Here is a 738,228-nt window from a genome sequence, read left to right on the forward strand (position 1 = left end):
CATCAGATCGTCTCCACCCGAGAGAGAAAATTGCTCCCCTGATGGTTCTGAACGTGTGACGGGAAAAATCGGTCCCTGCGACCTCTGGTCTCAAAGTTTTTGTGATGCCGTGGCGGACGACCCCGCGTGTCGTCCAGACTGCTTGAATGCTGCCATGCTTTCGCGCGAGGAGGGCGGATACGGCCACGCCTGCCCCGCAGGGGCCGCCCGTTCAGGAACCGCCCGCCCGTGATGCGCTGCCGCCTCGCCGTTCCCGCTCTCACCGCTGCCCTCCTCTCCGGCCTCGTTGTCGGGCCGCTCGCACCCGCGCCCGCCCAGGCGCAGGCGGCATCCGTCCAAACGCAGGCGGCGCCCGTCGCCAAGGGGCCGTGCCACGCGGTCGAGTTCGAGGGGCAGCCCTACACAATCTGCACCGTCGATCTGCGGCGCGAGCGCGTGCGGCTGTTCTGGCTCGGAACGGACGGCTTGCCCTACGGCTCGCTGTCGAGCCTCGCCGACAGGCAGGGCCCGCGGCTCAGCTTCGCGATGAATGCCGGCATGTACGACAAGGGGCAGGCCCCGGTCGGGCTCTATGTCGAGGATGGACGCGAGCTGAAGGGCCCCTCCACCGCCAACGGGCCGGGCAACTTCCACCTCAAGCCGAACGGCGTCTTCTACGTGAAGGGCGACCGTGCCGGCGTGCTCGATACCGGACGCTACCTGCGGGCCAAGCCGGCGCCCGATTTCGCCACGCAATCGGGGCCGATGCTGGTGATCGAGGGCAAGATCCACCCGAAGATCTCGGCGGACGGCCCGAGCCAGAAGATCCGCAACGGCGTCGGCGTGCGCGACGGCGGACGCGTCGCGGTGTTCGCGATCTCGGAGCGCCCGGTGACCTTCGGCGCCTTCGCGCGCCTTTTCAAGGACACGCTCGGCTGCCGCAACGCCCTGTTCCTCGACGGCAGCGTCTCGAGCCTCTACGCGCCCGGCCTCGGCCGCTCCGATCTCAGCCGGCCGCTCGGGCCGCTCGTGGGGGCGGTGGCGCGGTAGGGACCAACGCCGTCCAACTCACACCCTCATCCTGAGGTGCCGCGAAGCGGCCACGAAGGATCCGTCGAGGCTCCGCTTTCGCTTCGCACCTCAGGATGAGGTTCGAGAATGGGGGAAGTAAGCCCTATCGCTGCCCGAAGGCCGAGCTCTTGAACAGGTCCTTGTACTGGTGCGGCTGGCTGCGCCAGTACTGCTTCGGGGCCCGCACCTGCGCCCCGAGTTCGGCCGCGGCGTGCCAGGGCCAGCGGGGATCGTAGAGTATCGCGCGGGCGAGCGAGACCGCGTCGGCCTTGCCCTCCGCCAGGATGGTCTCCGCCTGGCGCGGCTCGGTGATGAGTCCGACCGCGATGGTGGTGAGCCCGGTCTCCGCTTTGATCCGTTCGGCGAAGGGCACCTGATAGCCCGGCCCCACCGGGATCTTCTGCGCCGTCGAGAGGCCGCCGGTGGAGACGTGGATGGCGGCCGCGCCGCGACTCTTGAGGGCGCGGGCGAGTTCCACGGTCTCGTCGAGGGTCCAGCCCTCCTCGACCCAGTCGGTCGCCGAAACCCGCATCCAGACCGGCTTGCCCGCGGGCACGACTTCGCGCACCGCCTCGAAGCATTCCAGCGGGAACCGCATCCGGTTCTCCAGGCTGCCGCCGTATTGATCGTCCCGGCGGTTGGAGAGCGGCGAGAGGAACTGGTGCAGCAGGTAGCCATGGGCGCCGTGCAGCTCGACGGCGTCGATGCCGAGGCGCAGGGCGCGCTTGGCTGTGGCGACGAAGCCGTCGCGCACCCGCTTCAACCCGTCCGTGTCGAGGGCGTGCGGCGGCACCTCGCCCTCCGCGTGAGGGATCGCCGAGGGCGCCTCGGTCTGCCAGCCATCGACGGCGTCCGGGGCGATCTGCGCACCGCCCTCCCAGGGCGCGCGGCTCGACGCCTTGCGGCCGGCATGGTTGATCTGGATCGCCACCGGGATCGGGGCGTAGCCGCGCACCGCGTCGAGCACGCGGGCCAGGGCCCGCTCGGTGGCGTCGTCGTAGAGGCCGAGATCGCCGGGCGAGATCCGCGCCTCGGGCGAGACCGCCGTCGCCTCCAGGGTGAGGAGCCCGGCGCCCGATTGCGCGAGCTGCCCGAGATGCATCAGGTGCCAGTCGGTCGCCGCGCCGGCCAGCGCCGAGTACTGGCACATCGGCGCGATGATGATGCGGTTCTCAAGCTCCAGATCGTCCAGGCGCAGGGGCTCGAACAGGCGGGCGGACATCGGCAGGCTCCGGGCGCGGTGGCGGCGATTGGCGGCCTATCTGGGATACGCTGGCCCCGGCCACCAGCCCGGAACCGCGCATGGGGCACCCAAGATCCGTGTTGCAGGCTTCCCCCGGCGGCGGATTCTCCCATCTCACCCCTTGCGTGAAGCGGAAGGACCGTTCGGGATGGGATTGCTGGTCGAGGGGGCGTGGCACGACAAGGGCTACGACACCGCAAAGTCCGGCGGGCGCTTCGAGCGCTCGGCCGCGGCCTTCCGCAACTGGGTGACGCCCGACGGCACCCCCGGCCCAACGGGGGAGGGCGGGTTCATCGGCGAGGCGGAACGCTACCATCTCATCGTCGCGCTCGCCTGCCCCTGGGCCCACCGCACGCTGATCGTGCGCCGGCTGAAAGGGCTGGAGGCCATCACCGTCTCGGTGGTCTCGCCGTATATGGGAGAGGAAGGCTGGGTCTTCCGGTCCGAGGCGGAGGGCGGCGTACCGGGCTCGACCGCCGAAGCGCTGTTCGGCGCCAAGCGGCTCTACGAACTCTATGTCCGGGCCAAGCCCGACTATTCCGGCCGCGTCACCGTGCCGGTGCTGTGGGACAAGCAGCGCGAGACCATCGTCTCCAACGAGTCGGCCGAGATCATCCGCATGCTGAACGGCGCCTTCGGCGCGGGCGGGCCGGACCTCTACCCGGAGGCCCTTCGCGGCGAGATCGATGCGATCAACGAGCGCGTCTACGACCGGGTCAATAACGGCGTCTACAGGGCGGGCTTCGCCACCAAGCAAGCGGCCTACGAGGACGCCTTCACCGCTCTGTTCGCCGAACTCGACGCGATCGAGGACCGGCTCGGCCGGCAGCGCTACCTCTGCGGATCGGTGCTGACCGAGGCCGATATCCGCCTGTTCACCACGTTGGTGCGGTTCGATGCGGTCTATGTCGGGCACTTCAAGTGCAACCGGCGCCGGATCGCGGACTACCCCAATCTCTCGAACTATCTGCGCGACCTCTACGCCCTGCCGGGCGTGGCGGAGACGGTGAACCTCGATCAGATCAAGCGCCACTATTACGGCAGCCATCCCGGGATCAACCCGACCGGGATCGTGCCGCTCGGCCCCGAACTCGATTTCGCTGCGCCCAACGATCGCGCCCTGCGCTTCGGCGGTTGAACCCGGACCCCCGCAGGAAATATTCCCAGCAACAACCGGCAGCGAATGCCGATCAGGAGGAACATCACGCCATGACGATCCGCTCGTGCGCCCTACTCGCCCTACTCGGCCTGATCGCCGCCGGCCCGGCCTCGGCCCAGCAGGGGGCGGAGGTGACGATCACCGGCAAATGCGAGCGGCTGGTGATCGGCGGCGTCGACATCACCCAGAACTGCAAAGAACAGCTCGTCAACACGGTCTCGCGCGGGCGCACGACCTTCGACTTCGCCGCCTGGGACGGACAATCCTTGAGCTTCAGCGGCGCGGGCACGCAGCACGAGCAGACCGAGGAGACCGAGCAACTCCAGCCGATCAGCCTCGTCGTGCCGGGCATGAAGAACAAGGAGGGGATCGTGCGCAGCCCCGCGCCCGCGGTCGGTTCCTGCAAGTTCTCGAAGCCCGAGCCCGGCAAGACGATGATCGCCTGCGAGGCGACCTCGCAGGGCAAGACCTATGCGGGCGTGTTCCTCACCGAGAGCAAAGCCGGAGCCGAGCTGGGCAAGGAGGGGGCGAAGGACGGCGCCAAGGACCTCCCGAAGGACGGTTCGGCCAATTCGCCGAAGCCCTGAGCCCGGTCTGGCCTGATGCTCGTGCCGGCCGTGCGGTGACCGGGCACGAGACGTCGGCTTCGGGATGTCACGCGCTCTTTCGCCGAACCGGCCCCGGTCCGGCGCAAGAGCGGTTCGGTGATCGCGAAAACGTCTGGTCAGCCGCGCTGCCAAGCCCCATGTAACGCGGAGATGCGCCGCACGAACCCGCGCTGCCCGCATCGACGTGCGTTTTGTGAATTTCCGAGGGCTCCATGCTTGAAGCCAACGCCGCCGCCGGCGCCCCCGTCGACGGCCTCATCAAGGACACCACCACGGCGGGGTTCCGGCAGGACGTCATCGCGGAGTCGATGAACCAGCCGGTCATCGTCGATTTCTGGGCGCCCTGGTGCGGCCCGTGCAAGCAGCTCACGCCGGTCCTCGAGAAGGTGGTGCGGGCGTCGGGCGGGCGGGTGAAGCTCGCCAAGCTCAACATCGACGAGCATCCCGGCGTCTGGCAGCAGATCGGCCAGCAGCTCGGTCTGCAATCGATCCCCGCCGTGATCGCGATCGACCGCGGCCGTCCGGTCGATGCCTTCATGGGCGCCGTGCCGGAATCCGAGGTGCGCGCCTTCGTCGATCGCCTCGCCGGCCCCTCCGAGATCGATCAGGTGCTGGAGGAGGCCGCCGCGGTCGCCTCCGCGGGCGACCTCGCCGCCGCCTCCGAACTCTATGCCGCGGTCCTGCGCGAGGAGCCGGAGAACCTGAAGGCCATCGCCGGCCTGGCCAAGACCCAGCTCGAACTCGGCGAGGCCGAGAACGCCAAGCAGGTTCTCGCCATGGTGCCGGCGGACAAGGCCGACGATCCTGTGCTTGCGGGCGTGCGCGCGGCCCTCGAGCTCGCCGAACAGGCTGGGAGCCTCGGCGACCTCGCCGCGCTGCAAAAGCGCATTGAGGCCGACCCGAACGATTTCCAGGCCCGGTTCGATCTCGCGCTTGGCCTCAACGGGGCGGGCAAGCGCGAGGAGGCGGTCGATCAGCTCGTGGCCATCGCCCGCGCCGACCGGAGCTGGAACGAGGACGCGGCGCGCAAGCAACTGCTCCAGTTCTTCGAGGCATGGGGCCTGATGGACCCGGCCGCGATCCGCGGGCGCCGCCAGCTCTCGACGCTGCTGTTCTCGTGAGCCACAGTCTCCGCGAGAGCGCCGGGACGACCGAAGCGGCCGGACGCGGTGCTCCCCGTCCGGTCCCACAGCTGGAAAGCCGCGCATGAGCCCGCAGCCGAGCTGCAAATCGCCGGCGGATTGCCCCGCCGTCATCCCGGTCTTCCCGCTGCCGGGGGCGCTGCTCCTGCCGCGGGGGCAGATGCCGCTCAACATCTTCGAGCCGCGCTATCTCGCCATGGTGGACGACGCCCTGCGCTCCGACCGGATCATCGGCATGATCCAGCCGGACGCGGATGGGGCCGGCTCGCCGCTCGCCCCGCGGCTCTACCGGGTCGGCTGCGCCGGGCGGATCAGCCAGTTCGCCGAGACCGGCGACGGCCGCTATCTGGTCTCGCTCACCGGCGTCAGCCGCTTCCGGGTCGAGAGCGAATTGTCCGTCACCACCGCCTATCGCCGCTGCCTGGTCTCCTACGACGCCTTCGCCCAGGATTTCGAGGCGCGGGCGGGCGAGGAGGCGGTCGATCGCGAGAGCGTGCTGCAGACCCTGCGCAACTTCGTCGATGCCAACGAGCTTCAGGTCGATTGGGCCGGAATCGACGAGGCGTCGAACGAGGCGCTGGTCAATGCGCTCTGCATGATGAGCCCGTTCGGCGTGCGCGAGAAGCAGGCGATGCTCGAAGCGCCCGACCTGAAGACGCGGGCCGAGGTGCTCGTCGCCGTCACCGAAATGGAGCTGGTGCGCGCCAGCGGCTCCGAGCCGACGTTGCAGTAAATCAGGGCTCCCGACCCGTTGGCGGTCGGGGAAGTCCGTCCACCGGAAGCGAAGATCATGGCCGATACGCCTACCCCCCCCGTCGAAGCGACCCGGGTCGATCCCCGCCTGCTCGAACTCCTCGTCTGCCCGCTGACCAAGGAGTCGTTGGAATATGACGCCACCCGCGAGGAGCTGATCAGCCGCTCCGCCAAGCTGGCCTACCCGATCCGCGACGGCATCCCGATCATGCTGCCGGAAGAGGCCCGTTCCCTGACGGAGTGATCGGTCGGCGACGCGCCGTCGTTGTAAGAGAGCGGACAATAAAAAGGGCGCCCGGCTTTCGCCGGACGCCCTTTTTCGTTGGATGATGAGGGACGGTTACCGGCCCTGCTGGATCGCCGAGAGCAGCCACGGGCCGCCGGGCTCGCGCACGAAGGTCCAGAACTCCTTGGCCTCCTGCGGGCCGTTCTCGACATGGCGGTTGGAGGCGCGTTCGAACACCTCGTCGCGCAGGGAGAAGCGCATGGCGACGGTGGCGAACTCCGCCGGGCCCTCACGCCACGCTTCCGACAGGTCGCCCTGAAGAAGCTTCACGTCCGAGATCCGGTTGACCACGCCGCGGGCGGCGTTGGCGCGCAGATCTTCCTCGAAGTAGTTCACCATCTCCGGGGTCGCGAGACGACGCAGGGCGGCCACGTCCTCACGGCCATAGGCGCCCTGGATCTCCTGAAGCGAGCGCTCGAAGGCCTGGAAGTCGTCCGGCTGAATCTGAATCGGCTGAGCGGGCTGCGGACGGGCAGGACCGCCCAAACCCCCGCCCATCGGAGTCACACCCGGATTCATGCCGCCCTGCGGCGGCAGCCCGGAGCGGGCATGGGGCGCGTTGCCGGCCATGGCGGGCTGGCCCTCCTGACGGCGGCGGAAGAAGCGCACCGCCATCATCACGAGGAAGGCGATCAGACCGATCTGGAAGATCAAGCCGATGAACGAGCCGATGCCACCGAGGCCGCCGGAGAAGCCGGCGCCCAGCAGGGCACCGAGAAGGCCGGCGCCGAGCATGCCGCCGAGAAAGCCGCCGCCGAAGCGCCGGCCCTGGCTCGGGGCCGTCATGCCGGGATTGTTGAAGCCGGGGCTCGGGCTCGTCTGCGAACGCTGGATCGGCCCCATGGCGCCCGGCGAGGTCGCGGTGGAGGGCGGCGCGCTGAAGGTCTTCGAGCCACGCGAGCCCATGCCGCCACCGCCGCCCGGCCGCGCATCGACGGCGGGCGCCGCGAGGGCGAGCGAAGCCGCAAGCGCAAGGAGGGTCACGACGCGCCGACGGCGCGCGGGGGAGGATGCCATGGGTCAAAACCTCGTGGTGAGCGTGGAAGGGAACAATTGCCCCTCTAAGATGGTGGCGTCCGAGCGGGATTTTTAGTCCCGATCCCGGGGCGAGTTTCGAACGGTTAAGAGTGTCTCACGAACCGCCACGCTCCGGCTCGCACCCATGTTGGGTTGTGGTGTGGCGGAGGGCGCCGAGGCGCGCCCTTGCGGGATCGTGGGTCACCGTGCGGCCGGGAAAACCAGCCGGACGGTCGCGCCTTCGCCGGGCCGACTCTCGATCGAGATCGTCCCGTTCTGGCGCTTCATCAGCCCGTGCACGATGGCGAGCCCCGCGCCGCGACCGGATTCGCGGGTGGTGGCAAAGGGTGCGAGCGCCCGCGACAGCATCTCCGGGGACAGGCCGTGCCCGGTATCCGAGACCGTGAGGCCGACAGCCCCGGCCTCCGGGCGCTGGAGCGAGCGGTCGCCCGGCTCGATGGCGAACAGCGCGACGCGAATGCGGCCCTGACCGGACATCGCCTCGCAGGCATTGGCGAGGATGTGGCCCAGCGCCAGTTCGAGCTGGATCGGGTTGCACAGGGCCGGTGGCAGATCCTCGGGGATCGACAGGTCGAGCTGGATCCCGGCCGGCAGAGTGGGACGCAACCGGTCGAGGCCGAACCGCACCGCCGCGGCGAGATCGACCGGGCGCAGGTCGGGCGCGATCCGCCGGGAATGGGCGAGGAGTTGGCGGGTGAGCACGGCGGCTCGCTCCGACGCCTCTGTGGAGCGGATGATGGCCCGCTGGATGAACGGCTCGGGCCGGTCGCCGAGGCGCCGCTTGAGCCCGTCGATATAGCCGATCAGGATCTGCAGGAAGTTGTTGAACTCGTGCGCGACGCTGTTGGTGAGGAGGCCGAGCGCCTCCCGCTGCCGCGACAGGGCGAGGGCGTCCTCGGCATCCCGCCGCCGCGTCACGTCCACGATCTGGCCGAGGAAGCGGGGGGGGCCGGCGCCGGGCAGGGCGGTGAGATGGATCTCGCCCCAGAACGAGGCGCCGCCGTTGCGGCCGAACAGCAGCTCGGCGCTGCCGGCCTCGCCGCGGGCCAGGGCCTCGCGCAAGGGCGCCCAGCCGGTGTGATTGCCGTGATGGCAGGCGAGCACTTCGATCCCGCTGCCGACCAAGGCGGCCGCTTCGAAGCCGGTCAGCGCCAGCAGGACGGGGTTGACCCCCGTGATCGTCGGCCCGGCCTCCGACCCTTCCAGTATGAGCGCGGGCAACGGGAGCAGGGCGAGGAAGCCCGTCTCGGCTCCCCGTTCCGGGGGCGGTGAGGAAGCGGCGCCGGACACCGTCATGCGGCGCCGCCGACAGGGGATTGGGCGGGAGGCGAGGAGGCCCGGCGGGCGAGGGGACGTCTCATGGATGGTCGGGAGCGCGGCAGGAGCATGGCCGTCAACGCTCGAAAGCCGATCCGGATCAGCGGTTGGCGGTGGTGACGGGCGAGGTGCCGTTGTCGAGGCCGACCCAGGCCCGGCCGTCCTGCCCCTCGCGCTTGATGAAGCTGTAGCCCGTGCGCTGCCACGGCAGCACCGCGTTGGTCTTGTTGTCGAGGATCAGGTCGCCCCGGTCGGTGCGCACCATCAGCACCGCGTGGCCCTCGCCGATCTCGTCGATCACCACCGTCATGCGCAGGGCCCGGCGCGGCAGGCGACGCTCCACCAGCATCCGGCGCTTGAGGAGCTGGATATCCTCGCAATCGCCGAAGCCGTCATCGGGAAAGTCCCAGCGATCGACCACACCCCAATGGGCCATGTCGGTGATCGGCTTGATGCGGGCGTTGACCCGGCGGTTCACCGTCGTGAGCGTGTGCCACAGAGCGGGCGTCAGGGTGACGAGCGCCGGCTCGGCGGCATCGACCGTGCATTCGGACGGGTATCGGGCACAGAAATCGTTCCAGGCGGCCACGGGCCGGGCCGGTGCGCCGGCATCGGCGGCGGTGCCCGCTTCGGGCAGGCTGGCGACGGTGCGGGCTTGGCTCGGCTGGACCGGTGCCGCGGCGCCGCCGAGCAGCAGCGTGGCGCCGACGAGGGACAGATGAGCCGCCCGGCGGAGGCGCCGCCTCACGTTCCCGCGGGGGAACGCCGATCCGTCACCGACGCTCCGAAGCACCGCGTACCGCATGGCCGACCGTCCTGCCGCCCCTGTTTCCCGGCAAAGCTTGCACGGGCTGCCGCCCGGCTCAATACGAAAGTGACGGAAGGATGAAGGCGGATTGCCGCTTATCCGTGCCACGGTGAAACAACCCCGATCAGGCTGGCAATCCGGTCACACCCGACCAGCCGATCGGCTTCAGACGTGCGGGCGCGTGCCGCGAAGCGGAAAGCCGATCAGCGGTTCGCCGTGGTGACGGGCGAGCTGGCCCCGCCGAGCGAAACCCATGCCAGAGTGTCCTGCCCCTCGCGCTTGATGAAGACATAGCCGGTCTCGTGCCAGGGCATCACGGCGTTGGTCTTGTTGTCGAGGATGTAGTCGCCGCGGTCGGTAACGAGGGTGAGCACGGCATGGCCCTCGCCCTTCTCGTCGATGACCACCGTCATCCGCATCGCCCGGCGCGGCAGGCCGGCGGCGGCCAGCATCCGGCGCTTGAGAAGCTGGAAGTCCTCGCAATCGCCCGCGCCGTCCTCGGCGAGGTCCCAGCGGTCGGGGCGGCCCCAGTGATCCTGATCGGTCACGGGGTCGATCGTCCGGTTCACGCGGCGGTTGATCGAGACGATGCTCGACCAGATGGCGGGGGTGAGGGCGATCCGGGCGGGCTCGGCCGCGTCGAAGGCGCATTCCGCCGGATAGGACTGGCAGAACTCGGTCCAGGCCAGGATCGGCTTGGCCGCAGCACCCGTGGTGAGGCCGACGGTGGTCGCGGGCAGGGCGGCCATCTGCGCGGTCGTCTGGGCCTTGGCAGCGCCGAGGAAGCCGACGCAGAGGGCCAGCAGCGCCAGCATCCCCATCTGGAGACCCGACTTGAGATGACCCGTCCCGGTGGTGCGCATCGTGGCGTTTCCTTCGAACGAGGCCAGGATGTCGCCGCACCTCCTCCGCCGCGCTGAAGCCGATCCGCGCAATTTTATCGATTCGCCCCGGCAACGATCCGCTCCTGCGTGAGGGCGAATTGCGGCTCACGGATCTGCGGCAAATGCGGGGGATCGCGTTAGGGATCAGGAAACCCTGAGGTGCCGCTGAACGAACCACGGGGCTGCGGGCGCACCGGTCGCCGCATCCCGCGGTTGCGCACGCTTCGCCTCGGACGGGGCGATGATCCGGAAAATGGGGGCGGCTTGGGAAGGCAGGATCGGCCGGGCGATCGGCCACGGCCCCTCTGGGCCGGCGATCCTCAGGCCTCGGACCATGCGCGGCGGAACGCTCCGTTCAGGCGCCAGCCCGTGCGATGAGGTGTCTATCCGGCACGGGCTCCGATGGGGCGCCCGGTCACGTCAGAGCGTGATGCCCTCGTGGAAGCGGTCCGGCGAGATCGGCAGCATGAACTGGGCGCCGATGCCGCCTTCGAAATAGCGCACCACCCGTCCGGGCGTGGAGCCGACCAGGATATGCGTGCCGATCGGCGGCGACGAGGCGGTCGCGAGCGCCACGCCCGACATCGAAATGTCGATGATCCGGGCGGCGATGAACCGGCCGCTCTCCAGGCGCAGGGTGACGCCGGGCTGGTTCGGCACGAGGCGCTCGTTGGTCCGGCCCTCCGGCAGGCCGAGGCTCTCGCGGTTGGCGAGCCACATGAGCTGGGACGCGATCTTGTCGCGCTTGCGCGGCGTCGCGTTGATCCGCATGGCGAAGCCCCGCGGCGGATGGCGGACGATCACCCCTTCGAGCCGGCCGATCTGTTCGAGATACAGCACCACGCGTTCGTTGAGCGCGCCGATCACGGCGCAGGTCAGGCGGACGCCGCCGGGGGACATGTCCACCGTCTGGCACGGATATTCCCGCCGGTCCGCCAGCATGTAGCGACCGAGCAGAGTGGCGCGCACCCGCTGGTGCCGGCGCTGCTCGGCGGCGTAGTCGGACAGGGTGGGGGCCATCCCGGATCGGGAAAGCTCGGTCATGTCAGCTCGGCGGTCTCGATGTCCCAGCCGAATCACTAACCGCGTTGCGGTTACAAAAGACTTGCAGACAGGTCGAACACCGGTCGTCAGCCGTCGCAAAGGCGGGATGTGTGACGAAGACGGCGGTCATTGAGCCTGACGGCGCCGGCTGCCGCCGTTCAGGCCGGCCGACCACCCCGCGGAACGGCGTCCCGGCCGGCGCGGGGTCAGGCGTTGCCGCGCCCGCCCTCGTGAACCAGCAGATGACCGAATCGGACGGGACGGGCATCGTTGGCGGGTTCGGGCAGGGCGTTCACGAAGGTTCGCATCGCGGCCGGCTCCGGCGCGACCGTCTCCAGCACCCGCAGGGACACGGCCTCGAGCCGCAGGATCGGGCGGCTGCCGAGCCAGGTCGGGATGCAATGGGGGCTGAGGGAGCCGAGAATACGGGCCTGGGTCTTGCCCCGGTGGCGCAGGGGCAGCAGCAGGAGTTCGAGATCGAGGCTCTCGTCCCGCGCGGTGAAGCCGGTGAGCCCCGCCACCACGCCCACCGTATCGCCGGTGACGGTCTCGACGAGGTGCCACGGATCGGAGAAGGCCGGCGGTTGCTCACCCCATAGATCGACGAAGGAGCTGCCCCGCAATTCCCGCCCGAACAGGGCGCAAAGGCGGGTGCCGGCCAAGCGCACGGCACTCGACCGCCGCGCCGGATCGGTTTCCAGAATGAAACTGTCGGCGAGCAGGTTACGGATTTCGCCGGGCTCGATCTCACCGCGCTCGGGCGCGGACCGCTCTCCGCGCAGCCGGTCCCAGTAGGTGTGAAGCTGACGGCTGGTCGGATGCTTCATGATGTTCCGCATCGGTACGGCCCGGTTCGAAACGGGCTCGGTTTTCGGTCGGCACGGGACGAAACGCGTCACCGTGCGCCGTTCGTGGTCCTCGTCCGCACACCCTATGCCGTCGCATCCCGGCACGCTCGCGCAACCCATCCTTAACCTTAACGGGCGATTTACGAATTCGGCGGCAATTGACCGACCCTGTGCCCGATTGGACCTTGCGGCGCCGCGCCTCCCCCCGACATGGTGCGGCATGGATGCTTCTCCCGACCTGCCGCACCAGGGCCGCGTACCCGTCTTCAACCTGCCGAGGGTCGTCACGGTCTCGATCGCGGTTCTGGCCGTGATCCACATCGTCCGCACCGTCCTGCCGGACGAACTCGACCTGTCGGTGCTCCTCAACCTCGCCTTCATCCCCGCCCGCTGGACCGCCGCGTTCGATCCCGCATCCGCGGCCGAGATCATCCGGGCGGCAGGGGAGGGGGCGGGCAGGCCCGACATCGCCACGGCGCGGCAGGAATTCGCCCGCTACCTCGTCGCCGAGCCGTCGGCGATGCCCTGGACCGGTGCGACCTACGCCCTGCTACACGGCTCGTGGGTGCATCTGATCTTCAACGCGGTCTGGCTCGCCGTCTTCGGCACCCCGGTCGCCCGTCGCTACGGGGTTCTGCGCTACGGCCTGCTGGCGCTCGCCGGAATCGTGGTCGGTGCGCTCGCCCACCTCCTCGTCGATCCCTACAGCCTGATGCCGCTGGTCGGCGCCTCGGCCGGCATCTCGGCCCTCATGGCGGCGGCGGCCCGCTTCGTGTTCCAGCCTCCGCCGCCCTTCGTGGCCGGGGCGCCCTGGCAGTTGCCGCCGCGGCCGGCGCTCCAGACGATTCCCGAATTGCTGCGCAACCGCCCGGCGGTGCTGTTCCTCGGGGTCTGGTTCGTCACCAATCTGCTGTTCGGCGTCCTCGCCCTGCCGCTCGGGGGCAGCGAAGGGCCGATCGCCTGGGACGCGCATCTCGGCGGCTTCGCCGCAGGGTTCTTCCTCCTGCCGCTGATGGAGCGCGGGGCGCGCCGCGCGCGGTCATAGAGGCTTTTCGCGAATGCCTGCCACGTCCTCGCCTTCGGAGGCGGCGACGACGATAAAGCGAAGACGTACCAACGACTTGTAAGGTCAGCCAAGAAGGATTGTGTCTTCGGTGCCACGTAGGGGGTTTTTGGAATTGGGACGGCAATAAAAGTGGCCACTCGACCGTCGATTAAATGAACGGAAGCGGATTAAAACAAAACTATCAAATGATCGCTTCGTTCTGATGGAGAGTGGACCCCGGTGAAACATCGAGCAGCCGTCATTGCCCGTCTCGGGCTCGCCCTATCTGCGACCGCTTGGGGCTTCGGTGGCACAGCCGCCCATGCCGGCTCCGCCGCGCAGCCCGGCCAGACCCTCGGCGTGCCGTTCGGTGCGCCGTTCCCCAAGGGCTTCTACGCCGTGAACCTGTCGAGCTTCGGCGTGCGCGAGACTGCGCCGCTCGATTCCGAAAGCAACGTCAACCTGCCGACCCTGCTCTGGGCGACGCCCTTCTCCGTCCTTGGCGGGCAGGTGCAGTTCGTCTTCGTCGCGCCCATCGCCGCCTCCAGCGTGCGCGGCAACCCCTACAACAGCGGCTGGGGGCAGCCGCTTCTCGCGGGTCAGCTCGCCTGGGATCTCGGCGGCGGCGTCGGCATCAGCTACCTTCTCGGCGGCTATCTCCCCTGGGACACCCGCTTCCTGACCCAGTCGCCCTCACTGAGCCACCGCTTCGCGCTCACCTACGCCGCCAACGATTGGGCCATCACGGGCAATCTGCTCTACGGTCACATCCTCGAGCCGCGTTCGCCCAACGGCGTGCTCTATCCCGACTACCTCAACCTCGACCTCACCGTGACCAAGAAGTTCGGCAAGTGGCAGGTCGGCCCCGTGGCCTTCGGCTCGGTCGATCTCACGACCAACGTCGTCGGCTACCGGCAGCAGGGTCAGCTCGCGGTCGGCGGCCTCGTCGGCTACAATTTCGGCTTCATGAACGTGCAGGGCTACGTCACCCGCGACGTGGCCGAGCGCAATTACGGCGGCAAGGAAACCCGCGGCTGGCTGCGCATCATCGTCCCGTTCCTGCAGGATAAGGGCGACACTGCCCCCAACCGCACGCTCGTCACCCGTGAGCAAGCCGCCGGCCGCTGAGCCGCGCACGTCCGACGCTGCGACACCACCCGAAGCCGGCTCCGATGGCGCTCCGCCATGGGGGCCGGCTTTTTCGTTGCGCGCTGGCCACGGCCGACATGTCGGTGCGGTACAGCGCGCGGCATGTCCGGAATGCGCATCGGGGCCGGAGGGGAGGCGCTCTGCCGCCGAACCCCGCACGGCGAGACTGAACTTTTCTTCCGATTTTATTCTTTCATGAACAATAGCGCCCCGCCCGGCGCTTGCCAGCGCGGCAAAGGCGCCACACACTCGCCACGGAAGAACCGGGACCAACCCGGTCGTAGCCGCTCCCGCACCGCGGGCTGACGGTGCGGTTACCCTTGGGAGGAGACTTCATGACCGTTGCGCGTATCCTGGCAGAGAAAGGCGGCTCGGTGGTCACGCTGCCGCCGCATCGCACCATCGACGAGGCGATCCACCTGCTGGCCGAAAAGCAGATCGGTGCCCTCGTGGTCGGCGATGCCGAGGGCCGCGTGATCGGCATCCTGTCCGAGCGCGACGTGATGCGGGCTTTGGCCAGCGAAGGGGCCTCGGCCCTCGACCGTCCGATCTCGCATTACATGACCACGAAGGTGGTGACCTGCACCCGGCGCGCCAGCATCGAGGACGTGATGGAGACGATGACGGAAGGCCGCTTCCGCCACCTGCCGGTGGTGGAAGAGGGACGTCTCGTCGGCGTCGTCTCGATCGGTGACGTGGTGAAGCGGCGCATCGCCACCGTCGAAGCCGAGCATCAAGCGATGCGCGACTACATCACGATGGCCTGACCTTCGGGTCTGACCTCGCGCCTCCATCGCCCGCGGCGGCCTCAACTGCGCGCCGCCGCGCCCTCGATCATGCGCCGGATCTCGGGCAGGGCCGCCCGCACCGCCTGCCGGCCGAGGGCGATTCCGTCGGCCGCCCGGTGGAACTCGAACTGTCCGAACTCGGCGAGAAGCGGCCGGATCGCCACGTCCGGCGGGTCACTCGCGAGCCGTGCCCGCGAGATCCGATCCTGGGTGATGTTGAACGCGTCGAGCATGACGCGCGCGACGCCGGGGCTCGGCCGACCGGCGGCGGGCGGTGGCGCCGATCTGCGGCGGCCCAAGAGGCTGCGGCCCATGAGGCGGCGGCTCGCTCCGCTCAGCAGCCCCCAGCGGCCCCGGCGGCGCACGGTGGCCTCCAACGTCTCCTCGATCGCCCGCTCGACCGGCTCGTCGGGCGCCTCGAACACGGGATCATCCCGCTCGGGGCGGATCACCGTCGCGGGCGCGCGTGTTTCGCAGGCGAGATTCACGCAGATGACGAGATCGGCGCCGAGTTCGCGGGCCAAGCGCACGGGCACCGGATTCACCAGCGTCCCGTCCATCAGCAGGCGCCCGTCGAGCGCCACGGGCGGGAAGATGCCGGGGATGGCGTAGGAGGCCCGCACCGCTTCGGCCAGGAGGCCGCGGGAGAGCCACACCTCGTGACCGGTGCCGAGTTCGGTCGCCACGCTGGCGAAGGCGAGGCGTAGATCCTCGATGCGGAAACCGTCGAGTTCGCGCGCGAGACGGCGGCGCAGGCGCTCGCCGGCGATCAGACCGGATCCGGTGATGCGCGGGTCGAGCAGGCCGACCACCCGGCGGCGGGTGAGCGAGAGCGCGAACGTCTTGAGGGCGCCGATGCGGCCCGCGGCGTAGGCCCCGCCGACGACGGCACCGATGGAGCAGCCGGCGACCACTTCCGGGAAGATCCCGGCTTCCTCCAACCCCTCGATCACGCCGATATGCGACCAGCCGCGGGCCGAGCCGCCGCCCAGCGCAAGACCGATGCGGGGGGAGCGGAAACGCGGCACCACCGGTTCCACGGCCCCGTCCGGAAAATGGGGCACGGTGGAACGAGGCGCCTCGAACATCATCGATCCGGGTCGGCAGGGATGAGGGTGATGGCGCCGGTCGCGGGGTCGCGCTGGACCGCGCGGTAGAAGCAGGAGCGGCGGCCGGTATGGCAGCAACCGCCATCGCCGCCGACTTCGACCCGGATCAGGATCGCGTCCTGATCGCAATCGACCCGCATTTCCACGACCCGCTGGATCTGCCCCGACGTCGCGCCCTTGTGCCAGAGTTCACCGCGCGAGCGCGACCAGTACCACGCCTCGCCGGTCTCCAAGGTCCGGGCGAGGGCCTCGGCGTTCATGTGCGCGAGCATCAGCACGCGCCCATCCCCCGCATCGACGGCGATGCAGGCCACGAGGCCGTCGGAGCCGAAGCGCGGCGTCAGCCCCGCACCCTCCTCGACCGCGGCACGGGTGCCGGGGGAAGCGAATCGCTCGGTCATGGTCGGAGGCTCGGGGGCCTCAGCCCTTCTGGTTCCGAACGAAGGTCAGGAAGCGGACCTGCTCGGACGCATCGTTCTTGTAAACGCCGCGGAACTGCGTGGTGATGGTGGAGACGCCGGCCTTCTGCACGCCGCGCATCGCCATGCAGAGATGCTCGGCCTCGATCATTACGGCGCAGCCGCGGGGCTGAAGGATGCTCTCGATCGTGTCGGCGATCTGTGCCGTCATCGTCTCCTGCGTCTGCAGGCGGCGGGCGAAGGCATCGACCACGCGGGCGAGCTTGGACAGGCCGACCACACCCTTGGTGGGGTAGTAGGCGATGTGAGCGAGCCCCATGAACGGCACCATGTGGTGTTCGCAGTGGGAGTAGAACGGGATGTCGCGCACCAGCACGGCGTCCGAATAGCCCTCGACCTCCTCGAACACCCGCTCCAGCAGCGCGTCCGCGTCGGCGCGATAGCCGCCGAAGATCTGCTCGTAGGCCTTCACCACGCGGGCGGGGGTCTCGATCAACCCTTCGCGGGTCGGATCGTCGCCGGCCCAGCGCAGGAGCGTGCGGACGGCGGCCTCCGCCTCCTGCCGGCTCGGACGGCCGAGCGCGACCTCGTTCGGCACCCGCTGGGCCGATTCGGGCAGGGGCGCGATATCGGGGGTGAGGTCGGGACGGCCCGGATCGTTGGCGCCGCGCATTCCTTGAAGGCCGACGGCACTCATGCGTCGTTCGTCGTCGCTCATGCCGTAGGACAGGGATTTGAGAGCGGCATCCATGGCATCTCCGGCCTTCGCCACACGCGCCTTCAGGGTGGTGCTGTCGGGCTTGGCGTACATCGTCGATCCGTCCCGGCGTCTTAAACGTTCAAGTGCCGACGCCCTCGAACGATCCGAATCCTGGGCCAGGGCGTGACCGGGGTCGACGGTACCATTCTCGCGGAATGGCGGTGTCGGGCTTATATCGTCGCAATCGCGCCGTCGCGCAATGCATGGCATGCGTATCTGGCGCAACGAATCCTGCGACCTCCCTCAAAACAGGCGCCGCGAAAGGCGTGTCAGCGATGATCGATGACATCTACAACCGCCGCATCCTGGAACTGGCGGCCGATATTCCCCGCCTCGGGCGGCTGGAGGCACCCGATGCCACGGCCACGGCCCATTCCAAACTGTGCGGGTCGACCGTCACCGTGGATCTGAGCCTGGATGCGGACGGCGTCACGGTTGCCGACTTCGCCCACGACGTGAAGGCCTGCGCGCTCGGGCAGGCCTCCTCCTCGCTGATGGCCCGGCATGTCGTCGGTGCGACGGCCGAGGAATTGCGCGCCGTTCGCGCCCGGATGCGGGCGATGCTGAAGGAGAACGGCCCCGCGCCGGAGGGTGAATGGGCCGATCTCGCCGTGCTGGAGCCGGTGCGCGACTTCCGCGCCCGTCACGCCTCGACGCTTCTGACCTTCGACGCTGTGGTGGACGCCCTCGACCAGATCGCCGCCCGCAAGGGGAGCAGCAAGGGTGCCGGCGCGCCCGAGGCGGCCTGAGCCTCGTTCCGGATGGCCGCCGGCATTTCGGACAAACGACGATGCGAAAGCAGAAGCCCGAAAGCCGCGTGGTCCGCCAAGCGGCGCATGGGGCGATCCGCGCCTACCAGCTCACGCTGTCCGGTCTGATCGGGCGCCAGTGCCGCCATTGGCCGTCCTGCTCGGCCTATACCGATGAGGCGATCCAGCGGCATGGCCTCTGGGCCGGTGGCTGGATCGGCTTTGCCCGCATCTGCCGCTGCGGCCCGTTCGGCACGCATGGCATCGACCTCGTCCCCGAGCGCCTGCCGGAGCGGGCCGCATGGCACCGGCCCTGGTCCTATGGACGCTGGCGCGGTGTCGAGGCGCCGCCGCCCTTGGTGTGTGAGGCGGTGGAAGAGCGCCGCTGAGGCTTCTTCGCACCGAGCCCCGTTCGTCGCGCGCCGGCCTCTCGCGCGCTGTATGGCCGGCGGGAAAGCGGAACTGGTATCCCGGCGATTGCGCGCACGAAAAAGCCCCGGCCTTTCGGCCGGGGCTTTTTCTCGGTTCGGAACCGACGTCGTCGCTTAGCGGCGGTCGCCGAGCAACTGCATCAGGAACTGGAACATGTTGATGAAGTCCAGGTACAGCGTCAGGGCGCCGTTGACGGACATCTTGGCTGCACCCTCGGCATCGAGGCCGCTGTAGAGGTACATCTCCTTGAGCTTCTGCGTGTCGTAGGCGGTCAGGCCGGCGAAGATGAGGACGCCGAGCACCGAGATCGCGAACTGAAGCGCGGAAGAAGCCAGGAAGAGGTTCACCAGCGAGGCGATGATGATGCCGATCAGGCCCATGATCAGGAACGAGCCCATGCCCGACAGGCTACGCTTCGTGGTGTAGCCGTAGAGGCTCAGGCCACCGAAGGTCGCCGCCGTGATGAAGAACACCCGCACCACGCTGGCGCCCGTGAACACGAGCAACAGGGTGGACATCGAGGCGCCCATCACCGCCGCAAACGCCCAGAACATCATCCGTGCGGACGAGGCCGACATGCGGTCCATCCGGAACGAGAACACGAAGATGAAGGCGAGCGGCGCCAGCATCAGCACCCATTTGAAGGGGCTGGTGTAGAGGAACTGCCCGAACGGGGTCAGGGCGAGACGGCCGGCGCCGGTCTGCGCGACGGCGGCCATGTTGAGGGCGAGCGCCACGAGACCCGAGATCCCGAGGCCGACCACCATGTTGTTGTAGACGCCCAGCATAAAGGTGCGCAGGCCCTGGTCGACTTCGACCTGAGAGCCGGCGTAACCCTGCGGCTGAGCGCCGGCACGGAACGGGCTGTTGTCGAATGCCATGAAAGTTTCCCTTGAAACCTCTCGGCGCGGAGTTGTGATGAGGTCCACGCGCGACCCCTGGCGCATCGAGCGCGCCTCACGCTCGAATATGTTCGCTTGAAGAACCATAAACAAGTGGGCCCTCAGCGGACGGCCGCGTTTTCAACCTCGCTGGATAACGAAGATTTTTGCAGTTCGATCGGGATGAAAGCCTTCGTTAAAACGTAATGAAGCGTTTTCAGAACTGGCGCAGATAGGAAGCCGGCTTCTGTCCCAGGATGCGCCATGTGCCCGTCAGGCCCACGGCCACGGCGAAGACGACCGCGAAGGCGGCGACCGCGAGGGCGCCCATGGGGTCGGGGGCGAAGTCGAGGCGCATCACCCGGGACACGATCACCCAACCCGCGGCCGAGCCGGCCAGGATGCCGAACAGCGCGGTGATGAGCCCGAGGGCGCCGTATTCCAGGGCATAGGCCGAGAGCAGGCGCATCCGTGTGGCGCCGAGCACCTTCAGCACCACCGCGTCGTAGAGACGGGCCCGGTGGCCGGCGGCGAGCGCCCCGGCTAGAACCAGCAGGCTCGCGAGCACCGCGACGACGCTGGCGCCGCGGATCGCCAGGACCAGCTTGTGCACGAGGTCGTTGACCGCATCGAGGGCGTCCTTCACCCGCACGCTCGTCACCGAGGGGAAGGCTTTCGCGGCATCGCGCACCACCTCCGCCTCCAGCTTCGGGTCGGGCCCGTTGGGCAGCGTCAGGGTCGCGAGGTCGGCATGCGGCGCCCCGCGGAAGGTGCCGGGGGAGAACACCATCACGAAGTTGATGCCGAGCGAGCGCCACTCGATCTTGCGCAGGTTGGCGACCCGCGCGGTGATCGGGCGGCCGAGCACGTTGACGGTCACGGTGCTGCCGACCTTGAGCCCGAGCGAGCGGGCCAGTTCGAGATCGAAGGAGACCAGCGGCGCGCGGCCCTCCTCCGCATTCCACCACGTGCCCTCGACGATCGACGAGCCGTCCGGCGGGGTCTCGGCGTAGGTGATGCCCCGGTCGCCGTCGAGCACCCAGGCGGCGTCCTCCGGCGGCTTGATCTGCCCGGCCGGCACGCCGTTCAGTGCCGTGATCCGTCCGCGCATCATCGGCACCCGCTCGATCTTGGCGTCGGGGGCGTGGGCGCCGAGGAAGGCGGAGAACGCGTCCGCCTCGCGCGAGGGCACGTCGAGGAAGAACAGGCTCGGGGCGCGGCCCGGCAGCGAGCTTTCGAGCGCGCGGGTGATGTTGCTGTCGATGGCGCTGAGCGTCACCAGCAGCGTCGTGCCGAGACCGAGCGAGAGCACCACCGCCGGGGTCAGCGCGCCGGGCCGGTGGAGGTTGGCCAAGGCCATGCGCGGCACCATGCCCTTCGGCCGCGGCAGGCGCGCGGCCAAGGCCATCAGCCCCGCGGCGACGAGGCGCAGGCCGCCGAAGGCGAGGGCGGCCGCCGCCATGAAGATCAGCGCGACCTTGCGGTCGAAGGCGGTGACGAGGGCAAGGCCCGCCAGCGCGAGCAGGGCGGCGGCGAGCACCGCGAGGTAGCGCCAGCGCGGACGCCGTGCAGCCGGATCGACGGCATCGCGGAACAGCCCGGCGACGGACACGTCATGGGCGCGCCCGAGCGGCAGGATCGCGAAGGCGAGCGCCGTCAGCAGCCCGTAGGCGGCGGCGAGCGCGAGGCGGGCCGGGGCGATCTCGGGGTTGAGCGGCAGCGGAAGCTGGTCGCGCAGCGCGATGTCGAGGATGAACGGCAGGGCCGCGCCGACGGCGAGGCCGAGCACGGTGCTGATGGCGGCGATCAGCATCACTTGGATTAGGTAGAGCGCGACGACCTGCGAGCCCGGCGCGCCGACGCTCTTGAGGGTGGCGATCGAGGCCTGCTTGCCATCGACGAAGGCGCGCGCAGCATTCGCCACACCGACCCCGCCCACGATGAGGGCGGTGAGCCCGACGAGCGTGAGGAACTGTGTGAAGCGCTCGATACCCTTGGCGAAGCGCGGATCGGCGTTGTCGCGCGCGCGCATCTCGAACCCGGCTTCGGGCAAAGCCTTCTGCACCGCGGTGTTGGCCGCCGTCAGGCGCGCGTCGTCGGCGCCAGGCATCTGAAGGCGGTAGGTGAAGCGGTTGAGGCTGCCGGGCTGGATCAGGCCGGTGGCACGCAGCGCGCTGAGCGAAACGAGCAGGCGCGGCCCGAAGCCGATGCCGGAGCCGATCCGGTCGGGTTCCGAGACGAGGGCGGCGCGGATCTCGATGGGAAAGCCGCCGAGCGTCACCCGGTCGCCGGGTTTCAGCCCGAGCCGGGTCAGCAAGGCCGGATCGGCGGCCGCGCCGAAAATGCCGTCCCGCTCCGCGAGGAGATTCTGCACCGGCGCCTGCGGGTCCGTCTCGACCGTGCCGACGGCCGGGTAGCTCGGATCGACCGCCTTCAGCTCGACCAGGGCCGCGCCGCCATCGCCCGCCACCGCCATGGCGCGCAGGCTCGCGACCTCGGAGACCGGCGCCTGCCCCTCCAGCACGACGCGCTCGGCCGGCGTCGCCTCGCGGTTGATCAGGCTATAGGTGATGTCGCCGCCGAGAATCCGCCGCCCCTCGCGCCCGAGCCCGCCCGAGAGCGAGGCGGCGATCGAGGTGACGCCGCTGATCGCTGCGACGCCGAGCGCGATGCAGGCGATGAACACCCGGAAGCCGGAGAGCCCGCCGCGCAGCTCGCGCAGGGCCAGCCGCAGGGTGAGCGGCAGACGGGAGGCGGGGACCGGCTTCGAAGAATCCGGCTGGGACAAAGTGCCGTGCATGCGGGCTCGAGCGTTTCGTCGCCGGTCGAGCCGGCGGGGCCAATCTGGGCATTGACGCGGCGCACGCAACTGCTCGCACCGCCGCACGGATCCATGCGGGTCAGGACCGTATCACGCCACCGTCACAGGAAGGTCGATCGTCACCCCTGTCCCGACGCCCTCCTCGCTCTCGATGGCGATCTGCCCGCGCAGGGTCGAGACGACGAGATTGTAGACGATGTGCAGGCCGAGCCCGGTGCTGCCCTTGTCGCGTCCGGTGGTGAAGAACGGATCGAAGATCCGCTGCCGGTTCTCCCGCGGGATGCCGCGTCCGTCGTCCCGCATGGTCATCCGGATCTGCGTGTCGCCGAGCCGGGTCACGTCGATGTGGAGCGTGCCGGGGCGGCCCTCGGGAAAGGCATGGATCACGGCGTTGAGCGCGAGGTTGCTGACGACCTGCGCCAATGCGCCTGGATAGGAATCGAGGTGGAGGCCGTCGGGGCAGGCGAGCCGGACCTCGTGGCCCTTGCGCCGCAGGATCGGATCGAGCGTGCTCATCAGCTCGGCGAGCCAGGAGCGGAGCTCGAAGCGGCGCCGGTCCTCCGTCGCCTGATCGACCGCGACCTGCTTGAAATTGTGAACCAGATCGGCCGCCCGCGTCAGGTTGGCGAAGACCAGACCCGCGCCCTCGCTCAGCCGATCGACGCTCTGCGTGAGGTCTGACCGGCGAATCTGCCCCGAGGCGACGCTCCGGCGCAATTGCGCGAGGTCGTGGTCGAAGGCGGTCGAGGTCGTCAGCGCGAGGCCGATCGGCGTGTTGATCTCGTGCGCCACCCCCGCCACGAGCTGGCCGAGTGCCGCGAGCTTCTCGGCCTGAACCAACTGCGCCTGGGCGGCGCGCAACTCGGCCAGCGTCGCCTCCGAGCGCTCCTTCTCGACCTGCAACTCCCCCGTGGTCCGGAACTGGCGCCGCGCGCGAAACTCCCGTGCCCCGACCCCGTAGAGCGAGAGCGCGTAGGCCGCGCCGATCTCCGCATTGTTCACGAGAACCAAGCCGGGATTCTCGTGCGTCGCGATGGTCTCGAACAGGGCAAAGCAGGTCCAGGTCAGGACGGCGAACAGCGCGAACAACGGGACCCGCAACGGCAGCAGCGTCGAGACGAACAGGATCACCACGATCAGGCCCGCCGCGCCGTGGTCGAAGCTCGGCCGCAGGAAGACGTAGATCACGCTGAGCACGCAGCCCGGCACGACGCAGTAGACGAGGTAGATCCGTTCTGCGAAGGGCCGGGCCTCCGGCCGGGTGAGCAGGAGGGTCGCCGGCAGCAGGGCCAGGATCGCGACGGCGAGCCGCAGCGCGGTGGCGACCGCCCAGGCGTCGGGACTGAGAATCCAGTCCATGGCCGAGAACGAGCAGTAGACGAACGCGCCCAGCACCATCGCGGCCTGCGTGTGGCCGAGATCGTCGAGCGTGAAGCTCCTTACGAACGACCGCTCCTCGTGGGGATCGTCGAAGCGAAGGCCGAGCTGAATCAGCAGCTTGTGCATTGCCTCAGAGCTACACGCCGGCACAGGGCCGGGCGACGTGAAACGCGATCCGTCCCGCGGCTTTCCCCAAACCTTCGACGCGCCCCCGCCGCCTGAGACCCTTTCAAGCGCCGGCGGCAGCCGCTACACCGGCAGCCCTTCGATCCGCCGAGCATCGGAAAGCCAGCCGTGTCGTCCCTGCGCCTGGGCGTGAACATCGATCACGTCGCCACCGTCCGCAACGCCCGCGGCGGGTTCGCGCCCGATCCGGTGCGCGCCGCCCGCGAGGCCGTGGCGGCGGGCGCCGACGGCATCACCGCGCATCTGCGCGAGGATCGCCGCCATATCCGCGACGCCGACATCGCGGCGCTGCGCAAGCTGCCGGTGCCGCTCAACCTCGAAATGGCGGCGACCGACGAGATGGTCGGCATCGCGCTGGCCACCCGGCCGCACGCCGCCTGCCTCGTGCCGGAGAAGCGCGAGGAGCGCACCACCGAGGGCGGCCTCGACATCATCGCCGGCCGCGCGCATCTGGCCCCGCGCATCGCGACCCTGTCTGAGGCCGGCATCCGCGTCTCGCTGTTCGTCGAGCCCGACGAGGCGGTGATGGAGGCCGCCCACGCCCTCCGCGCGCCGGTGGTCGAGCTGCATACCGGCTCCTATTGCGAGGCGGTGATCGAGGGCGATCAAGCAAGGATCGCGCATGAACTCGGCCGCATCGTGCGGGCCAGCGCGCATGGCGCCGGGCTCGGCCTCGAGATCCATGCCGGCCACGGCCTCACCGTGGAGAGCGTCGGCCCGGTCGCGGCGCTGCCGCAGATCCGCGAGCTGAATATCGGCCACGCCCTGATCGCCGAGGCGATCTTCGTCGGGCTGCGGCAGGCGGTTCACGATATGCGCGCGGCGATGGACCGGGCGCGGCGGCAGGCCGAACCGTGATCCTCGGCATCGGCACCGATCTCTGCGACATCCGCCGCATCGAGTCCTCGCTCGAACGCTTCGGCGACCGCTTCACCCACCGCGTCTTCACCGACGGCGAGCGGGCGAAATGCGACCGGCGTGCCGCCCGTGCTCCGTCCTATGCCCGGCGCTTCGCCGCCAAGGAGGCCTGCGCCAAGGCGCTCGGCACCGGCATGAGCCAGGGCGTGTTCTGGCGCGACATGGAGGTGGTCAACCTGCCCAGCGGCCAGCCGACCCTGAACCTGACCGGTGGTGCGCGGGAACACCTCGCTCGCATGGTGCCGGCGGGTCACGAGGCGCGGCTCCACCTAACGCTGACCGACGAGCCGCCGCTCGCACAAGCCTTCGTGATCATCGAGGCCGTGCCGGTCCCGGCGACATCATAGGTTTGCATCCGCACATCCTTCGCGTTGCGGGGCGGCGCAGCATAGTCTAGACCCGCCGCCCAGCAGGACAGCCACCGACGTGGGACGCGGCTGCCGATCTTACGGCGGGGCCGGAGGCTGTTTCACTCATGAGCATGGGACGCGCGCGCTTGGATCGCGAGGGCAAGACGGAGATCCGGACGGCCGAGCCCGGAACCTGGGCAAGCATCCGGGAAACCGTGAAGGTCGGCGTCCAGGCGCTTCTGATCGCGCTGGTGGTGCGCACGCTGCTGTTCCAGCCGTTCAACATTCCATCGGGGTCGCTGATTCCGACGCTGCTGATCGGCGACTACCTGTTCGTCTCGAAATACACCTACGGCTACTCGAAATACTCCCTGCCGCTCTCCGAGTATCTGCCGTTCCAGGCGCATGGCCGGGTCTGGGCCGCCGAGCCGAAGCGCGGCGACATCGCCGTGTTCAAGCTGCCGAAGGACAACGCGACCGACTACATCAAGCGCGTGATCGGCCTGCCCGGCGACAAGATCCAAGTGATCGAGGGCGTGCTCAACATCAACGGCAAGCCGGTCAAGCGTGAGCGCATCGCCGATTACGAGACCCTGGATGCCTTCGACCAGACGGTGAAGGTCGCGCAGTACACCGAGACGCTGCCGGGCGGCGTGACGCACCGGGTGATCGAGCGCGACGGCGACCGCGGCTTCTGGGACAACACCGAGGTCTACACGGTGCCGGCCGGTCACTTCTTCATGATGGGCGACAACCGCGACAACTCCACCGATTCGCGCGACCTCGCCAGCGTCGGCTACGTGCCGTTCGAGAACTTCGTCGGTCGCGCCGAGATGATCTTCTTCTCCATCGACGAGCGCACCCCCGCCTGGCAGATCTGGCGCTGGCCGTCGGATGTGCGCTGGAGCCGCATCTTCTCGACGATTCACTGACCTTCTGACGAACGTGACAGCGACGGAACGATCCGCCGCTCTGCCTCGGGGCGGACGGCGATGAGCGAGGACGGCGAAGGCGCCGCTCGCTCCAGCCGCGCCCGGCGCGCGCATCGCCCGCGGCCGAGCCTCGCGACGTTGGAGGCGCGCATCGGCCATGTCTTCGCCGACCCGACGCTGCTGCCGCTGGCGCTCACCCATGTGAGCAAAGCCGGCCAGTCCGGCCGGGTCGGCAGCTACCAGCGCCTCGAATTTCTCGGAGACCGCGTGCTCGGGCTCGCGGTGGCCGAGACGCTCTACAAGGCGCTGCCCGGCGCCGAGGAGGGCGAGCTGTCGCGCCGGCTCGCCGGCCTCGTGCGGCGCGAGACCTGTGCCGTGGTGGCCGAGGCCTGGGAGGTCGGGCCGCATCTCAATCTCGGCCCCGGCGAGATCCAGACCGGCGGGCGCCGCAACCAGACCATTCTGGCCGATGTCTGCGAGGCGATCCTCGGCGCGGTGTTTCTGGATGCTGGCTACGAGGCGACGCGGGCGATCGTGCAGCGCGCCTTCCGCCCCGGCGAGGAAACCGCGGCCCCGCGTGGGCGCGACGCGAAATCGGCCTTGCAGGAATGGGCGATGGCGCGCAGCCTCGCGATTCCGGTCTACGAGGTGGTGGAGCGTTCAGGGCCCGACCACGCCCCGGTCTTCCGGATCGCGGCGCGGGTCGAAGGCATCGAACCCGGATACGGTGAAGGCGCCTCGAAGCGCGTCGCGGAGCAGGAGGCGGCCCGCGCCGTGCTTGCCCGCGAGGGCATCGGCGGGACGCAGGGACAGGATGGATCGAGTGGTTGAGTCGCGGATGGTCGAATCGGATGTCTGAGCACGAGCCGGAACACGAGGCTGACGAAGGCGGCGCCCCGCAGGACGCGCGGCAAGAGACGCGGGACCAGCCGCGCGAAGGGACGCGTGCGGGCTTCGTCGCGCTGATCGGCGTGCCGAATGCCGGCAAGTCGACCCTGCTGAACGCGCTCGTCGGCGCCAAGGTCTCGATCGTCTCGCGCAAGGTCCAGACGACGCGGGCGCTGGTGCGCGGCATCGTCATGGAGGGCAATGCGCAGATCATCCTCGTGGATACGCCCGGCATCTTCGCCCCGAAGCGCCGCCTCGATCGGGCGATGGTGCATTCCGCCTGGAGCGGTGCGGCGGATGCCGACGCGATCTGTCTGCTGATCGATGCCCGGAAAGGCGCGGACGAGGAGGTCGAGACCATCCTGCGCCGCCTGCCCGAGGTGAAGCGGCCCAAGATCCTGATCCTCAACAAGATCGACCTGATCGCCCGCGAGCGCCTGCTCGAACTGGTTGCCAAGCTCAACGCGATGGTGCCGTTCGAGGACACCTTCCTGATCTCGGCGCTCAAGGGCGACGGCGTCGCCGACCTGCGCAAGGCGCTGGCCGCACGCATGCCGCCGAGCCCCTGGCTCTATCCCGAGGACCAGATCTCCGACGCGCCGTTGCGCATGCTGGCCTCCGAGATCACCCGGGAAAAGATCTACGACCGCCTGCACGAGGAACTGCCCTACCGCTCCACCGTCGAGACCGACCAGTGGCAGGTGCGGCCCGACGGCTCGGTGCGGATCGAGCAGACGATCTTCGTCGAGCGCGAGAGCCAGCGCTCGATCGTGCTGGGCAAGAACGGCCAGACCATCAAAGCGATCGGGCAGGCGGCGCGCCTGGAGATCACCGAGGTGGCCGAGGCCAAGGTGCACCTGTTCCTGCACGTGAAGGTCCGCGAGAACTGGGCCGACGATCCCGCGCGCTATCGCGAGATGGGCCTCGAATTCCCGACGGGCTGACCGATCTTACGGCCGACGGCCTCCCACCCGCGACCTCATCCTGAGGTGCCCGCGTCAGCGGGCTTTGACGGATCCTCCAGCCAGCCGCGCGATCCCTGGAGCATCCTTCGAGGCTTCGCTCCGCTTCGCACCTCAGGATGAGGCGGAGTGTGGACGAGGCATCCGGCGATCGAGCCTTTCTCAGGCCCAACACCATGTCCCACACCGACTCCGACATCCGGGCCATTCTCTACGGCCTCCCCCCGGCCGATCTGGCGGAGGTGCCTGAGGGTACCGCCCAGGTCTCGCCGCTGATCCCCGGCTCGGCGCGACTGGAGGATGTCGCCGAGGCGAGCCTCGAAGCGGCCCTGCTGCTGGCCCCGCCCGGCACGGCGGAGCGGCGCTACGCCCTGGCGCTGGCGATCCGCGCTGTGAAGCCCGGCGGGCGGCTGGTGGCGATGGCGCCCAAGGACAAGGGCGGCACCCGGCTCGCCAAGGAGCTGCGCGGCTTCGGCTGCGCCGTCACCGACGAGCCGCGCCGCCACCACCGCATCTGCACGGCGACGCGTCCCGAGGCGCCCGCCGGCATCGAGACTGCCGTGGCGGGCGGCGCGCCGCGCCACATCGACAACCTCGCGCTCTGCACGCAGCCCGGCATCTTCTCCTGGGACCGGCTCGATCCCGGCAGCGCCCTGCTGCTGCGCCACCTGCCGCTCCTCTCGGGGCGCGGGGCCGATTTCGGCTGCGGCCTTGGCATCCTAGCCCGCGCGGTGCTCAAATCGCCCAAAGTCGCCTCGCTCGCGCTGATCGACATCGACCGCCGCGCCATCGAGATGGCCCGCCGCAACGTCGGCGAGCCGGGCGCCACCCTGCACTGGGCGGATCTGCGCAGCGCCGAGCCGGCCCTGTCGGGCCTCGACTTCGTCGTGACCAACCCGCCCTTCCACGATGGCGGCGCCGAGGATCAGGCCCTCGGCCAGGTCTTCATCAACCGCGCGGCGGCGGTGTTGCGGCCGAGTGGAACGCTCTATCTCGTCGCCAACACCCATCTGCCCTACGAGGCGCCCCTGCGCGCCGCCTTCCGCACCGTCACGACGCTGGCGACGGAGGGGGGCTACAAGCTGTTCGAGGCGCGCAAGTGAACGGGGCTGACAAGTGAACGAGGCTCGCAAATGAAGGCGGTCCGCCTCGACCGGCTGCTGGCCAATCTCGGCTACGGCTCGCGCCGGGAGGTCGAGGGGTTGGCCCGCGCCGGTCTCGTCCGCCGCGACGGGCAGGCCCTGCGGGACGCCTCGCAGCGCATCCCGCTCGAGCCCGACCTCTCCGCCCGGATGACGGTGCAGGGTGAGGCGCTCGATCCGCTGCCGGGCCTCTGCCTGATGCTGCACAAGCCGCTCGGCGTCACCTGCTCGCACAAGGAGGTCGGGCCGCTGGTCTACAGTCTGCTGCCCGAGCGCTGGCGGCGGCGCGATCCGGCGCTCTCCACCGTCGGGCGCCTCGATAAGGAGACTTCGGGCCTCCTGCTGATGACCGATGACGGCGCGCTCCTGCATCGGATCATCGCGCCGAAGGCCAAGGTCTCCAAGCGCTACCGGGTGACGCTGGCCCGCCCGCTCCAGGGTGACGAGGCCGCGATTCTCGCCTCGGGCGAGATGATGCTGGAGGGCGAGGACAAGCCGCTCCTGCCGGTGGAGATGGAGACCGACGACCCGACCCATTGCACGGTGACCCTGCATGAGGGCCGCTACCATCAGGTCCGGCGCATGTTCGCCGCCCTCGGCAACCATGTCGATGCGCTCCACCGCGATCGCGTCGGCGGGCTGGCGCTCCCGGCCGACCTGCCGGCGGGGGAGTTCCGGATCTTGGGGCCGGGCGAAATCGCCACCTTGTTCGAGGGGTAAGTTTTATCCGGCCAAGGCCCTGCGCCGCGCGAGGCGCCGGTCGAGGAACACCAGCGCCCAGCCGACCCCGAGGAAGGCCGCCGCGATCGCCCCGGCATAGGCGGCGACCGGGCCCCAGCCGATTTTCCCCACATCGAGGAAGGGGTAGGGATAGCGTGCGTCGGAGGCGCCGCGCACGAGGGTGTAGCCGAGATAGATCAGCGGGTAGCTCGCAAACAGCACGAGGTCGCGCAGCGCGAGACGCCCCTTCGGCACGAAGGCGAGCCAGAACAGCGGCACCAGCACCGGCAGCGCTTGGTGGAGCAGGATGTCGCCGACGAGGTCGCCGCCGCGCAGGGTCCTGACCCCGTAGAGCAGCAGCCGCTGCACGAGGCCGACGAGCAGGGTCGCGAGCACCGTGGTGGCGACAAGCCGGGGTTGAGCCAGGGCCGGCACCCGCAGGGCGATCCCGCCGAACACCGCGAGGATGAGGAGCCCCGTGAGGTTCGTGAAATAGGCCGCCATGATCCAGGCCGAGAGCGGCACCGAGCCGGTCCGGCCGAACACGGCGGCGAAGCCGAACCCGACGCCGAGGGCGGCGCAGAGCGCGATCAGGGCCGCGGCGAGGCGGGCGGAGCGGGAAGTCATCGTTCGGGGCGTCGGCATCCGGGGCGGGGCGTCGTTCTGGCCGCGCTTCGCGACCCGGCGATGACGCGCACCGATCCCGGTCGCGGCGCCGGGGTGATGAAGCGTCGTGACGGGAGATTGGGATTCTCGGTCAAGTCGCGAACTTTGAAATCCGGTTCCGGCAAATGTGAAGGCCCGGGCGACACGGCGCATCCTGCATTCTTCCCGCCGGTGCCGATTTTTCGGCTGAGGACACCCCATCATGCTCGGGCGGATCGTCGTTGTCGCGGGGCTGCTGTTCGCCCCACTCCCCGCCCTGGCCGTCGAGACCGCGCCGACCGAAGGCCAGGACTACGCCGCCGCCAAGGGCTGGTACGAGAAGGCCGCCGCCCGCGGCGACACGGGAGCGATGCAGAAGATCGCCGCCCTCTACGAGAAGGGCACGGGCAAAGCCGGCGCCAAACGCTAGCGCGTCGCCTCGAAACTCGATCCCATGAGGCCCCTCCGAGCATCGCTCCGGATCTGACGTCCGGGGCGATGCCTTGACAGGGGAGGGCGGCTGCCGGAGGCGGTTTGGCCGTGCTGCTCGATCTCCTGCATCTCCTTACCACCCCTGCGCCGCGGGCTCAGCGTCGGCTCGGCTACCTGCGCGACAGCATCTGGCTGATGTCGCGGGCGCGCCGCTGCCGCCGGGCCTGGGCGCCGCATCTGGAGGCGAGCCGGGCGGTGATGCGCGCGGCCATCGCCGCCACCGAGCGGCGCGACACCGCCGTGGTGCTGGGCTCCGGCCTCCTGCTCGACGTGCCGCTGGCGGATCTTGCCGGGGCCTTCCGGCGGGTGGTGCTGGTCGATGCCGTGCATCTCGCGCCCGCTCGGCGCGCGATCCGCGCGTTTCCCAATGTCGAGACGCTGACGGCCGATCTCAGCGGCGCGATGGCGCTGATGACCGGCGCGGCGCGCGATCTCGATCCCCGCCTGCCGCCGGTCTGCGCCGAGCCCGGCACCGGCCTCGTCATCTCCGCCAACCTCCTGTCGCAATTGCCGATCCGCCCGGTCGAGCGGCTGGAGTCCTCACGCCGTCCCCTCGGGGCCTGGACGCCGGAGGACGGCGACGCCTTCGGTCGCCGGATCGTCGAGGGGCATCTCGATGCCCTGGCTGGGCTCACGGCGCGGGTCTGCCTCGTGACCGACATCGACGAGACCGAGGAGGACCGGCAGGGACAGGTCCATGCGCAGAACGACCTTCTCTACGGCGTATCGCTGGCAAGCCCTGAACGGGCCTGGACCTGGGAACTCGCGCCGTTCGGCGAGACCGCGCGCCATCGGCGCTTGATCCATCGCGTCGCCGGCTTCTCGGATTGGAGGCCGTGAGGTCGGTAATCGTGCGCATCGCGGCGGGAGCCGGTCGAACTCTCAGAGCAAAATAAGAACAGCGACCCGTGCGTTCGGCTGTCTGACAGTCCCGAAGGGTTTATCTGGCGAGATAATCCGGCATTTCTTTCTTGATGATCGGATCAAGGCGGAGTGTCCGGAGGATTTGATCGGGAAAACCAGAAAAGACATTCGGGAGGTTTTGGTACGATGCGCTGCTTCTCCGCCCTGTTCCTCGCCGCGATCCTCGTGCCCGGTTCCGCCAGCGCCCTGTCGATGACTGACACGCTGGAGGCCTGGAAGCAAAGCTCGACCATGGACCGCCTCCAACTCGCGACCCGCTTCGGCAAGTCGTTCGTGTCGGTCAACGAGAGCTTCACCGCGGGCTATTTCGTCAAATGCATCGACGAGGTGGCGGGCTATTCCAATGCGCAGAAGGCCAAGATCGAGGACGCCGTGCGCGAATGCGTCGCCTCGCAACTCCGGATGACGGGCAAGGGACAGGCGGACGATTAGCACCGTCCCGAACGGGGATTGCCGGGTCTCAAATCTCGATCTCGGTGCCGATCTCGATCACTTGCTGCGCCGGCACGCAGAAATGGGCGCCGGTGCGCTCGGCGTTGTTCTGCATCACCGCGAAGACCGCCTCGCGCCAATCCGACATGCCGCGCTGGTCGGAGACGGGGATGATCGTCTCGTGGCCGACGAAGACGGTGAGATCCTCGGTGAATGCCTTCGGCAGGAGGCCGGCGCCGACGGCACAATCCAGCCCCTCGGGGATCGAGGCCGATTGCATGAAGCCGTAATGCAGCACGACGCGGCGGATGTCGGGGGTGATCTCGGTGACGCGGGCGCGCTCCTCGCGCGGCACCGTCGGCGTCTCCTCGAACAACGCGGTCACGATCAGCACGCGGGCGTGGAGCGCACCCAGGCGCTCGACGAAGCGCAACATCGGCAGCGGGATGCCCTCGGTCGCCGAGGACAGGAAGGCGGCCGAGCCCGGCAGGGTCGTCGGCGGGTCATGACGCAGGCTCTCCAGGAAGCGCGCCTCCGGCGGGCGCAGATCCACGCGCGCCTGTTCCAGGCAGAGCTGGCCCTTGCGCCAGGTCAGCATCAGGAAGGCGATGATGCCCGCCAGCAGCAGCGGAAACCAGCCGCCCTCGAACAGCTTCACGCTGTTGGCCGAGAGGAAGATCAGGTCGATCACAAGGAAGAAGCCGTTGACCGCGAGCACGAGGGGCAGGCCGAAGCCCCATTTGCGGGCGACGAGGCCGGCGAGCAGGGTCGTGATCGCCATCAGCAGCGACACGGCGATCCCGTAGGCCCCAGCCAGCGCATCGGAGGAGCGGAAGATCAGGACGGCCGAGAGCGTTGCAGCGGCAAGCAGCCAGTTCACCAGCGGCACGTAGATCTGGCCGCTCTCGTCGGAGGCGGTGTGGACGATGTGCAGCGGCGGCAGGAAGCCGAGCTGGATCGATTGCCGGGTCAGCGAGAACACGCCCGAGATCACCGCCTGCGAGGCGATGACGGCGGCCAGCGTCGCCAGCCCGATCAGCGGGTAATGCAGGACGCCCGGCGCGAGGCGGTAGAACGGGTTCTCGGCGGCGGACGGATCGACCAGCAGGATCGCGCCCTGGCCGAAATAGTGGATCACCAGCGCCGGCAGAACGAGGATGAACCACGCGACGCGGATCGCCCGCGCGCCGAAATGCCCGAGATCGGCATACATCGCCTCGCCGCCGGTGACGGCGAGGAAGGCCGCGCCCAGCATCGTGAACCCGACATGCAGGCCGGCATGCGCGGTGAATTCGACCGCGCGCAGCGGATTGACCGCCGCCAGGATCTGCGGCGCCTGCACGATGCCGCCGATGCCGAGGGCGGCCAGCACGAGGAACCAGACCAGCATCACCGGCCCGAAGATCTTGCCGATAAAGGCCGCGCCCCGACGCTGCACGAGGAACAGGCCGACGAGGATCACCAGGGTGATCGGTACGATGAAGCGGTCGAGGGCGGGCGCATCGACCCGCAGGCCCTCCACCGCCGAGAGCACCGAGATCGCCGGGGTGATCGCCCCGTCGCCGTAGAGCAGGGCGGCACCGACGAGGCCGACCACGAGCAGCAGCGCCTGCCGCGAGCCGGGTTGCGCGTGGCGGGCACCGAGCAGCGCCAGCATCGCCACGATGCCGCCCTCGCCGCGGTTGTCGGCGCGCAGGATCAGCACCGCGTATTTCAGCGAGACAACGAGGATCAGCGCCCACAGGATCAGCGAGACGGCGCCGGTCACCGCGACCGGGCTCGGATCGCCGCCCGGACTCGCCGCCCGCACCGCCTCCTTGAGGGCGTAGAGCGGGCTCGTGCCGATATCGCCGTAGACGACGCCGAGGGTGGCGATCAGCAGGCCCGCCCCGAGGCGGCGGCCCGGCCCGGACTCCGATCGGCTCGCGTCCGAGGGCGGGGCGGCGGGCTGGCTCAAAGTCGTGCTCCGGAAAGCGGGACCGTTGGTAGCGGTTCACCTATGGAGCGGCGGATTAAAAGCCAGGGTCTCTCGTAAACGTGCGCCGGAATTGGTCACGGCTCGCGCGACGGGTGGGCATCCGGCGCGGATTTGTCGGAGCTGGGGCGGCCGTCGCGCAGCCGAGCGGCGGTCGCGGCGGCTTTCTCGCCGATCCGGCGGCGCAGGTCGTCGGACAGCTCGATATCGACGAGGCGCCAGCCCCAGTCGCGCAGGCGCAGGCGAATGCGGAACTGCTCGTGGCGGGGCCGGTCCGGCGGCACGGCGACCAGCACGGAGCGGAAGCCGCGCATGTCGGCAGCGAGATAGTAGCGCAGCAGCCGCTTGAGATCGGGGATGCGCAGGCCGTCGCGCCGCTCGTGCCGGCCGGCCGGCGCGGCGAGGTCGGCGCCCTGCGGCCAGCCGTCGTCGAGGAGGTCGATCACCGCCTTCGGCGTCAGCGCCGATTCCATGATCGGCAGCGCGACCGCCGCCGCCGCATCGGCGATCCGCTGCCGCTCGCGCGGATCCAGCGCGTTGCTGTCGGCCTTCACGGCGGCGCTGATCTGCCGGGCGAGCGACAGGCGCAGCGTGCGGAAGTTGACCCGCTGCTCCACCGCCGCCGTGTCGCCTGCCTGGACCGCGGCAGCAAAGCCGTAGAGCGACCAGAACGGCGTGAGCGTGTAGGCGAACCAAGCCGCCACCGCGAGAAGGGGAATGAGCCACCACCGCATCGGATCAGCCGCGGATACGCGGTTGAATCATGCCCGGCTGTCCCCGGCCCCATGCCAGCCGGTCAGCCCGGAAAAGGCCGCGACGACGCCCTCGTAGACCGGACGCTTGAAGGTGACGATGAGGTCCGGCAGCGCCTCGAGCCGCTCCCAGCGCCACGCCTCGAATTCGGGCTTGTGATGGCCGCCGCCGGGGGCCTCCACGTCGATCACCGATTCCTCGCCGGTGAGCCCGAAGGCGAACCATTTCTGGCGCTGGCCGCGGTAGCGGCCCTTCCAGGCCTGTTTCATCACCGCGGGCGGCAGATCGTAGGCGAGCCAGTCACGGGTCTCGCCGAGCAGCGTGACGGCGTCGGCCGGCACGTTGGTCTCTTCGTGGAGTTCGCGCAGGGCCGCGGCGAGGGGCTCTTCCCCCTCGTCGATCCCGCCCTGCGGCATCTGCCAGGCGAGATCGCCATCGACATGTTGGGGGCCCGCCTCGCGCTTGCGCCGCCCGATGAAGACGCGGCCGTCACGGTGGAACAGGGCCACGCCCACGCAGGGGCGGTAGGGCAGCGCGCTGCCCTCGGGCAGGCGCAGAAGGTCGTCGTCGGGGCGGGTCATGGCGGGCTCGTGCTGGCGGCGCGACCATAGGAGGCCGAACCGGTGCGGGCAACGCCGACCTAACCCCCATCTGAGGCCGTAAAACGAGCGTGGGCGCAGCCTCGGCCGCGCCCACCTCTTTCCCTGCCGTTCCCGAGGTGGAACTCAGGCGGCGCGCACGTTGGCGAGGAAGCGGCCGACTTCCACCGAGAGATGCTCGGACTGGCGCGACAGCTCGGAGGAGGCGGCGAGCACTTCGGCGGCGGTCGCCCCCGCTTCCTCGGCGGCCTGCGCCACGCCCGCGATGTTGCTCGTCACCTCGCCCGCACCCATCGCCGCCCGGGCGACGTTGCGCACGATCTCCTGCGTCGCCGCGCCCTGCTGCTCCACCGCCGCGGCGATCGAGGCCGCCACGGAGCTGATCTCCTCGATGCGCCCGGTGATGCTGCCGATGGCCGAGACCGCGTGGCCCGTGGTCTCCTGAATGCGGCCGATCTGGCCGGAGATCTCCTCGGTCGCCCGCGCGGTCTGGTTGGCGAGTTCCTTCACTTCCGCCGCGACCACCGCGAAGCCGCGGCCGGCATCACCCGCGCGGGCCGCCTCGATGGTGGCGTTGAGGGCGAGCAGGTTGGTCTGGCCGGCGATCGTAGTGATCATGGTGACGACGTCGCCGATCTTGGAGACGGCCGCGCTGAGCGCCCGGACATGGGCCGCCGTTTGTGCTGCCTCACCCACCGCCGCCTGGGCAAGCGTCGAGGAACCGCTGACCTGCCGGCCGATCTCCTGCACGGAGGCGCCCAGCTGCTCGGCGGCCGCCGCCACGGTGTTGACGTTGGTCGCGGCCTCTTCAGCCGCCGCCGCCACGCTGATCGACTGGCCGGCGGTGCGGGTCGCGGCGCCGGTCATGCCGTGCGCCGAGGCCTGCAACTGGGACGCGGCGGAGGAGACGAGGCTGACGACGCCGCCGACGGCGCCCTCGAACCGCTCGGCCATCTCGCGCATCGCCGCCTTGCGCTGTGCCTCCGCTCCGGCGCGGGCCGCGGCGCTCTCCTCTTCGAGATTGCGCATGCGGATCAGCCCCGCCTTGAAGATCTGCACCGCGTCGGCGATCGTCCCGATCTCGGTCCGTTGGCCCTGATGCGGGATCGTGACCGACAGGTCGCCCGCGGCCAGCGCCTGCATCGGCCCGACCACGGAGGCGATGCCGCGGGTCACACCGCGGGTGATGAGGATCGCGAGCAAGACCGCGAGGCCGAGCCCGAGGGCGAGGACGGCGAGGCCGATCGTCCGCACCTGCTGGAACACGGCCTCGCCCGCCGCCATCGCGCGGGCGGCGCCCTCGTTGTTGAAGGCGATGAGCTTCTCCAAGGCGTTCGACATCGCCCGGCGCGGTGCGAGGCCGTTCGCCTCGTAATAGGTGAAGGCGTCCGCTTTCCGGCCCTGGCGCGAGAGATCCATGACGATCCGGCGTTCGGTCTCGAAGGCGGCGGCTTCCCGAGCATAGGTCTCGTAGAGCGCCCGCTCTTCGGCATTGGCGATCAGAGCTTCGTAGGCGGCCCGCTTTTCGGAGATCACCTTGCCGAACCGCTCGAAATCCTTGTCCATGGGCGGGATCATCTTCGGATCGACCGCCTGCGTATGCCGCAGCATCACGCCGTTCATCCGCGCCGCCGCCGTGTCGAGCTCGCCGAGCAGGCGCACGCTGGGAAGCCAATTGCGCTCGATATCGAGCGTTTGGTCACGCATCGTTTGCGTGCCGACGAGGCCCAGAATCCCCAAGCTGACGAGAAGGATCGTCAACACGGTGAACGAGGCGACAAGCTTGCTGCGAATGGGTAGCGTTTGGAGCGACACGGAAGACTCCGACGGGGACAGCTCGCGCGCCGTTATTGAGCGGGCGGCAGGAGTCTGGCCCGGAAACACTTACCGGATCGCCAATTGTTCCTCGGATTTCGCACAAAGCCTCGGGATTGAAATCGCTATACTCTTCGGGAAAACTTGGAAAAATTACATAAGATGGTTTTGCTGCAATCGGCGCGTGTCTCACGTCCCGTTGAGCAGTTCAGGCGTGCCGCGGCTGTCCGTCAGGCGGTTTGCCGGGTTTCCATGGCTCGTACGCCGACGATTTCGGCAGACGGCCTCGGCTCCAGACCGCTCCGGCCGGATGCTCGAAGGCGGATCGCCGCCATCCCGATCGCGGCAATGGCCGCTCGGGGGATGTCCTAAGAGTGCCTCACAAAACTCCCGGTCACCGACCGTTTCGCCTTCGTCCGCGACAGCGCAGCGGGAGTTTTGTGAGAGCCACTAAGGTGCCGCGCTCGACAGCTTGGAGACGCTGCCCGGGCGGCGCAGGATCGCGCTCACCGGCACGAGCCGGATGCCGCGCGCCTCGAGATCGCGCGACCAGCGCGACAGGCGCTCGATCGTCAACGGCGAGGCGCTGGAGGAAGCGAGCACGAGGCCCTTCTGCCGGGCCAGCGTTTCCAGGCGGGCGAGTTCCCCGTCGATGGTATCAGGCCGCGCGACGGCGTCGATCACGATCTCGGCCCGCGCGGTCGGCAGCTTGGTCTTCGCCGCGACGGTCGCGACCTGCGAGCCGGATGCCGCCCCGTCATCGACGAAGCCGAGCCCGCGGGCGGACAGATCCTTGAGCACCGGTTCCAGGGCCCCGGCCTCGCTCATCAGCTTGGCGCCCATGAAGTTCACGGCCCCGACGAAGCCCGGAAACCGGCTCATCGCCCAGGCGGCCCGGTCGAGATTCTCACCGGGGCGGGCCGAGGCCAGGAGCGTCTGCGGACCGGGATCGCTGTCGGGATAGTCGAACGGCTCCATCGGGAGTTGGAGCAGGATCTCGTGGCCGGCCTCGCGGGCGCGGGTCGCGGTCTTTTCGAGATCGCTGCCATAGGGCGAGAGCGCGAGGCTCACCGCCGCCGGAAGCCGGGCGATGGCGCCGAGGGTGGCGTTCTCGCCGATGCCGAGACCGGAGACGAGGACGGCGATGCGCGGCCCGGTGCCGGGCTCGTCCGGGCGGGCATAGATGTCGAGCGGCCGCAGCCGGCCTTCGCCGACCCGGGGCAGGGGGCCGTGGCGCCCGCGCTCGGTCAGGCGCGCATCGGGGGCCGGCGCGAGCTTCACCTGGGCGGCGTTCGGGACGCGGATGATCACCGGCGCATCGGGAGCCGTCGAACCGTCGGGGCGGAACACGCTGACGCCGGAGGCCTGTTCGACCTCGCTGGCGGATTGGGACGGTCCTCTGGAGGCGTGCGGTGCGGCTTCGGCGGTGCGGGGGGGGGCCGGGGCCTCGCGAATCTCGATGAGCGCCTGCGCCCGAGGCTCGCCGCCACGGGGATCACCGGTGAGGGCGATGCCGCCGGCGATCAGGGCGAGGGCCAGCATGCTGGCGCCCGCTGCCATGCCTGCGGAGGGGCGCAGGGCAAAGCGCGGACGGGCCGCCTTGTCCGCGACTCCGAGAGGCTTCGTCAGGATGTCGTCGGCCGCGTCGCTCACCCGCCGTCCTGCCTGTTGGCCCATGCTCCGACGACCGGGCGCGGCCCTCAACGAGAAACGGCCCGCAACCCCGATCTGAACCGGTATTGCGGGCCGTCATGGTTAATCTTTCGCTAACACCGCGGCGGATGCCCGCCGCGGCCCGGCCCAATCAGTTCTGCGTGGCCGGCTTCGTCACGTTGGCCGCACCCTTCTGGATGCCGTGCAGGAAATCGACCGCGGCGATGAGCTGCTTGTCCTTGGCCGGATCCGGCGGGATGTAGGCCGAGGAACCGCCGCGCTCCTCGGTGTCCTTCTGCTTGAGGTGGCCCTTCAGGCCGGCCTCGCCCTTGGTCTCGTCCTTACCCTTCAGATCGTCGGGCACCTCCTGCAGCACCTCCTGATCCGGCTCGATCCCCTTCGCCTGGATCGAGCGGCCGGACGGCGTGTAGTAGCGCGCGGTGGTGAGGCGCAGGGCGCCCTGGCCGCCGAGCGGGATGATCGACTGCACCGAGCCCTTACCGAAGGAACGCGTGCCCATGATGGTCGCGCGCTTGTGATCCTGCAGGGCGCCGGCCACGATCTCGGAGGCCGAGGCCGCGCCGCCGTTCACCAGCACCACGATCGGCTTGCCCTTGGCGAGGTCGCCGGCCTTGGCGGAGAAGCGCTGGGTCTCGTCCGGGTTGCGGCCGCGGGTCGAGACGATCTCGCCGCGGTCGAGGAAGGCGTCGGAGACCATCACCGCCTGATCGAGCAGACCGCCGGGATTGTTGCGCAGATCGAGCACATAACCCTTGAGCTTGTCGCCGCCGATCTCGCCCTGGAGCTTGTCGATCGCCGTCTTGAGGCCCTCATAGGTCTGCTCGTTGAACTGGGTCAGGCGGACATAGCCGACATCGCCGCTCTCGACCTTCGAGCGCACGGGGCGGATCTTGATGACGTCGCGCGTCAGCGAGACGTCGAGCGGCTCCTTGGCCTCCTTGCGGGAGATCTTCAGCTTCACCGTGGAGTTCACGGGGCCGCGCATCTTATCGACGGCCTGGTTCAGGGTGAGGCCCTGGACCTGATCCTCGTCGATCTGGGTGATGATGTCGTTAGCGAGCAGGCCGGCCTTGGATGCGGGCGTGTCGTCGATCGGCGAGACGACCTTGATCAGGCCGTCCTCCATCGTGACCTCAATGCCGAGGCCGCCGAACTCGCCCTTCGTCGTCGTCTGCATGTCGCGGAACGCTTTCGCGTCCATGTAGCTCGAATGCGGATCGAGCGAGGTCAGCATGCCGTTGACGGCCGACTCGATCAGCTTCGATTCCTCGGGCTTCTCGACGTAGTCGGTCCGCACCTTCTCGAACACGTCGCCGAACAGGCTCAGTTGCCGGTAGGTTTCCGCCGAGGCCGCGATGGCGCTCGTACCGGACAGCAGCTGGGTCTGGGTCGACAGGGCCGAGGCGCCGATGCCGAGGGCCGCGCCGAGTAACACGAGGGACACTTTGCGCATTATCCGCGAACCTTCTCGCTGGAACTTCTCGCCCACCACGGCTCCGGATCGATAGAGCCGCCGTCTTTCCTGAACTCGACGTACAGGACGGGATCAATCCGATCATCGTCCTTCTGTGACGCAGCCTGCGTCACGTTCGACGGCGTGCTTGCCGGGGTGCCGCTGCCCTCGCCCATCACGGCCACCGGTTCGCCCGCCAGTACGAACTGGCCGACCTCGACGTTGATCTGATCCATCCCCGCGAGCAACAGATAGTAGCCGTCGCCCGCATTGATGATCAAGAGACGCCCGTAGGAGCGAAAGGGTCCGGCGAAGGAAACCCATCCGTCCGCGGGCGAGGAGACCACCGCCTTCGGCCGTGCCCGCAGCGAGATGCCGCGGGTGGTCCCGCCCTGGCCGTCGGGTTGGTTGAAGCCGCGCAGCAGGGGGCCGCTCACCGGCCTGGGCAGATCGCCGCGGGCCTCGGCGAACTTCACCTTGGGCGCGAGCCGCGCCGGATCGCGGGCGCCGGCCGCCGCGAACTTGTCCTGGATCGCCCGCTGCTCGCGTTCGGCGGCGGCGCGGACCTCGTCGGCGGCCCGGCGGGCGCTCGACAGCTCGCCCTCCATCCGGTCCACGAGTTCCTTGAGGGATTTGGCCTGAGTGCCGAGTTCGGCGCTCTTGCGGCGCTCGGCGGTGAGGCTGGACTCGACCTCCGCCTGCCGGCTGCGGCGGGCGGCGATCAGCGCGTCGAGGCGCTGGCGCTCGGCGGCCCAGCCCGCGAGATCTTTTTTCAGCGCCTCGCGGTCGGCGGCGATGAGGCCGCGCACCCGCACCAGTTCGGTGAGGTCGCCGGCCAGGGTGTCCGCCTCGCCGCGTAGCTCCGGCACCACGGCGCCGAGCATCATCGAGGTGCGGATCGCCGCGAGCACATCTTCCGGGCGCACCAGCACGGCGGGCGGCGGGCGCCGGCCCATGCGCTGGAGCGCGGCCAGGATCTCGGCGATGACCGCACGGCGCGCCTCCAGCGACTTGCGGATCGCCGCGTCGCTGTCGGTGAGCGCGCGCAGGCGCTCCTCCAGCCGGTTCATCCGATCTTCGGTCGCCTGGGCTTGGCGTCCGGCATCGAGCAGGGCGGTGCTGAGCTTGGTCCGGTCGGAGCCGATCGCGGCGATCTCGGCTTCCAGCGCCGCGCGGTTGCCGCTGCTGGCCGCCAGCGCATCCTCGATCTGCTTGAGGTTCTGGGCGCGACGGTCGCGCTCCTCCTGCGTGCGCCGCATCGCCTCCGGATCGGGCGTCGTCTGCGCGAGCACGGGCAGGACGAACCCGCCCGCGAGGCAGGCGAGGGCGGTCAGGATCGTCGCGGGCCGGGCGTGCGCCGTCACCTTGGATCTCATGCCTCGGGATCGCCCCGGTGATAGGGGTGTCCGGCCAGGATGGTCAGCGCCCGGTAGACCTGTTCGAGGGCGAGCACGCGCACCAGACCGTGCGGCAGTGTCGCCGCTCCGAAGGCGAGAATATGGTCGGCGCGTCCGCGCACGGTCTCGTGAAGGCCGTCCGCCCCGCCGATGACGAGGACGAGGCTGCCCCGCCCCGCATCGCGCCACGCCCCGATCTTGTCCGCGATGCGCTCGCTCGGCCAGTCGGAGCGGCCGCGCTCGTCGCAGGCGATCACCGCCGCATCCGCCGGCACGAGGGCGAGGATCGCCGCCGCCTCCTCGGCGATGCGGTCGGCCGAACGGCGCGCCCGCGATTCAGGGATTTCGGTGAGGTCGCAGGCGGTGACGCCGAGGCCCTTGCCGAGCGCGACCGCGCGCTCGCGGTAACGGGCGGCGAGATCCCGCTCCGGCCCGTTCTTCAGGCGTCCGATGGCGACGACGAGCAGGCGCAAGGGGCGTGAACGATCCCGGAAGCGAAGTAAGGAGGCGCGATAGCACGATCACGCCCGCGACGGGGAGCCGATCGTACCGGAAAACGTCGTCGGCAATGCAGGCACGCTCGGCCCGAGCGCCGAGCGGCCGGCGCCATGAGTACCAAGGCGCGCCGCCGCCCGGTTGGCGGCACGGCGGCGGCGACCTACCTGCCGCCCTCAACCACGCCTTTGGCCCGGAGCCGGCCTTCCGCCGCGCCCACCCGTCCGGGATCTCACGACAGGATCACGATGCACTCGCCCGCAAGCGCCGCGCCGACGCGCCTCGACCGCAAGGCCGTGGGAGCGGTCGTGCTCGGCAACGCCCTCGAATTCTACGACTTCACGATCTACGCCTTCTTCGCCAAGTCGATCGGCGCGACCTTCTTTCCCTCGGACAGCCCGACCGACAGCCTGCTCGCCTCGCTCGCCCTGTTCGGGATCGGCTACGTCATGCGCCCCGTGGGCGGCGTGCTGATCGGCGCCTTTGCCGACCGGGCCGGGCGCAAGCCGGCCATGCTCATCACCATCGCGCTGATGGCGGTCGGCATGCTGATGCTGGCGGCCTGCCCCGGCACGGCGGTCCTCGGCGTCTGGGCACAAGTGATCGTGATCGCCGGGCGGCTGATCCAGGGGCTGGCGCTCGGTGGCGAAGTCGGCCCCTCCACCGCCTACCTGATCGAGGCGGCTCCGGCGCGGCATCGCGGCTTCGTCGCGAGTTGGCAGATCGCGAGCCAGGGCTGTGCGGCCCTGTTCGCCGGCCTGTTCGCCACCGTGTTGACCCTCGTGCTCGGCGATGCGGCCATGGCGGATTGGGGCTGGCGGCTGATGTTCGGCCTCGGCCTCCTCGTCGTGCCGGTCGGCCTCGTGATCCGCAGCCACCTGCCGGAGACGGCGGGCGAGGTGCATGATCCCGCCGCCGCCGCTTCGACCGGTGCGGTGCTCGGCCGGCTGCTACGCCAGCACGGGCGGATGCTCGGGCTGACCTTCCTCGTCATCGCCGCCTCGACCGTCTCGAATGCGGTGGGCACCAACATGCCGGTCTTTGCCGGGGCGACGCTCGGCCTCTCGGAGATGGCGGCCAACGCCGTGCCGATCGCGCTGGGGCTGGCCTCCGTGATCTTCCCGCTCCTCGGCGGCTGGCTCGCCGACCGGTTCGGGCGCAAGCCGGTGATGATCTGGCCGCGGGCGCTGATCCTCGTGCTCGCCGTGCCGGCCTTCCTGTGGATGCTGCAGGCACCGAGCGCGCTCAGCGTCTACGCCGTGACCTTCCTGCTCTCGGCCCTGTCCTCGATCAACGCGGCGGCGATCATCGTCGCCATCCCCGAAGCCCTGCCGCGGGCCGTGCGCAGCGCCGGGCTGTCGATCGTCTATGCGCTCTCCGTCTCGATCTTCGGCGGCAGCACGAACTACGTCGTGAACTGGCTGATCGCCACGACCGGCGACCGGATGGCGCCGGCCTATTACCTCGCCGCCTTCAGCCTCGTTGGCACGGTCGCCGCCCTGCTGCTGCCGGAGACGCGCGGCCGCGACATCCATGTCGACACCGCGACGCGAAGGTGAACTCCGGCGGCGTGTCCGCGCCGAGGGGCCAGCTTTCGCGAGATGGAAGGGACCGAATTGGATTCACCCATCCAAGACGATCCGCGGAAACGGGAGCGCCGTCCTGCGTCTCGGGCCGAAAGCGGTCGCATTCGCGGCCAGCGCCTTCCTTCGTCAATGCCGGCGGAGCCGAACACTGAGTATTCCGACGCAATGAATCCTTAGGAAAAATAAGACCTAGTGCATCCTGGGGAGAAGACGCACGCACGGCGTGTTCGCGGCCCGGTGTTCGGTAAGATGAAAATGAATTTTTTTCACGGACGCCGAGAACTTCTGAGCGGCATCGTACCGAGCTATACGGACCCCGAAGCCTGCAACCGCCAGCTCGTCGAGCTGCAACGCCAGATCCCGTCGCTCTATGCGCTGCTTTCCGCCAATGCCTGCGCCCTCGCGTTCACGCATTACGCTTTTGCGCCGGCTTGGCTGACCGTCGCGCTCCCCGGCACAATGATCGGCCTGTGCGCGGTGCGGGCCGTGCATTGGTGGCGTCTTCGGCCGCAGGCGATCTCCGGAGACGAGGCCTTCAAGCGGCTGCGCGCCACCAGCCTCCTCACCGTTCTGTTCTCGGCGCTCTTCGTAGGCTGGGCGATGAAGCTCAACGCCTATGGCGGCCCGTTCGAGCAGGGCCACGTCGCAATCTTCATCGCGATCACCGTCATCGGCTGCATCTTCTGCCTGACGCATCTGCCGGCCGCGGCGCTCCTCGTGACCGTCATCGTCATGGGCAGCTTCCTGACGCACTGCCTGACGAGCAGCAACAGCGTCTTCATCGCGATCGCGCTGAACACCGCCTTCGTCACGGTGGTGATGGTGCGCATCCTCACCAACAACTTCCTGGCCTTCCTGCAACTGGTCGCGTCCAAGGCCGAGGCGCAGCGGCTCGGCGCGGAGAACCAGCGCCTCGCACATACCGACAGCCTCACCGGGCTGCCCAACCGGCGCTATTTCTTCCAGCGCCTCGATGCGCTGATCGCCGCCTCGGCCGGCAGAAATGCTGCTTTCGCCCTCGCGATCTTCGATCTCGACCGCTTCAAGCCGATCAACGACACGTTCGGCCATACCGCCGGAGACCGGGTACTGGAGGAGACCGGGCGCCGTCTCGAAACCTTCGCCGCGGACGGCGTGACGATCGCCCGTCTGGGCGGCGACGAGTTCGGCGTGCTGATCCACTCGGCCGAGTGCGCGGCCGCCGCCGTCGAGCTCTGCAACCGCATCTGTACGGCGCTGCACACCCCGATTTCGCTGGGCGAGACGCAGGTCGTGCCGGGATGCTCGGGCGGCTTAGCGCTCTATCCCAGCGCAGGCCGGGCCGCGGATGCGCTGTTCGACCGGGCCGATTATGCGCTCTACCATTCCAAGGAGCGCAGGCGCGGGACCACGACCCTGTTCTCGCAGGAGCATGAGGACGCGATCCGGGCTGAGCGCGCGGTGGAGACCGCCCTCCAGAGCGCCGATCTCGCCGCCGAGATGGAGATGCATTACCAGCCGATCCTCGACACGGTGACGGATCGCATCACCACGGTCGAGGCGCTGGCCCGCTGGACCAGCCCCAAGCTCGGGCGTGTGCCGCCCGACCGTTTCATCGCCGTGGCGGAGCGCTGCGGGATGATCCACTCGGTCACCCTGCTTCTCCTGCGCAAGGCGCTGGCCGACGCGGCCCGGCTCCCGGACGACATCGGCCTGTCGTTCAACCTCTCGTCGCACGACCTCGCCTCGCCCGAGACGGTCATCGCGATCCTCGCCGCGGTCCGGCAGAGCGGGCTCGATCCCCGGCGGATCACGCTGGAACTGACGGAGACCGCGCTGATGCGCGACTTCGAGGGGGCACAGAAGGCGATCACGCTCCTGCGTGCCCTCGGCATCAAGATCGCGCTGGACGATTTCGGGACGGGGTATTCGAGCCTGAACTACGTCCACCGCCTGCCGCTGGACCGGATCAAGATCGACCGCGGCTTCATGGCCGATGTCGAATCCGACCTCGGACGCAGCGTCGTGATCACCATCCTCGATCTCTGCCAGAATCTCGGGCTGGACGGCATCGCCGAGGGGATCGAGACCACCGAGCAACTGAGCGCCGTGCGCCGCCACGGCTGTCGCTACGTTCAGGGCTACCTGATCGGCATGCCGAAGCCGATGACGGAGCTGCTCAGCGTTTTTCGCGGCGTGGCAGAGGCCGAGCCGGTCTCCGCCTGAACGCGTCGGAGCGCCGCGCGCTGCCCCTGTCCGCCTATCGCAGCCCGTCGGGCCGGTCGCCCGCGGCCCAGGCGATCGCCTGCTCCAGGCGGTCGTTGCCCCAGAACAGCTCGCCGTCCTCGGTGAGGAAGCTCGGTGCGCCGTAGATGCCGCGGGAGCGAGCCTCCTCGCCGGCCACCTTCAGCCGGCCCTTGTTGGCTTCCGAGGCCGCCGCCTTGAGGATCTGGGTGCCGTCGAGCCCGAGCGCATCGAGGATGCGCCCCACCGCCGCCGGTTCGGCGATGGAGCCGCCCTTGGAAAAGCTCGTCTCGAACACCGCTTTCGAGAACGGCACCAGCCAATCCTGGTCGGCGGCGTAGGTCGCCACGCGCACCGCGCTGAGCGAATTTTGCGGGAAGGGGGTGGGGCGCGTGACCGGCGGCAGCCCGAGCCGCGCGGCCTCGCGATCGAGGTCGCGCCACATGTTGCGGCCCTTGGCCGGGTAGAGGTTGAAGGGCGAGTTGGTCCACCCCTGCGTCGCGAAGATCGGCCCGAGCAGAAACGGTCGCCAGCGCAGCTCGACGTCGGCCGTCCTGGCCAGCGCTTCGATGCGCATGGCCGACAGGTAAGAGTAGGTCGAGGCGAACTCGTACCAGAATTCCAGGGTCGCTCGCCGCCGCATTCGTCGATTCTCCGGATCGTCTGGTCCGTCCTGCCGGTGACCCTACCACGTCTGCGGAGACGCGCCGGGGCAGGCTGGATCGCAAACGAGGCAACCGGCATCCCGCCCCGCCGGTTGCGCGCCGCGCGCCTCCGCTGTTAATCCGCCTTCACCCTGTTGCCCGAGCCCAACACCATGTCCGACGCCCTCCCGAACAAATCCGTCAAGAAGGTCGTTCTCGCCTATTCCGGCGGGCTCGACACCTCAATCATCCTCAAGTGGCTTCAGACCACCTACGGCTGCGAGGTCGTGACGTTCACCGCCGATCTCGGCCAGGGCGAGGAGCTGGAGCCGGCGCGCCGCAAGGCGGAGCTGCTCGGCATCAAGCCGGAAAACATCTTCATCGAAGACCTGCGCGAGGAATTCGTCCGCGACTACGTCTTCCCGATGTTCCGCGCCAACGCGGTCTATGAGGGGATCTATCTCCTCGGTACCTCGATCGCCCGGCCGCTGATCGCCAAGAAGCAGATCGAGATCGCCGAGCGGGTCGGCGCCGATGCGGTGTGCCACGGCGCCACCGGCAAGGGGAACGATCAGGTCCGGTTCGAACTCGGCTACTACGCGCTCAAGCCCGACGTGACGGTGATCGCGCCCTGGCGTGAGTGGGATCTGCGCTCGCGCGAGCAGCTCATCGCGTTCGCCGAACAGCACCAGATCCCGATCGCCAAGGACAAGCGCGGCGAGAGCCCGTTCTCGGTCGATGCCAACCTCCTGCACGCCTCCTCCGAGGGCAAGGTGCTGGAGGATCCGGCGGTCGAGGTGCCGGATTACGTCTATTCGCGCACCCTCTCCCCCGAGGAGGCGCCGGACACGCCCACGATCGTCACCATCGGCTTCGAGCGCGGCGACGCCGTCTCCATCGACGGCGAGGCGCTCTCGCCCGCCACGCTGCTGGCCAAGCTCAATGAGCTCGGCCACGCCAACGGCATCGGCCGGCTCGATCTGGTCGAGAACCGCTTCGTCGGCATGAAGAGCCGCGGCATGTACGAGACGCCCGGCGGCACCATCCTGTTGCCGGCCCACCGCGCCATCGAGTCGATCACGCTCGACCGCGGCGCGGCCCATCTCAAGGACCAGCTCATGCCGCAATATGCGGAGCTGATCTATAACGGCTTCTGGTTCTCGCCGGAGCGCGAGATGCTCCAGGCGCTCATCGACAAGAGCCAGGAGAAGGTGACCGGCGAGGTGCGGCTCAAGCTCTACAAGGGCGGCGTCCACGTCATCGGCCGGACCAGCCCGCACTCGCTCTACGATCAGGACCTCGTCACCTTCGAGGAGGGCGCCGTCGCCTACGACCACCGCGACGCGGCGGGCTTCATCAAGCTCAACGCCCTGCGCCTGCGGACGCTCGCGCAGCGCAAGAAGCGCGAGGGCTGAGCCTCGGCTTCAGCGCCTGTTCGCTTCGCTTCTCCGAGACGTTTCCTCATCCTGAGGTGCCGCGGAGCGGCCTCGAAGGAGGGCTCCAGGAATCGCGGCGGCCTCTGGAGGTCTCCTTCGAGGCGCCTTGCTAAGGCAAGGCGCACCTCAGGATGAGGGGGAGGGGTCGGATAACGCGCTGACGTTAGGGTCGAAGTGGATCTCAGCGATCCCCCAGGAAGGCGGGATCGTTCGAGACGAGCAGCACGCGCAGGTTGGAATCCGGGACGTAGTCGCGGGCTTCCCAGACGAAGGTGGTCGGACCCGTCTTGCGCACGCCCTGGCGGCAGAAGCTGACCAGGGCGTCCGCACGGCCCTTGTCCACCGTCAGGGTGAAGCGGCCGATGCGCCCGGCCCAGTTGCGGGCCGTGGTCACGATGTAGGGCACCTCGAAGGCGCGGGTGTAGCCCTCGGGCGTCGCCGCCGCGAGGCGCCGGATGCCCGCCAATCCGGCTTCGTCGAGGCAGTAGCGCGCCCGGAAGTCGCGCGCCGCGGCGTCCTTGGGCGAGAGGAAGTGGTTGCCGGTCACGGGCACGTAGCTGTGGGAGATGCGCAGCTCCGCATCCGCCGGAAACACCTGCTCCCAGTGGAATTTGGCCTCGCTGCGCCACTGCGCGCCGGCGTCAGACGTCGCATCGGACAACAGGTCGGCCTTGTGCAGGGCCTCGAGGTCGGCCGGCGAGAGCCGCTTGAGCGCCGTCTCCAGTTCGTCGCGCCGCAGCGGATTGATCGGAAGCCCCTGCCGCTTGAGGCGCTCCGTGATCTCCTGCGTGCCGTGGAAGGCGCGCTCTTCCAGGGCCGGCTCGATCGTTCGGCCGTCGGCCTTGACCGTGAAGCCGACGAAGTTGGCGCTGCCCCGAACCGGGAGCGAGAGGGCGCTGAGCGAGAGTTCGGCCCCGTCGATGGGCGGCAGCGGGAAGGTGAGGCGCAGGGTGCGCGGCGCCTTCGAGCGGTTGCGGAAGACGTAATCGACGCCGATGCGGTCGATGGCGATGCGAAGGTCCTCGCTCGCCAGTTCGATCTCGGCATCGCGCACCAGAACGAGGCCGCCCGCGTCGAGGGTGGCCGCGCTGTCGTTCGCCCATGCCGGCGCGGCCCAGGAGGCCAGTGCCAGGATGAGAGCGCCCGGCACCGTTCCCGTGATCCAACCCCATTTCATCCGGTCTCTCCCCTTTGGGCCCGCTGCACGGCCCAACCGCTGATAGGCGGCCGGCGCAGCGATTCGCAAAGGGGGCGAGGATGCGCTCAGGCCGGCTCCCAGCCGATCGTGCCCTCGGGTTGCCGGAACGGTCCCGGCCCGAGATCGCCGTAGCGCAGGAAGATCTGCATCGCCGGCTGCATCTCGCGGTGCAGGCGCTCCAGGCGGGCCTCCTGTTCGTCGGTCAGGATGGCGCGGCCTTCCGCGTCCTTTTCCGGCGGCTCGCCGAGATGGACCGCCATCTCCACCGTGTACCACGTCATGTTGCCGTAGGGGCGCTTGGGATCGACGCTCGGCACGTCGTATTCCTCGTCCCATTCGAGGCTGAAGGTCCGCAGCAACCGAAGGTGCTGGTCGGTGATCTCGAAGGTGATGTGCTCGGGCGTTTCGCCGGTGGCGTCGTCGCGGAACACGTCGAAGACGTCCCCCGGCGCGAGCTTGGCGAGCGGGTTGTGGTACTGGTAGCGGCCGGGCTTCAGCGTCGCGTTCTGCAGGAACACGGCGAGCGCATCGCCCATCGCCCGGTGCTCCTCGTCCGCGCCCTCGTCGTCGCCGGTGACGTTGAAGATGTCGCCGTCGCGGTCGGTGCTGCCATAGGGCGCGTCCGGATGGATCATCGGCGCGCCGGTCTCCGCTCCGTTCCAGGCCACGACCATCCGCCGGATCAGCGCGATGCGCTCCAGCGTCAGGTCGAAGGTGTCCGTCTCGCTCATGTCGCCGGTCTGCCTCTCGCGCCCCTCGGGGCGGTTGAGGGCCCCGTCGCAACGCTCAGTGGCCCAGCGCCAGCGCGGGTGCAAGCCGTGTTGCAACTCTCTGAAGGGCCATTGTTCGAAGCCGCCCGCGCGGCTTCGCGGCGCCAAGGGTCGCGACGAAGAGCGCCGCGCGGAGCAAAAGCCTAAGCCCGCGAAGGCTGGCGCAGGCGATTGAGGCCGGCAGTCACCAGGGTGCTCGCTGACAAGCGACAGCCCTGGACTTGTTACGCGGCCGGCTTCACGGTCTGGCGGGCCAGGAGGGCGCCGACCGCGTCGGGCAGGGCGTCGAAATGCTCGATGACCCAGTCGGGCGCCAGCTCGCGCATCGGCACGGGGGTATAGCCGAAGGTCACGCCGACGACCGGGATGCCGGCCGCCTTGGCTGCGGCGACATCGGCCTTGGAATCACCCACCATCACGGCGCGGTGGAGATCGCCTCCGGCGCGCTCGATGGTCGCGGTGATGTGGCGCGGGTCCGGCTTCGAGAAGGCGAAGGTCTCCTTGCCGACGATCGTGCGGAAGCGATGGCCGATGCCCAGCGCGTCGAGCAACGCCACGGCATGCGACTCCACCTTGTTGGTGCAGATCGCGAGGCGAAAGCCCGCAGCCTCCAGCTGGTCCAGCGCCGCAACCACACCGGGGAACAGATGGGAATTGTCGGTGAGATGCTCGCCGTAATAGGTGAGGAAATCCTGGAACAGCGTCTCCAGCCGCTCCGGCGTCAGGCTCGCGCCGGCCACCGTGAAGCCGCGCTGGATCAGGGCGCGGGCGCCCGCACCGAGCAGATCGCGGGCCTGTTCGAGCGGCAGCGGCGCGTGGCCCTCCCGGGCGAGGATGACGTTGAGGGTGCCGATGAGGTCGCCCGCGGTCTCGGCGAGGGTCCCGTCGAGATCGAACACGACGATCGGGGAGCTGTGCACGTTCATCGGCGTCCCGGTACGTTCCATTGTCAAGCTGGCTAGCGGTCGTCTCTCCTACGATCAACCCTAGCAGTTGATACCGGGTTAGCGCGGAGACTCAGTGTTGCCTCTCTGCCCAAGCTCCGCCACGGAACGGGTGCTTGATCGCGCCGCCGATGATTCGCCGTTTCGCTCTTCCGCAACAAGACGATGTCCCGCCCCATGCGTGTCCCTTCGCGTCTTTCTCTCCCCCGGCTGTCCGCCGGCCTGCTCGTCGCGGCCCTCGCCGGCCTGCCGCTGGCCGCCGAGGCGGCCGGGCCCTACGAATTCGTGGCTGCGCCCGCGGTCGATCTGAACCGGATCTACCGGATCGACCGCGCCAACGGCGAGGTCACCTCCTGCCAGTACGGCCTGCGCGACGACAGCGTCGGCGTCACCCTGTGCTTTGCCGCCGGAGAGGGCGCCGGCCCGCAGACACCGGGCGAGTACGGCCTGATCGCCTCGCGCCACGCCCGCGAGTCGGGGATCTACCGGGTCAATTACCGCACCGGTGAAACCAGCGCCTGCTACGTGCAGATCCGTCAGGAGCTCGTGGTCTGCACCGAGCAGGCCGGTCCGCCGCCCGCCGGCACCGCGAGCGGGGCGGGCGCTGCCGCGACCGGACCAGCCCCCGGCCGTGCCGGCCCGAGCGCCACGCCGCCGCAGGGAACGCGGCCCTGACGGCGGACGAAGCGCCGGACGCTCTTGGGAAGCGTCCATGCTTCTTTGCGTCCGTCTTTTGCGGTCGCGGGGAGGCGTGCTAGGGCCTGCCTCCCATCCAGCCCCAGATTCGACGGTCCGAGTGCCCCCGATGAATTCGCTTCCCGAGGTCGTTTCGTGAGCGCGCCGGATCTGAAGCGGGCGGCGGCTGAGCGCGCAATCCCCCTGGTCGAGGACGGGATGCGCCTCGGCATCGGCACGGGCAGCACGGCCGCGGCCTTCATCACGCTGCTGGGTGAGCGCGTGCGCGCGGGCCTCAAAGTCACCGGTGTGCCGACCTCGGAGGCGACCCGCATCGCCTGCGAGCGCGAGGGTATCCCGCTCGCCACGCTCGAAGACCTGCCCGAACTTGATCTCACCATCGACGGGGCCGACGAGGTTGACGGCAATCTTCGCCTCATCAAGGGCGGCGGCGCCGCGCTGCTGCGCGAAAAGATCGTCGCGGTGGCCAGCCGCCGCATGGTGGTGATCGCCGACGCCTCCAAGCACGTCGAGACGCTGGGCGCCTTTCCGCTGCCGGTGGAGGTGAACCTGTTCGGCATCGGCGCCACCACCCGCGCCGTCGAGGCGGCGGTGGCGGGTGCCGGCTGCACGGGCGCGATCCTGCGCCGCCACGACGCCTCCGGTGCGCCCCTTCTCACGGACGGCGGCCACGCCATCCTCGACCTGCGGCTCGGCCGCATTCCCGATCCGGAGGCTCTGTCCGCGCGGCTCTGGGCGGTGCCCGGCGTGGTCGAGCACGGCCTGTTCCTCGGCATCGCCGACGCGGCCATCCTCGCCGCGGCCGAAGGTGACGCGGCCGTCGTCAGCGTTCTCGGCCGCCTCTGACGCCCGGCCGCCGCCTTTCTCTTCTTCGGAGCTTCTCCCGCATGGTTCTCCGTCTCGCTGCCCTGGGTGGCCCCTTCCTCGCGGCCCTGCTGTCGCAGGCCGTCCTCGCACCGGCGGCGCTCGCGCAGCAGCCCGCCGCCAAGCCCCCGGCCGCTTCCGCGAAGCCGACGGCGAAGCCCGGCGCGGCCCCGCCGCCGGCCCCCGCGCCGGAGCCCGATCTCAGCGCTGCCCATCTCGCGCTCGCCCGCGAGGTGATGCTGAGTTCCGGCATCGCCCGCTCCTTCGACTCGATCATCCCGACCATGGCCGAACAGATCCGCAAGAACGCGGTGACGCGGCCCGACCTCGCCAAGGATCTGGACGAGGTGCTGAAGGGTCTCGATTCGGAGATGGAGCTGCAGAAGCAGCGGCTCATCACCATCGCCGCGCGGATCTATGCCAAGCGCCTGAACGAGACCGAGCTGAAGGACATCGTCACCTTCTTCCGCTCGCCCGCGGGCAAGCGCTACGTCGAGACCCAGCCGCAGATCCTCGATGACATGGTCGGCGCCATGCAGGATTGGACCCAGGAAGTCTCGGAATACATCATGGTCCGCACCCGCGCCGAGATGGGCAAGCGCGGCCACCAGCTCCAGTGAGCGCCGGCCCTCGAGCATCCTCCCGAAAGGTGGTTGCCGGCTTTCGGAAGAACGATGACGCAGAAGCAAATGCCTAGAGCATCGTCCTGGATCGGGTATCCAGAACGATGCTCTAGCGCGGCGCCGCGCCTGTTTGCGGCCGGCGCCGTCGCCTTGGCGCTGGTGGCGCCGCTGATGGCGCTCGCCAACCGATCGAGCCCACTCGTCGTCGGCATCGCCGCGCTGCTGTTCCTCGTGGGCGCCGTCGCCGAGCGCGGCGGGCGCGCTGCCGCCGAATTGATCGCCCCCTTACGCTCCCCGCTCGGCCTCGCTGCGCTCGCCTTCCTCGGTTGGTGCCTCGTCTCGCTGGCCTGGACCCCGTTTCCCACGCTTTTGGGCCGGGTGCTGTCCGAATTCCTGCCGACACTCGCCGCCGCGGCGATTCTCGCCCGGCTCGCGCCGGCCCGGCTGCCGCCCTGGGCGCTGCCGCTGGGCGCTGGCCTGCTCGCCGCCGCCTGCCTTTTCATCGCGGGAAGCCTCGCCCTCGGGCTGGCGCCGCAGGCCTGGCTCGGGCAGCGCGTGGCCCTGTTCATGTTCAACCGCCCGCTGCTGACTTTGCTGCTGCTGGCCGGGCCCATCGCCGCCTTCCTTGCGCTCCGCAGCCATCGCCTCGCCGCTGGGATTCTGCTCGGGGTGGTGGCGCTGGCGATCCTGCGCTCGATCAGCGGCGCGGCGATGCTCGGATTGCTCGCGGGCGCCGTGATGTTCGGGGTCGGCCGCCTGTTCCCCAAACCCGTGGCCCTGGCGCTCGCGGCGCTGACCCTCGGGTTCGCCTTCGCCCTCGCTCCGGTCGAGGGCGACATCCTCCACCGGCTGATGCCGGAGGCGGCGCATGAACGGCTGACGCAGTCGTCCTCGCGGGCGCGGGTCGCCATTGCCCAGAGCTTCGGTGCTGCGGTCGCCCAGGCCCCGTGGATCGGCTCGGGCTACGGCATGGGCCTGCGCTTTGCCGAGGTGCCGGCGGCGCAAGCACTCGAACCGGAAATGCGGGCGATGCTGGCCGTCGGCCACCCACATAACAGCTTCCTCCAGATCTGGGCCGAACTCGGCTTCGTCGGCGCCGCACTCGCGGCTTTGGTCGCCTTCCTGGCCCTGCGGGCGGCGGCGGGTCTGCCGCGGCTTCTGTTTGCCACGGCGCTCGGATTGCTGGGCGCGGCGGTGGCGGTGATGTTCGTCGAGCACGGCGCGTGGCAGGGATGGTGGACGGCGGGCCTCGGGGCCGCCATCACATGGCTGCGGGCGGCGGCTTGCGCACGGCCGGCACACGAGAGCGAAAACGCGCGCGCATGAGCGAGACCGAGATGAGCGAGTCCAAGATGGGTGAGCCTTGCGACGTCGACCTGTTCGTGATCGGCGGCGGTTCGGGCGGGGTGCGGGCGGCCCGCATCGCTGCCGGCCACGGCGCTCGGGTGATGCTGGCCGAGGAATACCGCGTCGGCGGCACCTGCGTGATCCGCGGCTGCGTGCCGAAGAAGCTGATGGTCTATGCCGGCCGCTTCACCGACGAGTTCGAGGACGCCGCCGGTTTCGGCTGGCACCTTGAGACGCCGCGCTTCGACTGGGCCGCGCTCAAGCGCTCCCGCGACGCCGAGGTCGCGCGGCTCGAAGGCATCTACGGACGCAACCTCGCGGGCGCGGGCGTCGAGGTCGTGGCCGACCGCGCGGTGATCGAGGATCCGCACACGGTGCGCCTCGTTCACGCCGACCGCACGATCCGGGCCCGTTACATCCTGATCGCGACCGGCGCGACGCCGGTGCGCGAGCCGCTGATCCCCGGCGCCGAACTCGCGATCGATTCGAACGGCGTGTTTGAGCTAGAGACCCAGCCCGAGCGCATCCTCGTGGTCGGCGGCGGCTACATCGCCGTGGAGTTCGCAGGCGTCTTTGCCAGCCTCGGCTCCAAGACGACGCTGCTCCACCGCGGAAAGAGCCTGCTGCGCGGCTTCGATCCCGAGATCGCCGACGCGCTCGGCGAGGCTTATGCCAAGCGGATGGATCTGCGCCTGGAGCAGACCGTCGAGCGCCTCGATCGCGACGGATCGGCCATCCGCGCCACCCTCAACGGGGGCGAGAGCCTCACCGTCGATTGCGTGCTGGTGGCCACCGGCCGGCGCCCGAACGTGGCCGGGCTCGGGCTGGAGCGGGTCGGGATCGAGCTCGATGAACGGGGCGCGATCCCCGTCGAGGCGGATTCGCGCACCCGGGTGCCGTCGATCTACGCCGTCGGCGACGTGAACGGCCGCGCGGCGCTGACCCCCGTGGCGATCCGCGAGGGCCACGCCTTCGCCGACACCGTGTTTGGCAACAAGCCCTGGTGCGTCGATCACCGCCTGATCGCCACCGCCGTGTTCTCGACGCCGGAGATCGGCGTGATCGGCCACAACGAGGACGTGGCCCGGCGCTGCTACGGGGACATCGACGTCTACAAGGCGAGCTTCCGCCCGATGAAGGCGACGCTCTCGGGCCGCGACGAGCGGGTGATCATGAAGGTGCTGGTGGACCGCGCCAGCGACCGGGTGGTCGGCGTCCACGTGCTGGGGACGGATGCCGGGGAGATCATCCAGGCCATCGGTATCGCCGTCACCATGGGCGCGACCAAGGCCGATTTCGACCGCACCATCGCCGTGCATCCGACGCTCGGCGAGGAGCTGGTGACGATGCGGACGCCCCATGTGGTGAAGCACCCGGTGGGCGTGGGGTAGCCTACTCCGCCGCCGGCAGGCTCAGCGAGAGCAGCCGCGCCGTGCGCGCCCGGCTGCCGGTGTTCGGGTCGGCGCTCGGCTCGAAGGCACGGCGGCCGTCGTCGAGGGCGCCGTTCACCGCGTCGATGGCAAGGATCAGCGCGGAGATCATCCGCGAATCGATGCTGCGCTCGCGGGCTTGGCGCACCACGTCGGCGATCAGCGCGTCGGTTTCACGGGTGAGCGCGTCGAGTGCGGCCGCCGATTGCGCCTCGCGGGCCTCGGCCAGGATGTCGAGCAGACGGTCGAGGACGATGTCGATGCGCTCGCGCCGCTTGCGGGCGAGGCGCTGGCCGATCCAGGCCACGCCCGAGCCCAGCGTGCCGCCGAAGAAGGCGAAGAGGTAGATCCAGTCCTCGTAGCGATCGAGGAAAGTCTGCTGCTCGCGCTCGAAATAATCCACCGCGCCGGGATGGTTGGGAAGCTGCGCGCTCGTGGCCGTGACGGTGGTGTCGTAATCCGGCGGCTTCATCTGGTGGGCGATCGGGGCGGCGGCTGCGAGGCGCGAGCGCCACTCGAACAGGTGCTGCACCACGGAGGCCACGGCGACGCGGCTCACCGCACCGCGGGCCATCAGCCGGTAGGAGACGCCGACCGTCTCGACATCCTCCTCCGGGCGCTTGGGCCGTCCGCCGAAGGTGCCCGCCGAAAGGGTGACGGCCTGGAGCGTCGGCATGCGCTGCACGATCGCCTTCCCGTCCGGCACGCTGACGAGGGTCACCTTGCGCTCCGGCGCGGCCGCCTCGACCGCCCGCAGCATCGCCTGGGCCGGCTTGGCGGTGGGGGAGGCGATGATCGCCACCGCATCGACCCGCTTGCCTTCCAGCGCCGCGGTGATCTCGGTGGCCTTGAGCGGCACGAGGCCGATGCGGCCCGCCGCCAGCGCGTCGCTGCCGAGCGCCTCGGCTTCCGCGGCCGCCTTGAAGTCGTAGAAGTCGAGCAGGCTTGTCAGAACCGGCAGGTCGGCCTCGTGGCGCGTGACGACCCCGAGGCGCCGGGTCGAGAGATCCGAAAAACTCTCGATCCCGTTGGCTTCGGGGGCCGCAATGATCAGCGCCTCGTCGTGGAGGATGGCCAGCGTCAGGCCGTTATCCGGCAGCTTCACATCGGGCCGCACCACGGCGAGGTCGGCACGGCCCTGCTCCAGGGCGGCGGCGCTGTCGCGCACGTCGTCGAAGGGCGCGACCTTCAGGCGCACGTCCTCGTGATTGCGGGTCAGCGCCCGCGCATAGGTTTCGATCAGCCCCGCTTCGACACCGTCGCGCGGGCCGACCGCCACCGTGAGCAGCGTGGGGCGTGATAGGGTGACGACGAGGCCGGCCACGGCTGCGAACCCGAGGGCCAGCAGCACGTAGAGCCATTCGCGCCTCATGAGCGTGGCCACCATGCGGCGGCGGAGCCCTCGAAATCGCGTGCGATCCATCCAAGATTCATGAATCGAAAACCTGTCCGGATCGTGAAGAACGAATGAATCCGCGAACCGTTTCAAGCCGACGTGATGGCCCGACCGATGGGCGACGCGAAGCAAGGCCCGAGCCGCCGGTCACCGCCGCCTGGCTGGAACGGGTGACGACGCATTATCTCGACCGCTACGGCGCCTCGTCCGAGATGCTGCGTCGGGTGCTCGCCCGCCGCATCGAGCGCCGCTGCCGCTCCCGCGACGAGGATGCGAGCGCGCATGCCGGGCTGATCGAGGAGACGGTCGCCCGCGCGCAGCGGGCCGGGCTCGTGGACGACGCGCGCTTCGCCGCCGCCCGCCTGCGCGGCCTGAGGCGGCGCGGTACGTCGACCCGGCAGGCGCAGGCGCGGCTCGCCGCCAAGGGGATCGACCGGGAGACGATCGCGGCGACCCTCGCCGAGGAGGACGAGGCGGCCGGGACACAAGAGGGCGAGGCCGATACGGAAGAAAAGGCGGCCGTTGCTTATGCCCGCCGCCGCCGCCTCGGCCCCTATCGCCGGCCGGAAACCCGCGAGGCCAACCGCGAGCGCGACCTCGCCGCCATGGCGCGGGCGGGGTTTTCCTACGCGCTCGCCAAGGCCGTGCTCGCCGGCCAGGCAGACGAAGACGCGACATCCGACAACCAAGAGTGAGGGCTTCCCCCTCGACATGCCCGTTTCCCGCTCCACGTCGGAGGCCACGCGGATCGCTTCCGCTTGAAGACGACGAGGACGATACATGACCGACCGCCACGCGAGCGCCCATTGGGAAGGCGACGGCAAGACCGGCAAGGGCACGATCACGACGCAGTCCGGCGTGCTCTCGGAGAATCCCTACGGTTTCAACACCCGCTTCGAGAACGAGCCCGGCACCAATCCGGAGGAGCTGATCGCGGCGGCGCATGCGAGCTGCTTCACCATGGCGCTCGCCTTCCAGCTCCAATCGGCCGGCCTCAAGGCGACGTCGCTGGACACCAAGGCGGTCGTCACGCTCGTGAAGGACGGCGACGGCTTCAAGGTCACGAAGTCGGCCCTCACCCTCAAGGCGGTGATCCCCGGCATTGATCAGGCGAAGTTCGACGAACTCGCCGGCAATGCCGAGAAGGGCTGCCCGATCTCAAAGGTGCTCAACGCCGAGATCACCCTCGACAAGACGCTGAGCCCAAGCTGAGTCATCTTGGCCCTCTCGCCGCGTCGCGCGGTGGGAGGGCGCTTTTCCGGTGCGCGGGCTAACGCGCCGCATTGATCCCGGCGCGTGGGCGTTCATCTTCCGTTCGATGGACGAGAAGCTCGCGCGCAAGCTGCGCATCCTCGCGGATGCCGCCAAATACGACGCCTCCTGCGCGTCCTCCGGGGCGCCCAAGCGCAAGGCCGGCGCGGACGGGCTCGGCTCGACCACGGGCGCCGGCATCTGCCACGCCTACACGCCGGACGGGCGCTGCGTGTCGCTGCTCAAGATCCTGCTGACCAATTACTGCCTGTTCGACTGCGCCTATTGCGTGAACCGGCGCTCCTCGAACGTCGCCCGCGCGCGCTTCTCGGTCGAGGAGGTCGTGACGCTGACGATCGAGTTCTACAAGCGCAACTACATCGAGGGGCTGTTCCTCTCGTCGGGCATCATCCGCTCGCCCGACTACACGATGGAGATGCTGACCCGCGTCGCCAAGAAGCTCCGGCGCGAGCACGGCTTTCGCGGCTACATCCACCTCAAGTCGATCCCCGAGGCGAGCCCTTGGCTGATCGAGGAGGCGGGCCTCTACGCCGACCGGCTCTCAATCAACCTCGAACTGCCGACCGAGGCGAGCCTGAACCGCCTCGCGCCGGAGAAGGATGGGGCGGCGATCGAGAGCGCGATGGGCCAGATCGGCGAGCGCATTATTCAGGCCAAGGAAGAGCGGCGCCGCTTCTCGCCGGCCGGGCAATCGACGCAGGTGATCGTCGGGGCCGATGCCACCACCGACGAGGCGATGATCCGCAAATCCGCTTTGCTCTACGGCACCTATGGGCTCAAACGCGTCTACTACTCGGCCTTCAGCCCGATCCCCGACGCCTCCGCCGCCCTGCCACCGCAGGCGCCGCCGCTGCGGCGCGAGCACCGGCTGTATCAGGCCGATTGGCTGATCCGGTATTACGAGTTCTCCCCCGACGACGTGGCCGGGGCCTCCGAGGACGGCATGCTCGCCCTCGACATCGACCCCAAGCTCGCCTGGGCGCTCAAGAACCGCCACCGCTTTCCCGTCGATGTGAACCGCGCCGACCGCGAGATGCTGCTGCGGGTGCCGGGGCTCGGGGCACGGGCGGTCGATGCCATCATCAAGGCCCGCCGCCACGGCCGCCTGCGCCTCGACGACGTCGCCCGGCTGAGTTCGGGGCTGAAGCGGGCGCGGCCCTTCCTCATCGCCGAGGATTTCCGGCCGACGACGCTGACCGACCGGCTCGATCTGCGGGCGAAGCTTGCGGAGCCGGCTGAGCAGTTGAGCCTGTTCTGATGGGCAAGCCCGCACAAAACCCTCCCCCCTCTGCGGGGGAGGGTGCCCGCGGAGCGGGCGGGAGAGGGGCTGGCTCAGGTCCTTCCGGAAGCGGCGCTCCCCTCTCCCGACCCCTGCTGACGCAGGGGCCACCCTCCCCCGCAGAGGGGGGAGGGCATTTTTGCGGCGGCATCCACGTCGTCAGTCTCGCCCCCGGTGCGGATCTCTCAGGCTTTCGCGCGGCGGCCCGCCGCTTGATCGCGGCCGAGATCCCGCCCGAAAACGTCGTCTGGCAGACCGAAGCCCCGAGCCTGTTCGGCGCCGAGACCGCCCCCGTGGACGGCCCGCCGCTCCGGCTCCCCCGCGCGGTGACCGAGCTGATCCCGATGGTGGTGCCCCACCGCGATCCCGAGCGCTACGGCCTGCTCTACGCCCTGCTCTGGCGCGTCCTGCATGGTGAGCGGGCGATGATGGAGGTGTTGAGCGATCCGCTCGTCCACCGGCTGCACCGGATGCGCAAGGCGATCGGCCGCGACCTGCACAAGATGCACGCCTTCCTGCGCTTCCGCCGGATGCCGGGGGAGGGGCCCGAGCGCTTCGTGGCGTGGTTCGAGCCCGACCATCACATCCTGGAAGCCGCCGCGCCCTTCTTCGTCGATCGCTTCCGCGCGCTGACATGGTCGATCCTGACCCCGGAGGGTTCGGCGCATTGGGACGGCGCGCTCCGCTTCGGCCCGTCCGGCCGCCGGGAGGACGTGCCCGAGGGCGACGGCTTCGAGGCCGGCTGGCGCGACTATTACGAGAGCACCTTCAATCCCGCTCGGCTCAACCTCGACGCCATGCGCGCCGAGATGCCCCGCAAGTACTGGCGGAACATGCCGGAAACGGCGGCGATTCCCGCCCTCGTGCGGGCCGCGAGCGCCCGCGCGCAGGCGATGATCGAGAAGGAGCCGACGATGCCGGCCAAGCGCGACCCCGTCCGCGCCGTGGCGAAGATGGCCAAGGACGAGCCGGACTCGCTGGACGCCCTCAACGCGATCATCGCCCGCTCCGAACCGCTGGTGCCCGGTGCCACCCAGGCCGTTCTCGGCGAGGGGCCGGTCGGCGCGCGGATCGTCTTCGTCGGCGAGCAGCCGGGCGATCAGGAAGACCGCCAGGGCCGGCCCTTCGTCGGGCCGGCGGGGCAGCTTCTCTCCCGCGCGCTGGAAGAGGCGGGGATCGACCGGCGCGAGGCCTACCTCACGAATGCCGTCAAGCATTTCAAGTTTACGCTGCGCGGCAAGCGCCGCATCCACGAGAAGCCGACCGCGGGCGAGGTGAGCCATTATCGCTGGTGGCTCGAGAAGGAGCTGGACTTCGTCGCCCCCAAACTCGTCGTGGCTTTGGGGGCCACCGCGGTGCTATCGCTGACGGGCAAGTCAATCCCGATCACCCGCGCCCGCGGTCCCGCCGATTTCGCGCGGCCCTTCGCGGGCTTCATCACGGTCCACCCCTCTTACCTGCTGCGCCTGCCCGACGAGGCGAAAGAGGCCGCCTATCAAGTCTTCGTCGAAGACCTGAGGCGGGCAAACGCCCTGGCGGCGTGAGGCGAGCGTTTCGGCCGGGAGAAGCCGTGACGCTGAAGAACGATCAATTGTAAGCAAGCCCAAACATCATCGATCAAGGTCGAAACAAAACCCGCCATCCCGCGGATATCCCGGCAGCGCGCGCAAGCATTCGCGCAGGCCCGAAAAGAATCCTTGGGAGAGATCCGATGAGAGCCCTCGTCTGGCACGGCACCCAGGACATCCGCTGCGACACCGTTCCCGATCCCGAGATCGAAGACGATCGCGACGCGATCATCAAGGTCACGGCCTGCGCGATCTGCGGCTCGGACCTTCATCTCTACGATCACGTCATCCCGGCGATGAAGAAGGGTGACATCCTTGGCCACGAATTCATGGGCGAGGTGGTCGAGACCGGCCGCGGCCTGAACGGCACGCTGAAGAAGGGCGAGCGGGTGGTGATCCCGTTCATCATCACCTGCGGCGAGTGCGACCAGTGCAAGCGCGGCTTCTTCTCGGTCTGCGAGCGCACGAACCGCAACCGGAATCTAGCCGACAAGGCGTTCGGCCATGGCACCGCCGGCCTGTTCGGCTACTCGCATCTGACCGGCGGCTATGCCGGCGGGCAGGCCGAGTATGTCCGCGTGCCGTTTGCCGACCGCACGCATATCAAGGTGCCGGATTCGCTCACCGACGAGCAGGTGCTGTTCCTCGGCGACATCTTCCCCACCGGCTGGCAGGCGGCGGTGCAGGCCGACATTCAGCCGACCGATACGGTGGCGATCTGGGGCGCCGGCCCGGTCGGGCAGATGGCGATCCGCTCGGCGATCCTGCTCGGCGCCAAACAAGTGATCTGTATCGACAGCGTGCCCGAACGCCTCGAGATGGCGCGCGCCGGCGGCGCCATCGTCATCGACAACACCCATGAGAGCCCGGTCGAGCGCCTGAACGAGCTGACCCAGGGCAAGGGGCCGGAGAAGTGCATTGATGCGGTCGGCATGGAGGCGCATTCGCCCCGCGCCGTCGAGCAGGTCTACGATCGGGTGAAGCAGGCGATGATGCTGGAGAGCGATCGCGGCTCGGTGCTGCGGGAGATGATCTATGTCTGCCGTCCCGCCGGCATCCTCTCGGTCCCCGGCGTCTATGGCGGCCTCGTCGACAAGATGCCGATGGGCGCATTGATGAACAAAGGCCTGACCCTCCGCGCCGGCCAGACCCATGTGAACCGCTGGAGCGACGACCTCGTCCGGAGGATCGAGGAGGGCCAGATCGATCCCTCGTTCGTCATCACCCACCGAGCCGGGTTGGAACAAGGCCCCGAGCTGTACCGGACGTTCCGGGACAAGAAGGACAATTGCATCAAGGTCGTGCTGCGGCCCTGACGACGGACCCGATTCAAACTCGAAAGCGGAGGTGTCATGGCCCGCGACAGCGACGGATCGAAGAGCGGCGCGCTCGCCCGGATCGCGCCGGATTCTCGAAGGCGACCCGACCCCGCGACGGAAGGGCTCGCCCAGGGGCTCGGCTGGTTCTCTCTCGGTCTCGGCGCCGCCGAGATCTTTGGCGGCGCGGCGATCGCCCGCTGGCTCGGCAAGCCGGAGCTGACCCCCGTCATCCAAGCCTATGGCGTGCGCGAGATCGTCACCGGCGTCGGCATCCTCGGCACGACGGATCCGACGCCCTGGATCTGGGGGCGGGTCGGGGGTGATGCCGTCGACATCGCCACAGTGTTGCCGGCCCTGGAGGAGACCAACCCGCGACGAGGCAACGCGATGATTGCGCTCATGGCGCTGGCCGGGGTCACCGCCCTCGATCTGGTCTGCGCCCGCAACCTGTCGGAGGCGCCGCTCCGTCCCTCGCGCCGGGTCCGCAGCGATTACGGCCGCCGCAGCGGCTTCCCGGAATCGCCCGAGGCGATGCGCGGCCGAGCCCGCGATTTCGAGCCGCCGCTCGACATCGTCGGGCCGCAGGCGATGCGGGCTTGGACGTCGGCCGAGGCGTAAGACGCAGAGGCGGCGTAAGAGCCGTCGCCGCGCCGGTGTCGCGTCACGCCGCGAGGCGCTCCCGGTCCGCGCGGTAGCTGAGGATCAGGTGTTCCGGGATCATGCCGGCAGCCACCGCCACGGCGATCGCGCGCGGACGGGCGATGCGCTTGGGCTCGACCACGATTTCGTGCGCGATCTCGGACACGCGTTCCGGGACAATCTCCGGCTCCGGCGAGGGCGCCACGAGCTGGGCCGGGATCGACACCGAGGCGGCGGTCCGGTCGGCCATGAACTGCGCCATGATCGCGTCAGCGAGGCCGGCGAGCACGATCTCGGCCGAATCCGGCACGATCGCCGCGTCCGGCCCGGCCGAGACCACCGTCGCGCCGATCCGGTCTTCCGGCCGGGGCGCCAGCGGCCACGCGGTGGAGGCGTCGGGTAGACTCGGCTCGGGCGCCGCGAAGGCCGAAGACAGGACGAGGATTTCGGACGGCGCGGTCGCGACGGCTTCCACCGGCGTCGGTGCGGTGAGCAGGATGGGCTCCTCGCCCGTTTCCCGCGCCTGCGCCTGAGCCTGTTCATGCGCCAGGATGCGGGCCTCGTCGCGGGCCGCTTCGGCCTCGAAGCGGGCGAGCAGCGCCATCAGGCCGCGCGCCTCGGTGAAGGGTAGGGTCTCGCAGGCGGTCAGCGCCGCCTCGATCATCGAGCGGGCGAGACGCGGCCCGTCGATGCCGTTGCGGCCGTCATCGGAATCGCGCCACACGGTCAGCGCCGCGCGCACCGCCGGCAGCAGCAGGTCGGGCAAGCCGGCGCGGCGGTGCAGGGCTGAAAAGCCCGCCCCGTGCGGCTCGCGCATCAGCCCAGCGACGCGGGCGCGGCTGAGGCCGCTCAATTCGGCGAACGCCATCTCCGCGAAGGGCAGGCGCAGGGAGAGAACCGCCCGCAGCATCAGCCCGGCAGTGAGCTGCTCCTGCACCCGCAGATGCGCGACGAGCCGGGCGAGCCCCGTTTCCCCGGCCTCGTCGCTGAGCGCAAGGGCGGCGGCGTCGCGGGCTTCGCGGGCGGTCCGAGTGCCGCGCTCGGAACTGATCCAGCCGGCATCCTGGCCCAGGCGCGAGAGCTGCTCGGCGATCAGGGTGACGATGGCGTGGCGCACCTCGATGGCGAGATCGGTGCGCGCGAGCAGGGCTTGGCGCAAGGCCGCGTCGTCGCCGTGCCGCTCGACCATCCGCAGCAAAGCGGCGGTGCCGATCGCGGCGAGGGGATTGTTGGCCAGGGCGATGAGCGAGGGCGCGCCCCCCACCTCCGCCAGCGCGGCGGCAACCGGCTTCGACAGGTCGAGCCGCCCGGCCACGGCGGTGCGGGTTTCCTCGCAGCCCATCGCCACGCAATCCACGAGGTCGGCATCCATCAGCACGGGCGAGCGCGCCAGCACGAGGCAGGCGATGTCCGGCTGGTCGGAGGCGAGCGCCACGATCAGCGGGCGCGGCGCCTGATCCGAATCGGCGCAGGCCTGCGCCAGCGCCCGGCGCACCGCCGCGGCGGGGTCGTCGAGCAGGGCGAGCAGGGTCGTCTTGGCTTCCCAGGCCGCCTCCGGCCCCAGCGTGCCCTGGAGGTAGCTGCTCGCCAGCGCGCCCGCGGCTTCGGCGCGCCGCTCGGCGGATGCGTTCTGGGTGAGGGTGAGGAACTGGCGGAGAATCATGAGCCGCTCCTGAGCCGGAAGGCGGAGGGATCGAACAGCGAGTTTTTCGCAGTGGTGGCGGGCGGCCGGTCCGGAGTCGGGCCGGCCATGAAGGTGGTGGTCGCGGCCGCCGTCGCCGTCAGTCCGGCGGGCCGGCGCGGCGGAAGCGGCACGACGATGGGCTCCGCGGTGGCTGCGGTTTCCGCCACGGCCGTGCCCGTCGTCGTGACGGCGCTCGGCGCGGCCGTGCTCTCGCTCTCGTTCCAGGCGTCGGAGCGCGGAAAGTAAGTCGGGCCGGTGCGCTCCGCGGTGCTCGCGGCGGCGCGGTTCTGCCAGAGCTTGGCCACGCCCTCCGAGACCGCGCCCTGGCGCCGGTCGGTCTGGAACAGCGAGCGCAGGCCGCCCTCCAGCGAGGCGTAGGCGGTCGGCGGGTTCGCCTCGGCCGCGGCGGTCGCGACCGGGGTCGCCACGCCGGAGGTGGTCTGGCTCAACACTCCGTAGAGTTCGGAGGCGCTGCGCGGGCGCCCGGCGCGGTCGTAGAACAGGCTGCGGTTGGCCGCGGCTGCCTCCGGCAGGTCGAGGGCGGCGGGCCGCGATGGGTTCGCCTGCGCCGAGGCGATCAAGGCGCTCGCGCCCTTCGCCCCGAGGACGTGGGCGGCGTAGAGATCGCCCGCATTCGGCTCGCGCCCGAGCGCCGCGCTCAGCGCCTCGCCGTTGCGCTGGGTCAGCGCGCCCGCCATCGCCGCCGAGATCTTGGGATCGCGGCGCAGGTCGAGGATCGCCTGCCGCGCCGCCGGGTCCGCCACGGAGTAGCGGCCATCCGCGCCCGACGAGATCGCGTCGGCGTAGGAGGCGAGGCCGAGCTTGGGCCCGGCATTCTTCATGACGCCGAGCCAGGTCTGCTCGATGAACTGGAACAGGCCGGTCGCCGTCGAGGTGCTGGCCTTGGCCGAGGGGTTGAGGCTCGATTCGCGCTGAGCCGTGGCGAGCAGGTAGTCGAAGCCGACGCCGCTCGTCTGCGCCCCTTCGCGGATCGCATCGACGACCTCGCCGCTCGCCGCGGCGGCCCGCGCCGGGGCGGCGGTCTCGCGGGTGGCGACGGGAGAATTGGTGAACAGGAACATGACGTGTCCCGCCGGGACCGTCACTCGGTCCCGCGAGACCCGACTTTCCTGCGCATATGGTAAAGGAAGCTTGAATGTGGCCGCTTCCGGCGCGTCGCTTTGCGAGAAAAGCGTAGGTTTTCCGCCCGCTTGGGCAGAAAGGCCGCCATCGAATTCGCTCCGACCCATCGAAGACCGCATGCGCCCCGCCTCGACCCATCCTGAGCCTGACGCGCCGCGCCGCGCGATCACCATCACCGACGCGGCATCGGCCTATGTGGCTCTGGCGGCGGGCGCGGATGCGCTGGTGTTCGAGGCCGCGCTTCCGCCGGGGCTCATGGCGGATCTGCGGGCGCGCCGGCCGGATCTGACGCTCTACGCCGCGCACGACGGGGCCGACGATTCCGGCCTCGACGCGCTGATCGTGCAGAGGCCGGACGGTGTGCTGCTGCGCAATGCGCGCACCGGCCGGGACGTGGCCGCCCTCGGGGGCCGGCTCGCCGTCTGCGAGGCGCAGGCCGGGCTGCCCGACGGCGTGACCGTGATCCTGGCCGCGATCGGCCATCCCCTTGGCGTGCTCGACGCGCGCAGCTTTGCCGGAGCGAGCCCGCGGCTGGCCGGCCTCGGCCTCGACGGGACGGCGATTCCGGCGGGCCTTCGTGCGCCAGCCGCGCTCGCCCAGGCCCGCAGCCTTGTTCGCCTCGCCGCGTCGGCGGCGGGTGTCGCCGCCTTCGACATGCTGACAGCGGGCGAGGATTGCTCACCCGAGCGGCTTGCGGCGGCGCGGCAGGACGGCTTCGAGTGGGTCGTGGTCGCTGCCTCGGGAAGCGTCGCAGGCTGATCGCGCGACGGGGCCGGGTGAGGCATCCCTCGGCCGCAAGCGGGACAGAAGAGGTGGCTATGTTCACTGTCTACGGTGATCGCAAGTCGGGCAATTGCCTGAAGGTGGCCTGGGTTGCGGCGCATCTCGGGATCGCTCTCGATTGGCGCGAGCTCGACATCCTGAAGGGCGAGACGCGCACGCCGGACTTCCTCGCCCTCAACCCGGACGGGCGCGTGCCGACCCTCGTGCTGGAGGACGGGCGCAGCCTCGCCGAGTCGAACGCGATCATCGGCTATCTCGCCCGCGATTCCGCGCTGATCCCGGCGGACGCCTTCGCGCAGGCGAAGATACGGCAATGGCTGTTCTGGGAGCAGTACAGCCACGAGCCCTACATCGCCGTGCGCCGCTTCCAGCTTCTCTATCTCGGCCGGTCCGAGGCCGAGCTGGAACCGAAGCTGTTCGAGCGGGGCCACGCCGCGCTCGCGCTGATGGAGGGCGCCCTAGCCGAGCGGCCGTTCCTCGTCGGCTCTCACCTGAGCCTCGCCGACGTGGCCCTCGTGGCTTACACCCGCCTCGCCCACGAGGGCGGCTTCGATCTCGTGCCCTATCCGGCCTTGCGGGCCTGGATCGCCCGCGTCGAGGCCGGGCTCGGCATTGCCGGTTGAAGCCTCGTTCCGAGAGCCGGCCACCTGTTTTTGAAAACAACGATGCTCCCGGCATCGAAACCCCGTCGGCTTGCCGACCCACCACGTCCTCGAACGGGATCAAGCCATGGCATCAGGGAACCGCGCCGCCCCGGCATTGGCAGCACTCCTGGTCGGCGTGACCCTCGCCACTCCCGCCCGAAGCGCCCTGCCGCCCTCTTGGCAGCGCTTCCATGAGCTTCAGAAGGTTCTGGAAGTCGCCGCCAAGGCTTTGGAAGGTCACCCGATCGACGTGGTCGAGCGTCTGGACACCGACCGTTTCCTCGTGCGCGCCGGCCCGTGCCGCCTGGAGGTGCGGATCGTCGATCACCCGCGGGCGTATCCAGGCCCAAGGATGTTCGACGCGATCCCCGGTGAGCCGGATTGTTCGTGAGCCTCCGGCGGGGGCGGCGATCGCCGGTGCGCTCTGCTAACCGAAGCCTGGCCGCTTGCTTCGGATTAAAACCGTTCCATTTCGCGGGGGTGGCCCCTGTCCCATGTCGCGACATGCCCCGAGAGGAATGAATGGTGGTCTCACGATACGGACGTGCCCTGGCTGCGGGCGTCGCGCTGGCTCTCGTCTGCGGCCTTCCGGCCCGAGCGCAGGACAGCTCGACGGCCGAGCAGACGATCGACGTCATGAACAAGCTATTCGGCAAGCATCCCGGCAAGCGGGCCAACCACGCCAAGGGGGTCGTCGCCGAGGGCAGCTTCACCCCCTCCGCCGACGCCGCGAAGATCAGCAAGGCGTCCCTGTTCGCCGGGCCGGAAGTGCCGGTGACGATCCGCTTTTCGGATGCGACCGGTGTGCCGACGATCGCCGATGGCGCCGCCAACGCCAATCCGCACGGCATGTCGCTCAAGTTCAAGCTCAGCGACGGCGCCGACATGGACGTCGTCGTGAACTCGCTGGCCTACTTCCCCGTCGCCACGGGCGAGGAGTTCCGCGACTTGCTGACGGCGGTGTCCCAGAGCGGGCCGGACGCGCAGAAGCCGACGGCGCTGGAGCGCTTCGTCGCCACGCACCCCGCCGCCGCCACGGCGGGGTCCACGGCCAAGACCCCGTCGAGCTTCGCCCGGCAGATCTATAACGGCGTCAACGCCTTCATCTTCGTCGATAAGGACGGCAAGCGGCAGCCGTTCCGCTTCCGCTTCGTGCCGGTCCAGGGCGAGGAGATTTTACCCGCCCCGGAAGCGGCCAAGCGGGAGCCGAACTACCTCATGGACGAGATCGGCCCGCGCGTCGCCAAGGAGCCGGCGAAGTTCCGGGTGCTGGCGCAGCTCGCAGAGGCGGGCGACCCCACCAACGATGCCACGAAGCCGTGGCCGGAGAGCCGCAAGACCGTCGATCTCGGCACGCTGACGGTCACCAAGGTCGTGCCGGACAGCGCCGAGGCCGAGAAGGCGCTGCTGTTCATGCCGAACGCGCTCACCGACGGCATCGAGGTCTCGGATGATCCGCTGATCGATGCGCGCGTCCAGGCCTACGCCGTGTCGTTCGGCCGGCGCGCGCAATAGGTGATGCGTGGCCGGGGTCGCTCCGCCTAGCGGGCGGTCCCGGCGGCCGGAGCCGAGGATCCGGCGGGCCGCGGCGCATCCGACGCACCGGTGCGGGCCCCGTCCTTCGTAGCGCCCGAGCCGGTCAGTCCACCCGCACCCACGCTGCCCGTGGAGGGGCCGGCCTGATTCCGGTCCTGTGCCGGGGGCGGGGACGCGGCCCGTTTGTCCTCAGTTGCCGCAGCGCTGCCGGCGAGACAGGCGAGCAGCGCCGTACCGAGGCACATTCCGCGTCCAGACAGTCCCATCATGCGTTCGCTCCCGAATGCGGCAGGTCGTCGGTGCCGTTCTGCGGGACCAACCGCAGGCGCTCGGCCCTGTTCCGGAAAGCGCGGTGCTGAGGTCGGGGCGCGGGTGCTGCACTTGACGGATCAGACAGCAATCACGCGGATTACGAGCTTACCCCGCGTTCAAGCGCCTTTCGGCCGCCGCAGCTCGAACCGGTTCTCGGGCTCGGTGGTGAAATAATCGAAATAGCCGCCGCGCAGGATCGGGCGCATGGCGCCGGTATCGACCCGGCCATCCTTCACGAAGCGGTCGTCCACGTAGATCGAGACCACCTGCCCGATCACCATGAAGTTCGCGGGCTCACCACCGCCGAGCGGCACAAGCGGCACGGTCTGAAGCCATTTGCACTCGATCGCCGCGGGCGATTCCGCGACGCGGGGCGGGCGCACCCGGCGCGACGGCGCGGGGGTCAGCCCGGCAAAGCCGAACTCGCTCTCGCCCCGGGCCAGCGGCGCCGAGGTGGCGTTGACCGCCTCGCGCAGATCGAAGGTGGCGAGGCTGCACACGAACTCGCCGCCCTCTTCCGCGAAGGTCATCGCGTCCTTGCGGCCCGAGGAGGAGAACATCACCATGTCGGGCTCGCCGCCGACCGCGTTGAAGAACGAGTAGGGCGCGAGGTTCACCCGGCCCGCCCGGTCCATGGCGCTGATCCAGCCGATCGGGCGCGGGGCGACGATGGCTTTCAGCGGGTTGTGCGGCAGGCTGGGCGTCTCGGCTTCGTAATGCATGGGGCAACCCTCAAAGCCGCGTGACGATCTGGGCGAGGTCCGGCCGCGGCCGGTCGGAAGGCACTTCGCGGGCGCGGCCGATATGGATGAAGCCGGCGATGCGCTCGGCCGGGTCGAGACCCAGGGCATCGAGCACCCGGCGGTCATAGGCGAACCACTCGGTGAGCCAGGCGGAGGCGTAGCCCGCGGCGTTGGCTGCCACCACGAGGTTCATGCAGACGGCGCCGACTGAGAGCACCTGCTCCCATTCGGGGATTTTGACATGCGGCCCGGCGCGGGAGACGACAGCCACCACCGTCGGCGCATGGGCGAGGCGCTGCCGCTCCTGGGCGCGCCGCTTCTCGTCGGCCTGCGGAAAATCGGCCAGGAAGGTCCGCTCGAGGATCGCGCCGACGCGCTCGCGCGCCTCGCCCTCGATCACGAGGAAGCGCCAGGGGGCCAGCTTGCCATGGTCGGGCACCCGCGCCGCAATGGTCAGCCAGCCGTCGAGTTCTTCCGGCGACGGGCCGGGCCCGTCGAGCAGCATCGGCGGCACCGAGCGGCGGGTGCGCAGCAGGTCGAGGGTGCCGGCCTGCGCGGGGTCTCGAAGCTCGGTCATGGACAATCCGCGTGCGGGGGCTGAAGGATGGGCGACGCTCACTGACCGACCGCCATGCCGCCGCCACGGTCGGGTTTCAAGAGCGCGCGGGTGCATCACGAGCGCAACGAGGGCCAAGATGGCCCCGGACGGCGCGGACAGAAGGATCGAGGGACGATGGGACGCGGGTCCGCAGGCTGCCGAATCGTCGCCTCGGTCAGTGCCTTGGTCGGTGTCTTGGCCGCGCTCCTCGCGATCCCGCCCGCCGCCGCGCAGGCCCCGACGCCGTTCGGGCCGGGCCTGCCCTCGCCGGGCGTCACCGGCCCGGTTTTGCCCCCGCCCGCGGCAGAGGGCGAGGCGGATCTCACGCTCTCGGCGGTCTTCGTCGGCGCGAACGGGCCGATCCGCTCCGGCCTGACCTGGCGCGTCTACGGGGAGAACGGGGACGGCGCCCGCCCGGCCATCGTCGCCCGCTCGAACGATTCCGCTCCGACCTTCAAGCTCGCGGCCGGCGCCTACGTCGCCACCGTCACCTACGGCTATGCCAGTGCCTCGAAGCGGATCACCATGGCGGGCACCGCCAACACGGATCAACTCCGCGTCGCCGCGGGCGCGCTCAAGCTGTCGGGGGCGGTCGGCGACCAGAAGATTCCGGGCAACCAGCTCGGCTTCTCGGTCTATGTGCCGATCGGGACGAATTCGGAAGGCCGCCTCGTGCGCAGCGGCATCAAGGCCGGCGAGATCGTGCGGTTGCCCGAGGGCACCTACCATGTCGTGTCGAGCTACGGCGATTCGAACGCGATTCAGCGCGCCGACCTCCGGGTCGAGAACGGCAAGGTCACCGACGCGACCATGAACCACCGCGCCGCGACCGTGACCTTGAAGCTCGTGGCCGCCCCCGGCTCCGAGGCCTTCGCCGGCACCGCCTTCAGCGTGTTGACGCCGGGCGGCGACACGATCCGCGAGGCGATCGGCGCCTTCCCCTCGGTGACGCTGGCGGAGGGCGACTACGTTCTCATCGCCCGCCATGACGGGCAGGTCTTCACCCGCGAGTTCAAGGTGGAGAGCGGCATGGACCGCGACATCGAAGTCGTGGCCAAAGGAAGCTGAGCCCGATGCGCCTGCGCAAGACTGGGCTTAGCAAGACCGCGCTTGCGGCCCTCCTGATCCTGTCCGGTGCGGCTGCGGCGGGCGCTCAGACGGTCGTGGACGGCTCGGAGACCGATATCGGAGCGGAGGCGGCGCGGACCGCGCTGAGCCTGATTGCGCGGCAGATGCACGACCCCGAGGCGAAGGTCGCCGACCTGCGGATCGGCCGGGCCGGGGCCTTGTGCGGCACGGTCGATGTGCGCAACCGCATGGGCGCCTATACCGGCCCCCGGCCGTTCGTGGCGGACCTCTCCGAACCCTTCCTCGGGCGTCTGCCCGAAGGGCCGGAGCTGCGCAGCCCGGGCTCCATGGCGGCGTTCAAGGCCATGGAGCGGGCGAAGGCGCTGTTCGAGGCGAACTGTACCACCGGCTGATCGCCTGTTTTGCGAGTTAGGTCAGCCGGTTATCGGATCAAATCCGCGCGTCCGGCCGATGTCCTCGTCCTGAGGTGCCGAAGCGAAGCGGAGGCCTCGAAGGAGGGCTCCGGAAAGGCGCTGCGATCCCTGGAGCCCGCCTTCGAGGCCGCTCCGCGACACCTCAGGATGAGGTGAGGTTCTGGAGAAACCAGTCGAACGGGCGCTCAGGCGAACGGCACGATCAGCGGCAGGGCGAGCGCGGCCCCGGCGGCCAGGACGATGGCATCGCGCAGGCGCCGTCCGATCCAGGCGCGGGCGCCGGGATGCTGGGCGTGGGTGTCTTCCGAAAACGTCATGGTCTGTCTCCCGTTTGCTTCGATGGCCCCGATATGACGGCGCCGCCGCTTTCCCGACAGGGACGGATGCGGTACGATTTCGAGGAACTGTCCGGGACAAGTTCTGGTACAGTTCGGAGGGACAGTCATGACGGCGGCGGTGACGGTCGCGGAACCCGTCCTCACGCGGGTCGAGACGGTGATGCGCGCCATCGAGGCGCAGATCGAGGGCCGGGCGCTCGGCCCCGGCGCCCGGCTGCCCTCGGTGCGGGGCCTTGCCGAGAGCATGCAGGTCTCGAAATCGACCGTGGTCGAGGCCTATGACCGGTTGGCGGCGCGCGGCGCCATCGCCTCGCGGCCGGGCTCGGGCTTCTTCGTCTCCGCGCGCGCCGAGCCGCTCTGCCTCACCGCGATCGGACCGCGGCTCGACCGGGCGGTCGATCCGGTCTGGATCACCCGGCAATCGCTCGAAGCGCGGCCGGACTCCTTAAGGCCCGGCTGCGGCTGGCTCCCGCCGGACTGGCTGCCGGAGGCGGAGCTGCGCCGGGCCCTGCGCCAGGTTGCCCGCCAGAGCGCGGCGGTGATGTTCTACGATACGCCGCAGGGCCACGCGCCCCTGCGCCAGCAACTCGCGCTACGGCTGACCGAGCGCGGCATCCGCGCCCATCCCGACCAGCTCGTGCTGACCGATTCCGTCACCCACGCCCTCGACCTGATCATTCGCTTCCTCGCCGAGCCCGGTGACACGGTGCTGCTCGACGATCCCTGCTACTTCTCGTTCCAGGCTCTCGCCCGCGCCCACCGCCTCACCATGGTCGGCGTGCCGTTCGGGCCGGACGGGCCGGATCTGGCTGCCTTCGAGCAGGCGCTGATCGAGCATAAGCCCCGATTCTACATCACCAATTCGGGTCTCCAGAACCCGACCGGCGCCACCTTGAGCCCGGTCGTTGTCCACCGCATCCTGCGGCTGGCCGAGATGCACGGCACGCTCATCGTCGAGGACGACGCCTATGCCGATTTCGAGGCGGAGCCGGGCCCGCGCCTGGCCGGCTTCGACGGGCTCGACCGGGTGATCCATGTCGGCGGCTTCTCGAAGACGATCTCGACCGGCGCCCGCGTCGGCGCCATCGCGATCCGCGACGACTGGGTCGAGCGCCTCGTCGATCTCAAGCTCGCGGTCTCGCTCAGCGACAACCACCTCACCGCGGCGACCCTCCACCGCTTCCTCGCCGAGGGCAGCTACCGCCACCATGTCGATGCCATGCGCACCCGGCTCGCGGAGGCCCGCGGCACGGTGGTGCGGCGGCTCGCGGAGGTCGGCGTCACCGTGCCCTTCGTGCCGACGGGGGGCATGTTCCTCTGGGCGCGCCTGCCCGACGGCCTCGACGCGACCGAGATCTCCCGCCGGGCGCTCGCCCGCGGCGTGGTGCTGGCGCCGGGCAACGTCTTCACGCTGAGCCAGGACGCCGCCGGCGCCATGCGCTTCAACGTGGCGCAATGCGCCGACCCGCGGGTTTTTTCCGAACTGGCGCGGGCGATGGAGGGGTGAGACGCCCCACCCCGCCTCGCCTTACGGCGCCGGAAGCTCGACGTGCTGGCCGTCGAGCACCGCGTCGGTGCTCGGATGGCTCTCCGCGGCGGCGTCCGCCCGGCGGCGATCCGGGGAGGTCGCCTCCTCGATGAAGGCGGCGAGTGCCGCATCGAGCGCCATCGTGGTGGTCTTCTGGCTGCCCATGCGGCGCACCGAGACCGTGCGCTCCTCCGCCTCGCGGCGGCCGAGGGCCAGCAGCACCGGCACCTTGGCCAGCGAGTGCTCGCGGACCTTGTAGTTGATCTTCTCGTTGCGCAGGTCGGCTTCCACCCGCAGCCCGGCGCGCTCCAGAACCCGCACCACCTCGCGGGCGTAAGGGTCGGCGTCGCTGGTGATCGTGGCCACCACCACCTGCACCGGCGCGAGCCAGAGCGGGAAATGCCCGGCGAAATGCTCGATCAGGATGCCGGTGAAGCGCTCCATCGAGCCGCAGATGGCGCGGTGGATCATCACCGGCGGCTTCTTCTGGCTGTCGGCGTCGATGTAGCTCGCGTCGAACCGCTCCGGCAGGTTGAAGTCGACCTGCGTGGTGCCGCATTGCCAGTCGCGGCCGATGGCGTCGCGCAGGACGTACTCGAATTTCGGCCCGTAGAACGCGCCCTCGCCGGGATTGACCGCGGTCTTGATCCGCCCGCCCGACTGCTCTTCGATCTGCGCCAGCACCTGCGTCATCACCGCTTCGGCGTGGTCCCACAGGGCGTCGGAGCCGACGCGCTTCTCCGGCCGCGTCGAGAGCTTCACCAGAATCTGGTCGAAACCGAAATCGGCGTAGGTCGAGAGGATCAGGTCGTTGATCTTCAGGCACTCGGCGGCGAGCTGGTCCTCGGTGCAGAAGATATGCGCGTCGTCCTGGGTGAAGCCGCGCACCCGCATCAGGCCGTGCATCGCGCCCGACGGCTCGTAGCGGTGGACGACGCCGAACTCGGCCATCCGCAGCGGCAGGTCGCGATACGATTTCAGCCCGTGCTTGAAGATCTGCACGTGGCCGGGGCAGTTCATGGGCTTGAGGGCAAACCAGCGCTTGTCCTCGGCCTCCTCGCCGGCGGATTGGGCCGCGAACATGTTCTCGCGGTACCAGCCCCAGTGGCCGGAGGTCTCCCACAGCGACTTGTCGAGGATCTGCGGCGCGTTCACCTCGGCGTAGTCGCCCTTCAGGCGGCGGCGCATATAGGCGATCAGCTCCTGGAAGATCGTCCAGCCCTTGGCGTGCCAGAACACGACGCCCGGCCCTTCTTCCTGGAAGTGGAAGAGGTCCATCTCCTTGCCGAGCCGGCGGTGATCGCGGCGCTCGGCCTCTTCCAGCCGGTGCAGGTAGGCGTCGAGATCGGCTTGGGTTGCCCAGGCGGTGCCGTAGATGCGCGTCAGCATCGGGTTGTTGGAATCGCCCCGCCAATAGGCGCCCGCGACCTTCATCAGCTTGAAGGCCGCGCCGACCTTGCCCGTCGAGGTCATGTGCGGTCCGCGGCAGAGGTCGAACCACTCGCCCTGGCGGTAGATCTTCAGATCCTCGCCCGGCGGGATCGCATCGACCAGCTCGACCTTGTAGGTCTCGCCCTTCTCGGCGAAGAGCGCCTTCACGTCGTCGCGCTTCCAGACTTCCTTGGTGAAGGGCGCGTCGCGCGCGATGATCTCGCGCATCTTCGCTTCGATCTTCGGGAAGTCCTCGGGCGTGAACGGCTCGTCCTTGGCGAAGTCGTAGTAGAAGCCGTTCTCGATGACCGGGCCGATCGTCACCTGCGTGCCGGGCCAGAGCGCCTGCACGGCTTCCGCCAGTACGTGCGCGCAATCGTGGCGGATCAGTTCGAGCGCCCGCGCATCATCGCGAAAAATGAACTCGATCGCGGTGTCGCGCTCGATCGTGTCGTCGAGGTCGCAGACCGTGCCGTCGAGCGCCATGGCGACCGTGCGCTTGGCGAGCGACTTGGCGATGCCCTCCACCACGGTCCGACCGGTCACCGCGGCGTCGTACGCGCGGGTGTTGCCGTCGGGGAAGGTCAGGATGGGCATGATGGGACCGTGTTTTTTGCCAAGCGCGCCCCGCGGAGGGGACGGCGGGTTTTCGGAAGGCGGACGGGTGAAGTCAATGCTGACGTGACGTTCGGGCCGTGTGCCGGCCCTACAGATTGGCCGACGGACCTTCTGCGGTGTCCGCGCGGCTCCTCATGCTGAGGTGCTGCGCAGCGGCCTCGAAGCACGCCGCAACGGCTGTCTCGGCAGACTTGTCCCCGAGGATCGACCGTTCCGGGGTGCTTCGAGGCCGAGCTGTCGCTCGGCACCTCAGCATGAGGAGCGAGGAGCTTTCCACACACCCGACTTGCGTGCAGCCTTCACAGATCGTCCGGCCCCCAACCAAGGCGCAAAGCAATCGCCTGGGCCTCGGCGTCGTCGAGGAACAGCACCAGCCCCGCCCCGCCATCGGCGGCGACCCGGAAGCGCCGCGTCTCACCCGCCGGCCGGCTCGCGTCGAGCTGTTCGAGCAGGCTCCAATCGAAGTTCTTGTCGGCCGGGAAGGTCAGCGGCGGGATCGGCGGTTCGGTCTCGAAGGCGACGCGGAAGCCGTGGCCGTAGGGGCCGAGCCCCGGCACGCGCGCGACAGCGATGCCGCGGCCGGTCCAGACCCCGGCGACCGCGATCAGCCGGGCGAACAGGGCGCGATAGGTGTCCGCGTCGGCCCCGTCGTAGCAGTGATCTTCGAAGATCGTGGCGTTGGCGAATTCGTCCTCGATCCCGTCCGCGAGGGCGCGGTAGCTCCACAGGATGTCGATCGACAGCGCCTCCGGGCTGTGCTGCGTCAGCGGCAGGGTTGCGTGGTCGCCGCCGGCCGCGAATTCAGGATGCGCCGCCATCGTCCGTGCGACGGAGCGTCGGGGCTGGCCGTCGTAATGCGGGCCGAGCCGGAGGCCGGCGGCGATCAGGCCCTCCAGAGCCGCCTCGACGGCGTCGATCTCCGCCTCGCTGCGTGGCTGCGGGGGTTGTGGTGCAGGCTCCCAGACCGCGACGGATGGGGCCGGGGCCTCGATCTCCGACTCGCCGCGCCCTTGCGGCAGCGGCGGCTTCCAGGCCGTCGAGGACGGAGCCGACGGGCGATCCCGGCCGAACAGGCGGCGGAGCCAATCGATCATGACGTCCCCCACAGCCACGCCGCGCCGCGCACGCCCGAGGCGTCTCCGTACCGGCTCGCCCGCACCGGCGTGTCGAAGCGGTCGGAGAAGACGTGCGGCGCGATTGCACCCGGCAAGGCGGCGACGAGGCCCTCGACCCGCGAGAGGCCGCCGCCGAGCACGATCACGTCGGGATCGAGGATGTTGACCACATGGGCGATGCTGCGGCCGAGACGGTCGCGGTAGCGCGCCATCGCCGCGCCGGCCGCCGCATCCCCGGCCTGCGCTCGAGCGACGATCGCCTCGCCGCCCTGGTTCTCGCCCGTGCATCGGAAAAAGTCCGCGGCGAGGCCGGGACCGGAGAGCCAGGTCTCGATGCAGCCGTAGCGGCCGCAATAGCAGGCGGGGCCGGGGCGCTCGTCGTCGCGGGGTTGGGGAAGCGGGTTGTGGCCCCATTCCCCGCTGATCGCGTTGCGGCCCGTCAGCGCCTGCCCCCGCACCGCGATGCCGGAGCCGACGCCGGTGCCGAGGATGATCGCCCAGACGAGGGGCTCGCCCGCGCCGGCGCCGTCCACCGCCTCCGAGACGGCGAGGCAGTTGGCGTCGTTCTCGACCCGCACCGGGCGTCCGAGACGGGCGGCGATATCCCCCGCGAACGGTCGGCCGTTCAGCCAGACCGAGCTGGCGTTCTTGATGAGGCCGGTGGTGCGGGAGATCGCGCCGGGCATGCCGATGCCGACGCTCGCTTCCGCCGCGCCGGCCTGGTGCTCCAAAGCGGCAACGACGCCGGCGATGGCGTCGAGGGTTCCGGCATAGTCCCCCCGCGGGGTCGGGATGCGGGTCTCGGCCCGCGTCGCCCCGTCGGCGTCGAGCGCGATCCCGGCGATCTTGGTGCCGCCGAGATCGATCCCGATTCGCAACGGATCGGAGGTCAAAGCGGGCTTACTGCGCCGCCACGGCCTTCGGGGCGGTGGCGGGCACATCCTCGCCGGGGCCTTCCGGCGACTCGTCGGAGATCTCGGTGCCGATCGAGACCGGATGCGCCATCACCTCGGCGAGCTTCTTCTTGTCGAGCTCGCCCTCCCAGCGGGAGACGACGATGGTGGCGACACCGTTGCCGATGAGGTTGGTCAGCGCGCGGCATTCCGACATGAACTTGTCGACGCCGAGCACCAGCGTCATCGCTGCCACCGGCACCGGCGCGCCGGGGATGGCGGCCAGCGTCGCGGCCAGCGTGATGAAGCCCGCGCCGGTGACGCCCGAGGCGCCCTTCGAGGTCAGCATCGCGACGATGAAGATCGTCGCGTACTGCCCGACCGTGAGGTCGGCGCCCACCGCCTGCGCCAGGAACAGGGTGGTGAGCGTCATGTAGATGTTGGTGCCGTCGAGGTTGAACGAGTAGCCCGTCGGGATCACGAGGCCGACAACCGAGTCCGAGGCGCCCAGGCGCTTCATCTTGGTCATCATGTGCGGCAGCACGGTCTCGGAGGAGGAGGTGCCGAGCACGATCAGCAGCTCGTCCTTGATGTAGGCGAGGAACTTGACGATCGAGAAGCCGGCAAACGCCGCGATGCCGCCGAGCACGACGAAGATGAACAGCAGCGAGGTGGTGTAGAAGGTGCCCACCAGCCAAGCGAGGTCGATGACCTTGCCGATGCCGTACTGGCCGACCGTGAAGGCCATGGCGCCGAAGGCGCCGAGGGGCGCGAGCTTCACGATGAGGCCGATGATGCGGAAGAAGACCTGACCCGCCGCGTCGATGCCGCGGGTGATGCTCTCGCCCTTCTTGCCCATGCCGGTGAGCACGACGCCGGTGAGGATCGAGATCAGCAGCACCTGCAGCAGGTCGCCCGTGGCGAAGGCGTCGAAGAAGCTTTTCGGAATGATGCCGAGAAGGTGGGCGACGGTCGAATCCGCCGCCGCCTTGGTGGCATAGCCCTCGACCGCCTTGGCATCGAGCTTCGACACGTCGGCGCCGAAGCCGGCGCCCGGCTGGATCACTTCGCCGACGATGATGCCGATGAGGAGCGCGAGGGAGGAGACGACCTCGAAGTAGATCAGGGCCTTGAGGCCGACGCGGCCGACCTTCTTCAGGTCGCCGATCGAGGCGATGCCGTGGACGATGGTGCAGAAGATGATCGGCGCGATCAGCATCTTGATCAGCGCGATGAAGGCGTCGCCCATCCATTTGAGCGACACGCCCGTTTTCGGGCTGTACCAGCCGAGCAGCACGCCGAGCACGATGGCGATCAGCACCTGGATATAGAGCACCCGGTACCAGGGTGTGTGCGTGCCGGGCGTACCGGGCGCGCCCGCATCATGCGTTGCGGAATGGGCCATGTTTCCTCACCGATACCGTGTTGCGCGGCCTCGCCCGGGCGGCTTTGGGCGGACGCTATTCCGTTTGTTCGCGGTGCTCAATCGCACCTCGGTAGTCGGCGCGGCGTTTGTAACTAAAGAGTCTTTCGACTTAGCCGCGTATCTTATCCAGCCACCTCGGCCGCGCATCTTGACTCGGCATCGCGTCACGGTTGCCGGGGCGCCCTTCGGGCCGGGCTGATGGCAAGGAAGCGGGGCCGGTGCAAGCCGTCCTTCACCCGCTGTCCAATGCATCGGGGCCGGTTCTCCTTTGTCCTCCGGCCCCGCGACGAAGCGGCTTCCCCTTGGCGGGCGGGCGCTCTAGAAGCGCTCCATGTTCGGCCTCTTCCTCGTTCCGCTGCGAATTACGGGCCCGGCCTCCGCGTAGGCGCCGCGTTCAGCGGCCGCGCCGGATGCCGGGTGAAGCGCTTCCGCCCGTTTTCTTATGACCGTCCCCGCGACGAGAGCCTGCCGAACCCCGCCATGAGCGACCAGACCGACGCCGCCCCCGTGGCCGCCCGCGACTATTCGCGGACCCTGTTTCTGCCCAAGACCGATTTTCCGATGCGCGCGGGGCTACCCACCCGCGAGCCGCTCCTGCTGGAGCGCTGGAAGGCGATTGACCTCTACGAAAAGATCCGCGCCGCCGCGAAGGGCCGCCCGCGCTTCGTGCTGCATGATGGCCCGCCCTACGCCAACGGCAACATCCATATTGGCCACGCGCTCAACAAGATCCTGAAGGACGTCGTCGTCCGCTCCCAGGGTGCGCTCGGCCGCGACGCGAACTACGTGCCGGGCTGGGACTGCCACGGCCTGCCGATCGAGTGGAAGATCGAGGAGCAGTACCGCGCCAAGGGCAAGAACAAGGACGAGGTGCCGGTGCTGGAATTCCGCCAGCAATGCCGGGCCTTCGCCGCAGAGTGGCTGAACATCCAGCGCGACGAGTTCAAGCGCCTCGGCGTTACCGGCGATTGGGATCATCCCTACTCGACCATGGCCTATCCGGCCGAGGCGCGCATCGCCGCCGAACTGATGAAGTTCGCCGCCTCCGGCCAGCTCTATCGCGGCTCGAAGCCGGTGATGTGGTCGGTCGTGGAGAAGACCGCACTCGCCGAGGCCGAGGTCGAGTACGAGGAGCATGTCAGCGACACGGTGTTCGTGGCGTTCCCAATCCGCGAAGGGGCCCCGGCCGAACTGGCGAACGCCCGCGTCGTGATCTGGACGACCACGCCCTGGACGCTGCCGGCCAACCGCGCCGTCGCCTATTCGAAGCGCGTCGCCTACGGGCTCTACCGCGTTACGGAAGCGGCTGAGGACAATTGGGCGAAGGTCGGCGACAGCTATGTCCTTGCCGACGCGCTCGCCGAGGGCGTGTTCAAGGCCGCCCGCGTTGAGGCATTCGAGCGTGTGGCCGACGTGCCGGCGGCGAGCCTGGCAGGGCTCACCCTGTCGCATCCGCTTCACGCCTTCGATTCCGGCTACGGCTTCGCGGTGCCACTGCTGGAGGGCGAGCACGTCACTGACGAGGCCGGCACCGGCTTCGTTCACACGGCGCCAAGCCATGGTCGCGAGGATTTCGAGGTCTGGATGGCCAATGGCCGCCGCCTCACGGAAGCCGGCATCGACACCCGCATCCCCTACACTGTCGATGCCGATGGCATGCTGACGGAGGAGGCGCCCGGCTTCACCGGCCGCTTCGTCTTCACCGCCAAGGGCGACAAGGGCGACGCCAACAAGGCGCTGATCGCCGCGCTGACCGAGGTCGGCGCGCTGGTCGCCCGCGGGGTGCTGCGCCACCAATACCCGCATTCCTGGCGCTCGAAGAAGCCGGTCCTGTTCCGCAACACGCCGCAATGGTTCATCGCCATGGACCGGGCGGTGGATTCGCTCGGCAACCGCACTCTGCGCGAGACGGCGCTCCACGCCATCGAGCAGACCCAGTGGGTGCCGCCGCAGGGCAAGAACCGCATCAACGGCATGGTCGCGGGCCGGCCCGATTGGGTGGTCTCGCGCCAGCGTGCCTGGGGCGTGCCGATCACCGTTTTCGTCGAGCGCGAGACCTCGAAGGTGCTGCGCGATGCGGCGGTCAACGCCCGCATCGCCGAAGCCTTTGCGGCGGAAGGCGCGGATGCGTGGTTCGCGGAGGGCGCCACCGAGCGCTTCCTCGCGCCCGATTACGATCCGGCGAAGTACGAGAAGGTGACCGACGTCCTCGACGTGTGGTTCGATTCCGGCTCGACCCACGCTTTCGTGCTCGATGATCCGGAGGCCTTCCCCGGTCTTGCCGGCATCCGCCGCGCGGTCGATGGCGGGCCGGACACGGTGATGTATCTCGAAGGCTCCGACCAGCATCGCGGCTGGTTCCAGTCCTCGCTGCTCGAATCCTGCGGCACGCGGGGCCACGCGCCCTACGACGTGGTGCTGACCCACGGCTTCGTTCTCGATGCCAAGGGCGAGAAGATGTCGAAGTCGCGCGGCAACGTCGTCGCGCCGCAGAACGTCATCAAGGAATCGGGCGCCGACATCCTGCGCCTCTGGGTCGCGGCGGCCGATTATTCCGACGATCTGCGCATCGGCCCGGAGATCGTCAAAACCTTCGCCGAGACCTACCGCAAGCTGCGCAACTCCTTGCGCTGGATGCTCGGCTCCCTCGCCCACCGGGTGCCGGGCGACGACGTGCCCTTCACCGAGATGCCGGAGTTGGAGCGCTTCATCCTGCATCGTCTCGCGCAGCTCGATGGCGAGATCCGCGACGCCTACGCGGCCTTCGACACCAAGCGGATCGTCGCGCTGCTCAACGGCTTCATGACCGGCGACCTCTCGGCCTTCTACTTCGACGTGCGCAAGGACGCGCTCTACTGCGATCCGATCTCCTCGGTGACCCGCCGCGCCGCGCTCCAGGTGATCGACGAGGCGTTCCGCCGGGTCGTGATCTGGCTCGCGCCCGTTCTCGCCTTCACGGCGGAAGAGGCGTGGCTCGACCGCTACCCGTCGGAAGACGGCTCGGTGCATCTCCAGACCCTGCCGGAAACGCCTGCCGCGTGGCGCGACGAGGGGCTCGCCACCCGCTGGCAGAAGATCCGCAAGGTGCGCCGCGTCGTCACCGGCGCGCTCGAGATCGAGCGCGCGGCCAAGCGCATCGGCGCCAGCCTCGAGGCGGCGCCGACCGTCTACGTGTCGGATTCCGATCTGCTCGGCGCGCTCGACGGCGTGGATTTCGCCGATATCTGCATCACCTCGGCGATCACGGTGCGCGCCGGTGAGGGCCCAACGGATGCCTTCCGCCTCGACGAGGTGAAGGGCGTGGCCGTGGTGCCCGAGCGGGCCGCGGGCATCAAATGCGCCCGCTCCTGGCGGGTCACGCCCGAGGTCGGCAGCGATCCGGACTACCCGGATGTGACGCCCCGCGATGCGCGGGCCCTGCGGGAGTGGGATGCTGCGCATCCCGGGGACGTGTGACGGAATCGTTTCGCTTGGCGCATCCGTCGCTCCTCATGCTGAGGTGCCGAGCGAAAGCTCGGCCTCGAAGCACCCCGGAACGGTCGATCCCATGGCGCCGGTTGCCGGGAGAAGCCGCGTGGCGTGCTTCGAGGCTGCTGGCGCAGCACCTCAGCATGAGGATCGTGACGTTCGCCGGAACGGGTCGGTCAAACGGTTCTCTGGACCCAATACAGCCATGACCCCCTTCCGCGCCGGCCTGATCGCGCTGCTGGCCACGCTGGTGCTCGATCAGGCCACCAAGCTCTGGCTCTATTTCGGCACCGACCTCGTGATGACGCAGCCCTGGCGGCTGGCGCCCTTCGCGGATTTCGTCGTGGTCTGGAATCGGGGCGTTTCCTACGGCCTGTTCCAGCAGGAGGGCGGGTTCGGGCGCTGGCTGCTCGTCGCGGTCTCGCTCGCCGCCGCCATCGGCCTGTCGGTGTGGATGCGCCGGGCCGGCTCGCGGCTGCTCGCGGTGGCGCTCGGCCTCATCGTCGGCGGTGCGCTCGGCAATGCCATCGACCGGGCGGCCTACGGCGCGGTGTTCGACTTCGTTCACCTGCACGCCGGAACGTGGTCCTGGTACGTGTTCAACGTGGCGGATGCGGCCATCGTCGCGGGTGTCGTCGGGTTGATCCTCGACAGCCTGCGGCCGGCCCCCCGCGCCCCGAGCCCAGACGTTGCCGGGACCGGTGACCGTCCCCAGGCGTGACGTCAGGTTCATCCCGCCCGCGTCAAGGTGCCATACCTTCGCCCGAAACCCGGCTCACCTCGGTTTGCGTGGGCTCGACGCGTACTTCACGATGAAGTGACGTCCGGCTGACCGCCCCGGATCAAAAGCGGGCGGGGCCGGTCCGTAGCCTTGGGGAAAACGGCATGAACGGTCGGCGCAGCGTCTCGCGGGCTTTCGGATCGATTCGTCCTCTGGCTTTGAGAGCGGCGTTGGGCGCAGCCCTGCTGCCCGGCCTCGCCGTCGGTGCGGCCCGCGCCGAGGGCGAATTCATGCGCGACACGCTGAGCAATCTCGGCCTGATCGAACCGGACCGTCCCGCCATCACCTATCGCGAGCGCGCGCCGCTGGCGATGCCGCCCAAGCTCGGCGGCAAGGAGGATCTGACCGCCGGCCTGCCGCCGCCCCGCGCCCGTCAGGCCGATCCCGCTTGGCCGAAGGATCCGGAGGTGGTCCAGCGCGAGCGCGCCGCCATCGAGGCGAAGAAGCCGATCGTGCGCGGCGCGCAAGGCCGCATGAACGACAACAACGAGACGCTCTCGATCTACGAGATGGAGGCTGGCCGCCGCGCGGGCGCCGGCGCGCTCACCGGGCCGGCGAACGCACCCGGCCAGGGCGACACCCGCGATTCGACCTGGCTCAACCCGTTCGAATTGCTCAAGGGCACGCCCGACAAGACCGAACCGTCGCTGGTCGAGCCCGACCGCGATACGCTGACCGATCCCCCCACCGGCTACCGCAAGGCGCCGATCAAGGTCGCCAAACCGCAGGGCGGTCCTGTGGGTGGACCGATCAGCGACCGTGAAGAGGCCGACCCGCGTGCCTATATGAGGAACTCGTCCGGGCGCTGAGAGCGGACCTTTCGCCCGGTTCCGTCGATTGCGGCGGGTCGGCGAAGGCCCCAGCATCCGGATGGACCGTCACCGCGCGGACACGCCGCGCGGTATGGGATTTGCCACCGGCGACCGATCACGGGACAATGCCGGGATTCTTGGGACGGAAAGCGCGGCGGGCGGAAGAGCCCCCGCATAAGGACATTGGGATGCACCTCTACCGGAAGGCCATCGCGCCCGTAGGACCGCAGCGAGGCCTGAATCACGCCGGCCGCGTGGACGCCGCCCCGTTCGGGCGCTCCGAGGCCGGCGGCCCGGAGGTCTCCGCCTTCGTGCTCGATAACGGGCTCGATGTGGTGGTGGTGCCCGATCACCGGGCGCCGGTCGCCACGCACATGGTCTGGTACCGCAACGGCTCGGCCGATGATCCGATCGGCCAGTCCGGCATCGCCCACTTCCTCGAACACCTGATGTTCAAGGGCACCGAGCGGCACCCGGCGGGCGCCTTCTCGAAGGCGGTTTCGTCCCTCGGCGGCCAGGAGAACGCCTTCACCAGCTACGATTACACCGCCTATTTCCAGCGCGTCGCCCGCGACCATCTCTCGACGATGATGGCCTTCGAGGCCGACCGGATGGGCGGTCTTGTCCTCGACGACGCCGTGGTGGCGCCCGAGCGCGACGTGGTGCTCGAAGAGCGCCGGATGCGGGTCGAGACCGATCCGTCGGCGCAGCTCTCCGAGGCGATGGCCGCCTCGCTGTTCGTGCACCATCCCTACGGCATCCCGATCATCGGTTGGATGCACGAGATCGAGGAGCTGAACCGCGGCCACGCGATCGATTACTACAAGCGCTTCTACACCCCCGAGAACGCGATTCTCGTGGTGGCCGGCGACGTGACGCCGGACGAGGTGCGGCGTCTGGCCGAGGACACCTACGGCCGGGTGACGCCGCAGGGGACGCGGCCGCTGCGCACCCGCCCGCGCGAGCCGGAGCCGCGGGCGATGCGCCGGATCGCCGTGGCCGACCCGAAGGTCGAGCAGCCGACCCTGCAGCGCCTCTACCTCACCCCCTCCTGCATGACCGCCCGCGACGGCGAGGGCTACGCGCTCGAACTGCTGGCCGAGGTGATCGGCGGCGGCGCGACCTCGTTCCTCTACCGCAAGCTGGTGCTGGAGATGGGCGTCGCGGTGAATGCCGGCGCTTGGTATATGGGCTCGGCGATGGATGACACGCGCTTTGCCGTCTACGCCGTGCCGGCCGAGGGCGTGACCCTCGAGGCCCTGGAAGAGCATATCGATCGCGTGCTGCGCCGCGTCCCCGAGGCGCTCGGCGCCGAGGCGATCGACCGGGCCAAGATCCGGCTCGTGGCCGAGACGGTCTATTCCTCCGATTCGCAGAGCTCGCTCGCCCGCATCTACGGCTCGGCGCTCGCCATCGGCGAGACCGTCGAGGAGGTGCGCCGCTGGCCGGTCGAGATCGAAGCGGTCACCCATGACCGGCTCGTGGCGGTCGCCGCCCGCTACCTCGTGCCCGCCCGCTCGGTGACCGGCTACCTCACCAAGGCGCGCGACCCGGACGTGGCGATCGCCTGAGACGACCCGATTCTTCGCGCCGCCCCCGGTGGCGGCGCCCTTTGCGAAAAGACGCTTTAAGGAACTTCCGATGAATCTCGCCGAGACCGGCACCCGCGCCGCGACGTCGCCGACCCAGGCGTTGCCGCTGGCGGCCGCCCCCGGCATCGAGGCTTGGCACGTCGCCTCGCCGGTGGTGCCGATGATCGCGCTCTCCTTCACCTTCGAGGGCGGCGCGGCGCAGGATGCGGAGGGCAAGGCGGGCACCGCGCAGATGATGGCGCGGCTGCTCGACGAGGGCGCGGGCGACCTCGACTCGGATGCTTTCCAAGAGGCGCTCGCGGCCCGCGCGATCGAGCTGAGCTTCCACACCGGCCCCGATTCCATCGGCGGCTCGCTCAAGACGCTGCTCACCCATGCCGACGAGGCGATCCGTCTGCTGGCCCTGTCGCTGTCCGAGCCGCGCTTCGATCAGCCCTCGATCGAGCGCGTGCGGGCGCAGATGATCGCGAGCCTGCGCTACCAGCAGAACGATCCCGGCGTGCTCGCCTCCCGCCGCTACTTCCGCGAGGCCTTCCCGGGGCACGCCTATGGCCGCTCCTCGGCGGGCACCATCGAGACCCTGTCGGCGATCACCCGCGACGACCTCGTGGCCCTGCACCGGGCCGTGATCGGCCGCGGCAGCCTGAAGGTCGCCGCTGTGGGCGCCTTCGACGAGGCGACGATCACCGGCATGATCGCCCGCGCCTTCGGCGCCCTGCCCGAGGCCGGCCCGCTGAAGACGGTCCCGCCGACCGCGATCAACGAACTCGGCCGCCGCATCGTCGTCGATCTCGACGTGCCGCAATCGGTGATCCGCTTCGGCATGCCGGGCGTGGCATGGCGCGACCCCGACTTCATCCCGGCCTACGTCCTGAACCACATCCTCGGCGGCGGCGCCTTCACCTCGCGCCTGTTCCAGGAAGTGCGCGAGAAGCGCGGCCTGGCCTATTCGGTCGGCACCTCGCTGACCTCGCACCGCGCGGTCGCCATGACCTGGGGCTACACCGCCACCAAGAACGAGCGCGTCGTCGAGGCCCTCGACGTGATCGGTGACGAGATCCACCGCCTCATCACCGACGGCCCCTCCGACGAGGAGCTGCAGAAGGCTAAGGACTACCTCACCGGCTCCTACGCCCTCGGCTTCGACACCTCGACCAAGATCGCCAACCAACTGGTGCAGATCGCCTTCGAGGGCCTCGGCATGGACTACATCGCCCGCCGCAACGACCTCGTGGCGAGCGTGACCCAGGCCGATATCCGCCGGGCCGGTGCCCGCACGCTCGGCGACGGCAAGATGCTGGTCGTCGCCGCGGGGCGGCCCACGGGGCTGTAGGCGCCTCTCACCAATTCGATCTCGACAGGGGCCGGCACGCGGAGACGCGTCGCCGGCCTTTTCCTTTTGGGTCCAGCGGTTTGGTACGGCCTGCGATGCCGGAATGAGCCGTGCGCCTTGGGCTCGCGCTGGGAGTCCCTATCTGGGGAGGCCGAACCCGCTCCCCGCGCGAGGCCTCAAGCGATGCAGCTCACCGGACTCCACCACGTCACCGCCATCACGGCGCAGGCGGCCGACAACCTCGCCTTCTACACCCGCGTGCTGGGGCTCCGGCTCGTGAAGAAGACCGTCAATCAGGACGACGTCTCGGCCTACCACTTGTTCTACGCCGATGGCCGGGCCTCGCCCGGCACCGACATCACCTTCTTCGATTGGCCCGCACCTGCCGAGCGGCGCGGCACCGACAGCATCTCACGCACCCTGCTGCGCGTCGGGGGAGCGGAGAGCTTCGCGTGGTGGCGCGAGCATCTCGCCCGTCAGGGCGTAAATCACCATCCGGCGATCGAGCGGGACGGGCGCCTCACCCTCGATTTTGAGGACGGCGAGGGCCAGCGCCTCAGCCTCGTGGATGATGGCGGCGTGGGACCGGCGCATCCCTGGGCGGGCAGCCCGGTGCCGCCCGAGCATCAGATCCGGGGGCTTGGCCCGATTCGCCTCACGGTCTCGCAGCCCGAGCGCACCGCAGCCGTGCTGACGCAGGTCCTCGGTTTCCGGCGCGCCCGGACCTTCGAACTGCCCGAGGGCGAGGTGACGGTGTTCGAGACCGGGGAGGGCGGTCCCGCCGCGGAGGTCCAGCTTCTGAAAGGGACGGGCCCACAGGCCCGCCAGGGCGCGGGCGCCGTCCACCACGTCGCCTTCCGCATCCCGGACACCGATTATGATGCCTGGGCCGATCGCCTGAAGCAGCGCCGCGTCCCCTCCAGCGGCCCCGTCGATCGCTACTACTTCCGCAGCCTCTATTTCCGCGAGCCGAACGGCATCCTGTTCGAGATCGCCACCGACGGGCCGGGCTTCGCCACCGACGAGACGATGGAATCGCTCGGTGAGCGTCTCGCGCTGCCGCCCTTCCTCGAACCGCGCCGGGCGGAGATCGAAGCGGGCTTGAAGCCGCTGTAAGTCCAGCCGGCGATGCGCTCCCGCCGGGGCAGGCATGCGCCGGATTCAAGAACAGTTCCAGGCAAAGTCACATTCCAACCGCTGTGGCAGCGCTGCGTCTTGACGCGGATGCTGCGACTGCGAGAAGAGCCCCGTTTCGTCGCTTCCAGAATCGGGAAACCCGCGGCCGATGAGCAAGTACAACGAGGAGCGCGTCCTCTCCGTCCATCACTGGACCGACACGCTCTTCTCCTTCCGCACGACGCGCGATCCCTCGTTCCGCTTCCGCAACGGCGAGTTCACGATGATCGGCATCGAGGTCGAGGGCCGGCCGCTGCTGCGCGCGTACTCGGTGGTCTCGGCCAATTACGAGGAGGAACTCGAGTTCTTCTCGATCAAGGTGCCGAACGGCCCGCTGACCTCGAAGCTCCAGCACCTCAAGGTCGGCGATCCGATCATGATCGGCAAGAAGCCGACCGGCACGCTCGTGCTCGACAACCTCCTGCCCGGCAAGAACCTCTATCTGCTCGGCACCGGCACGGGGCTCGCCCCCTTCCTGTCGATCATCAAGGATCCTGAGACCTACGACCGCTTCGAGAAGGTCGTGCTGATCCATGGCTGCCGTCAGGTGCAGGAACTGGCCTATGGCGAGACCATCACCGAGACGCTGCCGAAGCACGAATTCCTCGGCGAGATGATCGCCAACCAGCTGATCTACTACCCCACGGTCACGCGTGAGCCGTTCCGCAACCGCGGCCGGATCACCGACCTGATGACCTCGGGCAAGCTGTTCGAGGATATCGGCCTGCCGAACATGTCGATCGAGAACGACCGCTTCATGCTGTGCGGAAGCCCTGAGATGATCAAGGACACCCGCGAGCTGCTGACCGGCCTCGGCTACGAGGAGGGCAACCACGGCGAGGCGGCCCACTACGTGATCGAGAAGGCCTTCGTCGAGAAGTAGGCCTTGCGACAGTGAGCGGCCGGGCTCGGCCGCTCCTGCTCACGCCCTCATCCGGAGGGGCTGCGAAGCCGCCTCGAAGGGGGGCCAGACACCGCGTGGAAACTGGGTGATCCTTCAAGGCCCGCTGTCGCCGCCACCTCAGGACGAGGGCGCGGGTGGGACAACACCGCGTTTGTGCCCGAGCGATCCGCACGCCATGCCTCTGCCCGCCCTGTTCGTCGTCGGCGCCGGCACCGAGATCGGCAAGACCTACACCACCGCCGCCCTCGTTCGCCGGCTGCGCGGCCAGGGCCGGCGGGTGCGGGCGCTGAAGCCGCTCGCGAGCGGCGTTCCCCCGCTTGACCATCCCGATTTCGCCGAGAGCGACACCGGCCGCCTGCTCGCGGCGCAGGGGCTCGCGGTCACGGCCGAAACGGTCGCAGCCTGCTCGCCCTGGCGCTTTGCTGCGCCGCTGGCGCCCGACCTCGCCGCCGCCCGCGAGGGGCGCAGCCTCGCGCTGCCTGAGCTGGTCGCGTGGTGTGCCGCGCGTCTGGCCGAGGCCGGTGACGCTGAGACCGTGGTGATCGAGGGGGTCGGCGGTCTGATGAGCCCGATCACCGAGGACGCCACCGGCCTCGACTGGCTGACATCACAGGACATTCCGGCGCTGCTCGTATCCGGCAGCTATCTCGGCGCGATCAGCCACGCGCTGACGGCGGTCGAGACGCTGCGCGCGCATGGCATCCCGCTCGTCGGGATCGTCGTCAGCGAGAGCGAGGGCGCGCCGGTCCCGGTCGAGACGGTGGCCGGGCAGATCGCGCGGCGCGCGCGCGCGCCCGTCGGCTGCCTGTGCCGGGGAGGGGACTTTCCCGAAAATCTCCCCGGGATTGCCTGAGGCGGTTTACCGGCCGGAGCCGCCGCGCTCCTTCGGCGCCTTCGGCTCGCGGGATTCCTGGATCTCCTCGGCCTTCTCCTCGTCGGTGTCGCTGCTGCGCTTGATCGTGTCGTCGGGCTTGGCGGCCAGACCCTTCACGATGGCGACGAGGCGGTTGCATTCTTCCGGGAAGCCGTAGGATTCGAGCACGATCGCCGCGTCGCGCAGCGTCCGCAGGTCGCGCACGATCTGGGCGTTCTTGGTTTGTTGAAGCTCTTTCTTGGCCGCGATCGTCGGTTCGAGCCCGGTATCCTCGACATTGCATTCGGCTCGGGCCCCCGGCATCGCGGCGAGCATCAGGAAGGCGCAGGCGATCAGGCGACGCATGGTCACGTCTCGTATGGGTTGAGGGCGGGGAAATTCAGCCGCGGTGGCGCAGCAGGTCGTTGGTCACGGCCACGAGCTGCGCGGCGCGGTAGGGCTTGGGCATGAACACGGATTCGTTCACCGCCTCGGCGGAGGAGAGGCCGTCGCGGCCGCCGGAGGTGTAGACCACCGGCAGGCGCGGCAGGCTGCGCCGGGCGCTGCGGGCGAGCGCGATGCCGTTCGTGTTGCGGGCCAGATCGATATCGGTGAAGAGCAGGTCCACGTGCTCGCTCGACAGGATCGCCTCTGCCTCCTCTGCATCGGCGGCGGTCAGCACCCGGTAGCCTTCGTCGAGCAGCGCCTCGACGGCCAGCTCGCAGACGAAGGACTCGTCCTCGACCACGAGGATCGTGTCGGCGTGGCGCGCCAGGGAGAATGGCGGCAGGGCAGCGGGGACGCAGGCGAAGGGGATCATGGCAGAACTCCAACTCACCCGTGCTCGGACAACAGCCGAGCTTGCGGATCGCCGGACCAACGGGACCGTGAAGGGCCTCGTTCACCGTGATTGCTTCGATTTGCGCGCATTTGGTAACCGATCGGTTAACCTTGACGGTAGGGTGCAGGAACTGCTTTCGGTCGCGCCCGATGCGATGACGCGCCTAACCCCTTGTCGGATGAGGCCGTCTTTCGCCCCCGCACCCGCCCGCCTTTCGAAGAGCGCCTTAACGATCGTGCCGACCCCGTGACCCGACCCTGGCAGATTGGCTTCGGCGTCGTGCTCACGGCGCTCGCCGGATTCGTGGACGCGCTCGGCTTCATCCGGCTCGGCGGCCTCTACACCTCGCTCATGAGCGGGAACACGACGCAGCTTGCCGTCTCGCTGGGCCATGGCGAGCCGCTCGGGGCGGTTTTGCCGGCGCTGCTGATCGGCGCCTTCCTCGTCGGCGCGGTCTCGGGGGGCGCCATCGCCGCCCTGTGCCCGCCGCGCTGGGTCACGCCCGCGGTGCTCGGCCTGGAAGCCGTTGCCCTGACGGCGGCGGTCGCCATGGCGGCCGAGCACGCCCATGTCGGCGTGGCCTCGCTGTTCCTGGCGCTCGCCATGGGCGGGCAGAACGCGGTGCTCGCCCATGTTCAGGGCTTTCGCGCCGGCACCACCTTCGTCACGGGCGCGCTGTTCGCGTTCGGGCAGAAGGCGGCGCTGGCGCTGGCCGGGCGGGGGCCACGATGGGGCTGGGTCGGCGATGGCTCGGTCTGGCTTGCGCTTCTCGTCGGGGCGGTTGCGGGCACGCTCGCGCATGCGCATCTCGGAATCGCAGCCCTGGCGATTCCCGCTTGTGTGACGGCCGGGCTATGCCTTGCCGCGACCCTGTTCACTCTGGCGTACCGGCGCTCGCCCGTGACGCTGACCAAGATCTGAAGGAAGAATCCTCCGGCATGAGCGCCTCCGCTCCCTCCCTCACCGACCACGTCGCGGATATCGCCGCCGGCGCGCATGTCACCGCCGCCCACTGGCTCAAGGGGACCTTGGCGCTGGCGCTCGCCGATGGCGGCGTGCTGCTGGCCCGTGACGGCGCGACCGAGACCGTTCCCGCCCACCCGGATAGCGGCATCCTCGTGGCGGCCAGCGACGGCGCCCGGCTCGTGAGCGGGGGCGACGACGGCCGCGTGGTCGCGACAGATGCGGACGGCCGATCGAGCGAGCTGGCGCGAGCCAAGAACGGCGCCTGGATCGACGCGCTGGCGCTCCACGGCGACGGCTCGTTCGCCTTCGCCTCGGGACGGACCATCATCGCCCGCGACGCCAAGGGCCGCGAGAAGACCTTCACCGCGCCCACCACCGGTCGGGGCCTCGCCTTCGCGCCGAAGGGCTACCGGCTGGCGGTGGCGCACTACAACGGCGTGAGCCTCTGGTACCCGAACCTCGAGACGCCGCCCGAATTCATCGAGTGGAAGGGCTCGCATCTCGATGTGACGTGGTCGCTCGATGGCCGCTTCGTCGTCTCGACCATGCAGGAGAACGCGCTGCATGGCTGGCGCCTCCAGCCCGACCGCGGCCATATGCGGATGTCGGGCTATCCCGCCAAGGTGCGCTCGCTCTCGTGGTCGGCGGACGGCAAGTGGCTCGCCACCAGCGGTGCCGAGGCCGCCATCGTCTGGCCGTTCGACTCGAAGGAGGGCCCCACCGGCAAGGCCCCGCGGGAATGCGGCGTGCGGCCGGCACGGGTCTCGCAGGTCGCCTTCCATCCGAAGGCACCCGTCCTGGCGATCGGCTACGAGGATGGCTGCGTGCTGCTGGTGCGCTTCTCCGACGCCTCGGAGCTGCTGGTGCGCCCGGCGGTGAAGTGCAGCGCGATTTCGGCGCTCGCCTGGGATCCGGCCGGCGCCCGCCTTGCCTTCGGCTGCGCCGACGGGCAGGCCGGCCTGCTCACCCTGCCGGCCTGACGCCCGCGCGGTGGGTCTGTTCGGACGCGCTCCGAAGCCCGACGCCGCCGCCCGGCGGCGGGTGGAGGCGTGGCTGCGGGCGGCGGGCGGCTACGGCCCGGAGACGGCGATGAGCGTGAGCGAGATCGTCTGTACCGATCCGGCCTGTCCCGGCACCGAGACCGTGGTTCTGCTGTTCTCTCCCGGCCAGAAGACGCGGGCGGTGAAGATCGCCGGGGCGCTCGACGCCCTGAGCGAGGCGGATGTGGCGGCCGCCCTCGGCCAAGATTGAGCTGCGGCCCTCCCCGGGGCCGCGGATTGCCCTACAAACCGGGTGGCCCCCGCAAAGGAAGTTTTGATGTTCCGTGTCGTCCGAACGCTCGGCCTCGCCTTCGGATTGCTCGCGGCGGTCATCGCCGCGCAGGCACCGGAATTCGCCCAGCAATACACCCAGCGCCTCGGCGGGGCCCTGGACGAGCTACGCCGCGCCATCGCCTCCCTCGATGCCGACGCCCAGGCCACGGGCCGCAGCCGTGACGAGGCTCTGGCGCTGCTGCGGACCAACCCGGATGCCTTCATCGCCCGGCGCGGTGAATCGGCCCGGGCCGATGTCGAGCGGCTGAAGCGGCTGGAGGCGCAGAAGCTCGCCCTCGACACGGCGGCGAGCCCGCTCGGGCGCCTCAGCGTGATGGCCCGCGACCCCGACATGAACATCGCACGCGCCACCTATCGCGACTACCAGCCGGCGGTGCCGACCACGGCGGACGGCCTCGTCGCCGGCCTGCTCGGCTTCTTCGCCGCCTGGGGTGGTTGGCGCGTCACGAGCGATGTCGGCCGTCATCTCGCCCGCCGTCGGCGTCGCATGCGGGCCGAGGCGACGCCCGTTTGATGCAAGCCCGGCATTGATCCGAGCTCTCTGGACTTGCATCGTCGTTTTCCCGAAAGCCGCGAACCCCTTTCGGGACGATGCGCTCGTGTGTTGCAGCGCCTCTACAGCCCGGCCCTCCGGCCTGCACTAGGTGTAGGCTAAGCGCCCGCACTCCGCAGGGGCGCCGGATCCGGTCCTTCCTCGATCATGCCGCGTCCCCCGACCACGACCGTCGATCCCGCCCTCGACGCGGCGGCCCTGCTGCGCCGCATCGGCTTCTTCGGCCTGTTCGTGGTGCTGCCGGTCGCCGCGCAGGTCTCCCGCCGCGCCACCGTGGTGCTGGCACCCATCGCCGTCGTCCTGCTGATCACCGCGAGCGCCATCGACCAGCATCAGCGGGCCATCGGCCCAGCCCTGAAGCGGCTGCTGACCGCGCCGTCCTTCCTGGCCGGCATGCTGGTGGTGTTCTGGTCGGCCCTGTCGCTGGTCTGGACGCCGTTTCCCGGACCGGCGAGCGAGCGGCTGGCCAACCTCATCGCTACCGTGGTGATGACGCTGCTGGCCTATCTCGCGCTGCCAGACCGGATGCGCTCGGCCAACCTCTACCTGCTGCCGCTCGGCGTCGGCGCGGCGGCCATCGTCGCGATCCTGATCAATCTCGTCGGCGACGCGATGCTCAAGGACAACCCGGACGGCGACAGCGCCCTGGAGCGCGGCGCGGTGCTGCTGGCGCTGCTGGCTTGGCCCGCCGTGGCGTGGCTGCGCTCGCGCCGCCGCGACCTGGGCTCGCTCGTCGTGGTCGTGCTGGTCGCGGGCGCGCTGCTGCTGGCACCGGGCGTGACCGCCCTGTTCGCGCTGGCCGTCGGCGCACTCGCCTTCGCCCTGACCCATTGGCGCCTGTCGCTCGGCGTGCGCGTCACCGCCCTCACCGCGGCCGGCCTGCTCGTGGCCGCGCCGTTGCTGCCGTTCCTCGCGCGTCCCATCGGCATCGCCCTGTTCGGCCCCGTGGCGCCCGGCGTGCTGGCGCTCAAGGCGTGGCAGAAGGTCGTCACTTTGGAGCCGGTGCGCTTGGTCACGGGCCACGGCCTTGAAACCGCCCTGCGCGGAAAAATCTTCGGCATCCTGCCGATCAATGCGCCGACCACGATGCTGTTCGAGTTCTGGTACGAACTCGGCATCGTCGGCGCCTTCGCGGCGGCCTTCGCCCTCTACGGTGCGATCCACCGCGCGGGCCGCGATGCCACGGTGCTGGCGCCTTGCGCCATGGCGGCCTTCGCGACGGCGTTTGCCATCGGCTGCGTCGGCGTCGGCCTCACCACGATCTGGTGGTTGACCACGCTCGCGCTCACGATCCTCACCTTTGTGGCGATCGAGCGCGGACAGTTCCGCTCCCGCCGGCCCAAGGTCGGGCTGATCCCGCGCCTGCCCGCGCGGGGCTGACGCCTCAGGCTTTGGTCGCTTCGATCGCGTCGGCGGCCGCCTCGATACCGGCCATGTCGTCGTCGGAGAGGCCGAAATGGTGGCCGATCTCGTGGACGAGGACATGGGTGACGAGGTGGCCCAGCGTCTCGTCGTGCTCGGCCCAGTAATCGAGCAGCGGCCGGCGATAGAGCCAGACGGCGTTGGGCATCTGCCCCGTGGCGACCTCGCCCGCCTGCGCCAGCCCGATGCCGCGGAACAGGCCGAGCAGGTCGAATTCCGACTCGCAGCCCATCTCGGTCAGGGTCTCGTCGTCGGGGAAATCATCGACATGGATGCGCACGGCCGCGCAGAGTGCGCGGAATTCCTCCGGCAGGGCGGCGAAGGCGGCGTCGGCCAGGGCCTCGATCTCGGCCAGAGTCGGGGCCTTCGCCTCGGCCCAGTGGACCGCAGCCGCGTCGCTCACGGCGCGGCGGGCTCGGGCGGGACCACCGGCAGCACGCAGCGCACCAGGAAGGACGCCAAGTCGCTGGTGATGTGATCGATATGCGGCTCCTGCACCGCCTCCTGCTCGAACAGCTCGCGGAACGGGTCGGGCGTCGGCGGCACGACCAGCACGGTCGCCATGCCGAGGTCGTGCGGCACCACGAGGTTGCGGGCGATGTCCTCGAATAGGGCCGAGCGCCGGGGATCGACGCCGTGGCGCAGGAGGAAGCGCTCGTAGGTGCCGCGGTCGGGCTTGGGGATGAAGTCGGCGTCGGCGATGTCGAACACGTCCTCGAAATGGTCGAGGATGCCGAGCTTGTCCGCGACGCGTTCCGCATGGCGGCGCGATCCGTTGGTGAGGATCAGCTTGCGCCCCGGCAAATGCTCGATGGCCCTGCCGAGGGCTTCGTCGAGCTTGATCGTCGAGTGGTCGATATCGTGGGCAAAATCGAGGAAGTCGTGCGGATCGACCCCTTCCTCCACCATCAGCGCTTTCAGGGTGGTGCCGTAGCGATGGTAGAAATGCTTCTGCAGGGCGCGCGCCGAGATCGCGTCGAGGCCGTAGAGCCGCATGACGTAGAGCGTGATCCGCTCGTCCACCTGCGGCCAGACCCGTGCGTCGCTCGGGTAGAGCGTGTTGTCGAGATCGAACACCCAGGTATCGACGTGGGAGAACCCGCGGGCGTCGGAGGTGGTGAAGTGGCTCTCGCCGGGAAGGAGCAAGGGAAGCGGACGCTTGAAAAGAGAAACGGGACGGGAATGCCCCGTCCCGTATGTAGGGAGTTGCAAGCCTCTGGGAAGCGCTGCCGTCAGCTGCGCCGGATCAGAGTGCCCGCACCGAAATCGGTGAACAGCTCGAGCAGCGCCGCGTGCGCGACCTTGCCGTTGAGGATGACCACCGCCTCGACGCCCTGTTCGAGGGCGTAGATGCAGGTTTCGACCTTCGGGATCATGCCGCCGGTGATGGTGCCGTCGGCGATCAGGCGCCGGCAATCATCGACCGAGAGCTCCTGAATCAGGTTCTTGTCCTTGTCGAGCACGCCGGGCACGTCGGTGAGCAGCAAGAGGCGCTTGGCCCGCAGCGCCCCGGCGATGGCGCCAGCGAAGGTGTCGGCGTTGACGTTGTAGGTCTTGCCGTCCTCACCGTAGGCCACGGGGGCGAGCACCGGGATCAGCTCGGCCTTCAGCACCGCATCGAGCACGCCGCGCTCGACATGCTCCGGTTCGCCGACGAGGCCGAGGTCGATCGCCTGCTCGATGTTGCTGTCCGGGTCCTTGACCGTCCGCAGCGCCCGCTTGGCGCGGACCATGTTGCCGTCCTTGCCGCACAGACCGATCGCCCGGCCGCCCTCGGCGGCGATCCAGCCGACGATCTGCTTGTTGATCGAGCCAGCCAGAACCATCTCGACCACCTCGACGGTGGCCTCGTCGGTGACGCGCAGCCCGCCGCGGAACTCCGATTCGATGCCGAGCCGGGCCAGCATCTTGCCGATCTGCGGCCCGCCGCCATGCACGACGATCGGCTTCAGACCGGATTGTTCGAGCAGCACGATATCCTCGGCGAAGTCCTCCGCCGCCGCCGGATCGCCCATGGCGTGGCCGCCGTACTTGATGACGACGATTTCCTGATCGTAGCGCTGCATATGCGGCAGCGCCTGGGTCAGGATCTCGGCGCGCACATGCACGTTCGGCAACGGATCGGTCATCGCGGTCGTCCTGGCTCTCTCTGAGTCGGGGGCGGATTCGGCAGGGCTTCTAGCGCAGGCTTTGTGCAGAACGAAGAGTCCGCGTGCTCGCGATCCCGCGATGGGTGCCATGCGAAGGGTGTTGTCAGGGCATCCGGTCGGCGCGGACGCATCGGACGCCGCCGGTCACCCCCTGAGACGGTGCTCTAGCCACGCTTCATGTCACTCTTGAAACGCCGCCAGGCCGATCGCTGGCCGGACACGGTGAAAATCGGGTTCGGCGGGCAGAGCCCGGAGGCCTGTGGTCGTCGAGCGGTCGTCGGGCCTTCGTCTGCGTCGATTTCAGCTTGGGCTTAAAGGGGGGTTAACCATCGCGATCAATCATCCCCTGGTTGAACGAAGGGGGGCGACCATGCTGAATGCCGATCTGGCGATGCCGCGTCCGAGTCTGACGCATCCCGGCCTACTGGCCCGCATCGTCGAGCGTCTCGGCCAGGGCGCCGACTCGTCCGCCGACATCTGGCGCCAGCTCACCGAGAATTACGCGGTCGATCTCGACGCCGTGGCCGCGCTCCTGCCCTGCGCCGAGCCCGAGCCGCTCTGGCTCACGGCTCGCGCCCAGGCTCGTAAGCGCTAATCGCGCAAGCGCTGATTCCGCCTCAGCCGATCACCCGCAGGCTGTCGCCCGTCCGCAGCACGCCACCGGCCAGAACCTCGGCGTAGACGCCGCAATCGGTGTGGCCGACACCCTGCATGAGGGTCCGCGGGATCGACAGATCGCGCTGGCCCGTCTGCGGATCGACATTGGTGGCCGCGCACCGCTCGGTCCGGCTCGTGATCTTCAGCCGGACATCGCCCGCTTCCAGCACCCGGCCGACCAGGTCGAGTTCGGCCCAAGGGGCCAGCCCGTCGAGATAAAGGTTGCCGCGAAAGCGCAGGGGATCGACCGGGGCGCCGACGAGATCCTCGGTCGCGGCCACGCTCGCAAGGTTGATGAGCGAGACGTAGCCGGTGCGCGAATCGGTGAAGCGGTAGCCGGGCGGCGCCGTCAGCACCCGCGGCGCGCCGCGCAATTCGTTCGGCAGGAACCCCTTCATGAACTCGGCGAGCGCCGCGCGCCCCTCCGCCGTGCTCAGATCCGCGTCCACCGCCAGCACCCCGTTCTCCTCGACCGTGAGGCGATGCGTGGCGTCGTCGAAGCGGGTGCGCAGCCGCGCCAGCGCCTCGTTCCGCATCAGCATCAGGTAGGCCACCTTCGGCAGGTGGCGCGGCACGGTCTCGTTGAAGCCGGAGGGGCCGTTCTCGATGGCGTAGAGCCGGTCGCCGGGAAAGTAGCCGCTCGTTTCCAGCTCGGCCGTCTCCAGCGCCTCGGGCGAGAGGCCTTTGACGGGATAGCGGTAGAGGGCGGCGATGCGGGGGGCGGGGCTCTGGCTCATCCCTTCTCGCTAAAGCCGGCCGCGCCCGATTTGCAACCGGGCCGGCGGGGTCCTGCGCCGTCTACGGAGAATTCCGCATGGTCCGGCGCTCCGGTCTCGGTCAGCCTGCCGCCTCGCGTCAGGAGGATGAGGATCGATGGCCGAGGTCACCGCACTCTACAGATATCCGGTCAAGGGCCTCTCGGCCGAGCCACTTCCGGCGCTGACGCTGGCCCGCGCCTCCGGCCTCGCCTTCGACCGCGAATACGCCCTCGCGCTCGGCACCACGGCCTTCGATCCGCAGAAGCCGGAGCCGCTCGACAAGGGCTACTTCCTGATGCTGCGCAGCAACGAGGTGCTGGCGGCGCTGGCGACGCGGTTCGATCCCGAGACCGGGCAGCTCACCATCACCCGCGACGGCGCGACGATGCTCACCGAGGATCTGACCCGGCCTGAGGGCCGCGCGGCGGTCGAGCGTTTCTTCGAGGCCTATATCGGCCCGGCGGCCAAGGGTCGGCCGCGCCTCGTGCGGGCGGCCGACCACAAGTTCACCGATGGCAGCGTGATCTCGCCCGCCTTCATGCGGGCGGTCTCGCTCATCAATCTCGCCTCGGTCCGCGCCCTGGAGGAGCGGACGGGGCGCGCGATCCACCCGTTGCGCTTTCGCGCCAGCATCTATGTCGATGGGCTGGAGCCGTGGGCGGAGATGGATTGGGTCGGCCGGGAGGTCACCGTCGGGGGCTTGCGCCTGCGGGGGCTCGCCCGCACGCCGCGCTGCGCCGCCGTTGATGTGAATCCGGCGACGGCCCGGCGCGACACCCATCTACCGAAGGCGCTGAAACGCCATTTCGACCATGTCGATCTCGGCATCTATCTCGAAGTGCTCACCGACGGCACCGTATCGCTCGGCGACCGGCTCATGGTGATGCCGCAAACCGAAGACGCCGCCTGAACGGATACGCATCGGCCGCCTGAAGCATCGTCCCGGATATCGAATCCCGCGCGATGCTTTAGCCTCTCGTTCTTGCTCCATCTCTTCCAGAGAGCCGGCAACCACCGTTCGGGGCGGGGCTCCACGCTGGGTCCGAATGCCCGCCTGGGATGCGTTTTGGGCGCCGGCTCCCTCTTGTGTCACGTATACGCAACACCAGATCATCCCTGCCGGTGGCTCTCGATAAAGCGCCGGTGTCCCGGTGGGGCTCACCCCGCGGGACAACGCATCGGAGGCTCCGTGCCGCGCAAAGGGGGCGGAAGGCCGATCCGATCCGGGGAAGGGCAACACGCATGAATTTCGAAAAATACACCGAGCGCGCCCGTGGCTTCGTCCAGGCCGCGCAGAATCTCGCCGTCCGCGAGGGCAACCCGCAGCTCGCGCCCGGCCATCTCCTCAAGGTCCTGCTCGACGATCCCGAAGGGCTCTGCGCCGGTCTCATCGACCGGGCCGGCGGCCAATCGCGGGTCGCGCATGCGCAGGTCGAGCAATGGTTGGCCAAGCAGCCGAAGGTCTCGGGCAATTCCGCGCAGCCGCAGGCGACGCGCGAACTCGTGCGCCTGTTCGACACCGCCGAGCAGGCCGCCGAGAAGGCGGGTGATTCCTATGTCACCGTCGAGCGCCTGCTGCTGGCCTTCGCCGTCGAGAAGGACGGGGAAGCCGGCCGCATCCTGACCGCGGCGGGCGTCACCGCGGCCTCGCTCAACGCGGCGATCAACGCCCTGCGCAAGGGCCGCACTGCCGACAACGCGTCGGCCGAGAACGCCTACGACGCGCTGAAGAAATACGCCCGCGACCTCACCGAGGCGGCCCGTGAGGGCAAGCTCGATCCGGTGATCGGCCGCGACGAGGAGATTCGCCGCACGATTCAGGTTCTGTCGCGGCGCACGAAGAACAACCCCGTGCTGATCGGCGAGCCCGGCGTCGGCAAGACCGCCATCGTCGAGGGTCTGGCCCTGCGCATCGTCAACGGCGACGTGCCGGAATCCCTCAAGGAGAAGAGCCTGCTCGCCCTCGACATGGGCGCGCTGATCGCGGGTGCGAAGTATCGCGGCGAGTTCGAGGAGCGGCTGAAGGGCGTGCTCTCCGAAGTGACCGCGGCGGAAGGCCAGATCATCCTGTTCATCGACGAGATGCACACGCTCGTCGGCGCCGGAAAGGCGGACGGGGCGATGGACGCCTCGAACCTCTTGAAGCCGGCGCTTGCCCGCGGCGAGCTGCACTGCGTCGGCGCGACCACGCTCGACGAGTACCGCAAGCATGTCGAGAAGGACGCCGCGCTCGCCCGCCGCTTCCAGCCCGTCTTCGTGTCCGAGCCCACCGTCGAGGACACGGTGTCGATCCTGCGCGGCATCAAGGAGAAGTACGAGCAGCACCACGGCGTGCGCATCCAGGATAGCGCGCTCGTCGCGGCGGCCACGCTGTCGAACCGCTACATCACCGACCGCTTCCTGCCCGACAAGGCGATCGACCTCGTGGACGAGGCGGGCTCGCGCCTGCGCATGCAGGTCGATTCGAAGCCGGAGGAACTCGACAACGTCGATCGTGAGATCGTGCGGCTGAAGATCGAGGGCGAGGCGCTGAAGAAGGAGACGGATTCCGCCTCCCGCGACCGGCTCCAGCGTCTGGAGAAGGAACTCGCCGACCTCGAAGAGCAGTCCGCGACCATCACGGCCCGCTGGAAGGCCGAGAAGGACAAGCTGGGCGCCGCCGCCGAACTGAAGAAGAAGCTCGACGAGGCGCGCAACGAACTCGCCTCGGCGCAGCGCCAGGGCCAGTACCAGCGCGCGGGCGAACTCGCCTACGGCGTGATCCCCGGCCTGGAAAAGCAGCTCTCCGAGATCGAGGCCGCGGCCGAGAACGCGGTCGCCCGCGACGGCATGGTCGAGGAGGCGGTGACGCCGGCCCATATCGCGGGCGTCGTCTCCCGCTGGACCGGCGTGCCGGTGGACAAGATGCTGGAGGGCGAGCGCGAGAAGCTGCTCGCGATGGAGGCGGCGCTGGGCAAGCGCGTCGTCGGCCAGCGCGAGGCGGTGGAGGCGGTCTCGACCGCGGTGCGCCGGGCGCGGGCCGGCCTGCAGGATCCGAACCGGCCGATCGGCTCGTTCATGTTCCTCGGGCCGACGGGCGTCGGCAAGACCGAGCTGACCAAGGCGCTGGCCGGCTTCCTGTTCGACGACGACACCGCGCTCGTGCGGATCGACATGTCCGAGTACATGGAGAAGCACGCGGTCGCCCGCCTCATCGGCGCGCCTCCGGGCTATGTCGGCTACGAGGAGGGCGGCGCGCTCACCGAGGCCGTGCGGCGCCGGCCCTATCAGGTCGTGCTGTTCGACGAGGTCGAGAAGGCGCATCCGGACGTGTTCAACGTCCTCCTTCAGGTGCTCGATGACGGGCGCCTGACGGACGGGCAGGGCCGCACGGTCGATTTCCGCAACACGCTGCTCATCATGACCTCGAACCTCGGCTCCGAGTATCTGGTGAACCAGCCGGCCGGCCAGGATACCGACGTGGTGCGCGACGAGGTGATGGGTGTGGTGCGCGGCCACTTCCGGCCCGAATTCCTGAACCGGGTGGACGAGATCATCCTGTTCCACCGCCTCGCGCGCTCGGAGATGGGCGCGATCGTCGACATCCAGCTCGGGCGTCTCGCCAAGCTCTTGGAGGATCGCAAGATCACCCTCGATGTGGACGACGAGGCCCGCATCTGGCTCGCCGACAAGGGCTACGATCCGGCCTACGGCGCGCGGCCGCTGAAGCGGGTGATCCAGAAGCATGTGCAGGATCCGCTCGCCGAAGCGATCCTCTCCGGCGTGATCCACGACGGCGAGACGGTGCCGGTGCGCGTCGGCCCGGCGGGGCTGATGATCGGCGACGTCGCCGCCGAGCGCCGACCGGCGGGCGTGCTGCTGAACTGATCCGGTGAACGAAGTGCCCTGGCGCGGGAGATCGCGCCGGGGCAGCCTCGGCCGGGGCCGTTCCGGAACGCCCCATCAACGCGCCGGGAAGGCGTCTCGATGAGGCGGATCGCGCTCACGCTCTGGACCGCATCCGTAACGCTGCTTCTGATCATGGGCCCGACAGACCCTTGTCTTGCGTTGCAGCGCATTCCCATCGACAACGAGCGGATGACTGCCGAGACGATCACCTACGCCATCGGAGACATCCACGGCTGTGCCGACCTGCTCGACCGCCTGCTGGAACGCATCGAGGCCCATGCGTCGGGGCGGGCCAGGAAACTCGTCTTCCTCGGCGACTACATCGATCGCGGCCCCGACAGCGCGCGGGTGATCGAGACCCTGCGCCGCCTGCAATGGCGCGAGCCGGAGGACGTGGTCTGCCTGATGGGCAACCACGAGGAGATGCTGCTGAAGAGCCTGCGCGAGCCCGGCGCCCTCGATCACTGGGTCTTCAACGGCGGGGCCGAGACCCTCACCTCGTTCGGCGTCTCGGGGCCGGAAGAGTTGCCCGGCGAGATGCTCGACTGGATCGAGGCCCTGCCGACCCTCCACGAGGATGCGCAGCGGTGGTACGTCCATGCTGGCTTTCGCCCCGAGGGGGAGGTGCCGGACCCGGATCACCATAACCGGCTCTGGATCCGCGAGCCGTTCCTCTCCGAGGAGTATGATTTCGGCCGCCACGTCGTCCACGGCCACACGCCGCAGACCCGCGGCGGGCCGGAATGCCGCCGCTTCCGCACCAATCTCGACACGGGCGCGGTCTACGGCAACGCGCTGACCGCGGGCGTGTTTTCGCAGGCGCAGGGCCCGGCCCTGGAATTCCTGCGCGTGTCGGCGGGTTAAGCCGGCCCATCTCGATTTCTGTGAGCGTTGAGGTTTCGTCACCCGACCGGCTTGAACCCGGCGTCGGCTCCCTCTCTAACAAGGCTTAACCGCGACCGCTCGTGCCGCGGATGAGGAGCCGACGCCGATGGATGCGCCCGCAGAGCCCCGCAAGCGGACCGAGGAGCGGGCCATGGCCCGCCTCGCACTCCGCTTCACCGATTGGGCGGAGAAGTGGTTTCCCGACGCCTTCGTGTTCGTGGCCATCGCCGTCGTCATCGTGGCGTCGGCGGCGCTCATCAACGGCGCGCCGGTCCAGGCGGTGTCGAAGAGCTTCGGCGACGGGTTCTGGACCCTGATCCCCTTCACCATGCAGATGGTCTTCGTCACCATCGGCGGCTACGTGGTGGCGACCTCCGCCCCGATGCAGGCCCTGATCGACCGGATGGCGCTGGTGCCGAAGACCGGCCGCGGCGCGATCGGATATGTCGCGCTTGCCACCATGCTCTCCTCGCTCCTGAGTTGGGGCCTGAGCCTGATCTTCGGCGGCCTGCTCGCCCGCGCGCTCGCCCGGCGCACCGAATTGCGGATGGATTACCGCGCGGCCGGCGCTGCCGCCTATTTGGGCCTCGGCGCCACATGGGCGATGGGCCTGTCCTCGTCGGCGGCGCAGCTTCAGGCCAACCCGAAAAGCCTGCCGCCGGGCCTGTTGCCGATCACCGGCGTGATCCCGTTCAGCGAGACGATCTTCCTGTGGCAGTCGATCCTGATCGCCGCCATCCTCGTGGTGATGTCGGCGCTGATCGCGCTCGCCTCCGCGCCGGGCCGCGAGACGGCGGTGACGGCGCAGGATCTCGGCGTCGATGTCTCCAAGCAGGAGGACAGCCTCGCCCCGCCCAAGCAGCCCGGCGAGTGGCTGGAGCACGCGCCCGTCCTGACGATCCTCATTGGCCTGCTGGCCGCGGGCTGGCTGATCCAGGAATTCGCGCGCCAGGATTGGATGATCGCGATCTCCAACCTCAACACCTACAACTTCCTGTTCCTGATGGCCGGCTTCGTGCTGCACTGGCGGCCCAAGCGCTTCCTGGCCGCGCTCTCCAAGGCGGTCCCGGCCACTGCCGGCATCCTGATCCAGTTCCCGTTCTACGCCGCCATCGCCGCGATCCTGACCGGCGCCAAGAACGCCGCCGGCCACAGCCTCTCGGACGTCATCGCCCACGCCTTCGTGGCGATGAACACGCAAGGCAGCTTCCCGCTTGCGATGGGCGTCTACTCGGCGCTGCTCGGCTTCTTCATCCCCTCAGGCGGCGGCAAGTGGCTGTTGGAGGCGCCCTACGTGATGCAGGCGGCCAACGAGCTGAAGGTCCATCTCGGCTGGGCGGTGCAGGTCTACAATGCGGCCGAGGCGCTGCCGAACCTCATCAACCCGTTCTTCATGCTGCCGCTGCTCGGTATTTTGGGATTGAAGGCCCGCGATATCGTCGGCTTCAGCTTCCTTCAGCTCCTCGTCCACCTGCCGGTGGTGCTGTTCCTGCTCTGGGCGCTCGCCTTCACGCTGGAGTACCACCCGCCGGTGATGCCGGGGTAGTGAGACCTACCGGCGGCCCTGTGGCGGGCCGCCCATCACGATGAGGCCGCTTGCCTCGTCGCCGCCGGTGGGAAGAATCGAGAAACTGACCGGGCGCAGAGGGCCGCTCTCATGGCCCGTGCTCGTCTCCGACCAGAAGCTGGTGGCGAGCGGCGAGAACGCCTCCGCGATCCCGGCTTCCGTGAACCCTTCTTGGCGCGCCCGCGCGTCGATGCGCTGGAGAATGCCCTTCGTCCGCACGCCGAGCCGCGCCGGCAGGCCGTCGCGCAGGGCCGACCAGACGGTGAAGATGAGGCAGTGCCGGCCGTCGGCATCCTGCCCCCAGGAGGCGACGTAGCGTGGGGATAACAGCTCGACCGCCTTCTCGCGGTCGGGTGCGCGAGGGGGAAGCTGATCGATCGCCTCCCGTGAGGCGGGCCGCGTCGCGAGCCCTTCGAACGGGGTGCGGCCGTGGCGGATGTAGCCGAGGCAATCCTCGAAGATCAGCCGCATCACCAGCGGCTCGTTCTCCTCGATCTCCACGGCGCGGGCGGGGAGCGCCGCGAGGCACAGGATGAGCAGAAGCCAGGATCGGAGCATGCCGGCTCTCCCTCGGGTTCCCCGCCGGGTGCGGCCTCAGCGCCGGGCCGGCACCAGCATCGCAATGGCCGCGAGGAGCCAGCCGGCCATCAGAACGACGCCACCGCTCGGGGCTGCCATGGGAAACAGCGGCGTGCCTGTCAGCGCGCGGAGAGCGAGATCGCCCGAGAACAGCGCGAGGCCGATGAGCAGGGCCGCCGCGGCGAGACGGGCGAGACCGGCACGGATGAAGCCGGTCGCAGCCAGGCCCGTGAGTGCCAGCACGGCAGGGGCGTGGAACAGCAGGAACTGTGCGGCGGTCTTCAGCGTCTCGCCGCCGCTGGTATGCGCGGCGGCGGCACTCGCCGCGACACCGAGCCCGCCGGCGAGGGCCGCGAGCGCGGCGAGACCACGGTCGAGGCCGGTCATTCGCCGCGTTCCTGCAACAGCCGGGCGATGCTGGCGCGCAGCTCCGCCACGCCGCGGTCGTCGCGGCTCGAGGTCAGCAGCACTTCGGGATAGGCCGCCGGGCGCTTGGCCAGCGCCTCATGGATGCCGGCGATGCGCCGGTCGATCTCGGCCTTCTTCAGCGCGTCGCCCTTGGTCAGCACGATCTGATAGGAGACCGCCGCCTTATCGAGCCCGTCGAGCAGATCGGTGTCGATCTCCTTGAGGCCGTGCCGGGAATCGATCAGCAGGTAGACGCGGGCGAGGTTCGACCGACCCTTGAGATAGGCGTGGATCAGCTTGGTCCAGGCCTCGACCTTGGCCTTCTCCACCGCCGCGTAGCCGTAGCCCGGCATGTCGACGAGGGTCAGGCGCTCGCCGATCCGGAAGAAGTTGAGCTGCTGGGTGCGCCCCGGCGTGTGCGAGGTCCGCGCGAGCGTGTTGCGCCCGGTCAGGGCGTTGACGAGGCTCGACTTGCCGACATTGGAGCGGCCGGCAAAGGCAATCTCGACACCCTCCATCGGCGGCAACGCCCCGAGGGCCGGGGCCGCGGTGGCGAAGTCCGCGCTACCGGCAAACAGCAGGCGCCCGGCTTCGAGCAGTTCGGGGGAGGGGGCGTCTGTGGGGTCGTCGGTCATGAGGCTGCGCGCTTCTTCCCCCCTTGCGGGCAAGGGGAGGGCTGGGGGGATGCCGGCCGATGCTCGGCGATGCATTTCGCACCGCCATCGGCCTCGTCCCCGCTAGAGCATCGTCCCGAAAGGCGGTGGCCGGCTTCCGGACAACAAGGATGCAAAAACAAGTGCCGAGAGCGCCGTCCCGGATCTGATATCCAGGACGACGCTCTCGGAGATGAGGTCGGCGCTCGAAGGGCGAGCGTCAGACTCAGCCCTTGGCGGCGGCGCTCTTGTTGCCGCGTTTGAACATGCCCTTGAGGTTGTCCCACAACTCCACCTTCACGCCGTTGCGGCGCATGATGACGTATTGCTGGATCACCGAGAGGGTGTTGTTCCAGGCCCAGTAGATCACGAGGCCGGCGGGGAACGAGCCGAGCATGAAGGTGAACACGATCGGCATGAAGGCGAAGACCTGCGCCTGGACCGGGTCCGGCGGCGCGGGGTTCATCTTCATCTGGATGAACATCGTGATGCCCATGATGATCGGCCACACGCCCAGATGGATCGGGATGTACTCGGGCGGCGTGAACGGAAGCAGGCCGAACAGGTTGACGATGCTCGTCGGATCGGGCGCGGCGAGGTCCTGAATCCATCCGAAGAACGGCGCGTGCCGCATCTCGATGGTGATGAACAGCACCTTGTAGAGCGCGAAGAAGACCGGGATCTGGATCAGCACCGGCCAGCAGCCGGCAACCGGATTGATCTTCTCCTTCTTGTACAGCTCCATCATCGCCTGTTGCTGCTTCACCCGGTCGTCCTTGTAGCGCTCCCGGATGGAGGTCATCTCCGGCTGCACGGCCTTCATCTTGGCCATGGAGACGTAGGAGCGGTTGGCGATCGGCAGGAAGAACAGCTTCAGGATCAGCGTCACGAGCAGGATCGAGACGCCGAAATTGCCCAGCAGGTGGAAGAAGAAGTCGAGCGCCCGGAACATCGGCTTGGTCAGGAACCAGAACCAGCCCCAGTCGATCATCAGGTCGAACTGCTTGATGCCGAGCTCGCGCTCGTAGGCGTTGATCTGGTTGACCTCCTTGGCGCCCGCGAACAGGCGCTGCGTCGTCGTCGACGACGCGTTCGGCGCCACGGTGACGGCGTCACCGCGCACGGAGGTCTGGTAGATCTTGGTCGCGCCGTCGGTGCGCTCGGTGAACGCGCCGGTGAAGGGCTTGTTCTGCTCCGGGATCGCGGCGGCGGCCCAGTACTTGTCGGTGATGCCGACCCAGCCGCCGGTCACGTTCGTCCAGGCCTTGCCCTGCGTGGCGGCGCCGCCATAGGCCGGCTCCTTGCCGACCTTGTCGTAGGTGTATTCCTGCAGGCCGTCAGCGCCGAAGACGCCGATCAGGCCTTCGTGCAGGACGTAGTAGCCCTGGGTCTGCGGCTTACCCCAGCGCGAGACGAGGCTGTAGGGATAGAGCGTCACCGGGTTGGCCGAGGTGTTCTCCACCTCGTCGCGCACCGTGAACATGAACTTGTCGTCGACGGCGACGATGCGCTTGAAGACGAGGCCCTGGCCATTCTCCCAGGTCAGCGTCAGCGGCCGTCCGGGCGCCAGCAGGTCGCCATCCGCCTTCCAGAGGGTGTCGGCGTTGGGCAGTGGGCCCGCATTGGCGCCGACCCAGCCGAACTCGGCATAGTACGGGTTGGCGGTACCGGTGGGCGAGAGCAGCACGATGCGCGGGCTCTCGTCGCTGACGGTCTCGTGGTAGTTCTTCAGGCTCACATCGTCGATGCGCGCGCCCTTGAGGCCGATCGAGCCGTAGAGGGCCGGCGTGTCGATGCGGACGCGCGCGGAACGGGCCAGCGCGTCCTCGCGGGAGACGGGCCCCTGCGCCGCGGCGCCCGGCAGCGTGCCGGGAGCGGGCGCGTTGGGGCTGCCCTCGCGCGGGCTCGGCGACGGGATGCCGTCGGCCGTCTGCGGCGTGCCCGTCTGTGCGGTCTGGCTCTGCGCCGCCTGTCGCTGCCGCTCGCTGGCCGGCCCGGTGACGAAGTAATGCCAGCCAAGCAGGACCACCAGCGACAAGGCGATGGCGACGAACATGTTCGTCTTGTCGTTACCCATCGGTCGATCCGTCAGGCGCTTTCGATGTGGGGGGAAGGGGCGGAGTGCCGCCCACCGGCGCACCACGCCCGGAGCGGGAGCCTCCGCGTCGCGGCGAGTTCGGCCGGGCGGTGTCGCCGGAGCGCGGCGTGGCCGGGCGCGTCACCGAATGGAGCGCGCGGCGCAGATCCGCGACGAGGCTGTCGAACGGGGCGTCGAGGGCAGGGCGTCGGGCGATTACCACGACATCCGCTCCGATCGCAGGCGCATCCGCCGCCACGGCGGCGACGGCGCTGCGCAGGCGTCGCCGTATCCGGTTGCGTTCGGTCGCATGCCCTACGCGCTTGGTGATGGTGAAGCCGAGGAAGAGGCCCTCGGCGGTCGCGCCGTCGCGCGTCTCGCCCGGATCGCGCAGGCGCCCTTGGGCGCTCATGCGTTCCGTATGAAAGCGCCGGCCCTGGGCGGCTGCCAGGAAATCCGGGCGCCGCCGGAGACGTCCGATCGTCGGCACGGGCGCTCCGATCCCGATTCGCGGGCTCGTGTTGCGAGAGGCGGCGTCGCGCGAAGGGCGGCGCCGCGGGACGTATCAGGCCGAGAGGCGCTTGCGGCCGTGCGCGCGGCGGGCCGCGATGACCTTGCGGCCGCCGGCGGTGGCCATGCGGGCGCGGAAGCCGTGGCGGCGCTTCCGAACGAGCTTGCTGGGCTGATAGGTTCTCTTCATGGTCGGTCTCCGGCGGCCGAGGTATCGACCCGGCGGCGCTGCCGATGAGCGCGCGGACCGTGCGTGAACCTCGAAATGGGATCTGCAAACGCGAAGGGCGCCCGGAACGGGGCGCCGCTTCGCAATGGCGCGGCTTATGGCGGAGGGGGCGCCGCAAGTCAATGACGGCGCCCGGCCCGTGACGCCACCGTCAGCCGGTGCGCTGCCCTGAGCGATTTCGATGCCGATTCGACCGGTCGTGTTGGCTATCGAACCGCAACTCTGCGTTCGCGCCTGTCCCGATTTGGGTCTTCGCGAGCGTAGGCCGTTGATTCTCGCAGGCCGTGGCTGGGCTCTTAACGCGGCGTTAACCTTTCCGTTCTACAAAGAAGCACATCCAGATTGTCTGGATCCTGATTGGGATCTCTTTCCAGTCTGATTGATGCCTCCCTGTAAGACTCACGAAAGCCGCTCCTCTCGGGGCGGCTTCTTTTTTTGCCTCTGGGCGCATGCGCAGCGCCGCGCTCGCGGGCGTCGTGCCGGCCGGCGCCATTAACCTTAAAAAGACGTGAACCTCCTTTCGGCTCGCGTTCGGCGCTACACTTGCCCCACTGGCCGCATTCGCACCGACATCGTCCCGATCCGGGGCAGATGGTTCGCTGGCGGTACAGGAGGCAGGATGACCGAGTTCGACGTGACGTTCCGGGACGATCGCGAGTGGGTGAGCTTCGGCGAGTCCTACGTGACCTCGGAAGGCTTCAAGACCCTGTTCCGCGAGGGCATGCTGCTGGTCGAGGAGACCGCGGCCTATCTCGACGGGGAAGGGCGCTCTGAATCGCGGCTGATCTCCCGCGATGCCACGCTCGCTTATGCCAGCGAGAGCATGCGCCTTACGACCCGGCTGATGCAGATCGCCTCATGGCTGCTGGTGCAGCGCGCGGTCTCCGAGGGTGAGATCTCGCTGGTGCAGGCCCAGGAAGAGAAGACCCGCGTCAAGCTCGCCGAGCCGGAGCGCGCTTTGCCCGATGCCGGCGAGGCCTTCACCGACCTGCCGCTGCGGCTTCAGGATCTTGTGCGCCGCTCGCGCCGCCTGCACACGCGCATCCTCCACCTCGATGCGCTGATCAGCGAGGATCGCCCTGCTCCGATGCCGCGGGAAAGCCCGGTGACCGCCCAGTTCGGCCGTCTGCGCGCCGCGTTCGGCGGAGAGTAGTTTTTTGATGTCTCCGCCCCGATCCGGCCCGCATTCCGGGCTGGATCCGGAGCGCGACACGCTTGCCGCGCGGCATAGGGCGCGCGGGCTGATGCCCCGACCCGGATTTTTCGAGCCAAATTATTTTGGCCGAATCGCTTTGCCGTTCGGCCGGCAGCAGGGGCGCAGGCCGTTGGCCGCGCGTCGTCGCCCGATGGTGCGGATGTGGTTCAGCCTGCCGCCCGATCCGCCGACACCGCCCGCGCGGGCTTTTCCGTCAGATCGTCCGCACAAACGAAAACGGCGCCGCAAGCGGCGCCGTCTGGTCGATTCGGGCTCGCGCCCAAATCCGAACAATCACTTCTTGCCGAAGCCGAGGCCGCCGAAGCGCGAGTTGAAGCGCGAGACGCGCCCGCCGCGATCCAGCATCTTCTGCTCGCCGCCGGTCCAGGCCGGGTGCGTAGAGGGGTCGATGTCCAGGTTCAGGACGTCGCCTTCCTTGCCGTAGGTCGAGCGGGTCTTGTAGTCGGAGCCATCGGTCATCACGACCTTGATGAAGTGGTAGTCGGGGTGCTCGGTCCCCTTGGCCTTGGCGGCCTCGTTCTTTGCCATGACGAATTCCTGAGGTAGCACGCCGACCAGCCCCGCCACTCAGGGGAGGAGCCAGGGGCAAAACATCGCGCGCATTCCGATGAAGGCGCGCCTATACCTCAGCCTCGGACGAGGGACAAGAGAGCGCGGGCGCATCGGCGGTTTTCCGCGAAACGATGACCGGGAGATCGGCCGCGTCCCGCCCGCGGGTCCGGCCCGAACTGGAAATCCGGGCGGTCGCTGCGTATGCGAGGGTTCCCGGCAAAGACGACACGACAGAAACGGAACGGGACGAAACGATGTCGAGGAATGATGGCCCGAAAGCGTGATGCGTCGTCCGGCATAGGGGACGATCCGCAGGCGGCTCTCCGGGGGCGGGCGCCGCTCGGAGCCCTCAAGCCGCTGATTCCCTTCGCGAGCCGCTACCGGGGCCGCATCCTCGCTGCGCTGATCTCGCTGATCGCGGCGTCGGGTGCGACGCTCGTCGTGCCGATCGCGATTCGCCGGGTGATCGACCACGGCTTCTCGCCGGAGGGGCAGGCCCTCATCAATTCCTACTTCCTGGCTTTGCTCGTGGTGGTGGCGGTGCTCGCGGTGTCGAGCGCGGGCCGCTATTATTCGGTGGTGACGCTGGGCGAGCGGGTCGTTGCGGATCTGCGCTCGGCCGTGTTCGCGCGGCTGACGAGCCTCGACCCGACCTTCTTCGACAAGTCGCAATCCGGCGAGATCGTCTCGCGGCTCACGGCGGACGCCACGCAGGTCAAGGCGGTGTTCGGGGTCTCGATCTCGATCCTGCTGCGCAACCTGTTCCTGTTCGTCGGCGCCGTGGTGATGATGGTCTGGACGAGCCCCGGCCTGTCGATCCTGGTGCTCGCCGCGATTCCGCTCATCGTGTTTCCGCTGATCCTGTCGGGCCGCGGCGTGCGGCGGCGCTCGCGCGCGGCGCAGGACCGGCTTGCCGATGCCTCGGCCTATGCGGCGGAAGCCGTCGGGGCGGTGCGCACCATGCAGGCCTTCGGCATGGGCCGCGCCACCGCCGAGCGCTTCGCCGAAGCCTCGGAGAACGCCTACCGGGCGGCGCGGGTCTCGATCACGGCCCGCGCCCTGCTCACCGGTGTCGCGATCTTCCTGATCTCGGCCTCGGTCGTCGGCGTGATGTGGTACGGCGCCAAGGGCGTGCTCGCGGGCACCACCAGCGCCGGCCAGCTCTCGCAATTCGTGCTCTACGCCGTGTTCGGCGCCAGCGCGCTCGGCCAGCTCTCCGAAGTCTACGGCGAACTCGCCCAGGCCGCGGGCGCGGCCGAGCGGCTCGGCGAAATCCTGGCCGCCGAGCCGGCGATCCAGTCGCCCGCGCACCCCGTCGCGCTGCCGAGCCCGGCCCGCGGCGCGGTCGCGTTCGAGGCGGTGCGCTTCCGCTACCCGACCCGGCCCGAACACGCGGCCCTCGACGGCATCTCCTTCACCGCCGCGCCCGGCGAGCGCATCGCCCTCGTCGGCCCCTCGGGGGCCGGCAAGACCACGGTGCTGCAATTGCTTCTGCGCTTCTACGATCCGGACGAGGGGCGCGTGACGATCGACGGCGTGCCCCTGCCGCAGGCCGATCTCGATGCCCTGCGCGCCCGCCTCTCCCTGGTGCCGCAGGATCCGGTGGTGTTCTCCGGCACGGTTCTGGACAACATCCGCTATGGGCGCCCTGGCGCCAGCGAGGCGGAGGTCGAGGAGGCCGCCCGGCTCGCCAATGCCGACGGCTTCGTCCGCGCCCTGCCGCAGGGCTACGCGACGTTGCTCGGCGAGCGCGGCACCACGCTCTCGGGCGGGCAGCGCCAGCGCATCGCCATCGCCCGCGCCATCCTCAAGGACGCGCCGGTCCTGCTGCTCGACGAGGCGACCTCGGCGCTCGATGCCGAGAGCGAGCGCGCGGTGCAGAACGCCCTCGACCGGCTGATGCAGGGCCGCACCACGCTGGTGATCGCCCACCGGCTCGCGACCATCCGCGCGGCCGACCGCATCCTCGTCTTCGACGGCGGCAAGATCGTCGAGGAGGGCACCCACGAGACCCTGCTCGCCCGCGGCGCCCTCTACGCGCAGCTCGCGAGCCTGCAATTCGCCGACAGCTTCGATGACAGCGCCCGGGCGCGCGACCCGCGCCCGAAACACGCTGCGGAGTAAAGCCTCCTCCCGAAAGGTGGTTTCCGGCTTTCGGGAGGAGGCTCTGACGCACACGGAGGCGATCGATGGATCTCACCCGCTTCCCCCGCGTCGCGCTCACCGATGGGCCGACGCCGATTCACTCGCTCGACCGTCTCTCGACCCATCTCGGGCCCGAGCTGAACGGCGTGCGCCTGTTCGTGAAGCGCGACGACATCGGCCCGGTGGGTTTGGGCGGCAACAAGCTGCGCAAGCTCGAATTCCTGCTCGGTCAGGCACTGGCGGAGCGGGCCGACACGGTGATCACCGTCGGTGCGCTGCAATCGAACCACGCCCGCCTCACTGCCGCCTCCGCCGCGCGGATGGGGCTCGCCTGCGAACTGTTCCTCACCCGCAGCGTCCCGCGGGAGGACCTCGACTACACCACCAACGGCAACCGGCTGCTGCAGGATCTGTTCGGCGCCCATGTCCACATTCTGCCCGGCGAGGCGGACTCACTGGCGCAGGCCGAGGCGCGGGCGGAGGAGTTGAGGGCGGAGGGGCGGCGCGTCTACGTCTTCCCGTCCGGCGGGTCGAGCCCACTCGGCTGTCTCGGCTATGCGGCTTGCGCCGCCGAGATCCTGGAGCAAGCGGCCAATCTCGGCCTCGCCTTCGCCCGCATCGTCGTGCCGAACGGCAGCTCCGGCACCCATGCGGGGCTCGCCGCCGGCCTCGCCGCCGCCGGCCGCGACCCGCATCTGGCCCAGTCCTACACGGTGCTCGCCCCCGAGCCGGAAGCGACGGCCGCAACGCTGACCAGGGCCCGCGACACCCTCGCGCTGATCGATGGCAGCCAGACGCTCGCCGACGACGCCATCCGCGTGGACGGCGCCCATCGCGGGCCGGGCTACGGCATTCCGACCGAGGGCATGCGCGAGGGAGTGCGGCTGATGGCGCGCACGGAAGGGCTGCTGCTCGACCCCGTCTACAGCGGCAAGGCGTTCGCCGGGCTTCTCCACGACGTGCGCGCTGGCCTCTACGAGCGCGGCGCGGCAGTGCTCTTCGTGATGACCGGCGGTGTGCCGGGGCTGTTCGCGTATCGGAGCGAGTTTTAGCGGTCTCGACCCTCCCCCTCTGCGGGGGGAGGGTGCCCGCCGAGCGGGCGGGAGAGGGGTGGCTCAGGTCTTTCTGGAAGCGGCGCTCCCCTCACCCGACCCCCTTTGGGGGCCACCCTCTCCCGCAGAGGGGAGAGGGATTCGCTCTCACCGCTCCGTCAGCTTCATCTCGATCCGGCGATTTCGGGAATAGGCTTCCTCGCTCGTTCCCGAATCGAGCGGCTGGAACTCGCCGAAGGCGCCGGCCAGGAGGCGCTGCGGCGGAAGGCCCTTGCTCCGCAGGTACTGCACCACGGCGATGGCGCGCGATGCCGACAGCGCCCAGTTCGAAGGAAACTGCGCCGACTGGATCGGCCGCGCATCGGTGTGGCCATCGACCCGCAGAACCCAGGGGATGTCGGCGGGGATCTCCCGCGCGATGTCGAGGATCGCTCCGGCGATCCGGTCGAGTTCCGGCCCGGCCTCGGGCTTCAGCGCGGCGGAGCCGGCGGCGAACAGCACCTCGGATTGCAGCACGAAGCGGTCGCCGACGATGCGGACATCCGTGCGGCTGCCGATGACTTGGCGCAGCCGCCCGAAGAAGTCGGAGCGGTAGCGGGCGAGTTCCTGAACCCGCTGGGCGAGCGCCACATTGAGGCGGCTGCCGAGTTCGGCGATGCGGGCTTGGCTCTCCCGGTCGCGGGATTCCGAGGCCGCCAGCGCGTCCTCCAACGCCGCGAGTTGCCGGCGCAGGGCCCGGATCTGCTCGTTGAGCAACTCGACCTGATTCTGGGCCCGCTGCGTCGCGCCGCGCTCGGCCGCGAGCTGGGCATCGACGTCGGCGCTCTTGCCCTGGGCCGCCTCGCTGGCATCGGTCAGCGCCCGGAGCCGGTCGCGCTCGGCTTCCGTGGCGGTCAGGGTGTTGCGCAGGCCGGAGGCCGCCTCTTCCTGGGCGCGGCGGCTGGAACGCTCCAACGCTAATAGGTCGGTGAGGTCGGCGATCTGGCGGTTGAGGCGGGTGAGCACCGCGTCGCGCCCGGTCAGCTCCTGCGAGAGGAAGAACTGCCCCACCACGAAGACGGTGAGCAGGAAGACGACGGCGAGCAGGAGCGTCGCCAGCGCGTCGACATAGCCCGGCCAGACGTTCAGGCTGCGCTGCGAGCGCGCGCGAGCGGACGCCATCTAGGAGCCGACCTTTTCGCGGGCCAGCCGTTCGAGCACCTGCTTCAGCTCGCGCTCCCGGGCGGCCTGGGCCTCGACCCAGTCGCGGATCATCTGCTGCTCGGCCCGCATATGCTGCACGAGACCCTGGATGCCCTCGGCGAGGTTGGTCATGGCCTGGGTCGCGCCCCGGCCCCCGGCGCCCTCGGCGATGACGCCGCTCAGGCGGTCCACCGCCGCCTGCAACTCGCGGGCGATGGTCGGGTCGTATTCCGGCGCCGGGCGCGCCGCGACGGCGGTCGTGGCGACCGCCTGTTCCTCGCCGGAGACGAGCCAGTCTTCCAGCTCGTTATGGAAGCGCGAATGCGCCTGACCCGCCTGCAGGTCGAGGAAACCGACGATCAAGGAGGAGGCGAGGCCGAACAGTGAGGCGGAGAAGGCGAGGCCGATGCCCGACAGCGGCACCGCGAGCCCGCTCTTGAGTTCGTCGAACATCACCGCCGCGTCGCCGCCACCGCGCATGCCGCCGATCACCGAGCCGACCGCCGAGAGGGTCTCGATCAGGCCCCAGAACGTGCCGAGCAGGCCGAGCAGGATCAGGATGCCGGCGATGTAGCGCAGGATCTCGCGGCCCTCGTCGAGCCGCACCGCGGTGGTGTCGAGATGCGCGCGGGTGGATGAGAGCGTCATCCCATCGCGCCGCGCTACAATGGCGGGCAGCAGGGGGGCGAGCAGGGCCGGCCGGTCCTTCGGGTTCTGCCCGGCGGCGACCGCGTTGACGTAGCGCACCTCGCGAAACAGCCGCGTCACCTGACCGAAGGCGAGCAGAACCGCGATCAGCAGCACACCGAGGATCAGCCCGTTCAGGCCCGGATTGGCGAGGAAGGCCGGGGTGATCTGCTTGTAGAGGACGAAGGCGAGGAAGCCCGCGAGCGCGAGGAACACCAGCATCCGCACCAGCGTCATGCCGGGCTTGGCCAGGGGAGGCGTGTCGGAGGACGCGGAACGGGCCGCCATCGGGTCCATACTCGTGTTGGGCCTGACGCCGGAACCGGCGGCACCGCTGTGTCGAAACCGGCTGCACTGTGGCCGCTCGGTCTATCGCGATCAAGTCGCGGTGCCGTATCGTTCAACGAGCATTCGAGCGAGGACGACCCAAGGCTGCGAAGGGATCGGCCTCAATCCCACTCGAGCGGCCAGGTCTCCTCGAGATGGGGGCCGAGGCGCACGGCCCAGACGCGCTTGGCCAGCCCCGTGGCGTCGTCGGTCTCGACCGCGATGCCGCAGAGCGTCCCCTCGCCGGTCGCCGCTTCCAGCCGCGAGCCCGGCGTCTTCTGAAGGAAGCGGCGCACCGGCTCGTCCTTCTGCATGCCGAGCACGGAATCGTAGTCGCCGCACATCCCGGCATCCGACAGGTAGGCGGTGCCGTGGGGCAGGACGCGGTGATCGGCGGTCGGCGCGTGGGTGTGGGTGCCGACCACAAGGGTGGCGCGGCCGTCGAGGAAATGCCCCATGGCCTGCTTCTCGCTGGTGGCCTCGGCGTGCATGTCGACGATCACCGCATCCGCCGCCGCGCCGAGCGGGCAGGCGTCGAGTTCGCGGTCGGCTGCGGCGAAGGGGTCGTCGAGCGGGTCGAGATAGATCCGGCCCATCACGTTGACGACGAGGACGCGCGCGCCGCGGGACGTCTCGATCACCGTGGCACCGCGGCCCGGCGTGCCCGGCGGGTAGTTCGCCGGGCGGATCAGCCGCGGCTGGCGGGCGATGAAGACGAGCGCCTCGCGCTGGTCGAAGGAGTGGTTGCCGAGCGTCACCGCGTCGGCGCCGGCCTGGAGAATCTCGTCGCAGATCGATTCGGTGATGCCGAAGCCGCCCGCCGCGTTCTCGCCGTTGATGACGACGCAGTCGAGCCGCCAGCGCTCGCGTAAGGACGGCAGACGTTCGGTAACGGCGTGGCGGCCGGGACGTCCGACGATGTCGCCGAGGAAGAGGATGCGCATGCAGCATCGGCCCGAAAGGTGGTCGCCGGCCTCTCGGAAGAGCCGATGCGAGCCAAATGAAAGGTCTAGCTCTGCCGGAGCGGCACGGGACCGGCCTCGGTCACGAGATGGTCGAGCGGGCGGTCATGGGGTTCAGCCGGGACATGTGCAATCTCCTGGACGGAGAAGGCGATGCCCACGGTCAGCACCGGGCCGTTCTTCGAGAGCCGCTCGATCGCCTGATCGTAATAGCCCGCGCCGTAGCCGATGCGCTGGCCCGCGCGGTCGAAGGCGGCGAGCGGCACGATCAGGGCGGTGGGGTCGAGCGGGGGGAGGTCGTCGCGGGGCTCGCTGAGGCCAAAGCCGCCCTTCACCAATTCCTCGCCCGCGCGCCATTCGCGGAAGACGAGGCCTTGCTTGGTGACCTTCGGCAGAGCGACCCGCTGGCCGCGGGCGAACAGGCGCTCGATCAGCGGGCGCGGGTCGATCTCGGAGCGGATCGGCCAGAAGGCGCCGACCAGCGGCGCCTGCGCGAGTTCGGGCAGGGCCGCGATGATCTCGGCGGCGCGCAACGAGCCGGCCCTGCGGGCCTCGGGCGAAAGCGCGTCACGGCGCTTCAGTGCCTCGGCGCGGAGGCTCGCCTTCAGGGAGCGTTCGGGAGAAGAGTGCGGAGCCACGTGAGCCGTTGGAGTGTCGATCCCGGGAAACCTACAGTGTAGGTGGGCGCCGTGTTGGCCAAGTCCACGGACAAGGCCAGTGACAGCTCCCTGGGGAGTCGATAAGGCCCCGGGGAAAGTTCTCCTGACGAACTCTGCAGCCCCGCCCGCCAGAGATAGACGCGCTCGCGTCCCGGCGCCAGGGGGCGATCGCGTGATGCCTCAGAAATTCGAAGCCGGCGCGACGATCCGGCCGACCTTGGACGGCCCGTACGTCGTTCAACCGCCGCGGTCGGCCTCGCCCTTGCCGCTCGATGAGCCGCCGGGCTGGCCCGACAGCGCGCGGGCGAGGCGGTCGATCCGCTCGGCGGCGATGCCCACACCGCTCGCGAGCCGGGCCTGATCGGCCGCGCCCTGGGCCGCGTGCTGTTCCAAGTCGGCGATACGGCGGCGGGCTTCGAGCAGTTCGTCGGCCAGCGTCAGCGAGGCCATAACGTGAAGCCGCATGTCGCCGATCTCGCCGAAGGTGCCGCGCATCTCGGTGACACGGTCGTCGAAGCTCTTGGCCAAGGCCGCGAGATGGTCTTCCTCGCCGGGGCCGCAGGCCATCCGGTAGCTCTTGCCCGCGATGGTGACGTTGACGTGCGGCATCCGCGTTTGAACCTGACTCGAACTCAGCGCCCGGACGGGCCGGACAGGACGTCTTCCACCGTCTCGATGGCGCGATCGAGGCGACGGTTGACCTCGCCGGTCGTGGAATTCATCCGGGCGAGCCGTGCGCCCGCCGCATCGAGTTCGGCGGCGAGCCGCACCCGGTCCTCCTCCAGCAGGGCGAATTCCGTCTCCCGGTCGCCGCGGCTGGGCTCGGCTTCGAGCTTGCGGGCCACCGCCGTCTCGAGCAGCGCCAGCGCCGTATCGAGCCGGTGCAGGGCCTCTTCCAGCCCGACGCCGTCCTGCCTCCTGCCCTGCGCCGCCTTCGTATCCGCTCGCGCCATATTAACCCGTCGATTGCCGTCTGATCGGAGCCCGCCAGGAAACGCCTGCCACGAAACGCGCCTCGCGCCGCGGCGGCCAGATCGCAAACGGCCGGCGGCGGAAGGACTTTCGCGGTACTCCGAACCCTCGATGCGAACAGGTTTCAGCCAAGCGCATTCGAAATTCCAGACAATTCACAGGCTTGCCCCCGATCTTTGACAGCCTCGGGCGCCATGTTAGAGAGCCGGCGCCCGGCCCCGATCCCCCGGCGCGGGGCCGCCCTACGGATTCTCCAGACCGTGACTTTTCCCGGCTCCCCGCTCAGACCGTCCGCCGACCGGACGTCTGCGGGCCGCCTCACGGTTCATCCCCCGTTCAGTGCCGCCCCGCTTGGAGCGGTCTCATCGTCATCGGGCGCCGCGCGCGACAGCCGCCGGCTGGCCCGACCGTTGTTCCATCGGCGCGCGGGTGCGCCCCATTTCGAAGGAGTCACGCCGTGACCGTCAAGGTTGCCATCAACGGGTTCGGGCGCATCGGCCGTAACGTGCTGCGCGCCATCGTCGAAGCCGGCCGCACCGATATCGAGGTCGTCGCGATCAACGATCTCGGCCCGGTCGAGACCAACGCCCACCTGCTGCGCTACGATTCCGTGCATGGCCGCTTCCCGGCCGAGGTCGCGGTCGAGGGTGACGACATCGTCATCAACGGCAAGCGCATCCGCGTCACCGCCGTGCGCAACCCGGCCGAGCTGCCCCACCGCGAGCTCGGTGTCGACATCGCGCTGGAATGCACCGGCATCTTCACCTCGAAGGACAAGGCGAAGGCCCATCTCGATGCGGGCGCCAAGCGCGTCCTCGTCTCGGCGCCTGCCGACGGGGCCGACCTCACGGTCGTCTACGGCGTGAACCACGACAAGCTCACCGCCGAGCACCTCGTTGTGTCCAACGCCTCCTGCACCACGAACTGCCTTGCGCCCGTGGCACAGGTGCTGAACGACACGGTGGGGATCGAGCGTGGCTTCATGACCACGATCCACTCCTACACCAACGACCAGCCCTCGCTGGACCAGATGCACAAGGATCTCTACCGGGCCCGCGCCGCGGCCCTGTCGATGATCCCGACCTCCACGGGCGCGGCCAAGGCCGTCGGCCTCGTCCTGCCGGAGCTGAAGGGCAAGCTCGACGGCACCGCGATCCGCGTGCCGACCCCGAACGTCTCGGCGGTCGATCTCGTGTTCACGGCGAAGCGCGAGACCTCGGTCCAGGAGATCAACGACGCGATTAAGGCGGCGGCTGCCGGCCCGCTCAAGGGTGTGCTCGGCGTGACCGACCGTCCGAACGTGTCGATCGACTTCAACCACGATCCGCACTCGTCCACCTTCCACCTCGACCAGACCAAGGTCATGGACGGCACCTTCGTGCGCATCCTGTCCTGGTACGACAACGAGTGGGGCTTCTCGAACCGCATGGCCGACACCGCCGTGGCCATGGCCAAGCTGATCTGACGCTCTAGCTACGCCTGTCGAGGGGCGGCCGGCCGTTGGGGCCGGCCGCCCCCGATCGTCTTCGAGTTCCCACAGAGTACCTCACGAAACGCCCGCTGACTGACCGCCGCTCGTCTGCCGTGACGGTGAAGCGGGCGTTTCGTGCGAGACACTCAGGCGAGCCCGGCTCGCCAAAGCTTCAAGGTGCGTACGCGATGACCGAGACCTCGCCGGCCAAGCCTTCCGGGACCGACTTCATCCCCGCTGCCTCTTCCTCTTCCGCGCCGCCCGCCACCGTGACGCCTGCCGCCGCGTCGCCGAGCGTCGGCAAGGCCGAGCTGCCCGCTTCCGGCGCCGTCAACCACGCCGACCAGCTCGCCCGCATCGAGGACAAGACGGCGCGCATCGAGGACAAGTACGCCCGCTCCGAGGCGCTGCTCTCGCGCGTCGAGGAGAAGGTCGAGTCGGCCTCGGCCCGGATGAACGACGCCGCCCGGCAAGTCGATCTCTCGTCCCTGCGCAGCGAAGTCCGCACCCTGTCCGACCGGGTCGGCCGTCTGCCCGGCACCGGCGCCCTCGTTCTCACCGCCATCATCACCGCCGTGCTCACCGTCGCGCTGATGGTCGCCGTGCAGCGGCTGAATCTCGACCGGATGCTGCCGCACAGCGTCGGCGGCCAGAGCCAGACGACGCCCGCCACTCCGTCGTCCAATCCCCCTGCCTCCAACCCGTAGAAGTCAGACGCAGCCATGACGGATTTCCGCACCCTCGACGATGCCGGCCCGCTCCAGGGCAAGCGCGTGCTGCTGCGCGTCGATCTCAACGTGCCGATGGAGGGCGGACGCGTCACCGACGCGACCCGGATCGAGCGCATCGTGCCGACGATCCAAGAGATCGCCGATGCGGGCGGGCGGGTGATCCTGCTGGCGCATTTCGGCCGCCCCAAGGGCAAGCCGGACCCGAAGGAGTCGCTCAAGCCGATCCTCTCGACGCTCTCGGAGAAGCTCGGGCGGCCGGTGGCGTTCGGTGAGGATTGCGTCGGCGAGGCCGCCGCTTCAGCCGTCGCTGCCCTGAAGGATGGCGACGTGCTCCTCCTCGAAAACACCCGCTACCATGCGGGCGAGGAGAAGAACGATCCCGACTTCGCCAAGGCGCTGGCGGCCAACGGCGACATCTACGTCAACGAGGCGTTCTCCGCCGCCCACCGCGCGCATGCCTCGACGGAAGGGCTTGCCCGCCTGCTGCCGGCCTATGCCGGGCGCCTGATGCAGGCCGAGCTCGATGCGCTCACCAAGGGCCTCGAAGCGCCGGCCCGCCCGGTGATCGCCATCGTCGGCGGCGCCAAGGTCTCGACCAAGATCGACCTGCTCGAAAACCTCGTCGCCAAGGTCGACATGCTGGTGATCGGCGGCGGCATGGCCAACACCTTCCTGCACGCGCAGGGCAAGGATGTCGGCAAGTCGCTCTGCGAGAAGGATCTCGCCGAGACCGCCAAGCGCATCCTGGCCGCGGCCAAGGAGAAGAACTGCACCATCATCCTGCCGGTCGATGCGCTGATCGCCCGCGAGTTCAAGGCCAATGCCGAGAACGAGACCGTGCCGGTCGATGCCGTGCCCTCCGACGCGATGATCCTCGATGTCGGCGCCTCCTCGATCGCGACGATCGACGGCGCCATCGAGGAAGCCCGCACGCTGGTCTGGAACGGCCCGCTCGGCGCCTTCGAGCTGACGCCCTTCGACACCGGCACGGTCGCGGTCGCCCAGCACGCCGCCCGGCGCACCAAGGCCGGCCAGCTCGTCAGCGTGGCGGGCGGCGGCGACACCGTGGCGGCCCTCAACCATGCAGGCGTGGGCGAGGACTTCTCCTACGTCTCCACGGCCGGTGGCGCCTTCCTCGAATGGCTGGAGGGCAAGGAGCTGCCCGGCGTCGAGGCGTTGCGCGCCCAGGGCTGAAGACCGGATCAGCCGCCCGGTCAAGCGGGCGGCGACGCCGACAAACGCGCGGATTTTTCAGCGCCTGGCCGCAGGCTTGCTGCACCGGGCACCTATATAGGCCGCAGCAAGGGACAGGCCCGGCTGAGGCCGCATCGCACGAGGATCGAACCATGGCACGCATCACTCTCCGGCAGCTCCTCGATCACGCCGCCGAGTACGGCTACGGCGTGCCTGCGTTCAACCTGAACAACATGGAGCAGGGGCTCGCCATCATGGCGGCGGCGGATGCCACCGACTCGCCGGTGATCCTCCAGGCGAGCCGCGGCGCGCGCGCCTATGCCAACGACGTGGTGCTCGCCAAGCTCATCGACGGCCTCGTCGAGATCTACCCGCATATCCCCGTCTGCATGCATCTCGACCACGGCAACAACGAAGCCACCTGCGCCACCGCGATCCAGTACGGCTTCACCTCGGTGATGATGGATGGCTCGCTCAAGGCCGACGGCAAGACTCCGGCCGACTACAATTACAACGTCGAGATCACCCGCAACGTCACCAAGATGGCCCATTGGGCCGGCGTCTCGGTCGAGGGCGAACTCGGCGTGCTCGGCTCGCTGGAGAGCGGCCAGGGCGAGGCCGAGGACGGCCACGGCGCTGAGGGCGTGCTCTCCCACGATCAGCTCCTGACCGACCCGGACGAGGCGGTGAAGTTCGTGGCCGCCACCAAGGTCGATGCGTTGGCCGTGGCCATGGGCACCAGCCACGGCGCCTACAAGTTCACGCGCAAGCCCGACGGCGACGTGCTCGCCATGGGCGTGATCGAGGAGATCCACCGCCGCCTGCCGACGACCCACCTCGTCATGCACGGCTCCTCCTCGGTGCCGCAGGACCTTCAGGACATCATCAACCAGTATGGCGGCGAGATGAAGCCGACCTGGGGTGTGCCGGTGGAGGAGATCCAGCGCGGCATCAAGCACGGCGTGCGCAAGATCAACATCGACACCGACAACCGCATGGCGATGACCGGCCAGATCCGGAAGGTGCTGACCGAGAACCCCTCCGAGTTCGATCCGCGCAAGTACCTGAAGCCCGCCATGGAGGCGATGACCAAGCTGTGCCGCCAGCGCTTCGAGGAGTTCAACACCGCCGGTCAGGGCTCGAAGATCCGTCCGATCTCGGTCGCCGACATGGCCAAGCGCTACGCCAGTGGCTCGCTCGACCCGAAGATCGACGCCTGATCCGTCATGGCTGAATCAGAGTCGACTGCGGCCCGGCCCCGCCTCGCCCTCCTCACCCCCTACGGTCTCGGCGCCTCCGAGGCCGAGGCGACCGCGCAGGCGCTCGACGCCGCCTGCGCTGCGGGGGACGTCGCGGCGGTGATCCTGCGGCTGGCGGCGTCCGACGAGCGCAGCCTCATCGCCCTCGTCAAGCGACTGGCCCCCCCGGCGCAGGAGCGCGGCGCGGCGGTGCTCGTCTCCGTGCCGGGCTTTGCCGGCGACATCGTCTCTGTCGCGGCCCGCGGCGGGGCCGACGGGGTGCATCTCGACCGCGCCGACGAAGAGGCCCTGCGCGATCTGCGCGGGCGCCTGCGCGATGGCCGCATCCTCGGGACCGGCGGCGTGCTCGGCTCGCGCAACGCGGCGATGGTCGCGGGCGAGACCGGCGTCGATTACCTGATGGTCGGCGGCCTCTTCCCCGACGGCGTCGCGCCCGATGCCGAGGAGGTGCGCGAGCGCGCCGCGTGGTGGGCCGAGATCTTCGAGACACCCTGCATCGCGGTGTCGACCGCCGCCGAGGATGTCCCGGCGCTCGTGCTGACGGGTTCCGAGTTCATCGGGCTCGAAAGCCCCCTTTGGCTCGATGACCCCGAGGGGGTTCGGGCCGCACAGGCGCAGCTCGACAAGGCACGATGATTTTTTTTGATGGAAGGACCGTGGCGGTGCCCTCCAAAGCCCACCCCCCTCTGAGAGGGCAGGGAAGGGCGCGTGGGCGCACGGGAAAGGCCGCACTCCAAACTGGAATCCTGTCCCTGACGGCCCTGAGCGCCTGGGCAATCCTCGCGCTCGATAGCGGTTCTCTGCACGCCGCCCCGAAGCCGCCGGCCACGAAGGAGCCCGTCGCGCAGACGCCGGCCAAGCCGAACCTGCTCGACCTCAAGCGTGAGCTGCCCTCGCCCTACTCGGCCAACGCTCAGGGGGCGCAGCCCACGACGGCGAACCCGAATGCGGACGCGGCCTACGGGGCCTATCAGCGCGGTCGCTACGTCACCGCCTTCCGCGAGGCGACCAAGCGGATCGAGGCGAACCCGAAGGACGCCGCGGCGATGACGCTGCTCGGCGAACTCTACAACCAGGGTCTCGGGGTCAAGCCGGACCCCAAACGCGCCCACGAATGGTATCGGCTCGCGGCCGTGCAGAACGACTCCAACGCCATGGCCTCCCTCGGGCTGATGGCGATGGACGGGCGCGGACAGCCCAAGGACGAGAAGGCCGGCCGGTCCTGGCTCGAACAGGCGGCCCGCAAGGGACAGCCCAGCGCCTCCTACAATCTCGCGCTGATCCAGCTCGCGAGCGACAAGCCGGCGGATCTCGCCGCGGCCCTGGCCAATTTCCGGGCCGCGGCCGAGGCCGAGATTCCGGCCGCGCAATACGCGCTTGGCGTGCTCTACCTTCAGGGCAAGGGGGTCCCCAAGGACACGAGCCAGGCCGCGCAATGGTTCCGCCGCGCCGCCGACAACGGCGATCTCGGCGCCGAGGTCGAGTTCGCGATCCGGCTGTTCAACGGCGACGGCGTTCCCAAGGATGAGGCCCGTGCAGCCCGCTACTTCCTGCACGCGGCCCAGCGCGGCAACGCCATCGCCCAGAACCGGATCGCCAAGCTCTACGTCGCCGGCCGCGGCGTGCCGAAGAATCTGGTCGAGGCGGCGGCCTGGAACCTCACCGCGGCGTCACAGGGCCGCGCCGATGCCGGCCTCGATCAGGCGACCGCCGGCCTCAACCCGGACGAGCGCAAGCGCGCCGAGGCGCTGGCCGCGGACCGGGTGAATCTGTCGCCTTAGCGCGCTTTCCGACGAAGCGGGGCAGGGGCTGGTCCATCCGGCGGCGCTCGCGCGAGGATGTGATTGTCACGCAACCCTAGGCTCTCGTACAACCGCGTGACAGGAGCCCGAATGACGTCCAGCCTTCTTCGCCGCAAGCCCTTGCAACTGGAGCCCGGTGAAGAGCGACGGCTGGCCCGAACGCTCGGCTGGCCGCACCTCATGGCCCTCGGTGTCGGCGCGATCGTCGGGACCGGTATCCTCACGCTCATCGGCGTCGGGGCGGCCAAGGCCGGGCCTGCGGTGATCCTCTCCTTCGCCGTCGCCGGTGCGATCTGTGCCTGTGCGGCGCTCGCCTATGCCGAGATGGCGACGATGATCCCGGTCTCGGGCAGCGCCTATACCTACAGCTACGTCGTGCTCGGCGAGGTCCTCGCCTGGGTCATCGGCTGGAGCCTGATCCTCGAATATTCGCTCGTCGTCAGCGCGGTGGCGGTCGGCTGGGCCGGCTACGCCGCGCCGCTGCTGGAGAACCTGTTCGGGTTTCCCAGGGCGCTGATGCAGGGGCCGGATGCGGGCGGAATCGTCAACCTCCCCGCGGTCGCGATCATCGTCGTCGTTGCCGTGCTGCTCCTGCGCGGCACGCGCGAGAGCGCCACGGTCAACGCCGCGCTGGTGCTGGTGAAGATCGCCGCCTTGATCGTCTTCGTGATTTTCGCGCTGCCGGCCTTCGACGCGGCCCATCTCGAACCGTTCAACCCGTTCGGCTTCGTGAAGAGTGTGGGGGCCGACGGGGTCGAGCGCGGCATCATGGCGGCGGCGGCGATCATCTTCTTCGCCTTCTACGGCTTCGATGCCATCGCCACCGCGGCGGAGGAGACGCGCAATCCAGGGCGCGACCTGATCATCGGTATCGTCGGATCGATGGCGGCCTGCGTGTTGATCTACGTCGCGGTCGCGGTCGCCGCGGTGGGGGCCGTGTCCTACACCCGCTTTGCCGACAGTCCGGAGCCGCTGGCGCTGATCCTGCGCGAACTCGGCCGGCCGCTGGTGGCGCAATATCTCGCGGCCTCCGCGGTGATCGCGCTGCCCACCGTCATCCTCGCCTTCTTCTACGGCCAGAGCCGGATCTTCTTCACCATGGCCCGCGACGGGATGCTGCCGCAGAGCCTGGCGAAACTCTCCTCCACCGGCACGCCGGTTCGGATCACCCTCTTTACCGCGGCCGTCGTGACCGTGCTCGCCGGGCTCGTTCCGCTGGGCGAACTGGCCGCGCTGGCCAATGCCGGCACGCTCGCGGCCTTCATGGCGGTCGCGGCCTGCATGCTGGTGATGCGCGTCCGCGCACCCGATGCGCCCCGCACCTTCCGCGCCCCGGCCCCGTGGCTCATCGGGGCGATCACGATCCTCGGATGCGGGTATCTGTTCTTCAGCCTGCCCGCGACGACCCAGATCTGGTTCGCCGTCTGGAACGTCCTCGGATTGGTGTTTTACGCGCTTTATGGCCGGAAGAACGCCTCGGTCGCCGCCGGATAGCGGGAGCGGGTCAGGCGCGACCGGTGAGGTCGCGCAGAACCGCCGGCATCATCTCGGGAAGATCCTCGGAGATCAGCCCCGGCCCGAAGCGCAGACCTGCATCGCCGTGCAGCCACACGGCGGCGCAGGCCGCCTCGAACGGCTCCATCCCCTGCGCCAGCAACCCGGCGACAAGCCCGCCGAGCACATCGCCGGAGCCGGCGGTGCCGAGATGCGGCGTGCCGTGGTCATTGATCGCCGCGCGCCCGTCCGGGGCCGCGATCACCGTGTCGGCGCCCTTCAGCACTACGACCGCCCCGGCGATCTCCGCTGCCCGCGCGGCCCGCTCGACCTTCGTCAGCCCCTCCGCCACGGCCTCCGTGCCGGAGAACAGCCGCACGAACTCGCCCTCGTGCGGCGTGAGCACGGCCCGCGCCTCGCCGTCGCGGATGTGGCGGGCCAGGGTGCGTACCTCGCTGCGGAAGCTCGTGAGCGCGTCGGCATCGAGCACTAGGGCGCGCCCGGCATTGGCCGCCACCGCGACGAGGTCGCAGGTCGCCGGGCCGGTGCCGAGGCCGGGGCCGAGCAGCAGCGCGTTCAGACGCTCGTCGGCGAGCATGTCGTCGAGGTCGTCGGCATTCTCGCACGGGCGCAGCATGATCGCGGTGATTTGGGCCGCGTTCTCCGCCAGCGCCGAGGCGGGCGAGGCCATGGTGACGAGGCCTGCACCGACCCGCAGCGCCCCGCGGGCGGCGAGCCGGGCCGCGCCGGTGCGCGTGGCCGGGCCCGACAGCACCAGGGCATGGCCGCGGGTGTATTTGTGGCTGCCGACGGTGAGCCGCGGCAGCGCCCACAGGCCGGGCGCGTTGCGAAACAGCGCACGGGTCTCCCCGGCGAGGCCGGCGGCGAAGGCGGCCTCGCCCGTGCCGATTTCGGCGACATGGAGCGCGCCGCAATGGCTCCGGCCGGGCTGGAGCAGGTGGCCGGGCTTGAGCGCGACGAAGGTCACCGTCTCGGTCGCCTCCACTGCGCAGCCGCGCACCGCGCCGCTGTCGCCGTCGATGCCGCTCGGCACATCCACGGCGAGTACGGGGACGCCCGAGCGGTTCACCGCTTCCACGAGGGCACGGGCCGCCCCTTCCAGATCGCGGCAGAGGCCGGCGCCGAACACGGCGTCGATGATGAGGTCGGCCGCTGGAAGCACGGCCTCCACGGCACCCACCGGGCCGGTCCAGGCCTCGGCGGCGAGTGCCGCATCACCCTTGAGCGCGGCGCGCTCGCCGAGCAGACGCAGATCGACCCGGTAGCCGGCCGCATCCAGCAGGCGGGCGGCCACGAACCCGTCGCCGCCATTGTTGCCGGGGCCGCACAGCACGAGCACCCGCCCGCCCTCCGGCACGAGGGCGCGGGCGCGCGCGGCGACGGCAGCGCCCGCCGCCTCCATCAGCGTCAGGCCCGGCGTGCCGACGGCGATGGCCGCAGCATCGACCCGGCGCATCGCCTCAACGGTGAGCAGCCGATGCGTGGCTTGGGGGGATTTCACCGGCTCATGCATGCAACTGGCTCAGCCTATGCCTTTAAATTCATCGTTTTCAGCGGAATTGCCTACATATTCCGCTTTGTTTGCACATTTAGTGCGCAACTTCCCGGTCCCGTCACCCAAATCGCCGTGGCGGTCGCGCGATGGCGATGGTACATAAAAGGCTGACTGAGGGACCAGGCGGATCGGGCTTTTCCGGATGAAGAAGATCGAGGCGATCATCAAGCCGTTCAAGCTCGACGAGGTGAAGGAAGCCCTCCAAGAGGTCGGTCTCCAGGGCATCACCGTGATCGAGGCGAAGGGCTTCGGCCGGCAGAAGGGCCATACCGAACTCTACCGCGGCGCCGAGTACGTCGTGGACTTCCTCCCCAAGGTGAAGCTGGAGATCGTGCTCTCGGACGCCCTGGTCGAGGGGGCCGTGGAAGCGATCCGCAAGTCGGCCCAGACCGGCCGCATCGGCGACGGCAAAATCTTCGTCTCGACGATCGAGGAAGCCATCCGCATCCGCACCGGCGAGACCGGCACCGACGCGATCTAATCCGGGCGGCCCCGCTTTCCTGGCCCGCTTCGTGAAGGGCCGGCCGCGCCCGCGCTTGCCGTAAAGCGCCGTAGCCGAGCGACGCCGTGCCCGATCTCGACCGCATCGTCCAAGACATCGCCGCCGAGATGCGGGCCCGGCCCGATCGCGGCGCGGTGGCGAGCTACATCCCCGAACTGGCCCGCGTCGATGCCCAGGGCTTCGGCCTCGCCGTGATCGACGGCGACGGCCGGATCGCCGCCGGGGGGGATGCCGACACCCCCTTCTCGATCCAGAGCATCTCCAAGGTCTTCACCCTGACGCTGGCGCTCGGCATGGTCGGCGACCGGCTCTGGCGCCGGGTCGGCCGCGAGCCCTCGGGCAGCCCGTTCAACTCCATCGTGCAGTTGGAGCGCGAGAACGGCATCCCGCGCAATCCCTTCATCAATGCCGGCGCCATCGCCGTCACCGACGTGATCCTCTCGGGCCATCAGCCGCGGGAGGCGTTGGGCGAGATCCTGCGCTTCATGCAGTTCGTGGCGCAGGACGACAGCATCACCATCGACGAGCGCGTGGCGGCCTCCGAGAAGCGCACGGGCTTCCGCAACGCGGCGCTGGCCAACTACATGCGCTCCTTCGATGTCATCGAAAATCCGGTCGACTACACGCTGGGCGTCTACTTCCACCACTGCGCCATCGCGATGACCTGCCGCCAGCTCGCCACCGCCGGGCTGTTCCTGGCCTATTCCGGGCACCATCCGCTTGCCGGGCATTCGGTGATCTCGGGCGAGCGGGCGCGCCGCATCAATGCGATCATGCTCACCTGCGGCCACTATGACGGCTCGGGCGATTTCGCCTACCGCGTCGGCCTGCCGGGCAAGAGCGGTGTCGGCGGCGGCATCCTGGCGGTGGCGCCGGGCAAGGCCTCGATCTGCGTCTGGTCGCCGGGGCTGGACGCCGCCGGCAACTCCCATCTCGGGCGCATCGCCCTGGAGATGCTGGTGAAACGCACGGGCTGGTCGATCTTCGGGGTGTGACGATCGCTCGTTGCCCTGTCGTCCCATGCTCATCCTCATCCTGAGGTGGCCGCGTCAGCGGCCCTCGAAGGATCCTCCAGGAATCGCGCGGGTACTGGAGGATCCTTCGAGGCCTCCGCTTCGCTGCGGCACCTCTGGATGAGGGCGAGGGTTGGACGAAAACAAAAACCGCCCCCGTCTTTCGACGGAGGCGGCCTGTCTCAAAGCCTGGATTCGGCCTCGAAGATCCTTACGCGACGGCCTTCTGCGCGGCTTCGCCCGGGAGCGGAACCTCGGAGATCGTCTTCAGAACCTGCGAGGCGATCTGGTAGGGGTCGCCCATGGAGTTCGGGCGGCGGTCCTCAAGGTAGCCCTTGTAGCCGTTGTTCACGAAGGAATGGGGCACGCGCACCGAGGCGCCGCGGTCGGCCACGCCGTAGGAGAACTTGTTCCACGGCGCCGTCTCGTGCTTGCCGGTCAGGCGCATGTGGTTGTCGGGGCCGTAGACGGCGATGTGGTCGTCGAGGTTCTTCTCGAAGCCGGCCATCATGGCCTCGAAATACTCCTTGCCGCCGGTCTCACGCATGAACGTCGTCGAGAAGTTGCAGTGCATGCCCGAGCCGTTCCAGTCGGTGTCGCCGAGCGGCTTGCAATGGTACTCGATGTCGATCTCGTAGCTCTCGCACAGGCGCTGGAGCAGGTAGCGGGCCATCCACATCTCGTCGGCGGCCTTCTTGGAGCCCTTGCCGAAGATCTGGAATTCCCACTGGCCCTTGGCCACTTCGGCGTTGATGCCTTCGTGGTTGATGCCGGCGGCGAGGCAGAGGTCGAGATGCTCCTCGACGATCTTGCGGGCCACGGGGCCGACATTCGAGGCGCCGACGCCGCAATAATACGGGCCCTGCGGAGCGGGGTAGCCGCTCTCGGGGAAGCCGAGCGGACGGCCGTTCTTGTAGAGGAAGTACTCCTGCTCGAAGCCGAACCACGCGCCGGCATCGTCGAGCACGGTCGCGCGCTTGTTCGACGGGTGCGGGGTCTTGCCGTCGGGCATCATCACTTCGCACAGCACGAGCACGCCGTTGGTGCGGGCCGGGTCGGGGAAGTGGCGCACGGGCTTCAGCACGCAGTCGGACGAGGAGCCCTCGGCCTGCTGCGTCGAGCTGCCGTCGAAGCCCCAGAGCGGAAGCTGCTCGAAGGTCGGGAAGCTGTCGTACTCCTTGATCTGCGTCTTGCCGCGCAGGTTCGGTGTGGGCGTGTAGCCGTCGAGCCAGATGTACTCGAGCTTAAACTTGGTCATTCCCAGTCTCTCGTACCTTGAGGATCCGTGTCCTGACGAAACCTTTGCGGAACCGGCGTCGTTGAGAGCCTGCCCCGCCGTTGGATCGCGGCGTCCGGCGGGTCATGTCCCCGCCGCATCCGAGACGCCGATCCACCGGCGAGCAGGGCGCCGGCCCGACCCCCGAGCGGCCGCTGTGCGGGCGGACGCTACGGTTTCCGCCTAAGCACGTCGCGTGCCAGTCGGCCTGGCTGCGGCGCGGTGGCATGTGCGGCAAAGTGGGCCGGTCAAGGGCCGCAATTGGAGACGAAACACCCCGAACGTCCCGCGATCGCGTGGATTTTTTGCCTGCCGACGGGTGGCAACGGGCAAGCGCGAACGATATCGTCCGCGCGGCCGGCGAGACCGGCCGGGGACGCGAGAGGGGGCCGGACCCGGATCAGGAAACGAAGCCGCGGGCGTGAAGCCGCCCCCTTCGCGACGTGCCGCTTTCCCGATCATTCCATCGCGCCCCAGGAACGGACCGGCTCGGACCGCGCCCGGCCGATGGTTCGCCGCCCCGCTTCCAGAATTTGCCGAGGAGACGCACAGCATGAATACGGCCGCCGATGTGCTGAAGGCCATCAAGGACAATGACGTCAAGTACGTCGACTTCCGCTTCACCGACCCGCGCGGAAAGTGGCAGCACGTGACCTTCGACGTCTCCCTGGTCGATGAGGAGATGTTCACGGACGGCACCATGTTCGACGGTTCGTCGATCGCCGGCTGGAAGGCGATCAACGAGTCCGACATGCTGCTGATGCCCGATCCGGTCACGGCCTGCATGGACCCGTTCTTCTCGGCCTCCACCATGTCGATCGTCTGCGACGTGCTCGAGCCCTCGACCGGCGAGCCCTATGCCCGCGATCCGCGCTCGACCGCCAAGCTCGCCGAGGCGTATCTGCGCTCCACCGGCATCGGCGACACGATCTTCGTCGGCCCCGAGGCCGAGTTCTTCGTGTTCGACGACGTGAAGTTCGGCGCCGACCCCTACCATACCGGCTTCCAGCTCGACTCGACCGAGCTGCCGACCAACGGCTTCACCGATTACGAGGGCGGCAACCTCGGCCACCGGGTGCAGACCAAGGGCGGCTACTTCCCCGTCCCGCCGCAGGATTCGGCCCAGGACATGCGCGGCGAGATGCTGGCCGCGATGCAGTCCATGGGTGTGAAGGTCGAGAAGCACCATCACGAGGTGGCGTCCGCTCAGCACGAACTCGGCATGAAGTTCGACACGCTGACCCTGCTCGCCGACCACATGCAGATCTACAAGTACTGCATCCACAACGTGGCGCAGAGCTACGGCAAGTCCGCCACCTTCATGCCCAAGCCCGTCTACGGCGACAACGGCTCGGGCATGCATGTGCACCAGTCGATCTGGAAGGACGGCAAGCCGCTGTTTGCCGGCGACAAGTATGCCGACCTCAGCCAGGAATGCCTGTGGTACATCGGCGGCATCATCAAGCACGCCAAGGCGCTCAACGCCTTCACCAACCCGTCCACCAACTCCTACAAGCGTCTGGTGCCGGGCTACGAGGCCCCCGTGCTGCTGGCCTACTCGGCCCGCAACCGTTCGGCCTCCTGCCGTATTCCGTGGACGACGAACCCGAAGGCCAAGCGCGTCGAGGTCCGCTTCCCCGATCCGATGGCCAACCCCTACCTCGCCTTCTCGGCGCTGCTGATGGCCGGCCTCGACGGCATCATCAACAAGATCGATCCGGGCCCGGCCATGGACAAGGATCTCTACGACCTGCCCCCGCGCGAGTTGAAGAAGATCCCGACCGTCTGCGGCTCGCTTCGTGAGGCGCTGCAGAACCTCGACAAGGACCGCGCCTTCCTCAAGGCCGGCGGCGTGTTCTCAGACGACCAGATCGACTCGTTCATCGAGCTGAAGATGGCCGAGGTGCTGCGCTACGAGATGACCCCGCACCCGATCGAGTTCGTGCAGTACTACTCGCTCTAAAGAGGAGTCGGGCGCGTCGGCGCGAATACAGCGCCGGCGCGCCCGAGAACAGTGTCGAGCGCGGAATAGACTGTCGTTCCCGTTCGAATCGCGGCTGGACACGAGGTCTGAACGAGCGCCGGAGCCTTTCGCAGGGCTTCGGCGCTTCGCGTTTCAGACGTTCGCCGCGCGGATCGCGCAAGAGTCTGATGGGCCCCAAGCGCGCCCGCCCTTGAGCCTCTTGCGGAATTGTTAGGGACTCGCCCTCATCAAATGATGCAATCGGTCGCGCTAGAGAGAGGGCAGCGATGGTTCTTCCGCGGCTGCGTGGCCTCCTCGATTTCTATGCCATACGCGAGGACGATCCGGCGCTCGCCACGGCGCAGTTCCAGGCGCTCGCCCGCCGGATCCTCGTCCTCTACGCGACGCTCATGCTCAATGCGGGCGCCCTGGCCTATGCCCGTTACGGCACCGCCCCCGATTGGCTGATCCTGTGGCCGCCGCTCGTTCTGACCGTCCTGTGCATCGCCCGCACGGGCACCTGGATCCGGTCGGCGAATCGCGTGCCCGACGAACGCGAAGCCTTCGCGCGGCTCCGGGCGATCAACGTGTTCACGGCCGTCCTCGGAATCGCCTTCTCCGGTTGGGCGACGGTGCTGATCGTCGGCGGCGATCTCACCAGCGACATGCACGTGCTGTTCTTCCTCACCGTGACCATGATGGTCTGCGTGCAGTGCCTTGCGCATCTGCGCACGGCCGCGCGGCTTCTCGTCACCATCGCGGCGCCGCTGGCGCTCTACTTCCTGATCTTCGGCGAGTTCATGCTGCAGATCATGATCTTCAACTATCTGATCGTGCTCGCCGGGCAGTTGGTGGTGCAGAATTTCGCCTACCGCGATTTCTGCCATCTCGTCGGGTTGACGAAGGAGAACGGCCGTCTCGCCCATACCGATGCCCTGACCGGATTGCCCAACCGCCGCTCCTTCGTGGCGCAGCTCGAAGAGGCGGTCGGCCGGGCGGCGGCGGGCGGCGAGCGTTTCTGCGTCGGCGTGATTGATCTCGACGGCTTCAAGCCGGTCAACGACAGTCTCGGGCACCGGGCCGGCGACGACGTGCTGCGTGAGGTCGCCCGGCGGCTCCAGGGCGAAGGTCTCGGCCGGGCGGCCCGGTTCGGCGGTGACGAGTTCGGCTTGATCGTCGAGGGCGATGCCGATCTCGACGCGCTCGGCCGCCGGATCTGCGCGCTCCCTACATCCTGCGCGAGGGCGTGGCGCAGATCGGCGCCTCGATCGGCTTTGCCCGCTTTCCCGATGCGGCGCGCAGCGCCGAGACGCTGATCGAGCGCGCCGATTTCGCGCTCTACCACGCCAAGGCCTTCCACCGCGGCACCGCGGCCTGTTTCGCGCCCGAGCACGAGGCGACGTTACGCCAGCGCGCCGCCACCGAGCAGGCCCTGCGCCGCGCCGATATCGAGCGGGAATTCGTTCTCGCCTTCCAACCGATCGTCGATGTCGTCGACGGGCGCGTCGAGGCCTACGAGGCGCTGGCGCGCTGGACGAGCCCGACGCTCGGGCCCGTCTCGCCCGCCGCCTTCATCCCGGAGGCCGAGCGCAGCGGCCTCATCCAGGATCTCACCCGTGTCCTGTTCCGCAAGGCGCTCGAGGCGATGCGGGACTGGCCGGAATCCGTGTGCCTCTCGTTCAACCTCTCGACCCGGGACATCGCCGCGCCGGAGGGCCTGGAGCGGCTCATCGCCCTGATCGGCGCGAGCGGCATTGCCCCGAGCCGGATCATCTTCGAAGTGACCGAGACCGCGCTGATGCGCGACCTCGGCGATGCCCGGCGGGCGCTGGCCTCGCTCAAGGCCCTCGGCGTGCGCATCGCGCTCGACGATTTCGGCACGGGGTATTCGAGCCTCAGCTACCTGCAGAAGCTGCCGATCGACCGGCTGAAGATCGACCGCAGCTTCGTCATGCAACTCACCGAGGACGAGACCTCGCTCAACATCGTGCGCTCGATCCTCGATCTCTGCCGCCACCTCACCCTGCATTGCGTCGTCGAAGGCGTGGAGACGAGCGAGCAGATGCTGCTGCTGCGCTCGGTCGGGTGCCGCTCGATGCAGGGTTACCTGTTCCACAGGCCGATGCCGGCCGGGGACATCGCAGCCTTCGAAGAAGCCTTCGGCCGTTTCCCGGCCCAATTGCCGGAACCGGACTTGGCCGAGGTGGCCTGAGGGCGACGGACGGGCCGGGCCGGGATAGACTGCGCGGAACCCCTGCCACCTCCGCGAGGCGCATCATGTCCCTGACCGTCCCCGTGATTCTCGGTTCCGTGCGCGCGGACCGCGCCGGTATCCGCGCCGCCCGCTTTCTCGTGTCGCAGCTCGAAGCCCGCGGCCACGAGGCGCCGCTGGTCGATCCGGCGGAGCTGAAGCTTCCGCTGCTCGACCGGATGTACAAGGAATATCCCAAGGGCGAGGCGCCCGAGCCGATGGAGCGGCTCGCCGCGCTCTACCGCCGCTCCGACGCCTTCGTCGTGGTCTCGGCCGAGTACAACAACTCGATTCCGCCCGCGCTCTCGAACACCCTCGACCATTTCCTCGAAGAGTATTTCTGGCGGCCTTCCGCCATCTGCTGCTACTCCGCGGGGCAATATGGCGGCGTGCGCGCGGCGATGCAGTTGCGGGCGATGCTGGCCGAACTCGGCACGCCGAGCATTCCCTCGCTCCTGCCGATCCCGCGCATCCAGAAGGCGCTGAGCGAAGCGGGCGAACCCGCCGAGGACTGGCTCGGCCGGGCCGCGAAGAAGTTTCTCGACGAACTGACTTGGTACGCCGAGGCGCTGAAGGCGAAGCGGGAAGGGGGCACGCCGTACTGAACCTTGCGCGCGGCACTCCGTTTGCACCCCTCGAAGCAGAGTTCGATGAGGAAAGCGGACGGATGAACGCGAGTGTGGACAGAGTGCGGGACGCGCTGGCCGAGCTGATCAAGGCGGCGCTGGTCTCCGATGACGGCCTGAGTCTGACCTTCCGGCAGGCGGCGGCGGACAGGATCGCCGCGCTTGCGGCCGACCCGCCGTCGGCGGAGGCAGTGCGGATCGACGGCGCTTGGACCCTGGCGATCCGCGCCGCCGAGGCGCCCGCGCTTCAGCCGGAGGAAGGACAGGTGAACCTGACCCTGCCCCGAGCCGCGCCGTTTACTCTCGAAGAGCTGACGCGGGCCGATTTCGACGTGGATCGGGCGGTCGAAACGATCCGCAAATCGGCTTCCACGGGCTGACGAGGGGGCCGAACCTGTTCACGACGGGTCTTGCGGCGTTGTTCTGACGCGTCCGAGCGCCCATCTTGAAGATGTGCCGGGATCGTCAACGGTCTCCCCAATCACCAAAAAACCGAACGCGCCACGCCTTCCCGGACCGGCGCGGAGAGCCTTGCTCCTTGGCCAGACGCATCAATCCGAAGGCGGTCTCCCCCGTTCTTCCCTCCCGCGAGCAGATCCTCGCCTTCGTCGCCGAGACGCCCGGAAAGGTCGGCAAGCGCGAAATCGCCAAGGCTTTCGGCATCTCGGGTGCCGACAAGATCGGCCTCAAGGCGATCCTGAAGGAGATCGAGGCCGACGGCGCGCTCGAACGCGACCGCGGCGGCTTGCGGAAAGGCGGCAGCCTGCCGCCCGTCGTGCTCGCCGACATCGTTTCGCGCGACCGCGACGGCGACCTGATCGCCCGCCCGGCCCAATGGGACGGGGAGGGCGAGGCGCCCAAGATCGCCGTCGATGTGCCGCGCGGCGGCAAGGGCAACCGTCCGGCCCCCGGCATCGGTGATCGGGCGTTGGTCCGCGTCGCGCCGGACCCGGATGCGCCCGGCCGCTACACCGGCCGCGTCATCAAGGTGATCGGCAAGAACCGCTCCGAGGTGATCGGCGTCTATCGCGCCGGCCGCGAGGGCGGGCGCCTGCTTCCTGTCGAGAAGAAGTCGCAGGGCAAGGAGATCGCGATCCCGCCGGGCGAGGAGGGTGAGGCGCGGGACGGCGACCTCGTCAGCGTCGCGGTGGAGCGCGAGACCCGCTTCGGCCTGCCCCGCGGTCGCGTGACCGAGCGACTCGGCGCCCTCGGCTCCGAGAAGGCGGTAAGCCTGATCGCCCTGCACCTTCACAACATCCCCCACGTCTTCCCCGCCGCCGTGCTGGCGGAGGCGGATGCGGCCAAGCGGGCGACCAAGCGCGGCCGCGAGGATTGGCGCGAGGCGCCGCTGGTCACCATCGACCCGCCCGACGCCAAGGACCACGACGACGCGGTGATGGCGGAACTCGATCCCGATCCGGCGAATGCGGGCGGCTTCATCGTCACCGTCGCGATCGCGGATGTCGCCGCCTATATCCGGCCGGATTCGGCCCTCGACCGCGAGGCGCTGCTGCGGGGCAATTCGGTCTACTTCCCCGACCGGGTGGTGCCGATGCTGCCCGAGCGCATCTCGAACGATCTCTGCTCCCTGCGCGAGGGCGAGGATCGTCCGGCGCTCGCCGTGCGGATGATCATTGGTGCCGACGGGGTGAAGCGCAGCCACAGCTTCCACCGCATCCTGATGCGCTCGCATGCCAAGCTCGCCTATGCGCAGGCACAGGCCGCGATCGATGGCCAACCGGACGAGAAATCGGGGCCGGTGCTGGAGACGGCCCTGCGTCCGCTCTACGCGGCCTACGAGGCGATGAAGCGGGCGCGTGATGCCCGTGGCCCGCTCGCCCTCGACCTGCCCGAGCGCAAGGTGCTGCTCAACGCGGAAGGCGGCGTCGATCGGGTGATCGTGCCGGAGCGGCTGGAGGCGCACCGGCTGATCGAAGAGTTCATGATCCAGGCCAATGTGGCGGCGGCCGAGACCCTGGAGAAGGCGGGCTCGCCGCTGATCTACCGCGTCCACGACGAGCCGGCCCTGGAGAAGATGCGTGCGCTTGGCGAGGTGCTCGCCTCGGTCGGCGTCAAGATGACCAAAGCCGGGGCGCTTCGGCCCGACCTGTTCAACCGCATCCTCGCCCAGGTGGCCGAGAGCGAGCACGCGCCCTTCATCAACGAGGTGGTGCTGCGTTCGCAGGCACAAGCGGTCTACGCTGCACAGAATCTAGGCCATTTCGGCCTCAATCTGCGCCGCTACGCCCACTTCACCTCGCCCATCCGGCGCTACGCGGATCTCATCGTTCACCGCGCTCTCGTGCGTGCCTGCGGATTGGGCAAGGACGGTCTGCTGGCGGACACCACGCCGGGCCTGCTCGATGCGGTCTCCGAACAGATCTCGGCGGCCGAGCGCCGGGCGATGGCGGCCGAGCGCGAGACCATCGACCGCCTCATCGCCGGCTACCTCGCCGACCGGGTCGGCGCGACCTTCTCCGGCCGGATCTCCGGGGTGACGCGCTCGGGGTTGTTCGTGAAGCTCGCCGAGACCGGGGCCGATGGGTTCGTGCCCGTCTCCACCATCGGCCACGAATATTACCGCCACGACGAGGCCCTGCACGCCCTCGTCGGCGACCGCAGCGGCGAGACCTACCGCCTCGGCGACACGGTCGAGGTCCGCCTCGTCGAGGCGGCGGCGGTGGCCGGCGCTTTGCGCTTCGAGATCCTGTCGGAAGGGCGCAGCCGCTCCGGGGCCAAGGGCGGCGGGATCAAGCGCAGCGGGTCCAAGGTGAATCCTGGCAAGGCGAAGCCGGGCAAGGCCAAGTTCGGTGCCAAGCCTTCGAAGGGCAAGGCACGCCCCGGCAAGGCGGCTGCGTCCGAGAGCGATGCGGCGCGGCGCCATCGCGGCTCGCGTCGCTGAGCGGAAGGGGCTAGACTCGGCGAATGGAAACCTACGTCTCCCCTCCGGCCCCGGCTCCCCAGGAGCGGACGCCGCTTCTCTCGGCCATGGGTAGGGGCTTCCTCAACCGCTGCCCGCATTGCGGGGAGGGCCATGTCTTCGGCCGCTTCCTCAAGGTCCGGCCCGCCTGCGAAGCCTGCGGCCTCGAGATGGAGGGCCACCGGGCCGACGACCTGCCGCCCTATATCGTGATCTTCCTCGTGGGCCACATTATCGGCTACCTCGTGCTTGAGATCGAGATGGGCTACGACGTGCCGCTCTGGATCTCGATGACGGTGTGGCCGTTGCTCACCCTCGTCCTGGCGCTCGTGCTGTTGCAGCCGGTCAAGGGCGCGGTGATCGGCCTGCAATACACGTTCGGCATGCACGGTTTCGGCAAGGTGCCCCCGGCGCGTGGTGGGACCGGCACGGGGGAGAAACGCGGCGGTGAGGCAGGAAGCAGAGCAGGCGACGCCCCCGAGCTTGGATCAGCCTGATCCGCCTGCCACCACGCCCCGCCCGGTGCTCCTGCGGCCGCGCGATGCCGCGACGCTGATCATTCTCGACCGGTCGCGAAAGAAGCTGAAGCTGCTGATGGGCCGGCGCCATGCCGGCCTCGCCTTCATGGGCGGCAAGTTCGTGTTTCCCGGCGGGCGCATCGAACCCTCCGACCGGCTGATGCCGGTGGCCGGCGCCCTGTCGCAGCGGGCCGACGACGCGCTGCGGGCCAAGCTGCCGCGCGCACCCCACCATCTCGGACGCTCCCTCGCGCTGGCCGCGATCCGCGAGACCTATGAGGAGACCGGCCTACTCATCGGCACCCGCGATTACGGCCCGCCGGAGACGGCGCCGGAGGGGGCGTGGCAGGCCTTTGCCGAGGAAGGGGTGATGCCCGACCTCGAAACCTTGCATCTCGTCGCGCGGGCAATCACGCCGCCGAAGCGCCCCCGCCGCTTCGATACCCGCTTCTTCGCCGTCGATCGCAAGGCGGTGGTCGCCGAGCGGCCCGGCATCGTCGGGCCGGATGCGGAACTGACCGAACTCGCCTGGGTCGATCTCGACGCCGCGCGCAAGCTCGACCTGCCGCGCATCACCCGCGTGATCCTCGACGATCTCGAGGCGGCGGCGGAAGCGGGCTTCCCACCCTACCGGCCGATCCCGTTCTACTTCGAGCGCCGCGGCAAAGGTGTGCGGGAGGAGATTTGATCGGGACGGAACGCATCCTCTGCTCCGTCCCCACGGACTGAAAACGCATCCTTTGATCGATCAGAGGAGATTCTTAAGCGAGATCGCGCATTGTGAGACGGCTAGTGGAGCCGAGGTCACTGATGCTTTCCGTCCTTCGTCGCTCCGATGCCACCTGCATCTTCGACGCGCTCAATCGCTCCCAGGCGGTCATCACCTTCGCCGTCGATGGGACGGTGCTCGACGCCAACGACAACTTTCTCTCGCTGATTGGCTACACGCTCGCTGAGGTGCGCGGGCGTCATCATCGCCTATTCGTGGACCCGCAAGAGGCGAAGAGCGCGGAATACGAGGTGTTCTGGCAGGGCCTGCGCCGCGGCGAATTTCAGACGGCGGCCTATGGCCGGCTCGCCAAGGACGGACGCAAGGTCTGGATCCGGGCGAGCTACAATCCGATCCTCGACGCTGCCGGCCGGGTTCGCAAGATCGTCAAATTCGCCCTCGACGTGACGGCCGAGCGCCTCGCCGCCGTCGAGACGGCGGGCCAGATCGCCGCGATCAGCCGGTCGCAGGCGGTGATCCAGTTCGACCTCGACGGGACGGTGCGCAGCGCCAACGCCAACTTCCTCGACGCCCTCGGCTACGCGCCGCACGAGGTGGAGGGCCGCCACCACCGCCTGTTCGTGAGGCCGGAAGAAGCGGCATCCCCGGAGTACCGCGCCTTCTGGGAATCGCTCGCCCGCGGCGAGTATCGGGCCGGCGAGTTCCTGCGCGTCGGCAAGGACGGGCGCGAGGTCTGGATCCAGGCGACCTACAACCCGATCCTCGATCCGTCCGGGCGCCCGTTCAAGGTCGTCAAATACGCCTCCGACATCACGGCGGCCAAGCGCGCCGCCGCCGACATGACGGGAAAAGTCGAGGCGGCCCGCCGCTCGCAGGCGGTGATCGAGTTCGATCTGGACGGCGCCGTCCTCGACGCCAACGACAACTTCCTCAACGCCATGGGCTACACCCTGGCCGAGGTGCAGGGCCGGCATCACCGGATGTTCGTGGCGCCCGAATACGCTGCGAGTCCGGCTTACGCGAATTTCTGGGCGACGCTGCGGGCCGGGCAATTCACCTCCGCCGTCTACCAGCGGGTGGCCAAGGATGGCCGCGAGGTCTGGATTCAGGCCTCCTACAACCCGGTTCTCGACGCGGCCGGGCGCCCCTTCAAGATCGTGAAATACGCCTTCGACATCAGCCAGAGCATGGCGGTGCGCAGCAGCGCCCTCGCCATGGCCGAGCAGACGCTGGGCCGGGTGCGGGCGGTGGCCGGCGCATCCGAGGAGATGCACCGGATCTCGGCCTCCATCGCCGAGCAGATGAACCGCTCGCACGAAGCGGTCGGCGACATCCAGGCCCGCATGAGCGCCGCCGGCGTGCTCTCGGCCAAGCTCGACGACGCGGCGGCCGCGATGACCGGCGTGGTGGAGATCATCACGGGCATCGCCGAGCAGATCAACCTGCTCGCCCTCAACGCCACGATCGAGGCCGCCCGCGCCGGGGCGGCCGGCCGCGGCTTTGCCGTCGTCGCCACCGAAGTGAAGAGCCTCGCCGAGCAGGCGCGTTCGGCCACCGCCCGCATCACCGGCGAGATCGGCGCCATGCAGGCGGTCTCGCGGGATGTGGGCGCGGCGCTGGTCTCAACCGCGGCCGTGGTCGACACCGTGCAGGGCTTCATCGCGCAGACGACGGAGGACAGCACGCGGCAGCGCGCGACCACCGGTCAGGTCAACACCGACATGCAGGCCACCGCCGAGAGCGTGGCGGCGTTTGCAAGCCGCCTCGACGCCTGGAACGTCGGGCTGGAAGAGCGGCGGGGCGAGGAGCGCCTTCGCTCCGCGCGCTCCGGCCATGTCGCGTTCGTGCCGGAGCGGGGGCGCAAGGCGGGGCAGCCGCAGAGCCTGCCCTGCACAGCTCTCAACATCTCGGAGGGCGGCGCCAAGCTGGCACTCGAAGCCGCGGACCTGCCGGAGGTCGTTACGCTCCAGATCGACGGCGAGCCGTCCCGGCGCTGCCGCGTCACGCGGCGTGCCGCCGACGGAATCGGCGTTCAGTTCGTCTGATCCTGAGCAGCGTCCGGAACGGTTCTGGCCGGCTTCCGAGACGCTGCGCGACGGGCCCGCTACCGGCGCGCGTCGGAGACCAGGGCGGCCAGCCCCTCGCGATAGGTCGGATAGGCAAGCTGTACGCCGAGTTCCTCGCGGATCAGGCGGTTACGCACCCGCTTGTTCTCGCCGTAGAAGCTGCGCGCCATCGGGCTGAGGTCGGCGGTCTCGAAATCGATCTCCGGCGGCAGGGGCAGTCCGGTGAGTGCGGCGGCGTGCTCGGTCACCGTCTGCGGCGGGGCCGGCTCGTCGTCGGTGACGTTGTAGACTGCGCCGCCTCGCGGCCGCTCGATCGAGGCGGCCAGCGTCGCGGCGATGTCGGCGACGTGGATGCGGTTGAACACCTGCCCCGGCTTGACGATGCGCTGGGTGCGGCCATCGCGCAGCTTCACGATCGGATTGCGGCCGGGGCCGTAGATGCCCGAGAGGCGAAACACCTGCACCGCCTTAGCCGTCTCAGCGCCCAAAGCGAGCCACGCCGTCTCGACGGCGAGGCGGTCGCGCGAGCGGGCGCTCTTCGGGGTGGCGGGCGTGGTCTCGTCGATCCAGGCGCCGCCTTGGTCGCCGTAGACGCCGATGGTCGAGAGATAGCCGATCCAACCGATGCGGCTTTTCGCGATGGTGTCGCGGTAGCGGGCGAGCACCGTGTCGCCGTCCCGGCCGGGCGGAGCGGAGATCAGCAGCACGTCGGTGTCGGCCAGATCCTCGGCGATGCGGGGATCGTCCGCCTCCGGCCCGAAGGCGCGCAGGGTGAACCCGGTCTCGGCGGCGAGGTTCTGGGCCCGCTCGGGCTCGGTCACCGTCGCCCGCACCGCGTTGAATCGCGCCCGTTCACGCTCGGCAAAATGCCGGGCGGAGAAGCCGAGGCCGAAGACGAACAGGTTCATGCGGTGTCAGGACTCCCGTGGGCCGTCCGCTTCCATAGGGAGAGCGGCGGCGTCACGCCATTCCTCCCTCACATGCGCCTCGGTTTCCCCGCGTCCATGGGCGGCGAACAGTTCGTGCAGCCGTTCGCGGGGCAGCAACCGTCCGCAGGCCCAGATGGCGGCGCCGCGCACCACGGGATCCGGCTCGTCGAGACAGGCCACCGCCTCGGCGGCGAGGGCGTCATCTCCGGAATTGCCGATGGCGATCAGCACGTTGCGCAGGAAGCGGTCGCGGCCGGTGCGCTTGATCGGCGTGCCGGCAAAGCGGGTGCGGAACCCCGCATCGTCTAGGCGGGCGAGTTCGGCGAGCGACGGCGCGGCGAGATCGTCGCGGGCGGCCATGCGGATTTCCCGCGCCGCGCCCGCGAACTTGTTCCAGGGACAGACCGCGAGGCAGTCGTCGCAGCCGAACACCCGGTTGCCGATCTTATCGCGATACTCGGCGGGGATCGGGCCCTGATGCTCGATGGTGAGGTAGGCGATGCAGCGGCGCGCATCGAGCCGGTAGGGCGACGGGAAGGCATCCGTCGGGCAGATGTCGAGGCAGCGGCGGCAGGAGCCGCAATGGTCGGTCTCGGGTGTGTCGGGTTCGAGCTCGGCGCGGGAAAAGATCGCGCCGAGCATTAGCCAGTTGCCGTGCTCGCGCGAGATCAGCACCGTATGCTTGCCCTGCCAGCCGAGCCCGGCCGCCTGGGCCAGCGGCTTCTCCATGACCGGCGCGGTATCGACGAAGACCTTCACCGGCTGGCCCGAGCGGGCGGAGAGGAAGCCGCCGAGTTCCTTCAGCTTGCCCTTGATGACATCGTGATAGTCGCGCCGTTGTGCGTAGGCGGCGATGGCGGCGCGATCCTTCAGCCGCACGAGTTCGAGGGGATCGCGCTGGGGGCCGGCATTCATACCGAGCATGACGATGCTGCGGGTCTCGGCCCACAGGGCAGAGGGCGCGGCGCGCTGGTCGGCCCGCTCCTCCATCCAGTCCATCGTGCCGTGATGGCCCGCTGCGAGCCATGCGGGCAAGCGTTCGCGCAGTTCCGGCACGGCATCGGGACGGGTCACGCGGAACGCCTCGAAGCCGAGATGGCGCGCGCGCGCCTCGATGGTCTCGCGCAGGGCGTGGCCCGTGAGGACGACCTTTTCGGGCTTCAGAAATCCAGATCCGCGTAGTGCGCGGCTGCCGGCATCCCCGGTGCCCGGTCGGCCAGCAGCGCGCGGAAGGACGGGCGGGATTTCACCCGCGCGTACCAATCCTTCGCCATCTCGTCCTCGTCCCATGGCACGTCGCCGAGATAGTCCACGCAGGAAAGATGGGCCGCCGCCGCAAGGTCGGCATAGGTCAGGTCGTTGCCCGCGAGCCAGCGGCGCTGTCCGATCAGGTAGCCGACATATTGGAGGTGATAGCGCACGTTGGTCCGCGCCGCACGAATGGCGTTCATGTCCGGCGGGCCGCCTCCGGCCGCGGAGGGCATGAAGCGCTTGTCGATCTTTTCGGTGACGAGATACTCGGTCACCTCGTTGTTGAACTTGACGAGAAACCAATCGAGCAGGCGCCGCACCTCCACCCGCGCCTGGGTGGTGTCGGGCAGGAGCCGCCGCCCGGCGAGGCCGAGCCCCCGCGTCTCGTCGAGATATTCCGCGATCACGCCGGCGCCAGGAATGGCGAGCCCGGTCTGCTCCACCAGCACCGGCGTGGTGCCGGCCGGGTTGACGATGAGGAAGTCGCGGCGCCGCTCCCAGGCCCGCTCTTCGACGAGCGTCGGCTCCATGCCCATCTCGGCCAGAACGAGGCGGATGAAGCGCGAGTTGGGGCAGAACGGAGAGTGATAGAGCGTCGCCATCGAGGCCGTGGTTCAGCGGTAAAGAAGGCAGAGCCCTGGGCAGACCGTGTCGCACCGGCGAAATTGGGGCGGCACGCCAGGATTATTTCTTCAATGTTGCCACCTCATTAACAAACGCGCCGCAACCCGGTAACCACCCGTCAACCCTAGCGCCGCAAAGCTGCCGCATCGTCATCGTTTGCCGTGCCCTCAATCGCCGGCACATCGGCACGGGGAACAGCAGGCTTATGGATCTCGTCCTGATCGCGAAGGCGCTCGTCCTCGCCGTGGTGGAAGGCGCTACCGAGTTCATCCCGGTCTCCTCGACCGGGCATCAGCTCCTCATCGGCCATTTCATCGGCTTCCACTCGCCCAACAACACGTTCGAGGTGCTGATCCAGCTCGGCGCGATCCTGGCGATCCTGTTCGTCTATTTCGGCCGGCTCTGGAGCATCGCCACCGCGCTGCCGCACGATCCGCGGGCGCGCCGCTTCGTGCTCGCCATCCTCATTGCCTTCCTGCCCGCGGCGATCGTCGGCGGCCTGTTCTCGAAATACATCAAGTTCTACCTGTTCAACCCGTGGATCGTCTGCGCCACGCTGGTGGCCGGCGGCATCGTCCTCCTCATCATAGACGACACGGTCGGCGAGCCGAAGGCGGCACCCGGCGAGGGTCCGACCGAGCATCCGCGCAAGACCAACGTGTTCGAGTTCAGCCTGCCGATGGCGCTCAAGATCGGCCTGTTCCAATGCGTGGCGATGATCCCCGGCGTGTCGCGCTCCGGCGCCACCATCGTCGGCGCGATGCTGATGGGCGCAAGCAAGCGCTCGGCCACCGAGTTCTCGTTCTACCTCGCCATGCCGACCATGGCCGGCGCCTTCGCCAAGGACCTGCTCGACAACTACAAGAACCTCTCCTCCAACGACGCGCTGCTGATCGTCATCGGCTTCGTCGCCGCCTTCATCTCGGCCTTGATCGTGGTGCGGACGGTCCTCGACTACGTCTCCCGCCACGGCTTCTGGCTGTTCGCGTGGTGGCGCATCATCGTCGGCTCGCTCGGCTTCGCCGGACTGATTCTTTTTGGCTGACCCTTCAGGATTTTGAACGAGGCGGCGGCGGCAACCTGGACTAAAGTCGGTTGTCGCCTGCCCGCGCCCCGTGCGAGGGCTTGCGGCCAAGTCGCCGCTCTTTGAAGAAGCGGTCGGGAAACGCCGAATCGTCAAGGTCTCGCCCACGATGGAAGATCGTCCGCTCGCCGAATTGTTCGAGCCCGCTACCCGCGAGCGCTGGCGCCAAGCCGTCGAAACCGCGCTGAAAGGGGCCGATTTCGAGAAGCGCCTCGTGTCGAAGACCGCCGACGGCCTGCGCATCGAGCCCTTCTACGAGCCGGCTGCTGCGGTGGCTCAGCCGGTGCGGGCGCCCGGCCCGTGGCGTCTGGCGCAGCGCATCGACCATCCCGATGCCGAGAAGGCCGGGGCCCAGGCGCTGGCCGATCTCGAAGGCGGTGCCGATGCGCTGGTCCTCGTCCATCGCAACGCCCGTTCCGCCCGCGGCTTCGGCCTCGAACTTCCGTCCGTCGATGCACTGGATACCGCACTGACGGGCGTGATGCTGCCGCTCATCGCCCTGCGTCTCGACGCCGGCCCGGCCGGCTTCGAGACGGCGGCGCTGCTCAAGCAACTGGTCGAACGCCGCGGCGACGACCCGTCCGCGCTCGACCTTGATCTCGGCCTCGACCCGATCGGCACCCGCGCCGCCACCGGCCGTCTCGACCAGGGGTGGGAGGCGCGCCTCTCCGAGACCGTCACCGCCTTTGCCGGATATCACGGCCGCGCGGCCTTGGCCGATGCGCGGCCCTATCACGAGGCGGGGGCGAGCGAGGTGCAGGAACTCGCCGCCGTGCTCGCGACGGCGGTCGCCTATCTGCGGGCCCTGGAGGCCGGCGGCCATGATCTGGCGCGCGCACGCGACCAGATCGCGGTTCTGCTGGTGGCGGACGCCGATGAATTTCTGACCATCGCCAAGTTCCGGGCGATCCGGCGGCTCTGGGCCCGGGTCGAGCAGGCCTGCGGCCTCGAGCCGAAGCCGCTGCGGCTCCTGGCCGAGACCGCGTGGCGGATGATGAGCCGCCGCGACCCCTTCGTGAACATTCTGCGCACCACCATGGCCTCGGCCTCCGCCGGGCTCGGCGGGGCGGATTCCGTGACCGCTTTGCCCTACACCCTGGCGCTCGGCCTGCCCGACGCCTTCGCCCGGCGGGTGGTGCGCAACAGCCAGATCGTGCTGATCGAGGAATCGAACCTTGCCAAGGTCTCCGATCCGGCGGCCGGCGCGGGCGGCTTCGAAGCGCTCACCGCCGAACTGACCGAGAAGGCCTGGGCGGCCTTCCAGGAGATCGAGCGGGAGGGCGGGATCGTCGCCAGCCTGGAGGCCGGCGCCCTCGCAGGCCGGATCGCGGCGGTGGCGCAGGCGCGGGCGCGGGCGGTCGCGACCCGCAAGGAGGCGCTGACTGGCGCCAGCGAGTTCCCCTTCCTCGCCGAGAAGCCGGTGACGGTGCTCGATGTTGCGCCGAACCCGGTCGCATCCCCGGAAGGGGCTTTGCCCTCGCACCGCCTGACCGAACCCTACGAGGCCCTGCGCGACGCCTCCGACGCCGTCCTCGAGCGGACGGGCAAGCGCCCGGCGGTCTTCCTGGCCAATCTCGGCCCCGTGGCGGTCCACAATGCCCGCTCGACCTTCGCCGCCAACGCCTTCGCCGCGGGCGGCATCGAGGCCATCGGCAATGACGGCTTCTCCGATACGCAGGCCCTGGCCGATGCCTTCAAGGCGTCGGGTGCGCGGATCGCCTGCCTGTGCTCGTCCGACACCCTCTACCAGACCGAGGCCGTGCCCGCCGCTGAGGCGCTGAAGGCGGCCGGCGCCGGCACGATCTACCTCGCCGGCAAACCCGCCGAGGCGGAGGCTCTGCGTCAAGCGGGCGTCGGCGGCTTCCTGTTCGCCGGTTGCGACCTGTTGGCGCTCCTGCGGGAGGCGGCCGAGCGCGCGAAGGGCTGACGCTCAAGGCCTCGTGAGCAACCTTGACACTGCGGGACGCAAGACGATCTTCCGGCTGAAACGGGCCGACACGGCCCGGTCTTCACAGCCGGATTTCATCCCCATGCGCCTTCCGATCCTTGCCGTCGCCGCCTTCGCCATCGCCGTGGGGAGCGCCGGGACATCGGAGGCGGCCAAGCGCAAGGTGCAGGTGCCGCACCGCTACGATGGCCGCTGGAGCATCGAGGTCGTAACCCTCGACGGCCCCTGCGACCGGGCCTATCGCTACGGGATCCAGATCCAGCGCGGCGAGGCCGTCTATGGCGGCGGCGAGGTCGGGATCAGCGGGCGCGTCACGTCGAACGGGACGGTGCGCGGCACCATCTCTAGCGGCAGCAACGCCGCTCAGGTGGTCGGACGGCTGTCGGCCAACGGGACCGGTGCCGGCCGCTGGTCGACCCTCGGCGACGGACCGATCAGCTGTAGCGGCAGTTGGAACGCGATGCGGCGCGGCTGATCTCGCCGCTCAGGCTATATCAGCGCGGAGCGGGCTCGGCCGATCGTCCTGTGGCGGCCCGGCGACAGATCAAGATTTGTTCTGCGCTGCGGCATGGGTGATCGGTTTTCGCCCTAGATCCGGCGTGATCTTCGGCGAACACTGGCGGCGTTCCCTACTCGTTCGAGGCGCCCCATGAGAGCCGTGATGAGAGCCTTGCCGTTCGTCGGTCTCGCCTTCGTCCTGCTCGGCCCCGCGGCCGAGGCGCGCCCGGCCCGGCAGCATGTGGCCGGCTCCGAGCATGCGGTTCTGGCGCCGCTCGAGGAAGCGGCCACGGCGTGCTTTGCCGAAACGGTGATCTCCAATCCGAAGGCGATGCGGCTCGCGCGGGACGGGCGCTGGTACGAGGCGGCCGGCGTGACAGGCTTCCTGTGTCGCCCGGAGGTCGATCGCATGGCGGTCGCCCATGACCGGATCTACGGACGCGGCACCGGCGCCCGCTACTTCAAGGGGGCCTACGCCCGCCATCTCGACAAGCAGCTCGCCGCCCGCCTGCAGCCTCTTCTGGAGACGAAGGCCATGGCGAGCGCCGAGCCGCCGGCCGAGAAGGCCGCGCTCATCGAGAGCGTGGTGGAATCCGCGCCCGGAAGCGCGGATCACTGAGCCGGGTCGGCGGGGTTTGGCTTACCGCACCCGCCGCCAGGTCTGGCGCTTGCACAGGACGCTGAGCACGCAACCCGCGACCTCGATGGTGTCCGGCCCCTTCGGCGTGACGCTGCCCGAATAGGTCTTGCCGTCCTTCGGATTGTAGAGACTGCCCTCGAAGCCGTCGCCGCTCGGGGTGCCGGCCTGCATGATCTGCACGCCGACGAGCTTACGCGAGCGGAGCGCCGGATCGGGGTTCTGCGTGTCGAGGCCACCGCCGGCGGTCGAGGCGATCACACCGCAATAGCCGCCGCCGCACCGGGCGATCCGTACGGTCGAGCCCGCCGTCTCCGTCTGCCACATCCCGGAGAGGTCCGAGGCCTTCTGCGCCAGGGCACTCGTGCCGGACACGGCGAGCAGCAGCGCCGCAGCGAAGGCGCGCATCGGGCGATGGCGTGAACGGTTGGCGCGCGGCGTCGTCATTCGAGCTTCCCTCCTCGCCGGCTGGGACCGCCGGCCGGGGCGAGCGGTAGTCAGCCCGCTACGGTTACGCAAGAAGCGGGGTATGATGCAGCATGACGATGCGGCCTTGACTTCGCCCCCTTCGCGCGGCCTACGCCCTCGGTAAACCGGTACGGACGGGTCAGGAGCGGTGGATGCAGGTGATCGATACGGAGATTCCGGCGGTCAAGCGGGTGATCCCGAAGCGCCACGGCGACGATCGCGGCTGGTTCTCCGAGGTCTACCGCGCCGACATCCTGTCCGAACATGGGATCGCCAACGCGTTCGTGCAGGACAACCAGTCCTTCTCCGCGCCCGCGGGCACGATCCGGGGCCTGCACTTCCAGGTCGCGCCCAACGCCCAGGCCAAGCTGATCCGCGTGCTGGCCGGGGCGATACTCGATGTCGCCGTCGATCTGCGCTCCGACTCCCCGACCTACGGCCGCCATGTCGCCGTGCGGCTCGATGCGACGGGCGGTGAGCAGCTCTTCGTGCCCGCCGGATTTGCCCACGGCTTCTGCACCCTGGAGCCGGACACCATGGTCGCCTACAAGGTCGACGCGTATTACAGCCCGGCCGACGACCGGAACCTGCGCTGGAACGATCCGGCGATCGGCATCGAATGGCCGGTGGCGGACACGGATGCGATCCTCTCGGGCAAGGACAAGGCCGCACCGCTTTTGGCCGATCTCGGGCGTGTGTTCTGATTTAAGGTACTGAAGTTGCCCGGTGGGGTGGGTTGAACCCGACCTCAGGTTGGCGTAGGCGCGGCCGAGCGTGGCCCGTGCCCATCCCGCGGAGGCCGACCCCGCGGACAGGAATTGGACGGAGTTGGGATCGATGCGCATTCTGGTAACGGGCGGCTGCGGCTTCATCGGCTCCGCGCTCGTGCTGCATCTGGTGCAGGATCTCGGTCACGAGGTGCTGACCCTCGATGCCATGACATACGCCGCCAACCCGATATCGCTGCAGCCGCTGGCCGACGACCCGCGCCACCGCCTGGAGCAGGCCGATATCTGCGATCCGGCACGGGTCCACGCGCTCTATGCCGAGTTCAAGCCCGAGGCGGTGATGCATCTGGCCGCCGAGAGCCATGTCGATCGCTCGATCACCGATCCGGGCGCCTTCGTGCGCACCAACGTCATCGGCACCCAGGTGATGCTCGACGGCGCCCGCACCCATTGGGAGAGCCTCTCCGGCGAGGCCAAGGCGACGTTCCGCTTCCTCCACGTCTCGACCGACGAGGTCTACGGCTCGCTGCCGCCTGACGCGTTCTTCACCGAGGAGAGCCGCTACGATCCGCGCTCGCCCTACTCGGCCTCGAAGGCGGCCTCCGACCACCTCGCCCGCGCCTGGCACGAGACCTACGGCCTGCCGGTTCTGGTGACGAACTGCTCGAACAATTACGGGCCGCGCCACTTCCCGGAAAAACTGATCCCGCTGATGATCCTGGCGGCGCTTGAGGGCAAGCCGCTGCCGGTCTACGGCGACGGCCTGAACGAGCGCGACTGGATCCATGTCGAGGATCATGCCCGTGGCCTCGTCGCGGTGCTGGAGCGCGGCCGGCTCGGCGAGACCTACCTGCTGGGCGGGCGCTCGGTGCGCAACAACCTCGAGGTGGTGAAGGGGCTCTGTGCCGCCTTCGACCAGCTCAAGCCCGAGAACGGCCCGCACGAGCGCCTGATCACCTTCGTCGCCGACCGGCCCGGCCATGACCGCCGCTACGCCATCGACCCAAGCAAGGCCGAGGCCGAGGTCGGCTGGCGGCCGACCAAGGTGTTCGAGGAGGCGCTGACGGAGACCGTGCGCTGGTACCTCGACAACGAGGCGTGGTGGCGCCCGATCCGCGAGGGCCGCTATTCCGGCGAGCGCCTCGGCCTTTCGGGCAAGAGCGTTTGATCATGGACATCCTGATCCTCGGCGGCGCCGGTCAGGTCGGCACGGAGCTTCAAGCCTTGTCCTGGCCCGAGGGCGTCCGCGTTCACGCGCCCGACCGCCGGAGCCTCGACATCACCGACGAGGCCGCCGTTGCGGCTGCCCTCGACGCGCGCGCCTACGCGGCGGTGATCAACACAGCCGCCTACACCGCCGTGGACAAAGCCGAGACCGAGGTCGCAGCCGCATGGCGCCTCAATGCGCTGGCCCCGGCCATTCTCGCAGCCGAGACCAAGCGGCGGGGCATCCCGCTCGTCCACGTCTCGACCGACTACGTGTTCGACGGCGCGGGGGAAGGCTTCTACGCCCCCGATGCGCCGGTGAACCCGCAAAGCGTCTACGGTGCCAGCAAGGCCGCCGGCGAGATGGCGGTGCGTTCCGGCAATCCGCGCCACGCCATCGTCCGCACCGCCTGGGTGGTGAGCCCGCACCGGGGCAACTTCGTAAAGACGATGCTGCGGTTGGCCGGTGAGCGGGAGAAGCTCACCGTAGTCGATGACCAGCACGGCTGCCCGACCTCCGCGGCCGATCTCGCCGGCGCGCTCGCCACGATCGCCCTGCGGCTGGCAGACGACGCGTCTGCACCCACCGGCACCGTCCACTGCGTCAATGACGGCGCGACGACGTGGTGCGACTTCGCCCGGGCGATCGTCGCGGGGTCGGCCCGGCGCGGCGGACGCTTGGTGCCGGTCGAGGGTATCCCGAGTTCGGCCTACCCGACGCCGGCCCGGCGCCCGGTGAACTCGCGCCTGTCCACCCAGAGTCTGACCGACGCCTACGGCATCGCGCCCCGCTCCTGGGAGCAGGCGCTCGACGACATCCTCGACCGGCTGGTCGGGCCGGTTCGCTCCCACTGATCAGGACGTGTTTCGTATGAAGGGCATCGTGCTCGCCGGCGGCTCCGGCACCAGGCTCCATCCGGCCACGCTGGCGATCAACAAGCAGCTCCTGCCGGTCTACGACAAGCCGATGATCTACTACCCGATCTCGGTGCTGATGCTCGCCGGCATCCGTGAGATCCTCGTCATCTCCTCGCCGGAGCATCTCGGCAACTACCAGCGATTGCTCGGCACCGGCGAGCAGTTCGGCGTCACCTTCACCTACGCGGTGCAGCCGCGGCCGGAGGGGCTGGCCCAGGCCTTCATCATCGGCCGCGACTTCGTCGGCACGGACGACGTGGCGCTGGTGCTCGGCGACAACCTGTTCTTCGGCAACGGCATGAGCGAGCTGCTCGCCAAAGCCCGCACCCGCACGAGCGGGGCGACAGTGTTCGCCTACCATGTCGATCATCCGGAGGCCTACGGCGTCGTCACCCTCGACGAAACCGGCCGCCCGATCCGGCTGGTGGAAAAGCCCAAGACCCCCGAAAGCCCCTGGGCGGTTACGGGTCTGTATTTCTACGACAATCAGGTGCTCGACATCGCCGCAGAGGTGAAGCCCTCCGACCGGGGCGAACTCGAGATCACCTCCGTCAACCAGGCCTATCTCGAACGCGGCCAGCTCCATGTCGAGCGAATGAGCCGCGGCTATGCCTGGCTCGACACCGGCACGCATGACAGCTTGCTGGAGGCGGGCGAGTTCGTGCGCGTGCTGCAGCGTCGGCAGGGGCTTCAGGTCGCCTGCCTCGAAGAGATCGCCTACCTGCAGGGCTTCATCGACCGCGAGCAGTTGCAGGCGCGCGGCGAGCTGTTCGCCAAGACCAGCTACGGCCAGAACCTGCTACGCCTCGCCCGAGAGGGCCGCCGGGCCGATCAGAGCTTCTGATCAACGCGCCTCGATCGCGTCAGAGCGAGAGGAAGCCATCCAGCGCACCGATCTTTCCGGAACGGTCGCGGTCTTGGATCGCTTTGCTTCCGAGCGATGACGGACGGAATGGCGTGTTGTCTGGCTTAGGCGCGCGTCAGCGATCGCTCTGAATGAGCACGGCGCCGGTATAGGTCTCGGCGACTTCGCAGAACGGCACGCCGCCGGCCGTCAGCACCGCCTCGACGGCGAAGAGCGGCTCGGCGGGCCCCGGCAGTCTGCCGGATTCGGGCCGCCACAGCATCGTCAGCGACCGGTTGCGCCGGCTCGGACCCAGCGGGCGCACGACGTGTCCGAAGGGCGCCTGCGTGCCGTCCAGCGCCGCGTTCATCGCGGGCGTCAGGCGGCTCGGGACGTACCAGTTGTCGGCCTCGGACAGGACGTGGGTGCCGCAGGTGAGTCGCACTCGGCGGTAGCGCACGGGCTCGTCCGGCCCCACGGCCAACCGCTCGCGCCGGGCGGCGCCGGGGGGCTTGTCCAGGCCGGGGACGCGCACGGCGACGATCCGCGGATCGGGACTGAGCCCACGCTCCGCGCACCACGCTTCGAGAACGGCGGTGGCGCTCGGCGCGGCGAGAAGGCGGGCGCTCAGCGTTTCGATCAAGGCGCGCGCCTCGGACCCATCCTGCGCCTCTCGGCTCGTGTCGGGGGCGACCTCGGAGGCTTGCGCCCGCGCGCTGCCCGCGTCGGCGGGCGGCACGGCGGCGCCAAGCGCCGCGAGCCCCACCGTCAGCATTCGTGTCGCCGTCCGCTCCATCGTGCAGCGCAATACGTCGGTGGCGGGCAAAGGTCCATCGCGCCGGGTGCCCGGTCCCCGATTCGCAGGCTACTTGGCGTCGGGGGGCAGGGCGGTCGCGAGCGGGCCGGCGGGGGGAAGCGGGAAGCCGACCTTGCAGCGCTGGCCGCCGGGCAGCTTGAAATCCGGGTTCGGCAGTTCGAGGCGCACGCCGAAGGTGCCGCTCGCTGCGTCGAACACCTGATCGACCACGCTGACCTTGGCCTCGTAAGCGCCGCCGATCGGCTGGTCGAGCATGACGGTCGCCGGCATGCCGAGCGCGATCTCCTTCCAGCGGGAGACCGGCAGGTAGGCCTCGACATAGAGCGGATCGAGCTGGACGAGGGTGAAGATCGCGCTGTCCTGGCGCACGAATTCGCCGGCCGACATCAGCCGCTCGGTCACGGTGCCGCGGATCGGGCTGCGAATCATCCGCAATTCGAGCTGCGCCTCGGCGCGCTGGAGTTCGATGCCGTTGAGCTTGTGCTTGAGGATCTCGGTCTGGAGGTCGCGTCGGCCGATCTCGTAATCGGCCTCGACCTGATCGAGCTTCTCCTGGGTGACGATGCCCTTCGAGAGCTGGTTCTGGCGTTCGAGGCGGCGCTTGTAGAGTTCGACGCGGGTCTGCTGCGCCTCGATGCCGGCGGTCGATTCCGCCTGCGCCCGCGACAGGGCGACGTTGGCCTCCTCCACACTCGAATCGAGCCGGGCGATGATGTCGCCGGCCTTGACCGTGTCGCCGCGATTGACCGGCACGCTCTTGAGGATGCCGAGCGTGGCCGAACCGATCTTCAGTTTCTGCGCCGGCTCCACCACGCAATCGACGCGGGTGTCCTGGGCGCGCGCTGCGCAGGCGGAGAGGACGAGGGCGGCGAGCGCCGCGCAGATCCGGGCGGGCCGCGTTCCAGCCAGAAGGGTCATCGCGAAACAGTCCTCACTCGGCATGGCCGGCAAAAGCCAGAATACGGTCCTGCATCTGGTCGGAATGCAGCAGGTCGGCGCGCATGCGCCCGTGCAGCCGCTCGGTGCGCAACTGCGCATGGCGCAGCAGGCGCGCGCCGAAGGCCCGGCCCCGATCGGGGCCGAGCAGCGCCATGATGCGGCGGGCGAGCCCGCGGCTGATGACGCTGCCATCCAGCAGCGGGTCGTCGAGGGAGAGGATCGCCTGGAAGCAGCCCGGCTCGCCCTGGCGCCCGCTGCGGCCGGCGAGTTGGTCGTCGATGCGCTGCGCGTCCTGGCGCTCGACCATGATGACGTGCAGGCCGCCGAGTTCGGCCACGCCGGGGCCGAGTTTGATGTCGGTGCCGCGCCCGGCCATGTTCGTCGCCACCGTGATGCGGCCGCGTTGCCCCGCCTGCGCCACGATGGCCGCCTCCTGGCCGTCCTGGGCGGCGCTGAGCACCGTGTGCGGCAGTCCGGCGCCGGTCAGATAGGTGCTCGCCCGCGCGGAGGCCGCCACCGAGCGGGTGCCGACGAGGACGGGGCAGCCGCGCGCATGGAGTTCGGCGATGCGCGCCGTCACCCGCCGCCACTTCGCCGCCTCGTCGGGCAGCACCTCGTCGGGGAGGTGGCGCCGCTGCACCGGCCGGTGCGTCGGGATGCGCACCACCGGCAGGCGGTAGACGGTCCAGAATTCGGCAGCGACGCCGCGGGTCGTGCCGGTCATGCCGGCGAGCCGGGGATAACGGCGGAAGAAGCGCTGGTAGGTCATGCGGGCCAGCGTCGAGCGGGCGCCGGAGAGGTCGCAGCCCTCCTTGTGCTCGACCATCTGGTGCAACCCGTCGCTCCAGCTCCGATCCGGCATCACCCGGCCGGTATTGGCATCGACGATCACCACCTTCCCGTCGCGCAGGATGTAGTGCTCGTCCCGGTGGAACAGGTGCAGCGCCGAGAGCGCCTGGCGCACCAGCCCCTCGCGGGTGACGCGCCCGCGCCAGGCCGAGGCCTCGCCGCGCCCGTCGCTCGCGGCGAGACCCGTGATCCGCTCGCGGCCGGCATCGGTGAGGATGATCCGGTGCTCGGCCGCCTCGATCAAATAATCCTCGGGGCTCTTCAGCGCCGCGGCGATCTCCATGGCGCGGGCGAGCACCTCCGTGCCGAACTGTGAGCCGGCCGGGGCGGAGATGATGAGCGGCGTGCGCGCCTCGTCGATCAGCACGCTGTCGGCCTCGTCGACGATGGCGAAGTGCAGGCCGCGCAGGCGGAGCTGGGCGAGCCGGCTCGCGCTCGTATGCAGGCTCTCGAGCTTGAGGCGCACGTCGCTGGCGCGCTGGCCCAGCGCGATGCGGTCGCGCAGGTAGTCGAAGGCCAGATCCTTGTTGGTGCAATAGGTGATGTGGCAACCATAGGCCTGCGCCCGCTCCGGCTGCTCCTGCTTCTCCTTGATGACGCCGACGGTGAGCCCCAGCGCGGCGTAGAGCGGGCGCATCTCCTCGGCGTCGCGCTCGGCGAGGTAGTCGTTGACCGTGACGACGTGGACGGGAAGTCCGGCCAGCGCCGCCGCGCCTGCGGCCAGCGTCGCCGTGAGGGTCTTGCCCTCGCCGGTGGCCATCTGGGCGACGCGCCCGTCGAGGATGGCGGCGGCACCCATCATCTGCACGCCGTAATGGCGCTGCCCCTTCACCCGTCCCGACATCTCGCGGATCAGCGCGAAGGCTTCCGCGATATCGGCATCGCGAAAAGTTTTCCGGGCACGCAGAGCCCCCCGGATCGCCTGGATGCGGAATTGCAGAGCCTCTTCGGACAGCTCGGCGATGTCGTCGGCCTGCGCCAGGGCGGCGCGGGCGATCCGCGCGTAGCGGCGGGCGGCCCAGCCCGCGAGCCCGACCCGCACGCGGCCGATCACCCGCGCGGCGGCCTGATCGAGCCGGCTCGCCTTGAGCGGCTTGCGCTCGGAATAGGCGCGGGCCGGCGGCACGCGGAAGGCGGCTCCGGGCGCCGAGCCGGCGGAAAGGGCGAGCGGGTCAGACACGGAACTGGCTCAGGAAGACCTGTCGCAGGCTGCGCAAGGCGCGCCACGCGATCGGCTCGGCGCCGTGATCGAACCGGATATAGACCCGCTCGCCGAGCACGTTGAAGGGGAGGCCGCCGGCAAGCTGGACGTCGAAGACGAAGATGCTCTGGAGCGCCACCGGCTTCTGCGGGTTGCTGGCATCCACCGCGATGATGCCGCCGCCCTGCGTCGCGAGGGCCATGCTCGGGATTTCCTGCTGCGCCCCCGGCACCTCCCGCAGGATCGAGCCGGCGCGCACCTCCTCCGGCTTCTCGGCCAGCCGCGCGGCGACACCCTGCGTCCGGTTGCGGATCAGGTCCACATCCGTCTGCGGCACCACAACCCGCACCACGGGGTCGTCGGCGGTGAGCACGTAGCCGATGCGCTCGCCCCGGCGGAGATACCGCCCCGGCAGATCGACGGCGCCCGGCACGATCAGCCGGCCGGCCTGGGACGCCCGCACGGTGAGGCCGGCCTGCCGCTCGCGGTAGACCCGCAGGATCTCCTGCGTGCTGGCGATCTGCTCGTTGAGAATCTGTGCCTGCACCCGGTCGCCGAGCCGGGCGGCGTCGTAGCGCAGGCGCAGTTCGACGAGCTGCGCCTCCAGCACCGCGACGCGGCTGTCGAGGCTCGGGTCTTCGAGCGTCGCAAGGGCCTCGCCGGCCTGCGCATCGCGGCCGGGCTCCACCAGCAGCGTGGTCAGGATGCCATCGGTCTTGGTGCGGATCTGCGTGTCGTCGGGCGCCCAGACGACGCCCTGTGCCATCGTCGTATAGGGCAGGGGCACCACGAACAGCAGGGCCAGCACCGCACCCGTCGCGGCGCTCGTGAGGGTCACGGCCCGGCTCCGGCGCCGGTTCAGCTTCGGATCGGTGAGGATGAATTTGAGGCCCTTCACGAGGGGCGAGACCACGGTGCCGAACAGCGCGAGCCCGGCCAGCAGCACGCCGAACACGAAGTACTGCGTGGCGATGAAGCTCGCGATCGCGATCGAGACGGTGGTGCGGTAGATGAAGGCGGCCACCGCGTAGACGAACAGCCAGGGCCGCTCGCCATCCGCGGTGACCGGACTCTTCGCGCCCTCGATCTTCAGGGCGTAGCGCTCGATCAGGTAGAAGACGTAGCGGTTGGCCCGCGAGCCGAGATTCGGGATCTCGATCAGGTCGGCGAAGATGTAGTAGCCGTCGAAGCGCAGCAGCGGGTTGCCGTTGAACAGCAGCGTCGAGACGCTGCCGATCACCATCACGTTGAAGGCCGCCGCCCGCACGAGGCCCGGCTCCGCCGTGGCCCAGACGAGGGCGGCGAGGCCCGCCAGGAACAGCTCGACGAAGATGCCGGCCGCCGCCACCATCATCCGCTGCCACTTGCTGGGGAAGGCGGCGGAGGTCGAGGCATCGACATAGGGCGCCGGGAACAGCACGAGCAGCATGACGCCGACCTCGTGCACTTCGCCGCCCCAGGCCTTGGCAGCGCAGGCATGCCCCGCCTCGTGCAGTGCCTTGATGACGGGGTAGAGGCACATCATCAGCGCGACGTTCTGCGCCGAGAGCATCTGGCCCGCCACGTCGCCCGTCAGCTCGCCCGCATGCAGCCCGGCCACGACGAGGCCGGAGATCACCACCGCGAGCCAGACCAAGAGCCCCCAGACCGAGAAGATCGGCCGGAAATACGGCGCGAGCCGGTCGAGCAGCGGGTCGGGGTCGAAGAGCGGGAAGCGCAGGGCCAGCGGGTTCTTCACCCGGGCGATCAGGGTGCGGCGCGCGGTCGATTCCGAGCGCTCGGCGAGTTCGGCGAGATCCGGCGGCAGGGCGCCCTGGAGCAGGTCCGAGCCGTGGAGCTGCGAGATCAGGCGGATCGTGTCGTCCTGGGTCGGCGGGTCATCCTCGTTGCGGCGCGCGGCCGCCTCCCACACCTCCTGCAGGGTGCGGCGCCCGTCCATCATGCACAGGATCAGGTTGGCGGCGGGCGAGAGGCGGTGGAAGCGCCCGGTCTGGTGATCCTGAAGGACGTACCAGACCTCGCCGCGAAAGCTCTGCCGGTGGATCTCGGCGTGGCGGCGCAGGCGCGGGCGCAAGGCCGCGACGCGGTACCACGATTGGCTGAACAGGGACTGGGACATGCCTCAACCCCTCACGGCCACCAGTGCCAGAGGGCGAGGCGCACCCAATCGACGATCGGCCGGGCCCAGACCCAGGCGAGCAGCCGCCGATCGACATCGACCTTGGCGATGCCCTCCATGCCCGGCCGCAGCCGGGTGGCCCCGTCCTCGATCCGGCCCTCGACCCGGAACAGGTTGCGGCCGTTCTTGGCCTCGGCCACGGGGGTGATGGTCTGGATCGTCAGGACTTGCGGCTGGTCGGGCAGGGAGGTCGCGAGCACGTGCCCGGTCTGGCCCTCGCGCAGGTCGGCGATCAGGCGCTCGTCCACGCTGAGCACGACGCGGTAGCTGTCCAGCGGGGCGATCTCGAACAGCACCTGTCCGCGGCTGATGGCGCCGCCGATGGATTGCGAGAGGTCGCCGGAGACGATCAAGCCGTCGAAGGGCGCGGTGAATTTCGAGCGGGCGATCTGCTCGTCGAGCAGGCGGATCTGCGCGTCGGCCTGATCGATCTGGCTCTTGACCACGTTGATCGTGGCGGGCTGCCGGGTGGCGAGCGCCTTGTCGTACTCGTAGGTCCGCTGCTGGCGCTCGGTGACCCAGCGCAGGCGCTCCAGGGCGAGATCGCGGTCTTCCAGGGCGGCGAGGAGGTCGCCCTTGCGCACCGTGTCGCCGGCGCGGTGCCCGGCGGTCTTCAGGTAGCCGTCATAGGAGGCCACGACGGAGCGGCGTACGAGGCCCTCGACGCGGGCATCGGCGGTCACGCGGTAATCGATCTGGATCACCGAGAGCGCCAGGACCACGGCCAGCACCGCGGCAAGGCCGAGCTTGAGCCCGGTATGGTTCGGGCCGAAAATCAGCCGCGCGCCGTTCATCACCGCGTCGGTGGCCTTCAGCACCAGCCAGCGGTCGTTCTGCCGCTTGTCTTCCAGCACCGGGCCGATGGCGGCGGCGCAGGCGCTCACCTGCTCCACCGTCTCCAGGCTGAACGGCTGGTCGGCGGGCCGCTCCAGGGTGATGGCGCCGACGAAGCGGTCATCGACGAGCATCGGCACGGTCAGCACCCGGCCGCCATATTGCAGGCGGGCGAGGTCGGCATGCGCCGTGGTGACGGTGGCCTCGTTCTCGGGCGGCGGGAACAGGATCAGGCTGCGCTGGTCGATCGCCTCGTTCATGCAGGCGCCGAGGCGCCGCACGAGGTTCATCTCGCGGCCGAACTGCGCCGAGTGCGAGATCGCGGTGATCCGGGCGCTTCCGCGCCGCGTGAAGCCGATCGCCGCGCGCTGGCAGGAAAAGGCGATGGCGAGGTCCGTCACCGCGGCGGTGCAGGCGGCGGAGAAGCGCGACTGCTCCAGCACCCCGGCGAGCAGGTCGAGGACGGAGCGCGAGCGGGCCAGCGTCCGGCGCTCGCCCCGCCCGACCAATTCGGCCTGCTTGGCGACGAGCCACGCGCTGCCCCACTGCACCTGACGGATCGCGCCGCGCAGCTCGTCCTTGTCGAGGCTGTCGAGGGCGAAGGCGGTGACGGCGAAACACGCATCGTCCAGAACCAGCGGCAGCGCGACCCACGCGCCCGACCCCTGCGGCGCGGCGCCCGGATGCGGCCCGGCCTCCGCCATCGCCTGAACGACCGGGCGGTTCTCGCGAAAGGCGGCCTCGGCGGTCTCGCGCAGGCCGACCTCGCACTCGGACTGGGCCGGGAAGACGGCGAGCGGGGCGAGCCCCACCGACGTGCCCGGAAGCAGGACGCAGGCCCGCGGGGCGCCGAGCATCGGCGCCTGGAGCGTGAGCCACGCTTCCGCCGCCGCCTGAAGCGTCTGGGAGGTCCGGAGCACCTGCCACAGGGCCGGCTCCAGCAGGGAGAGGCGCGCGGCCGGGCTCGCTGCGGACAAGCCCTCCACCGCCAAACGCTCGCTCATGGCCCCGGGATTCCTTGAATGACGGCGCTCAGGGTCTTGCTGGAGAAGGGCCGCACCGCCCCGCCGTTCGGCGCGGCGGTGGAGCCGGATGGTTAGGCGTCGAGGTCGAGGCGCCCGTGCCGGTTCTCGTACTCGGTCAGCACGCCGCCGAGGACGGAGTGGAGGCGCTTGGCCGCGAGCGGCGTGAGGATCACCCGGTTCGAGAGATCGACCACCACGCTCTCGGTCTCGGCGAGGTTCCAGGTCCGGTTGGTGCCGAAGAACAGATCCACCTGCTCGCGGGTGCCCTGCACGTTCACGACGTTGGCGAACTGTGTCGACATGCTGTCTTCACGCCATTCGATCGCACGCACCTGATCGGCGGTACCGGGCTTGCTGCTCTCGCTCACGACTGCTCCCTCATCTGCGCGCATCACCGCGCGACGTAACCTTGGGCTCCTTGCCATCACCGCCGGGCCGATGCCAGGCTGGAGCGCGAAGCCCAAGTCCTCGTCAAGACATTGCACGAATAAAGCCGTCGTTGAACGACGGCTTGCCTTGCGAACCCAGCGAAACCAAGTCGCCTTGCATTTATGGCACACAGGGCGATAGGAGCTATTGCACGGGTTATGCGATTCGATCACGAATGGAATGTGGCGTTGGCGATGGCCGCGAAGAAGATTGAGTTGACCCAGCGTCTCAATTCAAGGCTTCCTTCACCCCCGAGCTGTAATTGGATGTCTCTCCGCGGCATGTGCTCGGCTTCATGCTGATGCCGGCCGAGGGACGGCCTACGCCGGAGGTGCCGGGGCCGGATTTCCCGTTCGTGGACCATTTCCTCGAGAGCGAGGCGGCCGCGCAGGCGCTCACCTTCGCCCTCGCCTCCGGTCTGATCGACCGTCTCGCCCGCCGTTCGGACGTGGCGGCGGCGGCACTCGCCGACGCGTTCCGCCTCGATCCGCCGCGCTCTGCCTGCCTGATCGGCCTCCTCGTCGGCGCCGGCATCGCGGCCGAGCCCGCACCGGGCCGGATCGCCCTGAGCGCGGCGTTTCGCGCCGTGTTGCCCTGCCGCGACCTCATCGAGGCGAAGCTCGCCTTCGCCGCCGCCGCGTCCGAGGATCTGCGCCGGCATTTCCCCGCCTTCGTCGCCGACCTTCCCGCCTTCATGGCGGCCTCGCGCACCTTCGAGCTGTTCCGCTACGACCGCTGCTTCGAGATCACCCCGGAGAATCTCGACGCCACCCGGCGCTGGGTCGCCTACACCACCTGCCTGACCCGTTACGAGGCCGGGCCGTGCCTCGACCGGATCGAGCCCGGCCGGCACCGTCGCCTGCTCGATCTCGGTGGCAATAGCGGCGAGTTCGCCGCCCAGGCCTGCCGCCGCGCCCGGGCCCTGTCCGCGACGGTGTTCGACCTGCCCGTGGTCTGCGCGCTCGGCCGCGAGAACCTCGCGGACCGGGCCGAGGGCGCCCGCGTCACGTTCCAGGCCGGCGACATGCGGCGCGATCCCCTGCCCGAGGGGCACGACCTCATCACCTTCAAGTCGGTCTTGCATGATTGGCCGGCGGAGGAAGCCCGTGCCCTGCTTGAGCGCGCCGGTCATGCCCTGACGCCGGGCGGTCGCCTCGTGATCTACGAGCGGGCTCCGATGCGCCTGCACGAGCGCGCGCCCGGATACGTCCAATCCGCCGACCTCGTGTTCCAGCCCTTCTTCCACGAGGCCGACTTCTATGCCGAGGCGCTGGCGGCTCTCGGCTTCGTCGATGGCCGCGTCCGCAGCCTCGCGCTGGAGACGCCGTTCCACCTGATCGAGGCGCGCAAGCCCGGCGGTGCGCGGTGAGCACGCCCTTTGTGCTCGCCGTCAGCGGACCACCGGGCAGCGGCAAGACCACCCTGTCCCACGCCCTGTCGGAGCGTTTCGGCGGCGCGCCCGTGCTCGCCTACGACGCCTACGAGGAAATCACCGGCTGGCCGCCGGAGCGGGTGTCGGCCTGGCTCGCGGATGGCGCGCCCCTCGACGCGGTGCCGGTGCCGGGGCTCACCGAGGATCTGGCCCGGCTGCGGCGCGGCGAGCCGGTGCCGGATCGGGAGCGCGGCGGCACGCTGCGCCTGTCGCGGCGCGCGGCGCGGCCCGTGATCGTTCTCGACACCCTGCTCGGCCGGGCCCATCCCGGCACGGGGGCGCAGATCGACCATCTGGTCTGGCTCGATCTGCCCCTGGACGTCGCGCTGGCGCGCAAGCTGCGCAGCTTCACTGGGGAAGCGCGGCGCGATCCCCCCGCCGCCGCCGGATTCCTCGCCGCGCTCGATGCCTATCTCGGCCGCTACGAAACCCTGCTTCATCCGACTTATGCGCTCCAGCGCAAACGGGTGAGGCCTGCGGCCGACCAGATCCTCGGCGCCGGCACGCTCGCCGAGCACCTCGCGGCCATCGTATCCACCCTCGATTCCACCTTCCACGCCACCCTCGCAGCCGCGCCGACGGCGTGAGGGGCGACGCCTGCGGAGCCGACAACCCGATGTTCAGGTCCGAACGCTCCGCGCCTCCGCGCTTGGTTATTGCCGGCGGCGGTCCCGCCGGCTGGCTGGCGGCCTTCTATCTCAAGCGCGTCCTGCGCCGGGCCGGCTGGACCGTGACCCTCGTCGGGACGGCCCCGGCAACGGGCATATCCGTCGCCCTGGCGACGCGCCCGTCCTTCACCCGTTTCCTCAACGGGTTCGACATCGACGAGGCGATTGTCATGCGCCGCTGTGCGGCGACCTATCGGCTCSCCAGCCGCTACGACGACTGGTTCGTCCAAGGGGAGGGGCACTGGCACCCCTTCGGCGCCTGCGGCCCGCGGATCGCCGGCCGCGACCTGTTTCATTACTGGATGAAGCTTCGCGGCGCGGGCGCCGAGGAGGAGGCCGGGAGCTATTCGGACTACGCGCCTCAGGCGCTGATGGCGGCCGCCGGACGCGGCCCCCGCCCTGACGCGGCGCCTTCCTCGCTCACCGAGTCCGGCGAGTACGGCTATCACCTCGACAGGGCCGCCCTCGTCCGTTTCCTGCGCGAGTTGGCGCTCTCCGAGGGCGTGCGCGCGGTGACCGGCCGCGTCGGCGGGATCGAGCGCGATCTCTACGGCGATGTCGCCGCCCTCGTCCTCGACGGAGGGCAGAAGGTCGAGGGCGACATCTTCCTCGATTGTACCGGCGCGGCATCGCAGCTCATCGGCACCGCCCTCGGCGAGGCCTGGATCGCCGGCAGCGGCCCCGGCGACCGCCTGGCCCGCCTGTCCCTGCCGCGCTCGCCGGAGCCGCCGCCCTTCACCGCCTATCGCGGCCGGGCGGAGGGATGGACGGCGTCGCTGCCGCTGGCCGACCGCACCGAGCACCACTTCGTCTACGACAGCCGGGCCACGTCGCCGGACGCCGCGGCGGAGATCCTGCACCGCGCCTTCGACGGCGAGGGCGGTCTCGCGCATGCGGAGCTGCGATACGGTCGCCGCGCCGCGCCGTGGCAGCGCAACGTCGTCGCCCTCGGCGCCGCGGCCGGAGCCGTCGAACCCCTCGTCGGCTTCGATCTCGATCTCGTCCTGGCCGGACTGGAGGCGTTCCTCGCCTACCTGCCGCGGCAGGGGGAGGGGGGCGACGTGCTCCGCCGCGCCTACAACGCGCGGCTGAACCGCTTCCACGACGATGCCGCCGAGGCGGTGGCCGCGCATTACGTCCTCGGCCGGCGCCCGGACCGGTTCTGGGCGAATGCCCGCGCCGTGACGATCCCGGACCGGCTCGCCGACCGCCTCGACCTCTACGAGCTGGCCGGTCATGTCGCGCCGAGCGAGGAGGTTTTGTTCGGGGAGGGGGACCACTACCTGCTGTTCTCCGGAGCCGACTTCCTGCCCCGCCGGCCCTTCGCCCCGGTCGATGTCGCCGATGGCCGCGAGGTCGCGCGGCTTCTCGCCAGCATCCGCGCGCAATCGGGCGGGGTCGCGCAGGCCATGGCGCCGCATGCCCGCCTGATCGAGGCGCTGCACGGCCCGGCACCCGCCGACGCGCCCGTGATCCGCGTCGCGGCGGCGGAGGTGCCGTCCGGCCCGGCGAGCCTGCGCCGGACGCCGGAGGGCGCGCGCCTCGCCGATCTGGTCGCCGGCCTCGGCCAGCCCTTCGGCTACGAGCGCTCGGTGAAGGCGTCCCCGGCGGGATTGCAGACCGAGCGCTTCCTGGTCAGCCTGCACCGCAGCAGCCTCGGCCTGGCGCCGGGGAAGACGCTCGACGAACTCGCCGCGAGGCTCGGATTGCCGGAGCGGGAGCGCGCCGAGGCCGCCGGCCTGATCGCGGATGCGGACATCCTCCATCTCGGCTACGAGGACGGCCCGTCGGGCGCGCTCTACAAGCTCTACGTCGAATGGTCGTCGCGCACCGATGCGGCCTGGAGCGCCGCGGACGCGGCCGGGGCTGAGCCGATGCTGGTCCACCGCGCCTACAAGTGGAGGCCGGAGGGAGGCCATCCCCCCGTCGTCACCCTCTACCACTGGCCGCGGGTGCGCAGCCCCGACGAGATCGGGGCGCGGCTGACCCGGATCGCCGGCGCTTGGGGCGCGGCCGGCACCTCCGTGCGCGACACCGCACAGGCGCTCCTGCGGCTGGCGCAGGAGCGGGGGCGCGGGGCCGTCCACTATCTCGAAGCCCGCGAGGAGCCGGGACTGCGCCTGTCCTACGACCTCAACCTCTATGCCTGCGGCCTCACCGTGGCCGATGCGGAGCCGCTGCTCGGCCAAGCCTTCGTGGATCTCGGCACGTCGCCCCAGGCCGCGGCGGCGGTGCTGGGTGAACGGCTTCGGGAAAGTCTGGGGCATGTCGCCGGCGGCGTCGGGCGCGACGGACAGCCCTTCGTGACGGTCTATTCCGGTAAGGCGGGCGCGTGACTGGCCTCGACCCTGCACGGCTCGAACTGTCCGCGCCGGGCGACCGCTACGCCGATTACTGCCTGTGGGATTACGAGCCGGTCGGGCCGACGGCGGGACGCCTGCGGCAGGCGAGCCTGCTCTGGCACTCCCTGGCCTGCGCCGGCGCGGACTCGCGGCTGTTCGCAATCTGCGACGCCCTGCGCGACGGCCTCGGCCCCGGCCGCAGCGTCTGGGGCGCCAAGCTCCGGGACGGCGTCACCACCTGGGAGTTCTACTTCTACGACTACGCCCGGCTCGACCGCACGGTCTCGATCGAGCGCGTGTTGGCGATCCTGGCGCCGTTCGCGCCCTGCGGCCTGCGCTATGCGGGCGCGCGGCCCTACTTCATGTTTTCGCTCGACCTCGACGACGCCCTGGCCCGGGGCGAGCACGGCCTCGAGCGCCTCAACATCTATGTCGGCAATCCCGGCAGCAGCGTTTCGTCCGGCCTCAGCTACGGCCTCACCGCCGACGGCCTCGTCTTCGACAACCTCTACAGCTTCTTCGACGCCGCCCGCGAGCGCGACGCGATTGCCGCCAAGGCCGCCTGCTCGGCCCATTTCGACCTGCCCGGCCTCGATCTCGACGCGATCCTGTGGCCCGAACTGATGCGCTGCGGCGTCGTGGTCGTGGCCAACAAGCGCCTGTGCGACGGCATCTATTTCTCACGCGTCGGCATCGACGGGCTCATCGCCTTCCTCGACCGGCTGGCCTATCCACCCGCCATCCGCGACTTCGTGCGGTCGGAGCGGCGGCGCCTGTCGCATCTGCTGTTCGATGTCGGGATCGACTATGCGGTGATCGACGGCAGGCTGACGGTGACGAAGAGCGCGTATTACGGTCTGCTCTGAAGGGCTGAGACGACGCCATGGGACGCTACGACCACGCCGCCTACGTCTCCCTGACGATGGAGTTTCGCTGCAACCTCAAATGCGTCCACTGCATGATCGAGGGCACGATGGACCGGCTCGCGCCGGAATCGGACGCGCATTTCGACGAGATCCTCGCGCTCAACGCCCGCGAGCGGCGCTGGACCGGCCTGATCCTGACGGGCTCCGAGATCACCCTGCGGCGCGACCTGCCCGAACTCGCCCGGCGGGCGCGGGCCAGCGGCTTCGCCCATGTCCGCATTCAGACCCACGGCATGCATCTCGGCCAGCCGAGCTACTGCCGCCGGCTGGTCGAGGCCGGCATTGATGAGTTCTTCGTCTCCATAGCCGGCAGCGATGCGGCCAGCCACGACGCGCTCACCCTGGTGCCGGGCTCGTTCGAGCGCGCCCTTCGCGGCCTGGAAACCCTCGACGCGATGGAGGGGGTCGAGACCCTCACCAACACCGTGGTGACCGAGCGCAGCTACCGCCTGTTGCCCGATCTCGTCACGCGGCTCGGGCATCTCGAGCGCCTGACCCAGATGGAGTTCTGGGTCTATTTCCCGATGTCCGAACGCGACGAGAAGGGCCTCGTCGCGCGCCATGCCGACGTCCTGCCTTACTTGCGCGAGGCGGTGCTGCGGGCCCGCGCCCTCGGACGCGCCGTCGAGGTGAAGAACTTTCCCGAATGTCTGTTGGGTGATCTCGGCGACGCGCTCGTCAACGGCCAGCCCGAGCTGCACATCGATCCGGATTTCTGGCGGGAGTTCGGGCGCAACGGCTTCTATCAATGCGTCCATCGGGAGGTCTGCACCTCCCGCGAATGCCTGGGCCTCAACACGGCCTACATCGAAAGATTCGGCCTCGAAGCCGACCTCGTGCACCCGTTGCCCGCCCCCCGGCGGCAGGCCTGGAGCCGGTCTCCGGCTTGAACCGGTGGTGCCGCGTCTCTGAGGACAGAATGCCGGTTTGCCGGCAAATGACACCTTGAAACGGGCGACCCTCGTACCCCGATAAGGTCGTGCCGCTAGCCCTATCGGTTCCCGAGCCGGGGCCACCAGTCGTGCAGGACGTCGAGGTCGCTTCGCGCGTCCTTCTGGGCGAGGGCCACCTGCTCGGCGCGGAACTCGCTCGCCGTGATGCCGAACTGGGCGCGGAAGCTGCGGCTGAAATGAACCTTGCTGCGAAACCCGAAATCGGTCGCGAGCCGCGACAGGCGGCGGGTTTCCAGCGGGTCGCTGAGGGCGGCCCGGACCGCCAGAAGGCGCCGCTCCTGCACGGATCGCATGATGCCGCCATAGGGGGCGAACATCCGGTAGAGGGTCGCGCGCGACACGCCGATCTCGTGGGCGATCATCTCCGGCGACAGCTCCGGCGAGGCGAGATGGGTGCGGATCGTCTGCTCGGCGAGCGCGAGATGACTGGCGGCGAGCGTCGGCGTTTCCGTGATCTCTTCGGCGCGGGAGGGATCGAGCAGCGCGCGCAGAAAATCGAGCGTCTGCGTCACGACCTCCTCGGCATCCGGTTCGTCGATGAGGGTGCTGCGTTCCCGCAGCGCGGTCAGATGGGCGGCCAGAAGCCGGTTGCGCCCCGCATCGAGCCGCGGCGGCAGCGGGTTGTCGGCAAGGCTTGGCAGCAAGGCCCGCGGGACGACGAGCGCGATCGTGTCCGATGAGGCCGCGAGTGTCTCGACTTCCTGGGCGAGATCGATGATCGCGACCTGCGACGACCAGATCGTGGTTTGCTGGCCGCTGATGCGGCCGCTGAAACCGCCGACATTGTAGAGATGGAAGAGGATGTGATCCGGCGTGCGGGCGATGAGATCCCGGTCGCGGCGATAGCTCTGCGCCCCGAATACGACTCGTGCCACCATGATGTCGCCGATGACGGCCCCGCTCGCGGAACCCGTCGGACGGCGCTGATCGGGATGGAAGGCACGCGGTTCGAACAGGGGTCCGACGACGCCTCGCCAGACCTCGACCGCGATATCGTGCGGCAGTCCGGTCGTGAGATAATCCAAACGCTGGAGGAAGGTCACAGGAAAGTGGGGTTCCAAACAAGTATGAAGATATTTTCTTGATTTCAGAAAATCCTGGTGTTGCCTGCGAAGACAGCACAAACCTCCGTCCGACATCGCGAAGTTTCAATAGAAAGTCGTTGCAACAAGGATTAATCAATCATTAGCGGATTCGAAAGATTGGGTTTTTCATCGGAGGGATGCCATATCTTCTGGATGGGTTGCAAACTTTCGTGACGTGGTTGAGGCGCGAGCGAAGTTAACGTCGTCGGTTCCGGTTTCAAGGGCGACTTCCGTCGGTATTGAATGCTCTGACCATGGTGTCACCTTCCGGCACGGCTCTGACGATGATCCGCAATGCGTCCGCGGGGAGAAAATGTTCCGTCAGGTAGGCTGCGACGGAGGTCTCACCGCCTGTGAAAGATTGAAGTCGAGGTGAATCAGAGAAAAATTTCAGTAAATTCTAAAAATAATAACAAATTTAATACAAATTGAGGCGTGCGGGCGACGAAAATTCGTCATCGATCGCGAATTGATTGAGCCATTGCAGCCGCGATGCTGGTCTTGTTCGTGCCGATCGCGAGATTTCCGATCCCAGCTTTGGTGGCGCAACGAACTTTACGCCGGCAAACGACAAATTCGCGACGAAGTCGATCACGATTGCTTGCGGCGCTCCCGCGGCTAAGATCGCATCTTTCACTTATGTCAACCTGGTCGAGACTCCGGCCCTGCCGACCTGAGGGGATTGGGGTCTGAGACGCTGGATCAATAGAAATATGGAGCCGTCCCTCTGCAACGGTGGGCGGTACTGATATGCAGCAGGGCGCGAAGATGCGGAAATCGCACAAGCGCCGCAATGTGGGGTCGGAATGAGTAAGCAGCTTCTCATCTACGAGCGTGCCGTGCCGGTGACGCGTCAGCGTCATGGAGCGTGGTCAGTCAAGGCAGGTGCATCGTTCGAGTTCGCGCGCAGCGTCAACTCCGTGCCGCTGATGGTTGCCGAGTTTCCGAACGCTGCGGCCGAGTACACCATCGTCTTCGGCGGTGCGGAAGACGAGATCATCCCGGTTGCACTGCTCGGGATTCGCGACAACGAGAATCTCTACGTCTCCGACTCCGGCACCTGGGCCGGCACCTACGTCCCGGCCTTCCTGCGCCGCTACCCGTTCGTGTTCTCCAGCGACAACGCCAACGAGGCCGACGCGACCTTCACGCTCTGTGTCGATGAGGAGTTTTCCGGCTGCAACGACGAGGGCCGGGGCGAGCGCCTGTTCGATGCCGACGGCGAGCGCACGCAGTACCTGCAGAGCGTCCTGGGCTTCCTCCAGGCCTACCAGGTGCAGTTCCAGCGCACCAAGCTGTTCGTGAAGCGCCTGCAGGAGTTCGGCCTGCTGGAGCCGATGCAGGCGCAATTCACGCTGCGCAGCGGGCAGCGCTCGACCCTGTCGGGCTTCAGTGTGGTCAACCGCGAGCGCCTCAAGGCCCTGTCGCCCGAGCAGCTCGCCGAGCTGATGCAGGCGGACGAGATGGAGCTCGTCTATCTGCACCTCGCCTCGCTGCGGAACCTGACGCCGATCGCCGAGCGGATCGGCGGCCCGGTCGATGCAGCTCAGGCTGCGGAGACCGCTCCGTCCTCGCCGACGGACTTCGAGACGTCGGGCAACGCCTGATCCGGGAGGGACCCGCGCCGGCCTCTCAGACGGGCCGGCGCGGCGTCGCATGACCGGGCGGCGCCCCTTCGGGTGCCGCTTCAGATTTGAATGACGGTTTTTGCATTCCCGGCCACTTCGCCGTGTGCCGGGCAAAGCTGTCTGCTGCGCGTCCGCCAAGGGCGCCTGCGCCCAGGTTTTGGAGAGAGCGGCAATGGCTTTTCCGTTCAAGTCGGAAGGCTTCTGGGGCCCCCTGTTCCGCCGTCGCGATCGTGCCCGACTGGCCGTCGCGGAGACGCCGCGCGCGCCGCGCCCGTCGAAGCGGCAGCTCGTGCTGCACCTCAAGGCGAAGGCCGACCGCCTGTTCAACCGCGACCGGCTGATCTTCGACCCGCTCGAGCCGCGCGTCCTGCTCGACGGCACTGCGATCTACGAGATCACCAAATCGTTCGATCCGCAGGCGGCGGAGCACCAAGTGCTCGTCGAGCTGATCGAGACGAATCTCGCCGCGACGACGGAAGCGGACAAGGTTCAGCAGGTTCAGGTCTTCGCCTACACCAACGGTGCGAAGGGCGCCCAGCTTCACACCTTCGGCGATGTCAGCTCGACGAACAGCGCGTTCACGATCACGGGGACGAGCAAGAAGGATCACATCGTCGTCGACGTCGCGTCGTTCGAGCGGCTGACCGGCAGCACGAAGCCGACGCTGCTCTTCGACGACCCCGCGAACGATGGCGGCGCGACCGACAACGGAGACACGATCGAACTTCTCAACCGCGCCAAGAGCGGTGACAGCGCCGGCGCGACCTTCACTCTCGGAAGCGAGAACACCGGCACGATCAAGGCTGGCAAGTTCGAGGGCAATTTCGCCGGCATCGGTAACCTCATCGGTGCCGCCGGAGCCGACGACACCCTGATCGCCGGATCCTCGACGGGCATCCTCGACGGCGCCTTCGAGGGTGGCAAGGGCAGCCTCAAGATCGATTTCTCGGCGCTGACGACAAGCATCGACGCGACGTTGAAGCGGTCGGCCTCGAACCCGGACAGATACGTCCTAGAGCGGTCGAGCGCGGCGGATGGCGCGGCGGCGACCTTCGCAGCGGTCGCCTTCACGGCGCCAGCGACGAATCTGGGCGTCCTGCTCGGCAGCGGCAACGACACGCTGCGTCTCGCGACATTGCCGCCGGGGCCGTCCTTCACCGTCTCGGGCGGGGCGGGCGCCGACAGCATCGTCTTCGACACCGCGCTGCAGGTGGCCACCGGCAACATCGACCTGACCTTCGACGGCGGGGATGGCGACGACACGATCAGCCTGAACAAGAACCTCGAAGCCCTCGCCGGGTCTCTCGCGGTCACGTTCCGCGGTGCGGAGGGCGACAACAGCCTGACCGTCGCGGAAGCAGCTCAGATCAAGGCCAGGGACAGCGTCGACTTCAAGCTCGGGGCCGTGGTGACGCCCGTTCTGCCCACCGCCGGCAGCAACGCGGAGGTCACCAGCGCCGCCAAGATGGGCGTCGTCGTCAGCAGGGACGCGGTGATCAGCGGCGCCTCGGTGGCGATCGCGGTCACGAGCTCGACCACAGTCGCCAACGGTGACACGAACGCCAACACGGCGAAGCTGTCGGTCGATGCAGCCACCGCCGCAACGATCAGCCTGTCCGGCCGGATCGAGACCGCGGGCTTGGCCGCGCTCACCACCAACGTCGTCAATTCCGCGACCTTGACCTCGACGCTCGCCTCGCAGTTGCGGGGCGTCTCGGTGACACAGAAGAACATCTCGACGGTCACCGTCGGCGCCCAGGGCGCCGTGAACGGCGGAACCGTGAAGCTCGCCGCCGACACGCAGGCGAACGTCGTCATCAAGGCGATCGGCCTCGTCCTGCCGGGCGCCGAGACCATCACCAACGCGGCCAAGCTGACCGAAGAGACGCTGTCCGCGATCCTGAAGGGCGAGGCGGATCTCGGTGCCGTCCTTAGCTCGACAAGCGACGGTCAGGACGACTCGATCGCCGAACTAGCCGTCAAGGGCTTCATCAAGAAGGCGAAAACCTCGATCGACAACGAGACGCGCGTCTCCGTCGCCGCCACCGGGCAGGTGCGGCAGACCGGCGCCGGAACCGTCGCGGGAAGCGATGCCGCCCTCCTGATGGCGGCGACCGACGAGACCAACGTGCGGACGCGGCTGGTCGCCACGGACGGCGTGAAGGTGCCGGCCCTCGGCCGCACGCTCGATCTGCCGGGTATGCTCAACCCCTTTGCCCTGAGCGCCGAGCAGGACGTCAAGCGCGTCACCGCGGTCGATCTCGGCCTGGACCAGGGCGCGGCCCTGCCCGACACGGCGCCGGATGCCGCCGCCGCGAAGATCATCGACGCGGCTGGGGCGGTGGCGCTCCAGGCCGGCAATTCCGGCACGATCACCACTCGCATCCGCGCGGCGACCCAGGCGCCCGACCCGCAGGATTCGACCAAGCAGATCGCCGGCGATGGCGGCGACGGACTCGACGGCGAGCCGGATGACGGCTCGCTGCCCGCGCCGATCAAGACGGGCTACGCGGAGACCTCCGTCGACGACACCGTGCGTGTGGCCGTGCGCGGCGTCTCCATCGCCGCCGCGTCGCTGCGGGCCGCCGCCGGCAACGACACGTCGATCGAGACGCGGGCGATCCAGGCGCAGAACAGTCTGAAGGGCAGCACGACCGCGACGGTCGCGGCCTCGCGCCTGCTGGCCCGCACGGGCGCGCTGTCGGTCACGGCGATCGACACCGCCACGGCCTCCGCCATCGCCGAGCCGGTGGAGACGGACACGCTGCAGGACACCACCACACCGGATATGACGCCCGAGCAACTGGCGGAGCTGGCGGCGAAGGAGAAGACGGACCGCGAGTTCCTCGGCCTGGGCCGCGGTTCGGCGATCAACCTCGCCGAGCGCGACGTCACGGCCGCGCTGACGGACAGCGAGACGAGCGCGGCCACCGACGTCACGCTCATCGCCCAGAACGCCCTCGAACTGACGGCCGAGGCCCAGGCGACGGGCGTTGCCAGCATCCTCGGCGCGGCGGGCACCATCGCCGTTAACATCGTCCTCGGCAGCACCGAGGCCACCGTCAGCGGCGGCAGCGTGAAGGCCACGACCGGCGACGTCGTCGTCAGCGCCGCCGACATCTCGAACGTCGATGCCCGCGCCCGGACCACCGTCGATTCCGCCTCGCGCGACGGGCAGCTCGTCGTCACGGTTCCGGCCATCGGCGCCGCTGCGGCCTTCAACATCGTCGGCTACCGGCTCAACGGGATGGGCTCGTCGAGCATCATCCCGAAGATCCTCAGCGCCTCGGTCGACGCCATCCTCGGCACGGGCCTGCTGACCGCCACGGCGACGCAGACGATCCGTGCGCGGATCGAGGGGGCGAAAGTCGAGTCGGGCGGACGCCTGCAGGTCACCGCGGCGAGTGCGGGGACCGTCAACGCCACCGTCAGCAACACCATCGCCAACAAGACGCCGGAGCAGACGCTCCTCGAAGACATCAAGGCCGACATCAAGCGGCAGGCGCTCAACAACATCAAGAAGCCGGCAGTCGCCACGCAGAACAACGTCGCCTCCGCTGGGACCGCCAGCATCGGCGGCATCATTTCCACGAACCGGATCGCCCGGGCGGCCTCGGCCGAGATCGTGGCGCTGACGAAGCCGAGCGGCACCACCGCCGCCGACGTGACCGGCACCGGCGCGCTCGACGTCTTCGCCTCGGACCGGGCGACGATCAACGCCAACGTGAAGCTCGTCGCCTCCAGCCAGGCCGCGAGTGACGGCGGCCTCGACCCGAACCTCAAGCGCACCGCGTTCGACTTCAAGGCGAGCAAGAGCGGGGATGTCGAGCTCAAGCTCGGCAAGCGCGTCGTCCTCGATTTCCCCGGCGCGCTGAACTCCGCCTCGCGCCTGGAGCGGGTGAAGGGGGCGCTGCCCGTCCCCGCCAAGGACGCGATCGCCGGCCGGCTGCCGGCTCCGTCGCCGACGATGCAGAGCATCGCGCCGGGCGTCTTGGTGCTCGTCAGCCCCGGCCATCCCTCGGGCAAGGGCGAGCCCAACACCTACTACTTCTACAAGCCGAAGACCGCCTCGGCACCGATTGATCTCGCCGGCGCCGATTTCACCGATACGACGACGTGGCAGAAGATCGGGGAGAAGGGCGCCGTTTACGCCTGGATGGGGACCGACGGCTTCAAGACGTCGCTCAAGGAACAACCCTACGGCGACCGCGACTACTGGCGCCGCGTCGGCGACGGCGAGACCCAGCCGAGCAAGACCACGGGCTCCGGCGCGACCTCGGCGGGCGGCATCGTCTCGCGCAACGACATCCGCGGCGGCGCGACGGCGATCATCTCCGGTAACGCGAAGGTCAAGGCCGGCAGCGTCTCCGTCACCGCCGAGCGCAGCGCGGTGATCACGGCGAAGGCCGATGCCACCGTCGAGGCGGTCGCCACCATCCGCGACCAGCAAGGCCAGACGACGGGCGGCACGCCGGGTACCGGTACGCCGAGCCCGGTCCCCGGCCGGACCTCGATCTTCGATCGCAGTGGAACCGGCACCAACGGCACGCAGACCTCCGCCTCGAATGCCCTGGCGGTCAACGCGGTGATCGCCACCAACGCCATCCTCTCCACGGCTTCGGCCCGCATCGTCGATTCGACCGTCGAGTCGACGGGCGACGACGGTGCCGTCTCGGTCAAGGCCACGACCGGAGGCTCCATCACCTCCAAGGTCGATGCGCAGGTGACCGCCCTCTCGAGCGGCCCGGCCAACACCGACGGCACCTCCGCCGCGACCGGCACCACGACGCCGGGGTCCACGACCGGCACTTCTACGCCGGGCACGACGACCGGAACCGCGGAGCCGCCCACCACCACGGCCCGGGCCGCCGGCATCCAGCTCGCCTTCAACGCGATCGGGTTCGAACTGGGCAATCTCGGCTTCGCAACGCTCGATGCCCTGGTCGGAACCAATCTCGGCAGCGCGGCGCCGCAGCAGGCCGTGGCCGAGATCAAGAACTCGGCGGTCACGGCCAAGGGCGCTGTCAGCGCGACCGCCGTGTCCGGTGGCGAGATCGACGCGACGCTCGGCAACAAGGTGACGGCCTCGGCCCGCGGCGCCAGCGTCGATGCGCTGGCCGTGTCCGGCATCGTCGCGATGAACCGGGTGAGTGGCGCCGCGCGCGCCGCGATCGATGCGCCGCTGATGACGATCTCCGGCACCGACGTGACCGTGACGGCGACCGATACCGTAAGGATCGCCAGCACGACGACGGTGGGCGCCTCGGCCAAGGCCGTGAGCACCGGCTCCGTCAGCGGCGTCGACAAGTCGGCCGACGCGCTGCTCAACGACTACAAGTACACGACCAAGTCCGGCGCACGAAAGGTCGTGTTCGGCGACAAGATCCGCCTCGGCGACTCGTGGAGCGGGCAGGGCGAAAAGGGCGCCGTGTACCAGTACATGGGCGAGGACTTCACGACCGCGATCGACCTCGGCAAGTTGACCGGGGCGCCGGGCTCGGACGGGAAGTTCCCGGCCAGCGATCCCAAGCTCAATTTCAGCGATTTCGCCCTGTGGAAGAAGCTCGACGCCAGCAATGTGGTGCCGGGTGGCACCAGCGGATCGCAGCCCCGGGTCGGCAAGGTCTCCTCCAAGGGTCTCGGGGGAATCTTCTCGCGAAACGACGTGTCGGGCCGGGCCGAGGCCTCGATCGTCGCCGCCGGCCTCGTCGCCCGCGGCGACGTCACCGTCGCCGCCAAGTCCACGGGTGCCATCAAGGCGACCGACACGAGCGTCATCCGCGGCGGCACGGCGGTCAACGGCGTGCTCGTCTCCAACAACGTGCTCAACGGCGCCACCGCCTTCATCAAGGACACGCAGCTCGACGGCGGCAGCGTCAACGGTGAGCGCACCAGCAGCGGCGGCGCCGTCACGGTCACGGCCACCAACACGTCCGACATCGACGCCAGCGCGAAGGGTAAGACCGCCGGCGAGGGCAGCACGGCGCTCGGCTTCACCCTCGCCTTCAACACGGTGGGCTTCGCCCAGCAGAACCCCCTGTTCAACGCCGTCGACACCATTGTCGGCGATCCGCTGATCGCCACCGCCACCGGGTCCGAGCAAGCCGCTGGGGCGACGGCCTTCATCACCGGCGCTGGCGCCATCAACGCCGGACGCGACGTCACGGTCGCCGCCGATAGCCGCGCCGAGATCAAGGCGGTGGCCGGCAGCGAGGTGTCGCAGACCGACAGCGCCTCCACCGTCTACAAGGCCGAGACCGGAGCGCAGGGCCTCTCGGCCGGCGCCGTCCTCGCCTCCAACAAGGTCAGCGCCCGGGCCGAAGCCTATATCGGCGCCGAGGACGAGACCGCGCCGCCCTCAAGCACCTCGACGAGCGTGACCTCGACCGGCGGCAGCGTCGTCGTCACGGCGACGAACAAGGCCGGGATCGATGCGTCGAGCACGATCATCTCCTCGTCCGCGGTGTCGGGCAGCGTCGCCGACCTGGCCAAGAAGGCCGTCGCGACCGCGCAGAACATGTACGACTACACGACGAAGTCGGGCCAGCGGTCCCTGAAGACCGGCGACCGGGTTCGCCTCGCCAACGACTACACCGGCTCTGCCGGGCCGCTGGGCGAAGCCCCGGCGATCAAGGGGCAGGTCTACATCTATATCGGCACGGCGGCGAAGCTGGATCTCGGCGCTACCACCACGAATTTCGCCGATGCGACGAAATGGTTCGCCGTCTCCGAAGGCGCGACGGTCACGACCAAGCCCGCCACGGCTGCATCGACCTCGACGTCCAACACCCCCGCGCCGACGGACACCACCACGGAGTCGAAATCCGTCACCTCCGCGGACGGGAAGACCGTCACGACGGTCACGCGCCTGAAGGCGCGATACAGCTCGAACGACGGCGCTCCGTTCCTGCGGACCGGCGAGACGGTGCTGCTCCGCAACACCCCCACCGCCAAGGGTGACGCTGGCACGATCTATATTTATCGCGGCCCGGACAACACGTCCGTGAACCTCAAGACGGCGGACTATACCAGCGACAATTGGATCCCGGCGGCGGCCAGGTCCGTGATGCCGGCGATCGACAAGGTGTCCGACGTTACGGCGCCGGCCACGGCGACGAACGGCACCGTCACCCCGCCCTCGACGACCCGGACCCCGGCCTCGTCGTCCAAGTCCATCGGTGGCCTGATCGTCTTCAACGAGGTCAACGGCGGCGCCACCGCCCGCATCACCGATGCGACCGTGAAGGCGAGTGCCGATCTCACGGTCTCGGCCAAGGATGCGGCCGACATCGCCGCCGAACTGATCAGCACGGTGACCGCTTCCGGCGGCGCCTCGTTCAATTCGAAGCCGCCGGCGGGCACGACCGCCGGCACCGCGCCAGGCGACGGCAGCGTGATTGCCGCCAACGGCTTGGCCGCGACCAACGTCGTGCGTGGCGGTGCTACGGCGTCCGTGCTGCGCGCGACCGTCGAGGCGGTGCGCGGCGATCTCACGGTGACGGCTGAGAACACGGCGGGGATCGACGCGCGTCTGCGCGCCTCGTCGACGACTTCGGGCGGTGGCCAGGGCGGCGTCTCCGCGGCGGTCACGCTCGCCTTCAACTCGGTCGGCTACGAGACCCAGAACCTCCTGTTCAACACCATCGACGCGCTGATCGGTTCGCCGGAACTCTCCGACGCCTTCGGTAAGGAGACCACGTCGGGCGCAACCGCGACCATCGTCCAGTCCCAGGCCAAGGCCGGCGGCGACATCACCGTGGCGGCGACGTCGAACACCAAGATCAACGCCACCGTCAGCAATGCCGCCAAATCTTCCACCGACTCGATGAAGGGCTCGGGCGGCACCGGCTTCGGCGTGGTGCTCGCCTCGAACAAGGTGAGCGGGAGCGCGACCGCACGGATCGACAACACCGCCGACACGAGCAAGACCGTGACCGCGGGCGATGCCGTGACCGTCTCGGCGATAGACGCCGCGACCATCGCGTCCAATGCGCAGATCGTGACGAACTCCACCGTCGTGAAGACGGATGGCGGCACGGTGACGAATCAGGCCAAGCTCAACAAGTTCCTGCCGTCCGATTTCTCGACCAACCCGAACGAGGTCCAGTCCGCGACGATCCAGTCGAACCTGATCAAGAATCGTGCGGATCTGCTGCCGGCCGAGTTCAACAAGCTCGAAGCCGAGATGTGGGCCAAGGTCGCCCAGATCAAACAGGCGATCCTCGACGTGCAGGCGGAGCCGCAGCGGTTCGCCCAACTCTTCCAGAACGCCCAGCTCCAGCTCAAGAGCCGCCCGGCGGCGAGCGATTACCTCAAGAGCGTCTACAACACGCTGGCCGACGCGATGAAGGCCGCGATCGATAAGGTGCCGGCCGACAACCGCACCGATCTCAAGATCAATCTCACGAATGCCGAGCGGATCCTGCGCCAGCAGGCGATGGGCAACGTCCTCGACAACCAAGTTGCCGACGGCGCCCGCGACGACGCCTACAAGTATGCGGCGGAGGCCGCCCTTCTCGGGCTGATCGACGATGCCGCCTTGCGGGCGAGCCCGATCGAGGCCCGCCAGACCGTCGGCGAGATGATCGGCCGTCAGGTCACCATCCTGCGCGCCAACCGCGAGGCCGTGGCCGTGGTCGAGGGGCTGCGGGATAAGCTCAACACTTATCTCGCGCCGTTCGGTCTAAGCACCGACATGATCGCCATCCTCGACCTGACCGCGTTCGGTCAGGTGAAGAAGACCGAGAACCTCCAGGACGTGACCTTCGGGGCGCGCGTGCGCATCGCCGAGGATTTCGCGAAGAGCGCCAACGCCGCGCCCTACAAGACCAGCAACGGCACGGAGATCTCGGTCAAGACCGGAGATACGGTCTGGGACGACGGCCTCAACGTGGTCGGAGTGGACTCGGTCTACAAGTACGTCGGTAAGACGACGCTGCTGAAGCAGCAGCCGAGCAAGATCGACTTCAACAGCAAGACGGACGGTAAGGCCGACTGGGTCAAAATCGCGTTCATGCCGGATTCCTACTCCGCGAACGAGATCTACATCTACATGGGCGAGGCGGCGAAGATCGACCTCGCCGCACAGGATTACAGTGACAAGACGCTCTGGAAGCGCGCTCTCGATTCGAACTTCATCCCCGACAAGTTCGTCATCCCAGGCACGACCGGCACGCTGACCCAGCCGGCGCCGGCGGCAAGCGATCCGACCACGCCGTTGCCGGCGGGCGATTCGTCTGCGAACAACCCCCAGCCGACCGTCATGCCGCAGAACGCGGTCGCGCTCGCCATCGGCGGCCTCGTGGTGGTCAACAGCGTCCACGGCGGCGCCGCCGCAACGATCACCAAAGCCGATATCGCTACCGGGACGGGGGCCGTCACGGTGAAGGCGGAGGAGACGGCGACCATCACCGCGACCGCCGACAGCGCGGCGACGGTGAAGTCTGCCGATTCCTACCAGAAGACGGCACCCGTGGGCACGGGGACCGGCACGGGAACGGGGACTGGCGCAGGGACCGGAACGGGCACGACCCCAGCCGTGCCGGGTACGCAGAGCCAGACGAAGAGCCTCGCGCTCGGCGGCATCATCGCCACCAACAGCGTCCTGGGCTCGGCGGCCGCAGCGATCATCGACAGCACGGTGGTCACCGGCCAGAACCTCCCCGCCGGGACGAGCGTCGGCGGTGTGTCGGTGACCGCCTCGAACACCGCCACGATCGACGCCAGCAACAAGACCAGTGCCTCCAGCGACGGCACCGCCCTGGCGCTCACGCTCGCCTTCAACACCGTCGGCTGGAAGGATCAGAACGTCCTGTTCCGTGCCGCGGACACGATCACCGGACAGCCGCTGATCGCCGAAGCCTTCCAGAACGACACCCATCCGGCCGGCGCCAGCGCGCAGATCCTGCGCAGCGCGGTGACGACAGGGACGGGCGGCGCCGTCACCGTGGCCGCGAAGGCGGATGCGGGCATCAAGTCGGCCATCCTCAACAAATCGAGCTCGTCCGAGAACGTCCTCAAAAACGCCGACGCCTTCGCGCTCGGCTTCGTGCTCACCGGCAACATGGTGAACACCCACGCCCTCGCGACGATCGACAACACCGGCACGGGAAAGACGGTCGATGCCGGCGGCGCGCTGAGCATCCGCGCCGAGAGCGCCGGCACGATCTCCGCGAAGAACGCGCTCTCGGCGCTGGCAAGCCTGACGAAGGCGTCGCTGGTGGAGGATTTCGCCGATAAGATTCTGTCGAACTACGAATATACGAAATATTCCGGCGAGAAGGATCTCAAGTTCGGCGATCTTGTCTACGACTGGGACACCTCAGTCGATAGAGTTCACGGCGTTGACAAGGTCTACGTCTATATCGGTGAGGATGCTCCTGTCGTCCTCAAGGACGTCGATTTCACCGACACGACGAAGTGGCGCCTCAACACCGCCCGAGAGTTCATCAAGTTCCTGCCGCCGGGTGTGCTGAACCTCGGCGAAAGCATGGATCCGGCGTCGTCCGGAACCGCGCCGGCCCCGTCGGCCCCCGCTGCGTCCACGGCGGCGGCCTCGAAGCCCTACGCGGTTGCGGTCAGCGGCATCCTTGTCTCGAACGACGTGCGCTCCGCGGCGGAGGCAAGCCTCAAGAACGCCGATGTCACGTCGGCAGGCGACATCTCGGTCACCGCGGAGCAGACGGGCAAGATCGACGCGTCGGTCACGAGCAAGGTTCAGTCGAAGCTAAAGCCAGGCACCAAGCCGGGAGACAAGGGCGCCATCGCGGTCGGCGCCGTCATTGCGGCCAACGTCGTCACCGGTTCCAGCACCGCCACCATCGTCGGCTCGAAGCTCGGCGATGCCGGGAGCGGCCGAACCGTGGGCAACGTCACGGTCGAGGCCGTGAACAGCGGCGCGATCACCGCGACGGTCAGCAGCATCGTGGAATCCGCCGACACCGCCGTCGGCGTCGTTGCGGCCTTCAACAAGATCGGCACGTCGAGCCAGAACATCCTGTTCGACCTCTCCGATGCGATCGTCGGCACCGATCTCGGCACCACCCTCCAGGGCGCCAACACCTTCGCGGCGACGGCCTCGATCTCGGGGCAGCCGATCAACGCCACCGGTCTCGTCAAAGTCGCTGCGCAGTCGAACGCGAAGATCACGGCCGAGATCAAGAACGCCGTCACCACGGTCGGTTCGACCGTCACCAGCGTCGGGGCCGTGGTCGGCCTGAATTTCGCGCGCCTGTCCACCTCGGCGACCCTGTCGGGCATGGACCGCGTCAAGGCGTCCGGCGTGACGGTGAGCGCCCTCAGCACGTCGAAGATCGACGCCGTCGTCACGGCGCCCGTGACCTCGGTGGCCTACCGGATGCAGTCGACGCAGCCGACCGCGCCCGACTCCACCGGAGGCGGCTCGACCGGCGGCCAAACGCCGGCCCAGACCGGCCACACCGTCTCGGTCGCCCTCAGCATCGCCCGCAACACCATCGTCGACGAGACCTTGCTCGCCGGCATCGACGAGGTCGGCGAGGTGACCGCGAGCGCGGGCGACGTGCGCGTGATCGCCAAGAGCGGCGCGGAGATCAACGCCAAGGCGACGGCCACGGCGATCGCGGTGCTGCTCAGCACTGAGGATGCGAAGAACATCGGCTTTGCCGGCGGCGGCGCGCTCGGCTTCAACACCATCCTCGGGGGCGCCCAGGCCCGCATCGCCAACACCAAGACCGCCACGGTCACCGCGAACGGCAACACCGCGCCGGATGCGAACGGCGAGGGCGGACAGGGCAACATCACCGTCTCGGCCGTCAGCGCCTCCAAGATCGAGGCTGAGATCCGGGCCGCCGCGGCGGCGGTGGTCATCGGCAAGGGTGAGTCGGACGCGATCGCCATCGGCGTGACGCTCGCCTTCAACATGATCGGCTTCTACGGCAGCGGCCTGCCGACCGGCACGAACTTCAAGGACGGCATCACCCGTTCCTTCGACATCCGGGCCGGCGTGACGGGGACGCGCCTGACAGCGGGCCGCAAGGTTCTGGTCGAGGCGACCTCCCAGGCTTCCATCACGGCGAACACGCTGGCGGCGGCGGTGGCGGTCGGCGCCTCGACGGGCGGCGGCCAGCCGAGCGCTGGCAGCAACGAGGTCGGCGCCGGCGGCGGGCTCTATGTCGGCAACAAGATCGTCGTCACCACGACCGCCCTGATCGACGGCAGCACCGGCACGAACGATGCGGTGACGTCGGGCGCGGAGGGCATCACGGTCTCGGCGACCGACAGCGCGAACATCAAGGCGACGTCCGTCGCGCTCGCGGTGTCGGCGAACCTGACCGGCAAGTCGAGCAGCTCGGGCACGCAACCGAGCGTCGCCATCGGCGCGGCGCTGGCCAACAACGAGATCGGCAGCGACGTCACCGCGCGCATCGTCCAAGTCGCCGATCTGGCGACCTCCGGAGCGGTGACGCTGTCGGCGACCCGCAATGCGCAGATCTTCGCGCAGACCTTCGCCGCCTCGGTCGAGGCCGCGGTGTCCGGTCAGGGCAAGGGCTTCGGCGTCTCCGGCGGCGGCGCGGCTTCCCTCAACACGGTCGGCGGTTCGGCCGTCGCCGAGCTGACCGGGTCGAAGGTCGGCGACGGGACGGGTGCCGACCCCAAGGCCGGCAGCCTCGCAGTCCTGGCGAGCGACGCGGCCAAGATCGCGGCCCTGACCGGCGCCCTGTCGATCGCGGCCAGCGGATCGGCCCAGGGAACGGCGACCGGTATCGCGGTGGGCGCATCGGTTTCCAACAACGTGATCGCGGCCGGCGCCGCCGTGCGCGCCACGATTTCCGGCACGCCCGTCCGGGCGACGGGGGCCGTCCGCGTCGCCGCAACGTCCAACCAGGTGATCGATGCCACCACGGTCGCCGTTTCCGTCGGCGTCTCGGCAAGTGGATCCGACAAGACGGTCTCCGTGAGCCTGGACGCCTCGGTCGCCCGCAACGTCATCGCGATCGCCACCGCGGCGCAGATTCTCGGCGCCGTCGCTGTCGAGGCCGGCAGCGTCACGGTCCGGGCCGACAACACCTCGGCCATCACTGCGGCCGTGGGCGCGGCCTCGATCGCCGCCGCCTTCGGCTCGACGACGTCGTTCTCCGTCGCGTTCGCGGCGAGCGTTGCCCTCAACAAGATCTCGGGCGACGTCAGCGCCAGCATCACGGACGCCACGGTGACGACGCTCGCGGGTGGCGTCACCGTGGCGGCCACACGCGCGGGGACGATCAGCACCAAGGCTGCGGCGGCGAGCATCGCCGTGGGCGTCGGCGGCGAGAAGGGCATCGGCGTCGCCGGAGCCGGCGTCGCGGCGGTGAACCAGATCAACAGCAGCACCACGGCCTCGGCCACGAACGCCACGATCGATGCGCAGGGCGCCGTCTCCGTCGAGGCCGCGAGCACGGCGACGATCACGTCGGACATCCTCAGCGCGGCGCTCGCCGTCGGCGGTGGGGCCAAAAGCGGCGGCGCCGGCGCGCTCGGCCTCGCCATCGCCTACAACGCGATCGGAAGCTGGACGGCCTACGACGAAGCGAACCACAGCGTCGGCGAGACGCCTGTCCTCGGCGGCCGAGCCGGGGTCTCGGCGGCGCTTGCCAGCACCGCGGTCAAGGCGACCGGCGCGCTGTCGGTGGGGGCGACCAGCGGCAACACCGTCACGGCCAACATCGCCGCGATCGCGGCCGGCGTGACCGCGTCCGGGGACAAGGCCGGTGCGGTGAGCATCGGCGGCACGTTCGCGATGAACAGCATCGGTCTGGCGACCCTGGCCTCGATCGACGGTGATCGTACGGGTCTCACGCCCGGAATCCAGGCTGCGAGCGCCACGATCTCGGCGCAGGACGTCTCGGAGGTCACGGTTCAAGCCCTGTCGGCCAGCCTCGCGCTCGCCGCCGCGACGGGCAACGCGGTCTCGATCTCCGTCGGCGGCAGCCTTGCGCTCAACACCATCGCCAACGACGTTTCGGCCAGCGTGAAGAGCGTCGATCGCGGCCTTCAGACCGCCGATGCGATCCTCGTCTCGGCGAAAGCCGCGGGAGCAATCACGGCGAATGCGGCCTCGGCGGCGATCGCCGTGGCCGGGTCCGGCTCGAATGCCGTGCCGATCAGCGCGGCGGTGACCTACGCCCGCAACATCATCACCACGAGCACGCGGGCGCAGGCCGCCGAGAGCCGTCTCGTCACCACCGGCACCGGCGGCACCGTGAGCGTCCGGGCCGAAGCCTCCGCTCGGATCAACGCAGCGATCGTGGCCGCCTCCCTGGCGGCGGGCGTGGGCGGCAGCAACGCCGTCGCCGTCGGCATCGGCGCGGCCATCGCCGAGAACCGCATCGGTCTCTGGTCCAAGTCCGGCAGCGATGCCACGACCAGCTACGCCCTGAACGACAAGGGCGGCACCGTGGTCGAGGCGTCGCTGACCCGTGTCGGCGTCACTGCGAAGGGCGCGCTGAGCGTCGAGGCGACGTCGAAGAACGAGATCAATGCCGCCATTGCCGCTCTGTCGGCCGGCCTCGCCGGGGCCGGTTCGAACGCCGTCGGCGTTAGCGGCGGCGCCACCACCGTCGTCAACGCCATCGGTGTGACCACGCAGGCCTTCATCGAGGGCAACGGTGCCGCGAACAGCACCGTCGGGAGCAATGCGATCCAGGCTGGCGCCGTCTCGGTGAAGGCCGCCGATACCTCCAAGATCAAGGCCGCCGCCCTCTCCGCCGCCGTCAGCGCGGCCTTCGGCGGCACGAACGGGGTCGCGGTCTCGATCGGCTTCGCCCTGGCGCTCAACACCATCGACGCGGCCGTCAAGGCTGGCATCGGCAACGTCACGGACGGCATCAATGCCGGCACCGGAGCGGTTCTGGTCGATGCCCTCAGCCGGGCCGAAATCGAGACCATCACGGCGGCGGCGGCCGTCAGCATCGGTGGCGGCGGTACCGCCGGCATCGCCGTCGCGGGCGGCGGCGCGCTCGCCTTCAATTCCATCCGGCCGGTCACCCGCGCCGCCGTGACCTCGAGCCCGATCAGCCAGAGCGGCAGCGTCACCGTCACCGCCGCCGCCAACTCGACCATCTCCGCCCTCGTGGCGGCGGCGTCGGTGGCGGCCGCCGGAGGTGGCACGGCCGGTGTCGGCGTCGCCATCGGTGCATCGGTGGCGGCGAACCGGATCGGCGACTGGACCTCGTCCGGCAAGGGGCGCGACCGCGTCGAGACGGCGGCGGCCAACCAGACCTCCGTCGTCGAGGCCGTCCTGAGCGGCAGCAGCGTCAGGACCAGCGGTGCGCTCACCGTCGGGGCCACCGCCGCGCAAACCATCAAGGCCCAGGTCGCCGCTGCGGCGGCCTCGATCGGCGGTGGCGGTTCGGTCGGCGTCGGCGTCTCGGCGGCCGGCGTCACGGTCACCAACGCGATCGCGATCGCGACCCGTGCCGTCATCGACGGTGACGGGGCGACGGGCATCGAGGCCGGCAGCGTCACGGTGCGCGCGGCGGATAATTCCACGATCGACGCCTTTGCCGGCTCCGCTTCACTCGCGGGATCCGGCGGCGGGGCCGCCGGTGTCTCGGTCGCGGTCGGCTTCACGCTCGCGCTCAACAGCATCGCCGGCACCGTCGAGGCGAAGATCGTCAACGCCGACACGCTGCTGCGCACGACCGGCGCGGCCGGCGTCGCGGTCAGCGCCACGCGGGCGGGCCGCATCTCCGCGGCGGCGGCGGCGGCGGCGATCAGCCTCGCGGGCGGCGGCTCGGCCGGCATCGGCGTCTCCGGCGGCGGCGCCTTCGCCTCGAACCGCATCCTCGGCTCGGTGAACGCCACGGTGGATGCCAGCCGGATCACCGCCGCGGGCAGCGGTGGCCTGACGGTGACCGCGACCGGATCCTCCGAGATCACGGCGATCATCTCGTCGCTCGCCGCCTCCGGCGGCGGTGGCGGTGCGGCCGGCATCGGCGTCGCCCTCGGCGTCAGCGGCGCCGAGAACCGGATCGGCGAGTGGCTGAGCACGGGTGCGGATGCGGACCGGAAGGACACGCTCAACGACCAGGGTGCCGTGGCCGTCGAGGCCGCGGTGAAGAACTCGATCCTCGACATCGCCGCGGCCCTCACGGTTCAGGCGACGGCGAGCCAGAAGATTTCTGCGACGGTGATCGCAGCCGCTGCCGCGATCCAGGGCGGTGGTGCCGCCGGCGTCTCGGGGAGCGCGGCCGGTTCGGTCACGGCCAACGCGATCGGCGTGGTGACCTCGGCCACGATCGATGGTGACGGGACCGGCGCGGGCGCCGGAATCAAGGCCGGCAGCGTCACGGTCTCCGCCGCGAACACGGCCGAGATCTCGGCGGTCACGGGAGCGGCCTCGCTCTCCGGCGCGGGCGGCGGCGCGGCGGGTGTCGGCGTGGCCGTCGGCTTCGCCCTGGCCATCAACAACATCGCGGGTGGAATCCAGGCCTCGATCGCGAATGTCGATGCCGGACTAGCCACACGCAACGGCGGTGTCTCGGTCGGCGCGCGCAACGGCGCACGCATCCGCGCGGCCTCGGCGGCCGCGGCCGTCTCGATCGGCGGCGGCGGCGCGGCGGGCGTTTCGGTGAGCGGCGGCGGCGCGGGCGCGCTGAACGTCATCACGATGGCAACCAGCGCCTTCGTCGCCGACAGCAAGCTGATCGTGCGGGGCGGCAAGTCGGCGGTGACGGCGGATTCCACCTCCGACATCCAGGCCCTGATCACCGCGGCGGCGGCGGCGGCCGGTGGCGGCGGTGCGGCCGGTGTCGGTGTCTCGGTCGGCGTCGGCGGGGCCGAGAACCGGATCGGCAACTGGGACATCGCACGCACCGGCGACAAGCGCGACGTCGCGCTCAAGAGCACCGCGCCGATCCAGGCCTATCTCAGCAATTCGAGCGTCGATTCAGACAGTGCGCTCGACGTCACCGCAACCTCGAACCAGACGATCCGGTCGGCCGTCGCAGCGGTCTCGGCGTCGATCCAGGGCGGCGGCGCGGCGGGCATCAGCGTCGCGGGGGCGGGTGTCGGCTCGACCAACCTCATCGGGGTCGCAACCCGCGCCGTCATCGACGGCGACGGCACCTCCGGTATCCGCGCGTCGCAGATCGCGCTCGCGGCGAAGGATACCTCCAAGATCACGGCCATCGTCGGCTCGTCGGGCATCGCCGGCAGCGGCGCGGGCGTGGCCAGCGTCGGCGTTACCGTCTCGGTCTCGCAGGCCAACAACACCATCGGCAACGTCGTCGAGGCGGTGATCCGCAACGCAGATACCGGTGTCACCACGACCTCCGGCGACCTCTCGGTCCTGGCCGAGAGCGCCGGCACGATCGAGGCGATCGCGACCGCAGCCTCCGTCAGCGTCGGCGGGGCCGGCATCGCCAACGTGCAGGTCGCCGGCGGCGGTGCCGGCGCGCTCAACATCATCACCACGAGCACCCGCGCGGCGATCGAGAAGGCCGCCGGGCAGACGGTGCTCAACAAGGTGACGAGCGGCGCGGGCCTGCGCGTGGCCGCGATGAGCAGCCAGGATATCAAGGCCACGGTGGTTGCCCTGTCCGCCGGTGGCGGCGGCGCGGGGATCGCCAGCGTTCCGGTGGCGATCGGCCTTTCCGGCGCGCAGAACATCATCGGCCAATGGAAGACCGTCGATTCCGCAGGCCAGCGGCTCGACCAGCCGTCCCTCGATTCCGACGGCGGCGCCAAGGTCGAGGCGCTCATCGCCGATACGGATGCGAGTGCGCAGGGCACCGTCTCGGTGACGGCGACCTCGGCGGGCACCATCGACGCGACCGTCGCAGCCGCCTCGGTCGTCGTCACGGGCGCCGCGGTGGCCGTCGGTGTCGCCGGCTCCGGCAGCTATTCGGGCAACGCGATCAGCTTCGCCACGAACGCGGCGATCACCGGCGCCGCGACGAGCGTGAGCGCCGCCGACGTGACGGTGCTCGCCACCAACCGGTCCGCCATCAGCGTCGATGTCGGCGCCGCCGCCGTCGCGGCCGCTGGCGGCGTTGTCGGCGTCGCACCCGCGATCAGTGTCGCCACAGCCCTGAACGTGATCAACAACGCCGTTACCGCTGGGATCGACGGCGCCTCCGTGACGACGCGCACGGGCGCGATCCGGGTCTCCGCGCAAGTTCCGGCCGACGACCCCGCCACGAGCGCCGTCGAAGGCGCGAGCATCCGCGCCCGCGTCGCCGCGGCCGCCGTGGCGCTGTCCGGCGGCGGCGTGGCCGTCTCCGTGGCGGGCGGCGGTGCCGTCGCGACCAACATGATCGGCGGCGTGACCCGCGCGCAGGTCACCAATGCCCGGCTTAAGACAGCCGATAACCCGGCCGGCGCGGTTGCGGTCACGGCCGCCAACAACAGCCGGATCGAGGCCGAGGTCGCCGCGCTCGCGGCGGGCGTCAGCATTGGCGGCGTCGCGGTCGGGGCCAGCATCGGCACCGGTGTGGCCGTCAACCTCATCGGCAGCGCGATCACGCAGAAGGTCAACCGCGAGGACAAGACAACCACCTCGGCCGACATGGCCATCGAGGCCCTGTCGAAGGACACCACGATCGAGGCAGGCGGCACGCTCTCCGTCACGGCCGATTCCGGCCAGACGATCCGGGCCCATGTCGCGGCCGGAGCCGTTGCCATCTCCGGGGGTGCCGTCGCCCTCAGCGCCGCCGGCGCGGGCGCCGGTGCCCATAACCGGATCGGCGCGCTGATCAGCGCCACGATCAACGGCGATGGCGCGGGCGACAAGATCACGGCGGGCGCCGTGACGGTCGCGGCGCGCGACAGCTCCACCCTCTCCGTCGAGACCGGCGCGGCCTCGGTCGCGGCCGCCTTCGGCGTCTTCGGTGGCGCGTCCTTCTCCCTCGCCGTTGCGGCGGCGGACAACGCGATCGCCAACAGCGTCACGGCCGCCATCAAGAATCTCGGCGGCGCGAACGGACTCGCGGTCAGCGGTGCGGTCAACGTCACCGCCAGTGAGAATGCGAGCCTGACGAGCCGCTCCCGCGCCGGGTCCATGGCCGCGAACGCCTCGCCCTTCGGCGTGGCCGTCGCCGGTGGCGGCGCCGGCACCGGCGACACCGTCACCAGCAAGACGCTTGCCGGCATCTTCAACAGCAAGGTCACCGCCGCTGGCGACGTTTCCGTTCAGGCCAGCGATACGACCTCGGTCGATTCGCAGGTGCTTGGCATCTCCGTGGCCGGCGGCCTGCTGGCGCTGGCGGCCGGTGGATCGGTCGCCAAGGTCGAGGTGAAGCCGTCGGTCGAGGCCAAGCTCGAGAACAGCACGATCGCGGCCGACGACGTCTTCGTCACCGCGATCGCGACGCCGTCCGCCTATGCTAAGGCGACCGGCATCAATGCCGGCACCGCCGCGGTCGGCGCCTCGACCGCGCTCACCAACGTGGCCGCGACCGTCTGGGCCTCCACCGAGACGACCAGCCTCACCGCCAACACGGTGACGGTGTTGGCAACCCTTGCCCGCGGCGCGAACCCGACGGCCCAAGCCGAGGCGACCGGTGCGGTCGGCGGGTTGATCGGCATCAACTCGACGGTGACCGAGGCGACCAATTCCAGCAGCATCACCGCCACCTTCGGTACCGGGACGGTTCTGAACGTGGCGCGGGCGGTGTCGCTCGCCGCGACGAGCGCGACGCAGCAGCGCTCGAACGCCAACAGCGCCAGCGCCGGCCTCGTGGCGACGGGTGCGACGGTCTCGCTGGCGGAATCCGCCACGCAGACCGCGGCCAATGTCACGACCGTGGACAGGATCCGCGCCGGTTCGTTCTCGCTCACGGCGACCGGGGCCGACGACAACCTGGCTGTTGCCACCGCCGGCTCCTACGGCCTCGCCTCGGGCGCCGCTGCCGTCACCGCCACGAAGACGGGCGGCAGCACCACCGCGACGCTGGGCGCCGGTGCCAAGGTCGATCTGATCACCGGCCGCTCGGGCAGCGGCCTGTTCTTCCTGAACGCCGACCACACCACGACGACCAACGGGCAGATCATCACCAACAGCTACGGTGCCCTCGCCGGCAGCGGCGCCCTGTCCACCAACACCGTCACCCACGGCGCGACGGCCGCGATCGGCGACAAGGCCGAGATCCTCGCCTACGACATCACGGCCAATGCGCGGAACGCCGCGCTGAAGCCGCTCCTGTCGGGCGCGAATATCGACGGCAGCACGGGCGGCTTTATCACCGGCGCCGGGGCGCTCAGCCGGACCGAACTCGGCCTGTCCACAGCCGTGACGATCGGCAACGAAGCCAAGCTCGAAACCACGCGCTTCGTCGGTGCCTACGGCAACGTCACGCTCTCGGCGCTCAACGACGTCAACGTCACCGACAAGGTCGTGCTGAAGACCGCCGGCGCGCTCGCCGGCGCGGGTGCCAGCGCCTCGCTCTCGGGCCGGAACGGCGCCGGGCTCGATGCCACGATCACCGTCGGCGACCGGGTCGAGATCCTGACGCTCGGCAACATCACCGCCAACGCCAACACGCGGGTAGCCGCCGCGATCATCGCGAACAGCGAGACCAACGGCGCGGCCACCGTCGCCACCGGCGGCACCGACATCACGCTGCGGCCGAACAATGCCGTCACGATCGGCACGGGCGTCAAAGCCAAGGCCTACGGCAACCTGACCCTGGCCGCCGGCAAGCAAGCCGACACGCGCGACGATCCCTACGATCTCTCCGCGCGGACGGACACTTTCGCCGGCAGCGCGATCCCGATCCAATCGATCAGCGCCAACATCGACCTGAAGCAGGCCAACACCGTCACGGTTCAGTCCGGTGCCCTGCTGGAGACCGGCGGAGACGCCGTGTTCGACACCAACTGGTTCGGCATGGCCGGCGCCGATGCCAAGGCGAAGGGGACGAACTGGACCACCGAACTGGCCGGAGCGATCGACAGCCTGCTGGGCGGCAACCCGCAAGCGGTGCAGTCGGGTGATGCGAAAACCTCGTCGATCGGGCGCGTCATCATGGACGGCACGGTTCGCACCGGCATCATCAGCGACATCAAGATCGTTCTGGATCAACTGAGCAGCCAGGCCGGGACGCCGACGACCTTTACCGCGAACGGCCATACCTACGTCACGGGCAGCGCGGCCGGCAAAACCATCCTGACGGGCACGATCTACCTCGGCGGCCAGGCCATCGGGGCGGACGGCAACTTCGTGACGGACGGCACGACGCCGAAGACCTTCACTCTGAGCCAGGATACCGGGGGCGCGACGGCCCTCCTGACGGCGCCCAGGCTGCCGATCACCATCGCCATGGGCTCCGAACTGCTCCGCTCGGGCCTGATCGAGGCCCTGAACGAGGCGATGGCTAACAAGCGGAATTATCAGCGCGATGCCGGGCTGCAGGCCTTCTACAACAGCGAGATCCTGCGCATCGCCGGTATCCTCAAGTCCCAGGGGCTCGCCGAGATCTTCTATGAGGCCGACGGCAAGACCGTTGCCGGCGTCGGCGCCGTCCGCCAGCAGGTCCAGGTCATCACCGTCGGTGCCTTCACCGCCGGTGCCGGCCGCATCGCCGTCTTCGCGGACGACCTCAGCGGCACCGGCGCCTTCCAGGCGAAGGAGAAGGGCAGCGTCGAGATCCAGAACAACTCGACCGCCTCGCTGCGCATCGGCGGCATCACCATGCCGGAATCTTCCGGCGGCCTGACCTATAACGGGATCAAGGTTTCGCTGGCGGGCGAGGCCGATGCGAAGAAGAAGATCAACGAGATCAATGCGCAGAATGCGGCGGAGGACGGCTACACGCCGGGCCAAGTCGCGTTCTCCGCGATCGCCTCGGGTGGCAGCTTCAGCAACGCACCCGCCAGCATCATCACCATCAGCAACAACCAGGGAGTCGCCACCGGCCTCAACGGCCACACGATCCCGGCCGGTGCGCTGATCATCGCCGGTGCGATCACCGCGCCGAACGCCATCCTCACCGCGTCCAGCCAGGGCGACCTCTTCGTCGATCCGGGCGCGCGCATCCTCGTCAAGGAGAACAAGTCCAAGGCCGTCGGCTCCGCGACGGTCGGTGGACCCGGTTCGGTCAACGACAAGTCCGTCTGGGAGGCCGCGGGCTCACCCTATGCGCAGGTGAAGGGCGCCTTCGTCAACGACGGCTTCTCGGCGTCCAGCGTCGATGCGATCGTCGCACGCTTGTCGGTGAAGTCGGGCGAGCCCAATCTTCAAGCCAACCAGATTTCGATCAACGCGCAATACGTCAACATCAACGGCCTGATCCGCAGCGGTGTCTCGGAATACAAGATCGTCGTCGACGCGGCTGCGATCCGTGAGATCGAAGCGGCCTTCGCGAACAAGACCGCGCCGTACATGACCATTGCAAGCCTCTCGAAGGCGGGACTGTTCACGGTCGAACTTGATACGACCTACGGGAGCAAGGGGCGGCTCATCGTCCACGAGCTCGTAACCTTCGGCGGTTCCGTCTCGATCACCGGCAACATTCTGAATACCGGTAACGGCACCGGCCGGATCGAGGCACTCGCCGGCTATTCCAACATCACCATCGAAAATAACTCGAACTACGACATCGTCATCCAGAAGCTCGACAACAGCAGCCGCGGCGCCGGCAGTGTGGTTCTGAACGACCTGTCCTATGCCAGCGACAGCGTTCGCTATCGGACGACGATCTATCAATCGACGAAGAACGCATCCGGGCAGGACGCCGTCTCGACGACCGTCCGCACGATCTACAAGGATACGAACACGACCTCCACCACGGTCGCGGATCGACCGGACCGAACCGATACCGGTCGCAGCGCGACCTACACGCCGAAGGACGGCTGGCGCTACGCCTACGCGGTCGGCCAGACCTCGACCAAGTATGAGGAGACCGTGACGGGAACGTCGTCCTGGGCGGGCATCGACGCGCTGGCGAAGGATCCGGCTACGATCCAGGGCTTCAAGGAGGTCGCCACCGGTGGCGTGAGGATGCTCGAGTCGGGAACGTTCTACTATCTCGATGTCAGCAACAATGCTGCTTACACATTCCCGACGATCAACAATCCCTCGACCATCAATCTTTCAGGATACAGTGCGCCGAAGATTACAGATTCCTGGCAGGAAAGCACTTGGTACGGCAAGAAGACCTACTACACCGAGTGGACGCGCGAGCAGCTCCGAGAGACGACGGCAACGGCCAATATCGAAGCCGACCGTCCGATCCTGATCTCGTTCTACGGCTCCGATCGCGGTGACATCAGCATCACCTCGACCGGTAGCGGAAAGATCCTGATCAGGGACGGGATCGTCAACGCCTCGGGCAAGGTGACGATCAACGCCGGCGGCTCGATCGAGCAATTGAACGAGACGGCAACGATTTCCGCCGCCACGGTCAGCCTCACCTCGCGGTCGGGCAGCATCGGCACGGGCACGGCCGTCCTCGGCACGGACGCCAAGGGTACGGGCGCCGTCCCGACGGCCGGCGCGCAGGCGCTGCGGGTCGATGGTGTGTTCAGCACCGACAAGGACGGCAAGCGGACCTATACCGCCCCGATCGTCCTGACCGCTTCGGCGGCGGGATCGGTCTATATCGAGAACGCCGGCCTGCCGGCCCTGCAGATCGACTCCGTCACCGCGAGCGGCGGCGACGTCACGCTCGTTTCCGCCTCCGGCATCGCCGTGGCGGGCGGCAAGGCCGGCTCGATCAGCGGCGGCGTGATCACCCTGGTCGCCACGTCCGGCGATATCGGTTCCGGCGACGTGACCGGCAGCGCGATCCTGAACCTCAACGGCGGCCAGACGCAGCGCGACCGGGTCGATATCCTGGCCGGCGGCAACGTGTCGGTCCGCCAGACCTCGGGCAATCTGCTCCTCAACAGCCTCACCGCCGGCGGCGACGTCGTCGTGCAGGTCCGCAGCGGCAGCCTGCTCAACGTGAACGACGTGGTTGTGCGCGACGAGCGCAAGGCGGCCGACCTGATCGGCGGCGTCTGGAAGGATCTCGCTCTCACGACCGACGATGCGAACCGCAAGTTCAAGGAGACGCTCAGCGCCTTCGAGAGCGCACGTGAACGCGACTACAACGCCTATTGGTCCTACCGGAACCAGCAGACGAATCCTGCCGTCTATGATGCGAGCTTCGAGGTGAAGCTCAGCGCCAAGACCGGCGAGTTGCAGTACTACGAAGACCTCTACCGGAAAGAAGCGACGAGCAAGGGACTCACCGGCAGCGCCCTGACCAACTACGTCAGCAAGGCCGTCGCGGCGATCGAGCAGAGCCGTACCGCGCAGTACCGAGCGCTCCACCTGCAATACGGTCAGTACGGCGACGTCTATCACGCCGATCTCGCCAGCGATTACGGGACCTACTGGGCCATCCGCGGGACGCAGCCGAGCGGCAGCGCCTTCGACGCGAGCACCATCGTCACGGCGACGGCGGCTTCTCTGGCCAAGATCCAGGCGGCGACGCATGCGGCGCCGATCTCCGGCGACGCGCTGATCGCCCGCGTCACCGCACAGATCGCGCAGATCGAGAGCGAGCGCGGCAACACGCGTCTCAGCGAGGCCGAGATCCGGGGGCTCTACGAGACCGCGATCGAGGCGGAGGCGCGCGACGCGCGGTTGGCGGACGAGGCGTTCAAGGCGCTCTCCAACTACGAGACTGCCTACACGCGGTACGAGGTGCTGAAGGCGAGCCGTGTCAACGGCGCAATGACGCTGACGAGTGCCGAGCGCGACGCGTTGCGCGCGCAGTTCGGCGGCGATACGACCGGAAGCGGCCTCTCCGGAGCCGCCAAGGACAGCTACATCGACGCTCAGATCAAGGCGGTCCAAGAAGCGCGTGCGGACGAGTTCGCGCGGCTCTCGGCGCTGTTCTCAGGCGTTGCCAAGGGTGACCAGGGCACCTTCACAGCCCAGTACAACCTCTACCTGACGCTGCACGGCTCGCTGGTGAACGGCGTGCCCGCCCTGACGAGCGCCGAGATCACCGACCTGACCCTCACGTTCGGCACCGATGCCACCGGCGTTGTGCTGAGCGGCACGGCCAAGGACAGCTACGTTGCGGCCAAGATCCAGGCGACGCTCGATGCGCGCGCGGCCGAGTATACCAAGCTGAACGCGATCTTCGCCAGCACGGCGGCGACCGACTCCACCCGGCTGAACGCCATCTTCGGAAGCACTGCGCTCACCGCCTATGTCATCGATCAGATCCAGCAGGTCGAGGCGTCCCGAACGATCGACTACCGCAACCTCGCGCTGACCTTCGCCAGCTTCACGGCGGGGACGATCGACTACGACACGGCCTATGCGCGTTACGAGGCGCTGAAGGCGAGCCGCGTCAACGGGGCGATGACGCTGACGACGGCCGAACGCGACGGGCTGCGCGCGCAGTTCGGCAGCGATGCAACCGGAAGCGGCCTCTCTGGAGCCGCCAAGGACAGCTACATCGACGCTCAGATCAAGGCGGTCCAGGAAGCCCGCGCGGACGACTTCGCCAAGCTGACGGCACTGTTCTCAGGGATCGCCAAGGGCGATCAGAACGGCTTCACGACGCAGTACAACCTGTACTGGACGCTGCGCGGCTCGCTGGTGAACGGCGCGCTCACGCTGACGAGTGCCGAGATCGCCGACCTGACCAGCCTCTACAGCACCGATGCCACCGGCACGGCGCTGAGCGGCGCGGCGAAGGACAGCTACGTCGCCGCCAAGATCAAGCTCACGCTCGACGCGCGCACGGCAGAGTACGCGAAGCTCAACGCGCTCTATTCCGGCTTCGGTGACCATTACCTGCCGAAGCTCGGCGCCGCCTACCAGATCTACAGTGTCCACAAGTCGAATGCCGATGCCGGCGGCATCGTGCGGATCGCCGGTGCCGAGCGGATCGCGCTCGCGGTGCAGTTTGCCGACCAAGCCAAGTTCCAGACCCTCGGCGAGATGTTCCTGCAGGCGGAAACCGCCAAGAAAGTCGTGGGGGCCGAGACCGCGCTCAAGGCGGATTACGCGGGGCTCCACGCCGATTTCGGCAGCCTCGGCGGTGCCTACGACGCGTCGCTGACGGAGGCCATGTCCGATCAGGACAAGGCCCGCTACGAGACCTATTGGAGCTACCGCAACCAGCAACTCGATCCGAGCATCTACAACGCGTCCTTCGCGCCGCGTCTCACGGGGCAGGCGCTGATCGATGCGGTGAGCACGGCCCGCGCCCAGGCTATTATCGAAACCCAGGCCACCGCGTCGCCGGCCATCGCCTCCGCCCGCCAGGCGGCCCAGGATGGGCGCGGAGCGGCGCTCACGGCCCAATACCGGGCACTCCACGCCTTCTTCAACAGCCTGCCGGCCTCCGACGGCACCAATGCCCTGACGGGCCAGAAGCAGGACAATCCAGCCTTCTTCGTCGACAAGGCGACCGCCAAGCACATCGACGACAGCATCAAGCGCTGGACGGAAGAGGAACTGCTGAGCGCGGTCGGCCAGGGCCTGCTCAAGGAGGTGCCCACCACCGTCGTCGACATCCAGAGCGCGATCATCAAGGGTCGCTCGATCAAGCTCGTCACGGCCGACAATGTCGGCTCGACCAGCGGCACCACCCTGATCGCGGTCGGCCCGAACGCGCGGCCCCTGACGACCGACCAGCAGGTCGATCTGGCCGCCGCCGAGCGCAGCGACCTCGTGTTCCTCACCAAGGCGCCGATCACCGCCAACGTCATCTTCGCCAATAACGGCCCGACCGGGACCGTTACCCGGGTGGATGGCGACCGCTGGGACCTCACCGCCTTCATCAAGGACGGCAACGTCATCGATGCCACGCTGTTCATCGGCGGCCTGACGCAGAACGCCACCGCCGAGACGAGGGCCTACTTCAAGATCGTGTCCGTCACGGATACGGTGATCACCGTCGAATTCACCGGCGCCAAGACCTTCCAGGAAGGGATCGCCCGCAACGTCACCTTCGGCGCCAGCGTCGCGGTGGGCAACGAGGCCCCGCGCGCTTCGGCGACGATGTCCGTCGACCGCCTCAAGGCCGCCCCGACCAGCGTCGAGCTGAGCTTCAGCAACGACACCGCGACGAACCAGGGCATGGTGACGCTCGCGAGCGGCACCTGGGACACCTCTCTCTACACCGTCGGCGACACGCTCTTCATCGCCGGAGACACCACGAACACCACGGCGATCGCCACCAACGTGTTCAGGATCGCGGCGATCGCGGGCGGGGTGATCCGCCTCGAGGCCGGCCAGCTCTTCGACACCACGGGCGGCCTGAACGGCCGGCTCGCGGCCAGCGTCGAGGTCGGCGTGCGCGCGACGGCGGCCACCGGCGGCGTCTCCGTCGTCAACCGCGCCCTGTCCGACCGGGACGCCAGCTTCCTGACGGACGGGTTCAAGCCGGGCCTGCGGATCGGGCTTGCCGGCGCCTTCGGCGTCACGACCGCCAATGCGACCGGAGCCGCGACCTATTACGAGATCGCGAAGGCGGGCAAAGCGACCCTCGTCCTCGACACGAGCAATCTCGACGCGAACAAGCTCGCGCCGACGGCCGAGACCGGCCGCAACCTCGTCGTGTTCCAATCGGCCAAGGATACCGGGAATCCGTTCAACCTCGTCACCCAGCTCCTGATCCAGAAGCGCCAGGCGCTGGTGCTCGAAACCGCGGGGACGCTCGACGTGAGCGCGGGCGGCCAGATCTTCATCACCACGTCGTCATCGGCGACATTGGGCCTCATCACCTCCACGACGGGCAAGGAAATCCGCCTCAAGGGCGACAACGGCCTCATCAACGGCCGCGGCGACACCGACACGAATGTCCGCGGCGGCGACACCATCCTCGAAGGCGGCCGGGGTGCCGTCGGCAGCGCTCAGAAGGCAATCGGCGTCGAGCTGACGGGCACCCTGGCGGTCCGCAGCGCGGAGAACATCTACCTCACCGCCCGCGCGGGCGACCTGAAGCTGGAATCCGCCTTCAGCGACAAGGATATCTTCCTCACCGCAGACCTGGGCAGCATCCTCGACGGCATCGGGAACGACAACACCAAGATCTCGGCACGCAACCTCACCCTGAGGGCGGCGGGTGCGATCGGCCAAGCCGGACCGAACGCCAACACCCCCCATGTGGGCGCCGACGCGATCGAGGTGAAGCTCACCGGCACCGTCCGGGCGAGCGCCACGGGTACCATCGCGTTGACCGAGACGGCGACCGACCTGCGGGTGGTGGCGATCACCACGACGGGTGACGTGATCCTGAGTGCGCAAGCCTCGATCCTCGACGGCGGCGACCTGACGAACCCACGCGACATCGACTCGGCGCCCGATACCGTTGGCAGCGGACGGGCCAATGTCAGCGGCCGCTCCATCGTCCTCACGGCGCGCGACGGCATCGGCTCCGGCACCGACGCGTTCGAGTTCGACAGCAATGTCGGCGGCACGACGACCGGTCGGGTCACGCTCTCGGCCGGGCGCGGCAACATCGGCGTCGTCGAGACCAGCGGCGACGTCTACCTCGCCAGCATCGGGGCCGCCGACAACCGCGTTGCCATCCTCACGGCCACCTCCGGCAGCATCCTGAACGGATCGACCGATTACAACGACAGCAACGGCGGCAGCTCGAACCTCATCTCCGGCCAAGCCAAGCTGATCGCCTCGGGCAGCATCGGCACGGCGACGAAGCGCATCATCGCCAAGCTGAAGACCGCGACCGGCGACACCTATGGCGGCATCGAAGCCACGGCCGGCGACGACGTCTGGCTGTGGAATGTCGGCGGACTGCGCGTGGGCGGCGTCACCGTGGGAGCCAAGACCGGCATCCAGGCGGGCGGCACGATCAATGTGCGCACGTCGAGCCCCGTCACGATCAGCACCGACCTGATCTCGAAGAAGTCCATCAACGTGTTCTCGGGCGAAGATACGACCCGGGGCGACGACCTCCTGCTCGTGCAATCCGGCGTCACGATCTTCTCGACCGAGGGCTCGGTGACCCTCGCTGCCGGCGACAACCTCACCGTCGAGGCGGGCGCGGTGGTGAAGGCCAAGGGCGACATCGTCCTGAAGGCCGACTTCAAGGTGGTGAAGGACGTCAACGGCAACGACATCGTCGTGCCCTCCGACGAGGCCGCTGCCGCCATCGATCTGAAGGGCACCTTCGTCGGCCGCACGATCACGATCCAGGGCAGCAGCCTGGGCGGCACCTACCGCCTCGACGGCGCGTTCCTGACCGGCGAGCGCACCATTACCGTCAGCGCGAGCAACCCGAACGATCCCAACGAGGTGATCACGCTCATCCGGATCTCGGAAGGGGCGCTCACGCGCGGCGGCTTCATCAGCCTGCTCGCCGGTAACGGCGACAACACGATCACGTTCGCGGACACGAACACCATGTCCACCGGCGCGATGAGCATCACCGGCGGCGCGGGCCAGGATGTCGTGACGCTCGACGGCGGCTACACGCTCGACTCGCTGGCGATCGACCTCGCCGGCGGCGGCAACAGCCTGACCGCGGCGGGCGTCTACACGATGGCCGGCGCGCTCACGATCCGCACCGGCACGGGCCGCGACATCATCGATCTTCAGGGCCGCTACACCGCCGGCTCGATGGAGATCGATGCGGGTGACGGCCAGAACGACATCATCCTGACCGGCACCTACCGGATCGGAAACACCTTCGCGATCCGCGCCGGCTCGGGCAGCGACACGCTGCTGGATTCCCGCTTGGTCGGTGGCGCGATGAGCCGGGCCGATGTCGCGGCCGGCTCGCTCTCGATCAATCTGGGGGGCGGCAGCAACACCCTGCGGCTCTCGGGCGGGTACGTGACCCCGTCCGGCGCGATCACGATCACGACCGGCGCGGGCGACGACGTCATCGACCTGCAGGGCAGCTACACGGCGAAGTCGATGAGCGTCGGCGCCGGCGCCGGCACCAACGCGTTGACCTTGACCGGCAGTTACCGGGTCACCGACGACGTCACGATCACCGCCGCGGGCGGCACCGACACGCTGACCGACCTGCGCGTCGTGAATGGCGTGGTGGACAAGGCCAGCGTCGAGGCGACGTCGCTCGCGATCGATCTCGGCGACGGTGACAATACGGTCACCCTTGCCGGCACTTACCGCATCGCCGCCGCCTTCCGTCTCGCCACCGGTTCGGGCCTCGACATCGTCAGCGATCACCGCAAGGTCGCTCAGACGGTCACGGATGCGCTCGACCTGACGGCGGGCACCATCGCGATCACGCTCGGCGACGGGGCCAACGAAGTCGCGCTCGCCGGCACGCTCGCGGCCGTGGACAGCGTCAGCCTGGTTTCGGGCTCGGGCAACGACACGGTGATCGATGCGGCGCTCGACGGCACGACGCCGCTTCGGACCGCGACGATCACGGCCAAGACCATCGATGTGAATCTCGGCGCGGGCGACAACGCCCTGACGCTGCTCGGCACCACGATCGCCACCTCGAGCTTGGCGCTGACCAGCCTCGGCGGTCGGGACCAGTTCGCCCTGCGCGGGCGGGTCCGCGCCGGGACCACGGCCATCCGGCTCGGTTCGGGCGACGACCGGCTCGACCTCGCGGTCAGCGAGATCGCGGGCTACACACAGGTCTTGGGTGAAGACGGCGCGGACGTGATCAACGTCGATAGCCTGCCCTCGCTCACCAGCAAGACCAACGGCACCACCGACACGCTCGACATCGACGGCGGCCAGGACACGGACACGATCCGCATCCAACTCGCCGGCGCCTCGTCCTACCGCATCAACGTCACGGATTCCGGCGATGCCGACCGGGGCATCGACACCCTGACGATCCTCGGCACCGATGCCGCCGACCAGTTCCTGATGCGCCGGAACTTCGTCGCGCTCGTCCATCCGAACGCCGACGGCACCTACCCGGTGAACGCCGTGGTGGAGCGGATCAACTATGACATGAGCATCAACGGGCGCGTCATCGTCGAAGGCGGCAAGGGCGCCGACCGCTTCGCGATGGACGACAACGCCGCGCTGATGACCGTCGACGGCGGCGAGGGCAACGACGTCTTCCAGGTCGGCCAGGTCTTCGCGACGCCGCGCGACGTCCCCAACGGGCTGCTCGTGGAGGACGCGTTCGAGACGACGAAGCTGTCCTTCGGCGGCTACCTGTCCCGCGGCATCTCGATCCCGACGGTGATCTACGGCGGCGTCGGCGACGACATGTTCCAGGTCTACTCGAACAAGGCGGACCTGCGCCTCGAGGGCGAGGATGGCGACGACGTCTTCATCGTCCGCGCCTTCGGCACGCTGTCCGAGAACAAGATCAAGCTCAATGCCGGCGCCGGTAACGACCGGATCGAGTACAACATCAACGCGCCGCTCGACATCGATGGCGGCTCCGGCTTCAATAAGATCGTCGCGCTCGGTACCGAGTTCGCCGACACCTTCGTCGTGACGCGCGACGGCATCTTCGGTGCCGGGCTTTCGATCCGCTTCACCAACATTCAGGCGGTCGAGGTCGACGGCCTGGAGGGCGACGACACCTTCTACGTGCTCTCCACGCCGGCGGGCGTCGTCACCACGCTGATCGGCGGCCTGGGCAGCGACACCTTCCACGTCGCCGGCGACGTCAGCGGCGAGGTCGTCGCGCGCGACGCCAAGGGCAACTCCGCGGTCATCAACCACACGATCTCCAGCACCGACCCGGCCTTCAACGGCCTGTTCGTGCCGGGCATCAACGCCTCGGTCTCGGCGGCCGATGCCGGCGCCGTCAGCGACGGCGTCGGGCTGACCCTGCGCGAGGATTCCAACGTTCCGGCGCTGAGCGTCGGCACCTACAAGATCGCACCGCCCGCCCCGAAGACGGCGCCGCTGGGCGTCAGCGACTGGGCCGTGGTTACCGTCTCGGCCGCGCAATCCTCGGCGCAGATGCGCGCCCTGGGCGGCAATGCGGGCACCGTCGAGATCTCGACGGACGGCGTTACGTGGGCGGATGCGCTGACGCTGCGCTTCACGACCTTCTTCGACAATGCCAGCAACAGCTTCGTCTGGAGCGCCGAGCGGACCATCTTCGTCCGTGCCAAGTCGGATACGGCGCTGGAGGGCGACCAGAACGTGGCGATCGGCCACGCGGTGATCAGTTCCCATGCGGAGGTGAACGGCACCTCCGTCCGCACCACGCTGGTCAAGGTCATCGACGACGACAAGCCGGGTCTGATCATCGTCGAGAGCGGCGGCGCGACCTCGGTCATTGAGGGCAACGGCAACAAGCCCCAGAACAAGGACGACTACACCGTCGTCCTCAACAACGCCCCGCTCGCAGGCGAGGAAGTGCGCGTCACGCTCGGCGTGTCGAGCACGGAAATCGCCTTCACCGACGGCAACGGCACCCCGTTGCCGCGGGACGGCAACGGCCAGGCCTATCTCATCTTCACCGCGGCCAACTGGGACCAGCCGCAAAAGGTGCTGGTCTCCTCCCCGGCCGACCTGAAGCCCGAGAACCGCTTCGTCGCGGAGATCACCCACACCGTCACCAGCACCATGAACGGCACGGCGACGGAGGGCTTCTTCAAATCGGCGCTCGTCGGCAAGCCGATGGTGCGCGTGCAGGTGACCGACGGCAACACCGCCGGCGTGGTGGTAACCCCGAAGGAGGGCGGCGTCGTGGTGACGCCCAGCCAGACCTCCTTCTACGACGTCGTCCTGACCATGCAGCCGAAGGCGCCGGTGACGATCACGCTGGCCGGTGACGGCCAGACGATCACGTCGAGCGGGGATAGCCGGTTCAAGGCGGCCAACGGCACCAACCCGGCCACCATCACCTTCACCGCGGCGGATTGGGACCAGGCCGTTCGGGTCACCGTGGCGCGCGATCCCAACGGTGCGCGGACGACCTCGGACCTCAAGACCTTCTCGCGTCAGCCGCACGAGCTCAGCGGCATCGAGGGACCGCTGGTCCTCGAGGGCGGCGTCGGCCCCGACAGCCGTTCGCTGACCCTGGCCGTCGTCCTGCCGGGCGAGAACAACCCCCTCGTCGGACGCGCGATCGTCGATGACGGGCTGCCCGACTTCGACAAGGTCACGCTCTACAACGACTCCACCACGGCGGGCGTCTCCGGCACGGTGAGCGCCACGCATATCGGCGGCTTCGGCATGTCGACGAATGTCGTCAGGCCGAACACGAGCGGCAACGCCCGCACCATCGAGGGCGGCGTGACCTATAGCGGCATGCGCTCGGTCGAGCTGCTGCTCGGCTCCGGCGCCGACACCGTCACGGTGACCGGCACCGCCATCGGCACCCTCACCGCGATCCATGGCGGCGGCGGCGCCGACACGATCACGGTGACCGGCTCGCAGGGGACGCTCGCCCTGTTCGGCGACACCACCGCCGATGGCAGCCGCTACGACTCCACCTTCGAGAAGCAGACCGGCCGCGGCTACGGCTTCCGCGACGAGGGAACTCTCGATCGCGACAACACCATCGTCAGCCTCAACGACATCATCGATGCCTCGGGCGCGACCGGCCTCGTCATCATCGACGGTGGCGCCGGAACCGACACGATCACCGGCGGCCAGGGACGCAACATCATCGCCGGCGGCACCGGCAACGACACGATCACCGGTGGTGCGGCCGCGGACATCATCCTCGGCGATTCCAGCCTCGACCTCGACGACGTCCGGCGCATCGTGACGATCGCCGATCCCTTCATCAATCAGCCGCGGGCGGCGGGCACCGACACGATCGACGCCAAAAGCGGCGACAACGTCGTCGTCGGCGATCACGGCCAGATCTACCAGGACGGCTCGGCCATTGCGGGCATCGCGCTCGAGGGCACCCACGTCGTCAGCCGGATCGTCTCGACCTTCACCGGCATCGGCGGCGGCGACCGGATCACCGCGACCGACGGCAACAACATCGTCATCGGCGGTTTCGGGGCCGACACCATCAATGCGGGCGCGGGCAACCACGTCATCCTCGGCGACAACGGCGAGGCGGTGTTCGACAGCGGCGTGTTGACCAGCCTGTGCAGCCTTGCCGGGGCGACCGGCGACGCCGACACGATCAAGGCGAGCGACGGCGACACCACCATCATCGGCGGCGCCGGCAAGGACGGCATCGCCGTCGGCAAGGGCACGCATGTGATCCTCGGCGATACCGGCGAGGCGCGCTTCGTCCCGGGCACGCGGATCATCAACGGCGTGACCGTCCCGGTCCCGGTCCTGACCAGCATCAAGACCACGGACGACGAGGCGGCCGTCGGCGACGACGACATCATCGAGACCGGCGACGGCAACGTCACCGTCATCGGCGGCGCCGGCGCGGACAAGATTACCCTGGGCAAGGGCACGCAGGTCGTGCTCGGCGACAGCGGCTCGGCCACCTTCGCGAACGGCACGATCGCGACCATCACGTCGCTGGCGACCGCGATCGGCGGCGGCGACACGATCACCGCGTCCGACGGCGACACCACGATCATCGGTGGCGCGGGCGCCGACGCGATCGAGGTCGGTGCGGGCAACCACGTCATCCTCGGCGACAACGGCAAGGCCGTGTTCACCGCAGGTGCGCTGGTCTCGATCGAGAGCGTCGATCCCGAGATCGGCGACAACGACATCGTCTCGGCCAAGGACGGCAGCGCCACGGTGATCGGCGGCGCGGGCGCCGACCGGATCACCCTCGGCAAGGGCACGCAGGTCGTGCTCGGCGATAGCGGCTCGGCCACCTTCGCGAACGGCAAGATCGCGACCATCACCTCGGTGGCGACCGCGATCGGTGGCGGCGACACGATCACCGCGTCTGACGGCGACACCACGATCATCGGCGGCGCGGGTGCCGACACGATCGATGTCGGCGCGGGCAACCACGTCATCCTCGGCGACAACGGCAAGGCCGTGTTCGCCGCGGGCGCGCTTGCCTCGATCGAGAGCATCGATCCGGCCATCGGCGGCAACGACGTCATCACCGCCAGGGACGGCAACGTCACCGCACTCGGTGGGGCGGGTGCGGACCGGATCACGCTCGGCAAGGGCACGCAGGTCGTGCTCGGCGACAGTGGCTCGGCCACCTTCGCGAACGGCAAGATCCAGGACATTACCGCGATCGCGACCGAGATCGGCGGCAACGACACGATCACGGCGGCCGACGGCGACACCACCATCATCGGCGGTGCGGGTGCCGATGCGATCGATGTCGGCGCGGGCAACCACGTCATCCTCGGCGACAGCGGCAAGGCCCGCTTCAGCGCCGGCGCGCTGGTCTCGATCGAGACCATCGATCCGGCCATCGGCGGCGACGACACCGTCACCGCCAAGGACGGCAACGTCACCGTGATCGGTGGTGCCGGCGCGGACCGAATCACGCTCGGCAAGGGCACGCAGGTCGTGCTCGGCGACAGCGGYTCGGCCACCTTCGTCGATGGCATCATCGCGACGGTGACCTCGACCGCGACCGAGATCGGCGGCAACGACACGATCGAGGCGACCGAGGGCGACACCACGATCCTCGGCGGTGCGGGCGCGGACACGATCAAGGTCGGCGCGGGCAACCACGTGATCCTGGGCGACAGCGGCAAGGCGGTGTTCCGCAACGGCCGCGCCCAGCGCATCGAGTCGATCACGCCCGAGGTCGGCGGCGCCGACATCATCATGGCCGAGGATGGCGCCTCTCGCATCATCGGCGGTGCGGGCGGCGACACCATCACCACCGGCGCGGGCAACCACGTCATCCTCGGTGACAGCGGCGAGGCCGACTTCACCGTGACGGTGACGAACGGGGTCACCACCAGCGTGCTGGCGCGCATCGCCACCACGGCGCCCTCCATCGGCGGCAGCGACACGATCACCTTCGGCGCGGGCAACAACGTCGTGCTCGGCGGCATGGGCGGCGACACGATCAAGGGCGGCGACAAGGGCGCGGTCATCCTGGGCGACAACGGCATCGTCACCTTCGATGCCCTCGGCCTGATCCAGCGCGCGCTCTCCTTCGACACCGCGATCGGCGGTGACGACACGATCACCATCGGGGACGGCAACAACGTCGTGCTCGGCGGCACGGGCCGCGACACGATCACCATCGGCGACGGCAACAACGTCGTGCTCGGCGACAGCGGTCAGGCTGATTTCGAGGCCGGCATCATCGTCGAGATCGCGAGCATCAGCCCCGAGGTCGGTGACAAGGACACGATCGTCCTCGGCAGCGGCCGCAACACCGTCGTCGGCGGCGCCGGCGGCGACAGCATCACCGCGGGACTCCGCAACGGCGTGAAGCTCGGCACTGGCACCAACGTCATCCTCGGCGATGCCGGGCGCGCCCGGCTCACGACCGCCGGCCTGCCGATTGGGGTCGAAACGACCTACGACAACGTCGGCGGTGACGACACGATTACCGTCGGCGACGGCGTGGCCGTGATCCTCGGCGGCTCGGGCAGCGACGTCATCTCGGCCGGCAACGGCCGCAGCACAGTGCTCGGCGACAACGGTGGGGCGACCTTCGACGCGCAGGGCCGCGTGCTCCAGGCGGCGACCACCGCCGCCACGGCGGGCGCGCGCGACGAGATCACCCTCGGCGATGGCGGCAGCGTCGTCATCGGCGGCGTCGGGGCCGACACGATCCAGACCGGATCGGGCGCGGACGTGATCCTCGGCGACAACGGCAGCGCCGTGTTCCTGAACGGGATCCTGGTCTCGATCGAGACGATGGAATCCACCTTCGGCGGCGGCGACGCCATCGTGGCGGGCGAGGGCGACAACGTGGTGTTCGGCGGTGTCGGCGCTGACGACATCACCACGGGGGCCGGGCTCGACATCATCCTCGGCGACGACGGCGCGGCGACCTTCGCGCAGGGCACGCTCGTGCGCGTCTCGACCAAGAACGAGAGCGTGGCGGGCGACGACATCATCCGCGCGGGCGACGGCGACAACGTCGTGCTCGGCGGCTCGGGCAGCGACACCATCACCACCGGCATCGGCGCCGACCTCGTCTTCGGCGACAACGGCGCCGTCGACTTCGTGGACGGCGTCCTTCGCGAGGCGCTCAGCGAGCGCGTCGGCGGTGGCGGCCGTGACACCATCGTCACCGGCGCGGGGGCGGACCTCGTCATCGGCGGCCTCGGCAGCGACACGATCGATGCCGGCAAGGACGATACGGACGCCGACATCGTCTTCGGCGATAACGGCCACATCACCTTCGATGCCCTCGGCCGCGTCGCGCTCGCCGAGACCCTCGACCCGACCCTCGGCGGCGACGACGAGATCCAGGCGGGCGCAGGCGCCAACCTGATCCTCGGCGGCGCGGGCGCGGACACGATCACCACGGGCGCCGGCACGGATATCGTGCTGGGCGACAATGGCAGCGTGAGCTTCGCAGGCGGAATCCGCTTCGAGGCCAAGAGCGACCTGTCGGGCGGCGCGCGCGATCGCATCGTCACCGGTGCCGGCGCTGACCTCGTCATCGGCGGCCTCGGCGGCGACACGATCGATGCCGGCCAAGCCGACGCGGACGACGACATCGTCATCGGCGACAGCGGTCACATTACCTTTGACGCGCAGGGTCGTGTGATCCGCGCGGAGGCCACCGATCCGACCGGTGGCGGCGACGACAGCATCGATGTCGGTGGCGGCAACAACATCGTCATCGGCGGCGCGGGCTCCGACACCATCATCGCCGGCGCGGGCGCGGATGTGGTCCTGGGCGACAACGGCTTCGTGACCTTCACAGGCGGAATCCGCCTGGAGGCCAAGAGCGATCCGGCCGGTGGCGCACGCGACACGATCCGGACCGGTGCCGGCTCCGACCTCGTGGTCGGCGGCCAGGGTGGCGATGCGATCGATGCCGGCAAGGACGATGCCGACGACGACATCGTCTTCGGTGACAACGGCCACATCACCTTCGACGAACTGGGTCGCGTCAAGCTCGCCCAAAGCACCGATCCGACCAGCGGTGGCGACGACAGCATCGAGGCCGGCTCCGGCAACAACATCGTCCTCGGCGGCGCGGGCTCCGACACCATCACCACGGGCTCGGGTGCCGACGTCGTGCTGGGCGACAACGGCAGCGTGACCTTCTCAGGCGGAATCCGCCTCGAACTCACCAGCGGCCGTGACGGCGGCGCAGGCGACACCATCACCACCGGCGCCGGTGCAGACCTCGTCCTCGGCGGCCTGGGCGCCGACACGATCGATGCGGGCCAGAACGACGCCGAGGCCGACATCGTCTTCGGCGATAACGGCCATGTCACCTTCGACGGCCACGGCCGGGTGAAGCGCGCCGAGAGCCTGGATTTCGGCCTCGGTGACGACGACAGCATCGACGTCGGCGGCGGCGACAACATCGTCGTCGGCGGCACCGGTGCCGACCGGATCACGGCGCTCGGCGGCAACGACGTGGTGCTTGGCGATGACGGCCGTGCCACCTTCGAGACCAGCGGCCGCGTCAAGCGCGCCGAGAGCTTCGACCTCGGCTTTGGCGGCAACGACACGATCGATGTCGGGGCCGGCGACAACGTGGTCATCGCCGGAGCCGGCAACGACGTCGTCACCGCGCTCGGCGGCAACGACGCGGTGATCGGCGATGGCGGCTACGCCGAGTTCGAGGCCGGCATACGCGTGACCTTCGTCTCCGCCGATGCCACCGGCGCCGGCAATGACCGGATCGAGACTGGCGACGGCGACAACGTCGTGCTCGGCGGTTCGGGCACCGACATCATCACGACCGGCACGGGCGCCGATGTCGTGCTGGGCGACAACGGCACGATCCGCTTTGCAGGCGGAATCCGTCTGGAGATCACCAGCGACCGGATCGGCGGCGCTTCCGACACGATCACCACCGGAGCCGGTGCTGATCTCGTGCTCGGCGGCCTCGGCGGCGATACGATCGATGCCGGCCAGGCCGACACCGACGCCGACATCGTGTTCGGCGATAACGGCCACGTCACCTTCGACGCGACCGGTGGCATGATCCGCGCCGAGAGCTTCGATGCCGGCTTCGGCGGCAACGATGAGATCATGGTCGGCGGCGGCGACAACCTCGTCATCGGCGGCACCGGCGCCGACATCATCACCGCGCTGGGCGGCGGCGACATCGTCATCGGCGACCAGGGCTACGCTCTGTTCGCAGCCGGTATCCGCGTCGAGGTGGCCTCGACGGAGACCAATGACGGCGGCAACGACCGGATCGAGGCCGGCGATGGTGACAACGTCGTGCTCGGCGGCTCGGGCAGCGACACCGTCACCACGGGTACGGGCGCGGACATCGTGCTCGGCGACGACGGCCGCGCCACCTTCGATGCGCAGGGCCGCGTCAAGCGCGCCGAGAGCTTCGACCTTGGCCTTAGCGGCAACGACGCGATCGATGTCGGAGCCGGCGACAACGTGGTCATTGCCGGGGCCGGCAGCGACGTCGTGACGGCGCTCGGCGGCAATGACGCGGTGATCGGCGACGGCGGCTACGCCGAGTTCGAGGCCGGCATACGCGTGGTCTTCGTCTCCGCCGATGCCACGGGCGCCGGCAACGACCGGATCGAGGTCGGCGACGGCGACAACGTCGTGCTCGGCGGTTCGGGCACCGACACCATCACCACGGGTGCCGGCGCCGATGTCGTGCTCGGCGACAACGGCACGATGCGCTTTGCAGGCGGAATCCGCCTCGAGATCACCAGCGACCGGATCGGTGGCGCCTCCGACACGATCACCACCGGAGCCGGTGCGGATCTCGTGCTCGGTGGCCTCGGCGGCGATACGATCGACGCCGGCCAGGCCGACACGGACGCCGACATCGTGTTCGGCGATAACGGCCACGTCACCTTCGACGCGACCGGCGGCGTGATCCGCGCCGAGAGCTTCGATGCCGGCTTCGGCGGCAACGATGAGATCAAGGTCGGCGGCGGCGACAACCTCGTCATCGGCGGCACCGGCGCGGACATCGTCACGGCGCTGGGCGGCGGCGACATCGTCATCGGCGACAACGGTTACGCTCTGTTCGAGGTCGGCGTGCGGATCGCGTTCGCCTCGACCGACACCGCCGACGGCGGCAACGACCGGATCGAGGCCGGTGACGGCGACAACCTCGTGCTCGGCGGCTCGGGCAGCGACACCGTCACCACGGGTGCCGGCGGCGACATCGTGCTCGGCGACAACGGTCTCGTCGCCTACGAACTCGGCATCCGGGCGCGGGTGGTCAGTAATCGCAACGGCGGGGCGCGCGACGTCATCACCACGGGTGCGGGCGCCGATGTGGTGCTCGGCGGTCTGGGTGCCGACACGATTGATGCCGGCCAAGCCGACGCGGATGCCGACGTGGTGTTCGGCGACGACGGCCAGATCACCTTCGATGCGCAGGGCCGCGTGAAGCGGGCCGAGAGCCTCGATCCGGGCTTTGGCGACGACGACACCATCGACGTCGGCGGCGGCGACAACCTCGTCATCGGTGGTACGGGTGCCGACATCATCACCGCGCTGGGCGGCAACGACATCGTGCTCGGCGACCAGGGCTACGCTCTGTTCGCAGCCGGTATCCGCGTCGAGGTGGCCTCGACCGAGACCAATGAAGGCGGCAACGACCGGATCGAGGCCGGCGATGGCGACAACGTCGTGCTCGGCGGCTCCGGCAGCGACACCGTCACCACGGGTACGGGCGCGGATATCGTGCTCGGCGATAACGGCTTGGCCGCCTTCGAACTCGGCACCCGTGCTCGCATCACCAGCGACCACAACGGCGGCGCACGCGACACCATCACCACCGGTGCGGGCGCCGACGTGGTGCTCGGCGGCCTCGGTGCCGACACGATCGATGCCGGCCAAGCCGACGCGGATGCCGACGTGGTCTTCGGCGACGACGGCCAGATCACCTTCGATGCACAGGGCCGGGTGAAGCGGGCCGAAACCCTCGATGTCGGTTTCGGCGACGACGATGAGATCAAGGTGGGCGGCGGCGACAACCTCGTCCTCGGCGGCGCGGGCAGCGATGTCGTGACGGCGCTCGGCGGCAACGACGTCGTCATCGGCGACCATGGCTACGCCGTGTTCGAGGCCGGTGTGCGCGTCGAATTCGCCTCGACCGACACGTCGGATGCGGGCAACGACCGGATCGAGGCCGGCGACGGCGAGAACATCCTGCTTGCCGGTTCGGGCAGTGACACCGTCGTCACGGGCACCGGCGGCGACATCGTGCTCGGCGATAACGGCCTCGTCCGGTTCGAACGCGGCATCCGTGCCGTCGTCCAGAGCAGCCGCGACGGCGGGACGCGCGACGTCCTCCGGTCGGGTGCCGGGGCGGATATCGTCCTCGGCGGTCTGGGCGCCGACACGATCGATGCCGGCCGGGACGATGCCGAGGCCGACATCGTGCTGGGCGATGACGGTCGCCTCACCTTCGACGCTCAGGGCCGCCTGAAGCGGGCCGAGAGTCTCGACCCGACCTTCGGTGACGACGACGTGATCGAGGCTGGCGGTGGCGACAACGTCGTCATCGGTGGCGCGGGCACGGACACGATCACCACGCTCGGCGGCAACGACGTGATCCTCGGCGACAACGGCACTGCGCTGTTCGAGGGGGGCGTGCGCGTCCAGTTCGACTCGACCGATCCGGATGACGGCGCCCGCGACGTGATCAAGGCCGGCGACGGCGACAACATCGTCATCGGCGGCGCCAGCTCCGACGACATCACCACGGGCTCGGGCGCCGACATTGTGCTCGGCGACATGGGCGTCGTGGCCTTCGAGAACGGCCTCGTCCGCGAGGTCTACACCACCGATGAACGCCGCGGCGCAGGCGACGTCATCCGCGGCGGCGACGGCGACAACATTGTCTTCGGCGGCGCGGGTCGTGACGAGATCACCACCGGCCAAGGTGCGGATCTCATCCTCGGCGATTTCGGCGAGGCGAGCTTCACCGGCGGGCGTCTTGTGCGCGTGGCCAGCCTCAACCCGAACCGCGGCGACGACGACACGATCGCAGCGGGCGACGGCGACAACATCATCCTCGGCGGCTTCGGCAGTGACACCATCACCGCCGGCTCCGGTGCGGACGTCGTGCTCGGCGACAACGGCGTCGCCACCTTCCGCATCGACGGCAAGCGGATCCTCGTCCGCACGACGGATGTGGAGATTGGCGCGACCGACACGATCGCAGCAGGCGACGGCGACAACCTCGTCATCGGCGGCACGGATGCCGACACGATCACCACGGGCAAGGGCGCCGATGTGATCCTCGGTGACTTCGGCTCGGTCGGCTACGACGCGGCCGGCCTGCTCAAGCAGATCCTCTCCACCGACACGGCTCTGGGCGGCAACGACACGATCACGGCGGGTGACGGCAGCGATACGATCCTCGGCGGCTTCGGCTCCGACACGATCACCGCCGGCGACGGCGCCAAGACCGTGCTCGGCGACAACGGTCAACTCGACTACGCGGCGGGGGTTCTCACCCTGGCGCAGAGCCTGACCCCGGCCCTCGGCGCGGCCGACACGATCAAGCTCGGCAACGGTCGCAAGCTCGTCATTGGCGGTGCCGGCGGCGACCTCATCGACGGTGGGTCCGGCGATGCCCTCGTCATCGGAGATGCCGGCCTCGTGCAGCTCGTCAACGGCAGCCCGGTTCGAGTCGAGAGCACGGATGTCGCGGTTTCGGGCGACGACACAGTCACGCTCGGCGCCGGCAACGGCGTGGTGCTCGGCGGCTCGGGTGCCGACAAGCTGACGCTCGGTGCGGGCCAATCGGTGGTGCTGGGCGACAACGGTAGCGTCGATCTCGACGCATCTGCGCGGCCGGTCGAGATTACCTCGACGGCGCCTGAGGTCGGCGGTGGCGATGGGATCGTGGTCGGCGACGGCGGCTCGGGACACGATCAGCACGGGCTCGGGCGCGGATGTGATCCTCGGCGATAACGGTGCCGTGACGCTCTCGGCCTCTGTGCCGGTCTTCGTTCGTACGACGAACGCAGCTATCGGTGATGCGGACGAGATCCGGGCGGGCGAGGGCGACAACGTCGTGCTCGGCGGCGCCGGGGGCGACACGATCGTCACCGGCACGGGCCGCGACACGGTGTTCGGCGATGCCGGTCAGGTCCGCTTCGATACGAAGGGCTTGGTCGAGCGCGCCGAGAGCCTGGACACCGCCATCGGCGGCGACGACACCATCGAGGCGGGTGCGGGCGACAACCTCGTTATCGCCGGCGTCGGTGCCGACACGGTCACGACGCTCGGCGGCAACGACGCCGTGCTTGGCGACAGCGGTGCGATGGTGTTCGCCGGCGGCGTGCGGGTGAGCATCACCACCACGGCCTCGGCTGACGGCGGCAAGGACATCCTGTCGCTCGGCGACGGCGACAACCTCGCCCTCGGCGGCACGGATGCCGACACGATCACCACCGGCAATGGCTCCGATGTGATCCTCGGTGACTTCGGTTCGATCGGCTACGACGCGGCTGGCTTGCTCGCGCAGATCCTGTCCACCGACACGGCTCTGGGCGGCAACGACACGATCACGGCGGGCGACGGCAGCGACACCATCCTCGGCGGCTTCGGCTCCGACACGATCACCGCGGGCGATGGTGCCAAGATCGTACTCGGCGACAGCGGCCAGTTCGACTACGTGGCGGGTGTGCTTGTGCAGGCGCAGAGCCTGACCCCGGTCCTCGGCGCGGCGGACACGATCAAGCTCGGCAACGGTCGCAAGCTCGTCATCGGCGGTGCCGGCGGCGACCTGATCAACGGCGGGGCCGGTGATGCCATCGTCGTCGGCGATGCCGGCCTCGTGCGGCTCGTCAACGGCAGCCCGGTTCGGGTCGAGAGCACGGATGTCGCGGTTTCGGGCGACGACACGGTCACGCTTGGCGCCGGCAATGGCGTCGTGCTCGGCGGCTCCGGTGCCGACAAGCTGACGCTCGGCGCCGGCCAGTCGGTGGCGCTGGGCGACAACGGCAGCGTCGATCTCGATGCTCAAGCGCGGCCGGTCGAAATCACCTCGACGGCGCCGGAGGTCGGCGGCAGCGATGGGATCGTGGTCGGCGATGGCGGCTCGGTGGTGATCGGCGGCTTCGGCGCCGACACGATCAGCACGGGCTCGGGCGCGGATGTGATCCTCGGCGACAACGGTGCCGTGACGCTCTCGGCCTCTGTGCCGGTCTTCGTGCGCACGACGAGCGCGGCTGTGGGCGATGCGGACGAGATCCGGGCGGGCGAGGGCGACAACGTCGTGCTCGGCGGCTTTGGCGGCGATACGATTGTGACCGGCGCGGGTCGCGATACGGTGTTCGGCGATGCCGGTCAGCTTCGCTTCGATGCGAAGGGCCTGGTCGAGCGGGCCGAGAGCCTGGACACGGCCCTCGGCGGCGATGACACGATCGAGGCGGGTGCGGGCGACAACCTCGTCCTTGCCGGTGTCGGCGCCGACACGATCACGACGCTCGGCGGCAACGACGCCGTGCTCGGCGACAACGGCGTGGCGGTGTTCGCCGGCGGCGTGCGGGTGAGCCTTACCTCCTCGGCCTCGGCTGACGGCGGCAAGGACGTCCTGTCGCTCGGCGACGGCGACAACCTCGCCCTCGGCGGCACGGATGCCGATACGATCACCACCGGCAAGGGCGCCGATGTGATCCTCGGCGACTTCGGTTTGATTGGCTACGACGCGGCCGGCCTACTCGCGCAGATCCTCTCCACCGACACGGGCCTTGGCGGCAACGACACGATCACGGCCGGTGACGGCAGCGATACGATCCTCGGCGGCTTCGGCTCCGACACGATCACCGCCGTCGACGGCGCCAAGACCGTGCTCGGCGACAGCGGTGGGCTCGACTATGCGGCGGGGATTCTCACCCTGGCGCAGAGCCTGACCCCGGCCCTCGGCGCGGCGGACACGATCAAGCCCGGCAACGGTCGCAAGCTGGTCATCGGCGGCGCTGGCGGCGACCTGATCGACGGTGGGGCCGGCGATGCCATCGTCATCGGCGATGCCGGCGTCGTCCGGCTGGTCAACGGCAGCCCGGTTCGGGTCGAGAGCACGGATGTCGCCGTGTCGGGCGACGACACGGTCACGCTCGGCGCCGGCAACGGCGTCGTTCTCGGCGGCTCCGGTTCCGACAAGCTGACACTCGGCTCTGGCCAGTCAGTGGTGCTCGGCGACAACGGCAGCGTCGATCTCGACGCGTCCGCGCGTCCGGTCGAGATCATTTCGATGGCGCCGGAGGTCGGCGSCGACACGATCAGCACGGGCTCGGGCGCGGATGTGATCCTCGGCGATAACGGTGCCGTGACGCTCTCGGCCTCTGTGCCGGTCTTCGTTCGTACGACGAATGCGGCTGTGGGCGACGCCGACGAGATCCGGGCAGGCGAGGGCGACAACGTCGTGCTCGGCGGCGTCGGGGGCGACACGATCGTCACCGGCACGGGCCGCGACACGGTGTTCGGCGATGCCGGTCAGCTTCGCTTCGATGCGAAGGGCCTGGTCGAGCGGGCCGAGAGCCTGGACACGGCCATCGGCGGTGACGACACGATCGAGGCGGGCGCGGGCGACAACCTGGTCCTTGCCGGCGTCGGTGCCGACACGATCACGACGCTCGGCGGCAACGACGCCGTGCTTGGCGACAACGGCGTGGCGGTCTTCGCCGGTGGTGTGCGGGTAAGCCTCGCCTCCACCGCGCCGACGGACGGTGGCAAGGACATTCTGTCGCTCGGCGACGGCGACAACCTCGCCCTCGGCGGCGCGGATGCCGACACGATCACCACGGGCAAGGGTGCCGACGTGGTCCTCGGCGACCATGGCGGCGTCAGCTACGACGCGGCCGGCCGGCTCGCGCAGGTTCTGTCCACCGACACCGGTCTCGGCGGCGACGACACCATTGAGGCAGGCGCGGGCGACAATCTCGTCCTCGGCGGCTTCGGCGGCGATACGATCACGACCGAGATCGGCGCAGACGTCATCCTCGGCGACAGCGGCGAGGTGCTCTATGCCGGCGGCCGTCTGGTCCAGGTGCGCAGCCTGGAGGCCGGGATCGGCGGCCGCGACGCGATCAAGGCGGGCGAGGGTGCTAACATCGTCATCGGCGGCATGGATGCCGACGTGATCGAGACGGGCTCCGGCCGCGACGTAATCCTGGGCGATAGCGGCCTCGTGCGCCGCGACGCCGACGGCCTCGCGCAGGCGGTCTCGACCGACACGGCTCTGGGCGGCGACGACACGATCCGGGCGGGCGAGGGCGACAACCTCGTTCTCGGCGGCTTCGGCAGCGACACAATCGACACTGGGGCCGGCGCGGACGTCGTGCTGGGCGACAGCGGCGACGCCCGGTTCGAACGCGGTGTCATCGCTTCGGTGACGACGCTCGATGCCCTCAACGGTGCGGGCGACACGATCCGGACGGGCGAGGGCGACAACCTCGTCTTCGGCGGTCTCGGCGGTGATGCGATCACCTCCGGCACGGGCAACGACGCCATCGTCGGCGACCAGGGCCGGGCCGGCTTCTCCGGCGGCGTCATGGTCGTGCTCGAGACGATCGACCCGAATGCGGGCGGCGACGACCAGATCGTGGCGGGCAATGGCGACAATCTCGTCCTCGGCGGCATCGGTGCGGACCGCATCGTCACCGGCATGGGCGCCGACATGATCCTCGGCGACAACGGCCGGGCGGATCTCACCTTGGTTGCCGGTCGCGCGGTGATCCGGCGGCTGGCCTCCACCGATCCGCTCGCGGGCGGCGATGACCGCATCAAGGCGGGCGAGGGCAACGATTACGCGGCTGGCGGCACCGGTGCCGACGTGATCCTCGGCGGCGGCGGCCACGACGTGCTGTTCGGCGACCACATGCTCTACGACCGGGCCCTTCCGGCGAACCAGCGCGCGGTCTCGATCTTCACCGCAGCCACCGATGGCGGCGGCAACGACACGATCGAGGGCGGCGCGGGCGACGACTTCCTTTACGGCCAGCAGGGCGACGATTGGCTCTCCGGCGGCGCGGGGGACGACGACCTCACCGGCGGTCACAACGTGCTAGGCGGGGCCGACGGCGATGACGGCCTCTACGGCGGCATCGGAGCGGACGTGATCCTCGGCGACAACGGCATCATCACCCGCCACGTGCTCGTGGACGACGTGAAGTCGGTCACGTGGCAGCGCAATCCCGGCACCTTCGCCGACACGGTGATGCGCGACGTGCTGCGCTTCGACCTCATCGACTTCGTCGGCGGCAACGATGCGATTGCCGGCGGCGCGGGCGATGACCGGATTTTCGGTCAGATGGGCGACGACCTCATCTACGGTGAGGAAGGGTCCGACGAGATCGTGGGCGGCCTCGGTCGCGACAGGATCGATGGCGGCACCGATGTCGACTATCTCCTCGGTGACGAGGGCCGGATCGTCCGCGCCTACACGGCGGACGGCGCGGCGGTTCTCAACAGCGACGGCACCTGGCACCGCGACGTGGTGCTGGAGGAGATCGGCACCGTCACGGCTGCCATCGCCACCGACGCGCAATCGGCCGCCGCACGCACCGCCGACCTCGCGGAGACGCTGGCGCAGGCGGATCTCGTCCTCGCGGTGGGCGCGCGAGACGGGTCGGGCACGCGCCTGACCACGGCCACGGGGGGCGCCTTGGCGACCTCCGCGCTGACCGTCTCGCTGGCCAGGGCCGACGACGACATCATCGCGGGCGGCGACGGCAACGACGTGCTGTTCGGCCAGCGCGGCAACGACAGCCTGTTCGGCGGGGCCGGCGACGACCTGGTCTACGGCGACCGCGCCTCGAACCTGTCGGAGACCGCCTCCGACAAGCCGACCATCGTCAACGCCATCCGGCTGATCGGTGCCGCGGCGGAGACCGGCCTCGTTCTGCCGCTCGGTGGCGAGGTCGTGGTGCCGGCCCTCAACCTCCTGCCTGGCGCGTTCGGCGCCGGTGCCCCGCGCATCGAGGTCTATCCCTCGATGGCGGGCGTGGTCTCCGACATCGCCGGGTCCGATCCGATCCGGCGCGGGGACGGCGCGATGCTCACCGTCTACGCCTCGCTGGTTCCGAGCCTATACGGCACCAACAACGTGCTGGCGGGCAACGACATCATCGAAGGCGGCGCGGGCAACGACACGATCTACGGGGACAGCAGCGAGACCTACACGCTCGACGTGACGGCCTACGCCGCGCTCAACGGCCAGATCGACAAGGTGTCGGCCTCGGTCTCCGATCTGCTCGGTGTCTTCGCCACGCTCGGCCGCGGTGTCGATCTCCTGCAGGGTGGCCCGAGCCGGACGATCGCCTACGGCAACGACACCATCACCGGTGGCGAGGGGGACGACGTCATCGTCGGCGATGCCGCCCGCACCATCGTGCAGGGCTCGGGGCCGCTGCGAAGCCTGTCGCTCGATGCGGCCCTCGCGCTCAGCGACGCCCTCTCCGACATGCGCTCGGTCATTACCGACCTCGCTATGACGGGCCGGGTCGCGCAGGCCGCGGTGACGGTGAAGCTGGAGACGATGGCGCAGCGGCCGCTGAACGAGATCCTCGCCGACGGCCTGTCGGAGGGCATGGGGGCGAACCACGTGATGTCGATCGGCAACGACAGCATCGATGGCGGCGCGGGCGACGACCTCGTCGTCGGCGACACCCTCGTCCTGTTCCAGCCCGGCGTGGCGCGCGGCCTCGCGGTCCACGATCCCGCGACCGCCTCCGCGGCGGCTCAGGTCGAGGCGGCGGTGACGGCCCGTGCCGCCGAGCGGTTCTCCGCGATGCAGCAGCATCTGACGGTGGACTACCCGGTCGATCTGAAGTCGGTGGCCCTCCACTGGATGGTCTCCATCGCCTCCCGTGGCGACAGCTTCCTGAGCGGGAACGACGGGATCGAGGGCGGCGACGGCAACGATCTGCTGATCGGTGATACCGGCTTCATCCAGTTGCCGGCCGCCAACGCGGCGCAGAGCCAGCGCGCGACGGCGGCGACCCTCGCCGAGGATCGTGCCCAGGTCGAAGCCCGCGTGCTCGGCGCCGGTGCGCCCGGTCTCGAGGGGGATCTCGATGCCTGGAACCGTTCGGCGTGGGACGCCTTGGCCGGGAGCGTCATCAATTGGCGCAACCCGCTCTATGGCGGCCTTGCTTGGCGGAGCCCATTCGGCTTCGGCGGCCAGCAGAACCTGACCGCGGCCTACCGCGGCTGGATCGGGGCTCCGCGGGATGCCCGGTTCGACCTGCAGAGCGTGCTGTTCGATATCCACTTCATCCTGGGCGTTCCGGATGCGGCGCCGCCGGCCTCCGGCGTCTATGCCGGCGCCATCAAGGCGGGCGAGGACATCATCTCGGGCGGTGCGGGCAACAACCGGATCTTCGGGGCGAAGGCGACGCTCGTGCCGACGGTCGATGCCAACGGTCGGATGGTCGGGCCGAACGCCTTCACGGTGCTGCTGCCGACCAATCTCGGGATGCTGCAGGGAAGCTTCACGCCGATGATGTTCCCCAACAGCATCGGTGTGATCAACACGGCCGGCGTCGGCACGCAGTTCGTCAACTTCCACTACGGCGTCGCCGTCGCCGGGAGGTGGGGTGCCGCGTCGCTGGCGACCTACCTGCAGACCTACGGCGCGTCCGCCGCGAACCCGTTCGGACCCAACGCTTCGGCGCCGCAATACGGGGTTCCGCAGGGGGCGCAGACCGGCGCGGATCAGGTCACTGAGGGCGACAGCGGCATCAAGGTCATCGGCTTCCATAAGAAGCGGGCGATCTGGTCGTTCGATGCCGGAGTGACCCTGCCGTCCTTCTCGGCGACGGCGGCCAACACCCTGACGCCGACCTCGGTCGCCGGTCGTCCGGCCACGATCGAGGCGATCGCCCACAAGCCGCTGCTGGCCAACGAGGTGATCCGGTCCATCGAGGGCGGGAACATCGTCCTGCGCGGCGCGAGCCGGCCGGCCTCCAACCCGTCGAAGTACGACACGTGGTTCTTCGACGAGGCCAAGGGCAGCTTGGTTGAGCAGGCGAAGAGCGAGGACGACATCCTCTTCCTCGCCAAGCGCTTCGGTGATCCGACGCAATCGGCGAAGTGACCGCGGCCGGCCGGAGGGCCGGCAGCAAGACCTTGAAGCCGCCGTCCGACTTTGATCGGGCGGCGGCTTCGCTCATGGTCGCGGATGCAACGCGGAGCGTTCGGCCACGGCAATCGCCGCCGAAGCCGGCCCGCGGGTCGGGGCGAGGATCGCCGGAATCGGGGCGAGGGGATGGGGGCGATGCCGTTTCTGCAAACGATCGCGATCGACGCTGCCGGGGCCGCGGCCCATGCCGACGCGCTGACGCGGCTGCGGGAGGATGGACTTCAGGCCGTCGTCATCCGCAACGTCCTGACGCCCGCCGAATGCGCGTCGATCGTCGCGGACCTCGCGGTCAACCGGCAGGGCTTCCCCACGACCTCGTTCCCGGCGCCGTTCCGGTCGCATTTCTACGGCATGAACCTGAATCTCGCGGAGCCGGATCTGCGCGCCTATTTCGACATGGCGCCCGGCTTCACGCGCAGCCTCGGGGAGCTGATGGCGCCGTGGGGCGGCTTCGAGACCCGCATCCTCGCCCTGCTCTCGCGCCTCGACGGCGGACGGCCCTATGGCCCGCCCGCCCTGCACGATGGGCGGAGCTACATGGCCACGACCCTGCGCTCGCATCACGAGGGTGGCTACATCCCCCCGCATTTCGACAACGAACAGAAGAATCGCCCGAGCTACCGCCACCTCGAGAGCGTGGTCGAGGGTGACATCTTCTCCTTCGTGCTGACTCTGTCGAAGGCCGAGCGGGGCGGGATGCTCGAAGTCTTCGACGCCAAGGCCGATGCATGGTCGGGCCGGTTCCAGAATCGCGATCGCGCGAGGGAAAAGCCCGACCTCACGCGCTTTGCCCGCCATGCCTTCCATGTCGAGGCCGGGACCATCGTGCTCCTGCGCTCGGGCCGCTTCCTGCATCAGGTCACGCCGGTGGAAGGCGCCCTGCTCCGCTGGACCGCCTGCTCCTTCATGGCCCGGTCCCGCAGCGGCGATGCCGTCCATTGCTGGGGCTAGGTGGGTGGCGCGGATTCCGGCCTATTTCGACGCATTCCTCGCGGCGGTGGCAGGGGGTGCCGCGATCGATCATGTCCATCTCGGCCATTGGGACGAGCCGGGGGCGATCGGTCCGGCCCGGGCGCGGGCGGGGTTCGCGCAGGCGCAGGAGCAGTTGAGCGCGGCGCTCGTCGCGTGGCTCGACCTCGCGCCGGGCCACCGCGTGCTCGATGTCGGCTGCGGCTTCGGCGGCACCCTGCGGGCGATCCGGCGGAGCAATCCCGAGGCGGAGGTGATCGGGCTCAACCTCGATCCGCGCCAACTCGCGGTCGGACTTCGCCAGGACGACCGGCCGCGCAACGCCGCCTGGGTCGCGGGCGATGCCTGCCGACTGCCCTTCGCGGGCGCCGCGTTCGATCGGCTCCTCTGCGTCGAGGCGGCGTTCCACTTCGCCTCCCGGCGCGCCTTCTTCGGTGAAGCGCACCGCGTCCTGACCCGCGACGGGGTGCTCGTGATGAGCGACATCGTCCTCACCCGGCCGCCGCTTCCGCCGGAGCGGGTCGCGCTATTCGCAGACGGGCTCGAGGCTGCCTTCGGTCCCTGGCCCGACAAATGGGCGGGGCTCGACGCGATCCGCCGCGATGCGGAAGCCGCCGGCTTCACCCTCCGGGTCACCGACGCCACCGCGAACACGGAGCCGAGCTATCACACCATCGCCTCGGATCGGCGCGGCACGCCAACCGGCGGCGACGTCTTGCGGGAACTGCACCGCCTCGGCTGCCTACATTATCTTTATTGTCGCCTCGACAAACGATGAGACGAATCCAGCGGCCGCGGTCTCAAGACGATATGAGGGCGGGACGCGTCGATTGGATCTCTCAAGTTCTGCCGAGGCTTTAAATTCGCTTCCCTCACGCCTGATCGCATCGGGCGCCCCTCCGGTCATCGCGAAACCATGCTCGAGCCGTCCTCCCCCACGCATCGGCGCATCGCCCTCGTCTGCATGACGCCGCGCCCCGATGCGCAGGAACTGGGCGAGTTGCATCTGCCGAGCTACGGCATCCGGCGCATTCATGCGGCTTTGCTCGGCGATCCCGATCTCGCCGACGCGTCCGTGCGGCTGTTCGACCGCCGCACCGCCGATATCGAGGCTTACGTCGCGGAGATTCTGGATTTCGAGCCCGACCTCGTCGGCTTCTCGATCTATGTCTGGTCGGCGCCGGCCATGATCGCGGTAGCGCGGGCCCTGCGCGCCCGCCGTCCCGCGCTCGCCATCGTCTTCGGCGGTCCCTCGGCGCGATCCGCCTTCTTCGATCTCGAACCCTACCGCCCGGCTCATGCCTATCTCGACGCCGTGGTCGAGGGCGACGGCGAAGAGATCATCTGCGAGATCGCGCGGCTGCCGCAGCTCGACCAGGCCGCCTGGGAGCGGGTGCGCGGGCTGACGCTGCCGACCGCAACCGGCTGGCTGCGGACCGAGCGGCGCCCGCCCATCACCGCCCTCGACCGGATCGCCTCACCCTATGCCCACGGGCTGATGCCGCAGGGGGGCGTGGCCTATCTCGAGAGCTTCCGCGGCTGCCCGCTTTCCTGCCGCTTCTGCGAGTGGGGCACGAAGGAGAACAGCAAGGCCTCCTTCTCGGCCGACTACATCGCCCGCGAGCTCGACGCCTTCCGCACCCTGGAAGCCCCGGCGGTGTTCCTGCTCGATGCCGGCCTCAACCTGAATATCGGCGCTTTCCGCAACCTTCGGCTCGCCAACCAGCGCTCGGGCTTCCTCAAGGAAACCCTGCTCTGGGCGGAGATCTACCCGTCGATCGTGCGCGACGAGCATCTCGCCTTCATCGAGGAGATCGGCACCGCCTATCTCGGCGTCGGGATGCAGTCGATGGACCCGGCGGTCCTGCGCCTGCACGACCGCCCGTCGGATTCGCCCCGTTTCGAAGCGGCGGTGCGGGCGCTGGCCCGCGTCACCAATATCGAGCTGCAGATCATCGCGGTTCTGCCCGGCGACACGCCGGAAGGGTTCTTCCGCACCCTCGATTACGCCCTGTCGCTGCCCGCGAGCGTCCGGGTCTATCACTGCCTCGTCCTGCCCGACGCGCTGCTGACCCGCAGCCGGCCGGAATGGAACGTCCGCTTCGACCCGCACTCGCTGACGATGCGCTCCTGCGAAGGATGGAGCGAGGACGCGGTGGCGCGCACCCGCGCGGAGCTGCGCCGCCGGGCGCTCGCCGCCGGCGGCAAGGCCGGCGAGTTCTGGTGGGCATTCCCGCGTCAGCCCCAGCGCGTCACCCAAGCCCGCGCCTCGTGGCGGCAGGCCGCCGCGCGATGACAGCGGTTCGCTCCGGCCGGCGTGTCGCGCTGGTGGCGCAGTACCCGGAGCGCGATCCGGCGATGCCGAGCTTCGTGCCCAATCTCGGCCTGCGCATGGTCGAGGCCACCCTGCGCGCCGCCGCCCTTCCCGGCCTCGACTGCCGGGTCTGGGACATGACCGGCGGCGACCCCGAGCGGGTCGCCCGCGAGATCGCGGCTTTCGACCCCGACATCGTCGGCTTCTCGGCCTATCTCTGGTCGCTGCCCTTCCTCTGCCGTGTCACCGCGCTCCTCAAGCAGGACGACCCCGCCCGGCTCATCGTGTTCGGCGGCCCTTCCGCCCGGCCGGTCATGTTCGCGCGCCCGCCCTTCTCGAAAGCGGCGGACGACATCGACGTCCTCGTCATCAATGAGGGCGAGGAGACCTTCCTCGAAATCGTCTCGCTCGAACAGCGCACCTCGGCCGCGCTCGGTACCCTGCGCGGCGTCGCCGTCCGGGATGGCGCAGGCTGGCGCGAGACCCCGGCGCGGCCGCTCGCCAACCTCGACAGCCTCGCCTCGCCCTACGCGCTGAACCTCGTGCAACATGGCGGCCTCGGCGTGCTCCAGACCTACCGGGGCTGCCCGTTCACCTGCTCGTTCTGCGAGTGGGGCACGATGGAATCACCCAAGCGCGTGCGCGCGGTAGATCATCTGAGCCGGGAGTTCGAGGCCATCGCCGGCCACGATGTCTACGCGGCACTCCTCGTCGATGCCGGGCTGAACCTCAACCGCAACGCCTTCCTCAACCTCCGGCGCGCCGCCGAGGAGAGCGGCTTCTTCGAGCGCCACGGATTGATCTGCGAGGTCTATCCGGCGGCGGTGCGGCAGGAGCATCTCGATTTTCTGGCCACCGTCAGCAACGCCTATGTCGGCATCGGCCTGCAGAGCTTCGACAACGCCGTGCTGGCCCATGTGGATCGCACCTACGACGAGCGGCGCTTCGACGAGACCTTCGCCAAGCTCGATGCGGTGGCGAGCCTCGCCGTCGAGATCATCCTGGGATTGCCCGGCGACAATCCCGAAACCTTCCGGCGCAATTTCGAGCGCGCCCGCCGGCTGCCCTGCGCGCTCCGCGTCTATCACTGCGTGGTGCTGCCCTCGGGCCTGATGGTGCGCTCGCCCCCCGAGCATCGCCTCGACTACGACCCGGTCTCCCTGAAGATGACCTCCTGCACCGGCTGGAGCGAGGCCGCCCTCGCGGCGGAATGCCGCTTCCTCACCCGACAGGCCGCGCTCCAGGGCGGGCGCTCGGGTGAGTTCTTCTGGACGTTCCCGCCGCCGCGGTGAGGGCGTTCAGCTCACCGCGAAGCTCGTCCACAGGCCCGTATCGAACCGCTCCAGCACGGTCGCGCTAAGCAGCCAGCGGCCGGGATTGTCGGCGACGAACGCGATCTGCGCGCTTTTGCCTTCCGGGATCTGCACGGTGTCGAGCCAGTAGGGCTCCCAGCCGTCATCGAGCTGGTGCAGCAGGCGGAAGACGTGGCCGTGCAGGTGCAGGCTCTGCATGAAGCCGGTGTCGTTGCGGATCGACAGCACCACGACCCCGCCGCGCTTGACCGAGAACAGGGGGGCCGCCCCCGACGCTCCGCTCGCGCCGTTGATCTGCCAGATCTTGGCGGGATCGCCGGAATAGGGCGTCTCGGCGCCGGGCTTCGTCTTGTCGGGCCGCACGCCGCCCGTCAGCACGAGTTCGCGGCGAAGCGCGCTTTGCAACCGGATCTCGGCCGGCAGGCGCTTGTTCTCGGGGATCGAGCCGATCGCGGCGCGGCCGGATTGCGCCACCGGCTCGCCGATGGCGGTCAGGGTCGCCAGCGGCAGACCCTGACCGATCAGAGCGGTGATCGTGCCGGCCGGTCCCGCCTGCACCGGGAGATCGAGGAGCAGGTCGTAGCGCGTGCCCGGCGCGAAGGGGAGCGTCGCCTTCAGAGGCTCGAAGGTGTCCGTCGGCTGGCCGTCCACGGCCGCGACATAAGCCTTCAGCCCGTCGAAGCGGATGCGCAGGCTGCGCGCGTTGCAGGCATTGGCGAGCCGCAGGCGCAGACGGCTGCCCGGCCGCGCGTCGAGTACGAGCGGGATCGGCCGTCCGTTGAGCGTCACCACGCTGCCGAGCCGCCCGGCCGCGGCGGCGAAGGCGACCTGCCCGAAGGGTTGGAGCGCACCGGCCTCGTCGAGCCTCCAATCCTGCACGAGTAAAGCGAGATCCTGATCGACCGGAGGCGGGGCGGGCTCCTCCACGATCAGCATGCCGGCGATGCCCCGGCCGGACGGCTCGCTCGATCCGCCGACGACGAGCGGGCGAATCAGGAAGCTGCCGGCATCCGGCGGCGTGAAGTCGTAGGTGAAGCTCGCGCCCGGCTTGATCGGCTCCTGGGTGACGCCGCCGACGCCGTCCATGGCGTTGGCGATTCGCACCCCGTGCCAGTGCAGCGAAAGCGGCTGGTCGGTCCCGTTCTCGACGCGCAGGCGAACCGCCTCGCCGAGCTTGATCCGCAGGATCGGCGCCTCGGCGTCGCCGAGACGCCATACCGCCGTCTCGGGCGCGGGTTCGGGCTTCAGACGCAGCTTGGCCGGTGCCGCCTTGATCGCTTTCGGCTCCGGAAGCGGAGCCTTCCCGGCAGGCGTCTGTGCCGAGGCCGTCCCCGGCATCAGGGCGAGGGCGGCGCTGCCCGCGAGCAGATCGCGCCGTGAGAACGATCCCGGCGCGGGCTCGGCCGTCGGGTCGGGATTTCGCATGGCGTCTCGCGTCATCGTTCGGTTGGGCTCGCGTTGTAGACAGGCTTCGTCCGACCCGCCACCGCACGCGGAGCCCCGCAAGTTTTTTGCTGCGGGCTCGGGTGCGCGTGCTATAGACGCGCGCTTCGACGGCCCGGTATCCGGGCTCGTGTCGATGGCGCTCGCGGGCGTGGCGGAACTGGTAGACGCGCTGGATTTAGGTTCCAGTGTCGCAAGACGTGGGGGTTCGAGCCCCTCCGCCCGCACCATGTCCGTATCGGCGTCAGGAACCCACGCGGTTCCCGCCGGAGCTTCCGCATGGGGCTTCCCTGGCGCAGCGACACGCGAAGACGAGATTGCGGTTTTAGAAAACAGCGGACGAACGACGATGCAGGTGACCGAGACGACCTCCGAGGGGCTGAAGCGCGAGTTTCAGGTGCTCCTCCCCGCGAACGAGCTTGAGGATCGCCTCAACACCGAGCTCTCGAACATCAAGGGCAAGGTCCAGATCAAGGGCTTCCGCCCCGGCAAGGTGCCGGTCGCGCATCTGCGCAAGGTCTACGGCAAGTCGGTGATGGCCGACGTGCTGCAGAACGCCGTCAACGAGGCCAACCAGCAGATCGTCGCCGACAAGGGCCTGCGCCTCGCGCTGGAGCCGCAGATCGAGTTCCCGAAGGACGAGGAGCAGACCATCATCGAGCGCGCGCTCGATGCCAAGGGCGACCTCGCCTTCAAGGTGAAGCTCGAGGTGCTGCCGAGCTTCGAGCTCGCCGACCTCTCCGACGTGTCGATCAAGAAGCTCGTGCTCAAGCCCTCCGACGAAGAGGTCAACGAGACGCTCGAGCGCATGGCCAAGGACAGCCGTTCCTTCGAGCCCCGCGAGGAGGGCGCCGAGGCGCAGTCCGGCGACCGCGTCACCATCGACTTCGTCGGCCGCATCGACGGCACCGAGTTCGAGGGCGGCAAGGGCGAGGACGTCGATCTGGAACTCGGCTCCAACACCTTCATCCCCGGCTTCGAGGACCAGCTCGTCGGCGCCAAGGTCGGCGACAGCCGCCTCGTGAAGGTCGCCTTCCCGGCCGATTACCAGGCCGAGCAGCTCGCCGGTAAGGATGCCGAGTTCGACGTCACCGTGAAGGTCGTCGCCGCCCCCGGCGAGACCAAGATCGACGACGAGCTGGCCAAGCGCTTCGGCATGGACGACCTCGAGAAGCTGAAGGAAGCCGTCTCCAAGGCCGTCGGCTCCGATTACGAGGCCCAGTCCCGGCGCAAGCTCAAGAAGGAGCTGCTCGACGCGCTCGACGGCAAATACGCCTTCGACCTGCCCCCGAGCCTTGTCCACCAGGAGTTCGCCGCCGTGTGGGCCCAGGTCGAGCAGGACCTGAAGACCCGCGGCAAGACCTTTGAGGACGAGGGCACGACCGAGGAGGCTTCGCAGGCGGAGTACCGCAAGATCGCCGAGCGCCGCGTCCGCCTCGGTCTGGTGCTTGCGCAAGTCGGCGAGACCGCCGATATCAAGGTCTCGGATGACGAGGTCAATCAGGCCCTGTTCGCCCGGATCCGGCAGTTCCCGGGCCAGGAGAAGCAGGTCTACGACTTCTACCGCAACAATCCGCAGGCGCTCGCCGAGCTTCGCGCGCCGCTGTTCGAGGAGAAGGTCGTCGACCATGTCCTCGGTCAGGTCCAAGTCGTCGAGGAACCCGTCTCCAAGGAGGCGCTCTTCGCCGAAGACGACGAGGCCGACGCCGTGACCGGCGGGGCCGCGACGGACGAGAAGCCGAGCGAGTCCAACAACGAGGCGGCGGCCGACAAGGCTGCCGGCTGATCGCCGACCCACCGGCTCCGCGGCGGGCGGCGATCTTTGAGATCAGGCGGCGTTAACGCTTGCCGTGTTCGCTGTAACCATCCGGCCTCGGGCGATTCGCCCCGGGGCCGGACCCGGAGCCGAGGGCTGCAATGAGAGATCCGGTCGATTACTTCCACAACTCGCTCGTGCCCATGGTGGTCGAGCAGTCGAGCCGCGGCGAACGCGCGTTCGACATCTACTCGCGGCTTCTGCGCGAGCGGATCATCTTCCTCACCGGCCCCGTCGAGGACCAGGGCGCGTCGCTGATCGTCGCCCAGCTTCTGTTCCTGGAAGCCGAGAACCCGAAGAAGGAAATTTCCTTCTACATCAACTCGCCCGGCGGCGTGGTGACCTCGGGCCTGTCGATCTACGACACGATGCAGTTCATCCGCTGCCCCGTCACGACGCTCTGCGTCGGTCAGGCGGCTTCGATGGGCTCGCTCCTGCTGGCCGCGGGTGAGGCCGGCCACCGCTTCGCCCTGCCGAACGCCCGGATCATGGTGCACCAGCCCTCCGGCGGCTTCCAGGGTCAGGCCACCGACATCCTGATCCATGCCCGCGAGATCGAGGCGCTCAAGAAGCGCCTGAACGAGATCTACGTGAAGCATACCGGCCGTGAGTACGAGACCATTCATCAGGCGCTCGAGCGCGACAACTTCATGACCGCCGACGCGGCCAAGGAGTTCGGCCTGATCGACGACATCCTGCACAAGCGTCCCGAGCCGGCCGCTGCCTGAGTAGGACCAGAAACCCGGGGCGTCCGGGGCCGCTGACCCGACCCGGTCGGGTCATGCGTCCTTTGGGCGCCCGCCCCAGCCGATAGGCCGGTTGATCCCGAGCCGGCTGCGTGATTGCATCGGGATGATAGTGCCTCAATCCCGACGCATCCGCCCTGTGTGACTGTTTCTTTAGGCGGATGCGCTTACATCATATGAACGACGCGCGTGTCCTCCTGGCTGGGGCCGCGCCCGCGAACCGGAGACCGACATGAGCAAGACAGGCGGCAACGACTCGAAGAGCACGCTGTACTGCTCGTTCTGCGGCAAGAGCCAGCACGAGGTTCGCAAGCTGATTGCGGGCCCGACGGTGTTCATCTGCGACGAGTGCGTCGAGCTGTGCATGGACATCATCCGCGAGGAATCGAAGTCCTCGCTGGTGAAGTCCCGCGACGGGGTGCCGACTCCGAAGGAGATCCGGCGCGTTCTCGACGACTATGTCATCGGGCAGGACTTCGCCAAGAAGGTTCTCTCGGTGGCCGTGCACAACCACTACAAGCGGCTCGCGCACGCGACGAAGCACAACGACGTCGAACTCGCCAAGTCCAACATCATGCTGATCGGGCCGACGGGCTCGGGCAAGACGCTGCTCGCGCAGACGCTCGCCCGCATCCTCGACGTGCCCTTCACCATGGCCGACGCCACCACGCTGACGGAAGCGGGCTATGTCGGTGAGGACGTCGAGAACATCATCCTCAAGCTGCTCCAGGCCTCCGACTACAACGTCGAGCGGGCGCAGCGCGGCATCGTCTACATCGACGAGATCGACAAGATCTCCCGCAAGTCGGACAACCCCTCGATCACCCGCGACGTCTCGGGCGAGGGCGTGCAGCAGGCGCTCCTGAAGATCATGGAAGGCACCGTCGCCTCCGTGCCTCCGCAGGGCGGCCGCAAGCACCCGCAGCAGGAGTTCCTGCAGGTCGACACCACGAACATCCTGTTCATCTGCGGCGGCGCCTTCGCCGGACTGGAGCGCATCATCTCCCAGCGCGGCAAGGGGACCTCGATCGGCTTCGGCGCCAGCGTCCAGGCCCCCGATGATCGCCGCACCGGCGAGGTGTTCCGCTCGGTGGAACCCGAGGATCTGCTGAAGTTCGGACTCATCCCCGAATTCGTCGGTCGTCTGCCGGTTCTGGCGACGCTGGAGGATCTCGATGAGGAAGCCCTCAAGAAGATCCTGCAGGAGCCCAAGAACGCGCTGGTCAAGCAGTACCAGCGCCTGTTCGAGATGGAGAATGTCGAGCTGACCTTCCAGGACGAGGCGCTCAGCCTCGTTGCCCGCAAGGCCATCGAGCGCAAGACCGGCGCCCGCGGCCTGCGCTCGATCCTGGAGACCATCCTCCTCGACACGATGTACGACCTGCCCGGCCTCGAATCCGTTGAGCAGGTGGTCATCGGCCCGGAGGTGGTCGAGGGCAAATCCCGGCCGCTCTTCATCCACGGCGACCGCAACAAGGAAGCCCCGGCCAGCGTCAGCGCCTGACCGGCAAACATCCGGGGCCGCACGGTTTTTGAGCCGGCGGCCCTTTTTCGTTCCGGGGGGTGCCTGCGCTTGAAAGCGCCCCCCGCAACGACCATTTCAGGCTCAACGCAGGGCTCCACGCTTCATCCCCCGAAAGGTCGGGCCCGCGCCGCCAGCCGCAAACTGATTATCCGCTTCCGACCCTTCGCGGCCCGGTCGGCACCTGGCAAGATGCTTGCTCGCCGTTGAGGAGCGACTGCCCGGCGTCAACACATAAGGGAAGAACTTATGACCCAGTCGAAATCGCGCCAGCCGGTCGTTCCCGGTTCGACGGGCTCTTATGCCGTCCTGCCGCTGCGCGACATCGTCGTGTTTCCGCACATGATCGTGCCCCTGTTCGTGGGCCGCGAGAAGTCGATCCGTGCGCTTGAGGAGGCGGTCCGCTCGGACCGGCACATCCTGCTCGCGACGCAGATCAATGCCAGCGACGACGATCCGGCCACCGACGCGATCTACACGATCGGTACACTCGCCTCCGTGTTGCAGCTCCTCAAGCTGCCCGACGGCACCGTGAAGGTGCTGGTCGAGGGCGCTGGCCGTGCGCAGATCGAGTCCTTCGTGCGCTCGGACGAGTATTACGAGGCGCAGGCTCTCACGCTCACCGATGACCTCGGCGACCGCGTCGAGGCCGAGGCGCTCGCACGCTCGGTGATCTCCGAGTTCGAGAACTACGTGAAGCTCAACAAGAAGATCTCCCCCGAGGTCGTCTCCGCGGTCACGCAGATCGACGAGCCGTCCAAGCTCGCCGACACCGTCGGCTCGCACCTCGCGGTCAAGATCGCCGACAAGCAGGCGATCCTCGAAATCCCCACGGTGGCGCAGCGCCTCGAGCGTGTGCTGTCGCTGATGGAGAGCGAGATCTCCGTGTTGCAGGTGGAGAAGCGCATCCGCACCCGCGTCAAGCGGCAGATGGAGAAGACCCAGCGCGAGTACTACCTCAACGAGCAGATGAAGGCGATCCAGAAGGAGCTCGGCGACGAGGACGGTCGCGACGAGCTGGCCGAGCTGGAAGACAAGATCGAGAAGACCAAGCTGACGAAGGAGGCCCGCGAGAAGGCCGCCGCCGAGCTGAAGAAGCTGCGGCAGATGTCGCCGATGTCGGCCGAGGCCACGGTCGTGCGCAACTATCTCGACTGGATGCTCGGCATCCCGTGGGGCAAGCGCTCGAAGATCAAGAAGGATCTGCTCGGGGCTCAACAGATCCTCGACTCGGATCACTTCGGCCTCGACAAGGTCAAGGACCGGATCGTCGAGTACCTCGCCGTGCAGCAGCGGGCGAACAAGCTCACCGGCCCGATCCTCTGCCTCGTCGGACCGCCCGGCGTCGGCAAGACCTCGCTCGGCAAGTCGATCGCCAAGGCCACGGGCCGCGAATTCGTCCGGATGTCGCTCGGCGGCGTGCGTGACGAGGCCGAGATCCGCGGTCACCGCCGGACCTATATCGGCTCGATGCCCGGCAAGATCGTCCAGTCGATGCGCAAGGCCAAGACCTCGAACCCGCTCATCCTGCTCGACGAGATCGACAAGATGGGCATGGACTTCCGCGGCGATCCCTCCGCGGCGCTCCTTGAGGTTCTCGATCCGGAGCAGAACGCGACCTTCAACGACCATTACCTCGAGGTCGATTACGACCTGTCGAACGTGATGTTCGTGACGACGGCGAACACGCTCAACATCCCCGGCCCGCTCATGGACCGGATGGAGGTGATCCGTATCGCCGGCTACACGGAGGAGGAGAAGCTCCAGATCGCCCGCCGCCACTTGATCCCCGAGGCGGTCAAGAAGCACGGGCTCACCCCCGACGAGTGGTCGATCACCGACGACGGTCTGATGATGCTCATCCGCCGCTACACGCGGGAGGCGGGCGTCCGTAACCTGGAGCGCGAGATCTCCAACCTGATCCGTAAGGCGGTGAAGGAGATCCTGATCACCAAGGTGAAGCAGGTCGAGGCCAACCCCGAGACGCTGCCGGAATTCCTCGGCCCGCCGAAGTTCCGCTACGGCGAGATCGACGCGGACGATCAGGTCGGCGTGGTGACGGGTCTGGCCTGGACCGAGGTGGGCGGCGAGTTGCTGACCATCGAGGGCGTCATGATGCCGGGTAAGGGCAAGATGACGGTCACGGGCAACCTGCGCGACGTGATGAAGGAGTCGATCTCGGCGGCGGCGTCCTACGTCCGCTCGCGGGCCATCGATTTCGGCATCGAGCCGCCGCTGTTCGAGCGCCGGGACATCCACGTCCACGTTCCGGAAGGGGCAACCCCGAAGGACGGTCCGTCGGCCGGCATCGCCATGGCCACCGCGATCATCTCGACGCTCACCGGCATCCCGGTGCGCCGCGATGTGGCCATGACCGGCGAGGTGACCCTGCGCGGTCGCGTCCTGCCGATCGGCGGTCTGAAGGAGAAGCTGCTCGCCGCACTCCGCGGCGGCATCAAGACGGTGATGATCCCGGAAGAGAACGCCAAGGACATCGCCGAGGTGCCCGACAGCGTGAAGAACGGTCTGGAGATCATCCCCGTCTCGCGGATGGATCAGGTGCTGCTGCACGCCCTCGTGCGCCAGCCCGAGCCCATCGAGTGGGACGAGCCGCTCCCGGCCAAGACGCCGAAGCGGGATGAGGACGGCGCGGCGGTCATCGCCCACTGATCCTTAGCTCGCATCAAACGAACGAAGCCCCCGGAGCGCCGCTCCGGGGGCTTTTTCGTGCGCCGAGTCAGGGGAAGAGCGCGAGCCCGGTCTTGCGCAGCCGCGATCCCTTCCGTAACGCTTCGCGGCGCCGGTTCGGGCGGTTAGCTCAGTTGGTAGAGCGTCTCCTTTACACGGAGAGGGTCGGGGGTTCGAGTCCCTCACCGCCCACCAATCCGGGCGCAGGATGGCTCAAAGGCGAGCGCGACGGTGCTTGCCGGCCCCATGGGCATTCCGACGGATCACCCTGGTCGAGACTTCTCCCTGCGAGCGCGCTCCATGCCCGAGCGGCCCGCTCCGGGATGGGATCACGCGGACGTACCGCATCATCCGATCCAGCCGAAAACTGAAACCAGGGCCCCCTTCCGCGTTCCCCGTTCAGGCATGAGCGGGGAGTGACATGGAAGGTGGGCTGATCTGGCTCGGCATCATCGCCGGCATCTTGGGGTTGAGCGGCCTCGGCTACCTGTTTGCGGCTTGGGCGAAAGCGCGGAGGGAGCCGCGCTGACGCCAGCCGCGCCGGAGGGGAGGGGGCCGGAGCGGGCAGCGTGCTTTACTGCGAAACGAGGGAGCCCTGCCGATCACGCGGCTCGTACCGGTTCGCTATGCCCGCGCCGCAGCATTGTCGTTGTCGCTGGGCTGGAGGCTCGTGGTACCGGTCCGATCAGTCTTCTCTTTCCCCCGAAGCAGCAGCGGCACGATCCGCGTCGAGCGTCGGTAGATCCAGGCCTCGTGCCGGCGGCGCAAGGGACGTCCGTATTGGACGGTTTCTCTTCCACACATGGTCATTCTTCACGGTGACGTCTGGCTGACTTGTCCCTGAAGCTAACCGCGAACTATCGGGATGCATTGACTGGACGTCCCAAAATTTACGCCGACGCGCTTTGCCGCACGGAGGCAACGCCGTCGCAACGCGCTCAGGGCCTCGCTTGATCGGCGGTGGTACCCGCATCAGCCGTGCAGTGCCTCCGTTTGACGCAGTTTTTTTGCACTGCCGAAGCGCCGAGGGGGATGAATCGCCCCGGCTGAGCCGCTCAACCCTTTGGTGCAGAAGAAGGCGCATGTCAGCGCCCGCTGCGTTGCGCCGGTTGGACAAGAGGGTACCGGCGCGCCGGAATGACGGATTTTCTGTTCGTTCACGACCACTTCCCGGGGCCATTCGGCTTTCTCGCCGAGGCCCTGATGGATCGAGGCCATCGCTGCGCGGCCATCGCCGGAGAGGCGGCACCGGGCTTGGCCGGCTTGCCGATCCTGCGGTGGCGTCCGGGGCGGAAGGTGACGCCGGGCCTGTTTCCGCTGGCCCATCCTACGGAATCGGCCTTCATCAACGCCACCGCCGCCCTGCGATGCGCGCTCGAACTGCGCAAGCACGGCTTCGATCCGGCCGTCATCGTCGGGCATCCGGGGCGCGGGGAATCGCTGCTGCTCAACCAAGTCTTTCCGCGGGCGCGTCGGCTCGCCTACGCGCCGTATTACCGGGCGGACGGGGATGCGCTCGGCTTTGATTCCGAGTGGACGCGCCCGCCCAACCTCGAAGACCGCGTGCGGGACCGCGCCGGGAACGCGACGCTGGCCATGGCTTATGCCGAGGCCGAACGGCTGGTCTGCCCGACGGAGTTTCAGCGAAGTCTCTTACCGGCGGGCTTGCGGGCGCAGGCCAGCGTGATCCACGAGGGGATCGACACCGACGAGGTGCGCTACGATCCCCATGCCGTCGTGCATCTGCCCAACGGGCGCAAACTGACCAAGGCGCGGCCGGTCATCACCTTCATCGCTCGGCAATTGGAGCCGCTGCGCGGTTTCCCGACCTTCATGCGCGCCCTGCCGACGCTACTCGAAGCCGTGCCCCAGGCCGAGATTCTCATTGTCGGGAGCGACGGGCGCGGGGATGCCGCGGCAAAGGCGGCGCAGCCCCCGACGTGGAAGGAACGTCTGCTGGCCGAGCTCGACGGCCGGCTCGATCGTGAGCGCCTCCATTTCCTCCCCCGTCTCACGCACGAGGAAATGGTGGCCGCCCTCTCGGTCGCCACGGCGCATGTCGCCTACACCTATCCCTTCTCGCTCTCGCGGGTCTTCCTGAAGGCGATGGCGTGCGAATGCCTCGTGATCGCCTCGGACACCGCGCCGGTGCGGGAGGTGGTGCGGGACGGCGTGAACGGCATCATCCGCGATTTCTTCGACGCCGATGCGCTGTCGGAGGCGCTCATCGACGCCTGCCGCGCGCCCGAACGGTGGCGGCCTCTGCGCGAGGCGGCCCGGCGGACGGTCATCGATCGCTACGACCGGCGGCGTCACTGCCTGCCGACCTGGCTCGCGCTGCTGACCTATCTCGCCGACGCGCCGGCCCGTGCCTGAGCGGCGCGGGCCTATTGCGCCCGGAACAGGTGGAGGCTGAAGCCGCTGTCCTCATCGACCCAGAGGCGCACCGGCTCCCAGCCCTGCGCCGAGGCCAGGGCTCGAAATGCGTCGGGCGCGTATTTGTGGGAGGTGTCGGTGCGGATGCTCTCGCCGGCGGCGAAGCGGATCGTCCGATCGCCGAGCCGGTAGGCACCGGGCCGGGTTGCCACGAGATGAGCTTCCACCCGGAACGGGTCGTCGGCGAGCCGTACTTCGTGGCGGAGGTGGCTGCGGTCGAAATCGCTTCCGAGTTCCCGGTTCATCCGCTCGATGAGGTTGAGGTGCAAAGCCGCCATCAGGCCGTCCGCCTCTCCGTAGGCGCGGCGTAGGCGGGCCGGGTCGTGCGTGGGATCGGCCCCGACCAGGAAGTGGCTCGGCCCCAGCGTCTCCCGCGCCCGCGCCAGGAAGCTGCTCGCCTGCTTCGGCGTGAAGTTGCCGATGCTGGTGCCGGGAAAGAAGCCCAGGATCGGCGGCGCGGCGGCCCCCGGCGGCAGGCGGATCGGCTTCGAATAGTCGGCGCAAACGGGCGTCATCGGCACGTCCGGGTAATCCGGAGCGAGGCGCGCGATCGCCGCATCGAGATAGGCCCCGGAGATGTCGAGGGCGAGAAAGGCGGCCGGCGCCTCCAAGGCGTCGAGCAGGGTCCGGATCTTCCGGCTCGCGCCGCTGCCGAACTCGACCACGCTGACGCCTGGGCCGACCAGCGCCGCGACTTCGGCCGCGACCCGTGGCAGAAGCGCCATCTCCCGTTTCATCGGGTAGTAGTCCGGATGCGCGCAGATCCGGTCGAACAGATCCGAGCCGGTCTCGTCCCAGAGGTATTTGCCGGGCAGGGTCTTCACCTCGCCCGAGAGGCCGGCGAGGGCGTCCCGCAGGAACTCGGCACGCTCGCGGGAGGCTGCCTCCGCTGCGCTCATCGCGGTCCGGTCGGGCGGGTCGCGGTGAGAATGACGAGCGCGATGCGCTCCGCCGCCGCGTAGCCCGGATCGTCGAGTTCCTCGCCATACTCGTCCGGATCGAACTCGCGGTACGAGACGTCGAGACCGGCCCGTGCGCAGATCGCGCTCGCCTCCTCCCGGAAGCCGTCATGGCCTTCGACGATGGCCGAACCGGTGAACAGCACAAGGCTGCCACCCGGCGCCAGTCGCTCGGTCGCCGCCTCGACCACGCGCAGGGACAGCCCGGCCCCGAGCGGTCCGCCGCCATGCCGGTAGGCCCGCCCGCCGGAATCCACCATGAAGGGTGGGTTCGAAACGATGAGATCGAACGATCCCTCGACGCTGTTCAGCATGTCGCTGTGGACGGGGCGCACATTGTCGATGCCCGCGAGCCGGGCGTTGATGCGCGCGGCGCGAAGGGCCGCCGGGTTGATGTCGACGAGAACGACTTCGGCCTCCGGCAACCGCTTGGCGACGACGATGCCCGCCGCGCCCGAGCCGCAGCCGATATCGGCCGCCCGCCGCGGCGTCGGATGTCGGGCCCTGGCCCGCTCTTCGAGGTGGGCAATGACGGCCTCGGCAAAGCGCATGGTGTCGGGGCCGAAGAACACCGCATCCGCCGCAAGCGGCGGGTAAGCCGCATGCAGAAACAACGTGTCGTCGAGGCTCGACAGACGAATCCCCGCCTTCATAAGAGAACCGTCCGGCCCCGCCGAGCGGTCGAGCACGCCCGCTTGCGCCATCAGGTCGGTCAGTTCTGCCGGAAGCAGGCCATCGCGAAACGGACGGCTCCAGCCCAGCACGTCCCGTAGCGATCGCGCGTGGGCGTTCTCGGGCCGGGCATTCACCCGGGCATGGGTGGCGGGTGTGACGGTGGTGAACCGGTAGCCGCTGTCCCGCACCGCGCGGGCGAGGGCGAGGAGGGCGTCCTCGTTATGGGCGTTCGGCTCCTGGGAGGCCGTGGGATGCGAGGGAGCATCGGCCATCCTCAACCCTCCATCTGCCCGGCGAGGAAGGCACCCGAGCGCAGATCCGCCGCCACTTGTTGCGCATCCCACTCCACCGCTCCCTCCTGGCGGTGATAGGGGCAGACCCAATCGTCCGGCACCGCCCGCCCGCTGAATTGCCGGGCGGCGGAGCGCTCGCCATGCTGCGCCAGCATCGGGTTGGCCGAGCCGGCCCAGGCCACGTCGCGCTCAACGATGGAGTCGCGCAGACGGTCGTAGCGACCTTCGGCCCGCAGGCGCTCGAACTGGTCGTGCAGGTTGAACACCAGAACCGGGTGCTCAAAGCGGCGCGCCTTCCGGCTCGCGCCGGGATGCAGCCCGACGATGAAGAAGCCTTCGCCGCCAAGGCTCATCGAGAAATGCGTGTCTTCCGGGTTGGCCGAGACGCGCGGATCCTGGGCATGACCCAACTCGCTGTCGCGGTCGGACAGCGACTGCATCCGCCGCCAAAGGGCCGCCTCGAACGCCTCCTCCGAGAGGTGGTGAGGGCCTTCGAACACGACGGCGAAGCTCTGGAACTGGTCGCGCCGGGCGCGATAGCGGCAAATGAAGGCGAGAAGCGCCGGGTAGATCCGCGCGTCGTCGCCATTGGAGGCGACGTCTCGGGCGACCAGAACCTTGAGCTGGCCGCGGGATAGAGCGGATTTGGCGCCGACGCAGGGGAAGGGCTGTTGGCGGATGAAGTGCCGGAAACGCTCAGCGAGCGGATGGCCGGTGTCGTCGGTAGGCAGCAGCATGACACCTCGTGGAACGCAGGCAAACGAAGCCGCGACCGAGTCTATCGACCCGGTACGGTGAAGATCGTGGGAGAGAAGGCAATCGCGATGCAGTCCGCCACCCCTCGGAGAAGGTGAACTGCGCGGGGGAACCACGGTCTGTGACCATTGTTCCGCCGGGTCTGGGGATAACCGAAGAGCTACGAAGCCGGCTTCATCTACGTCTTGTCTTGATCCGCCGCGGCATCGTAGCGCAGTATTCTATCCGCTCGTGACCGTGTCTTCGCGGCGAAGCCTCAAGATTCGATCTCGTAATGGATCGGCTTGAAGGAGAAGTTGTTCGACTGCAGGGCCGAGCAGGCCGTCAGGCCGACGACGAGGTCGGTCTCCGCCACGAAACTCACCCGGTCGCCGGCCCGGCTGAGCGGTGGGCGCACCGCGATCTCGCCGCTCAGCCCATCGACGGTGACGTGCATGAACACGTTGAAGGCGACCGGGATGCGGTCCGGCTCGATCCCGTAGGGCGCCAGCGCTTCGGCGAGGTTGCCGAAGCAGCCCCGGTGGGGGTGTTCGTCGCCGTAGATGATGCGGAAGGTGTCGGCCGAGCAGGGCGTGAGCAGGAAGTCGTGCCGGCCCACCGTGTCCTCGACGATGCGCAGGAGCACGTTGGAGCGGTTGGAGTAGATTGGGTCGCCCGTCGTCAGGAAGATGCGCGAGGCGTAGTCGATGGTGCGACCCGAGGAGATCACCTCATCGAGGTCGTCTCGGCGGAAGGCCACGAGGTCGGCCACCTGCTCCCCCTGGGGGTCGATCACGGTAAGGCGCTGGCCGCGATCCAGGGTGAAGGCCGCTCCCGAGCGCGGCGGGATCTCATGGCGCACCGGTCGGCTCATCAGTCGTTCTCTCCTTGCAGCGGGTGAAGCCCGCAGGTTCGTGCATCGATCCGCGACGGCCCCAAGCTTGGCCGCCGCGTCACGATGGGGGATCGGACGAGGGGCCCGTTGGGTTCCCAACAAAGATCGACGTCCCGAGCCGCGGGGCGGTACCGGAAACGCCTGCCCGTGGACGCACGATCCGACGAACGCTCCCCCTCGCATGGCGAAGCCGGGGGGAATCACCCGCGCCACGCCGCCGAACTCACCCTGCGAGGGCTTCTGCTCGGGGCGGTGATCACCGTCGTGTTCATGACCGCCAACCTCTATATGGGGCTGAAGACGGGCGTGACCTTCTCGACCTCGATTCCCGCGGCGATGCTGTCGATGGGATTGCTGCGCCTGTTCGGCGGGTCCGGCATCCTCGAGAACAACATTGTCCAGACCCAAGGGTCGGCCGCGGGCACGCTGTGCAACGTCATCCTGGTCCTGCCGGGCCTCGTGCTGATCGGCCACTGGCACGGTTTCCCGTTCTGGCAGACGACGGCCGTCTGCCTCGTCGGCGGTCTGATCGGCCTCGTCTACTCAATCCCTCTTCGCCGCGCCCTGGTGATGGGGGCCGGGCTTCCCTATCCCGAGGGCACCGCCGCCGCCGAAGTGCTCCATGCGGGTGAGGCCGGCGACCGGGGCGGTCTGCGCATTCTGCTGGGCGCGGCGGGAGCGGGCGGGCTGATCGGCTTCGCCACCACCGGCCTGCGCTTGCTTGCTGACGGCCTCCACACCACCCTCGCCGCGGGGCCGGCCCTGTTCCGGCTCGCCACGGGCTTCTCCCCCGCTTTGGTCGGGGTGGGTTATCTCGTCGGTCTCGGCGCCTGCCTCGCCCTGCTGGCGGGCGTGGCCCTGGCCTGGGGCGCCGCGGTGCCGCTGCTCACCGCCTTCGGCGACGGCGCCCAGGCCGGCTCTGCGGAGGCGACGGCGCGGGCGGTTTGGTCGGAAAAGGTCCGTCTCATCGGCGCCGGCATCATCGCCGTCGGCGCCATCTGGACGGTCGCCTCCCTCGGTCGCTCGATCCTGGGCAGCATCCGCTCCGCATTCGGTGCGGCGCAGGGCGGCGGGAAGGCTCTGCGCCAGTTGCCGCGCCAGGAGCGCGACCTGCCGATCACCTGGGTTGCGGGCAGCTCGCTTCTGCTTGCGCTGCCCCTGGCCTGGCTGTTCTTCCACTTCAGCGCGGAGGCCGAACTGGGTGGTCTGCGCTTCGCGCTGGTCGCGGTTGCCACCGTCTTCACGGTCGGCTTCGGCTTCCTGATGGCGGCCGCCTGCGGCTATCTCGCGGGCCTTCTCGGCTCGTCCTCCAGCCCGATTTCCGGCATCGGTATCCTGACGACGCTTCTGGCGGCCCTGCTGCTCCCGCTGTTGCTCGGCCGCTCCGCCGGGCCGGAAGGCGAGCGTTTCGTCGTCGCCGCCGTTCTTCTCCTCTCGGCCATCGTCGTCACCACCGCTTCGATCGCCAACGACAACCTTCAGGATCTCAAGACCGGCCAACTCGTCGATGCCACGCCCTGGCGCCAGCAGGTGGCGTTGGCGGCAGGCGTCGCGGTCGGTGCCCTGGTGATCGCCCCACTGCTCGACCTTCTCTACAACGCCTACGGTTTCGTCGGTGCCCTGCCGCGCGAGGGCATGGACGAAGCCGCCGCCCTTCCGGCACCCCAGGCCGCGCTGATGACGCAGATCGCCGGCGGCATCGTCCGCAACGAGTTGCCCTGGTCGATGGTGGCGACGGGAGCGGGCCTTGGTGCGATTCTCGTTGCACTGGAGGCGCGTCTGCGCCGCAGCGGGCGCGCCTTCCCGGCGCTGACTGTCGGGATCGGAATGTACCTGCCGCTGGAAGTGGTGGTGACGATCGCCTTCGGCGGCCTCGTCGGACGCCTCGCCGAGCGCCGGCTGCGCGCGGCGGGCGACGCGGTGCGGGCCGGAGGACGCCGCCGCGGCGTGCTGCTGGCCTCGGGCTTCCTCGTGGGCGAGAGCGTCGTCGGCGTCCTGCTCGCCGCCGCCGACACGCTGAGCGGGCGCGGCGGCTCCCTCGCCTTCGCGGCCGATGCGCTGGGCGGGGCAGGGCCGTGGCTCGGCCTGATCGTCTTCCTGCTGGTGCTGGCAGCCTTCTACCGCATCGCTTCGCGCACCGACGAGGCGGGCCGCTGCGGGGAAACCTAAACCGTCCTCGATTTCGTCGCGATTGCAGGCGACCCTACCGGCGCGACCGCCCCGTTGCGACGGATACCATGAACGCCCACGCCTCGTCCTTGCCGCGCCGTCAGAGCCATCTCGACGTCTACCTGCGCGTCCTCAGCGCCCTGATGCTGCGCGACATGCGCAGCCGCTTCGGCGGAACCTACTGGGGCTACCTCGTGCAGGTGCTCTGGCCCTGCGTGCATCTCGGGATCCTCGTCGGCATCATGACATTCCGCGGCGTCAAGTCGCCCATGGGTGACGATGCGATGGTCTTCATTGCGTCGGGCGCATTGCCGGCGCTTGCCTTCCAGTACATCTCCCGCGAGGTGATGAAGGGCTACATGATTCACAAGCCGCTGACTTACTTCCCGCAAGTGAAGCGCTTCGATACGATCGTCGCCCGTATCCTTGTCGAAATCGTCAGCAGTTTCCTGGGCGTCTGCCTCGTTTTCCTCGTCCTTATCTGCTTCGGTGCCGATCCCGTCCCCAACGACATGATGATGGCCATCACCGGTTATCTGACAGCGATTGCGCTCGGGATCGGTGTCGGGACGATCAACGTCGGAATCTGTTCAGTTTTCCCTGGCTGGGCGCTCGGCTACATTTTGGTGACTATCACTCTGTATATGACGAGCGGTGTGTATTTCATGGCATGTTACATGCCGGATGAAATTTACTACTATATGAAATGGAATCCTATTACGCAGCTCATCGAGTGGGTTCGTCTTGGATACGATCCGACGATCCCCGCCCAGGTCGATTATCTTTATCTTTTCGGTTGGGTTTTCGGCAGCCTTACCATCGGGCTTCTCATGGAGCGTTACGTCGTTCGGGCACAGCAGTAGCCGGGCCTCGGCTCCGCTGGGCAGAGCGGGAATCGACTTTCCAACCTAGATTCGGCGGTGCCGGGGAAGATTCATCGTCGAGCGGGAGCCAATCGAATGGCGTTCTCCGTCGAACTGCGCGGAGAAACGGAGGCGGCTCAAAAATCTGCCCTCACCTCGAAAAAAGGGGGTTGAGTCCCGCCAATCCGCACCGTATAGAACCGCCCATCGCCGACGCACTCAGCGCCGCCGGCGAGGCCAGAGACCGGAAGCGGTCACGGCAGAAATGATGGGGCCTTAGCTCAGCTGGGAGAGCGCTTCCATGGCATGGAAGAGGTCATCGGTTCGATCCCGTTAGGCTCCACCATCATACTTTCCCGAGAATGACAGAGCGGCTGAGTGGCCCACGCGACAGCGCCGGGCCCTGCAGCGCAACCTGAATTCCCGCTTGGATGAATCACCGTGGGCCCTGGGATCAGCGCTCAACGCATCGTCCTTGGCATCGTCTCGAATCCCGCATGACGAGCTTCGAGGGATCTGCTCAGAAGACCCCTCTCAGGTTCGATTTATTATCCTGTGACAGCGGCTTGATGCCCGATCGAGCATCACGGCTCCCCTAGACCCTAGCGAGCGATCTGCCAGGGGCTGATGATGCGGGTGGCTTTCGGGCCGGTCTCGGCGCGAGCTTGCCGGGTCAGCGGCTCAATCGTTTCCTGCGGGGCCAGACGGCGGGCTTTGGCGAGCGCTTTACGAACCTCCTCGGCGGGCATGGCGCCGTGCGGCAGCATCATCGCCATCAATTGGCGGCGGGTTTTCGCATTGAGCGTGCGCGCGTGTTTCACATCCTCGAAGTCGCTCATCCGGTGGCGAGCTGCCTTGGCGCCGCGACCACGACCACGGTCGTCATGGCCCATGAAGACTTTCGGGCCGTTCGGCATGACCACGATATCACCGGGGCGCAGCGTCTCGTCGCGCAGAAGCGCCGCGGTCGGATTGGCCGCGATCGCCTTCGAATCGACCGGTTGCTTGCCGCTGATCCCGAGGCCGTCATCCTTCGGCAGAGCCGCGTAACGCACCTTCGGCCGGCTGCGATCCGCGGTGCCGCGATGCCGGCGCCAGCGATACCGCTCGTTGACCTCGCCGCCGCCGTAAACCTGGATGGGGGCCACCACGGGGGCGGGCGCTGCCCGCTGCGGGGAAAAGAGCTGCTGGAACAGGCCGCCGAGGCCGCCCTCCTGAGCGTGAACGCCGGCGGCGGTGGACAGGATGAAAGCGGAAGAGGCCAGGACGAGCGCGAGGCGTTGTCCGGAGCGGCGCAGGGTCGAAGGCATCGACGGCTCCTGAAGCGAGGCGGTCGCGTTCGACCGATGCGCTGTCAACCGGGGCCGATCTTAACGGTTCCGGCGAGAACTTGGCGCGAATGTGAATTTTTCATGAGTGCGCTGTTCGAATACGCAACGGCGAAGCGCTTTTGCCCGCGGGCTCACGTCCCTGTGAACCGAAAGTCGGCCTGAATGGTTGCTGTCCAGCGCCGCCTCTTCGCGCGCTGGACGGAGCCAACCCCGCGATGCCTACACCCGATCGCGTCGTCCCCGACGCCGCTGCCACGGCGGACAACCCCCGCTATCCGGCCTTGTGGACCATGGCACTGGCGACGGCGCTCCTCGGGGTTGTCGCGCTTCCACGCCGCTCGGCACAGCCTACGGATCGTGCCGCGGACCACGCGCGAGGCCCATCGGACAGCGATGCGGCCCGCAAGGAATCCCCCTCCCACGAGGGCGCCGATGCCCACGGGGTCGCGCGGACCGAGCAGGACCGTGGCCGCTCCGCCGACAAGCCGACCGAGGTGCCCGTCGAAGGTTGGAAGGACGTCCTGAAGCGGACCTACCGGGATATCGGCGAGAACCGTCTCACCCTGGTCTCGGCGGGCGTGACCTTCTTCGTCCTCCTCGCCATCTTCCCCGCCATCGCCGCGCTGGTCTCCGTCTACGGGCTGATCGCCGACGTCTCGACCATCAACCATCAGATCGATGCGTTGCGCGGTGTCCTCCCCTCCGGGGGCGTCGACATCGTCGCCGAACAGGTGAAGCGCGTGACGGAAAAGGGCGATACGACCTTGGGGCTGACTGCCCTCGTCGGCATCGCCCTTTCGATCTGGAGTGCCAATGGCGGTGTGAAGCACGTCTTCGACGCGCTCAATCTCGTCTACAACGAGCGCGAGCGACGCGGCTTCTTCAAGCTCAACCTCGTCTCGCTGGCTTTCACTGCGGGCGCGCTGCTCTTCATCGTGCTCGCGCTCGCCGGCATTGTCGCCGTGCCGGTGGCGATTCAGTTTCTGGGTCTGTCGGGGGATGCGTGGTGGTTGACGCTTCTGCGTTGGCCGGTCCTGTTCGTGATCGTCATCCTAATGCTTGCCGTGCTGTACCGCTACGGTCCCAGCCGGGATGCGCCGCGCTGGCGTTGGGTCACGCCGGGCGGCATGGCCGCCGGCTTCCTGTGGCTGGCCGGCTCGTTGCTGTTCTCGTGGTACGTCTCGAATTTCGGCAGCTACGACAAGACCTACGGCTCCCTCGGCGCCGCCATTGGCTTCATGACCTGGATCTGGCTCTCGACCACGATCGTGCTGCTCGGTGCGCAGCTCAATGCCGAACTCGAACATCAGACCGCCAAGGACACCACCGTCGGTGCACCGAAGCCGCTCGGCACGCGTGACGCCCGCATGGCGGACACGGTGGGAGCCGCGGCCTGACGGGGGCTCCCGCCCTCAATTCTTCGCTTTGCTCGGGTCGTCGGCCGGATTCAGGTCGTTCACGCCGACCGGCCCGCTTCCGTGCACTTGAAGGACGACCGGTTCGTTGGTCGTCCAGAGGGCGTGCGGTGTGTTCTCGGGCAGGAACGCCGATTTCTGTGCCCTTCGGCAGATCGTGCGGCCCCTTCTCCCGTTTGACGGCAGCGCCATCGAGCAAGGTCACCGCGCCGGTCCTTCGCCATGCGGCGCGCCGGCCGTGTGCGCTTCACCGAGGCAGAACGAAAGGGGGAGGGCGAACACTGCGCCTCTCATGATCGCAGCCGAGCCTGAGGGAAGCGTCATGGGCCTCCCTCTCGGACTTTTGGCCCGGGCGGTCCGGCCGCTCGAAGCCGGACGCTTTTCCCTGCGCTTTTCCGGTGCCGTACGCACAAGAAAACGGCGGGGCTCGCGCCCCGCCGTTCGATCGTACTGAAAGTGTGGAGTGGTCTCAGTAGGCGGCTCGGCCGTAGGCGCCGGCCCGATCGACCGGCTGAGCGCCGTAGGTAGAACCGGCCGGGCGGCGGACCGAGCCAGTGACGATGCCGTCGGCCGCGCTGGCCGTGCCTCTGGCGACACCGCCGACCACGTTGCCGGCCGCATCGGCGGTTCCGCCGACGATGTTACCCGCTGCGCCCAGCGTGCCACCGACAATGTTGCCCGCCGCGCCAGTTACGCCGCCGACGACATTGCCGACACCGCCGAGGAGGCCGTCGCGCTCACGCACCGGGTCGATATGCGCGCCCCACACGTTGAGGGTGCCGTCACGGTTGTAGCCGGCGCTGTCGGACGCGACGCCCTGGGCGAGGCTCGGGGTCGCGGCAAGGCCGAGGGCCAGAGCGAGGGCAGCGGTGATCTTGGTGCGATTGGTCATGATCAATCCTTTATCCCTTGGTGCGGGCGCCGATGCACTTGGCTTGATCTTTGGAGCAATCAGGTCAGGCCGTCGCCCGTCTTCGATGAACGGGATTTGGGGCTGATCTCTTGGGAGACAATAGCCGGTTTGTCGCGCTGCAGCATCGATATATTTCGAATTCACCTTTCGCGCCCGAAATTTCGTGCAGCGACATTGCGCGCAGCCGAAAAAGCTTAGGATCTCGAAAGTGTTGCCGCTGATGTCGTGGCTCAACTTTGCAGGGTGCACGAGCGCACATGGACCCCGTGCCCGCTAATTTTTTAAGCGGTTCGCCTCTCGCGTCGCGCAAATGCTCTCGCGATGGACAAGGCCGGCGCGATGCCATGGCGGCCGTCAGGGATCAGAGAACCGGGGACCTGCGGCATTTCCCGGCGCCGGGGCGATGTTCTGAAGCGGCGAAAATGCTCTATGGATCGGCGGCCCCGCCCTTGGGCCTCCATTCGCCGATGGCTGTTCGACCGATGACCGAAGAGACGCAACCGCAACCGGCCAAGCCCGTCTGCGCCGACGACCGGGTGATCCTCGTCGATGGCTCGTCCTTCATCTTCCGGGCGTACTTCCAGTCGATCAATCAGGACCAGAAGTACAACACCCGCCCCTCCGACGGGCTGCCCACGGGGGCGGTGCGCCTGTTCTGCACCAAGATCGCGCAGTTCCTTCAGGAGGGCGCGGCGGGGGTGAAGCCGACCCATCTCGGCATCGTCTTCGACAAGTCCGAGGGCTCGTTCCGCAAGGAGCTGTTCCCCGATTACAAGGGCCACCGGCCGGACGCGCCCGACGACCTGAAGCGCCAGATGCCGCTGATGCGCGATGCGGTGCGGGCCTTCGGGCTGCATGCGGTGGAATTGGTGCGCTACGAGGCCGACGACCTGATCGCGACCTACGCGCGCCAGGCCGAGGCGCGCGGCGCCGAGGTCATCATCGTGTCCTCCGACAAGGACCTGATGCAGCTCGTCTCGGACAAGATCCGGTTCTACGATTTCGAGTCGGGCGCCAAGGGCAAGCCCGGCTACCGCCCTGAGCGCAACCTCGACCGCGAGGCGATCATCGCCAAGTGGGAGGGCCTCGCGCCCGAGCAGATCGGCGACGCGCTGGCGCTGATCGGCGACACCTCCGACAACGTGCCGGGCGTGCCCGGCATCGGCCTGAAGACGGCCGCGGCCCTCATCAAGGAATATGGCAGCCTGGAGCAGCTCTTGGAGCGGGCGGCCGAGATCAAGCAGCCCAAGCGCCGGGAAATGCTGCTCGCCAACATCGATCAGGCCAAGCTCTCGCGCCGCCTCGTGGCGCTCGAAGAGAGCGTGCCGGTGCCGGTGCCGCTCGATGAACTCGGCGTGCCGCAGCCCGATCCGGAAAAGCTCGTCGGCTTCCTGAAGGCCATGGAGTTCAACACGCTGACGCGGCGCATCGCGCAGATGCTCCACGTCGATCCCGAAGCGGTGAAGCCCGACCCGGCGCTGCTGCCGGGCGCACAGCCCCACGCCTACACCAACGCGGCCGGCGGCAGCGATGCCGTGCCGTTCTTCGGCGACACCGTGCCGGTCGATCCCGAGACCGCCGCCGCACCTGAGCGGACGGATGGTGCGGCCCCGCCCGAGGCGGGTGAGGCCGACCCCTTCGCCGATCTCGACCTGCCGGATCAGGCTCCGAAGAAGAAGCGCGGCTCCAACGAGCCGACGCCCGCGACCCTCGTCGGCGCCCGCGCGGCGGAATCGGTCAAGCCGTTCGATACGGCCGCCTACGAAACCATCGCCACCGTGGAGCAGCTCGAAGCCTGGATCGCCGAGAGCTACGAGGCCGGCGTGATCGCGGTCGATACCGAGACCGACGCGCTCGACGCGGCCAAGGCGGGCCTCGTCGGCGTCTCGCTCGCCACCGCGCCGGGGCGGGCCGCCTATATCCCGCTCGCCCATGTGAAGCCTGAGGTGAAGGGCGGCGACCTGTTCGGCGAGAGCGGGGCAGGGGCCGATGCCTCGGACAAGCAGCCCGGCCAGATCGATTTCGGCACCGCCCTCAAGCTGCTGAAGCCGCTCCTGGAGGATGCCGGCACGCTCAAGGTCGGCCAGAACCTGAAATACGACCTCTCGGTGCTGCACCGCTACGGCATCGACGTGACGCCCTTCGACGACACGATGCTGATCTCCTACGTGCTCGATGCCGGCAAGGGCGGGCACGGCATGGACGAACTCGCCCGCCGCCATCTCGGCCACCAGCCGATCACCTTCGCCGATGTGGCCGGCACCGGCCGCAACAAGGTCACCTTCGACCGCGTGGCGATCGATCGGGCGACCGCCTACGCGGCGGAGGATGCCGACGTCACCTTACGCCTGTGGCGGATGATGAAGCCGCGCCTCGTCGCCGAGCACCGGGTGACGGTCTACGAGACGCTGGAACGTCCGCTGGTGCCGGTTCTGGCGCGAATGGAGCGGGCCGGCATCGCCATCGACCGCAACATGCTGAGCCGCCTCTCCGGCGACTTCTCGCAGATCCTGGCGCGGCTGGAGGAGGAGATTCAGGAGGACGCGGGCGAGCGGTTTCAGGTCTCCTCACCGAAGCAGATCGGCGACGTGCTGTTCGGCAAGATGGGCCTGCCCGGCGCGAAGAAGACGCCGTCCGGCCAGTGGGCCACGCCCGCGACGCTCCTCGAAGAGCTGGCCCAGGCCGGCCACGACCTGCCGAAGAAGATTCTCAACTGGCGCCAGCTCTCGAAGCTGAAATCGACCTATACCGATTCGCTGCAACAGCATGCCGACCGGGGGACCAACCGGGTCCATACCTCGTTCGCGCTCGCGGCGACGACGACCGGCCGGCTCTCCTCCTCGGACCCGAACCTGCAGAACATCCCGATCCGCACGGAGGAGGGGCGGCGTATCCGCCGCGCCTTCGTCGCGCCCGAGGGCAAGAAGCTGATCTCGGCCGATTACAGCCAGATCGAGCTGCGCCTGCTCGCCCACATCGCCGACATCCCGCAATTGCGCGAGGCGTTCGAGCAGGGGATCGACATCCACGCGGCCACGGCGTCGGCCATGTTCGGCGTCGCCCTCGACCAGATGACCGGGGACCTGCGGCGGCGGGCCAAGACCATCAATTTCGGCATCATCTACGGCATCTCGGCCTTCGGGCTGGCCGACCGCCTCGGCATCGGCCGCGAGGAGGCCTCGGCCTTCATCAAGCAGTATTTCGAGCGGTTTCCCGGCATCCGCGACTACATCGACACCACCAAGCGCTCGTGCCGCGAGAAGGGCTACGTGACGACCCTGTTCGGCCGCGTCTGCCACTACCCGCAGATCCGCTCGAACAACCCGTCCGAGCGGGCGAGCGTGGAGCGCCAAGCCATCAATGCCCCGATCCAGGGCACCGCCGCCGACATCATCCGCCGCGCCATGACGCGGATGGAGGATGCGCTGGAGGTCAAGAAGCTCACCGCGCGGATGCTGCTGCAGGTGCACGACGAACTCGTGTTCGAGGTGCCCGACGACGAGGTGGAGGCGACGATTCCCGTGATCGCCGGGGTGATGGAAGAGGCGCCCGCGCCGGCCCTGACACTGAGAGTGCCGTTGGTGGTCGAGGCGCGGGCTGCGGGGAATTGGGAAGAGGCGCACTGAGGGCCCGATCCCGGAAGTCACAACGCTCCTCATTGAGGCACTGCGTCAGCAGCCTCGAAGCACGCCGCGAGGTTGCCCCCGGTGAATCGGTGCCATGGGATCGACCGTTCCGGCGTGCTTCGAGGCCGAGCGGGTGCTCGGCACCTCAGCATGAGGCCCGTTGTGATTGCCAGAACAGGTCGCTCCCGATGACGACGAGGAGCAACGCGCCGATCAGAAGTCGCCGGCCGCCTTGTGCGCGAGGCGGATCGGCTCCGGCAGGCGGTATTTCGGCGAGCAGGCCAGGACGAGTTCGACGGCGCTCGGGATGTCGGCGCGATGGCCCGGCGAGATGAAGAGCGGAAGTGTGGCGGTGCGCGTGCGGACAACGGCGCCGATGGTCTCGCCCCGATCGATCAGGGGGACGTGCGCGCCCTTCTCTTCGGAGAGGGGCGCATTGGTGCCGACGAGCCGTGTCTTGCCGACGCCGATGGTCGGGCGCTCCAACCACAGGCCGAGATGGCTGGCGATGCCGATGCGGCGCGGATGGGCGATGCCCATGCCGTCGAACAGGAACACGTCCGGCTCCGCGCGCAGGCGCCCGAAGGCTTCCTCCAGCACCGGTCCTTCGCGAAAGCTCAGCAGGCCGGGGATGTAGGGGAACGGCGTCGGCCGCTCGGCGAAGGCGCTCTCGACGAGGAGAAAGCCCGGAAAGGTCACGACGACGATGGCGGCGCGGGAGCGCTCGTTCTTCACGCTGACATCGACGCCGGCCACCAGCCGCACCGCGCCGAGATCGATGGCTTGGTCGGCCACGATCTCGCTGCGGAGCCGGCGCTGGAGCGCGACGGCCTCGGCCGGCGTCAGGTCCCAGGCATGGCGCGGGTGAAGCTCCATGCCGGGCCTCCCGTCAGTTGGCGAAGCGGAAATGCAGCACGTCGCCGTCCTGCACCACGTATTCCTTGCCCTCCAGCCGCAGCTTGCCGGCATCGCGCGCACCGGACTCGCCGTTCAGCGCGGTGTAATCCTTGAAGGCGATGGTCTCGGCGCGGATGAAGCCCTTCTCGAAGTCGGTGTGGATCACGCCCGCCGCCGCCGGGGCGCGGGTGCCCTTCGTGATCGTCCAGGCACGGGCCTCCTTCGGGCCGACCGTAAAGTAGGTGACGAGGCCGAGCAGATCGTAACCGGCGCGGATCACCCGGTTCAGGCCGGGCTCAGCCAGCCCGACGGCTTCCAGGAACTCGGCCTGATCCGCTTCGGGCATCACTGCGATCTCGCTCTCGATCTTGGCCGAGACGACGACGGCGACCGCGCCCTCCGCCTTGGCCCGGTCGAACACGGCTTGAGACTTGTCGTTGCCCTTGTCGGCGTCGCCCTCGTCCACATTGCAGACGTAGAGCACGGGCTTGGCCGTCATCAGGCCGAGCTGCTGGAACAGCCGCTCTTCCTCGGCTTTTCGTTCCACGAGCCGGGCCGGTTTGCCCTCGCGCAGGAGCGGCAGGGCGCGGTTGACGAGGTCGAGGAACTCCTTCGCCTCCTTGTCGGCGCCCTTGGCGCGCTTCTCCAGGGCGACGACGCGCTTTTCGAGGCTGTCGAGATCGGCCAGCATCAGCTCGGTCTCGATGGTCTCGATATCGGCGATCGGATCGACCTTGCCCTCGACATGGGTGACGTCACCGTCCTCGAAGCAGCGCACCACATGGGCGATGGCATCGACCTCGCGGATGTTGGCGAGGAACTGGTTGCCCAGACCCTCGCCCTTTGACGCACCGCGCACGAGGCCGGCGATGTCAACGAAGGTCAGCCGCGTCGGGATGATCTCCTTCGAGGAGGCGATCCGGGCCAGATCATCAAGGCGCGGATCGGGCACCGCGACCTCGCCGACATTCGGCTCGATGGTGCAGAACGGATAGTTCGCGGCCTGGGCCGCAGCGGTCTGCGTCAGCGCGTTGAAGAGGGTCGACTTGCCGACGTTCGGCAGGCCGACGATGCCGCATTTGAAGCCCATGGCTGGTCCTAGAAATCCGTTGTGATCGGTCGGGAGCCGCGCCCGGAAGCCCGCTGCATCGGGGTCCGGCGGGCTCGTGTCAATTCGCGTCGCGCGCTTTCGCCTTGCCGGCTTCGGCGGGCGTCTTCACCGTTTCCCAGCCGCGGCCGGCCATGGCGAGATGCACCTTGTTCTGGAAGCTCGCATCCTCGCCCGCCGCGAGCAGCGGCGCGTGGTCGGCGATGGCGCGGCAGAGATCTTCGACCCAGGCCTCCTCCGACTTGGCGAAGTCGTTGAGGACGTAGGCGTGTACCAGCGCCTTGTCGCCGGGATGCCCGATGCCGAGCCGGACGCGGCGGTAATCGTTGCCGCAGAGCGCCGTGATCGAGCGCAGGCCGTTATGCCCGGCATTGCCGCCGCCGAGCTTCACCCGCAGCTTGGCCGGCGCAAGGTCGAGTTCGTCATGCAGCACGATCACGTCGGCGAGCGGGATCTTGAAGAAGCGCTGCGCCTCGCCGACCGAGCGGCCGGATTCATTCATGAAGGTCTGGGGCTTGAGCAGGATGGCGCGCTCGGAGCCGAGCATCACCTCCGCCGCCTCGCCCTGAAAGCGACGACGGAAGGGGGCCGCCCGGTGGACGCGGGCGATCTCGTCCACGGCCATGAAGCCGATGTTGTGGCGGTTGCGCGCATAGCGCGCGCCGGGATTTCCCAATCCGACGATGAGCCGCATGTGCGCTCCCGATCCATGCCCCGACAAATGCAAATGCCCCGGCCGAGCGGCCGGGGCATCGCGTGTTTCGCAGGGCGGGCGCGCGCGGCGCCCGCTGCGGCTTACGCGTTGCTGTCGTTCTTCTGGTTGGTGGCCTCGGCCTCGGCGTCCGCCTTCTCATCGGCGGATTCAGCGGACTGGGCCTCGGCGATCGCGGCTTCCTCGGCCTCGACCTCGGCGCCGAGCACCGTCGGCGGCAGGAGGTTGGCGACCGTGTCGGTCGGCTCACCGGTATAGCTGCCGGCCGGCAGGCGCAGGTCGGAGGCGTGGATCACGTCGCCGATCTCGCGGCCGGTGAGGTCGACCTCGATCGCGTCGGGGATCTGGTCGGGCGCGACCTCAAGGGATACCGTGTGCAGCGCGATGTTGAGCGTGCCGCCCTTCTGCTTGATGCCCGGTGCCTGATCCTCGTTCACGAAGTGGACGGGGACATCGACCGTGACGGTCTGGCCGGCGACGACGCGCAGGAAGTCGACATGCAGCGGAACGCCGCTGACCGGGTCGAGCTGGTAGTCGCGCGGGATCGCGCGGGTCTTCTTGCCGCCGGCATCGATCTCGAACACGGTGGTCTTGAAGCCGCCGGCGTAGATCAGGGTGCGGGCGCGGATGAGGTCGATGGCGATGGCCTGCGGGGCCTGGTTGCCGCCGTAGATGACGGCGGGAATCTGGCCCTGGCGACGAACGGCCCGGGCGGCCCCCTTGCCGACCCGGTCGCGTGCCACGGCCTCAAGCGTCTTGGTGGCGCTCATGGCGTGATCCTTTTGAAAAATATGGAGCCGGACCAACGACAAAGGCCGCCCGAAGCGGACGGCCCGACCGTTCCCCAGCGCGCCCGTGCCTCCAAGGGTGTCTCAAGGGCGCGGGCGGGACCTACACGCAAAGCGCCTCCGTGGCAACGGCGGGAGGCTGGCTTGAAGGAGCGGCGGCTACCGGTTCTGGGTTGCCATGGTGCGGCGCTGCTCGGCCTGTTTGCTGGTGTCGTCGAAGTACTTGGCGGCGTCGCCGAGTTGCACCGAGGGCTGGCAGTTCGGGGTGCAGGAATAGGATTCCCGATCCAGGCCCCGCTGCACGGTGATGATCGACGCCTGCGGCGCCTGCACGCTGATGGTCGATTCGGCGAGCATCGCCCCCTTACCGTCGAGGGCGATCAGGTTGGTGCTGCCGAAGCTCTTGCCCGTCAGCACCACGACGCCGTTCTTCTGGAGAGTGATGTCGGCGATCATCGGATTGCCCACCACGACGGTCTGCGTCTTCTCCGGCAGGCGGATCACCTTCGCGTTGTCGACCTGCACCGAGACGGTGTCCTGCGGCACCGGCTCGTTTGCGCGGGCGGGCGCTGCGAGCGCGAGCAGCACCAGGGCGGCTGGGCCGGCGCGGAGCGGGAGGCGGTGAGGGCGCAGGCGGGGCATTAAGGGTCGGTCCGATCGCGCGTAGGGCAGCGCTCTCCGCCGAGGGCTGTGCCGAGGCCGTGGCACGAATCCGGAGCGGAGGCGTCTCTCGTCGCGTGAACGGAACAGGAAACTGATGAAGGAAGCGCTAACCTTGTTCGGAAACCCAGCGCTCACGAGGCTCGACCGGCGTCGCCGAACCATTCGATCGATCGTCGAAACGCATCATTAACTGCCGCCGGCAAACACCCGGCTACTGGCTTGGTTAGGAGGTCGATTTAACCCAAATGCAACGCGTCGGGATTACCACTCGACCTGTCGCCGATCGGGGCCTCTGCAGACTTCCGACGGACGCCCATCCGATCTAATCAAATGGAGATCATCGTGAAGAACATCGCCAAGCGCTTCATCTCTGACGAGTCCGGCGCGACTGCTATCGAATACGGCATGGTCGCTGCCATGATCGGCATCGCGATCGTCGGCATTTTCGCGAGCTTCAAGACGAACCTGACGACCGCCTTCACGACGCTCGGCACTGGCCTCAATACGCAGACCACGAAGCTCGGCACCGCCAACTGATCGTTCGGTCAGGCGACAACGGCTTTCAGGGCGTGACGGATCTCCTTCGTCACGCCCCGCAAGCGCCTGGAGCCGTATCCGACCTGATTGCCTCAGGCCGGAGTCGCTCGGTCGTCGTTTCATCGCACGTTCTCTCGCCGAACCGGCGCCCACTCGTCGGAAAGCGGTCCCGGTTGGCTGGACGCGCTGATGTGGATCTAGACCGGCGGACAGGTGGAGGAGGAACAGTTCCGTGTTGAGCATGGCCGCCTATCTCCTTCTGTGCATCGTCTTTCCATTTCTCATGGCCTACGCCGCCGCCAGCGATCTGCTGACGATGCGGATTTCCAATCGCGTGACCGGTCTCGTCTTCGCAGCGTTCGTGCTCTACGCAGCGGTGTCCGGCATGGCGTGGACCGATCTGTCCCGGCACCTCGCGGCCGGTGCCCTAACGCTCGTCATCACCTTCGCCCTGTTCGCCCGGGGTTGGATCGGCGGCGGCGATGCCAAGCTCGCTGCGAGCACCGCGCTCTGGATCGGCCTTGCGAATCTTCCGGAATATCTGATCCTGGCCTCGATCCTGGGTGCGCCCCTGACATTGTCGATCGTGTCGGCCCGCAAGTATCCGCTGCCGAAGCTCGCGCTCAAATTTCCCTTTGCCGTTCATCTGCACGACACGAAGACCGGGGTTCCCTACGGCATCGCATTGGCCGCTGCCGCGCTCTTGGTGCTGCCGAATTCCGTCGGATTGGATCAGCTCGCCCTGCCGTGATCGAGGACGCCAGATTCGACCGAGCCAGCCGCCAGCAAGGCGGCGATCGCCTTTGACCAGTCCCGGAGCAATCGCCGGTTGGGACACTCCGGCGAGCGCCGTCGTGACGATCGGTTAACCCTAACTTGACGAATCCGAGGCAAGTCTCGGCACCAGACGGCGACGGAGCCGTCGTCACGGTTCCGCGCCTGCCATGAAACCAGCCCGTCTTGCCGTCTTGGGGATCGCACTCGCTGCCGGCTGCGGCGCCGCCCTGTTGATGCAGGGGGAGGAAAAGGCGCCCGAGCCCGCGCCCGTCGCCAAGGTCGAGCCCGTCACGCCGGTTCCGATGAGTGAAATCCTCGTCGCCGCCGCAGAGCTTCCCATGGGGCAGACCCTCAAGCCCGAGGATCTGCGCTGGATGCCCTGGCCGGAACAGGCGGTCTCCCCCGGCTTGATCGAGCGCCGTGCGACGCCGACGGGGTTGGAGGATTCGGTCGGCGCGATCATTCGCACCGGCTTCTCAGCCAACGAGCCGATCCGGCCCGCGCGCTTGGTCAAGGCCAATAGCGGCTTCATGTCGGCGATTCTGCCGCCCGGCATGCGGGCCGTGGCGATCACCACCGATACGCGCGGATCGAGTTCGGCGGGCGGCTTCGTCCTGCCGAACGATCATGTCGACGTCATCAAGACCAGCAACGAGGGCACCGAGCAGTTCGCCGAGACGCTGCTGACCGACGTGCGCGTGCTGGCCGTCGGCCAGATCGTGCAGGAGAAGAACGGCGCCAACGTCGTGACGGCGGAGACGGCCACCCTGGCCCTCACGCCGAGCCAGGCCGAGACCGTCACGCTGGCGCAGAAGGTCGGGCAGCTCTCCCTCGTGCTGCGCAGCATCCAGGATTCCGCCCGGACCGCCGCCCTCTCCGAGGAGGCCGAGATGCCGCCCGAAGGCCCCATGACCGTGGTGCGATTCGGCGTCGCCAAGCAGCAGCGCCGGTGAGGACAGGACCGATGACGACCGCCCCTCGCTTCTGCGGACTTGCCCTTCTCCTGCTCTCCGGCGCCTGCCTTGCATCGGCGATGCTGTCCGGCCCGGCTTCGGCGCAGCCCGGTCTCTCCGGTGCCTCTCCCGTCCTGACGATCGGGCCCAACGAGGCCGCGGTGTCCCGGCGGGTGGAGCTGAGCAAGGGCCGCTCGCTGATCATCGATTTGCCGCGCGACGCCAAGGAGGTGTTCGTGGCCAATCCGGCGGTCGCGAACGCGGTCGTCCGCTCCAGCCGCAAGCTCTTCCTGATCGGCATCGACAACGGTGCGACCTCGATCTTCGTGATGGACGGGGAGGGACGCCAGATCGCGGCGCTCGACGTCACCATCGCCCGCGACATCAACGTCCTGCGGCAGTCGCTGCAACAGAGCCTTCCCGGCGGCCGGTTCGATGTGAAGGCGGTCGGGGATTCGCTCGTCCTCTCCGGCAGCGTGAACTCGGCCTCGGAGGCGCAGCAGGCGGTCGACATCGCCAACGCCTTCGTCGGCATCGCGGCCGGCGGCGGTGTCGCGACCCGCGGCGCCGTCATCAACAACCTGACGATCCGCAACAAGGATCAGGTGATGATCCGCGTCACCGTGGTCGAGGTGGCGCGCACCGTTCTGAAGCAGTTCGGTATCAGCACGAGCGGCAACTGGTCGGCACTGAACCCGCTGGGGGGCAACCTCTTCACGAACAGCACCGGCTTTCCGTTGACCGGCTCACGGAGCCCGGATGCCAATGCTCTGACGGCATCCGTCCAGACCGGAGGATTTTCCTTCAAGGCCACCTTGCGCGCCTTCGAGCAGGCCGGCGTGTCCCGCATCCTGGCCGAGCCGACGCTGACCGCGATTTCCGGCGAGTCGGCGAAATTCACGGCCGGCGGCGAAATCCCGGTGCCGCTGAGCTGTTCGGCGGCCTCGACCGTCTCGATCGGCACGTCGGTCAACCAGGGCTGCGTCGTCGCGCTGACCTACAAGCCCTACGGCGTGAGCCTGTCGTTCACCCCAATCGTCATGGCCGAGAATCGCATTTCGGTCCGGATCGCCACCGACGTGGTCGATCTCGATCCCCAGAACAGCTTCACCTACTACCTCAACGACCGACCCACGCCCGTTCCGGGCACGACGAAGCGCAGCTCCGAGACCACGGTCGAGCTCGCCTCCGGCGCGACCATGATGACCGCCGGCCTGATCCAGCAGAAGAACCGCGCGGCGATCTCCGGTCTGCCGGGGCTGATGAACCTGCCGATCCTTGGCGCCCTGTTCCGCTCCCGCGACTACCAGCGGGACGAGACCGAGCTGATGATCATGGTCACCCCCTACATCGCGCAGCCGATGGAGGCGAAGCAGGTCCAGCGGCCGGATGATGGTTTCGTCGATGCGCCGGACGGGCAGGCGGTGCTGCTCGGACGCCTGAACAAGATCTACGGCACGGTCGGCGGCGGCACCCTCGGGCCGGCCTATCGCGGCCGGGTCGGCTTCATCGCCGACTGACCCCGACCATCAGGATCGAATCACGATGTCCTCCCCCGTCCGCCCCCCCGTCCCCCGCGCCTGGCCAGTCGCCGCCGCCGTGCTTCTTGCCGCCGGGCTCGGCGCCTGCCGCGCGGATCGGGTCGCGACCACCGGCTCGACCTATCCGATCGACGTGCGCACCCGCCACCCGATCGTGCTCGCCGATGCCGACCGCACCCTCGATGTGTTTCCCACCGGAATCGGCCATATCGACCCGCGCCAACGCGCCGATATCGAGGCCTTCCTCGTCGAATACCGGCGCTACGGCCGCGGCATCCTCCTGATCGAGCTGCCGCGCGGTGTATCGCCGGCTTTGGCCGGGCCCGTCGAGCGCACCGGCGCGTCGATCCGGCGCCTCGCGGCGGAGATGGGCGTGCCGGCCGGCGGCGTCCGGGTGGCCGCCTATCCGATCGCCAACCCCACCTTGGCCTCGCCCCTGCGCCTGACCTTCCAGCGCATGCAGGCCAAGGTCGCCGACAAGTGCGGACTCTGGCCGCGCGACCTCGGCGCCAGCGACCTGCGGTCCAACTGGTCGAACGAGCCGACATGGAATCTCGGCTGCGCGATGCAGTCCAACGTCGCCGCTCAGGTCGCCGATCCGATCGATCTCGTGCGCGGCCGGCCCGAGGGCCGTCTCGACACGGTCCAGCGGACCAGGGATCTCGGCCAGCTCCGCGAGGGCAAGGATCCGTCAACGCAATGGCGTCAGGATGGGCAGACCAAGGTCAGCAGCGAAGTGAAGAGCCAGTAGTCTCGCCGGCCCCTCGCGCGTCTCCTCGAACCCCTGTCGATCACCGGCCGCGCCCACTCGGAATAAGAACCGGAAACCACGCACCATGCCGGACCCATACGAGGCCTCAGAGCGCACGATCGCCCCGGTGCCGCGGATCACGATCCAGGCTTTCTGCGAGACGCCGGAGACGGCTGCGATGATCGAGGGCATCGCCGCCGAACGCCGGATGCAGAAGGCTCACGTCAAGGTGCAGATGGGCGGCGGGGCCGCGGCCCTGGAGGCTTACCGGCACGCGCCCACGCCCAACGTGATCGTGCTCGAATTCCTGAACCTCAAGTCCCGCCCCCTCGAATGCCTCGACCAGCTCGCCGAGGTCTGCGACGAGGGCACGAAGGTGCTGGTGATCGGCCACGTCAACGACGTGTTGCTCTATCGGCAGTTCATCCAGCGGGGGGTGAGCGAGTACCTGATGGCGCCGGTCGAGCCGGTCGCGATGATCGCCGCGGTCTCCGATCTGTTCGCGGCGCCGGGCGCGAAGCCGGTGGGGCGCACCATCGCTGTCTATGGCGCAAGGGGCGGTGTCGGCAGTTCGACGGTGGCCCAGAACCTCGCCTGGACGGTGGCCCGCGAGCACGGCACCGCGACGGTGATCGCCGATCTCGACGTCGCCTTCGGCACGGCGAGCCTCAACTTCAACCAGGATCCGCCCCAGGGCATCGCCGAGGCGGTGTTCGCGCCCGAGCGTCTTGACGCCAACCTGCTCGATCGCCTGCTCTCGAAATGCGCGGACAACCTGAGCCTGCTCTCGGCGCCCGCCACCCTCGACCGCACCGTCGATCTGACCGAGCCCGCCTTCGATGCGCTCACCGACCTGCTGCGGGCGGCGGTGCCCTGCATCGTCCTCGACGTGCCGCATCAATGGTCGGCCTGGACCCGCCGCGTGCTGATCAGCGCCGACGAGATCCTGATCGTCGCACCGCCGGACCTGGCGGGACTGCGCAACGTCAAGAACCTGCTGGCCCTGCTGCATCAGCAGCGGCCCAACGATGCGCGGGCGCGGGTCGTCCTCAACGGCGTCGGCGTGCCCAAACGGCCCGAGATCGCGGCGGCCGAGTTCTCCAAGGCGCTCGACATCCCGCTCCAGGCGGTCATTCCCTTCGATCCGGCCCTGTTCGGCACCGCCGCCAATAACGGCCAGATGATCGCCGAGGTCCAGGCCGGCTCCAAGCCGGCCGAAATCTTCTCCGACCTCGCCGCGGCCGTGACCGGCCGGGCCGAGATCCGCCGGGCCCGGGCCAACCTCCTGGAACCGCTGCTCGCCCGTCTGACCCGCAAGAAGGCGTCCTGACGGTGTCCTGCGCTCTTTTCTCTCAAGACTGCTGAAGGCGCGGCGCCATGTTCGGTCGACGCTCCAATACCGCCGCGGCGCCTGCCCCGGCCGCGCCTGCACCCGGACCGGCGAACGTCACCCCGCCGGTCCTGCAGCAGGAGGCCGTGCGCGCGCGTCCCGCGTCGCCGAGCACGCCGGTGCCGCAGGCGCAGCAGCCGAAATCCGAGGATTACTTCCGCACGAAGAGCATGATCTTCGGCGCGCTGATCGAGGCCATTGACCTCGCCCAGCTCGCACGGCTCGAAGGCGAGGCGGCGCGCGAGGAAATCCGCGACATCGTCTCCGAGATCATCGGTCTCAAGAACATCGTGCTGTCGATCGCCGAGCAGGAGGAGCTGCTCGACGACATCTGCAACGACGTGCTCGGCTATGGGCCGCTGGAACCCCTGCTCGCCCGCGACGACATCGCCGACGTGATGGTCAACGGCGCCGACCGGACCTTCATCGAGGTCGCCGGCAAGATTCAGCTCACCTCCGTGCGCTTCCGCGACAACCAGCAATTGATGAACATCTGCCAGCGGATCGTCAGCCAGGTCGGCCGCCGCGTGGACGAGTCTTCGCCGATCTGCGACGCGCGCCTGCCCGACGGCTCGCGCGTCAACGTCATCGCTCCGCCGCTCGCCATCGACGGGCCGGCGCTGACCATCCGTAAGTTCAAGAAGGACAAGCTCACCCTCGACCAGCTCGTGCGCTTCGGGGCGATCTCGCCGGAGGGCGCGAAGATCCTGCAGATCATCGGCAAGGTCCGCTGCAACGTGGTGATCTCGGGCGGTACCGGCTCGGGCAAGACGACCCTGCTCAACTGCCTCACCGCCTTCATCGAGGAGGACGAGCGCGTCATCACCTGCGAGGACGCGGCCGAGCTTCAGCTCCAGCAGCCCCACGTGGTGCGGTTGGAGACCCGGCCTCCGAATCTCGAGGGCCAGGGGCAGGTCACCATGCGCGACCTCGTCAAGAACTGCCTGCGTATGCGGCCCGAACGCATCATCGTCGGCGAGGTGCGCGGACCGGAAGCCTTCGATCTGCTGCAGGCGATGAACACCGGCCATGACGGCTCGATGGGCACGCTGCACGCCAACTCCCCGCGCGAATGCCTCGCGCGTATCGAATCGATGATCACGATGGGCGGCTTCTCGCTGCCCTCGCGCACGCTGCGCGAGATGATCACCGGCTCGATCGACGTGATCATCCAGGCCATGCGCATGCGCGACGGCTCCCGGCGCATCACCCACATCACCGAAGTGATGGGGATGGAGGGTGAGGTCATCATCACCCAGGATCTGTTCGTCTACGATGTGCTCGGCGAGGACGCGAATGGGCGCCTGATCGGCCGCCACCGCTCCACTGGGATCGGCCGCCCGCGCTTCTGGGAACGGGCGCGTTACTACGGCGAGGAGCGGGCGCTGGCTGCCGCGCTCGACGCCGCCGTGGCCGATGCGGAGGCGGCCTCGTGAGCGCGCTCAACGCCCCTCTGGCCGCCGGGCTCGTGGCGGTGGCCGCCGGATCGCTCGCCTACGTGTTCCTGCTGCCCACCCTGTCAGGCGAGCGGCGGGCCGAGCAGCGTCGCAAGGCGCTGGGTCAGCCGCAGGCCGTGCTCGCGGAGCGCGGTGCGGCCGCCAGCCGCCGCGAGCAGGTCGCCAAGAGCCTCAAGGAGCTGGAAGCCAAGAAGGACAAGACCAAGGTCACCCTCGAACTGCGCATCGCCCGCGCCGGCCTCGATTGGAGCCGACAGAAGTATCAGGTCGTCTCGGCGATCACCGCCGTCGTCCTCGCGCTGGCCGCTTTCTTCGTCTCGCACAATGTCATCGTCACCGTGCTCGCGCTGTTCGTGGGCGGGTTCGGCCTACCCGCCTGGATGCTCAAGCGGCGGCAGAAGCGGCGGGTCGCGGCCTTCATCGAGGAATTGCCCAACGCCATGGATGTGGTGGTGCGCGGTCTGCGCTCCGGCATTCCCCTGGGGGATTGTCTGCGCCTGATCGCACGCGAGGCGAAGGAGCCTCTGCGCAGCGAGTTCCGGTTGACGATGGAGGCCCAGGCCCTCGGCCTGTCGATGTCCGACGCGCTCCTGCGCATGTATGAGCGCGTGCCCGTCACCGAAGTGAACTTCTTCTCCATCGTGATCGGCATTCAGCAGAAGGCCGGCGGCAACCTCTCGGAGGCGCTCGGAAACCTGTCACGGGTGCTGCGCGAGCGCAGGAAGATGGCCGGCAAGATCCAGGCGATGAGCATGGAGGCCAAGGCGTCGGCCGCCATCATCGGTGCCCTGCCATTCGTCGTCGGCGGGGGGACGTACCTGTCGAGTCCCGATTACACCGCGCTCCTGTGGACCACCTCGTTCGGCAAGATCGCCCTCGTGATCTCGGGTCTGTGGATGCTGACCGGCATCTTCGTGATGAAGAAGATGATCAATTTCGACATCTGAGCCGCGCGCCGGAAGGCGCCGTGAAGAGGCGGTTCGCGCCGCTCTGTAAGGGACGAACTGGGCCGGACATCGATGCTGGATGACTTCGTCAACACCGCGTTCGCCCCCCGCACCATCGCCGCGGTGCTGGCCGGCATCGCCGCGGCGGCCACGGTCTTCACCCTGGTGCAGCCGCTGCTTGAGGGCGACCAGCTCGCCAAGCGGATGAAGCTTGTCAGCGACGAGCGCGAGCAGATCCGTCAGCGCGAACGCGAGCGGCTCAACAGCCGCAGTACGCTGCGCGTGGAGCCGAAGGCCTACATGAAGCGGGTCGTCGAGCAGTTCAACCTCGGCCGCTGGCTCGGGACGGAGACCGCCAAAGCCAAGCTGGTTCGGGCCGGCTATCGCGGCGCCGGGGCGGAGACCGCCTTTCTCTTCTTCCGCCTCGTGATGCCGATCGCCCTCACGACCGTCGCGCTGTTCTACCTGTTCGTTCTCGAAGTGCTCGACCAGCCGGTCGTCATCCGGCTCGGCCTTGTCTTTGCTGCCGGCTTTCTCGGACTCAAACTGCCGGAAGTGTACCTGTCGAACGTCACCTCCAAGCGGCAGGCGGAGATCCGCCGCGCTTGGCCTGACGCCCTCGACCTGTGCCTGATCTGCGTCGAGTCGGGCATGTCGGTCGAGAATGCCTTCCGGCGGGTCAGCCTGGAAGTCTCAAGCCAGTCGGTCGTCCTCGCCGAGGAGCTGGCACTTCTGACCGCCGAGCTGTCCTTCCTGCCCGAGCGGCGGGTGGCCTATGAGAATCTGGCCCTGCGCACGGGGCTGGAGATCGTCAAATCGCTGACCACGGCGTTGATGCAGGCCGAGCGCTACGGCACGCCGGTGGGGCAGGCCCTGCGTGTGCTGGCGCAGGAGAGCCGGGACTACCGCATGACCGAGGCGGAGAAGAAGGCCGCCGGTCTTCCGCCCAAGCTGACCGTGCCGATGATCCTGTTCTTTCTGCCGGTGCTGTTCGTGGTTCTCCTGACGCCTGCGGGCATCCAGGTCTACGAGGCGATGAAGTAAGCAGCGCCGGGGCCATCGGTCGGCTCAGGCCGATCCCCGGATGCACTCGGCCGTTCGATGCTGTAGCCACGCGCGGATCTCCACCGCGACGCGGCACCCCATGGCTCTGCTTTCCCTCGACGATCTCGCACCCGGCCAGGAATATGCGGCCGGGCCGATCACCGTCAGCCGTGACGAACTCGTCGCCTTCGCTAGGGAATACGACCCGCAGCCCTTCCATCTCGATGAGGCGGCCGCGAAGGAAACCTTCGTCGGCGCCCTGATCGGCTCGGGCTGGCAGACGACGGCGCTCGGCATGCGCCTGTTCGCGCAGGCCCTGATTTCGCATTCCACCTCGATGGGGTCGCCCGGCATCACCGCCCTGCGCTGGCTGAGACCCGTCCTGCCGGGCGATGCCCTGAGCGCGCGGATCCGCGTCGAGGAAGTCCGCCCCTCGTCCTCGAAGCCCGACCGCGGCATGGCGCGGCTCGCGATGACGCTCACGAACGGGCGCGGCGAGGCGGTGATGACCCAGGCCTTCGCGGTGCTGTTCGCGCGTGCCGGCGCCGTGCCCGCCCCGCGCCCAGTCGAACTCTCGACGGAAACGGGCCCCGTGGCGGAGCCGGACGACGCGGTGCCGCTGCCCTATCTCGCTGAGGCCCAACTCGGCGTCACCCGCGATCTCGGCGCCCACCGCTTCGAGGCGGACGACATCATCGCCTTCGCGCGGGCCTATGATCCGCAGGTCTTCCACCTCGATGCGGAGGCCGCGCGAGCCACGCATTTCGGCGCGCTCTGCGCCTCGGGCTGGCAGACGGCGGCGGTCTGGATGAAGCGGCTCAACGCCACCTTCGCCCGCGACATCGCGCTCACCGCCCGCTCCGGCCCGGTGCCGCAGCTCGGCCCCTCGCCGGGCTTCAAGGATCTGAAATGGCTGCGGCCGGTCTATGCCGGCGACACGATCCGCTATGCCAGCACGCTCATCGACCGCCGCGCCTCCCGCACGCGGCCGGGCTGGGGCCTCGCCACCCACCACAACACCGCTGAGAACCAGCGCGGCGAGCCGGTCTTCGAATTCACCGGCACGGTGTTCTGGCAGTGGGAGCCTCCGGCCGCATGAGCGCTCCGTCCGCCCGCCGGATCCTCGTCGCCAGCTTCGTCGGCACCGCGATCGAGTTCTACGACTTCTACATCTACGCCACCGCCGCCGCTTTGGTGATCGGGCCGATCTTCCTTCCCCATGGCGAGCCCGGCGTTCAGACGCTCCAGGCTTTTGCGACCTTCGCCATCGCCTTCCTCGCCCGTCCGATCGGGGCGGCGGCCTTCGGGCATTTCGGTGACCGGATCGGGCGCAAGGCGACTTTGGTCGCCTCGCTGATGATCATGGGGGCGTCCACGGTCCTGATCGGCTGCCTGCCGGGCTATGCCAGCATCGGCTGGTGGGCGCCGGCCTTGCTCTGCCTTTTGCGCTTCGGCCAGGGCGTCGGCTTTGGCGGGGAATGGGGCGGGGCGGCCCTGCTCGCGGTCGAGAACGCGCCGCCGGGGCGCCGCGCGCTCTACGGCATCTTCCCGCAGCTTGGTGCGCCGATCGGGTTCATCGCAGCCAACCTCCTGTTCCTCGGGCTCAGCGTGACGTTGAGCCCGGCGGATTTCGAGGCCTGGGGCTGGCGTCTGCCCTTCCTCGCCTCGGCCGTCCTCGTCGGCGTCGGGCTCTATGTCCGTCTGAAGCTCACCGAAACCCCGGCCTTCCGCGCCGCCCTCGAACAGGCGCCGCCGGAGCGGGTGCCCCTCGCCACGATCTTTTCCGCGCATCGGCGCGCAACGCTGCTCGGCACGCTGGCGATGGTGGCGGCTTACGCCGTCTTCTATCTCTCGACGGTGTTCGCTCTCAGCTACGGCACCGGTACCCTCGGTTACGCGCGCAAAACCTTCCTGCTGTTCGAGTGCGTGGCGATCCTGTTCATGGCGCTGGCGATCCCCCTATCGGGATGGGCGGCCGACCGGTTCGGACGCAAGCCCGTGATGCTCTCAGGCCTCGCCGTCACGGGGGCGCTCGGCGCCGTACTCGGGCCGATGCTCGGCAGCGGCGAGCCGGCCCTGGTGCTCGCCTTCCTCTGCCTCGCGCTGTTCGCCATGGGCTGGATCTTCGGGCCGATGGGTGCGCTGCTGCCCGAGCTGTTCCCGACCCGGGTGCGCTATACCGGCGCCTCCGTGACCTACAATCTCGCCGGCATCGTCGGCGCTTCCGGGGCCCCTTTCGCCGCGCAATGGCTCGCCGAGTCGGGCGGCATCGGCTTCGTCGGGCTCTATCTCGCCGCCGCCGCGGGGATCAGCTTCGCGGCCGTCATCGCCATGCGGGAGACGGGGCGGGACGCCTGACACCGCCGGAAAATGAATTGCGCACAGTTTATATTGCGCGCAATTTAAATCTCGTCTATCCCGCTTCCAAGCCGAACGGAGCCCCCTCCGTTCGCCCTGATCGCGAGGACAGACCATGACCGTCGATGTAAAGTACCGCACCACCGCCTCCGCCACGGGGGGGCGCGATGGCTCCGCCCGCACCGAGGACGGCAGCTTCCAGGTCCAGCTCTCGACCCCGAAGGAACTCGGCGGCGCGGGCGGCCCCGGTGCCAATCCCGAGCAGCTCTTCGCGGCGGGCTATTCCGCCTGCTTCATCGGCGCCCTGAAGGTCGCGGGCGGCCAGCTCAAGCTGAAGGTGCCCGCCGACACCACCGTCACCGCCCAAGTCGGCATCGGTCCGCGCTCCGAGGGCGGCTTCGGCATCACCGCCGACCTCAAGGTCAGCCTGCCGGGCCTCGACCGCGCCGATGCCGAGCGCCTCGTCGAGGCGGCCCACCAGATCTGCCCGTATTCCAACGCGACGCGGGGGAATGTCGATGTTGGTCTGACGGTGGCCTGAGCCTCAGGCCCGTCCGTAAAAGCGCTCTCGGCCCATGGCCGGGGGCGCTCTTGTCTCACGTCCCCTCGATCGTCCGGTTCTGCACGCCGCCCTTGGCCATCACCGGTTTCTTCGCGCTGATGATGCGGGAGTTCACGCCGGTCCAGCCGATCTCGCCGGAGAGCCGGCCATACTCGATCTTCGGGCAGCGGTTCATGATGACCGTGATGCTTGCCGCCTCGGCCCGCGCGGCGGCCGCGTCGTCGCGCACGCCGAGCTGCATCCAGATCACCTTCGGCGGCACCGGCAGCGCCAGCGCTTCATCGACGAGGGGGCCCGCCGCGGCGGAATTGCGGAAGATCTCGACCATGTCGACCGGCCCGGTCAGCTCCGAGAGCCGGGCGATCACCGGCCGGCCGAGCAGGGTCTGGCCCGCCAGCCCCGGATTGACCGGCGTCACCATGTAGCCGCGCTCGGCCAGATACTTGAAGACGATGTAGCTCGGCCGCGCCGGGTTGGCCGAGGCGCCGACCAAGGCGATCGAGCGCGCGTCCTTGAGGACGGCGCGGATCTGCGCATCGGGATAGCGGTCGTGCCGGGTCGCGATACCGTCAGGCGCGTCGTCGATCGTCGGGATCATGCTGCCCTTGTCCGCCATGCGTCGGCGTGCTGCAAGGCGGAGCATGAGCGAGACCGTGATGAACCTGGAGGAGACTGCCGCCTTCCTCGAACGCGACTTCCCGCAGATGAATGCCGGCGGGCGTCACTACCACCTGGAGGCGGTCGGCCCGCTCTCCGCACGGATGCGGCTCGATTATCATGAGCGCCATCTGCGCCCCGGCGGAACGGTGTCCGGCCCCTCGATGATGGCGCTGGCCGATTACGCGCTCTACGCGGCGATCCTCTCGAACATCGGCCCGGTGGCGCTCGCCGTGACGACGAGCCTGAACGTCAACTTCCTGCGACGGCCCGGCCCCGCCGCCCTCGTCGCCGAATGCCGCCTGATGAAGCTCGGGCGACGCCTCGCGGTGGGCGAGGTCGCGATCCAGAGTGTAGGCGAGGAGGCGATCGTTTGCCACGCGACCGGCACATACTCGATCCCGCCGGAACGGTAGACGCGCGCCGTGGACCGCCGTAGCGCGCCCGTTCTCGGAATCGCGGAGAACGCTCACTCGGCCGGCACGGCCCGCGGCGTCGAAGGCGCCTGGGGCGGTGCGTCCGTCGGGCGCGGCTCGTAGCCGAAGGTCTCCGGCATGAACAGCAGGTAGAGCGCGAAGCCGGCCGCCGCGATCGCCGCGAGCACGAGGAAGGCTGCCGAATAGCCCGCGCCGACGATGACGACGCCGGCCAGCGTCGCGCTGAGCGCCGCGCCGAGCCCCTGTGCCGTCGCCACCGCGCCCTGGGCGACGTTGAACCGGCCGGTGCCGCGGGTGAGGTCGGCGACCACGATCGGGAACAGCGCGCCGTAGATGCCGGCCCCGACGCCGTCGAGGCATTGCACGGCCACGAGATAGAACGGGTTGTCCGAGAGGGTGTAGAGCACGCCGCGCAGAGCCAGCACGCCGAAGGCGACGAGGAAGATCGGCTTGCGCCCGAAGCTGTCGGCCTTGGCCCCCACCATGATCGCCATCGGCACCATCACGCATTGCGCAGCGACGATGCAGACCGCGATCAGCGAGGTGGCGTTGTCCTTGCCGACGACCTTGGTGAGCAACTGACCGACCGAGGGCAGCATCGCCGCGTTGGCGAGGTGGAAGGCGGCGCAGAGAAGCGCGAACAGCATGAGGTGGCGGTTGCGCAGCAGCAGGCTCAGGCCCGAGGGCTGCTCGCAGTTCTCCTCTTCGCCGCAATCGAGGCCGCGGGCGAGGTCGTCATCGATCTCCTCGGCCGGCACCATCAGCATCGCGACGATCGAGCCGGCGGCGAGAAGGCCCATGAGCCAGAACACGACGATCGGGCCGAAGACATAGGCCAGGCCGCCCGCCAGCATCGCCGAGACCGCATTGCCGGCATGGTTGAAGCCCTCGTTGCGGCCGATGCGCTTCGCGAACAGCTTCGGGCCGACGATGCCCAGCGTGATGCCGGTGAGCGCGGGCGCGAAGATCGAACCCGCCATGCTGGCGAGCGCCTGCGTGGCGGCCACCAGGGTGAAGTTCGAGATCCAGGGCAGAACGAGACAACTCAAGGTCACGACGACCGCGGCGGCGATAACGACGCTCCGCTTGGCCTTGGTGCGGTCGATCAGGGCGCCCGCGGGCGTCTGCGCGAGCAATCCGGCGATGCCCGCGATCGTCATTACGAGGCCGATCGTTGCCTCGTTCCAGCCCTGGTCGGGCCCGCGCACGGCCAGAAGGTAGATGGCGAGGTAAGGGCCAAGGCCGTCGCGCACGTCGGCGAGGGTGAGGTTGAGAAGGTCGAGCCCGCGCAATGCGCGCCGGGAGGGCTGACGCGAGGCGGGATCGTTCGAGGGAGCGGCGTCGCCACGCATCGGCTAGGTCCCGGGTCGGCGCAAAGCCCCGGACGGCGAAGGTCCGCCGTCGGAAGGGACGTTGCGAAATCAGTGTTCGAGGGGTCGGGCGGCACCAAGGGTATCTTGAGACGACCGCAAGTCCGTTCGACCCCGGCGCTAAAGCCCGCTCGGCCGGATCGTTCCGATTGTTAAGCGTCTTAATCCCGGCATCGCCATCACGAATCCGTGGAATTGGGATGATGGCTGCCGGTCGAGCCAATCCCGGTAACCCCGCTTTAGCCATGGTCGGATCGGGCCTCGGCGTCGGGCCCCGGCGAAAGGTTTGCTTAGAGTGCCGCCCGCAAAAAGGCCGGACGAGTCGTCAGAACGAAGCCGATGCGTATCCCCGAAGGCGAACAGAACCGGACGGAGGGAGGATCGCTGTCGGCGCGGCGGCTTCCCCTAGCTCGGCACGTCCGCTCCGCCCGGAGCTGGATCCTCCTCGGCGTGCTCGCCCCGATCGGCATGCTGGTGCTCTCGGCCATCATGCTGCTCGAGCTGCGCCGGGACGCCTGGGACAAGGCCGAGCAGACCTCGCAGAACCTGCTTCAGGTGATCGAGCGCGACATCGCCCGCAATGTCGAGATCCTCGATCTGTCCCTTCAGGGCGTCGTCGACAACCTCAAGGCGGAGGGCCTTGCGGGGATCAGTCCGTCCTTGCGCCGCATCGCTCTGTTCGATCGCGCCGCCACCGCCCGCGACATGGGGGTCATGCTGGTCGTCGACGAGAACGGCGACAGCACCATCGATGCGAGCTCCAATACGGCCCGCCGGATCAACAATGCCGACCGCACGTACTTCCAGGCCCACAAGATGCAAGCCAATCTCGGCTTGCATATCAGCCGGCCCTTGATCTCGCGTCTGATCAACGAACCGGTGATCGTGCTGAGCCGGCGCATCGACAAGCCGGACGGCCGCTTCGGCGGCGTGGTGCTGGCCAGCCTGAAACTGTCCTATTTCAGCGGGTTGTTCGCCCGGATCGGGCTTGGCCGCGAAGGGGGGATCAACCTCTACCTCCGGGACGGCACCCGCGTGATGCGCTACCCCTTCGCGGAGGGCGACATCGGTGCGAACATCGCCGGTGCCCCGACCTTCCAGAACTTCGTCGCCAAGCGCGACGGCAGCTTCACCGGGACGTCCGTCCGCGACGGCATCGAGCGGTACTATACCTTCACCCAGGTCGGCGACCTGCCGCTCGTCCTCAACGTCGCCCTCGGAACGCGGGAGATCGAGGCGGAGTGGCGGGAGAAGGCCACGATCATCGGCTTGGCGGTTCTCGTGCTGTGCGGATTGACGGTTCTGCTCTCTCTGCTGTTCGGGCGGGAGCTGCGCCGCAGCGCGGCCATGCAGGCCGAACTGGCTCGCCTTGCCCAAACCGATGTTCTGACCGGCCTGCCGAACCGGCGCCGTTTCGAAACCGTCTTCGCGCAAAGCTGGGAGACATCCCGGCGCACGGGCGCACCGCTGGCGCTCATCCTGATCGATGCCGACCATTTCAAGCGCTACAATGATCGCTACGGCCACGCGGTCGGCGATGCCGTGCTCAAGGGGCTTGCAGAGTGCTTGCGGGCCAGCGTGTGCCGGCCAGGCGATCTCGTCGCGCGCATCGGCGGCGAGGAGTTCGCCGTCCTGCTGCCCGGTACGGACCATGACGGCGCGACACGCATCGCCGAGACGATTCACCGGACGGTTGCCGGATTTGCCGTGCCCTCCGCCGGCATCGCTCCGCGAACGGTCACCGTGAGCCTCGGCCTCGCCGTGCATTCCGGCACCGGCACCGCCGAGGATCTCTACCGGCGGGCCGATGCGGCGCTCTACGAGGCCAAGGCGGGCGGGCGGAATCAGACGCGGTTCGCGGCCTGACGCAGCGCTCCAGCCCGCCCGTTTAGGACCGCCTCGACCCGGCCACCCGCGCAGCGACACCGTGCGTGCGCGGGTGAACCGCTGTGCTTACGGGCAGGGGTGGCGGGCGCCGTCGTTACCGAGATAGGTGCCGCTGCGCGCGTCGTAGGAGCGGAAGCGGCGGGCGCAGGCTGCCACGGTCTCCGGATCGGCGCCGCCCTGGACCACGACCGGCGCGGCCTGGGCCTGCGAGTTGGCGATGGCCCCACCGAGGATGGCGCCGGCCGCGAGACCCGCGACGCCCGCGCCGACCGCCGCACCGACGCCCGGACCGCGGCGATAGCCCCGACCGTAGCCGTAGCGGCGATAGCCGCGACCATAGCCGTAGCGGCGGTACTGGACATAGTCGGTCGCGAGATCACCACGGACCAGGGCTTCCACCGGGCTCTGCGGCGCGGGCGCGGCCAGAGCCGGCGAGCCGGCGAGGAGGGCGGTCATGGCGGCGAGGGCGAGGGTCGATTTCATCAGTCTGGAAACTCCTTTGATCGTCGAGCCTTGAGCTCGAAACGGGAGCGCCGGCCGGTTCGAACGGCCGGCGCCCCATCCTGTACAACGTACGAACCCGGTTTCCGCGTCCGGCGGCCTGAAGCCACCGGAGCGACGGCTCAGTCGCGAACGGGCAGGATGGCCGGCTTCGGCGCGGCGAGAAGCCCGCCGAGGAAGGCGGCGATGGCGCCGAGGATCAGCGCGATCGCGGCGTAGAGGGCGCCCTGGGTCGCGACCGATTTGGCGGTCTTGGCCGCCTCTTCCGCCTGCTTCTTGGCGGTGGCGACCGCCTGCTCGTACTGCTTCTGGTAGTCCTGGACCTGCTGGCGCGCCTGATCGACCGGGATGTTCTGCGCCTTGGCGAGCGCCTCGGCGGCGCGGGTCTCGGCCTGCTGCTTGTCGGCGGCGTCACCCGAGAGTAGGGCGCGCACGGCCGAGACGGCGGCATCGCGAGCCGCCTGCGGATCCTGGCCAGCCGCCTGATCCTTCACCCGCTGCTCGATCCGGTCGAGCGGGTTGGAGACCTTGCTCAGCGAGGGAGCGGCGGCCTGCGCCGCGGTCTGGACCGTTCCGCCGACGAGGTTGCCCGCGCCGCCGAGCGCCGAGCCCACGGTGTTGACGGCGCTGCCGACGACGCCGCTGGCGGCGGAGGTCAGCAGGTAGAGGACGACGAGGGTGGTCACGACCCACGAGACGAAGCCGTGCAGCCCGGCAATGCCGCGCAGGGGCTTGCCGGCGAGGCGCCCGGCGATCAAGCCGCCGACGAGCGAGGCGATGACCCCGGAGGCGACGAACCACGCGCCGGCCCCGAGGGAGAAGTTCGATGCGGTCGGGTTCTCGGCCGTGTCGAGGCCGACCGAGGCGAGGCCGGCGGCGACGCCTGCGAGGTTGATGACGACCTGCGTCACCAGCGCGGTCGCGGCGCCCGCGAAGACGGCGCCCCAGGAGACCTGATTGAGGGCGACGGTCTCGTGGGCGAGGCTCCGCGTGCCGTCGATGGGCGAGGGTTGGAAGCCGGATGGGTAAGACACTCTGGTACTCCGAGTCTGGGGCCGTTCGAGGAAGAGGCGGTCAGGCGTCAGTTGCGCCCGCGCACGAGAAGGCCGAGGCCGAAGCCGACGAGGCCGGCGATGACCAGGGAAGTGTGCGGCCACTCGACCGAGCGCTCATGTCCCTCTTGCAGGGAGCGGCGGCCGCGATCGTAGATGTCCTCGGCGGTGTCGTAGGCCTCGTCCGCGGCGTGCCGCGCGGCGTCCTTGGCCTGACCGTAGACGTTCTCCACCCGGCCCGCGGCCTCGCGCAGACGGCCCTCGGCCGAATCGCTATGGGAACCGGCCAGGTCGCCGATCGCGCCCTGCACCTTGCCGCCCAACTCCCGGGCGGCGCCCGTGATCCTGTTCCCATCGACCATGGTCGTCATCCTCGTTCGAAACGTGCCTGGCGCGCCGCCTTTCGGGGACGGACCGTTATTCGGTGCCGGTCGTCAGCTTGACCGGGCAGCGGTGCACGAACGGGTTGCGAACGTGCAGGTTCCGCCGCCACCATGCGGATCCACAGTCACAATCGCGCCATGTCCCCCGCGCCCGGTCTCCTCCTGTTTCCAACGGATACGACCGCGCGAAGTGCCCGAATCGGTGCGCAATCGCGTTCAAGCACGGTTCAACCGGCCCGCCCTACATCTCGAAGAACCGGCGCGGCGCCCCGCCGCCCCGAGATGTCGGGAGATCGACATGCGTTCGTCTCTGCTGCGTACCTTCACCGTTCTGATCGGGCTTGCCGCCGCCCCGGCTTTGGCACAGACGCCGAGCCCAGCGACGCCCCCCACCGCTACGAAGCCCCCGGCCAGCGCCCCCGCCACACCCTCCGCCGCCCCCAAGGCGGATGCGAAGACGGATGCGAAGGCGGAACTCATCGACATCAACTCGGCCAGCGCCGAGGAGCTGAGCCGGCTCAAGGGCATCGGCGAGGCGCGCTCGGCGGCCATCGTCAAGGGCCGCCCCTACCGCGGCAAGGACGAACTGGTCCGTAAGAAGATCGTGCCGGAAGCGGTCTATGCCGGCATCAAGGACCAGATCATCGCCAAACAGAAATAGACTTTCATCTGCCCGTGGATCGGCGGAGCTATCGGGACGGCGCGCGCGGTGCTACGCGCGGGCCGTCCCGCCCTTCGAACACGTTTGAACCCACGATGGCCGCCGTCCCCTCCCGGATCCGCCTCCACCATGGCGACCTGCCGCCCGATTTCGCGCCGGGCGCGGCGATCGCGATCGACACCGAGACGCTGGGGCTCAACCCGCATCGCGACCGGCTCTGCGTCGTGCAGGTGTCTCGCGGCGACGGCAGCGCCGACGTGGTGCAGATCCGGCCCGGCGACCCGAAGCCGGAGCGGCTCATGGCGGTCCTGGCCGATGCGAGCGTCGTCAAGATCTTCCACTTCGCCCGGTTCGATCTCGCGGTGCTGTTCAACGCCTTCGGCGTCATGCCGACGCCGGTCTACTGCACGAAGATCGCCTCGAAGCTCGCCCGCACCTACACCGACCGCCACGGCCTCAAGGACGTGGTGCGCGAACTCGTGGGCGTCGATCTCTCCAAGCAGCAGCAATCGTCCGATTGGGGTGCCGGGAGCTTGAGCCAGGCGCAGATCGATTATGCCGCGTCCGACGTGCTCCACCTGCATGCCGCCCGCGAGCGCCTCGACGCCATGCTGGCCCGCGAGGGCCGCACCGAGATGGCGCAGGCCTGTTTCGATTTCCTGCCGACCCGCTCCAAGCTCGATCTCGCCGGCTGGCCTGAGGTCGACATCTTCGCCCACGCCTGAGACTCGAGGCCGCCCCGAAGGTCAGCGCCGGCCCTGCCAAGTACATCGGAATCCAGCGCGCGGCCTCAGTTCGCTGCTGCGCGCGGTGCCGGCCCGCAACGCTGCGCCCGAACCGTGCCGTAAGGCCCCGATTCTCGCCGCTTTCGGTGCGAGGGCGCACGCGGCTGCCGTTGATCATTTCGCCAAGACGAGGCCATAACTTCGCCACCGCACCGGGGCATCCGGCCGGCGGGGCGCGACCGCAAGCGCGCCGACCCTTCAGGAACGCGATGCAGGCGGCCGATACCATCCAGGGGGAGACGGATCTCCTCGCGCTTGCCGCGAACGAAAACGCGCGTCGCAAGCGGGCGCATGGGCGCGCGCGGCGGCACAGCGCGCAGGTGCGGACGCTGCGCCGGGTGATTCCGGTCACCGCCGGCCTCGCCGTGCTGGGGCTTGCCGCGATCGTGCTCTGGAGTCCCCTCACGGGCAGCATTCCCAACGTCTCCTTCGGCCCGATCAGCGTCTCGGGCACGAAGGTCACGATGGAAAATCCGCGCCTGTCCGGCTTCCGCAAGGGCGAGCGCGGCTACGAGGTGGTCGCCGACGCGGCGCAGCAGGACGTGCGTAAGCCCAGCATCATCGAGCTTCAGGCCATGAAAGGCCACGTCGCCACCGACGACAAGGGCGGCCGCGCCTACCTTCAGGCGAAGGGCGGCGTGTTCGATTCCACCCGCGAATCACTCAACCTCGAGAACGACATCCGGCTCTGGACCGACAAGGGCGAGGAGGTTCGCCTCTCGGTCGCCACCGTTGATTTCAAGACCGGCAGCCTGCGCTCGTCCAAGGCCGTCACCGTCACGGTGCCGTCGGGCTCCATCGTCGCCGACACCCTCGACGTGGTCGAGAACGGCCGGGTCGTCTCCTTCGTCGGCCGCGTCCATGCCGTGTTCCACGGCGACGAGGCCGAGAAGGAGAGCGGGGCCAAGGTCGCCTCGCGAGCCGATTCGGAGCGCATCCACACCTCCGCTGCGGAACCCACGCGATGACGCCGCGTCTCGGCCCGGCGCTTGCCGCCGGCCTCGCTCTCCTCCTGGCGCATCCCGCCGCCGCGGCTCCGACCAAGGAGACGGTGAAGGAGAAGCCCGCCGCGCTCGGCACCGTCGGCGGCGGCAAGGGGCCGATCAAGATCGACGCCGACCGGCTCGACGTGTTCGACAAGGAGAACAAGGCGATCTTCGCCGGCAACGTCGTGGCGGTGCAGGGCGAGAGCACGATTCGCTGCTCGGCCATGACGGTCCATTACAAGCGCGACAAGGACAAGGATCCGTCCAAGGACGCCAACAAGGACGCGGCGAAGTCTGAGGCCGAGGCGGCCGAGGATGCGAAGGCCAAGGCGGCGCTCGGCGGCAACGGCATCCGCAAGGTCGAGTGCGCCGGCCCGGTCACCGTCGCGCAGAAGGATCAGATCGCCACCGGCGACAATGCGGTGTTCGATCAGGAGGCCAAGCGCATCGTGCTGACCGGCAACGTCGTGCTCAGCCAGTGCCAGAACGTCACCCGCGGCTCGCGCCTCGTCTATGACATGGCGAGCGGCCGGGCCAACATGGACCCCGTGGCCGGCGGACGCGTCTCGGCGATGTTCGTGCCGGGCGAGAGCGGCCAGGCCAAGGGAAGTCAGCCGAAGGGCTGCACCCAGCCGGCCATCGCGGCCAAGCCCGGTGCCAAGGGGGCCGACAAGGGCGCCGAGAAGCCGACCGTGAAGACGCGGGCGCAGGCGAACTGACCGTGACGGGAGCCGGGATGCCTGCAGGCGTGCCGCTTCGCGCGGTCGCCGAGCCGAAGCCCGCGAGCCGGGGCCGCAAAGCCTCGTGGTTCGGCCGCCTTCTCGGGCGCGGCGGATCGGCACCGCAGGCGGCGCGCAGCGGCGCGCTCGCCGAGGGCGGCGGTCCGGGCCTGCTGCATGTGCGCGGCCTTCGCAAGAGCTACGGCGCGCGCACCGTGGTCCATGAGGCGGGGCTCACCGTCCATAACGGCGAAGCGGTGGGGCTATTGGGCCCCAACGGCGCCGGCAAGACCACGATCTTCTACATGATCACCGGCCTCGTCCCGGCCGACCGTGGCTTCATCAGCCTGGACGGCATGGAGATCACCCACCTGCCGATGTACCAGCGGGCCCGGCTCGGCATCGGCTACCTGCCGCAGGAAGCCTCGATCTTCCGCGGGCTCACGGTCGAGGACAACATCCGCGCCGTGCTCGAAGTGGCCGAGCCGGACCGCAAGGCCCGCGAGCGCAAGCTCGATTCGCTGCTCGAAGAATTCGACATCGCGCGCCTGCGCAAGTCGCCGTCGATCGCGCTGTCGGGCGGCGAGCGCCGCCGCTGCGAGATCGCCCGCGCGCTGGCCTCCTCGCCGACCTTCATGCTGCTCGACGAGCCCTTCGCCGGCATCGATCCGATCGCTGTCGGCGACATCCAGGATCTCGTGAAGCACCTGAAGCAGCGCGGCATCGGCGTGCTCATCACCGACCACAATGTCCGCGAGACGCTCGGTCTGATCGACCGCGCCTACATCGCCCATTCCGGCCGCATCCTTACCGAGGGCACGCCCGAGCAGATCGTCGCCAACGAGGACGCCCGCCGGCTCTATCTCGGTGAGGATTTCCGGCTTTAGGGTCGGCACCGGAGGTCGGATTAATCCGCGCCGGGCCAGCGTGCACGCTCCCCTGTGACGGACCGCAGCGGTACCGCAGCGCAAACCACGGTCTCGCTGCGCTGCACCTCAACGGGTGCTTCCCGGCGTGACGACGTGGTCTCATGAGCCGGATGGCCCGTTTGCAGGCCTGCCGGGCTATGAAGGCATCACCCTTGGTCGCCGCCACTGAACTTCAAGAGCGAGTTTTCGCCGATCCGGTAATGACTGCTGAACCACACTGGGCGCGGTCGCCTCGCCGGAAACACTTTCTTCGTACGCCGCCGACTAACGCAGGCATGGCGATAAATCAGTGATCGCCAGTAGAGTGGGTCGGCGCGGTTCGGCGCTGTTGCTCGGCTACCGCGGTGCGAGAATTTAGGTGACGGGCGGACAAACCGCTTTGACGTGTCGGGCCGATGGCGCTAGACCTATCAAAAGGAGAAGCAAGGAACGTGCCGGGTTCGGTGCGGCTCGTGCGCGGGCTGCGATTTTGCAATGATTTCAGAAGGTTGGGCGTCGAGATGAGTCTGCTCCAGCGGCTCGAGATGCGCCAGGGCCAGGCCCTGGTGATGACACCGCAACTGCTGCAGGCGATCAAGCTCTTGCAGCTCTCGCAGCTCGATCTCTCGGCTTATGTCGATGCCGAACTGGAGCGCAATCCGCTTCTGGAACGCGCCGAGTCCGAGGGAGAGCCCGAGCGCGAGGCGCTGGAGGCTTCGGGCGACGGCGAGTATGACGGGGGCGACGGGCCGGAGCCCGAGGGATGGCTCGGCTCTGAGATGACTCAGAGCCGCAGCGAGATCGAGGGCGACCTCGATACGCGCCTCGACAACGTGTTCGCCGACGAGAATCCCACCCCGCGCGAGACCGGGACCGGGGATATGCTCTCGCTGACCCCGGCGCCTTACGGCAATGCCGGCGGCAGCTTCGACGGTGAGCTTCCCGATTTCGAGGCGACGCTGACCGCCGAGACCAGCCTGCGCGAGCACCTGGCCGCACAGCTCGATCTCGCGACGCAAAATCCGTTCGACCGGTTGATCGGCAGCTTCCTGATCGATGCGGTGGACGATGCGGGTTACCTGCGCGAGGATATCGATGGCGTGGCCGAGCGGCTCGGCGCCGCGCTCGATGACGTCGCCCGCCTTCTGAAACTCGTCCAGACCTTCGATCCGCCGGGCGTGGCCGCCCGCGACCTCGCCGAATGCCTTGCGATCCAGCTTCGCGAGCAGGACCGGTTCGATCCGGCGATGCAGGCGCTGGTCTCGCGCCTCGATCTCGTGGCCAAGCGCGACTTCCCGGCTCTGCGGCGCCTTTGCGGCGTGGACGACGAGGATCTCGTCGAGATGCTGGCCGAGATCCGCCGCCTCGACCCCAAGCCCGGCCGCGCCTTCGGCGCCCACGCGGTCGAGGTGTTGATCCCTGACGTGTTCGTCCGCCCCGCGCCCGACGGCTCCTGGCTGGTGGAGCTGAACTCCGAGGCGCTGCCGCGGGTGCTGGTCAACCAGAGCTACTATGCCCGCGTCTCGAAGGGCGCGGTGGCGGATGGCGACAAGGCGTTCCTGTCCGAATGCCTGCAGACCGCGAACTGGCTCACCCGCAGCCTGGAGCAGCGGGCGCGCACCATCCTCAAGGTCGCCACCGAGATCGTCCGCCAGCAGGATGCGTTCTTCCTGCACGGTGTCGCCCACCTGCGCCCGCTCAACCTCAAGACGGTCGCCGAGGCGATCGGCATGCACGAATCGACCGTCTCCCGCGTCACTTCCAACAAGTCGATCGGCACCAGCCGCGGCACCCTGGAGATGAAGTACTTCTTCACCGCCGCGATCCCCGGCGCGGCCGGTGCTGCGTCCCATTCCTCGGAATCCGTGCGCCACCGCATCAAGCAACTTGTCGATGCAGAAGCCGCCGACGTCCTGTCCGACGATGCGCTGGTGCAGCGGTTGCGCGACGAGGGCATCGACATCGCCCGCCGCACCGTCGCCAAGTATCGGGAGTCGCTGCGGATCCCCTCGTCGATTGAGCGCCGCCGGGAGAAGATGGCCACGGCTGCCCGCTGACACCCATGCCTCGTCGGTGCCTGAAAGCCCTGCGCCGGCTCGCCTTCGGGTTTGACTTGCCCCGTCCCCCTTTCTAACTCTCGAAGTCCCGGGAGGAAGAGCGGAGACGTCGATGGCAGGTTTGCGGGTGACGGGGCATGGCCTCGATCTCGGTACGGCCCTGCGAGGCCGGGTCGAGGACCGCATGGCGGCGACCCTCGCGAAGTATCTCGATCCACATATGAGCGGCAGTTGCACGGGGCACGTGACGCTGCGGCGCGATGGGGCGGGATACCGAACCGATTGCGTGCTGCACCTCGTCACCGGGCTGACGCTGGAAGCCTCGGGCGCGGCGCACGACGTGCATGCGAGCTTCGAGCAGACCGCCGACAAGCTCGAGAAGCGCCTGCGCCGCTACAAGCACAAGCTGAAGGATCACGGTGCCGCGAGCCACAACGGGGCGGGTATCGAGGCGGCCTACGCCGTCTTCGCCGCGCCCGACGAGGAAGTGGACGATGAGCCGCTCGAGGCGGAGGAGGGCGCGCACCCGCCCGTGGTGGCCGAGAGCACGCGCACGCTCAAGCGCCAATCCGTCAGCGAGGCGGTGACTACCCTCGACATGACCGGCGCCCCGGTCGTCGTTTTCGTTCACGCTGGCACCGGGCGCATCAACGTCGTATATCGGCGCAGTGACGGTGCGATCGGATGGGTCGATCCGCCCGGTGATCGCGATTGAGGCAGGGGCTCGTTCCGAGCCTTTCTCGGACGGGGACTCAGGTGCCCGTCACGAAGCCTCGAAGACCGGTACCGGAGACGGATTTCAAGATCCGGACAGGCGTGTGAGGCGCTCCGTGCCGGGATCGTTGGGTCCCGGCAGTCGTGCATGGGAACGCGGGATCGCTGTATCGATCCCGCCCACGAGGCGTTTAGTTTTCATGCCGATGCTCGAATTTCTGAACCTGGACTCGGTGGTCTCTTCCCTGCGCGTGCGCGACAAGAAGCACGTCCTCCAGGAACTGGCTGCCCATGCGGTCCGCCGCCTCCCGAACCTGTCCGAGCGGGACGTCTTCGAGACCCTGCTCCACCGTGAGCGCCTCGGCTCCACGGGGATCGGCGACGGCGTGGCGATCCCCCACGGCAAGCTCGCCCAGCTCGACCGGCTGTTCGGCCTCGTCGCCCGGCTGGAAAAGCCCGTGGATTTCGACGCCCTCGATGGCCAGCCCATCGATGTCGCCTTTCTCCTGCTCGCGCCCGAAGGGGCCGGGGCCGACCACCTGAAGGCCCTGGCCCAGGTTGCCCGGCTCCTGCGCGAGCCCGGCATGCTGGAGCGCATCCGCAGCGCCCGCGACGCGACCGCCCTCTACGCCCTGCTGGCCAACGGCCCGACGACGCAGGCCGCCTGACATGGCCGTGTTCTCTCCGCGCGCTGCCCTCGTTCTGGCGGCGCTCCTCGCGCCCGCCGGCCTGCGCGCGGAAGGCGAGGCGGCCTGCGCCCGCGACGTGCTCGTGGCAGGATCGATGCAGCGGCAGGCGATCGAGCAGCTCGAAGGCGGCGGCGAGGACGAGGCGAGCCTCTGTCGCGTCTGGCGCCGCCATGTCGAGACCATGCGCCGGATCGCCGGCGTCTACGGCCGCTGCCTGTCCGGCCCCGAGCGGACCGACCGGCTGACCCAGGTTCAGAGCTCGGAGAAGGAGTTCTCGGGCCTGCTGCGCAGCCGCTGCCGCGGGATGTGACGCGCCGGGTCGCCGCGCTGGCTCTGATGGGCGCGCGAGCGCGGCTGTTCGTGCCGCGCAATTCGTGCATGATCGGTGCAACTGCCCGTGAGCCTTGTCCGGGCCCCTCCGGCTCAGGAAGCTGATCGCGCGTGCCTGCCTTTCCCTTCACCGCCATCGTCGCCCAGGAGGAGATGAAGCGGGCGCTGCTGATCGCGGCGGTCGATCCGTCCGTCGGCGGCGTCCTCGTCTTCGGTGACCGGGGCACCGGCAAGTCCACGGCGGTGCGGGCACTCGCGGCGCTGCTGCCGAAGATCCGGGCCGTTGCCGGCTGCCCCTATTCCTGCTCCCCCGACAGCCCGGTCGAGGCCTGCCCGCATTGCGCGCGGGGACGGGGCAAGAGCCACCAGATCCCGGTGCCCGTGGTCGATCTGCCGCTCGGCGCCACCGAGGACCGGGTGGTCGGCGCGCTCGATCTGGAGCGGGCGCTGACGAAGGGAGAAACGGCGTTCGAGCCGGGCCTGCTGGCGCGGGCCAACCGCGGCTTCCTCTACATCGACGAGGCGAACCTGCTGGAGGACCATCTCGTGGACCTCCTGCTCGATGTGGCGGCCTCAGGCGTCAACACCGTCGAGCGCGAGGGCCTGTCGCTGCGCCATCCGGCCCGCTTCGTCCTCGTCGGCAGCGGCAACCCGGAGGAGGGGGAGCTGCGTCCACAGCTTCTCGACCGCTTCGGCCTTGCCTGCGAGGTGACGACGCCGACCGACATCGCCACGCGCATCGAAGTGGTGCGGCGGCGCGACGCCTACGAGCGCGACGGCGAGGCGTTCTGCGCCGCGCAAGGAAAGGCGGAAAAAGCGCTCCAGAAGACCATTCTCTCGGCTCGCGAGCGCCTCGGCCACGTGAGCGTGCCCGATGCGGTTCTGGAGAACGCCGCACGGCTCTGCCTCGCGCTCGGCACCGACGGTCTGCGCGGCGAACTCACGCTGATGCGCACCGCCCGGGCACTCGCTGCCCTCGACGGGGCGGACACCGTCTCGGTCGCGCATCTCAGGCAGGTGGCGCCGAGCGCGCTCCGTCACCGCCTGCGCCGCAACCCGCTCGATGAGTCGGGCTCCACGGCGCGGGTGGCGCGGGCCGTGGAGGAGGTTTTGGGGGCCGGCTGAGGTGTGACGCCTCAATCGTCCTGGTCGATGTCCTTATCGAGGACCGTCTTCGAGTCGACCGTGGTGTCGGCCTTGAGCCGGTAGACCAGGGGGATGCCGGTGGCGATCTCGAGGCTGGCGATGGTCTTGGTGGTCATGCCGTCGAGCACCATCACCAGCGCCCGCAGCGAGTTGCCGTGGGCCGCGACCAGCACCCGCTCGCCCGACATGACGCGCGGCAGGATGGTCTGGATGTAGTAGGGCAGCACCCGTGCGGCGGTGTCCTTGAGGCTTTCGCCGCCGGGCGGGGGCACGTCGTAGGAGCGGCGCCACTCGTGGACCTGCGCGTCGCCCCAGCGCTCGCGGGCATCGTCCTTGTTGAGGCCGGAGAGGTCGCCGTAGTCGCGCTCGTTCAGCGCCTCGTTACGGATCGTCTCCAGGCCGCCCTGGCCCATCTCTTCGAGGATCAGCGAGCATGTGTTCTGAGCGCGCCGCAGGTTCGAGGTGAAGGCCACGTCGAACTGCGTGCCCTGGCCCTTGAGCCAGCGCCCGGCCCGGCGCGCCTCGGCGATTCCGAGCTCCGTCAGCTCCGGGTCGCGCCAGCCGGTGAACAGCTTCTTCAGGTTCCATTCGCTCTGGCCATGCCGAGCGAGGACGAGCAGGCGCTCCATGGGACGGGTCTCTCCGAACAAGGGCAGGGCGAGGCGGCCGCACGGCGCCTCGCGATCTTGGGCGGGCCTCTACCAGAGGCGGCGGCGCCTCCCAAGCCTAAGCCTGACGTTCCGTTGGATTCGTTATTCGGAGTTGTGTCTCGTCGCGAAGCCCGAGCACGTCGTCCATGCCGTAAAGGCCCGGCGGCTTGTCGAAGGCCCATTGCGCCGCCCGCACCGCGCCGCGGGCGAAGATGGCCCGGTCTTCGGCGTGGTGCGAGAGGGTGATCCGCTCCGACGGGCCGGCGAAGATCACGCTGTGGTCGCCGACCACCGAGCCGCCGCGCAGGGTCGCAAAGCCGATATCGCCCGGCCGCCGCGCCCCGGTATGGCCGTCGCGGGTCGAGACGCGGGTCTCGGCCAGGGCCACGTTCCGGCCTTCCGCCGCCGCCTCGCCGAGCAGCAAGGCCGTGCCGGAGGGCGCATCGACCTTCATGCGGTGGTGCATCTCCAGCACCTCGATGTCGAATTCCTGGCCCAACGTGGCGGCGACCTTGCGCACAAGGCCTGCAAGCAGGTTGACGCCGAGCGACATGTTGCCCGAGCGCACGACGCGGGCATGGTAGCTCGCCGCCTTGAGCCGCGTCAGGTCGTCCTCGGAAAGTCCCGTGGTGCCGACGACGTGGACGATGCGGGCCTGCGCGGCGAGCTCGGCAAAGGCGACCGTCGCGGCGGGGGCGGTGAAGTCCAGCACTCCGTCGGCGGCCACGAACAGCGACAGCGGATCGTCGCTCACCGGCACGCCGAGTTCACCGATACCGGCCAGGAGCCCGGCATCCCGGCCGAGGACGGCCGAGCCCGCGCGCTCGATGGCGCCGTGCAGGGTGCAGCCCTCGGCCTCCGCGACCGCCCGGATCAGCATCCGCCCCATGCGCCCTTCGGCGCCCACAACGACGAGCTTCATGATGATCGACTCTTCGCTCCGATGAATGAACGGCTCACCCGGCGCTGATCGCGCGGGTGGCGGCCGTTGACCTGTCTATACCCGCTGCGAGGCAATCAGCGGCCCGAGCACGTCCGACACGCCGCTGACGGTGATCTGCGTGCCGACGCAGAGCAGCAGGAAGGCCGAGAGACGCCCGAGCACCCGTGCCCGCACCGATCCGATCAGGGTCACGACCCGTTCTGCTGAACCGTAGGCGAGACGGATCACGCCGGCGACGGCCAGGGCGGCCAGGGAGGCGCCGAGGAAGAAGCCGGCGAGGTCGCCGGGCTCGGAGGGGCGGTTGGCGCCGAGCGCGATGGCGACGGCGATGGTGCCGGGCCCGGTGGTGAAGGGCAGGGTGAGCGGGAAGAACGCGACCTCGGCGAGGTTCTCGCCCGCCTCCGGTTCGGCCTCGGCATGTTTGCGGGCCTCCCGCGCCTCGGGGGCGGTGAGCATGGTCCAGGCGAAGGCCGCCACGAACAGGCCGCCGGCGATCCGCAGGGCCGCCAGCGACACGCCGAAGAAATTGAGGATCGGGGCGCCGGCCCAGAGGGCGGCGAGCATGACGAGGGCGGAGTAGAGTCCGATCCGCCGCGACAGCTCCGCCCGTTCGGTATGCGAGCGGTCGGACGTGATCTGCGCGAACATCAGCGCGGAGCCGACGGGGTTCACGATCGAGAACAGGCTGGACAGCGCGAGCAGGAAGCTCGCCAGCACGGTTTCGAAGCCAATGGATGGCATCAGGCTCGCTCGGCTCGGCTTTGGGGAGGAAACGCGCCGGCTTTAGCCCGGCTGTCCGGCCGGCACCAGCACCCGCGCCGGCACGCGGCTCTCCAGGCGGCGCACCTGCCGCACCGCGATCGGCCGGTAGAGCTGTTTGGTCGCATCCACCACGTGCAGGCCAGCGAACGGCATGGCCAGACCCGTGCCGAACCGCTCCCAGGCGGCGGCGGTGCGGAGCCAGAACCGGCTGCGGATCGGCGGCATGTAGAGCGTCTCGGCCCAGCCCTCCGGCGAGAACAGCGTGTCGCGCATCAGTCGCGAGAGCTGCGAGCGGCTATAGGGCTGGCCGTGGCCGAAGGGCGTCGCGTCGCGCCGTGCCCAGACGCCGGTGCGGTTGGGCACGACGAGGATCAGCCGTCCGCCGGGCGTCAGCACCCGCCATACTTCGGCAAGGAGTTCGCTCGGGCTTTCCACCGCTTCGAGGCCGTGGACCAGGATGACGCGGTCGACCGCGGCCTCGGGCAGGGGCAGCATGGTGAGATCGGCCAAAGCCGTCACCGAGCGCCCGCTGGAGGGCCAGTTCACGACGCCCTGCGTCGCCGGCATGAAGGCCAGCGTCCGCTCGGCGATGACGTGGACGGGGCCGAGATAGGGCGTGACGTAGCCGAGCCCGAGCACGCGCAGCCCCGAGACGGAGCCGAGAAAGCCGTGAATCGTCCGGCCGACGACACGGTGCGTGACGACGCCGAGCGGGCTGGCGTAGAACGCGCGCAGGTCCGTGACGTCGAGGCGCATCGGATGGGGTGCCGGCACGGCCGGTTGTCCTCCGCAGAGCTGATTGCGCATCAATGGGGATCGCGGAGGCGTCGGGCAAGCGTGGCGCCGCCTCCGATCCCGGAACCGTCACCGCCATGCAACGGTTCCTCGCGCGGAGCTTGGACCGCGCATCCCGTCGCCGGTCTGGCTTGGCGGTCCTTGCCCCGTAACTGTCCGTGCGGAAAAATTCAGTTTTCGCGAAAGGTCTTCGATGACGAGAGCGGCCCCCGAAATCCGCACCTTCCTGTGCCGGAGCGACAATATCGGCGTGCTGATCCGCGATCCCGCCAGCGGGGCCTGCGCCGCCATCGATGTGCCGGAGGCCGGGCCCGTGCTCGCCGCCCTCGACGCGGAGGGCTGGCAGCTCACCGACATCCTCGTCACCCACCGCCACGGCGACCATATCGAGGGGATCCCCGAGGTGGTGGAGCGCACCGGCGCGCGGGTGACCGTGCCGGAGAAGGCGCGCGGGGCGGTGCCGGGGGCTGCCCGCACCGTCAAGGAGGGTGACACGGTGACGGTCGGCGGTCTCACCGCCGCGGTCTGGGAGACGCCGGGGCATTGCGCCGACCACGTGACCTACCATTTCGCCGATGCCGGCGTGGTGTTCTCGGGCGACACCCTGTTCACCCTCGGCTGCGGCCGGGTGATGGAGGCCGAGCCCGAGACGCTCTGGCGCTCGCTCAGCCGCTTCCTCGACCTGCCCGACGCGACCGCCGTCTATAGCGGTCACGATTACGTTCTCTCGAACGGCCGCTTCGCCCTCGCCGCCGATCCGGACAACGCCGACCTGAAGGAGCGCGTGGCCGAGGCCCAGCGGCTGGCCGAGCAAGGCGGCTTCCTGATCCCCTCGACCATCGGCCAGGAGAAGGCGACGAACCCGTTCCTGCGCGTGGGCCAACCGGTGCTCGCCCGCTCGGCGGGTCTCGAACCGGGCTCCGACCCGGCGGCGGTGTTCACCGCGTTGCGAGCCTGGAAGAACCGCTTCTGACGATCGGGCCAGGGGCCGCGTCGGGTCATCGCTCGAAGCTTGAGCCCGCGGGCGTCGGCGATTGAGGCCGGCAAAGAACCAGGGTCATCGCCTTTGCGCGTTTGCCCTGGGGGACGCTCCCTTGACCGCGCCGCCTGTGCTCCGCCAGACCTTGCCTTCGAGCCTCCGGCATGTGATCGAAACCAACGGTTTGCGCATCGCAACACGACCCGCTCGTCCGCGTATCCTCGGCGAAAGGCCGGTTCCCTTGCCCACTCTGTTCCGTTTCCTCGCCACGATCGCGATCCTTGCCGGTCTCGTCTTCGCCGGCATGTTCGCCCTCGCGACCTTTGTCGAGCCGACGCCGCGCGAGATCAGCGTCACCATTCCCCCATCGAAGCTTCAGCCGGGCGGGCGATGAGCGCGGACGGTTCCGCGCTCCCAGGGGGAGCGGAGGATCCGGGCCAGCTCTTTCTCGACATGCTCGCCGCCGAACGCGGCGCGGCGACCAACACCCTGGCCGCCTATCGGCGCGACCTCGACGACTATCTCGGCTACCTCGCGCAAGGCGGGATCGACCCGGAGGAGGCCCAGGCCGATCAGGTCCGCGCCTATATCGCCTCCCTGGAGCCACGCGGCTTGAAGGCGTCCTCGGCCGCCCGGCGCCTGTCCTGCATCCGCGGCTTCCACCGCTTCCTCTACGCAGAGGGCTACTCCGAAACCGATCCGACCGCCCCGGTCGCCGCACCCCGGCGTGCCAAGGGCCTGCCGAAGGTGCTGTCGGTGGCGGAGGTCGATCGCCTGCTCGCGACGGCGCGAGAGCGGGTCGAGGCGGCGGGCGAGGACCGGGCCGAGGCCCGTTCGGCCGCGCGGATGCTCTGCCTGCTCGAACTCCTCTACGCCACTGGCCTGCGCGTGTCGGAACTCGTGGCCCTGCCGCGCTCGGCCGCGGCGACCCGTGAGCGCTACCTCGTGGTCAAGGGCAAGGGCGGGCGCGAACGCCTCGTGCCGCTCACCGACCTCGCCCGCGAAGCCATGCGCACCCACGTCACACACCTGACCGTCGAGGGGGCCTGGCTGTTTCCCGCCGACAGCGAGAGCGGCCATCTCACCCGGCAAGCCTTCGCCCGCGACCTCAAGACGGCGGCGGCTGCCGCCGGCCTGCGAACCGACCGGGTGAGCCCGCACGTTCTGCGTCACGCCTTCGCCAGCCATCTGCTCCAGAACGGCGCGGATTTGCGCATCGTCCAGGAATTGCTGGGGCATGCCGATATTTCGACGACGCAAATCTATACGCACGTCCTTGATGAACGTTTGAAAGGCATGGTGCGAGATCTTCACCCACTCAACGATCGGGGTGATCAGATCGACGTGACCAACGTTTCTCCTGAGGAACTGTATTAAAGCATACGGTGATACCTTGTTAGTCAAGGCGGCAACGGAATTTTATAAATCGTCGCGCTAAGTGTTCGGCGATGCTGTTGACTTCAAAATCGTTCCCGGACCATTTCTAAAATCACCACGATGCAGAGGAGGCGGTGCAGCGGTCTGTTTGGGCCGGTGCCAGAGACACGATGCGCCTCGATCTCCCCTCGCTCTTTCTGATGACGGTCGCCGTCACCTTCACGGTAGGCGTGCTGTTCCTGTTGTCGTGGAGCCAGACCCGCCGCGAGCGGGCTCTGGCGGTCTGGGGCATCGCGCATATCGGCGGCAGCGCCGCGTCGCTGCTGCTGGCTCTGCGCGGCCAGGTTCCGGACAGCCTCTCCATCGGCCTCGCCAACGCGATGATGATCGCAAGCTACGGGTTGATCTGGAGCGGCGTGCGCGCCTTCGAGGGCCGCCCGTTGCGGCTGGGCTGGGCCGTGGGCGGCGGGGCGCTCTGGATCGCGGCCTGCCTGATTCCCTCCTTCCTCGAGTCGCTCCCCGCCCGCGTCAGCCTCGCCTCGACGCTCGCCGGGCTCTACTGCGCCTCCGGCGCGCTGATGATCTGGCAGGGTCGCGGCGAGCCGCTGGTCTCCCGCTATCCGGCGCTGGTGCTGATGGCGACCTATGCCGGCCTCTACTGGATTCGCGTGCCGCTGGCGTTCACCATACCGGCACCGACCTCCCTCTCGATGGCCTCGCCGTGGTTTGCCATCCTCTGCTTTGTCGGAACGCTGTTCTCGGTCGCGATTGCCTTCGTGTTCATGGCGCTGACGAAGGAGCGGGCCGAGCGTGAGCAACGGCTGGCGGCCGAGACCGATTCGCTCACGGGCATCGCCAACCGCCGCGCGCTGGTCGCGGGCGCCGAGCGGCAGCTCGCCGTCGCACCGGCGGCGCTGCTCCTGTTTGACCTCGACCACTTCAAGACGATCAACGACCGCTACGGCCATAGTGTCGGCGATGCGGCGCTGGCCGCGTTCTGCCACGTCGCGGCCCCCCTGCTGCCGCCGAAGGCGCTGTTCGGGCGAATGGGCGGCGAGGAATTCGCGTGCCTGCTGCCGCGGCTCGATGAACGGGCGGCCATGCGCATTGCCGAGGCCATCCGGGCCGCAGTCGCCCAGTTCACTCACCCGGATTACCCGGAATTGGCGATGCGCGTCAGCGCGGGCGTGGCGGCCGAAAGCCAGATCGGCGGCAGCCTGGATTACCTGCTGCGCCGAGCCGACGACGCCCTCTACCGGGCCAAGCATGCCGGACGCGACCGGGTGGTCGCCGCCGGCGAGGATCGTCGCCCCCTTGGGGAGACGGTGGATCCGGGCATCGGCCTTCGGGGCAATGCGGGCCGGCGGAGCCGGACGCGGTTGCCCTGAGCGCCGTCCACATCGATCTGCCTGCCGCCGATCAAAAGCCGGACCGTGCTCCATCGACGGCACGCCCCTTCGTGAGGCATCGTCTCGCCCCGTAAGAGAGAGCGGTGGAAACCGCTCCGGGGAGACGGTGACGATGCGACGGCTGGCTCGGTGGATCATCCGCGGTGCCGCAGCCTGGGCCGTCGTCCTCGGCGCTCCGGCCAGGGCTGTCGAGCCGGTCGAGAGCCGGATCGAGGCGCTGCTCGCCCGGATGACGCTGGAGGAGAAAGCGGGCCAGCTCAACCTGATCTCGCATGAGCCGATCCTCGATCTCGACAGCTTCCGCCGCGGCGAGGTCGGGGCGGTCATCAACTTCAACAATGCCGGCCTCGTGGAGCAGGCCGACCGGCTCGCCCGCTCGTCGCGGCTCGGCATCCCGCTGCTCGTCGGCCTCGACATCGTTCACGGCTACCGCACCATCTTCCCCCTGCCGCTCGCCATGGCCGCGAGCTTCGATGCCGGGCTTGTGCGCCGCGCCGCCGCCACCCAGGCGCGCGAATCGGCGGCGGTCGGCCTCAACTGGACCTTCTCGCCGATGGCGGATGTCGCCCGCGACCTGCGTTGGGGCCGGGTGGTCGAGGGCTCCGGCGAAGACCCGTGGCTGACCGGGCGGCTCACCGCCGCGCAGGTCGAGGGCTTTCGCGATGGCGGGCTCGCGAGCACGCTCAAGCACTTCGCGGGCTACAGCGCTGTGCTCGGCGGGCGCGATTACGACGCGACCTTCGTGGCCCCCACCGAATTGCACGACCTCCACCTGCCGCCGTTCCGTGACGGCATCCGCGCCGGGGCCGACGCGGTGATGACGGCGCTGACCGCGCTGAACGGCCTGCCCACCACCGCCGATCCGGCGCTGATGACTGGGCTGCTGCGGCGGCAGATGGGATTTTCCGGCCTCGTCGTGGCCGATTGGCAGGCGATCGCCAGCCTGATGAAACACGGCGTCGCCCGCGACGGGGCGGAGGCCGCGCTCAAGGCGCTTTTGGCCGGCGTCGATATGGACATGACGAGCGGGCTGTATCTCCGCCATCTGCCCGAGGAGGTGCGCGCCGGGCGCGTCCCCGAAGGCGCGGTCGATGCGGCGGTGCGCCGGGTGCTGCGGCTCAAGTTCGGTCTCGGCCTGTTCGACCGCCCCGTGATCGATCCGGACGGCGCGGAGGAGAAGCTCCTGCGCCCCGAGACCCGGCGGCTCGTCCGCGAGGCGGCGCGGGCGAGCCTCGTCCTGCTGCAGAATCGCGAGGATCTGCTGCCGATCGATCCGGCCAAGGTGCGCCGCATCGCCGTCGTCGGTCCCTACGCTGATTCCGCCTGGGATCAGGTCGGGCCGCACGAGGGCACGGGGCAGGAATGGGACGCGGTGACGATCCTGGCGGGCCTGCGCGAGCGCGCCGCCGCCGCCGGTGTTGCGATCGATTTCGCGCCGGGCTGTTCGCGTGTCTGCGACAGCCGCGCGGGGTTTGCCGCCGCGGTCGAGGCAGCGGCAGGAGCCGACCTCGTCTTGGCGGTGATGGGCGAGCCGCGGGACCGTTCCGGCGAGGGCTCGTCGAGCGCCACCCTCTCCTGGCCGGGCCTGCAGCACGATCTGCTCGCGGCGGTCGCTGAGGCCGGCAAGCCGGTCGCGCTCGTCGTGGTCGGCGGGCGCCCGACCGAACTCGGGGATGCTCTGGGGCAGGCGCAGGCGGTGCTGATGGCGTGGCTTTCGGGCACTGAGGGCGGGACGGCCGTAGCCGAGACGCTGTTCGGGGATGCCAACCCGTCGGGCCGGCTGCCGGTCTCCTGGCCGCGCAAGGTCGGGCAATTGCCGCTGACCTACGACACCCTGCCGGGCGGGCGCCCGCATATCCCCGGTTCGCGCTGGACCATGGGCTATGCCGACGAATCGCCTTTGCCGCTGTTCCCGTTCGGCTACGGCCTCTCCTACACCCGCTTCGCCTATGGCGAGCCGGAGATCGTGACGCCGCATGTCGGCGTCGGAGACCGCTACGATGCGGTTCTGGAGGTGCGCGCCTCCGTCACCAACTATGGGACGCGTCCGGGTCGGGCGGTGGCGCAGCTCTATATCGGCCAGCCGGTCGCGAGCCGCAGCCGGCCGAGGCGCCTGCTGAAGGGCGTCGCGCTCCTCGACCTCGCCTCGGGTGAGACCGGACTCGCGAGCTTCCGCGTGCCGGCGCGCGACCTCGGCTACCACGAGCCGGACGGCACGCTGGTGGTGGAGGCCGGCACCTACCTCGCCCATGTCGGCGGAGACGCGATCGCCACCCGCAGCGCCGGCTTCACCGTCGAGACCGGCTGGCGCGGGCCGCCGGGCAGCGACGAGGCGCGGCGCTGACGTGGTTCAGCCGAAGGTCTTGCGCGGATCGAATGCGTCGCGCACCGCTTCGCCCGCGAAGACGAGCAGGCTCAGCATCGTCGCCACCACGAAGAAGCCGGTGAGCCCGAGCCAGGGCGCGTTGATGTTGTCCTTGCCCTGCGCCAGCAGCTCGCCGAGCGAGGGGGAGCCCGGCGGCAGACCGAAGCCGAGATAATCGAGCGAGGTCAGGGTCGTGACCGACCCGTTCAGGATGAACGGCAGGAAGGTCAGCGTCGCCACCATGGCGTTGGGCAGGAGGTGGCGCGTCATGATGCGCACGTTCGACAGGCCGAGCGCCTTCGCCGCGCGGACATATTCGAAGTTGCGGGCGCGCAGGAATTCGGCGCGCACCACGCCGACCAGAGCCGTCCACGAGAACAAGGTGAGGATGCCGAGCAGGGTGAAGAAGCTCGGCACGAGGAAGGCGGACATGATGATGATGAGATAGAGCGTCGGGATCGCGCCCCAGATCTCGATGACCCGCTGGAAGATCAGGTCGGTCCAGCCGCCGAAATAGCCCTGCACCGCCCCCGCGATCACGCCGATGACCGACGAGACACCGGCGAGCACGAGGCCGAACAGGATCGAGATGCGGAAGCCGTAGATGACCCGCGCCAGCACGTCCCGCGTCGCGTTGTCGGTGCCGAGCCAGTGCCACTCGATGTCACGGCAGCCGAGTTCGCGCCCCTCCGCCTTCACCCCCGCCCGCTCGGCGACCGGGCGGCACTCGGCGTCGCTCAGCATCCAGGTCGGCGGCGAGGGGGCCGGGGTCGGCAGATCCCGCATGAAGGTGTTGTCGGCGTAGGGGATCGGCGGCCAGAGCACCCAGCCGTTCTCCTCGATCTCCTTGCGCGTCTCGGGCGCCCGGTAATCGGTCTGGGCCAGGAAGCCGCCGAACTTCTCGTCGGGGTAATCGACCAGGACGGGGAACAGCCACTCGCCCTTGTACTGCATCACGATCGGGCGATCGTTGGCGATGAGTTCGGCGAATAGGCTCAGCACGAACAGCACGGCGAAGATCACCGCCGACCAATAGCCGCGCCGGTTGGCCCGGAAGTTCGCGAGCCGCCGCCGGTTGAGCGGCGAGAGGCTGCGGCGGGTGGCGGTCGGCAGGGCTCGCATCTGCGGCGCGTTGCCCGGCGCGGTGACGGGCACCGCATCGGGTTCGGGTCGCAGGTGCTCGTTCATCGGCTCCAACCCTCACGCTCGGGCGGCCGATGCCGGCTCAGTCGAGCCGAACTGCGGTGCCCTCGATCTCGCTCGGCCGCAGCGCACCCTTGCGCTCCAGATGGCGACGCAGCAGGCGCACGTTGCGACGGTTCGCCTTGAAGGCCGCATCGAGCAGGTCGCCGGCCAGCGGCACCGAGCCCACCGCGCCGTCGATGGCGACGTTGCCCATCATGCGCCAAACCAGCCAACGCGGTGCGCCGAGCCGTTTCGCCTCGTAGACGATGTACGAGGCGATCGCCATGCCCGCGATGTCGCCGAGGATGGGAACGAGGCCGATCACCGCGTCGAGACCGACGCGGCGGTTGATGCCCGGCACGAGGAAGGCCGAGTCCATCAGGTGGGCGAGCTGCTCGAGCCGCACGAGGCTGGCCTCGGCGCTGGTATCGGTGAGGCGGCGCAACTGCGCTGCACCGGCGGACTCGCGATAGGCCGTGCTGGTGGTGTGAACGGAGGTGCTCATAACGAGGATGTGGCCCCGCCCCGAACGTTCCACAAGGAAGCCTATTGCGCGGTCGTTCACGTCGCCCGGAATAATCCCGCCAAGCGTTCGACCGCCGCATCGAGGGTCGCGTCCGTCTTGGCAAAGCAGAAGCGCACGAGGTTTGTCACGCTGCCGCCCTCGTAGAAGGCGCTGACGGGGATGGCCGCGACGCCGTGCTCGGCCACGATCCGCTCGCAGAAGACAACGTCGTCGGGGGCGAGCCCCGCGATGTCGACGGTGAGGAAGTAGGTGCCCGCGCTCGGCAGCACGGTGAAGCCGATCCCTGACAGCCCCGCCGACAGCCGGTCGCGGGAGCGGGCGAGTTCGGCCCGCATATCTTTGAAATACGCGTCGTCCTTGGCCAGGCCGTAGGCGACCGCCTCCTGTAGGTTCGGCGGCGTGGTGAAGGTGAGGAACTGGTGCGCCCGTGACAGCACCCGCATCAGCGGCTCGGGCGCCATCACGAAGCCGACCTTCCAGCCGGTGAGGCTGAAGATCTTTCCGGCCGAGCCGATCTTCACCGTCCGCTCGCGCATGCCCGGTAGGGCCATCAGCGGCCGGTGGCGCCGGCCATCGAAGATCACGTGCTCCCACACCTCGTCGCAGACCGCCACCGCGTCGAAGCGCCGGCAGAATTGCGCGAGCAGGGCGAGGTCGTCGGGTCCGAAGACGGTGGCGCTCGGGTTGAGCGGGTTGTTCAGCAGCACGATCCGGGTGCGCTCGGAGAACGCATCCGCTAGCGCCGCCTCCTCGATCCGGAAATGCGGCGGCTTGAGCGAGACGAAGCGCGGAACGCCGCCGGCGCGCCGCACCAGCGGCAGGTAGGCGTCGTACATCGGCTCGAACAGCACGACCTCGTCACCCGGCCGAACCAGCGCCATCAGCGCGCCGGCCAGCGCCTCGGTCGCGCCCGAGGTCACCATCACCTCGCGCTCGGGATCGAGGTCGAGACCCTGGTGGTGCCGGTAATGCGCGGCGATGGCCGAGCGGAGCGAGGGCAGCCCCATCATCGGCGGGTACTGGTTGCTGACGCTCTCCAGCGCCCGCGCGGCGGCGGCGCGCACGTCGTCGGGGCCCTGACCGTCGGGAAAGCCCTGGCCGAGATTGATCGCGCCGTGCTGCCGCGCGAGCCGCGACATCGATTCGAACACGGTTTCCGGCAACTCGGCGAAGACGGGATGGCCGGTGAATGGGGGGATGCGATTCGCGGCAGGACTCATGAGCGATGTCTACGCAGAGAGGTCGCGCCGCTCCAAGTGCTTCACATAAGATGGAATGGAGAAAAGAGCCCGACCGCGCGTGGTATCGTCACATGCGAAGACAAGGGGCGTCTTGCCGAACCTTGGCGAGAACGGTGCGGCCCGGCCGACGCGACGTGCGCTCACGCACACGAGTCTGCGGATGAAACGCGAAACCCCGATTTTGCCCGGCCGCGGTGGGGTGACGAATGTTGACGATCATCAGTCGTAAGTGCATGTTTACCCCACGGTCGGACCGGCCGCCGCGCTGAAGGGACTTCGCCCCCTCGTTTCTTGGGTGTGGCAGGTCGGTCCGGTCGTGCTTCATGAAAAAGGCCGCCGCTCGACACGGCGGCCTTTTTCGTGTCCGATCGGGGGCTGCGCGTCCGTGCGGCGACCCTTTCACCATCGGCGGATCATGCGTCTGGGAACCTGCCTGCTGCTCGCCGTCGTGTCGGGTGTTCTGGGCCTTACCTTGCGTCTGACGCTGCCGGTCACGCCGGTCGATGCGTCGTTTCGCGATGTGATGCGCCTCTATCAGTCGCAGGCTGTGCCGACGGGCAGCAACACGCCGGAAACGTCGCCGCCGTAGGAACACCGCAATGACCGGCGAGGCTCGCCGGCCGTACCAAGTCCAGCCAGCTTTGTTCGAAACGGTTCGAGCCGGGTGGATCCTCCGCCGGCCGGATCGTGATCGCGGATCGGCCCGCATTTGTTGGCTGTGATTGTTGGCCGTGACGTCGTCGATGAGTGTGTGAGGGATGAACGAGAGTTCGCCGATACGCAGGGAGACCGCCCGGGAGTACCGGAATGCGGACCCGGTGCCGACGACGCCGGTCCGCCGGCGCCGGAAGTTCGGCCGCTGGATGCTCGCGCTGCTGATCCTCGGCGGGGCCGGCGCGGTCGCCCACCGCACCTACGACGCCCGGCAGAAGCCGGCCGAGGAGGCCGCACAGGCGCCGGGCGGCGGGCGTCCCGGCCGCGGCGGCCGGCCGGCCGACATGAAGCAGGCGGTCGGCGTCGCGCCGATCGTGACCGGCGACATGCCGGTCGTGCTCCAGGGCCTCGGCACGGTGACGCCCCTCGCCACCGTCTCGATCCGCTCGCAGATCAGCGGCTACCTCACCAAGATCGGCTTTCGCGAAGGCCAGATGGTAAAGGAGGGCGACTTCCTCGCCCAGGTCGACCCGCGGCCCTACGAGGCCTTGCTCGCCCAGTATCAGGGCCAGCTCGCCCGCGATCAGGCGCTGCTGCAGAACTCGAAGCTCGATCTCCAGCGCTACCAGACCCTGAACCGCCAGGATTCGATCTCGAAGCAGAATGTCGACACCCAGGCCGCCCTGGTGAAGCAGAACGAGGGCACGGTCGCCGCCGACCAGGCGCTCGTCGATCAGCAAAAGCTGAATCTCACCTATGCCCGGATCGTCTCGCCGGTGGAGGGCCGGGTCGGCCTGAGGCAGGTCGATCTCGGCAACTACATCACCGCCGGCTCGACCAACATCGTCGTCGTCACGCAACTGCGCCCGATCTCGGTGGTGTTCGTGCTGCCGGAGGACGAGGTGGCGCGGGTGATGCGCCGGGTGCGTGCGGGCGCGAAGCTGACGGTGCGGGCCTATGACCGCAGCGACCAGCACGAGATCGCCGTCGGCCGCCTCGATACGGTGGACAACCAGATCGACACCACGACCGGCACGGTGAAGCTGCGGGCGATGTTCGAGAACGAGGACGAGAGCCTGTTCCCGAACCAGTTCGTCAACGCGCGCCTCACCGTCGAGACGATCCAGAACGCAGCCCTGGTGCCGAACGCCGCGATCCTGCGCGGCACGCCGGGCACCTACGTCTATCTGATGGACGGCGACGAGAAGGTCACCGTGCGCCCGATCAAGACCGGCGAGACCGACGGCGTGAACACGGTGGTGCTGTCGGGGCTTGCAGCCGGCGACCGCGTCGTCACCGACGGCACCGATCGGCTGCGCGAGGGCGCGCCCGTGCGCGTCGTAGGCCACACCCCCGGCCCCCAGGCTGGCGGCCCGGCGGCGGGCGCGCCCGGCGCGACGCTCCCCTCGACACCAGCGGCCGGTGCGGCGGGCCCGACGGAGAGTGGGCAGGAGCGTCGGGGCCGCAGGCGTCAGGCGCCGTGATGAGCAGAGCGGTGCATGCAGCGGAAAACCCTCCCCCCTCTGCGGGGGAGGGTGCCTGCGGAGCAGGCGGGAGAGGGGTCGGTTCAGGTCCTTCCGGACACGGCGCTCCCCTCACCCGACCTCCTTCGGGCGCCACCCTCTCCCGCAGAGGGGAGAGGAATCGATTGCGGCGGCGGATGCGGCCATGAACCCGTCCCGCCTCTTCATCCTGCGGCCCGTCGCGACGACGTTGTCGATGCTGGCGATCCTGATCGTCGGCGCGGTGTCGTATCTGAACCTGCCGGTCTCGGCGCTGCCGGCCGTCGATTACCCGACGATCCAGGTGCAGACCTTCTATCCCGGTGCCAGCCCGGAGGTGATGACCTCGGCCGTCACCGCGCCGCTGGAGCGGCAGTTCGGCCAGATGGCCAACCTCAACCAGATGTCCTCGCAGAGTTCGGCGGGGGCGTCGGTCATCACGCTCCAGTTCAACCTCGACATCCCGCTCGACATCGCCGAGCAGTCGGTCCAGGCGGCGATCAACGCCGCCGGCAACCTGCTGCCGACCGACCTTCCGGCGCCGCCGATCTACGCCAAGGTCAACCCGGCCGACGCGCCGGTGCTGACGCTGGCGCTCACCTCGGCGACGATCCCGCTGACGCAAGTGCGCGACCTCGCCGAGACGCGGCTCGCCCAGAAGATCAGCCAGATCGCGGGTGTGGGCCTCGTCAGCATGGGTGGCGGGCAGCGGCCGGCGGTGCGGGTGCGGTTCAACTCCCTGGCCATGGCCGCCTACGGCCTCAACATCGACGATCTGCGCACCACGATCGCCAACCTCAACGTCAACACGCCCAAGGGCAATATCGACGGGCCGACCCAGTCCTACGCCATCAACGCCAACGATCAGGTGCGTGACCCGGCGGTCTATGCCAGCGCGATCATCGCCTATCGCAACGGTGCGCCGGTCCACCTCACCGATGTGGCCGAGGTCGTGGACGGGGCCGAGAACACCCGGCTGGGCGCCTGGGCCGACCGCACACCCGCGGTGATCCTCAACATCCAGCGCCAGCCCGGCGCCAACGTCATCGACACGGTGGACCGCATCAAGCGGCTGCTGCCGCAGCTTCAGGCGACGATGCCGGCCTCGGTCTCGGTCGCGACGCTCACCGACCGCACCACGACGATCCGCGCCTCCATCCACGACGTGCAGTTCGAGCTGATGCTCGCCATCGGCCTCGTGGTGATGGTGATCTTCCTGTTCCTGCGCAGCTTCTCCGCGACGCTGATCCCGAGCCTGTCGGTGCCGCTCTCGCTGATCGGCGCGCTGGCGGCGATGGATGCCTGGGGCTTCTCCCTCGACAACCTCTCGCTGATGGCGCTCACCATCGCCACCGGCTTCGTCGTGGACGACGCCATCGTCGTCATCGAGAACATCGCCCGCCACGTTGAGGAGGGTGACAGCCCGTTCGAGGCGGCGCTGAAGGGGAGCCGCGAGATCGGCTTCACCATCATCTCGCTCACGGTCTCGCTGATCGCGGTGCTGATCCCGCTCCTGTTCATGGGCGATGTGGTCGGTCGCCTGTTCCGCGAATTCGCGATCACGCTGGCGGCGACCATCGTCATCTCCGCGGTGGTCTCATTGACGCTCGTGCCGATGCTGTGCGCGCGCCTCTTGAAGCCCGTCGCCCACGGCGCCGACACGCCGGCCGCGCGCCGGGAGGGCCCGATCGCCCGTGCGGGCCGGCGGCTCAACGACGGCGTCATCGCCCTCTACGGCCGGGCGCTTCGCGTCGTGCTGGCCAACCAGGGCCTGACGCTGCTCGTCACGCTGGGCACCGTGGCGCTCACCGCCTACCTGTTCGTGGTGATCCCCAAGGGCTTCTTCCCCGTGCAGGACACGGGCGTGATCCAGGGCATCTCACAGGCCGACCAGAGCGTCTCCTACGAGGCCATGGCCGAGCGGCAGCAGGCCTTGGCCGACATCGTCCTGCAGGATCCGGACGTGGCGAGCCTGTCCTCGTTCATCGGGGTGGACGGGCAGAACGTCACGCTCAATTCCGGCCGCTTCCTCATCAACCTGAAGCCGCGCGAGGCGCGCGGCGCCGATGCCAGCGCGATCATCCGCCGCCTCAACGCCGCAACGAGCGCTGTGCCCGGCGTGCGGCTCTACATGCAACCGGTGCAGGATCTGACGATCGATACCGCGGTCTCGGCGACGCAGTATCAGGTCATCCTCGAGAACCCGAACCTCGGCGACTTCGAGACCTGGGTGCCGCGCTACGTCGAGGCGCTGCGGCGCTCGCCCCTGCTCGCCGACGTGACCAGCGATTACCAGGGCAACGGCCTGGCCGCCTATGTCACCATCGATCGGCCCACCGCCGGGCGCTACGGCATCACGCCCGCGACCATCGACAACGTGCTCTACGACGCCTTCGGCCAGCGCATCGTCTCGACCATCTTCACCCAATCGAGCCAGTACCGGGTGATCCTCGAGGCGAACCCGAAGCTGCACACCTCGCTTGCCTCCCTCGACAACCTCTATCTCCCGTCCTCGACCGCACCGTCGGGACAGGTGCCGCTCTCGGCCGTGGCGAAGGTCGAGGAGCGCCGCGCGCCGCTGCTGATCGGCCATCTCGGCCAGTTCCCGGCCACGACGGTCTCGTTCAACCTCGCGCCCGGCGTGGCGCTCGGGCAGGCGGTGGAGGCGCTCGAAGTCGCGCGTAAGGACATCAACCTGCCCGCAAGCTTCAACGTGGTGCCGCAGGGCTCGGTCTTCGCCTTCGAATCGGCGCTCTCCAACGAGCTGTTCCTCGTCTGCGCGGCGATCGTCACCGTCTATATCGTGCTCGGCGTGCTCTACGAGAGCTTCATCCACCCCATCACCATCCTCTCGACGCTCCCGTCCGCCGGCATCGGCGCGCTGCTCGGGCTGATGTGGTTCGGGCTCTCGCTCGACATCATCGCGATCATCGGCATCGTCCTGCTGATCGGCATCGTGAAGAAGAACGCGATCATGATGATCGACTTCGCGCTCCAGGCCGAGCGCGAGGAGGGCAAGACGCCCCGCGACGCGATCTACGAGGCCTGCCTGCTGCGCTTCCGCCCGATCCTGATGACGACGCTGGCCGCCCTGTTCGCGGCGGTGCCGATGATCGTCGGTTCGGGCGTCGGCTCGGAGCTGCGCCAGCCGCTCGGCATCGTCATCGCCGGCGGCCTCATCGTCAGTCAGGTGCTGACGCTGTTCACGACGCCGGTGATCTATCTCGCCTTCGACCGGCTGGAGCGCCGGATCATGCGGCGGGAGCGGGATGGGCTGGCGCCGGGCGGGGCGGTGCCTTGAACCTCTCCGAACCCTTCATCCGCCGCCCGGTCGCGACGACGCTGTTGACGATCGGCCTGCTGCTCGCCGGCATGTTCGCCTATGTGCGGCTGCCGGTGGCGCCGCTGCCGCAGGTCGATTTCCCCGTCATCCTCGTCCAGGCGCAGATGGCCGGCGCCTCGCCGGAGACCATGGCGACGACGGTTGCCGCGCCGCTGGAGCGGCGGCTCGGGGCCATCGCCGACGTCAACGAGATGACCTCGACGAGTTCGACCGGCACGGTGCGGATCGTCCTGCTGTTCGGGCTCAACCGCGACATCGACGGCGCCGCCCGCGACGTGCAGGCCGCGATCAACGCCGCGCGGGCCGACCTGCCGACCTCGCTGCGCACCAATCCGACCTATCGCAAGTTCAACCCGGCCGATTCGCCGATCCTGATCCTCGGCCTCACCTCCGGCACGCTGACGCCGGGCCAGCTCTACGATTCCGCGGCGACCATCGTGCAGCAGCGGATGAGCCAGATCGAGGGCGTCGGCAACGTCGATATCGGCGGCTCTTCGCTGCCGGCGGTCCGGGTCGAACTCGATCCGACGGCGCTGTTCCACTACGGCATCGGCCTGGAGGGCATCCGCGCGGGTCTGGCCTCGGCCAACGCCAACTCGCCCAAGGGCGACATCGTGGCGGGTGATCGCCGCTATCAGCTCTACGCCAACGACCAGGGCCGGCAGGCCTCCGACTATCGCGACATCGTCGTGGCCTACCGCAACGGCGCCGCCGTGCGGCTCGCCGATGTCGGCGAGGTGGTCGATTCGGTCGAGGACAAGCGCAATCTCGGCCTCGTCGACGGCAAGCCCGGCGTGATCCTGTTCATTTACAAGCAGCCCGGCTCCAACGTCGTCGAGACCGTGGAGCGCGTGCGCGCGGCGATCCCGCAGGCCAAGGCGGCGCTGCCCGGCGACATCGACCTCAACATCTCCGGCGACCGCTCGGCCACGATCCGCGCCTCGCTGGCGAGCACCGAGGAGACGCTGATCATCGCGGTCATCCTCGTCATCTTCGTCACCTTCATCTTTCTGCGCTCGTGGCGGGCGACGCTGATCCCGGCCGTGGCGGTGCCGATCTCGATCATCGGCACCTTCGCGGCGATGTGGATGCTCGGCTACTCCCTCGACATCCTGTCGCTGATGGCGCTCATCATCGCGACCGGCTTCGTCGTGGACGACGCCATCGTCGTGCTGGAAAACATCCAGCGGCACATCGAGGCGGGTAAGCCGCGGGTCGAGGCGGCCCTGCTCGGCGCCCGCGAGGTCGGCTTCACCGTCATCTCCATGAGCCTGTCGCTCATCGCCGTGTTTCTGCCGATCCTGCTGATGGGTGGCATCGTCGGCCGGCTGTTCCAGGAATTCGCGGTCACGCTGTCGATGGCGATCCTCGTCTCGCTGGTGCTGTCGCTGACGACGACGCCGATGATGTGCGCTCTGCTCCTCAAGCCCGAGGCGCAGATGCATGCGGGCAAACGCCCCAACATCCTGCTGCGCGGGCTGGAGGGCGGCTTCGACGCGGTGCTGCGGGGCTACGAACGGACGCTCCGTTTCGCGCTCCGTCACCGGCGGCTGACGGCGCTCAGCGTGTTTATCGCGATCGGGCTTACGGTCTACGGCTACATCATCGTGCCGAAGGGCTTCTTTCCCGATCAGGATACCGGCCAGCTCATGGGCGGCATCCAGGCCGACCAGCGCATTTCGTTCCAGTCGATGAAGGACAAGCTGGAGCGGGCGAGCGCCATCGTGCAGGCGGACCCGGCGGTGGAGAGCATCGTCGGCTTCACCGGCGGGCGCGGCACCAACTCCGCCAACGTCTTCGTCGGGCTGAAACCGCGCGGTGAACGCGAGCCCATCGAAACCGTGATGGCCCGGCTTCGGCCCAAGCTCGCCCAGGTCGCGGGCGCGCGCCTGTTCCTGTTCCCCCGCCAGGATCTCAGGATGGGCGGGCGCCAGAGCTTCGCCCAGTACCAATACACGCTTCAGGGCGACACGTCGGAGGAGCTCTACGCCGCCTCGCCGAAGCTGCTGCAGGCGCTGCAGAAACGCACCGACATCTTCGCAGATGTCACCTCCGACCAGCAGGAGGGCGGGCTGGAGAGCCGCCTCGTCATCGATCGGGCGACCGCCTTCCGCTACGGCATCACGCCGGACCAGATCGACAACACCCTCTACGATGCCTTCGGCCAGCGGCAGGTCTCGACGATCTACAACCCGCTCAACCAGTACCACGTGGTGATGGAGATCGCGCCGCGATACCTCCAGAACCCGGAGGTGCTGAAGACGATCTACGTCTCGACCACGGGCGGGCGAGCGCGGGGCTCGGCCACCACCAACGCGGTGGCCGGCACGGTGGCGGGGGGCGGGACGACGACCGCTTCGCAAGCTTCCACTTCCGGCACATCCACCACCGACACGGCGGCCACCATCGCCGCCGACTCGGCGCGCAACGCCGCGGGCAACGCCATCGCCGCGAGCCGGGGCAGCGCCTCGTCGAGCGCGCCGGTGTCGAGCGCCAAGGAAACGATGGTGCCGCTCTCGGCCTTCGCCCGTTTCGAGACCGGAAACGCCCCGGTCCAGGTGGCCCATCAGGGCTTATTCGTGGCCACCACGATTTCGTTCAACCTCGTGCCCGGCAAGAGCCTGGGCGAGGCCACTGCGGTCATCGACCAGACCATGCTCGATCTGCAATTGCCCCAGACCATTCACGGCGAGTTCGCGGGCGCGGCCAAGAGCTATCAGGAATCGTCGTCGCGCCAACCGCTGCTGATCCTCGCCGCCCTGCTCGCGGTCTACGCCGTGCTCGGCATCCTCTACGAGAGCTACATCCACCCGATCACGATTCTCTCGACCCTGCCCTCGGCCGGGATCGGCGCCATCGTCGCGCTGCTCACCACCGGCACCGAGTTCACCATCGTCGCCCTGATCGCGGTGTTCTTGCTGATCGGCATCGTGAAGAAGAACGCCATCCTGATGATCGATTTCGCCATCGATGCCGAGCGCAGCCGGGGTCTGACGCCGGGGGAGGCGATCTACGAGGCCTGCCTCCTGCGCTTCCGCCCGATCATGATGACGACGCTCGCCGCCATCCTCGGCGCGGCTCCGCTCATCGTCGCGGGCGGCGAGGGGGCCGAGCTGCGCCGGCCCCTCGGCATCGCGATCGTCGGTGGACTCATCGTCAGCCAGATCCTGACCCTCTACACGACACCGGTCGTCTACCTGTATCTCGACCGTCTCCGGCTCTGGGCGAAGCGTCGTCGGGGCGGACCGGCGGCGGTGCCGGCCGAGTGAGGATGGTTGTTTCGTGACAGGTGACGTGCGCCATAACCCTCCCCCCTCCGCGGGGGAGGGTGCCCTGCGGATGCAGGGCGGGAGAGGGGAGCCACGTTTCCGGACGTCGTGCTGCCCCTCACCCGACCCGCTTCGCGGGCCACCCTCTCCCGCAGAGGGGCGAGGGTTGAGGTCGAGGCTCCTGTTCCGCTTCGCCACCGTCTGCGCGGTCGCGGCACTGACCTCCGGCTGCCTCGTCGGCCCCGATTATTCGCGCCCCTCCGTCGAGACGCCGCTTGGCTTCAAGCAGGGCGGAATGCGCGAGGACAGCCTCGCCTACGTCCAGGCGCAGAAGGGCTGGCGCAGGGCGCTGCCGAACGATGCGGCCGAGCGCGGCGATTGGTGGCGGGCTTTCAACGACCCGACGCTCGACCGGCTGATCCGCTCCATCGACGTCGACAACCAGAACCTTCGCGCCCAGGTCGCGGTCTACGATCAGGCCCGCGCCCTCGTCGCGCAGGCGCGCGCCGCCCTGTTCCCCACGGTGATCGGCGCTCCGGGCATCACCCGGTCGCGGGCGCTGGGCGCCGAGCGCACCACCGTCTCGCTCCAGGGGCAGGCGAACTGGGAACTCGACCTGTTCGGCGGCATCCGCCGCCAGATCGAGAGCGATGTCGCCTCTGCCCAGGCTTCGGCCTCCGACCTCGCCCTGGTGCGTCTCAGCCTTCAGGCGGAACTGGCGACCAATTACCTCCAACTGCGCTATCAGGATTCGCTGAAGCGCGTGCTCGAAGAGAATGTCGAGGGCTTCAAGCGCAGCCTCAGCATCGCCGAGAACCAGTACAATGCGGGCGTCGCCGCCCGCTCCGATGTCATCACCGCGCAGACGCAGCTCCAGACGACGCAGGCCTCGCTGATCGCCGTCGATCTTCAGCGGGCGACCTTCGAGCACGCGGTGGCGATTCTCACCGGCCGCCCGCCCTCGGAGGTCAAGCTGCCGTTCGCGCCCCTTCCGGTGCGTCCACCCTCGGTGCCGGTCGGCATCCCGTCCGATCTCCTGGAGCGCCGGCCCGACATCGCCGGGGCCGAGCGGCTGGTGCAGGCGCAGAGCGAGCAGATCGGCGTGGCGGTCTCCGCCTTCTATCCGACGGTAACGCTCTCGGCCTCGGGCGGCTTCTCCGGTGCGACCAGCAACGGCGTGTTCTCGGCCGCCAACCGTGTCTGGTCGATCGCCGCGAACGGCTCTCAGGTGTTCTTCGACGGCGGCGCCCGCGCTGCGGTGCTGCAAACGGCGCGGGCTGCCTACGAGGCGGCGGTGGCCAATTACCGCCAGACGGTGCTGACCGCCTTCGGCGAGGTCGAGAACGGGCTGGCCGGCGTGCGCATCCTCGCCCGGCAGCAGGCCAAGCAGGACGAGGCGGTCGCCTCGGCGCGGCGCGCGGTCGAGATTACCCTCAATGAGTACCGGGCCGGGACGCAGAACTACACCACTGTCGTGACCGCCCAGGCGCTGCTCATCAACAACGAGGTCACCGCGCTCCAGATTCGCCTCAACCGCTTCACCACCGCCGTGGCACTGATCCGGTCGCTGGGCGGCGGCTGGGACGCCCGCTCGCTGCCGACCGGCGAGGAGCTGAAGGGCGCGCGCCTGCCGATCGATGGCGGCTCGGCCGTCCGCACCGACGAGTAGGGTTTTGCAGGGCAGCTCGGCCGGAACAGGAACCGCTGGCCTCTGTTGAAACCGGGATTCCAGCGGTCGGCCCCTCGCCGGCCGAGAGCCCCGGATGGCCCATGCCCGACGCCTGCGTTCACGACACGCCCGACACGCCGAAGACCCCGGCCTGCACCCTCGTGATCTTCGGTGCCGGCGGCGACCTCACCAAGCGCCTCCTGATGCCGGCCCTCTACAACCTCGCGGGCGGCGGGCTGCTCGATGACGGCTTTTCCGTTCTCGGCGTCGATCACAACCCCCTCACCGATGAGGGTTGGCGCGACGACCTCACCCAAACCATGGAGTCCTTCACCAAGGACCCGTCCGCCGAGTTCCACGCCGAGCGGATCGACCCGCGACCCTGGGACTTCATCCGCGAGCGCCTGCACGTGATGCAGGGTGATTTCTCCGAGGACGCGACCTTCAATCATCTTGCCGGACGCCTCACCGGCAACGTCGTGTTCTACCTCGCGGTCTCCGCTCGCTTCTTCGGCCCCGTGGTCGAGGGCCTCGGCAAGGCCGGCCTGCTCGAGCAGACGGACGACGCCTTCCGCCGCGTCGTCATCGAGAAGCCGTTCGGCTCCGACCTCGCTTCTGCCAAGGCCCTCAACGAAACCATCCTGGCGCAGGGCGACGAGAGCCAGTTCTACCGGATCGACCATTTCCTCGGGAAGGAGACAGTTCAGAGCATCCTGGCGATCCGCTTCGCCAACGCGATGCTGGAGCCGATCTGGCGGCGGCAATACGTCGATCACGTCGAGATCACCGCTGCCGAGACCATCGGCGTCGAGGAGCGCGGCCGCTTTTACGAGCCGACGGGCGCGCTGCGCGACATGGTGCCCAACCACCTGTTCCAGCTTCTCACCATGGTGGCGATGGAGCCGCCCGCCGCCTTCGACGCCGAAATCGTGCGCGACGCGAAGACGAAGCTGGTGGCGGCGATCCGCCCGGTCACGCCGGAGAATGCCGTGCGCGGCCAGTACGCGGCGGGACGCGAAGAGGGCAAGGACGTCCCGGCCTATCGCGACGAGCCGGATGTGGCGAAGGATTCACGCACCGAAACCTACGTCGCCCTCAAGCTTGAGATCGAGAACGAGCGCTGGTCCGGCGTGCCGTTCGTCCTGCGCACCGGTAAGTGCTTGGCCGAGCGGCGCACCGAGATCGCGGTGCATTTCAAGCCGACGCCGCTCACGCTGTTCCGCGGGGCGGAGGGCAGCGAGCTTGCCCCGAACGTCATGCGCCTGCGCCTCGACCCGGAGCCCGGCTCGGCCACGCGCCTGAACGTGAAGCGGCCGGGGCCGCAGATGCATCTCGCCGCGATCGAGACGGGCTTCCGCTACAGCGACTTCTTCGACCCGGCGCCCACCGTCGGCTACGAGAGCCTGATCTACGATTGCATGATGGGCGACCCGACCCTGTTCCAACGCGCCGACACCATCGAGGCGAGCTGGGCCGCCGTCGATCCGCTGCTCAAGGCGTGGAAGGACGCGCCGGTCTGCTTCTACCCGGCGGGCAGTCCCGGCCCGAAGGAGGCGGATGATCTGCTCGCGCGGGATGGGCGGTCGTGGCTGCCGCTGGGGGAGGAGTGATCCTGCCTCCGGATCATCGCGAGCTTGGCTGAAAAACCCCTCTCCCTGCAGGCGGGGAGAGGGGAAGGGCACTTCGTATCGATCGGAGCGATTCGGCTCTCTCAGCCCGCCTGCGTCTCCAGCTCGCGCAGGATCGCGTCGCCCATCTCGGCGGTGCTGATCGGGGTCTGGCCCTCGCCGACGATGTCGCGGGTGCGAGCGCCGGCGGCCAGCGCCCGGGTGATCGCGCCTTCCACGAGGTCGGCGGCTTCACCGAGGCCGAAGGAGTAGCGCAGGCACATGGCGAGCGAGCCGATCATCGCGATCGGGTTGGCGTAGCCCTTGCCGGCAATGTCGGGGGCCGAGCCGTGGACCGGCTCGTAGAGCGCCTTGCGGGTGCCGCGCGCGTCGGTCGCGCCGAGCGAGGCGGAGGGCAGCATGCCGAGCGAGCCGGTGAGCATCGCCGCGACATCCGAGAGCACGTCGCCGAACAGGTTGTCGGTCACGAGCACGTCGAACTGCTTGGGGCGCCGCACGAGCTGCATGGCGCAATTGTCGGCGAGCACGTGCTCGAGCTCGACCTCGCTGTAATGCTCGGCATGAACCCGCGTGACGACCTCCTTCCACAGGACGCCGGTCTTCATCACGTTGTTCTTCTCGGCCGAGGCGACCCGGCCGGAGCGCTTGCGTGCGAGGTCGAAGGCGACGTGGGCGATCCGCTCGATCTCGGCGGTGGTGTAGACCTGCGTATCGACCGCCCGCTTCGAGCCGTCCTCGAGCGTGGTGATCTCCTTCGGCTCGCCGAAATAGACGCCGCCGGTGAGCTCGCGCACGATCATGATGTCGAGGCCCTCGACCAGCTCGCGCTTGAGGGCCGAGGCGTCGGCGAGCGCCGGGTAGCAGATCGCCGGGCGCAGGTTGGCGAACAGGCCGAGATCCTTGCGCAGGCGCAGCAGGCCCGCCTCGGGGCGGATGTCGTAGGTCACGCCGTTCCACTTCGGCCCGCCGACCGCGCCCAGAAGGATCGCGTCGGCCGCGTCGGCGCGGGCGAGCGTCTCGTCGGCGAGCGGCTTGCCGTGGACGTCGATAGCCGCGCCGCCGACGAGGTCGCGCTCGGTCGCGAAATCGGCGAGGCCCGCGCGCTTGAGCCAGCCCACCACCTTCTCGACCTCGGCCATCACCTCGGGGCCGATGCCGTCGCCGGGCAGGAGCAGAAGCTTGTAGGTTGTCATGGGGCTGAAATCCGGGCTGATGGCACGCGCCACGTTGCCCGCGCTCTATCGGCGCGGCCCGGCCCCTGCAAGTCCGTCGCGCGCTGCGTGGGCTACCTGACCCACGCCTAACCTGCGCGCTTGCCCGAGCGGAACGGGCGCAGCATCCAGGCCATCCGCCCGACCTCGTCCTCCTCCGGGCGCTTGGCGGGGCGCACGGCGCGTTCCGGCGCGGAGGAGCCGATCTCGTGCACGATCTGCTCGAGCAGGGGCGGAATTTCCTGGCCGTACTCGTCGAGGAGCACGGCGGCGTCCAGCAGAGCCTGGACCTGATCGTCGGGAATGGGACGGCTCATGATCTGCGCGTCGAGCGCCTGATCGGCCAGCAACGTCGCGAGGCGGGAGACCTCCGACAGACCGGCCGGTGCCGAAAGACCGCTGCTCATCGATGGAATGCCCTCACTATCGAACGGAGACCCACGATAATCCGTGTTGGTGAGCCAATCCTTTCACCATGTTCGGTTCTCGCGTGCCGAAAACGACCTGATCGTGATGGGACGGGTTGTCGCGAGTGCTTTCCGAGCGTGGGCCGGAAGGGCTAAGGTTGCGCCGTGCACAATCCGCGCCTTTCCGACCCCACCGCCGCCGGACGCGGCTCCCTCTCGCCCGAGGCCGGGCCCGCCCGACGCGGAATGAGGATCATCGCCGTGCCGCTCGTCCTGTTCGCGGCATGGGCGGGGCCGTCCCAGGCCGGCGCGGCGCGCAGCGGCGGCAGCGCCTGCTATCTCACCGGCGGCGGCGCCCTGGAGATCTGCCGCTCGGCCGACGAGGCCGAGGGCGTCTACGCCGCTCCGCCGCCCTGCCACTTCGTCCACGACGTGCAGATCCTGCGGCTCAAGGATACCGGGCCGCCGGGCCCGCTTCAGGTGATCTACCGGGCCGAGCCGCCGCGCCAGGGCGGGCGCCGCGGCGAGGAGGCCTGCCGGACCGACCTGCGGGCCACTGACCCCGCGGCGGGCGGCGCCGTGCGCATCGGCCGGCAGATCGAAACGCTGGCGACGATGCTGCCGCCGACCGATCCGCGTTTCTGGAGCGAGGGCCTCAGGGGCACCGGCTCGCCGCGGGCCGAACAGCCGCGCCGCCGCAGCCGGGCGACCCGTCAGGCGCGGCGGGAGGCCCGCCGGGCGGCGCGCGAGGCACGGCAAGGGGATAAGCCCGCGGATAAGATGACCTTCCGCGCCCAGGCCGCCGCGCCGGAGGACGACCCGTCCGGCAATGCGATGATGGTCGCGGGGCGCGATTGGGCGGGTGATCCGTACTACGCCATCCTTGCCACCGCGACGGAGCCCTCCGGGGAGGGCCGTCGCCGGGTGCTGGTTCAGGCCCGCACCTACGATTTCCAGAGCCTCGACCTGCGCGTCGAAGCCGATCCCGGCACCGAGTGGCGGCCGTTCGGGGCGCCTGCGACGGAGGAGAAGGGGCGTCGGCGCGGGCGCGCCCGGCCGGCAGCGATGAAGCCCGCCCCGGTGCTCGACGATACCGGCAAGCCAATCGTCGGCAACTGCGCCGCGCCGGATTTCGAGGCCCGCGGCCTGACCGGTTCGATCAGCGTGGTCGATCGCGTCTACCACTACTTCTACACGGACGTGGTGCCCGCCGATTGCGACGCGCCGCGGAACCGGCGGCGGATGGCGCTGTACCTGCGCACCAGCCGCGATCCGCTGGCGGAGCGCACATGGTCGGCCCCCGTCACGCTGATCGAGAGCCTGCCGGCCGACACCGAGATCCGCGTCGCCAAGGCGCGCGGCATGGACCGCTGGGCCGTGGCCTATTCCTGCTCGCGGCCGGTCACGGTCTCGGGTGGGCCCGTCGCCGATATCTGCCTGCACTACACCGCCGACCTCTCGCCCGGCAGCCTCACCGCCCTGTCGCTCTTTGCCGAGCCCGTCGCGGCCGGCCATTCCACCGCCTATCTCGGCCTGCGCTCCGGGGGCGACGCGCTGGGGCGCTTCACCCGGGACGGCTTCGGCTGGATGACCGACCGCTACGGCAACCTCGACGCGCCGACGATCTACCCCGACAAAGGCGGCTTCCTGACCTGGCTCGACCGCCGGGCCCCGCGGATCGACGGCAGCGACGCCTCCTCGCTCTACGGCCGGCCGGTCTACTGGGCGACCTGGACGGTTCGCCCGCGCGCCGCCACGCCATGATCGCGTGACGATTTCGGGCCGGCGTTCGACAGAGGGGTGGATGTCCCCCGCGGTGCCGTCGATGTTCGAGAGACCTTGAACGCCCTTCACCGGGCCGGACATCGTCCCGGCGCGGGTGATGCGTATTGAAGATTACCTCTCGAAGGTGCGGCAGGAGCAGGCCATGACGGTCACGACACTCGACTCTCTGTCCGAGCGGCGCGGGGCCGACGTTCTGCTTGAGGTGCTGCGCTCGGAGGGCGTCCGCTACATCTTCGGCAATCCGGGCACGACCGAGCTGCCGCTGATCGATGCGCTGACGGACGCGCCCGACATCGCCTATGTGCTCGCCCTTCAGGAGGCGAGCGCCGTCGCCATGGCCGATGGCTATGCGCAGGGGGCGCGCCGGCCGGGCTTCCTCAACCTGCACACGGCCGGCGGCCTCGGCCACGGCATGGGCAACCTGCTCAACGCCCAGATCTCCGGCACGCCGCTCGTTGTCACGGCCGGCCAGCAGGATTCGCGGCACGTCATCACCGATCCGCTGCTGTTCGGCGACCTGACCACCATCGCGGCGCCCACGGTGAAATGGGCGCGTGAGGTGACGCATGCCGACCAGCTTCCGGTTCTGCTGCGCCGCGCCTTCCACGATTCCGCGGCAGCGCCCTCGGGGCCGGTCTTCCTGTCGCTGCCGATGGACGTGATGGAGGCGATGACCGCCGCGCCGCTCGGCGAAATCTCGACCATCGACCACCGTGCGGTCGCCGGCTCCCTCGACCGGCTCGCAGATCATCTCGCGGGCATCGCGCCGGGGCGGCTCGCACTGATCGCCGGCGACGAGGTCGATGCCAGCGACGCCTCGACCCAGGCGGTGCGGCTCGCCGACCTTCTCGCCGCGCCGGTCTACGGCTCGTCCTGGCCGGCGCATATCCCGTTTCCGACCGCCCACCCGCTCTGGATGGGCAACCTGCCGACCAAGGCGAGCGGCATCGCCGAGATTCTCGGCCGCTACGACGCGGTGTTCGCGCTCGGCGGCAAGTCGCTCATCACCGTGCTCTACACGGAAGGCTCGGCCGTGCCCGCCGGCACGCAGGTGTTCCAGCTCTCGGCGGATGCCCGCGACCTCGGCCGCACCTACGCGACGCAGCTCTCGACGGTGGGCAATGTCCGCGCCTCTCTCGACGTGCTGCTGCCGCTGCTCGAAGCGCGTCTCGCGCCCCGCGCCGAGACCTATGCCCGCCTGAGGCGCGAAGCCGTTGCGGCCTACGACGCCCGCCGGGCCGCGCTCGAGGCTAAGGCGGATGCCGCCTTCGCCGATCCGGTGATCCACCCCCTCGTCGCCGCCCGCGAGATCGGCCGGGCCGTTGGGTCGGACATCGCCATCATCGACGAAGCACCCGCAACGCTCGGGCATCTGCGCACGATCCTCCACAGCACCTGGACGCGGCAATACTCGTCGATCCGCGGCGGCGTGCTCGGCTGGGGCATGCCGGCCTCGGTCGGCTTCTCGCTCGGGCTCGACCGGGCGCCGGTGGTCTGCATCGTCGGCGACGGGGCGGCGATGTACTCGCCCCAGGCGCTCTGGACCGCCGCGCATGAGGGGCTGCCGGTGACTTTCGTCGTCATCAACAACGCCGAGTACAACATCCTGAAGCAGTTCATGAAATCGCAGACGCACTACGCCTCGGTGCGCGCGAACCGCTTCATCGCCATGGACCTCACCGATCCGCGCATCGACTTTCTGGCGCTCGCCACCTCGATGGGCGTGCCCTCCCGGCGGGTCGAGCGGGCGGCGGACATTGCGGGCACGGTCGAGGCGGGGATCCGTTCGGGTGCGCCGAACCTCGTCGAAGTGGTCGTCAGCGCCGCGTGACGGGCTCAGCGCCCCGGCCGATGCCGCCGACCCTCGTCTTCGACACGGATTGCGTGCTCTGCGCCGGGATGCTGCGCTTCGTGCTGACGCATGAGCGCGACCACAGCCTGCACTTCATGGGCGCGTGGTCCGGCGAGGGGCTCGACCTCGCCGCCCGCCACGGCTTCACCAAAGCGGATCTCAACGGCACCTTCCTGCTGGTTCAGGATGGGCGGGCGCTGACGCGCTCGGATGCCGCGCTCGCCGTGGCGCGGCATCTCAAGGCGCCGTGGCGCTGGGGCCGTGTGTTCGGGATCATCCCGAAGCCGCTGCGCGACCGGCTCTACAGCCTCGTCGCGCGCACCCGCTACCGCGTGTTCGGCCGCCGAGAGGATTGCGCCCGGGTGCCACCGGACCAGCAGCACCGCTTCCACGGCGTACGGCCGGCGGACCCGCCGCAGCCGTAGGATGGAATCAGGCCTTGCGCGCCACGGTGAAGCGGGCGGCGTCCTTGAGCACCTGCGCCCGCTCGCCCCAGGGGGCGACGGCGTCCTCGCAGACCGCCACCAGCCGGTCGCACTCGGCCCGCGCGCCGTCGAGGCCGAGGCGGTCGACCAGCGTCGCCTTGCCGGCATCCTTGTCCTTGCCGGTGGCCTTGCCCATCGCTTCCGGGGAGGCTTCGCGGTCCAGGATGTCGTCGGCAACCTGGAAGGCTTGGCCCAGCGCCTTGCCGTAGCGCAGGAGGGCTGCCCGCTCATCCGCATTCGCGCCACCGACCAAGGCGCCGGCCTCGACGGAGAAGGCGAGGATCGCCCCGGTCTTCATCGCCTGCATCCGCAGGGTGTCGTCGATATCCATGGTGGTCGGGCCGAAGCGCCCCTCGGCCGAGAGATCGAGGAGCTGGCCGCCGACCATGCCGCCGAGCCCGGAGGCGCGGGCGAGGCCGAGCACCAGTTCCGCCCGGATCGCCGGATCGGGCTGCCAGCGCGGATCGGCGGTGACCTCGAAGGCCAGCGTCTGGAGCGCGTCGCCGACGAGGATCGCGGTGGCCTCGTCATAGGCCTTGTGGACGGTCGGCTTGCCGCGGCGCAGGTCGTCGTCATCCATCGCCGGCAGGTCGTCGTGGACGAGGCTGTAGCAGTGGACGAGTTCGACGCCGGCACCGGCCGCGAGCGCCGCATCCTCGGCCCCGCCGAGCATCCGCGCGGTCTCGATGGCGAGGAAGGGCCGCAGCCGCTTGCCGCCGCCGAGCACGGCGTGGCCCATCGCCTCCATCAGCCGGGGCGGGCGGGCGATCTCGCCGGGCTGCAGGGTCGGCCCGAGTAGATCGACGAGGAAGGTCTCGACCATGTCGGCGACCTGAGCGAGCCTGTGGGTAAAGTCACCCGTATAGGCGTCCGCCTTGACCGAGGGGTGGGAAGCCTGCGTTGAGGTCATCGGAACTGGCCTGGATCGGGGAGGGGCGGACGCGACGTGGCGGTGCCGGAGGAGAGCGAGGCGGAACGGCACGGGCGCGACCTGCGGAGGATTCCTTCGCCGAAGCCCCTCGCGAGGACCCCCGCGTCGCGGAATTCCACCCCGAGGCGTCGAACCGGGTTGCGGCGCGCCGCCACCCTGATCACGCTCGCTCCCATTGCCGTTCTTGCCTTCACGCTCACGCTCGCGCTCGTCTATAGCGTGGCGACCCCGCCCTCAACCCTGATGCTGGGCCGTTGGTTGACGCTCCAGGGCGCTGAGCGGGACAGCGTAAAGCTTGAGGCGATCGCCCCGGCCTTGGTCCAGGCGGTGATGGCCTCCGAGGACCAACGCTTCTGCCTGCATCACGGTGTCGATTGGAGCGCCCTGCGCGACGTGGTGGATGACGAGGAGGGCCCGAGCCGCGGCGCCTCCACCATCACCATGCAGACGGTCAAGAACGTCTTCCTCTGGCCGGGCCGCTCCTACCTCCGCAAAGGGCTCGAAATCCCGCTTGCGGTGATCGCTGACGCGGTCTGGGGCAAGCGCCGGACGATGGAGATCTATCTCAACGTCGCCGAGTGGGGGGAGGGCATCTTCGGGGCCGAGGCTGCCGCCCGCCACTGGTTCCGCAAGAGTGCGCGCGACCTGACCCGCAACGAGGCCGCCTTGCTCGCTGCCGTCCTGCCGAATCCGATCCTGCGCAGCGCCGGCAAGCCGACCCGCGGGGTGCGGGCGATTGCCGGGCGCATCCAGAACCGGATGGGGCAGGTGGATGGGCTGATGGGATGTTTGAAGCGGTAGCGATCGGCTTGCGAGCCTCGCCGCCGGGGGCCTCGACGCTCACAGGAGCGAATGGATCCGATCGACGTAAACAAGCGGGTTTTCGCCGAGATCGAAGCAGACCGAGACGTGGCCGTTCGGTCGGTCGATGACGAGTTGATGAAAATGCCCGTAGCCGACGATGACGTAGCGGGCGCCGCCACAATCGACATTTCCCCGCTGCTTTGCCAATTTCAATAGAACGGGATTGATGAACAGCTCCTCGTACTTGTCGGATTCCGGCGAGGACGCGTCGGGCAAATCCCCTCGCTGCCTCATCTGCACCGCCGCGTCGGCATAGATCGCGACGTAACGGATTGAGGGGCTGAGGCGAAATATTTCGTCAAAAATGGCCATCGATTGCTCATGAGCAAACTTGATTTGAAGGTGCGCTACAAGGATCTGTATCGCGCATCGACGCGTGACTTCTCGGAAGTATTGGTGCCGCCCTTGAACTTCGTCAAGGTCGATGGCGCGGGAGATCCCAACACCGTCAGCGCCTACCGCACGGCCGTCACGGCGCTCTACGGCGTGAGCTACGCCATGAAGTTCGCCGCCAAGGCGCTCGGATGCGACTACGTGGTGCCGCCGCTGGAAGCCCTCTGGTGGTCGGACGATCCGTCCAGCTTCGTCCGGCGTGAGAAGGACCGGTGGTGTTGGACCGTCATGATCGCGGCTCCGGACTTCGTCAGGAAGGCGATGTTCGAGAGCGCGGTGATGCCGACAGAGCGTAAGCTCGGCGCGTTGCCGGGCTCTTTGCGCTTAGAGCCTTACTTGGAAGGCCGCGCGCTACAGATCCTGCATATCGGGCGCTACGACGACGAAGGGCCGACGCTCAGCCGCTTGCATGACGAGGTCATGCCGGGCCGGGGCGAGACCTTCAACGGCCCGCATCACGAGATCTACCTCAGCGATCCCCGCAAGACGGAGCCCGCCAAACTGAAGACGATCCTGCGCCAGCCGATCCGATAGGGTGCTTGGAGGCGCTCGCAGGTCGTCGGATTTCGTCTCAATCCTGCTCCGCCTCGCATAACCGCTTCACCGCCCGCTCATAGCCCTTCGCGTCGAACTTCCTGAGGGAGTTCTCGCTCTGATAGCGCACGCTCCCAAAGACCTTGCGGGTCTGCCAGGGGCGGTCGTGCAGGCCGAAGATCCAGGCGACGTTGGTGAAGGAGTTCGCGTCGCGCCCGTCGAGGAAGTAGCGGTTGTTGAGTCGCAGCGTCCGGGCGAATGCCTCCTCCGGCGAGGGCGACCATTCGAGGATCTTCTTGCCCCAGTACATGCGCAGCTGGTTGTGCATGTAGCCGGTCTCGCGCATCTCGCGCATGGCCACGTTCCAGTAATGGTCGTGGGTCTTCCCCGCCGCCAGCTCCTCCTCGGAATAGAGTTTCGGGCGCTCGTCGTCGGCATGCTCGGCGAGGGTCTTGCGGGCCCAGTCCGGCACGGCGCGGGCGTAGTCGTTATAGCCCTGCGTCTGGAAGACGTGGTTCATCGCCAGTTCGCGCCGGACGATCAGCTCTTCGAGATAGGCCGAGCGGTCGTCCTCGTCGGCGTCCTTCGCGGCGCGGATCGCCAGCGCGATCTCGACCGGCGAGATATGCCCGAAATGCAGGTAGGGGCTCATATGCGAGGCGGCCCCGGCCTCCGGCTTGTTGCGCCCGGCGCCGTAGCCGGCGAAGGCATCCTCTAGGAAGCGCTCGAGATGCCCCGCGGCCTCGGTATAGCCGCCGCGAAAGCGCTTCACCGGGCCGACCGTGGTGTCGAGCGTCAGCTTCGCGAGAAGCTTTTCCGGGTCCGAAACGTCGAGCCCGTCCTTCAGCTTCAGCCGGTCGATCAGCCCCTCGGCCGGGTGATCGACCCTGCGCGGCTTCACCGGTTCGAGATAGTCGTCCCAGAGCTTCCGGAGCTTCGGGCGCAGGGTGCGCGCGGCGTATTCGTGCTTTGTCGAAGCGGTCTCGAGCGGCACCACCACATCGCCTTCGACCTGAACGATCCGGCATTGCACCGCCCGCTCGATCTCGCCGTACCAGTGCTTCTGAATCGCGAGGTAGCCGCGGTCGAGCACCAGCAGCGCGGCGCCCGCGGAGAGGTCGATGGCGATTTCGGCCGGCGTCGCCCGGCGCAGGAGGAAGGCGATGCCGCGTTTCTCCAGGGCGGCGGCCGCATCGGCGAGCCCCTGCAACAGGAAGGCGTAATGCCGGGCATTGGCCTCGGGGAAGCCGTTGGCGCCGTCGAGCAGGCCGAAGCAGACAAGGAGCGGGAGCTTGAGGCGGTTGGCCTCCTCGATCGCCGCTTCCAGCGCCGGATTGAACGGGACGCGCATGGCCTGCTGCATCAGGTAGAGCACGTAATCGCCGCCCGCGCGCGGCGGCACGTCGTTCAGCACCCGGATGCGGGCCGGTTGGATCGCCATTACTCGAAAATGCCCCCGCCTCGGCTGTCTTCCGTCCCGCCCGTCTCCGCCGCGGTGGCCGGTCGCGCCGATTCGGGCCCCGCTTTCCGCTTCGCGGGTTCGGACGTCCCGTCGGGGCAGGGAATGCATCAGGGCAGAAAATGTTGCATCGGGCCCGACGCGCCCTCCGCCTCGGTGCGTCGCCCGTGCGGGTCAGAAATCGCTAACGGTTTCAAGGATCTGTCGCGCGCGAAAACAATGTGCGCGTCTCAATTTACTGCATAGAGAGCCGCGATCATTGCAGCCAGGCTTCGAAATCATCTGCGGCATTTGAGTGACAGACCCCGACCGACGTGTGCCTCCACACGTGCAAACGCGATCATTGCCGACGAAGCGACTTGCAAAATCCTGGGCGACGATCATTTTGTGCATTGCGGGAACGCAGACGGCGTCTGCCTCCCGCTGCCCTCCTTGGGCGTTTCCTCCCTAGACTTCGGGCCGCCCTCACGGGCGGCTTTTTTTTGTCTTAAGTCCGGGGCGGATTATCCGCGGGCGCGGGCGCGGATCATGAAGTTGTCGTAGGTGTATTCGGCCACTTGGAACCAGAGGTATTCCTCGTTCCGGAAGGTCTTCATCGCGTCGTAGATCCGCTTGAAGTCCGGATTCTTGGCCGAGAGGTCGGCATAGACCTCGTTCGACGCCTTCAAGGCCGCTTCCATCACGTCCTGCGGGAAGGGGCGGAGCTGCGCGCCGCCCGAGACGAGCCGGCGCAGGGCCTGCGGGTTGCGCGCGTCGTAGCGGGCCTGGACGTCGGCATTCACCTGAGCCGTCGCCGCCTGAAGGATGGCGCGATAGGATTTCGGCAGGCCCTTCCAGGCGTCGGCATTGATCCAGAAGTGCAGCAGGGCGCCGCCCTCCCAGAAGCCGGGATAATGGTAGATCGGCGCGATTTTCTGTAGGCCGAGCTTCTCGTCGTCGTGCGGGCCGATCCATTCGGCCGCATCGAGCGCCTTGCTCTCCAGCGCGGCATAGATCTCCGGCCCCGGCGTCGCCTGCACCGCCGCGCCGAGTTTGGCCAGCACCGTCGCGCCGAGCCCGCCGACACGCAGCTTGAGTCCTTGGAGGTCGCCGACGGTCTTGATCTCCTTGCGGAACCAGCCGCCCATCTGCGCCCCGGTATTGCCGCCGGGCAAAGCCACCAATCCGTTCTTGGCGAAGATCTCGGCGAACAGCTCCGCCGCGCCGCCCTGAAGCCACCACGCGTTCTGGCCGCGGGCGTTGAGCCCGAACGGCATCGCGGTGGCGAGGGCGAAGGCGGCGTTCTTCGCCATGCCGAAGCTGGCCGGTGCGTGGCCCATCTCGGTCTTGCCGCTTCCGACCGCATCGAGCAGCCCCTCGGCGGGGACCGACTCGCCCGCGGCCGAGACCTGGATCTGGAAGCGCCCGTCGGTCGCCTCGGCCACCGCCTTCGCGAGGCTCTCGGAGGCACCGAACAGGATGTCGAGATTGCGCGCATAGCCCGAGGTCAGGCGCCAGCGCAGCTCCGGCGTCGGTTGCTGGGCCTGGGCCGGGCTCGCCAGGGATCCGGCGGCGCTCAATCCGGCACCGAGGCCGGCGGTCAACAGGGCGCGGCGTTGCACGGACTTTTCCATGGATCTCCCGGCTCGTCCCGATCGCTCGGCCGCCCTTCCGCGGGCAGACCGTTGCCATACACGTGAAGCCCGCCATCCGGAAACCGGGGCAGGCCCCGTCGCCTCGCGCGGCGCGGCGTGATAGCAGGCTCGGCGTGAACACCGAAAAGCTCCACCTCCACACCGTCTGCGGCCTCGACGAACTCGTCGAGCATCAGACCCGCGGCGTCAGCCACGTCCTGTCGATCCTCGATCCCGATCGGGCGGACCCGGAGGCGTTCGGTGCCTACGGCACCCACCGACGCACCATCCTGCGGTTCCACGATGCCATCGAGCCGGCGCCGGGCGTCGTCCTGCCGGAGCGCGAGGACGTCGAGAAGATCCTGGCCTTCGGCCGCGCCGCCATCGCCGATGGCGGCGAGATCCACATCCTCGTCCATTGCCATGTCGGCATCTCGCGCTCGACCGCGGCCCTCGCGACCCTGTTCGCCGAGGCCGAGCCCGACACGCCGGCGCAGGACCTCGTCGCCCGCCTCCACGCCCAGCGGGAGAAGGCCTGGCCGAACGCGCGCATGATCGCGTTTGCCGACGAGATGCTCGGGCGGCAGGGCAGCCTCAGCGAGGCGGTGCGCCGCCTGCACGCGCTGCAACTGCGCAAGCGCCCGCAACTCGATCAGGTGATGCGCGACCTCGGCCGCGGCGCGGAAGTGGATGCGGCCCTGCGCGACTGACGGTCTGGCGGTTCGCCGGCGTCAGTTCGATTTGGCCGGTGTGAAGTTGCCGTCGCGCCAGACGTAGAGCACGTAGCCCTGGGCGGTGATGTCGCCCTTGTTGTCGAAGCCGACAGGGCCGAGCACCAGATCGAAGCGCTCGCCATGCAGGGCCTTGGCGATGGGCGCGGGCTCGGTGCTGTGGGCGAAGTTGCCGGCCTCCACCAGGGCCTGGAGCGCGGCGTAGCCGTAGATCATCGAGCCATCCGCCTCGACGCCTTGCGCCTTGAACGCGGCCACCACGCCTTGCGCCTCGGGCTTGCGGCTCGGATCGAGATAGAAGGTCATCAGCACGCCGTTGCTGGCGGGGCCGGCGATCTTGGCGAAATCCGGTGTGGCGATGGCCGAGGTGCCGAACCATTGCGGGCGAAAGCCCCGCTCGGCCGCGATGCGAACCAGCCGGCCCATCTCCTGCGCGTCGCCGCCGTAATAGACCACATCGACATTCGCCGCCTTCAGCCGGTCGGCGAGAGCCACGTCGTCGGCATCGCTCGGCTGGAAGGCCGTCGCCATCGCCTCGTTGACGCCGATGCGGTTGAGGTTGTCCTTGGTCGCCGCCGCGAGGGTGCGCGAGGCCGGGGAGAGGTCGTTGAGGATGGCGATCTTCCGGTCGCGGAACCGCTCGGCGAGGATCGCGGCCGAGAGCTTGGCCTGATCGTCGTCACGGCCGCAGACCCGGAAGATCGTCGGCAGGCCGCGATCGGTCAGCTTGGCGGCGACCGAGGCCGCGGTGATCATCACGATTCCGTTGGCGGCGTAGACATCGGAGGCCGCGAGCGACGCATTCGAGCAGACATGGCCGACGACGAGCCGCACGCCCGTATTCACGTAGTGGTTGGCCACCGCCACGGCCTGATTCGAATCGCAGGAATCGTCCTGCACATCGAGCACGATGGTCTCGCCGTTGATGCCGCCCTTCGCGTTGGCGTCCCGCGCTGCCGCCTCGACGCCGCGCAGCACCTGCGCGCCGACGGTGACGTAGGGGCCGGTGCGCGGCACCGCGACGCCGACCTTGACCTCCGCCGCGGCCGGCACGGCCGAGAGGAGGAACCCGGCCAGCAACGCGAGCGAGGCCGAACCGAGGGCGAGGGGGCGTCGGACCGTCATGGCGCCTCTTTCCCAGCCCGCTGCCCCTTTGCCAAGGTCTGCCGGTCCGGACTGTTGTCGTCTGTCAGGACGGCCGTCCTGTGCCGGCACCCGTTTCGGGACCGGCACGGCCGCGCATCCGGCATCAGCTTCGCTGCATGGAATGACGCGGGCTGGGCCTTTGGCAAGTCGCGATCTCGTTGAAACGGGGCGGCCTTTCGCGGAAGCGAGGGGGCATGCAGGGTCCATTCGGACCCCCATGCCACCCGGACGATGGTCCTAGAGCAACGGCCTGGATGCTGGATCCAGGCCAAAGCTTCAGGCTCACCTTCTCGCATCGACTTTTCCCGAAGGCCGGCGGCCACGGTTCGGGACGACGCTTTACCGCGTGACGGTGTAGATCGAGGCRCCCGCRGCGATGGGCGAGGCCACGGTCGAGAACACGCTCAGCACCTTGCCGAGCTCGGCGAACGGCGAACTCGACACGTAGACGAGGTCGCGGTTCCGCATGCGGAAGCTCTGGGTCAGGAACATTCGTGCGATGGGCGAGGCCACGGTCGAGAACACGCTCAGCACCTTGCCGAGCTCGGCGAACGGCGAACTCGACACGTAGACGAGGTCGCGGTTCCGCATGCGGAAGCTCTGGGTCAGGAACATGCCCTGCGCATCGCGCAGGTTGACCCGGTACACCACCGGCACCTGCGGCGAGGACAGCAGCGGCGAGTTCGGCCGCAGCCGCCGCACCACCGCCGCGGGCTCGTAGCGGAAGATGAACACGCCCGCCGGATCGGCCTGGAACTCGCGCAGGCCGGATGCGCGTGCCAGAGCCTGCGACAGCGTCAGCCCGTCGGCCGTGAACGGCACCTCGGTGGTGTTGCCGAGCGCACCCACGGCCAGGAAGGTCTGCGGGTCACGTACCAGGGTCAGCGTATCGTCGGGACGCACGAAGATGTTCTCGCGCGGGTTCGAAACCACCGTGGTCATCGGCACGGTGACGGTGCGGTTGCCGCGCGAGAGCCGCACGAAGGTCTCGGCCACCGGGGTGCGCACGCCGCCGGCCTGGGCGATGACGTCGAGCAGACGGTCGCCACGGCCCGAGAGCGGCACGCGCTTGCCCATGGCCGCCTCACCGGAGACGGTGACCGATTGCGAGACCGGCTTGGTGACGGAGACGAGCACCTGCGGCTGGATCGCCTTGCCGGCGAGTTCGGTCTCGATCAGCGCCTGGACGTCCTGGGTACGGCGCCCAACGACCTTGATCCGGCCGGCATAGGGAACGGTGATGCCGCCATCGGGCCCGACCACCTGTTCGGGGATCGTGGCCGACTTCGAGCCGGCCGAGAAGCGGTCGGACACGAGCGGGCCGGAGAACAGGCCGCCGGCCCCGGCCTCCCAGACCTGAACCGCCACCGAGTCGCCGACACCGATCACCGGCTCGACGGAGGGGCGATGGTCGCCGAAGGTGACGAGGAGGCTGTCGAGGGGGCGGGTGCGCAGGGCCTCGACGAGGGCCGGGGTGATGTCGATGATTTCGTAGCGGGCGAACAGGCCTTCGGCGGTGGCGACGTCGGCGCCGCTCTCGATCGCCGAGGTGGTCGGCCCTGCGGCCGGCAGGATCGAGCATCCCGGCAGGGCGAGGGCGGCGGCAAGGATCGCCAGGGCCGCAGCGCACTTCATCGGAGACTCCATCCGGGCCGAGGCGGGGCGCAAAGCCACGTCCGTTCCCTTTCCGATAGCCACGCAGTCACTGCGATCCATTGAATACGGGCCCCGGCCTGATGCTTGATTGACGCGTACGATGCGCCGACGGCCGCCGAGGGCTCACGCAGCAATGCGTCACCACCGTGGCATGGCTACGCTTATCCCCCAAATCCTGAACGTTTCGGGGTGACGGCGTCCCGCAGGACACAGCCGAGCTGTGCCGCGGTGAGATCGATCCGGGCGGGAGCCGGGCCACCGTCCCGGCCGAAACGGAACAGGGCATAGTCCGTCGCGACCGGGCCGGCTTCCGGTGGGCGGAGGTCCGGCAGCGAGGGCGCATGGTCGCCGAACACGCAGAGCGTCGCCCGCCGCCCGGCGAGCCCGTCGATCAGCCGCTCGATCGATTGGCCGGTATGGGCGACGTGGTGGAGGTACTGCGCCAGCGGCTCATCGATGCCGGTGAGCCGGCCCGGCTTCCAGGGTCCGTGATTCTCCATCGTGACGGAGAACACGAAGGTGCGCCCCCGGTCCTTCGCCACCTCCGCCAGGATGCGGTCGGCGACGGCGACGTCGCCGACATAAGGCCCGATCCGAGGCGCCTCCGAGAAATCCTCCTCCATGACGAGGCGCTCGAAGCCGAGGCGCTCAAACACCCGAGCCCGATCGAAGAAGTCGCGGTGGAAGGGGTGCACGAACACCGTCTCGAACCCGGCGGCACGGGCGAGCCGAGCGAGGCTGGTCGGCTCCTCGCCCTTGCGCGCGAGGTAGGGGTCGTAGCGGCCGAAGCCGAGGCTTTCGGGGCCGAGGCCGGTGAGCACGGCGTGCTCCGAGCGCATGGTGTAGGCGCCATGCGCGGGAACCGCGAGGCGGCCGTACTGCGCCGCCTGCGCCCGGATCCGCGCCATCGCCGGAAGATCCGGACCGCCGAGGCGGGCGGGATCGAGGAAGGATTCGAGCTGGACCACGACGACGATTTCATCGTCGGGGCTGCCTTCCGCCCGCGCCGGCACCGGCCGCGCATCATCCTCGCCGAGGCGGCGCAGCCCGTAGCCCATCATCGTCGCGACGAGCCCGTAGCGGGCGACGTCGCGGGCGAGGTCCGGATGCGGGAAGATATGGCGCAGAGCCCGCTGCCCCGGCGACGTCAGGCCCGCGAGCGCGAGGGCCGCCAATGCGGCTGGCAGGCCGAGGATCGCGAGGATGGACGCAGCCGTCCCGCCCGGCAGCGCGGCGGGTTCCAGGACGTACCAAGCGAAGACGGCGGAGAGGGCGAGCAGCAGAGGCCCGGCGATCCGCAGATCGGTGAGCGGCAGGGTGTAATACAGCTGCGGGTGGCGCGGCACCTGGGCGAGCAGCGCAAGATCGCTGAACACCACCGGCTCGCCGATTACCCGGCGTTTCAGCCGGTCCACCACCGAGAGGATCGCCAGCGTCAGCAGGCAGGAGGAGGCGGCGAGCCAGGGCCGCCACGAGAACTGGAACCAGAACAGCGTGATCAGCGCGTAGCCGGCGGCCCGGATCGCCAGATCGCCCGGCCGGAGGCTCGGACGCTGCGGTGAGGCCGCCGCCTCGATGGCGAAGGCGCCTATGAGCGCGACCGCGAGGGGCACGAGGTAGGTCGCGAGGCTCATGCTGTCTTTAGCGGCCGGATTCACTGCGCACGCCGCGTCGGGCGCGCAGGCGGCGTATGACCGGATTAATCAGGGCGTAGCGCAGCCGCATCGTCGCGTGACGGACCGCGCCGAGGGCGAGGCGCGAGGGCGGTGCCGCGGCCCGGGCCTCGCTGAGCCGGTCGAGCAGTTGCTCGGGCGTGCACGGCTTCATCGCCACCGGATCGAGATAGAGCGGGTAGAGGATCAGCGCGCCCGCCACCAGGGCGTCGAGGGACAGGGTGCGGCCGCGGTCGGCCCCCGGTGCCAGATCCTCGGTCAGCCCCCAGCCGGCGTAGAAGGGGCGGCCGTGGACGGCGACGCTCAGTCCCCGGATCAAGGCCTCGAAGCCCGATAGCGAGGTCATGGTCTCGACATGGTGGCAGCGGTCGAGCAGGTCGACGATTGAGAGACCGCCGACGACGCGGTCGGCGAGCTGCCGCACCTCCTCCTCCGGGATCGTGCCGGGCCGGAACCCGGCCTCGACATCGGGATGCGGCTTGTAGAGCAGGAAGGCGTCCGGGTTGCGGGCGCGGGCGGCCCGCAGCAGGGCGAGGTTGCCGCGCACCTCTGGCGAACCGGTCAGCACCGAGGCGTCGTCCTCGACCTGGCCCGGCACGAGCACGATCCGCCGGTCCGTGGGCCAATCCTCGCCGACGCCTTCGAGACCGACATTGTACTTGCTCAGGCGCCGCGCCACGATCGACTCGCGCAAGGCGGCGGCACGGGCGGTCAGGCCGGGTGAGAATTCGGCCTCCTTCAGCGTGCGGGCCAGCCGGCTCTCCACCCGCGGGTCGTAGTAGATGCCGAGATCGTCCACGACGATGGAGGCGCCCGGCTCCAGGCTGGCGCCGAGACCGACCGAGCGCAGGAAGCCGTCCTCGATCCGCGCGAAAGGCAAACCGGCCTCCGCGCAGAGGCGCGGAAGCTGCTCCGGGCAGCGTGTCGCCCAGGCCTGAACCCGGCCGCCCTGCGAGCGGGCGAGCGCCACCGCCTCGTCCGCGGTCATGGTGTGCAGCGGTGGTCCCGCCGGCCCGGTGGCAAAGACATCGAGCGCGGCCCGCTTCCACCCGGACACGCCGACGAGGACGACGCGGCGGTCATTGCCGAGGAAGCGGTCGCGCAGCCAGGCCACGCGTTCCACCGCATCCGCGAGCGGGATCGGCCGGCGCGTCCACGGATCGAAGCCGTGCACGCCGACGCCGTAACGCAGCGCTAGGAACGCCGCCGCATCCGCCGGGCGCGGACCCGCAGCCGGGTCGGAACAATGGGCCTCGAAGCCGGCCAGCGCCGCCTCGCAGGCCGCGTCCCACCGCGCGACGTGTATGCGTGCGGCGTGAGGAAACAGCAGCCAGGGATCGGCCGGGGCCGCGATCACGGTCAGCCGCGGATCGGCGGGCGCCCCATCCGGCGGGCAGCCGTCGGGGCCGGCGGCGACGAAGCGCGTCCCCGGATTCTCGGTAAGAAGCCGCGTCAGGAAGGCTCGCAGGGCCACGCTCGATGCGGCCGTCTGCGGATCGATCAGGGCGAGGGCGGGCGGCGCATCCCCCGAGAAGAGGTCCGCCGCGACATCCGGAAGCGAGCGGGCGAAACGGTTGAAGCCGGCGAGGCCGCGCGCGCGCAGGAGGTCGCCGAAATCCGGGGAGGGGGGCTCGCCTCCGAGGGGCCGGCCGGCATAGCTCAGCCGAAGGCTCGAAAGGCCGGCCTCCGGCGAATCGTAGGGGCTGAGCAGCGGGCCCGGTGTCACCCGCAGAACCGCCTTGCCGTCCGGTGTCGTCGCGGACCACAAAGCCGGCGGGCCGGGGGAGCGGAAGGTCAGCGACGCGCCCGTCGCCGCCTCGATCTGCGCGCGCAGAAGCCGAACCGACCGGCCGAGCGGCAGGTAGGAGCGGGGCAGCCCGGTATCCCCTTGCGGCTCGATGGGGCGCAGGTCTGTCATGGCCGTTCGATCATGGCGGGGCCCGCTCCATAGCCCATGCCTCGTCCTTGGCCCAGGCCGGTCCGAGCATGGGCCGCAACTTCCTATGCGCCGACACCGCCGGTACCGCGCGCTGCGGCCTCGCCTGTGAAGAATGCACTTTTCCGGGGATGGATTCGCACCGGACACAACGGAGCCGCAATCTGGCGCGAGAGGTGCCTCGACCGATCGTCACAGCCGTGGCGTGATCGATCGGCAACGGAGGCTGCAAATTCTCTCGGTTTCCTCGCGCAGCGGTTGTCGTACGCGGGGCTGTGGTGAGAGACGTTCGGCCGGATGGTGCAACGCACACCGCTTCACGACTAGGGATTGAGCGCCTGGGAATGTCGCTGCCTCGTGCCAATGCCATAGGCCCCCGCGCCGCCACGTTCCTGTTCCTGCAGGGGATCGCCTCCCCGTTCTTCTCGGTCCTCGGAAACGCCCTGCGCGAGCGCGGCCACGGGGTTCGCCGCATCAATTTCTCGGCCGGCGATTGGTTGTTCTGGCCCTTTCCCGCCGACCATTACCGCGGCAAGCGCGACGGCTGGGACGCCTATCTCGAAGCCTATATCCGCACGCACAACGTCACCGACATCGTGCTGTTCGGCGATTGCCGGCCCTACCATCAGGCGGCGGTGCTCGTCGCCAAGCCGATGGGCGTGCGCATCCACGTGTTCGAGGAGGGCTATATCCGCCCCTACTGGATCACTTGCGAGGCGGGCGGGGTGAACGGCAACTCGACCCTGCCGAAGCGCGCGGAGGAGATCCGGGAGCTGGCCCGCAAGCTGCCGCAGCCCGGACGGGCCATGCCGCTCACTGGAGATATGGGCCGGCGCAGCCTGTGGGATATCGGCTTCAACATCGCCAATATCGGCTTTCCGTACCTCTATCCCGGCTTTCGCACCCACCGGCCGAACCACATCGCCGCCGAATATGCCGGCTGGATCCGGAAGTTCGTGCGCCGCCGCCGCACCCGCCGCGAGGCGGCGCGGGTGAACGAGATCTACCAAGCGATCAACGCCGACTATTTCCTGCTGCCGCTCCAGCTCGACAGCGATTACCAGATCCGCGTCCACTCGCCTTTCCTCGGCGTCGAGGGCTTCATGGACCGGGTGATCGCCTCCTTCGCCAAGCATTCGCAGGCGCCGACGCGTCTCTTGGTGAAACTGCACCCCCTCGACAGCGGCATCATGAACTGGCGCAAGCGCGCCCGCCAATCGGCCAAGCGCCACGGCTGCAACGACCGGCTCGACTTCATCGACGGCGGTGACCTGCCCAAACTCATCGACGGCAGCCGCGGCGTCGTGCTGGTGAACTCCACCGTCGGGATGCTGGCCCTGGAGCGCGGACGGCCGACGCTGGCCTTCGGCTCGGCGGTCTACAACCTGCCGGGTCTGACCCATCAGGGCGACATCGACACGTTCTGGCGCGATCCGCAGGCGCCTGACGCGGCGTTGATGCAGGATTTCTTCCGGGTCGTCATGAACCGCACCCAGATCAATGGCGGCTACTTCTCCCGCTCGGCGATCGAGCGGGCGGTGGCCGGTGCCGTGCCCCGTCTCGAAGCGGCGCTTCCGCCGGCCGCGCTGGCCGCCGCCCGCGACACGCTGGAGCAGGCCGGGCGCGACGAAAGCCTCTCCCCCGCCTATTGATCGCCGGCCTACGACCCGGCTCCTCAGCGGAAAGACCCCTCTCCTTGCCCGTCATCCTCATCACCGGCGCCTCCAGCGGCATCGGCGCGGCCCTCGCACGTTTCTACGCCGAGACGGGGGCGAACCTTGTGCTCACGGGCCGCGATCGGGAGCGGCTGGAGGCGGTGGCGCAAGATTGCCGGACGCGTGGGTCCGCGGTGGTGACGCGGCGGATCGACGTGCGCGAGCGGGAGGCGGTCGGCGCCTGGATCCGCGAGACCGATGCGGCGACGCCCCTCGATCTCGTCATCGTCAACGCGGCGGTGAACGGGGGGCACCCGTCCGGTGGCCTGGAGACCGAGGCGACGGCCTTCGAGACGGCCGATATCAACCTCACCGGGGCGCTCAACGTGATGCTGCCCTGCGTGACCCTGATGAGCGGGCGCGGCCGGGGGCAGATCGCGCTGATCTCCTCGCTGGCGGCCTACGCGCCGCTGCCCGATGCCCCGGCCTATAGCGGAGCCAAGGCGGCGTTGCTCGCCCACGGCCTCGCGCTCCGCCAGAAGCTGAAACCCCTCGGCGTGCGCGTCAGCGTGGTGACGCCGGGCTACGTCAAGACGCCGATGGGTGGCGTCATCAAGGGCTGGCGCCCCCTCGAAATGACGGCGGACGAGGCCGCTTCCCGCATCGCCCGTGGGCTGGAGCGCGATCAGGACGTCATCGCTTTCCCGGCGATCCTCGCCGCGCTCGCCCGTGGCGCGCTGTTGGTGCCCGAATGGTTGCGCAGCGCGGGGCTGAGCGGCGTCCGATTCCGCAACCGGCCGCGGCGCTGATGCCGCCCCTTCGGATCGCCCTGTTCGCGCTGGAGGCGCTGCCGAACGCCCGCGCTGTGCGGCGCTTCGTGGCGGATCACGCGGCGGCGATCGCCTTTGTCGGCCTCTCCAATGCCGAGCGGCCGTCGAACGGCGGGCTCGTCGGTCAGGTCCGGCGGCATCTCGCCCGGTCTGGCCCCGGCTTCCTTCCCTATCTCGGCGTCAATTTCGGGCTGCCGGACCTGCTGCGCCCGCTCTCACCCTTCTCTCAGCGCCTCGCCGGCAGCCGCGAGACGCCCGAGGCGACGCCGCTCGCCGCCCTCTGCCGCCAGTTCGATATCCCGGCCTTGCGCGTCGATGACGTGAACGGCGAGGCGGTGGCTCAGGCCTTCGCGGCGCACGCGCCCGACCTGATCGTCACCTTCCATTTCGACCAGATTCTCTCCGCAGCGACGCTCGCGCGGGCGCGGCTCGGCGGAATCAATCTCCATCCGAGTCTGCTGCCGCTCCATCGCGGACCGGTGCCGGCGATCCACGTGCTGGCGGACGGGAAGGGGGAATTCGGCGTCACCGTCCACCGCCTCGCGCCCGCGATCGATGCCGGGGCGATCCTGGCCCAGGAGGCAGTCGCGCTGCCCGACGGCACGACGGCGACGCGCGCGGCCGTGCGGCTGCACGAGCATGGTCGCACTCTGGTCGATCGCGTGCTCGGCGAGATTGCTGCCGAAGGAGCGATTCCGGCGGGTCGAACCGTCCCGGTGCTGCCCTATCGCGGCTTTCCCGACCGGGCGCTGTTGGCGCGGATGCGCCGCGACGGCCAACTTCTCACCGACGGGCAGGACTTGCGGGACGCACTGACGCTGTCCCGCAAGGGGTAAGGCTCACACCCGCAGGGCGGCGTCGAGATCGTCGATGAGATCCTGCGCATCCTCGATACCGATCGAGAGACGCACGACCTCGGGGCCGGCGCCGGCCGCCCGCTTCTGCTCGTCCGTGAGCTGGCGGTGCGTGGTCGAGGCCGGGTGGATCACCAGCGAGCGGGTGTCGCCGATATTGGCGAGATGGCTGAAGAGCTGGAGGTTCGAGACCAGTTTCACACCGGCCTCGTAGCCGCCCTTGAGACCGAAGGTGAACACAGCGCCTGCGCCTTTCGGCGTGTAGCGTTGCGCGAGCGCGTGGTAGCGGTCGCTCTCCAGGCCGGGATAGCTCACCCAATCGACGTTGGCGTGGTCCTTGAGGAAGGTCGCCACCTTCAGCGCGTTGTCGGAATGGCGCTGCATCCGGAGCGGCAGGGTCTCGATGCCGTTGAGGATCAGGAAGGCGTTGAACGGCGACAGCGACGGCCCGAGATCGCGCAGGCTCAGCACGCGCACGGCAATGGCGAAGCCGAAATTGCCGAAGGTCTCGGCCAGCACCATCCCGGCATATTCCGGCCGCGGCTCCGACAGCATCGGGTAGCGCGCATCGCCCTGCCACTGGAACGTGCCGCCATCGACGATGAGGCCGCCGATGGAATTGCCGTGGCCGCCGAGAAACTTGGTGGCCGAATGCACGACGATGTCGGCGCCGTGCTCGAATGGCTTGATCAGGTACGGCGTCGCCATCGTGTTGTCGACGATGAGCGGGATGTTGTGCCGCTTGGCGATCACCGAGAGGGCGGCGATGTCGGTGATGACCCCGCCCGGATTGGCGATGCTCTCACAGAAGATCGCCTTGGTGCGCGGGGTGATGGCGCGCTCGAACGAGTCCGGGTCGTCGGTATCGGCCCAGACCACCTGCCAGCCGAAGTTCTTGTAGGAATGATTGAACTGGTTGATCGAGCCGCCGTAGAGCTTGTTGGCCGCGATGAACTCGTCGCCCGGCTGCATCAGCGCGTGCAGGGTCAGGAACTCGGCGGCATGGCCCGAGGCGACGGCGAGCGCGGCGGTGCCGCCTTCGAGCGCGGCGATGCGCTCCTCCAGCACGGCGTTCGTCGGGTTGGTGATGCGGGTGTAGATGTTGCCGAAGGCCTGGAGCCCGAACAGCGAGGCGGCGTGGTCCACGTCGTCGAAGACGAAGCTCGTCGTCTGATAGATCGGCGTCGCCCGCGCGCCCGTGGCCGGGTCGGGGGTCGCGCCGGCGTGGATCGCGAGGGTGTTGAAGCCGGGCTGGCGGTCGGTCATCGAAAAACTCCTCAAGACGCGTCGTTTACGCCCGTGCTCTTCGGCGGTGCAAGCGTTGCGATGTCATGCGACGTCGCGCATCGGACAAAGAGCCGCCGTGCGGAGGCGGGCCCCAGCAGAAGCCGAAAAGCCCGGATGGTGCGCCGGGGTAACGATCGGCAGGGAACGTTGCGGCACTGCACAGCGCTCAAGCGCAGCAGTCTAGACATGTTCGCATCTGACATGTCACAGAGCCGCCCGAACCCAACGGTAATCCGGTGACCCACGGTCGCATTGATTGCCCCGGCGCGATGGTGTCTGCCGTTGCGTCAGTTCTTGAATTTGAAAGCCTTCAAGGTGCGCACGGGCGAAATCGCCGGAGCGCTGCCCAGAAAGGCTCGGTGCGGCGGCTGATCGGGAGGACCACCTTGGCGGACGAAGGGCCTCAGGGCACCAAGCGAGATTTCCTGTTCCTCGCGACAGGAGCGGGATTGGCCGTCGGAGCCGGCGCGGTGGCGTGGCCCTTCGTGGCCTCCATGGCGCCTGACGCGGCCACCGTCGCGGCCGGCGCGCCGCTCGACGTGGATCTCAGCCCGATCCAGGACGGCCAGATCGTCAACGTGTTCTGGCGCGGTAAGCTGATCTTCGTGCGCAAGCTCACGGAGAAGGAAGTCACGGACATGAAGGCCGTGCCGCTCTCCGAGATGATCGACCCGGCCGCCTTCGACACGCGGGTGAAGAAGGGCCACGATCAGTGGCTCGTGAGCTACGGCAACTGCACCCATCTCGGCTGCGTGCCGATCGGTCATTCCGGCAATTACGAGGGCTGGTCCTGCCCCTGCCACGGCTCGCAGTTCGACGCTGTCGGCCGCGTGCGCCGCGGCCCGGCGCCGACCAACCTGCCGATTCCGCCCTACGCCTTCGAGTCCGATACCAAGATCAAGATCGGCGAAGAAGGCGGCAAGGCGGTCGCCTGACAACAGGACACGAGAAGCCGGAGCGGGCAAACCGATGAGCAGCGCACACGCGACCTCGACCTACGTACCCAAGAGCCGCCTCGCGAAGTGGTTCGAGTCACGGCTGCCGCTGGTCGGGCTGGTGCACTCGTCCTTCGTCGCCTTCCCGGTTCCGCGTAACCTCAACTACTTCTGGACCTTCGGCGCGATCCTGATCGCCTTCCTCGGCATCCAGATCATCACCGGCGTCTGGCTGGCGATGCATTACGATCCGAGCGCGGGCAACGCGTTCGAGAGCGTCGAGCACATCATGCGCGACGTGAATTACGGCTGGCTCTTGCGCTACGCGCACGCCAACGGCGCGTCGATGTTCTTCGTGGCGGTCTACGTCCACATCTTCCGCAACCTCTATTACGGGTCCTACAAGGCCCCGCGTGAGGTGCTCTACCTGCTCGGCGTCATCATCTACCTCTTGATGATGGCCACCGCCTTCCTCGGCTACACCCTGCCGTGGGGCCAGATGAGCTTCTGGGGCGCCACCGTCATCACCAACATCCTGGCGGCAATTCCGGTCGTCGGCGACACGATCCAGAGCCTGCTCTGGGGCGGCTACTCGGTCGGCAACCCGACCATCAACCGGTTCTTCTCGCTGCACTTCCTGCTGCCGTGGATGATCGCCGGCGTCGTCGTCCTCCACGTCTGGGCGCTGCACGTGACGGGCCAGAACAACCCGGCCGGCATCCCGATCAAGTCGAGCAAGGACGCCGTGCCCTTCACCCCCTACGCGACCATCAAGGACGTGTTCGCGGTGGTGGTGTTCATGATCCTGTTCGCGTGGTTCATCTTCTACCAGCCGAACTATCTCGGCCACGCCGACAACTACGTCCCGGCCAACCCGTCGGTGACGCCCGCGCACATCGTGCCGGAATGGTACTTCCTGCCCTTCTACGCGATCCTGCGTGCGGTGCCGGACAAGCTCGGCGGCGTGATCCTGATGTTCGGCGCGGTGCTGATCCTGGCCTTCGCGCCCTGGCTCGACACCTCGCGGGTCCGCTCCTGCAACTACCGTCCGGTCTACCGGGTGTTCTTCTGGGTGTTCCTGGTCAACGCCATCATCCTGGGCTGGCTCGGCGCCAAGCCCCCGGAAGGCGGCTACGTCCTCGCCTCGCGGATCTGCACCGTCTACTACTTCGCCCACTTCCTCATCGTCATGCCGCTGGTGGGCCTGTTCGAGACGCCTGACCGCCTGCCGGGCTCGATCCTCGAGACTGTGACCGGTCCGGGCAAGCAGGTGAGCGGGTCCGGCATGCCCGCGGGTGCTGCGGCCGAACCGGCCAAGCGCGCCTAAGGCTCGAGGGAGAGAACAACGATGCGCATCGCACGCCTCTTCGCCGCGACCCTGCTCGCGGCCTCCCTCGGTGCCGGCTCGGCTCTCGCCGAGGACGGACACGGCACCAACCCGCCGCGGGAAAAGTGGAGCTTCGCCGGCATGTTCGGCCGGTTCGACCAGGCGCAGCTCCAGCGCGGCTTCCAAGTCTACAAGGAAGTCTGCGCGAGCTGCCACTCCATGCGGCTGGTCGCCTTCCGCAACCTCGCGGAGCCGGGCGGACCCGGCTTCACGGAAGGGCAGGTCAAGGCGCTCGCCGAGACCTACAGCGTCAAGGAACTCGACGATTCCGGCGCCGAGAAGGAGCGTCCCGCGCGTCCGGCCGACCGCTTCCCGTCGCCCTTCCCGAACGACAAGGCGGCGGCCGCGGCCAATGGCGGCAAGGCGCCGCCGGACTTCTCGGTTCTGGCCAAGGCGCGCACCTACGAGCGCGGCTTCCCGCTCTTCGTGTTCGATGCGCTGCCCTTCACCGGCTATTCCGAGCAGGGCGTCGATTACATCCACGCGCTCCTGACCGGCTACGAGGAGGCCCCGAAGGGCTTCACGATGCCGGACAGCGGCTACTACAACAAATACTACCCCGGCCACGTGATCGCGATGCCGCCGCCGCTCAGCGACGGCCAGCTCACCTATCCGAAGAACGACAAGGGCGAGCCGGTCGTGCCGGAGACGGCGGACCAATACTCGCGCGACGTGTCGGCCTTCATGGCCTGGGCGGCCGAGCCGCACATGATGGCCCGCAAGGCCCTGGGCCTTCGGGTGATCCTGTTCCTCTTCGTCCTGGCGGGTCTGCTGTTCTACGTGAAGAAGCAGGTCTGGAAGAAGGTCGGCGGCGAGGTGCACGGCCTCCAGCCCGAGCTGCACAAGACCTACTGAGCGAACGCTCCCCCCATCGAACCGACGAACGGGCCCCTCGCGGGCCCGTTTGCGTGTCGGGGAACGCCTACGGTAAAGGTTCGGCATCGCCGGACGAGCCGATTCGGGCGCATTCAAAACGTCATCACCGGGATTTACGACGCGTTGCGCAACGGAGGCGCGGCGTGCGGTCCGGCCTTGGCGACAGGCGACACACAAGGGTTTCTTGCATGACGGCAGCGGTTCTCGGCGTGATCGGCGGCTCGGGCGTCTACGACCTGCCCGGCCTCGAGGATGTCCGCGAGGAGGCGATCACGTCGCCCTGGGGCGAGCCCTCCGACGCGCTGCGCATCGGCCGTATCGGTGGGACCAAGGTGGTGTTCCTGGCCCGCCACGGGCGCGGCCATCGCTTCTCGCCCACTGGCATCAACTACCGCGCCAATATCGACGTGATGAAGCGCGCGGGCGTGACCGACATCGTGTCGCTCTCGGCCTGCGGCTCATTCCGCAACGAGCTGCATCCCGGCCTGTTCGTGCTGGTCGATCAGTTCGTGGACCGCACCTTCGGCCGCGCGACCTCGTTCTTCGGCAATGGCTGCGTCGCCCACGTGCCCTTCGCCCACCCGGTCGGGCCGCTGCTGCAGAGGCGCATCGCCGCCGCGGCGGAAGCCGAGGGCATCACGGTCCATAAGGGCGGCACCTATGTCTGCATGGAGGGGCCGCAATTCTCCTCCATGGCCGAGTCGAAGCACTACAAGGCCGCGAATTTCGACGTCATCGGCATGACCAACATGCCGGAAGCCAAGCTCGCCCGCGAGGCCGAGATCACCTACGCGACCATCGCCATGGTGACGGATTACGATTGCTGGCATCCGAGCCATGACAGCGTGGACGTGGCCTCGGTGATCGCCGTCGCCCGCGCCAATGCCGACAAGGCGGCCCAGCTCGTCTCCCGCGTCGCCCGCGACTTCCCCGAAGAGCGCGAGGATTGCCCGGCGGGCTCGCATCGGGCGCTGGACGGCGCGATCATGACAGCGCCTGCGCACCGCGACCCCGCCCTGTTGGCCAAGCTCGACGCAGTGGCCGGGCGTGTGCTGAACGGCTGACCGCAGCCTGCCGCATCCATCGACGACGCGCCTTCCTCTCTCCGTATGCGGGAAGAGGGAGGCGCTCGCCGTAATGGCCTGCGACTTCAAAAGAGTTCAGCGCGCGCAGCCGTTCTCGCGTTCCTGGCGCTGGATATCGGCGATGTCGGCGCGCTGGCGGGCGGAGAGCGGCACGTCGGCCAGCGCATCGTATTTGCAGCCGGAATTGCCGAAGGCGCGGATTGCCCGCTCGGTGCGGAAGCAATAGCCCGCATCCTTGTAGATCCCGTTGCGCTCGCCCCACAGCTCGTCGCAGGGGAAGGCCGCCAGGGCAGGCGATGCGGTGAGCGACACGAGAACGGCGGCGGCGAGGAAACGCATGGATGGTGCTCCGAGCCGTCGGAGCACGGGCGTCCTCAGGCGGTCTTGAGGGTCAGTGAGCGGCTCGGCTCACGGCCGAACCCGCGGATTTCCAGTCGGTTGCCCGCAATCTCCACCACGGCAAAGGCCGAGCTGTCCGGCGTGTCTACCATGCCGTGAAAGTTGACGTAGTGGATTCCGTCACGCTCGGCGTAGTTGCCCGCGTGATTGTGGCCGTTGAAATAGGCGATGACGTGCGGCTGCCCCGCGAGCAGTCCGGTGATCCGGCCGGCATCCCAGAGATTGTGGGGGTTGTCGGGCGCGATCGGGTAATGGTTGAGCACGACGACCCGCTCGCCGGCCGTCCGCGCCGCCGTCAGCCTGCGCTCCAGCCACGCGAATTGTGACTCGCTGAGAGACCCGTTCCAGGGCTTGGCGTTGACGAGCCCCGCCGCCTCGGCCTGCGCCAGGCGCTCCGCCGCCAGCGTCCGGCGCGGATCGTCCGATGGCGGCGCGAACAGCGAGACGTCGTTGCCGTCGAGCACGATGAAGCGGATGCCGGCGACCGCGAAGTCATAGTAAGGGCCCTCCATGCCGAGCAGGCCGGCCACCCGCCCGCGATGTTCGGGCGCCACCTGGAAATCATGGTTGCCGAGCAGGAACCGGGTCTCGTGGCGCAGCGTCCGGTAGATCGGCAGGATCCGGTCGTAGCTCGCCACGTCGCGGTCGATGATGTCGCCGAGCGTCACGACAAAGCGCAGATCCTCCCCGTTCAGGGTGGCGACCGCCGCGCGCATCTTGTCGAGGCTGTTGGCATAATAGCGGCCGAGCGTGAGGTTGGGCGGCGCCTCGGCATATTGCGGGTCGGCGATCACGCCGAAGCGCAGCGGCCCCTCGGCGGCTCCGGCGCGGGAAGCAAGGAGCGCGGCGCTGGCGGCGAGGACGGAACGGCGGGACAGCATGGCAGCTACTCGGCATCGGTGAGCCCGGCAGGCTGGCGCGCCGGCATGACCGGCGGATGACGCCGAGCGCCTTCGCGGGGGCGGTTCACTCGGGATCGCCGCCAAGCGGCTCAAGCAAGACCGTTCAAGACCCTTCCCCCGCCGGGCAAAACCACACTACAAGGCAGGCCCGGCCGGCCGCTGAAGGCCCGCTGCCCGTTCCAGGATCAGACGCCCGTATCCGATGCGTACAGCCAGCATCAGCCGCCGCACGGCAGAGACCGACGTATCCGTCTCGATCGATCTCGACGGCACCGGTAAGGCCACGATCGCGACCGGGGTCGGCTTCCTCGACCATATGCTGGAGCTGTTCGCCCGGCACGGCCTGTTCGACGTGACGGTCAAGGTCGCGGGCGACCTGCATGTCGATCAGCACCACACCACCGAGGATACCGGCATCGCGCTGGGCCAGGCGGTGGCCCAGGCGCTCGGCGACAAGCGCGGCATCGCCCGCTACGCCGACATCCACCTGCCGATGGACGAGACGCTGAGCCGGATCGCGATCGACATTTCCGGCCGTCCGTTCCTCGTGTTCCGCACGAGCTTCCGCGTCGAGAAGATCGGCCAGTTCGACACCGAGCTGGTGCGGGAGTTCTTCCAGGCCTTCGCGATGAATGCCGGCATCACGCTGCACGTCGAGACTCTCTACGGCGAGAACGCGCACCATATTGCCGAGAGCGTCTTCAAGGGGCTGGCCCGGAGCTTGCGGAAGGCCGTCGCCATCGACCCGCGTGAAGAAGGCCGCGTTCCCTCCACCAAGGGATCGCTCTGAGACCATTTGAGGAGGAGCGAGAATGCGGACCTACACGCTGCACGTTCCCGAGGGCTCGGTTCGGGGTGACCCGCGGGCGCTGGAACAGGCGCACCTCGTGCGCGACGGCTTTTCATGGAGCGCCTTCGCCTTCACGGTGCTGTGGTTCCTGCGCCACCGCCTCTGGCTCGCGGCGCTCCTCGTGCTGGTGGGGCTCGTCGGGCTGGCGCTGGCGGGGCGGGCGCTCGGCCTCTCGCCCTTCGCCGCGCTCATCGTGACGGGGCTGGTGAGCCTGCTGATCGGCATGGAGGCGTCGAGCCTGCGCCGCTGGACCTATGGCCGCCGGGGCAAGCCCGCCCAGGATGCGGTGATGGCGGGCTCGCAGGAGGAGGCCGAACTGAAGGCCGCCGCCCGCTGGCTCGATGCCGAGTCGGGTCCGGGCGTCGCCACGATGGGTTTCTCCACGACGGCCGTGAACCGCCCGGCGCATCGCCGCGGCGATGACGGGGTGATCGGCCTTTTCCCCGCGAGCGAGGGTGGACGGTGAGCGAGCAGACCGTCGCGATCATCGATTACGGATCGGGCAATCTCCACTCGGCGGCCAAGGCCTTCGAGCGCGCGGCGCGCGAGGCCGGGCTCGACGGCACCCGCATCGTCGTCACCGACGTGCCGGAAGCCGTGGCCGGGGCCGACCGCGTGGTGCTGCCCGGTGTCGGCGCCTATGCCGATTGCCGCCGCGGCCTCGATGCGGTGCCTGGCATGGTCGAGGCCATGACCGAGGCGGTCCGGGTGCAGGGCAAGCCGTTCCTCGGCATCTGCGTCGGCATGCAGCTCATGGCGAGCCGCGGCCTCGAATACGAGGAGACCGCGGGCCTGAACTGGATTCCCGGCGATGTCGCCCCGATCGAGCCGGCCGACCCGGCGCTCAAGATCCCGCATATGGGCTGGAACACCCTGCATCTCGACCGCGAGCACACGTTGCTGCGCGAGATCGAAATCGGGGAGGGCGGGCTCCACGCCTACTTCGTCCACAGCTTCGCGCTGAAGGCCGCCGAGTCGGCGGACGTGGTCGCCCATGCCGAGTATGGCGGGCCCGTCACGGCCATGGTCGCGCATGACAACATGGCCGGCACCCAATTCCACCCCGAGAAGAGCCAGCGCCTCGGTCTCGCGCTCCTCGGCAACTTCCTGCGCTGGCGCCCCTGAGGGCCGCCTTTGTCCGACCCATCGTATTCGCGAGTTGACGCGTGATTCTGTATCCGGCCATCGACCTCAAGGAAGGGCGCTGCGTCCGCCTCGTGCAAGGCGACATGGCCCAGGCCAAGGTCTTCAACGACGATCCCGCCGCGCAGGGAGCGGCCTTCGAGGCGCAGGGCTTCTCCTGGCTCCACGTGGTCGATCTCGACGGTGCCTTCGCCGGGGAGCCGCGCAACGCCGCGGCGGTCGATGCGATCCTGGCGCGCGTGACCCTGCCGGTGCAACTCGGCGGCGGCGTGCGCGAGATGCGCACCCTCGAAGGCTGGCTGGAAAAGGGTGTGAGCCGCGTCATCATCGGCACGGCCGCCGTGCGTGACCCCGCCTTCGTCCGCGAGGCGGCCCGCCGCCATCCCGGCCGCATCGCCGTCGGCATCGACGCCAAGGACGGCCGTGTGGCGGTGGAGGGCTGGGCCCAGACTTCCAGCATGACGGCGGAAGAACTCGGACGCCGCTTCGAGGATGCCGGTGTGGCCGCCATCATCTATACCGACATCGCCCGCGACGGCATCCTCAAGGGCCTCAACATCGAGATGACGCTGGCGCTCGCCTCGGCGGTCAGCATCCCGGTCATCGCCTCGGGCGGCCTCGCCTCGATCGCCGATGTCGAGCGGTTGCTGGAGCCAGACTGCGCCGTGCTGGCCGGCGCCATCACCGGCCGCGCCCTCTACGACGGGCGGATCGACCCGAAGGAGGCGCTCGCCGCCATCGCCCGTGCCAAGGGCCGTGACACGGGGAGCGCCGCGTGATCGCGACCCTCCGACCGCCGGCCCCGACAGCCTGAAGGCATTCCCGCGTGCTCAAGACCCGCATCATCCCCTGCCTCGACGTGAAGGACGGGCGCGTCGTGAAGGGCGTGCAGTTCCTCGAACTGCGCGATGCCGGCGATCCGGTGGAATCGGCCAAGGCCTACGATGCGGCCGGCGCCGACGAACTCTGCTTCCTCGACATCACCGCGAGCCACGAGGCGCGCGGCACCCTGCTCGACGTGGTGAGCCGCACAGCGGAGGCCTGCTTCATGCCGCTCACCGTCGGTGGCGGGGTGCGCACCGTGGCCGATGTGCGCACGCTCCTGCTCGCGGGGGCCGACAAGGTCGGCATCAACACCGCCGCCGTGAAGAACCCCGACTTCGTCGCCGAGGCGGCGGAGAAGTTCGGCGATCAGTGCATCGTCGTGGCGATCGACGCCAAGCGCGTCTCTGGCCCGGACGAGGCCGCGCGCTGGGAAATCTTCACCCATGGCGGCCGCAACCCGACCGGGATCGATGCGGTCGAATTCGCCCGCACGGTCTCCGAGCGGGGCGCGGGCGAACTCCTCGTCACCTCCATGGACAAGGACGGCACCCGCTCCGGCTACGACCTCGCGCTCACCCGCGCCATCGCCGACGCGGTGCGGGTGCCGGTGATCGCCTCCGGCGGTGTCGGCGGGCTCGACGACCTCGTGGCGGGCGTCCGCGACGGTGGAGCGAGCGCAGTGCTGGCCGCCTCGATCTTCCATTTCGGCCACCACACGGTCGGCGAGGCGAAGGCCCACATGGCCGCCGCCGGACTTGCGATGCGGCTCGATCCGTAACGGGTAACCGGTGGGTGTGTGCCGGCGCCCCTTGACCGGGCGCGTGAGCCTGCGCAGGGTTTAAAATGCCGGTATCCGATCAGGCGGTGCCGCATGATACGGTTTCCGCTTGCGCGCCTTATGACGAAGTTCAGCCTCGACGACCTCGCCGCCCTCGTGGACAGCCGAGCCGGCACGCCCCCCGAGACCTCCTACACCGCAAAGCTTCTCTCCGAGGGGCCGGCCAAGGCCGCCAAGAAGCTCGGCGAGGAGGCGGTCGAGGCCGTCATCGCCGCGGTGCAGGGCGACCCCAAGGCGCTCGTCTCGGAGGCGGCGGACGTGCTCTACCACCTCGTCGTGACGTTGAAGGCGGCGGGTGTGCCCCTCGACGACGTGATGACGGAGCTGGGCCGGCGCACCGCTCAGAGCGGGCTCGCCGAGAAGGCGGCGCGGAGGCACACATGATCGGCGCCCCGATCCCGTCGGCAGGGATCGAACCGGAAGAGCGCCAGAATCCGGTGACCGGCCAGGGGCCGGGCCGCCTCTCGCCCTATCGGATCTTTTCGCGGGACGAATGGGCGCAACTGCGCGCCGATGCCCCGCTGACCCTGAGCGCCGAGGATATCGGCCGCCTGCAATCGCTCAACGACCCGATCTCGATCGAAGAGGTCGTGGCGATCTACCTGCCGCTCTCCCGCCTGCTCTCGCTCTACGTTGCGGCAACCCAGGGGCTGTTCAAGGCGACGCAGCGCTTCCTGCTCGCCGACCACGACACCAAGGTGCCCTACATCATCGGCCTGGCCGGCTCGGTGGCGGTCGGTAAATCGACCACGGCGCGGGTGCTGAAGGCGCTGCTCGCCCGCTGGCCCAACACGCCGAAGGTCGATCTCATCACGACCGACGGCTTCCTTCACCCCAACGCCGAATTGCAGCGGATGGGCGCGATGGAGCGGAAGGGTTTTCCCGAGAGCTACGACAGCGCGGCGCTTCTGCGGTTCCTTGCCGACATCAAGGCCGGGCACAGGCGCGTCGCCGCCCCGGTCTATTCCCACCTCGTCTACGATGTGGTGCCCGGCGAGGAGCAGGTGATCGAATCGCCCGATATCCTCATCGTCGAGGGCCTGAACGTCCTCCAGCCGGCGCGCCTCCCGCGGGACGGCACCGCGATCCCCTTCGTCTCCGACTTCTTCGACTTCTCGATCTATCTCGATGGGCATGAGGACGACCTGCACCGCTGGTACGTCAACCGCTTCCTGCGCCTGCGCCAGACCGCCTTCCGCGATCCGCTCTCCTATTTCCGCAAATACGCCGAGGTCACCGAGACCGAGGCGCTGGAGATCGCCGACCGGCTCTGGACGACGATCAACCTGCCGAACCTGCGCGACAACATCCTGCCCACGCGGCAGCGGGCGGGCCTGATCCTGGCCAAGGGGCCGAGCCATCGCATCGAGAGCGTGGCGCTCCGGCGGTTGTAATTCCGAATGGATCGGAGCCGGGGCTCGATCCGTTCGGCCGTTGGCTGCCCGCGGAGCATGACAAGCCCCCGCTCGCGAGCGAGGGCCATCGCGTGGCGTCCGCGTCCGGCGCGGTCAGGCGGCGCGCACCGTGGCGAGGAAGTGCCCGACCTCGGCGTTGAGGTGCTCGGACTGGCGCGACAGCTCGGAGGCCGAGGCCAGCACCTGCGCGGCGGCTGCCCCCGTCTCCTCGGCCGCACCCGCCACGCCCGCGATGTTCGTCGTCACTTCGCCCGTACCGGTGGATGCCTGGGCAACGTTGCGCACGATCTCCTGGGTTGCCGCACCCTGCTCCTCCACCGCCGTCGCGATCGAGGCCGCGACGCCCGCGATCTCGCGGATGCGGGTGCCGATCCCGCCGATCGCTCCCACCGCCTGATCCGTCGAGCCCTGGATCCGGCCGATCTGGGTCGAGATCTCTTCGGTCGCCCGCGCTGTCTGATCGGCCAGCGCCTTCACCTCGGCGGCGACGACCGCGAAGCCGCGTCCCGCCTCGCCGGCGCGCGCCGCCTCGATGGTGGCGTTGAGCGCCAAGAGGTTCGTTTGCCCCGCGATCTGCGAGATCAGCGCCACCACGTCGCCGATGCGGCTGGCGGATTGGGCCAGATCCTGCACGAGCCCGGCCGTGGCGTTGGCTTCGGCGACCGCGGCTTGCGCCAGATCGGCCGAACCCGAGACCTGCCGGCTGATCTCGGCCACCGACGAGCCGAGTTCCTCGGCGGCCGCCGCCACGGTGTTGACGTTGGCCGCAGCCTGCTCGGCCGCTGCTGCCACGCTTGTGGACTGGGCGGCCGTCTGTCCGGCGGTGGCGCTCATGCTCTGAGCCGTGGCCTGCAACTCGCTGGCTGCCGCGGAGACCATGCCGACGATACCGCCGACCGCGGCCTCGAACCCGTCGGCCATCTGCCGCATGCCGGCCTTGCGCTGCTCCTCGGCCGAGGCGCGCGCAAGCGCGGTCTCCTCTTCGAGCTGGCGGGTTCGAATGAGGTTGTCGCGGAACACCTGTACGGCACCCGCCATCGCACCGATCTCGTCCCGGCGGCTGCCATAGGGGATCTCGGAGGCTGCATCGCCGCCGGCCAAGCGCCGCATCGCCCCGGTCATCCGCTCGATCGGGCGCGACACGCCCAGGAAGCAGAAGGTCATCGCGCACAGGGCGATGAAGACGGTAAGGCAGAGCATGAGCAGCGTGTTCTGCATCGCCGAAGCCTGCTCCGACCGGACGGCGGCATCGGCCTTCTTGCTGCCCACAATATTGATGTCGACGAGCTTGCGGGCTGCAGCGGAGACGGCAAGGTAGTTCGCGTACATCGACCCGCGGAAGAACGCCATGGCCTCTTCGTAGCGCTCTTTCGGAAACGCGCGAAGGCGTTCGCCATCGGCTCTCAGAAGATCAAGTTTCGATTTCAGCTCGTCATACGTCTGCTGCTCGTCCGGAGTGGCGACAAGGGATTGGTATGCGGCAACCCGTGTGTCGCGTTCGGCTGCGAACTCGACAATTTTGCTTCTGCTCTGTTCCTTCGACGCCTCATCCTCGGGCGTCATGTAGCGCGCCTGCCAGAGACGGGTCCGCAGAATGAGCGCGTTGATAGCATGGGCTTCATTGATGGACGGAATGGTATTTCCTAAAAGATCGTTCGTGACCTTAGAGATGCTGTTGATTTTGCAATAGGCAGCGGCACCCTGAAGTATGGAGACGATAAGCATCGCTGCGAAGAGGCACCCAAGGGATGCTCGAACGCTGAGTGAAATTTTTGGCATGCGTAACCCCGGTCTGGCGGCAATTTTATTGCGTGGGTAAATCAGTACGCAGAGTTAAAGGGCGGTCGTTTTGCCTGTGGTGTCGAAGACGCTCGATTCATAAGAAATGCGAAGTGGTGAATAGTTTTTAAATCCGAAGAGGATCCGAACATTCGGACTTATAATTCTCGATAAAGCGATAAATTTCTAAAATGAGGAGGCGTTGCGCCCCGGTCGTCGCGATCATCCGATGGCATCGATCCGCGATGATCGCTGCAAATGACCGGGCTCTCCCGCGCGCGTTCGGTGGGGACAAGTCCGGGGATAACGCCCCAAACGGCTCAGCTTGCCCGCAAATTGCCCCGCACTGCCTTGGGGATGCCACAACCTCGGCCGTGTTTGCGCCACATCCGGCGACGTAACTGTTGCCCATACGCCGCTGGCGCCATCACGAAGAGTGAGCGACGACAACGATGCAGGGCCGTTCGATCGGATTGACGCGGACCACCAAGATTTCCTCTCACGCGCCGCGCAAGAGCGGGCGTCCCACCCCGTCTTCCGACGCCATCACCCTCAATTCCCGGACGGGACGTGACCATGGCAGCCGCACGGCTCTGGTCCGCTCCATCCTCTCGATGACCCTGCTCGCCGGGGGGCTGAGCGCGGTTCTGCTCAATGCCGGCACGGATTTCGGGCGGGCCGAGGCCTCGACCAAGGTCTCCGACCTCGCCATGCCGAAGCCGCGCCTTCAGGCGCTCGCGCCGGAGATGCCGGTGCCGAGCGTGCTGGCCGCCTCCGACAGCTTCCACCCCGTCGGCGATCTCGACACGGAACTCGGCGCCAACACGGTTGATCGCGTCTCCTATGACTTCCTGCTCTCGCAGACCTCGACCGGCGACCCGAACGACATCCTCGAATTCGGGCCGATGAAGATCCGCCGCCACCTCGTCCAGACGATCGTCAAGGCGGCTCAGGCGGTCCAGACCGATCCGGTCCTGCTCATGGCGGTGGCCGACAAGGAATCGAGCTTCATCACCGCCGTCCAGGCCAAGACCTCCTCGGCCACCGGCCTGTTCCAGTTCATCGAGCGCACCTGGCTCGGCGTGATCCGCGATTTCGGGCCCCGATACGGGTACGAGAAGGAAGCCAGCCTGATCGTCCCGGACGGCAACGACCGGCCTTCGATTCAGGATCAGGCCGAGCGCTCCCGCATCCTCGACCTGCGCCGCGACCCCTACCTCTCGGCCGTCATGGCCGGCGAGATGCTGAAGCGCGACGCCGGGCGCATCGCCCTGAAGATCGGCCGCGAGCTGACCCTCGGCGAGGTCTACCTCGCGCACTTCCTCGGCCCGGACGACGCCGAGAGCTTCCTGTCCCAGGTCGTCGACAAGCCGACCGCCGCCGCCGCGACCCTGCTGCCCGGCCCGGCCCGGTCCAACCGGTCGATCTTCTTTGCCGGCACCACCGGAAGGGGCCGTCACCGCAAGCCCGCGAGCCTCTCGGTCGCGCAGGTGCACCAGAAGTTCGAGGCCATGATGAACGCCCGCGGCGACCGCTATCGCGACGTCCGCACCGTGGCCGGCCTCGTTGCGGTCGCCGATGCCGAGGCCGTTCAGTAGCAGTGCGGCCGCCCGCCGCGCGGCGAGCCCGCGACGGTGAAAATCTTCCTCCGACGCAACTGAGCGGCACCCGCCCGCTTTGTTGTGTTGTGGTGCGGCCCGGACGCGCAGGGGAGGATCGTTTCGCCTTGAACGACACGTTTCGAAACCGATCGCATCGAGGGCCTGCCGATAATCCGCTTCTGCCGAGCATGAAACTCGATCAGATCGGGCAGGCGCTCGCCTCCTGCTACGACAACCTCGTCGCGGAAGGCATTCCCGACCATCTCGCCGCCCTGGTTCGGCGGGTCGATCACGCCGAGCGCGCCGCGCCTGCCAAGATCGAGCGTCCGGATGCCCGCATCGCCCTCGTGGTCGAGGACGAGCGCGACACCCGCGAACTGGCCGAAAGCGTGCTGGAAGAGACCGAGATGCGCGTGATCGGCTGCGACAGCGCCGAGCGTGCCTTGAGCGTCCTGCAGGAAAGAGGCGGCGACGTCGCCCTGGTTTTCGCCGATATCCGCCTCGCGGGGGCGATGGATGGGCTTCAGCTCGCCCGGGCCATCGCCACCCTCTGGCCACGCACCCGGCTGGTCGTGACCTCCGGCGTCGAACCGGAGCACGGCGCGGCCTTGCCGGAAGGGGCGGTCTTCATCCCGAAGCCGTGGCGCGCCTTCGACGTGCTGGTCGAGGCCGAGCGGGCCACCCGCGATCCGTCGCCCCCGGTGAGCTGACCACGCGGCGTCGGGCCAGGTGATCGCTCAGGCCGCAACCGCGTCGCGCCGACGGCGCCGAGGCAGGAAGAACAGCGCCGCGCCGATCAGGCCGACGACGCCCGCGCCCAGGCCGGCATAGACGAGTTCCCGGTCGGTCCGCTCCTGATGCGCGGTGTCATCCAAGATGATGACGTTGTCACCTGCGTTCAGTGATCCCGCTTCCCCGGCGATGTATTTGATCGGCAGGCTGTCGATGGCCAATTGGTTGTCGACGATGATCTGGCCGGCAAGCGCATGCGAGATCGAAACCCCTTCGACCTTCCGCCGCAGGCCGCCGCGATCCATCCAGCTTAGGTCGAGCTTGTAATTCGTTCCGCCCCGGCGGCGCTTGACCCGTGTCGCGCTGTCGATCGTCGCCTCGCTCTCGATGCCCATGGCCATCACATCCCGCCGACGATGGCCGTCCTGCCAGCAGGCGAAAGCCAAGATCGGTCCGCCGATCGCGCAGAGAACCGTAAGCCATTTCAGCTTGCCGAGAAGCCAACCGACCATACCTTCGACCTCTTCCAATTTTCGAGGTGATCAAGCTAGGCGGGGCACTTCAGGAAATCAAACGATCCACGGGTTGTTGTGGTTCTGAGGCGACTTTGCGGCTCAAGATCAAGACGTTGAGCCGGCTCTATTGATAGAGGCCTTCGCGGAATCCCGCGGTTTTGTCGATATGCGCCGAGCCGGAGGCTGCGCCGAATCGGCGATCCCCGCGGTCGCCTCACGACGGGCCTGACACGTGGCGACGGCCCAAGCTGAAGACGATCGGTCGCCCAGCGCCCTCGTCACGGCCCGCGACCCTTCCGGATGACAGATCGAGGCAGATCACGCGCCACGCCGGGCCGGGCTCGATTCGGGAGTAACCCCATCGCGACGGCTAAGCTGATGTGAGCCGGCGCACGGCCGAGTCGTGGAAAATCCGTAAACAGCATGGAACCGACCAAGCACAGTCACGCTTGTAATGGCAAAGATTACTGCACAGGTAGGCACCTGCGATGAAGACCTTGGCATCTGTTCTCGTCGGCGCGGTCGGCGTCTGTGTTCTCGCGATGGGCGCTGCCAACGCTGCGCCCTACGATCCGTTCGGCTCCGATAACGATGATTATCAGGAGCAGTCGCAGGGCGGCTGGCCTGTCTATGACCCCTACGCCACGCAGCGTGGCTCCAGCGCCCGCGGTTATAGTCAGGGCTACGGTGAGGCCGAAGCCGCTCAGGCTCAGGTCGCACGCATTCCCCGTGAAGTCGTGGTCTACGACACCCGCTACGCGCCGGGCACGATCGTCGTCTCCACGGCCGAGCGCCGCCTCTATTACGTGATGCCGGGTGGCCAGGCCGTTCGCTACGGTGTCGGCGTCGGGCGTCCGGGCTTCACTTGGAGCGGCGTGAACAAGATCACCGCCAAGCGCGAATGGCCGGGCTGGACGCCTCCGGCAGCCATGATCGCCCGTCGTCCCGACCTGCCGCGCTATATGGCCGGCGGTATCGAGAACCCGCTCGGCGCCCGTGCGATGTATATCGGCAAGTCGGAATACCGGATCCACGGCTCCAACGAGCCGGACACGATCGGGCAGGCGGTCTCCTCAGGCTGCATCCGCATGACCAACGAGGACGTGACCGACCTCTATTCCCGCGTGAAGGTGGGGGCCACCGTCGTCGTCAACTGACGCGCCGACCCATCGAAACCTTCGAAAAGAGCCGCGCCGGTCATCCCGGCGCGGCTCTTTTCATATCCGCTCGGCGCTCGCGCATCGCGAGGGGCCGACTGCCATTGCTCTTACGGCGCGACGCGTCCGACGGCGGTCTGCGGACCGTTCAGGAACGACACCGGCATGTCGCAGAAGCAGCGAGCGCCCAGCGGGCGCGGGCCGGGGAGAGGGCAGGAGAACGGCTGCAGGCCGCTGATGCCCGATTGCACCGCATCACAATTGAGGCCCATGGCGCGGCGCGGCGGGCCGCCGAAGTCGCGGTCGCGATAGGCCCGTGCGCGGGGCGGCGGCGCATCGTAGCCGTCGTCGTAATATTGTGCCTGGGCGGGCGCGAGGCTTCCGGCCGCGACGGCGATCAGGGCTGCGAGGCCGAGAGTACGAACGGGACGCATCGTGTCCAAAACCTCCGCTGGGCCGCCTCAAACGGAGCCGGCGAGGTGGGGAGCCTTGCGGGGTCCGGGCGGCGGAAAAGAGGCGGAGCCGGAGACCACTTGACTCGATAAGCCCTGGGGCCAAGCCCCGAAACGAGGACGGCCCACCCCGTAAGGAGCGGGCCGTCGGCCTTACGTGCACTCCGAACCGAGGTTCGGAGGGTGCGTTAGGAGTTGGCTTTCTGCGCGTCGTTGGCATTCTCGCGGGCCGTCTCGACGCCCTGCTCGTAGGCCTGGCGGGCGTCGGCAGCACCCTGCTGCATGACACTCTTGGCGTTCTCGGCGCTCTGCTGAAATGCGCTCTGGGCGAGGCCACCGAACTCCTTGGCCTGCGCCTGGATCGCCGCGAACTGCGCGCGCACGAACTCGGCCTGATGCTGCATGGCCTCCTGCACGTCGCGCGAACGCACGAGCTTCTGCGCCAGATCGAACGCGGCGTTGACGTTCTGCTCAGCGTACTCGAAGCCGCGCGAGGAGATGCTCGTGGCGTTGCTGCGGGCGAGATCGGTCGAGCCCTGGACGGTGTCCGCGGTGCGGCGGGCCGCGCCGATGAACGAATCGAACGCCTTGCGGGCCTGCTCGACGCTCTTCTCGGCGAAGTCGCGCATTTCGGTCGGGACTTCGTAATTGGGGGTGTTTGTCACGTCTCTCTCCTGTGTTCGCATCGAGCGCTCGTTGTGCGGCGCACAATGTGCACTGCACAATAGCGCGGGGGTAACCTTTTTGCCAGCCCCGGGGGACCAATTAAGGTTACCAGTTGATAAACGTGTGTCGGCAGGCTTCAGTGTCCACGTCCGGCCGCAGTTAAGTTACACAGGGCTCAGGTGTTCATGCCCCGAACGACCGGCGACAGGGCGATGAAGGGGTTCATGACCAGGGTTCGGATGTCGGACCGCGCAGTGCAGGCTTCCTATCCGGGTGACGATGCGGCCGTTCGCGCCGCGTTGGCGCGCTGGAGAGACGACGCATCGATCGCGCATCTCGTTCGCGAGGGCAGCGCTCTGCTCGTTCTCGACGAGGCGGCCGAGCGCATCCTTTACGCTGCCGGTGCGGCGCTCCCGCTGCGCGCGGGCGTTGCCGCTTCGGACGGCGCTATCCTGCCTGCGCTTCGCCTGTCCGAGCAGATCCGCCGCGCCGGTGCCCTGGGCGCGCGGCCTCGCATGATCCGCTTGCGCTTCGATCCCCGCGGGGTCGCGCCGCCTGTGGTCGCCCTCGCCGCGCGGGTCGAGCTGGGAGAGGGGCATCCGGTCCTGCTCCTCGCTCCGATCGGCGCCTTGCCGGCCTTGCGGCCGTTCGACAATGGGCCCGCCAAGGCCGATCCGCCCCCCGAGGCTGCGATCCCGGCCGTCGCCCAGCCCGAGGCTCCGCCACCATCCCCGGCGCCGGAGGTAGAGACCGAGCCGGCGGAACTGCCGATTCGTGTGATCTGGCGCAGCGATGCCGCGGGCGTGCTGACCCTTGTCTCGCGGACCCATCCCGACCTTGCCGAAGCTCTGTCCGGCCGCTTCTGGGACATGCTCGCGACCGACGGTGTGATCGAGGGCGCGGCGCTGACGGAGGCGCTGGCGGGCCGGCGCACCTTCCGGGCCCTGCCGCTCCTGGTGCGCGGTCGTGCCTACGAGCATACGCTCGAAATCTCAGGCGCTCCTGCCGGCCGTGCGACGGCGGATTTCTCCGGCTTCGGCGGCTTCGCGATCCTCGGCGAGCGGCACGCCCGCGTGATGGAGAGCGCGGTCGAGGATGAGGACGACGAACCGGAGGCCCCGCAGGAAGAGCCGCCGGTCGATGAGGCGGAGGCGGAAGCCGGCCTGTCGGTGAACGAGCATGCCGCCTTCCGCGAAGTCGCGCGCGTTCTCGGATTGCGGTTCGCCCCCGACGAAGACGCGGACGACGCGGCGCCGATGCCCGCGCGCCCCGAATCCGCGCCGAGCGGCTCGGTGATGCCGTTCCCGGTCCCGCAGGGCCGACTTTCGGAGGGCGAGACGCGCTCGCGTTTCGCCCTCACCGAGCTGCTCGAAAGCTTGCCGCTCGGCGTGCTCGTCTACCGCGGCAGCGAGATGCTGTTTGCCAGCCGCACCTTCCTCGATCTCACCGGCTACGCGGATCTGCCGGCCCTGCGTCAGGCGGGTCTGGCGCATCTCTTTCGCGGCCTGCCACCCAGGGACCGGGAGATCATCGGGCCGGTGCCCTTCGCGCGGCCCGAGGGCGGCACGGTGGCACTCCTCGTCGATCGGGCCGGCCTCGTCTGGGAGGGGGTGCCGGCGGAAATCTGCCTTGCGCGGGCGATGCCTACGGCCGGCGATGTCCAGCTCCCCGCCGTTCCGGCCAATGCGGCGCGGCTGCGGGCGGAGAAGGTGCTGGATAGCCTGGAGGAGGGCGTCGTCACCCTCGATGCCGAGGGCCGGGTCGTCGGTCTGAACCCCAGCGCGGCCGAACTCGTCCACGCCCATCCCAAGGAAATCGTGGGCGGGCGCTTCGCCGATCTGTTCGCGCCCGAGAGCCTGTCGGCGCTGGAAACCGCCGTCACCGATTCCCGCCGCTCGGGCACGAGCGAGATCCACGGCGTGACCGTGCGCACCGGGGCGGCAGCCTTGCGCCTGCGCATCGCCCGGCTGCTCGGGGAGGACGCGCCGGGCTATTGCGCCAGCCTGCGCGAGATCCGCGACGAGGACGCGACGCCTCCGGCTCCGGTTGCGGAAGCCGTGCGGCGGAGCGAGCCCGAGGTGGAGGGCGCCTGGAAGGCCAACGCGCTCGCGCGGGTGAGCCGCGAGATCCGCCCGTCGCTCAATGCGATCCTCGGCCTCACCGACATGATGCTCTCCGACCGGTTCGACCGGGCGGATGCCGAACGTCTGGAGGCCTATTTGCGCGAGGTGCGCCTTTCCGGCGGCCGGATCGCCAGCCTTATCGACGATTTGCGCGATCTTGCCGAGATTCAGGCCGGCCGCGGCAAGCTCACCTTCGCCGACCTCGCGCTGAACGATCTCGTCGCCTCCTGCATCGCCGTGCAGCAGCCGCAGGCGGCGCGCGACCGCATCGTCCTGCGCACCAGCCTCGCCCCCAACCTGCCGGCGATGAAGGCCGACGAGCGTTCGATCCGGCAGGCGGCGCTGACCGTGCTCGGAAACGCGATCCGCGTGACGGAGGCCGGCGGTCAGGTGATCGTCTCGACCACGCTGGCCGAGCGGGGCGAGGTCGCCCTGCGTGTGCGCGACACCGGCACCGGCATGACCGAGGACGAACTGATGAGCGCGCTGGAGCCGTTCGGGGCCGATCTCGGCCCGGCTCCGGAGGGCGACGAGAAGGGGTTCGGTCTGACCCTGACCAAGGCGCTCGTGGAGGCCAATCGCGGACGTTTCCGCATCAGCAGCCGCAAGGACGAGGGCACCCTCGTCGAAATGCTGTTTCCGGCCGCCTGACCTGCCGGAACGCCGACGGGAACCGCGGCGGCGCCCGCCTAATTCCCATGACACGACAAGCGTTTCCCGGACTTGCTGCGGAAGGCGCTTGGTCTGTGTGACGCCTCCAATGAATTACTGTGCAACTCGATTGCGCAAAACTGCCGAACTGGACTTTTTGGTGCTTGCCGGGTGTATTCAACTGCGCTTAAGAGTTCTGAGGAAGCCCCGGCTGCGCGGACCTTCGCGATACGATCGGGCACCGGCAGGGAAGAATCCAAATGAGCGAGAAGGTCATCGACGTTCAGGATGCCTGGCGGGACCGGGCTCTGATCGATGAAGCCAAGTACAAGGAAATGTACGCGGCCTCCGTTTCTGATCCTGAGGCGTTCTGGGGCGAGCACGGCAAGCGGATCGACTGGTCGACGCCCTTCAGCAAAGTCAAGAATACGAGCTTCGCGGCCGGCGATGTATCGATCAAATGGTTCGAAGACGGCAAGACCAACGTCGCACTAAATTGCATCGACCGGCACCTCGAGACCCGCGGCGACCAGACCGCGATCATCTGGGAGGGCGACGATCCCAACGAGTCGAAGCACATCACCTACCGGCAGTTGCACGCCGAAGTGTGCCGGATGGCCAACGTCCTGCGTAATCGCGGCGTCGGCAAGGGTGACCGCGTCACGCTTTACCTTCCGATGATCCCCGAGGCCGCCTACGCGATGCTGGCCTGCGCGCGTCTGGGCGCCATCCACGCCATCGTCTTCGGCGGTTTCTCACCCGACTCGCTGGCGAGCCGGATCAAGGGCTGCGGCTCGAAGCTCGTCATCACCGCCGACGAGGGCCTGCGCGGCGGGCGCAAGGTGCCGCTCAAGGCCAATGTGGACGAGGCGATCAAGCGCCTCGACAAGGATCTCGTGGACCACGTGATCGTGGTGAAGCGCACGGGCGGCAATGTGGCGATGGAGCCGGGCCGCGACGTCTACTACCACGAGGCCGCCGAGCAGGTGACCGACGAGTGCCCTGCCGAGGCCGTCGAGGCCGAGCACCCGCTCTTCATCCTCTACACCTCGGGCTCGACGGGCCAGCCGAAGGGCGTGGTGCACACCACCGGCGGCTACCTCGTCTACGCGTCGATGACCCACCAATACGTCTTCGATTACCACGACGGCGACGTCTACTGGTGCACGGCCGATGTGGGTTGGGTCACGGGCCACAGCTACATCGTCTATGGTCCGCTCGCGAACGGCGCGACCACGCTGATGTTCGAGGGCATCCCCACTTATCCGTCGAACTCCCGCTTCTGGGAGGTGATCGACAAGCACAAGGTCAACATCTTCTACACCGCGCCGACCGCGATCCGCTCGCTCATGGGCGGCGGCGAGGGCCCGGTGAAGAAGACCTCGCGCCAATCCCTGCGGGTGCTGGGTTCGGTCGGCGAGCCGATCAACCCGGAGGCCTGGGACTGGTACTACCGCGTCGTCGGCGATTCCCGCTGCTCGATCGTCGATACGTGGTGGCAGACCGAGACCGGCGGCATCCTCATCACCCCGCTGCCGGGGGCGACGCGGCTGAAGCCCGGCTCCGCCACGCTCCCCTTCTTCGGCGTGCAGCCGGTGATGGTCGATGCCGAGGGCAAGGTGCTGGACGGCGCCTGCGAGGGCAACCTCTGCATCAAGGACAGTTGGCCCGGCCAGATGCGCACGGTCTACGGCGACCACGAGCGCTTCGAGCAGACCTACTTCTCGACCTACAAGGATCTCTACTTCACCGGTGACGGGGCCCGTCGCGACGCGGACGGCTATTACTGGATCACCGGCCGCGTCGACGATGTCATCAACGTCTCCGGTCACCGCATGGGTACGGCGGAGGTCGAATCCTCCCTCGTGGCCCATCCGAAGGTCTCGGAAGCTGCGGTCGTCGGCTATCCGCACAACGTGAAGGGCCAGGGCATCTACGCCTACGTCACCCTCAATGAGGGTGAGGAGGGCACGGACGAGCTGCGCAAGGAGCTGGTCACCTGGGTCCGCAAGGATATCGGCCCGATCGCCTCGCCCGATCTGCTTCAGTTCGCGCCGGGTTTGCCCAAGACCCGCTCCGGCAAGATCATGCGCCGCATCCTGCGCAAGATCGCCGAGGACGATTTCGGCTCGCTCGGCGACACCTCGACCCTGGCCGAACCGGCCGTGGTCGATGACCTGATCGAGAACCGCCAGAACCGCTCGGCCTGAGCGCAACATGACAGCGCCCGCCGCCTCGTAGGGCGGGCGCCGTTCCGGGCACGGCCCCGATGCCTGGAATTCACGGTCCCGGTCGCCCGCTTCGGGCGGTCCGGTGCCGATTTCGACCGGAGCGGACGCCAACGCTTCCGGTGTCCCCATCACAGAACAAGCAGCCGATCACCCGGCCCCAAGGCCGCGGTGAAACAGGATCGCGCGGGAGGAGATTGATGAGTAGCATCCAGACGGTGAGGCCGTCCGCCACGTCGGACGCCCGCACCCTGCACGGGGCAGGCGCCCTCGACATGCCCGAGCCCGATCAGCGGCTCGACCGGATCGCCGAACACCCGATCTTCAAGACGCTGGTTCACGAGCGCACGCGCTTCGGCTGGATCCTCACCGGCCTGATGCTGGTGGTCTATTTCGGCTTCATCGGCCTCATCGCCTTCGACAAGGCGCTGCTCGCGACGAAGGTCGGCGGCACGGCTTCGCTCGGTTTCTACATGGGCATGTTCGTCATCGTCTTCGCCTTCATCCTCACGGGCATCTACGTCGCCCGCGCCAACACCCGCTACGACCGGCTCTCGGCCGAACTCATCCGGAGCCTCGCGAAATGATCCGTCCCATTTCCCGATCCGTAGCGCTCCTCGGCGCGAGCCTCGCGCTCGGCGCCGGTTCGGCGCTGGCCGCCGGCCCCGATATGGGCGCCGTGCAGCAGCAGGCCACGAACTGGCCCGCGATCTTCATGTTCCTGTTCTTCGTGCTGTTCACCCTCGGGATCACCTACCGGGCGGCGAAGGGATCGAAGTCGGCGGCCGACTTCTACGCGGCCGGCGGCGGCATCTCCGCCCGCACGAACTCGCTCGCGATCGCCGGCGACTACATGTCGGCGGCGTCCTTCCTCGGCATCTCCGGCCTAGTCTATTCCTCGGGCTTCGACGGCCTGATCTACTCGACGGGCTTTCTCGTCGGCTGGCCGATCGTGCTGTTCCTGATCGCCGAGCGCCTGCGCAACCTCGGCAAGTTCACCTTCGCCGACGTGGCGAGCTTCCGCCTCGATCAGACCTCGATCCGCATCATCTCGGCGACCGGCACCCTTGTCGTGGTGGCGTTCTACCTGATCGCGCAGATGGTCGGCGCCGGTAAGCTGATCCAGCTCCTGTTCGGCCTGCCCTACCTCTACGCGGTGGTGATCGTCGGCGCACTGATGATCATCTACGTCGCCTTCGGCGGCATGAAGGCGACGACCTGGGTGCAGGTCATCAAGGCCTGCCTGCTTCTGGGCGGCGCGACCTTCATGGCCGGCGCCGTGCTCTACAAATACGGCTTCAGCCCGGAGAAGCTGTTCGCCGCCGCCGTGCAGACGCATCCGAAGGGCGATTCCATCATGGCGCCCGGCGGCCTCGTCACGAACCCGATCGACTCGATCTCGCTAGGCGTCGGCCTGATGTTCGGCACGGCGGGCCTGCCGCACATCCTGATGCGCTTCTTCACGGTGTCGGACGCGCAAGCCGCGCGGAAGTCGGTGTTCTACGCCACCGGTCTGATCGGCTACTTCTACATCCTCACCTTCATCATCGGCTTCGGCGGCATCGCCCTGCTGATGTCCGACCCGAGCTACTTCAAGCTCGGCGCTGACGGCGCGGCCTACGACAAGATCAAGGACATGGTCGGTGGCACCAACATGGTGGCCGTGAACCTCGCCAACGCGGTGGGTGGGCCGTACTTCCTCGGCTTCATCTCGGCGGTGGCCTTCGCGACCATCCTCGCGGTGGTGGCGGGCCTGACGCTCGCCGGCGCCTCGGCGATCAGCCACGATCTCTACGCCCAGGTCTTCGCCCGCGGCCGCACCACGGAGAAGGCGGAAGTGAACCTCTCCAAGTTCTCCGCCGTCGGCATCGGTATCGTCGCGATCTATCTCGGCTACGTGTTCGAGAACCAGAACGTCGCCTTCATGGTCGGCCTCGCCTTCTCGGTGGCGGCGAGCTGCAACTTCCCGGTCCTGGCCATGTCGATCCTCTGGCGCGGCACCACGACCGGGGGTGCGCTCATCGGCGGCCTCGTTGGGCTCGTGGCGGCGGTGGTCATGGTGGTGCTGTCCGATGCGGTCTGGGTGAAGACCTTCGGCTATCCGGCCGCTCTGTTCCCCTATGCCAACCCGGCCCTGTTCTCGATGCCGCTCGCCTTCCTGACGATCTGGGGCATCTCGACCATCGACCGGACCCGCCGGGGCAACCGTGAGCGTGCCGCCTTCGACGCACAGTTCGTGCGTTCGGAGACCGGCATCGGAGCCTCGGGGGCGCACGCCCACTGACGGTCCAACCCTCGCGCGCCGGTCCGGATCGGCGCGCGAGATCGCTCCCGCGGGCAGCGCACTCCAAAACACCGATGAGGCGCGTCTCCTCCCGGTGAGACAAAAAAGGCCCCGCCTTCCAGCGGGGCCTTCTTTTTGGTCGATGCGGTCGGGTCAGTGCCGGAAGTGGCGCACGCCGGTGAACACCATGGCGAGCCCGGCCTCGTCGGCGGCCTGGATCACCTCGTCGTCGCGCATCGAGCCGCCGGGCTGGATCACGGCGGTGGCACCGGCCTCGGCGGCGGCGAGCAGGCCGTCGGCGAAGGGGAAGAAGGCGTCGGAGGCCACCGCCGAACCCTTGGCGAGGCTCTCGGACAGCCCCAGGCGCTGCGCCGCTTCCGCCGCCTTGCGTGCGGCGGTGATCGAGGAATCCACCCGCGACATCTGGCCGGCGCCGATGCCGACCGTGGCGCCGCCCTTGGCGTAGACGATGGCATTCGACTTCACGTGCTTGGCCACCCGATAGGCGAAGCGCATGTCGGCGAGTTCCGCCTCGCTCGGGGCACGCTTCGTCACGACCTTCAGGTCCATGTCGTCGACGCTCAAAGCATCCCGGCCCTGGACCAAGAAGCCGCCCGCCACGGTGCGGATGACCTCGCCCTTCGCCCGCGGATCGGCGAGGCCGCCTGCCAGCAGCAGCCGCAGGTTCTTCTTGGCGCCGACGATGGCAAGCGCCTCCTCGGAGGCATCGGGGGCGATGATGACCTCGGTGAAGATTTCGACGATCTTTCTCGCCGCCTCGGCGTCGAGCGTCCGGTTGAGGGCGACGATGCCGCCGAAGGCCGAGGTCGGGTCGCAGGCCAGCGCCTGCTCATAGGCCGCCAGCAGATCCGGGCCTTCCGCAACGCCGCAGGGGTTGGCGTGCTTGATGATCGCCACCGCCGCCGTGCGGGCCGGGTCGAATTCGGCGACGCATTCATAGGCCGCGTCGGTGTCGTTGAGATTGTTGTAGGAAAGCTCCTTGCCCTGGACCTGACGGGCGGTGGCGATGCCGGGGCGCAGGGTGCCGGGCAGGCGGTAGAAGGCGGCCGACTGGTGCGGGTTCTCGCCGTAGCGCAGGCTCTGGGCGAGCGTCCCGCCAAGCGCCTTGAAGGTCGGGGCCTTATCGCGTCCCTCGACCTCGGCGAGCCAGTTGGCGATCGCCGCGTCGTAGGAGGCGGTGCGTGAGAACGCCTTCTGCGCGAGCCGGCGGCGGGTCACGGCGGTGAGGTTGCCGTCATGCTCCGCGAGTTCGGCGAGGATGGCCGCGTAGTCCAAGACATCGACCACCACGGCCACGTCGGCATGGTTCTTGGCCGCCGCGCGGATCATCGCCGGGCCGCCAACATCGATGTTTTCGACGCAATCGTCGTAGGCCTTGCCGGCCTTCAGCGTTTCCTCGAACGGGTAGAGGTTGACCACGAGCAGGTCGATCGCGCCGATGCCGTGGGCGGCCAAAGCCGCCTGATGCTCGGGGTTGTCGCGCACCGCGAGCAAGCCGCCATGAACCGCCGGATGCAGGGTCTTCACCCGGCCGTCCATCATCTCGGGGAAACGAGTCAGCTCGGACACTTCCCGGACGGCGAGCCCGGCTTCGGTCAGCGCGCGGTGGGTGCCGCCCGTCGAGACCAGCTCGACGCCGCGCTGGCTCAGCGCCGCAGCGAAGTCCGTGAGCCCGGTCTTGTCCGAAACGGAAAGGAGGGCGCGGGTGACCCGGATCTGGTCGCGCGGCATCGGTATCGCCTGTGTCATTAGTGAAGGAATTGGCGCGCGCGGTAGCACAGAACCGGCCGGGGCGGCCAGTTGAAGCGGACGTTGTCCGGCTACAGAGGCGCTTGTTTCAACCGCTACACTTAAGAGCCGCGTTGGACCGAGCGGCATGGACGCCGTCGTTGGGGGTCTTCCGTGCATCCGGCGGCCGCGCGCCGCTCCGCAATTGCGGGGCAGTCGGCGATGAGCCGGGGTCATCGCCGCCTGGAATCAGATCTGCTCGATCTGCCAGCGCACCGACGCCTCGTCGTCCACCGTCAAGTGCAGGACGATCTGCGCGGTCCGCCGCGCGCCGACGACGCCCGCGAAGTAGACGCTCTCCTCGATCGCCGCGGTCGCGCCCTCCACCGTGAAGCGCCATCGCTCCCCGGTCGGCAAGCCCAGCAACACGCTGCCGTCGTCCTGAGGCTGCGTCGCCACCGCGGTGTGGAGGTGGAAGCGTACCGCCACCGGCTGGGGCTGCGAGCGCGGGCGCTTGCTCTCACGCCGGAACGCGTCCTCGCCCGCCAGCCGCACCGGGCCGTCGGAGAGGCGCCAGCGGCGCTCGTGCAGGATGCCGAATTCGGTGACGTAGCCGTCATGGCGCGCGGCGAGGACCGCGGCGCCGTTCTCCGTGCGCCGCTCGACCGCGACCGGACCGGGGCCGCGCAGGACTACGGGGCCGCGGCGATACAGCAGCCAGCGGGCGGCGATCCGGCTGATCCACCAATCCTCCGGCTCGTCGAGGAAGCGGCAGGAGGAGGTGTCGGCGACCGTCGCCGTCGAGTGGGCGGCGGTGCTTCGCGCCGCGCGGCGCAACTCGCCGCCGCTCGCGGGACTGCCGCAATTGACGACGATGCGCTGCGCCCCGCTCGTCAGCTCGAAGGAGAGGCAGCCGGCCCCGGCCTCGCGCGACTGGTCCATCGGCGGCGGCGCGCCGACATCGCAGACGAGCACGACCCGGCCCAATTCGAGCCGGGCGTAGCCGGAATGAGAGGCGTACATCAGCGGTTCGGTGCCGGCCCCGTCATAGACCAGCAGGGTGGCGAGATGGTCGGCCGCCGTCACGCCCATGCCGTTGAAATGGCTGAGCGAGGCATCGCCGTGCCGCAGCAGGCGTAGCGCCGGCAGCATCCGATCGACGGCGCGCAGCAGCGCCTCCGGCGGATCGACGCTGCGGCTGAGGAAGCTCTGGCGCAGGGGCAGCAGATCGAGCAGCAGCTCCATGGCGAAGCGCGGATCGCGGGACCGGTGGCCGCCATCCGGCAGGATCTGCGCTTCGAGTTCACGCACGAGGATGCGGGTGGCCCGGCGCAGGATCGGCTCGATCCCCTCGCAGCACAAACCGGCATAGGTCAGCGCCACCGCCGCCAGCAGGCGCGATTGCGGCGGTGACGAGCGCCGCAGCGAGCGCTCCAGTTCCCGCGCGCCCTTGCCCACGGCCTTGAGGAAGGCCTGGTAGAAGGCGTGGTCGGCCCCCTCCAGCACCAGCGGCGACTGGCACAGGAACGAGATCAGCCGGCGTGAGGCGACCGGCACCGGGCTGGCACGCGCCGCCTCGCCGCGTCCGCTCATGAAATCCGAGACGAAGGCGCGGGCATTGGCCCGGGCCAGCGCCGTGTCGGCGGCGCGCAGGTGGCGCAGCCAACCGAAGCCGTAGAGCGCGTCCGCCCATTCGGGGGAGGGGGGATCGTAGTCGAAGGGCGAGCGTCCGCTCACCACCAGCGAGCGGCCGGCGAAGACGAACAGGCCGGAATAGATGTCGTCGGCGAGCGAGGCGTCGCTGGTCCGCAGGTCGTGCGGCGCGATCACAAGGCCGGTCACCCGCGCGCGGGTGAGGATCTCGGGCCGCGCCGTGAGCTGTGCCGTCCGCTCGCGAACCGCGCGGACGATCTCGTGACCGAGCAGGCGGTAGAGCTGCCAGCGTTCGGGGCCCCTGCCCAAGCCGTATCCTCCGAGCCTTCGAGACGGGCCGTACGGGTCGCCGCCCGGACCCGCACGATGGGGCATCCGGCAGGCGGCTTCGGCCAAGCTTATGCCTGTCCTCTTAACCGCCCTTTAACGCTGTGTCGTCCTCGCGGGGCCCGGCATCCCCGCAATGCACCGGCGCGACGCGGCGGCGCTTCGCCGCTCAGGCGGGGCCGGTCTCGACCGGGCGGGCGGGATCGGCGCCCCATTCCGACCACGAGCCGTCGTAGAGCGCCCGCGGCGGCTTGCCCAATGTCTCGAGGGCCAGCGCGACGATGGCCGCGGTCACGCCCGAGCCGCAGGTGGTGACGACGGGCCGGTCGAGATCGACGCCGGCCTCCGCGATCGCGGCTCGCAGCGAGGCCTCGTCCCGCAGTCGGCCATTCGCCTGGAGGGCGGCGTAGTGGAGATTCCTGGCGCCCGGCATATGGCCGGGGCGCACGCCGGGGCGGGGCTCCGCCTCCTCGCCGCGGAAGCGCGGGCCGGAGCGGGCATCGACCACCTGCGTCGTGCCGCCGGCCAGGGCGCGGGCGATGTCCCCCGCATCCGCCACGGCGCCGTTGTCGAGCCGGGCGGTGAAATGGCGCCGGTCGCGCGGGCGGCCCTCGCCGTCCTCGGTCGGGTAGCCCGCCGCGACCCATGCCGGCATGCCGCCTTCGAGAATCTTGACCTCGCGCATGCCGAAGGTCTGGAGCATCCAGCGAACCCGCGGCGCGGAGAACAGCCCCATCCCGTCATAGACGACGACCTGCGCCCCGTCGCCGACCCCGAGCGCGCGCATCTTCGAGGAGAACACCTCGGGCCGCGGCAGCATGTGGGGCAGGGCGGAGTCGGTGTCGCTCATCGCGTCCAGATCGAAGCGGATCGCGCCGGGGATGTGGGCCGCCTGATACTCGGCCGCGGCGTCGCGTCCCTGCGCCGGCAGGTACCACGAGGCATCGAGCACGACGACGTCCGGCGCGTTCAGGCGCTGATGCAGCCAGTCCACCGTGACGAAGGGCGATGTGGTCATGAATATCCTCGCTGCGCGGGTCTTCGCGGGGAAGACACCACATCCGGCATTGGCGGGAATTCGGCAAGGCCGCGCGCCCAAAAGTCATGGCAATCGCGCGAGGCCGCTCACGGGCCTCGCGGCGCTTGAGGCTGGAAGAGAAACCAGTGCGATCGCGCTGCGCAAAAGCGGGCGCGACGGTGTGGCGTCCGTGACGCCCGCTGCCACCGACGCGATCTTGGGGTAAGCGCGGGACGACAGCGAGAGAGTGGATGTCCGTGCGAGAAACCTATCACATCGAAGTGCTCGGGCCGGAGGAGCCGGACGCGCCGGGCGGCGTGCAGCAGCGGGTCTCCGTGCGGACGGCGAGCCCGGAGGCGGCGGCGGAGCGGGCTAAGCGGCTGTTCGCTCGGGCGCGGGTGCCGCAACGCGCGCGCACGGCCGCCGAAGCGGTTCGCGTCATCGACGGCGCCGGCATCGAGATTTTCAGCATGAGCCAATTCGACGAGGCGTGAACGCGGCACGCCAACATTCATTGACTTCGCGGGTGCAACATCGCATATGGCACGTGCAGCGTCAGCGACCGAACGGGGTCGCTTGAGGGGGCTGCGTGACGGTTCGCGCCTTTCCGAGGTTGTGCCCCGGCCCCTCTCTTCAACGTGTATGCACCCCAGGCCGCCCCATCACGCGGGCAGCCTCCCGGACCGATGGACCCGCCTTTGATCGTCCCGCGCGAATTGATGCGCCGGATTGCGGGTTCCGCTGCCTTGAAAGTACCGACTTGACCCAATTTACCGATTTCGGCCTCGCTCAGCCCGTGCTCCGCGCGCTGGAAGAGGCCGGCTACGTCACGCCGACGCCGATCCAGTCGCAGGCCGTCCCGCCCGCGATGGAAGGCCGTGATCTCTGCGGCATCGCCCAGACCGGCACCGGCAAGACCGCCGCCTTCGCCCTCCCGATCCTGCATCGCCTGTCGCTGGACAGCCGCCGTGCGCCGCGCCGCGGTTGCCGCGTGCTCGTCCTGTCGCCGACCCGCGAGCTGGCGAGCCAGATCGCCGACAGCTTCTCGGATTATGGCCGGCACCTGCCCTACACCAACACCGTCGTGTTCGGTGGTGTGAACATCACCCGCCAGGAGCGGGCGATCGCGCCGGGCGTCGACATCCTCGTCGCCACGCCGGGCCGGCTCATCGACCTCGTCGATCGCCGCGCGCTGACGCTGGAAGGCGTCGAGATCCTCGTCCTCGACGAGGCCGACCAGATGCTCGACCTCGGCTTCATCCATGCGCTCAAGCGCATCGTGAAGATGCTGCCGACCAAGCGCCAGAGCCTATTCTTCTCGGCCACCATGCCGAAGAACATCGCTGGGCTCGCCGACCAATATCTCAACAACCCGGTTCAGGTGGCCGTCACGCCCGTGGCGACCACCGCCGAGCGCGTCGATCAGCAGGTCATCTTCTGCCACACCGGCGCCAAGCAGGCCCTGCTCAACCACGTCCTGCGTGATCCGAAGATCGAGCGCGTGCTCGTCTTCACCCGCACCAAGCACGGTGCGGATCGCGTCGTGCGCGGCCTCGACAAGGCCAATGTCGTCAGCGCGGCGATCCATGGCAACAAGAGCCAGCCGCAGCGCGAGCGGGCGCTCGCCGCCTTCCGCGACGGTTCCTGCCGCGTGCTGGTGGCCACCGACATTGCCGCCCGCGGTATCGATGTCGACGGCGTGACCCATGTCGTGAACTATGATCTGCCGAACGTGCCGGAATCCTACGTCCACCGCATCGGCCGCACGGCCCGCGCGGGTGCCGAAGGTCAGGCGATCTCGTTCTGCAACGACGAGGAGCGCGCTTACCTGCGCGACATCGAGCGCACCACGCGCCAGAAGATCCCTGTCGGCGGGTTCCCCGAGGGCTTCGTGCCGCCGACGCGCCAGGAAGCGCAGGACAACGCCGCCGAGGAGGCGCGCCGTCCGCCGCGTCAGCCGCAGGGTCGTCCCGGCCAGCGCCAGGGTCGTCCGGGTGGCGGTCGCGGCCAGGGTGGCGAGGGTCGCGGCGAGCCGCGCGCCCACGACGCGCGCGGTGGGCGTCCCGGCGGACAGCCGGGCCACCGTCAGGACCAGCGCGCCGCCGGCGCACCGCGTCCCGACGGTCAGCGGCAGGACCAGCGCCGTCCCGAGCGGGCCGGCGAGGCCCGTCCGCAGGGCGCGCGTCCGCAAGGCGCCCGTCCGAGCGACGGCCGTCGCGACGGCCGGCCCGCGCGCTCCGGTGGTGAGGGCGGCCGGGCGATCGGCTGGCTCGATCGCGCGCCGCGCACCTGATCGCCGGACGGCCTGACGATCACGCGTCTGACTCTCGCCCCATCGCGGGGCGGGAGGCGGCGCCACCGATCGTCAGGTCTCAACAGTTTTTGAAATCGATCTTTTCGGCGCGGGATGCGTTCATCCCGCGCCGTTCTCGTTCGGAGCACGGCCTGTCAGGAGATCAGGCGGAATGCGCTACGAACTCTATCGTGACGCGGGCGGGCAGTGGCGCTGGCGCCTGCGCGTCCAGAACGGCAACGTCATCGCCGATTCCGGTGAAAGCTATGTTCGCCGCGAGGATTGCGAGCGCGGCATCGAATTGGTGAAGGGCAGCGCCGAGGCGTCCGTCGTCGACATGACGACGAAGATCGCCTGACCCGGTTTCACGGCCTCCGCGGGCGCTCATTTTTTGCGAAACCGTTTTGCGCGTTCGTGCGTTCTCGCTCGCGCGGTGCGCCGGGTTCGGCGTGTCCGTTCGCGATTGCCGAAGAGGGAATGCCCACTTGCTCAGAAAACTCCTCCTTGCCGCGCTGATGGTCCTGGGCCTCGCCGCGGTGGCACCGCAGGGTGCGTCGGCCGCCCCGGTCGGCCCGTCGGCCGCGCTCGTGACCGAAACCGCACCCGCAACCGTCGAGAAGGCGCAGTACTACTACCGCCGTGGCTGGGGCCGGCGCCCCTATTACGGCCGCCGTTTCTACGGCCCGCGCCCGTTCTACCGTCGCCCGTATTACCGCCGTCCGTTCTACGGCCCGCGCCGTTTCTACGGCCCGCGTCGCTTCTACTGATAAGCCGAACGGATCTCTCGGGAGACCCAACGGACGTCTGAAGACGATCGTTTCCGCATCGAGCCCGGAGTGTCATCGCTCCGGGCTTTTTCACGTTTACATCCTGGGGTGACCGATCACCTTCCGCGGTTTTCCAAAGGCCGCGAGCCAATATAGGATGGCGGTCAAGCGAGTATGGCCTGCGTGAGACGGGCCGCTCCGGAGGACGTCCCATGATCGATCTCGTGACGCGGCAGCGGCGCGCGATTGCGCCCCCTCGTACCCTGTCCTGGCAGGACATCCCCCTCGAGCTGTTCGTCTGCGCCGCGGCGATCTTTCTCGCGGCCGGGCTGGAGCTTCTCGGCCTGATGCCCTGACGCGGTTCCGCCTCTGGCGCGGGACCGGCGCCCGTGCTTGGCTGCTGGACAACGCGTGGTCGAATCAGCGCGAACGGGGGAAGCGATGACGCAGGCGATCGATGTGGGCGACGAGCATCCCGTCGGCGATCTGACGGTGCGCACGATCGCCATGCCGGCCGACACCAATGCCAACGGCGACATCTTCGGCGGTTGGGTGCTCTCGCAGATGGATCAGGCCGGCGGCATCGCTGGGGTCGAGCGGGCGCAGGGGCGGGTCGTGACCGTGGCCGTCGATGCGATGACCTTCATCCGGCCCGTGCGAGTCGGGGACGTGCTGTGCGTCTACACCCGGATCGGCCGGGTCGGACGCACCTCGATGAAGATCCACTTGGAGGCCTGGGCGCGGCGCTTCCAGACCCAGTTCCGCGAGAAGGTGACCGAGGCGACCTTCACCTTCGTCGCCATCGACGAGGTGGGCCGTCCGCGCCCGATCCCAGTCGAGGGCGAGGCGGCGTCCGCCTGATCCGCTATCGGGACGGGATCGGCAGGACCGGCGATGAGGCGCCCCGCATTGGCGCTTCCCGGCGCGACGGTCTAGAACCGGACGCATCATCCTCAAGCTGCCGAGTCCGTATGCCCGCCACGCCCCGCGCCGCGATCATCCCGGTCACCCCGTTCCAGCAGAACTGCACCTTGATCTGGGATGACGCCACCAAGGCCGGCGCCGTGGTCGATCCCGGTGGAGACCTGGACCGGATCGAGGCGGCGATTCGCGCGCAGGGCGTCACGGTCGAGAAGATCCTGCTCACCCACGGCCATATCGACCATGCCGGCGGCGCCGCCGAGCTGAAGGAGCGCCTCGGCGTTCCCGTCGAGGGCCCGCACGAGGCCGACAAGTACCTGCTCGATTCCCTGCCCGAGACGGGTGCGAGTTACGGGATCGACGGCGCCCGCGTGATCACGCCAGATCGCTGGCTCAACGAGGGGGACACCGTCACCGTCGGCGGCCTGACCTTCGACATCTGGCACGCCCCCGGCCACTCCCCCGGCAGCGTCGTGTTCATGAGCCGCGATGCCCGCTTCGCCCTGGTCGGCGATGTGGTGTTCCAGGGCTCGGTCGGCCGGACCGACCTGCCCGGCGGCAGCCACGAGCAACTGATCCGGATGATCAAGGAGAAGGTGCTGCCGCTCGGCGACGACGTCGCCTTCATCCCCGGCCACGGGCCGACCGGAACGCTCGGGCAGGAGCGGATGACGAACCCCTTCCTGCAAGGATAAATTACGGTCTGGATCGCCGCCCGAACGGCTGGGCCGGCGACGCGTGTTGCGTGGGCGACGATACGGGACGTTTCGACATGACGGCCTTCGATGCCGGTTCGATCCGCGTCTTGATCGGTCTCGGTGCCGTGCGCGTCCGGCCGCGCATGTATATCGGTGATACGGAGGACGGGACTGGGCTGCACAATATGGTCCTCGCCACAGTCAACTATGCGCTGCGCGAACGCTCCGGTCGCCGCGCCGCCTGTGTCCGCGTAACCCTCGACGCCGACGGTTCCTGCACGGTCTCCGACGATGGTCCTGGCCTGTCCGGTGAGCCGCGCAATGGCGGCGACATCTGCGAGCTGGAAGCCGTGATGACGCGGTTCGACTCGCAGGATCTCGCGGGTGACGTCGGACAGCCGGAGCTATGCGTGGTCAACGCGCTTTCGCACTGCTCACGGATCGAAAGCCGGAGCGGGGACAAGTCGTTCGATCTGGCGTTCCGGCACGGTGTGAAGCTCTCGCCCCTCGGCGTCCGGACGATCGCGCACGAGTCGTGCGGAACGACGATTTCGTTTCGGCCCTCCGCCGACACCTTCGCAGAACGGCGTTTCGACGGCGCAAGATTGAAGGCCGCTCTGGAGGCGCTGTCGCATCGATCGGGGACGCGAATCGAACTCAAGGATGCACGAGGGAACGCCGCGACCTGATGTTGTCCATTCGCGCGACGGCGTCGTGGACAGCCCTTACGCGTCGTTAACGCGATCGGTCCACAAAGAGCACGCAACAACGCTTTCAAGACGCGAAAAGCGATGCAAAATCAGGGATGAACGCCTATATGGAATGGGTACCGAGATAGCAGGCATGCCCGGCCCGTCCGGGCTCGAAAACAGGCTCCCGAGCCGCCTGCCCGAGGAATTTCATGGCTGACTCCCCGAACACCGAACACGCCGACAGCTATGGCGCGGAATCGATCCGCGTGCTCAAGGGCCTGGATGCCGTGCGCAAGCGGCCCGGCATGTATATCGGCGATACCGACGACGGCTCCGGCCTGCACCACATGATCTACGAGGTGGTGGACAACGCCATCGACGAGGCGCTCGCGGGCCACGCGGACCTCGTGACGGTGACGCTCAACGCCGATGGCTCGGTGACGGTCTCCGACAACGGCCGCGGCATTCCCACCGACATCCACCGGGAAGAGGGGGTTTCGGCGGCCGAGGTCATCATGACCCAGCTCCATGCCGGCGGTAAGTTCGACCAGAACTCCTACAAGGTCTCGGGCGGCCTGCACGGCGTCGGCGTCTCCGTCGTCAACGCGCTCTCCACCAGCCTGAAGTTGCGGATCTGGCGCGCGGGCAAGGAACACCGCATGGAGTTCCGCCACGGCGATGCGGTGGCGCCGCTGGAGGTCGTCGGTCCCGCGGGTGATCGGCGCGGCACGGAAGTGACCTTCCTGCCCTCGACCGAAACCTTCACGATGACGGAGTTCGACTATCCGACGCTGGAGAAGCGTCTGCGCGAACTCGCCTTCCTCAATTCGGGCGTGCGCATCGTCGTCACCGATGCGCGCCATGCCGAGCACAAGCGCGAAGAGCTTTGCTACGAAGGCGGTGTCGAGGCCTTCGTGCGCTATCTCGATCGCTCCCGCAAACCGGTCGAGGGCATGACGAAGCCCGTGACCGTGCTGGGCGAGCGCGACGGCATCCGCGTCGAGGTGGCGTTGTGGTGGAACGACTCGTTCAACGAGACCGTCCTGCCCTTCACCAACAACATTCCGCAGCGCGACGGTGGCACCCACATGGCGGGCTTCCGCGCCGCCCTGACGCGCCAACTCACCGGCTATGCCGAGTCCTCGGGTATCGCCAAGCGTGAGAAGGTCTCGCTCACCGGCGACGATTGCCGCGAGGGGCTGACCGCGGTCATTTCCGTGCAGGTGCCGGACCCGAAATTCTCGTCCCAGACCAAGGACAAGCTCGTCTCCTCCGAGGTCCGCCCGGCGGTCGAGAACATCCTCAACGAGGGCCTCTCGACCTGGCTCGAGGAGAACCCGGCCCAGGCGAAATCGGTGATGGGCAAGGTCGTGCTCGCGGCCGCCGCCCGCGAAGCGGCGCGCAAGGCGCGCGAGACCATCACCCGCAAGGGCGCCCTCGACATCGCTTCCCTGCCCGGCAAGCTCGCCGATTGCCAGGAGCGCGATCCGAGCAAGTGCGAGCTGCTGCTGGTGGAGGGCGATTCCGCCGGCGGTTCGGCCAAGCAGGGCCGCGACCGGACCTTCCAGGCGGTTCTTCCGCTGCGCGGAAAGATCCTCAACGTCGAGCGCGTGCGCGCCGACCGGATGCTGTCCTCGGCCGAGATCGGCACGCTGATCACGGCGCTCGGCGCCGGCATCGGGCGGTCGAGCACCGACCGCGAAGGCTTCAACCCGGACAAGCTGCGCTATCACCGCATCATCATCATGACCGATGCGGACGTGGACGGCTCGCATATCCGGACATTGCTGCTGACGTTCTTCTTCCGGCAGATGCCGGAGCTCATCGACCGCGGTCACCTCTACATCGCCCAGCCACCGCTCTACAAAGCCGAGCGTGGCCGGCGGACCCTCTACCTCAAGGATGAGCGGGCGCTGGAGGATTATCTCATCGATCAGGGCGTCGAGGGCGCCGTGCTTCGCCTAGCCTCCGGCACCGAGTTCGGCGGCGCCCAGCTCAAGACCCTGGTCGAGGAAGCGCGCGCCTTCCGCGGCACCCTGCACAGTCTCCACACCCGCTACGACCGCTCGGTGGTCGAGCAATCGGTTCTGGCCGGTGCCTTCGCCAAGGATGTGGCCGAGAATCCCGGCGAGGCCGAAGTGCTGGCCGACCGCACCGCCAAGCGTCTCGACCGGATCGCCGACGAGATCGAGAAGGGCTGGACCGGAGCGGCCTCGGAGGGCGGCTACGTCTTCAGCCGGACGCTTCGCAGCGTGACCCAGGTCGCCAATCTCGATGCGACGCTGCTCGCCTCGCAAGAGGCCCGCCGGCTTGCCGACCGGGCGGAGACCTTGCGCGAGATTTACGAGGAGCCGGTGACGCTCGCTCGCAAGGGGGACGAGACCGAACTCTACGGTCCGGTCGGCCTGTTCGAAGCGGTGATGGCGTTCGGCCGGAAGGGGCTTCAGCTCCAGCGCTACAAGGGCCTCGGCGAGATGACCGCCCAGCAGCTCTGGGAGACGACGCTCGATCGCGACGTGCGCTCCCTGCTGCAGGTGAAGGTCAAGGACACGACCGATGCCGACGACCTGTTCGTCAAGCTGATGGGTGACGTGGTGGAGCCGCGCCGCGAGTTCATCCAAGAGAACGCGCTGAGCGTCGCGAATCTCGACGTGTGATGCATGGGCCCTGAGGGCTGGTGACGGCTCTCGGGACGATGCAAGCGGACGGTGGCGCGGGTTAGGCCCGTGCCGCCGACAATCCGTCCGGCAGGCCTTCGTAGGAATCGACGAGGAAGGCGCGAGCGCGGCTGACACGGCTCTTGACCGTGCCGACCTGACAGCCGAGCTGCTCGGCCGCTTCCTCGTACGTGAAGCCCTCGGCCCCGACCAGCAGAAGCGCCTGCCGCTGCGGCAGCGGTAGGGTGCCGATCAAGTTCATCACCATCCGTAGTCCCGCCGCGTGCTCCTGATCGGGGTGAGCGGTGAGCGTACCGGCATGGACGCCGTCGGCGTCCTCGACTTCGCGGCGCCCCTTGCGGATCTCGGTGTAGAACTGATTGCGCAGGATGGTGAACAACCACGCCGTGAAGTTCGTGCCCGGCGTGAACCGCTCCCGGTTGGCCCAGGCCTTCACCATCGTCTCCTGAACGAGATCGTCGGCGCGGGTCGGGTTGGCCGTGAGCGAGATCGCGAAGGTGCGCAGCATCGGCAGCGCCTTCACCAGATCATCGCGGAAGATGGCTTCGACCTGTCCGCCATGGGCCGCGAGCGCCCTCTCGAACTGTCGCAACAGCGCCGCGAGCGGGCTCGGCAGGGGCGCTTGCTCCGCCAGATCGAAGTAGTCCCGCAAGGCGAGAGCCAATTGGCGTGGAACGGCTTTTGCCGCTTCACCCCGTACAGGGCCGGGATCTTCCGGCAATTGGCTGCGAATCAGTTCGTCGGGCATCCGGAAGGGCACCTCGGGATAGAGCAGGGCGTTTGAAGTAGTCACCTTTCGGTAGCAATTGAAAAATGAACTGACGCTAAACGGCGGCGAAAAAAGCACCCATCTCCTGGAGCAGACGGAGCAAATTCTTCTCACAACCCTTGGATATGTTTCGGAGTTTTTCTGAAAGATTGTTCGATCACGGCGGGATGGCGCCCGAAGATTGCGGTGCCCAGCGATCTGTTTTCAGCTTAGCCGTTTGACTTGCCTTGAACTGATTCGCTTGGCGTGACGGCGTAGGCAGGCGGCAAACCGGCCATCGGCAGGGCGCCCCTTGGCGGCCAGCACCTGCGGCATAGCTTTGCACGCAGCGGCCTGCAGCGGCGCCGGCGGTTCAAGGAATCCGAGTATGTTGGAAGAGTTCAAGAAATTCGCGTTGCGCGGCAACGTGGTCGATCTCGCCGTCGGCGTGATCATCGGCGCGGCGTTCGGCGCCATCGTCAATTCGCTGGTTCAGGACGTCATCATGCCGATCATCGGCGCGGTGACCGGCGGCCTCGACTTCTCGAACTACTACATCCCGCTGTCGTCCAAGGTGCAGACGGGCATGCCCTATGCCGAGGCGAAGAAGGTCGGCGCGGTGATCGGCTACGGCCAGTTCCTGACGCTCGCCGTCAACTTCACCATCATCGCCTTCGTGCTGTTCATGGTCATCCGCGCCATGAACGTCCTGAAATCCAGGGAAGAGGCCAAGCCGAAGCCGGTGGCCGAGGTGCCGGCCGATGTGAAGCTGCTGGGTGAGATCCGCGATCTCCTGGCGGAACGACGGGTGTGAGCCGCCCTACTTCTTCGGCTCATCCGCATCGGGCGTAACGCCGAAGGCATCGAGAATCCGGTCGAGCGCCTGTTCGACGGCCTCGGTGCCTTCCTCATGCGTCTTCAGCCGCGTCTCGAGCCGGCGAAGCTGCGGCTCGAATTCCTGCGGCACGGTCGGTTCGTCGCCGAGGAAGCGCGGCTCGGGGAGCGGCTCGGTGTAGACGCTGCGCAGCTCATGACCGAGATGGTCGCGGACCGATTCCGGCAACGGCGGGTTCTCGGGAGGGTTTTCGGCGGTTGTGTCGGAGCCGGTCATCGTCAGTCCTGTCCAGGCGCAAACATCGTCTCGCACGGATCAACGATCGGAACACCGGGAGCGTTGCGTCCCACGTTCTCGCATACTTTCGACCGTATCACGGCGACCGATCGAACACTGATCTCTCGGGACATCGGCTGTCGCACTCAGGCCATGCATCGTCGGGGCGACGGTGCCGGACCGATCGGAACCTCGGTCTGCGAACTGCGGGGAGCAGGCCACACCACGAAAAAAGGCCCCGGCAACGGGTGCCGGGGCCGGATGGTGCCGCCCTTTGCGGGCGGCCCATGAGGTCGTGCTTAGTCGAGCACTTCAATGATCCGGTGGCGACCATCCACCAGCACCGGACGGTCGTTGACCACGGTGTAGCGGGTGCCACGGGTCACGTTGTAGTCGTTCGGGACGTCGTAATACGTCACGCCCGAGGACGGCAGCGTGGAGCCGACGACGACACGACCGTCGTAGTCGTAGGAACGGACGTTGCGCTCGCGGACATAGGAGCGGAAGCGCGGACGATCCTCGACGCCGAGAATGCCACCGATCGTACCGGTGGCCGCACCGACCGCACCGCCGACGATGCCGCCGATCGGACCTGCCGCATCGGCGCCTTCCTGAGCGCCACGCTCCGCGCCGCGCAGGGTGCCTTGAGCCTGAGCGGCCATGGGCAGAGCAAGCGCGATGGCCGAAGCAGCGAGAAGGGTCTTGATCTTCATTACAGCATCTCCGTCGTTGTGAGGTTCGCCACGATCAGGCGCAGCGAAGCATGGCCGGGTAACGCCCCAGCCTCGAATTCGGATGCATGGAAAATCGAGAAAGGCCGAGATTATCGCGCGGTGCCCGACACGGAGGTAGATCTCGCGAAAGCTGTCGCGTCGGCGCATGACATCTTTCGATCTCGGTCCTCAGCCCGGCGCGTGGTCCGAGAGGAACCGATTCATGCGCTCCAGCGCACGGGCGATGTTCTCGGCGGAATTGGCGTAGGACAGCCGCAGATAGCCCTCGCCATGCACCCCGAAATCGGGGCCGCCGATCACCGCGACACCGGCCTCGTCGAGGAGTGCGGTCGCCAGGGCCTTCGCCTTCCAGCCCGTGCGCGCGATGTTCGGGAAGGCGTAGAACGCGCCCTTGGGGGTGATGCAGGAGATATTCGGAAGGCCGTTCAACCCGTCCACGACCAGGGTTCGACGCTGATCGAACGCGGCGACCATGGTGGCAACGCAGTCCTGCGGCCCGTCGAGGGCGGCGACCCCGGCCCATTGCGTCGAGGCGTTGACGCAGGAGAAGGAGTTCACGGCGAGCTTGCGGGCGGCGTCGTAGAGCGGCTTCGGCCAGACCGACCAGCCGAGCCGCCACCCCGTCATCGCATAGGTCTTCGAGGCGCCGTCGAGCGCGATCAGCCGGTCGCGGATCTCGGGATAGGTGAGGAGCGAGACATGCGCCTCTCCGTCATAGGTCATCGAGCCGTAGATCTCGTCGGACAGCACGGCGATGCCGGGATGGGCGGCAAGACCCTGCACCAGGGCGTCGATCTCGGCCTTCGGCGTGACGCCACCGGTCGGGTTGGCCGGCGAGTTGACGATCAAGAGGCGTGTGCGCTCCGTGATCAGCGAGAGCGTCTCCTCCGCCGAGAAGGCGAAGCCGTTGGCCTCGCGGATCGGCACCGGGACCGGCGTTGCTCCGGTGAACGCGATCATCGAGCGGTAGATCGGGAAGCCGGGATCGGGATACAGGATCTCGGCACCGGGCTCGCCGAACATCAGGATCGCCATGAACATGGTGACCTTGCCGCCCGGCACGATCATCACCGCATCGGGCGAGACCTCGACGCCGTGGCGGCGATGGAGATCCCGCGCCACCGCCTCACGGAGCGGCGGGATGCCGATGGCCGGCGTGTAACCATGGTGGCCGTCGCGCAGGGCCTTGATGCCCGCCTCGACGATATGAGCCGGCGTGGCGAAGTCCGGCTGTCCGATGCCGAGATTGACGATGTCGCGCCCTTGCGCCGCGAGCGCGCCGGCGCGGGCGAGAACGGCGAAGGCGTTCTCCTCGCCGATCCGGTCGAAGGAGGGCACGACACGCAGCATGGCCTCGACCTTCCGTCAGACGCCGGCCGGTACCGGGATTCGGCAGGGTCTCACGACACGCCCGCTTGCCGACGGTCCCTCATGGGGCACGGCAGGAGCGGGCGTTTCGTGAGGTGATGCTCGGCCTTAGGTGCGTGCAGCGAGGCGGCTTGCGGCGAAGGAGATCGCGCCGCCGACGACGAACAGGATCGCGAAGGTCTTGACCGCTGCGTAGAACAGGGCCGGCTCGATCCCGGTATCCGTGAAGAGCACGGCGCAGACGGCCGCGATCGGGAGGAGCAGCACGACGGAAAGCGGCACCAGCGGGTTCATTCGACGTCACTCGCGTTCGTTGAGGGACCGCAGCGCGGCCCGAAGAATAATGCGAAGCGGTCTTAGCATCGCCGTTCCGCCGGAGGAAACTCCCGCCGCTTCAGAATCTCCGATCGATCCGCCAAGGTTTCGATCAGGCGGCTGTTTGGGTCAGGCGGGGATGCGCACCGTCGCGCGCAAGCCGCCGAGCGGACTATCGTGCAGGCCGACATCGCCGCCATGCGCTCGGGCGATGTCGCGGGCGATGGCGAGACCGAGCCCGGAGCCGCCCGCATCCTGGCGCGCGTCGTCGAGACGCACGAACGGCTTGAACACGTCCTCGCGGCTCTCGGGTGGGATGCCGGGCCCGTCGTCGTCGATCGCCACGAGGAAGGCGCGGTGTTCGCGCTTGCCCGAGATCGCCACGGTGTCGGCGTAGCGCGCGGCGTTGGCGGCGAGGTTGAAGAGGCAGCGGCGCATCGCATCCGGCCGCACCGTGACGAGCGGGCTCCCCTCGATCTCGACCGCCTCGACATGGGCGCCGAGCCGCTCCACGTCGCTGCGCAGATCCTCCAGCAGGGTCCGCATGTCGGTCTCGGCGGCGGTCTCGGCGGAATCACCCCGGGCGAAGGCGAGGTAGCCTTCGAGCATCCGGCTCATCTCGTCCACATCGCGCTGAAGATCCTCCACCTCCGGCGTCTGCTCGACCAAGGCGAGCGAGAGCTTGAACCGGGTGATGATGGTGCGCAGGTCGTGGCTCACCCCGTTGAGCATCGCCGTGCGCTGCTCCATGGCGCGTTCGATGCGCCGCTTCATCTCGATGAAGGCGTGGCCGGCCTGCCGGACCTCGCGGGCGCCGCGGGGTTTGAACTCGATCTCGCGGCCTTTGCCGAACCCCTCCGCCACCGCCGAGAGCCGCAGGATCGGCTTGATCTGGTTGCGCAGGAACAGGATGGCGACGCCGAGCAGCACCAGCGACGAGCCAGTCATCCACAAGAGGAAGATGTGCGAGTTCGAGGCGTAGGCCTGGTTGCGCCGAGCCGTGACCCGCATGACCCCCTCGGGGATCGCCACGCGGATCTCGATGAGGTTCGAGCGGCCCACCGTATCGATCCAGAACGGACGCCGGATCTGGCGGCGGATTTCTTCCGAGAGCACCTCGTCGAGAATCGAAAAGAACGGGCGCGGCCCCGGATTCGGCAGCTTGGCGCCCTTCAGGATGTCGATGTCGAGGTTCAGCCGCTCCCCGGCGATGCGCGACAGCGTCTCCGCGTTCCTGTCCTGCGGATAGGACTCGTAGATGTCCATCAAGGCGGCGACGTCGGCGGTTACGGCCGCCGAGAGCCGGCGGGTCACGAGTTGCCAGTGCCGCTCCATGAAGGTGTAGGCGATCACCGACTGGAGCAGCACCATCGGCGCGATGATGATGATCAGCGAGCGGGCATAGAGGCCCTTCGGCAAGGCGTCGCCGATGGCGCGGCTGATGCGGCGCCAGATCTTTCGGACGCGACCGAGTGCCCCGGCAAGGGTGCCGGTTCGAGACGGTGCGGTCGCGGAGGGGCGGGCGGGAGCCGCCATGAAGGCCTCAATCGATGGCGAGGCGATAGCCGACGCCGCGAACGGTGTGCAGGAAGCTCGGATTGGCCGGGTCCGGCTCGATCTTACGGCGCAAACGGTTGATCTGCACGTCGATGGTGCGCTCGGCCGCCAAGCCGCCATTGCCCGCGAGCGTTTCGCGCTCGACATTGCCGCCGCGCGCCTGAGACAGGATCGTCAGGATCTCGCGCTCGCGCTCGGTGATCTTCACCGGCTCGTTCTCGCGGCGCAGTTCGCCCCGGTCGGCGCGGAAGCTGAAGGGGCCGAAGCTCACCGCGCCTTCGCCCGAGAATCGCGCCTCCGGCACCGCGGCATGGCGGCGGATGATGTTGTTGAGCCGCAGGATCAGTTCGCGCGGCTCGAAGGGCTTGGGCAGATAATCGTCGGCGCCGATCTCCAGGCCCGTCACCCGGTCGTTGGGATTCGAGCGGGCCGTCAGCATCAGGATCGGCACCTGCGAGGTCTCGCGCACCGAACGGGCATAGTCGAAGCCGCTCTCGCCGGGCATCATGACGTCGAGCACGAGGGCGTCGAACACGAAGCACTGGCCGCGCAGGCGCGCCTCGGCCGCATTCGCGGCGGCCGTGACCCGAAACCCCTGCTCGGAGAGGAAGCGGGACAGGAGTTCGCGCACCCGCCGGTCGTCATCGACGAGCAGGATATGCGGCGCGTGGTCCGGAAGCTCGGCGCGCGCCTTCACGGCGGTCTCGACCGACATCAGGCGCGCCCCGTCGCGCGGCGCGCCATCAACCGGCGGATCGCGGCGCGCTCGGCCGGCTCGATCATCGCGAGCAGGAAATCCTGGGCGGAGGCCGCGCGGGCCTCGCGCCCGCTCTCGTCGTCCTCGGACGGGGCATCGAGCGCCCGCACGATCCGGCGGACCTGAACCCGCGTCAGGTCGGCCGTTAGCGCCCGGCCGGACGGGGTGCAGAAGAGGAGCCGCTGGCGCCGGTCGCTCGTGCCGGTCTGCTGCTCGACATAGCCCTGATCGATCAAATCCTTGAGTACCCGGTTCAGGCTCTGTTTGGTGATGCGCAGAATATCGAGGAGTTCGGCGATGGTGAGGCCGGGATAGCGATCGACGAAGTGCAGCACCCGGTGATGCGCCCGGCCGAAGCCGTACTGCGCCAAAATCCGGTCGGGATCGCCGACGAAATCACGATAGGCGAAGAACAAGAGCTCGATCAGGTCGTCGCTGTCGCCGCCCGCCGTGGGGCAGCTCGGGAGCGAAGCCTCGCCGGGAGCCTGCACCGCCCTGTCGGCATCTGGCGTCATCACACGGTTCACGTCGTGAAAACCTCGCTCGGCGGCAGATCGTGGGGCTCCGGATGGCCCGGCAAGATAAGTCAGTGTTGTTGACATATCTCAGCCCCGTTGCTACCCGTCAACCCTGCCGGTCCAGCCGCTCGCTGCATCGTTCTGCGTCCGCACGCCGGCACTTGCCCCACCCGACGACCCCGCGCTTCGCCGAGGCCGCGCAGAGGAACTTCGAGAGATGTCCGTGATTCCCTTCGATGAGCGCGAAGGCACGATCTGGTTCGACGGCGCCATGGTGCCGTGGCGCGAGGCGAAGATCCATGTGCTCAGCCACGGCCTCCACTACGGTTCGTCGGTGTTCGAGGGCGAACGGGCCTATGGCGGCCGGATCTTCAAGAGCCGCGAGCATTCCGCGCGCTTGCGCCAGTCCGCCCAACTCCTCGATTTCGAGATTCCGTACTCGGTCGATCAAATCGAGGCGGCGAAAGCGCAGGTGCTCGCGACCAGCGGCCTGCAGGACGCCTATCTGCGCCCCGTGGCGTGGCGCGGCTCCGAGATGATGGGCGTCGCGGCGCAGAACAACACCATCCACCTCGCCATCGCCGCCTGGGAATGGCCGAGCTACTTCGACCCGGCGACCAAGATGAAGGGCATCCGCCTCGACATCGCCGATTATCGTCGCCCCGATCCGCGCACCGCGCCCTCGACCTCGAAGGCGGCGGGCCTCTACATGATCTGCACGATCTCCAAGCACCGGGCCGAGAACAAGGGCTATGCCGACGCGCTGATGCTCGATTGGGAGGACAACGTCGCCGAATGCACCGGCGCCAACGTCTTCTTCATCGCCGACGGCGTGATCCACACGCCCCAGGCCGACCGCTTCCTCAACGGCATCACCCGCCAGACCGTGATCGAGCTGGCCAAACGCCGCGGGATCGAAGTGATCGAGCGGCGCATCCGCCCCGAGGAAATGACCGGCTTCTCCGAGTGCTTCATCACCGGCTCGGCCGCCGAGGTGACGCCGGTCTCCGAGATCGGTCCCTACCGCTTCACGCCGGCGACCCTGACCAAGACGCTGATGGACGATTACCTCGCCGAGGTGCAGCCGCGGGCGGCCGCCGCCTGAGGATCGTGCGATCGACGGTTCCGGGCACATGACAGGGTGCCCGGAACTTAGCGGAGCGCCCCGCGTTTTTTGGAACAATCCATGAACGAAGGGGCGCCCCGATGACCGGCAAGACCAGCAACCAGACGACCAAGGACCAGTCTGCGGCCGAGAATCCGAAGGTCGACCCGAGCGACGAGTCGAACCGGATCAAGGATCCCGACGAGTGGACGACCGGCGCCGAGCCGATGACGGGCGCGCAGGCCTCCTACCTCAAGACCCTGTCCGAGCAGGCCAAGGCTCCGGAAGCCTTCGAGGCCGACCTCGACAAGGCGGAGGCCTCCAAGCGCATCGACGCCTTGCGTAAGGACACCGGCAAGGCCTGATTCCGGCGGACGCGTTGTTCCGGAAGTCGATAGCCGACTTTCGGGACGATGCTGGGTCGTTTCGCGGGGCGATCCGTCGCTCCGCCAGCGAACGCATTAGCCTTCGATTGAGACGTGTCGGCGGGGGTTGTCCCCGCTTTCTTCAATCACCTTAAGTTCGCCGCAAGTTCAGACTGGCAGGATCACGCCACTGCCACACGTCCGGGACGATGCGCCGTGTCTCTGCTTTCTCCATTCGCGCCCGTCTCGAAAGCCGCCGCACCGTTGTGCCGGTCTCTCGTCCGCTTCGCGCGTCATGAATCGGGGGCGACCGCCATCGAGTATGGATTGGTCAGCACCTTCATCGGGATGGCGGTCATCGGCGCCTTCCGTGCGTACGGACTGGCCTTGGCCGACTTTTTTCCCAAGGTCTTCGAACTGTTCAAGTTCGAGTAGTCACACCCAGTCCGGTTGATCCTTTTGGGGTGGCGGCTTGGAGCTTCGGTGGGACCCACATCGTGCTTGCACACGGGACATCTTGTCGGGCACCGCCCAGGCTGAGCGATACAGGCCCCGTTTCGATCGGGCGGAAGCCATATCTGTTGCCACGGGCCACGTGAATCCGGGCGGATCATGCGAGGGCGAGCGAATTTCCGCTGCCGTGCCCGTTCAGTTCACGAGCGTCTGCTGAGCCTCGCGAAACCGGCCTTCCCAGAATTCCCTATTTCGGCCCGACCGGCTTTCGCTTCGCGGACGCCGCTTCCCGCGCGCTCGCCGGGGAGGGGGCTGGACGCGCTCCGGATTTCGGGTCCTCCGGCTTCGGCTGGCTCCAGAACGCGTCGAACGCGTCCTTCATCGCCTTGACGTTCTGCTCCTGAACCTCGGCGCCGGTCTGGAGCATCTGCTGGATCACCTCCATCGACGCCTTGGTCGCATCCGGAGCAGGTGCCGCCTCTGCCTTACGAACGGCCGGGCGCGGCTCGGGCTTGCGCGCCGCAGGCGGGGGAGGGGAACTCATCTGTCCGGCCGCGGCGGTGAGGCCATTGAGCCAATCCGTCCACAGCGTGCCGACCGGGTAGGTGGGAGGCGGGGGCTCCGCGGCCGGAGTTCCGGCGGGCGGGTTGAGGAGCAGGTGCACGATGCCGGCCACGATCATGCCGGCCATGATCGGCAGCATCTGCCGGAGGGCCTGGCTCCCGACGCCGCTCGCCGCCGACGCTTGCTGGATCACTGCCTGGGCGATCATCGGCGAGCCGAACAGCCCCGAAAACATATCCGCACCGGGCTGCGGTGACGCCTTTCCCGGCTGGCCGAGGCCGAACATGCGCCCGAACCCCATCGGATCGGCCGCAGCGTTGCGCTGCATGCCCATCGACAGGGCCGGCATCAGCGCCTCCATGGCCCGGCGGGTCTGATCCGGCGAGAGGCCGAACTGCTGCCCGAGGGCCCGCACGCTCGCGTCGCCCTGGCTCTGCAGGATGTCGAACATCGTATACATGGCCGGGCGCCTCAGCGAGCAGCAACGGTCCGGGTGTCGAACGCCTCCGGGCCTCGCCATGACAACGCGTCCATGATGCGAGCCCATCCTCATTCCGGATGCGCGCCGGTGATGACCGCCGACACGCACGTCCGAAGGCTCGCCGGAACGGCCTCGGCCCGGAGTGTGTCGCAACCGGGCGGGGCTGGCCAGCGATAACCCCGATTCCGCAGCGATTTCCCGAGGAAAGGCGGACATTTCGCCTGTGCCGGCGTCTGTCGGCCCCCTCCGGGCTACAGCGACATCCCGCTGGAGGGCGCCGCCTGCACCGCTTCGTCGGCGGAGGGTTGCGCGGGCACCGGGCGTGCCGCGAGGCTCATGCCGCGTTCCAGCCGGCCCACGGTGCGGAAGGCGAGGGCGAGGCCGGCCACGCCGAAGGCGATCGAGCCGAGGCCGGTGCCGGCGATCACGCCCTCCGGTCCGTACCACGCCGCCCCGACGAGGGCGGGCGGAACGGTGCCAACCGTCGCCCGGCCCCAGTTCAGCAGGGTCGAGATGAAGGGGAAGCCGAGATTGTTGAACGAGGCGTTGGCGAGGAACAGGAGCCCATTGAAGAACCAGACCGGCCCGCTCACCAGACAGAAGAAGGCGAACAGGTCGGCCGCCACACCTTTGAGCTCGAAGGCACTGGCCAGCGGTGCCCGCGCCAGGGCGAGGAGCAGCCAGACGACGATGACGTAGAGGGCGGTCACGCCCGCGCCGACCCGCAGGACGCCCCGCATCCGGTCGAAGCGCCCGGCGCCCCAGTTCTGGCCGAGGATCGGGCCGATCGAGCCCGACATCGCGAACAGCCCGCAGAACGCGACCGGGGCAAGGCGCTCGATCACCACGTTTCCGGCGATCGCCGGAGGCCCGAAGCCGGACAGGGCATGCGCCACGAAGGCGCTGGCGATCGAGGGGGCGAGGTTGGTGAGCACCGCCGGCCCGGCGATGCGGGTCACCAGCGGCAGATCGCCGATGACAGCCGTGAGGCGGGGCGGTTCGAGCAGCCGGTAGCGGCGGACGCCGACCCAGCCGACGGCCACGAAGGTGACGCGGGCGACGCAGACCGCGAGCGCCGCTCCGTCCACGCCGAGCCCGAGGCCGAAGATCAGCAGCGGATCGACGAAGACGGTGATGACGGCACCGCCGAGGGTCACATACATCGCCTCCCGCGCCGCGCCGACCGCGCGCAGGAGGCCGGTGAACAGCATGCCCGGCCCGAGCAGCAGGTTCGACGGCAGGCTGATACAGAGATAGCGCCGGGCTACGTCGAGGGTGTGCCCCTCCGCGCCGATGGCCGAGAGCAGCGGATCCAGCACGGCGAGCAGGAGAGCGGCCAGCAGAGCCGAGGCGATCACGCAATGGACGGTGACGGAAGTCGCGATCCGCCGGGCATCGGCCGGATCGTTCGCTCCGATCGCCCGCGACACCAGGGCGCCGGCCGCGATCATCAGGCCGATATTGAAGGCGATGGCGAAGAACTGGACGATCGAGGCGAAGCCGACCGCGGCGGTGAGCGCCGGGTCGCCGAGCTTCGAGACGTAGAACAGCGACAAAAGATCGACGGCGAAGATCGCCATCAGGCCGACGGAGCCGGTCGCGCTCATCACCACGACGTGACGCAGGATCGAGCCCGAGACGAAGCGCGGCGCGCCCCCCTCCCGTTCCGGCCTGGCGCCTGTGCCCGCCTCAGGCATTCGGCTCGGCATCCTCGGGTTCGAGCGCGCGGGCGGCGGATTCGTGCGGCTGCTGCTCGATCAGGCCACGGGTTTCGGCGCTGAGCGCCCGCGAGGGGCTTTTGGGCGCCGTCAGCGGCTCGGGCCGCAATTCCGGCGTGCCGCGCAACCAGCCGGAGCCGTCCGGCATTGCGCCGGCCTGCTGGAGCACAAGGCGGGCGACGTCGCGCTTGCGCACATCCTCGACGCGGCGCGCGGCGGCCTCGGCGGGCAAGCCCAGGCTCTCCAGAGTGGCACGGCCGAAGCCGAGGGCCGATTCGACGGTCTCGCGAAGCTGGAAATCGACGTCCCGGTTCATCAGCTCGATGGCGTGCGTGCGGTCATAGGCCCGCACATAGGTGCGCACGTTCGGGAATTCCTCGTGGACGATGTCGACGATCTTCAAAGCGGCTGGCGCGTCGTCGATGCAGACGCAGATCAAATCCGCCTTGGCGAGGCCGGAGGCACGCAGCACGTCGAGCCTGGTACCGTCCCCGTAATAGATCCGGAAGCCGAAGCTCGTCGCGTTGCGGATCTGCGCGACGTCCTTGTCGATGACGGTGATGTTGATGCCTTCCGCCAGCAGCACCTGCGCCAGGATCTGCCCGAAGCGGCCGAAGCCCACCACCAGCACGCGGGTATCGCCGGATTCCTGCGCCTCGCCGACATCGGAGGGCGGCTCGGCCTCCTTCGGGCGGCGGGCGATCAACGCGTCGAGCCCCTTGGCGGCGACGGGCCCGACCAGCATGGTGAGGGCGGCGAGCGCGACGCAGAAGCGGGTCACGTCCGAGGCGAAGATGCGCAGGTCGCCCGCCGCCGGCAGGATCACGAAGGCGAACTCGCCGGCCGGCGCCAGCACCGCGGCACCGCGCAGGGCGTCGAGCCAGGGCGAGCCGAACAGGCGGAACAGCCCAGCGACCAGGGCGATCTTCACCGCGATCGCGGCCATGGTCGCGGCAAGCAGCGCCAGCCAGTGGTTCGTGAGCAGGCCGCCGTCGATCGACATGCCGACGCTCATGAAGAACAAACCGAGCAGCATGCCGCGGAACGGTTCGATGTCGGCTTCGAGCTGATGGCGGAAGTTCGACTCGGCGAGCATCACGCCCGCGAGGAACGCGCCCATGGCCATGGAGAGGCCGGCCTTCTCCATCACCAAGGCGGTGCCAAGCACCACGAGGAGTGCAGCGGCCGTCATCACCTCGCGTCCGCCCGCCGCCGCGAGCAGGCGGAAGAACGGGTTCAGGCCGTAGCGCCCGACGAGCACCACCCCCGCGACGGCGACCGCCGCGCGGCCGGTGGAGCGCAGGCCCTCGTCGAGCCAACCGTCCTTCGGCGTGGCGCCGGCCGAGGCGAGCAGCGGCAGCAGCGCCAGGATCGCCACCACCGAGATGTCCTGGAACAGGAGCACCGCGAAGGAGCGCCCGCCATAGGGCGAGCCGAGATCGCCGCGTTCCTCCAGCAATTGGAGCGCGACCGCCGTGGCCGAGAGCGCGATGGCGATGCCGACGACGCACGCCGCGGCCGGCGTCAGCCCGTAGACGAGCGCCGCGCCCGCGATGACGAGCGAACACAGCGCCAATTGCGCGGCGCCGAGCCCGAAAATGTCGCGCCGCATCGAGACGAGCCGCGAGATTTCGAGTTCGAGCCCGACGATGAAGAGCAGCAGCACCACGCCGATCTCGGCGACGCTCGCCGCCGTCTCGGGCTCGGCGATCAGGGAGAAGCCGGCCGGGCCGATCACCACGCCGGCGACGAGGTAGCCCAGCACCGCGCTCTGGCCGAGGAGGCGCACGAGCGGCACGCCGATCACCGCCGCCGACAGGAAGGTCAGCACCGGCGGCAGGAAGCTGGCGTGGTCCGTGGCGCTCGCCATGACAGACGTTGCCTCGCTGGTTTCAGAGGGGAGAAGGGCTTCCCTTAGGACATCGTCCCGAAAGCTGGCCACCGGCTTTCGGAAAAAGACGATCCCAAAACAAGAGGTGAGCGCAGCGCGAGGGTGATTCGCGTGTCGTTCGTCACATGCCCGGCCCGTTCGGTTTCATCGGCGTCGAACCGACACCGTTGCCACAGGCACGGGGATGCAGGCCCCCTGGGCGGAGGGTGGGGGTCACGGATCGTGTCATGTATGCTAAGCCAATAATGACGGACAGGCGCAGGCCTGTCGCGGCTTTCGGGCTGGCCGCTGTTGACAGACCCAGCCACCCCTCTCCACATCCGTCGGATCATGAGCGCTGACACCATCAACCTCACCGCCGACCCGAACCGGGTCCCGCATCCGGCCGTGACAGGCGACAAGCCGCCACTGGAGATCCTCCTGTGCGCGCCCCGCGGCTTCTGCGCCGGCGTGGTGCGCGCCATCGACGTGGTCGAGCGGGCGCTGGCGATCTACGGAGCGCCGGTCTATGTCCGCCACGAGATCGTCCACAACAAATACGTGGTCGAGACGCTGAAGCGGAAGGGCGCCGTGTTCGTGCGCGAGCTGGACGAGGTGCCCGATAGCGGCGCCCCGGTCATCTTCTCCGCCCACGGCGTCGCCAAGACCGTGCCGCAGAACGCCGATGCCCGCGGCCTCACCACCATCGACGCGACCTGCCCGCTGGTGACCAAGGTCCACCGCGAGGCCGAGATCCACCACAAGCGCGGGCGCCACGTCCTGCTCGTGGGCCATTCCGGCCACCCGGAAGTCGTCGGCACCATGGGCCAGCTGCCCAAGGGTTCGATCACGCTCGTCGAGGATATCGACCAGATCGACGCCCTGAACCCGCCGGCCGATCAGGCGCTGGCCTGGGTGACGCAGACGACCCTCTCGATCGACGACACCAAGCACATCGTCGAGGCGCTGAAGGCCAAGTTCACCGGCATCCACGGCCCCCACAAGGACGACATCTGCTACGCCACCACCAACCGCCAGGAAGCGGTCAAGGAGGTTGCGCCGCGGGTCGATGCCCTGATCGTGGTGGGTTCCTCGAACTCCTCGAACTCGCAGCGTCTGCGTGAGGTCGCCGAGCGGGCCGGCTGTCCCATCACCCGCCTCGTCCTGCGGGCCGAGGAGATTGATTGGGATGCCTTCAAGGACATCCGCCGCCTCGGTCTCACTGCCGGCGCGTCCGCACCGGAGGTTCTGGTCGAGGAAATCATCGACGCCTTTGCCGCGCGCTTCGACGTGACGGTGGATCAGGTTTCGGTCACGGTCGAGGACATGTCCTTCCCGCTGCCGCGCGAACTGCGCAGCGAAGCCGCCGAGTAGGGCGGACGACACGCCGGCCCCCGAGCGAGGCCGGCCGAACGACCTCCCAGGGGCGCCCACGGCGCCCCTTTCTCTTGCGCGAAACCGGCAGCGGCACCGTGGCGGTCTACACCGACGTATCCGACGAGGCGCTGCGCGCCTTCCTCAACGAGTACGAACTCGGCGATTTGCTCTCCTACAAGGGCATCGCGGAAGGCGTCGAGAACTCGAACTTCTTCCTGCATACGAGCACGGGCAACTACATCCTCACCCTCTACGAGAAGCGGGTGAACGCGGCGGATCTGCCCTTCTTCATCAACCTGATGGGCCATCTGGCGCGGGCCGGCCTCGCCTGTCCGCAACCGGTGCGCAACCGGGCCGGTACCGCCCTCGGGCATCTCTGCGGCCGGCCGGCGGCGATCGTCACCTTCCTCGACGGCGTGTCGTTGAGCCGCCCGAACGCCGAACATTGCCGGGCCCTCGGCGCCGCTTTGGCCGGGCTTCACGCCGCCGGCCGCGACTTTCCGATGGTGCGGGAGAACAATCTGTCGGTGGGGGCGTGGCGCCCCCTCTTCGTGCAGGCGGAAGCGCAGGCCGACACCGTGGCGCCTGGCCTCGCGGCCCGCACCCGTGCCGACCTCGATTGGCTCGAAGCCTCCTGGCCTCAGGGCCTGCCGAGCGGCGTCATCCACGCCGACCTCTTCACCGACAACGTGTTCTTCATCGGTGACACCCTTTCGGGCCTGATCGACTTCTATTTCGCCTGCACCGACGCCTTCGCCTACGATCTGGCGATCAGCCTCAACGCGTGGTGCTTCGACGCCGACGGCACCTTCCACCGCGACAAGGCGGGCGCGATGATCGCGGGCTACGATGCGGTGCGGGCGCTCGAACCGGCCGAGATCGCGGCGTTGCCGATCCTGGCGCGGGGCGCGGCGATGCGGTTCATGCTGACCCGCCTCGTGGACTGGCTCAACGTGCCGCCCGGCGCGCTGGTGCAGCCCAAGGATCCGCTGGAATACGACCGCCGGCTCGCCTTCCACCGCACCGCGACCGATGCGCGGGACTACGGCTGGCACGGTTAGGAATGGTCGAACCCTCCCCGGTAACCGGGGAGGGCTCTCGTTGGCTTGCTCAGAGCACCTTCAGCATCGCTTCGGCGCCCGAGACCTCGGCCTTGGACGGGGTGTCCTCGACGTTCAGGATCCGCACCACGCCGTCATCGATCAGCATCGCGTAACGCTGGGAGCGCGGGCCGAGGCCGAAGCCGGAGCCGTCCATCTCCAGGCCGATCGCCTTGGCGAATTCGGCATTGCCGTCGGCCAGGAACTCGATGCCCTCGGCGCCGCTCTGCTGCTGCCACGCGTTGAGCACGAAGATGTCGTTGACCGACGTCACGGCGATCGCGTCGATGCCGCGAGCCAGGATCTCCTCGCGCTTGGCGACGAAGCCCGGCAGATGGTTGCGGTGGCAGGCCGGGGTAAAGGCGCCCGGCACGCCGACCAGCACGACGCGGCGCCCCTTGAACACGTCGTCGGTGGTCTTGGCCTGCGGACCATCCGGCCCGTTCACCCGGAAGGTGGCCTGGGGCAGGTGATCGCCAACCTGAATTGTCATCCGTGCTCTCCTCGCAAAAGCCAAGCCCTGCAAAAGCTAGGAACCGTTAGACGCGCTTCGCGCGACTGTCGAGGCACGGTCGGGCCGCGTGCGCGTTTGCCTTATGGATCAATGACGGCCACCGCATTAGCATAGCCCCATGCAGACGCCCGATCCCTCGCTCAAAGACTCGGCCTATCTCGATGGCCAGTTCCTCGTCGCCATGCCGGGGATCGGCGACGAGCGCTTCGCGCGCTCGGTGATCTATCTCTGCGCACACTCGGCGGACGGGGCGATGGGCATCATCGTCAACAAGCCGGTGGCGGATCTGAGCATGCCGGATCTCCTGATCCAGCTCGACATCGCCAGCGAGTCCGACGCGATCCGCCTGCGCGAGCAGGTCGGCCATATGCCGGTGCTGATGGGCGGCCCGGTCGATGCCAAGCGCGGCTTCGTGCTCCACACCGCCGACTTCCACATCGATCAATCGACGCTGCAGATCGACGAGGGCGTCTGCCTCACGGCGACGGTGGAGATCCTGCGCGCCATCGCCGACGGGCGCGGACCTTCGAACGCGGTGCTGGCGCTCGGCTATGCCGGCTGGCAGGCGGGCCAGTTGGAGAACGAGATTCTCGCCAATGGCTGGCTGAACTGCCCGGCCGATCCCGAGCTGATCTTCGATCCGGGGCTCGGCACCAAGTACGATCAGGTTCTCAAGGCGATCGGCATCGATCCCGCCATGCTCTCGGCGGAAGCAGGACGGGCCTGACGCGAGGCCCGTCCGTCGGCGATCATGGCACGACGTTTCTAGACGCGGCCGTGCACGAGGTTGTGGATGAAGCCGAGCTTCGTCACCACGGCCGGGCCGAGCACGAAGGGATAGAGGTCGCCTTCGCCCATGGTGCGGCTGACGCTGTTCATCGCGAAGACGAAGGGTAGCCACGCATCGATGATCTGCTCGACCGTCTCGGCCGCGTAGGGGTCGAAATCGACGCGCGCGGCGAGTTCGCCCTCGACATCGGCCTTGGGCTTCACCTGCATCCCGAAAGCGCTCGCCATCTCGAGCGTGTCGACGATGTGGAGGTAGTGCGCCCAGGTCTCGGCGAAGTCCTCCCAGGGATGGGTGGTGGCGTAGGCCGAGACGAAGGTTTCCTGCCAGTTCGACGGCGGACCCTGATTGTAGTGGCGTTGGAGGGACGCGCCGTAATCCTGTGAATCGTCGCCGAACACCGCCCGGCACGGCTCCAGCTTGCCGGCGTCGCGCACGAGGATGTCCCAGTAATGGTGGCCGACCTCGTGGCGGAAATGGCCGAGGAGCGTCCGGTAGGGCTCGCCCATCGAGGTGCGGCGCTTCTCGCGCTCGGCCGGATCGGCCTCCACCAGGGCGATGGTGATGATGCCGTTCTCGTGGCCGGTCATCACCTTGGGGCCGCTCGAATTGGGGGAATCGGCCAGGAAGTTGAAGATCAGGCCGTGCTCGGGATCCTCGGCGCGGGTCTTCAGCGGCAGGTTCCAGCGCAGCAGGGTGTAGAACAGCCGGTGCTTGGCATGCTCCATCTCGCGCCAGCGCTCGAGATTCACCGGGTCGTTCACATCCGGCACGGTGCCGTTATGGCGGCAGGCGAGGCAGAAGGCGTCCGTTGTCCCTGGCGGCACCATCCAGTTGCAGGTGTCGTGCGCGGCGTTGGTGCAAAAGAAGCTCGGGCGATCCGGCGCCGCGAGCGGCGTCCAGGCATTGTTGTCCCCCGCAGGCTCCAGGGCCGAAATCCGGCCGAGCTGCGGCAGGTAGGCGAGCCGATGGCCGCAGCGCTCGCAGGAGCGGTTCTCGAAATAGAGGACGTTGTCGCAGGATTGGCAGCGAAAGAGTTTCATCGGCTCACAGGACATTGACGCCCTGTCCCGAATCCGGCGCGGGCCGGGTTCGGGAAACGGGACGCGCCGGGCACGAGGCTCGGAGACGGCGGGGAGTGGCGGCCAACCAAGCCGCGAACCCCCTCACCGTTCCGTGAGCGGGCGATGTTTTTCTTAAAGCCCGGCCGCTGCCTGGGCGACGGCCGTTCAGCCCGCGGCCACGGCCTCCGCGATGGCGGCGAGCGCGGCCTCCGCACCAGCGCCCTCCGGGCCGCCGGCCTGGGCCATGTCGCGCCGTCCGCCGCCGCCCTTGCCGCCGAGATGACCGGCACCGGCGCGCACCAGCCCAACCGCGTCGTAGCGCCCGGTCAGATCCTCGGTGACGCCGACGACGAGACCGGCCTTGCCGTCCGCGGAGACGCCGACGAGGGCGACGATGCCGGAGCCGAGGCGGCTCTTGCCTTCGTCGGCGAGACCTTTCAGGTCGCGCATCTCGACGCCCTCGACCACCCGGGCCATCAACTTCACGCCGTGGATCTCGCGGGCTTCGTCGCCGCCGCCGGAAGCGCCGCCCATGGCGATCTTCTTGCGCGCATCCGCCAGCTCCTTTTCGAGCCGGCGCCGCTCCTCGATCAGCGTGGAGAGACGCTCCGGCACGTCCGAGACCGGCGCCTTGAGCAGGCCGGCGAGCTGGCTCAGCGTGCGGCTCTCGGCGGCGCGGTGGCGACGGGCGGCGGTGCCGGTCATCGCCTCGATGCGGCGCACGCCGGCGCCGACCGCACTCTCGCCGAGCACGGTGATCTGGCCGATCTCGCCGAGCTGCGAAACGTGGGTGCCGCCGCACAGCTCGATCGAGAAGTTCGGCAGGCGGCCTTCGACCTCGCGGCCCTCGTCATCCACGGGCCGGCCCATGGAGACGACGCGCACCTCGTCGCCGTACTTCTCGCCGAACAGCGCGCGGGCGCCCGATTCGATCGCCTCGTCCACCGCCATCAGCTTCGTGACCACCGGCGCGTTCTGGAGCAGCACCGCGTTGGCGATCTCCTCGACGCGGCTCAGCTCCGCCTCGTCGATGGGCTTGGGATGGCTGATGTCGAAGCGCAGGCGCTCGGGCGCGACGAGCGAGCCCTTCTGCGCGACGTGGTCGCCGAGCACCTGACGCAGGGCTTCGTGCAGGAGGTGGGTGGCCGAGTGGTTGGCGCGGATCGCGGCGCGGCGGGCGTGATCGACTTTCAGTTCCACGGCAGCACCGAGAGCGAGCGTGCCCTCCTCGACCGTGACGTGGTGCACGGATAGGTCGCCGAGCTTCTTTTCCGTACCAGTGACGCGCGCCTTGAGGCCGGGCCCGGAGATCGTGCCGGTATCGCCGACCTGACCGCCGGATTCGCCGTAGAACGGCGTCTGGTTGGCGACGACGATGCCGTTTTCGCCGGCCTTCAGCGCCTCGACCTCGGCGCCCTCGCGCAGCAGGGCGCCGACGACGGCCTCGGCCGCTTCGGTCTCATATCCGAGAAATTCAGTGGCGCCGGTGCGCTCCTTGATGCCGAACCAGACCGTCTCGGTCGCGGCCTCGCCGGAGCCCTGCCACGCGGCCCGCGCCGCCTGCTTCTGGCGCTGCATCGCCGCGTCGAAGGCCTGCGTGTCGACGCCGATGCCGCGCGCCTTCAGGGCGTCCTGCGTCAGGTCGAGCGGGAAGCCGTAGGTGTCGTAGAGCGTGAACGCCGTCTCGCCGGACAGGTTCTGGCCGGCGCCGAGATCGCGGGTCTCGGTGTCGAGGATGGCGAGCCCGCGCTCCAGCGTCTTGCGGAAGCGGCCTTCCTCGAGGCGGAGGGTCTCGGAGATCAGCGCCTCGTTGCGGGCGAGTTCGGGGAAGGCTTGCCCCATCTCGCGCACCAGGGTCGGCACGAGGCGGTACATGACCGGATCGCGGGCGCCGAGCAGTTCGAGGTGGCGCATGGCGCGGCGCATGATCCGGCGCAGCACGTAGCCGCGGCCCTCGTTCGACGGCAGCACGCCGTCGGCGATCAGGAACGAGGTCGAGCGCAGATGGTCGGCGATGACGCGGTAGGAGGCGCGCGTCGTCGGCTCCGGCGCCCGCGACACGGCGTGGGCCACCGCATCGATCAGGGCGCGGAACAGATCGGTGTCGTAGTTCGAGTGAACGCCCTGGAGGATGGCGGCCATCCGCTCCAGGCCCATGCCGGTATCGATCGAGGGCCGGGGCAGGGGGTTGCGCACACCCGGCTCGACCTGCTCGTACTGCATGAACACGAGGTTCCAGAATTCGAGGAAGCGGTCGCCATCCTCATCCGGAGAGCCGGGCGGTCCGCCCGCGAGTGTCGGACCCTGGTCGATGAAGATTTCCGAGCACGGGCCGCAGGGTCCGGTATCGCCCATCTGCCAGAAATTGTCGGAGGTGCCGATCCGGATGATCTTCTCGTCCGAGAAGCCGGCAATCTTCCGCCACAGGCCCGCGGCCTCCTCGTCATCCGCATAGACGGTGACGAGGAGCTTTTCGGCTGAGAGGCCGAACTCCTTGGTGATCAGCGTCCAGGCCAGCTCGATCGCGTCGGCCTTGAAGTAGTCGCCGAAGGAGAAGTTGCCGAGCATCTCGAAGAAGGTGTGATGCCGCGCGGTGTAGCCGACATTGTCGAGATCGTTGTGCTTGCCGCCGGCGCGAACGCATTTCTGCGAGGAGGCCGCCTTGACGTAGGGACGCTTCTCGACGCCCGTGAAGACGTTCTTGAACTGCACCATGCCAGCGTTCGTGAACATCAGCGTCGGGTCGTTCTTCGGCACGAGCGAAGACGAGGGCACCACCGCGTGCCCGGCATCCCGGAAGTAGTCCAGGAAGGTCGATCGGATCTCGTTGACGCCGCTCATCGGATAGGCTCGAAAATCATGTCGCGTCGGGGAGCCGGCTGAGGACAGCGCGGCGGCATTCTCGCGCCCTCATACGGGCCCAAGCTTTGCGAGTCACGTCGGCTCGTTGCGTGGCTCACTGCGTGCTTCGTGGCCGCGCCTGAGTTCGGCGAGGTAGCTGCGTAAAAGCGTGACCCGACGCGGGCGGAAGCTGGTGCCCGCCATCCGCACGTCCTTGATGCGATCCAGCCGGAACATGCGGAACGCCTCGCGCAGGCAACACCACGCCAGCAGGGTCATCTTGCTGTCGAGGTAGACGATGGAGAGCGGCAGGATCTGCCGCTCGGTGACCGCGCCGTCCTTGTCCGCGTAGCGGAGCGCCAGAGCCTCCTCCCGCCAGCACCCGGCCCGGATCGTTTCCATGTCGGGGATCTTGGGGAAACGGGCCTCGAAGCGGCGAACCTGCGAGACCGCGTGGAGCAGATGCTGCTCGGCCCGGTCGGGCAGGGTGGCGGCGACCTTCGCCAGCGCCGAGGCGGCGGCCTGGGCCAAAGCCGGGTCTCCCATATGACGGACCTCGGCCAGGCCGAGAACCAGCGCCTCGATCTCCGTCCGATCGAAGGTTTGCGGGGGAAGGGCCACGTCCTCGATCAGACGGTAGCCGTAGCCGCGCTCGCCATCGATCCGGGCGCCGGCGGCCCGCAGGCTGTCGATATCGCGATAGAGGGAGCGCAGCGATACGCCGGTTTCCTCGGCCAGCCGCGCGGCGGTGACCGGCGCGGGCAGAACCCGCATCGCGTGCAGCAGCCGAAACAGTCGATCGGTTCGCGCCATCGCCCAACTGACGGAAACTGGCAGGTGGCCTGGACTACACCCACGCTTGCCAACCCGCCAGCCAGAGGCCCCCGATGATCACCCTGTTTCACGCCCCGAAGAGCCGCTCGACCCGCATCGTCGCGCTTCTCAAGGACCTCGATGCGCTCGACGCCGTGCGGATCGAGGTCGTCACGATCCCGCGCATGGACGGCTCGGGCGCGCGCGACGCACGCAACCCGCATCCGGAAGGCAAGGTGCCGCTCCTCGACCACGACGGCGTCCTGGTGCGGGAATCGAGCGCCATCATCCAGTATCTGGCCGAGCTGTTTCCGAAGGCCGGCCTCAGCATCCCCGCCGGCCACCCGCAGCGCGGTGCCTATCTCGGCTGGCTCGCTTGGTCCGCCGGCGTCGTCGAGCCGGTCATGACGCTGGACGTCATCGGCCTCGATCATCCCGCCCTTGCGCGCACCTTCCGCACGAGCGCCGACATCAAGGCACGGCTCGCCGAGGCGCTGCAGGACAGGCCCTTCCTGCTGGGTGACCACTTCACGGCCGCCGACCTCCTTCTGCACTCGCCCTATGCCTGGTTCGGGAAGCCCGGCGAGCCGCTCATCGATGCCTGGGTCGATCGCTGCATGGACCGGCCCGGCGCCCGTTTCGCGGCCGAGTTCGATGCGAGGCATGCGGCGGCCTGACCGCTCGTCTCCGGCGCAAAAGAAAGCCCGCCGCGATTGCGCGCGGCGGGCTTTCTCATCTCAAACCGTGGCGCGGGGCGTTTTAGGCCTCGCCCTCATCGAGATCGTCGGCGGTCGGCTTCGCGGTCTCGAGAATCCGGTCGGCGACGAGGCCCGAATTCTGACGGATCGAGGCCTCGATCTTGTTGGCGATATCAGGGTTGTCGCGCAGGAACCCCTTGGAGTTCTCGCGGCCTTGGCCGAGACGCTGGCTGTCGTAAGAGAACCACGCGCCGGACTTCTCGACGATGCCGGCCTTCACGCCGAGGTCGATCAACTCGCCGACCTTCGACACGCCCTCGCCGAACATGATGTCGAACTCGACCTGCTTGAAGGGCGGCGCGACCTTGTTCTTCACGACCTTGACGCGCACCGAGTTGCCGATGGCCTCGTCGCGGTCCTTCAGCGTCGAGACGCGGCGGATGTCGAGGCGCACCGAGGCGTAGAACTTCAGCGCGTTGCCGCCGGTGGTCGTCTCGGGGCTCCCGTACATCACGCCGATCTTCATGCGGATCTGGTTGATGAAGATCACCATGCAGTTCGAGCGCGAGATCGAACCGGTGAGCTTGCGCAGGGCCTGGCTCATCAGACGGGCCTGGAGGCCCGGCTGGCTCTCGCCCATCTCGCCCTCGATCTCGGCGCGCGGCGTCAACGCGGCGACCGAATCGACCACCAGCACGTCGATGGCACCGGAGCGCACAAGCGTGTCGGTGATTTCGAGCGCCTGTTCGCCGGTATCAGGCTGCGAGATCAGCAGGTCGTCGAGGTTGACGCCGAGCTTGCGCGCATAGACCGGGTCGAGGGCGTGCTCCGCATCCACGAAGGCGCAGACGCCGCCCTTCTTCTGGGCCTCGGCGATGGTGTGGAGCGCGAGCGTCGTCTTGCCCGAGGATTCAGGGCCGTAGATCTCGACCACCCGGCCGCGCGGCAGACCACCGACGCCGAGCGCGATGTCGAGACCGAGCGAGCCCGTGGAGATGGTCTCAACCTCCTGCACCTTGTCGGACTTGCCGAGGCGCATGATCGAGCCTTTGCCGAAGGCCCGCTCGATCTGCGTCAGCGCAGCCTCGATCGCCTTGGACTTGTCCTTGTCGGCTGCTGCCATTGTCGAGGAATCCACCATCTTCAGCGCAGGCTGGGCCATCGCAAGGCTTCCTTATGCATGGGAGGGGCACGGCGCTCAATCCGCCGGAGCTGATGGATTTCGTACTTGTTTTGTTCTAAATGCGCAAGCCCGACATCATAGTTTGTGCCGGAAAGAACAGAACGTGGAAGCGAAGCCGTGGGTTCGAGATCGGCTGCGACGGAGCAGGCCGCTGACCACCCCGCGCCGATGTCACCCTGACCAAACTCGGGGGCCGATTCAGTCTCCCGCGAAAGCACGCGCCATGCGGGCTCGAGAGCGAAGCCGACATCCAACCTCCCGAAGGATTTGATCGGATATCGTACGCTTCCCTCGGCCGCGTTCAGCTCGCCATCGTCTGCTTTACCGTTTCGACGAGCTGCTTGAGGCTGAAGGGCTTGGGCAGGAAGTTGAAGGCCTCGCCCTCGGGCAGGTTCTTGCGGAAGGCGTCCTCCGCGTAGCCGGAAACGAAGATCACCTTGAGGTCGGGCATGTGCTTGCGCAGCTCGCGCAGCAGGGTCGGCCCGTCCATCTCCGGCATCACGACGTCGGAGACCACCACGTCGATGCCGTCGGCATGCTCCTCGATCAGGCGCAGCGCCTCGATGCCGGAGGCCGCCTCCAGCACGGTGTAGCCGCGCGCCGACAACGCTCGTGAATTGACAGCGCGAACCGGATCCTCGTCCTCGACGAGCAGGACGGTGCCCTGGCCGGTATGGTCTGCCGCGGGCTTCGGCGGCGGCTCCGGGGGACGCACGGCGGGAGAACCGGACTCCTTGCTCGATTCGGCCGATCCCGCCTCCGCATCGTCACCGGACTTCGGCTCGGAAGCGCTGATTTTCGTCGATCCGGAGGCCGTTCGCGGCGGGGGCAGAGGCTCGGGCAGGGCTTCGATGCCGGGCTCGTGGCGCGGCAGGTAGATGCGGAAGGTGGTGCCTTCGCCCACCGTCGACTGCACGTCGATCGCCCCGCCGGACTGGTTGACGATGCCGAACACCGTCGAGAGCCCGAGCCCGGTGCCCTTGCCGATCTCCTTGGTCGTGAAGAACGGCTCGAAGATCTTCTGGCGCACCTCCGGCGGGATGCCTTCGCCGGTATCGGTCACCTCGATCATCACGTGATCGCCCGCTGGGATGCCGACCGGCCGCTCGCCATCGACCGGGCAGTTGGCGGTGCGGATCGTCAGGCTGCCGCCGCCGGGCATCGCGTCGCGGGCGTTGACCGCGAGGTTCACGATCACCTGCTCGAACTGGTTCACGTCGGCCTTGATCGGCCAGATCTCGCGGCCGTGGCGGAAATCGAGCTGCACGCGCTCGCCGAGCAGGCGCTTCAACAGGAGTGTCAGGTCGGAGAGCGCCTCGCCGACATCCATCACCTCCGGCCGCAGGGTCTGGCGGCGGGAGAAGGCCAGCAATTGGCGCACCAGGGACGCTGCCCGGTTCGCGTTCTGCTTGATCTGCATGATGTCTTGGAAGGCATGGTCGGTCGGCCGGTGGCTCGCGAGCAGGAGGTCCGAGTAGCCGATGATCGCCTGGAGGACGTTGTTGAAGTCGTGGGCGATGCCGCCGGCGAGCTGGCCCACCGTGTCCATCTTCTGGGTCTGGGCGACCTGCTGTTCGAGCTGGCGCTGGGCCGTCGTGTCGAGGGCGTAGAGAATCACCCGTTCACGGTCGCCGTCGTTGCCGGCCTGGGCCTCGGCATCGGGGTTGGGCGTCCCGTCGGAATCCGCGGGGCTCATCCAGACGCGGGCCGAGCGATCCCCCGGCCCGGACAGGCCAACCTCGATCGGATCGAGGCCGCCGAAGCCGTTGGCGGCGCGGGCGAGCGCGCCCTCGATGACGCCACGGTCGCGCTCCAGCACGGCGTCGCGCATCATCGGATCGGGCGCGTCTCGGCCGGCCTCCGCCGCGGGCTGGCGCGGCATGCCGGCGAACAGGCGCACGAACGAGGTGTTGGCGCGGATCACCCGGCCGTCCCGGTCGAGGGTGGCGATGGCGATCGGGCTGTTGTTGAGGAAGCGGGCGAGCCGCACCTCGGCCGCGCGCTGCGGCTCGTCGGCATCCGATCCGGCGGAGCGGTTGAGCACGAAGGTGCGCGAGGGGCCGGGCGCCCCGTCCTGCCCGTAGGCGACGCGGTGGTAGAGCCGCGTCGGCAGCGGCTGGCCGTTGCGGCGGCGCAGGTCGATATCGTAGCGGTCGGTGCGCACCTCGCCGGGCAGGCCCGGTGAAGCGGTGAGCATGTCGGCGCCGGGTGCGATCTCCAAAAGCTTCAGCCCGCCGGAGCCGACGGTGGCGAGGTCGTAGCCGAGCCAGGAGGCGAGTGTCGCGTTCATGTAGACGATCGAGCCGGCCGCATCGATCGACAGGAAGCCGGCCGGCGCGTGGTCGAGATAGTCGATCGCGTGCTGGAGTTCCTGAAAGACGTTCTCCTGGCGCTCTCGCTCGTGGGTGATGTCGCTCACCGTCCAGAGCGCGGCGGAGCCGCGGTGGCGCTGGATCGGCCGAACCGCGATGCGGTACCAGGCGAAGTCGCGATCCGGGGCACCACCGGGCGGCGGCGACATCCGGATCTCCTCGGCATAGGCGCGGTCGTCGCGGGAAGCCTGGGCGAGCCGATAGACCGCCTCCGAGACTTCCGGCGCGCCGACGAAGATGCGCTCGATGGAGCGGAGATTCGAAAAGCTGTCGCCGCCGGCAAGGCGCATATAGGCCTCGTTGGCGTAGATCATCCGCCCGTTATCCTCGACGACGAGCTTGCCCTCGGGGGCGGCGTCGACGATGGCGCGGGTGATGTCGTCGCGCGAGGCCGGGCCGGCGAGCTGAAGCGCGCCGATCGCCAGGGCGAACAGGAAGAACACGCCCGCCATCGCGAGCAGTGCCAGCAAGGCGAGGATGAGCGGCTGCGCCTGCTCGTTGGCGACGAAAGACAGTCCCACCGCCGCGCCGACGAGCAGGCCCGCCAGCATCAGCAGCAGGCCGACCCGGCCGGGCCGTTCCGAACGATCGATCGAACCGGACGCCGGCACCGCTGGTCCGCTGACCTCAGCCATCAGGCCCTACCCATCCCTCGCACATGGACGGCACACGGCTGCTGCGAGCCTTGTGGGACGTCAAATGCCGCGCCTTGTGCCGGAGCATTGCCGGACAATGGTGCATAAACCGTGGCGCCTGAACGACTTCGCCGTCCCATGCGGAAGCGGCGTGAGCCTCAGGCAGCCCTGCGGCGAAGGCGAAGCACGAAACCGATGACCTCCGCAACTGCGCGATAGTGCTCGGCGGGAATCTCGGCATCGACCTCGACGGTGGCGTGGAGGGCGCGGGCGAGCGGCGGGTTCTCCATGACCGGCACTTCGTGGTCGGCGGCGACGGCGCGGATACGCAAAGCCAGCGAGTCGACGCCCTTGGCCACGCAGATCGGCGCGGCCATCCCGGCCTCGTAGCGCAAGGCCACGGCGAAGTGGGTCGGGTTCGTCACCACCACGGTCGCGGTGGGCACGGCGGCCATCATCCGCTTCTTCACGCGGGCTTGGCGCAATTGCCGGATCCGGGCCTTCACCTCGGGGCTGCCCTCGCTCTCCTTGTGCTCCTGCTTCATCTCCTCCTTGGTCATGCGCAGGCGCTTGTGCCAGCGGTTGCGCTGGTAGAGCGCGTCGCCGAGCGCGATCACTGCGTAGACCGCGAGCATGCCGCCCATCATCTTGAGGGCGAGCGTCAGGGTGCCCTGGAGCGCGACGCCCGGATCGAGCTGGGCGAAGGATTCCGCCCGGTCGTGCTCGCTCCACAGGATCGCACCCGCGATGGTGCCCACCACGATGATCTTGGCGAGGCCTTTGCCGAAATTCACCCAGGCATCCATGCCGAGCAGGCGCTTGGCGCCCGCCATCGGCGAGATGCGCGAGAATTTCGGCATCAGGCTCTCGGCGGTGAAGATCGGCCGGTGCTGGATCAGGCCGGCGGCGATGGCCGCAATCATCGCGATGCCCAGGGGCACGGCGAGCGCCTTTGCGCAGACCCACGACGCGCGCAAAGCCACGCCGAGATAGGTGCCCGAATCCGAGGGCAGGCCGCCGGCATGTTCGAGGAAGCCGCGCATGTCGCGGGTCAGCCCCTCGGCCACCGGGCGGGCCGAGAGCATCAGGGCGAGGGTGAAGGCCGCCAGGATGAAGAAGGTGTTGATCTCGGACGAGTTGGGGACGTCGCCGCGCTCGATCGCCTGCTCGATGCGTCGTGGCGTCGGGTCTTCGGTCTTGTCCTCGTCGTCGGTCTCGTCGGACACCGGCTCAGGCTCCCCGGTTCCCGATTAGCGCATCGTCCCGAAAGGCGGTCCCCGGCTTTCGGAGAAAGACGATGCAAAGACAAGAGGCGAGAGCCTCGCCCCGGATCCGATATCCCGGGCGAGGCTCTAGCGCCCGAGGAATGCGCCGAGATAGCGGCCGAGATCGTCGAGGAACAGCCCCATGATGAGGCCGAGCGCGCCGACGAACAGCATCATGCCGATGATCACGGAGGCGGGAACCGCCAGGAAGAACACCTGCAATTGCGGCATCAGCCGGGAGAGGATGCCGAGGCCGAGATTGAACAGGATGCCGAACACGATGAACGGCCCGGAGATCCGCACCGCCAGGGCAAAGCTGCGGCTGAAGGCATCGAGGGCGAGCTTGGCCGCATCCGCCATCGCCGGCACGCCGCTCGGCGGCAGCAGAACGTAGCTGCGCCCGATCGCTTCGAGGGCGAGGTGGTGCAGATCGGTTGCCAGAATGAGGGTGACGCCGAGCATCGCCAGGAAGTTGCCGATCGCGGCCTGCTGCCCGCCCATCGTCGGATCGACGGTCATGGCGTAGGCGAGGCCCAGCTGCTGCGAGATCACCACGCCCGCGGTCTGGAGCGCGGCGACGATCATGCGCACGCACAGGCCCAGCATCAGCCCGATCAGGATCTCGCCGATCAGCAGCCCGATCAGGGTTGGCGCCGCCAAGGCCGCATTGCCGGTCGGCAGCATCGGCCGCACGGTGGGGAACAGCACCAGCGTCACGAGCAAGGCGAGGGCGAGCCGCAGCCGGCTCGCGATGAGCTGCTCGCCCAATCCCGGCATCAGCATCATCAGCGTGCCGACCCGAGCAAAAGTGATGAGGAAGGCCGCCGCGAGGCCGGGCAGCAGCAGGTCGAGCGGCGTGGTCATGCCGTCTCATCCTACACGCTTGGCCGAGCCGGCGCTGCTGCCCCATCATCCCCCCGCGGCGATCCGGGCGGCGATCCGGGCCATGTAGGCGGCCATGGCGTCGCCGATGAAGGGCAGCATCAGGAGCATCACCCCGAACACCGCGACGATCTTCGGCACGTAGATCAGCGTTTGCTCCTGGATCTGCGTCAGCGCCTGGAACAGCGACACGATCAAGCCGACGACGAGGGCGACGATCATCATGGGCCCCGCCACCTTCAGGAAGACGAAGATGCCGTCGCGGGCGATGTCGAGGATGGCGAGGCCGGTCATGGGGCTTTGGACTTTTCGTCTGCTCTGCGGGGCATCGACGGCCTCCCCTCGTCCCGATTACGGGCAGAGGGGCTCAAACTAGATCGGCATCCGCATGATTTCTTCGTAGGCGGAGATCACGCGGTCGCGCACGGCGACGAGGGTCTGGAGGGCGGTTTCGCTCTCGGCCACCGCCGTCACCACGTCCACCACATTGGCCTTGCCGGTGGCCGCCGAGAGGGCGGCTCGGTCGGCCTGCGCGCCGGATTGGGCGACGTTGTCGAGGCTCTGTTGCAGGAAGCCGGTGAAGCCGCCCGGCGCGGACAGTCCCTGGGCCATTCCCTGAGCGGGTTTGGCGGCACCGGGGCGGGCGAGGCTCTGGGCCGCGCCGTAGGCGCCGGCAGCGAAGGCGGAGGTCGTCATCGGGGCTACGCCTTCAGGATCTCGAGGGTGCGGGAGATCATCCGCCGGGTGGCGGTCACCATGTTGAGGTTGGCCTCGTAGGAGCGCTGGGCCTCGCGCATGTCCATGTTCTCGATCAGCCCGTTGACGTTGGGCAGGCGCACCTCGCCGCGGGCATCCGCCGCCGGGTTGCCGGGATCGTGTTTCGTGCGGAACGGCGTGGGATCGCGCCGCACCCGGCCGGCCTCGACGACGCTGGCGTTCAGTTCGTTGTCGAAGCGGCTGGTGAAGGTCGGGATCTTGCGCCGATAGGGATCGCCGCCCGCGGTCTGGGCGGTGGAATCGGCGTTGGCGATGTTCTCGGCGATGATGCGCATCCGGCCGGATTGCGCCTTCAGGCCGGAGGCGGCGATGCCGAGGCTCTTCAAGAAATCCATGACGGTCCCCGTTCAGCGATGTCAGCGAGCGATGTCAGCGCTTGCCGACGGCGATTTTCAGGGCGTCGAGGCTCTTCTGGTAGAGCGAGGCGACGAGCTGGTAATCGGATTGGTTGTCGCCGGCCTTCATCATTTCTTCTTCCAGATTCACCCCGTTGCCGGAGGGGCGGACCTCGAAGCCCTTGAAGCGGCGCGGGTCGGCGTTCGGTCCGGCGCTCGCCGTCATCCCGATATGCGTGGAATCGGTGCGGGCGATCCCGTCGCCGCCGACCGAGGCGCCGAGCGGCGTCGCGAGTTTCACCGAGGCCGCGGACGGCTCGGCGAGGTCGCGCGGGCGAAACCCCGGCATATCGGCGTTGGCGACGTTCTCGGCGAGCAAGGCTTGGCGGGCCTGATGCCAGTGCATCCGGGTGCGCAGCATGCCGAGCAGGGGCAGGTCGGTCAGCGACATGGTGCCTCGGGGTCGGCGCGGCGGGCGATGGATTTCGGAAAGCCTCGGGTCCGAACCCGGCAGAAACTGCCGCTCACATGGTTAAGGAGCGGTTAACTGGGCAAAACCTGCCGGGTGTCGGTAACGCCGCATGGCGCGGCCGATGATGGAATCGCGGCTGCGGGCTGCACCGAGTTGTTAACGGAGTGTCAACATACGTTGCCGGGGGGCGCAGCGGCGGCGATAATCGCGCTGTGTAATGCGTGGGGCCGAGATTGCGTCTCCGCCGGCTTCGGTCACCGCCGGACGTCGCGCGGCGGCATCGGAGCCCCGACTTAGAAAGACGCGGGTCTTGCAAGCGTTCTTCAGTTCCGAGGGCTCCTACGCCTTGCAGTTCCTGGTGATCTTCCTCGTCATCCTGGTGCTGTTCCTGATCGCGACACTGCTGTTCATGCGGCTGTCCGGGCGCGGCCTCACCTTGTCCGCGAGTGCGGGCCAGCGCGGGCGCCAGCCGCGGCTCGGCATCGTCGACATCTACGAGCTCGACCGGCAGCGCCAACTCATCCTGCTGCGGCGGGACAATGTGGAGCACCTGCTGCTGGTGGGCGGCCCCAACGATGTGGTGATCGAGCGTCACATCCAGCGCGGTGCGGGCGCCCGCTACGCGCCGGACGGGAGCGCCCGGCCCGGCGGCGAGGCCGGCATCGGCGATCCGGCGCTGGAGCCGCGCACCGATCCGTTCCTCGACTCTCCGATGCCGCCGACCTTCGCCATGCCGGAGGTGGTGCCCTCGGCGGTGTCGGGCGCCCAGCCCGCCCCCGATCGGACGCCGCCCCTCGATCCCGGCCTGTTCGAGCCGGAGGCCTTGCCAGCCGACGCCCCGGCGCGGCCGGTCTCGCCGGTCAGCCGCCTGATGCGGCGCACGGCGCCGCCGGTGGTCCCCCCCCGCCCGGAGGTCGCGTCCGAGCGCCCCGCACGGCCCGAACCCGCCTCGGTCGATCCGGTGCCGGAACCCGTGCCGGAGCCGCCGGTCATGGCCAGCCGTGGGCCGCGCTCGGTCGATCCGGCCGTTCTCTCCGATATGGCCCGGCAGCTTCAGGTGGCGCTGAAGCGGCCCTCCTCCGCCGTCACACCCCCGCCTGCGGGCCCGGCCGAAATGCCCCCTCCGGCCTCGAAACCGGCCGAGCCGGCGCCCGCGCGGCCCGATCCGATCGCCGCGGCGATGGCGGCTGCACCGGTTCCGCCCGTTCCCGCCGCGCCGTCGCCACAGGCGCCGCCGGTTCAGCCGGAGCCGGCTCCGGTGGTGGCACCGCCACGGCCGGAACCGAAGCCTGCGGCCCCCGCCAAGCCCGCCACGCCGCCTCCGTTCGTGGCCTCGCCCAAGCCCGATCCGGTGAAGCCGGAACCGCTCAAAACTGAGCCGCCAAGGCCGGAGCCCTCAAGACCCGAGCCCGCGAGACCCGAGCCATCCAAGCCGGAGCCGTCGAAGGCCGAGCCGCCGGAGCCCGCCGCTCAAGCGCAGAACCCGTTCTCGGTGGAGGAGATCGAGGCCGAGTTCGCCCGCCTCCTCGGACGCCCGCTCGACAGCAAGAACTGAGGCACGCAAGCTTGTCCGCCTTTTGGCGGTAGAGCCTGCTTTTCCCGAGGACGCCGCATCCGCGTCACGGGGTGGCGGCCCGAACGTTCGTGAGGCAAGCCAGAGGCATGGAGGCACTCGTTGTCGGGGCGGGGATAGTGGGGCTGGCGATCGCGCGGGCCCTCGCGCTGCGGGGTGCCTCGGTGATCGTGGCGGAGGCGACCGAGGCGATCGGCACCGGCGTCTCCGCCCGCAGTTCGGAGGTGATCCACGGCGGGATGTATTATCCCCCCGGTTCGCTGCGCGCCCGTCACTGCGTCGAGGGGCGCCGCCGCCTCATCGATTTCTGCGCGAGCCACGGCGTGCCCTATCGGCTGTGCGGCAAGCTGATCGTGGCGACGCACGAAGCGGAGCGCTCACCGCTTGAGACGATCCTGTCCCGCGGCGTCGAGAACGGCGTCGAGGGCCTGACCTGGCTCGAACGCACCGAGGCTGTGGCTCTGGAACCGGCCTTGTCCTGCGTCGCCGCGCTCCATTCCCCCGCGACCGGCATTGTCGACAGCCACGCCCTGATGCTGGCGCTCCTCGGCGACATCGAAGATGCGGGCGGCGTGCTGGCTCTGCAGACGCCGATCGAGGCGGCGGCGCGCCGAGATGGGCGCTGGGCGGTCCGCTTCGGCGGGCAGGCGCCGGACGTGCTGGAGGTCGATTGTCTCGTCAACGCCGCGGGCCTCGGCGCGCAGGCGCTCGCCCGCCGGATCGAGGGGGTGGCGGCCGACGGCGTCCCCCGGCAGGTTCTGGCCAAGGGCAGCTATTTCGGATGCAGCGGCCGGCCGGCCTTCACGCGGCTGATCTATCCGGCCCCGGTCGAGGGAGGCCTCGGCATCCACCTGACATTGGACCTCGCCGGACGCATGCGGTTCGGCCCCGATGTCGAATGGGTGGACGCCCCCGATTACGCGGTCGATCCTGGACGCGCCGAACGCTTCGCGACGGCGATCCGGCGCTACTGGCCTGGCCTGCCGGACGGTCGCCTGACGCCGGATTATGCGGGCATTCGGCCGAAGCTCACCGGCCCCGGCGAGCCGGCGGCGGATTTCCGTATCGATGGGCCGGGCGAGCACGGATGGCCCGGTTTGGTGCAGCTCTTCGGGATCGAGAGTCCGGGCCTCACCGCCTCGCTCTCCCTGGCTGAGGCGGTGACCGATCAGGTGATGGCGTAAGGTTACGCGGCCCGCATCAGATCGGTCTTCGTCCCGTACGCCACCACGTCAGTGTGAACCGCGAAGGTGATCAGCTTCGCTGCGCCGAAGCTCGTGGAAATCGCGCAATCCGTCGCGTCGCGGCCTCTGGCCATGACGATGCGGCCGATCCGCGGCGTGTTGTGGCGGGCGTCGAAGGTGTACCAGCGCCCGCCGAGATAGACCTCGAACCACGCCGAGAAATCCATCGGATCGGCCACGGGCGGCACGCCGATATCGCCGAGATAGCCCGTGCAATAGCGCGCCGGAATGTTCATGCAGCGGCATAACGCGATGGCGAGATGCGCGAAATCGCGGCAGACGCCGACCTGCTGCTGGTAGCCGTCGAAGGCCGAGCGGGTAGCATCCGCCTTCATGTAATCGAAGCGGATGCGCTCGTGCACGTAATCGACGATGGCCTGAACCCGCGCCCAACCCGTCTGCGTCTGGCCGAAGAGCGGCCATGCGATCTCGGCCAGCTTATCGGTGTCGCAGTAGCGGCTCGCCAGCAGGTAGAGCATCACGTCGTCGGGGAGAGCCTCCACCGGAATCTGGGCGGCCTCCGGCGCGACCGCATCGGGCAGGCCCGAATCGGCGACCAGGAAATCCGACGAGATCGAGAAGCGCCCCGGCGGCGCGACGATGCGAGTGCAGACATTGCCGAAGGAATCGAGCGTTTGCCGCGGCGGAATCGGCGGATCGAAGACGATATTCTCCGGGCTGCGCAGATCCCCCTGGCGGGCGGGGTGGAGGCTGAGGAGCAGCGACATCGGCGTTGCAGCATCAGTCTCGAAGGTGATGTCGTACCCGGCTTTGATCAGCATGCGACAGCCCGTGACTTCGATCTGCAATCCCGGAAGATAGAGAATGTACGGGATCAATCGTCAATTCTTGGGATTACCACGCGTTCCGGTATCGCGCTGCACAAATGTTTCGCAGTCCGCCAGCCCAAGAAGCAGTCACGGGACGGGACGTTGGCGCGCATTGCTGGTGCAGCGCACTCGGCGGTATGGAGGCTTCCATGTGGACCGCTCTCTGGAACCGCCTCGCCCATCCGGGCCAATTCCTGCGCTGGTCGGGTGCGGCCTTGCCCTGGCTCGCCGCGGCCTCGGCCCTGCTCGTCGCCGCCGGGCTGTACCTGACCTTCTTCGTCGTGCCGCCCGACTACCAGCAGGGCGACACCGTGCGGATTATGTACGTCCACGTCCCGGCCGCGATTCTCGGCATGGGCTTTTATGGGGCGATGACGCTCTCGGCGATCGGCACGATGGTCTGGCGCCACCCGCTCGCCGACGTGTCGCAGCGCGCCGCGGCGCCGATCGGGGCGGCCTTCACCCTGATCTGCCTCGTCACCGGCTCGCTCTGGGGCAAGCCGATGTGGGGGACCTACTGGGTCTGGGATGCGCGCCTCACCTCGATGCTGGTGCTGTTCCTGATCTATTGCGGCATCATCGCCCTGTGGCGGACCATCGAGGATCCGAGCCGGGCGGCGCGCGCGGTCTCGATCCTGACGCTGGTGGGTGCGGTGAACCTGCCGATCATCAAGTTCTCGGTGAACTGGTGGTCGACGCTGCACCAGCCGGCCTCGATCCTGCGCATGGGCGGCTCGTCGATCGATTCCTCGATGCTCTACCCGCTGCTCGAGATGGTGCTGGCGATGACCCTGCTCGGCGTCACGCTGCATCTTCAGGCGATGCGCACCGAGATCTACCGCCGCCGGGTGCGCACGCTGCTGATCCGTCAGGCGGAGCGGCTCGATGCCGGCGTGCAGGACGCCGCACCGATGACGCGCGCGGCGACGCCCCTTCCCGTGGGCCAAGCGATCTAACACGATCGATGGGACGATCACTCTGAGACCCGCCATGGAATTCGGACCTTACGCCCCCTTCATCGTCGGTTCCTACGGCTTTGCGGCCCTGGTGCTCGGCGCCCTGGCCCTCAACGGCTGGTGGGACGGGCGGGCGCAGCGCCGCGCGCTCGCCGAGTTGCAGGACGAGCGGGGAGGTCGCTCGTGAGCGCGCAGGCCCCGCAAGCGACTCCGCCCGGCACCGGGGAGCGCCCCCGCCGATCGCTTCTCGCGCTGCTGCCGGTGCTCGTCTTCGCCATCCTGGCCGTCACCTTCCTGGTCCGGCTGCGCTCGGGCGCCGATCCCGCGGCTTTGCCCTCGGCGCTGATCGGCAAGCCGGTCCCCGCTTTCGCGCTGGAGCCGGTGCCGGGCCTTCAGGCCGCCGGCCGGCCGGTGCCCGGTTTGTCGAGTGCGGATCTCAAGGGGCAGGTGACCGTCCTCAACATCTTCGCCTCGTGGTGCGCCCCCTGCCAGATCGAGCATCCGATGCTGATGCGGCTCGCGCAGGAGCCCGGCATCCGCCTCGTCGGCATCGATTACAAGGATCCGGGGGAGGCCGGCCGGCGCTGGCTGGAGCGCAACGGCCTGCCCTTCGCGGCGGTCGGCAACGACGCGAGCGGCCGGGCGGGCATCGACCTCGGCGTCTACGGCGTGCCGGAAACCTTCATCATCGGTCCCGACGGCCGAATCCGCGACAAGCTCGTCGGAATCCTGACGCCGGAAAACTACGAGAGCGTGCTGGAGCGGATCCGCGCCGCCGGCCGGACCGCCCCCGTGACGAACTGACCGGGACAACGGCGTGCGCTTGGAAACCGGGGAGCGGAGGCGTATGCAGCCCCGGTCCGCTTGAAACCGTTCCAAGGTGGAGAGGCAGGGCGACCGGCTGAAATCACGATCAGAAGAGCGCCATGCGGATCGGACTGTTCGTCCCCTGCTACGTCGATGCCTTCGAGCCCGAGGTCGGCATCGCCACGCTGGAACTGTTGGAACGCTTCGGCCTGACGGTCGAATACCCCTACGATCAGACCTGTTGCGGCCAGCCGATGACGAATACCGGCTGCCATGCGGAGGCCGCCGCCACCGAGGCCTTGTTCGTCAAGAATTTTTCCGAGTTCGACTACGTCGTCGCCCCGTCCGGTTCCTGCGTGCATCAGGTGCGCGAACACCTCACCGCCATCCCGCAGACCGATGCGGTCAAGCATGTGCGGGCCCGGACCTTCGAGCTGGTCGAATTCCTGCACGACGTGCTCAAGATCGAGGATCTCCCCTGGGCGGAGTTCCCGCACAAGGTCGCCTACCACTCGAACTGCAACGCCCTGCGCGGCATCGGCCATGCCCAGCCGACCGAGCTGAACCGGCCGTTCTTCTCCAAGCCGCTCAACCTTCTGAAGAAAGTGAAGGGGGTGGAGATCGTCGATCTGACCCGGCCCGACGAGTGCTGCGGTTTTGGCGGCACCTTCTCGGTGTTCGAGCCCGCGGTCTCGGCCAAGATGGGCTACGACAAGGTGACCGATCAGGCCCGCGCGGGCGCCGAATACGTGGTCTCGGCCGATTCCTCCTGCCTGATGCATCAGAAGGGCTGCGCCGAACGTCTCGGCGTCGGCCTCAAGTACATCCACATCGCCCAGGTGCTGAACGGAGCCGCCGCATGAGCGCCGACGACCTGACCCCGCGCCAGACCGAGGATGGGCTCCACCCCGAGGTGCATGCGCCCTCCGACGAGAGCGCGCGCGGCCCCGGCGGCGAACGGCTCCAGCACGCGGAAGCCGCCTCGAAGCCGATCCGGGCCGACGCCCCGCGCGAGCCGCAGCCCCGCGGCGCCAAGGTGCGCGGCAACCGGCCGATCGATCAGGCGGAGGCCGCCGAGCGGTTCCTGGCCGCGCCGATGCACCAGAAGGCCCATGACGAGCGCCTCTGGGACGTTCGCCGCAAGCGCGATGTCGCCGCCCACGGCATCCCGGAATGGGAAGAGCTTCGCGAGATCGCTTCGCAGATCAAGACGCACACGCTGACCCATCTCGACCACTACCTCGAACAGTTCGAGGCGGCGGCAAAGGCCAACGGCGTCCATGTCCACTGGGCCGAGGATGGGGCGGAGCATAACCGCATCGTCCTCGACATCCTGCGGAAGCACGGCGCCACGTCGCTGGTGAAGTCGAAATCGATGCTGACCGAGGAGTGCGGCTTTCGCCACTTCATGGCCGCCCACGACATCGACGTGATCGAGACCGATCTCGGCGAGCGCATCCAGCAGCTCGACGACGAGGAGCCGAGCCATGTCGTGATGCCGGCGGTCCACAAGACCCGTCTCGATGTCGCCGAGGTCTTCGCCCGGACGCTCGGTACCGACCCCGACAACGACGACGCCCACTACCTCGCCGAGAGCCAGCGCGAGACGACGCGGCCCCTGATCCTGAAGGCCGATGCCGGCCTCACCGGCTGCAACTTCGCCATCGCCGAGACCGGCACGGTGGTGACCTGCACAAACGAGGGCAATGCCGACCTCTCCGGCAACGTGCCGCCCTTGCAGATCCACTCCATCGGCATCGAGAAGATCATTCCGCGGGTCGAGCATCTCGGCGTGTTCATCCGCCTGCTGTCGCGCTCGGCCCTCGGCTCGCCGATCACCCAGTACACCTCGCATTTCCGCGGGCTGCGGCCCGGCACCGAGATGCACATGGTGCTGGTCGATAACGGCCGCTCCGAGCGGCTGGCGATGGAGGAGTTCTGGACCTCGCTCAAATGCATCCGCTGCGGCGCCTGCATGAACACCTGCCCGGTCTACCGGCGCTCGGGCGGTCTCTCCTACGGCGCGACCTATTCCGGGCCGATCGGGCTCATCATCGACCCGACCTTCAACAAGCGGAAATACTCGACCCTGCCGTTCTCCTCGACCATGAACGGCTCCTGCACCAATGTCTGCCCGGTGAAGATCAACATCCACGAGCAGATCTTCGCGTGGCGCAAGGTGCTGGCCGAGGAGCACCAGATCCCGCTCCTGAAGCAGGGCATGATGAAGGCGGCAGGCGCCGTGCTGAGCCGTCCGTCCGCGTACCGTGCCGCGATCCAGACCGCCGACTCGGCCCTGCGCATCCTGCCGCGCTTTGCCGTCTACAACCCGGCCAACACCTGGGGGAAGAAACGCGAGATGCCGCACGCCCCGCGCCAGAGCTTCCACGCGTGGTACCGCCGGAACCGTATGAAGAAGGGGAGCGACGCGTGAGCGCCCGCGAGACCATCCTCGCTCGCCTACGCGCCAACCGCCCGGCCGGCGACTTCCCGCTGCCGGAGGTGCCGACCTTCGAACCCCTGGTCGGTGACGATCTCGTCGCCGAATTCACCGAGCGTCTGGGCAAGATGGGTGGGCGCGTCGAACGCGCGGGCAGCCCGTCCGATCCCTTCGCTCCGGTGCGGTCGCGCCTGGACGGGGCGGCGGTGATCGCCTCCGCCGTGCCGGAGTTTTCCGGAAACCGCGATCTCGCCGCTCTCGCCGGGCCGACCGAGGTCAACGATGTCGATGTGGCGGTGGTGCGGGCGCGCTTCGGCGTCGCCGAGACCGGTTCGGTCCTGTTCACGCAAGACGACCTGATCGTGAACGCGGTCGCCTATCTCGCCCAGCACCTGATCGTGCTGCTCGACCCCGCCGACATCCTCGTGAACATCCAGGGCGCCTACAAGCGTCCGGAGTTCGGACAGGCCGCTTACGCCGTCCTCCATACCGGCCCGTCCGCCACCGCCGACATCGAGGGCGTGCTGATCCACGGGGCGCAGGGCGTGCGCTCGCTGACCGTGCTTCTGCTGCAGCGCAAAAAACAAGCAGCCTGAAAGCGGAGCCGAACGGATCCCCGCGCGTTTGCGACAAAACGCCTCTCTGGATCGGGGCGTCTCCCCGCAAAATCCGGAGCCGTCCCCGTGCGTTTCAAGCTCGGTTGCAGTCTTGCCTACGAGGTCAAGGCGCCCACCACCTTCATCTTCAATGTCGAGGTCGCGAAGCTGCAAAGCCTCGACATCGCCTCCGAAAGCCTGACCCTGGCGCCGGACCCGGCACGGCGCGTCTACGTCACGCCCGACCTCAAGAACCGCTATCTCGGCGTCAACGTGCAGCCGGGCCCGTTCTCGCTCGAATACAATGCCGAGGTGGAGCTGACCGTCGTGCGGGCCGACCCGGCGACGATTCCCGAGACGCCCGTCTCCGAACTCCCCCTCGACATCCTGCCCTTCCTGCTGCCGAGCCGCTTCGTCTCGTCGGACCGGCTCGCCGCCTTCGCCCAGGCCGAGTTCGGCGGCCTTCCAAAGGGCCATCAGCGGGTCAGCGCGATCTGCAACTGGATCCACGACAACATGGCCTATCGGCGCGGCTCCAGCGACGGCGAGACGACCGCCGACGAGAGCCTGCTGATGCGCGCCGGCGTGTGCCGCGACTTCGCCCATCTCGGCGCCGCCTTCTGCCGTGGCCTCGGCATCCCTGCCCGGTTCGTGAGCTGCTACGCCTACGGCCTCGTGCCGGGCGATTTCCACGCCGTGTTCGAGGCCTATCTCGACGGGCGCTGGTGGCTGTTCGACGCGACGCGCCAAGCCCATCTCGACGGTCTCGTGCGCATCGGCATCGGGCGGGATGCCGCCGAAATCGCCTTCTCCACGCCCTACGGCGACATGCAGCCGACCGGCATGGAGATCCGCATCGCCCGCGCCGACGGAGGCCCGGAGCCGATGGAGCGCACGGTCGATGCGATCTCGACGGAGGAGCCGGCTCCGCATGCCGGTGCGGCCTGACCGAGGCGGCCCACCCGGCAAATCCGGTTGCCTGAGCGCGATATGAAGTTTTTTTTCGCATCCGGCGGATTAAACGGAATTATCGCTCGTCTATCTTATGTTCCAGGTAAGCCTGGACGAATCTCCAAACTCCGCCCGCCCGGCTCCGTCCGCGGCGGGCTTTTTCGTTCTCGGCTCGCCGCCATGGGGCGAACCACGAAAGCCGTCACGGCAAACGATGTGCGGTATCTGAATACCTCAACCGCAAAAGCCTTCCAGGGATTGCGTTTTTCTCGCCGAGCCGTTCACTGTCTGCCTTGACGAGGACGCAGAATCCCCCTAGTGACCCGGCCGTACGCCGCTGCGTCCTTACCCGACGCGGCGGCGCCTTATTTCCAACGTCACCGGCACGGGAATCGGCCATGAAGACCACTTCGCTGAAGCCCGCCGACGTCGACAAGAAGTGGGTCGTGATCGACGCCGAGGGCCTCGTCGTGGGCCGTCTCGCTTCGATCGTGGCGATGCGTCTGCGCGGCAAGCACAAGCCCGCCTACACGCCCCACGTCGATTGCGGCGACCACGTCATCGTCATCAATGCGGACAAGGTGAAGTTCACCGGCCGCAAGTACGACCAGAAGGTCTACTACCACCACACGGGCTACCCGGGCGGCATCAAGGAGCGCTCGGCCAAGTTCATCCTCGAGGGCCGGTTCCCCGAGCGCGTGGTCGAGAAGGCCGTCGAGCGCATGCTGCCGCGTGGCCCGCTCTTCCGCCAGATCCTCGGCCACCTGCGCGTCTACAAGGGTGCCGCGCATCCCCACGAGGCCCAGCAGCCGCAGGCGCTCGACGTCGGCTCCCTCAACCGTAAGAACGTGAGCGCTTGATCATGGCGACCCTTCAGTCCCTCGCCGACCTCAATCGGGCGAACACCCAGACGAGCAACCCCGAGAACGAGGCGCCCGTCCACGTCCAGAAGCTGGACGCCCAGGGCCGCGCTTACGCGACCGGCAAGCGTAAGGACGCAGTCGCCCGCGTCTGGATCAAGCCCGGCAACGGCACCGTGGTCGTCAACGGCCGCCCGGTCGAGACCTACTTCGCCCGCCCGGTGCTGCGCATGATCCTGCGCCAGCCGCTGGAGATCGTCTCCCGCGTCGATCAGTACGACATCACCGTCACGGTGAAGGGTGGCGGTCTCTCCGGTCAGGCCGGCGCCGTGCGTCACGGCCTGTCCAAGGCGCTGACCTACTACGAGCCGGAGCTGCGCTCCTCGCTCAAGCGCGAAGGCTTCCTGACCCGCGACCCGCGCGTCGTCGAGCGCAAGAAGTACGGCCGCAAGAAGGCTCGCCGCAGCTTCCAGTTCTCGAAGCGCTAAGGCGTTTCACGTATCGATGGTGCAAAGGGCGGGGCCGCAAGGCTCCGCCCTTTTCGTCTCTAGGATCGACGCGAGGCCGTCGCATGAAGAGGGCAGGGAGCCCGGACCGTCCGAGCGAGACCGCGCCGCCGATGGACCGCCGCGCCGTCCTGGCCGAGGCGTTGGCCCGTCTCGCCCCGCGCCTGCCGGATTTCGAGACCGAGGCGGTGCTGGACCGGGCGTTGCGCAGCCCCGGCCTGCGCGGTGCGGTGCCGGAAACCGCAGTTTGGCTCGCCCTGACGGCGTTCACCCGGCACGCCTTCACCGAGTACGACGACCTCCTCGACGAGGGCTACGACCGCGACAGCGCCCGGCACTTCGTTCTCGACGAGATGAACGCGCGGCTCGCCGAATGGGGCTGCCGCCGCCGCGTTTCCGAGGAGGCCGAATCCGATCCCGGTGAGGACGACGTCCCCGAAGCGTGAGGGAAACCGAGAGGCCTTCTTGCCGGTCGGCTGCCGCTGGGGCAGGGAGTCCTCTCTCAACTGCGGAGATACTCGTCGATGAAGCTCAGCGCGCGCAACGTCCTCAAGGGCAAGGTCGTTTCGGTCGAGAAGGGTTCGACCACGGCCCATGTGAAGATCGAAATCGCCAGCGGTCAGATCGTCACCTCGGCCATCACCAACGAGTCGGTCGACTCGCTCGGGCTCAAGGTCGGCGGCGAAGCCTATGCCGTGATCAAGAGCTCCGACGTCATCATCGCCGTCGACTGAGCCTCATCAGGCTCAACCTTCGATCGCCAGCGCGATCCCGTGCCGGGTGGTCGCGCCCGGCGCCAGCAGGCGCTGCGAATCGCGGTCCTCCAAAGCGCCGTCGAAGCCGGCCCAGTCGGCATGTCCGGTCCAGGCTTCCAGCGACAGGAACGGCGCCGTCGGCTTGGTCCAGATCGCGAGATGGGGGAAGTCCTCCATCCGCATGGCGATGGCGCGGCCGCTCGGTGACACGAAGCGCATCGCCCGGCTCCGCGCGTTCAGGAAGACCAGAGCCTCGCTGAAGAGGTCGGGATTGAGGTCGAGGCGTGTACCGTCGAGCGTTAGCTCCCGCTCGCTGCGCACCAGCAGCCCGCCCGCGCCGACCTCCGGCACGAAGGGCCGCTCCGCCTCCTCGAACAGAACCGCGTAGCCGCCACCGGCGCGACGCTCGCCCTCGGCGAAGGGCCAGGGAAAGGCGGGGTGGAAACCGAGGGCATAGGGCAGGGCGGCCTTGCCCGGATTCTCGACCCGGATATCGAAGGTCAGCGTCTTTCCCGCGATGCGAGCGTCGATCGTCAGGCTGAACGGGAAGGGATAGTGTGGCCGTGTCGCCTCGCTGTCTGTCAGCCGCAGGGAGACCGCGTTCGCGCTCTGGCTGACGATCGCGAAAGGCAGATCGCGGGCAAAGCCGTGCTGGGCCATCGGGTAGCGCTGGCCGTCCACTTTCACGCTGCCGCCGGACGAAGCGCCGACGACTGGGAAGAGCCAGGGCGCATGCCGGTTCCAGTGTTCCGGATCGCCGCTCCAGAGATATTCGCGGCCTTCGACCTGCCAGGAGACCGGCTCGGCGCCGTGGAGCGCGATCCGCGCCGTGCTGCCGTCATCCGCACGGATCTCGACCGTCCCGTCCATCACCCTTGCCCCCGCACGCGTCTGCCTTGTTTCGAAGCGATAGCCGGGTCGGGGCGAGACCGCTACCGGGCCGGCGCTGCGACGGGAGGCGAAACGGCCGGATCCGCGATCACCTGCGAGGGCGGCCCCGAGGCGACGATCCGTCCGTCCTCGACGACGTGGACCGTGTCGGCCCGGCGCAGAGAGGTGAGGCGGTGGGCGATCATGATGATCGTGCGCGTGCCGCCCAGGGCGCCGAGGGCCTCCATCACCGCGGCTTCGGTCTCGCCATCGAGCGCGCTGGTCGCCTCGTCGAACACGATGACATCGGGGTCGTGGTACAGCGCGCGGGCGATGCCGATGCGCTGGCGCTGGCCGCCGCTGAGCCGGGCGCCGCGCTCGCCCACGCCGGTGTCGTAGCTCGCAGACAGGGCCGTGACGAAGTCGTGGGCACCTGCAAGCCGCGCGGCGCGCTCCACGGCCGCCCGGTCGAGGCTGTCCGGCGGGATGCCGAGAGCGATGTTCTGCGCGATGCTGCCGTCGATCAGGAACACGTCCTGTGGCACGTAACCGATCCGGTTCTGCCATACCGGCAGGCTCTCGGCATCGAGCGGGTGGCCGTCGATCAGGATGCGGCCCCGCGTCGGGGTGAGAATGCCGAGGATCAGGCCCACCAGGGTCGACTTGCCCGAGCCGGTGCGGCCGACGAGGCCGACGGTGGTGTGCGCGGCGATCGTCAGGTCGATGCCGCGCAGGGTCGGGCGACCGGGCTCGTAGTCGAACGCGACGTTCTCCAGACGGATCGCCTGCGTGAAGGGCAAACGCTCGGCCGTGCGAAGCCTGCGCTCCCGCTCGCCCGCCAGGGCATCGACGATCAGGCGCACGCCGGGCAGGTGGAAGCGCAACTGCGAGACGGCGGTGAAGATGTTCTGGAAGGCCGGCAGCATGCGGTAGCCGGCAAAGGCGAACAGGCCGAGCAGCGGCAGCATGCCGGCGGTGTCGATCCCTTGCGTCAGCGCGAACAGCACCACGGCGATCACGCCGCCGAAGGCGAGCGATTCGATGACGAAGCGCGGCAACTGCCCAGTGACGAGGCTGGAGGCGAGGGCATGGGCATAGGAGCGCGCCGGCGCATCGAAGCTGCTCGTGAAGGTCTCGGCCCGGCCGTAGAGCTTGAGTTCGGTCAGCGCGCCGAAGGTCTCCTGCACCACCCGGTAGCGTCCCTCGTTGCCCGCCACCGCCCGCGTCCCGAGCCGGGAGAGGCGCGCCCGCATCACCACGTAGATCGCGACGTAGAGCCCGCCGAAGCCGCCGCCGAGGATCAGCGCGAGCCGAGGCTGATAGGCGATCAGGAAGATCATCACCGCGAGGGCCGAGGCGCCGCGCGAGGCGATCACCATCGCCGGTGTGAGCACGCCGAGGACGAGACGGTCGGTTTCGCTCAGCACATTCTTGGCGAGTTCGGCGCTGTTGGCATGGGCGAAGAACAGGCGTTCGCGATCGACGTAGCGGGCGAGCAGGCGCCGGGCGAAACCGTAGCCGACAAGATGCGCGAACAGGAGCTGCGCGTAAGCGAAAGCGGCGTTGACCGCGCTGGTGAGCAGGATCGCCGCGAGCGCGGCAAAGCCAGTCGCGAGCAGAAAGGTGCGGTCGTCGGTCAGACCAAAGGCATCGCGGAGGTTGCCGAGATACGGGATACGCGTGGCCGCGCCGGGATCGCCGACCAGCGTGAGGAACGGCAGCACCGAGGCGACGCCGACCACTTCGAGCAGGGCCGCGAGCCCGAGCCCGAGCCCGAGCAGCAGGAGCCGCCGTCGGTCGTGCCGCCGCATCACCCGCAGGAGATCGAGGAGGGGCCTCAAACAGTCACCGGGGCGAGAGGGGCTGCGATCCGAAGGACCGACGCAGAATCGCGACGACACCCGGACCCGTGCGCTCCGGGCCGAATGCTGTCGGAGCGCGGCTTAAGTGGTTGATGACAAACGGACCCTGGGCCCATCTGACTCGAGCGCGGTCTCTAGCATGGCGGGCGGAGGGGGCGTCAAGCGAATGCGGGTCGAGGTGCATGGGGCGATCATTAGGTCGAGCCTCTGACCGCACGGTCGGATTGGCGAGAGCGATTTGGATCGGTCGGCCGGGGGCCAGGTCACGCGGCAAGCGGACGATTCGCGCTCCGCGATGACAGATTCGTGCCGCCGGAACCAGAACCTTGGCGGTACGTTTCGCAAGCATGGAACACTATAGATCCGTCTTCGCAACCACCGCCGTCATGGTGTTCGGTCTTCTCGCGACCTCTCCTCTCGTGAGAACGCAGAATTCAGCGCCGACTCCGACGCGCGCCCAGAGCGTGATCGTTAGCAGCGCCGAGGCGGCCGAAGGTTCTACCTGGGCCGATCCGCCGCGATACAGCGCCGTCATGGCTGCAAAGCCCAGCATCGACGACCGCAGCAGCATGCTGGCGCCGAAGCCCGCCACCTTCACTCTGCTACCCCCTGAGACGGTGGCACTCCTGGCCGCCGACGACCTCGCGCGGGCCGACACCGCTCAGCGCGTGCAAGCCGTGCGGCGTCACCGTGCTGCGAAGGTCGCGACGCGCACGCGACCGGCTCCGGTTGTCGAGACGTCCACCACGGGCCCGGCTTCAAGCGGGGAGGCGACCGCCTCGCAGCCGCAGAAAGCCGCCCGGATCGACCCAATCGGTGATCTTCTGCGGGGGCTGGGGATCGGGCGGGATAGCTGAGGCCTGCGTTTCAGCCTGGTTCAGGCTCAAGCCCTTTTCGGGCAAGCCAATCTGCCGCACGGCACGGGCCATCGTTTCCACTCGTTGATTCATAGGACGTTCCTGAATCCGCGTCGTGGAGTAACCGTTATGATTCTTGCTGCTGCTATTATGTTGATCGGCGCCCTTGGCGCGATCGCCCTCACCGTCGCCGCACGGCCGAGCGCCGACCGCTTCCTGAAGTGGTGACGCCCCCCTGACGTCCCCGCGCGCCATTCCAAGACGGTGAAACTTCCCAAGCCTGTTCCGCGTTATGGCTGCGAACAGATGACGCGGGGATCCGACTGTGGCGGCGATAGTGATGATGGCGGGCGTGATCGGCGCAGCAGGAACACTGATCTGCCTCATGCCCCGGCTCGACTCGTTTTTCGAGTGGTAGAGCGCCCACCCGGCTTGAGCTGATTTCCGGTGCAGTCGAATTTGTAAATCCAAAATCAATCATGGCTGGGTGCGCTCGAAATCAACTCGGTCGCTGTAGCACTGATTTTCGACGCAAAAAAGTATTGATTAATAATCTGGGATTGTAACCAAGTCTTCTCGGCACGCTACCGCTATTATTCTCCGCGGCTATATCTGTGCGCAGCGGTTCTCGTTGGTGCCGTCAATAGCCAGCAAGCGAATTTCGTCGCGGCTCGCAAACGAGACGTCGCGCCGGCTTACGCATCATTTTCGTGATGCCTTTGTCACGACTGAAATTGCGAAATCACTATCCTGTATTCTGCCCGTGCAATGAAGCGCGAGAGTGAGCTTGAATCTCGGCGTCTATCATCCGACCATGATGCAGCTTGCGGCGGAGCGAGGTGCGTCATGTCCGGTAGCCCGACTTGGTACTCGTGGCTCACCTTTCCCTTTTTCGCACCGCTGAGCGGCGGAGTTAGTCAGGACATCTCGGCAGGGCCCTACCAGGGCGTCCCGGAGATTGAAATCGCGGTCATCAAGGAGGTCGGAAGTTTTGGCCAGCAGCTCGGGATCATTTCCGAGGCTGTCCGGGAGCTTGCCGAGAAGGTCGGGGCGATGCCGCCCGCAAACTCGGCTCAGGAACTGGCAGAGGTGGGGGAGGCTGCTCGCGAGCTGACGCCACTCGAAAAGCTCAATGTTCTCATCGAACGCGTGGATCAGGTGAAGGCGGCCTACCACCAATCGGTGGAGCGGGAGGCGATCCGCGCTCTGGAGCGGCTGCATCGCGTCGATCCCGGAGCATCGAGCAAGCTCGCAGCACGCTTCCGGTAACGTAGGACTGCTGCTGCCCTCGTGGAGGAAGCAGGCCGGAGAAGCGCCGATCCTCGCAGGTGTCGGTGATCGTCAGGAGGTTGCCTCTCGAAGAACCCCTCCCTCACCATGGGCTCTTGTCGGTCGATTGGCGAACGAGTCAGACGGTCCGTTTGGTCAGGTCAGCGGCGTGCGGCACTCAGGGAAATGACGCAGCCGGCAACCGGCTGCACCCGTAAGCCGAGAAAGAAATCGGTCGGCGCCAGTCCAGCCGGAATGTTCTGAGAGGATGGGCAGAGGCATGACCCTTTCCGAAGGGTCAGCGATACGTCGCTAAACGCCGGCAAAGAGGACGGCGAAGCGGTAATCTCAATAAGAGGGATCAGAAAACCTGATTTTCTGAGGCGAAATGCTCTTCAGAAAGATGGTGCCCAGGGACGGACCTCACTAAGTGAGAAGGCACAGCAGTTTAAGCCCCGGTGGGACCATCATTGCGCCTGCTGAGTGATAAGGGTTTTTGCCAGGTTTTGTCCCACCGCGAAGGACCCGTTCCGCCGCGCCGAAACGCAAAAAGCGCCCCCCGGCCGAAGCCAGGGGGCGCCGCGATACGGTCAACGGGTCGAGGGGAGGTGATGGTCGCTAACCGCCCCGGAAGTGTAGCGTGATCGCGCTGGCCAGGGCAGTGCCAACCGCCGACAGTATGCCGGCGACCACCTTCCAGGTCCGCGCCTCGATCTTTCCCACGCGATCCTCGACGGCGCAGATGCGGATGCCGATGTTGGTGTGCTTCAACTCGATCTCCGCGCGCGGCACGAACTCGGCCAGCATGGCGACGAGCTGTCCGTGGCGGGCGTCGGCCGTGTCCTGCATCGCCTTCTGCCGCTCGTCGAGGCGCGCCAGCGAGACGGCGATGCGCTCGGCCGGCGAGGCGTCGAGGGCGAGATCGTTGCTCTGAGCCATGGCACGGTGTCTCGGTTCGGAGAGCGGGAGGCGCGTCGCCAGCTCGGCACCGATGGCATCGAGCCCGGCGCGGATCAGGACGGCAGGTGGTACGGGCGGCGGATAGGCGGGCATCGTCGTCTCCGCGCGGGAACCGCCCGCCGGGAGCGGCGGGCGGCGGTCGGGTCACGCGGCGGGCTTGCGCAGCCCGGGCAGGATGCCGGCGACGACGGCGCCGAGACCGGTCAGCACCGCGGTCGCCTGAGTGGCGGTGCCGGGGTCGGACAGCATGGCGCCGGCGAGCGGGTAGCCGGCCGCGGCGGCGAGCGCGCTCGTAAGGGCGAACAGCCCTGCTGCGATGGCCGGGGCAGGCAGGGCCGGGACACCGGTCCCGCGAACGCCGCCGAGGATGCCGGCGACGAGGCCGACGACACCGGTGACCACCATGGTGGCGTTCACGGCCGTGCCGGGATCGGCCAGGATGGCGCCGGCGAGCGGGTAGCCGAAGGCCGCGGAGAGGGCACCGGCGAGCGCGAGCAACCCGGCGACGACGCCGGGGGCGAGGATCAGCTTCGACATGGGGAGATCTCCGAGAGGGGAGGGGCGCCGGGAACCGCCGGCGCTCGGAACGGGTCAGGCGACGAAGACGCGCTCGGCCGCCGCCAGGCGCTTGCGGCGGTCGGTGAGGCCGTTCTTGCCGCCGTTGATCTTCACCGTGATGCCGACGACGTCGTCCCGATCGGCCAGCGCGTTGCAGCCGCGGGTGCGCCAGTAGAGAAGCGCGGGCGCCAGGAAGTTCTCAGGACGGCGCAGCGCGTCCGGATCGGCCTCGAAGCCGGCCTCCGCGTAGTTCGCCCGGCCCGTGGTCCCGAGGCCGCCGCCGCCGCGGTAGCGCCAGCCGTCGCCGGCCAGGCGGTTGCCGAGCCGGCCGCCGTAGACCTTATTCGCCAGGGCCTGCGGGTTGCGGGCGTAGGGCGCCGCGGCGGCGACCGTCGGGAATCGGTTCGGCCACACCTCCACCATGCGCGCGGCCGAGTAGGACAGCGCCTCTTCGGTGCGGGCGAGACCGGCGGACTCATGAGCGACTTGCGCCAGGAAGTGCGTCAGGCGCTTCGGTGTGGTGATGCCGGCCGCCTCGATCGCCGGCGCACTGGCGGCGATCGCCGCCAGGATGTCGGCGCGGGCGAACGGCTCGAAGCGCCGCAGCCGCGCGACCGTCACGAGGTCGGCGATGCCGCCGATCGGCGCCACCGTGCCGCTCGGCTTGGCCGGGATCGGCTTGGCGAAGGCGGCCCGGGTGAGCGGGCCGACGTCGCCGTCGGGTTCGAGCCCGGCATCGCGCTGGAAGGCGCGGATCGCCCCGTCCAGGCCGCCGGCCGTATCGATGGCATACCCGCGCGCCAAGAGCGCGCGCCGGATCTCGGCGACGGTCATGGTGGTGTTCTCCGAAATCGAGGGGACGTGTCGGGCTCGGGCCGGGAGGCGCGGCGAGCGGGTCGGTCTCAGGCGGCTTCGAGGTTCGCCGTCGGCACCGGGAACTGGATCGTCATCCCGGTGGTGTTCACGCCCAACAGGGTGGTGAGCTGCGAGAACTCCGGATCGCACAGCATCACCGTGCCGACGTCGCCGATCATGAACTCGGGCGGGATCCCGTCGCGGCTGGTGATCCGGACCCGGTCGCCGAACTTGAAAGGCGCCGCCTCGACGCGCCGCAGGAACTCGGCGTGCACGTGGTCGGCGATGGCCTCGGGCGTATCGAGCGTTTCCGTCGTCGTGACGGTCTTGGTCAGGGTCAGCATGGATCGCTCCTCACAAGGCGGCGGCGCGCGACCACAGCGCATCGAGCGCCGCAGCGTCATAGGGTTGGCCGGTGGCCGGGTTGGTGAGCAGGCCGCCGAGCTGATCGGTGAGCGGGTGGTCGCGCTCGAAGCTGGTCGCGCCGGCCAGCATCATCCGCGCGCCGAAGCGGTGGCCGCCCGCCTCGGGGATCTTCACCAGCGCGGCTTCCATGGCTGCAGGCAGATCGCCCCGCGCGGTCCAGGCCAGCGCCTCGGCTTCGGAGATGGTGCCGGCAAGCGCGAGCGCCTGCGCGAACTGGCGGTCCGAGATCGCGTTGGCCGGCGCTGTCCAGAGCGGAGCGTCATCGACCGGCTCGAAGGACCATCCAACCGGCAAATCGGGACGCGGCTCGCCATCCTCGATCATGTGCAGGGTGAGCTTGCGCCCCTGATCGTCGCGAATTTGCAAAAGCGTTGCCATCAGTCCGTGACCTCGAAGTCCATGGCGAAGAGGTAATTGCTGAGCTGATTGGCCCCGGCGCTCGTCTCGGCCTTGATCGACCAGCGTTCGCCCGGCTCGAACGCGACGCTGTTGACGAGATCGCTCGCTGCATTGCCGGCCGTCATGGTGCAGGTCAGCGCGGTGTCACTGAAGAGCTTCTGCAGGGTGAACTTGACGCTTTGACCGGAGCCCGGCGTATCGACGCCGACAACGCGCAGGTTTCGGAAGATGCCCCGGCGACCGGCTAGGACGTAGACGTTGAAGGCCGACGCGCCGACGAGGTTGTGCGTGAAGTATCGCGTGACACCACCGGGGATCGATGTCGGGCCGCTGTTGCCGGCGACGACCGTGGGCGTAAACAGCGGTCGACCGGTGGCCCGCTGGTAGTCGCGCACGCGCCAGTTTCCCGACGCGTCGGACGTGGCATGGAAACAGTCCCCCGGCCGGGTCACGATGTTGACGCCGCCGGGGAGAATGAGGCTCACGCCGTTGTGCGTGATCGTGCTGCCGCCCTCCAGGATGTGCACGAGGCGGTCGAGATGACGACCGGGGCCAAATGAGTTGATCGGGGCAGAGCCGGAAATCGAAACCTTGCCGGCAGGCGCCGAGCCGAGATCGACCATGCTCGCCGCCACCATGAAGGTGTTGCCCTTGCGCAGATCGCCCGTGCCCGTGGTGAGGTCGAGCAACAGGGCATCGATCGGAGTGGCACCGTCGGGGAAGGCGCGCAGGGCCAGCGTCTCGATGGCGGCTCCCTGCCCCCCGGTCGGGGTGTAGGTGAGGCTGCGCTGGGCGATGTCGCCCCAGGTCCGGCCGGCGATGGCAAAGGCGACGCGCCCGATTGCGGTGCTCGCCACCTTGTCGAGCACGAGCTGACGCGATCCCGCGAACAGGTTGGTGGCGGTGCCGAGCAGGTTGGTGAGCGTCGCCAGCAGCTTCAGGCTCACCGCCGCCGCGAAGCTGGAGTCGGTGCCGTTGAAACCCCGCGTGTCGATCAGGAAGGGCACGCTGTTGTAGGCGGTCGAGATGCTGCCCGCGGTGGTGAGCGTGCCGCCGTTCGTGCCGTTTGGGACCACCGTGTTGATGATCCAGGCGTCGCCGACAGCCCGGTCGCGAGCGCCGAAACTGATCGTCATGCCCTGCTGGACGACGGCGTTCAGATCCATGCCGGCGATCGCCACCGAGTTGGTGTTCGCGGTGACCGTCGCGGTGGCGGTCGAGGGGCCGTAGAGAGGCATAGGCGAGCGTCCTCAGAGGCGAGGGGATGGCAGAGCGGAGTTGTTCGCGGGGTCGTGCAGAAGGCGCTCAGAGACGCGACGGCCTAGGAGCCGGTGATCTCGAAGAAGGTGTAGGCGACGCCGCTCTGACCGTTGGTCGCGGCAATCGTGTAGGTGCGCTCGCCGGGGGGCGGCACGTCGCGGTAGAACGCCTCTGTGCCAAGGGTCTGAACTGTATTCCCGTTGGCCGCGCGCGTTACGTAGTAGTTCATTCCCTTATCGCGCAGGGCAACGCCATCACGCGCGATGCGCAAGATACCTTGCTGGCCCGGCGCCAAGGGTTGGTCCGGCTGTCCGTAGAACTCGGCAAAGATCAGCACCGCGGACCCAGGCCGAACATTCACCTTAAAGCTAATGGAGTTGGAATTGGGGTCGAAGCCGGCATTCGACTGAGAGATACTGTTCGGCAGCAGATTGCCCGGCCCGACACGAAGAGTGTCGATGTACGTCTCGGCACCGGTAAAGCGAAACGGATAGGTCGTCCCTCCGTTGGCGGTGAAGGCGATCAGGTTTGCGTCGAACAGGATCCGGGACGAACCATCGCCCAGGATGTCCATGAACAGGCCGGAGTTGCGGTAGAAGCCATTCCGCTCGGTCGAAAGCTGGATCGAGAACCGGACCGCCACACCGGCCGGCGCCGACACTCCCTCGAACCTGATCCGGCCGAACGCGGTGCCGGCATCCGAGCGAGCATACAGATCGATGTTGGTGCCAGCCTGCGCCTGTACCGTGTTCGAGAGCGCGGTGGAGACCTGGTTGATCGTGCCCTCGTTGTTCCCGACTCGCGCGCCGAGCCCGGCGATCTGCTGACTGAGGGCCCCCTCCGTGTCGATCCGAGCACGCTCCGAGGCGAGAAAGTAGCCCCGATCGCTGTCCGTCTGTCGGGCGACCCCTTGCAGGTAAATCCGGTCTGCGTCGGTCTGTGCAGTCAAACGCGTTGTGCGCTCCGCCTGTGCGCTGACAGAGTCGGCCCGCGCCTTCTGCTCCGTGACCAACCCCGCCTCGACGCCGCCGACACGCGCATTCGTCGTGTCGATGCGCTGGCTCAGCGCGCTGTCGCCGTCGGCATAGGCCCTGAACAGCGTCTGGATGTTGCCTTCCGCCGCGGCGACCTTGCCCTCCACGGTCCCGAAGCGCGCGTTGACGCCCTGGAACTGCGAGGCGGTGGCGCTCTGATTATCCGTGACGGCTCTGTTGAGGCTCATGATGCCGGCCTCGTTGGTGCCGGTTCGGGCCTCGAGGCTGGCGGCACGCTGCGACAAGGCACCGGTCTCGCTAGCGCGCGTCTGCTCCTCCGTCACGATCCGCGCCTCGGCGGTCCCGATCCGCGACACCGCCCCGTCGATGCGGGTCGTCTGCGCCGCGTCGGCCGCGGCCCGCACCTGGATCTCCGAGGTGACGTCCGCCGCGACCTTGCCGACCTGCGCCGAAAGCAAGGTCTGGCTCTGCACCAGGGCCTCACCGTTGCCGGCAATCGCCCGCGTGACGGTCAGGAACTGCGCCGCCGTGTCGTCCTGGAAGGCGAGCAACCGCGTGGACACCTCGGCGACGGACCGGCCCGCCTCGTCGAAATTGGCGGAGGTGGCGGTCTCGGCGCGGGCGACGTGCTCGTACAGGCCCCCGGTTTGCTCGCCGAGGTAGTCGAGCATCTGCGCCAGCGTGCCGACCATCAGCGGCAGATCGACGGCGCTCGTGCCGGCGGCTGTGACGACGTTGCGGATGCTGCCTTCTGTCGCCGAAATGCGGGTCTCCGCGCTGCTCAGGCGGACGCCCTGCGCGTTCACCGTGGTGAGCGTGGCCCGCTGCTCGATCGCCGCGCCTTGTGCGGTGATGGTCTGCTCGGCCGTGCCGAGACGTGCACTCACCCCGTCGAACTGCGCCGAGGTCGCCAGCGTCGAGACCGTCGCAGCCACGGCATCGAGGCGAACACGGACGGCGTTGATGTCGGTGACGAGGCCCGACACGTCCTTGCCCTGGACCGATCCGTAGAGGTCGATCTGCCCCTTGAGCGCATCGACCAGCACGGAGAGCGAGGTCAGGCGCTGGCCGGTCTCGGCCTCCAGCTTCGCCACGGCGGCGATGCGGACGCGGCCTTCGTCCGGCAGGATCTCGATGCCAGCCGCCGCCTGATTGTCGCGCAGGGTCGCCACGTCGGCGAGGAGCCGGAAGGTCGCCTCGGTCAGGAGCGAGATGTCCTTGCGGACGTCGCCCATGACGGCGTTGATGTGGCCGACCCGTACCGCCGGGTCTACAGCAAGCCCCCGGATCAATTCATCGACCCGGCCATAAGCGCTGGCGAGGGCACTGGCCGCCTCTTGGCTCGCGGCGTCGGCCGCCGCCTTTGCCACATCAGCCTTTGCATTCGCCTCGGCGATCTTGCCCTGCGCGTCCGGCCCCAGCTTTTCATAGGGAATCGGCGTCAGGGTCGAGATATCGACGACTTCGCCGCGCACGATCGGCGCCACCGTCGAGAAGGTGGTCTCGGCCTCACGGCCAGCCAGGCCGGTGCTACCATAGGCGACGGCGATCAGCGTGACGACGGCCTCGGACTGCCGGATCGGCGCGCGGCCCTCGATCGCGGTGCCGCTCGACAGCCGCTCGCGGGTGACGTCACCGTCGTAGGAGAGCCAGACATCGTAGGAGCGGGCGCCGCGGGGCGGCGCGATGCTCCACACAACCTCAATGCCGGTCTCGATGCGCTCGCACCGGCCCCGCAGCGTCTTGATGTTCGGCAGCAGCGGCTCGGCCAGGGCGTCCGGATTGACCGGCACCGGGCCGCGTACCTCTTCGCCCAGCAGCTCCCAGATGCGCCGATCGTCCTGCAGCATCTCGATACGGACGTGGTCGGCATCGGTCGGAAGGGCCGCGCGGACGACGTAGGTTTCCTGCAGCTCCTCGAGCTCGCCGACGACAAGGGTGGTCGGATCTTGCGTGTCGCGAGCGAGCACGTCGGCCAGGGCAAGCCGGATCGGCCCATCAACCGTCTGGACGAGGCGGGCTTCCGCGATCGCAACGTCGTCGGGGTGCAGCTCGACGCGGCGAGCACCCAGCCCGCGCATCCGCAGGATGCCCCACTCCCGGCCGAACCGGGTCCGGATCGAGCCGAAGCCCCATTCGGAGGAGAGGTTCGCGTCGCAATCCAGGGTGAGGACGCGGCCGACGGCGCCGGCGACGCCGTAGACCACCGGCCCCTTCAGGAACCACAGATCCGAGAGGACGTGGTCGCCCGGGTAGACGAGGCGCCCGTCCCATTCGGTGACGACGGTGCGCGAGGCGCCGCGAAACACCGACACCAGCGCCAGCCATTTGGCGTGGCGATAGGCATGATCGCCGTCGGTAATCCCCGGCACCTTGTAGCGCCGCGGCGTGCGCGAGGGCGTGCCGTAGCTGTAGCGCGCCTCGTCGGGCCGCTTCGGATCGCCGTCGCGGTCGAACTCGACGATGACGTCCCCGCCCTCGCCGAGGAGCTGGAAGCTGGCGCCGCCGGAGTCGCGCACGATCTGCCGGCGGGTGAGGACGTGGCGAGGCTCGGCGCGGCTCTCGTCGCGCACGAACGAATGCACCACGCCGACCTTCACCGGATCGGCCCGCATCGGCAGCAGGACGATGCCGGCGGCCTCCCAATAGGACGAGACCTCGGGCAGGGCGCCGTCGAACGTGTCGTCGGCCTTCAGCTCGCCGATGTAGTGGAGCGCCTTTGCCAGGTCGAAGCCTTCCGGCTGATCGAGGCCGTACTCGTTGCGCACGAGGTCGGCCGCGGCCCACACCGCCTTGCGGGTCGGCTCTTCCGTCCAGGTCGAGCCGTTCCACACCGGCAGGATGCGGGTCGCGAGGACGCTCACATCGCTGAAGGCGGCAAAGTTCAAGCCCGGGCCGGCGCGGACCTGGATCACGATCTCCGACGTCGCCGGCCGGATCCGGACGTCATCGATGAGACCGACCAGTTCGTCCCAGCTCGCCTTGTTCTCGGCGAAGGCGGCGTCGGGGTAGAGGTTCTGCCCATAGACCTCGTACGCGCCGCGGGCGGGCAGGCGCACCGTCCTGGAATAGCGCAGGGCGGTCGCCGGGCTCAGCACCGGGCCGATGGCGTCGCGCAGCAGCTCGAACGGCGCACCCATGCCTGCGCCGGTGACCGGATCGATGCGGCGCGCCATGAAGACGACGCCGGCGTAGCCCGCGGCCTGGCGCCCGGCCGACGACGTGCGCGACACCGACTGGTACGACCAGGACAGCAGGGCCTGATCGACGGAGACGCCCTGTGGCTGCAGCCGGTACCACGGCGTGACGGCCGGGTTGCTGCCCGGGCGCGGCAGCTCCAGCCCGGCGACGTCGCCGCTGGACACCGCGTCGCCGACGGCGAGCTGCGAAGCCGTCTCATAGGGGAACTCGACGGCGTTGCCGGCGACGTTGAAGGCCCCCTCAAGACCGCCGGCCTCGGTCCAGAACGTCGCCCCGCCGGCCTTGATGGCGTGGATCTTGAAGCGGCCGAGGCCAAGCGTCATCCGCTTGGTCAGGACCATGGTGTCGCCCTCGTAACGGAAGAAATCGCGCTGGGAGAGCGGCGGCGTCGACCAGCACCGCCCGTAGAGCAGGGGCTTGCGCGCGCCTTCACGCGGCACGTTCCCGCCGCCGCTGACGCTGTAGAGCGTCCGGTTCTTGGTCTTCGCGCCGGCGCCGTTGGCGAGCTGCGCCGCGGCCCCGAGCGCCACGCCGCCCACCACCATGCCGACCTGAATGGCGGTCGCGAGCGTGCCCGTGGTGGCACCGACGCCAGCGCCGAACACCGCGGCACCCGCCAGCGCCGGCGCCGCGTAGGGCGCGATCGCGATCAGTGCGATCGAGGCGATCGCCAGCCCGATGCCGAGTGGGCTCTTGCTGCCGCCGCCGCCGCTGCTGCTGCCCCCGCCGCCGAGCGGCAGGATGGTGATGACGACGACGTCCCGCGGGCCGACCAGGGTGCGGCTCCAGGTCTCCCGCAGCCGCACGGTCGCATCGCTCGGCACGAGGGAGGCTTCGTCGATCGCGTTGCGATGCACCGACACGAGAATGCGCCGGCCGACCGGGCGGTGACGCGCAACGATGGTCGAGAGCCGCCGACGGCGACCGGCCAGCCGGATGGGTTCGCCGCGGGCCTGGCCCGCCACGTTGGTCAGCGCGACGACAGTCATGGATCAGACCGGGGCGTGGTAGGAGAGAAGCCAGCGGCGCGACTGCGCCAGCTCGAGCGGGGTGTCGTCGATGACGCCGTGCGGAGCGTCGCCGTGCCAGATCCGGCCGCCGCCCTCGGCGAGCCAGACGCCGCAATGGTGCTCGCGGCCACGGGCGCGGCCCATCAGCACGAAAGCGCCGTCGATCGGCGCCGCGATCTCGCGCCAAGCCCGGCGCTCCGGATGAGAGGCGAAGGCCTCCACGCGCTCGCGGAAGCCCATCCCCTCGATCTCGACCAGCGGCAGCGCGCGGCCGAACAGCTCGCGCTCGATCAGGCTCGCCGCGTGCCAGCAGTTGAAGCCGACGGGATCGTAGGGCCGCCGGCGCAGGCCGGTGAGGAAGGCGGCCCGTTCGATCACGAGAACAGGCTGGGGTAGTTTGCGCGGTCGAAGAAGGCGTTCGGGCCCGTCGGCACGTTCTGATCGCGCCCGTCTGGCCACGACAGGGTGCCCTCGGCCGTGTCGGCGGTGAGATCGACCGTGGTGAGGAGCAGGCCCTCGATCACCTCGTCAGGCCCGGTCACGGCCGAAAGCGCGCCGGGCAGGACGCGGTACTGCCGGAAGGTGATGCTGATCGCCGCGTTGTAGCCGATCGCGCCCTTGAGCGGCCCGTGCAGCAGGTCGCTCACGTTGTCGATCTGGACCTTGCCGTCGGTCGGGCCGTCATGGTCGGCGCCGGTACGGACGAAGGTGAAGGCGCAGGGCGTGTGCGGAACCGCGGCGCCGCCTTCATCGATCGGCAGGCCGACCTTCTCGGCCGGTTCGCCGGTGGCCGTATCGAGGCCGGTCACGACGAAGATCGGCGTGTCGAAGCTCTCGTGGTCGATCTGCGCCGCCGTCACCACGACGCCCTCTTCGTCGCCGGACGCGTAGGACTCGGCGAGCGCGGCTTTCAGGGTCATGGCGGGATCACCAGTCGTAAACACGGAGGGTGAAGGTCACGCGGCTGTGCGGGCCGGCATCCTGTTCGGATACGGCCCCGTCGATGCGGCAGGTGCGGGTGCCGACCCGGCCGGACGGCAGGCGCACGCGAGCGGTGAAGCGTTTGGCGCCGTTGTTGAGCGTGACGCGGACGAACTGCAGGAACAGCTCGAACTCGGCCCGCTTCAGCACCAGGGTGATGCTGCGCGGCGTCTCGACGGTGAGCGTGCGCCGGCGGGTCCGGCCGGGGCCGTCATCCATCCGCGTGGTCTGCGCCGGCTCGTAGAGCTGGGACGAGCCGAGAGAGCCCGCCAGACCGACTAGGTCCGGCAGGCCCGGGGGCCAGGCTTCGATGGTCATGGATCAGCCCTTGCGGCGGTCGGGTCCACTGACGGCGCCGGCGAAGGCGCCCTGGCCGCGCGCTGCGCGCTGGCCGATCCCGCCTTCCAGGTCGCGCAGGAGGATCTGCATCGACCCGCCCGGGCCGCGGCGGACCTCGGGCGCCGGCGCGGCCATGGTGCGTTGATCGATGATCTGGAACGCCGGGCCGCCCATGCCGCCGAACCCGCCCCGGGAGATCGGCATCACCCGGCCGTTGGAGTCGGGCACGAAGATCTCCTGCCCCATCTCGCCGACGGTGTAGGGGCGGCCCGCCGATACCGGGCCGCCGTTGGCGCGGAAGACGGAGGCGAACATGCCGGCGAGGCCGCCGACGGCGTTGCCGCCCTGGCTGGCCGCCGGCGCCGTGCCGAGCAGGCCGGCAAGCGGCCCTTGCCCCGTCATCATCGCCTGCAGGCCGCTGCGGACCATCATCTTCGACACGTCGAGGAGGATGTTCTGCAGGCCCTTTCCTTCGAGGATCGCATCCCCGAGGGCGTCGGAGAGCGTGTTGCCGAAGTGCCGGGCCGCATCCGCGGTCTGGCGCTCCTGCTGCTCCAGGTCCTGGAGCTTGTCCTTGTAGGTCGCGACGGCCTCCGAGGCCGCCTTGGTCTTCGCGATCTGCGCCTCGGTGAGGGTGATGCCCTGTTGCTCGGCCGTCTCGCGCAGCTTCGCCAGGTTGATGGCTGCAGCCTTCTCAGCGTTCGATTTGCTGAAGGCCTCGGTCTCCGCCTTCAGCCCCGCCACCGACTTCTCCAGGCTGTTAATGAAGGTCTCGACGGCGTCGGTGCCGCCCTCGCTGCCCTTCGAGCCGGTGGGCTTCACCCCGATCCCGTACTTTTCCGGGTTGAGCACCATGTCGAGCGGCCGGCGCGGCGGCATCGGCGCGTTGGTGATCGTGCCCGCCGGCGCCGGCGGCATCTCCGGGCCGATCGGCTTGTCGTACAGGGTGCGGGTGCCGTAGGCTTGGTCCCGCAGGCCTTCCTGCGTGATGCCGGCCATCGCGACCGTCGCATCTTTGATCGTCCCGAAATAATCCGCGGCCAGTACGCCCGCGACCGCGCCTGCCTTGTCGCCGAACAGCTTCCCGAAGAACCCCTTGGCGCCCTCGGCTTGGACATCCTGGACCTTGTTGTAGAAGGTGCCGAGGTTCTTGGTCGCCTGAGCGATGCCCTCGACGATGCCGAGCCAGGTGTCCAGGATCGCCCGGCCGCTGCCCTCCAACGCCACCGAGACGAGGAAGAAATCGTTGATCGTCTTGTAGGCCGTGTCCAGGCGGTCGCGGAACTCCTGCGCCCGATCGACCTCTTCCTGCTTCACCAGGTCGTCGCGCTGCCGGTCCAGGGCTGCGGCCATCGCCTCGATGTCGAGGCGACCGGAGCGCAGCAGCTCGGCCGTCTCGCTGCCGAAGAGCTTCTCGCCCAGGTCGATCGCGGCGAGGCGATCACCGAGGTTCATCAGCTCGCGCATCGCCTGCAGGGCGGCGCGGATCCGCTCCTCGTTGTTCCCGGCGGCGCGGTACTGCGAGATGCCCTCGCCCTCGTAGTTCCCGAGGTAGCCGGAGTCGAACAGCTCCGAGAGGCGCTTCTTGATCGGGTCCTCTTCCTCGAAGCGCGGGGTGACGGCCTTGCCGGCACTCTTCAGCATCGCCTCGACCTCGGCGACTTCGAGCTTTGCCGACTTGGCGCCTTCCAGGAAGCGCTGCCAGAACTCGACGCCGACGCCGGCACGGCTGGCGTTGTTGCCGAGCGCGATGAATTTCTCGATCTGAGCGTTCGCCTGCTCGATCGCGGACGTGACGAACTGGTATCCCGCCACGGCCGCTGCGAGGCCGACGACGCTGCCGACGACCAGCGGCGACGAGGCGAGCATCCGCATGGTCTGCGTCGCCTCGTTGCGCACCACGGCGAACGCGAAGGAGGCCTGCGCACGCGCAGCGCCCGCCGCGACGTTCATGGCAACGCCGGCCGTCTTCGTCTCGGCCGCCGCCTTGCCGATCGCGCCGGCGGTGGCGACGATGGAGAGGTTGGTGTTGGCCGCCGTCGAGAGACCGGCATTCGCCACGTTGAGCGCGTCCTTGCCGACGCTGGTGGCCAGCGTCTTGAAGGTCGCCGCGTAGCCGCCGTTGGCCTTGATGCCGTCGTCCAGGGCATCCGAGACCTTGATCATGTTCGCCACTACGGACGCGGCGAGGTCCTGCATCCCCGACTTCGCGGCGGAATGGTCCGTCGCGAAGCGGATGCGGAGCGGTTCGGCCATGGGGAAGGTCCGCTGTCAGAGGTTGCCGGCGGCCATGGCCTCGGCCCGGGCGGCGAAGAAGGCGTCGAGGCTGGGCTCCTCGGGCTCTTCGTCGGGCTTGGCTCCGGAGTGGAATTGCCGGAAGCCTTCGAACATCGCCGCCATCTCAGGCAGCGTCAGCGCATCGACCTGACGGGGCGTCAGCCCCATCATGCCGCCGGATCGGTAGAAGACGGAGAGGTCTCCGGGGCTGCGTCGCTCGCCCCCTCCGTCGCCGGATTTCCCGGCGCCGGCACCCCGGAGACGGCCGCCTCGAGGATGCTGCCGGCGAGCTGCAGGTTCTCGGCCAGCGGACGGCCGAACACGTTCCAGCGCATCAGCGTCTCGGCATCGGCCTGCGAGAGGCCGCCGCCGATCAACGCGAGCCGGATCGGCTCGACGATGTCGTGGGCGAAGAACCGGTGCGCTGCCAGCCGCACCATGATTTCACCGATGCCGGCGTTGCAGCGCCGTTCCAGCTCGCCGATCTCGCCGATGCGCAGCTCGAACTTGAGCGTGCGGCCGGCGAAATCCGCGTGGAGCGCGGTCGCGGAGGTGTCGGTCTTCATGCGCCGCCCGCCGCCGCGTCGGTCCAATCCAGATCACCGTCGCCGCGAAGCTGACCGGTGAACTTGACGACGCCGCCCGCGTCGGACTGGATCTGCAGGTTCTCGTAGAGGACCGCACCGTCCCAGCGGCCACCGCCCTGCGCGAGGGGCTTGGCCACCTGGATCTGCAGGTAGGTCGGCACGCCCGACTTCATGTCGGCGCGCATCTGCTTATAGGCCAGCGGATCAGCGACGCCCGAAATGCTGACAGACCAGGCCGTGCCCTTCGCCAGCGAGCGGCGGGCCCAGACGGCGTCGGGGTTGTCGGTGTTCGGGACGGTGGCGTCGTCGTACTCGACCGTCTCGGTGAGCCCCTTTGTGGTGATGGTGCCCATGAATTTTGGGGCGGCATCGGCGGGGCCGGACTTGCGCATCACGCGCAGGTCCTTGCCCCCAAACGCGTTGGGCTGGGCCATTGTCGTCTCCGGGTTGTCTCAGGGGAGGGGGTCAGCCGGCCGCCATCAGGCAGGCGACGTCGAACCAGACGGTCTTGATGGCGCCGGGGTCGATGACGTCGCCGGCGCCGTTGATCTTCAGCTCGTCGAGGAAGACGTCCCCGTCGGGGAGCTGCACCTTGGCGACGGCGGCGATCGCCGCCCGGGCGATCGTCCAGGCCGGCGTCCGGTCGAAGTCGGCCGACTCCGCGAACACCTTCAGGGTGACGATCCAGCCGTAGGCCTCGCCGGCATCCACTGGCCGGCTGCTGATCGGACCCATCGCGATCCACGGCAGCTCGGCCGCGTCGTTGTCGCTCGGGACACCGTCGAACACCTTGTCCTGGACGAGGGCCGCGACCTCGGGCGAGGCGCGCAGCAGCTCCATCACGCCGTCGCGAAGGGCGAGTTCCGGGATCATAGCGACTCGTTCAGGGTTTCGGCCTGGCGCTGGCCCCGCTCCTCCATCACCGCGTCGACGGCGGGGTAGAAGTACGGCTGCGGCTGGGTGCCGGGGTGGGTGCGGGCGGATGTCCGGTTGGCGTTCGCCACGCGGTAGCGCCGGCCGGTCTCGGGGTTGAAGGCGCCGGCGCGCGAGCGACCGCCGACCTGGACGGTGCCGCCCCGCCGACCGCCCCGAACGCCGGCCTGCGTGCCGTGCTCGACGAGAAAGGCGTAATCCATGTCGAACCGGCCGCGCGGGTTGATCGCGCTCGCCGTGACCGTCCAGACGTCGTCGGCGAGCTGCGCCTGGATGCCTCCGAACAGTCGCCCGCTATCGCGTGGGACCGCGGCCTGCGCGCGCTCGACGATGTCGGCCGCCGCCTCCGCGTCGATGTTTTTCGAACGTAGCACGAGCTTCACGCTGTACTGCGCCAGCGCCTCGGCGAAGGCATCGACGCCGCTGACGGCGCCCCAGCCGATCTTGCCGAAGGAGAGGAGATCTCCGACGCCGATCATGACGACGCCTTCCGGCGGCTCACCTTGATCCAGAGCCAGCCCGAGCGGTCGGACGGCTGCACCGACTCGATCGCCATGTCGCGGCCATCGATGACGGCGCGATCGGCGACGGTGAGGCCGCGGGTGCGGGCGGTATCCCGCACGCAAATGCTGCCCTCGATCGCGTCGGTGAGCGAACCCGCCTCGGCGAGCGCCCGGCCCGAGAGCGGCCGGAAGGCGCAGGCGACCTTCATCAGGTCGATGAAGTCGCCGCGCCCCGCCGGCTTGCCGGGCACCCGCTCGCGCCGCATGAAGGTGACGCGCTGGTCGAGCTGGCCCGCCTGCATGGCTCAGACCCCGATGGCGCGGAAGGGATTGAGCAGACGCTCGACCGTCGGGTTCTCGACGAGGTTCGCTTGCGTCTTGCCGTCCCGGTTGTCGTAGAGATCCGCGACCATCAGCAGGATCGCGGCGCGGATGGGCGCCGGCACGTCGTCGCCGGTGCCGTAGCCGGCTGCGAACGTGATGCGCCATGCGGCCGGGTGGAAATCGGCCTCGGGCCAGGATGCGCCGTCGGCGGGGATGACGGCGACCCGCTCGGCTGGGAGGCGCACGGTTTCCCATGTGCCGGCCGGCAGCTCCTGATACTGCCCGCTGACACGCCGCTCGACCTTCTCCACCTCGCGTAGCGGTGGAAGCTCCAAGACGAAGCCCGGCATCCGGCCGGCTGCATCGTCGGCCGGGCGATCGCCGGTCGCCTGCCAACTCTGGGTCAGCAGCGCCCGCCCGAGCGTACCCTGGCCGCGACCGTCCAGGTGCCCGACCGCGCCGGCGATCGCTGCCTCAAGGAGATCGGTCTCCAAGGGATCGGCGTCGGCCGGGTCGAGGCGGAGATGCGCGCGAGCCCGGGCGAGAGCGACCACATCGCCCGTCGGCGGGGTGACGCGCACATAGACCAGCGGCGCCGCGGGCTGGCGGCTGCTGAAGGCGTTGCGGTACATGTCCGGAATACCCGTAGGATCGCCAGAGCGGGCCGTGGACGGCGATCAGGCGTTTGTGGCGCCGGTGGTCGCAGCCAAGGTCAGCGCGGCGTTCTGCTCCGCGAGGGCGGCGACCTGGATGCGCAGGGCATCGCGGTCGGCCTCGGCGTCGGCGAGCGCGGTCTCCAGCTCGGCGACGCGGACGCGGAGATCCTTGGCGGCCTTCTCCGATGCCGCGGCCGTCGGTGCCACCTCGGCGATCCCAGCCTTGGTCCAAGCCTCGCCGATGCGATCCTCAACGGTGACGATTTCGCCGTGCGCGTAAGAGACGTCGCCGGCCATGGCGGTCAACATGCGGATCTTCATGGTCCGGCCTCGATTTTACGATGGTGGAGGGGAGCCGGGCGGTGCAGCACCGCCCGGCGGTGAGCCTCAGGAAGCGGCGTGCTGGAAGGTCTTCAGCGCGTCGTTCGAGGCGTCGATCAGGTCGCCGTCGTGCCGGGACCACGCCAGGAAGGCGACCTGGCCCTTTTCGAGGTAGCGGCTGTCGGCGAAGCGGAAGAGCGTCACCGCCATGACATCGCGGATCAGGTACTTCTTGAAGTCGCCGAACAGGATCGACTTCGCGGAAGCCGCCATCACCGGCATGTGCTGGTTGATGGTGTAGCCGTAGCCGAGGATGTCGTTGGCATCGCCGCCGGTCACGCCCGGGCGCCACAGCGGGCGGCCCTGGCCGTCCTTCAGCTTCTTCAGCGCCTTCAGCGACTGATCGTGGAACATGTAGCGGCCGTTGGTCCGGTAGGCCGGATCGACCGAATGCTCCAGATCGACTAGGTCGTCATAGGTGACGCTGGCGAGCTGGCCCGCGGGACCGACCTTGCCGGAGGCCGCCGCGACCACGGCGCCGCGCGGCTGGTTCACGCCAGTGCCGACGGTGAAGTGGCGGTTGGTGACGCGGGCGATGCGGTTGGCGAGGGCGACGTTGACGTAGCTCTCGATGTCGATGCGGCTGTCCTGCAGCAGCTCCAGCGGTACCACCACCACCTTCGACGAGTACTTGAAGGCGCCGATGTCGAGGGTGCCGAAGGTGATGTCGCCGGCGCTGGCCGCAACGCTCTCGCCGACGATCTCGCCCTCGCTGCCGGTCTCGTCGACGGTCGGGTAGTCGATCGCGTTGCCGGAGTCGGTCTGGATGATCTGCGCGACCTCGCGCATCCCGCCAAACGCAGCCATGCGCTCCAGCATGGTGGCCGAGAAGTCGCGCGGGGCGAGGAAGCCGCCGGCCGAGCCGGTGCCGACGGACTGCGCGCCGTAGATGCGCTGGGCCTCGTCGCGGCGAGCCTTCACGTGGGCGCGCTGCGCGTCGTCCAGGCCCTCGTGACCACCACGCGCCCAGGCATTGAAGATGCCCTTCTCGCGAGCCAGGATCGCCGTGTTCTCGTCCACCGAGCGGCCATCGCGATCGGCGACGCCGCCGGCGCGCTGCTCCAGGCTATCCTCGATCGTGAGGATGCGATCGTGACGCGAGATCTGATCGTCGAGCCGGTCGATATCGGCATAGATGCCGTCGACCTGGTTCTTGACCGCCTCGGTCCAATCCTTGCCGGTCTTGCTCTCCAGGATGTTGCGGGCCTCGCGGGCCTTGGCGGCGCGCTCTTCGCGCAGGGCCTGAATGGACTGCGTCATCGTCCTGTTCTCCAAAAAAAATGCCGCCCTCGGGCGGCTGTGTCTCGGGATGCTGCGGAGCCGGCGCGCCGGCGTTTCAGGCGGCGCGCTCGATCAGGGCGAGTCGCGCTTCGGCACGCTGCCGATCGGCGGCGAGCGCGTCGAAGTGGGTGCGCGCCCGCTGTTTCAGCGCGCGCGGGGCGTTGCGGTAGGCCGAGAGGTCGAACAGGTTGCTCGCCGGAGGCGCCTCCTGATCCGGCTCGGCCGGCTCCTGCGGAGGCTCTTCCTGCTCCGGGTCCGCGGGCGCGGCGGTCTCGCCGGCCTTGCGATCGCAGAAGCCTTCGGCGACGGCCTCGTCAGCGGTGAACCACGTCTCGGCCTTCATCCAGGCCAGGACCTCGTCCGCGCCCTTACCGGTACGGCGCACATAGTCGCCGACGATCGCTTCGCCGACCTTGTCGAGCACCGCGGCCGACGCCCGCAGATCGTCGGCGCTGCCGACGGCGAAGGTCCACGGAAGGTGGATCATCACGAAGGCGCCCTCCGAGATCTCGATCTCGTCGGCCGCGAGCATCAGGAAGGACGCGGCCGACGCCGCGAGCCCGTCGATATGCGCGATCACCTTTGCCGCGTGCTGCTCGAGCGCCGTCTTCATGGCGCGGGCCGCGAACACGTCGCCGCCCGGGCTGTTGATCCGGAGGTGGATCGTCGAGGCCTCGATCGCCGCCAGCTCGCGCACGAAGGTCTGTGCGTCGATGCCGTAGTAGTCGCCGATCGCGCCGTAGACGTAGATCGTCGCCTCGTCCGAGCCCTCTTCCGCCTTCACGCGGAAGCTGCCCCGATCACGGTTGGCCTCAAGCAGTTGGAGGATTTTCTTCACCGTCGCTCGATCCCTGCTTTGCCGGCCCGGTCCAGGTGGCGAGCGTGTCGCCCTCGGGCCTGGCGCGGTCGTTCTGCTTGCGGCGCACCTCGTTGGCGGTCATCCAGCCCGGGCCGGACGAGCCGCCGAGGGCCAGGCGGTACGCCTTGAACCGGCTCTCGATGTTGCCGCGCACCAGGACGTCCCGGTCGAACTCGGCGAGGTAGCGGGCCGCGTTCGGGCCCGGTCGGGCCGGACGGCCGCGGCCGTAGAGCTTGTGGTTGACCTCGTCCTCGATGGCGCAGAGGTGCGGGTCGAGGGTGTAGGTGACGAAGCCGATGCCGAGCGCCTCGATGCCCGAGCCCCAGCTCGTTTCGTCCATCCCGAGGAGGAAGCGCGGTACGCCGAAAATGCGGGCGATGTCCTCGATCTGGAACCGGCGGGTATCGAGGAGCTGGGCGTCCTGCGCCGAGATCGGGATGACCTTGTACTCGCCGCCCTGGTCGAGGACGGCCGGGCCGGAGTGCCGCCCCTCGCCACCGAAGGTCCGGCGCCAGTAGCCGCGGAACTCTTCCTTCTCGGGAGCGCCGATCTTGGCGCCGGCGGGATAGCTGACGTACCCCGACGGCGTAGCGTCGTTCTCGAAATACTTGCGCGCGAACCGGTCGGCCTCGATGCCGAGCCCGACCGCGCTCCCCATCGCCTGGATCGGCGTCTTCGCCTTCAGCCCGTCCCACTCGGCCGAGCCGGGAACGTGGAGCACATCGTCCTGATCACAGACGATGGCGCGGCCGTCGTCGAGCGTGAGGCCGTAGCGGAGCCGATCGTTGTGAAGGCTAATCCGGACCCGGTGGAACGGCACCGGCCACAGCGCGACGGGTTCGCCCGAGGCGCGCCGCTCGATCCAGGAGACCCCGTTGCCCTCCAGGAGCATCTGCGCGATCGTCGAGCGCACCCACATGGTGCGCGACATTCGCGGGTTGGGGCGGATGCGGAGCAGGTCGGCCGCCGGCGGTCTGGAGTCGCCTTCGCGATCGCCGTCGTCCAGCTCGCGATACGTCTTCAGCGGCAGCATCGCCGAGGCGAAGGCCAGGATCGACACGCACCGGTAGACCGCCGAGTGGCGCATCGCCGTCGCCGGCGAGATGGAGCCGCCGAGGCCACCGGGAAGCATCCGGTCCCAGGCCTCTGCGTCCGAGGACACGAACGACGTCGATGCTTCGACGGAAGCGGCCTCGGCCTTGCGGCGCCGGCCGAACAATGACCAGGCCATCGGGCCTCCTCAATAGTCGATGAAGCCCTTGCTGCGGCCCTGCTCCTCACCCGACATGTGCCGGGCCAGCGCCATCATGTGCGCCACGGGGCCGTCGATCTTGTTCTCCGCGCGCTCTTTGCGCGGATAGACGTTGTCCTTCGCGTCGGGCTTGGCGACGACGTTGGACAGCATCCAGGTGAAGACGGGATCGGCCGCGTGGGCGATCGCCCGCGAGCGGATCAACCCGTCCATCTGCTTCATCGGCTCGCTGAAATTCAGCACCAGCGGCCGGACCTCGATGCAGGGAATTCCTTCGTTCGTCAGCGCCGTGACCAGCATGGTCGCCTGTGCCGGATCGAACGCCACCTCTTCGAGCTGGTAGTCGCCGCGCAGGCCACCGTGACGCTGGCCGTCCTCGCCCTCCTGCCCCGCGATCGCGTCGAGGATCTCGAAGTAGTCGATCATCTCGCCGTCGGTCTGGGTGATCCAGGATTCCGGAGCGTCGCGCCAGCCGCGGTAGTGCTCGGCCTCGCCGGCCTCGATCGCGGCCTCGGGCAGGAAGTAGAGCCCGAAGCGTGCGTACTGGAACCCGGCCTCGCGCAGCTCGGCAGCGGCCGGGCAATCGCAGCGAGATAGCTCGAAGATCACCTCCAAAGCCGCGATATCGACCTTGGATGCCAGGTCCATGCCGACCCGGCAGGGCTGACCCTTGAAGTCCTCGATCTTCAGCCCGGGCCGGGCGCTCTCCATCCAGCGCTGGACGTTGAAGTAGGCCGCCCGCGACTGCACCCACACATTGAGGTGCTTGGTCTTGAAGACGCCGGCCTTGCGGGCGTTGTTGCGTGCCGCGCGCTGGCGGGTCTGTAAGTATTCGCCCGAGACCGAAACGTCGAAGTTCGGGTTGGCCTTGCGCAAGGCCAGATCCGACGTCCAATCGTCGTCGGGATCGACCGTGTAGATCAGCGAGAACAGCTCGGGATCGTCGAGGACGCCTTCGAGCACCTTCTGCGCTTCGAGCTGCAGCGCGTAGCAGGGGCCGGCGAGGTTGTCGCCGGCGGTGGTGATGATGACCAGCAAGGGCTGCTCGCGCGCGCCCATGCCGGTTTCCATCGTGTCCACCTGCACGTCGGTCTCGTGCTCGTGATACTCGTCGTGGACCGAGCATGAGGGCGAGGAGCCATCGCCCGGCGTGCCGATCATCGGCTCGAACCGCGAGCCGTTGCCGAGGATGTGCAGGTTCTTGGCGTTGACCGAGATCCCGAACGCGGAGATGAGCTGCGGCGTCTTCTGCGCCATCAGCTTGGCCGGGCGGAACACCTCCCAGGCCTGCTTCTCCGACGTGGCGCCGGAATAGACCTCGGAACCGTGCTCGCCGTCGGCGGCGAACAGGTAGAGGGCGATGCCGGCGGCCCAGGTGCTCTTGGCGTTCTTCCTCGGGATGAGGAGGAACACCTTGCGATACCGGCGCAGACCGTCGGACTTCCGGACCCATCCGAAGATCGCGGCCGTCTTGAACAACTGCCAGGGTTCGAGCTTCAGCCGCTCGGCCTTGCGAGCCCACTTCCCCTTAGTGTGGGGCAGGAGCTGGACGAACTTGCAAACCTTCGAGGCCTTCCGCTCGTCGAAGCGGTACGGGAACCCATCGACGTACTGTTTGACGAGATCGTCGAGGTGCCGACGGCAGGCGAGCACGATCCATTTGCAGGCCGGGATCGTGCCGGCGACCACGCCGCGCGCATAGCCGTGCGCAGCCGCGACGTGCGGGCACCCCGTCGTCATGCACCCGCGCCTGCCTCAGAGATCGTTGAATGGGTTGGACTCGGGCGGTGTGACGGCCGAGACCTTCGAGCGCGCCGCCGGCGACAGCCCGAACTCGGAAAGCAGCGACTGTGCGTGCCGCATCGCCTCGCTGCGCATGGCGACCTCGGGCCGCCCGCGCACCATGGTCCCGCTCTTCGTCTCCGAGGTGTAGACGCGGCCCAGGTCTTCGATCACCGCGGTGCAGACCTCCACCTCCTCGAGGCGGGACGCCAGCATCGACAACATCGCCGTATCGTCGGGAGATGCGATCCCCATTCCGGCGATGATGGCGGTGAGCTGGTCGAAGATCTCCGCCGCGCGCTCACTCAACCATTCCGGCGCCTCGGCCTCACCCTCGCTCGCCGTCGGCGCATCAGGGTTCATGCGGCAGGGCTGCGCAGTGCCCGCGAGTTGCTTCAGCGCATCCGGTTTGCGCTTGCGACCCGCCATCTCCGGACCCTCAACTTTTTGTCTCCAAATCGCACGCGCGAAAAGGAGACTAAACAACCGGTCTTGGCCCGGTTTGCCTCAGACTTTTGACCCGCCCCCGGGGGTGGCTACTTGAACCGCTTCTCCGAAGCGCGGAGCTGTGCTTCCTCGCGCTGGATCTCCCCGTCGTGGCAGGCCTTGCACACGCTCTCGTGGTTCTCGGGATCGATAAAGAGACCCCAATCACCACGATGGGGACGACGGTGGTTGACCACCGTCGCCGGCACCACCTGGTCGCGGGCAAGATGCCGCTCGCAAAGCGGCTGTAAGGCCAACTGCGCGAGCCGAGCGGCCTTCCAAGCCGCTAGGCCGTACCAGAGGCGCCAGGGGCTTCCCCGGCGCCTCTGCGCCTCTGCGCATCGTGGTAGCGCTTGGACGCTGCCTTCGCTTCCTCTGGCGTCCTGGCGCCAGAAGCTTTGTGTACAGGCGGTCGCTTGGGCAATTTGACTAACATCCTCAGACGTAGCTAACAGGATTGTGACCTAACCGGGCGCTCATCTGAGTCAGGATCGTATTCCGAAGAGTAAGTCGACAGGGAGGTCGATCAACATGACCAAATGGGATCCGATGAAGGAACTTTTCAAAAATAAAATATTCCATGAAATCGCAGATCTGGATGAACGACAGAAAAAGGCGAAATTTCTTAAAGAGATAGCCAAAGACATATTTGATGTAATGAAAAACTCTCTAGTTATAGCAACAGTCAGTTTTGCTTATAAGTCAACAGGAAATGTATTTGTATTCTTGCTATCGTTGTTTCTTTATGGAGCTTTCGTCTTGCACGTAACGGGCGCTCTCGCCGAGCGATGGTCGCCATTTCCATCGAAAATAAAGCGAGCAAACATTATCTACTACGTTATATTAGTGATGATTGCCTCGCTTACATCGGTTTCTGTCATCGTGTTCAACCGAGCTATCGAGAACTTCGTTCTTAGCTATAGTCATGCCAAGCCTACGCCGACGCCGCCATCGAATGTCACGCCGTTACTGCCTAATGCAGGTCAGTAACCATAGCAGGTGGTTTCACGGCTAAGTGCCCGTCTGGGCATCGGTATATCGCCCCTCATCTATCCGGCATGAGATCGAGCGCCACCTCGGCGCGGCCCGCCTCGTCGTCGACGAGGATGTAGACGTGCAGCTCGCGCGCCCCGGCGTCCCAGGCCCGGCCGCGCCAGGATGGGCCTGCCGAGTCCGGAGCGACGTCGACGATGCGGGCGAGCCCGTCGGCCGGGCGCTCGACGGCGAAGGCGAGCCCGGCGCCGGCGCGCACGGGCCAATGGAGGTCCAGCTCGTGCACCTGGACGACGTAGCGGCGACCGGATCGGCCCCGCCAGGCGCTCAGTCTGACCGAGCCCGGTCGATCGAGGTTACAGCCCCGCAGGCGCTCCTCCCGGATCTCCGGGGGCGTAACGCGGTCGGCCTGCAGGTCGCTGCGAACCTGGAGCCAGGCGAGCTGGCGCCTCATCGGACGTTGACCCGCGTCCAGGTGCGGGGACAGCCCTCGCACTTCACCCGCTCGGTGACGATGCCGCGGCACGTCGAGTAGCCCACCGTGCGGGCCGTCCCGTCCGTGTGCTGATGTGGGCAGATGCAGGGGAGTTGGCGCTTGGCCAGGATGGTCTCGCCCACGTCGACGTGCGCCCCGGCGACCTTCGTCGCCGACGCGTTGGCTCGCTGTGTCACAGGCGATTCCCGGAGATGTCAGAGGAAGCCGTCGCCGGCGTGGTTCCTGAACAGCTCGCCGTCCTCGATGTAGCCGAGGGTCGTTTCGAGCTTGGCGTGCCGCATCTGCCGGGCGGTGTGCCGGAGATCGGCGCCGGCATCGCCGGCGGATGTGGCGAAGCCCCGGCGGGTCGAGTGACCGCCGATGACGTTCGGATCGAGCCCGGCGGCCTCGCACCGGGCCTTGAGGATGCGGGCGAACTGGCCGGCGCTGAGCCGGTCGGCCGAGAGCTTGCCGCGATCGGCGCCCCGGAACACCGCGCCCTCTGTGATGCCGGAGGTCTTCAGCCAGGCATCGACCGCGGCCGGCACCTTCAGCTTGCCGTCCGGCACCGAAATCGTCTGGCCCTTGCCGGCTTGGTCCGTCTTCGACCGCTGGAGCCGGATCAGCAGGCCCTTGCGGTGGCGCTCGATGTCCGGAACGTCGAGGGCGACCAACTCGGAGCGCCGGAGCGCTGCCCCGAACGCCAACAGGATCAGCGCCCGGTCGCGAACCGCGGCCAGGTCCTGGCCCCGCGTCTTGCGGATGACCTGGACGACGAGGTCGACCGTCAGGGCCTTCTTCTTGTTCGGCCGACGCCCGAGGGTGTTGCGGATGCCGGCGAGGACCTGGCGCACGTCCTCGCGCCCGGTCGGGCTGTCGTAGCCCTGCATCCGATGCGCCAGCGCGATCGCGGCGGTGCGCCGGTTGATCGTGGAGACGTTCCGGCCGAGCCCGGCCAGATGGGTGAGGTAGCGCGCGACCGTGAGGCCGAGCGCCGGGCAGGCCGTGAGCCCGTGTCCCAGGCAGAAGGCCTCGAAATCGCGCCAGTCGCTCGCGTAGGCCCGCTGGGTCGCAGACGACCTGGACGCTGCCGCGAAGCCGCGGACGGCCTGGTCGAGGTCCTGGAGCGCGCCGACGGCCACCGCACCGCCGGAGATCGGCGCCGGAAGATTATCGTGCATCCGATTAGGCTCCGATCGGATGCCTGAGAACGGCAGTTATCGTGCATCCGCGCTCATCGGCGCCGAGCCGGCCTATGCCGGAAATTTGGGGGTCGATTTGGCCCGGTTTGGCTCAGTCCAAATCCCGCGAGCCCAGGCTCAAGCGGATCGCGCGGACCCGCTCGGCCTCGCGCGCCACGGCGTAGGCGGCGCGGACGGCTTCGGGCGTCGTCAGCATCGAGCGTTGCCCCGGATAGTGGGTGCCGAGGTAGCGCTCGCATTCCTCGATCGTGCGCGGCAGGCTCGACCGGTCGAGGCGAGGAAGCCCCCGGCTCATCGCCTTGGCCTCCGCGTAGTGCACACGATCACCTGGCCGCGGCCGGTGATGACGGAGGCCGGCAACACGGTCGCACCGATGTCGTTCGCGGCGATCTGGTGCTCGGGCAAGCCGACGCGCACGCCGTCGGCGAGCTGCTGCAACCGGCCGAGCAACTCGTCCAGCTCGGCGTGCGGGCGCTCGAAGTTCCGGTCGCCCAGGCGGATGCGTCGGCCGTCGCGCACAAGCGCGTCCAGCTCGCCGGCGAGGGCCGAGAGGTCGATCATGGTGATGCTGTGAGGCTGGCCCGGGCGCTCGGCCCGATCGGGCGGCGCGTGGGCTGGAAACGGAAGCGCCCCGCGGCCGTCTCCGGCCCGGGGCGCGATTCCTCAGTCGGCCGAAATGTAGCGGTTCGACTGCGCAGTCGTCAATCCACGCGTCGAACGATGAAGCGGGCCGAGCCAACCGATGGATTCAGTGCCAGGCCCGACCCGCTTCGCAATCGAGATGTGAACCAACGATGGAGGCGCCTACCATGCCGCCGGTCGCCCGGCCGGGCAAGCCTCGCCGGCCCCGGTTCGGCGTGCTACGTTTGTTCTCATGTCCCGCCGCCGCTCCAAACGCTTCCTGTCCGAGGAAGACAAACTAAGCTTCCTGGCGAAGGCCGGCGAGCTGCGCACGTCCTGCGTCGGGATGCAGGCGCGGGGGCCGATCAACGATCCGTTCTACGCCTCCGTCTCGAAGCTGATGGAGGCGATCGACGGTGTCGCCGAGGTCGTGACCTGTCGCCGCGAGCACTTCTACACCATGGCGCACAGCTCACCCCCGACCGGCCATGGGCCGTCGGCGTGTCAGGCGACCGCGGCGGAAGAGCCCGCCTCGTTGTCGGCCTTGGGCGCCGACGGCGTCGGCCGCTGCGGCGGCGAGTAGCCCCACAGCTCGGCGAGCGCGCCGAGGCCGCGGCGCAGTCGATCGAGGGCGACGGCATTGGCGGCGTGGACGTTGTTGCAGCCCACCTCCCGACCCGCCTCTTCGAGATCCGCCTCGAGGCAGACCACGGCGTTGACCACCTTCCAGTCGCCCGCGTGCATCGCGGCCTCGGCGAGGCGCAGCGCGCGCCGGTTGCTTTCCATCGTCTCGGAGATCGGCACGCGGCTGGACGGGTGTCCGCCGCCCGTGCTGTTCAGGTCGTTCGCGGCAAAGCCGGATAGGCCACCGAGATAGTAGTGGTTGCGGAGCTTGTCGCCGGCATCGTGGAGCTGGCTGTTGCGCGCGCCATCGTCATCGAGGCGCCCGCGGGAATGGAGCCGGTCGAGCGGCGCCGAGGCGAAGCGAATCACGCCGTCGATGCCAAAGGGCGACGCCTTTCCGATGATCTGTGTCCGGCGCGTGCCGATATGCATCGCCACGGTGACACCGGCCTGCATCAGCCGTTCCGGCGTCGGGCCGTTCTCTGAAAGAGTGTGCGTGGGAACTTGCTTCAACGCCGCCTTGCCGGCGAGCGTAACAGACTTGGACTTGCGACGACCGGACACCGGAAGCACCCCTATTAAGGCAGTCGTGTTGCTGCCTGTTTTGGAGGGGTCGAGCATGGCCGCACCACTGTCAAGTGGCCAAAGCAGCACCGCTTCTAACTCCTAAGCTGCTGTCGCTATCGAGCGAATGCTCAAGGTTAAGTAGCGTCGTGATCCGCTGTATTGCGGCTTGCCGGTGGCGTAGCGCCGTGGTGTAGGGCAGGCCGCGCTGGCGGCAAACAGCGCGGAAAGATTCGCCTCTAGCCTCGCACCACACCCAAAGCTTCACCGTTCGCCTCTGATCGGGATCTGCAACGAAGCGATCAGGCCACTGGAGCGGCTTATCGTGCCACGGATTCGGCAAGCGCCGGTCGGCTTGCTGCGCTATGATCATCCATCGTGCGACCTCTTCCTTCGCCATCGACATCGCTTGCAGCACACCTGAAGACTACCACCGCTACTAGATCGAACGTTGAGGGCAATGGTAAGTCGTTGCGGCGCCTCCACCCGTTGAACGTGGTTCAGTCACCGGGCACGCTCAATACGGGTATCAAATGCAAAGCAGTGCAAATTTGTACGAAACTGACAATATTTATTTGCCGACGAAGCTTGCGTAGCTAAATTTGAGATAAACCACACAATATGACTTTATCGCGCACCGATCATTTAAATAACGATATTTGCAATGGAGGATCAATTATAATGAAAATACATCGAATGATAATTTCGATATGACTTCGTGGTGATGGGAGGTATCGAGGAGTTATAGATGCCCAATCCGGATAGCTTTGAGCAGGACGAATTCCATTGGATCCGAAAATTTTCCGTTGACCTAGGGTCATTTTTCGCATCTGAGTTGTATCAGGTGGCCTCACACTGCTGAGGAGAAAGAGCGGGGGATGGCGTGCAGATAGAGGGTCAAAGTTTGGATGCTGTACTGCATAGACTGTATCGTACATTGCTTGAGCAAGGCCAATCGCAGGGTGGGACACGGGGAGCCAACCTTGAAATTCTTGGCGTATCACTCCGCATATCGAAGCCACGCGCCCGTATTAGCCGATCGGAAAATCGGGGCAAACCATTTAGCGCCCTTGGCGAGTTGCTTTGGTATCTTTCCGGGTCAGACACATTAGACTTTATCGCACCATATGTTCCACGCTACGCTGAAGATGCTGTGGGTGGGCTCCTCGAAGGCGCCTACGGCCCAAGGCTTACGCGAATGCGGGACGGCATTGATCAGTTTGGCAGCATTGAAAATTTGTTGAAACAGCGTCCCGGCTCTCGTCGCGCTGTAATTCAGATTTTCAACGCCGAAGACATCGCCACTCACCACAAAGAAATTCCCTGCACTACAACGTTGCAGTTTCATATGCGGGGCGATCTATTGCATATGTCTGCTACGATGAGGTCTAACGATGCTTATTTCGGGCTGCCTCACGACGTTTTTTGTTTTACGATGATCCAAGAAATGATGGCTCGACGTCTGGGCGTCGAGATAGGTGAATATATGCAATATGTCGGTAGTATGCATGTCTATAATAAGAAGTTGGACGACATGCGCGCTTATGTAGAAGAGGGTGTTCAGCAGACCATCGAAATGCCGCCAATGCCAACTGGCAACCCGTTTTCGCTGATAGCAAAGTTACTTGATGTGGAAAGCCGTCTGCGAGCAGGCGAAGCGCTCGATGCATCTAAAGAAATGGGCGATCAATACTGGGCTGACATTGTGCGGTTCTTGCAAGTTTTTTGGGCGCGAGAGTGGGAGGTCGATTATCCGGGCCGCCTAAAGGAATTACGCGCAGAACTTTTTACAAAAACCCTTCGCCCTTACGTCGACGGCAGGATGCACCTCACGGCAAAAAGGCGTAAAACTGCAGGCATCGGCGAAATTATCGCAACGAATGGTTGAGGTGACAAAAGTGTGGCCGTCCAGAGAAGTAGAACGACTGCGCATTATCAACGAGCTCAATGCCGCAAAGGCACCGCGCGCCCTAAAAGGGTTGCCTGACCAAGCTTCCGTCGAGACACTGGCCCTTCAGTTTATTGCAAGCCTCCGGCGCGAGGATTACTATCGCCACGTCCAAGCTAAACCGATCTCAGCGTATCGGTCGAATCCGAACCACCCTGCATTCGACGCGGAACGCGCTGTGGCCTTCCATATGCAGCAGGCTAATATAGATGAGGCTGGCTGGTTGATATTCCTGATGACACACTTCGCGCGTCGCCCAGATACCGGTTGGCTGCGGCTGCAGGATGTTTATGGTCGCCGCGGCGCTGGAATATGGGATTGGCCGACCGTAACCGCTGACCCAGCAGCATTCTATGAATGGATTGCTGTCAATTGGGATGGTATACGCGGCGCTTTTGGAAACCATCGAAAGTATGAAAGTCTAAGACCAACAGCCAATCGCTCCATGTCGCGTGCAGTAGCTGATTACTTGCAATGGATTGGCCCAGAAGGTCATAAAGCCTTTTTTGTCAGCAGTGTGCGTGCCGCGGGTAATAACCCCCAAACCATATTCGATTACATGTACCATCGAATGAAGATCATATCATTTGGGCGGCTTGCAAAATTTGATTATCTTTCTCTGATAGGCCGATACGGTCTTGCACCGATTGCGGCTGGCTCAGCGTATCTCGATGGCGCTACTGGGCCCGGTAGAGGTGCGCGACTCTTATTTGACGGAAACCCGATCAGCAATTCGGCTAACCACGTACTTCAACAAAAACTCAATGACCTAGATGTCAGGCTTAAGGTCGGTATGGAGGTGATGGAAGACGCGCTGTGCAACTGGCAGAAAAGTCCACAGCGCTTTATACATTACAAGGGTTAGTATGCCCGCTCTGCCGTGCTCAGTCTAGCAGATGATCAACCTGCTCCCACTTCCATCGACGCTTTAGATAATTAAGCTGGTCTTGCCGGATCATTCCCCGGTGTTGCATTTGGCCAACGGTCAAGCCAGGTGCTACGCCAACTCTTACACTAAACCGCACAACTTTTTCGCGAGCTGGTTCTAGTTGCTCGAATTCGTCGACATTATTATTAGGTACGATGCAGCGTGATGCAAACTGATTAGCCTCCCGTTCAACTTCGTCGCCATCATCCATGTCTGCGTCGACGAATGCACACGCTCCATGCAGCAGAAGGTGCCCAATCTCGTGGAAAACAGTGAACCAAAATTTGTCGTCAGACAGGCCGCGAAAGCTAAGTAGGATCATCGCCTTATCTGGCCCGATCATGCGGCTTGCTCCAGAGGCTGGGCAACCCAGCGGTGCCCGTTTAGCAACGACAGCGACACCTGCTTCGGAGCACAACTCCCTTAGCTTCGGTAGGAACAGATTTGGGTGTTTGACTTTAGATAGCTTGCGGATTTCGTCCAACCGATCTTGTAAGTTGCCAGCGCTCCACGAGCGGGTGTCAACTAGATCGGCAGATAGCTCGCCCATGCGTAGCCACATCAAAATTGCAGCGTCGTCAGAAGTGAACGCGGCGGATTTTCTAAATAGCGTATCGGAGCAGATCCGCCCGTAGCGTGCTTGCCAAGCCTTCAACGTACCAACATTAAAGAATTTAAGCCGACGCTGCACCTCAGCACGACGCTTTTCTGCCGAGAGTCGGCCGCGCGGCCTTTCCCCTGGAACCGGTAGCAAAAGCCAGTCGTCACCCTCAGATGCGACGGCAAGATCGACTGCGCGCTCGAGAGCTACCTCGTAGTTTTTCTGTCTTTTCAGCCAGAACGAAACGGTGCCGCCGAGGTGCTCGGCCAAAGCCGCTGCCTGCCGCTCATCGACGGATCCAGTGCCATCAAGAAGGCTACGTAACGTAGCCATCCCCCCGTGCAAATGATCGGCAACATCCTTTGCCGCCAAGCCACGCCTGAGCATCAACGCACGCAGCGAGTCGCCGGGCATCGAAAACCAGTCGGGCGTGAACTCATGTCCCTGCTTCACGGGCACCTCGAAATTGCAACTAGCTTCAATCGGGTCACACTGGCCCAAACGATCCGTCCGTCAGCATTCCGACCGAAGCGCGTTCCGACTACAACGAGGGTCGCGCGGTAGTCTGAACCAATCGCCACGATAAGAGAATCGTGCACAGAAATCTCAGCGTCCTCGCTTAAGAAGTCAATCAACTCATGAGCGTTTTCGAAAGCATTGGCGTCAGATATTAAATTAATCAATGCGCCTGCGCTAACGGTTCCAAGCGTGTGCTCGGCGCGCTCCAAATTAACGCACAGATCGTGCAGCGCGTCATCTTCGAAAGAAATATTGATCAACGCGCGATATCTCCCGCGTGATCGTTATCGACGCGAAGTATGTGCCGATATACTGGCGACCGTTCGTCCCGTAGCATCATTGAGGCAGCGGTGATCCCTGCTGCTTTGACTGTTGCTTGGCGCGGATCTGGTCAATTCGGTCCCAGTTTCGATCCAGCTCCTGCTCGCCCGCCTCGGCCATGTTGATGCCGGAAGCGCTGCAAAGGGCAGCCAAAGTCACCAGTACTCCGCCGACTTCTTGGACCGGCTGGCCAGACGGGCGCCTAAAAACGTAATCAACGAGCGCCACGGCGTCGGCGCGCGTGCATCCGTTAGCTTGGGCTAATTCTAACGCCTCTTCTAAGAAACGATGTGTGCGCTCATTACGATCGAGTCGGATAGACTGCGGGAAGCAGGCTTCAAGCCACTTTTCGACTTGAAGCTGATAGGAAACAATTTCCGTGGTCACCTCGCCCCCCTTGAACTTTGGTAGGCTTATATCACGAAGCAATACCATTTCTAGGATATCAAAACGGTTCAAGCGTCGCGCTGGCGGTATCCACACGCGATCCCCAGGCTGCCATTCTTCTTCTTGGACCCTTAGCAATGGGTGCGATTAGATGATTTCCTTTGCGAGGTCCGCGGCAGACTGTACGCCGAGCGCAATGTCTGACCCTTTTTTGGCGTCCTAACCAAGCCTTATCTATTTCCAAATCCCCTACACGCCGGCCGCGCCCCGTTGGCCGCCGGCGGCAGCTCGCTCGGGAAATGCCAGCCCGGATTGGCGTAGCCCGGCTTCGACGTGGTCGCGCAACGGCCTTCACCCCGCGCCCGACGGAAAGCCATCCAGGCGCTCCACGCCGGCGTCCCCTCCTCCACGAACACGCGGGTCGCGCCGATCGGCGCCGCCGACGCCGCACAGGGCCGAGCGTTCTCGAATCGGCGGGTGCGCAGCCAGGTGTGCAGCGCCTTCGACGAGCGGCCCGGGTGCTTGGCGAGGTGCGCCGCGTAGCTGCCGGCCGCGGTCACGGCGAGATCGCGATCGGCGTCGGGCAGGGCGGCGAAGATCCGCTCGGCCATGCTCCGGTCGGCATCGAGGCGCCCGCCCTCGGGGAAAGCCGCCCAGAGCCGGGCGAAGTGCTCGGCCGTCAGCGCGGTGAGCCGTCCCGGTGGCGATCGCCCGGCGGCGGTGATGCGCTCGGCCGGTGCCGATGGGGATTTACTCCGGAATTGTTTTTGAACCGCGCCTGCCCCCCCGCTGGGGGGATGGGGGGATTCTTTTCTGACGGTTGAATCTGACGGATTCTCTATGGGGGTGACAGGGGAGTCACCCTCCCCGGTGACAGCGTTGTCACCCTCCCCGGTGACGGACAGGCACCCCTCACCCGAAAGATGGGGTGTCCCAAAGTCACCCCTCAGACTAGGCTTTGCCGATCCTGCGCCGTTCTGGTCACCCCTCACCGAACGCTCGTTCCGCCCGGGCACGTCTACGTCCGGCAGGTGCAGGATGTAGCTGTTGGCCCGCTGTCGTCCGGACTTCGGACAGTGCCCATTCTGGATGGTGATGACGTCGAGATCCTGGAGCACCCGAAGCTTGCGCTGCACCGATCGCTCCGACTGCGAGCAGGCCTGCGCGAGTTGCTTGATCTTGGGGTGCGCCTCCCCGGTGTGCCGGTCGGCGTAGTCGGCCAGTACCATGGCGACGAGCTTCGCCACGCCGTCGGGGATGTCTTGCTTGATGACCCAGGAAATCGCTTCGATCGACATGGTGGGCGCCTCTTGGCGGGCCCTTTCAGGCATAGGGGAAGCGTTGCGCCGCGAAGCCTTGCCGGCTCCGGGCACGCGAAAGCCCATCGCCGGAATCGCGGGTCGCGCGCGGCGTTGGGCTGATCGAGGGGAGGGGGGACTGCCGGCCGCGCCCGATGGATCGGGCAAAGCTTCGCCAGTCGCCTGCCAAGGGGGGCCTTGAACAGGGCGCGAGCGGGAGGCTGCGCGGAATCGGAGGTGCGCCGCCCGGGGGCAAGCGGGCGCAGTTCGCCGATTCAGCGCGCGACGGCGGTCATCGTTCCTAGGTCGGTGGAGGGGGGCCGCGGACAGGCGGCCTTAGGCGGGGGCGCGGTCTCATTCCGCGGCCATCGCCGGCATGGCCGGCGCCTCGGTGTAGAGGTTGGTGAAGTCGGGCCGCGCCTGGCGCTGGAAGGCCTCGCCGTAGGGGCCGGGGCTCGCCGCGCGCACGAGGTCGAAGAAGCTGTCCGGCTTCTCGCTATGCCGGCCGGGGGCGCCCTCGAACACGTTGGGAAGGTCGGCCCGGGCCAGCATCAGCCCGCCGCGTGTGGCGAAGACGCAGTACTCGTCGAGGGTCCGGAAGTAGCGGCCCATCGAGAAGGACGCCTTCCGGAACGTCAGCACCTGCTTGAAGTCGTAGCCCCACCCCTGGACGAGGCGCACCGCCATCGGGAGGAAGGGCCCGGGCGCGTGGCAGTAGATGTGTCCCTCGTCCAGCGCCCAGGTTTCCACCGGCACCGCCGCGATCTCCGGCTCGGTCATCGTGGCATAGGGCGGGCGTTGGTTAGGGGAGACGCTTTCGTCCTGCCAGGGCGGATCCAGGACCAGCGTCGCGAACCGGCCTTGCGTCGGGGCTAGGCGCCGGACCCGCTCCAGGTCGACAAGCCGGCGCATCCGGTTCGAGGCATCGTGGATGTTTTCGGAGCGCTCGAGGTACTCGACCACCGGGCCGAACAGGTCCGGATCGCGCTCGGCCGCCTCGTAGATCGCGTTGCACTTCTCGGCCAGGACACCGGAGACCCCGGCGAGCTGGCCGATCTGCTCACGCACGCGGCCGGCTTCGAGCCTCGAACCCCCGGATAATTTGCCGAGGGTACGACCGGAGCGAATGCGGCTTTCGGCCTGCGCCCGCTTCGTCGGGCCGAGCACGAGCCACAATTCTCGAATCTGGCGTGGAGAGAGACGCGCGCGGTTACGCATACGGACGCCTGATAGGAATCGAATCGGATTCGGAGTCTCAGTCTGGCGGGAGGGAGCGTCCCGCCGGCCGCTCATGCGCGGCTGCGCCCTGGAAGGCCGGGGGCCCGATCCATCTTGGGCGGGCTCATAGCGCCGCCCCGAAGTTAATCCCGCAGAACGCCCACCGTCCGGTGTTGGCCTCGATGGCGGCGCGGGTGCGCGCCAGCTCGCTTTCGAGATGGGCTTGGTCGGCGAGGATTCGCGCGCCGGCGAGCCAGCGCTCGTCCGCGTCGGGCATCACCGCCGCCAGCAGCTCGGGCCCGTAGGCGATGACGCAGAGCAGGAAGTTGCGCCCGTTGGGCAGGCTCTCCCGCACCAGCATCTTGTCGACGCTGTCGAAGGGAATCCCGGTGAGCGCGGCGCATTGCTCGGCCGGCTTGTGCGGGTGCCGCGCCCGGATGAACGCCGCGAAGGCCTCCGGCCGCACCGTGAGGCGGCGTGGAACGGGCCGCGGCGTCATTCCGATTCCGCCGTCCTGTCGGGGATCGGCTGCACACGCTTCCGCGAGCGGCCGGGGGGCCGCGCGGAGCGGATCATGCCCCGGCGGCATCACCAGATCGAGCGCGGCCGTCAGTGCCGAGACGGCCGCGGCGGCTTCCTCGGGCAGAGCCTGGACGCGGGCAAGGGCCGCGGCGAGCTGTGCGCCCACCGCCTCGCCGGCCTCGGCGGTGCTGCGCAGCGCGGCGTCGGCATAGTCGGCCACGCCGGCGTAGAGATCTGCGAACCAGGACGATGGGGCGGGATCGCTCATCGCGCCCTCGCCGCGATCAGGACCAGCACCGACGCCGCCGCAGCTGCCAGTGCGATGCGTCCGGCTTCGACGAGGGCGCGACCGCGCTGGCGCGACCGAAGGGCGGAATCGAGACGAAGGATGAGCGGCAGCGCCGCAAGCAAGATCGCAAAAGCCAGGACGAGGGCCGGGATACGCATCACAATGCTTTCACGAATGGGCTTTGAGCGCATTATTGCGTCACTGAGAGGCCGGATAGATATCTGGCCTAAGCTCGTGGCGACTGATTCCGAGCTTTTTTTCCAAGTCGAGTACCATCTCTGCCGGCACCCTGTGTTTCTCCCAGCGCATGAATGTAGTCTTGTGCACGCCGAACAGCTCCGACGCCTTCTCAAGCGTCATCTTCGATCTGGCGCGGTATGCTTTCAGTGGGCTGAGAATCGCCATGCAGCCGAAGTTGCATAATACGCAACTGACGGTCAAGCGGATGGTTGCGCTCCGGCCTAACGACGGCTGTCTGTCCCCATGGCACTCGTTGCAGATGTTGCTAACGAGGATCGACCCCATGGAGTCGTTGCCGCCTCGGCGGCACTTTATCCCCGAATGGGCGATGAAGTCCGGGTTGCGACGCGCTGATGTAGCCCGCGCGACCGGCGCCGATAAAGCTACTGTGACACGCTGGTTCCGAGGAACCGCACCGCAAGATCAATATCTTATGACGCTCGCATCGCTGTTCAACGTAAGCGTGCCGGATCTGTTTCGGCACCCGGATGACGTTTGGGTTTCGCGATTCCTAGAGGGTAGAAGCGAGACTGAGATCGAGCGGATTAAGAAGACGCTGGAGGCCGCCTTCCCAAAAGGGGTTGCGTCCTAAGCAACTTTCTCCTTGACGTTCGGTTGCATAAACCGCAACTTTAGGCCCGGCGCATGTTGCGCCGGAGGCCTTCTTAGTGTCGGCGCATGCTGCACCTCATCCCCATGCCGGCCAGCGGGTAACGGTCGCATCCGGCTTCTACGCTGGCACCACGCGCGAGGTCGTCGATTGGTACGACCGCGTGACCGGTCGTCCGTGGAGCGAAAACGGCGTCGAGGACGCCCGCACCCACCGCTTCGCCTTCCGCGCCGCCTACGACCGTCTGCCGCTCGATCAGGAAGTGGTCCTCGTTCACTTCCATCGCGGCGAGGGCGCGCTCCTCCACGCCACTGAGTTGGGCGAACCGGCCTACGCCCTTGCGCCGATCGGGGCGCGCTCATGAGCCGGCACGTCCTCGTCGACTTCGATCACTGCCGGATCGTGCTCGGGTTCGACCATCCGCTGCGCTCCCTGTTTGGCCAGGTGTTCGACCCATCCCGTGACGAAGGCAGCGCGATCGACGGCTGGCCGACGTCATCCGGCCTTGGTCTGCGTCGCCCGATCGGGGACCAAGGCCAATTCGATGCGGATCTCACGGAGCTGTCCATGTGGGCGCTCGACTGCGATCGGCTCCCTCATGGCCTGTGGCAAGGCTCGGCTTGGACCCGCCTGAAGGGCCTGCAACTGCTTCTGCTCGCGGAGTGGCAGGGCGGCGAGGATCTCTTCAGCTTCCCCGCTCCCGACAACCTGCGCGGCCCCTTCCATCCGATTCCGAAGGGGCGGTCATGAGCAACGCGTCCGCCATGCTCTCGGCCGACGTGCGCGCCGCCGCCGCCGCGATCGCCAACGCCCGCGCCGGCCGGCGCGGCATCCCGGCGGTGACCAACATCCTGGATGTGCTGCCCGAGGATCTCTTCGCCGAACTGGTCGAGGATGCGCGGGCCGCGATCGGCGCGGCCGACGCCGCCCGCCAAGCCGCAGCGAGCACACCGAAGCCACGACGCCGCGGCCCGGTCTGCGCGAGCGACGCCGAGGCCCTGCGCCTCGATCTCGGCGCCGGCACCCTTCTGATCCTCACCCGCGACCGCGCCAGCCGCGCCAAGGCAGCACTCTCGGCCGCCGGCGCCGAGACCGCGCTCCTCGAGCACGACGAGGCCCACGCCATGTGGGTCGCCATCGCGGCCTGCCTCCGAACCTTCCCCGACGAACAGGAGCCGACCTCGTGATCCAGCGCGCGCGCATCAAGCCCGTCGAGCCCCTGGCCCGTCGCCTCGTCCGCAAGCCGCCCGCCGCCCGGGCGAGCCGGGGTGCGGCGATCGCCGCCCTGCAGGCCGATGGCGAGTTCCCCTTCGAGGATATCGAGGATTCGATCGACCTCGTCATGTCCCGCGCGGCGCAGCTCGTCGTCGCCGCCGCCTCCGACCGCCCGTGGGCGCTCCGGCTCGGGCACCTGCGCGACCTCGTCTCGCTGTGCGTCGTCGCCGGCGGCATCGTCTACGGATGGGGTGTCCTGTCGTGAGCCGGCCTGCCGCCTTCGTCGCTGACCTCGTGAAGTGGGACGGGGGCTTGAACAAGGACGTCGCCGTCGTTGGCGTCGCCATCGGTCTCGGCGAGATCCACCACTTCTTCGAACAGGTGGGATACGCGCCCGGGCTCGTGCACTACCTCACCGCCCCGGCGCTCGCCCCGGCAATGCTGATCCTGCCTTGCCGCCGGCCGCTGCATCCGGAGCGGGACTTGGACGTCGCCGGCGAGGCCGCGTTCGATCTCTTCGAGCGCTACGTCCGCGATCAGCTCGCCGCCGGCGCCTCGCCCGCGATCGAGGCAGCGATCGCGCTACGCCTCGCCGATCTGTCGGCGGCCGTCACCGCCAGCTTCGAGCCCGGCGAGCCGGAGGCGTCCGCCGATGGCCTATGACTCGATCCGCCAGCGCTACCCGGGCGCGCCCTGCGCCCTCGGCGTCCGCGTGCGCCTCACGGAGACCGGTGAGGCCGGCACCATCGCCCCGCGCCGCGCCGGCGACAACGGCCTGCGGGTGAAGGTGGACGGCTGCTTCCTGCCTGTCGCCTGCGACCCGCGCCATGTCGAATACCTGCGCGCGCCCGTGGTCGCGATCGGGGATGGGCGCCGGTGATCCCCGTCGCGCCCCCGATCGGCGTGGCCGACGTGCCCGGTGGCTACCTCGTGAGCCTGCCGCCGCAGCTCGCCCTCGTGCTGTCGCTGCGCCGCGCCTTCCGCAAGGTGCGCGCCGCGGCCGAGCCCTGGACCTACTTCGTGCCGGGCCCGGCCAAGCGGCTCGGCGAATGGCTTGCCGAGGTCGAGCTGCGCGCGCTCACCGAGCGCCGCCGGCGGGCATGGAGCGCCAACGACGCCGAGTGGGCGAGCGCGATCGCGCCGGCGCCCGCGGCCGAGGCGACGGCCGCCGTCCCGTTCACCATCTCGCTGCCGAAGAAGCGCACGGCCCGCCCGCTCCTGGAGCTGCTGCAGCACCTGGCCGCCGGCGAGATCCTGATCGCCGAGTCCGGCCGCTTTCACCTTCACCCCTCCGGACGGACGGCCCCGGCCGGCGTCGCTCGCCGCGCCATCGAGCAGCGCCTGATCGTCCCGAGCTGCGACGGGCTGTTCGGCCCCGACTGTTCGCAGAGCTGGCGCGCCCCCAAGCAGGAGGAAACCGATGCAGCAGCGGAGCGAAGCGGCCCGGGTTGCCCTAAGGCAGGTGCAGAAGGGAAGGCTGATCGACCCTCGGCGGTACGAGGCTCTGCGGCACGCCGGCCTCGTCGATCAATGCCGACGGGGCTTCAAGGCGCGCCGGTGGCTGACGGAAGCCGGCGAGCGGTTCCTCGCCGAAGCCGAGGCGTAGAAGCCGAGGCCGCCCGGTGATGCCGATCTCCCGCGAGCGTCAGAAGCTCTATCCCGGCGGATCGATCCGCTCCGTGGTCTGGATCCGCGAGTACCGCGAGCCGACGCTGGCGAGGGCCGGGTGGCGTTGCGAGGGCACGCCGCAGCGGCCGAACTGCCGCGCCGAGAACGACAAGCCGCATCCCGAGACCCAATCGTTCGTCGTGCTCACGGTCGCGCACCTGGATCAGAACCCGGGCAACAACGATCCGGCGAACCTGAAAGCCCTCTGCCAGCTTTGCCACAACCTGTGGGACTCGATGTCCCGCACCAAGAACGCCAAAGCCACGCGCGCGCGTAAGCTTGGCGAGGGAACTCTCGATCTGTTCATGTGCGACGGGATCCGCATCGATGCCGGCCGCCGATAAGCGATTCAGTGCCTTGCCGCTCGGCATGATCCCGCTCGGTCTCTCGCGGGTCGTGGCATCGAGCTACGTCGGTGTCTCGCCATCGACATGGGACAACATGGTCGATGACGGCCGGATGCCGAAACCGAAGCGAATCAATCGCCGACGGCTATGGGATCGGCGGGAGGTTGAAGAGGCGTTCGCGCGGCTTGATGCTGCTGGCAGCGACTCGGGCACCCCGCCCAGCCCCCAGGATGACGACGACTGGGAGAACGTCGCGACATGAGCGACGGAACGACCATGCCGAAACGGCTGCCGAAAGGCTGCATCGAGGACACAGACCGTCACGGCAACGTGCGGGTCTATTTCCGGGCGAAGGGACGCCCGAAGATTCGGCTGGCCGGTATCCCGTGGTCCGAGCCGTTCATGGAGGCCTACCGCGCCGCCGTCGAGGCGCGGACGGTGACGCCAGCACCGGCGGACAAGCCCGTCGCGCGCTCGGCCACGACACAGGGCACCTGGCGGTGGCTGTGCGAGCGCTACTTCGTGGCGCCCGAGTTCACCGGTGGGCTCGACCCGCGCACCCGGAAGGTCCGGCGCGCGCTCCTCGAGGCAACCTTCGTCGAGCCGATCGCGCCGGGCTCGACGAAGCTGTTCTCGGAATTTCCGATCGATCGCATGACGCCGAAGGCCATCCGGGTCCTGCGCGATCGGCGGGCGGACAAGCGGGAGGCGGCAAACGGCAGGCTGAAGGCCGTGCGCCAGGTCTTTGCCTACGGCATCGACGCCGAGCTGGTGGAGGCCAACCCCGCGCGCGAGGTGCCCTATCTGATCGGCAAAACAGAAGGCTTCCACACCTGGAACCTGGACGAGGTCGCGCAGTACGTCCAGCGCCACCCGCCGGGCACGAAGGCCTACCTCGCGCTCGCCCTGTTGCTGTTCGTTGGGTGCCGGCGCGCGGACGTCGTCGCGCTCGGCCGGCAGCACATCCGCAAGGGGTGGCTGCGCTACACCCAGCACAAGAACCGGAACCGCTCGCCCGTCACCCTCGATCTGCCGGTGCTGCCGATCCTGCAGCGCGCGATCGACGCCATGCCGGCGGACAAGGCCGCCGAGACGACGCTCGCCTTCCTCACCACGGAGTATGGCAAGGCGTTCACAGCCAACGGGTTCGGGAACTGGTTCCGGAAGCGCTGCACGGAAGCCGGCCTCCCGCATTGCACCGCCCATGGCCTGCGCAAGGCCGGCGCCGCAATCGCGGCCGAAAACGGCGCGACCGAAAATCAGCTCATGGCCATCTACGGCTGGACCAACCCGAAGCAGGCCGCGCTCTACACGCGCAAGGCACGCCAAAGGGTGCTAGCCGGCGGCGCGATGCATCTGATCAACCTCGACGGCTCGAAGGAGCCGGAGGTCCCACCGGGAACGGGGGTTGGGGAAAGTGGGACTTTGTTGGCCTCTAAGTAACTGAAAGTACTGAGGCTGGAAATGACTATGGTGCCCAGGGACGGAGTCGAACCGCCGACACTGCGATTTTCAGTCGCATGCTCTACCAACTGAGCTACCTGGGCATCCGCCGCGTCGCGCTGCGTCGTCGGCTGGCGGGGGTATAGTGAAGGGTTTTGGGCCTGTCCAGCCTTCCGACAACCGAAGGCGAAGCTTTTTTGCCGGGTGCGGATCTCAGCCTCAGTGCGAGCGATTCTCGTCGTCCGAACGGGGCGGGTAGGACAGCTCATCCTCCTCCGGCCCCGGAATGACGTAGCGCTCGCCGAGCCAGCGTCCGAGGTCGATATCGGCACAGCGAGGCGAGCAGAACGGCTTGGTTTCCTGCCGTGCCGGCTTGCGGCAGATCGGACAGGTGGCCAGGGGCTTGTCTGCCGCCGTCTTCTTCACCGGTTGACTCATGTGGCCGCTCCCCAGGCGCCGCGCACGGGAAAGCCCTCTCCTTCGAGCAGGCTCATCGTCTCGTATAACGGCAGCCCGACCACCGCGCTGTGCGAGCCGACCAGCTTCACCGCAAAGGCCGCCGCCAAGCCCTGGATGGCGTAGCCGCCGGCCTTGCCGCGCCACTCGCCCGAGGAAAGATAACCCTCGATCTCGCGGTTCGAGAGGCGCTTGAAGCGCACGCGAGTCTCGACCATGCGCTCGCGGCGCCGATCCTTCGGGGACAGGATGCAGACGGCGGTATAGACGCGATGCGCCCGCCCCGAGAGCAGCCGCAGGCAGTCGGCGGCTTCGTCGAGCAGCTCGGCCTTGGGCAGCACGCGGCGGCCCACGGCGACCACGGTGTCGGCCGAGACGAGATAGGCCTCGCGCAAGTCGTCCCGACGCCGCGCTGCAGCCTGGGCTGCCTCCAGCTTTTCCCGGGCGAGGCGGCGGGCCAGGTCGCGGGGCGATTCGGATTTGCGCGGGGTCTCGTCGATATCGGCGGGCAGGAGCGCATCCGGCTCGATTCCGACCTGTTGCAGCAGCGCCAGCCGGCGCGGAGAGGCCGAAGCAAGCACGAGGGGCGGTCGCGCAGGCCCCCCGGGAACCTGCGGCTTCAGGGCGTCGGAAGTGAGAAGCTCGTTCATCGGCGAGGTCTTACGCCCAAGCCCGGTGGTACCGCAACGCAGTGTCACGCATCAGACGGCGTCGGAGGCTTGCCAAGGGCAGGGCGGCCGTCTAAGACCCGGCACATTCCACCGGGCGTCGATGCGGCGAACCGGATGTGACGCCGCAATAGCTCAGCTGGTAGAGCACCTCATTCGTAATGAGGGGGTCGGGGGTTCGAATCCCTCTTGCGGCACCACTCTCCCCCCCCTCTGCGATTTTCTGCGCTCCAGCGATGTTGGATCGGGATTTCCCGTCGATCCGCTGGCGAGCGCGCTCTCACTCCGTGGCGCCAGATCGGCTGGCCTGCAGCGAAACGCAGGTGCGCACCATATCACTTAGCGTGAGATCCTTGGTGTCGCCGATATTGGCGACCTCTTCCAGGCAGCGCATGAAATAGCCGCTGTCGAGGCCCGGCGAGAGCGTGCTCATCGATTTGCCGACGCGGTTGGTGAAGTCGATCTTCTCGCTGGCCCCAGTACGCGGCCAAAGCGAGGCCTTGTCGTCCATTTTCAGACGGGCTCCCGCCAGCGACGGGCTGACAAGCGTCAGCATTGCCAGGATACCCATTGCGGTCGCTCGGCCCATCGTTGCGCTCCCTGTCGTGGCGTCGGACGTGTTGCCGACCGACCGCGGGCCCAACGCGAGCGCGCTTACCGACGTTGCATCGGGCTTCGCATGCGCGACGAAATTAAACGATTTCTCAGAGACTTACTCGCGGCACTGCCGGCCCGGCGCGTCGGGATCCTGTTCGGCGCCGGGCCGGCCTTCTCGGCTGTGCTATTCTTACCGCGAGCTGCCGCCGCCGCTGCCGCCGCCTGCGCTGCCCTGCGGGATGGCCCGCTCCGGCTGCCCGGCATTGCCGCCCGCCGCCGAATTCGTGGTGATGGTGTCGGCTCCCGTGGCGCCGGGGGCGATGATGTAATCGACGGTGTTGCCGGTCGTGTTGGTCTGGCGCTGGATGATCGTGCCCGGCGGGAACGGGCCGCCGGGGAGGCCGGGAGGGCCAGCCTGCGCGGTCGCTGCGCTTGCGCCGAGGCAGCTCAGAACGGTGAAGGTGAGGGCGATGCGGTGCATCGAGGGACTCCTGAACGAAACGGCGTCTTCGCACGCCCCGGAGGCCTGCGAAGGATCAACTCTCCGCAAGGCAAGTCCCCCATCGGCCATGCGGTTTCCCGAGGGGCCTGCGGCGTGGTGACGACACGCGCAGGCCTCCGTGTTCGAGCGTCCCGGTGCGCAGTTCACCACGCGATCGTGTAGGCGACCTCCAACGAGCGCGGGCGCCCGAGAACCCAGGCGGTGCCGATGCCGTTCACGGCGCTGCCATCGACCGCGTAGACTTTGTCGAACAGGTTGAAGACCCGCAGCGAAAGGCGGGAACCGGCCGTGACCTGATGGTCGAGGCCGAGATTCACCAGCGTGTAGGCCGGTCGCAGCGCGGTGTTGCCGAAATCGGAGAAGACTTCGCCGACATGCTGGAGGCCGACGCGCCCCTCCCAATCGCGGGCGAAGGCCCAGTTGACCCAGAGATTGGCCACCTGCTCCGGCACGTTGATCGGCTGATTGCCGGCATAGGAGACGGCAACCCCGCCGACATTCTGGGTGAAGTCGTCGTACTGGGCATGAAGCAAGGCGAGGTTGGCATCGATACGCCAGCCGGGGGCGGGGAGCCAGGAGAGCGCGGCCTCCGCGCCGAGGGAGGATTGCTGGCCGACCTGGATCGAGACCGTCGGCTGGCCCGGAACCGCCGAGATCAAGTTATCCTTGACGATGCGGTAGCCGGCCAGCGTCCATTCCACGGCGTCGCCGAAGACGACGCCCTTGGCGCCGAGTTCGACTTGGCGGCCGGTCGAGAGTTCGAAACCGGCCAATGATTGCGAGAGGCTGATCAGGCTGTTCACCGGATCCGTCGCGGTGGCGTATTGCGCGTAGAGTGCTGTGTCCGGCATCGGCTCGTAGAGCAGCGCGAAGCGATAACCGAGGGCCCGGAACGAGCGCTCGAAGGTTGCGCCGCTGCGCAGATCCTCCCGGTCGAGACGCGGCGCGTCGAAGCGCACGCCGCTGAGGAACGACAGCCGGTCGGTGAGGAACAGCCGATCCTCGGCGAAGACCGAAGCCTGGTTCGTGCGCGTGGCGTAGGCCGGACTCGCCCGCCCTCCTGGCGGGAAGAAGCCCGGATCGTAGTCGTTCAGGGGCACGCTCGTCGGCGTCTCGGAAAAGGTGAAGTTGTTGGTGTGGCGGAAACTGACGTGGTTCATGTCGAAGCCGGCCGAGAACGTGTTGGCGAATCCGAGAACGGCACCGCGGAAGGTCGCGTCGAACCGATTCCCGACCTGTTCCTGGCTATGGTAGATTTCGAGATAGTCGGAGCGATCGACGAGGCCCGTTGCCGGATTGAAGCGGTACTGTTCGACGTCGCGCCAATGCCGGCGGCTCTGGAGGCGGTAGGCGGTGTTGCGCACCGTCACATCGGCCGAGGGGGTCCACTCCGTCCGGAACTGCGTCCAGTTGTCGGTCCAGGCGATCTTCGAATCGCGGACGTTGTAGTTGTTGAAGCGGATGGCGTCGGGGACCCGCCCGTTCACCAGCGGCGTGCCCCAGTAGCGGGTGGGCTCTTGGTAGCCGAGATCGTGGCTAACCGTAAAGGCGAGATCCGGATTCGCCTGGAGCGTCAGTGCGCCCGAGACCGCGAGGTTGCGGAAGTCGCCCTCCGGCGTGATCCAGCCATCGGCACGGTTGCCGCTGACATTGAGGCGGTAGGCCACGGATTCGCCGATCGGCCCGGTCGAATCGACCGCCGCACGGGCGATGCCGTCCTCGCCGAGCCCGAAGCGGGCGACGTTGAGGGGCGTGAACAGCGGCTTCTTCGAGACGACGTTGACGATGCCGCCGATGGCCCCGTCCCCGTAGAGAACGGAAGCTGGCCCACGCAGCACCTCGATCCGCTCCACGTTCCACGTATCGAACGGGAAGGTGACGGTGTTGGCGCCGACATAGAGCCGAGTGCCGTCGAACAGGGTCTGGATCGAGTTCGCCCCGGCAAAGCCTCGGGCGGTGAAGAAGCCGAGTCCCGAGCCCGGCGAGCCGAAGGCGGTGATGCCGGTGCCGTTCTGCGACACGGCGTCGAGCACGCTGGTCTGACCGCGCAGGCGGATGGTCTCGCCCGAGATGATGTCGAGACTCGCGGGCGTTTCCATCGGCGTGAGGCCGAGACGGCTCGCCGAGCGCGACGGCGTGCGCAGGTTGAGCCCGACCGGCGAGGATTGCGTCAGGCTCGGCGTCCGCAGAGATGCAGCGGCGTCCATGCCGACGGCGTCGGCCGGGGCGTTGGTGGGCAGGCCGATTCCGGCACCGCCTTGCACCGCGATCTCATCGAGATGCGTCTGGGGTTCTTGGGCCCGAACCGGGCCCGACAGGGTGAGGGGAAGTAGGGCGACGGCGGACAGGAAGGACCGGCCGCAGACGCGGCGGTGAAGGGGGGACATGATGGAAACGATGCCTCGGCAGCGACGGTGGTACGTCACCGCGACCGAGGCCGATCCACTGCCGGCCATGGGCCTTCAGCGTTTCGACACCTGCTGGGACACCCCGCCCGGCATGGCTCGCGTGTGACCACGGCTGACGGCAGGTCTCCTGGCTCGCGGGTCGTCGCCCTCCATCGTCTTCCCAGGCGAGGCATGCCCAGTGACGTGGTGATGGGGGGCTCTCCGCTCACAGTTGCGGGGGCAGCCGCGGGATCGAGCCCGAAAGCCCTCCACCGCGTTCCCTTTTGATCCCTTGCGGGAACCGTCAACGGCCAAGCTATGGCCAAGGCGGCGCTGCGGTCAATGCGCTTAGGACGCTCGTGTGAGCGGCGATCCACAATCGCGGACCAGAGCGCGGGCAAAGCCGAACGGTGGCCAAAACAAAAAAAGGCCGCCCCGAAGGACGGCCCGAAGTCTAGGGAGGAAACGCCCAAGAAGGGCTGCAGGACCGCGACGCCATCGCGATCCGGCATGGCCATGATTTCTCACGTTGCACTGCACAAAGCAATTGCCGGCGCGTCGGATCGGGCATGCATTTATCGCATATGTTAGTTCCCGATCTCATCCGCTCCGGCGGAGCCATTCGGCCGGCCAGGGGTTTCGGTCCTCCGGATGCTTCCTCATGGATGCCAGATATGCCCCGTTGGATGTTCGCTTTCCCCGTCGTGCTGATGATCCTGGCAGGGCTCGTCGTCTTCGCCTTCACGCGCACCGGCCCGACCGACAACCAGAACACTCACGCTCCGGCGACCGGCCAGACCCGCTGACGCTGATTTCCCGAACGTGCCGGCCCCAAGGCCATTCCGGCCCGCAAATTGCGAAGTTTGCGCGGTTAGACTCGTTCGGTGGGGTCCTCCATGCGGATCGGATGCGTTTTCACCTTGAGCGGCCTTTTGCTTTCAACCGGGGCTCACGCACTCGACGCGCATGCGGACGCGGCGGTCTTCGCGGCGACGGCCCGGCATCATGTCGGTGAGCGCGTCACGCTCGATCACTGTCACCTCGTCTATGCCAGGGATGACGAGATCACCTGCATCGGCCTGATGCCGGAGGATGCGACGGGCAATGTCCGCTTGGCCGGCAAGCTTCTGATCCGGGTCGCGACCGCGGAGACGCAGGGCCGCAGCCGTGCCCTCGCGCTGTGTGCCGGTGGCGCGCTCGATGAAGCCTGCGAAGTGAGCGTGGCGGGCGAAGTGTTCGATGCCTCGCGTTCGTTCGGGCTCGACGAGGCCCGTCTGATGGGTTTGCGCGAAGCGACGATCTGCTGGCCGGACTGAGTCCGGTGGAGCGCTGTCGCGCTGGAACGTGCGAGAGCTGATGCGAGGTCGATTTCCTGCGGTGGACCGGCGTGAACCCTCGGGGGTCTAGTGCGTTCGAACCCCAAGGGAGTTTGCCGATGATCACTCGTCTGTCGTTCGCTGCGGTTCTGGTCGCGGCCCTCGCCACATCCGCTGCCGCCGAAGGGCCGGCGCAGACCGGCACCGGAGGTGGTCCGACGTCGACCATCTACGCGCCGAACACCTCCGCTGTCGGCCAGACCATGCCGCCCGCCGGGGCGGGTGGTGCACCGCGCGGCGCGGGCAATCCCGACCGCGAGACCGCCATGGAGAAAAAGGACGACAAGATCGACACAGGCATCTGCATCGGCTGCGACAAGTAAGCGTCTCGCCCGAAGCTGCCGCCGCGCTGCCGGGACCGGACGGCGGGCGAGCATCTTGTGGAGCGCCTCACATCCGACGAACTGAGGCGCAGCCTTGATAGAGCCGCGCCCGGTTCATTCCGACCAGCGCAGCGCCGCGGCGGCGGCCAGGGTGCCCACCACCGCCGCGATCAGGCTCAAGGCGGCGAGCACCGTCAACGGGGTCGTGAACGGCACCGTGCCGCCGAGCGCAGCCTCGGCCGCCGAGACCCCGAAGATCAGGGTCGGGACCATCAGCGGCAGCACGATGATGGCCAGGATCAGGCCGCCCCGGCGGATGGTGGCGGTCAGCGCTGCGCCGACCGCGCCGATGAAGGCCAAAGCCGGCGTGCCCAGGGCCAGCGTCAGGGCTGTGGCGCCCATGGCCTTCGGGGAGAGGGCCACCAGCAGGCCGAACAGCGGCGAGGCCAGCGCCAGGGGCAGGCCGGTGGTGAGCCAGGAGGCCAGAACCTTGGCCAGCACCACTAGCTCCAGCGGCACGGCAGCGCCGGTCATCAGGTCGAGGGAGCCGTCCTCCTCATCCGACTGAAACAGCCGGTCGAGACCGATCAGGGTGGCGAGCACCGCTGAGAGCCACAGGATCGCGGGGCCGATCCGCGACAGCAGGTTCATGTCGGGCCCCAGCGCGAAGGGCACCAGCACCACGATCATCAGGAAGAAGACGAGCGAGAGCGCGCCCGAGCCGCCGACCCGGGCAGCCAGCTTCAGATCACGGGCGAGGAGCGCGGAGAAGGCCCGGATCACAGCCAATCCTCCGCCTCGGACGCGGCTTCAGGGGTGGCTTCGGGCACTGCCGCTCCGATGCGCAGCTCTCGGGCATCCTCAAGGCCGAGGGTTTGGTGCGTTGCAGCAACTACGAGTCCGCCTTCGGCCCGGTGGCGTCCCATGAGCTCGGCGAGAACCCCCTGCGAGGCGAGATCCAGCGCGGCGGTCGGTTCGTCGAGGAGCCAGAGCGGGCGGCGGCAGACCAGCAGGCGCGCCAGCGCCACCCGGCGCCGCTGACCCGCCGACAGGTAGCCGACTGGCAACCGCGCGACATGCGGCAGGCCCATGGCCTCCAGAGCCGCCTTTGGGGAGGCAGCGGGATTGCCGAGGAGATCGCGGGCGAATTCGAGATTCTCGGCGGCCGTCAGCGACGATTTCAAACCGTCCCGGTGCCCGACCACGTGCAGACATTCCGGAAGATTCGCCTCGCCGATGCCCTCGGCGCGGATGGTGCCGGCATCGGGCTTGAGGCGGCCGGACAGCATCGTGAGCAGGCTCGATTTGCCCGCGCCGTTACGGCCGGTGACCATCAAGCCTTCGCCGGGTCCGAGCGAGAAGGAAAGGCCGGAAAAGATACGGCGTCCGGAGCGGCGACAGGCCAGGTTCTCGACGATCAACCGCACGGATCGGCCTTCGATGAGGGGGAGGTCCGCACGCTTCGTCTCGGTCCTGGCTGTGGGATGTCCTCACGTTGCGCGAGGGGGAAACCGGGACATCCCGCGGGGGAGAGGCCGGTCTCGTACGGCCTATAGCGGATCGTTCGACGGCGCGCGAACCGCTCGGGCCACCGACGCATTGATTCGGTGATGCCGAAGGGCGGTTTCGCAGGATGGCCGACCATGGATGCCGAGACGGCCCCGCGGGCTCCACCTCACTCGTCCGAAGAGGCTTTGGCCCGCGATCCCGCCGCCATCGCCGGGCGCGTGCAAGTGGAGGCGCGGCTCGCACGCCTGACCCCGGACCAACGCACAGCTTTTTGGGACGCCGTGCACCACTGCTATGCCTTGAGAGGCGGACGGGCGCCGGACCCATCGATCGGGCGGGGCGAGATATCAGTCGCGCGCCTGTGTCATCGGGCCAGTAGCGGCCAATTTCGAAACGTTCTATAGACCGGCTCAGGCTGCGCCGCGCGATCATTCCAGGGCGTCCAAATCGCCCCTCGCGCACCATCCTGAGTGTCATTTGCGGGCCTCCCGGCCGCCGGGAGTTCTCCGATGGCACTCGCTACCCGGGCACCCCCGGGGCGGCGCGCGCTCCTTGGAGCGCCTCCGGCCGAACACCTCTCGTGGCGCAGGTTATGCCTGCTCCGTGTTCGCTAACGCCAGCTCAGGACCCGACTCGCCGTGGCATCCCTCGACAGCTTCAAAGCTCGCCAGACGCTTCAAGCAGGCGGCAAGACCTACACCTACTATTCCATTCCGGAGGCGGAGAAGAACGGCCTGGCCGATTCGACCGCCCTTCCGTTCTCGATGAAGGTCATCCTCGAGAACCTCCTGCGCTTCGAGGACGACCGCTCGGTCAAGCGGGCCGATATCGAGGCCGCCGTCGCGTGGCTCGGCAACCAGGGCAAGGCCGAGACCGAAATCGCCTTCCGCCCCTCCCGCGTGCTGATGCAGGACTTCACCGGCGTGCCGGCGGTCGTCGATCTCGCGGCGATGCGCGACGCCATGGTCGCCCTCGGCGGCGACCCCCAAAAGATCAATCCGCTGGTCCCGGTCGATCTGGTCATCGACCATTCGGTGATCGTGGACGAGTTCGGCACCCCGAAGGCGCTCGGAGACAACGTCGCCCTCGAATACGCCCGCAATGGCGAGCGCTACACCTTCCTGAAATGGGGCCAGTCGGCCTTCGACAACTTCTCCGTGGTCCCGCCGGGCACGGGCATCTGCCACCAGGTGAACCTCGAATACCTGTCCCAGACGGTCTGGACCCGAACCGAGGATGGCGCCGAGATCGCCTATCCCGACAGCCTCGTCGGCACCGATTCGCACACCACCATGGTCAACGGTCTTGCCGTGCTCGGCTGGGGCGTCGGCGGCATTGAGGCCGAGGCGGCGATGCTCGGCCAGCCGCTGTCGATGCTGATTCCCGAGGTCATCGGCTTCAGGCTGTCGGGCAAGCTGCCCGAGGGCACCACCGCGACCGACCTCGTGCTCACCGTCACGCAGATGCTGCGCAAGAAGGGCGTGGTCGGCAAGTTCGTGGAGTTCTACGGCCCCGGCCTCGACGACATGCCGGTCGCCGACCGCGCCACGATCTCCAACATGGCGCCGGAATACGGCGCGACCTGCGGCTTCTTCCCGATCGACCAGAAGACCATCGACTTCCTGAAGGTCACCGGCCGGCAGGACGACCGCATCGCGCTGGTCGAAGCCTACGCCAAGGCGCAGGGCATGTGGCGCGACGCCAAGACCCCCGATCCCGTCTTCACCGACACGCTCGAACTCGACATGAGCACCGTGCGTCCGTCGCTTGCCGGCCCGAAGCGCCCGCAGGATCGGGTGCTGCTCGACTCCGCCAAGGCCGGCTTTGCCGACTCGATGGAGAAGGAGTTCAAGAAGGCGGCCGACATCGCCCGGCGCTACCCGGTCGAGGGCACGAACTTCGACATCGGCCACGGTGACGTGGTGATCGCCGCGATCACGAGCTGCACCAACACCTCGAATCCGAGCGTGATGATCGGCGCCGGCCTGCTCGCCCGCAACGCGGTCGCCAAGGGTCTGACCTCGAAGCCGTGGGTGAAGACCTCGCTCGCCCCCGGCAGCCAGGTCGTCGGCGAATATCTCGACAAGTCCGGCCTCCAGGCGAGCCTCGACGCGCTGGGCTTCAACCTCGTCGGCTTCGGCTGCACCACCTGCATCGGCAATTCGGGCCCGCTCCCGGCGCCGATTTCGAAGGCGATCAACGACAACGACGTCGTCGCCGCCGCGGTGCTCTCCGGCAACCGCAACTTCGAGGGCCGCGTGAACCCGGATGTGCGGGCGAACTACCTCGCCTCGCCTCCGCTGGTGGTCGCCTACGCGCTCGCCGGCTCGCTCCAGATCGACATCACCACGGAGCCGCTCGGCCAGGGTTCGGACGGCCAGCCGGTCTACCTGAAGGACATCTGGCCGTCTTCGGAGGAGGTGAACCGCTTCATCGAGGAGAACATCACCTCGTCCCTGTTCAAGAGCCGCTATGCCGACGTGTTCGGCGGCGACGATAACTGGAAGGGCGTCGAGGTCACCGAGGCGGAGACCTTCGCCTGGGATGCCGGCTCGACCTACGTGCAGAACCCGCCCTACTTCGAGGGCATGACCAAGACGCCCGACCCGATCACCGACATCGAGGGCGCGCGCATCCTCGGCCTGTTCCTCGATTCGATCACGACCGACCACATCTCGCCCGCCGGCAACATCCGCGCGGCCTCGCCCGCCGGTGAGTACCTGCAGGAGCATCAGGTGCGGGTGCAGGACTTCAACCAGTACGGCACGCGCCGCGGCAACCACGAGGTGATGATGCGGGGCACCTTCGCCAACATCCGCATCAAGAACCAGATGGTCCGGGACGAGGCCGGCAACGTCGTCGAGGGCGGGTGGACGCTGCACCAGCCCGACGGCGAGCGGATGTACATCTACGACGCGGCCATGCGCTACGCCGAGGAGGGCACGCCGCTGGTCGTCTTCGCCGGCAAGGAATACGGCACCGGCTCGTCCCGCGACTGGGCGGCCAAGGGCACCAAGCTCCTCGGCGTGCGCGCCGTGATCGCCGAGAGCTTCGAGCGCATCCACCGCTCGAACCTCGTCGGCATGGGCGTGGTCCCGCTGGTCTTCCAGGGCGAGGAGTCCTGGGAATCGCTCGGCCTCAAGGGCGACGAGACCGTGACGATCAAGGGGCTGTCCGGCGAGTTGAAGCCGCGCCAGACGCTGACCGCCGAGATCACCTCCGCCGACGGCTCGAAGCGGGAGGTCCCGCTGACCTGCCGGATCGATACGCTCGACGAGCTGGAATACTTCCGCAACGGCGGGATCCTGCCCTACGTGCTGCGGTCCCTGGCGGCGTAAGCGCTTCCATCCGTTCGCGCTGCCTGAAAGCCTCTCCCGCAAGGGAGGGGCTTTTTCGTTGAGCGAGCGGTTCCGTCCACCGTATCGGTCGTCATTCTGCGCCGCTCTTCCGTGGCCGGATCAGAAGCGGTGCGATGGCCGTACCGAAGCAAACGAGACGAAGAGGGGGGGAAGGCGTCCGTCCTGGCTCGACGCTTCATCGGAGCATCGGCTATTCCCCCGCTTCGAACGCTCGCCCGAAAAACTTCGGCGGGCAAAGGTTGGGAAGCGGCGGACATGATCCTCGAAATTGCGCAGATCGACGTGAAGCCTGGCGCGGAAACCGAATTCGAGGCCGGCATCGCCCGGGCCGCCGAGATCTTTCGGGCCGCTGCCGGGTGCCGCAGCTTCGCGGTGCGCCGCTCCATCGAGAAGCCGCAGCGCTACCGCCTGCTGATCGAGTGGGATACGCTGGAGGCGCACACCAAGGACTTCACCGGCTCGCAGGCCTGGAAGGATTACCGGGCGATGGTCTCTCCCTATTTCGAGGCGCCGCCCCAGGTGGAGCACACCGAACTGACGCTTCAGGCATTCTGACTGTTTCGCACAGAACGCCCGCCGCAATGTGAGGCCTACGGCGAAACGGTCGCAGGCCGGGAGTTCTGTGCGGCATTCTAAAACGGCCACCCAAGGCCGGACGACATAGGGGAGAGACGGCCTCATGAAGATGTACGGCAATTGGCGCTCGGCCGCGGCGTTCCGCGTGCGCATGGCCCTCAACCTCAAGGGCATCGCCTACGAGGAAGTCTTCCTCGACCTCGACGCCGGCGACCAGCACAAGCCCGACTTCCTCGCGATCAATCCGCAGGGCGCGGTGCCGGCTGTGTTCGATGGGGACGGCCCGCCGCTGACGCAGTCGCTCGCGATCCTCGACTATCTGGAAGAGACCCGGCCCGGCGTGCCGCTGCTTCCCGAGGAGCCGCGGGCGCGGGCCCGTGCTCGCTCGCTGGCGCAGGTCGTCGCCTGCGACACCCATCCCCTCTACGTGCCACGGGTGCGCACCTTCCTGATGGAGAATTACGGCCTGCCGCGGGAGCGGATGCTCGAGTTTCTGCGCAACGCCTTCACCACCGGTTTGAAGACGCTGGAGACCCGGCTCTCGACCGAGGCGGGCACCGGCCGCTTCTGCCAGGGCGACGCGGTGAGCCATGCCGACCTGTGCCTCATCAGCCTGTGGGTCGGCACCGGCATCTTCGGGATCGACACCGCCGCCTATCCCACGGTCAAACGCATCGCCGACGAACTTCTCGCCCTCGACGCCGTCGCCTGCGCCCATCCGCTCCGCCAGCCCGGCGCTCCCGCAGCGTAAGCAAAATTTTTTTTACGAAACGGACCGGTCAGTAATGCTGGATTTGCGTTCCAGACACGCTGCGAACGTGTGGGTGCTTTCACGGTTAGCGATGTAAGATCATTCCAAACTGAAAGGCTGCCGGAGCGAGGCGGCCGGCGACGGGAGTGGGGGCGAGGATGGTTCCGAGCGAATCGGTCACGGATCAGCACAAGATCGTCGTGGTGGGGGGAGGGGCCGCCGGGCTGGAACTGGTAACCAAGCTCGGCAACAAATACGGCAAACGCGGCACGGCACACGTCACCCTGGTGGACCGGGCGCGCACCCATATCTGGAAGCCGCTGCTGCACGAGGTCGCCGCTGGCTCGCTCGATGTGGGCCACCACGCGATCGATTACCTGCACCACGCCCACGCCAACCACTTCCGCTACCGCATCGGTGAGATGACCGGGCTCGACCGCGAGAAGCGGGTGATCCATCTCGCCGCCAGCCGCGACAGTGAGGGGCGCGAGGTCACGCCCGTGCGCACCATCCCCTACGACACGCTGATCATGGCGGTGGGCTCCACCACCAACGATTTCGGCACGCCGGGGGTGGCCGAGTACGCCATCGCGCTGGACACCAAGGAGCAGGCGCTTCGCTTCCATCAGCGCCTCGTCAACGGCATGCTGCGTGCCCACACCCAGGAGGGTCCGGTGCGTCCCGGCCAGCTCCATGTGGCGGTGATCGGCGCGGGCGCGACCGGTACCGAGCTGGCGGCGGAGCTGCACCGCACCACCCGCGAGGTCGCGCGCACCGGCCTCGACCGGATCGATCCGGCCAAGGATCTGAAGATCACCCTGATCGAGGCGGCCGACCGCATCCTGCCGGCCGTGCCGCAGCGGCTGGCGGTTGAGGTGATGGAGCAGCTTGCCAAGATCGGCGTCGAGGTGCGGGTGCAGGCCCGCGTTACCGAGGTGCGGGCCGACGGCGTCCAGCTCGCCGATGGCGGCTTCATCCCCTCCGAACTCGTGGTCTGGGCCGCGGGTGTGAAGGGGCCGGCCTTCCTCAAGGATCTCGGCGGGCTGGAAAGCACCCGCAACAACCAGCTCGTCGTCACGGCGACGCTGCAGACCTCCCGCGATCCGGACATCTTCGCCATGGGCGATTGTGCCTACCTCGTCGAGGAAGGCTCCCAGACGCCGATCCCGCCCCGCGCTCAGGCAGCTCACCAGCAGGCCTCGCACCTCTACGGGCAGATGGCCAACCGTCTCGCGGGCCGGCCGCTGAAGCCGTTCAAATATCGCGATTTCGGCTCGCTGGTTTCGCTGGGCGAGTACACCGCCGTCGGCAACCTGATGGGCTTCATCCAGGGGAAGAACATGTTCATTGCCGGGCTGTTCGCCCGGCTGATGTACCGTTCGCTCTACAAGATGCACGAGACGGCGGTGAACGGCTGGTGGAAGACGAGCCTCGATGCCCTGGCCCGGGCGCTCACCCGGCGCACCGAGCCGCGGGTGAAGCTGCACTGATGACGCCCGAGACTTGATCCGGCGGGCGGGCGCGACATGTTCCTGATCCGCCGGCTCAAGGAAGAAGCCGGCGGAAGGAGACGCCATGATCCTCGTCAGCGTGATGTATCCGAGCGGTGCCGGCACCCGCTTCGACATGGACTATTATCTGAAGAAGCACATGCCGCTGGTCAGCCAACGCTGGACCGGCAAGGGTCTGCATGACTACACGGTCGTGACGGGCACCGGCACGCCGGATGGTGGCACGCCACCCTATCAGGTCGTGGCGCTGCTGCGCTTCGAATCCGCCGACGCGTTCAAGTCCGCGGCCGCTGCGGATGGGCCGGAGATCTTCGGGGATATTCCGAACTTCACCGACACGCAGCCGATGGTGCAGCTCAGCGAATTTGCGGCGTCTGAAGTGAGAGGGTGATGATCGACATCATCAAGCAGATCCAGGCCTCCAATCCGGGGCTTGGCACGACGATCATCGTGCTGCGGGCCGATTCGCGGGCGCTGGCCGATCCGGCGACGCTGACGCCCGAGGCGAAGGCGTGGATCGATGCGAACGCCCCCGACGCGCGCCTGTCGCAGGAAACGGTGCTTCTCGCGCCCTATCCTGGTGGCATGCCGACGGAGCGCAGGGTCACGGTGCTTGCCTTCTCCGATGCGCGTCACCTCGCGGCCTTCGCCACGGCCTGGACCGGCGATCCCACGCTCGATGACGACGAGGAGGCCGCCTGATCGCGGCCGGGCCGCGCCCGCCCGAGAGGCAGGGGCGGCCCGTTTCAAAGTGAGAGCGGCCCGGCGCTCAGGCCGCCTCGATGATCCGGGCGGCGGCCGTGACCATGTCTTTCATCGCCGCGTTCGCGGCCTGATAGGCCGGGGTGCCGACATCCCAATTGTTTTGGGCGAGAGCCTTCACCATCCGCTCGGCTTCGGTGTGGGCGGTCGCCTCGGCCTTCAGGAAGGCCTCCGCCGCGTGCCGGCGGGTCGGGTCGGCGGTCAGGCCTTCCACCGCCTGCCGCGCGGCCCGGCCCCGCAGGATCGCCGCCGCCGGATCGGCGGGCGCCGCGCCGAGCAGGATCGTCGCGAGCCCCCGCTTCCACAGGCCGAGATCTGCCGGCAGACGCACCAACTCGTAGAGGTCGAGCCCGCTCGAATCGGCCAGCGCCGTCTGCGCCAGGGTCTCGGCCTTCACGAGGCGCTTGGTAATCGCATCGATCTCGGTGCGGGTCTTGGCCGCCTTGGCGGCGATGCTCTGGACGCTGCTCGAAATTTCCGCCGTCGCGCTGCTCTGCTGCGTGATGGCGGCGGCAAGCGCCGCGGTCATCTCGCTCGTGCGGGCGATCCGTTCGGCCGCACTCTCGACGCGGGTGCCGAGGCTCTCGACCACGCTGCTGCCGGTCGAGACGGCGCCGCGGCTCTCCTCGACGGCACGGGCGATCTGGCTCATCTCGCCCTGAAGCGTGTTGAGCCACGTCCGGATCTGCTCGGTCGAGCGCGCGGTCTGGCCGGAGAGCGATTTCACCTCGGCTGCCACCACCGAGAAGCCGCGACCGGCCTCGCCTGCGCGCGCCGCCTCAATGGTGGCGTTGAGCGCGAGCAGATTGGTCTGGCTCGAGATCGTGGCGATGGTGCCCGCCATCGTGCCGATCTGGGCGATGGCGTTCTGGAGAAGCTGAAGGCGCTCGTCGATCTGGTGGGTGCGGTCGCGGATCGCGTCCATGGCCGAGCGGGCGTTGCCGACGTCGGACATGCAGGCCGCCATCGCTTGGCGGGCCTCGGCGGCGCTGGATCCGGCCCCCTCGGAGGTCTCGGCGACCTCGGCAATGGAAGCGCCCATCTCTTCGATCGCGCTCGCGATGGTCTGCGTCGATTGCGCGACCTCGCCCACGTCGTAGGTCGTCCAGCCGATATTGATCGCGCCTTCCGAGGCCTGCCTGGCCACGGCAGCGAGGCTGGCCCGTTCGGCGCGCAGATCGCTGCGCCGCACCCGCTCGAGATCGCTCAGGGCGGCATCCACAGCATTCCCCGGCACGGCGGCTTCGTCGAGGCCGGTACGATGGGTCAGGCGCTGAATGGCTGCGATCAGACGCGCCTCGTCGGACGGGCCGGCGGCCGGGATGTCGGACGAAACCGATGCGGACGATGCGGACGATGCGGCGGTACGACCGAGCTTGAGAGACAGCATTGCGTCAGAGCCCCCGATTACTTCTTTTTTCACTTATTATGGAAAGTCCGGCCCGGATTGGGTTTGCTCGGCGGCAGTCGCACATCTGCCGGTTGAGTAAGGCTGGGCACAGCACTCTCTATGATCACGGCGCCGATTGTTGCCGCTCGCCAGTTAATGTTGGATTTAAAAGATCTGGAGATTTCATCTAAGGTGTTGATGAAAGCTAGCAAATGACGAATTTTATGCGGCTATGATTCACCTAGGTTGATATTTATTGCCTGGGTCGGCCGCAGCGCTGTGTGCAGATGCAGCAAAATTTTGCGTCGCAAAATCGTTATGCTCAGTCTCAGCATATCTGGACAAGGCCAGGGACGGCGCCTAACTTAGGCGGCACAATGCTCATTTTGAGCATAAAGGAGACCGCGATGTCCGAGGCAGGATCCGCCTTTCGCGTGCCGGCCGACCGGGCCTTCCCGCTGCCCGATCTCTATGCGCGCGTGAGCCGTCACGTGCCTGCGATCGAGTGGCCGGCGCTGGCTCCCGATGTCGAAGCAATCCTGCGCCTGAAACGCGAGCGCAACGCGGTGGTTCTGGCGCACAATTACCAAGCGCCGGAGATCTTCCATACGGTGGCGGACATCGTCGGCGACAGCCTCGCGCTGGCCCGTGAAGCCGCGCGGGTCGATGCGGACGTGATCGTGCTGGCCGGTGTCCACTTCATGGCCGAGACCGCCAAGCTGCTGAACCCCGGCAAGACCGTGCTGATGCCCGATATGGCCGCCGGCTGCTCGCTTGCCGATTCGATCACCGCGGCCGACGTGCGGGCCCTGCGCGCCAAGTATCCGGGCGTGCCGGTCGTGACCTACGTCAACACCTCCGCCGCGGTGAAGGCGGAGTCGGATGTGTGCTGCACCTCCGGCAACGCCGCCGACGTGGTGCGTGCGCTCGGGGTGCCGCGGGTTCTGATGATCCCGGACGAGTTCCTGGCCCAGAACGTCCAGAAGCAGGTGCCCGAGGTCGAGATGCTGACTTGGGCCGGCCATTGCGAGGTGCATGAGCGCTTCACCCCGGCCGACATCGCCGATGTGCGCGAGAGCTATCCCGGCATCACCGTGATCGCCCATCCCGAATGCCCGCCGGACGTGGTCGAGGCCTCGGACTTCTCCGGCTCGACGGCGATGATGATGAACTACGTCACCGAGAAGCGGCCGTCCCAGGTCGTGCTCGTGACCGAATGCTCGATGGCCGACAACATCGCGGTGGCCAATCCCGACATCGAGTTCATCAAGCCCTGCAACCTCTGCCCGCACATGAAGCGGATCACCTTGCGCAACATCCGTGAGGCGCTGGAGACGATGACGCACGAGATCACCGTCGAGGAGGGCCTGGCCGAGCGCGCGCGCCTCGCCGTCGAGCGGATGCTTGCAGTGAAGCCGACCCAGACCGTCTCACCCCGGCAGGCCGCCTGATGAGCGTCTTCGCCCGGAGTCCTGCCGACCGGGTGGTCGTGGTCGGCGCCGGGGTGGCCGGGCTCGCCACGGCCCTGCGGCTCGCGCCGCGCCCGGTCACCCTCATCACCGCCGCGCCCCTCGGGGCCGGCACCGCCACGGGCTGGGCCCAGGGCGGCATCGCCGCCGCGATGGGCGCGGACGACGCGCCCTCGCTCCACGCGGACGACACGCTTGCCGCGGGCGCCGGCCTGACCGAACCGGAGGTCGCCCTGCGCGTCGCCGAGGCGGGACCGGGCCTGATCGATTGGCTCGTCGCCCTCGGCACCGGCTTCGACCGGGAGGCGGACGGCGCCCTGGCGCTCGGGCTGGAGGCGGCCCATAGCCGCCGCCGGATCGTGCGGGCGCGGGGGGATTCCACTGGCCGTACCGTGCTCGACGGGCTGGTGCGTGCCACCCAGGCGACACCCTCGATCGAGGTTCTCGTCGCCGGCCTGCACGGCCTGATGCAGGATGCCGACGGCCGCGTCTGCGGTGTCGTGTGCGAACGCGACGGCGCGGCCTTCCGCCTGCCCGCCCGCGCCGTGGTGCTGGCGACCGGCGGCGCTGGTGCGCTCTACGCCTCGACCACCAATCCGCGGAGCGCTCTCGGGCGGGGGCTTCTCGTTGCCGCGCGGGCCGGTGCGGTCCTGCGCGACCTCGAATTCGTGCAGTTCCACCCGACCGCCATTGCCGCCGGCCGCGATCCCATGCCGCTCGCCACCGAGGCGCTTCGTGGCGAAGGCGCTGTGCTGATCGATGAGAACGGCGCGCCCGTGATGGCGGGGATTGAAGGCGGCGACCTGGCCCCCCGCGACGTGGTGGCCCGGGGCATCTTCCAGGCGCTCGGCCGGGGCCGCACGGTCTATCTCGACACGCGTGGCCCTCTCGGCGCCCGCATGCCGCAACGCTTCCCGACCGTCTTCGCGCTCTGCGCCGAGGCGGGCATCGATCCGGCGGTTCAACCGATCCCGGTTCGTCCGGCCGCGCACTATCACATGGGCGGCATTCTCGTGGACGCTGCCGGGCGCAGCACCGTGCCGGGCCTCTGGGCCTGCGGCGAAGTATCGTCGACCGGTCTGCACGGCGCCAATCGCCTTGCCAGCAACTCGCTTCTCGAAGCGCTGGCCTTCGCGCCACGCATCGCCGCGTCGATCGATGCAGCCTCGGCCCCGGTGAGCACGGATCGCCCGGCGCCGCTGCCCGAGATCGTACCGCAGCATGCCGCAGCGCTCGCCGAGGTTCGCGGCATCATGGAGCGCGACGTCGGCGTGGTGCGCGATGAGGCCGGCCTGTCCCAGGCCATCGCCCGTCTCGCCGATCTGTCCGAGCGCGGCAGCGATGCCGCCGCCACGGGCCTGATGATCGCCCGCTCCGCCCTCGACCGGTGCGAAAGCCGCGGCGCCCATTGGCGCAGCGATCATCCGGGCCAGCTCCCGGCCCGGCAATCTATCTTCACGCCCGCCGCAGCCGATGCCCCGTGCGCGCTTCAGGAACTCACCGATGCCTGACGACGTCCTGCTACCGCTGCCGCGCCTTCTCGTGGAGCCCGTGGTGCGGGCGGCTCTTCTCGAAGATCTCGGTCGGGCGGGCGATATCACCACCGATGCCATCGTGCCCGCGGGCGAGCGCATGGAGGCGGTCATCGCCTCCCGTCAGGACGGCGTGATCGCCGGAACCGACGCCGCCGTGATCGCGTTCGAGCTGATCGATCCGAGCCTCAGGGTGTCGGTCGAGCGGCCAGACGGATCGCGCGTCGCGCCGGGCGATACCGTGATCCGCCTTTCCGGCCCGGCCCGCGCCGTTCTGACCGCCGAGCGCGTCGCCCTCAACCTCCTCTGCCGGCTGAGCGGGGTCGCCACGGCGACGGCCTCGCTGGTCGAGGCGGCGCGGCCGCACGGCAAGGCGCGGATCGTCTGCACCCGCAAGACCACGCCGGGCCTGCGGGCGCTGGAGAAACACGCGGTGCGCGCGGGCGGCGGCTCGAACCACCGCTTCGGCCTCGACGATGCGGTGCTGATCAAGGACAACCACGTCGCGGTCGCGGGCGGGATCATCCCCGCCATCGAGCGGGCCCTCGCGCGGACCGGTCACCTCGTCAAAATCGAGGTCGAAGTCGATACCCTGGCCCAGCTCGAAGAGGCGCTCTCGGTAGGCGCCGACGCGGTGCTCCTCGACAATATGAGCCCCGATACGTTGCGTCAGGCGGTGGCGATGGTCGATGGACGCGCCGTGACCGAGGCCTCGGGCCGGATCAACCGGGAGACGGTCGGCGCGGTGGCGGCCTCGGGCGTCGATCTGATCTCGGTCGGCTGGATCACCCACAGTTCGGCGATCATCGATCTGGGGCTCGACGCGGCGTAGCGCCGAGACCATCCTTCCGCATCCGGTGGCGCCGGAACGTCTGACCGTTGCGCGTCACCGTTTCCTCTTCGATGGTTTCGAAGCCGTGGGCTGCGAAGAATGGCCGGGCCGTCAGGCTCGCCTCGGTCCGTAAACCGGTGAGGCCGCGGGCGATGGCCGCCGCCTCGGCGGTCCGGAGGAGGGCCTTCGCGACGCCTCTTCCGCCATGGGCCGGGTGAACGTAGAGCATGGCGAGGCGGCCGCACGGCTCGAGATCCGCGAACCCCGCCGCCTCCGGGCCGATCCACGCGATCAAGCGTTGTCCCCGCTGCGCTTGCGTTGCCCAAGCCGTTCGATCGACCCGCGACCACGCCTCGATCTGCGCCCCATCGTAATCGACTGAGGCGGTCTCGCGAATGGCGGATTGGAAGATCGCGATGACCGCATCCAAGTCAGCCTCGGCATAACGGCGGACGGTGACGCGATCCGCCGAAGCGCTGCTCGGGAAGGTTCCGGCCACCGACGATAATCCTTGCCCCCACGGCCGAGCTGCCACAGTGTGGCCACACGGTCACGAGGATGGCCGAACCGATACCGCACTGCAAATCAAGCTTGGCTTTAAACGGGGAGCGTTTACGCCTTGGCGAGGGTCCGCACGGCATCGTGCGGCGGTTCTTCCACCGCGTCCCCTGTTCTTCGCCTGCCCCGAGAGGCCCTGATGCGCCGTTTCGTCGTTGCCCTGGGCGGGCTTGCCTGCGCGACGTTCGCGCTGGCAAGCTCCGCCGCAGCCTATGAGATTGACCCGCTCACGCGTCAGCCGCTGACCGAGGTTCTGACGGTGCGCGTGCGCCCGCAGAACACGCTGCCGACCGCCAACGCGGCGCTGCCGGCGGATGTCCCGGGCGCGCCCGCCTCGGCCAGCGACCCGCTGGCCTCGACCGTGCCGCAGATGACCGCGATCCCGCGCGATACGGTTCCTTATTCCGGACCCTACGCGCCCGGCACCATCGTCGTCTCGACCGCCGAGCGCCGGCTCTATCTCATCCAGCCCGGTGGCGAGGCCCTGCGCTACGGCGTCGGCGTCGGCCGTCCCGGCTTCACCTGGGGCGGCACGCAGACCGTCACGATGAAGCGCGAATGGCCCGATTGGCGCCCGCCATCGGAGATGCTGCGCCGCCGTCCCGACCTGCCGCGCTACATGAAGGGCGGTATCGAGAACCCGCTCGGCGCGCGCGCCATGTATCTTGGCAACACGATCTATCGCATCCACGGCTCCAACGAGCCGGAGACGATCGGCACGGCGGTGTCGTCCGGCTGCATCCGCATGACCAACGAGGACGTGACGGATCTCTACAGCCGCGTGAAGGTCGGCGCTCGGGTCGTCGTCCAGCGCTGATCGTCCATTTGAGACAGCAATGAGAAAGGGCCGGCAGCGATGCCGGCCCTTTTCGTTTGGTCGTAGTCCAAGTTGGTCTTGGTCCGAGAAAGCGACGCGTCAGCCGATCAGCAGCAGATCGAGCACGATGGCGGCGATGCCGCCCGCCACGGCGAGGCCGAGGATGACGACGCTGCTGAGCTGATCGACGGTATCCACGTCCTGTCCGACGCGATGTTGGAACTCGTTGGCTGACACGCGCTGCCTCCGTTGGAATATCGCACGCCAACGGGTGGGGGAGGGGATGGTTCAATGCCGGACCGTCGCAGGTCAGCCCCCGAAGCCGCGTCGATCGCCCACGAGGAACCTCCCCTCGCAATGCCAGTTGGCTGTCCTCAACAGGGAGGACAGCCATGGTCGATGCCAGCCAGATACGCGAGCACGCCACCGTCGTCGGTTCCGACGGCGGACATGTCGGCACGGTGGATCACGTCGGGAAAGGCGAGATCAAGCTGACGAAGAGCGACGCCGATGCCGGCGGGCTCCATCACTACATCCCCCTCGATTTCGTGATCGCCGTCGAGGGCGATCAGGTCCGCCTCAATCGGAGTGCGGACGAGGTGAAGAAGGAATGGAGCACGTCGGGCGCCGCCTAGGCGAACGTGGCTCGCCCCGGCCGTCATTCGAGCGGCCGGATGAATGCTCTTGCCGCGCAAATGCACCGACTTCGCCCTCACCACACGGAGAGGGCCGACATCGCATCCAGGGAGAAACGCGTGACTGCACAGAATGATCGGCCGCAATCCGAGACCGAGCCGAAGCCGATCGGTGATCCGGCCCCCGCTCCGCAGCCGCCCGCCGGGGATCCCCCGCCGCATCGGCCGGATGCGATCCCCGATGAGGATCTCGACCAGGTCGAGGAACAGCCGAGCTGATGCGTTTCGCGGGCCACCTCACGTGTGGCCCGCGCCGCCTCGGACGATCTCAGTGGGTGCTTAGTGGCAGCCGCAGCCGCCGCTTCCGCAGCCCCCGCCGGCATGGGCGGGCTTCGCAGGTGCGCTGGCCACGCGATCCCGGGTGAGGCCCCGCTCCTCCAGCTCGCTCAGATAGGTCGACCAACGGTTCCGGTACTCGCGGCCGAGATCGAACAGGTAGTCCCACCCGTAAATACCCGTATCGTGCATATCGTCGAAGAACAGCTTCACGGCGTAGTTGCCGATGGGCTCGACCGAGAGGATTGCGACATCGCGCTTGCCGCCCAGCACCTTGCGTTCGGCCGGAGAATGGCCTTGAACCTCCGCCGAGGGACTCGACACGCGCAAGTATTCGGCGGGCAGCTCAAAGCGACCGCCGCCATCGAACGCAACGGTCAGAATGCGCTTGTCTCCGGACAGGCGGATCTCGGTGGGCCAGCGCTCACTCATGACGGTCGGTTCCACGCTCTCATGCCGGCGTTGCGCTCCCGCGCTTGCCGGATAATGCCACCGCCCTCATATGGATGGCGATGTTGGATCTGTCAGCCGACAAAACCACCCAGGCCGGCACCGAGTCGAGTTCAGAGGCGCGTATGTGGGGCCCCGCCGACGATATCCTCGCACCGGTGCGGCCGGCGCCGCTGATCGACCCGTTCCAGCGGGCGATCACCTATCTCCGGATCTCGGTGACGGATCGCTGCGACTTCCGCTGTGCCTATTGCATGTCCGAGGACATGCAGTTCCTGCCCAAGCGCGATCTGTTGACGCTCGAAGAGCTCGATCGGCTCTGCGGCGTGTTCATCGACCGCGGTGTGCGCAAGCTGCGGATCACCGGCGGCGAGCCGCTGGTGCGCCGTGACATCATGCATCTGTTCCGCCGGCTCTCCCGCCACCTCGAGAGCGGCACCCTCGACGAGCTGACGCTGACGACCAATGGCTCCCAACTTGCCCGCTTCGCGCCCGAACTGGCCGAACTCGGCGTGCGCCGGATCAACGTCTCCCTCGATACGCTGGACCCCGACAAATTCCGAGCGATCACCCGGCGCGGCGACCTCTCGGTGGTGCTGGCGGGGATCGAGGCGGCGCGGGCCGCCGGCATCAAGGTCAAGATCAACGCCGTGGCGCTCAAGGGCGTCAACGAGGACGAGATCGCCGACATGATCACCTGGGCCCACGGCCTTGGCATGGACATGACGCTGATCGAGGTGATGCCGCTCGGCGAGATCGAAGGCGACCGCACCGACCAGTTCCTGCCGCTCTCGGTCGCCCGCGAGCGCTTGGAGCAACGCTTCACGCTGACCCCGCTGCCCGACCGCACCGGCGGCCCGGCCCGCTACGTGCGGATCGAGGAAACCGGCGGGCGGCTCGGCTTCATCACGCCGCTGACGCACAATTTCTGCGAGAGCTGCAACCGGGTGCGTCTCACCTGCACCGGCAAGCTCTACATGTGCCTGGGCCAGGAAGACGCGGCGGATCTGCGCGCGGCGCTGCGGGCCTCGCCCGACGACGCATTGGTGACGCAGGCTGTCGTGGAGGCGATCTCCCGCAAGCCCAAGGGGCACGACTTCGTCATCGAGCGCGCCCGCCCGGCCGCCGTGCCGCGGCACATGAGCGTCACCGGGGGCTGATCGGCCTCAGCCCGCGACGGGGACCAGACTGTCTCTGATCTCTCGGTTCGAGAGCCAGGTCTGCACGCGATCGCAATGCGTGGCGACCTTCGGCGTATGCGCGTAGATCGCCAGCGATCCCTCGACCATCGCCCGCAGTTCGATGCAGCGGGCGGCATCCACGAGAAAGTTCAGGCCGCCGAGCGGCGGCTTGAAGGTCGTGCTGCCGGTGACGCCGAGCCGTGCTGCGATCTCAGGATAGACCGGCCAGATGCTGCCGCTCAGCGGATCGGGCAGGTAATCCTCGCAGGCCGCCGTCCGCGCCGGAATCCCGGCACGGTGAAGCGCGTCGCGGGCCAGATCTGCGAGCACGAACAGCTTCGGATGATTGATCGTATGCATGAAACAGCCGCGGCGCATCCACCCGGCGAACAGGCGGTCGAGGTTGCAGCCGTGCGCGTGGCTCATCGCCAGCAGGGCATCGCGATTGGGAAACCAGCCGTCGAGATAGCCGACGCGCGAGAAAACATCCGCCCGGAACAGCGAGACGATCTCGTCGGCCGAGAAGCCGCGGGCGAAGCCGTAGACGATCAGCGCCGAGTGGTAATCACCCATCGGCGAGCCGAACAGGCCGCCCTTGTGGGCGATGTAGACGATATCCGGGTGGAAGGCCGGGAAGACGATCGTCGGCACGGGCACGACGAACCGGGCGGTCTCGAAGATCCGCGCGGGTGTCACCTCGCCGAACGGGCCGGCCTCGAACGGGAAGCACACGGTCAGGTCGGCGTCTCGAACCGCTTCGAGCAGCCGCGCGGGGCTCGCGTCGAACTGCGAGAAGGTCGCCGGCTCTACCGACGCGATCTCAGCATCCGGCGCAAGGAACCCCAGGCACCCCGCAAGGACGGCGACTTGGCAGTTGTTGCCGACGACGACGATTCGCCTAGCCACGGCCGGGTGCCTCCGGCTGCCAGCAATTCCTCGTCGCAGACCACGGCGGCCTGCCGGGCGAATTCATGGCGGGCCTCGTGCAGGCTGCGGCTGGAAGCGGGGAGGGCGTCCTGGTCCCCGCCCTCGGTGAGATGGCGGAAGAAGACCCGCATGACATGATCGACACCGTCCTTGCTGACGGACCTGAGATCGCTCTCGAGATAGCGGAAGGCGCCCTCGGGCGAGGTGATGATCTCGTAGGAGGGGAAGTACAGCGTATCGTCGCGGGTGTCGGCGAGCCGCTGGGCGGCGACCCGGAGTACCGCCTTGCTGTGAATGGTCGACTGCAGCACGTGGCGCCCTTCATAGGTCGCCACAAGCGGCACCGGCGAGACCGTCAGGATCAGGCGCGCCCGCGGATTGACCGCTTTCAGGGCGTCGGCGAAGGCGGACAGGTCCGCGATCACCTCCTCGACCGGCTGGTTCCTGAAGGCGTAGGCGTCCGGATCGAAGGCGCCGGCGGCGACACCGGGGCAGAGCGGGAAGGCCGCGCCGTCGGCCGTTGCCTGCCAGCCTTCGGTGAGGCCGAGGGTGAAGACGAAGACATCAAGGCTTTCGAAGAGCCGGCGCACCTGGGCGAAGTGCTCTTGCCGGTCCGCCTCGATCGCTTCGGGGCTGGCAAAGCCCGCAGGCTCGATACGCGGACGGAACGGGTCGGCGAATCGCCCATCCGCTCGTACCCAGGCTGTATCGGCGGGGGTGAAACGGCCATAGGCGCGCTCGATGAGCTGCAAGAGCTGGCGCGCGGTGTAGACGTTGCCGTAGCGCGCCGAGAACAGGCGGTAGCCGCGAGCCCGTGCCTCGTCCGGCGAGACGCTTTCGGGCGCGTCCTCCGTGACGAGATAATGGTAGCCGCTCGCCTGGAGCCTGTCGGCGATGTGCTGGGCAAAGCAGCTTCCCGCCGTGGCGATCCGGGTCTGCCGCGTCAGGCGGAAGCCGTCCGGCACCGGCGGGCCGGCCATCGGGTCGAGGGCAAAAAGCGGCAACGAGCCGACAGAGCGGTCCCAGAAGGCGTGGTCGGCAAGACCGGAATAGGGGTTTCGGGCGCGGTCTTGCATCGGCGGGCGGACCCTAGCCGACCGGCTTCGTAGCGGCAACGGCCGTCAACCGAGACGTATCCGATCGGAACGCCTTGGGCCGGCGTCCACTCATCGGAAAGCACACGAGCACTGCCGCGCTTTGCATTTTGAATGTGGTGCGCACGGGGCTAGAGCACGCCCTGAGACGATCGGATACCGGAGACACCAATCCCATGGCGAAAGTCGCGTTCCTGGGCCTCGGCGTGATGGGCTCGCCGATGGCGGGGCACCTTGCGAAAAAGGGCCACGACGTCACCGTCTTCAACCGCACCGGCGCCAAGGCCGAGGCCTGGGTCGCCGCCAACGGAGGCCAAGCCGCCGCGACGCCCCGCGAGGCGGCGGCCGGCTGCGCCATCGTCTTCGCTTGTGTCGGCAATGACGACGACCTGCGCTCGGTGGTGCTCGGCGCGGACGGTGCCTTTGCCGGCATGGAGAAGGGGGCGATCTTCGTCGATCACACCACCGCTTCGGCCGAGGTCGCCCGCGAATTGTCCGCGGCGGCGGATGCGGCCGGGCTTCGCTTCATCGATGCCCCGGTCTCCGGCGGTCAGGCGGGCGCGGAGAACGGCGTGCTGACCGTGATGTGCGGCGGCGAGGCGACGACCTACGCCGAGGCCGAGCCGGTCATCATGGCCTACGCCCGGTCCTGCCGCCTGCTCGGGCCCTCCGGCTCGGGCCAGCTCACCAAAATGGTCAACCAGATCGCCATTGCAGGGCTGGTGCAGGGACTTTCGGAGGCAATTCACTTCGGTAAGCGCGCCGGCCTCGACATGGAAGCGGTGCTCGACGTGATCTCCAAGGGCGCGGCCGGCTCCTGGCAGATGGAGAATCGCGGGCGCACGATGAACGCGGACAAATTCGACTTTGGTTTCGCGGTCGAGTGGATGCGCAAGGATCTCGGCATCCTGCTCGCCGAGTCCCGCCGCAACGGCGCCCGGCTGCCGGTGACGGCGCTGGTCGATCAGTTCTTCGCCGAGGTGGAGGCCATGGGCGGCAAGCGTTGGGACACCTCCGCCCTCATCGCCCGGCTGGAGCGCTGAGCCGGGCTTGCACCAGGGACCACGCCGCGTCCGGCGTGGTCCAGTGCCAATCCTCGCCCATCTGGTGGCGGAACCACGTGAACTGGCGCTTGGCGTAGCGGCGGGTGTCGCCCTGGCCGCGCTGGATCGCCTCCGCGCGGGAGATCGCCCCGTCGAGATGGGCGATCAGTCCCGGCACGCCATGGGCGCGCATCACCGGGAGCAGAGGATCGAGGTGCCGTTCCCGGAGCGCGGCGACCTCGTCCAGCGCGCCTTGCTCCATCATCGTCACGAATCGCGCGTCGATGCGCTGGCGCAGCGCCTCGCGCTCGGTGGCGAGGAAGATCTTGAGCAGCGGCTTTCCGGCGAGCGGGCCCGGCACACGGGCATCCTGAAACGAGCCGATCGAGCGGCCGGTCGCCGCGTGGATTTCGAGCGCCCGCATCACCCGCATCCGGTCGGAGGGTCGCAGCCGCTGGGCGCTGTCGGGATCACGCAGTGCCAGCGCGGCGTGCAGCGCCTCGGTCGGCTGTCCGTCCGCCTCCGCTCGGATCCGCTGGCGGACGGCGTCGGGCACCTCCGGCAGATCCGAGATGCCCTCGTCGAGGCTGCGGAAATAGAGGCCGGTGCCGCCGACGAAGACCGGCAGGGTTCCGGTCTCCAACTCGGACAGGATCGCGGCCGCCTGCCGCTGGAAATGCCCGACGGAGAAATTCATCGCCCCATCGATGCTGCCGTAGAGGCGATGCGGGGCCAGCCGTTCCTCCTCGGCGGAGGGCCTTGCCGAGAGCACGCGCAGGTCGGCGTAGACCTGCATCGAATCGGTGTTGATCACCGTGCCACCAAAGGCGCGGGCGATTCGTAACCCCAGCGCCGACTTGCCCGAGGCGGTGGGCCCTGCAATGAGGATGGCGGCCGGGTGCCCCGCGTCCTGCCCGTCCGAACCCTGCACGGCCTCGATCTCCATGACCCTCGTCGCGACGCTGATAGCAAACCCCGATCGGCCCGCCATCACCGATGCGGTGCTCGCCGAGGCGCGCCGCGTGACGCGGACGGAGCATCAACCGCGCATTCTCCACGGTGAGGTGGCGGCCGAGCTTCTGGTGCCGGGCGCGCCCGACGAGGCGGCGGCCCTCACGGAAGCCCTGCGCGCGGCGCTCGGGGCCGAGCCGATCGACGTGGCGGTGCTCCCTCACGATCAGCACCGCCGCAAGCGGCTGTTCCTTGCCGACATGGACTCGACCATGATCGAGCAGGAATGCATCGACGAACTCGCCGACGTCGTCGGGATCAAGGATCAGGTGGCGGCGATCACCGAGCGGGCCATGCAGGGTGAGATCGCCTTCGAGCCGGCCCTGCGGGAGCGGGTGGGCCTGCTGAAGGGCCTATCCGTTAGCGTCATCGATGGTCTGATCCGCGACGCGATTCGCTTGACGCCGGGCGGCGGCACCCTGGTTGCGACGATGCGGGCGCACGGCGCCTTTACCTGCCTCGTCTCGGGCGGCTTCACCCTGTTCACCGGCCCCATCGGCGCCCGTCTCGGCTTCCACGAGACCCGCGCCAACCGCCTCAATGTGGCGGACGGGCATCTGACGGGACAGGTTGTCGAGCCGATCGTCGGCGCGGAGGCCAAGCGCGCCAGCCTCATCGAACTGCGCGAGCGGCTGGGCCTGAACCCCGCGGAGACGATCGCTGTGGGTGACGGGGCGAACGACCTGCCGATGCTCGGGGAAGCCGGAATCGGCGTCGCCTTCCGCGCCAAGCCGAAGGTGGCGCAGGCCGCGCGGGTGCGAATCGAGCACGGCGACCTGACCGCGCTGCTCTACCTGCAAGGTTTCTCGGCGGCCGAGTTCGCCGCTTAGTCTCGCCCGGCGAAGGCGCGACGCTTCAAGACGCAACCCGGCGGCGTGTCCATCCCCTCTCCCTAGTTTGGGAAGAGGGGATGGCAGCACCATCGATCGGGTCGCCGCTTACTCCAGCCCGATCGCCACGAAGCGCACGTCGCCGCTGGTGCTGGCCACCAGCAGCAGCACCGACTTGCGGCCCTCCTTCTTGAAAGCCTCGACGCGCTTCGTCACGTCGGCGGGGTTCGAAACCGCTTCCTGGCCGACCTCGACGATAACCTCGCCCGGCTGGATGCGCTTGTCGGCGGCGGTCGAGTTGGGGTCGACCTTGGTGACGACCACGCCGGTCTTGACGCTCTCCTTGATGCCGTAGCGGCGCCTTGCCTCGTCATTGAGGCCGGAGAGGTTGAGGCCGAGGACTTGGCGATTGACCGATTCCGCCTCCGGCTGCTTGACGTTGGCGACCTGCGTCTTCTCGCCGTCCTCCAGGCGACCGAGCACGACGGATTTCGTCTGCTCTTCGCCCTTGCGCACGACCTGGACGTCCACGGACTTGCCCACCGGGGTCGCGGCGACGATGCGCGGCAACTCGCTGGAGGATTTCACCGGCACACCGTTGAACTTGACGATGACGTCGCCGACCTCGAGCCCCGCGGTCTTGGCCGGGCCCTTCTCATCGACGCCGGCCACCAGTGCGCCCTTCGCGCCGCCCTTCAGGCCGAGCGCCTCGGCGGTGGCCTCATCGACGTTCTGGATGCGCACGCCGATCCAGCCGCGGCGGACCTCGCCGAACTGGCGGAGCTGATCGACGACCTGATTCGCCGTCGCCGAGGGCACGGCAAAGCCGATGCCGACCGAGCCGCCGGAGGGCGAGAGGATCGCGGTGTTGATGCCGATCACCTCGCCGTCCATGTTGAACAGCGGGCCGCCCGAATTGCCCTTGTTGATGGCCGCATCCGTCTGGATGTAGTTGTCGTAGGGGCCTGACTCGATGTTGCGGCCCCGGGCCGAGACGATGCCGGCGGAGACCGATCCGCCGAGGCCGAACGGGTTGCCGATCGCCATCACCCAGTCGCCCGGGCGCATCTTTTCGGAATCGCCGAAGGGCACGGCCTTGAGCGGGCGCTCGGCCGTCGGCTTCACCCGCAGCAGGGCGAGGTCGATCTTCGGATCCTTGCCGATGATCTCCGCCTTCAGCTTGGTGCCGTCGCTCAGGATGACCTGGATGTCGTTGGCGTCGCCGATGACGTGGTTGTTCGTCACCACGATGCCCGACGCGTCGATGATGAAGCCGGAGCCGAGCGAGTTCGACTTGCGCGTCGGTCCGCGCGGGCTGTCCTCGTCACCCTTCGGCGCACCTTGGCCGCGCCGCTTGAAGAACTCCTCGAAGAGATCCTCGAATGGGGTGCCCTGAGGCAGTTGCGGCATGGTCCGGCCGCCGCGGTTGCTGGCTTCGACCGTCGTCGAGGCGGAGATGTTCACCACCGCATCCGTCACCTTCTCGGCGAGGTCGGCGAGCGATTCCGGGCCGCGGGCAAAGGCGGGGAGCGGCAGGGCGGTGACCGTGACGGTGACGCCCAGCACCGCGGCGGCCAGGGCCGATGAGGCGCGCCGGGCAAACGACGGCGTTCGACCCCGGACGGCGTTCGCGGCGAGACTCATGGACGTTTCCTCAAGCTCAAAGAGTGCCTGTTTCAGGCCGACTTATAAATTCAGCGGCCGGCACCCCGATCAAGGGCGCCGGCCGCGATGGTCGTATCGGTCGCAGATCGCTTAGCGCACCGTGCCGGTCGTGGCGCCCGAAGCCGTCGGCTGGGCGGCGCCGGTGCGGGCGCCCTGCGGGCGGCGTCCCTGCGGATCGTTGAAGAAGCGGAAGAAGTCCGAGTTCGGACTCACCACGAGGCGGGTGTCCTGCCCCTTCAGCGCCTGCTCGTAGGCCTGCATCGACCGGTAGAAAGCGAAGAAGTCAGCATCCTGGCTGAACGCTTCGGCGAGGATGCGGTTTCGCTCCGCGTCGCCCTCACCGCGCAGCTCTTCCTGCTTCTGATTGGCCTCGGCCAGGATCACGACGACGTCGCGGTCGGCCTTGGCGCGGATCAGCGTTGCCGCCTGATCACCGTTGGCGCGAATGTCGGTCGCCTCCTTCTTCCGCTCCGAGGTCATGCGGTCATAGACCGCCTGACTGTTCTTCGCGGGAAGGTCGACACGGGTCATGCGCAGGTCGACGATCTCGATGCCGAGGCTCTTGGCCTGTTTGTTCACGTCCTCTTGGATCGTGTTCATCAGCTCGGCGCGCTCGGTCCGCACGATGGCGTCGCGGCTGGTCCGGGCCAGGACGTTGCGGAGCGCCGAGTTGGTGAAGCTCGCCAGACGCTGGTTCGCCAGGGCGATCGCCCCCGCCGCCTGATAGAACTTCAGCGGATCGATGATCCGGTAGCGGACGAAGGCGTCCACTTCGAGGTTCTGTCGGTCGGCGGTGAGCAGGGTCTGAACCGGAAGGTCGAGATCCAGCACCCTTTTGTCGAACAGCACGACGCTGTCGGTGAACGGCACCTTGAAGTAGAGGCCGGGCTTGTTCTGGCCGACGGGGTTCAGCACGTCGCGCACGCGGCCGAGCTGAAGCACGAGCGCCTGCTGCATCTGCCCCACGGTGAAGACGGAGGCGTAGAGGCCGATCGCGGCGACCGCCGCGAGGATGACCAGGCCGGTTCGAATGGCTGGATTGTTCATCGGCCCGTCGCTCCGTTCGTCTGCGTCCGTCCATTCTCCATCAGAGGCAGCACCGGCAGCACGCCTGCGGCGTTGGCACCGGCCACGCCACCGTTCTGATCGATGATGACCTTGTTCACCGAGCCGAGCACGCGCTCCATCGTCTCGAGGAAGATCCGCTCGCGGATGACCTCGGGCGCGACCTTGTAGGAGTCGTAAACCTGACGGAAGCGGGATGCCTGACCGGTCGCCTCGGAGGTCGCCTGGGACTTGTAGGCCTCGGCCGCTTGCAGAACCTTGCTGGCATTGCCTCGTGCTTCCGGCGTCACGCGGCTGGCATAGGTCTCGGCCTCGTTACGCACCTGCTGGGCATATTGCTGCGCCGCGTTCACGTCGATGAAGGCGGGCCGCACCTCCGGGGGAGGGGTGACGCTGGTGAGCTGCACGACCTCGATCCGCACACCCGCGCCGTACTCGTCCAGAGCGCCCTGGACGATCTCCTTGACCTCCTGAGAGATGCTGGATTGCTCGTTGGTCAGGATCGCCTGGATGTTGCGGCGGCCGATCACCTCGCGCATCGCGCTCTCGGCGATGGCCTTGATCGTCCCGTCCGGGTTGGCGAGGTTGAAGACGTAGTCCTCCGCCTTGAGCGGGTTGACGCGCCACTGCACCTCGAAATCGATGTCGACGATGTTTTCGTCGCCGGTGAGCATCAGGCTCTCTTCCGGCACGTCCCGCTGGCGGGTGGTGTTGCCGGCGGCCATGTAGCCGATCGGAATCGAGTTCACGATGCCGACATTGGGCTTCTGCACGGAGCCGATCGGGTAGGGGAAGTTGTAGCGCAGGCCTTCACCGGACTGGCCGGTATAGCGCCCGAAGATCGTGTTGATGCCGACCTCGTTCGGCTTCACGATGTAGAAGCCGGTCAACAGCCACGCGCCGAGCACGAGGCCCGCTGCCAGGAGGAGTCCCTTGCCGCCGCCGAAGCCTCCGCCCGGCATGACGCCGCGGAGTCGATCCTGGCCGCGCCGGAGCAGATCCTCGAGATCGGGGGGCGTCTTGCCGCCACCCCCGCCACCCCAGGGGCCGCCGCCGTTACCGCCGCCGCCGCCGCCGGGACGGCCCCAGGGGCCACCTCCGCCGCCGCTCTGATTGCTCCAAGGCATTCTCGACGTGAACTCCTGCTGAAGCCGGTCCCCGCGGATGCGGACGACCCTTGCCCTAAACTCGATCCGTCGCCCCGCTATGGGGCGGGAAAAGCCGGTTTTCCCAAGCGCCAGAACGCGTTTGCGGTGCCGCACGGACGCTGCGCACCTGAGTGGTGCCGCGCAGTCCTGTCAAGGCTGGCAGGTGGGCCCACACCGCGTCAACCGCAACGGCCGTTCGTGCCAAGAAACTCTTTCCGCCCCTGCGGCCAAAACGCCTGACGCTGGGTCAACGGCTGCCCGACCGCTCCAAGTCCACGAATTGAAACGCGAACTCGTCGCGCTCGCCGGGGCCGTGCGCCTCGCGCAGCGTCTCACGGAAGAGGTCTCGGTCGAAGGGCGGAAAGTACGCATCGCCCTCCGGCGCCGCATCGACTTCGGTGAGATGCAGCCGGTCGGCATGAGGCAGGGCGAGTCTGTAGATCTCGGCGCCGCCGACCACCATCAGCTCGTCGCCCTGGGCGGCGGCAAGCGCCTCGTCCCAATCATGTACGACGGTGACGTCGGGGAGGGCGAGGCTGCGGTCGCGGGTGATGACCAGACTGCGCCGCCCGGGCAGCGGGCGGCCGATCGAATCCCAGGTCTTGCGCCCCATCAGGATCGGCTTGCCCATGGTCAGCGCCTTGAAGCGCTTGAGGTCGCTGGACAGCCGCCAAGCGAGGCTGTTGTCGCGGCCGATCACGCCGTTGCGGGCGATGGCCGCGACCAGAGCGATGCGGGGCCGGTCCATCAGACCGCCACCGGTGCCTTGATCGCGGGATGCGGTTCGTAGCCTTCGATCACGATGTCCTCGAAGCGAAAGTCGAATGGCGAGCGCACCTCCGGGTTCAGTCGCAACCGGGGCAGGGCGCGCGGTTCGCGGGAAAGCAGGAGGCGGGTCTGCTCCAGATGGTTGGCGTAGAGATGCGCGTCGCCGAAGGTGTGGACGAAGTCGCCGGGTTTGAGCCCCGTCACCTGCGCCATCATCGCGGTCAGCAGGGCGTAGCTCGCGATGTTGAACGGCACGCCGAGGAAGGCGTCGGCCGAGCGCTGATAGAGCTGGCAGGAGAGGCGCCCGTCCGCCACGTAGAACTGGAACAGGCAGTGGCAGGGGGCGAGCGCCATCCGGTCGAGGTCGGCCGGGTTCCAGGCCGAGACGATGAGGCGGCGCGAATCCGGGTTGCGGGCGATCTCGTCGAGAATCCAGGCGATCTGATCGACGGTGCCACCGTCGGGCTTCGCCCAGGATCGCCACTGCTTGCCGTAGACGGGGCCGAGATCGCCGTTCGCATCGGCCCACTCGTCCCAGATCGAGACGCCGTTCTCCTTGAGATAGGCGACATTGGTGTCGCCCTTCAGGAACCACAGCAGCTCGTGGATGATCGAGCGCAGGTGGAGCTGCTTCGTCGTCACCAGGGGAAAGCCGTCCGCCAGATCGAACCGCATCTGATGGCCGAACACCGAGAGCGTGCCCGTGCCGGTTCGGTCCTCCTTGCGGACGCCTTCGGTCAGGATGCGGGTGAGCAGATCGTGATAGGCGCGCATGGCCCCTCAGGTCTGGCAAGTGCCCCGGCGGATGTCGAGTCGGGCCGTGCTGCCGTCCCGCCTTTCCCACCGTCGTGGTTACGTGGGATCAGCGGCTATCGCAGGAGGCTCGGCCCGAGCTGGTAAGCGAGCAGACAGAAATTGCTCCAGCCATGGAGCAGCATGCAGGGCCAGAGCCGGCCGGTGCGCCAGCGCAGCCAGCCGAGGGTGAGCGCGAGCGGCAGCAGGGTGAGTGGCCGGGCGAGCGCGCTCTTGGCGCCCGGATCGAGGGAGATATGGGCGAGGCAGAAGAGGAGCGCCGTTGCCACGATCGTTCCCGCCGGGCCGAGGAACGCGCTGGCTCGGGCGAAGGTCTCGCCCCGCAGCAGCAACTCCTCCGCGACCGGGGCCAGCACCACGACGAAGGCGAACCACAGGCCGAGCATCGTCGGGTTCAGGAAGGGCGAGAGACGCACCCCGCTGCCGAAATTCATGTGGAGCGCCGCCGCCGTGGTCGTCACCCAGGCGATGTGGATCAGCGGCCAGAGCGGGAGCAGCAGCCAGAGCCGCCGCATCGGCAGGCGTGGTTCGAGGGGGCGAGCCAGTCCGAGCCGCTGGCGCCACGCGCCGCCGCTGGCCCAGGCGGCGAGCCCGATCACGAGCCCCGCCATCAGCACCTGCCGCAGGGCGTCCATCATGACGCCGCGCCCCGTCACCTCCGACAGGGGCAGCCGCGGGCGGGCGGCGGCGTTCGTGAAAGGGTCGATGCCGAGCCGCAGATCGCCGCCCACGCGCACGAGGAGGATGGCGAGCCCGCTGGCCAGAAGCAGAATCGCGAGCGGGACCGCGATAAGCCGCAGCACCCGGCCGAACCACAAAACCCCTCCTTTGAGGGGGGCGAGCGGGGGCTTCGACGGGCGCGCGTCGGCGGTGGCGGGCGGCATATCAGCCACGCTCGCAACGCGGAGCGGGTCTGAGCGCAGATCGCTCTTCAAAACCGCCGTCGGCCTCTCTATATTCGCTTTGCCGGTCGCAAGGCCGGCTATGGCGATAAACGTTCTTCGAAATAAACCTATCGGACCCGGGGGCGGTACCCGGCGCCTCCACCCGAACCCAGGACCGATGGCCGCACGGCCTCAGCGTGTTGGGTTCCGGCGGGGGCGAAATAGGATCGACGAGGGCGTAAAGGGTGAACTTTCGCTCGGCATGGTTCCGCCGTTATCGGGCCTTTGCAATAGTTGCCAACGACAACTTTGCTCCGGTGGCTGTCGCCGCGTAAGCGGTGCCAAAAACCGACCTAAAGTCCTAGCGGGTAGCACCGCATAGGCGGGGTTCGGAGGTACCTGGCAACAGAAACCTCCACTCAATTTCCACGACCCGGCGCAGCCCCATCCCGGCCGTGACCGGTGAAGCGAGCGCCGATGGCCGAAGATCTGATCCGTTACGATCTCCTGGTTCAGGACGCCCTGCGCGGTGTCGTGCGCAAGGTGCTGACCGACGCCGCGCGTGAAGGGCTGTCGGGCGAGCATCACTTCTACATTTCGTTCCGGACCGAGGCGCCGGGTGTGCGCATGTCGCAGCGCCTGCGCGAGAAGTACCCGCAGGACATGACAATCGTCCTGCAGCACCAGTTCTGGGATCTCGGCGTGACGGAGCACAGCTTCGAGGTCGGGCTGTCCTTCTCGGGCGTGCCGGAGCGGCTGCTGATTCCGTTCGACGCTTTGTCGGGCTTCTTCGATCCGTCCGTGCAGTTCGGGCTCAAGTTCGACCTCAACGAGGGGGCCGAGGGCGAACAGACGGATGAGACGCAGCCGAGCGCCCCGGCCAAGACCGGCCCGCGCGGAGCGGCCTCCGAGCCCGCCGAGATCAAGCCGAGGAGCACGGGTCTCGCCACGGTGCAGAACGGCCCGAAGATTGTTCCGGCCCTTCCCGCTACGGGCAAGGCGAAGACGGATCTCAAGCCGGACAACAAGCCCGAAGAGGGCGGCGAGGCCAAGCCCGAGGCCGCCGAGAAGACAGATCGCGACGGCTCGGCCGAGGTCGTGAGCCTCGACGCCTTCCGTAAAAAGAACTGATTCTTTCTCCTCCGCGGCCCGCTCCTCTTCCGGAGGAGCGGGCTGCGCGCGTTTAAGCGCGCCGCTGGGCCAGCATTCGCAGGCCGTCCTTCGGCCGCAGCGTCACGCGGTGAAGCGGTGTCACCGGCGGATGATCCGCCGGCAGGGTGAGCCGCACCGCGCGCGCTACATGGGCGAGGACCAACGTCGCCTCCTGCACCGAAAAACTCTGGCCGATGCAGACCCGCGGACCCGCCCCGAACGGCAGGTAGGCGAAGCGCTCGACGCGGTCGCGCCGCTCTCCGAGGAAGCGCTCGGGAATGAAGGCGTCGGGCTCGTCCCACAGCTTGCGATGCCGGTGCATCACCCAGGGCGCGATGATGACGGTCGAGTTGCGTGGGATCTTCACCCGGCCGATTCGGTCCTCGCGGAGCGCTTGGCGGCTGAGGAACGGCACCGGCGGGAAGAGCCGCATCGTCTCCTCCATCACCGCCTTGGTGAAGGGCAACCGGTCGAGCTGCAACGCGCCGTCCGGTCCCACGGCGGCATCGACCTCCGCCTCGACACGGGTACGCGCCGCCTCATCCTGCGACAGGCAGTAGAGCGCCCAGGTCAGGGCGTTGGCCGTGGTCTCGTGGCCGGCGGCGATGAAGGTGACGATGTTGGCCTTCACTTCGAGGTCGGAGAGGCCGCGGCCGGTCTCCGGGTCCTGAGCCGCGAGGAGCAGCGTCATCAGATCGTGCGGCGCCTCGCCGCGGGCGAGCGCCGCCTTGCGCTCGTCGAGCAGCGTATCGACCACCTCGGCAAAGAACCGCAAAGCCGGCCGCGCCCGCAGGCGGCCGAGCCGCGGTACGAAGGCGGGGAAGCCGAACACGTCGAGGGGATCGATCGGCCCAATCGATTCGAGCAGGCGGGTGATCGCGCGTCCCAGCGCATCGGGATCGCCCGGAAGCCCTTGCGTGAAGATCGTCCGCTCCAACACGTCGAGGGTGGCGCGGGTCATCTCCAGGGCGACATCGACCGTGGCGCCGTCGCGGCGCGCCAGACGCCGGCCGAGGCGTTCGCCGGCGGCGTCCATCTTCGCGACGAAGCCAGCGACATGACGCGCCGAAAAGATCGGCGCGAGCGTGCGCCGCTGAAGCCGCCACTCGTTGCCTTCCGCCGTGAGCAGGCCGTCGCCGAGGCCAGGGGCCAGCACGCGCTTTTGCAGGTCGTCCTTGCGGTAGTGGGCGGCACGCTCCACCAGCAGGTAGCGCACCAGGGCCGGATCGCTCACGACGGTGATGCGCCCCATCGCCGTCTCGCCCGCGACGACGAATTCCTCGAAATGCGCGTCCATCCACGTCGCGATCGGGTTCTCGCGCACCTTTTTCAGGAAAGCGAAGAGACCGAGCGGCTGCGTGAGCGGCGGCGGCACCTTGGGCCGGAAAAGCGGTGTGGTCGTCGGTGGCGCGAGGGGCAGCGTATCCAGCATCGGCAGGCGAACAACCTCGGCGGTAACGGAGTGCGCGATGCGTCATCCCCCGTTCCGGGCTGGCATCGCGCTTGTCATCGTGCTTCGTTAAGTAGGGCCGCATCAGAGCCAACGAAGAGGCCACGATGTCGCCGCACGAGAACCCTTCCGTCGAGACGCGCACCGAGTCCGACACCTTCGGCCCGATCGAAGTGCCCGCCCACCGCTACTGGGGCGCCCAGACGCAGCGCTCGATCCAGAACTTCAAGATCGGCACCGAGCGCCAGCCGGCGCCGCTCGTCCATGCGCTCGGCATCGTCAAGCAGGCGGCCGCGCTGGTGAACAAGGATCTCGGCGGCCTCGATCCGAAGATCGCCGACGCGATCGCCGAATCCGCCGCCGAAGTGGTCGCCGGACAGCACGACGACGAGTTCCCGCTGGTGGTGTGGCAGACGGGCTCGGGCACGCAGTCCAACATGAACGCCAACGAGGTCATCGCCAGCCTCGCCAACGAGCGGCTCGGGGGCAAGCGCGGCGGCAAATCGCCGGTCCACCCCAACGATCATTGCAACCGCGGCCAGTCCTCGAACGACACCTTCCCCACCGCCATGCACATTGCGGTTGCCCGCGAGGTTCAGGAGCGGCTGCTGCCGGCGCTCTCCCACCTGCACACCGCGCTCGATGCCAAGGCGAAAGAGTTCGAGAGCATCGTCAAGATCGGCCGCACCCACTTGCAGGATGCGACGCCGGTCTCGCTCGGTCAGGAATTCTCCGGCTACGCCGCACAGGTCGCGCTCGGTGGCGCGCGCATCGCCGCTACGCTCCCCGGCGTGCTGGCGCTGGCGCAGGGCGGCACCGCCGTCGGCACCGGCCTCAACGCGCATCCGGAATTCGCGGAGCGGTTCGCGGCCAAGGTCGCGGAGTTGACCGGGCTGCCCTTCACCTCGGCCGAGAACAAGTTCGAGGCGCTTGCCACCCACGACGCCCTCGTCTTCCTCCAGGGCGCGCTGACGGCTTTGGCCTCGGGCCTGTTCAAGATCGCCAACGACATCCGCCTGCTCGGCTCCGGCCCGCGCTCGGGCCTCGGCGAATTGTCGCTGCCGGAGAACGAGCCCGGCTCGTCGATCATGCCGGGCAAAGTCAACCCGACCCAGTGCGAGGCGCTGACGATGGTCTGCGCGCAGGTGGTCGGCAACGGCACCACGGTGAGCTTTGCCGGCTCACAGGGCCATTTCGAGCTCAACGTGTTCAAGCCGGTGATCGCCAACGCGGTGCTGCAATCGGTGCGGATTCTGGCCGACGCCTCGGTCAGCTTCACCGACAATTGCGTCGTCGGCATCAAGGCCAACACCGACCGGATCAGCGACCTGATGAGCCGCTCGCTCATGCTGGTGACGGCGCTCGCCCCCTCGATCGGCTACGACAAGGCCGCCGAGATCGCCAAAACCGCGCACAAGAACGGCACCACCCTCAAGGAAGAGGCGCTGCGGCTCGGCTACGTCACGGACGAGGAGTTCGAGCGGGTCGTGCGCCCCGAAACCATGCTGGCGCCGAGCGCGGAATAAGCGCTAGTTTCGCTTCCCGGCGCGGACCATCCGCGTCGGGTCGTACGGAGGGCTAACACGGTGGCCGAGATCATCAACCTGCGCCAAGTGCGCAAGGACCGTGAGAAGGCGGCGAAAGAGGCCAAGGCCGCGGAGAACCGCATCCTGTTCAGCCGGCCGAAGAAGGCGAAGACACTGGCCGAGACGCGCAAGGCGATCGAGCAGTCCCGCCATGAGGGACACCGCCTCGCCGATCCCGACAAGGAATGACGCGGGCGCCCCTGCGGGAAAACGCGAAACGCTCGGTCATGATCGCGGGCCACCGCACCAGCGTTTCGCTGGAAGCGGAGTTTTGGGGCGCACTCCAAGAGATCGCGCAGGCGCGCGGACAATCGGTGCAGGCGCTGATCGGCGCGATCGATTCCGAGCGCGGCGCGCGTAATCTTTCCTCGGCAATCCGGGTGTTCGTGCTCGGCGCGTTTCGCGACGAGCACGCGCCGTCAGAGCGCCCCCTCCCTGATCGCACCGGGATCGGCCAGGGCGTGCAGGAGGCCGGCGGCGGAATGGGCGAAGCGTAGGGTGACGGACTTGCGCCGGGCCGGGCTCAGCGGATGGTCCGGCGGTTCGCGCAGGATCGCCGCGCCGAAGGAATCGGCGACGATGAGGCCGCATTCCTCCGGGATCAGCGATTCCGGCACCGTCTCGGGGATCGCGAAGAAGAAGCGGTCGCAATAGTCGCGGTAATCCGGCCATTTCCGGTCGGCGCGGAAATCGGCGACGCTCGACTTGATCTCGACAATGGTGAGCCGGCCCGCGCCGCAGAGCGCGATCACGTCGGCCCGGCGCCCATTGGCGAGTGAGAATTCCGGTAGGCTCACGCAGCCCATTTCGGCGAGCAGGCGACGGACCCCGCGCTGGATGTTGAGCGCGGTCGGCGACTGGCGCCGGTCCGGTGGCAAGACGAGGTGAGCGAGCGCTGTGGACATGCCGGGGCGTTGGCTTGCGGATGAGGCCGAATCGAGTCCGCGCATCCTGCCAGCACGATTACCTCGGTGTCACCGGCCGCTTTGCCGCACGGCCAAAGCCGCCCGGATCGCCGCGAACCCATCCGTCAGCGCGGCCGGGCCCGGCTGGAGGATCAGCGGCGACTTGATCTCGTGGATACGGCCCGTCGCCACGGCGGGAATGGCCTCCCATCCCGGCCGGTTGCGGATGCGCTCCACATTGACGCGCTTGCCGCACCACGAAGCGAGGATGACGTCGGGTGCGCCTGCGATCACCTGCTCAGCGGTGACGATCCGGTCTTTCGCTGCCTGCGCACGGCTCAACTCCGGAAACACGTCCTGCCCACCGGCATAGCCGATGAGGTCGGAGACCCAGCCGATGCCGGAGATCATCGGCTCGTCCCATTCCTCGAAATAGACCTTCAGCCTCACGCCGCCCGCGCTCTCGGCGGCAGCCTCGGCAAGCTGTGCCTCGTAGGACCGGGCCAGCGCCTCGGCCCGCTCCGCCGCGCCGACGAGGGCGCCGACGGTGCGGATCATCGCGAGGCAGCCGGCGACATCGCGCTGGTTGAACAGGTGGACCGCGATGCCGGCGCGGGCGAGGCTGGCGACGATCTCCGCTTGAAGATCTGAGAAGGCCAGAACGAGATCCGGTTCGAGGGCGAGGATCTTGGGCAGATCGGCGCTGGTGAAGGCCGAGACCCGCGGCTTCTCCCGGCGCACCTGCGGCGGGCGCACGGCGTAGCCCGAAACGCCGACGATGCGGCGATCCTCGCCCAGCAGGTAGAGCGTCTCGACGGTCTCCTCGGTGAGGCAGACAATGCGTTCGGGCGGAAAGCGGCGCATGGCGCGTCAGTAATGCAGCCACGTCAGCAGGCCCGCACCGGGGGCGAGCAGGACGAAGGCCCAGACGAAGGCCGAACTCCAATTCGCGAGCTGGAACGGGATGCGGGCGAGGCCGAAGCTGCCGGCGACCAGCGGCACCACCGCCCGCGCCGGACCGATGAAGCGGCCGATGAGAATCGCCCCCGCCCCCCAGCGCCGCAGGAAGGCTTCGGCCTTGGCCGTCATCTCCGGGTGCCGGCTCATCGGCCAGAGGCGCTTCACGCCGTCCTTGTAGTAATGCCCGACCTCGTAGGAGACCCAATCCCCCAGCCCCGCGCCGATGCCCGCCCCGATCACCAGGGGCCAGAACGGCAGGCCGCTGCTGCCGATCAGCGCGCCGACGCCGAGCAGGATCGCCGTGGCCGGCACCAGCAGCGACAGGACCGCCAGCGATTCGCAGAAGGCGATCACGCCCGTCACCAAGGGTGCCCACGCCTTGTAGGTCTCGATGAAGGTGAGGACGGATTGGCGGGCGGCGTCGAAATCCATACGCACTCCGGAAGATTGGCCGAGAGCCGTATCCGACCTGATGGCATCAGGCCGGCGTCTCTCGGTCTTTGTTTTGATGTGCATCTTTCGACGAACCGGTGACCGCTTCGTCGGGCTGCGCTCAAGGTCGGCCGAGCCCTAACGCGCCGCTGCATCGATCGGATGCGCGCGGGGGCCCGCCGGGTTATCACGATGCAGGAGCGGATACCGGAGCACCATGAAGGTCCTGTCGATCCAGTCGCATGTCGCCTACGGCCATGTGGGCAATTCGTCCGCCGTGTTCCCGATGCAGCGGCTCGGGGTCGAGGTCTGGCCGGTGCACACGGTGCAGTTCTCCAACCATACCGGCTACGGGCAGTGGCGCGGGCGCGTCTTCGACGGGCCGGCGGTGGAGGAGGTGGTGCAGGGCGTGGCCGAGCGCGGCGCGCTCAAGGAGTGCAACGCCGTGCTCTCCGGCTATATGGGCTCGGCCGATATCGGCACCGCGATCCTGCGAACGGTCGCCGCCGTGCGGGCTGCCAACCGCGAGGCGCTCTATTGCTGCGATCCGGTGATCGGCGACACCTATTCCGGCGTCTATGTCCGTCCCGGCATCGCCGATTTCATGCGCTCGCAGGCCGTTCCGGCGGCCGACATCCTCACCCCGAACCAGTTCGAACTCGACCTGATCTCGGATGCGCCGAGCGACACGCTGGAGGCGGCCAAGGCGGCGGTTGCTTCCGTGCAGGCGCTCGGTCCCCGCGTCCTGCTCGTCACCTCGCTCGTCACGGCGGAGACGCCGCCGGACGCGATCGACATGATGGCAGCCGAGGGCGGCTCGTTCTGGCGGGTGCGCACGCCCCGGCTCGACCTGAAAGCGGTCTCGGGCGCGGGCGATGCGGTGGCCGCGCTCTATCTCGTGCATTACCTGCGCACCGGCTCGGCGGCCCTGGCGCTCGGCATGGCGGCGGCCTCGATCCACGGCCTGCTGCGCCGGACCGCGGAGGCCGGCTCGGAAGAGTTGCTGACCGTCGCCGCGCAGGAAGAATTCGTCGCGCCGAGCGCCGCCTTCCCCGTCGAGATCGTTTGAACCGTCCCAAGGAGTCATGATGCCGGAACGCCGCTTCGCCACCCTCGACGTGTTCACCGATACGCCGCTGGCCGGAAACCCGCTCGCGGTGGTGCTCGATGCCGATGGGCTCAGCGCCGAGGCGATGCAGGCGATCGCCGGTGAGTTCAACCTGTCGGAAACGGTGTTCGTCCTGCCCCCGGCCGAGCCGCGCCACCGGGCCCGCCTGCGCATCTTCACGCCGGCCCGCGAACTGCCCTTCGCCGGTCACCCGACGGTCGGTACGGCCGTGCTGCTCGCCCTGCGCGACCGGGCCGAGCGGCAGGCGGTGGCTTTGGCGGATGCTGCCGCCTTCGGGCTCGAGGAAGAGATCGGTATCGTCTCCTGCGTCGTCGAGGCGGCGGAGGATGGCAAAACCGGCCGTGCCCGCTTCAAGCTGCCGGTTCTGCCGACCTATCTCGGCGAGGCCCCGGCCAACGATGCCCTGGCCGCGGCCCTCGGACTGAAGCCGAGTGATCTCGGCTTCAACCGCCATCAGCCGAGCCGGCACGGCGCCGGCCCCGCCTTCACCTTCGTGCCGCTCGCCTCCGGCGAGGCGCTGGCACAGGCCCGGCTCGATACCGCCCGGTTCGAGCGCCTGTTCCGGCATGCCGAGCCCAACGCGCTCTACCTCTACGCCCTCGATGCGGAGGGCCTTGGGCAGAGCTACCAAGCGCGGATGTTCGCCCCTCATTTCGGCATCACGGAAGACCCGGCCACGGGCGGCGCCGCGGCGGCCTTCGCCGGTGTGCTGATGCAGTTCGAGCCGCTGGGCGAGGGCACCCACGACGTGGTGATCCGCCAGGGCGTCGCCATGGGGCGGCCGAGCACGATCGACCTTCAGGTCGTCATCGCGGAGGGCGCCCTGCGCTCCGTCGAGATCGGCGGGAAGGCCGTGGTGGTGAGCGAGGGCGTGCTGCGTGTCGATTGAGATCGCGGGCGACGCCGCACCCGGCTTCAGCCTCACGCCGCTGGAGCGGGTCTCGGCGCGGCGCGTCGAGCACGATTGGGCCTGGGCGCAAGATAATGCCGAGGCGATCGACCGCAACTGGGAGCGCCGGCTGGCGGAGACGCCGGGCCTGTTCGACGGGCCGGTCTACCTCGCCAGCGGCTGCACGATCGCGGACGGGGCCTGCGAGGCGAGCCTGTTCGAGGTGCGCTACTCACGCTTCCTCGCCTTCCGCGATGCGGGCGTGCCCGACGCGCTGGTGGCCAACGCCTTCGCGGCGATCGTCCCGCACAGCGATGACGGCGCGGTCCTGCTCGGTGTCATGAGCGACCAAACCGCCAATGCCGGCCAGATCTACTTCCCCTGCGGCACGCCCGATCCCGACGACCTGCGCGACGACGGCACGGTCGATCTCGCCGGCAGCGCCGCGCGCGAGCTTCAGGAGGAGACCGGCCTGACGCTTCCCGAGGGAGCGGAGGAGGAATGGGTGCTCCTGCGCGGCGACGGCCAACTCGCCTTCCTGCGCCCGGTGCGGTTCGATGGCTCGGCCGAGACGCTGAAGGCGCGTATTGAATCGCATCCCGGCCACGAGGGCGAGCCGGAACTCGCCCGCAGCGTCATTGCCCGCTCGCGCTCCGACATCGACGCTGCCCGGATGCCGGGCTTCGTCCAGGCCTATCTCGCGAGCGTCTTCCCGGCCTGAAGGCCCGGCTGTTACCGGTAGCCGTAGCGTGATTTGGCCGCCGCGAGCAGGCTCATCGCCTCGCCCTCGCGGCCGGCGGCGCAGGCACCCGCCGCCTTGTCGAGGTCGGCGCTGAAGCGCGTGCCGACGGCCGCGGACAGATCACCGGTCTTCACGTCGCCGGCGACGATGGCCTGTGTCCGGGCGATGGTCGGGCCGCAACCGGTCCCGGTCGGCAGGGTGGTGACAGCCGGTGCCGCGGCGACGGCCGCGACCGGAGGCGGCGCGCTCGATTGGCAGGCAGTCAAGGCGCAGCCGAGGAGAAGGATGGAGACGGCACGGGGAAGCGGCGCGGGCACGACGGATCTCTACGGTTGCAAGAGGAGGTTCGCTAAAGCCAAGCTCGGCTGGCGGTTTGTGCCCTCCGCGCATGGACCGGTCAATTGTCGGAGAGACGCGGCACAGTTTCATTTGCCCGAAGCCGCTGGCGCGGCTTCACGGTGCGAAGAGCGCCGCGCGGAGCGGGCTTGTCGGGGCGTGAGCCCCGGACAGCATCGAGCGGAGCCGAAGCCTGGGCCCGCCGAGGCGGGCGCCGGCGACGGAGGCCCGCAGAGAACCAGGGTGATCGCCTTCAAGCGAGACCCTGGCATGTGCTTGTCACGATCCCCGCCAATCGGTACATACCGGCACCCTGGTCTCGTGACGGTCGTCCGGCGAGTCAGCCTCTTGAGGAGAATCGAGCGTGGCCCCTGGCCGCCCTGCGCAGACGAACGATGGCGCCGCTCTCGCGGCCGCGTCGTCATGCGCGCTCATTCTCGTAGTCCTGCTTCTTAGCCGCCCCTGAGGGCCGTCCGGGCGTGATCGCCTGGGCTCGCAGGGGATGCCGCTCATCAACCGGAAGACAGGTTTTTCCGGCGCCGCTCCCACAGTGTCGAGCGCGCCGGCTGCGAGGAACGAAGACCCATGACGAACACGACTCAGAGCGCGAAGGACCGCGTCGTCATCTTCGACACGACGCTCCGCGACGGCGAGCAATGCCCCGGCGCCACGATGACGCTCGACGAGAAGCTGGCGGTGGCCGAGCTGCTCGACGGGATGGGCGTCGACATCATCGAGGCCGGCTTCCCGATCGCCTCGAACGGCGACTTCGAGGCCGTCTCCGAGATCGCGCGGCGCACCAAGCGGGCGACCGTGGCAGGCCTCGCCCGCGCCATTCCCGCTGACATCGCCCGGGCCGGCGAGGCGGTGCGGCACGCCGAGCGCGGCCGCATCCACACCTTCGTCTCGACCTCGGCGATCCACCTCGCCCACCAGATGCGCAAGACGCAGGACGAGGTGATCGAGATCATCCTCAAGACCGTGGCCCAGGCCCGCGACCTCGTCGAGGACGTGGAATGGTCGGCCATGGACGCGACCCGCACCGACATCGACTACCTCTGCCGTTGCGTCGAGGCGGCGATCCGCTCGGGCGCGACCACCATCAACCTGCCCGACACGGTGGGCTATGCCACGCCGCTGGAATACGGCGCGATGTTCCGCCAAGTCCGCGAGCGCGTGCCGAACGCCGACAAGGCGATCTTCTCCGTGCATTGCCACAACGACCTCGGGCTGGCGGTGGCGAACTCGCTCGCCGGCCTGGAGGGCGGCGCCCGGCAGATCGAGTGCACGATCAACGGCATCGGCGAGCGCGCCGGCAACGCGGCGCTCGAAGAGATCGTCATGGCGATTCGCACCCGCGCCGACGTGATGCCCTACGACACCCGCATCGACTCGACGATGCTGACCCGCGCCTCGAAGCTCGTCAGCCACGCCGCGAACTTCCCCGTGCAGTACAACAAGGCCATCGTCGGCCGGAACGCCTTCGCCCACGAGAGCGGCATCCATCAGGACGGCATGCTCAAGCATTCCGAGACCTACGAGATCATGACGCCGGCCTCGGTCGGGCTCGCCAAGACCTCGCTGGTGATGGGCAAGCATTCGGGCCGGGCGGCGTTCAAGTCGAAGCTCGGCGAGCTCGGCATCTCGCTGTCCGACAACCAGTTCCAGGACGTGTTCGATCGCTTCAAGGCCTTGGCCGACCGCAAGAAGCACGTCTACGACGAGGATATCGAGGCACTGGTGGACGAGAAGCTCGCCACCGCCCACGACCGCATCAAGCTCGTCTCCCTGTCGGTGATCGCCGGCACGCGGGGCCCGCAGCGCGCGACGATGAAGATCGAGATGGACGGCCGCGTCTTCACCGCCGAGGCCGACGGCAACGGCCCGGTGGACGCGGTCTTCAATGCGATCCACGAGATCGTGCCGCACGACGCGGTGCTCGAACTGTATCAGGTCCACGCCGTGACCGAGGGCACCGATGCGCAGGCCGAAGTCTCGGTCCGCCTGAAGGCCGGGGAGCGCTCGGTCACCGCCCGCGGCGCTGATCCGGACACGCTGGTGGCCTCGGCCAAGGCGTATCTGTCGGCTTTGAACAAGCTCTCGGCGGCCTCCGTGCGGCTGCACGCGCAGCACGCTGCGGTGGTCTAGCCAACGCTCGTCCCACCCAATCCCCTCATCCTGAGGTGCCCGCCTTGGCGGGCCTCGAAGGAGGGCTCCAGGGATCGCGAGACTTCTGGAGGCCTCCTTCGACGCTCCGCACCTCAGGATGAGGATGCGTTTTGGAGGATCGGCCTTGCGGCCGATCCGGTTCGAAAAGTCGATCAGCAAAAATGCCCGCTTACCGCTCCCGCACCACCACCCATGGCCGCAACATGGCCGGCGCCCGCGGCCTTTGGCGCGCCACGGGCATGAAGGATTCAGATTTCGGCAAGCCGATCATCGCGGTGGTGAACTCGTTCACGCAGTTCGTGCCCGGCCACGTCCATCTGAAGGATCTCGGCCAGCTCGTGGCTCGCGAGATCGAGCAGGCGGGCGGTGTGGCCAAGGAGTTCAACACCATCGCGGTCGATGACGGCATCGCCATGGGCCATGACGGGATGCTCTACTCGCTGCCATCGCGCGAGCTGATCGCCGACAGCGTCGAGTACATGGTCAATGCGCATTGCGCCGACGCCATGGTCTGCATCTCGAATTGCGACAAGATCACCCCCGGCATGCTGATGGCGGCGCTCCGCCTCAACATCCCCGCGGTCTTCGTCTCCGGCGGGCCGATGGAGGCGGGCAAGGTCGTCATGGACGGCGTCACCCGCAAGTTCGACCTCGTCGATGCCATGGTGGCCGCGGCCGATGACCGGGTCTCGGACGAGGATGTGGCCGTCATCGAGCGCTCGGCCTGCCCGACCTGCGGCTCGTGCTCGGGCATGTTCACGGCCAACTCCATGAACTGCCTCACCGAGGCGCTCGGCCTGTCGCTGCCGGGCAACGGCTCGACGCTGGCGACCCATGCCGACCGCAAGCGCCTCTTCGTGGAGGCCGGCCACCTGATCGTCGATCTGGCGCGTCGCCACTACGAGCAGGACGATGCCAGCGTGCTGCCGCGCTCGATCGCGACGATGGCCGCCTTCGAGAACGCGATGACGCTCGACATCGCCATGGGCGGCTCGACCAACACGGTGCTGCACCTGCTCGCCGCTGCGCATGAGGGCGAGGTGCCCTTCACCATGGCCGATATCGACCGGCTGTCGCGCCGCGTGCCGGTGCTGTGCAAGGTCGCCCCGGCGGTCGCGAACGTCCACATGGAGGACGTGCACCGGGCCGGCGGCATCATGGGAATCCTGGGCGAACTCGACCGCGCCGGCCTGATCGACCGATCCGTCGGCAATGTCGGCTCGGGCACGCTCGGCGCCGCGCTCGACCGCTGGGACGTCAAGAAGACCCAGAGCGAATCGGTCCAGACCTTCTTCCGCGCCGCGCCCGGCGGCGTGCCGACCCAGGTCGCCTTCAGCCAAGCCTCGCGCTGGGACGAACTCGACCTCGATCGCGAGGCGGGTGTCATCCGCGCGGCCGAGCATGCCTATTCGAAGGATGGCGGGCTCGCCGTGCTCTACGGCAACCTCGCGGAAGACGGCTGCATCGTGAAGACGGCCGGGGTCGATGCCTCGATCCTCACCTTCACCGGCACCGCCCACGTCTTCGAGAGCCAGGATGCATCGGTGGATGCCATCCTCAACGGCCGGGTGAAGGCCGGCGAGGTCGTGCTCATCCGCTACGAGGGCCCCCGCGGCGGCCCCGGCATGCAGGAGATGCTCTATCCGACGAGCTACCTGAAATCGAAGGGCCTCGGCAAAGCCTGCGCGCTCGTCACCGACGGCCGATTCTCCGGCGGCTCTTCGGGCCTGTCCATCGGCCATGTCTCGCCTGAGGCCGCCGAGGGCGGTCTGATCGGCCTCGTCGAGCAGGGCGACCGGATCGAGATCGACATCCCGAATCGGCGCATCCACCTCGCGGTGGACGAAGCCGTGCTCGCCGAGCGCCGCGCCGCCCGCGATGCGGAGGGCTGGCGCCCGGCCGCGCCCCGCAAGCGCAAGGTCAGCACGGCTTTGCGCGCCTATGCCATGCTCGCCACCAGCGCCGCCAAGGGGGCGGTGAGAAGAATCGAGCCGTAGGGTATGCTTGTATCGCACCGGTTCTGGCTTCCGCCCCGCACCTCATGCTGAGGCGCCCGCGCAGCGGGCCTCGAAGCACGGCGCAAGGTTGATCCAGGCCCGGCGCGCTGCTCCAAGCGAAGGCAGAACCGCCGCGGTGTGCCTCGAGGCCGAGCTTGCGCTCGACACCTCAGCATGAGGGATCGAAGCTGGGTTACAGCAATGCAGAGGTCATGCCTCGCGCATTGGGCACGGATCGCGCATAGACGCGTTCTCAGGCGGAGCTTCGCTCCGGACGGGACCAGCGCCTATGCAGATCGCCACGCCCTACCTGATGTTCCTCGGTGACGTGCCGGACCGGCTCGCCGCCAAGACCGCCTACGGCATCAACGATTGGCGGCCGGAATGGTGTGTCGGCCAACTCCGGATGGAGGGCTGCGCCGCCGATCTCGGCATCCCCGACCTGACGCTGGAGGAGGCCGTCGCCAAAGGCTGCAAGACCCTAGTCGTCGGCGTCGTCAATGCGGGCGGCGTGCTGCCCGATCATTGGGTCGCGGAGATCGTCGCCGCGCTCGATGCCGGGCTCGACGTAGCGAGCGGTCTGCACGTGCGGCTCGGTTCGGTCCCGCAGATCGCCGAGGCGGCCAAGCGCAGCGGTCGCGCTCTGCACGATGTCCGCCACACCACCGAGACCTTCCCCACCGGCAAGGGCACGAAGCGCCCCGGCCGGCGCCTGCTCACCGTCGGCACCGATTGCTCCGTGGGCAAGAAGTACACCGCGCTTGCCCTCGAACGGGGCATGCGCGAGCGCGGCTTCGACGCCGATTTCCGCGCCACCGGCCAGACCGGCGTCTTCATTTCCGGCCGCGGCGTGGCCATCGACGCCGTCGCGGCCGATTTCATCTCCGGGGCCGTCGAATGGGTCTCGCCGGCGGCCGAGCCGAACCATTGGGATCTGATCGAGGGGCAGGGCTCGCTGTTTCACCCCTCCTTTGCCGGCGTCAGCCTCGGCCTGCTGCACGGATCGCAGGCCGATGCCTTCGTGATCTGCCACGAGCCGACCCGCACGCGTATGCGTGGCGTCGAGGCGAGCCTGCCGACGATCCAGGAGGTCATCGACCTGACCATCCGCTGCGGCTCGCTCACCAACCCGAAGATCCGCCCCGTCGGTATCGCCGTGAACACGCAGGCCTTGCCTGAATCGCAGGCACGCGCGCTGCTGAGCGAGGCGGAAGCCGTTCACGGCTTGCCCGCCACCGATCCCGTGCGCTTCGGCGTCGAGGGAATCGTCGATCGGATCGCCGCCGAGTTTCCGGCCTGAGGGAGAGTTGCCGATGCCGCGTCTGACCGTTGCCCGCGAGCGCTTCCCCATCGCCGGATCGTTCACGATCTCCCGCGGCAGCCGCACCGAGGCGGTCGTCGTCGTCGCGACGCTCGAGGACGGTTCGTTCCGGGGCCGGGGCGAATGCGTGCCCTATGCCCGCTACGGCGAGACGGTCGAGAATGTGGCCGCCGCCCTCGAAGAGCAGGCGGCCTGGATCGCCGACGGGGGAGGGCGGTTCGACCTCGCCGGGCGGATGAAGCCGGGCGCCGCGCGTAACGCCCTCGACTGCGCTCTGTGGGATCTTGAAGCCAAACGCACCGGTAGGCCGGCCTACGACCTCGCGGGCGTCGCCGCGCCGGGGCCGGTCACCACTGCCTACACGCTGAGCCTCGGCGATCCCGAGGCGATGGAGGAAGCGGCCCGCGGGGCGGCGCATCGGCCGCTGCTGAAGGTGAAGCTCGGCGGCGAGGGCGATCCTGAGCGGATCGCTGCCGTGCGCCGCGGAGCGCCGGAGTCGCGCCTCATCGTCGATGCCAACGAGGCGTGGCGGCCGGAGACGATCCGCGACAACCTCGCGGCCTGCGCGGCGGCGGGCGTCGGCCTGATCGAGCAGCCCCTGCCGGCGGGCGAGGACGGGCTGCTCGCCGAGATCGACCGCACGATTCCGATCTGCGCCGATGAGAGCCTGCACGACCGCGCCGGGCTCGATGCCCTCGCCAAGCGCTACGATGCGATCAACATCAAACTCGACAAGGCCGGCGGCCTGACCGAGGCGCTCAAGCTGGCGCACGAGGCGCGGGCGCGGGGCTTCGAAATCATGATCGGCTGCATGGTCGGCTCGTCGCTCGCCATGGCACCGGCCCTGCTGCTCACCCACCACGCGGCTTACGTCGATCTCGACGGGCCGCTTCTGCTCGCTCAGGACCGGGCGCCGGCCCTGCGCTACGAGGGCAGCACGGTCTATCCGCCGTCGCCCGAATTGTGGGGTTAGCATCGTCCCGAAAGGTGGCCGCCGGCTTTCGGAAAAAAGACGATGCTCCTCATCCGGCGGTGCCTACTGCACCGAGCCGATCGCCAGCGACGGCACCACGTCTTCGTTGAGACGCAGGCGGGCATCGAGGATCGGCGCCGCCGGCTCCTCGGCCTGCTGCTGCGCGAGGTCGGCGATGGCCTGATACTGGCTCAGGCGTCGGTCGATCATGCCGTCGAGCTTCTCGTGCACTTCGGCCACGGTCAGGCTGCGGCGCTTGCCCCCGTCCTTGGCGGTGAAGATGGCGCGGTTGGCCCGCGCGGCCCGGCCGAAGGCGGCCTTGGCGACCTTGTCCGGATCTTCGGCGCTGAGCGACAGGAACTTGCCGGCGCTCGCGGTGCCGAGGAAATGCGCGAGATAGAGTTCGGTGGTCTTCAGCTCGCGGCCGATGCGGGCCTCGATCCGGCTGCGGTCCCGCTTGATCAGCTCGCCGGCCATCAGCCCGGAGACGTAGGGGTCGTTGCGCAGGTCGAGCACCCGCTTGCGCGTCGCCGCGTCGGCGATGGTGATGCCGGCACCATGGCCCTTCACCGCGGCGGCGTCATCGGCCATCCCGTGCTTGGCGCCGTATTGCCGGATCATCTCCAGCCAGGTGCCGGTGACGAACTGGAACAGACCCTGCGCCGAGGAGGCGGAGGACTTCACGCTGGTGTCGAAGCTCGATTCCTTGTCGGCGAGCGCCATCATGTAGACGGGATCGACGCCGGTCACCTCGGAGGCCTTCAGGATCGTCTCGACCAGCGGACGCGGCACGCTCATCTCGCCGAAGCGAAGGATCTCGTCGTCGCTGTCCGAACGGGGATTGGCCAGCGACGCCTGCATCCGGTCGATCGAGGCGGTCAGCCCGCCATCCTGGCCGAGCAGCGCGGTGCCGCCCCATTCCGCCTCGGCCCCAACCGGGCGGAGATCGGCCCGCACCATCATCGGGATCGATATCGCGACCTGTGCGTTCTCGTAGGCGGACACGGCCTGCGGCCCGGCCAGCAGCAGGGTCACGCTGGCGGTCAGGGTGGCAAGGCTGCGCACGAGCGGCGAACGAATGCGCGACGGCTGCGAAGCAGCACCGTTGCCGGCATTCGACCCGCAAGGCACGAGTCGGCTTACGTCGTCGGCGCAGCGCGCCGGCTCCGGGTAAACCCCCATCGGTCTTCCTTGTTGGTGCCGCGGCGTTCTTTTGTGCCGGGCTTCGTTTGACCGGCGGAGGTTTCGCCGCCGGGTGTGACCACAATGGGACCACCCCGTGATCCAAACGTGATCCCGTTAACGCAGCGTTAAGCCATTGTGTTTACGATATTTTAACCAAACGATGCGGTCCCGGCGAAACGGGGCCTGCGGCAAAGATGGCAAGGTCGGCATCGGAACGCACCGGGTTGGTCACAGTTGTCATGGGCCGCGCGGCCTCCCGTTAGGGCTCATCCTAAGGCGTCAGCGCCACCACAACAGAAAGATCGAGTTCCCATGGGCATTCAGACCGGTCGCCGCGTCGGAGTGGCGTTCGTTGGCATGGGCGGTGCAGTCGCGACGACAGCCATCGCCGGCATCGAAACCATCAAATCGGGTTCGAACCGTCTGGATGGCCTTCCGCTCGCGGGCGTGTCCGTCGCCGGGATGGCCGACTACAAGGATCTCGTGTTCGGCGGCTGGGATCTGAACGGTGACGACCTTGCCTCCGCCGCCACCGGCCACGGCGTGTTGACCCGCGAGGACATCGAGAGCGGCGCCCAGGCGCTCAAGGGCATCACGCCCTGGCCGGCGGTCGGTTCGGCCAAGTTCTGCAAGAACATCGACGGCGGCAACCGCATCGTCGCCAAGGACCACCGCGAGACCGTCTCGGTCATCGCCAACGACCTCAACCGCTTCCGCAAGGAGAGCAATCTCGACGACGTCGTGGTGATCAACCTCGCCTCGACCGAGCGTTGGCCGGATCTCTCCGTCCCGGTGCTCAATTCGGCCGAAGCCTTCGAGAAGGGGCTCGATGCGAGCGACGAGTCGATCTCGCCGGCGATGCTCTATGCCTATGCGGCGATCAAGAGCGGCGTCCCTTACGCGAACTTCACCCCCTCCATCGCCGCCGACGTGCCGGCCCTGATGGAGCTTGCTCGCGAACTGAACGTCCCGGTCGCCGGCAAGGACGGCAAGACCGGCCAGACCATGATGAAGACGGTGCTGGCACCGGCCCTGAAGGCCCGCCAGCTTCACGTCGATGGCTGGTTCTCGACCAACATCCTCGGCAACCGCGACGGCTTGGCCCTCAACGATCCGAGTTCGCTGCAATCGAAGCTCAACACCAAGGGCACGGTGCTCGACTCGATCCTCGGCTACCCGGTCGAAGACCACCTCGTACACATTCACTATTACCGCCCGCGCGGTGACGACAAGGAGGCCTGGGACAACATCGACGTCACCGGCTTCATGGGCCAGCGCATGCAGATCAAGGTGAACTTCCTCTGCAAGGACTCGATCCTAGCGGCCCCCCTCGTGATCGAAATCGCCCGCGTGCTGGATCTCGCCAAGACCCGCGGCGACGGCGGCGTGCAGGAGCAGCTCTCGACCTTCTTCAAGGCGCCGATGGTGAAGAACGGCCACGGTCCGGAGCACGATTTCGGCAAGCAGCAGCGCATGCTGTTCGATTGGCTCGGCGCGCAGCAGTAAGGCCCGGCGCCCGTGATGGGTTTTTCGGAAACCGGGCCGGCAGCCCCCGTCGCGGTGCGGGAACTGCTGGTCGAACTCGGCGATCTCAAGCGCGTCCGCTCGGCGGGACGCGTGGGCTCGATCGCCGAGCGCCTGTTCGCCCAAGGGTGGTCGGCGCTCACCGGCGGCGCCGCGCCGGAGACGGTCGCCCTCGACATCACGGCCAAGGCGCTGGCCGCCGCGCGGCTCTGCGACCTCGACGCTGCATTCCTCGCCGCCGCCGGGCTCGATGAGGCGCAAGCCTCTGCCGTGCTGGTCGCGGGCCTCGATGCCGTGACCGAGTCGGTCGATGCCGAATTACGGGATCGGTTGCGGGCCTGCCTGCGCGAGCCTGCGACGCTGCCGGCCGGGCCCGTGCCGGGCTTCGTCGGCGCTCTGGCGCAGCAGCCCCGCGCGGGCGTGACTCGCCCCGGCAAGCCACGCATCCTGCTCGAACCGCCCGAGAACCATGCCGAGCATTGCCTCGTCGTGGCGGTCTACGGCGTGCTGCTCAGCCCGTTCTACCGGGCCGATCCGACAACCGTGTTCCTGGCGGCAATGGCCCACCACTTCCACAACGCGGCGATGCCCGATGCCGGCTTCACCGGCGAGATGCTGCTCGGCGACCATCTCTGGCCAATCGTCGGGCGCTGCTCCGAATGGGCCCTGGACGAATTGGAGCCGCCGCTGCGGGAGACGGTCCGCGCCGCCCGCCTCGTTCTGCCGGACGATGCCACGGCGGAGGGCCGCGCCTTCCACGCCGCCGATTCCATCGACCGCGTCCTGCAGATCGCCCAGCACCTCCGGGCCGCCTCGCTGACGATGGAGACGGTGCTCGGTGACATGGAACTGGTCCATGCCGGGCCGGTCAAGGCTTTCCAGGATCGCGTTCTGACCGATATGCGCATCCCGTAACGTCCCGCGCTGTCCGGCAGAATTCAGGCTCATGATCCCTTTCGATCTCCTTTCGCCGGAGACCGGCCACAGGCTCAAGGCCGACGGTGCGCATGCCCTGCGCGACGCCGAGACCGGAGTCCGCTGGCCCGTCATCGACGGCATCCCCTATCTCCGCACCGGCCGCGACAGCCTCGTCGCGGCGGTGCTCGACCATCTCGACGCCGACCGGGTGGAGGACGCACTGGTCCTCCTGCTGGCCGACCAGGACGATTGGTGGACCGGTCCGGCGGCCGACCCGGAGGCGTTGCGCCGTCTGGTGCGGGAGCGGAAGACCGCCTCCCTGCGGCAGGCGGTGGATTGGCTCGGCTGGGGCCGCGTCGGCGACTATTTCGTTAACCGCTGGACCGACCCGACCTTCCTGGCGGGCCTAAGCCTGCTGGAAGCGCACTGGAACGGCCCGGTCTGCGCCTTCGAACTCGCTTGCGGCATCGGCCACTACCTGCGCGAATTGAAGCGCCGCGGCGTCAAGGTCGCAGGCGCGGACGTGGTCTTCGCCAAGCTCTGGGTCGCCCGGCACTGGGTGGTCGGCGAGAAGGCGCAGCTCGTCTGTTTCGACGCGTCATCGCCGCATTGGCCGATCCCCGAGGCGCCGGTCGATCTCGTGATCTGCAACGACGCCTTCTACTTCCTCGACGACAAGCCCGGCATCCTGTCCTGCCTCAGGCAGACCGCCGGGGAGGAGGGCTGGCTCGCGCTCAGTCACATCCACAACAGCGGACGGCCGGGCTTCTCGGCCGGCAAGGCAATCTCGTCGGCCGAAATCGAGGAGCTGTTCCCGGACGGCCTCGTCTACGACGATGCCGAACTGACCCGCGCCCTGGTGGAGGCCCGCGCGCCGCAGCCCCGCGAACCGCGCGACCTTCGCAGCTGCGAGGCGTTCTCGGTGGTGGCCGGGCCCGGAATGCGCCCGGCGCCACGAGCGATCGTCGACGGCATCACGCTCCCGCCGGCGGACGCCGCGCTGCACCTCAACCCGCTCTACGTGCCCGACGAGGGCGGCTTTGCCATTCGCTGGCCGTCTGAGCGCTACGAGGCCGAGTACGCGGCCCAGGCGACCTATCCGCTGCATTCGGACGGCCCGGAGGCCATCGACTGGAACGGCAAGCCCAACACGTCGGACGCTGCGCGGGTACGCCGCCGCGAATATGTCGATCTGCCGGAGCGCTGGTGATGGTGGGAAGCGTCGGCTGGGGCATCGTCGGCTATGGCTGGGTCGCCCGCGACTACATGGCGCCGGGCATCCGCGCCGCGGGGCACCGCCTGATCGCCGTCGCCGATCCCGGCGCGGCGTCGCGCGCGGCGGCGGAAGCCGAGGGCGCGCGGGCGCATGCCGACCTTGCCGGGCTGATTGCCGAGCCCGAGGTCGAGGCGGTCTATGTCGCCACGCCGAACCATCTCCATCGCGGCGCCGTCGAAGCGCTCTGTGCCGCCGGCAAGGCGGTTCTGTGCGAGAAGCCGATGGCCGCTTCCCTCGCCGACGCGGAAGCGATGGCGGCGGCGGTGCGCACGTCCGGCGCCTTCTACGGCACCGCCTTCGACCAGCGCCACCATCCCGGCCACCGTGCCATGCGCGACCTGATCCGCGCGGGCCGGCTCGGCACGGTGACGGCGGTGCGCATCGTCTATGCCTGCTGGCTCGATCGGGCCTGGGCGTCGTTCCGGGGCCAGGACAATTGGCGCATCGACCCGGCCCAGGCGGGGGGCGGCGCGCTGATCGACCTCGCGCCGCACGGAATCGACCTCGTGGATTTCCTGCTCGGCGAGCCGCTCGCCGAGATTGCGGCCATGACCCAGGCCCGCGCGCAGGACTATGCCGTCGATGACGGCGCTCTGCTGATCGGCCGCACCGGTTCGGGGGCGCTCGCCCAGCTCAACGTCGCCTACAACTGCCCCGACGCCCTGCCGCGCCGCCGGCTGGAAGTGGTCGGCACGAGTGGGATGCTGACCGCGACCGACACGATGGGCCAGACCGCGGGCGGCACCGTCATCTTCACGAACGGCGCGGATGGCCGGGTCGAGGACGTCGCCTTCGACCAGACGGCCTCGCCCTTCCTCGAACAGGTGCGCGCATTCGGCCGCGCCCTGCGCGAACCGACCGAACGCGCCGCCTGGGACGCCGAGCGCGACCTGCACACCATGCGCCTGATCGCCCGCGCCTATGCGGCGGCGGGCAAACCGGCCGGCCGCGACGCGGCCTGACGAGATTTGGGAGGAGACCGTACGATCCCATCCTCGCCCTCATCCTGAGGTTCAGGGTTGGAGATAGGACGGTCCGCCGCTGCTGATGGAACGGAAATGACAGCGACCGACGCCCTCGACCGGGACGACCGCGCCCACCACCCGAATCTGGCGGCGCCGCGCCCCTATCGCCGCGGCGCCCCGCGCCGGATCGAGGGGCTGCCCGCGCGTCTGCCCGACGTCGTGAAGGCCTATCTCGACATCCTGCCCGAGGGCCGGGTCGTCGGCTTCAATCTGGCGGGGCTCGATCGCACCGGCATCCCCGTCTGGTTCGTGGCGCTCTTTCTCGATGATCCGTTCTATGTCGGCGCCATGCCGTCGGGCATCGGCTACGGCGCCACCGACGACGAGGCCTTGATCGGCGCCGTGGCCGAGATCGCCGAGAACCTGATGCCGTCCGTCGCCCTGCTGCCGCGCAAGGGCGACAACCAAGCGGCCGTCTCCTACACCGACCTCGTGCGCGTCTACGGCGCATCCTCCGTCGCCGATCCGCTGACCCTGTGCCTGCCCGCCGGCTCGTCCGTGGGCCGCGAGACGCCGCTCGACTGGACCAAGGCGGTCCGCGCCCGCACCGGCGAGGCGGTGTGGATGCCGCTCGATATCGCCGCGACCGACTATTTCGAGCTGCGCGAGGGCTATCAGCCCTTCACCAACCTCATCACCAACGGCCTCGGCGCCGGGCCGGACGTGAACTTCGCGCTCGGCCACGGCCTGCTCGAACTGCTCCAGCGCGACGGCAACGGCCTGCTGTTTCGGGCCCTCGACCAGGGCGTGATGCTCGACCTCGACGGGATCGGCCCCGAGACGCGCGGCATGCTCGACCGGCTGGAGGGCCTCGGCATCCGGGCGCTGCCGAAATTCGCCACCGACCAGTTCGGCCTCACCAATCTCTACGTCGTCGGCTACGACGTGGACCCGGCCCGCACACCGGCGCCGATCGCGCTCTCGGCCTGCGGCGAGGCCTGCGATCCGGATCGCGAGCGGGCGCTGCGCAAGGCCCTGTTGGAGTTCCAGGCTGCGCGGGTCCGCAAGACATTCGGCCATGGGCCGCTGGCGCTCGCCGACACCGTGGCGCCGCCCGGCTATGTCGAATCCTTCATCCAGAAGGCATTGCCGAGCCTCGACCTGGAGGAGAGCCGCGCGCTTCAGGCCATGCTCGCCTGGCTCGACCTCTCCTCGGCCGAACTGCGTCAGGTTCTGAGCGGCACGGTCTATTCCGAGCGCAGCACCAAGGCATTCTCCGATCTGCCGACGACACCGGCTCCGGACGGGCACGCCCGCGGAAAGATCGCCCGCGACCGGCTGGAGGAAGCGGGCTTCGATGTGCTGTATGTCGATTGCACGCCGCCCGGCGGCGGGATCGGCGTGGTCAAGGCGATCGTGCCGGGGCTCGAAGTCGAGACCATGAGCTACTACCGGATCGGCGAGCGCAACACGAAGAAGCTGATCGATCGCGACCATCCGCTGATCCGCTTCGGCACGCCGACCGATACGCTGCTGCCGGTCCGCCTGACGCCTGAGGCGATCGAGCGCTTCGGCGGCCAGCCGCTCTTCGACGTGGCCTTGGCCGAGCAGATCGTCGGCTCGCATTACCCGCTCTATCGCGAGCCGGAATCGCACCACGCGCCGTTCCGCTATGAGCGCCAGGGCCGCCGGGCCGAGCGGAGGCCGGCATGAGCCTGCGATTCGCCTACAACACCAACGGCACCGCCAACCACCGCATCGAGGATGCGATCCGCCTCATCAAGGATGCGGGCTATGACGGCGTCGCGCTCACCCTCGACATCCATCATCTCGACCCCTTCGCCGAGAATTGGGTGATCGAGGCCGATCGCATCGCCAGCCTTCTGAACCGGCTCGAACTCGGTTCGGTGATCGAGACCGGCGCCCGCTTCCTGCTCGACCCCACCGCCAAGCACGAGCCGACACTCGTCACCGCCGACGCGTCGGGCCGGGCACGGCGCGTCGGCTTCCTCAAGCGGGCGATCGAGATCGGAAAGATCCTCAACGCCGAGGCCGTCTCGTTCTGGGCCGGCGTGCCGAAGCCGGGGGTGGACCATGACGAGGCGCGGGGATGGCTGATCGAGGGTCTGCGCGAGGTCTCCGACTTCGCCGCCGAGAAGGGCGTCGTTGCCGCCCTCGAACCCGAACCCGGCATGCTGATCGAGACGCTCGACGACTTTGCCGCGATCGACCTGCCGGGCCTGTCGCTCGCCCTCGATACCGGCCACTGCCTCGTCACGGGGGAGCGCGATCCGGCTGCGGCCGTACACGAATTCGCCCCGCGCCTCGGCACGGTGGCGATCGAGGACATGAAGCGGGGCGAGCATATCCACCTGCCCTTCGGCGAGGGTGACATGGACGTACCTGCCGTTCTCGACGCCCTTGATGCGATCGGGTTCAGGAAGCTCGTCTGCGTGGAGCTTTCGCGCGAGTCGCACCGCGCCGACGTGATGGTCGGCCAATCCCTCGATTATCTCCGTACCTGCCGCCGTCCCGGCCCCGGCCTTCCCATGCCGGACACCACACGGCGCGAAGCCACGATGCCTGGGCTGCCCACGTCATGAGAATCTGTTTCGTCAGCCGCCGCTACTTTCCGGCGATCTCCGGCATGAGCGTCTATGCGCAGAACCTCCTGCGCGAGGTGGCGGGGGCCGGCCACGACGTGACGATGATCTCGCAATATCGCGGCGACGAATTCGGTACGCGGGTCTATGGCGGCGGCCCGCCGCCCGCCGTGCCCGGCGTCCACGTCATCGGCCTCGAACAGAAGGGCGAGCAGGAGGGCGGGGATTTCGAGCGCGACATCGATGAGATCGTCGCGACGATCTGCGCCGAGCACGCCAGGAAGCCGTTCGACGTGCTGCATGCGCAATACGGCTACCCGACCGGCTGGGCGGTGTTGCTCGCCGGCAAGCGTCTCGGCGTGCCGACAATCGTCTCGATCCAGGGCGGCGACGGCCACTGGGTCGGCTCCTGCTGCGAGACGCATCGCCGCGCGATGGTCGAGGTGCTGGCCCATGCCAACGCCCTGCTGATCGGCGGGCAATCCTTCCTGAAAGAGGTCTGCGACCGGCTCGGCTCCGATCCCACTCGCTTCACCATCGTCCCCGGCGCCGTCGATACCGCCCGCTTCACCCCCGGCGAGCGTTTTCAGGCCGAGCGCGAGGATGAGGAGCCGGTGCGGCTGCTCTACCACGGCCGGGTCGACCGCCGGAAAGGCGTGCTCGATTTCCTCGACGCCCTGGAGCGGCTTTGGGAGGCCGGCGTGCCATTCGACGCGACGATCTCCGGCATCGGGCCGGATGTCGACTCCGCCCGCGCGAAAGCGGACGCCATCGGCTTCACCTCGGCCCAGGTCCGCTTCACCGGTTACGCCGACTACGACACCGTGCCGGACCTCTACCGCGAGGCCGACGTCTTCGTTTCGCCGACCTACGCGGAGGGCTTCTCGAACACGATTCTGGAGGCGATGGCCGCTGGGCTCGCGGTGGTCTCGACCCACTCCGTCGGCGTCTCGGATTGCCTGCGGGACGAAGAGAACGGCCTGCTGGTCAATCCCGGTGACGTGCGGGCGCTCACCGCCGCCCTTCGTCGGGTTCTGGAGGACGACGATTTGCGCCAGCGTCTCGCCGAGGCCGGATTGGAGGAGTGCCGCCGGGTCTATTCCTGGACCGCTGTCGGCCGGCAGATCATGGATGTCTATGCGCAGGTCGCCGGGGAGCGCCCGCACACGGATGTCCCGGACACGCTGCCGATCGACGCCGATTGCCGCTTCCGCAAGGAACCGCACCTGCTGTGACGCGCACCGCACTCGCCATCTCGCCGCATCTCGACGATGCGGTTTTCTCGGCCGGCGGCACGCTGGCGCGGCTGGCCGCGCAGGGCTGGCAGGTCGTCATGGCGACGATCTTCACGGCCTCGGTGAGGGATCCAGGCGGCTTCGCCCTGGCGTGCCAGCTCGATAAGGGGCTGGCGCCGGAGGTCGATTACATGGCCCTGCGCCGCGAGGAGGATCGGGCGGCGGCCCGTGCGCTCGGCATCGACGAGCCGGTCCACCTGCCGTTCCGGGAGGCGCCGCATCGCGGCTATGCGTCGGCACCCGAATTGTTCGCCGCGCTTCACCCCGACGACCGGATCGGCGCCAACCTCGCCGACGCCTTCGAGCGGTTGGTGGCTGATACCCGGCCCGACCTGATCCTCGCGCCGCAGGCGGTCGGCGGCCATGTCGATCACGTTCAGGTCGTGCGCGCCTTCCGCGCCGCGCAGCCGCCCCTGCCGGTGCTGTGGTGGCGCGACTTCCCCTACACGGTGCGCAGCGCCGAGCCGAAAGAGCCGCTGCGGGCGATCTTCGCGCCTTGGCCCGAGCAGGTGGTGTGCCTCGATTCGGAGGCCGAGCACCGCAAGGCGGAAGCCTGCGCCGCCTATGGGTCGCAGATCGGCTTCCAGTTCGGCGGGGTCGAGGGCTTGCGCACGCGGCTCGCCGCCGAGGACGGCGTTGAACGCTTCCGCTTGCAGGGCCGGGTGCCGGCCGATCTGCGCGATGCCGGCTTCGCCTGACGCGCCGAAGAGCCTGCGCGATTCCACCTGCCTCGACGCGCGCCGGGCGATGGCCGACGCGCCGCATGTCCGGCCCCTGCGCGCCTTCGCCCAAGCCATCGCCGCCGAGCGGGGCGCCGCCGTACCCGATCCCGATCCGCTCGATGGCGGCGTGGGGGCGCGGCTGCTCCTGCTTCTCGAGACGCCGGGCCCCTCGATTGGCCGCACGGGGTTCGTCTCCCGCGACAATCCGACCGGCACCGCCGCCAACCTGTTCCGCTTCCTCGCCGAGGCCGGGATCGCGCGGCGCGACACGCTGATCTGGAACGCCGTGCCCTGGGTCATCCATGCGCCCGGTGCCCTCAACCGCGCGCCCCGCCGATCGGAAGCTGCCGCCGCCGCGCCATACTTCGCCCCGCTGCTCGCGCTCCTGCCGCGGCTTGCCGTGGTCGTCCCGGCCGGGCGCTTCGCGCGCGCGGCGTCGGCGCCGCTCTCCGCCTTGCGACCGGAACTGCCGATGGTGGCGATTCCCCACCCGAGCCCGACCTATGTCTGCACCGCGCCCGCTGTGCGCGAGCGCATCCTGGCGGGGCTGGCACAGGCGGCCGCGCATCTGGCTGCGGCGCCATGACGGTCGGAATGAAGTGATTTCGGCCGCATTCCCGGTGCAGGGCTTCCCCATGCTGGCGGCCCTTCGCTGGCCTTTGGCGGTCGAAGCCCCTAAATGCCGCCTGGGCGGTTCGGGACCGACACCGCCCGGGACGATCCGCGCCGAATACACCCTGCGGTCGACCAGCGGAGGCGGACCCCGTTCTCACATGAAACCTGCCGGGAAGCACAGGATGGTCACGGAGGCCGAGGCGGCCGACGCGGACCGCGAGGCTGATGCCGGATCGAAGCAGGCATCGAAGCGCGGGCGCTATGCCTGGATCGGCACGATCGCCAGCCTTATCCTCATCGTTTCCTCGCTCGGCGTTCTGTGGAAGCTCTCGGCCGAGATCAGTTGGGCCGAGCTGCAGGCGGCCTTCACGGCGGTGGCGGCGACACAGCTCAGCGAAGCCTTCCTGTTCGTGGCGGTCAGCTACTTGTTCTTGACCTGCTACGACGCGCTCGCCCTGCGCCAGCTTCGGATCAAGCTGCCCTACCGCATCACGGCGCTCGCCTCCTTCACGAGCTACGCCGTGAGCTTCACCCTCGGCTTCCCGCTCATCACCGCGGCGACGATCCGCTACTGGATCTACTCGAAGCGCGGGTTGTCGGCGGCCAAGATCGCCGCGCTGACGGTGATCGCCGGCTTCACCTTCTGGCTCGGCATGGGGGTGGTGCTCGGCTTCAGCCTCATCATCGAGGCGGGCCAGCTCGCGAGCCTCACCTTCAAGAGCATCGGCGTCAACACCACCGCGCGCCTCAATCAGATCCTCGGATTCGGTACGCTCGGGCTGGTGCTCGGCTATCTCGCCTGGGTCTCGGTCAAGCGGCGCTACATCAAGGTGCGCCATTGGCAGCTCGAATTGCCGGGCGCCACGGTGTCGTTCAGCCAGATGGTGGTCGGCATCGGCGATGTCTGCGCGGCGGCGGCCGTGCTCTACATGCTGATGCCCGAGGGCCTGAACCTCCCCTTCACGACCTTCCTGGCGATCTACGTGCTCGCCGCGATGCTCGGCATCGCCTCCAACGCGCCGGGCGGCATCGGCGTGTTCGAAGCTACGATCCTGCTCGCTTTGTCCTACCTGCCGCGCGAGTCGGTGCTCGGCTCGCTGCTGCTGTTCCGGGTCTGCTACTACCTCGTTCCCTTCGCCCTCGCCTTGGTGATGCTCGGAATCTACGAGGCGATGCAGCGTTTGCGGCGCCGGGCGGCCGCGAACGACCCGTGATCCGGCCGGTCATCTAGCCCGACATGCTGAGCAATCCGGCCCGCCCTCTGTGGCTCGGCGTCACCCTGGCCGTGGCCGTGATTGTTTTCGCGGAAGCGATCGGTGGCACGGTTGATGCCGCCCTGATCGTCTCCGCCAGCCTTGCTCTTTTCATCGGCGGGCTCATCGGGCGCCGTAGGCAGGGGCCGGCTCTCCAGCAGTCCGAGGCGGGCCCACCGCGCCGCCACACCATCGCCGAGGCGCTGCTGGCGAACATCCCCGACCCCGTCATCCTGGTCGATCGCCGGGTGGTGGTGATGGAGGCCAACCCGGCCGCCCGGCGGCTGCTGCCGGGGCTGAAGCTGCGCCATCCGCTCTCCTTCTCCCTGCGCGCGCCCGACGTGCTCGACGGCATCGAGGAAGTGCTGCGCACCGGCTCGGCCGTGCGGACCGAGTACGCGACCCGTGTGCCGACCGAGCGCACCTTCGAGGTGCAGATCGGCGCCCTGCCGATGTCCGACATGCCCGGCGGCGGCGAAGCGAACGTTGTGCTGTTCCTGCGCGACCTCACCGAGGCACGCCGCCTGGAAGCGATGCGGGTCGATTTCGTCGCCAATGCCAGCCACGAACTGCGCACGCCGCTCGCCGCCCTTCTCGGTTTCATCGAAACCCTTCAGGGTCCCGCCCGAGACGATGCCCGCGCCCGCGAGCAGTTCCTCGGCATCATGCGCACCCAGGCCCAGCGCATGACCGGGCTGATCGACGACCTGCTCTCGCTCTCGCGCATCGAGCTGCGCGAGCACGTCGTGCCGACCCGGATGGTCGATCTCGGCCGCATCGCCCGTCAGATGGTCGACATGCAGGCGCCGCTCGCACTCAAACGCGGTGTCACGCTGAGCGTCGAGCGGCCCGAGATCCCGCTCCCCGTCCTCGGGGATCGCGACGAGCTACTGCGCGTCATCGAGAATCTCGTGGAGAACGCGGTGAAGTATGGCGGCAGCGGCGGCGTGGTCGTCGTGTCGCTCCACCGCGTCGAGGGTTTGGACGGGCGCGGGGCCCGAATCGAGCTGCGGGTGCGCGATGAGGGGCCCGGCATTGCGGCCGAGCATATCCCGCGGCTGACCGAGCGCTTCTACCGGGTCGACACGGCCTCGAGCCGGGAGCAGGGCGGGACCGGGCTCGGGCTCGCCATCGTCAAGCACACGCTCAACCGCCACCGGGGCAAGCTCATCATCGAGAGCGAACCGGGGCAGGGCACCACGGTGCGGGTCAGCCTGCCGGAGCATCGGCCCGATACCGAGAACACGATGCCGGACGAGATGCCCGTACGGGATTAGCAGACGACCCCACGGGAACGGTATGCAATCGGCCCCGTTGGCCGGGAAAACTCGTTTGATGCGGTCCCGGTGGGTGGACATCGCTCGATCCGCGAGACGTGCCGGCCAAAAACGCCCGGCCCACCCCTTGACCTTCCCATGATGGGAAGGACCATTTGAGGGGGCATGGAAACGATCCTCGAACCCCACACCATGCCGCCCGCGCCCGCCGGTGCGGAGAGGCCGTCCCGCCTGACTCTGCCAGTGGAGGGGATGAGCTGCGCCTCCTGCGTCGGACGCGTCGAGCGGTCGCTCCGCGCGCTGCCCGGCGTGAGCGATGTCGCCGTCAATCTCGCCACCGGCCGCGCCAGCCTCGCCCTGCCGGACGGCATGCCGCCCTCGCGGGCGGTCGAGGCGATCCGCGAGGGCGGCTACGACGTGCCGGAATCCGTGACTGCCGTTACCGTCGAGGGGATGAGCTGCGCCTCCTGTGTCGGACGCGTGGAGCGTGCCCTGATGGCGCTTCCCGGCGCGGTCTCGGCGAACGTGAATCTCGCCACGGGCCGGGCGGAGTTGCACCACGCCGCCGGCACTGTCTCCGTGAGCGATGTCGAGGCGGCGGTGCGACAGGCCGGCTACGAGCCGCATACGCTCGGCGGCGCAGCGGATGCCTCGCACGCCGATCGGCAGGAGCGCGAGGCGGCCGCGCTCCGCCGCGACCTGATCGTTGCCGCGGTGCTGTCCGCCCCGGTCGTCGTCCTCGACATGGGAAGCCATCTGCTGCCGGGCTTCCACCATGCGGTGACGGGTGTGCTCGGCGCAGGCGGATTCGCCTGGATGCAGGCGGTGCTCGCGACCCTGGTGCTGGCCGGGCCCGGCCGGCGCTTCTTCCGGGTTGGCGTGCCGAACCTGCTGCGCGGCCATCCCGACATGAACGCCCTCGTGGCCCTGGGCGCCGGCGCGGCTTACCTCTTCTCGCTGGTCTCGACCGCCGCCCCGTCGTGGCTGCCGGACGGGTCGGCGCATCTCTACTTCGAGGCGAGCGTCCTCATCGTCACGCTGATCCTGCTCGGGCGCACCCTGGAGGCCCGCGCCAAGGGCCGGGCCGGCGCGGCGATCGCGCGGCTGATCGACCTCTCGCCCAAGACGGCGCGGCGGGTCGAGGGCTCGGCCGAGCGCGAGGTGGCGGCCTCCGCTCTCAGGATCGGCGACCGGGTGCGTGTCCGCCCCGGCGAGCGCGTGCCGGCGGACGGCCTCGTCGCGTCGGGCACCTCCTTCGTCGATGAGAGCATGATCACCGGCGAGCCGGTGCCGGTGGAAAAGGGCAGAGGCGCCCGCGTCGTCGGCGGCACCCTCAACACCACCGGCAGCTTCGACTTCACCGTGGACCGCATCGGCGCCGACACCGCGCTGGCGCAGATCGTGCGGATGGTCGAGGAGGCGCAAGGTGGCAAGCTGCCGATCCAGGCGCTGGTGGACCGGGTCACGCTCTGGTTCGTGCCCGCCGTCATCGCCATCGCCGTGCTGACCTTCTTCGCTTGGCTCGCTTTCGGGCCTGCGCCGGCGCTCGGCCATGCTCTGGTCGCCGGGATTTCCGTGCTCATCATCGCCTGCCCCTGCGCCATGGGGCTGGCGACGCCGGTCTCGATCATGGTCGGCACCGGCCGGGCGGCGGAGCGGGGCGTGCTGTTCCGCCAGGGCGCCGCGCTCCAAGCGCTGCGGGACGCCCACGTGATCGCCCTCGACAAGACCGGCACGCTGACCGAGGGCCGCCCGCGCCTGACCGATCTCGTGACCGCGCCCGGCTTCACCCGGGAGAGCGTGCTCGCGCTTGCGGGCGCCGTCGAGGCACGCTCCGAGCATCCGGTCGCCCGCGCCATCGCGACGGCGGCGCGGGAGGCCGGTGCTCTGCCCGAGGCCGAGGCGTTCGAGGCGGTGCCGGGCCATGGCGTCTCGGCCCGCGTCGAAGACCGGGCGGTGGCGCTCGGCAATCGCCGCTACATGGAACGGCTCGGCATTGCGACCGGGGCGCTCGAAAGCGAGGCGGCTCGTCTTGCTGAAGATGGGAAGAGCCCGATCTTCGCCGCTTTGGATGGCCGGCTCGCGGCCCTCGTCGCGGTGGCCGATCCGGTCAAGCCGGAGGCGCGGGCGGCCCTCGATGCCCTGCGTGCCCGCGGCCTCACCGTGGCGATGCTGACGGGGGATGCCCGCGCCACCGCCGAGGCGGTCGCCCGCTCGCTCGGCATCACCGAAATCGAGGCCGAGGTGCTGCCCGAGGGCAAGGTCGCGGCTCTGCGCCGCTTGCGCGAGGCCCACGGCCCGGTCGCCTTCGTCGGCGACGGCATCAACGACGCGCCGGCTCTGGCCGAGGCCGAGATCGGCATCGCCATCGGCACAGGCACCGACATCGCCGTGGAGAGCGCCGACGTCGTGCTGATGTCCGGTGCGCTCACCGGGCTGGTCGAGGCGGTGGTCCTGTCGCGGGCGACGCTCGCGAACATCCGCCAGAACCTGTTCTGGGCCTTTGCCTACAATGCGGCGCTGATTCCCGTCGCCGCTGGGGGGCTCGCGGCCTTCGGCGGACCGCAGCTTTCGCCGGTGCTCGCGGCCGGGGCGATGGCCCTCTCCAGCGTCTTCGTCGTCGGCAACGCGCTGCGTCTCAGGCGAGCGGGGGGCGCGGCATGAGCGTCACCATCGGCGAGGCGGCCCGCGCCACCGGTGTCTCGGCCAAGATGATCCGCTACTACGAGGAGACGGGTCTGCTCGGCCCCGCGGGACGGACCGCCGCCGGCTACCGCGTCTACAGCGAGCCCGACCTGCACGCCCTGCGTTTCGTGCGCCGCGCCCGCGACCTCGGCTTCTCGATGCGGGAGATCGCCGACCTCCTGGCCCTCTGGCACGACCGCTCCCGCGCCAGCGGGGCGGTCAAGGCTGTGGCGCTCGACCATGTCGCCGACCTGCGCCGCCGCATCGGCGAATTGGAGGCGATGGCCCGCACCCTCGAACATCTGGCCGAGCGCTGCTGCGGCGACGACCGGCCGGATTGCCCGATCCTCGATGATCTGGCGGGCGGAGCGGGGCCTGAACTCGCGGAGGCGAGCGTCGGCGAATGAGGCGAGGATGACTGCGAGGGCCACCGCTTTCGTGTGATCGGCCTGAGGCTTGGCCGTTGACCCCGTCTTGGCCTTCTGCTTGCTGGAACCCACCGGAAAGGTTGGATCCATGCCCGTCATCGACCGCATCGCCGATCTGTCGGAGGAGATCACCGCTTGGCGGCACGATCTCCACGCCCATCCGGAGCTCCAATACGACGTCCACCGCACCGCCGGTTTCGTGGCGGACAAGCTGCGCGCTTTCGGCTGCGATGAGGTCGTCACCGGCATCGGCCGCACCGGCGTCGTCGGGGTGATCCGCGGGCGGGCGCACGGCTCCAACCGCGCGATCGGCCTGCGCGCCGACATGGACGCCTTGCCGATCCAGGAGATCCGCGACCTTCCCTACCGCTCGATCGCGCCGGGCAAGATGCACGCCTGCGGCCATGACGGGCACACCGCCATGCTGCTCGGCGCCGCGAAATACCTCGCCGAGACCCGCGATTTCGATGGCCGCGCCGTGCTGATCTTCCAGCCGGCCGAGGAGGGCGGCGGCGGCGGCGAGGCGATGGTGCAGGATGGGATGATGGAGCGCTTCGGCGTCGAGTCGGTCTACGGCCTGCACAACGTCCCCGGCCAGCCGCTCGGCACCTTCGCGATCCGTCCGGGCCCGATCATGGCCTCCACCGACCGTTTCACGATTTGGATCGAGGGCCGGGGCGGGCACGCGGCCCTGCCGCAGGCGGCGGTCGATACGGTGCTGGTCGGGAGCCACATCGTCGTCACCCTGCAATCCATCGTTGCCCGCAACATCGATCCGCTCGATTCGGCGGTGGTCTCCGTTTGCGCGGTCGATGCGGGCGAGGCGTTCAACGTGCTGCCGCAGACGGCGGAGCTGCGCGGCACCATGCGGGCGCTGACGCCAGCTGTCCGCGACCTGATGCGCGAACGGCTCGCGGCCATCGCGGAGAACGTCGCCCTGGCCTTCGGCGCCCGCGCGAACATCGATTTCGCCAGCGGCTACCCGGCGACCGAGAACCATCCGGCCGAGACCGACTTCATGGCCGATGTCGCCGCGCAGGTCGTGGGCCAGGATCGGGTGGAGCGGGACGTGGCCCCGATGATGGCGGCTGAGGATTTCTCCTACATGCTGGCCCATCGGCCCGGCGCCTACATCTTCATGGGCAACGGCCCCTCCGCCGGCCTCCACCACCCGGAATACGATTTCAGCGACGCCGCCATCCCCTACGGCGCCTCGCTCTGGGCACGGATCATCGAGACGGGGCTGCCAGCGCAAGAACGGTAGCTCTGAGGGCAGCAAGCCGCGCGCCCGGTGAAGCGCGCCTCCTGCGGTGGCCGCGACGGAGCGGATGCCTCAGGCGGCATGCACCCGCTTCAGGAACGTCCCGATCGCACGTTGAAGCGCGGCGCTGCCATCACCGACCCGCTCGGCCCCGGAGCGGACGTCGTCGGAACACTCCTCGTTGGAGACGGCCGCGGCGCGGACTTCCGCGATGCTCAGCGACACCGTGCGGGCATCCGCTGCGGCCCCGGCGATGGCGCACGCGATTTCGTGGCTGGCCTGCCCCTGCTGCTCGGCCGCCACCGCGACCTCCGCGGCGATGAGGCTGAGCTGCGCGATCGTTTGCCCGATCTCCTCGATGGCACCGCCCGTGCCGCCCGCCGCCTGCTGGATCGCCGCGATCTGGGCCGCAATCCGGTCGGTCGCCATGGCGGTCTGGCCGGCGAGCGCCTTCACCTCGCCGGCCACCACCGCGAAGCCGCGACCGGCCTCGCCCGCGCGGGCGGCTTCGATCGTGGCGTTCAGGGCCAGAAGGTTGGTCTGTTCGGCCACCGTGCGAATCAGCGTGACCACCGCGCCGACTTCGTCCACAGCGCGCGACAGGGTCACCACCGTCGTCTCCAGCCCGCGGGCATCGGTGAGCGCCGTTTCGGCGATGCGGCTGGCGTGGCGGACGCGCTCGCCGATGCTCCGGGCCGAGCCTGAGAGTTCCTCGGCCGCGCCCGCGATGCTGTCCACCACGCCCGCCGACTGATCCGAGGCGCACGCGACCTCCGCCGCGCGCTGGGTGGTGTCGCCCGCCGTCTCGCTGAGGCGGTCGGCGGCAATGCGCATCGCCTGCGCCGAGCCCGTGAGATCGGCCACCGCCCGCCGGGTCTCGTTCTCGAAATCCTGCGTCGCTGCGGCGAGGCGCATGCAGCGGGCGCTGTCCTGCGACAGCCGCTCGCGGGCCGCATCGTCGAGCCGACGCTTCTCGATCAGCGCCGCCTGGAAGCGGGCGATGGTGCCGGCCATCTCGCCGATTTCGTCGCGGCGCGCGGTGAACGGCACCGTCTCGTCGAGCCGGTCGTCGGCGAGCACCTGCATGGTGGCTTTCAGCCGGTGGAGCGGGCGCTGGATCTGCGTTCGGATGATCCAGACCGCCGCGAGCAGGGCCAGGATGAGGGCCGCGGCCGGGGCCGCGATGAGCGTGACGAAGGCCTGGTGCTGCGCACGCGCCGCCGCCTCCCGCTGTCCGTCGAGGCGCGCGAGCACGTCGCGCCCCAGGGCCGAGATTTCCACCACCATGCGCTCGCGGTTCTTCACCGTCGCCTCGTCGCTCGCCTGGATCAGGGCGGCGCGCGGCGAGACCGCGAGACCGAGTTCGGCGGTCTCGGTCTGGTAGGCGATGAACTCCTTCACCGCGAGGTCGAGCCGGCGCCGCTTCTGCGGCGGCAAATGCCCTTCCATCGCGGACAGGAACGGCCCGCGCCCCGCTTCCACGTCACCGAGCGCCGTCTGAAGCGCGGCAAGCCGCGCCTTGGCCTCGTCGGTGTCGGATGCCGTGTAGACCGCGGTGGCCTGGACGACGGCGTGCTCGATCGCCTGCGCTAGGCCTCGGGCCTGGAGCCCGGCATTCCAGAACGATTCGGTGAGCGCGGCGCGGGTCTGCTCCTGCGACGCCTGCCGCAAGGCGAAAGCCGAGATGCCCGCTCCGACGAGGCCGAGGAGCCCGACGACCACCGCCAGTTTGAAGCCCAGAGATACGCGCATGAAAAAGCCCGCCGATCCGTAGAGTCGACGGGCTTCTAGGGAGAGTGCATTTGCTCACAAGTTAAATGGAGCCGGCTATTCTCGATGGAAACCGACGAAGAGGCTGTATGCACTTACTTTTAGAGTGAATCGCTGGATCGATGACGCGAGCCGATCGATCAGTTTCTCGGGGCCGCCGTTCCGCCCAAGTGAAACACCCGGTGCGGCACCAGTTCGCCGCGTTCGACATCGCCGACGGCGACGAGCACGCCGCCGCAGGTCGCGTAGGCCTTGCCGCCGATCGGCGCATCCTGCCCGCGCAGAATCACCGGCTGACCGCGCATCAGGCGAAGCCCCATATCGCGGCTGACCGCCACCGAGGGAACCTCGTCCAGAGCCATCTCGACCGCGTGGAGATGCATCTCGGTGCTCTCTTCCAGCGCGGCAACGCTGCAGGCGGCGGCTTCCTCGAAGGGGCCGACGCGGGTGCGCCGCAAGGCCGAGACGTGACCGTAGCAGCCGAGCACCCGCCCCAGATCGCGAGCCAGCGCACGAACGTAGGTGCCCTTGCCGCATTCCGCCGCGAGCACGGTGCGGTCGCCCCGGTGCTCGATCACCGAGAGGTGGTCGATGCGCACGGCGCGGGCCACCAGTTCCACCACCTCGCCGTCGCGGGCGAGGTCATAGGCGCGCTCGCCCTGAATCTTGATGGCGGAGTAGCGCGGCGGCACCTGCTCGATCTCGCCGACGAAGGCCGGCAGAGCCGCTTCGAGCGCCTCGCGGGTCGGACGGACGTCGGAGGTCTCCACCGGGCGCCCCTCGGCATCGTCGGTGTCGGTCTCGACACCCCAGGTCACCTCGAAGCGGTAGGCCTTGCGGCCGTCCATCACGAACGGCACCGTCTTCGTCGCTTCGCCGAGAGCGATCGGCAGGATGCCCGACGCCAGCGGATCGAGCGTGCCGGCATGGCCCGCCTTCTTGGCGTTGAACAGGCGTTTCACTACCGCCACGGCCTGGGTCGAGGTGATGCCGACACCCTTGTCGAGCACCACCCAGCCGCTCACGTCGTTCTTCTTCGGCCGGTCATGGCGCGGACGGCCGCGCTGAGGGCGGCGTCCGCCCCGCGGCGGTCCATCCCGGCGCATGTCGCCGCGCGGCTCCTGCGGCGCGTCACCGGCGCGTTCGGAAGAAATGTCGTCTTGCATTCTGTCCTCGATCGACGGGTTTTCCAGAGCATCGTCCAGACAGGTGGCCACCGGCTGTCGGAAAAAACGATGCAAAAACAAAAGCGGAGAGCATCGTCCCGGATCCGATATCCAGGACGAGGCTCTTGAGCGGCTCAGCCCATCAGGGGGCCGTCACGCGGCCCGTTGGGTGAGGGGGCGACGCAACAGCAGCCGCCCGGATAGAGATCAATCGCGCGAGGGCGAATCCGGTTCGCCCTCGTCGTCCTCGCGAGGCGCACTTTCCAGATCCCGCTGGACCTTCTCGCTCCGCAGGATCTGATCGATGCGAGCCGCCTCGTCGAAGGTCTCGTCCCGCCGGAAACGCAAGTCGGGCGCGAATTTCAGGTTCACCCGCCGGGCCACTTCCTGGCGGAGGATCTTCTTGTGCCGCTCGAGGGCGGCAATCACCGGGGCCTCGTCCTGGCCGCCGAGCGGCATGACATAGGCGGTGGCCAGCTTGAGGTCCGGCGACATCCGAACCTCGGGAACGGTGACGACATGCGAGTCGAGCACCGGAACCTGAATGTCACGACGCTGCAGCACTTCGGCCAGAGCGTGGCGAATGAGTTCGGCCACGCGCTGCTGGCGCTGCGTGGGACCGGAGGGAGTCTGCTTTTGGGCCATCGGCTGATCGACGTCGCTGAACCATCAGGCGGGTGCCTGGAAACAAAGGGGGCCGCAGCTTTCGCCGCGGCCCCGTAAGGAAGAGCGGTAGGGGAGGGCCGCTCAGAGCGTGCGCTTGATTTCCTCGACGTTGAAGCACTCGATGAAATCGCCCACGCGCATGTCCTGGTAGTTCTGGAAGGACATACCGCATTCGTAGCCGGCCGTGACTTCCTTGGCGTCGTCCTTGAGGCGCTTGAGCTGGGACAGCTTGCCCTCGTGGATCACCACGTCGTTGCGCAGCAGGCGGACATGGGCGCCACGCTGGACCACACCCTCCATGACCCGGCAACCGGCAATCTTGCCGACCTTCGACACGTCGAAGATCTGCAGGATCTGCGCCTCGCCGAGACGCTCCTCGCGAAGCGTCGGCGGCAGCATGCCCGACAGCGTGGCTTTGATGTCGTCCACGAGGTCGTAGATGATGCTGTAGTAGCGGATTTCGGTGCCGTCGCGCTCGGCCGCGTTGCGGGCTTCTTTGTGGGCACGCACGTTGAAGCCGATCACCACCGCCGTCGAGGCGTTGGCGAGCGTGATGTCCGACTCGGTGATGCCGCCCACGCCCGAAAGCAGGATGCGAACACCGACCTCGTCGTTGCCGAGCGCCGTAAGAGCGCCGTTGATGGCCTCGACCGAACCCTGCACGTCACCCTTGATGATGATCGGCAGTTCCTTGCGGTTCGCGCCTTCCTTGGCCTCGCGCATCATGTCGACGAGCGAGCGGTTGGCACCGCCGGTGCGGGCGTTCAGGCGCTCGCGCTTGATGCGAGCACGGTACTCGGTGACCTCGCGGGCGCGGGCCTCGTTCGGCACCACGATCACGCGGTCGCCGGCATCCGGCGTCCCGTTGAAGCCGAGCACCTCGACCGGAACCGAGGGGCCGGCATAGGGCACGTGCTTGCCGGTATCGTCGATGAGGGCGCGGATGCGGCCCCACTCGGCGCCGGCGACGACGATGTCGCCGGTGAACAGCGTGCCGCGCTGCACGAGCACGGTGGCGACGGGGCCGCGACCACGGTCGAGCTGAGCTTCGATCACGGTGCCCTCACCGTCGCGCTTCTCATTGGCGCGCAGGTTTAGGATTTCGGCCTGAAGCTGGAGACCCTCGAGAAGCTCGGGCAGACCGTCGCCGGTCTTGGCGGACACCTCGAATTCGAGGGTCTCACCGCCCATCGACTCCACTTGGATGTCGTGCTGCAGCAGCTCGGTGCGCACCCGCTGCGGGTTCGCATCGGGCTTATCGATCTTGTTGATGGCGATGATCATCGGGACGCCCGCCGCCTTGGCGTGCTGAATCGCCTCGACGGTCTGGGGCATCACGCCGTCATCGGCCGCCACCACGATCACGACGATATCCGTCACCTTGGCGCCACGGGCGCGCATGGAGGTGAAGGCCGCGTGGCCGGGGGTGTCGATGAAGGTCACGAGGTCGCCCGAGGGCGCCGCCACCTGATAGGCACCGATATGCTGGGTGATGCCGCCGGCCTCACCCTCGACCACGTTGGCCGCACGGATCGCGTCGAGCAGCGAGGTCTTGCCGTGATCGACGTGACCCATGATCGTGACGACCGGCGGACGCGGATCCAGATCCTCCTCCAGATCCGGCTCGTCGGAGGTCAGACCCTCTTCGACGTCCGACTCGGCGACGCGGCGGACCGTATGGCCCATCTCCTCGGCGATGAGCTGAGCCGTATCCGAGTCGATCACATCGGTGATCTTGTGGATCTGGCCCTGCTTCATCAGCAGACGGATGACGTCCACCGCACGTTCCGACATGCGGTTGGCGAGTTCTTGGATGGTGATCGTCTCTGGAATTGTCACGTCGCGGACGATTTTCTCCTTGGGCTCCTCGTGCCGGTGTCCGCTCATCCGCTGCTGGCGGCGGCGGAAGGAGGCTACGGAACGAGTGCGCTCTTCCTCGCCCGCAGTTGCGTTGGCGATGGTGAGGCGGCCACGGTTACGGTCGCCGCCCGGCGATTTCGGCGTCTTGGGCGGCGTAATGATCTTGAGCGGCATACCGGGGCGACGAATCACCCGCTTGGTATCCGATTCCTCCTCGGCCGCGGCGGCGCCGGGACGACCGGTGGGACGCGCGGCGGCACCCGGACCCGCCGGGCGGGCGGCGGTGGTCGGGCTCGGCGCCTTCTCAGGCTCCGGTGCCGGGGCCGGACGCGCCATGAAGTTCAGGTCGCGCGGCTTCTTGATATCGGCCGTGATGGTCCGACGCGGCTCGGCCGGCGGCTGCGGCGCAGCCGGACGGGCAGCCGACGGAGTCGGACGAACACCGGGACGGGCGCCGGCTGCGGCCGGACGCTGAGCCGCACCGCTCGGACGCGCGGCCGACGGAGCAGCAGCGGGACGCGCAGGCGCGGGGGTCGGACGCGCAGCCGGGGCTGCTGCGGCCGGGGAGGGCGCAGCGGCAGCAACCGGCTCCGGTGCCGCGGTGGCGGCAGCGGCGGGGGGCGCCTCGGCAGCAGGGAGGGCGGCGACGCGCGCAGCCTCTTCCTCGGCGCGGCGACGCGAATCCTCGGCGGCCTTGCGGCGGAGTTCATCCTCCTGGCGGCGGCGCTCATCCTCTTCGCGACGGCGTGCCTCGGCCGCCTCACGCTCGCGGCGCTCGGCTTCCTCACGGTCGCGCCGGGCCTGGATCTCTGCCTCGGCACGGGCGCGGGCCTCGGCCTCGCGACGCTGCGCATCGGCCAGGGCGGCAGCGCGGGCATCCCGCTCCTGCTCGCTCAGGGTGCGCAGCACGACGCCAGAGGCGCTTCGGCCGGCCGGACGCGCGGCCGGCGTCGGCGCGGGCGCCACGGAGGCAGGACGCGGCGGAGGCGCGGCGACGGGCTCACGGGGCGCGACCGCTCCGGGCGCGGCGCCGATCGTACGCCGCTTCACCGTCTCGACCACGACGGACTTCGACCGCCCGTGGGAGAAGCTCTGACGGACCGTTCCCTGCTCGACCGGACGCTTGACCGTCAACGGCTTCGAGGGGGCTCTGGTCTGCGTCTTGTCACCCGGATTGTTCGTATCGCTCATTCAGTCTGAACCCTGAGGGTTTCCATCGTCCCATCGGCCGGCGGCGGGCATGCCCGGCCGAGTGTCATGTCAATTCGTCGTCGTGCGAATCGAAGGCGGTCGCGCCAGCGGCAAGCGGGGCGTCCTCTTCAGACGCCGACGCCATACCCTCGAAGGTGCGGAACCGACGCCAACGCGCGAGATAGCCGGTAGTGCCGGCTCCCGCGATAAGGGCAGCGTGTATCACATGATCCCGGCCCAATGCCATGTCCAATTCGGTGTTGGACAGGTCATCGACAACGGGAATAACCGATATGGCATCGCCGTAGCGCCGCCGCAAGGCAGCCGCGAGCTTGCGCCGGCCGTCCGGAGCCGCATCGCTGGCATGAATCACCGCCGCGACGCCGACCGCTCCGAGAATCGCCGACTCGACCTTGCCGAAGCCGGTCACGACGCAACCGGCCTTGTTGGCCATGGCGAGAGCCTGGCGCAGATCGGTGCGCAGAACCTCGGTAACCTGATCGGCGAGATCCGACGGGACCTTCGCCTCATTCGACTTGAAGGCGCGGTTGAAGGCACGGCGCTTGACCGCCGCTTCGATCGTCGCGCGCGTCGCGGTCACCCACGCCCCGCGACCCGGCAGACGTGCCCGCAGATCCGGCACCACCGTGGCGTCCGGCCCGAGCACGAAGCGGATCATCGCCGCGGGCGATTGCGCCTTACGGGTGACGATGCAGGTGCGCACAGGCTCCCGGCCGCGGCCCGGGCCACGGTCGAGATCCAGGCCGGTCTCGGCCGATTCGCCGTCCGTGCCCCCCTGCGCGATCATATCCTGCACCGTGTCTCCGTCCCTCTGGCTCAAGCCTGCTGCGGCTCGGCCGTCGCTTCCTCGGTCGTCTCGCCTTCGAGCGCCTCGCCCTCGGCGGCCTCACCCTCCGGCTCCGGCAGCGCGTCGATCCAGCCGGCCTTCAGACGGGCGGCCATGATCAGCGCCTCGGCCTCGGCCCGCGACAGCTCGAACCCGTCGAGATAGCCGGCATGGCGCACGGCCTCGGGGCCACGGCCCTCGGTGTAGCCGACGAGATCGTCGGTGGCGCAACCGGCGAGGTCTTCGACGGTCTTCACCTCGTTCTCGCCGAGCGCCACCATCATCGCGGTGGTGATGCCGTCGATGTCGCGCAGTTCGTCCTCGACACCGAGTTCGCGGCGGCGGTCGTCCTGCTCCTGCTCGATGCGGGCGAGGTAGTCCTGGGCGCGGGCCTGGATTTCGGCACCGGTCTCTTCGTCGAGGCCCTGGATGTTGGAGAGTTCGGCGACATCGACGAAGGCGATTTCCTCGACGTTGCGGAAGCCTTCGGCGGCCAGCAACTGACCGACGGTCTCGTCCACGTCGAGCGCTTCCATGAACGCCTGGGTCCGCTCCGCGAACTCCTTCTGGCGCCGCTCGGATTCCTCGGCCTCGGTCAGGATGTCGATGTCCCAGCCGGTGAGCTGCGAGGCGAGACGCACGTTCTGGCCGCGGCGGCCGATGGCCAGCGAGAGCTGATCGTCGGGCACCACCACCTCGATGCGGTCGGCCTCCTCGTCGAGCACCACCTTCACGACCTCGGCCGGCTGCAGCGCGTTGACGATGAAGGTCGCCTGATCCTCCGACCACGGAATGATGTCGATCTTCTCGCCCTGAAGCTCGCCGACCACCGCCTGGACGCGGGAGCCACGCATACCGACGCAGGCGCCGACCGGGTCGATCGAGGAATCGCGGGAGATGACGGCGATCTTGGCGCGCGAGCCCGGATCGCGGGCCACCGCCTTCACCTCGACGATGCCGTCATAGATCTCCGGCACTTCCTGGCCGAACAGCTTGGCCATGAATTGCGGGTGCGAGCGCGACAGGAAGATCTGCGGCCCACGCACCTCGGAGCGCACGTCGAACAGGTAGGCGCGGATACGGTCGCCGGGGCGGAAGGTTTCGCGCGGGATCATCTCGTCGCGGCGGACGATGCCCTCGCCGCGGCCGAGATCGACGATGACGTTGCCGTACTCGACGCGCTTGACCACGCCGTTGAGGATCTCGCCGATGCGGTCCTTGTACTCGTCGTACTGGCGGGCGCGCTCGGCGTCGCGGACCTTCTGGACGATGACCTGCTTGGCCGACTGCGCCGCGACGCGTCCGAAATCGAAGGGCGGCAGGGTATCGGAGATCACGTCGCCGATGAGGGCGCCGGGATTGTAGCGGCGGGCCTGATCGAGGGTGATCTCGCGGGCGTCGTTCTCGACCTGCTCGACCACGAGGAGGTGGCGGGACAGGCGCAGCGCGCCGCTCTTCGTGTCGATCTCGGCGTGGACGTCGGTCTCGGCGCCGTAGCGGGAGCGGGCCGCCTTCGCGATCGCCTCTTCCATCGCTTCGATGACGATCTGGCGGTCGATCACCTTTTCGCGGGCCACGGCCTCGGCGATCTGCAGGAGTTCGAGCCGATTGGCGCTGACGACAGCCATGGGGTCTGGTCCTTCTTCGGTCGTGTCTTCCGCTGCGAGAGCGGACTTACTCTCAGGGTCCTCTGCATCGCGACGGCGCCGGAGCTGGCCGCCCAAAGCGATGCCGCGGGATCAGTGAAGCGTGTCGCGGTTCTTGAGGCGGGCGGCCTTCGTGACGATGCCGCCACCGGGCTTGGGCTTCTTCGCCTTCACCGGCTTGTCGGCCTTCTTGTCCGCCTTGGGCTTGGGCCGCTTCGGCTGCGGGATGAAGCGAACCTGCGGCGCCTCGTCCTCGGCTTCCGCACCCTCTTCCTCGTCGATTCCCTCGCCGTCCTGCGGCGGGGCCGAGCCACGGCGGAGTGATTCGCGAATCAGCTCGTCCGTGAGGATGAGATGTGCCTCGCCGAGATCGCGCAGCGGCACGTCTATGCGGTTCGGAAGGCCGGGCTTCACGTCGGGCAGGTCGATCGGCACCGTGGTACCGTCCGCGCTTGGAACCCCGATGATGCCGCGGAAGCGCTTGCGCCCGTCCATCGGCACGGCAAGCTCGACCTTGGCCTCGTAACCGGCCCAGCGCTCGAAATCGGACACGCGGACCAGGGGCCGGTCGATGCCCGGCGAGGAGACTTCGAGATAGTAGGCGCCGCCGACCGGATCCTCGAGATCGAGGATCGGCGAGATTGCGCGGCTCACCGCCTCGCATTCATCGACGCCCATCGTGCCATCCGGCCGCTCGGCCATGATCTGCAGGGTGCGGCCGTTGGTGTTCGAGACCTTCACCCGGACCAGCCGGAAGCCGAGGCCCTCGATCGGTCCCTCGACGATCTGGGCGACGCGCGCGGCGACGCCGGTCTCGCTGACAAGACGTTTCTCGGTAGGCTCCGCCATGCTGTCGTTTTCCGAAGGTCTCGATCGGGGGTTAAGCTTGGCAAATCCAGCGCTGGAGGTGCCCGCGAAAATAAAAAAGAGCGGACCCCGGGGGGCCCACTCCCGCAAGCAGCCTATCGACTGCACCAGAAATGTTGAGCCGTGACTTAACCCCGCTGCGTGGCGAATTCAAGCACTTCGAGGCGCGATCTCCCGTTCCGGATGCCGCGCTCCGGCCATCACCGGCTGCAACACCGGCGCGACCGCACGCGAGAGGAGAGGCACCATGCCGGCAACCCTGATCGGACCGGATCCGGAGGCTCTGCACCCGATGGCCGGGCACAGCCGCGTCACCTTCATCCGCAACCTCGACCTGCCGGAGAATGTCGAGGTCGGCGCCTACACGTATTACGATGATCCGGCAGGCCCACAGGCCTTTCTCAATGCGATTCTCTACCACTTCGCCTTTCTCGGCGACCGGCTGGTGATCGGGAAGTTCTGCGCCATCGCCGCGGAGACGCGCTTCCTGATGAATGGCGGCAATCACCGCCTCGACGGCCTCTCGACCTATCCCTTCCCGATCTTCGGCGGCGACTGGATCGGTCGCTTCGCAGGGGAACTCGATTTTCCGAGCCGAGGCGACACCGTGATCGGCAACGATGTCTGGCTCGGCTTTCGCAGCACCGTGATGCCGGGCGTCACCATCGGCGACGGCGCGGTGGTCGCGGCCCATGCCGTCGTCACCGCCGACGTGCCGCCCTACGCCATCGTCGCCGGCAACCCCGCGCGAATCGTCCGCCGCCGATTCTCGGAAGAGGAGGCCGCACGCCTTCAGGCCGTGGCGTGGTGGGATTGGCCGGTGGACCGGATCACCGCTCACCTCCCACTGATCAGCGGCGGCGACATCGCCGCGCTCGAAGCGGTGGCCTCGGTGGCGCTATAGGGCACCAGCGACAGCGCGCTAAGCCAGCAGCAAGAGGACGCGCGGGACCTTCCGGAATGAGGGCATGGCCGCCTTCGACATCCGAGCGCTTCCGATCAGCGTGGGAAAATCATCCGCGAGACGATGGCCCAAACGAAAACGCCGCCCCGGTCAGGGACGGCGCTTTCCGATGATCAGGGCGTTGAGCCGACTCAGGCGGCCTGCTTGGCCTTGTTCAGCAGCTTGCGGTTCACCAGCACCTCGGCGATCTGCACCGCGTTGAGCGCAGCGCCCTTGCGCAGGTTGTCCGAGACGCACCAGAAGTTCAGGCCGTTTTCGATCGTGGCGTCCTCGCGGATGCGGGAGATGTAGGTGGCATCCTCGCCCGCCGCCTCGTGCGGGGTGATGTAGCCACCGTTCTCGCGCTTATCGATCACGAGCACGCCGGGCGCCGCGCGCAGGATCTCGGTCGCCTGCTCCGGCGAGAGCGGGCGCTCGAACTCGACATTCACCGACTCGGCATGGCCGATGAAGACCGGCACGCGCACTGCGGTCGCCGTGAGCTTGATCTTGGGATCGAGCATCTTCTTGGTCTCGGCGACCATCTTCCACTCTTCCTTCGTGTAGCCATCCTCCATGAACACATCGATGTGGGGGATGACGTTGAAGGCGATCCGCTTGGTGAACTTCTTCGTCACCACCTCGCCGGCGGTGAAGACGGCGCGGGTCTGGCTGAACAGCTCGTCCATCGCCTCCTTCCCGGCGCCGGACACGGACTGATAGGTCGAGACCACGACGCGCTTGATGGTGGCCGCCTCATGCAGCGGCTTGAGCGCGACGACGAGCTGCGCGGTCGAGCAGTTCGGGTTGGCGATGATGTTGCGCTTGGAGAAGCCCACGACCGCGTCGGCATTCACCTCCGGCACGATCAGCGGCACGTCGGCGTCGTAGCGGAACGCGGACGAGTTATCGATCACCACGCAGCCTTGGCTACCGATGCGCGGGCTCCACTCCTTCGACGTCTCACCGCCGGCCGACATCAGGCAGATGTCGGTGTCGGAGAAGTCGTAGGTGTCGAGGGTTTTGACCTTGAGAATCTTGTCGCCGAAAGAGACTTCCTGGCCTAGGCTCCGGCTGGAGGCCAGCGCCACGACCTCGTCGGCCGGGAAGGCGCGCTCGGCCAGGATGTCGAGAATCTCGCGGCCCACATTGCCCGTGGCTCCGACGACGGCGACCTTGTAACCCATCTGACCAAACTCCGCTGCGCGGGCCGGATGACACCGGACCGCCTCTTCCCGTCGCCGGCGGACGCACCGCTCGGACCCTTGGTTCGGGAAGATTCCATAGGCTGGAGAACCCGCCCCGATTGGTCGAGGTGGGTTCTCAAAGCATCCGGAGCAAGATGCCCGGCGTGCTCACCTGTCAAGAGGCGCGTGCCGACCGCAGCCGTGCAGACGTGACAGGACGAGGCGCGCGGCAACCCGGGATTCACCATCGGACGAGGAATCCGAGGACAGGCCGGGTTTCTTCAACCGGCTGATGGCGGGCGCCGGTGCAGAGATCGGGCAACGGCGAGGGCCCTTGCGGCCCCGCGGACCCGATCAAGGCCTGCGCATGCTCCCCCATCCGGACGACGCCTTCGAGAAATCCGACGATTTCCAAGACCTGTCCCGCCCCCGTCCCCTCCGCCGCATGCGGCTGGCGGCCAAGCTCGTGGCCAGTGCGGCCCTGATCGCCGGCCTCTCTCTGTTTGCACGCGACCGCGCCGCGGCACCCGAACCACCACAATCCTGGAGCGAGCCGCCGCGGGCGGCCGAGGGTGCGCGCCGAGCGATAGCCGCGACCGAGCCGCTTCTGACGTTGCGCGACGACGCGGCCGCGGTGCCGCCCCAGCCCGGACCGACGCGGTGGAATTCCGGCAACGGCCAACGTGAGGACAGCGTGAGCCAGGGCGCGTTCGATATGATCGAGGCGCCCTATCTCCTCCTCACCGCCACCGATGCGGGCGGCCGGGCCGAGCCCGGCACCAGCTTGTTCGTGACGCTGGTGCGCCGGGCTGCCGACGGGCGTGGCCTCTCCGTCATCCGCACCGGCGAGCGCGGCATCGTGGCGACCGCCCTCGGCAGCTTCGAAACCGTCGAGGCCACGTTGTCGTCGGCGGGCAAGCGCAGTTGCACGGGCTTTCGCAGCCTCGACCTGAAGGCGGTGGCGATCGACGGCTGGTTGTGCGGCATCCTCGGGCAGGCGCCGGAACCCCGCTCCGTCGCTTGCGCCATCGACCGGATCACCCTGGCCGGCCGCGTGACGGCGGCGCTCGGCGCCGATGCCCTCACCGGTGCGAGTGCCTGTCGCATCGAAGAGGCCGCCGCTGGGCCGGGCGACAGCACCGGCTCGATCGCGATGGCCGAGGCGCCGACGAAAAACAATACGGCAAAAACGCGGCGAAAATGATGAAGCGCGGCCATATTCGGGGAACAACGGCCACGCCAGAACGTCTACTCAGCAACAAGCGGGATTCTTAACGAACGGCCCGTACCGTAGGCTCTCACACGACAAGGTACGCCATGCGCTTTTCCAAGCTCGCCCTGTTGGGCGCCATGACCCTCACCGCGATCGGCTTCGGAACCAGTGCTGAGGCCCAGGGCCCCTATGGCAACCCCGGCTATGTGCGTGTGAGCCAGCCGCTGCCGATCCGCATCCGTCCGCGCTCCTGGCTCGATGCCGGCAACGTGGTCGAGCGCGGCAACGGCTCGGTGTCGAACCCGGCGACCAACCCGGCCCTGATTGCCGCCTCGAACCAGCTCAACCCGGTCTATGGCCGCAGCGACCGTTACGGCGAAGGCTTCCTGCCCGATCCGATCACCAACGGCCCGTTCATCGGCGCGCGCTCGACGGCGATCCGCAACGTCGATTTCTCGGCCATCGACGCGATCGACCCGACCTCCTACGTGGCGCGCTACGGCAACCCGTACCGGTAGACATCACGCGTCCTTGCGACGGATGGAGCGGGCCCTTCGGGGCCCGTTTTCGTTTTTGGCGATCAGGTCTTGAGCACAGGCTCGGCCACGTCACCCGCGCCGCGTTCGGCCAGATAGTGGGGCTGGAACAGGCACATGCGCACCGCGTCGCGGTAGCGGCCGTTGACGAAGAACTCGTCCCTTAGAATGCCCTCGGGACGGAAGCCGCAGCTTTCGTAGATGCCAGCCGCGCGTTTGTTGTCCTTGTCCACATGCAGGTAGAGCTTGTGGATGTTGAGCACCTTGAACGCGTAGTCGATGGCGATGCGGGTCGCGCGGTTGGCGTAGCCCTTCCCCTGGTGATCGGGGTGGATCGCAATCTGGAACTCGCAACGGCGGTGCAGGTGGTTGATCTCCACCAGCTCGACCATGCCCGCGGGCTCGCCGCGCTCCGACGCGATGATGAAGCGCCGCTCGGTCTGATTGTGGATGTTGCGCTCATAGAGCTGCGCCAGCTCGGCGAAGGACTCGTAAGCCTCCTCGAACCAGTAGCGCATGATGCTGTCATTGTTGTTGAGCTGATGCACGAAGAGCAGGTCTTCGCGCTCGAGGGGGCGTAGCTTGATACTCATGTCCGAACTCGGGCCAGGGCTGAATCGGTTTTGGCCTCTGGCCTACTCCCACGCCGACCAAGACGGAATGATGAAAGCCGGCTTCAAAGCGCGCGAAGCCCGGCTTCTTCCAAAGCTAAGGCGTCGGCAGCGGCCTCATCCAGGTCATCCAACGGGCCCCGGAAGCGCAAGGCCCGCGTCGGTTCACCGGCCCGCATCACCAGAACCACCGTCTCGACATCCGGGCAGCCGGGATCGGGACAGGCGATCTCGTTGACCGACAGGGCATCCGCCTCGCTCAGGCCGAATGCCGGGTGAAGCAAAGTTTTTGCGCGCGCAGCCGCCTGCGCCAGCCCGGCCGAACGGGCGCGCCAATCCTTCAGGCTGATGAAGCCCATCCCGCGCGCTCCTCCGCTCAGGCCGCCGCCCGGCGCCAGACCGGGAACGGGTCGGGCAGGTCGCGATAGGCCTCTGCATCGAAGCGCCGGACCTCGGCGGGACCGACGAGGCAGGCATCGAGCGCGGCGGTGATCGCGTCCCGGTCCATGCCGCGGCCGATGAAGACGAGTTCCTGGCGGCGGTCACCCCAGACCTCGCTCCAGACCGTGTGAAGGCGCTCGCGGAAAACCTCTTCCTCCGGCCAGCGCTGACGCGGCACCGCCGCCCACCAGAACCCCATCGCACCGATATGCGCGACGGCGCCGGCCAGCGAGAATTCGCCGACCCATTCAGGCCGGGTCGCGAGCCAGAAATGGCCCTTGGCGCGGATCAGCCCCGGCCAGGTCGTGTTGGCAAACGCCTGGAATTTCTGCGGATCGAGCGGCCGGCGCGCCCGGTAGACGAAGGAGTTGATGCCATATTCCTCGGTCTCCGGCACATGCTCGTGCGCGCCGTATAGCTCCTTGAACCAGAGCGGGTGCTCCTGGGCCTTCTCCTCGTCGAACAGCCCAGTATCGAGGATGGCGCCCGGCGGCACCCGCCCGTGCGAAGCCTCGACGATGCGCGCATCCGCGTTGAGCCCCCGCACCACCGACCGCACGAGGTCGAGCTGATCCGGCGAGACGTCGCGCGCCTTGTTGATCACGACGACGTCGGCGAACTCGATCTGCTCCACCAGCAGATCGACCAGGGTGCGGGTGTCGTCCTCCCCCGCGGTCTCGCCGCGCTGGCGCAGGAAGTCGTTCGAGCCGTAATCCTTCAGGAGGTTCACCGCATCGACCACGGTCACCATCGTGTCGAGCCGCGCCACGTCGCTGAGCGCTTCGCCAGCCTCGTCGCGGAAGGAGAAGGTACTCGCCACCGGCAGCGGTTCGGCGATGCCCGTGCCCTCGATCAGGAGGTAGTCGAAGCGGCCCTCGGCGGCGAGACGGCGAACTTCGGCCAGCAGGTCGTCGCGCAGGGTGCAGCAGATGCAGCCGTTGGTCATTTCGACAAGCCGCTCATCCGTGCGCGACAGGTCGGCCCCGCCGTCGCGAACGAGGTCGGCGTCGATGTTCACCTCGCTCATGTCGTTGACGATCACCGCGACGCGCCGACCCTCGCGATTGTTCAGAACGTGATTGAGCAACGTTGTCTTGCCGGCGCCGAGGAAGCCCGACAGCACGGTGACGGGGAGGCGGGGGGTGGGCTCAGGCATGGGTCATCCACGAAGGTGAGGTTCGTATTGTTACTTTATAACATTGCAAAATCGAGGTGTCGTCAAGTCGGATGAGCGGAAAAGATGGTCGACTCATAGAGCGTCTCGGGGGAAAAGGCCGGGGCGGCACCGACGCCGACGAAGGGCGGTCGTGCCGCGGGACCGATGAGGCGCTTCATCGTTTGCAACCGCACGCATTCGGTTTGCGCGAAGGAGGGTGAACGGGTGCGACCCTGGCGCGAGGGACCGGGCGACCGGCGCAGCTACCATCACGGCAACCTTAAAGAGGCGTTGATCGAGGCCGCGCGCCGCTTCATCGCCGAGCGGGGCATCGGCGGCTTCACGCTGGTCGATGCCGCCCGGTTGGTCGGGGTGACGCCCGCGGCGCTCTACCGCCATTTCCGTGGGCGCGAAGCCCTGTTGGAGGAAGTGGCGGGCCGCGGCTTCGCCGACCTCGCCGACCGGCTCTCGCGGGCGCTGACCGGCCGCGGAACGCCGCTGGAGCGCTTCACCCGCATGGGCGAAGCCTATCTCGCCTTCGCCGAAGAGGAGCCGGGCTACTACGCGGCGATCTTCGAAGTGCGCGGTCAGGCCGCCCCGGCGCCCGCGCCCGAGCGGCCGAACCCGTTCGATCTTCTCGTCGAAGCCCTGCGCACGACTTTTCCCGACGGTTTCGACGGAGTCGATCCGCGCTTCCTCGCGCTCGAGGTCTGGGCGCTCTCGCACGGCATCGCCACGCTGTCGGCCGCAGGCCAACTGCCGAAGCCCGGGCCGGACAAGTACGAATTGCTGCGTGCGGGCGTTCTCGCGCTGGTCCACGGAGCCGGTGGGCGGACGAAGGACAAGGCTTAGCGCGGGGCCATCGCTCGACGCCCAGGTTGGCGGCTTCGCAGCGCGAAGAACGGTACGCTGCGAAACCCTGACCCGACCGACACCGGCCCGGGCGACGGAGCCCGGCAAAAGCCGGAACCAACGCTTCCCAATGATGGCCGTGCTGTTTGCAGGCCACGCCCTTGAAACGGTCGAGGCGGGTCCGCATGTAAATGTTGTTCACATTCACACCCCGGAGTCCTCAGCCGTGAACACGTCCTCCACCTCTCCCTGGTCCTGCGGCGCTTCTCACCGCAGCGGCCCCTTTCCCAAGCGTTCCCTCGAAATCGGCGCGATCGTCGTCGCGTTCATCTATTGGTGGCCGGTTGCCGTCGCCTACGTGGCCTGGAAGATCGCGGGCTATCCTGCCTTCAGCCAGATGAAGGAGTTCGCCAACAGCGGCGGCTTCAGCTTCGCGGGCGGCGATGGCCGGTCGCGCTTCGCCCGCGCTTTCGAGGCGGCCAAGGGGTATTCCGGCACCAGCGCCACTTCCGGCAACTGGGCGTTCGAGGAGTATCGTCGGGCCGAACTGGAGCGCCTCGAAGAACGCCGCCGTGCGCTGCAGGAAGAGAGCCGCGCCTTCACCGACTTCGTCGAGGAACTGAAGCGGGCCAAAGACCGCGAGCAGTTCGATGCCTTCATGGCCAAGCGCCGCTCCGAGGGCGGTGGCCCGACCATCACCGCTTGATCCGCGATAGACGGACTCCTGGCCCAGGCCGATCCGTTTGACCAAAAAAAGGGCTCCCCGCCGGCACCGGCGGGGGGCCCTTCGTTTGTCCGGATCAATCGATGTGCAGTGCAGCGATTCCGTCACACCGGGCGGTTGTCGCAGCCTGTTGACGCCATAACTGCCGGGTCTGGGAACAAGCCGGCGCTGGGCGCCTTGTGAGACACAGAAGCGGCCGCCCACCCTGAGCGACGATCAATTCTTATTCCAGCGGAGATCGGTGGCCTGATGCGGCGTGCCCATACGATGCGGTTCGGCAGCGAGTTTGCCGAGGACGGTGTGCGGTTCGCCCTCTGGGCACCGACCGCCAAGGATGTGACCCTCGTCGTGGACGGGACGGACCATCCGATCCCCGATGTCGGCGAAGGCTGGCGCCGTACCACGCTACCGGGGGTGAAGGCCGGCGCGCGCTACGGCTTCCGCATCGACGGCGACCTCGTGGTGCCGGACCCGGCCTCGCGTTTCCAGCCCGACGATGTTTCCGCGCCCTCCGAGGTGATCGACCCCGGCGCCTATGCGTGGTCCGATGCTGAGTGGACGGGACGGCCTTGGGAAGAGGCGATCGTCTACGAGGTGCATGTCGGCACCGCGACGCCCGAGGGGACCTATGCCGGCCTGGAAAAACGCCTCGACGATTTGGTCGATCTCGGCGTCACGGCGATCGAGCTGCTACCGCTCGCCGACTTCAGGGGAACGCGCAACTGGGGCTATGACGGCGTGCTGCCCTACGCCCCGGATGCGGTCTATGGCCGCCCGGACGAACTCAAGCGCCTGATAGACACCGCCCACGCCAAGGGCCTGATGGTGCTGATCGATTGCGTCTACAACCACTTCGGCCCGGCCGGAAATTACCTACACGCCTACGCCAAGACCTTCTTCACCGAGCGTCACCAGACGCCGTGGGGTGCCGGCATCAACTTCGACGGCAAAGAGTCGGGCCCGGTCGTGCGCGACTACTTCATCGAGAACGCGCTCTACTGGCTCAAGGAATACCATTTCGACGGCATCCGCTTCGACGCGGTGCATGCGATCCTCGATGATTCCGAGAAGCATTTTCTGGCCGAACTCGGGGAGACGATTCGCAAAACTTTCCCGGAGCGGCACGTCCACCTGATCCTGGAGAACGAGGCCAATCAAGCCCGCTGGCTGGAGCGCGACGACAACGCGTCGCCCGTGCTGCACAGCGCGCAATGGGCGGATGACCTGCACCATTGCTGGCACGTGCTTCTGACTGGCGAGGATGCCGGCTATTACGAGAGCTTCGCCGACAAGCCGGTGGAGCATCTGGCCCGCTGCCTTGCCGAGGGCTTCGCCTACCAGGGCGAGCCCTTCCCGACCCTCGACAACCATCCGCGCGGCGAGCCTTCGGCGCACTTGCCGCCCTCGGCCTTCGTCACCTTCCTCCAGAACCACGATCAGGTCGGCAACCGGGCGCTCGGCGAGCGCCTGAGCCATCTCGCCGACCCCAAGAAGCTGGCGCTCGCCCGTGCCGGGCTGCTGCTCGCGCCGCAGATTCCGATGCTCTGGATGGGCGAGGAATGGTCGGCCTCGGCGCCCTTCCTGTTCTTCGTGGATTTCGCGCCGGACGAAGAGCTGAACAAGGCGGTGCGCGAAGGCCGCCGCCGGGAGTTCAAGAGCTTTGCCGCCTTCGCCGACGACACCTCGGTGATCCCCGATCCGACGGAGGTTCAAACCTTCGAGGATTCGAAGATCGATTGGGACGAGGCCGAGACCGAGCCGCATCGGGCCATCTGGGCCGACACCCGCAACATCCTTCAGATCCGTCGGCAGAGCGTCGTGCCACTGACCAAGAGCCGCTACCTCGGGGCCGAGGCCAAGATCCCGGCGCCGGGTGTCGTGGATTGTACCTGGCGCTACGCGGACGGCTGGCTGCGCTTCATCGCCAATGTCGGTGACGCGGAATTCTTGGCGGATGCCGAAGGCGGCCAGGTGATCTGGTCGAGCGGGGCCGTGCGACAGGCGATGCAATTGCCGTCCTGGACGGGTGTCTTCCTGATCGGCGGCACCAAGTGAATCTCTCTGACGTGAGTGCCTCGAACGTGAGTGATCTCGAACGCCTCGCCGACCTCGTCGGCATCGCCGACGGCTTCACCGATGCTTTCGGGAAGCGGGTCGATACGCCGCTTGATGTGCGCCGCGGCATGCTCGAAGCCCTCGGATTCGCGGCCTCGGACGACGAAGCGATCGGCCACAGCCTCGCCGCGGTCGAGGCCGTGCGCGCCAACGTGGTCCCGCCGCTGCTGGCGGCGGAAGCCCGTCGCGGCGTGCGCGTGCCGGTGCGGATGGGCGTGACCACCGGCGCCGTCGCGTGGCGGCTCGTGGACGAGCACGAGCGCTCCCGCGAGGGCCGTGCTACGCTGACGGCATCGGAAGACGGCGCCGGGTTCGACCTGCCGCCGCTGACGCCGGGCTATCATCGGCTCACCGTGACGATCGGTGATCGCCGGGCCCAGGCCTGGATCGTTTCCGCGCCGCAGCGGTGCTGGCGTCCGCGCGCCTATGCCGAGGATGGTGCCCGCGATTGGGGCCTCGCCGCCCAGCTCTACGGACTGCGCTCGCCGAGCAATCTCGGTATCGGCACCTATGCGGATGCCGGCCGTGCCGCGCGCGATGCGGCTTTGCGCGGTGCCTCGTTCCTCGGGCTCAGCCCGGCCCACGCCCTGTTCCCTACGGACCGGGCGAAGATTTCCCCCTATTCGCCGTCCTCGCGGCTCTTCCTCGAAACCCTCTACATCGAGCCGGGCGCGTTGCCGGGCTTCGCCGGGAGCCGCGCCGCCGAGATCTTGGAAAGCCACCGCACCCGCATCGAGACGCTGCGCGATACCTCGCTCGTCGATCATGCCGGCGTGTGGGAGGTGCTCTCGCCCATCCTCGAAGCCTATTGGGAGGATTCCGATGCGCGAGCCGGCAAGGATGCGGGTTTCGCGGCGTTCCGTGAGGAGGGTGGCGAGAATCTTACGTCGCACGCCACCTTCGACGCGCTCTCCGAACATTTCCGGCCCAAGGGCGCGCACTGGCTCGGTGAATGGCCGGAGGAGTATCGCCGTGCCGGCACCGACGCCGTGCGGGCCTTCGCCGAGGCGCATGCGGAGCGCATCAGCTACCACATCTTCCTGCAATACCTCGCCGATACCCAGCTCAAGGCCTCCGCCGAGATGGCGCTGGCGGGGGGCATGCGGCTCGGTCTCTACCGCGATCTGGCGGTCGGCGCCGATCGCGGCGGCTCGGAGATCTGGTCGCATCCGGAGCGCTTCGCCAACGGCGTCTCCATCGGTGCGCCGCCGGATCTGCTCGCGCCCAAGGGTCAGGATTGGGGCCTGCCGGCCTTCGATCCGCTGGAGATGGAGCGCGACGGCCTGAAAGCGTTCCGGGCGCTGGTGAAGGCGAATATGCGCCATGCCGGCGCGATCCGCATCGACCATGCCTTCCAGCTCGCGCGTCTGTTCCTCATCCCGCTCGGGCATTCGGCCCGTGAGGGCGCCTATGTCGCGATGCCGTTCGAGCCGATGCTGGCGGTGCTGCGGCTGGAAAGTCACCGCGCCAAGTGCCTCGTCATCGCCGAGGATCTCGGCACCGCGCCGGAGGGCTTCTCCGATGCGCTGATGCAATCCGGCATCCTGAGCTATCGCATCCTCGCCTTCGAGCGGGAGCAAGGCGGCGCCTTCAAGGCGCCCGAGGCCTACCCGAAGGATGCGCTGACCGCGATCACCACCCACGACCTGCCGACCTTCGTCGGCTGGTGGCGCGGCGTCGATACCGATACCCGGCAATCGCTCGGCCTCTACGATGCGGAACGCGCCGAGTCTGAGCGCACCGAGCGCGTGGCCGAGCGCTGGCGCCTGTCGGAGGCGCTGGCGGCCCAGCAGCTTCTGCCGAGCTCCGAGCCGCCGGAACACGCACCGCTCGAAGCGGCGGCGCGCTATCTCGCCCGCGCGCCGTCGATCCTCACCGCCGTGCAGTACGAAGACGTCGTCGGCGAGCTGTCGCAGGCCAACGTCCCCGGCTCGACCGAGGGCTATCCGAACTGGCGGCGCAAGCTCGACCGGAACCTCGAAGCCATCGCCGCTCCGGGTGGACCGCTCGCCAAGCTCGCCGCCGCCCTGTCGGCGGAGGAGCGGGGGCCGCGTTCGGGTGCCGCGCGCCTTGCTTCGGCTCCGCCGCGGGCGACCTATCGCCTGCAATTCCACGAAGGCTTCACCTTCGCGGATGCGGAAAAGACCGTTCCGTATCTGCAGAAGCTCGGCATCAGCCACGTTTACGCTTCGCCGCTGCAGCGGGCACGGCCGGGCTCGACCCACGGCTACGATATCGTCGATCACTCCCAGATCAATCCGGAGATCGGCGGCGAGGAGGGCTTCCGCAGCTTCACCGACGCGCTCCACGCCCATGGTCTGAAGCTGCTCCTCGACATCGTGCCCAACCACATGGGTGTCGGCGGCGCCGACAATCCGTGGTGGCTCTCGGTGCTCGAATGGGGCGGTCTCTCTCCCGCGGCCAACGCCTTCGACATCGATTGGGAGCGGCTCGGCGCCAACGGCAAGCTCGTCATCCCCTTCCTCGGCGAGCGGTACGGCGAGGCTCTGGAGAAGGGCACGCTGGAGTTGAAATTCGACGAGGCGGCCGGCGCTTTCAGCGTCTGGCACTACGAGCATCAATTTCCGATCTGCCCGCTGCAATACCCGACAATCCTCAACCGGGCGCTCGCGGCGCTCGGCGAGATCGGCGACGACATGTCGGCGGAGGTGCTCGCGATCACCGAGCGCCTGCGGGCCATGGGTGAGGAGACCAATCTCGAGCGCCGCCGCGCCATGCCGGAGGCCGCCGAGGAGCTGAAGCGCCAGCTTGCAGGCACCGTGCGGGCGTCGCCGCAGATCGCAGCGTCGATCTACCGGGCACTGCATCTTCTCAACGGCAACCGGGACTATCCCGACAGCTTCGGGCCGCTGCACCGGCTGCTCGAACAGCAATCGTACCGGCTCGCCCATTGGCGGATCGCATCGAGCGACATCAACTACCGCCGCTTCTTCGATGTGAACTCGCTGGCCGGCCTTCGCGTCGAGCTGTCGGACGTGTTCGTCCGCTCGCACGACCTGCTGTTCCGCCTCATCGGCGAGGGCCGGATCGACGGGTTGCGGATCGACCACATCGACGGTCTGGCCGATCCGCTGGGCTATGCCCGTGCGCTCCAGGCCGCGGTCGGTCCCGGTTTCTACATCGTCGTCGAGAAAATCCTGGAGCCCGGCGAGAAGCTGCGCGATTGGCCCGTCGCCGGCACCACCGGCTACGATGTCCTGAATCAGCTCGACGGCATCCTGGTCGATCGGGCGCTGAAGCCGCGCATCGAGAAGTTCTATCGCTGGGCCACCGATCGGGACGAGCCCTACGGCTTCCAGTTCCGCGCGGCCAAGGCGGAGATTCTGGAGATCAGCTTCGCCTCGGAACTCGAGGTGATGACCGGCGACCTCAAGCAGATCGCCGATTCCGACCGGCGCACCCGCGACTTCTCCACCAACGCGATCCGTCGGGCGCTGATCGAGATCGTCTCGCGCTTCCCCGTCTATCGCTCCTACCTGCCCGGCGATCTCGACGAGACCGAGATCGAGGCCGAGGATGTGCGGTTGATCGAGGGGGCCGTGCGCAAGGCCAAGCGCTGGAGCGCCCTGCCGGATCGTTCGGTGCACGATTTCGCCGCCGATGCCCTGCTCGGCCGGATCGATCTCGGCATGGCCGGACATCCGGACCAGCAGGTGGTCTTGCGCTTCCGCCGCCGCTTCCAGCAGCTCACCGGCCCTGTGATGGCCAAAAGCCTGGAAGACACGTTGTTCTATCGCTTCGTCGAATTGCTCGGCCTCAACGAGGTCGGCGGCGATCCCGGCGAGTACGGCCTCGATGCGGAGCATTTCCACGCGCTTCAGGCCGCGCGGGCCCGCGACTGGCCGAACGCGATGATCACCACGGCCACCCACGACACCAAGCGCGGTGAGGATGCCCGCACGCGCCAGCTTGCTCTCTCCGAGCTGCCAGAGGAATGGGCCCGGGCCTGGGACACCTGGCGCCGTGCGTCCGAGCCGCTCATCAAGCAGGTCGAAGGCGAGCCGGCCCCCGACGCAAATGACCAGTGGATGTTCCTGCAAGCGATTCTCGGCGCCTGGCCGCTCGAACTGCTGGACGTAGACGACGCGGACGCGATCGAGGACTTCCGCAAGCGCCTCGACGCCTATGCCGAGAAGGCCCTGCGCGAGGGCAAGCGCCGGTCGAGCTGGGTCAATGTCGATGAGGGTTACGAGAGCGCCGTCCACGCGCTCTTCGCCGCCCTGGTCGTGCCGGGCTCGGATTGCCTGAATCGGCTCCGGCCGCTCGTGCGTCGTCTCGCCTTCCTCAGCATGATCGCGGGCCTCGGGCGCACGGTGCTGAAATGCACCCTTCCCGGCATTCCGGACACGTATCAGGGCACCGAGTTCTGGGACTTCTCCTTCGTCGATCCCGACAACCGTCGGCCAGTCGATTACGAGGAGCGGGCGCGGGCGCTGGAGGCCGGCGGCACCCCGGAGGCGTTGATCGGCTCCTGGCCGGATGGCCGCGTGAAGCAGGCGACCCTGGCGCGGCTGCTTGCCGACCGGGCCGCTCGCCCGGCTTTCTACGCCGATGCGGATTACCGTCCGCTCGCAGCGGAAGGCGCGCGTGCGGATCACGTGATCGCGTTTACCCGCTCGGCCGTCACCTCGGGTGAGGATGATCTGCTGGTCGCCGTGCCGAGGCTCGTCGCACGAATGACGCCTGAATCGGGTTGGTCCAGCGAAGCCTTCGCCGGAACGGTCCTGCCCGTGCCGGCCGGCAGCCGGTGGGTGGACGTGATCGGCGGCGGCGAGATCGCGGCCGAGGGCGAGGGGCTCGACCTCGGTCGGCACTTCGCGAAACTGCCCTATCTGGTGTTGCGGCGGGCCGCCTGAGGCGACCGCACGAAACATCGGCTCACCGCCCACGCAGGCGGTGAGCAAGCTTGGTCGGTCGGCGTTTCGTCAATGCCGAACCACGGCCTCGATTCATCAGAACGCGCTTGGCGAGAAGCGACAAGACGGAGGCGATCCATGAACGCACCGAACACCGCGATGACGCCCGCGACCCGGACCGGCTCGGAGACGGTGGCCCTTCCGGCTGCCTTCGCACCCCGCGCGGAGGGCCCGCGCATCTACAACCTGTTCCCGCTCCTCGTCGGGACAGTCTCGGCCTGGGCGGCGGAGCTGCCGCGCATCGCCGAGCTCGGCTTCAATTGGGTCTATCTCAACCCGTTCCACCAGACCGGCGGCTCACGCAGCCTCTATGCGGTGGCCGATCTCGACGCGCTCGACGAGCGGTTCCGCGACGGTGACGGCACGTCGGACGACGAGCAGATCACGCGGTTCTGCCGGGCGGCCGAGGCGCACGGCATTGCGGTGATGAGCGACCTCGTCATCAACCACACCGCCGACAATGCCCGCCTGTTCCACGACCGGCCGGACCTGTTCGTGCGCGACGCCGAGGGCAAGCCGGTCAGCCCGGCGGCGATCGATCCGGATGATCCGACCAAGCGCACGGTCTGGGGCGACCTGATCGAACTCGACTACCATTCCGACCACGCTCGGGGAGAGCTGGTCCGCATCTTCGACGGCTACATCGCTCGGCTGCAACGGCTCGGCGTGCGCGGCTTCCGCTGTGACGCCGCCTACAAGGTGCCGCCGGATGTCTGGCGCGCGCTGATTCAGGCCGCCAAGCAGCGCGAGGCCGACACGCTGTTCGCTGCCGAGACGCTGGGCTGCACCTTCGAGGAGGCGCAGGCGACCGCGGGGGCCGGCTTCGACTACCTGTTCAACTCGTTCGCGTGGTGGAACCTGAAGGCGCCCTGGGCCCTCGAGCAGTACGAGCGGCTGCGGGTGGTCGCGCCCTCCATTGCCTTCCCCGAAAACCACGATATGAGCCGGCTCGCCGCCGACATCCCCGGCGATGCGGAGGCGATCGCCCAGCGGCTGAAGACGCGCTACGCCCTCTCGGCCTTCTTCTCGGCCGGCGTGCTGATGCCGATCGGCTACGAGTGGGGCTATCGCCGTGCGCTGCACGTGGTCGAGACCACGCCCGGTTCACGCGAGCACGATACGGGGATCGACATCTCCGCTTACGTGACGGCGATCAACGCGCTGAAGGCCGCGATTCCGGCCGCCAATGTCGAGGGCGCGCAGATGCGGCTCTCGGCGCCCGACGCGCCGTTCACCGCCCTGTTCCGCACCGATACCGGCCATGCGGCTTCGGCGCATTCGGCGACGCTCCTCCTGTTCAATCCGGGCGACGTTCCGGTGCCGGTCGATGCCGGCCGCCTCATCGAGCGCACCGGAGGCCTACTCGGCCCGTTCGACGACCGCACGCCCGACGCCGAGCCGATCGCCTTCCATCCGGGTGCGAGCATCGACCTGCTGCCGGGCGAGCTGCGCATCCTCGTGGCCGAGCGCGCGAAGGTCGCCGCCCCGCCGCCCTCGACCGTGCCGCAGGGCAAGGGCCGCGTCGTCATCGAGGCGGTGACGCCGGAGATCGATGGCGGCCGCTCCGCGGTGAAGCGTGTCGTCGGCGAGCAGGTGCGCGTCGAGGCGGATATCTTTTCCGACGGTCACGAGATCATCAACGCCGCGATCCTCTCTCGCGTCGTTGGCGAGGAGACGTGGCGGCGCGACCCGATGGTGTTCGTGGATAACGACCGCTGGGCCGGGCACTTCCCGCTCGAGCGCAATGCCCGCTACGAGTTCACGATCGAGGCGTGGCGTGACGGCTTCTCGTCCTGGGTGCGCGACACCCTGAAGAAGCGCGATGCCGGCGTGGATGTGCGGCTGGAGACGATCGAGGGCGTCGAGCTGATCCAGATCGCCGAGGATCTGGCGAGCGGGGCCGACAAGCAGCGGCTCGACGGGCTGATCCGTTCGCTCGCCGCCGAGCCGGAAGGCTCGCCGGTGATCCTGGAAAAGATCCTGGCGCCGGAGACGATGTCGCTGGTCCGGCGCAACGCCGAGCGGGTGAACCTCTCGCGCTATCCCGTGAACATCCCGGTCATCGCCGACCGGCTCGCGGCCCGGTTCTCGGCTTGGTACGAGATCTTCCCGCGCTCGCAATCGGGCGATCCGAACCGCCACGGCACCTTCGCGGACGTGATCCGACGCCTGCCCGAGATCCGCGAACTCGGCTTCGACGTGCTCTACTTCACGCCGATCCACCCGATCGGGAAGACCAACCGCAAGGGCAAGAACAACACCCTCAAGGCGCAGCCCGGCGATGTCGGCTCGGTCTACGCGGTGGGCTCGGAGGAGGGCGGGCACGAGGCCGTGCATCCCGAACTCGGCACACTGGAGGATTTCCGCCAGCTCGTCGCTGCCAGCCACGCCCACGGCATGGAGGTCGCGATCGACTTCGCGATTCAGTGCTCGCCCGACCACCCCTGGATCAAGCAGCATCCGGAGTGGTTCGAATGGCGGCCCGACGGCACGCTCAAATTCGCTGAGAATCCGCCCAAGAAATACGAGGACATCTCCAACGTCCATTTCTACGGCGGAGCGCTGCCCTCGCTCTGGATCGAGCTGCGCGACATCGTCCTCGGTTGGTGCGCCCAAGGCGCCCGCATTTTCCGGGTCGACAACCCGCACACCAAGCCGATCCCGTTCTGGGAGTGGATGCTGGGCGAGGTGAACGCGCAGTACCCAGACGCGATCTTCCTCGCCGAGGCCTTCACCCGGCCGAAGATGATGAAGAAGCTCGCCAAGGCCGGCTACCAGCAGAGCTACACCTACTTCACGTGGCGTAACACGAAGCAGGAGCTGACCGAGTACGCGCTGGAACTGGCCGGCGAGATGGGCGAGTATTACCGACCTAACTTTTTCGCCAGCACGCCGGATATTAATCCATACTACTTGCAAACAAGCGGCCGTCCGGGCTTTATTGTGCGCGCGACTCTGGCGGCGACGCTCTCCTCGATCTACGGCATCTATAACGGCTTCGAGCTGTGCGAGGCCGCGCCCTATCCGGGTAAGGAAGAGTATCTCGACTCCGAAAAATACGAGCTGAAGGCCTGGGACTATCACCGCCCCGGCAACATCCGCGACCACATCATCAAGCTCAACCAGGCGCGCCGGGACAATCCGGCGCTGTGGGACTTCCGGAACATCCACTTCACGGGTGCCTGGAACGACAACATCATCGCCTACGCAAAGGTGACGCCGGAGCGCGACAACTGCGTGTTCGTGATGGTCAACCTCGACCCGAAGAACCGCCAGGAATGCACCTACGAGGTGCCGCTGCATCTGCTCGGCCTGCCTGACGATGCGGCGGTCGAGGTCGAGGATCTGCTGCTGGGCTACAACTTCGAGCTCTACGGCAAGAACCACCGAATCGCCCTCGATCCGGCCGACCGTTCGGCGATCGTCTGGCGGATTCGGCCTCGGCGCAGCTGACGACCCGCGCCCCGCACCGAACCGGCCTCCACTTTCGGTGCGGGGCGCTCTAGATCGGGCGGAATACGGCGTCACCGTCGTGTTCTCGCCAAGAAGCGGGCCGAGGAGGCTCGCAGCCCGGTGCCACAAGGCCCGGTTCCGCTCTCGAAAGTGACGTGAGGCAGCGACGGGATGATCGATCGCAGCGATCCGCAGTGGTACCGTGACGCCATCATCTACCAGATCCACGTCAAGTCGTTCTTCGACTCGTCGAATGACGGGATCGGCGATTTCGAGGGGCTGACGCAGAAGCTCGATTATGTCCGAGACCTCGGGGTCACGGCGATCTGGCTGATGCCGTTCTATCCCTCGCCGCTGCGCGATGACGGTTACGACATCGCCGACTACCGCGATGTGAACCCCTCCTACGGGACGATGGAGGATTTCCGCCGTTTCGTGGACGCCGCCCACGAGCGGGGGCTGCGCGTCATCACCGAGCTGGTCATCAACCACACCAGCGATCAGCACCCCTGGTTCCAGCGCGCCCGCGAGGCGCCGGCCGGGTCGCCCGAGCGCGATTTCTACGTGTGGTCGGATACCGACGAGAAGTATTCCGATACGCGCATCATCTTCCTCGACACGGAAGTGTCGAACTGGACCTGGGATCCGGTCGCCAAGCAGTACTTCTGGCACCGCTTCTACAGCCACCAGCCTGATCTGAACTTCGACAACCCGGCCGTGCTGGAGGCCGTGATCGAGGTCATGCGCTACTGGCTCGACATGGGCGTCGATGGGCTGCGGCTCGACGCGATCCCCTACCTGATCGAGCGCGACGGCACGAACTGCGAGAACCTTTCCGAGACCCACGACGTCATCAAGGCGATCCGTGCGGCGCTCGATGCCGAGTATCCCGACCGGATGCTGCTGGCCGAGGCCAACCAGTGGCCGGAGGAGACGGCGCAATATTTCGGCGAGGGCGACGAGTGCCACATGGCATTCCACTTCCCGCTGATGCCGCGGATGTACATGGCGATCGCCCGGGAGGACCGGCACCCGATCACCGACATCATGCGCCAGACGCCGGAGATCCCCGAGGGCTGCCAGTGGGCGATCTTCCTGCGCAACCATGACGAGCTGACGCTCGAAATGGTGACGGCCGAAGAGCGTGATTATCTCTGGTCGTTCTACGCCGCCGAGCGGCGCGCCCGCATCAATCTCGGCATCCGCCGCCGCCTCGCGCCGCTGCTGGAGAACGATCGCCGCAAGATCGAGCTGATGAAGTCCCTCGTCCTGTCGATGCCCGGCACGCCGGTGCTCTACTACGGCGACGAGATCGGCATGGGCGACAACATCTATCTCGGTGACCGCGACGGCGTTCGCACGCCGATGCAATGGTCGCCGGACCGCAACGGCGGCTTCTCGCGGGCCACGCCACAGAAGCTGTTCCTGCCCTCGATCCAGGACCCGATCTACGGCTACGACGCAATCAACGTCGAGGCGCAGATCCAGGCGCAGACCTCTCTGCTGAACTGGACGCGGCGCATGATTGCGATCCGCAACAACTCCGTCGCGCTGGGGCGCGGCGCGATCCAGTTCCTGTATCCGGCGAACCGCAAGGTGCTCGCCTGGATTCGCGAGCACGAGAACGAGCGCATTCTCTGCGTGGCCAACCTCTCGCGGGCACCGCAGGCGGTGCAGCTCGACCTGTCGGACCTGCGCGGCGCGATCCCGATCGAGTTGACCGGCGGCACGGCCTTCCCGGCGATCGGCGAACTGCCCTACCTGCTGACCCTGCCGGCCTACGGTTTCTACTGGTTCGCGCTTTCGGTCGCGAATACCGGCGAGATCGGACCGCAGCCGCAGACTCCGGAGCTGTTCACGCTGGTGCTCACCGGCGGCATCGAGACCCTGATCAAGGGCCGCGAGCGCACCGCCTTCGAGCGCACCGTGGCGCCGACCTTCATCGGCTCGCGGCGCTGGTTCGGCGCCAAGGGCACGCGCATCAAGTCGGTGCAGGTGGATGACAGCGCCATCGTCAAGGACGGTTCCGGCGAGGGCAAGTTCCTGCTGCCGCGGGTGGTGGTGACCCTCGCCAATGGCGAGCGCCAGGACTACTTCATGCCGCTCGCCGTCGAGGAGGGCCGTGAGGACGAGTCTCTGCTGGACCACGCGGTCGCCCGCGTGCGCCGTGGACCCCGCACCGGCCTGCTCTACGAGGCCGCCGCCGCCGCGCCGTTCGCCGTCGCCCTCATCGAGGGGATGCGTGACGGGGTGACCATCCCGTCCGAGCGCGGAAGTCTCGTCTTCTCGACGACCTCGGCTTACGATCCGGAAGTGCCGTTCGAGGCTGCCGATGTTCGCCGCCTTTCGGCCGAGCAGAGCAACACCTCGATCGCCATCGGCGCGCGGATGATGCTCAAGCTGCTGCGCCGTCTTCAGCCCGGCACGCATCCGGAAATCGAGATCGGCCGCTTCCTCACCGAGCAGGCCCATTTCGCCAACACGCCGGCGCTGCTCGGTGTGGTGGAGCATGTGGCCGCGGACGGCACCCGCACGGCTCTGGCGCTGCTCCAGAAGTTCGTCCTCAACCAGGGCGATGCCTGGACGCTAATGCTCGAAGGCCTGCGGCGCGACTTCGAGACCGTGGTGCTCGCACCCGAGAGCGAGGCGCCGGCGCCGGAGGATGCCTTCAACGCGCACCTGCGCTGGGCGGAGCTGCTCGGCCAGCGCACGGCCGAACTGCACCGGGCCTTCGCCATCGACACCGACGATCCGGCCTTCGCGGTCGAGCCGTTCGGTGAGGACGATCTCGCTTCGCTTGCGGAGGATGCGCGCCATCAGGCCGCGCGGGCCTTCAAGGGGCTCGACGGGATCACTGCCTGGTCGCCGGGCTCGGCCAGCGAGGCGCTCGCGTCCCGCCGCGGCGAGGTCGAGACGCTCATCACCGAGTTGGCCTCCGGCCCGCTGCGGGGTGCCACCAAGACCCGCATCCACGGCGATTACCATCTCGGTCAGGTGCTCGCCTCCGAGGGCGATCTCGTCATCGTCGATTTCGAGGGCGAGCCCTCGCGGCCGGTGGAGCAGCGCCGGGCCAAGTCGACGCCGATGCGTGACGTGGCGGGCATGCTCCGCTCCTTCGCCTACGGCGCCGAGACGGTGGTGCGTGAGATCACGGCCCGGTTCGGCGACAGCGAAGAGCGGGCCCGCAACGCGGCGATCGCGTGGCGCGGCATGATCGATGCAGCGTTCCTCGACGGCTACGGGCAGGCCGTGGCCGGCAGCCGGGCCGCGGTGGAGGATGCGGAGACGCAATCCCGTCTGCTGCGTCTCTGCCTGCTGACCAAGGCCCTCTACGAGGTCGATTACGAAGTGAACAACCGCCCCGACTGGATCGAAATCCCGGCACGGGGTGTTCTCAACATACTGGATGAAGCCAAGCGCGACCGCGCTTCGGTGTGACCTGCGCGCTCCCGCGCCCATCCTGTGGTGGCCCGGGAGCGCTTCCGAGAGAGGTGATTGGATGACGGCTCTGGACGATAAGGCCGCGGCTCGTAACGAGGGGCAGGCGGCCGCCAACGTCCCGAACAGGTCAGGCTCGACCGAGGCGCCCCGCGCGCCCCGGCCGACGGATGCGCTTGGCGGTGAGGGGGCGCCCCGAGTGGGTCGCTCGGCCTCGCAGGCGCGCGATGGCCACCTCCATCCCGAGGCCATTGCGGCCGTGATGGCGGCCGATCACGGCGACGCGTTCGGCGTCCTCGGGCCGCATCAGGTCGCGCCCGATACCTGGGAGGTTCGCGCGGTCCTGCCGGAGGCGAAGGCGGCCCGCCTCGTCACGGGCGGGCAGAGCGTCCCGTTCGAGCGCGTTCATCCCGACGGGTTCTACGTCGCGAGCGTGAAGGGCGAGGGCCGCCCCCTCTATGAGATCGAGGTCGAGGCCTGGGACGGCACCAGCACCCGCCGTCACGATCCCTACGGCTTCGGTCCGTCCCTCGAACAGAGTGAGATCGACGGTCTGCGCCTGATCGGCAGCAACCTCGTCTACCGCGTGCTCGGTGCGCATGCGGGCGAACTCGACGGCATCGCGGGTTTCCGCTTCGCGGTCTGGGCGCCGAATGCCCGCCGTGTCAGCGTCGTCGGCGACTTCAACGATTGGGATGGCCGGCGCCACCCGATGCGGCTGTGGCTCAATGGCGGCGTCTGGGAGCTGTTCGTGCCGGGCCTCAAGGCCGGGCAGAACTACAAGTTCGAGATCCGTGGCCCCGATGGCGCCGTGCTGCCGCTGAAGGCCGATCCGGTGGCTTTCCGCGCCCAGCACCCGCCGCAGACGGCCTCCGTGCTCCAGGGCCTCAACGAGCCGCAATGGCACGATGCGGCCTGGATGGACACGCGCGGTGAGAAGGATCCGCGTCACGCCGCCATGTCGGTCTACGAGGTCCATCTCGGCTCGTGGGCGCGGGTGCCAGACGAGGGAAACCGCTACCTCACCTACAAAGAACTGTCCGACCGGCTGATCCCGTACGTGAAGGAACTCGGCTTCACGCATATCGAGCTTCTGCCGATCACCGAGTATCCGTTCGACGGTTCCTGGGGCTACCAGCCGGTCTCGCTTTTTGCGCCGACCAGCCGCTTCGGCACGCCCGACGACTTCGTCGATTTCGTCAACGCGGCGCACGCGGCCGGCATCGGCGTGATGCTCGATTGGGTGCCGGGGCACTTCCCCCTCGACGCCCACGGCCTCGGCCTGTTCGACGGGACGCACCTCTACGAGCATGCCGACCCGCGCCAGGGCTTCCACCAGGATTGGGGCACCTACATCTATAATTTCGGCCGGGTCGAGGTGTCGGCCTTCCTCACGGCCAATGCCCGCTTCTGGCTGGAGCACTACCATCTCGACGGCCTGCGCGTGGATGCGGTCGCCTCCATGCTTTACCTCGACTACTCGCGCCGCGCGGGCGAGTGGATCCCGAACCAGTACGGCGGCAACGAGAATCTCGACGCCATCAACTTCCTGCGCAAGACCAACGAGGCCACCTACAGCCACGCGCCGGGCACCATCACGGTGGCCGAGGAATCGACCTCCTGGCCGGGCGTCTCGCACCCGACCTACACGGGCGGTCTCGGCTTCGGCTTCAAGTGGAACATGGGGTGGATGCACGACACCCTGAAATACATGTCGGAGGATCCGATCCACCGGCGTTACCACCACCACAACCTGACCTTCGGCCTGCTCTACGCCTTCTCCGAAAACTTCGTGCTGCCGCTCTCCCACGACGAGGTGGTGCACGGGAAGGGCTCGCTGCTCGGCAAGATGCCGGGCGACCGCTGGCAGAAATTCGCGAATCTGCGCGCCTATTTCGGCTTCATGTGGGGCCATCCCGGCAAGAAGCTGCTCTTCATGGGCGGCGAGTTCGGCCAGGAGCGCGAGTGGAACCACAACCAGTCGCTCGATTGGCACCTGCTCGACGATCCCCTGCATGGCGGCGTGAAGGATCTGATCCGCGACCTCAACCACGTCTACACCTCGACCCCGGCGCTCTATTCCCGCGACGTCGAGGCCAGCGGCTTCCAGTGGCTGGTGGCGGACGATTCCGACAACTCGGTCATCGCCTGGGCGCGCAAGGGTAAGGCGGAGGGCGAGGTCGCCATTGTCGTCTCGAACTTCACGCCGGTGCCGCGTGAGGGCTACCGCGTCGGCGTGCCGACGGCCGGCTACTACCGCGAGGCGATCAACTCGGACGCCGAGCGTTATGGCGGCTCGAATGTCGGCAATATGGGCGGCGTCCAGAGCCAGCCCGAGCAGAGCCACGGCCAGCCGCACTCGCTGAGCCTGACCCTGCCGCCGCTCTCGACCCTGATCCTGATCCGCGAAGGCTGATTACCTCGACCCCGGAGCGGTTCAGCCGCTCCGGGGTCCGAACAGTATCACCGCCGTGCCGGCGAGGCAGATCGCCCCGCCGGCAACGTCCCAGCGGTCGGGGCGATGTCCCTCGACGCCCCAGAGCCAGAGGATCGAGGCGGCGATGTAGATGCCGCCATAGGCGGCGTAGGTCCGCCCGGCCGCCTCGCTCTCGACGAGGGTGAGCAGCCAAGCGAACAGCGCCAGCGAGACGAGCCCCGGCGCGACCCACCAGACCGACCGGTCGAGCCGCAGCCACCCCCAAAAGGCGAAGCAGCCGGCGATCTCGGCCAAAGCGGCCCCGGAATAAGCGAGAAGCGTCTTGGTCATCGGCGACGCTTGGCGCGGGCCGAGCCCCTTGCCAAGTCATTGCCCCTCATTGGCCAGATCGCGTGTCAGGCATCGTCCTCCGGCGCGAACACCTCGCCCTTTTCGGCGAGCCGCACATTGTTGCGGTCGGCGGGCAGATCGCGAAGGTCGCGATACGACCTGAGCAGACGGTGCAGCTCGGCCCGTGCCGGATCGGACGGTTCCGGCGCTCCGGGATCGAAGCCGTCCACCACGATGTCCACCCGCCGGTCGAGAGCCTCGGCGTTTCGCGGATCGAGGCCTTCGATCCGCGCGAGAAGGTCGGCGATCGCCGCGCGCTTCGTCTCCAGCTCCGTCATCGACACCTCGCAACATCTTCCGCGCGAAAACAGCGCCCGAGGCCTCCCACGGTTCCGAAAGGACGCATCCCCGGACCTTCGGCACAGTCCGAGGGTTGGGGCAGCATGAATCTCGTTCTGACCGAGGAGGCCGATTCCCGGCCCGTGGCGCGGCCCCGCTCCGCGCGTCTGTGGCATCCGCGCCGGGTGCTGGTGACGCCGGCTGCCCTCGAACACGCCCATGGTCGGCAGATCGTTGCGCGGGCGGAAGGCCTGGGTCTCCCGGTCGAACGCCTGAAGAGCAACCGGCTCACCGGCCTGCGCGACGACGAGAACCCATGCCGGGCCTATGCCCAGGCCAAGGCGACGCTTGCCATCGTCACCGCGCCACCGACGAAGTTGAAGCTTCAACCGATTCCACCGAGCGCCGACTGGCGCTTCGACCTCGCCGTAGGTTGTCCGGCGCATTGCCAGTACTGCTATCTCGCCGGCTCGCTCTCCGGGCCGCCGGTGACGCGCGTCTACGCCAACCTCGACGCGATTCTCGGCAATCTCGACGGCTATCTGGGGCAGGGTGGTGTCACCAGCGCGTCGGCGGCGCGGGCGGTGGAGGGCACCACCTTCGAGGCGTCCTGCTACACCGATCCGCTCGGGATCGAGCATCTCACCGGCTCGCTCTCGGCGGCGATCCGCCATTTCGGCGCCTGGGATGCGCCCGTGCAGCTTCGCTTCACGACGAAGTTCGCTGCGGTCGAACCGCTTCTCGACCTGCCGCATCACGGGCGCACGCGCATCCGCTTCTCGGTCAACGCAGCGGCGGCCGCGCATTACGAGGGCGGCACCGCTCCGCTCAGCGAGCGGCTCGCCGCCATGGGCGCCGTCGCCCGCGCCGGCTATCCCGTCGGCCTCACCATCGCGCCGATTCTGCCCGTCGAGGGATGGCCGGACGCCTATGACAGGCTGCTGCGCGACGCAGCCGAGGCTTTGTCCGGTGTGTCCGCACCCGATCTGACGGTCGAACTCATCACTCACCGCTTCACGCCGGCCTCGAAGACCGTGCTCGAAGGATGGTATCCCGGCTCCGACCTGCCGATGCGCGAGGCGGAGCGCACCCGCAAGCTCACCAAGTTCGGCTCGGTGAAATACGTGTTCCCCAACGATCTCATGAAGGCGATGCGGGCCCATCTCACCGGGCGGATCGCCGAGCGCCTGCCGACGGCGCGCATCCTCTATTGGACGTGAGGAGGCTGACACTCGCGACCGAGTACGGCGTCAGCTCGCGGCCTGCCTCGCCTGACCCGTCGGGCAGATGTCGAGCAGCACGCAGCGTGTGCAGGCCGGGGCGCGGTGGAAGCAGACGCGCTGGCCGTGCAGCATCAGCACCTCGTGATTGTCGTAGAGCTTCTGCGCCGACCAATCGTCGGGAAGCTGCGCCCGCAGCACCGCGTGGCTCGGCCCGACATCGACCTTTGCACCGATCAAACCCGAGCGCTGGGCGACGCGGTGATGGTGGCTGTCCACCGGCAGGGCCGGCATCCGCAGCGTCGAGAACGAGAGTACGGCGGCACTCGTCTTCGGCCCGATGCCGGGGATCGCTTCGAGCCAGCCGCGCGCGTCATCGACGCTCAGATCCCCCAGGAAATCGAGGGTGAGGTCGCCGACCCGCTCCTGCACCGCGGCGAGCACCGCCTTGATGCGCGGCGCCTTCAGCTCCGGCCAGGTGACGCCGTGGATCGTCGCCTCGATCTCTTCGACGGATGCCGCCTCGATCTCCGCCCAATCGGGCCAGCGCGCCCGCAGGGCCTTGAAGGCGCGGCCGGAATCGGCGTTGCGGGTCCGGTGCGAGAGCAGCGAGGAGATCAGCTCCGAGAGCGGGTCGAGGCTATGGAAGTACGGGATCGGGCATTCGTAGACGCCGCAGAGCCGGCGGTTGATCTCCAGCGCCTTATGCTTCAGGGCCTCGGACGCGGCGGCCGGCGCCTCGCGGCGGCGATGGCGGGCGGCCGCCGGGAGAGCTGTATCGGGGAAAAGCGTCATGGAAGCCGAATCCGCGAAAGGATTCGGCGGTTCCCAGCCCGCGACAACCCTACTTCGCCGGCTCCTTCGGCAGAGCGTAGATGTTGATGTCGAGTTTGTCGTCCGCACCCTCGCCGAGGTCGGTGACGTATTCTTCCAAGAAGCGGTCCTGGACCGCGATCTCCTTAGCGTCGAGATAGGCGATCAGCGTCTCGTAGGTGCCGTCGATCTCCTCGTAACTGCCGCTATGCTTGAACCGCAGGGCCTTGCCGCTGGGATTCGAGCCGAACTTGACCTCGCCGCCCTCCACGCCCTGCGCGGGTGCGGCCTCGATCGGGAACATCGCCTCGTATTGGAAGCCGTCCTCCTCGGTCTTGGTGAACAGGGCGATCGGCCGGCCTGCTGGCTTGAGGTTCAGCCGCGTCAGCGTCTCGCCGATGGTCTTGTAGGCCTTACGCAGGTTGGTCCGCGCCTCCTCCCACTTGGTTTCGCCCGAGAGGATCGCCACGGGCTTGGCCGGTAGCGTCACCTCATCGACGTCGTTCGGTTCGCCCGGAACCGTCACGAGGGTCGGCAGCCCCGAAGGCGGAGGCGTGACCGTCTGGGCCGCGCCAGCCTGGGCGGGGCGCGGGATCGGCACCTGCTGCGGCGCGGGCGCTGCCGGATCGGGGCCGGATTTCGACGTGTCCGGCACGGTCGTGGTCGGTAGGGGGCTGGTCTCCGCGGGGGAGGGCGCGTTGGTGGGGGGCGGCGCGTTCTGGGCGAGCGGCGCGGTCGTCAACGAAGGGACGAGAGCGAGGAGGCCCGCGGCGAGGGTGGCGAGACGGGTCAAGGTGGTGACGCTCCGATTGGCCGGTTCGAACAGGGTAGGGCCGAAACACGCCCCGCGCGAGACCGTTGCGGCGCGACGTTGCGGCTCTTCGTTCCCGACTCGCGGATCGGCGGCTTTTGCCATATACGCCGCGCCACCCCCGCATTCCCGCAGACAAGGTCGTCAGAGGTCCAATGAGCCCTCTCGCCCATCGCCGCTTCCTGAAGATGCACGGCGCCGGCAACGCCATCGTCGTGCTCGATCTGCGCGGCACCGCGGTTCGGGTGACCCCGGCCGAGGCCCGCGCCATCGCCGCCGACGTGCATTCGCGCTTCGACCAGCTCATGGCCGTGCACGATCCGGTCACGCCCGGCACCGATGCCTTCATGCGCATCTACAACACCGACGGCTCGGAATCCGGCGCCTGCGGCAACGGCACCCGCTGCGTCGGCTACGCGCTGCTCGACGATCCCGCCATGGCGCGCCCCGCCGAGAATGGCGCGCTGACGCTGGAGACCAAGGCCGGACTGGTCGCGGTCAAGCGCATCACCGACCGCTCCTTTACCGTCGATATGGGCCAGCCGCGCCTGCGCTGGGACGAGATCCCCCTCGCCGAACCGTTTCTCGATACCCGCCGCATCGAGCTTCAGGTCGGGCCGATCGACGATCCGATTCTGCATTCGCCGGCTGCCGTGAGCATGGGCAACCCGCACGCGATCTTCTTCGTCGATCGCGATCCCGACAGCTACGATCTCGGCCGGATCGGCCCGCTTCTCGAAGCCCACCCGATCTTTCCCGAGCGGGCCAACATCTCCATCGCCGAGGTGACGAGCCGCGACACGATCAAGCTGCGCGTCTGGGAGCGCGGCGCGGGGCTGACGCTGGCCTGCGGCACAGCCGCCTGCGCCACGGTGGTGGCGGCCTCGCGCCTGCGCATGATCGGCCGCGCCGCCCGCGTAGCGTTGCCCGGCGGGGAACTCTCGATCGAGTGGCGCGCCGACGACCACGTGCTGATGACCGGCCCGGTCTATCTCGAAGGGGAGGGCACGTTCTCGCCCGACCTGTTTGCCAGGATCGACGGGTGAGCGTCGAGACGGTCACCTTCGGCTGCCGGCTCAACACCGTCGAATCCGAGGTGCTGCGCGGCCATGCCGAGCCCAATGCCGAGGGGCGCGACCTCGTCGTCGTCAACACCTGCGCCGTGACGGCCGAGGCCGGGCGGCAGGCGCGCAAGGCGATCCGTCGGCTGTCCCGCGAACGGCCCGGCGCCGAGATCGTCGTGACCGGCTGCGGCGCCGAGGTCGAGCGCGCGAGCTACGCCGCGATGCCGGAGGTGGCGCGCCTCGTCGGCAACGCCGCCAAGCTCAGGCCGGAAAGCTGGCAGGACAGCTTCGCGCCCCCGCGCGAAGACATCATGGCCGTCCGCACGGCCGAGCCGACCCGCATCGCTGCCATGACCGGGCATACCCGCGCCTTCGTGCCGGTGCAGAACGGCTGCGACCATCGCTGCACCTTCTGCGTCATCCCGTTTGGCCGCGGGAATTCCCGTTCCGTGCCTATCGCCGAGGCGGTGGCGCAGGTGCGCCGCATCGTCGAGCATGGCGGCCGCGAAGTGGTGCTGACCGGCGTCGATCTCACCGCCTATGGCCGCGACCTCGATTCCGACTTGAGCCTCGGCCGCCTCGTCCGCACGATTCTCGCCGAGGTGCCGGATCTGCCGCGTCTGCGCCTGTCCTCGATCGATTCGGTCGAGGCCGATGCCGATTTGATCGCCGCTTTTGCCGAGGAGCCGCGGCTGATGCCGCATGTCCACCTCTCGCTTCAGGCGGGCGACGACCTGATCCTCAAGCGGATGAAGCGGCGCCATTCGCGTGCCGACGCGATCCGCCTGTGCGAAGTCTTGCGCGATCTCCGTCCCGGCCTCGTCTTCGGCGCCGACCTGATCGCCGGCTTTCCCACCGAGACCGAGGGGCAGTTCACCCGCTCCCTCGATCTCGTGGCGGAATGCGGGCTGACGCATCTGCACGTCTTCCCCTATTCGCCGCGCCCCGACACGCCGGCCGCGCGGATGCCGGCGGTGCCGGGCGACGTGGTCCGCGCGCGGGCCGCACGCCTGCGCGAAGCCGGCGCGGCGGCCCTCGCCCGCCACCTCGACGGCGAAGTCGGCGCCCGCCGCCGGGTTCTGACCGAGCGAGGCGATACCGGCCGGACGGAGGCGTTCTCACTGGTGCGCTTCGCGGAGCCTGTGCCGGCGGGAGAGATCCGCGACGTCACCGTCACCGGACATGACGGGCAGGCTTTGCTCGCGGCCTGACCGCGTGCCCCCTTCGGGGAGGGATCTACGGGGCGGCCGTCATTCCGCAGGCCTCAAGCCCTGCCTGCATATGCGCGGGTGCCGGTGCCTTCACCGCAATCGCCTCGCGCTTCGGATAGAGCGGCAGGCTCAAACCCCGCGCATGGAGCTTCAAGCCCGGCCCGTCCCGCCCGGCGCCGCCGTAGATCGCGTCACCCTGGATCGGCCAGCCCATCGCTGCGCAGTGAACCCGCAATTGGTGGGTCCGCCCCGTGACCGGCTTCAGTTCCAGCCAGGACAGGCCGTTCGCCCGCCCGAGCACCCGGTAGAGCGTCAGCGAGGGGGCGCCGGCCGGGTCGGTCTTCATCCACCAACTGCGCGGATCGTCCGAACGCTTGGCCAGCGGGAGGTCGATACACCCTTCCGTGGCCTCGGGGCCGCCTTCGACCAGGGCCCAGTAGGTCTTATCGACCTTGCCGTCGGCGAACAGGCGGTTCAAACGCGCCAGGGCCTTGGCGTGGCGGCCGAGCACGAGGCAGCCCGACGTGTCGCGGTCGAGCCGGTGCGCGGCCTCCGGCCGGCGCGGCAGGCCGAAGCGCAGGGCGTCGAGATGGTCGGTAAGCGTCGGCCCGCCCTTCGGCCCCGGATGCACCGGCAAACCCGCTGGCTTGTCGATGACGAGCATCAAGGCATCGCGGTAGAGGAGCGGAGGCCCTATCTCCGGTCCAACGGTGCGATCCGGCACTGAAACACGCGCATTCATGCCCCACGGGCTAGAATGTCGGATCGTCGCGGGCAAGGTTTGAGCAGGGCAAGATTTTGAACAAGGGACGAGGATGAGCGACGACGAGAAGCCCGGCTGGTTCGGACGCCTGTTCGGGCGAAAGGGCGCGCCCGAATCCAAGTCCCCCGAGCCGGCGCCGGCCGAGGACGCCGCGGCCGAGGACACCTCGGCTGAGCAATCGGTCACGCCGGACCCGTTATCGCCCGCCTCCGAATCCGAGGGGCAACCGGTCTTCACCACGGCCGCGGACGACGTTGCCCACGTGCCGCCCGCGGTGAGCGAGCCCGCGCCGGACGATCCCGACAAGAACCGCATCCCCGACGAACTGGAAGGCGCCGACCTCCAGCCCGAGCCGCAGCCGCCCTCCGGCGAAGCACCGCAGCCCGACGAGATTTCTGCCGAGAGCGAACCGGCGCCGACCTCCACCGAGACGGCGGAGAAGCGGAACTGGTGGTCGCGCCTGACCGGCGGCGAGGACGAGACTCCCACACCCGCGGTCGAATCCGAACCACCCGCCGAGGTCGATATCCAGCCGGTCGATTCCGCGGCGGCACTCGCGAGCGATGCGCTCGCTGGCGCCGTTGAGGGCAGCGAGAAGCAGGGCTGGTGGTCGCGCCTCACCGCTGGCATGCGCCGCACCTCCTCCGCCCTGTCGGATCGGGTCACGGGCCTGTTCACCAAGCGCAAGCTCGACGCGACCACCCTTGAGGATCTGGAAGATGCGCTGATCCAGGCCGATTTCGGCGTGGAGACGGCGATGCGGATGTCGGAGGCGGTCGGCAAGGGCCGCTACGAGAAGGGCATCTCGCCCGACGAGGTGCGCGCCATCCTCGCCACCGAGATCGAGCGGGCGCTGGAGCCCGTGGCGCTGCCGATCGAGATCGATTCGGCCAAGAAGCCCTATGTCATCCTGACGGTCGGCGTGAACGGCGCCGGCAAGACGACGACGATAGGCAAGCTCTCGCTCAAGTTCAAGGCCGAAGGGCGCAGCGTCATGCTGGCGGCCGGCGACACGTTCCGCGCAGCCGCGATCGAGCAGTTGCGGGTGTGGGGCGATCGCACCGGCACGCCGGTCATCAGCCGTGCGCAGGGATCGGACGCGGCAGGGCTCGCCTTCGACGCGTTCAAGGAGGCGCAGGCGAACGGCACCGACGTGCTCCTGATCGACACCGCCGGCCGCTTGCAGAACAAGGCCGGGCTGATGGCGGAGCTGGAGAAGATCGTCCGGGTCATCCGCAAGATCGATCCGGAGGCGCCGCATGCCACCCTGCTGGTGCTCGACGCCACCGTCGGGCAGAACGCGCTGAGCCAGGTCGAGTTGTTCTCGCAGGCCGCGCCCGTCTCGGGCCTCGTGATGACGAAGCTCGACGGAACCGCACGGGGCGGTATTCTGGTGGCGCTCGCCACGAAGTTTGGCCTGCCCGTGCACTTCATCGGGGTCGGCGAGGGCGTGGAAGACTTGGAGCCGTTCGCCGCGCGGGATTTTGCCCGGGCGATCACCGGCCTTCCCAAGGAGTAGCCAATTGCCTGCCCCTGGAGCCGCATCCGGCCTGATTGCATCAGGTCGGCGTCTCCAGGTCTCTGTTGTGACGCGCATTCATTCGACGAACCGGAGACCACTTCGTCGGAATGCGCGCTAGGAGCATCGTGAGAGTGTCCGCATGAAGGTCGAGAGCGTTCCGCCGCGCCGGCACCTGCCGCCGCTCCTCAAACTGGCGCTGGAAGTGGGCCCGCTGACGGTCTTCTTCCTCGGCAACGCCTATGCCGAGCGCTTCGGCGTGGCGGCGGAGAGCAAGCTGTTCGTGGCGACCGGCGTGTTCATCGTCGCCACGATGCTCGCGCTGGCCGTGCACTTCGCCCTGCTGCGGCGGCTGCCGATCATGCCGCTCGTGTCGGGCGTCGTCGTGCTCGTGTTCGGCGGCCTGACGCTGGCGCTGCAGGACAAGACCTTCATCATGATGAAGCCGACCATCGTGAACACGCTGTTCGGCCTCGTTCTGCTCGGCGGCCTCGCTTTCAACAAGTCGCTGCTCTCGGTCGTGCTCGACAGCATGTTCGCGCTCACCGATGTGGGCTGGCGCAAGCTCACCTTTCGCTGGGGCCTGTTCTTTCTCGCGCTCGCGGTCGTCAACGAGGTCGTCTGGCGCACGCAGACCGAGGATTTCTGGGTAAGCTTCAAGGTGTTCGGCATCATGCCGCTCACGGTCGCCTTCGCCCTGGCCCAGACGCCGCTGTTGCTGCGCTACGAGCGCAAAGACGAGGCCGAGGCGAAGGCCGGCTGATCGAACTCAGCCGATCCGCCGCGGCATCCGGAACGGCAGCATCAGCCGCACCAGCGGGTTGCGGAAGCGCGTGAGCGACAGGCTCTCGTGCACGGGCTGCACCGCCTCGCCGTCGAGGGTCGAGGCGAGCAGCGAGCGGGCATAGAACGGCGTGTCCTCGAAGGTGCGGATCACCTGCGCACGGCCGTCGTCGCTGCGGGTCGTACGCGGCATCCGCCATAGGCCGGTGGGGGGCAGGTCGGCGGCGAGCGGCGGGCGCATCTCCCGGCGGGTGCCGTCGGCGTCGAAGCGCAGCGTCAGATTCTGCCCGCTGCCATCCGTCCGGCGCACGTCGTAGAGGATGGCCGAACCGCGCTTGAGCGGCGCGCGGCACCACGTCCAATCCGTGAACGCGTCTTCGAGGGCGCCGTCGCCGTCATTGGTGTCGTGGTAGCCGCTGCCGCGCCAGGAGAGGGCGGGCGCGGTGAATTCGGCCTCCACCTCGCAATCGGGCGCCATCGGCCACCAGCGATGCAGGCCGTGCGTATCGAGGGTGAAGGGCTGCGCCGTCAGCGCCCGCGGCCGCACCCGCACCGTGCCCCGCACCGCCCGCGGGATCGGCGAGGAGCGCTCGTCGAGGCGGATCGTCAGCACGCTGCCATCCCATTCGAGGGAGGAGGGCCCGAGGCTGAAGCTCGTCGCATCGCGCGCCAGCGAGCGGGCGTTGCGCTCGGTCATGGCGAAGCGGTTGCCCCGCCCGCCGTAGAGCACGACGTTGACGGCGCAGTGGGCGAACGGATCGCGCGCCGCGTCCCAGGCATAGTAGGGCGAGAACACGCTGCCGATGAAGGCGATGACGGTGAGCCCCTGGCGCCCGTCCGCGCTCACCGCATCGACGTACCACCAGACGTAGCCGCCGCGCGTCACCGCCCCGTCGAAGCGAGGTCCGCGCGCAGTGCCGCCGCCGCGAGCCGGCCCGATTGCGCCGCCATCGGCACCCCCGGCCCCGGATGCACGCTGCCTCCCGCCAGGTAGAGCCCCGGCACCCGCGTCCGCGCCCCCGGCCGTTTGAACGTCGCCGTCCAGCCGTGCGAGGCCCGGCCGTAGAGGGCCCCGCCCGTCCCCGGAAACAGCCCCGCGAAATCCTGCGGGGTCGTGATCGTCCCCGGCCCCGTCGGCTCCAGGGTGAGTCCGCAGGCCGAGAGCTTGCGCAGGATGGTCGTCTCGCATGCGGCGATCTCCGTGGGGCTGAAGCGACGCTCCCCGCCATCGGCGGGCGCGTTGACGAGGAGGAGCAGGCGTTCCGGCCCGTCAGGGGCCGCACCGCCGTCGCCGTCCCGGTCCTGGGCGCAGATGTAGACGGTCGGGTCCGGCGGCAGGCGGCGGCCGCGCAGGATCGCGTCGAACTCCGCGCGGTAATCGGCCGAGAAGAACACGCTGTGATGTGCGAGGTCGAAGCCCTTGGCCCGCGCCGTCGCGCAGAGGGTGACCGCCGAGAGCGAGCGCTCGCGGGCGGGCACCCGGTCGCCGGCGGCGGCCGCATCGCGCCCGAGCAGTCCGCTGCCGAGGGCCGCGACGTCGGCATTGGCGATCACCGCATCGGCGGCAATGCGCTCGCCGCCGACGAGTTCGACCCCCGCGACGCGGCCGCGCTCCGTCAGGATTTGGGCGACATCCGCACCGGTGCGCAGGGTGGCGCCGCGGCGCTCGGCCAGATCCGCGACCGCTTGTGCGAGCCGGCTCAAGCCGCCCTCGACGGTCCAGACGCCGGCCTGCTCCACATGGGCGACGAGCATCAGTGTGGCGGGCGCCTCGAACGGCGAGGCGCCGCAATAGGTGGCGTAGCGCCCGAAGAGCTGGAGCAGGCGCGGATCGCGGAAATATTCGCCGAGCGCCGACCACAGAGTCGCGAAGGGCTGGATACGCCAGAGGCTGCCGATGCCCGACAGCCCGACGCGCTGGGCGAGATCGACGGGGCTCGGCCGGTCGGCGCGAATGAACGGCCCTTCCAGCGTGCGATAGACTTCGGCCGCACGGGCGCAGAACCGCCGATAGCCCTCCGCCTCGCGCGCACCGGCAAAGGCGCCGATGGCGGCCGCCGAGGTCTCGATATCCGCGAACAGGTCGAGCCGTTCATGCGCGTTCCAGGCATGGCGGGCCAGCAGGGAGGCCGGCCGCAGCCGCATCTCCGATGCGAGGTCGGTGCCGGCTTCGGCGAATAGCTCCTCGAACACCCAGCGCATGGTGAAGACGGTGGGGCCGGCCTCGACCGGCACCCCGTTCACGGGCAGCGACCGCATCTTGCCGCCGACGCGCGCCGCCCGCTCCAGGACGGTGACGGCATGGCCGGCCGCGGCAAGGCTCAGCGCTGCCGCGAGCCCGCCGATGCCGGCACCGATCACGATGACGCTTTTTTCTGCCACCGAAACTGCGCTCCGCCTCGCATCGCCGTTGATCCGAGCCCCCAACAGTGTCAAGTATAATTGACATAACCACAAGGCAAGGCAGCCTGACATCGGGAGGACGGCATGGACGTCGGCCGGCGGATCGAGACGGTGCTCGACATTGCAGTGTCCCATGCGGAGGCGCCGGGTGCGCCGCCGCTCCTGGCGGAGGCGATCCGCTACGCGGTCTTTCCCGGCGGCCACCGCATCCGCCCGCGCCTCTGCCTTGCCGTCGCGCTCGCCTGTGGCGACGACGACCCCGCCGCCTCGGAGGCGGCGGCTGCGGCGATCGAACTCCTGCACTGCGCCTCGCTCGTCCACGACGACCTGCCGTGCTTCGACGATGCGCCGATGCGCCGCCAGAAGCCTTCGGTCCATGCAGCCTTCGGCGTGCCGCTCGCTGTGCTCACGGGCGATGCGCTGATCGTCACCGCCTTCGAGACACTGGCGCGGGGCGTGACCCGCTCGCCCACGCGCCTCGCCTGTCTCGTCGGGCTGATCGCCCGCGCCGCCGGATCGCCCTCCGGCATCGTCGCCGGGCAGGCCTGGGAATCCGAGCCTTATGTGGATCTGGTCGAGTACCAGCAGGCCAAGACCGGCGCGCTGTTCGCCGCGGCCACGGTGGCCGGTGCCGCCGCCGCGGGAGCGCCGCCGCTGCCCTGGCGCCTGCTCGGGGAATGCCTCGGGGCGGCCTATCAGGTCGCCGACGACCTGCGCGATGTCGCCTGCCGCCAGGAGGAGATCGGCAAGCCCGCCGGCAGGGACGCCACCCTCGGACGTCCGAACGCGGCGGCCCTGCTCGGCATGGGCGGTGCCCTGGAGCGCCTGAAGAACCTCACGCAGGAGGCGATCGACGTGATTCCCCCCTGCCGCGGGCAGGAGGCGATGCGCACCGAGATCGAGGCGCAGACCCGGCTGTTCATGCCCGCTTCCCTCCGCGCGATGGCGTGAGGGCCGGCCTTGCCCGCCGCGATGACCGAGGCCGGACCCGCGCCGGAGACGCGCGGCGGCTGGCGCGAGCGCTGGCTCGCCTTCCGCAACCGCACCGTGGCCAGCCCCGGCTTCCAGCGCTGGGCCGCGGGGTTTCCGTTCACCCGCAGGATCGCGCAGCGGAACACCCGGGCGTTGTTCGACCTCTGCGCCGGCTTCGTCTACGCGCAGGTGCTGTTCGCCTGCGTCCGGCTCGACCTGTTCACGGGGCTACGGGACGGCCCGCTCGCGCCGGATGCCCTCGCCCGCCGCCTTGATCTACCGGCCGACCGCGCCCTGACCTTGCTCAAGGCCGCCGCCTCCCTCGACCTGATCACCCTGCTGCCGGATGGGCGCTTCGCCCTGGCCGATCTCGGCGCGGCGCTGATCGGCAATCCCTCGGTCGCGGCGATGATCGAGCACCACGCCATGCTCTATGCCGATCTGGCCGATCCCGTCGCCCTGTTGCGCGGCGGGGCGGGGCCGACGCGGCTCGGGGGCTACTGGCCCTATGCCGAAGCCGGCGGGGCGGTGCCGCTCGGTCCGGATTCGGTCGCCGCCTATAGCGGCTTGATGGCGGCCTCGCAGGCGCTGATCGCCGACGACGTGCTCGATGCCCTGCCGCTCGCCGATCGTGCGTGCCTAATGGATGTCGGCGGCGGGGAGGGCGTGTTCCTCGCCCAGGCCGCCCGCCGCCATCCGGGGCTGGCGCTGCGCCTGCTCGATCTCCCGCCGGTCGCGGAACGGGCGGGCGCCCGCCTCGCCGCGGAGGGCCTTGGCGACCGCGTCACCTGTCTCGGCCGGAGCTTTCTCGGCGGCTCCCTGCCGCCGGGCGCCGACGCGATCACCCTGGTGCGGGTCGTCCACGATCACGACGATGCGGTCGCCCTGGCGCTCCTGCGTGCGGCCCACGTGGCGCTGCCGCCGGGCGGGCTGCTGGCGATCGCCGAGCCGATGGCCGGCACGCCCGGCGCCGAGCCGGTGGGCGATGCGTATTTCGGCTTCTACCTCCTCGCCATGGGCAGCGGCCGGCCCCGCACGGCCACCGAATTGACGGCCATGCTGACCCAGGCCGGCTTCGCTGAAATCCGCGAGCGGGCGACACGGCGACCGCTGTTGGCGCGATTGATCACCGCAAAGCGGCGCTAGAAGTGTAAAGTTTACTTGACGCAAGTTCACGTCCATCTAGGATGACATCAAGCGGTTCAGCCCATCGCGGAGTCGCAAGCAGCAACGGGGGAGGCAGGGAGATGGAAGCGTTGGCCGTCGTCCTTGAACGACCGGAGCACTTGGCGCTCAACCGTCTGGCGCTCACCCCGGCGACCGAGGGCGATGCGATCGTTGCCGTCTCGTGGAGCGGCATCAGCACGGGAACCGAGCGCCTGCTCTGGTCCGGCCGGATGCCGCCCTTTCCCGGTATGGGTTACCCGCTAGTACCCGGCTACGAGTCGGTCGGCACGGTGGTCGAGGCCGATGCCGGCAGCGGACTGCGCGTTGGGCAAACCGTGTTCGTGCCCGGCGCCCGCTGCTTCGGCGCCGTCAACGGCCTGTTCGGCGGGGCCGCCTCGCACCTGATCGCGCCGGCCGCGCGTCTCGTCCCCGTCGATGCCGCGCTCGGCGACCGCGCCTGCCTCATCGCCCTGGCGGCGACCGCCTACCACGCCCTGTCCGGCATCGTGCCCGGCACGCGCAGCCTCATCGTCGGCCACGGCGTCCTCGGCCGGCTGCTCGCGCGGCTGACGATGCTGGCCGGCGGCGAACCCGTGGTGTGGGAGCGCGAGGCGCTGCGGGCTCAAGGCACCTTCGGTTACGCCGTGCTCGCGCCCGACGAAGATCCGGCGCGCGACTATTCGGTCATCACCGATGTCAGCGGCGATTCGAGCCTGCTCGACACGCTGATCGGCCGCCTCGCCCCCGGCGGCGAGATCGTGCTCGCCGGCTTCTACGAGGCGCCGCTCGCCTTCGCCTTCCCGCCCGCCTTCCTGCGCGAGGCTCGCATCCGGGTCTCGGCGGAGTGGCGGCCGGGCGACCTCGCGGCGGTCCGGGCCCTGATCGAGGCCGGACGCCTGTCGCTCGACGGGCTCATCACCCACCGGGTGCCCGCCACGGAAGCGGGAGAGGCCTACCGCACTGCGTTCGCCGATCCGGCCTGCCTGAAGATGATCCTCGATTGGAGGGCCTGCGCATGAACCTACAGCTCAGCAAGGCGGCGTTGAACGCCGCGACGACGCTGCGGGCCGAGGCCGCCATCGAGCCCGATCCGGTCGCGACCGGCGAGGTGAAGCGCGAGACGCAGATCATCGCGATTTACGGCAAGGGCGGCATCGGCAAGTCGTTCACCCTGGCCAATCTCAGCTACATGATGGCCCAGCAGGGCAAGAAGGTGCTGCTGATCGGCTGCGACCCGAAGAGCGACACGACTTCGCTCCTCTTCGGTGGGCGCGCCTGCCCGACCATCATCGAGACTTCGACGAAGAAGAAGCTCGCGGGCGAGGCGGTCGCCATCGGCGATGTCTGCTTCAAGCGCGACGGCGTCTACGCGATGGAACTCGGCGGCCCGGAAGTCGGTCGCGGCTGCGGCGGGCGCGGGATCATCCATGGCTTCGAGCTCTTGGAAAAGCTCGGCTTCCACGAATGGGGCTTCGACTACGTCCTGCTCGACTTCCTTGGCGACGTGGTCTGCGGCGGCTTCGGCCTGCCGATCGCCCGCGACATGTGCCAGAAGGTCATCGTCGTCGGGTCCAATGACCTGCAATCGCTCTACGTCGCCAACAACGTCTGCTCGGCGGTCGAATACTTCCGCAAGATGGGCGGCAATGTCGGCGTCGGCGGCCTCGTCATCAACAAGGATGACGGCAGCGGCGAAGCGCAGGCCTTCGCGGATGCCGCTGGCATTCCGGTGCTGGCCTCGATCCCGGCCGACGACGACATCCGCCGCAAGAGCGCGAATTACGAGATCATCGGCAAGCCCGATGGGCGCTGGGGCTCGCTCTTCGCCGACCTCTCGCAGAACGTGGCGGAGGCCAAACCGCACCAGCCGACGCCGCTGAGCCAGGACGCGCTGCTCGGCCTGTTCTCTAGCGAAGCCACGGGGCGCAACGTGGTGCTGGAGCCCGCCACCATCGAGGACATGTGCGGGCGAACCAGCCTCGCCAAGCCGTCCCTCGAAGTCGTCTACGACGAGGTCTGAGCCATGACGGTCAGCCTCGACATCACCGCGCTCCGCGCCCGCCGCCCCGAGGGCATCGATCTCGCTGCGACGCAGGGCGACGGGCTCGGCTGCCATGCCGGCAAGGATGCGATGCGCGCCGCCGCCGAGGCCGCGGGCCTGTCCGGCACGCTCGAGCAGTACCGGAAGGACTATCCGGCGGGGCCGCACGATCAGCCGCAGAGCATGTGCCCGGCCTTCGGCTCCCTGCGCGTCGGCCTGCGCATGCGGCGCACGATGACCATCCTGTCGGGCTCGGCCTGCTGCGTCTACGGCCTGACCTTCACCTCGCATTTCTACGGCGCGCGCCGGAGCGTCGGCTACGTGCCGTTCAACTCCGAGACGCTCGTCACCGGCAAGCTGTTCGAGGACATCCGCGAGGCGGTCTACGCCTCGGCCAACCCGCAGGATTACGACGCGATCGTCGTCATCAACCTCTGCGTCCCGACCGCGTCGGGGGTGCCGCTGCGGCTGCTACCGAAGCAGATCGACGGCGTGCGCGTCATCGGCATCGACGTGCCGGGTTTCGGCGTGCCGACCCATGCCGAGGCCAAGGACGTGCTGGCCGGCGCGATGCTCAAATTCGCCCGCAGCGAGGCGGAGACCGGCCCGGTCCAGGCCCCACGCGGAGGCCGCTCGGAGCGTCCGTCCGTGGCACTTCTGGGCGAGATGTTCCCCGCCGATCCCGTGGTGATCGGTGCGCTCCTCGAACCGCTCGGCCTCAGCGCCGGCCCCGTCGTGCCGACGCGGGAATGGCGCGAACTCTACGGCGCCCTTGACGCTGCGGCGGTGGCGGCGATCCACCCGTTCTACACCGCGAGCATCCGCGAGTTCGAGGCGGCCGGTCGGCCGGTGATCGGCTCCGCCCCCGTCGGCCATGACGGCACTGCCGATTGGTTGGAGGCCATCGGCAACGCCTGCGACGTTCCGCGCGACACCATCGCGGCGGCGAAGAACCGGCTTCTGCCGGCGATCCGGGGGGCGCTGGCCGCATCCCCGATCCGCGGGCGCATCACGCTCTCCGGTTACGAGGGCTCGGAACTCCTCGTGGCCCGTCTCCTCGTCGAGAGCGGCGCCGAGGTGCCCTATGTCGGCACGGCCTGCCCGCGCACGCCCTGGTCCGAGCCGGACCGGGTCTGGCTGGAGGAGCGCGGCGTCAGCGTCCGCTACCGCGCCTCGCTGGAAGACGATCTTGCCGCGCTCGACGCGTTCCGGCCGGATCTCGCCATCGGCACGACGCCGGTGGTGCAGAAGGCCAAGGAGGCCGGCACTCCGGCCCTCTACTTCACCAATCTGATCTCGGCGCGCCCGCTGATGGGAGCGGCCGGAGCCGGCTCGCTGGCCAAGGTCGTCAACGCCGCGCTTGCCAACCGGCCGCGCTTCGACGCCATGCGGGCCTTCTTCGAGGGCGTCGGCACCGGTCACGCCGCCGGCATCTGGCAGGACGTGCCGGTGCTCAAGACGGCGCCGAAGGCCGCGGCGCCCCTGAAGCCGATCGGGGAGATGGTCTGATGCTGGTCATCGATCACGACCGCGCCGGCGGCTATTGGGGGGCGGTCTACGTCTTCACGGCGATCAAGGGCCTTCAGGTGGTCATCGACGGCCCCGTGGGCTGCGAGAACCTGCCGGTCACCTCGGTGCTGCACTACACCGACGCGCTGCCGCCGCACGAATTGCCGATCGTCGTCACCGGCTTGGCCGAAGAAGAACTCGGCCGCCACGGCACCGAGGGCGCGATGAAGCGGGCGCATGCCACGCTCGATCCCGGCCAGCCGAGCGTCGTGGTGACGGGCTCCATCGCCGAGATGATCGGCGGAGGCGTCACGCCCGAGGGCACAGGCCTCCAGCGCTTCCTGCCCCGCACCATCGATGAGGATCAGTGGCAATCCGCCGACCGGGCGATGAGCTGGCTCTGGCAGGAATACGGCGCCCGGCGCTTTGCCAAGAAGGGCATCCCGGCCCGGCCGGAGCGCAAGGACGGGGCGAAGCCGCGGGTCAACATCATCGGCCCGGCCTACGGCACCTTCAACATGGCCTCGGACCTCGCCGAGATCCGCCGCCTCGTGGAGGGCATCGGCGCCGAGGTGAACCTCACCTTCCCGCTCGGCGCGCACCTCGCCGACGTGCCCAAGCTCGTCAACGCGGATGCCAATATCTGCCTCTACCGCGAGTTCGGCCGCCTGCTCTGCGAGAGCCTGGAGCGCCCCTATCTCCAGGCGCCGATCGGCGTGCTCTCGACCACCAAGTTCCTGCGCAGGCTGGGCGAGATCCTTGGGATCGACCCCGAACCCTTCATCGAGCGCGAGCGCCACACCACGATCAAGCCGGTCTGGGACCTGTGGCGCTCGGTGACACAGGATTTCTTCGGCACAGCGAGCTTCGGCATCGTCGCGACCGAGACCTATGCCCGCGGCGTTCGCCATTTCCTCGAAGAGGAGATGGGCCTGCCCTGCCACTTCGCCTTTTCGCGCAGCGCCGGCACGAAGCCTGATAACGTGGCGGTGCGCGCGGCGATCAAGACCAGCCCGCCGCTCGTCCTGTTCGGCTCCTTCAACGAGCGCATGTACCTCGCCGAGGCCGGCGGGCGGGCGATCTACGTGCCCGCCTCGTTCCCCGGCGCCATCATCCGGCGGCACACCGGCACGCCGTTCATGGGCTATGCCGGCGCGACCTACCTCGTTCAGGAAGTCTGCAACGCCCTGTTCGACATGCTCTTCCACATCCTGCCGCTCGCCCGCGACATGGATGCGGTGGAGGCGACCCCCGCCCGGACGCATCGCGAATTGCCCTGGGACGAAGCCGCCCGCGCCCGGCTCGACGCGCTGGTCGAGGCCCATCCCGTTCTCACGCGGATCTCCGCCGCCAAACGCCTGCGCGATGCCGCCGAGCGGGCCGCGCGCCGGGTCGCCGCGGAGCGCGTCGCCGCCGCCCATGTCGAGCGGGCGCAGAGCGACCTCGTCTTGGGGAGCGCCGCATGAGCGCGGGTCTCCTTCATCCCCTTCACCCTCCGGTCCCTCGCGGAGCCGGACAGAATGCGGAGCACCAAGTCATGGGAGTGGTCATGCAACGATCGATGCCCGCCTCGTCGCGGCTGCACAGCGAGGCGGTCCAGTTCCGGATCATCCTCGCCGCCACCTACCCGTTCTTCCTCGCCGCCGCCCTGGTGCAGCGTTTTCGGCCCGGCACCGCGCCCCGGCGCGGCCTGCCGCCGATGCGCCGCTCCGTCTTCGGCGAGGCCAAGGCCATGGCCGTCTCGGCGATCCCGTTCGCCTTCATGGGCTAGGGGCCCGGCGCGTCGTCTCGCGAACCGGCAACCGCCTTCGCGACGCCGCGCCAGCGCCTTCAGAACTTCCGTGCGGTGACACGGGGGATCCCTGCGCCGTGATGTCATCGGGTCACGGCGACACCCGCCACGCCTGTCAACGCGCGGCATAACCAGCGGAGGTTCGATCGATGGCGAACGGTATCACAGAAAGACCGAGCAGCCTGTCCGGGCTGACGGAACCCGAAGCCAAGGAATTTCACGCGATCTTCCTGACGAGCTTCATCATCTTCACGGCCATCGCCGTGGTCGCCCACATTCTCGTCTGGCTGTGGCGGCCCTGGCTTCCCGGGCCGAAGGGCTACGCCCTGCTCGACGGCGTCACCCACGCCGCCCACGGCCTTGTGTCGATGATCGGCTGAGGAGACGCGCGATGCACAAGATCTGGCTTCTGTTCGATCCCCGGCGCACCCTCGTTGCGCTCTTCACCTTCCTGTTCGTCCTGGCGCTGCTGATCCACTTCATCCTGCTCAGCACCGACCGGTTCAACTGGTTGGAAGGCCCGAAGGACGCGAAGGCCGCCGCCGCCCACAGCCTCGTCCTCCCGACGATGCCGACCTGACCGGCCCCACCGCCGGTTCTGCCGCGGGCGGGCCCTGTCGCGCCTGCCCCGGCCTCCTTCGTCCTCACCGCGGGGATTTCCGCCATGGCGATGCTGAGCTTCGAGCGCAAATACCGGGTCCGCGGCGGCACTCTGCTGGGCGGAGACCTGTTCGATTTCTGGGTGGGGCCGTTCTACGTCGGCTTCTTCGGCGTCACGACGATCTTCTTCTCGGTGCTCGGCACCGCCCTGATCCTCTACGGCGCGGCCATCGGCCCGACCTGGAACATCTGGCAGATCAACATCGCGCCCCCCGACCTGAAATACGGGCTGGCCCTGGCGCCCCTGAAGGAAGGGGGCCTGTGGCAGATCATTACCTTCTGCGCGATCGGGTCGTTCGTGTCCTGGGCTTTGCGCGAGGTCGAGATCTGCCGCAAGCTCGGCATCGGCTACCATGTGCCGTTCGCCTTCTCGGTGGCGATCTTCGCCTACGTTTCGCTGGTGGTGGTCCGCCCGTTCCTGATGGGCGCCTGGGGCTATGGCTTCCCCTACGGCATCCTCTCCCATCTCGATTGGGTGTCGAACACCGGCTACCAGTATCTGCACTTCCACTACAATCCCGCGCACATGCTCGCCGTGACGTTCTTCTTCACGACGACCTTCGCACTGGCGCTGCACGGCTCACTGATCCTGTCCTCGACCAATCCGGCCAAGGGCGAGACGGTGAAGACGCCCGAGCACGAGGACACCTATTTCCGCGACACGATCGGCTACTCGATCGGCACGCTGGGCATCCACCGGCTCGGCCTGTTCCTCGCGCTCTCCGCGGGATTCTGGAGCGCGGTCTGCATCGTCATCTCGGGCCCCTTCTGGACGCAAGGGTGGCCGGAATGGTGGGGCTGGTGGCTCAACCTGCCCGTGTGGCGGTGAACCGGATCGCCGCCCGGCATCCGCGCCGGCCGGCCTGAAGCGCAGGTTCGATCTTCGGGGCTCGGGGATCTCCGCCGACGGCGTGAGCCTCGAACGGCCGCAGGTCCATGGAGGGAGACGCCGTGGCCTATTATCAGAACATCTTCACGCAGGTGCAGGTCCGCCCGGTCGAGCCGGAATACGGCATCCCGATCTCGTCCGACGCCCGCATCGGCAAGCCGTTCAACAGCTACCTGTTCGGGCTGATCGGCAACAGCCAGGTCGGGCCGATCTACGGCGGCTATCTCGGCGCCTTGTCCTTCGCCTGCGGCCTGATCGCCTTCGAGATCATCGGCCTCAACATGTGGGCCAGCGTGAACTGGGATCCGATCCAGTTCGTCCGCCAGCTCCCCTGGCTGGCCCTCGAACCGCCGCTGCCGAAATACGGGCTCAAGGTGCTGCCCCCGCTCAACGAGGGCGGATGGTGGCTGATCGCGGGCTTCTTCCTCACCGCCTCGATCCTGCTCTGGTGGGTGCGCATGTATCGCCGCGCCCGCGCGCTCGGGCTCGGGTCGCACACGCCCTGGGCCTTCGCCGCCGCGATCTGGCTCTATCTCGTGCTCGGCTTCATCCGCCCGGTTCTGATGGGATCTTGGAGCGAGGCCGTGCCCTTCGGCATCTTCCCGCATCTCGATTGGACCGCCGCATTCTCGCTGCGCTACGGCAACCTGTTCTACAACCCGTTCCACATGCTCTCGATCGTCTTCCTCTATGGGTCGACGCTGCTCTTCGCGATGCATGGGGCGACGATCCTGGCCACCAGCCGCTACGGCGCCGAGCGTGAGATCGACCAGATCGTCGATCGCGGCACCGCCACCGAGCGCGCCGCCCTGTTCTGGCGCTGGACCATGGGCTTCAACGCCACGATGGAATCGATCCACCGCTGGGCGTGGTGGTTCGCGGTGCTGACGACGATCACCGGCGGCATCGGTATCCTGCTCACCGGCACCGTGGTCGACAATTGGTACCTCTGGGCGGTCAAGCACGGCGTCGCACCGTCCTACCCGCAGATCTACGGCCCGATCACCGACCCGCTCGCGACGCCAGGGGGGGCGCCATGAAGACTCTGCTCGTCGTCGCGGGCGCGGTCGTCGCCCTGTTCCTCACCATCGCCCAGTTCGGCACCGCGGGCTGGACGAGGCCGCCGATCCTCGCCCAGCAGCACGGCTTCCGCGGCACGGGCATGGATCAGATCCAGACCAAGGCCGGCGCGGCGGCCCTGAAGGCCGCCAACATCCCGCCCGCCCCGGCCGATCCGGTCGAGGCCGGCACCGACAAGGCCGGCGCGGTCTACGAGAACGTGAAGGTTCTGAAGGATCTCAGCGTCGAGGAATTCAACCGCCTGATGGTCTCGATGACGGAATGGGTCAGCCCGGAGCAGGGCTGCACCTACTGCCACAACACCGAGAACATGGCCGACGACAGCCTCTACCAGAAGCAGGTCGCCCGGCGGATGATCCAGATGGTGCAGCATATCAACACCACTTGGAAGGAGAAGCATGTCGGCGAGGCGGGGGTGAACTGCTACACCTGCCACCGCGGAAAGCCCGTGCCGGCGCAGATCTGGTTCCAGAATCCGGGGCCGAACTACAAGACCGGCTTCATCGCCCGCAACAACGGGCAGAACATGGCCTCGCCCTCCGTCGGCCTCGCCTCTTTGCCCTACGACACGCTGAGCGAATTCTTCGGTAAGAAGGACGCCGACGAGAACCTCATCCGCGTCAACGCGACGACGGCCCTGCCGGAGAGCAAGGGCAAGCCGATCCAGGCCGCCGAGCGGACCTACGGCCTGATGATGCACATGTCGTCGTCGCTCGGCGTGAATTGCACCTACTGCCACAACACCCGGGCGGTCTCGAACTGGTCGCAGAGCACGCCGCAGCGCACCCTGGCGTGGCACGCGATCCGGATGGTGCGCGATCTCAACGGCAACTACATCGAGCCGCTGACGACGACCTTCCCGGCCAACCGCCTCGGTCCCACCGGTGATGCGCCCAAGCTGAACTGCGCCACCTGCCACAATGGCCAGAGCAAACCGCTGGCGGGTGCCCACGTCATCGAGACCTACCCGGAACTGGCACGGACGACGGCCGAGATGGCCGAGGTGCCGCCGGCTCCGGCAACGCCCGAGCCGGAGGCGCCCGCGTCACCGCCGCAATAGCCGGCCGCTCCCCCGTCCAGGGTTTAGCGTATCGGGAAGCGAAAAACCGCCGGTCCATTGGGCCGGCGGTTTTTTCGTTCGAGGCACCGCGCCGGAGATCCAGTCGGTGACGGGCTACATCTCGCGATTTCGCTTTCGGGTCCGGCAAATATTGGTCCGGGTCGTGCCGTGAAGTCGCGGAATATTCGCACCGGAGCCCATTCGGCCAATGCATCGGCGGGGCGATCGCCGCTTAAGAATATGTTCAATATATCGATAGATCGAAAGGCGTAACCCGTTCTGATTAGTGTTCTTATGCTGAAATTTGGTCGCATTTTTAAGTATCAAGACGCTCACTTGGCAGGGGTCGCGTGGCGGTCGGAATGGCGGCGAATCCGGACCGCGGGCAATCGAGGGTGACAATGGTGAACGATAGGCGCGACAAGAATGAGATCGCCGCCGCCTTGGCGCGGTGCAAGACGGCCTTCATCGGCGTGGCCGTGATGAGCGGGCTGGTGAACATTCTCTATCTCACCGGCTCGTTCTTCATGCTCGAAGTCTACGACCGGGTGATCCCGAGCCGCTCCGTGCCGACCCTGATCGGCCTCGCGGCCCTCGCGCTCGTGCTCTACGCCTTCCAGGGCGTGCTCGAAGCCCTCCGCGGCCGCATCCTCGCCCGCGTCGGCGCGGCGCTGGACGAGGCGCTGAGCGGGCGGGTGTTCGATCTTGTCGTGCGTGCCCCGCTCAAGGGCGCGAACCAGGGCGACGGCCTTCTGCCCCTGCGCGATCTCGACCAGATCCGCGCGTTCCTGTCCGGCTCTGGCCCCTCCGCCTTCTTCGACCTGCCCTGGATGCCGGTCTACCTGCTGATCTGCTTCCTGTTTCACCCGCTGATCGGCGTCGCCGCCCTCGTCGGCATGGGCATCCTCGCCGCCTTGACCTTCCTCACCGACCGGGCCAGCAAGGGCCCGACGCGGGCCGCGACCGGCCATGGCATGCGCCGCAACGCGCTCGCCGAAGCCGGCCGCCGCAACGCCGAGGTGCTGGCGGCCATGGGCATGCAGGAGCGCCTCGCCGCCCGCTGGGCCGGGGCCAACCGCGAATACATGGAGGCGCATCAGGCCGTGTCGGATGCCGGAAGCAGCTTCGGCGCCGGCTCCAAGGTGTTCCGCATGGCGCTGCAATCGGGCGTGCTCGCCCTCGGCGCCTGGCTCGTCATCCACAACGAGGCCAGCGCCGGCATCATCATCGCCAGCTCGATCCTCGTCTCCCGCGCCCTGGCGCCAGCGGAACTCACCATCGCCAACTGGAAAGGCTTTGTCGCCGCGCGCCAGAGCTGGCACCGGCTGTCGGAGCTGCTGGCCCGGCTGCCGCAGGGCGAGCAGCCGCACGCCCTGCCGGCGCCCACTGAGACCATCACCGTCGAGGCCGCCAGCATCGCCCCACCCGGCACGCCGCGCCTCGTGGTGCAGGATGTCAGCTTCGGCCTCCGGGCGGGGCAGGGGCTCGGCATCATCGGCCCCTCGGCTTCCGGCAAGTCCTCGCTGGTGCGCGCCCTCGTCGGCGTCTGGCCGCCGATCCGCGGCAAGATCCGGTTCGACGGCGCGGCGCTCGATCAGTGGACCAGCGGCGACCTCGGCCCGCATATCGGCTTCCTGCCGCAGGAGGTCGAACTCTTCGCCGGCACGGTGGCCGAGAACATCGCCCGCTTCGAGCCGGGCGCATCGGCCGAGGCGGTCATCGCGGCGGCCAAGGCGGCCGGCGTGCACGAGCTGATCCTGCGGCTGCCGGAGGGCTACGACACCCGCATCGGCGAGGGCGGTTCCGGCCTCTCCGCCGGGCAGCGCCAGCGGGTCGGGCTCGCCCGCGCCCTCTACCGCGAGCCGTTCCTCGTGGTGCTCGACGAGCCCAACGCCAACCTCGACAGCGAGGGCGAGAACGCCCTGACGCAGGCGATCCTCGGCGTGCGGCGGCGCGGCGGCATCTGCGTCGTCGTCGCCCACCGGCCGAGCGCGCTCGCCGCCCTCGACCTGATCCTGATGATGGCCGACGGCCGCGCCCAGGCCTTCGGGCCCAAGGACGAGATCCTCAAGCGCGTGCTGCGCCCGGCACCGGCCCCCGTGCCGGTCGCCGCCGAGGCCGCCGCTCCGCAAGTCGCCGCGCCTTCGATCCGTGAGAGTGCCTGATGTCCGCGACCCTCGCCCCCCTCAACGGTCTCCCCCCGGCGCTGCCGCGGCCCGTCGCCCACGGCTCGATCCGCAGCCACCTCACCGTCGCGCTCGGCCTTTCCCTCGCCCTCGTTCTCGGTGTCGGCGGCTGGGCCACCTTCACCGAGATCTCGGCCGCGGTGATCGCGCCGGGCCAGCTCGTGGTCGAGACCGACGTGAAGAAGGTGCAGCACCCCACCGGCGGCGTCGTCGGCCAGCTCCTGGCGCGTGAGGGCCAGCGGGTCGCCGCCGGCGACGTGCTGATCCGCCTCGACGAGACCCAGACCCGGGCCAACCTCGACATCGTGCTCAAGGCCATGGACGAGTTGGCCGCCCGCCGAGCCCGCGACGAGGCCGAGCGCGACGGGCTCAAGACCATCACCTTCCCGCCCGACCTCGTCGCCCGCATCGATGACGACCCGAGCGTCGCCCGGCTGATCGACGGCGAATCGCGCCTGTTCGCCGCCCGCGTCGCCGGCCGTGAAGGCCAGAAGGCGCAGTTGCGCGAGCGCATCGACCAGCTCCGCCAGGAGATCGCCGGGCTCACCAAACAGGCCGAGGCCAAGGATCGCGAGATCGGGCTGATCGGCCACGAGCTGACCGGCGTGCGCGACCTCTACGCCAAGAACCTCGTGCCGCTCTCGCGCGTCACCGCCTTGGAGCGCGACGCCGCCCGCCTGGAGGGCGAGCGCGGCCAGCTCGTCGCCTCGACGGCCTCGGCGCGCGGCAAGATCGCGGAGACCGAGCTGCAGATTATTCAGATCGACGGCGAGATGCGCACGGAGACCGGCAAGGATCTGGCCGAAATCCGCGGCAAGTGGTCGGAGCTGCGCGAGAAGCGGGTGGCGGCGGAGGACCAGCTCAAGCGGGTCGAGCTGCGCGCGCCGCAGGACGGCTTCGTGCACCAGATGAGCGTGCACACGGTCGGCGGCCTCGTGGTCCCGAGCGAGCCGGCGATGCTGATCGTCCCGGCCTCCGATCAGCTCCTCGTCGAGGTGCGGGTGCAGCCGCAGGACATCGACAACGTGCGGGTCGGCCAGAAGGCGGTGCTGCGCTTCTCGGCCTTCAACACGCGCACGACGCCGGAGATCGACGGCGAGGTGGTGCGGGTCTCGGCGGACGTGACCCAGGACCCCAAGACCGGGCAGAGCTACTACACGGCGCGCATCCGCATCCGCGAGGATCAGAAGGAGCGCCTGAAGGGCCTGCGGCTGGTGCCGGGCATGCCGGTGGAGTCCTACACCCAGATCGGCGAGCGCTCGGTCCTGTCCTATCTCACGCGGCCTCTGACCGATCAGATTGCAAAAGCGTGGCGGGAGCGCTGATAATCTTGGGCGATCGCTTGAAGCGATCGCCCTGGCTCTTCGCCAGCCTCAAACGCCGGCGCCCGCCTCCGCGGGCTTAGGCTTCCGCTCCGCTCGATACTCTTCAGGACCGAAGTCCTGAAGAGCCCGCTCCGCGCGGCGCTCTTCGCGCCGCGAAGCCGCCCGCGGCTTCGAGCGATTGCCTGACCTTGCCTCACGGGCGGGTTGTCTGATAAGGCGACCGCCTCCCCGCGATGTCGCTGATGTCATCGCCGGAGCGTCCCCGTGGCGCTCCGTTCCCTCGAGACACATGAACAACAGGCGGCCGGTCTCGAATCCGTGCCGATGTGAGACCGATGAAGATTCGCAACTCGCTCAAGTCTCTGCGCGGCCGTCACCGCGATAACCAGCTCGTGCGCCGCAAGGGCCGCGTCTACGTCATCAACAAGACGCAGAAGCGCTTCAAGGCCCGCCAGGGCTGATCCCTCGGTGCCGCGATTCGCACGCGGCACCGAAGCGCGTTGACGGGAGCCGGGTTCGGGGTGGAAGCTCCGAACCTATGGACGCCCGCCGCACCCCACTCCTGACCGCCCTTTGCCTCGGCCTCGCGCTGGCAGGCAATGCGGCCACCGCCAGCCTCGCGGCGGGCGACAAGACCCGGCCGGAGAAGGAGCGCAAGGCGCATCCGCCGATCAGCCTCGACGATCTCTATACCCGCCTCAAGCAGGCCGAGGACGAGACCGAGGCCAAGGCCGTCGCCACCCTGATCGAACGCCGTCTCGGCCGCTCCGGCAGCGCCACGGCCGACCTGCTGTCCGATCGTGCCCGGCAGGCGATGAGCGGCAACGACTTGCCGCTGGCCGTCGAACTGATGGACCGCTCCGTCGCCCTGGAGCCGAACTGGTCCGAGGGCTGGAGCCGGCGCGCCACCCTGTTCTGGCGCCTCTCCGACACCGCGACCGCCATCGCCGACCTCCAGCGCGCGCTTGTGCTGGAGCCGCGCCACTTCGAAGCCTGGGCCGCGCTCGGCAAGCTCTATCTCGCCCAGGACGACAAGGGCCGTGCCCTCGACGCCTTCCGCCGGGCGGAGGCGCTCTACCCGCAATGGGATGTGCTCAAGAAGGCGATCGAGCGGCTGACACCCGAAGTGCAGGGACGCGACCTCTGATTCGCCTCCCGTGAGCCTCGCGGAACCCCTCCGTTTCGCCGCCGGCCTATTGGCAACGGCCGTCGGTCTCGTCGCGCTATTGCTCCTTTGCGCGGCGGTAGCGACGCGGCTCATCGCGTGGCGCATCGAGGCGCGCTATCCGGCCGCCGGCCGAAGTGTCGATGTCGAGGGGGGTCGGATCGCCTATCTCGAGGACGGGCCCGTGACGGGGGCGCGGGGCACGATCGTGCTGCTCCACGGCGCCTCGGCGAACGCCTACGACCCGATGGAGGGCGTCGGCCGGCATCTCGCCCGATCCGGCTTTCGCGTGATCGCCTTCGATCGGCCGGGCTACGGCAACAGCGACCGAATCGGCGGCGTGGATGCCGCCTCACCGGCGTCTCAGGGGAGGGCGCTGGGACAGGCGCTCGATCGGCTCGGCACCGGTCGGGTGATCCTGCTCGGCCATTCCTGGTCCGGCGCGCTCGCCCTGCGGATGGCCCTCGACCGTTCGGAGCAGGTGGCAGGCCTCGTCCTCGTGGCACCCGTGGCGATGCCGTTTCCGGCGCGCCCGCTGCCCTGGTGGGCCCGAATCGCCTTGACGCCGCCGGTGACGTGGCTGCTCACGCAGACCGTCGCCGTCCCGATCGGCCTCTCCTACCTGCCCTCGCTCGCGAGAAGCGTGTTCAAACCGGAAGCAGCGGTCGAGAGCTATATCGCGGCGAGTCGGGCGCCGCTGATTCTGCGACCGGGCCCGGCGCTCGCCAACATCCAGGACATCGCCGGACTTCCCGCCGCGCTCGCCGAGCAGGCACCGCGCTACGAAACCGTCGCCGTGCCCGCCGTGATCGTGGCCGGCGAGGCCGATCCGGTCGTCCAGACCCGCTTGCAGACCGATCCACTGAGTCGGGCGATGCCGCAGGCCCGGCGCGTCGTGGTGCCGGGCGCCGGGCATATGCTGACCTACACCGCCCCCGACACGCTCGTGCGCGAGGTCGAGGCGTTAACGGTGGCGATCGCGCGGTAGAGTTTTCCGCGCGATCACGCTTCCGATCTCCGGGACTACGCCCGCTCGGCATGCTCGCGGGTGACGAAGGCGATGCGCACCATGTTGGTCGCCCCCGGAATGCCGAACGGCACGCCGGCCACGATGATCACCCGGTCGCCGATCTCGGCGAAGCGCTCGCGCACCGCGAATTTCGCGGCGCGGAAGGCCATGTCGTCCACGTCGCTGGCGTCCTTGGTGACGATCGGGTGCACGCCCCAGGCCATGGTGAGGCGCCGCGCCGTCTCACGCTTCGGCGTCAAGGCGATGACGCTGGCATTGGGCCGGGCACGCGCCAGCCGCAGCACCGTCGAACCCGAATGGGTCCAGGCCATGATCGAGCGCAGGCTCAGCGCCTCGACGATCTGGTGGGCCGCGGCCGCGATGGCGTCGGAGGCCGTCGGCTCCGGCTCGGAGCGCTGCGCCATCAGGATCGACCAGTAGAGCGCGTCGCGCTCCACCTGCTCGGCGATGCGGTTCATGGTGCCGATCGCCTCGACCGGAAACTCGCCGGCGGCGCTCTCGGCCGAGAGCATCACCGCATCCGCGCCCTCGTAGACGGCGGTGGCCACGTCCGACACCTCGGCGCGGGTCGGCACCGGCGAGGTGATCATCGATTCGAGCATCTGGGTCGCGACGACGACCGGCTTGCCGAGCCGGCGCGCGCCGCGGGTGATGCGCTTCTGCACGCCCGGAACCTGTTCGAGCGGCATCTCGACGCCGAGATCGCCGCGGGCGACCATGATGCCGTCGGAAATCTCGATGATCTCGTCGAGGCGGGTGAGCGCCTGCGGCTTCTCGATCTTGGCCATCACCAGGGCACGCCCGGCGGCGACCTTCTTCACCTCCGCCACGTCCTCCGGGCGCTGCACGAAGGAGACGGCGATCCAGTCGGCGCCGGCTGCCAGGCCCGCTTCCAGATCACCGCGATCCTTCTCGGTCATCGCCGGCACCGGCAGCACGGTGTGGGGCAGCGACACGCCCTTGCGATTCGAGATGCGCCCGCCGACCTCGACACGGGTGACCGCACGCCCCTCGCTCACTTCGGTGACGACGAGGCGAAGCTTGCCGTCGTCGATGAGGATGCCGTGGCTGGGCTCCAGCGCCGACAGGATCTCGGGATGGGGAAGGAAGACGCGGTCGGTATCGCCCGGCGTCGGGTCCGAATCGAGCACGAAGGTCTGGCCGTTCTCCAGCACCGCCGCGTCGCCGACGAAGGTGCCGAGCCGCAGCTTCGGCCCCTGAAGGTCCACGAGGATGCCGATGGGGCGCTTGGCCTCGCGCTCGATGGTGCGGATCACCTCGATGCGCTCAGGCAGCTTCTCGCGGGCCAGATGGCTCATATTGATGCGGAACACGTCCGCACCGGCGTGGAACAGCTTCTCGATCATCTCCGGCGTGTCGGATGCCGGGCCGAGGGTGGCGACGATCTTGGTGCGACGCGAGCGCTTCAATGGGGCCTCCATCATACCCGCTGAACCCGCGAAGCGCGGCGATCGCGTGCGGGAACGGCCCGGCGGATGAGCGGCGCGGGCAGGCGCCGATGGCCGGACGGGGGCTTGGCGGCCACAAGCATTCCCCGGCCGGCGAGGTCAAGGCCGGAGCATCGGCGCATTTCAACGCGAATGCCGATACGGGAACTTTTTCTTTGGCTCGCCGTTGGTTGTTGTTCAACTTTCCGAGATCTAAGCGTTTACGCGCCGCTTAACGCAACTCTGACGTTATCGTCGCTGCGTGTTGCTGGAAAGTCATAGGCAGCTTGGCCGTCTCGCTGGTAGCTTAGCCCTCGAAATCAGCATTCTTCGAAGGCGAACCCATCGTGATCAGAGCTCTCCTCCTGGGCGGCACCGCGGCGCTCGTGAGCACCGCCGCGCTCGCCGCCGATCTGCCGCGCCGCGAGGCTCCGCCGATCGCCTTCGCGCCCGTCCCGGTCTTCACCTGGACCGGCTTCTACGCTGGCCTGCACACGGGTTACGCGTTCACCGACAACCCGAACATCCAGACCCGCGGTAACGATCCCTTTACGGCCAGCAACGTGACGCTCGCCCGTCGCCCCGCTTCGCTCAAGAGCGAAGTCGATGGCTTCTCCCGCATCGGCGGCGGCTTCGGCTACAATCATCAGTTCACGCCGGGCGGCGGCTTCGTGGCCGGTCTGGCCTTCGACGCCACCTGGCTCGACCTCGACAAGCGCACGGGCTTCTACGGCGCGCCGAACCCAACCGTCGGCAACGCCAGCGTCTACACGCAGAACCTCGACTTCCTCGGCACCGTCAACGGCAAGCTCGGCTACGCCTTCGACCGGTTCTTCGTCTACGGCACCGGCGGTCTCGCCTTCGGCCATGTCAGCTACGGCGCGGACTTCTTCAACCCGGGCGCCACCGTCCTCCAGTACACCGGCGGCGGTCGCAAGATCTTCGAGACCGGCTACAACTACGGCGGCGGCATCGAGTACGCGATCCCGGTCGACAGCTTCCTGAACTACTTCTCGGTCGGTCGCTGGCTCGGCATCAAGTCCGACGTGACGATCAAGGCGGAGTACATCCGCTACGATCTCGGCAGCCGCAACGTGCTGATCAACCAGACCGCGCCCGTTCCGCCCGGCTCCTACACCGGCCGCTTCGCCACCGAGGGCAGCCTGATCCGTGCCGGCTTCAACTACAAGTTCAGCGGCCTCTAAGCCTCCAAGCTTAGAAACCGACGACGTTCAGCGGGCGCCTCCACGAGGCGCCCGCTTTCGTTTGGGCGGGTCCGATCGGATGTGGCTGCGGAGAACGCCGGTCTTCATCCGTGCGGACGCGTTCGGTCGGTTGCCCGCTGAGGCTGGCGACGGCCGTGCGCCTATCCCATGCGTCGCGTGACGTTCACCGCCCACATGAGGCCGCAACGCCGAGGGGATGTCGCTCCCGCACGACGCGACGCCTCAATGGTCGCGTTCGGCAGCATCAATGCGGATTGTAGTCGCCGTCCCGGTCGCGCTGCGACTCGCGGCAAGCGACCGTGTTTACGGACCGCCGGCCAGAGGCTGGCCCGGATCGGAGAGCTGGATCGTCCAGTTCCGCTGCTGGCCGGTATCGACTTCGATGAAGCCGTTGCGGTCGAAGCCGCGGGCCAGGCAATCCTCGACGCCGCGGATGGTGAAGGCGGTGTCGCGGGTGCACATCATGGCGCGCCCGCTCCACTCGCCACCGCGGCTGTAATCGACGGCGTAGAGATAATAGAACTGCGCGGCGAGCGAGCCCTTTAGCAGGGTCTCACAGTTGCGCGGCTTGAGATCCCACCAGCCTTCCGTCACCCAGCCCTGCGCATCCCGGTAGCCCAGGGTCACGCCGACCTTGCTGGCGGTCTGGTTGCACAGGCGCAGGTCGGCCGAGGCGGGGAGGGGGAGGAGCGCGGAGGCGCCGAGGCAGAGCCCGAGGAGGGCCCTGCGCCGCGAGCGGGCGCTCGCTTGTTTCTGCATCGTCTTCTTCCAAAAGCCGGTGGCCGCCTTTTGGGACGAGGCTCTCGAGAACTCAATCGACGAGGATGACGCGGCAATCGTTGACATTGGTCCGAGTGGGGCCCGGCTGAACGAGATCGCCGATTGTCGCGAAGAATCGCGTCGAATCGTTGTCGAGCAACATCGCTTTCGGATCGAGCCCTGCGGCCTGGGCGCGGCTCAGCGTCGTGGCATCGACCAAGCCGCCCGCCGGGTCCGTCGCCGCGCCGCGGCCGCCATCGGTGCCGTCGGTGTCGGCGGCGATGCCGGCAATGCCCTCGGCCCCGTCGAGCGCGATGGCGAGCGCCAGCGCATATTCCTGATTGGGCCCGCCATCGCCCTCGCCGCGGATGGTGACCGTGAGTTCGCCACCGGAGATCAGGGCGACGCGGCGTCCCGCCTGCCGCGCCTCGATCGCCAGCCGGGCATGGTCGGCCGCCACCTCGCGGGCCTCGCCCTCAAGATCGGAGCCGAGCATCACCGGCTCGTAGCCGGCCCGCCGGGCAGCCTCGGCCGCCGCTTCGAGGGCGTCGATCGGCCCGGCGATGATGCGGTACTCGGCCCGGGCGAAGGCCGGATCGCCCGCCTTCGGCGTCTCGTTGGCCGGATCGTTCAGCAGGACGAGCGCGGATTCGGGCAGGCTGATACCGCGGCGCTCGCAGATCGCGCGGGCATCGGCCAGGGTGGAGGGATCGGGCACGGTCGGGCCGGAGGCGATCACCGACGGGTCGTCATGCGGCACGTCGGAGATAGCGAGCGTCAGGATCGACTTCGCGTTGCGCGCTGCCATCGCGAGCCGGCCGCCCTTGATGCGCGAGAGGTGCTTGCGCACGGCGTTGATCTCGTTGATCGGCGCCCCGGAGCGCAGCAGCGCCTTGGTGATCGCCTGCTTTTCCGCGAGCGTCAGATTGCCGGCGGGTGCGATCCAGTTCGCCGAACCGCCGCCCGAGAGCAGCACCAGCACTTCGTCGTCCGGGCCGGCGCTCGCGGCGAGGGCCAGGGCTTCCTTGGTCGCCTCGATGCCGGCCGCATCGGGAACCGGATGGCCGGCCTCGACCATGCGGATGCCGGGGGCCTCCTCGCCGTAACCGTGCCGGGCCACGGCGAGACCGACGATCCGGTCCTCCGGCACCCCGTGCTCCTGGCGGTAGAACCGGCTCGCCACCGCGGCCATGCTGCCACCGGCCTTGCCCGCTCCGAGAATGATGAGCCGCCCCGGCGTCGGCACCGGCAGGTGCCCGACGAGGCATTTGCGCGGATGGGCGGCGGCGATCGCCTCGTCGAGGATCGAGGAGAGGAGGGCGCGACGCTCCGCGTGGGCCGGATCGGTCGGGGCAGGGGCGGTCATGGGCGTCCTCGCGCGAGTCTTGACGGTTCTTGTTTGTGCGTTTGCTTGCCCGAGCGCTGCCGTGTCGGCAAGCCTTCGCGGTTTCACAAAACTTTCGGGCGCCGGAGCATTCTTTTTGACCCCGGCACCATCCTTGCTCAACGATTTGCGCAGCGCCGCGCGCAATGCCGGTCAGCGGTGAGAGCCGCGCCCCTTTCGATCTTGCCGCGGCGGCCCAGATAAGCGCCATGCTCTCCGTTGAACCCGAGACCGAAACCCGCCCTGAACACCCCATCGAGCGCATTGAGGGCGATGCGTCCCTGGGCCTCCTGCTCGTCTGCGAACACGCCTCGAACGCGGTGCCGGAAGATCTCGGCCGGCTCGGCGTGCCGGAAGCCGAATTTTCCCGCCACATCGCCTACGATATCGGGGCCGCGGAGGTGACGCGCCGGCTCGCCGCGCGGCTCGGGGTGCCGGCGGTACTGACGCAGTTCTCGCGGCTCATCATCGATCCGAACCGGGGTCGCCGCGATCCGACCCTGGTGATGCGGCTCTCCGACGGCGCGATCGTACCCGGCAACGCCCGGATCGACGCGGCCGGCATCGCCGAGCGCATCCGGCGCTTCTACGTGCCGTTCGACCGCGCCGTGGACGAGGCGGTCGGCCAATCGGAGGCTGCGGGCGTGCGGCCGATGTTCGTGACGATCCACAGCTTCACACCGTTCTGGCGCACCGTCGCCCGGCCCTGGCAGGTCGGTGTCCTCTACGATCAGGACTCAGGGTTGAGCCGCCTGCTGATCGAGGCGCTCAAGGCCGATCCGGCCGGGCTCTGCGTCGGCGACAACCAGCCCTATGACGGCGGCCTGCCCGGCGACACGATCGACCGGCACGCCACCGCGCGCGGCCTGCCCAACGCGCTCATCGAGATCCGCCAGGATCTGATCGGCGGGCCCGAGGGCCAGGAGGAGTGGGCGCAGCGCTTCGCCCGCATCCTGAGGCCGATGCTGCGCCCGCCCGCTTGACGGAAGGGGATCGCAGGGCGACCTCTGCGTGATCCCTCGACAGCGAAAGCCGCCCCCATGACCGAGCCGATGACCGGAATCGATCCCGCGACGCAGACCGAGCTGGAGGCGGCCGTGTTCCGCCGCCTCGTCTCGCATCTGCGCAACCGCACCGATGTGCAGAACATCGACCTGATGAATCTCGCCGGCTTCTGCCGCAACTGCCTGTCGAACTGGCTGAAGGATGCGGCCGACGAGCGCGGCCTCGCGCTCTCGAAGGATCAAAGCCGCGAGCACGTCTACGGCATGCCCTATGAAGAGTGGAAGCAGAAGCACCAGACCGAGGCGGCCCCCGAACAGCAGGCGCGCTTTTCCGTCGCGCAGACCGGCGGTCACTGAGGGGGCGTCGGCATCAACGAGCAGGTAAGGTTGATGCCGTAATCCCCAGGCATCCGGCGTGGGTCTTCGGGCGCACGCCATCCCTCGCGTGAAGGAGCGCAGCCATGGCCGCCTCGCCTGCCCCCGCCGTCGACCCGTCCTCGGTCGCCGCCGATCAGCTCAAGAGCATCATCGAGCGCATCGAGCGCCTCGAAGAGGAGAAGGCCGGCATCGCGGGCGACATCAAGGATGTCTATGCCGAAGCCAAGGCCAACGGCTTCGATGTGAAGGTGCTGCGCAAGATCATCTCCCTGCGCAAGCGCGACCACGACGAGCGCCAGGAGGAAGAGGCGATCCTCGAACTCTACCTCCAAGCCCTCGGCATGGCGTAGCACCATCGGTCCCACCGAGACCGCATCCTGAGGTGCCGCGCCGCGGCCTCGAAGGATCCTCCAGATCCTGCGTGATCCCTGGACGATCCTTCGCGGCCCGCTGACGTGGGCATCTCAGGATGAGGGGCGTGAATGGAAAGCGGGTGCTCGTCGAGCCGCATCGCGGTCCTCGGCTGAGTTCCCCCGAACGGGCGCGCGCCTCAGGCGTCAACGGGCCTGGGCCGGCCCCTGCGTGGCGGAGCCGGTGAAGCGGGTGGCCGACAACGCCAGAGGTTCGGCCGAGAACCGTCCGCCCAAGGCCTCGACCGACGGGATGTGAAGCGCTTCCGCGGGCAGCGCCTCGTCGGGGCGCGGACGCGCCAGCGCCACGCGGACGAGGGCTGTCGGCGCGGCCGGCTCCGAGACGCCCTGAACCACAGCGAAGAACAGGCTGCGGACCTGCTCGCGCGGGTCGGCATCCGCCGGCACCAGACGCCCTTCGACGGCGGCCGGCTCCGACGCTTCGGTGTCTGTCTCGCTCCCCGCCTGCGCGACATGAACCATGCCGGCCAGGCCCTCGCCGTTGAGAGAGGCGAGCTGCACCGGGCGCTGCGGCGGCAGCGGAATGGTGAGGGCGGTGGCGACGACGGCGAATTCCGAGGGACGCCGCGGCGGCAGCGGCGCGACCACGGCCTGATCGGCCTCGCCGGTCAGCAATTCCTTGGCCGAAGCGCCGTCCCGGCGCAGGCTCGTCGCGCGCAGGGCCTCGGAGGCGGTCGGCGCGGCATAGGCCATCGCCACGCTCCCATCCGCCGTGTCGGCGCTGGCGACCGCGATGCTCGGCTTGGCCCGGGCCTTGGACGGCACGGCGGCGCTGGCGAGCGCGGCCGGCGGCGCATCCGTCCCGCCGTTGCCGCCGAAGAGCGAGGCGAAGAAGCCCTTGAGCCCCGGCCCCTCGCCGACCTCGTCGGCGCTGGCCAGCGCCGTGTAGCCCAGCACCGTGCCGCCGCGGGATAGGATCTCGGCTCGGGCCTCCTCGTAGCGGGCGAGCGGCTTGCCGTCGGCGGGCAGATGGACGGTCTTGCCGTCCGGGAACAGGCGGGCGAGCTGGTCATGGCTCATGCGCGGCCAGGAGCGCACCGAGCCGACATCGAGATGCACGAAGGGCGAGCCGGAGCGGGGATACCAGCCGACGCCGCCGCGCTGCATTCGCATGCCGACGGCGCGGATCTGGTCGATCGAGGCGTCGGTCATGAAGAAATCCATGGCCTTGCCGAGCATGTGCTGGCTGGTCTCGGCGACGCCCGAGGAGCGGCGGCGCAGCATGCCGTTGGTCTTCGGGCTGCGGTAGCCGCAGACGATGCGCAGCGGCGCGGTCGAGCCGACGGAGCGCTGCGCCTCCCACACCACGTCGAACAGGCGCGGGTCCATCTTGACCGATTCATTCTGGCGCCAGTCACGCATCAGCAAGTTGATCTGGTCGAGGGCGGCGCGGTCGTAGCGTCCGTCGCGCTTGAAGGTGACGTTCAGCGTCTCCCCGGTGTGCTCATGCACCATGGAGAGGCTGCGGGTGTCGCCGTTGGCGACCGCGTCCTGGGTCTCGACCGTGCCAGCGACGAGCAGGGCGGCCATCGCACCGGCGGCGGAGGCGAGGCGCTTCAGGCGCGGGGAGGGCGAAGTGCGGTTCGAGGACAGGCCGTCCCGGATCGTGCGCAGCATGGTCCTCACCTCGCAAAACGGCGCGGCATCGGCGATGCCGCGAGGCGCAAGGATGGCCGAGGACCGGAAAGGCGGGTCGTCGGGGCCCGTGCTGCTCACCGTCTTTCAAAGACGGCTACGGGCCAACCGTGGCAAAAAAGAGCCTTGCAAGATCCAAGCGCGATTTCGGACCTGCGTTGTCCCGGTCCGAATAACGGCGCCCCTAACCCGTGCGGGCGAAACGCGCGACCGCCGGCCTACCAGTAGCTGCGCGGCGGATAGGCGTAGGTCGGGGCGCTCTCCGGCTCGCCGAACATGTCCGAGGAACGGCGCGGGGCGGCGCGGCGCTCGCTGCGCACTGCCTCGCGCGCCACGGCTTGGCGCGGGGCCGGGCGGGCGGCCTCGGCATTCGGGCGCTTCTCCTTCGCGGGCCCCTTCGCCACGGCCTCAGAGCGGGCGGCAAGCCCCAGCGCGACCTTCATCGGCCCATCGTAGCCATAGAGGTCCGGCAGGGTGCGGTAGGAGCCGAGATCATCCACTTCCGCCGTGAAGTAGGCGAGGTGCACCGGCAGCTTCTCAGGCAGGCGCAGCGTCCGCTCGCCCTTGCCGATCAGCTTCTTGAGGCGCTCCTGCGTCCAGTTCGGCAGCACCGCGTCGGCGAAGCGGAAGGGGTCGTCCACGCGCACGCAGCCATGGCTGAAGGCGCGGGTCGAGGCGGAGAACAGCGAGCGGTTCGGCGTGTCGTGCAGGTAGACCGCGTGCTGGTTCGGGAACATGAACTTGATGAAGCCGAGCGCGTTCCGCTCGCCCGGCGGCTGGCGCAGGGAGATGTTGCCGCCCCGGCGCACCACCTCGAACCCGGCGGTGCGGCCCGAAGCCAGCATCTGCTTCAGGATCGAGGGCGGCACGTACCAGGACGGGTTGACGACGGCGTATTCCATCATCCCCGAGAAGGTCGGCGTGGGGCTCGTAGGCTTGCCGACGATCACCCGCGCCTCGTCACGCTGGCTGCCGTCGCGAAAGACCTTCAGCTTGAATTCCGGCACGTTGACGAAGACGTAGTTCGGCCCGAGTTCGGGCGGCAGCCAACGCCAGCGCTCCATGTTGACGAGGAGGTCGGCCTCGCTCGCGCTCGCCTTCGGCACGTTCGCGTTGGCAAGCGCCGCGACGGTAGCGCGGGTGAGCGTTCCGTTCGCCGGCAGGCCACGGCTGCGCTGGAAGTTCTTCACCGCATCGGCGACGGCGCGGTCATAGGCATCCGCCTCGCCGGGCGCCGAATCGAGGGTGCCGGCGGGGCTCGCATCGAGGCCGAAGCGGCTGCGCAGCAGCGGCACGCGCGGGTCGCTCATCCCGAGCTTGAGCACCGGCCCGTCGGGAAGCTTGACGCTCGGCGCCCCTTGCGTCCGGCCGGCACGCAGGCCGGCGAGGCGCTTCTTCAGGGCGAGGTAGCCGGGCTGGCGCGGATTGTAGCTCTGCAGCACGTCGCCGGCTCCCGCGCCCGCGGCAGCGAGACGGGTCAGCACCGTGTCGGCGGGCGGCAGGTCGAGGGTGGGCGTGATGAGCCGCGAGATCGCGGCCGGGTTCACCCGTCCGCCGCGGGCGTCGCGGGCGTAGAGGGCGAAAGCCGCCGAGAGCTCGAGGTCGGCCTCGGCCATCTCCGCATCCGTGTCCGGGCGGCTGAGCTTGCCGACCACCGGAACGGGATAGGCATTCGGATCGAGCCCGTCCTCGCCCGCTTCGCGCAGTCGGGCGATGGCCGCGTTGGCGGCGGCGGTGAAGGTCCGGTTCTCGATCCAGATCGGCTTGAAATTCCCGAGCGCGTAGAAAGCCTGGATCGCCTCGCGATCCTTGACGGTCAGCCGTTGCAGCAGCGGCGCGCTGTCGTTGAGGCGCGCATAAACGGCGGCAGGAAGCGGCTCGCTCGGCGCGACCGGGGCCGGTGGCCCTTCGGCGGCGGGTGCGGGGGCCGGCTCTGCAGGGGGAGGGGGCACGTCGGCGGCCGGTGCCGCGCCGTTGGACGACTCGGGCGTGACCGCCGGCTCGCTGGCGATATCGACGGCAGCCTTCCGGATGACGATGCCCGACTCCGCTGCGGCGGTGTCCTCGGCACGGGCCGGGGCTTGGCTGAAAGCGAGGAGGGCCGCCAGCGCGACGGACAGGGTCCGCGCGAGGCCCGTTCCGGCTTCCGATGCAGCGCGCATGTCGGCAACTCCCTGGATACGGCCGAGAATGCCGCAGCTCTGCTTAAAGATCATCGACCGAAGCACGGCCGTGCGCAACCACACGACCACATGCCGCGGCCGCGCCGGAACCGGAAGGCGAACCGCCGAAGCATGCGCCGCGTCCCTGATATCGGATCGAGGACGAGGCGCGTGCCTCTTGTTTTCGCATCGTCCCGAAAGCCGGCGACCGCCATTCGGAACGATGCTGTGAACGGCGGTTGCGACCTCAGGCGGCGTCCTCGGAGCGCTCCTCGTCGTCGAGGCCGAGCTCCTTGAGTTTGCGGTAGAGGGTTGATCGGCCGATTCCGAGGCGGCGGGAGACTTCGGACATTCGGCCGCGGTAGAATTGCAGGGCGAAGCGGATCACCTCCGCCTCGACGGCCTCCATCGTCTTCATGTCGCCGGTATCCTCGACGACGAGCGACATGGCGTGGGGATCGCGCACCTCGACGCGGACGATCTCCCGCACCGGCTCGAACCCGCCCGCGGGCAGGGCGGCCTGCGTCGGCAGCGGCGGGATGCGGACGTCGAAGCCCTCGACCTGCGCCGCGATCTGCGGAAACTCCGCCACCGTCAGTTCGTCGCCATCGGCGAGGACCACCGCACGGAACAGCGCGTTCTCCAACTGGCGCACGTTGCCGGGCCAGGGATAGCGTGACAGCAGCGCCATCGCCTCGGCGGTGATGCCGCGCAGGCGCTTGCCCTCTTCCGCCGCGAACCGCGCGCAGAACGAGCGCACGAGATCCGGAATGTCCTCGCGCCGCGCCCGCAGGGGCGGCAGCGTCATGGGAAAGACGTTGAGGCGGTAATAGAGATCCTCGCGGAACTTGCCCTGCTTCACGAGATCGAGGAGCGAGCGGTTGGTTGCCGAGATCAGGCGGATATCGACGCGCACGGCGCGCTTGCCGCCCACGGGATCGACCTCGCCCTCCTGCAGCGCCCGCAGGAGCTTGACCTGGGCGTCGAGGGGCAGTTCGCCGATCTCGTCGAGAAACAGCGTGCCCCCCGAGGCTTCCACGAACTTGCCGACATGCTTCTCGGTGGCGCCGGTGAAGGCTCCCTTCTCGTGACCGAACAGGGTCGATTCGACGAGGTTCTCGGGGATCGCCCCGCAATTGACCGTGACGAAGGGCTTGCCGCGCCGGTCACCCGAACCCTGAATCGCACGGGCCAGCACTTCTTTACCGACACCCGATTCGCCCTCGATCAGGACGGGGATGTTCGATTTCGCCGACCGCTCGGCCAGCCGAATCACCCGCTCCATGTCCGGGCTCTTCGAGGCGAGATCCTTGAAGCCCAGCGCGCCCGAGGCACGGCGGCGCATCCGGCGCACCTCCTCCTCGAGCTGATCGACCCGCAGGGCGTTCTTGATCGAGACCTGAAGCCGCTCGGCACCGGCCGGCTTGACCACGAAATCGACGGCGCCCGCCCGCATGGCGTTCACCACCGCGTCGATGGAGCCGTTCGAGGTCTGTACGATGACGGGGGTGTCGATGCCGCTCTTGCGCATCTCGGCCAGAACGCTCAGCCCATCCATGCCGCCGGGCATGACGAGATCGAGCAGCACGACATCGACGCTTTCGCCGCCGCGCAGCAGATTGAGCCCGTCATGGCCGTTCTCCGCAATCCGTGCCTGGAAACCGAGGCGGCGCACCATCGCCTCGGCGAGGCGACGCTGCACGGGATCGTCGTCGATGATGAGAACGGTGGTCGACATGCGGGGCGCCTCGCTTTCCGCTCAAACCGGCCGCGGGCCGACCCGGCCTCCCAGTGGAGACCGGCGGCGCAGGGCGGCGGCTGTTTCGTTTCGAGGCACAGGGTCGCCCAAGACCGTAAAGCGCCGCTTAACGACGCTCGAATTTAGCCCGCATGGCCCCCCAAACGTCAGGACGGCACGCCCGACGGCACCTCTCCGTCGGCGTTCACGCGCCGGGGATTGCGCAGCGCAGTTGATCGTGACGGCCCGCGCTCGATATCTGACCCTGGCCGCGCTGGCGCGCCCGATGCCGAACCCGCGCTCCACCACGTCGAGGAAACAGCACATCATGTCGAGCCGAGCCGTTTTCGCCGCCCTGTCGCCGGACCTGCCGAGAGGGGCCGAGGAACGCGCGGCGGTGCGTGACGCGCTTCAGGCGGCCGATCTCGGCGTGCTGCCCGAATGGGATCTCACCGACCTCTATCCAAGCATGGACGCGCCGGCCTTCCGCGAGGACCTCGACCGGGCCGAGGCCGAGAGCCGCGCTTTCTCCGAACGCTATGCGGGCCGGATTGCCGAGATCGCGGCCGGGCCGGATGCCTCCGCCATCCTCGGCGAGGCGGTGCAGACCTTCGAGCGGATCGAGGATTTGATGGGGCGGCTGATGTCCTATGCCGGCCTCGTCTATTCCGGCGACACGACGGACGAGACCCGCGCCAAGTTCTACGGCGACACCCGCGAGCGGCTGACCACGGCCTCGGGCGACCTGCTGTTCTTCGGCCTGGAGCTGAACCGCGTCGAGGATGCGGTGCTCGATGCAGCGATGGCGGACGGGCCGCTCGCCCATTACCGGCCCTGGATCGAGGATCTGCGGCGCGAGAAGCCGCACCAGCTCGACGACCGCACGGAGAAGCTGTTCCTCGACAAGTCCGTGACGTCGAACGCCGCCTGGGACCGGCTGTTCAACGAGACGATCGCCTCGCTCCGCTTCTCGGTCCAGGGCGAGCGCCTGACACTGGAACCGACCCTCAACAAGCTTCAGGACACGGACGGGGCGGTGCGACAGGAGGCGGCGCAGGCGCTCGGCGAGACCCTGCGGGCGAATCTGCGCATCTTCACGCTGATCACCAACACCCTGGCCAAGGACAAGGAGATCTCCGACCGCTGGCGCGGCTTCAAGGATGTGGCCGATGCCCGCCACCTCTCGAATCGCGTCGAGCCGGAGGTCGTGGCGGCCATGGTCGAGGCTGTGCGGGCGGCCTATCCGCGGCTCTCGCACCGCTATTACCGGCTCAAGGCCAAGTGGTTCGGTGTCGAGGCGCTGCCCTATTGGGACCGCAACGCGCCGCTGCCGAAGGTCGAGCAGCGCACGATCCCCTGGGCGCAGGCCCGTGACACGGTGCTGGAGGCCTACGACGCCTTCTCGCCGGACATGGCCGGCATCGCCAAGAAGTTCTTCGACGGCGGCTGGATCGATGCACCGACCCGGCCCGGAAAGGCGCCCGGCGCCTTCGCGCACCCGACCGTGCCCTCGGCCCACCCCTACGTGCTGGTGAATTACCAGGGCAAACCGCGCGACGTGATGACCCTCGCGCACGAACTCGGCCACGGCGTGCATCAGGTGCTCGCCGCCCCCAACGGCGCGCTGATGGCACCGACCCCGCTGACGCTGGCCGAGACCGCGAGCGTGTTCGGTGAGATGCTGACCTTCCGGCGGCTGCTGAGCCAGACCACCGACCCGACCCAGCGCCGGGCGATGCTGGCTGCCAAGGTCGAGGACATGATCAACACGGTGGTGCGCCAGATCGCGTTCTACTCGTTCGAGCGGAAGGTCCACCTCGCCCGCGCCAAGGGCGAGCTGACGGCCGAGCAGATCAATGAACTCTGGATGTCGGTGCAAGCGGAGAGCCTCGGCCCGGCGATTACCCTGGATAAGGGCTACGAGCCGTTCTGGGCCTACATTCCGCACTTCATCCACTCGCCGTTTTACGTCTACGCCTACGCGTTCGGCGATTGTCTCGTGAACTCGCTCTACGGCGTCTACGCCCGCGCCGAGCCCGGCTTCGTCGAGCGCTACTTCGCCCTGCTCTCGGCGGGCGGCTCGAAGCCCTACGGCGAATTGCTGAAACCGTTCGGGCTCGATGCCAGCGATCCGGGCTTCTGGCAGATCGGGCTGGGGATGATCGAGGGGATGATCGCCGAGCTGGAAGCGATGGAAGAGGTGTAGCCCACACTCTATGGGCCTTGGCCAAGACGTGTTATACGCGCGTTGAACGCGGATAAGGCGCGAGGGCCAATCCCATGAAACTCGAAGTCAAGCGCATCGGAAATTCGACCGGGCTGATCCTGCCGAAGGAACTCGTCGGCAGGCTCAAGCTGGATCAGGGCGACTGGCTGCACGTCACAGAGAACGCCGACGGTACGCTGCATCTCTCGCCCTACGACCCGACCTTCGAGAAGGGCATGAAGATCGCAGAGAAGGCGATGAAGACCTATCGGAACGCGCTCGCCGAGCTTGCGAAGTGATCGAAATCGTCTGGCTTACGAGCGATCTTGTCCAGGCCATCCACGCACAGCAACTCAAGCTCTTTGGCGGGCCTCCAGGCCTGCGCGACGAGGGTGCACTCGAATCGGCCCTCGGCCGGCCCATCAACCGCGCAGGCTACGGTGAGCCAGACTTGGCTGAACTCGCCGCAGCCTACGCCTTCGGCATCGCCAAAAACCATCCCTTCATCGATGGCAACAAGCGCGCGGCGCTGCTGGCGTTCGTGACGTTCCTCGGCCTGAACGAAATCGACTTCGTGGTTGCCGAAGCCGAGGCGGTGCTGATGATCCGTGGCCTCGCCGCGGGCGAGATCGATGAAGCCGGACTGACACGTTGGATTCGCGACAACTGGCCAAAAGCGTAGCGCGGCCCGCGGCGCGCCGTCCCAGCGCACTGGCACCACCTCGGGCTATGCCTATCTCCGGTCGAGTCCCGATAGGAATCGATCCGAATCCATGGCCGAGACCGACCGCGAAGCCAACCGCTTCACTGCCCGCGCGAGCCGCTACGTCAGCGTCGGCGCCAATGTCGGAGGGGTGGCCGCGCGGATGGCGGCGGCGCGCCTGTTCGGCGGCAAGGACGGCGCGAGCCTGAACAACGCAGCGGCCTTGGCTCAGGCGCTCGGCGGCCTCAAGGGGCCGATCATGAAGGTGGCGCAGTTGCTCGCCACCGTGCCGGACCTGCTGCCGCCGGAATACGCGGCCGAATTGCAGAAGCTCCAGGCCGACGCGCCGCCGATGGGCGCGGCCTTCGTCAAGCGCCGGATGATGGCCGAACTCGGCGCCGACTGGCAGAGCCGCTTCGACGGCTTCGATCTCAAGCCGGCGGCCGCCGCCTCGCTGGGTCAGGTCCATCGCGCGCAATCACGCGACGGCGCCCCGCTCGCCTGCAAGCTCCAATATCCCGACATGCAGTCGGCGGTCGAAGCGGATCTCAAGCAGCTTCAGGTCGCCTTCGCACTCCACCGGCGCATGAATTCCTGGCTCGACACTTCCGAGATCGCCAAGGAGATCGGCGCGCGGGTGCGCGAAGAGCTCGATTACGGCCGCGAGGCCAAGCACGCTGCCCTCTACGGCGACGTGCTCAAAGACATCGATTCCGTGCGGGTGCCCGCGGTGCATTCCGATCTCTCGACGAAGCGCCTCCTCACCCTCGGCTGGCTCGACGGCGAGAAAATCCTGAACTTCACGCAGAGCCCGATCGAGATCCGCAACCGACTCGCCCAAGCGATGTTTCGAGCTTGGTGGCATCCCTTCAGCCGCGCTGCCGTGATCCACGGCGATCCGCATCTCGGCAACTACACCGTCTTCTCAGAGGGCGGTGAAGCGCAGGGCATCAACCTGCTCGATTACGGCTGCGTGCGCATCTTCCATCCCCGCTTCGTCGGCGGTGTGGTCGATCTCTACCGCGGCCTGCTGGAAGACGATCGCGCGCGGGTTGTCCACGCCTACGAAGTCTGGGGCTTCAAGAAGCTCGACAACGAAACCATCGACATCCTCAACATCTGGGCCCGCTTCATCTACGGCCCGCTCTTGGAGGATCGCACCCGCACCGTCGCCGACGGGATCGATCCGGGTGCCTACGGACGGCGCGAGGCGTTTTCCGTGCATCAGGCGCTGAAGGAGAAGGGACCGGTCACGGTTCCGCAGGAATTCGTGTTCATGGATCGGGCCGCGGTCGGGCTCGGCGCGGTGTTCCTGCACCTGCGCTCCGAACTGAATTACCACCAATTGTTCGAAGCCGAGATCGAACGCTTCTCGCTCGACACGCTTTCCGAGCGGCAGGGGGCGGCGCTGGCCGCGGTCGGATTGCCCGATCCGGTGTGACAAAAGCCGGCTCACGACATGTGTACCTGAGCGTCAAGCTGATTGCTCGCGGATAAGCGTTGCGCTAAATCCGCGCGTGACAAGCAAAACGATACCAGGGAACGGGCGCGCAATGGCGGACACGAAGACCCTCACCGGCCTGCACTACAGCCCGGCGATGGACGAGAAGACCCACGAGCAAACCTATCGGGGCTTCGTCCGCTTCGTCGAAATCGGTACCGTCACGGTGTTGTGCTGGGTGGCGGCTCTCGCCATCGGCGGCGTGCACCAGGCGTGGGTGACCGCGATCCTCGGCGTGCTGGTGTCCTGGGTGGCCGCAGCCATCGGTGCTTTCGTCCCCGCCATCGGCTGGAAGGCCCAGGCCTTCGTCTTCGCCGGACTCCTCGCGATCCTCTTCCTGAGCTGAGGATCAAGCCTTCCGGGCCGGCTCTTCGCGTCGGCCTTTTCCAGATCTGAACTTCCCAGCAAGCTCGGATACCGGCGCGCCGAAAGGCGGCTGTAAGAACGGGAGCAACTGATGCGTATTGCCGTCTTGACGGAGACGGACCCGATAGAACCGCGGGTCGCGGCCGTCCCAGAAACGGTCAAGAAGTTCATAGGTCTGGGGTCCGAGGTCGTTGTGCAATCGGGGGCCGGCGCAAAGGCCGGCGTTCCCGATGGCGAGTACGAAGCCGCCGGCGCCAAGATCGCCGGGAGCGCCGATGAGGCTCTCTCTGGCGCTGACCTCGTCCTGAAGGTTCGCCGTCCCAACGCCGAAGAACTGGGCAAGATCCAGAAGGGCGCCACGGTCATCGCGATCATGGACCCCTACGGGCACGAGGACGCGCTGAAGGCCGCCGCCGAGGCGGGTGTCAACACCTTCGCCATGGAGCTGATGCCCCGCATCACCCGCGCGCAGGTGATGGACATCCTCTCCTCCCAGGCGAACCTCGCCGGCTACCGCGCCGTGGTCGATGGCGCCGCCGAGTACGGCCGCTCCCTGCCGATGATGATGACCGCCGCCGGCACCGTTCCCGCGGCGCGCATCTTCATCATGGGCGTCGGCGTCGCCGGCCTCCAGGCCATCGCCACCGCCCGCCGCATGGGTGCCGTGGTGACCGCCACCGACGTGCGGCCCGCCACCAAGGAACAGGTCGAATCGCTGGGCGCGAAGTTCGTCGCCGTCGAGGACGACGAGTTCAAGCAGGCCGAGACCTCCGGCGGCTACGCCAAGGAGATGTCGGCCGAGTACCAGAAGAAGCAGGCGGAGCTGGTCAAGGGCCACATCGCCAAGCAGGACATCGTCATCACCACGGCGCTGATCCCCGGCCGGCCCGCGCCGAAGCTCGTCTCCGAGGAGATGGTCGCTTCGATGAAGCCCGGTTCGGTGCTGGTCGACCTCGCGGTCGAGCGCGGCGGCAACGTCGCCGGCGCCAAGGCCGGTGAGATCGTCACCGTCGGCAACGGCGTGAAGATCGTCGGCCACGTCAACGTGCCGGGCCGCCTCGCGGCCACCGCGTCGAGTCTCTACGCCCGCAACCTCTACGCCTTCGTCGAGACCCTGATCGACAAGGAATCGAAGGCGCTGGCGGTGCAATGGGACGACGAACTCGTCAAGGCCACCAATCTGACCCGCGACGGTCAGGTGGTCCACCCCAACTTTCAGCCCAAAGCCTGATCGGTCGCGGAGGATCTCACCATGGCAACCCCCCTTCCGCCCGTCTCACCGGCAGAGCAGGCCCAGGCTGCGGCTTCGGCTGCGCGCGCCGCGGCTGACATCGCCCATCAGAACGCCGCTCAGGCGCAGTCGATCGCCGACTCGCTCGGGCATGGCATCGCCGCCGTCACCCATGGCGCCGTCGATCCCACTGTGTTCCAGCTCGCGATCTTCGTGCTCGCGATCTTCGTCGGCTACTACGTCGTCTGGTCGGTGACCCCGGCCCTGCATACGCCGCTGATGTCGGTGACCAACGCGATCTCGTCGGTCATCATCGTCGGCGCGCTCCTAGCGGCCGGCGTGCCGCTCATCGAGAAGGGCACCGGCTGGGCCCGCTTCTTCGGCTTCATCGGTATCGTCCTCGCCTCCGTGAATATCTTCGGCGGCTTCCTCGTGACCCAGCGCATGCTCGGCATGTACAAGAAGAAGGCCTGAGGCGATGTCGGCAAACGTCTCATCCCTTCTCTACATCGTCGCCGGCGTCCTGTTCATCATGGCGCTGCGGGGGCTCTCGCACCCCACCACGTCGCGACAGGGTAACCTGTACGGCATGATCGGCATGGCGCTCGCCGTGCTCACGACCCTGGTCGGCCATCCGCCGGCGGGTCTCGGCGCCTGGATCCTGGTGCTGCTCGGCCTCGGTATCGGTGGCGGCGCCGGCGCCGTGATCGCCAAGCGGGTTCCGATGACGGCGATGCCGCAGCTCGTGGCGGCCTTCCATTCGCTCGTCGGCCTCGCCGCTGTGGCGGGTGCGGCGGCGACGCTCTACGCCCCCCAGGCGGTCGGCATCCTTGAGAACGGCCACATTCACAAGGAGTCGCTGTTCGAGATGGCGCTGGGCGCGGCGATCGGCGCGATCACCTTCACCGGTTCGGTCATCGCCTTCGCCAAGCTCGACGGGCGCATGTCCGGCAAGCCGATCATGCTGCCGCAGCGGCACGCCATCAACATCGCCCTCGGCATCGCTCTGGTCGTGCTGATCGCCGTGTTCATCGGCAACGAGAGCAAGCTGGTCTTCTGGCTGATCGTGCTCCTGTCCTTCACTCTGGGCGGGCTGCTCATCATCCCGATCGGCGGCGCGGACATGCCCGTCGTCGTCTCGATGCTGAACTCCTACTCGGGTTGGGCGGCGGCCGGCATCGGCTTCACCCTCGGCAACCTCGCGCTCATCATCACGGGCTCGCTGGTCGGCTCCTCGGGTGCGATCCTGTCCTACATCATGTGCAAGGCGATGAACCGGTCGTTCATCTCGGTCATCCTCGGCGGCTTCGGCGGTGATTCCGCCGCGGCGGCCGGTGGCGGCCAGGTCGAGACGCGCCCCGTCAAGCAGGGCTCGGCCGATGACGCGGCCTACATCATGAAGAACGCCGAGCGCGTCATCATCGTGCCGGGCTACGGCATGGCGGTCGCCCAGGCTCAGCATAGCCTTCGCGAGATGGTGGACATGCTGAAGAAGGAAGGCGTGGAGGTGAAGTACGCCATCCACCCGGTGGCGGGCCGCATGCCGGGGCACATGAACGTGCTCCTGGCCGAAGCCAACGTGCCCTATGACGAGGTGTTCGAGCTGGAAGACATCAACGGCGAGTTCCCGCAGGCCGACGTGGCCTTCGTGATCGGCGCCAACGACGTCACCAATCCGGCCGCCAAGACCGACAAGGCCTCGCCGATCTACGGCATGCCGATCCTCGACGTGGAGAAGGCCAAGACGGTCCTTTTCATCAAGCGCGGCATGGGCTCGGGCTATGCCGGCGTCGAGAACGAGGTGTTCTTCCGCGACAACACGATGATGCTGTTCGGAGACGCCAAGAAGGTCGTCGACTCGATCGTCAAGAACCTCTGACCGGTCCGAGCGGCGAGAGCGCATTCCGAAGAAGTGGCTGCCGGTTCGTCGAAAGAATGCGCGTCAAAACAGAGACCTAGAGACGCTGACCTGATGCAATCAGGCCAGCGCATCGAACAAGGCAGCGGGGCGGGCGAGCAATCGCCCGCCCCGCTGTCGTATGCGGGGCGCAGTCTTCCCGCGCGGAAACGACTATGGTCGGCCGCGTGATCGCCGCCATGCTCCTCGAATCCTCCTCGGACCTCCCGCGTCCGTTCCTCGACGTCACCGCCTCGGCACTCGGGCGGCCCTGGCGCGAGCGCTGCGGCGACCCGAGCCTCCAGGCGCTCGCCGTGACGATGACCCAGGCCTATGGCCTGCCGGATCTGCTCGCGCGCGTCCTCGTCGGGCGCGGCGTGCGGCCGGCGGAGGCGGAAGCCTATCTCGCCCCACGTCTGCGCGACCTGATGCCGGACCCGTCGGCACTCGTGGATATGGAGGCGGCGGTCGAGCGGCTCGCCCATGCCGTGCGCGCCCGTGAGGCGGTGGCCATCTTCGGCGATTACGACGTGGACGGGGCGTCGAGCGCGGCCCTGCTGGCCGACTATCTCCGCGCGCTCGGCGTGCCGGTGCGCATCCACATCCCCGACCGCATCACCGAAGGCTACGGCCCCAATGTCGGCGCTGTCACGACCCTGCGGGAGGAGGGCGCGAGCCTGCTCGTCTGCGTCGATTGCGGCACCGCCGGCCACGAGCCGCTGGCCGCTGCCGCTTCGCTCGGCCTCGACGTGATCGTGCTCGACCACCACGGCGCGCCCGAAGAGCTTCCGCAGACGCGCGCTCTCGTCAATCCGAACCGTCTCGACGACCTGTCCGGCCTCGGCCATCTCTGCGCGGCGGGCGTGGTCTTCATGACCCTCGTCGCGCTGGCGCGCCGGCTGCGGCGGGACGGCGTCTTCGCAACATCCGCCGAGCCGCGCCTCACCGACTTCCTCGATCTCGTGGCGCTCGCCACCGTCGCCGACGTGGTGCCGCTCATAGGGCTCAACCGAGCCTTCGTCGTCCAGGGGCTCGCAGTCATGCGCGGGCGCGGGCGGCCGGGACTGGCCGCCCTCCTCGACGCGGCGGGGCTCAGCGAGCCGCCGGAGGCTTGGCATCTCGGCTTTCTCCTCGGGCCGCGCATCAATGCCGGCGGGCGGATCGGCGATGCCGGTCTCGGCGCGCGGCTGCTCACCACCGCCGATCCGATGGAGGCTCGCCGCATCGCCGACGAACTCGACCGACTCAACCGCGAGCGGCAGGCCATCGAGGCGCAGGCAGTCGCCGAGGCCGAGGCGGAGATGGATGCGCACCTCACCCGCGATCCGGACCGTCCGGTCCTGATCGCCGCCTCGCCGGAATGGCATCCTGGCATCGTCGGCCTCATCGCCGCCCGGCTCAAGGAGCGGTTTGGCCGGCCGGCCTTCGCCTTTGCGGTCAAGCCCGACGGCAGCGCGGTGGGCTCCGGCCGCTCCGTCATCGGGGCGGATCTCGGCGGTGCCGTGCGCGGCGCAGTCGAGGCGGGGCTCGCGGTCAAAGGCGGCGGGCATGCCATGGCCGCTGGCGTGACCCTCCCACCCGGAGGCCTCGCCGCCTTCGGGGAGAGCCTTACCCACGATCTCGTCGAGGCCGTCGGCCGAGCCCGCGCCGCCGAGGCGCTGCTGATCGACGGGACTGTGAGTGCCGGAGGGGCGACCGCCGAACTGGTGCGTCTGATCCAGCGGGCCGGCCCTTTCGGACAAGGGGCGCCCGAGCCGGTGATGGCATTGCCGCGCCACCGCATCGTCGATGCCGGCATCGTCGGCAATGGGCATGTCCGCGCCCGCCTCGTCAGCGGCGACGGGCAAGCGGTCGGCGCGATCGCGTTCCGTGCCGCACAGGGCCCGCTGGGCATCGCGCTGCTCGGCGGGATCGGCCGCAGCTTCCACGTCGCCGGAACCCTGTCCTGCGACCGCTGGCGCGGAGCGGAGCGGGCCCAGGTCCGAATCTGCGACGTCGCGCCCTGTGGATAGAAATTCGGCCGAGCTGATCGGTTGACACCCGATCGCGCCCTAATCATAAGGGCCTCGCCTGCCGCGAAACATACGCGGTGACCCGGTTTGGGGGAATGTCCCGAGCGGCAAAGGGGGCGGACTGTAAATCCGCTGCGTAAGCTTCGTAGGTTCGAGTCCTACTTCCCCCACCAAACCTGACCTTCACACTTGCGACTGTTTATTTCGCCTCGTGCCGAGTTTGTCGGCCCGCGACGGTCGCCAAGTCTTGCGTACGCTCGATTGAACTTGAAGGCGCGGGCGGCCTGAGCGCTCCCCTCGATGCAACCTGAAGCTTAGGCGTGCCGCCGTTCCGCCCTGGCCGTGCGGCATGATTCTGTTCACAGCCGAACGCTTTCGTGCCCAAAATTAACCTGCGTTAGTTCCGCTCGATTTCGAGGGCGCTAGGTTGCTGGGACTAGGCCAAGGAAACGCAGTGCCAAACCCGCTCGTCCGTAAGCTAGAAAATTTCATCCGCCTCACTTCCGAAGAGAAGCAGGCGTTGGAGAAGATCGCGCAGCCGACACGTCGACTGGGACCGCGTGAGGACGTGGTCCGCGATGGCGATCGGCCGCGTCATGTGAACGTCGTTCTCGAAGGCTGGGCCTGCCGCTACAAGCAACTCGAGGATGGGCGCCGTCAGGTCATCTCGATCTTCCTGCCCGGCGATCTGTGCGATCCGCATGTCTTCGTCCTGCGGAAGATGGACCACTCGCTCGGTACGCTGACCTCGGTGGTTCTCGCCGAGATTCCGGAAACCGCCATCCGGGAGATCACCCAGCAGTATCCGCGCGTGGCGGAGGCGTTGTGGTGGGAAATGCTCGTGACGGCGGCGATCCAGCGCGAATGGACCGTCAGCCTCGGTCAGCGGCTGGCGACCGAGCGTCTCGGGCATCTGTTCTGCGAGCTGTTCCTGCGCCTGCGCGCCGTCGGCATGACGAACGACACGAGCTGCGAATTCCCGATCACCCAGGCTGATCTCGGGGACGCGATGGGGCTTTCGACGGTCCACATCAATCGTACCCTCAAAGAATTACGGGCGGCGGGTTTGATCCGCCTGCGTGGCCGACAATTGACGATACCGGATTTTTCGGCGCTCCAAGCCGCGTCACTGTTCGACCCGTCTTACCTGCATTACGAGCGCGATCCCTTGAACACGGCCGAGGATTAAGGATCGGCCGTTGGCCGATTCATCTCAACGAGGTCAGCGAACGGCGACGTCATGAACCAGGATCCGCGCGACGCACGTATAGAGGAGTTGGAGGCCGAGAATCGGCGCCTGCGCCGCTTCCTTGACGAGACCGGTTTGCCGGCGGAGCTGCGCCACAAGGTGCGCAATACGCTCTCCATGCTGCGGGCGATCATCCGTCGCTCCTCGGAGACCAGCGATTCCCTGGAGACCTATGTCGCTCATCTCGACGGACGGCTCGACGCGCTCGCCCGCGTGCTCAATGCCCTGATGCGCAGCGTGCCCGAGGGGATCACCCTGCATTCCCTGGTCGCCGACGAGCTGCTGGTCCATCTCGCCCGCGAGGGCGAACAGGTCGCGATTTCCGGTCCGAGCCTCCTCCTGCGCCCGGGTGCGGCGGAGGTGCTGGCCATGGCCATCCACGAACTGGCCGTGAATGCCGTCGAGCATGGCGCCCTGACCGTGCCGCAGGGCCGCATCGATGTGAGTTGGACGCTGTCGCCGCCGAGCGAGTCGTCCGGCGCCCGCCCGCAACTGACCTTCGTCTGGGAAGAAAGCGGTTTCACCGACCTCGCATCGGCACCATCGCACAGCGGCTTCGGAACGGAAGTGCTCACACGCAGCCTGCGCTACGAGTTGAAGGCGGAGACGACCCTCGCCTTCGAGCCGCGCGGCCTGCGCTGCACGATCAGCCTGCCGCTGCCGGCTCAGATTACGGTGGTCGAGGACGAGGAATAGAGCATCATCCCGAAAGGCGGCTGCCGGCTTTCGGACAAAGATGATGCTCCAGCAGCGCCTCCATAACGGCGGATTGGCACGGTAGCCGGCCCGAACTGCGGCCTGTCGGGTACACCCGGCCGTTGTCCGCTCACCATTCCTCGATCATGCACTGTGCCAAGCGGGGCCGGGGTAGCCCCGCGGCGGATCGACGGGTACTTAACATCTGGATGCTTTCCTGGAGGCATCGCCCGTCACGAGCCACGGACCCCACCCAGCGAATGCATGTCCGGATGAACTGCCTGCTGCGTTCGCCGGTCTTTGGTGGCGTTCTCCTGAGTGTCGCGGCTTTGCTCCTTCTGCCGCAGCCGGCCGCAGCCTTCGATCTGTTCGGCCTGTTCAGCTCGGAAGAGGAGCCGCCGGCTCCGAGCGCAACGGCGCTCCCCTATAACCTGCGGATTACCGGCACCGACGACTCGGACATTCTCCGGGCTCTGCAAGACACCTCGACGCTCTACCGTCTGCGCCAGGACGCGCCGCCGGACGGGGAGGGGCTGGTACGGCGCGCCGAGGCCGACCTGCGCCGCCTGACCGATGTGCTCTCCGGCTACGGCTATTATCAGGGCACCGTCTCGATCCGCATCGACGGCATCCCGGTGAGCGGCGAGGCCTCTTTGCCCGCCGCCGCCCGTGCCGCCGAGGCGTCGCGTGCGCGGGCGCTGGTTCCCGTGAAGATCGCGGTCGATCTCGGCCCCGCCTACACCCTGCGCACCGTGCGCGCCCTCGACCCCCGCGGCCGTCCGTTCTCGGAGGAGGTGCTGCCCGAGCGCTTCACCCGCACCGGTGACGACGTCCCGGCCCGCTCGGCGACCGTGCTCGCCCGCGAGGCGAAGATCGTCGATCGCTTCCGCGCCCTCGGCCACCCCTTCGCCAAGGCGGTGACCCGCGATCCCGTCGTGGACGACGCGGCCCACGTCATGGACGTGACCTTCACCATCGATCCGGGGCCGATGGCCGGGCTCGGTGAGGTATCGGTGAAGGCGACCGACGGGATCGATCCGGCGGTGATCCGCTCATTCATCTATTCCGAGCCCGGCGATCCCTACTCGCCGAAGGCGATCTCCGACATCCGTCGCTCGGTCGCCCGCATCGAGGGCCTCGGCGCGGTCCGCGTGCGCGAGGGCGAGAGTCTCGACGCGCAGGGCAATTTGCCGATCTTCGTCGAGGTGAGCGAGCGCGAGCGCAATCTCATCGGCGTCTCGGCGCGCTACTCCACGGTCGATGGGCCGGGCGTGCGCGCCTACTACGCCAACCGCAACCTCTGGGGCGGCGGCGAGACCCTGCGGCTCGACGCGGACATCTACTATCTCGGCCTCGGCTTCGATCCGTTCGCGACCCAGCGCAAGCTCGCCGGCATCGACACGACCGGGCTCGGCGGGCGCCTCTCGGCGACCTTCGTGAAGCCGGCGCTCGGCGGCACCCGCAATGATCTTCTGGCGAACCTCTTCGTCACCCGCGAGGTGCAGCAGAGCTACTTCGTGGACGCGGCCGGGGCCTCGGTTGCCGTCCGCCACCGCTTCTCCGATACCTTCTCGGCCCAGATCGGTCTCGACGGGCAAGTCGGCCGCTCGAAGGATGCCATCGGCACCGTCGATTACCGGCTGATCGGCGTGCCGCTCTCGGTTACCTACGACTCGACCGACAGCCTGCTCGACCCCACCGAGGGTTTCCGGGTGATCGCCTCGGCGGCACCCTATCCCGGCTTCCTCGGCTCGGATCCGGGCATCTTCGTCGCGAAAGCCCAGGGCTCGACCTATTACGCGCTCGATGACGAGGCGAAATACGTCCTCGCCGGGCGCGTCGGCTTCGGCTCGGTCTCGGGCGCCCGGCTCGATGAGATCCCCGACAATTTCCGCTTCTTCGCAGGCGGCGGCGGCTCGGTGCGCGGCTTTGCCTTCCGGACGCTGGGCCCCCGCGGGCCGTTCAACCTGCCGATCGGCGGGCGCAGCCTGCTGGAGGCCTCGATCGAGGCCCGCATCAAGATCACCGACACGATCGGCATCGTGCCGTTCTTCGACGCCGGCACCGCCTTCGCCTCGACGCTGCCGGATTTTGATGAGCGTATCCGCAAGGCGGCGGGCATCGGCCTGCGCTACTACACCGGCATCGGTCCGATCCGCGCCGACCTCGCCTTCCCGCTCGATCGGATCAAGGGAAATCGCGAGCTGCCGGCCGCCCTGTATATCAGCCTCGGACAGGCTTTCTGAATGGCGTTCTCTGCTCGCGGACGACACCGTCGCAGCCCGGCCGCCACGGCGGGCGAGGGGCGGAGCCGAGCCTACGGCCGCGCGATGGTTGCGGCCGCCTTCCTGTCGGCCGCCCTGCTGTTGGCCGCCTTCCTCACCACCGAAGACACACGCGCCGCCGACGGCGAGAAGACGGTGCTCGGCGGTCTCCTGTCGAAGGCTCTCTCGACGCCCTCGTCGCAGGTGACGATCGGCGCCGTCGATGGCGCCCTTTCCTCGGATGCCACGATCCGCGATGTGGTCATCAGCGATTCCGAGGGCCCGTGGCTGAAGCTCGACCGCGCTCGCCTGGTCTGGCGGCGCCTTGCCCTTCTGTCCGGCCGGCTCGAAGTCGACACCCTCGAAATCGGCCGCCTCGAAGTGCTGCGCAAGCCGGTGCCCGGCCCGACGCCGGCCGAGGCCGAGCCCGATGGCAGCCTGCTGCCGGATCTGCCGGTGAAGGTCGAGATCAAAAGCTTTGCCCTGGCCGAACTGGTTTTGGGCGAGAGCGTCGCGGGCCAGCCGGCGCGGCTCGCGGGCGACGGCAAGGCCAAGCTCGGAAACCCCTCCGAGGGGCTCGACGTCAGTGCGGATTTCCGCCGCCTCGACGCGGCCGGGCGCTTCATCGCCCGGCTCCTGTTCGTGCCCAACGGCGAGCGCCTGGAGCTGAAGGCCAGTCTCGTCGAGCCGGAGGGTGGGCTGCTCTCGAAAGCGGCGAACCTTCCCGGCACACCGCCGATCAACTTCGACCTCGACGGTCGCGGCACCCTCGATGCCTTCAACGCCCGGCTCGATTTCGATGCCGGCCCGGAGATCGGCGCGAAGGGCGGCGCACGCCTCTCGCGCATCGGCACGGACCGTCGCCTCAGCCTCGATCTGACCTCACGCATCGAAGGCCTCGTGCCGGGCCCGGCCGCGGCGATCTTCTCCGGCGAGACCAAGCTCGACGGCGGCATGGCCTTCTCCGATACGGGGTCGTTCCGCATCGACCGGCTCGACCTCGCCTCGCGCACCGCGCGGCTCGCCATCGGCGGCACCCTCACCGCCGACCGGGTCGCGGATTTCACGATCTCGGCGCGCGCAGTCCCGACCGAGGGCGGCGTCACCAAAGCGGCTGATGCCGAGTTGGACACCCTCGTCTTCGACGGCAGCCTGAAGGGGCCGCTCTCGGCGCCGCGGGTGAAGGGCAATCTCAAGGCGGCCGGCCTGCGCACCAGCGAATCGAGCCTGGAGAAGGTTGACGCCGTTCTGAACGTCGAGCCGACGGGCGCCGACAAGGCGCAGCGCTTCACCATCACCGCCGATGCGGCCATGGACGGCCTGCGCCTCGCCGATCCGGCGCTCCGCCGCGCGGTCGGCAGCCGGGCCAAGCTGACCCTGCGCTCCGCCGCCGGCTCGGACGGCGTGTTGGATGTCACCAACCTGACCGTCGAGTCCGACACGGCCCGCGCCGCCTATGCCGGACGGATCGGGCAGAACACGCTAGCCGGCACGCTCGATGCGGCGTTGTCCGATATCGGCGCCTTCTCGGGCATCGCGGGCCGGACCCTTGCCGGCCGTCTCGATGCCAAGGCGGTCCTGAGCGGTGATCCCGCCCGCAAGGCGCTCTCCGCCGACCTCGACCTGCGCGGCGGCGGTCTCGTGCTCGGAGAGGCGATTGCCGACCGGCTCGTCGGCCGTGCACCGACGCTGACGGGGCGCGTCTCGCAGACCTATGACGGCTACGGTTTCGAACGCCTGCGCTTCGAGGGCGCGGGGGTTGTCGCCACCCTCCAGGGGCAGGCGGACGCCAAGACCGCCGATGTCGCCGCCCGCGCCGATCTCAAGACCCTCTCTGCTTTCGATGAGCGCCTGTCCGGGCCGGCGAGCGCCGATGCACGGCTGACGGGCTCCCTGCTCAAGCCGGCCGTCACCGTGGCACTCCGCGCACCGGAAGTGAGCGCCAACGGGCGCCCGATCCGCGATCTGCGCTTCGATGCGGCGCTGAACGACCTGCGCGACGCGCTCGACGGCACCCTGCGCATGACCGGCGATATCGCCGGCAAGCCGCTGCGGGCCGAGGCCCACATCGCCCGGCCGACACGGAGCGACTACGCCCTCGACCGGCTCGCCTTCGCCCTCGGCTCCGTCGCGGCGGACGGCCAAGCCGTCGTCAATGCCGACAGCCTCCTCGCCGAGGGTGCGTTGACGGTCCGTGCCGGCGATCTCGGCGATCTGTCGCCGCTTGCGCTCGCGCCCACGGGCGGCAGCCTCGACGCGGCGGTGACGCTCTCCCGCGCGGGCGGGCGCCAGGACGCGACGATCCGCGCCACCGGCACCAGCCTGCGCTACGACTCGTTCGGCCTCGCCAAGCTCGACGCGGATCTTACCGGCCGCGACCTCCGGGCCCATCCGGTCATCGACGGCCATGCCGACGTCGCGCGGCTCGTCGCGGCGGGCCAGAGCATCGATACGGTGCGGCTCACCGCCAACGGCACGGCGGCGGCAAGCGACATCACCCTCACCGCCCAGGCCCGCGGCTTCGCCCTTGATGGCGCCGCGCGGCTGATCCCGGCCGAACGGACGCGGATCGAGATCGCGCGATTCTCGGCGCAGCGCGGCGGCGACCGTCTGGCTTTGGCCGGCCCCGCCGCGATCACCCTCGACGGTGGCTCGGCGCTGATCGAGAATCTGGTGGTCGCCGCCGGCTCCGGCCGGATCAGCGTGCAGGGGCGGGCGGGGTCGGATCTCGACCTCAAGCTCGGCATCCGCGCCCTGCCGCTGTCGCTGGCGCGGATCGCGAGCCCGAGCCTGGCGCTCTCCGGTACGCTGGAGGGCGAGGCCGACCTGCACGGACCCGCCGCGCGGCCGGAGGGGCGCTACGCCCTCTCCGTCGCCGGCCTCGTGACACCCGAAACCCGCAAGGCCGGCCTGCCGCCCATCACGGCGCGTGCGAGCGGCCGGCTCAATGACGGCGAGGCCAGCATCGACGGGCGGGTCTCGGCCGGGCGCGGCGCCGACGTCACCGTGACGGGCACCGTGCCGGTCGAGGCCGGTGGCGGCCTGAATCTGCGCGCCCGCGGCAATCTCGATGCGGCGCTCGCCAATTCGATGCTGAGCGCGAGCGGTCAGCGGGTTGCCGGCCGTATCGTGCTCGATGCGGGCGTGACCGGCACGGTCGCGGCACCGAAGGTGGAAGGCTCGGCAACGCTTTCGGGCGGCAGCCTCACCGATCCGCTCAACGGCATCCGCATCACCGACATCCAGGGTCGCGTGACGGGCCGGGGCGACACCATCGTGATCGAGCGGCTGACCGCCGCAACCCGCAATGGCGGGCGCCTCTCCGTGGACGGGCGCGTCGCCGTCGAACCGGCCTCCGGCTTTCCCGGCACGCTCCGCATCACCGCCGACCGGGCCGAACTCGTGTCGAGCCCACTGATGACGGCGGTGTCCAGCCTCAACCTCGCCCTGTCGGGGCCGCTCGCCCGCAAGCCGGTGATCAAGGGCCGGGTCGATGTCGTCTCCATCGACGTGTCGGTGCCCGACCGCCTGCCCGCCACGGTGCAGCCTCTGCCGGGCATCCGCCGGGTCAACGTGACGCCGCAGGTGCGCGAGCGCCTCGCCAAGCGGGCCGAGCGCAAGGCGCAGATCGAGGCGGTCAGCCGCCGGAAGAAGACGGCCCCGCCCTTCGACGCCAGCCTCGACGTGATCGTGAGCGCGCCGAGCCGGATCTTCGTGCGCGGACGCGGCATCGACGCCGAACTCGGCGGCGAACTGCACGTCACCGGATCCTCGCGCGACCCGCAGGCGAACGGTGACTTCACCCTGCGCCGTGGCGTGTTCAGCCTCGGCGGACAGCGCCTCGACTTCACCCGCGGCCGGGTGTTCTTCGCCGGCGATATCGCCCAGCCCGACCTCGATTTCGGCGCCGAGATCAGGGCCGCCGACGTCACCGCCCGCATCGCCGTCACCGGCCCCGCGGCGCAGCCCGCCTTCGCGCTCTCCTCCGATCCGAGCCTGCCGCAGGACGAGATCCTCTCGCGCATCCTGTTCAAGAAGGCGGCCGCCGGGCTCTCGCCGTTCCAGGCGCTGCAACTGGCCCAGGCCGTCGCGCAGCTCTCCGGCGGGGCAGGGGGCCCCGATGTGTTCGAGGCGGCCCGCAAGGGGCTCGGCCTCGACAGCCTTGATGTCTCGACGGGCGCGAGCGGCGGCCCGGCGGTCGGCGCCTCGCGCTACATCAACGACCGCATCAGCGTCGGCGTGAAGGCCGGCGCCAAGCCCGCCGACACCGCCGCGACGATCAATTACGACGTGACGCGGCGGATCAAGCTCAACGGCGAAGCCGGCAGCGACGGCCGCACCTCGGTCGGCGTCGGCGCGGAATGGGAGTGGTAGGCGGCCATCGGCCCGAGACGCCAAGGGGCTACGAATCGGAGGGTGTGGGCATGAAGCGGGCTGTCATCCACGCGTCCGGATTGTCGCTCGTCCTGTTACTCCTCGCCGCTCCCGCGACTAGCGGAGAGTTCACGGATCCGGCCACGGGCTTCTCGGTGACCGTGCCGGACGGCTTTGCCACCCGATCTCCGCGCCAGGACCCCAACCACGAAATCCTGATCGACATCGTCAGCTTGACGGGGCAGCCGCCGGTCGCGGGACGCAGCGAGGCGCTGTGTGCCGCAGGATTCAGGCGGAACCAGCCGGGGGCGGTTTCCTCACAGGATGCGCTGAACGCCCTGCCGGCCCTGCGAGACCGGGTCGTCGAAGCCAGGACGGTTTTGGCCAGCCAGGGTCTGGAGACGGAGACCGTCGATCCGATCCAGAGCAGTGACTTCGCCGGGTTCGAGATCGTCTCGATCCCGACAACCGGGCCGGATCACCGCAACGTTCGCCTCTACATGGCGATCATGGACCGCGTCATCGGCCGATCCGACATCGTGTGCGCGACGACGAAGCCGGCTTTACCGAGCGCCCTGCCGGTTTTTCGTACGATACGCGACGGCATCCGTCCGCCCACACGGTAGAGGGCTCGTCGCATCGGCGCCTGGACGGTTCACGTTGTCCTCGCGATCATTGTGAAAGAGCCCGGCGCCGTCACGGCGCCGGGCTCTTTCCGACCTGAGGCGTCCTACGGCTCCTTGAAGCCGTATTCCGGCACGCCTTCCTCATTGCCGTAATACTTGTAGGGCAGGAACTTGCCCGAGAGATTCATCTTCACCCGGTCGCCCTTGTTGTTGGGCTCCCGCTCCATCGTCATGTTGAAGTCGATCGCCGACATGATACCGTCGCCGAACTCCTCTTGGATCAGCTCTTTCCACGTCGTGCCGTAGACCATCACCAGCTCGTAGAAGCGGTAGATCAGCGGGTCCGTCGGCGGCATCTGCGGGATCGAGCCGCGATAGGGAGCCTCGTTCAGCATCCGCTCCTCGGCCTGGCTCAGCCCGAACAGCTCGGCGGCCTTGGCGGCCTGCGCCTTGGGCAGCTTCATCTGGCCCATGCAGGCGGCGGTGATGAGGATCGGCGAGATGCCTCCGATCTCGTCCTGGATGTACTTCCAGGTCCAGCCCTTCTCGCGCTTGATGTCGAGAAGCTTCTCGGTGAGGTCTTCGCGCTTCATGCTTGTCTCCCTGGGGGCGGACCGTCCCGGCCTGTCTCGCATTGCCGGAACGCGGCTCGGACGACGCATTGCGATGTTCGCTGCGTCTTCGCATGGTAGTTTGGCAAGCGACGTGCCAAATCAAAGCGACGGCACAAATCTCGACAATTCAACAACTTAGCGCGCTCTGGTGCAGCTACGAAATTTCGCCTATGACGAAATTCCGTAGCAAGAATGCGAGATCTCGTGGTGCTGCCATCAGGGCCGGAGACGCCGACCGCGTCGGATTACGGCAGCGCCTTCGCTGAGAATGCCGAGGCGATGCTGGTGTTCGAGCCCGTGGCCGACCGCATCGCCGACGCCAACCCGGCCGCAACCCGTCTCCTCGGCCATTCGCGCCCGGCTTTGCGCGCCATGCCGGTGAGCGTCCTCCACCCCGATCAGCGGCCCGCACTCGTGGTGTTCACCCAGGCCGTCCTCGCCGAGGGCCGGTGGTGGACACAGGGACTCACGCCGCACCACGCCACCGGCAGGCCGCTGCGGCTCGAATATGCCGGCTGCGTGCTCTCGGGCGAGCCGACACGGCTCCTCGTCACCCTCTACGATCTCGATGAGCGCGAGCGCCGCCGGATCGACCGGGAGGCCGAGGCGCATATGCGCGCCGGCTTGCCCGAATGGCAGCGCATGGAGCGCATCTTTCGCGACATCGAGCGCGGCAATCGCCTGATTCTGCGGGCGGCGGGGGAGGGGATCTACGGCGTCAACGCGGACGGGATCACCACCTTCGTCAATCCGGCGGCGGAGCGGATGCTGGGATGGGCCTCGGCCGATCTCGTCGGCAAGGACATGCACGCCACCGTCCATCACACCCATCCGGGCGGCGCGCATTACCCGCATCACGATTGCCCGATCTACGCGGCCTTCCGCGACGGGGCCGTGCATCAGGTCGATGGCGAGGTGTTCTGGCGCAAGGACGGCACCTGTTTCCCCGTCGAGTACACCTCGACGCCGATCCGCGAGGGCGGGCAGTTGCTCGGCGCGGTGATCGTGTTTCGCGATGTCAGCCAGCGCCGTGAGGACGAGGACCGGTTGCGGGCCGCACTCGCCGAAGTCGATTCCCTGCGCGAGCGCCTGGAGCAGGAGAACGCCTACCTGAAAGAGGAGATTCGCGCCGAGAGCCACCATCAGGGCATCATCGGGCGCAGCCCGGTCATGGAGGCGTTGCTGCGTCAGATCGACGTGGTGGCGGGCACCGATGCGACCGTCCTCATCACCGGCGAATCCGGCACCGGGAAGGAGTTGATCGCCCGGGCCATCCACGAGGCGAGCCGCCGCCGCGAGCGGCCCCTGATCCGGGTGAACTGCGCGGCGATCCCGCGCGACCTGTTCGAGAGTGAGTTCTTCGGCCACGCCAAGGGTGCCTTCACCGGGGCTCTGCGCGACCGGATCGGGCGGTTCGAACTTGCGGATGGCGGCACGCTGTTCCTCGACGAGGTCGGGGAGATCCCGCTCGACCTCCAGGGCAAGCTCCTGCGCGTCCTCCAAGAGCGCCAATTCGAACGGGTCGGCGAGGAGCGCACCCGCGCGGTCGATATCCGGCTGATCGCCGCGACCAACCGCGACCTCAAGGAGGAGGTGCGCCGCGGGCGGTTCCGCGAGGATCTCTACTTTCGCCTCAACGTCTTCCCCGTCACCTCCGCGCCGTTGCGGGAGCGCCGCGAGGACGTGCCGCTGATCGCGCAGCATGTCTTGAAGGCCGCCGCGCGGCGGCTCAACCGGACGGATCTGCGCCTGACCGAGGCCGATGCCCGCCGCCTGTCCCGCTACGATTGGCCGGGCAATGTGCGCGAGTTGGAGAACGTGATCGAGCGCGCCGCGATTCTGGCCGAGCGGGGCCGCCTGCGCTTCGATCTGCCGGAAACCCGCAGCACCGGCCCCGTCACGCCCGCACCGGAGCGCCCGACGGATCTCGGCCGGCCGTTGTCCGAAGACGAGCGCCGCGCCCGTGCCCGCAGCGAGATCGAGGCGGCGCTTCACATCAGCGGCGGAAAGGTTTTCGGCGCCGGCGGCGCGGCCGAACTGCTCGGCCTCAAACCGACGACGTTGCGCTCGCGGATGAAGGTGCTGGGGATCGAGCCGCTCTGACGGGCGGTGCGTCGCAGAGCTGTCATTTGCGCCGGCTTGGATATCATCCGATATGTCCCGACCGGGCCGCCGTCGACGGGGGATCGCCGCCTGCGGAAACACGCCTGTGTGCCGAGTCCGAGCGATGCTGTGAGAGCGGAAACGACACGCCGCCGCGCGGCCCGGACGCTTCGACGCCTCGGGAGCGGCGTCCCGGTCCTCGTCCTGTCCGGTCCGCTCTGTATCGCCGCGGTCCCGGCGGGCGCCCAATCGCTGCCGTCGCTGGCCTTGCCCCTGCCGCTGGGCCTTCCGCTGACGGGCGCGGGCGGCGACCCGCAGACCGCGATTGCGCAATCGCGGACGTCGGATCAGGTGTCGGTCACGAACGAGGGCTCGATCCAGGACGCGCTCGGCCCCTATGGCGACCCGTTCGGGCTGCGGGCCGCATTGGCCGCGCGGGGCATCACTTACGTCCTCACCTATATCGGCGAGGGGTTTTCCAGCGCCTCCGGCGGGCTGCGGCGCGGGACGACCTTCGGCGGTCGCCTCGACGCCTCGCTCGACATCGATCTCGATCGGCTCGCCGGCTGGAGCGGCGCCCGGTTTCACACCGACTTCTTCCAGATCCACGGGCACGGCCTGTCGCGGCGCTTCGTCAACAACCTCACCACGGTCAGCGGCATCGAGGCATTGCCCTCGACCCGGCTGTTCGAACTGTGGATCGAGCAGCGCTTCTTCGATGACCGGCTCTCGGTGAAGATCGGACAGGTCTCGGCCGATACGGAATTCGCCATCGCGCAATCGGCGGTGGTGTTCATCAATGCCGGGTTCGGCTGGCCGAATGTCGGCGCGGTCGTGATGCCGAGCGGCGGGCCGATCTATCCCCTGGCCACGCCCGCCATCCGCCTGAAATACGAGCCCACCGCCGAACTCTCGCTGCAGGGCGGCCTGTTCAACGGCGATCCGGCGGGGACGCCCGCCGGCGACGAGACTGATCCGGAGCGGCGCAACCGCACCGGCACGAGTTTCCGCGTCAACGATCCGGCGCTGCTGATCGGCGAGGTGGCCTATGCCTATCCCAGCCTGCCCGGTGCCGAGCGGCTGCCCGGCACCGCGACCCTGGGCGGCTGGTACCATTTCGGCCGGTTCGACAGCCCCCGCCTCGATGAGGTCCGCGGGCGGCTCTTGGCCGATCCCGAGGCGAGCGGCATCGCCCGGCGCTTTCGCGGGAATGCGGGCCTCTACGCGATGCTGGACCAGACGATCTATCGCGAGCCCGGCACGCTGAACGAGGGCGCGTCGGCCTTCCTGCGGGTCTCCGCGGTGCCGACCGACCGCAATCTGATCGATCTCTACGTCGATGCCGGCGTGGCCTATCGCGGTCTGTTCGAGGGCCGCCCCAACGATACGCTGGGCCTCGGGGTGATCCATTCCCGCATCAGCCCCGCCGCCCGCGCCTTCGACCGCGATGCCCGCGTCTTCGGGGCCGGATCGGGGCCGCTGCGCAGCAGCGAGACCGTGATCGAGGCGACCTATCAGGCGGAAATGGTGCCCGGCTTCACTCTTCAGCCGGATCTTCAATACGTCATGCGGCCCGGCGGCGGTCTGGCTGACGCGCGCGGGCGCCGGTTGCGCAACGCTACGGTTCTGGGCCTGCGCGCGACGGTCAACTACTGACCAACGCGCCGGCCTCGATGGCCGTCACGGCCGTGGTGGCTCGGCCCCGATCGGCTGGTAGGCGGGCCCTCCGGCCCCGTCGTCGTTGAGGGTTTCCATGAAGGCGAGGAGGTCGGCCTTCTCCTGCGCCGTCAGATGGAGCGGGCGGATGTCGCGGGATCGGCTCGGCCGGTCGATGCCGCCGCGGTCGTAGAGGTCGATCACCTCGGCCAAGGTCTTCAGTGAACCGTCATGCATGTAGGGCGGGCGCCGCGCGACGTTGCGCAGGGTCGGCGTCTTGAAGGCGTGGCGCAGGGCCGTCGAGGTCGGGAAGAACCGCCCCCGGCCGATCGCACCGTCCGTGGCGACGCCGATGTCGTGGAACGAGCCGTCTGTGAAGTTCCAGCCGGAATGGCAGGCGGCGCAATGGGCCTTGTCGTTGAACAGATCGAAGCCGCGCTTGGCGGCCGGACCGAGCGCCCGTGCATCGCCCTCGACCCAGCGGTCGAAAGGGGCTCGACCGGAAACGATCAGGCGCTGGAAGGTCGCAAGTGCCTGTTCGATGCGCTCCGAGGTCACCGGTCCGCCCTCCGGCATGGGTCCGGGGAACGCCTTGGCGAAGGCCGTGACGTATTTCGGATCGGCCGCGACGCGCCGGACCATCTCCTCGGGCGGCATGTTCATATTGCCGGGGGCGGTCAGCGGCGTGCGGGCCACCGTCTCGAGACCGCGGAACTTGCCGTCCCAGCCATAGATCGTGTCGGTCCAGGCGACATTGAGCAGCGTCGGCGTGCGGAAATCCATGAAGCCGCCGTCGCTGCGCGGGGCGCGCGGATGCGAGTCGGTCCAGTCCTGCCCCGGCACGTGACAGGTGGCGCAGGTGCGGTCGCTCTTCCGTGAGAGGACAGGCTCGAAGAACAGCGCGCGGCCGAGTTCGGCCTTGGCGGCCTGATAGGGGTTGTCGTCGGGGAAGGGGATCGCGTCGGGGCGGCGATACTCGGCGAGCGCAGCCGAACGGTCGGGCTCGCCGTTCGTCGCGATCGCCAGGCCTCCCAACAGGATCGTCAGAAGGGCGGCGACGCCCCCCACGAATTTCCAAGCCATTCGAACCTCGATCGATTCGACCTTTGGGGCTTTGGCTTTAATTCTGGTTAAGATGCACCCATAACATTGTCGTGAACGGCGCCTGTCAGTTCGTAATTGACCATAATGATGGGCCAATAGCCTGAGCGGTGTGTCCAACACATTCAACCGCTCGTTGTTTTTCACCCGTTATTTCACGGAGACTGCAAGCTTCATTTTCGGATGAATGCCGCAGAGGATCGTGAACTGCCCCGGCTTCGGGAAGACGACGACGGTTTTGCTGCCCGGAATCTGCTCTCCGGTGTCGAAGCTGAAGTCCGGATTTTCCAGATAGGCGTGATGGACGAGTTCACCGTCGTCGTTGACGATCGCGATGGCTTCGCCGGCTCGCAGGGTGATCGCGCCCGGTGCGAAGGATCGGCCCCTCTGCGTCACGCGGTGGGATGCCGTATCACCGGCCAGCGCAAGCGCCGTTCCGGATGCGATGAAGGATGTGAGCAACAGGACTGACCCCATGCGCCGCGGCGTGGGCGTCGTTCTCATCCGGCACGCATCCGTCATGCCCATCTCCTCTGTTTCGAGGACGCCCCCGCGCACTCGTTTGTCTCAAATGAGCATCCATGAAGTTGCGTTCGCCTTAACGTCATCGCCGAATTCGAGGGATACGCTCCCGAAATCGCTGCCGTCGTAGATTACCTTAACGATTGTCGGACATGCTGGCTGCGAGAAGCGAGCGTTTGCCCGATGAGTCTGTCACGCCAACACAATGGCTTTTCACTGGGGCGCAAAGCCGTCGAGGCCGTGCTGCGCGGTGGTCGCACGATTCGCGGCCGCATCTTCCTTGCCTTCCTGATGCTGAGCGCGATCACGGCGGGGCTCGGCGGCTACGCCGCCTTCGGCATCATGACGACGGGTGCGCTGGTCGACAAAACCTACGACCGCTCCCTGATGGCGATCAATTACGCCCGGGCCGCCGCGGCCGACCTCGCGATGCTCCAGGCGGCCGTGGCCCGAGCCCGACTCGCAGGCGACGACGCCGAGCGGCGCACGCTGGAAGCGCGGATCGAGGCGCTGACGCAATCCTTCGAAGAAGATCTGGAGATCGCGGCGGACCGGGCCCATTCGGAGCGTGCGACGCGGGAAGCCGCTGCCGCAAAGGAGGCCGTCACGCAGTGGCTCGCGGCCCGGCGGGAGTTCGGCCCCGATCAACAGACGGCGGATGTCTGGCAGGCGCTCGACGCTCATGCGGCGGTGGCCGAGCAGCATATCGACCTGCTGATCAACTTCACCGCCGGCGATGGCTTCTCCTATCGGCAGACGGCCCGCGCGGACGTCGACCGCGACGTCCGGCTCAGCATCTTCGCGACCTCGCTCGCGATCATTCTCTCCGGCATCGTCGCCCTGCTCCTGTTGCGGCAGATCGTTCGCCCGGTGGCCGACGCCTCGACGGTCGCGAGCCGCATCGCGGCCGGCGAGCTGACCGTGCGGGTGCCCGAGGGCGGCGACGACGAGTTCGGCGCCCTGCTGCGGGCCATGGCGGTCATGCGCGACAACATCGCGGCCATGATGCAGGCCGAGGTCGCTCAGCGCCGCTCGGCCCAAAGCCTGCTGGCCGACGCTGTGCAGGGGTCGATCGAAGGCATCGTCGTCGTCGATGCCGGCGGTCGCATCGTGCTCGCGAATGCGCGGGCGGCGGCATGGCTCGGGATCGATCAGGCCGAGCCCGGCCATCGCCTGCTCTCGGATTCGCGCGGTTCGGCCGTTGCCGATGCCCTGCTCGCCATGCCCGGCAACGCCACCCAGACCGCCGAGACCCATGCCGCCGACGGGCGCTGGCTTCGCATCAGCCGCAGTCCCACCCGCGAGGGCGGCTTCGTCGCCGTCTGCAGCGACGTGTCCCTGCTCAAGGAGCAGGAAGACCAGCTCAAGCGCAGCAATGCGCAGCTCGACGCCGCTCTCAGCAACATGCTCCAGGGGCTCTGCCTCTACGACGCGGAAGGCGGGCTCCTCGTCTACAATCGCCGCTTCTGCGACATGTTTGGAATCGATGCCGCCGCGCTGCGGCCGGGCATGAGCATTCGCGAGGTGGCCCGTCTCGTCGAAGCCTCGTCCGAAAGCGGCCGCGCGATCGATCTCCTCGTCGAGCAGGAGGCCCTGCTCCAGCGTGGGTTGAGCGCCTCGCTCTGTTGCCCGATCCGGACGGATTGCATCGTCGCGCTCAAGCAGCAGCCGACTGCGGAAGGCGGTTGGATCGCCACCTACGAGGATGTCACCCAGCGCTACGAGGCCGAAGCGCGGATCATCACCATGGCGCGCAAGGACGCGCTGACGGGGCTTGCCAACCGCATGGTGTTCGGCGAGCGCCTGGAAGAGGCCGCCGCGCGTCTCGCCGACGGGGCTGGTGCCGGCTTTGCCACGCTCTGCCTCGATCTCGACCGGTTCAAGGAAGTCAACGACACGCTGGGCCATCCCATCGGTGACGGCCTGCTGCGCAGCGTTGCGGAGCGGCTGCAATGCTGCCTGCGCGACACCGATCTCGTGGCGCGTCTGGGGGGCGACGAGTTCGCCATCGTCCAGGCTGGCGTCCAGGCCGGCACGCATGCGCGGCGGGATGCGAGCGCCCTGGCCAAGCGCCTGATCGCGGCCTTCCAGCAGCCCTTCCTTCTCGACGGGCACACCGTGACGGTGGGTCTCAGCATCGGCATTTCGCTTGCCCCCGAACACGGAACGAGCCCGGAGAAGCTGCTCAAAAGCGCCGATCTCGCGCTCTACCGCGCCAAGGCGACCGGACGCGGCTGCTGGTCCTTCTTCGACGAGGAAATGGACGTCGAGCTGCGCAAACGCCGGGCCCTGGAGAGCGATCTCAAGAAGGCCGTCGGCAACGGCGAGTTCGAGCTCGTGTTCCAGCCGATCGTCAAGCTCGACCGGCAGCGGATCGCCAGTTGCGAGGCGCTGCTGCGCTGGCGGCATCCCGAGCGTGGCTATGTCTCGCCCGCGGAATTCATCCCCCTGGCGGAAGAGACCGGCACCATCGGCGAGATCGGCGAATGGGTGCTGCGCAAGGCATGCAGCGAGGCCGCGACTTGGCCCGCCGGCATCGGCGTCGCCGTCAATGTCTCCGCGGCACAGTTCAAGGATGCTGCGGTCGTCCGGGCGGTGAGGAATGCGCTCGCTGCGAGCGGATTACCGGCCCACCGGCTGGAAGTGGAAATCACCGAATCGGTGCTGCTCAACGACAGCGTGACGACGCTGGCGACGCTCCACACCCTCAAGCGCCTCGGCGTACGGGTGGCGATGGACGATTTCGGTACCGGCTTCTCGTCGTTGAGCTACCTGCAGAGCTTCCCCTTCGACAAGATCAAGATCGACCAGTCCTTCGTGCGCAACCTCGCCGCACCGGGCAATGCGCGGCTGATCGTGCGCTCCGTGGTCGGCCTCGGCCGCAGCCTCGGCATCACGACCACGGCGGAGGGCATCGAGACCGAGGCCCAGCTCGAGCAGCTTCGCCTCGAAGGATGCGACGAGGGACAGGGCTACCTGTTCAGCCGCCCCGTCCCCTCGGCCACGATCCGTGAATTGGTCACGGCACTCGGCCGCAACGCGGCCTGAACGGCGGCGCGGGCCCGAGGCGCCGTCGCCCTCGCGAGGCTATAGGCCGCCACATCGCGATTATGCATAGTGCTATATCAGCACAACATATGAGTGCGACACGTCGGCACAAGTTTATGCTGAACAAAGCGCTCATACGACGATTTCCCTGACACAAGAGCCGAAGCGCAGCCAGTCGAAAGACTTGGCCGTGCACGGCTGTTTGATCTGCGTGCCGAGGAAATCAGCCGATGTACTATTTCGACAAGAAGCTCCAATACCCGGTGCGGGTCGACAGCCCGGATCCGATCTATGCCCGGATGCTACAGCAGGCGATCGGCGGAGTCGAAGGCGAGATCCGCGTCTGCATGCAGTACTTCTTCCAGGCTTGGGGTAATCGCGCACCCAACACCAAGTATCGCGACATGCTGCTCCACACGGCGACGGAGGAGATCGGCCATATCGAGATGTTGGCGACCGCCGTCGCGATGAATCTCGAGAATGCGCCGACCAAGGTTCAGGAGGCCGGCGCGGCCGATGCCATCGTCGGCGCCGTGATGGGCGGCGAAAACCCGCGCCACATCGCAGAGGGGATGCTGCACAAGCACCTGCTTTCCTCGGGCATGGCCGCCTTCCCCGGCAATTCCGACGGCGTGCCCTTCGACATGAACCACATCTACGCCAGCGGAAACATCGCGGCGGACATGTATTGCAACGTCGCCGCCGAGGCGACCGGCCGGACACTGGCGGTGCGCCTGTCCAACGCGACCAACGATCCCGGCATGAAGGACATGTGGAGCTTCCTCATCGCCCGCGACACGATGCACCAGCAGCAATGGCTCGCGGTCATCGAGGAGCTTGGCGGCACCGAGGGGGCCCTGCCGATCCCGAACAGCTTCCCGCAATCGGAAGAGAACCAGAAGTTCAACTACAGCTTCTTCGCCACGAACCGTGACGGGGCGCCGCCGCCGGAAGGCCGCTGGACGGCCGGTCCGTCGATCGACGGCAAGGGCAATTTCAGCGTGTTCCAGAACGAGCCCATGGGGCAGGAGCCCGTGCTCGGCCCCGCCCGCCCCGACAGCGGCGCCGAGACGCAGCAGATCGGCTGATCCATCGCCCGGCCGCTCCCGCGGTCGGGCGAACCCTTTTTTTGGTTCACCCCACACCGTTCGAACAGGAGACGCCGACGATGACCCTCGACACGCGCGACATCTACGTCACCGCTCTCAAGAACACCCACGCCCTGGAAATGCAGGCTCTGCAAATCATGGAGCGTCAGGTCGAGCGGCTCACTCGCTACCCTGAGATGGAGGAGGCTCTGCGCCGCCACATCGAGGAGACGCACGGCCAGCGCACCCGACTGGAAGAAGCCCTCCAGGCGCTCGGCGACAGCCCCTCGGCGATCAAGGAAGGCATTCTCGGTTTCGTCGGCAACATGATGGCGCTGGGCCATACGCCGGCGCAGGACGAGATCCTGAAGAACACCTACGCCAACCACGCCTTCGAGAACTTCGAGATCGCGGCCTACGAATCGCTGCTCACCATCGGCGAGGCGGCCGGGCAGGGCGGTAGCCTGACGGGCTTCCGGCAATCCCTGCAGGAGGAAGAGGCGATGGCGCGCCGGGTGCGTGAGCTGATCGGCCCGACGACGAAGCGCTACCTCGACCTCACCGTCGCGGGCGAGAAGGCGGATCGCTGATCTACATGCGAGTTCGGCAGTCGCATCGGCTCCGAACGTCAAGACATCGCGCACCGGACCACACGATTTTGGCCCGGTGCGCGCGGACAGCGCACCAAGCCATCAGGGCGGCGTTGCGAGCCAGATGACATGGCGAGGCCCGCTCGAACCGCTGGCCGGCCGACGAACCTCCTCGACCGTGAAGCCGAGACGCTGAAGCCGGGCCTTGAACTTGCGGTCGGGCGTCCCCGACCAGACCGCGAGCGTGCCGCCCGGCTTGAGCGCCCATTGCGCCCGCTTCAGGCCCCACTCGTCGTAGAGCCGGTTGTTCGCGCGTCGCAGCAGACCCTCCGGGCCGTTATCCACATCTAACAGGATCGCATCCCACCCGGCGGCCTCGGACTGGATCAGGCGGGTGACATCCGTTTCGCGCAACTCGACGCGCGGATCGTCCAGGCAGCCGGCGAAGACGGGCGCGAGCGGTCCCCGCGCCCAGGCGGCCACCGCCGGCACGAGTTCGGCGACGACGATGCGCGCATCCGGTCCGAACTCCCGCAGAGCGGTGCGGAGCGTGAATCCCATGCCGAGGCCGCCGATGAGGATGCGCGGCGCCGGCCGGCCCGTCAGCCGGGCGCAGGTCAGCGAGGCCAGAGCCTCCTCCGAAGTGCCGCGCGTGCTGTTCATCAGCTCGATATTGCCGACAACGATGGAGAATTCGCCGCCGCGCTGCATCAAGGCGAGGCTCTTGCCGCCGCCGGGCACGTCGCTGGTTTCGAGATGCACCCACTCGTTCATCACTGCCTTTCCCGGCCGGGCGCCGGGTGCGACCCCGCATGCGTCCGTCGCCATTGCTCTTTCCGCTGAAGGCCGCCTATCAGCGGGCATGTCCAAACGCACCAAATCTCTCCCGCAGCAGCGCGGCTTCGTTCTCTTCGACGTCGTCTTCGAAGACGGCACACGCGCCTCGAACCGACGTGTCCCGATGGAAATCCTCGGCGGGCTCGACGGCGACGAGCCGGCGCGTCAGCTCATCGCCGAGCAGGAGGCGGAAATCGCGCAGAAGGCCGGCCGCGCACCGCGCGAAATCCAGTACCTCACGCGCTCGCCGATCACGAAGCCGGTCGTCGCCACCTGACGCAGCGGCGTTGCCCCCTGCGTGCCGGCTCGAAGCCGCAGGGGGAAACCGGATTGTCTCATGAGCGAGCCCAACCGGCTCGCAGGCGCCGGCCAATGGGTCGAGCCTGAAACAAAGAAGGGGTCGGCTCAGCGCCAACCCCTTCCCAACCATACTAAATTCGATGGTACCACCGCCCCGGCTCGAACGGGGGACCCCTAGATCCACAATCTAGTGCTCTAACCAACTGAGCTACGGCGGCACGTGAGGGGGGCTTATCCCGAGCCTCGCGGCATTTCAAGCGTCTTGAATGCGTGTCTTCACGGTTCGCGCCAACGATCCACCGATGCTAGACGGCGGGCGCATGGCCGCTATGGCCTGCGATCCGGACCCAGCCTCCGCGAGTGCGATGAGCCCGTCTCCGTCTCCGCCCACCACCGCCCCGCTCGTCCAGGCTCCGGTGCGGCTGCGGGCCTGGGTGCGGGGCAACGAGATTGCCCTGGTGGGGCTCGCCGCCGTGACGGGATGCGTTGGGGGGCTCGTCGTCGTCGCGATGAGCAGCGCCAGCCAGTTCCTGCGCGAAATCCTCTACCGGCTTCCCGCGGGCCAGCGCCTCAGCAGCCTGACGGACCTGCCGGCCGAGGGGCTGATGGGGGCTCCGTTCCTGGCTCCGGCGCTCGGCGGGGCGATCCTCGGCCTTCTGCTCCTGATCTCGATGAGGAGACGCGGCAAAGCCAAGCGCGCGGTGGTCGATCCGATCGAGGCCAATGCCCTGCATGGCGGGCGGATGTCGCTGCGCGGCTCGCTCGACGTGGCGGCGCAGAACGTGGTCTCGAATGGCTGCGGCGCCTCGGTCGGGCTGGAGGCCGGCTACACGCAGGTCGCTTCGGGGATCGCCTCGCGGCTCGGCATCGCCTTCGAAATGCGGCGTTCGGATCTGCGCACCCTGGTCGGCTGCGGCTCGGCAGCGGCCATCGCCGCCGCGTTCGGCTCGCCGCTGACCGGTGCGTTCTACGCGTTCGAACTCATCATCGGCACCTACACCATCGCGACGCTTGCCCCTGTCGTCGTCGCGGCCCTGTGCGGTAGCCTCGTGGCGCGGGCGCTCGCCCCGCAGCCGGCCCTGGTCGATGTCGGCGCCCTGGCTCTGGCCAAGAACACGGCTTTGGGGGCGGGCGACACGCTGCCGTGCCTCGTCCTCGGCCTCGTCTGCGCCGTCCTGGCGGTGCTGCTGATGCGCGGCGTGACGCTGGTGGAGCAGGGCTTTCGCGCCTCGCGTCTGCCCGCGCCCCTGCGGCCCGTCCTTGGCGGCCTGTGCGTCGGCGGGCTCGCGCTCGCGACCACCCCGCAGGTGCTCTCGGCCGGGCACGGCGCGCTCCACATCACCCTCGCGCCCGAGGCGGCAGCCGGGCTCGGCGCGCTGGCCGGCCTCATCGTCGCCAAGGCGGCAGCCTCCGCGATGTCGATCGGATCGGGCTTCCGCGGCGGTCTGTTCTTCGCGTCGCTGTTTCTCGGGGCGCTGGTGGGCCGCCTGTTCGCCGGGCTGGCGCCGATGGTCTGGCCCGGCTTCGAGGGGTTCGGCCTCGCGCCGGTCGGCTATGCCGTGATCGGCATGAGCGCTTTTGCCGTCGCCATCGTCGGCGGCCCGCTCACCATGACCTTCCTCGCCCTGGAGATGACGGGCAGCTTCCCCGTGACCGGGCTCGTGCTCGCATCGGTGATCGCCTCCTCGCTCACGGTGCGGAAGACCTTCGGCTACTCCTTCGCGACGTGGCGCTTCCACTTGCGCGGCGAAAGCATCCGCAGCGCCCACGATGTCGGGTGGATGCGCTCGCTGACGGTCGGGCGGATGATGCGCAAGGACATCCGGCCGGTGCCCCTCGATACGCCAATGGCGACGTTCCTGCGCGCGCATCCCCTCGGCTCGCCCTCGCGCGTGGTCGTGGTGGACGAGCATGATCGCTATGCCGGAATCGTCCTCGTGCCGGAGGCCCATGCGCGTGCGGCCGAGAATGGCGGCGAGACGCCGCGCCTCGCCGAGGTCGTGCGTTACCCCGGGTCGTTTCTGCTCGCCGACATGACCGTCAAACAGGCCGCCGAAGCGTTCGACGGGGCCGAGAGCGAAGAACTCGCCGTGCTGGACGATGCGAAGAGCCGCCGCGTCATCGGCTTGTTGACCGAGAGCCACACGCTGAAACGCTACAGCGAAGAGCTGGACCGGCAGCGTCGCGCCGTGCTCGGCGAAGCGGCCTGAAGGGCGCGCCCATGCTATGGATCGCCGCATGATCCTGCGCACGCACCTCGCCGGCCTCGCCCTCGTTTTCGCCCTCGGCACGGCGGCGCAGGCGGAGTCTTGCGACGGGCTGACCGTGCGGTTGATCCGGGGAACGGGCGTCGCCTTGGCCGGGCGCAGCGGCGCAACGGTCGTGTTCCGCGCTGCGGACGCGGACCGGATGAGCCTCGACTGCGAGACGCCGCGGCGGCTCGCGTTCCGCTCGAATCGCCGTGAGCCGCCGCGCGGGTTCTTCGTGCTGATCGGGCTCGCCGCACGGACGCTGGCCGGCGCGTCGGCCGATTCTGTCGAGACGCTCGCTCTGCGTCTGCACCAGGACAGCCTGCTCACCGGCGCACCGCAGCTCGGCCGCGTCGGCGGCGTGGTCGTCCGCTGCGATCCCGGCGACCGGGCGGACGGCTTCGGGGTCGGCAGCCTGTGCCGTCTGGCGGCAGAGCGGCCCCGCCGCGGTCTTTCCCGCGCGGCGTCGCCGGGCTAGACGGGCGCCATGCCCGAGACCGCACAGACTTCCGGTTCCGTCGTCCAGACCGGCGGCGTCGCCTTCGCCAACCATCTGCCGCTGGCGCTGATCGCCGGCCCCTGCCAGCTCGAAGGGCGAACCCACGCCCTCGAAATCGCCGCCGCTCTCAAGGAGATGGCGGCCAAGCTCGGCATCGGCCTCGTGTTCAAGTCGTCCTTCGACAAGGCCAACCGCACCTCCGGCCGCACGGCCCGCGGCGTCGGCCTCGACGAGGCGCTTCCGGTCTTCGCCGAGATCCGCGAGAGCCTCGGGCTTCCCGTGCTCACCGACGTGCACGAGGCCGAGCAATGCGCGCGGGCGGCGCAGGCCGTCGATATCCTGCAGATCCCGGCCTTCCTCTGCCGCCAGACCGACCTTCTTCTCGCCGCCGCCGCCACGGGGCGGGCGGTCAATGTGAAGAAGGGCCAGTTCCTCGCCCCCTGGGACATGGCCCATGTCGCATCCAAGGTGACCGAGGCCGGCAACCCCAACGTCATCGTCACCGAGCGCGGCGCCTCCTTCGGCTACAACACCCTCGTCTCCGACATGCGCTCGCTGCCGATCATGGCCCGCGTCACAGGAGGGGCTCCGGTGGTGTTCGATGCGACGCACTCGGTGCAGCAGCCGGGCGGGCAGGGCGCCACCTCCGGCGGACAGCGGGAGTTCGTCGCGGTGCTCGCCCGCGCCGCGGTGGCGGTCGGCGTGGCGGGCGTGTTCATCGAGACCCATCCCGATCCCGACCGTGCCCCCTCCGACGGGCCGAACATGGTGGCTCTCGACGATCTGCCCGCTTTGATCGAAACCCTCATGGCGTTCGATCGTCTCGCCAAGGCGTAAGACCGACGCAAACGCAGCGGTTTCAGGTTTCATTCAGGCGCGCTGCGCGATGTTCCACTGCAATCGAGAACAAAGCGGCTCCGCGTGAGGCTCCGATCACGATCGGACCACGCGGGAACTTCCGGCAAAGCTCGGGTGTTGGACCGCCAAGACGCTTCTGGATTGGAAAGGACGCTATGCGTAAGCTTGCCCTTGTGACCGCCGCCCTGATCTCCGTCGGCACGCTCACCGCAACCTCCGCCGATGCGCGCCCGTACGGCCGCGGCTACGGCCACCATCACGGTCATTATCATGGCGGCGGCTACGGCCGGGGTGCCTATTACGGCGGCGGTCGCCGCCGCGGCATCGGCACCGGCGCGGCCGTGGGCCTCGGCATTGCCGGCCTCGCAGCCGGCGCGATTGCGGCCGGCGCGGCGCGCGACGCCTATGCCCGCGACAGCTACTACGGTCGTCCGGCCTACGGCGGCGGCTACTACGATTACGGTTACTGAGGCCCGAGCCTCATCTGACGCGAAAAGGCGGCCGGGCAACCGGCCGCCTTTTTCGTGCGTGCCGTGTTTCAGATCCGCAGAGAGTTCGCCGCCGGCATGGAGCGAGAGGCACGGCTGGATTGCACCCCCATCGCCGATGCGACATCTTATCCCGCATCGCAACAGCTATGGGGGAATCATGCCTGTCATCGCGGCCGTCGTCGGGGCGTTCATGACCGGGCTGATGTACTATTTCATGTACGGCAACGGGATGGCGCAGCTCGACCACTTTCTCGGTGATCGGCGCAGCGCGAAGCTCCGGGCGAAGAGCGAGGCCGCCTTTCGGGCGGCGCCGCTGCGCGCAATTCGCGATCCGGCCGACGCGGCCGGCGTGCTGATGATGCTGGTGGCCATCGCCCGCGGCACTCCGACCCCGGAGCAGGAGGCCGCCATCGAAGCCGAGATGCGCACGATCACCGGGCCCGACGACGACCACGGGACGCGGATGGCCTATATCCGCCACGCCGCCGCCCAGGCCGCCGACGCCAACACCGCAATCGATCACCTCGCGCCGCTTCTGCGGGACAAGCTCGATGCTTCCGAGCGCGATGATCTCGAGCGGATGCTGGAGGCCGTCGCCATCATCCACGGCGGGCCGATCGAGGCTCAGGAACGCTTCATCGCGCGCACCGTCCGCGTACTGGCCGAGCAGCACTGACCGCGGAGGCGCGGTCGCTCAGCCCCGGCCGCGATAGGGCGCGACCCCCTGGTCCGGCAGCCAAACCGATTTCAGGGGCTCACCCGTCTGCCAGAACACGTCGATCGGAATGCCGCCGCGCGGATACCAGTAGCCGCCGATGCGCAGCCAGCGCGGCTCGAGCAATTCGACGAGCCGCCGCCCGATGCCGACGGTGCAATCCTCGTGGAAAGCGCCGTGGTTGCGGAAGGCACCGAGATAGAGCTTCAGCGATTTCGACTCCACGAGCCAACGATCCGGCACGTAGTCGATCACGAGCGTCGCGAAATCCGGCTGGCCCGTCACCGGGCAGAGCGAGGTGAATTCCGGCGCGGTGAAGCGGGCGAGGTAATCGGTGTCGGCATGAGGGTTGGGCACGCGGTCGAGCTGCGCAACCTCGGGCGAGGCTGGCAGCGGCGTCTGCTGTCCGAGTTGCTTGGCGTGGGTCTCGATCGAATCCATGGGGGCCTATACCCGGCCACACCCGTCACGACTATCGCGCCGGGTGAATGCCAGGGATTCTCCCCGATCAACCGATCCGGTCCGGGGAGCGGTCCCGGAAACTGTGTTGCCCAAAAAAATTGTGGCACCGGGCGGATTTTGTGAAACCTGTTTGACCCTTGGAGCCGGCCGGGTGCTTGCCCGTATCCCGAGGTTGGCGGATAAGCCCGCAACGCAGAGCGTCGCAGGACGCGCGGGCCTCGACGGCATCCGCGAGACGACCCCGCCGCGACGCGCCGCCAAGGAGCGCTCATGACCGCGATCACCAATATCGCCGCCCGCGAGATTCTCGACAGCCGTGGCAACCCCACCGTCGAGGTCGATGTCCTTCTGGAGGACGGTTCCTTCGGCCGCGCCGCGGTCCCCTCCGGCGCCTCCACCGGCGCCCACGAGGCGGTCGAGCTGCGCGACGGCGACAAGAGCCGCTACAACGGCAAGGGCGTGCTCAAGGCCGTCGATGCGGTGCAGACCGAAATCCTCGACGCGATCGGCGGCATGGATGCCGAGGATCAGGTCGCCGTCGACGAGGCGATGATCGCGCTCGACGGCACGCCCAACAAGGCACGGCTCGGCGCCAACGCCATTCTCGGCGTCTCGCTCGCGGTCGCCAAGGCCGCGGCCGAGACCGCCGGCCTGCCGCTCTACCGCTATGTCGGCGGCGTGCAGGGCCGGGTGCTCCCGGTGCCGATGATGAACATCGTCAACGGCGGCGCCCACGCCGACAACCCGATCGACTTCCAGGAATTCATGGTGATGCCGGTCGGCGCCACCTCGCTCTCCGACGCCGTGCGGATGGGCGCCGAGATCTTCCACACGCTCAAGAGCGCCCTGAAGAAGGCCGGCCACAACACGAATGTCGGCGACGAGGGCGGCTTTGCCCCGAACCTGCCCTCGGCCGAGGCTGCGCTCGATTTCGTCATGGAATCGATCAACGCCGCCGGGTTCAAGCCCGGCAGCGACGTGGTGCTGGCGCTCGACTGCGCCGCGACCGAGTTCTTCAAGGACGGCGCCTACCGCTACGAGGGCGAGGGCCAGACCCGCTCCATCGAGGCGCAGGTCGATTACCTCGCCAAGCTGACCGAGGCCTACCCGATCCTCTCCATCGAGGACGGCATGTCCGAGGACGATTGGGAGGGCTGGAAGCTCCTCACCGACCGGATCGGCAGCCGCGTGCAGCTCGTCGGCGACGACCTGTTCGTCACCAATGTCGAGCGTCTCGCCCGCGGCATCGAGACGGGGACCGGCAACTCGATTCTCGTGAAGGTGAACCAGATCGGTTCGCTCACTGAGACCCTGGCCGCCGTCGATATGGCCCAGCGCGCCGGCTACACCGCGGTGATGTCGCACCGCTCCGGCGAGACCGAGGATTCGACCATCGCCGACCTCGCGGTCGCGACGAATTGCGGACAGATCAAGACCGGCTCGCTCGCCCGCTCGGACAGACTGGCCAAGTACAACCAGCTCATCCGCATCGAGGAGGGCCTCGGCGCCCAGGCGCTCTATGCCGGCCGCAGCGCGATCCGCCAGCTCACCGGGCGCTGATCGCTCCTGAACGATCGACGCGCGGCGGGCCGGAAGGTCCGCCGCGCGTTTTCGTTTGTGGGGACCAAGGGCACGCGATCGCGCCGCGCGGAAACGCTTTCTTCACCTTGTTCGGGCGAAGCTCCGAATTGCCATGGTCATTCGTCGCCGCGTCCGCGCCATCGTCGTCCCCGCCGTCCTCTGGACGGTCTCAGCCCTCGTCGTGGGCTATTTCGTGCATCAGGCCGAGAGCGGGAGCCGCGGCCTCGAAGCCAAACGGGTCCTCAAGATCGAGGCCTACGGGCTCACCCAGGAATTGAACGCCGCCAAAGCCGAGCGCGCGACCTGGGAACACCGTGTCTCCCTGCTGCGCAGCGAGCAGATCGACCGCGATCTTCTGGAAGAGCGGGCGCGCATCGTGCTGGGCCGCGTCCATGCCAATGACCTCGTCATCATCGGTCCGTAAATTTTTATTTCCGCAAGACTAAACGCGATAAATATTCATTTTCACTGTCCTTGCGATTTATCCACCGTTGCAACCGTGACGGTAACAGCATTTGATCGCTGTCAGCCCGCCCCTCGATTTCCGTAATTCGCTGCCCTAGAACCCACTGCAACAACGCGATTGCGGGAGGACACCGATGGGTGCGGGCAGCGAGGCGGGGAAACCTGCGGCGGAAACAGACGCGCCGCAACATCGGCCGGCACCGAATATTCCGCAGTTCACGAAGGACGAAGACCTTCACGCCTACCATGAGATGCTGAGCATCCGCCGCTTCGAGGAGAAGGCGGGCCAGCTCTACGGCATGGGCCTGATCGGCGGTTTCTGCCACCTCTATATCGGCCAGGAAGCCGTGGTCGTCGGCATGCAGATGGCCGGCGAGGACGGTGACCAGAACATCACCGGATATCGCGACCACGGCCACATGCTCGCCTGCGGCATGGACCCCAAGGGCGTGATGGCCGAGTTGACCGGACGCCGCGGAGGCTATTCCCGCGGCAAGGGCGGCTCGATGCACATGTTCAGCCGCGAGAAGCAGTTCTTCGGCGGCCATGGCATCGTCGGCGCGCAGGTCTCGCTCGGCACGGGCCTCGCCTTCGCCGACGCCTACCTCAAGAACGGCAAGGTCAGCTTCACCTATATGGGTGACGGCGCGGCCAACCAGGGCCAGGTCTACGAGAGCTTCAACATGGCGGCTCTGTGGAAGCTGCCGGTAGTCTACGTGATCGAGAACAACCGTTACGCCATGGGCACCTCGGTGGCCCGCGCCTCGGCGCAGACGGACTTCTCCAAGCGCGGCCTCTCGTTCGGCATCCCCGGCGAGCAGGTGGACGGCATGGACGTGCGCACGGTGCGCGAGGCCGCTTCCCGCGCCATCAACCACGCCCGCTCGGGCGAGGGCCCCTACATCCTCGAGATGCAGACCTACCGCTATCGCGGCCACTCGATGTCCGATCCGGCCAAGTACCGGACCAAGGACGAGGTCTCGAAGATGCGCGACGAGCACGATCCGATCGAGATGGTGCGCAAGCGCCTGCTCGAGGCGCACGGTGTGCCCGAGGCCGAGCTGAAGAGCATCGACGCCAAGGTCCGCGAGATCGTCAACGAGGCGGCGGATTTCGCGACCCACGATCCCGAGCCCGATCCGTCGGAACTCTGGACCGACATCCTTCTCGAAGCCCGCGCCTGAATGTGTCCCCGACACGCCCCCGAGCCGTCTCGGCCCGGGGGTTCTGAGCGACGCATTCGATAAAGAACACGCCCGACCGTCGACGCACCCGGATCGATAGAGCAGCGCATATGGCGACCGACATCCTGATGCCCGCCCTCTCTCCGACCATGGAGGAGGGGAAGCTCGCCAAATGGCTGAAAAAGGAGGGCGATCCGGTCAAGGCCGGCGACATCCTGGCCGAGATCGAAACCGATAAGGCGACGATGGAGGTCGAGGCGATCGACGAGGGCGTCCTCGCCAAGATCCTCGTCGCGGACGGCACCGAGAACGTCGCCGTCAACACGCCGATCGCCATCATCGCCGAAGAGGGCGAGGACGTGGCCGCGGCGGCCGCGAGCGGCGGCAAGGGCAAGCCCGACGGCGCATCCGGCGGCACGCCTGCTCCGACCCCCGACATGCAGGCCGAGGGCATGGCCGACAAGTCGACCGCCACCGCCAAGACCGGCGACGATGCGCAGAAGGCCCCGGCCTCGCCTGCCGTCATCACCAACAAGGCGCCGGACCCGGTGATGGAGGAGTTCCCGGCCGACTCGCCGATGAAGACCACGACCGTGCGTGAAGCCCTGCGCGACGCCATGGCCGAGGAGATGCGCAAGGACGACAAGGTCCTCGTGATGGGTGAGGAGGTCGCCGAATACCAGGGCGCCTACAAGATCACGCAAGGGCTGCTTCAGGAATTCGGCGCGCGCCGCGTGGTCGATACCCCGATCACCGAGCACGGCTTTGCCGGCATCGGCGTCGGCGCGGCCTTCATGGGCCTCAAGCCCATCGTCGAGTTCATGACCTTCAACTTCGCCATGCAGGCGATCGACCACATCATCAATTCGGCGGCCAAGACGCTCTACATGTCCGGCGGCCAGCTCGGTTGCCCGATCGTGTTCCGCGGCCCCAACGGCGCGGCCGCCCGCGTCGGCGCCCAGCACAGCCACGATTACGCCGCGTGGTACTCGAACGTGCCGGGCCTCAAGGTGATCGCGCCCTACACCGCCTCCGACGCCAAGGGCCTGCTCAAGGCGGCGATCCGCGATCCCAACCCGGTGATCTTCCTCGAGAACGAAATTCTCTACGGCCAGTCCTTCCCGGTGCCGGAGATCGAGGATTTCGTGCTGCCGATCGGCAAGGCGCGCATCCATCGCCCCGGCAAGGACGTCACCATCGTCTCCTTCTCGATCGGCATGACCTACGCGCTGAAGGCGGCTCAGGCCCTGGCCGAGGAAGGCATCGAGGCGGAGGTGATCGACCTGCGCACGATCCGCCCGATGGACAGTGCCACGGTGGTGGAATCGGTGAAGAAGACCGGTCGCTGCGTCTGCGTGGAAGAGGGCTTCCCGCAATCGGGTGTCGGCGCCGAGATCGTTGCCCGTTTGATGGTCGATGCCTTCGACTATCTCGATGCGCCAGTCCTGCGGGTCACCGGCAAGGACGTGCCGATGCCCTACGCGGCCAACCTCGAAAAGCTCGCGCTGCCCAACGTGGCGGAAGTCATCGAGGCGGTCAAAAGCGTCTGCTACAAATAAATACAGGTAAATGTCGGAAACGTTCGAAGAACTCGAGATCCCGCCCGACGCCCTGGAACAGGGCGGGATCGAGATTGTGCGCGCTTCCATCGTCGATGGTGCCGTGAGCGTGGCGCTCCGGCGCGCCTTCGATGACCCGGCGACCTGGGGCCGCCTGCTCATCGACCTCGCGCGGCAGGCTGCCCGCGCCTACGCGATGGAAACGGACACCTCGGAGGAGGAAGCCTTCGAGCGCATCCGTGCCGGGTGGGAGGCGGAATGCCTCGACCCCAACAACGCCCTCAACTGACCCTCTCTTTCTAGGCCGCTCGGGAACGATACGATGCCGATCAACGTCCTGATGCCCGCGCTCTCCCCGACCATGGAGAAGGGCAACCTCGCCAAGTGGCTCAAGAAGGAAGGCGACGCGATCAAGTCCGGCGACGTCATCGCCGAGATCGAGACCGACAAGGCCACCATGGAGGTCGAGGCGGTCGATGAGGGCGTGCTCGCCAAGATCCTCGTGGCCGAAGGCACCGCCGACGTTCCCGTCAACGAGCTGATCGCACTGATCGCGGAAGAGGGCGAGGATCCGGGCAGCGTCCAGGCCCCGAAGGGTGGCGCCGAGGCGAAGACCGCCCCCGTCGAGCCGAAGGGCACGCCCGACCAGAACGCCGCCCCGGACGGCGCCCACGCCTCCTACGCCCGCGTCGATCAGGCGCCCGAAGGGGCCAAGCCGAGCGGCGCCGCGCAGCCGGCCGGCTCCGGCGATCGTGTCTTCGCTTCGCCGCTCGCGCGCCGTATCGCCAAGCAGGAAGGCGTCGATCTCTCGGCGGTGAAGGGCTCGGGTCCGCATGGCCGCGTGATCCAGCGCGACGTTCAGGCGGCGATCGAAGGCGGCACGGCGAAGGCTGGTGCGGCGGCCAAGCCCGAGGCCAAGAGCGCCCCCGTGCCCGAGAAAGCCGCGCCGAAGGCGGCCGGTGGCAGCGCGCCGGCCGGGCTCAGCCTCGATCAGGTCAAGGGCTTCTACGAGAAGGGCAGCTTCGAGGAAGTGCCGCTGGACGGCATGCGCAAGACGATCGCCAAGCGCCTCACCGAGGCGATGCAGGTCGCGCCGCACTTCTACCTCACCGTCGATTGCGAACTCGATGCGCTGATGAAGCTGCGCGAGACGCTCAACGGCTCGGCCGGCAAGGACAAGGACGGCAAGCCGCTGTTCAAGCTCTCGGTCAACGACTTCGTCATCAAGGCGATGGGCCTCGCGCTCACCCGCGTCCCCGCCGCCAACGCCGTCTGGGCGGAAGACCGCATCCTGCGCTTCAAGCACGCCGAGGTCGGCGTCGCGGTGGCGATCGATGGCGGCCTGTTCACTCCGGTGATCCGCAAGGCCGACCAGAAGACGCTCTCCGCCATCTCCAACGAGATGAAGGATTTCGCAGGCCGGGCGCGCGCCAAGAAGCTGAAGCCGGAAGAGTACCAGGGCGGCGTCACCTCGGTGTCGAACCTCGGCATGTTCGGCATCAAGCACTTCACGGCGGTGATCAACCCGCCGCAATCGAGCATCCTCGCGGTCGGCGCCGGTGAGAAGCGCGTCGTCGTGAAGGACGGGCAGCCCACGGTGGCCCAGGTGATGACGGCGACGCTCTCCTGCGACCACCGCGTCCTCGACGGTGCGCTCGGCGCCGAGCTGATCGCAGCCTTCAAGGGGCTGATCGAGAACCCGATGGGGATGCTCGTCTAAGGGCAATCGACACGAACATTCGCTCCCGGTGCGCGGGGCGAGCGGGAGGGTGAAGCGGCTCGGGCCGAAGCGCCATGGCGCAATCCGCAGCGAGCCGACCGCTCTCGTGATCCCGTCCGTCACCGCCGGCCGAGCGGCCCGATCCTCACTCTCACCCCCTCCCCACAAGCGGGAGGGGAGCAGGAGGTCTTGATGTCCGAAACCTACGACGTCCTCATCATCGGCGCGGGGCCCGGCGGCTACGTGACCGCGATCCGCTCGGCACAGCTCGGTTTCAAGACCGCCGTGATCGACCGCGAGCATCTCGGCGGCATCTGCCTCAACTGGGGCTGCATTCCCACCAAGGCCCTGCTGCGCTCGGCCGAGATCTACCACTACATGCAGCACGCCTCCGATTACGGTCTGTCCGCCAAGGAGGTCAGCTTCGACGCGGCGGCGATCGTCAAGCGTTCGCGCGGCGTTTCGGGCCGGCTCAACGGCGGCGTCGGCATGCTGCTCAAGAAGAACAAGGTCGATGTGATCTGGGGCGAGGCCTCGATCGAGTCCGCCGCCAAGGGCAACGAGCCCGGCAAGGTGACGGTCAAGGAGACCAAGCGCGCCGAGCCGCCGAAGGGGGCCAAGGGTGCGGGCACCTACACGGCCAAGCACATCATCGTCGCGACCGGCGCCCGGCCGCGCGTGCTGCCCGGCATCGAGCCCGACAAGAAGCAGATCTGGACCTATTACGAGGCCATGGTCCCCGAAAAGATGCCCAAGAGCCTGCTGGTGATGGGTTCGGGCGCGATCGGCATCGAGTTCGCCTCGTTCTACCGCACGATGGGCGCCGAGGTGACGGTCATCGAGCTGCTGCCGCAGATCCTGCCGGTCGAGGATGCGGAGATCGCCGGTCTCGCCCGCAAGCGCTTCGAGAAGCAGGGCATCAAGATCCTCACCAGCGCCAAGGTGACAAAGGTCGAGAAAGGCGCCGACTCGGTCACCGCCACGGTCGAGGACGACAAGGGCAAGACGCAGCAATTCACCGCCGAGAAGCTGATCTCGGCCGTCGGCGTCGTCGGCAATATCGAGAATCTGGGCCTCGAGAAGGTTGGGGTGAAGATCGAACGCGGGGTCGTCGTGACCGACGGGCTCGGCCGCACCAACGTGCCCGGCGTCTACGCCATCGGCGACGTGGCCGGCCCGCCGATGCTCGCCCACAAGGCCGAGCACGAGGGCGTCATCTGCATCGAAACCATCAAGGGCCTGCACACCCATCCGATGGACAAGGCCAAGATCCCGGGCTGCACCTATTGCCACCCGCAGATCGCCAGCGTCGGTGTCACCGAGGGGAAGGCCAAGGAGCTTGGTCTCTCGATCAAGGTCGGCCGCTTCCCCTTCGCGGGCAACGGCAAGGCGATCGCGCTGGGGGAGCCGGACGGTCTCATCAAGACGATCTTCGATGCCAAGACCGGCCAGTTGCTCGGCGCCCACATGATCGGCGCCGAAGTCACCGAGCTGATCCAGGGCTATGTCGTCGCGATGACCCTGGAATCGACCGAGGAAGAGCTGATGCACACGGTCTTCCCGCATCCGACGCTCTCCGAGATGATGCACGAGAGCGTGCTCGATGCGTATGGCCGGGTGATCCACACCTGACCCGGAGCGATCGCTCCCCGCGAGGCTAACAACATCGGTGGGCGTGCAGGATCGGGCTCGATGCCCCGGCCCTGCGCGCCCGTTTCGTTTGGCACGGGCGTCCACACTGGTTCGGCCCCGCAGCGTGTCGTGCAGGCGCAAAGAACTTCCCGGTGGAATTCGGTAAGGATGTCGGGGGAATCTCGTCGGTTGAACTTCTGAAGCCAAGGCGTGCCGTATACCAGGGATCCTGCACCCTGGATGCGGAAGCTCACCCTATGATGATCCTACGCGTTCTACTGCTCGGCCTCGGGCTCGGAGCCATCTACGCCGCGCTGACAACGCTGCGGGTCCATCTCTACGTCACGCTTCTGCTTCTGTTTTTGTGCGCGGGGCCGTTGAGCTACCTCGTCTTCCGGGAAGAGCCCGAATAGGCGTCGCCGGGCGCGCCGGTCCCCTCCTCATAAGAAAAGGGTGTGACCGCCTCGGCGGTCACGCCCTTTTCACGCTAGGCCAGACGGAGTAGTTCCGTCAGCGCGGGCCGCCGCCACGACGCATGGCGATCTCCTGGCCTTCCTGATTGACCGCGCCCGAGGGAGCGTTGCGCTCGTTGGGGACGGGGTTCATGCCCTCGTTTGCGGTGCGGGAGGACGGCCGGCCGTCGGCCGGGTTTCCGGCCGCGCGTTTCAGGGCGAGGGCACGGCGGGCTCCGGAGACCGTCCGGCCGCGGGCACCGGCGTTGCGGCGGCGCTCATGCTCCTTGCTGACGCGCTTCACGGCGGCAGCGAGCAGGGCTGCCTTCTCGCGGGTGCCGGTGTTGTCGGAGGCTGGGTTCGCTCCGGACGGGGCGGCCTTGCCGCGCAGCTCGCGCCTCTGGCGGCGAGACACATCGCGCGCACGGTCACGGCGGTCGCGGAGCAGGCGGATCAGATCGGGCAGGGCCTTGTCGTCTTCCGCATCCAGCTCGGGGTGATGCGAGCGCTTCACCAGCTCGGTCTCACCGGCATCCAGCAGCCGCTCCTCACGGCGTCGCGATACGGACATGGTTTCCCCCGGTTCCTTTAAGTCAGCTGCAACAGGAGCGGATCAGCACGAGGCACGGACGCTCGAACGCCAACACGTCCGTTCCGCGAAGGTTGCCTCTTTTTGCACTCGAGGATCGCATCGGCGTCCTCTTGGCGTTGCCGACGCCGTGTCCGCTGCGTCCGATGCCAAGACGCTCCGCTCGCGGCATAAGCCGGCAACCGTCCCATCCGCGCGGCGTTGGTTCCTCACGCGGATGGCAGCCGGTACGGGAGCGAGACACCACCATGACCAGGATGCGAACGGTGTGGGGCGGCCTTGTGGCTGCGGGTATCGGTCTTAGCGGCTTGCCTGCTCTCGCCCAGACATCAGGCGGCGCCGGACTACCCTCCGGCTTTACCGCGCCCGGCCTTCCCTTCGGCCCCACCTCGTCGGTCGCGACGGTGGCGTCGCCGAGCCCGACCATGGCGCTGGCCAATCCCGGCGGTCTGAGTTTCGGCGGCGCCTCCCGTGTGTCGGGCCTTGGCGCATCCACGTCGTCCGGCGGCAATGCCGGCGGATTGAGCTTCGGCGGCGCAGCCTCGACCGCGGTCGGTGGCTCCGGATTGCGTTCGACAGGCGGGGGAGCCGTCGGGCGCCGCCCCCTCGACGACGTGGTCGCCAGTCCGGGATCGGGCGGAGGGGGTGCGCCAGCCGTTGCCGGCATCGGCGGTGGCGCGGGCTTCTCCCGCCGCCCGACCGATGCTTATTTCGACCCGCTTTCCGGCTCCGGCCTGCGCTGACGGCATGGAGGGGCGCATCCGGTCAGGATGTCCACAGTCTGCGCCGGTCCCGGTAAGGTCTCGTTAACCGTTTCGGTATGTTCTATCTTCGTTCTCATGCCGAGTCGGAGAAAGACAATGCCCAAGCCCCAGAATGCCGAGCGGAGCCGAGGCACGTTCACCCCCGCAGCGGATCTCGGACAGGAGCGGACCGCCTCCTGCCCCGTGGAGGAGATTGCCCAGGCCTATCTCAGCAGCACGGACGGCGATGCGGGCATCGCGCTGCGTTGCGCCATCACCGACGCTCTGTCCGATCTGATGGAGGCCGAGCGGCGCGACCGCGAGAACAGACGCCTCATCTCGCGCGGCTTCGTCCGCAACACGCGGCCCCATTGGTAAAGCGATTTCGGGCGTGGCGGTGAGACGCACCGCTTGAAGCGCGGCCGGTCAGGCGCATCTTCACAGGAACAAGTTCCGGGACCACCGATATGCGCCTGTCTTTCCTCACGATTCTTGCGGGCCTCGCCCTCACCGCCGGGTCGCCGGCGGCGCGGGCCGAGCTTCTCATCGCCGTCGACAAGGATGCGCAGCGGATGAGCGTGGTGGTCGATGGCATGCCGCGCTACGATTGGCCGGTCTCGACCGGGGTCGCGGGTCACGATACGCCGAACGGCAGCCATCGCCCGTTCCGCATGGAGAAGACCCACTTCTCCCGCGAGTGGGACAACGCGCCGATGCCGCACGCGATCTTCTTCACGCAGGTCGGCCACGCGATCCACGGCACCACGCAGACCCGCCGCCTCGGCCGCGCCGCCTCACACGGTTGCGTCCGCCTTTCCCAGCGCAACGCCGCGACGCTCTTCACCCTGGTGAAGCAGCAGAAGATGGCCAACACCCGCGTCGTCATCGAGGGCAGCGTCGGCGACGCCCCGGTGGCCGAGACCCAGCGCCCGGTTCGGACGCGGTCGGCCGGCCGAGGCTATGACAACGACGACGGCGTGGTTGTGGTGCGCTCCCGCGGACGGACCTGGGAGGATGAGGCCTACGGCGCACCGGTGCGCCGCCGCTACCCGAATGCGTTCGACGACGGATATGGTTCGGGCGTCGGGTACGGCGATCTGTACTGAGGCGTCAGGTAACCCGGCCATCGCGACGGTCGAGTCGCGACACCCCCCCCGCGCGATGGCGACCGGATAAGCCGCGACGTCATCGTGCGTCGATCAGTTCGAGGCTGTCGCGCCGGTCACCCGCCACACCGCATTGCCGACATCGTCCGTCACCAGTAGCGCGCCGGCCTTGTCGATCGCGACGCCCACGGGCCGCCCCTGGGCCTTCTCGTCGGCGTTGAGGAAGCCGGTCAGCGCATCGACCGGGGTGCCGGTGGGCTGACCATCCTTGAAGGGCACGTAGATCACCTTGTAGCCGCTCTTCGGCCGGCGGTTCCACGAACCGTGCTGGGCCACGAAGAGGCCGTTCTTCCAGGCCTCCGGCAGGCTCGACCCCATCGCGAAGGCGATCCCCAGCGAGGCGGTGTGCGTGCCGACGGCGTAGTCGGGAGCAATCGCCTGCTTCACCTTCTCCGGCTGCGGCGGCTGCACCCGCTCGTCGACGTGCTGACCCCAATAGCTCCACGGCCAGCCATAGAAGGCGCCTTCCTTCACGCGGGTGATGTAGTCCGGCACGAGATCGCTGCCGATCTCGTCGCGCTCGTTCACCGCGGTCCAAAGCCCGCCCGTCACCGGCTCGAAGGCGAGGCCGTTGGGGTTGCGCAGGCCGGTGGCGTATTCGCGCATCGCCTTGGTGGCGATCGTGTATTCCCAGATCGCGGCGCGGCCCTTTTCGATGTCGAGGCCGTTCTCGCCGACATTGCTGTTCGAGCCGACGGTGATGAAGAGCTTCTGTCCGTTCGGGCTCGCGACGACGTTCTTGGTCCAGTGGTGATTGATGCCGGCGGGCAGATCGACGACCTTTTCGGGGGCCGCCGTGATCTCGGTCTGGCCCTCCGCGTAGGGCACGCGGACCAGCGCGTCGGCATTGGCCACGTAGAGGTCGGAGCCAACCAGCGCCATGCCGAACGGCGAGGTGAGGCCCTTCAGGAAGATGTGGCGCTCCTCGGCCACCCCGTCCCCGTCCCGGTCGCGCAGCAGCACGATACGGTCGGGACTGGCGCCGCCGGCTCCGGCGAGGCTCTTCACCTTGTCGGCCACCCAATCGGTGACGCTGGTCGAGTGATCGCCGGATTTCGGTGCTTGGCTCTCGGCCACGAGCACGTCGCCATTGGGCAGCACCAGGGGCCAGCGCGGATGGTCGAGCCCGGTGGCGAAGGCGGCGATGCTCAGGCCCTCCGCGGCTTTCGGCTTGGCGCCCTCCGCCCAGCGCGCCACGCGGGCGATGTTGACGGTCGGCATCAGCGTCGGGTTCGGCGCCGGCAGGGTCGGCTTCGATCCGCTGCTCGCCGCCACGTCGAGCGCGGCGGATTCCGGATAGACGATGAAGCGCAGAAAGGCCGCTCCACCGAGCAGCACGACGGCGAGTGCGGCAAGACCGACCTTGGCGGAGGTGCGCATCGTAAAGCTCCGCGAGACCGATCAGGCAGCGGTGACGGCCGGTTGCGCGGCCGCCTCGTCGGCGCCCGGATGGCGACGGTTCGAATAGTAGAGCCCGATCGCGTTCCAGAACGCGTCGCGCTGCTCGTGGGTGAAGCGTTGGAGCGAGGCCTCCAGCGCGGTGCGACCGGCCGCAGCCGCTTCCGCGCGCATGCGCTCCTCAAAGGCGACGGGCGATTCCGAACGCGTTTCCATCATGGTCCGGACCTTCGCTGACGTGGTTCCAACGCCGTCAACGCCCAAGGTCGCCATTCCGTTCAACGCCGGTCGCGTGAGCCCGATGGGGGGTGGGCGTGTGCCAAACGACACACCACCCCGGTTTCGAAGCCCAGGCTTAACAGTTTCTTTGCACCTGTGGGGAGAATGGTCCAGCTTGGTTACCAAGCGTCGTTAGCCTTCAGGAGCCTGCATGCGAGCCGACCAGACCTTCCGTCTTCTCTGCCTCTCCGGGCTAGCGCTGACCGGTTCGGGTCTTGGGGGATGCGGTCTGCTTCCGCACCAGGCCGAGCTGACCACGGGCTCGATCGCGATGAACGCCAAGGTCGTGCAGGCGCCGACCCCCGCCGACAAGGAGTGCCTCGCCCGGGCGATGTACTTCGAATCGAACCGCAGCGACGAGGAAGGCCTGCTCGCCGTCGGCACGGTGGTGATGAACCGCCTCGACGCGCCGGCCTATCCCGGCCGGATCTGCGAGGTCGTCGGTCAAAAGCGCCAATTCGCCAACGGCGTGCTGACGAAGCCCGTCCGCGATCAGGACCGGCCGCGCCTGGAGCGGGTGGCCGACGCGTTGCTCTCGGGCAAGCGCCATGACGGGGTGGGGCCGGCGCTGCACTTCCACACCGCGGGTTACAAATTCCCGTATAACAACATGCACTACGTCGTCGCGGCCGGCGGCAACGTCTTCTACGAAAAGAGCGATCGCGAAGGCTATCTCCCGCCGGTCCAGCCCCGCGCCGTGGTGCAGACGGCCACCGGACGCCTGATGCCGCTTCAGGTCGCCGCCGCGAGTTCCGGCATGATTGGTCTTCCGCTCACCGGCCGCGTCCAGCCGACGCTGACCGCCGAGTACACCGCCCCGACGACGCCCGAGCTGCGCATTCCCGGCCCGGCCCGCTACGCCTCAGCGCCCGCCCGCGACAAGCATTAGAAACTGTCAGTCGGCGGGGTTACGGCCGGGGCGGGTTGTCGCCCCCGCCCTATGCGCGGGCAGCGCGAGGCCTTAAGTCAGAGATGCGGCCGGGTTGCCCGGTCCGGCTCCCGTGAGGCTTACCCCGCATCGCCATGGCCGTTGTCCTCGATCTCCTGAACAAAGACACCCGGCCCAAGCTGGATGCGCCCGCGCGTCCGCGCCATCCCGAGAAGGCGCACCGGCCGGACACCGCCATCCAGCGCAAGCCGGACTGGATCCGGGTGAAGGCACCGGGCTCGAAGCTCTGGGCCGAGACCAAGGACATCGTCCGCGCCAACAACCTCGTCACGGTTTGCGAGGAGGCGGGCTGCCCCAATATCGGCGAGTGCTGGGAGAAGCGGCACGCCACCTTCATGATCATGGGGGACACCTGCACCCGCGCCTGCTCGTTCTGCAACGTGCGCACCGGCCTGCCGGCGGCGCTCGACGCGGCCGAGCCGGAGAAGGTCGCCGAGGCCGTGGCCAAGCTCGGACTGCACCATGTCGTCGTCACCTCGGTCGATCGCGACGACCTCAAGGATGGCGGCGCCGAGCATTTCGCGCGCACCATCGCCGCGATCCGTCGCGCGAGCCCCGGCACCACCGTCGAGATCCTAACGCCCGACTTCCTGCGCAAGCCCGGCGCCCTGGAAGTCGTGGTCGCGGCCCGGCCCGACGTGTTCAACCACAATCTCGAAACCGTGCCCGGCAAGTACGTGACCGTGCGGCCCGGTGCCCGCTACTTCCACTCGGTGCGCCTGCTGCAGCGGGTGAAGGAACTCGATCCGACGATCTTCACCAAGTCCGGCATCATGGTGGGCCTCGGCGAGGAGCGGAACGAGGTCGTGCAGCTCATGGACGATCTGCGCTCGGCGGAGGTCGACTTCCTCACCATCGGCCAATATCTCCAACCGACCCGCAAGCACCATGAGGTCGTGCGCTTCGTGCCGCCGGACGAGTTCAAAGCCTACGAGACCACGGCCTATGCCAAGGGCTTCCTGCTGGTCTCGGCGACGCCGCTCACGCGCTCGTCGCATCACGCCGGCGAGGATTTCGCACGGCTGAAGGCGGCACGTCTGGCCAAGCTCGGGCCCGCCCCGGTCGCTGCCGACATCCGCGCCGTGAACGCCTGAGCCCGAATGCCATCCTTCCGTATCACGAGGAACGTGCGTCACACGGCGACGCAGATGTATGACCTCGTCGCCGATATCGAGCGCTATCCCGAGTTCCTGCCGCTCTGCGAGTCGCTGCGGGTGCTGCGCGATGCGGAGGGGCCGAACGGCACGGTGGTACGGGTTGCGGAGATGGGCGTCGGCTACAAGGCGATCCGCGAGCGCTTCACCACCCGCGTGAGTCTCGACCGCGAGAACCGCAAGATCGTCGCCGAGTACATCGACGGCCCGTTCAGGCATCTGGAGAACCGCTGGTCCTTCCGCGATGCCGAGGGCGGTGGCTGCGAGGTCGATTTCTTCATCACCTACGAATTCAAGAGCCGGACCCTGGGCCTCCTCATGGGCACGATGTTCGACCGGGCCTTCCGCAAGTTCACCGATGCCTTCGAAGGCCGCGCCACCGCGATCTACGGCGTGCCGGCTTAAAGTCGCTCGGACAGAATTCTCGCAGCGCTATCGTCGCCGGAGCGTTTTTTCGAGGCGCCGCCGACTCATCCGCCCTTCCGGGCCGCGAGCAGGATGCTAGTCTCGGAGTTGGCGATCCCCTCGAATTGCCGAATCGTGCGCAGCAGCGCGTCGAAATCGCCGAGCGTCGGCACCTCAATCTCAGCGACGATATCCCAGCGGCCGTTGGTGGTGTGAAGCGCCCGGATCTCCGGCAGGCCGGACAGGCGACGGATCACGCTCTCGGCATGGCGACCATCCACCTCGATCAGCGTCACCGCCCGCACGCCTCCGGGCTCCAGATCCCGCACCGTGACGGTGAAGCCGGTGATGATCCCGGATGCGACCAGACGGTCGAGCCGCGCCCGTACCGTCGCCCGTGTGACGCCGAGCGCCGCGGCGAGCTTGGCCACCGGCATCCGCGCCTCAGTCCGTAGCAGTGCGATGAGCTGACGATCGGTCGCGTCGAGCATGGCCTTTCCAATCCGAGCAGCCGAGCTTAGCAGATCGGTCGATTGTCTGTCCCGATCGCGCATTTAGACTGCTGTCGATTGTCCGCTTGTCTCAGCCATGCTTGCGCTTCAGAAGATTTGGGAGACGGACGTGACGCGCTATATCGGCAGTGGTGAGATGGCGGCTCTGCTGCGCCGTGAGGGGCCGGAGTCGATCCTGCGTCGTCTCATCGATGATCTGCGCACCGATTTCCTGCGCTGGCCGGACTTCGATCTCGCCCCGCGCCTTGCCAGCCACTCGGCCGGTGGCGTGATCGAGCTGATGCCGATCGCGGATGCGCAGTTCTACAGCTTCAAGTTCGTCAACGGCCATCCCGGCAACACCCGGCTCGGCAAGCAGACGGTCGTCGCCTTCGGCATGCTCGCCGATGTGGCGACCGGTTATCCGCTGCTGATCTGCGAGATGAGCATGCTGACGGCCCTGCGCACGGCGGCGACCTCGGCACTCGCGGCGTCGTCCCTCGCACGGCCCGAGAGCCGCTCCATGGCGCTGATCGGCACCGGCGCGCAGGCCGAATTCCAGGCGCTCGCCTTCAAGCTGGCCCTCGGCATCAGCGAGATCCGGTTGTTCGATGTCGATCCGGCGGCGATGGCGAAGGCGCGGGCCAACCTCGACGGCCATGGATTGCGCATCGTCTGCGCCCGCTCGATCGGTGAGGCGGTGGCGGGCGCCGACATCGTGACCACGGCGACCGCCGACAAGACCCGCGCCACGATCCTCACCCCCGACCTCGTGGAGGCGGGCCAGCATCTCAACGCCATCGGCGGCGACTGCCCTGGCAAGACCGAGTTGCACCCGGACATCGTGGCACGCGCCCGCACGATCGTGGAATACGAGCCGCAATCGCGCATCGAGGGCGAAATCCAGCAGATGCCCGCGGACTATCCCGTCACCGAATTGTGGCGCGTGCTGCGCGGCGAGGCACCGGGCCGCACCGGCCGTGACGAGATCACCCTGTTCGACTCGGTTGGTTTCGCGCTGGAGGACTTTTCGGCCCTGCGCTGCCTGCGGGACATCGCCGGCCCCGGGCCGGGCCTCGACCTCATCCCCGAGCCGAAGGACCCGAAGGATCTGTTCGGGTCGGTGTATGTGCGCGGTGGGGCGTTCGAGCAGGCGGCTTAACCGGCCGTCGTCCCGCCTGGGAGAAACCGCCCCGCCCCCGCTTCGAGCAGGCGCACCAGCGCCGGCTCCATGAAGGCGTAGTCGTCGCGAACGTCGAGGCAGACGATCCGGGCCTGCCGCAGCACCGGGCCGAAGCGGCGCATCAGCTTGCGCCGATGCGCGCGCTCCATCACGACGATGGTCTCGGCCCAGGCGAGGTGATCGGCCTCCACGGGCTCGTCCGCGTCGTCCGACACACCCGCCGAGGCCGTCTCGAGGCCGGGCCATCGCGCGAAAATCTGCTCTGCGGTCGGGCTGCGGGCACGCGCCCGACCGCAGACGAACAGGATCCTCACGCGTTCTCCGCCAGCTCCGATTGCCGCTCGAACAGGGCGCGGTAGGCCCCGTTCGGGCGCCGCATCAACGCGACGTGCGCCCCGTCCTCGACGATGCGGCCGCGGTCGAACACGAGGATGCGGTCGAGGGCGCGCACCGTCGAGAGGCGGTGGGCGATCACGATCGCGGTGCGCCCGCGCATCAGCCGCTCCATCGCTTCCTGAACCAGCGCCTCCGATTCCGAGTCGAGGCTGGAGGTGGCCTCGTCCAGGATCAGGATCGGCGCATCCGCGAGGAAGGCACGGGCCAGCGCGACCCGCTGCCGCTCGCCGCCGGAGAGCTTGACGCCGCGCTCGCCCACCAGCGTGGCGTAGCCCTTCGGCAGCCGCGCGATGAAGTCGTGCGCGTTGGCCAGCCGCGCCGCCCGCTCGATCTCCTCCGGCGAGGCACCGGGTCGGGCATAGGCGATGTTCTCGGCGAGCGAGCGGTGGAACAGCACCGGCTCCTGCGGGACGATCGCGACCTGCGCCCGGAGGCTCGCCTGCGTCGCGCCCGCCACTTCCTGCCCGTCGATGAGCACCTGCCCGCCGCTCACGTCGTAGAGCCGCTGGATCAGCTTGACGAAGGTCGTCTTGCCCGACCCCGAGCGACCAACGAGGCCGACGCGCTGCCCGGCCGGGATCGTCACCGACAACCCGTCATAGAGCGGCGTGCCGTGGCTGCCGTAGTGAAAGCGCACGGCGTCGAAACGGATCGTGCCGCCGCTGACCGTCAGCGGCACCGCGCCCGGCCGGTCGGCCACGCCCAAGAGCTCGGATTCGAGCGCGACCAGCTCCTCCATCTCGTTGACCGAGCGTTGCAGGTGGTTGATGTGCCCGCCGATGTCGCGGAGATAGCCGTGCACCACGAAGAAGGTGGTGAGCACGTAGGCGACCTCGCCGGGGCTGGCCTGCCCCTGCCACCACAGCCACAGGGCGGTGGCGACGATGGCGCTGCGGAAGACGAGCAGCAGCCCGAGCTGAATGGTGCCGCTCCACGTCACGATCATCCAGTTGCGCCGGGTGCGCCGCCGCCACTTCGACAGGACGCGCGCGAGCCGCGCGTCCTCCCGCGGCTCGGCGCCGAACGCCTTCACCACCGCGTTGTTGCCGATCGTGTCGCTGAGGGCGCCGCCGAGCCGCGTGTCGAGGGCGTTCGAGAGCGTCGCCGCCGGCGCGATCACCCGCGTCGCCAGGAACACCGCGGTGCCGACATAGGCGAGCGTGCCGAGCGCGATCACCGCGCCCATCGCCGGCCAGTGCAGGCCGAGCACCACCGTCGTGCCCACGAGCACGACGACGGAAGGCAGGATCGAGAGCAGGAGGACGTCGTTGAGCCCGTCGAGCGCCCACATCCCCCGCGAGATCTTGCGCACGGTGGAGCCGGAGAAGGTGTTGGCGTGCCACTCCGTCGAGAAGCGTTGGATGCGGGCGAAGCTCCGGCTCGCGATGTCGGACATGGTGCCGAGCGTCAGCGGCACCACGAGGCTCCAGGCGACATGGCGCAACAGCACCGTCGCGAGGCTCAGCGCAGTCATGACGGCGAATGCCGGCAATGCAGCCTCGAGGGCGGCTTGGCGCTCGGCACCGGCGAGCGCATCGACGAGGCGCCCGGCATAGAGCGGCAGCATCACGTCGGCCAGCGTGGCGAACGTGATTGCGGCCACGAGGCCGGAGACGAGGCCGCGGCGTGCGCGCCAGCCGCGGACGACGAAAGAAAGGACGCGGCGGACCACGTCCGCGCGCCGGGGAGAAGACAAAGACATGGCAATGCCCGACGGCGAAGCGTCGGCTCCGAAAGACGCAGGCGCCGCGGACTTGAACGCGCGGACCGGCGAGGTCAGATCGGGAAGGGTGCGTGAGCCGCGCGGGCCGTCAGGCCGGGCGGCGGGGAAATGCGCCTAAGCGATTCCGGCAGGCGCTACAGCGATTCCTGCACGACGGAAGACGATGCCGACAACCATGCTGCGTCTCCCTGTTCGAACGCGACCGGTTCGATCGATACCGAACGAGGTTCCGATTCGCAACGTCCAATACGGGCCGGCCCAACCGTTCGACTTGTCAGAGAGCGTCGCCCGCGAAATTGGCAAAGGTCCACACCGCTGGCCAGTTATGCCAACATATCGGCATTTGGCGACGTCAGGTGTCTCGCGGCATTGTCGGCATCGCATGGAAGATGCTGTCTCCGCCACAGGCGGGACGAAGACAGCGCGAGGCAAGCAGGCTAACAGCAGCGCCAAAGGCACTTCGTCATCATCGAGGGAACACCTCGCGATGACGATTTGGAGGGACGATGACGCTACCCGCAGGTCTACCGTCGAACCTGACTTGGCAGCCGCTGCAACCCCGTGAAAGACGTTGGGCGCAAATGGGACAGCGCCCGGCCATCGCGTGGCTGACGGGTCTGTCCGGCTCCGGCAAATCGACCATCGCCGATGCGGTCGATCGCGCGCTGACGGAGGCGGGCCGAAGCACCATGGTGCTCGATGGCGACAACCTGCGTCAGGGGCTCAACCGCGATCTCGGCTTCACCGCGGCTGACCGGATCGAGAACATTCGCCGCGCCGCGGAGGCCGCCCGCCTCATGGCGGAGGCCGGGCTCGTGGTGATCGTCTCCCTGATCTCGCCGTTTCGCGTGGAGCGTGCGGCGGCCAGAGCGATCGCGGGCGATATCCCCTTCCTCGAAGTCTTCATCGACACGCCGCTCTCGGTTTGCGAGGCGCGCGATCCCAAGGGGCTGTACGACCGGGCACGAGCGGGCAAGATTCCCAACTTCACCGGGATTTCGGCCCCCTATGAGGCGCCGACCGAACCGGATCTCGCGCTTCAAACCCGCGATCACGCCGTCACGGAATCCGCCCAGCCGCTCATTGCCGCGCTGTTGCGCCTGAGCGCTCACGCGCCGGACCGTTCGGCATAAGCGCGCGGCTACCGCACGCCCCCGCGAAAGTGAGCGTGACGGTCGGTTCCGTCGCATCCCCTGGTCGCGGGCAACGGCCGGGCTAATTGAAACGCTTCCAGACAGGATGCGAGCCTGGGAGCCGTCTCCGCATGACGTTTCGTTTGACGCTGACCGTCAACGGTGAACCGCGCGCGATCGAACTCGACGATCCACGCGTCACACTTCTCGACCTCCTCCGCGAACGGCTCGGCCTCACCGGCTCGAAGAAGGGGTGTGATCGGGGCCAATGCGGCGCCTGCACCGTTCTGCTGAACGGGCGGCGGATCAATTCCTGCCTCGCGCTTGCGGTCAGCCTCGACGGGGCCGAGGTTCTGACCATCGAGGGTTTGGCGGCGGGCGAGCAGCTTCACCCGGTCCAGGCCGCCTTCATCGAGCATGACGGCTTCCAGTGCGGCTTCTGCACGCCGGGGCAGATCATGAGCGCCGTCGGGCTAATCCGCGAGGGCCATGCCGGCGACGATCCCGAGCGGGTGCGCGAGGGCATGAGCGGCAATCTCTGCCGTTGCGGCGCCTATATCGGCATCACCGAGGCCGTCCTCGACGCCCAGGCCCGCAGCGTCGGTACCGGGCAGGGAGACGCCGCGTGAACCGCTTCGATTATGTCCGCGCAGGCAGCGTCGCCGAGGCGGTCGCGGCGGCGTCCGAGCCCGGCGCGGCCTATCTCGCCGCCGGTACCAACCTGCTCGACTTGATGAAGGGCGGCATCACCCGCCCCGGCCGGCTCGTGGACGTCACGTATCTGCCGGGGCTCGACGCCATCGAGCACCTGCCCGATGGCGGCGTCCGCATCGGCGCGCTCGTGCGCAACAGCGACCTCGCCTACGATCCGCAGGTCTCGAAAGCCTACCCCGCCGTGGCGGAAGCCCTGCTGTCGGGGGCCTCGGCGCAATTGCGCAACGCGGCGACGGTGGCCGGCAACCTGCTGCAACGGACCCGCTGCCCCTATTTCTACGACCCGGCCAGCGCCTGCAACAAGCGCGACCCCGGCGCCGGCTGCGAGGCACGCGGCGGCGAAACGCGGCTCCACGCCGTGCTCGGCTGGAGCGAGCACTGCATCGCCACCCATCCGTCCGATTTCTGCGTTCCGTTGGTTTCGCTCAACGCCACCGTCGAGATCGAGGGCCGAGCCGGCACCCGCGAGCTGCCGCTCGATGCGCTCTACCGCCTTCCGGAGGACCGGCCGGATCGGGAGACGGTGCTGGAGCCCGGCGACCTCATCGTCGCCCTGCGCCTGCCGGCGGACGCCGCGGGCTTTGCCGGGCATTCCCGCTACCTCAAGGTCCGCGACCGCACCTCCTACGCCTTCGCCGTGGTCTCGGCCGCCGCATCGCTGCGGCTTGAGGGCGGGCGGATCAACGAGGCGCGGATTGCGCTCGGCGGCGTCGCCCTCAAGCCCTGGCGCGCCCGCGTGGCCGAGGCGGTGCTGGCGGGTGCGGAACCGAGCGAGCGGAGCTTCCGTGACGCGGCCGACGCGGCCTTGGCCGAGGCGCGGCCCTCCGGCGACAACACCTACAAGATCGAACTGGCCCGCCGCCTGATCGTGCGGACGCTGACCCTTGCCGCCGCCGGCACCCCGGAGCGCATGCCGGCGCTTCCGGCCTCCGCCTTCTCGGGAGACGCGCTCCATGCCTGACATCGCCTATGAGCAGGCCCGGCACGGGTCGAGCATCGGTCAGCCGCTGACCCGCCGCGACGGCCTCCTGAAGGTCACCGGGCAGGCAACCTACGCCGCCGACAACCGGCCGGAGGGACTGCTCCACGCGGTGGTGGCGGTAAGCCGCATCGCCCGCGGCCGGGTCGCCCATCTCGACGTGGCGGCGGCCAAGGCCCATCCCGGCGTGGTCGAGGTGATGACGGGCGCCAACGCCCCGCGGCTCGCCCAGGACCCGGACGCGAAGGACAACCCCTTCATGTTCCGGCTCGATTTGCTGCAGAACGACCGGGTCCGCTACGCCCATCAGCCGATCGCGGTGGTGATTGCCCAGACGCTGGAAGCCGCGACCGAGGGCGCCGAGTTGCTGGCCCCGCGCTACGAGGTGGATTCGCCGCGGATCGGTCTCGATGCGGAGGCGCCGCAGCAGCCTGAGGGTGTGGGCGCCGGCGACAAGACGATCGTCTCGCGCGGCGATGTCGAGGCGGGGCTGGGGCAGGCCGAGCGCCGGGTCGAGGCGACCTACGAGACACCGGCGCAGTATCACAACGCCCTCGAACCCCATGCCATCGTGGCCCAGTGGGAGGGTGATCGGCTCATCGTCGACACGCCGAGCCAGGGCCTCGCCATGGCCAAGATGCGGCTCGCCGGCCTGTTCGGGCTCAGCCCGAAGAACATCCTGGTCCGCTCCCCCTTCCTCGGTGGCGGTTTCGGCTCGAAGGGGTTTCTCTCCGGGCCGCAAGTTCTCGGCGTGATGGCGGCCAAACTCGTCGGCCGGCCGGTCAAGCTCGTGCTGCGTCGCGAGCAGATGTTCGGCCCCGTCGGCCACCGCGCCGAGACGCGCCAGACGCTCCGGCTCGGCACCGACGCGTCGGGTGCGCTCACCGCCCTCGACCATCACACGCTGACCGCGACAAGCCGCTTCGACGACTTCTACGAGCCGGCCAGCGCCATCTCCCGCTACCTCTACGCCGCTCCCGCAGTCTCGACGCGCCATTCCGGCGTGCGGGTCGATACCGGCACGCCGCTCTTTATGCGCGCGCCCGGCGAGGCCTCGGGCAGCGTCGCGCTGGAGGGGGCGATCGACGAGATGGCGGAGGCCTGCGGCCTCGATCCGCTCGCATTCCGTCTGAAGAACTACGCCGAATCCGAACCGATCTCCGGCCGGCCCTTCTCGTCGAAGGCGCTGCGCGAGTGCTACGCGCAAGGTGCGGCCCGCTTCGGCTGGCACAAGCGCGCCCCGGCGCCCCGCTCGATGCGCGATTCAACCGGGCGTCTGGTCGGCTACGGCATGGGCACGGCGCTGTTTCCGGCCCTGATGATGCAGGCGGAGGCACGGGCCGAGATCCGCGCCGACGGCACCGGCACGGTGGCGCTCGGCGCCCAGGATATGGGGCAGGGCGCCTGGACCGCGCTGGCGCAGATCGCCGCTGACGGTCTCGGGATCGACCTTGCGCAGCTCGACTTCCAGAGCGGTACATCGGACCTGCCGAATGCCGGCATCGCCGGCGGCTCGGCCCACACCGCCACGGCCGGTACGGCGATCCATTCCGCCGCTGCTGCAGTGCTGGCGCAACTCGCGGATCTCGCCACCAACGACGCGCGCTCGGCGCTCTACGGGGCCGGCAATGCCGGCGTCTACGCCCGTGGCGGGCGCCTGATACGAAGGGACGACGAGGGGCGCAGCGAGTCGTTCACCGAGATCCTGAACCGGGCCGGCCGCGCCTCGATCTCGGCACAAGGGCAGGGCGCCCCCGATCCGGCCGCACGCGAGGCCTACGCGATGCACGCCCACGGTGCGGTCTTCGCCGAGGTCAGCGTCGATCCCGATCTCGGCCAGATCCGCGTCACCCGCCTCGTCGGCGCTTTCGCCGCCGGCCGAATCGTCAATCCGCGTCTCGTCACGAGCCAGTACTATGGCGGCATGATCTGGGGCGTGTCCTTCGCGCTCCACGAGAACGCCGTGGTCGATCCCCGCTCGGGCCGCGTGATGAACGCCAATCTCGGCGAGTACCATGTGCCCGTGAACGCCGACGTGCCGCCGATCGAGGCGATCCTCGTGGACGAGCACGATCCGCACGTGAATCCGCTCGGCATCAAGGGCGTCGGCGAGATCGGTATCACCGGCACGGCGGGTGCCATCGCCAACGCGGTGTATCACGCGACGGGAATCAGGGTGCGCAAGACGCCGATCACGCTGGATCGGCTGTTGGGGTGATCGGCGCTTCCAAGACACCGCCCTCATCCTGAGGTGCCGCGAAGCGGCCTCGAAGGATCCTCCAGATCCCGCGCGATCCCTGGAGGATCCTTCGAGGCTCCGCTTCGCGGCGCACCTCAGGATGAGGTTCAGGAGGGGAGAAGTGGGATCAGATGGTTTCGCCTGATGGCGTACCGGGGCGATGCAAATCGACGGATTTCAGAAGCGTCAACGCCTCCACCACCGACAGCCGCCGAATCTCGGCCCGGCCCGGATCGCCGAAGCGCCGCTCGACATGGCGGGTGGGGCCGTCCTTCACGGCGAGCCCGAAATGCACGAGGCCGACCGGCTTGGCGTCGCTGCCGCCGCCCGGCCCGGCAATGCCGGTAACCGAGACTGCCACGTCGGCATGTGACGCCGCGAGTGCGCCCTCCGCCATGGCGCGGGCCACCGGCTCGCTCACCGCGCCATGCGCCGTGATGAGGTCCATCGGCACGCCGATCGCCTCGGCCTTCGCCTCGTTGGAATAGGTGACGAAGCCGCGCTCCACCACCGCCGAGGAGCCGGGCACTGCCGTGAGCAATCCGGCCACGAGACCGCCGGTGCAGGACTCGGCGGTCGCGATTTTTCGGCCCGCCGCCGCATAGGCCCGCACCAGCGCCTCGGCGCGGGCGAGCAAGGCGGCGTCTTCGATCACGAGCGGCGCTCGTTGGTCTCCGCCTCGGTCTCCAGCTCCGCGCAGACCTCCGGCAGCCGCACCGTCGCGGCGGCCTGGGCGGCGAGTCCCTCGGCACGGCCGACGAAGCCGAGCTTTTCCGTGGTCGTCGCCTTGATCGAGACGGAGGAGAGCGGCACGGCCGCGATCTCGGCGATGCGCGCGCGGATCGCGTCGCGATGCTGGCCGATGCGCGGGGCTTCCGCCAGCACCGTGATGTCGAGATGGTCGATCTTGCCGCCACGCGCCCGCACCAGCTCGCAGGCATGGGCCAAGAACTGGTCGGAGGCTGCGCCGCGCCATTTCTCGTCGGAGGGCGGGAAGTGGGTGCCGATATCGCCGTCGGCGATGGCGCCGAGCAGCGCGTCGGTGAGGGCGTGCAAAGCCACGTCGCCGTCGGAATGGGCGAGCACGCCGCGATCGGCGGGGATTTTCACGCCGCCGAGCCAGACATGGTCGCCCTCCGTGAAGGCGTGGACGTCGAAGCCGGTGCCGAGGCGGGTCACGTAAGTGGTCATGGGGTCATCCGATATCGCGGGCGCAGGTTCAGAGAAAGCCCGTCCGGAGAATGCCCGGTCGGCCTCGATCAGGTCCGCGGCCTGGGTGATCTTGCGGTTGCGGGCATCGCCCTCGAACACCACGACCGGCAGCCCGGCCCATTCGGCGAGCGCCCCGTCATCGGTGAAGCCGTCGCGGCCCTCGGCCACGGCCCGGCGATGCGCGTCGAGCAGCAGGCCGAAGCGGAAGCTCTGCGGCGTCTGCACCGCGCGGAGATTCTCGCGGGCCGGGGTCTCGTGGACACGGCCGATGCCCGGCGCGATCTCCTCCACGAGCTTGATCGTGTCGGAGACCGCGATGCCCGGCACCGATGCGCCGTGCTCGGAGCCGGCCGCGACCGCGCGGGCGATCAACGCCTCGTCCACGAAGGGCCGCGCCGCGTCGTGGATGAGCACGAGGTCGGGTGCGCCCGCGCGGGCGAGACCTTCGAGCCCGGCCGCCACCGATTGCTGGCGCGTGGCCCCGCCCGGCACCGGCTCGGCGAGTTTTTCACGATGCGCCGGTTCGAGGTCGGCGAGGCATTCGCGGTAGAAGTCCTGCGCGTCCGGCGCGATCACCGGCTGGATGCGGGTGATGCGGGGCGATTGCGCCAGGGCCGCGAGCGTCCGCGTCAGGACGGCCCGGCCGCCGACGCGGCGATATTGCTTGGGGAGGTCGCCGCCGACACGCAGGCCCTTGCCGGCCGCGACCAAGACCGCCGCCACTGATCTATTCCCCGATTCCTGCCCATACGGCCGCGCGGCTTGGTCGGACATCGTGGGCCTCGAATGGAAATCATCTGGGGATGGATGGGGATCGCCGCGTCCTTATGCGTCAAGATGCGCGAAGGCAAACGCAGCAGGCGCTTGCGTCCGCCCGCCATTTGGCTACTTATTGGGCACAATGACACGTGACCATTATTTGAGCGCGCTGCGCGGGGCTGGCGATCGGGGGGCGAACAGCCCGCCGGTGCTGCTGGCGCCCCTGTCAGGCGTCACCGATCTCCATATGCGGCGCCTCGCGCAACGACTCGGCGCCAGCGCCGTGGTGTCCGAGATGGTCGCCGCCGCCGAACTGGCGAAGGGCGACGCCGAATCACAGGTCCGGGCCGAGGGCGCCGGGGTGGACCCGCACGTGGTGCAGCTCGCCGGCTGCGCGCCCGAACCGATGGCCGAGGCTGCCCGCATCGCCGTGGCGAACGGGGCGGACGCCATCGACATCAACATGGGCTGCCCGGCCAAAACCGTCACTGGCGGCGAATCGGGTTCGGCCCTGATGCGCGACCTCGATCACGCCGCGCGCCTTCTCGCGGCGGTGCGCGGCGCCGTCGATGTGCCGGTCACCGTGAAGATGCGGCTCGGCTGGGATCATGCGAGCCTCAACGCCGCCGAACTGGCGCGGCGCGCCGAGGCGCTCGGGCTCGACGGCGTGACGGTCCATGGCCGCACCCGGCAGCAATTCTACAAGGGCCGGGCCGATTGGTCGGCGATCCGTCCCGTGGTCGAAGCGGTGCGCATCCCCGTCATCGCCAACGGCGACATCACCGGCGTCGAGGCGGCCCGCGCCTGCCTCAGCCAATCCGGCGCGGCGGGCGTGATGGTCGGGCGCGCGGCGGTCGGACGTCCCTGGCTCGTCGGCGAGATCGCCGCCGGGCTTGCCGGGCGCGTGGCGGCGCCACTCTCGGCCGAGCAGCGGGCGGCGGTCGCGGCCGAGCATTACCAGGGGCTGATCGCGCTCTACGGCGCGGCCATGGGCGTGCGCCACGCCCGCAAGCATCTGGCGGCCTATGCCGATGCGGCCGGCGGATTGCCCCCGGACGACCGGCGCCGCCTCGTCACCACCCACGATCCGGCGGAGGCGCTCCGCCTCCTGCGGCGCGCGTTCCTCGAACCGGCCGGGACGGCGACCACGCCCCTCGGCGAGGCAGCCTGATGCCCTTTTCCGACGAGCCCGCCCCCGAATCCCTGCCGCCGGCCGAGGCGGTGCTGAACTCGCTGCCGTTGCCGGTCCTCACCATCGGGCCGGATGAGCGGATCCTGCGGGTCAACCACGCCGCCGAGCTGTTCTTCGACGCCTCCGCCCGGCTGATGCTGCGGGGGCGGTTGCGCGACATCATCCCGTTCTCCTCGCCGATCATCGCACTCGTGACGGAGGTGCGACGCCGCCGCTCCTCCGTCTCGGAATACCGGGTCGAGCTGGTCCAGCCGCGCTCGGGCACCGAGCGCAGCGTCGATGTCTTCGCCACGCCCCTGCGCGATGAGGACGATTCGGTGGTGCTGATGCTGCAAGAGCGCACCATCGCCGACAAGATGAACCGGCAGCTCACCCATCGCGGCGCCGCCCGCTCGATGGTGGCGCTCGGCGCGATGCTCGCCCACGAGATCAAGAACCCGCTCGCCGGCATCCGCGGCGCGGCGCAGCTCCTCGAACAGGAGAGCGACGAAGAGGACCGGCTGCTGACCCGCCTGATCTGCGACGAATCGGACCGGATCGTGCGCATCGTCGAGCGGATGGAGCTGTTCGGCGACGAGCGGCCGGTGGAGCGCGGCCCCGTCAACGTCCACGGCGTGCTCGATCAGGTGAAGCGCTCGGCGCAATCGGGCTTCGCCCGTCACATCCGCTTCATCGAGAACTACGACCCCTCGCTGCCACCCGTCCTCGGCAACCGGGACCAGTTGATCCAAGTGATCCTGAACCTCGTGAAGAACGCGGCCGAGGCGATCGGCACGGACACGGTCGAGGGCGAGATCACCCTCTCCACCGCCTTCCGCACCGGCCTGCGTCTCCAGATTCCCGGCTCGCGCGAGCGTGTCAGCCTGCCGATCGAGGTGGCGGTGCGCGACAACGGACCGGGCATCCCGACCGACATGCTGTCGGACCTGTTCGACCCCTTCGTCACCACCAAAGTGCAGGGCTCCGGCCTCGGACTTGCATTGGTGGCCAAGATCATCGGCGACCATGGGGGCATCGTCGAATGCGATCCCGTCCCCCGCCGCACCGCCTTCCGGATCCTCCTTCCCATGTCGAGCGCCCGCGACGGGCGTGAATCGGCCGCGGAGCGCTGAGTCGAGAGCCATGCCCAACGGCCATATCATCGTCGCGGACGACGACGCCGCGATCCGCACCGTGCTCAATCAGGCCCTGTCCCGGGCCGGCTACGAGGTTCGCACCACCTCGAACTGCTCGACGCTCTGGCGCTGGGTCGCCCAGGGCGAGGGCGACCTCGTCATCACCGATGTGATGATGCCGGATGAGAACGTGTTCGACCTGCTGCCGCGCATCAAGCGCGTGCGGCCGGAGCTGCCGATCATCGTGATGAGCGCGCAGAACACCTTCATGACTGCGATCCGCGCCTCCGAGCGCGGCGCCTACGAGTATCTCCCCAAGCCCTTCGACCTGAAGGAGCTGATCGCGATCGTCGGCCGGGCGCTGTCACGCCCCCGCGGGACGCCCGCGCCCGGCGCCGGGCCGGAGAACGAGGACATCCCGCTCGTCGGCCGCTCGCCGGCGATGCAGGAGATCTACCGGGCGCTGGCCCGCCTGATGCCGACCGATCTCACCGTGATGATCACGGGCGAGTCCGGCACCGGCAAAGAGCTGGTCGCCCGCGCGCTGCACGATTACGGCCGCCGCCGCACCGGTCCGTTCGTGCCCGTGAACATGGCGGCGATTCCCCGCGACCTCATCGAATCGGAGCTGTTCGGCCACGAGAAGGGTGCCTTCACCGGCGCGCTCTCGCGCTCGGCCGGCCGGTTCGAGCAGGCGGAGGGCGGCACGCTGTTCCTCGACGAGATCGGCGACATGCCGATGGAGGCGCAGACCCGGCTGCTGCGCGTGCTTCAGCAGGGCGAGTACACCACCGTCGGCGGGCGCGTGCCGATCAAGACCAATGTCCGCATCATCGCCGCGACCAACAAGGATCTGCGCGTCTCGATCCAGCAGGGCATCTTCCGCGAGGATCTGTTCTTCCGCCTCAACGTCGTGCCGCTGCGCCTGCCGGCGCTGCGCGAGCGCTCGGAGGACGTGCCGGACCTGATCCGCCACTTCTTCGTGCTGGTGGAGCGCGAGGGCCTGACCCGGAAGACCCTCGACGCCGACGCGATGGAGCGGCTGAAGCGCTACCGCTGGCCCGGCAACGTCCGCGAGCTGGAAAACCTCGTTCGCCGTCTCGCCGCGCTCTATCCGCAGGAGACCATCACCGGCCCGGTCATCGAGGCGGAACTCGACACCCTGCCGCTCGCCCAGCCCTCGGCCAACGGCAATGGCGCGGCCCGCAAGAACGCCAACGGCGCCTCCGACAGCGAGACCTTGTCCGGCGCGGTCGAGCGGCACCTCGCCGATTACTTTTCGGGGTATCGCGACACGCTTCCCCCGCCCGGCCTCTACCACCGCATCCTGCGCGAGATCGAAGGGCCGCTGATCGGCGCGGCTTTGGCCGCCACCCGCGGCAACCAGATCCGCGCGGCCGAGCTGCTGGGCGTCAACCGCAACACCCTGCGCAAGAAGGTGCGGGATCTCGATCTGCAAGTGTTTCGCACGTCACGGTGATCCGTTCCGCACGTCGCGATGACCTGTTTCGCACGTTGCGGTGATCCCCCTCTGTTCTCCACGGCCGCGCTTCGCTAAAGGCGCGCCATGCTGCGCCTTCGCGAGTACCAGCGCGCCGCCCTCGACGCGCTCGATCATCATTGGGACCAGGGCGGTGGCCCCGGCCTCGTCGTGCTGCCGACCGGCGCCGGCAAGGCGCTCGTCATCGCGGCCCTGATCCGCGAATGGCTGGATCGGGCGCCGGAGGCGCGGATCTGCGTCGTCACCCACGTCCGCGAACTCGTGGTGCAGAATCACGGCGAGTTGCTGGCCTATTGGCCCGGAGCGCCCGCCGGCATCTTTTCCGCCGGCGTCGGCCGGCGCGAGGCGCATGCGCAGGTCACCTTCTGCTCGATCCAATCGGTCCGTGACCGGGCCGAATTGTTCGGCGCCATCGACCTCATCGTCATCGACGAGGCCCATCTCGTGCCGCGCGCGAGCGAGACGGGCTATGGCCGCTTCCTCGCCGCGGCGCGGGCGGGCAACCCGGATCTGAAGGTCGCGGGCTTCACCGCTACGCCCTACCGGCTCGATTCCGGCCGGCTCGACGAGGGCGAGGGGCGGGTGTTCGAGCGGATCGTCTACGAATCGCTGGTCGGCGACCTGATCCATCAGGGCTTTCTGGCGCCCCTCGTCTGCAAGGCGACGGCGCTCGCCCTCGACGTCACGGGGGTGCCGAAACGCGGCGGCGACTACATCCCCTCGGAGCTGGAGGCCGCGGTCAACCGCGAGTGGATCACCCGCGCGGCCGTGGAGGAAATGGTGGGCTATGGCCGTGAGCGGCGGGCATGGCTCGCCTTCTGCGCCGGTCTCGCACATGCCGCGTCCGTTCGCGACGCGATCCGGGCGGAAGGGATCTCCTGCGAGACCGTCATCGGCGAGATGGGAAAGCGCGAGCGCGACCGCATCGTGCGCGACTTCCGCGCCGGCAAGATCCGCTGCCTCGTCTCGGTCGGCGTGCTCTCCACGGGCTTCAACGTGCCGGAGGTCGATCTCATCGCCCTGCTGCGCCCGACCCAATCGGCCGGGCTCTACGTGCAACAGGTCGGCCGAGCCCTGCGCCGGGCGCCGGGCAAGACGGATGCGATCGTGCTCGATTATGCCGGGCTGGTGCGGATGCACGGGCCCGTGGACGCGGTGACCGCCCGGAGCGTCGCGCTCGGACCGGCGGCGCCGGGCATCGCGCGGGCCAAACCGTGCCCCGGCTGCGGCGCACTGATCGCCCTCAATGCCAGCACCTGCGAAGCCTGTTGGGTCGAGCCCGAATCGGAGGACGAGGAAGCGCCCCATGCCGCGAGCGCGGAGGACGCCATGCCGATCCTCTCCGAATCGATCTGCCCCTGGCGCGAGGTGACCGGCTGGCGCCTCGACCGCGGCCCCGGCGGCTCCGGCCCGGACCGGCTCGAAGTCGCCTTGCGTTGGCGGGGCGGCGGCTGCCGGGTCGAGGTCTGCCTCGAGCATTCCGGCCATGCCCGCGAGAAGGCGGTGCAATGGTGGCGCGCCTTCGGCGGCGCCGATCCGGTGCCGATGTCGGTCGCCGCGGCCCTGGAACGGGCCGACGAGCTGGAGCGGCCGGAGACCCTGCGGGTCGAGGCCGCCGGCCGGCTCTCCGAGAGCGTGACGGTGCGTTTTTCCGACGGGCGGCGGTTCCGCGACCTGCGCCGCTGGGGCACCCTGGCCGCTTGAACCGATCCCCAGCCGGGCTGATTCGTATTAATTTCGCCACACTGGTGTGGCCCCGCATCAGTGATGCCGCTTCTGTCGCGACGTTCTCAAAAGGTGCCAACCGACGCCCCGTCCCCCGAGGACGGTGCTGAGGCGGTCACGCGCCGGTTCGACTCGCCCCCGCGAGGGCCGGGCTGGATCGGGGCGGCGGTGGTGCTCACGGCACTGATCTCGGCCTCGGTCACCTTCCTGATCCTTGCCGGCATCATCCAGATCACGCGGACGCCGACGACGGGCGTCGCTTTGCTCTCGGTCAACGCCGCGCTGGTTCTCGCGCTGGTCGTCGTGATCGCCTGGGAGGCGCGGGTCTTCCTGCATGCCCGGCGCACCCACGCCTCGGTGGCGCGGCTGCACACCCGCATCGTCGGCCTGTTCAGCCTGATCGCGATCCTGCCGACGATCCTCCTCGCCATCGTCGCCTCGGTGACGATCGATGTCGGCCTGTCGCTCGGCTTCACCGACCGGGTCCGCGACGTGGTGCTGAAATCCGTGCAGGTCGCGGACGCCTACCAAGAGAATCACTGCCAGTCGCTCGCCCGCGAAATCCGGATCTTCGCCGACGACCTGACGCGGGCGCGGCCGAATTTTGACGTGAACCGCGAGTGGTTCGAGGGCTTCATGACCACCCGCGCCCAGGCGCTCGGTCTGCCGATCGTCAAGATCATGCGCGGGCCGAACGAGGTCGTGGCGCGCGCCAATATCGACGTGCTCAAGCAGACGCGCCTGCCCTCGGCGGCGGCCTTCGAGGATGCGGCGAAGTCCAGCGACCCGATCTGCCTGCTGCCGAACGAGGGACGGGTCTTCGCCGCCCTGATGCGGATGCCGGCTTACGACAATGCCGTGCTGCTGGTGCAGCGCGAGGTGAGCCAGCTCGCCATCGACTTTCCCGGCGTCGCCCGCGCCGCGGCGGCCGAGTACCTGACCTTCGACGAACTGCGCCGCTACGTGCAGATCGCCTTCGCCTCGGTCTTCATCCTGATCGCACTGATCACGCTGCTCTCGGCGGTGTGGTTCGGCCTGAACTTCGCCAACCGCTTCGTCGCGCCGATCCGCCGGCTCATCAACGCCGCCGACGAGGTCGCCGCCGGCAATTTCTACGCCCGCGTGCCGGCGCGGAAATCGGACGGCGACCTCGCTCATCTCGGCGAGAGCTTCAACACCATGACGCTGGAGCTGCGCCGCCAGCACGATGGCCTGCGCGCGGCCAACGACCTGATCGACCGCCGCCGCCGCTTCACCGAGGCCGTGCTGTCGGGCGTCTCGCCGGGCGTGCTCGGCGTCGATGCCGACGGCGTCATCACCATCGCCAATCCGGGTGCGGAGCGGACGCTGGGCCTCACCGCCCAGGAACTGGTCGGGCAGCCCCTGACGAATGTCGTGCCGGAGATCGCCGCCTTGTTCCCGGAGGCGGAGGGACGCCACCGCGCCCTGCAACAGCAGATCCAGCTCGTGCGCGGCGGCCGCGAGCGCACCATCGCGGTCCGCGTCACCAGCGAGCAGGCGCAGGGCGAGGCCCGCGGCTACGTCGTGACGCTCGACGACATCACCGATCTCGTCACGGCGCAGCGCACCTCGGCCTGGGCGGATGTCGCCCGCCGCATCGCCCACGAGATCAAGAACCCGCTGACCCCGATTCAGCTCTCGGCCGAGCGAATCCGGCGCAAGTACGGAAAAGTGATCACGACCGACAAGGACGTGTTCGAGCAATGCACCGCCACGATCGTGCGGCAGGTGGACGAGATCAAGCGGATGGTGGACGAGTTCTCCTCCTTCGCCCGGATGCCGAAGCCGGCGATCACGCAGCAGGATCTGGCCGAGATCGCGCGCCAGAACCTGTTCATGCTGCGCATGGCGCATCCCGATCTCGATTTCCCTTTCGAAACCGTCGGCGAGGACGAGAAGGGCCGCGTCGTCGCCGCCTTCGACGTGCGGCTGTTCTCCCAGGCGCTCACCAACATCCTCAAGAACGCCGTCGAGGCGGTTCAGGCGGTGCCGGAGGACGTGCTGACGGCCGAAGGCGGCAAGGGTCGCGTCGCCCTGAAGCTGGTCGTCGAAGAGGTGTTCGTGGTGATCGAAGTCACCGACAACGGAAAAGGCTTTCCGGCAGAGGGGCGCCAGCGCTTGCTCGAACCCTATATGACGACCCGCGAGGGCGGGACCGGCCTCGGCCTCGCGATCGTTTCCAAGGTGCTCGAGGAGCATGGCGGGGGGATCGAGCTGAACGACAACCCGGAGGGGCGCGGCGGACAGGTCCGCATGCGGCTGCCGCGGGAAGTCGGACGGCAGGACGAACGGAATTCCGGGACCGGTGCGGGACAGGAGCGGGATCGCTCCGCGGCACCGGGCACGCGTGACAGGACAACGATGGATAAGAACACGGAGGACGCCATGGAAGCGCGACGCGTCGCGGAGGTGCAGCCATGAGCGCCGACATCCTGATCGTCGACGACGAGGCCGACATCCGCGACTTGGTCGCGGGCATCCTGGACGACGAGGGGCATCGCACCCGAACCGCCGCCGGGTCCGACGAGGCGCTGGCGGCGATCGAATCGCGCCGGCCCCACCTCGTCTTCCTCGACATCTGGCTCCAGGGCTCGCGCCTCGACGGGTTGCAGGTGCTCGACCTCATCAAGGCGGGCCATCCGGACCTGCCGGTGGTGATGATTTCGGGCCACGGCAACATCGAGACCGCGGTGGCGGCGATCAAATCCGGCGCCTACGACTTCATCGAGAAGCCGTTCAAGGCCGACCGCCTGATCCTCGTCGCCGAGCGGGCGCTCGAAGCCTCGCGGCTCAAGCGCGAGGTGCGCGACCTCAAGGTCCGCTCGGGCCAAGCCAGCCGCATCGTCGGCGGCTCGGTCGCGGTCAACCAACTCCGCCAGACTATCGAGCGCGTGGCGCCGACCAACGCCCGCGTGATGATCTCGGGGGCACCGGGTGCCGGCAAGGAACTCTCGGCGCGCACCCTGCACGCTGCCTCCTCGCGGGCGAGCGGGCCCTTCGTCGTCATCAACGCGGCGACGATCACCCCGGAGACGATGGAAGCCGAGCTGTTCGGCGTCGAGGGCGGCGAGGGCCGGGTGCGGCGCGTCGGCGCTCTGGAGGAGGCGCATGGCGGCTCGCTCTACATCGACGAAGTCGCCGACATGCCCAAGGAAACGCAGAGCCGGATTCTGCGCGTCCTCGTCGATCAGAACTTCCAGCGCGTCGGCGGCACGGCCCGCGTCCATGTCGATGTGCGCATCATCTCCTCCTCGTCCCGCGACCTGACGGAGGAGATCGCGGCCGGGCGCTTCCGCGAGGATCTGTTCCACCGTCTCTCGGTGGTGCCGATCCGCATTCCCTCGCTGGCCGAACGGCGCGAGGACGTGCCGGAACTCATCACCTTCTTCATGGAGCAGATCTCGGCGGCCACCGGCCTGCCGCGGCGGCGCATCGCCGAGGACGCGATGGCGGTGCTCCAGTCGCACGACTGGCCCGGCAACGTCCGCCAGTTGCGCAACAACGTCGAGCGGCTGATGATCCTGACCCAGAGCGATCCGGATCAGGACGTCACGTCCGAGATGCTGCCGACCGAGATTGGCGCGCTGGTGCCGACGACGCCGACCGGTGCGGGCGGCGAGAAGCTGATGAGCCTGGCCCTGCGCGAGGCCCGCGAGATCTTCGAGCGGGAATACCTCATCGCGCAAATCGCTCGCTTCTCCGGCAACATCTCCCGCACCGCCGAATTCATCGGCATGGAGCGCTCGGCCCTCCACCGGAAACTGAAGTCACTCGGCATCGGCCCGTAACAGGCCCCTCAGGCGACGCCTGCTCGCCGATCGTTGGTCCCCTGGGACCGAGGGCGCAGCGGGCGTCGCGTGAGAGCCGTTCATTCGGCCCCCGCCGATTCGGCGGGAGCAGTTGCAAGGGGTGGATATTGACGCCTTGCGCTGCGAGGGGCCTCTTGCATCGCGGCAAGCTTCGCCCTGTAATAGAAACGGCCCGGCAGAGCGGTCCCAACACGTGAGAGCGCTGCCCCGCGCTTCAGCCACGGGACCCTGCTGATCCGTGGCGCGGGTCTCGAAACCAAGGATAAAAAGAAATGGCGGGCGAGCGCGCTCAGAACCTCCAGGACACGTTCCTGAATCATGTCCGCAAGAACAAGATCCCGCTGACGATCTTCCTCGTCAATGGGGTCAAGCTTCAAGGTGTCGTGACCTGGTTCGACAACTTCTGCGTCCTGCTTCGTCGGGACGGGCACTCGCAGCTGGTCTACAAGCACGCGATCTCGACGATCATGCCGGGTCATCCGGTGCAGCTGTTCGAGCCGGACGAAACGGCGCCTGAAAAGGCCTGAGCGCGCGAAGCGGGCCGGTTCCCGTCATTTGCAGAAGCCAGCGGATGTAAAATGGCGTCATCGTTCCGACATAAGGGAACGATGACACGGAGACGCCATGACTGAAATCCTTCCGCCCGGCGAAGCACGCCTGCAGGCGAAGGCCGCCCCCGAGGGCGAGATTGCCGCCGCGACCCGCACCTTGGTTCTCGGCCCCTATCTCACACGCGCCGCTCAGCGGCTCGCTCCGGGACAGACGGAGACCGTGCGCTCCGACGAGGCGCGGCTCGATGAAGCGGTCGGATTGGCCGCTGCCATCGAGCTCGACGTTACCCGAGCGATCTCGGTGCACATCCAGCGCCCGCGTCCCTCGACCTATCTCGGCAAGGGCCGGGTCGAGGAGATTGCCGGGCTCATCAAGGCCGAGGAGATCGGCCTCGTGGTGATGGATTGCGCCCTCTCGCCGGTGCAGCAGCGCAACCTCGAAAAGGCTTGGGGCGCCAAGGTCATCGACCGGACCGGCCTGATCCTCGAGATTTTCGGCCGGCGCGCCTCGACCCGCGAGGGTACGCTTCAGGTCGAACACGCCCATCTGGCCTATCAGAAGTCCCGCCTCGTGCGGTCGTGGACCCACTTGGAGCGGCAGCGCGGCGGCTTCGGCTTCCTCGGCGGCCCCGGTGAGACCCAGATCGAGGCCGATCGGCGGATGATTCAGGAGCGGATGACCCGGATCGAGCGCGACCTCGAAGCCGTCACCCGCACCCGCGGCCTCCACCGCAAGAGCCGCGCGCGGGTGCCGTATCCGATCGTGGCTTTGGTCGGCTACACCAATGCGGGCAAGTCGACGCTGTTCAACGCCCTGACCAAAGCCGAGGTGCGGGCGCAGGACATGCTGTTCGCCACCCTCGACCCGACCGCGCGGGCGACCAAGCTGCCGCATGGCGAGACGGTGATTCTCTCCGATACGGTGGGCTTCATCTCCGACCTGCCGACCTCCCTGATCGCTGCCTTCCGCGCTACGCTGGAAGACGTGATCGAGGCGGACATCCTGCTCCATGTGCGCGACGTCTCGCATGGCGACACCCAGGCCCAGGCCGAGGATGTCGAGAGCGTGCTGCGCGAACTCGGAATCGAGGCGGATGCGGAGCGGATCATCGAGGTGTGGAACAAGGCCGACCTCTTGGACAAGGGCGAGCGCACCCGGCTGCTCAACCTCAGCGCCGCGCATCGCGGAGCCGGGCCGGCACCGATTCTCATCTCGGCCGTGACGGGGGAGGGGCTTCCGGAACTCACCGAGCGAATCGAGGGGCAGGTGGCGCGGGCGCGCTCGACCTTCGCCGTGACGCTTCCGCCGGAGGATGGTGCCGCCCTCAACTGGCTCTACGAGAACGCCGAGGTGCTCGACCGGCAATCTGAGACCGGCGGCGCGATCGCGCTGACGATCCGCATCGCCCCGGAGAAGGAGCCCCGCTTCCTCAATCGGTTCGAGGCGGCCCAGCGCGTCGGCGGTCCGCAGAGTTCGCCGGCCGCGTAGAGCCTCGCCCGCCTGCGGGTGACAACGCTGCGAAGGGAAGCCCCCATCAAACGAAAAGGCCGGTGCCGCAATCAGCGGCACCGGCCTTTTTCTGTTCCGGAGCCTCATCCCGAAAGCCGGTACCGGCTCTCGGGACGATGATGGTGCGCTGGCCGTCAGTCCTTCGGCGCGGCGTGGGCGACCATGGCGAGGCTATGGTGCAGGCCGCTCGCGCCGCCGCCGACGACCTCGACCCGGGAGCCGGTCTTGGCCCGCCGCGTCGCCCATTCCCGCATCATCTCCAGGCAGGTGTGATCGACGTGGCGCAGATCCTGCGCTTCGAGCCGGACCGGCGAGCCTTCCGGCGTCCGCTCCAGCGCCGCCGTGAGGTGCGGCAGTTGGAGGAAGGTGGCCGAGCCCGAGAGCCGCAGCTCCGGCACGGCCTGAAGCGCTCCGCCCTGCACCGTCTGCGCCGCGCCGCCCTCGATCTTGAGCGGACCACGCAGGTAATGCGGGATCACCTGAAGGAGGCTGAGCGCGAGGCCCGTGAGAACACCGGTCAGGAGGTCGGTGGCGACGACCATCACCATGGTGGCGAGCCAGATCGCGGCGGTGGGCAGGCCGTAACGCTCATGCAGGTGGAAGGCGTGGGCGGGGCTCACGAGGCGCCAGCCCGTCACGACGAGGATGCCGGCGAGGGAGGCGGTCGGCACGACCTTCAGCACCATCGGCAGGACCAGCAGGAAGGCGAGGATCCAGCTCCCGTGCAGGATGGTGGAGGCGCGCGTCGCCGCACCCGCCTGGACGTTGGCCGAGGACCGGACGATCACGCCCGTCATCGGCAGGCCACCCGCGAGACCGCAGAGGATGTTGCCGATGCCCTGCGCCCCGAGTTCGCGGTTGTACTGCGTGCGCGGGCCGTCATGCATCCGGTCCACCGCCGCCGCCGAGAGCAGGCTCTCCGCGCTGGCGATGACCGCGAGGGTGACCGCCATGAGGATCATGGCCGGCTCGGACAAGCGGCTCCAGTCGCCCATTCCCGGCATGGTCACGGCGGAGAAGATGTTCTCCGGCACCTCGACGCGCTTGACGTCCATGCTTCCGACGACGGCCACGACGGTGCCGGCCAGGACGCCCATCAGCGCACCGGGGATCAGCTTCAGCTTGGCCGGACGGATCTTCTCCCAGCCGATCATCGCAACGATGGTGGCCAGGCCGACGATCACGGCCCCGGGGCGGTTGCCGTCCGGGCCGGAGACAAAGTTGAAGAACGCGGCGGGGATGGCGACGAGGTTGTCGAGGCCGCTGGCCTTGGGCAGGGCGTCGGTCAACACGTGGATCTGAGCCAGCACGATCAGGATGCCGATGCCGGCGAGCATGCCGTGCACGACCGCCGGCGAGATCGCCCTGAACCAGCCGCCGACCCGCAGCGCCCCGGCGAGAAGCTGGATGGCGCCCGCCGCGACGAGGACCGGCCCGAGCGCGTCGATGCCGTGCTCACGCACGAACTCGAAGACGATGACGGCGAGGCCCGCGGCCGGGCCGCTGACCTGAAGCGGCGAGCCGGCGAGGAAGCCGACGACGATGCCGCCGATGATGCCGGTGATGAGGCCGCGCTCGGCCGGCACGCCGGAGGCCATGGCGATGCCCATGCACAGGGGCATCGCCACGAGGAAGACGACGAAGGAGGCCGGGAGATCCCGGCCGATGGTCGATGGCATCAGCCGGGCGAGGGAGGCGCGCATTGCAAAATCTACTCCGCTGCGATGGCGTGGGGGATGGCGTGAGGGCCGGTTTGGGGGCCGGCAAATTCGGGCGTGGCGATCCGTGACGCCGAAGCCTGGGCGACGGGGACGCCCGAGGCTTCGTCGATGGGGATGAAGCGGCTGCGCTCGCCGCAATAGGCGAGCACCTGGCCGCTCTCGATTTCGAAGAACCAGCCGTGCAGGCGCAGCTTGCCGCGGGCCAAGGCCGTCGCCACGCTCGGGTGGGTGCGCAGATTGTTGAGCTGCACCACGACGTTCTCGAGGGCGACGGCGCGGTGGCGTTCCTTCGGGTCCATGCCCTCGGGATAGGCTTCGCAGACGATCTGCTTCGCCGCATGGCTGTGGCGCAGCCACGCCGCCACGTTGGGCATGTTGCTCAACGCCTCGGGATTCATGAGTCCCTTCATGGCGCCGCAATCGGAATGGCCGCAGATCACGATGTCGAGCACGCCGAGCGCGACGACCGCATATTCGATGGCGGAGGAGACGCCACCATTCTGCTGCGAGAAGGGCGGCACGATGTTGCCGGCGTTCCGGCATACGAAGAGGTCGCCCGGACCGGATTGCGTGATGTGCTCGGGCGAGACGCGGGAATCGGCGCAGGCAATGATCAGCGCCTGTGGCTGCTGACCGTCGCGCACCAGCCGCTGATACATCTGCTGCTGGCCCGGAAAGACCGTTCCCCGGAAATTCGAGAGGCCCTGTATGATGCCGTCCACGTCAAACCCCGCTGTCCGTCACCCTGCGTGAGCCGACACGCCGGGACGCATGAGATGCTGGCTGGATGGCAGGCGCGATCCGCCCGCCGGTCCGCGAAGTCTGATCAGGAGAGACGCGGCGATGCCTGCGTCTCCTTCAGGCACACGGGCGCCCGCGCCATCGCGAGGGCCGCGACGACGTGCGAACCGGTACGGTGGCGTTTGGGGTTTCCGGTCGGCCCGAATCGGGGCGGCCGGCGATCGCATGGCGAGGACGTGGCCGGCGGCGCGGATTGAGCGCCGCCGCCGGACAAGCCTTGGTTAGCGCGCGCGCCGCGGCGCGGTGCCGGCGGACCAGTGCGTCTGCACGGCGCCGAGACGGGCGGCGGGGCGAATGTCGCCACCCTTGGCGCCGGCGTTCTCGCTCAGCATCGGCGCGCCGAGGATCTGGCCCGAGCCCGAACGCTGCGAGTGGAGCGAGCGGGGGTCATGGTAGGGATCGTCGACGTAGCTGCTCATGAAACCGCCGCCCGCCTGCTGGCGGCTGCCGTTTCCACCGTCCTGCGCCTGCGCCGTGAGCGGCAAAGCAACGGCCGCAGCAGCCAGGAGACCGAGTGTCACAATCCGCTTCATATCGAACATCCTCTCGTAATCCCTGAGTGGCGAACTTTTTTTCGTCTTCTTCAGGTGTCGCAACAAGACAGTAGTTCTATGAATTATATTTGGAAAGTGCGTTTTATCACGGGGTTATACTTTTGATTTAATCCTGACAGATTGTTTGATGGGTGCGCAACCGCACCTTACGCCGATAAACTCGGCGTGATGCAGGGATGAAAATTGATTGCAACGGATCAGGATTAAATCTGACTACATCTCGACCAATTGTCCGGACCGCTTATCGACGACGAGAACGGCGCTCGATCATCCAAGTCCGCGGACAGGTGAGACGGTGCAACGTTTTCACGGGCATGGCGCGCTTCCTCGGGAACGGATCACGCAGGAATCGGACAGCCGGATCGGAATAGCGGAATTAAAGCGATGTGCGTTCTATTAGAGCGGGTCGTTGCGATTTGAGGATTAGACGCGCCGACGAGGCTCGTTTTCCAATTTCGAACCCGAATATCACAGCTTCACTTGATCGACCGCTCACCAGGCGACATGCGCACGTGCAAGCGGAATGAATATGTGTCGAATACTAATTTAACTGAGATTTTTATTATCAAAATGAATGTGCAAAAATGTATGTCCCCGAAACACGGCTCCCGTTCCCGTATTTAGCGACAGGCAATATTTCAAAACTTTCGCCGGTCCTCACGCGGAAATACCGAGCCAAAACTCGGCCTCGAAGCATCCCGCACGGCCGGTCCCGTCGCATCGATCGAGCGGGGCGGCGTTGCGCCATGCTTCGAGGCTCGGCACCTCAACCGAAAACCATCATGCCACCGGAGAGCGGCCGCTGCCGCTCAGCGCGGCCCGGCGGCCTGCTTGCGCTTGAGGAAGGCTTCCATCTGCGCGATTTCCGTGTCCTGCGCCTTCACGATGTCTTCGGCGAGCTTGCGAATCTCAGGGTCCTTCGAGTGTTCGAGGGCGATCTTCGCCATATCGATGGCGCCGCGATGGTGTGGGATCATCCCGCGCACGAAATCGAGATCGACGTCATTGGTGTACCGGATGTCCATGTCGCGGTGCATGCGCGCGTCGGCATCGCGAAACGCTTTGGTCGCCGCGCTGTCACCCGCCGCGGCCTTCGCCTCCGGTTGTCCATGCCCGTGATGGTGGTGCGGGTCCTGGGCGAAGGCGGCGCTGCCAAGAATGCAGGCGACGAGAACGGCGGGGATTGTTTTCGACATCGAGAATGCTCCGGGATCGGGGACGGAAATCAGTCGAAGCGGGCGCTGGCGGTGACGCCGCCGGGCCCGGTGATGCGCACCGCGCCACTGGGACGCTCCCCCAGAGACGCCTCGGCCGTGCCGGCGAGCCGGTTGCCTTCCGGGCTGAGGAGGACGCGGGCGGCCTTGGCGCCGGATTTGAGGATGGCGACCGCTTTGAACCCCTCGGCCGGCAGGGGCTTGCCGTCGCCGTCGCTGAGATAGACCGAGACGGTCTCGGCCCGCGTCACGAGTTCGGCATGCCACGCGCCCGCATCCTCGACACGACCGCCATGGGGGCCGGGCGGGTGATCGTGTTCATGGGCATGCTGGGCGCTCGCGGGTGCGGCCAGCAGAAGCAGAGCCAGCACGGCGCAGGACATCGCGCGGTTCATCGATCGTCTCCTTGAATGCGATGGATCAGAAGGCTTCACGCGCCGGTGCGTGCAGCGCATCGGCTCCGGCCGAAGCATGAAGCCGGGCGAAGGCGCCCCGCCCGAACAGCAGGACGAGGACGGGGGTGAGCACGGCATCGAGCAGGGTCGCGCTCATCAGGCCGCCGAAGATCGTCACGGCCACGGGGTGCAGGATCTCCTTGCCCGGCGCCGTGCCGTCGATCAGCAGCGGCACCAGGGCGATGCCGGCCGACAACGCCGTCATCAGCACCGGGGTCATCCGCTCCAGGCTCGCCCGTGTCACGAGGGCGGGGCCGAGGGGCAGCCCTTCGTCGCGGGCGAGGTTCAGCATGTGGCTGATCTTGAGGATGCCGTTGCGGGCGACGATGCCGGTGAGCGTGACGAAGCCGATCATCGAGGCGACCGAGAGCGGCAGATCGGCGATCCAGAGCGCCAGAACGCTGCCGATCAGCGCCAGCGGCACGTTGCCCATGACGATCAGGGCCAGGGGCACCGAGCGGTAGCGCCCGTGCAGCAGGGCGAAGACGAGGGCGAGCGACACGAGGCTGAGCCCGCCGATGGTGCGCGCGGCCTCGCCCTGCGCCTCGTAGCTGCCCTCCAGCCGCGCGCTCACGCCCTCGGGCAGGCGCGTCTCGTCCACCACCCGGCGGATGCCGGCGACGATGGCCGCCATATCGGTGCGGCCGTCGGAATTAGCCTGCACCACGATGCGGCGCCGCCCGTTCTCGCGCAGGATCTGGTTCGGCCCGTCGGTCTCGCGGATGTCGGCGAGTTCGCGGGCCGGCACCCAGCCCGACGGCGTCTCGATCAGGAGATCGCCGAGGGCCTGCGGGCTGCGCTGCGCCTCGGGCAGGCGCAGGGTCACGTCGAAGCGGCGCGGCCCGTCGGCGATGGTCGAGAGGGTGCGCCCGTTGGCGAGCCGGGCGATGGTCTCGACCACGGTCGAGGGCGACACGCCGTAGAGCGCGGCGCGGCCGTAATCGACCCGGATGTCGAGTTGCGGGATGCGCACCTGCCGCTCGACCTGAAGATCGGTGACGCCGGGCACCGCCGCGGCGATCCGCTCGCGGATGCCCACGGCCGCGGCGCGCAGGCTGTCGAGGTCGTCGCCGAACAGCTTCAGGGCGATCTCGGCGCGCACGCCCGAGAGCATATGGTCGAGCCGGTGCGAGATCGGCTGGCCGACATTGACCGTCACCGGCAGAACCGCGAGCCGCTCGCGGATCTCGGCGATCACCGTCTCGCGGGGGCGACCGGCCTTCAGCCGCACTTCGAGATCGGAGGAGTGGACGCCCTCGGCATGCTCGTCGAGTTCGGCGCGGCCGGTGCGGCGCCCGACGGTGGCGACTTCCGGTACATCGAGCACCAGCCGCTCCGCGATGGCGCCGACGCGGCTGCTCTCGGCGAGCGAGATGCCGGGGCGGAAGGTCACGTTGATGGTGAGCGAGCCCTCGTTGAAGGCCGGCAGGAAGGCGCGCGGCAGATGCACCGCGGCGATGCCCGCCGCGACGACGCAGACGGCAATGCCGGCGATCAGAACCCGAGGATGGGCCAGCGCGCGCTTGAGCAGCGCCGCGTTGCCGGCCTTGAGCCGCCGCACCAGCAGCGGTTCGTGCTCGGCCAGACTCTTCATGCCCGGCAGCAGCCAGGAGGCGAGAACCGGCGTCAGCGTGACGGAGACGAGGAGGCTGGCCAGGATCGCGACGATATAGGCTTGGCCGAGCGGGGCGAAGAGCCGGCCCTCAATGCCGGAGAGCGCAAAAAGCGGCACGAAGACGAGCACGATGATCGCCGTGGCGTAGACGATCCCGGAACGCACCTCGCTGGAGGCGGCCACCACCACGTCGAAGACGCTGCGGGGCGAGCCCTCGGCCCGGTTCTCGCGCAGCCGGCGGAAGATGTTCTCGACATCGACCACCGCGTCATCGACCAGTTCGCCGATGGCGATGGCGAGCCCGCCGAGCGTCATGGTGTTGATCGAGAAGCCCAACAGCCAGAACACCAGGGCCGTGGTCAGGATCGAGACCGGAATCGCGGTGAGCGAGATCAGGGTCGTGCGCGCGTTCATCAGGAAGGCGAACAGCACCACGGCCACCACCGCGACCGCCTCCATCAGCACCCGCTCGACATTGGCGAGCGAGGTCTCGATGAAGTCCGCCTGCCGGAACAGGATCTTTTGAGCGTCCATGCCCTTCGGCAGGGTGGGCGCGATCTCCTTCAGTGCCGCCTCGACGGCCTGCGTCAGGCGCACGGTATCGATGCCGGGCTGCTTCTCGACCGAGAGGATCACCGCCGGCTCGCCGCGATAGCCGCCATCGCCGCGCTTGGGCCGCGCCGCGAACGCCACCTCGGCGATCTGGCGCAGATAGACGCGGCCCTCGATCGCAGGGTTGCCGGTGCCGGGCAGATCGGCCGCCGCCGTCGCGCCCTGCGGGCCGGCCGGGATCACGAGGTTACGTAGATCCTCCAGGCTCAAGGTGCGGCCGATATTGCGGATCAGGATCTCGCGGGAATTGGCGTCGGCAAACCCGCCGCCGGCATTGGTGCCGAAACCCGACAAGGCGGTGGCGAGCGCCTCGTTGCTGACGCCGAGCGCCCGCATCGCCGCCGGGTTCGGGCTGACGCGGAACTGGCGCACCTCGCCGCCGATGGGAATCACCTGCGCGACGCCGGGAATCGAGAGCAGGCGCGGGCGCAGGATGAAGTCGGCGGTCTCGCGAACCTGCATCGGGTTCGACGTCTCGCTCGTCACGGCAACGAGCAGGATGCCGCCCATGATCGAGGCGACCGGGCCCATCTGCGGAACGACGCCCGTCGGCAGCTCGGAGCGCACCAGGGACAGGCGTTCGGCCACGAACTGGCGGTCGCGATAGAGGTCGGTGTCCCAGCCGAATTCGACGGTGACGATGGAGAGGCCGGGGCTCGACACCGAGCGGACGCGGGTGACGCCGGGCAGGCCGTTCATCCGCGTTTCGATCGGATAGGTGACGAGTTGCTCCACCTCCGGCGGGGCATAGCCCTCGGCCTCCGTCATCACCGTCACGGTGGGACGGTTGAGATCGGGCAGCACATCGACCGGCAGGCGCGTGAGCGCGAGGCCGCCGGCCAGCACGAGGCCGAGACAGAGCGCCAGGACCAGCACCCGGTTGAGAAGGGCACCGCGGACGAGAAGGGCGAGCATGGCGCGTCGTCCCTCAGCGGACCTGATCGAGCAGTTCGGCGCCCTGCACCACGACGCGCCGCCCGGCGCCGAGGCCGCCGGCCACGATCACCCGCTCGGCATCCAACGGTTCGACCCGCACGGCGCGCGGCTCGAACCGCTCGGCGGAGACATGCTCGTAGACCACCGCACCACTCTCGGTGCGCACGATCCCCGCACGGGGCACGGCCAAGCCGCCGATGGTCTCGCCGGTCGGCGCCAGCACGGTCACGAACTGACCGAGCCGGACGCCCTCCGCGCTTCCGGTGATCGCAAATTGCACCGGCACCGCTTGGTTGCGGTCAGCGAGGCCGGCGCCGCGGGATGCCAGCGCCAGCGTGCGCCCGTCGGGCAGCCGCGCGGTCGCGGCGGCGCCGGGCTCCAGGTCGACGAAGCTCAGCGCCTCGACATAGAGCTTGTCCGGATCGACGATGCGGAACACCATCGTGCCCGCTGCCGCCATCTGCCCGGCCACCGCCGCGCGCTCGGCGACCACGCCGTCCACCGGAGCGATCAGCTCTTCAGGGGCGCGGCGGATCGTGTCGAGGGCGGCGCGGCGGTCCTTCAGGCCGGTGAGTTCGGCGCGGGCGTCCTCAAGCGCCGTCTGCGCCACCGCGCCGGTCGTGGCGAGCCGCTCGTAGCGGGCGACCTTGCGGCCGGTGATGGCGATCTGCTGATCGAGATCGCCCTGGGTCTGGCGCATGTCCGAGAGATCGACCGCCTGGACCGGCGGCGTGACGGTGGCGAGCACCTCACCCTTGCGGACCCGCGCGCCGAGATTCGGGAAGCCGCCGGACGGGGGGGCGAGGCGGCCGCCGACCGAGGATTGGACCACACCGCTGGCATTCGGATCGGCGATGACGCGCCCCGGCAATTCGACCGTGCGGCGGTGGTCGGCGATGTCGGTGAGGCCGGTGCGCAAAGCGAGCAGGCGCTGCGTCGATTTCGGGACGAACACCGCGCCGCCTGGTAGGCGCCGGGCGCGCTCGAGCGGCACGGTCGTGGGCGTGGTGAGCGCCACGCCCCGAAACGGTGCGGCCACCCCTTCGCCGGACTCAGTTTTCTCGTGATCATGCCCCTCTTGCTCATGCCCTTCATGAGCGAGCGCGGCCGTACCGAGGAGCAGCGTCAGGGTCAGGGCGAGGACCGCGAAGGCGGGGAGCGCCCGGCGCGAGCGCAGGAGCATGATGACGGCGAGCCCAAGCAGGAATCCGCCCGCGGCGGCACCGATCGGACCCTGATGGGTCAGATGCCGGCGGAGATTGGCAAGCCACGCCGACGCCTCGGCCGGGACCGGCATCGCTGCCGCCTCCGGCTCGGGCAGGCGTAGATCAAGGGCCAGCACATCCGTCGTGCCGTCGGCCGTCACAGTGGCGAGCAGGTCGTATCGCTGACCCCGGGCGAGCCAGGGGGCCGCGATCTCGTAGACGCCCTCGCCGACGGCCCGCGTTTCGGCCGGACCGTCCGGCGTCTCGATCTCCATCGCGGCGCCGGTCACGGGCTCGTTGCTGGCAAAGCGATCGAGATAGAATCGTATCCGGTCGCCGGACGCCACCGCCACGAGTTCGAAGGCGTCCGAGGCCGCTTCGGCACGGGGGGCGGTCTGTGCGGGGAGGGCTGGGGCCTCGACGCCGTGGCTGTGGCCCTCATGGGCCTGGGCAACGCTGCCGGCTGCCGATGCGGCGGCGAGCACGAGCAGGACGGCCAGCGCCCGAAGCGCCGCCGCGAGACGGATGAACATGGGGAACGAAACCTTCGCCGGATGAGCAACGACATCACCCGGCACGGAGCGTACCGGATGGAGATCGGGCGTCAGGCGAGGGTTCGGGGCGGCTCGATCTGTGCCTCGGGCACGATGCCCGACAGACGCGGTGCGTCACGAGCCGGGGCACGGGCCTGGGCGGCGGCCGGAGGAAGAGCCGGAACCGCTGAAGGGGCGAGCCCGGTGGCGCAGCAGGAGGACGGCGCATGGCCGCACACACCGCCGGCTGCGCAAGCCGGGCAGGCACATTCCATCCGGGAGGCCTCGATCACCGGGATCGCGTCCGCCCGAACGACCGAGAACGGAGCCGCGAGCCGGGCATCCGCTCCGGCCATCACGACGTCAGGCGCCGGGGCAACGACCGGCTGCGCCTGAGCGATCGGCTCGTGCGCGAAATGCCCGTGGACAGCTTGCCCATGGGCGCTGTGCGCGCGGGCGCCGGACGGCATCAGCGTCGCGGCGACCATCACGATCACCGCCGCCAGCCAGAGCGCTATGGAACGAGCGGACTTCATTGTGCTTGACCCATAGCACGGACGCGCCGCCGTCAACAGAGGCCGGCCGGCGATGCCGGCGGCAAAGCTGGCGTTCACAAGCACGGCATCCCCCGCCTGGAATCGCCATCTTCGTTGGACTTGGAGACACAAATCGAGGCTTGATGACGGCGCGACGGATCGTCTCGCTCCGGTTGTATAGCAAAGAATATGGGTGCTTAAGGCGCCGACGCGTCAGCCGTTTCCCCGCCTGCTGTTCGTGGGTTGGCTGGGGGTGCGGACGCGGTGCGGCATCATCCTTCCGCTTCAATGTGCCTAGTGCGGATGCCGCGTTGAAACTCTCGATCCGTCCGTCGCTTATAGGGCGTTCCGGCCGCGGTAACGCTCCGGATCAGCGCCGGAAAGGTTGAGCTATGATACACCACTGGACCGTGCGAGCGCGCCTTCCATTTAACGTTCTACGCTTCTACGGCAACGCTGGACTTGAGTGTTCCATCCTCAATACCCACAAGCCTGTCGTAGTTTTTTGAATTCTTCTCTTGCATCGGTGCGCGTCACGTATGATTTTGGCGCACGGGGGCTTACGGAACGGACAAGCAGAATGACAGAAGAAAACCAGAAATCGTTCAACGATTTCGTCGAATTGGCGAGCGATATCGTCTCGTCCTATGTGTCGAACAACTCAGTCCCCGCTTCCGAGCTTCCGGGCCTGATCATCAGCGTACATACGGCGCTGACGACCCTCAGCAGCCCCGAGACCGTGGCCGCGCCGGCCGAGGAAGTGGTCGAGAAGCCGTCCTCCGGGCAGGTCCGCAAGTCGGTCACGCCGGATGCGATCATCAGCTTCATCGACGGCAAGCCGTACAAGACCCTCAAGCGCCATCTCGGCACCCACGGTCTCGATCCCTATTCGTATCGCCAGCGCTACGGCCTGCCGAACGACTATCCGATGGTCGCGCCGAACTATGCCGCACAGCGCTCCGCCCTCGCGAAGTCGATCGGCCTCGGCCGGCCGGGCGGTCGGATCGAGGAAGAGGCCCCCGCGCCCGAGCCGACGACCAAGTCGCGTTCGCGCCAGAAGGTCGCGTAAACCGGCGCTCGCCGCAGGGACGGACGGCCGGACCGGTCGTTCGTGAAACCTTTGCGTTCGGCGAGCGTCAACCGCATGATCGAGGTGACGAGCGGTCCCGTCGTCCGCTCCCGCGGCGTGCCGCCCCAAGGACATGCGATGGCGCGTTTGCCCACCCTACTTCTCGACATCGCCGGGACGACCTGCGCCTTGCCGCGGGCCGAGATCCGCGAGATTCTCCCGCTGCCGCGTCTGCATGCGCCGCCGGCTGCGGGCGGTCCGCTCGCGGGCTTCCTCAATCTGGCCGGGGAGCCGGTGCCCGTCATCGATCTGGCCGCCCTGTTCGCACTTCGCGAAGCGGGCGGCGGTCGCGATCCCTACCGGCACGTCGTGCTGGCCCGTGGGGGCGGCATCGCCTTTCTCGTCGATCGGGCGCTCGATCTCGTTCAGGTGGACGACGAGGCCCTGCGGCCGGTCGATCCGGCCCGCAGCCTCAACGGCTGCGTCGTCGGCGAATTCGCGCGGGACGACAAACTCGTGCACCTCCTCTCCCTTGACCGCATCCTGACTCTCGAAGAGCGGACCCGCCTCGACGCGCTGACCCGTCAGGCGACGGCGCGGCTCGCCCGGTTCGAGCCCGATGGGGCGCGAGCCGTCTGAGGACAAAGGTCGTGACGGTCCCCGTCGAGCGGTCCCGGCGCGTCGTCAGCGCGACGGTGGATCCCGGATTTCCGGCTCTGAAGGATCGGGTGATCGCCCGGACCGGGCACAATTATTATGAAGACAAGGACGACCTGCTCTACGACCGTCTGCGCAAGCGGATGCGGACCTGTGGGGTTGCCGATTGCGCCGCCTACCAGTCTTTGCTCGACGGCGCGGCCGGCCGGGAGGAATGGCCCGCACTCGAGGCCGAAATCACCATCGGCGAGACCTTCTTCTTTCGCTACGCCGAACAATTCGCGGCCCTGCGCCGAACGATTCTTCCGGAATTGATCGAGGCACGCCGCGAGATCCGCCGTCTGCGGATCTGGAGTGCCGGCTGTTCCACGGGGGCCGAGCCCTATTCCCTCGCCATCCTTGTGCACGACCTTCTCGGCGACGCCCTTCCCGATTGGTCCGTGACGATCCTCGGCACCGATCTCAGTGCCGCCGCGCTCGCCACCGCGCGCGAGGCCGAGTTCGGCCCATGGGCCCTGCGCACCCTGGACACCGAGGAGCGCGCACGCTGGTTCCGCCGCACCCCCGTGCGGCCGGGCTTGCCGCATGGCGGCTACGCGCTGCGGCCGGCCTTTCGCCGCATGGTGCGATTCGAGCGGCAGAACCTCCTGACCCTGATCGACGGGAGCGACCGGACGCAGGGGGGCTTCGACCTGATCCTGTGCCGCAACGTGCTGATCTATTTCAGCGCCGACCATGTCACCCGCATCGTGCGGGCGCTCGGCGAGCGGTTGAACCCGCAGGGCTGGCTCCTGATCGGACATGCCGAGCCCAATCCCACCTTCTCGCAATGGCTGCAGCCCGTAGCCCTGCCGGGAACGGTCGCCTATCGCCCGATCGATACGCCGGTGCCCCCGCCGCTGCCCGTCGTCATGCCCGCGCTTCCGGATGTGGTGCCGATTCTCGTCGCCCCGCCGCCGGCACCCGCACCCGCCGCCCCGGCGCTGGACTTGCCGGAGCTGCCTTTGCCGGCGCCGATCCCGAGACCGGCAGCCGCCGCGATCGAGCATCCGCTATCGCCGGGTGATCTCCTGGCCGAGATTCGCGTGCTGGCCGATGCGGGCGAGACCGCGCGGGCATGGCGCCGACTGCATGAGGAAATCGACGGCTACGCCACCGATTCGCCCTTACGCTACTACGAAGGTCTGCTCGCCCTCGATCTCGGGCGGGAGCGGGAGGCCGAACGGGCCCTGCGGGGGGCGCTGTTCCTCGATCGCGGCTTCGTCATGGCCCATTTCCAGCTCGGTTTGCTGCTCGCCCGCGTCGGACGCCGGGGCGAGGCCGCCCGCGCCCTCGACAACGCCCTGCGCCTCGCGCAAGGACTGCCGCCCGAAACGATCCTGCCGGAGGGAGACGGAGTGAGCGCCGCACGCTTGGCCGAGAGCGCACGCCGTGCCCTGGCCGGAATCACGGGCCGAAACGCATGAAGATCGGCGTCACCGCCGGGGCGGATGCCGAAGCGCGCACGGCCGCTTTGCTCGATGCGCGCGCCGCCGCGCTCGCGGCCCGAACGGTGGGGCAGGAGCGGACGATCGAGACCGCCGCCTATCTCGTTTGCGCCTGCGGTGCCGAGCGCTACGGCCTGCCGCTCACGGCGGTCGCGGGCGTCACGCCCGAGCGGCCCTGCACGGAGCTGCCGGGAGCGCCGCCGGCGCTGCGGGGCATCACGGCGGTGGCGGGCGTGATCGTCAGCGTGCTCGATCTTGCCGCCTGCCTCGGGCTCGACCGCGCGGAGACGGACGAAACCGGGCACGTGGTGCGTCTGCGTGCGCAGGAGCCGCCGGTGGCGCTTGCCGTCGATCGCGTGCTCGGCATCGCGCAGATCGAAACCACGCTGGCCCGGCCGACGCCAGAATCAGAAAGTCTGGGACGCGGGCCGCTTTCGGGCTATGCACCGCCCGGCTCGGACAGGACGGGGGGAATCCCCGAGGATTTCTCCGTCGTCGATATCCCGGCCCTGCTCGCCCGCTTCACGACCTGATCGTCGCGAGCGCTCTTAACGCCGCTTCTGTGGAGCGCGCGTCACAACAGAAGCTCGGTGCCGCCCGCGATGGGGGGCGGCTCCGAGGCCCCGAACCCTCTCCCCGCACCGCCTGCCGGAGCCATGTCGCCCGTGTCGATCTCGATCGGAAAACGCATCCTCCTCGGCTTCGTGGCGGCGAGCCTGATCGTGGCGGCCCTGGGCGCCTACGCGTTGCGCCAGATCGGCAGCGTGCGCGACATGACCGACCTGATCGTGACGCGCGATGTCGGCGTGCTGCGCCAGCTCGACGACCTCGGCAACGTCGCGCGCAATATGGGTCTCGTGCGCCGCAACGCGGTGATCTCCGTTCTGACGCAGGCGCAGGGGAATGCGGCGTCGACCTCCGGCCGTTCGGACGATTTCCTGGGAAGCTGGCGCCAGAACGTGGCGGAGCTGGAGCGGCTCCTGAACACCATCACCGGCGAGGTGAAGGAGTATCAATCCGCCGCGCTCTCCGCGGATCGCGTCGCCGCCTGGGGCCGCCTCGGCGCCGTCTTCACCGAGACGAGCGAGGCCTTCCGCCAGGTCCGCAACGCCAGCGAGCAGCAGCTTCGCGCCGTGGATGCCCGCGACATCGCCACGGTCGAGGCGCGAAACGAGGACGTCAACCGGCTGCACGATGGCTTGCTGCGCAGCATCTCCAACGCCCGCACCGCCCTCGACGGCGTCATCGGTGCCGGCCAGCGCAGCGTCAGCGACATCTATCGCAACAGCGTGATCTCCGTCGCCATCACGGTCGCCGCCTCGATCCTGCTCTCCATCCTGGTGACGGTGCTGATCAGCCGCGCCGTGGTCCGCCCGCTGGAAGACGTGATGCGCTTCGTGGCGCAGATCGGTGACGGCGATCTGACGGGACGCCTGAACCGCTCCGGCAGCGACGAGATCGGGCGCCTCGGCGACACGTTGAACCGGATGGTGGCCGGCTTGTCCGACCTTGCCCGAACCAACCGCGCCGCCACCGCCGACCTCAACGCCGCGGCGGCCGAAATCCGCGCCTCCGCCCAGCAGCAGGCAGCCAGCGTCGAGGAGCAGTTCGCCGCCGTTCAGGAGACCGCGGCGACTGTGGACGAAATCACCCATTCGGGCGCGCAGATCTCGAAGCGCGCCACCGAAGTCATCGCCACCGCCCAGGCCGCAGCGCAGACCGCACGGTCCGGCCTGCGCGCCGCCACCGACACTGCCAAGGCGATGGATTCGATCCGTGAGCAGGGCGAGGCGGTCGCGGGCAACATCGTCGCCCTCAGCGAGAAGACGCAGGCCATCGGCGAGATCATCGTCACGGTGAACGACATCTCGGAGCGCACCCACCTGCTGGCCCTCAACGCTGCCATCGAGGCGGCGGCGGCGGGCGAAAGCGGCCGCAGCTTCGCCATCGTCGCCTCCGAGATGAAGCTGCTGGCTGACCAAGCGAAGGGTGCGACCGCGCAGGTGCGCGGCATCCTCGGGGAGATCCAGCGCGGCATCAACGCTTCGGTGATGCTCACCGAGGAGGCGGTCAAGCGCGCCGCCGCCGGCAAGAACCGCACCGATTCGACCGTCCGCACCATCGAGGAGATGGCGGCGCGGGTGGAGGAGGGCGTGCAGACCTTCCAGCAGATCGTGGCTTCGACCAACCAGCAACAGCTCGGCATCGAGCAGGTGATGGGCGCGTTGCAGAACATCCGGCAGGCGAGCCAGCAGACGGCCGCCGGCACCCGCGAGGTCGAAACCGCCTCGGCCAACCTGACCGAGCTGGCACAGGGGCTGATGGCTCTGGCCGAGCGCTACCGGCTTTAACGGTTCGGCCGAGCGTCCCGCCGCATGGACATCCGCCAGCAGCTTCTCGCCGCCTTCGAGATCGAGCACCGCGAGCATCTCGACGCGATCCGCGCCGCCCTTGCGGCGGAGGGCCCGGTCGATTGGCACGACGTGTTCCGTCGTGCCCATAGCCTGAAGGGCGCCGCCCGCGCCGTCGACCTGCCGCCCGTCGAAGCGGTCTCGCACCAGCTCGAAGCCCTGTTCGAGCGCATCAGCGACGGACAGCGCCCCCTCGACCGGGCGGCGCGGGCCGCGACCCATCTCGCCCTCGATCGGATCGAGGCCTACGTCGCCGCGACCGCGACCGGGCAGGCCAGCATGCCCGAGGATGCGCTGGCCGCGCTCAACGCCTGCCTCGACCCCGAGGCCGCCGCCGCGGAGCCGGCTCGGCCCGAGCCGGTCTCGCCGCCAGTCACCCCGGCGGCTGCGCCAACGACCGCTCCGGCTCCCGCGACCGAGTCGGCCGCCGAGCCCGCGCATGCGGTGCTCCGCGTCCCGGCCGCCGCGGTCGAATCCCTGACGCGGGCGAGCTACGGGCTCTGGGCCGCGCTGCCGGGGCAAGGGGCCGTCGCCGAGCGCATCGCGCGGCTCTCGGTGAATGCGGGCGCCCTGCGCCGCCGCACGGAAGCCGCCCGCCGCGTTCCGGATACCGTCCCCGGCGGGGCCGACGAGACGGAGGTTGCGGCTTTGCGCCGGGCGCTCGCCGAGATCGAAACCGGGCTGGCCGCTCTGTCGCGGGAAGCCTCCGACCTCGCGCTCGGGCACAAATCCGTCATCCTGTCCGTCGAGACCGCCGCGCGCCGCCTGCGCGAGGAAACCGAGCGCCTCGCCCTGGTGCCGGCCGAGACGGTGTTCGGCGGTCTTGCCCGCGCGGTGCGCGACATGGCCCGCTCCGACGGCCAGGAGGTCGAGGTCACGACCCGCGGGCTCGACCTGCCGGTCGACCGGGCGATGCTTCAAGCCCTCAAGGATCCGGTGCTGCACGCCCTGCGCAACGCGCTGAGCCACGGCGCCGAGAGTCCGGAGAGCCGGCAGCGCCAGGGCAAGCCCGCCTCCCTGTCGATCGGGCTCACGGTCGAGGCGCAGGGCGGGCGGCTCGTCCTCGGCATTCACGACGATGGCCGCGGGCCCGACCTCGCGGCGATCGAGACGACGGGCCGCGCCCGCGGATTGATCGCGCCGGGCGAGAGCCTCGATCCGGATATGTTGCTGGCGCTGCCGTTCGAGCCGGGCTTCTCCACCGCCGGCGCGGTCGATGCCCTATCGGGCCGCGGCATGGGCCTGTCGGTGGTGGCCGAGGTCGCCCGCTCCCTGCACGGGCAGGTGCAACTCGCCCGCCGGCATCCGCACGGCACCTCACTGATTCTCACGTTACCGTTGTCGGCCGCGCGCCGGCCGGTGCTGATCGTCTCGGTCGGCGGGACGCGCTTCGCCCTGCCGAGCGGTGCCGCCGAAGCGCTCTCGCGGCTCGATGCCTCGGCCGTATCCACGGTGGCGGGCCGGCCGGTGGCGCAGGTGGCGGGGGAGGGCGGCGAGACCGTGACGCTGCCGCTCGCCGAACTCGGCGACCTGCTCAGCCTCGGCAGCACCCGCCCGGAGGGCGCGACGATCCCGATTGTGCGGCTGCGCGGCACGCGGGGGCGCTGCCTGCTCGCGGTCGATCGCCTGGAGGAGGTGCGCACGCTGCTGGTTTTGCCCGCGCCGCCGATCGGCAGCGATCCCGCCCTCGTCACCGGCACGGTGATCCTCGGCAGCGATACGCCCGCCCTGGTGCTCGATCCCGACGGACTGATCGACCGGCTCGGCCGCGCCGGGCCGCGTGCCGGCCGCTCCCCGTCGAAAGGACTTGGGGACGGCAGCGGAACGATCCCGGAAACGCGACGTTCGACGATTCTTGTCGTGGACGACTCGATCACCACCCGCACTTTGGAGAAGAGCATCTTGGAAGCGGCGGGTTACCGCGTGATCGTCTGCGTCGATGGGCAGGAGGCGCTCGACCGCCTGCGCGCGCGCATCGAGCCGGTCGATCTCGTCGTCGCCGACGTCGAGATGCCGCGCCTCACCGGCTTCGGCCTCGTCGAGGCGTTGCGGGCCGAGGAAGACTTCGCGCGTCTCCCCATCGTGCTGATGACGTCGCGCGGCGACGAGGAAGACGTCGCCCGGGGATTGGAACTCGGGGCGGACGCCTACCTCACCAAGCAGAAATTCGATCAGCGCGAGCTTTTGGACACCATCGGTCAGTTGCTGTGAACGGACGGTCTGAGAATCCGCGCGTGCGGGTGCTGGTTGTCGAGGATTCGCTCGTGGTGCGGATCCTACTCACCCATATCATCGCCCGTGATCCGCGGCTGGAACTGGCCGGCGCGGTGGAATCCGGCGAGGCGGCGCTCGCGGCGATCGAGACCGTGCGGCCGGACGTGATCTCGATGGATATCCGCCTGCCCGGCATCGACGGGTTGGAGACGACCCGCCGGATCATGGCGAGCCGGCCGACGCCGATCGTGGTGATCGCCGATTCGGTCGAGGATTCCTCGCTCAAGATCTCGATGAACGCGCTCAGGGCCGGCGCGCTCTCCGTGGTCGAGAAGCCGGTCGCCACCACCAACGATGGCTACGAGGCCGTCGCCGGCCAGATCTGCACGCAGTTGCGCATCATGGCCGCGGTGCCGGTCATCCGCCGCCGGCCGATCGGGGCGGAATGGAATGCGCGCAAGACCGCGCCCGCGCCCGAATTGCCGGTCCCGTCGGAATCGGAGGCGGCACCGAGCGTGCTAGCCGTGGCGGCCTCGACCGGCGGCCCGCCGGCGCTCGCCAAGGTGATCGGCGGTCTCTCGGCCGAGTTTCCGCTCCCGATCCTGCTGGTTCAGCACATGGGCGCCGCCTTCATGGACGGCTTTGCCAGTTGGCTCGACGGCGTGGTGCCGCTCACCGTCGGGGTGGCACGGGACGGCCAAGTGATGCAGGCCGGCCATGTCTATGTCGCCCCCGGCGACCGTCATCTCGAACTCGGCGCGAACGGCACGCTGCGGGTGAGTGATGGCGCCCCCGTCGGCGGCCAGCGCCCGGCCGCGACGGTGCTGTTCCGCTCGGTCGCCCGGCAGGCCGGCGCGCAGGGGATCGGCGTTCTCCTCACCGGCATGGGCGAGGACGGGGCGCAGGGCCTTCTCGACATGCGCAAGGCCGGCGCCGCCACGGTGGCCGAACACGAGAGCAGCGCCGTCGTCTACGGCATGCCCGCGGCGGCGGTGCGCCTCAACGCGGCGTCCCGCGTGCTGCCCGTCGATCAGGTGGCGCCCCATCTCGTGCGGCTCTCGCAGAGGAAGCCGTCATGACCGCGAGCGCATCGCCCGCCACACCACCCGGCCACCGCCTGCTGCTGGTCGAGGATTCGGAGACCCAGGCGCTCGAATTGCGGCTTCAGCTCGAAGGGCAGGGCTTTTCCGTGCAGCGCTGCGCCACGGCCGAGGCCGCGCTCGACCTGCTCAACACCGACCTTCCCGATCTCGTCGTCGCCGACCACCACCTTCCCGGCATGAACGGAGACGAGTTCACCCGGCAGATGCGGCTGTCGCTGCGTACGCGGGCGCTGCCCGTGGTGATGCTCACCAGCGCCCGCAACGGCGAGCGCCACGGCTTCGAGAGCGGCGCCGACGCCTATGTCGAGAAATCGGCCGATCGCGACCTGCTGGTGCTGCGCATCCGCGCCTTGCTGCGCGAACGCAAGAGTTCGGCGACCGAGGGGCCGTCGGGCGCCGCCTTCCGCCGCGGCCGGGTGCTGATCGTCGATGGCAGCGCCACCTACCGCGCCTTCTTCACCGGCCTGCTGACCCAGGAAGGCCACACCGTCGTGGCGGCGGCCGACCGCGCGGGGGCGCTCGCCGCCCTCGACGAGCCCGGCGCCGGTTTCGACTGCGTGACCCTCGACCTCGTCGGCAGCGCCTATGACGGCATCGCGCTCTGCACCGAGATCGCCGAGCGCCGCATGAAGGCGCCGGAGGGCGGCGGCAACGCCTTCCCCCTCGTCGGCATGGCTGGCGACAAGCCGGATAAGAGCCTTCTGGTCGCCGCCTTCGCCGCGGGCGCCGACGATGTGGTTTCGAAGGCCGATGGCGAGGTTCTGGCGATGCGGGTGCGCGGTCTCGTCCGCCGCCGCCTGCTCGAAGAGGACAATCGCCGCATCTCCGGCGAGTTCGGCGACCGCGAGCGCGCGGTGGAACGCGCCCGCGCCGAGGCCGAGGCGGCGGCCGCCCGCGCGGCCCTCGCCGACGCCCTCGGACAGGCCAACCGGGATCTCGAGGACGCCAACCGCAAGCTGACGGAGGCGCAGGCCAAGCTGGTTCAGGCGGCCAAGATGGCCTCGCTCGGCGAGTTGGTCGCCGGCATCGCCCACGAGATCAACAATCCGCTCGCCTTCATCCTGGCGCATCAGGGCACGGTGGAACGCCTGCTCGGCGAGCTGCCGCCGCCCGACGCGCCCGATGGTCAGCGGGCACTGATGAAGGCGCGCGACCGCGTCGGCTCGATGCGTCTGGGCCTGACCCGAATCCAGGATCTCGTTCTCAATCTGCGGAAGTTCTCGCGGCTCGACGAGGGCGAGCGCGGCCTCGTCAACGTGCCGGAGGCGATCGAGACCGTGCTGGCGCTGATCCAGCACAAGCTCGGCACCCGGATCACGGTGACGCGCGACTTCTCGGGACGCGCGGAGATTTCCTGCACGCCGGCCCTGTTGAATCAGGTCGTCATGAACATCCTCGGCAATGCAGCGGATGCAATTCACGGCGACGGGACGATCACGGTCGCAACCTATTCGGATGCGGAGACCGATTTGATCCGCATCAGCGATACCGGGCCCGGTATTCCCGAGGAGTTACGCGAAAAGATCTTCGAACCGTTCTTCACGACGAAGCCGGTCGGATCGGGGACCGGGCTGGGCTTGGCGATTGCCTACAGCGTCGTTCAGGCGCATAGCGGCTCGCTGATCGTCGAGACGGCGCCGGGCGGCGGCGCGAGCTTCGTCATCGGAATTCCGAGGCAACCGGCACCGGTATGAGCAAAGGCACGATTCTGGCCGTCGATGACGAGCCGGACATCCTGATCGCTCTGGAGGACCTGTTCGAGGACGAGTACCGGGTGCTCACCTCGGCCAAGCCCGAAGAGGCGCTCGACATCCTCCGCGCCGACCCGGACATCGCGGTCGTCGTCTCGGACCAGCGCATGCCCGGCATGACCGGCGACGCGCTGCTGGCCGAGGCGCGCAGTTTCCACGAGGCGCAGGCCATCCTGCTCACCGGCTACGCCGACATCTCGGCGGTGATCGCGGCGCTCAATCGCGGCGGTATCATCGGCTACGTCGCCAAGCCCTGGGACCCGACGCTGCTGCGCGCCACGGTGCGCAACGCCTATGAACGCCATCGCCTGGGCCGCGATCTCGCCACCGAACGGGCCCTGCTGCGCGGCCTCTTGGACCACGCCGAGGAGGCGATCTCCTTCAAGGACGCGGGGGGCCGCTTCGTGCGCCTGAACGCGCGCAAGGCCAGCCTCGTCGGCGGCACCGTGGAGGCCTGCCTCGGCCGCACCGAGGTCGAGATCGCCGAAACGCCCCAGGCCCACGAGGCGGAAGCCGCCGACCGCCGCGCGGTCGCGGCCGGGGAAGCGGGCTCGACGGTGATCGCCCGCGGCGCGCTCGGCGCCGAGCGTTGGTCGCATGTCATCCGCGTGCCGATCCGCGGCGGGGCCGGCGAGGTCACGCATCTCGCCACGATCGAGCGGGACGTGACCGAGCAGAAGAGCCTGGAGGCGCGGCTGCGCCAATCCGACAAGATGCAGGCGCTCGGCACCCTGGCCGGCGGCATCGCCCACGACTTCAACAATCTGCTCACCGCGATCCTCGGCAGCCTGGAACTCGTCGGCCCCAAGATCGCCGACCAGCCCCGGGTCAAGCGCCTCGTGGACAACGCCACCGGCGCGGCGCAACGCGGCTCGGCGCTGACCAAGCGGCTCCTGAGCTTCAGCCGCTCCAACGACGCCCATGCGCGGCCCGTGGACCCGAACGCGCTGATCGAGGGAATGAGCGCGCTGTTCGGCTCCAGCCTCGGCAGCCATGTGAGCGTGGTGCGGGATCTCGAACCCGACATGCCCTTCGCCCTGGTCGATCCCGATCAGCTCGAACTCGCGGTGCTCAACCTCTGCATCAATGCCCGCGACGCGATGCCGGATGGCGGCACCGTCACCATCTCGACCCGCCGCGCCGAGATTGCCGACGATCCCGATCTGAAACCCGGCACCTATGCCGTGGTGACGGTCGCCGATGAGGGCACCGGCATTCCGCCGGAAATCTTGGAACGGGTCTGCGAGCCGTTCTTCACCACCAAGGCGGTCGGGCAGGGCACGGGCCTCGGCCTCGCCATGGTGTTCGGCCTTGCTCAGCAAGCGGGCGGGCGGCTTCGCATCACCAGCGAAGTCGGCCAGGGCACGCGGATCGAACTCGCGCTTCCGCGGGCCGACAGCACCGCCCAAGGCATTGAGGAGACGGCCACCCCGGCGGTGGTGACCGCGGCCAGTCCGGCGCGCATCCTCGTGGTCGATGACGACGAGGAGGTGAGGCACGTCACCGCCTCCTTCCTCAACGATTTCGGCTACTCCGAAACCGAGGCGGCGGATGGGCGCACGGCTCTGGACCTGATGGAGCGGGGCGAGCGGTTCGACCTCGTGGTGGCCGACCTCGCCATGCCCGGCATGACCGGGGTCGAGCTTGCCGCCGCGATCCGTGAGCGCTTCTCCGGCGTGCCGATCCTTCTGCTGACGGGCCATGCGGAGGCCGTGCAGATCCCCGAGGATCTGCCGGTGATGACGAAGCCCTTCGCCTCCGCCGAACTCGCCGCGCGGGTCTCGCAGCTTCTCGATACCACGGCCTGATCGGGCCTCACTCCGGCCGCGCCGGTATCGCGAGGGGCAGTCCGCCCTTCTGGCGGCCCGACTTCGGGTGACACATTCGTGCCACGTCCGGCGATCCCGTGCGCGCAAGGATTGCGCTCCGCATCGGCTCGCAGGAAGATGGTTGTGCGTCGCCCTGCTTCGGGGCGCGAAACGAATCTTCTCGAAAAGGATGCCCCCATGGCGAGCGTCGATGTCGATATGGTGAAGTGCGCCTGCCCGGACTGCGTGTGCGTGGTCTCGGTCACCAAGGCGGTGAAGCGCGACGAGAAGGCCTTCTGCTGCGACGAGTGCGCCGAAGGTCACCCCGATCATGCCGGTTGCGACCACGCCGGCTGCAGCTGCCACGGCTGATCCGTCGAGTCCTCGACCGGGCGCGGCTCGGAATGCCTCACAAAACGCCAGCGGGCGTTTTGTGAGAGACGCCTAGTTCGGCCCGGTCGGCGTCCCGGTTGCCTTGGCGAGGAAGCGCATCAGCGCGTCGCGATCCTCGGCGCTGTTGATCGTCTGCTCCGGCATTCGCGTGCCGGGGGTGAAGCGCGCGGGGCCGACTTCGAACAGGCGGGCGACCGTCTCCGGAGTCCAGACGATGTCCATCCCCTTGAGCGCCTCCGAATAGCGGTAGCCCGCAACTGTCGCGATGCGCCGGCCGAAGAGGCCGGCGAGCGTCGGGCCGGCGCGGGGCGCGTCGTCGGGCGTCAGGGTGTGGCAGGCGACGCAGGCGCGGAACACCTCCGCGCCCCGCTCGCCGTGGAACGCGGCGAGCGCGTCCGCGGGCCGGGGCATGGCGAGGGGGCCGATCGGCTCGCCGGTCGCCGCGTTCCAGCGCCGCACGAGGCGGTCGCCGCCGCCTGTGACGAGTTCGCTCCCATCCGGCCGCCACGCCACCGACCAGACCGGCAGGCCTGGCCCGATCAGCGTGAACAGGATCTTCCCGCTCGCCCGCTCGATCATCGCGACGGTGCCGCCCGCGCTCGCGGCGGCGATCCGGGTGCCGTCGGGCGCGGGCGCCAGCGCGATCACCGGGGCGGGGCCGAGTTCGACCTCCGACCGCACGCGCCCGTCGGGCGCGAGAAACCGTACCGTGGCATCCGCTCCCGCCGCGGCAATCTCGCCGTCCGCGGTGACGGCCAGCGCGCTGAGCGCGCTCGGCAGCGTCGCGGTCACGCCCGTCTCCCCCTGCGGCGTCCAGATCCGCACGCTCGCATCGGCCCCGGCCGTGACGAGGCGCCCGTCGGGCAGGAAGGCGACCGCGTTAACGTTGCCCTTGTGTCCTTCGAGAACCCGCGCCGGCCCGCCCGCCAGGGGCCAGATCTGCGCAGTGCCGTCCCATACGGCGGAGGCGAGCGCGGTCCCGTCGGGCGAGACGGCGAGCCCGGCGACGGGGCCGGTATGTCCCTCGAGCACGCGCTCCGGCTCGGCCTGTCCCAGCCGCCACAGGGCGATGCGCCCATCCTCCGAGGCGCTGGCGAAGCGTCCATCGGGAAGGGCGGCCACGGCGTTCACGGCGCCGTCGTGGAAGCGCAGGACGCTCAGCGCCGCGCCGGTCTCGAGCCCCCAGACGATCGCCGCCTGATCGAACCCGCCGGAGACCGCGAGGCGACCGTCGCCCGTCACGGCCAGCGCACGAACCGGCCCGCCATGGCCGCGCATCTGGGCCGCGGCGGGCAGTGCAAGCAGGAGGACCGCGATCAGACCGAGACTCCGCGTCGCCCGCATCGGCATCGTCATTCCACTCCGTTTCCCCGGCGGACCATACGCGAGGGGCCGGGACGCCGTCCGCCCGCCGGAGGTGAGGGTTTGTGTCTCAGGCGTTGGGGGGCCCGGACGCCAAACCTTGATCCGCGCCCGGTGATGGCGCATCGCTCGCGGTAATGAGAAAAGACGGAGCCTCACGCATCCCTGCCGTTCAGCCCGCCGCATTGCCGACGCGCGCGGACGCCTGAATGATGCGCGCGCCCTCCGCCGCCCTGACACCGCTCGCCGACGCGCTCGCCCTGCTACTGCGTTGCGCGACGCCGGTGGCGCCGCAATCGGTGCCCCTGGTTCGCGCGGCCGGGCACATCGCCGCGACGTCGCTCGCGATCGCTCAGGACATCCCGGCCGGGCTCATCGCCCTGCGCGACGGTTTCGCAGTGGAGGCCGCACAGATCGGCGGCGCCTCACCCTACGCACCGGTGATGCTGCCACGCACCCCCGTCTGGGTCGAAGCGGGCGAGCGCCTGCCGCCCGGCACCGACGCCGTGCTGCCCGCCGAGGGGTTGGAGCACCGCAGCGCCGTCGCGGAAATCGGTCCAGGCGAGGGCACCCGCGCCGCGGGCGAGGATTTTTCCGAAGGTGACGCTCTGCTGGCGGCCGGCGAGCGGATCGAACCGCGTCGCCTTCTCGGCCTCGCTGCCGCGGGGTTTTCCGAAATCGCGATTCGCGAAGCCCGGATTCGCCTCGTCGTGACGGGGGCACCAGACTTCCTGTCGCCCGCGCTCAACGCCGTAATCGCGCGGGCGGGCGGCCTCACCGAGACGGTGGTGGTGGCCGATGACCCCGACCAGATCGCCCGCGCCATCGCGGCCGACGGAGCGGATGCGGTGTTCGTCCTCGGCGGCACCGGTTTCGGGCGCAGCGACCACAGCGCCGAAGGACTGGCGCAAGCCGGCCGTGTGATCGCGCACGGCCTTGCCCTGCGGCCCGGCGAGACGGCAGGAATCGGCGAGGCCGGGGAGCGCCCGGTCCTGCTTCTGCCCGGCCGACCCGACGCGGCGCTCGCGGCTCTTCTGGCCCTCGGCCTTCCGCTGGTCGCGGCGCTGACCGGCGCCCTCCAACCGGTGCCGCGGATGGCGAACATCGCGCGCAAGATTACCTCGACCGTCGGGCTTTCCGAGGTCGTCTTCGTTCGCGTCCTGGGGCCGGAAATCGAACCCCTCGGCGGAGCCGATCTGGCCCTGCGCCGGTTGATCGAAACGGACGGATTCGTGCTGGTGCCGCCGGAGCGGGAGGGTTACCCGGCCGGCAGCGTGGTCGAGGTGGTGCCGCTGTGAGCGCGGATCGCGAGACGGATTTCACCCGGCGCCTGGCGGCGGCCGCCCGGCAGGAGCAGTTCCTGACGGTGATGAGCCGCGAGGACGCGCAGGCGGCCTTCCGCGCGGCGGTGCTCCACACGGCGCTCCCGCCCGAGACCGTGCCGCTGGCCCAGGCGCTCGGGCGGGTGCTTGCCGCTGACGTCGCCTCGCCGATCGACGTGCCGCCCTTCGACCGCGCCCTGGTGGACGGTTTTGCTCTCCGCGCCGCCGACACCGAGGGCGCCAACGCCGCGCGGCCCCGCCGACTCGCCCTCAACCGCGAGATCCTGGCCTGCGGCGTCGCCCCGGAAGGATCGGTCGCCGCCGGCACCGCAACGCCGATCGCCACCGGCGGCATGATCCCGCGCGGGGCCGACGCGGTGGTGATGGTCGAGCAGACCGAGTTCTTCGAAGACGCCCTTGCGATCGACGTGACGGCTCCGGTCCGGCCGGGGCAGTTCGTCGGCTATGCCGGCGCCGACATGGCCTCGGGCGAAACCGTCCTGCGCAAGGGGGCGGCGGTGACCGCCCGTGAGATCGGCATGCTCGCCGCCTGCGGGCTCGCCGCGATCGCGGTGGTGCGCCGCCCCCGCGTCGCCGTGCTCTCGACGGGTGACGAGCTGGTCGCACCGGGCGGCGCGCTGCGACCGGGCGCCATCTACGATTCGAACGGCGCCATCGTCGCGGCCTCGGTCGCCGAGAATGGCGGCGAGCCCGTGCCGCTCGGCATCGTCTCGGACGATGAGGCGGCGCTCGACAGCGCCCTGCGCGATGCGCTGACGCAAAGCGACCTCGTCGTGCTCTCCGGCGGCACCTCGAAGGGCGCGGGCGATGTCTCGCACCGCATCCTGTCGCGGCTGGGGCCCCCCGGCATCCTCGTCCACGGCGTCGCGCTGAAACCCGGCAAGCCGCTCTGCCTCGCCGTCACCGAGGGCAAGGCGGTGGTGGTGCTACCCGGCTTCCCGACCTCGGCGATGTTCACCTTCCACGAATTCGTGGTGCCGCTGGTGCGCGCGCTCGCCGGCCTGCCGCCGCGGGAGGAGGCGGCGGTGGTAGCCCGCCTGCCGCAGCGTCTGACCTCCGAACTCGGCCGCACCGAATTCGTGATGGCCTCGCTGGCTCAGGCGTCGGACGGCTTGGTTGCGCTGCCGCTGCCGAAAGGCTCCGGCTCCGTCACCGCCTTTTCCCAGGCCGACGGCTTCTTCGCTGTGCCGGCCGCGCGCTCGGGCGTCGAGGCCGGCGAGACGGTCTCGGTGGTGCGCCTCGGAGCCGGCGTGCGGCCGCCGGACCTCACTATCATCGGCAGCCATTGCATCGGGCTCGACCGGGTGGTCGGGCTGCTGGCCGAGCGGGGCTTTCGCGCCCGCACCGTCTGGGTCGGCTCGGCCGGAGGGCTCGCGGCCCTGCGCCGGGGCGAGTGCGATCTGGCCGCCATGCACCTGCTCGACCCCGCGACCGGCCGCTACAACGAACCTTTCCTCGAACACGGCATGAGGCTCGCGCTGGGCTGGCGCCGGCTTCAGGGCGTGGTGTTCCGCGTGGGCGATGCCCGCTTCGAGGACCGCGAGGCCGCCGACGCGGTGAGCGCGGCCCTGGCCGATCCGGACGCGGTGATGGTCAACCGCAATGCCGGCTCCGGCACGCGGCTTCTCGTCGATGGCCTGATCGGCACCGCCCGGCCGGCGGGCTTCTGGAACCAGCCGCGCTCGCACAACGCCGTCGCGGCGGCGGTGGCACAGGGCCGGGCGGATTGGGGGGTCGCGATCTCCAGCGTGGCGACGGCCTACGGCCTCGGCTTCCTGCCGCTGGCGCAGGAGCCATACGACTTCGCCTATCGCGAGGCGGATCGCGAGAAGCCCGCGCTCGCCGCCTTCCTGACACTGCTCGGCACCCCCGAGGCGGATGCGGCCCTGAACGAACTCGGGTTCGAACCCGGCGGAGGCGAATCGTGAGCGACCTGCGTGTCATCGGCCTCGCCGGCTGGAGCGGGGCGGGCAAGACCACGCTGCTCGCCCGCCTCATCCCCGTGCTCGTCGGCCGCGGGTTACGGGTCGCGACCCTCAAGCACGCCCACCACGCCTTCGACATCGATCAACCGGGGAAGGATTCGTTCGTCCACCGGCAGGCCGGGGCAAGCGAAGTCATCGTGTCCTCCGCCCGGCGATGGGCGCAGATCCGCGAGGTCGGGGAGGGCGCGGAGGCCACCCTGCCCGACTTGCTGCGCCGGTTGACGCCGACCGGTCTCGCTTTGGTCGAGGGCTTCAAGCGCGAGGCGCATCCGAAGCTCGAAGTCTTCCGCGCGGCCAACGACCGTCCGCCCCTGCACGGGGACGACCCGCGCATCGTCGGCATCGCCAGCGACGTTCCCTTCCCGCAGGCGAGCGTGCCGGTGGTCGGGCTCGACGACGTCGAGGCCATCGCCGATCTCGTGATCACGCGCGCCGAGGCGCTTGAAACCGTGCTCGCCCGGCTGGAAAGAACCTGAGCGATGGCACAGCTCACCGACGATTGCTTCGCCTTCGGGGGCAAGCCGATGCGGATCGAGGAGGCGGTGGCGCTGATCGCCGAGCGCTTCCCCGTGATTGCTGGCACGGAGACGGTGCCGCTCAGCCTCGCCGACGGGCGGATCGCCGCCGAGGACGTCTTTGCGGGCCACAACCTGCCGCCCTTCGCCAATGCCGCGGTCGATGGCTACGCCGTGCGCTTCGCCGACCTCGAACAAGGGACCGAGACCGTCCTACCGGTCAGCGGCCGGCTCGCGGCGGGTGCGGCGGCCGGCGAACTGCCCGCGGGAACGGCGATCCGCATCTTCACCGGTGCGCCGATGCCGCCCGGCGCCGACACCGTGTTCATGCAGGAGGATGTGCGCCGCGAGGGCGAGCGGGTCGTCCTGCCATCGGGCTTAAAGCTCGGCGCCAACGCCCGGCCCGCGGGGGAGGATCTGGCGGCGGGCGGCCTCGCGATCCCCGCCGGGCGACGCCTGCGCCCGCAGGACCTCGCGCTGGCGGCCGCGACCGGCCATGCGCAGATCGCCGTGCGCCGTCGGCTGCGGGTCGCCGTGTTCTCGACCGGTGACGAGCTGAGCGAGCCCGGCGCGCCCCTTCGCCCCGGCGCAATCCACGATTCGAACCGCGTGCTGCTCGTGACCCTGCTGACCCGGCTCGGCGTTGCGGTTGAGGATCTCGGCATCCTCCGGGACGATCCCGTCACCCTGCCGGCCCGCCTCGCCGAAGCGGCGCGGGACCACGACCTGATCCTCACCTCCGGCGGCGTCTCGACCGGTGAGGAGGACCACGTGAAGCCCGCCGTCGAGGCGCAGGGCCGGCTGATGCTCTGGCGGCTGGCGATCAAGCCCGGCCGTCCGGTCGCGGTGGGGCTGGTCGCCGGCACGCCCTTCGTCGGCCTGCCGGGCAATCCGGTGGCGGTCTACATCACGCTGCTCTTCGTGGTGCGGCCCCTGCTCGCCCGGCTCGGCGGCGCACGCTACGAGCCGCCTTTGTCCTGGCCGGTGCGGGCGGGGTTCAGCTACCGCAAGAAGGCTGGCCGCCGCGAATTCGTCCGCGTCACGCTTGTCCGTGATGGCGAGGGCGGCCTGGAGGCGCGAAAATTCTCGCGCGACGGGGCGGGCGTGCTGACCTCGCTCACCGAGAGCGACGGCCTCGTGGAGCTGCCCGACGACGCGACCGGTGTGAGCCCCGGCGATTCGCTGGCCTATTATCCGCACGTCTTGCTGTGGTGAGGGATCGCCCTTCGGCCTGATCCGGCCAGGAGCCGCGGATCGCGCCCACAAGAGATCAGGGCGGCGGCGCGTAGCCGGGCGTCCGTCCGGCTCGGCTGCACAGATCCGCGCGGAACGCCCCGAGCCGCTCCGCATCGATCCGCGCCCACATGGCGAGGAAATACGTCTCCCAACCCACGGGTTGGAAATCGAGGGCGAAGCGCTCGGCGACCCCGCGGGTGCCCATGCCGACATCGGCCGCGCCGGTGGCGATCAGGGCCGCCACCGCCTGATGCGTGAATTCCTCGGTCTGATGGCCGACGATGCGCGTGAGGTCGATGCGCGCCTCGGCGCAGAGCCGTTCGAACCAGATCCGGGTGCCGGCCCCTCGCTGGCGATTGACGAAGCGGGCTCGCCGCGCGGCGATGTCGGCGACACTTCCCAAGTCGAGCGGGTTGCCGGCAGCCAGCATCAGGCCCTGTTCGCGGCGAAACAGCGGGACGACGACGAGATCGCGACGGTCGAACACCGCGCCGAACGGCGCGGGCGGCGGGCCGTCCGAGCCGTAATGGAAGCCCGCGGCATCCACCGTTTCCTCGCGCAGCCGCGCCAGGGCGTCGAGGCTCCCGGCGACCATCAGGTCGATCTCGCGCCGCGCCTCGATGGCCTCGAGCAGCAGCGGATCGTGGCTCGCCGCGAGACGGATGCGCGCATCGGCCGGTTCCAGAAGCCGCCGCAGTCCCTCCGTCAGCGCCATCTCCTCCGCCGCCAGGGCCGGGGCGAGCCGGGTCTGCGATGCCTGAAGCAGCGCTAGCAGCGCGACCCCGAGAGGGGTGAGGCTGCTCCCATGCCCCTTGGTCTTCACCACGACCGGCCGACCGAGTGCCTGCTCCAACGCCTCGAGCTGCCCCCAGGCCGAGCGGTAGGAGACTGCGAGCGCCTCGGCCGCGCCCTGGAGCGAGCCGGTCCGGCCGAGCGCGTCGAGAAGCAGGTGCGCGCCGCGCAGCGCGAAGTCGGATGCGCCCTCGCAGCGGCCCTCGACGTGGAGGCGTACGCCGAGCCCATCCCACCCAGGGACGACCGAAGCCGGGGCCGGCCCATCCTCGACAGCCATATGCAAAGCCTTTCCTATTGATCTTGCGTCAACGGGCGTATCATCCCGGCTTGCCCCGCGCAGCCCCGGATGCCGACGAGTTGCTTCCTTCGAGCCGAACCCTTTGAGCCAGACCCTTCAGGAGACGTTCTCTCGCCTGTGGACGCTCGACCGGGATGTCCTGGCGATCGCTTGGCTGTCCCTGCGCGTCAGTCTCACGGCGGTCGGGATCGGGCTCGCGCTCGGCGTTCCGCTCGGGGCGTTGATCGCGGTGGCGCGGTTTCCGGGGCGCGGCGCCGTGGTCGGGCTTCTCAACACCTTCATGGGCCTGCCGCCGGTGATCGTCGGTCTGATCCTCTATCTCGCCCTCTCGCGCTCGGGCCCCTTCGGGACGTTCGGCCTGCTCTTCACGCCGGCCGCGATGGTGGCGGCGCAGGCGGTGCTGGCGACACCACTCGTCGCGGCTCTGACGCGTCAGGTCATCGCCGATGCCGAGGCACATCTGGGCGAGCAACTGCGCTCCCTGTGCCTCTCCGCGCCGCAGCGGGCGGGGGTGCTGATCTACGATGCGCGGTTCTCGCTGGTCACGGCGGCTTTGGCCGCCTTCGGCCGAGCGATCTCGGAAATCGGCGCGGTGCTCGTCGTCGGCGGCAATATCGACGGGCATACCCGCACCATGACGACGGCGATCTCGCTGGAGACGCAGAAGGGCGACCTCAGCCTCGCCTTGGCGCTCGGGCTCGTGCTGATGAGCCTCGTGCTGGCCGTGAACGCCGCCGCCGCGCTCCTGCGCGGGCATGTCGCGAAGGCCTACGGATGAGCGCCGCCCCCGCCATCCATCTCGACGGCGTGAGCCTGACGCTCGGCGGACGGCCGATCCTCGATCGTCTCGACCTCGACATCGCCACGACGGGCATCACCGCCCTGATCGGCCCCAACGGCGCAGGCAAGAGCGTCACCCTGCGGGTGATCGACGGCCTGTTGCGGCCGGATTCCGGCACGGTGCGCCTCACGCCCGGCCGCCGCGCCTTCGTGTTCCAGCGCCCGGCTCTGGTGCGGGCGAGTGCCGCCGCCAACGTCGCCCTCGGGCTGGTGGCGCTGAAGCTGCCCCGCCGCGAACGCGCCGAGCGGGTCGCGGCGGCGCTCGCCCGCGTCGGCCTGTCGGAACGGGCCAAGGATGCGGCGACGCGCTTCTCGGGCGGCGAGCAGCAGCGCCTCGCGCTCGCCCGCGCCTGGGCGATGCGGCCCGACCTCCTGCTCCTCGACGAGCCGACCGCGAGCCTCGATCCGGCGGCCACCGAGACCATCGAGAGCCTGATCACCGAGATGGCGCAGGCCGGCACCACCGTGCTCCTCGTCTCGCACAATCTCGGGCAGGTCGCCCGGCTCGCCGACGAGACCGTGGTGCTCGCCGCCGGCCGCGCCGTGGAGCGGGGCCCGACCCGATCCGTCCTCTTCTCACCCCGCACCAACGAGGCGCGGGCCTACCTCACCGGAGAACTGCCATGGACTTCCTTCGCCGCAGCGTCCTGACCCTCTCGCTCCTGGCTGCCCTCGGCGCCGTCTCGCCGGCCAGCGCCGAACCCGCCTCCATCGTCGTCGCCTCCACGACCTCGACCGAGCAATCGGGCCTGTTCAAGCACATCCTGCCACTGTTCAAGCAGAAGAGCGGGATCGAGGTGAAGGTGGTGGCGCTCGGCACCGGCCAAGCCCTCGACGCGGCGCGACGGGGCGACGCCGACGTCGTGCTCGTCCACGACCGCCCGGCCGAGGACAAGTTCGTCGCCGAGGGCTTCGCCAAGGCGCGCCAGGACGTGATGTACAACGACTTCGTGCTGATCGGCCCGAAGGCCGACCCGGCCGGCATCCGCGGCAAAGGCGTGGACGACGCGTTCAAGGCCATCGCCGCGGCAAAGGCACCCTTCGTTTCGCGCGGCGACCGCTCCGGCACCCACAGCGCCGAGCTGCGGAGCTGGAAGGAGGCTGGCATCGATCTCCCGGCGGTGCGCGGCGATTGGTATCGCGATGTCGGCCAGGGGATGGGCCCGGCGCTCAACACCGCCTCGTCGCTTGGCGCCTACATTCTGGCCGATCGCGGCACCTGGCTCTCGTTCAAGAACCGGGGCGACCTGACCATCCTCGTCGAGGGCGACAAGCGCCTGTTCAACCCCTACGGCGTGATGCTGGTGAATCCGGAAAAGCACCCCACCGTAAAGGTGAAGGAGGGCCAAGCCTTCATCGATTGGCTGGTCTCGCCCGAAGGGCAGCGGGCCATCGCCGATTACAAGATCAACGGCGAGCCGTTGTTCTTCCCGAGCGCGAAGAAGGGCTGACGCCCATACACCGTTGCATCCCGAGGGACCGCGCAGCGCCCCCTTTCGGTGAGGGGGTTGGAGAGACGGTCCCGTCCCTACCGCGGCGGGCCGGATTGACGCTTGCGGGCGAACATCCACAGCGCCAGCACCGCGAGCGCAATCAGCACGCTGATCCAGACCCAGTTGAAATCCATGGCCGCGGCCGTCGACGCCCCCGAATTGGAGCCGGACGGCCCCGATTCCGGAATCGGCGGGGCCGGGTTGGTCGCCTGGGCGAGGGCCGAATGGAGTCCAGCGAACCAGACCGTCAGGGCCAAAGCGGCGTGTCTCATGAGACGCAAACTCCAAAGGGTCAGGGCGCCCAAGCGGGGACGGCTAGCGCTGCGCCTTCTCGAACTGGAAGGCCGGCGCATCGTTGAGCTGCGCCTTGGTCAGGCGCACCTCGGCGTGGATCAGGTCGTGGCCGACGAGCACCGTCGCGGGGGTGGAACTCGGCCGCTGCGGCTCGACCGAACCGGTTGACTCGGTGACGCGACCGCTCTGCTGGTTCTGCACCGCGCCCAGCACCTCGGGGGACACCTTCGAGCCCGGCATCGACTCGGCGTTGGCCTTGTCGGCGGCCTTCTCGCTCGGTGCGTTGTCGGGCGTCAGCACCGAGGACGTGCCGCCGGTGAGCGACACGTCCCCGAAGTTCCAGGCGAGCTGGTCGAAGGGCACCGCGACGTACTTCTCGCCGACGCCGAGGAAGCCGCCGACGCCGATCACCACCGCTTGGATGCGGCCTGTGCCATCCACGAGGACATCCTCGATCTTGCCGACCCGGACATGATCCGCGCCGACCACGCCGACGCCGATCACCTTCGAGCCGCGCATCGTGCCCACTTCGGGATGTTCGATGAAGCGGGTCGCCGCCGGGCCGCCGGTCGCCGCCTCGGCAAGCGCCGGGAGCGGGGCAAATGCGAGGGAGAGGGCAAGGGCGGCGAGCGCGGATCGCGGGACGCTGGACAAGGTGGGACGCATCCCTGGCTCCGTATTCGGACGTGCGGGTGCCCCGTTAACGGCCAGCGACCCTGCCAGTTCATCCGCGTCAGGCGACGGCGTCCCATGTCTCGGTGATGACGCGTCCGGCATGCGACAGGCGGGCACGCAGCACCACGTCCCCCGCGGGCCACGGATCGGGCGGCCGGAACTCGGCGTAGAGGCGCCAGCCGCCGGTCTGCGGCACCCGCTCGGCATAGGGCTCGACCAGCGCGCCCACGCTCGCCGAGAGGGCCACGTCGATGGCCGCCTTCGGGTCGTCGGGCAGGCCCGGCCCCACGAAGTCGATGGCGTAGAGGCGCCGTCGCGGTGACGGTGGATCGGTCGGGCGCAGGCGCTCGGCCGAACCGACGCGGGTCGAGACCACACGGGCGAGCGGTGGCGCGAGGGCCGGCACCGGCTCGGCTCCGATTGTGACGAGGGAATAGGCGAGCCGCAGCGGCTTGCCGGCCGCGACCGGCGCCTCCGGCACGAAAGCGGCGACGATGTTGTCGGTCGCCTCCGTGCGTGAGGGGATCTCGAACAGCCGCACCGCGCCCGCGCCGAAGCCGCCCTGCGGCGTCACCCATAGGCCCGGCCGGTCCTCGTGCTGCGCCTGCACGTCGAGATAGGCGGCAAAGCGCCGCTCGCGTTGCAGCAGCCCGAACCCTTCGAGCGGATCGGCGCGGAAGGACGAGATCTGCGGCGCGGGCCGGCCGTTCACGAGGGGCCGCCACAACCGGTCGCCGGGCGTCTGCACCACGAGCCCGTCCGAATCGTGCACCTGCGGGCGGAAATCGTCGAACGGTTCGGCACCGTGCACGCCCGGCCCGTTCTCGCCGAACAGGAACATGCTGGTGAGCGGCGCGAGACCGAGCGCCGCGATCGGACGGCGCGGGAACAGAGCGGATTCGACCGCCACATGGGACGGATCACCCGGCGTGACGGCGAAGCGGTAGGCGCCCGTCAGGCTCGGACCGTCGAGTAGCGCCAGAATCGTGATCGAGGCCGCGTCGCCCTGCGGCGCTTCGATCCAGAAGCCCGTGAAATCGGGAAACTCCTCGCCCTGCGGCAATCCGGTGTCGACGGCGATGCCACGGGCCGAGAGACCATAGATTTGCCCCCGGCCGCGGATGCGGAAGTAGGAGGCGCCGAGGAAGACCAGGAATTCCTCGTGGGCCTGCGGCCGGGTGGCATCAAAGCTGTGGGCGATGCGAAAGCCCGCATAGCCGAGCGAGGCCGGATAGCGCCGGCCCTGCAAGGCCGGACCGAGATCGAACAGCTCCGGATCGTAGCCCAGGGGGCGCACGCCCTCGGGCGATTGCAGAGAGATTTCCACCCGCTTGGCGTGCAGGTTGCCGCGATGGAACGGCTGCAGCGAAAAGCGGGGCCCGAGCGGGACCGTCGCCTCGGGCCGGAAGCGGATCGCCTGGAAGGCGTCGTAGTCGAGCGCAGCCAGTTCCGGCGGCAGGGGGCTGCTCTGTGGCGCGTAGTCTTGCGCCGCCAGCCGCTCGGCCCGCGCCGCCAGCGCCTCGAAGGTGACCGGACGCGCTTCGACCGCCGCTGGGGGTGAGGCGTTTTGCACCGTTTGAGCCATCGTTCTGGCGGCATTCAGGTCGAAGAGGCCAGAAATCCCAAGACCGGCCGAACCGGCAAGAGCACCTCGAAAAGCGCCACGGACGATGGCGCGCCGCGAAACGTCGATTTCTTCGGGCGCCGCGTTGTCCGCGTCCGACGGTCCTGCCATCCGTTCATCCCTCCCGCGAGTGTCGACGCCGATCATGTCCAGCCCAGACTTGCCGCAGGCTGAACGCTCCGTCGAGACGGGGGCGGGGGGTGAAACCCGCCCGAGGGGCGCGGGCCCCGTGCCGCGGCCGGCCTCGTTCCGCCTGCGCCGCCTCGCGCTGGCCGGACCGACCCTGGCCATCGCCGCCGCCATCGCCACCCTGGCACTCGCGGCCTACGGGGTGCCGGAGACATGGCTCGGCCGCACCGTGCTCGGCCTCTTCGTCGTGCTGATGGCGTGGCAGAGCTTCACCGCGTGGCAGTATCTCTACGGGCTCATCGCCGCGCTGATGGGCGACCGCGCCCTCTCCGCTTTGGAGCGCCGCGCCGCAACGATCTCGACCCGTCCCACGGGCTTAAGCCGCACGGCGGCGGTGGTGGCGATCCATGCCGAGGACCCGCTCGCGGTGTTCGCTGCGATCCGCGTCATGGCCCGCTCGCTCCAGCGCGAGGGCGGCGACGGCTCGGACATCGACATCTTCGTCCTCTCCGATACCCGCGAGGGTGCGATCAGCGCGGTCGAGGAGCACGAATTCGCCCGCATTCAGGCTTGGAGCCAGCGCGAAGGCCGCGGCATGCCGCGCATCCGCTACCGCCGCCGCACCGACAATTCCGGCCGCAAGGCGGGCAACATCGCGGAGTTCTGCACCACCTACGGGCACGAATACGACTTCATGATCGTGCTCGACGCCGACAGTCTGATGACCGGCGCCGCCATGCGCCGGCTCGCCCGGCTGATGGAGGAGAACCCGCGCACCGGCCTGATCCAGACCGTCTCCTACGCAGCTGGCCGCGACACGCTGTTCGCCCGCATCCAGCAATTCGCCGTGCGCCTCTACGCGCCCCTCTCCCTGCGCTGCCTCGAAACGTGGCAGGGGCCGGACGGCTCCTATTGGGGTCACAACGCGATCCTGCGCGTCGAGGCTTTCGCCAACAACGCCGAGCTTCCGGTGCTCTCGGGCAAGCCGCCGCTCGGGGGCGAGATCCTCTGCCACGACATCGTCGAGGGCGCGCTGCTGCGCCGCGCCGGCTGGGAAGTCCGCCTGCTGCCGGAGATGGGCGGCACCTGGGAGGAGATGCCGACCAACCTGATCGACCTGCTCGGGCGCGAGCGGCGCTGGTGCCAGGGCAACCTGCAACACATTCGCGTGCTGCCGATGAAGGGCCTGCTCGGTGCCAGCCGCTGGCATCTCGGCGTGGGCATCCTCGGCTATTGCGTCTACCCGCTCTGGATCGCCTTCCTCGGGCTCGGCACGTGGCAGGCGATGCGCTCGGGCGAACTCGGCCTGATCGGCTACGGCCTCGACGGCGGCAACGCGGCGGCCTTCGCGCTCGCCGCCCTCGTCATCACGGTGATGGCGCTGCCGAAGCTCCTGAGCCTCGGCTACGTCCTCGCCTCGGCCCAACGCCGGGCGGATTTTGGCGGCACCCGCTCGCTGCTGGTGAGCGCCGCGCTCGAACAGGCGATCTGGGTGTTGCTCTGGCCGGTCATGGCGCTGTTCGCAGCGGGCGCCGTGGTGACGACCCTGTTCGGGCGGGTGGTCCGCTGGGACACGCAATCCCGCGACGATCGCAGCGTGCCGTGGAGAGAAGCGTTCCGCCTTCAGAGCGATTCGGTTGCGGCGGGCGGGGCGCTCGCGGTGCTGCTCGCCTTCGGCAATCCCTGGCTCGCCCTCTGGATGGCGCCGGTCGCCCTCGCTCTGCTGACGAGCCCGCTCCAGAGCGTGCTCACCAGCAGCACCCGTCTCGGCCTCGGCTCGAAGGCGCGCGGCCTCTTCCTCACCGAGGACGACACGCGCCCGGCTCCCGAACTGCTCGAACTGCACCAGAGCCGCAACGCCGGTGCCGAGCCGGCGGCGATCCCCGCCGCGGCGTCTCCGTGGCTCCCCGTGACCATCGACGAGGCACGCGCGCCGACCCTGCGCTGAGCCTTCCGCGCCGGATCGGATTCCGGTTCGGCGTCGGACAGAAACTCTCGGCCGCTCGCGAGCCGAGAGCTTCGGTGCGGATGATCCGACGGACTACTTGTTCTCAAGCACCTCGATCGGGTTGGTGCGCTGGGTCGGAGCGGGCTCGCGGGTAAGGGTGCTCCCGCCCTTCTGGTCACGGGTCGCCGCGCTGCCATCGGATTTGGCCGAGGGGTCGAGGGCCGGCTGCGACGGGACCGTGCCGCTCGCGAGTTCGAGGCAGGTCAGCAGCTCGACATAGGACGGGAAGCCGCCGGCCTGGAATTGCTGCGAGCATTGCGTCTTGGCCGCAGACGGAAACTGGCTCCAGCGCGTCTTCAAATCCCGCTCGGCGCCGCGCTCGGAATTGAGGCAGGCATCCGGGCTGACCGTGTCGCTCAGCGTCTTCTGCACCCGCTGCGCCGATTGGCAGGTCGCTTCGACGTCGAGCTTCGGCGGTCCGTCCTCGGCCTGCGCTGCGCCGCAGACTAGGCCGAGGGAGAGGGCGGCGAGGAGGAAGGGCGTCGGATTCATCATGGCGGCTCGCGTTCCGGTTGGGGCTCGTTGCCCCGGCAACGCACGGAGCCCCGCAACGGCCACGCGCCCTCCACAAAATTCGGCGGGGCGTCAGCCCGTCGGGCCGTGTGCGCCCGTCAGCGCCGCGTCGAGATCGCGAAACAGGTCGTCCGGATCCTCGATACCAGTGGAGAGACGCAACAGGTCGGGCGGGCAGGGGGTGCCCGGCCCCTCGACGGAGGCGCGGTGTTCGATGAGGCTCTCCACGCCGCCGAGCGAGGTGGCCCGCTTCCACAGAGCCACCCGCGCGGCGGTCGCGATCGCCGCCGCCTCGCCGCCGGCCACGCGGATCGAGAGCAGGTAGCCGAACCCGTTCGTCATCTGCCGCGCGGCAACCGCGTGGCCGGGATGGTCGGGCAGCCCTGGATAGAGCACCGCGCTCACGAGCGGATGCGCAGAGAGGCGCTGCGCGAGGTGGAGCGCCCCGGCGCTCTGGGCGGCGGCGCGCAGGGGCAACGTGCGCAGGCCCCGCATCAGCAAGTACGCCTCGAACGGGCCGAGGATCGCGCCCCAGCCGCCACGGATCGCCACGAGACGATCCCAGAACGCATCCTTGCGCGCCCCGGCCAGGACGCCGGCCACTACATCGGAATGGCCGTTCAGGATCTTGGTGGCCGAATGCATCACGATGTCGGCCCCGAGCGTGAGCGGCCGGGTGAGGATCGGGCTCGCGGCGGTCGAGTCCACCACAACCCGCGCCTCGGCGGCGTGGGCGATCTCGGCGATGCGGGCGATGTCGGTGACGGTGCAGAGCGGGTTACCCGGAGTCTCGATCCAGACGAGCCGGGTCTTGCCGGGCCGGATCGCGGACCGCACGGCCTCCGGGTCGTCCATCGGCACGAAATCGACCGCGAGATCGAGGCGCGGCGCCTCCTGCTGCAGCCAGCGGCGCAGGCCCCAGTACATGACTTCGGGCGCGACCACGTGGTCGCCGCGCTCCAGCGCGCAGAACACGGCCGACGCCGCGGCCATGCCGGAGCCGAACAGCAGGGCGCCCGCCTCCGCCCGTTCGAGCGCGGCGATCACGTCCTCCGCCTCGCGGGTCGTGGCGTTGTCGGGCCGGGCGTAGACGAAACCGGAGCGGTAGGCGTTGTCGGGGTCGCGCAGAAAGGTGGTCGAGAGATGCAGCGGCGGCACCACCGCCCGCGTCGCCGGATCGACCCGGCCGAGCGCCTGCGCGGCCAGCGTCGCCGGGCGCCATGCCTCGGGCGACAGCGCCTCGGAGGGGGCTGCATCGGAATCGCCGTGAGGCGCGTTGGACCGGCTCATGGGTTTCCTCTCTCGATGTCGGATGGAGATGCCGGCTTGAGCGAATCCGCCGGAGCGGGCAAGGCGGAGAAATGAGCGACGGAGCATTGCACAGCGCATGAGCGCATTGGACATCCCCGAGCGGCCGGCCCTGCCGCCGATCCCACGGCTCGCCGCCGCGATCCTCCCCGTCATCCTCGTGACGGCGGTGGGCTCGCTCTCGACCGGCGCCAATATCGAGGAGTGGTACACGACGATCCGCAAGCCGGCCTTCAACCCGCCGAACTGGGTGTTCCCCCTGGCCTGGACCGTCCTCTACGCCCTGATCGCCGTCTCGCTTTGGCGACTGCTCGGCGCGCGCCCGGTGCCGGGGCCCGCCCGGAAAGCGTGGTGGCTGGCACTGGCCGCCTTCGGTGCGCAGCTCGTCCTCAACGCAGCCTGGACGCCGGTCTTCTTCGCCGCCCACCAGCTCGGCCTCGCGCTGATCGTCGCGCTCGCCATGCTCGTGATGATTCTGTGGACGATCCGCCTGTCATGGCGCTTCGATCGGGCCGCCGCGTGGCTGCTCGTGCCCTACGCCGCCTGGGTGGCGTTCGCCTGCCTGCTGAACGGAACGATCTGGCAGATGAACTGAGACCCGAAAGCGCCTGGCGACGAAGCCGTCGCGTCTATGCAAAGACCTTGGGGCGTCGGCCTGATGCCTCGGGCCGGATAAGGCTTTAGGCCGCCAGCGCCCGCGTTACCGTGGAGCGCAGGTCGGCCAGGGAGAAGGGCTTGGTCAGCACGTCGGTGACGATGGCGTCGAGGCCGCGGGCGCGCTCGCGCTGGTCGGCAAAGCCCGTCATCAGCAGGATCGTGAGATCGGGATAGTCGCGCTTGGCCGCGAGCGACAGCGCGATGCCGTCCATCAGCGGCATGCGGATATCGGTCAACATCAGATCGAAGCCGCCGCCGGCCTCCGACAGGCGGTCGAGGCCGTCGCTGCCGTCGATGGCGGTGACGACGGTGTGACCGTCCAACTCCAGCCCGCGCTTGAGGAAGCCGCGAACCGTATCCTCGTCATCCACGAGCAGGATGCGCGCCATGGTCGGGCGTCCTCTACCGTTCCTTTGATATTGATCGTCGCGCCCGACTGACCGCAGGTACGCGCGGCCTGTCAAGCCTCATGCGCCGACAGAGTTCCATCGGCGGTCGATTTGCAGCAAGTCTCGCGTTCTTATCAGGAATTTGCCGGACCGGGATTGACGGTCAGGCGCCGCCGAACAAGTCCGCGTCGCTGCTATCGTAGTCCACGAGGCCGACGAAGGGGAGCTGACGGAAGGCGTGGGCGGCGTCCATTCCGTACCCGACGACGAACACATCCGGGCAGGTGAAACCGACGAAATCCGCGTCGATCGTCACGGCCCGCTTGCCCGGCTTCTCGAGCAGCACCGCGGTCAGCACGCGCTTGGCGCCGCGGGCCATCAGCAGATCCTTGGCGAAGACGACGGTGCGGCCGGATTCGAGGATGTCGTCGACCAGCAGCACGTCACGCCCGCGCACCTCGCTCTGCACGTCGCGCAGAATCTCTACCTGGCCGGAGGAAACGGTGGAGTTGCGGTAGCTGGAGAGGTGCACGAACTCGACCTGCGGCGAGAGCCCGGCCCGGTGGAGCGAGCGCAGCAGGTCGGCGGCGAACATGAAGCTGCCCTTGAGCACCGCGACGACGAGCAGATTCTCGGGCTTGGCCGCGACGATCTCGACAGCCAACTCGTCGTTGCGCTTGGCGATCGCCGCCTCGTCGAACAGGACACGGACGCGTTTCGATGCGGTGCTCATGCGGCTCGTGATGTTTTCGCTGAATGTCCGTCGGCGCGAACCGCCCTCGGCCGTGCCACGGGCCACCATACCATGCGTGGCGGGCTCCGCCAGCGTTGCAAGGCCGACGGACCAAGGACAGCCGTTGATAGATCGACGCAATGTATCAGGCCGCCTCGTGGGCACGCGGTCGGATTTTATGCTACTCGGCCCCCCGGACAAACCACGAGACCTGGCATGCCGTCGGCCGAAAAGATCAGCATCACCATGACGCCCGAACAACTCCGGGTGGTGCGCGAGAGCGTCGCTGCGGGCGAGTACGCCTCGACCAGCGAGGTGCTGCGTGCCGCGCTACGGCTCTGGCAACGCCAGCGTCAGGAAGATGCCGAGCGCCTCGACGTCATCCGTGCCCGCATCCGCAACGCGCTGGATGATCCGCAATCGGACCTCACCGGCGAGGACGTGCGGGCGCATCTCAGGGCGCTTCACGCGGCAGCCGTCGAGGCGCAGCGGAATGAAGCGCCTTGAGGTCACCTACCGGAATGCGGCTGAGGCCGATCTTCTCCGGATCTACCGATGGGTCCACGAGGCTGGCCTCAGCCCCGACATTGCCAACGGCTTCCTGAACCGGCTCCTTGAACGGTGCGACCAGATCGGCGACGCGCCGCATGGCGGCCGTGCTCGCGATGATCTGGAGCCCGGCCTGCGCACGGTGCCGTTCGAGCATTCGGCCGTGATCGCCTACCGGGTCGAAGCCGACAGGGCGCGCGTCGTCAACGTCTTCTACGGCGGCCGGGATTTCGAGGCTCTGTACCGTGATCACGCACCGGACGGCGACGCGTGACGCCGCGGCGCAATCCTAATGGGTCTCACCGGCTGCCGTGGCGCTGGCGGCTTGATCCGAAAAGCGCACCTCGACCTGCCGGCCCTTCTCGGGGGGAGCCGAGAGGCTCGCTTTGAACCGCGCCCGCTCACCGGGTTCCAGGGCGGCGCGCGGACCCGGAACGGTCCAGCGGTAGAGCGACTGCCCCCCGGCATCGCGGACCTCGACCTCGATCGCCGGGACGGCGACGCGCTCGCGGGCCACCGCGACGAGATCCCCTTCCACGACGAGCCGGGCGGGGTTGGTCCCGTCGGCAGCGACCTGAAACGCGGCGATGTCGGCCAGATCGATGCCGCGCAGGTTCACCGGCAGGCCGACGCGGGCGAACAGCCCCGCCGTCTGCGGCATCGCCCGCACGACGCTGGCGCGCGCGAGGAGCGCCAGGGGCAGGGCGGCGGCGAGGACGAGGCAGGCAGCGAGTGCCGGGGAGAGGCGTCGGGCCTTGCGCTTCGGCTTGCCCCGTTTGGCGGCCTTGCCGGTGCTCGGCCGCGGACGGGGCACGGGTTCGTCGGCCGGGGCTTCAGCTTGCGGCGCCGGCTCCGGTGGAGCGGCGCTGGTTTCGGGCTCCTCGGCCGCCGACATCTCGTCGAACATCGCGGCCACCACCTCGTCGGACGAGATGAACCACGTCTCGCGGCAGGCCGCGCAGCGCACCGAGCGCCCGCTGGTGCCGACGCGGTCGGCATCGATGCGATACTCGCTGGCGCAGGCCGGGCAGACGATCAGCATGGGATGGGGTAAGCCGCGTCGGTGTCAGGTCCCGGCAGCGGGTTGCCGCGCTCTCGAAAAGGACACAAACGTTCTCCCCGAGTAGGGTTAACCGGCGGTGAAGCCGGGTATGGCACAAAAGGTTCTGTGTCGCGTGCGAAGCGTGGAGTGAGCGGGCCGTGTCGGCTGGGATGAAAACGGGCAGCCTCCTGTCCGGCGCGGAGGAGCCCGTCGTCCGGTTCGAGAGCGTCGGCATGCGCTACGGCCTCGGGCCGGAGGTGCTGTCCGATGTGAGCTTCGAGATCGCGCCGCACTCCTTTCAGTTCCTCACCGGCCCGTCCGGCGCGGGCAAGACGACGCTGCTGCGCCTGATCCTGCTCTCGGTGCGCCCGACCCGCGGCATCGTCTCGGTGTTCGGCCGGGAGGTGAGCGGCATCTCCAACGACGCGCTCACGGGCCTGCGCCGCCGCATGGGCGTGGTGTTCCAGGATTTCCGCCTGCTCGATCACCTCACCACCTACGAGAACGTGGCGCTGCCCCTGCGGGTGCAGGAGCGGGCGGAGGCGAGCTACCGGGCGGAGGTCGTCGAATTGCTGCGCTGGGTCGGTTTGGGCGAGCGCATGCACGTCCTGCCGCCGCTCTTGTCGGGCGGCGAGAAGCAACGCGCGGCGATCGCGCGGGCCCTGATCGCGCGGCCGGAATTGCTGCTGGCCGACGAGCCCACCGGCAACGTCGATCCGAGCCTCGCCCGGCGCCTGCTGCGGCTGTTCATGGAGTTGAACCGGCTCGGCACCTCGGTGGTGATCGCCACCCACGATTACGGCTTGATGGATCTGGTCGAGGCGCGCCGCATGGTGCTCGCCGATGGCCGGCTGCGGGTGGAAGGCCCATGACCGAGCTGCGCTCCCCCGCCCGGAGCGGCGCGACCGCGGCGAAAGCGGCGGCACCCGCGTCCGAGCCGCCGCTTCCGGCCAACCTGCGCCGCAACGCGCCCCTGGTGCCGACGGATTCCGCCGCGAGCCGGGCGCTGGCAGCGGTCATCGCCATCCTCACCTTCCTCGCCGCACTCTGCGCGGGTGCGGCGGAGATCGCCGTCTCCAGCGCCAGCCAGTGGCAGGGAAGCGTCGCGCAGGAGGTCACGGTGCAGATCCGGCCCGGAGCCGGACGCGACATCGAGGCGGACGTGAAGCGGGCCGAAAGCCTCGCCCGCGCCGCGCCGGGCATCGCCGGGGCGCGCATCTTCTCCAAGGCGGAATCCGAGCGGCTGCTCGAACCCTGGCTCGGCAGCGGCCTCGACATGTCGGACCTGCCGGTTCCGCGCCTGATCGCCCTGACGCTCACGAGCGACCGGAGCCCCGACCTCGCCGGATTACGCACCGCGCTCACCGAGGCGCTTCCGGGCGTGGCCAGCCTCGACGACCACGCGCTCTGGCTTCAGCGTCTCTCGACCATGGCCAACACCTTCGCCGGCATCGGCATCGGCATTGTGCTTCTCGTGCTGTTCGCCACCGGGCTCGCCGTGGTCTTCGCCACCCGCGGCGCCATGGCCGGCAACCGCGAGGTGGTCGAGGTGTTGCACTTCGTGGGCGCCGACGACGACTACATCGCCAAGGCCTTTCAGAGCCGCTTCTTCCGCCTCGGCTTGAGGGGAGGGGCGCTGGGTGCCGGCGCCGCACTTCTGACCTGCGCGCTGGCCGGCCTGTTCGCCCGGATGGTGCGCTCGGGGCCGGCGGGCGACGAGATCGAGGCCCTGTTCGGAACCTTCCAGATCGGCTGGCGGGGTTACGCGATGATCGTGCTCATCGGCGTCATCGCCTCCCTCGTCACGGCGGCCGTGTCGCGCTTCACCGTGCGCCGGTTCCTCCGATAGAGTCAGGTCGATCGAACCCGTTAACGTTTCGACAACCATTGGGAACCGACAGTCCCGGCATCGACCCTGTTCATGAGCCCCTGTTCCGTCCGTCATGCTTCCGCGAGTGCCCCGCCGACAGGCGGCCGGCCCGGGCCGGCTCCGAACCGATCCCCCCTGCGAGTCCCACCGCGAGGCGCTCGGATGGTCCTGGGCGGCGGACCTCTCGGCCCGCGCACCGTCGCAGCCCTCCACGGCGCGAATGACTGAGGCCCCTGCGCGACCGGGGCGCGGCATCCGGCTCCTTCGAGCCCTCGTCAGCCTCTCCCTCCTCGGCCTGCTCGCTCTGGCGGGCGGCTTCCTCGCCTTCGTCGCCGTGGTCGAGCGGACCGACCGGCCGAGCCTGGACGGCGTCGACGGCATCGTCGCCATGACCGGCGGCTCGCAGCGCGTCGGCGATGCCATCGATCTGCTGGCGGAGGGCCACGGCAGGCGGCTGCTGATCTCCGGCGTCAACGAGCGCACCACCCGCGAGGAGATCGTGCGCCTCAACCCGTCACAGGAGCATTGGATCACCTGCTGCGTCGATCTCGATTACCGGGCGCGCAACACGATCGGCAACGCCATCGAGACCCGGCGCTGGATGCGGCGCCACAGCTTCGGCACCGTCGCCGTCGTAACCTCGAACTATCACATGCCGCGCACCCTGGTGGAGCTGCGGCACGCCCTGAAGGACGGCGAGACGCTGATCCCCTATCCCGTCGTCTCCGACGGACTCGATGTCGGCCGCTGGTGGGCGGATCCGGCGGTGACCCGTCTGCTCGGGGCCGAATATCTCAAGTTCCTGGTCGCCTGGGCACGGACCCGCTTCGAGTCCGACCCGGAGCAGTCGCGCTTCGCCGTGCTGATCGGACGCCGCCAGCCGGTGAAGGTCGTGGCCGAACGGCTGCTGCGCGAGGCCAACTGACCGACGCACCCGTCACCGTTCGGGACGATGCCCTACACGCCCGCCTTGAGGACGTGCTCGATGTTGCGCTCCGCGAGCGCCGAGATCGTCAGCGACGGGTTCACCGCCCCGGTCGAGCCGGGGATCAGGGCGCCGTCCATCACGTAGAGGCCGGGATGACCCTTCACCCCGCCATAGGCGTCGGTGGCCCGCGCGATGACCGCGCCGCCGAGCGGGTGCGCCGTCCAGTTCATGCCGCTGACGCTGTCGATGATCGGCCACGCCCCCGGCACGGTGCGGGAGGCCGACGCGATCCGCGCGTTCATCCGGCGGCAGGTGTCGAGGGCGTCGGCATTGCCGTTCTTGTTCCAGTTCAGGGTGACTTGGCCGTTGCGATAGGTGAAGCGGCCGCGGTTCGATTCGTCGAACACCATGCCGAGCGATGGGATGATGCCGAGGTTCAGCGGCACGCCCGGCACGTACCAGTTCTCGAGGGTGGTCGGCAGTCCGTAGCGGGTGTCGTGGATCATCGAGGCGCTCGGCGTGCCCTGGCTGATGCCGGCGGGCCGCCCGAAGCTGCGCACCACCAGCACGTCACCGTTGGTGCCCCAACCGGCACCGACATGCTCGTTGAGGTTCGCCAGCGTCTTCTCGGCCTGTGCCTTGACCAGCAGGTTAGAGGTTCCGATCGAGCCGGCGGCGAGGAACAGCCGGTCGCAGGCGATGGTCGTGGTGCCGAGGCTGTTGCCGAACGGGTCACGCAGGATGCCCTGCACGACGTAGCGCCCGCCGTCGTGGCCGATGCTCAGCGCCTCGAAACCGGCATGGACCCGCGCCAATCCCGTGGCCTCGGCGAGCCGGAGATAGCTCTGGTTGAGGTCGAACTTGGCGCCGTTGGCATTGCCGTGGTTCGAGCGACCGACGCTGGCGGAGGGCCGGCACCGTCCGGTCCCCTCGGCCCGCACCACGTCCCAATTGAAGATTGAATCGATCGGGGTCGGGGTATAGCCCGCCGCCGAGACCTGCCGGTCCCATTCGCGCGAATGCCCGAAGGCCTGCTGGCGGTAGACGTCCTGCGGCATCGGCGAGAGGTTCAGCATCCGCCGCACGCGGGGGTAATAGACCCGGTCGAGTTCCTCGTAAGGGACGAGGCCGCCGAACAGCGCGTCGAAATAGGTCCGCTGCGGCTGGATCATCACGCCGGTGAAGACCATCGAGCCGCCGCCGACGCAGGCCGCCCGCCAGACGGTCATCGTGTCGTAGACGGTGGCGTCCATGATGCCGCCGAATGAGTCGAAGAAGGCCGTGTTGCCGGCGATCATCCGCGCGCTTCGGCGGAACCAGAAGGCCCGCCCATCGGGAAGCGTGTCGTTGGCATGGATGTCGCGCCAGGGATCGCGGGGCCAGCGGAAGCCGCGCTCGACCACGGTGACGGTCTGGCCGGCCTGGGCGAGCCGGAGCGCGGAGATCGCGCCGCCGAACCCTGAACCGATCACAAGGTTCGGGGTGTAGCTCGGCGGCCGGACGAGGCCGGTGAAGAGTTCGGGGACGGCCGCCCTGTAATAGGAGGCCGGGAAAGCCTGCGCCTGCCCCGTGCCGGCGACGCCGGCCGCGGCGGCTCCGCCCATGGCTAGCAAAGCTTGCCGACGATTCAGGTCCACCATGTCGCCCCCCCGAAAACTCAATGCAACAGCCGTAAATCCGCGGAATAGACTGGGCTATCCGCATTCGACCGCAGCCTTCGTCACAGCGAGGACTGGATGAGGATTTGGTAAATTGGTTTCGCGTCGGCGCTCACCAGCACGGGCGGTCGAGCGCGTTCCGACGAAGGGGTCGCCGGTTCGTCGAAGGAATGCGCGTCAAAACAGGGACCGAGAGACGAAGGGGTGCGTCAGGCGGGGGGCATCATCGCGCTGAGCGCCCGCAAGACCGTATCGAACATCACCGGCTTCTCGAACCGGGGGACGGATGCGTAGCGATGCAGAATGGCGCCCGCATCATAGCCCGTCACGAACACGAGGGGCGTGCGCTGGGCGAGCAGCCGATCGGCGACGACGTAAGCGCGCTCGCCCCTGAGATCGAGGTCGAGAATCGCGCCGTCCACGGCGCCCTCGGAATCGAGGATGTTCAGGGCCGCCTCGACGCTGGCGACCGGGCCGCGAACGACCACCCCGACCTTCTCCAAGCCTTGGCGCAACTCATCGGCCCAGAAGTAATCGTCCTCGACGACCAGAACGCGGCGGTTCAGGAGGGCACTGACCGGCAATGGGAGCACTCCCTGACATCGAAGCGCGTCGAGATGCATGCGGGTTTCGCATGAGACCATCCCTCGGCAGCATCATTCCTGCGCACATGATTAACATGAGCTAGTTTGCATTGCGCATCACTCGTTCGCGACGAGCACGCATAAATTGCACAGCCCCGAGTTTGGTGGACGGCTGATCTGCAGCAAGGATCTGGCCAGGACCGGGCGTTTGAGGCACAGGAACCGGCTTCGATACCGGCAATCGCCAAGCCCCCGTAACGACTGTCGCATGACCGCGCTCCTCCCTCCCGCTCTCGAAGATTTCCGCCGCATCGTCGTGAAGGTGGGCTCGGCCCTCCTCGTGGATCGCGCGCGGGGACGCCTGCGCCACGCATGGCTCGCCGCGCTCGCCGAGGACATCGCCGACCTGCATGGTCGCGGCGTCGATGTGGTGGTCGTCTCCTCCGGCGCCATCGCCCTCGGGCGTACGGTGCTGGGCCTTCCCCCCGGCGCGCTCCGGTTGGAGGAGAGCCAAGCCTCGGCAGCGGTCGGCCAGATCGCGCTTGCCCGGTACTGGACCGAGGCGCTCGGGCACCACGACATCGTCGCGGGGCAGGTTCTGGTGACGCCGAAGGACACCGAGGAGCGCCGCCGCTACCTCAATGCCCGCGCCACCGTGCAGAAGCTTCTCGAAGTGCGCGCGGTCCCGGTCGTCAACGAGAACGACACCGTGGCGACCGCCGAGATCCGCTACGGCGACAACGACCGGCTGGCGGCCCGCGTCGCCACCATGATCGGCGCCGATGTGCTGGTGCTGTTCTCCGACATCGACGGCCTCTACACCGCGCCGCCCCAGAGCGACCCGCAGGCACGCCACCTGCCGGTGATCGAGCGGGTGACGCCGGAGATCGAGGCGATGGCCGGCGGGCCCGCCTCCGACCTGTCCCGCGGCGGCATGCGCACCAAGGTCGAGGCCGCCAAGATCGCCGCCAGCGGCGGCACCCACATGGTCATCGCCGACGGGCGCGGCAAAAATCCGTTGCGCGTGGTCCGCGAGGGCGGGCGCTGCTCGTGGTTCCTGTCGGGCTCGACCCCCACCGCCGCGCGCAAGACCTGGATCGCGGGCTCGCTGGAAGCCTCCGGCACCCTCGTCGTCGATGCCGGCGCCGCCCGCGCGCTTCAGGGCGGCGCGAGCCTGCTGCCGGTGGGCGTCACTGCCATCGAGGGGAGTTTCGCCAAGGGCGACACCGTGCTGATCCGCGGACCCGACGGACGCATCCTCGGGCGCGGGCTCGTGGCCTATGACAGCGCGGACGCCGCCGCGATCATCGGCCGCTCCAGCCGCGAGATCGCCGCCGCCTCGGTTCAGGCCGGACGCACGGAGATGATCCACCGCGACGATCTGGCGATGATCGGCACCTGACGCGGCCCGTTCCGGCAAGGCAACTTAACATCGACGCTTGTTCAACCCCAAGGCGATGTGCAAAGGGGCGCGGGAGGGTGCATATGCACTCAAATGCTCAATCGCGCCGCCCCATCGGCGCCAGACGGGAAGCACGAGCGTGCCTGTCCTGAATCTCAAGTCCGATCTCGCGGACGCCGACGACCTCGAGACGCTGATGGCCGGCATCGGCCGGCGCGCGCGCGCCGCCGGCCGGGCCATGGCGCTCGCGCCAGCGCAGACCAAGGATCTGGCCCTGCGCGCCATCGCCGAGCAGATCCGCGCCAACGCCCCGGCGATTCTGCGCGAGAACGCGCGGGACGTCGCCGCCGCGCAGGCCGCCGGCCAGACCAAGGCGATCATCGACCGCCTGACCCTGGACGAGGGCCGGGTCGCGGCGATCGCCGAGGCGGTGGAGAAGGTGGCGGGCCTGGCCGATCCGATCGGGCGCCAGCTCGCCGCCTTCGAGCGGCCGAACGGCCTTCTGATCGAGCGCATCTCGGTGCCGCTCGGCGTCGTCGGCGTCATCTTCGAGAGCCGCCCCAACGTCACCGCGGATGCCGGCGCGCTCTGCCTCAAGGCCGGCAACGCCGCGATCCTGCGCGCGGGCTCGGATTCGCATCGCTCCGCCACCGCCATCGCGGCGGCGATGAGCGAGGGCCTCGCCAGTGCCGGCCTGCCGGCGGATGCGATCCAGCTCGTGCCCACTCGTGACCGGGCCGCAGTCGGCCTGATGCTCACCGGCCTCGGTGGCTGCGTCGACGTGATCGTGCCGCGCGGCGGGCGCAGCCTCGTGGAGCGCGTTCAGGCCGAGGCGAGGGTGCCGGTCTTCGCCCATCTCGACGGCATCTGCCACGTCTACGTGGCCGAGGGCGCCGACCTCGGCATGGCGCGCAGCCTGCTCCTCAACAGCAAGATGCGGCGTACCGGCATCTGCGGCGCCGCCGAGACGCTGCTGGTCGATGCGGCGGTCGCCGAGACCCACCTCAAGCCGCTGGTCGAGGCCTTGCTCGAATCCGGCTGTGCCGTGCGTGGCGACGCGGCGGTGCAGGCCGCCGACCCGCGGGTGAGTGCCGCGACCGACGCGGATTGGCGCACCGAGTATCTCGACGCGATCATCTCCGCGAAGGTGGTCGATGGGCTCGATGCGGCCATCGCCCATATCGAGGCCAACGGCTCGCACCACACCGACGCGATCATCACCGACGACACCGACGCGGCCGCGCGCTTCCTCAACGAGGTCGATTCGGCGATCGTGACCCACAATGCCTCGACGCAGTTCGCCGATGGCGGCGAGTTCGGCTTCGGGGCCGAGATCGGCATCGCCACCGGGCGGATGCATGCCCGCGGCCCGGTCGGCGTCGAGCAGCTCACCACCTTCAAGTACCGGGTCCACGGCAGCGGCCAGACGCGGCCGTGACGCGCTGACGGCGATTCCTCTGCGCGAGCACAGACTACCGGCCGCCGCGCCCGGCATGCGGATCGGCCTCTATGGCGGCTCGTTCAACCCGGCGCATGCGGGGCACTTGCATGTCAGCCGCACCGCCCTGCGGCGGCTTCGGCTCGACCGGGTCTGGTGGCTCGTCACGCCCGGCAACCCGCTGAAGGACCATGGCGTGCTCGCGCCGCTTGACGAGCGGGTGGCCCAGGCGCGGGCGCTCGCCACCGATCCGCGCGTCGCCGTCACGGGCTTCGAGGCGGAGATCGGCAGCCGCTACACCGCCGACACCCTGCGCTGGCTGGTCCGGCGCCGGCCGGCCCTCCACTTCGTGTGGATCATGGGTGCGGATTCGCTCGGCACCTTCCATCGCTGGCGCCGCTTCGACGAGATCCTGACGCTGATGCCGGTCGCGGTGATCGACCGCCCCGGTTACACCCTGACGGCGCCTGCGGCGCGGGCGGCGCAGGCCTTCGCATCGGCCCGTATTCCGGAAGCGGCCGCGCCAACGCTGGCGATCCACCCGCCGCCGGCCTGGACCTTCCTGCACGGGCCTCGCTCCACCTTGTCTTCCACCGCCTTGCGCACGCGGTGACGCCGCCTCCCGCCGACCCGCCTCCGTCACGACCGCAGCAGGGCCATTACGGGACTCACGAATCTGCGAGAAAGATATGAACAATTGCTAATTTCGGCCGTTAAGGTGCTGGATACGGCGGAGCGGAAAGCTTAGGGGGACTAACCCTGCGGCCTTTATCTGCTCTTTCGACCGCACTATTCAGTTGACCGGAGTTTTATTACATGCGTCTTCAGTTGATCGCCGCAGTTGCACTCGCTGGCATCGCCACCCCCGTCTTCGCTCAGCATGCCACGACGCCGGGCACGCCCGCGGCCTCGAACGGAATGACGATTGCGGAAACGGCCACGATGAAGCTGAAATACGCCACCGTGAAGCCGGCCGACGTCATGTCGTCGAAGCTCGTCGGCACGACCGTCTACAACAACAAGAAGGAAACGGTCGGCGAGGTCCAGGATCTCGTGATCGAGAATGGCAAGACGGTGACCGGCGTGATCGTCAGCGTCGGCGGCTTCCTCGGCCTCGGCGAAAGCTACGTGGTGCTCGATCCGTCGACCATCGCCATCCACAACAAGGATGGAAAGTGGGCGGCCTATGTCGATACCGACAAGGACACGCTGAAGAGCGCCCCGAAGTTCGAATACAAGAAGAAGTAAGGCCTCGGCTTCCGAGGGGCGCAACGTCAGCCGCCGTGATCCGGGCGGCTGACACCCCACGATGCCGAACGGAAACAACACGCTTGGGGCTTCATCCCCTCAAGGCGGCGTGACACGGGTGGCGGCCGGCGCAAGACACGTCCGGCCGCTTTCGTTTGGAAACGGACCGCCATGGTCCCGGGCTCTGCCGTATCCGCCCTCGCCATCCGGCGCCTTCGCGCCGCGGGACTGTCCTTTGTTTTGGGGGCAAAAGCGTCCGCCGGACGGGTGCGCGAGCCTGCGTTTTGTCTTCGCAATTGCTGTAGACAGGGCCTAGGGCGCTTCTTCCGCTTGAAAAGTAGGCCGAAAGCGGCCAATTTCAGCGCGTGGCGGGATTGCCGCGAATTGATCTTCAGGAACCGAGACCCTGTCCGCACACATTCCATATGTCGGTGTCAGCTCCGATGCCGAGCCCGCCACCTCCGACGCGCTGAAGGCCCTGGCCCTCGGATGCCTCGACGAGATGAAGGCTGAGGAGACCGTCGAGATCGATCTCGCGGGCAAGACCTCGCTCGCCGATACGATGATCATCGCGTCCGGCCGCTCCCAGCGCCATGTCGGCTCGATCGCCGACAAGATCATCCAGGAGATGAAGGCCAAGGGATTCGGCAATGCCCGCGTCGAGGGCATGCCGGCCTGTGATTGGGTGCTGATCGATGCGGGCGACATTCTCGTTCACATCTTCCGCCCCGAAGTCCGCGGCTTCTACAACCTCGAGAAGATCTGGGGCGCCGATCGGCCGTCGGGCGCCCTCCTGGCAGGCTGACCCTTCGATCAGGGCAGCGCGGCGGTCACCTCGTCGCGCGCCTCGACATGGTCGGTGAACTCCGCCTCCTGGCGCAGCAACCGGCCGAGCCAGGCGTGGCGAATTTCCAGAACGAAGCGGAAGGCACGGGCGCCGGTGGCGCCGTGGCTGACCGTCAGCGTGCCCGGCGTCAGCCATCGCGGCAAGATGAGCCGGACACCCGGCAGGTCGACGAAGTAGCGCTCGCTGCGAAACACCAGCGCCCGATCTTCCACCAGAACCCGCAGACTCATGCCGAGCCCGGCGCCGACCCGCTCCTCCAGCCCGGTCGGCCCCCGGAAGCGCTTGGCCGAGTGGATCGCCTGCGGGAAGCCTGAGCCGCGGGCGTAGAGCCGCGTCCAGATCTGGCCGTTGCCCGCACCGTCCTGGGTGACCGCGACCACGCTCGGCACGTTGGCGATCCGAGCCGTCGGCAGCGGTGCGCCGACGAGGCGCAAGGCCTGAGCGAGCAGCCAGCCGAGCCGGGTCAGATGGGTCTCGACCACCCGCCCGGCATAGACCGCGCTCTCACCCGTGCCGAGCCGTTTGGAGAAACGCCGCCGCACGGCCGGGGGCAGCCGCGCCCAATCGGCCTCCGGCACCAGCGCGCGAAAACGCAGGTCGAACAGTTCCGCCGGGTGGGCCGGGGCTGCAATCGGGATGGCGGCTTCGGCGGCAGCGCGCATCAAGGGCCTCCTCACACACTCCCCGGACGGCGGGGGATCAGGTCTCGGACTTCACGGGCAGGTAGCGGACGATGCGTCCGCCGAGCCGGATCAGCTTGGCCAGGGTGTTGTGGGGCACGTTCAGCATCTGCGCGTACCAGCCGTCGAGCGTCTGGGTGAAGTCGAGCATGGCCTTGAGCCGCCGCCCGGCCACGGCGCCGACCCGCGGGTCGCCCTCCGCCTCGGCCACGCATTCCCGCAGGGCCTTGAGCGCCGGGTCGATCTCCCGCTCCTTGCGGCCGGCGGCGACGCGGGTGACCATCTCCCACAGATCCGTCTCGGCGACGAAGAAGTCCCGCCGCTCGCCCAGCACCGGCACCCGCCGGATCAGGTTCCAACCGGCCAATTCCTTCAGCGAGTTCGAGACGTTCGAGCGCGCGATGCCGAGCGTCCCCGCAATGTCCTCCGCCGCGAGCGGCTTGTCGGAGAGGTAGAGCAGGGCGTGGATCTGGGCGACGGAGCGGTTCACGCCCCATTGCCCACCGAGATCCCCCCAATGGAGGATAAACCGCTCCACCGCGGGCGCGAGTGTTTGCGGCTGGTCTGAAGTTTCTGTCATGACAGAAATTTCAGACCAAACGAGATGGATGTCAAGCGCCGAGCTTCAGACCGGTCTCTTTCCTTGCCCCAATGCGATCCACGGCCGCTCAGCCCACGGAGAATCGGTATGTGCTGGTGGAAGTGAAAACCTCGCCCGGCCTCAGGACGGTGCTCGGAAAGTTCGGGTGGTTCGGCGCATCCGGGAACCCCTGCGTCTCGAAGCAGACGCCATCGCCCGAGCGGTAGGTGCAGCCGGACGGGCCGACCAGCGAGCCGTCGAGATTGTTGCCGCTGTAGAGTTGCAGCGCCGGCTGGGTCGTCGCGACGTCGAGGCGCCGCCCGCTGGCCAGGCAAAGGCAGGCGGCGGCCGGGCGCAGCGTGCCGGCGGGGCCTCGCAGCGCGAAGGTATGGTCATAGCCGCCCGCGATCACGATCTGCGCGTCGCCCTGCCGGATGCGCGCACCGAGCGGCGTGGGCTCACGGAAATCGAAGGGCGTTCGGGCGACCGGCGCGAGGATGCCGGTCGGGATCTGCGTCGCGTCCGTCGGCGCGTAGGCGTCGGCGAAGGTCTGCACAACGTGATCCATCACGTCGCCGGTGCCCTCGCCGGCAAGGTTGAAGTAGCTGTGATTGGTCAGGTTCAGCACCGTCGGCCGGTCGGTCGTGGCGCGGTAATCGATGCGCAGCGTTCCGGGCGCAGGCAGGCTGTAGACGACCTCCACATCGAGATTGCCCGGAAAGCCCTCCTCGCCGTCGGGGCTGCGCCGCCTCAGCACGACCCGCGTTTCGTCCGCCTCCGCGACCTGCCACAGACGCTTGGCAAAGCCCTCCGGGCCGCCATGCATGGAATTGGGCGGCTCGTTGATCGGCAGTTCGAAGGCAGTGCCGTCGAGGGTGAAGCGGCCCTTAGCGATGCGGTTGGCGTAACGCCCGGCAATCGCCCCGAAATGCGGGCTCACCGTCTCGTAGCCCTCGACCGTGTCGAGGGCGAGGACGACGTTGGCGCGGCGGCCCGCCCGGTCCGGCACCTCAATGGCGGTGACGATCGCGCCGTAATCGATTACTTGGATCCGCAGGTCTTCGCGCACGAGGGTGTAGCGCGTGACGGGCTCACCCGCCCGCGTCGTTCCGAATGGCTCTGACCGCATCCCTGGCTCCCCTCGTGACCGGGAGTTACGCGCGAGAGGCCATGCTGGTCGCAGGATGTCAGCAGATTCGCGCCAGTACCGTCAGACGGGGGCCGCCTGCGCTCTCGATACGCCCGAATCGTCCGACAATTGCAGCCGGTGGAGGCGCGCATAGGTCCCGCTCGCGGCCACCAGCTCGTCGTGGCGCCCGAGTTCGATCACCCGGCCGGCCTCCAGCACCGCGATGCGGTTCGCCTCGCGCACGGTCGAGAGGCGGTGGGCGATGACCAGCGTCGTGCGCCCGCGCATCAGCCGCTCCAACGCCTCCTGCACGAGGTGCTCGGATTCGGAATCGAGGGCGGAGGTCGCCTCGTCGAGGAGCAGGATCGGCGCGTTCTTGAGGAAGGCGCGGGCCAGCGAGATGCGCTGGCGCTCACCGCCCGAGAGCCGTCCCCCGCCCGGCCCAACCCGGAACGCGTAGCCCTCGCCGAGACGGGTGATGAAGCCGTGCGCCGCCGCGGCCTGCGCCGCCGCCTCGATCTCGTCCTGCGTCGCGCCGGGCCGGCCGAAGCCAATGTTGGCAGCGACGGTGTCGTCAAACAGCACGACTTCCTGCGACACCACCGCGATCGCCGCGCGCAAGGAAGCGATGGTCACGTCGCGGACATCGGTGCCGTCGATGAGAACCCGGCCCGCCGTCACGTCCTGAAGCCGGGGGACGAGGTTGAGCAGCGAGGATTTGCCCGAGCCGGAGCGTCCGACCAGCGCCGTGGTCGAGCCCGCCGGCACCACGAGGTCGATGCCCTCGAGAGCGGGCGCGTCGGCCCGGTAACGGAAATGCACGTTCTCGAAGCGGATCTCGCCCCGCGACACCGTGAGCGGACGGGCCGACGCGGATTCGCGGATCGTCGGCTGCTCGTCCATTAGGGCGAAGTAGCGCGTCAGCGCCGCCGCCGCCTCTTGTAGGATGGCGTTGAGGGTGCCGAGCGCCCGGGCCGGCTGCGCGGCGAGCAGGAGCGCGGCGACGTAGCCGGTGAAGTCGCCGACGGTGCGGTCGCCCGACATCACCCGCTGGCCCACCAGCACCAGCACGCCCGCCACCGCGAGGCCGCCGCCGATCTCCATCAGCGGGTCGAGCCGGCCGCGCGCGTTAGCGGCCTTCATCTTGAGGCGGCGCACTTCGTCCAACGCCTGCGCCGCGCGATCCTTGAGATAGCCTTCGAGGGCGTAGGTCTTGGCGACGCGGGCGCCCTGGAGGCTCTCGGTGATGAGGCTCGCGGTCGCGCCCATCTGCTCCTGAGTCGTGGTCGAGACCTGACGCAGCCGCTTACCGATCCGGTTAACCGGGCCCGCCACAAGGGGGGCCGTGACGGCGGCAGCGAGCGTCAGCAGCGGGTCCATCCAGAGCAGCGCGATCACCAGGGCGGCCAGCATGGCGACGTCACGCAGCAGCACCGTCGAGATGCGGGTCAGCGCCTCTTTGATGAAGGCGAAGTCGGTGGTGAAGCGCTGGGTGAAGGCCGCCGGGCTCTCGCGGCCGAGCTGGGCGAGGTCGGCATCGATCAGGTGGGCGTAGAGCGCGGCCTGCATGTCGGCCTCAACGCGGGTGACGACCCGGTTGGTCAGCACCGTCTGCCCGAACAGGGCGAAGCCGCGCGCGGAGGTGACCGCAATGACGATGAACGGGCCGTAGGCGAGGGCGCTCATGTCCTTGCGGTCGAACGCGTCGAAGGCGGCCTTGATGAGGGCCGGGTAGAGCCCCGTCGCCACGCCGACGACGGTGATGAGCACGAGGACCACCGCGAGCGTGGCGCGGTGGGGGGCGAGCCACTCCCGCCAGAGCCGCCCGAGCAGGGGAAGGGTGTCGCCTCTCAGGAGCGGCCGGCGCGCCATCATGTACCGTGTCTGTGCTGACCCCGGCGGAACGCCGGGGCCCGCGGTGTTTGCAGCCGTAAGGGCCGTGGATCAAGCGCAGGCGGTTGACGGCCTCGAATCACGGCCGCCGCGCGCTCCTCGCCCCGTTCTTCGTGGCACAAACGCGAACCAGGCCTTGGCGATGTGATAATGTTACATTATCACCGAGACCGAGCGGAGGAGTTTCGGTGATGGGTTTGGGCCTGGGGCGCGGCGTCGCCATGGTTGTTCTGGTGCTGCTCGGCCTCGCGCCGTCGGTGGCTGCGGCGGAGGGCGCGGGGCTGAAGGCGGTGGCGACCTTCTCCATCCTGGCCGACCTCGTGGCGCAGGTCGGCGGCGAGCAGGTCGCGGTGACGAGCCTCGTCGGGCCGGATGCCGACGCTCACGGCTATTCCCCCACGCCGGGCGATGCCCGCAAGCTGGCCGAGGCGAATCTCGTCGTCGTCAACGGCCTCGGCTTCGAGGGCTGGATGGAGCGGCTGATCAAGGCCTCGGGCACCAAGGCGCCGGTCACCATCGCCTCCAAAGGGGTGAAGACGGTCACGGGTAGCCACGACCACGATCACGCCGAGGATCACGGGCACGATCACGGCGACCACCCCGATCCCCATGCCTGGCAGAACGTGGCGAACGCCAAGCTCTACGTCGCCAACATTCGCGACGGCCTCAGCGCCGCCGATCCGGACCACGCCGCGCTCTATGCCGCGAACGCCGCCGCCTACACGCAGAAGCTCGACGCGCTCGACGCGGAGATCCGCGCGGCGTTGAGCGCAATCCCGGAGGAGCGGCGGCGCATCATCACCACGCACGATTCCTTCGGCTATTTCAGCGCCGCCTACGGCATGCGCTTCCTGGCGCCGCAAGGCATCTCGACGGACAGCGAAGCCGGTCCGAAGGACGTCGCCCGCATCATCCGCCAGATCCGCCGGGACAAGGTGCCGGCGGTGTTCGTGGAGAGCATCGCCGATCCGCGGCTGATGCAGCAGATCGCCCGCGAGAGCGGCGCCAAGGTCGGCGGGCGGATCTATTCCGATGCGCTCAGCGCGCCGGGCGGGCCGGCCCCCGGCTATCTGGAGATGATGCGCGCCAACCTCAGCGCGTTCCGGGACGCGCTGAGCTGACGGGGCGTCGCGTCCTTCGGGTGATCAGGCCGGCGCCATGATGGGCGGGCAGGCCGCTCGCGCCTCTTGACCCGGCGTCCGAGAGATTGGTCGGACCGTCCCCTCGGGGCCGCGGCCCTGCCTCAGCCGCCGGTCATCGGCGGGAAGAAGGCGATCTCCTGCGCTCCGGCGATGGCGCTGCCGGGCTTGGCGTGGACCCGGTCGATGGCGGCACGCACCACGCCCTCATTCTCGAAGGCGTAGGCGTATTCCTCGCCCCGCGTCTTCAGCCAGCCGATCAGGTCGGCGACGGTGGCGATGCCCTCGGGCGGGCTCACCGTCTCCTCGGGCTTGCCGACGCGCTCGCGCACCCAGGCGAAGTAGACGAGCTTCATCGCATTCATCCCCAACAGCACCTGACCGTGCCGCGCCCAAGATTCCCAAACCACTCAGCGCGGATCGTCGATCACGTGCCGGATCCCGGCCCTCATGTAGTCCCAGCCGGTGTAGAGCGTGAGGGCTGCAGCGAGCCAGAGCAGGACGATGCCGGCGGTGAGGCTGCCGGGAAGGACGGCCTCGCCGGCCGGGCCGGCCACAAGGAAGCCGAGGGCGATCAGCTGGACCGTCGTCTTCCACTTGGCGATGCGGCTGACCGGCAGGCCGACCTTCAGCTCCGCCAGATATTCGCGCAGGCCGGAGACCAGCACCTCGCGGCACAGGATGACGATGGCCGCCCAGAGCGACATGCCGGCGATGGTGCGGTCGGCGGTGAGCATCAGGAGGAGGGCGGCGACGAGGAGCTTGTCGGCGATCGGATCGAGCATCCGCCCGAGCGCCGAACTCTGGGCCCAGGCGCGGGCGACGTAGCCGTCGAGATAGTCGGTGATCGCGGCGGCCACGAACACGCCGAAGGCGGTCCAGCGCGCGGCGAACTCGTCCGGCCAGAACAGCAGGGCGACAACGACCGGGACCGCAACGAGGCGGCCGTAGGTGAGGCAGTTCGCGAGCGTCCAAGCCTGCGACCGGCGTCGGGGGAGGACGGCGTTCATCGACGGGGTGAAATCATGGGCGGCCGGGGGCGTCAACCGCGTCGTCGCTGCATCGGGTGCGGGCTCTCTCGGCACGGGGCTCGGCTCAAGCGTTGGCATGGAAGAAGTCGTAGACCGCCCGCGCGGTGGCGGCGTTCACGCCCGGCGCCTTGGCGAGATCCTCCAAGGCGGCACGTTCGATGGCTTTCACCGTGCCGAAATGGTGCAGCAGCGCGCGCTTGCGAGTGGGGCCGATCCCGGCAATCTCGTCGAGCGGGTTTTTCGTCATCTCGCGCTTGCGCCGTGCCCGGTGGGTGCCGATGGCGAAACGGTGGGCCTCGTCGCGCAGGCGCTGCACGAAGTAGAGCACCGGATCGCGCGGCGGCAGCTTGAACGGGCTGCGGCCGGGCACGAAGAAGGCTTCGCGGCCGGCATCGCGGTCGCGGCCCTTGGCGATGCCGACCAGCGGCACGCCGGTCACGCCGATCTCGGCGAGCGAGGCGCGGGCGGCTTCCAACTGTCCGGCGCCGCCGTCGATCAGCACGAGGTCGGGCCAGGCGGGGAAAGCATCGGGATCGTCCGGCACCTCGGCCAAAGCCGGAGCGGCCAGCTCCGGGGCCTGCGATTCGCCGGCCTCGCCCTCGCGCGGGGTGCGCGGCGTCTCCTTGGCCAGCCGCTTGAAGCGGCGGGTCAGCACCTCGCGCATCATCCCGAAATCGTCGCCGGGGCTCAGCTCCTCCGACTTGATGTTGAAGGTGCGGTAATGCGTCTTCATGAAGCCGGTCGGCCCGGCGACGATCATGCCGCCGACCGCTGCCGTGCCGGAAATGTGCGAGTTGTCGTAGACCTCGACCCGGCGCGGCGTCTTGTCGAGGCCGAAGGCTTGGCCCAGCGCCGTCAGCAGCTTGCCCTGCGACGCGGTGTCGGCGAGCCGGCGCCCGAGCGCCTCCTTGGCGTTGCGCTGCGCGTAATCGACGAGATTCTTGCGCTCGCCCCGCTGCGGCTGGTGAACCTCGACGCGGTGCTCGACCCGGCTCGACAGGGCGGCGGCCACGAGTTCGGCATCCTCGATGGTGTGACTGACAAGGACGAGCCGGGGGGCGGGCTTGTCGTCGTAGAACTGCGAGATGAACGAGGCCAGCACCTCGTCCGCGCTCATGGAGCGGTCAGCCTTGGGGAAGTAGGCGCGGTTGCCCCAGTTCTGGAAGTTGCGGAAGAAGAACACCTCGATGCAGAACTGGCCCGCCTGCTCGTCGATGGCGAACACGTCGGCCTCCTCGACCCCTTGGGTGTTCACCCCCTGCACGCCCTGAATCGCCGAGAGCGCGGCGATGCGGTCGCGGAAGCGCGCGGCACGCTCGAATTCGAGGGCCTCGGAGGCACGCTGCATCTCCTCGCGCATCCGGTCCTTCACGGCGTTCGACTTGCCCGAGAGGAAGGCGCGCGCGTTGTCGGCAAGAGCGCTATAATCCTCCAGGGCGATCTCGCCGGTGCAGGGGCCGGAGCAGCGCTTGATCTGGTAGAGCAGGCAGGGCCGGGTGCGGTTCTCGTAATAGCTGTCCGAGCAGGTCCGCATCAGGAAGGCGCGCTGGAGCGCGTTGACCGTGCGGTTGACCGCCCAGACATTGGCAAAGGGGCCATAGTAATTGCCCTTACGGCGGCGCGCGCCGCGATGCTTGACGATCTGCGGCGCCGGCCCGTCGCTGGTCAGCAGGATGTAGGGAAACGACTTGTCATCGCGCATCAGAACGTTGAAGCGCGGCTTCAACTGCTTGATGAGGTTGGCCTCCAGCAGCAGCGCTTCCGTCTCGGTCGACGTGGTGACGAACTCCATCGCCGCCGTCTGGGCGATCATGCGGGCGATGCGGTTGGAATGCGCCTGACCGCGGGCGTAGGAGCCGACGCGGGCCTTCAGGTTCTTGGCCTTGCCGACGTAGAGCACGTCGCCCTTGGCGTCGAACATCCGGTACACGCCCGGCGAGGTCGGCAGGGTCGACCAGAACCGGCGGATGATCTCAGTGCCGGCCTGGACGGCGCCGGGCTCGAAATCGAAGTCGATCTCGGGCGCCTCGTCGAGGGAGGCAGCCTCGGTCTCGTCCTCGTCGAACCCGTCGGGCGGGACGTCGTCGAAGGCGGATCGGGTCGCGCGGCTCATGGCCCCGATGTAAGCCGCGGCGATTCCGGTTGAAAGGGCCGCAGCGTCCTGAGCCAATACATTCGGTTCGGGCGACGGCCCTGCGACGCGGAGCGTCAGTCGAACAGGGCGTCGATGTCCGACTGATCGACGTGGCCGGGATCGTCCTGAAGCTTCGGCCCGTTGAGGAGCGAACTCTCGTCGTTCTCATCGACCGCGGCCGTCTCGACGGCGAGGAGATCGCGGAAGCCGTCGAGTCCGCTCCAGGCCTCGATCACGCGGTCGAGATGCTCCTCGACGAACTTCAGCACGTTGACGATCTTGCTGATGCGCTGGCCGGTCAGATCTTGGAAGTTGCAGGCTTCGTAGGCCGAGATCACGTTGTCGAGGATGCCGTCGACGTTCTCCTGGGCGGCCTTCGTCAGGCGCAGGCCGCGCATCATGTTGGCGTTGGTCTCGATCCGCTCGATGCTGCCGAGGATCGTCGACGTGGCCTGCTCGGTCGATTCGACCACCGCGTCGAGTTCGCCGGCGACGCGGCGCATGCCCTTGCCCGTGGTCTCGGAGCGGTGGAGGCTCGCGATCTCGCCCTTGGTGCGGGTGATCGCTTCCTTCATCACTTCGAGTTCGTGGCGCATGGCGAACGCATCGTTGAGTTCGCGGCGGCAGGCTTCGATGGTTTCGCCGGCACTGGCCTGCGTGATGCGGCGCAGGTCGTTGATCGCCGTCAGGATCTCGTCGAGCCGGGGATTCGGCGTTGTCTCGGCCGGAGCCGCAGAGACAACCGCCGCCGGAACGGGCAAGCCCAGGCTTTCCTCGATGCGGTAGCGCTTGGTGATCATCGGTCCGACAGGCCTTCGAGGTACAATTTCGCCTGACACAATCCCGTGCACTGGTTTCGATTTGCTGAAAGTTTCAAAAGAGCGGCCGCATTTACGGCCCGTTGACGACGACTCGGACTTAGCGGGGGCTCACACCCCAGCGGGGAATGATTCACCACATCCGTTCATCGCTCGCAGGCACGCCCCGGAAAAGACTTGCCGCATCACATGTGCAGAGCAGGGGCCGGAGATGCGGGCGAAGTGGAGCGGGGCGCTGGCGGCGCTCGCGGTGATGGGGTCGAGCGTGGTGGCGCAGGCGGAGCCGGGCCGCTACGGCGGCGGCTTCATCGAGTTCCTGATGACGGGGGAGGGGGCCGGTCCGGCCCGGCGCGCCTCCGTCGATGGCTACGGCGCTCTCGGCGAGCCGCGGCCGGTGGCCGTCGCGCCGCCGCGCGCCCGGTTCGCGGCGCTGCCGACGCGGCCGGCGCCCGAGGAGGGGATGATCGCCCGCGCCGTCGATCCGCGTTTCGCCCGGCAGGTCGTCGCCTATGACGGTCCGGGCCGTGCCGGTCAGATCGTGATCGATACGAACGCGAAGTTTCTCTACCTGATCCAGCCGGACGGGCAGGCGATCCGCTACGGCATCGGCGTCGGCCGACCGGGCTTCGTCTGGACCGGCGCGAAGACGATCTCGGCCAAGCGGGAATGGCCCGATTGGACGCCGCCCGCCGAGATGCTGCGGCGGCGCCCCGACCTTCCGCGGCACATGGTGGGGGGGCCGGAGAACCCACTCGGCGCCCGGGCGATGTATCTCGGCACCTCGCTCTACCGCATCCACGGCACCAACGAGCCGCACACGATCGGGCAGAACGTCTCCTCGGGCTGCATCCGGATGATGAACGAGGACGTGATCGACCTCTACGAACGCACGCCGGTCGGCACCCGCGTCGAGGTCATCTGACGGCATCCTGCAAAAGCAGAAGCCCGGCGCCGTGGGAGCGGCGCCGGGCTTCGCGTGTCTTCAAGACGTGCGGGCGGGATCAGGCCCAGTCGTCGTCCCCGCCATCGCCGAGGTCGCCGCCGAAATCATCGCCGCCGCCACCGCCGAAGGAGGCGTCCTGAAAGCCGCCATCGCCGCCGCCGAGCGCCGATCCGAGATCCTGGTCGCCGCCACCGCCGCCGAACATGCCGCCGCCCGTCTCACCGCCGGTCAAGCCTGCGGCCGAGGCGCTGCCGAGCTGGGAATGGCCGCCGGCAAAGGCGTTGGAGAGCGCGCTGCCGAGCAGCATGCCGCCCGCCGCGCCCGCCGCCATCGGTAGGGCGGTGGCCAGGAAGCCGCCGCCGCGCGCGGGCTGCTGAGGCTGTCCGCCCCAGGGTCCGCCCTGCGGAGCGCCACCATAGCCCTGCTGCGGGCCGCCCTGCGGACCACCATACCCGCCTTGCTGGCCGTAGCCGCCCTGCTGGCCCCAGGCTTGGCCGGCGGGGCGCTGCGGTTCGGAGCGCTGGCCGCCGCCGAAAATGCTCGACAGGAAGCCACCGCCGCCGGCCGGCTGGGCCTGAGCCTGCTGGCGCGCCTGTTCGAGCTGCTGGTTGAGGCTCTTGATCGCCTCTTCCTGCACGTAGATGAGCTGCGCCATGGCGTAGGGCGCGTAAGGCTGGCTGCGAAGCTTCTCGGCGATGAAGCGCTCCGCATCGGCGTCGCGGGCCTGTCCGGACGCCTGTTCGAGCCGCTGGAAGATGCCGTTGATGATGTCGCGTTCTTCGCTGTTCATGGAGCCGTCTCCCTGAGGCGCCGACGGCATCGTGACCGCGCGGCGGCTAGAACCGTATCCGACCTGATTACATCAGGCCGTCGTCTCTAGGTCTTTGTTTCGACGCGCATTCTTTCGACGAAGCGGTGACCACTTCGTCCGAGCGCGCCCTCAGAGATGGGGAGCAGCCGAGCTTTTGTCAGGGGTCTCGCGTCGATTACCCGCGCGCGAAGGGCCGGTTCGTATCGATGAGGGCACCCTGAACGGGCACAAAAAAAGCCCGGCGCGAGGCCGGGCTTTTCCGAGGGACGTCCGACGGTCCGGTGAGGGACCGTCGGAGATCCGGAKACTAGTACGAGCCGAACTTGTAGTTCAGGCCGGCGCGGACGACGGCGAACTCGGTCTCGCGGACCTGCTGGCCACCGCTGACGAGCACGGTGCCGGGGGTGCCGATGGAGACCGTGCGGCCCTGGTTGTCCGTCGCGAAGGCGCCACGGCCGCCGGTGCCGCGGTCGAGGTTCACGTACAGACCTTCGACCTTCAGCGTCACGGCCGAAGACTTGAAGAAGTTGGGGGTGCCGATGGAGACCGTGCGGCCCTGGTTGTCCGTCGCGAAGGCGCCACGGCCGCCGGTGCCGCGGTCGAGGTTCACGTACAGACCTTCGACCTTCAGCGTCACGGCCGAAGACTTGAAGAAGTTYAGGAACGAGTCGGTCGGGAGAGCGTACTCGATACCACCRCCGGCGGCCCAGCCGGTCTGGAAGTCGTTGCTCGACACGCCGGTGCCGAACTCACGACCGCCGCCGGAGCCGTAGGCGAAGCCGCCGGTGCCGTACACGAGGGTGCGGTCGAAGGCGTAGCCGAGGCGACCGCGGACGGTRCCGAAGAAGTCGAGGCCCGAGAGACCGGCCGGGTTGAACACCTGCTGGGCGGCCAGCGGGCTGGTCGAGAGGAAGCGGTTCCGGTCACGGCCGAAATCGGCGTACTGGGCGTCGGCCTCGACACCGATCACGACACCGGAGCCCGGGGTGAACTGGTAGTTGTAGCCGATCTGGCCACCGCCGACGAAGCCTTCGTTGGCTTCACGGTTGTTGAAGGCGACCACGGCGGTGGTGCCCGGGGGCACGAGCAGGGAGGCCGGGCCGACACCGATCACGGTGGGCTGGCGGTCGTCCTGGGTGCCGAAGCCGTAACCGGCGTTGAAACCGGCGTAGAAGCCCGTCCAGGTGAACACCGGCACCGGCTGGAACACCGGCGGGGGAGCCGCGCGGCGCGGGAGGTCGGCGGCC

The 738,228-nt window shown here is 68.7% G+C and carries 653 protein-coding genes, 7 tRNA genes, 2 other RNA genes and 1 riboswitch (1 of these 663 running past the window's edge); of the genes, 388 read left to right on the forward strand and 274 right to left on the reverse strand.

Annotation, left to right across the window (positions count from 1 at the left end):
• Positions 1–3: the beginning of a hypothetical protein gene (locus tag ASF53_RS00255; RefSeq protein WP_056192079.1), read on the reverse strand. 558 nt of this gene lie to the left of the window's left edge; 3 of the gene's 561 nt are visible here — the first part of the coding sequence; the start codon lies at positions 1–3; the stop codon falls past the left edge of the window.
• A 228-nt stretch (positions 4–231) separates the two neighbouring features.
• Here ASF53_RS00255 and ASF53_RS00260 point away from each other — a divergent pair, with 228 nt between their 5' ends.
• The gene (locus tag ASF53_RS00260) at positions 232–1,029 is read left to right on the forward strand and encodes a phosphodiester glycosidase family protein (protein ID WP_056192084.1); all 798 of its coding nucleotides are present in this window, start codon (positions 232–234) and stop codon (positions 1,027–1,029) included.
• A 124-nt stretch (positions 1,030–1,153) separates the two neighbouring features.
• Here ASF53_RS00260 and ASF53_RS00265 read toward each other — a convergent pair whose 3' ends face one another.
• Positions 1,154–2,272 carry an NADH:flavin oxidoreductase/NADH oxidase gene (locus tag ASF53_RS00265; protein WP_056192088.1) on the reverse strand — a complete coding sequence of 373 codons (1,119 nt, stop codon included), beginning with the start codon at positions 2,270–2,272 and terminating at the stop codon, positions 1,154–1,156.
• A gap of 169 nt (positions 2,273–2,441) precedes the next feature.
• Here ASF53_RS00265 and ASF53_RS00270 point away from each other — a divergent pair, with 169 nt between their 5' ends.
• From ASF53_RS00270 to ASF53_RS00290, 5 genes are all read left to right on the forward strand, one after another.
• Positions 2,442–3,431 (forward strand): glutathione S-transferase family protein, encoded by a 990-nt coding sequence (locus tag ASF53_RS00270; RefSeq protein ID WP_056192091.1) that lies wholly within the window; start codon positions 2,442–2,444, stop codon positions 3,429–3,431.
• A gap of 71 nt (positions 3,432–3,502) precedes the next feature.
• Entirely contained in the window at positions 3,503–4,039 is a 537-nt protein-coding gene (locus ASF53_RS00275; RefSeq protein WP_056192093.1) for a hypothetical protein, read from the forward strand.
• A 233-nt stretch (positions 4,040–4,272) separates the two neighbouring features.
• A complete protein-coding gene (locus ASF53_RS00280) occupies positions 4,273–5,181 on the forward strand; it encodes a thioredoxin family protein (RefSeq protein ID WP_056192096.1) in 909 nt (302 codons plus the stop codon).
• 85 nt (positions 5,182–5,266) lie between these two features.
• Complete coding sequence (locus tag ASF53_RS00285; RefSeq protein WP_056192099.1) at positions 5,267–5,935, forward strand: LON peptidase substrate-binding domain-containing protein; 669 nt, start codon at positions 5,267–5,269, stop codon at positions 5,933–5,935.
• Positions 5,936–5,992: 57 nt separating this feature from the next.
• Positions 5,993–6,199 carry a Trm112 family protein gene (locus ASF53_RS00290; protein WP_056192102.1) on the forward strand — a complete coding sequence of 69 codons (207 nt, stop codon included), beginning with the start codon at positions 5,993–5,995 and terminating at the stop codon, positions 6,197–6,199.
• A gap of 96 nt (positions 6,200–6,295) precedes the next feature.
• Here the strand turns inward: ASF53_RS00290 and ASF53_RS00295 are convergent, their stop codons facing one another.
• From ASF53_RS00295 to ASF53_RS00320, 6 genes are all read right to left on the reverse strand, one after another.
• On the reverse strand, positions 6,296–7,258 hold the full coding sequence (locus tag ASF53_RS00295; RefSeq protein WP_056192106.1) for a Tim44 domain-containing protein: 963 nt from the start codon (positions 7,256–7,258) through the stop codon (positions 6,296–6,298).
• A gap of 201 nt (positions 7,259–7,459) precedes the next feature.
• Positions 7,460–8,575, reverse strand: coding sequence for an ATP-binding protein (locus ASF53_RS00300; protein WP_056192110.1), 1,116 nt, complete (start codon positions 8,573–8,575; stop codon positions 7,460–7,462).
• A 121-nt stretch (positions 8,576–8,696) separates the two neighbouring features.
• The gene (locus ASF53_RS00305; protein ID WP_056192112.1) at positions 8,697–9,401 is read right to left on the reverse strand and encodes a transglutaminase-like cysteine peptidase; all 705 of its coding nucleotides are present in this window, start codon (positions 9,399–9,401) and stop codon (positions 8,697–8,699) included.
• Between the two features lie 206 nt (positions 9,402–9,607).
• The gene (locus ASF53_RS00310) at positions 9,608–10,267 is read right to left on the reverse strand and encodes a transglutaminase-like cysteine peptidase (protein ID WP_056192115.1); all 660 of its coding nucleotides are present in this window, start codon (positions 10,265–10,267) and stop codon (positions 9,608–9,610) included.
• 441 nt (positions 10,268–10,708) lie between these two features.
• Positions 10,709–11,332, reverse strand: a complete 624-nt coding sequence (locus ASF53_RS00315; RefSeq protein ID WP_056192118.1) for a PilZ domain-containing protein — start codon at positions 11,330–11,332, stop codon at positions 10,709–10,711.
• A gap of 206 nt (positions 11,333–11,538) precedes the next feature.
• Positions 11,539–12,159, reverse strand: coding sequence for a PAS domain-containing protein (locus tag ASF53_RS00320; protein WP_056193748.1), 621 nt, complete (start codon positions 12,157–12,159; stop codon positions 11,539–11,541).
• A gap of 241 nt (positions 12,160–12,400) precedes the next feature.
• Here ASF53_RS00320 and ASF53_RS00325 point away from each other — a divergent pair, with 241 nt between their 5' ends.
• The 3 genes from ASF53_RS00325 (at position 12,401) to ASF53_RS00335 (ending at position 15,141) form a co-directional block, all read left to right on the forward strand.
• Entirely contained in the window at positions 12,401–13,225 is an 825-nt protein-coding gene (locus ASF53_RS00325) for a rhomboid family intramembrane serine protease (RefSeq protein ID WP_056192120.1), read from the forward strand.
• Positions 13,226–13,465: 240 nt separating this feature from the next.
• Positions 13,466–14,353 carry a transporter gene (locus tag ASF53_RS00330; RefSeq protein ID WP_056192123.1) on the forward strand — a complete coding sequence of 296 codons (888 nt, stop codon included), beginning with the start codon at positions 13,466–13,468 and terminating at the stop codon, positions 14,351–14,353.
• Between the two features lie 356 nt (positions 14,354–14,709).
• On the forward strand, positions 14,710–15,141 hold the full coding sequence (locus tag ASF53_RS00335) for a CBS domain-containing protein (RefSeq protein ID WP_056192126.1): 432 nt from the start codon (positions 14,710–14,712) through the stop codon (positions 15,139–15,141).
• A 41-nt stretch (positions 15,142–15,182) separates the two neighbouring features.
• Here ASF53_RS00335 and ASF53_RS00340 read toward each other — a convergent pair whose 3' ends face one another.
• The 3 genes from ASF53_RS00340 to folE are packed head-to-tail and all read right to left on the reverse strand — an operon-like array spanning position 15,183 to position 17,441.
• Positions 15,183–16,253: a patatin-like phospholipase family protein gene (locus ASF53_RS00340; RefSeq protein WP_056192129.1), complete on the reverse strand. Its 1,071-nt coding sequence runs from the start codon at positions 16,251–16,253 to the stop codon at positions 15,183–15,185.
• A complete protein-coding gene (hisI, locus tag ASF53_RS00345; protein ID WP_056192132.1) occupies positions 16,250–16,672 on the reverse strand; it encodes a phosphoribosyl-AMP cyclohydrolase in 423 nt (140 codons plus the stop codon). Before hisI ends, ASF53_RS00340 begins: the two co-directional genes overlap by 4 nt.
• Positions 16,673–16,691: 19 nt before the next feature.
• Positions 16,692–17,441 (reverse strand): GTP cyclohydrolase I FolE, encoded by a 750-nt coding sequence (gene folE, locus ASF53_RS00350; protein ID WP_502690548.1) that lies wholly within the window; start codon positions 17,439–17,441, stop codon positions 16,692–16,694.
• A gap of 284 nt (positions 17,442–17,725) precedes the next feature.
• On the opposite strand from folE, the gene ASF53_RS00355 reads away from it, so the two are divergent.
• Both ASF53_RS00355 and yidD read left to right on the forward strand, forming a co-directional pair.
• Entirely contained in the window at positions 17,726–18,199 is a 474-nt protein-coding gene (locus ASF53_RS00355; protein WP_056192139.1) for an iron-sulfur cluster assembly scaffold protein, read from the forward strand.
• A gap of 41 nt (positions 18,200–18,240) precedes the next feature.
• Positions 18,241–18,588: a membrane protein insertion efficiency factor YidD gene (gene yidD, locus ASF53_RS00360; RefSeq protein ID WP_056192141.1), complete on the forward strand. Its 348-nt coding sequence runs from the start codon at positions 18,241–18,243 to the stop codon at positions 18,586–18,588.
• 156 nt (positions 18,589–18,744) lie between these two features.
• Here the strand turns inward: yidD and ASF53_RS00365 are convergent, their stop codons facing one another.
• The 3 genes from ASF53_RS00365 to ASF53_RS00375 form a co-directional block, all read right to left on the reverse strand.
• Positions 18,745–19,512 (reverse strand): Bax inhibitor-1/YccA family protein, encoded by a 768-nt coding sequence (locus ASF53_RS00365; protein ID WP_056192144.1) that lies wholly within the window; start codon positions 19,510–19,512, stop codon positions 18,745–18,747.
• Positions 19,513–19,729: 217 nt separating this feature from the next.
• The gene (locus tag ASF53_RS00370) at positions 19,730–22,312 is read right to left on the reverse strand and encodes an ABC transporter permease (protein WP_056192147.1); all 2,583 of its coding nucleotides are present in this window, start codon (positions 22,310–22,312) and stop codon (positions 19,730–19,732) included.
• 111 nt (positions 22,313–22,423) lie between these two features.
• On the reverse strand, positions 22,424–23,839 hold the full coding sequence (locus tag ASF53_RS00375; RefSeq protein ID WP_056192150.1) for a sensor histidine kinase: 1,416 nt from the start codon (positions 23,837–23,839) through the stop codon (positions 22,424–22,426).
• A 168-nt stretch (positions 23,840–24,007) separates the two neighbouring features.
• On the opposite strand from ASF53_RS00375, the gene ASF53_RS00380 reads away from it, so the two are divergent.
• The 7 genes from ASF53_RS00380 to ASF53_RS00410 all read left to right on the forward strand — a co-directional run bounded on the left by ASF53_RS00380 (position 24,008) and on the right by ASF53_RS00410 (position 29,811).
• Complete coding sequence (locus ASF53_RS00380; RefSeq protein ID WP_056192154.1) at positions 24,008–24,757, forward strand: pyridoxine 5'-phosphate synthase; 750 nt, start codon at positions 24,008–24,010, stop codon at positions 24,755–24,757.
• Positions 24,754–25,164, forward strand: a complete 411-nt coding sequence (acpS, locus tag ASF53_RS00385) for a holo-ACP synthase (RefSeq protein ID WP_056192158.1) — start codon at positions 24,754–24,756, stop codon at positions 25,162–25,164. Before ASF53_RS00380 ends, acpS begins: the two co-directional genes overlap by 4 nt.
• 128 nt (positions 25,165–25,292) lie before the next feature.
• On the forward strand, positions 25,293–26,099 hold the full coding sequence (gene lepB, locus ASF53_RS00390; protein WP_082482266.1) for a signal peptidase I: 807 nt from the start codon (positions 25,293–25,295) through the stop codon (positions 26,097–26,099).
• Positions 26,100–26,159: 60 nt separating this feature from the next.
• Positions 26,160–26,930, forward strand: a complete 771-nt coding sequence (gene rnc / locus ASF53_RS00395) for a ribonuclease III (protein WP_056192160.1) — start codon at positions 26,160–26,162, stop codon at positions 26,928–26,930.
• 20 nt (positions 26,931–26,950) lie between these two features.
• Positions 26,951–27,931 carry a GTPase Era gene (gene era, locus ASF53_RS00400; protein WP_056192163.1) on the forward strand — a complete coding sequence of 327 codons (981 nt, stop codon included), beginning with the start codon at positions 26,951–26,953 and terminating at the stop codon, positions 27,929–27,931.
• A gap of 194 nt (positions 27,932–28,125) precedes the next feature.
• The gene (locus tag ASF53_RS00405; RefSeq protein WP_056192166.1) at positions 28,126–29,052 is read left to right on the forward strand and encodes a class I SAM-dependent methyltransferase; all 927 of its coding nucleotides are present in this window, start codon (positions 28,126–28,128) and stop codon (positions 29,050–29,052) included.
• Positions 29,053–29,082: 30 nt separating this feature from the next.
• On the forward strand, positions 29,083–29,811 hold the full coding sequence (locus tag ASF53_RS00410) for a pseudouridine synthase (RefSeq protein WP_056192169.1): 729 nt from the start codon (positions 29,083–29,085) through the stop codon (positions 29,809–29,811).
• 3 nt (positions 29,812–29,814) lie between these two features.
• Here the strand turns inward: ASF53_RS00410 and ASF53_RS00415 are convergent, their stop codons facing one another.
• Positions 29,815–30,438 (reverse strand): Pr6Pr family membrane protein, encoded by a 624-nt coding sequence (locus ASF53_RS00415; protein ID WP_056192172.1) that lies wholly within the window; start codon positions 30,436–30,438, stop codon positions 29,815–29,817.
• Between the two features lie 241 nt (positions 30,439–30,679).
• Here ASF53_RS00415 and ASF53_RS00420 point away from each other — a divergent pair, with 241 nt between their 5' ends.
• The 3 genes from ASF53_RS00420 to ASF53_RS00430 all read left to right on the forward strand — a co-directional run bounded on the left by ASF53_RS00420 (position 30,680) and on the right by ASF53_RS00430 (position 32,304).
• Positions 30,680–30,886, forward strand: a complete 207-nt coding sequence (locus tag ASF53_RS00420) for a hypothetical protein (RefSeq protein ID WP_056192175.1) — start codon at positions 30,680–30,682, stop codon at positions 30,884–30,886.
• 110 nt (positions 30,887–30,996) lie between these two features.
• Positions 30,997–31,788 (forward strand): hypothetical protein, encoded by a 792-nt coding sequence (locus tag ASF53_RS00425; RefSeq protein ID WP_056193754.1) that lies wholly within the window; start codon positions 30,997–30,999, stop codon positions 31,786–31,788.
• Positions 31,789–31,998: 210 nt separating this feature from the next.
• Entirely contained in the window at positions 31,999–32,304 is a 306-nt protein-coding gene (locus ASF53_RS00430; protein ID WP_056192177.1) for a hypothetical protein, read from the forward strand.
• 28 nt (positions 32,305–32,332) lie between these two features.
• Here the strand turns inward: ASF53_RS00430 and ASF53_RS00435 are convergent, their stop codons facing one another.
• The 8 genes from ASF53_RS00435 to rlmH all read right to left on the reverse strand — a co-directional run bounded on the left by ASF53_RS00435 (position 32,333) and on the right by rlmH (position 42,443).
• A complete protein-coding gene (locus ASF53_RS00435; RefSeq protein ID WP_056192180.1) occupies positions 32,333–34,261 on the reverse strand; it encodes a potassium transporter Kup in 1,929 nt (642 codons plus the stop codon).
• A 95-nt stretch (positions 34,262–34,356) separates the two neighbouring features.
• Complete coding sequence (locus ASF53_RS00440) at positions 34,357–35,013, reverse strand: DUF2939 domain-containing protein (RefSeq protein ID WP_056192182.1); 657 nt, start codon at positions 35,011–35,013, stop codon at positions 34,357–34,359.
• A 27-nt stretch (positions 35,014–35,040) separates the two neighbouring features.
• Positions 35,041–35,613 carry an RNA pyrophosphohydrolase gene (locus ASF53_RS00445; RefSeq protein ID WP_056192184.1) on the reverse strand — a complete coding sequence of 191 codons (573 nt, stop codon included), beginning with the start codon at positions 35,611–35,613 and terminating at the stop codon, positions 35,041–35,043.
• A 144-nt stretch (positions 35,614–35,757) separates the two neighbouring features.
• Positions 35,758–37,446 carry a methyl-accepting chemotaxis protein gene (locus tag ASF53_RS00450; RefSeq protein WP_056192187.1) on the reverse strand — a complete coding sequence of 563 codons (1,689 nt, stop codon included), beginning with the start codon at positions 37,444–37,446 and terminating at the stop codon, positions 35,758–35,760.
• Between the two features lie 450 nt (positions 37,447–37,896).
• Positions 37,897–39,099 carry a divergent polysaccharide deacetylase family protein gene (locus ASF53_RS00455; protein ID WP_056192189.1) on the reverse strand — a complete coding sequence of 401 codons (1,203 nt, stop codon included), beginning with the start codon at positions 39,097–39,099 and terminating at the stop codon, positions 37,897–37,899.
• Positions 39,100–39,250: 151 nt separating this feature from the next.
• Entirely contained in the window at positions 39,251–40,573 is a 1,323-nt protein-coding gene (locus tag ASF53_RS00460) for a S41 family peptidase (protein ID WP_056192192.1), read from the reverse strand.
• Positions 40,573–41,949: a murein hydrolase activator EnvC family protein gene (locus tag ASF53_RS00465; protein ID WP_056192194.1), complete on the reverse strand. Its 1,377-nt coding sequence runs from the start codon at positions 41,947–41,949 to the stop codon at positions 40,573–40,575. The genes ASF53_RS00460 and ASF53_RS00465 overlap by 1 nt, the downstream gene beginning before the upstream one ends.
• Complete coding sequence (gene rlmH, locus ASF53_RS00470) at positions 41,946–42,443, reverse strand: 23S rRNA (pseudouridine(1915)-N(3))-methyltransferase RlmH (RefSeq protein ID WP_056192197.1); 498 nt, start codon at positions 42,441–42,443, stop codon at positions 41,946–41,948. Before rlmH ends, ASF53_RS00465 begins: the two co-directional genes overlap by 4 nt.
• Before the next feature lie 270 nt (positions 42,444–42,713).
• Between rlmH and ASF53_RS00475 the strand changes: the two genes are divergently transcribed.
• The gene (locus ASF53_RS00475; protein ID WP_056192199.1) at positions 42,714–44,024 is read left to right on the forward strand and encodes an MFS transporter; all 1,311 of its coding nucleotides are present in this window, start codon (positions 42,714–42,716) and stop codon (positions 44,022–44,024) included.
• 282 nt (positions 44,025–44,306) lie between these two features.
• Entirely contained in the window at positions 44,307–46,256 is a 1,950-nt protein-coding gene (locus ASF53_RS00480) for a putative bifunctional diguanylate cyclase/phosphodiesterase (RefSeq protein WP_056192202.1), read from the forward strand.
• Between the two features lie 34 nt (positions 46,257–46,290).
• Here the strand turns inward: ASF53_RS00480 and ASF53_RS00485 are convergent, their stop codons facing one another.
• A complete protein-coding gene (locus ASF53_RS00485; protein ID WP_056192205.1) occupies positions 46,291–46,917 on the reverse strand; it encodes a 2-hydroxychromene-2-carboxylate isomerase in 627 nt (208 codons plus the stop codon).
• 174 nt (positions 46,918–47,091) lie between these two features.
• Here ASF53_RS00485 and ASF53_RS00490 point away from each other — a divergent pair, with 174 nt between their 5' ends.
• On the forward strand, positions 47,092–48,333 hold the full coding sequence (locus tag ASF53_RS00490) for an argininosuccinate synthase (protein ID WP_003604474.1): 1,242 nt from the start codon (positions 47,092–47,094) through the stop codon (positions 48,331–48,333).
• Positions 48,334–48,535: 202 nt separating this feature from the next.
• On the opposite strand, the gene ASF53_RS24595 is transcribed toward ASF53_RS00490, so the two are convergent.
• The 3 genes from ASF53_RS24595 to gph form a co-directional block, all read right to left on the reverse strand.
• Positions 48,536–49,531 carry a DUF4424 family protein gene (locus tag ASF53_RS24595; protein WP_286134029.1) on the reverse strand — a complete coding sequence of 332 codons (996 nt, stop codon included), beginning with the start codon at positions 49,529–49,531 and terminating at the stop codon, positions 48,536–48,538.
• 86 nt (positions 49,532–49,617) lie between these two features.
• On the reverse strand, positions 49,618–50,283 hold the full coding sequence (locus tag ASF53_RS00500; RefSeq protein WP_056192207.1) for a hypothetical protein: 666 nt from the start codon (positions 50,281–50,283) through the stop codon (positions 49,618–49,620).
• Positions 50,284–50,546: 263 nt separating this feature from the next.
• Positions 50,547–51,248 carry a phosphoglycolate phosphatase gene (gph, locus tag ASF53_RS00505; protein WP_056192211.1) on the reverse strand — a complete coding sequence of 234 codons (702 nt, stop codon included), beginning with the start codon at positions 51,246–51,248 and terminating at the stop codon, positions 50,547–50,549.
• 183 nt (positions 51,249–51,431) lie between these two features.
• Here gph and ASF53_RS00510 point away from each other — a divergent pair, with 183 nt between their 5' ends.
• The 5 genes from ASF53_RS00510 (at position 51,432) to gorA (ending at position 56,187) form a co-directional block, all read left to right on the forward strand.
• The gene (locus ASF53_RS00510) at positions 51,432–51,941 is read left to right on the forward strand and encodes a hypothetical protein (protein WP_056192215.1); all 510 of its coding nucleotides are present in this window, start codon (positions 51,432–51,434) and stop codon (positions 51,939–51,941) included.
• A gap of 156 nt (positions 51,942–52,097) precedes the next feature.
• Positions 52,098–52,808, forward strand: a complete 711-nt coding sequence (gene rpiA / locus ASF53_RS00515; RefSeq protein WP_056192218.1) for a ribose-5-phosphate isomerase RpiA — start codon at positions 52,098–52,100, stop codon at positions 52,806–52,808.
• Between the two features lie 41 nt (positions 52,809–52,849).
• On the forward strand, positions 52,850–53,446 hold the full coding sequence (locus tag ASF53_RS00520) for a DUF2059 domain-containing protein (RefSeq protein ID WP_056192220.1): 597 nt from the start codon (positions 52,850–52,852) through the stop codon (positions 53,444–53,446).
• A 54-nt stretch (positions 53,447–53,500) separates the two neighbouring features.
• Entirely contained in the window at positions 53,501–54,775 is a 1,275-nt protein-coding gene (locus ASF53_RS00525; RefSeq protein ID WP_200943146.1) for an O-antigen ligase family protein, read from the forward strand.
• A 26-nt stretch (positions 54,776–54,801) separates the two neighbouring features.
• Positions 54,802–56,187 carry a glutathione-disulfide reductase gene (gene gorA, locus ASF53_RS00530; protein ID WP_502690549.1) on the forward strand — a complete coding sequence of 462 codons (1,386 nt, stop codon included), beginning with the start codon at positions 54,802–54,804 and terminating at the stop codon, positions 56,185–56,187.
• A 1-nt stretch (position 56,188) separates the two neighbouring features.
• Here the strand turns inward: gorA and ASF53_RS00535 are convergent, their stop codons facing one another.
• Positions 56,189–57,598, reverse strand: coding sequence for a TAXI family TRAP transporter solute-binding subunit (locus ASF53_RS00535; protein ID WP_056193765.1), 1,410 nt, complete (start codon positions 57,596–57,598; stop codon positions 56,189–56,191).
• Positions 57,599–57,693: 95 nt separating this feature from the next.
• Between ASF53_RS00535 and ASF53_RS00540 the strand changes: the two genes are divergently transcribed.
• The 6 genes from ASF53_RS00540 to ASF53_RS00565 all read left to right on the forward strand — a co-directional run bounded on the left by ASF53_RS00540 (position 57,694) and on the right by ASF53_RS00565 (position 63,678).
• The gene (locus ASF53_RS00540) at positions 57,694–58,317 is read left to right on the forward strand and encodes a RecX family transcriptional regulator (RefSeq protein ID WP_056192223.1); all 624 of its coding nucleotides are present in this window, start codon (positions 57,694–57,696) and stop codon (positions 58,315–58,317) included.
• An 85-nt stretch (positions 58,318–58,402) separates the two neighbouring features.
• Positions 58,403–58,834 carry an OsmC family protein gene (locus ASF53_RS00545; RefSeq protein WP_056192226.1) on the forward strand — a complete coding sequence of 144 codons (432 nt, stop codon included), beginning with the start codon at positions 58,403–58,405 and terminating at the stop codon, positions 58,832–58,834.
• A gap of 106 nt (positions 58,835–58,940) precedes the next feature.
• The gene (locus ASF53_RS00550; RefSeq protein ID WP_056192228.1) at positions 58,941–60,152 is read left to right on the forward strand and encodes a putative DNA modification/repair radical SAM protein; all 1,212 of its coding nucleotides are present in this window, start codon (positions 58,941–58,943) and stop codon (positions 60,150–60,152) included.
• 113 nt (positions 60,153–60,265) lie between these two features.
• Positions 60,266–61,717, forward strand: coding sequence for a UdgX family uracil-DNA binding protein (locus tag ASF53_RS00555; protein ID WP_200943157.1), 1,452 nt, complete (start codon positions 60,266–60,268; stop codon positions 61,715–61,717).
• Positions 61,718–61,884: 167 nt separating this feature from the next.
• A complete protein-coding gene (locus tag ASF53_RS00560) occupies positions 61,885–63,057 on the forward strand; it encodes a zinc-dependent alcohol dehydrogenase (RefSeq protein ID WP_056192231.1) in 1,173 nt (390 codons plus the stop codon).
• A 36-nt stretch (positions 63,058–63,093) separates the two neighbouring features.
• On the forward strand, positions 63,094–63,678 hold the full coding sequence (locus tag ASF53_RS00565; RefSeq protein ID WP_056192233.1) for a hypothetical protein: 585 nt from the start codon (positions 63,094–63,096) through the stop codon (positions 63,676–63,678).
• A gap of 43 nt (positions 63,679–63,721) precedes the next feature.
• On the opposite strand, the gene ASF53_RS00570 is transcribed toward ASF53_RS00565, so the two are convergent.
• Both ASF53_RS00570 and ASF53_RS00575 read right to left on the reverse strand, forming a co-directional pair.
• Complete coding sequence (locus ASF53_RS00570) at positions 63,722–65,362, reverse strand: DUF2336 domain-containing protein (protein WP_056192236.1); 1,641 nt, start codon at positions 65,360–65,362, stop codon at positions 63,722–63,724.
• Positions 65,359–66,465 (reverse strand): transglycosylase SLT domain-containing protein, encoded by a 1,107-nt coding sequence (locus ASF53_RS00575; protein WP_056192239.1) that lies wholly within the window; start codon positions 66,463–66,465, stop codon positions 65,359–65,361. The genes ASF53_RS00570 and ASF53_RS00575 overlap by 4 nt, the downstream gene beginning before the upstream one ends.
• A 178-nt stretch (positions 66,466–66,643) precedes the next feature.
• Between ASF53_RS00575 and ASF53_RS00580 the strand changes: the two genes are divergently transcribed.
• The 4 genes from ASF53_RS00580 (at position 66,644) to ASF53_RS00595 (ending at position 69,468) form a co-directional block, all read left to right on the forward strand.
• A complete protein-coding gene (locus tag ASF53_RS00580) occupies positions 66,644–67,285 on the forward strand; it encodes an aldolase/citrate lyase/malate synthase family protein (protein ID WP_056192242.1) in 642 nt (213 codons plus the stop codon).
• Between the two features lie 59 nt (positions 67,286–67,344).
• Entirely contained in the window at positions 67,345–67,932 is a 588-nt protein-coding gene (locus tag ASF53_RS00585; RefSeq protein WP_056192245.1) for a glutathione S-transferase family protein, read from the forward strand.
• A gap of 106 nt (positions 67,933–68,038) precedes the next feature.
• Positions 68,039–68,344, forward strand: coding sequence for a hypothetical protein (locus ASF53_RS24600; RefSeq protein WP_082482267.1), 306 nt, complete (start codon positions 68,039–68,041; stop codon positions 68,342–68,344).
• Between the two features lie 131 nt (positions 68,345–68,475).
• Entirely contained in the window at positions 68,476–69,468 is a 993-nt protein-coding gene (locus tag ASF53_RS00595) for a catalase family peroxidase (protein WP_056192251.1), read from the forward strand.
• 449 nt (positions 69,469–69,917) lie between these two features.
• Here the strand turns inward: ASF53_RS00595 and ASF53_RS00600 are convergent, their stop codons facing one another.
• Positions 69,918–70,523, reverse strand: a complete 606-nt coding sequence (locus tag ASF53_RS00600) for a flavin reductase family protein (RefSeq protein ID WP_056192255.1) — start codon at positions 70,521–70,523, stop codon at positions 69,918–69,920.
• A 10-nt stretch (positions 70,524–70,533) separates the two neighbouring features.
• A complete protein-coding gene (locus tag ASF53_RS00605) occupies positions 70,534–71,121 on the reverse strand; it encodes a nitroreductase family protein (protein WP_056192258.1) in 588 nt (195 codons plus the stop codon).
• A gap of 156 nt (positions 71,122–71,277) precedes the next feature.
• Between ASF53_RS00605 and ASF53_RS00610 the strand changes: the two genes are divergently transcribed.
• Entirely contained in the window at positions 71,278–72,210 is a 933-nt protein-coding gene (locus ASF53_RS00610) for an RgsD C-terminal domain-containing protein (protein ID WP_056192261.1), read from the forward strand.
• Positions 72,211–72,215: 5 nt separating this feature from the next.
• Entirely contained in the window at positions 72,216–72,623 is a 408-nt protein-coding gene (locus ASF53_RS00615; RefSeq protein WP_056192264.1) for a hypothetical protein, read from the forward strand.
• Between the two features lie 206 nt (positions 72,624–72,829).
• On the opposite strand, the gene ASF53_RS26475 is transcribed toward ASF53_RS00615, so the two are convergent.
• Positions 72,830–72,961, reverse strand: coding sequence for a hypothetical protein (locus tag ASF53_RS26475; protein WP_286134030.1), 132 nt, complete (start codon positions 72,959–72,961; stop codon positions 72,830–72,832).
• A 127-nt stretch (positions 72,962–73,088) separates the two neighbouring features.
• Here ASF53_RS26475 and ASF53_RS00620 point away from each other — a divergent pair, with 127 nt between their 5' ends.
• Positions 73,089–74,489: an aminotransferase-like domain-containing protein gene (locus ASF53_RS00620; RefSeq protein ID WP_056192268.1), complete on the forward strand. Its 1,401-nt coding sequence runs from the start codon at positions 73,089–73,091 to the stop codon at positions 74,487–74,489.
• A 21-nt stretch (positions 74,490–74,510) separates the two neighbouring features.
• Here ASF53_RS00620 and thrS read toward each other — a convergent pair whose 3' ends face one another.
• The 4 genes from thrS to ASF53_RS00640 form a co-directional block, all read right to left on the reverse strand.
• Positions 74,511–76,538, reverse strand: a complete 2,028-nt coding sequence (gene thrS, locus ASF53_RS00625) for a threonine--tRNA ligase (protein WP_056192271.1) — start codon at positions 76,536–76,538, stop codon at positions 74,511–74,513.
• 320 nt (positions 76,539–76,858) lie between these two features.
• Complete coding sequence (locus tag ASF53_RS00630) at positions 76,859–77,653, reverse strand: hypothetical protein (RefSeq protein WP_056193771.1); 795 nt, start codon at positions 77,651–77,653, stop codon at positions 76,859–76,861.
• Positions 77,650–78,552: an ROK family protein gene (locus ASF53_RS00635; RefSeq protein ID WP_502690550.1), complete on the reverse strand. Its 903-nt coding sequence runs from the start codon at positions 78,550–78,552 to the stop codon at positions 77,650–77,652. Before ASF53_RS00635 ends, ASF53_RS00630 begins: the two co-directional genes overlap by 4 nt.
• Positions 78,553–78,574: 22 nt before the next feature.
• Positions 78,575–79,972: a dicarboxylate/amino acid:cation symporter gene (locus tag ASF53_RS00640; protein WP_056192278.1), complete on the reverse strand. Its 1,398-nt coding sequence runs from the start codon at positions 79,970–79,972 to the stop codon at positions 78,575–78,577.
• Positions 79,973–80,473: 501 nt separating this feature from the next.
• Between ASF53_RS00640 and ileS the strand changes: the two genes are divergently transcribed.
• The 8 genes from ileS to bioD all read left to right on the forward strand — a co-directional run bounded on the left by ileS (position 80,474) and on the right by bioD (position 90,912).
• A complete protein-coding gene (ileS, locus tag ASF53_RS00645; RefSeq protein ID WP_056192281.1) occupies positions 80,474–83,449 on the forward strand; it encodes an isoleucine--tRNA ligase in 2,976 nt (991 codons plus the stop codon).
• Positions 83,450–83,666: 217 nt separating this feature from the next.
• Positions 83,667–84,182 (forward strand): signal peptidase II, encoded by a 516-nt coding sequence (gene lspA / locus ASF53_RS00650; RefSeq protein ID WP_056192283.1) that lies wholly within the window; start codon positions 83,667–83,669, stop codon positions 84,180–84,182.
• 164 nt (positions 84,183–84,346) lie between these two features.
• A complete protein-coding gene (locus ASF53_RS00655) occupies positions 84,347–85,051 on the forward strand; it encodes a hypothetical protein (protein ID WP_056192288.1) in 705 nt (234 codons plus the stop codon).
• Between the two features lie 191 nt (positions 85,052–85,242).
• Complete coding sequence (locus ASF53_RS00660) at positions 85,243–86,625, forward strand: M16 family metallopeptidase (protein WP_056192291.1); 1,383 nt, start codon at positions 85,243–85,245, stop codon at positions 86,623–86,625.
• Between the two features lie 70 nt (positions 86,626–86,695).
• Positions 86,696–87,979, forward strand: a complete 1,284-nt coding sequence (locus tag ASF53_RS00665; RefSeq protein WP_056192294.1) for a M16 family metallopeptidase — start codon at positions 86,696–86,698, stop codon at positions 87,977–87,979.
• Positions 87,980–88,162: 183 nt separating this feature from the next.
• Complete coding sequence (locus tag ASF53_RS00670; RefSeq protein ID WP_056192299.1) at positions 88,163–89,095, forward strand: ring-cleaving dioxygenase; 933 nt, start codon at positions 88,163–88,165, stop codon at positions 89,093–89,095.
• A 169-nt stretch (positions 89,096–89,264) separates the two neighbouring features.
• Complete coding sequence (locus ASF53_RS00675) at positions 89,265–90,038, forward strand: ferredoxin--NADP reductase (RefSeq protein ID WP_056192302.1); 774 nt, start codon at positions 89,265–89,267, stop codon at positions 90,036–90,038.
• Between the two features lie 196 nt (positions 90,039–90,234).
• The gene (gene bioD, locus ASF53_RS00680; protein WP_056192305.1) at positions 90,235–90,912 is read left to right on the forward strand and encodes a dethiobiotin synthase; all 678 of its coding nucleotides are present in this window, start codon (positions 90,235–90,237) and stop codon (positions 90,910–90,912) included.
• Between the two features lie 6 nt (positions 90,913–90,918).
• On the opposite strand, the gene ASF53_RS00685 is transcribed toward bioD, so the two are convergent.
• Together ASF53_RS00685 and ASF53_RS00690 are read right to left on the reverse strand one after the other, a co-directional pair.
• A complete protein-coding gene (locus tag ASF53_RS00685; protein WP_056192308.1) occupies positions 90,919–91,278 on the reverse strand; it encodes a hypothetical protein in 360 nt (119 codons plus the stop codon).
• A 34-nt stretch (positions 91,279–91,312) separates the two neighbouring features.
• Entirely contained in the window at positions 91,313–91,732 is a 420-nt protein-coding gene (locus ASF53_RS00690) for a response regulator (RefSeq protein ID WP_056192311.1), read from the reverse strand.
• Positions 91,733–91,999: 267 nt separating this feature from the next.
• On the opposite strand from ASF53_RS00690, the gene ASF53_RS00695 reads away from it, so the two are divergent.
• The 5 genes from ASF53_RS00695 to ASF53_RS00715 all read left to right on the forward strand — a co-directional run bounded on the left by ASF53_RS00695 (position 92,000) and on the right by ASF53_RS00715 (position 95,986).
• Positions 92,000–92,674: a YoaK family protein gene (locus tag ASF53_RS00695; protein ID WP_056193774.1), complete on the forward strand. Its 675-nt coding sequence runs from the start codon at positions 92,000–92,002 to the stop codon at positions 92,672–92,674.
• A 17-nt stretch (positions 92,675–92,691) separates the two neighbouring features.
• On the forward strand, positions 92,692–93,699 hold the full coding sequence (locus ASF53_RS00700; RefSeq protein ID WP_056192313.1) for a WD40 repeat domain-containing protein: 1,008 nt from the start codon (positions 92,692–92,694) through the stop codon (positions 93,697–93,699).
• Between the two features lie 10 nt (positions 93,700–93,709).
• Positions 93,710–93,970: a hypothetical protein gene (locus tag ASF53_RS00705; protein WP_056192316.1), complete on the forward strand. Its 261-nt coding sequence runs from the start codon at positions 93,710–93,712 to the stop codon at positions 93,968–93,970.
• A gap of 66 nt (positions 93,971–94,036) precedes the next feature.
• The gene (locus ASF53_RS00710; protein WP_056192319.1) at positions 94,037–94,567 is read left to right on the forward strand and encodes a DUF2937 family protein; all 531 of its coding nucleotides are present in this window, start codon (positions 94,037–94,039) and stop codon (positions 94,565–94,567) included.
• Positions 94,568–94,753: 186 nt separating this feature from the next.
• Positions 94,754–95,986, forward strand: coding sequence for a hypothetical protein (locus ASF53_RS00715; protein WP_056192321.1), 1,233 nt, complete (start codon positions 94,754–94,756; stop codon positions 95,984–95,986).
• 4 nt (positions 95,987–95,990) lie between these two features.
• Here the strand turns inward: ASF53_RS00715 and ASF53_RS00720 are convergent, their stop codons facing one another.
• From ASF53_RS00720 to argB, 3 genes are all read right to left on the reverse strand, one after another.
• The gene (locus tag ASF53_RS00720; RefSeq protein WP_056192323.1) at positions 95,991–96,431 is read right to left on the reverse strand and encodes a metallopeptidase family protein; all 441 of its coding nucleotides are present in this window, start codon (positions 96,429–96,431) and stop codon (positions 95,991–95,993) included.
• Entirely contained in the window at positions 96,428–97,174 is a 747-nt protein-coding gene (locus tag ASF53_RS00725; protein WP_056192327.1) for a pyrimidine 5'-nucleotidase, read from the reverse strand. Before ASF53_RS00725 ends, ASF53_RS00720 begins: the two co-directional genes overlap by 4 nt.
• 86 nt (positions 97,175–97,260) lie before the next feature.
• Positions 97,261–98,157, reverse strand: coding sequence for an acetylglutamate kinase (gene argB, locus ASF53_RS00730; protein ID WP_056192331.1), 897 nt, complete (start codon positions 98,155–98,157; stop codon positions 97,261–97,263).
• 391 nt (positions 98,158–98,548) lie between these two features.
• Here argB and ASF53_RS00735 point away from each other — a divergent pair, with 391 nt between their 5' ends.
• On the forward strand, positions 98,549–98,773 hold the full coding sequence (locus tag ASF53_RS00735; protein WP_056192334.1) for a hypothetical protein: 225 nt from the start codon (positions 98,549–98,551) through the stop codon (positions 98,771–98,773).
• 22 nt (positions 98,774–98,795) lie between these two features.
• On the opposite strand, the gene ASF53_RS00740 is transcribed toward ASF53_RS00735, so the two are convergent.
• On the reverse strand, positions 98,796–99,572 hold the full coding sequence (locus ASF53_RS00740; protein WP_056192337.1) for an MOSC domain-containing protein: 777 nt from the start codon (positions 99,570–99,572) through the stop codon (positions 98,796–98,798).
• A gap of 136 nt (positions 99,573–99,708) precedes the next feature.
• Between ASF53_RS00740 and ASF53_RS00745 the strand changes: the two genes are divergently transcribed.
• From ASF53_RS00745 to ASF53_RS00760, 4 genes are all read left to right on the forward strand, one after another.
• On the forward strand, positions 99,709–100,503 hold the full coding sequence (locus tag ASF53_RS00745) for an MOSC domain-containing protein (RefSeq protein ID WP_056192341.1): 795 nt from the start codon (positions 99,709–99,711) through the stop codon (positions 100,501–100,503).
• A 332-nt stretch (positions 100,504–100,835) separates the two neighbouring features.
• Entirely contained in the window at positions 100,836–103,460 is a 2,625-nt protein-coding gene (gene clpB / locus ASF53_RS00750) for an ATP-dependent chaperone ClpB (protein WP_056192344.1), read from the forward strand.
• A 210-nt stretch (positions 103,461–103,670) separates the two neighbouring features.
• Positions 103,671–104,345 (forward strand): metallophosphoesterase family protein, encoded by a 675-nt coding sequence (locus ASF53_RS00755; RefSeq protein WP_056193777.1) that lies wholly within the window; start codon positions 103,671–103,673, stop codon positions 104,343–104,345.
• 127 nt (positions 104,346–104,472) lie between these two features.
• Positions 104,473–105,912: a short-chain fatty acid transporter gene (locus tag ASF53_RS00760; RefSeq protein WP_056192347.1), complete on the forward strand. Its 1,440-nt coding sequence runs from the start codon at positions 104,473–104,475 to the stop codon at positions 105,910–105,912.
• A gap of 6 nt (positions 105,913–105,918) precedes the next feature.
• Here ASF53_RS00760 and ASF53_RS00765 read toward each other — a convergent pair whose 3' ends face one another.
• The 6 genes from ASF53_RS00765 to rpmH all read right to left on the reverse strand — a co-directional run bounded on the left by ASF53_RS00765 (position 105,919) and on the right by rpmH (position 110,350).
• Complete coding sequence (locus tag ASF53_RS00765) at positions 105,919–106,491, reverse strand: hypothetical protein (RefSeq protein WP_056192350.1); 573 nt, start codon at positions 106,489–106,491, stop codon at positions 105,919–105,921.
• Between the two features lie 36 nt (positions 106,492–106,527).
• Positions 106,528–106,899 carry a DUF423 domain-containing protein gene (locus tag ASF53_RS00770; protein ID WP_056192352.1) on the reverse strand — a complete coding sequence of 124 codons (372 nt, stop codon included), beginning with the start codon at positions 106,897–106,899 and terminating at the stop codon, positions 106,528–106,530.
• Positions 106,896–107,555, reverse strand: a complete 660-nt coding sequence (gene yihA / locus ASF53_RS00775) for a ribosome biogenesis GTP-binding protein YihA/YsxC (RefSeq protein ID WP_056192356.1) — start codon at positions 107,553–107,555, stop codon at positions 106,896–106,898. Before yihA ends, ASF53_RS00770 begins: the two co-directional genes overlap by 4 nt.
• A 244-nt stretch (positions 107,556–107,799) precedes the next feature.
• A complete protein-coding gene (gene yidC / locus ASF53_RS00780; RefSeq protein ID WP_056192359.1) occupies positions 107,800–109,650 on the reverse strand; it encodes a membrane protein insertase YidC in 1,851 nt (616 codons plus the stop codon).
• Positions 109,643–110,140, reverse strand: coding sequence for a ribonuclease P protein component (gene rnpA / locus ASF53_RS00785; protein ID WP_056192362.1), 498 nt, complete (start codon positions 110,138–110,140; stop codon positions 109,643–109,645). Before rnpA ends, yidC begins: the two co-directional genes overlap by 8 nt.
• A 75-nt stretch (positions 110,141–110,215) precedes the next feature.
• Complete coding sequence (rpmH, locus tag ASF53_RS00790; protein ID WP_012253788.1) at positions 110,216–110,350, reverse strand: 50S ribosomal protein L34; 135 nt, start codon at positions 110,348–110,350, stop codon at positions 110,216–110,218.
• A gap of 658 nt (positions 110,351–111,008) precedes the next feature.
• Between rpmH and rcdA the strand changes: the two genes are divergently transcribed.
• Positions 111,009–111,542: a protease adaptor protein RcdA gene (gene rcdA / locus ASF53_RS00795; RefSeq protein ID WP_056192365.1), complete on the forward strand. Its 534-nt coding sequence runs from the start codon at positions 111,009–111,011 to the stop codon at positions 111,540–111,542.
• A 336-nt stretch (positions 111,543–111,878) separates the two neighbouring features.
• Here the strand turns inward: rcdA and rpmE are convergent, their stop codons facing one another.
• Positions 111,879–112,133 carry a 50S ribosomal protein L31 gene (gene rpmE, locus ASF53_RS00800; protein WP_056192368.1) on the reverse strand — a complete coding sequence of 85 codons (255 nt, stop codon included), beginning with the start codon at positions 112,131–112,133 and terminating at the stop codon, positions 111,879–111,881.
• A gap of 291 nt (positions 112,134–112,424) precedes the next feature.
• Here rpmE and ASF53_RS00805 point away from each other — a divergent pair, with 291 nt between their 5' ends.
• Positions 112,425–114,281: an ABC transporter transmembrane domain-containing protein gene (locus ASF53_RS00805; RefSeq protein WP_056193780.1), complete on the forward strand. Its 1,857-nt coding sequence runs from the start codon at positions 112,425–112,427 to the stop codon at positions 114,279–114,281.
• 65 nt (positions 114,282–114,346) lie between these two features.
• The gene (locus tag ASF53_RS00810) at positions 114,347–115,354 is read left to right on the forward strand and encodes a D-cysteine desulfhydrase family protein (RefSeq protein ID WP_056192371.1); all 1,008 of its coding nucleotides are present in this window, start codon (positions 114,347–114,349) and stop codon (positions 115,352–115,354) included.
• A gap of 147 nt (positions 115,355–115,501) precedes the next feature.
• Here the strand turns inward: ASF53_RS00810 and ASF53_RS00815 are convergent, their stop codons facing one another.
• From ASF53_RS00815 to ASF53_RS00840, 7 genes are all read right to left on the reverse strand, one after another.
• Entirely contained in the window at positions 115,502–116,515 is a 1,014-nt protein-coding gene (locus ASF53_RS00815; protein ID WP_003602930.1) for a peptidoglycan -binding protein, read from the reverse strand.
• On the reverse strand, positions 116,516–117,511 hold the full coding sequence (locus ASF53_RS00820) for a MotA/TolQ/ExbB proton channel family protein (RefSeq protein ID WP_056193782.1): 996 nt from the start codon (positions 117,509–117,511) through the stop codon (positions 116,516–116,518).
• Between the two features lie 161 nt (positions 117,512–117,672).
• Complete coding sequence (locus ASF53_RS00825) at positions 117,673–118,494, reverse strand: TIGR00282 family metallophosphoesterase (protein ID WP_056192375.1); 822 nt, start codon at positions 118,492–118,494, stop codon at positions 117,673–117,675.
• A 65-nt stretch (positions 118,495–118,559) separates the two neighbouring features.
• Complete coding sequence (locus tag ASF53_RS00830; protein WP_056192379.1) at positions 118,560–119,150, reverse strand: 5-formyltetrahydrofolate cyclo-ligase; 591 nt, start codon at positions 119,148–119,150, stop codon at positions 118,560–118,562.
• Positions 119,140–119,296: non-coding RNA, 6S RNA (gene ssrS, locus ASF53_RS24610), on the reverse strand. Before ssrS ends, ASF53_RS00830 begins: the two co-directional genes overlap by 11 nt.
• Before the next feature lie 112 nt (positions 119,297–119,408).
• The gene (locus tag ASF53_RS00835) at positions 119,409–119,780 is read right to left on the reverse strand and encodes a cell division protein ZapA (RefSeq protein ID WP_056192382.1); all 372 of its coding nucleotides are present in this window, start codon (positions 119,778–119,780) and stop codon (positions 119,409–119,411) included.
• 23 nt (positions 119,781–119,803) lie between these two features.
• Complete coding sequence (locus tag ASF53_RS00840; RefSeq protein ID WP_056192387.1) at positions 119,804–120,124, reverse strand: DUF4164 family protein; 321 nt, start codon at positions 120,122–120,124, stop codon at positions 119,804–119,806.
• A 476-nt stretch (positions 120,125–120,600) separates the two neighbouring features.
• Here ASF53_RS00840 and gap point away from each other — a divergent pair, with 476 nt between their 5' ends.
• From gap to ASF53_RS00875, 7 genes are all read left to right on the forward strand, one after another.
• On the forward strand, positions 120,601–121,608 hold the full coding sequence (gene gap / locus ASF53_RS00845) for a type I glyceraldehyde-3-phosphate dehydrogenase (protein ID WP_056192390.1): 1,008 nt from the start codon (positions 120,601–120,603) through the stop codon (positions 121,606–121,608).
• 194 nt (positions 121,609–121,802) lie between these two features.
• Positions 121,803–122,321: a hypothetical protein gene (locus ASF53_RS00850; RefSeq protein WP_056192393.1), complete on the forward strand. Its 519-nt coding sequence runs from the start codon at positions 121,803–121,805 to the stop codon at positions 122,319–122,321.
• A gap of 15 nt (positions 122,322–122,336) precedes the next feature.
• Positions 122,337–123,539: a phosphoglycerate kinase gene (locus ASF53_RS00855; RefSeq protein WP_056192396.1), complete on the forward strand. Its 1,203-nt coding sequence runs from the start codon at positions 122,337–122,339 to the stop codon at positions 123,537–123,539.
• A gap of 152 nt (positions 123,540–123,691) precedes the next feature.
• Positions 123,692–124,759, forward strand: a complete 1,068-nt coding sequence (gene fba, locus ASF53_RS00860) for a class II fructose-bisphosphate aldolase (protein WP_056192399.1) — start codon at positions 123,692–123,694, stop codon at positions 124,757–124,759.
• A 6-nt stretch (positions 124,760–124,765) separates the two neighbouring features.
• Positions 124,766–125,434 (forward strand): thiamine phosphate synthase, encoded by a 669-nt coding sequence (locus ASF53_RS00865; RefSeq protein ID WP_056192401.1) that lies wholly within the window; start codon positions 124,766–124,768, stop codon positions 125,432–125,434.
• Positions 125,431–126,579, forward strand: a complete 1,149-nt coding sequence (locus ASF53_RS00870) for a tetratricopeptide repeat protein (protein ID WP_200943147.1) — start codon at positions 125,431–125,433, stop codon at positions 126,577–126,579. Before ASF53_RS00865 ends, ASF53_RS00870 begins: the two co-directional genes overlap by 4 nt.
• Before the next feature lie 111 nt (positions 126,580–126,690).
• Positions 126,691–128,094: an amino acid permease gene (locus tag ASF53_RS00875; RefSeq protein WP_056192404.1), complete on the forward strand. Its 1,404-nt coding sequence runs from the start codon at positions 126,691–126,693 to the stop codon at positions 128,092–128,094.
• Positions 128,095–128,104: 10 nt separating this feature from the next.
• Here ASF53_RS00875 and ASF53_RS00880 read toward each other — a convergent pair whose 3' ends face one another.
• Positions 128,105–129,628: a bifunctional ADP-dependent NAD(P)H-hydrate dehydratase/NAD(P)H-hydrate epimerase gene (locus ASF53_RS00880; protein ID WP_056192408.1), complete on the reverse strand. Its 1,524-nt coding sequence runs from the start codon at positions 129,626–129,628 to the stop codon at positions 128,105–128,107.
• A gap of 184 nt (positions 129,629–129,812) precedes the next feature.
• Between ASF53_RS00880 and ASF53_RS00885 the strand changes: the two genes are divergently transcribed.
• The gene (locus tag ASF53_RS00885; protein WP_003600526.1) at positions 129,813–130,151 is read left to right on the forward strand and encodes a P-II family nitrogen regulator; all 339 of its coding nucleotides are present in this window, start codon (positions 129,813–129,815) and stop codon (positions 130,149–130,151) included.
• An 86-nt stretch (positions 130,152–130,237) separates the two neighbouring features.
• Positions 130,238–131,167 carry a glutaminase gene (locus ASF53_RS00890; protein ID WP_056192411.1) on the forward strand — a complete coding sequence of 310 codons (930 nt, stop codon included), beginning with the start codon at positions 130,238–130,240 and terminating at the stop codon, positions 131,165–131,167.
• Between the two features lie 229 nt (positions 131,168–131,396).
• Here the strand turns inward: ASF53_RS00890 and ASF53_RS00895 are convergent, their stop codons facing one another.
• Positions 131,397–132,443 carry a glutamine synthetase beta-grasp domain-containing protein gene (locus ASF53_RS00895; protein WP_056192414.1) on the reverse strand — a complete coding sequence of 349 codons (1,047 nt, stop codon included), beginning with the start codon at positions 132,441–132,443 and terminating at the stop codon, positions 131,397–131,399.
• Positions 132,444–133,014: 571 nt separating this feature from the next.
• On the opposite strand from ASF53_RS00895, the gene glnA reads away from it, so the two are divergent.
• The 9 genes from glnA (at position 133,015) to ASF53_RS00940 (ending at position 143,514) form a co-directional block, all read left to right on the forward strand.
• A complete protein-coding gene (glnA, locus tag ASF53_RS00900) occupies positions 133,015–134,424 on the forward strand; it encodes a type I glutamate--ammonia ligase (RefSeq protein WP_056192417.1) in 1,410 nt (469 codons plus the stop codon).
• 287 nt (positions 134,425–134,711) lie between these two features.
• Entirely contained in the window at positions 134,712–135,740 is a 1,029-nt protein-coding gene (locus ASF53_RS00905) for a diguanylate cyclase (RefSeq protein WP_056192421.1), read from the forward strand.
• On the forward strand, positions 135,671–136,636 hold the full coding sequence (locus tag ASF53_RS00910) for a putative bifunctional diguanylate cyclase/phosphodiesterase (RefSeq protein WP_056192424.1): 966 nt from the start codon (positions 135,671–135,673) through the stop codon (positions 136,634–136,636). The genes ASF53_RS00905 and ASF53_RS00910 overlap by 70 nt, the downstream gene beginning before the upstream one ends.
• A 65-nt stretch (positions 136,637–136,701) precedes the next feature.
• On the forward strand, positions 136,702–137,280 hold the full coding sequence (locus ASF53_RS00915) for an NADPH-dependent FMN reductase (RefSeq protein ID WP_056192427.1): 579 nt from the start codon (positions 136,702–136,704) through the stop codon (positions 137,278–137,280).
• 62 nt (positions 137,281–137,342) lie between these two features.
• Positions 137,343–137,681, forward strand: coding sequence for a hypothetical protein (locus tag ASF53_RS00920; protein ID WP_056192430.1), 339 nt, complete (start codon positions 137,343–137,345; stop codon positions 137,679–137,681).
• 158 nt (positions 137,682–137,839) lie between these two features.
• Positions 137,840–140,203, forward strand: coding sequence for a ribonuclease R (rnr, locus tag ASF53_RS00925; protein ID WP_056192433.1), 2,364 nt, complete (start codon positions 137,840–137,842; stop codon positions 140,201–140,203).
• Positions 140,204–140,226: 23 nt separating this feature from the next.
• Positions 140,227–140,718, forward strand: a complete 492-nt coding sequence (locus ASF53_RS00930) for a DUF983 domain-containing protein (RefSeq protein ID WP_056192436.1) — start codon at positions 140,227–140,229, stop codon at positions 140,716–140,718.
• Entirely contained in the window at positions 140,669–141,427 is a 759-nt protein-coding gene (locus ASF53_RS00935; protein WP_056192438.1) for an NUDIX hydrolase, read from the forward strand. The genes ASF53_RS00930 and ASF53_RS00935 overlap by 50 nt, the downstream gene beginning before the upstream one ends.
• A gap of 122 nt (positions 141,428–141,549) precedes the next feature.
• The gene (locus ASF53_RS00940) at positions 141,550–143,514 is read left to right on the forward strand and encodes a methyl-accepting chemotaxis protein (RefSeq protein ID WP_056192441.1); all 1,965 of its coding nucleotides are present in this window, start codon (positions 141,550–141,552) and stop codon (positions 143,512–143,514) included.
• Between the two features lie 59 nt (positions 143,515–143,573).
• On the opposite strand, the gene ASF53_RS00945 is transcribed toward ASF53_RS00940, so the two are convergent.
• Genes ASF53_RS00945 through ASF53_RS00955 form a run of 3 tightly spaced genes read right to left on the reverse strand, consistent with a single transcriptional unit; the run spans position 143,574 to position 146,317 of the window.
• Positions 143,574–144,443 carry an SDR family oxidoreductase gene (locus tag ASF53_RS00945; protein ID WP_056192444.1) on the reverse strand — a complete coding sequence of 290 codons (870 nt, stop codon included), beginning with the start codon at positions 144,441–144,443 and terminating at the stop codon, positions 143,574–143,576.
• A gap of 6 nt (positions 144,444–144,449) precedes the next feature.
• The gene (gene queG, locus ASF53_RS00950) at positions 144,450–145,580 is read right to left on the reverse strand and encodes a tRNA epoxyqueuosine(34) reductase QueG (RefSeq protein WP_082482287.1); all 1,131 of its coding nucleotides are present in this window, start codon (positions 145,578–145,580) and stop codon (positions 144,450–144,452) included.
• 44 nt (positions 145,581–145,624) lie between these two features.
• Positions 145,625–146,317: a glutathione S-transferase family protein gene (locus ASF53_RS00955; protein ID WP_056192450.1), complete on the reverse strand. Its 693-nt coding sequence runs from the start codon at positions 146,315–146,317 to the stop codon at positions 145,625–145,627.
• Positions 146,318–146,544: 227 nt separating this feature from the next.
• Between ASF53_RS00955 and ASF53_RS00960 the strand changes: the two genes are divergently transcribed.
• The 4 genes from ASF53_RS00960 (at position 146,545) to ASF53_RS00975 (ending at position 150,488) form a co-directional block, all read left to right on the forward strand.
• Positions 146,545–147,384, forward strand: coding sequence for an undecaprenyl-diphosphate phosphatase (locus ASF53_RS00960; RefSeq protein ID WP_056192453.1), 840 nt, complete (start codon positions 146,545–146,547; stop codon positions 147,382–147,384).
• Positions 147,385–147,532: 148 nt separating this feature from the next.
• Complete coding sequence (locus ASF53_RS00965; protein WP_056192456.1) at positions 147,533–149,350, forward strand: methylmalonyl-CoA mutase subunit beta; 1,818 nt, start codon at positions 147,533–147,535, stop codon at positions 149,348–149,350.
• Positions 149,351–149,453: 103 nt separating this feature from the next.
• Positions 149,454–149,846 (forward strand): hypothetical protein, encoded by a 393-nt coding sequence (locus ASF53_RS00970; protein WP_056193787.1) that lies wholly within the window; start codon positions 149,454–149,456, stop codon positions 149,844–149,846.
• Positions 149,847–150,020: 174 nt separating this feature from the next.
• Complete coding sequence (locus ASF53_RS00975) at positions 150,021–150,488, forward strand: hypothetical protein (protein WP_056192459.1); 468 nt, start codon at positions 150,021–150,023, stop codon at positions 150,486–150,488.
• Positions 150,489–150,509: 21 nt separating this feature from the next.
• Here the strand turns inward: ASF53_RS00975 and ASF53_RS00980 are convergent, their stop codons facing one another.
• Positions 150,510–150,953, reverse strand: a complete 444-nt coding sequence (locus ASF53_RS00980) for a DUF2147 domain-containing protein (RefSeq protein WP_056192461.1) — start codon at positions 150,951–150,953, stop codon at positions 150,510–150,512.
• A 173-nt stretch (positions 150,954–151,126) separates the two neighbouring features.
• On the opposite strand from ASF53_RS00980, the gene rfbC reads away from it, so the two are divergent.
• The 4 genes from rfbC (at position 151,127) to rfbA (ending at position 154,670) form a co-directional block, all read left to right on the forward strand.
• Positions 151,127–151,678: a dTDP-4-dehydrorhamnose 3,5-epimerase gene (rfbC, locus tag ASF53_RS00985; RefSeq protein WP_056192464.1), complete on the forward strand. Its 552-nt coding sequence runs from the start codon at positions 151,127–151,129 to the stop codon at positions 151,676–151,678.
• Positions 151,679–151,811: 133 nt separating this feature from the next.
• Positions 151,812–152,870, forward strand: a complete 1,059-nt coding sequence (gene rfbB / locus ASF53_RS00990) for a dTDP-glucose 4,6-dehydratase (RefSeq protein WP_056192467.1) — start codon at positions 151,812–151,814, stop codon at positions 152,868–152,870.
• Positions 152,871–152,872: 2 nt separating this feature from the next.
• On the forward strand, positions 152,873–153,763 hold the full coding sequence (rfbD, locus tag ASF53_RS00995; RefSeq protein WP_056192470.1) for a dTDP-4-dehydrorhamnose reductase: 891 nt from the start codon (positions 152,873–152,875) through the stop codon (positions 153,761–153,763).
• A gap of 16 nt (positions 153,764–153,779) precedes the next feature.
• Complete coding sequence (gene rfbA / locus ASF53_RS01000) at positions 153,780–154,670, forward strand: glucose-1-phosphate thymidylyltransferase RfbA (RefSeq protein WP_056192473.1); 891 nt, start codon at positions 153,780–153,782, stop codon at positions 154,668–154,670.
• A gap of 136 nt (positions 154,671–154,806) precedes the next feature.
• Here the strand turns inward: rfbA and ASF53_RS01005 are convergent, their stop codons facing one another.
• From ASF53_RS01005 to ASF53_RS01030, 6 genes are all read right to left on the reverse strand, one after another.
• Positions 154,807–155,466 (reverse strand): hypothetical protein, encoded by a 660-nt coding sequence (locus ASF53_RS01005; protein ID WP_200943159.1) that lies wholly within the window; start codon positions 155,464–155,466, stop codon positions 154,807–154,809.
• A 69-nt stretch (positions 155,467–155,535) separates the two neighbouring features.
• Entirely contained in the window at positions 155,536–156,405 is an 870-nt protein-coding gene (locus ASF53_RS01010; RefSeq protein ID WP_056193790.1) for an efflux RND transporter periplasmic adaptor subunit, read from the reverse strand.
• 13 nt (positions 156,406–156,418) lie between these two features.
• A complete protein-coding gene (locus tag ASF53_RS01015) occupies positions 156,419–158,455 on the reverse strand; it encodes a preprotein translocase subunit SecA (protein ID WP_056192480.1) in 2,037 nt (678 codons plus the stop codon).
• Positions 158,448–160,595: a PqqD family peptide modification chaperone gene (locus ASF53_RS01020; RefSeq protein ID WP_056192483.1), complete on the reverse strand. Its 2,148-nt coding sequence runs from the start codon at positions 160,593–160,595 to the stop codon at positions 158,448–158,450. The genes ASF53_RS01015 and ASF53_RS01020 overlap by 8 nt, the downstream gene beginning before the upstream one ends.
• Positions 160,596–160,606: 11 nt before the next feature.
• Entirely contained in the window at positions 160,607–162,493 is a 1,887-nt protein-coding gene (locus ASF53_RS01025; protein ID WP_056192485.1) for an efflux RND transporter periplasmic adaptor subunit, read from the reverse strand.
• A gap of 92 nt (positions 162,494–162,585) precedes the next feature.
• A complete protein-coding gene (locus ASF53_RS01030) occupies positions 162,586–162,882 on the reverse strand; it encodes a DUF3467 domain-containing protein (RefSeq protein WP_056192489.1) in 297 nt (98 codons plus the stop codon).
• Between the two features lie 323 nt (positions 162,883–163,205).
• Between ASF53_RS01030 and ASF53_RS01035 the strand changes: the two genes are divergently transcribed.
• From ASF53_RS01035 to ASF53_RS01055, 5 genes are read left to right on the forward strand one after another with little or no spacing between them, the layout of a single operon-like run.
• Positions 163,206–164,312, forward strand: a complete 1,107-nt coding sequence (locus ASF53_RS01035) for a methyltransferase (protein ID WP_286134032.1) — start codon at positions 163,206–163,208, stop codon at positions 164,310–164,312.
• On the forward strand, positions 164,309–164,962 hold the full coding sequence (locus ASF53_RS01040) for a nucleoside/nucleotide kinase family protein (protein WP_056192492.1): 654 nt from the start codon (positions 164,309–164,311) through the stop codon (positions 164,960–164,962). Before ASF53_RS01035 ends, ASF53_RS01040 begins: the two co-directional genes overlap by 4 nt.
• Before the next feature lie 29 nt (positions 164,963–164,991).
• Positions 164,992–167,379, forward strand: a complete 2,388-nt coding sequence (locus tag ASF53_RS01045; RefSeq protein WP_056192495.1) for a tryptophan 7-halogenase — start codon at positions 164,992–164,994, stop codon at positions 167,377–167,379.
• Positions 167,376–168,251 (forward strand): hypothetical protein, encoded by an 876-nt coding sequence (locus tag ASF53_RS01050; RefSeq protein ID WP_056192498.1) that lies wholly within the window; start codon positions 167,376–167,378, stop codon positions 168,249–168,251. Before ASF53_RS01045 ends, ASF53_RS01050 begins: the two co-directional genes overlap by 4 nt.
• A 17-nt stretch (positions 168,252–168,268) precedes the next feature.
• Complete coding sequence (locus ASF53_RS01055; protein ID WP_056192500.1) at positions 168,269–169,201, forward strand: radical SAM protein; 933 nt, start codon at positions 168,269–168,271, stop codon at positions 169,199–169,201.
• 101 nt (positions 169,202–169,302) lie between these two features.
• Here ASF53_RS01055 and ASF53_RS01060 read toward each other — a convergent pair whose 3' ends face one another.
• The gene (locus ASF53_RS01060; RefSeq protein WP_286134033.1) at positions 169,303–170,307 is read right to left on the reverse strand and encodes a helix-turn-helix domain-containing protein; all 1,005 of its coding nucleotides are present in this window, start codon (positions 170,305–170,307) and stop codon (positions 169,303–169,305) included.
• Between the two features lie 515 nt (positions 170,308–170,822).
• Here ASF53_RS01060 and ASF53_RS25490 point away from each other — a divergent pair.
• From ASF53_RS25490 to ASF53_RS01095, 8 genes are all read left to right on the forward strand, one after another.
• Entirely contained in the window at positions 170,823–171,026 is a 204-nt protein-coding gene (locus tag ASF53_RS25490) for a hypothetical protein (RefSeq protein WP_156635314.1), read from the forward strand.
• 129 nt (positions 171,027–171,155) lie between these two features.
• Positions 171,156–171,956, forward strand: a complete 801-nt coding sequence (locus ASF53_RS01065; protein WP_056192503.1) for a SapC family protein — start codon at positions 171,156–171,158, stop codon at positions 171,954–171,956.
• Positions 171,957–172,149: 193 nt separating this feature from the next.
• Entirely contained in the window at positions 172,150–214,776 is a 42,627-nt protein-coding gene (locus tag ASF53_RS26110; protein ID WP_056192506.1) for an LEPR-XLL domain-containing protein, read from the forward strand.
• Positions 214,700–221,908 carry a beta strand repeat-containing protein gene (locus ASF53_RS26480; RefSeq protein ID WP_056192509.1) on the forward strand — a complete coding sequence of 2,403 codons (7,209 nt, stop codon included), beginning with the start codon at positions 214,700–214,702 and terminating at the stop codon, positions 221,906–221,908. Before ASF53_RS26110 ends, ASF53_RS26480 begins: the two co-directional genes overlap by 77 nt.
• Before the next feature lie 180 nt (positions 221,909–222,088).
• The gene (locus ASF53_RS01080; protein WP_056193799.1) at positions 222,089–222,904 is read left to right on the forward strand and encodes a 2OG-Fe(II)-dependent halogenase WelO5 family protein; all 816 of its coding nucleotides are present in this window, start codon (positions 222,089–222,091) and stop codon (positions 222,902–222,904) included.
• 4 nt (positions 222,905–222,908) lie between these two features.
• On the forward strand, positions 222,909–223,700 hold the full coding sequence (locus tag ASF53_RS01085; RefSeq protein ID WP_056192513.1) for a class I SAM-dependent methyltransferase: 792 nt from the start codon (positions 222,909–222,911) through the stop codon (positions 223,698–223,700).
• A gap of 138 nt (positions 223,701–223,838) precedes the next feature.
• The gene (locus ASF53_RS01090) at positions 223,839–225,218 is read left to right on the forward strand and encodes a B12-binding domain-containing radical SAM protein (RefSeq protein WP_056192516.1); all 1,380 of its coding nucleotides are present in this window, start codon (positions 223,839–223,841) and stop codon (positions 225,216–225,218) included.
• On the forward strand, positions 225,215–226,528 hold the full coding sequence (locus ASF53_RS01095) for a B12-binding domain-containing radical SAM protein (RefSeq protein ID WP_056193802.1): 1,314 nt from the start codon (positions 225,215–225,217) through the stop codon (positions 226,526–226,528). The genes ASF53_RS01090 and ASF53_RS01095 overlap by 4 nt, the downstream gene beginning before the upstream one ends.
• A gap of 6 nt (positions 226,529–226,534) precedes the next feature.
• On the opposite strand, the gene ASF53_RS01100 is transcribed toward ASF53_RS01095, so the two are convergent.
• Complete coding sequence (locus ASF53_RS01100) at positions 226,535–227,974, reverse strand: multicopper oxidase family protein (protein ID WP_056192519.1); 1,440 nt, start codon at positions 227,972–227,974, stop codon at positions 226,535–226,537.
• A 163-nt stretch (positions 227,975–228,137) separates the two neighbouring features.
• On the opposite strand from ASF53_RS01100, the gene ASF53_RS01105 reads away from it, so the two are divergent.
• From ASF53_RS01105 to ASF53_RS01135, 7 genes are all read left to right on the forward strand, one after another.
• Positions 228,138–228,222 (forward strand) — tRNA-Leu (locus ASF53_RS01105).
• Positions 228,223–228,341: 119 nt separating this feature from the next.
• Positions 228,342–229,778, forward strand: a complete 1,437-nt coding sequence (gene tig, locus ASF53_RS01110) for a trigger factor (RefSeq protein ID WP_056192522.1) — start codon at positions 228,342–228,344, stop codon at positions 229,776–229,778.
• Between the two features lie 131 nt (positions 229,779–229,909).
• Positions 229,910–230,536, forward strand: a complete 627-nt coding sequence (locus tag ASF53_RS01115; protein ID WP_003600395.1) for an ATP-dependent Clp protease proteolytic subunit — start codon at positions 229,910–229,912, stop codon at positions 230,534–230,536.
• Between the two features lie 250 nt (positions 230,537–230,786).
• Positions 230,787–232,058, forward strand: coding sequence for an ATP-dependent Clp protease ATP-binding subunit ClpX (gene clpX, locus ASF53_RS01120; protein ID WP_003600394.1), 1,272 nt, complete (start codon positions 230,787–230,789; stop codon positions 232,056–232,058).
• A 267-nt stretch (positions 232,059–232,325) separates the two neighbouring features.
• Entirely contained in the window at positions 232,326–234,746 is a 2,421-nt protein-coding gene (gene lon, locus ASF53_RS01125) for an endopeptidase La (protein ID WP_056192525.1), read from the forward strand.
• A gap of 137 nt (positions 234,747–234,883) precedes the next feature.
• Positions 234,884–234,959: transfer RNA gene (locus ASF53_RS01130), tRNA-Val, on the forward strand.
• Positions 234,960–235,901: 942 nt separating this feature from the next.
• Complete coding sequence (locus tag ASF53_RS01135; RefSeq protein WP_056192527.1) at positions 235,902–237,140, forward strand: glycosyltransferase; 1,239 nt, start codon at positions 235,902–235,904, stop codon at positions 237,138–237,140.
• An 11-nt stretch (positions 237,141–237,151) separates the two neighbouring features.
• On the opposite strand, the gene egtD is transcribed toward ASF53_RS01135, so the two are convergent.
• The 4 genes from egtD to ASF53_RS01155 all read right to left on the reverse strand — a co-directional run bounded on the left by egtD (position 237,152) and on the right by ASF53_RS01155 (position 240,736).
• Positions 237,152–238,099: an L-histidine N(alpha)-methyltransferase gene (gene egtD, locus ASF53_RS01140; RefSeq protein WP_056192529.1), complete on the reverse strand. Its 948-nt coding sequence runs from the start codon at positions 238,097–238,099 to the stop codon at positions 237,152–237,154.
• Positions 238,096–239,112 carry a class I SAM-dependent methyltransferase gene (locus tag ASF53_RS01145; protein WP_082482270.1) on the reverse strand — a complete coding sequence of 339 codons (1,017 nt, stop codon included), beginning with the start codon at positions 239,110–239,112 and terminating at the stop codon, positions 238,096–238,098. The genes egtD and ASF53_RS01145 overlap by 4 nt, the downstream gene beginning before the upstream one ends.
• The gene (gene gntA, locus ASF53_RS01150) at positions 239,109–239,864 is read right to left on the reverse strand and encodes a guanitoxin biosynthesis heme-dependent pre-guanitoxin N-hydroxylase GntA (RefSeq protein ID WP_056192534.1); all 756 of its coding nucleotides are present in this window, start codon (positions 239,862–239,864) and stop codon (positions 239,109–239,111) included. Before gntA ends, ASF53_RS01145 begins: the two co-directional genes overlap by 4 nt.
• A 275-nt stretch (positions 239,865–240,139) precedes the next feature.
• Positions 240,140–240,736 (reverse strand): DUF1989 domain-containing protein, encoded by a 597-nt coding sequence (locus ASF53_RS01155; RefSeq protein ID WP_056192536.1) that lies wholly within the window; start codon positions 240,734–240,736, stop codon positions 240,140–240,142.
• A 168-nt stretch (positions 240,737–240,904) separates the two neighbouring features.
• Between ASF53_RS01155 and ASF53_RS01160 the strand changes: the two genes are divergently transcribed.
• The 3 genes from ASF53_RS01160 (at position 240,905) to ASF53_RS01170 (ending at position 244,135) form a co-directional block, all read left to right on the forward strand.
• Entirely contained in the window at positions 240,905–242,926 is a 2,022-nt protein-coding gene (locus ASF53_RS01160) for an OPT family oligopeptide transporter (RefSeq protein ID WP_056192539.1), read from the forward strand.
• A gap of 68 nt (positions 242,927–242,994) precedes the next feature.
• On the forward strand, positions 242,995–243,789 hold the full coding sequence (locus tag ASF53_RS01165; RefSeq protein ID WP_056192541.1) for an ABC transporter permease: 795 nt from the start codon (positions 242,995–242,997) through the stop codon (positions 243,787–243,789).
• Between the two features lie 270 nt (positions 243,790–244,059).
• Positions 244,060–244,135 (forward strand) — tRNA-Ala (locus ASF53_RS01170).
• A 256-nt stretch (positions 244,136–244,391) separates the two neighbouring features.
• On the opposite strand, the gene ASF53_RS01175 is transcribed toward ASF53_RS01170, so the two are convergent.
• A complete protein-coding gene (locus tag ASF53_RS01175; RefSeq protein WP_056193807.1) occupies positions 244,392–245,099 on the reverse strand; it encodes a hypothetical protein in 708 nt (235 codons plus the stop codon).
• A 236-nt stretch (positions 245,100–245,335) separates the two neighbouring features.
• Here ASF53_RS01175 and ASF53_RS01180 point away from each other — a divergent pair, with 236 nt between their 5' ends.
• A complete protein-coding gene (locus ASF53_RS01180; RefSeq protein ID WP_056192544.1) occupies positions 245,336–246,517 on the forward strand; it encodes a YihY/virulence factor BrkB family protein in 1,182 nt (393 codons plus the stop codon).
• Between the two features lie 15 nt (positions 246,518–246,532).
• Here the strand turns inward: ASF53_RS01180 and ASF53_RS01185 are convergent, their stop codons facing one another.
• Positions 246,533–246,727 carry a cupin domain-containing protein gene (locus ASF53_RS01185; protein WP_056192547.1) on the reverse strand — a complete coding sequence of 65 codons (195 nt, stop codon included), beginning with the start codon at positions 246,725–246,727 and terminating at the stop codon, positions 246,533–246,535.
• A gap of 277 nt (positions 246,728–247,004) precedes the next feature.
• Positions 247,005–247,427: a hypothetical protein gene (locus tag ASF53_RS01190; protein ID WP_056193810.1), complete on the reverse strand. Its 423-nt coding sequence runs from the start codon at positions 247,425–247,427 to the stop codon at positions 247,005–247,007.
• 503 nt (positions 247,428–247,930) lie between these two features.
• Here ASF53_RS01190 and polA point away from each other — a divergent pair.
• Positions 247,931–251,074, forward strand: coding sequence for a DNA polymerase I (polA, locus tag ASF53_RS01195; protein ID WP_056192550.1), 3,144 nt, complete (start codon positions 247,931–247,933; stop codon positions 251,072–251,074).
• Positions 251,075–251,287: 213 nt separating this feature from the next.
• Here polA and nfi read toward each other — a convergent pair whose 3' ends face one another.
• From nfi to ASF53_RS01220, 5 genes are all read right to left on the reverse strand, one after another.
• Entirely contained in the window at positions 251,288–251,950 is a 663-nt protein-coding gene (gene nfi / locus ASF53_RS01200) for a deoxyribonuclease V (protein ID WP_056192553.1), read from the reverse strand.
• A gap of 13 nt (positions 251,951–251,963) precedes the next feature.
• A complete protein-coding gene (gene ychF / locus ASF53_RS01205; RefSeq protein ID WP_056192556.1) occupies positions 251,964–253,061 on the reverse strand; it encodes a redox-regulated ATPase YchF in 1,098 nt (365 codons plus the stop codon).
• A 79-nt stretch (positions 253,062–253,140) separates the two neighbouring features.
• Positions 253,141–253,773, reverse strand: coding sequence for an aminoacyl-tRNA hydrolase (pth, locus tag ASF53_RS01210; RefSeq protein ID WP_056192560.1), 633 nt, complete (start codon positions 253,771–253,773; stop codon positions 253,141–253,143).
• A 101-nt stretch (positions 253,774–253,874) separates the two neighbouring features.
• Positions 253,875–254,561 (reverse strand): 50S ribosomal protein L25/general stress protein Ctc, encoded by a 687-nt coding sequence (locus ASF53_RS01215; RefSeq protein ID WP_056192563.1) that lies wholly within the window; start codon positions 254,559–254,561, stop codon positions 253,875–253,877.
• Between the two features lie 177 nt (positions 254,562–254,738).
• Complete coding sequence (locus ASF53_RS01220; RefSeq protein ID WP_056192567.1) at positions 254,739–255,221, reverse strand: pilus assembly protein N-terminal domain-containing protein; 483 nt, start codon at positions 255,219–255,221, stop codon at positions 254,739–254,741.
• A 351-nt stretch (positions 255,222–255,572) separates the two neighbouring features.
• Here ASF53_RS01220 and ASF53_RS01225 point away from each other — a divergent pair, with 351 nt between their 5' ends.
• The 12 genes from ASF53_RS01225 to ASF53_RS01280 all read left to right on the forward strand — a co-directional run bounded on the left by ASF53_RS01225 (position 255,573) and on the right by ASF53_RS01280 (position 267,538).
• Positions 255,573–255,779 (forward strand): Flp family type IVb pilin, encoded by a 207-nt coding sequence (locus ASF53_RS01225; protein WP_200943148.1) that lies wholly within the window; start codon positions 255,573–255,575, stop codon positions 255,777–255,779.
• A 241-nt stretch (positions 255,780–256,020) separates the two neighbouring features.
• Positions 256,021–256,530, forward strand: coding sequence for an A24 family peptidase (locus ASF53_RS01230; protein ID WP_056192570.1), 510 nt, complete (start codon positions 256,021–256,023; stop codon positions 256,528–256,530).
• Positions 256,531–256,723: 193 nt separating this feature from the next.
• Positions 256,724–257,509, forward strand: a complete 786-nt coding sequence (gene cpaB / locus ASF53_RS01235) for a Flp pilus assembly protein CpaB (protein ID WP_056192573.1) — start codon at positions 256,724–256,726, stop codon at positions 257,507–257,509.
• 11 nt (positions 257,510–257,520) lie between these two features.
• Entirely contained in the window at positions 257,521–259,029 is a 1,509-nt protein-coding gene (locus ASF53_RS01240) for a type II and III secretion system protein family protein (protein WP_056192576.1), read from the forward strand.
• A 25-nt stretch (positions 259,030–259,054) separates the two neighbouring features.
• Positions 259,055–259,801, forward strand: coding sequence for a CpaD family pilus assembly protein (locus ASF53_RS01245; RefSeq protein WP_056192578.1), 747 nt, complete (start codon positions 259,055–259,057; stop codon positions 259,799–259,801).
• Between the two features lie 85 nt (positions 259,802–259,886).
• Positions 259,887–261,131 carry a CpaE/TadZ family protein gene (locus ASF53_RS01250; RefSeq protein ID WP_056192581.1) on the forward strand — a complete coding sequence of 415 codons (1,245 nt, stop codon included), beginning with the start codon at positions 259,887–259,889 and terminating at the stop codon, positions 261,129–261,131.
• Positions 261,132–261,178: 47 nt separating this feature from the next.
• A complete protein-coding gene (locus tag ASF53_RS01255; RefSeq protein ID WP_056192584.1) occupies positions 261,179–262,627 on the forward strand; it encodes a TadA family conjugal transfer-associated ATPase in 1,449 nt (482 codons plus the stop codon).
• Positions 262,624–263,595: a type II secretion system F family protein gene (locus ASF53_RS01260; protein WP_056192586.1), complete on the forward strand. Its 972-nt coding sequence runs from the start codon at positions 262,624–262,626 to the stop codon at positions 263,593–263,595. Before ASF53_RS01255 ends, ASF53_RS01260 begins: the two co-directional genes overlap by 4 nt.
• 72 nt (positions 263,596–263,667) lie before the next feature.
• A complete protein-coding gene (locus ASF53_RS01265; RefSeq protein WP_056192590.1) occupies positions 263,668–264,639 on the forward strand; it encodes a type II secretion system F family protein in 972 nt (323 codons plus the stop codon).
• Positions 264,640–264,739: 100 nt separating this feature from the next.
• Positions 264,740–265,738 (forward strand): MaoC family dehydratase, encoded by a 999-nt coding sequence (locus ASF53_RS01270; RefSeq protein ID WP_056192593.1) that lies wholly within the window; start codon positions 264,740–264,742, stop codon positions 265,736–265,738.
• On the forward strand, positions 265,735–266,997 hold the full coding sequence (locus ASF53_RS01275) for an MFS transporter (protein WP_056193815.1): 1,263 nt from the start codon (positions 265,735–265,737) through the stop codon (positions 266,995–266,997). The genes ASF53_RS01270 and ASF53_RS01275 overlap by 4 nt, the downstream gene beginning before the upstream one ends.
• A 115-nt stretch (positions 266,998–267,112) precedes the next feature.
• Positions 267,113–267,538 (forward strand): organic hydroperoxide resistance protein, encoded by a 426-nt coding sequence (locus ASF53_RS01280; RefSeq protein WP_056192596.1) that lies wholly within the window; start codon positions 267,113–267,115, stop codon positions 267,536–267,538.
• Between the two features lie 55 nt (positions 267,539–267,593).
• On the opposite strand, the gene ASF53_RS01285 is transcribed toward ASF53_RS01280, so the two are convergent.
• Positions 267,594–268,157 (reverse strand): CoA-binding protein, encoded by a 564-nt coding sequence (locus ASF53_RS01285; RefSeq protein WP_156635317.1) that lies wholly within the window; start codon positions 268,155–268,157, stop codon positions 267,594–267,596.
• Between the two features lie 43 nt (positions 268,158–268,200).
• Between ASF53_RS01285 and ASF53_RS01290 the strand changes: the two genes are divergently transcribed.
• A complete protein-coding gene (locus tag ASF53_RS01290; protein WP_056192602.1) occupies positions 268,201–268,632 on the forward strand; it encodes a PaaI family thioesterase in 432 nt (143 codons plus the stop codon).
• Positions 268,633–268,685: 53 nt separating this feature from the next.
• Here ASF53_RS01290 and ASF53_RS01295 read toward each other — a convergent pair whose 3' ends face one another.
• Entirely contained in the window at positions 268,686–270,005 is a 1,320-nt protein-coding gene (locus tag ASF53_RS01295; protein ID WP_056192605.1) for an MFS transporter, read from the reverse strand.
• A gap of 357 nt (positions 270,006–270,362) precedes the next feature.
• On the opposite strand from ASF53_RS01295, the gene ASF53_RS01300 reads away from it, so the two are divergent.
• Positions 270,363–271,889: a sensor domain-containing diguanylate cyclase gene (locus tag ASF53_RS01300; RefSeq protein WP_056192608.1), complete on the forward strand. Its 1,527-nt coding sequence runs from the start codon at positions 270,363–270,365 to the stop codon at positions 271,887–271,889.
• An 87-nt stretch (positions 271,890–271,976) separates the two neighbouring features.
• On the opposite strand, the gene ASF53_RS01305 is transcribed toward ASF53_RS01300, so the two are convergent.
• The 3 genes from ASF53_RS01305 to ASF53_RS01315 form a co-directional block, all read right to left on the reverse strand.
• Entirely contained in the window at positions 271,977–272,393 is a 417-nt protein-coding gene (locus tag ASF53_RS01305) for a BA14K family protein (protein WP_056192611.1), read from the reverse strand.
• Positions 272,394–272,533: 140 nt separating this feature from the next.
• Positions 272,534–273,445 carry a PhnA-like protein gene (locus ASF53_RS01310; RefSeq protein ID WP_082482271.1) on the reverse strand — a complete coding sequence of 304 codons (912 nt, stop codon included), beginning with the start codon at positions 273,443–273,445 and terminating at the stop codon, positions 272,534–272,536.
• Between the two features lie 47 nt (positions 273,446–273,492).
• Complete coding sequence (locus ASF53_RS01315) at positions 273,493–273,825, reverse strand: CsbD family protein (RefSeq protein ID WP_056193820.1); 333 nt, start codon at positions 273,823–273,825, stop codon at positions 273,493–273,495.
• A 319-nt stretch (positions 273,826–274,144) separates the two neighbouring features.
• Here ASF53_RS01315 and ASF53_RS01320 point away from each other — a divergent pair, with 319 nt between their 5' ends.
• From ASF53_RS01320 to bchI, 10 genes are all read left to right on the forward strand, one after another.
• Positions 274,145–274,507, forward strand: coding sequence for a ComEA family DNA-binding protein (locus ASF53_RS01320; protein ID WP_056192614.1), 363 nt, complete (start codon positions 274,145–274,147; stop codon positions 274,505–274,507).
• 95 nt (positions 274,508–274,602) lie between these two features.
• Positions 274,603–275,232 (forward strand): ribonuclease D, encoded by a 630-nt coding sequence (locus tag ASF53_RS01325; RefSeq protein WP_056192617.1) that lies wholly within the window; start codon positions 274,603–274,605, stop codon positions 275,230–275,232.
• Between the two features lie 269 nt (positions 275,233–275,501).
• Complete coding sequence (locus ASF53_RS01330; protein ID WP_056192620.1) at positions 275,502–276,260, forward strand: hypothetical protein; 759 nt, start codon at positions 275,502–275,504, stop codon at positions 276,258–276,260.
• The gene (locus tag ASF53_RS01335) at positions 276,257–276,997 is read left to right on the forward strand and encodes an LptA/OstA family protein (RefSeq protein ID WP_056192623.1); all 741 of its coding nucleotides are present in this window, start codon (positions 276,257–276,259) and stop codon (positions 276,995–276,997) included. The genes ASF53_RS01330 and ASF53_RS01335 overlap by 4 nt, the downstream gene beginning before the upstream one ends.
• Before the next feature lie 17 nt (positions 276,998–277,014).
• A complete protein-coding gene (gene lptB / locus ASF53_RS01340; RefSeq protein WP_056192626.1) occupies positions 277,015–277,884 on the forward strand; it encodes an LPS export ABC transporter ATP-binding protein in 870 nt (289 codons plus the stop codon).
• Positions 277,885–278,426: 542 nt separating this feature from the next.
• Entirely contained in the window at positions 278,427–279,962 is a 1,536-nt protein-coding gene (rpoN, locus tag ASF53_RS01345) for an RNA polymerase factor sigma-54 (protein ID WP_082482272.1), read from the forward strand.
• 112 nt (positions 279,963–280,074) lie between these two features.
• Positions 280,075–280,677 carry a ribosome hibernation-promoting factor, HPF/YfiA family gene (gene hpf, locus ASF53_RS01350; protein ID WP_056192628.1) on the forward strand — a complete coding sequence of 201 codons (603 nt, stop codon included), beginning with the start codon at positions 280,075–280,077 and terminating at the stop codon, positions 280,675–280,677.
• A 199-nt stretch (positions 280,678–280,876) separates the two neighbouring features.
• Positions 280,877–281,344, forward strand: coding sequence for a PTS IIA-like nitrogen regulatory protein PtsN (gene ptsN, locus ASF53_RS01355; protein ID WP_056192631.1), 468 nt, complete (start codon positions 280,877–280,879; stop codon positions 281,342–281,344).
• Between the two features lies 1 nt (position 281,345).
• Complete coding sequence (locus ASF53_RS01360; protein WP_056192633.1) at positions 281,346–281,675, forward strand: hypothetical protein; 330 nt, start codon at positions 281,346–281,348, stop codon at positions 281,673–281,675.
• Positions 281,676–281,806: 131 nt separating this feature from the next.
• Positions 281,807–282,820 (forward strand): magnesium chelatase ATPase subunit I, encoded by a 1,014-nt coding sequence (gene bchI / locus ASF53_RS01365; protein WP_056192637.1) that lies wholly within the window; start codon positions 281,807–281,809, stop codon positions 282,818–282,820.
• A gap of 11 nt (positions 282,821–282,831) precedes the next feature.
• Here bchI and ASF53_RS01370 read toward each other — a convergent pair whose 3' ends face one another.
• The 4 genes from ASF53_RS01370 to ASF53_RS01385 all read right to left on the reverse strand — a co-directional run bounded on the left by ASF53_RS01370 (position 282,832) and on the right by ASF53_RS01385 (position 285,952).
• Positions 282,832–283,470: a 2,3-bisphosphoglycerate-dependent phosphoglycerate mutase gene (locus tag ASF53_RS01370; protein ID WP_056192640.1), complete on the reverse strand. Its 639-nt coding sequence runs from the start codon at positions 283,468–283,470 to the stop codon at positions 282,832–282,834.
• A gap of 97 nt (positions 283,471–283,567) precedes the next feature.
• Positions 283,568–284,413, reverse strand: a complete 846-nt coding sequence (dapB, locus tag ASF53_RS01375) for a 4-hydroxy-tetrahydrodipicolinate reductase (RefSeq protein ID WP_056192643.1) — start codon at positions 284,411–284,413, stop codon at positions 283,568–283,570.
• Positions 284,414–284,488: 75 nt separating this feature from the next.
• Positions 284,489–285,178, reverse strand: a complete 690-nt coding sequence (locus tag ASF53_RS01380) for a MarC family protein (RefSeq protein WP_056192647.1) — start codon at positions 285,176–285,178, stop codon at positions 284,489–284,491.
• 39 nt (positions 285,179–285,217) lie between these two features.
• Positions 285,218–285,952: a class I SAM-dependent methyltransferase gene (locus tag ASF53_RS01385; protein WP_056192650.1), complete on the reverse strand. Its 735-nt coding sequence runs from the start codon at positions 285,950–285,952 to the stop codon at positions 285,218–285,220.
• A 232-nt stretch (positions 285,953–286,184) separates the two neighbouring features.
• On the opposite strand from ASF53_RS01385, the gene gloB reads away from it, so the two are divergent.
• From gloB to ASF53_RS01410, 5 genes are all read left to right on the forward strand, one after another.
• Positions 286,185–286,964, forward strand: coding sequence for a hydroxyacylglutathione hydrolase (gene gloB / locus ASF53_RS01390; RefSeq protein WP_056192652.1), 780 nt, complete (start codon positions 286,185–286,187; stop codon positions 286,962–286,964).
• Positions 286,965–287,211: 247 nt separating this feature from the next.
• Positions 287,212–287,364 (forward strand): hypothetical protein, encoded by a 153-nt coding sequence (locus tag ASF53_RS01395; RefSeq protein WP_012253924.1) that lies wholly within the window; start codon positions 287,212–287,214, stop codon positions 287,362–287,364.
• The gene (locus tag ASF53_RS01400) at positions 287,361–288,347 is read left to right on the forward strand and encodes a site-specific tyrosine recombinase XerD (RefSeq protein ID WP_056192655.1); all 987 of its coding nucleotides are present in this window, start codon (positions 287,361–287,363) and stop codon (positions 288,345–288,347) included. The genes ASF53_RS01395 and ASF53_RS01400 overlap by 4 nt, the downstream gene beginning before the upstream one ends.
• Before the next feature lie 170 nt (positions 288,348–288,517).
• Positions 288,518–289,735, forward strand: a complete 1,218-nt coding sequence (locus ASF53_RS01405) for a GGDEF domain-containing protein (RefSeq protein ID WP_056192657.1) — start codon at positions 288,518–288,520, stop codon at positions 289,733–289,735.
• A gap of 133 nt (positions 289,736–289,868) precedes the next feature.
• On the forward strand, positions 289,869–292,100 hold the full coding sequence (locus tag ASF53_RS01410; RefSeq protein ID WP_056192660.1) for a glycoside hydrolase family 3 N-terminal domain-containing protein: 2,232 nt from the start codon (positions 289,869–289,871) through the stop codon (positions 292,098–292,100).
• Positions 292,101–292,106: 6 nt separating this feature from the next.
• On the opposite strand, the gene ASF53_RS01415 is transcribed toward ASF53_RS01410, so the two are convergent.
• Genes ASF53_RS01415 through ASF53_RS01425 form a run of 3 tightly spaced genes read right to left on the reverse strand, consistent with a single transcriptional unit; the run spans position 292,107 to position 295,052 of the window.
• Positions 292,107–293,309 (reverse strand): ABC transporter permease, encoded by a 1,203-nt coding sequence (locus ASF53_RS01415; RefSeq protein ID WP_056192663.1) that lies wholly within the window; start codon positions 293,307–293,309, stop codon positions 292,107–292,109.
• Between the two features lie 37 nt (positions 293,310–293,346).
• On the reverse strand, positions 293,347–293,871 hold the full coding sequence (locus ASF53_RS01420) for a DUF4112 domain-containing protein (protein WP_056192665.1): 525 nt from the start codon (positions 293,869–293,871) through the stop codon (positions 293,347–293,349).
• On the reverse strand, positions 293,868–295,052 hold the full coding sequence (locus ASF53_RS01425; RefSeq protein WP_056192668.1) for an aminotransferase: 1,185 nt from the start codon (positions 295,050–295,052) through the stop codon (positions 293,868–293,870). Before ASF53_RS01425 ends, ASF53_RS01420 begins: the two co-directional genes overlap by 4 nt.
• Before the next feature lie 436 nt (positions 295,053–295,488).
• Here ASF53_RS01425 and ASF53_RS26205 point away from each other — a divergent pair, with 436 nt between their 5' ends.
• The 6 genes from ASF53_RS26205 (at position 295,489) to zwf (ending at position 307,120) form a co-directional block, all read left to right on the forward strand.
• Positions 295,489–295,662, forward strand: a complete 174-nt coding sequence (locus ASF53_RS26205) for a hypothetical protein (protein WP_200943149.1) — start codon at positions 295,489–295,491, stop codon at positions 295,660–295,662.
• Positions 295,663–295,831: 169 nt separating this feature from the next.
• A complete protein-coding gene (locus ASF53_RS01430) occupies positions 295,832–297,211 on the forward strand; it encodes an MdtA/MuxA family multidrug efflux RND transporter periplasmic adaptor subunit (RefSeq protein ID WP_056192671.1) in 1,380 nt (459 codons plus the stop codon).
• A gap of 184 nt (positions 297,212–297,395) precedes the next feature.
• Positions 297,396–300,530, forward strand: coding sequence for a multidrug efflux RND transporter permease subunit (locus tag ASF53_RS01435; RefSeq protein WP_056192674.1), 3,135 nt, complete (start codon positions 297,396–297,398; stop codon positions 300,528–300,530).
• Positions 300,527–303,841 (forward strand): efflux RND transporter permease subunit, encoded by a 3,315-nt coding sequence (locus ASF53_RS01440; RefSeq protein ID WP_056192678.1) that lies wholly within the window; start codon positions 300,527–300,529, stop codon positions 303,839–303,841. Before ASF53_RS01435 ends, ASF53_RS01440 begins: the two co-directional genes overlap by 4 nt.
• A gap of 166 nt (positions 303,842–304,007) precedes the next feature.
• On the forward strand, positions 304,008–305,510 hold the full coding sequence (locus ASF53_RS01445) for an efflux transporter outer membrane subunit (RefSeq protein ID WP_082482274.1): 1,503 nt from the start codon (positions 304,008–304,010) through the stop codon (positions 305,508–305,510).
• A 101-nt stretch (positions 305,511–305,611) separates the two neighbouring features.
• On the forward strand, positions 305,612–307,120 hold the full coding sequence (gene zwf, locus ASF53_RS01450) for a glucose-6-phosphate dehydrogenase (protein ID WP_056192680.1): 1,509 nt from the start codon (positions 305,612–305,614) through the stop codon (positions 307,118–307,120).
• A gap of 101 nt (positions 307,121–307,221) precedes the next feature.
• Here the strand turns inward: zwf and leuB are convergent, their stop codons facing one another.
• Together leuB and ASF53_RS01460 are read right to left on the reverse strand one after the other, a co-directional pair.
• On the reverse strand, positions 307,222–308,331 hold the full coding sequence (gene leuB, locus ASF53_RS01455; protein WP_056193830.1) for a 3-isopropylmalate dehydrogenase: 1,110 nt from the start codon (positions 308,329–308,331) through the stop codon (positions 307,222–307,224).
• A 107-nt stretch (positions 308,332–308,438) separates the two neighbouring features.
• Positions 308,439–308,756: a hypothetical protein gene (locus ASF53_RS01460; protein WP_003603725.1), complete on the reverse strand. Its 318-nt coding sequence runs from the start codon at positions 308,754–308,756 to the stop codon at positions 308,439–308,441.
• 246 nt (positions 308,757–309,002) lie between these two features.
• Between ASF53_RS01460 and ASF53_RS01465 the strand changes: the two genes are divergently transcribed.
• The 3 genes from ASF53_RS01465 to ASF53_RS01475 all read left to right on the forward strand — a co-directional run bounded on the left by ASF53_RS01465 (position 309,003) and on the right by ASF53_RS01475 (position 312,818).
• On the forward strand, positions 309,003–310,520 hold the full coding sequence (locus ASF53_RS01465) for a hypothetical protein (RefSeq protein ID WP_056192683.1): 1,518 nt from the start codon (positions 309,003–309,005) through the stop codon (positions 310,518–310,520).
• Between the two features lie 163 nt (positions 310,521–310,683).
• Positions 310,684–312,372, forward strand: a complete 1,689-nt coding sequence (locus tag ASF53_RS01470; protein WP_056193831.1) for a thiamine pyrophosphate-binding protein — start codon at positions 310,684–310,686, stop codon at positions 312,370–312,372.
• A gap of 20 nt (positions 312,373–312,392) precedes the next feature.
• Positions 312,393–312,818, forward strand: coding sequence for a thiol-disulfide oxidoreductase DCC family protein (locus ASF53_RS01475; protein WP_056192687.1), 426 nt, complete (start codon positions 312,393–312,395; stop codon positions 312,816–312,818).
• A 7-nt stretch (positions 312,819–312,825) separates the two neighbouring features.
• Here ASF53_RS01475 and ASF53_RS01480 read toward each other — a convergent pair whose 3' ends face one another.
• Positions 312,826–313,788: a polyprenyl synthetase family protein gene (locus ASF53_RS01480; protein ID WP_056192689.1), complete on the reverse strand. Its 963-nt coding sequence runs from the start codon at positions 313,786–313,788 to the stop codon at positions 312,826–312,828.
• A gap of 36 nt (positions 313,789–313,824) precedes the next feature.
• Between ASF53_RS01480 and mtgA the strand changes: the two genes are divergently transcribed.
• Positions 313,825–314,610, forward strand: a complete 786-nt coding sequence (gene mtgA, locus ASF53_RS01485) for a monofunctional biosynthetic peptidoglycan transglycosylase (protein WP_056192692.1) — start codon at positions 313,825–313,827, stop codon at positions 314,608–314,610.
• 39 nt (positions 314,611–314,649) lie between these two features.
• Here the strand turns inward: mtgA and ASF53_RS01490 are convergent, their stop codons facing one another.
• Positions 314,650–314,985 carry a hypothetical protein gene (locus ASF53_RS01490; protein WP_056192695.1) on the reverse strand — a complete coding sequence of 112 codons (336 nt, stop codon included), beginning with the start codon at positions 314,983–314,985 and terminating at the stop codon, positions 314,650–314,652.
• Between the two features lie 30 nt (positions 314,986–315,015).
• On the opposite strand from ASF53_RS01490, the gene ASF53_RS01495 reads away from it, so the two are divergent.
• Positions 315,016–315,600 carry a GyrI-like domain-containing protein gene (locus tag ASF53_RS01495; RefSeq protein WP_286134088.1) on the forward strand — a complete coding sequence of 195 codons (585 nt, stop codon included), beginning with the start codon at positions 315,016–315,018 and terminating at the stop codon, positions 315,598–315,600.
• A 37-nt stretch (positions 315,601–315,637) separates the two neighbouring features.
• On the opposite strand, the gene ASF53_RS01500 is transcribed toward ASF53_RS01495, so the two are convergent.
• Together ASF53_RS01500 and ASF53_RS01505 are read right to left on the reverse strand one after the other, a co-directional pair.
• Positions 315,638–317,041, reverse strand: coding sequence for a deoxyribodipyrimidine photo-lyase (locus ASF53_RS01500; RefSeq protein ID WP_056192701.1), 1,404 nt, complete (start codon positions 317,039–317,041; stop codon positions 315,638–315,640).
• Between the two features lie 521 nt (positions 317,042–317,562).
• A complete protein-coding gene (locus tag ASF53_RS01505; RefSeq protein ID WP_056192703.1) occupies positions 317,563–318,672 on the reverse strand; it encodes a TRAP transporter substrate-binding protein in 1,110 nt (369 codons plus the stop codon).
• A 134-nt stretch (positions 318,673–318,806) separates the two neighbouring features.
• Between ASF53_RS01505 and ASF53_RS01510 the strand changes: the two genes are divergently transcribed.
• A complete protein-coding gene (locus ASF53_RS01510; RefSeq protein ID WP_056192705.1) occupies positions 318,807–319,382 on the forward strand; it encodes a tyrosine phosphatase family protein in 576 nt (191 codons plus the stop codon).
• A gap of 21 nt (positions 319,383–319,403) precedes the next feature.
• Here the strand turns inward: ASF53_RS01510 and ASF53_RS01515 are convergent, their stop codons facing one another.
• From ASF53_RS01515 to ASF53_RS01530, 4 genes are all read right to left on the reverse strand, one after another.
• On the reverse strand, positions 319,404–320,528 hold the full coding sequence (locus ASF53_RS01515; RefSeq protein ID WP_056192708.1) for a branched-chain amino acid ABC transporter substrate-binding protein: 1,125 nt from the start codon (positions 320,526–320,528) through the stop codon (positions 319,404–319,406).
• A 360-nt stretch (positions 320,529–320,888) separates the two neighbouring features.
• A complete protein-coding gene (locus tag ASF53_RS01520; RefSeq protein WP_286134040.1) occupies positions 320,889–322,184 on the reverse strand; it encodes a polysaccharide biosynthesis/export family protein in 1,296 nt (431 codons plus the stop codon).
• 182 nt (positions 322,185–322,366) lie between these two features.
• Positions 322,367–323,839 carry an LTA synthase family protein gene (locus ASF53_RS01525; RefSeq protein WP_056192711.1) on the reverse strand — a complete coding sequence of 491 codons (1,473 nt, stop codon included), beginning with the start codon at positions 323,837–323,839 and terminating at the stop codon, positions 322,367–322,369.
• Between the two features lie 7 nt (positions 323,840–323,846).
• Entirely contained in the window at positions 323,847–325,796 is a 1,950-nt protein-coding gene (locus ASF53_RS01530) for a capsular polysaccharide export protein, LipB/KpsS family (RefSeq protein WP_056192714.1), read from the reverse strand.
• A gap of 362 nt (positions 325,797–326,158) precedes the next feature.
• Here ASF53_RS01530 and ASF53_RS01535 point away from each other — a divergent pair, with 362 nt between their 5' ends.
• Genes ASF53_RS01535 through ASF53_RS01545 form a run of 3 tightly spaced genes read left to right on the forward strand, consistent with a single transcriptional unit; the run spans position 326,159 to position 329,135 of the window.
• Positions 326,159–327,466 (forward strand): capsule polysaccharide biogenesis protein, encoded by a 1,308-nt coding sequence (locus ASF53_RS01535; RefSeq protein ID WP_056192716.1) that lies wholly within the window; start codon positions 326,159–326,161, stop codon positions 327,464–327,466.
• A gap of 44 nt (positions 327,467–327,510) precedes the next feature.
• The gene (locus tag ASF53_RS01540; RefSeq protein ID WP_056192720.1) at positions 327,511–328,278 is read left to right on the forward strand and encodes an SDR family NAD(P)-dependent oxidoreductase; all 768 of its coding nucleotides are present in this window, start codon (positions 327,511–327,513) and stop codon (positions 328,276–328,278) included.
• The gene (locus ASF53_RS01545) at positions 328,278–329,135 is read left to right on the forward strand and encodes a formyltransferase family protein (protein ID WP_056192723.1); all 858 of its coding nucleotides are present in this window, start codon (positions 328,278–328,280) and stop codon (positions 329,133–329,135) included. The genes ASF53_RS01540 and ASF53_RS01545 overlap by 1 nt, the downstream gene beginning before the upstream one ends.
• A 3-nt stretch (positions 329,136–329,138) precedes the next feature.
• On the opposite strand, the gene ASF53_RS01550 is transcribed toward ASF53_RS01545, so the two are convergent.
• Positions 329,139–330,419, reverse strand: coding sequence for an O-acetylhomoserine aminocarboxypropyltransferase (locus tag ASF53_RS01550; protein ID WP_056192728.1), 1,281 nt, complete (start codon positions 330,417–330,419; stop codon positions 329,139–329,141).
• A gap of 407 nt (positions 330,420–330,826) precedes the next feature.
• Here ASF53_RS01550 and petA point away from each other — a divergent pair, with 407 nt between their 5' ends.
• The 4 genes from petA (at position 330,827) to ASF53_RS01570 (ending at position 334,702) form a co-directional block, all read left to right on the forward strand.
• Complete coding sequence (gene petA / locus ASF53_RS01555; RefSeq protein ID WP_012253951.1) at positions 330,827–331,375, forward strand: ubiquinol-cytochrome c reductase iron-sulfur subunit; 549 nt, start codon at positions 330,827–330,829, stop codon at positions 331,373–331,375.
• 34 nt (positions 331,376–331,409) lie between these two features.
• Complete coding sequence (locus tag ASF53_RS01560) at positions 331,410–332,702, forward strand: cytochrome b (RefSeq protein ID WP_056192730.1); 1,293 nt, start codon at positions 331,410–331,412, stop codon at positions 332,700–332,702.
• Positions 332,703–332,723: 21 nt separating this feature from the next.
• Positions 332,724–333,617 (forward strand): cytochrome c1, encoded by an 894-nt coding sequence (locus tag ASF53_RS01565; protein ID WP_056192732.1) that lies wholly within the window; start codon positions 332,724–332,726, stop codon positions 333,615–333,617.
• A 209-nt stretch (positions 333,618–333,826) separates the two neighbouring features.
• Positions 333,827–334,702: an S-methyl-5'-thioadenosine phosphorylase gene (locus ASF53_RS01570; protein ID WP_056192735.1), complete on the forward strand. Its 876-nt coding sequence runs from the start codon at positions 333,827–333,829 to the stop codon at positions 334,700–334,702.
• A 96-nt stretch (positions 334,703–334,798) separates the two neighbouring features.
• On the opposite strand, the gene ASF53_RS01575 is transcribed toward ASF53_RS01570, so the two are convergent.
• Together ASF53_RS01575 and ASF53_RS01580 are read right to left on the reverse strand one after the other, a co-directional pair.
• Positions 334,799–335,062: a YARHG domain-containing protein gene (locus ASF53_RS01575; protein ID WP_056192737.1), complete on the reverse strand. Its 264-nt coding sequence runs from the start codon at positions 335,060–335,062 to the stop codon at positions 334,799–334,801.
• 35 nt (positions 335,063–335,097) lie between these two features.
• Positions 335,098–336,003, reverse strand: a complete 906-nt coding sequence (locus tag ASF53_RS01580; protein ID WP_056192741.1) for a metallophosphoesterase — start codon at positions 336,001–336,003, stop codon at positions 335,098–335,100.
• A gap of 223 nt (positions 336,004–336,226) precedes the next feature.
• On the opposite strand from ASF53_RS01580, the gene hisB reads away from it, so the two are divergent.
• The 7 genes from hisB (at position 336,227) to coaA (ending at position 341,074) form a co-directional block, all read left to right on the forward strand.
• Positions 336,227–336,814 (forward strand): imidazoleglycerol-phosphate dehydratase HisB, encoded by a 588-nt coding sequence (hisB, locus tag ASF53_RS01585; protein ID WP_056192744.1) that lies wholly within the window; start codon positions 336,227–336,229, stop codon positions 336,812–336,814.
• Between the two features lie 22 nt (positions 336,815–336,836).
• Positions 336,837–337,340 (forward strand): DUF2628 domain-containing protein, encoded by a 504-nt coding sequence (locus ASF53_RS01590; protein ID WP_056192746.1) that lies wholly within the window; start codon positions 336,837–336,839, stop codon positions 337,338–337,340.
• Positions 337,337–337,999, forward strand: coding sequence for an imidazole glycerol phosphate synthase subunit HisH (gene hisH, locus ASF53_RS01595; RefSeq protein WP_056192749.1), 663 nt, complete (start codon positions 337,337–337,339; stop codon positions 337,997–337,999). Before ASF53_RS01590 ends, hisH begins: the two co-directional genes overlap by 4 nt.
• A 41-nt stretch (positions 338,000–338,040) precedes the next feature.
• A complete protein-coding gene (hisA, locus tag ASF53_RS01600; protein ID WP_056192752.1) occupies positions 338,041–338,796 on the forward strand; it encodes a 1-(5-phosphoribosyl)-5-[(5-phosphoribosylamino)methylideneamino]imidazole-4-carboxamide isomerase in 756 nt (251 codons plus the stop codon).
• A 47-nt stretch (positions 338,797–338,843) separates the two neighbouring features.
• Positions 338,844–339,620: an imidazole glycerol phosphate synthase subunit HisF gene (hisF, locus tag ASF53_RS01605; protein ID WP_056192755.1), complete on the forward strand. Its 777-nt coding sequence runs from the start codon at positions 338,844–338,846 to the stop codon at positions 339,618–339,620.
• 120 nt (positions 339,621–339,740) lie between these two features.
• Positions 339,741–340,064 carry a phosphoribosyl-ATP diphosphatase gene (locus ASF53_RS01610; protein ID WP_056192759.1) on the forward strand — a complete coding sequence of 108 codons (324 nt, stop codon included), beginning with the start codon at positions 339,741–339,743 and terminating at the stop codon, positions 340,062–340,064.
• The gene (gene coaA, locus ASF53_RS01615; RefSeq protein ID WP_056192762.1) at positions 340,061–341,074 is read left to right on the forward strand and encodes a type I pantothenate kinase; all 1,014 of its coding nucleotides are present in this window, start codon (positions 340,061–340,063) and stop codon (positions 341,072–341,074) included. Before ASF53_RS01610 ends, coaA begins: the two co-directional genes overlap by 4 nt.
• Before the next feature lie 114 nt (positions 341,075–341,188).
• Here coaA and ASF53_RS01620 read toward each other — a convergent pair whose 3' ends face one another.
• Positions 341,189–342,874, reverse strand: a complete 1,686-nt coding sequence (locus ASF53_RS01620; RefSeq protein WP_082482275.1) for a HAMP domain-containing methyl-accepting chemotaxis protein — start codon at positions 342,872–342,874, stop codon at positions 341,189–341,191.
• 452 nt (positions 342,875–343,326) lie between these two features.
• Here ASF53_RS01620 and ASF53_RS01625 point away from each other — a divergent pair, with 452 nt between their 5' ends.
• Positions 343,327–344,472, forward strand: coding sequence for a transglycosylase SLT domain-containing protein (locus ASF53_RS01625; RefSeq protein ID WP_056192765.1), 1,146 nt, complete (start codon positions 343,327–343,329; stop codon positions 344,470–344,472).
• A gap of 191 nt (positions 344,473–344,663) precedes the next feature.
• Positions 344,664–345,185 carry a response regulator gene (locus ASF53_RS01630; protein WP_056192768.1) on the forward strand — a complete coding sequence of 174 codons (522 nt, stop codon included), beginning with the start codon at positions 344,664–344,666 and terminating at the stop codon, positions 345,183–345,185.
• A gap of 27 nt (positions 345,186–345,212) precedes the next feature.
• Here ASF53_RS01630 and ASF53_RS01635 read toward each other — a convergent pair whose 3' ends face one another.
• Positions 345,213–345,737, reverse strand: a complete 525-nt coding sequence (locus ASF53_RS01635; RefSeq protein ID WP_156635319.1) for a hypothetical protein — start codon at positions 345,735–345,737, stop codon at positions 345,213–345,215.
• A gap of 473 nt (positions 345,738–346,210) precedes the next feature.
• Here ASF53_RS01635 and ASF53_RS01640 point away from each other — a divergent pair, with 473 nt between their 5' ends.
• Positions 346,211–346,879: a L,D-transpeptidase gene (locus ASF53_RS01640; RefSeq protein ID WP_056192774.1), complete on the forward strand. Its 669-nt coding sequence runs from the start codon at positions 346,211–346,213 to the stop codon at positions 346,877–346,879.
• Positions 346,880–346,989: 110 nt separating this feature from the next.
• Here ASF53_RS01640 and ASF53_RS01645 read toward each other — a convergent pair whose 3' ends face one another.
• Both ASF53_RS01645 and ASF53_RS01650 read right to left on the reverse strand, forming a co-directional pair.
• Positions 346,990–347,313 (reverse strand): hypothetical protein, encoded by a 324-nt coding sequence (locus ASF53_RS01645; protein WP_056193837.1) that lies wholly within the window; start codon positions 347,311–347,313, stop codon positions 346,990–346,992.
• Between the two features lie 206 nt (positions 347,314–347,519).
• Entirely contained in the window at positions 347,520–347,996 is a 477-nt protein-coding gene (locus tag ASF53_RS01650) for a phasin (RefSeq protein WP_056192777.1), read from the reverse strand.
• Between the two features lie 240 nt (positions 347,997–348,236).
• Between ASF53_RS01650 and ASF53_RS01655 the strand changes: the two genes are divergently transcribed.
• From ASF53_RS01655 to ASF53_RS01670, 4 genes are all read left to right on the forward strand, one after another.
• Positions 348,237–350,771, forward strand: a complete 2,535-nt coding sequence (locus ASF53_RS01655) for a PAS domain-containing sensor histidine kinase (protein WP_056192780.1) — start codon at positions 348,237–348,239, stop codon at positions 350,769–350,771.
• 260 nt (positions 350,772–351,031) lie between these two features.
• The gene (gene acs, locus ASF53_RS01660; protein ID WP_056192783.1) at positions 351,032–352,981 is read left to right on the forward strand and encodes an acetate--CoA ligase; all 1,950 of its coding nucleotides are present in this window, start codon (positions 351,032–351,034) and stop codon (positions 352,979–352,981) included.
• 218 nt (positions 352,982–353,199) lie between these two features.
• Complete coding sequence (locus ASF53_RS01665; protein ID WP_082482276.1) at positions 353,200–353,586, forward strand: DUF485 domain-containing protein; 387 nt, start codon at positions 353,200–353,202, stop codon at positions 353,584–353,586.
• Positions 353,583–355,283 carry a cation acetate symporter gene (locus ASF53_RS01670; RefSeq protein WP_056192784.1) on the forward strand — a complete coding sequence of 567 codons (1,701 nt, stop codon included), beginning with the start codon at positions 353,583–353,585 and terminating at the stop codon, positions 355,281–355,283. The genes ASF53_RS01665 and ASF53_RS01670 overlap by 4 nt, the downstream gene beginning before the upstream one ends.
• A gap of 153 nt (positions 355,284–355,436) precedes the next feature.
• On the opposite strand, the gene purH is transcribed toward ASF53_RS01670, so the two are convergent.
• The 3 genes from purH to sseA form a co-directional block, all read right to left on the reverse strand.
• A complete protein-coding gene (gene purH, locus ASF53_RS01675; RefSeq protein WP_056192788.1) occupies positions 355,437–357,035 on the reverse strand; it encodes a bifunctional phosphoribosylaminoimidazolecarboxamide formyltransferase/IMP cyclohydrolase in 1,599 nt (532 codons plus the stop codon).
• A 246-nt stretch (positions 357,036–357,281) separates the two neighbouring features.
• The gene (locus ASF53_RS01680) at positions 357,282–358,994 is read right to left on the reverse strand and encodes a heparinase II/III family protein (RefSeq protein WP_056192792.1); all 1,713 of its coding nucleotides are present in this window, start codon (positions 358,992–358,994) and stop codon (positions 357,282–357,284) included.
• Between the two features lie 187 nt (positions 358,995–359,181).
• Positions 359,182–360,030, reverse strand: coding sequence for a 3-mercaptopyruvate sulfurtransferase (sseA, locus tag ASF53_RS01685; RefSeq protein ID WP_056192795.1), 849 nt, complete (start codon positions 360,028–360,030; stop codon positions 359,182–359,184).
• A gap of 257 nt (positions 360,031–360,287) precedes the next feature.
• Here sseA and ASF53_RS01690 point away from each other — a divergent pair, with 257 nt between their 5' ends.
• The 9 genes from ASF53_RS01690 (at position 360,288) to gyrB (ending at position 368,058) form a co-directional block, all read left to right on the forward strand.
• The gene (locus tag ASF53_RS01690) at positions 360,288–360,524 is read left to right on the forward strand and encodes a hypothetical protein (protein WP_056193844.1); all 237 of its coding nucleotides are present in this window, start codon (positions 360,288–360,290) and stop codon (positions 360,522–360,524) included.
• A gap of 266 nt (positions 360,525–360,790) precedes the next feature.
• Positions 360,791–362,323 (forward strand): DEAD/DEAH box helicase, encoded by a 1,533-nt coding sequence (locus ASF53_RS01695; RefSeq protein WP_056192798.1) that lies wholly within the window; start codon positions 360,791–360,793, stop codon positions 362,321–362,323.
• 172 nt (positions 362,324–362,495) lie between these two features.
• Positions 362,496–362,681, forward strand: coding sequence for a YegP family protein (locus ASF53_RS01700; protein WP_003600744.1), 186 nt, complete (start codon positions 362,496–362,498; stop codon positions 362,679–362,681).
• A 127-nt stretch (positions 362,682–362,808) separates the two neighbouring features.
• Positions 362,809–363,090, forward strand: coding sequence for a hypothetical protein (locus tag ASF53_RS01705; RefSeq protein WP_056192802.1), 282 nt, complete (start codon positions 362,809–362,811; stop codon positions 363,088–363,090).
• Between the two features lie 212 nt (positions 363,091–363,302).
• Positions 363,303–363,446: a hypothetical protein gene (locus ASF53_RS26210; RefSeq protein WP_003600739.1), complete on the forward strand. Its 144-nt coding sequence runs from the start codon at positions 363,303–363,305 to the stop codon at positions 363,444–363,446.
• Between the two features lie 85 nt (positions 363,447–363,531).
• Positions 363,532–363,951, forward strand: coding sequence for an acyl-CoA thioesterase (locus ASF53_RS01710; RefSeq protein WP_056192805.1), 420 nt, complete (start codon positions 363,532–363,534; stop codon positions 363,949–363,951).
• A gap of 110 nt (positions 363,952–364,061) precedes the next feature.
• Positions 364,062–364,706: an MBL fold metallo-hydrolase gene (locus ASF53_RS01715; protein WP_056192808.1), complete on the forward strand. Its 645-nt coding sequence runs from the start codon at positions 364,062–364,064 to the stop codon at positions 364,704–364,706.
• Positions 364,707–364,756: 50 nt separating this feature from the next.
• Positions 364,757–365,398 carry a DNA gyrase subunit B family protein gene (locus ASF53_RS01720; RefSeq protein WP_156635321.1) on the forward strand — a complete coding sequence of 214 codons (642 nt, stop codon included), beginning with the start codon at positions 364,757–364,759 and terminating at the stop codon, positions 365,396–365,398.
• 212 nt (positions 365,399–365,610) lie between these two features.
• Entirely contained in the window at positions 365,611–368,058 is a 2,448-nt protein-coding gene (gene gyrB, locus ASF53_RS01725) for a DNA topoisomerase (ATP-hydrolyzing) subunit B (RefSeq protein ID WP_056192813.1), read from the forward strand.
• A 61-nt stretch (positions 368,059–368,119) separates the two neighbouring features.
• Here gyrB and ASF53_RS01730 read toward each other — a convergent pair whose 3' ends face one another.
• A complete protein-coding gene (locus ASF53_RS01730; RefSeq protein ID WP_056193847.1) occupies positions 368,120–368,827 on the reverse strand; it encodes a sigma-70 family RNA polymerase sigma factor in 708 nt (235 codons plus the stop codon).
• 388 nt (positions 368,828–369,215) lie between these two features.
• On the opposite strand from ASF53_RS01730, the gene mscL reads away from it, so the two are divergent.
• Positions 369,216–369,641 carry a large conductance mechanosensitive channel protein MscL gene (gene mscL, locus ASF53_RS01735; protein ID WP_056192816.1) on the forward strand — a complete coding sequence of 142 codons (426 nt, stop codon included), beginning with the start codon at positions 369,216–369,218 and terminating at the stop codon, positions 369,639–369,641.
• 6 nt (positions 369,642–369,647) lie between these two features.
• Here the strand turns inward: mscL and ASF53_RS01740 are convergent, their stop codons facing one another.
• The 7 genes from ASF53_RS01740 to ASF53_RS01770 form a co-directional block, all read right to left on the reverse strand.
• Positions 369,648–369,938 (reverse strand): hypothetical protein, encoded by a 291-nt coding sequence (locus ASF53_RS01740; protein WP_056192819.1) that lies wholly within the window; start codon positions 369,936–369,938, stop codon positions 369,648–369,650.
• A 299-nt stretch (positions 369,939–370,237) separates the two neighbouring features.
• Positions 370,238–370,651, reverse strand: a complete 414-nt coding sequence (locus ASF53_RS01745) for a DUF1236 domain-containing protein (RefSeq protein ID WP_003600727.1) — start codon at positions 370,649–370,651, stop codon at positions 370,238–370,240.
• A gap of 189 nt (positions 370,652–370,840) precedes the next feature.
• The gene (locus ASF53_RS01750) at positions 370,841–372,022 is read right to left on the reverse strand and encodes a pyridoxal phosphate-dependent aminotransferase (RefSeq protein ID WP_056192822.1); all 1,182 of its coding nucleotides are present in this window, start codon (positions 372,020–372,022) and stop codon (positions 370,841–370,843) included.
• 126 nt (positions 372,023–372,148) lie between these two features.
• Positions 372,149–372,334 (reverse strand): hypothetical protein, encoded by a 186-nt coding sequence (locus ASF53_RS01755; protein WP_056192824.1) that lies wholly within the window; start codon positions 372,332–372,334, stop codon positions 372,149–372,151.
• Between the two features lie 150 nt (positions 372,335–372,484).
• Positions 372,485–373,891: an ATP-binding protein gene (locus ASF53_RS01760; protein WP_056192827.1), complete on the reverse strand. Its 1,407-nt coding sequence runs from the start codon at positions 373,889–373,891 to the stop codon at positions 372,485–372,487.
• A gap of 7 nt (positions 373,892–373,898) precedes the next feature.
• Positions 373,899–374,627, reverse strand: a complete 729-nt coding sequence (locus ASF53_RS01765) for a response regulator (protein ID WP_056192829.1) — start codon at positions 374,625–374,627, stop codon at positions 373,899–373,901.
• Positions 374,627–375,184, reverse strand: coding sequence for a MarR family winged helix-turn-helix transcriptional regulator (locus ASF53_RS01770; protein WP_502690543.1), 558 nt, complete (start codon positions 375,182–375,184; stop codon positions 374,627–374,629). The genes ASF53_RS01765 and ASF53_RS01770 overlap by 1 nt, the downstream gene beginning before the upstream one ends.
• A gap of 220 nt (positions 375,185–375,404) precedes the next feature.
• On the opposite strand from ASF53_RS01770, the gene ASF53_RS01775 reads away from it, so the two are divergent.
• The 3 genes from ASF53_RS01775 to ASF53_RS24640 all read left to right on the forward strand — a co-directional run bounded on the left by ASF53_RS01775 (position 375,405) and on the right by ASF53_RS24640 (position 377,092).
• Entirely contained in the window at positions 375,405–376,292 is an 888-nt protein-coding gene (locus tag ASF53_RS01775; RefSeq protein ID WP_056192834.1) for a branched-chain amino acid aminotransferase, read from the forward strand.
• A gap of 101 nt (positions 376,293–376,393) precedes the next feature.
• Complete coding sequence (locus tag ASF53_RS01780) at positions 376,394–376,657, forward strand: DUF3072 domain-containing protein (RefSeq protein ID WP_056192836.1); 264 nt, start codon at positions 376,394–376,396, stop codon at positions 376,655–376,657.
• 216 nt (positions 376,658–376,873) lie between these two features.
• Positions 376,874–377,092 carry a Flp family type IVb pilin gene (locus ASF53_RS24640; protein ID WP_286134046.1) on the forward strand — a complete coding sequence of 73 codons (219 nt, stop codon included), beginning with the start codon at positions 376,874–376,876 and terminating at the stop codon, positions 377,090–377,092.
• Positions 377,093–377,357: 265 nt separating this feature from the next.
• On the opposite strand, the gene ASF53_RS01790 is transcribed toward ASF53_RS24640, so the two are convergent.
• From ASF53_RS01790 to ASF53_RS01800, 3 genes are all read right to left on the reverse strand, one after another.
• Positions 377,358–378,134 carry a DUF937 domain-containing protein gene (locus ASF53_RS01790; protein WP_056192839.1) on the reverse strand — a complete coding sequence of 259 codons (777 nt, stop codon included), beginning with the start codon at positions 378,132–378,134 and terminating at the stop codon, positions 377,358–377,360.
• A gap of 272 nt (positions 378,135–378,406) precedes the next feature.
• Positions 378,407–379,852 (reverse strand): MATE family efflux transporter, encoded by a 1,446-nt coding sequence (locus ASF53_RS01795; RefSeq protein WP_056192841.1) that lies wholly within the window; start codon positions 379,850–379,852, stop codon positions 378,407–378,409.
• Entirely contained in the window at positions 379,845–381,743 is a 1,899-nt protein-coding gene (locus ASF53_RS01800; protein ID WP_056192842.1) for a monovalent cation:proton antiporter-2 (CPA2) family protein, read from the reverse strand. The genes ASF53_RS01795 and ASF53_RS01800 overlap by 8 nt, the downstream gene beginning before the upstream one ends.
• Positions 381,744–382,094: 351 nt before the next feature.
• On the opposite strand from ASF53_RS01800, the gene ispH reads away from it, so the two are divergent.
• Both ispH and thrB read left to right on the forward strand, forming a co-directional pair.
• Positions 382,095–383,117 (forward strand): 4-hydroxy-3-methylbut-2-enyl diphosphate reductase, encoded by a 1,023-nt coding sequence (gene ispH / locus ASF53_RS01805; protein ID WP_003600714.1) that lies wholly within the window; start codon positions 382,095–382,097, stop codon positions 383,115–383,117.
• A gap of 98 nt (positions 383,118–383,215) precedes the next feature.
• Complete coding sequence (thrB, locus tag ASF53_RS01810; protein ID WP_056193853.1) at positions 383,216–384,181, forward strand: homoserine kinase; 966 nt, start codon at positions 383,216–383,218, stop codon at positions 384,179–384,181.
• A gap of 49 nt (positions 384,182–384,230) precedes the next feature.
• Here the strand turns inward: thrB and ASF53_RS01815 are convergent, their stop codons facing one another.
• Complete coding sequence (locus ASF53_RS01815) at positions 384,231–384,713, reverse strand: peroxiredoxin (RefSeq protein ID WP_056192844.1); 483 nt, start codon at positions 384,711–384,713, stop codon at positions 384,231–384,233.
• Between the two features lie 139 nt (positions 384,714–384,852).
• Here ASF53_RS01815 and ASF53_RS01820 point away from each other — a divergent pair, with 139 nt between their 5' ends.
• Positions 384,853–385,461, forward strand: coding sequence for a YqgE/AlgH family protein (locus ASF53_RS01820; RefSeq protein ID WP_056192846.1), 609 nt, complete (start codon positions 384,853–384,855; stop codon positions 385,459–385,461).
• Positions 385,462–385,499: 38 nt separating this feature from the next.
• Here ASF53_RS01820 and ASF53_RS01825 read toward each other — a convergent pair whose 3' ends face one another.
• The 3 genes from ASF53_RS01825 to ASF53_RS01835 all read right to left on the reverse strand — a co-directional run bounded on the left by ASF53_RS01825 (position 385,500) and on the right by ASF53_RS01835 (position 390,239).
• A complete protein-coding gene (locus ASF53_RS01825) occupies positions 385,500–386,564 on the reverse strand; it encodes a zinc-binding metallopeptidase family protein (protein WP_056192849.1) in 1,065 nt (354 codons plus the stop codon).
• A 186-nt stretch (positions 386,565–386,750) separates the two neighbouring features.
• Positions 386,751–389,426, reverse strand: a complete 2,676-nt coding sequence (alaS, locus tag ASF53_RS01830; protein WP_056192853.1) for an alanine--tRNA ligase — start codon at positions 389,424–389,426, stop codon at positions 386,751–386,753.
• Positions 389,427–389,519: 93 nt separating this feature from the next.
• Entirely contained in the window at positions 389,520–390,239 is a 720-nt protein-coding gene (locus ASF53_RS01835; RefSeq protein ID WP_056192856.1) for a helix-turn-helix transcriptional regulator, read from the reverse strand.
• Between the two features lie 74 nt (positions 390,240–390,313).
• On the opposite strand from ASF53_RS01835, the gene ASF53_RS01840 reads away from it, so the two are divergent.
• Positions 390,314–390,916: a glutathione S-transferase family protein gene (locus ASF53_RS01840; RefSeq protein WP_056192859.1), complete on the forward strand. Its 603-nt coding sequence runs from the start codon at positions 390,314–390,316 to the stop codon at positions 390,914–390,916.
• Positions 390,917–390,998: 82 nt separating this feature from the next.
• Here ASF53_RS01840 and recA read toward each other — a convergent pair whose 3' ends face one another.
• The 8 genes from recA to flgB form a co-directional block, all read right to left on the reverse strand.
• A complete protein-coding gene (gene recA, locus ASF53_RS01845) occupies positions 390,999–392,078 on the reverse strand; it encodes a recombinase RecA (protein WP_373691185.1) in 1,080 nt (359 codons plus the stop codon).
• Positions 392,079–392,421: 343 nt separating this feature from the next.
• On the reverse strand, positions 392,422–395,127 hold the full coding sequence (cckA, locus tag ASF53_RS01850) for a cell cycle histidine kinase CckA (RefSeq protein ID WP_056192862.1): 2,706 nt from the start codon (positions 395,125–395,127) through the stop codon (positions 392,422–392,424).
• Positions 395,128–395,285: 158 nt separating this feature from the next.
• Complete coding sequence (flhB, locus tag ASF53_RS01855) at positions 395,286–396,353, reverse strand: flagellar biosynthesis protein FlhB (RefSeq protein ID WP_056192865.1); 1,068 nt, start codon at positions 396,351–396,353, stop codon at positions 395,286–395,288.
• A 126-nt stretch (positions 396,354–396,479) separates the two neighbouring features.
• Positions 396,480–397,256 (reverse strand): flagellar biosynthetic protein FliR, encoded by a 777-nt coding sequence (fliR, locus tag ASF53_RS01860; protein WP_056192868.1) that lies wholly within the window; start codon positions 397,254–397,256, stop codon positions 396,480–396,482.
• 45 nt (positions 397,257–397,301) lie between these two features.
• Positions 397,302–397,568, reverse strand: coding sequence for a flagellar biosynthesis protein FliQ (fliQ, locus tag ASF53_RS01865; protein WP_003603418.1), 267 nt, complete (start codon positions 397,566–397,568; stop codon positions 397,302–397,304).
• Positions 397,569–397,646: 78 nt separating this feature from the next.
• Entirely contained in the window at positions 397,647–397,970 is a 324-nt protein-coding gene (gene fliE / locus ASF53_RS01870) for a flagellar hook-basal body complex protein FliE (protein WP_056192872.1), read from the reverse strand.
• A gap of 5 nt (positions 397,971–397,975) precedes the next feature.
• A complete protein-coding gene (gene flgC, locus ASF53_RS01875) occupies positions 397,976–398,386 on the reverse strand; it encodes a flagellar basal body rod protein FlgC (protein ID WP_003603420.1) in 411 nt (136 codons plus the stop codon).
• Between the two features lie 34 nt (positions 398,387–398,420).
• Entirely contained in the window at positions 398,421–398,837 is a 417-nt protein-coding gene (gene flgB, locus ASF53_RS01880) for a flagellar basal body rod protein FlgB (RefSeq protein WP_056192875.1), read from the reverse strand.
• 331 nt (positions 398,838–399,168) lie between these two features.
• Between flgB and ASF53_RS01885 the strand changes: the two genes are divergently transcribed.
• Both ASF53_RS01885 and ASF53_RS01890 read left to right on the forward strand, forming a co-directional pair.
• The gene (locus ASF53_RS01885; protein ID WP_200943150.1) at positions 399,169–400,413 is read left to right on the forward strand and encodes a hypothetical protein; all 1,245 of its coding nucleotides are present in this window, start codon (positions 399,169–399,171) and stop codon (positions 400,411–400,413) included.
• A gap of 107 nt (positions 400,414–400,520) precedes the next feature.
• Positions 400,521–401,615, forward strand: a complete 1,095-nt coding sequence (locus ASF53_RS01890; protein ID WP_056192881.1) for an NAD(P)/FAD-dependent oxidoreductase — start codon at positions 400,521–400,523, stop codon at positions 401,613–401,615.
• A gap of 2 nt (positions 401,616–401,617) precedes the next feature.
• Here ASF53_RS01890 and ASF53_RS01895 read toward each other — a convergent pair whose 3' ends face one another.
• Positions 401,618–402,457 (reverse strand): transglutaminase-like domain-containing protein, encoded by an 840-nt coding sequence (locus tag ASF53_RS01895; protein WP_056192886.1) that lies wholly within the window; start codon positions 402,455–402,457, stop codon positions 401,618–401,620.
• Positions 402,458–402,654: 197 nt separating this feature from the next.
• On the opposite strand from ASF53_RS01895, the gene ASF53_RS01900 reads away from it, so the two are divergent.
• From ASF53_RS01900 to ASF53_RS01950, 11 genes are all read left to right on the forward strand, one after another.
• Positions 402,655–403,461 carry a heme ABC transporter permease gene (locus ASF53_RS01900; RefSeq protein ID WP_056192889.1) on the forward strand — a complete coding sequence of 269 codons (807 nt, stop codon included), beginning with the start codon at positions 402,655–402,657 and terminating at the stop codon, positions 403,459–403,461.
• 34 nt (positions 403,462–403,495) lie between these two features.
• Entirely contained in the window at positions 403,496–403,648 is a 153-nt protein-coding gene (gene ccmD / locus ASF53_RS01905; RefSeq protein WP_056192892.1) for a heme exporter protein CcmD, read from the forward strand.
• On the forward strand, positions 403,645–404,265 hold the full coding sequence (locus ASF53_RS01910) for a DsbE family thiol:disulfide interchange protein (protein WP_056192894.1): 621 nt from the start codon (positions 403,645–403,647) through the stop codon (positions 404,263–404,265). Before ccmD ends, ASF53_RS01910 begins: the two co-directional genes overlap by 4 nt.
• A 122-nt stretch (positions 404,266–404,387) precedes the next feature.
• The gene (locus tag ASF53_RS01915) at positions 404,388–405,131 is read left to right on the forward strand and encodes a (Fe-S)-binding protein (RefSeq protein ID WP_056192897.1); all 744 of its coding nucleotides are present in this window, start codon (positions 404,388–404,390) and stop codon (positions 405,129–405,131) included.
• Positions 405,128–406,702 (forward strand): lactate utilization protein B, encoded by a 1,575-nt coding sequence (locus ASF53_RS01920; RefSeq protein WP_056192899.1) that lies wholly within the window; start codon positions 405,128–405,130, stop codon positions 406,700–406,702. The genes ASF53_RS01915 and ASF53_RS01920 overlap by 4 nt, the downstream gene beginning before the upstream one ends.
• Positions 406,699–407,304 (forward strand): LutC/YkgG family protein, encoded by a 606-nt coding sequence (locus ASF53_RS01925; protein WP_056192902.1) that lies wholly within the window; start codon positions 406,699–406,701, stop codon positions 407,302–407,304. The genes ASF53_RS01920 and ASF53_RS01925 overlap by 4 nt, the downstream gene beginning before the upstream one ends.
• Before the next feature lie 87 nt (positions 407,305–407,391).
• Positions 407,392–408,252, forward strand: a complete 861-nt coding sequence (locus tag ASF53_RS01930; protein WP_056192906.1) for a transglutaminase-like domain-containing protein — start codon at positions 407,392–407,394, stop codon at positions 408,250–408,252.
• A 401-nt stretch (positions 408,253–408,653) separates the two neighbouring features.
• On the forward strand, positions 408,654–409,115 hold the full coding sequence (gene rplM / locus ASF53_RS01935; protein WP_004446860.1) for a 50S ribosomal protein L13: 462 nt from the start codon (positions 408,654–408,656) through the stop codon (positions 409,113–409,115).
• Positions 409,116–409,117: 2 nt separating this feature from the next.
• A complete protein-coding gene (gene rpsI, locus ASF53_RS01940) occupies positions 409,118–409,603 on the forward strand; it encodes a 30S ribosomal protein S9 (RefSeq protein WP_004446858.1) in 486 nt (161 codons plus the stop codon).
• A gap of 83 nt (positions 409,604–409,686) precedes the next feature.
• Positions 409,687–410,067: a DUF2293 domain-containing protein gene (locus ASF53_RS01945; RefSeq protein WP_056192909.1), complete on the forward strand. Its 381-nt coding sequence runs from the start codon at positions 409,687–409,689 to the stop codon at positions 410,065–410,067.
• A 78-nt stretch (positions 410,068–410,145) separates the two neighbouring features.
• On the forward strand, positions 410,146–410,355 hold the full coding sequence (locus ASF53_RS01950; RefSeq protein ID WP_056192912.1) for a TOBE domain-containing protein: 210 nt from the start codon (positions 410,146–410,148) through the stop codon (positions 410,353–410,355).
• Between the two features lie 12 nt (positions 410,356–410,367).
• Here the strand turns inward: ASF53_RS01950 and ASF53_RS01955 are convergent, their stop codons facing one another.
• Together ASF53_RS01955 and ASF53_RS01960 are read right to left on the reverse strand one after the other, a co-directional pair.
• Positions 410,368–411,246, reverse strand: coding sequence for an aldose 1-epimerase family protein (locus ASF53_RS01955; RefSeq protein WP_056192916.1), 879 nt, complete (start codon positions 411,244–411,246; stop codon positions 410,368–410,370).
• Positions 411,247–411,308: 62 nt separating this feature from the next.
• Entirely contained in the window at positions 411,309–413,087 is a 1,779-nt protein-coding gene (locus ASF53_RS01960; protein ID WP_056192920.1) for an ABC transporter ATP-binding protein, read from the reverse strand.
• A 347-nt stretch (positions 413,088–413,434) separates the two neighbouring features.
• On the opposite strand from ASF53_RS01960, the gene ASF53_RS01965 reads away from it, so the two are divergent.
• Both ASF53_RS01965 and ASF53_RS01970 read left to right on the forward strand, forming a co-directional pair.
• On the forward strand, positions 413,435–413,965 hold the full coding sequence (locus ASF53_RS01965; RefSeq protein ID WP_286134048.1) for a hypothetical protein: 531 nt from the start codon (positions 413,435–413,437) through the stop codon (positions 413,963–413,965).
• An 846-nt stretch (positions 413,966–414,811) separates the two neighbouring features.
• On the forward strand, positions 414,812–415,234 hold the full coding sequence (locus ASF53_RS01970; RefSeq protein WP_200943151.1) for a hypothetical protein: 423 nt from the start codon (positions 414,812–414,814) through the stop codon (positions 415,232–415,234).
• A 618-nt stretch (positions 415,235–415,852) separates the two neighbouring features.
• On the opposite strand, the gene ASF53_RS01975 is transcribed toward ASF53_RS01970, so the two are convergent.
• The 24 genes from ASF53_RS01975 to ASF53_RS02085 form a co-directional block, all read right to left on the reverse strand.
• Positions 415,853–416,287 (reverse strand): hypothetical protein, encoded by a 435-nt coding sequence (locus ASF53_RS01975; protein WP_056192926.1) that lies wholly within the window; start codon positions 416,285–416,287, stop codon positions 415,853–415,855.
• Between the two features lie 51 nt (positions 416,288–416,338).
• A complete protein-coding gene (locus ASF53_RS26215) occupies positions 416,339–416,731 on the reverse strand; it encodes a hypothetical protein (protein ID WP_200943152.1) in 393 nt (130 codons plus the stop codon).
• A gap of 54 nt (positions 416,732–416,785) precedes the next feature.
• Positions 416,786–417,586: a peptidoglycan-binding protein gene (locus tag ASF53_RS01985; protein WP_056192929.1), complete on the reverse strand. Its 801-nt coding sequence runs from the start codon at positions 417,584–417,586 to the stop codon at positions 416,786–416,788.
• 68 nt (positions 417,587–417,654) lie between these two features.
• Positions 417,655–417,951, reverse strand: a complete 297-nt coding sequence (locus ASF53_RS01990; RefSeq protein ID WP_056192931.1) for a hypothetical protein — start codon at positions 417,949–417,951, stop codon at positions 417,655–417,657.
• Between the two features lie 10 nt (positions 417,952–417,961).
• Complete coding sequence (locus ASF53_RS01995) at positions 417,962–418,411, reverse strand: hypothetical protein (RefSeq protein WP_286134050.1); 450 nt, start codon at positions 418,409–418,411, stop codon at positions 417,962–417,964.
• On the reverse strand, positions 418,411–419,670 hold the full coding sequence (locus ASF53_RS02000; RefSeq protein WP_056192939.1) for a hypothetical protein: 1,260 nt from the start codon (positions 419,668–419,670) through the stop codon (positions 418,411–418,413). The genes ASF53_RS01995 and ASF53_RS02000 overlap by 1 nt, the downstream gene beginning before the upstream one ends.
• An 83-nt stretch (positions 419,671–419,753) precedes the next feature.
• Positions 419,754–424,877: a host specificity factor TipJ family phage tail protein gene (locus ASF53_RS02005; protein WP_056192943.1), complete on the reverse strand. Its 5,124-nt coding sequence runs from the start codon at positions 424,875–424,877 to the stop codon at positions 419,754–419,756.
• 3 nt (positions 424,878–424,880) lie between these two features.
• A complete protein-coding gene (locus ASF53_RS02010) occupies positions 424,881–425,276 on the reverse strand; it encodes a hypothetical protein (RefSeq protein ID WP_056192945.1) in 396 nt (131 codons plus the stop codon).
• On the reverse strand, positions 425,273–425,818 hold the full coding sequence (locus ASF53_RS02015; protein ID WP_056192948.1) for a DUF1833 family protein: 546 nt from the start codon (positions 425,816–425,818) through the stop codon (positions 425,273–425,275). The genes ASF53_RS02010 and ASF53_RS02015 overlap by 4 nt, the downstream gene beginning before the upstream one ends.
• Before the next feature lie 7 nt (positions 425,819–425,825).
• Positions 425,826–426,197, reverse strand: a complete 372-nt coding sequence (locus ASF53_RS02020) for a hypothetical protein (protein ID WP_056192951.1) — start codon at positions 426,195–426,197, stop codon at positions 425,826–425,828.
• A 3-nt stretch (positions 426,198–426,200) separates the two neighbouring features.
• Positions 426,201–428,474, reverse strand: a complete 2,274-nt coding sequence (locus ASF53_RS02025; RefSeq protein ID WP_056192955.1) for a hypothetical protein — start codon at positions 428,472–428,474, stop codon at positions 426,201–426,203.
• A 15-nt stretch (positions 428,475–428,489) separates the two neighbouring features.
• Positions 428,490–428,666 (reverse strand): hypothetical protein, encoded by a 177-nt coding sequence (locus ASF53_RS25500; RefSeq protein ID WP_156635324.1) that lies wholly within the window; start codon positions 428,664–428,666, stop codon positions 428,490–428,492.
• Positions 428,663–429,061: a gene transfer agent family protein gene (locus tag ASF53_RS02030; protein WP_056193860.1), complete on the reverse strand. Its 399-nt coding sequence runs from the start codon at positions 429,059–429,061 to the stop codon at positions 428,663–428,665. Before ASF53_RS02030 ends, ASF53_RS25500 begins: the two co-directional genes overlap by 4 nt.
• Positions 429,058–429,516: a phage tail tube protein gene (locus ASF53_RS02035; RefSeq protein ID WP_056192958.1), complete on the reverse strand. Its 459-nt coding sequence runs from the start codon at positions 429,514–429,516 to the stop codon at positions 429,058–429,060. Before ASF53_RS02035 ends, ASF53_RS02030 begins: the two co-directional genes overlap by 4 nt.
• 31 nt (positions 429,517–429,547) lie before the next feature.
• Positions 429,548–429,955 carry a tail completion protein gp17 gene (gp17, locus tag ASF53_RS02040; protein ID WP_056192960.1) on the reverse strand — a complete coding sequence of 136 codons (408 nt, stop codon included), beginning with the start codon at positions 429,953–429,955 and terminating at the stop codon, positions 429,548–429,550.
• Positions 429,952–430,494, reverse strand: a complete 543-nt coding sequence (locus tag ASF53_RS02045; RefSeq protein ID WP_056192963.1) for an HK97 gp10 family phage protein — start codon at positions 430,492–430,494, stop codon at positions 429,952–429,954. Before ASF53_RS02045 ends, gp17 begins: the two co-directional genes overlap by 4 nt.
• Positions 430,491–430,820 carry a head-tail adaptor protein gene (locus tag ASF53_RS02050; protein ID WP_056192967.1) on the reverse strand — a complete coding sequence of 110 codons (330 nt, stop codon included), beginning with the start codon at positions 430,818–430,820 and terminating at the stop codon, positions 430,491–430,493. The genes ASF53_RS02045 and ASF53_RS02050 overlap by 4 nt, the downstream gene beginning before the upstream one ends.
• Positions 430,821–430,823: 3 nt before the next feature.
• On the reverse strand, positions 430,824–431,474 hold the full coding sequence (locus tag ASF53_RS02055; RefSeq protein WP_056192971.1) for a head-tail connector protein: 651 nt from the start codon (positions 431,472–431,474) through the stop codon (positions 430,824–430,826).
• 45 nt (positions 431,475–431,519) lie between these two features.
• Positions 431,520–431,819 carry a hypothetical protein gene (locus ASF53_RS02060; RefSeq protein ID WP_056192974.1) on the reverse strand — a complete coding sequence of 100 codons (300 nt, stop codon included), beginning with the start codon at positions 431,817–431,819 and terminating at the stop codon, positions 431,520–431,522.
• Between the two features lie 66 nt (positions 431,820–431,885).
• On the reverse strand, positions 431,886–433,139 hold the full coding sequence (locus ASF53_RS02065) for a phage major capsid protein (RefSeq protein ID WP_056192976.1): 1,254 nt from the start codon (positions 433,137–433,139) through the stop codon (positions 431,886–431,888).
• A 76-nt stretch (positions 433,140–433,215) separates the two neighbouring features.
• Positions 433,216–433,998 carry a head maturation protease, ClpP-related gene (locus ASF53_RS02070; RefSeq protein ID WP_056192979.1) on the reverse strand — a complete coding sequence of 261 codons (783 nt, stop codon included), beginning with the start codon at positions 433,996–433,998 and terminating at the stop codon, positions 433,216–433,218.
• Entirely contained in the window at positions 433,973–435,250 is a 1,278-nt protein-coding gene (locus ASF53_RS02075; protein ID WP_056192982.1) for a phage portal protein, read from the reverse strand. The genes ASF53_RS02070 and ASF53_RS02075 overlap by 26 nt, the downstream gene beginning before the upstream one ends.
• Before the next feature lie 9 nt (positions 435,251–435,259).
• Positions 435,260–437,011 carry a terminase large subunit gene (locus ASF53_RS02080; RefSeq protein WP_056192985.1) on the reverse strand — a complete coding sequence of 584 codons (1,752 nt, stop codon included), beginning with the start codon at positions 437,009–437,011 and terminating at the stop codon, positions 435,260–435,262.
• Positions 437,012–437,026: 15 nt separating this feature from the next.
• Positions 437,027–437,482, reverse strand: coding sequence for a phage terminase small subunit P27 family (locus tag ASF53_RS02085; protein ID WP_056192988.1), 456 nt, complete (start codon positions 437,480–437,482; stop codon positions 437,027–437,029).
• Between the two features lie 588 nt (positions 437,483–438,070).
• Between ASF53_RS02085 and ASF53_RS25505 the strand changes: the two genes are divergently transcribed.
• A complete protein-coding gene (locus ASF53_RS25505) occupies positions 438,071–438,529 on the forward strand; it encodes a hypothetical protein (protein WP_156635326.1) in 459 nt (152 codons plus the stop codon).
• Positions 438,530–438,584: 55 nt separating this feature from the next.
• On the opposite strand, the gene ASF53_RS02095 is transcribed toward ASF53_RS25505, so the two are convergent.
• From ASF53_RS02095 to ASF53_RS02115, 5 genes are all read right to left on the reverse strand, one after another.
• Complete coding sequence (locus tag ASF53_RS02095; protein ID WP_056192994.1) at positions 438,585–438,986, reverse strand: hypothetical protein; 402 nt, start codon at positions 438,984–438,986, stop codon at positions 438,585–438,587.
• A complete protein-coding gene (locus tag ASF53_RS02100; protein ID WP_056192996.1) occupies positions 438,983–439,204 on the reverse strand; it encodes a hypothetical protein in 222 nt (73 codons plus the stop codon). Before ASF53_RS02100 ends, ASF53_RS02095 begins: the two co-directional genes overlap by 4 nt.
• Positions 439,205–439,222: 18 nt before the next feature.
• On the reverse strand, positions 439,223–440,188 hold the full coding sequence (locus ASF53_RS02105; protein WP_056192999.1) for a site-specific integrase: 966 nt from the start codon (positions 440,186–440,188) through the stop codon (positions 439,223–439,225).
• Positions 440,189–440,300: 112 nt separating this feature from the next.
• A complete protein-coding gene (locus ASF53_RS02110; protein WP_056193002.1) occupies positions 440,301–440,504 on the reverse strand; it encodes a hypothetical protein in 204 nt (67 codons plus the stop codon).
• Positions 440,501–440,770, reverse strand: coding sequence for a hypothetical protein (locus ASF53_RS02115; RefSeq protein ID WP_056193005.1), 270 nt, complete (start codon positions 440,768–440,770; stop codon positions 440,501–440,503). The genes ASF53_RS02110 and ASF53_RS02115 overlap by 4 nt, the downstream gene beginning before the upstream one ends.
• Before the next feature lie 313 nt (positions 440,771–441,083).
• On the opposite strand from ASF53_RS02115, the gene ASF53_RS02120 reads away from it, so the two are divergent.
• The gene (locus tag ASF53_RS02120; protein WP_056193008.1) at positions 441,084–441,413 is read left to right on the forward strand and encodes a hypothetical protein; all 330 of its coding nucleotides are present in this window, start codon (positions 441,084–441,086) and stop codon (positions 441,411–441,413) included.
• Here the strand turns inward: ASF53_RS02120 and ASF53_RS02125 are convergent.
• Complete coding sequence (locus tag ASF53_RS02125; RefSeq protein WP_156635328.1) at positions 441,335–442,075, reverse strand: hypothetical protein; 741 nt, start codon at positions 442,073–442,075, stop codon at positions 441,335–441,337. The two genes, ASF53_RS02120 and ASF53_RS02125, sit on opposite strands and share 79 nt — an antisense overlap.
• An 847-nt stretch (positions 442,076–442,922) precedes the next feature.
• Here ASF53_RS02125 and ASF53_RS02130 point away from each other — a divergent pair.
• Together ASF53_RS02130 and ASF53_RS02135 are read left to right on the forward strand one after the other, a co-directional pair.
• Entirely contained in the window at positions 442,923–443,906 is a 984-nt protein-coding gene (locus ASF53_RS02130; RefSeq protein ID WP_286134053.1) for a thymidylate synthase, read from the forward strand.
• Positions 443,899–444,831, forward strand: a complete 933-nt coding sequence (locus tag ASF53_RS02135) for an alpha-glutamyl/putrescinyl thymine pyrophosphorylase clade 3 protein (protein ID WP_286134054.1) — start codon at positions 443,899–443,901, stop codon at positions 444,829–444,831. Before ASF53_RS02130 ends, ASF53_RS02135 begins: the two co-directional genes overlap by 8 nt.
• Before the next feature lie 19 nt (positions 444,832–444,850).
• On the opposite strand, the gene ASF53_RS02140 is transcribed toward ASF53_RS02135, so the two are convergent.
• The 8 genes from ASF53_RS02140 to ASF53_RS26220 all read right to left on the reverse strand — a co-directional run bounded on the left by ASF53_RS02140 (position 444,851) and on the right by ASF53_RS26220 (position 450,454).
• The gene (locus ASF53_RS02140) at positions 444,851–445,948 is read right to left on the reverse strand and encodes an ImmA/IrrE family metallo-endopeptidase (protein WP_156635330.1); all 1,098 of its coding nucleotides are present in this window, start codon (positions 445,946–445,948) and stop codon (positions 444,851–444,853) included.
• Entirely contained in the window at positions 445,945–446,274 is a 330-nt protein-coding gene (locus ASF53_RS25510; RefSeq protein WP_156635332.1) for a hypothetical protein, read from the reverse strand. Before ASF53_RS25510 ends, ASF53_RS02140 begins: the two co-directional genes overlap by 4 nt.
• A gap of 76 nt (positions 446,275–446,350) precedes the next feature.
• Entirely contained in the window at positions 446,351–446,794 is a 444-nt protein-coding gene (locus tag ASF53_RS02145; RefSeq protein ID WP_286134055.1) for a hypothetical protein, read from the reverse strand.
• Positions 446,795–446,952: 158 nt separating this feature from the next.
• On the reverse strand, positions 446,953–448,020 hold the full coding sequence (locus tag ASF53_RS02150; RefSeq protein WP_056193024.1) for a helix-turn-helix domain-containing protein: 1,068 nt from the start codon (positions 448,018–448,020) through the stop codon (positions 446,953–446,955).
• A 354-nt stretch (positions 448,021–448,374) separates the two neighbouring features.
• A complete protein-coding gene (locus ASF53_RS02155; protein WP_162242216.1) occupies positions 448,375–449,088 on the reverse strand; it encodes an MT-A70 family methyltransferase in 714 nt (237 codons plus the stop codon).
• A 274-nt stretch (positions 449,089–449,362) separates the two neighbouring features.
• A complete protein-coding gene (locus tag ASF53_RS02160) occupies positions 449,363–450,028 on the reverse strand; it encodes a hypothetical protein (protein WP_056193031.1) in 666 nt (221 codons plus the stop codon).
• Positions 450,025–450,240 (reverse strand): hypothetical protein, encoded by a 216-nt coding sequence (locus tag ASF53_RS02165; protein WP_156635336.1) that lies wholly within the window; start codon positions 450,238–450,240, stop codon positions 450,025–450,027. The genes ASF53_RS02160 and ASF53_RS02165 overlap by 4 nt, the downstream gene beginning before the upstream one ends.
• 7 nt (positions 450,241–450,247) lie before the next feature.
• Complete coding sequence (locus tag ASF53_RS26220) at positions 450,248–450,454, reverse strand: YdaS family helix-turn-helix protein (RefSeq protein ID WP_200943160.1); 207 nt, start codon at positions 450,452–450,454, stop codon at positions 450,248–450,250.
• A gap of 163 nt (positions 450,455–450,617) precedes the next feature.
• Between ASF53_RS26220 and ASF53_RS25520 the strand changes: the two genes are divergently transcribed.
• The 11 genes from ASF53_RS25520 (at position 450,618) to ASF53_RS02220 (ending at position 455,572) form a co-directional block, all read left to right on the forward strand.
• A complete protein-coding gene (locus ASF53_RS25520; RefSeq protein ID WP_286134090.1) occupies positions 450,618–450,881 on the forward strand; it encodes a helix-turn-helix domain-containing protein in 264 nt (87 codons plus the stop codon).
• Positions 450,882–450,957: 76 nt separating this feature from the next.
• The gene (locus ASF53_RS02175) at positions 450,958–451,263 is read left to right on the forward strand and encodes a hypothetical protein (protein ID WP_056193041.1); all 306 of its coding nucleotides are present in this window, start codon (positions 450,958–450,960) and stop codon (positions 451,261–451,263) included.
• A complete protein-coding gene (locus ASF53_RS02180; RefSeq protein ID WP_056193044.1) occupies positions 451,260–451,649 on the forward strand; it encodes a hypothetical protein in 390 nt (129 codons plus the stop codon). Before ASF53_RS02175 ends, ASF53_RS02180 begins: the two co-directional genes overlap by 4 nt.
• Positions 451,646–452,086, forward strand: a complete 441-nt coding sequence (locus tag ASF53_RS02185) for a hypothetical protein (protein WP_056193047.1) — start codon at positions 451,646–451,648, stop codon at positions 452,084–452,086. The genes ASF53_RS02180 and ASF53_RS02185 overlap by 4 nt, the downstream gene beginning before the upstream one ends.
• Positions 452,083–452,379 carry a hypothetical protein gene (locus ASF53_RS02190; protein WP_056193049.1) on the forward strand — a complete coding sequence of 99 codons (297 nt, stop codon included), beginning with the start codon at positions 452,083–452,085 and terminating at the stop codon, positions 452,377–452,379. Before ASF53_RS02185 ends, ASF53_RS02190 begins: the two co-directional genes overlap by 4 nt.
• A gap of 47 nt (positions 452,380–452,426) precedes the next feature.
• A complete protein-coding gene (locus tag ASF53_RS02195; RefSeq protein ID WP_156635338.1) occupies positions 452,427–452,777 on the forward strand; it encodes a hypothetical protein in 351 nt (116 codons plus the stop codon).
• Positions 452,767–452,994 carry a hypothetical protein gene (locus tag ASF53_RS02200; RefSeq protein WP_056193055.1) on the forward strand — a complete coding sequence of 76 codons (228 nt, stop codon included), beginning with the start codon at positions 452,767–452,769 and terminating at the stop codon, positions 452,992–452,994. Before ASF53_RS02195 ends, ASF53_RS02200 begins: the two co-directional genes overlap by 11 nt.
• Before the next feature lie 23 nt (positions 452,995–453,017).
• Positions 453,018–453,740 (forward strand): hypothetical protein, encoded by a 723-nt coding sequence (locus ASF53_RS02205; protein WP_156635340.1) that lies wholly within the window; start codon positions 453,018–453,020, stop codon positions 453,738–453,740.
• The gene (locus tag ASF53_RS26225) at positions 453,740–454,126 is read left to right on the forward strand and encodes a hypothetical protein (RefSeq protein ID WP_056193060.1); all 387 of its coding nucleotides are present in this window, start codon (positions 453,740–453,742) and stop codon (positions 454,124–454,126) included. The genes ASF53_RS02205 and ASF53_RS26225 overlap by 1 nt, the downstream gene beginning before the upstream one ends.
• Positions 454,110–454,391, forward strand: a complete 282-nt coding sequence (locus ASF53_RS02215) for a helix-turn-helix transcriptional regulator (RefSeq protein ID WP_056193063.1) — start codon at positions 454,110–454,112, stop codon at positions 454,389–454,391. Before ASF53_RS26225 ends, ASF53_RS02215 begins: the two co-directional genes overlap by 17 nt.
• Positions 454,388–455,572, forward strand: a complete 1,185-nt coding sequence (locus ASF53_RS02220) for a tyrosine-type recombinase/integrase (protein ID WP_286134056.1) — start codon at positions 454,388–454,390, stop codon at positions 455,570–455,572. The genes ASF53_RS02215 and ASF53_RS02220 overlap by 4 nt, the downstream gene beginning before the upstream one ends.
• Before the next feature lie 28 nt (positions 455,573–455,600).
• On the opposite strand, the gene ASF53_RS02225 is transcribed toward ASF53_RS02220, so the two are convergent.
• The 3 genes from ASF53_RS02225 to ASF53_RS02235 form a co-directional block, all read right to left on the reverse strand.
• Positions 455,601–455,676 (reverse strand) — tRNA-Phe (locus ASF53_RS02225).
• 115 nt (positions 455,677–455,791) lie between these two features.
• Entirely contained in the window at positions 455,792–456,010 is a 219-nt protein-coding gene (locus tag ASF53_RS02230) for a DNA gyrase inhibitor YacG (RefSeq protein ID WP_056193066.1), read from the reverse strand.
• Entirely contained in the window at positions 456,007–456,678 is a 672-nt protein-coding gene (locus ASF53_RS02235; protein WP_056193070.1) for a Maf-like protein, read from the reverse strand. Before ASF53_RS02235 ends, ASF53_RS02230 begins: the two co-directional genes overlap by 4 nt.
• A 142-nt stretch (positions 456,679–456,820) precedes the next feature.
• Here ASF53_RS02235 and ASF53_RS02240 point away from each other — a divergent pair.
• A tRNA-Thr gene (locus ASF53_RS02240) sits at positions 456,821–456,896 on the forward strand.
• 80 nt (positions 456,897–456,976) lie between these two features.
• Here ASF53_RS02240 and ASF53_RS02245 read toward each other — a convergent pair.
• The 3 genes from ASF53_RS02245 to ASF53_RS02255 form a co-directional block, all read right to left on the reverse strand.
• A complete protein-coding gene (locus ASF53_RS02245) occupies positions 456,977–457,267 on the reverse strand; it encodes a hypothetical protein (protein ID WP_286134057.1) in 291 nt (96 codons plus the stop codon).
• A gap of 216 nt (positions 457,268–457,483) precedes the next feature.
• Positions 457,484–457,774, reverse strand: coding sequence for a hypothetical protein (locus ASF53_RS02250; RefSeq protein ID WP_056193076.1), 291 nt, complete (start codon positions 457,772–457,774; stop codon positions 457,484–457,486).
• A gap of 164 nt (positions 457,775–457,938) precedes the next feature.
• Positions 457,939–460,182, reverse strand: a complete 2,244-nt coding sequence (locus ASF53_RS02255; RefSeq protein ID WP_056193079.1) for a TonB-dependent receptor — start codon at positions 460,180–460,182, stop codon at positions 457,939–457,941.
• Between ASF53_RS02255 and ASF53_RS26485 the strand changes: the two genes are divergently transcribed.
• From ASF53_RS26485 to ASF53_RS02265, 3 genes are all read left to right on the forward strand, one after another.
• Positions 460,181–460,309, forward strand: a complete 129-nt coding sequence (locus tag ASF53_RS26485; RefSeq protein ID WP_286134058.1) for a hypothetical protein — start codon at positions 460,181–460,183, stop codon at positions 460,307–460,309. The two genes, ASF53_RS02255 and ASF53_RS26485, sit on opposite strands and share 2 nt — an antisense overlap.
• A riboswitch (cobalamin riboswitch) is annotated at positions 460,304–460,503 on the reverse strand. (Overlaps the previous gene by 6 nt.)
• 575 nt (positions 460,504–461,078) lie before the next feature.
• Positions 461,079–461,498 (forward strand): hypothetical protein, encoded by a 420-nt coding sequence (locus ASF53_RS02260; RefSeq protein WP_056193082.1) that lies wholly within the window; start codon positions 461,079–461,081, stop codon positions 461,496–461,498.
• A 119-nt stretch (positions 461,499–461,617) separates the two neighbouring features.
• Complete coding sequence (locus tag ASF53_RS02265) at positions 461,618–461,881, forward strand: hypothetical protein (protein WP_056193085.1); 264 nt, start codon at positions 461,618–461,620, stop codon at positions 461,879–461,881.
• Positions 461,882–461,995: 114 nt separating this feature from the next.
• Here the strand turns inward: ASF53_RS02265 and ccmB are convergent, their stop codons facing one another.
• Entirely contained in the window at positions 461,996–462,664 is a 669-nt protein-coding gene (gene ccmB / locus ASF53_RS02270; RefSeq protein WP_056193088.1) for a heme exporter protein CcmB, read from the reverse strand.
• Complete coding sequence (ccmA, locus tag ASF53_RS02275) at positions 462,661–463,308, reverse strand: heme ABC exporter ATP-binding protein CcmA (RefSeq protein WP_056193092.1); 648 nt, start codon at positions 463,306–463,308, stop codon at positions 462,661–462,663. The genes ccmB and ccmA overlap by 4 nt, the downstream gene beginning before the upstream one ends.
• A 720-nt stretch (positions 463,309–464,028) precedes the next feature.
• On the opposite strand from ccmA, the gene acnA reads away from it, so the two are divergent.
• The 6 genes from acnA to ASF53_RS02305 all read left to right on the forward strand — a co-directional run bounded on the left by acnA (position 464,029) and on the right by ASF53_RS02305 (position 470,289).
• Positions 464,029–466,728, forward strand: coding sequence for an aconitate hydratase AcnA (acnA, locus tag ASF53_RS02280; RefSeq protein ID WP_056193095.1), 2,700 nt, complete (start codon positions 464,029–464,031; stop codon positions 466,726–466,728).
• 276 nt (positions 466,729–467,004) lie between these two features.
• The gene (locus ASF53_RS02285; RefSeq protein ID WP_056193097.1) at positions 467,005–467,304 is read left to right on the forward strand and encodes an antibiotic biosynthesis monooxygenase family protein; all 300 of its coding nucleotides are present in this window, start codon (positions 467,005–467,007) and stop codon (positions 467,302–467,304) included.
• A 124-nt stretch (positions 467,305–467,428) separates the two neighbouring features.
• Complete coding sequence (gene maiA / locus ASF53_RS02290; RefSeq protein ID WP_056193100.1) at positions 467,429–468,076, forward strand: maleylacetoacetate isomerase; 648 nt, start codon at positions 467,429–467,431, stop codon at positions 468,074–468,076.
• A 158-nt stretch (positions 468,077–468,234) separates the two neighbouring features.
• Positions 468,235–469,566 (forward strand): NAD(P)/FAD-dependent oxidoreductase, encoded by a 1,332-nt coding sequence (locus ASF53_RS02295; RefSeq protein WP_056193103.1) that lies wholly within the window; start codon positions 468,235–468,237, stop codon positions 469,564–469,566.
• 85 nt (positions 469,567–469,651) lie between these two features.
• Positions 469,652–469,978 (forward strand): EthD family reductase, encoded by a 327-nt coding sequence (locus ASF53_RS02300; protein WP_056193106.1) that lies wholly within the window; start codon positions 469,652–469,654, stop codon positions 469,976–469,978.
• On the forward strand, positions 469,978–470,289 hold the full coding sequence (locus tag ASF53_RS02305) for a hypothetical protein (protein WP_056193109.1): 312 nt from the start codon (positions 469,978–469,980) through the stop codon (positions 470,287–470,289). Before ASF53_RS02300 ends, ASF53_RS02305 begins: the two co-directional genes overlap by 1 nt.
• 67 nt (positions 470,290–470,356) lie before the next feature.
• Here the strand turns inward: ASF53_RS02305 and ASF53_RS02310 are convergent, their stop codons facing one another.
• Positions 470,357–471,739, reverse strand: coding sequence for a methyl-accepting chemotaxis protein (locus tag ASF53_RS02310; RefSeq protein ID WP_056193112.1), 1,383 nt, complete (start codon positions 471,737–471,739; stop codon positions 470,357–470,359).
• Between the two features lie 407 nt (positions 471,740–472,146).
• Between ASF53_RS02310 and nadA the strand changes: the two genes are divergently transcribed.
• From nadA to nadC, 3 genes are read left to right on the forward strand one after another with little or no spacing between them, the layout of a single operon-like run.
• On the forward strand, positions 472,147–473,190 hold the full coding sequence (gene nadA, locus ASF53_RS02315; RefSeq protein ID WP_056193116.1) for a quinolinate synthase NadA: 1,044 nt from the start codon (positions 472,147–472,149) through the stop codon (positions 473,188–473,190).
• Entirely contained in the window at positions 473,190–474,719 is a 1,530-nt protein-coding gene (locus tag ASF53_RS02320) for an L-aspartate oxidase (protein WP_056193120.1), read from the forward strand. Before nadA ends, ASF53_RS02320 begins: the two co-directional genes overlap by 1 nt.
• Entirely contained in the window at positions 474,712–475,572 is an 861-nt protein-coding gene (nadC, locus tag ASF53_RS02325; RefSeq protein WP_056193123.1) for a carboxylating nicotinate-nucleotide diphosphorylase, read from the forward strand. The genes ASF53_RS02320 and nadC overlap by 8 nt, the downstream gene beginning before the upstream one ends.
• Here nadC and ASF53_RS02330 read toward each other — a convergent pair.
• Positions 475,544–476,071 (reverse strand): GNAT family N-acetyltransferase, encoded by a 528-nt coding sequence (locus ASF53_RS02330; protein ID WP_082482280.1) that lies wholly within the window; start codon positions 476,069–476,071, stop codon positions 475,544–475,546. The two genes, nadC and ASF53_RS02330, sit on opposite strands and share 29 nt — an antisense overlap.
• A gap of 198 nt (positions 476,072–476,269) precedes the next feature.
• On the opposite strand from ASF53_RS02330, the gene ASF53_RS02335 reads away from it, so the two are divergent.
• Complete coding sequence (locus ASF53_RS02335; protein WP_056193126.1) at positions 476,270–476,947, forward strand: L,D-transpeptidase; 678 nt, start codon at positions 476,270–476,272, stop codon at positions 476,945–476,947.
• Between the two features lie 99 nt (positions 476,948–477,046).
• On the opposite strand, the gene ASF53_RS25530 is transcribed toward ASF53_RS02335, so the two are convergent.
• Positions 477,047–477,184 carry a hypothetical protein gene (locus ASF53_RS25530; protein ID WP_156635344.1) on the reverse strand — a complete coding sequence of 46 codons (138 nt, stop codon included), beginning with the start codon at positions 477,182–477,184 and terminating at the stop codon, positions 477,047–477,049.
• A gap of 155 nt (positions 477,185–477,339) precedes the next feature.
• On the opposite strand from ASF53_RS25530, the gene ASF53_RS02340 reads away from it, so the two are divergent.
• Positions 477,340–477,582, forward strand: coding sequence for a DUF2171 domain-containing protein (locus ASF53_RS02340; RefSeq protein ID WP_015822995.1), 243 nt, complete (start codon positions 477,340–477,342; stop codon positions 477,580–477,582).
• 120 nt (positions 477,583–477,702) lie between these two features.
• A complete protein-coding gene (locus ASF53_RS25535; RefSeq protein ID WP_156635346.1) occupies positions 477,703–477,861 on the forward strand; it encodes a hypothetical protein in 159 nt (52 codons plus the stop codon).
• Positions 477,862–477,921: 60 nt separating this feature from the next.
• Here the strand turns inward: ASF53_RS25535 and ASF53_RS02345 are convergent, their stop codons facing one another.
• Positions 477,922–478,350 (reverse strand): gamma-butyrobetaine hydroxylase family protein, encoded by a 429-nt coding sequence (locus ASF53_RS02345; RefSeq protein WP_056193129.1) that lies wholly within the window; start codon positions 478,348–478,350, stop codon positions 477,922–477,924.
• A 143-nt stretch (positions 478,351–478,493) separates the two neighbouring features.
• Here ASF53_RS02345 and moaA point away from each other — a divergent pair, with 143 nt between their 5' ends.
• The gene (moaA, locus tag ASF53_RS02350) at positions 478,494–479,528 is read left to right on the forward strand and encodes a GTP 3',8-cyclase MoaA (RefSeq protein ID WP_056193868.1); all 1,035 of its coding nucleotides are present in this window, start codon (positions 478,494–478,496) and stop codon (positions 479,526–479,528) included.
• A gap of 6 nt (positions 479,529–479,534) precedes the next feature.
• On the opposite strand, the gene ASF53_RS02355 is transcribed toward moaA, so the two are convergent.
• Positions 479,535–480,455, reverse strand: a complete 921-nt coding sequence (locus ASF53_RS02355) for a WcbI family polysaccharide biosynthesis putative acetyltransferase (RefSeq protein ID WP_056193130.1) — start codon at positions 480,453–480,455, stop codon at positions 479,535–479,537.
• Entirely contained in the window at positions 480,356–481,552 is a 1,197-nt protein-coding gene (locus tag ASF53_RS02360; protein ID WP_056193132.1) for a GSCFA domain-containing protein, read from the reverse strand. Before ASF53_RS02360 ends, ASF53_RS02355 begins: the two co-directional genes overlap by 100 nt.
• A gap of 194 nt (positions 481,553–481,746) precedes the next feature.
• Here ASF53_RS02360 and ASF53_RS02365 point away from each other — a divergent pair, with 194 nt between their 5' ends.
• Positions 481,747–482,613 carry an NAD(P)-dependent oxidoreductase gene (locus ASF53_RS02365; RefSeq protein ID WP_056193135.1) on the forward strand — a complete coding sequence of 289 codons (867 nt, stop codon included), beginning with the start codon at positions 481,747–481,749 and terminating at the stop codon, positions 482,611–482,613.
• Here ASF53_RS02365 and miaA read toward each other — a convergent pair.
• The gene (gene miaA / locus ASF53_RS02370; RefSeq protein WP_056193871.1) at positions 482,591–483,544 is read right to left on the reverse strand and encodes a tRNA (adenosine(37)-N6)-dimethylallyltransferase MiaA; all 954 of its coding nucleotides are present in this window, start codon (positions 483,542–483,544) and stop codon (positions 482,591–482,593) included. The two genes, ASF53_RS02365 and miaA, sit on opposite strands and share 23 nt — an antisense overlap.
• A gap of 13 nt (positions 483,545–483,557) precedes the next feature.
• On the opposite strand from miaA, the gene serB reads away from it, so the two are divergent.
• The gene (gene serB / locus ASF53_RS02375) at positions 483,558–484,454 is read left to right on the forward strand and encodes a phosphoserine phosphatase SerB (protein WP_056193138.1); all 897 of its coding nucleotides are present in this window, start codon (positions 483,558–483,560) and stop codon (positions 484,452–484,454) included.
• A gap of 108 nt (positions 484,455–484,562) precedes the next feature.
• On the opposite strand, the gene ASF53_RS02380 is transcribed toward serB, so the two are convergent.
• The 6 genes from ASF53_RS02380 to ASF53_RS02405 all read right to left on the reverse strand — a co-directional run bounded on the left by ASF53_RS02380 (position 484,563) and on the right by ASF53_RS02405 (position 490,797).
• Positions 484,563–486,098: a Do family serine endopeptidase gene (locus ASF53_RS02380; protein ID WP_056193142.1), complete on the reverse strand. Its 1,536-nt coding sequence runs from the start codon at positions 486,096–486,098 to the stop codon at positions 484,563–484,565.
• A gap of 111 nt (positions 486,099–486,209) precedes the next feature.
• Positions 486,210–487,166, reverse strand: coding sequence for a protease modulator HflC (gene hflC / locus ASF53_RS02385; RefSeq protein WP_056193145.1), 957 nt, complete (start codon positions 487,164–487,166; stop codon positions 486,210–486,212).
• On the reverse strand, positions 487,163–488,311 hold the full coding sequence (gene hflK / locus ASF53_RS02390) for an FtsH protease activity modulator HflK (protein ID WP_056193148.1): 1,149 nt from the start codon (positions 488,309–488,311) through the stop codon (positions 487,163–487,165). Before hflK ends, hflC begins: the two co-directional genes overlap by 4 nt.
• A gap of 268 nt (positions 488,312–488,579) precedes the next feature.
• Positions 488,580–489,080, reverse strand: a complete 501-nt coding sequence (locus ASF53_RS02395) for a dihydrofolate reductase (RefSeq protein WP_056193151.1) — start codon at positions 489,078–489,080, stop codon at positions 488,580–488,582.
• A complete protein-coding gene (locus ASF53_RS02400; RefSeq protein ID WP_056193154.1) occupies positions 489,080–489,874 on the reverse strand; it encodes a thymidylate synthase in 795 nt (264 codons plus the stop codon). The genes ASF53_RS02395 and ASF53_RS02400 overlap by 1 nt, the downstream gene beginning before the upstream one ends.
• A gap of 95 nt (positions 489,875–489,969) precedes the next feature.
• Positions 489,970–490,797 carry a CPBP family intramembrane glutamic endopeptidase gene (locus tag ASF53_RS02405; RefSeq protein WP_056193157.1) on the reverse strand — a complete coding sequence of 276 codons (828 nt, stop codon included), beginning with the start codon at positions 490,795–490,797 and terminating at the stop codon, positions 489,970–489,972.
• 42 nt (positions 490,798–490,839) lie between these two features.
• Here ASF53_RS02405 and ssrA point away from each other — a divergent pair.
• Together ssrA and ASF53_RS02410 are read left to right on the forward strand one after the other, a co-directional pair.
• Positions 490,840–491,217, forward strand: a transfer-messenger RNA (tmRNA) gene (gene ssrA / locus ASF53_RS24660).
• A gap of 57 nt (positions 491,218–491,274) precedes the next feature.
• Positions 491,275–491,928: an SspB family protein gene (locus tag ASF53_RS02410; protein WP_056193158.1), complete on the forward strand. Its 654-nt coding sequence runs from the start codon at positions 491,275–491,277 to the stop codon at positions 491,926–491,928.
• A gap of 52 nt (positions 491,929–491,980) precedes the next feature.
• On the opposite strand, the gene ASF53_RS02415 is transcribed toward ASF53_RS02410, so the two are convergent.
• On the reverse strand, positions 491,981–493,381 hold the full coding sequence (locus tag ASF53_RS02415) for a cytochrome P450 (protein WP_056193163.1): 1,401 nt from the start codon (positions 493,379–493,381) through the stop codon (positions 491,981–491,983).
• Positions 493,382–493,506: 125 nt separating this feature from the next.
• Here ASF53_RS02415 and fumC point away from each other — a divergent pair, with 125 nt between their 5' ends.
• The 3 genes from fumC to ASF53_RS02430 are packed head-to-tail and all read left to right on the forward strand — an operon-like array spanning position 493,507 to position 495,482.
• A complete protein-coding gene (fumC, locus tag ASF53_RS02420; RefSeq protein WP_015951162.1) occupies positions 493,507–494,925 on the forward strand; it encodes a class II fumarate hydratase in 1,419 nt (472 codons plus the stop codon).
• 60 nt (positions 494,926–494,985) lie between these two features.
• Positions 494,986–495,174 carry a DUF4169 family protein gene (locus ASF53_RS02425; RefSeq protein WP_056193166.1) on the forward strand — a complete coding sequence of 63 codons (189 nt, stop codon included), beginning with the start codon at positions 494,986–494,988 and terminating at the stop codon, positions 495,172–495,174.
• A 38-nt stretch (positions 495,175–495,212) separates the two neighbouring features.
• Complete coding sequence (locus ASF53_RS02430) at positions 495,213–495,482, forward strand: ribbon-helix-helix domain-containing protein (protein ID WP_502690544.1); 270 nt, start codon at positions 495,213–495,215, stop codon at positions 495,480–495,482.
• Here ASF53_RS02430 and ASF53_RS02435 read toward each other — a convergent pair.
• The 3 genes from ASF53_RS02435 to ASF53_RS02445 form a co-directional block, all read right to left on the reverse strand.
• A complete protein-coding gene (locus ASF53_RS02435; protein WP_056193172.1) occupies positions 495,405–495,890 on the reverse strand; it encodes an MmcB family DNA repair protein in 486 nt (161 codons plus the stop codon). The genes ASF53_RS02430 and ASF53_RS02435 overlap by 78 nt on opposite strands.
• Positions 495,891–495,959: 69 nt before the next feature.
• On the reverse strand, positions 495,960–496,754 hold the full coding sequence (locus ASF53_RS02440) for a cobalamin-binding protein (RefSeq protein ID WP_056193176.1): 795 nt from the start codon (positions 496,752–496,754) through the stop codon (positions 495,960–495,962).
• A 6-nt stretch (positions 496,755–496,760) separates the two neighbouring features.
• Positions 496,761–497,282: a DedA family protein gene (locus tag ASF53_RS02445; protein WP_056193179.1), complete on the reverse strand. Its 522-nt coding sequence runs from the start codon at positions 497,280–497,282 to the stop codon at positions 496,761–496,763.
• A gap of 217 nt (positions 497,283–497,499) precedes the next feature.
• Here ASF53_RS02445 and pdxY point away from each other — a divergent pair, with 217 nt between their 5' ends.
• The 3 genes from pdxY to ASF53_RS02460 are packed head-to-tail and all read left to right on the forward strand — an operon-like array spanning position 497,500 to position 500,021.
• Positions 497,500–498,351 carry a pyridoxal kinase PdxY gene (gene pdxY, locus ASF53_RS02450; RefSeq protein ID WP_056193182.1) on the forward strand — a complete coding sequence of 284 codons (852 nt, stop codon included), beginning with the start codon at positions 497,500–497,502 and terminating at the stop codon, positions 498,349–498,351.
• 19 nt (positions 498,352–498,370) lie between these two features.
• Positions 498,371–499,300: a PhzF family phenazine biosynthesis protein gene (locus tag ASF53_RS02455; protein WP_056193873.1), complete on the forward strand. Its 930-nt coding sequence runs from the start codon at positions 498,371–498,373 to the stop codon at positions 499,298–499,300.
• Positions 499,290–500,021 carry an NUDIX hydrolase gene (locus ASF53_RS02460; RefSeq protein ID WP_056193185.1) on the forward strand — a complete coding sequence of 244 codons (732 nt, stop codon included), beginning with the start codon at positions 499,290–499,292 and terminating at the stop codon, positions 500,019–500,021. The genes ASF53_RS02455 and ASF53_RS02460 overlap by 11 nt, the downstream gene beginning before the upstream one ends.
• Positions 500,022–500,032: 11 nt before the next feature.
• On the opposite strand, the gene ASF53_RS02465 is transcribed toward ASF53_RS02460, so the two are convergent.
• Positions 500,033–500,359, reverse strand: coding sequence for a hypothetical protein (locus ASF53_RS02465; protein WP_056193187.1), 327 nt, complete (start codon positions 500,357–500,359; stop codon positions 500,033–500,035).
• 604 nt (positions 500,360–500,963) lie between these two features.
• Here ASF53_RS02465 and ASF53_RS02470 point away from each other — a divergent pair.
• The 4 genes from ASF53_RS02470 (at position 500,964) to dgcA (ending at position 506,838) form a co-directional block, all read left to right on the forward strand.
• On the forward strand, positions 500,964–502,526 hold the full coding sequence (locus tag ASF53_RS02470; protein WP_056193190.1) for a 2-isopropylmalate synthase: 1,563 nt from the start codon (positions 500,964–500,966) through the stop codon (positions 502,524–502,526).
• A 182-nt stretch (positions 502,527–502,708) separates the two neighbouring features.
• Complete coding sequence (gene ilvD / locus ASF53_RS02475; protein ID WP_056193193.1) at positions 502,709–504,544, forward strand: dihydroxy-acid dehydratase; 1,836 nt, start codon at positions 502,709–502,711, stop codon at positions 504,542–504,544.
• A gap of 289 nt (positions 504,545–504,833) precedes the next feature.
• Entirely contained in the window at positions 504,834–505,844 is a 1,011-nt protein-coding gene (gene dgcN / locus ASF53_RS02480; protein ID WP_056193196.1) for an N-acetyltransferase DgcN, read from the forward strand.
• Between the two features lie 13 nt (positions 505,845–505,857).
• A complete protein-coding gene (dgcA, locus tag ASF53_RS02485) occupies positions 505,858–506,838 on the forward strand; it encodes an N-acetyl-D-Glu racemase DgcA (RefSeq protein WP_056193199.1) in 981 nt (326 codons plus the stop codon).
• 63 nt (positions 506,839–506,901) lie between these two features.
• Here dgcA and ASF53_RS02490 read toward each other — a convergent pair whose 3' ends face one another.
• Positions 506,902–508,020 (reverse strand): transglycosylase SLT domain-containing protein, encoded by a 1,119-nt coding sequence (locus tag ASF53_RS02490; RefSeq protein WP_056193202.1) that lies wholly within the window; start codon positions 508,018–508,020, stop codon positions 506,902–506,904.
• A 315-nt stretch (positions 508,021–508,335) separates the two neighbouring features.
• Between ASF53_RS02490 and ASF53_RS02495 the strand changes: the two genes are divergently transcribed.
• The 14 genes from ASF53_RS02495 (at position 508,336) to ASF53_RS02560 (ending at position 524,848) form a co-directional block, all read left to right on the forward strand.
• Positions 508,336–509,529 (forward strand): inositol-3-phosphate synthase, encoded by a 1,194-nt coding sequence (locus ASF53_RS02495; protein WP_056193205.1) that lies wholly within the window; start codon positions 508,336–508,338, stop codon positions 509,527–509,529.
• A gap of 15 nt (positions 509,530–509,544) precedes the next feature.
• Positions 509,545–510,462 (forward strand): HD domain-containing protein, encoded by a 918-nt coding sequence (locus ASF53_RS02500; RefSeq protein ID WP_056193208.1) that lies wholly within the window; start codon positions 509,545–509,547, stop codon positions 510,460–510,462.
• A gap of 31 nt (positions 510,463–510,493) precedes the next feature.
• Complete coding sequence (locus ASF53_RS02505; RefSeq protein ID WP_056193211.1) at positions 510,494–511,675, forward strand: class I SAM-dependent methyltransferase; 1,182 nt, start codon at positions 510,494–510,496, stop codon at positions 511,673–511,675.
• Positions 511,675–512,703 carry a Gfo/Idh/MocA family protein gene (locus tag ASF53_RS02510; protein ID WP_056193216.1) on the forward strand — a complete coding sequence of 343 codons (1,029 nt, stop codon included), beginning with the start codon at positions 511,675–511,677 and terminating at the stop codon, positions 512,701–512,703. The genes ASF53_RS02505 and ASF53_RS02510 overlap by 1 nt, the downstream gene beginning before the upstream one ends.
• A gap of 96 nt (positions 512,704–512,799) precedes the next feature.
• Positions 512,800–514,419: a YcaO-like family protein gene (locus ASF53_RS02515; RefSeq protein WP_056193218.1), complete on the forward strand. Its 1,620-nt coding sequence runs from the start codon at positions 512,800–512,802 to the stop codon at positions 514,417–514,419.
• The gene (locus ASF53_RS02520) at positions 514,416–515,309 is read left to right on the forward strand and encodes a sugar phosphate isomerase/epimerase family protein (protein ID WP_056193221.1); all 894 of its coding nucleotides are present in this window, start codon (positions 514,416–514,418) and stop codon (positions 515,307–515,309) included. Before ASF53_RS02515 ends, ASF53_RS02520 begins: the two co-directional genes overlap by 4 nt.
• The gene (locus tag ASF53_RS02525; RefSeq protein ID WP_056193223.1) at positions 515,306–516,544 is read left to right on the forward strand and encodes a glycosyltransferase family 4 protein; all 1,239 of its coding nucleotides are present in this window, start codon (positions 515,306–515,308) and stop codon (positions 516,542–516,544) included. The genes ASF53_RS02520 and ASF53_RS02525 overlap by 4 nt, the downstream gene beginning before the upstream one ends.
• Positions 516,541–517,302, forward strand: a complete 762-nt coding sequence (locus tag ASF53_RS02530) for a PIG-L deacetylase family protein (RefSeq protein WP_056193226.1) — start codon at positions 516,541–516,543, stop codon at positions 517,300–517,302. The genes ASF53_RS02525 and ASF53_RS02530 overlap by 4 nt, the downstream gene beginning before the upstream one ends.
• Positions 517,286–517,912, forward strand: a complete 627-nt coding sequence (locus ASF53_RS02535) for a uracil-DNA glycosylase (protein ID WP_056193228.1) — start codon at positions 517,286–517,288, stop codon at positions 517,910–517,912. The genes ASF53_RS02530 and ASF53_RS02535 overlap by 17 nt, the downstream gene beginning before the upstream one ends.
• Before the next feature lie 211 nt (positions 517,913–518,123).
• A complete protein-coding gene (locus ASF53_RS02540) occupies positions 518,124–519,155 on the forward strand; it encodes a lysylphosphatidylglycerol synthase domain-containing protein (protein ID WP_056193231.1) in 1,032 nt (343 codons plus the stop codon).
• Positions 519,156–519,178: 23 nt separating this feature from the next.
• Positions 519,179–520,471: an ATP-binding protein gene (locus ASF53_RS02545; protein WP_056193234.1), complete on the forward strand. Its 1,293-nt coding sequence runs from the start codon at positions 519,179–519,181 to the stop codon at positions 520,469–520,471.
• 165 nt (positions 520,472–520,636) lie between these two features.
• The gene (locus ASF53_RS02550; RefSeq protein ID WP_056193237.1) at positions 520,637–523,135 is read left to right on the forward strand and encodes a heavy metal translocating P-type ATPase; all 2,499 of its coding nucleotides are present in this window, start codon (positions 520,637–520,639) and stop codon (positions 523,133–523,135) included.
• The gene (gene cueR, locus ASF53_RS02555) at positions 523,132–523,563 is read left to right on the forward strand and encodes a Cu(I)-responsive transcriptional regulator (protein ID WP_056193239.1); all 432 of its coding nucleotides are present in this window, start codon (positions 523,132–523,134) and stop codon (positions 523,561–523,563) included. Before ASF53_RS02550 ends, cueR begins: the two co-directional genes overlap by 4 nt.
• A 109-nt stretch (positions 523,564–523,672) precedes the next feature.
• Complete coding sequence (locus tag ASF53_RS02560; RefSeq protein WP_056193242.1) at positions 523,673–524,848, forward strand: M20 aminoacylase family protein; 1,176 nt, start codon at positions 523,673–523,675, stop codon at positions 524,846–524,848.
• 69 nt (positions 524,849–524,917) lie between these two features.
• Here the strand turns inward: ASF53_RS02560 and ASF53_RS02565 are convergent, their stop codons facing one another.
• The 7 genes from ASF53_RS02565 to rimP form a co-directional block, all read right to left on the reverse strand.
• Positions 524,918–526,597, reverse strand: a complete 1,680-nt coding sequence (locus tag ASF53_RS02565; RefSeq protein WP_056193245.1) for a methyl-accepting chemotaxis protein — start codon at positions 526,595–526,597, stop codon at positions 524,918–524,920.
• A gap of 158 nt (positions 526,598–526,755) precedes the next feature.
• Positions 526,756–527,781 carry a tRNA pseudouridine(55) synthase TruB gene (truB, locus tag ASF53_RS02570; protein WP_056193248.1) on the reverse strand — a complete coding sequence of 342 codons (1,026 nt, stop codon included), beginning with the start codon at positions 527,779–527,781 and terminating at the stop codon, positions 526,756–526,758.
• A gap of 207 nt (positions 527,782–527,988) precedes the next feature.
• Positions 527,989–528,426: a 30S ribosome-binding factor RbfA gene (gene rbfA, locus ASF53_RS02575; protein WP_056193251.1), complete on the reverse strand. Its 438-nt coding sequence runs from the start codon at positions 528,424–528,426 to the stop codon at positions 527,989–527,991.
• A gap of 102 nt (positions 528,427–528,528) precedes the next feature.
• Entirely contained in the window at positions 528,529–531,498 is a 2,970-nt protein-coding gene (gene infB, locus ASF53_RS02580) for a translation initiation factor IF-2 (protein WP_056193254.1), read from the reverse strand.
• A gap of 64 nt (positions 531,499–531,562) precedes the next feature.
• Positions 531,563–532,306, reverse strand: a complete 744-nt coding sequence (locus ASF53_RS02585) for an RNA-binding protein (protein ID WP_056193258.1) — start codon at positions 532,304–532,306, stop codon at positions 531,563–531,565.
• 29 nt (positions 532,307–532,335) lie between these two features.
• Positions 532,336–533,973 carry a transcription termination factor NusA gene (nusA, locus tag ASF53_RS02590; RefSeq protein ID WP_056193261.1) on the reverse strand — a complete coding sequence of 546 codons (1,638 nt, stop codon included), beginning with the start codon at positions 533,971–533,973 and terminating at the stop codon, positions 532,336–532,338.
• A gap of 111 nt (positions 533,974–534,084) precedes the next feature.
• Positions 534,085–534,840 carry a ribosome maturation factor RimP gene (gene rimP / locus ASF53_RS02595; RefSeq protein ID WP_056193264.1) on the reverse strand — a complete coding sequence of 252 codons (756 nt, stop codon included), beginning with the start codon at positions 534,838–534,840 and terminating at the stop codon, positions 534,085–534,087.
• 265 nt (positions 534,841–535,105) lie between these two features.
• On the opposite strand from rimP, the gene ASF53_RS02600 reads away from it, so the two are divergent.
• Positions 535,106–535,762 carry a CatB-related O-acetyltransferase gene (locus ASF53_RS02600; protein WP_056193267.1) on the forward strand — a complete coding sequence of 219 codons (657 nt, stop codon included), beginning with the start codon at positions 535,106–535,108 and terminating at the stop codon, positions 535,760–535,762.
• A gap of 191 nt (positions 535,763–535,953) precedes the next feature.
• On the opposite strand, the gene ASF53_RS02605 is transcribed toward ASF53_RS02600, so the two are convergent.
• Entirely contained in the window at positions 535,954–536,988 is a 1,035-nt protein-coding gene (locus ASF53_RS02605; RefSeq protein ID WP_056193270.1) for an aspartate-semialdehyde dehydrogenase, read from the reverse strand.
• 367 nt (positions 536,989–537,355) lie between these two features.
• Here ASF53_RS02605 and ASF53_RS02610 point away from each other — a divergent pair, with 367 nt between their 5' ends.
• Positions 537,356–538,192, forward strand: coding sequence for a hypothetical protein (locus ASF53_RS02610; protein WP_056193273.1), 837 nt, complete (start codon positions 537,356–537,358; stop codon positions 538,190–538,192).
• A 113-nt stretch (positions 538,193–538,305) separates the two neighbouring features.
• The gene (locus tag ASF53_RS02615; RefSeq protein WP_056193276.1) at positions 538,306–538,719 is read left to right on the forward strand and encodes a hypothetical protein; all 414 of its coding nucleotides are present in this window, start codon (positions 538,306–538,308) and stop codon (positions 538,717–538,719) included.
• A gap of 62 nt (positions 538,720–538,781) precedes the next feature.
• On the opposite strand, the gene speG is transcribed toward ASF53_RS02615, so the two are convergent.
• The 3 genes from speG to zigA form a co-directional block, all read right to left on the reverse strand.
• Positions 538,782–539,330, reverse strand: a complete 549-nt coding sequence (gene speG, locus ASF53_RS02620; RefSeq protein ID WP_056193279.1) for a spermidine N1-acetyltransferase — start codon at positions 539,328–539,330, stop codon at positions 538,782–538,784.
• Positions 539,331–539,413: 83 nt separating this feature from the next.
• Positions 539,414–539,707 (reverse strand): hypothetical protein, encoded by a 294-nt coding sequence (locus ASF53_RS02625; RefSeq protein ID WP_056193283.1) that lies wholly within the window; start codon positions 539,705–539,707, stop codon positions 539,414–539,416.
• A 17-nt stretch (positions 539,708–539,724) separates the two neighbouring features.
• On the reverse strand, positions 539,725–540,945 hold the full coding sequence (gene zigA / locus ASF53_RS02630; RefSeq protein ID WP_056193286.1) for a zinc metallochaperone GTPase ZigA: 1,221 nt from the start codon (positions 540,943–540,945) through the stop codon (positions 539,725–539,727).
• Between the two features lie 225 nt (positions 540,946–541,170).
• Between zigA and ASF53_RS02635 the strand changes: the two genes are divergently transcribed.
• The 7 genes from ASF53_RS02635 (at position 541,171) to glgB (ending at position 558,880) form a co-directional block, all read left to right on the forward strand.
• On the forward strand, positions 541,171–541,797 hold the full coding sequence (locus ASF53_RS02635; protein ID WP_056193876.1) for a TetR/AcrR family transcriptional regulator: 627 nt from the start codon (positions 541,171–541,173) through the stop codon (positions 541,795–541,797).
• Between the two features lie 226 nt (positions 541,798–542,023).
• Positions 542,024–542,503, forward strand: a complete 480-nt coding sequence (locus tag ASF53_RS02640; RefSeq protein WP_056193879.1) for a DUF2852 domain-containing protein — start codon at positions 542,024–542,026, stop codon at positions 542,501–542,503.
• A 267-nt stretch (positions 542,504–542,770) separates the two neighbouring features.
• Positions 542,771–544,576: a malto-oligosyltrehalose trehalohydrolase gene (gene treZ, locus ASF53_RS02645; RefSeq protein ID WP_056193289.1), complete on the forward strand. Its 1,806-nt coding sequence runs from the start codon at positions 542,771–542,773 to the stop codon at positions 544,574–544,576.
• Positions 544,573–549,513, forward strand: a complete 4,941-nt coding sequence (locus tag ASF53_RS02650) for a malto-oligosyltrehalose synthase (RefSeq protein ID WP_056193290.1) — start codon at positions 544,573–544,575, stop codon at positions 549,511–549,513. The genes treZ and ASF53_RS02650 overlap by 4 nt, the downstream gene beginning before the upstream one ends.
• Before the next feature lie 138 nt (positions 549,514–549,651).
• Positions 549,652–553,026: a maltotransferase domain-containing protein gene (locus ASF53_RS02655; RefSeq protein ID WP_056193293.1), complete on the forward strand. Its 3,375-nt coding sequence runs from the start codon at positions 549,652–549,654 to the stop codon at positions 553,024–553,026.
• A 171-nt stretch (positions 553,027–553,197) separates the two neighbouring features.
• Positions 553,198–556,464, forward strand: a complete 3,267-nt coding sequence (gene treS, locus ASF53_RS02660; protein WP_056193297.1) for a maltose alpha-D-glucosyltransferase — start codon at positions 553,198–553,200, stop codon at positions 556,462–556,464.
• Between the two features lie 61 nt (positions 556,465–556,525).
• Positions 556,526–558,880: a 1,4-alpha-glucan branching protein GlgB gene (gene glgB, locus ASF53_RS02665; protein ID WP_056193302.1), complete on the forward strand. Its 2,355-nt coding sequence runs from the start codon at positions 556,526–556,528 to the stop codon at positions 558,878–558,880.
• A gap of 21 nt (positions 558,881–558,901) precedes the next feature.
• Here glgB and ASF53_RS02670 read toward each other — a convergent pair whose 3' ends face one another.
• Complete coding sequence (locus ASF53_RS02670) at positions 558,902–559,231, reverse strand: YnfA family protein (protein ID WP_056193305.1); 330 nt, start codon at positions 559,229–559,231, stop codon at positions 558,902–558,904.
• A 65-nt stretch (positions 559,232–559,296) separates the two neighbouring features.
• Positions 559,297–559,569 (reverse strand): hypothetical protein, encoded by a 273-nt coding sequence (locus ASF53_RS02675; protein ID WP_056193308.1) that lies wholly within the window; start codon positions 559,567–559,569, stop codon positions 559,297–559,299.
• A gap of 105 nt (positions 559,570–559,674) precedes the next feature.
• Here ASF53_RS02675 and ASF53_RS02680 point away from each other — a divergent pair, with 105 nt between their 5' ends.
• A complete protein-coding gene (locus tag ASF53_RS02680) occupies positions 559,675–560,790 on the forward strand; it encodes an SPL family radical SAM protein (RefSeq protein WP_056193311.1) in 1,116 nt (371 codons plus the stop codon).
• A 30-nt stretch (positions 560,791–560,820) separates the two neighbouring features.
• Here ASF53_RS02680 and ASF53_RS02685 read toward each other — a convergent pair whose 3' ends face one another.
• Both ASF53_RS02685 and ASF53_RS02690 read right to left on the reverse strand, forming a co-directional pair.
• On the reverse strand, positions 560,821–561,585 hold the full coding sequence (locus ASF53_RS02685; RefSeq protein WP_056193314.1) for an endonuclease III domain-containing protein: 765 nt from the start codon (positions 561,583–561,585) through the stop codon (positions 560,821–560,823).
• Positions 561,586–561,634: 49 nt separating this feature from the next.
• The gene (locus tag ASF53_RS02690) at positions 561,635–562,396 is read right to left on the reverse strand and encodes a GyrI-like domain-containing protein (RefSeq protein ID WP_056193317.1); all 762 of its coding nucleotides are present in this window, start codon (positions 562,394–562,396) and stop codon (positions 561,635–561,637) included.
• 173 nt (positions 562,397–562,569) lie between these two features.
• On the opposite strand from ASF53_RS02690, the gene dapF reads away from it, so the two are divergent.
• Together dapF and mtaB are read left to right on the forward strand one after the other, a co-directional pair.
• Positions 562,570–563,460 carry a diaminopimelate epimerase gene (gene dapF, locus ASF53_RS02695; protein ID WP_056193320.1) on the forward strand — a complete coding sequence of 297 codons (891 nt, stop codon included), beginning with the start codon at positions 562,570–562,572 and terminating at the stop codon, positions 563,458–563,460.
• Positions 563,457–564,689, forward strand: a complete 1,233-nt coding sequence (mtaB, locus tag ASF53_RS02700; RefSeq protein ID WP_056193322.1) for a tRNA (N(6)-L-threonylcarbamoyladenosine(37)-C(2))-methylthiotransferase MtaB — start codon at positions 563,457–563,459, stop codon at positions 564,687–564,689. Before dapF ends, mtaB begins: the two co-directional genes overlap by 4 nt.
• Positions 564,690–564,714: 25 nt before the next feature.
• Here the strand turns inward: mtaB and ASF53_RS02705 are convergent, their stop codons facing one another.
• Positions 564,715–565,431 carry an RluA family pseudouridine synthase gene (locus ASF53_RS02705; protein ID WP_056193325.1) on the reverse strand — a complete coding sequence of 239 codons (717 nt, stop codon included), beginning with the start codon at positions 565,429–565,431 and terminating at the stop codon, positions 564,715–564,717.
• A gap of 73 nt (positions 565,432–565,504) precedes the next feature.
• On the opposite strand from ASF53_RS02705, the gene ftsY reads away from it, so the two are divergent.
• Entirely contained in the window at positions 565,505–566,971 is a 1,467-nt protein-coding gene (ftsY, locus tag ASF53_RS02710) for a signal recognition particle-docking protein FtsY (protein ID WP_056193328.1), read from the forward strand.
• A gap of 142 nt (positions 566,972–567,113) precedes the next feature.
• On the forward strand, positions 567,114–567,734 hold the full coding sequence (locus tag ASF53_RS02715; RefSeq protein WP_056193331.1) for a septation protein A: 621 nt from the start codon (positions 567,114–567,116) through the stop codon (positions 567,732–567,734).
• Positions 567,735–567,740: 6 nt separating this feature from the next.
• On the opposite strand, the gene ASF53_RS02720 is transcribed toward ASF53_RS02715, so the two are convergent.
• Together ASF53_RS02720 and crtD are read right to left on the reverse strand one after the other, a co-directional pair.
• A complete protein-coding gene (locus ASF53_RS02720) occupies positions 567,741–568,640 on the reverse strand; it encodes a carotenoid 1,2-hydratase family protein (protein WP_200943154.1) in 900 nt (299 codons plus the stop codon).
• Positions 568,637–570,136: a 1-hydroxycarotenoid 3,4-desaturase CrtD gene (crtD, locus tag ASF53_RS02725; RefSeq protein ID WP_056193335.1), complete on the reverse strand. Its 1,500-nt coding sequence runs from the start codon at positions 570,134–570,136 to the stop codon at positions 568,637–568,639. Before crtD ends, ASF53_RS02720 begins: the two co-directional genes overlap by 4 nt.
• 105 nt (positions 570,137–570,241) lie before the next feature.
• Between crtD and ASF53_RS02730 the strand changes: the two genes are divergently transcribed.
• The 17 genes from ASF53_RS02730 to ASF53_RS02810 all read left to right on the forward strand — a co-directional run bounded on the left by ASF53_RS02730 (position 570,242) and on the right by ASF53_RS02810 (position 586,991).
• Complete coding sequence (locus ASF53_RS02730) at positions 570,242–571,108, forward strand: polyprenyl synthetase family protein (RefSeq protein WP_056193338.1); 867 nt, start codon at positions 570,242–570,244, stop codon at positions 571,106–571,108.
• Between the two features lie 21 nt (positions 571,109–571,129).
• A complete protein-coding gene (locus tag ASF53_RS02735) occupies positions 571,130–572,275 on the forward strand; it encodes a methyltransferase (protein ID WP_056193342.1) in 1,146 nt (381 codons plus the stop codon).
• Positions 572,276–572,376: 101 nt separating this feature from the next.
• Positions 572,377–573,315, forward strand: coding sequence for a chlorophyll synthesis pathway protein BchC (gene bchC / locus ASF53_RS02740; protein WP_056193345.1), 939 nt, complete (start codon positions 572,377–572,379; stop codon positions 573,313–573,315).
• On the forward strand, positions 573,312–574,316 hold the full coding sequence (locus tag ASF53_RS02745; RefSeq protein WP_056193885.1) for a chlorophyllide a reductase iron protein subunit X: 1,005 nt from the start codon (positions 573,312–573,314) through the stop codon (positions 574,314–574,316). The genes bchC and ASF53_RS02745 overlap by 4 nt, the downstream gene beginning before the upstream one ends.
• Before the next feature lie 3 nt (positions 574,317–574,319).
• Complete coding sequence (gene bchY / locus ASF53_RS02750; RefSeq protein ID WP_056193348.1) at positions 574,320–575,846, forward strand: chlorophyllide a reductase subunit Y; 1,527 nt, start codon at positions 574,320–574,322, stop codon at positions 575,844–575,846.
• Positions 575,846–577,312, forward strand: coding sequence for a chlorophyllide a reductase subunit Z (bchZ, locus tag ASF53_RS02755; protein ID WP_056193351.1), 1,467 nt, complete (start codon positions 575,846–575,848; stop codon positions 577,310–577,312). The genes bchY and bchZ overlap by 1 nt, the downstream gene beginning before the upstream one ends.
• Before the next feature lie 71 nt (positions 577,313–577,383).
• Complete coding sequence (locus ASF53_RS02760; protein ID WP_003601875.1) at positions 577,384–577,617, forward strand: hypothetical protein; 234 nt, start codon at positions 577,384–577,386, stop codon at positions 577,615–577,617.
• 170 nt (positions 577,618–577,787) lie between these two features.
• Entirely contained in the window at positions 577,788–578,018 is a 231-nt protein-coding gene (pufB, locus tag ASF53_RS02765) for a light-harvesting antenna LH1, beta subunit (RefSeq protein WP_056193354.1), read from the forward strand.
• An 11-nt stretch (positions 578,019–578,029) separates the two neighbouring features.
• Positions 578,030–578,218 carry a light-harvesting antenna LH1, alpha subunit gene (gene pufA, locus ASF53_RS02770; protein ID WP_056193358.1) on the forward strand — a complete coding sequence of 63 codons (189 nt, stop codon included), beginning with the start codon at positions 578,030–578,032 and terminating at the stop codon, positions 578,216–578,218.
• 84 nt (positions 578,219–578,302) lie between these two features.
• Complete coding sequence (pufL, locus tag ASF53_RS02775) at positions 578,303–579,127, forward strand: photosynthetic reaction center subunit L (RefSeq protein ID WP_056193361.1); 825 nt, start codon at positions 578,303–578,305, stop codon at positions 579,125–579,127.
• 122 nt (positions 579,128–579,249) lie between these two features.
• Positions 579,250–580,227 (forward strand): photosynthetic reaction center subunit M, encoded by a 978-nt coding sequence (gene pufM / locus ASF53_RS02780; RefSeq protein WP_056193888.1) that lies wholly within the window; start codon positions 579,250–579,252, stop codon positions 580,225–580,227.
• Positions 580,224–581,327, forward strand: a complete 1,104-nt coding sequence (gene pufC, locus ASF53_RS02785; protein ID WP_056193363.1) for a photosynthetic reaction center cytochrome PufC — start codon at positions 580,224–580,226, stop codon at positions 581,325–581,327. The genes pufM and pufC overlap by 4 nt, the downstream gene beginning before the upstream one ends.
• 401 nt (positions 581,328–581,728) lie before the next feature.
• A complete protein-coding gene (locus ASF53_RS02790) occupies positions 581,729–583,492 on the forward strand; it encodes a type I secretion system permease/ATPase (RefSeq protein WP_056193367.1) in 1,764 nt (587 codons plus the stop codon).
• Positions 583,492–584,838 (forward strand): HlyD family type I secretion periplasmic adaptor subunit, encoded by a 1,347-nt coding sequence (locus tag ASF53_RS02795; RefSeq protein WP_056193370.1) that lies wholly within the window; start codon positions 583,492–583,494, stop codon positions 584,836–584,838. Before ASF53_RS02790 ends, ASF53_RS02795 begins: the two co-directional genes overlap by 1 nt.
• Positions 584,839–585,173: 335 nt before the next feature.
• The gene (gene ykgO, locus ASF53_RS02800) at positions 585,174–585,299 is read left to right on the forward strand and encodes a type B 50S ribosomal protein L36 (protein WP_003601867.1); all 126 of its coding nucleotides are present in this window, start codon (positions 585,174–585,176) and stop codon (positions 585,297–585,299) included.
• A gap of 77 nt (positions 585,300–585,376) precedes the next feature.
• The gene (locus tag ASF53_RS02805; RefSeq protein ID WP_056193373.1) at positions 585,377–585,985 is read left to right on the forward strand and encodes a tetratricopeptide repeat protein; all 609 of its coding nucleotides are present in this window, start codon (positions 585,377–585,379) and stop codon (positions 585,983–585,985) included.
• Between the two features lie 10 nt (positions 585,986–585,995).
• The gene (locus ASF53_RS02810; protein ID WP_056193376.1) at positions 585,996–586,991 is read left to right on the forward strand and encodes an alpha/beta fold hydrolase; all 996 of its coding nucleotides are present in this window, start codon (positions 585,996–585,998) and stop codon (positions 586,989–586,991) included.
• 35 nt (positions 586,992–587,026) lie between these two features.
• Here the strand turns inward: ASF53_RS02810 and pyk are convergent, their stop codons facing one another.
• Positions 587,027–588,463, reverse strand: coding sequence for a pyruvate kinase (pyk, locus tag ASF53_RS02815; RefSeq protein WP_056193379.1), 1,437 nt, complete (start codon positions 588,461–588,463; stop codon positions 587,027–587,029).
• 365 nt (positions 588,464–588,828) lie between these two features.
• Between pyk and ASF53_RS02820 the strand changes: the two genes are divergently transcribed.
• A complete protein-coding gene (locus ASF53_RS02820; RefSeq protein WP_056193382.1) occupies positions 588,829–589,686 on the forward strand; it encodes an outer membrane protein in 858 nt (285 codons plus the stop codon).
• Between the two features lie 324 nt (positions 589,687–590,010).
• Here the strand turns inward: ASF53_RS02820 and ASF53_RS02825 are convergent, their stop codons facing one another.
• Entirely contained in the window at positions 590,011–590,466 is a 456-nt protein-coding gene (locus ASF53_RS02825; protein WP_056193385.1) for a DUF1036 domain-containing protein, read from the reverse strand.
• 52 nt (positions 590,467–590,518) lie between these two features.
• On the reverse strand, positions 590,519–591,832 hold the full coding sequence (locus ASF53_RS02830) for a glycerate kinase type-2 family protein (protein WP_056193388.1): 1,314 nt from the start codon (positions 591,830–591,832) through the stop codon (positions 590,519–590,521).
• A gap of 227 nt (positions 591,833–592,059) precedes the next feature.
• Here ASF53_RS02830 and ASF53_RS02835 point away from each other — a divergent pair, with 227 nt between their 5' ends.
• From ASF53_RS02835 to ASF53_RS02845, 3 genes are all read left to right on the forward strand, one after another.
• A complete protein-coding gene (locus ASF53_RS02835; protein ID WP_056193390.1) occupies positions 592,060–592,833 on the forward strand; it encodes an N-formylglutamate amidohydrolase in 774 nt (257 codons plus the stop codon).
• Positions 592,834–592,890: 57 nt separating this feature from the next.
• Positions 592,891–593,211: a DUF1244 domain-containing protein gene (locus tag ASF53_RS02840; protein ID WP_082482281.1), complete on the forward strand. Its 321-nt coding sequence runs from the start codon at positions 592,891–592,893 to the stop codon at positions 593,209–593,211.
• A 104-nt stretch (positions 593,212–593,315) separates the two neighbouring features.
• Positions 593,316–593,582: a DUF2312 domain-containing protein gene (locus ASF53_RS02845; RefSeq protein WP_003601858.1), complete on the forward strand. Its 267-nt coding sequence runs from the start codon at positions 593,316–593,318 to the stop codon at positions 593,580–593,582.
• 207 nt (positions 593,583–593,789) lie between these two features.
• Here ASF53_RS02845 and mepK read toward each other — a convergent pair whose 3' ends face one another.
• The 3 genes from mepK to ASF53_RS02860 all read right to left on the reverse strand — a co-directional run bounded on the left by mepK (position 593,790) and on the right by ASF53_RS02860 (position 599,198).
• The gene (gene mepK, locus ASF53_RS02850; RefSeq protein ID WP_056193894.1) at positions 593,790–595,280 is read right to left on the reverse strand and encodes a peptidoglycan L,D-endopeptidase MepK; all 1,491 of its coding nucleotides are present in this window, start codon (positions 595,278–595,280) and stop codon (positions 593,790–593,792) included.
• A 236-nt stretch (positions 595,281–595,516) separates the two neighbouring features.
• A complete protein-coding gene (locus ASF53_RS02855) occupies positions 595,517–597,460 on the reverse strand; it encodes a L,D-transpeptidase family protein (protein ID WP_056193393.1) in 1,944 nt (647 codons plus the stop codon).
• Positions 597,461–597,707: 247 nt separating this feature from the next.
• Positions 597,708–599,198 carry a sigma-54-dependent transcriptional regulator gene (locus tag ASF53_RS02860; protein WP_056193395.1) on the reverse strand — a complete coding sequence of 497 codons (1,491 nt, stop codon included), beginning with the start codon at positions 599,196–599,198 and terminating at the stop codon, positions 597,708–597,710.
• A 328-nt stretch (positions 599,199–599,526) separates the two neighbouring features.
• Here ASF53_RS02860 and ASF53_RS02865 point away from each other — a divergent pair, with 328 nt between their 5' ends.
• The 15 genes from ASF53_RS02865 (at position 599,527) to ASF53_RS02935 (ending at position 618,323) form a co-directional block, all read left to right on the forward strand.
• Positions 599,527–601,404: a M3 family oligoendopeptidase gene (locus ASF53_RS02865; protein WP_056193399.1), complete on the forward strand. Its 1,878-nt coding sequence runs from the start codon at positions 599,527–599,529 to the stop codon at positions 601,402–601,404.
• A 74-nt stretch (positions 601,405–601,478) separates the two neighbouring features.
• The gene (locus ASF53_RS02870; RefSeq protein WP_056193401.1) at positions 601,479–601,703 is read left to right on the forward strand and encodes an AbrB/MazE/SpoVT family DNA-binding domain-containing protein; all 225 of its coding nucleotides are present in this window, start codon (positions 601,479–601,481) and stop codon (positions 601,701–601,703) included.
• Entirely contained in the window at positions 601,700–602,086 is a 387-nt protein-coding gene (locus tag ASF53_RS02875) for a type II toxin-antitoxin system death-on-curing family toxin (RefSeq protein WP_056193405.1), read from the forward strand. Before ASF53_RS02870 ends, ASF53_RS02875 begins: the two co-directional genes overlap by 4 nt.
• Before the next feature lie 91 nt (positions 602,087–602,177).
• Entirely contained in the window at positions 602,178–603,548 is a 1,371-nt protein-coding gene (locus tag ASF53_RS02880) for an ABC1 kinase family protein (protein ID WP_056193409.1), read from the forward strand.
• Positions 603,549–603,660: 112 nt separating this feature from the next.
• A complete protein-coding gene (locus tag ASF53_RS02885) occupies positions 603,661–603,954 on the forward strand; it encodes an aa3-type cytochrome c oxidase subunit IV (protein ID WP_056193412.1) in 294 nt (97 codons plus the stop codon).
• A gap of 111 nt (positions 603,955–604,065) precedes the next feature.
• On the forward strand, positions 604,066–605,205 hold the full coding sequence (locus ASF53_RS02890; protein WP_056193416.1) for a Re/Si-specific NAD(P)(+) transhydrogenase subunit alpha: 1,140 nt from the start codon (positions 604,066–604,068) through the stop codon (positions 605,203–605,205).
• A gap of 21 nt (positions 605,206–605,226) precedes the next feature.
• The gene (locus ASF53_RS02895) at positions 605,227–605,679 is read left to right on the forward strand and encodes a proton-translocating transhydrogenase family protein (protein ID WP_056193419.1); all 453 of its coding nucleotides are present in this window, start codon (positions 605,227–605,229) and stop codon (positions 605,677–605,679) included.
• Between the two features lie 4 nt (positions 605,680–605,683).
• Positions 605,684–607,084 (forward strand): NAD(P)(+) transhydrogenase (Re/Si-specific) subunit beta, encoded by a 1,401-nt coding sequence (locus ASF53_RS02900; protein ID WP_056193422.1) that lies wholly within the window; start codon positions 605,684–605,686, stop codon positions 607,082–607,084.
• Positions 607,085–607,278: 194 nt separating this feature from the next.
• Positions 607,279–609,114, forward strand: a complete 1,836-nt coding sequence (recJ, locus tag ASF53_RS02905; RefSeq protein ID WP_056193426.1) for a single-stranded-DNA-specific exonuclease RecJ — start codon at positions 607,279–607,281, stop codon at positions 609,112–609,114.
• A gap of 89 nt (positions 609,115–609,203) precedes the next feature.
• Positions 609,204–609,287, forward strand: a tRNA-Tyr gene (locus tag ASF53_RS02910).
• 281 nt (positions 609,288–609,568) lie between these two features.
• Positions 609,569–610,303, forward strand: a complete 735-nt coding sequence (locus tag ASF53_RS02915) for a Crp/Fnr family transcriptional regulator (RefSeq protein ID WP_056193430.1) — start codon at positions 609,569–609,571, stop codon at positions 610,301–610,303.
• A gap of 51 nt (positions 610,304–610,354) precedes the next feature.
• On the forward strand, positions 610,355–611,059 hold the full coding sequence (locus tag ASF53_RS02920) for an HWE histidine kinase domain-containing protein (RefSeq protein WP_056193434.1): 705 nt from the start codon (positions 610,355–610,357) through the stop codon (positions 611,057–611,059).
• A gap of 260 nt (positions 611,060–611,319) precedes the next feature.
• Positions 611,320–613,305: an autotransporter assembly complex protein TamA gene (locus ASF53_RS02925; protein ID WP_056193437.1), complete on the forward strand. Its 1,986-nt coding sequence runs from the start codon at positions 611,320–611,322 to the stop codon at positions 613,303–613,305.
• Positions 613,306–617,697: a translocation/assembly module TamB domain-containing protein gene (locus ASF53_RS02930; protein WP_056193441.1), complete on the forward strand. Its 4,392-nt coding sequence runs from the start codon at positions 613,306–613,308 to the stop codon at positions 617,695–617,697.
• Between the two features lie 155 nt (positions 617,698–617,852).
• Positions 617,853–618,323, forward strand: a complete 471-nt coding sequence (locus tag ASF53_RS02935; RefSeq protein WP_156635348.1) for a hypothetical protein — start codon at positions 617,853–617,855, stop codon at positions 618,321–618,323.
• 104 nt (positions 618,324–618,427) lie between these two features.
• Here the strand turns inward: ASF53_RS02935 and cynS are convergent, their stop codons facing one another.
• On the reverse strand, positions 618,428–618,916 hold the full coding sequence (gene cynS / locus ASF53_RS02940; protein WP_056193446.1) for a cyanase: 489 nt from the start codon (positions 618,914–618,916) through the stop codon (positions 618,428–618,430).
• Between the two features lie 300 nt (positions 618,917–619,216).
• On the opposite strand from cynS, the gene ASF53_RS02945 reads away from it, so the two are divergent.
• Both ASF53_RS02945 and ASF53_RS02950 read left to right on the forward strand, forming a co-directional pair.
• Complete coding sequence (locus ASF53_RS02945; RefSeq protein ID WP_286134091.1) at positions 619,217–621,040, forward strand: sigma 54-interacting transcriptional regulator; 1,824 nt, start codon at positions 619,217–619,219, stop codon at positions 621,038–621,040.
• 129 nt (positions 621,041–621,169) lie between these two features.
• Positions 621,170–622,696: a carbohydrate porin gene (locus ASF53_RS02950; protein ID WP_056193453.1), complete on the forward strand. Its 1,527-nt coding sequence runs from the start codon at positions 621,170–621,172 to the stop codon at positions 622,694–622,696.
• A 24-nt stretch (positions 622,697–622,720) separates the two neighbouring features.
• Here the strand turns inward: ASF53_RS02950 and ASF53_RS02955 are convergent, their stop codons facing one another.
• Together ASF53_RS02955 and ASF53_RS02960 are read right to left on the reverse strand one after the other, a co-directional pair.
• Positions 622,721–623,779: a cytochrome-c peroxidase gene (locus ASF53_RS02955; protein ID WP_056193457.1), complete on the reverse strand. Its 1,059-nt coding sequence runs from the start codon at positions 623,777–623,779 to the stop codon at positions 622,721–622,723.
• Positions 623,780–623,947: 168 nt separating this feature from the next.
• Positions 623,948–624,319 carry a cupredoxin domain-containing protein gene (locus ASF53_RS02960; protein ID WP_056193897.1) on the reverse strand — a complete coding sequence of 124 codons (372 nt, stop codon included), beginning with the start codon at positions 624,317–624,319 and terminating at the stop codon, positions 623,948–623,950.
• A 183-nt stretch (positions 624,320–624,502) separates the two neighbouring features.
• Here ASF53_RS02960 and ASF53_RS02965 point away from each other — a divergent pair, with 183 nt between their 5' ends.
• The 3 genes from ASF53_RS02965 (at position 624,503) to ASF53_RS02975 (ending at position 629,045) form a co-directional block, all read left to right on the forward strand.
• Positions 624,503–627,367: an EAL domain-containing protein gene (locus tag ASF53_RS02965; protein WP_056193459.1), complete on the forward strand. Its 2,865-nt coding sequence runs from the start codon at positions 624,503–624,505 to the stop codon at positions 627,365–627,367.
• Between the two features lie 230 nt (positions 627,368–627,597).
• Positions 627,598–628,455: a manganese catalase family protein gene (locus ASF53_RS02970; protein ID WP_012254135.1), complete on the forward strand. Its 858-nt coding sequence runs from the start codon at positions 627,598–627,600 to the stop codon at positions 628,453–628,455.
• A gap of 80 nt (positions 628,456–628,535) precedes the next feature.
• Positions 628,536–629,045, forward strand: coding sequence for a ferritin-like domain-containing protein (locus ASF53_RS02975; protein ID WP_056193462.1), 510 nt, complete (start codon positions 628,536–628,538; stop codon positions 629,043–629,045).
• Positions 629,046–629,147: 102 nt separating this feature from the next.
• On the opposite strand, the gene ASF53_RS02980 is transcribed toward ASF53_RS02975, so the two are convergent.
• The gene (locus tag ASF53_RS02980; RefSeq protein ID WP_056193465.1) at positions 629,148–629,819 is read right to left on the reverse strand and encodes a spermidine synthase; all 672 of its coding nucleotides are present in this window, start codon (positions 629,817–629,819) and stop codon (positions 629,148–629,150) included.
• An 88-nt stretch (positions 629,820–629,907) separates the two neighbouring features.
• Here ASF53_RS02980 and ASF53_RS02985 point away from each other — a divergent pair, with 88 nt between their 5' ends.
• On the forward strand, positions 629,908–630,159 hold the full coding sequence (locus ASF53_RS02985) for a hypothetical protein (RefSeq protein WP_056193468.1): 252 nt from the start codon (positions 629,908–629,910) through the stop codon (positions 630,157–630,159).
• A gap of 164 nt (positions 630,160–630,323) precedes the next feature.
• On the opposite strand, the gene ASF53_RS02990 is transcribed toward ASF53_RS02985, so the two are convergent.
• A tRNA-His gene (locus ASF53_RS02990) sits at positions 630,324–630,400 on the reverse strand.
• Positions 630,401–630,547: 147 nt separating this feature from the next.
• On the opposite strand from ASF53_RS02990, the gene ASF53_RS02995 reads away from it, so the two are divergent.
• From ASF53_RS02995 to ASF53_RS03015, 5 genes are all read left to right on the forward strand, one after another.
• Positions 630,548–632,392, forward strand: coding sequence for a chloride channel protein (locus ASF53_RS02995; RefSeq protein ID WP_056193900.1), 1,845 nt, complete (start codon positions 630,548–630,550; stop codon positions 632,390–632,392).
• Between the two features lie 28 nt (positions 632,393–632,420).
• Positions 632,421–632,909 carry a hypothetical protein gene (locus ASF53_RS03000; RefSeq protein WP_056193903.1) on the forward strand — a complete coding sequence of 163 codons (489 nt, stop codon included), beginning with the start codon at positions 632,421–632,423 and terminating at the stop codon, positions 632,907–632,909.
• 9 nt (positions 632,910–632,918) lie between these two features.
• Positions 632,919–633,767 (forward strand): 3-deoxy-8-phosphooctulonate synthase, encoded by an 849-nt coding sequence (gene kdsA / locus ASF53_RS03005; RefSeq protein ID WP_056193471.1) that lies wholly within the window; start codon positions 632,919–632,921, stop codon positions 633,765–633,767.
• Positions 633,768–633,943: 176 nt separating this feature from the next.
• Positions 633,944–634,258, forward strand: coding sequence for a hypothetical protein (locus ASF53_RS03010; protein ID WP_056193474.1), 315 nt, complete (start codon positions 633,944–633,946; stop codon positions 634,256–634,258).
• A 178-nt stretch (positions 634,259–634,436) separates the two neighbouring features.
• Entirely contained in the window at positions 634,437–634,955 is a 519-nt protein-coding gene (locus ASF53_RS03015) for a hypothetical protein (protein WP_056193906.1), read from the forward strand.
• Positions 634,956–634,973: 18 nt separating this feature from the next.
• Here ASF53_RS03015 and queF read toward each other — a convergent pair whose 3' ends face one another.
• On the reverse strand, positions 634,974–635,435 hold the full coding sequence (gene queF / locus ASF53_RS03020; RefSeq protein ID WP_056193476.1) for a preQ(1) synthase: 462 nt from the start codon (positions 635,433–635,435) through the stop codon (positions 634,974–634,976).
• Positions 635,436–635,726: 291 nt separating this feature from the next.
• Here queF and eno point away from each other — a divergent pair, with 291 nt between their 5' ends.
• The 8 genes from eno to ASF53_RS25540 all read left to right on the forward strand — a co-directional run bounded on the left by eno (position 635,727) and on the right by ASF53_RS25540 (position 644,010).
• Positions 635,727–637,016, forward strand: a complete 1,290-nt coding sequence (eno, locus tag ASF53_RS03025; RefSeq protein WP_056193479.1) for a phosphopyruvate hydratase — start codon at positions 635,727–635,729, stop codon at positions 637,014–637,016.
• Between the two features lie 133 nt (positions 637,017–637,149).
• On the forward strand, positions 637,150–637,461 hold the full coding sequence (locus tag ASF53_RS03030) for an FtsB family cell division protein (protein WP_056193481.1): 312 nt from the start codon (positions 637,150–637,152) through the stop codon (positions 637,459–637,461).
• A gap of 175 nt (positions 637,462–637,636) precedes the next feature.
• Positions 637,637–638,686 (forward strand): pyruvate dehydrogenase (acetyl-transferring) E1 component subunit alpha, encoded by a 1,050-nt coding sequence (gene pdhA, locus ASF53_RS03035; protein ID WP_056193484.1) that lies wholly within the window; start codon positions 637,637–637,639, stop codon positions 638,684–638,686.
• Between the two features lie 110 nt (positions 638,687–638,796).
• Positions 638,797–640,245, forward strand: coding sequence for a pyruvate dehydrogenase complex E1 component subunit beta (locus ASF53_RS03040; RefSeq protein ID WP_056193487.1), 1,449 nt, complete (start codon positions 638,797–638,799; stop codon positions 640,243–640,245).
• Positions 640,246–640,255: 10 nt separating this feature from the next.
• Complete coding sequence (locus tag ASF53_RS03045; protein WP_056193489.1) at positions 640,256–640,534, forward strand: DUF5076 domain-containing protein; 279 nt, start codon at positions 640,256–640,258, stop codon at positions 640,532–640,534.
• Positions 640,535–640,567: 33 nt separating this feature from the next.
• Positions 640,568–641,965, forward strand: a complete 1,398-nt coding sequence (locus tag ASF53_RS03050) for a pyruvate dehydrogenase complex dihydrolipoamide acetyltransferase (RefSeq protein ID WP_056193492.1) — start codon at positions 640,568–640,570, stop codon at positions 641,963–641,965.
• A gap of 192 nt (positions 641,966–642,157) precedes the next feature.
• Positions 642,158–643,597 carry a dihydrolipoyl dehydrogenase gene (gene lpdA / locus ASF53_RS03055; protein ID WP_056193495.1) on the forward strand — a complete coding sequence of 480 codons (1,440 nt, stop codon included), beginning with the start codon at positions 642,158–642,160 and terminating at the stop codon, positions 643,595–643,597.
• Positions 643,598–643,854: 257 nt separating this feature from the next.
• A complete protein-coding gene (locus tag ASF53_RS25540; RefSeq protein WP_156635350.1) occupies positions 643,855–644,010 on the forward strand; it encodes a hypothetical protein in 156 nt (51 codons plus the stop codon).
• A gap of 97 nt (positions 644,011–644,107) precedes the next feature.
• Here ASF53_RS25540 and ASF53_RS03060 read toward each other — a convergent pair whose 3' ends face one another.
• Entirely contained in the window at positions 644,108–644,620 is a 513-nt protein-coding gene (locus ASF53_RS03060; RefSeq protein ID WP_056193511.1) for a hypothetical protein, read from the reverse strand.
• Positions 644,621–645,063: 443 nt separating this feature from the next.
• On the opposite strand from ASF53_RS03060, the gene ASF53_RS26490 reads away from it, so the two are divergent.
• The 3 genes from ASF53_RS26490 to ASF53_RS03075 all read left to right on the forward strand — a co-directional run bounded on the left by ASF53_RS26490 (position 645,064) and on the right by ASF53_RS03075 (position 646,487).
• Complete coding sequence (locus ASF53_RS26490) at positions 645,064–645,381, forward strand: hypothetical protein (RefSeq protein WP_286134081.1); 318 nt, start codon at positions 645,064–645,066, stop codon at positions 645,379–645,381.
• Between the two features lie 117 nt (positions 645,382–645,498).
• Entirely contained in the window at positions 645,499–645,759 is a 261-nt protein-coding gene (locus tag ASF53_RS03070; RefSeq protein ID WP_056193530.1) for a hypothetical protein, read from the forward strand.
• An 89-nt stretch (positions 645,760–645,848) separates the two neighbouring features.
• A complete protein-coding gene (locus tag ASF53_RS03075) occupies positions 645,849–646,487 on the forward strand; it encodes a L,D-transpeptidase (RefSeq protein ID WP_056193532.1) in 639 nt (212 codons plus the stop codon).
• A 93-nt stretch (positions 646,488–646,580) separates the two neighbouring features.
• Here the strand turns inward: ASF53_RS03075 and ASF53_RS03080 are convergent, their stop codons facing one another.
• Together ASF53_RS03080 and ASF53_RS03085 are read right to left on the reverse strand one after the other, a co-directional pair.
• The gene (locus tag ASF53_RS03080; RefSeq protein WP_056193535.1) at positions 646,581–647,927 is read right to left on the reverse strand and encodes a PQQ-dependent sugar dehydrogenase; all 1,347 of its coding nucleotides are present in this window, start codon (positions 647,925–647,927) and stop codon (positions 646,581–646,583) included.
• Between the two features lie 21 nt (positions 647,928–647,948).
• On the reverse strand, positions 647,949–648,164 hold the full coding sequence (locus tag ASF53_RS03085) for a hypothetical protein (RefSeq protein WP_056193538.1): 216 nt from the start codon (positions 648,162–648,164) through the stop codon (positions 647,949–647,951).
• A 211-nt stretch (positions 648,165–648,375) separates the two neighbouring features.
• Here ASF53_RS03085 and ASF53_RS03090 point away from each other — a divergent pair, with 211 nt between their 5' ends.
• From ASF53_RS03090 to ASF53_RS03100, 3 genes are all read left to right on the forward strand, one after another.
• Positions 648,376–649,113: a cell wall hydrolase gene (locus ASF53_RS03090; protein WP_056193541.1), complete on the forward strand. Its 738-nt coding sequence runs from the start codon at positions 648,376–648,378 to the stop codon at positions 649,111–649,113.
• Between the two features lie 134 nt (positions 649,114–649,247).
• Positions 649,248–650,267 (forward strand): lipoyl synthase, encoded by a 1,020-nt coding sequence (lipA, locus tag ASF53_RS03095; RefSeq protein ID WP_056193544.1) that lies wholly within the window; start codon positions 649,248–649,250, stop codon positions 650,265–650,267.
• Positions 650,268–650,273: 6 nt separating this feature from the next.
• Positions 650,274–650,732, forward strand: a complete 459-nt coding sequence (locus tag ASF53_RS03100) for a type II toxin-antitoxin system RatA family toxin (protein ID WP_056193546.1) — start codon at positions 650,274–650,276, stop codon at positions 650,730–650,732.
• Between the two features lie 65 nt (positions 650,733–650,797).
• On the opposite strand, the gene ASF53_RS03105 is transcribed toward ASF53_RS03100, so the two are convergent.
• Positions 650,798–651,223 carry an Lrp/AsnC family transcriptional regulator gene (locus ASF53_RS03105; RefSeq protein WP_056193549.1) on the reverse strand — a complete coding sequence of 142 codons (426 nt, stop codon included), beginning with the start codon at positions 651,221–651,223 and terminating at the stop codon, positions 650,798–650,800.
• A 130-nt stretch (positions 651,224–651,353) separates the two neighbouring features.
• Between ASF53_RS03105 and ocd the strand changes: the two genes are divergently transcribed.
• Positions 651,354–652,385: an ornithine cyclodeaminase gene (ocd, locus tag ASF53_RS03110; RefSeq protein ID WP_056193908.1), complete on the forward strand. Its 1,032-nt coding sequence runs from the start codon at positions 651,354–651,356 to the stop codon at positions 652,383–652,385.
• Here ocd and ASF53_RS03115 read toward each other — a convergent pair.
• Together ASF53_RS03115 and ASF53_RS03120 are read right to left on the reverse strand one after the other, a co-directional pair.
• On the reverse strand, positions 652,382–652,720 hold the full coding sequence (locus ASF53_RS03115; protein WP_056193552.1) for a low molecular weight protein tyrosine phosphatase family protein: 339 nt from the start codon (positions 652,718–652,720) through the stop codon (positions 652,382–652,384). The two genes, ocd and ASF53_RS03115, sit on opposite strands and share 4 nt — an antisense overlap.
• On the reverse strand, positions 652,717–654,504 hold the full coding sequence (locus ASF53_RS03120; RefSeq protein WP_056193555.1) for an ABC transporter ATP-binding protein: 1,788 nt from the start codon (positions 654,502–654,504) through the stop codon (positions 652,717–652,719). The genes ASF53_RS03115 and ASF53_RS03120 overlap by 4 nt, the downstream gene beginning before the upstream one ends.
• A gap of 527 nt (positions 654,505–655,031) precedes the next feature.
• On the opposite strand from ASF53_RS03120, the gene cysC reads away from it, so the two are divergent.
• From cysC to ASF53_RS03140, 4 genes are all read left to right on the forward strand, one after another.
• On the forward strand, positions 655,032–655,658 hold the full coding sequence (gene cysC / locus ASF53_RS03125; protein ID WP_056193559.1) for an adenylyl-sulfate kinase: 627 nt from the start codon (positions 655,032–655,034) through the stop codon (positions 655,656–655,658).
• A gap of 131 nt (positions 655,659–655,789) precedes the next feature.
• On the forward strand, positions 655,790–656,287 hold the full coding sequence (locus tag ASF53_RS03130; RefSeq protein WP_056193562.1) for a (2Fe-2S)-binding protein: 498 nt from the start codon (positions 655,790–655,792) through the stop codon (positions 656,285–656,287).
• Positions 656,284–657,333: an FAD binding domain-containing protein gene (locus ASF53_RS03135; protein ID WP_056193565.1), complete on the forward strand. Its 1,050-nt coding sequence runs from the start codon at positions 656,284–656,286 to the stop codon at positions 657,331–657,333. The genes ASF53_RS03130 and ASF53_RS03135 overlap by 4 nt, the downstream gene beginning before the upstream one ends.
• Positions 657,326–659,569, forward strand: coding sequence for a xanthine dehydrogenase family protein molybdopterin-binding subunit (locus ASF53_RS03140; RefSeq protein WP_056193568.1), 2,244 nt, complete (start codon positions 657,326–657,328; stop codon positions 659,567–659,569). Before ASF53_RS03135 ends, ASF53_RS03140 begins: the two co-directional genes overlap by 8 nt.
• A 148-nt stretch (positions 659,570–659,717) precedes the next feature.
• Here the strand turns inward: ASF53_RS03140 and ASF53_RS03145 are convergent, their stop codons facing one another.
• Complete coding sequence (locus ASF53_RS03145) at positions 659,718–660,245, reverse strand: CinA family protein (RefSeq protein ID WP_056193571.1); 528 nt, start codon at positions 660,243–660,245, stop codon at positions 659,718–659,720.
• Positions 660,242–661,576, reverse strand: coding sequence for a bifunctional 2-C-methyl-D-erythritol 4-phosphate cytidylyltransferase/2-C-methyl-D-erythritol 2,4-cyclodiphosphate synthase (locus ASF53_RS03150; RefSeq protein ID WP_056193574.1), 1,335 nt, complete (start codon positions 661,574–661,576; stop codon positions 660,242–660,244). Before ASF53_RS03150 ends, ASF53_RS03145 begins: the two co-directional genes overlap by 4 nt.
• Positions 661,577–661,703: 127 nt before the next feature.
• Between ASF53_RS03150 and dusB the strand changes: the two genes are divergently transcribed.
• From dusB to hflX, 8 genes are all read left to right on the forward strand, one after another.
• Positions 661,704–662,732: a tRNA dihydrouridine synthase DusB gene (gene dusB / locus ASF53_RS03155; protein WP_056193577.1), complete on the forward strand. Its 1,029-nt coding sequence runs from the start codon at positions 661,704–661,706 to the stop codon at positions 662,730–662,732.
• The gene (locus tag ASF53_RS03160; protein ID WP_056193580.1) at positions 662,732–663,865 is read left to right on the forward strand and encodes a two-component system sensor histidine kinase NtrB; all 1,134 of its coding nucleotides are present in this window, start codon (positions 662,732–662,734) and stop codon (positions 663,863–663,865) included. The genes dusB and ASF53_RS03160 overlap by 1 nt, the downstream gene beginning before the upstream one ends.
• A gap of 10 nt (positions 663,866–663,875) precedes the next feature.
• Complete coding sequence (ntrC, locus tag ASF53_RS03165; RefSeq protein ID WP_056193582.1) at positions 663,876–665,348, forward strand: nitrogen regulation protein NR(I); 1,473 nt, start codon at positions 663,876–663,878, stop codon at positions 665,346–665,348.
• A gap of 87 nt (positions 665,349–665,435) precedes the next feature.
• Complete coding sequence (locus ASF53_RS03170) at positions 665,436–667,073, forward strand: DEAD/DEAH box helicase (protein ID WP_056193585.1); 1,638 nt, start codon at positions 665,436–665,438, stop codon at positions 667,071–667,073.
• A 63-nt stretch (positions 667,074–667,136) separates the two neighbouring features.
• Positions 667,137–669,536 carry a sensor histidine kinase NtrY-like gene (locus ASF53_RS03175; RefSeq protein WP_056193588.1) on the forward strand — a complete coding sequence of 800 codons (2,400 nt, stop codon included), beginning with the start codon at positions 667,137–667,139 and terminating at the stop codon, positions 669,534–669,536.
• Positions 669,533–670,903, forward strand: coding sequence for a nitrogen assimilation response regulator NtrX (gene ntrX, locus ASF53_RS03180; protein ID WP_003600268.1), 1,371 nt, complete (start codon positions 669,533–669,535; stop codon positions 670,901–670,903). Before ASF53_RS03175 ends, ntrX begins: the two co-directional genes overlap by 4 nt.
• Positions 670,904–671,196: 293 nt before the next feature.
• On the forward strand, positions 671,197–671,451 hold the full coding sequence (hfq, locus tag ASF53_RS03185) for an RNA chaperone Hfq (protein ID WP_003600267.1): 255 nt from the start codon (positions 671,197–671,199) through the stop codon (positions 671,449–671,451).
• A 97-nt stretch (positions 671,452–671,548) separates the two neighbouring features.
• Positions 671,549–672,964 carry a GTPase HflX gene (gene hflX / locus ASF53_RS03190; protein WP_056193591.1) on the forward strand — a complete coding sequence of 472 codons (1,416 nt, stop codon included), beginning with the start codon at positions 671,549–671,551 and terminating at the stop codon, positions 672,962–672,964.
• Between the two features lie 155 nt (positions 672,965–673,119).
• On the opposite strand, the gene ASF53_RS03195 is transcribed toward hflX, so the two are convergent.
• The 8 genes from ASF53_RS03195 to ASF53_RS03230 form a co-directional block, all read right to left on the reverse strand.
• Positions 673,120–674,688, reverse strand: coding sequence for a SulP family inorganic anion transporter (locus ASF53_RS03195; protein ID WP_056193595.1), 1,569 nt, complete (start codon positions 674,686–674,688; stop codon positions 673,120–673,122).
• Between the two features lie 8 nt (positions 674,689–674,696).
• Entirely contained in the window at positions 674,697–675,428 is a 732-nt protein-coding gene (locus ASF53_RS03200; RefSeq protein ID WP_056193598.1) for a carbonic anhydrase, read from the reverse strand.
• A gap of 300 nt (positions 675,429–675,728) precedes the next feature.
• Complete coding sequence (locus ASF53_RS03205; RefSeq protein ID WP_056193911.1) at positions 675,729–676,040, reverse strand: hypothetical protein; 312 nt, start codon at positions 676,038–676,040, stop codon at positions 675,729–675,731.
• A gap of 830 nt (positions 676,041–676,870) precedes the next feature.
• Positions 676,871–677,257, reverse strand: coding sequence for a CopM family metallochaperone (gene copM, locus ASF53_RS03210; RefSeq protein ID WP_056193601.1), 387 nt, complete (start codon positions 677,255–677,257; stop codon positions 676,871–676,873).
• Between the two features lie 29 nt (positions 677,258–677,286).
• A complete protein-coding gene (locus ASF53_RS03215; RefSeq protein WP_056193604.1) occupies positions 677,287–677,670 on the reverse strand; it encodes a hypothetical protein in 384 nt (127 codons plus the stop codon).
• A 25-nt stretch (positions 677,671–677,695) separates the two neighbouring features.
• Entirely contained in the window at positions 677,696–680,872 is a 3,177-nt protein-coding gene (locus tag ASF53_RS03220) for an efflux RND transporter permease subunit (protein ID WP_056193607.1), read from the reverse strand.
• Between the two features lie 13 nt (positions 680,873–680,885).
• The gene (locus ASF53_RS03225; protein ID WP_056193610.1) at positions 680,886–682,631 is read right to left on the reverse strand and encodes an efflux RND transporter periplasmic adaptor subunit; all 1,746 of its coding nucleotides are present in this window, start codon (positions 682,629–682,631) and stop codon (positions 680,886–680,888) included.
• A 71-nt stretch (positions 682,632–682,702) separates the two neighbouring features.
• Entirely contained in the window at positions 682,703–683,167 is a 465-nt protein-coding gene (locus ASF53_RS03230) for a hypothetical protein (RefSeq protein ID WP_056193613.1), read from the reverse strand.
• Between the two features lie 580 nt (positions 683,168–683,747).
• Here ASF53_RS03230 and ASF53_RS03235 point away from each other — a divergent pair.
• The 10 genes from ASF53_RS03235 to ASF53_RS03280 all read left to right on the forward strand — a co-directional run bounded on the left by ASF53_RS03235 (position 683,748) and on the right by ASF53_RS03280 (position 696,039).
• The gene (locus ASF53_RS03235; protein WP_056193617.1) at positions 683,748–684,236 is read left to right on the forward strand and encodes a Ros/MucR family transcriptional regulator; all 489 of its coding nucleotides are present in this window, start codon (positions 683,748–683,750) and stop codon (positions 684,234–684,236) included.
• Between the two features lie 138 nt (positions 684,237–684,374).
• The gene (locus ASF53_RS03240) at positions 684,375–684,875 is read left to right on the forward strand and encodes a chemotaxis protein CheW (RefSeq protein WP_056193915.1); all 501 of its coding nucleotides are present in this window, start codon (positions 684,375–684,377) and stop codon (positions 684,873–684,875) included.
• Positions 684,876–684,886: 11 nt separating this feature from the next.
• On the forward strand, positions 684,887–686,359 hold the full coding sequence (locus ASF53_RS03245; RefSeq protein ID WP_056193620.1) for a CheR family methyltransferase: 1,473 nt from the start codon (positions 684,887–684,889) through the stop codon (positions 686,357–686,359).
• Entirely contained in the window at positions 686,356–686,913 is a 558-nt protein-coding gene (locus ASF53_RS03250; RefSeq protein WP_056193623.1) for a chemotaxis protein CheW, read from the forward strand. The genes ASF53_RS03245 and ASF53_RS03250 overlap by 4 nt, the downstream gene beginning before the upstream one ends.
• 69 nt (positions 686,914–686,982) lie before the next feature.
• Complete coding sequence (locus ASF53_RS03255; protein ID WP_082482282.1) at positions 686,983–688,731, forward strand: methyl-accepting chemotaxis protein; 1,749 nt, start codon at positions 686,983–686,985, stop codon at positions 688,729–688,731.
• 24 nt (positions 688,732–688,755) lie between these two features.
• Positions 688,756–691,002, forward strand: a complete 2,247-nt coding sequence (locus ASF53_RS03260; RefSeq protein WP_056193629.1) for a hybrid sensor histidine kinase/response regulator — start codon at positions 688,756–688,758, stop codon at positions 691,000–691,002.
• 23 nt (positions 691,003–691,025) lie between these two features.
• Positions 691,026–692,084 carry a chemotaxis-specific protein-glutamate methyltransferase CheB gene (gene cheB / locus ASF53_RS03265; protein WP_502690547.1) on the forward strand — a complete coding sequence of 353 codons (1,059 nt, stop codon included), beginning with the start codon at positions 691,026–691,028 and terminating at the stop codon, positions 692,082–692,084.
• The gene (locus tag ASF53_RS03270) at positions 692,081–693,802 is read left to right on the forward strand and encodes a response regulator (protein ID WP_056193634.1); all 1,722 of its coding nucleotides are present in this window, start codon (positions 692,081–692,083) and stop codon (positions 693,800–693,802) included. Before cheB ends, ASF53_RS03270 begins: the two co-directional genes overlap by 4 nt.
• Positions 693,799–695,667, forward strand: coding sequence for a response regulator (locus ASF53_RS03275; protein ID WP_056193637.1), 1,869 nt, complete (start codon positions 693,799–693,801; stop codon positions 695,665–695,667). The genes ASF53_RS03270 and ASF53_RS03275 overlap by 4 nt, the downstream gene beginning before the upstream one ends.
• A gap of 198 nt (positions 695,668–695,865) precedes the next feature.
• On the forward strand, positions 695,866–696,039 hold the full coding sequence (locus ASF53_RS03280; RefSeq protein ID WP_003606929.1) for a metallothionein: 174 nt from the start codon (positions 695,866–695,868) through the stop codon (positions 696,037–696,039).
• Between the two features lie 72 nt (positions 696,040–696,111).
• Here the strand turns inward: ASF53_RS03280 and ASF53_RS03285 are convergent, their stop codons facing one another.
• Positions 696,112–697,410, reverse strand: coding sequence for a c-type cytochrome (locus ASF53_RS03285; RefSeq protein ID WP_056193918.1), 1,299 nt, complete (start codon positions 697,408–697,410; stop codon positions 696,112–696,114).
• A gap of 224 nt (positions 697,411–697,634) precedes the next feature.
• Between ASF53_RS03285 and ASF53_RS03290 the strand changes: the two genes are divergently transcribed.
• From ASF53_RS03290 to ASF53_RS03305, 4 genes are read left to right on the forward strand one after another with little or no spacing between them, the layout of a single operon-like run.
• Positions 697,635–698,720: a molybdopterin-binding protein gene (locus ASF53_RS03290; RefSeq protein WP_056193921.1), complete on the forward strand. Its 1,086-nt coding sequence runs from the start codon at positions 697,635–697,637 to the stop codon at positions 698,718–698,720.
• On the forward strand, positions 698,717–700,693 hold the full coding sequence (locus ASF53_RS03295) for a molybdopterin biosynthesis protein (protein ID WP_056193639.1): 1,977 nt from the start codon (positions 698,717–698,719) through the stop codon (positions 700,691–700,693). The genes ASF53_RS03290 and ASF53_RS03295 overlap by 4 nt, the downstream gene beginning before the upstream one ends.
• The gene (mobB, locus tag ASF53_RS03300; protein ID WP_056193641.1) at positions 700,690–701,226 is read left to right on the forward strand and encodes a molybdopterin-guanine dinucleotide biosynthesis protein B; all 537 of its coding nucleotides are present in this window, start codon (positions 700,690–700,692) and stop codon (positions 701,224–701,226) included. The genes ASF53_RS03295 and mobB overlap by 4 nt, the downstream gene beginning before the upstream one ends.
• 3 nt (positions 701,227–701,229) lie before the next feature.
• Positions 701,230–702,480: a molybdopterin molybdotransferase MoeA gene (locus tag ASF53_RS03305; RefSeq protein WP_056193644.1), complete on the forward strand. Its 1,251-nt coding sequence runs from the start codon at positions 701,230–701,232 to the stop codon at positions 702,478–702,480.
• 55 nt (positions 702,481–702,535) lie between these two features.
• On the opposite strand, the gene ASF53_RS03310 is transcribed toward ASF53_RS03305, so the two are convergent.
• Positions 702,536–703,573 carry a substrate-binding domain-containing protein gene (locus tag ASF53_RS03310; RefSeq protein ID WP_056193647.1) on the reverse strand — a complete coding sequence of 346 codons (1,038 nt, stop codon included), beginning with the start codon at positions 703,571–703,573 and terminating at the stop codon, positions 702,536–702,538.
• A 103-nt stretch (positions 703,574–703,676) separates the two neighbouring features.
• On the opposite strand from ASF53_RS03310, the gene ASF53_RS03315 reads away from it, so the two are divergent.
• The 3 genes from ASF53_RS03315 to ASF53_RS03325 are packed head-to-tail and all read left to right on the forward strand — an operon-like array spanning position 703,677 to position 705,885.
• Complete coding sequence (locus tag ASF53_RS03315) at positions 703,677–704,372, forward strand: ABC transporter permease (RefSeq protein WP_056193651.1); 696 nt, start codon at positions 703,677–703,679, stop codon at positions 704,370–704,372.
• The gene (locus tag ASF53_RS03320; RefSeq protein WP_056193656.1) at positions 704,369–705,085 is read left to right on the forward strand and encodes an ABC transporter ATP-binding protein; all 717 of its coding nucleotides are present in this window, start codon (positions 704,369–704,371) and stop codon (positions 705,083–705,085) included. The genes ASF53_RS03315 and ASF53_RS03320 overlap by 4 nt, the downstream gene beginning before the upstream one ends.
• Positions 705,058–705,885 carry an ABC transporter substrate-binding protein gene (locus ASF53_RS03325; protein WP_056193659.1) on the forward strand — a complete coding sequence of 276 codons (828 nt, stop codon included), beginning with the start codon at positions 705,058–705,060 and terminating at the stop codon, positions 705,883–705,885. Before ASF53_RS03320 ends, ASF53_RS03325 begins: the two co-directional genes overlap by 28 nt.
• Positions 705,886–705,962: 77 nt before the next feature.
• Here ASF53_RS03325 and ASF53_RS03330 read toward each other — a convergent pair whose 3' ends face one another.
• The 3 genes from ASF53_RS03330 to ASF53_RS03340 all read right to left on the reverse strand — a co-directional run bounded on the left by ASF53_RS03330 (position 705,963) and on the right by ASF53_RS03340 (position 708,631).
• Positions 705,963–706,199: a hypothetical protein gene (locus ASF53_RS03330; protein ID WP_056193925.1), complete on the reverse strand. Its 237-nt coding sequence runs from the start codon at positions 706,197–706,199 to the stop codon at positions 705,963–705,965.
• Between the two features lie 43 nt (positions 706,200–706,242).
• Positions 706,243–706,887: a PRC-barrel domain-containing protein gene (locus tag ASF53_RS03335; protein ID WP_056193662.1), complete on the reverse strand. Its 645-nt coding sequence runs from the start codon at positions 706,885–706,887 to the stop codon at positions 706,243–706,245.
• Positions 706,888–706,954: 67 nt separating this feature from the next.
• On the reverse strand, positions 706,955–708,631 hold the full coding sequence (locus ASF53_RS03340) for a glucan biosynthesis protein G (RefSeq protein WP_056193664.1): 1,677 nt from the start codon (positions 708,629–708,631) through the stop codon (positions 706,955–706,957).
• Between the two features lie 34 nt (positions 708,632–708,665).
• On the opposite strand from ASF53_RS03340, the gene mdoH reads away from it, so the two are divergent.
• A complete protein-coding gene (gene mdoH / locus ASF53_RS03345) occupies positions 708,666–710,597 on the forward strand; it encodes a glucans biosynthesis glucosyltransferase MdoH (protein WP_056193928.1) in 1,932 nt (643 codons plus the stop codon).
• A 93-nt stretch (positions 710,598–710,690) separates the two neighbouring features.
• Here mdoH and ASF53_RS03350 read toward each other — a convergent pair whose 3' ends face one another.
• On the reverse strand, positions 710,691–711,152 hold the full coding sequence (locus ASF53_RS03350) for a hypothetical protein (RefSeq protein WP_056193667.1): 462 nt from the start codon (positions 711,150–711,152) through the stop codon (positions 710,691–710,693).
• 90 nt (positions 711,153–711,242) lie between these two features.
• Positions 711,243–712,460, reverse strand: coding sequence for a trans-sulfuration enzyme family protein (locus tag ASF53_RS03355; protein ID WP_056193671.1), 1,218 nt, complete (start codon positions 712,458–712,460; stop codon positions 711,243–711,245).
• 97 nt (positions 712,461–712,557) lie between these two features.
• Between ASF53_RS03355 and ASF53_RS03360 the strand changes: the two genes are divergently transcribed.
• Positions 712,558–713,073, forward strand: coding sequence for a TspO/MBR family protein (locus tag ASF53_RS03360; RefSeq protein ID WP_056193674.1), 516 nt, complete (start codon positions 712,558–712,560; stop codon positions 713,071–713,073).
• Positions 713,074–713,158: 85 nt separating this feature from the next.
• Here the strand turns inward: ASF53_RS03360 and ASF53_RS03365 are convergent, their stop codons facing one another.
• Both ASF53_RS03365 and hpt read right to left on the reverse strand, forming a co-directional pair.
• Entirely contained in the window at positions 713,159–713,524 is a 366-nt protein-coding gene (locus ASF53_RS03365) for a response regulator (RefSeq protein WP_003600588.1), read from the reverse strand.
• A 163-nt stretch (positions 713,525–713,687) separates the two neighbouring features.
• A complete protein-coding gene (gene hpt, locus ASF53_RS03370; protein ID WP_056193932.1) occupies positions 713,688–714,257 on the reverse strand; it encodes a hypoxanthine phosphoribosyltransferase in 570 nt (189 codons plus the stop codon).
• 216 nt (positions 714,258–714,473) lie between these two features.
• Between hpt and ASF53_RS03375 the strand changes: the two genes are divergently transcribed.
• Both ASF53_RS03375 and ASF53_RS03380 read left to right on the forward strand, forming a co-directional pair.
• Positions 714,474–714,764, forward strand: coding sequence for a ribbon-helix-helix domain-containing protein (locus ASF53_RS03375; protein WP_056193677.1), 291 nt, complete (start codon positions 714,474–714,476; stop codon positions 714,762–714,764).
• Entirely contained in the window at positions 714,751–715,080 is a 330-nt protein-coding gene (locus tag ASF53_RS03380; RefSeq protein ID WP_056193680.1) for a type II toxin-antitoxin system RelE/ParE family toxin, read from the forward strand. The genes ASF53_RS03375 and ASF53_RS03380 overlap by 14 nt, the downstream gene beginning before the upstream one ends.
• Before the next feature lie 15 nt (positions 715,081–715,095).
• Here ASF53_RS03380 and ASF53_RS03385 read toward each other — a convergent pair whose 3' ends face one another.
• Positions 715,096–715,848 carry a zinc-ribbon domain-containing protein gene (locus ASF53_RS03385; RefSeq protein WP_056193683.1) on the reverse strand — a complete coding sequence of 251 codons (753 nt, stop codon included), beginning with the start codon at positions 715,846–715,848 and terminating at the stop codon, positions 715,096–715,098.
• 170 nt (positions 715,849–716,018) lie between these two features.
• On the opposite strand from ASF53_RS03385, the gene ftsE reads away from it, so the two are divergent.
• From ftsE to ASF53_RS03400, 3 genes are all read left to right on the forward strand, one after another.
• Positions 716,019–716,720 (forward strand): cell division ATP-binding protein FtsE, encoded by a 702-nt coding sequence (gene ftsE, locus ASF53_RS03390; RefSeq protein WP_003600594.1) that lies wholly within the window; start codon positions 716,019–716,021, stop codon positions 716,718–716,720.
• Positions 716,717–717,697 (forward strand): cell division protein FtsX, encoded by a 981-nt coding sequence (locus ASF53_RS03395; protein ID WP_056193686.1) that lies wholly within the window; start codon positions 716,717–716,719, stop codon positions 717,695–717,697. The genes ftsE and ASF53_RS03395 overlap by 4 nt, the downstream gene beginning before the upstream one ends.
• Before the next feature lie 241 nt (positions 717,698–717,938).
• Positions 717,939–718,643, forward strand: coding sequence for a YdcF family protein (locus ASF53_RS03400; protein ID WP_056193689.1), 705 nt, complete (start codon positions 717,939–717,941; stop codon positions 718,641–718,643).
• A 32-nt stretch (positions 718,644–718,675) separates the two neighbouring features.
• On the opposite strand, the gene ASF53_RS03405 is transcribed toward ASF53_RS03400, so the two are convergent.
• Together ASF53_RS03405 and ASF53_RS03410 are read right to left on the reverse strand one after the other, a co-directional pair.
• Entirely contained in the window at positions 718,676–720,250 is a 1,575-nt protein-coding gene (locus ASF53_RS03405; protein WP_200943156.1) for a GMC oxidoreductase, read from the reverse strand.
• Between the two features lie 263 nt (positions 720,251–720,513).
• Positions 720,514–720,888, reverse strand: a complete 375-nt coding sequence (locus ASF53_RS03410; protein ID WP_056193692.1) for a response regulator — start codon at positions 720,886–720,888, stop codon at positions 720,514–720,516.
• 268 nt (positions 720,889–721,156) lie between these two features.
• On the opposite strand from ASF53_RS03410, the gene proB reads away from it, so the two are divergent.
• The 5 genes from proB (at position 721,157) to rsfS (ending at position 725,781) form a co-directional block, all read left to right on the forward strand.
• Positions 721,157–722,290, forward strand: a complete 1,134-nt coding sequence (gene proB / locus ASF53_RS03415; RefSeq protein ID WP_056193695.1) for a glutamate 5-kinase — start codon at positions 721,157–721,159, stop codon at positions 722,288–722,290.
• A gap of 139 nt (positions 722,291–722,429) precedes the next feature.
• Complete coding sequence (locus ASF53_RS03420) at positions 722,430–723,728, forward strand: glutamate-5-semialdehyde dehydrogenase (RefSeq protein ID WP_056193698.1); 1,299 nt, start codon at positions 722,430–722,432, stop codon at positions 723,726–723,728.
• A gap of 55 nt (positions 723,729–723,783) precedes the next feature.
• Positions 723,784–724,341: a nicotinate-nucleotide adenylyltransferase gene (locus ASF53_RS03425; RefSeq protein ID WP_056193700.1), complete on the forward strand. Its 558-nt coding sequence runs from the start codon at positions 723,784–723,786 to the stop codon at positions 724,339–724,341.
• A 203-nt stretch (positions 724,342–724,544) separates the two neighbouring features.
• Positions 724,545–724,976 (forward strand): PRC-barrel domain-containing protein, encoded by a 432-nt coding sequence (locus ASF53_RS03430; RefSeq protein ID WP_056193706.1) that lies wholly within the window; start codon positions 724,545–724,547, stop codon positions 724,974–724,976.
• 502 nt (positions 724,977–725,478) lie between these two features.
• Positions 725,479–725,781, forward strand: coding sequence for a ribosome silencing factor (rsfS, locus tag ASF53_RS03435; protein WP_003600601.1), 303 nt, complete (start codon positions 725,479–725,481; stop codon positions 725,779–725,781).
• Between the two features lie 8 nt (positions 725,782–725,789).
• On the opposite strand, the gene ASF53_RS03440 is transcribed toward rsfS, so the two are convergent.
• From ASF53_RS03440 to ASF53_RS03455, 4 genes are all read right to left on the reverse strand, one after another.
• The gene (locus ASF53_RS03440) at positions 725,790–726,485 is read right to left on the reverse strand and encodes a DUF4166 domain-containing protein (protein WP_056193709.1); all 696 of its coding nucleotides are present in this window, start codon (positions 726,483–726,485) and stop codon (positions 725,790–725,792) included.
• Between the two features lie 37 nt (positions 726,486–726,522).
• Positions 726,523–727,083, reverse strand: a complete 561-nt coding sequence (locus ASF53_RS03445) for a GbsR/MarR family transcriptional regulator (protein ID WP_056193712.1) — start codon at positions 727,081–727,083, stop codon at positions 726,523–726,525.
• Positions 727,084–727,171: 88 nt separating this feature from the next.
• Complete coding sequence (locus ASF53_RS03450) at positions 727,172–728,212, reverse strand: aldose epimerase family protein (protein ID WP_056193715.1); 1,041 nt, start codon at positions 728,210–728,212, stop codon at positions 727,172–727,174.
• An 81-nt stretch (positions 728,213–728,293) separates the two neighbouring features.
• Positions 728,294–730,087 carry an ABC transporter ATP-binding protein gene (locus ASF53_RS03455; protein ID WP_056193718.1) on the reverse strand — a complete coding sequence of 598 codons (1,794 nt, stop codon included), beginning with the start codon at positions 730,085–730,087 and terminating at the stop codon, positions 728,294–728,296.
• Positions 730,088–730,296: 209 nt separating this feature from the next.
• On the opposite strand from ASF53_RS03455, the gene ASF53_RS03460 reads away from it, so the two are divergent.
• Positions 730,297–731,226: a metal ABC transporter substrate-binding protein gene (locus ASF53_RS03460; RefSeq protein ID WP_056193721.1), complete on the forward strand. Its 930-nt coding sequence runs from the start codon at positions 730,297–730,299 to the stop codon at positions 731,224–731,226.
• 122 nt (positions 731,227–731,348) lie between these two features.
• Here the strand turns inward: ASF53_RS03460 and moaD are convergent, their stop codons facing one another.
• The 4 genes from moaD to ASF53_RS03480 form a co-directional block, all read right to left on the reverse strand.
• A complete protein-coding gene (gene moaD, locus ASF53_RS03465; protein WP_041929259.1) occupies positions 731,349–731,600 on the reverse strand; it encodes a molybdopterin converting factor subunit 1 in 252 nt (83 codons plus the stop codon).
• Positions 731,601–731,654: 54 nt separating this feature from the next.
• Complete coding sequence (gene pgsA / locus ASF53_RS03470) at positions 731,655–732,254, reverse strand: CDP-diacylglycerol--glycerol-3-phosphate 3-phosphatidyltransferase (protein ID WP_156635354.1); 600 nt, start codon at positions 732,252–732,254, stop codon at positions 731,655–731,657.
• Positions 732,255–732,339: 85 nt separating this feature from the next.
• The gene (gene uvrC / locus ASF53_RS03475; protein ID WP_056193937.1) at positions 732,340–734,388 is read right to left on the reverse strand and encodes an excinuclease ABC subunit UvrC; all 2,049 of its coding nucleotides are present in this window, start codon (positions 734,386–734,388) and stop codon (positions 732,340–732,342) included.
• A gap of 95 nt (positions 734,389–734,483) precedes the next feature.
• A complete protein-coding gene (locus tag ASF53_RS03480; protein WP_056193728.1) occupies positions 734,484–735,209 on the reverse strand; it encodes a protein phosphatase CheZ in 726 nt (241 codons plus the stop codon).
• 229 nt (positions 735,210–735,438) lie between these two features.
• Here ASF53_RS03480 and ASF53_RS03485 point away from each other — a divergent pair, with 229 nt between their 5' ends.
• Complete coding sequence (locus ASF53_RS03485; RefSeq protein ID WP_056193730.1) at positions 735,439–736,149, forward strand: L,D-transpeptidase; 711 nt, start codon at positions 735,439–735,441, stop codon at positions 736,147–736,149.
• A gap of 79 nt (positions 736,150–736,228) precedes the next feature.
• Here the strand turns inward: ASF53_RS03485 and ASF53_RS03490 are convergent, their stop codons facing one another.
• Together ASF53_RS03490 and ASF53_RS03495 are read right to left on the reverse strand one after the other, a co-directional pair.
• Positions 736,229–736,960: a DUF2076 domain-containing protein gene (locus tag ASF53_RS03490; protein ID WP_056193733.1), complete on the reverse strand. Its 732-nt coding sequence runs from the start codon at positions 736,958–736,960 to the stop codon at positions 736,229–736,231.
• A 328-nt stretch (positions 736,961–737,288) separates the two neighbouring features.
• The coding region (locus tag ASF53_RS03495; RefSeq protein ID WP_056193940.1) for an outer membrane protein at positions 737,289–738,228 on the reverse strand (940 nt) is incomplete at its 5' end.

This window comes from Methylobacterium sp. Leaf123, assembly GCF_001423405.1.
Classification (GTDB): Bacteria; Pseudomonadota; Alphaproteobacteria; order Rhizobiales; family Beijerinckiaceae; genus Methylobacterium.

What these genes read in the sequence shown, in the direction of transcription:
- ASF53_RS00260 (WP_056192084.1), top strand. Translation starts at nt 232, where the DNA reads ATGCGCTGCCGCCTCGCCGTTCCCGCTCTCACCGCTGCCCTCCTCTCC.
- ASF53_RS00265 (WP_056192088.1), bottom strand. Translation starts at nt 2,272, where the DNA reads ATGTCCGCCCGCCTGTTCGAGCCCCTGCGCCTGGACGATCTGGAGCTT.
- ASF53_RS00270 (WP_056192091.1), top strand. Translation starts at nt 2,442, where the DNA reads ATGGGATTGCTGGTCGAGGGGGCGTGGCACGACAAGGGCTACGACACC.
- ASF53_RS00275 (WP_056192093.1), top strand. Translation starts at nt 3,503, where the DNA reads ATGACGATCCGCTCGTGCGCCCTACTCGCCCTACTCGGCCTGATCGCC.
- ASF53_RS00280 (WP_056192096.1), top strand. Translation starts at nt 4,273, where the DNA reads ATGCTTGAAGCCAACGCCGCCGCCGGCGCCCCCGTCGACGGCCTCATC.
- ASF53_RS00285 (WP_056192099.1), top strand. Translation starts at nt 5,267, where the DNA reads ATGAGCCCGCAGCCGAGCTGCAAATCGCCGGCGGATTGCCCCGCCGTC.
- ASF53_RS00290 (WP_056192102.1), top strand. Translation starts at nt 5,993, where the DNA reads ATGGCCGATACGCCTACCCCCCCCGTCGAAGCGACCCGGGTCGATCCC.
- ASF53_RS00295 (WP_056192106.1), bottom strand. Translation starts at nt 7,258, where the DNA reads ATGGCATCCTCCCCCGCGCGCCGTCGGCGCGTCGTGACCCTCCTTGCG.
- ASF53_RS00300 (WP_056192110.1), bottom strand. Translation starts at nt 8,575, where the DNA reads ATGACGGTGTCCGGCGCCGCTTCCTCACCGCCCCCGGAACGGGGAGCC.
- ASF53_RS00305 (WP_056192112.1), bottom strand. Translation starts at nt 9,401, where the DNA reads ATGCGGTACGCGGTGCTTCGGAGCGTCGGTGACGGATCGGCGTTCCCC.
- ASF53_RS00310 (WP_056192115.1), bottom strand. Translation starts at nt 10,267, where the DNA reads ATGCGCACCACCGGGACGGGTCATCTCAAGTCGGGTCTCCAGATGGGG.
- ASF53_RS00315 (WP_056192118.1), bottom strand. Translation starts at nt 11,332, where the DNA reads ATGACCGAGCTTTCCCGATCCGGGATGGCCCCCACCCTGTCCGACTAC.
- ASF53_RS00320 (WP_056193748.1), bottom strand. Translation starts at nt 12,159, where the DNA reads ATGAAGCATCCGACCAGCCGTCAGCTTCACACCTACTGGGACCGGCTG.
- ASF53_RS00325 (WP_056192120.1), top strand. Translation starts at nt 12,401, where the DNA reads ATGGATGCTTCTCCCGACCTGCCGCACCAGGGCCGCGTACCCGTCTTC.
- ASF53_RS00335 (WP_056192126.1), top strand. Translation starts at nt 14,710, where the DNA reads ATGACCGTTGCGCGTATCCTGGCAGAGAAAGGCGGCTCGGTGGTCACG.
- ASF53_RS00340 (WP_056192129.1), bottom strand. Translation starts at nt 16,253, where the DNA reads ATGATGTTCGAGGCGCCTCGTTCCACCGTGCCCCATTTTCCGGACGGG.
- hisI (WP_056192132.1), bottom strand. Translation starts at nt 16,672, where the DNA reads ATGACCGAGCGATTCGCTTCCCCCGGCACCCGTGCCGCGGTCGAGGAG.
- folE (WP_502690548.1), bottom strand. Translation starts at nt 17,441, where the DNA reads ATGGATGCCGCTCTCAAATCCCTGTCCTACGGCATGAGCGACGACGAA.
- ASF53_RS00355 (WP_056192139.1), top strand. Translation starts at nt 17,726, where the DNA reads ATGATCGATGACATCTACAACCGCCGCATCCTGGAACTGGCGGCCGAT.
- yidD (WP_056192141.1), top strand. Translation starts at nt 18,241, where the DNA reads ATGCGAAAGCAGAAGCCCGAAAGCCGCGTGGTCCGCCAAGCGGCGCAT.
- ASF53_RS00365 (WP_056192144.1), bottom strand. Translation starts at nt 19,512, where the DNA reads ATGGCATTCGACAACAGCCCGTTCCGTGCCGGCGCTCAGCCGCAGGGT.
- ASF53_RS00370 (WP_056192147.1), bottom strand. Translation starts at nt 22,312, where the DNA reads ATGCACGGCACTTTGTCCCAGCCGGATTCTTCGAAGCCGGTCCCCGCC.
- ASF53_RS00375 (WP_056192150.1), bottom strand. Translation starts at nt 23,839, where the DNA reads ATGCACAAGCTGCTGATTCAGCTCGGCCTTCGCTTCGACGATCCCCAC.
- lepB (WP_082482266.1), top strand. Translation starts at nt 25,293, where the DNA reads ATGAGCATGGGACGCGCGCGCTTGGATCGCGAGGGCAAGACGGAGATC.
- rnc (WP_056192160.1), top strand. Translation starts at nt 26,160, where the DNA reads ATGAGCGAGGACGGCGAAGGCGCCGCTCGCTCCAGCCGCGCCCGGCGC.
- era (WP_056192163.1), top strand. Translation starts at nt 26,951, where the DNA reads ATGTCTGAGCACGAGCCGGAACACGAGGCTGACGAAGGCGGCGCCCCG.
- ASF53_RS00405 (WP_056192166.1), top strand. Translation starts at nt 28,126, where the DNA reads ATGTCCCACACCGACTCCGACATCCGGGCCATTCTCTACGGCCTCCCC.
- ASF53_RS00410 (WP_056192169.1), top strand. Translation starts at nt 29,083, where the DNA reads ATGAAGGCGGTCCGCCTCGACCGGCTGCTGGCCAATCTCGGCTACGGC.
- ASF53_RS00415 (WP_056192172.1), bottom strand. Translation starts at nt 30,438, where the DNA reads ATGACTTCCCGCTCCGCCCGCCTCGCCGCGGCCCTGATCGCGCTCTGC.
- ASF53_RS00420 (WP_056192175.1), top strand. Translation starts at nt 30,680, where the DNA reads ATGCTCGGGCGGATCGTCGTTGTCGCGGGGCTGCTGTTCGCCCCACTC.
- ASF53_RS00430 (WP_056192177.1), top strand. Translation starts at nt 31,999, where the DNA reads ATGCGCTGCTTCTCCGCCCTGTTCCTCGCCGCGATCCTCGTGCCCGGT.
- ASF53_RS00440 (WP_056192182.1), bottom strand. Translation starts at nt 35,013, where the DNA reads ATGCGGTGGTGGCTCATTCCCCTTCTCGCGGTGGCGGCTTGGTTCGCC.
- ASF53_RS00445 (WP_056192184.1), bottom strand. Translation starts at nt 35,613, where the DNA reads ATGACCCGCCCCGACGACGACCTTCTGCGCCTGCCCGAGGGCAGCGCG.
- ASF53_RS00460 (WP_056192192.1), bottom strand. Translation starts at nt 40,573, where the DNA reads ATGCGCAAAGTGTCCCTCGTGTTACTCGGCGCGGCCCTCGGCATCGGC.
- ASF53_RS00465 (WP_056192194.1), bottom strand. Translation starts at nt 41,949, where the DNA reads ATGAGATCCAAGGTGACGGCGCACGCCCGGCCCGCGACGATCCTGACC.
- ASF53_RS00475 (WP_056192199.1), top strand. Translation starts at nt 42,714, where the DNA reads ATGCACTCGCCCGCAAGCGCCGCGCCGACGCGCCTCGACCGCAAGGCC.
- ASF53_RS00480 (WP_056192202.1), top strand. Translation starts at nt 44,307, where the DNA reads ATGAATTTTTTTCACGGACGCCGAGAACTTCTGAGCGGCATCGTACCG.
- ASF53_RS00485 (WP_056192205.1), bottom strand. Translation starts at nt 46,917, where the DNA reads ATGCGGCGGCGAGCGACCCTGGAATTCTGGTACGAGTTCGCCTCGACC.
- ASF53_RS00490 (WP_003604474.1), top strand. Translation starts at nt 47,092, where the DNA reads ATGTCCGACGCCCTCCCGAACAAATCCGTCAAGAAGGTCGTTCTCGCC.
- ASF53_RS24595 (WP_286134029.1), bottom strand. Translation starts at nt 49,531, where the DNA reads ATGAAATGGGGTTGGATCACGGGAACGGTGCCGGGCGCTCTCATCCTG.
- ASF53_RS00500 (WP_056192207.1), bottom strand. Translation starts at nt 50,283, where the DNA reads ATGAGCGAGACGGACACCTTCGACCTGACGCTGGAGCGCATCGCGCTG.
- gph (WP_056192211.1), bottom strand. Translation starts at nt 51,248, where the DNA reads ATGAACGTGCACAGCTCCCCGATCGTCGTGTTCGATCTCGACGGGACC.
- ASF53_RS00510 (WP_056192215.1), top strand. Translation starts at nt 51,432, where the DNA reads ATGTCCCGCCCCATGCGTGTCCCTTCGCGTCTTTCTCTCCCCCGGCTG.
- ASF53_RS00520 (WP_056192220.1), top strand. Translation starts at nt 52,850, where the DNA reads ATGGTTCTCCGTCTCGCTGCCCTGGGTGGCCCCTTCCTCGCGGCCCTG.
- ASF53_RS00525 (WP_200943146.1), top strand. Translation starts at nt 53,501, where the DNA reads ATGACGCAGAAGCAAATGCCTAGAGCATCGTCCTGGATCGGGTATCCA.
- gorA (WP_502690549.1), top strand. Translation starts at nt 54,802, where the DNA reads ATGGGTGAGCCTTGCGACGTCGACCTGTTCGTGATCGGCGGCGGTTCG.
- ASF53_RS00535 (WP_056193765.1), bottom strand. Translation starts at nt 57,598, where the DNA reads ATGAGGCGCGAATGGCTCTACGTGCTGCTGGCCCTCGGGTTCGCAGCC.
- ASF53_RS00540 (WP_056192223.1), top strand. Translation starts at nt 57,694, where the DNA reads ATGAATCCGCGAACCGTTTCAAGCCGACGTGATGGCCCGACCGATGGG.
- ASF53_RS00545 (WP_056192226.1), top strand. Translation starts at nt 58,403, where the DNA reads ATGACCGACCGCCACGCGAGCGCCCATTGGGAAGGCGACGGCAAGACC.
- ASF53_RS00550 (WP_056192228.1), top strand. Translation starts at nt 58,941, where the DNA reads ATGGACGAGAAGCTCGCGCGCAAGCTGCGCATCCTCGCGGATGCCGCC.
- ASF53_RS00560 (WP_056192231.1), top strand. Translation starts at nt 61,885, where the DNA reads ATGAGAGCCCTCGTCTGGCACGGCACCCAGGACATCCGCTGCGACACC.
- ASF53_RS00565 (WP_056192233.1), top strand. Translation starts at nt 63,094, where the DNA reads ATGGCCCGCGACAGCGACGGATCGAAGAGCGGCGCGCTCGCCCGGATC.
- ASF53_RS00570 (WP_056192236.1), bottom strand. Translation starts at nt 65,362, where the DNA reads ATGATTCTCCGCCAGTTCCTCACCCTCACCCAGAACGCATCCGCCGAG.
- ASF53_RS00575 (WP_056192239.1), bottom strand. Translation starts at nt 66,465, where the DNA reads ATGTTCCTGTTCACCAATTCTCCCGTCGCCACCCGCGAGACCGCCGCC.
- ASF53_RS00580 (WP_056192242.1), top strand. Translation starts at nt 66,644, where the DNA reads ATGCGCCCCGCCTCGACCCATCCTGAGCCTGACGCGCCGCGCCGCGCG.
- ASF53_RS00585 (WP_056192245.1), top strand. Translation starts at nt 67,345, where the DNA reads ATGTTCACTGTCTACGGTGATCGCAAGTCGGGCAATTGCCTGAAGGTG.
- ASF53_RS24600 (WP_082482267.1), top strand. Translation starts at nt 68,039, where the DNA reads ATGGCATCAGGGAACCGCGCCGCCCCGGCATTGGCAGCACTCCTGGTC.
- ASF53_RS00595 (WP_056192251.1), top strand. Translation starts at nt 68,476, where the DNA reads ATGGTGGTCTCACGATACGGACGTGCCCTGGCTGCGGGCGTCGCGCTG.
- ASF53_RS00600 (WP_056192255.1), bottom strand. Translation starts at nt 70,523, where the DNA reads ATGCATTACGAAGCCGAGACGCCCAGCCTGCCGCACAACCCGCTGAAA.
- ASF53_RS00605 (WP_056192258.1), bottom strand. Translation starts at nt 71,121, where the DNA reads ATGACCGAGCTTCGAGACCCCGCGCAGGCCGGCACCCTCGACCTGCTG.
- ASF53_RS00610 (WP_056192261.1), top strand. Translation starts at nt 71,278, where the DNA reads ATGGGACGCGGGTCCGCAGGCTGCCGAATCGTCGCCTCGGTCAGTGCC.
- ASF53_RS00615 (WP_056192264.1), top strand. Translation starts at nt 72,216, where the DNA reads ATGCGCCTGCGCAAGACTGGGCTTAGCAAGACCGCGCTTGCGGCCCTC.
- ASF53_RS26475 (WP_286134030.1), bottom strand. Translation starts at nt 72,961, where the DNA reads ATGACGTTTTCGGAAGACACCCACGCCCAGCATCCCGGCGCCCGCGCC.
- ASF53_RS00620 (WP_056192268.1), top strand. Translation starts at nt 73,089, where the DNA reads ATGACGGCGGCGGTGACGGTCGCGGAACCCGTCCTCACGCGGGTCGAG.
- thrS (WP_056192271.1), bottom strand. Translation starts at nt 76,538, where the DNA reads ATGCCCATCCTGACCTTCCCCGACGGCAACACCCGCGCGTACGACGCC.
- ASF53_RS00630 (WP_056193771.1), bottom strand. Translation starts at nt 77,653, where the DNA reads ATGATCGATTGGCTCCGCCGCCTGTTCGGCCGGGATCGCCCGTCGGCT.
- ASF53_RS00640 (WP_056192278.1), bottom strand. Translation starts at nt 79,972, where the DNA reads ATGGCCCATTCCGCAACGCATGATGCGGGCGCGCCCGGTACGCCCGGC.
- ileS (WP_056192281.1), top strand. Translation starts at nt 80,474, where the DNA reads ATGAGCGACCAGACCGACGCCGCCCCCGTGGCCGCCCGCGACTATTCG.
- lspA (WP_056192283.1), top strand. Translation starts at nt 83,667, where the DNA reads ATGACCCCCTTCCGCGCCGGCCTGATCGCGCTGCTGGCCACGCTGGTG.
- ASF53_RS00655 (WP_056192288.1), top strand. Translation starts at nt 84,347, where the DNA reads ATGAACGGTCGGCGCAGCGTCTCGCGGGCTTTCGGATCGATTCGTCCT.
- ASF53_RS00660 (WP_056192291.1), top strand. Translation starts at nt 85,243, where the DNA reads ATGCACCTCTACCGGAAGGCCATCGCGCCCGTAGGACCGCAGCGAGGC.
- ASF53_RS00665 (WP_056192294.1), top strand. Translation starts at nt 86,696, where the DNA reads ATGAATCTCGCCGAGACCGGCACCCGCGCCGCGACGTCGCCGACCCAG.
- ASF53_RS00670 (WP_056192299.1), top strand. Translation starts at nt 88,163, where the DNA reads ATGCAGCTCACCGGACTCCACCACGTCACCGCCATCACGGCGCAGGCG.
- ASF53_RS00675 (WP_056192302.1), top strand. Translation starts at nt 89,265, where the DNA reads ATGAGCAAGTACAACGAGGAGCGCGTCCTCTCCGTCCATCACTGGACC.
- bioD (WP_056192305.1), top strand. Translation starts at nt 90,235, where the DNA reads ATGCCTCTGCCCGCCCTGTTCGTCGTCGGCGCCGGCACCGAGATCGGC.
- ASF53_RS00685 (WP_056192308.1), bottom strand. Translation starts at nt 91,278, where the DNA reads ATGCGTCGCCTGATCGCCTGCGCCTTCCTGATGCTCGCCGCGATGCCG.
- ASF53_RS00690 (WP_056192311.1), bottom strand. Translation starts at nt 91,732, where the DNA reads ATGATCCCCTTCGCCTGCGTCCCCGCTGCCCTGCCGCCATTCTCCCTG.
- ASF53_RS00700 (WP_056192313.1), top strand. Translation starts at nt 92,692, where the DNA reads ATGAGCGCCTCCGCTCCCTCCCTCACCGACCACGTCGCGGATATCGCC.
- ASF53_RS00710 (WP_056192319.1), top strand. Translation starts at nt 94,037, where the DNA reads ATGTTCCGTGTCGTCCGAACGCTCGGCCTCGCCTTCGGATTGCTCGCG.
- ASF53_RS00715 (WP_056192321.1), top strand. Translation starts at nt 94,754, where the DNA reads ATGCCGCGTCCCCCGACCACGACCGTCGATCCCGCCCTCGACGCGGCG.
- argB (WP_056192331.1), bottom strand. Translation starts at nt 98,157, where the DNA reads ATGACCGATCCGTTGCCGAACGTGCATGTGCGCGCCGAGATCCTGACC.
- ASF53_RS00735 (WP_056192334.1), top strand. Translation starts at nt 98,549, where the DNA reads ATGCTGAATGCCGATCTGGCGATGCCGCGTCCGAGTCTGACGCATCCC.
- ASF53_RS00740 (WP_056192337.1), bottom strand. Translation starts at nt 99,572, where the DNA reads ATGAGCCAGAGCCCCGCCCCCCGCATCGCCGCCCTCTACCGCTATCCC.
- ASF53_RS00745 (WP_056192341.1), top strand. Translation starts at nt 99,709, where the DNA reads ATGGCCGAGGTCACCGCACTCTACAGATATCCGGTCAAGGGCCTCTCG.
- clpB (WP_056192344.1), top strand. Translation starts at nt 100,836, where the DNA reads ATGAATTTCGAAAAATACACCGAGCGCGCCCGTGGCTTCGTCCAGGCC.
- ASF53_RS00755 (WP_056193777.1), top strand. Translation starts at nt 103,671, where the DNA reads ATGACTGCCGAGACGATCACCTACGCCATCGGAGACATCCACGGCTGT.
- ASF53_RS00760 (WP_056192347.1), top strand. Translation starts at nt 104,473, where the DNA reads ATGGATGCGCCCGCAGAGCCCCGCAAGCGGACCGAGGAGCGGGCCATG.
- ASF53_RS00765 (WP_056192350.1), bottom strand. Translation starts at nt 106,491, where the DNA reads ATGCTCCGATCCTGGCTTCTGCTCATCCTGTGCCTCGCGGCGCTCCCC.
- ASF53_RS00770 (WP_056192352.1), bottom strand. Translation starts at nt 106,899, where the DNA reads ATGACCGGCCTCGACCGTGGTCTCGCCGCGCTCGCGGCCCTCGCCGGC.
- yihA (WP_056192356.1), bottom strand. Translation starts at nt 107,555, where the DNA reads ATGACCGACGACCCCACAGACGCCCCCTCCCCCGAACTGCTCGAAGCC.
- yidC (WP_056192359.1), bottom strand. Translation starts at nt 109,650, where the DNA reads ATGGGTAACGACAAGACGAACATGTTCGTCGCCATCGCCTTGTCGCTG.
- rpmH (WP_012253788.1), bottom strand. Translation starts at nt 110,350, where the DNA reads ATGAAGAGAACCTATCAGCCCAGCAAGCTCGTTCGGAAGCGCCGCCAC.
- rcdA (WP_056192365.1), top strand. Translation starts at nt 111,009, where the DNA reads ATGACCGAGTTCGACGTGACGTTCCGGGACGATCGCGAGTGGGTGAGC.
- rpmE (WP_056192368.1), bottom strand. Translation starts at nt 112,133, where the DNA reads ATGGCAAAGAACGAGGCCGCCAAGGCCAAGGGGACCGAGCACCCCGAC.
- ASF53_RS00805 (WP_056193780.1), top strand. Translation starts at nt 112,425, where the DNA reads ATGGCCCGAAAGCGTGATGCGTCGTCCGGCATAGGGGACGATCCGCAG.
- ASF53_RS00810 (WP_056192371.1), top strand. Translation starts at nt 114,347, where the DNA reads ATGGATCTCACCCGCTTCCCCCGCGTCGCGCTCACCGATGGGCCGACG.
- ASF53_RS00815 (WP_003602930.1), bottom strand. Translation starts at nt 116,515, where the DNA reads ATGGCGTCCGCTCGCGCGCGCTCGCAGCGCAGCCTGAACGTCTGGCCG.
- ASF53_RS00820 (WP_056193782.1), bottom strand. Translation starts at nt 117,511, where the DNA reads ATGGCGGCCCGTTCCGCGTCCTCCGACACGCCTCCCCTGGCCAAGCCC.
- ASF53_RS00825 (WP_056192375.1), bottom strand. Translation starts at nt 118,494, where the DNA reads ATGCGCATCCTCTTCCTCGGCGACATCGTCGGACGTCCCGGCCGCCAC.
- ASF53_RS00835 (WP_056192382.1), bottom strand. Translation starts at nt 119,780, where the DNA reads ATGCCGCACGTCAACGTCACCATCGCGGGCAAGAGCTACCGGATGGCC.
- ASF53_RS00840 (WP_056192387.1), bottom strand. Translation starts at nt 120,124, where the DNA reads ATGGCGCGAGCGGATACGAAGGCGGCGCAGGGCAGGAGGCAGGACGGC.
- ASF53_RS00850 (WP_056192393.1), top strand. Translation starts at nt 121,803, where the DNA reads ATGACCGAGACCTCGCCGGCCAAGCCTTCCGGGACCGACTTCATCCCC.
- ASF53_RS00855 (WP_056192396.1), top strand. Translation starts at nt 122,337, where the DNA reads ATGACGGATTTCCGCACCCTCGACGATGCCGGCCCGCTCCAGGGCAAG.
- fba (WP_056192399.1), top strand. Translation starts at nt 123,692, where the DNA reads ATGGCACGCATCACTCTCCGGCAGCTCCTCGATCACGCCGCCGAGTAC.
- ASF53_RS00865 (WP_056192401.1), top strand. Translation starts at nt 124,766, where the DNA reads ATGGCTGAATCAGAGTCGACTGCGGCCCGGCCCCGCCTCGCCCTCCTC.
- ASF53_RS00870 (WP_200943147.1), top strand. Translation starts at nt 125,431, where the DNA reads ATGATTTTTTTTGATGGAAGGACCGTGGCGGTGCCCTCCAAAGCCCAC.
- ASF53_RS00875 (WP_056192404.1), top strand. Translation starts at nt 126,691, where the DNA reads ATGACGTCCAGCCTTCTTCGCCGCAAGCCCTTGCAACTGGAGCCCGGT.
- ASF53_RS00880 (WP_056192408.1), bottom strand. Translation starts at nt 129,628, where the DNA reads ATGCATGAGCCGGTGAAATCCCCCCAAGCCACGCATCGGCTGCTCACC.
- ASF53_RS00885 (WP_003600526.1), top strand. Translation starts at nt 129,813, where the DNA reads ATGAAGAAGATCGAGGCGATCATCAAGCCGTTCAAGCTCGACGAGGTG.
- ASF53_RS00895 (WP_056192414.1), bottom strand. Translation starts at nt 132,443, where the DNA reads ATGACCAAGTTTAAGCTCGAGTACATCTGGCTCGACGGCTACACGCCC.
- glnA (WP_056192417.1), top strand. Translation starts at nt 133,015, where the DNA reads ATGAATACGGCCGCCGATGTGCTGAAGGCCATCAAGGACAATGACGTC.
- ASF53_RS00905 (WP_056192421.1), top strand. Translation starts at nt 134,712, where the DNA reads ATGGTTCTTCCGCGGCTGCGTGGCCTCCTCGATTTCTATGCCATACGC.
- ASF53_RS00915 (WP_056192427.1), top strand. Translation starts at nt 136,702, where the DNA reads ATGTCCCTGACCGTCCCCGTGATTCTCGGTTCCGTGCGCGCGGACCGC.
- ASF53_RS00920 (WP_056192430.1), top strand. Translation starts at nt 137,343, where the DNA reads ATGAACGCGAGTGTGGACAGAGTGCGGGACGCGCTGGCCGAGCTGATC.
- ASF53_RS00930 (WP_056192436.1), top strand. Translation starts at nt 140,227, where the DNA reads ATGGAAACCTACGTCTCCCCTCCGGCCCCGGCTCCCCAGGAGCGGACG.
- ASF53_RS00940 (WP_056192441.1), top strand. Translation starts at nt 141,550, where the DNA reads ATGCTTTCCGTCCTTCGTCGCTCCGATGCCACCTGCATCTTCGACGCG.
- ASF53_RS00945 (WP_056192444.1), bottom strand. Translation starts at nt 144,443, where the DNA reads ATGAACCTGTTCGTCTTCGGCCTCGGCTTCTCCGCCCGGCATTTTGCC.
- ASF53_RS00955 (WP_056192450.1), bottom strand. Translation starts at nt 146,317, where the DNA reads ATGGCGACGCTCTATCACTCTCCGTTCTGCCCCAACTCGCGCTTCATC.
- ASF53_RS00960 (WP_056192453.1), top strand. Translation starts at nt 146,545, where the DNA reads ATGGATCTCGTCCTGATCGCGAAGGCGCTCGTCCTCGCCGTGGTGGAA.
- ASF53_RS00965 (WP_056192456.1), top strand. Translation starts at nt 147,533, where the DNA reads ATGGAAGATCGTCCGCTCGCCGAATTGTTCGAGCCCGCTACCCGCGAG.
- ASF53_RS00970 (WP_056193787.1), top strand. Translation starts at nt 149,454, where the DNA reads ATGCGCCTTCCGATCCTTGCCGTCGCCGCCTTCGCCATCGCCGTGGGG.
- ASF53_RS00975 (WP_056192459.1), top strand. Translation starts at nt 150,021, where the DNA reads ATGAGAGCCGTGATGAGAGCCTTGCCGTTCGTCGGTCTCGCCTTCGTC.
- ASF53_RS00980 (WP_056192461.1), bottom strand. Translation starts at nt 150,953, where the DNA reads ATGACGACGCCGCGCGCCAACCGTTCACGCCATCGCCCGATGCGCGCC.
- rfbC (WP_056192464.1), top strand. Translation starts at nt 151,127, where the DNA reads ATGCAGGTGATCGATACGGAGATTCCGGCGGTCAAGCGGGTGATCCCG.
- rfbB (WP_056192467.1), top strand. Translation starts at nt 151,812, where the DNA reads ATGCGCATTCTGGTAACGGGCGGCTGCGGCTTCATCGGCTCCGCGCTC.
- rfbD (WP_056192470.1), top strand. Translation starts at nt 152,873, where the DNA reads ATGGACATCCTGATCCTCGGCGGCGCCGGTCAGGTCGGCACGGAGCTT.
- rfbA (WP_056192473.1), top strand. Translation starts at nt 153,780, where the DNA reads ATGAAGGGCATCGTGCTCGCCGGCGGCTCCGGCACCAGGCTCCATCCG.
- ASF53_RS01005 (WP_200943159.1), bottom strand. Translation starts at nt 155,466, where the DNA reads ATGGAGCGGACGGCGACACGAATGCTGACGGTGGGGCTCGCGGCGCTT.
- ASF53_RS01010 (WP_056193790.1), bottom strand. Translation starts at nt 156,405, where the DNA reads ATGACCCTTCTGGCTGGAACGCGGCCCGCCCGGATCTGCGCGGCGCTC.
- ASF53_RS01020 (WP_056192483.1), bottom strand. Translation starts at nt 160,595, where the DNA reads ATGTCCCAGTCCCTGTTCAGCCAATCGTGGTACCGCGTCGCGGCCTTG.
- ASF53_RS01025 (WP_056192485.1), bottom strand. Translation starts at nt 162,493, where the DNA reads ATGAGCGAGCGTTTGGCGGTGGAGGGCTTGTCCGCAGCGAGCCCGGCC.
- ASF53_RS01055 (WP_056192500.1), top strand. Translation starts at nt 168,269, where the DNA reads ATGGGACGCTACGACCACGCCGCCTACGTCTCCCTGACGATGGAGTTT.
- ASF53_RS01065 (WP_056192503.1), top strand. Translation starts at nt 171,156, where the DNA reads ATGAGTAAGCAGCTTCTCATCTACGAGCGTGCCGTGCCGGTGACGCGT.
- ASF53_RS01080 (WP_056193799.1), top strand. Translation starts at nt 222,089, where the DNA reads ATGCCGTTTCTGCAAACGATCGCGATCGACGCTGCCGGGGCCGCGGCC.
- ASF53_RS01090 (WP_056192516.1), top strand. Translation starts at nt 223,839, where the DNA reads ATGCTCGAGCCGTCCTCCCCCACGCATCGGCGCATCGCCCTCGTCTGC.
- ASF53_RS01095 (WP_056193802.1), top strand. Translation starts at nt 225,215, where the DNA reads ATGACAGCGGTTCGCTCCGGCCGGCGTGTCGCGCTGGTGGCGCAGTAC.
- ASF53_RS01100 (WP_056192519.1), bottom strand. Translation starts at nt 227,974, where the DNA reads ATGCGAAATCCCGACCCGACGGCCGAGCCCGCGCCGGGATCGTTCTCA.
- tig (WP_056192522.1), top strand. Translation starts at nt 228,342, where the DNA reads ATGCAGGTGACCGAGACGACCTCCGAGGGGCTGAAGCGCGAGTTTCAG.
- ASF53_RS01115 (WP_003600395.1), top strand. Translation starts at nt 229,910, where the DNA reads ATGAGAGATCCGGTCGATTACTTCCACAACTCGCTCGTGCCCATGGTG.
- clpX (WP_003600394.1), top strand. Translation starts at nt 230,787, where the DNA reads ATGAGCAAGACAGGCGGCAACGACTCGAAGAGCACGCTGTACTGCTCG.
- lon (WP_056192525.1), top strand. Translation starts at nt 232,326, where the DNA reads ATGACCCAGTCGAAATCGCGCCAGCCGGTCGTTCCCGGTTCGACGGGC.
- ASF53_RS01135 (WP_056192527.1), top strand. Translation starts at nt 235,902, where the DNA reads ATGACGGATTTTCTGTTCGTTCACGACCACTTCCCGGGGCCATTCGGC.
- egtD (WP_056192529.1), bottom strand. Translation starts at nt 238,099, where the DNA reads ATGAGCGCAGCGGAGGCAGCCTCCCGCGAGCGTGCCGAGTTCCTGCGG.
- gntA (WP_056192534.1), bottom strand. Translation starts at nt 239,864, where the DNA reads ATGCTGCTGCCTACCGACGACACCGGCCATCCGCTCGCTGAGCGTTTC.
- ASF53_RS01155 (WP_056192536.1), bottom strand. Translation starts at nt 240,736, where the DNA reads ATGAGCCGACCGGTGCGCCATGAGATCCCGCCGCGCTCGGGAGCGGCC.
- ASF53_RS01165 (WP_056192541.1), top strand. Translation starts at nt 242,995, where the DNA reads ATGAACGCCCACGCCTCGTCCTTGCCGCGCCGTCAGAGCCATCTCGAC.
- ASF53_RS01175 (WP_056193807.1), bottom strand. Translation starts at nt 245,099, where the DNA reads ATGCCTTCGACCCTGCGCCGCTCCGGACAACGCCTCGCGCTCGTCCTG.
- ASF53_RS01180 (WP_056192544.1), top strand. Translation starts at nt 245,336, where the DNA reads ATGCCTACACCCGATCGCGTCGTCCCCGACGCCGCTGCCACGGCGGAC.
- ASF53_RS01185 (WP_056192547.1), bottom strand. Translation starts at nt 246,727, where the DNA reads ATGGCGCTGCCGTCAAACGGGAGAAGGGGCCGCACGATCTGCCGAAGG.
- ASF53_RS01190 (WP_056193810.1), bottom strand. Translation starts at nt 247,427, where the DNA reads ATGACCAATCGCACCAAGATCACCGCTGCCCTCGCTCTGGCCCTCGGC.
- polA (WP_056192550.1), top strand. Translation starts at nt 247,931, where the DNA reads ATGACCGAAGAGACGCAACCGCAACCGGCCAAGCCCGTCTGCGCCGAC.
- nfi (WP_056192553.1), bottom strand. Translation starts at nt 251,950, where the DNA reads ATGGAGCTTCACCCGCGCCATGCCTGGGACCTGACGCCGGCCGAGGCC.
- ychF (WP_056192556.1), bottom strand. Translation starts at nt 253,061, where the DNA reads ATGGGCTTCAAATGCGGCATCGTCGGCCTGCCGAACGTCGGCAAGTCG.
- pth (WP_056192560.1), bottom strand. Translation starts at nt 253,773, where the DNA reads ATGCGGCTCATCGTCGGATTGGGAAATCCCGGCGCGCGCTATGCGCGC.
- ASF53_RS01215 (WP_056192563.1), bottom strand. Translation starts at nt 254,561, where the DNA reads ATGAGCGCCACCAAGACGCTTGAGGCCGTGGCACGCGACCGGGTCGGC.
- ASF53_RS01220 (WP_056192567.1), bottom strand. Translation starts at nt 255,221, where the DNA reads ATGCCCCGCCTGCGCCCTCACCGCCTCCCGCTCCGCGCCGGCCCAGCC.
- ASF53_RS01225 (WP_200943148.1), top strand. Translation starts at nt 255,573, where the DNA reads ATGGAGATCATCGTGAAGAACATCGCCAAGCGCTTCATCTCTGACGAG.
- ASF53_RS01230 (WP_056192570.1), top strand. Translation starts at nt 256,021, where the DNA reads ATGGCCGCCTATCTCCTTCTGTGCATCGTCTTTCCATTTCTCATGGCC.
- cpaB (WP_056192573.1), top strand. Translation starts at nt 256,724, where the DNA reads ATGAAACCAGCCCGTCTTGCCGTCTTGGGGATCGCACTCGCTGCCGGC.
- ASF53_RS01240 (WP_056192576.1), top strand. Translation starts at nt 257,521, where the DNA reads ATGACGACCGCCCCTCGCTTCTGCGGACTTGCCCTTCTCCTGCTCTCC.
- ASF53_RS01245 (WP_056192578.1), top strand. Translation starts at nt 259,055, where the DNA reads ATGTCCTCCCCCGTCCGCCCCCCCGTCCCCCGCGCCTGGCCAGTCGCC.
- ASF53_RS01250 (WP_056192581.1), top strand. Translation starts at nt 259,887, where the DNA reads ATGCCGGACCCATACGAGGCCTCAGAGCGCACGATCGCCCCGGTGCCG.
- ASF53_RS01255 (WP_056192584.1), top strand. Translation starts at nt 261,179, where the DNA reads ATGTTCGGTCGACGCTCCAATACCGCCGCGGCGCCTGCCCCGGCCGCG.
- ASF53_RS01265 (WP_056192590.1), top strand. Translation starts at nt 263,668, where the DNA reads ATGCTGGATGACTTCGTCAACACCGCGTTCGCCCCCCGCACCATCGCC.
- ASF53_RS01270 (WP_056192593.1), top strand. Translation starts at nt 264,740, where the DNA reads ATGGCTCTGCTTTCCCTCGACGATCTCGCACCCGGCCAGGAATATGCG.
- ASF53_RS01275 (WP_056193815.1), top strand. Translation starts at nt 265,735, where the DNA reads ATGAGCGCTCCGTCCGCCCGCCGGATCCTCGTCGCCAGCTTCGTCGGC.
- ASF53_RS01280 (WP_056192596.1), top strand. Translation starts at nt 267,113, where the DNA reads ATGACCGTCGATGTAAAGTACCGCACCACCGCCTCCGCCACGGGGGGG.
- ASF53_RS01285 (WP_156635317.1), bottom strand. Translation starts at nt 268,157, where the DNA reads ATGATCCCGACGATCGACGACGCGCCTGACGGTATCGCGACCCGGCAC.
- ASF53_RS01290 (WP_056192602.1), top strand. Translation starts at nt 268,201, where the DNA reads ATGAGCGAGACCGTGATGAACCTGGAGGAGACTGCCGCCTTCCTCGAA.
- ASF53_RS01295 (WP_056192605.1), bottom strand. Translation starts at nt 270,005, where the DNA reads ATGCGTGGCGACGCCGCTCCCTCGAACGATCCCGCCTCGCGTCAGCCC.
- ASF53_RS01300 (WP_056192608.1), top strand. Translation starts at nt 270,363, where the DNA reads ATGCGTATCCCCGAAGGCGAACAGAACCGGACGGAGGGAGGATCGCTG.
- ASF53_RS01305 (WP_056192611.1), bottom strand. Translation starts at nt 272,393, where the DNA reads ATGAAATCGACCCTCGCCCTCGCCGCCATGACCGCCCTCCTCGCCGGC.
- ASF53_RS01315 (WP_056193820.1), bottom strand. Translation starts at nt 273,825, where the DNA reads ATGGTCGATGGGAACAGGATCACGGGCGCCGCCCGGGAGTTGGGCGGC.
- ASF53_RS01320 (WP_056192614.1), top strand. Translation starts at nt 274,145, where the DNA reads ATGCGTTCGTCTCTGCTGCGTACCTTCACCGTTCTGATCGGGCTTGCC.
- ASF53_RS01325 (WP_056192617.1), top strand. Translation starts at nt 274,603, where the DNA reads ATGGCCGCCGTCCCCTCCCGGATCCGCCTCCACCATGGCGACCTGCCG.
- ASF53_RS01330 (WP_056192620.1), top strand. Translation starts at nt 275,502, where the DNA reads ATGCAGGCGGCCGATACCATCCAGGGGGAGACGGATCTCCTCGCGCTT.
- ASF53_RS01335 (WP_056192623.1), top strand. Translation starts at nt 276,257, where the DNA reads ATGACGCCGCGTCTCGGCCCGGCGCTTGCCGCCGGCCTCGCTCTCCTC.
- lptB (WP_056192626.1), top strand. Translation starts at nt 277,015, where the DNA reads ATGCCTGCAGGCGTGCCGCTTCGCGCGGTCGCCGAGCCGAAGCCCGCG.
- rpoN (WP_082482272.1), top strand. Translation starts at nt 278,427, where the DNA reads ATGAGTCTGCTCCAGCGGCTCGAGATGCGCCAGGGCCAGGCCCTGGTG.
- hpf (WP_056192628.1), top strand. Translation starts at nt 280,075, where the DNA reads ATGGCAGGTTTGCGGGTGACGGGGCATGGCCTCGATCTCGGTACGGCC.
- ptsN (WP_056192631.1), top strand. Translation starts at nt 280,877, where the DNA reads ATGCCGATGCTCGAATTTCTGAACCTGGACTCGGTGGTCTCTTCCCTG.
- ASF53_RS01360 (WP_056192633.1), top strand. Translation starts at nt 281,346, where the DNA reads ATGGCCGTGTTCTCTCCGCGCGCTGCCCTCGTTCTGGCGGCGCTCCTC.
- ASF53_RS01370 (WP_056192640.1), bottom strand. Translation starts at nt 283,470, where the DNA reads ATGGAGCGCCTGCTCGTCCTCGCTCGGCATGGCCAGAGCGAATGGAAC.
- dapB (WP_056192643.1), bottom strand. Translation starts at nt 284,413, where the DNA reads ATGAAGCTCGTCGTTGTGGGCGCCGAAGGGCGCATGGGGCGGATGCTG.
- ASF53_RS01385 (WP_056192650.1), bottom strand. Translation starts at nt 285,952, where the DNA reads ATGCGCCTCGACGTCACGGACCTGCGCGCGTTCTACGCCAGCCCGCTC.
- gloB (WP_056192652.1), top strand. Translation starts at nt 286,185, where the DNA reads ATGACGAGAGCGGCCCCCGAAATCCGCACCTTCCTGTGCCGGAGCGAC.
- ASF53_RS01400 (WP_056192655.1), top strand. Translation starts at nt 287,361, where the DNA reads ATGAGCGCGGACGGTTCCGCGCTCCCAGGGGGAGCGGAGGATCCGGGC.
- ASF53_RS01405 (WP_056192657.1), top strand. Translation starts at nt 288,518, where the DNA reads ATGCGCCTCGATCTCCCCTCGCTCTTTCTGATGACGGTCGCCGTCACC.
- ASF53_RS01410 (WP_056192660.1), top strand. Translation starts at nt 289,869, where the DNA reads ATGCGACGGCTGGCTCGGTGGATCATCCGCGGTGCCGCAGCCTGGGCC.
- ASF53_RS01415 (WP_056192663.1), bottom strand. Translation starts at nt 293,309, where the DNA reads ATGAACGAGCACCTGCGACCCGAACCCGATGCGGTGCCCGTCACCGCG.
- ASF53_RS01425 (WP_056192668.1), bottom strand. Translation starts at nt 295,052, where the DNA reads ATGAGTCCTGCCGCGAATCGCATCCCCCCATTCACCGGCCATCCCGTC.
- ASF53_RS26205 (WP_200943149.1), top strand. Translation starts at nt 295,489, where the DNA reads ATGCGTCTGGGAACCTGCCTGCTGCTCGCCGTCGTGTCGGGTGTTCTG.
- ASF53_RS01430 (WP_056192671.1), top strand. Translation starts at nt 295,832, where the DNA reads ATGAACGAGAGTTCGCCGATACGCAGGGAGACCGCCCGGGAGTACCGG.
- ASF53_RS01435 (WP_056192674.1), top strand. Translation starts at nt 297,396, where the DNA reads ATGAACCCGTCCCGCCTCTTCATCCTGCGGCCCGTCGCGACGACGTTG.
- zwf (WP_056192680.1), top strand. Translation starts at nt 305,612, where the DNA reads ATGCCCGACGCCTGCGTTCACGACACGCCCGACACGCCGAAGACCCCG.
- leuB (WP_056193830.1), bottom strand. Translation starts at nt 308,331, where the DNA reads ATGACAACCTACAAGCTTCTGCTCCTGCCCGGCGACGGCATCGGCCCC.
- ASF53_RS01460 (WP_003603725.1), bottom strand. Translation starts at nt 308,756, where the DNA reads ATGAGCAGCGGTCTTTCGGCACCGGCCGGTCTGTCGGAGGTCTCCCGC.
- ASF53_RS01465 (WP_056192683.1), top strand. Translation starts at nt 309,003, where the DNA reads ATGAGGATCATCGCCGTGCCGCTCGTCCTGTTCGCGGCATGGGCGGGG.
- ASF53_RS01470 (WP_056193831.1), top strand. Translation starts at nt 310,684, where the DNA reads ATGACGGTCACGACACTCGACTCTCTGTCCGAGCGGCGCGGGGCCGAC.
- ASF53_RS01475 (WP_056192687.1), top strand. Translation starts at nt 312,393, where the DNA reads ATGCCGCCGACCCTCGTCTTCGACACGGATTGCGTGCTCTGCGCCGGG.
- ASF53_RS01480 (WP_056192689.1), bottom strand. Translation starts at nt 313,788, where the DNA reads ATGACCTCAACGCAGGCTTCCCACCCCTCGGTCAAGGCGGACGCCTAT.
- ASF53_RS01490 (WP_056192695.1), bottom strand. Translation starts at nt 314,985, where the DNA reads ATGGCCATTTTTGACGAAATATTTCGCCTCAGCCCCTCAATCCGTTAC.
- ASF53_RS01500 (WP_056192701.1), bottom strand. Translation starts at nt 317,041, where the DNA reads ATGGCGATCCAACCGGCCCGCATCCGGGTGCTGAACGACGTGCCGCCG.
- ASF53_RS01505 (WP_056192703.1), bottom strand. Translation starts at nt 318,672, where the DNA reads ATGGAAAAGTCCGTGCAACGCCGCGCCCTGTTGACCGCCGGCCTCGGT.
- ASF53_RS01515 (WP_056192708.1), bottom strand. Translation starts at nt 320,528, where the DNA reads ATGACGGTCCGACGCCCCCTCGCCCTCGGTTCGGCCTCGCTCGCGTTG.
- ASF53_RS01525 (WP_056192711.1), bottom strand. Translation starts at nt 323,839, where the DNA reads ATGAGCCTCGCGACCTACCTCGTGCCCCTCGCGGTCGCGCTCATAGGC.
- ASF53_RS01530 (WP_056192714.1), bottom strand. Translation starts at nt 325,796, where the DNA reads ATGACAGACCTGCGCCCCATCGAGCCGCAAGGGGATACCGGGCTGCCC.
- ASF53_RS01535 (WP_056192716.1), top strand. Translation starts at nt 326,159, where the DNA reads ATGTCGCTGCCTCGTGCCAATGCCATAGGCCCCCGCGCCGCCACGTTC.
- ASF53_RS01545 (WP_056192723.1), top strand. Translation starts at nt 328,278, where the DNA reads ATGCCGCCCCTTCGGATCGCCCTGTTCGCGCTGGAGGCGCTGCCGAAC.
- ASF53_RS01550 (WP_056192728.1), bottom strand. Translation starts at nt 330,419, where the DNA reads ATGACCGACCGCCAGCCCGGCTTCAACACCCTCGCGATCCACGCCGGC.
- ASF53_RS01560 (WP_056192730.1), top strand. Translation starts at nt 331,410, where the DNA reads ATGAGCAGCGCACACGCGACCTCGACCTACGTACCCAAGAGCCGCCTC.
- ASF53_RS01565 (WP_056192732.1), top strand. Translation starts at nt 332,724, where the DNA reads ATGCGCATCGCACGCCTCTTCGCCGCGACCCTGCTCGCGGCCTCCCTC.
- ASF53_RS01570 (WP_056192735.1), top strand. Translation starts at nt 333,827, where the DNA reads ATGACGGCAGCGGTTCTCGGCGTGATCGGCGGCTCGGGCGTCTACGAC.
- ASF53_RS01575 (WP_056192737.1), bottom strand. Translation starts at nt 335,062, where the DNA reads ATGCGTTTCCTCGCCGCCGCCGTTCTCGTGTCGCTCACCGCATCGCCT.
- ASF53_RS01580 (WP_056192741.1), bottom strand. Translation starts at nt 336,003, where the DNA reads ATGCTGTCCCGCCGTTCCGTCCTCGCCGCCAGCGCCGCGCTCCTTGCT.
- hisB (WP_056192744.1), top strand. Translation starts at nt 336,227, where the DNA reads ATGCGTACAGCCAGCATCAGCCGCCGCACGGCAGAGACCGACGTATCC.
- ASF53_RS01590 (WP_056192746.1), top strand. Translation starts at nt 336,837, where the DNA reads ATGCGGACCTACACGCTGCACGTTCCCGAGGGCTCGGTTCGGGGTGAC.
- ASF53_RS01610 (WP_056192759.1), top strand. Translation starts at nt 339,741, where the DNA reads ATGACGAAGTTCAGCCTCGACGACCTCGCCGCCCTCGTGGACAGCCGA.
- coaA (WP_056192762.1), top strand. Translation starts at nt 340,061, where the DNA reads ATGATCGGCGCCCCGATCCCGTCGGCAGGGATCGAACCGGAAGAGCGC.
- ASF53_RS01620 (WP_082482275.1), bottom strand. Translation starts at nt 342,874, where the DNA reads ATGCCAAAAATTTCACTCAGCGTTCGAGCATCCCTTGGGTGCCTCTTC.
- ASF53_RS01625 (WP_056192765.1), top strand. Translation starts at nt 343,327, where the DNA reads ATGCAGGGCCGTTCGATCGGATTGACGCGGACCACCAAGATTTCCTCT.
- ASF53_RS01630 (WP_056192768.1), top strand. Translation starts at nt 344,664, where the DNA reads ATGAAACTCGATCAGATCGGGCAGGCGCTCGCCTCCTGCTACGACAAC.
- ASF53_RS01640 (WP_056192774.1), top strand. Translation starts at nt 346,211, where the DNA reads ATGAAGACCTTGGCATCTGTTCTCGTCGGCGCGGTCGGCGTCTGTGTT.
- ASF53_RS01645 (WP_056193837.1), bottom strand. Translation starts at nt 347,313, where the DNA reads ATGCGTCCCGTTCGTACTCTCGGCCTCGCAGCCCTGATCGCCGTCGCG.
- ASF53_RS01655 (WP_056192780.1), top strand. Translation starts at nt 348,237, where the DNA reads ATGTCGGACCGCGCAGTGCAGGCTTCCTATCCGGGTGACGATGCGGCC.
- acs (WP_056192783.1), top strand. Translation starts at nt 351,032, where the DNA reads ATGAGCGAGAAGGTCATCGACGTTCAGGATGCCTGGCGGGACCGGGCT.
- ASF53_RS01665 (WP_082482276.1), top strand. Translation starts at nt 353,200, where the DNA reads ATGAGTAGCATCCAGACGGTGAGGCCGTCCGCCACGTCGGACGCCCGC.
- ASF53_RS01670 (WP_056192784.1), top strand. Translation starts at nt 353,583, where the DNA reads ATGATCCGTCCCATTTCCCGATCCGTAGCGCTCCTCGGCGCGAGCCTC.
- purH (WP_056192788.1), bottom strand. Translation starts at nt 357,035, where the DNA reads ATGCCGCGCGACCAGATCCGGGTCACCCGCGCCCTCCTTTCCGTTTCG.
- sseA (WP_056192795.1), bottom strand. Translation starts at nt 360,030, where the DNA reads ATGACCACATCGCCCTTCGTCACGGTGGACTGGCTGCATCAGCGCCTG.
- ASF53_RS01700 (WP_003600744.1), top strand. Translation starts at nt 362,496, where the DNA reads ATGCGCTACGAACTCTATCGTGACGCGGGCGGGCAGTGGCGCTGGCGC.
- ASF53_RS26210 (WP_003600739.1), top strand. Translation starts at nt 363,303, where the DNA reads ATGATCGATCTCGTGACGCGGCAGCGGCGCGCGATTGCGCCCCCTCGT.
- ASF53_RS01710 (WP_056192805.1), top strand. Translation starts at nt 363,532, where the DNA reads ATGACGCAGGCGATCGATGTGGGCGACGAGCATCCCGTCGGCGATCTG.
- ASF53_RS01715 (WP_056192808.1), top strand. Translation starts at nt 364,062, where the DNA reads ATGCCCGCCACGCCCCGCGCCGCGATCATCCCGGTCACCCCGTTCCAG.
- gyrB (WP_056192813.1), top strand. Translation starts at nt 365,611, where the DNA reads ATGGCTGACTCCCCGAACACCGAACACGCCGACAGCTATGGCGCGGAA.
- ASF53_RS01730 (WP_056193847.1), bottom strand. Translation starts at nt 368,827, where the DNA reads ATGCCCGACGAACTGATTCGCAGCCAATTGCCGGAAGATCCCGGCCCT.
- mscL (WP_056192816.1), top strand. Translation starts at nt 369,216, where the DNA reads ATGTTGGAAGAGTTCAAGAAATTCGCGTTGCGCGGCAACGTGGTCGAT.
- ASF53_RS01740 (WP_056192819.1), bottom strand. Translation starts at nt 369,938, where the DNA reads ATGACCGGCTCCGACACAACCGCCGAAAACCCTCCCGAGAACCCGCCG.
- ASF53_RS01745 (WP_003600727.1), bottom strand. Translation starts at nt 370,651, where the DNA reads ATGAAGATCAAGACCCTTCTCGCTGCTTCGGCCATCGCGCTTGCTCTG.
- ASF53_RS01750 (WP_056192822.1), bottom strand. Translation starts at nt 372,022, where the DNA reads ATGCTGCGTGTCGTGCCCTCCTTCGACCGGATCGGCGAGGAGAACGCC.
- ASF53_RS01755 (WP_056192824.1), bottom strand. Translation starts at nt 372,334, where the DNA reads ATGAACCCGCTGGTGCCGCTTTCCGTCGTGCTGCTCCTCCCGATCGCG.
- ASF53_RS01760 (WP_056192827.1), bottom strand. Translation starts at nt 373,891, where the DNA reads ATGGCGGCTCCCGCCCGCCCCTCCGCGACCGCACCGTCTCGAACCGGC.
- ASF53_RS01765 (WP_056192829.1), bottom strand. Translation starts at nt 374,627, where the DNA reads ATGTCGGTCGAGACCGCCGTGAAGGCGCGCGCCGAGCTTCCGGACCAC.
- ASF53_RS01770 (WP_502690543.1), bottom strand. Translation starts at nt 375,184, where the DNA reads ATGACGCCAGATGCCGACAGGGCGGTGCAGGCTCCCGGCGAGGCTTCG.
- ASF53_RS01775 (WP_056192834.1), top strand. Translation starts at nt 375,405, where the DNA reads ATGTCCGTGATTCCCTTCGATGAGCGCGAAGGCACGATCTGGTTCGAC.
- ASF53_RS01780 (WP_056192836.1), top strand. Translation starts at nt 376,394, where the DNA reads ATGACCGGCAAGACCAGCAACCAGACGACCAAGGACCAGTCTGCGGCC.
- ASF53_RS01790 (WP_056192839.1), bottom strand. Translation starts at nt 378,134, where the DNA reads ATGTATACGATGTTCGACATCCTGCAGAGCCAGGGCGACGCGAGCGTG.
- ASF53_RS01795 (WP_056192841.1), bottom strand. Translation starts at nt 379,852, where the DNA reads ATGCCTGAGGCGGGCACAGGCGCCAGGCCGGAACGGGAGGGGGGCGCG.
- ASF53_RS01800 (WP_056192842.1), bottom strand. Translation starts at nt 381,743, where the DNA reads ATGGCGAGCGCCACGGACCACGCCAGCTTCCTGCCGCCGGTGCTGACC.
- ispH (WP_003600714.1), top strand. Translation starts at nt 382,095, where the DNA reads ATGAGCGCTGACACCATCAACCTCACCGCCGACCCGAACCGGGTCCCG.
- ASF53_RS01815 (WP_056192844.1), bottom strand. Translation starts at nt 384,713, where the DNA reads ATGACAATTCAGGTTGGCGATCACCTGCCCCAGGCCACCTTCCGGGTG.
- ASF53_RS01820 (WP_056192846.1), top strand. Translation starts at nt 384,853, where the DNA reads ATGCAGACGCCCGATCCCTCGCTCAAAGACTCGGCCTATCTCGATGGC.
- ASF53_RS01825 (WP_056192849.1), bottom strand. Translation starts at nt 386,564, where the DNA reads ATGAAACTCTTTCGCTGCCAATCCTGCGACAACGTCCTCTATTTCGAG.
- alaS (WP_056192853.1), bottom strand. Translation starts at nt 389,426, where the DNA reads ATGAGCGGCGTCAACGAGATCCGATCGACCTTCCTGGACTACTTCCGG.
- ASF53_RS01835 (WP_056192856.1), bottom strand. Translation starts at nt 390,239, where the DNA reads ATGGCGCGAACCGATCGACTGTTTCGGCTGCTGCACGCGATGCGGGTT.
- ASF53_RS01840 (WP_056192859.1), top strand. Translation starts at nt 390,314, where the DNA reads ATGATCACCCTGTTTCACGCCCCGAAGAGCCGCTCGACCCGCATCGTC.
- recA (WP_373691185.1), bottom strand. Translation starts at nt 392,078, where the DNA reads ATGGTGGATTCCTCGACAATGGCAGCAGCCGACAAGGACAAGTCCAAG.
- cckA (WP_056192862.1), bottom strand. Translation starts at nt 395,127, where the DNA reads ATGGCTGAGGTCAGCGGACCAGCGGTGCCGGCGTCCGGTTCGATCGAT.
- fliR (WP_056192868.1), bottom strand. Translation starts at nt 397,256, where the DNA reads ATGACCACGCCGCTCGACCTGCTGCTGCCCGGCCTCGCGGCGGCCTTC.
- fliQ (WP_003603418.1), bottom strand. Translation starts at nt 397,568, where the DNA reads ATGACCGGCCTCGCCATCCTCGACATCGCCCGCGACGGCATCTTCGTC.
- fliE (WP_056192872.1), bottom strand. Translation starts at nt 397,970, where the DNA reads ATGACGACCTCCGCCTTCGCTGCCGGCGCCTACGGCGCGGCCCAGAGC.
- flgC (WP_003603420.1), bottom strand. Translation starts at nt 398,386, where the DNA reads ATGGATTTCTTGAAGAGCCTCGGCATCGCCGCCTCCGGCCTGAAGGCG.
- flgB (WP_056192875.1), bottom strand. Translation starts at nt 398,837, where the DNA reads ATGTCGCTGACCGACCTGCCCCTGCTCGGCATGCTGCGCACCCGGATG.
- ASF53_RS01890 (WP_056192881.1), top strand. Translation starts at nt 400,521, where the DNA reads ATGGAGGCACTCGTTGTCGGGGCGGGGATAGTGGGGCTGGCGATCGCG.
- ASF53_RS01895 (WP_056192886.1), bottom strand. Translation starts at nt 402,457, where the DNA reads ATGCTGATCAAAGCCGGGTACGACATCACCTTCGAGACTGATGCTGCA.
- ASF53_RS01900 (WP_056192889.1), top strand. Translation starts at nt 402,655, where the DNA reads ATGTGGACCGCTCTCTGGAACCGCCTCGCCCATCCGGGCCAATTCCTG.
- ccmD (WP_056192892.1), top strand. Translation starts at nt 403,496, where the DNA reads ATGGAATTCGGACCTTACGCCCCCTTCATCGTCGGTTCCTACGGCTTT.
- ASF53_RS01915 (WP_056192897.1), top strand. Translation starts at nt 404,388, where the DNA reads ATGCGGATCGGACTGTTCGTCCCCTGCTACGTCGATGCCTTCGAGCCC.
- ASF53_RS01920 (WP_056192899.1), top strand. Translation starts at nt 405,128, where the DNA reads ATGAGCGCCGACGACCTGACCCCGCGCCAGACCGAGGATGGGCTCCAC.
- rplM (WP_004446860.1), top strand. Translation starts at nt 408,654, where the DNA reads ATGAAGACCACTTCGCTGAAGCCCGCCGACGTCGACAAGAAGTGGGTC.
- rpsI (WP_004446858.1), top strand. Translation starts at nt 409,118, where the DNA reads ATGGCGACCCTTCAGTCCCTCGCCGACCTCAATCGGGCGAACACCCAG.
- ASF53_RS01945 (WP_056192909.1), top strand. Translation starts at nt 409,687, where the DNA reads ATGAAGAGGGCAGGGAGCCCGGACCGTCCGAGCGAGACCGCGCCGCCG.
- ASF53_RS01950 (WP_056192912.1), top strand. Translation starts at nt 410,146, where the DNA reads ATGAAGCTCAGCGCGCGCAACGTCCTCAAGGGCAAGGTCGTTTCGGTC.
- ASF53_RS01955 (WP_056192916.1), bottom strand. Translation starts at nt 411,246, where the DNA reads ATGGACGGGACGGTCGAGATCCGTGCGGATGACGGCAGCACGGCGCGG.
- ASF53_RS01970 (WP_200943151.1), top strand. Translation starts at nt 414,812, where the DNA reads ATGTCCGGTAGCCCGACTTGGTACTCGTGGCTCACCTTTCCCTTTTTC.
- ASF53_RS01975 (WP_056192926.1), bottom strand. Translation starts at nt 416,287, where the DNA reads ATGCCCGCCTATCCGCCGCCCGTACCACCTGCCGTCCTGATCCGCGCC.
- ASF53_RS26215 (WP_200943152.1), bottom strand. Translation starts at nt 416,731, where the DNA reads ATGTCGAAGCTGATCCTCGCCCCCGGCGTCGTCGCCGGGTTGCTCGCG.
- ASF53_RS01985 (WP_056192929.1), bottom strand. Translation starts at nt 417,586, where the DNA reads ATGACCGTCGCCGAGATCCGGCGCGCGCTCTTGGCGCGCGGGTATGCC.
- ASF53_RS01990 (WP_056192931.1), bottom strand. Translation starts at nt 417,951, where the DNA reads ATGCTGACCCTGACCAAGACCGTCACGACGACGGAAACGCTCGATACG.
- ASF53_RS01995 (WP_286134050.1), bottom strand. Translation starts at nt 418,411, where the DNA reads ATGGCAACGCTTTTGCAAATTCGCGACGATCAGGGGCGCAAGCTCACC.
- ASF53_RS02000 (WP_056192939.1), bottom strand. Translation starts at nt 419,670, where the DNA reads ATGCCTCTCTACGGCCCCTCGACCGCCACCGCGACGGTCACCGCGAAC.
- ASF53_RS02005 (WP_056192943.1), bottom strand. Translation starts at nt 424,877, where the DNA reads ATGACTGTCGTCGCGCTGACCAACGTGGCGGGCCAGGCCCGCGGCGAA.
- ASF53_RS02015 (WP_056192948.1), bottom strand. Translation starts at nt 425,818, where the DNA reads ATGACCCTGAAAGCCGCGCTCGCCGAGTCCTACGCGTCCGGCGACGAA.
- ASF53_RS02020 (WP_056192951.1), bottom strand. Translation starts at nt 426,197, where the DNA reads ATGACCATCGAAGCCTGGCCCCCGGGCCTGCCGGACCTAGTCGGTCTG.
- ASF53_RS02025 (WP_056192955.1), bottom strand. Translation starts at nt 428,474, where the DNA reads ATGGCCGAACCGCTCCGCATCCGCTTCGCGACGGACCATTCCGCCGCG.
- ASF53_RS25500 (WP_156635324.1), bottom strand. Translation starts at nt 428,666, where the DNA reads ATGATGGGGCTGACGCCCCGTCAGGTCGATGCGCTGACGCTGCCTGAG.
- ASF53_RS02030 (WP_056193860.1), bottom strand. Translation starts at nt 429,061, where the DNA reads ATGAAGACCGACACCTCCGCGACCGCGCTCCACGCGGATTTCGCCGGC.
- ASF53_RS02035 (WP_056192958.1), bottom strand. Translation starts at nt 429,516, where the DNA reads ATGGCCCAGCCCAACGCGTTTGGGGGCAAGGACCTGCGCGTGATGCGC.
- gp17 (WP_056192960.1), bottom strand. Translation starts at nt 429,955, where the DNA reads ATGATCCCGGAACTCGCCCTTCGCGACGGCGTGATGGAGCTGCTGCGC.
- ASF53_RS02045 (WP_056192963.1), bottom strand. Translation starts at nt 430,494, where the DNA reads ATGATCGGCGTCGGAGATCTCCTCTCCTTCGGCAAGATCGGCTGGGGC.
- ASF53_RS02050 (WP_056192967.1), bottom strand. Translation starts at nt 430,820, where the DNA reads ATGCAGGCGGGCCAGCTCGACCAGCGCGTCACCTTCATGCGGCGCGAG.
- ASF53_RS02055 (WP_056192971.1), bottom strand. Translation starts at nt 431,474, where the DNA reads ATGTACCGCAACGCCTTCAGCAGCCGCCAGCCCGCGGCGCCGCTGGTC.
- ASF53_RS02060 (WP_056192974.1), bottom strand. Translation starts at nt 431,819, where the DNA reads ATGAAGATCCGCATGTTGACCGCCATGGCCGGCGACGTCTCTTACGCG.
- ASF53_RS02065 (WP_056192976.1), bottom strand. Translation starts at nt 433,139, where the DNA reads ATGACGCAGTCCATTCAGGCCCTGCGCGAAGAGCGCGCCGCCAAGGCC.
- ASF53_RS02075 (WP_056192982.1), bottom strand. Translation starts at nt 435,250, where the DNA reads ATGGCCTGGTCATTGTTCGGCCGGCGCCGCAAGGCCGAGGCCGCTTCC.
- ASF53_RS02080 (WP_056192985.1), bottom strand. Translation starts at nt 437,011, where the DNA reads ATGACGACGGGGTGCCCGCACGTCGCGGCTGCGCACGGCTATGCGCGC.
- ASF53_RS02085 (WP_056192988.1), bottom strand. Translation starts at nt 437,482, where the DNA reads ATGGCGGGTCGCAAGCGCAAACCGGATGCGCTGAAGCAACTCGCGGGC.
- ASF53_RS25505 (WP_156635326.1), top strand. Translation starts at nt 438,071, where the DNA reads ATGACCAAATGGGATCCGATGAAGGAACTTTTCAAAAATAAAATATTC.
- ASF53_RS02095 (WP_056192994.1), bottom strand. Translation starts at nt 438,986, where the DNA reads ATGAGGCGCCAGCTCGCCTGGCTCCAGGTTCGCAGCGACCTGCAGGCC.
- ASF53_RS02105 (WP_056192999.1), bottom strand. Translation starts at nt 440,188, where the DNA reads ATGCACGATAATCTTCCGGCGCCGATCTCCGGCGGTGCGGTGGCCGTC.
- ASF53_RS02110 (WP_056193002.1), bottom strand. Translation starts at nt 440,504, where the DNA reads ATGAGCCGGGGGCTTCCTCGCCTCGACCGGTCGAGCCTGCCGCGCACG.
- ASF53_RS02115 (WP_056193005.1), bottom strand. Translation starts at nt 440,770, where the DNA reads ATGATCGACCTCTCGGCCCTCGCCGGCGAGCTGGACGCGCTTGTGCGC.
- ASF53_RS02120 (WP_056193008.1), top strand. Translation starts at nt 441,084, where the DNA reads ATGTCCCGCCGCCGCTCCAAACGCTTCCTGTCCGAGGAAGACAAACTA.
- ASF53_RS02125 (WP_156635328.1), bottom strand. Translation starts at nt 442,075, where the DNA reads ATGCTCGACCCCTCCAAAACAGGCAGCAACACGACTGCCTTAATAGGG.
- ASF53_RS02135 (WP_286134054.1), top strand. Translation starts at nt 443,899, where the DNA reads ATGGTTGAGGTGACAAAAGTGTGGCCGTCCAGAGAAGTAGAACGACTG.
- ASF53_RS02150 (WP_056193024.1), bottom strand. Translation starts at nt 448,020, where the DNA reads ATGTCGATCGAAGCGATTTCCTGGGTCATCAAGCAAGACATCCCCGAC.
- ASF53_RS02160 (WP_056193031.1), bottom strand. Translation starts at nt 450,028, where the DNA reads ATGAGCGATCCCGCCCCATCGTCCTGGTTCGCAGATCTCTACGCCGGC.
- ASF53_RS02165 (WP_156635336.1), bottom strand. Translation starts at nt 450,240, where the DNA reads ATGCGCTCAAAGCCCATTCGTGAAAGCATTGTGATGCGTATCCCGGCC.
- ASF53_RS26220 (WP_200943160.1), bottom strand. Translation starts at nt 450,454, where the DNA reads ATGGCGATTCTCAGCCCACTGAAAGCATACCGCGCCAGATCGAAGATG.
- ASF53_RS25520 (WP_286134090.1), top strand. Translation starts at nt 450,618, where the DNA reads ATGAAGTCCGGGTTGCGACGCGCTGATGTAGCCCGCGCGACCGGCGCC.
- ASF53_RS02180 (WP_056193044.1), top strand. Translation starts at nt 451,260, where the DNA reads ATGAGCCGGCACGTCCTCGTCGACTTCGATCACTGCCGGATCGTGCTC.
- ASF53_RS02185 (WP_056193047.1), top strand. Translation starts at nt 451,646, where the DNA reads ATGAGCAACGCGTCCGCCATGCTCTCGGCCGACGTGCGCGCCGCCGCC.
- ASF53_RS02200 (WP_056193055.1), top strand. Translation starts at nt 452,767, where the DNA reads ATGGCCTATGACTCGATCCGCCAGCGCTACCCGGGCGCGCCCTGCGCC.
- ASF53_RS26225 (WP_056193060.1), top strand. Translation starts at nt 453,740, where the DNA reads ATGCCGATCTCCCGCGAGCGTCAGAAGCTCTATCCCGGCGGATCGATC.
- ASF53_RS02215 (WP_056193063.1), top strand. Translation starts at nt 454,110, where the DNA reads ATGCCGGCCGCCGATAAGCGATTCAGTGCCTTGCCGCTCGGCATGATC.
- ASF53_RS02220 (WP_286134056.1), top strand. Translation starts at nt 454,388, where the DNA reads ATGAGCGACGGAACGACCATGCCGAAACGGCTGCCGAAAGGCTGCATC.
- ASF53_RS02230 (WP_056193066.1), bottom strand. Translation starts at nt 456,010, where the DNA reads ATGAGTCAACCGGTGAAGAAGACGGCGGCAGACAAGCCCCTGGCCACC.
- ASF53_RS02235 (WP_056193070.1), bottom strand. Translation starts at nt 456,678, where the DNA reads ATGAACGAGCTTCTCACTTCCGACGCCCTGAAGCCGCAGGTTCCCGGG.
- ASF53_RS02245 (WP_286134057.1), bottom strand. Translation starts at nt 457,267, where the DNA reads ATGGGTATCCTGGCAATGCTGACGCTTGTCAGCCCGTCGCTGGCGGGA.
- ASF53_RS02250 (WP_056193076.1), bottom strand. Translation starts at nt 457,774, where the DNA reads ATGCACCGCATCGCCCTCACCTTCACCGTTCTGAGCTGCCTCGGCGCA.
- ASF53_RS26485 (WP_286134058.1), top strand. Translation starts at nt 460,181, where the DNA reads ATGATGGAAACGATGCCTCGGCAGCGACGGTGGTACGTCACCGCGACC.
- ASF53_RS02255 (WP_056193079.1), bottom strand. Translation starts at nt 460,182, where the DNA reads ATGTCCCCCCTTCACCGCCGCGTCTGCGGCCGGTCCTTCCTGTCCGCC.
- ASF53_RS02260 (WP_056193082.1), top strand. Translation starts at nt 461,079, where the DNA reads ATGCGGATCGGATGCGTTTTCACCTTGAGCGGCCTTTTGCTTTCAACC.
- ASF53_RS02265 (WP_056193085.1), top strand. Translation starts at nt 461,618, where the DNA reads ATGATCACTCGTCTGTCGTTCGCTGCGGTTCTGGTCGCGGCCCTCGCC.
- ASF53_RS02285 (WP_056193097.1), top strand. Translation starts at nt 467,005, where the DNA reads ATGATCCTCGAAATTGCGCAGATCGACGTGAAGCCTGGCGCGGAAACC.
- maiA (WP_056193100.1), top strand. Translation starts at nt 467,429, where the DNA reads ATGAAGATGTACGGCAATTGGCGCTCGGCCGCGGCGTTCCGCGTGCGC.
- ASF53_RS02295 (WP_056193103.1), top strand. Translation starts at nt 468,235, where the DNA reads ATGGTTCCGAGCGAATCGGTCACGGATCAGCACAAGATCGTCGTGGTG.
- ASF53_RS02300 (WP_056193106.1), top strand. Translation starts at nt 469,652, where the DNA reads ATGATCCTCGTCAGCGTGATGTATCCGAGCGGTGCCGGCACCCGCTTC.
- ASF53_RS02305 (WP_056193109.1), top strand. Translation starts at nt 469,978, where the DNA reads ATGATCGACATCATCAAGCAGATCCAGGCCTCCAATCCGGGGCTTGGC.
- ASF53_RS02310 (WP_056193112.1), bottom strand. Translation starts at nt 471,739, where the DNA reads ATGCTGTCTCTCAAGCTCGGTCGTACCGCCGCATCGTCCGCATCGTCC.
- nadA (WP_056193116.1), top strand. Translation starts at nt 472,147, where the DNA reads ATGTCCGAGGCAGGATCCGCCTTTCGCGTGCCGGCCGACCGGGCCTTC.
- ASF53_RS02320 (WP_056193120.1), top strand. Translation starts at nt 473,190, where the DNA reads ATGAGCGTCTTCGCCCGGAGTCCTGCCGACCGGGTGGTCGTGGTCGGC.
- nadC (WP_056193123.1), top strand. Translation starts at nt 474,712, where the DNA reads ATGCCTGACGACGTCCTGCTACCGCTGCCGCGCCTTCTCGTGGAGCCC.
- ASF53_RS02335 (WP_056193126.1), top strand. Translation starts at nt 476,270, where the DNA reads ATGCGCCGTTTCGTCGTTGCCCTGGGCGGGCTTGCCTGCGCGACGTTC.
- ASF53_RS02340 (WP_015822995.1), top strand. Translation starts at nt 477,340, where the DNA reads ATGGTCGATGCCAGCCAGATACGCGAGCACGCCACCGTCGTCGGTTCC.
- ASF53_RS02345 (WP_056193129.1), bottom strand. Translation starts at nt 478,350, where the DNA reads ATGAGTGAGCGCTGGCCCACCGAGATCCGCCTGTCCGGAGACAAGCGC.
- moaA (WP_056193868.1), top strand. Translation starts at nt 478,494, where the DNA reads ATGTGGGGCCCCGCCGACGATATCCTCGCACCGGTGCGGCCGGCGCCG.
- ASF53_RS02360 (WP_056193132.1), bottom strand. Translation starts at nt 481,552, where the DNA reads ATGCAAGACCGCGCCCGAAACCCCTATTCCGGTCTTGCCGACCACGCC.
- ASF53_RS02365 (WP_056193135.1), top strand. Translation starts at nt 481,747, where the DNA reads ATGGCGAAAGTCGCGTTCCTGGGCCTCGGCGTGATGGGCTCGCCGATG.
- serB (WP_056193138.1), top strand. Translation starts at nt 483,558, where the DNA reads ATGACCCTCGTCGCGACGCTGATAGCAAACCCCGATCGGCCCGCCATC.
- ASF53_RS02380 (WP_056193142.1), bottom strand. Translation starts at nt 486,098, where the DNA reads ATGAGTCTCGCCGCGAACGCCGTCCGGGGTCGAACGCCGTCGTTTGCC.
- hflC (WP_056193145.1), bottom strand. Translation starts at nt 487,166, where the DNA reads ATGAACAATCCAGCCATTCGAACCGGCCTGGTCATCCTCGCGGCGGTC.
- hflK (WP_056193148.1), bottom strand. Translation starts at nt 488,311, where the DNA reads ATGCCTTGGAGCAATCAGAGCGGCGGCGGAGGTGGCCCCTGGGGCCGT.
- ASF53_RS02395 (WP_056193151.1), bottom strand. Translation starts at nt 489,080, where the DNA reads ATGGACCGGCCCCGCATCGCTCTGGTCGCGGCCATCGCCCGCAACGGC.
- ASF53_RS02400 (WP_056193154.1), bottom strand. Translation starts at nt 489,874, where the DNA reads ATGCGCGCCTATCACGATCTGCTCACCCGCATCCTGACCGAAGGCGTC.
- ASF53_RS02405 (WP_056193157.1), bottom strand. Translation starts at nt 490,797, where the DNA reads ATGCCGCCCGCCACCGCCGACGCGCGCCCGTCGAAGCCCCCGCTCGCC.
- ASF53_RS02410 (WP_056193158.1), top strand. Translation starts at nt 491,275, where the DNA reads ATGGCCGAAGATCTGATCCGTTACGATCTCCTGGTTCAGGACGCCCTG.
- ASF53_RS02415 (WP_056193163.1), bottom strand. Translation starts at nt 493,381, where the DNA reads ATGCTGGATACGCTGCCCCTCGCGCCACCGACGACCACACCGCTTTTC.
- fumC (WP_015951162.1), top strand. Translation starts at nt 493,507, where the DNA reads ATGTCGCCGCACGAGAACCCTTCCGTCGAGACGCGCACCGAGTCCGAC.
- ASF53_RS02430 (WP_502690544.1), top strand. Translation starts at nt 495,213, where the DNA reads ATGATCGCGGGCCACCGCACCAGCGTTTCGCTGGAAGCGGAGTTTTGG.
- ASF53_RS02435 (WP_056193172.1), bottom strand. Translation starts at nt 495,890, where the DNA reads ATGTCCACAGCGCTCGCTCACCTCGTCTTGCCACCGGACCGGCGCCAG.
- ASF53_RS02440 (WP_056193176.1), bottom strand. Translation starts at nt 496,754, where the DNA reads ATGCGCCGCTTTCCGCCCGAACGCATTGTCTGCCTCACCGAGGAGACC.
- ASF53_RS02445 (WP_056193179.1), bottom strand. Translation starts at nt 497,282, where the DNA reads ATGGATTTCGACGCCGCCCGCCAATCCGTCCTCACCTTCATCGAGACC.
- pdxY (WP_056193182.1), top strand. Translation starts at nt 497,500, where the DNA reads ATGAAGGTCCTGTCGATCCAGTCGCATGTCGCCTACGGCCATGTGGGC.
- ASF53_RS02455 (WP_056193873.1), top strand. Translation starts at nt 498,371, where the DNA reads ATGCCGGAACGCCGCTTCGCCACCCTCGACGTGTTCACCGATACGCCG.
- ASF53_RS02470 (WP_056193190.1), top strand. Translation starts at nt 500,964, where the DNA reads ATGACGAACACGACTCAGAGCGCGAAGGACCGCGTCGTCATCTTCGAC.
- ilvD (WP_056193193.1), top strand. Translation starts at nt 502,709, where the DNA reads ATGCCCGCTTACCGCTCCCGCACCACCACCCATGGCCGCAACATGGCC.
- dgcN (WP_056193196.1), top strand. Translation starts at nt 504,834, where the DNA reads ATGCAGATCGCCACGCCCTACCTGATGTTCCTCGGTGACGTGCCGGAC.
- dgcA (WP_056193199.1), top strand. Translation starts at nt 505,858, where the DNA reads ATGCCGCGTCTGACCGTTGCCCGCGAGCGCTTCCCCATCGCCGGATCG.
- ASF53_RS02490 (WP_056193202.1), bottom strand. Translation starts at nt 508,020, where the DNA reads ATGGGGGTTTACCCGGAGCCGGCGCGCTGCGCCGACGACGTAAGCCGA.
- ASF53_RS02495 (WP_056193205.1), top strand. Translation starts at nt 508,336, where the DNA reads ATGGGCATTCAGACCGGTCGCCGCGTCGGAGTGGCGTTCGTTGGCATG.
- ASF53_RS02500 (WP_056193208.1), top strand. Translation starts at nt 509,545, where the DNA reads ATGGGTTTTTCGGAAACCGGGCCGGCAGCCCCCGTCGCGGTGCGGGAA.
- ASF53_RS02505 (WP_056193211.1), top strand. Translation starts at nt 510,494, where the DNA reads ATGATCCCTTTCGATCTCCTTTCGCCGGAGACCGGCCACAGGCTCAAG.
- ASF53_RS02510 (WP_056193216.1), top strand. Translation starts at nt 511,675, where the DNA reads ATGGTGGGAAGCGTCGGCTGGGGCATCGTCGGCTATGGCTGGGTCGCC.
- ASF53_RS02515 (WP_056193218.1), top strand. Translation starts at nt 512,800, where the DNA reads ATGACAGCGACCGACGCCCTCGACCGGGACGACCGCGCCCACCACCCG.
- ASF53_RS02520 (WP_056193221.1), top strand. Translation starts at nt 514,416, where the DNA reads ATGAGCCTGCGATTCGCCTACAACACCAACGGCACCGCCAACCACCGC.
- ASF53_RS02525 (WP_056193223.1), top strand. Translation starts at nt 515,306, where the DNA reads ATGAGAATCTGTTTCGTCAGCCGCCGCTACTTTCCGGCGATCTCCGGC.
- ASF53_RS02535 (WP_056193228.1), top strand. Translation starts at nt 517,286, where the DNA reads ATGCCGGCTTCGCCTGACGCGCCGAAGAGCCTGCGCGATTCCACCTGC.
- ASF53_RS02540 (WP_056193231.1), top strand. Translation starts at nt 518,124, where the DNA reads ATGGTCACGGAGGCCGAGGCGGCCGACGCGGACCGCGAGGCTGATGCC.
- ASF53_RS02545 (WP_056193234.1), top strand. Translation starts at nt 519,179, where the DNA reads ATGCTGAGCAATCCGGCCCGCCCTCTGTGGCTCGGCGTCACCCTGGCC.
- ASF53_RS02550 (WP_056193237.1), top strand. Translation starts at nt 520,637, where the DNA reads ATGGAAACGATCCTCGAACCCCACACCATGCCGCCCGCGCCCGCCGGT.
- cueR (WP_056193239.1), top strand. Translation starts at nt 523,132, where the DNA reads ATGAGCGTCACCATCGGCGAGGCGGCCCGCGCCACCGGTGTCTCGGCC.
- ASF53_RS02560 (WP_056193242.1), top strand. Translation starts at nt 523,673, where the DNA reads ATGCCCGTCATCGACCGCATCGCCGATCTGTCGGAGGAGATCACCGCT.
- ASF53_RS02565 (WP_056193245.1), bottom strand. Translation starts at nt 526,597, where the DNA reads ATGCGCGTATCTCTGGGCTTCAAACTGGCGGTGGTCGTCGGGCTCCTC.
- truB (WP_056193248.1), bottom strand. Translation starts at nt 527,781, where the DNA reads ATGCAAGACGACATTTCTTCCGAACGCGCCGGTGACGCGCCGCAGGAG.
- rbfA (WP_056193251.1), bottom strand. Translation starts at nt 528,426, where the DNA reads ATGGCCCAAAAGCAGACTCCCTCCGGTCCCACGCAGCGCCAGCAGCGC.
- infB (WP_056193254.1), bottom strand. Translation starts at nt 531,498, where the DNA reads ATGAGCGATACGAACAATCCGGGTGACAAGACGCAGACCAGAGCCCCC.
- ASF53_RS02585 (WP_056193258.1), bottom strand. Translation starts at nt 532,306, where the DNA reads ATGATCGCGCAGGGGGGCACGGACGGCGAATCGGCCGAGACCGGCCTG.
- nusA (WP_056193261.1), bottom strand. Translation starts at nt 533,973, where the DNA reads ATGGCTGTCGTCAGCGCCAATCGGCTCGAACTCCTGCAGATCGCCGAG.
- rimP (WP_056193264.1), bottom strand. Translation starts at nt 534,840, where the DNA reads ATGGCGGAGCCTACCGAGAAACGTCTTGTCAGCGAGACCGGCGTCGCC.
- ASF53_RS02600 (WP_056193267.1), top strand. Translation starts at nt 535,106, where the DNA reads ATGCCGGCAACCCTGATCGGACCGGATCCGGAGGCTCTGCACCCGATG.
- ASF53_RS02605 (WP_056193270.1), bottom strand. Translation starts at nt 536,988, where the DNA reads ATGGGTTACAAGGTCGCCGTCGTCGGAGCCACGGGCAATGTGGGCCGC.
- ASF53_RS02610 (WP_056193273.1), top strand. Translation starts at nt 537,356, where the DNA reads ATGCTCCCCCATCCGGACGACGCCTTCGAGAAATCCGACGATTTCCAA.
- ASF53_RS02615 (WP_056193276.1), top strand. Translation starts at nt 538,306, where the DNA reads ATGCGCTTTTCCAAGCTCGCCCTGTTGGGCGCCATGACCCTCACCGCG.
- speG (WP_056193279.1), bottom strand. Translation starts at nt 539,330, where the DNA reads ATGAGTATCAAGCTACGCCCCCTCGAGCGCGAAGACCTGCTCTTCGTG.
- ASF53_RS02625 (WP_056193283.1), bottom strand. Translation starts at nt 539,707, where the DNA reads ATGGGCTTCATCAGCCTGAAGGATTGGCGCGCCCGTTCGGCCGGGCTG.
- zigA (WP_056193286.1), bottom strand. Translation starts at nt 540,945, where the DNA reads ATGCCTGAGCCCACCCCCCGCCTCCCCGTCACCGTGCTGTCGGGCTTC.
- treZ (WP_056193289.1), top strand. Translation starts at nt 542,771, where the DNA reads ATGCGGCGTGCCCATACGATGCGGTTCGGCAGCGAGTTTGCCGAGGAC.
- ASF53_RS02655 (WP_056193293.1), top strand. Translation starts at nt 549,652, where the DNA reads ATGAACGCACCGAACACCGCGATGACGCCCGCGACCCGGACCGGCTCG.
- treS (WP_056193297.1), top strand. Translation starts at nt 553,198, where the DNA reads ATGATCGATCGCAGCGATCCGCAGTGGTACCGTGACGCCATCATCTAC.
- glgB (WP_056193302.1), top strand. Translation starts at nt 556,526, where the DNA reads ATGACGGCTCTGGACGATAAGGCCGCGGCTCGTAACGAGGGGCAGGCG.
- ASF53_RS02670 (WP_056193305.1), bottom strand. Translation starts at nt 559,231, where the DNA reads ATGACCAAGACGCTTCTCGCTTATTCCGGGGCCGCTTTGGCCGAGATC.
- ASF53_RS02675 (WP_056193308.1), bottom strand. Translation starts at nt 559,569, where the DNA reads ATGACGGAGCTGGAGACGAAGCGCGCGGCGATCGCCGACCTTCTCGCG.
- ASF53_RS02680 (WP_056193311.1), top strand. Translation starts at nt 559,675, where the DNA reads ATGAATCTCGTTCTGACCGAGGAGGCCGATTCCCGGCCCGTGGCGCGG.
- ASF53_RS02685 (WP_056193314.1), bottom strand. Translation starts at nt 561,585, where the DNA reads ATGACGCTTTTCCCCGATACAGCTCTCCCGGCGGCCGCCCGCCATCGC.
- dapF (WP_056193320.1), top strand. Translation starts at nt 562,570, where the DNA reads ATGAGCCCTCTCGCCCATCGCCGCTTCCTGAAGATGCACGGCGCCGGC.
- ASF53_RS02705 (WP_056193325.1), bottom strand. Translation starts at nt 565,431, where the DNA reads ATGAATGCGCGTGTTTCAGTGCCGGATCGCACCGTTGGACCGGAGATA.
- ftsY (WP_056193328.1), top strand. Translation starts at nt 565,505, where the DNA reads ATGAGCGACGACGAGAAGCCCGGCTGGTTCGGACGCCTGTTCGGGCGA.
- ASF53_RS02715 (WP_056193331.1), top strand. Translation starts at nt 567,114, where the DNA reads ATGAAGGTCGAGAGCGTTCCGCCGCGCCGGCACCTGCCGCCGCTCCTC.
- ASF53_RS02730 (WP_056193338.1), top strand. Translation starts at nt 570,242, where the DNA reads ATGGACGTCGGCCGGCGGATCGAGACGGTGCTCGACATTGCAGTGTCC.
- ASF53_RS02735 (WP_056193342.1), top strand. Translation starts at nt 571,130, where the DNA reads ATGACCGAGGCCGGACCCGCGCCGGAGACGCGCGGCGGCTGGCGCGAG.
- bchC (WP_056193345.1), top strand. Translation starts at nt 572,377, where the DNA reads ATGGAAGCGTTGGCCGTCGTCCTTGAACGACCGGAGCACTTGGCGCTC.
- ASF53_RS02745 (WP_056193885.1), top strand. Translation starts at nt 573,312, where the DNA reads ATGAACCTACAGCTCAGCAAGGCGGCGTTGAACGCCGCGACGACGCTG.
- bchY (WP_056193348.1), top strand. Translation starts at nt 574,320, where the DNA reads ATGACGGTCAGCCTCGACATCACCGCGCTCCGCGCCCGCCGCCCCGAG.
- bchZ (WP_056193351.1), top strand. Translation starts at nt 575,846, where the DNA reads ATGCTGGTCATCGATCACGACCGCGCCGGCGGCTATTGGGGGGCGGTC.
- ASF53_RS02760 (WP_003601875.1), top strand. Translation starts at nt 577,384, where the DNA reads ATGGGAGTGGTCATGCAACGATCGATGCCCGCCTCGTCGCGGCTGCAC.
- pufB (WP_056193354.1), top strand. Translation starts at nt 577,788, where the DNA reads ATGGCGAACGGTATCACAGAAAGACCGAGCAGCCTGTCCGGGCTGACG.
- pufA (WP_056193358.1), top strand. Translation starts at nt 578,030, where the DNA reads ATGCACAAGATCTGGCTTCTGTTCGATCCCCGGCGCACCCTCGTTGCG.
- pufL (WP_056193361.1), top strand. Translation starts at nt 578,303, where the DNA reads ATGGCGATGCTGAGCTTCGAGCGCAAATACCGGGTCCGCGGCGGCACT.
- pufC (WP_056193363.1), top strand. Translation starts at nt 580,224, where the DNA reads ATGAAGACTCTGCTCGTCGTCGCGGGCGCGGTCGTCGCCCTGTTCCTC.
- ASF53_RS02790 (WP_056193367.1), top strand. Translation starts at nt 581,729, where the DNA reads ATGGTGAACGATAGGCGCGACAAGAATGAGATCGCCGCCGCCTTGGCG.
- ASF53_RS02795 (WP_056193370.1), top strand. Translation starts at nt 583,492, where the DNA reads ATGTCCGCGACCCTCGCCCCCCTCAACGGTCTCCCCCCGGCGCTGCCG.
- ykgO (WP_003601867.1), top strand. Translation starts at nt 585,174, where the DNA reads ATGAAGATTCGCAACTCGCTCAAGTCTCTGCGCGGCCGTCACCGCGAT.
- ASF53_RS02805 (WP_056193373.1), top strand. Translation starts at nt 585,377, where the DNA reads ATGGACGCCCGCCGCACCCCACTCCTGACCGCCCTTTGCCTCGGCCTC.
- ASF53_RS02825 (WP_056193385.1), bottom strand. Translation starts at nt 590,466, where the DNA reads ATGCAGAAACAAGCGAGCGCCCGCTCGCGGCGCAGGGCCCTCCTCGGG.
- ASF53_RS02830 (WP_056193388.1), bottom strand. Translation starts at nt 591,832, where the DNA reads ATGACCGCCCCTGCCCCGACCGATCCGGCCCACGCGGAGCGTCGCGCC.
- ASF53_RS02835 (WP_056193390.1), top strand. Translation starts at nt 592,060, where the DNA reads ATGCTCTCCGTTGAACCCGAGACCGAAACCCGCCCTGAACACCCCATC.
- ASF53_RS02840 (WP_082482281.1), top strand. Translation starts at nt 592,891, where the DNA reads ATGACCGAGCCGATGACCGGAATCGATCCCGCGACGCAGACCGAGCTG.
- ASF53_RS02845 (WP_003601858.1), top strand. Translation starts at nt 593,316, where the DNA reads ATGGCCGCCTCGCCTGCCCCCGCCGTCGACCCGTCCTCGGTCGCCGCC.
- mepK (WP_056193894.1), bottom strand. Translation starts at nt 595,280, where the DNA reads ATGCTGCGCACGATCCGGGACGGCCTGTCCTCGAACCGCACTTCGCCC.
- ASF53_RS02855 (WP_056193393.1), bottom strand. Translation starts at nt 597,460, where the DNA reads ATGCGCGCTGCATCGGAAGCCGGAACGGGCCTCGCGCGGACCCTGTCC.
- ASF53_RS02860 (WP_056193395.1), bottom strand. Translation starts at nt 599,198, where the DNA reads ATGTCGACCACCGTTCTCATCATCGACGACGATCCCGTGCAGCGTCGC.
- ASF53_RS02865 (WP_056193399.1), top strand. Translation starts at nt 599,527, where the DNA reads ATGTCGAGCCGAGCCGTTTTCGCCGCCCTGTCGCCGGACCTGCCGAGA.
- ASF53_RS02870 (WP_056193401.1), top strand. Translation starts at nt 601,479, where the DNA reads ATGAAACTCGAAGTCAAGCGCATCGGAAATTCGACCGGGCTGATCCTG.
- ASF53_RS02880 (WP_056193409.1), top strand. Translation starts at nt 602,178, where the DNA reads ATGGCCGAGACCGACCGCGAAGCCAACCGCTTCACTGCCCGCGCGAGC.
- ASF53_RS02885 (WP_056193412.1), top strand. Translation starts at nt 603,661, where the DNA reads ATGGCGGACACGAAGACCCTCACCGGCCTGCACTACAGCCCGGCGATG.
- ASF53_RS02890 (WP_056193416.1), top strand. Translation starts at nt 604,066, where the DNA reads ATGCGTATTGCCGTCTTGACGGAGACGGACCCGATAGAACCGCGGGTC.
- ASF53_RS02895 (WP_056193419.1), top strand. Translation starts at nt 605,227, where the DNA reads ATGGCAACCCCCCTTCCGCCCGTCTCACCGGCAGAGCAGGCCCAGGCT.
- ASF53_RS02900 (WP_056193422.1), top strand. Translation starts at nt 605,684, where the DNA reads ATGTCGGCAAACGTCTCATCCCTTCTCTACATCGTCGCCGGCGTCCTG.
- recJ (WP_056193426.1), top strand. Translation starts at nt 607,279, where the DNA reads ATGGTCGGCCGCGTGATCGCCGCCATGCTCCTCGAATCCTCCTCGGAC.
- ASF53_RS02920 (WP_056193434.1), top strand. Translation starts at nt 610,355, where the DNA reads ATGAACCAGGATCCGCGCGACGCACGTATAGAGGAGTTGGAGGCCGAG.
- ASF53_RS02925 (WP_056193437.1), top strand. Translation starts at nt 611,320, where the DNA reads ATGCATGTCCGGATGAACTGCCTGCTGCGTTCGCCGGTCTTTGGTGGC.
- ASF53_RS02930 (WP_056193441.1), top strand. Translation starts at nt 613,306, where the DNA reads ATGGCGTTCTCTGCTCGCGGACGACACCGTCGCAGCCCGGCCGCCACG.
- cynS (WP_056193446.1), bottom strand. Translation starts at nt 618,916, where the DNA reads ATGAAGCGCGAAGACCTCACCGAGAAGCTTCTCGACATCAAGCGCGAG.
- ASF53_RS02945 (WP_286134091.1), top strand. Translation starts at nt 619,217, where the DNA reads ATGCTGGTGTTCGAGCCCGTGGCCGACCGCATCGCCGACGCCAACCCG.
- ASF53_RS02955 (WP_056193457.1), bottom strand. Translation starts at nt 623,779, where the DNA reads ATGGCTTGGAAATTCGTGGGGGGCGTCGCCGCCCTTCTGACGATCCTG.
- ASF53_RS02960 (WP_056193897.1), bottom strand. Translation starts at nt 624,319, where the DNA reads ATGACGGATGCGTGCCGGATGAGAACGACGCCCACGCCGCGGCGCATG.
- ASF53_RS02965 (WP_056193459.1), top strand. Translation starts at nt 624,503, where the DNA reads ATGAGTCTGTCACGCCAACACAATGGCTTTTCACTGGGGCGCAAAGCC.
- ASF53_RS02970 (WP_012254135.1), top strand. Translation starts at nt 627,598, where the DNA reads ATGTACTATTTCGACAAGAAGCTCCAATACCCGGTGCGGGTCGACAGC.
- ASF53_RS02975 (WP_056193462.1), top strand. Translation starts at nt 628,536, where the DNA reads ATGACCCTCGACACGCGCGACATCTACGTCACCGCTCTCAAGAACACC.
- ASF53_RS02980 (WP_056193465.1), bottom strand. Translation starts at nt 629,819, where the DNA reads ATGAACGAGTGGGTGCATCTCGAAACCAGCGACGTGCCCGGCGGCGGC.
- ASF53_RS02985 (WP_056193468.1), top strand. Translation starts at nt 629,908, where the DNA reads ATGTCCAAACGCACCAAATCTCTCCCGCAGCAGCGCGGCTTCGTTCTC.
- ASF53_RS02995 (WP_056193900.1), top strand. Translation starts at nt 630,548, where the DNA reads ATGAGCCCGTCTCCGTCTCCGCCCACCACCGCCCCGCTCGTCCAGGCT.
- ASF53_RS03000 (WP_056193903.1), top strand. Translation starts at nt 632,421, where the DNA reads ATGATCCTGCGCACGCACCTCGCCGGCCTCGCCCTCGTTTTCGCCCTC.
- kdsA (WP_056193471.1), top strand. Translation starts at nt 632,919, where the DNA reads ATGCCCGAGACCGCACAGACTTCCGGTTCCGTCGTCCAGACCGGCGGC.
- ASF53_RS03010 (WP_056193474.1), top strand. Translation starts at nt 633,944, where the DNA reads ATGCGTAAGCTTGCCCTTGTGACCGCCGCCCTGATCTCCGTCGGCACG.
- ASF53_RS03015 (WP_056193906.1), top strand. Translation starts at nt 634,437, where the DNA reads ATGCCTGTCATCGCGGCCGTCGTCGGGGCGTTCATGACCGGGCTGATG.
- queF (WP_056193476.1), bottom strand. Translation starts at nt 635,435, where the DNA reads ATGGATTCGATCGAGACCCACGCCAAGCAACTCGGACAGCAGACGCCG.
- eno (WP_056193479.1), top strand. Translation starts at nt 635,727, where the DNA reads ATGACCGCGATCACCAATATCGCCGCCCGCGAGATTCTCGACAGCCGT.
- ASF53_RS03030 (WP_056193481.1), top strand. Translation starts at nt 637,150, where the DNA reads ATGGTCATTCGTCGCCGCGTCCGCGCCATCGTCGTCCCCGCCGTCCTC.
- pdhA (WP_056193484.1), top strand. Translation starts at nt 637,637, where the DNA reads ATGGGTGCGGGCAGCGAGGCGGGGAAACCTGCGGCGGAAACAGACGCG.
- ASF53_RS03040 (WP_056193487.1), top strand. Translation starts at nt 638,797, where the DNA reads ATGGCGACCGACATCCTGATGCCCGCCCTCTCTCCGACCATGGAGGAG.
- ASF53_RS03045 (WP_056193489.1), top strand. Translation starts at nt 640,256, where the DNA reads ATGTCGGAAACGTTCGAAGAACTCGAGATCCCGCCCGACGCCCTGGAA.
- ASF53_RS03050 (WP_056193492.1), top strand. Translation starts at nt 640,568, where the DNA reads ATGCCGATCAACGTCCTGATGCCCGCGCTCTCCCCGACCATGGAGAAG.
- lpdA (WP_056193495.1), top strand. Translation starts at nt 642,158, where the DNA reads ATGTCCGAAACCTACGACGTCCTCATCATCGGCGCGGGGCCCGGCGGC.
- ASF53_RS25540 (WP_156635350.1), top strand. Translation starts at nt 643,855, where the DNA reads ATGATGATCCTACGCGTTCTACTGCTCGGCCTCGGGCTCGGAGCCATC.
- ASF53_RS03060 (WP_056193511.1), bottom strand. Translation starts at nt 644,620, where the DNA reads ATGTCCGTATCGCGACGCCGTGAGGAGCGGCTGCTGGATGCCGGTGAG.
- ASF53_RS26490 (WP_286134081.1), top strand. Translation starts at nt 645,064, where the DNA reads ATGGCGCTGGCCAATCCCGGCGGTCTGAGTTTCGGCGGCGCCTCCCGT.
- ASF53_RS03070 (WP_056193530.1), top strand. Translation starts at nt 645,499, where the DNA reads ATGCCCAAGCCCCAGAATGCCGAGCGGAGCCGAGGCACGTTCACCCCC.
- ASF53_RS03075 (WP_056193532.1), top strand. Translation starts at nt 645,849, where the DNA reads ATGCGCCTGTCTTTCCTCACGATTCTTGCGGGCCTCGCCCTCACCGCC.
- ASF53_RS03080 (WP_056193535.1), bottom strand. Translation starts at nt 647,927, where the DNA reads ATGCGCACCTCCGCCAAGGTCGGTCTTGCCGCACTCGCCGTCGTGCTG.
- ASF53_RS03085 (WP_056193538.1), bottom strand. Translation starts at nt 648,164, where the DNA reads ATGATGGAAACGCGTTCGGAATCGCCCGTCGCCTTTGAGGAGCGCATG.
- ASF53_RS03090 (WP_056193541.1), top strand. Translation starts at nt 648,376, where the DNA reads ATGCGAGCCGACCAGACCTTCCGTCTTCTCTGCCTCTCCGGGCTAGCG.
- lipA (WP_056193544.1), top strand. Translation starts at nt 649,248, where the DNA reads ATGGCCGTTGTCCTCGATCTCCTGAACAAAGACACCCGGCCCAAGCTG.
- ASF53_RS03100 (WP_056193546.1), top strand. Translation starts at nt 650,274, where the DNA reads ATGCCATCCTTCCGTATCACGAGGAACGTGCGTCACACGGCGACGCAG.
- ASF53_RS03105 (WP_056193549.1), bottom strand. Translation starts at nt 651,223, where the DNA reads ATGCTCGACGCGACCGATCGTCAGCTCATCGCACTGCTACGGACTGAG.
- ASF53_RS03120 (WP_056193555.1), bottom strand. Translation starts at nt 654,504, where the DNA reads ATGTCTTTGTCTTCTCCCCGGCGCGCGGACGTGGTCCGCCGCGTCCTT.
- cysC (WP_056193559.1), top strand. Translation starts at nt 655,032, where the DNA reads ATGACGCTACCCGCAGGTCTACCGTCGAACCTGACTTGGCAGCCGCTG.
- ASF53_RS03130 (WP_056193562.1), top strand. Translation starts at nt 655,790, where the DNA reads ATGACGTTTCGTTTGACGCTGACCGTCAACGGTGAACCGCGCGCGATC.
- ASF53_RS03140 (WP_056193568.1), top strand. Translation starts at nt 657,326, where the DNA reads ATGCCTGACATCGCCTATGAGCAGGCCCGGCACGGGTCGAGCATCGGT.
- ASF53_RS03150 (WP_056193574.1), bottom strand. Translation starts at nt 661,576, where the DNA reads ATGTCCGACCAAGCCGCGCGGCCGTATGGGCAGGAATCGGGGAATAGA.
- dusB (WP_056193577.1), top strand. Translation starts at nt 661,704, where the DNA reads ATGACACGTGACCATTATTTGAGCGCGCTGCGCGGGGCTGGCGATCGG.
- ASF53_RS03160 (WP_056193580.1), top strand. Translation starts at nt 662,732, where the DNA reads ATGCCCTTTTCCGACGAGCCCGCCCCCGAATCCCTGCCGCCGGCCGAG.
- ntrC (WP_056193582.1), top strand. Translation starts at nt 663,876, where the DNA reads ATGCCCAACGGCCATATCATCGTCGCGGACGACGACGCCGCGATCCGC.
- ASF53_RS03170 (WP_056193585.1), top strand. Translation starts at nt 665,436, where the DNA reads ATGCTGCGCCTTCGCGAGTACCAGCGCGCCGCCCTCGACGCGCTCGAT.
- ASF53_RS03175 (WP_056193588.1), top strand. Translation starts at nt 667,137, where the DNA reads ATGCCGCTTCTGTCGCGACGTTCTCAAAAGGTGCCAACCGACGCCCCG.
- ntrX (WP_003600268.1), top strand. Translation starts at nt 669,533, where the DNA reads ATGAGCGCCGACATCCTGATCGTCGACGACGAGGCCGACATCCGCGAC.
- hfq (WP_003600267.1), top strand. Translation starts at nt 671,197, where the DNA reads ATGGCGGGCGAGCGCGCTCAGAACCTCCAGGACACGTTCCTGAATCAT.
- hflX (WP_056193591.1), top strand. Translation starts at nt 671,549, where the DNA reads ATGACTGAAATCCTTCCGCCCGGCGAAGCACGCCTGCAGGCGAAGGCC.
- ASF53_RS03195 (WP_056193595.1), bottom strand. Translation starts at nt 674,688, where the DNA reads ATGCGCGCCTCCCTCGCCCGGCTGATGCCATCGACCATCGGCCGGGAT.
- ASF53_RS03205 (WP_056193911.1), bottom strand. Translation starts at nt 676,040, where the DNA reads ATGAAGCGGATTGTGACACTCGGTCTCCTGGCTGCTGCGGCCGTTGCT.
- copM (WP_056193601.1), bottom strand. Translation starts at nt 677,257, where the DNA reads ATGTCGAAAACAATCCCCGCCGTTCTCGTCGCCTGCATTCTTGGCAGC.
- ASF53_RS03215 (WP_056193604.1), bottom strand. Translation starts at nt 677,670, where the DNA reads ATGAACCGCGCGATGTCCTGCGCCGTGCTGGCTCTGCTTCTGCTGGCC.
- ASF53_RS03220 (WP_056193607.1), bottom strand. Translation starts at nt 680,872, where the DNA reads ATGCTCGCCCTTCTCGTCCGCGGTGCCCTTCTCAACCGGGTGCTGGTC.
- ASF53_RS03225 (WP_056193610.1), bottom strand. Translation starts at nt 682,631, where the DNA reads ATGTTCATCCGTCTCGCGGCGGCGCTTCGGGCGCTGGCCGTCCTGCTC.
- ASF53_RS03230 (WP_056193613.1), bottom strand. Translation starts at nt 683,167, where the DNA reads ATGAAGTCCGCTCGTTCCATAGCGCTCTGGCTGGCGGCGGTGATCGTG.
- ASF53_RS03235 (WP_056193617.1), top strand. Translation starts at nt 683,748, where the DNA reads ATGACAGAAGAAAACCAGAAATCGTTCAACGATTTCGTCGAATTGGCG.
- ASF53_RS03240 (WP_056193915.1), top strand. Translation starts at nt 684,375, where the DNA reads ATGGCGCGTTTGCCCACCCTACTTCTCGACATCGCCGGGACGACCTGC.
- ASF53_RS03250 (WP_056193623.1), top strand. Translation starts at nt 686,356, where the DNA reads ATGAAGATCGGCGTCACCGCCGGGGCGGATGCCGAAGCGCGCACGGCC.
- ASF53_RS03255 (WP_082482282.1), top strand. Translation starts at nt 686,983, where the DNA reads ATGGGGGGCGGCTCCGAGGCCCCGAACCCTCTCCCCGCACCGCCTGCC.
- ASF53_RS03260 (WP_056193629.1), top strand. Translation starts at nt 688,756, where the DNA reads ATGGACATCCGCCAGCAGCTTCTCGCCGCCTTCGAGATCGAGCACCGC.
- ASF53_RS03270 (WP_056193634.1), top strand. Translation starts at nt 692,081, where the DNA reads ATGACCGCGAGCGCATCGCCCGCCACACCACCCGGCCACCGCCTGCTG.
- ASF53_RS03275 (WP_056193637.1), top strand. Translation starts at nt 693,799, where the DNA reads ATGAGCAAAGGCACGATTCTGGCCGTCGATGACGAGCCGGACATCCTG.
- ASF53_RS03280 (WP_003606929.1), top strand. Translation starts at nt 695,866, where the DNA reads ATGGCGAGCGTCGATGTCGATATGGTGAAGTGCGCCTGCCCGGACTGC.
- ASF53_RS03285 (WP_056193918.1), bottom strand. Translation starts at nt 697,410, where the DNA reads ATGCCGATGCGGGCGACGCGGAGTCTCGGTCTGATCGCGGTCCTCCTG.
- ASF53_RS03290 (WP_056193921.1), top strand. Translation starts at nt 697,635, where the DNA reads ATGCGCGCGCCCTCCGCCGCCCTGACACCGCTCGCCGACGCGCTCGCC.
- ASF53_RS03305 (WP_056193644.1), top strand. Translation starts at nt 701,230, where the DNA reads ATGGCACAGCTCACCGACGATTGCTTCGCCTTCGGGGGCAAGCCGATG.
- ASF53_RS03310 (WP_056193647.1), bottom strand. Translation starts at nt 703,573, where the DNA reads ATGGCTGTCGAGGATGGGCCGGCCCCGGCTTCGGTCGTCCCTGGGTGG.
- ASF53_RS03320 (WP_056193656.1), top strand. Translation starts at nt 704,369, where the DNA reads ATGAGCGCCGCCCCCGCCATCCATCTCGACGGCGTGAGCCTGACGCTC.
- ASF53_RS03325 (WP_056193659.1), top strand. Translation starts at nt 705,058, where the DNA reads ATGGACTTCCTTCGCCGCAGCGTCCTGACCCTCTCGCTCCTGGCTGCC.
- ASF53_RS03330 (WP_056193925.1), bottom strand. Translation starts at nt 706,199, where the DNA reads ATGAGACACGCCGCTTTGGCCCTGACGGTCTGGTTCGCTGGACTCCAT.
- ASF53_RS03335 (WP_056193662.1), bottom strand. Translation starts at nt 706,887, where the DNA reads ATGCGTCCCACCTTGTCCAGCGTCCCGCGATCCGCGCTCGCCGCCCTT.
- ASF53_RS03340 (WP_056193664.1), bottom strand. Translation starts at nt 708,631, where the DNA reads ATGGCAGGACCGTCGGACGCGGACAACGCGGCGCCCGAAGAAATCGAC.
- mdoH (WP_056193928.1), top strand. Translation starts at nt 708,666, where the DNA reads ATGTCCAGCCCAGACTTGCCGCAGGCTGAACGCTCCGTCGAGACGGGG.
- ASF53_RS03350 (WP_056193667.1), bottom strand. Translation starts at nt 711,152, where the DNA reads ATGATGAATCCGACGCCCTTCCTCCTCGCCGCCCTCTCCCTCGGCCTA.
- ASF53_RS03355 (WP_056193671.1), bottom strand. Translation starts at nt 712,460, where the DNA reads ATGAGCCGGTCCAACGCGCCTCACGGCGATTCCGATGCAGCCCCCTCC.
- ASF53_RS03360 (WP_056193674.1), top strand. Translation starts at nt 712,558, where the DNA reads ATGAGCGCATTGGACATCCCCGAGCGGCCGGCCCTGCCGCCGATCCCA.
- ASF53_RS03365 (WP_003600588.1), bottom strand. Translation starts at nt 713,524, where the DNA reads ATGGCGCGCATCCTGCTCGTGGATGACGAGGATACGGTTCGCGGCTTC.
- hpt (WP_056193932.1), bottom strand. Translation starts at nt 714,257, where the DNA reads ATGAGCACCGCATCGAAACGCGTCCGTGTCCTGTTCGACGAGGCGGCG.
- ASF53_RS03375 (WP_056193677.1), top strand. Translation starts at nt 714,474, where the DNA reads ATGCCGTCGGCCGAAAAGATCAGCATCACCATGACGCCCGAACAACTC.
- ASF53_RS03380 (WP_056193680.1), top strand. Translation starts at nt 714,751, where the DNA reads ATGAAGCGCCTTGAGGTCACCTACCGGAATGCGGCTGAGGCCGATCTT.
- ASF53_RS03385 (WP_056193683.1), bottom strand. Translation starts at nt 715,848, where the DNA reads ATGCTGATCGTCTGCCCGGCCTGCGCCAGCGAGTATCGCATCGATGCC.
- ftsE (WP_003600594.1), top strand. Translation starts at nt 716,019, where the DNA reads ATGAAAACGGGCAGCCTCCTGTCCGGCGCGGAGGAGCCCGTCGTCCGG.
- ASF53_RS03395 (WP_056193686.1), top strand. Translation starts at nt 716,717, where the DNA reads ATGACCGAGCTGCGCTCCCCCGCCCGGAGCGGCGCGACCGCGGCGAAA.
- ASF53_RS03400 (WP_056193689.1), top strand. Translation starts at nt 717,939, where the DNA reads ATGACTGAGGCCCCTGCGCGACCGGGGCGCGGCATCCGGCTCCTTCGA.
- ASF53_RS03405 (WP_200943156.1), bottom strand. Translation starts at nt 720,250, where the DNA reads ATGGGCGGAGCCGCCGCGGCCGGCGTCGCCGGCACGGGGCAGGCGCAG.
- proB (WP_056193695.1), top strand. Translation starts at nt 721,157, where the DNA reads ATGACCGCGCTCCTCCCTCCCGCTCTCGAAGATTTCCGCCGCATCGTC.
- ASF53_RS03425 (WP_056193700.1), top strand. Translation starts at nt 723,784, where the DNA reads ATGCGGATCGGCCTCTATGGCGGCTCGTTCAACCCGGCGCATGCGGGG.
- ASF53_RS03430 (WP_056193706.1), top strand. Translation starts at nt 724,545, where the DNA reads ATGCGTCTTCAGTTGATCGCCGCAGTTGCACTCGCTGGCATCGCCACC.
- rsfS (WP_003600601.1), top strand. Translation starts at nt 725,479, where the DNA reads ATGAAGGCTGAGGAGACCGTCGAGATCGATCTCGCGGGCAAGACCTCG.
- ASF53_RS03440 (WP_056193709.1), bottom strand. Translation starts at nt 726,485, where the DNA reads ATGCGCGCTGCCGCCGAAGCCGCCATCCCGATTGCAGCCCCGGCCCAC.
- ASF53_RS03445 (WP_056193712.1), bottom strand. Translation starts at nt 727,083, where the DNA reads ATGACAGAAACTTCAGACCAGCCGCAAACACTCGCGCCCGCGGTGGAG.
- ASF53_RS03450 (WP_056193715.1), bottom strand. Translation starts at nt 728,212, where the DNA reads ATGCGGTCAGAGCCATTCGGAACGACGCGGGCGGGTGAGCCCGTCACG.
- ASF53_RS03455 (WP_056193718.1), bottom strand. Translation starts at nt 730,087, where the DNA reads ATGATGGCGCGCCGGCCGCTCCTGAGAGGCGACACCCTTCCCCTGCTC.
- ASF53_RS03460 (WP_056193721.1), top strand. Translation starts at nt 730,297, where the DNA reads ATGGGTTTGGGCCTGGGGCGCGGCGTCGCCATGGTTGTTCTGGTGCTG.
- moaD (WP_041929259.1), bottom strand. Translation starts at nt 731,600, where the DNA reads ATGAAGCTCGTCTACTTCGCCTGGGTGCGCGAGCGCGTCGGCAAGCCC.
- pgsA (WP_156635354.1), bottom strand. Translation starts at nt 732,254, where the DNA reads ATGAACGCCGTCCTCCCCCGACGCCGGTCGCAGGCTTGGACGCTCGCG.
- uvrC (WP_056193937.1), bottom strand. Translation starts at nt 734,388, where the DNA reads ATGAGCCGCGCGACCCGATCCGCCTTCGACGACGTCCCGCCCGACGGG.
- ASF53_RS03480 (WP_056193728.1), bottom strand. Translation starts at nt 735,209, where the DNA reads ATGATCACCAAGCGCTACCGCATCGAGGAAAGCCTGGGCTTGCCCGTT.
- ASF53_RS03485 (WP_056193730.1), top strand. Translation starts at nt 735,439, where the DNA reads ATGCGGGCGAAGTGGAGCGGGGCGCTGGCGGCGCTCGCGGTGATGGGG.
- ASF53_RS03490 (WP_056193733.1), bottom strand. Translation starts at nt 736,960, where the DNA reads ATGAACAGCGAAGAACGCGACATCATCAACGGCATCTTCCAGCGGCTC.